The following is a 922,746-nucleotide window of genomic DNA, read 5'->3' on the forward strand; positions in this document are numbered from 1 at the left end:
GGGCAAGGAAAGCATTGGCAAGGGAACTGTTGAGCCTGTATAGCGCTCAAAACTGAGTTGTCGATGTCCTTGTCCCGACAGGCGCTGAGCCGCTTGTGCGAAGCTGATTGCAGTCATGATAAGAACCCAGTGGCTTACCATGCGCAGATGCAGAGCAAAATGGTAAACACGGATGAACCCATTAATGAAGTCCCCATGCAAATAACAAACGCCCCTGTACCGCCTGATCCCAGCACGCCGAAATCTGATGACTGGTACCTGGTGCAATGCAAGCCCAAACAAGACGAACGTGCAGAGGAAAATCTCCAGCGCCAAGGCTACGAATGCTCACGCCCGGTTTGCCGGCGTGAAAAGTTGCTACGTGGTCAACTGAGCTGCGTTAAAGAGTCTTTGTTCCCGGGCTATCTGTTTATCAACATGCCGGAAGGCGCCAACTGGGCACCACTACGCTCAACCCGTGGAGTCGCACGGGTTGTTGCATTTGGCGGGCGCCCCTTGGCCGTCAGTCACGAGTTGATCCTTCAACTACAATCACGTGCAGACACGCACGTCATCTCAAAATTTAATGCTGGCGACAAAGTCACCATTCTTGACCAAGGCTTCGCAAGTATTGAGTCCATATTCATGTCTATGGACGGCGAGGAGAGGGTCATTCTGCTCATCAACCTAATGAACCGTCAGCAGCAGATCAGTTTGCCTGTCACGAGTATTTCTACTCTGTAGGTAAATCAGGGCTGAGCCCACTATATCGTTAATGAAAACCGTTCTCAGGAAATCAACGATTAATCCTGGGGCGGTAGCGTGTTTATTCAGATTAGTCCAACCCATAACATGTAGATGTAGGGGGAGGGGGCGAACAAAAAGTTAAGGAAGTGCTCGCGACATGACCACTATTAAACGTAAAGGCATCATCCTCGCTGGCGGTTCAGGCACCCGATTGCATCCGCTCACCTTGGGCGTGTCTAAGCAAATGTTGCCTATCTACGACAAGCCAATGATTTTCTACCCTCTGTCGGTGTTGATGCTGGCAGGAATGCGCGAGATTTTGATCATCTCCACGCCAGAGGATTTGCCATGCTTCAAGAAGTTGTTAGGCGATGGTAGTCAGTACGGTATCGAGCTGAGTTATGCAGAGCAGCCTAGCCCCGATGGATTGGCTCAAGCATTCATCATAGGCGATGAGTTCATCGGGAATGATTCAGTTTGTTTGATCCTTGGCGACAATATTTTTTACGGTCAACATTTCTCGGACAACCTGCGTTCAGCCATGTCTCAGACATCGGGTGCAACTGTATTTGGCTATCATGTTTCAGATCCAGAACGCTTTGGTGTGGTGGAGTTCGACAGCAATGGTCGAGCGCTGAGTATTGAAGAAAAGCCCGCCAAACCCAAATCGAACTATGCAGTCACAGGGCTGTATTTTTATGACAACGACGTCGTGAAAATCGCAAAAGGCATTAAGCCGTCTTCACGAGGCGAGCTAGAGATTACCGATGTCAACCGTACCTACCTTGAGCAAGGCGGCTTGAAAGTAGAAATGTTGGGGCGCGGTTTTGCATGGCTGGATACTGGAACGCATGAGTCATTGCTTGAGGCCAGTCACTTTGTGCACACCATCGAGCACCGTCAGGGCTTGAAAGTTGCCTGCCTGGAAGAAATTGCGTTTAACAGCGGCTGGATAACGCCTGAAAAATTGGGTGAGCAGGCTGAGAAATTGAAAAAAACCGGGTATGGGCAGTATCTGCAAAAGTTGTTATCCGAGACTGATAAATAATGAAAATTCTCCGTACAGATATTCCTGATGTGTTGATTATTGAACCTGCAGTGTACAGTGATGACCGTGGTTGGTTTATGGAGAGTTTTAACGAAGAGGTGTTTGCCAATAATTTAGAAGCTCTAGGGTTACCGGCGGCCGGGCCTTTTGTACAAGATAATCACTCGAGTTCAAAGCGAGGTGTTCTACGAGGTTTACATTATCAAGAAGCACCGTATGCTCAAGGTAAGCTTGTTAGAGTTGTGGAGGGTGCTGCGTTCGATGTGGTAGTTGATATTCGCCCCGAGTCACCATATTTTTTGAAATGGGTAGGCGTTGAACTTAGTAACTTCAATAAAAAGATGTTGTGGGTCCCTGAGGGCTTTGCGCACGGGTTTTTATCTCTTGAGGATAATACACAATTCCTTTACAAGACGACTAATTATTATAATAAATCCTCTGAGCGCTCTTTGCTCTGGAGCGACAGCCGTATAGGTATTGAGTGGCCGGCGATGGAGAATGTTATTGTGAGTGAAAAAGATAGAGTGGCAGAAGTATCGTTGGATAGTCTATTTAAATAAAAATTATGACATAAAAAGCAGGTTGGTGATGAATAAAAAAAGAGTTAGTGATGAATATTAATATTGTATCTGTGTTCGAGTTGTTAGTCATTGTGACGTTGGTGGGTGCGCAAGTTTTTGATGTATATGCCGTAATGGTTAGAGCCAGAGTAAACGTGGATGGCACTACGCAGGTACTAGCAATTGCAAATTGGGTTCAATACCTTGCTCGAATCATGAACATGGTGTCTGTTTTTGGTATATCTTTATTGTTAGAGAAAAAAGTTACCACTATTGGTGTTCCTGCCATGTTTGGCTATTCGATGTGCGTAGGGCTGTTGTTAATAATATTTGTGTGTAAATCTCAATATGCATCCAAACCACTGAAGTACATACAAATTCTTGGTTTTACAGGGGTGTTTGGGGCTTTGGGGAAAAAAGAATACTGGTGGCGTATAGACTTTGACTATCTTTCAAAAGTTACTTTTTTTTCAGTGTTGGTTAGTCTTCTAATTAATTTGGCAATTGTTATGCCGTTTGTTTTGAGTATGAAGTATCCTGAGATAAGAATGACTCTTGCCTATACAGGACAGCTTTTGAATTTTTGTGCTTCAATCATAATGTTTACCTATGTTGATAGAGTATTTTTTAAAGCGCTTGATGCTGGTAATGAAATAAAGTGTGCGGCAAGCATTGTAACGGGGAAGTTGATTGGTCAGTTAGTATTGGTGCTTGGTGTGGTGGTTGTTTTTTTATAGTTTCCAAGCGTAAGTATATGTTGAAATAATTGTGCGTTTTGGTGGGGAGGGGGCGGTGCAGTACATAGTGAATACGAATAGATCTATGTTTTTATTGGTGATCTTTTTTGTTTTGGGTGTTTATTATTATATTGGTGGGTCTGGTTTTCCGGATTATAGTAATTATGTGACGTTAGTGAAAAATGGCGGATATCTTAGGTCGCCTGATGAATATGCCGCAGAGTGGGTTTCACGTTATATTTTAAAGAATCCTTTTGGTTTTTTTGACAGTGCAGAGCACGTTGTCGATTGTCTGGCATTAATAGTCCAACTTTTTTATTTTGCTTTTGTTTACGTCTTAATGCGAGATGCAAATGAACAGCAGCAACGTGGTTGGTTGTTTTTTACATTGGCACTTTCACCGCTATTGCTGACAACAGCTTTAAGAGCGGCTCCCGCGTATATTGTTATAGCCTATCTTGCCTCGCATGGTAAGTTATTAACACCACGGGTATTTATTTTGTCATTGGTTTCCATAGCTTTTCATGACTCAGCTGTTGTGATGATAATGTTGTACGCTATGGTCTGCATGTTCTGTGGATTGTTTCCAACAGTACAAGCAGGGCTTCTTCGTTGGGTGATGATAGGTGCGTTGGTCCTTATTGTGTTTTCTCAGCAGATATCATATTTGTTGATCAGCTTTATGTCTCACTATGATTTTGGTATAAGGTCTGTGTATTTTCAAGGAGGAGAGAATGCGTCTATTCTTAAGAAAATATTTATATTGCTTATTTGGTTTGTTTCTTGGACGGCTTTGTTCAATGAGCAATCAGATATAAGAACTAAAGTTTTTCTTACCGCTGCTGTGCTTCTAATGGCATTTGCTTTTTCCGTAAGTGAGGTCGCTGGTATCAGGTTTTCTGCTTATGTTCTAGGCGCGGCCGTAGTTTCTAAAGGCGCGTTTATGTTTAGTGGTAATCCTGATAGTAAATATAGTCAAGTGGACCTGTTGTTAGGTTTGGTTTTTTTTGGTCTGATGTTTTATGATATTTTCAGAAATGTTAAGCCTTGATGTTATTAGTGAATAAAATGTATTTTTATTTTTGGTGTTAATACTATGGATTGTAAAGTTGCTATTTTGCTTGCTACCTACAACGGTTCGCTATATATCGAGGAGCAGTTGGAATCTTTTATTGCTCAAACGCATAAAGATTGGCATTTGTTCGCGCGTGATGACGGTTCAACGGATGATACAGTAGATATACTGAATTTATTTGCGTCTAAGTATAAAAATGTAACTGTTGTGGATAATTTTGGTGATTTTACGGGTTCGGCTGCCGGCAATTTTTTTAAGCTTATTAGTTTTTCAGACTATCAGGGTTTTACCCACGTTAGCCTTGCAGATCAAGATGATGTTTGGGCCCCTGGAAAGTTAAAGGCTGCTTTAAAGACTATGCAGTTGGAGGAGGCGGGTGGATATTCGTCAAATCTTGTTTCATATGATAATGCCATGAAAAAAGCTGGTTATATTGATAAGAGTCAATCTCAGAAAGAGTTTGATTATCTCTTTCAAGGGGCCTCTGCTGGGTGTACTTATGTTTTAACTCGCGATGTTTGCTTGTTAGTTCAGGAAAAAATAGCAGCGATAGAATCATACAGGGGGCGCTCTCATGATTGGTTGATATATGCGCTGTGCAGAACCAATAATATTCATTGGGTCTTCGACAAAGAGGCTCATATTTTTTATCGGCAACATGCTAATAATGTTTACGGTGCAATGGGTGCATTCTCGGGAGTTCAGGCTAGACTTAAACTTTTACGGAGTGGTTGGTATCGCGAAAATATCCTTTGGATCGCTGAGAAATCAGGCGCGGATATAAAGTGCGCTACTATTGTTGATCGCATAAAAAGAAACTCATTTTTTGATAAGATATATCTTTCCAAGTTGGCTTCCAAGTTTCGTAGAAATAAAAAAGAAAGCCGGGCTCTCGTATTTATCCTGTTTTTTTTATTTTAGTATGCTTTTCTAGGTGGTATTTATGAAAAGGCTGTTCGATGTTGTTTTCTCGCTACTTGGTTTATTAATACTATTTCCCGTAATTCTTATAGTTGCTTGGCGGGTGCGCAAAAAACTTGGGTCTCCTGTGTTATTTAAACAGGAAAGGCCAGGTTTGCACGGGAAATCATTTCACATGATCAAATTTCGAACTATGCGTGATGCGGTCGATAGTAACGGTCGGCCTCTCCCAGACAGTGAGCGGATGACACCTTTTGGACGTTTTTTACGCTCGAGCAGTCTGGATGAGCTGCCAGAGCTCTGGAACGTTTTGAAGGGGGATATGAGTTTAGTTGGACCTAGGCCCTTGCTGATGCAATATCTACCGCTTTACTCGGATGAACAGAGAAGACGGCATGAGGTTAAGCCCGGCGTAACAGGTTGGGCTCAGATCAATGGACGTAATAGTTTAAGTTGGGATGAGAAATTCAAGCTTGATGTCTGGTATGTCGACAACCACACGCTATGGCTCGATATAAAAATTCTTTTTCTAACCATAAAAAAAGTGCTTATAAAAGAAGGCATTTCGCAGGAAAATAACGCGACTATGGAAGCCTTCACCGGGTCCATTGAGCAAAAACGTACTACTGATAAATCGTAGGGAAAATGCTATGCAAGAAAAAATTCTGAGCCTTATCGAAGAAGCAATGGAAGCAGATGAAGGGACGGTGAGCCTTGACGATACACTCGCAGATCTGGCGTGGGACTCGATTGCTGTCGTTACCTTTATGGCGTTGGCGGATGAACGTTTGGATAAAACACTTTCAGCAGAAAAGTTGAATGAGTGCGTGAAAGTTTCAGATATTGTGGCGCTTATTACCATATAGTTGTAACTTTAAAAAAGAGGTAAGCGCTAAGTTATCAAGCCCGGAAATAATTTTCCGGGTATTTGATTTTTGCGTGCAGCATGAGTGTTGGTTTATAAGATGTGTTGCGCGGATATATATTCTGAATTTTTTATATTGGCTATGTGAGCGTAAACGATGGCAGTGTTGGATTCTGTTAAAATTGCTGATGATTTAGTACGGTCTTATTGGCATCCAATTGCCCACATGTCTGAGTTGGCGAATGATAGAGATTTTGTACTTTTTGAGATACAAGATTTCGAAGTGGTTGTTATTAACGACAAAGGAAATTTTGTAGCGTTCGATAATCTATGCCCTCATCGTGGAGCTCGTTTTTTTACGGAATACTATGGTAATCAAATGGTAAAGTGTCTTTACCATGGCTGGAGTTACACTCGCGGTAAAGTCAATGTGGCAGGTATTAAGACTTTTCAAGGCTGTGATATTGCCAGTGCCCGGCTCAATGAGTTTAAACTGGAAGTTATCGGTGAGCTTGTGTTTTTTGCTATAAAGCCGCATACAACCCTAAAAGAGCAGCTTGGGCCTGTTATCAGTGATTTGCTTGTTAGGATTGGAGGTGATATTGATAGTCGTGCAGACTTTAACAGATACCCTTTTGAGTGTGATTGGACCATTGCTCTAGAAAATGCTCTAGAGCCTTATCATATACCATTAATACATACCAATACGCTTGCAACATTAAATTTAGGTGTTGGTCAAAATGAGTTTTATGGCGAGAATTCAATATGGTATTCACCAGTTGAAGATGAAAAGGTTGCCAAGCGTCTTAGAAGCTTGAATCGATTTTATTCGGTAACAGAGCCTTATCAAGGGTATATGAGTATTTTTATTTTTCCATTTTCAATGATTTCTTCTACGTATGGTTACTCGTATTCGATGCAAAGTTTTTTTCCCTCTTCAGATTCGCGGTCTTCTTTTTTTACCAGTCGGCTTTATCCAGTGAAAAACAGTGAGTCAAAATATAAAGAAATTACATCTTCTTTTGTTACCTCTAGTGCTCAAATTAATCGTCAAGTATTTGATGAGGATCATCAAATTTGCAAACGTATTCCTGCCAAGTCATGGTCTACCTCTGCGCCAAAATTCACGAGTACGTTAGAACAAAAACTCCTGCACTTTAGACGCTCTTGTGCAGAGTGGAATAAATCTTCTTGAAGAGCCTTTTGAATATACAAGCCCGCAAAACTCGAACAGCAGGAGTTTAAGATGGTTGGCAATAATCACATCCGTTCGGTCAAAAATGTTCGTGTCAAAGGAATAGCTTGTGCTGTGCCGGCTCACGTTGCCGAGGTCACCAGCCTTACTGATGCATTTGGTGCTGAAAATCTCAACAAGATCATGTCTAGCACGGGAGTAGAACGTCGTCATGTGGTGTCTAGTGAATGCTCCTCAGATCTATGTGTCGCAGCAGCTGAACGCCTGATAAGTGATCTGAATATTGACAGATCAACTATTGATACTTTGATTTTTGTATCACAGACCCATGATTTCACTTTGCCAGCCACTGCATGCATCTTACAAGAACGCTTAAATCTACCCATGCACGCTGCAGCATTTGACATCGCATTGGGTTGTTCAGGATATACATACGGGCTCTGGGTAGCAGGATCACTTTTGTCTGGTGGTGGAAGTCAACGTGCTTTGTTATTGGTCGGCGATACCATCAGTAAAATTGTCTCTCCTGCAGATCGTTCGGTCGCAGCATTATTTGGTGACGCTGGGTCAGCAACGATATTGGAACATGACCCGTCTGCTCCTGATATGCCCTTTGTCATGGGGACAGATGGGAGAGGAGCCAAGAACCTGATCGTGCCGTCTGGAGGTTTCCGAGACCGCCATGGTCAGTCGACTGAAACCTCAGAACCAGGAGTTCGAGGGCCTTACGACCTGTACATGAATGGTGCCGAGATTTTTGCATTTACTCTGGCTCGTGTACCGGCACTCGTAAAGGCTCTTCATGAAGCAAATACAGCAAGTGGAAAAGAGATCGATCATTATGTTTTCCATCAGGCTAATCGCTTCATGCTGGAGCATCTGGTTAAACGGATGAAACTACCACATGAAAAGGTAGTGTTGGATGTGAAAGATGTTGGCAATACAAGTTGCGCTTCAATTCCTCTTGCACTTAGTCTTCATCAGAATAAAGCAGGCAGTCATTTATCTGGCCGCTTCATGTTAGCTGGGTTTGGCGTCGGGTATTCTTGGGCAGGATGTATAGCTGATTTTGATAATGTCTGGGTTAGCTCGCTTACCGTTACTTCCAACTCTGAAACCGAAGGTGAAATGTGACAGAGGTGAATCCTTTTTCGATGGCTGGCAAGCATATACTGGTAACAGGTGCTTCTTCAGGGATCGGGCGTGCAGTTGCTATTTGGCTTAGTAAACAGGGCGCAAGTCTAACATTAGTTGCTCGTGACATGACGCGCCTGGAGTCTACCCTTAGCCAGTTACAAGGTGCAGGTCATTCAATTGAGTTATTTGATTTCTTGTCTGGTGCTGATGTTTCTCAATGGTTGAAGGAAGTTGTTAAAAGGACATCTTCTCTGGATGGATTGGTTCATGCTGCTGGTGTACAAATGCCAATGCCAATTCGAGCTATGAGTGCCGGGCATTGGGATAAGATCATGGCAACCAATGTAACTTCAGGTTTTTTACTGATTAAGGCTTTTCGTCAGAAGGGGGTATGTGCTTCTGGTGGCAGTATTGTTCTGATTTCTTCTGTAATGGCCCAAGCTGGCGAACCCGCGCTCCTCGGTTACTGCGCAAGCAAGGGAGCTGTTGAGGCTATGGTGCGTGCGGCAGCCGTAGAGTTGGCACGTGAAGGTATTCGTGTTAACGCAATTGCTCCTGGGGTCGTACAAACTGAGCTAGTCGATACATTAGAATCTTTAGTGGGTGCTGACTCAATGCTTGCGATCGAACAGCGGCATCCTCTCGGTTTTGGCAAGGCAGACGATGTTGCCTATGCAGTTAACTATCTTCTTTCACCAGCAGCTCGTTGGGTTACTGGCACTGCTATGGTTGTTGATGGGGGCTACCTTGCATGATCAAGACAAATAAACTTGTGATCTTGGGGGCAGGTGGTTTTGGGCGTGAAGTTTATGCATGGCTTTTGGATCTTATTAGCCAGGGAACTCTTCGTTCGACGAACACCGCTGAATGGATAATTTCCGGTTTTATTGATGATTCCGGAGATGCCCTAAATGGTTTTTCTGATCTTCCGCCTATATTGTCAACTGTCGAAAATTTTGTCCCTGCAGACGACATATATGTCGTCTGTGCAATTGCCAATCCTCGCGTCAAAAAAATATTAACAGATAAATTAAAAGTTAAAGGCGCAAATTTTTACACTCTGCTTCACCCTACTGTGATTGTCGGTCCGCGCGTAAAAATTGGCGAGGGATCTGTCATTTGCCCGTTCACAGTCCTTTCGACGGATTTAGTTGTCGGTGACTTTGTCACCATTAATTCTAGTTGCACCATTGGCCATGACACCTTAGTGTCAGACTTTTGCACACTGAGTGGTCATTGTGATGTAACGGGGGGGGTTAAATTGTTAGAGGGTGCATTTCTAGGCTCTCACGCGGTTGTTGTGCCCAAGGTTGTAGTGGGTGAGTACGCAGTTGTCGGTGCCGGGAGCGTAGCCATCAGAAAAGTTGCGCCAGGTGTTACGGTATTCGGTGTTCCAGCCAAACGTATTTCCGGATGATCAAATGAATGTATTTGCCCGAGTTACAGCTATTGAATATGTCCTTCCAGATAACTCACTGACTAATGATGAACTGGCGCGTGAGTTTCCCGAGTGGAACGTAGATAAAATATTTAATAAAACAGGAATTAGCGATCGTCGAATTATTGCGCAGGATGAATGTGCGTCTGATTTAGCCTTTCTCGCGTGTGAAAAGTTATTAGCAACAGGTACTATCGATCGATCCGAGATAGATTTTATTATTCTGTGTACTCAAAGCCCAGATTACTTTTTGCCTGCCACTGCTTGCATTTTGCAGGATCGTCTTGGACTCTCAACACTGTGCGGAGCTTTTGATTACAATCAGGGCTGTTCAGGTTTTATTTATGGTCTGGGATTAGCCAAAGGATTGATTGAAACAGGGCAAGCAAAAAATATCCTGTTAGTGACGGCGGAAAGCTATAGCAAATTTATTCATCCCGCAGATAAAAGTGTTAGGACTTTGTTTGGGGACGCCGCTGCAGCAACGTTGATTCAGGCGTCTGCAAGTGGCCCGTTTCTTGATCGATTTCGTTATGGCACCGATGGTGCGGGTGCTAAAAATCTAATTGTACCTATTGGAGGCGCTCGCCATCCCGCGGCACTCAATTTAGAGCCTGAACTTTATACGGATGACAGTGGAAATTCTCGTACTGATGCCAATTTGTACATGAATGGCTCTGCTATTTTTGAATTTTCCATGCGCCGTGTACCTGAACTATTTGCATCGTTGTTTGATGATGGATTTACGATTGATCACGTGGACTTATTTGCGTTTCATCAAGCTAATAAGTTTATGCTCGATTCTTTGCGGCGCAGAATTAAACTGCCCTCTGAAAAGTTTATTGCAGAGTTTGCACACTGTGGTAATACTGTTTCAAGCAGTATTCCTATCGCGCTTAAAGAGTCGTTAAATAAAGGCGTTTTAGTTGAGGGCAAAACAGTTGCAGGTGTTGGTTTTGGTGTAGGGTATTCTTGGGCTGGCTGCATTATTAAATGGTAAGCTTCATGAAACTTATAATTGATGGTCAGCGTCTACGCAGAGGTTAATTTTGCTAAATACTAATTTTTCTCCATGGCCTTCTTTTTCTGATGAAGAAGCTGATGCAGTCCGTGCCGTGATTTTGTCGAATAAAGTTAATTATTGGACTGGTCAGGAAACTCGTTTTTTTGAAAAAGAATTTGCTACGTGGTCTGGGACTGAATATGCCGTGGCTTTGGCAAATGGGACTGTCGCCCTGGATTTGGCATTAAAAGCCCTTCGTATTGGCACTGGTGATGAGGTGATAGTAACCTCTCGCACTTTCCTGGCTTCAGTTTCAAGTATTGTAAATGCCGGAGCGATACCAGTTTTTGCCGATGTGGATTTGAATTCGCAGAATATTACTGCAGAAACCATCCGCCAGGTTTTGACTCCTCGCACTAAAGCGGTGATTTGTGTCCATTTGGCAGGCTGGTCATGTGATATGGATCCAATCATGGCATTGGCAGATGAGTTTGGCCTCAAGATTATTGAGGATTGTGCTCAAGCTCACGGAGCTCATTACAAAGGCCGTCCGGTTGGTTCTATTGGCCATGTCGGTGCCTGGTCCTTTTGCCAGGACAAGATCATGACAACAGGTGGTGAGGGGGGCATGGTTACGACTAATGATCGCCAACTCTGGTTGGATATGTGGGCATACAAAGATCACGGCAAGAGTTGGGAAGCTGTCTATGAGCGTGAGCATGCCCCCGGATTTCGTTGGCTGCACGAGAGCTTTGGTACGAACTGGCGGATGCTGGAGGTGCAAGCTGTCATAGGTCGTATTCAGTTGCGACGTATGCATGACTGGCAAGCTACTCGTTTGAATAATGCCCTTCAGATTTGGAACGCTGCGAAGCAGTCACCTGCTCTTCGAGTACCTGACCTGCCAGCAAGTGACGTTCATGCCGCCTATAAGTGCTACGTGTTTGTGCGCCCTGAGTGCCTTAAAGCAGATTGGTCCCGTGATCGCATTCTTAATGAAATTGTTGCCCAAGGGGTACCTGCCTTTTCAGGCTCGTGCTCAGAGGTTTATCTTGAAAAGGCCTTTGACAATACTGGATGGAGGCCTGCTCAACGTCTTGAACACGCCAAAGAACTAGGTGAAACAAGCATGATGTTTTTGGTTCACCCTACGCTGACAGACCAAGAGATAGCTCTGACCTGTGAGATATTGAGTAGTGTTGTAAAGGAAGCATCTTTGTAAGCAGGTGCTACTTTATAAGTACTAGGTTTGCACACAGCAGCAGGCTGCGTATTGGTTTTGGAACTGCACAGGTGTTCAAAGAGGTTATGGCTATAATTAGATCTTTTTTACTAAATTTGTCTCGACGGCAAAAGCGCGCTATTCAGGTAGCCTCAGACATCATGCTCGTTTGGCTAGCCTTGTGGTTGGCGTTCGTTGTTCGGCTGGGTATAGACGATATGACTAACCCAGTCAAAACGCATGTCTGGCTATTTGTCACCGCGCCTTTAGTAGCCATTCCCCTGTTTATCCGTTTTGGCATGTACCGCGCAGTCATGCGCTATTTCGGCAATGATGCCCTCATCGCTATCATTAAAGCAGTCAGCTTGTCTGCGCTGATCCTGGCGGTAGTGGTGTACTGGTATAGCAATCACGACAACGTCGTTCCACGCTCAATCATTTTCAACTATTGGTGGCTGAGCTTGATCATGTTGGGCGGTTTACGCTTGGCCATGCGTCAGTTCTTCTTGGGGGATTGGTTTTCCGCTGCCCAGCACGTGCCTTTTACCAGTCGCGATGATGGCCTGCCGCGAGTCGCTATTTACGGGGCGGGTGCTGCGGGTAACCAGTTGGTTGCTGCATTGCGCATGGGCCGGCTTATGCGCCCTGTGGCTTTCGTTGATGATGATGAAAGCATTGCTGATCGGGTTATTTCAGGCTTGCAGGTTTTCAAGCCTGAAAATATGCAGCAGATGATCGATCGAACTGGCGCTCAAGAACTACTTTTGGCCATCCCTTCGTCATCACGTGCACGTCGTCGCGAGATATTGGGATTGCTAGAGGGCTTTGCGCTGCATGTACGCAGTGTTCCCGGCTTCATGGACTTGGCAAGTGGCCGGGTCAAGGTTGACGATATCCAGGAAGTGGATATCGCTGATTTACTGGGTCGTGATGCAGTGCCCGCGCAGGCGGATTTGTTAGAGCATTGCATTAAAGGTCAATGTGTTTTAGTCACAGGCGCGGGAGGCTCAATTGGCTCTGAGCTATGTCGTCAGATTCTGTCCCTGAACCCAACAACGTTATTACTGTTCGAACACAGTGAGTTCAATCTTTACAGCATCCTTTCTGAGCTTGAGCAACAGGTGAGTCGCGAATCGCTCTCGGTGAAAGTGCTACCGATTTTGGGGTCGGTTCGAAATTCTCAGAAGCTGCTCGATCTGATGAAAACCTGGAAGGTTGATACGGTTTATCACGCTGCGGCTTATAAGCATGTGCCCATGGTTGAGCACAATATCGCGGAAGGGGTCCTTAATAACGTTATCGGCACACTCAACACTGCTCAGGCAGCCCTTCAGGCAGGGGTGGAGAACTTTGTTTTGATCTCCACAGACAAGGCCGTACGCCCGACCAATGTGATGGGGAGTACCAAGCGATTAGCTGAGATGACGCTTCAGGCTCTCAGCCATGAGGTGGCCCCTGTCTTGCTGGGCGATAAGTCAAACGTAGTCAGGGTCAATAAAACTCGTTTCACTATGGTTCGTTTCGGCAATGTGTTGGGCTCATCGGGTTCAGTGATTCCTCTATTCCATAAGCAGATCAAAGCCGGTGGCCCACTGACAGTCACTCATCCTAAGATTACCCGATACTTCATGACCATTCCTGAGGCGGCCCAATTGGTTATCCAGGCCGGCTCCATGGGGCTGGGTGGTGATGTCTTTGTTCTTGATATGGGTGAGCCGGTACGCATTGTCGAATTGGCTGAGAAGATGATCCATCTTTCAGGTCTAAGCGTGCGCTCCGATAAGAACTTGCATGGCGACATTGAAATCGAATTCACTGGGCTTCGTCCTGGAGAAAAGCTTTACGAAGAATTGCTGATTGGCGACAACGTAATTGCTACACAGCATCCAATGATCATGTGTGCCAATGAGGACATGCTGTCTTGGAGTGAACTCAAGCAAAAACTTGATCAATTGCTTGAAGCAGTAGACAAGGACGACTATCCACGAGTTCGGCAATTGTTACGTGAAACAGTCAGTGGATATTCACCTGAGGGTGAAATTGTGGACTGGATTCACCTGCAGCATCGGATTGAGCCCTAGTCAATACACACCCTGCAACTGACACATTTTTGACACCCTCCAACCATCGCCTAAGTTTGGAGTACAGCTCAGGAAAGCTGTTTCCACTTAACGATGTATTGGAGTGTCACTTATGCGTATTGCCTTGCTCTCTTCGATGTTTTTGGCTTTGATGGTCGGTGTTTCCAGCGTGACTCATGCTGCTCCTGTGGCCGAAGCAGGTGCACCGGTCGTGGCTGCGGCGGCTTCACCTGATGTTCAAGTGATGACAATCAACCTCAATACGGCAGATGAGGCGACACTTCAGCGCGAACTGTCCGGTGTGGGTGCCGCCAAGGCTAAAGCAATCGTTGCTTACCGTGAGGCAAATGGCGCTTTTGCTTCGGCCGATGAGTTGTTGGAAGTCAAAGGCATAGGCAAAGCCATTTTCGACAAGAACCGGGATCGGGTTGCCGTTAACTAAGTAAAGCGCGGGAATGCAGAAGGCCAGTCAATGACTGGCCTTTTTTGTTTGCAGCCGCTTTTACTCGACTGATTGCTTCAGTGTTTTACGTGTTACATCCAGGATTTTTTCTCTTAATGCGTCACTTTCAGCGCTTCGGGCAAGCACCAATGCGCCCACCAAGCTGGCGAATATCATGATGCTCTGATCTTGCGCCTCTGTGCCCGGCAGCGTGCTTTCGATTTGTTTGAGCCTTGCGTTGATAACGCTGTCGGTCGTCGGGCTGGCATGTCCTTGCTGTGCCATTTCTGCAGACATGGTTGGCAATGGGCAGCCTTCATGGGGCGAGGTCACGTGCCATTGCGACAGGTAGGTATCAATAAACACATGCAGCGGCTGCGGCTGGCTGAATATATCGGCACACAGGCCATCGACTTCATATGCTGCCTGTTGCAGGGCTTTTTCAACCAGTTCGTTTTTTGAGGCGAAGTGAGCGTAAAAGCCACCGTGGGTCAGGCCCAGAGATTTCATCAGGGGCTGCAGGCCGGTTGCTCCAATCCCGTCACGTCGAAACAGGCAGGCGGCTTCTTTAATAATGCGTTGATGCGTCAGGGCTTTGTGGTCGGGTGAGTAACGCATGGCTGCAGCCTCTTTATGCAATGACGCATCATAGCCCTGAGTTTCGAGCCATTGCACAGACACTTCGTGCATTTGTGTATAGGTATTTGTCCTCAGGGCTCATCCTTGAACGAGCGCTGAGGACTGCCCACGTTTTACCGGTCCTTTGATTCTTTTGCGTCCATTTCGGCATTGCGTTCAGCAACGCGTTTGCGCTGCTCATCGGTCAGTTCCACTTTGTCGGCGGTGTCACGCAGGGTCATCAGGCCGCCAACTATAGCGCCGATGACTACGATGAGAATTATCCAACCATACCAGGGCATTGTGTTCTCCTTGAGGGGCACGTGGCTGAGCAAAAAATTTGCGAAGCGTTGTGCTGTCTATCCCGTTAAGTGTGTGAGTAATCAGTGATTTCATTGTAGGCCGGTTATTTTTTCGTGCGCGTGTGATCACCTCAAGATGATTAAAGTCATGAAAATACGATCATCGGGTGCCGGTAGGCGGCGGCTTCCGCTACAATGCGCGCCGATTTCGACCAGCCTGAGAACCCGCTAATGTCCGACTGCCAGACTCCTATCATCGTCGCCCTGGATTACCCAACGCGTGACGCCGCACTGAAATTGGCTGATCAGTTGGACCCGAAACTGTGCCGCGTAAAAGTGGGCAAAGAGTTGTTCACCAGTTGCGCTGCTGAGATTGTCGGTACGTTGCGTGACAAAGGCTTTGAGGTCTTCCTGGACCTAAAATTCCATGACATTCCCAACACCACCGCGATGGCCGTAAAGGCTGCTGCCGAGATGGGCGTGTGGATGGTTAACGTTCACTGTTCGGGCGGCTTGCGCATGATGGCTGCCTGCCGTGAAGAGCTGGACAAGCGTACCGGCCCGCAACCGTTGTTGATTGGTGTCACGGTATTGACCAGCATGGAGCGTGAGGACCTCGCTGCCATCGGCCTGGACATCGAGCCACAAGAGCAAGTGTTGCGTTTGGCTGCTCTGGCACAAAAGGCCGGTATGGATGGGCTGGTGTGTTCGGCTCTGGAAGCGCAAGCGCTGAAGGCCGCACACCCGTCGCTGCAATTGGTAACGCCAGGGATTCGCCCTGCTGGCAGTGCTCAGGATGACCAGCGCCGCATTTTGACTCCGCGTCAGGCGTTAGATGCGGGTTCTGATTACCTGGTGATTGGTCGCCCGATCAGCCAAGCGGCTGATCCGGCCAAAGCATTGGCTGCCGTGGTTGCCGAAATAGCATAAGCGTGCCAGTGATGTCGCCGCAGCCCGCGCTGCGGCGACATGGGGTTTAAACCTTCAGTACCAACTTGCCGAAGTTCTCTCCGCTGAACAGCTTGAGCAGGGTTTCGGGGAATGTCTCCAGCCCTTCAACAATGTGCTCCTTGCTTTTCAATTGCCCTTTGCTCAGCCAAACAGCCATTTCATGAGCGGCCGCAGCGTAACGGTCGGCATAGTCCATCACTACAAACCCTTCCATACGCGCACGATTGACCAGCAATGACAGATAGTTGGCTGGCCCTTTGACGGCTTCCTTGTTGTTGTACTGACTGATCGCGCCGCAGATGATTACGCGCGCCTTGAAGCGCAAGCGACTGAGCACAGCGTCCAGGATATCGCCGCCCACGTTGTCGAAATAAACGTCGACCCCTTTAGGGCATTCACGTTTCAGGCCGGCGAGAACGTCTTCGTTCTTGTAGTCAATCACGCCGTCAAAACCCAGTTCGTCAATCAGGTAGGCGCATTTGTCTTTCCCGCCCGCGATACCGACCACATGACAGCCCTTGAGCTTTGCAATTTGCCCGGCAATGCTGCCAACGGCGCCCGCAGCACCAGAAATCACCACAGTGTCTCCGGTTTTCGGTGCTCCAATGTCGAGCAATGCGAAGTAGGCGGTCATGCCGGTCATGCCCAGCGCTGACAAGTACACCGGCAAAGGCACCAGTTTGGGATCAACTTTGTAGAAACCGCGCGGTTCCCCAACGAAGTAATCCTGCACACCCAGCGCGCCGTTCACGTAATCACCGACGCTAAAGTCCGGATGCTTCGAGGCAACGACTTTGCCGACGCCCAAAGCGCGCATCACGTCCCCAAGAGCCACAGGGGGGATGTAGGACTTGCCTTCATTCATCCACCCGCGCATTGCGGGGTCGAGGGACAGGTATTCATTTTTAACCACGATTTGCCCATCGCCGGGCTCAGCCACAGGCACCTGTTGGTAGGTGAAAATGTCGCGGGTTACTGCGCCGACGGGGCGTTTGGCGAGAAGGAATTGGCGGTTAGTCTCGGCGGTCATCGTAGGCACTCATCATTAAGGCAAAGGAGGTTGATAGACGTTCTGGGCCGTGTCGGCAAGCGAACATGATCTTACGAATGCTTTTTCATCAATTGGGGTGATGTTGGTAGGCGGAGTTATATCACTTCGATAAATAAGTTGTTTGGGTGTGCCTACACTGAAAACAGATTTTCCCCTTTGAGGATAAGAATAATGAGCATGACCTTTTCCGGGCGAGTGGCTGTGGTGACCGGGGCCGGTGCAGGTATCGGGCGGGCCGCGGCACTGGCCTTCGCGGCCGAGGGCTTGAATGTCGTTGTGGTCGATCTGGATGCCGCGAGCGGGGAGGGCACTGTCGAGCTGATCAAGGCTGCCGGTGGCAGCGCAGCATTTGTACGTTGCAATGTCGCCCTCGAGGCAGACGTCAGGCATTTGATGGAGCAGACCCTCAGCACTTATGGCCGTCTGGATTACGCCTTCAACAATGCTGGCATCGAAATCGAGCACGGCCGCTTGGCGGACGGCACCGAGGATGAATTCGACGCAATCATGGGCGTGAACGTCAAAGGTGTGTGGTTGTGCATGAAATATCAGTTGCCTCTGATGCTCAGCCAGGGCGGTGGAGCGATCGTCAATACTGCGTCTGTGGCTGGCCTTGGCGCTGCGCCGAAGATGAGTATTTACTCGGCGTCAAAGCACGCGGTGATTGGTCTGACAAAGTCGGCGGCCATTGAATACGCGAAGAAAAAGATCCGCGTCAATGCGGTGTGCCCTGGCGTGATTGACACCGACATGTTCCGCCGCGCGTACGAGGCAGATCCGAGGAAGGCGGAGTTTGCTGCGGCGATGCACCCGGTCGGGCGAGTGGGCACAGTAGAAGAGGTCGCGAGTGCTGTGCTGTACCTGTGTTCGGACGGTGCAGCATTTACCACGGGCCATGCCTTGGCGATTGATGGCGGGGCTTTAGCGATTTAATGAAACCGCTGAAGGCTGCGATCTTTTGATGTTGAAACAGACCGCAGCCCACGTTGAGCCATGACTCAGCGGGTTTTCCAGTTCAGAATCATCAGCGTCAACACGCCTGCCACGATGCCCCAGAACGCTGAGCCGACCGAGAACAGGCTCATGCCTGATGCGGTGACCATAAACGTTACCAGCGCGGCTTCGCGTTCTTTCGACTCCGTCATGGCAATAGTCAGGCCGTTGATGATCGAACCAAACAGTGCCAAGGCCGCAATCGACAGCACCAGTTCTTTAGGGAAGGCGGCAAACAAGGCGGCCAATGTGGCGCCAAAAATCCCTGCAATGCCATAGAAAATCCCGCACCACATGGCCGCGGTGTAACGCTTTTTGGGATCTTCATGGGCATGTGGCCCGGTGCAGATGGCCGCGCTGATGGCCGCCAGGTTGATCCCGTGTGAACCAAAAGGCGCGAGCAGCAGCGAGGCCACCCCCGTGGTGGTAATCAGCGGCGAAGCGGGCACGGTGTAACCGTCGGCGCGCAGCACGGCGATGCCCGGCATGTTCTGCGAGGTCATGGCGACCACAAACAACGGGATGCCGATGCTGATGGTGGCTGCCAGCGAAAAGGAAGGCGTGGTCCACACCGGCACGGCCACTTCCAGGGCGAAACCATTGAAATCAAGCAGCCCGAGCAACCCCGAAATCACGATGCCAATCACCAGCGCTGCCAATACCGCGTAGCGCGGCGACAGGCGTTTGACGATCAGGTAGGTGAAAAACATGCCGATCACCAGGCCGGTCTGATGCTGCGCAGCGACAAATATCTCGCTACCGATCTTGAACAAGATACCGGCCAGCAATGCCGCAGCCAGGGACGCCGGAATGCGTTTGACCAGGCGCTCAAAACTCCCGGTCACCCCACAGATAATCACCAGCACGGCACACGTGATGTACGCACCGATGGCCTCGTGGTAACTGACGCCCCCCAAACTGGTAATCAGCAGCGCGGCGCCGGGCGTTGACCAAGCGATGGTAATGGGGGTGCGATAACGCAGGGATAAGCCTATGCTGCAAATGGCCATACCAATGGACAGCGCCCAAATCCATGAAGAGATTTGTCCGCTGGTCAAACCTGCTGCCTGGCCTGCTTGAAACATCAGCACCAATGAGCTGGTATAGCCGGTCATCATTGCAATGAAACCCGCGACCACCGCAGAAGGTGAGGTGTCGGCCAACGGGTGCAAGCGTGGCTGAGTGGCGTCGGTCATAAAACGCAATTCCTTGTACTGGGCAGAGTGCTCTGCAAAAGCTGTTCTTGATAAGACAGTGAACAGAGCGCAAGCCTAAACGCAAAAGTAACATTTCATTGCAATACAGCCGGGATATCAAACGGCCATACAGTCGTGCATACACTCGGGCTTGTGTACAATGCGGCCTGTTTTCTTGCATTAATTCATTGTCAGCGAGGCCCGTTTACGTATAAACGTAACGCTCAATTTGCCGCCGCTTTTCCCATTCGAGTGCCCATGAACGAACAGTTGCAGCCTCTCAAGAAACCCACCCGCGCCGGCAAGGCCGGTCGCAGCGGAACCCAGGACGATATTGTCTACGCGCATATCTTCGAGGCCATTCTCGAACAGCGTCTGGCACCGGGCACAAAATTGAGCGAAGAGGCGCTGGGCGAAATCTTTGGCGTGAGTCGGACCATTATCCGTCGAGCACTCTCGCGCCTGGCCCATGAAGGGGTTGTGTTGCTGCGCCCCAATCGTGGCGCAGTGGTAGCCAGCCCGAGTGTTGAAGAAGCGCGCCAGGTTTTTCTTGCCCGCCGTCTGGTGGAAAAAGCCATTACGGAATTGGCCGTGGTTCATGCCACGGCGGACGATCTGGCTGAGTTGCGCAAAATGGTCGAGGACGAGCGCGACAGTTTCTCGCGGGGCGATCGTGGTGCAGGTATTCGGTTGTCGGGCGAGTTTCACTTGAAGCTGGCTGAAGCCGCTAAAAATGCGCCGCTGATCAGCTTCCAGCGCAGCCTGGTGTCGCAAACATCGTTGATTATTGCCCAGTACGAAAGCGGCAACCGCTCACACTGTTCCTACGACGAGCACATGCAACTGATCGATGCCATCGAAGCCCGTGACGGTGCGCTGGCAGTGGACCTGATGATGCATCACATGGACCACATCGACAGCAAGCTCAACCTCGACGAAGAAGGCGCCTCGGACGATCTGCATGCAGTGTTCTCGCACCTCCTGCAAACCAAAGGCAAAAGCCATCGCTAACCTGTAGTCGCTGACGAGGCACGAGGCTGCGATGGGTTGCGAAGCGGCCCCATAAGGCGGTCCTGCGGCCCGTATCGCAGCCTCGTCCCTCGTCAGCGACTACAAGTGTCTTTGCCAGTCCCTTAACGCTGATGCACCAGGTTCCCTGCTGCATACGTCTGCTCAACCGTGCGGTCATCCCCCAAGGTCATCAACACAAACAACGTGTCGGCGATGTCTTTGGATTGTTGCAGGCGATAGCTCATCAGCGGCGTAGCGTTGTAGTCCAGTACCACAAAGTCTGCGTCGGTACCCGGTTTCAGGGTGCCGATCTTGTCTTCCAGGCGCAGCGCCCGCGCCCCACCCAAGGTAGCCAAATACAACGACTTGAACGGGTTGAGGCGTGCGCCTTGCAATTGCATGACCTTGTAGGCTTCGTTCAAGGTGTTGAGCAGCGAGAAGCTTGTCCCGGCGCCTACGTCGGTACCCAGGCCAACATTGAGCTTGTGCTTTTCGGCCATCGGCAAATTGAACAGGCCGCTGCCCAGAAACAGGTTGGACGTCGGGCAGAAGGCCACGGCGGAGCCGGTTTCAGCCAGGCGTGCGCATTCTTCGTCACACAGGTGCACGCCGTGGGCAAAGACCGAGCGTTCGCCCAAGAGTTGGTAATGGTCGTACACGTCCAGATAGCCTTTGCGCTCCGGGAACAGCGATTTTACCCACTCGATTTCCTGAAGGTTTTCGCTGATATGGGTGTGCAAATACACGTCCGGGTATTCGCTCAACAACGTGCCCGCCAGGCTTAGTTGCTCTGGCGTGCTGGTCGGCGCGAAACGCGGGGTAACGGCGTAGTGCAAGCGACCTTGACCATGCCAGCGCTCAATCAGCGCCTTGCTATCGTTGTAGCCTGATTCGGCAGTATCTGTCAGATACTCTGGCGCATTGCGGTCCATCATGACTTTGCCTGCGATCAGGCGCAGGTCCAGACGTTGTGCGGCTTCGAACAGGGCATCCACCGATTGCGGGTGCACACTGCCGAAGACCAGGGCTGTGGTTGTGCCGTTGCGTAGCAGCTCTTTCAGGAAAATATCCGCGACCTTCTCGGCATGTGCCTTGTCGGCGAACTGGTTTTCGCACGGGAACGTGTAGGTGTTCAACCAGTCGAGCAACTGTTCGCCGTAGGCGCCAATCATCCCGGTCTGTGGGAAATGGATATGGGTGTCGATAAAGCCCGGGGTAATCAGCGCATCGCTGTAGAAGGTAATGTCAGTGTCGGCAGGCAATGATGCGAGCAGGTCTGCGGCATTGCCCAGCGCGGTAATTTTGCCGTCCTCGACCACCAGCAGGCCATCTTCAAAATACTCGTAGGAGGCCTCGATCCCGACTTCGGCGGGGTCGGCGATGCTGTGCAGAATGGCGGCGCGATAGGCTTTACAGGTCATAACAACTCTCAGTGCGTGGCATGGCTGCGTCGCGAAGACGCCAGCAATTGTGTAAGGGGTTCAGCGCCAATCGGTTCGGCGCAGGCAGTGCGCTGGCCGAAGTGGGCGTTATAAGTGGCGATAATTTCGCCGGCGATGGAGATCGCGATTTCAATCGGTAGCTTGCCCTTCACCTCATTTAAGCCCATCGGGCAGCGCATACGCTGCAAAGGGGCGGCGCTGATGCCGCGCTCACGCAGGCGATGTTCAAACTTCATGCGCTTGGTTTTTGAGCCAATCAAGCCGAAGTAGGCAAAGTCGTTGCGTTTGAGCAGGGCGGCGCTGAGTTCCAGGTCCAGGGCGTGATTATGCGTCATGACGATGCAGTAGCAACCCGCAGGCAGCGTATTGATTTCATCAATCGAGTCTTCGCAGACTATTTTGCGTACTCCGGCCGGTATCAATGCCGGGAATTCTTGCTCCCGCGAATCAATCCAGCGCACGCGGCAGGGCAGGCTGGCCAGCAGGGGCACCAGTGCGCGGGCGACATGCCCGGCGCCGAACACCGCTATGTGTGCTTGCACCTGACCCATGGGTTCAAACAGCAGTACCGCCACACCGCCACAGCATTGGCCAAGACTGGCGCCGAGGCTGAAGCGTTGCACATGCGGCCCTTGTGAGTGGGCAGCGAGCATCTCGCGGGCGATGTGCATGGCTTTGAATTCCAGATGGCCGCCACCGATGGTGTCGTAGATCTGGCTGGCGCTGACCAGCATCTTTGCCCCCGCATTCCGGGGCGTTGAGCCTTGTTCTTCGATAAGCGTGACTAGTACGCTCGGTTCGCCCTGTTGCTGCAAATCGGCCAGTGCGCGGATCCAGTCATTCATGGTTTGGCCCTCGCTCATTTGTAGTCGCTGCCGCAGGCTGCGATAAGGGCCGCAGGACCTTCGGTTTTTCAGGGCTGCTACGCAACCCATCGCAGCCTTCGGCAGCGACTACAGCCTTACGCATCTGCTCGCACCCCCACAACACCCGTTCCGGCGTGGCAGGCGTATCAATATCAGGCTGCACGCGATAATCGGCGAGGCTCGCGACCGCATCTTTTATCGCGCACCACGCGGCAATGCCGAGCATAAACGGCGGCTCGCCCACGGCTTTGGAATGGAACACCGTGTCTTCCGGGTTTTTACGGTTTTCGACCAATTTCACTCGCAGATCCATCGGCATGTCGGCCACCGCCGGGATCTTGTAGCTGGCCGGGCCGCTGGTCAGCAGCTTGCCCTTGGCGTTCCACACCAGTTCTTCGCTGGTCAGCCAGCCCACGCCCTGCACATAGCCGCCTTCAACCTGGCCCACATCAATGGCCGGGTTCAGCGAGGCGCCCACGTCATGCAGGATGTCGGTACGCAACATTTTGTATTCGCCGGTCAGGGTGTCGACGATCACTTCTGCGCAGGCAACCCCAAAAGCGTAGTAGTAAAATGGCCGACCACGGGCCTGGCTGCGGTCGTAAAAGATCTTCGGGGTTTTGTAATAGCCGGTACTGGAGAGCGAGACTTGGCCGAAGTGGGCCTGCTGGATCAGTGCTGCAAAACTCAGAATCTGTTCACCGATGCGCACCAGTCCGTTATGGAACACCACGTCCTGAGTGCTGACCTGGTACTTTTCTGCGGCAAACTCAATTAAGCGTTGCTTGATGGTTTGCGCCGCATTTTGCGCTGCCTTGCCATTCAGGTCTGCCCCGCTGGAGGCCGCTGTGGGTGAGGTGTTGGGCACTTTCTCGGTATGAGTGGCGGTGATGTGCACGCGGTCGACTTCCACCTGAAACACCTCAGCCACCACTTGCGCGACCTTGATATTCAGGCCCTGGCCCATTTCTGTGCCGCCGTGGTTCAAGTGAATGCTGCCATCGGTGTAAATGTGGATCAGCGCCCCGGCCTGGTTGAGAAAGCTGGCAGTGAACGAAATGCCGAATTTGACCGGGGTGAGGGCCAGGCCTTTTTTCAGGATCGGGCTGCTGGCATTGAAGGCCTTGATCGCTGCACGGCGCTGCGCGTATTGGCTGCTGGCTTCGAGATCGGCGGTCATTTCATGGAGCAAGTTGTGCTCCACGGTTTGGTAATAGTGAGTCACGTTGCGCTCGGTTTTGCCGTAGTAATTGACCTTGCGCACCGCCAGCGGGTCCAGGTGCAAATGCCGGGCAATCCGGTCCATGACCTCCTCAATGGCGACCATGCCTTGCGGGCCGCCGAAGCCGCGGTACGCCGTGTTCGAGGCGGTGTTGGTCTTGCAGCGGTGCCCATGGATTGTGGCATCGCCTAGGTAATACGCGTTGTCGGCGTGAAACATGGCGCGGTCAACAATGGACCCCGACAAGTCGGGCGAGTAGCCGCAGTTGGCGGCCAGATCCAGTTGGATGCCCTGCAACTGCCCGTTGTCATCGAAACCGACGTCGTACTCGATATAAAACGGATGGCGCTTGCCGGTCATCTGCATGTCTTCGGTGCGCGGCAGGCGCATCTTGGTCGGTTGCCCGGTCAGGTGTGCAATCACCGCACACAAGCATGCGGGGCTGGCGGCCTGGGTCTCTTTGCCACCAAAGCCGCCGCCCATGCGGCGCATGTCGACTGCGACTTTATTCATCGGCACGCCTAGCACCTCGGACACCAGCTTCTGGATCTCGGTCGGATGCTGGGTTGAGCAGTACACGATCATGCCGCCGTCTTCAGTGGGCATGACTGAAGAGATCTGTGTTTCAAGGTAAAAGTGCTCTTGCCCACCGATGTGCAGTTGACCTTGCAGCCGATGGGTGGCCTGGCTCAGCGCGGTGCTGGCGTCGCCGCGCCGGTGAGTGTGGCTGTCGAGCACAAAGTGTTTTTTGCGTAGCGCCTCGACTACATCGAGCACCGGCTCCAGGTCTTCGTACTCGATCACGGCCGCCATTGCGGCCTTGCGGGCGGTGTCCAGGTCGCTGGCTGCCACCGCCAGTACCGGCTGCCCGACAAACTCCACGGTATCGATGGCCAATAACGGATCGCCCGGCAGCAGCGGGCCGATGTCCTTAAGGCCGGGGATATCCTCGTGGGTAATCACCCGTCGCACACCGGCAAAGGTGTAGCAGGGCGCAGTATCGATGCGGATGATGCGTGCGTGGGCCCGGTCAGACAAACGCGCGTACACGTGCAACTGGTTGGGGAATTCCAGCCGGTCATCAATGTACTGTGCCTCGCCCGACACATGTTTATCTGCGCTGTCGTGTTTGACGCTGCGGCCCACACCGGTTTTCAAATCCTGGGCAAACAGGGTGCTCAGTTCAGCCTGAGACAGTTCGATCGCGTGAGGGTTAGACATAGGCCGTTACCCGCGTTTGGAGGTCCGGGGATTGCTGTTCGATAAAGTATTTGCGGAACAGGTTTTGCGCGCAAAGCAAGCGATATTCTTTGCTGGCGCGAAAGTCCGAGAGCGGGCTGAAATCCAGCGACAAGGCGTTGCAGGCTCGTTCCACCGTTGCGCTGTTCCAGGGCGCGTTGTGCAAGACGGCCTCGCAGGCGCTGGCGCGTTTGGGCGTGGCCGCCATGCCGCCGAAGGCCACACGGGCTTCCATCACCACGCCGTTTGCGATGTGCAGATTGAAGGCGGCGCACACGGCGCTGATGTCGTCATCCAGACGCTTGGAGATTTTATAGGCGCGAAACAGATGGCTGGCCTTGGCGCGCGGGATGACGATTTTCTCGATGAATTCGCCTTCAGTTTGGGCGGTCACCCGGTAGTCCAGAAAGTAATCTTCCAGCGCCAGCGTGCGACGTGTAGCCCCTTTGCGTAAGACCAGTTGTGAGCCGAGGGCGATCAGCAGGGGGGGCGAATCACCAATGGGCGAAGCGTTGCCAATGTTGCCGCCCAAAGTGCCTTGGTTACGAATTTGCAGCGAGGCAAAACGCTGTAACAGTTCGCCGAAGTCCGGGTATTCAGTGTTGAGCGTGCGGTAAACATCCGCGAGCGTCACTGCGGCGCCGACTTCGAGGCGATCTGCAAAGCGCTCGATGCGCTTTAGCTCGGCAATCTGCCCCAGAGCAATCATTACCGGCAGGCTGCGGTGAAGTTGCGTGACCTCCAGCGCCAAGTCGGTCCCGCCCGCCAGCAGACGCGCCTGCGGATGCGCTGCATAGGCCAGGGCCAGCTCGTCAAGGGTAAGGGGCAGCAGGCAACGGTTCTCACCGTTATTCAGTTCGCTGGCGCCGACAGGGCGGATGGCCTTGAGTTTGGCCAGGGTAGCGCCGTGTTGCGCATCAAATTGGTCCGCAGGCGCTGAGTGGCAGGCTTGCGCCGCGGCGGCCAGAATCGGTCGATAGCCGGTGCAGCGGCAGAGGTTGCCGGCCAGTGCTTCGTGGGCCTGCTGGTGGTTGGCGTCAGGGCTGTTTTTTTGCAGGGCAAACAACGACATGACAAAGCCGGGTGTGCAAAAGCCACATTGCGAGCCGTGGCAGTCGACCATCGCCTGCTGCACGCTGTGGAGCTGGCCCTGATGCTTGAGGTCTTCAACGCTGATCAACTGTTTGCCATGCAAGGCCGAAACGAATGTCAGGCAGGCATTGAGGCTGCGATAGCGCAGGCCTTCAGTGCCTTGCTCGTCAGTGTGCAGTTCGCCGACAACCACTGTGCAGGCGCCGCAATCACCGCTGGCACAGCCTTCCTTGGTGCCGGGTTTGTGCAGGTGCTGACGCAGGTAATTGAGTACCGTGAGGTTGGGGTCCAGTGCGTGTTCAGTGCGTAGCGTCTGATTAACTAAAAACTGGATCACGGGCGGCCTCGCACTGCACTATTTTTATCGGGAGGGATGAATTGAATCTAGTCATTGCTGACTTCAGGGTCAAGAAATGCCAGTGAGTCATCCCGGTGATTGATCACGACACGCTTTATTTGCTTATTTCGTGCCACATTCGGCGCCCGAGACACTCTGCTTGCACCGCGCAAGTGCGTTACACTCCGCCGCCTGCACTGATCGAAGATTTTGAAGGTACAACATGACGTTCAAGGCGCCGGATAGCCTCGCCGAGCAAATAGCTCACCACCTCGCTGAGCGGATTATTCGTGGCGAGCTCAAGCCTGGAGAACGCATTCAAGAACAGAAGGTAACGCTGGCGCTCAATGTCAGCCGCGGCTCTGTGCGCGAAGCGTTGTTGATCCTGGAGCGTCGACACTTGATCGCGATCCTTCCACGGCGTGGCGCACATGTCACCGAGCTTACTGCGCACAAGGTCCAAAGCCTGTGTACGTTGATGAGCGAGATGTACATCCTGCTCGGCAATGCCGTTGCGCAGCGCTGGACAGCGCCGTCTGACCTGGGGCCTTTCCTGCAAATTCAGCAGCGTCTGGTCGACAGCTACGAGCGCCAGGATATCAGCGCTTTTGTTGAAGACAGCTTCAACGTTATGCGCGCTGCCTACCCGTTTGCCGACAACCCGTATCTGCAAGAAACCGTCGAGAACCTGCACCCGGCCATGAGCCGTGCCTATTACCTGGCACTGGAACAGCGCAAGGCCGAGATGAGCGAGTTTCTGGCGCTATTCGCAGAGCTGCTTGAGGCGGTTCTGGCGCGGGATTTTTCGCAAATTCGTGTCGTACTGAGCCGATATGCTCAGCGCAGCTGTGACCTGGTGTTGTCCGCCTTGACGGTTGCCTGAACGTGCGTCTCAAGTGCATCAAACTGGCGGGCTTCAAATCCTTCGTTGACCCGACAACGGTTAACTTTCCGAGCAATATGGCGGCGGTGGTCGGCCCCAACGGTTGCGGCAAGTCGAACATTATCGACGCCGTGCGTTGGGTAATGGGCGAAAGCTCGGCTAAAAACCTGCGCGGCGAGTCGATGACCGACGTCATCTTCAACGGCTCCACCAGCCGTAAACCCGTGAGTCAGGCCAGTATTGAACTGGTGTTTGATAACTCCGACGGCACGCTGCTGGGCGAATATGCGGCCTACGCCGAGATCTCCATCCGCCGCAAGGTGACCCGCGACAGCCAGACCACTTACTACCTGAACGGCACCAAGTGCCGTCGTCGTGACATCACCGATATTTTCCTCGGCACCGGCCTGGGGCCGCGCAGCTACTCGATCATCGAGCAGGGCATGATCTCCAAGCTGATCGAGTCCAAGCCCGAAGACCTGCGCAACTTTATCGAAGAAGCGGCCGGCATTTCCAAGTACAAGGAGCGGCGTCGCGAGACCGAAAACCGCATTCGTCGCACTCACGAAAACCTCGCGCGCCTGACCGACTTGCGTGAAGAGTTGGGTCGCCAGCTTGAGCGTCTGCACCGTCAGGCCCAGGCCGCCGAGAAGTACCAGGAATACAAAGCCGAAGAGCGTCAGCTCAAGGCGCAGTTGTCCGCCTTGCGCTGGCAAGCCCTGAACGAGCAGGTGGGGCAGCGCGAAACGATCATTGGCGATCAAGAAGTCAGCTTTGAAGCGTTGGTCGCTGAGCAGCGCAATGCCGATGCCAGCATCGAACGCCTGCGTGACGGGCATCACGACCTGTCAGAACGCTTTAATTTGGTGCAAGGGCGCTTCTACTCGGTGGGCGGCGACATCGCCCGCGTCGAACAAAGCATCCAGCACGGCCAGCAACGTTTGCGCCAGTTACAAGACGACTTGCGCGAAGCCGAGCGCTCGCGTCTTGAAACCGAGTCGCACCTGGGGCATGACCGCACGATGCTGGCAACGCTGGGTGAAGAGCTTGACATGTTGGTGCCCGAGCAGGAACTGACCAGCGCCGCCGCTGAAGAGTCGGCGGCCGCGCTCGAAGAATCCGAAGTCACCATGCATGCCTGGCAAGAGCAGTGGGATGCCTTCAACCTGCGCTCGGCCGAGCCGCAACGGCAATCCGAAGTCCTGCAAGCGCGTATCCAGCAACTGGAAACCAGCATGGAGCGCGTGGCTGAACGCCAGCGTCGCTTGGGCGAAGAGCGCGCCTTGCTCGCAGCAGACCCGGAAGATGCTGCGATCCTTGAACTGAGCGAGTTGCTGGCGACCAGCGAACTGACCCAAGAAGAGCTGCAAGCCAGCGAAGAACAGGTGATCGAGCGTCTTGAGCAAGTGCGTCACGACTTGCAGCAAGCCACGCAAAACCAGCAGCAGGCTCAGGGCGAGTTGCAGCGGCTTAACGGTCGTCTGGCTTCCCTTGAAGCGCTGCAACAAGCCGCGTTGGACCCTGGCGCCGGTGCAGGCGAATGGCTGCGTGAGCAGCAACTGGCTGAGCGTCCACGTCTGGCCGAAGGCCTGCGGGTTGAAGCCGGTTGGGAGCTTGCGGTCGAAACGGTGCTGGGTGCCGACCTCCAGGCCGTGTTGGTGGATGATTTTTCACAGGTGGATCTGGCGGGCTTTGCGCAGGGCGATTTGCGCTTGTTCAGCGCCGACGCCACTGCAAGCCGCATCGCTGGGAGTTTGCTGGACAAAGTCGAAGCCGATTTTGATTTGGCGCCCTGGCTGGGCCAGGTCAAACCGGTCGAAACCCTTGAGCAGGCACTGGCTGCGCGCGGGCAACTGGCCGACGGTCAAAGCCTGATCAGCCGTGAAGGTTATTGGGTCGGGCGCAACTTCTTGCGTGTGCGCCGCGCCAGTGAAGCCGAAAGCGGCGTGCTGGCCCGCGGCCAGGAAATCCAGCGTCTGGGGGTTGAGCGCGAAGAGCGTGAAGCCACGCTGGCGTCCTTTGAGGAGCAGTTGCAACGCTTGCGCGAGCAGCAAGTCGCTCAAGAAGACGCGCGTGAGCAAGTTCGTCGCCGCTTGCAGGACGAAGCCCGCCAACAAGGCGAGATCAAAGCCAAGCTATCTGCCAGCAAAGCCAAGGTCGAGCAGTTGACCTTGCGCCGTCGGCGGCTAGACGAAGAGCTGGCCGAGCTCGGCGAGCAACGTGCGCTGGAGCATGAACACGTTGGTGAGGCACGCCTGAACTTGCAGCAAGCGCTGGATGCGATGGCCACTGACACCGAGCAGCGCGAACTGCTGCTGGCCCAGCGCGACAGCTTGCGCGAACGCCTTGACCGGGTGCGTCAAGAAGCCCGTCAGCACAAGGATCACGCCCACCAATTGGCGGTGCGTTTGGGCTCACTCAGGGCACAGCACGACTCGACCCGTCAGGCGCTGGAGCGGCTGGAGTTGCAATCTGAGCGGCTCGCTGAAAAGCGTGAGCAGCTCACCCTCAATCTGGAGGAGGGCGAAGCTCCCCTTGAAGAGCTGCGCCTTAAACTTGAAGAGTTGCTGGATAAACGCCTGAGCGTTGACGAGGAACTTAAAGTTGCGCAATTGGCTCTTGAAGATGCGGACCGTGAACTGCGCGACGCTGAAAAGCGCCGCAACCAGGCTGAGCAACAGTCTCAACTGATTCGTGGCCAGCTTGAGCAGCAGCGTATGGAGTGGCAGGCGCTGACAGTCCGGCGTACCGCGTTACAAGATCAGTTGCTGGCGGACGGCTATGACTTGCACGGGGTGCTGGCAACATTGAGTAACGAACTCAATGAGCAGCAGGCCGAAGAGGAACTTGAGCGGATTGCTGCGCGCATTCAGCGTTTGGGCGCGATTAACCTCGCGGCCATTGATGAATACCAGCAGCAGTCCGAGCGTAAGCGTTATCTGGATGCCCAGGATGCCGATTTGGTCGAAGCGCTGGACACCCTGGAAAACGTTATTCGCAAGATTGATAAAGAAACCCGCAGCCGCTTCAAAGACACCTTTGATCAGATAAATGGTGGATTACAGGCGCTTTTCCCAAAAGTTTTCGGTGGCGGCAGCGCTTATTTGGAACTGACGGGCGAAGATTTACTCGATACAGGGGTAACGATCATGGCGAGGCCGCCGGGCAAAAAGAACAGCACGATTCATTTGCTGTCCGGTGGGGAGAAAGCATTGACGGCTCTGGCACTGGTTTTTGCCATTTTTAAACTCAATCCGGCGCCCTTTTGCATGCTCGACGAAGTTGATGCACCGCTTGATGACGCGAACGTGGGGCGCTATGCACGGTTGGTTAAAGAGATGTCTCAGACCGTGCAATTCATCTACATCACCCACAACAAAATCGCCATGGAAATGGCCGATCAGTTGATGGGGGTGACGATGCACGAGCCAGGTTGTTCACGTCTTGTTGCGGTTGATGTTGAGGAAGCAATGGCAATGGTCGATGCATGAGCTATAAGCAAGTAGGGTTAAAATTTTCTTCATGTAAGAAAATCCCTACGGATTTGACCGATGAGACGCGTAGGTCAGCGGCTACATGGGCCTAACTCAAGGTGACAGACGGTGTAAAGTTATCTTTGGTCGTGTTAATTTAGCGTCTAATTTTTTTGTACGTGGAAAAACGTCATTCAGAACATAGAGTTGGCGCCACGTTTTAAAGGGCTTTAGGCTCTTCTTCATAGAATCATTTTTTTAGGGGCACGGGATTACATGGAAATCGGTCTGCGCGAGTGGCTGATAGTCATCGGCATAGTGGTCATCGCCGGTATTCTTTTTGACGGCTGGCGTCGTATGCGTGGCGGTAAAGGGAAGCTCAAGTTTCGTCTTGACCGCAGTTTTTCCAATGTGCCCGACGAGGAAAACAGCGCCGAGCTGTTAGGCCCGTCACGGGTTCTGGATACGCCGGATCACAAAGAGCCGCAGCTCGATGAGCATGACCTGCCATCGGTGAGCATGCCGCCCCGTGAGAGGTCCTCCAAGCGCGGTAAACGCGCCAGTGAGCCGAGCCAGGGTGATTTGAACCTCAACCTCGATCTTGATGATGACGGTCCAAGCTTCAGTGCGCGTGACGATGATGCCCCTGTTGAAACCAAGCCTCGCGGGCGTCAGACGCCAGCAGTGGCTGCGGCAGAAAGCAAAGAGCCCGCACCGGCAACCGAAGAAGTGCTGGTCATCAGTGTTATCAGCCGTGACCCGGCAGGTTTCAAAGGCCCGGCGCTGCTGCAAAACATTCTTGAGAGCGGCTTGCGTTTCGGTGAGATGGATATTTTCCACCGTCACGAAAGCATGGCCGGCAACGGCGAAGTCCTGTTCTCCATGGCCAATGCCGTGAAGCCGGGCGTGTTCGATCTGGACGACATCGATCTGTTCAGCACGCCAGCGGTGAGCTTCTTCCTCGGCTTGCCAGGCCCACGTCATCCCAAGCAGGCGTTTGATGTGATGGTGGCAGCAGCGCGCAAGTTGTCCCAGGAACTCAACGGCGAACTCAAAGACGACCAGCGCAGCGTGTTGACGGCTCAAACTATTGAGCATTACCGCCAGCGCATCGTCGAATTTGAGCGTCGTGCCCTGACTCAAAAACGCTAAAGCCGTGGGGGCCGTGTGATCGCTCCCGCTGAGTGCACTATGAATTAACACATGAGCAGCCTCGGCTGCTCATTTGCTTTGTGAGAGAAAAGTCCCATGACCGCCGCCAACACCCGCATTCTAGAGCTGCGCGCTGAACTGGATCAGCATAACTACCGTTACCACGTACTCGACGAGCCGAGCATCCCGGACGCTGAGTACGACCGGCTGTTTCGTGAGCTTAAAGCCCTGGAAGCGGAGCACCCGGAACTGGTGACGGCAGATTCGCCGACCCAGCGCGTGGGCAGTGCGGCGTTGTCGGCCTTTACTCAAGTGCGTCACGAAGTGCCCATGCTGAGCCTGGGCAACGCGTTTGATGAAACCGATATGCGCGAATTTGATCGGCGTGTCAGCGAGGGGCTCGATTTACCGGCTGGCGACCTGTTTGGCGGCGGTGCAGAAGTTGAATACAGCTGCGAGCCAAAGCTCGACGGTCTGGCGGTCAGCTTGCTGTATCAGGATGGAGTTCTGGTGCGCGGTGCCACCCGCGGTGATGGCACCACCGGTGAAGACATCAGCGTCAACGTGCGCACTGTGCGAAATATCCCGCTCAAGTTGCAGGGCAGCGGCTGGCCTGCGGTGTTGGAAGTACGCGGCGAGGTGTTTATGTCCAAGGCGGGTTTTGACCGCCTCAATGAAGCCCAACTTGCTGCGGGTGGCAAGACCTTTGCCAACCCGCGTAACGCAGCGGCTGGCAGCCTGCGCCAGCTGGATTCGAAAATCACCGCCAGCCGTCCGCTGGAGTTTTGCTGCTATGGGTTGGGGCAAGTTTCTGAAGAGTTTGCCGATACGCACATTGGCAATCTCAAGCAGTTGCAGCAGTGGGGCATGCCCATCAGTCACGAGTTGAAACTGGCCAAAGGCATTGCCGAGTGCCTGGACTACTACCGTGACATTGGTGAGCGTCGTGCCTCGTTGGCGTATGAAATCGACGGCGTGGTGTTCAAGGTCAACAGCCTGGCCTCGCAACGCGAACTGGGTTTTCGTGCCCGTGAACCGCGCTGGGCAATCGCCCATAAATTCCCGGCAATGGAAGAACTGACTGAACTGCTGGATGTTGAATTCCAGGTCGGGCGTACGGGGGCGGTCACTCCGGTTGCGCGCCTTAAGCCGGTCAAAGTGGCAGGCGTGACCGTGTCCAATGCCACGTTGCACAACATGGACGAAGTGGCACGCTTGGGTCTGATGATTCACGACACCGTGATCATTCGCCGTGCCGGAGATGTGATCCCGCAGGTGGTGCAAGTGATACTCGACCGGCGGCCTGACAATGCGCGCCCGGTGCACATCCCGCAAAACTGCCCGGTGTGCGGCTCCCACGTTGAGCGTACGCAATTGATCAAGCGCAGCAAGGGCCGCGAAACCGTCAGCGAAGGTGCGGTGTACCGCTGCGTCGGGCGGCTGGCCTGTGGTGCGCAATTGAAGCAGGCGATCATCCATTTTGTCTCGCGGCGAGCGATGGACATTGAAGGCCTGGGTGAAAAGAGCGTTGAGCAGTTGGTCGATGAAGGTCTGGTGAGTTCGCCTGCCGATCTGTACACCCTGTCGTTTGAGCAAATCGTCGACCTGGAAGGCTTTGCCGAACTGTCGAGTAACAACTTGTTGGCGGCCATTGCCGATAGCAAGCGTCCGACACTGGCGCGATTTATCTACGCATTGGGTATTCCTGATGTAGGCGAGGAGACAGCCAAGGTTTTGGCGCGCTCATTGGGCTCTCTGGAGCGCGTTCAGCGTGCGTTGCCGCAAGTGCTCACGTACTTGCCGGACGTGGGCCTGGAAGTGGCTCACGAGATCCACAGCTTCTTCAGCGATGACCACAACCGCCAAGTGATTGGTCAATTGCTGGAGCGCGGTCTGGAATTGCAGGATCAAGGTGAGTTGGGCGCTGAATTTGCCGCCAACGCCACCTTGGGCGGGTTGATCGACAAACTGCACATTCCGTCTGTTGGGCCGGGCGGGGCGCAGAAGCTGGCCGACAAGTTTGACACCCTTGAGCGCGTGATCAACGCCGATTGGCTGGACATGCGTCAGGCCTTGCCTGAAAAGCAAGCCAAGGCCGTGCGCGACTTCTTCGACAACCCGGACAATGCGCGACTGGCGCTGGACGTCGAAGCGCAACTGCGCGACTTCGGCATGCACTGGCAGAGCGAGAAAAAAACCGTAGAAGGCTTGCCGCTGGCCGGGCAGACCTGGGTGCTGACCGGCTCGCTGGAATTGATGAGCCGCGACGTCGCCAAAGAAAAGTTGGAAAGCCTCGGCGCCAAAGTCTCGGGCTCGGTGTCAGGCAAAACCCACTGCGTCGTAGCCGGGCCGGGAGCGGGGTCCAAATTGACCAAGGCCAACGAGCTGGGTCTCAAGGTGCTGGATGAAGAAGCGTTCGTGGCGTTCCTTAAAGAGCAGGGTATTGGCCTGTAACGGCTGCAAAACCTGTAGTCGCTGCCGGAGGCTGCGAAGGGTTGCGAAGCAATCCGTTGCTTCGTAGCCTGCGCGAGCTTCATCGCAGCCTTCGGCAGCGACTACTGAGCCAAATACATGCCCGAATCCAAGTACTTGAACCCATTCATTTTTTTATTCTTGAAGCAGCGGTTGTAAGTTTTCGTCAGATAGGTACAATGGCGCCGTTCGCTGCTAGGCGGATGTTGTTATGGTGACCCTATCGGTCCCTCCGCAACGATTACCCGTGAACCTGGTCAGAGCCGGAAGGCAGCAGCCACAGCGGGAACATTGTGTGCCGGGGTGTGGCTGGTGGGGTTGCCTCCATTCTCTAAGTCCTTGATTCTACAAGGATTTTCGCGTCAAAAATCTCGAAGTGTGACAGTGTTTAGGTACACCTGAGTGGTGCACTGTGCTTGCGATCTTACATCGATCATTCACCTCTCGCCATTAAAGCCGTTCAGGTTGAATCGCCATTGGCTCGCTATGGCTGAGTGATGGGTGCGAAAGCCTATGGTGGTCTTGGCGCTCGGCAGTCTTCAAATCCCTATCTCTCCGCTATGGCCAGAAATACACCTTAATTCGATGAGTTACGGGTTTTTATTTTTGGGTTGTACTACTCAGTTGTACTACTGTTCTGATCAGGTTTTGCGAAATCCACCTCCCCCTAAGTACAAGCGATTTAACTGTACGCCGCACTCCTGTAGCGAATGCTGAAGCTCCACGGCTCCCTCCAGTGCCTCTCGAACCCAGCACGCCGGGTAGTCTTTTCCTTTGTGCGTGAAGCCCTCGACCTTGCCGCCCCTGTTGTCATCTATCCAAGAAATCGACGGTCTGTGAACGATCAGTCGATGATGCTTCACCTCGTTCATAAAAGCGTTCATGTACCCGAACCAGTCTGAGGAGAGGGCGTCGCTCAGCCGATTTTTGAGGTCTCCAGCTCGAAGTTTGTCTCTGACGTTGTAGACGTAGAAAATGCCCGTGAGGGGCTCGGGCAGTAATAGTCCATTTAGCAGCTGTCCAAAACTGTCAAACGAGTTCCGCGTCGTTGCGATACAGGCAATCAGGTTGGCTTGGCTGACTAGGTCGGCCTTCTGCAAGACCCCTTCATCGTCATGGCATAGATATATGTGATCCTCAAACTTTGCCCCGTGTGGATCGTTTTCAGTGTTGAATGCGGCGAAAGCATCGCGGGCCAGACACTTGTGATAGTGAAATATCTCGCTCGAGCGACCAAGAGAATTGATGATCTGGACAAGCCTTTCGCTAGACTGTGGTTGGCGAATTTTGACCTCTGCCCTCAATGCCTCCAAGTGCCATGCCGAACTCATATTCACTTCCTTTTACGTGGTAGTAATCCAGTTTAGCCTGAGTCGCTGCCCGGCAGGCGTATGCGACAACCTGCGGAAGTTTTTGCAGGATGTACAGCACGAACTGATCGGGCAAACCTCCGCCAGCAGGCTTGATAGCTCGAAGAAGCAATTCGCCGTTACCTTGACGAATGGATTTGGATACGAGTTTACCGATGGTGACTTGAAGCGTATCCAGCAGCTAATAAATGAGTTGCGTGAGATGGTTAGTGCAAACACCGAGTTGGATGAAGGCCACAAGCAACGCATGCTCAAGCGCCTTGAGAAGATGCAATCGGAGTTACACAAGAAAATGTCCGACATCAGTCGCTTCTACGAATTGATGGGGGATGCTGGTGTGGCTCTAGGCAAGCTGGGCGAGGGCGCCAAGCCATTTGTGGATCGGATCAAAGAGATAGTTGATATTGGGTGGAAGTCGCAGGCTCGTGCAGAGCAGTTGCAATCAGATGCCGAGAATCCAATGATCGGACATGAGTCAGAGCCAAAGCTTTTAGACTGATCCAAACCGCTACTTCTGTCTCAATGCCACCGATAACAGCGGGCCACTACACACACACACCAAGGAATTCATCGTGAAGGCATGGGTTGGGGCGGTTGCAGTGGCCGGGATGCTGGTGAGTGGGTTGCGACTGCTGAAACCGAACTGCATCAAACACTGACCTCCGGGGAGTACAGCATTTCACTGATAGAAGAGCGTACGGTCTTTGGCGGGTGATCGAGTCGTGTTGAGGGTATAGGGCGTGTTGAAAATATCCCTGCTCCCCGCCAAAATTTTGGGTGCACTTCGATAGCTGTTTGGTTTTCGAGCTTGGAAAATAATTCTGGTGGTTTTGCCCGAGGTGCTAAGCCAAGTGCGAGGTGGCCAAATGAGCGCCGCCAAGATTTGAAAATAAGTCCCAGTTTGCCCTGCATCTGTTGATCTTGCCAACAGACACGGGGCGAGCATCCATCACGCCGCTGTTGATTCTTTCTTGATCCTGTACACCGTGGCGACACCACACTCAGCCAGCTTGGCAATTTCATCAGCAGACATGGTTGGATGCTTCCGCATCAGCGACTGTACCTCAGCCCATTTGGCAGCGTTCCTTCCCTTACCAGATGGCTTCCATTCAGGGTCAGCAGCCTTTTTGTTCTCCAAGCCCTGTTTGATGCGTTCCACGCGCTTCTCTTGATCCAGTCGTGCCATGGTGGCCATCAAATCAATCAACATGTTGTTGATCACATCCATGATTTGCCCAGTGATTCCCTTTGCTTCAACCAGCATATGACTGGTAGGCAGATCAGCTACAACCAGACGCAATCCCTTTGCCTTGATAGTGGCCTTAAGAGTGTCCCAGTCGGCCTGTGAGAGGCGGCTCAGGCGATCTACGGACTCAACCAATAGCACGTCTCCACTCTCGGCCTTGCCAAGCAAGGCGAGCAGCTCAGGGCGGTTAAGCTTGGTCCCACTGATGTTCTCGGCATACACGCCAACGATGCTCAAATCCTTCTCGGTAGCGAACGATTCCAGAGCAACTCTTGCACGATTTGCGTCTTGATCTTTGGTCGATGCACGGAGGTATAAGTGGGCATTCATGGCTGGCTATCCTTTATCATTGGATTTGATAGTCAAATGATAATCGAATCATATAGCATTCAGCAATAGTCTACTGATAGCTTCTTGCTGACCTCCACCGCACTACCAGATACGTCTACTGCTTTGATAGTGGTTATTGCCGGAGCTTGAGAATTCCAATGGTGATAGCAGACGCGTTCGCATCGAGAGTCTGCAATGCAGTGACGGCGTTCTCGTGGGTTTCGCTTGAGCCACTGGCTTTAGCCCATAGGGCCTCCTCTTCGATTGCAGAAGCCAGAGCGTGCTGGTTGTGCAGCGGGAGTGTTAGAACGTCTGCTATAGCTATATGGACATCTGTGTTTTCTGCCATGGGTGGTCATCCTTGAGGGGTGGCAAGGATAGTAGTTCAACTTGAGGCTGGCTGAGGCTGTAGTGCGGATATGCCAACAGGAGCCTAAGCACTGGGAGGTTGGTGGCATTGCCGAATGGCCAGTACACTCAGGCATGACCAATTCGAAGCAAGGTGAGTGATGGGAAACGTTTTTGAGAAGCCTTTTGATACTGCACGTCAGTTGCTTGACTACGTTTCACCTCTTAATGAAGTTTGGAAAAACGGCAAATACGTCTTCAGGGGCCAGCCAAGCGACGAATACAAGCTAACCCCTTCTGTATGCCGTAATGGCGAGGGGTCATTTGGGTACGGCTCCCCTCGAAGAATGTTCGACAAATCAAGTTCAGGCCAAGTCCGCTTTGAACTAGACATTCTGAAGAAATTCTTAGATGGCTGTGACCGGTCTGGATTGATTGTGCCCGGATATACAGAACAGATTAGAGACAGGTTGCTAACTGCTCAACACTCGTTCATGAGTGGACACAGACCATGGCCTCAGCAAGAAATGCACCAAATCATGGCGATAGCTCAGCACTATGAAGTGCCAACCCGCCTTCTAGACTGGACTGATCGAAGCTTTGTTGCATGTTACTTCGCCGCAGCATCAGCGAGCTTTGAGATTGACTTTATGGGGATGCCAAAGATTGCTGTGTGGGCGCTGGAAACAACTTCTGCTCCTTTCTGGAAAACGGTGAAGATCATTCGACCACCGGGAGGCACAAGCCAGAATCAAGCGGCTCAGTCTGGTTTGTTCACTGCTCACCACGCGAAGGATTACAGTGTAGACGATACATACACGACTGATGCACTTGAGGACGTTCAAGAGATATACGACATAACGAGTGGCTATGCTCCGCTTATCAAAATGACGCTACCATTAAGTGAAGCACCGGACTTGTTGGAGTTGTGTTCAAAGATGGGAATTGATGGCTCAACCCTCTTCCCCGGATTCCACGGTGTCGCAAAGATGGTTAAAGACTGGGGTAATGTCGAGATTGGAGTCAGGCATACACAGTCAGCAATAGACGAATACAACGCTGATAGCTTCGACCATGATCCAGACTTCCATTGATAGCAAAAAAAACACGATAATGGCTGATAGCCATTGAAAAGCCAGTATCCTGCCCCCATACCTTGATCACACCGCACTTCGCGGTTAGTCAGGCTACAATGAGAAAGGATGCATCATATGATCAAGGTAATGCTGTCGCTGGACCTCACAAATGCAAAGGATAACCGACCTGAGTTCTATAGCGCCTTGGAAGACGCTGGTTGGAGAAAGGCACAAAATGTTGATACCGTCTGGTTGCAAGATTTCAGTAAGTATACAAGTCTCGATGAGCAGACTCTAACCAATATTAGGAATGATATTGCTAGGCCGCTCCTAGATGCTTATAAAAACCTAAAGCTGGATAAAATTTACTACGTCGCCCAAATAGGTAACGGCGCAGTCATTAGCCGCGTAGTTGAAAAACGTAATGGCGAGCTGAAGGCTTACGTTGAAAACCTGTTTTGATTAGCTAATCCTGTAAGAATCCGGTGACTAAACACCACCGGATTTTAAGCAGTAGGTAAACCAGATACACCACTTCCCGGAGTAACACCAGTGTGTTTGTGGGTATCAAATGGAATCCCGTTGAATGCCCATGTTTCGCTGATTTTGGTGTTGCCCGTTAGTAACCTAGCCATCATAGGAAATCCCCGCCTATCTCCCCAACTCCTTCTCCACCAAGAGAATCAGCGTGTATGGGCTGCACTTCAACGCACCGGCTAACTTGAATAGGATTGCAATCGTAGGCTGATTGACGCCCCTTTCGATCAGACTGACGTAGTTGCGTTGCACATCTGCTTCCAGTGCTAACTGTTCTTGGGTCAGGCTCGCTTCCTGTCTTTTCTGTCGCAGTACACGCCCAAAGGCTACCCCGATCTCCAATGCAATCCCTCCACGCTAGTGAGCGGGCACTGTCATGGTTGAGCATCGGCGGGTCTTCACAATATACTGTGAATATCACATCCAAATAAATGAAGCCCACCGTTGGTGTGGGGAATCACCATGCGGAGCAATGACGCTCACAACAATAAAATCGACAAACAGATCAATCAGATCATGCTCTATAAGACGCAAGGCTTGAGTGATGCCGGCACTTACCAACAAATCAAGAATGACCAATTGAACTCTGATGTGCTTCAAGGGCGAGTGATCTTTGTGATTCTGGTAGTGGTGTTTCTGTACTTCTACTTGCGCTAACTGCTGCACACGTAAAGCGGAGCTTTGAGCATGAGACCCTGCCAGCTTCGCTGAAGTGTGTTTGAGCCAAAGTGTTCGCATCGAAAGCGTGAGCTTCAACTGTACTCAGCTACGGCGTGACCGCCGACTTTTCTTCGGATGTACTCTAATAATTAAATGAGATTTACACAAAATCAGCTCTTCATCAGCTCTTCGCTTTTGATCTTGCTCTTCTTTGTTGGTGCAAAAATGAATGCGGAAGTATTCAGTGCTCCTTCGTTAGCGGATGCTGACAGTTATACACATCACCTTCGGTGGAAGCAGATCAAGAGCTTGGATGTTGATACTATATTAATTTACTGGAGTGCTGATCCAGAATCGGGACGATACGACTGATTTTATTAAAACTGCACACCTTTCCTAGTAAGGCTCTTAGGATCAATGTGCATTTTTTACCTTGCAAACTAAAGCTAGGGTTGCGATGTGCAACTGGTTTTAACTTAAGCTGCTTGGCCTGCTCGCCAGTCCTCTCTCCAGCTTGATAGTGTGTTTCGATGCACACCAGTCAGGCGAGAAATTTCAGCATTCTTCTTGCCTTGTACAAACAACTCGCAGACTTGAACTCTACGTACGTCCACAGTCTTTCTACGATCCTCCCCCAATGGACATATTACAGACAAGCTCCAATCGATCACAGCATGTGGCATATAGGTGGCGGTAAGATAATCAGCCACTCGCCCATCCTGCACAAACAGCTGTATCGGCTTTGTATTACTTCTGTCTCGTACGGCTGTCCGAGTTGCTGCCTGCAAGCTAGGTTCCAGCAATCTAGTGATGATAAATCCTTGGAGAAATACACGACCATATTTAGTTGCCAGAAACTCCAGTCCAAGCTGATCGGATGGCGATGGATTTCCACCAAACAGAAGAATTGCATCAGTTTCGGCCTGATACTCGTTCAAGCCTCGACTGTCAATTGAACAGCGATGCACGTCATCCCTTGGCAGCCATCTGAAGACTGCCCAGTTGTTACTGAACAGCAAGGGAGTTCCATTGGCTCGCGGGAGAACGATCTTCAGAACTTCGTCAATCACCAGAGCTTGTCCCTGCTTGTGCTGGTCCATAGTGCTGCCGTCATGAGCAACCATGGTCATAGTAGTTTTGCTGAATTTTCGCCCCTCTGGCATGACAGGATAAATCGTGACAGCGGATGTATAGCCGTCAAATGCTGGCGTGAATTCTGACCTTGCGTATGTGAATTCATGCACTTGAGCAAAGTCGTCGAACTGGCTACCAATTACACTGGCCGCAAGTACGTGCACCTCTTCTGCAGCGGCGAAAGTATCCCAGCAACTGGACTCAACAACTGATCGAACATACCTGTCCCCATTGGGAATCGCCGAATCAATAAAAACCGGATGCCCATCCAGCAAACATTCATAGATGCGAGCCCCTTCTTTGCTCAGCATCGACGTGCGTTCAGCTCCAGCAGATACCGCCTTGAAAGTCGCCAATGATGTTGCAATTGCATCGGCACAGCCTTCCCGAATGTGAAGGCGTCCATCCTGCTCCACTGCATTCACGAGCAGTTGGGCGAGCTCTGACGGCTCGAATAGGAAGGCTGGAAAATCAACCACGGGCGGTAACTCGTCAATGACTAGCATCCACCCCTCAAGCATATCGGCCCCTACCGCGAAGATGCTCTGATGTGTCGTGATTATCAGGTGGCTTGTTTTTCTCTTCAGAGCTGTTACCAGTTCCGAGCCAACGTGATCACAGGTGTTGGAGTTGATGGCGCAGTAAGACATGCCAGCAGGCAAGCGGTCGACAAAGCTATCAGTGAGATTGAGGGTAGGTAGTGCGATAACGATGGAGTGTCCCGCAGAAAGCAGGGACGAAATCTGGCTAATGAGTGCCTGAGTCTTGCCCGCTCCTGGAGCGGAAACTGCGGTGTGGATTACTTTATTCTGGACGATACTGGTCATCTTAATTTCTCCTATTCAAGTTCATGTCATTGGCGTTACCTCGGGTATTGCCGGTTGAGTTGGTTAAATACCGTCCACAAAAAAGCCCCATCTAAAACGCTGTAGTAACAGTGTTCGCGTGAGGCTCTTCGAGGTGTCGGTCTGTCTGTCTGGACAGAAAAAGATAATGCACTTTTGTACTGCTCTTGTCAATGTCTTCTGTTCGCGTAGTGGCGAAGTTTTGATCTGTGAAATTTGTCTTGTGTCTTTCTAACGCATTCTTCTGTTCGTCAATTTCAGTACGAGTCTGCAGAAACTGATTTCCGGTACGGAATGCACTCTTTGCTTGGTTCGTAGGCTCCTTAGGCCCCATAAACACTGGCTGTGCGGAAATGGTTGATTGGGATATGAAGATAAAAGGGGGTGTTTTACAGGGGTTTTTTATGGGTTTTCGATAGGTTTTAATTCATCAGAAACTATCGCGGAAACTCCGATCGAGTCACTTGACATGGGGGTTGAGCGTGTTCTTGATGGGGTGCTGAAACTTCTTCAGTCACCCGCTCACATTGCGTTGTGGGCTGATCAGGTTATGTGTTGTAAAGCCTCCATCATTGCTCTTAAAGGCGTCCTGCTACCGTAGACCCCGAATGTCACAGCACTATCCTCATGGCCAACGATTCGTTTGATCAGCGAGTCTTGTACGCCAGCATCCCGAAGTTCATCGATCAGGGTATGTCGAAATGAGTGGAAGGTCTTCTTCGGGTCAGTGATTCCCCGTTTCGTCTTATAGCGTCCGAACCATTTAGACACGGCATGCCCTAGCTTCCCCCTTACAGGCTCAAGTTCTGGGAATAGCCGATCTGATCCACTCGCCTTGATCAACTCCACATGCAGCAGTAGGCCATGTTCTACCAGGGCACGGTGGAGAGGCAAAAGGCGACGGCTACTGGAGTTTTTCAGGTTCTGGCCTTCAGTGCTGTCATCGATTCGTATGCATTGAAGTTCCTGCTGCTGGATGAAGTCATCAATTCGTAGCTGACATAACTCCTCCAGCCTTGCACCTGTGTAGCGACCCAGCAGTGGTATCCAGTACCGCCACGGATGTTTAAGGGACAGTGTTTTAAGTTCGTCGAAATCTAGAAGTGCTGTCAGATCATGTTTATCAAGTGACAGCCGTGCTTCCTTCGCAGAGCCAGTCATCATCTTGAGTCCGGTCAAGGGATTATCTTGAATGTACCCGTTGGCTTTGCACCAGTTGAGAAAGGCTGAAAGTTTACGCAGACGGTTGTTAACCGTTACTGCTGTGACAGCTTTGTAGGTGCTACCAGACTCGACCACCTGTAGTAGCGTCTTGCCTTTGAACTCAGGTCGTAGTCCGAAGTATTGCGGGCAACGGCTCAGTCGATCTTTCAGCAGGCGTGCTTGATGTACATCGAATGCAGCAATTGGCATGTCGCCCATCAACTCAAACAAGTCTCGCAGTGAGCGTTCCACCTCGTGCGTGCTGACCTCACGCCATGTGCCACCACGTTTGCCTTCCTCTATATATTTCTTGGATAAGGTGCCAAGGGTAGGGCTGGTGCTGGCGCTTACTTGCTTGGGTGAAATGGCTGAGGGGCTCCGTACGACAGATTGGATTGCTGGTGCGGGCGTAGCGTCTAGCCACCTAGTACACAGCGTACGGAGCGCCTGAAGGTCTGCTAGAGGGTGTTCAAGTAAATGCTCGTGCACCTTCTGAGCAATGTGGCTTGCAGTGAATAACGCGGACTGACGCTCACGCAGGTTGAGGCTGAAGCGTAGGGTGTGCCGATTAGGGAATAGGTGCTTGGGCAGCCGCAGATTCATGTAGTAAACGGAGTTGCGGCGGACGATGTAGGCCATAAGTGGAACACCAAAGTGGAACAGTCGAGTGGAACAATGCTGACTGCACCCCAGATTTATGACTCCCCGTACGGTGTGTCGGTACGGGTGCTTGGAAGCAACCTCAAAAGCCTTAAACCCTTACCCCTTGTGGGCTGCAACGATTACCCGAGCATGCTTGCATGCCGCCTGGTCAGAGCCGGAAGGCAGCAGCCACAGCGGGAACATTGTGTGCCGGGGTGTGGCTGGTGGGGTTGCCTCCATTTTAAGAATCCTCAATTCGCAGGGTTTTTAGTCCAAAACAAAATCTTCTCCTCTATAAATCTCGACGGCTGAATGCTTGGTCGACGTATTTTCATGTCTGCATTGAAATGCCCGGCCATGAGCGCCTGAGCAGTTAAAAGCGCGCACCGGATGCAATTTTGCCCCTGCTCCGCTAGCATTAGCCCCTTCCGCTTTTCAGACGCGACGGTTATCAATGAGTTATCAGGTTCTTGCACGTAAATGGCGTCCGCGCTCGTTCCGCGAAATGGTCGGCCAGACCCATGTGCTCAAGGCTCTGATCAACGCTCTGGACAGTCAGCGCCTGCACCACGCCTATCTGTTTACCGGTACGCGCGGCGTCGGCAAGACCACCATTGCGCGGATCATCGCCAAATGCCTGAACTGTGAAACAGGTATCACCTCGACGCCGTGTGGGACGTGTTCGGTGTGCCGCGAGATCGATGAGGGGCGTTTTGTCGACCTGATCGAGATCGACGCCGCGAGCCGGACCAAGGTCGAGGACACGCGAGAGCTGCTCGACAACGTGCAGTACGCTCCAAGCCGTGGGCGCTTCAAGGTCTATCTGATCGACGAAGTGCACATGCTTTCCAGCCATTCCTTCAATGCGCTGTTGAAAACCCTCGAAGAGCCGCCGCCCTACGTCAAATTCATTTTGGCGACCACCGATCCGCAAAAGCTGCCGGCGACGATTCTGTCTCGCTGCCTGCAGTTCTCGCTTAAAAACATGACCCCCGAGCGCGTTGTCGAGCATTTGACCCATGTGTTGAGTGTCGAGAACGTGCCGTTCGAAGACGATGCACTGTGGCTGCTGGGCCGTGCCGCAGATGGTTCGATGCGTGACGCCATGAGCCTGACCGACCAGGCGATTGCCTTCGGTGAGGGCAAAGTGTTGGCGACGGATGTGCGGGCGATGCTCGGCACGCTGGATCACGGCCAGGTATTTGATCTGTTGCACGCTTTGATCAAGGGCGATGCACGGGCACTGCTGGAGGCTGTGCGGCACTTGGCCGAGCAGGGCCCGGACTGGAATGGTGTGCTCTCAGAGATCCTTAACGTTTTCCACCGCGTGGCGATTGCCCAGGCGTTGCCGGAAGGCGTCGACAACGGTCACGGCGACCGCGACCGGGTGCTGGCGTTGGCGCAAGCGATGCCTGCCGAAGACGTACAGTTTTATTACCAGATGGGCCTGATCGGCCGGCGCGATCTGCCGTTGGCGCCAGACCCGCGTGGCGGCTTTGAAATGGTCTTGCTGCGAATGCTGGCCTTCCGCCCGGCGGACACCGGCGATGCGCCGAGTCAGCCGCTAAAGCCAGTGGGGATCAGCCAGGCCACAGTTGATTCCGCCAACACCGTGGCGGGCTTGACGGCTGTTGCGCCGGCCGTTACACCGCGCGCAGAACCCGCTCCGTTGGCAGTGGCTGCGCCGGTGCCTGAAGTTGTGGCTCCTGAGCCTGAGCGGGTGGTCCCTGTGGTGGCTCCTGAAGCACCGCCAGCAGCCGAAATCGACTTGCCCTGGAATGAGCGCCCGGCGCCGGTCATCGAGGACGAGATCACGCCAGAGCCTGTACTCGAGACTGTCAGTGAGCAGCCGGATTTGCCGCCCATGCCGCTACCGACCCCGGACAGCGTGGTGCCGGACGCGCCGGAGTGGGTTGCCGCACCTGTTCACGAGCCAACGCCCGAGCAGGTCGACACCGCGCTCTCAGGGATGGACCGCGACGACGAGCCGCCGCTGGACGAAGACTACATTGAGCCGGACATGGATTCTGCGGCCTATAGTTACCTGGACGAGTTGGCCAGCGAACATGCCGTCGAGCCGCAACCTGAGCCCGAGCCGTTACCGGCAGCCATGCCTGCCACGGGCCTGGCCCTTGAATGGCTGAACATGTTCCCCCAATTACCGGTATCAGGAATGACAGCCAGTATTGGCGCCAACTGCACCTTGATTGCGGTTGATGGCGATGACTGGCTGTTGCACCTGGACCCGGCCCATAGCGCCCTGTTTAACTCGACCCAGCAGCGCCGCTTGAATGATGCGTTGAACCAGTTCCATCAGCGCACACTCAAAGTGACCATTGAGCTGGTCAAGCCTGAGCAGGAAACCCCGGCCCAGGCCGCTTCGCGCTTGCGTGCAGAGCGTCAGCGCCTGGCCGAAGAGTCCATCTACGCAGACCCGTTGGTCCAGCAAATGATTGAACAGTTCGGCGCAGCCGTGCGTGACGATACGATTCAACCTGTCGATGTTGTTGAGGCGCAGGCCTCGTAACACCGGCTAGATACTGACAGCCCGCAGTCGTTGTGACTGCGGGTGCATTGTGCAAATAACGTTTGAGGTGATTCCCATGATGAAAGGTGGCATGGCCGGCCTGATGAAGCAGGCGCAGCAGATGCAGGAAAAAATGGCCAAGATGCAGGAAGAACTGGCCAACGCTGAAGTCACCGGTAAGGCCGGTGGCGACATGGTGACGGTGGTCATGACCGGCCGTCACGACCTCAAGCGTGTGAACATTGACCCAAGCCTGCTTGAAGGCGTGAGCGAAGATGACCGCGAAGTGCTGGAAGACTTGTTCGCCGCTGCAGTCAACGACGCCGTGCGCAAGATCGAAGCCAACAGCCAGGACAAAATGTCCGGCGTAACCGCTGGCATGCAACTGCCACCGGGCATGAAGCTGCCGTTCTAAGGCGCTTGATAATGCCGGGCCCAGCGCCCGGCATTTTTTTGCCTGCCGGTTGGCATTTGACGCTGGCCCGGACCACGGGTATAAACCGCCTCTCGTTGTTTTGTCGGACCTTTCTCTATGAGCTTCAGCCCCCTTATTCGCCAACTGATCGATGCCTTGCGCACGTTGCCGGGTGTCGGCCAAAAGACCGCACAGCGCATGGCCCTGCAACTGCTCGAGCGTGATCGCAGTGGCGGTTCGCGTTTGGCGCTGGCCTTGAGTCAGGCGATGGACGGTGTGGGTCATTGCCGCCAGTGCAGAACCCTGACCGAAGATGATTTGTGCCCGCAGTGCGCCGACGTGCGCCGCGATGACGCCTTGCTTTGCGTGGTGGAAGGGCCGATGGACGTCTACGCCATTGAACAGACTGGCTATCGCGGACGTTATTTTGTGCTCAAGGGGCATTTGTCGCCCCTGGATGGCCTTGGGCCTGAGGCCATCGGGATTCCGCAACTGATGACGCGCATTGCCGAACAGGGCACTTTTAAGGAAGTGATCCTGGCGACCAATCCGACTGTGGAAGGTGAAGCCACTGCGCACTACATTGCCCAGTTGCTGAGCAGCAAAGGCCTGATCGCGTCACGCATCGCCCACGGCGTCCCGCTGGGTGGTGAGCTGGAACTGGTCGACGGCGGCACCCTGGCGCATTCGTTTGCCGGGCGTAAACCGATCGCTTTGTGACGTTTTAAACGCCGCCCTCACCCCAACCCTCTCCCGGAGGGAGAGGGGGCTTTACCGAGGTGTTCTCAGGTTCAGCGCAAGGCATTTAGATAGCAGAAAATCTAAAGTATCCCCCGATCAGTTCCTTCTCCCTCCGGGAGAGGGCTAGGGTGAGGGTTCTTGATTTATTCAGTCAACGAAAACTCAGTCAGGCAAAACGTCGGCACACCCACTTCCTGCAAGCGCCTTGAGCCGCCCAATTCGGGCAAGTCAATAATCGATGCCGCTTCAAACACCTGCGCGCCCATGCGGCGTACCAGGTTCACCGCCGCCACCAGCGTCCCGCCCGTGGCGATCAAGTCGTCGACCAGCAGCAGCGAATCGCCTTCGCACAAACTGTCTGCATGCACCTCCAGAAGCGCTTCGCCGTATTCCGTCTGGTAGCCTTCAGCCAATACGTCAGCGGGCAACTTGCCTTGCTTGCGAAACAGAATCAGCGGTTTGTTAAGTTGATGCGCAAGCACTGAGCCGATCAGAAAGCCACGGGCATCCATGGCGCCGATATGGCTGAAATCCACTTCGACGTAACGCTCGATAAAGGCGTCGGCGATCACGCGCATGGCGCGGGGCGACTGGTAGAGCGGGGTGATGTCACGAAAGATCACGCCGGGCTTGGGGAAATCAAGCACCGGACGGATCAGGGATTTGAGGCAGAAGTCGTTGACCATGGGGGTGGGTGTCCTGGCGGGCTTCGGAGCCGCCAGTATACCCCTCATACGCTCTACTTAGGCTTCTAGCGAACCACCGGCCAGAGCGCACAGCTTGATCGGGTCAAGAATGTGTACTTCTTTGCCTTCTGCGGTGATCAACTGATTTTCTTGCAGGCGGGTAAACACCCGGGAGACGGTTTCAACGGCCAGGCCCAGGTAGTTGCCGATCTCGTTGCGCGACATGCTCAGGCGGAACTGGTTGGCCGAGAAGCCACGGGCACGGAAGCGCGCAGACAGATTGACGAGGAAGGTGGCGATACGCTCATCGGCGGTCTTTTTCGACAGCAGCAACATCATTTGCTGATCGTCGCGAATTTCGCGGCTCATGATGCGCATTAACTGCCGGCGCAATTGCGGCAGTTGTACAGATAGTTCGTCCAGACGCTCGAAAGGGATTTCGCAAACAGGGGTGGTTTCCAGTGCCTGAGCCGAAACAGGATATGTTTCAGTGTCCATGCCTGACAGGCCGACCAATTCGCTCGGCAAGTGAAAGCCGGTAATTTGTTCTTCGCCGCTGTCACTCAGGCTGAATGTTTTGAGTGCTCCAGAACGTACGGCGTAGACCGAACCAAAGGTGTCACCCTGGCGAAACAGAAACTCGCCTTTCTTCAGTGGCCGACCGCGCTTGACGATTTCCTCTAACGCATCCATGTCTTCCAAATTCAACGAAAGTGGTAAACAGAGAGGGGCAAGACTGCAATCCTTGCAGTGAGCCTGGTTATGAGCGCGCAGTTTTACTGGCTCGGACATTTCTTCAATCCTTGTGGGAAAACACACATAAGATGCAAGGGTAACTCAGCACGATGGGTGAGGCTAGGGCGCACCGGGTCGCGAGTCGGCCTCAAGTTGCAAAACGCACGGTCGATAGCGTGGTAATTGATATCCATTGTGAGCGAATTCATGTCGTCGATAGGTGCAATGACGTTTGGTCAAACTGGCATACCACCCAGTATTGAACCTGCCAAAAACACCCAAGAGGGGGCCACAGCCAACAAGGGGGCCAAGGCCGATAAAGAAGAGGCGCCGCCACCGGCTGAAGGGGTCAAGGTGACGATCTCCGGGGCAGCCCTGAAGGCGGCCAGCGCTAGCAAGAATGAAAACAGCGATATTGAAGACAGTGGTTTGCCGGAGAACATTCAGAGCATTCTGAAGATGATCCGCGCTATCAAAAAGAAGATCGCTGAACAAATGGCCAAGCTGCAAGCGATCATGACCAACCGCAGCCTGAGCCCGGAACAAGCCCGGACTCAGTCGATGGCGTTGCAGGCCGAAGTGGCCGGTTTGAACGCATCGTTGACCTCGGCCAACAACAGCTTGAACAAGGCGTTGCAAGAGTCCGGGGCGAGCAGTGAGAGCATCGTCAAAGCCGCGTCCCTGGCCATGAAGTGATGACGCGGGTTTAGATCACCCGCGAAAATCGTTGCCGGGGCTGCTGTGCCAGATACGCGTCGAACGCCATGCACACCGAGCGCACCAGCAACCGCCCTGCGGGCAGGACCGTCAGTTGCTCGTTGTTCAGTGCAATCAGGCCATCGGCCGCCATCGCCTCCAGCTCAGGCCATTGCGCAGAAAAATAGCCCCTGAAATCGATGTTGAAGGCCTGTTCGATGCGCGCGAACGGCAGGTGCAAATTGCAGATGATCTGCTGGATGACTTCGCGGCGAATCCGGTCGTCCTGATTGCACAGCAAGCCACGGCTGGTCGCCAGTTGCTCGCTGGCCAGCGTGTGCTGGTAAAGGGCAATGTCGCTGTTGTTCTGGCAGTACAGCTCGCCGATCTGGCTGATGGCTGACACGCCCAGGCCGATCAGATCGCAATGGCCGTGGGTGGTGTAACCCTGAAAGTTGCGCTGCAAGGTGGACTCTTCCTGGGCAATCGCCAGCTCATCGTCGGGCAAGGCGAAGTGGTCCATGCCGATATAGCGATAGCCCGCGCCAGTCAGTTGCTCGATGGTGTGTTCGAGCATCTGCAGTTTGTCGGCAGGCGAAGGCAAATCACTGGTATTAATCCGTCGTTGCGGTTTGAAGCGCTCCGGCAAGTGCGCGTAGTTAAACACCGACAAACGATCCGGCTGCAGGCTGATCACTTCCTCAACGGTGCGCGCGAAAGCCATCGGGGTTTGCTTGGGCAAGCCGTAGATCAGGTCGATGTTGATCGAACGAAATTGCAAGGTACGCGCCGCATCAATCACCGCGCGGGTCTCTTCCAGGCTTTGCAGGCGGTTGACCGCTCGTTGCACGGCGGGGTCGAGGTCTTGCAGGCCGATACTCACGCGGTTAAAGCCCAGTTCGCGCAACAAGCCCATGGTCGACCAGTCGGCTTCACGTGGGTCGATTTCGATGCCGTAATCGCCGGAGTCATCGTCCAGCAAATTGAAGTGCTCGCGCAGGTGGCCCATTAGCTGGCGCAGTTCGTCGTGGCTTAAAAACGTCGGTGTACCGCCGCCAAAATGCAACTGCTCAACTTTTTGCCTGGGGTCGAGGTGGCAGGCGACCAGACTGATTTCCTGTTCCAGGCGTTTCAAGTACGGCTGGGCGCGGCCACGGTCTTTGGTGATGACTTTGTTGCAGGCGCAGTAGTAGCAAATATTGGCGCAAAACGGCACGTGCACATACAGCGACAGCGGGCGCATGGCTTTGCGGCTGTCGCGCAGGGCGTGCAGAAAGTCGAATGGACTGATCTGATCATGAAACTGCATCGCCGTGGGGTACGAGGTGTAGCGCGGTCCGGCGAGGTCGTAACGACGAATTAAATCGGAGTCCCAACGAATGGCGTCGAGCATGCGGGCATTCCCCTGGGATGGCTGACAATGCTCAGGAGTCTAGGGGCTGCGAATTTGTCGCACCTTGATTTGCATCAACGCCAGCTCTGGCTCAGATCATGCGTTAGCTTCGCCAGGCTCTAACGGTTCAATGCCCCATCAACCAATGCTGATGCGGGCCGGGCAGGGTCCAGAGGCCGAACAGCATCACCAGCAACCCGCCGGCCATGCGTACGCTGCGCTTGCGCAGCACGGCAGTCATGCGTTCAGCCGCAAGGCCCGTGGCCAGTAACACGGGCCATGTTCCCAGGCCGAAAGCCAGCATCAGCAAAGCGCTGGTCAGGGCGCTGCCCTGGCTGGCTGACCAGATCAAAGTGCTGTAAACCAATCCGCACGGCAACCAGCCCCACAGGGCGCCCAAGAGCATGGCGCGGGGCAGGCTCGATACCGGCAACAGGCGGCTTGCCAGCGGCTGGATATGCCGCCACAGCCCGCGCCCCAGGCTTTCGATGCGGGTCAGGCCGCTCCACCAGCCTGCCAGGTACGCGCCCATCATGATCAGCAACACCCCGGCCAGTATCCGCATCAGCATGGCGGCCGGGCTGTTGGCGACCGCCCAGCCTGCCAATCCCAGCAGCAAACCCGCCGTGGCATAGCTGAGAATTCGCCCTAAGTTGTAGGCCAGTAACAGCTTGAAGCGTCGGCTGCGTTGCTCTTTGGGAATGGCGAATGTCAGCGCGCCCATCAGGCCGCCGCACATGCCCAGGCAATGCCCGCCGCCCAGTACGCCCAATATGAACGCCGAGACCAGTAGCGGGGCTAACTCAAGCATGGGGTGGCACGTGCTGATCGGATTTATTCACAGCGTGCCCGTGAGAGCCTTTGGCCTCTTCCACGGCAGCGGTATGTTGCGGGTCTTGGTCGTCGAACAGAATGCTGTGCGCAGGGCTGTCCAGATCGTCGTACTGGCCGCTGTCCACGGCCCAGAAGAAGATAAAAATGGCGATGCCAACAATCAGCAACGCCGCGGGGATCATGATGTAAAGCGCTGGCATAAAAGCTCCAGGCGACCGGCTCAGGCCGGTAGCGGGCGAAGGTCTGACGTGGGCGGGGCAGGCGTCTGACGCGGCATGCGGGTCAGACGCAGGGCGTTAAGCACCACAGTCAGCGAACTGATCGACATGCCGATCGCGGCCCAGATCGGTGTGATCCAGCCCAACGCCGCAAAAGGCAGCATAAGGCCATTGTACAAACCGGCCCACAGCAGGTTTTCGATGATCACCCGGCGGGTTCGCCGGGCCAGACTAAACGCTTGTACCAAAGCGTCCAGACGATTGGACAGAAGCACCGCATCGGCACTGGTCTTGGCCAGATCGGTGGCCGAGCCCATCGCCACGCTGATGTCGGCCGCCGCCAGCACCGGCACGTCATTGACCCCGTCACCCAGCATCAACACTTTGCGCCCTTGAGCGTGCAGGTCTTGCAGCACCCGCAGTTTGTCGTCCGGGCGCATGCCGGCCCTGGCCTCGTCAATGTTCAACTCTGCAGCCACACTGGCAACCATTGGCGAGCTGTCACCAGACAACAGCAGCGTATGCCAGCCGCGCGCCTTGCACGCGGCGACCAGTGCCGCAGCGTCAGTGCGCAGGCGGTCGTCGAGTACCAGCCAGGCCAGCGCGCCTTTGGTGTCCCCCAGCAGCAACCATTGGCCGGGTTCATCCGGCATGTCCGCAGTTGCGCAGTGGCTGAGCGCGCAGACAAAGCCTGGCTGACCGATGCGCAAGCGTTGCTCGCCCACCACGCCCTCAAGGCCCAGCCCCGGCGTACTCTGCACATCTTCGGCGGCGTGCGGGGCGCGGCCAAAGGCGCGGGCAATCGGGTGCTCAGAGCGGTTTTCGAGCGCGGCAGCCAGGGCCAGGCACTGGTCAGGGTCCAAATCGCGCAGCGGGCGAATGGCACGTAATGCGAGGCGGCCTTCGGTCAGGGTGCCGGTTTTGTCGAAAATCACCGTGTCGATTTGATTCAGCCCTTCGAGCACATGGCCGCGGGTAAGCAGCAAGCCCAGTTTGTGCAGGGTGCCGGTGGCGGCGGTCAAGGCGGTCGGGGTGGCCAGCGACAGCGCGCAAGGGCAGGTCGCCACCAGCATCGCCAGCACGATCCAGAACGCGCGCGACGGGTCGAGCTGCCACCACAGCAGGCCAATCGCTACTGCCGCAATCAAAGAGAACAGCAGGAACCATTGCGCAGCCTTGTCGGCAATTTCGGCCAGCCGCGGCTTTTCGCTTTGGGCGCGCTCCAATAAACGCACGATGGCCGACAGGCGCGTGTCCTGGCCCAGAGCCAGCACCTGCACCGTCAGTGCGCCCTCGACGTTCAAGGTCCCAGCGGTCACCGCATCGCCCACGGTGCGCGGCTGCGGCAGGTACTCGCCGGTCAGCAAGGACTCATCAATGCTCGATTGGCCGTCAAGAATCTTGCCGTCGGCCGGGAGCACCGCGCCGGGGTGGACCAGTACCTTGTCAGCGACCTTCAGCTCGTTCAGCAGAATGCGTTCGCTTTGACCGTCTTCGCCCAGGCGCAAGCACGAAGCGGGTAACACGTTGACCAGTTGCGCGGTGGCCGCCGCCGTGCGTTCGCGGGCGCGGCGCTCCAGGTAGCGCCCGGCCAGCAAGAACAGGGCAAACATGCCGACTGCATCGAAATACAGCTCGCCATCGCCGGTGATCGCGGTCCAGATACCGGCCACATAGGCACCGCCAATGGCCAGCGATACCGAGACATCCATGGTCAGGTGGCGAGTGCGCAGGTCACGCATTGCGCCTTTGAAAAACGGCGCGCAGCTGTAAAACACGATGGGAGTGGTCAGAAACAGCGCGACCCAGCGCAGGATGGTGTGCATCTCGGGGCTGAGGTCGATATTGAATTCGGGCCAGGTGGCCATGGTTGCCATCATCGCCTGAAACCACAGCAGGCCGGCCACTCCCAACTGGCGCAAGGCCAGGCGGTTTTCGCTGGCCAATTGTTCTGCCGCTTTATCGGCTTGATACGGGTGGGCGGCGTAGCCGATATGGCGCAACTCGCTCAACACGTCACTCAAGGGCAACTGGCTGTCTGCCCAGCGGATGTGCAAGCGGTGGTTGGACAAGTTCAGCCGCGCCTCACTGATGGCGGGCAGGTGCAGCAGGTGTTTCTCGATCAGCCAGCCACAGGCGGCGCAACTGATGCCCTCGATCAGCAGTGTGGTTTCAGCCTGCTCACCCTCATGGCGAACAAACGGTTTTTGCACATCGGGGCGGTCATACAGGGCCAGCTCTTCGGCCAGCTGCACCGGTAACGCCTGGGGGTTGGCCGAGGCCTCGCTGCGGTGCTGATAGTAGTGATCCAGCCCGCCGGCCACGATGGCCTGCGCCACCGCCTGACAGCCCGGGCAGCAGAATTCACGGCTCTGGCCCAGAACATCGGCGGTAAAGCGGCTGCCGGGCGGAACGGGCAGGGCGCAGTGGTAGCAAGGCGTGGGAGTGGTCATGGGGTATACCTTTTACTGCTTGTGGCCTTCCGCGCCTGGAATCGGCTCGTCGCCCAGCATCAGGTCTTTGTCATGGTCGACCAGTTCTTCTTCAAACAGGCGCCAGGTCTTGCCATCTTCCACTCCCAACAACTCCACAAAACGCCGACCTTCCACCTTGTCATCCAGTTGGCCGGTGTAGCGTCCAGGCGCTGACGGGCTTTGGATCAGGATAAGGCCGCGGTCCTTTTCAGGCTGGGTCGGCGAAATCAGGTTCAGCTCCAGGGTTTTCGGCTGGCTGTTACCTTCGAGCAGCAGCACCACTTCGCCGGTCAACTCGTCCAGTCGCAGCTTGGCCTTCAGTTGCAAGGCTTGCCCCAGCAGTTCGCGGTCCAGCGAGCGGTTTATGCCCTTGCCCGCCTCGTAGTAATTGTCGTTAACCAGGTTGTCCGGGTTCTTCACCGCAATGGTCACCATCGACAAGGTAAGCGTCACCGAGCAGGTGAGAATGGCAATGATGATCCATGGCCAAATGTGTTTGTACCAAGGGCTGTAGGCGTTTGCTGCGGGCATGGACAGTTTCTCTTAACGAATATGAGGGCCGATGAATCGGCTCTTGGCTTTAACAGTGATGTCGTTGTTGTCGGCATCTTGAAGAATGAAATACACCTCGTTGGTGCTGGACGGCAGTTGTTCCGGGTCAACCGACAACTCGACCGGCAGGCTGACAATATCGCCTGCCGTGACGCTGATTTCGCGTTTGCCTTGCAGCTGCAAGTCCGGCAAACCGCTGGCTTGCAGCACGTAGGTATGGTCGCGCTGGTCCTTGTTCATGATCTTCAGGCTGTACACGTTTTCGATCCGGCCCTCGGCATTTTCGCGATACAGCACGCGGTCTTTGCTGACGTCAAAGCCCACCAGCGAGCGCGTGAAGAAAGCAGCCGCCAGCAGGCCCATCATGGTCAGTAGCACTAGGGCATAGCCAATCAGGCGCGGGCGCAGGGTGTGGGTTTTCTGGCCTGACAGGTTGTGCTCAGTGGTGTAGCTGATCAAGCCGCGCGGGTAGTGCATCTTGTCCATGATGTCGTCGCAGGCATCGATACAGGCTGCGCAGCCAATGCATTCAATCTGCAAGCCGTCACGAATGTCGATGCCGGTGGGGCAGACCTGAACGCACATCGTGCAGTCGATACAGTCACCGAGGCCCTGTGCCTTGTAGTCGCTGTCTTTTTTGCGCGGGCCGCGCACTTCGCCACGACGTGGATCGTACGAAACAATCAGCGTGTCCTTGTCGAACATCACGCTCTGGAAACGCGCGTACGGGCACATGTAAATGCACACTTGCTCACGCAGCCAACCCGCGTTGCCGTACGTGGCGAGGGTGAAAAAGCCTACCCAGAAGTAAGCCCAGCCATCGGCCTGGCCGGTGAAGAAATCCACCACCAGTTCGCGGATCGGGGCGAAGTAGCCAACAAAGGTCAGGCCGGTGACAAATCCAATTAGCAGCCACAGCGTGTGCTTGCTGAATTTGCGCACAAACTTGTTGGCGCTCATCGGTGCCTTGTCGAGCTTGATGCGCTGGTTGCGATCACCTTCGGTGATTTTTTCGCACCACATGAACACCCAGGTCCAGACGCTTTGCGGGCAGGTGTAACCGCACCATACGCGGCCTGCGTACACGGTAATAAAAAACAGGCCGAAGGCCGCAACGATCAGCAGGCCCGAGAGCAGGATGAAATCCTGTGGCCAGAAGGTGGCGCCAAAAATAAAGAATTTGCGTTCAGGCAGGTTCCACCACACGGCTTGATGTCCGCCCCAATTGAGCCAGACGGTGCCGAAATACAGCAAGAACAGCAGGGCGCCACCGACCATGCGCACATTGCGGAAAAACCCGTGGAAAGCGCGGGTGTAGATTTTTTCTCGCGCCGCGTAAAGGTCGATGCTTTCAGTGTTTTTAGAGGCAGGCGGCGTGACGTTTTGGACTGGGATCTTATCGCTCATAAGGGCTTACCACGGCAGTGAAGTGCCACGGCCAGTACGTGCCAACCGCGGTCAGAAGGTGTTGCAATGGCGCAATGATACCCCTGAGACTCTAGCGCAAGGGTGCGACCTTTGGTCGCGTTCCGAAAATCTGAAACTTGGTATAGGAGTTGCGCTGAGTCATGACGTGGATCAATTGACTTAAGGCGCTGACTACGGTGTCAAAACTGTGAATCATGGTTCCCACGGGTTGAGTAAAGGGGCTCCGCTCAACGCAAAATCCTGGGTATTGCGGGTCACGATGGTCATGCCATGGACCAGAGCTGTCGCGGCGATCAGGGCATCGCACTCATTGCTGCGGTCAGGTACATGCAGGCGCGCGCAGCGCCTGGCTACGGTGCCGTCAATGGACAGGATGCGCCCGGCAAATGCCGGTACTACGTACGCCTCAAGCCAGTTGCGCAACGGCGCGGCCTGCCTGGGGTCCTGGCGTTCCAGTCGCAGAATGCCGGTTTCAATTTCAAGCAGGGTAATGGCCGAAATATACAGTTTGTAAGCCGGTATGCTGCCGGCCCAGGCCACCACGGCAGGGTGTGCCTGGGGTTTGCGAAGTTCTGAAACCACGTTGGTATCGAGCAGGAACATTAGAGGTCCACTGGGCGCGGCGCGATGATTGCGCGTTCGGGTTCGAATTCAACCGGTGGTGTGTCGGGCATGACGAGCAGGTCGACGATGCTGGTGTTTTGGCCGGTCAGTCTTTGGTACTCCTCCATGCATAGCAGTACATGGGCGGGGCGGCCACGGTCGGTGATGTAAACAGGCCCTTGTTGCGACGCTTTTTTGGCACCGCTTGTGTCTTGATTGAATTCGCGGCTTGAAATGGTGGTGATGGTCATGGAGTGGTTCCTCCCCAAAAAACGAATGTAGTAACGTTACTACTTAAAGCCCAAGCTAACCATCTCAAAAATACGATGAAACAAAACCCCCGCCGCCAACCTGCGCTGGCGGGGGCCATTTTGTGTCGTGCCGAGGCGGCGGGTTTACTCCGCAGCCTTGGCCTCATCAGGGTGCGACAGGCTGTACACGTAGGCGGCCAGCAGGTGGACCTTGTCGTTACCTTGCAGCTCGGCCTGGGCAGGCATCTGGCCCTGACGGCCATAGCGGATGGTCTGCTGCAACTGGGCAAAGCTTGAGCCGTAGATAAACGCGCCGGGGTGGGTCAGGTTGGGGGCGCCCATCAACGGGTTGCCTTTGCCTTCCGGGCCGTGGCAGACCGCGCAGTTGGTGGCGTAGATGGCCTGGCCCTTGAGTGGGTCGGCCTTTGCCGTGTCCGGCAATTTGCGCCCGTCAAGGCTGGTCAGCACGTACGCTGCCACGTCACTGACACCTTGCTCGCCGATGATTTCGCCCCAACCCGGCATCACCGCATGTCTTCCCGCCATGATGCTGTTTTTGATGTCGGTTGGCGTGCCGCCCCAGCGCCAGTCGGCATCGGTCAGGTTCGGAAAGCCATAAGCGCCCTTGGCATCAGAGCCGTGGCACACCGAGCAGTTGGAGGCAAACAGGCGGCCGCCCATTTTCAGTGCTTGCGGGTCTTTGGCCACTTCTTCGATGGGCATGGCGGCGAACTTGGCGAAAATAGGCCCAAAGCGGGCATCCGATTTGGCCATTTCCTTTTCCCACTCATGCACGCCCGTCCAGCCGGTCTGGCCATTGGCAAAAGGGGTTTTGTCTTTGGTGTCCAGATACTCATAGCCCGGCAGCAGGCCACGCCAGTTACCCAAACCTGGGTACAGCACCAAATAGCCCAAGGCAAAAATGATGGTGCCGACAAACAGCATGAACCACCAGCGGGGCAGGGGGTTGTCGTACTCTTCGATGCCGTCGTAAGCGTGGCCGACTTTTTCGTCTGTCTGCTCGCTGCGTTGGCCCTTGCGTGTGGCAAACAGCAGCCAGGTCAGGGCGAAGATGGTTCCCAGGGTGAGGACGGTGACGTACAGACTCCAGAATTCGGTCATTTATTTTTACTCCTGGACGCTTGTTCTTGCTCAACGTGCTTGATGGCTTCGGGGTCGTCCTTGAACGGCAACATCGTTGCGTCGTCAAACTCGGACTTGCGCTTGGGGCTGAACACCCACAAGGCCAAACCGATAAAAGCCACCATCACCAGCAAGGTGCCCAGGCCACGAATCATCCCGATATCCATTCAGATCACCGTTTGCTCTTGATGAGTGTGCCCAAGCCCTGGAGGTAAGCCACCAGTGCGTCCATTTCTGTCTTGCCCTTTACGGCATCCTTGGCACCGGCAATGTCTGCATCGGTGTAAGGCACGCCCAGGGTGCGCAAGACTTCCATCTTTTTAGCTGTTTCCTTGCCGTCCAGCTTGCGCTCAACCAGGAAGGGGTAAGCCGGCATGATCGACTCCGGCACCACGTTGCGCGGGTTGTACAAGTGCGCGCGGTGCCAGTCATCAGAGTAACGCCCGCCCACGCGGGCAAGGTCTGGGCCGGTGCGTTTGGAGCCCCACAGGAAGGGGTGGTCCCACACGCTTTCACCGGCCACCGAATAGTGGCCATAACGCTCGGTTTCGGCGCGGAACGGGCGGATCATCTGCGAGTGGCAGCCCACGCAGCCGTTGGCGATGTAGACGTCGCGGCCTTCAAGCTCCAGCGCGTTGCGCGGCTTCATGCCCTCGACCGGGTTGTTGGTCACGTCCTGGAAAAACAGCGGAACGATTTGTGTCAGGCCACCGATGCTCACGGCGATGACCATGAAGAAGGCCATCAGGCCGATGTTCTTTTCAATACTGTCGTGCTTGATCATCAGTGAGCCCCCGCGACTGCAATCGTGCTTGCGGCTTCAGCTTCTGCCGGGTTCGAGGCGCGAATGGTGCGCCACACGTTGTAGGCCATAAACAGCATGCCGCTGGCGAAAATGGCCCCGCCGATAGCGCGGACAATAAAGCCCGGGTGGCTGGCTTGCAGCGATTCAACGAACGAATAAGTCAGCGTGCCGTCGTCATTGATGGCGCGCCACATCAGGCCCTGGGTGATGCCGTTGACCCACATCGAGGCGATGTACAGCACGGTGCCGATGGTTGCCAGCCAGAAGTGGACGTTGATCAGGCCTACGCTGTACATCTGCTTTTGGCCATAGAGGCGCGGGATCATGTGGTACATCGAGCCGATGGAAATCATCGCGACCCAGCCCAGTGCCCCGGCGTGTACGTGGCCGATGGTCCAGTCGGTGTAGTGGGAGAGGGCGTTGACGGTCTTGATGGCCATCATCGGGCCTTCAAAGGTCGACATGCCGTAGAACGCCAAAGACACCACCAAAAAGCGCAGGATCGGGTCGGTGCGCAATTTATGCCAGGCGCCCGAGAGGGTCATCATGCCGTTGATCATGCCGCCCCAGCTCGGTGCCAGCAGGATGATCGACATGGCCATGCCCAGCGACTGTGCCCAGTCCGGCAATGCGGTGTAGTGCAAGTGGTGCGGGCCGGCCCAGATGTACAGGGTGATCAGCGCCCAGAAGTGCACGATGGACAGGCGATAGGAGTAAATCGGGCGTTCGGCTTGCTTGGGCACGAAGTAATACATCATCCCCAAAAAGCCCGTGGTCAGGAAAAACCCGACCGCGTTATGGCCGTACCACCACTGGATCATGGCGTCGGTCGCACCCGCATACGCCGAGTAAGACTTGAAAAAGCTCACCGGCAGAGACGCGTGGTTGACGATGTGCAGCATCGCCGTAACCACGATAAACGCGCCATAGAACCAGTTGCCCACATAGATGTGTTTGGTTTTACGCCGGGTAATGGTGCCGAAAAAGACAATGCCGTAGACCACCCAGACGATGGCCAGCAGGATAGCCAACGGCCATTCCAGTTCGGCGTATTCCTTAGTGGTGGTGTAGCCCAGCGGCAGGGTGATGATTGCGCCGAGGATGACGGCTTGCCAGCCCCAGAACGTAAACGAGGCCAGGCTGTCGGAAATCAGCCGTGTCTGGCAGGTACGTTGCACCACGTAGTAAGACGTACCAAACAAGGCGCAGCCACCGAAGGCAAAAATCACAAGGTTGGTGTGCAGGGGGCGCAGACGACCGAAGGTTGTCCATTCAAGACCCAGGTTAAGTTCGGGCCACACAAGTTGTGACGCGATAAAAACCCCGAGTCCCATGCCAAGGATCCCCCAGACCACCGTCATGATGGCGAACTGGCGGACGACCTTATAGTTATAAGCAGTCGGATTGATTGCTGTGCTCATCGCAAGGTTCCACGGTTTTATAGTTATTAGAGGCAAAAACGGTCGCAAGTATGGATAAAGCATAGGGCTATTGCAACGAAGCCAGCCCTCGGTCAATGCCCTTCAGCGCTTGTTTTCCGGCTTTTCCACAGGCTAAGCAAGGTCAAAATGGCCGTTAAAAAACGCCCTGTGGAAGGCTGTCGCAAAGGGCTTTGGCGAGTCGACTCTGGGGGAGAAAGTAAAAGAGGCGGCGAGGAATGTCCAGATATTGTTCACAGAATTGTATACATCTTTACAGGAGCGACTCGCCGTCGCTCCTGTAAAGAAGAGGGGTTACTCGGCGGTTTTCTCCTCTGCCGTGCCATGGGACAAGCTGTAGACGTAGGCTGCGACCAATTGCACTTTGTCGTTGCCCAGCAATTCGTTTTGCGCGGGCATATGGCCTTGGCGACCATGGCGAATGGTTTGCTGCAATTGGGCCAGGCTGGTGCCGTAAATAAAGGCTGTCGGTGCCGTCAGGTCCGGTGCGCCCAGTAGCGGGTTGCCTTTACCTTCAGGCCCGTGGCACGCCACGCAAGTGGTGGCATACGCCTGTTTGCCGGCCTCCAGATTGAACGCGGCGCCTTTGGGTAGCGGCAACCCCGCCAAGTCGTGACGAACATAAGCCGAGACGTTTTTCACGCCTTCCTCGCCCAGCACCTCACCCCAGGCCGGCATCATGCCGATGCGTCCGCCCATGATCGTCGCCTTGATGGTGTCGGCATCGCCTCCCCAGCGCCAGGACGCGTCCGTCAGGTTGGGGAAGCCAAACGCGCCCTTGGCGTCCGAGCCGTGGCACACCGAGCAGTTGGAGGCAAACAGGCGGCCACCCATTTTCAGGGCTGCCGGGTCTTGCGCCACTTGCTGCACCGGCATGGCTGCGTACTTGGCGAAAATGGGACCGAATTTGGCATCGGCCTTGTTCATCTCCTTTTCCCACTCGTGAACGCCGGTCCAGCCATCCTCGTAACCTGGCAGCAGGCCTTTCCAGTTGCCCAGGCCAGGGTAAAGGATCAAATAGCCGACCCCGAACACCAGCGTGCCGATGAACAGCATGAACCACCAGCGTGGCAGCGGGTTGTCGTACTCTTCGATGCCATCGAAACTGTGGCCCATGGTTTCGGTGGTTTCGCTTTTTTTCTCGCCCTTGCGCGTACCGAACAACAGCCAGGTCAGACCGATCAGCGTGCCAATAGTCAGTACGCTGACGTAAATACTCCAGAACTCAGACATTCTTTTTACTCCTGGACGCTTGCTCTTGCTCGACGTGTTTGATGGCCTCGGGGTCGTCCTTGAACGGCAGCAAGGTCGCATCGTCGAACTCTGCCTTGCGCCGCGGGCTGAAAACCCACAGCGCCAGACCGATAAAAGCCACTGCAACCACCACAGTGCCCAGCCCGCGAATCATTCCACTACTCATGTCAAACACCATGGCTCACCTCTTGCTCTTGATGGCAGTGCCGAGCACTTGCAGGTAGGCGACCAGCGCGTCCATTTCGGTTTTACCCTTGACCGACTGCTTGGCATTGGCGATGTCTTCGTCGGTGTAAGGCACACCCAGCGTGCGCATCACTTCGAGTTTTTTCTCGGTATGGCTGCTGTCTACGGGCGTTGATACCAACCATGGATAAGCGGGCATTTTCGATTCAGGCACGACGTTGCGCGGGTTGTACAAGTGCGCGCGGTGCCAGTCATCCGAGTAACGCCCGCCCACTCGGGCCAGGTCCGGCCCGGTACGTTTGGAGCCCCACAGGAACGGGTGATCCCAGACGCTTTCACCGGCTACCGAATAGTGGCCATAACGCTCGGTCTCGGCGCGGAACGGGCGGATCATCTGCGAGTGGCAGCCCACGCAGCCTTCGCGGATGTACACGTCGCGGCCTTCCAGTTGCAACGCGGTGTAGGGCTTCATGCCTTCTACCGGGGTGTTGGTCACGTCTTCGAAAAACAGCGGGACGATCTGCGTCAGACCGCCAACGCTCACGCACAGAATCATCAGCAAGAGCATCAGGCCGATATTTTTTTCAATGATTTCGTGTTTCATGGCGGACTCCTCAGGCCATCTGCGCAGCGGCGACAACTTCAGCGGGCTCGGCATTACGCACCGTGCGCCACGTGTTGTAAGCCATCAGCAACATGCCACTCAGGAAAATCGCCCCGCCTATCAACCGCACGACGTAGCCCGGATGGCTGGCCACCAGGGTTTCGACGAAGGAGTACGTCAGCGTGCCGTCGGCATTGACCGCGCGCCACATCAGGCCCTGGGCGATGCCGTTGACCCACATCGAAGCGATGTACAGCACGGTGCCGATGGTCGCCAGCCAGAAGTGCGCGTTGATCAGGCCGATGCTGTACATCTGCGGGCGGCCGAAGACTTTAGGGATCATGTGGTACATCGCACCTATGGAGATCATCGCGACCCAGCCCAGTGCCCCGGCGTGTACGTGGCCGATGGTCCAGTCGGTGTAGTGGGAGAGGGCGTTGACGGTCTTGATGGCCATCATCGGGCCTTCAAAGGTCGACATGCCGTAGAACGCCAGCGACACCACCAAAAAGCGCAGGATCGGGTCGCTGCGCAACTTATGCCAGGCGCCCGAGAGCGTCATCATGCCGTTGATCATCCCGCCCCAGCTTGGTGCCAGCAGAATCAGCGACATCACCATGCCCAGCGACTGCGCCCAGTCCGGCAATGCGGTGTAGTGCAAGTGGTGCGGACCGGCCCAGATGTAAAGGGTGATCAGCGCCCAGAAGTGCACGATGGACAGGCGATAGGAATAGATCGGGCGTTCGGCCTGCTTGGGCACGAAGTAATACATCATCCCCAAAAAGCCCGCCGTCAGGAAAAAGCCCACAGCGTTGTGGCCGTACCACCACTGCACCATGGCGTCAGTGGCGCCACCGTACAGCGAGTAGGACTTGGTGAAACTGACCGGGATTTCCAGGTTGTTAACGATGTGCAAAATCGCCACGGTCACGATAAACGCGCCGAAGAACCAGTTGCCCACATAAATGTGCTTGGTCTTGCGCTTCATGATCGTGCCAAAGAACACGATGGCGTAAGCGACCCAGACAATGGTGATCAAAATGTCGATCGGCCATTCCAGTTCAGCGTATTCCTTGGAACTGGTGTAACCCAATGGCAAGCTGATGGCCGCCAGCAGAATCACCAGTTGCCAGCCCCAAAAGGTAAAAGCAGCGATTTTGGGCGCGAACAGCGTGGTTTGGCAGGTGCGTTGCACCGAGTAGAACGAGGACGCAAATAAGGCGCAACCGCCAAAGGCGAAAATCACCGCGTTGGTGTGCAGCGGGCGCAACCGCCCAAAGCTGGTCCAGGGCAAATCGAAGTTAAGTTCGGGCCAGACCAATTGCGCGGCGAGCAAGACGCCGAGCCCCATACCGACGATGCCCCAAACCACCGTCATAATGGAAAATTGGCGGACCACCTTATAGTTGTAGGCGGTACTGATAGAAGTGTTCATGGTTCCCCATCCACGGATCAGGCGAGTTCAACGCACGCCTGGAGTTATAGGCAGACTAAAAGCGAGGCAAGCATGGGCGTAGGCAGCAAAGTGGGTATTGACGAGGATCAATGGGCGAAGTGCCTGCAGACGCGGGGTTGGCTATGGAACGCTGCAAAAACACCCTTATCGCCAACCTTGATCCTGGCTCACGGCGCAGGTGCGCCAATGGACAGTGACTGGATGACCGGCATGGCTGAACGCCTTGCTGCACGCGGGATCAACGTGCTGCGCTTCGAGTTCCCGTATATGGCGCAACGGCGCCTGGATGGCGGCAAAAGGCCGCCCAATCCACAGGCTAAATTGCTGGAAAGCTGGCGTGAGGTTTACCGCGAGGTGCGACGGCATGTCACTGGGCCATTAGCCATCGGTGGCAAGTCCATGGGCGGGCGCATGGCCAGCCTGGTGGCTGTTGAACTGAACGTTGATCGGCTGGTGTGTCTGGGTTACCCGTTCTATGCCGTGGGCAAGCCGGAAAAACCTCGGGTCGCGCATCTGGCCCAATTGCACACTCCGACCCTGATCGTGCAAGGCGAGCGCGACGCGCTGGGTAATCGGCTGACCGTTGAAACTTACCCATTGGCGCCGACGCTCGAACTGGTGTGGCTGGCCGCCGCCGACCATGACCTCAAGCCGCTCAAGGTTTCAGGGTTCACTCATGAGCAACACTTGGAACGGGCCGCGGATAGCCTTGCAGGATGGCTTAAAAGAAGATGATGGTTTGATGCCGGCGAGTGGATTTTGCGACAGGGTGCTTGAGCTTCTCTACATGCTTGATGCGTGTAGTCCTACAGCAATCAAGGAAATTCCCGATGTTTTCTTCTGACGATTATTTTCATTCTTGGCGCCCTCGTACGTAGGTGCGCTCGGCAATGTCGTTGAGCTCCGTACGAGAACTCAACACAAGAGAAAACAATCCTCATGTCCCAGTTCCTTTTCCCACGTCAGTCCATTCTTGCCATAGCGATCAGTCAGACATTGTTGTTCTCAAGCGTTCAGGCATTCGCTGCGGATGAGGACCAGGTGTCAGCCCGGGACGGAGAAGAAGTCAGCGTCAGTGATCGCAAGATCGAAACAGTCAGCGCTGGCGTGTATGGAATGCATGCCTCCAGTGGCGGAAAAATCAAGTCCGCCGACATGGCTGTCGCAACGTCTGGTAAAGACGCTTACGGTGTGCTGGTTCACGGTCAGGGCAGCACATTCCAATCCACCGGGGAGCTTCAGATCGAGACTTCAGGTGAAGGCGCCACTGGCCTGCGCGTAGGCGTTGGTGCCGTAGCCGATGTGGAGAAAATCACCGTCGTTACGAGTGGCAATTCCGCTGCAGGTATTTATGCGTTCAGTGACGGGGCTATCCAACTGGGCGGCGGCAGCGTCACCACCACAGGAGACCACAGCGCAGGGATTTTGGGGTGGGAACTCAGTTCCGTGGAAGCGGCCAACCTGCAGATCCAGACTGAAGGCTACCGCTCGTTGGGTGTTGAAGGGCACAGTGGTGCAGTTATTGATTTGCAAGGCAGTTCGATTGTCACTGAAGGGGATGAGTCCTCCGGTGCAGGTGCGGACAGCGGTGCTTCGATCGAATTGAGCCAAGGCTCGTCGATTGTTACCCGTGGCCGAGAGTCCCACGGTGTGGTTTCTATCGGCAACAGCAGCTTGGTGACACTGAACGACAGTTCCATCGAAACCTTTGGCGAAGGTTCAGCAGGCGTTGTGACCCAATCCGGCGGTCGGGTAGAACTCAACAATTCCCACGTTAAAGCCAATGGCGCCGGTGCGGTCGGTGCGCAACTGAACGGTGGCACTCTGGCCGTCAACGGTGGCTCGATTCAATCGCAAACCGCGGCAGCGATTAACATCAGTGGCCAAGGCAACACGGTGGCAATCGATAACGCTTATATCGGCAGTGTTGAGGGGCCGGCCATCAAAGTTGAAGGCGGCGCACAGGCAACTATTACGGTCAGTAATGGTTCCACGTTGTCTGCTGGCAATGGTCGGGGCGAATTGCTCGACGTGCAGTCTGACAGCGTGCTGGACCTTGTCGTCGATGGCAGCTATTTGCACGGCAACCTGACCATCCCTGAGGGCGGCCTGGTGAATGTGCGTTTGCAGAATGGAACACGTTTTACCGGGCAGATGAGCGATGTCAAAAACCTGCAACTTGATGCAGGCGTCGGCTGGGACATTATGGGTGACAGCAATGTCGAGTCTTTGGTGCTCAATGGCGGGAGCATCGACTTTGCCAAAGCTGAGGGGTTTCATCAGCTGTCCATGGGTGAGTTGTCGGGCAATGGCTCCTTTGGGCTGAAGTTGAACATGGACAACCAGCAAGTCGACTTTCTCAACATTGAAGGCCTGGCGACGGGCAATCATGTGTTGAGCATTCAGAACAGCGGTGCCGAGCCTGAATCCGGCTTTGATCCTTTGCAGGTGGTTCACACCGGTGGCGGCGATGCGCAGTTCAGCGTGCTGGGCGAGCGTGTCGACCTCGGGGCTTATTCGTATGGGCTGGAGCGTCAGGGCGACGATTGGTTTTTGACCGGCGAAGACCGTGAGGTAAGCCCGGCCACCCGCAGTGTTCAGGCGCTGTTTAACAGTGCACCGACCGTCTGGTATGGCGAGATGAGTACCTTGCGCAGCCGTATGGGCGAGGTCAGAAGCAGCGGGCAGGGCGGTGCCTGGATGCGCAGCTACGGTAACCAGTACCGGGTTGCAGGTCGCGATGGCCTGGGCTTTGAGCAACAGCAGAGTGGTTTTTCGCTGGGCGTGGACGCGCCGCTGGCCGTCACCGACGGTGTGCTGCTGGTGGGTTTGCTCGGCGGTTACAGCAAATCTGACCTGTCTCAGTCACGCGGTTCCTCAGGCACTGTCGACAGCTTTTATGTCGGGACTTACGGGACCTGGATGAACAACAACGGTTATTACGTGGATGGCGTGCTTAAGCTCAACCAGTTCCAGAATCGCGCGGACGTCTTGATGAGCGATTTCAGCAAGGCCAAAGGCAGCTACCGCAACTATGGGCTGGGTGCTTCGCTGGAAGCCGGTCGGCAGATCCAGCTCACCGAACACCTGTTCATCGAGCCTTTCGCTCAAGTGTCTGCGGTGGCAGTGCAAGGAAAGTCGTTCAGTCTGGACTCAGAGCTGAAGGCCGATAACGCGGCCACCCACTCTTTGCTCGGTAAAGTGGGCATGACCCTTGAACATCGCAATCAATGGCTAAGCCCTTACATCAAAGTTGCACTGGCTCAGGAGTTTGCCCGAGACAATGACGTTGAGGTCAACGGGCATCGCTTCAACAATGATCTGTACGGCACCCGTGCTGAATTGGGGGCCGGTCTGGCGCTGTCGTTGTCCAGTAACCTGCAATTGCACGCAGACTTCGACTACATGAACGGCCAAGGTATCGAACAACCTTGGGGGGCCAATGTCGGGGTGCGATACGCATTTGACTGAAGCATGATTAAAAAAAAGCCAGAGCGAATGCTCTGGCTTTTTAGTTTCAGCGGTTAAACCGCTCCACCAGCGAATATTGAATATTCACGGTTTGCGCCAGTTCTTCACTGAGCAGGGCCGAATGCTGCGCCTGTTCCGAAGTTTGGTCGGCAAGGTCGGCAATGGTGCTGATGTTACGGCTGACTTCTTCGGCCACGGCACTTTGCTCTTCGGTGGCGGCGGCAATTTGGGTGGTCATGTCGGTGATATTGGCCACCGCTTCGCTAATCCCGATCAGTGCCGCGTCGGCTTCCAGTACTCGTGCCACGCCTTCTTGTGCCTGGCGGTGGCCGGCGTCCATGGTTTGTACGGCTGTGGCGGCGGTTTGTTGCAGCTTGGCAATCAAGCCGTGAATCTGGCCGGTCGAGGTGCTGGTGCGTTGCGCCAGTTGGCGTACTTCATCGGCCACAACAGCAAAACCCCGGCCCATTTCACCGGCACGCGCCGCTTCAATGGCTGCGTTCAAGGCCAACAGGTTGGTCTGGTCGGCAATGCCCTTGATCACGTCGACGACACCGCCAATCTCGTCACTGTCTTTCGCCAGTTGGGTCACCGTCGCGCCGGTTTCACCGACGACCACCGACAGGCGCTCGATGGCCTCGCGGGTTTCACCGGCAATGTCGCGGCCGCGGCTGGTCAGGCGATTGGCTTCTTGCGTGGCATCGGCAGTGCGCTGCACATGGCTGGCGACCTCTTGGGTCGTCGCGGCCATCTGGTTAACGGCGGTGGCAACCTGCTCGGTTTCAACCCGCTGGCGTTCCAGCCCGGTGGAGCTCTTGTGCGCCAGCGCATCCGATTGACGGGCTTGCTCGCTGAGGTGCTCGGCGGTGTCTTGCAGACGGGTCAGGCAGGTTTTGAGGCGCGCTTCCTGGCTCAGGATGGACATTTCCAGACGCGCTTGCGGGCCACGGCTGTCGGTGTACATCTGGGCAATCAGAGGGTCAGATGTGGTCTGTTCGGCCAGGCGCAGCAAGCGCTTAATCCCGCGTTGCTGCCAGGTCAGGCCCAGCAGCCCCAACGGAATCGACAACAGGGCGGCCAAGGCAAAACCCCAACTGGAGTTGAACAGCGCACCGATCACAAAGCTCAGTTGGCTGACCAGAATGAAGGGCAGCCAGTCTTGCAGCACCGGCAACCACTTGTCGCGGCGAGGTACGGCGGGTTTGCCGCGATTAAGGCGCTGGTACAGCGCTTCGGCGCGGCGGATCTGTTCAGCCGTCGGCTTGACCCGCACCGACTCGTAGCCCACTACGCGTTCGTTTTCAAATACCGGCGTCACATACGCATTCACCCAGTAATGATCGCCGGACTTGCAGCGGTTTTTGACGATGCCCATCCATGGCATGCCCTTTTTCAAGGTGCTCCACATATGTTCGAACACCGCCGAAGGCACATCCGGATGGCGCACAAGGTTATGCGGTGCGCGCACCAGCTCATCACGCGAAAACCCGCTGATGTCGACGAAGTCGTCGTTGCAGTAGGTGATCACGCCTTTGGTATCGGTAGTGGAAATCAACCGTTGCTGCGCGGGGAATGTGCGTTCGCGCTGGGTGATGGGCTGGTTGTTACGCATGTCGTTTCAATCCGCAAGACTTTGATAGGCTTTCGGCACGTGCAACGAATTGTTTAATTAATATTTCTGCTGCAACAGCGTGCATCAACGCTGTTGCAGTCTTGGGGCGAGCTTAAGGCGCCAGCATGGGGTATGTGAAGAACGCCAAGTGCAGCACGTTAAGACCAAAGTGCGTGGCAATCGCCGCACTTAGCCCGCCAAAGCGGTAGGCCAGGCCGTAGCAAAGCCCGGCGATGCCGGCCAACAGTACCCACTGCCAACCGGCACCGATATGCGCCAGACCAAACAACAGCGAGGCAATGACCAAGGCCAGGGTTTGCCCATACGGCAGTTGTTTGAACCTGCGGCTCAGACCGCCCTGCAAATAGCCGCGAAACAGCGCTTCTTCGACCAGCGTCACCAGCAGCAAGTTATTCAATAGCCAAATCCAGCCCTGGCTGGGCCACTTCGGCGCCCAGGCCACAATGCCCAGCAACAGCGCGCCACCCAGCGCGGCCAAGGCGGCCAGCACCAGCCCCATCAATGCGGCGCCCACGGACGCACGCCAGTTAAAGCGCGGTGCTATCCACGGGCACACCAGTAGCAGCCAAAAGCCGATCAGGGGTTTGTCCAGATTCAGGTACATCGAAAAGGGCACGGCATCCGGGGTCAGCCGCTCGGGGCTGATGGCACGTCCGTTGTGAAAACCGGGCAGCCAATGCAGGGCCAAAGCCAGGGCCAGCAACACAAACACAGCGTGTCCGGCATAGCGCAGCCATGAGCGTTGGCTTTGGTGGGCAGCAAGCCCGCTCACCACCAGGGCGGACAGGGCAATAACAGCTTGAACGCCTAATTGGCCATAGCTCAGGGCAATGCCGTAGCCGAGGGTCAAGAGGGCGAGATAAGGCCAGGGCAGGGCGATCATGCGAATCCTAGGGGGAGAGAAGGGCGCACGAGTATTACAGACACAAACCCGTAGGAGCGAGCTTGCCTCGCGATCTTTCAAAGGTCAAAAGATCGCGAGGCAAGCTCGCTCCTACGGTTATTCAGTGTTTACGAAGCAATCAACTGGCGCAGCACGTAGTGCAAGATCCCGCCCGCCTTGAAGTATTCCACTTCATTGAGGGTGTCGATCCGGCACAGGACCTCGACCTTTTCCTGCTGGCCGTCTTCACGGGTGATCACCAGGGTCAGGTTCATCCGCGGTTGAATGTCGGCCCCGGTCAGCCCGAGGATGTCCAGGGTCTCTTTGCCGGTGAGTTTCAGGCTCTTGCGGTTCTGGTCCAGCTTGAACTGCAAGGGCAACACGCCCATGCCCACCAGGTTGGAGCGGTGGATACGCTCAAAACTCTCGGCAATCACCGCTTTGACGCCCAGCAGATTGGTGCCTTTGGCCGCCCAGTCGCGGCTCGAACCGGTGCCGTATTCCTGACCGGCAATCACCACCAGCGGCGTGCCCGTAGCCTGATAACGCATGGCCGCGTCGTAGATCGCCAGTTTTTCGCCGGTCGGGATGTACAGGGTGTTGCCCCCTTCTTCACCGCCGAGCATTTCGTTGCGAATACGGATGTTGGCGAACGTGCCACGCATCATCACTTCATGGTTGCCGCGTCGCGAACCGTAGGAGTTGAAGTCCTTGGGCTCGACGCCTTTCTCGCGCAGGTAACGCCCGGCCGGGCTGTCGGCCTTGATATTGCCGGCAGGGGAGATGTGGTCGGTGGTCACCGAATCCCCCAGCAGCGCCAGAATGTTCGCGCCCTTGACGTCTTCGATGACCGGCAATGGCCCGTCAATGTCGTCGAAGAACGGCGGGTGCTGGATGTACGTCGAGCTGTCTTGCCAGACATACGTCGCCGCCTGCGGCACTTCGATGGCTTGCCATTGCTCGTCACCGGCAAACACTTCGGCGTATTCCTTGTGGAACATGCTGGTGCTGACTTGCGCCACGGCGTCGGCAATTTCTTTCTGGCTCGGCCAGATATCGCGCAGGTACACCGGCTGACCGTCTTTGCCCACCCCCAGCGGTTCGCTGCTGATGTCGATACGCACTGTTCCGGCCAACGCATAGGCCACCACCAGCGGCGGCGAGGCTAGCCAGTTGGTTTTGACCAGCGGGTGCACCCGGCCTTCAAAGTTACGGTTGCCTGACAGCACAGACGCTACGGTCAGGTCCGCTTGGGTAATGGCTTTTTCAATGGGATCGGGCAGCGGCCCGGAGTTGCCAATACAGGTGGTACAGCCATACCCCACCAGGTCGAAGCCCAATTGATCGAGGTACGGGGTGAGGCCAGCGGCCTTGTAGTAATCGGTAACCACCTTGGAGCCGGGGGCCAATGAGGTTTTCACCCAAGGCTGGCTTTTCAGGCCTTTTTCCACGGCTTTTTTCGCCACCAGTCCGGCAGCCATCATCACGCTGGGGTTGGAGGTGTTGGTGCACGAGGTAATGGCGGCAATCACCACGGCACCGTTTTTCAGGCGCCAGGTTTTGCCATCGAGGCTGTAATCCGCCTCGCCAACCGACTCAGCGCTGCCCACGGCCACGCCGCCACCGCCTTCACTTTCGAGGCGGCCTTCTTCTTTGCTGGCCGGTTTGAACTGCAGGCTCAAGAAGTCGCTGAAGGCTTGCGCAACGTTGGGCAGGGCGACCCGGTCTTGCGGACGTTTTGGCCCGGCGAGGCTGGCCTCGACGGTGCCCATGTCGAGCGCCAGTGTGTCGGTAAAAATCGGCTCTTGGCCCGCTTTGCGCCACAGACCCTGGGCTTTGCAGTAAGCCTCGACCAGCTTGACCGTGGCGTCCGGACGACCGGATAAACGCAGGTAATCGAGGGTGATCTCATCCACCGGGAAAAACCCGCACGTAGCGCCGTATTCCGGGGCCATGTTGGCAATGGTGGCACGGTCTGCCAGGGGCAAATCGGCCAGGCCATCTCCATAAAACTCGACGAACTTGCCGACCACGCCCTTGCTGCGCAGCATTTGCGTAACCGTCAGCACCAGGTCAGTGGCGGTGATGCCTTCTTTAAGCTTGCCACTAAGTTTGAAACCCACCACTTCAGGGATCAGCATCGACACGGGCTGGCCGAGCATGGCGGCTTCGGCTTCAATCCCGCCCACGCCCCAGCCCAATACGCCAAGGCCGTTGATCATGGTGGTGTGCGAGTCGGTGCCTACCAGGGTGTCGGGGAAGGCATAGGTGCGGCCGTCTTCGTCTTTGGTCCAGACCGTGCGGCCCAGGTATTCAAGGTTCACCTGGTGACAAATCCCGGTGCCGGGCGGTACCACGCTGAAATTATCGAAAGCATCCTGGCCCCAGCGCAAAAACGCATAGCGTTCGCCGTTGCGTTCCATTTCGATGTCGACGTTTTGCTCAAAGGCGCTGGTGCTGCCGAACTTGTCGACCATCACCGAGTGGTCAATCACCAGGTCAACCGGTGACAACGGGTTGATGCGCTGCGGGTCGCCTCCGGCCTTGGCCATGGCAGCGCGCATGGCGGCCAGGTCGACCACCGCCGGTACGCCAGTAAAATCCTGCATTAATACCCGCGCCGGGCGGTACTGGATTTCACGGTCGCTACGACGCTCCTTGAGCCAGGCGGCAAGGGCCTTGAGGTCGGGTTCGGTGACGGTCTTGCCGTCTTCCCAGCGCAGCAGGTTTTCCAGCAGCACTTTAAGAGACATCGGTAGCTTGCCCAAATCGCCCAAGGTCTTGGCGGCGAGCGGCAGGCTGAAGTAGTGATAAGTCTTATCGTCGACTTTTAAGGTAGAAAGGGTTTTCAGGCTATCGAGGGAGGACATGAAATGACTCCTTTTGATCCGCACGGCACGGATCGTGTGATACGAACAGAACAGTGAGCAGAGCTTCAAACCTAGCCCTGATTCAGTGATCTGGCTAATTACTGGACTGTCTATAGGGCTTCAAGGTTCCGAACTCAGTTATCATGCCCGCCTTTTCGTGACAGACCTTGTTCCAGGACAAGGTAGCGCAGCGGTCTAATGTCTTGCCGCTGCCCAGGAGTAAATCAATGAACACCGTTTTTATGCATTGCCGGCCCGGTTTTGAAGGCGAAGTCTGCTCGGAAATCGCCGAGCACGCCGCCCGTCTTAATGTCTCTGGCTACGCCAAGGCCAAGCCGAGCGCGGCCTGTGCCGAGTTTGTCTGCACCGAAGCAGGCGGTGCTGAGCGCCTGATGCAGCGCCTGCGCTTTGCCGAGCTGATTTTCCCGCGCCAATGGGCTCGCGGCAGCTTTGTCGAGCTACCGGAAACCGACCGGATCAGCGTCATCCTTGAACACATGGCCGATTTTCCGGTGTGTGGCAGCCTGTGGCTGGAAGTGGTCGATACCAACGACGGCAAAGAGCTGTCCAACTTCTGCAAGAAGTTCGAAGGGCATTTGCGCAAGGCGCTGCTCAAGGCGGGCAAGCTGGTCGAAAACGCCGACGACAAACCGCGTCTGCTGCTGACCTTCAAAAGTGGCCGTGAAGTGTTCCTCGGCCTGGCCGAGTCCAACAACTCGGCCATGTGGCCGATGGGTATTCCGCGTCTCAAGTTCCCGCGTGAAGCCCCGAGCCGCTCAACCCTCAAGCTGGAAGAGGCCTGGCACCATTTCATCCCGCGTGATCAGTGGGATGACCGTTTGCACAGTGACATGACCGGTGTTGACCTCGGCGCAGCCCCCGGCGGCTGGACCTGGCAACTGGTCAATCGCGGCATGCTGGTGATCGCCATCGACAACGGCCCCATGGCTGAAAGCCTGATGGACACCGGGTTGGTGCAACACTTGATGGCTGATGGCTTTACCTTCAAGCCCAAACAACCAGTGGACTGGATGGTCTGCGACATCGTCGAGAAGCCTGCGCGCAATGCGGCGATGCTCGAAGAATGGATTGGCGAAGGGCATTGCCGTGAGGCGGTGGTCAACCTCAAGTTGCCGATGAAACAACGCTACGCCGAAGTGCGTCGCCTGCTGGACCGCATTGCCGACGGCTTCAAGGCGCGCGGTATCCAGGTTGAAATCGGCTGCAAGCAGCTGTACCACGACCGTGAAGAAGTGACCTGCCATTTGCGTCGACTGGACGTGAAAAAGCCTAAATCCCGCTGATTCAGGAGTAACCAATGAGTTTTGCTGACCTGCCGCTTGACGGCACTCTGGACGCCAGCGGTCTGAACTGCCCAGAGCCGGTGATGATGCTGCACCAACACATTCGCGATCTGGCGCCGGGTGGCTTGCTGAAGGTGATCGCGACCGACCCGTCGACCCGTCGCGACATTCCCAAGTTCTGCGTATTTTTGGATCACGAACTGGTCGGCCAGGCCGAAGAAGCGGGCACGTACCTGTACTGGATCCGCAAAAAGCAGGATTGATCGGCCCAAACGTGCCGACAACGCCTACACTGCCAGTCCTTGAAAGGAGCCTGCCATGCTGATTGTTGCTGATGAAAATATTCCGTTGGTCGATGCGTTCTTTGCTGAATTCGGTGAAATACGCCGTTTGCCGGGGCGCCAGATCACCCGGGCCGATGTGCACGATGCGGATGTCTTGCTGGTGCGTTCGGTGACCAAGGTCGACCGCGATCTGCTTGAAGGCAGCGCCGTGCGTTTTGTCGGTACGTGCACCATCGGCACCGATCACCTGGCGCTCGATTACTTTCATCAAGAGGGCATTCAATGGTCCAGCGCGCCCGGCTGCAATGCCCGCGGTGTGGTGGACTACGTGCTCGGCAGCTTGCTGACACTGGCCGAAATCGAAGGCGCTAACCTCAATCAGCGCACCTACGGTGTGGTCGGTGCCGGTGAAGTGGGCGGGCGTCTGATCAATGTGCTCAAGGGACTGGGCTTCAACGTGCTGGTGTGCGACCCGCCGCGTCAGGCGGCAGAGGGCGGTGACTACGTCAGCCTTGAGCAGATCATCGAACGTTGTGACGTCATCAGCCTGCACACGCCTCTGGATAAATCCGCAGAGAACGCGACCTGGCACTTACTCGACCAGCAGCGTTTGAACCAGCTCAAACACGGCACCTGGCTGATCAACGCCAGCCGTGGTCCGGTGATCGACAACAACGCCCTGCGTGAAGTGCTGACCCGCCGCGAAGACCTGCAAGCGGTGCTGGACGTATGGGAAGCCGAGCCGCAAGTTGATGTCGAACTGGCCGACCTGTGTGTACTGGCAACGCCGCACATTGCCGGTTACAGCCTGGACGGCAAGCAGCGGGGCACGGCGCAGATTTACCAGGCGTTCTGCGATTTCTTGGGGCAGGAAGCGGTCATCAAACTGGCCGACTTACTGCCTGCGCCCTGGCTGGCCAAGGTTGAACTGAGCGCTGACAGCGACCCGGCCTGGGCGCTGGCGACGGTATGCCGTGGGGTTTACGACCCGCGCCGTGACGATGCTGACTTTCGTCGCAGCCTGGTGGGCACGGTTCAGGAGCAAAAGCTGGCGTTTGACGCCTTGCGCAAACACTACCCCGTACGCCGCGAAATCGAAGGCCTACAGGTACGTATAGAGGGTGAGTCGCAGGGTTTGACGCAGATGGTTAAAGCGCTGGGCGCAGTACCCGTGTAGGAGCGAGCTTGCCTCGCGATCTTTTGATCTGGCTCTTTTACGGCCGCTGCGCGCCCGAACGTAGCCTCGCAAGGCTCGTCAACTGCTACGGGCGTACCCGATACCACTGTAGGAGCGAGCTTGCCTCGCGATCTTTTGATCTTTTAAAAGATCGCGGGCAAGTAAGGTGTTGTCAGGTTCAGTCTTTGTTTACAGGCTTGACCAAACGCTGTTCCAGTTCTTGGCAGGCGTTCTGAATCATCTCTTCAGTGATGAGAACTTCATTACCTTCAGCGTCGATAAAAGCACACCCCAACGACGGTTGCTGGTGGGTGCGAATTACCGGAAGTGCTTGAGTGTTGATTGATTCCATGACCTGTCTCCTCATCAGGGTGTAGCGCTACTTTAGATCCGTTAAATGACCAAGCTGTTACACACTTGGCCGCGGAACCCAGTTCAACAGAAATACTTCGAAACTTCTACCCTCACTTTAGAACTTTAACGCCTAGGGCTTGTGGCACCCGGTCATATTCAAAACGACTGAGAAAGGTTTACCAAGTGTTACCCCGGTTCGTTGTAGGCTGTGTGCGGCTTTCAACACTCGACCCCCTTTGCGGAACACCCCCATGCTCTCTTCCCGTCAGCGCCGTGCCATTCGTCTGGTCATTCATTTTGTAGCCCCTTACCGCTGGCATGCGGTCGGCGCCTTGCTGGCCCTGATCGTAACGGCGGGGATCACGCTGTCGATGGGGCAGGGCATTCGTTTGCTCGTCGACAAAGGCTTTATGACCCAGTCACCGCACATGCTCAACCAGTCCATTGGCTTGTTTTTGCTGCTGGTGCTGGGCTTGGCGGTGGGCACATTTGTGCGTTTCTACCTGGTATCGTGGATTGGCGAGCGGGTGGTAGCTGACATTCGTCGGCAAGTTTTCAATCACCTGATTGGTTTGCACCCCGGTTTCTACGAGAACAACCGCAGTTCAGAAATCCAGTCGCGGCTGACCACCGACACAACATTGCTGCAATCGGTCATCGGTTCTTCGCTGTCGTTGTTTTTGCGCAACAGCCTGATGGTGATTGGCGGCGTGGTGCTGCTGTTTATCACCAACCCCAAGCTCACCAGCATCGTCGTGGTCGCCTTGCCCTTGGTGTTGTCACCGATCTTGATCTTTGGTCGTCGCGTGCGCAGCTTGTCGCGTCAAAGCCAGGACCGCATCGCCGATGTGGGCAGCTACGTGGCCGAGGCCCTGACCCAGATCAAAACCGTCCAGGCCTACAACCATCAGCAACAAGACCAGCAGCGTTTTGCGCAAACCGTCGAAGGCGCCTTTGCCACGGCGCGCAAACGTATCTTGCAGCGGGCCTGGCTGATCACCCTGGTGATCTCGCTGGTGCTGGGCGCTGTCGGCGTCATGCTCTGGGTGGGCGGCATGGATGTTATCGCCGGGCGCATTACGGGCGGTGAACTGGCCGCGTTTGTGTTCTACAGCCTGGTGGTCGGCAGTGCCGTCGGCACCCTGAGTGAAGTCATTGGCGAACTGCAACAGGCGGCAGGGGCGGCAGAGCGGATCAGCGAACTGTTGCAGTCCAAGAGCCAGATCGTCGTACCGGACAGCGGGTTGCAAGTGTTGCCAGAGCGGGTTGAAGGCAACGTGCGCCTTGAAGATGTGTATTTTTCTTACCCGTCGCGTCCCGAAAGCTATGCGATTGCGCGCCTGAGCCTGACCATCAATGCAGGCGAAACTCTGGCCTTGGTCGGGCCATCCGGGGCTGGAAAATCGACCTTGTTTGACTTGCTGTTGCGTTTCTATGACCCCCAGCAAGGGCAAATCCTGCTGGAAGGGCGACCTGTCCAGCAACTTGATCCGCACGACTTGCGCCGCTGCTTTGCCCTGGTCTCGCAGACCCCGGCGCTGTTCTTTGGCTCGGTCGAAGATAACATCCGTTACGGCAACCCGCAGGCCACAGACGCTCAGGTCGAGGCGGCGGCGCGTATTGCCCATGCCCACGACTTCATCCTGCAAATGCCCCAGGGCTATAAAACCCACTTGGGCGATGGCGGTCAGGGGTTGTCGGGCGGGCAGCGGCAACGCCTGGCGATTGCCCGTGCACTGCTGGTGGATGCGCCGATTTTACTGTTGGACGAAGCCACCAGCGCGCTGGATGCGCAAAGTGAACACTTGATCCAGGAAGCGTTGCCCAGCCTGATGAAAGGCCGTACCACGCTGGTGATCGCCCATCGACTGGCGACGGTGCAGAATGCCGATCGCATTGCCGTGATGGATCAGGGCAAGCTGGTGGCGGTGGGCACGCATGCCCAATTGATAGCCAGTAACCCGCTGTATGCGCGGTTGGCAGCGTTGCAGTTCAACACGGCGGATAGCTAAACCGTAGGAGCGAGCTTGCCTCGCGATCTTTTAAACATCAAAAGATCGCGAGACAAGCTCGCTCCTACGCGGGGCTAACTCAGCGGTACTCGCACAGGTAAGCGGTATCTACGGCGACCTCAAGCTGAAACTTGCTGTTGGCCGGTACGTTGAACTGGCTGCCTGTCTTGAACGTTTCAAACTCGCTGCTGCCCGGCAGCTTGACCTTCAGCTCGCCCGAGACGACGTGCATGATTTCACGCTCGGCGGTGCCGAACTCGTATTTACCCGGGGCCATGACGCCAATAGTGGCTTTGCCTTCAGCTTGTGTGAACGCAATCGACTTGACGGTGCCGTCGAAGTATTCGTTGACTTTAAACATGGCGATTCCTCGGAATGGGTTAAAAAGGCTGGCCAGTATGCAGAAGCCGTTTTATCCCGTCACGCCCTTTTGTAGAGGCTCGGCGCTGCACTAAACCCGCAACACCAGAGGCAATAAACGCGCGGTATTGCGCGCATCTTCCAGGGCGCGGTGCTGCTGCCCGCTGAACTGCATACCGGCCAGTTGCAGCGCACTGTTGAGGCCCAGCGGCTGTTTTAGCTGGCGGACCTGGGCAAATTGTTGCTTGAGGTTCATATGCGGCAAACGCGCCAAGGCGCTGTCCAGCTGCTTTTGTTGCCATTCCTGTTCCAGTTGCCTGCGGTCGTACTCACCCCAGCTGGCCCAGCCTTCCAATTTGGGCAGATGCTGGCCCAGCCAGCGCTCGAACTGCTCCCAAACCTGTCCGGTAGGGCTGGCGTTATCAATATTGGCTTGAGTGATATGGGTTAATTGACGGCAAAAAGCAGTCAGCAGCGGGCGCCGTTGCGGCCGCACAAAACGCTGAAAGTGGTCTATTTCGCGCCCGGCACGGGTGACCACGCTGGCACCGATTTCGATGACTTCCATTTCTTCCAGAGGCCAGCCGCCGTCATCGGTGGTGGCTTCCAGGTCAATTACCAGCCAGTGAGGCATGTGCAGCTTTCCTTAAACAACATCGGCATTGAGGATGCAGCGTAGCTAATGCGCAGCCACGGGGCACTTAATTTGTAGTGGGCCACACCACGTTTGCTTGCTAGTCTAAGCGCGCTTAAATTACGGTCGTACTCGATCTCAGGTCCTGTACCCATTAATAAGTTCCAGTCGCGGGCGTCCCCGATGTGCACAGCGTTTAAGTGTTTGCCAATGTGGATGGTCCGCAGTGTGTTGCTGGCGCTGAGTGTCACCTTGATGTCGCCGGTGTGGGCCGCGCAGGAAATTCGCGTCGGTGCGGCGCATTTTCCGCCGTATATCGTGCGCCCGGAACGTGGTTCCGACACGGGCTTGCTGCAAAAATTGCTGAGTGCGATGAATGAGTTACAAACTGATTATAAATTCACCGCCGTCCCCACCTCGCTGGCGCGAAGGGTGCGTGATTTTGATCAGGGCCGCGTAGACCTGATCCTTTTTGAAAGCTCCAACTGGGGCTGGCAGGGTGTCGATTACAATGCTGTCGACCTTGGCCTTGTTGACTCGGAAGTGTTTATTGCCAAGCAACAGCCGGGGCGTGACCAATCTTACTTTGATGATTTAAAGGGGAAACGGCTGGCGCTTTTTTCCGGCTATCACTACGCCTTTGCAGACTTCAATCCTGCCCCCAGCTACTTGCTCAACCACTTTGACGCGACCTTGACCTACTCCCACGAGAGCAACCTGCAGATGGTCTTGCGCGGGCGGGTAGACATGACCTTGATGACGCGATCCAATCTCAATGACATGCTCAGACACAATCCGCAGTACAAATCTCGCGTGCTGATATCTGACCGTGCCGACCAGCGCTACCATCACTATGCTTTCATTCGGCCCCATGGCCCGATCAAAGCCGAAGAAGTGACCAAGTTGATCAAAACGCTCAAGGACAATGGCCAGTTAAAAGCGATTTTTGCCCCTTACGATATTGAAGTCCTCGAGACCGATTCCTAAATTTTGCCCCGCGGCCAACGTCACACAGCCTAACTGTTGACGAAAATCGTGAGTCCAAAATGACTGCAACCGCTTCGCACCCGCAGCGCCCGGCCAAACCCCAGGGCGAAGTCTATCGGCGCTTCGACCCCCAGCTTGGCGCCTGGATCTCCTTGCGTACGCTGGACATCGAGCTTGACCTCGAACGCTTCAACCGCTGGCAGAACACCCCGCGAGTACTGGCCTTCTGGGATGAAGGGGGCAGCCTTGACGACCATCGCCAGTACCTCGAAAAACTGGCTGATGACCCGCACACCCTGACCTTGATCGGTTGCTTTGACGACCAACCGTTTGCCTATTTCGAAGCCTATTGGGCCAAAGAAGATCGCATCGCGCCCTTTTACGACGCAGGCGACTACGACCGTGGCATTCACATGCTGGTGGGGGAGCAGGCCCATCGTGGGCCGCACAAGGTTGCCAGCTGGTTATCCGCCTTGACCGATTACCTGTTGCAGGACGACCCGCGCACCCGGCGCATCGTGGCTGAGCCCCGTGCTGACAACGACAAAATGATCGGTTACATGCAGGCGCAGGGCTATGCGCGGATCAAGGAATTCGACTTCCCGCACAAACGGGCGGCCTTGATGGTGCTGGAAAGGACAATCGAAAACCAACGCTAAAGCGACGTTCATTTTGTAGGAGCGAGCTCGCCTCGCGATCTTTAGATCTTCTTTTGATTTTCAAAGATCGCGAGCCCTCTCACAAAGAAGCTGATTTCAACGACGGCTAAAGGTATCTGGCTGGCTGCCCGAAACCTTGCGGCAGTGAATCAGCGCGTCGCGAATCATGAAGTTAACCAGTGTCGGCGACACCCCCAACTCCTTGGCAATGTCCTTTTGCTGCACACCGTGCAAGCGGTACATCTCAAACGCATAACGGGTGCGGCTTGGCAGCTCGGTCAGCGCGTCGGCGATGTTTTCCAGGGTCGAAAAATTGATATGCGAGGTTTCTGGCGAGGCGCCATTGATCACCACATTCAAGCCTTCCTCTTCTGTGCCCGAGTATTTCTGCTCCAGTGCCTGCTTGCGGTAGTGATCAATCGCCAGGTTGCGCACGATCTGGAACAGGTAGCTCAGCTGCGCCTTGAATGACGAGGTGATCTGCGGCGCGGACTGCAAACGGAAGAAAGCGTCCTGCACCACATCTTCGGCCCGGGATCGGCAGCCGGTGATCCGCGCTGCAATTTTGACCAGGATTAATCGGTTGTCGACAAAGGCTTGAAGTAAGGGTGAGTCACACCTGCTTGTGGACATTTGTTCCGTCATGGAGATCACCTGTGGCTAGTGAAAACGTGCGGGCCATTGCTCGGTTGGCGCCGTCACAGTGCGAAACAAACTAGGCTTAATGATAATGATTGTCAATTGAGAAAGGTAATTAGTACCGATCCTTTCAAGAGTTTGAGAAAAGCCTCACATCCCGTGCAGTTCGCTACAAATGGCCACTATCGCGAGGGCTAATTATTTGCCCGGGTCAACCGTTCACAAGGGGCGAAGGTCTGTGTTGCAGACCCGCGATGAACGGTTAACACAGGAGGGTGATATGGCGTTTGCATGTGCACGGGCGGCGTTTTACGGCGGTGGTGCTGACCATGACTGAAGTCATCCAGTTGCGCTTGTTTTGCCTGCCTTACTCCGGCGCCAGCGCCATGGCATACAGCCGTTGGCGCCGCTTGCTGCCCGCCTGGCTGCAGGTGCGGCCGCTGGAGTTACCGGGGCGCGGGATGCGAATGGACGAGCCCTTGCAGAGCGATATTCGCGCATTGGCCGGCCAGTTGGCCGATGAAATCAGCCCGGAACTGGACCGCCCTTACGCGTTGTTCGGCCACAGCCTGGGCGGTCTGTTGGCCTTTGAGCTGGCCCACGCCTTGCGTGAGCGCGGAGTGCCCGAGCCGCTGGCCTTGTTTGCATCTGCCACGGCCGGACCGGCCCGCCGAGATGTCAGCGAGTACGCGGTGGTCAAGACCAACGCGCAACTGATCGAGCGCTTGCGCGAACTCAACGGCACCCCCGAAGAGGTGCTGGCCAATGCCGAACTGATGCACCTGATGCTGCCGATACTGCGCGCCGACTTCCTGTTGTGCGGCAGTTTCAGGCACGACCGACGGGCGCCGTTGCCGCTACCCATTCACGTTTTTGGCGGCAAACAAGACAGCGTGCGCGCCGAGCAACTGCTCGATTGGCAGGCCGACACCAGCCGCGCGTTTTCCCTGGATATGTTTGAAGGCCATCACTTTTTTCTGCACCAGCAAGAAACCGCCTTGTTGCGTTGCCTGCGTCGTTACGCCGAAGAACACCTGCTGCGCTGGCGTCAGCAACAGGTTCGGCGAGTGCCCGGCTAAAGCGGCGCCATGCTTTCTCGTCTCTCAAACACACCGAATTTATGCAAAGCCGACTTCAGGCAGGAAATCCCATGATGGACGCGTTCGAACTCCCTGGCACCTTGGCCCAAGCCCTGCAACAACGTGCAGCCCAGACCCCGGATCGACTGGCATTACGCTTTTTGGGCGATGACCAGAGTGCCAGCCAGGTGCTGACCTATGCTGACCTGGATTTACGTGCGCGGACCTTTGCCGCAGCCTTGCAGGCCAATGCAGCGGTTGGCGATCGCGCGGTCTTGCTGTTGCCCAGCGGCCCGGACTACGTCGCGGCGTTTTTTGCCTGCCTGTACGCCGGAGTGATCGCCGTTCCGGCGTATCCGCCGGAGTCGTCGCGCCGCCACCATCAGGAGCGTTTGCTGTCAATCCTGAGCGACGCCGAACCGCGCGTGCTGCTGACCAGCAGCCATTTGCGCGAGTCCTTGCTGGCCCTGCCCGAACTCACCTGCGCTGATGCGCCCGCGTTGCTGTGTGTCGACAGCCTTGAACCGAGCTTGGCGCAAGGCTGGCAGGCGGTGGTGTTGCAGGCCGATGACATCGCCTTTTTGCAATACACCTCAGGCTCCACCGCCATGCCCAAGGGCGTGCAAGTCACCCACGGCAATTTGGTGGCTAACGAGTTGCTGATTCGCCGTGGATTTGGCATCGACCTCAACCCCGACGACGTGATTGTCAGCTGGTTGCCGCTGTACCACGACATGGGCTTGATCGGTGGCCTGCTGCAACCAATTTTCAGCGGTGTGCCGTGCATCCTGATGTCGCCCGCGTACTTTTTGACCCGCCCGCTGCGTTGGCTCGAAGCCATCAGCGAATACGGCGGGACCATCAGCGGCGGGCCGGACTTTGCCTATCGGCTGTGCAGCGAGCGGGTCAGTGAAAACGCGCAGGCCGGGCTGGACTTAAGCCGCTGGCGCGTGGCCTATTCAGGCTCTGAGCCGATCCGCCAGGACACCCTGGTGCGTTTTGCCGAAAAATTTGCCCCGTGCGGTTTTAACTCCGCTAGCTATTTCGCCTCTTACGGGCTGGCCGAGGCTACGTTGTTTGTCGCAGGCGGGCAGCGCGGGCAGGGCATCCCGGCCCTGAACCTGAATGAACTGGAGCTGGCCAACAACCGCATCGTGCCGGGCGACGGCTGCGCGGTGATGAGCTGCGGTACTCAGCAGCCGCAACATGCGGTGCAAATCGTCGACCCACACTCGTTCGAGCCCTTGGCGGATAACCGCGTCGGTGAAGTCTGGGCCTGCGGGCCAAGCATCGCCCACGGCTACTGGCGCAACCCGCACGCCAGCGCCCAGACATTTGTTGCACATCAGGGCGCCACATGGCTGCGCACCGGCGACCTGGGTTTTATCCATGAAGGCCAGCTGTACATCACCGGGCGCTTGAAAGACCTGCTGATCGTGCGCGGCCATAACCTCTACCCGCAAGACATCGAAGCCACCATCGAGCGTGAAGTCGAGGTGGTGCGTAAAGGTCGTGTGGCGGCGTTCGCGGTCAATGTCAAAGGCGAGGAGGGGATTGGCATTGCCGCCGAAATCAGCCGCAGCGTGCAAAAAATCATGCCCGCCAACGCCCTGATCACGGCCATTCGCCAGGCTGTGGCCGAAGCCTGCCAGCAAGCACCAAGCGTGGTCGTATTGCTCAATCCGGGGGCGTTGCCAAAAACCTCCAGCGGCAAACTCCAGCGCTCGGCCTGCCGCAGCCGTCTGGCTGATGGCAGCCTGGACAGCTACGCGCAGTTCCCGTGTGACGACGCTCAGCCGGCCAACAATGATCCGGCGCAGCCAGCCCATCAGTTGGAGGCGCTGATTGCGTGGATCTGGTGCGAGCATTTGCAGGTCGAGCAAGTGGCCGCTGACGATCATTTCTTCCTGCTGGGCGGCAACTCGATTCTGGCCACGCAAACCATCGCCCGCCTGCGTGAAGAACTGAAACTGGAACTCAACCTGCGCCTGTTGTTCGAGGCGCCGACCTTGAGCGCCTTCACCGCCCGGGTCGCGGCGTTGCAGCAGGATGGCGGCCTGGCCCAGGGCAGCATCGTCGGCTTGAGCCGCGATGAGCCGCTGCCGCAATCGCTGGCGCAAAACCGGTTGTGGTTTATGTGGCAGCTCGACCCGCAGAGCAGCGCCTACACCATTCCCGGCGCCTTGCGCTTGCGCGGCGAGCTGAACGAAACCGCGCTGTGCAGCAGCTTCGCGCACTTGGTCGAACGCCACGAAGCCCTGCGCACGCGCTTTTATGAGCGCGATGGCCAAGCCTGGCAGCGGGTTGAGGCCGCCGCAGATTTTGATTTGCAAGTCATCGACATCAGCGATTTACCCGCCGCCGAACGAGAAGCGCGGGCGCAACAGATCCGCGACGACGAAGCCCGCACCCAGTTCGACCTGAGCAACGGCCCGCTGTTCTGGGTCACTTTGGTCAAGCTCGATGACGAAGAGCACCAACTGCTGCTGACCTTGCACCACATCATTGCGGACGGCTGGTCGCTCAACTTGCTCATCGACGAGTTCTCGCGGCTGTATGCGGCGGCCTGCCTGGAGCAACCGTTAGCGCTGGCGCCGCTGACTTTGCACTACGCCGACTACGGCAGTTGGCAGCGCCAATGGCTGGCTCAGGGCGAAGCCGAGCGCCAGCTCGGTTACTGGAAACAACAGCTGGGCGACGAGCAGCCGACCTTGCAACTGGCCACCGATTACCCGCGTTCGGCCGCGCAGCAACACAGCGCGTCGCGCTACAGCGTGCGCCTGGAGGCACCGCTTGCCGAGGCGTTACGTGAGACAGCAAAGGCCCATGACAGCACGCCATTTATGCTGCTGTTGGCGACGTTCCAGACCTTGTTGTATCGCTATACCGGCCAGCGCGATATCCGCATTGGCGTGCCGAGCGCCAACCGCCCGCGTCAGGAAACCCATGGCCTGATCGGCTTTTTCATCAATACCCTGGTGCTGCGCGCGCAACTGGACGGGCGCCTGCCATTTGCCCAATTGCTCGAGCAAACCCGCCTTGCCACGCTGGATGCCCAAGCGCATCAGGACCTGCCCTTTGAGCAACTGCTGGAAGCCTTCCCGCAGGCCCGTGAACACGGCCTGTTCCAGGTCCTGTTCAATCATCAGCAACGCGACCTGAGTGCTTTGCGGCGTTTGCCGGGCTTGCTCGCCGAAGAGCTGGAATGGCACAGCCGCGAAGCCAAATTCGACTTGCAGTTGCACAGCGAAGAAGACTGTCAGGGCCGCCTGAAACTATCATTCGACTACGCCGATGAACGATTTGAGGCCAGCACCATTGCGCAACTGGCCGAGCATTTTGTCAGCCTCTTGCGCCAAGTTTGCGCTGATAGCCGCCAGGCTCTGGCTGACCTGCACCTGCTCAGCCCGCAGCAATTGCTTGAACAGGCGCGCTGGAGCGAAGCGCCGTGTGCTCCCGCGCAGCAATGGCTGCCACAGCAGCTTGAACAGCAAGCGCAGCTCACCCCGGAGCACATCGCGCTGTTGTGGGACGGCGGCAGCCTCGATTACGCCCATCTGCATGGGCACGCCAACCGCCTGGCCAACTACTTGCGTGACAAGGGCGTGGGCCCGGATGTGCCGGTGGCGATTGCCGTTGAACGCTCGCCGCAACTGCTGATCGGCCTGCTGGCGATTCTCAAGGCGGGCGGCGCCTATGTGCCTCTGGACCCGGACTACCCGCCCGAGCGTCTGGCCTACATGCTGCAGGATTGCGGTGCAGCACTGTTGCTGACCCAAAGCCATCTGCTGCCGCGTTTGCCGAGTGTCGAGGCCCTTAGTGTGATCGCCATGGACGGCCTCAATCTCGACAGCTGGTCCCCCCATGCGCCGGGGCTGCACCTGCACGGCGACAACCTGGCCTACGTGATTTACACCTCGGGCTCGACCGGCCAGCCCAAAGGCGTCGGCAACACCCATGCAGCCCTGAGTGAGCGTTTGCAGTGGATGCAAGCCACCTACGGCCTGGGCGCCGACGATGTGCTGATGCAAAAGGCCCCGATCAGTTTTGACGTGTCAGTGTGGGAGTGCTTCTGGCCGTTGATCACCGGTTGCCGTCTGGTGCTGGCCGGGCCGGGAGAGCACCGCGACCCGCAGCGCATCGCGCAGTTGGTGCAGCAGTTCGGGGTGACCACGTTGCACTTTGTGCCGCCGTTGTTGCGTCTGTTTGTCGATGCACCGCAGGCCTTGCAGTGCCGCACGTTGCGTCGGCTTTTCAGTGGCGGCGAAGCCTTGCCCGCCGAGCTGCGCAATCGTGTGCTGCAACAATTACCCGCCGTACAGTTGCATAACCGCTACGGCCCGACGGAGACCGCGATCAACGTCACCCACTGGCAGTGTGCACATGATGACGGCGAGCGTTCGCCCATTGGCAGACCCTTGGGCAACGTGGTGTGCCGGGTGCTCGACAGCGAATTGAACCCGCTGCCGGTGGGTGTGCCGGGGGAATTGTGCATCGGCGGCATTGGCCTGGCGCGTGGCTATCTGGAGCGTCCGGGGCTGACGGCTGAGCGCTTTATTGCTGACCCGCTGGGCGAGCCGGGGGCGCGGCTGTACCGCACCGGTGATCAGGTGCGCTGGAACCGCGATGGCGCCCTCGACTACCTCGGGCGTCTGGATCAGCAGGTCAAACTGCGCGGTTTTCGCGTCGAGCCGCAAGAGATCGAAGCGCGCTTGCTGGCCCAGCCTGAGGTGGCGCAGGCGGCGGTATTGATTCGCGACACCCAGGCCGGGCCGCAACTGATCGGCTACTACACGGCGCTCGACGGGGCGCTGCCCGAGGCCGAACACAGCGTGCAACTTAAAGCCGCACTGGCCGCCGAACTGCCGGATTATATGGTCCCCGCGCAGTTGTTGCGCCTTGAACGCATGCCCCTGAGCCCGAGTGGCAAGCTTGATCGCCGGGCCTTGCCGGAGCCGGTGTGGCACGTGCGCGAGCACGTCGAGCCTCAGACTGAACTGCAACAACGCATCGCTGCAATCTGGCGCGAAGTGCTGGGGCAGGCCCGAATTGGCCTCAATGACGACTTCTTCGCCCTGGGCGGGCACTCGCTGCTGGCTACACAAATCGTTGCCCGCGTGCGTCAGGCCTGTGACGTTGAACTGGCTTTACGCAGCTTGTTTGAAAGCAGCGAGCTGGGCGCATTTGTCGAGCAGGTTGCGCAAATCCAGGCCTGCGGCCAGCGCAACACGCAACGGCCGATTCAGTTGGCGGATCGCAGCCAGCCGGTGGCGCTGTCGTACTCCCAGCAGCGCATGTGGTTCCTCTGGCACATGGAGCCCGACAGCCCGGCCTACAACGTCGGCGGCATGGCGCGTTTGAAGGGCTTGCTGGACGTCGAGCGTTTCGAGGCGGCATTGCAGGCATTGCTAATGCGCCACGAAACCCTGCGCACCACGTTCCCCAGCGTCAATGGCGTGCCTTGCCAACAGGTGCACCGCGACACGCGCCTTAGCCTGGGCTGGCTGGACCTGAGCGCCCTGGACGGCACTGCCCGTGAGCAGCGTTTGCAAGCCATGGCCGACAGCGAGGCGCATCAGCCGTTTGATCTGGAGCGCGGGCCGTTACTGCGCGCCCATATGGTCAAGGCCGCCGCCCGCGAGCACTACTTTGTCCTGACCTTGCATCACATCGTCACTGAAGGCTGGGCGATGGATATTTTTGCCCGCGAACTGGGCGAGTTGTACGAAGCGTTTGTGGATGATCGCGCCTCGCCGTTGCTGCCGCTGGCCGTGCAATACCTCGACTACAGCGTGTGGCAACGCCAGTGGCTGGAGTCGGGCGAGCGTCAGCGCCAGCTCGATTACTGGACCGCCAAACTTGGCACCGAGCATCCGCTGCTCGAACTGCCCGGCGACCGGCCTCGGCCTGCGGTGCAGAGCCATCAGGGCGGGTTGTACCGCTTTGACCTCAGCGACGAGTTGGCCGCAAAACTGCGAGGGTTCAATGCCGAACACGGCCTGACCCTGTTCATGACCATGACCGCCACCCTGGCGCTGCTGCTCTACCGCTACAGCGGCCAGACCGACCTGCGCATCGGCGCGCCGGTGGCCAACCGCATCCGTCCGGAAAGCGAAGGGCTGATCGGGGCTTTTCTTAACACCCAGGTACTGCGCTGCGAACTGGATGGCCACATGCGCGTGGCTGAACTGCTGGAGCAGGTGCGCCAGACCGTCATCGAAGGCCAGTCGCATCAGGACTTGCCGTTTGATCATCTGGTCGAAGCCCTGCAACCCCCGCGTAGCGCTGCTTACAACCCGCTGTTTCAAGTGATGTGCAACGTGCAGCGCTGGGAGTTCCAGCAAAGCCGGACACTGGCAGGCATGACAGTGGAGTTTTTGCCCAACGATGCGCGGGCGACCAAGTTCGACCTCAACCTGGAAGTCACTGACCTCGACCACCGCTTGGGCTGCTGCCTGACCTACAGCACTGATTTGTTTGATGAGCCGCGCATCGCCAGCATGGCCGAGCACTGGCGCAATCTGCTGCACGCGCTGCTGGCCGACCCGCAACAACGGCTGAGCGAGTTGCCGCTGTTGGATGGCGCTGAACAACAGCGCTTGCTGGACGGGCTGGCACCTGTAGCGGGTGAGCAGCGTCTCGATCACTGCGTGCATGTTCTGTTTGCGGAGCAAGCCCGAATGCGTCCTGCGGCCATCGCCTTGACCTTCGGCGGGCAGCACTTGAGCTACGCCGAACTTGAAGGCCGCGCCAATCAACTGGCCTGGAAGCTGCGCGAGCTGGGCGTAGGCCCGCAGGTGCGGGTGGGGCTGGCACTGGAACGCTCGCTGGACATGGTCGTCGGCCTGCTGGCGATCCTCAAGGCGGGCGGCGCCTACGTGCCGCTCGACCCGGAATACCCGCTGGAACGCTTGCAGTACATGATCGAAGACAGCGGCATCAGCGTGTTGTTGAGCCATCGCAGCCTGTTTGCCGCGCTGGGTGAATTGCCCTCAAGCGTCGTGCGCTGGAGTCTCGAAGACGACGGCCCGCAACTGGCCGCGTACCCGTCCAGCGCACTGCCGTTTATCAATTTGCCACAGCATCAGGCGTATTTGATCTACACCTCGGGCTCCACCGGCCAGCCCAAGGGCGTGGTGGTTTCCCACGGCGAGATCGCCATGCATTGTCAGGCGGTGATTGAGCGGTTTGGCATGCGTGCGGATGACTGTGAACTGCACTTTTATTCGATCAACTTCGACGCTGCCACCGAGCGTTTGCTGGTGCCGCTGCTCAGTGGTGCGCGGCTGGTGCTGAGGGCGCAAGGGCAGTGGGACGCCGAAGCAATCTGCCAACTGATCCGTGAGCAACAGGTCAGTATTCTGGGCTTCACCCCCAGCTACGGCAGTCAATTGGCCCAGTGGCTGGCCAGCCGTGGGCAAACTTTGCCGGTGCGCATGTGCATCACCGGCGGCGAAGCATTGACCGGCGAGCACTTGCAGCGCATCCGTTCGGCCTTCCAGCCGAGCGTGTTTTTCAATGCCTACGGCCCGACCGAAACCGTGGTCATGCCGCTGGCCAGTCTGGCACCGGAACAGCTGGCCGATGGCGCTGCCAGTGTCCCAATCGGTGAGGTCATCGGTGCACGGGTGGCCTATATTCTCGACAGCCATCTGGCGCTGGTGCCCCAAGGCGCCACCGGCGAACTGTACATCGGCGGCGCCGGGCTGGCGCAGGGTTATCATCAGCGTCCGGGGCTGACGGCCGAACGCTTTGTGGCAGACCCGTTTGCGCGCAATGGCGGGCGCTTGTACCGCACCGGCGACTTGGTGCACCAGCGCGCTGACGGTCTGGTGGAATACCTGGGGCGTGTTGATCATCAGGTCAAAATCCGGGGTTTTCGCATCGAACTGGGCGAGATCGAAAGCCACTTGCTCGGGCATCCGGCGGTACGTGAAGCCGTGGTGCTGGCGTTGGACATGCCGGGTGGCAAGCAACTGGCGGCCTGGCTGGTGTGTGATGAACAGGCTGAGGCGGGTGCGTTGCGCGAAGCGCTCAAGGCCCGGCTCAAGGCGCAACTGCCGGATTACATGGTGCCCGCGCACTTGATGCTGCTGGACAGCATGCCGCTGACCGCCAACGGCAAGCTCGACCGCCGCGCCTTGCCAGCGCCCGATGTTGAGCTCAATCGCCAACTCTACGTGGCCCCGCGCAATGCACTGCAAGCCAGTTTGGCCAAGGTGTGGGGCGAGGTGCTGAACCTTGAGCATGTCGGTCTTAATGACAACTTTTTCGAGCTGGGCGGCGACTCGATCCTGTCGATTCAAGTGGTCAGCCGCGCCCGGCAATTGGGGATTCACTTCAGCCCCCGTGACCTGTTCCAGCATCAAACCGTGCAGGCGCTGGCGAGCGTTGCGACCCAGACCGAGCAACTGACCGCCGAACAGGGCGTACTCACTGGCGAATCGGCGCTGACGCCGATTCAACAGTGGTTCTTTGATACCGACATGCCGCAACGCGGGCACTGGAACCAGTGCGTGCTGCTGCAACCTGCCGAACCTCTTGAGCCGGCCTTGCTGGAGCGGGCGCTACTGGCCCTGGTGATGCATCACGACGCCTTGCGCCTGAGCTTTGAGCAACACGGCGGTCAATGGCAAGCGCAGTACCTGGGCGCTGCGCAGCAACCGTTGCTGTGGCAAACCAGCGTGGCGGACCTGCGAGACTGCGCAGAGCTGTTTAACGACGCGCAACGCAGTCTCGATCTGCACGCAGGGCCGCTGCTGCGCGCGGTACTGGTCGATGTCCCGCACGGGGAGCAACGCCTGTTGCTGGCGGCCCACCATTTGGCGGTCGACGGGGTGTCCTGGCGGGTCTTGCTGGAAGACTTACAGGCGCTGTATCGCCAGCAGCCATTGCCCGCGAAAACCAGCGCATTCAGGGCGTGGGCCAATCGTTTGCACGCTTATGCCAGCAGTGATTCGCTGCGTGAAGAGCTGGGCCTGTGGCAAGCGCACCTCAAGGGGCCAGCGGTGGAGCTACCGGGCGTTAACCGTCATGGCGGACGGCAACATCTGCACGGGCAAACGCTCAGTGTGCGGCTGGACGAGGCACGCACCCGGCAACTGCTGCAACAGGTGCCCAGCGTCTATCGCACACAGATCAACGATGTGCTGCTGACTGCGCTGGCGCGGGTGATCTGCCGCTGGACCGGCCAACCGTCGACAATGGTGCAACTTGAAGGTCACGGCCGCGAAACCCTGTTCGATGACATCGACTTGAGCCGCACCGTGGGCTGGTTCACCAGCGCTTATCCGCTGCGCCTGACGCCGAGCAGCCACCTGGGGCAGAGCGCTTCGATCAAGGCCATCAAGGAGCAATTGCGACACGTACCACACAAAGGCCTGGGTTACGGCGTGTTGCGCTACCTGAGCGACCCGGTCACGGGGCAAGCCCTGGCCGCGTTGCCCGAGGCACCGATCACCTTTAACTACCTTGGCCAGTTTGACCAGAGCTTTGCCAGCGATGCGCTGTTCCGCCCGCTGGACGAGCCGACCGGCATCGCCCACGACTCGCAGGCTCCATTGCCCAACGAGTTGAGCATCGACAGCCAGGTGTATGGTGGCGAGTTGGTTTTGCGTTGGACCTTCAGCGCCGAGCGCTATCAGCTCCAAGCCATTGAAGCGCTGGCCCAAGACTATCTCGCTGAGCTTGAAAGCCTGATTGCCCACTGCCTGAGCAGCGATGCGGGCGGGTTGACGCCATCGGACTTCCCGCTGGCCAAACTCAGTCAGGCGCAACTCGACAGCTTGCCGGTGGCGGCAGGCCTGATTGAAGACGTGTACCCCATGACCCCGATGCAAGAAGGCATGTTGCTGCACACCTTGCTCGAACCGGGCACCGGGCTGTACTACATGCAGGACCGCTACCGGATTGACAGCGCCCTCGACCCGCAACGTTTCGCCCAGGCCTGGCAGTCAGTGGTGGCGCGGCATGAGGCCTTGCGTGCGTCGTTCTGCTGGAACGCGGGCGAAGGCATGCTGCAAATCATCCATCGTCCCGGCAACACCGAAGTCGACTACCTCGACTGGAGCCGCGAGCCGCAAGACAGCCACGAAGAACGTCTGCAGGCGCTGCTCAAGCGCGAGCGCGAAGCCGGTTTTGATCTGCTCAATCAGGCGCCATTCCACCTGCGCCTGATCCGTGTGGGCGAGGCGCGTTACTGGTTCATGATGAGCAATCACCACATCCTCATCGATGCCTGGTGCCGTTCGTTGCTGATGAGCGACTTTTTTGAAATCTACAGTGCGCTGGGCGAAGGTCGCGCCCCACAACTGGCCACGCCGCCGCGTTATCGCGAGTACATCAACTGGCTGCAACAGCAAGACCTGCAGCAGGCCAACGCCTGGTGGCAGCGCAACCTGCAAGGCTTTGAACAGACCACTTACATCCCCACCGACCGGCCTTTGCTGCGCGAGCATGCGGGCGCTAGCGGCGGCATGCTGGTGGGCGACTGCTACACCCGGCTTGAGGTCAAAGATGGCGTGCGTTTGCGTGAACTGGCGCAGCAGCACCAATTGACCATCAACACCTTTGCCCAGGCGGCATGGGCGTTGGTGCTGCGACGCTTAAGCGGTGAGCGCGACGTGGTGTTTGGCGTTACCGTGGCCGGGCGCCCGGTGCAACTGCCGCAGATGCAGCAGACGGTCGGGCTGTTTATCAACAGCGTGGCCCTGCGTGTGCAGATGCCCGAAGACGGTCAGGTGCTGAGCGTTCGGCAATGGTTGAGCGCCTTGCTCGAACACAATATGGAGCTGCGCGAGTATGAATACTTGCCGCTGGTGACGATTCAGGAGCGCAGCGAGCTGCCCAAAGGCCAGCCGTTGTTCGACAGCCTGTTTGTGTTCGAGAACGCGCCGGTCGATATGTCGGTGCTGGACCGGGCCCAGAGCCTGAACGCCACCTCGGACTCAGGCCGCACCCATACCAACTTCCCGCTCACCGCTGTGTGCTACCCCGGCGATGACCTGGGCTTGCACCTGTCTTACGACCAGCGCTTTTTTGAGCGCAGCAGCGTTGAGCGCCTGCTCAGTGAGTTCAAGCGCTTGTTGCTGGCCTTGATGGACGGCGTCAATGGCGATATGGCCGACTTGCCTTTGCTGGGCGAGGCCGAGCAACAGTTCCTTATAGAAGGCTGCAACCAAAGCCAGCGCGAGTACCCGTTGCAGCACAGCTATGCCGAACTGTTCGAAGCCCAAGTAGCAGCGCATCCGCAGCGCATCGCGGCCGGTTGTCTGGAGCAGCAGTGGAGTTACCACGAACTGAACCAGCGCAGTAACCGCCTGGGCCATGCCTTGATCGCAGGCGGTGTGCGTATGGACCAGCCGGTGGCGCTACTGGCGGAGCGCGGGCTGGATATGCTGGGCATGATCATTGGCAGCTTCAAGGCCGGGGCGGGCTATTTGCCGCTGGATCCGGCGCTGCCGGGGCCGCGTCTGAGCCGCATTTTGGAATTGAGCCGCACGCCTGTGCTGGTCTGCACCCAGGCCTGTCGCGAGCAGGTGCAAGCCTTGCTCGATGAGTCAGGTTGCGCCGTGCGTCCACGGCTACTGGTATGGGAAGACGTGCAAACCGGGGAGTGGGCGGATCACAACCCGCAGGTCTACAGCGGCCCGGATAACCTCGCCTACGTCATCTACACCTCGGGTTCCACCGGGTTGCCCAAAGGCGTGATGGTCGAGCAACGCGGCATGCTCAACAACCAGTTGAACAAAGTGCCGTACCTGCAACTGAGCGAGGATGATGTGATTGCGCAGACTGCCTCGCAAAGCTTCGATATTTCGGTATGGCAGTTCCTCGCAGCCCCCTTGTTCGGTGCGCGGGTCGAGATCGTGCCTAACGCCATCGCCCACGATCCGCAAGCCTTGCTGGCGCAGGTCAATGCCCAAGGTATCAGCGTGCTGGAAAGTGTGCCGTCGCTGATTCAAGGCATGCTGGCCGAGGCCCCTGTTGAACTGAACGGCTTGCGCTGGATGCTGCCCACCGGCGAGGCCATGCCGCCTGAACTGGCGCAGCAATGGCTGTTGCGTTACCCCGAGATTGGCCTGGTCAATGCTTATGGCCCGGCCGAATGTTCGGATGACGTGGCGTTCTTCCGCGTTGATCATGGGGCGACTCAAGGCAGCTACTTGCCGATTGGTACGCCGACCGACAACAACCGTCTGTACCTGCTCGATGACGCGCTGCAACTGGTCGCACTCGGCGCGGTGGGTGAGTTGTGCGTGGCAGGCACCGGCGTGGGCCGGGGTTATGTCAGTGACCCGCTGCGCACCGCGCTGGCCTTTGTGCCGAACCCGTTCGGTGCACCGGGTGAGCGTTTGTACCGCACCGGCGACCTGGCGCGGCGGCGCAGCGACGGGGTGCTGGAGTACGTAGGGCGTATCGACCATCAAGTGAAAATTCGCGGTTATCGGATCGAACTGGGGGAAATCGAAGCGCGCCTGCATGAACAACCAGAACTGCGTGACGCGGCGGTCAGTGCGCAGGAAGGGCCCAATGGCAAATACCTGGTCGGCTATCTGGTGGCCGCGCAAACGGCCCTCGGCCTGAGCGAGCGGCTGGACCGGGTCAAACAGCGCCTGCGCGCTGAACTGCCGGACTACATGGTGCCGCTGCATTGGCTGTGGCTGGAGCGACTGCCCCTCAACGCCAATGGCAAACTCGACCGCAAGGCACTGCCTGCTGTAGACATCGGCCAGTTGCAGCGTGAGGACTACCTGGCGCCACGCACTGAGCTGGAACACACCTTGGCGGGCATCTGGAGTGAAGTCCTGAGCGTCGAGCGGGTAGGGGTCAACGACAACTTCTTCGAGCTGGGCGGCCATTCCTTGCTGGCGACACAAATCGCCTCGCGGGTACAGAAAGTACTGCAACGCAACGTGCCGTTACGGGCGATGTTTGAATGCAGTTGCGTCGCCGAGTTGGCGGTGTACATCGAAGGGCTACAAAGCAGCGAAATCAACGAGGAAAAAGTCGATCGCCTGAGCGACCTGATGGCCGAACTCGAAGGGCTGTAACAACCCCCCCTGTAGGAGCCGAGCTTGCCTCGCGATCTGTTGATTTTGATCTGGCTTGTGATCTTGGTCTAAGAGGCCCCGTTAAACCACGCTGGCCGAACGCAGGTTTTGCGCAGTAGTGCACCCGGCAGGACGCCGGGTTAGCCGCGACACGGCCAGGGATGGCCGATCGTGGCGGGCCCACGGCGTAAGGCCGGAACCCTAAGTGGCCGTTGCCGCAGCAATGGATATGTACCCAAGAATACCGAGGTGAATGGTTTCACGGCTGCACGCAGCCGATCGCAGCCTTCGTACCTCGTCAGCGACTACAGTCGCCTGTTTGCTGCGCGACAGCGCGGAGTCGAAGACGAGGCGGCCCGACCTACAGGGTGAACTGTACATTGCAAGTTGTTCGCTTCTCGCTACGCTTGGCATCTCGACAGCAAGCCAACGGAATTGTGCATGGAACACACTCATTACAGTGGCGGATGCATTTGTGGCTCGATCCGTTATGAAGCCTTGGGCCCTGCAGAAAACGCTCATACCTGCTCATGCAAAACCTGCCAGCGGCATACAGGCTCACCGACCGTTGTGTGGGTGGAGTTTGCGCAAGAACGGGTCAAGTGGGTAGGGGCCGGGGGTGCTCCTTCGGTCTTCAGAACCTCGGATTACTCCAGCAGGGCCTTTTGCCCAACCTGCGGAAGTTCGATTGGCGCAATCGATGATGAGCCAACGATTGCATTGCTGATTGGCGGCTTTGATGACAACAACGGCGCCGCGCTGGCGCCGTTGTACCACTCGTTCGAGGACATCCGACCACGCTGGTGGTGTTTGACGCCATTAACCCCGTAGTCGCTGCCGAGGTACGAGGCTGCGATAGTTACTTGGGCCCCAAAATCTGCACCAGCTTATCTGGCGACGGCGCACCTTGCTGTTGTTGCAGGTTGCCTTGGTCGTCCAGGTAGAAAATTGCCGGGGTTGCCGACAGTTCCAGGTCGTTCATGAGCTGGGCGTTGGCATCGAGCTTGGCCTGTACGTCAGCCGGGATTTTGCTCAAAGCCTTGAGGGTGCTGGCCTTGCCGGCTTTTTCGTGTGCCTGCAGGGCTTGCTGCGGGTCTTTGGCGGACAGCAGGGCGGCAGACTTGCCCGGGCTGTCTTCGCGGATAATGCCCACCATGATGTGGCGCAATTGCACTTTGCCTGAATCGACCCACGGGCGGGCCTGTTCCCAGAACATGTTGCAGTACGGGCAGTTCGGGTCGCTGAACAGGTAAACGGTGCGCGGCGCATCCTTTTTACCGTCCTGGATCCAGTTGCTCTTCTCCATGTTGGCCCAGACCTCTTTGGCCATCGGCGCATACACCAGCTTTTGCAACGGCGCCAGGCTCAGGTCTTTGCCGTCGGCGTCATACAGGTTACCGACCAGCACATTGCCGTCGGCGGTCAGGTACAAGGCCATGCCACGGTTCTGGTACTGCGCGGCATAGCCTTTCAAACCGCTGGGGGCATCAAAGCTGCCGACGATTTTCGCGCCCTTGGCTTCGATTTTCTTGATGGCTGGAGGCAGTTCTTCAGCTTGCAGCACAGGCGACTGCAGCAGGGCAGCGCCAAACAGAGAGGTCAGGCTAAGGGTTAACAGTTTGCGGTTAAGCATGTTTGCGTATTCCTTGCAGGGTCGACCTGTTGGGCCGACTTTGAATGTTCTTTGGTAAAGCCTTGCATGGCCTGCGCCAGGCTGGCATCGGACAATTCGCCCAAGTGGCTGCGCAGCAAACGCCCGTCAGCGCTGTAGAAGAGCGTAGTCGGCAGCGCCATGGAGCCGACTTTCTGGGCCAGTTGCCCGCTGCTGTCGAACAAGATGTTGCTCAGGCTCAGACCCTGGGTTTCGAGGAACGTACTGACGCTCTGCATGCTTTCGCCCTGATTGACGAATAAAAACGTCACATCTTGATGCTGTTTTTGCGCGTTCTGCAGCACCGGCATTTCCCGGCGGCACGGCGGGCACCACGTGGCCCACAAGTTGATGACCAGCGGGCCGCCCTGGTAACTGCTCAGTTGCACCGATTCGCCATTGGCTGTGCGCAAGGTGAGTTCAGGCAGGCGCGAACCCTGCTCATAGAGGCTGGAAGACAGGCTGGCCAAAATCCAGAAGGTCAGGCCAGTACTCAACCCCCAAGCTAATGGGCGGCGCAAGCCCGCACGGCGCCAACCCCAGAGCACCGCACCCGCCACCACGGCCACGAGGCCGGGCCAGACCATAAACCCGCCGTCACGCAAATCGAGCATTTTCAACGGGCTGTTCTGGAAGTGCGGCCAGAAAGCGAGCACAAAACCGATACGCGCCACGAGCAAGCCCAGCAAAAACAGGGCAAACAACACTGACTCAGGGTTCTCGCCACCACGTTTGGCCACCCGCCAACCGACCAGCGTCGCCAAGGCGAGGGCCAGGATCAGCAGCAGGTGGTTAATTGCCAAGGCAAACGAACCGATGGTCAGGGTGAGCATTTATGGGGTTTCCCGAGTGGCATTCCAGTTTTTCAAAAAAGTCTCGGCGTTGACTTCGCCGGTGATCCGCTGCCCACGACGCTCAACCCCATTGGGACCTATCCAGACAAAACTGGGCGGGCCGGGTACCTGGTAACGGCTGAGCAATTCGCGGCTGGCGACATTATCGGCGGTCACATCAAGACGCAACAGTCGCACGCCCTGCAAAGCCGATTGCACCTCAGGTTTGGCGAATACCTGTTTTTCCATGACTTTGCACGACACGCACCAGTCGGCGTAGTAGTCGAGCAACACCCATTGCCCCTCGGCCTTGGCGCTGGCCAGTTCACGGTCGAGGCTGGCCGGGTCGTTGAGGGTAATGAAGTCGCCATGGTCATTGCTGACCGTGGTGCCGATCACGGTTTTAGCGGTGTACACCTGCAACGGTTGCCCCAGGTCGGTGCCGCCACCGGCGGCCCCTATCAGCATCAAGCCACCCCAAATCCCGGCCAGCAGGCTCAAGGGATTAAACAGCGGCTTGGCGCGGGCGAAGTGCTGCGCTTGTTGCCACAGGCTGCTGGCAAAAATAATCAGCAACACGCCCCACAACCCCAGCCACAGGGTTTCACTGACCACCGGGCGCAGCAACAACAGGGCCGTAGCGAGGAACAGGAAGCCAAACAGCCCTTTGGTCAGATCCATCCAGGCGCCTGGCTTGGGCAAAAAGCGACTGCCCACCGTCACCAGCAACAGCAGCGGCATGCCAATCCCGACACCCATTACAAACAGCACCAAGCCACCTTCAACCGCATTGCCGCTCTGCGCGATGTACAGCAGGGCGCCTGCCAGCGGGGCGGTCATGCACGGGCCCACCAGCAAACCCGACAAGGCGCCGAGGATGCCTGCACCCAGCAGGCTGCCGCCTTTACGGCCGCGGCCGGCGTTTTCGAGGCGATCGCGCAAGGCGGCGGGTAACTGCAATTCAAAAAAGCCAAACATCGGCAGCGCCAGCACCACAAACAGGGCGGCAAAGCTTGCGAGCAACCAGGGTTGTTGCAGCAGGGCCTGCAAGTTGGCGCCCAGCAGGGCGGCCAAGACGCCCAGGCCTGCGTACACCAGCGCCATGCTCACTACGTAACTGCTGGCGACGGCGAAACCGCGCCCGGCGCTGGCACCGCTGCCCACCACCAGCCCGGCCAGAATCGGCAGCATGGGCAATGAGCACGGGGTAAAGGCCAGCAACAGGCCCAGGCCGAAGAACAGCAACAAGCTCCAGCCCAACGAACGCTGCTGCAAGCTAGCCGCCAGTGACTGGTCCTGGGCCTGGCCTTGAGCGGCGACGGGTTGTGCGCCGCCCAGATCCACCACCTGGCTTTGCGGCGGGTAGCACAGACCGGCATCGGCGCAGCCTTGCCAGCTCACTTTGACCTGGCCGCTGGCACCCGCCGGGATCAGCACGTCGACCTGATTGCGATAGACCTGGCTGGCACCAAAAAACTCGTCATTGTGCTCCCCGCCCTGGGGCAGCACGGGGGTGTGCGCAGCGTCCAGACCGTCGAACTTGAAGCGTTTTTGATACAAATAGTAGTTGTTGGCAATCTGCCAGCTCAGCCGGGTTTCGTCCGATGGCAACACTTCGCTGCTGAAGGCGAATGCCTTGGCCACCGGCAAGAAGTCGACTTTCTGGGCAAAAGGATCATTACTGGCTTGCGCCTGGCTGAAGCCCGTCAGCAGTAGAAACAGAAAAATAAACAAACGGTGCATACGCCCAGCCTTGATCTTTATGAATAGGCAACACCTTGGCGACACATGATTAACCGAGTGTTAATAGGGTCGCGAAACTGACAAGCGCTTTAAACAAAACAGGTGCACTACATTTATAGGGTGGATAATCCGCCCTTAATCCCATGATTTTTTAATCAGCCTATTTACGCGGGTATGAGCATGCACGTATTGGTTTGCGAAGACGATGAACTGATTGCCAGCGGCATTGTGGCCGGGCTGACGGCGCAGGGGCTGACGGTTGAGCATGTCGGCACCGCCAGCAAAGCCAAAGCCATGCTCAAGGCCGCCGAGTTTGACGTGATGGTGCTCGACCTGGGGTTGCCCGACGAAGACGGCCTCAAGCTGTTGCAGCAACTGCGTCAGCAAGGCTTTGAACTGCCCGTGCTGGTGCTGACCGCCCGTGATTCGGTCACCGACCGGGTGGATGGCCTGCAAGCCGGTGCCGATGACTACTTGCTCAAGCCCTTTGACCTGCGTGAACTGGCCGCCCGCCTGCACACCTTGTTGCGCCGGGTAGCCGGGCGCAGCGTCAATTTGATCGAACACGGGCAATTGAGCTACGACCCCAGCAGCCGTATTACCTTGCTGGCCGGTCAGCCGGTCGACCTGTCGCGACGTGAGCAGGCACTGCTGCAAGCCTTGCTGCATAACCGCGGGCGAGTGTTGTCGGCCGAGCAGCTCAAAGACAGCATTTACGGCTTTGGCGACGAACTGGAGAGCAATGCCCTGAACGTTCATATCCATCACCTGCGCTCCAAACTGGGCAAAGGCATCGTCGAAACCGTGCGCGGTCTGGGTTATCGTCTGGGCACTGCCGACGGTGCCGAGCAGCCATGATGAGCATGCGTCTGCGTTTGAGCCTGACCATTGGCTCGGCGTTTGTATTGATCTGGGCGCTGGCGGCGGCCTGGATGCTCAGTGACTTGCGTCAGCAAATGATGTTCTCCCTTGACCAGCGTCTGGTGGCGTCCGCGCGCATGGTGGCGGGGCTGCTTGAGCAATTGCCGCAGTTGCCGGTGAAGGGCGAGGGCACCCATTTCAGTGCGGAACAACTGACCATCCCTGGTGGTATGGCGTGCCAGGTCAGTTCGTTGCGCGGTGAAGTGCTGGCCCGCAGCCACAACCACCCGGACCAGCCGATGCGCTCCGAATCGGCAGGTTTTCATGACCAGATCATTGATGGCGCCGCCTGGCGCACGTTCACCCTCGACCGTGGCGATGTGCGCATTACCACCGCCGACCGCCAGGTCGAGCGCGAAGCCCTGAACCTTTCCGTGCTGCTCGCCGCCTCGGTGCCGGTGGGCATGGCCTTGATCGTGTGCTTGCTGCTGTTGTGGCTGGGCCTCGGCCAGGGGTTGGCGCCGCTCAACCGCATGCGTGATGCCCTGATGCGCCGCGATGCCGATTCGCTGCAACCGTTGCAGATCAGCCCGTTGCCCAGCGAATTAAAGCCATTGCTGGACTCCCAGAACCAGTTGCTGGCGCGAATATCCAAAGCCATTGAACGTGAGCGGCGCCTGACCGGCGATGCCGCCCATGAACTGCGCAGCCCGCTGACCGCGATCAAAACCCACCTGCAAGTGGCGCGTATGACCGACGGCGCGGCGCGCGAACAGTCCCTGGCCCACGCCGAAGCCGGGGCAGACCGTTTGCACCGGACCCTTGAGCAGTTACTGCTGCTGGCGCGGGTTGAAGGCAGCTTGTCGTTTGATGACGGCGTAGAGTGCTCAGCCGAACAAGTAGCGCGTCTGGCCATCAACGACGCGGCCAGCGGCGCGGCTGACCGTGTGCATTTGCAACTGGCCGATGACCTCCCGGACACCCGTCTGCATGTGCCTTCGGTGCTGGCAATCGCCGCCTTGCGCAATCTGCTCGACAACGCCTTGCGCCATACCCCGGCGGACACCCAAGTGCAATTGAAGGTACATGCCGAGGGCAACCACGTCGTGTTCGTGGTGCGTGACCACGGCCCCGGCCTCGCGCCTGAGACCTTGCAACACATGACCCAACGTTTCTGGCGCAACGGCAACAGCAACGGTTGCGGCTTGGGCCTGGCGATTGTGCAGGCCATTGTTGAACGGTGTGCGGGCGAACTGAATTTCGACAGCCAGGCCGATGGCTTGCGGGTTGAACTGCGCATGCCGCTGCAGACGGCTTGAACCTCTCAATCCTTGTAGTCGCTGCCGAAGGCTGCGATGGGGCGCGAAGCGGCCCTGTTCTATGGGTGAAGGTCCTTCGGCCCTTATCGCAGCCTGCGGCAGCGGCTACAGAAACCGGGAAACTTCGGGGCTTGGCTAAATCCTCACCACGCTGATGCGTTTTCAAAACAGGAATGTTTTGGTCAATTTCATCGGCGTATTGAGGGTCCCAGGAATGTCAGTCGCTACCAGCCTTGCTGAAAATCATCCGGTTGAAACGCTGTACGAGTTTGAAGAGTCTCCGTTGCTGGCCCGCCAGAGCCGTCAGGAGTCCAATGCGCGCAGTTACCCGCGGCGCCTGCCGCTGGCCCTCAAGCGTGCCAAGGGTTTATACGTTGAAGACGTCGAGGGCCGCCGCTTTATCGATTGCCTGGCCGGTGCCGGGACTCTGGCGCTGGGGCACAACCACCCGGTCGTGATCGCCGCCATCCAACAAGTGCTGAGCGATGAACTGCCCCTGCATACCCTCGACCTCACCACGCCAGTCAAAGACCAGTTTGTTCAAGACCTGTTCGGCCTGCTGCCCGAGGCTTTGGCCAGCGAAGCGAAGATCCAGTTCTGCGGCCCGACCGGCACCGATGCCGTCGAAGCCGCGCTGAAACTGGTGCGCACCGCCACCGGGCGCAACACCGTGGTGTCGTTTACCGGCGGGTATCACGGCATGAGCCAGGGGGCCTTGAGCCTGATGGGCAGCCTTGGGCCGAAAAAGCCGTTGGCCGCCTTGCTCAGCAATGGCGTGCAATTCATGCCGTACCCCTACGATTACCGCTGCCCGTTCGGGCTGGGCGGCAAGCAGGGCGTGCAGGCCAATTTGCACTACCTGCAAAACCTCTTCAGCGACCCGGAAGCCGGTGTGCAGTTACCGGCCGCCGTGATTGTCGAAGTGGTGCAGGGCGAGGGCGGCGTCATTGCGGCAGACCTCGACTGGCTGCGCGGGTTGCGCCGGATTACCGAGCAAGCGGGCGTGGCGCTGATCGTCGATGAAATCCAGAGTGGTTTTGCCCGCACCGGAAAAATGTTCGCCTTTGAGCACGCCGGCATCATCCCGGATGTGGTGGTGCTGTCCAAAGCCATTGGCGGCAGCTTGCCGTTGGCAGTGGTGGTGTATCGCGAGTGGCTCGACACATGGCTGCCGGGCGCCCATGCCGGAACGTTCCGTGGCAATCAGATGGCCATGGCCGCAGGTTCGGCAGTGATGCGCTATCTCAAGCAGCACAACGTTGCTGCGCACGCCACCGCCATGGGCGAGCGCCTCAGTGAACACCTGCACATCCTTCAGCGCGACTTCCCGCAGTTGGGCGATATTCGCGGTCGCGGCCTGATGCTGGGGGTTGAACTGGTTGACCCCAACGGCAGCCCCGATGCCTTGGGCCACCCGCCAGCCTTTGCCCGATTGGCGCCGCTGGTGCAGCGTGAATGCTTGAAGCGTGGCTTGATTCTGGAGTTGGGCGGGCGCCAGGGCAGCGTGGTGCGCTTCTTGCCGCCGCTGATCATCACCGCCAGTGAAATCGACCAAGTCGCAGCCATCTTTGGCAATGCCATGGCCGCAGCGATCACCCGGCTCTAATTTCTGCCCGCCATCACTCGTTAGATTCATATCTTTTACAGCGACGGAGACCCGCACATGAGTTCAGTATTTGACCGCGACGACATCCTCTTCCAAGTGGTGGTGAACCATGAAGAGCAGTATTCGATCTGGCCGGATTACAAAGCCATCCCCAACGGCTGGCGCGCCGTGGGCAAAAGCGGCCTAAAGCCTGAGTGCCTGGCGTATATCGAAGAAGTCTGGACCGACATGCGGCCCTTGAGCCTGCGCCAGAAGATGGATGCAGTGGCCACGCACTGATTCCCCTCACCCCAACCCTCTCCCTGTATGGACCGGGGACATAGCGAACACAATGTTCGGAGACATCGCGAACACTTTTAATAGGACACATTGACCCCTTAGGAGGTGTGATGTGTCCTGGAAAGAGGTGTCCGCAGTGGATCTTCGTCTCGAATTCGTCGCCTTGGCTTTGGCTGAGGGCGCTAACATCAAAGCATTGTGCGAGCACTTCAATATCGGCCGCACCACTGCTTATAAATGGCTCAAGCGTTTCCAATGTGAGGGTAAAGACGGGCTGATAAATCGGTCCCGTCGACCCCACAGTTCGCCTAATCGAACTGCTCACGAGTCTGAGAAGCAGATACTGGCGCTTAATATCGAGCACACCGGCTGGGGGGCGCGCAAGATCAAGGGATGCCTTGAGCGGCGCGGCAACAACATGCCTGCAGCCAGTACGGTTCATGCCATTCTCAAGCGTAATGAGCGCATCGACCCTCATGCAGGTCTAGTCAAACCATTCATCAGATTTGAACACGAGCAGCCCAATGATCTGTGGCAAATGGACTTTAAAGGCCATGTGCCCATGCGTACGGGTCGCTGCCATCCATTGACACTTCTGGATGACCACTCGCGTTTCTTTTTAACTATCGCCGCCTGTGGCAACGAGCAGCGCAGTACCGTACAGGCCCATTTGATCAATGCGTTTCGCCATTACGGGCTACCTGAGCGCATGACGATGGACAACGGGGCGCCGTGGGGCGACGAGCCTGATGCGTATACAGGGCTGGAAATCTGGATCATGCGTCAGGGCGTAAGGGTGAGCCACTCACGCCCCTACCACCCTCAAACGCAGGGCAAGCTGGAAAGACAGCATCGCAGCATGATCAGGGAGGTTTTTAAGGGCTTGTGTCTGATTGACCTGCCCAGCGCGCAGTTCACGCTGGATGAATGGCGCAAGATCTACAACTACGAGCGCCCGCACGGTGGCATAGGCATGCAGGTACCAGCGTCTCGCTATACGCCCAGCGCACGGGAGTATCAGGAGGTGCTACCTGCCATCGAGTACGGTGCTGAGCTTCATGTGCGAAAGGTGCAGGCTAAAGGTGAGATCTACTGGCAGGGTCAGCCCTGGAGGCTCGGTAAAGGCTTTAAAGGCGAGCGTGTAGGTGTACAAGAGGGTATTGAAGATGGGCAATACGATGTCTTCTGGGGAAGCCATCGTATTGCGCAAATTGACAGAGTGACCGGGGTTGTAATATCAGGGAAAAAGCTTCGTTAACTGTTCGCTATGTCTCCGAACAAAGTGTTCGCTATGTCCCCGGTCCATACACTCCCGGAGGGAGAGGGAGCTGATTTGGGAATATTGGAGATCGGTCTTGCTCAGAAAGTGCTGTTTTGAATCCATAATCGACACGGTATTTCAGGTCGATGAATATCTACAGACAACCGGATCGGTTCCCTCTCCCTCCGGGAGAGGGCTAGGGTGAGGGCATCTGCGCCACAATCGCATCAATGTTGCTCTGCAACTGCGCCACCGGATCTGCGCCGTCAGCGCCGATCACCACCAGGTGGCTGCCGCCCTCGGTAATCGCTGCCTTCAACTCGGGTGAAGGTTCGCGATGGTCCAGCACCAGCGCCACCTCGTTGTCCTTGAGGGTTTGCGTCAGCGCCTTGAGGGCTTGCGGTGTCCACGGGTCTTCACTGTTATGGGCCACGTCAACGCGCTCCAGATTCAGCCCGCTGATCAAGTAATCCAGCCGGTCTGAGACACTCACGACGCTTAAATTATCGGCCTTGGCCAGGCGTGACTCGCTCTCGGCGCTGAGTTTGAGCAGGCGCTGTTTCAGCTCGGCCAGGTTGGCTTCGATTTTGGCCTTGGCGGCGGGGGCCAAACGTACCAGGTCAGCCGCAATCACGTCGGCCATACGCCCCATGTTGTTGCTGGACAGCCACGGCTGGCTGTCGAGGCCATCGCTGTGCACGTCAGGTTGCACGGCAATGCCCGGCAAACTGCCGTCCACCGGGCGTGCAGCGTCCACTTCGACGATGCGGATGTTGCTGCGCCGGGCCATCGGGTACAACGGGTCGTCGCTCCACAACGAGCGCAGGCCGACCACCGCATCGGCGTTTTCTGCGAGCTTTTGCAGGGCCGGGGCGCCGCGACCGCTGAAGTAGGCACTTTGCCGACTGCCGGGCAGGTTGGCCGCAGCTGCGCGTTCAAGGGTCACGCCGCTGTCCTTGAGCAGCAACTCGCTCAAGCCATAGGTAATCGGCAAGCTGGCGAGAATGCGCACTGGTTGCGGTGACGGGGTGGCGGCCAGCAGTGGGGTGCTGAGCAGGCCGGTGATGGCAATTGCCAGAGTGAGTTTGCGCAGCGTGAACATTTATCCAATATTCCCTTTGAGGCTTGGCACCACGCCACGAGCAATGGCGGCCAGGGCGAAGGCGATACCGGCCACCAGAATGATCGCGGCGCCGGACGGAATCGGTAGGTCGAGGACGATAGGCAGCAAAATCCCGCACAAGGTGCTGACCGTGGCGATCAGCACCGAAATCCAGAAAAAGCCCTTCAACGACTGGCTGAGCAAGCGCGCCGCAGCGGCCGGAATCACCAGCAGTGCGCCCACCAGAATCGCTCCGATCACCTTGACCGCTGCCACGGTGATCAGCGTTACCAGTATCACAAACAGGTAATCCAGGGATTTCACTGCCACCCCGCGCACAGCGGCCAGTTGCGGGTTGAAACTGGCCAGCATGATGCGGTTGTACAGCGGCAGGCTCAGGCCCAGCACCAGCGCGCCGACCACCGCCAGCACCAACAGGTCGTTGCCGTTGACGGTCAGCACCGAGCCAAACAGGACGTTCTCAAGAATGTGGATGTTGATCTTGCCCGCGAGAATCAGCAGCAGGCTGGCGCCCAACGCCAATGACACCGAGAGGAAGACCCCGATCAGCGTGTCAGGGGCCAGGCCTGTGCGGTTGCGCAGGTAATTGAGCGAAATGCCGAACAGCAGGCAATAGCCGAACAGGCTGCCGTAAGGCCCGGTGTAGGGTTCACCGAGCAGGATGCCGATGGCCACCCCGGTCAGCGCCGCGTGGCCCACGGCTTCGGAAAAGAACGCGAAGCGCTTGACCACCACCAGGGTGCCGAGCCCGCCCAGCACGGGGCCGATCAGTAAACCGGCGAGCAGCGCATTGACCACAAAACCGTAGGCCAGCACCTCAGGCAAATACCCGGCGGTGGCCCAGCCTTGAATCATCAAACGCAAGGCTTCATAGCTCATGGCTGGGCGCTCCCGAAGGCTTTAGGGTGGGTTGAAAACAGGCTCAACAGGCGCTCAGGGCTAAGGGTTTGCGCAGGCGGGCCGTCGAACAGCACCTGGCGATTAAGCCCGGTGACGCGATCTGCCAGACGTTTGACCGCCGCCAGATCGTGCTCGATCCACACCACCGTGACGCCTGATTGCTGCCAGTCGTTGAGCAAGCGTTCAAAGACCTGCGCGCCGGCTTCGTCCAGCGCCGACATCGGCTCATCCAGCACCAGCAATTGCGGGGCCGGGATCAGCCCCTGGGCCAGCAGCACTCGTTGCCGTTCACCGCCCGACAAGGCGCCCATGCGGCGCTTGCGTTTGTGTTGCATGCCCACCCGTTCCAGCGCATCGCCAATGGCCGGGGCAACCTTGCGCGACAAGCCCATAAATGCCGGGCGCCGCTGGCACATGGCTGCCATGAAGTCGTCGACGGTCATGGGCAAACCACGGTCAAATTCCAGCGCCTGGGGCACATAGCCGATCAACCCCGACTCGCCGTTCCAGTTCAGGCGCAACTCGCCCTGATGCGGCATTTGCCCGAGCAGGGTTTTGATCAGCGAGCTTTTGCCGCCGCCATTGGGCCCCACCAGCGCATGCACGCTGCCCGCCTGAATATTGAAACTGACGCGGTCCAGAATGGGCGTGCTGCCCAAGGTCAGCGACACCTGATCAAACTCCACACCCGGCCCGCGGGCTTGCACCACAAGAGGTTCAGCCGCCGTCATGCCCCGGACTCCTGAATCGCCTTGACCACGGTATTGAGGTTGTTGTTCATCTCTTTTTCGTACTTGTCGGCGGTGTACTCGCCATAGGAAATATGCGACAGCGGATACAGCTTGACCCCGGATTCGCGCTGGATGGTCTCAACGTACGTCGACGGGAAGTCCATCTCGGAGAAGATCACTTTCACATCCAGGTCGCGCAGTTGGTCGATGGTCTTTTTCAACTGGCTGGGGCTCGGCTCAATACCGTGGGCTGGCTCAACCACGGCGGTCACTTCCAGGCCAAATTCGCGCAACAAGTAGTCATAGGCGGCGTGCACGGTGGCGACCCGCAAATCCGCGTTGGGGGCTTCGGTGAGTTTGGCCAGGGCGTCAGCGCGCATCTGGCGCAGGCGCTTGCCGTAGGCGCGAGCATTGGCGGTATAGGTTTTGGCGTTGGCCGGGTCGAGCTTGCCCAGTTCACGGGCGATGTTGTTGACCTGGGCAATCGAGGCGCTGATCGACAAGAAGGTGTGCGGGTTGACCACCTTGCCAGCGCCCCGCGCGGCGGTGCCGGTGGCGGCCAGCAGCGGTACGTTCTGGTTGGCCTCGATGACCGGGATGTCCGGTTTTTCACTGGCTTCGATCATCTTGTCGGCGAAATCATCATGGCCCACACCATTGAGCACGATCACGTCCAGCGTGCCGATGCGCTTGATGTCGTCAGCGCGGGGTTCATAGGCGTGCGGGTTGAAACCGGCCGGAATCAGCGGCACCACTTCAGCCTTGTCGCCAACAATGTTTTTCACGTAGCTGTAATACGGGTGCAGGGTGATGCCAATGCGCAACGGTTTGGCCAGCGGCGCCGGGGCGGCGGTGTCAGCGTGCGTCAGAGGTGAAAGGCAGAGGGCCAGGAGGCCGGCCAGCAACAAGGTGCGGCGTCGAAATACAGATGAAATGGACATGGCGAGCAGTCTTCTCTCAAGTAAAGCGGTGGGTTCAGTGCCGATGCTGGCGAGTCACCCCGGCATCGAATTGGGCGATCACTTGCTTCCAGCCGTTCTGGAGCAAGGCGCCATCGTTGAAGTCGGTGGGGGCGCTGACGTTGCTGTTGCGGTTAAGCCATACATCGGGCTGCTCGTTGATACGCATCAAAAACGAACCGGCCACCTCAGGGTTGGGGCTCGTGCCCAGGTAAGCCTGGTCGCCCAGCAATTGCCAGGCATGGTTGCCACGGCTCACCGAGCTGGCATCGCTGGCAAAGGGCGCGAAGCCTTCTTCGGCCAACTGCCCGGGTTGGGGCAGGGCGCCGGTTTCTTCGTGCAGCAGATTGATCTCGTCCAGGGTGACCCGCAGATCAGCGTAGATACCTTGCTCGGCGGCATTTAGATCGAGCCGGGCATCCAGTTGGTGGGCCGCCACTGAGGTTGCTTCATGGGACTCGTGACGCCAGGCCACAACCGACCCCGCGACGCATAGAATCAACAGGCACAACAGCAGTACATAAAGGGTTTCATGCCCGGCACCGGCCGGGCGCACGACGTGAGTATTCATTCGATATCGGCTTGGTCGATTTCAACAATGTGGCCGGGGCCTGCGTCAAACAGCACGTAGAACTCGCCTTCCGGGCGTTTGAAGGTCAGGGTCGAATCGCTGCCCAACTTGCCGGGCACCAAGATGGTTTCGTCATAACCGATCACATCCAGCGTCACCCCCGGTGCGCCACTGCCATCAGAAAACCCGCCGGTGCAGCGGATCTGGTCGTCGCCCAGGCTTTTGCACTCACACATCGGGTTGTGCGCCAGTGCCTGGCTGCTGAACCCCAGCAAGACCAGAAAACCCGCGGCCATGACACGGCGCGCGGGGAGTTTGTACAGGTGCGAACTCATCGTTTACCTCCTTGTTGAGCCAGCCAGGCCAGGGTTGCCGGTGAGGCCTCGCTCAGGGGGATGGATGCCTGATGCATTGAGCCGTCCCAGCCCTCAAGGGTGATCCACAGCTCAGCATCGTCTTTGGTACGTTCCGGAATCGGCAAGGTGGCGCCCATGCGGTACGGCGTGCCGAAAAAAATCACCCCGGCAGCGCGCAAGCTGCGCGGTTTGCCGATGCGTAAATAAGCCGCCTTGACCTGATCGATGCAGGTGTCGCACAGCGCTGCGTTAAAGCTCTTCATATAACCCGCCGGGCCGTCGGGGCGCGGCGCTTCGTTGCGCAGTTCTGCCAGTTGCAGGCTCCATGGACCCACTTGCACGGTGCCGATCTCGCGCTCTCCCAAGCCGCTGTCCCCGCGAAACAGTGACGCCTCATGAAAATACTTGGGCATAAACCCCAGCGGGATCAGCAGCAACAGAATGTTGATGTGAAACCGCCATTTGAGCCACCAGCGTCCCAGTGCAGAAGAGGGCGCTACCGCTGCTGCCTTACTCATACATTGGCCTCCTCGGGCTGTGCGCTGCGCGCTGTGACGGTTTGCCTGCCGGTCGGTACACGGGCGGGTTTATTGCTGCGTTTAAGCGCGTTGGCGGTGGCCAGTGCCGTGCGCTTGGTCCAGATCAGCAGGCCGCTCAACACCATCATGCTCAGTACCAGACCGAAGAAGAACCAGATCAGCTTGACCCATAGACCGCCGAAATCACCGGTGTGCAGCGGGCGCATGGACTCAGTCACCAGTTCCAGCCCGGAACGGTCGGCGATCATCCGCGAACCTTCGATGGCGCCGTTGTACGGATTGATGTCGGCGGTCTGAAACAGCAGCGGATACCAGCCCGGGCCGCCCACTTCGATATGGCCATAGGCGTTGCTTGGCAAGCTGACAAAGCTGGCTTCAAGGCCGGGAATGCTCTCGGCGGCAATCTTCACGGCCTGATCGAGATTGATCATCGGCGCCGGTTGGCCGTCCGGCATGATCGGCACATCCTGACGCGCCACCACCGGCGGGTTGCCCGCAGTCGAGATTGAAATCTGGTTATCGAACATAAAGGCCTGAATTAAAAACCACACGCCAGTGATGGAAATCACCGCGATAAACCAGATCGACCAGATCCCGCACAGCCGATGGAAGTCGCCCCAAAAGATTCGCGCGCCGTGTTTTAACCGCAGCGTGGGTTTGAGGAAGCCTTTCCAGAATTTTTTGTACACCACCAGCCCGGTAATCAACGACGCCAGCAGCGGCAGGCCGAGGAAAGACACCAAGTACCAGCCCCAGCTATAACCGTTGGTGAACGGCACCAGCCACCAGCCGTGCAGGGCGCGGGTGAACTGGCGGAAGTCAAAGCTCGAACTCTCGCCCTGAATGGCCCCGGTATACGGGTTGATGTACAGCGCCGGCGAGCGCCCGTCCGGGTACACCACCCTGGCGACCAGTGCAAAGTGCGACTCATCCGGGCGGCTGATCGACTGCACCGCCAGTGCCGGTTCGGCTTTATGAATGGTGTTCAGCACCTGCTCATACGTGAGCAACGGAGCATCGCTTGAAGGCTGTGTGGCACGGGCTTCAGGGGTCGCCAGCCAGACAATCTCCTGGCTGACCACCGCCAACGTGCCGGTGACACACACAATCAATACAAAGAACCAGATCGGCAGCGTTAACCAGCTGTGGACCAGGAACCAGACCTTGGAGCGGGATTTTTTGGACATGGGGGACGGCAGACTCACGGCTGAGCATGTTTAATCGCAACTGAGAATGCGATTGCTATCCATGTAGGACGTATGAGATGTCGAAAACCCGAAGGTAGAGTTGTAAAAAAGTGTTTCGGTATTCGACCGGGCAGGCCAGGAGCGCTCACAGGCAGGAATCAGGAGAGGTGAGCGCAATGCCCGCTGCTGCTTCTGATAGACGTTGAGAATAGTTTAAAATTTACCCGGGACCGGTCGCAGCGGGGCTGTTTGTAGAAAAACCACTGGCTAAACCTGCGAGAAATATGTTTAAGCGGTTTAGCCAGAGTGCGCGTTATTGAAACTGACCTGCCTTGATGCAGTAGGTCAACAAAGCCTGATCGCTTTCTACCGCTAACTTGCGCATGGCTGAAATCTTTTGCGCGCTGACGGTCTTGACGCTGCGTTTAAGCAAGCGCGCCACGTCGCTGACGCTGTAGCCGGCAACAAAAATGCGTAACACCTCCACTTCACGCGGGGAAAGGCTGGCAAAGCGCTCATCGATCTCCTGTTTGTTCATGAGCACAGAGGTCGGAGCCGGAGCCGGGCTTTGATAGTTGCGGTTGGCGGCAACGGCCGCCAGGGCATTGAGGATTTCCTCGTGCAGGTGATTTTTCTGGATAACGCCCGCCACGCCCAACTCATGTAAACGCGACAAAATCAGGTTATTGGAGATCATGGTCAATACCACGACCTGAATATGCGCGAACTTGCGAATGATGTACTCGATCAGCTTGAGCCCGTCACCATAGGTCGCATCGCCCGGCATATTGAAATCGGTAATCACAACGTCCGGCTGGTACTCCTCAAGCTGAGCAATTAACTGGCTTGAATTTGTAGCCTCGGCAACGAGTTTGAACCGGGGGTCCCGCATGATGATTTCGCGCACACCAAACAGCACGATGGGATGGTCATCAGCGATCACGACTTTGATTTCTAGCATGAGCTTCCTGTCATTCAATGAAACTCTTAAGTGATAAGGTCTTCGCTCAGGATGAGCAGAGCAGCGCGAAGTCGCGACATAAAAGCCACTAACTCGCGCCGGGTATCGTCAGTAAGAGGGTGGCTGTGCAAGGTAAATTCCAAATGATTGCAGGCGGCGCTAAGGGCTTGTGCGCGAACCGAGGCCAGCGATCCATTCATTCTGTGCAAGTAGCGCACCAGACCCTGTACATCATTGGCATGCAACGCCCGCTCAGTGTTGAGCAAGTCTTCGTTCATGGTGTCGATGAACAACTGGCGCATCTGTTCTGACAACGCAATCCAGTTGTCCATGTCGCCGGGTTGCAGTGCTGACGGGGCTTGCGCGGCCGCAGCATCAGTCGGGCACCAGGTCGTCAGGGTTTCGCGCAGTTGCTTGAGTGTGAGCGGCTTGACCACCCAGGCATTCATGCCTGCGGCCATGCAAAGCTTACCTTCTTCACGGAAGGCATTGGCCGTGACGCCGAGAATAGGGATGTCCGCGCCTTGCTGACGCAGCGCTTGGGCCAACTCATAACCATTCATGAACGGCATGTTTACATCGGTAATCACCAGATCAAAATCCTGCGCGTTCCACAGTTTAAAGGCTTGTTCGCCATTGTCAGCGGTGCTGACTTCGGCTCCCAGCGCCTCCAGCTGTTCGCGAAGAATGGCCTGGTTGATCGGGTTGTCCTCTGCCACCAGAATGCGCAAGCCGATACGTACCGGGGCCAATGTGTGTTCAAGCCGCTGTGTGGGTCTGGCACCTTGATAAATCGAGGTCAGGCCGCGACCGATGGCCCGAATGTCATAGCTGTTGATTTCCAGGCTCTGGGCCTTGTTGCTGTCTTTATCAGATGAAGCCCCGCGGATGATCACCCGCTCACTGTGCGCAACGGCGCCCGTTGCCTGGGTTGTGACCTCCAGAAGGGTGAGGGTAGGGTCGTCCACGGCTTCCTGTGTGGCAGGCAAGGCGTAGGCTCCCCAGCGATTGAGCCAGTCGATCAGGCTTTGCTCCAGCTCCTTGAGCGGCGCCAGAACGCGCACCGGCATGCCCTGGATGTCGATATCGCGGCAGTCAGGCAGCTCTCCCGGGATGATCGGTAAACGTATGTTCAGGGAAAAGCTGCTGCCAAGCCCCGGTTCGCTGACCACACGCAGGCTCGCACCCATCAATTCGCTCAGGCGCGAGCAGATCGACAGCCCCAGCCCTGCCCCCCCTGCAATGTTGTTTGCGGACAGTTGATTGAACGGCGTGAACAGGTTTGCCAGTGCTTTCTCGCTGATGCCGACACCGGTGTCGGACACTTGCCACTGCAGCGAGGCGTGTGCGTCGTCTTGCTCGACGACCTTGACCCGCAGCACGATTTGCCCTGATTCAGTGAACTTGATCGCATTGCTCAGCAAGTTGTTGATGATCTGCCGGATTCGTCCAGGGTCACCCAGCATCAAGGCGGGCAACGTGCCGTCAGCGCAGGCGTAAATCTTCAAGCCTTTATTGGTCGCCGCCGCCGAGTATGCGCGTATGCAATCTTCGAACAGATCCAGCGGGCAGAAGGTGACTGACTCGACAGACATCTGGCCGGACTCGATCCTGGAGACGTCCAGCACATCGCTGATCAACTGAAACAGCACCGAGGACGATCGTTCAATCGTGCTCAGGTAGTCACGCTGGCGCTTGTTGAGGTCGGTCAAACCCAGCAGCTCAAGGTTGCCCAGCAAACCGTACAAGGGGGTGCGTATCTCGTGGCTCATGGTAGCCAGAAACAGGGTCTTTGCCTGGCTGGCCTCGTCAGCTGAGCGGCGCGCCTTGTTTAACAGGTTGGTCTGGTCAACGTGACGGGTGATGTCGTTGAAACCACAGAGCACCACGTCCTCGCCTTTGTAGCGGGTTGAAACAAAGCACACTTGCAGGTAACGGCCTGCGACTTCCATGTGCATTTCGCCCTGAATATCGGCTCGACGATCGAGTTTGAGCACGTTGATCATTTCGGCCGTGCACTGCCATTCTATGGCACGCTGATTTTCGATCAGTACCTGATTGTTGTTGCGTTGCACCACGCACAGCGCGACAGGGGCGTTTTCCAGAATGACCCGGTTAAATGCTTCGCTTTCGATCAAGGATTGGTTGGCGCGTTCTGCCGGCTCAACGATGCGGGTACGAAACCAGCGGGTAATACGCCAGCCCACCATCAACAACAGGCTGAATAACCCGATTACCCCCAAAAGCGGCCAGAGCGCGTAACGGAAGAAGCTCTCATAGCTGATGCTGTACAGGCCCACCCAAGGGTTCTCACCGGCGGACTTGAGCTTGAAGCACAGGCCATAACGATCGAGGCTGAAGCCATCGCTCAGGTTGTTTACTCGGCTTGGCTCACCCAGCAACACATCGCCCTCGGGTGAAATCAGGGTGAAACGGTTGTTGATCGGGCGGACCAATAAACGTTCAAGTTCATTGATTTCACTAGCATCGAGCAAGGCGGTCAGGATAGATAAGCCATGATCTTTTCCGGAGGGCATCACCTCATTGGTCAGGTCGATGCCAATGTAGCCAACAATCGTTTTGGTGTCCTGGAACAGACCATGTGGTGCTCGCATCCAGCCCACATGGGTTTCGCTGAGTTTATTGCGCTCAGCCGAAAGCTTTGCGTAAAGGCTTTGCGTCACCTCGAAAAAATTACTTTTCTCCAGCAGGAGTTGGCGGCGTGAACTGCCCACGCCGGGAATGGCGACATTGAATTGTGGCGAAGGCGAGAACATGAACAACTGCGGCGATGAGTAAAATGAGCTCGCCCAGAATGAACTGTAGAAGTCAGTGAGTTGCACCCCCCACGAGAGCGCCCCGCTCATGGCGTCATCTGAGTATTCGTTACGCTTGGCCAGCGTAAAGGGAATGGACATGGCCAGCCCCTTCACTTGATAGACCTCTTCATCGTCCCCCAGCATGATCAGCTTGCTGGAAAAGGGTTGTACATACGTGACCACATTCTGGTGGGCACGGCTATAACCCTGTGCTGCCTGCTTCAAGAAAGACTCATGCTCATGAATGCTTTCGATGAGCCGCGCAAAATGAAAGTCGACCTTGTCGCTTTCTTCTTCAAATACCCGGCCTACGGCCCAATAGCTCATGCTCACCAGCAACAGGGCGAGACTGGTCAGCAGCAGCAACATTTTGTTGAGCCGCTGTGAGCTGGTGGCCAATGCTCGAAGGCGCGAGCTTTCATACTTCATGGTTCAACACCGTAGAGGCTTAAGTAAAAGGTGCTTTAGGGAAGGCGCTAACAGCCGATTAAACCCGACAGGATAGCGCTTGAGAGCTGTATCAGAATGAATAGACAGCAGGGGTTCAGGTAAGTGCTGGCTTTGGGCTATCTTCGAGCAATAATTCAATAAAGTCCCCGGCGCGTATGGCGGCACAGATGATGAAGCCCTGAGCGAGGTCACACTCGATACGGCGCAGGAACTCCAGCTCTTCCTGGGTTTCAACGCCTTCTGCCGTGACAATCAGGCCGAGCTTGTGGCTCAGGTCGACAATACTTTCCAGTGCCAGCGCAAGGCTTTCTCGCTCCAGACAGCCGTGAACCAGTGAACGGTCGATTTTCAGTTCACTGAACGGCGTGGACACCAGGTTGAAATACGAGCTGTAGCCCTTGCCAAAGTCATCCTGAGCCAAGCCAAAACCCATCATACGCAGGCGACAGGCCCCCGCATAAAAATTGCTGATCTTCTCGGTGGTCGAGCTTTCCATTAGCTCAAAGCAGATCGACTGCGGTTCGGCCCCTGCGTCCAGTACTTTTTGGTATAGGCGATCAGCCAGATCATTGCTGTCGAGCAAATGGGTGGGAATGTTGACTGAAACGGGCACATCAAACCCTTCGCTGCGCCAGAGAGCCTGGGCCTTCAGGCTGTGCTCCAACATCAAGCCGACAAGGGCGTCTTCCAGGTTGAACTGAGCGATAGCGCCTAAAAAATCACTGGGCGGCAGTACGCCCAGAGTGGGGTGGCACCATCTGACCAAGGCTTCGGCGCTGCAGATCTTGCCGGTGCGCAAGGACTTTTTAGGTTGAAACCACGCTTGTATCTGCCCATTGCTCATGGCTTGAAGCAGGGTATTGCGCTCCAGGCTCAGAGAAATTGTTGCGTACTCTTGAGCCTGACTGGCCAGTGCGTCGAGGCGCGAGCGCAGCTGGATCACCGCGTTGGGTACGACCGGCTTGGAGATCAGCCCGACGACTTTCAACCCCAGGTTTTTCGCCGAAAGCCCGGCACTGACCAACAGGCGCCGCGAAGCAACGCTCATCAGGGCAATGGCTGGGCGCTTTTTCAGTGAGGTGATTTTCTGGAACAGTTGCACGCCATCCATCTCCGGCATGAACAGGTCGCTGACCATCAGATCGTATTCATAGCGTTGCAGCAGGTTCAAAGCGCTAGAGCCGCTCCAGGCAGAGTCCACTTCAAACCCGCCGTCGTTACGGAACAGTTTGAGCAAATACTCATGTTGAAACGGGTGGTCCTCAACAATGAGTACCTTATAGGGCTTCATCAGCGTTCCTCTTGTAGGCCAGCAGGCAGGTGTAAAGCGCGCGCATTGAAAAAGGTTTGATCAGGCAGTGGTTCATGCCGGCTGCCCGACAGCGATCAGCCTCTTCGAGCATGGCGTTGGCCGTGGCGCCAATGATTGGAATTGAGCTGTTCAGTTCACGCAGCCGGGCAGCCAGTTCATAGCCATTCATGCGTGGCATGTTGACGTCTGTAAGGACCAGGTCAAAGGGCGTTGTACGCCATAGCGCCAAAGCCTCCTGGCCGTCACCTGCCAGTTCGACCGTGCAACCGAGGTCTTCGAGCTGATCGCGCAGAATCAACTGGTTGATGACGTTGTCTTCGGCCACCAGAACATGAATGCCCAAGTGCCCATCCAGGCGATTTTCAGTGAGTGCGTTGATCTGAACCATGGATTGCCCCTGGGCCTCGCTGACGGCGTGATGCACGTCGGACAAGTTGTTGAGATTGACGTGGCGATGGTTGCTGGACGACTCCGTGCAGACATAGTCCTCCGTTCCGGCGATGACTTTTTGGCCTTGCCAGCCCGGGACCAGGGCATATTTGAACGCCCCGACATGCAACTCCAGCAACACTGCGCCGGGGGTGTAGGCGAGCAGGCCAGGGCGTCGCACTTCGGCGCGCGCGCCCCAACGGTTCAACCAGCCGCTGAAGTTTTCTGCCAATTCGCGCACGGTGGCTACCACGTAGACCGTTTCGGCCAGCAGAGGCTGGCAGCCAGGGTCTGTGGGCTGCGCATTCAACTGCTCAAGCGGTAGTTGCAAGGTGAAGCTGCTACCCAGCCCTGGCTCGCTGACGACGCGCATCGAACCATTCATCAAATGCATCAGGCGCTTGCAAATGGACAACCCCAGGCCGGTGCCCGCGACCACATTGGTGGAGCCACTGGCCTGATAGAAGGGCTCGAACAGAAACCGTTGGTTTTCCAGGCTGATGCCTTTGCCGGTATCGCTGACTTGCCAGTTCAGGGTGACGCGTTCGTCGTCACGGCTATCGAGCTTGAGGCGCAAGATGATCCGCCCATGATCGGTGAACTTCAGGGCGTTATTGAGCAAGTTGTTGAGAATCTGGCGAATGCGCGAGGCATCACCGTTCAGCCAGTCCGGCACTTTGGGGTCAATACAGGCAAACAGTTGCACGCCCTTGGCATGCGCCGCGCCGGCATAGCTCTGGACCACGCCCTGAATCAGTTCCACGGGCGAAAAACGGTTGAGGGTCAGCGACAATTGCCCAGCTTCGATTTTTGAAACGTCCAGCACATCGCAAATCAATTGCAATAAATTGGCCGACGATCCTTCGATAGCCTGCAAGTAGTTCTGTTGCTGGCGATTCAACTCAGTGCGGCCCAGCAGTTCCAGGGTGCCCAGCACCCCATACAGCGGCGTGCGTATTTCATGGCTCATGGTGGCTAGAAACAGGCTCTTGGCTTCGTTGGCGCTGTCTGCCGATTGCCGCGCCTGTTCAAGCGCCAGCTCGACCTGTTTATGGGCGCTGATGTCGCTGAACGCGCAAATCAGCACATCCTCACGCTTGTAACGGGTGGGGGCAAAGCACAGGTACAAATGTCGGCCGTCGGCCATTTCGAATTCATCGGTGGTGTTTTGCTCGACATCTTCAAAGGCTCGCTTGATCCAGTCCATGCTTAACTGATTGCGTTCGTGACCGGCTCCCAGCCATTGCTGCGCGAGTGAGTTTTCCAGGACTACGCTGCCATCCACGCGACGCAGCACACACAGGGCCACGGGGGCGATATGAATAACCGTACGACTGAAAGCCTCACTTTCGATCAGCCCTTCGATGCGGTCATTGGCCGGAGTAATCAGGCGCCGGTCTATGCGCCGAACTAGGCACAGCATGAGCCAGGCGAACAGCGCGCACAGCAGAGTGGAGATCAACAGCGGACCTGCAAGCACCGGTAACAACGATTTGATATCGAGGGCATAGACAATTTGCCAGTCGGAGTAATCCATGCGTTTGCGTATTGCCAGTTTTTCAGGGAACAGCCCGGTCCCTATAAAACCAAATGAACGAATCGCTTGCAGTTGATGACGTAGATTGCCCACGGGTTCGTCTGAACTGCTGAACAGGACATTGCCGCGCCCGTCCAGCAACATGAAGTCACCGGCACCTTCGTGATGCAAAGCCGCCACCATGTCCGGGACCTGAACTTCCAGGCCGAGCCAGCCTGAGCCCAGCACGCGGTCGTCCAGCCGCGAAAAGGCATACAAGGGCGAATCGGTGAGCGAGGCATCTCTCAACCACACATCGTCGCGCAAGGAGAAATCACCCTGGGTCTGGGCCATAAGCTGACGCAGTACAACGTCGGGAACCTTGTCTGGTGATGAGGTGACATTGAATAACCGGGTAACTGTCGGCTGGCCTTTGTCCGAGACGTACAACAGATTGACCTGATGCTGGCGCAGGTAGTCACGCATTCGGTTGGTCAGCCACAGGCTCCAGTTATGGCGGCTGTCACCCAAAACGATGTGCACCTCTTCGGTGCGTACTTCATTGTTGTTCGGGGTCGGTTGGGTGACGTTGCTGACCGCCGACAACACCAGGCTTTTCAGGAGCATTTCACGGCTGACAAAAAACAGCTGCGCTTCGGCAACGCCTTGGTTCATGTCACTGCGGCGTGCGGAAATTTCATCATTCAGCGTGGTACGCACATAACTGAACGCAATGGCAACGACACCGCCCGTGAGGGCGATGGCAAACAGGTGAAGGAGTTTTCTGGCCGCTTTGGGAGTCGAGAATGAGGCGTCGAAAGGGCGGATAAATTGTTTTAGTTTCATTCGGGGGAAAGTAATCAATCCCCCTGTTTTGGGTAATAAGACGATTCCTAAACGTCACCGTCTTTTACCTTGTGTTCAGCGTATGGGCGCCTGACTGACGCCGTCTTGATAATGGCCACCGTCATCGATCAGCGTGTAATTCACCCCGATCGAGGTCATTGCACCTGCGTTGAATCCGTCCAGAGCGTAGACCTTGTCGCTGAGCGGCGGCGCCATCATGTCCAGGGTCTTGGATACCGGCAATTCGCGGCCTTTGACACTCAAGCGCAGCGATGAGAATGACGCGTGAAAGGGTGTCGGGTTGTGGCACAACAGTATCCAGCCATCCCCGCGACGCTCGATGCTGAAAGTCAGCGCCGCCGCCATTTTTTCCGGGGAACCGGGCAAGTTGGCCGGGCGATAGAACACTTTCATCTGGGTGTTCATGGCCACGGCCACCTGAGTGGTGGCAAGTGGCACCTCGGTCTTGGTCGGGGGGATTTCGTAAATATTCAGCCAACTCACCGACTCGCGGTCCTTGGGTTGCGGGCTGGCGTCGTAAACAATCCGCAAGCCCTGCACGGCGCCCGGCTGCATGCGGAATACCGAGGGCAGGGCGAGCATGGCGTTGCTGGCGTTCTCCGGGGTCTGAGTCCCTTCACCGTTGTCGATCCAGGTTTGCACCACCACCGGGTAAGAGTTGGTATTGGCCAGCATCAATGAGCGCTGTGAATCGCCTTCATGAATGATCAGGCGGGTCTGCTCGGGCATGATCCCGGCCTGGACACAATGCGTCGTGCCCAGCCCCAGGGCGGCAACGATGAGCATAATGACGAACATGAACCGGCTCATTGCACTTTCACCAGCACGTACGCGGTGGCATCGACTTTGCCGGGTGTGGCGCGCTTGCCCGGTAAGGTGCCGAGGGTCGCGGTGATGGTCTGCGAGTAGCTGGTGTACCCCGAAAGGTTGCTACCCGTGGTGCTGGCTCCTGCCAGTACCGGGTACCAGCCACCGGCCGCGCCGGTCCCGGTGTTGGACCAGCCAAGAAAGTTCATCGCCGTACCGTTGCTGGCATTGTTCAAGCTGATCCCCACCCCGGTGGCCACTGACGGGTCGGTCCCGTAACCATTGGACACCAGGTAGCTGACGCCGCCACCGCTGGTCAGCAACCCCAAGGATTGCGCTTGAGCATAGGCGTTGTAGGCCACCTGAATGCCCAGCGCCGTCTGATTGGTCGCCGTGCCGGAGCGTGCATCGTTGCTGCACTCAAGGTTGATGGTGAAGTTGCTGCTGCGGGTGATGCCTTGATTCAGCTCTGAAGCAGTAATGGGCATGAAACTCACGACGGGCGTGACGTTTCGCGCTACACAGGTTGCGGTGTAACTGATGGATGAAGCAGCACGCATGCCAAAGGCTATACCGTTCATTTGCCCCCAAAAGGCAATCGCTGTATTGGAGTCTGAACCAATAGGGTCGGAATAAATGCCGCCCCCACGAAACACCACATAACCATTAGGCTGAATGCAGTTGTAGGTGTAAACGCCGCTGCCTGAGGTGGCAGCATTGTCTCCGCAGTAGTTGCTGCCAGATCCCGTATTGGGCGGGCGGCTAGACACGCGGGCCAGGTCGGCCTGAACCATGCTCAGGTGTTTGGCCTTGATCTGGATTTTGTTGCCTACGGTGTCGTACTGGGTGATTTTTGATTGCTGCCAGAAACGGGTGAATACACGACCCGAGTTCAAGTGAGTCAGCTTGACCCCGACATAGGGAAACCAGGTGGCGTAGTAGCCGGGCAAGCCATCGTTGACCGTAGTACCGGCACCGTTGCCGATTTCCCAGAAGCCGCCCACGCGGTCATCGCCATTGGTGGCAAACACTTCATAGATATCATTGGCATCGCTGAGGTCGCATTCCCATAGCACGGTTTCGCTGTTGAGCCCCGGTGCCGAGGCGGGGGAGACCACCACCGACCCCAGGGGTGTACCCACGGGTTGAAGGTAGGTGGAGGTCAGGTTGACCCGGCCGAAGGGCAACTGCGCCGAGTTGCCATCCAAAACCTGGACGCCGCTGTAGATGCGGGTGCAAGTGGCTTGAGCCACCGGCACCACTGCCGCGCTCAATGTCAGCAATAGCAGAGACAGCAAGGGGCGAGATAGAGTCATGATTCGCTCGTCTGGTGAAGAAGTCTTGAGAAAAGTGCGCGGCATCATGGGATGCGGCACGCACTGTTGACCTTGATCAGGGCCTGGCTGACATCTTGTTGGGCCAGGTCAAAGTTCATGGTGCAGCGCTCGTCAGGGCCATCGCCCCAGCGCACGGTCAGTGCACCTTTGAGCTTCTCGGTGCGCAGGTACGCCTGGCTGCCTTGGCCAACCATGCCAATGACACTGTTGCTGTCATCCAGAACGTCGGCGCCCATCGGCACGGCCTGGCCGTCGCTGCGTTGCGCCTTGACCAGAATCGCATTACCGACCCGGGTCTTGAACGCCACCTTGACCGCCGCCCCGGCGAACGGTGCGACCCGGCGTTGGCCGTCATCAAGCTCGGCTTTTTCATTCATGCCTTCCGGGTTGATGGCCACGGTGTTGTAACGGTAGGGCGTCAGTGCCGGTACCAGGGCATAGCCGTTGCTGTCAATTTTGGAGCCCAGGCCGTTCATCACGGTTGCGCCGCTGGCGCCTTTGGCTTCGATCAAGGCAAAGGTATCGCCCAAATACGGGCCGAACGTCACGCCGCCACTGTGAATGGCCAGGGCGCCCCGGGCGCTGCCGGAGGCTTGCCAGTAATCCTGGCCTTTGGATGCGCTGGCGCTGAGGGAAGTGTTGGGGAGGTATTTTTGAATGTTACCGCTCCACACGTTCTGTTTTTGTTGCGCGTCATGGGACACGTCCATGCTGTAACTCAGCGATTGGTCATCCCCCTGTGTCCCGGACAGGGAGGTTTGGTACTGATTGCCCGAGTTGGTGCTGTGTGTCACTGACGTGCTCAGGGTCGGCACGTTGGCTTTGGCCGGGCTGCCGAGCGGGAACGACACCGACAGCATGGTGACGGTCTCGTTGCTGCCAGGGCTGCGCGTTGTGCCCACGCCGTTGTTGGGTACCGAGTTGCCCAGTTGGTCGTTGAAGCCGCCACTCTGGCGGTTCAGGTAACTGCCGGTCTGCTGTCTGGAGACCGACAGGTTGAGGTTGACGTTGTTCTTCAGGGTGTTGGCCCAGCCCATTTGTAACTGAGTGTCGCGCTCACGGCCGCTGCGGTAGTCCTGGGTCGAGCCCGAGACAAACAGGCTGCCATATTGGTTGAGGCTTTGATTGATCGACACCTCGAAGCGCGAGCGTTGCATGTAGCTCGTCGATTCCCAGGTCTCGTTATTGCGCAACGCTTCGCGAACCCCGAGCACGTCCCCGAGGTCTCGGTAACCTTCGGTGGAGTAACGGTAGCCGGCAATCGAAAGCGTGGTATTGGTCGGCTGGAAGGTACGGCTATAGGACAGGCGCGCCATCCAGCCATCCAGCTTGCCTTCTCTAGGCAGGTCAGCTTTTGAATAGGTTGTGTCCAGGCCGAATGCGCCAATGCTGCTGGCATAGACACCGCCGACCACGAACGCCTGATAGCCCTCGGCAACTCGCAGGCCGCTGTTGGCGGTGATGCTGTTGGTCAGACCGTACTGATAGGTCATTTCACCGAACGGATCGTGGTCGCCCAAATCCCGGGTGCGGCCCACCGCCACGCTATAGCGGGAGAGGCCGGGACGTAGTGATTCTGGAATGGCCGAAAACGGCACGGTGAACGTGCTGACGGTGCCGTCAGCTTCGATGACCGACACTTGCAAGTCGCCGTTGTAGCTGGTCGAGTACAGGTCGCTGATCTCGAAGGGACCTGGCGCCACAGTGGTTTGATAAATGTCGTTGCCGTTCTGGCGCACGATCACCTGGGCGTTGGTCTTGGCAATGCCGCGCACCGTGGGCGCATACCCGCGCATGGACTCGGGCAGCATGCGATCGTCGGAGGCAACCTCAACGCCGGTATAGCTCAGGCCCGAAAAGAACCGGCCCGAGGTAAAGCCCTGGCCAGCGGTCATGTCGCCTTTAATATCCGGTAGCGCCCGCTGCACATACGTGCGCGTGGTGTTCCAGTGTTTACCGGCGTCGGTGTCGTAACGCAGGTTGCCTTGCTGGCGAAAACGCCACATACCGACGTTCAGGCCGCTGTTGAGCGCCAGGTAAGAAGAGTCTGAGTGGCCGCCATAGCTGCCGGTACGTGTCACGTGGTATTGGCTGGCGCTGTAATTGACGAAGCCAAGGGTGCTGCCCGCATCAAGGTTTTGCGGGGCGACGTAGCCACGCGGAGTATTGAGCATCAAGCTCTGCGGAACGCTAAGGTCGAGGCGCATTTGGCCAAAGTCGAACGCCGTGGTGCCGCCTTTCACGACCTTGGATAACACCAGGCATTGGCTGTTGTCGGCATTATCAATCGAGCTGGCGAGAACGCCTGAACTCTCCAGCAATGAAGCGGGCAGGCAAGGTTCAACGTCGCCCTGGCCCTGATCGGCAAATTTAAGCTCGACACGGTCGACAAAATGGCCGTTGAGAAAAAGGTCAACCTTGTATTGCCCAGGCTCCATGGCATTGACCTTGTTGAACCGCGACAGTGAACCACCCCCAAACAGCATGTTGTCGTCAAACACATAAGGGTCATTCGAAGCCAGGCTGTCTGTCTGAGCCTGCGCCAGCTCGCTAAACAGCAGGCTGGCAGTTGCGAGCGTCACTATCTCAGCGAAACCGCGAACATGGCGGAGTTTCGTAACCCTGAGGTCCTTCTTGAGTTTTGAAACGTGATACGCAGTCATGACGTTCGTCCTGGGGTATCAATGCAGAGGCAGAACAGTGGTTACATCGGCACCAAAGTCATTCACCAAGGTCAGTTGCAGCGAGTCGCCCGCGTGAGCGCTCGTGCCAGCGGGCAGCGTCCATTGCGCCTGGCTAAGCGGGGCCACGATTTCAGCGGTTTTCAGCGGCTGTTTTTTGCCTTGGCTGACCACCTGTGCGTTGCGCACGATGGCGAAGTAGCCACTGTTGTTGGTGGTGATGATTGATTGGCCCTGTACTTTGAAATCCAGGGATTTGCTCAAATTCTCGGGGTCACCGGCCAAGCCTTGAGGCCGATAAAACAGCTTCATTCGGCTGCTGACACTCAGTAGCAACTTGTTGGCTTGCAGTTCGCTGGCCTTCATCGCAGGTACCTGCAAGAAACTCAGGTAATACAAGGACTCCCGGTCCTTTGGCAGGTTGCTGCCGGTAAACACCACGCGCACGACCTGGCCGGCATTGGGGTTCATGCGAAAGACTTGCGGGCTGACGATAAAGGGAGCCTCGGCCGTTTGTGCAGTGGCCTCGGGGTTACCGCTGTCGACCCACATTTGCACCAGGTTGGGGTAGGAATCCTGGCTGGTCAGTTGCACCACCTTTTCTTGGGCTTGAGCCGGATAGATCACACGGGTGCCGGTCATTACGACACTGGCATTGGCAAAATGGGGCGCAGCGGCCCCCAGTACCAAAGCCAGGCTTAAGGCAATTTTATTGAGGCGAGTCATGGGTTCTTCGTCCATCAGGCGCAAAACTTGCGACGTGAAAGGGCGGGGCTGGAACTGCCGGGCGCAGAGGCCCGGCAATGTATTTCGCTTACAGGTAATCCAGTGCGTATTGCGCGGTAGCAGAAACGGTACCGGCGCCAGCAGTGCCGGCTTCACTGACGTATTGCACGGCGAAATCGTGGCTGGCACTGGTATCTGTGCCGTTCAGGACCAGGCCAGCGACTGAAGTGATGCCATTGAGCGTTACGGCAGCACCGCCCGCACCGTCGAGCAATTGAACCTGCACATTGGCTGCGGTGCCTGCGTTGACGAGGTTGCCGGCGCTGGTCACGTTGCTGCCCAGAAATGCAGTTTTAATGGCCAAGGTGTTACCTGCACCCGGTGCCTGGCAACCGCTGACACCGATGGTGAAAGGTGTTTCCCCGGCTTTGCTGTTTACAGCGGCCAGCGCAGCAGTGCTGACGGTAGGCATCAGAATCACTGGGTTGGCAGCGTTACCGTTGACAGTGACGGAACAGGTTTGAGCGGAAACCTGACCTTTGAAGGTGATGGTGTTCTGGGAGGCTGCGAAAGCCATGACTGGGAAGGTAGTAGCTAGGATCAAAGCAATGCGCTTCACGATGAAACTCCTGATGAAATGAGGTAGTGGTGCTGATGTGCTGACGCTGTCCCGCACTCGCCTTGCTTGGCATAAGCGGGCCTTGACCAGGCCTGACAACAGTAAGAAAAATCACCACCAGGAGTAATCAGACGATTCTTAAAAACCACGGGCGCCGCTTTGCGCAATGCCCTTGAGTGCTTGCTGATTGACCATGGGAAGGCACCACGAAGCGGCGCCCGGCAGGTGTGCCAGGCGCAGTTTTGTGGTTTTGGGAGAGGAGGTTTTAGCGCGGTTGCAGCAAAGCGTTACTCAAGCGAGCGCCCCAGTTTCCAGTACCCCATCAACGTCAGCCCTTTACGATCAAGCCCGCATTCATTGATGAAAAACCGACGAATATCCATGACCGCTGCGGATTCTCCGGCCACCCAGGCATAGAACTCGCTGCGCTTGGCGCTGGCCAGTTCCCACAGGCGCTGGCTGTTCAGGTCCAGCTCTTGCAATGCTGAACTGTCTTTGAGGTTGGCCCGGGTGGGCGGCAAGCTCGCCAGTTCGCGGGCCGCGAGGATCATGCCTTCGCCATGCTGCTTGTGCAGTGTGAGGCGGGGCAGCCAGTGCACTTTGGTGTGTACGCCGCAGAGCAGCGGCATGCAATCGGCCTCTTCGGGCACTTCGATAAACGCCTGGACTTGGGGCGCGTCGGGATGGCTGGCCAGTTGTTCGAGGATCCCGGAGATGGCGGGCAGGGCGGTTTCGTCGCCGATCAGCAGGATTTTGCGCACGCCCTGCGGCGGCATCCATTCATAGCCGCCGGGGTCGGCGTGGAAGGCAGCGTTGGGCGCGACTATTTGTAACGGTTCGCCTGGCCTTGCGTGCACCGCCCAGCGCGAAGCGGGGCCGGTTTCGCCATGCAGCACAAAGTCGATGTCCAGTTCGTTCATGTCGGGGCGTAAAGCGCGAATGGTGTAAGTGCGCATCGGCGGCGCCTGCTCGGGCTTCAGGGAGCGGCGGGCGGCTTGCCAGTCGCCAACCTTGGGCAAGTCGGGCGCGCTGCCAGTGGCGCTGGGGAAGAACAGCTTGACCCGCTGATCGGGGGCCAGCGTGTGCATCAGCGCCACATCCTCGCCCGTAAACACAAAGCGCGTGAGCGAAGGGCTCAAGGCAATGCGCTGCTTGAGGTGAATGTCGAACAGCTGATAGCCGGTCGGTTTGCTGAGCCGTTTGCGCAGGGTTTGCACCAAAGCTGCGGGAGACATGGAGAGCACCCATCAATAAGCTGGAGACCTGTATAGAACGAGCTGTCCGGGAATAAATTTAAGCCCGGGTGGCTTATGGTGTGGGAGCGGGCTTGCCCGCGATGATATCGGCGCGGTGTAACAGATGAGTGAGCGTCGCCTGCATCGCGGGCAAGCCCGGCTCCCACAGGGCATGCGTCAAGCTCGCGGGCCTTTTAATTTTCCCCCCGCTTCATCCGTTCCGTAGGGATAGCCGAGCCAAAGCTCGATTGCCAACGTGTACGGAAGAAGTCAGATGAATGCTGAGAAGTCCCTCAAACTTGCCCGCCGGTTCATCGAATTGCCGCTTGAAAAACGCCGGTTATTCCTCGACGGTTTGCGTGCGGAAGGGATCGACTTTTCGCAGTTTCCGATTCCTGCCGATGTGCCTCAGGCGGATCGCCAGGCATTGTCCTACGCACAGCGGCGCATGTGGTTCTTGTGGCAAATGGACCCGCACAGCGGCGCCTACAACTTGCCCGGTGCCGTGCGCCTGACCGGCGCGCTGAACCTCAGTGCGCTGGAGCAGGCGTTCGCTGGCGTCGTGCAGCGTCATCAGACCTTGCGCACGGTGTTCCGACAGAACCCTGACGACAGTCTGGAGCAAGTCGAGCGCCTGGCGCCGATCACTGTCGAACATGTGGATTTCACCCTGTTGCCGGCCATTGAGCGCGAACAGGCGGTGGCCGCTGAGGCGCAGCAGCAGTCGCTGCAACCTTTCGATCTGGCCAATGGCCCGCTGCTACGGATCAAGCTGCTCAAGCTTGGCGCTGACGAGCATGTGTTGCTGCTGACCTTGCACCACATCGTCTCCGATGGCTGGTCGATGAACGTGCTGATCGACGAATTTATCCGCAGATACGACGCCTTTGAGCGCAACGAGGCGCCGTCGTTGCCTGAGCTGGCCATCCAGTACAGCGACTACGCCCTGTGGCAACGCCGCTGGCTGGAGGCCGGTGAGCAAGCGCGGCAACTGGCGTACTGGCAGGCCAAACTGGGTGATGAGCACCCGATCATCACCTTGCCCAACGACTACCCGCGCCCGGCCGTGCCCAGCTATCGCGGCACGCGCCATGAATTCGCGGTGGCTTCGGAACTGGTTGAGCAGTTGAGGGCCTTGGCCCAGCAGCACACAGTCACGCTGTTTATGCTGCTGTTGGGCGCGTTCAACATCCTGTTGCAGCGCTACAGCGGGCAAAACGATCTGCGCGTGGGCGTGCCGATTGCCAACCGCAACCGCCGTGAAGTCGAAGGGTTGATCGGCTTCTTTGTGAACACCCAGGTACTGCGCACCCAACTGACGGCAGACACCACCGTGGCCGAGTTGCTGGCCGCGGTCAAAGAGACCGCTCTCGGTGCTCAAGCCCATCAGGAACTGCCGTTCGAGCAGTTGGTAGAAGCCCTCAAGCTTGAGCGCAACCTGAGCCACAACCCGCTGTTTCAAGTGATGTACAACCACCAGCCGCAGGTGGCCGACATTGAAGCGATCAAAACGTCTTCGGGGCTGACGCTGGGCCTGATTGAGTGGGAAGGGCGCACCACGCAGTTTGACTTGAGCCTGGACACCTACGAGAAATCCGGCCGCCTGCACGCAGCGCTCACCTATGCCAATGACCTGTTTGACGGCGCCACCATCAGCCGGATGGCGCGGCACTGGTGCAACCTGCTGCGAGCGCTGGTGGACCACCCCGAACGGCGCATCGGTGATCTGCCGATGCTCGACGCCAGTGAAATACAGACCCGAGTGCACGACTGGAACCGCACCCACGCTGAATACCCGACCCACACTGGCCTGCATGTGTTGATTGAAGCCCAGGTTGAGCGCACCCCCGGTGCCACGGCGTTGGTGTTTGGCGCGCAGTCCCTGAGCTATGCGCAGCTCAATGCCCGCACCAACCAATTGGCCCATGAGTTGCGTGCACGGGGTGTCGGCCCGGATGTGCTGGTGGGGATTGCCGTTGAGCGTTCAGTAGAAATGGTGATCGGCCTGCTGGCGATTCTCAAGGCGGGCGGCGCCTATGTGCCGCTCGACCCGGAGTACCCGGCCGAACGTTTGAGCTACATGATCGACGACAGCGGGATTCAGTTACTGCTCACGCAAAAGCACTTGCAGGCGGCATTGGCGCAACACATCCCGGTCATGTGCCTTGATTGTTTAAATGATCAACAGATCGCGAGGCAAGCTCGCGCCTTCAGTGCAGAGAATCCGGTTGATCTGACCCAGCCGCAAAACCTCGCCTATGTGATCTACACCTCGGGCTCTACTGGCAAGCCCAAGGGCGCGGGTAACACCCATGCCGCGTTGGTCAACCGCCTGAGCTGGATGCAGCAGGCGTATCGCCTGACGGCCGACGATGCCGTACTGCAAAAAACCCCGTTCAGTTTTGACGTGTCGGTGTGGGAGTTTTTCTGGCCGCTGCTCACTGGCGCACGTCTGGTGGTGGCGCAACCGGGGGAGCACCGCGAGCCGCTGCGCCTGATCGAAACCATTCGCCAGCAGCAGATCAGCACGCTGCATTTTGTGCCGTCGATGTTGCAGGCGTTTATTCATGAAGTGGGCGTCGAACAGTGCACCAGCCTGCGGCGGATTGTCTGCAGCGGGGAAGCGTTGCCGGTTGATGCCCAGCAGCAGGTGTTCAGCAAGCTGCCCGATGCCGAGCTGTACAACCTGTATGGCCCGACCGAAGCGGCCATCGACGTCACGCACTGGACCTGCATCGATGAGGGCGCGGCCAGCGTGCCGATTGGCTTGCCCATCGCCAACCTGCGCACGCTGGTGCTGGATGCCAACCTCTCGCCCGTAGCCTTGGGCGTGGCCGGAGAGTTGTATCTGGGCGGGGCCGGGCTGGCGCGCAGTTACCACCGTCGTCCGGCGCTGACGGCAGAGCGTTTTGTGCCGTGCCCGTTTAATCAGGGCGAGCGCCTGTACCGCACCGGCGATTGGGTGCGCCAGCGGGTTGACGGGGTCATTGAATACCTGGGGCGCCTTGATCATCAGGTCAAACTGCGCGGGTTGCGCATTGAGCTGGGGGAAATCGAAGCGCGTCTGGCCGAGCAGCCGTCCGTGCGCGAAGTTGTGGTGCAGGTGCTCGACGGCAAGCAACTGGTGGCCTACTTGGTGCTGCACGCGCAGGCGCCTGCCGACGCTTGGCAAACGGAATTGGCCAACCAACTGCAACTCGGTTTGCCGGACTACATGGTGCCCAACCACTGGATCAGCCTTGAGCGTTTGCCGTTGTCGCCCAACGGCAAGCTCGATCGTAAAGCCTTGCCGCGCCCGGACATCAGCACCGTGCAGCAAGGCTACGTCGCACCGGCCTCTGAGCTGGAACAGCGCCTGGCCGAGATCTGGCAACAGGTACTGGGCGTGGCGCAGATCGGTGTCGACGACAACTTTTTTGCCCTGGGCGGCGACTCGATCATCTCGATTCAAGTGGTCAGCCGTGCCCGTCAGGCCGGGATCACCTTCAGCCCTCGCGACCTGTTCCAGCACCAAACCATCCGCAGCCTGGCCCGAATTGCCGCGCTGAGCACTCAGACTGTTGTCGATCAGGGGCTGGCCACGGGCGCGGTGGCGCTGGCGCCGGTGCAGCAGTGGTTTTTCAGCCTGGAAATGCCCCAGCGCCAGCACTGGAATCAGTCATTGCTGTTGCACCCGCGTCAGCCGGTGGATGCCGGGTTACTGGAACAGGCGCTGAACACGCTGGTGAGCCATCACGATGCACTGCGTTTGCGCTTTGTTCAGCACCCCGGCCAATGGCAGCAAGCCTATGCCGAGCTGCCGAACGAGCCGCTGCTGTGGCAGCGCCAGGCCGCGTCAACTGACGAGCTCAAAACCCTGTGCGAACAGACCCAATGCAGTCTGGACTTGCACAACGGCCCGTTGCTGCGGGCGTTGCTGGTGGACATGGCCGATCACAGTCAGCGCCTGTTACTGGTAATTCACCACCTGGTGGTGGACGGCGTGTCGTGGCGGGTGCTGCTCGAAGACTTGCAGCAGTTCTACACACAACCGGTGCAGGCGGCGCAGGCCAAAACCAGCGCCTATCAGGCCTGGACCGCCCGCTTGGCCGATGAGGCACAGGCGCGGGTCGGAGAACTGGCGCTGTGGCAGCGCCAACTGGCCGGTGCGTCCAGCGAGTTGCCGTGGGACCGGCCTGATGCCGGCTTGCAAAACCGTCATGCCCGCACCTTGAGCCTGACCCTCGACGCCGAGCTGACCCGCCAGTTGTTGCAAGTCGCCCCCGCGACCTATCGCACACAGGTCAACGACCTGCTGCTGAGCGCGTTGGCGCGGGTTATTTGCCGCTGGAGCGGCCAGTCCAGCAGCTTGATCCAACTGGAAGGTCATGGCCGCGAAGACCTGTTTGCCGACCTCGACCTGTCGCGCACCGTGGGCTGGTTTACCAGCCTGTTCCCGGTGCAATTGACCCCGAGTGCTGATCTGGGTGACTCGATCAAGTCGATCAAGGAGCAACTGCGCAGCGTGCCGGACAAAGGCGTGGGCTATGGCCTGCTGCGCTATCTGGCAGGCGAGGACGTGGCTGAACAACTGGCCAATCTGGCGACGCCACGCATTACCTTCAACTATCTGGGCCAGTTTGATCGCCAGTTCGATGACACCGCGATGTTTGCCCCGGCCACCGAAAGCGCCGGGCTGGCGCAGGACGAAAACGCACCGCTGGCCAACTGGCTGAGCATCGAAGGGCAGGTGTATGGCGGCGAACTCAACCTGCAATGGACCTACAGCCACGAGATGTTTGATGACGCCACCGTGCAGGCATTGGTGGACGATTATCGGGGCGAATTGACGGCGCTGATTGCCCACTGCGTAAACAGCGAGCAAGGCGGCATGACCCCGTCGGACTTCCCGCTGGCGCAACTGACCCAGGCGCAACTGGACGCCCTTAAGGTTGCGGCCAGTGCCATCGAAGATATCTACCCGCTGTCGCCGATGCAGCAGGGCTTGCTGGTACACACCTTGCTCGAACCCGGCTCGGGCATTTACTACATGCAAGACCGTTACATCATCGACAGCGAAATCGACCTGCCACGCTTTACCGCAGCCTGGCACGCGGTGGTGCAGCGTCATGACGCGTTGCGCGCATCGTTCAGCCTCGACGATGACGGCCAGATGCTGCAAATCATCCACCGCGATGCTGCGCCCAACGTGCAGGTGCACGACTGGACGGATCGCCCCGAGGGCGAACACGAAGCGGCGTTGCAAACCTTGCTGGCCGAAGACCGGGCCCAAGGTTTTGACCTGCTCAACTCGCCGCCTTTCAGCCTGCGCCTGATCCGTCGCAGCGTCGGGCATTACTGGTTCATCCTCAGCAACCACCACATCCTGATTGATGCCTGGTGCCGCTCGCTGTTGCTGCAAGACTTCTTTGCCCTGTACAGCGGCCAGCGCAGCCTGCCGCCCGCGGCGCGGTATCGCGACTTTATTGAATGGCTGCAAGCCCAGGGCGAGCGCGAGGCGCTGCAGGCCTGGAGCGCTGAGCTGGCCGGGTTTGAACAGCCGACGCCATTGCCCTTTGACCGTGCCGTGCGCCGTCAGGGCGGGTTCTCGCAGATCGGTGATTGCTATGCCGACCTGGAGGTCAGCCAGGGCCGCGCCTTGCGCGAACTGGCCCAGCGTTACCATGTGACCGTCAACACCCTGACCCAAGCCGCGTGGGCGCTGGTGTTGCAGCGCTACAGCGGGCTCGACGAAGTGCTGTTTGGCGTCACCGTGGCCGGGCGCCCGGTCAATCGCCCGGAAATGCAAGACACCGTCGGCCTGTTCATCAACAGCATCCCGCTGCGCATGCGTTTGCCGCAGGCAGGGCAGCGGGTCAGCGTGCGCGAGTGGCTGCAAGGGGTGTTTGCGCACAACCTGGCGCTGCGTGAACACGAACATTTGCCGCTGCTGAGCATTCAGGCGTGCAGCGCGCTGGACAAAGGCCAACCGATTTTTGACAGCCTGTTTGTCTATGAAAACGCCCCGGTGGAAAGCGCGGTGGTCAGCGGTGCCGAGCAGATCAGCGCCAAGTCCGACAGCGCGCGGACCCACACCAACTACCCGATGACCGTGGTGGTGTACCCCGGCGATGCGCTGGGCTTGCACCTGTCCTACGACAAACGCTTTTTTGATGAGGCCACGGTCGAGCGCTTGCTGGCGGACTTCAAGCGCTTGTTGTTGGCGATTGGCGAACACGCCGAAGGCAACGTTGCCGACCTGCCGTTGGTGGAGGCTGGCGAGCGTGCGCAGTTGTTGCAAGCGGGCAACCAGACCGCTCGCGATTACCCGTTGGCGCAGGGTTATGTACGGCTGTTTGAAGCGCAGCTGGCGGCGCATCCGGAACAGGTGGTTGCCACGTGCCTGGACCAGCGCTGGACCTACCAGGCGCTGGATCAGCGGGCCAATCGGCTCGGCCATGCGCTGCTGGCGGCGGGCGTCACTGTTGACCAGCCTGTGGCCTTGCTGGCCGAGCGCAGCCTGGAGCTGTTGGGCATGATGCTGGGTACCTTCAAGGCCGGGGCGGGCTACTTGCCCCTCGACCCGCAATTGCCGACCCAGCGCCTATTGGCGTTGCTGCAACTGGGGAGCGTGCCGTTGCTGGTGGCCAGTGCGGCGTGCCGTGAACAGGCCGAGCGCGTGCTGGCATTGCTCAGCCCGGCACAGCGCCCGCCCTTGCTGGTGTGGGAGGACGTGCAAGGCGCCGGGTATTGCAGCACGTCACCGGGCATCTACACCGCGCCCAACAACCTGGCTTATGTGATATTCACCTCGGGCTCCACCGGCACGCCCAAAGGGGTGATGGTCGAGCAGGCCGGTATGCTGAATAACCAACTGAGCAAGCAACCGTATCTGCATCTGAGCGCGGCGGACGTGATCGCCCAGACCGCATCGCAGAGTTTTGATATTTCGGTGTGGCAGTTCCTCGCAGCGCCGTTGTTTGGCGCGCAAGTCGACATCGTGCCTAACGCTATCGCCCATGATCCGGCTGCGTTGCTGACGCATGTGGCCGCACGCGGGATCACTGTGCTCGAAAGCGTGCCGTCGCTGATCCAGAGCCTGCTCGACGAGCCCGAGGGTTCGCTGGCCGCGCTGCGCTGGATGCTGCCCACCGGCGAAGCCATGCCCCCGGAGCTGGCGCGCCGCTGGTTGCAGCGTTATCCGCAGATTGGTCTGGTCAACGCCTATGGCCCGGCGGAATGCTCGGACGACGTGGCGCTGTTCCGTGTTGACGCGGCATCGGCCCAGGGCGCGTATTTGCCTATTGGCCTGGCCACCGACAACAACCGTTTGTATGTGCTGGATGGCGACTTGCAGCCGGTGCCGACCGGTGTGGTCGGTGAGTTGTACGTAGCCGGTACGGGCGTGGGCCGGGGGTATTTCGCCGACCCGCTGCGCAGCGCGGCGGTGTTTTTGCCTGACCCTTACGCCGCGAGGCCGGGCGAGCGCCTGTACCGCACCGGCGACCTGGCCCGGCGGCGCCCGGACGGCCAACTGGAATACGTGGGCCGTATCGACCAGCAGGTCAAAGTGCGCGGCTTCCGTATCGAACTGGGTGAAATCGAGTCGCGTCTGCGTGACCTGGCTGGCGTGCGTGAAGCCGCCGTGGTCGTGCAGGACAGCCCGACCGGCAAGGCGCTGGTGGCCTTTGTGGTGGCCGACGATGAAGCGAATGCCTGGAGCCAATGGCGCGAGACCTTGAAAGCAGCGCTCAAGGCGCAACTGCCGGACTACATGGTGCCGCTGCACTGGGTTCAATTGCAGGGCTTGCCACTCAATGCCAACGGCAAGGTTGATCGCAAGGCACTGCCCCAGGCCCAAGCGGCTGACTGGCAGCGCGAGGTGATTGCGCCCCACGTCGGGATCGAAAGCCGCATTGCCGCGATCTGGCAAGAGGTGCTCAAGCTTGAAGCGATCAGCCGCGACGACAACTTCTTTGAACTGGGCGGCCATTCGCTGCTGGTGGCGCAAGTGGTGTCGCGGGTGCGCCAGCAGTTGGGTATCGAACTGGCGCTGAGCAGCCTGTTTGAAAGCAGCGTGCTCTGCGATTTCGCTGCCCGTTGCGCCTCACAGCCGCAAACCCTCAGTCAGCCGCCATTGCGCCCGCGTGCGCCCGGCCAGCCCGGCGTGTTGTCGTATGCGCAGCAGCGCCAGTGGTTGCTCTGGCAGCTCGACCCGCACAGCGCCGCGTACAACATTCCGGCGGCGCTGCGGCTTAAAGGCTCACTCGATCGCGAGGCCTTGCTGCGCAGCTTCAACGCTCTGCAACAACGCCACGAAACCTTGCGTACCACCTTTGTTCAGGACGGTGACCAGGCCCGTGGCGTGCTGCACGCAAGTTTGCCGCTGGCACTGCGTGAGTTAACCCTCGATCAGCCATCAGCCGCGCAGATTGACGCGCAGGTGGCCGAAGAAATACGTCAGCCCTTCGACCTGCGCACGGGGCCGTTGCTGCGCGTGTTGCTGCTCAAGGTCGCGGCCGATGAGCACGTGCTGGTGCTGACCGTGCATCACATTGCCGCTGACGGTTGGTCGATGCAGGTGATGGTCGATGAATTCAGTCAGCTGTACCTGGGCCATGAGCTGCCGCCCTTGGCCGTGAGCTACGCCGATTACGCCGTCTGGCAGCGCGACGGGTTGCAAGCTGGCGAGGGCGAGCGCCAGTTGAACGCCTGGCGTGAGCAACTCGGCAGCCAGCATGCGCCACTTGAGCTGCCCAGCGAGCTGGTTCGCCCGGCGATCCGCAGTGAGCGGGGGGCGCGTTTGGACGTGGCCATTGAACCGGCATTGGCGGGTGCGCTACGGGAGTTGGCGCAACAGCACAATGTGACGCTGTTTATGCTGCTGCTGGCCAGTTATCAAACCTTGTTGCATCGCTACAGCGGTCAGTCGGCGATCAATGTCGGGGTGCCGAATGCCGGGCGTGGGCAACTCGAAACGGAAGGCTTGATCGGCTTCTTTATCAACACCCAGGTGCTGCGTAGCGAGATCGACGGCCAGCAAACGTTTGCCAGCCTGTTGCAACAGGTCAAGCGCAACGCCCTGTGGGCGCAAGCGCATCAAGACCTGCCGTTCGAGCAACTGGTGGACGCGTTGCAGCCGCAGCGCAGCCTGAGCCACAGCCCGCTGTTTCAAGTGCTGTTCAATCATCAGCGGCAGATCGGCGAGAGCGTCGAGCGGCAACTGCCGGGCCTGAGCATTGAGCGCATGGACTGGCAGCAGCACACGGCGCAGTTCGATCTGGCGCTGGACACCGAAGAACAGGGCGAGCGCTTGCACGCCAGCCTGACCTACGCCTGCGATGTGTATGACGCCGCGACCATTGAGCGCTTGGCCGGGCACTGGCTGAACCTGCTGCGCGCGGTGGTGCAGGCGCCGCAGCAGCGTATCGCTGAATTGGCCATGCTGAGTCCGGGCGAGCAACAAGCGTTGCTGACGCAGTGGAACCCGCAGGTTGAGGTGCAGCCTGCCGGGCCAACCCTGCATCAACTGTTCGAGGCGCAGGCCGCCTTGCACCCACATGCCCTGGCGCTGCGCTGTGGGGAGGATTCGCTGACCTATGCAGCGCTCAACGCTCAGGCCAATCGGCTGGCCCGCAAACTGCGCGAGCGCGGTGTCGGCCCGGAAGTGCGGGTCGGCATTGCCACGGAGCGGGCCGTGGCGCTGGTGATCGGGGTGCTGGCGATTCTCAAGGCCGGGGGCGCGTATGTGCCACTGGACCCGCAATACCCCGCCGAGCGCCTGAGCTACATGATCGAAGATAGCGGCATTCAGTTATTGCTGACCCAGGAGCACCTGCTGGAAAACCTGCCGCCGCGGGTCGGCGTGCAGGCCCTATGTTTGGAGCATGTGCAGTGGGAGGCGTTCAGCGCCGACAATCTGCTCAACCTGACCCAGCCCGACAACCTGGCGTATGTGATCTACACCTCGGGTTCCACCGGGCGCCCGAAAGGGGCATTGCTGAGCCACGCCAACGTCAGCCGTTTGCTCAGCGCCACCGCCGATGAATTTGCCTTTGGCCCGAGTGATGTGTGGACGCTGTTCCATTCCTATGCGTTCGATTTCTCGGTGTGGGAGATGTTCGGCGCGCTGTGCACCGGCGGGCGTCTGGTGATCGTGCCGTACTTCATCAGCCGCGAGCCGCAGGCGTTCCATCAGTTGCTGTGCGATGAGCAGGTCACGGTGCTCAACCAGACCCCGGCGGCGTTCCGGCAACTGCTGCCCATTGCCTGCAACAGCCCGCAAACCCTGGCCTTGCGCTGGGTGATCTTTGGTGGCGAAGCCCTTGATGTGGGGAGCTTGCGCCCGTGGTACGCGCGCTTTGGTGATGCGCCCACCACGCTGGTCAACATGTACGGCATCACCGAAACCACGGTGCACGTGACCTGGCGCGCCCTGAGCGCGCAGGACCTCGATGCCAAGGTACAAAGCCCGCTCGGCCGGCCCATCAGCGACCTCAGCTGGTATTTGCTCGACAGCCAGTTGCAACCCGTGGCGCCAGGCTGTGCCGGTGAGTTGTACATCGCCGGGGCCGGTCTGGCCCGTGGCTACCACGGCCGCGCCGGGCTCACCGCCGAGCGTTTTGTGCCCAGCCCGTTTGCGCCGGGCGTGCGCCTGTACCGCAGCGGTGACCTGGCCCGCCAGCGCGCTGACGGCAACATCGACTACCTGGGGCGAATCGATCAGCAAGTGAAGATTCGCGGGTTCCGCATCGAGCTGGGCGAAATCGAAACCTGCCTCAAGCAGCAAGTGGGCGTGAGCGATGCGGTGCTGAGCGTGCATCAGGGCCAGCTCTGCGCCTATGTGGTGGCCCAGCAGACGCCAATCGATCCGTTGGCGTGGCGCGAGCAATTGCGCACCGCGCTCAAGGTCGACTTACCGGATTACATGGTGCCGAGCCATTGGCTGCTGCTGGAGGCCCTGCCGCTGACCGGTAACGGCAAGCTCGATCGCAAGGCGTTGCCATTGCCTGACGCCGAGCACTGGCAGCGCCCTTACAGCGCCCCGGTGGGCGAACTGGAAACCAGGCTGGCAACGATCTGGGCCCAGGTGCTGGAAGTGGAGCGGGTAGGGCGCCACGACAACTTCTTTGAATTGGGCGGGCACTCGCTGCTCGCAGCCCAGGCCAACGCCCGGGTCGAACTGGAACTGGGCCTTGAAGTGGCGCTGCGCGCGCTGTTCGAAACCCCCGACCTGCACGCCTATGCCGCCCTGGTACAGGCCCAAACGCCTGCGGATAACGATGTGCGTCTGAGCACACTTGAGTCGCTGCTCGACGAGATGGAGATCAACTGATGGAACACTCTACCGCCTGGCGTATTGCCAACCGCTTCGCCAGCCTTGCACCGCAGCAGCGCCGAGAGTTCTTGCACAAGATGCAAGAGCAGGGCGTGAGTTTCGGCCAGTTGCCGATCCCGCAGACCGCATCGCCAGACGCACCCTGCGCGCTGTCCTATGCCCAGCAACGGCAATGGTTTTTGTGGCAGCTTGACCCGCAAAGCACGGCATACCACATCCCGGCCGCCTTGCGTTTGCGCGGCGAGCTGAACGTGGCGGCGTTGCAGCACAGTTTTGATGCCCTGCTGGAGCGCCATCACAGCTTGCGTAGCGTGTTTGCTGAAGATGAAACTCAAAGCAGGGTCGCTGCGCAACCCATCGCAGCCTGCGGCAGCGACTACAGCGTGTTAATTGCCCGCCACGACTTGCGCGATCAGCCGCCATCCGAACGCCTGGACCTGGCGCTGCGCCTGGTCGAGCAAGACATCGCGCAACCGTTCGATCTGCAACACGGGCCGTTGCTGCGGGTGAGCCTGTTGCAACTGGACGCGCAGGATCATGTGCTGGTGCTGACCTTGCACCACATCGTGGCTGATGGTTGGTCGATGGGCGTGCTGGTCGACGAGTTTTCACAGTTGTATGCCGCCCATGCCCAAGGCAAAACCCTGGCGTTGCCCGCGCTGGCGATTCAGTACGCCGACTACGCCCTGTGGCAACGGCGCTGGATGGAGGCCGGGGAGCTGGAGCGGCAACTGGACTGGTGGCGCGGGCAACTGGGCAGCGAGCAACCGGTGCTGGAGTTGCCCAGCGACCGCTCACGCCCTGTGCAGCCAAGCCAGCACGGTGCGAGACTGGATTTCGCGCTGCCAGCCGAGTTGGCCAAAGGCCTGCTGAGCCTGGCCAGGCAGCGCGGGGTGACGCCGTTTATGCTCTTGCTGGCCAGTTTTCAGGCGCTGTTGCACCGCTACAGCGGCCAGCAGGATGTGCGTATCGGTGTGCCGGTGGCCAACCGCACGCGCGCGGAAACCCGTGGCCTGATCGGCTTTTTCGTCAATACCCAGGTGCTGCGTGCCGAGCTGGACGGGCGCATGCCGTTCAGCCAATTGCTGAGCCAAACCCGCGACCGCGCACTGGATGCCCAGGGTTATCAGGACGTGCCCTTCGAGCGGCTGGTCAATGCCCTGCAGGGCGAGCGCAGCCTGAGCCACAGTCCCTTGTTTCAAGTGATGTTCAACCACCAGCAAAGCCGCCCCGGCGCACTGCGCGGGATGCTCGCCGGCTTGCAGGTCGAGAGCCTGGAATGGCAGGGCCGCACTGCTCAGTTTGATCTGCAACTCGATACCCATGAAGAAGGCGAGCACCTGCTGGCCAGCCTGACTTATGCCACCGACCTGTTTGATGCCCCGCGCATCGAAGCCATGGCCGCGCATTGGCGCACCCTGCTGGCTGGCGTGGTGGCGAATCCTGAGTGCGCGATCAGCGAGCTGCCGATGCTCGATGCTCATGAAATAGAGGCCACGCTGTATGGCCTGAATGCCACGCAGCAGCACTATCCCGGCCCCGCCTGCGTGCACCAGCACATCGAAGCGCAAGCGGCGGCCACACCGGAGGCTTGTGCGCTGGTGTTTGCCGGGCAGTCGTTGAGTTATAGCGAACTCAATCAGCGCGCCAACCGTCTGGCGCATCAGTTGCGCGAGAGCGGAGTGGGCCCGGAAGTGCGCGTGGGCGTGGCCTGCGAGCGTTCGCTGGAGCTGGTGATTGGCTTGCTGGCGATTCTCAAGGCCGGGGGCGCTTACGTGCCGCTCGACCCCGAATACCCGGCTGAACGCCTTGCCTACATGTTTGAAGACAGCGGCATCAGTTTGCTGCTGACCCAGGCGCACGTGCAGATGGCGTTGCCGCCACACATCCCCGTCATGATCCTGGCCCCCACTGTAGGAGCGAGCTTGCCTCGCGATCTCTCAAACGATCATGAGCGCGCTGAAAACCTGACTAACCTGGCGCATCCCGAGAATCTGGCCTATGTGATCTACACCTCGGGCTCCACCGGCCGCCCCAAAGGCGCAGGCAACAGCCATGGTGCGTTGTACAACCGGCTGGCGTGGATGCAACAAGCTTATGGCCTGAACGCTGCCGACCGGGTCTTGCAGAAAACCCCGTTCAGTTTTGACGTGTCGGTGTGGGAGTTTTTCTGGCCGCTGATGCACGGCGCGACCCTGGTGGTCGCCGCGCCCGGTGCGCACCGCGACCCGCAGCAACTGGCGCAGTTGATCGTCGAACAGGGGGTTACCACCCTGCATTTTGTGCCGTCGATGCTGCAAGCCTTCATCAACAGCGACGAGGCCGCGCAGTGCCGCTCGCTGCGACGGATTGTGTGCAGCGGCGAGGCGCTGCCGATTGCCTTGCAACGCCAGACAATGAGTAACCTGCCCCAAGCGGCGCTGTACAACTTGTACGGGCCTACCGAAGCGGCCATCGACGTGACCCACTGGACGTGCCTTGAAGAACAGCGCGACAGCGTGCCGATCGGGCGGCCGATTGCCAATCTGCGTACCTATGTCCTCAGCCCGGAACTGTTGCCCTTGCCGACCGGCGCCATTGGCGAGTTGTACCTGGCTGGCGCGGGTTTGGCCCGGGGCTACCATGCGCGCCCGGCATTGACGGCCGAGCGCTTTGTGGTCGACCCGTTTGGCAGTGGCGAACGGCTGTACCGCACTGGCGACCTGGCGCGTTATCGCGCTGACGGTGCTATCGAGTACTGCGGCCGGATCGACCATCAGGTGAAAATTCGCGGCCTGCGCATCGAGCTGGGCGAGATCGAAGCGCGCCTGCAAGAACACCCGCAGGTTCAGGAAGCGGTGGTGCTGGCGCTGGATAACCAGTTGGTGGCGTATCTGGTGCCCAGCGACGTGGCGCTGCTGGAACAGCCCGAGGCGCAAGACGCCTGGCGTGACACCCTGAAAGCCCATGTACTGCTGAGCCTGCCCGATTACATGGTGCCGACGCAGTTGCTGTTGATCGAGCGCATGCCGCTGAGCCCCAACGGCAAGCTGGAGCGCAAGTTGTTGCCGGCGCCGCAGGCCAGCGTCAGCCAGCGGGTTTTCGAGGCACCACGCAGCGACAACGAACGTCAGTTGGCAGCGATTTGGCAAGCCGTACTGGGGCTTGAACAGGTCGGCCGTCAGGACAACTTCTTTGAGCTGGGCGGCGACTCGATCATCTCGATTCAGGTGGTCAGCCGGGCCCGGCGTGCCGGGTTGCGCTTGCAGCCGCGTGACCTGTTTCAACAGCCGACCTTGCAGGCGCTGGCCGCTGTGGCAAGCCCGCTACAGGTCGCACACATCCCTCAAGGGCCGGTGGAGGGCACGCAAACACTGACCCCGGTGCAGCAGTGGTTCTTTGCCAATCAAACCGAGCAGCCCCAGCACTGGAACCAGTCGGTGCTGCTGGACGCGCGCGCGCCGCTGGACTTGCTGCGCCTGCAAACCGCCTTGCAGCAGGTATTGGCCCAACACGACGCGTTGCGTTTGCAGTTCCGCGGGCAGGCCGGGCAATGGACGGCGCGCTATGTGCCGCTGGACAGCAGCGCGGCCACCGATTTGCTGTGGACCGCCCAAGTGCAAAGCTGCGAGGCGTTACAAGCCTTGTGCGACGAGGCGCAGCGCAGTTTGTCGCTGCACGACGGGCCGCTGCTGCGCGCGGTGTTGATCGACCACGAGCAAGGGGCCCAGCGTTTGTTGCTGGTGATTCATCACCTGGTGGTGGACGGCGTGTCGTGGCGGGTCTTGCTTGAAGACTTGCAGGCGGCCTACGCCGGGCAAGCACTGGCAGAAAAAACCAGCGCCTTGCAAGACTGGGCCCGGCAGTTGTCGGCCTATGCGCAAAGCCCGGCATTGATGGCAGAACGCGACAGCTGGGTGCAGCAGTTGCAAGGCGCCAGCGCCCGGTTGCCCCATGCCCGCACGGAGGCCAGCCAGGCGTTGCGTCATCGCCAAGTGGTGAGCCTGGGCCTGGACCGGGCGCAGACCCGGCACTTGCTGCAACAGGCGCCTGCGGCGTATCGCACGCAGATTAATGACCTGCTGCTGACCGCGCTGGCTCGTGCCCTGTGCGACTGGACCGGCGATTCGACGGCCTTGATCCAGCTGGAAGGCCACGGCCGTGAAGACCTGTTTGCGGGCATCGACCTGACCCGCACGGTGGGGTGGTTCACCAGCCTGTTCCCGGTCAAGTTGACCCCAGCCGCGGGCATGGCCGAGTCGATCAAAGCGATCAAGCAGCAGTTGCGTGAGGTGCCGGGCAAGGGCCTGGGCTTTGGGCTGTTGCGCTACCAGGGCGATGCCCAGACCCAAGCCAGCCTCGCGGCCTTGCCGCAGGCACGGGTGACGTTCAACTATCTGGGCCAGTTTGACCAGAGCTTCAACGACGACGGATTATTCGTCCCGGCTCAAGCGGCCAGCGGCGCCGCGCAGAGCCTGGATTCGCCGTTGGCCAACTGGTTGTCGGTCGACGGCCAGGTGTATGGCAGTGAATTGAAGCTGGACCTGAGCTTTAGCCAGGAATGTTTCGACATGGCAGATATCGAGGCCCTGGCCTCAAGCCTTAAGGCCCAGTTGCAGGCGCTGATTGAGCATTGCCTGAACCCGCAGCACAGCGGCGTGACCCCGGCGGATTTTGCGCTGGCCAACCTGACCCAGGCACAACTTGACCTGCTGCCCGTGCCGCCACGGCAGATAGAAGACCTGTACCCGCTGTCACCGATGCAGCGCGGTTTGCTGTTCCACAGCCTGTACGAGCCCCAGGCCGGGGCCTACGTCAACCAGCTCAGCGTCGCGGCGAGCGGGCTGGACGCCACCCGCTTGGCGCAGGCCTGGCAGGCGACGCTGGATGCACACCCGATTTTGCGCGGTGGTTTCCATTGGCCTCAGGGCGCCACAGAGCCGGTGCAGGTGGTGCAGCGGGTGCTGGAACTGCCGCTGACCGTGCTCGACTGGCGCGGCCGCGCCGATCAAACCGCCGAGCTGGAGTTGCTGGCGCGCAGCGAGCGTTTGCAGTTTGATCCGGCGCAACCGCCGTTGCTGCGCCTGGCCTTGGTGCGTCTCGATGAGCAGCGTCAGCAACTGATCTACACCCATCACCATTTGCTGCTGGATGGCTGGAGCAATGCCTTGCTGCTGGGCGAGGTGTTGCAGCGTTATGCCGGGGTTGAGGTGGCCACTCATCAGGGCCGCTTTGGCGACTACATCGGCTGGCTGCAAGGGCAGGATGCTCAGGCCGATGAAGCCTTTTGGCGTGCGCAACTGGCGACCCTGGACAACCCGACGCTGTTGGCACAAAGCCTGTCGCACGGAGGCTCAGACAGCAGCGAATACGCAGATCATCGGCAGGTGTTCGATGGGCCGAGCAGCGAGGCTTTCAATGCCTTTGCCCGCCAGCACAGCATCACCCTCAACACCTTGGTGCAGGGCGCTTGGGCGGTGTTGTTGCAGCGTTACAGCGGTCAGCAGACCGTAGCGTTTGGCGCCACTGTGTCCGGGCGTCCGGTGGATCTGCCGGGTGCAGAAAACCAGCTCGGGCTGTTTATCAACACCTTGGCGGTGATCACTCAACCCCAGGCGGCTGAAAGTGTGGCGCAGTGGTTGAGCCGCTTGCAGGCGCATAACCTGGAGCTGCGCGAGCATGAATTTACCGCGCTGAGCGATGTGCAGCGTTGGGCCGGGCGTGCCGGTGAGCCGCTGTTCGACAGTTTGCTGGTGTTTGAAAACTTCCCCATCGGCGCGGCCTTGCAGCAGGGCGCGCCAGAGGGCTTGAGCTTTGCCGTACCGGTCAACCATGAGCGCACCAATTACCCGCTGACGCTGGCGGCGGTCAGTGAGGGCCAGTTGAGCCTGACCTGGAGCTTCTTGTGCAGCCATTTTGCCCCGGCGACGATTGCCCGCATGAGCGAACATCTGGCGTGCCTGCTGCACGCCATGGTGGCGACGCCGTTGTGTGCGCTGGGTGAATTGCCGTTGCTAAGTGCTACTGAGCACACCCGGCAATTGCGCGAGTGGAACCCGCCACCCAAAGCCGCGACCGAGCAGAGTGTGCATCAGTTAATCGCCGCGCAGGCGGCGCTACGCCCTGACGCCACGGCGCTGATCTTTGACAGCAGCACCTTCACCTACGCCGAACTTAACCAACGCGCCAACCGTTTGGCCCATCGCCTGCGTGAACTGGGGATCGGCCCCGAAGTGCGGGTGGGGCTGGCGGTAGAACGTTCGCCGCAGATGATTATTGGCTTGCTGGCGATTCTCAAGGCCGGGGGCGCGTATGTACCGCTGGACCCGGCGTACCCGCCAGAGCGCTTGAGTTACTTGATGCAGGACAGCGGCATTGCCTTGCTGCTGAGCCAGTCGTGGTTGCGCAAGCAGTTGCCGCAGATCGACGGCCTGCCGGTGCTGGAACTCGACCGTGAAGACGTCAGCTACTTGCCGACCAGCAACCCGGTCAACCTGGTCACTGCACAGAACCTCGCGTACCTGATTTACACCTCGGGTTCGACCGGGCGGCCCAAAGGCGTGAGCGTGGCCCACGGCCCGTTGGCCATGCATTGCCTGGCCATTGGCGCGTTGTACGGCATGACCCCGGACGACCGCGAGTTGCAATTTGCTTCGATCAGTTTTGACGGTGCCCACGAGCGCTGGCTGACCCCGCTGGTGTTCGGCTCGGCGTTGATGCCCCGTGACGATGAGGTCTGGAGCGCGCAGCGTACCTGCGAAGAAATCGAGCGCCACGGCATCACCATCGCCTGTTTTACCCCGAGCTATTTGCTGCAAATGGCCGATTACATTGGCGAAGCCGGGCGCAGGCTGCCAATACGCTCCTACACCGTGGGCGGTGAGGGCATGCCCAAGCACGCCTTTGATGAAGTGCAGCGCGTGTTGCAGCCGCCACGCATCATCAACGGCTACGGCCCGACCGAAACGGTGATCACGCCGTTGATCTGGTGCGCTTACCCGGACACCCATTTTGACTCGGCCTTCTTGCCGATCGGGCGCCCGGTGGGTGAGCGCAGCGCCTATGTGCTGGATGCCAGCATGCAGCCGCTGCCAGTGGGTGTGGCGGGTGAGCTGTATTTGGGCGGCGAAGGCATTGCCCGCGGCTATCACCAGCGCCCGGACCTGACCGCCGAACGCTTTGTGCCCGACCCGTTTGTACCAGGCGCGCGGCTGTATCGCAGTGGCGACCTGGCGCGGCTGCGCGAAGACGGTGTGGTCGAGTACCTGGGGCGGATTGACCAGCAAGTGAAGATTCGCGGGTTCCGCATCGAGCTGGGCGAAATTGAAGCCTGCTTGCTGGAGCACGATGGCGTGCGCGAAGCCTGGGTGGTGGACCGCGAAGGTCCGCTCGGCCGTCAGTTGGTGGGCTATGTGGTGGCCCGTGACCCGCTGGCTGACGAGGCGACGTTGCGCCAAACGCTGGTCGATCATCTGCGCAGCCGTTTACCCGCGCACATGCTGCCCGCCCATGTGCTGTGCCTGGCGGCGTTGCCGCTGACCCCCAACGGCAAGCTGGACCGGCAGGCGCTGCCGTCACCGCAGGCCTGTCGGGAGGAGACTGAACGTGTCGCGCCAGGCACTCCGGCCGAGGTGTTGCTGGTTGAGATCTGGCAGGAGTTGCTGGGGCTGGAGGCGATTGGCGTCACCGAGAACTTCTTCGAGCTGGGCGGTGATTCGATCATCTCGTTGCAAGCGGTGAGCCGTGCCGGGGCCCGTGGGCTGGCCTTTACCCCCAAACAGCTGTTTACCGCACAAACCATCCGTGCGTTGGCGGCATTGGCCCAGACTGCCGAGCCCCAACTGTTTGAAGCCCTCAACACTCCGGCGTTTGCCCTTGCACCCGGCACGCTGCCGATTGATCGCAATGAGCTGGACGATGTTTACCCGTTGTCGCCGATGCAGCAGGGCATGCTGTTCCATTGCATCGAGTCGCCCGAGCTTAATCTGTACGTCAACCAGTTGAGCGTGGCGGTTGAAGGGTTGCAAGTAGAGCGTTTTCGCGCCGCCTGGCAAACCTTGCTCGAACGCCATGAGGTGCTGCGCGCTGCGTTCCGCTGGCGTGACGGCGTGGCCGAGCCGATGCAAGCGGTGTATCGGCATGCCGAACTGCCGATTGTCGAGCTGGACTGGCGTGATCATGCAGCGCCCGAAGCCGCCTTGCAGACGTTGGCCGCGGATGAACAGGCCCGTGGTTTTGACCTCAACTGCCCGCCGTTGATGCGCTTCACCCTGGTGCATGTGGGTGAGTCCCGGGTGCAAATGATCTGGACGTACCATCACTTGCTGCTCGACGGCTGGAGCGCCTCGCGCCTGCTCGGTGAAATGCTTCGCGTGTATGCCGGGCAGGCTTTGCCAGCGCTGACCGGGCGTTATGCCGACTACATCAGCTGGTTGCAGCGCCAGGACGCCTCGCAGGCCGAACACTTCTGGCGCGAGCGCCTGCAAGCGCTGGACGCGCCGAGCATTTTGGCCAAGGCCGCGAATACTCAAGGCAGCGGGCATGGTGTGCTGTACAGCTATCTGGACAGCGCGGCGACCCAGCGTCTGCATCGCTTTGCCAATGCCCAGCGCGTCACCCTGAACACGCTGATTCAGGGGGCCTGGCTACTACTTTTGCAGCGTCACACCGGGCAGCGCAGCGTGGCTTTTGGTGCCACCGTGGCCGGGCGACCGACGCAATTGGCCGGGGCGCAGGACATGCTCGGGCTGTTCATCAACACCTTGCCGGTAATCCAGACCCTCGACCCGCAGCAGGCGCTGGGCGACTGGTTGCGTCAGGTGCAGGACTACAACCTGGCGATCCGCGACTTTGAACACACGCCGCTGGCAGATATTCAGCGCTGGGCCGGGCAGGGCGGGCAGGGGTTGTTCGACAGCATCATCGTGTTTGAGAACCACCCGGTAGACCGCGCCTTGCGCGGCGAGCAGGACGGCGAGTTGCGCTTTGCCGAGGTCGGCAGCGGCGGGGTGACCAACTTCCCGATGGACTTGATGGTCAGCGCCAGCGAGCAAGGCCTGGAGGTGGAATACCTTTACCTGCGCGAGCGCTTCAGTGCGCCTGAGGTCGAGCGCATTCGTGCGCAACTGGAAGGGTTGCTGGCACAGTTGCCGCAAGACGCCGAGCGTTTGATCGGTGCCATCGGCTTGCCCAACGCCTGTATCGAACCGGCGCAACCCGCTTTGCCGGTGATTGATCTGGTGCAGGGCTTTAGCCAGCAGGTGTTGCGCCAGCCGCAGGCCAGAGCGCTGAGCTGTGACGGCCGCGAATTGAGCTATGCCGAGCTTGAGCGTCAAGCCAATGGGCTGGCGTGTAAGTTGCAGGCCCGAGGCATCGGCCCGGAGCAGGTGGTGGCCGTGGCGCTGCCGCGCTCGGAGCACACTGTCGTGGCGTTTTTGGCGGTGCTCAAGGCGGGCGCGGCGTACCTGCCGCTGGACCTGGATTACCCCGCCGAGCGTCTGGCCTTTATGTTGGCGGACTCGGGCGCGAGCTTGTTGCTGTGCCGCAGCGACGTCGATCAGCGGGTGGCGTTTGATCCGGCCTTGGCGCGGCTGGAGCTGGACACACTGGCGGACGTTCAAGGTACGCCGCACCCCGTGCAGCCATTGGCCGGGCACTTGGCGTATTTGATCTACACCTCCGGCTCCACCGGCCAACCTAAAGGCGTGGCGGTGGCCCGCGAGCCGATTGCGCGGCATTGCCAGGGAATTATCGAGCTGTATGAGCTGAGCCCGGCGAGCCGTGAATTGCACTTTATGTCGTTCGCGTTCGACGGTGCCCAAGAGCGCTGGCTCAGTGTGTTGTTGGCCGGTGGCAGCCTGGTGATTCGTGGCGACCACCTGTGGACTCCCGAGCAGACCTTGCAGGTGTTGCATGAGCAGCAGGTGAATGTGGCGTGCTTCCCGCCGGCTTATCTGCAACAACTGGCCGAAGTGGCGTTGACCCAAGGGCCGCCGCCAGCGGTGCACACCTACTGCTTTGGCGGCGATGCGGTGCCGGATGCCAGCTTTGAACTGGTTAAACGCGCCTTGCAACCGCAGCGTCTGGTCAATGGCTACGGCCCGACAGAAACAGTGGTCACGCCGCTGCTGTGGCGCGCCGAGGTGACGCAGCAGTGTGACGCCGCCTACGCGCCGATTGGTCGCAGCGTGGCCGGGCGCGGTGTGTACGTGCTGGATGCGGACATGAACCCGTTGCCGGTGGGCGTCAGCGGCGAGTTGTTCTTGGGCGGTGAGTGCCTGGCGCGCGGTTACCATCACCAGCCCGGTTTGAGTGCCGAGCGCTTTGTGCCGGACCCGTTCGATGCCAAGGGCGGGCGCATGTACCGCACCGGTGATCTGGTGCGCCAGCGCGAAGACGGCATAGTCGACTACCTGGGTCGTCTGGACCAACAAGTGAAGATCCGCGGTTTCCGCATAGAACTGGGCGAAATCGAAGCGCGCCTGCGTCAATGCGAGGGCGTGCAGGACGCCGCAGTCAACGTCTTTGAGGGTGTGACCGGCAAGCAGTTGGTGGGCTATGTGGTTGCCGCGCCCGGTCAGGGCCTTGAGCGCCAGGTGAAAGAGCAGCTCCAGGCGCAACTGCCGGACTACATGGTGCCGGCGCAGATCGTGCAACTGGCACGGTTGCCGTTGTCGGCAAACGGCAAACTGGATCGCCGCGCCTTGCCGCAGCCCCAGCGCGCCCAAGACCATTACCGTGCACCGCGTAATGCGCTGGAACAGGCCTTGGTGCAGATCTGGCAAGACGTGCTGGGCCTGGAGCAAGTCGGCATCGACGATAACTTTTTTGAGCTGGGCGGCGACTCGTTGCAGGTGTTGAAAGTCATCTCGCAGGTCCGTCATCAGGCGCATTTGGGCTTCAGCCTGAAACTGCGCGACTTGATGCAAAAGCCCTGCATCGCGCAACTGAGCGGTTATGAACCGCACATTGCGGCCTTTGCGCCGAACCCTTTGTTGGCACTCAACAGCCGGGTCCATGAGGTGCCGCCGTTGTTCTGCCTGCACGCGGGGTTCGGCACGGTGTTCGACTATGAACCGCTGGCCCGTAAATTGGACGGGCGCCGCAGCGTCTATGGAGTGCAGTGCCGAATGTTGCTGGACCCGGCATGGCAGGAGGACTCCTTACAGGCCATGTCCCTGGCCTACGCCGGGCACATCCGCCAGCAGCAGGCCCACGGCCCGTATCACCTGCTGGGCTGGTCGCTGGGCGGTGCGTTGACCTTGCTGGTGGCGCAAGAGCTGGAGGCTCAAGGCCAGGAAGTGGCGTTTGCCGGATTGGTCGACAGCTACGTGGCGGGTACGGCGCAAGCCAGTGACGGGCGTGAAGATCTGCAGGACTTTTTGCGCTTCGTGCTGGGCGTGACGCAGGCCGAGGCGCAGATGCTGATGGCGAATGAACAGCACAGCGCCGAGCAGGTGATTGAAGCGGCGCAGACTACCCATGAACATGGCGTGTTAGGGGCGGCAGAACTGAGCCAGATCTTCGCCGTGGGTGCACGGCTCAAGCACTTGGCGTTGGCCCAGCGCTGCTTGCCGCACACTCGGGTGCAGGCCCACCACTGGTGGGTGGCAGGCCGTGAAGACGAGCGCCGGGTGCACGCGGCACAAATCGGCGCGGGCGCCAGTCATGAGGTGTTGAGTGGCGGCCATTACGAGCTGTTGCGCCATGCGCGATTGCTGGCGCAACTGGATGACCTGTTGGCTGTGCAGCTTGATCTGGCTTGAACGCGAGCACGCTCGCGCCTACGGTTTTTTGAGGAAAGTAGAAATGTCGGTGTTGCCCGAACTGGAAGCATTTTTAGAATTGGCTGAATTCAGCCGCATGACCGGCAAGACCCAGCCCATGCATGCGCTGACCCCGGCCCAGGCCCGCAGCGAGTTCGAGCAAAGCGCCAGCGTGTTTGATGTGCCGGTGACGGCAGTGGACAGCTACGACGTGCGGATTCCGGCGCGTGATGGCTTCAGCCTGTCGGCGCGGCTTTATCGTCGGCCTGGCCTTGAGGTCGGGCCGTTGCCGGTGGTGGTTTATTTTCACGGCGGTGGCTATGTCATTGGCAGCCTCGACAGCCATGATTCGCTGTGCCGCCGGTTGGCGGCGGCCGGGGATTTTGCCTTGCTGGCGGTCAATTACCGGCTGGCCCCGGAGTGGGTGTTTCCCACGGCCGTGCATGACGCCTGCGATGCAGTGAACTGGCTGCTGCGTGAGGGCCGTCAACATGGGCTGGACGCCTCGCGGGTGGCCTTTGCCGGAGACAGTGCGGGCGGAACCTTGAGCACGGTGTTATCGATTCTGGCGGTGCAGGAACCGCGAGAAGTCGCCATCGTGCCCCGTGCCCAAGTGCTGCTGTATCCCGTAACCGATGGCAGCTGCAAGCGTGACTCCCATCAGCGTTACGCCGAAGGCTACCTGCTCGAAACCGCGACCATGGACTGGTTTTACGGGCATTACGCCAAGGATGAACAGGTGCTGCAGGACTGGCGGATTTCGCCGTTACTGGCAACGGATGTCACCGGCCTGGCCCCGGCATTGGTGTACCTGGCCGGCTACGACCCGTTGTATGACGAAGGCCTGGCGTACGCCCGCAAGCTTGAACAAGCCGGTAACGATGTGCTGTTGCTGGAAGAACCCGGCATGACCCACGACTTTATGCGCATGAGCGGCTTGCTGGAGCAAGTGCCGGAGATCCATGGGAGGGTGGCGGGTTGGCTGGATAAAATGCTGGCAAATTAACCCGTTGGAGCTGCCGCAGGCTGCGATCTTTTGATTTTAAAGATCAAGAGATCGCAGCCTGCGGCGGCTCCTACACGGTTTAGTCGAATCCAATCTGCGCAATCAACCACATATTCGCCCCGCTGATCACGGCAAACAGGAACCACGCCAGCAGCTTTGTCGGCAGCCGATTTGCGAAAGGCCCCATGAGCGTAGGGTCGCTGGTCATGCGGATCAGCGGGTAGAGCGCAAAGGGCAGTTGCAGGCTCAGCACGACCTGGCTAAGGATCAGCAGTTTGCCCACGGCGTCATCGCCCATCAGCCACACCCCGAGGAACGCCGGGATCAACGCCAGGCCACGGGTAATCAGGCGGCGCTGCCAGCAGGGGATGCGCAGGTTCAAGTAGCCTTCCATGATCACTTGCCCGGCGATGGTGCCGGTGAAGGTCGAGCTTTGCCCCGAGGCCAGTAATGCCACGCCAAACAGCACGCTGGCCATGGCGCCGCCGACCAGCGGGTCGAGCATGCGGTAGGCGTCCTGGATTTCGACGATGTCGGAATGGCCAGTCTGGTGAAAGGCGGCAGCGGCGAGGATCAGGATGGCGGCGTTGACCAGCAGGGCCAGGGTCAACGAACCGATGGTGTCGATGCGCGACAGGCGCACGGCGTCGAGTTTGCTGGCGTAGTCGCGGCCGGTCAGGCGGGTTTGCACGATGGAGGTGTGCAGGTAGAGGTTGTGCGGCATGACCGTGGCGCCAATGATGCCGATGGCGATGTACAACGGCGCGGCGTCGCTGATGGCGGAAAGGGAAGGTTTGAAGCCTTCGAAAACGTCCGGCCAGTAGGGTTTGATCAGCACCAGTTCAACGAAAAAACACGCGGCAATGGTCATCACCAAGGCCAGCATGATGGCTTCGAGGCGGCGGAAGCCTTTGCCTTGCAGCGCCAGAATCAACAGGGTGTCGAAGGTGGTCAGGGCGATGCCGAAGGTCAGCGAGCAGCCTAGTAGCAAGTGGAAGGCCAGCGCGCAGCCGAGTACTTCGGCGAGGTCGGTGGCGATGATCGAGATTTCTGCCAACACCCATTGAAACCGTGCCGAGCGCTGGCTGTAGCGTTCGCGGCAAAGTTGCGCCAGGTCGCGCCCGGTGGCGATGCCCAGGCGTGAGCACAAACACTGCACGGCCATGCCGGCCAGGCTGGCGAGCAATACCACAAACAGCAAGCTGTAGCCGTAGCGCGAACCGGCTTCGATGGCGGTGGCCCAGTTGCCCGGATCCATGTAGCCGATGCTGATCAACAAGCCGGGCCCGGCGAAGCGCAGCGCGCGTTTCCAGAACGGCGCCCTGGCGTCCACGGGGACGCTGCCGCTGACTTCAGGCGGGCAGAAGGGCGCGGTGGCGATTTTTGGCAGGCTGAATTTCAAACGCGGGCTCCGGGACTTTATAAATCAGTGTTAGCGAGGTGCAGGCAGTTGCAGCGGTGTCAGTAACGGCTGGCCACTAAAAAACGCCTGCAGGTTGTCGACCACCAATTGCACGGTGTCTTTGGCCGCTTCGGGCGATTGGCCGGCCACGTGCGGGGTCATGACCACGTTGCTGAGGGTTTTCAGGCCATCGGGGACCAAGGGTTCGCCCTCGAACACATCAAGCCCGGCACCGGCGATGGTGCCTGCGGCCAGGGCGGTGATCAGGGCTTGAGTGTCGACCACGCTGCCCCGGCCAATGTTGATCAGGTAGCCGTCGGGGCCCAGCGCTTGGAGTACGCTGGCGTCGACCAAGTGTCGCGTGCCCGCACCGCCGGGGGGCGCCAGCACCAGAAAGTCCACCGCGCTGGCCAGGTCGTGTACGTTGGCGCGGTAGGTGTACGGGCTGTCCGGGCGGGGTTGGCGGGTGTGGTAGCTGACGCTCATATCAAAACCCAGCGCGGCCCGTTTGGCGATGGCTTGACCCACTGCGCCAAGGCCGACAATGCCCAGGCGTTTTCCGGACAGGCTCGGCTGGCGTACTTTGATCCATTCGTTGCGGCGCACACTGGCGTCCGCCTGGGGTATGCCGCGCACCGTAGACAACAGCAGCGCCAGGGTATGGTCAGCCACGCACGAGGCGTTGGCCCCGGCGCCATTGGTTACTTTGATCCCGCGATTGCTGGCGGCCTGCAAATCGACTTCTTCATAGCCGGCGCCAATCACGCAGATGATGCCGAGCAAGGGCAGGGCGGCCATTTCATCATCGCGCAAACCCAGCGGGCCGCGGGTCAGCACGACGTTGATACGTGCGCCGTGAGTGGCGATGGCCTCGGCGCGGCTGGCGGCGCTGGGCGCAAGAATCAGTTCATAACCCTGGTCTTCCAGCAGATACAGACAGTCGTTAACCGTTTCAACCAGCACCAGCACTACGTGGCCCATGGGGAGACTCCAGACAGGGATGACCGAGAATGAGGCGAGATTAGCACCTCTGTCCCGGGGTTTTCCCTGTATCAACTTGATACAAACGCTCTATTTGGAGGTTTTTTCATCTGCGCGTCGGATGTTAGGCCTTTGCCTGCGTGCTGCGCTGGAGCCGAGCCGGGTCGGCCTGTTAAGATTCGCCCTTTGTTTTATCTTCACTTCGAGATCGCTCATGACCACCGTTCGCACGCGCATCGCGCCATCACCGACTGGCGACCCCCACGTAGGTACCGCTTACATCGCTTTGTTCAACTACTGCTTTGCCAAGCAGCATGGCGGCGAGTTCATCCTGCGCATCGAAGACACTGACCAATTGCGTTCGACCCGCGAGTCGGAACAGCAGATCTTCGACGCCCTGCGCTGGTTGGGGATCACCTGGAGCGAAGGCCCGGACGTAGGCGGGCCGCACGGTCCGTACCGTCAAAGCGAGCGCAGTGACATCTACAAGCAATACACCCAGGAACTGGTCGACAAGGGCTATGCGTTCCCCTGCTTCTGCACCGCAGAAGAGCTGGACCAAATGCGCGCCGAGCAAATGGCCAAGGGCGAAACCCCGCGTTACGACGGCCGTGCCTTGCTGCTGTCGCAAGAAGAAATCGACCGCCGCCTGGCCGCAGGCGAGCCGCACGTGATCCGCATGAAAGTGCCGACCGAAGGCGTGTGCGTGGTGCCGGACATGCTGCGTGGCGACGTCGAGATCCCGTGGGATCGCATGGACATGCAAGTACTGATGAAAGCCGACGGCCTGCCAACGTACTTTTTGGCCAACGTGGTCGATGACCACTTGATGGGCATCACCCACGTGCTGCGTGGCGAAGAATGGCTGCCATCGGCGCCAAAACTGATCCTGCTTTACGAATACTTTGGCTGGGAACAACCGCAGTTGTGCTACATGCCGCTGCTGCGTAACCCGGACAAGAGCAAGCTGTCCAAGCGCAAGAACCCGACGTCGGTGACGTTCTACGAGCGCATGGGCTTTATGCCTGAGGCCATGCTCAACTACCTGGGCCGCATGGGCTGGTCGATGCCGGACGAGCGCGAGAAGTTCTCGCTGCAAGAAATGGTCGATAACTTTGATCTGTCCCGTGTCTCCCTGGGCGGGCCGATTTTCGATATCGAGAAGCTTTCCTGGCTCAATGGCCAATGGCTGCGTGACTTGCCGCTGGAAGAGTTCGCCAGCCGCGTGCAGCACTGGGCGTTGAACCCCGACTACATGATGAAGATCGCGCCGCTGGTGCAGGGCCGGGTTGAAACCTTCAGCCAGATCGCGCCTTTGGCCGGGTTCTTCTTCGCAGGCGGCGTGCAGCCGGATGCCAAGCTGTTTGAGCACAAAAAGCTCTCCGGCGATCAAGTGCGCCAGTTGATGCAGTTGATTCTGTGGAAGCTCGAAAGCCTGCGTCAGTGGGAGAAAGACGCGATCACAGCGTGCATTCAGACAGTGGTGGAAGCCCTTGAACTGAAGCTGCGTGATGCCATGCCGCTGATGTTCGCTTCCATCACTGGCCAAGCCAGCTCGGTGTCGGTACTGGACGCCATGGAGATCCTGGGCCCGGACCTGACGCGCTTCCGTCTGCGTCAGGCGCTGGACCTGCTGGGTGGCGTGTCGAAGAAAGAAAACAAAGAGTGGGAAAAGCTGTTCAGCGCAATCGGCTGATACGTGTTTATTTGTAGTCGCTGCCGAAGGCTGCGAGAGGGGCCTGAGGTGTTTTGGAACAGCAGGGCTGCTATGCAGCCCATCGCAGCCTGCGGCAGCGACTACAAATTTTATCAGCGCGCCCCCCGTGTTTTCGGGGTTTTAAGGGTAAGTGGTTGTTCTCACGGCAAATTTTTTTAGAAATTTTTAAAAATAAGTTTGACAGCCTACCGATCCAGTCTTAATATGCGCCCCGTCCACACAGCAACACGCAACACTGACTGTTTGGGGCTATAGCTCAGCTGGGAGAGCGCTTGCATGGCATGCAAGAGGTCAACGGTTCGATCCCGTTTAGCTCCACCAAATTTTAGGTTCACTGCCTGGCCACACCGGCATTGAATCGATCAGCACTCAGCGCTGATCAAATAGAAGGTTTGTGTCCCCTTCGTCTAGTGGCCTAGGACACCGCCCTTTCACGGCGGTAACAGGGGTTCGAGTCCCCTAGGGGACGCCAGTTTCACAGAAGCAGCATTTCGGTGTTGCTCCGCCGCCAGGCGATAAATCGGGGCTATAGCTCAGCTGGGAGAGCGCTTGCATGGCATGCAAGAGGTCAACGGTTCGATCCCGTTTAGCTCCACCAATTTACAGTTCAATGCCGGGCCACACTGGCATTGAATCGATCAGTACTCAGCACTGATCACTGTTAGAAGGGTTTGTGTCCCCTTCGTCTAGTGGCCTAGGACACCGCCCTTTCACGGCGGTAACAGGGGTTCGAGTCCCCTAGGGGACGCCACGATTACCCGCTCTGCGGGATTTTTAAGGGTCATTCATTAATTGAATGGCCCTTTTGTTTTTCTGGCGTTCGGCCATTTCCATTCCTTTTGCCTTTGCCATCAGTCCGGGCCTGCCTCAGCGCAGACCGGGTGCGTTACACTGCGCGCTTTATTTGTAGGCAGGGAGACTGGCATGAATTGGGATCTGGCGACGCCGTTCATCATTGATCTGCAGGTGCAGAGCGAAGACATCGACGGTTTTGGCCATGCCAATAACGCCGCCTATGTGGTTTGGCTGGAGCGCTGCGCCTGGCGCCACTCCCAGCGCCTTGGGCTGGATTTGACTGAATACCGCAGGCTCGACCGGGCCATGGCGGTGGCGCGCCACGAAATCGATTATCTGGCCAGCGCCTATGAAGGGGATGAGCTGCAGCTCGCGACCTGGATTGTCGATTTTGACAAGCGCCTGCGTCTGACCCGGCACTTTCAATTGATCCGGCCAAGTGATGGCGCGACCTTGCTGCGCGCGCAAACCACGTTTGTCTGCATCGAACTGTCGACGGGCAAGCCCAAGCGCCTGCCGCCGGAGTTTCTGGAAGGCTACGGTTCGGCGGTCGTAGCGCCCTGATCGAGATACCGATTGGTTACATAACCCCGTAAACTGCCGCACGTTTTTTATGAGAGTCACCCATGCAAATTGCTTTGGCGCCGATGGAGGGGTTGGTCGACAACATCCTGCGTGATGTCCTGACCCGCACCGGCGGTATTGATTGGTGTGTGACCGAATTTATTCGGGTCACTGAACGGCTGTTGCCCGAAGCCTATATCCACAAGTTCGCCCCTGAGCTGCAACACGGTGCCAAAACCCGTGCTGGCGTGCCCCTGCGCGTGCAACTGCTGGGTTCTGACCCGGCGTGCCTGGCGGACAACGCGGCGCTGGCCTGCCAATTGGGCAGCGAGGTCATCGACCTCAACTTTGGCTGCCCGGCCAAGACCGTGAACAAGTCCCGTGGCGGTGCGGTGCTGCTCAAAGAGCCTGAGCTGCTGCATGCGATTTTGCTGCAGGTGCGCCGTACGGTGCCTGCGCATATCCCGGTGACGGCCAAAATGCGCCTGGGCTTCGATACGCCCGACAGCGCCAATGAATGCGCGATTGCTCTGGCTGAAGGGGGCGCCAGCCAGATCGTGGTGCATGCGCGGACCAAAATGGACGGCTACAAGCCGCCTGCGCATTGGGAGTACATCGCCCAGGTGCAAGAGGTGGTCAAGGTGCCGGTGTTTGCCAATGGCGATATCTGGTCGGTTGAAGACTGGCGCCGTTGCCGCGAAATAAGCGGGGCTGAAGACATCATGCTCGGTCGCGGTCTGGTGTCGCGCCCGGACCTTGCCCGGCAAATCGCCGCTGCGCGGGCGGGCGAAGAGGTGGTTGAAATGACCTGGGCCGATTTACAACCGATGATCCGCGATTTCTGGGCGCAAGCTGAGGCGCAACTGACGCCGCGTTCGGCGCCGGGGCGGCTCAAGCAGTGGTTGGCCATGTTGACGCGCAACTACCCTGAAGCCGTGGTGCTGTTCAATGCCATGCGCCGCGAAACCGACTGTGAAAAGGTTCGGCATCTGGTCAACAACCCGCCTGTGGAAGGCGCGTAAAAAATTTCAAAAAAGCCTCTTGAAATGATTTTGCTGATCCCTACTTAGGGGTTAAGCGATGCCGAAACCGGGTCGCGAAGACAAAATCTCGCTGAAATCAGGAGGCTAAATTATGAACACCGCATTTTCTCTGGCGCCACTGTTCCGTAATTCTGTCGGTTTTGACCGTTTTAGTGATCTGTTTGAAACCGCGCTGCGCAATGACTCCAGCGCTGGCTATCCACCCTACAACGTCGAGAAGCACGGTGATGACAGCTATCGCATCGTGATCGCGGCGGCAGGGTTCACCCAGAACGATCTGGACCTGCAAGTTGAAAAAGGTGTGTTGAGCGTCAGCGGCAGCAAACGTGAAACCTTCGGTGACAACACCGAAAGCAGCGCTGAAAAACCAGCATCAGGCGTGACCTACTTGCATCAGGGCATCGCGCAACGGGCATTCAAACTGTCCTTCCGTCTCGATGACCACATCGAGATCAAAAACGCGAACTTGAGCAATGGCTTGCTGAGCATCGACCTGCAGCGGGTGGTGCCCGAAGAAGCAAAAGCCAAACGCATCCCGATCAACAGTGGGGATCAACAGCCTGCTCTGCAAAACTGATGTGAGTCTGTGCTGGAACCCCGTCTAATAGGCGGGGTTCTTTTTTGCAGGAGGAGGGGGAGATTGCAACGGATCTGCAAGTGCGTGTTTCTATCGCCCGAAAGGGCCCAAAGCTTCAGCTAGTCTGCCAAGACAGGCCTCAACCTCAGGGCTTTGACTGGAGCTTTAGATGAAAAACAAACGCGCACGTGATTCAGAAACGGGTCTGTTTATTCCGTTGGAGGAGGCCAAGCGCCGCCCGAAAGAAACCACCGTCGAAACCATCAAGAAAACGCCCAAGCCTTCACCCAAGCGTTAACGGGCAACACACAGGCACTTGCTCCGACTCTCTCCCCGGGGCAGGTGCCTGTTTTTTATCGAGTGCCGTGTTACTCGGCGACATGGGCCGTTTTAGGTTGATGCTGTTGCAGGTTTTTGTCGGCTTTATAGCGCAGCGCTACGTCAGGCACGCTGCTGGCTTTGCCGGTTTCAACCCAGTTACGAATACGCCCGGCATCGGCAAAGTGAGTGTATTTACCGAATGCATCCAGAATCACCAATGACACAGGGCGATTGCCCATCTCAGTCACCAGCACCAGGCAGTGGCCTGCCTGATTGGTGAAGCCGGTTTTGGTGATCTTGATGTTCCATTTGTCTTTGTTGATTAAATGGTCGGTGTTGTGAAAGCCCAGGGTGTAGTTGGGTTTACGGAACGTCACCGATTTTTCTTTGGTAGTACTCAGCTGGCTGAGCATCGGGTAGTGGCGCGCGGCGGCGAGCAATTTGCTCAGGTCGCGGGCCGTCGAGACGTTGCGCGGCGACAGGCCGGTAGGCTCAACGTAATGGGTGTGCATCATGCCCAGGCTCTTGGCCTTGGCGTTCATGGCAGCAATGAACTTCACGTAGCCGCCCGGGTAGTGGTGCGCCAGGCTGGCCGCAGCGCGGTTTTCCGAGGACATCAGGGTGATCAGCATCATTTCGTGACGTGACAACTCGCTGCCCAGCTTGACCCGCGAGAACACGCCTTTCATTTCCGGGGTGTCGCTGATGTTGACCGAGATGTACTCGTCCATCGATTGCTTGGCGTCCAGCACTACCATCGCGGTCATCAGTTTGGAAACCGATGCGATGGGCACGACCACGTCCGGGTTGCTGGCGTAAATGACTTTATTGGTTTGCAGGTCGATCAGCAGCGCGCTGCCAGAAGCAATGTGCAGTTTCGACATGTCTCGGGGTGACATGGTGCCTTCCGTCGCTGCGGCGATTGAAGGAGCGGCTGTGCCTGTGAGAACTAAAAATAGGCTCAAAATCGAAAGATGAATTTTCACGCAGATTGACTCAATGATGGTTAGGGAATTCTGAACGGCAACCGTTGGTATACATATAACGTTACATTTTCTGAGTATGGATTAATAACGTTAGAAATGCCTGTATTTGCAGGGGGTTAGCAGAGAAATTTCACGCGGTAGGTGAGCCTGGGTATTGCGCGCCGTGCCGGTGAGGATTTTGCTGCTTCACAAGCCCGTGAAGCGTGCATCGCACGAGCCTAGCAGCGCAATGCTGTTGGCTGGCTGAACAGACGTTGCAGCGGGGAATCAAGGGGCCTTAAAACGCAAAACGCCCATGAGGTGTAGGCTCATGGGCGTTTTGCAGTTTAGGTGCCAGGGAGGGGCGGGTTACGGCTCCGGTTGAAAATGCAGCAAGTCCCCGGGTTGGCAATCCAGAGCGACACAGATGGCTTCGAGGGTGGCCAGCCTTATACCTTTGACTTTTCCTTGTTTGAGTAGTGAAAGGTTCTGCTCGGTTATCCCGATCATTTGCGCGAGGTCTTTGGACTTCATCTTGCGTGTGGCCAGCATGACGTCCAGTTTTATGGCTATCGGCATCGTGCCCTCTTAAACAAACTGCTCATTCTCTCTTGCCAACGAACACGCGTTGGACAAGCTGCGAGCGATGATCATAAGAGAGGCTGAGAGAAATAACGCAACAATATGTGACGGCTCAAAGTTAATACTGAGCAACCGTTCGCCTGCAGGTCGGGTGAAGGTAATCCATACACTCATCACCGGTGTCAGCACCAGGCTGGCCAGTACCCAGAGCAACACGCTCTTGCCCACTTTGCCCAGCAGGTCTGCCGACTCTGACGAAAAGTATTCGCCTTTGCTGTAGGCCAGAAACAGGCTGCGCAGCGCCAGTAAACCTTTTGCCAGTATCAGCAGCGGGATACTGGACAGGACGATCCCGCCAGCCGCTTGCCACCAGGGCATGAGCGAGATGTTGGCGTCCAGTTGGCCGATCATCGCGGTCAAGTTGAACCCGCCCGTGACAGTGTGCAGAGCATCCGGGAAAACCCAGTAAGCGATATTGGCCAGCAGCATGCTGACCACCAGTACCAATGTGGCGGTCGCCAAGATCCGGCTGCGATTGGCCAAGAGATCTGTTGTCATCGAACAATCCTTTTATGCGTAGTCATCGATTTAAGTGTCCGGAGGCTGCGCAGTCCTTCCGGGTAGGCCTGTGCAGTGGCTGTATCGTAATTCGATAATAAATGATTGTAAAACGATAATTTCATGGTGGCAGAATGCAGCTTGAGGTCTACGTGAATCCCGGGCAGGGGCGTGTTGCTTAAGTGCTACTGCGCAATTGTGTAAAATGCCGGCCTTTGAAATTGACCGGCCAGCCTGATGACCCCTGAAGCGTTAACCACCTTGCACCTGCATTTAATGACCACCCTGGAGGCTGCGCCTGCTGAGACACGGCGTATTTTCCATGGGCGCGGCCGCTGCTGGCCGAGCCTGGAGCAGTTGACGGTGGACTGGCTGCAAGGTGTGGTGTTGGTCTCGCTGTTCAAAGAGCCGGAGCCCGCCCAGCTTGAAGCCCTGAGGCAGATGCTGCTGACGATTGTGCAGTCGCCGGTGTGGCAAGCCTGTGGCGCCCACACGCTGGTGATGCAGCATCGCTACACGTTGCAAAGTGATACTGAATGGCTGGCGGGTGAGCCGGTGGACGAGTGGACGCTCACTGAAGGCGGGTTGCGCTATCAGGTGGACCTGGGCCGCAAGCAGAACAATGGGCTGTTTCTGGATATGCGTTATGGCCGTAACTGGGTGCGGGAGAACACTGAGGGTAAGCGGGTGTTGAATCTGTTTGCTTACACCTGCGGGTTTTCTGTCGCGGCCATTGAAGGCGGCGCTGAGCATGTGGTGAACCTCGACATGTCACGTGCGGCCCTGAGCCGTGGCCGGGACAACCACCGGCTAAACGGGCATGACACCGGCAAGGTGAGCTTCCTTGGGCATGAGTTGTTCAAGTCCTGGGGGAAGGTCAAAAGCCTGGGGCCTTACGATGTCGTCATCATCGACCCGCCTTCGTTCCAGAAGGGCAGTTTTTTGCTGACCAAGGATTACCAACGCGTGCTGCGGCGCTTGCCGGAATTGCTCACTGAAAACGGCACGGTACTGGCGTGCATGAACGATCCTTCGCTGGGCTCCGAATTTTTGATCAATGGCGTGACCGCTGAGGCGCCGAGCCTGCGCTTTGAGCAACGGCTGGAAAACCCGCCGGAGTTTCCGGATGCCGATCCTGAGTGCGGGCTGAAAGCGCTGGTGTTCAAGCAGGGCGTGTGACAGGCAAAAAAAAAGCCCGCGGGAGAGTGCGGGCCAAGGTTCATTGAATGAGCGGGGTCACTATACAAGTCGCCTGTTGTGACCACCGTGAAACAAAATTCATGAGCCGGGTGAATCTGCAGGCCCTGTAGGAGCGAACTTGCCTCGCGATCTTTTGATCTGATTTTCCCTCGCCCTAAGGAGAGGGAATATCGGCGAGGACGGTAGCCTCCCGCGGCTCACACGTTAGCGAGTGCGCGACGACTCAAACAGGAACCAGACGCGGCGTTCGGCTTCGTCGATCCAGTTTTCGAGCAGGCTGGTGGTGGCCACGTCACCCGACTCAGAGCACAGCTCGTGGGTGGCGCGCATGTAGGCGGCCAGCTGGATGTTGTCTTCGCGCAGTTCGGCAAGCATGTCTTCCGGGGTCACGAAATCAGCATCGTTGTCCAGCAGGCGCTGGAGCTTTTTGATATGCCCGATCGAGCGGATTGTGGTGCGCCCCAGCTTGCGCACGCGCTCGGCAATGGCATCGGTGGTGGCAAAAATCTGATCAGATTGCTCATCCAGCAGCAGGTGGAAGTCACGGAAGTGCGGGCCGGACATGTGCCAGTGGAAGTTCTTGGTTTTCATGTAAATGGCGAACGTGTCGGCCAGCAATGCATTCACTTCTGCAGCAATGTTGATGCGTGCTTCTTCGCTCAGCGCCGAAGGTGTCCGCAGATCGGCCTTTCTGCTTTCCTTGGCGGATTTCAGGTCTTTCATGGTCGTTCCTCGTGTTGGCTGTGAATAGGCTTAAACGAATGAATAGTGGGGCTGACTAAAGACCACGAACAGTGGTTCGTCAAACCCGCCGGGCGGCTCAATGAGGGTGGCTAAACGTTACGACCTGACGAAGAGCAAGATCGTTCAAGACTTTCACTGACCAAGTTGCGACCCTTTGTCGCTGCTTACTGCCGGGATGTTTTTTGATGCCTACTTCGCTTCCTCGCGTCGCTTTTACACGCGGCGCGATTGCTTGTTTGCCCTTAACCCTGGCCTGCGCGCCCTGGGGACTTTTAGCCGGTTCGACGGCGATTGATGCGCAATTGACACCGATGCAAGCCCAAGGGCTGTCACTTTTTGTGTTTGCCGGGGCGGCTCAATTGGTGGCCATTGGCATGATCAAAGGGGGCGCCAGTGCGCTGTCCATTTTGATCACCACGCTGCTGCTGACTTCGCAACACATCCTCTATGCGATGCATTTGCGCCCCATCGTCGCGCCCATGGAGGCAAAGTGGCGCGCCAGCCTTGGCTTTTTGCTGACCGATGAGTTTTTTGCCTTGGTCAGCCCGTATGACCAAAAAACCTTCAACCGCTGGTACGCCCTGGGCGTTGGCCTGTGCATGTATGTGGGCTGGAACCTGTTTACCTGCCTGGGGGTGATTGTCGGTAAAAGCATTCCGGGGCTGGATCAATTGGGGCTGGAGTTCTCGATTGCCGCGACGTTCATTGCCCTGATCACGCCGATTGTGCGCAATGTGCCAACGCTGATTTGCGTCGCCGTCTCGTTATTGAGCGTGGTGCTGTTCAGTTATTGGCAATGGGAGTCGGCGATTGTGCTGGCGGGGTTGGCGGGTATGACCGTCGGGTATCTGTGCAAACGGCTGGGAGCGTACTTCGCATGACGGTATGGCTGATTATTGGCGGGATGACGCTGATTCTGTTTTTTAACCGCTATCTGTTTCTCGAGCCGCGCTTGCCGATTCGCTTGAACCGCGGGGTTCGGGAATTTCTGGGGTTTGCGGTGCCGGGCATGTTGACGGCGATTTGCGGGCCGATCATTTTTATCAAGGATCACACCCTTGATCTGAGCCCCACCAACCCGTACCTGCTGGCGGCTGTGTGTGCGATAGGGCTGATGCTCTGGACCCGCAACGTGTTGCTCAGTGTCGTGTTAAGTGTGGCGTTGTTTTATCTGTTTCGCTGGTGGCTATAACTTGCGCTGCGGCGCGTGATTTGAACGGGCCGCTGACGGGAACACCGTCAATGACCACATACCAGCACGCCAGCAGACCGTCCGCGCGAAGCGGTTCGGGGACTGCGCTGCCGACAACCGACATGATACGGACCTTTGGCATAGGAACCTCCTGCTATCAAACAATGGCGCCACTTTAAGGCTTGGGCCCATGCGCAAAAAATCATTACGCGTGATAGTCGCCATTGATGCGGGTGAGGTTGTTTCCAGGCAGTTTAGTCGACGACTTGATCCAGCATTTGCATCACTTCATGGTCACTCAGCAAGCCCTGGCTAACCAGGTGTTGAGCCAGCAATGAAACCAGCTTGGCGGCGCGGTGGCCTTCAAGCTGTTTGAGTTCGGTCAGCGTGTTGTAGACCTTGGTGGAAGTGCACAGGCCTACAGTGCGGTGCGGGTTTTGTGTCGGCATACAGGTCGTCCTTGTTTTTATGGTGTGCGAAGTGTCACGGCCAGAGCGTCGAAAGTGTGTGCACGCTGATGCCGTAGTTTCAGCCAATACTGTGTCCAGTGCGTGACAATCGCAACCTCAATTCAAACCTGGCGGCAACTGAACAAGCCTGCCGCTGGGGTGTTGACTGCGATTACCAGCGTGGTGGGCCGTAATAACCGCGGGGTGGGCCGTAGTACACCGGATGTGGTCGGCCGTAATAGGCCGGTGCATAAACCGGTTGTGGTTGTACGTAAACTGGCTGCGCCTGGTAGTAGACCGGAGGCGCCTGCACATAAACCGGTTGTGGTTGCACATAGACCGGGTGTTCTACGTAAACCGGGCGTTGTTGGCTGGCGACTATCGAGCCAACAACCGTAGCACCGACCACTGCGCCAACCAGCGCCGGGCCAGCACCCCAACCGCCATGGGCGGATGCCTGGCCAGCGACAGCCAGGGCGCCGATCAGCAAAGCAACTTTGGGGAAGGTACGCATCATGACGATTCCTCTGCTTTCAACCCCGCGTCTTGGCCTGCACCAGGCCATATGAAATAGCGGGGATAACATTGAGACAATCTTTTTAGAAAAAATTGCAAAATGTTTCGGTAAAGTTTGTGTAAGGTCTTGGGCTCGCTGACACGTTTCAGCGAGCGCTATGATCCGGCAAATTTATCGCGGCAGCTTGAGCCGTTTATCCGAAAGCACGAGGAGATGAACATGCAAATGAATCCGAACAAAGACACCCGGCTATGCATCTCGATGTCAGGCAGACCCGGGAATTTCGGACTGCGTTTTCATAATCATCTGTATGAACAGTTGGGCCTGAACTTTTACTACAAAGCTTTCAGCCCCAAAGACCTCGCCGGGGCCATTACCGGCATCCGGGCTTTTGGTATTCGCGGTTGCGGGGTGTCGATGCCCTTCAAGGAGGCGAGCATTGCGTTGGTTGACGAACTGGACGCCTCGGCGCAGGCCATTCAGTCGATCAACACCATCGTCAACACAGACGGGCACTTGAAGGCCTATAACACTGATTACATCGCCATTGCGCAATTGCTGCGTGACCACCAGGTTGCCAAGGACACCACGTTCGCCTTGCGCGGCAGCGGCGGCATGGCCAAGGCCGTGGCTTCAGCCTTGCGCGATGGCGGCTATCACAATGGCGTGATCGTGGCCCGTAACGAGGCCACGGGTTCTGCGCTGGCGAAAAACCTCGGCTACTCATGGCAGGCAGAACTGGGCCAGCAACGGCCGCAAATGCTCATCAACGTTACACCGGTTGGCATGGCGGGCGGGGCTGAGGCCGATGATCTGGCGTTTGCTGCTGAGGCGATCGATCAGGCCGAGATCCTGTTTGATGTGGTAGCGATCCCCGTTGAAACGCCCATGATCATTCGTGGCCGAGAGCAAGGCAAACGGGTCATTACGGGTCTGGAAGTGATTGCCATCCAGGCGGTTGAGCAATTTGCCCTGTACACCGGCGTGCGCCCAACCCCGGAGCAGTTCCAGGCGGCGGTGGCCTTTGCCCGCAGTTGATGGTTGAGCCATAAAGGCCGAGATTCGGCCTTTATGGCGCTTAGCGCTTAAAGGTGCGCCAGTCGCACACCATTTTCGTCAACACGCAGGCTCACGGTGCCGCCGATGATCAATGGGCGCATGTCCGGGATATGGCCATTGGGAAACCCGAAAACTTTCGGGAAGGAATACTGGGCCACGCGTTCGGCAATGATTGATTGAGCAATGGGGCTGTGCGGCGACGTGTCATCCGCGATGTTTTTCATGCCGCCAATAATCAGGCCTTTAATCTTTTCAAAAGCCCCTGTCTGCTCGAGGCTTTTAAGGTAACGGTCAATCTTGTAGTAAGCGCTCTCACCGATTTCTTCGAGAAACAGAATGGCGTTGTCGTAATTGAAGTTAAAGCGGGTGCCAGAGAGTGCGGTCACGACGGTCATGTTTCCGCCAATCAGGGTGGCGCACGCCGAGCCCGGTTCATTGAGCAGGTTATTGTCCAGTTGGTACGTGGGTTTGATGCCTTTAAAGAGGTTGAAAATATTCTGATAAGAATCGGCTGACGGGGTTGGCGTGCTGATGATGTTTTGGCCGTGTACCGACTCAATTCCGTGCCTTGCCAGCAGGCTCTGCAAGAAGGTGATGTCGGAGTAGCCGATTAACCATTTGGGGTTATGTACGAAACGGCTCAGGTCGATGTGCTCGAGCAGTTGAACGCTGCCATAGCCGCCACGGGTTGCCCAGATGGCATCAATCGAGTCGTCGTCCAGCGCCCACTGCAAGTCCCTGAGTCGTTGTTCGGGCGTGCCCGCATAGGTGTAATGATGCGCATGTCTGGCGAGCGCAAACTCACCGTAAACAGGTGTATAGCCCTGCTCAATGATCATGTTGTGAGTGTGCGTCAGCAGGTCTGGATTAGACACAGCCCCGGCCGGGGAGACGATGGCGATCCGGCTGCCGGGTTTAAGGTTTTTAGGTGTTATTGAACACAAGGTCATTACTGAAACACTCCATGACGCCGTCGTTTAACGATATGAAGTGTTTAGCCTAGTCCTCGATCATCGGATGTATTTAAAGACGAGTCGCTTTAACGCGCGGGAAGGTTCCTGATAATGAGTGGCTTTTTTATAAGAGCCCCCGATGCCTGATTGAGCGGCGTGGCATCTGATGGGGGCTATGCAGGGTGCTATTCCAGTTCGCTCAAACGCGCTTCCAATGCCGCAATGCGTGCTTCGAGTGCTTCAAAGCGCTCAAGGGACACACCTGAAGGGCTGCGCTCGGCGGGTTGCTGGCGGGCGGCGATGATTGCTTCGATGTCTGCCGGGTCGCCCAGTGCGTGGGTATAGCGATCTTCGCGCTGGCCCGACTGGCGCGGAATGAGCAGTGCCAAATCACGGGCAATCAGCCGTTCGAGCTGATGCTGGACTTGTTCTGTGTCTTCAAAGTCATGCATGCGGTTGCTGCGGGTGAGCAATTCGTTGAGGGTTTGCGGGCCGCGTAGAAACAGCAGGCCCAGCAGAACGACTTGGGCAGGGACCAGCTCCAATGCCTTGTCGACTTTGTGCTCCCAACGATCGGCGCGACTGCCCATGACCAAACGGGTAAAGCCCTGGCCTTCAAGCGCACGCAAACTCTGGCCCACCTGGCCTTGGGTCAGGTTCATCACCGGCTCGCGGCTGGTTTTCTGGTTGCAGGCCAGTACCAGCGCATTGAGGGTCAGGGGGTAGGTTTCCGGGTTGGTGGCCTGCTTCTCGATCAAGGAACCGAGGATGCGGATTTCAGTGCTGTTAAGCCGAGCTCCGGTGTCGCTGTCGTGTTCAGTGCTCATCACGCTTTCCTTGTGCGTTTAAAAGGAGATCAGTGTGTTGCGATCACACCCAATTGTCATCCGCCCCTTATAGGTTCAACACTGACTAAAAGACAAGCCGCTTCTTACGCGGCGTATGCCTATAATCGCCGCACATTCACTTTCCGCCCACAGACTGTCGAGACTTTCATGACTATCTCTCTGTACGCTGCTTCTGTTCCTGTATTCAAACAAATGCTCAACGCCCTGAGCGGTGTGCTGAGCAAAGCTGAAGCTCACGCCGCAGCAAAGAACATTGACCCGAGTGTGTTCCTGCAAGCACGCTTGGCTCCGGACATGTTCCCGCTGGTGCGTCAGGTGCAAATCGCGGTTGATTTCACCAAGGGTGTTTCGGGCCGTCTTGCTGAGATCGAGCTGCCTAAATACGATGACAGCGAAGTGACCTTTGCTGACCTGCAAGCCCTGATCAGCAAGGTGCTGGCGTTTGTTGACGGCATTACGCCTGCGCAAATCGATGGCAAGGAAGGGATCGAAATCATTACCCGTCAGGGCACGCCGAAAGAAAAACGCTTCACCGGCCAGGCTTACCTGCTGACCTACGGCCTGCCGCAGTTCTTCTTCCACGTGACCACCGCTTACGCGATTCTGCGCCACAACGGCGTTGAAATCGGCAAGCGTGACTACATGGGCGCGTTCTAAGCATTGCGCCAAGCCACGCGTGACAGACTCAGGAGCACCCGCGCGGGTGCTCCTGTTTTGTAAGGCCTAGGCCTGTTCTTCTTCGGCCAGGCACACAGCAGCGGTAAACAGCACGTCGGTTGACGAGTTGAGTGCGGTTTCAGCGGAGTCCTGCAGGATGCCGATGATGAAACCGACCGCCACCACCTGCATGGCAATTTCGCTCGGTATGCCAAACAGGCTGCACGCCAACGGAATCAACAGCAGCGAGCCCCCCGCAACACCCGAAGCGCCACAGGCGCACACGGCCGCCATCACGCTGAGCAGAATCGCGGTCGGCACATCCACCTCAATCCCCAACGTGTGCACGGCTGCCAGCGTCAAGACGGTAATGGTGATTGCCGCCCCCGCCATGTTGATGGTCGCGCCCAGTGGGATCGACACCGAGTAGGTGTCTTCATGCAAGCCCAGACGCTCACTCAGCGCCATGTTGACCGGAATGTTGGCCGCCGAGCTGCGGGTGAAGAACGCGGTGATTCCGCTTTCACGCAAGCACATGAACACCAGCGGGTACGGGTTGCGGCGCAGCTTCCAGAACGCGATCAGCGGGTTGACCGCCAGGGCCACAAACAGCATGCAGCCGATCAGCACAGTGAGCAGGTGCAGGTAGCCCAGCAGAGCGCCAAAACCGGAGGTGGCGAGGGTCGCGCTGACCAGGCCGAAAATACCCAATGGCGCGAAGCGAATCACCACGCGCACGATCAAGGTCACGCCGTTGGACAAGTCATTGAGTACGGTGCGGGTGGTTTCGCCCGCATGGCGAACAGCAATGCCCAAGCCAATCGCCCAGGCCAGAACGCCGATGAAGTTGGCGTTCATCAGGGCGCTGACCGGGTTGTCCACCGCGCTCAACAGCAGGCTTTGCAAGACCTCGCTGATGCCCCCGGGAGCGGACACGGTGATGTCTTCGGTGAGCAGAATCAGGCTGGACGGGAACAGCGTGCTGGCGATCACGGCGACAACTGCTGCGGCAAACGTACCGATCAAATACAGCACCAGGATTGGGCGGATGTGGGTGACTTGCCCTTGTTTGTGGTTGGCAATCGAGGCCATGACCAGCACAAACACCAAAATCGGCGCCACGGCTTTCAGGGCGCTGACGAACACCTTGCCGACAAAGGCCACCGAGAGTGCCGCAGCAGGTGCCAGCCAGGCCAGCAAAATACCGGCAATCAGACCGATGACAATTTGGGTCACCAGGCTGGTGCGTTTGAGCGTTTGCAGCAGAGTAGGTGGAGCATCAGTCATAGGAGTGTCTCTAGTTGTTGTGGGTGGCGCATTCAAAGACTCTGGCGTTGACTCAATCTTTAGCCGGCAGGTAATAACAACCAGCAGCCGCGCTTAAACGTGTTGAGTTAAGCAGAGTAGGGGGCGGATTCAGTCATGCGTGCTGAGCACGCTTGTCTGACTAAGGTCAGAACGGGGGGCGGACTTTACCATACAGAAGTAGGAGCTTTCCTACGTAAGGGCGATCTGCCGCACCTTAGCGCGTAGGTCTATAGCGCCAACTCCCCATGCTGGCGAAGCATTCTGTTACCATTGCGCATCCCCCACTTTCTTTAAATCAGCGGGCCTTTCGGGCTTTCGCTGGCGTTGTCGTCTTTGGAGTTATTCATGCTGTTGCCCATCCTGCTGCTGTCTGCGGCCGGTTTCACCGTGCTCACCACCGAGTTCATTATTGTCGGGCTGCTGCCCGCGATCGCCCGTGACCTTGAGGTCAGCGTGTCGCAGGCCGGTTTGCTGGTCACGTTGTTCGCCTTCACCGTGGCAGCGCTGGGGCCGTTTTTGACGGCCTACTTCGCCCGCTTTGAGCGCAAACGCCTGTTTATCGGCATTTTGCTGATGTTTGCCTTCGCCAATACTGTGGCCGCGCTGGCGCCGAATATTTGGGTCATGGCGTTTGCGCGGTTGTTGCCTGCGCTGGGCTTGCCGGTGTTTTGGGCGCTGGCCAGCGAAACCGCCGTCAACATTGTCGGCCCTGAGTACGCGGGCCGGGCGATTGCGAAGATCGGCTTCGGGATTGTCTGTGCGACGGTGTTCGGTATCCCGGTCGGGACGTTGATCTCGGATGCCTGGGGCTGGCGCAGTGCGTTCGCAATTCTGGCCGTGATCGCGCTGGCCAAGGCCTTGCTGCTGTGGGTGTATTTGCCGGCAGTCAAAGGCGTCAAAGAGGGTGTCACCTTGCGTTCACAGTTTGGCCTGCTGCGCAGCCCGCTGATGATCGGGCATATCGTGCTGTCAGTGCTGGTGTTCAGCGGCATGTTCACGGCCTACACCTATCTGGCCGATATCCTGGAGCGCCTGGCCGGGTTTGACGGCACGCTGGTGGGGTGGTGTCTGATGGGCTTTGGCGCTGTTGGCCTGATTGGCAATTCGTTGGGCGGGCGCATGGTAGACCGCCACCCGCTGATTGCGTCGATGGTGTTTTGCGCGTTCATGATTGGCGGCATGGTGGCGCTGGTGCCGAGCATTCACTCTACGCTGGGGCTGGCGGCCGCGATGGGCGTTTGGGGGGTAACCCAGGCGGCGCTGTTTCTGGTCAGCCATGTGCGGCTGATGAAAGCCGCGCCGCAGGCACCAGCCTTTGCCGCATCGTTGAACATTGCCGGGGCCAACCTGGGGATCGGCCTTGGCGCGCTGTTTGGCGGGCATGTGATTGATACCTACGGGCTGGGCAGCCTGGGCTTCGCCGGAGCCGGTTTTATTCTGGTATCGATCATCCTTGCATCGCTGCTGATGACGATGAAGCCGCGGGCGGCCTGCGCCTGATCAACGGCTTTCGGTAAACAGCTCCCGTCGCGCCCCCTCGGTAATCGCCACGATGCCGGGGTGGAGGATCTTGCGCTCGACGGTAATGGCATAAAACGATTCGGTGACGGCCTCGGTCTGGCCGATCAGCTCAACGTCAAATTGGCGCATGACCTCGTCGGCGATCACGCTGGGGGCGATAAACACGCCGGTACCTGATTGGCCAAACGCCTGCATCAGCGCGCTGTCATCGAATTCACCGACAATCCTAGGCTGGATTTTCAGCTCGGCCAGCCAGCGCAACAGGCGCGTGCGGATCACTGTTTCCGGGCCCGGGATCAGCAGGGGCGCGTCTTGCAGGCTCTGCGGGAAGTGTTCGGCATACGCTTGGGCGAGGCTTGCGGTGGCAAAAAAACTGATTCCACATTCGCCAAGCTTTTGGCTTAGGCCTTTAATGTCTAGATGGGAAGGCATCGGGCTGTCGGAAATGACCAAATCAAGCCGTTGAATCGCCAGATCCGCCAGCAGCCGGTCGAGCTTGTCTTCGCGGCAGGTAATGCGAACGGGTTTGTCCAGCTCCATGGTCGGGGCGATCAGCCGATACACAATCGACTTGGGCACTACATCGGCAACCCCGACCCGCAAGATCAATTGTTGCTCTTTGGGCGCCATGCGCAGCATGCTTTCCAGCTCGGCGCCCACCTGGAAGATCTGTTCGGCGTAGGGCAGCACCTGGCGCCCGGTTTCGGTCAGCTCCAGTTGGCGCCCGACCCGGCGAAACAAGGGCAGGCCGTAGGTGTCTTCCAGCAGGCTGATTTGCCCGCTGATGGTTTGTGCTGTCAGGTTCAATTGCTCGCAGGCGCGCACGATGCTGCCGGTTTTGGCAACGACCCAAAAGTAATGGAGTTGGCGGTAATTGAGCATATGATTGGCAACACTTCGTAAAAACCGAAGTATAGCGCTTAAAAATACGAATTTTCCTGAAGTGTCTGGCTCTCTAAAATCGCGCGTTATTCGCAGGCCACGTTGCTGGCCGCAGGTTTAAAGAGGACACGTCACGATGAAGATTCAAAAAGCAGGTTATGCCGCGCTGTTGGCGTCCACCTTATTGCTGGTGGGCGGTTGTGATCAGGCAGAAAAAGCCGCGCAGCAGATGCTCAGCAAAACCGCTGAGGCTGCCAAGCAGGCCATTGATGACACCCACAAGGCGGCTGAGCAGGCGCTCAACGACGCAACCGGCGGGCGCTTGATTGAACAGCAGCCACCGGCTGAAGAAAATAAAGAAACATCGCACACTATTTAAGTTGTCTTACAGAAGGGTCAGAACACACCTATGGAATACCTTTTAGAACTGGCGGTCAGCCCTACGGCCTGGATTGCACTGGCCACGCTGATCGTGATGGAAGTGGTGCTCGGGATCGACAACCTGATCTTTATCTCGATTTTGACCAACAAGCTGCCTGAGCAATTTCGTACCAAGGCCCGCCGTATCGGTATCGGCCTGGCGCTGATTCTGCGCTTGGGCTTGCTCAGCACCATCGCTTACATCGTGCAGTTGACCACGCCGGTATTCGAAGTCTTGGGGCAGGCGTTCTCCTGGAAAGACATGATTCTGATCGCGGGCGGCCTGTTCCTGGTCTGGAAAGCCACCAGTGAAATTCACCACAACATGACCCCTGATGCCGAGGACAAGGCCGAGAGCGTGTCGTCCAAAGTTGCTGTAGGTTTTGCCGCTGCGATCGGTCAGATCCTGATGCTGGACCTGGTGTTCTCCATCGACAGTATCGTTACGGCGGTCGGTATGACCGAGCACTTGCCGATCATGGTGATTGCGGTCGTGGTGGCGGTGATGGTGATGTTGCTGGCTTCGGAGCCTCTGGCCAAGTTCATCAACGAAAACCCGACCGTGGTGATGCTGGCACTGGCGTTCCTGATCATGATCGGCATGACCCTGATCGCAGAAGGTTTTGGCGCTCATGTACCAAAAGGCTACGTGTATGCGGCGATGGCGTTCTCCGCCACCGTAGAAACCTTGAACATTCTCGCGCGTCGCGCTCGGGAAAAACGTCAGGCTGTCGTGACCAAGTAAGCGCAGGCTGCCACTTAAAAACCGTCCATCCTTGTCAGGGTGGACGGTTTTTTTGCATTTAGTGCGCGTTGGCGGTGGTAGCGGCCGGTTGGGCGGGTTTTTGCTTGGGTTCTGGCTGGGGTTGCGGATGATGATGACGGCTGATGCGCATCAGGCCCCAGAGCATGGCGGCGGCAACGGCCAGCCACCCGGTGATCAGCAAGATAATGGTCAATGTCGGGCTCATAAGTGCCTCCTTTGCCCACGACGGGCATAAACACACTTCAGATGACAGTCTAGCTTGAGCAGTGTTTCAGTCTATTGACCAAAGGTCGTGCTGCACCAACTGATTGGCTCTATGTAGGAACTTTCACTGTGCTTTAAGGCTATACCAGACCCTGTTGGCGCCCTATGATCGTCGACCATGGCAGACCTTGCGGTCTGGCGTTCATTCAAAGCGAGGGCGTATGCAGGGACTGAGTGGATTGAAAGGGCTGCGTCTGTGGCTGCTGGCCGCATTGGCCGTGACTGTTGTGGGGTGTGCCAGTGTTGACCAGGCGCAAATGCGTCACCTGCCAGAGCGGGTTGAGCTTAACGGCGTGCCCTTTTTTCGCGGTAACGCCCATCAAAGCGGCCCGCAGGTGCTGGCCAGCATGCTGGGTGAGCAGCGCATCAGAATCACCCCGGGCCTTTTGACCAAGCCACTCAAACTGCCAGAGGCCGAAGCTTCGTTGCAAGGCAACATGGAGCAACTGGCCGGGCAATACGGGCTCATGGTGTACCGGCTGGATCCTGCGCTCACAGCGCTGTTGACCCAGGTTGCCGCAGGCCACCCGGTGATGGTGCGCTTTATGGAGGGGCGAGTCTGGAGCGAACCGCGTTATGCAGTGCTGGCGGGCTATGACCGCAACAAACAAACCGTATTGTTGCGTGCGGGCATGGATCGGCGCCGGGTCATGGACTTCAGCAAGTTTGAGTCCAGCTGGAAGGATGCTGGCAGTTGGGCTGTACTGATTTTGGCCCCGGACCAACTGCCGGTGAATGTCGACAAAGAACGCTGGTTAAAGGCGGCTAACGACCTGTCCCGCTTGGGCCAGGAACAAGCAGCGAGCAAAGCCATCAAAGCCCTGCAATAACAATCCACTGTAGGAGCGAGCTTGTCTCGCGATCTTTTGATCTTTTAAAAGATCGCGAGACAAGCTCGCTCCTACAGGGTGTGGCGCACACAGCCCCTGTAGCAGTTGACGAGCTTTGCGAGGCTACGTCCGGGCGCGCAGCGGCCGCCAACCCTCCCACTCGGTACAACGACCAAAATCAAAAGATCGCGAGCCCTTTCTTTAGCCCTTTAAAACCCGAACTTGTCACGCAGGCTGTAATACCAGGCGCCCAACGCCGTCAGCGGTGTACGCAACAATTGCCCGCCGGGGAAAGGGTAGTGCGGCAAGTCAGCAAACGCATCAAAGCGCTCAGCCTGCCCGCGCAGCGCTTCGGCCAGCACCTTGCCCGCCAGGTGCGTATACGTCACCCCGTGCCCGCTGCAACCTTGGGAGTAATAGATGTTGTCGCCAATGCGCCCAACCTGCGGCAAACGGGACAGCGTCAGCAGGAAGTTGCCTGTCCATGCGTAATCAATTTTCACGTCCTTGAGCTGCGGGAACGCCTTGAGCATCTTCGGCCGAATAATCGCTTCAATGTTGGCCGGATCGCGCGCGCCATACACCACACCACCACCAAAGATCAGGCGCTTGTCGCCGGACAGGCGATAGTAGTCGAGCAAATAGTTACAGTCCTCGACACAGTAATCCTGAGGCAGCAGCGTTTTGGCCAACTCCTCGCTCAGCGGTTCAGTGGTAATGACTTGGGTGCCACACGGCATGGACTTGGACGCCAGCTCAGGCACCAGATTGCCCAGATACGCGTTGCCCGCCACGATAATGAACTTGGCACGAACCTTACCTTGTGGCGTATGCACCACCGGGTTGGCACCTCGTTCGATGCGCACAGCGGGCGACTGCTCGTAAATCGTGCCCCCAAGGGACTCGACCGCAGCCGCTTCGCCCAACGCCAGATTCAGCGGGTGGATATGTCCGCCGCTCATGTCCAGCAGGCCGCCCTGGTAGAGGTCACAAGCAACCACTTCGCCAATACGGCGTTTGTCCAGCAGCTCCAGTTGTGTATTGCCGTAGCGCTCCCACAGCTTCTTCTGTGCTTCGAGGTGGCCCATTTGCTTGCTGGTGATCGCGGCAAACACACCACCGTCTTTTAAATCGCACTGGATCTGATACTTGGCAACACGGTCACGAATAATCTTGCCGCCTTCAAAGGCCATCTGGCCTAACAGCTGGGCTTGCTTGGCGCCGACCGTGCGTTCAATCACATCAATGTCGCGGCTATAACTGTTAACGATCTGGCCGCCGTTACGCCCTGACGCGCCAAAACCTACTTTGGCCGCCTCAAGCACCGTGACCTTAAAACCGTGCTCCAGCAGAAACAGAGCACTCGACAGTCCGGTATAACCGGCGCCGATCACACAGACATCCGTTTCAACCTCATCCTGCAGGGCAGGGCGCTCCGGCGCCGGATTAGCCGAAGCCGCATAGTAGGACTGGGGATAAGGTGTGTTCGCCATTCTGCAACCTCTGTTTTATATTTTTTACGAGTGCGCCCGATGCTACCTCAGTTGAAATTCGCCCGCCAGCCAGCGCCAACTGAGTATTTTCGGGGTGAAAATAAAAATTTCGACTATTCATGGGGTTAGCTGCAAAAAAGGTGTTGACACCCCTCCGCAAATCTATAGAATGCGACCCCACAGCAGGCACGTAGCTCAGTTGGTTAGAGCACCACCTTGACATGGTGGGGGTCGTTGGTTCGAGTCCAATCGCGCCTACCAAACAAAATCCGCTCTGCTGGGCGGTCTAGAAGGGCTCACCGAAAGGTGGGCCCTTTTTTGTTGTTTGCGATTTAACATCCTTCTCTCAATACATCAGATTTGTCCTCGCCTCAAAGTCGCTACGCGACTGCGAGACGACGCGAACTCTGTTTGCGCGCGTTGACATTATTTGTTGCATTCTGTCTCTATCATGGTGTAGCGGTTGCTGTGCTCTGAGCATCCGTTATAACCTGCGCCTGAGATTGGGCGAAAAAGCTCGTTCTTTACGAGTTCCCCCATCGGTTATGAGTGGCTGGCTATGAATACCTCGGCAGAAAAGAAAAGCCTCGTGGCGAACAAGTTAGCGCTTGTATGCGCTCTAACGGTGTCTGCGTGGGCTTTTGCCGATAGCGGATCCTCTGTCGAGAAATCATCCTACCCAAAGGCCGAGAGCCTGATTGGCGCTCCAATTGGCTCTGATATTCTTGAGAAAATTTCCCTGCTGATCTCGTCGCTGGAACAGAACGGTCCGGTACTTGACCGCGTCTATGCTGATATCCATGCGGGTCGGCTCGGCGAGGACTTATTAAAGGGGCATCCTTTCGCCATGATGAGCGAGATGTTTAGTCGCGCTCTTTCGGAGATCAAAGGCTTTAAAGGTACGGGTGAGCTAGGAATCAATGGTGACAAGCTTATTTTGTTGCTGGCCGAGATGCGTTACAAATCGGATCGCAATGCCAACCTGATCCGGCAGATATGTAATGATCCGAAACCTTACGTCAGCAGCATTGATCGTGAAGGGCTTGTAGCCCTAGCCAAACTTGGTCGTGAGAACTCTGCCTCATTCAATTCTTAGCCAAGTGATTTGGTTGGGGATTTCGGAGCTATCAACAAACGATACGTGGCGAACGCTTTGGTACTCGGGCCTTGATGTCAAACATGGCGGCCCGCAGAGATTGCCGGGCCCCTTAAGCATAACCATTACTGCACTGAGCTCTCAGTCAAATCCAATTACCAAAACGCGCCTGTCGCCAAGCAGGCGCGTACTGCTTTAGTGCGTGCTCACGCTGTCCAGTGACTTGTCGACGTACGCCTGGGCGAGTTCTGCCAGGTGCACGAGCGACAACACTAAGTGGCGCTGATGCCCGCTCAAACCATTCCCCGCCTCAATCGCCGAGGCGCCCAGGCAGCGCAATAAGTCTGACGCTTGGGCCAAAGCCGCTTCTGAATTAACGCTGTCAGGGATTGCATACGCGGACGGGTCCGCGTGGCGAGAGGGCTTTTGGTCGAGCAGGTAAAAATCCAGAGCGCGATTAGCGGCGACACGGTCGAGCGACAGCTCATGGCTCGCAGCAGCCTCAAGGGATAACTCAGGCGGGTCGGGAACTATCTTTTTCATAGCGGTGACTCCAAACACTGTTTAAGGAGGCTGTCACTTATCGCTACTAAACGAATGAGGTGGCAGCCGTGCACAGGTTAGTAGACCGGCGTGTTTGGAAACCGGCGTGCTCGAAAGCACCCTGCGCACGGCCACCATAAAGCAGAGGCCAAAAAAAGCGCCTCGCGAAGGTGGCGCTATGCGCCAAACTCTAAAAACCGAGCTACTAAACCCGACTGCTGTTTTTTTCAGCAGTGGGCCGAGACTAGTGCCCGATGTTGGCCGACGCAAGCGCGCGAGATTTTCTAGGATGTTTCGTCGGATTGAAAGGGAAACGTCGTACGAAATGCCTGATTTTACGCAGGCGGCCCCTCCAAAATCATGAGGTGGGACTAGTCTTTTTATTGGAGACGGCAGGGCACCTTTTATTTTTCTGCGGTGGTTCGCTCCGTCAATTCAGTGCCGTTATTTGTAACAGTAGTGAGATAGGTTTGAGTTTCGGCATTTCGCTGTTTTTTGGTTGGAAGGCCCGCCGTTAGCGGGTTGCAGGGCGGCAGGCGCAGCCGCGGTGCAATTGAAGGGCTATCGCGTCAATTTCAAAATTTCCGAAATGTCAAAATAATGACGAATAGGATCTTTTTTTTTAATTGGATCCCAGATTTAAGGTCTGACATATTCAAAATATTGACGATGCCATACTGATGGCCTACCTTGAAGCTATCGATGTGGCGTGCAGATGTCCTTTAATAAAAAGCCAGCGTCACGGGAATTCTCTATGAACCGTACAGATGACATATCGAGTCTTTTCAGCAGATTCGGAGCAAGTGCTGGTAGTTATCACGAGTTCGAAAGCCAGATCGATTACAAAGAGAACCCCCCTGTACCTGAGCCGGAAAAAGCCCCGGCCAGCCCTGAAGTTGCGGTGACTATTGAAGTAGTCGCAGACAGTGCTGAAGCGCCGCTCAGCGAACCCCTTGTTTCAATCGAGCCTGTCGCTTCAATGCCGGAGCAACCCGTCAGCGAGCCTGCAGCCGAGCCCGTACCGCTTGCCGAGGTAGAGCAAAATCTGGCACACCCTGTAGACGCTCAACTCGTTCCACCCACCTCGCAACCCCTTATTACACAGCCATCTCTGGCGGTCTTGCCTGCTGCACCCAACCGTTTGCGCAATCTGCTCGCCGAGGTGGTTCAGGCCCGTGAGGTTGAGGCGCAGGCGCTGGCAGAAGAGGCCGTGCGCCAAGAGGCTGCGCGGGGCCGTCCGGCCAAGTGCAAGGCGCATGTTGTGGTGGTGGTGTCGCTCAAGGGCGGTGTTGGTAAAACCACCTTGGCGGCCGGGCTGGCCAGCCGTTTGCGTCTGGAGGGCGGCCGCACCCTGGCCATCGATCTGGACCCGCAAAACGCGTTGCACTATTACCTTGGCGTCGAGCAGGGCGAGTCCGGCATCGGCAGCCTGAACGGGGCAGGGCACCCCTGGCATGACAGGCTGCAACCCGGCTTTGATGGCGCCTTGTTGCTGGCCTACGGCGTGTTGGGCGACGAAGAAAATCACGCATTGATGCATGCCATGCACGAAGACCGCCACTGGCTGGCGCGCCAGTTGGACAGCATGGACTTGGGTGCAAGTGATGTAGTGCTTATAGACACCCCGACTGGTTCTACAGCGTCACTGGCACAAGCCCTGGATGTGGCCGACGAAGTAATTGTGGTCACCACGGCCGATGCGGCCAGCTTCAACACACTGGACCCGATCGATCGCCTGCTGAATGCGCCCCATGCCCGCGCCGCGTCTTCACATTGCACCTATGTGGTGAACCAGTTCGACGTCAGCCGTGAGTTTTCACGGGACATGCTTGAGGTGTTCAAGCGCCGCCTTGGGCAGCAGTTGATCGCGGTGGTGCCTCTGGACAATACCCTGGGTGAAGCGCTGGCCTACGGACGCAACCCCATGTCGGCGGCCGAGACTTCGCCAGCGAGTGAGGGCGTGTTGCTGCTTGCCGAACAACTCAAGGCCCGGTTCAAAGCCTCGCGTGCTCAAGGGGTTGAAGCCCAGTGATAACGACCACTCCAGAAGCCGATGCGGCCGCCCCGCCAACCCGCACTCAGCGTTGGGCCCAGGCGATATCTGATCGCATTGAACAGTGGCCGGCCGGGCTGCGTCACGCGCTGGGCCTGGGCGTGATGCTGATCTGCGTGGTGCTGGGCACTTTTATCATCATTACGCCGTTTGAGTTTTATGCGCAGTGCATGTTCGCCGTGGGCTGTTTTGCGGTGGCGCTGGTATTGCGCAAAATACCGGGCCGCCTGACGGTGTTGATTCTGATCGGCCTGTCACTCACCGCTTCGCTGCGTTACATGTACTGGCGCGTTACGGCGACCCTGGACTTTGAAAACTGGCTCGACAGTGCGTTTGGCTACGGCCTGGTACTGGCCGAACTGTATGCCCTGGCGGTGCTGGTGTTCGGCTACCTGCAAACAGCCTGGCCGCTGCGTCGCCAGCCGGTGCTGCTCAAGGGGCCGCCCAGTGAGTGGCCGGTTGTCGACGTGTTTATTCCGACCTACAACGAAGCGCTGGATATTGTAAAGCTGACGATTTTTGCCGCTCAGGCCATGGACTGGCCCAAGGACAAACTGCGCGTTCATGTGCTCGACGACGGCAATCGCAAAGACTTCCGTGATTTCTGCGAACAGATCAACGTTGGCTACATCACCCGCGACAATAACCGTCATGCCAAAGCCGGCAACCTCAATGAAGCATTGAAGGTGACCAGCGGCGAGTACGTGGCCTTTTTCGATGCAGACCACGTGCCAACCCGCTCGTTCCTGCAAATCAGTATTGGCTGGTTTTTGAAAGACCCCAAGCTTGCGATGTTGCAGACCCCGCACTTCTTCTTTTCACCGGACCCGTTTGAAAAAAACCTTAACACCTTCCGCTCGGTGCCTAACGAAGGGGAGTTGTTTTACGGCCTGGTGCAAGACGGTAACGACCTGTGGAACGCGACCTTTTTCTGTGGTTCTTGCGCGGTATTGCGCCGTGACCCGCTGCTTGAAGTGGGCGGCGTGGCAGTAGAAACCGTGACCGAAGACGCCCACACCGCGCTAAAACTCAACCGCGCGGGCTACAACACGGCGTATCTGGCGATTCCGCAGGCAGCTGGCTTGGCCACCGAAAGTTTGTCCCGTCATATCAGCCAGCGGGTGCGCTGGGCGCGGGGCATGGCGCAGATCTTTCGCACCGACAACCCGTTGTTCGGCAAGGGCTTAAAGCTGGGCCAACGGCTGTGCTACCTCAACGCCATGCTGCACTTTTTCTACGGTTTGCCGCGCTTGGTGTTCTTGACCGCACCGCTGGCGTATCTGTTTTTTGGTGCGCAAATTTTCCATGCCACCGGCTTGATGATCATGGCCTATGCGTTACCGCATATTTTCCATGCGGCGTTGACTAACTCGGCGATTCAGGGGCGCTTTCGCCACTCGTTCTGGAACGAGGTGTACGAGACGGTTTTGGCCTGGTACATCATGGGGCCGGTGCTGATGGCGCTGGTCAAACCCAAGTTCGGCGGTTTCAACGTGACCAGCAAGGGCGGGATCATCGATCAGACCTTCTTTGACTGGAAGCTGGCCCGGCCTTATATCGTGCTGCTGGCCATCAACCTGGCCGGGATGATTTTCGGCTTTGTGCAACTGGCAGTGGGCAGCGAAGGGGCGGTCGTTACCTTGCTGATCAACCTGGTGTGGACGGTCTACAACCTGATCATCACCAGTGCGGCCGTGGCGGTTGCCAGTGAAACCCGCCAGGTACGTTCTGAACCTCGGGTGGCTGCTGTCATGCCTGCGCTCATGACCTTGCCCGATGGCAGCGTAATCGAAGGCGTGACTCAAGACTTCTCGCAAAAAGGCATGGGCTTGCGTCTGCCCGAGGGCGTTAGCGTGCCCCAAGGTGCGCGTGTGCAGATCTCGCTGTTTCGCAACGATCAGGCCAGCGTGTTCCCGGCCATCATTGTGTTCAGTCGTGGCGGCTTGCTGGGCTTGCAGTTTGACCACTTGAGTTTGCGTCAGCAAAGCGAACTGGTTCGTCTGACGTTTTCACGTGCCGATACCTGGGCTTCAACCTGGGGCCATGGCGAGATCGATACGCCTTTGGTGGCTTTGCGTGCCGTTACCCGCATCGGTTGGCGCGGTTTTACCGCGCTGTTTAAAGCCACGCTTATGGAACTGCGAAACGCTGTTGCGCGTCGTCGTATCGCCCCATCCACTCTAGAAAACGTATTGGACAAATGATGAATTCAAAGTCTTTCGCTTTCAGTAATCTGCGCGACCCGCGTCGTGCACTGGCAGGCCTGACCTGTGCCTGGCTGGCGTTGAGTGGCGGCACGGCGTACGCCGAGACGGCCGCTGCGCCGGCGGCTCCTGCGGCCACCCCCAATAGCTACACCGTGACGCTCAAGCAGTTGGGGCGTAATTACCCCATGACCTTGCGCGGTGTGGACTCAACCGACAGCGTCAGCTTCAACGTGCGCGCCGACTCGATTGTCACGGGCGCCAAGTTGAACCTGCAGTACGCCTATTCGCCTTCGTTGCTGGCCGACCTGTCGCAAATCAACGTGCTGATCAATGACGAAGTGGCGGCGAGCCTGCCGCTGCCTAAAGACAAGGCCGGGCAACCGCAGCAGCAAACAATCGATATCCCGCCGCACCTGATCACTGAGTTCAACCGTTTGAGCTTGCAGTTCATCGGGCACTACACCATGAGTTGCGAGGACCCGCAGCACTCCAGCTTGTGGGCCAAAATCAACAATGGCACCAACCTGACCCTCGATGTGTCACCGTTGCCGTTGCCCAATGATTTGTCGATTTTACCGTTGCCCTTTTTTGATCGTCGTGACGCGCGGCCATTGGAGCTGCCATTTGTTTTTGCCGCCTCACCGGACAACACCACGCTGGAAGCGGCCGGTGCGTTGTCTTCCTGGTTTGGGGCACTGTCCAGCTATCGCGGTGCGCGGTTCTCTTCCAGTTTCAACCAGATCCCTACAAGCGGTAACGCCGTGGTATTGCTCAGCGGCCAGGGTGACTTGCAACTGGACGGCGTGACACTGCCAGCGGCCAAGGGTCCAAGCGTGAGCATCATCACCAACCCCAACGACCCCAACGGCAAGTTGTTGCTCATTACCGGGCGTGACAGCGCTGAACTCAAGCGGGCCGCCACGGCGTTGGTGCTGGGCAGCCAGGCGTTGTCGGGCAACGGCGTGGTGATCGATAACCTCACGGTGGTGCAGCCACGCAAGCCTTACGACGCGCCAAACTGGTTGCCGACAGACCGCAAGGTCAAGCTCGGCGAGCTGCTGCCAGAACAACAGTTCAATGTCTCCGGTTACAACCCGGGCGACATCGTGGTGCCGCTGAACTTCCCGCCAGACCTGTTTACCTGGCGCGATAGCGGAGCCCCGCTGGACCTCAAATACCGTTACACCCCGCAAGAAAAATCCAACAACTCGTCGTTTATCGTCAGCTTTAACGATGCGCTGATTCAGTCGCAAAGCTTGCCCTCCGAGGAAAAGCTCGACAGCAGCGTGCTGAGCACTCTTAAAAGCAACAACGGCAACCTTGATCGCGAGCTGAGCGTGCGCCTGCCGCTTAACTCGGTGGCCCTGCAATCACGCCTGCAACTGCGCTACATGTTTGATTACATCAAGCAGGGCGAATGCCGCGACATCATCATCGACAACATGCGCGGCTCCATCGACCCTGAGTCGACCCTGGACCTGACCGGCTACGACCATTTCATTGCGATGCCTAACCTGGGCGTGTTCAAAGACGCCGGCTTCCCGTTCACCCGCATGGCTGACCTGTCAGAAACCGCGGTGGTGCTGCCCGACCACCCTGGCATTCCTGAACTGAATGCATTCCTGACCGTGCTCGGCCGTTTTGGCCAGTCCACCGGCTACCCGGCGGTGGGTGTGCAAGTGATCGAAGCCGACAAAGTGGCGGGCGCCGCCGACAAAGACCTGCTGGTGTTTGCCTCGGGCAACAACCAGCCGTTGCTGTCGCTGTGGGCCGATCGCTTGCCGGCTTACGATGCCGACGGCCAGCAGAAATTCCATCTGTCTGACCTGCCGATGCGCGTGCGTGACTGGTTCAGCCCGGACCCGGAAGCGAACTTGCGTAAAACCAAACTGGCGATGGCGTTCTCCGGTGGTGCGCGTAGCACTTACCTGACGGGTTTTGAGTCGCCACTTAAAAGTGGTCGCAGCGTGGTGGTGATCGCGGGGGGCGGCCCTGACGGCCTGGCGGATGCGACCAACGCCCTGATTGGCGGGGAGGATTACACCCAGTCGGTGCAGGGCAGCCTGGTGGTGGTGCGTGACAAAGCCGTCGAGGCGCTGGTGGCTGACGAGGATTACTACGTCGGCAACCTGGGCACGATCAAATACCTGCAATGGTTGATGTCGCGCCACGTACTGTGGGTGCTGGTACTGACCGGCCTGGGCGTTGTGGTGCTCAGCGGGCTGGCTTATCTGGCATTGCGTGCGCGTGCCAACAAGCGTCTTAAAGAGTAGGCCCCAGTGCTTTTCGTGACGGGTGTGAGTGTTGTGCGAGCCCGCTTTCGGGGTGGCCTGCTGTGTGCGTTGCTGTTGACCTGGCTGTTGCCGGTCACCGCCCGTGCAGAGGCTTGCAGTGTGCCGCCCTGGCCGCTTTGGCAAACATTCGTTGAGCACTTTGTGCAGCCCGACGGCCGCGTGATGGACGCCAGCACGCCGCAGCGTCACAGCTCTTCAGAGGGGCAGTCGTACGCCATGTTTTTTGCGCTGGTGGCGGATGATCGCGAAACCTTTGAAAAGCTCTGGCGCTGGAGCGTGAATAACCTCGCCCAGGGCGACATCAAAACCCATTTGCCGGGTTGGTTCTGGGGCCTGGACGAACACGGTGAATGGGTGTTGCTGGACAGCAACTCGGCGTCTGACGGCGACCTGTGGTTTGCCTACGCCTTGCTGGAAGCCGGGCGGCTTTGGCACCGCATGGATTACACCGAAGACGGTCGGCATCTGCTGCACAACATCGCCGCCCAAGAGGTTGCCACCTTGCCGGGCCTGGGCAAGATGCTGCTGCCGGGCAAGTTCGGCTTTATCAAACCTGATCCGGCCAGCCCGGATCAGTGGCAGCTAAACCCCAGCTACATGCCGATTCCGATACTGCGGCGCTTTGCCGAGGTTGACCCCAAAGGTCCATGGGCGGACATCGCCAAGAACACCGTCACCCTGATCAAAGCCGTTTCTCACAACGGCTTTGTCGCGGATTGGGTCACTTACCGCGCTACCGGCACCAAAACCGGTGAGTTCGTGACCGACCCTACCAAGGGTGATCTGGGCAGCTATGACGCCATTCGCACCTATATGTGGGCCGGGCTGATGCCTGCCCGTGACCGATTGCGCAAACCCTTGCTCGCTAGCCTGGATGGCATGTTGCAGGCCACCGGCGAGGACGGCGTGCCCCCGGAAAAAGTTCAGGTCACCAGCGGCGCGCATAGCGGGGCCGGGCCGTTTGGTTTCTCGGCGGCGTTGCTGCCGTACCTCAAGGCGCTGGGCAAGACTACGCTGCAACAAGAGCAGGCCGTGCGCGTTGAGCAACTCATGGCGCAAAGCCTGACGCCTGAAGCGGTCAAGCTGGCACAGCCGCCGTACTACTTCTTTGTATTGAGCCTGTTTTCCTTGAGCTATATGGACAACCGCTACCACTTCCTGGATGACGGGAAGTTGCAACCGATGTGGGAGACAACATGTCCGCGCGCCACCACGCCGTAGCCTTCGGGATACTTGCAGCACTGATTAACAGCAGCAGTTTTGCCGCGCTCAATGACGCGGGCAAGGCACTGCTTGAGCAGGGTAAATACTGGCAGACCCAAGACGACCCGGCCCGGGCCACGGAGGTCTGGAAAAAGCTGCTGTTGATCGACCCGCAGCAAGTGGATGCGCTGTATGGCCTGGGCCTGCTCGAACTCAAGGCCAAGCGCGTGAGCGGCGCGAGCAATTACCTGGCGCAGTTAAAACAGTCCCATCCCGGTGATCCACTGACCTTGCAACTGGAGCAAGCCATTGCCCTGCAAGCCGGTAAAAACCCGGACCTGCTGGATCAGGCGCGCACTCAGGCCCGTAGCGGCGAGCTGGAAAAATCGGTGGCGTTGTACCGGCAGGCGTTTGCCGGCAAGCCGCCGCAAGGTGAGCTGGCGCTGGAGTTCTACAACTACCTGAGCTACACCGCTGGCGGCGCCAATGAAGCCCGTCAGGGGCTGGAGCGCTTGCTGCAACAGAACCCGAACAACGCCAAGGCCAAGCTGGTACTGGCCAAATTGCTGATTCGCAACGAAGGCACCCGCCCTGAAGGTTTGCAGCGCCTTGCGCAGTTGTCGACGTTGCCTGAGCTGGGCGGTGAAGCCACCGAAAGCTGGCGCCAGGGGCTGGTCTGGCTGGGCACCCCACGCCCTTCGGACATCCCTTTGTTTGAGGCCTACCTTAAGGCCAACCCGAACGACAGCGAGATCCGCACGCAAATGCTCAGCCGCCCCAAAGCGGGCAGCACGGCCAACATGAACCCCAACCTGGCGCGCGGCTATAAGGCGCTGCAAAACAACCAGCTCAACATCGCTGAACAAGCGTTTCTGGCTCGCCTCAAAGAACAACCGCAAGATTCCGACGCCTTGGGCGGCCTCGGTCTGGTGCGTCAGCGTCAGGGCCGTTTGAGTGACGCCAATGAGTTGTTGAGTCGGGCCGCTGCCCGTGGTTCCGACAAGCGCTGGCAGTCGGCGCTGGACGGTAACCGCTACTGGAGCCTCCTGGGTCAGGCCGACAAGTCGCGGGCCAGCCAGGACTTGCCACGGGCGCGCAGCCTGTTGCAGCAAGCCATCGCCAGCAAGCCGCGTCAGGCTGAAGGCTACATTGCGCTGGGCGGGGTACAGGCTGAGCAGAACCAGTTGACCAATGCCGAGGCCAGCTATCGTCAGGCCCTTAGCCTGGACAACGACAACCCGGACGCGTTGCTCGGGTTGATCACCGTGATGGCGCAAAACGGTCAGGCCAGCCAGGCCATGCAGATGGTCGAGCGCATGACCCCGGCCCAGCAACAGCGTTTGGGCGACCTGCGTCCGTTGAAAGCCGCGGTTGCGGTGGGCAAGGCCAAAAATGCGGCGCGCAGTGGTGACCTTAAGGGCGCGATCGCGGCGCAGCAAGAAGCCATCCGCAATGATCCGGGCAATGCCTGGGCGCACTACGATCTGGCGCTGTATTACCTGCAAGCCAAAACCCCGGACAAGGCTCGGCAAACCATGGCCGATGCGCTCAAGGCCAACCCGCAAGATCCCGAGGTCTTGTATGCGAGTGCCTTGCTGTCCAGCCAGTTGGGCGAATGGTCGGCCGCGCAAAGCACGCTGGAGCGCATCCCCATGAGCCAGCGCACGGCACCGATGCAGCAACTGGCCAGCGAAGCGCAACTGCAGGCGCTGGTCACCCAGGCGGCGACGCTGGCCAAGCAGGGCGACCGTGAGCAAGCGCTGACCTTGTTGCGCCGCGCTGAACTGGCCGCCAACGGCAAGCCGCAATCCATTGGTATGTTGGCCTCGGCGTATGTCGATGCGGGTTACCCGGATCACGCCTTGTCGATGCTGCGCAACGCCATTGCGCAGAGCAGTAATCCGCCCGCGTCGTTGCGCCTGGCGTATGCCGGTGTGCTGCTCAAAACCGGTGATGACGCCAAGGTTAATCAGTTGCTACACCAATTGCAGAGCCAGCCTTTGACCGCGGCGGATCAGCGTACCTACGACGAGCTGCTGTTTTTGTACACCGTGCGTCAGGCGGACGTACTGCGGGAGAAGGGCGATTTGGTCGCGGCTTACGACACCCTGGCCCCGGCGCTGGCCCAACGGCCGAACGATCCATTGGCCAACGGCGCACTGGCGCGCATGTACCTGGCCAATGGCGACAGCGCCAAAGCCATCGCGCTGTACAAGCCATTGTTGCGGGCCGCGCCTGATGACCCGCAATTGCAGATCGGCATGGCCCAGGCCTTGAACAAGTCGGGTGACAAGAGCGGGGCCGCCGCTGCGGCGGACAAAGCCCTTGAACTGGCGCCCAACGATGCACAGATCCTCGCCAGTGCGGCGGGCATTTTCCGTGCCCAAGGCAAAAACGCCAAGGCTCAGGAACTGTATACCCGCGCCTTGGCATTGCAGGCGCCGCCCAAGCAAGACGCCAATCCCTTCGCGAAATCGGCTGTGGCCGCCAACCCGTTTGTGGGGGCAGAGGGGCAGCGTCGCCAGTCGCGTTTGGCCCAAGGCAGCGTGCCGCTGATTCCCGAGCCTGCACAGGAGCAACTGGCCGCGCCCGACGAAGACATCGCTGCGCCCGTGCCGGTGTATGCAGGTAACTCACGCAACCCAGCACGTATCGCACCGAGTGCCAGCGGCGGGGGGTATGCCGTCCCTGAGTTCGACGATGATTACGTTGCGCCACGCCGGGTTGCTTCAGCCCCGGTCAGCGACCCGCAAGAAGAAGCGCGCCAGGCGATGCAAACCGCTTTAACCGAGATCAAGCAGGAGCGCAGCCCGCGTATCACCCAAGGGGTGGCCATTCGCAGCAACGACAGCGAGTCGGGCCTGAGCAAAATGACCGACGTGGAAGCGCCGCTGGAGATCAGTTTGCCGGTGGGCGATGACCGTGTTGCCTTGCGTGTGACCCCGGTGTCGTTGAACGCAGGCAGCGTAGGTGATTCGGCCAAAAACCGCTTTGGTGGCCCTAATGCGGCTCAGATCGCAGCGGTGCAAACCGTGTTGGCAGCCCCCGACCCAACCCCGGCAGCGCTGGCCGCGGCCAGTGGTGTCAATGGCTCGGCCGGTCGGCAAAAAGACTCGGGCGTGGGTGTGGCGGTGGGCTATGAAATGCCCTCGCAAGGGCTCAAGGCTGACATCGGCGTCAGCCCGTTGGGCTTTCTGTACAGCACGCCCGTGGGTGGCGTGAGCATTGATCGCGCGCTCAGCGAAGACAGTAACGTGCGTTACGGGGCGAGCTTGTCGCGCCGCTCGGTGAACGACAGCCTGGTGTCTTTTGCCGGTGCCAAAGATGCGCGCAGCGGCCTCAAGTGGGGCGGTGTGACCGCCAACGGCGGGCGCGTGCAACTGGGTTACGACAACGGTGACTACGGCGCGTACGGTTACGCGGGCCTGTACAAACTGTTAGGCAATAACGTCAAGGACAACACCCGTGCCGAAGGCGGCGCCGGTATTTACTGGTACCTGCTCAGGGATGAAGAACGCCAGTTGACGGCAGGCCTTGGCGCCACTGCCCTTAAGTACGACAACAACCAGGACAACTTCACCTACGGCAGTGGCGGCTACTTCAGCCCGCAAAACTACTTCTCCATCGGCGTGCCGGTGAGCTGGTCGCAACGCGCGGATCGCTGGAGCTACACGCTGCGCGGTTCGGTGGGCCTGCAACACATCGAGCAGGACTCGGCCAAGTACTTCGCCAACGACGGCGCCATGCAAGCATCGCTGGAGCAGGCGTCGGCGGCCTATGCCGCTGCCGGCTCATCGTTGCAGACCAAATCTTCAGGCCAGAACAAAAACGGGATCGGCTACAACCTCGGCGCGGCAGCCGAGTACCGTTTGGGCAGCAACATGATTTTGGGGGGCAGCTTTGGCATGGACAACGCCCAGGACTACAAGCAGTGGACGGGTGGCTTGTACCTTCGTTACACGCTCGAAGACTTCACCGGGCGCATGCCGATGCCGATCAATCCTTACCTTTCTCCGTATTCGAACTAATGTGCAGGAGCTAGACCGTGGCAGCATCTCTTTTGGCGGGCATGACAATTCTAATGATCGGCGACAGCCATTTGGCGACGCCGGGGTATTTGATTACGTCGTTGCATGAAGACCTCGTGGCCCAGGGGGCCAAAGTACACACCCTGGGGATTTGCGGCTCCAATGCCGGTGATTGGCTCAAAGCCTCCCCGGCGGGGCAGTGCGGAGCTGCCGAGCGTAAGGATGGCGGCAAGGTGGTGGTGTTGAGTGACAAGACCGCGACCACCCCCATCAGTGAGTTGATCGCTGCCGATAAGCCGGACCTGGTGCTGGTTGTACTGGGCGACACCATGGCGGGTTACGACAAGCCGCAATTCCCTAAAACCTGGGCCTGGCAACAGACCACCGACCTGGCCAAAGCGATTGCTGCGACGGGCAAGCGTTGCGTCTGGGTGGGGCCGAACTGGGGCTCTGTGGGTGCTCAATACAAAAAGACTCCGGAGCGGGTCAAGCAGGTGTCGGGTTTCCTGGCGGCTAACGTCGCGCCCTGCGATTACATCGACTCCTTGAAGTTTTCGGTTCCGGGGCAAAAAGAGTGGGCAACGGTCGACGGCCAGCACATGACCGCGCCCGGCTACAAACTTTGGGGTGACGCCATCGACAAGGCGTTGCTGGACACGCCTGCGGTCAAGGGGCTGAAAAAATGAGCAAGCACTTTTCGGCGCTAATGGCCCTGCCGGTGTTGGCATGCAGCGCCGTGGCAAACGCTGCCCCTGCGCTCTACGCCACCGGACCGGCTGAAGACTCGGCATTTATTCGCTTCGTCAACGCCAGCCCTGCGCCGCTGGAGGTGGTTGCTCAGCCTGGGCAGGCGCCGCTGCGTCTGGAGACGACGCAGCCGGTGTCGCTGTTGTTTCCCGTGGACTCCAGCAAACCGGTCAAGGGCACGCTGGTCAGTGGCGGACAGACGTTGCCCATCGATTTGAAGATCGAGCCCAGTGAGTTTGTGACGGTGTTTGCAGTGCCTGGTGGTGCGGGAATTCAACAGGCGGTGGTGCGTGAACCTGAGAATGACTTCAACGCTTTAAAGGCGTCGCTGGCATTTTTTAACGTTGATGCGTCGTGTGCCGATGCCGCGCTGGTTGCTGCAGGCCGTAACGCTGAGTTGTTCAAGTCTGTACCGGTCAACACCGCCCAGCGCCGCCTGATCAATCCGGTGCAATTGTCGGTGCAACTGGTGTGCGCGAATGCCAATGTCGGCGCTGCGCTGGATCTGGGCCAACTCAAGGCGGGCGAGCGTTACAGCGTGATGTTGGTGCCGTCTGCCAACGGGCCGCGGTTGTTGCACGCAACGGACACTCTATCCCACTGATCGGATTCTGCCGCCGCCATGGTCTTCGCCTCTCTCGAGTTTCTGACGTTATTTCTGCCAGCGTTCCTGCTCATCTATGCGCTGGGCAAGCCGCAGTGGCGTAACGTCATTTTATTGATCGGCAGTTGGTTATTTTACGGCTGGCTGAACCCGATGTTTCTCGCGTTGCACATGGCGTTGACCGTGGTCGCGTGGGTCGGCGGGCTGCTGATTGACCGTTCGCGGGAAGACTCGAAGGGCCGTGTGCGGTTGTTGGTCGCGCTGATCGTGTTCAACACCGCCGTGCTCTGCTGGTACAAGTACGCGAACATTCTGGCGGCCACCTGGATGGAGTGGATCACCTACCCGGGTGCCATGCCGCTGGAATGGCAGCGCGTGGCGTTGCCTGCCGGACTGTCGTTTATCGTGCTGCAGGCGATCTCTTATCTGGTGGATGTGCACCGCAAAACCGTGCCGGTCGAGCGCAGCTTTGTGAACTACGCCACCTACATTTCGATGTTCGGCCACTCCATTGCAGGGCCGATTATTCGTTACGACTGGGTGCGCCGCGAGCTGGTCAAACGCTACTTCGACTGGCAGAACTTCTCGCTGGGTGCCCGTCGTTTCATGATCGGCATGTGCATGAAGGTGCTGGTGGCCGACACCCTCTCGCCGCTAGTGGACGTGGCGTTTCATCTGGACAATCCGTCTTTTGTCGATGCCTGGATCGGTTGCCTGGCGTATTCGCTGCAACTGTTTTTCGACTTTGCCGGCTACAGCGCCATGGCTATCGGCCTGGGCTTGATGCTGGGCTTTCACTTCCCGGAAAACTTCAATCAGCCGTACCTGGCCCGAAGCATTCAGGATTTCTGGCGGCGCTGGCACATGTCGCTGTCCAGCTGGTTGCGCGACTACCTGTACATCGCCTTGGGTGGCAACCGCAATGGCGCCTGGAAAACCTATCGCAACCTGTTCCTGACCATGGCCATCGCCGGTCTGTGGCATGGCGGCGACAGCTGGAACTACCTGCTGTGGGGCGCTGCGCACGGTATTGCATTGTGCGTAGACCGCCTGTGGTCCCGCTCGACCCTGCCGAGCATCCCGCCGGTGCTGGCGCACACCTTGACCCTGTTGTTTGTGTTTATGGCCTGGACATTGTTCCGCGCGCCGGACTTCCATTCGGCGTTGAACATGTACGCGGGGCAGATTGGTTTGCACGACTTTGCACTGGGCGACGCGCTGGCCGTGACCCTGCGTTCGGCCCATGGCCTGGCGGCTTTGCTGGGGATCGCCTGCATCCTCGCGCCGGCCTTTAAAAGCCGGTATGAGCAACGTTTCGGCGGCTCAGCGCTGTATGCACCGATAGCGGCCGTGTGGCCGGTGGCGGGTTTTCTGCTCTCGTTCGCGTTGATCGCGAGCCGTGAAGCGGTGCCTTTCCTGTACTTCCAGTTCTGATGGCCGAGCCCATGCCTGACTCATCCCCAAAAGCGGTTATGCCGAGTGAATTCACGGCCCGTATCAGCAAGCTGTCCGGCTGGGTATTCGCCGCGTTTTTGCTGGCAAGCTTTGCTTCGGCTATGTGGTTGTTGGTCAGCGGCAAGGTTCAACTGTTGCCGCCCAACCTCACCCAGGACCAAGTGCTGCATGGCGAAGTCACCCATAAAATCGCCAAGCAATTGTCGATGGCGGCGGTGCCGGAACGCGCAGCCGATCTGGAGCGCGCGGCCAGTTGGCTGACCTTCCATGACACCGGCGCGCGGGTGCGTCCGGGCTGTGACGGCTGGTTATTCCTGACCGACGAAATGCGCATCAACCGTCACGCCCAGGACAACGCCGACACCAAGGCGGCAGCGGTGGTCGACATTCAACAGCGTCTGGCCAAGCGCGGCATTCAACTGCTGGTGGCGGTGGTGCCAGACAAGAGCCGGATTGGCGCTTCACAACTGTGCGATTTGCGTCGCCCGGCGCAATTGCAGGATCGCGCTGTGGCGTGGGTTGCCGCGTTGAACAAGGCAGGCGTCAAGGCCATCGACCTGGCGCCCACCCTGCAACCGTTGGGTGCCGAGGCGTTTCTGCGCACTGACACTCACTGGAGCGAAGTGGGCTCATCGGCGGCGGCCAAAGCGATTGCCCAGCATGTCCAGGCCATGGGCATCAACGCTACCCCGCACACAGACTACGAGCGCACCGTGCAAAGCCCGGCCCGCCGTCCGGGTGACCTGGTGCACCTGGCGGGCCTTGACTGGTTGCCAGTAAGTGCTCAGCCCGCCCCGGAAACAGTGGCGGCTAGCGAGTTCAGCGAGAAAAAGACCGAAGGCAGCAGCGGGGCGGCCAGCGAAGATGACCTGTTTGGTGACGACAACCTGCCCAACATCGCCCTGATCGGCACCTCCTTTTCGCGTAACTCCAACTTCCTCGGCTTCCTGCAACAGGCGCTGGCCGCGCCGGTGGGCAACTTCTCCAAGGATGGCGGCGAGTTTTCCGGTGGTGCGAACACCTACTTTAACAACCCGGCCTTCAAAGACACCCCGCCCAAACTGGTGATCTGGGAAATCCCCGAGCGCGACATCCAGACGCCTTACAGCGAGCAGATTGAGTGGGTCAAGTAGGCAGCAACCCCCGTAGCAGTTGGCGAGCTCAGCGAGGCTACGTCCGGCTGCGAAGCAGTCGTAAAGATCTTTTACTGGTAACGGCAGCGTTAGGCCCTTGGGTCTACAACGAATGACCCGACGCGTAGTCGCTGACGAGGCACGAAGGCTGCGAGAAGAGGTAAATAAAACGGTTTTCGCAGCCTCATGCTTCGGCAGCGACTACAGGTATTGCGAATTTATTGGGTTATTCGTTGGGTGCCTGGCGGCTGAATAACACTGGAAAATGGCAGGGGCGGCTGGATTTGAACCAACGCATGGCAGGATCAAAACCTGCTGCCTTACCGCTTGGCGACGCCCCTGTATCTGTTGCGAAGAGTGCCTTGCACTCTGTGTGACGCTGCTTACTGCGAGGTCTTTAAGATCTGCTGTAAGAGTGGGCGAGAATATATCGACATTTTCTCGACCTGTGAACCCCCTGAGTGAAAAAAAGCACGTAAAAACAGCCGCTTAGTGTTTTTTTAGGGCAATCCGAGAGGTTTTTTGCCCCGGCCAACGGTTGTCTGGTCAAAAAATAGCCTTGCGCTCGTGAAATTTACCGGGTAGTTTTTCATGAAATTAAGCTAAATAAATTTCATGGCGGTAAAAATGTGCCTTCAAGGCTGTGCGGAATCAGGACGTGAATAAACAAGAAGAAATCGCTGCGCTGGCGATCCTCATTCACGATCTGCGCAAGCACAAAAAAGTCACCCTCACGGAACTGGCCGACAAAATTGGCCGCTCGGTGGGTTTTATGTCTCAGGTTGAGCGCGGTCTGTCGCGGCCGACGGTGGCAGATCTCACCGCCATCAGCGAAACGCTGGACGTACCGACCACCTATTTCTACAACATGCCCAAGCCCAAAGCCTTGTCCTGGGTCACTCGGCCGGACGAGCGCCGCACCCTGTACCTGGCCAATGGCATCACCGACATTCTGGTTTCGCCGAAAATCCGCGCATCGTTTTCCATGCTCGAAAGTCTGCTGGAGGCGGGTGCCACCAGCGGCGAGCGGCACATGCTCGACAGCTCCGAGCAGGGCGGCTATGTGCTGGAGGGCGAGCTGACCTTATGGCTGGGCGACGACGAAGACCCGGTGACCTTGCGCGCCGGCGACAGTTTTCAGTTCGACAGCAACACCTTGTGCCGTTACGCCAACCTGACCGAGCAGCTCACACGCGTGCTGTGGGTCTACACCTGATTTAAGGATGAATACGATGGATGCTGCGTGCTCTGACCTGCTGGCCGAAGTGCGGACCTTTCGCCAGCGCTACCCGGATGTGCGGTATGTCGACCTGATTTCTCTGGACATACCGGGGCATTTTTACGGCAAACGTTATCCGATCGACATGCTGGGAAAAGTCGCGGGGGGCAGCGCGCTCAAGTTGCCGCAAAACTGCGTGTTGCTGGGGGCGCAGGGCGGGTTGTTCAAGATCGGTGATTATTGCTTTAACGATGGTGACCCGGATGCCGTGCGCCGTCTGGTGCCCGGCACACTCAAGCCGGTGACCTGGGAAGGCCAGCCGTTGGGGCAAATGCTGATTACCTCTGACGGTACGGCAAAACCCATCGAATTCGAGCCGCGTGAAGTCCTCGCGCAAGTGCTTGACCGGCTGGCCAGCAAAGGCATTCATCCGGTGGTGGCGTTTGAGCTGGAGTTTTATCTCTTCGACAAGCACCTGCGTGATGGCCTGCCGCAATTTGCCCGTGACCCGTTCACCGACGACACCGATGACCAGCCCAACATGCACATCGAGCGGCTGTCGCGTTTTGCCCCGGTGCTCAATGAAATGGTTGAGGCGGCGCAAATCCAGGGTATCGATGCCACGGTCATCACCGCCGAGCTGGGTCCTGGGCAGTTTGAAATCAACTTCGGCCACCTTGACGATGGTTTGCGTGCCGCCGACTGGTCAGCACTGTTCTGCCGCAGCACCCGGGGGGTCGCAATGAAGCACGGTTACCGGGCCAGCTTTATGTCCAAGCCCTACCTGCATCAGCCGGGCAGCGGCATGCATGTGCACGTCAGCCTGTATGACGCGGCGGGCAACAACCTGCTGGCGGCCAATCAACAGCAACCGATGCGCCACGCCATTGCGGGTTGTCTGGAACTCTTACCCGCGTGCATGCCGATTTTTGCCCCCAACCACAACGCTTTCCGCCGTCTGGGCGGCACCACCAACATCGCCACCCGCGCCAGTTGGGGCTTTGAGGATCGTGACGCGTGCTTGCGGATTCCCGAGTCAGACAGTAAAAACCTGCGGGTGGAATACCGTCTGGCGGGCGCCGATGCCAATCCGTATCTGGTGCTGGCGGCTATTCTGGTGGGGCTTGAGCACGGGCTTGAATCGGCCAAAGAGCCGATTGCGCCGCTCAACGAAGACCGCAACAGCGGCGTCGACTTCCCGCTGGACATGCTCGAAGCCGTGCGCGCCATGCAGCCCCAACCGCAGTTGCGCGCGGGTTTGGGGGCCGAGTTCGTCGACGTTTATTGCGAAAACAAACGCCAGGACCATCTGGCGTTTATGCAAGACATCAGCGCGCGGGAATACCGCTGGTTTATGTGAGGCGGTCTTTGTCCAACCCGCAGGTTGTTCGAAATGTATCTGAATTAAGATACATTTCGCAAAGACCCGCCCCGTGATCAGGTAAACACTATGTCCAGCGATGTATCGAGCGCCACCCCACGATTCTGGCGTGACCCGCAGATGCCCTTTATCGAGGCGCGCTCAATCGCCGATGGCCGCAAGGTGTGTTATGCCCGGCATTCTCACGAAGTGTTTTCCATTGGCGCGATCACTGGCGGGTGCTCTACTTACCTGCACGAGAAAATCCGTCATACCGTCAGTACTGGCACTGTAGTGTTAATGAATCCGGGTGAAGTGCATGCCTGCAACCCCATTGAAGACCAGCCATGGTCTTACCTGATGTTTTATGTCGACCCGCAGTGGTTGGCAGGCATTCAGCACGCCAGCGGGCGCGGCGCCAGGCAAGCGTTTCAGCCCATTGCTGCGACGCACACGCAATTGCCCGAACTGTTCAACGGGTTGCTTGGGTTGTATGCGCAACTGAGCGATCCCCTTAGCGAGACGCTGGCCAAGCATGAAGCTGCCGTTGGCTTTTTCTCGCTGTTGCAGCAGTCATTGGGCGGCTCGAAATTGCTCCCCAGGGTTGCCAACCGTCGCATAGAGCGTGTCGCCGCGTACATCGATGCGCAATTCATGCACTCGATCCGGCTGGAAGACATGTGTGAAGCAGCTAATCTGTCGCAGGCTTATCTGATTCGTGCGTTTGAGCAGCGCTATCACATGACGCCCCATGCCTACCTGACCAATCGCCGGGTGCAGCATGCCCAGTCCCAACTGCGCGACGGCACCTCCATTGCCGCCATTGCCCAGTTAAGCGGTTTTGCCGACCAGGCCCATTTGCAACGGGTGTTCAAAAAGCACCTTGCGGCCACGCCGGGTCAATACAAGGCTTAAATCCACAATAACGACACCGCGCAGGATGCCAGCAGCAATGCCATGCAGCGATTGAACATCCGTATGCGTGACGCGTTGTGCAGGTAGCGGTTCAGAAAAGCACCGGCGTAGACCCAGCACGCCACTGACACATAGCAAATCACAAAGTAAATCAGTGCGAAGGTCCAGATCAGCGTGGCTTCGCCGCTGGCGACAAATGCTCCCATCCCTGCGATGGCGGCCAGCCAGGCTTTGGGGTTCAGCCACTGCATCATCGCGCCGTTCATGAACGACGGTTGCAGTATCGTGCCTTGGGCATCGAGGCGCCCGTTATCGGCTGCCAGCTTCCAAGCCAGGTACAGCAAAAAGGCCATACCGGCCCAGCGGATCAGGTCGGTGAGCAGCGGCCATTTTCTCAGCACCTCGTGCAGCCCAAACCCTGTGAACAACAGCAGCACCACAAAGCCCACCGTTGCGCCTAGAACATGGCGCAGGCTGGGCCCCAGCCCGAATTGCCTGCCGCAACTCAGCGCCACGACATTAACCGGGCCCGGTGAAATGGAGGCCGCGAGGGCGAATACAGCCATGGAAACCAGCACGCTCATTCTTCAACTCCTGCTTGTCAATTAGGGGGCAAGTATGAGGGGTTGAATGACCCGGGTATTGAACAAAACTGCCCAACCTAAGCAAAGAGAGGGCGTATTCGTTGACGAGTTACGCGCTCGCGCTGCTGGGCGGGTTAGAACGTTTGCCCCAGCGAGAACTGGAATATTTGCGTCTCGGCATCGGTCGGTTTGCGCACCGGGAAGGCCAGGTTGACGCTCAGCGGGCCCATCGGGCTGTACCACGTCACGCCCACGCCCAGCGAGCTGGCCATCTGGCTCAGGTCTACGCCGTCGCAGCCGGTGGTGGTGCTCAAGTAGCACTTGTCTGAATACACGCTACCGACGTCCCAGAACAACGAGGTCCGCAGCGATTTGTTGTCCTTGATGAAGGGAATCGGGAACAGGTATTCGACGCCGCCGGTGATCATGATGTTGCCGCCCAGCGCATCGGTTTTGCGATCGGTGTAGTACTCCTGGCCCATGCTGGCGTATTTGCCGGTGGCCGGGGTGTTGCGCGGGCCCAGGGTGCCGCTTTCAAAGCCGCGCACCGAACCTTCGCCGCCTGCGGTGTAGTTTTCATAGAACGGCAGGCCGTCGGTCGAGCCGTAACCATTGCCGTAGCCCAGGTTGGTATGAAAACGCAGCGAGGTGGATTGAGTCAGTGGCAGGAAGGTCTGGCCGCTGTAATCGATTTTGTAGAAACTCAGGTCGCTGCCGGGCACTGTGACCATCAGGTTGAGGTTTTGCGAGTAACCCCGTGTCGCCAGAATCCCTTTGTTCAGGGTCGATTCCGACCAGCCCAGGTTGGCCTTGAAGTTGGTGAAGGATTTGCCGTCGCGCTGGATAAAGTCATAGATCTCATCGGCGCTGTAGGTGCCGGGCTTGAGTTCATCGTGCTGCGCCGTCAGGCCAAAACTGACCCGTGAGGTTTCGTTGATCGGGTAACCCAGGGTGATCCCGGCACCGTAGCTGTTGATCGAGTAGTACGACACGCCATCGTCGTAATAATCGTTGTAGTCGGTTTTGTTGTAGAACGCGTTGTAGCCAAGGCTCACGCCGTCCGGGGTGAAGTAGGGGTTGGTGAAGCCGATGTTGTATTTGCTTTGGTATTCGGAGCGGGTCAGGCCAAGGCTGGCGGAGTTACCCGTGCCCAAAAAGTTGTTTTGGGTGATCGAGCCGCCGAGGATCAAACCGGCGTTCTGGGCAAAGCCCACGCTGGCAGTGATCGAGCCCGAGGCCTGTTCTTCAACGGTGTAGTTCACGTCCACCTGATCGTCGACACCCGCCACGGCCGGTGTTTCAACGTTGACCTCCTTGAAGTAGCCCAGACGCTCAAGGCGCACCTTGGATTGGTCAATCAGGTAGGTCGAGGCCCAGCCACCTTCCATCTGGCGCATTTCACGGCGCAGCACCTGGTCTTCGGTCTTGGTGTTGCCGCGGAAGTTGATGCGGTTGGCGTACGCCCGCTTGGCCGGGTCGACTACAAACACGATATCAACCGTGTGGTCGTCTTTATTCGGCGTTGGCACGGCGTTGACGTTGGCAAAGGTATAGCCTTCGTTGCCGAGGCGCCGGGTGATCAAGTCAGAAGTGGTGGTCATCAGTTTGCGCGAGAACACCTGGCCCTTCTGCACCAGCAGCAAGGCTTTGATCTGGTCCTCGGGGATTTTCAGGTCGCCGCGCAAAGACACGTCGCGCACGGTGTACTTTTCACCTTCATTGATATTGACGGTGATGAATACCTGCTTTTTGTCAGGCGAAATCGAGACCTGAGTCGAGATGATTTCCATGTTGATGTAGCCGCGGTCCAGGTAATAAGAACGCAGGCGCTCCAAGTCACCGGTGAGCTTTTCGCGGGCGTACTTGTCATCGTTCTTGAAGAACGACAGCCAGTTGGTGGTCTTGAGGGTGAACTGGTCGTCGAGTTCTGCCTGATCAAATACGCTATTGCCGACCACGTTGATGTGCTTGATCGCCGCCACCTGGCCTTCGTCGATCTTGATCTTCAACTGCACGCGGTTACGCGGTTGGGAGACGACTTCGGTGTCTACCGAAGCCGAGTAACGGCCTTGGGCGACGTATTGGCGCAGCAACTCGTTGCGCACGCCTTCAAGGGTGGCCTTCTGGAAAATCTCGCCTTCGGCCAGCCCCGATTGCTTGAGGCCCTTCATCAGGTCGTCGGTGGAGATGGCCTTGTTGCCTTCTATATCAATGCTGGAAATAGACGGGCGTTCAACCACGGTGATGACCAGAACGTCGCCATCGCGGCCCAACTGAATGTCCTGGAAAAACCCGGTTTTAAACAGTGCGCGGGTGGATTCGACCAAGCGCTGATCATCCGCTTCTTCGCCGACATTCAAGGGCAGGGCGCCGAACACGCTACCGGCGGAAACCCGCTGCAAGCCGTTGATTCGAATATCAGAAATTTTGAAACCCTGGGCATGTGCAAGGGTGGCATTGAGCAGCAGTGCAACCGAGCAGAGCAGGCGCGGAAAATTCATCAAGATCTTTATTTCCAGAACACATCGACAAGCAGCGCTGGCGGGCGTGCGGATGACTCGAGCAGACGCCATGCTCCGCGAGCCACGCAAGCGGGTGGAGCGCCAGCATAAAAGCTCGGGGCGTTTGGTGCGGTTAACCCAGTGTCAAGTTAGGTAAAGGTTGGCGTTACGCGATGACGCTGCACGGTTCAGCTACGATAATGCCTGGCCCCCCTTTGCAAGAGTTCGCCATGATCCGTGTATTGCTCGTCGACGATGACCAGGAACTGACTGCACTGCTCAGTGAATATCTGGAGCGCGAAGGTTTTGCTGCGACCGCCGTGCACAGCGGCGAAGAGGGCGAAGTCCAGGCGTTGTCCGGTCGCTACAGCATTGTTGTACTGGACGTGATGTTGCCCCGGTTGTCGGGGATCGAAGTGCTGCGGCGCATTCGTGCGCGCAGCCAGGTGCCGGTGGTGTTGCTGACCGCCCGTGGCGACAACATTGACCGCATTACCGGCCTTGAGCTGGGCGCGGATGACTACGTGCCCAAACCCAGCTCGCCGGGTGAACTGGTGGCGCGTTTGCGGGCGATCATGCGTCGGGTCAATCCCGCCCCTGATCAGACCGCCACCGAAGCGATCAAAACCGGCCAACTGGTGCTCTGGCCCGGCAAACGCCAGGCGTTGTGGCAAGGCAATGAGCTGGGCCTGACCAGTACGGAGTTCAGCCTGCTCGAAGAACTGGCCCGCTGCGCCGGGCAAGTGGTTAGCAAGCAAGATTTGTCGCTCAATGCCCTGGGCTGCCCGTTGACCCGCTACGACCGGCGCATCGACGTGCACATCAGCAGCATTCGGCAAAAGCTCGGCCCGCGCCCTGATGCCAAAGCCTGGATCCAGAGCGTGCGCGGCCTGGGCTACTTGTTGATCGCTGAATAATGAAAGCGAGTCGACTGTTCTGGAAGCTGTTTCTGGCGTTCTGGCTGGCCACCACGCTGACGTTTTTTGTCGGCATGGGCTTTGTGATCCTGAGCAAATCAAAACCGGGGGACCCGCACCTCGACACCATCCTGACCAGCGAAATCCACCTGCTTGAAACCTTTGGTGTCGAGTCGGGCATGCAGTTGCTCACGGTCTGGCGCCATCCCGATGACCAGGCCATTGGCGTGTATGACAGCAGCGGGCAATTACTGGCCGGGTCACCCGTATTGCACCCGGTGTTTGAGCGCGCGGTGCTGAGCAAGGAAGGCATCGAACTGTTTATCCGCTCGACCCGCGCGCCGGGTGAACACGGCGAGCCCGGGCCGGAGTTTGGCGAAGGGCCGGGCCTGATGCCGTTGATTATCGGCACGGTGATGAGCGCGTTGTTCAGCGGTTACATGGCCTTTTACCTGACCTGGCCGTTGACCTTTTTGCGCCGCGCCATGAGTGACGTAGCCCAGGGCCGATTCGGTACGCGGGTCAAACCGATGATGGGCGGGCGCCGTGATGAAATCGTCGACCTGGCCGAAGACTGTGACCGCATGGCCAACCAGTTGAGGCTGCTGGTCGAGGCGCAACAGAGCTTGTTGCATGACATTTCCCACGAATTGCGCTCACCGCTGACCCGCATGCAAGTGGCGATCGGGCTGTTGCATCAAGACCCTGGGCGTAAAGAAATGGTCGAGCGCATCGAGCGCGAGTCGGTGCGCATGGACACCCTGATTGAAGCGCTGCTGACCCTGGCCCGCGTTCAGGGGCGGCCCGACAGCATCGAGCGGGAGCTGGTCGACATCATCGAATTGCTCAGATTGATCGTTGAAGATGCGCAGTTTGAGGCAGGGGTCAAAGACTGCGAAGTCACCTTGCAGGCTGGGCCACCTTTTGTCAGTCGGGTGAGCGGTGAACTGCTGTATCGCTGTTTTGAAAACGTGATTCGTAACGCCGTTCGCCATACCCGCCCCGGCACGCGTGTGCGGGTAACCACCCAGACCAGCCTGGCGGGCAACAGCTTGCAAGTGCAAATTACCGACCATGGGCCGGGGGTTGAAGAACAGCGCCTGAAGAGCATTTTCCAGCCCTTCGAACGCGGCGCCGGCGAACCCGGTGGCGGTTTTGGGTTAGGGCTGGCAATTGCTTCACGCTCGGTGCAAATGCACGGCGGCACCATCGTCGCCTACAACCAGCCCTCGGGCGGCCTCACCGTAGAAATCAGCCTGCCCAAAGACCCAGTGTAGGAGCGTACACCCTGTAGTCGCTGACAAGGCACGAAGGCTGCGAGCAAACACCCCCGTAGCAGTCGACGAGCCTTGCGAGGCTACGTCCGGGCGCGCAGCGGCCGTAAAAAGAGCCAGATCAAAAAGATCGCGAGGCAAGCTCGCTCCTACAGTTTGTATCGCGTACACCCTGTAGTCGCTGACAAGGCACGAAGGCTGCGAACAAACACCCACCGTAGCAGTTGACGAGCCGTGCGAGGCTACGTCCGGGTGCGCAGCGGCCGTAAAAAGAGCCAAGATCAAAAGATCGCGAGCAAGCTCGCTCCTACAGTTTGAATCGCTTACATCCTGTAGTCGCTGACAAGGCACGAAGGCTGCGAGCAAACACCCCCCGTAGCAGTTGACGAGCCTTGCGAGGCTACGTCCGGGCGCGCAGCGGCCGTAAAAAGAGCCAGATCAAAAGATCGCGAGGCAAGCTCGCTCTTATCAAACATAAAATAAGTGATTGATTTTAAAGGCTTTGTAGGAGCGAGCTTGCTCGCGATCTTTTGATCTAGATCTTGCTTTTGATCTTGATCTAAAAGGCCCCATTAAACCACGCTGGCCGAACGCAGGTTTTGCGCAGTGGGTAACCCGGCAGGACGCCGGGTTAGCCGCGACACGGCCATGGATGGCCGATCGCGGCGGGCCTACGGAGCAAGGCCTGTGGTGAGGGCATGCCGAGCCAAAGCGAGGCACCGAGGGGTAGGGGCAAAAGCGTTTTGGTTACTTTGCCGCTTTTGCAAAGTGACGCGGCGTAAGGCCGGAACCCTAAGTGGCCGTTGCCGCAGCAACGGATATGTACTCAAGTCAAGAGCCCCCTCACCACGCCTCTCCCGAAGGAGAGGGAACCGATTGGGGGATGCTGAAGATACTCGCTGTCCTGTTTGATGCGCGACAGCCCTGCGTCGAAGACGGGGCAGCTCCTACAGGTTTTGTGATCTTTACACGATATTACATAGCCTTGACGGCTCTGTACGCCTTGCCCCCGTAGACTTCTCGCTCAGCACTGTCTGAGGTTGTGGTGATGCCATTGAGTGGAGGTGAACATGTTTTTGGTGCATAAAAAAGGCTTTGTCGCGGGCAAGAAAATGGTCGATGGGCTGGTGCCCTACGATTTTTTTTGCGAAGACAATCCGGCCATTAATCTGTTTGTGTTTACCGGCTCAAACGCCCAGGGCAAGGCGTCGGCAGAGCAAACCTTGTGGGGGTTTACCCGCCTTGAACGCTTTGAGGCATTGACCGATACGTTGGTGTCGCACAAGAAGAATCAAGACTGGTTTCAGACCGTCAACGTGCTCACCGGCCCCGCCCAGAACGGCACCCAGAATGTGAAATTCCAGCGCGTGCTGAAAATAATCAAGCACGTCAGTATGGCGAATCGCGTACCCGGCAAGGTGCAGTACGAGATTCTCACGGATGAGGGTGACACCTACTTCACCCTCAAGTCCGTGGCCCCGGACAGCGCGCAAACGGTTATTTACGCGGCTGACCAGTAAGCGTCAGTTCAGCGCCTCACGGCTTGGCTGACCATTGAGCAGGCGCTGGATCCCCAGCGGGTTGGCGTTCTTGAGCGCATCGGGCAGCAGGCTGTCCGGGTAGTTCTGGAAACACACCGGGCGCAAGAAACGGTCGATGGCCAGGCTGCCGACCGATGTGCCACGGGCATCCGATGTCGCCGGATAAGGCCCGCCATGGACCATGGCATCACACACCTCAACCCCGGTCGGGTAGCCGTTGATCAGCAAGCGGCCAGCTTTGTGCTCAAGCACCGGCACCACTTCGGCAAAGGCTTGCAAGTCCGCGGGCTCACTGATCAGCGTGGCCGTGAGTTGACCGTGCAGGCTGTGCAGCGATTGCAGCAACTGCGCTTTGTCGGCCACTTCGATGACGATGGTGGTCGGGCCAAAGACTTCTTCTTGCAGCACCTCGGCACCGCCGATCAGCAGGCTGGCATCGGCCTGGAACAACTGCGGGTGCGCCTGATTGCCCTGTTGTTGCGAACCTGCGAGATGGCGAATGCCTTCGACCGAAGCTAAATGGCTGAGACCTTTGACATAGCTTTTCAGGCCACCGGCATTGAGCAGCGTGTGCGCTGGTTGGGCGCTGAAAAACGAGCCCAGCGCATCGACAAAGGCGCTGAACGCTGGCGAGGCAATCCCCAGCACCAGGCCAGGGCTGGTGCAGAACTGACCGGCGCCGAGCATCACCGAGCCACCCAACTCTTTGGCGATCTGTTCGCCGCGCTGTTGCAAGGCTTCTGGCAGCAACACCACCGGGTTGATGCTCGACATCTCGGCAAATACCGGGATTGGTTGCGGGCGTGCCGCCGCCATGTCACACAGGGCGCGACCACCCGACAGCGAGCCGGTAAAGCCGACTGCTTGAATCGCCGGATGCTTGACCAGCGTTGCGCCAACCCCGGCGCCGTAGATCATGTTGAACACGCCCGCAGGCATACCGGTACGCTCAGCAGCCCGAATAATCGCCTGCGCCACCCATTCGGCGGTTGCCATGTGGCCGCTGTGGGCCTTGAACACCACCGGGCAACCGGCGGCCAGTGCGGCTGCGGTGTCGCCGCCTGCGGTGGAGAACGCCAGCGGAAAGTTACTGGCGCCGAAGACAGCGACCGGGCCGACGCCGATGCGGTATTGGCGCAGGTCAGCGCGGGGCAGCGGTTGGCGGTCGGGCAGGGCTTGATCGATCCGCGCGCCATAAAAATCGCCACGCCGCAGCACCTGGGCAAACAAACGCATCTGCCCGCTGGTGCGGCCGCGCTCACCCTGAATACGCCCGGCGGGCAGGGCGGTTTCACGGCAAACGATGGCCACAAACTCGTCGCCCAGCGCGTCGATTTCTTCGGCAATGGCTTCTAAAAATTCCGCACGGCGACTGGCGGGCAAACTGCGAAAAGCCGCGAAGGCGGCGCTGGCCGCGTTGGCGGCGGCGTCTACTTCGGCGTCGGTGGCCTGCACAAACTGATACGGCAAGGCTTCACCGGTCGTTGCATCCAGGCTTTGCAAATGAACAGCGCCAGCGCCGCTGCGCTGGCCGCCAATAAAGTTCTGGTCGGTAATTTGGGTCATGTCCATCTCCTTGAAAAAACAATGAAACCTGTGGGAGCGGGCAAGCCCGGTTCCCACAGGTGTGGTGTGTCATCACGGGCTTAGGTAATTGCACCGATCTGCCATGGCACAAATTCGTTTTGGCCGTAACCGTGCTGCTCGCTTTTACTGCGCTCACCGGAGGCGATGCGCAACATCAGGCGGTAGATGTACTCGCCGCGCTCTTCGATGGTCATGCTGGCGTCGGCAATGCCGCCGCAGTTCACGTCCATGTCTTCTTCCTGGGTCTCCCACAGGCGGGTGTTAGTGGCCAGCTTGATCGACGGCGAGGGCGCGCAGCCATAGGCCGAACCGCGCCCTGTGGTGAACGCAATCAGGTTGGCGCCGCCCGCCACCTGGCCGGTGGCCGAAATCGGGTCGTAGCCCGGCGTGTCCATAAACACCAGGCCGTGGGCGCGCACCGTCTCGGCGTATTCGTAGACATCGACCAGGTCACTGGAACCGGCTTTGGCCACGGCGCCCAGGGATTTTTCGAGGATGGTGGTCAAGCCTCCGGCCTTGTTGCCCGCCGACGGGTTGTTGTTCAGCTCGGCGTTCATGCGCTTGCAGTAGTCTTCCCACCAGTGAATCCGCTTGATCAGCTTTTCACCGACTTCACGGCTGACCGCACGGCGTGTAAGCAAGTGCTCGGCGCCATAGATTTCCGGGGTCTCGGAGAGGATTGCAGTCCCGCCCGCTGCGACCAGGCGATCTACCGCATTGCCCAGCGCCGGGTTGGCGGTGATGCCCGAGTAGCCATCGGAACCGCCGCATTGCAAGCCGATGATCAAGTGTTTGGCACTGACCGGCTCACGCTCGACGCGGTTGGCCTCGGCCAGCAGGGATTTAACCTGCTCGATGCCGCTGGCAATGGTTTTCGACGTGCCGCCCGTGCCTTGAATGGTAAAGGCGCGCAGGAATTCACCTTTTTCCAGGCCCTGGGCCTCCAGCAAATCCGCGATCTGGTTGGTTTCACAACCCAGACCGATCATCAGTACCGAGGCAAAGTTGGGGTGAATCGCATAGCCGCCCAAGGTCCGGCGCAGCATGGCCAGGGCTTCGCCGCCGGGATCGACTGCGCACCCAAAACTGTGGGTCAGGGCGACCACGCCATCCACGTTGGGGTAGTCGATCAGGGCCTGCGGGTTGATGTCGCGGCGAAAGTGATCGGCGATGGCCTTGGCCACCGTCGCCGAGCAGTTCACCGACGTCAGGATGCCCACGTAGTTACGGGTAGCGACGCGGCCATCCGCCCGCACGATGCCCATAAAGGTGTCCTGGTTGGGCGTATGAATCCCCCGCGCATCCACACCAAAGGCGTAATCGCGCGAAAAATCCCCCATGGCCAGGTTGTGCACATGCACGTGTTCACCGGCTTTGATCGGCTGGCTGGCGAAGCCAATGATCTGTCCATAACGGCGCAGCGCCTGACCGGCCGGGAGATCACGGGTTGCGATCTTGTGGCCCGAAGGGATAGCGTCCAGCGCTGTCAGCCCTTCGGCCTCAAGAATCAGGCCTTTGGGAATGGGCTGGCGGGCAATCAGCACATCGTCCAGCGGGTTGAGTCGAATCACGGCGTTGGCAGCATTTTCACTGCCTGTTTTAGTTATAAGTTGCATCAACAGTTACCTCAGTGAAAGGCTCAGGCCAGACCGCGCTCGCGGTAGTCGATGAGGGATGAGAACAGCATCAGACCGAAAGCCATCACCACGAAGAAGATCAGCGCGAGGAAGTACGAACCGGTGAACTGCACGATCAGGCCGATCAGGATCGGTACGATGACACCGACCATATTGCCGCAGAAATTCATGCTGCCGCCCAGTACGCCCGCCTTGGATTTACCGCCCAAAATGGCTGGCAAGCACCAGTACATGCCGCACCAGCGAATGAAAAACAGGGCCACGCAGAGCAGCGAAATCACGGTGAAAGCGTCCGGTGTGTAGGCCACCAGCAGGATGCACAGCGCAGCAATCGCCGCCGAGCCGCCAAACATGGTGCGCATCACCTTGTTCGGAGCGCCGCCTGCGTCTTTCCATTTGTCCGCCAGCCAACCGCCGAAGATCTCGCCGATAAACCCGCACATAAAGATCAGGAACGTTGCACCGCCCATGGCCTTGATATCGAGGTTGTGCGCCTTGTGCAGGTAGCTCGGCATCCAGGTCAGCAAACCGTAGAACACGCTGTTGTAGCAGGCGTACCCGGCGAACATGGCCAATACTGAGCGGCTTTTCAGCAAGTCTTTGAGGATGGCTTTGCGTTCGCCGTTGGTTTTCGCCGCCTCGGCATTGGCGTTGGTGATATAGGCCAGTTCAGCCGCGTTGACTTTAGGGTGTTCGGCCGGGTTATTACGGATGTACCACCAGGCCCAGACACCGACGATCATGGTGCCGACACCGGCGATCACGAACGCAATGCGCCACGAGTCGAACCAGGTAATCAGACCCGCGATGATGATGGCGCCAAAGGCTGTGCCCAAGGGGGCGCCGCCATCCACCAGGGTTGCCCCGCGGCCCCGCTCATTGGGCGTCAGCCAGGCACCGTTCAGCTTGGCCCCGGCGGGCATGATCGGTGATTCGGCAACGCCCAGACCGATCCGGGTGGCGAGCAAGGTCATCCAGCTGTGGGCGCCCCCTGCGATGGCCTGGAAGAAGCCCCAGCCCACGGTCGCCACACCGACGATATTGCGCACCTGAAAACGGTCCAGGAGCATGCCGCCAGGAATTTGCATCAGCGCATAGGACCAAAAGAACGCGCTGAGCATCAGGCCTTCCAGGGCCGGGGTCATTTCAAATTCGCTGGAAATCAGTGGCAAGGCCACCGACAGTGACGCGCGGTCGATGTAGTTGATCGCCGACAACAGCAGCAGGATCAAAAATATGCGCCAGCGCACCGTGGTAGGTCGTGAGGCGTCTGCAAGCCCGGCGGCCTGGCTGGGGGCGGCCGGTGCAATTTTGCTGTTCATGTTGGTCTCGCTTTTTTATGTTTTTTATCAAGCGGGGAGTGGGCTTGCAGGCAAGCCCACAAAGCCTTGCTACAACGTTACGACATGCCCGGCTGGCAGTTCAGCGGTGCCTGCCTGTATGCCGTTGATCAGCGGTGCGCCGAACTCCGGCATGCTGATTTCGAAGCGGTCACCTTCCTGGGTGTGAATGTTGTCGGCCACCGACAGAGTGGCGGTACCAAAGAAATGCACATGCACATCGCCAGGGCGCAGGAACTGCGGGTACTTGAAGTGGTGGTATTCAAGGTTTTCCAGGCTGTGGCACATGTTGTCTTCACCGCTGAGAAACTCTTTTTCCCAGACTACCTCGTTCCCGCGCAGGATGCGGCTCATGCCGGTCAGGTGACGCGGCAGCTCGCCGACACGCAGCTCGGGGCCGTAACTGCAATTGCGCAATTTAGAGTGTGCGAGGTACAGGTAGTTACGGCGCTCCATGACGTGGTCAGAAAACTCATTGCCCAGCGCAAAGCCTACGCGGTAGGGCTTGCCGTCGTCGCCCACTACATACAGACCGGTCAGCTCGGGTTCTTCGCCGGCATCTTCAGCGAAGGTCGGTTTGCTGAACGCACTGCCGGGGCGAACCACGATCGAGCCGTCACCCTTGTAGAACCACTCCGGTTGCACGCCCACCGTGCCGGATGCCGGGCGGCCACCTTCAATGCCCCACTGAAAAATACGTGCGGTGTCGGTCATGGCGCTGTGATCGGCTGCGTTTTGCTGGTGCATCTTGTCGCGTGTCGAGGCGCTGCCCAAGTGGGTCAGGCCGGTGCCGCTGATCAGGCAGTGGGCCGGGTCTGCATGGTCCAGCGGCGGGAGTACGCGGCCTTGCTCCAGTGTCTGGCTATAACTGACAGGACTTGCCTCGGTGCCACGGGCCAGCACTTCAGCGACCAGGCCGTGGCCTTTACGAATGGCCTCCAGAGCCAGTTCGCGGGTGGTTTCGGTGCCCAGCACCACGTGGATCTCATCGCCCTCGATCACCCCGACGTGGCGCTGGCCTTGAGCTGTTTCAAACTGGATCAAGCGCATACAGTGAACTCTCGCAGATTATTTTTATGGCGGGTCGTTAACCCCTTCTGGCGCTCACTTTAATTTTTGTCAGGGATGCTGCCTAATGACAGATGCTGATTGAGCGATAACCAATAGTCATCCCCATGCTGCCATCCCTGACCACCATCATTTCCCGGCTGCGCCTCAAACAACTGCGGTTGTTGATTGCGCTGGACGAATTCGGCTCGCTGCACAAGGCCGCCGAGTCTGTGGCAATTACCCAGCCCGGCGCGACCAAGGCGCTGCACGAAATTGAATCGACGCTGGGCGCAACCCTGTTCGAGCGCACGCCCAAAGGCCTGACGCCCAATGATCTGGGGCGTTGCGTGATTCGTTACGCGCGTTTGATACACACCGATGTGGCGCACCTGCGCGAAGAAATGCTCGGCATTTTGCAAGGCCATGGCGGGCGTCTGTCAGTGGGGGTGATCATGGGCGCAGTGCCGGTGCTGGTGGAATGCCTGGCGCAATTGCGCGCCAAACAGCCGCAGTTATCGGTAGAAATCGTCGAAGACACCAGCGCTCGCCTGTTGGGATTACTCGACGAAGGGCGCCTGGACCTGGCCATATGTCGCACCAGCGTCAGCAAACATCCGGCGGCTTATGACAGCCGCTTGCGCGAGCAGGAGCCGCTGATCGTGGTCGCTAACACCGCGCACCGGTTTGCCCGCCGTACGTCGCTGGCGTTGAGTGAACTGGCAGATTCGTCGTGGGTGGTATTCCCGGTCAACATGCCCATGCGCCTGACCCTTGAGCGGGAGTTCAGGGAAGCGGGGCTTAACTTTCCGGCGTATCCGATTGAAACCTCATCGACCTTCACCACGCTGTCATTGCTCTTGCAGGACCCGCAACTGGTCGCCGTCATGCCGGTGGACGTTGCGCAAATGGCCGTGACCCACGGCATGCTGATGCGCTTGCCGCTGGACTTGAAATCACGCAGCGAGCCATACGAAATTGTCACCCGCAAAGGCGTGGCATTAACCGCCCCGACGCAACTGCTAATTGATGAACTGACCCGCCAAAAACAGGCATGAGCGCAAGCCGTTACGCGGCCACGCGCATCACGTCCCATGCGCTCATTACCTGGGTGACAGCGGCGTCCAGTACTGCGTGCTCCAGGCCGTCCCGGGCAAGCGTAGTCAGGCCCAGCAAAAAGCTTTCAAACACTGTGGCCAACGCAACAACGTTGGTCTGCGCGGACAGTTCGCCCGAGGCGACGCCGCGCTCGATGCAGGCAATAAATCCGGCCCGGTTACGCGCGCGGGCCTGGGCCAGTGGCGCGCATATCTCCAGAGTTTCAGCCGAGCAGGCACTCATCAGCCCCAGTGTTACCAGGCAGCCACGCGGGTGCCCCGGTTCGCATTGCATGCGGGCTGAGCGGCGCAACGCCAGCTCGATGGCTTCACGCGGGGCAATGCCGGGGTCTTGCAGGCTCTCGGTCACGCGGCCATGGGAGTTCAGATAACGTTCCATGACCTCTTTGAACAAGGCCTCCTTGGAGCCAAAGGCGGCATAAAAACTCGGTGCCGAAATGCCTGGGCCGATGCTCGCCTTGAGCTGGCTCAGCGAGGTGGAGTCGTAACCATGCTGCCAAAACAGGTGCATGGCTTGAGTGATTGCCGCGTCACGGTCAAACGTACGTGGGCGTCCCATCTGGGCCATTGTCAGCCTCCTTCTTCACAAGACATAAATACTAGTCGATACAAAAGTCGTTGACCAATCGCTTTTGCATCGCCAACATCTGTACCTATCGATACATAACTAAGACAGGTTGGAACAGGCGATGGTTGAAGAGCGCGACACTACTGAGCGATTACCCATGGGCGCGCTGCTGGCGCTGGCCATGACCGGGTTTATCTGCATTGTCACCGAAACGTTGCCGGCGGGTTTGCTGACCCAAATCAGCAGCGGCCTTGAGATCTCCTCGGCAATGGCCGGGCAGATGGTCACGGTCTACGCGCTGGGCTCGTTGCTGGCGGCGATTCCCTTGACCATCGCCACACAGGGCTGGCGGCGGCGCAATGTCTTGCTGCTGACCATTGTGGGTTTTCTGCTGTTCAACTCGATCACCGCGTGGTCGTCACACTATGGCGTGACCCTGGTGGCGCGCTTTTGCGCGGGTGCCTCGGCCGGTCTGGCCTGGAGCCTGTTGGCGGGGTACGCACGACGTATGGTTGCGCCGCACTTGCAGGGCCGCGCCATGGCGGTGGCGATGGTCGGTACGCCAATCGCACTGTCACTGGGTGTGCCACTGGGCACCTGGCTGGGGGCGCTGATGGGCTGGCGCAGCGCCTTCGGCCTGATGTCGATACTGACTGTGGTGCTGATTGTCTGGGTGCTGGCCAAAGTGCCGGATTATCCGGGGCAGGCTAGCGCCCGGCGCATCGGCTTGCGCCAGGTACTGCTGACTCCCGGGGTGCGCTCCGTGCTTGCGGTGGTGATGACCTGGATGCTCGCGCACAACATGCTCTACACCTACATCGCCCCGTTTGTGACGCCAGCGGGTCTGGCCGATGAGGTGGATCTTGTGTTGCTGGTATTTGGCCTGGCGGCGCTGTTGAGCATCTGGCTGACCAGTCGTCTGGTCGACAGCCATTTACGCAGGGTGGTGCTGGTCAGCCTTGCGGCATTTACCGCGATTGCCCTGTTGTTTGGTGTGTTCTTCCAGTCTGCGCCGGTGGTGTACGTCGGTATTTTCATCTGGGGCCTGTCCTTTGGCGGCGCGGCAACCTTGCTGCAGACGGCGCTGGCAGACGCCGCAGGTGAGGGCGCCGATGTGGCGTTGTCGATGAACGTGGTGGTCTGGAACAGTGCCATCGCTGCTGGAGCACTCACGGGTGGCGTGTTGCTCGATCAAGTCGGTGTGAGTGCGTTGCCCTGGGCGTTGCTGGTGTTGTTGCTGATCGGGTTGTTGATCGTGTTCAACGCTCGCCAGCATGGTTTTCCCACGGGGCAGCGCCAGGCCGGGGCTGCTGTCGTCGGTCATTGATGTTCACAAGCTCGCCTGCGTAGCGCCAACCCTGCAGGAACTGCCGAGGCACGAAGGCTGTGATCCTGGATTTGCGTAAGCAGTGTTGGCCTGGCAACAGTTGTTCTACAGACTGTTGCCAGGCCAACTATTAACGCTTCGAATAAACCTTAACCTACTGAATTTAAACAAAAAATTATCTGGCATGGATTCTGCTCTGTTGTGAATAACGATCGCATCTGTTGGCGATTAAACACGAGTAAAGAGTGAGAACCTCATGTCGAACACCCCAGCCGACGCCCATTACCCACTGTCTGTTCCCGATGCCCATGTCATCCGCACAGACGCAGAAGCCATTGAAGTCGCCCACAAGGTCGCCGCGTTTTTACTCGAAGGTGATGCCGAGCGCGACCGTCAGCGCGAAGTGCCTGCTGAGGTGGTGGATGTGTTCTCCAACAGCGGCCTGTGGGGCATTACCGTGCCCAAAGAATACGGCGGTGCTGAGGTGTCGTTCGCCACGCTGGCCGAAGTGATTGCCATTATTTCAGCGGCCGACGCTTCCCTCGGGCAGATCCCGCAGAACCATTACTGCCTGCTCGAAGACATTCGTCTGCAAGGCACAGAAGAACAGAAGGCCTGGTTTCTGGGGCTGGCGCTCAAGGGTAATCGCTTTGCCAATGCCATTTCTGAAACCGGCGGCAAGACCGTGCAAGACATCCAGACGCGCTTTATCAGCGAAGGCGATGAGGTGGTGATCAATGGCCGTAAAGGCTACTGCACCGGCTCGTTGTACGCCCATTGGCTGGGGGTGCTGGCGCTGAATGCCGACGACAAAGCGCACTTGGCGTTTGTGCCGCGGCGCACGCCGGGCCTGACCGTGGTGGATGACTGGTCGAGCATTGGCCAGCGCAACACCGCCAGCGGCACGGTGCTCGCAGAAAACCTGCGGGTGCCGGCCTTTAACGTGTTCAAGACGTACCAGTCTTATGAAAACCCGACCTTGGCCGGGCCGATTGCGCAAATCACCACCGCCGCGATTGATGCCGGCATTGCCCGCGCTGCCTTGCGCGACACCCTGAGCTTTGTACGTGATCACGCTCGCCCATGGATCGACTCGGGGCTGGATAAGGCCAGCGAAGACCCGCTGACCATCATCCAGATCGGCAAGTTGAGCATCCAGCTGGATGCCTCCGAAGCCTTGCTTGAGCGGGCGGGACGAGTCCTCGACCGCGAGCGCGAAAACCCCGGTGAAGACGGCGTGGCGCGCGCTTCGGTAGCAGTGGCCAAAGCCAAGGTGCTGACCACTGAAATCGCCCTGGAAGCCAGCAACCGTCTGTTCGAATTGGGCGGCACGCGTTCCTCGCTGGCACGTCACAACCATGACCGCCACTGGCGTAACGCCCGCGTGCACACCCTGCATGACCCGGTGCGCTGGAAGTACCACGTGGTCGGCAACTGGCTGTTGAACGGGGTCAATCCGCCGCGTCATGACTGGTCATAACGATGGACGCGCTGCTGAGCAACATCAACTGGCCGGAAATCGGCCAGGCCTGCCTCGACACCCTGAGCATGCTCGGCATGGCCCTGGGTTTTACCGTGTTGCTGGGGCTGCCGCTGGGGGTGTTGCTGTACCTCACCGGCAAGCAGCAGTTGCACGCCAAACCCGGCATCTACCGGGTGCTGTCGATGGTGGTGAATATCCTGCGGTCGTTGCCCTTCATCATCTTGCTGATTGTGCTGATCCCGGTGACCACCTTGATCACCGGCACCTCGCTGGGGGTGGCGGGTGCCATTCCGCCATTGGTGGTGGGCTGCACGCCGTTCTTTGCACGGTTGGTGGAAACCGCGCTGCGTGAAGTTGATCGCGGGCTGGTGGAGGCCACCCAGTCCATGGGCGCCACGACCTGGCAAATCATCTGGCACACCTTGTTGCCGGAGTCCCGGCCGGGGCTGATTGCAGCCGTCACGGTGACCGCAATCGTACTGGTGGATTACACCGCGATGGCCGGAGTGATCGGTGGCGGGGGCTTGGGCGACCTGGCAATCCGCTTTGGTTATCAGCGTTTTCAGACTGACGTCATGGTGGTCACCGTGGCCTTGCTGGTCCTGTTGGTACAAGGGCTGCAAATGACCGGTGACCGTCTGGTGTCCCATTACAGCCGTCGCTGAGACGGCTCATTTTTGATTGTTCGGAGTTTGTGCAATGAAAAAGCTTCTTGCTCTGGTGGCCGTGATGGCCGCCTTTAGCGCTCAGGCCAATGAAAAGTTGGTGGTCGGTGCCACGCCGGTGCCCCATGCCGAAATTCTTGAGTTTGTTAAGCCTGAGCTGGCCAAGGAAGGCGTTGATCTGCAGATCAAAGTGTTCAACGACTTTATCCAGCCCAACCAACAACTCGCGCTTAAAAACATCGACGCCAACTACTACCAATACCGGCCGTTTCTGGATGAGTACAACAAGGAACGCCACACGGATCTGGTCCCGGTAGTGGGCGTGCATATCGAGCCGTTTGGCGCGTACTCGACCAAAATTAAAAACATCGCCGAGCTTAAGGACGGCGCTTCAGTGGCCATTCCCAATGACCCGGTCAACGCCGGTCGTGCTCTGGTGCTGCTGGAAGAGGCCAAGCTGATCACGCTTAAAAACCCTGGCGACCCGCAGTCGACCACCCGCGACATCGTGACCAACCCCAAGCACCTGAAAATCCGTGAGCTGGAAGGCGCCATGCTGGCCCGTTCTGTGAGCCAGGTGGACCTGGCCTTTGTGTTTGCCAACTACGCGCTGGAAGCGGGTATCGACACCAATAGCGCGTTGATTGTCGAGAAGGGCAAGGACTTGTACGTCGAGTATCTGGTGGCACGCCCGGACAACATCAATGACCCGCGTATTCAGAAGCTGGCCAAGGCTTTGCACTCTGATGCCGTGCGTCAATTTATCCTGACCCGTTACAAAGGCCAGATCGTGCCAGGCTTTTAAATCGGTATTAAACGTCTGTGTTCTCTTATGTCAGCTAGGCTATTGAAGATGAATAACCAGCTGACCCAGGAGAGCGTATGACATTGCGATGGATGCTGTTGAGCCTTGTTGTTCTATGTGCGGGCTGCCAATACTTCAGTTATCAGCAAGGCTGCACCGACAATCCCAATCAGCGCGGCTGCCAGGGCGGCACGGTAGAGTCGCCATAAATACTGGGCTGGCGCATCCCCAAATCGGCGCCCTCTCCTTCGGGAGAGGGCTGGGGTGAGGGGGCTCTTATCAACATGTTGGTTGCCCAACACTTCATGAGCACATTGCACACGGTCCAACAACACGTTGCCTGACTCGCAGGGCTAATCCGCTGTTATGCCTGAGGTTGGGGTCGTGGCATGTTAGGTGCATAGGTTCCTGGCAGTCATAAACACTCAAGGTGTTTGTATTGATTGCCAGCTAAAAGGACCTCTCATGCACTACCGTCAACTGGGTAACAGCGGCATTAACGTCAGCGTTCTGGGCCTGGGCACCATGACCTGGGGCCACCAAAACACCGAAAGCGATGCTCATCAGCAAATCGAACTGGCGCTGGCTGAAGGCGTCAACCTGATCGACACCGCCGAGATGTACCCCACGCCCACCCGCGGCGACACCTGGCGTACCACTGAACGCTATATCGGCAACTGGCTGGGCGCCAACAGCGCGCGCCGTGCCGACATCGTGCTGGCGAGCAAAATTGCCGGCCCGGCCCGCGAGCCCGGTGGCCAATTGCATATTCGCGATGGCCTGACCCGGCATGACCGGCGCAACATCGTCGAAGCCCTGGACGGTAGCCTCAAGCGCCTGCAAACCGATTACCTCGATCTCTATCAACTGCACTGGCCTGATCGCCCGACCAACTTTTTCGGCCTGCGTGAATACCCGTATGCCGAAGACACGCAAAGTGTGGCCATCGAAGAAACCCTCTCGGTGCTGGCTGATCAGGTCAAGGCGGGCAAGATCCGTCACATCGGCGTGTCCAACGAAACGGCGTGGGGTGTGGCCGAGTTCCTCAAGCAGAGCGAGCGCCTGGGCCTGCCGAACATTGTCAGCATCCAAAACCCCTACAGCTTGCTGAACCGCCTGTACGAGGGCGGCCTGGCAGAGTTCACCCACCGCGAAGGCGTAGGCCTGCTGGCGTATTCGCCGCTGGCATTTGGCACCTTGACCGGCAAGTACCTCGGTGGCGCCCGCCCTGAAGGTTCGCGTCTGACCTCGGTGTACCGCACGTTCAATCGCTACGACAGCCCGCTGGCCCAAGAAGCCATCGCTGGTTATGTGGACATCGCCCGCGAGCATGACCTGACCCCGGCGCAATTGGCCCTGGCTTATGTCATCAACAAACCGTTTGTGGCCAGCGCGCTGACCGGGCAAACCAGCCTCGTGCAATTGCGCGACAACCTCAGCGCGATCAACGTGAGCCTCAGTCCGGAGATTCTGGCGCGCATCGAGGCCGTCCATCAGCGTGTCCCCAACCCTGCGCCATAGGAGTACGGGCGATGCCCAAGCAACTGCACGTCAACCTGTTTGAAATGAACTGCGTGAGCCATATCGTTCACGGCCTGTGGGTGCATCCCGAGAACAACCGTCACCGCTTCAATGACCTGGATTACTGGACCGAGCTGGCGCAACTGCTGGAATACGGCACCTTTGACGGGGTGTTTCTGGCAGACGTGATCGGCACCTATGACCGTTTTCGCAATGGCCCGGAAACCGCCCTGCGCGAGGCCATGCAAATTCCCAGCAATGACCCGTTGATGGTGATTCCGGCCATGGCCGCCGTGACCAAAAACCTCGGCTTTGGCGCGACGTTTTCGACCACGTACGAGCCGCCGTTTGCTTTTGCCCGGCGCATGAGCACCCTGGATCACCTGACCAAGGGCCGGGTGGGCTGGAACATCGTGACCTCGTACCTGCCCAATGCCGCGCGTAACTTCGGGCATGACACCGAGGTCGTGCACGACCACCGCTATGAAATCGCCGATGAATACCTGGATGTGCTCTACAAACTGTGGGAGGGCTCGTGGGACGATGACGCGGTGATTATTGACCGTGAACAACGGGTGTACACCGACCCGCAAAAGGTCCGTTACATCAACCACGTGGGTGAGCACTTCAGCGTGGCCGGGCCGCACCTGTGCCAGCCTTCGCGCCAGCGCACGCCGGTGTTGTTTCAGGCAACCGGCTCGCCAGCCGGTATCGAGTTTGCCGGGCGGCATGCCGAAGTGGTGTTTACTGGCGGCCTCGACACTCCGGCCGTGCGTGCGAATATCCAGGCCATGCGCAACAAGGCCATCGCCCATGAGCGTGACCCGGCGGGGCTGAAATTTATCGTCATGGCCGGGGTGATCGTGGGCCGTACTGACGAAGAAGTCAGCTGCAAGCTCGACAGCTATCGCAAGCTGATGAGCGTCGAGGCGTCGCTGGCCCATCACCAGTCAGCCATTGACCTGACCGCTTACCCCAGCGATGCGCTGATCAGTGATTTGATCGAGCTGAAAGTCGACGGCTGGGAGAGCCTGCAGCGCTACAAGCCCGAATGGACCATCGGCACCGTGTTGTCGCAGTTCTCGGGGTTTAACCGTGAGCGTTTCTTTGTGGCAGGTACGCCGACCGTGGTGGCGGATGAAATCGAGAAGTGGCTGGATGTCGACGGCATTGACGGGATCAATTTGCGCCAGTACCTGTCGTTTGAAACGGCCCGGGATTTTATTGAGCTGGTGATCCCGGAGCTGCGCCGTCGTGGTCGTTTCCGTGAGCGTTACAACGAAGGCGAAACCCTGCGCGAACGCCTGTTTGGTGCGGGGCAGGCGCGTTTGCCGAATGACCATTTCGGCGCCCGCTATCGCGACCCGGCGCTGTTGCAACAACCGGCCACGCCATTACGTTTCTGAACACATCACTTTTGGGCGGGGCGCGCCGTATACGACGCCGCGCTGTCGCGCAGCAAACAGGACAGCGAGTATCTTGAGCATCCCCCAATCGGTTCCCTCTCCTTCGGGAGAGGGCTAGGGTGAGGGGCTCTTAGATCAAAAACCAGATCAAGATCAACAGATCGCGAGCAAGCTCGCTCCTACAGTGGGTTTTCAGCCAACTGTTGGCTCACCAACAGTCGCTGCACAGACTGTTGCTTTTGACTCCCTCCTGACGCCAATTTGCGCCTGTTTGCTGGGCGATAAACCCGGCATGGCTTGTGCAATAGCCTAAGTCCCGGACTTAAGGCAGCAGGCCCCATGCGCAATATTTCCCCCTTTATTCGAAACTTTCCTTTGCTCGGCATCGCAACCCTGTGCTCGGTACTGGTCGGCTGCGGGCAGGAAACCTCAACCGTTGCGCGCAGTGACAAACCGGTCAGCGGCGGGACGTTGATTTATGCCACCGACCGCGAACCCACGTGCCTCGATCCGCATGTGGCGGGTGACATGCCGCAGGTGTTTATCGGCCAGCAGTACCTCGACTCGCTGGTGTCGATGGATGACCAAGGCCAGATCGGGCCGTGGCTGGCGAAAAGTTGGGAGGTCTCGGCCGATGGCCTGACGTACACCTTCCATTTACGCGATGACGTGCACTTCACCGACGGTACGCCGTTCAACGCGGCGGCGGTCAAGGCCAACCTCGATCACATGGCCAACCCGAAAACCCAATCGAGTACGGCGGGCGGTTATATCCGCCAATACCGCAGCACCGATGTGCTCGATGACCATACGGCGGTGGTGCACCTGGCTACCCCGTACGCGGCGTTTCTGGAGGTCCTGGCCCAGGGTTTTCTGGGCATAGAGTCGCCCACCGCGCTGCTTCGTTCCCGCGATGAAAACTGCGAAAGCCCGGTGGGCAGCGGGCCGTTCAAGATCGTCCGCTGGGACCGGCAAAGCCAGGTCGAACTGGTGCGCAACCCGGATTACAACTGGGCGCCACCTACCGCCAGGCATCAAGGCCCGGCGTGGCTGGAGCGCATCGTCTGGAAGTTCATTCAGGAGCCGTCCGTGCGCTTTGCCTCGCTGCAAGCCGGGGAGGTTGATGTGATCGAGACGCTGCCGCCCGAATCCCATGAGGCCGCCCGACGTAACCCGGACCTTACGGTATTGGTGGCCTTGCGGCCGGGCAACCCCACCAACGGCACGCTGAACATCACCCGTGCGCCGTTTAATGACCTCAAGGTGCGCGAAGCTTTTGTGCGCAGTTCGGATGTCGAGGGCGCGCTCAAAAGTGTGTATTTCAGCGAATTCCCCCGTGCCGGTGGCCCGCTGAGTTCGGCGACCCGTTTTTACAGCTCGGACTTCGAACACGCCCAGGACTACAACCCGGCCCGCGCAGCGCAATTGCTGGATGAAGCCGGCTGGACCGGACGTGACAGCGAAGGCTACCGCACCCGTGACGGCAAGCGCTTGCAGGTGCATGTGGTGATGGGCAACCGCACGCCGCCCTCGGAATACACCCTGTGGGAGCAGGTACAAGCGACCACTCGGGCGGTCGGGTTTCAACTGATCATCGACCAGATGAGTGATGTGCAGGCCACTCAGCGCCAGGCGGACTGGGACTACGACATTCGTATTGGTTACTGGAACACCAACACCCCCGACGTGCTGCGGATCATTTTTGGCTCGGAGTTTATTCGCCCGGCGGGTGTCGGCGGTTATCACCAGAACACCGCCGGTTTCAGCGATACGGCGTTTGACGGGCTGATCCAGCAAGCCTTGACCACGCAAGACCCTGAGCAGCGCAAGGCGCTGTATTACAAAGCGCAGCAGATTGCTTCCAGCCAATACCTGCAACTGACCACGTACCCGCAAAGCTCACGCCTGGGCATCTACAAGACCACCCAGGGCGTGCGCCTGGAGCCGTCTTTGGCGGTGACGTATTTGTATGACGCCTGGGTCAATAAATGAAAAGGGTGAACCAATGAGCCGAATCGAGATTGTAAATCCGCAGCGCGAGCGCTGGCTGCAGGTGGGGCGACGCGCCGTCTGGCGTTTGGCGGGCGGACTGCTGGTGCTGTGGGCGGTGGCGACCCTGACCTTCTTTGCCCTGCGGCTGATGCCGGGCGACCCGGTGCTGGCCATCCTCGGCGGCCCGAGTGGCAACCCGTCGCCCGAGACCATTGCCGAAGCCACCCGCGAGTACGGGCTGGACAAGCCCTTGGCGGTGCAATACGCGCTGTACCTGGGGCGTCTGGTTCAGGGCGATCTGGGGGTGTCCTACTCGCAGCACTTGCCGGTAACCCGCGTGCTGGCCGAGCAATCGTGGGCGACCCTGCAACTGACGTTTACTTCATTGGTCCTGGCCTGGCTGCTGGTGCTGTTACTCACCGTGTTGACCGCCGGGCGCCAGCGTTGGGTGGCCAAGGTGGCTTCGTTTGCTGAAACCGTTTCGGCCGCCGTCCCGCATTTTTGGCTGGGGCTGGTGCTGCTGGCGGTGTTTGCCTTCGGGCTGCGCTGGTTCCCGCCTGCCGGCAGTGATGGCTGGCGAACCCTGGTGTTGCCGTCTGTGGCGCTGGCGGTTCCGCTGGCCGGGTTTATTGCGCAGGTCACCCGAGAGTCGCTTGAACTGACCCTGGAGCAACCTTTTGTGCTGACCGCGCGGACCCGTGGTTTGAGCGAAACCGCCGTGCGCTTCAAGCATGCGCTGCGCCATGCGGTGTTGCCCGGCATTTCGTTGTCGGGCTGGGCCATCGGCGCCTTGATCAGCGGCGCGGTGGTGGTTGAAGTGATCTTTTCGCGCAAGGGCCTGGGCCGCCAGTTGTATCAGGCGGTGCAGGCGCAGGACCTGCCGCTGACCATCGGTATCAGCCTGACCGTTGCGGCGGTGTATGTGCTGGCCAACATTCTGGTCGACCTGTTGCACCTGTGGGTCGACCCTCGTCAACAGGGGAAAACAGCATGAGCACACTGACTCTCGAAACGCAGTTGCCGGGTGTGCGGGTGCAACGCAGGTCACGCCAGGTGCCGCTGGGGCCTTTGCTGGCGCTGATTTTTCTGGCGTTTTTGATCGTTGCCGCGCTGCTGCCGCAACTCTTTACCCATGCCGACCCGCTGGCGATTGTGCCGCACGATGCGTTTCATCCGCCGGGATGGGCGCATTGGTTCGGCACGGATCAGTCCGGCCGGGATATTTTTTCGCGGGTGATTTACGGCACCCGCCAGTCGCTGTTGATTGGTCTGGCGGCCACCGTGCTGGCCATGAGCATTGCGATTGCCCTGGGGTTGCTCGGCGGGCTTGGCGGTGCGCGACTTGACCGTGGGGTTGGCTGGCTGCTGGAAATACTGTTCGCGTTCCCGAGCCTGGTGTTGGCGCTGCTGTTTGTGGCGGTGTTCGGCAGCGGCATCGGGCCTTTGATTGTTGCCACCGGGCTGGGCGCAGCGCCGGGCTACGCCCGGATGGTGCGCGGTCAGGTGCTGGCGGTGCGCAATGCCGGTTACATCGAAGCGGCGGTTGCTTTGGGTCACCCGACGCGGCGGATCATCCTGCGCCAGCTATTACCCAATGCCATGCGCCCGCTGATCGTGACTCTGACCATGGGTATTGGTCAGGCGATTGTCTGGGCCTCGGCCCTGAGCTTTCTGGGGCTGGGCGCCAAGCCGCCTGCGCCGGAGTGGGGGACCATGCTGTCCATGGGCCGCGACTTTGTCGCCAATGCCTGGTGGCTGACCTTCTTCCCGGGGGTGTTCATCGTGCTCACCACGCTGTCGACCACGGTCGCGGGCCGTTATCTGCAACAACGTCTGGAGGGACGCCTGTCATGAGCGATAAACACTTGATCGTTGAGGGGCTGTCCATTGAATTTGGTGGCCAGACTGTGGTGCGCGATGTGTCGTTTACCCTGGCGCCGGGCAAGACCCTGGCGCTGGTGGGTGAGTCCGGCTCTGGCAAAAGTGTGACGGCGCGCAGCCTGATTGGTCTGGCCGGTGCCGGGGCGCGGGTGACGGCGCGCACTTTGAGTTATGGCGGGCAGGATTTGCTCGGGTTGTCCGAGCGTGGCTGGCGCGGGTTGCGCGGCAAAGGCATTGGCTTTGTGTTGCAAGATGCGCTGGTCTCGCTCGACCCGCTGCGCCCGGTGGGCAAAGAGATTCTGGAAGTGCTCACGACCCACCAATGGGGCGACCGGCGCAGCCGCGCTGAGCGGGTTATCGAGCTGCTGGACAAAGTAGGCGTGCCCGAGCCCGAATTGCGTGCCCGCCAGCGGCCCGACCAATTATCCGGTGGCCTGCGCCAGCGTGCGTTGATCGCCAGTGCGTTGGCACTGAGCCCGGGGCTGGTCATCGCCGACGAACCGACCACCGCCCTGGACGCCACGGTGCAGGCGCAGATTCTGCAAGTGCTGCAAGAGATCAAGGCTCGCGGTGATTCGTTGCTGATCATCAGTCATGACTTGGCGGTGGTGGCGCAATTGGCCGATGAGGTGCTGGTGCTGCGCCACGGCGTGGTGGTCGAACAGGGCCCGATGCAGCAGGTGTTACGGACCCCGAGCCACCCTTACACCCAGGCGTTGCTGGACGCGGTGCCAGCCGAACATGCGCGGGGCACACGGCTGTCGTCGCACAACAGCGGGCAGGTTGTGCAACCTCGACCGGGCGCTGACTCGCCGGTGCTGCTCAAGGCCAGCGGCTTGGGTAAACGCTACATTGGCCCCGATCAGCAATCTCGCCAAGTGGTCGATGACGTCAGCTTTGAACTGCGCGCCGGGCGCACGCTGGGCATCGTCGGCGAGTCCGGTTCTGGCAAGACCACCGTGGCGCGCATTGTGTTGGGGTTGCTGGAGCCGGATGCGGGCCATGTGCAGTTTCTGGGGCACGCCTGGGCGGGGGCGGGTGCAGATCGGGTGGCGGAAAAAGACCGGCGTGTGCATCGACGTGACATCAGTGTGATTTATCAAGACCCGCTGAGTTCGTTCGATCCGCGCTGGAGCATCGGCCAGATCCTCGCCGACGCGCTGGATGTGGCCGGTGTGGCGGCTTCGCAGCAACCCGCGCGGATCCGCGAATTGCTCGAGCAAGTGCGCCTGCCGGCCGAGCTGGCGAGCCGCCGCCCCTTGCAACTGTCGGGCGGCCAGCGGCAACGGGTGGCAATCGCCCGGGCCATTGCCAGCAACCCTAAAGTGATCATTTGTGACGAACCGGTCTCGGCCCTCGATGTCTCGGTGCAGGCGCAAGTACTGGACCTGCTGGCTGACCTGCAAGCCTCGTTGGGGCTGGCCTACCTGTTTATTTCCCATGACCTGGGCGTGATCCGCCATGTCAGTGACGAAGTGCTGGTGATGCGTCGCGGCCAAGTGGTTGAAAGCGCCCCGGTCGAAGACCTTTTTGAACATCCCAAACACGCTTACACCCAACGCCTCTTGGGCGCAGTGCCGCGTTTGCCGGGCGCCGACAGTGAGCTGGTGGTGCCACCGCTGGAAGCGGAAAGCACGGCGTTGCGATTTGACGAATCGCAACTGTGGAAGATCGCTATTTAAGCTTGAACACCTTAAGGAATTGTCATGACTACGTTGTCTCTTGTTACTGAGCAGGCCATTGCCACGATCGACACACTGAATCTCCGGGCCGATGAAATATTGCCCACCATTGCAGCGGGGGCCGCACAACGCGAGCGTGATCGCCTGCTGCCGTTTGATGCGGTGGCGCAGATTGCCAAGGCCGGTTTTTTCACCACGCGCATCCCGGTGCGTTATGGCGGCAGCGGCGGTTCGGTCAAGGATGTGATCCGTTTATTGATCCGCATTGCCGCCGCAGATTCCAACGTCGCCCAGGCATTGCGCCCGGGGTTCGGCTTTGTCGAAGGCTTGCTGGCGTCATCCAGCGAACAGGCCGAAACCGAGCGCGAGCGCTGGTTTGCCCGCTACCTGGACGGCATCGTGGTAGGCAATGCCGGCTGGGAAGTGGGCGGCGCCAACGGCTCGATCAGCGCGCGAATTGTGCGCGACGGCGACCACTACCGGGCCACCGGCAGCAAGTATTACAGCACCGGCTCGCTGTACGCCGACTGGGTCAGCGCAGTGGCGTTGGATGAAGAGGATCAACCGGTTTCGTTTATCCTGCCGCGCAACCGCAAGGGGCTAGAGTTGCTCGACGATTTTGACGCAATGGGCCAGCGCCTGACCGCCAGTGGCACCACGCGCCTGAATAACGTGCAAGTACTGGCTGACGAAATCCGCACACGGACGGTAGAAGAGGGCAAGCGCACAATTGTCACGCCGTTTTTGCAATTGTTCCTGGCGGCGGTTCAGGCGGGCATTGCACGCAACGCCTTGAACGACGCCGTAGCGTTTGCCAACGAGCATGCCCGGCCCATCAAACACAGCAGCGCCAGCCGCTCGGTGGACGACCCTTATGTTGAATTGAGCGTCGGTGACATCTCGGCCCGTGCCTTCACCGCCGAAGCGGTGGTGTTGCACGCGGCAGAATCCATCGACCGGGCATGGGCGGGCGACCTCGATCCGCACCTGGTCGACCAGGCCGCTGTCGATGTGGCGCAGGCGCAATACATTGCTGCCGAGTCGGCGCTCAAGGCTGCCGAGTTGGTGTTTGACGTGGGCGGCGCCTCGACCACCGGGCGCGGGCACAACCTGGACCGCCACTGGCGCAACGCACGCACCGTGGCCAACCACAACCCTCGGCACTGGAAAGCTTCTGCCGTTGGCTCATGGCAACTGAAAGGCACACCGCCACCGACCTCCGGATTGTTTTAATACGCGCTGTAGCCGTTGCCTCGCGGGTCGACAAGATCGCGAGGCAAGCTGACTCTTACACCTAGCATTCAGCTTTCCTACTCGATATTCGCCTAATGCTCAGGCCGTCATAGACCCAGCCTACATCCAGCCCCAATGCCGTGATTGCACACTTGCGCACCGATAAACCCTGACGTTTTGTTACATCAGGGCGACCGCAGCGCAAGGAGTCGCGGATGTCACGCTCGCAGCCTCAGTTTCGTTTCAGCCTGACCATTGACGGCTTCGCTGATGACCTTCAAGTCTTGTCATTCAAAGGTGATGAGGCCATCAGCACGCCTTATTCCTTCGAGCTGGTACTGGTCAGCCCGCGGGCCGATCTGGATCTGGTGGCACTGCTGCATGCCCCGGCTTTTTTGGCATATGCCGACGGCGGAGGCGGCGTTCACGGGCTCATCTATGCCATTGCCCAAGGCCAGACCCGCCAGCGCCTGACGGTGTATACCCTGACCCTCGTGCCGCAACTGGCCTACCTCGAGCATCGCACCAACCAGCGCATGTTCCAGCAACTGACAGTCGGGCAGATCATTGCCCGGCTCCTCGAGGAGCACGGCATTCTCAGCAATGCCTACGCCTTCAACCTGCACGGGACCTACCCGGTTCGCGACTACTGCGTGCAATACCACGAAACGGATCTGCACTTCATTCAGCGCCTGTGCGAAGAAGAGGGCATTCACTACCACTTCCGTCACTCAGCCCAAGGCCATCAATTGGTCTTCGGTGATGGCCAGAGCGCCTTCGCCAAACTCGATCATCCCGTGCCTTATCAGGGCGAAAGCGGCCTGGTTGCCGAGGCGCCGGTAGTCAGCTATTTCGAAGTGGGCATCAACACCCGTTCCACCCGCAGTACCTTGCGCGATTACACCTTCGAAACCGCCAGTCGCGAGATCGAGGCGAGCTACGGCCCCGACACCCAGCGCGTCGAGCGAGATCTTGAAGATTACCGCTACCCGGGCCACTTCAGCCTCGAACAGCGCGGCCAGTTGCTCAGCCAGCGGGCCCTAGAGCGCCAACGCGCTGACCGCTGTCTGGCCAATGGCGAAAGTGACGACTGCGGTTTTATCAGTGGCCATTTCATGACCCTGAGCGAGCACCCCCACGGCGACTGGAACGCGATGTGGCTGCTGACTGAAATCCATCATCAGGGCCGACAGCCGCAGGTGCTCGAAGAGACCGGGACTGATCTGGACGACAAGCCAACTGACGGGTTTACCCAAGGCTATCGCAACGACTTCGCAGCCACCCCATGGGACGTGTTCTACCGCCCGCCACTCAAACATCTCAAGCCTCAGGTGCTGGGCCTGCTGACTGCCCGGGTCACCGGCCCCGTCAACGACGAGGTGCATTGCGATCAGTACGGTCGGGTAAAGGTGCAGTTTCATTGGGACCGTGAAGGCCGAAACAACGACGCCAGCAGTTGCTGGCTGAGGGTGGCCTCAACCTGGGCCGGTGACAGCCATGGCGCAGTGAGCGTGCCACGGGTCGGCATGGAAGTGCTGGTGTCGTTTCTGGAGGGGGATCCGGACCAGCCGGTGATTTCGGGTTGCCTGGTCAACAGCCTCAACCCGCCTCCCTATCCGTTGCCCGCCTACAAAACCCGCAGCGTGTTGCGCAGCCGCAGCACCCCGAACGGCACAGGCTACAACGAACTGCACATTGAAGATCGACTGGGCCAGGAACTGATCTATCTGCATGCCCAGCGCGACCTTGAACAACACATCAAAAACGACTCACTGGTGCAAATCGATGGTCAGCGTGCTGAGACCGTCACCGGCAACAGCGTCTCGGTGCTCAAAGGTGATGATCAGCGCACCGTCAGCGGTGATCGCAAAGCCCAACTCAATGCCAACGACTTTCGCCAGGTAGCCGCCAATAGCCACACCCAGGTGGGGGGCGCGCTGACGGTCGACGCGGGGATGGAGGTCACGATCAAGGCCGGTGCCCATGTGGTGTTATCGGCAGGGGCGTGTATCTCGCTGACGGCGGGCGGCCAGCATCTGATCGTCAGCGCTGCCGGGATCTACGTCAGTTCACCGATCCTGCCCGGTGGCGTGCCGGTGCCGGGCACACCGGCGTTGCCCGCCGTCACCTCTACCGTTGCAGCACTGACTGCAGCCGTCTTGACCCCGACCCAAATCAGCAGCCTCAAGCGCAACGCACCTTTCTGCGAAGAGTGCGAAAAATGCAAAGGAGGCGTTTGTGAACTCTGAGCCTCTAACCTCGCAGCAGTGGCTGGCAGACAACCCCCTGCGCGCCGGCGAAATCTTGTACGCGGTGATCAGTTCCACCAGCGATGCCGACCCGCTCGCGGCCTACCACCAACAGGGTGGAGTCGAACCACCAGACAGGCTGTGGGCTGATACCGCCTATGCCGACTGGTTCCCGGTCATGCCTTATCTACTGAGGCTGACGCCTGACAGTGAGTTCATCCAGTGGGCGGAGCAAACCGATGCTGACGATTGGGGCTGGTTGGCCATCTCCACGGTCGGCCCGCAACGTATCACCGAGCATTTGCGCAGTCTCACCCAGGTCCTGATGCCCGCTGGTGAAGCCGTGTTCTTGAGGTTCTGGGACGGTCGCCACTGGCTGCCCATCCTCCAGCATTTGGGCACAGCGACCCGTGATGTCTTGCCGGTCTTCGACCGCTACTGGATCAACGGCCAGCCGGTCACGGTGGGGCAGGGTGAGGTGCTTGCCGTTCAAGCATTCCCGTGGTGGCAAGTGCCCGGTGACCTGCTCGACAGCCTCGCTGAGCAGGACCTCAATACCGTAATCGACAACCTCATGCAGTGGCTCAAAGACACTCACGCGCCGTTGTATGCATCGATTGGCGAAGCCCATTTGCGGCTGAAAGTCGAGCATTTCGTACAACGCTCATCCCCTACACAACGTAAAGACAGCGGGCTCTTGTTGGCTCATGTGCAGCAAGAGGTTTGTGCGTAACCATGATCACGATTATCGGCAAAATGCTTCTGACTATTGGCGACACCCAGCCTGACGTAAAGCAGGTTTTGCAAGAGCTAGAACACTGTATCGAAGACTATCGGGATCGGGCGGACTCCTGGTACGGCGGCATGATCGATGTCGAGCAAGTGTTTCGTGTCGGCGATGAAGTAGTGATCCATGACAAGGACGATCAGGCGCCGGCGGCCATGTTTGCCCAATGCCAGCGCGATTCTACCGTGACGTTGGTCCACGCCTTTGAAGCAGCGCGTTTTATACCCATAGGCAATACCCAAGTGCGCTTGGTGCCAGTGGGGGGGGGTGTCGAGATCAAAGCGTTGACTGATGCCACCGGTATCACGCGTGTCGAGGGCTGCCTGCCTAATCAGCAATACCACGTCACCTTTTACCCGCAGATCACTTCTGAGCAGCTAGATGCGTTTTTTAACTCTTATCAGGAGGTGCTCAGTGATCTGAGCCAATGGCTCGGTACCCAGTGGGACACTGAATATCTGTCGCTCTGGCAAGCTCATCAGGAAGCCGATGCACTGGGACGTTCCTGGATCGAGATCAAGAGCCAGTGGAGTGGCCTTATCAAGTCATTGTTGGCCGTGTGGGATGACATCGTTGGTTTCTTGAAGTTGATCAGCCGCCCCCAGCAGAGCTACGAAAAGTTCAAGAAATTCCTCAGCGAAGAGCAACTGAAGTTGCTCTTGAATGCCTCCAAAGAAACACTGGAAACCGCGCTGCTAATTGCCAGCGATGAGCCACTGATGTGGTCTTATTTCTCAGCCTTGATCGCCTGGCTCAAACTATTACCGCCCCAAGTTCGTAGCGAGATACAAGCGCGCCTAACCACTGACGTTCTGATCAATATCGTCCTCGGCATCATATTCAGTGGGGGGATTGGCCTGGCTGTACGGCTCTCTATCAAGGGGGCCAACACTGTGGTTGAAAGCGCAAAAGCGACTCGATTGCTGGAAGGTTTTGTCGACCTGCTGATGCGCACCAGCAAAGCGCGATCCACTCACCACGCCACAGTAGGCAAGCCGATTTTGCTGCAAAGCGAGGGCCGCCTGGATCCAGGATTGAAGGCTGATCTGGATATCAAACCGCAGAGTGGCCTAACCCCCGCCCAAAGCATCCCTGATGCCACCGTTATAGCCCGAAGCAAACCCAAGGCGAGAACCACGCTTGAGGTAGTCGAGCACGTCGACGATGCCCCGACGCAATCCACGACCCCCAACGGCAAACCTGCCGAACCCGCCAAAGACACCCAAACCCACGGTTGCCCGGTTTCAATGGTCACCGGTGAAGAACTCCTGACCCTGACCGACGGCGTGCTCGACGGCGCGCTGCCCCTTGAGTGGACGCGGCTGTATCGCACCAGCGCGGTCGAAGTAAACGGCGATTTGGGCTTTGGCTGGAGCCACACACTGTCGCACCGCCTGCAACGCGAAGGCGACGAACTGGTGTGGACTGACCAAGAGAATCGTCAGACCCGCTTTCCGCAGCCCAGCGCACAACGCCCGGCCATCATCAACAGCTTGGCCAAGGCGGCGATTTACCTGGGCGACCATGATGGCGAGTTGATCCTCGCCCACGCCGGTAAAAGCAGCCGCTTCTATCACTTCAACGACTTGCGACTGACCGCCATCAGCGACGCCTACGGCAACCGGCTGAAAATTACCTACCAGCAAGGGCGACTGCACCGCATAGACAACGGTGCCGGCCGCGCCTTGCTGCTGCGCTACACCGACGCACGCCTCAGCGCTGTTGACTACCAGCAATACGATGACAGCCGTGAATTTGCCGAGCGCTCAAATGACCACTACGCCAAGTGCGGAATTCACCTTGAGCGTTGGGCAACCCTCTACACGCAGGTCGCTTATCGCTACAACGCAGCGGGGCAACTGATTAGCGCCAGCAATGCGCTGGAAGAAACCGAGCACTACCGCTATGACGCCCAACACGTCATCCAGGAACGGCAACTGGCGGGTGGCGCGGCGTTTTATTGGCAGTGGCAACACACGGGCAAGCAGGCGCGTTGCATCCGTCATTGGGCCAACTTCGGGCAGATGGACGCCACTTACGAATGGGACGACCAAGGCTCGGTCACGGTGAAAAACCGTGACGGCAGCCAGCAAGTCTATGTGCATGACGACAATGCGCGGCTAGTCAGCCAGATCGACCCGGACGGCGCTGAACACCAAAAGGCCTACGATGACAAAGGCCGTCTGATCGCTGAAAAAGACCCGCTCGGCGCTGTTACCGAATACCAGTACAACGAGGCCGGGCAGCTTACGGCAGTGATCCCGCCCACTGACGAGCCGACGTTCTACAGCTACTTCAATGGCCATGTGCGCAAAGTACAGCGCGGTCTTGCCAGTTGGGAATATGAACGCAACAACCAGGGCGACATTACCTGCCAGACGGACCCGGACGGCAATCTAACCCACTACAAATACACTGCCAAAGGCCAACTCAGCGGCCTGTACTACTCGGACGGCAGCCAGCACACACTGACCTGGAACCCGCTTGGGCAACTGCTCGACGAAACACTGCCAGACGGCACGCAACGGTGTTATCGCTACGATGCACAGGGTCGCACCATCACCCGGCAAGACGAGCGGGGCGTCATCACCCAGTACCAGTGGGACGCTGCCAACCGTCTCAACCAAATCACCTTGCCTGGTGGCAAAACCCGCGCCTGGAGCTACAACGCCTACGGCAAAGTCACGGCTGAGCGCGATGAGCGCGGCCATATCACCCGCTACGAATACGCCGACAACCTGCACCTGATCAGCCGCCGCATCAACTCTGATGGCAGCCAGCTCAACTACCGCTACGACAACGCCCGCTTATTGTTGACCGGTATCGAAAACGAGCGGCACGAGCACTACCAGCTTGAGTACTACCCCAACGGTTTGATCCAGCAAGAAATCGGCTTTGACGGCCGTAAAACTGCTTATGCCTACGACCTTAAAGGGCAGTTGCTGGAAAAGACCGAATACCCGGACGCAGAACATCCTGACAGTGCTCCGCTGGTCACTGCCTACGCGCGCGACCCTGCAGGGCGGCTGACAAGTAAAACCCTGCCTGATGGCAGCGAAATCACCTACACCTACGACACTTTGGGGCGCTTGACTGCCGTCGACGACGGTGCCTGGCCGCTGGCCTACGAATACGACCTGCAAGATCGCCTTGTCAGTGAGCATCAAGGCTGGGCGACCCTGCGTTATCAGTACGACGCACTCGGCCAACTCAGCGACTGCCGCCTGCCCGATGGCAACCGCCTGCACTACCACTATCAAAAAGGCGGTGCCCTCAAAGGCATCGACCTCAACGGCAAAACCCTCACCGGGCATCGCTACGAAGCGGGGCTGGAAACCGTCCGCCAACAAGGCTACGTGGTCAGCCACTACCAATACGACGAACAAGGCCGGCTGCAAGACCACGCCGTCAGCCAACTGAATGCCCGTGGCGATATCGATGGTCAGCCGCTGTACCGCCGTCACTACCGCTACGACGCCAATGGCAACCTCAGTCTGCTCAGTGACAGCCGTAAAGGGCAAAAAAGCTTTGCCTACGACCCGCTCGACCGCCTGACCGAAGTACGCGGCCAACTGACCGAACACTTCGTCCACGACCCGGCGGGCAACCTGCTCGACCAAAGCATCGACGGCCAACGGCACAGCCGCTACGCCAACATCAAAGGCAACCGCCTGCTGATGCAAGGCGACAGCCATTTTGAGTACGACGCCTACGGCAACCTTCGCCAAGAGCGACGCGGCACCGGCCAACGCCTGACCCGCGACTACCGCTACGACAGTCAGCAGCGCCTGATCGGCATCACCTTGCCAGACGGCAGCCAGGTGACGTACCGCTACGACGCTTTCGGCCGGCGTATCAGCAAAGACCATGGCGGCACCACCACGCAATATCTCTGGCAGGGCGAACGCCTGATTGCTGAAAGCGCCCAACAAAAAGGCCTGCGTGGCATCAGCCACTACTGCAGCTATTTATACGAACCGGGCACCTTCAAACCGCTGGCCTTGCTCCAGGGTGAGGGCGACACCGCACAGGCTTACCACTACCAACTCGACCACCTGGGCACGCCACAAGAACTCACCGACCACCGTGGCCAAATCGCCTGGTCTGCTCATTACCGGGCCTACGGCAACGTCCTCAAACTCGACAAGGCCGAAATCACCAACCCGCTGCGCTTTCAGGGCCAGTATTACGACGAAGAGAGCGGACTACACTACAACCGCCATCGCTACTACAATCCAAACACCGGCCGCTACCTCACCCCCGACCCGATCAAACTCGCGGGCGGGCTGAACAGCTACCAGTACGTGCCCAACCCGACAGGGTGGGTGGATCCGTTGGGGTTGAGTTCGTGTCCGGGCGATGAAGTGTGTAATGTTGGTGAAGGTGCTTTAGATCCGACAGATGCAGCAAATGTTAATCATGGAGAACCAAAGGTACCTGTTTCTCCAAATCGGGCGAATAATTTTGCGTCCAAAGCTAGGCTGGTAGAGCATTATGAAAAACATGGTGCCGAATTTAACTCCGCGAGCAGTGATGACTATCTCGCTACTGCAAGACATGTTGTAGAAAATGGAATTAAAGTTGAATATCTCTACAAAGGAAAGTCGACTGCAGGCTATGTAGTTCTCATGGGAACGAATAGAAGGGGACAGGCGAAATTTGCATTTGCTGGAACCAACAGCAAGCAGGAGATAACAACGCTGCACACAAAAAGCGGAAAAGATTTTTGGAAAACGATAAATAACGATGTCACGGATAAAACTATCAGGCCTGTAAATGAATAATATTAAAGAAGTGAAGCTCTTGAAGTTGAGCGAAACCATAGCGGAGGAGGTGACTCTGTTGATTGGAGATGAGGTCGTCGAGTGCTTTGCAAGTTACTGCCCCTATGAGCTAGAAGTTGGAAGGATTTACAGTGCTGAGATTTCTCTAAATTTATCTCAATCCTATGAGGTGCAAGAGGTCGAGCCTACAGATGTTCGTGCAGTAAAAAAAGGGCGTGGCTTTTCATATTATCTTTACGGATATTTAAATGATAAGGAGTTTATGACCTTTACAGCACTATTCGATGAGGATGTGCATTATGAGTATCCGGATTTAAATAATAAATTCATTTGTCTGGAGGTTGAGAGAATTGATGCGAGTTTCTGTTGATGCTTATCTAGGTTGTGCGCGAGGGCAGGCATGTGGCTGCGGGTTTAGCTTGATTTTATGATGCTCTGAAAGGATGCTTACGCGTCAAGTGTTCGCCGTACTGTCAAGATATTCCTATTGGAAAGGTTTACAACAATAACACTTCAATCTGGTTCGCTGAGGTGTACGCTATGCTTGCAATCAACTAGCTAGATTGGCAATGCATTCTTCAATTATTTGTTTGATTAGGGAAAAAAACTAACTGCAACCTCAGTCTGATCGGTTACAGCTGCAAAGGGAAAAAGCTACGCTTACGACCGCTAGACCAATTAGCCCACCTGACAATACCCTTAGGCTTATCAGCAAAGTACGAGTGAAGTGACGTTTCAGTCTCAGTAGTTGCTGCTAATCCAGTTGTTAAGGCAGTGCAGCAGAACTCGGGTAGGGGGTATAAACCAAATAAAAGAGATGCTTCAAATCCTAAGCTTAATGAGAGTGTGAGTGGTGCTGAAGTAAAGTTTTATTCTGGAACTTCTGGAAGACCATTTACGGCTTATCCTGTGGATTAATAATGCTTACTCACCCTTTTTTAGATATTTCGTACAATCCCTCTGTCGGTTATTTTTTGGGAGGTATTGACGTCTACGACCAAGAGGAATCTTTAGGTGAGTCTCTGTGGGGGCTAGATCCTAATAGTGATGATCGAGAAAAAATAATTCGAGAGTATATTATTCCTCATCAGTCTTATTTGTCTTATAGGCATAAATTTGTACTGCTTAATAAGTTGGGTAGTGCTTTAAAGGATAAGGATTTCGATTTTTCTATATTCTTTGGTGTAGATGTTGATAGCCACACCGCTACAGCGTGGGATGCCAGTGAAGTTGAAACGCCTCGTAGTTTTTTTGAGGATATATACCAGGTTGCCAGTGAGGTTTGGATGCCTGAGCTATCCAAGGCAGCAGAAGAAGATATGTCTGCATGGTAGCAGGAGGTGTGCGAAAGTTTGTTGAGGTTATGAAGGTGGGAAGTTTTTAATTGCCCGTAAGTTTGCTGATGTCACACTAAAGTGGATGTGACCCCTGTAGGAGCGAGCTTGTCTCGCGATCTTTTGACTATTTAAAAGATCGCGAGGCAAGCTCGCTCCTACAGGGTTTTGTTTTCACCGCAATGCAGTTTTCAAATCGACAAATGCAACACGCGTTCATCTTGCTTGGGTTCTGTTGCGCTGCGTTTGTTGACTTTCAATTCGCCCAGGTTGATCAACAGGGTGCGGGTGACGTTGCGGCTCAGTCCCAGCAGTTTGGCGGTGTGGACCTGGTTGTGGTGGCAAAAACGATAGGCCGCGCGCAGCAGGCTGCGCTCGACGTTTTCGTGGAGGTTGTCTGACTGGCTTTCGAACAGCCGCTGGAATGCATGTTCCAGCAGTTCTTCGGCGCTCTGGTCGCTGTTGACGGTGCTGGTTTCTGGTCGGCTGATGCGCAGGTTGGACATGCGCAAGTCGTCACTCTGGATGACACCGTCGCGGCAGATCAGCAGGGTGTGGTGGATGACGTTTTCAAGTTCGCGGATGTTGCCCGGCCAGTTGGAGTGCGCGAGTTTTTGCTCTGCCTCCGGGCTCAGTACGACGTCGCCATAACCCAGTCGACGGCTGTAGGTGTCGATGAAGTAGCGGGTCAGCGGGAGGATGTCGCCGGGGCGTTCGCGCAGTGGGGTGAGTTCCAGGTTGACCACGTTCAGGCGGTAGAACAGGTCTTCGCGAAAGTGCCCGGCGTTGATGGCTTTTTCAAGCTGTACGTTGGTGGCGGCCAGTACGCGGACGTTGATGGGAATGCTTTTGCGCGAGCCCAGGCGGACCACTTCGCGCTCTTGTAGAACACGCAGCAGCTTGACCTGAATCGGCATTGGCAAATCACCAATTTCATCGAGAAACAGGGTGCCGCCGTTGGCTTCTTCAAACCAGCCTGCCTTGGCGCCCAGCGCGCCGGTGAAGGCGCCTTTCTCATGGCCGAAGAGTTCAGATTCCACCAGCGATTCTGAGAACGCACCGCAGTTTACGGCCAGAAAAGGCTGGTGCTTGCGTGCGCTGAGGTTGTGAATGTGGCGCGCAATCAGTTCTTTGCCGGTGCCGGTTTCACCAATGATCAGCACGCTCGCATCACTGGGCGCGATTTGTTGCAGGTGCTGGAGCAAGGCTTTGGACTTGGGGTCTTCAAAGACTTGCGCGGTTGCCCGGATCGAGGTGGCCAAGGCCGGGGAAGGGGGGAGGGTTAGCAGTTGCATGTCGGTCCCTATGAATAAAATGTCGGGATGGGGGACGTGCCGTTAAGTGCCCAGTCGCCCAGTTCCTGAAGCTTGTAGTCCAGAGGGTCGTGCAGGCTCTGCGTGCGCAGGTTGCGCCAGTGCCTGTCGAGCGCCACGGAGGTTTGCGTCGCACGCGCTCCGGTGACCTCGAAGACCTTGCTACACAACTCCAGGCCATTGCGGCTGGCGGCTACTTTGGCGGTAGCAATGGCGATGGCGACTTCACCGCGCTCTTCACTGGTGAGCGCCGGGCCTTTGGCCCAGGCCTCGTCCAGTACGGCTCCGGCGCGTTCGACCAGCAAGCGGGTGCTTTCCAGGGCGACCCAAAAGTCGCCGTAATGGCCAAGAATGTAAGGGTCCTGAGTGTTTTGGGTAGCGCTGGATTTAAACCAGGGCCGGGTTTCTTCCAGGGTGTAGCGGCGCGCTTCTTCAAAGGCGCCTTCGGCGATGCCGAGAAAAATATTGGCGAAATGCAGTTGGGCTATCAGCGGCCGCAGGCAGGCAAAGGGCGTGCTCAGCGGGCCGGGATCGAGCAGCAAGTCCGAGTCTTCAACCCGCACACGCTGGAACGTCACGCTGCCACTGTCGGTCTGACGCTGGCCCATGTTGTGCCAGTCGTTGTGCAACGTAATGCCCGAGCGGGCGCTGGGGATGGCGGCTATTAGCAGCTTGCCGCCTGCGCTTTCGTCAATCGCAGAGGCAATCAGCATTTCAGAGTCGTTGGCGCCGGAGCAGAAGCTTTTTTTGCCGGAGAACTCACGCCAGCCTTCACGCTCCTTGACCACGGTGCGGGTGTCCAGCGGGTTGAGGGTATTGCCCCAGAACCAATTTTTGTTCGCCGTCAGCTTGAACCAGGTTTGCCATTGCGAGGGTTTGGCGAACAATCGCACAGTGGCCAGCATCAGGTGATGGAAGCCGAAGACATGGGCGATTGAACTGTCCACCCGGGCAAATTCGCGCACCACTGCAAACGTTTCGGACCAGGTGGCGTTGAGGCCATCGAACTGGCCCGGAATGCTCATGGCCAGCAGGCCGCTGTCGCGCAAAAGATTACGTTCGTGCTTGGGCGTGCCGCCTTGGGCATCACGCTCCACTGCGGTCAGGGCGAACTCGACTGCCAGCTCTCGAGCGATGTCCAACGGTGCCTTCCTGGCATTTAGCTGTGTGACAGTCACGTGTGTTCACCTCGTTTGAATGTCGCCCCCCGACGTCGTGTCAGGGGGTTACCAGAAGGCTGCGGGTTATTTCACTTGGCCGTAATCACCGACAGCTTGGTGATCCCGGCGCGCTCAATCGAGGCCATGGCGCGTGCCACTTCGCCGTAGTTCACACCGTTATCGGCTTGCAATTGCACGCGAACTTCCGGGTCTTTGGCCTTGGCCGCCTGCAGGTTGAACTCCAGCAGGCCCGCTTCAACTTCATCCTTGTTGATGAACACTTTGCCCTGATCGTCGATGCTAACCACCAATGGGTCTTTTTGCTCCACGGGGGCGACCGAGTCGGTCTTGGGCAGGTTGATCGGAATCGCGTTGGTCAGCAGTGGCGCGGTGACGATAAACACCACCAGCAGCACCAACATCACGTCGACCAGCGGCGTGACGTTGATTTCACTGAGCACTTCGTCGTTATCTTGGGTTGAAAAGGCCATCTCAGGACGCCTCCTTCACTTTTTGCGCGGGCGCGGCAGACTTGTTCAGCACCGGGTGCAGGTGCACACGGAAGGCGCTCTTCTGGGCCAGGCTGTAGAAGTCGTGGGCGAAGTCGTCAAGGTCCGCAGCGGTCAGCTTCAGGCGACGCAGGAAGTAGTTGTAAACCAGCACCGCAGGGACTGCGACCGCGATCCCGACGCCGGTGGCAACCAGCGCTGCACCAATCGGGCCGGCGACGGTTTCAAGGCTGGCAGAGCCGGCGGCGCTGATGCCTTTCAAGGCCGACATGATGCCCCACACGGTGCCGAACAGACCGATAAAAGGCGAGGTGCTGCCGATACTGGCGAGGATCGCCAGGCCGGTTTCCAGCGAGCGGCGCTCACGCACGATTTGCTGGCGCAGCGAACGCTCCAGGCGGTCCTGATGGTTGATGTTGTGCGCCAGGTCATTGGCCTGTGGCGCATCGGTCACTTGAATGGCGGCATAACCGGCTTGTGCTACACGGGCAGCAGCGCCCGGCGCAGTGCTGGCCAGCTCGGCGGCCGAGTCGAGGCTGGTGGCGGCCCAGAATTGCTTGAGGAAACGACGGTCCTGGTTTTTCAGGCGGCTGAACTGCACGCCTTTAAGCAAGAACAGGCCCCAAGTGGCGACCGAGAAAATAATCAGCAGCCAGATGACCGCATGTTCAATGGATTCAAAGGGGGAAGCGATAAGGTTCATGGTTCAGGCTCTCTAAATTACGTCATCAAAACGGTCAAGGCGTCGCGTCTTTTCAGCACGCTCGCGGTGTAAAAAATGAGGTCCGGGCTTATTTGATTTTGAAATCAATCGGCACGCTTACCCAGCCGTCAATCGGGTCATTGCCTTGTTTGGCCGGGACAAAACTCCAGCGCTTCACCGCATCCTTGGCTGCGTTGTCGAGTTGGTCGCGACCGCTGCTCTTCTGGATCTGGATTTCGCCAGGCTTACCGCTGGCCAACACGTGGACCCGCAGCAGCACAGTGCCTTCCCAGCCACGGCGCATGGCCAGTGACGGGTATTCCGGCGCCGGGTTGTGCAAATAGCCGGCATTGGCAGAAGCCGGGGTTATTGGCGCAGGGGCAGGCGGCGCGGGTGGAGCAGGGGGTGCAACCGGTTGCGGCGGCGCTGGCGGTTGTTCAACAGGCTTGGCCACGGGTTTAGGCACAGGCTTGACCACCGGCTTGGGTTTTGGGATCGGCTTGGGCGGTGGCGGTTTTACGGCCAGTTCGTCTTCTACAGGCGGAGGAGGCTCGACCACGGGCTGAACAACCGGCTCGGGCGGAGGCGGTTCCACCACAGGCGGTGCCGGTTGAGAAAACTCGATGGTCATCGGCGGCACTTCCGGTGGCACGATCGGCAATACCGGCGTCGGGTTCTGACTGATCCAGTAAATCACCGCACCGTGCAGTGCCAGTGCGAAAACCCCCAGCAGCACTGCTTCACGGCGGCTCAGGATGCGCTTGGGCGTGCTTTGCAGGCGCGACAATGACAGTGGGCCGCGAAACGTGCGCCCAAGATCAAGCAGTTCGCCGCCGGGGCCCTGGCGCCAGAGCACATCCAGCGCGCTGGCAGTTTGGACATTGGCCATTAATAACTCCTGGCTTTAAGCAAAACGAAGTCGTATTCGCGATCAATACACTCCACTGAATGCACTTAGTTGCCGAAGCAAACAGGCATGCCAAAAGTAATAGCAAGAGCCATACCAACTAGGAAAAGTGCCGTAAATCGGGCGTATTTTGTTAATTGTCAGACACAACAGTGTGGTTAATTCAGCGCATTGTTCATGCACTGTTGCTGGAGCAACACGTGTTGAACAGCAGGCAGGCAAAACCCCTCTACAATGGGCGTTACGGCAACGACAGCAAGTGATGCAAATGCATATGCACTGATCAAATTGTTATAAGAAAACTTTAAAACAGGTCGACTGTTGAAATGCAAACAGCCCCTTTACAAACTGTTTGGTTGACACCTGAAAGTTGCTCTTTAATTGCCGGAAATCGCTGTTTTTGGGCTGGCACGAACTCTGCAAAAGTCCGTGTGAGAGCGAGACTATACGAATAGATGCTCCACTCACTAACAGGCAGGAGCATTAATAATGAACAGTGCGTCAGAAAGGCGAGTATTACGACGTAGTGCACTGGCGACAGCTTCCAGCATGGGAATTCTCCTGATGCTGGTTCAGGCCACAGCGGTGGCTGCCGAGGACAAAGATCCTACGTTAGCCACGGTGGTGGTGACCGGCGCCGAGGCCAGCGAGGCGCAGAAAGCGCAAAAAGAACTGAAGAAAGTGGCCGGCAACACCGCCGTGGTCGACAACCGGGACATCGAGCGCGGGCGCGCAGCCAATGCCGAAGATGTTCTGGCCTTGCAACCCGGTGTGTTCGCCCAGGCAACCAGTGGCTCTAGCGCCAACAAGATTTCCATTCGTGGCTCGGGGCTCAATACCTTCTATCAAGGCTATGTGCTGGGCATCAAGTTTCTCTTTGACGGCCTGCCGCTGACCGGGCCGGGCGGTACTCAGGAAGACATGCTGGACATGCAGGCGGTGGACCACACTGAAGTGCTGTACGGCGCTAACGCTTATCTCTATTCCGCCTTGTCGCTGGGCGGTGCCATCAACTTTGTAAGTAAAACCGGGCGCACTGATCCAGGCAATTACGCGCGCTTTGAGGCGGGCAGTTACGGCTATCAAAAAGAGCAATTGAGCACCGGCGGCGTCGTGGGTGATGCTGATTACTACGTCAGTGTCCTGCACAACCAGCGCGATGGTTATCAGGACGACACGTCCAACAAAGGCCAAGGCCTGGTCGCCAACTTTGGCTACGTGTTCAACCCAAAGCTGGAAACGCGATTCTTTGTGCGTTATCGCGAAGAGACCCTGACCCAGGGCAACACGCTGACCAAGTACCAGCTCAAGCATGACCCGACCAGCAACACCGTGCCGATTGGTCGCAAGAAAGACGGCTCGACCCTGTTGGGCAGCAAGACAACCTACACCTTTGACGATAACGCCAAGCTGGAAGTGGGCCTGGGCTACAACGACTATCCGCTGTTGAACGGCTGGCGCTACAGCCCGTCCCCCCAAGATTGGCGCTCCAAAGACATCAACCTGACCCTGCGTTATCTGCGCACTGGCGACACGTTCCTGGGCTTGCCCAGCGACAGCAGCGTGACGTTCAGCAATACCCAGTCTTACCTGGCGGACGTGAAGTCCCACAGTCGGGTTACCGGCGCAACGCTCCAGAAAACCGATTACACCGGCTCACGCGATACGGTGTTCTCGTTGGGGAACGAGTTGCAGTTGGGCGATAAAACCTGGCTGTCCAGCGGGCTCTCGCTGATCAATATCAAACGCAAGGCCGACATTAAATACACCACCGGCGTTAATACCAGCGCCTTCCCCAACGGCGTTGAATACACCGAAACCGATCTGGCCCCGCGTCTGGGCTTGCGCTATCAACTGACACCGGAATTCGAGTTGTTCGGCAACGTCAGCCGTTCGGTCGATCCACCCGTTACCTGGCAACTGGGTAGCACCGGGACCCCCTACATTCGCGATGTCCGCCCGCAAAAGGCCAACACCGTGGAGTTCGGGATTCGCGGCGGTCATGGCATCTTTGACGGCAGCCTGACCGTGTACCGTTCGTGGGTGCAAAAGGAATTGCTTTCGGTGGTCGTGCGTCAGGCCACGGCGACCCAGGACCAACTGGTAGCCACCTCCAACGGCAGCCCGACCATTCACCAGGGGATAGAGGCGGGGCTCAACGCATTGCTCTGGGAAGGCAAGAATGGCGACACGGTGTCGTTGCGTCAGGCTTACACCCTGAACGACTTCTACTACCGCCACGACTCAACATTTGGCGACAACCAGTTGCCGGGGCTGCCGCGTCAGGTGTACCAGGCCGAGCTGCAATATCGGCAAGCGGGTGGTTTCTACGCACAACTCAATGCACGTGCGGCTTCCAGTTATTACGTCGATTTTGCCAACACCCTGAGTGCGCCGTCCTACACCTTGTGGGGAGCTAAAGTCGGTTACGAAGCCCCGAGCAAAAAATGGGAAGTATTTGTGGATGCCCGCAACCTGACTAACCAGCGCTACGCTACGGCGACCAACACTGCGTATGACGCCAAGGGCCAGGACTCGGCCAACTTTTATCCGGGCGACCCGTTCAACGTCACTACCGGCGTTTCGTTCCACTTCTGATCATTGTTGTCTTAGGAGGGGCCGCCCCGTCTTCGACACCGCGCTGTCGCGCAGCAAACAGGCCACCGAATATCTTCAGCATCCCCCAATCGGTTCCCTCTCCTTCGGGAGAGGGCCAGGGTGAGGGGGCTCTTGATTAGAGAGGCTTTTAGGTACATATCCATTGCTGCGGCAACGGCCACTTAGGGTTGCGGCCTTACGCCGTGCCACAACAATCCGGTTTGACAAGCGGACTACATCAGCGTGTAGAGCAGTACGATGTTGACCAGCAGCATCATCACGGCGGTGGGTATTTGTGCTTTGATCACGGCGTATTTGTCCGGCAACTCCAAGAGCGCCACCGGGACGATGTTGTAGTTGGCTGCCATTGGTGTCATCAGCGTGCCGCAGTAACCCGAGAACATCCCGATAGCTGCCATCAACGCCGGGTTGGCGCCGTACATGCCCACAAGCACTGGCACTCCCACACCGCCGGTCATCACGGGAAAGGCGGCAAAGCCATTGCCCATAATCACGGTAAACAACGCCATACCCAGCACGTAGACCACGACCGCGACCAAGCGAAAATCCATATTGATATAGGCCGTAGTGACGTGAGCCACGGCCGTGCCAACCCCCGCGTCATTAAACAGCAGGCCGAGCATGGCCAGCATTTGCGGCAGCACCATGGTCCAGCCAAGTGCTTCGGTCAGTCGTCGTGATTCGCGTAGCGCTTGCAAGGGCGTGTCGCGAGTCAACATGCACGCCAATATCAGGGCCACGATGCAGCCCATGCCGAGAGAGACAAAGGTGGTATTTTTTGGGTCCAGCAAAGGCACGCCGCCGATCTCGGTGTGCTTAAGCAGCACGGAACCAATAACGGTCACCAATGGAATCGACAACGCCGGAATAAACAATCGGTGGCCGAGGCGACCGGCGCTGGCCCGCGCTGCTTTTACATGCAGTTCGGCATGCGCGCCACGGCCTACGCCACCGATGCCTGCGATCACGGCCATCACCAATACGCCAATGCCGATGACAAATGGTGAGAGCCGATCGCCGATCAGAAATACCAGCGCGAACAGCATCCAGAACAGGCCGCTGGTCCAGCGTTTTGGGTGAGTTCGATCACACAGGATCATGCCTGCCGTGATCAGTAGCAGAACACCGGCCAACCAGTAGAAATACTCGATCGAAATAATCATCGGGCCACCTGCAAGGCTGCGTCAGGTCGGGTGGCTTTCGTCAGTGTGCGTGACAGCATCAGGTCGAAGCGATACAGCCTTAAGCCATGCACGATAAAGGCACAGATGGCCGTCGGAATTCCCCAGAAGGCAATGTGCAGCGGTTCGACATCAAGCCCGGCACTGAGCAGAAAAGTATGCATCAGGGCGATGGCACCAAAAGCCACAAACACGTCCTCGCCAAAAAATAGCCCCACATTGTCCGTGGCAGCGCACATGGCCAACACTTTGTGCCGTACTGCCGCTGGTAGCTTGCCGTACTTGTTTTCGGCAGCCCCTTCAGCCATTGGCGCGAGTAGCGGGCGAACCATTTGCGGGTGGCCGCCAAGACTGGTCAGGCCCACGGCTGCCGTGGTTTCGCGCACAAACAAGTACATGATCAGCAGCCGCCCGACGGTGGCGCGTTGAAAACCGGCGATCCAGTTCTGTGCGTGAAGACGCAAGCCGTGGCGCTCCAGCAGGCCGATGACGGCCAGGGGTAACAGCAGAATGAGTTGCAGCGCCCGGGTTTGCAGAAAACCCGAGCCCATTTCGCTGATTATTTTTTCCAGCGGAAAATGCGCGGCAAGGCCGGTGATAACACCCGCCACGCTGACCACCAGCAGTGGGTTGAAGCGCAGCACAAAGCCAATGACGATGACGAAAACGCCCATCAGGGGCCACAGGTTTACGACGGTTTGCATGAAGGGGGGTATCCCTTGGCTGGTTGCCGCAGCGCCAGGGCAGGCTGGCGTGAGCAAGGCAAAAGCGGTCTGGCGCACTTTTGCATAATCGGTTCGCTGCCGGACTCAGCGTTTTTTTATGATTGGTGGCACCTATGTTTGGCGGCTTTGAGGCGTGCGTCCAGTCAATAAAAGTTGTCACGCCTGAACAAAAAAAGTTTTACCTGTCACTGACTTAAGCCGTCTGGCCTGAGGTGGCGACAAAGGTTTAGAGTGGTGCCCAGGTTTGGATCGGGCGAGCACGGCGTTATGAATATTCGATTTCTGCAGACCTTCGTTTGGGTCGCACGGCTTGGCAGTTTTCGCCTGACCGCAGAGAAGCTTTCAACCACCCAGGCGGCGGTTTCCAGTCGCATTTCAGTGCTTGAAAACGAGCTTGGGGTGCAGTTATTTCAGCGTGATTCAAGGGGGGTGAGCCTCACGCGCGAAGGTCAGAAGGTGTTGGGCTATGCCGAACAGATGCTCGCGACCCAGCAGCGTTTGTTGCAGTCGCTTGGCCAGACAGACAGCTTCGCCGGGCGCTTGCGCATCGGGGTCATGGACACGGTAATCCACAGTTGGCTCAGCGATCTGATCAGCGCCATAAGCCGCGATTACCCTCAGGTTGAAGTCGAGTTGACGGCGGATACGGCGTTAAATCTCAACGAGCAATTGCTCAAGGGGCATCTGGACCTTATTTTTCAAACTGATCTGGTGCGTGCCGACGGGGTGCGCAATGTGCAACTGGCCAGCTACCCGCTGAGCTGGGTCGTGGCCAAGGGCAGCCCGCTAGATCGCCGCTATGCAAGCCTTTCAGACCTCTGTCAGGAACGCTTGCTGACCTTTTCGCGGTTATCGCGGCCGCATCAGGACATGCTTAATTTTCTGCATCAGCAAGGTGTTGCGACGCCCAAGGTGAGTTGCATCAACTCAGTGGCGGCGATCATCAAACTGGTGGCTGACGGCTTTGGCATAGGGGCGTTGCCACCGGTACTGGTCAGCCGGGAATTGCATAGCCAAGCCTTGGTTGCGTTGCCCATGGAGGCGCCACCAGGGTTTGCGGTGTTTGCCAGTTGGCGCGTCGGTGCGGGGCTGGAACTGAACGAAGCGGTGGTCAATCTGTGTCAGAGCGTAGTCGCGGATTATCAGCGCAGCGTTTCGCACGACCATTTTGTATTGCCTGGCAACTGATCCGTATTTTTTCGCCATATCTGCGTCTGTTATGAGTGCAGATCAAAGCGCACAATTCCCATCAACCTCTCGAGACAGGCAAGAGCGTGAGAGCCAAGCGGTACTCGCCTCTTGCCGCCCGATGTGCTGCACCTGTTTTATTACGTAGGTTTGACGGGGAAATGTGATGGGTAAGATGGCGTGGTTTTTAGGCGGTTTTTTAATACTGACCATCGGTATCGGTATTTTGGCGACCATTCCGCCGGGTTGATCAGATGTTTCCACTCAGATGCGGGCATACCTGTGTTGCCCGCTCTGCCAATCACACTTCGACGACGCCCGCAGGTTGAATGCGTTTATTCGATCGTAAAATCGACTGCGTAGTTATAGGGGTAGACGTCCGAGTGCAGTCTTAACCGGGAATTGCAATCTCCTGGGCCGATGACGCTGTGAGTCCAGAAGTAATTAACTCTCGGCGACTGATGAAGATACGACTTTTCATAGGCGTATAAGAAGCTGGTTTCAAACTGCAGTATTTCATTGCCAATGCTGTAGGCGAACCGGGTTTCAAAGAAGGGTTTTTTGACACCGTATTCAATCAATATGTCGCCCTTGAAGTGGGGGGCTGCATGGAATTGGAAAACATTTCTGCTGTGGGCGGAAAACTCAGGAGGGAAGCTTCCCTCTCTGCCGCTGTGGGTGCCTTCTATTCTATTTAGTTCATGCGCTGTGTTGTTGATAACGCGCAAGTTAACTATCAGTGTGTCGCTGAATTTGCTATTCATTTTTGAGATCCTTCTCATTGGGTGAATAGCTGAAGATTAGAGCCTTAACTGAGGTGTTGTTGGTGTCATCGTCTTTTCGTGGATACCGATAGTTCGTTTTTTAAGGTAAGAATCATCTTGGTTGTTTCTCAGACAGATGCAGCTTTTTCTAGTACGAGCTTTTAGGCAGCAAGAGTTCTGCGCACAGTCCGCCCCCTTCGCGGTTGCTCAGGCCAAGCGAGCCCCCCAAGGCAATTGCCAGTTGCTGGGCTATCGCCAGCCCGAGCCCGGTGCCGCCCGTGTCGCGATTGCGTGAGCTCTCAACCCGGTAGAACGGCTTCAACACTTCGCGCAGTTCATCGGCTGAAATACCCGGCCCGCGATCAAGCACTTTTATTGATACGTTGCCGTTGGCTTCAGCGCTGACGACCAACTCGGCCGCTCCAGAAAATTTCAAGGCATTGTCCAGCAAGTTGATCAGTACCCGGCGCAGGGCGTGGGGGCGGGTTTCGATGGGGGAGCCATAGCTGCCACTGCTGTTGACCGCTTTACCCACGTCTTGATAGTCGAACACGATGCTGTCGACAAAGGCATCCAGGTCAAGTTTGCAGTTGGCCTCGGTTGAGCCGTGCACGCTGCGGGCGTAGGCCACACCCTCGCGGACCAGATGTTCCATTTCCCCCAGATCACTCAGCAGTTTGTCGCGCTCGATCGAGTCGTCCATAAACTCGGCGCGCAGTTTCATGCGAGTAATGGGGGTCTGCAAATCGTGGGAAATGGCCGCGAGAATCTGCATGCGCTCTTTGAGGTAGTCTGCGATGCGCTGCTGCATGGCATTAAAGGCCACGGCGGCATGGGCGACCTCGGTCGGGCCGCTTTCGTCCAGATGCTGGATGCGGGCATTCGGGTCCAGGCTTTCTACTGCGCGCGACAGCCGGCTGAGCGGGCGTATCGCCAGCCTCACCGCCATCCAGGTGCAGCCCAGCAGCAGCGCCAGTTGCAGCACCAAAACCACCGGTAGCCACAGGGCCACGGGAATGTCGGCCGGGCGCACGTCAATGGTCACGGGGTTGCCGTCAGCCAGTTGCAAAAACACCTGATAGTGCGGGCGCACGCCGGGGATATCGGCAAAGGTCAGGGCGTAATGTTGGCCCAGCGTGTCTTTGATCGAGGAGGCTGACATGGGCGGGTCTGCAGTGTCCATGGGTACACCGCTGTCACCTTTGGTCAACAGGTACTGGTAATGCTCCCGATTCAGGCGCGAGAGCCAGGCCTGACGCTCTTCGGCGGGCAGGCGGTCCAGGATGGCAACGGACGTTGAAATGTCGTTTTCCATGTTGTTGAGCATGGTCGAACGGGCGCTCAAATAGCGCTCATAGAACTGCACGCTGAACGACAGACCATTCGCCAGCAGCAGACTCACCAGAAAGATCAGCGACAATTGCGACGCCAAGGTCTTGGGCCAGCGCAGCCATTTCATAGTGATGCACCGAGCATTTTTACGGGCAGTGAGAACACATAGCCTTCACTGCGCACGGTTTTGATACAGGCCGGTTCGCGGGCATCATCGAGCAAGCGTTGACGCAAACGACTGACCAGCAGGTCGATGGAACGATCAAACAAGTCGGCATCACGGCCCTGTGTCAGGTTGAGCAATTGATCGCGGCTGAGGACCCGCTGAGGATGGTCAAGAAACACCCGCAGCAGGCGGTATTCGGCGCCACTGAGGGCGACCATGGTGTCGTCCTCATCCAGTAAGTGGCGGGCGCTAGTGTCCAGCCGCCAACGGCCGAAAGCCAACAAGCTGCCACTGTCGGTGACCTGCAAATTGGGTGGCAACATGCGCGTACGCCTCAAAACGGCGTTGATCCGAGCAAGCAGTTCACGGGCCGCGAAGGGTTTGACCAGGTAGTCGTCGGCGCCCATTTCGAGGCCGATAATGCGGTCGGTTTCGTCACTGCGTGCTGTCAGCATTAATACCGGCGTGGCCTTGTGCTTGCCGGCACGCAGTTCGCGGCACAGCAACAGACCGTCATCACCGGGCATCATGATGTCCAGCACAATCAAGTCGACAGGTGTGCTTTCCAGAAAGCTGCGCATTTGCCTGCCGTCGGCAACCACGGTGGTGCGCAGACCGTTCTTTTTCAGGTAATTGCCCACCAGTTCGCGAATCTCACGATCATCGTCAACGATCAGGATGTGATCGACATGCTCCATGGCTTTAATCTCTCGCGGGTGGTTGGTGAGGCGCATCATAGCCAGAGACCGCGCTCTTGCCTGCAGGCCTTTGTATTTCAGTGTATCTGAGGTTTTACAGATACAAACTGAGGCAAAAATCTTCAGGCCACTCAAATGCAGCTTTGGCCTGGAATGTATCGCTGTGTATCTGCAGGCCCTCCAGATACGCAAAGAGTCATCGAGGCCGATTCTCGACACATTCGCGATACCTCACGGGCTTTGAATAGGACCCATCGAGATACCAAGCCTCGATGACTCTTAACCAAGACTGTGAGGAACTGATCATGAACATTAAAGCTACCTGTGCTGGCGGTGTGTTTGCCGCGTTAAGCCTGTTTGCCCTGGGTGCCCAGGCTCAAGAAATGCCCGTTGCGCAAAACTACACCTACGGCACGCATCTGGATGTGAAGAAGGTGCTGGCTATCACTGAAGACCCAGGTTACGACTGCCAGGTGGTCAAATCGCACATGACCTACCTTGACTCCAAGGGGCAAACCCAGCAACTCAACTACTTGAAAGTTTCGCAAAACTGCAACGAGGGCGGCTAGTCCATGGCTGGCAAGTTTGCAGGTGTTGGCCGGGCTGCGCGCTGGCTGGCGTTGCTGGGTGCGATGGCCGCGAGTGGAGGTGCGTTCGCGGCCCAAGAAGGCGGTGTGCCGATGCCGGCGTTGTCCGGCGCCGTTGAATGGCTTAACTCACCGCCGCTGACACGCGAGTCGTTGCGCGGCAAAGTGGTGCTGGTGGATTTCTGGACCTATGGCTGTATTAACTGTCAGCGCAGTCTGCCTTATGTCAACGCATGGGCAAAGAAGTACGCCAAAGAAGGGCTGGTGGTGATTGGCGTGCATACGCCTGAATATGAAGAAGAGCGAGTGGTCGAAAACGTACGCCAGCAGGTGAAGAAGTTGGGCATTGAATACCCGGTTGCAATCGACAATAACAGCGTAATCTGGCGCGCCTTTGATAACCAGTATTGGCCTGCCCACTATTTTGTTGATGCCAAAGGTCAAGTGCGGGCCACGCATTTTGGCGAAGGTATGTATCAACAGCAGGAACAATTTATTCAGCGTTTACTTGCCGAGAGTCATGAGCAGTGATGGGGCATGTGAGTGCTGGGTATGAACGGCATATGTCAGTTTATTCTGTGATGTAGGTGGGTAAGTTCGACTTGAGTGATAAATGGCGGTTTTATTGCGCGCAAAGTGCTTCACTTTTTATTTATCAATAATTAAGAGTGAAGTGTCATGTTGAACCGAGAAATAATGTTGAAGTTATTCCCCAAGAGTGCACGGTACGTTGATAGCTATTTACCGCTGATGCATGGCGTAATTGAACGATGCCAGATTAATACCCCGCAGCGGATAGCCGCTTTTCTATCCCAAGTGGGGCACGAAAGTGCCGGTTTCACGGTGCTTGTCGAGAACCTCAATTACAGCGCAGATGGTTTGGCCATGACCTGGGGCACGCGCTTTGCCTTGAAGGACTCTGCGGGTAAATACGTGATGGTCAAGGACGGTAGCCGCTTGCGGCGTATGCCCAATAGCGATGCGCAGTTGTTGCATCGCAAGCCTGAGGCTATTGCCAATCGGGTTTACAGTGATCGCTTGGGCAATGGCTCCGAGACGTCGGGGGAGGGCTGGCTTTATCGTGGCCGGGGTTTGATTCAAGTCACCGGCAAGAGCAACTATCGCGCCTGTAGCCTTGCGCTGTTTGCAGATGAGCGCTTGCTCGCGACGCCCCACTTGCTGGAAGACTGGCAATGGGCGGTGGCGAGTGCGGGTTGGTATTGGCAGGCACGCGGTATTAATAAGTGGGCTGATGGCGATGATTTTGCATCGGTCACCAAGGTGGTCAATGGTGGTCTGAATGGGCATGCCGAGCGCTTGGCGGTTTACCGCGAGGCGCTGCATTTATTGGCGATGCACCCGTGATGCAGCACTTACTGCTCGACGGATTCAAGGGGCTGTTGAGCTTTCACAGCTGACGCCATGAAACCTCAACAGGCCAAGGGTGGCGCCTTAACTGACGACGCGATAGCAGGGCACGTAAGCGGCGCCGCCTGGCAGCTTCATGCGGTGTTGTTTAACGAAGGCATGCAGCAGTTTGTCCAGCGGCTTCATGATCGCGGCGTCACCGTGAATCTCATACGGGCCGTGTTGTTCGATCAGGTGAATGCCTTTTTCTTTGACGTTGCCGGCCACGATCCCGGAGAAAGCCTGGCGCAGGTTGATGGCCAGTTCATGGGGTGGCAGGCCGCTGCGCAATTGCAGGTTGGCCATGTTGGCATGGGTCGGGTCGAATGGGCGCTGGAACCCTTCATCGATTTTCAGCAACCAGTTGAAGTGGAACGCGTCATTGCGCTCGCGGCGGAACTGCTTCACCTCTTTAAGCCCCGCGGTCATTTGGCGGGCCACTTCAGGCGGGTTGTCGATGATGATCTGATAGTGCTGTTGTGCCGCCTCGCCCAGGGTAGCGCCGACAAACTCGTGCAACTGTTGCAGGTAAGGTTCGGCCTCTTTGGGGCCCGTCAGAATGACGGGGAAGGGCACGTCCTTGTTGTCCGGGTGCATCAGAATCCCGAGCAGGTACAAAAACTCTTCAGCCGTGCCCGCACCGCCCGGGAAGATGATGATGCCGTGCCCTACACGCACAAACGCTTCGAGGCGTTTTTCGATGTCGGGCAGAATCACCAGTTCGTTAACGATTGGGTTAGGGGCTTCGGCGGCGATGATGCCGGGCTCTGTCAGGCCCAGATAACGCCCCCCCACCAGGCGTTGCTTGGCGTGTGAAATGGTGGCGCCCTTCATCGGGCCTTTCATCACGCCGGGGCCACAGCCGGTGCAGATGTCCAGGCTGCGCAAGCCCAATTCATGACCGACTTTTTTGGTGTATTTGTACTCTTCGGTGTTGATCGAGTGGCCACCCCAGCACACCACTATCTTGGGGTCTACACCTGGGCGCAGGGTGCGGGCGTTGCGCAGAAAATGGAAGACGTAGTCGGTGATGCCGGCTGAAGAGCTCAGGTCAATGCGTGTACTTTCAAGACCGCTTTCGGTGTAGACAATATCGCGCAGGGCGCTGAACAGCATCTCTCGGGTACTGGCGATCATTTCGCCGTCGACAAAGGCATCGGCCGGTGCATTCAGCAGTTCAAGGCGAACACCACGGTCTTGCTGGTGAATCCGGACTTCGAAATCCTTATAGGCTTCAAGAATGGTTTTGGCGTTGTCGACATGAGCACCGGTGTTGAGGATAGCCAGTACGCATTGGCGGAACAGTGTGTAACTGCTGCCTGAGCCGACTTCGCTCAGTTGTTGCACTTCACGTTGCGAGAGCGTCTCCAGGCTGCCTTTCGGGCTGACCGAAGCATTGATGACTTGTCTTTGAACCATTGTGGGCTTCCTGTGAGCGGGATCAAAAATGGCGTGGCGCAGCTTTATGAATTCATATCAGCACTTCGCATTGGCCGAGCGAGAGGTCCCAACTCTTACGTCTTTGGATTCATTCGATTAAAGCATAGTGCCTCTGTGCAGGCATGTCGCAGAGCGATCCACCTTACGCGGGTCGCGTTGGCTACAGTAACACCGCGCACGCAGAAGACCAGCTATCGATTGGCTAACTTTAGCCGAGGTCTCTGAGCAATTACGGTGTCTGCAAGGGGCGGTCAACGGTAGGGCCAGGGCACGGTTGTAAGCGGGGATTTACAGGCATGGATGCGCAGATCCAGGGTTTCGACTGCCCGGCAAGAGCAGTCGAAACGTCGACACGGCGGTGTCGTTTTTAAAGGTCAGGCAGCCGGTTGGGCCTGCACATGATGGGACAGTGCTTCCTGAAGTTTTTTCTCTTGCTCAGGGGACAACGAGGTGCGCAGAACCTTACCCTCGAAGCCTGCTTTTTGCAGTTCTTCCAGCACTCTCTCCGGTTGGTATTTGCGCAACAGCACAAACAGCGCCGAAGAGTTGTTCGGAATGGTTTCGCCCAGATTCTTGATGAACTTGTCGTCGATCCCGTAATCGCTCAACGAGCCAGACAGTGCACCGGCGCCAGCGCCCAGGGCGCCACCAATGGCAAAACCGGCCAGCGGGTTGAGAAACAGCAGGCCAACCAGTGCGCCCCAAAGCCCACCAGTGACCAGGCCCGAGGTGGCGCCAATGGCGGTCAGGTTGACGCTTTGTTTGACGTGGAGCTTGCCTTCACCGTTACGCGTAACAATGACCGAGTCTTCGAGCTCAACCAGATATTCTTTGCTCAACGACACCAGCTCGGTGAGCGCGCGGTCGGCGGTTTGGGTGTCTGAAAATCCCACTACGATTAGATCGGACATGTCTTTCATTCCTTGACAATACAGGTCCAGCCCAGAGGGGCTGATATTAAAAGGAGTCGCTCAGTCGCCATGATGCAGGGGCATCGTGGCCGCAGTGATTCAGAGAATTTGAGTCTTCTGCGAGGATAGAGCGTGGTCGCAAACCTGGATATGTCAAGTCAGCAGCGCATCACTGCCAGCAATCACGGGGCATGATTGCAGAAAAAAAACGGGGATGGTTTCAATCGTGGAGGGCTGGCTAGGCAGCCCTGACACTCACTCCAAGGGCTGATACCTCGAGAATTAAGACTGGTTGCCTTTGTCCGATGCATTCAGACCTGCCTGGATGCGTTGATAGATTTCTTCGCGATGTACTGCGACGTCTTTCGGCGCGTTGATGCCGATTCTGACCTGCTGCCCGCTGACTCCTAAAATAGTGATCGTAATATCGTCACCGATGTTTATGCTTTCACCAACTTTACGGGTGAGTATCAGCATTTTTTTCTCCTTGATGGCTTTGTAAGGCACGTCTCTGAGACGGTGCGGCTTCGGTCATGGCTACAGAATACTGCTAAGTGCATATAAATGCGCCGCTCATTACAGACGTCATAGCCAGAGGTAAAATTCCCCGGACGAGGGAAGCTCATGCCTATGAAGCTTAAATAGGGGCGGATTTGATTTGTTCAAGGAGAGCAAAGGCCACTGCCCCAGTGATAAAATCGACCCACTCATACAGATAGGGGAAACGCAGTGCGTAAAGTCATCGTGATGACAGCAATATTGGCCTTGACGGCTTGCGGTCAGGAGTCTAACGATAAAATCGAGCAGGCTAAAGCGGCTTCTCACTCTACGGTGGTCCAGGTGCCTGTTGCTCACTGGGCGCTGGAGCTCACTGAAGGGCAGAGAGCGACGATTACGGATACCACTGGCAGGCTGCTGGATAATGGCTTTGTTCCCTACATTCTCGAAAAAGACGGTGTGCAACATTTCTTGATCGGCCCTTATGCGACCGAGGCTCAAGCCCGGGAAGTGCAAGAACAGATCAAGCTCAAACCCAAGCTCGAAGGCATTGAAACCGACGTGATAGAGCTGCCGCCTTCGCCTTGATCGACTACCTGTCAGCCATGGTTCAAGCGTAGTGCCCAACGGGCACTACGCGAATGTCGTCACCTGTTTTTTTTAAGCGTGCCCGGTGCTACCGGTCCAGGCGAGAGCAGGATTACAGCAATACGATGCCCTGATTACACGCACATTAAGCGTGTATCGCCGGCAATGTGGACATGCAAGTTGTTCAGCGTTTAGAAAGGTGTGACAAGCCCCAGGGCCGTTGCTTTGATCAACGCAGCGCTACGGGTCGAAACGCCGAACTTAAGACGAATATTGCCGAAATGAAAGTTGACCCCCGACTCCGTGCATTTGAGGATCAGCGCAATCTCCCAGGAGGTTTTGCCCTGAGCCCCCCACGCGAGCACTTCCTTTTCTTTGGGGGTGAGTTTGATAGCGCTCAGAGCGTTTTCTTTGGTCTGGGCGTCAGGCTGGAGGTATGTTGATTGTCCACTGGTCGCTGATTGAGGCTGATGCATGGCAAGACGCTCCCATAGATCAAAAAACGTAAGTGGGTTGTAGGGAGTTCCTCTCTAATCGAGAGGAAAATACCGTAGGACTTTTCCTTGTTGTGGGCTTATTTATAAACCGTTCTGCGGTGTTTGGAACCTGTCAAAAATAACAGTCTGAACACATTTCAGAGGGTGGACCGACAGGCGAGCTTGCGCGTTGCTGTGTGCTCTGACTGACCCCTTAATCCAGGCTCAGCCCTTGCGTGCAGCGGGCAGATGGCGCAAGTTTTATCTGGACACATATCGACGAATCGTGACGACAAGGGCCGTACGCTATGAGCAATCACAAGATCGAAATTCGTCGCAGCAATGTCGAAAAAATCCTTCTCGGAGCCGAAAAGGTCTTTGCCGAAAAAGGCTTTGCGGGCACCGCCATGGCGGATATTGCCGCTGAAGTTGAGCTGCCTCGTTCCAACTTGCACTACTACTTCAGCACCAAAACCGAGCTGTATAACGCGGTTTTGCTGGGTTTGCTGGAAGTGTGGAAGCAAGATGCGCTGTGTTTTGAAACCTATGATGACCCGCGCCTGGTCCTCAGCAGTTACATTCGCGCCAAGATGACCCACTCACGTACGCGCCCCTACGGCTCGAAAGTCTGGGCAGACGAAATCATCCATGGCGCGCCCACGCTGGGGCTCACGCTGGATGCGAGTCTCTATGATTGGGCAAAAATGAAAGAAGCCAAAATCCGCCAGTGGGTGGCAGACAAACGGATATTGCCGGTGGAGCCGTCCAGCGTGTTGTTCATGATCTGGGCTTCAACCCAGCACTACGCAGACTTCGATCACCAGGTGAATATCATCAACGAGCATCAGCCGTTGAGTGACATCCAGTTCGAGCGCGCCATACACAGTGTCACCAGCATCATCCTGCGCGGTATCGGGCTGGAGCCGTAAAGGATCTTCCCCCGGCCGTAGTCGCTGAGGAGCGGAGCGAGGCTGCGATCAAGAGCAAACAATCGCGAGCAAGCCCGCTCCCACAAGGGTGTTCAAGAAGCCACGTGGTAAGGATTACGCGGGTCGTGGTTCCAGTCCAAGAACGGTTTGCCGGTGTTTTGCGGCACCATCTCGATACAGTCGTCTACCGGGCAGGTGATCTGGCACAGGTTGCACCCCACGCACTCATCATCAATCACTTCATAGCGATGCGTCCCGTCAGCCAGTTTCTGGCTGGAAATTGCCTGGTGCGAGGTGTCTTCGCAGGCGATGTGGCAACGACCACAGCCGATGCATGCATCTTGGTCGATCTTGGCGATGACTTGGTAATTTATATCCAGATATTTCCAGTCAGTGGTATTGCCCACGGCCCGCCCCGAAAAGTCCTCCAGGCTCGAATAGCCTTGGCTGTCCATCCAGCGCGACAAACCGTCTTTCATTTCGTCAACAATCCGAAACCCGTGGAGCATGGCAGCGGTGCACACTTGCACAGCGCCACAGCCCAGGGCGATAAATTCCGCTGCATCGCGCCAACTGCCAATGCCGCCAATCCCGCAGATCGGCAAACCTTGGGTCTGTGGGTCGCGAGCAATTTCGGCCACCATGTTCAGCGCGATCGGCTTGACGGCCGAACCGCAATACCCCCCGTGAGTGCTCTGGCTGCCCACCACAGGCAGGGCGACCATGCGATCAAGGTCGACACTGGTGATCGAATTGATCGTGTTGATCAACGACACCGCATCGGCACCGCCGCGATGGGCCGCCCGGGCGCTGAGGCGGATATCGGTGATGTTGGGCGTCAGTTTGACGATCACCGGCAGCGAGCAGTATGTCTTGCACCAGCGCGTGACCATTTCCACGTACTCCGGCACCTGGCCAACGGCCGCGCCCATGCCGCGTTCCGGCATGCCGTGGGGGCATCCAAAGTTCAGCTCGATGCCATCAGCGCCCGTGGCTTCGACCAGCGGCAGGATGTACTTCCAGGCTTGCTCCTCACACGGCACCATCAGCGACACAATCAGTGCGCGGTCCGGCCAGTCTTTTTTGACCTGAGTGATTTCACGCAGGTTGATTTCCAGCGAGCGGTCGGTAATCAGCTCGATATTGTTGATGCCCATGACTTCACGGTTAGGCCCGAAATGCGCCGAGTAGCGTGAGGATACGTTGACCGCTGCCGGGTCTTCGCCCAGGGTTTTCCAGACCACGCCGCCCCAGCCCGCTTCATAGGCGCGGACCACGTTATAGGCTTTGTCGGTCGGCGGCGCAGAGGCCAGCCAGAAGGGATTGGGGGCTTTGATACCGGCGAAGTTAATCGAGAGATCGGCCATTTACGCAGCCTCCTGAGTGAGCATGAGTTGGGCATGAATGGCTTGCGCGGCCAGCTTGCCGTGTTGCACCGCTTGCACGGTCAGGTCCTGGCCCAGCGAGGTGCAATCGCCACCGGCATACACGCCGGGGATGCTGGTGCGCAGGTGCTCATCCACGGTAATCCGGTCGCCTGTGCGCTGGAGTGAATGGGCCAGCGGGTCGCTCAAGGTAGCTTCGTCAAAGGTTTGGCCGATGGCCTTGAATACCGCATCGGCGGCCAGCTCAAAGGTTTCGCCGGTTTTCACCAGGCGCCCGTCTGCAAGGCGGGTGCGGGCAAAGCGCATGCCGCGAACCTGGCCTTGATCGTCGAGCAACACCTCATCGGGTTGGGCCCAGGTCATCAGGCGTACCTGATTGGCTTTGGCGATGTCCTGCTCATGGCCGGTCGCGCCCATGTCTTCCTGACCACGGCGATACACCAGATTCACCTCGCGGGCGCCCAGACGGGCCATTTGCACGGCCATATCGATGGCGGTATTGCCCGCGCCCAACACGATGCAGCGTTCGGCCAGTGGCAGTTGGGTCAGGTCGTCGCTTTGGCGCAGCTCGCGAATGTAGTCAGTGGCAGCCAATACACCGGGCGCCTCTTCATGGGTTAGACCGAGCTGCCGACTGGCGGCCAGGCCGATGGCCAGAAATACCGAATCAAATTGCTGGTGCAAGTCGCTCAGGCTCAGGTTGTCGCCCAAGCGCTGGCCGTGGCGAACTTCGATGCCACCGATCTGCAAGACAAAATCCACTTCACGCTGAGCGAAATCGTCCACCAGTTTGTATTTGGCAATGCCGTATTCATTGAGCCCACCGGATTTTTCCCGGGCTTCGAAAATCACCACCTCGTGCCCGTGCAGCGCCAGCCGATGGGCGCAGGCCAGTCCGGCCGGACCCGCGCCAACCACGGCAATGCGCTTGCCGGTTGAGGCGGCGCGGGTGAACGGGTACTCGCTGAATTGCGCATTATCAATCGCATAGCGCTGCAACAAGCCGATCAATACCGGCGCACATTCCTGCGCGTTATTACGCACACATGCTTGCTGGCACAGCACTTCGGTGGGGCACACGCGGGCGCAACTGCCGCCGAGAATGTTGGCCGAGAGGATTTTCTGCGCAGCGCCTTGAACGTTTTCCTGCTGGATATTGCGAATAAACGACGGAATGTCGATGTCGCTGGGGCACGCATTCACACACGGTGCGTCGTAGCAATACAGGCAACGCGAGCTTTCCAGTTCAGCCTGACGGGCGCTGAGCGGTGGCGCCAGATCAGTGAAGTGACTGGCCAGCACCAGCGCATTTTCGTGGGGGTGCGGTAGATGATTCAGGGACTTGATCACAGGAATTGCCTCACGGTTGTGGGAAGCGTCTGCCTCTGACGGGCAGTGGTGGTGTGCTCAGCGCTTAACAGCAACGGGCTGGTGATACTCGGCGCGCTTTTTCAACAGGTCGAACACGGCGGGGTAGGCCGGGCGTTCGATATAACGCCCGGCGCCGCGTTCGGCCCGCAAATCGCCATCGGCCCAGACCACCCGGCCTTGGCTGATGGTGTGACTGGGCACCCCGCGCACGGTCTTGCCTTCGAATATGTTGAAGTCGACCTGCTGGTGGTGGGTTTTAGCGGAAATGGTGCGTGTGCCCTGCGGGTCCCACAGCACCAGATCAGCATCGGCGCCGACGCGGATTGCACCTTTGCGCGGGTACAGGTTGAAAATTTTCGCGGTGTTGGTCGAGGTCAGCGCCACGAACTCCTGCATCGACAAGCGCCCGGTGTTCACGCCTTCATCCCAGAGCACGGCCATGCGGTCTTCGATACCCGCCGTGCCGTTAGGGATTTTGCTGAAGTCGTCACGCCCGGCGGCCTTTTGCTCAGCGCAGAAACAGCAATGGTCAGTGGCGGTGGTGTGCAAATTGCCGGATTGCAGGCCGTGCCACAGCGCTTGCTGGTGGCCCTGTGGACGGAAGGGCGGGCTCATCACATAGCCGGCGGCGGTTTGCCAGTCGGGGTTTTGATACACGCTGTCATCGAGCAGCAAATGCCCGGCCAGCACTTCGCCGTACACCGGCTGGCCCTGGCTGCGGGCATAGGTGATTTCGTCCAGCGCTTCACGGGTCGAGACGTGCACCAGGTACAACGGCGTGCCAATGGTTTGCGCGATGCGAATGGCCCGGCTGGCGGCTTCGCCCTCAACTTGCGAAGGCCGCGACAGCGGGTGGGCTTCCGGGCCGGTGATGCCCTGTGCCAGCAGCTTGCGTTGCAAGTGGTACACCAGCTCGCCGTTTTCTGCGTGCACGGTGGGCACCGCGCCCAGTTCCAGGCAGCGTTCAAAGCTTGCGACCAAGGTGTCATCGGCGGCCATGATCGCGTTTTTGTAGGCCATGAAATGTTTGAAACTGTTGATGCCGTGGTGGCTCACCAGCTCGGCCATTTCTTCGCGGACCTGTTCGCTCCACCACGTGATGGCGACATGGAAACCGTAGTCCGACGCGGACTTCTCAGCCCAGCCGCGCCACTGATAAAAGGCCTCCAGCAACGACTGCTGAGGGTTGGGAATGACAAAGTCAATAATCGACGTTGTCCCGCCTGCCAGACCTGCTGCCGTACCACTGAAAAAGTCTTCACTGGCAACAGTGCCCATAAACGGTAATTGCATATGAGTGTGGGGATCGATACCGCCGGGCAGTAAATATTGGCCACTGCCATCCAGCACTTCACAACTGGGCGGAACTTCAAGATCAGTGCCAATTGCGCGGATTAGACCGTCTGCGCAATAAACATCAGCACGGTAACTTTCATCATGGGTCACAAGCGTAGCGCCACGGATTAACAGCGACATACCAAGTTCCTCGCAGGCAGACCGGCTGGGGCCGGTTCTAATGTTGTTATTACGACCGTAGTACAGGATTTTATTCCTGTCACTGGTGACAGGAATAAAATCTAGTGGGTTGTTAAGGAATGAGCAAATATTATTTTCAAGTAGGTATGTGTTACTTAACTTAATGATTTATAAAGGTTTAATCTTGAAATCACCAAATTGGTGCGTGCTTTCACCATTTCGGCGCACTTGACAGGAATTAAATATGGGTGAAGTTTCTTATGCTAAATCAGGCGCTTGAAGTCTTCGGAGAACAGCCAGAGCCAAACAAAAATAAATAAGCGTGCACCGATATGTTTCGTTTAGTTCTATCCGGCAATGCAAACTATTCTTGATAAGGGTTTATCGGCGTGTTGTGTGCGGTTTAAAAGTGCTTATAAACCAGCGAGTTGTAAGGTGTGAACACAACTGTCCGTGAACACAATAATTAACACGGCACAGTTTTTGATTGTCGCTGCCATTACCTCACCGTCAAGGTTCGCAGGTGATTGCACAGAGAATCGCTCTGCGTCCGTGCGCAGGGTTAATCACCATAAAAAGAGAGTGAATGAGCATGCAACCGAGCAGATCCCAAGTCACCGAACGCAATGGTTTGTACGAATTGGAAGCCGGGCCTGAAGTTCTCGATAGCCCCCGATACAACCACGACATAGCTCCCACCCGCGTGCATGAACGCACCTGGAACAAATGGCACATCACCGCGCTGTGGGTGGGCATGTCGATTTGTGTGCCGACTTACACCCTGGGCGGCGTATTGACCGCTTACTTCGGGCTGTCCGTCGGTGAGGCGCTGCTGGCGATTTTGCTGGCCAATATCGTGGTGCTGATCCCGCTAACGCTCAACGCTTTTGCAGGCACCAAATACGGGATTCCCTTTCCGGTACTGTTGCGTTCCTCGTTCGGCATCCTCGGCTCCAACGTCCCGTGCCTGATCAGGGCACTGGTGGCCTGTGGCTGGTTCGGGATCCAGACCCTGTTCGGAGGCCTGGCTATTCACCTGTTTCTGGGATCGGTGTTTGAGGGCTGGAAAAGCCTGGGGGGCATCGGTGAAGTCATCGGTTTCATGCTGTTCTGGGCGCTCAATCTGTGGGTAGTACTGCGCGGCGCCGAATCGATCAAATGGCTCGAAACCCTCTCTGCGCCGCTGTTGGTGCTGGTAGGGCTGGGCTTGCTGGTGTGGGCCTTGCCGAATGTGTCGATGACCGAACTGTTGGCCCAACCGCCGAAACGTCCTGAAGGGGCCAGCGTGTATGGCTACTTCTTTGCCGGGTTGACGGCGATGGTGGGTTTTTGGGCCACTTTGTCGCTGAATATTCCCGACTTCAGCCGCTACGCCAAAAGTCAGAAAGACCAGATTCTGGGGCAGATATTTGGCCTGCCACTGACCATGTTCCTGTTCGCCGCCCTGGGCGTGATCATGACCGCCGCCTCGCAAAAATTGGTGGGCGTGACCGTCTCCGACCCCGTCAGCCTGATCGGCCATATTCAAAGCCCCGGCTGGGTCGCGCTGGCCATGGCGTTGATCATCATCGCCACGTTGTCGACCAATACCGCCGCCAACATCGTTTCCCCAACCAATGACTTCCAGAACATTGCGCCCAAGCTCATCAACCGCACCACGGCAGTTATCTTGACCGGGCTGGTGGGGTTGCTGCTGATGGCCCATGAGTTGCTGAAAAAACTCGGTTTGCTGGTCTCGGATGTCAGCCTCGAAACCGTGTATTCCAACTGGTTACTGGGCTACTCCAGCCTGCTGGGGCCGATTGCCGGGATCATGGTGGTCGACTATTTCATCATCCGTCAGCAAAAACTCGACCTCGCCGGGCTCTACCGCGACGGCGTGTACCCGGCCTGGAACTGGAACGGTTTTATCGCCTTCGGCGTGCCGGTGGTCTTGACCCTTATGTCGTTGGGCAGCAGCGCTTTCAGCTGGTTTTATGACTACGGCTGGTTCACCGGGTCGCTGCTCGGTGCCGCAATTTACTACGGCTTGTGCCGCCTGAGCAGCCCGCAAACCGCGGTTGCCAAAAGCACGCTCTGACCCAATAAAAACGGCCTGAGGAATAACAATATGAACGCAGCACATCCCCTTCAGCAGCAAGCCAACCAGTCGATCAACGGCGAACGCCTGTGGGCGTCACTGATGGAATTGGCCAAGCTGGGCGCCACGGTCAAAGGCGGCGTGTGCCGCCTGGCCCTGACCGACCTCGACCGTCAGGCCAGGGACATCTTTGTACGCTGGTGCGAAGACGCCGGTTGCACCATCAGCGTCGACGCCGTGGGCAATATCTTTGCCCGTCGACCGGGGCTTAATCCTGACCTGCCGCCAGTGATGACCGGCAGCCACATCGACACTCAACCTACGGGCGGCAAGTTTGATGGCTGTTTCGGCGTGCTGGCCGGGGTCGAAGTGCTGCGTACCCTCAATGACCTCAACATCCAGACCCAAGCGCCGATTGAAGTGGTGGTGTGGACCAACGAAGAAGGCTCGCGCTTTGCCCCGTGCATGATGGGCTCGGGGGTATTTGCCGAAAAATTCACCCTGGAAGAAACCCTCGCCAAAACCGATGCCCAAGGCGTTACTGTTGGCGAAGCGCTGAACGCCATTGGATATGCAGGCAGTCGCAAGGTCAGCGGGCATCCGGTGGGTGCTTATTTTGAAGCGCACATCGAGCAGGGGCCGATTCTGGAAGACGAACGCAAAACCATCGGTGTGGTGCTCGGGGCGCTGGGTCAAAAATGGTTCGACCTCAACCTGCGCGGCGTCGAAGCCCATGCCGGGCCAACCCCCATGCACCTGCGCAAAGACGCGCTGGTCGGCGCGGCGGCCGTGGTCGCCGCGGTCAACAAAGCCGCCCTGGGCCATCAGCCCCATGCCTGCGGCACCGTGGGCTGCCTGCAAGCGTACCCTGGCTCACGCAACGTCATCCCCGGTGAAGTGCGCATGACCCTGGACTTTCGTCACCTGCAGCCGGAACGTCTGGACTCCATGATCAGCGAAGTGCGCGAAGTGATTGAGGCAACCTGTGCCAAACATGGTTTGAGTTTTGAACTTACCCCGACGGCTGATTTCCCGCCGCTGTACTTCAACCCTGACTGCGTCAACGCAGTGCGCAATGCGGCGAGTGAGCTTGGCTTAAGCCACATGGACATCGTCAGCGGGGCAGGGCACGACGCGATCTTCCTCGCCGAACTGGGCCCGGCGGGCATGATCTTCGTGCCGTGTGAAGGCGGCATCAGCCACAACGAAATCGAAAACGCCGACCCCAAAGACCTGGCAGCGGGTTGTGCGGTGCTGCTCAAAGCCATGCTGGCAGCCTCCGAAACCGTAGCTGCCCAGCACTAATTGCCCTGTAGGAGCGAGCTTGTCTCGCGATCTTTTAAAGATCAAAAGATCGCGAGACAAGCTCGCTCCTACAGAGATTTTTGATCTACAGCTGCCCCTCCCAACCACCCCCCAACGCGGTCAATAGCCCGACACTGGCTTGCAACTGCCGGGTGCGCAGGGCTTGTACCTGGCGTTCGGCCTGCAAGGCAGCGGTTTGCGCGGTCACTACATCCAGATAGCTCACGGCGCCTGCTTCATAGCTGTTGGTGGCCAGGGTCTGGGTGTGTTGCGCCGCATTGGCTGCGGCTTGTTCGTCGAGGTTTTCCTGTTGCAGGTCACGCAATTGCGCCAGGTTGTCTTCGACTTCGCGTACAGCGCGCAGCACTTGGCTGCGGTAGTGCGCAGAGGCTTCTTCGAACTCGGCTTTAGCCTGGCGCTCCTGGGCGTCTAGCCTGCCGCCGTCAAAGATAGGCAAGCTGACCAGCGGGCCCAACGCCCAGAAGTGGTTGCCCGCCGCCAGCAGATTGCCAGCGCCCTGATTCTGCCCGCCAAACAGGCCGGTCAGGCTGAAGTCGGGGTACCAGGCGGCCTTGGCCACGCCGATTTGCGCGTTGGCGGCAAATACCCGACGCTCAGCCGCCGCGATATCGGGGCGCCGTTGCAGCAGGGTGCTGGGCAGGGCTTGCGGTGGCTGCGGCAGGTTTAAGGTGTCGCTGCGCGCGGCCAGCTGGAATTGACTGGCGGGTACGCCCACCAGTTCGCCAATGGCGTGCTCGGTGAGGTTGCGTTGACCGCGCACATCGTCCAGTTGCGCTTCGGCCTGGGCCAATTGGTTCTGTGCGCGGGTCAGGTCCATTTCCGAGGCAATTTGCCCTTGATAACGTGCCTTGGTCAGGTCCAGGGCCTGGCGGTAATCGTCCAGCGACTTGGACAGGATGCGGCTTTGCGCATCCAGGCCATCGAGTTGAACGTAAAGGCCGGTCAGTTGCTTCTGCAAGCTCAAGCGTGCCACCGCCAGGTCATCGGCCGAGGCCTGAACCTGTGCGTCACCGGCGGCGACCTGATTGCGGATTTTGCCCCACAGGTCCAGATCGAAGCTCAGCGCAAAGCCTGCGGTGTTGCTGTTGTACACCGAAGGTTGGGTGCTGCCGCGCAACGGTCGGTTGTCCGATTGGCGCTGGCGCAAGGTTTGCTCGCTGGCGGTGATTTGCGGGAACAGCCCGGCATGCAACTGGCTGGCATACGCCTGCGCCGAATCGAAGTGCGCGAGGGCCGCCGCGAGGTCCGGGTTGGCGTTGAGCAAGCGCTGTTGCAGGTCGTTCAAGCGCTCATCCTGATAGGCGCGCCACCACTGTGGCGACACGCTGTCGCCCGGCTGCGCACTGTGCCACGGGCCATCGCTGGTCTGTTCGCGGTAGTGCTGCGGCAGGTCCAGCACCGGCGATTTGTACGTCGGAGCCAATGAGCAGCCTTGCAGCGCGAGTGCCAGCAGCAAGGCGCTGCGTTTAAGTTTTGGCGACATGAGGGGCTCCCGCATCGGCAAGTTTGACCGAGTCGCCGTCACGCAAAGAATCAGGCGGGTTATCGATAACGGTGTCAGTGGGTTTCAGGCCCTGGTCGATCACCAGTTTGTCGCCCAGGTCCATGCCGATATGAATGTCCTGCAAGTGCACGTGCTGCGCGGTGTCCAGCACGGCCACCTGGGTGCCCTGGGCGCGGAAGATCAACGCACTGGCCGGAATGCTGACGCCATGAGTGTCTGCCGGAATCGACAGGACCGCTTCGGCGTAGTCGCCGGGCAGCAGGGCGTCGTTGGGGTTTTGCACCACAAACTGTGCGGTCAGGGTGCCGGAGCGCCGGTCAATCGAGGTCGAGTTGCCGACCAGCGTGGCGCTGAAGGTTTGCCCCGGATGCTCAGGCACATTGAGTTGCACCTGCATGTTGGGGCGAATCACGCTGGCATAGTTTTGTGGCACCGGCACGTACAGGCGCAGTTGATGGGTGTCGGCAATGTCGAACAGTTCCGGGTCGCTGTCGGTGTCGGCCTTCACCAGTTGGCCAATGTCGGTGTTGCGCGCGGTGATAGTCCCGGCAAAGGGCGCGCGGATGGTCTTGTAGTCTTCCAGCGAAGACAGCCGTGCATAGTCCGCTTCGGCGGCCTGCGCGTTGGCTTTCGCCGCAGCGGCGTTGGACAGCTTCTCGTCAGCTTCCTGACGCGACACCGAATGGCTGTCCACCAGGTTTTGCCAGCGCGTCGCGGTGGTCGCCGCGAGCTTGGCATTGGACTGCTCTTGCAGCATATGTGCGTGAGCCTGTGCCAGTTGCTGGTCAAGATCGGGGCTGTCAATCACCGCCAATACCTGACCGGCCTTGACCTTGCTGCCGATGTCGCTGGTCCAGCTTTTCAGGTAACCGTTCACCCGTGCGTGAATCGGCGCCTTGCTCCAGGCTTCCAGGTGCGCGGGCAGGCGCAGGGTGTCGCCGTGGGCGTTTTGCAAAGGCTGGAACACGTTGACCACGGGCAGGGCGGCGGCTTCGGTCCAACCGACCACCGCCTGCTCATGCCGGCTGCGCGCGGCGAGGCCATTGGCGACCAGCAGCGCGGCCAGTGTCAGGCCGCCGATGCCCAGCAGCATCAGGCGCTTGCGCGAAGGTTTTTGATCAGACGACATGGGTAGTTTCTCCAGCAGCAGCGCGATTTTTTTCACGGCCGTGCACCAGGCTGAATACCACGGGCACGAACAGCAGGGTGGCGACGGTTGCCAGCATCAGACCACCGATCACGGCGCGTCCGAGCGGGGCGTTCTGTTCTTCCGAGATGGCCAGCGGCAGCATCCCGATCATCATCGCCAGGGCGGTCATGCACACCGGGCGGAAACGGGTGTAGCCCGCTTCAAGTGCAGCCTTGAGGGCATCGCCGTGAACGGCCAGGCGCTCTCGACAGAAGCTCACCACCAGGATCGAGTTGGCGGTGGCCACGCCCATGCACAAGATCGCACCGGTCAAGGCCGGGACCGACAGCGAGGTGCCGCTGAGGAACAGCATCCACACGATCCCGGCCAAGGCGGCGGGCAGGGCGGTGATGATCACAAACGGGTCAAGCCAGGACTGGAAGTTGACCACGATCAGCAGGTAGATCAGCACCACCGCACCCAGCAGACCAAAACTCAGGCCGCTGAACGCCTCATGCAGCGCGTCGATCTGGCCGTGCAGGGAGATGATCGCGCCTTTGGGGCGCAGGTCAGACGCACCGTCGATGACCTTTTGCACATCCGCTGCCACCGAGCCCAGATCGCGGCCCTGAATGTTGGCGTACAGGTCCAGGGTGGGCTGGATGTTGTAATGCGTGACCACCGCCGGGCTGTCCACTCGGTTGATGGTTGCCAGCCCGCCGAGGATCGCTGACTGGCCATTGCTGCCGGTCACCGGCAAGGCTTCCAGGGTTGGCAAACTGTCGAGGCGATACTGCGGCGTGGCGGCTACCACACCATAAGACACGCCGTTCTGCGGGTTGAGCCAGAACGTCGGGGCCACCTGCGAGCTGCCGGCCAGCGAGGCCACCATGCTGTTGGTCACGTCGCGTTCGGTGATGCCCAGGCCATTGGCCCGCAGACGGTCGACCTTGACTTGCAGTGACGGGTAACCCACGGACTGCTGGATGCGCAGGTCGGCAATGCCCGGTACATGTTGCAGGCGCCGTTGCAGTTCCAGGGCGTAGGCCCGGTTGGCCGCGTCGTCACGCCCGGAAATCTTCACGTCCAGCGGCGCCGGAGCACCGAAGTTGAGGATCTGGCTGCTGATGTCGGCGGGCATGAAGGCGAACTGGCTGCCGGGGAAACTCTCGGGCAAGGCTTCGCGCAAGCGTTTGACATACTCGGCGGTCGGGCCGTGATTGGCTTTGAGGGTGACCTGGATATCGCCATCCTGCGGGCCAATGGTGCCGCTGCTGCTGTACGCCATGTCGATACCGCTCAACGGGATGCCGATGTTATCGATGATGGTGTCCAGTTGATCAGCCGGGATGATCTCGCGAATGCGCGATTCGATATGGTCAAACGCCGCGGCGCTTTCTTCGATCCGCGTCCCCAATGGCAAGCGCACGTGCAAGGCCAGCGCGCCGGCATCGGTTGCCGGGAAGAAGTCCTGGCCCAGGGTCGGGAGCAAGACAAAGGACGCCAGCACACAGGCCATGAAACCGAGCAAAAAGCGTTTGCGATTGGCCAGCGCCAGTTCCAGCACGCCGTAGTACGCATCGCGCACAGCCGAGAAGCGCCGTTCAAAACCTTGCTGGAAGTTCAGCAACGCACGCACTGGCGCCGAATGTTTTGGGGTCGGCTGATCACCCTCGTGATGGTTGATGTAGCCGTCTTCCGGGTGATGCCCGGGGCCTTGCTCAGGGTTGTGTGGCTTGAGCAAAAACATCGCCAGGGTCGGCACCAGGGTCCGCGACAGGATGAACGAGCTGCCCATCGCAAAAATCACCGAGAGTGCCATGGGGCGGAACAGGTAGCCGGCAATGCCCTGCAACATGAACATCGGCACAAACACGATGCAGATACACAGCAGTGAGACAAACGCCGGGCCAACGATCTGTTTGGCGCCATCGAGAATCGCCTTGCGCACCGTCTTGCCTTGCTCAAGGTGCCAGTTGATGTTCTCGATGGTCACCGTCGCATCGTCGACCAATATCCCCACCGCCAGTGCCAGCCCTCCGAGCGTCATCACGTTCAGGGTTTGCCCGGTGGCCGCCAGCAGGGCAATCGCCGAGAGCACGGCCAAGGGGATCGACACGGCAATGATCAGGGTCGAACGCCAGCTGCCAAGGAACAGCAGAATCATGGCGCTGGTGAGCAGGGCGGCAATGATCCCTTCCTGCGCCACGCTGCCCACTGACTGTTTCACGAACACCGAAGCGTCACCCAGCAATGAAGTTTTCAGCGAGGGTGGCAAGGTTTCATTGATGCGCGGCAGCATCCCGCGAATCCCGTCGACAATCGACAGGGTCGAGATATTGCCGTTCTTCAGCGCGGGCATGAGCACGGCGCGATGGCCGTCGACCCGCACGATGTTGGTTTGCGGCGGCGAACCATCCCGCACGTGGGCCACTTGGCCAATGGTGATCAGCGCACCGTCAACGGTCTTGATGGGCAAGTCGTTGAGCTCATCAATCGCTGTGGGGCTGTTGTTCAGCATCACGGTGTATTCGTAAGTGCCGAGCTTGGCCGTGCCCACCGGAATGATCTGGTTCTGCGCGGCCAGCGCGTTGCCCACGTCTTGCGCCGACAGGCCTTTGGCGGCAAGGGCCTGCGGGTCGAGGTCAAGGGTGATTTGGCGCTGCTTGCCGCCCATGGGCGTTGGCATGGCCAGGCCGGGCAGGGCGCTCAGGGGCAAGCGAATGTTGTTCTGCACCAGGTCGCGAATTTTCGCTTCCGAGAGCGTCGGGCTGGAAAACGCCAGTTGCAGGATCGGCACCGTCGACGCGCTGTAGTTAAGAATCAGCGGCGGGGTAATGCCAGGCGGCATCTGCTTGAGTACGGTTTGTGACACGGCGGTCACTTGCGCGTTGGCCGTGCGGATATCGACGCCCGGCTGGAAGAAGATCTTCACAATGCCCATGCCGGGTAAAGATTGAGACTCGATGTGTTCGATATCGTTAACGGTGGTACTCAATGACCGTTCGTAGGTGTAAATAACTCGACCTGCCATGTCGGCAGGCGCCAGCCCTGTGTATTGCCACACCACGGCAACTACGGGGATACCGATGTCAGGGAACACATCCGTCGGGGTGCGTAAGGCCGCGAGAGGCCCGATGATGCAGATAAAAATCGCCAACACGATAAACGTGTAGGGCTTGTGCAGTGCGGTCTTTACCAGCCCGAGCATGCCTGAACCTCCGAAGGAGTGAAAATTGCAAACACGGGCAGTCTTACCGTCACACCTTAACTTTCAGCTTTCACCAACATGAAGGTTGCGTTAGTAAAGTCCTTAAACTCCCTTCACCTAGATTCATTGGGCTAGAGCGGTTTACGGGGCCAAGCTTGGAACCACTCGACGGGTTGACTCTCGGCCAGTCGCACTCTTTGGTTCCCTGTGTGAGGCATACCGTAATGAACCTTAAACCACTGCTGCTTATCCCGACCCTTAGCTTGGCCCTGCTGCTGACAGCGTGTGCCGGCCCCATGCCAAAGCAAGACCCGGGTGAAGCCTGGATTGGTTTGCAGGAAGAAGGTAACAGCGACCTGATGGCCGAGCGCGTAGACGGCAAGAACATCAATGATGGCCGCTACTTTGAAGTCACCCCGGGCGCCCACAAGCTGGACGTGACCTTATATGAAGGCGCCACCGGTGATGAAAACGAGGTGGATTGCCAGGGCAATGTCAACTACCAGAACTTCAAGGCGGGCGAGCGCTACAAGCTGGTTGAGTCGAGCCTTGGCACTCACGTAAGCGCCACTTTGGTGGATGCAAGCGGCAAAGAAGTGGCCCACACCGCCGACTTCAACTGCATGCCGGGCTAACCCCCGCTGTCTGTAGTCGCTGACGAGGCACGAAGGCTGCGATCGAGTGCGCAGCAGTCGTAAAACCTGAACCCTCGGTGGGTCAGGCACACCGGGTAAAAAGGGGTTGCGACGGCTGCGCCGCCGATCGCAGCCTTCGTGCCTCGTCAGCGACTACAGGGTAGTTAAAAAGAACGAACGATCTTGCCCAGGGTTTCCATGGCCTTTTCAGTGGTTTCATCCCACGGGCTGCCGTAGTTCAAGCGGATGCAATTTCTAAAGCGCTGGGTCGCCGAGAAAATCGGCCCCGGCGCAATGCTGATGCCTTGGGCCAAAGCCATCTGGAACAGTTTGAGCGAGTCCATCTGTTCAGGCAGTTCAAGCCACAAAAAGTACCCGCCCGCCGGTTTGCTGACCCGGGTCTGCGCCGGGAAATACCGCGCAATCGCCGCCAGCATCGCGCTTTGCTGGTCTTCCAAGGCATCGCGCAGGCGCCGTAGGTGGCGGTCGTAGCCGCCGTGCTGCAAGTAATCGGCAATCGCCGCCTGGGCGGGCATCGACGGGCACAGCGAGGTCATCAATTTAAGCCGTTCGACCTTCTGCGCAAAACGCCCGGCGGCGACCCAGCCAACCCGATAACCCGGCGCCAGGCTTTTCGCGAACGAGCCGCAATGCATCACCAGCCCTTCGGTATCAAAGGCTTTGGCCGGTTTTGGCGCGTGCTGGCCGAAGTACAGCTCGGCGTACACGTCGTCTTCAATCAGCGGCACCTGATGCTCACGCAACAGCTCGACCAGCGCCTGCTTTTTGGCTTCGGGCATGGTCGCGCCAATCGGGTTTTGAAAACTGGTCATGCTCCACACGGCTTTGATGGAGTGCCGTTCGAGGGTATGGGCCAGTGCGTCGAGGTCCATGCCGTCACGCGGGTGCACAGGGATTTCCACGGCCTTGAGCTTGAGCCGCTCCAGCACTTGCAGGCAGGCGTAAAAGGCCGGGGCTTCAATGGCCACCAGGTCGCCGGGTTCGGTCACTGCTTGCAGGCACAGGTTCAAGGCTTCCAGCGCGCCGTTGGTGATCAGCAATTCCTCCATGGGCAGCATCAGGCCGCCGACCATATAACGCAGGGCAATCTGGCGACGTAATTGCGGGTTGCCCGGCGACATGTCGGTGACCACCATGCGCGGGTCCATTTCGCGGCTGGCGGTGGCCATGGAGCGGGCCAGACGTTGCAGCGGAAACAACATCGGGCTGGGGAAGGCCGAGCCGAACGGTACGGTGTGCGGGTCTTTGATGGAGTCCAGCACCGAGAACACCAAATCACTCACATCGACCTGGGTGGACTCGGTGGGGTGGCTGCTGACTTCCGGCTCGGAAAACGGACTGGGCGCGTGAGTGTTGACGAAATACCCCGAGCGCGGCTTGGCGCGAATCAGTCCACGGCGTTCGAGCAGGTAGTAGGCCTGGAATACCGTAGACGGGCTCACGCCGTAGGTCTGGCTGGCATAGCGCACCGAGGGCACGCGCTGGCCGGGGCCGAGCACGCCTGCGCGGATCAGTTCAGCAATATCGTCAGCAAATTTTTCGTAGCGTTTCATGGGCAAGACTCGGTGCGACGTGATTCAAAACGGAATTCTGCGGGTACTGCACTGTAGGAGCTGGCGCAGCCTGCGATCTTTTGATTTTTTAAAGATCGCAGGCTGCGCCAGCTCCTACGGGATCATTTGCCAGCCATGGCAGGCTGGCAGTCTACTGATTTAACGATTTATCGGTGCAACAAACCGGCTTTGGGCCACGCTGCGCACGCCGGGGTCTGCGGTGTCGGTGACCACAAACTCAAGGGTCTGCGAGCTGCTTTTCGGTCGTTCGGCCAGTAAAGCGACAGACACGGGCACTTCAGCAATTTCGCCAGGGGCCAGGGTCAGCTCGGTCTTGCCGTTTAACTGGAAGTCTTCGCCCTGTTGCAGCGCCACCCGGTAGTGCTGTGGCTGCTGGGTTTTGTTAATGATCTTGAGGCTGTAAATGTTCTCGATCTGGCCCAGGCTGTTCTCGCGAAACAGGCCCCGGTCCTTGATGACATCCAGTGACACCATCGAACGTTGGTTCAAGGCAATGACCAAGGCGCCGATCATGACTACCAGAACCGCAGCGTAGCCAATCAGCCGGGGCCGCAGCAGGTGGGTTTTGCCGCCCTGCAATTCATGTTCAGAGGTGTAACGCACCAGGCCGCGTGCATAGCCCATTTTGTCCATCACCGAATCGCAGGCATCGACACAGGCGGCGCAGCCAATGCACTCCATCTGCAAGCCGTCCCGGATGTCGATCCCGGTCGGGCACACTTGCACGCACATCGTGCAATCAATGCAATCGCCGAGCCCGGCCTGCGCCGGTTCAACTCCACGTTTGCGCGGGCCACGGCTCTCGCCACGGCTGGCGTCATAGGCAATCGCCAGGGTGTCTTTGTCAAACATCACGCTCTGAAATCGTGCATACGGGCACATGTGCATGCACACCGCTTCACGCAGCCAGCCGGCGCTGAGGTAGGTTGCACCGCTAAAAAACACCACCCAGAACAAACTGATGCCGGCTATCTCCAGGGTCAGCAACTCGGCGGCCAGCGGCCGGATAGGGGTGAAATAGCCGACGAAGGTCAGCGCGGTCATCACACTGATCGCCAGCCACAGCGCGTGCTTGGCCGTACGCCGGGCAATTTTGTTGATGCGCCAGGGCGCGGCCTGCAGTTTGATGCGTTGGTTTCGGTCACCTTCAGTGACTTTTTCACACCACATAAACAGCCATGTCCAGATGCTTTGCGGGCAGGTGTAGCCGCACCACACCCGACCTGCAAACACCGTGATCGCAAACAGGCCAAAGGCCGCGATGATCAACAGCGCCGACAGCAAGATGAAATCCTGCGGCCAGAACGTCGCGCCGAAAATATGGAACTTGCTCTCGGACAAGTCCCAAAGCACCGCCTGACGGCCATCCCAATGCAACCAGACCGTGCCGAAAAACAGTAAAAACAAAAAGCCGCTGCCCGCGATCCGAATCGAACGGAACAGCCCGGTAAAACTGCGGGTGTGGATCTGTGCGTCGGCAGGCTTGTTTTTTCTCGGTGCAGCGCGGTCAGGCGACGCTGCAACAGGGTCAAGTCTGTGCACGGGAATGTGTCTGCTCATGGTCTTTCGCTCATCAGCCTCCATCAGGCCAAAGCACTATCCCCCGCAAACTGTTTGCATAACAGGCTCAGCTGGCTGATTAAAAAGCAGATCAGAGAGGTTTTTTGGCAGGCTGCGACACTCTACCGCAGCTGGGTCAGGTCGCGATTTGCTTGACGTGTACGGGCATGGCGCTTGTCAGATGAACTGATCTTGATCACGTGCACTGAAGCCACCGATCAACGGCATGGGCTTCAGGCTCCGCCCAGTGGTTTGAACTTTAACCCTGGCGTTGCGCTCGTAACCCTGCACGCAGTATGGGTATAAGAGTTGCAGGTGTTTTGCCATGACACCGCTGGCGCGAGGTGTTATCCAACGCAGGTCGAGCGCCGGGCGATACAGATACGCCAACCACGACTAGGCTAGGAACTGACTGCGAGTTGTAGGTACAGCTCAGGGAATGGTTCAGCGGCATGCAGCGTCATGCGTAACCTTTAGCGTACGGAGAGCAGCATGAGTTCGAGTGGGCAGGCAGGTGGGGGTAAGGACGCGCTGTTACCCGAGATTGCGGACATTCAAGCACTGGTCCGGGCCGAGCATCCGGACCCGTTTTCAGTCTTGGGCCCGCATGCGGATGGCAAAGGCGGTCAGTTAATTCGGGCGTTTCTGCCTGGAGCGGTGAGTGTTCAGGTGCTGGCGCGCGAGGGGCAAGCGCTGTTGGGCAGTCTTGAGCAGGCTCAAACCCCAGGCTTGTTTGTGGGGCATTTTGTGCAGGCGCAGGCGTATCTGTTGCAGGTCGATTGGGGCGATGCTCAGCAAATTAGCGAAGATCCCTACAGTTTTGGCCCGCTGCTGGGTGAGATGGATCTGTATTTGTTCGCAGAAGGCAATCATCGTGATTTGAGCCATTGCCTGGGAGCACAACAGACACACGTTGACGGGGTGCCAGGCGTGCGTTTCGCGGTGTGGGCGCCGAATGCGCGGCGGGTGTCGGTGGTGGGTGATTTCAACGGCTGGGACGGACGCCGTCACCCGATGCGCTTGCGCCATCCGAGCGGGGTGTGGGAGCTGTTTGTGCCACGTTTGCTGGCCGGTGAAGCGTACAAGTACGAAATACTGGGGGCACAAGGGATTCTGCCGTTAAAGGCCGACCCCATGGCGCTGCAGACTCAGTTGCCGCCGCTCACCGCGTCCATCGTGGCGGCGCCCTTGAACATTGACTGGCAGGACGCTGACTGGATGCACGCCCGTGCGCAGCATCAGCGTACTGATGCAGCGTTGTCTATTTATGAGCTGCACGTGGGCTCGTGGCAGTGTGAAGTCGATGACGTGGGGGATGTGTCGCGTCAGTACGGATGGCGCGAGTTGGCCGAGCGCTTGATCCCTTACGTGCAGCAGCTGGGTTTTACCCATATTGAACTGATGCCGATCATGGAGCATCCGTTTGGCGGGTCGTGGGGTTATCAGCCGCTGTCGCAGTTCGCCCCCAGCGCCCGGTACGGCTCGCCAGAAGACTTCGGTGCTTTTGTGAATGCCTGCCACGTGGCCGGGATCGGGGTGATTCTGGATTGGGTGCCCGCGCACTTCCCCAATGACACCCACGGCCTGGCACAGTTTGACGGCACCGCGCTGTATGAATATGCCGACCCGCGAGAAGGCTTCCATCAAGACTGGAACACCTTGATCTACAACCTGGGCCGCACTGAAGTGCACGGTTTTATGCTGGCTTCGGCCTTGCACTGGCTCAAGCATTATCACGTTGACGGTTTGCGGGTCGATGCGGTGGCCTCGATGCTGTACCGCGACTATTCGCGCAAGGCCGGCGAGTGGGTGCCGAACATTCACGGCGGCCGGGAAAACCTCGAAGCGATCGACTTTTTGCGGCACCTCAACGACGTGGTCGCGCTGGAAGTCCCCGGCGCGCTGGTCATTGCTGAAGAGTCAACGGCCTGGCCCGGCGTTACCCAAGGGACCGAGCAGGGCGGCCTGGGCTTCTCGTACAAATGGAACATGGGCTGGATGCATGACTCGCTGCATTACATTCAGCAAGACCCGGTGTACCGCGCCCACCACCACAACGAGTTGAGCTTTGGCCTGGTGTACGCCTGGCACGAGCACTTCATCCTGCCGATTTCCCACGACGAAGTGGTACACGGCAAGCACTCATTGATCGACAAAATGCCCGGCGACCGCTGGCAAAAGTTCGCCAACCTGCGGGCTTACTTGAGCTTTATGTGGGCGCATCCGGGCAAAAAGCTGCTGTTTATGGGCTGCGAGTTCGGCCAGTGGCGCGAGTGGAACCATGATGAGCAACTGGACTGGTACTTGCTGCAATACCCTGAACACCGGGGTGTGCAGAAACTGGTCAGTGACCTCAACCAGTTGTACCGCGAAGAGCCGGCGCTGCATGAGCAGGACGACGTGCCGCAAGGGTTTCAATGGTTGATTGGTGACGATGCGACCAACAGCGTCTTCGCCTGGTTGCGCTGGAGCAAAGCCGGCAAGCCGGTGCTGGTCGTCGCCAACTTCACCCCCGTACCCCGTGAAGCCTACCGCGTGGGCGTACCCGAGGCCGGGACCTGGCACGAGATCATCAACAGCGACGCCGGGGTCTATTCGGGGTCCAACTACGGCAATGGCGGCGGCGTGAGCACTGACCCGCAACCGAGCCACGGCCAGGAAGTGTCACTGGCCCTGAACCTGCCGCCGTTGGGGGTGTTGATACTGCGGGCTGAATGAGTTGGATCGGTCTGCTGTTGTAGGAGCTGCCGCAGGCTGCGATCTATTGACGGTTAAAAGATCGCAGCTTGCGGCAGCTCGTATCAAACATAAAATAAGTGATTGATTCTAAAGGCCCTGTAGGAGCGAGCTTGCTCGCGATCTGTTGATCTTGATCTAAGAGCCCCCTCACCCTAGCCCTCTCCCGAAGGAGAGGGAACCGATTGGGGGTGCTGAAGATTCTCGCTGTCCTGTTTGCTGCGCGACAGCGCGGCGTCGAAGACGGGGCGGCAGCTCCTACGGGTGCGGGTGTTTACAAATGCACTTCAACCGCCAGCGGCAAATGGTCCGACAGGTGCGTCCAGGGCTTGTTGCCCAGAATGATGGGCTCATGCCCGGTGGCATTGCGCAGGTAGATCCGGTCAAGCCTTAACAAAGGCCAGCGCGCCGGGTAGGTCTTGGCCAATTGCCCGTGATGGCGCTCAAACACTTCATGCAAATCATCCCGCTGCGCGAGAGCGGCGTTGCCTTGCAGCTTCCAGTCATTGAAATCACCGGCAATGATCACCGGCTCATGGGGCGGCAGGGACTTGAGCAGTTGGTGAAGCAGTACGATTTGTAGCTGGCGATGGCTTTCGAGCAAGCTCAAATGCACACAGATCGCATGTACGTTGTCATGCCCCGGTACGTCCAGCACGCAATGCAGCAAGCCGCGCCGTTCAGGGCCGGTGATTGAAACGTCGAGGTTGCGCGACGATTTGATCGGGTATTTGGACAGCAGTGCATTGCCGTGATGCCCGTTCGGGTACACCGCATTGCGGCCGTAGGCAAAGTCGGTCCACATGCTGTCGGCGAGAAATTCGTACTGCGAGGTTTTCGGCCACTCTTCATAGCGCGAGGCATGTTTCTCATGCTCACCGAGCACTTCTTGCAAAAACACCAGGTCCGCTGATGTGCTGCGCACCGCTTCGCGCAGCTCAGGCAGGATGAAGCGGCGGTTGAACGCGGTGAAGCCCTTGTGGGTGTTGACGGTCAGTACTTTGATTCGGTGCACGGCAGGCTCGGGTACCGAGGCTATGGGCGCCCGAGTGTTGCCGACTACATCAATGGTCATGGTCGCTCCTGTCCTTTTAGGCGGCATGCCGCATGTCAATCACAGGGTTATAGCTTAAGGAATGGGGACGTGACTGATGTTTATCAAGCTTTGCGTAATTAGCCACGCACGTGTCTGGCACGGGCGTGGCTGACGGTTTTTAAGACGCCTTGGCGTGTTGCAGTTCAAGCAGCACCAATGAGCGGCCGGTCACGCTGTAGGGCGTGTTGAATGCCAGGGCGGGCGAGCTTTTGAGTTCTGGATCGGTGGTGTCGAGCTTGCACACCCAACTGCCCCCATGGTCGACTTCGGGCAAGTTGAAGTCCAGGGTGTCGTGGCCCGCATTGACGATGATCAGCAAGGTGGCATCGGCCCCGGATTTCTGTACGCCGGAGATTTGTGTGCGGCCATCGAGCAGCATGCCCAGGCAACGGTTTTGCGCGTCCTCCCAGTCTTGGGTGGTCATCTCATTACCCGCCGGGGTGAGCCAGGTGACGTCCTTGACCCCGGGCTGTTCGCTGCTATGCCCCACCAGAAACACCCCGCGGCGCAAGATCGGGTAGTGCAGGCGCAGCTTGATCAGGCGTTTGACAAAGGCCAGCAGCGTTTTGGCGGGCTCGTCCAGTTCCCAGTTGACCCAGCCGATTTCGCTGTCCTGGCAATACGCATTGTTGTTGCCGTGCTGGGTGCGGGCGAACTCGTCACCGGCCACCAGCATGGGCGTGCCCTGGGCCAGCAACAAGGTGGCCATGAAGTTGCGCATCTGGCGCTGGCGCAGCGCGTTGATCTCGGGGTCGTCGGTGGGGCCTTCGACACCGTGGTTCCATGACAAGTTGTTGTTGCTGCCGTCCTGGTTGTTTTCGTCGTTGGCTTCGTTGTGCTTGTCGTTGTACGACACCAGATCGTTAAGGGTGAAGCCGTCGTGGGCGGTAATAAAGTTGACGGACGTATAAGGGCGGCGCCCGCGTCGGTTGAACAGATCGGCGGAGGCGGTCATGCGCCCGGCAAACTCGGCCATTTGCCCTTCATCGCCTTTCCAGAACGCCCGCACATTGTCGCGAAAACGGTCATTCCACTCAGCCCAGCCGGGCGGGAAGCCGCCGACCTGATAGCCGCCGGGGCCGCAGTCCCAAGGCTCGGCAATCAGCTTGACCTGACGCAGCAGCGGGTCCTGGCGGCAGGCCACCAGAAAGCTGTGGCGCTCATCAAAACCATCGTGATAGCGGCCCAAAATGGTCGCCAGATCGAACCGGAAGCCATCGACGTGCATCTCGCCGGCCCAGTAGCGCAGCGAGTCGGTGACCATCTGCAAGACGCACGGGTGGCTCAGGTCGAGGGTGTTGCCGGTGCCCGAATCGTTGATGTAGAAGCGCTTTTCATCGGGCATCAGCCGGTAATAGGAGGCGTTGTCGATACCACGCATGGACAGGGTCGGGCCTTGTTCATTGCCCTCAGCGGTGTGGTTGTAAACCACGTCCAGAATCACTTCCAGCCCGGCCTCATGCAGGTGCGCGACCATTTCCTTGAACTCGGCAATTTTGCCGCTGGCCAAGTAGCGCGGGTCGGGCGCGAAAAAGCTCAGGGTGTTGTAGCCCCAGTAGTTGGTCATGCCTTTTTGCAGCAGGTGCTGATCATTGACGAAGCCGTGGATCGGCAGCAGCTCGACACTGGTCACGCCCAGGTTGCGAATGTGCTTGATCACCTCATCGACCATCAGCCCGGCAAAGGTCCCGCGCACCGCCTCGGGCACCGCCGGGTGGCGCATGCTGATCCCGCGCACATGGGTTTCGTAAAAGATCGTGCGCTCCCACGGCACGCTGATGCGGTGGTCATGGCCCCAGGTGTGGGCCGGGTCGATGACTTTGCACTTGGGCACAAAAGGGGCGCTGTCGCGCTCGTCAAAACTCAGGTCGGCATCCGGGTGGCCAATGGTGTAGCCAAACAGCGCCTCGGACCATTTGAGTTCGCCCACCAATTGCTTGGCATAGGGGTCGATGAGCAATTTATGGTGGTTGAAACGGTGGCCGTTTTCGGGATCGTACGGGCCGTACACGCGATAGCCGTAGACCTGCCCCGGGTGCGCATCGGGCAGGTAGCCATGGAAGGTTTCGTCGGTGTATTCGGGTAGTTCGATGCGTTCCAGTTCGACTTCACCCGCAGCGTCGAACAGACACAGTTCAACCTTGGTGGCGTTGGCGGAAAACAGCGCGAAATTGACCCCCAGTCCATCCCAGGTTGCCCCCAGCGGGAAGGGCAGACCTTCTCGAATGCGTGAGGGCTGCGGTGCTGCTGACGTGCTCGTGCTCATGGTCGCTCCTTGATAAGTGCCGGTGCTCAGGCGTTTCTCAACGCCGTGCATAATCCATCGCGTTCACTGCCGATGGCTTCAAGACCCCGCAGGTTTACGTGGTGCCCGCGGCTTTTTCTCGGCAGGGGGTTTGGGCTTGGCTGGCGCTTTGGGTTTGGCCGCTTTCGGCGCCGGTTTAGTCGGTGCCAATGCTTCGGCCTGGGCCAGCTTGCGGGCCATTTCCCAGTGCCGATCATGCTGGCCATCAGGCCTGCCTTCGGACTCCCAGATCTGGTAGGCAAACTCACGGATACGCTTATCGTCGTGACTCATGGCAATGGCTCCTCGGGTTATCGGTCTCGTTCATGGGCCTGCAAACGTGCGCAGGCGAGTAACTCGAAGCGCCGCGTTGCATCCAGGGTGTCCAGCAGGGTGTTGCAATCTGCCGGCAAGCGGCGGCACCAGTTGGGGTGGCCGCTGACAGTGCCGGGCAGGTTGGCCTGTTCCTCCAGGCCTAATGCATCTTCGATGGGCAGCAGCACCAGTGGTGCGCGGGTGTGGCCGAGAAAACGGATACTCGCGTCCAGCGTGGGGGCGTTGCCCAGGGTTTCTTCCTGAAAATTCTGCGGGTCCTGGCGCAATGCACGGTCCAGCCCTTCGCATTCACGCTGGCGGTTGCGCCGCCAGTCATTGGCGGTGACCGGGTCGATCAGGTTAAGGCGCTCGTTCCAGTCAATGTCGCGGCCTTGCAGCCAGCCGTTGAGCGTTGGCAGGTCATGGGTGCTGGTGGTGGCGAGGGCGTCATCCGGCCAGGCCAGGATGGGCTTGAAGTGCGCGCCGTAGTCCTGCTCGAACAACAACACGCGCATGCCGAGAATGGCCCGTTCGCTGAGCTTTTCACGCAGGCCTTCAGGGACCGTACCCAAGTCCTCACCCAAGACGATGGCTTGATGGCGCACCGATTCCAGGGCGACCAGACGCAGCAGGTCATCCACCGGGTAATACAAATAAGCACCCTGGTCGGGCGAGGCGCCCAGCGGGATGACCCACAAGCGTTGCAGCCCCAGTACATGGTCAATGCGCAAGCCACCGGCATGAGCAAAGTTGGCGCGCAGCATTTCGATAAAGGCGCGGAAGCCGCTGCGTTTCAGGCCCTCGGGCGAGAAGGCCGAGATACCCCAGCCTTGCCCTGCGCGGTTGAGCAAGTCGGGCGGGGCGCCCACCGTCAATTGCGCCAGCAGTTCATCCTGACGGCACCAGGCCTGGCTTCCCGCACCGTCGGCACCCACCGCCAGGTCGGCGATCAAACCGATGGCCATGCCGCTGGCCCGCGCCGTGGCTTGTGCGCGGTCGAGGGTTTGCGCGATCAGCCACTGGCAGAACGCGTAGTAGGTGATGAGGTGCTGGTGCTCTTCGGCAAAGCGCAGCAGGGCCGGACTGTCCGGGTTGCGTAACTGCTCGGGCCAGTCGCGCCAGTCGAGGCTGCGTTGCTCGGCGGCGCTGACCGCTTGCAAGGCCTCGAAGCGGCAGTGGTTCTCCAGTGCTTCGCCGCCGATGTCGCGAAAGCGCTGAAAATCACTGAGCAGTGGCGAGTCTTCAGTGATGAAGTCTTCGTAGAGCTGGCGCAGCAACGTCTGTTTGGCGTGGGTCGCCGCAGGCCAGTCGATCAGCGGCAACTGCTCAAGGCGATCGAGTTCGTCTTTTAGCCCTGTGGCTTCAATCGCCCGGTCGACGGCATCGCCGCCCAGAATGCTCGCGGGTGTTGCGTACAGGCAGTTGAGAAACAGACGGCTGGAGGGCGAGTACGGGCTGTAGTGTTTCGGCGCGCTGCTGAACATCGCATGCAGCGGGCTGATGGCCAGTGCGTCGGCACCCCGTTCGCCGGCGGCCTGTAGCAGCACTTCAAGCGCCCGGGTATCGCCAAAGCCGCCATCACCGGTGCGGCGCAATGAATACAGCTGCACGCTCAAGCCCCACGTTCTGGGCGTTGACTGTTGCAGGGCATCGGCAATGCTGAAGCATTTGGCCGGTGCCACGGCCAGGGTAAAAAGCTGCTCCTCGACCTGCACCCGGTGATACCCGACAGGAATCATGCCCGGCAGCATGGCGTCGGCATCCAGCTGGATGGGCAATGAGCCGCCGTTTTCCAGGTACACCGTGCAATGGCTGTGGGCGTGGAAATACCGCGACAGGTCCAGTGCCTTGCCCACGTCAGCGGTGAGCAAGGGCGGCAAGCGTTTGTTTTGTTGCTCCAGCTGCAAGTTGAGCAAGCTGGTTTCAATGGCCTCAGGGCTGTCGGCTGGCAGCCCCAAACCGGCCAGAATGGCTTCCAGCACCGGTCGCGTAACCCTTTGCGGTTGGCCGTTGGCATCAATCCAGTCAACGGCCAGTCCGGCTCGGCCGGCGAGTATTTCCAATTGCGCTTCGCTCATTGGCGGGCTCCCTTGAAGGCTGGCGAGTGGCTATCGAACGTCGGGCAAATCAGGCTGCTGCGGTGTTAAAACTTGCTGGTACGCACCATGGACTGCGCCACCAGGCGCTCATAAAGCTCGGCGTAGGGCTCCACGGCTTTGCACCAATTGAACGGTGCCGCCATTGCACGGCAGCGCATGGCGTTCATAAGCTCGGGGTAGGCGAAGACCTTGAAGGCGCGGGTCAGGGCCTCGGTGTAGCTTTCGACGGTGGACTCATCGAATAAAAAGCCGGTGACGCCATTTTCAATGGTGTCGGCCAAACCGCCGGTATTGCGCGCCACCGGCAGCGAACCAAAGCGTTGCGCGTACATCTGGCTCAGGCCGCAGGGCTCATAGCGCGAGGGCATCAATAAAAAGTCACTGCCGGCAAACATGCGCCGGGCATCGGCCTCGTTGAAGCCAATGCGCACGCCGATTTGCCCTGGAAAGCGCAGCCCCAGTTCACGCATGGCCTGTTCTTCTTCGGGCTCGCCGCGACCAATGATGCAGATCTGCCCGCCCGAGGCGACGATGAAATCGGCCACTGCTTCAGTCAGGTCCAGGCCCTTTTGATAGACCAGCCGCGACACCACGGCGAACAAAGGCCCGGCAGACGGTTGCAGGCCAAACAAGTCGCGCACGTAAGCGGTATTGACCGCCCGGCCTTCCCAGTCACCGATGCTGAACGGCGCGACCAGGTGCGGATCGGTCGAGGCTTCCCACGTGTCATCGATGCCGTTAGGGATGCCGCTGAGCAAACCTTGCTGGGTTTTGCTGGCCAAAAAGCCATCCAGCCCGCAGCCAAAGGCCGGGGTGGTGATTTCCTGGGCATAGGTCGCGCTGACGGTGGTGATGTGGCTGGCATACGCCATGCCCGCCTTGAGATACGACAGCTTGCCGTAAAACTCCATGCCGTCCTGTTGTAAGGCATGGGGTGGAATGCCCAATTCCGGGCAGCATGCGCGGCTGAATACACCCTGGTAGGCCAGATTATGAATGGTAAACAGCGTGGGCGTGCGTTGGCCGCGCCAGTGCATATAAGCCGGGGCCAGGCCGGCTGGCCAGTCGTGGGCGTGCACCAAATCGGGCTGCCAGTGGATCTGCGCCAGGTTGGCGGCGATATCAGCGGCGGCCAGGCCCAAGCGGGCAAAACGGATGTGGTTGTCGGGCCAGTCACGGCCATTATTGGCGCCGTAGGGCGTGCCTTCGCGCTCGTACAGTTCCGGGCAAATCAGCACATAGATGACCAAGCCGTCTGCGAGGTCCATACGCCCGATTTTGCACGGTGGCAGCGCGGCATGGCCGCCGAGTTCTCCAATAATGTGGATCGGGTTATCGCTGTGCAGCACTTGCCGATAGCCAGGGATCAACACCCGCACATCGTGCAAATGGCGCATGGCCCGGGGCAGGGCGGCTGAGACATCGCCAAGGCCACCGGTTTTGACCAGGTCTGCCAGTTCGGAGGTCACGAACAGGACTTTCTTTTTATTGGGGTTGGTATTCACCACTGGCGGTACAGCCTTACCCGCAGGTGCCAACCCGGAGAGCGTGATCGAAGACGCCGCTGGCGGATTTAGCCGTTCGTCTTGATGTGGAGCAGCAGCACTGATCATGACTCTCTCCCGTTGTACTTATTTGAGCTGCTATCGGCCTTGGGGCCAGTCAGCCTCCGCTTTCAGATTGATAAAGTTCACCTTGGCCACAGGCATAAAAGGTGAAAAAAGTGCTGCAAGGAATGCACCAAGCAGGCAGCCCTGTATCAGGTTGACCTGTCAGAGGGGTAGAAGGTTCGCTTTGTTTAAAACGACGTCGCGAGTTGTATACACGACAGCGATGAGTGTAGGAGAGATGCCGCAAGGGGCTAGGCGAGATTGCAAGAATATTGGGTGATGAGGACTTTTCTGACAAACAGCAGGAGCGAGCTTTAGAGCTCAAAAGACCGCGCTCGCTCCTGCTGGCTTATGCGGGGGTTACGGGTATTCAGCAACCACTTCATCACGGCCGTCGTTTCGCAAGCCAATCACCTGGAAAGCGTCTTTGCGGTCGCCCATTTCCATGCCCGGCGAGCCCATCGGCATGCCCGGAACCGCAATACCTTTCAAATCATGCCGCTTGCTCAGGGCAATCACCTGCTCGGCCGGCACGTGACCTTCAACGAATTTACCGTTGATCACCCCGGTGTGGCACGAAGCCAGCCGTGGTTGTACACCGAGCTCTTGTTTGACGCGGCTCATGTCGTCTTCAACGTGGTCATTGACCTTGATGCCATTGGCTTGCAGGTGCGAGATCCAGGCCTTGCAGCAACCGCAGTTGGCATCGCGGTGTACGTCTATGGTCAATTGTTCAGCAGCGTTGGCGAATGACGTAATAAAGAGCGTGGAGAGTGCAAAAATACGTAACGGGTTCTTCATTGATGACCTCTTGATGAAATAACTCAGCCTGGACTGCGCGGCCTGTCAGGCAACTGATGTTCAGATGACAGTTTTGTCAGGTGCCGACACTTTAGGCGCAAACACGCTGATGTAACATGCCCGCTTAATTTTCTGACGTGAACTGCTTATGGCTCTTGCTGCCCCGCCTGATTTGTCTGACCCCGCCGTGCCGGTACAGCCGCTAGCGCGCACCTACCCGCGTGGTTTGTACATTGAGCCGCATCAACATGAATGGGGCCAGTTGTTGTATGCCATGAGCGGCGTGATGTGGGTGGATACCCCGGATGAAGCCTTGGCCGTGCCGCCGCAGCGGGCGGTATGGCTGCCACCGGGCGTGCCCCACGGGATTCGCGTGGTGTCGGATTTACAGATGCGCAATCTGTATTTGCCCCAAGTCACGGCGCGCACGCTCGACAGTCATGTGCAAGTGCTGGAAGTCGGGCGGCTGTTGCGCGAGTTGATCATCAATCTGGTGGATCAGCCCGACGCGCCACCGGCCTACACCGACGCGTTGCTTAATCTGACCTTGCTTGAGTTGCAGCGCGCCCGGCGCACGTTGCTCAAGGTGCCGATGCCTGATGCTGCGGATCGGCGGCTGCTCAATCTGTGCCAATCGGTAATGGCCAACCCGACGCTGGACATCGCCTTTGAACAGCATGCCGACCATGCCGGGGCCAGCGTGCGTACGTTGGCGCGGTTGTTTCAGACGGAGCTGGGCATGGGCTTTGCGCAATGGCGGCGCCAGGTGCAGTTGGCCACGGCGGCGGCGGAGCTGATCCAGGGGGTGTCGGTGAGCCAGATCGCCCGTTCGCTGGGGTATTCGCCGAGCAGCTTCAGTGACATGTTCCGCCGCGAGCTGGGAGTTACACCGTCTTTATATGGGCAAGGCCACCTGTCAGACGCTTGAATCTGGCCGCCAGGCAGAAGGGTTTGACCGATGCGCGGCGTTTGCCGGTCATAGACTCATGGCCATCTCACTGACCTGGAGGCTAGAACATGAAGGCGCTGCAATTTTCCAATACCGGTGATCTGGCCGCCTTGCAGGTGGTCGACGTGCCCACCCCGACGCCAACTGCTGACCAGGTGCTGGTGCAGGTCAAGGCCGCCGGTTTGAACCCCAGCGATGTCAAGAACGTGCTGGGGCGTTTCCCTTACACCACCTTGCCGCGGATTCCGGGGCGCGATTTTGCCGGTGTCGTCGTTGAGGGGCCTAAAGAACTGCTGGGGCAAGCGGTCTGGGGCACCGGCAAGGACCTGGGATTTAACCGTGACGGTTCCCACGCTGAGTATTTGACCCTGCCCGCCAGTGGCGTCGCGCACCAACCTGAGGCATTGAGCTTTGTACAGGCCGCCAGCATGGGCGTGCCTTACACCACGGCCTGGGATGCCTTGCAGCGCAGTGGCGTAGTGGCCGGTACGCGTTTGCTGGTGATCGGCGCCAATGGCGCGGTGGGCTCGGCCACCTTGGGCCTGGCAAACGTGCTGGGCGCGCAGGTGTTGGCTGCCGTGCGTCGCCCTGAGCAGGCGCGCGTGCTGCGTGAGCAGGGTTATGAGGTGATCCTGCTCACGCAGCCCGAAGCATTGGCGAGCGAGGTCAATGCGGTGTTTGCCGGGGGCGCCGACGTGATTTTTGACACCACCGGTCACTGGCTGCCGGCCGCGGTGCCAGCGCTGGCGGTGTTTGGTCGGCTGGCCATTATTGCCGCGCCACTGGACGGGCACGTGCAACTCCCGGCGCTGGCGCTGTACCGCAAAGGCGGCTCACTGATTGGCGTCAACAGCCTTCTCTATAGCAGCACCGAGTGCGCACGCATGCTCAATCAATTTGGCCAGTACTTCGATGAAGGCTTACTGCCCGCACCCCGCGACCTTGAACAAGCCCCACTGGTGCAAGGGCTGGTCAGCTACGCTGAAGTCAACGCCGGGGCGAGCACCAAAGTGGTGCTGATTCCATAACTGATCAACCTGTAGGAGCGAGCTTGTCTCGCGATCTTTTGATCTTTTAAAAGATCGCGAGGCAAGCTCGCTCCTACAAGGTTTACGGCTGCGTCTGGCCCAATCGCAAGCTGGCGCGGATCCCCTGGACTTCAGGCTCGTTGGCTTTGTATCCGTCAGCCGGGCCCGCGTAGGAGAGGGCGTAAGCGCTTTGGCCCTGAGTCGCTGCGACAAGGGTCTGGGTGATCACGTGGTTGCCGTTTTGGGTGATTTTGCAGGTGGTCTCCAGCGCTTTCAGGCCGCCCAAGGTGCTGGGGTGGATTTTGTTACAGGCACTCTGATAACCCCCTTGCGCGAAGTTCTTCTGCAAGGTCTTGCGCATTTCCAGCAACACCGCGTCCATGTTCACCTGGTGCTCAGGCGCGAGGGTCGACTGGGTCAGTTCCATGACCATCTGCGGGTCACCATTGGCGTCGTTTTTCACCGCTCGCTGGCGTTGAACGGTAGTGTCGGCCTCGGCCGGCACGGCCTGGACGTCCCAGCCACCTGGCCAGGTGATCATCAAACTGTCGGCGTTGGCCGCAGGCAGCGACAGGGCCAGCAGCAGTCCGGCAAATGCGGTGTAACGGTGACAAACAGTCATGGGCAACAGGCCTTGAGCGCAGGTTTCGAAAGGCTATAGTGTATCAATTGGTGTCAAAGTCTTGCTTTAGTGTGATCAATCATTTTCACCATTCCTCAGCTAAACCTTTGCTTCTTATGTCTAATCCCGGACAATCGCGGCCCTCTTATGGCTGGGGCGTGGTCAGTAAGGTGTGTTTTGTCCGCCCCGGCTGCGTGGTAACGACCGGCTAGCGGAGATTTGACCGGATGAATGACCAGGCTAACAGCGTCGATGAACGCTTTGACGACGCGACACCTGCGACCCTCAGTCGCTGGAACCGCCACGATACTACCTGGATGCTGGGCCTGTTTGGCACGGCCATTGGCGCGGGTACTTTGTTTTTGCCCATCAACGCAGGCATTGGTGGCTTTTGGCCGCTGCTGATCCTGGCGCTGCTGGCATTCCCCATGACGTTTTATGCGCATCGCGGCCTGACCCGTTTTGTACTGTCCGGTCGTGAAGGCTCAGACATCACTGACGTGGTGGAAGAACACTTCGGCCTGACAGCCGGAGCGTTGATCACGCTGCTGTATTTTCTGGCGATTTTCCCGATTCTACTGATCTACAGCGTGGCGCTGACCAACACGGTCGGCAGCTTCATGCTCAATCAGTTGCACATCACGCCGCCGCCCCGGGTCATTTTGTCGTTGGTGCTGATCCTCGGCTTGCTGACGGTGGTGCGCTGCGGCGAACAAGTGATCGTCAAGGCCATGAGTATGATGGTTTACCCGTTCATTGCCGCGCTGCTGTTTCTGGCAGTGTTTTTGATCCCGCACTGGAACGGCGGCATTCTGGCCACGGCCAGCACCCTGCCGGAGCCATCGGCCTTGCTGCACACCCTGTGGCTGGCGATCCCGGTGATGGTGTTCTCGTTTAACCATTCACCGATCATTTCGGCTTTTGCCGTTGATCAAAAGCGCCGTTACGGCGCCAGTGCCGATGAGCGCAGCTCGCAGATCCTCTCGCGCGCGCACCTGCTGATGGTGGTGATGGTGCTGTTCTTCGTGTTCAGCTGCGTGCTCACGCTGTCCCCTGAACAACTGGCCGAAGCCAAGGCGCAGAACCTGTCGATCCTGTCTTACCTGGCCAACCACTTCAGCAACCCGACCATCGCCTTTGCCGCGCCGCTGATTGCGTTTGTGGCGATTGCCAAGTCCTTCCTGGGGCACTACATCGGTGCCAATGAAGGCCTCAAAGGGCTGATCCTCAAAACCGGCAAACGTCCGGCAGGCAAAACCCTGGAACGCCTGACGGCGGCCTTCATGCTGTTGGTGTGCTGGGCGGTTGCGACCCTCAACCCCAGCATTTTGCGCATGATTGAAAGCTTCGGCGGCCCGGTAATTGCGGCCATCCTGTTCCTGATGCCGATGTACGCGATTCGTCGTGTGCCGAGCATGCGTCAGCACGCGGGCAAAATCTCCAACGTGTTTGTCACCGTGGTCGGCCTGGTGGCGATTTCGTCGCTGGTCTACTCGCTGATCCCTTGATCCAGGGCCTGTCGCTGCCGTTCTGCGCGGCGACAGGCTACTGATTAATCGTCTCTTGTTGTGCAACGCTTGAGTCTGGGCTGCACTCTGAATACTATTGCGACAAATTCCTATTCGCATTTTATTTACAGTGTGCATCGAGGGCTCTTGTGTCGTCATCACCGTCCAACTCATCGCTGCTACACACCGACGTTCGCAATCTGTATAGCGACCATCACCACTGGCTGGTGAATTGGCTGCGACGGCGGCTGCGCAATGCCGAGAATGCGGACGACATGGCGCAGGACACTTTCCTTTATGTACTCGGCAAACCGGAGCAGGTAGCGCAGTTGCGTGAACCGCGCGCCTGGCTGAGCAGCATTGCCAAAGGCTTGATGATTGACCGTTATCGTCGTCAGCAGGTGGAACAGGCGTATTTGCAGGCGCTTGCGCACGTGCCTGAACAGGACATGCCGTCACCTGAAGAACGCTTGATCCTGCTGGAAACCCTGACCCGTATCGATGCCTTGCTCGATGGCCTGAAACCCAACGTACGCACTGCCTTTTTGCTGTCGCGGCTCAAAGGCTTGGGCTATCAGGCGATTGCCGAGCGGTTGGGGGTGAGCGTGAGTTCGGTCGAGAAGTATATGGCGACGGCGATTCGTCATTGCTTCCTGGCGCGTGCGGCCCTGTGAGCGGGGGCAACGGCGCCATGTCGGGTTCTGTCGAGTTTTCATCCGAGGTGCTGGATGCGGCGATTAACTGGCTGGTGAAAACCCAGTCCGGGGCTGCGGATCCGCAGGTGCATGCAGCCTGCCAGCAATGGCGCGCCGCGCATGTTAGCCATGAGGCGGCCTGGCAAGCCCTGCAAGTGACCGAGTCGACTTTTCGCCAGGCGTCAGCCTTATCGGGGCGGGTGGCGCTGGACACCTTGAGTGGCAGCGGTCGGCTGCGCTCACGGCGTCAAGCGCTCAAGGTCCTTGGGCTAGGTGTGCTGGGCGCCGGGGCGGGAGGGCTTGTTTGGCAACAACAACCGTGGCGCACCTTTGGCGCTGACTATGCGACCGCCGTGGGCGAGCGCCGGGTGTTTAATCTGACCGATGGCACACGCCTGCAACTCAACACCGACAGCGCTGCGGACGTTGTCTTCAACGAGCAACAGCGTTTGATTGTGTTGCGTGACGGCGAAATTTTTATCCGTACCGGTAAAGACGCTGACGCCTCGGCCGGGCGCCGACCGTTTTGGGTGCACACCCGTGAGGCGCGGTTACAGGCCATTGGCACCGCCTTTGACGTGCGCCAGGAATCTGGCCGTACCCGGCTGATGGTTGAAGAGGGCGTGGTGGCTATCCATCTGCCAGCGGCGCAGCCGGTGTTGGTGCCGGCGGGCAAGGAATATGTGATCGATGGGCAATCGGCCCGTTTGCAAACCTCCTCGGCCTTGCACGTCAGCAGTTGGACGAGCGGGGCGCTGGTGGCGAAAAACATGCGCCTGGAAGACTTGGCGGCCGAACTGTCGCGTTATCGCCAGGGCTGGTTGTTGTGCGATCCCGCGGTCAGTGATTTGCGCGTGTCCGGGGTGTTTCAACTCGAGCACATCGACCAGGCATTGCAGGGCTTGAGCCAGACGCTGGCGGTGCGCATCGAGCGCAGAACGCGGTTCTGGACGCGGATTGTGGCGGTTTAGCCAAGATCAAAAGATCGCGCGGCCAGCTCGCGCCTGTGTCAATACGAATAATTATCAAATTTCTTTGCGGGTTTTTTCGCGTCCTTCGACAACTAGGCATAAGACCTTTTAATTGCAGGAGCAAAACCCATGTCCGCTGCCGTTCAACCTCTTTTCTTGCCCGCGCGTAGCCGCTTGGCCATTGCCCTGCAGGCGGTCTTGCTGGGCAGTGCTGCGCTGGCGGCCGCGCAACCGTTTTCGATGACGGTGGCCGCATCGGTCAGTGCGCAACGCAGTTTCGATGTGCCGGCCAGTACGCTGGAAGACGCGCTTAACCGCTTTGCCCAGCAGGCCAATATTTCGCTGCCTTACGACCCTGCACTGGTACAGAACAAACAGGTGCCAGCGCTCAAGGGCCGTTTTGAGGTGCCGCAAGCGTTGCAGCAATTGCTCAAAGGCAGCGGCCTGACCGCCACCGAAGGGGCCAACGGGGTGTGGACACTGTACCCGCTGACCTCTGGCAGCGCAGACGGCAAGTTACAACTGCAGGCCACCAGTGTGACCGGCGTGGCATTGGGCGGGACCACCGAAGGCAGCAATTCCTACACCACGGGCGAAACCAGTACGGCAACCAAATTGCCGCTTTCGCTGCGTGAAACACCGCAGTCAGTCACCGTCATTACCCGTCAGCAAATGACCGATCAAGGGTTGGGTAGCATTGCTCAAGTGATGGAGCAAACGCCGGGCATTACCGTGATGCACGATGACAGCGAGCGTTATAACTTCTACTCCCGCGGCTTTACCCTGGATAACTTCCAGTACGACGGCGTGCCGACCTCGGACTTCACCACCAATACCAACGGTCTGGGCATGCGCGATATGGCCATTTACGACCGGGTAGAGGTGGTGCGCGGTTCCACCGGTTTGATGAGCGGCGTGGGCAGCCCGTCGGGGGCGGTGAATCTGGTGCGCAAACGCCCGACCAAAGACTTCCAGGGCTATGTGTCGGGCAGCGGTGGCTCATGGGACCGCTATCGCAGTGAACTGGACTTGTCGGGCCCCTTGACTGAAAACGGCGCGGTGCGCGGGCGCGTGGTGGCCGCCCATGAAGACGGGCGCTCCTTTATCGACCGGTATTCGTCCATCAAAGATGTGTTCTATGGCATCGCTGAGGCTGATCTGACCGACGATACGACGCTGTATGCCGGTATCGACTATCAAAAAATCAACTCCAATGGCTCAAGTTTTGGCCAGTTGCCGCTGTATTACAGCGATGGCAGCCGAACCCACTTCAAGCGCTCCATGAACCCGGCCGCCAAGTGGGCGTATGCCGACAGTAAAAGCACTAAGTATTTCGCCGGGGTCGAACAGCGTTTCGATAACGATTGGTTGTTGAAAGTCGAAGCCAGCCACTGGAAAGGCAGCACCGACCAGTTGCAGGGCAATATCGTGGGCTGGGGACCGTTCCCGGACAAAACCACGGGTGAAGCGCAGTTCATGAGCGGCACCAAAACCTTCGAGATCAACACCGATACGATGGACGCCTATGCCACCGGGCCCTTTGAGTTCTTGGGGCGCAGCCATGAATTGGTGCTGGGTGCCAATGTCAGTAATCGTCGCAACGATTACCTGGCCGAGAATGCTGACGACCTGACCATCAATTACCAAAACTGGAACAACAACGATGCGCCGCGTCCGGGCCCTGCTCAATTGAGTCAAGGCTTGAAACAGCGCTATAAGACGAAGGAATCGGCGCTCTATGGCGCTTTGCGCCTCAAGCCGACGGATGATTTATCGGTCATTCTCGGTGCTCGCGTGGTCGACTACGACCGCAAGGGGACAATGACCTACAACGCTGCGCAAACGGTCCCTACGCTGGATGATTCGAAAAAGACCGGCAAGCCGATTCCCTATGCGGGGATCGTCTACGACCTGAGCGCCAATCACTCGGTTTATGCCAGCTACACCGAGATTTTTACCCCGCAAAGCTATTTCGATCGCAACGATAAAGTGCTCGCACCGATGACCGGTAAAAGCTACGAGGCGGGCTTGAAGTCGGAGTATTTCGACGGTGCACTGAACACCAGTTTTGCCGTGTTCCTGATCAAACAGGATAACTACGCCGAATACGATGGTGTGCGCGATAACGGCGAAGATGCCTACAAGGCCATCGACGGCACTAAAACCAAGGGCTTTGAGGCCGAGATTTCCGGTGAAGTGGCACGCGGCTGGCAATTGCTGGCGGGCTACACCTACGCTCAACCCCGGGACAAGGACGGCAAACGCATCAACAGCAATCACCCCGAGCAATTGTTCAAGTTGGCCACCAGTTACCAACTGGACGGTGACCTCAAGGACCTGACCGTGGGCGGCAATCTGTCCTGGCAAGGTTCGACTTACAGTGAGCTGGATTCATCGATCAAAGCCGACGCCAAAGAAGGCAGTTTCGCGGTGGTGGGATTGATGGCGCGTTATGACATCAGCCAAAACCTGAGCGCCACGGTCAACCTCAACAACGTCTTTGACCGCGAATACCTCAGCGGTTATGGCTTGTACTCGACCTACTACTATGGTGATCCGCGCAACCTGATGCTGGGGATGAAGTACAGCTTCTGAGAAGGGGTTCATATCGCCGCGGGGACGATTGGGCTATGGTTGAGCAACCATTCCAAGCGGAGCCAGACGATGAGCGACTCAACCCTTCATCATGCTGCGGCTGAGGGCTATGCCCAGGGCGCTGACACTTATGTTCGCGGGCGCCCAGATTACCCGCCCCAGGTCAGCGCCTGGCTGACTGACACCCTGGGCCTGCAGCCTGGCCAGACGGTACTCGAAGTGGGTGCCGGAACTGGCAAATTCACCCCGCGCCTGTTGCAGACCGGCGCACGGGTGATCGTGCTTGAGCCGGTCCAGGCCATGCTCGCCAAGTTGTCAAAGGCCCATCCTGAGGTCGAAGCCCATCAAGGCACCGTACAAGCCATTCCGTTGGCCGATGCCAGTGTCGACGTGGTGGTGTGCGCACAAGCGTTTCACTGGTTTGCCAACCATGAAGCCTTGGCCGAGATCCATCGCGTGCTTAAACCGGGCGGGCGCCTAGGGCTGATCTGGAATCTGCGAGATGCCAGCTTCAAGTGGGTGGCGAAACTCGATGCGCTGGTCAATCAATGGGAAGGCGATGCGCCACGCTTCTACACCGGCGTCTGGCGTCAGGCATTTCCGTTTGACGGCCTTGGGCCGCTCCAAGAGCAACAGTTCATTCAGCCTCATAACGGGCCGGTCGAGGACGTGATTTTCAATCGCGTGCGTTCCACCAGCTTTATCTCGGCACTGGCGCCTGATGAGCGGGAAAAGGTGGAGCAACAACTGCGTGATTTTGTCGCGTCATACGAAGAGTTGAAACCTGGCGGGGAAGTCAGTGTGCCGTACATCACTTATGCGTTTGTGACGCAGAAACTGGCGTGATCCCCTCTCAATTTTCGGAAAGCTACGCGTACTACAAACCAAACGGATCCTTCTGACAGGGTAGTTCCGCACCCCCTCGGCATACTGGCTGGGCGCCGCTAACTGGCAATTTGACAGTTAGCGGGCACTCAACCTTCCTCCACCAGGATGCCGACATGACCCTATTACACAACAACGCTCACGCCTTGCCCGGTGCCTGCGTATGAAGCGCATGAACATCACCGTCGGGGCCAGGACCACGCTGGGCGGCGTGGTGGTGACGGGCTGGGACCTGATGACAATCAACGACCAGATACTGGCCCGCGAAGGTGACAGCATCGAGTGCCCGGTGTGCGGCAGCACAGGCGTTATCGTGCTGTGCGGTCCGCGCCATGATGAATCACTGGGAGGGCGGCAAGCCGCGCTGGAAGGCGACTTGTGCCAGTGCCTGTGCCGCCCTGCGCCGCGACTGATCCCTGATCAATACATCAGAGGCCAAGTGCTGGGAGATGCCAGAGGGCCTCAGCAGAGTTACATGGAGTATTTGGCTCAGTGGCCCGAATCGCCGGCACCTAAAAAAACAGCCCCCGCCAGTGCTGAACCCGAGCTGGAAGAAGAGGACGAAGAAGAGGAACTGGAGTCCGGCATCACCTTGCATGTTGGCTTATTCTTCGATGGCACGGGGAATAACCAGGGCAACAGTGAAGCGGCGAAAGGATGCCTGGCTATTAGCTTGGGTATGGGTGAACAGGAAGGCGCGGATATACGTCAGCATTGCGCGAGCTTTGGTTTTGACGGTAAAGGAAATTCGCCGGATAACAGCTATAGCAACGATGTCACCAATGTGGCGCGGCTTTATGGGCTATATCCGGATCAGGCATATACGCAGTTGCCGCAAGGGGCTGAAGAGGCGTTTCTCAGTGTCTACCTTGAAGGTGTCGGTACAGTTACCGGGCAAGCTGACTCGGTCTATGGCCAGGCCAGCGGTCAAGGCAGCACTGGTATTGTGGCGCGAGTTGAGCAAGCACCTGCCCTGATTTTGGAGCAGATTCGAAGGCTGCAAAAAATTAATCCCGGCATAAAAATTTGGCGAATCGTCTTCGACCTGTTTGGTTTCAGCCGTGGCGCTGCTGCCGCACGGCATTGTGCCAATGACTTGTTGAAGGGGCCGAAAAGCCTTATCGCCCAATCGATCCCTCCGGGAACGAAGGGCATGTCAGATGGCTTTAGATGGCGCCACCGAACAGATTTCAACCTCAACTTTATCGGCCTGTTTGATACGGTGCCTGGGGTGGTTGCACCTTTAAGCGGCGACTTTAGCCCGCACAACGCCAGTAACCCGGGCCTTGACCTGTACCTTGCGCCCGGCATTGCACGCCATGTGGTGCAATTTGTGGCGCGCCACGAATATCGTCATAACTTCTCACTGGTTCGTACCGACAATGACATCGAGCTGCCCGGCGTCCACTCCGATCTTGGAGGCGGTTATTTGCCTCTGGCCACCGAAAAAGTGCTGCTGAGCAGACCCCAGAGCAGTCAGGTGCCTGTCGACATGCCAGAAACCTCCACGGTCGCTTATGACCGAGCCAGGCAGTTGCTGGGAATTATGCTGCCGGATCTGGAGCCCTATCTGCAGCGCTGGAGTGTCGACACATGGGCGGTGGTTCTGCCTTACAACAAACGCCGTGACATGTTTGCCGAGAAACGCGTGTATGCCGCCCTACGCAGTGAGCGACAGGTGCATGGTCAGTTGTCACTGATTTACTTGCGGGCCATGCGCGAGCTGGGCATACGAAACGGGATTCCTTTCGTATCCATTGATGATCGTAACCCTGCATTGGCGCTTCCTGCTGATCTGCACGACATCGCCATCAAACTGCAAGCCTATGCCGTCGGCGACAGCTTTCCCGGACTGACCCATGAAGAGGTGGCTTTACTACAGCGCAAATACATCCACTTGTCAGGCAATTGGAATGCTGCCAGCGGCAAGAACAACAGCGACATTGAGGTGCTCTTTATCAATCGGCCGGCTACGGGCGGTAAACGGGCGGTGCATCCCAATGAGTAAATTCAAGCTGCTATGGGTATGGGGTGTGTTTGGGTTGATGGTGGGCTGTGCCAAAGGCAGCAATGGGTTGCCCTATGATGCATGGCGCTTAGGGCTGGGAGCCCCCGATTACATGGAAGTATGGATCGAAACCGCAGATGCGGTTGATGTGCGGGACCGTGAATTCAGGCTAGCCATGAGCGGAATAGCCGCTATCAATACACCTAAAAACCTCAATGGTAATCCTCGAGGCTGGCCTAGCTATCCGGGCTGGGGCAAAGGTAAATATGTTTACGGAGCTGCGGTACCGCGCTTGATCTATGTGCGCTGGCAATCACTGGTGGAGCCGCAAACCTACGAGGCTTATATCGTGATTCCCGAAGCCATTCAGCAGGCCATGGTCAAGCCTGAAAAAGCCTTTTGCGAGTTCGATGACAAATGGATCACTGATTACCGTAAAGGCGTGACGGTAGGGTTGGCTCCCGGCGGTATTGCCAAAGTGTGGATTTCAGGCCCTTGCATCAGCCCAATCGAAGTGGCCAGGGTTCAGGGAGAAGTAGTGAAAGAAGGACCTTATGGCGGGAAGTCCGAAGGCCATCATTTCCCGCTTGGCGAAACGTCAAAAGCCTACATCGAAAAATACGGGGTGCCTTATGGCTCTTGGTAAAGGGCCGTCACACACGTGCGGAGCATCCCAATGACTACATTCAAGCTGCTATGGGTGTGCGGTGTACTTGGGTTGATGGTGGGCTGTGCCAAGGGCAGCAATGGGTTGCCCTATGATGGCTGGCGGCTTGGACTGTTCGCTCCCAACTATATGGAAGTGTGGATCGAAACCGCAGATGCGGTAGATGCGCGGGATCGTGTATTCAAGCGAGCCATGAGCGGAGGTGCTTCTATCCAGACCCCTAAAAACCTCAAGGGCAACCCACTCGGGTGGCCCAGCTACCCCGGTTGGGGCGCCGGCAAGTATGTTTACGGGGCTGCGGTACCGCGCTTGATCTATGTGCGCTGGCAATCATTGGTGGAGCCGCAAACCTACGAGGCTTATATCGTAATCCCCGAAAGCATTCAGGAGGCCATGGTCAAGCCTGAGAAAGCCTTTTGCGAGTTCGATGACAAATGGATCACTGATTACCGCAAAGGCGTGACGGTAGGGTTGGCCCCTGGCGGTATTGCCAAAGTGTGGATTTCAGGCCCTTGCGTCAGCCCAATAGAAGTGGCCAGGGTTCAGGGAGAAGTCGTTAAGGAAGGGCCTTCTGGCGGCCAGACTAATGGTAAATATGCCTTGCCGTTAGAGCCAGAAACAAAAGCCTACATCGAAAAATACGGGGTGCCTTATGGCTCTTGGTAAAGGGCCAGCGCGCCTCGCGATCTGTGTTATGGCCAATAGATCGCGAGACGCGTCAACAGAAGGTGGGGGGCAGCTGTTATTTACCTGACAGCAGGGCTTCAAGTTTTTCCTGGTCGCGGGCGAATTGGCGGATGCCTTCGGCCAGTTTTTCAGTGGCCATGGCGTCTTCGTTAGAGGCCCAGCGAAATTGCGCTTCGTTGAGGGTCAAACGCGGCTCGCCGGTCGCGCCGGGGCTGAGTTTGCGCGCCAGTGCGCCGTCGTCCTGCGCCAGTTTTTCCAGCAGGTCCGGGCTGATGGTCAGGCGATCGCAGCCTGCCAGTTGCTCGATCTGGTTGGTGTTGCGAAAGCTCGCGCCCATGACCACGGTTTTGTAGTCATTGGCCTTGTAGTAGTTGTAGATGCGGGTTACCGACTGCACGCCCGGATCATCTGAGCCGGTGTAATCAATACCGGTGGACTTCTTGTACCAGTCGTAGATACGGCCCACGAACGGCGAGATCAAAAACACCCCGGCATCGGCACAGGCTGCGGCCTGGGCAAACGAGAACAGCAGGGTCAGGTTGGTCTGGATACCGGCTTTTTCCAGCTTCTCGGCAGCACGGATGCCTTCCCAGGTCGACGCCAGTTTGATCAGTACGCGGTCGCGGCTTACGCCGGCCTTGTCATACAGCTCGATTAATTGATTGGCTTTTTGCAGCAGGGCTGGCTCGTCAAACGACAGGCGCGCATCGACTTCGGTGGAGATACGGCCCGGAATAACCTTCAAGATACCGCTACCCACCGACACCGCGAAAAGATCGCAGGCCAGGCCAACATCACCTTTGGCGTGGGTAATAGCGTTTTTCAGCAGGTCGGCATAACCCGGCAGGGCTGCGGCCTTGAGCAGCAGGGAAGGGTTGGTGGTGGCATCAACGGGTTTGAGGCGGGTAATCGCGTCGAGGTCGCCGGTGTCTGCGACCACGGTGGTGAACTGCTTGAGTTGTTCCAGCTTGGAAGTCATGAGCGTCTCTGTCTCAAAGGTATTAATGGCTGTACAGATGGAGTACGTCGTCGAGCAAAAGTTCTTTAAACGATAAGTGGCAGAATGCCGCCGAACAAGGTCGTTGTGCAACCGATCAGGAGATTTAATCGCGAGAAAAGCAATCTGTGGGGGATTGGCTATACCTACTACTCCATGTTCAAACGGTTGCGTCTCATACAGGAGTTTCACCATGAAACCTGGGTTGATGATCGGTACGTTATGCCTGGCTACGCTGGTACTGGCCGGATGCGCCAGCAAGGTTCAGCAACCGGATGAATACTCCGGCTTTTTAAAAGATTACAGCCGACTTAAAGAAGCCCGGTCGCCTTCGGGGGCTGAGGTCATGCGCTGGGTTGATCCCACGATCAAGGTCGACCAATACACCAGCGTGTACATAGAACCGAGCCAGCTCTATCCGGCGCCAAAACCTACCGAGAAAATTCCGCAAAGCACGTTGAACGCGATTACGGCCTACTACGATCAGGCGCTCAAACGAGAGATCAGTAAAGTGCTGCCGTTGGCCAGCGCGCCAGGCCCGGGGGTGATCGTGGTACGCCCGGCGATTACAGCCGTCAGCAGTCAAACTGAAAGCCTGGCACCTTATGAGTACATCCCGGTCGCTCTGGTGGCGGCAGCGGTGACGACGGCCTCGGGGATCCGTGATCAGGAAACCCGGTTGTCTACCGAGGCCGTTTTTATCGACGGGAACGATCAGCATGTGATTGCTCAAGTGGTGCGCAAAGGCACGGGCAAACCGCTGAGCAACGCCAGCCAAGTAATGAAGGCAGATGACGTGAAAGCAGTGATCGATGGCTGGGCGTCGGACATGCGCCAGTCATTTCAGAAGGTCAAGGATTAGAAGAGCCCCTGCACGCGGCCTGATTCCTTTGGCAATGCCGGGATCCTCTTTTTGTCACACCCGGCATGACAATTTATGCTCCGGGCATAGGTCGCGTGCGCGTTTCGTGTTTAACTTCCGGCTCTTCAAAAACAGTTAAAAAGGACATCGTTCATGGCTCAAGTGACGCTTAAAGGCAACCCTGTTCAAGTCGACGGCGTGCTGCCTGCAGTAGGTTCCAAAGCGCCAGCGTTTTCGCTGGTTGCCGGTAATTTGTCCGATGTAACGCTGGCCGATTTTGCCGGTAAGCGTAAAGTGCTGAACATCTTCCCAAGCGTTGACACCCCGACCTGCGCAACGTCGGTACGCAAGTTCAACGCACAAGCCAACGAACTGGCCAACACCGTGGTGCTGTGCATTTCGGCTGACCTGCCATTCGCTCAAGCGCGTTTCTGCGGTGCCGAAGGTCTGGAAAACGTACAAAACCTGTCGACGCTGCGCGGTGCCGAGTTCATCAAGAACTACGGTGTGGCAATCGCTGATGGCCCGCTCAAAGGCCTGACTGCTCGCGCAGTGGTTGTACTGGACGAAAACGACACCGTGCTGCACAGCGAACTGGTTAAAGAAATCGCTGAAGAGCCTAACTACGAAGCAGCTCTGGCTGTTTTGAAGTAAGTCGAACAGCAACACCGAAAACGGCCTGGCATTGAATGCCAGGCCGTTTTTTATTGCCCGTAAAGATCAAATAATCAAACCGGCCTACGTAATGTCACACAGGTTCTAGACACTCTGCGCGGCACAATTGAGGCAAGGGCTGCCTCAAGTCTGGATTATTTGAGGTTGAGTGTTGGTGTTGGAAACTAAACAGATCAAAGTCCGGGCAGGCCCTTGTCGTGAATGTAAAGCAGGTCTTTGACGCGCTATAACGTAAATAGCCGGTAAAGAGCCTTTTCATAACTGTCTGCACTGCTTATCTTTCAGGCTCCTGAAATTAAGCGCTCGCGCCCAACTGGTTGATCACTCAATGCAATCCTCTGTTTCTCGCACTTCTCGTCGCTGGCTGGTTGGCCTGCTGATTTTGCTGATCGTTGCTGGCGTGAGCTGGTGGCTTTGGCCCGCATCGGCGAAAAAAGGCCAGAACGCGCAACCCGCCGGGCACACCAGCCGCACAGGGGCGATGCGCCCGGGCTTTGGTGGCTCAACGTTACCGGTGCCGGTTCTGGTAGCAGAGGTGACTCGGGGGGATTTCCCGATCTACTACAAAGCGTTGGGTACGGTCACTGCGCTGAACACGATCAATGTGCGCAGCCGCGTGGCAGGCGAGTTGGTCAAGGTCTACTTCAAAGAAGGGCAGATGGTTAAAGCCGGTGAATTGCTCGCCGAAATCGACCCGCGTAGCTATCAGAATGCGCTGCTGCAAGCCGAAGGCACGCTGTTGCAGAACCAGGCCCAGCTTAAAAACGCCCAGGTAGATGTGCAGCGCTATCGCGGTCTCTACGCAGAGGACAGCATCGCCAAGCAAACGCTGGACACGGCCGAAGCCCTGGTCAGCCAATATCAGGGCACGGTCAAGACCAATCAGGCGGCCGTCAATGATGCCAAGCTCAACCTCGAGTTCACCAAGATTCGTGCGCCGATCAGCGGCCGCGTGGGCTTGCGCCAGCTGGACGTCGGTAACCTGGTCGCGGCCAACGACACCACCGCGTTGGTGGTGATTACTCAGACCGAGCCGATTGTGGTCAGCTTCACCTTGCCGGAAAACAACCTGGCACTGGTGCTGGAGCGTTATCGCAGCGGTGCAAAACTGCCGGTACAAGCCTGGGATCGCGGTGATCAGAAAGAGTTGGCCAGCGGCGTGTTGAGCAGTATCGATAACCAGATTGATGTCACCACCGGCACCTTGAAGTTCAAGGCGCTGTTCGAGAACCGCGATCAGGCGCTGTTCCCCAACCAGTTCGTCAACGTGCGCCTGCTGGCTGACACCCTTAAAGGTGTGATTCTGGCCCCGACAGCAGCGCTTCAATACGGCACCAATGGCTCGTTTGTCTATGCAATGGACGGCGATAAAAAGGTCAAGATCCGCACCCTCAAACTGGGTGCGACCGATGGCGACCTGACCGTTGTCAAAGAGGGCCTGGAGCCGGGTGATCGTGTGGTGCTCGAAGGTACCGATCGCTTGCGCGAAGGCAGCCTGGTCGAAGTGGTCAGCAACAGCAGCGAAGTACCGACATCGGCCGCAGGGCAACTGCAAGGTGGGCCGGATGCGGACGCCGACCCAAGTGTTGCCAAAGCCCAGGGTACGGGCAAGGGCAAGGCTGGCGAATGAATCTGTCGCGGCTGTTTATCCTGCGCCCGGTTGCAACCACGCTGTGCATGATTGCCATCGTCTTGTCCGGGATCATCGCGTATCGCCTGCTGCCGGTGTCGGCCTTGCCTCAGGTCGACTACCCGACCATCCGCGTGATGACGCTTTACCCGGGCGCCAGCCCGGATGTCATGACCAGTGCGGTGACGGCGCCCCTTGAGCGCCAGTTCGGGCAAATGCCCGGCCTTACGCAGATGGCTTCGACCAGCTCCGGTGGCGCCTCGGTGTTGACCCTGCGCTTTAACCTGGACATGAACATGGATGTCGCCGAGCAGCAGGTGCAGGCTGCGATCAATGCCGCGACCAACCTGCTGCCCAAGGACTTGCCGGCACCGCCGGTGTACAACAAGGTCAACCCGGCCGACACCCCGGTGCTTACTTTGGCGATTACCTCTAAAACCATGCTGTTGCCCAAGCTCAACAACTTGGTCGATACCCGCATGGCGCAAAAAATTGCCCAGATCAATGGTGTGGGCATGGTCAGCATTGCCGGCGGTCAGCGCCAGGCCGTGCGGATCAAGGTCAACCCCGAGGCGCTGGCCGCCAATGGTTTGAACCTGGCGGATGTGCGCACCCTGATCGGCGCCTCCAACGTCAACCAGCCCAAGGGTAACTTTGACGGCCCGACGCGGGTGTCGATGCTGGACGCCAACGACCAGTTGAAAACCCCGCAGGAATACGCCGAACTGATTTTGGCCTACAACAATGGCGCGCCGCTGCGACTCAAAGACGTGGCAGAAATCGTCGACGGGGCCGAGAACGAACGCCTGGCCGCCTGGGCCAATGAAAATCAGGCGGTATTGCTCAATATCCAGCGTCAACCCGGTGCCAACGTGATTGAAGTGGTGGACCGGATCAAGGCGCTGTTGCCAAGCATCACCAACAACCTGCCTGCCGGTATCGATGTCACCGTGCTGACCGATCGTACGCAAACCATCCGCGCCTCGGTACGTGATGTGCAGCATGAATTGTTGATCGCCATCGCGCTGGTGGTGATGGTGACCTTCCTGTTTCTGCGCCGCGCCAGCGCCACGATCATTCCGTCGATTGCGGTGCCGTTGTCGCTGATCGGGACCTTTGGCGTGATGTACCTGGCCGGGTTTTCGGTCAATAACCTGACACTGATGGCCCTGACCATTGCCACCGGGTTTGTGGTCGATGACGCCATCGTCATGCTGGAAAATATTTCACGCTACATCGAGGAAGGCGAAACCCCGATGCAGGCCGCCCTCAAGGGCGCCAAACAAATTGGTTTTACCCTGATCTCGCTGACCCTGTCGCTGATTGCCGTGCTGATCCCGCTGTTGTTCATGGCGGATGTGGTCGGGCGGTTGTTCCGTGAATTTGCCATCACCCTGGCGGTGGCGATTCTGATCTCACTGGTGGTGTCGCTCACCCTGACACCGATGATGTGCGCACGCTTGCTCAAAGCTGAGCCCAAGCCCGAAGAGCAGGGCCGTTTCTACCGGGCCAGCGGTGCCTTTATTGACTGGATGATCGCCGAGTACGGGCGCATGTTGCAGTGGGTGCTCAAGCACCAGCCACTGACATTGCTAGTGGCTATCGGCACCCTCGCGCTCACGGTGTTTCTGTACATGGTGGTGCCCAAGGGGTTCTTCCCGGTGCAGGACACGGGCGTAATTCAAGGGATTTCCGAGGCGCCGCAGTCGATTTCGTTCAGCGCCATGAGCCAGCGTCAGCAAGAGCTGGGCAAGATCATCCTGCAAGACCCGGATGTTGAGAGCCTGTCGTCTTACATCGGTGTGGACGGCGATAACGCCACCCTCAACAGCGGGCGCATGCTGATCAATCTCAAGCCCCACAGCGAGCGCAGCGACAGTGCTTCAGCAGTGATTGCGCGTCTGCAACCGCAGGTGGACAAGCTGATCGGGATTCGCCTGTATATGCAGCCGGTGCAGGACTTGACCATCGAAGACCGCGTCAGCCGCACTCAGTACCAATTCAGCTTGTCATCGCCGGATGCGGAGTTGCTCAGTACCTGGAGCCAAAAACTGGTGTCGGCCTTGAGCAACCAGCCAGAACTGACCGATGTCGCCAGCGACCTGCAAGACAAAGGCTTGCAGGTGTTTTTGGTCATCGACCGCGATGCCGCGTCGCGCCTCGGGGTGTCGGTTGCGAACATCACGGACGCACTGTACGACGCCTTCGGCCAGCGGCAGATTTCGACCATTTACACCCAGGCCAGCCAGTACCGCGTGGTATTGCAGGCCAAAGATGGCGAGAAAATCGGCCCGCAGTCGCTGGAGCAGATCCACGTCAAAACCACGGATGGCGGTCAGGTTCGGCTGTCCAGCCTGGCCAGGGTTGAAGAGCGTCAGTCGCAACTGTCCATCTCGCACATCGGGCAGTTCCCGTCGGTGATGGTCTCGTTCAACCTGGCGCCCGGCGTAGCGCTGGGGCAGGCGGTCGAACTGATTGATCAGGTGCAAAAAGACATCGGCATGCCGGTCGGCGTGCAAACCGAGTTCCAGGGCGCTGCACAAGCGTTCCAGGCGTCGTTGTCGAGCACCTTGCTGCTGATCCTGGCGGCGGTGGTGACCATGTACATCGTGCTGGGCGTGCTCTATGAGAGCTACATCCACCCGATCACCATCCTCTCGACCTTGCCGTCTGCGGCCGTCGGCGCCTTGTTGGCGCTGATTCTCAGCGGCAATGACCTGGGCATGATCGCGATCATCGGCATTATCTTGCTGATCGGCATCGTCAAGAAGAACGCGATCATGATGATCGACTTCGCCCTTGATGCTGAGCGCAACCAGGGCATGGCGCCCCATGATGCTATTTACCAGGCGGCGTTGCTGCGTTTCAGGCCGATCCTGATGACCACTCTGGCCGCCTTGTTTGGTGCCGTGCCGCTGATGCTGGCGACCGGTTCCGGCGCGGAGTTGCGTCAACCGCTGGGTCTGGTGATGGTCGGCGGTCTGCTGGTGAGCCAGGTGTTGACGTTGTTTACCACCCCGGTGATCTATCTGTACTTTGATCGACTGGGCCGCCGCTGGCGCGGTAACACGGTAACCGCTGAGCAGGCGTCGCTATGAACCTGTCCGGCCCGTTCATTAAGCGCCCGGTAGCGACCATGCTGCTGAGTCTGGCAATCATGTTGCTGGGCGGTGTGAGCTTTGGTTTGCTGCCGGTGTCGCCGCTGCCGCAAATGGATTTTCCGGTGATCGTGGTGTCTGCCAGTTTGCCGGGCGCCAGCCCCGAGGTGATGGCGTCTACCGTGGCCACGCCGCTGGAGCGATCCTTTGGCGCGATTGCCGGGGTCAACACCATGAGCAGCCGCTCGAGCCAGGGCTCGACGCGGGTGATTTTGCAGTTCGATCAGGACCGCGACATCAATGGCGCGGCCCGTGAGGTGCAGGCGGCGATCAACGCCTCGCGTAACCTGTTGCCCAGCGGTATGCGCAGCATGCCGACCTACAAAAAAGTTAACCCGTCGCAAGCACCGATCATGGTGCTGTCGCTGACGTCCGATGTGTTGGCCAAGGGCGAACTTTACGATCTGGCCTCGACCATTCTGTCGCAAAGTCTGTCGCAAGTACCGGGGGTGGGCGAGGTGCAAATCGGCGGCAGTTCCTTGCCTGCCGTGCGTATCGAGTTGGAGCCGCAACTGCTGAACCAGTACGGCGTGGCGCTGGATGACGTGCGCAACACCATTGCCAACGCCAACGTTCGCCGGCCCAAAGGCGCAGTGTCGAATGATGAGCATAACTGGCAAATACAGGCCAATGACCAACTGGAAAAAGCCAAGGATTATGAGCCGCTGATCATCCGTTACCAGGACGGTGCGGCTTTGCGTCTGAGCCATGTGGCCAAGGTCCAGGACGGCGTAGAAGACCGCTACAACAGTGGTTTCTTCAACAATGATGCTGCGGTGTTGCTGGTGATCAACCGTCAGGCCGGGGCCAACATCATTGAAACCGTCAACGCGATCAAAGCCCAGCTCCCTGCCTTGCAGGCGGTCCTGCCGGCCAGCGTCAAACTGAACCTGGCCATGGACCGCTCCCCGGTCATCAAGGCCACGCTGCATGAAGCCGAGATGACTTTGCTGATTGCCGTGGCGCTGGTGATTCTGGTGGTGTTCCTGTTTCTCGGTAATTTCCGTGCTTCGCTGATCCCGACCCTGGCGGTGCCGGTGTCGCTGGTGGGCACTTTTGCCATCATGTACCTGTTCGGCTTTTCGCTGAACAACCTGTCGCTGATGGCCCTGATCCTGGCCACCGGGCTGGTGGTGGACGACGCCATCGTCGTGCTTGAGAACATCTCACGGCATATTGATGCCGGGATCTCGCCCATGAAGGCGGCGTACCTGGGGGCCAAGGAAGTCGGCTTTACCTTGCTCTCCATGAACGTTTCGCTGGTGGCGGTGTTTTTGTCGATCCTGTTTATGGGCGGGATCATTGAAAGTCTGTTCAGGGAGTTTTCGATCACCCTGGCGGCGGCGATTGTGGTGTCGCTGGTGGTATCGCTGACCTTGACCCCGATGCTCTGCGCGCGCTGGCTCAAACCCCATGTGCCGGGCACTGAAAACGCCATGCAGCGCTGGAGCATCCGGCTTAACGACCGCATGGTGCTGGGCTATGCCCGCAGCCTGGATTGGGTCTTGCGGCACAAGCGCCTGACCCTGCTCAGCCTGTTGCTGACCATCGGCGTAAACGTGGCGCTGTACGTGGTGGTACCCAAGACCTTTATGCCGCAGCAAGACACCGGGCAACTGATTGGCTTTGTGCGCGGCGATGATGGCCTGTCGTTCAGCGTAATGCAGCCCAAGATGGATATCTTCCGCCAGGCAGTGTTGGCAGATCCGGCAGTAGACAGTGTGGCGGGCTTTATTGGCGGTAACAGCGGGACCAATAACGCATTGATGATCGTGCGTCTAAAACCGATTTCTGAACGCAAGATTTCGGCGCAAAAAGTCATTGAGCGTTTACGTGAGAACATGCCCAAGGTGCCGGGCGGACGCCTGATGCTGATGGCCGACCAGGACCTGCAATTTGGCGGTGGCCGCGAGCAAACCAGCTCACAGTATTCCTACATCCTGCAAAGCGGCGACTTGGGTGAGTTACGCACCTGGTACCCCAAAGTGGTGGCTGCACTCAAGTCCCTGCCTGAGCTTACTGCCATTGATGCCCGTGAAGGGCGGGGTGCGCAGCAAGTCACATTGGTGGTAGATCGCGATCAGGCCAAACGCCTCGGGGTCGATATGGACATGGTCACTGCGGTGCTGAACAACGCCTACAGCCAGCGGCAGATTTCGACCATCTACGACAGCCTGAACCAGTATCAAGTGGTGATGGAGGTCAACCCCAAATACGCCCAGGATCCGCAAACCCTGGACCAGGTGCAGGTCATTACGGCCGATGGTGCACGGATTCCGTTGTCGGCCATTGCTCACTACGAGAACAGTTTGCAAGACGACCGGGTTGAACATGAAGGCCAGTTTGCCTCTGAAACCATCTCCTTTGACATGGCCCCCGGCGTTTCACTGGAGCAGGGCACCGCAGCGATTGAACGCGAGATCGCAAAATTGGGCTTGCCCGAAGAGGTGATCGTGAAAATGGCCGGTACCGGCGATGCCTTTGCCGCCACGCAAAAGAGCCAGCCGTTCATGATTTTGGGCGCGCTGGTGGCGGTGTACCTGGTGCTGGGCATTCTTTACGAGAGCTACATTCACCCGCTGACCATCCTCTCGACCTTGCCGTCGGCGGGAGTCGGGGCGCTGTTGAGCATTTACCTCACGGGCGGGGAATTCAGCCTGATTTCGTTACTCGGGATCTTCCTGCTGATCGGCGTGGTGAAGAAAAACGCCATCCTGATGATCGACCTGGCCCTGCAGCTGGAACGGCATTCGGGGATGGGCCCGCAAGAGTCCATTCGCAGCGCCTGCCTGCAACGGTTGCGGCCGATCCTGATGACCACGTTGGCGGCCATCCTTGGCGCCTTGCCGTTGATGCTCAGCCATGCCGAAGGCGCCGAGATGCGCCAGCCATTGGGCCTGACCATCATCGGCGGGCTGGTCTTCAGCCAGATCCTGACCCTTTACACCACCCCGGTGGTTTACCTCTATCTCGACCGTGCGCGCCATCGTTTCAACCAATGGCGTGGTGTGCGTACTGATGCTGCTCTGGAAACTCCGCTATGACCTCTCGTTTGCTTAACCTTGCTCCGGCATTGTCGCCACAACGTTGGGCGCTCGCCCGTGGCTCGCGTCTGTTGGGCCTGGTGCTGACCGGTGTGCTGCTCAGCGCCTGTGCGGTGGGGCCGGATTACCAGCGCCCTGAACTGGCCGTGCCGCAGCAGTTCAACGCGGTTGATGGCTGGACCCAGGCCAACCCGAGCGATGCCCTGGAGCGGGGCGCCTGGTGGGAGTTGTACGCTGACCCGCAGCTCAATGCGCTGGTGGCCAAGCTCAACAGCAACAACCAGAGTGTTGCCCAGGCCGAGGCGCAATTTCGCCAGGCCCAGGCGCTGGTGCGCAATGCCCGTGGAGCCTTCTTGCCGAGTGCTGATTTAAGTGTGGGTAAAACCCGCTCCAGCCAGGGTACCGGCAGTTCCAACTCCAGCCTGACCAGTTCCAGCAGCGGTATTCGCGACACCTTGAACGCACAGGTCGGCGTCAGTTGGGAGGCCGATGTCTGGGGCAAATTGCGGCGCGGCCTTGAGGCCAATGAAGCCAGCGCCGAAGCCAGCTACGCCGACCTGGCGGCCATGCGTTTGAGCCAACAATCGGAGCTGGTGCAGAACTACCTGCAACTGCGGGTTATTGATCAGCAGAAGCGATTGTTAGAAGCGACCGTCGAGGCGTATGAGCGGTCGCTGAAAATGAGCGAAAACCAGTACCGCGCCGGGATCTCCGGCAAAGATGCGGTGGCGCAAGCGCAGACCCAATTGCGCAATACCCAGGCCAGCCTGATCGACCTGATCTGGCAACGTGCCCAGTTTGAAAACGCCATTGCGGTGCTCACCGGTCAACCGCCGACGGGCTTCAAACTGGCAGAAATCAACGACATCCCCAAGCTGCCGGCGATCCCGGTCAGCGTGCCTTCGCAACTATTGGAGCGGCGTCCGGACATTGCCTCGGCAGAGCGCTCGATTATTGCCGCCAACGCCAACATAGGCGTGGCCAAGGCGGCGTACTACCCGGACTTCAGTCTGAGCCTGTCCGGCGGCTACAGCAGCAGCCAGTATCAGGACTGGATCAGCGCGCCAAACCGGTTCTGGTCGGTGGGGCCAAAAATTTCATTGCCATTGTTTGACGGCGGCCAGCGTTCGGCCGAAGTGGACCGTAACGAAGCCGTGTATGACCAGACCGTGGCCAAATACCGCCAGACCGTGCTCGATGGTTTCCGTGAAGTGGAAAACTACAGGATCCAGTTGAAAGTGCTGGGTGATGAAACCGTGGTGCAAGAGCAGGCGCTGGAATCGGCCCGTGAATCACTGCGCCTGACCACCAACCAGTACAAAGCGGGTTTGATTGCGTATCTGGATGTCGTCAACGTTCAAACCACCGCCTTGAGCACCGAGCGCAGCGTCTTGAACCTGCTGCAAAGCCGCTTGATCGCCAGCGTGCAATTGATCGCCGCACTGGGCGGTGGCTGGGACGGAAAAATGGAAGTGAGCGAGCGCTAGGGCCTGCTCAGGCTACGTCCGGCGTAGTCGCTGACGAGGCACGAAGGCTGCGAAAAATTAAAGGATCGCGAGATTTAGTGCGTTCTGTAGCCTCAATCAGCATGAAACGTAAACCGGTCCTTCCCACTATTTTTGGACGCGTACAGCGCTTTGTCCGCTTTGGCCAGGGCCTGGTTGAGGGTGTCGTGGTCGTCAACCCGGGTCAGGCCGATGCTGATGGTCACCGGGTATTGATGCGGGTCTTCGCGCACCTGACGGCACAATGCATCCATCAGCACTTCAACGTCATCCCGACGCACACCTGAAACGTACACGGCAAACTCTTCCCCGCCCAGGCGCGCATATTCATAGCCCTGCACCACGGCTTTGATATTCGCCGCCGTGCGTTTGAGCACTTCGTCGCCAATATCATGGCCGTACAGGTCGTTCACTTTCTTGAAGTTGTCGATGTCGATCATCGCCAGGTAGTGATCGTGCTCACGGGGCCGGATGCCCAATTCGCTGCCAGCCCGCGCCATAAAGGAGCGGCGGTTGGGGATCTCGGTCAGGGTGTCAATGTAGGCCTGCTCAATCAGCAGTTTGGACAGGGTGTAGTTGAGCAGTTTCACGCGGCGTAATTTGAAAAAACTGTAAGTCGTCAGGCAGGCCAGAAAAGAGTAATAGCAGAGGAGCATGCTGCCCCGCAGGTCCATTAACGATATTTCAGTCAGCACAAACGGGTTAAGTACTACCACGGTTATAGCCAGGGTGCTGATGAATGCCCAGCGGCTCAAGGGCAGGATCGAGGCGCAATACAGCATGCTTGAGGTCGCCAGGGTCAGCCACACGGCTTGCTCGGTCTCTGGCAGGCCCTCAACCAGCAAGCGTATGCCGATGCTGATCACCAGCACAAAGACCACGTTCAACAGGTTGAATTGTTGAGCCGTGCGCAGAAAGCCGATAAGAAGGGTGAGGCCGACCATGCTGGCGATGAACAGCATGGAAAGCCCGGTAAACCCCTGACCGCCCTTGGTGCTGACAATCAGGTCAAACATCAGCCAGATAATCGTGCTGGCGATATAGGTCAGGCTGCAAAACGTGCGCAGTTTCTCAAAGTCATGCTGGGCAAATTCAGCTTGCAGGGCGGGTGGCGCAGCCTGCCGGGATACTTCGTTCTCGATGGTTCTGAGCATTGCGAGCCTTGATCACGTGGAGTGTGGGGTCCGAGTGATCAACTGTGTGTGAACACGACCCGCCCGGACGACGCTTCAGTAACCCTAGCAGGAGTCTGCAGGTTTTCGACAGGCGCCGTATCAGGCATGAGGCTCGCTTATGCGCTAGGCGCTTTCGGCAAACACCTCGCGCACACTGCGTCGACGCGCATAGTGTTCGCTGGCGCGGACCAGGGCTTCGAGGTCTTCGGGTGTTACGTCGATAAAGGCGTCCATTTGCTCCATGGCTTTTTGCAAGTCTTCAGCCGTAATGCCGGCCTCTCCGGGGATATGCGGAGCCACAATGGCCGGAGCCGGTTCAGCATTTTTTTTCGGGTAACGCACGCGTGTGAGGTTGTTGTAGACCAATGCAGCCAGCAGCATGCACACAGCGCTGAGCATCACGGGGGCGAGCATTCCCCAGCCCAGGCGGGCGCTGTCCGGGTCTGCGAGGACGACCAGCAAGGCCAGCGCCCCAGCCGGCGGATGCAGGCAACGTAGCAAGCACATGATGAGCATCGCCAGGCCTACGGCCAGGCAGGCGCTGTCCAGGTTGCGGCCGAAAAAATGCACCACGCCCAATGACACTACCGTTGCACACAGGTAGCCGCCGACAATCGACCAGGGTTGAGCCAGCGCCCCGGATGACACGGCAAACAGCAAAATGGCCGAGGCTCCTAAAGGGCCAATCAGGTGCATGGCCACGGGCAGGCCAAAGAACAGGCTACAAATCCATACGCTCAGCAGTGTGCCCAGTGAGACGCCTATCGCTGCGCGGCTCCACTCGGTGGGACGGGTATTCGTGGCCGCAGGTAACAGGCGGCTGATCCAGCTGTTTTGCATGGTGGGGGAATCCGGAATCTGGTAACCAAGGGATAAAAAAAGGGCCGTGCGGGTTTCCCGGCAAGCCCTTGAAAGTGTTCCTTTATTGGGGGAGGAACGTGGGCAGTGTGCTTGCACCCTTTGCAATCCGCAAATTCATAATAATGATGATTAACTGCATTTTTATTGAGTTAAGACGCGGCAGTGCAGGCTACGGCAGTGTCGGTGCGCTGGCGGGTGAGTCCGAGGTGGATGATTTGCCCAGCACGCGGTCATGCACGTCATTGCTCAGCAACTGCCTCTCAATCAGGCCACGCAATCCGCAACTGTTGGCCAGCGGCACTTTTAGCAGCAGCAGGGCATCGCGCAGTGTGCTCAAACGCTCCAGTTCGGGCAGGCTCACTGCGTGCTCTGGCAGAGGGATAATTGGCGCACTTGGCGCCCGTGCGGGTTGATCGTCGGCAAACAAGGAATAACTCATCACGTCGTACCCCTGAACAAAGGCTATTTATTATCTGGCAGTCGGTTCGGTTAAAGCGTTATGCGCTGGCGATACAAGCAGTGACATATCGATCATTTACTTGGCGTGGGATATGGGATTTGGTCGAGTGATTGTAAAGCGCGATTCCCGCGCAGTATTGTCAGGCAGTGCGTAACTACCAATAAGATTTACGGAGAAGTTTGTGGGATTTTTCAACCTAAGAAGAGGGAGACGTAGCGCGGCAAAGTCGCACGTAGAGATGGCTGCAAACGCTCGCGTGTTGAGCCAGGGTCTTACTGATTTTTACTCTGATGTAACAATCCGAACTATTTTCGGTTTAGGTTAAAAGGTCAGGACTCGGCTGCCTGAGCGAGGCCTTTATTCATAGGGTGATGATTTTCAGCAGCACGATTGAATTTCTTGCTATAAACGCACTCCATTAGCCCCTCTGAACGGTTTTTTCGTCTCTTTCCACGTTTAGCTGGACAAATAGCTGTCATTTCAGTTGCTGACTCGATAAGTCGGCCTTAGACTGCCGCCCCTCGTAAATTGAGTGCCGGGTGGCGCTTGAGATAGATGGCACCTAACGGGTTTGGATAAAGAACGATCCGATCGCTCCCCATTTCGCCTTAATGCACGTATTTTTTATAGAGAAATCAATGACAAAGGAACAGTTGCTGGCCATGCCGGCGGATGACTACATGAATGCCGAGCAGCACTCTTTTTTCACTGAGTTGTTGCAAGGCATGAAGGTTGAAACCCACGAACGCATCGAGCAAAACCGCATTGCGATCGAGAGCCTGGACACCCCGGCCGATCCTGCGGATGCCGCCTCGGTTGAAGAAGAACGTACGTGGCTGGTGAACGCTATCGATCGTGACCAGCGCATGCTGCCTCAGCTGGAACAAGCGCTGGAGCGCATCAAAGAAGACAGCTTTGGCTGGTGCGACGACAGCGGCGAGGCCATTGGCCTGAAGCGCCTGCTGATCAGCCCGACCACCAAGTACTGCATCGAAGCTCAAGAGCGTCACGAGCAAATCGACAAGCACCAGCGTCAAGCCTGAGTGCCTGACCTTGCCGGGGCCGCACGGCCCCGGTAGCTTTTGGGTTCTGCGAGCATTCGCTTTGCTGCCCGTCCCGCCTTGTAAAACCTTGTACAACAATCTCCGCGCGTTGAGTGGGTCCCTCCGGTGAAGCACCTTATAGTTGCGCGGCATTTTTACGCGTGGCCGATTTGATCGAGGGTGAAATTCATGGGTGATTCAAGCAACACAAAACGCGTGTTGCGGGTGGGTGTGTTTTTTGATGGCACCGCCAATAACCAATTCAACAGTGCAACGGGTCAGGCCCGAATGGCGCAAGGGTTGAGGGTCGAGAGCGACAGCAGCTACGCCAACGCAACGACCAATATTGCCGCGTTGTACCAGCATTACCCGGCGCAACAAACCTTCGATGCCGACAGCAACGCCGTGACGTCTCTCTATATTGGCGGTATAGGGACTACCACAGGCGCGGCGGATACGCGTTTTCCGGCCCAGACCTATGGCCGTGGCAGCAGCGGCGTAGTGGGCAAGGCAGAGCAGGCTTACGCGCAACTGCACGAGTGCCTGACGCATTTCATCCAGGCTGCGCCCGCGGCATCTTTGAGCCGGTTACAGCTGGATATTTTCGGATTCAGTCGTGGCGCGGCCGCCGCCCGGCACTTTGCCAACCTCGTCATCAGCGGATCCTTCAAGTCGCAGTTCAGCCTGGCCGCAGATTTTGAGTGCGAGATCGCCTTTATCGGCTTGTTCGATACTGTCGCCGCCATGGGTGGGCTGGCAGACGGCGGCGATATCAGTGACGACATCAACCCCGGTCTTAACCTGTACCTGAGCCCTGGCTGCGCGAAGTATGTTGTGCAATTGGCTGCGCGTGATGAGCAGCGGCGCAATTTTGCGCTGAACAGCATCGCTGGGCAGTGGCCCATGGAAATCGCTGTCCCCGGCGCGCATGCCGATGTGGGGGGCGGATATCCAGCGTTGATGTCCGAGCAGGTGTTTTTGACGCGCTGGCAAACCAATCTGGTCAGCCCGTCCACACCGATCAACCTGACCCACGCTTGGCAGCGCGCGAGTGCAGAACTGAAACAGTGGCAGGCCCGGGACTTGTTGGACCCCACTGATCCGGACCGCCTGCTGCAAGTGCGCAGTGATTCACGCCGCCAGGGCAGCCGCGAAGACCCCATGCAACAAGTACTGGCCGCAGTGTTTATGCAACGCCGGGTATTCGGTGATTTAGCGCGGGTGTACCTGCGCATCATGCACAGCCTGGCGTGCGAGCAGGGCGTGCCGCTCATGCTATTGACCGAGGCTGCTTGCGCACTGCCTGACGAACTGCTGCCCATTGAAGCAAGCCTTCAGGCGCAAGTGCGTCTCGGCGCTATCGATCTGAGCGATGAGCAGGAGCGGGTTTTACGTCAGCGCTACGTCCACCAGTCGGCTAATTGGAATGCCTCGGTGGGGTCGGGTGAAGGGATTATCGATCAGGCTTTTTTCAATCGACCGCAGGAAGGCGGGCGCTTGATTTATGAGCAAAAGGCCCCTGTATTCGGGTAAGCGTACAGCGGGATTGTTACAGGTCATGCAATGCATCTATTCGGTACATAGCTTTTTCCGCTGTCACGGAAGCACTAACATAGCCGGCATCGTTAGGAGACTAACTAATTAGCGGAGTGACCCTCATGACCAACCAGGTCGATGTAGCCGTGATGATTGGTAGCGGTGTTCCCAAAAGCTTGCGCGCTTTGGGCCAAAAGGCTTGCTGGGTAGTACTGGTGAATGGTGAACAGCGGGGGACGGCCTTCTCAAGCCGGGTCGAAGCAGAAGAATGTCGCACGGCGTGGTTGGCGCAACTGGGCGCCAACCTTGGCACACGGCTAGAGCACGCTCAGCGTGCTTGATGCAGGCGTTCGTTGAGTTCGTCGATAACAATGGCCCAGTGATCGTCAGCGGCGATTTTTTCTTTTAGAAACTGCGATTGAGCCGCGGTCCAGAAAGGCGCATCGGCCAGTTTGACGTCTTCAGCCAGTGTCGGGGTCTTGAGAAAAAACGCGTCGATCGACGCTTGATCAGCGTCCAGACCCAGTTGTTCAAACAACGCTTGCAGGGTGACAGGGGTATCGTCCATGTTCATTTCCTTGAGTGGGTGCTCAGCTTTGAGGCCTGCGAGAGCAAAGAGTTCGAGGCCAAGCCTAGAATAGAAACATGAAGCGTGTTGTTTAAAGTGCGTTTAAACGTTGAGAGCGCCAGCGTCGACGGCTTCTTTTAGTTGCCGGGCCGATTCCATGCCGGCTATTTTTGCCAGCTCGGCGGTCTTGAACCAACGGTCCTTTTCAACCTGGTAGTAACTGACTTTGGTCAAAGGTGGTTTTGGGCGCATCACGATCACTGCCTGAAACTCTCCGTCGACATCTTTGACGTCACCACGGATGAAATACTCGCCAATATCAAATTCCGTCACGTGTCATGATTCCTTGCAAGTAATGGAGTACAGACAACCTGGCGGCATGGGCCAGGCCAATTTTTCGCGCCAGTATGGCAGCAGTTGGCGGGTTGTGGCGCAGTTAACGCATCGGTGCGACGAAAGCCCTGTTGAATATGGGGCCAATCAGGCAGAAAATAAGCCGTTGGCAAAATTGGGAACAGGATGTGTATACCCATTCCTGTGCATGAGTCGGTAGAATAGCCGCCCAACTGAGTACAAACCGCTGTGCGCGAGCACATGCCCTGGTTAATTTCCTTCAAGTTCTGACGCCTTTTTGTCAGGGCAACCCAGGCGGGAATCCATTACTTTTACATCACAGGCCATCCCTGACCCCCAGCCGTCAGTTGAATTTCCCGTACTCGGTTTTTAAGTGGGCGGGTGAGGCCTTTTTTACTGCCTGCCTTTTAGCAGGCAGATTCTTTTTTTTGTTATTGAGGGCTTTTCGTTGGCAGTCAGCAATTTGGAGATGCATGCTTTATTTGTGTTGGGTGACTTGCGGGCCCGGTTGGTCAAGTTGTTCCAGTCGCGCTTTGTATACGTCACCGAACAAACGGCAGAAGGTATTTACATCGCTGAAATCGATACCGAAACAGCGTTGGTGGTAGACGACAAACCCGGCCTGAAACTCAAGGTTGGCGATCATTTCAGTGCCGCCGTCATGCCGAGCCGTGAAGGCGGCAAGCTGGAAATCAAGTTTCGTGAAATCAAAATGACGGTGTGTGGCATTGGTGAATATGCCTACGTCAAGTCGCCCTTAGGTGAAGGTATTGTTTTCAAGGACGGCCAAACCGTGATGCTGGTGTTTGCGGCAGCCGAGCAACTCGAAGCTGGCTTGAGCAAAACCTTAAAGGCGGTCACCGCCAAGGCGGCCAAATGGCGCAAGGGTGAGTTGACCTTCAAGGCCAGCGAAGAGTGACGCTGACTCGCAGCCAGTTTCATCAGCAGCACCTTGAGCAGGCCCAAGCCAAGGCTGCCGAGTTATTTGCCCGGCGCACGGACCTCAAAGGCGCCTGGCTGGGCTGGGTGGCGGGGCAACTGTACAGTTTGAGCCCCGCCGAATACGCCAGCATGGTTCGCCGCGAACTGCAGCGCTTGCAGGAAGGTGCGCCAGCATCACCGTGAGCGGGGCGAAGCCTTTTCAGGTGGCAACGATAAACCGTGGTATCGGTTTACGCATCAGCGTGCCCACCAGCAGTGCGCCCAACAGCGCGAGCAACCCGGCCACCCACAGCAGGGTACTGAAGCCCGCGACAAACGCCTGGGTCGCCAGTGGTTGAATCTGCGCTTGTGCCGTCAGCGGCAACTGGCTGAGCGCCCCTGACATGTCGCCCGCGACTACCCGTGAAGCAATAAAGTGGCTTTGCTCCAGCCAGGGGCTGGCCACCTGTGCGAGGCTGGCTTGCAGGTTTTGCTCGGTGTGCCCGCCCAGCAAGGCGCCGTACACGCCGATTGCCAACACGATGGCGCTAAAGCGCATGGTGGTGCTCATGCCAGACGCCATGCCCACCCGGTCTCGCGGGACGCAGGCCATGATGTTTTTTTGCGTGTCGCCGTTCAGCAGACCGGCACCCGCGCCAGTCACGGCGGTGGCCAGGGCGAAACTCAGGTAGCCGCCATAACCCACGGCCCAGGCGCTGAGCAAGTTGCCACAGCCCACCAGGGTCAGCCCCAAGGCCATCATGCTCGCCGGGGTGTAGCGTGACGCCATGCGCGCGCCAATTCGTGGGCAGATCAACATGGTCAGGGCAAACGGCAGCATGCCCAACCCCGAGAGAATGGCCGTGAGGCCCAGACCGTTTTGCAGGTAGAAGGGCAGCAAGGTCATCATCACCTGAGCACACCCGGCATAGGCAAACATGCCCAGCAATGCGCCGATAAACCGCGGGTGACGGAACAGTTGCAGGTCGATCATTGGCCGTTGTTGCACCGACTCGACCCACACAAACAGCGCCAGCAGCAAGGCGCCGCCGCACAGGCGGGCATACGTCAGCGGGTTATCCCAGCCAATCCGGTTGGCTTCGATCAGGCCCCAGATCAGGCACAGCAAGCTGGCGCTGAAGGCCAGGCTGCCCCAAGGGTCGAGGCGTGCGGACTGCGGGTCACGTGATTCACTGATAGCGTGGCGCACCAGCGCCATCAGCACCAGGCCGACCGGCAAGTTGAGGTAGAAAATCCAGCGCCAGCCCAGGTACTCGGTGATCAGCCCGCCCAAGGTTGGCGCTGCGGTCATGGCCACCCCCATGCACGCGCCCCAAAACGCCCAGGCCTTGGCCCGTTCAACTTCATCATGGAAGGCATGCCCGATGGAGGCCAGCGCCGAGGTCAGCAGCAACGCCGCTCCAACGCCTTTTACTGCGCGGGCGATTTCCAGCAGCAGGCTATTGGGCGCTGCCCCGCAAGCCAGTGACGCGAGGATGAAAATACACAGGCCCCAGATCAGGGTGGTTTTGCGGCCAATGCGGTCGGCAATGCTCCCGGCCGGCAGCAGCAAGGCGGCAAACGCCAGCATATACGCGCTGACCACCCATTCGATGTCGACAAAGTTGGCGCCCAGATCACGGGCGATGGTGGGCAGGGTGACCGCGACGATATTGGTGTCGAGCACGATCAATGAACACACCCCGCTGGCAGTCAGCAGGGTCAGACGTGGGCTCACTGTTTTCATGGGCGTTGCCCTGTGCCAACCAAGGGCGTTACTTTGTGAGTAATCAAGTTGACGGACATGTGCGAGTCTCTCTCGTATGGCGGTGTCAACAGGGTATCGCTGCGCTGGCTGAGTTGCGTTAGCTGGCTGCTCGAACTCCATTACCTTTGAGCTAATGCTGCTATGGAAATACGCCACTTTCGCTACTTTCTGGCCGTTGCACAGCACTGCAATTTCACCCGCGCTGCCGAAGTGTTGGGCATTGCACCGCCGACCCTGAGCCGACAAATCCAGGACCTTGAAAATGCCCTGGGGGTTCGCTTGTTCGTGCGCGAACAGCGTCAGGTCAGCTTGACCGAGGCGGGGCAGGCGTTGCTGCCCGAAGCCGACGCCACCGTACGGCAGTTCGAACTGGCGCAGCGCCATGCGCAACGTGCCGGGCGCGGTGAAACCGGGCATATCGAATTGGGTTATGTGGCTTCTGCGGTGTATTCCGGCGTGTTGCAGCGCCAGGTGCAGGCTTACGCCCATGAGTCTGCTGAAGTCAGCTTGAGCGTGCGCGAAGCGCCGATGGCCAGTTTGCCGACGATGGTGGCCGAAGGGCGTTTTGACCTGGGCTATGTGCGCTCACCGATGGCGCTGCCCCCAGAATTGGAAGCCATTCGTCTGAACAGCGAAGGGTTTGTCTTGGCGATAGCCGCCGACGCGTGGCTCACTCGCCTCAAGCACATCAGCGCCGAGCATTTGCAGCACGAGACCTTCATCTTGCCCGAGCAGATCAGCGGCACATTGCACGTGGCGGCCCAAGGTGGCTATGCCCCTAAACTGGGTGCGCAGCCCGGCGGGCTGGTGGCTGTCATCGCTTTGGTGTCCTTGAACCGGGGCGTGGCGGTGGTGCCGGCCTCGGTGGTGGGGCATATCAGCTTGCCGAATGTGCTGTACCGGACTATTGAAGGGTGTGACGCGACCTCCTGGTTGTCGTTGATCTATCGCCGATTTGAAAAGTCCGCGGCAGTCGTGCGTTATATCGACAAGGTCAAGCGTGAAGCGGGTTAGCATTTGCGTGCGTTCGTTTCAGGAAACAGTACAATCGCGCATTTTTCACTGGGCATGGATGCTGGTCCGGATCGTTCAAGAGAAAGCTCATGGTTGCTGCAACGTACTCTCCCGCCCTGGTGTTTATTTCCTTATGCGTGGCCATTCTGGCCTCGTATACCGCACTTGACCTGACAGGGCGAATCGCTACCGCGCGTGGGCGAACGGCCTATTTGTGGATGGGGGGCGGGGCGCTGGCCATGGGTTTCGGGGTCTGGTCGATGCACTTCATCGGCATGCTCGCCCTGGAATTGCCGCTGGAGCTGGGTTACGACCTTGGCCTCACCCTGTGGTCATTGCTGGTGGCGATTTTGTCTTGCGGGTTTGCCTTGTGGCTGGTCAGCCAGCCCAGCCTGCCGGCACTGCAATTACTGTTGGGCGCCCTGATCATGGGCGCCGGGATCAGCGCCATGCACTACAGCGGCATGGCGGCCTTGAAGATGCAGCCAGGCATTGACTACGACCCGACGCTGTTTGGCCTGTCGCTGGTGATCGCGGTCGGCGCCTCGGCGGCTGCGCTGTCCATCGCGTTTCGCCTGCGCAAGCAAACCCCTTATGTGCGTTTGATTCGCGGCGGTGCGTCGGTGGTCATGGGCCTGGCGATTGTCGGCATGCACTACACCGGCATGGCGGCGGCGAATTTCCCGGTGGGCAGTTTTTGCGGCGCGCTGGTTGATGGTCTGAGCGGCAAAGGTCTGGACAACCTGGTGCTGGTGTCCAGCCTCGCGGTGCTGGTGATAGCGCTGCTGACCTCGATCTTCGATGCCCGCCTGGACGCCCGCACAGCGGCGCTGGCGGATTCACTGACCCTGGCCAACGAAGAGCTCACCCAGCTGGCCTTGCATGACACCCTGACCGGGCTGCCTAACCGCATCCTGCTGGCTGACCGGATCAGCCAGGCCATGGCCAAGGTCGCGGAGCAGGGCGGCTGCTTTTCGCTGATGTTTATCGACCTGGACGGCTTCAAGCCGGTCAACGATGCTTTTGGCCATCACGTGGGTGACCGCTTGCTGCGTGAAGTGGCCTTGCGTTTGCGCGAGCAGTTGCGCAGCCAGGACACCCTGGCGCGCATTGGCGGCGATGAATTTGTGTTGCTGGTGCGTTTGACCGGGCCCGACGACGCACCGCAAGTGGCCACCCGCCAAGTCAGCCTGTTGGCCAAGAGTTTTCGGGTGGATGAGCATGACTTGCAGATCTCTGCGAGCATCGGTATTGCGCTGTACCCCGGCAATGGTCAGAGCGCCGAAGAACTGCTGATGAACGCTGACGCCGCGATGTACCACGCCAAAGGTGGCGGTAAAAACGGCTACAGCTTCTTTGACGTGTCGATGAACACCAACGCGCGCAAACAACTGCAACTGTTGCAGGATTTGCGTCAGGCGCTGGAACATAATCAGTTCCGCCTGCACTACCAGCCCAAATTTGATGCCAGCAACGGTAAGCCGGTCGGGGCCGAAGCCTTGCTGCGCTGGGAGCACCCGCAACAGGGTTTGCTGCAACCGGACGACTTTATCGAGCTGGCCGAAAAAACCGGCCTGATCATCCCTATTGGCGAGTGGGTGCTCAACGAGGCATGCCGGCAAATGCGCATCTGGTTTGACCAGGGCTACAGCCACTGGCGCATCGCGGTCAATTTGTCGGCCTTGCAGTTTTGCTACTCCGGGCTGGTCGACAGCGTAGTCTCGGCGCTGGAACGCAACCAATTGCCAGCCAACAGCCTGACCCTGGAAATCACCGAAACCACCGCCATGAGTGACGCTGATGCGAGCATGACTGTGCTGCAAAAGCTTTCGCACATGGGCGTCGACCTGTCCATTGATGACTTTGGTACGGGCTATTCCAGCTTGATGTACCTCAAGCGCCTGCCTGCCAACGAGCTGAAAATCGACCGTGGTTTCGTGCGCGACCTGGAACATGACAGCGATGATGCGGCGATTGTCTCGGCCATTGTGGCGTTGGGCCAGGCGCTGGGTTTGCGGATCGTTGCTGAAGGCGTCGAGACCGACACCCAGCAAAGCTTCCTGACCACCTTGGGCTGTGATTCCCTGCAAGGTTTTTTGCTCGGTCAGCCCCTGCCAGCCGAGCAATTTATGGTGGATATTCACCGCGCTGAACAGCCCGTCGCTGGCAACCCGGCTTCGGCCTGACAAAACCGGTGCATCGCGGTTACTCTTGTGCTCATGTCCACTGGTTGAATGGGGAGCGCGTATTTATGGATAGAGTCATCGTGATCACCGGTGGTAGTCGCGGCATTGGCGCAGCCACTGCTGTGCTGGCGGCGAAACAGGGTTACCGGATTTGCATCAACTACCAGTCTGACGACACGGCGGCGCATCAAGTGCTGGACGAGGTGCGTGCGCTGGGGGCACAAGCCATTGCGGTTCGGGCAGACGTCAGCGACGAAGACGAAGTTATCAGCCTGTTCTCGCGGGTTGACCTGGAGTTGGGCCCGGTCACGGCGCTGGTCAACAATGCGGGGACCGTGGGGCAAAAGTCTCGGGTCGACGAAATGTCGCAAGTGCGCATCATGCATACCCTTAAAACCAACGTGCTGGGCCCGATTTTGTGCGCCAAACACGCGGTGCTGCGCATGTCACCGCGCTACGGCGGCCAGGGCGGCAATATCGTCAACGTGTCATCGGTGGCCGCGCGACTGGGCTCGCCCAGCGAATACGTCGACTACGCCGCCTCCAAGGGCGCCCTCGACACCTTTACCCTGGGCTTGTCCAAAGAACTGGCTGGCGAGGGGATCCGGGTCAACGCCGTGCGGCCGGGTTACATCTTCACCGACTTTCACGCCCTCAGCGGCGACCCGGGTCGGGTCAGCAAACTTGAACCCCTCATCCCCATGGGCCGAGGCGGGCGCCCGGAAGAAGTCGCCGAAGCCATCATCTGGCTGCTCTCGGACAAAGCCTCCTACACCACCGGCACCTTCCTGGACCTGGGCGGCGGGCGTTAAACAACTGTAGAAGCGAGCCTGCCCCGCGATCTTTTAAACGATCAAAAGATCGCGGGGCGCTCGACACGTTCTGAACAAGCGCATTGCAATTACGCTCAATCTGCTGATAATGCGACTTATTGCTATTTGAGTCTGGTGATCTGTCGTGTCTGCACCTCTTCCAGGCCGTGCCTTTGTTCATTGCTTGTCACATACGGCGCAATGCCCATGAGCAAAAACAAGCTCGACCCCATTACCCGTGATGCCATTGACTGGGTTCTGCACCTTGAGTCTGGCCGCGCCTGTTCTTCCGAGCGCCAAGTGTTCAAAGCCTGGCTGGCTGAAAACCCTGAGCACAAGGCCGCCTGGCAACGGGTCGCCGGGCTGGTGAAAAATTCCATGGCTGACTTGCAATCAGTTGATCGGCGTAGCCCGGGTGAAATGCAGGCGGCACTCAAGGCCTTGCTCGATACGCCTTCGCCAGCTCGCAAAAAAGCCCTGCAAGGCGCTGTGCTGCTGTTATTGCTCGGTCTGGGCACCGCCGTGTTGGTAGATCGCGTAGTGCCGTTTGCAGGCTTGATGGCCGATCAATACACCGGCACTGGTGAACGCAAAACCATCGAGCTGCACGATGAGCCGCTGTCATCCTTGATCGATGCCTTGCGCCCTTACCAGACCGGCGTGTTGCGCATTAGCCCAGAAGCCGCTCGGTTGCGGGTTTTTGGGGTATTCGCGCTGGACAACACCGCGCATACCTTGAGTGCACTGGCGCAAACCCTGCCGCTCAAAGTCACGCGCTATGGGCCGTGGTTGACGGTGATTGACGTGGTTCGTTAATTTTTAAATGGCTTTAGGAGAACGTCCTGCTCGTAGCAGTTGCCGAGCCTTGCGAGGCTACGTCCGGCTGCGAAGCAGTCGTCACAGCAAGCGCCCCAGTCTGCCAGTTCGACCTTGCACTTAGCGTTTACGATCGCTGCGCAATCGGACGTAGCCTCGCAGGCTCGACAACTGCTACGGACGGGTTTTTTATCGACGTAGCTTGAGGGCGCTGGCCAGGCTGATCGCCAGTGGCAAGCGCGGCAACAACGTGGCCTGGTAAGCGTGGTACAAATCGCCCTTGCCGGGCCAGATGGTGGCCGATGGCAGGTTGTCCGGGCCCAGTTCATGGTGCCAACTGCCGTTCTCACGGTCGATCAGGTGCAGGTCGATGTAGTCCCAAAAACGCTGATACCACACGTCGTACTCAGGCTCGCCGGTGCGTTGAATCAGGGCCGTGGCCGCCGCTGCGGCTTCGGCGAGGGTCCAGTGCAGGCGCTCACGCACCTGCGGTTGATGGTTCCAGTCCAGCGTGTAAACAATCCCCGGTTCACCGTCCACCTGCCAGCCATAGCGGCAAGCGCTGGCGAAGAGATGGCGGGCATCGTCCAGCAACCATTCAGGGTTTTCCAGGCCACGCTGCTTGCGTGCGGCTTCAAGATGCAGCAACAGGCGCGCCCATTCAAACGCATGGCCCGGTGTCTTGCCAAAAGGCCGGAAAGGGTCGGCCGGGTTATCAATGTTGTAGTCGGGCAGCGCTTGCCACTGCGCATCGAAATGCTCAATGGGCAAGTAGCCGGACTGCGCGGCGTGCTGATGTATCACCCGATCGGCGATGCTCAAGGCGCGGTCGAGCCAGAGATCTTCGTCGAGTACATCGGCCAGTGCCAGAAAGGTTTCGGTGCCATGCATGTTGCTGTTGGCCCCACGGTAAGGCTCGCAGTCACTCCAGTCTTCGGCAAAGCTTTCCTGCAAGGCGCCTTGCTCTTCGCACCAGAAATGACGCTCCAGCACACCCACGGCTTCTGCGAGCAATTCAGCAGCGCCCAGGCGTCCGGCCACCACCGCAGAGCTGGCGGCCAGGGCGACAAACGCATGCAGGTAGGCGTACTTGCGGCGGTTGCCATCCTCGGCATTGGGGGTCGCGTACCAGCCGCCGTGATTGGCATCTTGCAGCGCGCCGGCCAAGGCCGAGAGGCCATGATCAATCAACGGCCCGCAGCCCGGCAGGCCCTGAATGTGCGCCAGGGAAAAGCTGTGAATCATCCGCGCGGTGGTCACGGTATCCACCTGCGCATCGGTCTGGCGCTGGCCCAAGCGGTCGAGGCTGGCAAACCCCAGCGGCACGCGCGCAGCCTTGGCGAAATCCACCAGCGCTTGCCCCTGGTTGTGCAGCCACTGTTGATGGGAGGCAGAAGTCAGCCAGCTTTCGTTGGTACGCGTGAGATTGGTCATGTGCCACCTGTGGGGTTCTTGTTATTCAGCGCTCGCAGATTAAGAGATTGGCTCAAAAGCTGAAAGCTTTCATCTTCACAAGACGCCCGGTTGTCGCACAGCTGTTGGTTAAATCTCCGGGCCCCAACGCTGCGACCAGTCGCCGTCCTCCTTGACCAGCTCGCGCAGCAGTTCGATGGCGTGTTGCAACGCCGGGCTGTCGCGTTCGCGTGAGTACACCAAATAGGTCGGGTAGCTGAATTCCGGGGCTTTGGGCACGCGCTCAAGGGCGCCGCTGTCCAGGTAACTTTTGACCACCCGGGTGCGAAAGTAGCCGCTGCCGCCGTTTTCCAGAATGAAATGCAAGGCCACCGGCCCCAGATTAAAACTGATCGGCGCCCGGGCTTTGTCAGGCAGGGCGGCGTCATGCTGACGGCGGAAGTCTTCACCCCAGTCCACGTATACATAAGGCTCGGGCAGGGCAGGGCGGCGAATCTGAATCAGTTTCTCTTCAAGCAACTGCTCAACTTGCATCCCCGGCCAATACTCAGGCTGATACACCAGCGCGGCATCCAGCAGGCCCATTTCGATCTGGCGCAACAGAAACTCACCGTCGCGAATCTGAATCCGCAAGGCGTGCTGGGTGAGGTGTTCTCGCAAGGTTTTCGCCCAGCTCAGAATCAGCGGGTTGCACAGGCTGACTTCACCGCCGATGTGCAGCATTTTGTGCAAGCCTTCGGGGCGCGGCACATCACGGCGGGCGGCCTCCCAGGTTTGCATCAGTTGATTGGCATAGACCACAAAGGCTTCGCCGTCCGGGGTCAGCTTGGCACCGGCGCGGTTACGCACAAATAACCCGGTGCCGAGCAGGCTTTCAAGCTTTTGCACGCGGGCGGTCACAGCGGTCTGGGTGATGTGAAGTTTTTCGGCTGCTGCCGCGAGGCTGCCGCAGCGGACGATTTCGAGGAAGGTACGGGCCAGGTCGAGGTCCATGATCGTGCCTGTGAGCAAGGGGTGCTCAGTGTAAGGGCAATGTACGAAAAACACATGGACACTGTAGGAGTGAGCTCGCCTCGCGATCTTTTGATCTAGATCTTGCTTTTGATCTTGATCTAAAAGGCCCCATTAAACCACGCTGGCCGAACGCAGGTTTTGCGCAGTGGGTAACCCGGCAGGACGCCGGGTTAGCCGCGACACGGCCATGGATGGCCGATCGCGGCGGGCCTACGGAGCAAGGCCTGTGGTGAGGGCATGCCGAGCCAAAGCGAGGCACCGAGGGGTAGGGGCAAAAGCGTTTTGGTTACTTTGCCGCTTTTGCAAAGTGACGCGGCGTAAGGCCGGAACCCTAAGTGGCCGTTGCCGCAGCAACGGATATGTACTCAAGTCAAGAGCCCCCTCACCACGCCTCTCCCGAAGGAGAGGGAACCGATTGGGGGATGCTGAAGATACTCGGCGGCCTGTTTGCTGCGCGACAGCGCGGCGTCGAAGACGGGGCGGCCCCTCCTACAGATTTTGCGGGGTTAGAAGGTGTATTTAGTCGTCAGCGACAGGCTGCGTGGCTCGCCGTAGTAAACAGTGCTGAAGTTACCCAGGCCCGACAGGTACTTTTTGTCGAACACGTTGTTAGCGTTGAGGTTGAACGACAGGTGCTCGTTGTAATCGTAGCGGGTCATCAGGTTAACCAGCGCGTAGCTGTTCTGCTCGATGATGTCGTAGTCGCCTTTCGGGTCGTTCCAGATCCGCCCGTAGAACGGGCTCTGCCAGTTCACACCACCGCCCACGGTGACTTTGTTCAACGCGCCTGGCAGGCGATAGGTGGTGAACACCCGTGCCACGTTTTCAGGCTTGGTGGTTTCCAGCGGGTAGCCATACAGGCGCTTGCCGTCATCGGTTTTGGTCTGGGCGTAGGTGTAGCCCGCCATGATGTTCCAGTCCGGCATCAACTCACCGGCCAGTTCAAACTCGATGCCTTTGGTTTTCGCTCCGTCAACCGACTCGTAGTAGTCGCGACCGGTATCCGCGTCTGTGCCGGCGTAGATCGGCAGTTTTTTCTGCTCGGTGCGGAACACCGCCACGGTCGCGTTCAGGCGGCCGCCAAAGTATTCACCCTTCAAGCCGATTTCGTAGCTGTTGCCTTCGGTAGGTGGCAGGTTGGTGTAGGACTGGCTGCGCTCGGTCACCGGTTTGTAGATCGAGGTGTAGCTGGCATAGGTTGAGTAGGTGTCGTTCAGGTCATACACCACACCCGCGTAAGGCGTGACTTTGCCGTGCTGCTTGGAGGTGGTTTTGTTGTCGCTGAACGTCGACGACTGCACGTAATACTTGTAGGTGTCGTTGTACTGGAAGTCGCTCAGGCGGCTGCCCAAAATGACCGATAAATCGTCTGCTGGCTTGAAGCGGGCAGCGATATAGGCGCTGTTCTGGTTGGTGTTTTTCTCGTACTTGCCGTTTTTCGGGAAGTCCGGTTTCGGGTAATGGCCCTTCCAGTCAAAGATACTGCCCGGAACCTCACCGAACGCGCTGCCATCGAAGGTCGCGCCGGTTTGGCGTGACGACTGCGATGTGGCGCCGACGACCAGTTCATGTTCGCGGCCGAACAGGGTGAAAGGGCCTGTCGCATTGATGTCGGCGGTGGTTTGTACGCGATGGCCTTCCCACTTGCCCCAGTAAAAGAACATGCCCTCACCAGTCACCGGGTCCGGATTGCCGCCACTGGCCGAGCCCAGTTGGGTGTCGTGGTCGTTGGTTTGCTGGTTCAGCGTGCCTTTGACCTTCCAGTCGTTGGCAAAGGTGTGCTCAAGAGAGGCGAAGGTGGTTTGCGCGACGACATCACGACGGCTCCAGTCCGTGGCCGGGTTGAACGAGCGGCTGAAGTCGGTCTTGCTGTAGTCCGAGAAGTAGTACGGGTTACCGGTCCAGGACGAGCCGCGTGGCTTGATTTTTTGATAGTCCATGCCGAAGGTGAACAGCGTGTCGGGGGTTAGATCGGCTTCGATGATGCCGTAGAACACGTCATTCTTTTTGGAGTAATGGTCGCGGTACGAGTCCGCATCCTGGTACACCGCCACCACCCGGCCGCGCACGCTGCCGTCTTCATTCAACGGGCCGGAAATATCGCCTTCGGTGCGGTAATCATCCCATGAGCCGACGCTGCCGCTGACCGATGCCTTGAATTCGCGGGTCGGTTTTTTGCGGATCAGGTTGACCGTGGCCGAAGGCTCGCCCGAGCCGGACAGCAGGCCCGTTGCCCCCTTGATGATATCGACGCGGTCGTACAGGGCCATGTCGACCTTGGTCGCGCCTTCATCGAACACGCCGTCGTACTGGCTGTTGACGCCGTCGTACTGGAAGTTGGTGATGGCGTAGCCACGCGCCGAGTATTCCATGCGGTCACTGTCGTAGGCCTGGGTCGAAATGCCCGGCGCATTGCGCAGCACATCGCCGATGCTTTGCGCGGCCTGGTCGTTCATCAACTGGCGGGTGATCACGGTCACGGTCTGCGGGGTTTCGCGGATCGACAACGGCAACTTGGTCGAACTGGCTGTAGCGCCTGTGGTGTAAGAGCCGGAGTCTTCAGTGATCAGCGTGTTGCCCAGGCCCTTGCCGGTAATGGTCGTGGCGCCCAACTCCAGGCCTTTGCCCTGGTGGGTGTTGATAATCACTGTGTTGCCATTGAGCTGATAGGAAATCCCGCTGCCTTGCAGCAGGGTTTCCAGTGCCTGGATGGGCTCAAGCGAACCCGACACCGAATGCGATTTGATCCCTTGCACCTGATCCGGGCTGTACAGCACTTGCAGGTTGGCCTGCTTGCCAAACTCGTTCAGTGCGCTGGCCAGCGATTGTGCCGGAATGTTCACCGCGACCGGGGCGGCCTGTACCAGTGAAGAGCCTAGTAAAACCGATGCCACAAAGGCGCTGGACAACAGGGTGCGGCGTACAGTCTGGCGCTGGGTAGCGATCGCGAGAGGTGTTCGGCTCAAGGTTGGTCGTTGCATGTCGTGCCTAGGCTCCGTAGAAAAATTCTTTCTTGTTAATGGGAATAGTTATTAGACGCAGCACGATTGAAAAACCGGATAAAAGTTCCTGAAAATAAATAAGTCGATCCCTCAAAACGGTTCGAACGGGGAATTACGCCACGTCCAGCGCCGTGCTGACCTTGCCGCTGTCCATGCGCACCAATTGATCGGCAACGTCGAAATAACGGTCGTCGTGGGAGATCACAATGATGGTTTTACCCAGGCGCTTAAGGTCCGGCAGCAGTTCGGTGTAGAAAATCCGCCTGAAGGTCGGGTCCTGGTCGGCCGCCCATTCGTCAAACACCAGCACCGGGCGCTCTTCCAGCCAGGCGTTGACCAGAGCCAGGCGCTTGCGTTGCCCGGTCGAGAGGTCGGTGGTGCTGAACTGGCCGTCGGTGATGCTGACCTTGTGCGCAATTTCCAGGCGCTTGAGGTACTGCTCGGCGTCCTGGGGGATGTGCATGTCGCCTTGCACCACGTCATCGAACAGGTAGTAGTCGGCAAAAATAGTGGTGAACAACTGCCGATAGTCATCGCGGGTTTCAGCTGACACGGGCTGGCCATTAAGGCGGATCTCACCCTGTTGCGGTGCATACAGGCCCAGCAGCAACTTGATCAGGGTGGTTTTGCCGCAGCCGTTTTCGCCGACGATAAACACAATGTCGCCTTGTTTGATCGTCAGGTTTACCGGGCCGAGGCGGAACGGGGCGCTGCCGTCCACGGGCGGGAAGCTGTAGCTCACGTCCAGCAGTTGCAGGCTGTTGAGGGTCTTGTCAGGGGCGTCCTGTGCGTTGAGCAGCAGGTGCGGCTCGGGCGAGTTGAACTGTTCGGACAAGTCGGCAATGCGCCGGAAGGCGATTTGCGCACGACTGATGATCGGCAGGGTGCTGATCAAATGTTCCAGCGGGCCTTTCATGTACAGCAACACCAGGACAAAACCGCTGATGACCTCGGGGTTGCCGCTGGGCCAAAACGACTGCATGGCCAGCGCCAGGCCGATGACCACGAAAAACAGCATCGAGCCGAGGCTTTTGGCGATGACAAAGGTGTTGATCGAGCGCACCTGAATGTCGCAGATTTTTTGCGCCGTGCGCTGAATGCCGGAGACAAACATCCGTTGCCGACGCGGGCGGTGGATACGCAGTTCCTTGGCACCTTCGGCAATTGCGTTGTAATGCTTTTGCAGCTCGTCTTCGGCCTCACGGGCTTCAGCAAATCCATTGAGGCCGTAGCCACGGGCGATGTACTGGATCACCGTACCGATGGCAATGGCCACCAGCATCATCACAAACATCGGCCACGACAGCATGGCCAGATAGCCCATGCAGCCCAGGGTCACGGTCAGCGAAATCGCCAGTGGGGCAAAAGCGAAGGCGAAGTCGCTGATGGTGTCGACGTCATGGGTCAGCACCGGAATCAGCCGGTGGCTGCGGTAACGTTCAATGTGCGAGATGGGCGCCGAAAGCACCTTTTCGCCGAGTTCTCGGCGCAGGGTGGCAATGATGTGCTGGCCGACATAATTGCTGCCGATGTCGGAACAAATACTGCTGATCAGCGCCAGCACGCACAGCCCGGCAAACAGCGCGACCACCTGTTGGGTGAGACCGCTTTCGGCGTGCAGGGCACTGTTGATGGTCGCCAGCAGCACCGTCACGCTTAACCCGCCGATCATGCCCAGCACGATCGACAGGCTGACGATCAAACGAAAAGGCTTGAGCAGAATAAACAGTTCTCGAAGAACCCCGGGCGATGTCCGGGGCGTGGCAGGCTGGCTCATAAACAAGAGTTCCTTGGCTCAAGGGAAGGGCAGTCTCTTGTGAACGAGTGATTGAGGTGGGGATTTAGCGTTGATTCCCTTGTAGGAGTTGCCCCGTCTTGGACGCCGCGCTGTCGCGCAGCAAACAGGCCACCGAATATCTTCAGCATCCCCCAATCGGTTCCCTCTCCTTCGGGAGAGGGCTAGGGTGAGGGGGCTCTTAGATCAAGATCAAAAGATCGCGAGCAAGCTCGCTCCTACAAGGCCTTTAGAATCAATCACTTATTTTATGTTTGATAAGAGCGAGCTCGTCTCGCGATCTGTTGATCTTAAAAGATCGCAGCCTTCGTGCCTCGCCAGTTCCTACAGGGGGAGGAGTGGGCTTTAAAGATCGCGCTCAACCCTGAAGCCGATCCAGTCACCACGGGTTTGCGGGTAGATGTCGTTACGATTGCCCGAGCGTGAGAACACCGGGGCTTCGCCCCAGTCATTGCCGCGGATCTGCATCAGTTCGCCTGCGCACTCAGTCACCCAGGCACTGCCATCGGTGGGCGCGCCCACGTAGTCGTTGTGTTTGCAGTCTGCGAGCCATTCGTACACGTTGCCGTGCATGTCATATACGCCAAAGGCGTTGGCCGGGTAGCTGCCGACCGGCGAGCTGTAGCTGTAGCCATCTGCAGGGCCGTAGGTATTGGCGTGCTTGGCGATGCTGTAGGGCTTGCCTTCATCCATCGGGAACGGGAAAGGCCCGGTCGATCCGGCCCTGGCGGCGTATTCGCGGGTGGCCTCGCTGACCATGCGGTACGGCTTGCCGGTCTTTTTCGCCAGCCAGCTGACGTAATGCTTCACGTCTTCAAAGTCCATGCACACCGCAGGCTGACGCGGCCCTTGCGGGTAGCTGGGTTTGCTCGCCGTACATTTGCGCCCGGGGCGGTCGTCGCCGTCGGCAATCTTGACCCCGGCTTCCTTGATATACGCATCAAATTCACCTGCCGTGACCTGAAAGCGACTGATCGCCACCGGCTTACTGAAGGTCACGGTGTGCATCGGGCTTTCATCAGGTTCGCGGCCGACTTCATCGTCAGGGGTGCCCATGACGAAACTGCCCGCCGGCAGCACCACCATTTGCGGGCAGTCTTTACAGTCTTGAAAGACCGTGCCCGGTTCGGCTGCCGGGGCGGCGTGGGCCAGGGCGGGCAGGGCACTGGCGAACAACAGGCAATACAGCGGTTTTAGCGTGGGCATGGTTAAACACTTCACTGGGAGATAGGGTTGGCGGCTTTTTGCACGGTGTCCCAGACCCGCAGGAAATTACCGCTCCAAAGCTTGGCGATGTCGGCTTCTGAATAGCCGCGCTGGAGCAACTCGGCGGTCACGTTGCGGGTCTCGCTCACGTCTTTCCAGCCTTCCAGGCCGCCGCCATCGTTGAAGTCAGAGCTGATACCGACATGGTCGATGCCGATTTTTTTCACCGCGTAGTCAATGGCATCGCCGTAGTCTTTCAAGGTGGCTTTGGGCTCATGCTCGACGATGTCGTACAGCCCGCTGGCGTATTGGCCGAAACGTTGTTCTGGCCACACGGTAATGATCGCGTCACCGGGCATCAGGGCCATTTCGAGGTTGTGCAAGGGCGGCAAATCAAACTGGCTGCGCAGTGTATTGAGCTTGTCCTGGCTGGCCTGGCTCAGCGGGCGCAAGTAAGTGCCGAAACCGACAATTTGCACCACGCCGCCGGTGTCTTTGATCCGTTGCATGTCCTTGTCGCTGAGGTTGCGCGGGATGTCGACCAGCGCCCGTGGGGCAGAGTGCGACGCCACCAGCGGGGTGCGGCTGAGCTGGCTGACTTGCTCCAGCGCTTTGTTCGACATTTGCGAAACGTCGATGATCACGCCCAGATCGTTCAAGCGCTTGACGGCCTGCTTGCCGGTGTCTGACAGGCCGTTGAGGGCGTCGGGGGTGTCATTGAAAAAGGGCAGCGGGCGTGAAGAGTCGGCCCAGTCGTTGTTGCCGACATAGCTGAAGCCGAACATGCGCATGCCGCGCGCAGCCCATTTGTCCAACTGATTCAAGTCATTTCCCAATGGGTAGGCGTTGAGCATGCTGATAAAAATCGCAAACTTGCCTTCGCCGTGCAGGCGCCGGAAATCATCCGGGGTGTAGGCAATCGCCACTTGCTCGGGAAAGTCGCGCACCATGGCACTGATGATGGTGTAGCGCACCTCTTGATCATTACGCGCGGCATCGACAAAGCCAGCGGTTGGACGGTGCGGTGCGTTCGGGCCGTTCCAGATTTCTGGCCAGCCGAAGATCGTCAGCGCGGCGCCCGACAACCGGCCTTTGGCTGCCTTGACCAGGTCGAACTGGCCAGGGCCGTCTTTGTCGACTTCATTGCCTGCGCTGCCGAACTCCAGCGGCACGGTGATATGGCTGTCGAATGACAGCAGACGGTTTTGCAGTTCATCGGCCTGTTTGACGATGCTCAGCGGGTAGCCGGCATTGCCTTTGTAAAACGCGTCCCAGGCCAAAAATCCGCCGCCGATGGCTACGGCCAGCGCCAGAGGAATACCGATAAACAGGGCTTTTTTGCTGCGTGATTTAGTCATCGCCATCTCAGTAGAAATCCGCCGCTATACGGCCTTTGCTATCAGGAGGGGACGAGGGGATGACGCAGAAATTTAGACGGGGGTTTGGGGCGTTGGAGTGATCGTTCTATCTGTGGAACGATCTAATTCAAAATTGCCATCTAGTGATATGGGTGATGCGAATCTATAGTGGTTGCCATGCATGACAGGAGGTGCAACATGAAAAACATTATGGGTCTCTACACCGCGCCACGAGGTCATTGGGTCGGCGATGGCTTCCCGGTGCGCACGTTGTTTTCCTACGACTCTATGGGCAAGCACATCAGCCCGTTCCTTTTGCTGGATTACGCGGGCCCAGCCGAGTTCACGCCGACCACTGAGCGTCGTGGCGTCGGGCAACACCCGCATCGCGGCTTCGAGACAGTGACCATCGTCTATAAAGGCGAAGTTGAACACCGTGACTCCACCGGCAACGGCGGGATCATCGGGCCTGGCGATGTGCAGTGGATGACGGCAGCGTCCGGCATCCTTCACGAAGAGTTCCACTCCGAGGCGTTTGCCCGCAGTGGCGGTGCACTGGAAATGGTCCAGCTGTGGGTGAATCTGCCCGCCAAGGACAAAATGGCCAAGCCGGGTTACCAAGGCATTCTGGACCGCGAAATTCCACAGTTGGCGCTCAAGGACAATGCCGGCACCTTGCGTTTGATTGCCGGTGAGTTCGATGGCAGACGTGGCCCGGCGCGTACGTTCACTGACATCGATGTGTGGGACATACGCCTGAACGCGGGCAAGTCGGCAACCTTTGACCTGCCTGCGGGCCGCAACTCGGCGCTGGTTGTGTTGCACGGCACGGTTGAGGTTAATGGCGCGCAAGCAGTGGGCGAAGGCCAACTGGCGCTGTTCGAACGTGAAGGCACGCAGATAAAACTGCACGCCAGCCACGATGTCGTGTTGTTGATTCTCAGCGGTGAGCCGATCGACGAGCCCATCGTTGGTCACGGTCCGTTTGTGATGAACAGCGAAGCTGAGATCCATCAGGCGTTCAGCGACTTCCGGTCGGGCAAGTTTGGCCGGATGTAACCCAGGATCTTGTAGTCGCTGACGAGGTACGAAGGCTGCGATGGGTTGCGCAGCGACCCCAATCGGCGGTCCTGCGGCCCGCATCGCAGCCTTCGTGCCTCGTCAGCGACTACGGGGTTTTTTGTAACAGCTCGCGAAATTGCGCCAAGGGCACTGGCCTGCTGTGCAGATAGCCTTGATACAAATGGCAGTCCAGTGTTTGCAAATACGTCAATTGCGCCAGTTGCTCAACACCCTCAGCCACCACGGTCAGGCCAAGGCTGTGAGCCATGGCGGCGATGGCGCGGATGATTTCGGCATCGTTGGGGTCCTGAATCGCGTCACGCACAAACGATTGGTCAATCTTCAGGGTGTCCACGGGCAAGCGCTTGAGATGGGTCAGGGAGGAATAACCGGTGCCGAAGTCGTCCATCGCAAAGCTGGCGCCCAGGGCGATCAACTGGTGCATTTTTTCGATGGTGTCTTCAAGGTTTTGAATCACGATGCCTTCGGTGACTTCCAGTTTGAGCATCGAGTAGGGCAGGTGGTGATTCAACAGGCTGCGTTGGACCCGCTCAACAAAGTCGCTCTGCAAAAATTGCCGTGGACTGATGTTGACGCACAGGCTGAAACCCTCCGGGTCGAGCAGGCCTTCTTTGAGCAGTTCGCTGAAAGCACGGCACGCTTCATCGAGCACCCAGGTGCCCGCTTCCAGAATCAGACCGCTGTCTTCGAGGATTTTAATAAACTCGCTGGGTGACTGCGGCCCCAGCTCCGGGTGCGTCCAGCGCAGCAAGGCTTCAGCACCCACGATGCGGTTGCTGCGAGCATCGACTTGCGGTTGAAAGTGCAGGCTGAATTCGCTGCGGGCCAGCGCCTGACGCAAATCGCTTTCCATGCGCATGCGCTGGCTGGCGGCGGTCTGCATTTCAAAGTGAAACAGTTGCGTGGTGTTGCGCCCGGCATCCTTGGCCCGGTAGAGCGCAATGTCGGCGCGTTTGAGTAGGTCGGCCGGGTTGGCGCCGTGGTCGGGAATCAGCGCGATACCAATGCTGGGCGTCACCTGCAGGCGCTGGCCGTCGAGGAACATCGGCTCGGCGAGCAATTGGCGAATGGTGTCGGCGATATGGCACACCGCGTCAGTGACCTCTTGCTGCGAGCCTTTAAGCCCGGTCAGCAGTACCACGAATTCATCACCACCGAGGCGGGCCACGGTGTCTTCACTGCGCACGCTGGCTTCCAGGCGCGCGGTGATGATGCGCAACACCGAATCGCCCACCGGGTGCCCCAATGAGTCGTTGATGTGCTTGAAGTGATCAAGGTCCAGAAACAACAGCGCACCGCGTAAATCATGGCGCTTGAGCAGTGAGGTCTGCTGGCTCAGGCGGTCCATCAGCAGGGCGCGGTTCGGCAAGTTGGTCAAAGGGTCGTGGTACGCCAGGTGCCGGACTTGCGCCTGGGCGCTTTTCAATTGGCTGATGTCGCGGGCGGTCAGCAGCAGGCAGCGCGCTTCTTTGAGGGTAATCATTTCAATCGAAATTTCGACGGTGAGGGGGCTGCCGTTTTTGGCCCGGCCAAGCACCTCGCGGTTGCTGATGCGGCCCTTTTCACGCAGTTCATCAAGCAGCGCCTGACGCTTCGAGCTGTCGCCCCAAATCCCCAGCTCATACGGGCTGCGGCCAATCACTTCGTCGCTGCTGTAGCCGGTCAGCCGGGTGAAGCCGTCATTGACTTCAAGGTAGCGGCCGCTCACCAGTTCGCTGATGGTGATGGCGTCGGGGCTGGAGTGAAAAGCCTTGGCGAATTTTTCTTCGCTGGCCTTGAGCGCGGCTTCGGCCCGCTGTTGCTGGGTAATGTCGCGCAGGGTGGTGACGATGCACGGCTGGCCATTGACCTCGATGTGGCGGCTGGACAACACGCAGGTCAGCGGTTCGCCATTTTTGTGGTGCAAGGTTAACGCCGGGTTGGTCTGTGCCGGGGCGCGGATAATGCGCTGTAACTGGCGCAGGTGCTGGGCGCTGGCGTCGGTCAGGGCGCTGCTGGTGTCTGCGCCTTCTTGCAGGTCGGCCACGGTCCAGCCAAAAGTCTGGGTGAAGCTGGTGTTGATTTCGATAAAGTGCGCGCTGTCTGCGAGCATCACGCAAATAGGGTCGGGGCTGGTCTGGAAGACACTGGCAAACTTTTCTTCTGAGGCGCTCAGGCGCTGTTCGCGCTCTACCTGGTCGGTGATGTCGAGCAGGGTGCCGGCCATGCGCAGCGGTTTGTCCGCTGCATCGCGGTACAGCCGGGCACGGCTTTCCAGGTAGCGCGAGGCGCCGTGAGCCAGCGGCACCCGGTAGGTCAGTTGGTAATTACCGGCCGGGCCTTCGCGCAGCGAGCGGTAGGCATTGCGCATGTTGAAGCGTTCTTCTTCGGGCACGCCTTCGAAAAACGCGTCAAATGATTCGTTGAACGGCTCTGCGGGCAGGCCATGCAGTTGAGCGGCGCGGGCCGAACCATACAGGCGGCCGGTGGGGATGTGCCAGTCCCAGGTACCCAGTTGCGCCGAGTCGAGTGCAAGGTCCAGGCGTTCCTGGCTTTCAATCAGCGCTTGCTCGGCTTCTTTGCGTAGACGGTTGTCGACGAAGGTGCTGATCAGGTACGCCTCGCCCTCCAGTTCGACTTTTTGCGCGCTCAGCATGCCTTCATGAAACTGACCGTGACGGTCGGCCAATTGCACTTCCAGAGTGATCGGTGCGTTCTGCTGACTGACGGCTTTGGTGAATTGCAGGCGCTGCGCCGGGTCTGGCCAGATGCCCAGCTCAACCGTGGTGCGGCCAATGGCTTCGGCGGCGGTCCAGCCCAACTGGCTTTCAAAGCTATGGTTGGCCTCGCTGATCAGCCCGTCTTCGATGCGTACCAGCAAAACCATGTGCGGTGACAACTGAAACAGCGTCGAAAAGCGTTGCTCTGAACTGTTCAGCGCTTGCTGGCGCTGACGTTGCAGGGTGACGTCGCGAATCACCCCCATGATCCGCGGGTTCGGGTCATCGCCGGGGACCTGGCTGCCATGGATCTCCAGCCAGTGCAGGCTGCCATCAGGCCAGCGCACCCGGTAATGAATGGGTTTTAGTAATTGCTTGCCGTTGATAATCGCGGCGAAGGCCTGTTGGGCCTTGGGCCAGTCGTCAAAGGGCAGGGAGGCCAATTGCAGAAGGTTACCGGGCAGCGCAAGGGCTGAATCAAAGCCAAAAAAAACGTGGGCTCCATTCGACCAATGCAAGTCGCCACTGTTGAGTTCCCAGCACCAGGCGCCCAGTTGGGCTGCGTTCATGGCGGTGAGCAGTTGCGTGGCACTCAGCGCGTGATTGTCCAGGGCTGACAGGTCGATATCAGACGCATCAGGGGCAGGGTGCAGCGCATCCGTGGGGTTTGACATTGACTGCAGTCCTTGGGCTGAAAATCTTGAAAACGATCCATGCCTGAACCGGTGTTTTCAGGGTTGCTCAGTGTGCAGCGTGTCGACTTGGGCATCCAGCAGTGTCATGAAAGCGTGTGCGGCGTTCGACAAAGTTCTTTCGGTGTGCACGATATAGCCTAGTTGACGTGTCAGCTGTATGCCCGGCAAGGCGATTGAGGCCACTTGTTCATCGAGCATGGTGCGCGGCAACACGCTCCATGCCAGACCGATGGACACCATCATCTTGATGGTTTCCAGGTAGTTGGTGCTCATGGCGATATTGGGTGTGAGGCCCTGGCCTTCAAACAGGCGCTGCACGATATGGTGAGTAAAGGTGTTGCCCCCCGGAAACACCGCCGGGTGGTGAGCAATGTCCGACATGCTCACGCTGGTTTGCTGAGTGAGGCTGTGCTCGGGCGCCACCACGAAATCCAGCGGGTCGTCCCACACCGGCACCGCGCGAATCAGCGAGTGAGGTTCCGGCGCCAGGGTGATAACGGCCAATTCGGCGCGGCCATGGAGAATTTCTTCGTAGGCAACTTCTGAATCCAGGAACTGAATATCCAGCGCAACCTTGGGATAAGTGCGTGTGAACTCACGCAGCAACGGCGGCAAACGGTGCAGGCCGATATGGTGACTGGTGGCCAGGGTCAGGCGTCCGCTGACCTCACCATTAAGATTGTTGAGCGCCCGTCGAGTGTCATCCAGCACGTTGAGAATCTGGTAGGCGCGTGGCAGTAAGGCCCGGCCCGCCTCGGTCAAACTGACCTCGCGACCCAGCCGGTCAAACAGCCGCAGCTTGAGTTGCTGCTCAATGCTGGCGATACGTTTGCTGATTGCAGGCTGGGTTAAAAACAACCGTTCGGCGGCGCCAGAGAAGCTTCCGGTTTCTGCAATGGCGATGAAAGCGTTGAGATTCGCGAGATCCATCTAAGTGAATTCCTGTTGGTTATCCAAAGCATAAAAAATATGAATTTGAGTTATTCACTGTAACCCCATAGCATCGACCTCACAAGCCAAGTGGTTATTGGCATAGAAAGTAGCTGATGAGGAAACCGTCTGATGGCCGGCAAAACGCTCTACGACAAGCTCTGGGATTCGCATTTGGTCAAACAGCGCGACGATGGTTCTGCGCTGATCTACATCGACCGTCATATCATTCACGAAGTGACGTCGCCGCAAGCCTTTGAAGGCCTGCGTCTGGCCGGGCGCAAGCCTTGGCGCATCGATGCCAACATCGCGACCCCGGACCACAACGTACCGACCACGCCAGAGCGCAAGGGCGGGATCGAAGCGATCGCTGACCAGGTTTCCCGTTTGCAGGTGCAAACCCTCGACGACAACTGCGACGAGTACGGCATCACTGAATTCAAGATGAACGACGTCCGCCAGGGCATCGTGCACGTGATTGGCCCGGAGCAGGGCGCCACCTTGCCAGGCATGACCGTCGTTTGCGGCGACTCGCACACCTCGACCCACGGCGCGTTTGGCGCATTGGCTCACGGTATCGGCACCTCCGAGGTTGAGCATGTGCTCGCCACGCAGTGCCTGGTCGCGAAAAAAATGAAGAACATGCTGGTTTTGGTCGAAGGGCAATTGCCGTTCGGCGTGACCGCCAAAGACATCGTGCTGGCCGTGATTGGCAAAATCGGCACCGCTGGCGGTAATGGCCACGCCATTGAATTTGCCGGTAGCGCGATTCGCGACCTGTCGGTAGAAGGCCGCATGACCATCTGCAACATGTCGATTGAAGCCGGTGCCCGTGTGGGCCTGGTGGCTGCCGACGAAAAAACCGTGGCGTACGTCAAAGGTCGTCCGTTCGCACCCAAAGGCGCTGAGTGGGACTTGGCCGTAGAAGCCTGGAAAGACCTGGTGTCGGATGCCGACGCCACGTTCGACACCGTGGTTGAACTCGATGCTGCCCAGATCAAGCCGCAGGTGAGCTGGGGGACTTCGCCAGAAATGGTCTTGGCCGTGGATCAGAACGTGCCGGATCCGGCGCAGGAAGCTGACTTGGTCAAGCGTGGCTCGATTGAGCGTGCTTTGAAATACATGGGCTTGAACGCCAATCAGGCGATCACCGACATCCAGCTGGACCGCGTGTTCATTGGTTCGTGCACCAACTCGCGGATCGAAGACTTGCGCGCTGCAGCAGTGATTGCCAAAGGTCGCAAAGTAGCCTCGACCATCAAGCAAGCGATTGTGGTGCCGGGTTCGGGCCTGGTTAAAGAGCAGGCCGAGGCTGAAGGCCTGGACAAAATCTTCCTCGAAGCCGGTTTTGAATGGCGTGAGCCAGGTTGCTCGATGTGTCTGGCGATGAACCCGGACCGCCTGGAGTCGGGCGAGCACTGCGCTTCGACCTCCAACCGCAACTTCGAAGGCCGTCAGGGTGCCGGTGGTCGTACTCACCTGGTGAGCCCGGCCATGGCCGCTGCCGCGGCGGTAAACGGTCGCTTTATCGACGTCCGTGAATTGATTTAAGGAGCGCAGCATGAAAGCTTTTACCCAGCACACCGGGCTTGTCGCACCTTTGGATCGCGCCAACGTCGACACCGACCAGATCATCCCCAAGCAGTTTTTGAAGTCGATCAAACGCACCGGCTTCGGCCCGAACCTGTTTGACGAGTGGCGCTACCTGGACGTTGGCCAGCCTTACCAGGACAACTCCAAGCGCCCCTTGAACAAGGACTTCGTGCTCAACGCCGAGCGCTATCAGGGCGCCAGCGTGTTGTTGGCCCGTGAAAACTTCGGCTGCGGCTCCAGCCGTGAACACGCCCCTTGGGCCCTGGAAGAGTACGGCTTTCGCAGCATCATCGCGCCGAGCTACGCCGACATCTTCTTCAACAACAGCTTCAAAAACGGCCTGTTGCCGATTATTTTGAGCGACGCTGAAGTGGACGATCTGTTCGCCCAGGTTGAAGCGACGCCGGGTTATCAGCTCAACATCGACCTGCAAGCCCAGACCGTGACCCGTCCTGACGGTAAAGTGTTGAACTTTGAGATCGATGCGTTCCGCAAGCATTGCCTGCTCAACGGCCTGGATGACATCGGCTTGACCTTGCAGGACAGCGATTCGATTGCAGCGTTTGAAAGCAAGCACCGCGCAAGCCAGCCGTGGTTGTTCCGTGACGCTTAAGCACTAAACCTTGTAGGAGCTGGCGCAGCCTGCGATCTTTTCTAAAGATCAAAAGATCGCAGGCTGCGCCAGCTCCTACGGGGCATTGATGGTTAAATTTTCAGGATGCGCCTGCGGGGGCATCAACCGACAAGACAGAGGAACACATGAGCAAGCAGATTCTGATTCTCCCAGGCGACGGTATTGGCCCAGAAATCATGGCTCAGGCAGTCAAAGTGCTTGAACTGGCCAATGACAAGTTTCAGCTCGGCTTTGAGCTGACTCACGACGTGATCGGCGGCGCAGCCATCGACAAGCACGGCGTGCCGCTGGCTGACGAGACCCTGGAACGTGCTCGTGCTGCTGACGCTGTATTGCTGGGCGCCGTGGGTGGCCCGAAGTGGGACACCATCGAGCGTGACATTCGCCCTGAGCGCGGCCTGTTGAAAATCCGTTCGCAACTGGGCCTGTTCGGTAACCTGCGCCCGGCTATTTTGTATCCGCAACTGGCGGATGCATCGAGCCTCAAGCCTGAAATCGTTGCAGGTCTGGACATCCTGATCGTTCGTGAGCTGACGGGCGGTATCTACTTCGGCGCGCCGCGCGGTACTCGCGAGCTGGAAAACGGCGAGCGTCAGTCGTATGACACGCTGCCGTACAGCGAAAGCGAAATCCGCCGCATTGCCCGCGTCGGTTTCGACATGGCCCGCGTGCGTGGTAAAAAACTGTGTTCGGTCGACAAAGCCAACGTATTGGCCTCAAGCCAACTGTGGCGAGAAGTGGTCGAGCAAGTGGCCAAGGACTACCCGGACGTAGAGCTGAGCCATATGTATGTCGACAACGCGGCGATGCAACTGGTGCGTGCACCCAAGCAGTTCGACGTGATCGTCACCGACAACATGTTCGGCGACATTCTGTCTGACGAAGCCTCGATGCTCACCGGCTCTATCGGCATGCTGCCGTCGGCCTCGCTGGATGCCAACAACAAAGGCATGTACGAGCCGTGCCACGGTTCGGCGCCGGACATCGCTGGCAAAGGCATTGCCAACCCGCTGGCGACCATTTTGTCGGTGTCGATGATGCTGCGTTACAGCTTCAATCAGCAGGCTGCCGCTGACGCCATCGAGCAGGCCGTGAGCCTGGTTTTGGACCAGGGACTGCGTACCGGTGACATCTGGTCGACCGGTTGCACCAAGGTCGGTACACAGGAAATGGGCGATGCAGTAGTCGCGGCGCTACAGAATCTGTAATCTCTCGGGCCCGTTACTTCCTGTTGGTGGAAGTAACGACCCCACTTTTTGTTAAAGGTGTAGTTGCGATGAAACGTGTAGGTCTTGTCGGTTGGCGCGGTATGGTTGGTTCCGTGCTCATGCAGCGGATGCTGGAAGAGCAGGATTTCGATCTTATTGAGCCGGTGTTTTTCACTACCTCCAATGTCGGTGGGCAGGGTCCTTCCGTGGGCAAGGACATTGCCCCGCTGAAGGATGCTTACAGCATTGAAGAGTTAAAAACCCTCGATGTGATTCTGACCTGCCAGGGCGGCGACTACACCAATGAGGTGTTCCCAAAGCTGCGTGAGGCGGGTTGGCAAGGTTACTGGATCGATGCGGCGTCGAGCCTGCGCATGCAGGATGACGCGGTCATTATTCTGGATCCGGTCAACCGCAAGGTCATCGACCAGCAACTGGATGCAGGCACCAAGAACTACATCGGTGGCAACTGCACCGTCAGCTTGATGCTGATGGGCCTGGGCGGTCTGTTCGAAGCCGGTCTGGTCGAGTGGATGAGCGCCATGACTTATCAGGCGGCTTCCGGTGCCGGTGCGCAGAACATGCGTGAGCTGATCAAGCAGATGGGCGCAACCCACGCTGCGGTCGCCGATCAACTGGCTGACCCGGCCAGCGCCATTCTCGATATCGACCGCCGTGTGGCTGAAGCCATGCGCAGCGATGCCTACCCGACCGAAAACTTCGGCGTGCCATTGGCTGGCAGCTTGATCCCTTGGATCGACAAAGAACTGCCAAACGGCCAGAGCCGCGAAGAGTGGAAAGCGCAAGCTGAAACCAACAAGATCCTGGGTCGCTTCAAAAACCCGGTTCCGGTTGACGGCATCTGCGTACGTATCGGTGCGATGCGTTGCCACAGCCAGGCCTTGACCATCAAGCTGAACAAAGATGTGCCGATTGCGGACATCGAAGGCTTGATCAGCCAGCACAACCCTTGGGTCAAACTGGTGCCGAACCAGCGTGAAATCAGCATGCAAGAGCTGAGCCCGACCAAGGTTACAGGCACCCTGAACGTGCCGGTTGGCCGTCTGCGCAAACTGAACATGGGTTCGCAGTTCCTCGGTGCATTCACCGTGGGCGACCAGTTGCTGTGGGGTGCGGCTGAGCCGTTGCGCCGCATGCTGCGGATTCTGCTGGAGCGTTAATCGCCCCGGTTGCAATCAAAACCCGCGTCTCGCAAGGGCCGCGGGTTTTTTTATCCATGCGCTATTGTCATCCATGGCGCTACAAAGCGCTGTCCGTTGCCTCCATCGGTGGCTCCCGGTACAGTGCCGCTCCCCACGTTTCGCCTGAGGTAGACACATGAACCAGTCCTTTGATATCGCCGTCGTCGGCGCCACCGGCACTGTCGGCGAAACACTTGTGCAAATCCTTGAAGAGCGAGACTTCCCGGTTGCCAACTTGCATCTGCTGGCCAGCAGCGAGTCGGCCGGCAGTTCGGTGCCTTTTCGGGGTAAAAACGTCAGAGTGCGTGAAGTCGACGAATTCGACTTCAGCAAAGCCAAGCTTGTATTTTTTGCCGCAGGCCCTGCCGTGACCTTGAGCTTTGCCGCCAAGGCCCGTGCGGCCGGTTGCAGCGTGATCGACTTGTCGGGCGCATTGCCAGCCGACCAGGCCCCGCAAATCGTGCCTGAGTCCAATGGGCATATCCTGGCCGGGCTTGTGCAACCGTTCCAGATCAGCAGCCCAAGCCCTTCGGCCACCGCGCTGGCGGTAGTGCTGGCGCCACTGCGTCAATTGCTGGATTTGCAGCGCGTCACGGTCACCGCCTGCCTGGCGGTGTCGGCCCAAGGTCGCGAAGCGGTATCTGAATTGGCCCGCCAAACCACGTCACTGCTGAATATGCACCCGCTGGAAACTCGTTTTTTCGACCGTCAGATGGCGTTTAACTTGCTGGCGCAGGTAGGCAAGCCGGATGAACAGGGGCATGTGCCGCTGGAAAAACGCCTGGTTACCGAGCTGCGTGAAGTGCTCGGCATGCCGGGCCTGAAAGTTTCCGTGACGTGCATTCAAGCTCCGGTATTTTTTGGCGATAGCTATAGTGTGTCGTTACAACTGGCTGCGCCGGTTGACCTGCAGGCCGTCAATGCTGCGCTTGAAGCCGGTGAGGGGATTGAGTGGGTAGAGGCTGATGACTACCCGACAGCCGTAGGTGATGCGGTGGGGCAAGACGTGGTGTATGTCGGCCGCGTTCGCCACGGTGTCGACGACAGCAGTGAACTAAATCTGTGGCTGGCGTCAGATAACGTACGCAAAGGCGCGGCATTGAACGCCGTACAACTGGCTGAGTTGTTGATAAAAGACCCACTGTAAAAGATACTTGGCGTCGCTATTTGGCAGGTTTGCCGAGGCGGCGTCGCAGTCAAGCTGCTGTCAGGGCTTACAGATTCAATGAGGCAATGCGCGGGTCGATGACAGCCCTCGCATGTCGTCAGGCAGCAGCTTTACAGGTCTCGTGGGACGAGGCCTGTACCAATAAGGAAGAGGCTATGGTTCAGGTTCGCAAATTAGTGTTAGCAATAGCCGCCGCTTCGGCGCTGTCATCCGGTATGGCGCAGGCGCTTGGGCTCGGCGAGCTGACCCTGAAGTCGACGCAGAACCAGCCACTGCTGGCAGAGATTGAGCTGCTGGACGTCAAGGACCTGAGCGCTGCCGAAGTAGTGCCCAGCCTGGCCCCGGCAGACGAATTTACCAAAGCCGGGGTGCCGCATCCGGCGTATCTGAACGACCTGCGTTTTACCCCGGTGATCAATCCCAACGGCAAGAGCGTGCTGCGGGTTACCTCCAGCCAGCCGTTGTCGGAACCTTTCGTAAAATTTCTGGTGCAAGTCATGTGGCCCAATGGCCGCTTGATGCGTGACTACAGCGTCCTGCTGGACCCCGCTAAATATTCGCCACAAACTGCAGCCGCTGCGGCGACAGCTTCGGCTACCGCAGCCAGTACGGCTGGCGGGGAAGCAGGGCAATACACCACGTCTGCCCGTGACACTCTGTGGGAAATTGCCGCCAAGGCGCGCAATGGGGGTTCAGTGCAGCAAACCATGCTGGCGATTCAGGCGCTCAACCCCGATGCCTTTATCGGCGGCAACATCAACCGTTTGAAAACCGGCCAGGTGCTGCGTTTGCCGACGGCGGCGCAAAGTGTCGAGCTGGCCCAGTCCAGGGCAATTGCTGAAGTCGCAACGCAGAACGCTGACTGGCGCAGTGGTCGGCGTACCGCGCCACGCGCTCAGCAACTGGATGCCACCGCGCGCAAACCGGCAGCCACGGCGCAGCCCAAAGCTGAAGTCAAAGATGGCTTGAGCCTGGTTGCAGGGCAGGCGGGCAAGGGCGCGGGCAGTGACGCCAAGAATGTCAGCGACAAACTGGCGATGACCCAGGAAAGCCTAGACAGCAGTCGTCGGCAAAGTGCCGAGTTGCAAAGCCGGGTACAAGACCTGCAAAGCCAGGTCGACAAGTTGCAACGCTTGATCGAATTGAAAAACAACCAGTTGGCCAAGTTGCAGGGTGAAGCTCCCGCGCCGCTCGACGCCAGCGCTGCGTTGCCAGCCAGCTTGGTGGGTGAGGCGGCAGACACACCTGAAGACGATATCGCTCCGGCCACTGAAGGGGCCCCGGCAACCGCTGTAGCACCGGCTCCGGGCGATACGCTCAGTGATGAACGCAAGATCCAGGACCTGCTCGCCAGCCCGATGCTGACGGCCGCCGTGGGTGGCGCAGCGGTCTTGTTGCTGTTGCTCTTGTTGCTGCTGCTGGTACGTCGGCGCAAGGCCCAGCAAGCGGCCGAGCGCCATGCGCGTATGGCGCGGGCGCTGGAAGAAGAGCCTGAGTTCGCGGCAGACTTCGACCTGCCAGAAAGCAGCTTTGAAGGCATTGAAGTGGCATCGCCGAGCGTTCATCTGGACGCCGCTCCAGCGCCTGCAGCTGCGCCGACCCCGACCCCGGCTCCGGCCGCAGTGGTCGCGCCTGTCGCGCCGGTGGCTGCACCCGCCAAGTCAGGCGCTGAAGTGCTGGTTGAAGCGGAGCAATTGATTCAGCAGCACCAGTTCCATGAAGCGGCCGGGTTGCTCGAAAGTGCCATCAGCCATGCACCGCAGCGCAGCGACCTGCGTTTGAAATTGATGCAGGTCTATGGCGAGTTGGGCGAGCGTGAGGCCTTTATCGCGCAAGAGCGCCAACTGGTTGCCAATGGCAAAAACTACGCCGAAGTGGCGCAGCTCAAGGTGCGTTACCCGGCCATGGCTGCGGTGGCGGCAGGGATTGTCGCGGCAGCGGTGGCTTCGCAGTTCCAGGCTGATTTCGTCAAAGAAATGATGCGCGACGACCGGGTTGTCGAGCCTGAGCCCGAACTCAAGCCGGCACCCGTGGTCACGCCCCCAGTTGAAGAGTTTGACCACGACTTCGACTTGAGTCTCGATGATCTGGAAGCGGTATCGCCGACCCAGGTCTCGCCTGAGCAGGGGCTTGATGACCTGGTTGATGCGAACGAGCAGAGCTTCGATGCGGTGCTTGAGCAGCAGGCTGAAACCCAAGCTGCGCTGGACAAGGCTGCGGATTTTGACCTCGACCTGCCGGATGACTTTGATTTGTCCCTGGCAGAAGAAGCGCCAGCGGTGCCTGAAGTGCCGGACAGCTTCTCGATGGAACTGGACAAGGTAAACGCTGAATTGCAGCGCTTGTCCCAGAGCCTGGAAGAGCCAGCGATGGCCGAGCCGTTTGCCGGAGCTGTAGCGGGCACTGACGAAGAGCCGGAGTTCGACTTCCTGTCGGGCGCCGATGAGGCCGCGACCAAGCTTGACCTGGCCCAGGCTTACATCGACATGGGCGACGACGAAGGCGCGCGTGACATCCTGACCGAAGTCATGGGTGAGGGCAGCCCGGAGCAACAGGCCGAGGCCATCGAACTGCTCTCCCGCCTGGCCTGACCCCACCCTGTAGGAGGGGCCGCCCCGTCTTCGACGCCGCGCTGTCGCGCAGCAAACAGGACAGCGAGTATCTTCAGCATCCCCCAATCGGTTCCCTCTCCTTCGGGAGAGGCGTGGTGAGGGGGCTCTTGACTTGAGTACATATCCGTTGCTGCGGCAACGGCCACTTAGGGTTCCGGCCTTACGCCGCGTCACTTTGCAAAAGCGGCAAAGTAACCAAAACGCTTTTGCCCCTACCCCTCGGTGCCTCGCTTTGGCTCGGCATGCCCTCACCACAGGCCTTGCTCCGTAGGCCCGCCGCGATCGGCCATCCATGGCCGTGTCGCGGCTAACCCGGCGTCCTGCCGGGTTACCCACTGCGCAAAACCTGCGTTCGGCCAGCGTGGTTTAATGGGGCCTTTTAGATCAAGATCAAAAGCAAGATCTAGATCAAAAGATCGCGAGCAAGCTCGCTCCGATAAAGACTTTAAAATCAATCACTTATTTTGTGTTTGATAGGAGCTGTCGAGGAACGAAGGCTGCGCTCTTTTGATTTTCAAAGCAGAAAGCTCGCCGTGTTTACCGGCGTCAACATCAAAAGATCGCAGCCTGCGGCAGCTCCTGCAGAGTAAGGAGTGCGCAGCGCATTTTGATTTGATTCATGGCGTCTTCGCGGGTGGGCCTTATAATGGCCGCCTTTGCGTTTATGAGCAGGCTGTAACTCCTTGGCAAATATAGATAACCCGGCAGCCGAAATGGCCGCCGAAGGCTTTTTCCGCATCGCCCTGGGCGTTGAATATAAAGGTTCGCGCTACAGCGGCTGGCAACGTCAGGCCAATGGCGTGCTGACGGTTCAAGAAACCCTTGAAAACGCGCTATCAAAAGTCGCCGACTCGCCGGTGTCGTTGATGTGTGCCGGGCGTACTGACGCCGGGGTACATGCCTGCGGGCAGGTGGTGCACTTTGATACCCAGGCCGAACGCTCATTGAAGGCGTGGGTCATGGGCGCCAATATCAATTTGCCCCACGACATCAGTGTCAGTTGGGCAAAGGTGATGCCGGCGAACTTCCATGCGCGTTTCAAGGCGATCGCCCGGCGTTATCGCTACGTGATCTACAACGATCCGATTCGCCCCGCGCACCTCAACCAGGAAATCACCTGGAACCACCGCCCGCTGGACGTCGAGCGCATGGCGCAAGCCGCGCAATACCTGCTCGGCGTACATGACTTCAGTGCCTTCCGTGCCGGCCAATGCCAGGCCAAATCGCCGATCAAGGAACTGCATCACCTGCGTGTGACGCGCCACGGGCAGATGATCGTGCTGGATATCCGCGCCAGCGCCTTTTTGCATCACATGGTGCGCAACATTGCCGGGGTGCTGATGACCATCGGTTCTGGCGAGCGTCCGGTGGAATGGATCAAAGAAGTGCTGGAGAGCCGTGAGCGTCGCTCAGGCGGCGTGACAGCGCATCCTTACGGGCTGTATCTGGTGCAGGTGGAATACCGCGACGAGTTCCCGTTGCCCGAGCGTTACATTGGCCCACATTTCTTGACCGGTTTTAGCGAACTCGACGGCTGACGCACGGGTAAGCATTTGTTAACATCCGGCACTTTCACGCTCGTGCTCAGGGGTATCGCTTACATGTCAGCCGTTCGCAGCAAGATCTGCGGGATTACCCGCATAGATGACGCACTGGCCGCCGTGGCCGCCGGGGCTGATGCGATTGGCTTTGTGTTTTACGCCAAAAGCCCGCGTGCGGTGACTGCCGCGCAGGCGCGGGCCATCATTGCCGCGCTGCCGCCGTTTGTGACCACCGTGGGCCTGTTTGTGAATGCCAGCGCCTGTGAACTGAACGAAACGCTGGATGCTGTGCCGCTGGACTTGCTGCAATTTCACGGCGATGAAACCCCGGAGCAGTGCGAGGGCTATCACCGGCCCTACATCAAGGCGCTGCGGGTCAAAGCCGGGGACGACATTGCTGCGGCGTGTGCAGCTTACGCCTCGGCCAGCGGGATTTTGCTCGACACCTACGTTGAGGGCGTGCCGGGTGGAACCGGGCAGGCCTTTGACTGGTCTCTGATACCTCAAGGGTTAAGCAAGCCGATTATTTTGGCTGGCGGCCTGTCCGTGCAGAACGTGGCGCAAGCCATTGCTCAGGTGCAGCCTTACGCTGTTGACGTCAGCGGTGGCGTAGAAAAGAGCAAAGGCATCAAGGATCACGATACGATTCGGGCCTTTATGCAGGCTGTACGCGCAACAAACTGATACTCGATGTGACGGTTGGCAGCCTGCCACCGTCCATCATTACCGCTCAGTGATACGGGTGGGCCCGGTGACATGACGGGCAGAAATTAAAGCGCCAACCGCTTCAGGGCGTGTTGTCGGGAAGGCTGAGGGTTGAAAGGGATGCGCTGGTTTGCCATGGCTGACCGCTGTTCCCGGACAATCATCGCCACACACTTATTGAATTAAGCTCAAGGGCATACACGGGGCCTGAACCGCAGTGTTCAGGTCGCCGGTACTGGAGAAAAAAAGCATGAGCAACTGGTTGGTAGACAAGCTGATTCCTTCGATCATGCGTTCCGAGGTCAAAAAGAGCTCGGTACCTGAAGGCCTGTGGCACAAATGCCCGTCTTGTGACGCTGTGCTTTACCGTCCAGAGCTGGAAAAGACCCTGGACGTTTGCCCCAAGTGCAATCACCACATGCGCATCGACGCACGTGCACGCATCAACATCTTCCTGGACGCTGACGGTCGCAACGAATTGGGCGCTGATCTGGAGCCTGTAGACCGCCTCAAGTTCCGCGACAGCAAAAAGTACAAGGACCGCATCGTCGGCGCGCAAAAGCAGACCGGCGAAAAAGACGCTCTGGTGTCCATGAGCGGTACCCTGCTGGGCATGCCGATTGTGGTATCGGCGTTTGAGTTCTCCTTCATGGGTGGCTCGATGGGTGCCATCGTCGGTGAGCGCTTCGTTCGCGCCGCCAACTATGCCCTCGAAAACCGCTGCCCGATGGTCTGCTTCTCCGCTTCCGGCGGTGCGCGCATGCAAGAAGCGCTGATCTCCCTGATGCAAATGGCCAAGACCTCTGCGGTACTGGCGCGTCTGCGTGAAGAAGGCATTCCGTTTATCTCGGTATTGACTGACCCGGTGTACGGCGGTGTTTCGGCCAGCCTGGCGATGTTGGGTGACGTGATCGTGGCTGAGCCAAAAGCGCTGATCGGTTTCGCCGGTCCGCGAGTGATTGAGCAAACCGTTCGCGAAAAACTGCCAGAAGGCTTCCAGCGCAGCGAATTCCTGCTGGAGCATGGCGCCATTGACCTGATTATTTCGCGTCAGGAACTGCGTCCGCGCCTGGGTAACCTGCTGGCACAAATGATGGGCCTGCCAACACCTGAGTTTGTGGCTGTGCCTGTTGAAACCGTCGTTGTCCCACCGGCACCTGCAAACCTATGACCCAGCGCACCCTTGGCGAGTGGCTCGCCTATCTTGAACAGTTGCATCCGGCTGCCATCGACATGGGGCTGGACCGCGCACGAGAGGTAACGAACCGCATGGGCTTGCAAAAGCCCGCGCCATGGGTGGTGACAGTCACTGGCACCAACGGTAAAGGTTCGACCTGTGCATTCGTTGCCTCGTTGCTGCGTGCGCAAGGGCTCAAGGTCGGGGTTTACAACTCGCCGCATCTGCTGCGCTATAACGAGCGTGTGCAGATCGAGGGGGTTGAAGTCTCGGACTCGCAGTTGTGCGAAGCCTTTGAGGCGTTGAACGCCGGTCGCGGGGAAACATCCCTGACCTACTTTGAGATGGGCACGCTGGCTGCGTTCTGGCTGTTCGAGCGCGCACAACTGGACGTTGTGGTGCTTGAAGTCGGGCTGGGCGGGCGACTGGATGCGGTCAACCTGGTTGACGCTGACATGGCGCTGGTCACCAGCATTGGCGTGGATCACGTGGAGTACCTCGGTAATACCCGTGAATCTGTTGCCTATGAAAAGGCCGGGATTTTCCGCCAGGGCAAGCCGGCCTTGTGCGGTGATCTTGACCCGCCTCAACCTCTGCTCGACAAAGCCAAAGAGCTGGATTGCCCGTTGTTGCTGCGCGGGCGTGATTTTAATCTGACCATTGCCGACACTGTCTGGCATTGGCAGGGGCGTGATGCACAAGGGCAAACGCTCGAGCTGCGCGATTTGCCGCTGCTGGATCTGCCCATGGAAAACGCAGCGCTGGCGCTTCAGGCCTATGCCCTGACGCAGTGGCCTTGGGATCCGCAGACGGTGACCAAGGCGCTGTTGGCGACCAAGGTCACCGGGCGTCTTGATCGTCGCCAGGTCAACTGGAATGGCAAGCCGCTGAGCCTGTTGCTGGATGTCGGCCATAACGGCCATGCTGCCGAGTATTTACGCAAGCGTTTGCAACAACGACCGTTGGCGGGCAAGCGTTTGGCGGTGTTTGGTCTGCTGGCAGGCAAGGATCTGGATGCCGTTGTGTCGCAACTCACTGATGTCGTCGAACATTGGGCAGTCGCGCCACTGAACACCGGGCGTTCGCGCCCTACGGCTGAGTTGCAGGCTGCGCTGCAAGTTTTGGGCGCATCGGTTACCCCGTACGACAGTGTTGATGCAGCACTTGAGGCACAGTGCGAACGGGCTGCGCCGCAAGACGAAATTTTGCTGTTCGGGTCATTTTATTGTGTCGCTCAGGCGCTTGAATGGCTGGAGCGGCGCGCCAAGGAGGAGGCTGCAAATGGCTTTGCTGGATAAGGTATTCAAGCAGCGGATGGTCGGCGCGCTGGTGCTGATCGCTCTGGCGGTGATTTTTCTGCCTATGCTGTTTTCGCGTCAGGATGAGCAGCGCCAGGTTCAGGTCGATGCACCGACGGCGCCACAAGCGCCCGTCATGCCGCAGGTTCAGGTAGAGCCTGTGCCGGTGCCAGAGCCGCAAGTTATTGAGCAAGAGCCGGAACTGCCGGTCGAGCAAGCCGTGGTTGCAGCGCCAAAACCTGCGCCTGCACCTGCTCCGGCGCCGGTTGCACCAGTGGTCAGCAAACCGGTAGCGCCCGCCAAGCCGCCTGCAGTCACGCCAGCGCAAACGGTGGCGCAGCCGCCAGCCAAGCTCGACACCACGCAAAAGCGTGTAGACCCTAACGGTTTGCCCATCAGTTGGTCGATCCAGTTGGTGAGTCTGTCCAATCGTGCCAGCGCCGATAACTTGCAAAAAACCCTTCGTAATCAAGGTTATAACGCTTACGTTCGATCGTCTGGCGGGATGAACCGGGTTTTTGTAGGGCCGTTGCTGGAACGTGCAGAGGCCGATCGGATGCGTGACATTCTCGACAAGCAGCAAAATCTCAAGGGTTTTGTGGTGCGCTTCCAGCCTGAGCGTGGCTAAGCGCATAAAAAGGTTGGGTCTGATAGCCAATGCACTGATAAATCGCCTGACTTGAGAGGCGGCGCTCTGCTAAAATGCGCCGCCTTATCTGTCTGTAGACTGAACTGTGCCATTTACCTGGGTTGACTGGGCGATCGTTGCAATCATCGCCATTTCTGCATTGATCAGCTTGAAGCGCGGCTTCGTAAAAGAAGCGCTGTCGCTGTGCACCTGGATCATTGCCGGGGTTGTCGCCTGGATGTTCGGCGGTTCGTTGTCACAGTACCTCGCCGGGTACATCGAAACACCTTCCGCCCGCATCATCGCCGGGTGCACCATCATGTTTGTCGCCACCTTGCTGGTAGGCGCAATGATCAACTTTCTTATCGGCGAACTGATTCGCGTCACCGGGTTGTCCGGGACCGATCGTTTTCTCGGCATGGCCTTTGGCGCTGCGCGTGGCGCGTTGCTGGTGGTCGTGGGGGTCGGGCTCTTGAGCCTGGGGCCGGTGCAGCAAGACTCGTGGTGGCAGGAGTCCAGGCTCATGCCACAATTTCTATTGGTTGCCGATTGGTCGAAAAACCTCATTTTGGGGTGGAGTAGCCAATGGTTGGCCAGCGGTATCAGCGCACCTGCTGATCTACCGTTCAAGGAGCACCTCTTGCCGGCTATCCAGCCCAAGTGAGCGGTGTTCAGTTCAGATCCATTAAGTAGGGGTTGCGTCGCATGTGTGGCATCGTCGGTATCGTCGGTAAGTCGAACGTCAATCAGGCGCTGTATGACGCGCTAACCGTCCTCCAGCACCGCGGCCAGGATGCTGCCGGTATTGTAACCAGCCATAACGGCCGGTTATTCCTGCGCAAGGACAACGGGTTGGTGCGGGATGTGTTTCATCAGCGCCACATGCAGCGCCTGGTTGGTAACGTGGGCATCGGCCATGTGCGTTATCCAACAGCAGGTAGCTCGACTTCAGCAGAGGCACAGCCGTTTTACGTCAACTCGCCGTATGGCATCACCTTGGCGCACAACGGCAACCTGACCAACGTTGAACAGCTGGCCAAGGAGATTTACGAATCTGACTTGCGTCACGTCAACACCAACTCGGACTCGGAAGTACTGCTCAACGTTTTCGCCCATGAATTGGCGCAGCGTGGCAAGTTGCAGCCGACCGAAGAAGACGTATTCGCCGCTGTGACTGACGTGCACAACCGTTGCCGCGGTGGTTATGCCGTGGTGGCGATGATCACCGGTTACGGTATCGTCGGTTTCCGCGATCCTAACGGCATCCGCCCGATCGTGTTCGGCCAGCGTCACACCGACGAAGGCGTCGAGTACATGATCGCTTCCGAAAGCGTGTCGCTCGACGTGCTGGGCTTTACCCTGATTCGCGACCTGGCGCCGGGCGAAGCGGTTTACATCACTGAAGACGGCAAGCTGCACACCCGTCAGTGCGCAGTAAATCCGCAACTGACCCCGTGCATCTTCGAACACGTGTACCTGGCGCGTCCGGACTCGATCATCGACGGCGTTTCGGTGTACAAGGCGCGTCTGCGCATGGGCGAAAAGCTGGCCGAGAAGATCCTGCGCGAGCGTCCAGACCACGACATCGACGTGGTCATCCCGATCCCGGACACCAGCCGTACTGCTGCGCTGGAGCTGGCGAACCACCTGGGCGTCAAGTTCCGCGAAGGCTTCGTTAAAAACCGTTACATCGGCCGTACCTTCATCATGCCGGGCCAGGCTGCACGTAAAAAATCCGTGCGCCAGAAGCTCAACGCCATCGAACTGGAGTTCCGTGGCAAGAACGTGATGCTGGTCGATGACTCGATCGTACGTGGCACCACCTGCAAGCAGATCATTCAGATGGCCCGTGAAGCGGGTGCGAAGAATGTTTACTTCTGCTCGGCAGCCCCGGCTGTTCGCTACCCGAACGTGTACGGCATCGACATGCCAAGCGCCCACGAACTGATCGCTCACAACCGTACCACCCAGGACGTGGCTGACCTGATCGGCGCTGACTGGCTGATCTATCAAGACCTGCCAGACCTGATCGAAGCGGTCGGTGGCGGCAAGATCAAGATCGAGAAATTTGACTGCGCGGTGTTTGACGGCAAGTACGTGACCGGCGACATTGACGAGAACTACCTGGATCGCATCGAGCGTGCGCGCAATGATGCCTCCAAGGTGATTGCTCAAGGCGTCGGTGCAACGATAGGCTTGTACAACAACTAAGCTTCAACACACCGGCCCTGATGGGCCGGTTTGCATTGTTCTTACTTAAAAGCATTTATATACAAGGCAAGGAGTGGGCAGCATGAGTCAGGATTGGGATGCCGGTCGGCTGGACAGCGACCTCGAGGGCGTAGCGTTCGACACCTTGGCTGTGCGTGCTGGCCAGCACCGTTCGCCAGAAGGCGAGCACGGTGATGCAATGTACCTGACCTCCAGCTACGTGTTCCGCACGGCTGCCGATGCGGCGGCGCGGTTTTCGGGTGAGGTCCCGGGCAATGTTTATTCGCGTTACACCAACCCTACGGTGCGTGCGTTCGAAGAGCGTATCGCGGCACTGGAAGGGGCGGAGCAGGCCGTTGCCACGGCAACCGGCATGGCCGCCATTTTGTCGGTGGTGATGAGCTTGTGCAGCGCTGGAGACCACGTGCTGGTTTCGCGCAGCGTCTTTGGTTCGACCATTAGCCTGTTCGAAAAATACTTCAAGCGCTTTGGCATTGAGGTGGACTACGTGCCGCTGGCCGAACTGCAAGGATGGGATGCGGCGATCAAGCCGAACACCAAATTGCTGTTTGTGGAGTCGCCGTCCAACCCCTTGGCGGAACTGGTAGACATCACTGCGCTGGCAGAAATTGCCCATGCCAAGGGTGCGCTGCTGGTGGTCGACAACTGCTTCTGCACGCCAGCCTTGCAGCAGCCGGTCAAGCTGGGCGCTGACATCGTTGTGCATTCGGCAACCAAGTTCATCGACGGCCAGGGCCGTTGCATGGGCGGTGTTGTGGCGGGGCGCAGCGAACTGATGAAAGAAGTCGTCGGCTTTTTGCGCACTGCCGGGCCGACCCTGAGCCCGTTCAACGCCTGGATCTTCCTCAAAGGTCTGGAAACCCTCAACCTGCGTATGCGCGCGCACTGCGCCAGCGCCCTGGCCCTGGCCGAGTGGCTGGAGCAGCAGGACGGCGTCGAGAAAGTTCACTACGCGGGCCTCAAGAGCCACCCGCAGCATGCATTGGCCCAGCGCCAGCAGCGCGGCTTCGGTGCAGTGGTCAGCTTTGAAGTCAAAGGCGGCAAAGAGGGCGCCTGGCGCTTTATCGACGCCACCCGCCTGATTTCCATCACCGCCAACCTGGGTGATAGCAAAACCACCATCACCCACCCGGCGACCACCTCCCACGGTCGTCTGGCGCCACAAGAGCGCGAAGCGGCCGGCATCCGTGACAGCCTGATCCGCATTGCGGTCGGCCTGGAAGACGTAGCTGACCTGCAAGCTGACCTGTCGCGAGGCTTGGCCGTACTGTGACCGAATGGGCGCTTGAATCAGCGATTGAGGGCAATGGCCGTGTAGCACTGGTGACCGGTGCTGCACGCGGCATTGGCCTGGGGATTGCGGCGTGGTTGATCAGTGAAGGCTGGCAAGTGGTGCTGACCGACATTGATCGTGCGCGTGGCTCAAAAGTGGTCAAGGCGCTGGGTGACAGCGCCTGGTTCGTGGCCATGGATGTGTCGGTCGAGGCCGACGTGATTCAGTGTGTGGCCCAAGTGTTGGGGCAGTTTGGGCGTCTGGATGCGTTGGTTTCCAACGCCGCCATTGCCGATCCGCACAACATGACCCTTGAAAGCCTCGATCTGGATCACTGGAACCGCGTACTGGCCGTCAACCTGACCGGGCCGATGCTGTTGGCCAAGCACTGTGCGCCTTATTTGCGCGCGCATTGCGGTTCGATCGTCAACCTGGCGTCCACCCGCGCCCGCCAGTCAGAGCCAGACACCGAGGCTTACGTGGCGAGCAAGGGCGGGTTGCTGGCGTTGACCCATGCGCTGGCCATCAGCCTTGGGCCGGAGATCCGCGTCAATGCTGTCAGCCCTGGCTGGATCGACGCACGCGACCCTTCTGTGCGCCGCGCAGAGCCGTTAACCGACGCCGATCACGCGCAGCACCCGACTGGCCGGGTAGGGACCGTTGAAGACGTGGCGGCGATGGTCGCCTGGTTGCTGTCGCGCAATGCCGGTTTTGTCACCGGGCAGGAGTTTGTCGTGGACGGTGGCATGAGCAAGAAAATGGTTTATGACGAGTAACTGAGTTTTTTTGCTTTTTTTGAAAAAAACTCAACCTTGTCCTTGACTTAGCTTCAATACCTGCGTAAATTTCGCGGCCTCAACGAAGCAAAGGGTGATTAGCTCAGCTGGGAGAGCATCTGCCTTACAAGCAGAGGGTCGGCGGTTCGATCCCGTCATCACCCACCACTTCTTGAGTTTCTCGAAAGAGAAGGTCGCTTTTAACGAAGCAACCAACCGACGCGCAGCGGTAGTTCAGTCGGTTAGAATACCGGCCTGTCACGCCGGGGGTCGCGGGTTCGAGTCCCGTCCGCTGCGCCATATTTGTACAAGTCAGGTTAGCCTGGCTTGCGATTGAAAAGCACCGAAGCTTCTCGATCAAAGGTTTTAAAAGATTCAAACGGACGCAAGTCCGAGCGATACGCAGCGGTAGTTCAGTCGGTTAGAATACCGGCCTGTCACGCCGGGGGTCGCGGGTTCGAGTCCCGTCCGCTGCGCCATATTTGCTTCAGAGCCCTTGAACTCTCTGAAGCTACAAAGAAAGCGACCTTAGGGTCGCTTTTTTTGTGCCCGCGATTCCTTGGCCTCTGTGGTCGCTGACGAAGCATGAGGCTGCGATGGATTGCGAAGCGATCCTCAAGGGCTGCCCTGCGGTTCTCATCGCAGCCTCGTACCTCGTCAGCGACTACATACAATCAAACCGCGCGCGAAAAACGCGATCTGATGCACAATACGCCCCGTACCGTTTTCTTCAGGATCGTTAATGCCCATGTCCTTCTCCTTGCGTACCGCGGTAGTTGCCTTGTGTCTGGCCGGCCTCGCAGGTTGTTCATCGAATAAGCCGACGATTTACGATCACGAAAGCTTCGATGATTCAGGCACGTTCTCGCGCAATTACCCGGTGAGTGACAAGGTCTCTTGCGAGGCCGCGCGCCGGGCATTGCTGAGCCAGGGCTACATCATCACCAGCAACGATCCGAAAATGATCAGCGGCCACAAGAGCTTCCAGCAAAGTGGCGAAAGCCATCTGGAAATCAGCTTTAACGTGGTGTGTGCCGACGATGGTGGCTCGGCGCACCACGCGACCATGTTCGCCAACGCCTTGCTCGACCGCTATGCCCTGAAAAAGGTGAATAACTCGGCCAGCCTAGGGGTGGGTGTGCTGGGGTCTGTGTCGATGCCGATCGGTTCGTCCGACGACTCAATGGTCAAGGTGGCCAGTGAAACCGTGTCGTCCCCGGACTTCTATGACCGCTATTTCTCGTTGGTTGAAGCGTTCTTGCCCAAGGATGCGAAAAAAGTGACGCCAACCGATGACAAACCCAAGGCTGAGCTGGGTGTGCCTGAAGCCGCTGTAAAGCCGCAGGCCGTGCCAGTGGCACCTGTGGCGCCGGTAGTGGCTCCGACAGCTCCTGCCACGCCTGCGGCCCCTGAGCTTGCGCCAACGCCCGTTGCCGAGCCTGCGGTAGAAGCCACAAGCTCCAAGCCCGTGGCGCCGCCAGCAGACTTGCAGCCGATCGTGCCGATTGAAACGCCAGTCACTCCGGCGCCTGTGGCTCCAATAACGCCTGCGGCCCCGGCAGCGGTAACTCCGCCAGCCGCTGAGAAATCTGTTGAAACACCTTCAGAGAAAACCACAGAACCGGCTGCCCCGGCGCCAACGTCCCCCGTCACGCCGCCAGCCGAGTCGCCAAAGCCTGCTGTACCCGCCGTGCTAGAGCCTGCGTCGGCACAATAAAGGCTTGTGCTAAATTTCAGAGGTCTGCTACGTTTAAAGTCAGTGCTGGACAGGGCCGCGAAGGTGTCATTTAACCTTCATGCGTACGCCTTAAGCTCAACCAGCGCCACTCTGGCATGACTTGAACCAATAGGCTTTTAAGAGGATGCACCCATGGACGACTATCAAGAAGAACTGCTCGAGTATCAGGCTTCGGAGCAGGACTACCTAGAGCCTGCTGACGACGCGACAGAGCTTTGAATCAGGCCAATTGACGCTGGCGACGACGGAACTCTCCTGGAGTCTCCGCGTTCCAGCGCTTAAAGGCCCTCTGAAACGCCTCGGCTGAGGCAAACCCCAACAAATAGGCAATCTCGCCAAAGGCCAGTTCCGTGTCACGGATATAGGTCATGGCAAGATCTCGCCGCGTGTCATTCAAAATCGCGCGAAATTGCGTGCCTTCTTCTGCCAGCTTGCGACGTAAGGTCCAGGTCGGTAGCTTCAAACGTGCTGCCACTTCTTCCAGGTCGGGTTCCCGGCCCCCATTGAGCAAAGGCCCCAACAATTGTGTGATGCGTTCGCGCAGGCTGCGGGTGCGGGTCAGTTGTTCCAGTTCGCGCTCACACACCTGCAGCAGGCTTGCCCAGGTGCTCGCGCAGTGCTCGGGGTTGCGCAGATCCAGGGTCGCGTGGCTCAGGCGGATCTGATTGGTCTCGGCACGAAAGTTCACTGTTGCCTCGCTCAATGAGCGGTAGTGCTCGGCGTATTCCGGCTCGCTGAACTCAATATCAACCTGCTCGCAGCGCAACGGTTGATTGGCCACCGACGACAACTGTTGCAGCCAGCCCGCGATGATCGAGTCCACCACAAAGCGGTTATAGGCGTTATACGGGCTGATGGAGTAAAACCGCAGCCAGGCGCCCTGAGCATCTTCGTGCAGGCTCGACTGGCCGCGATAGTTGGAGCCGTACAACGGCTCAAAACGGGTGAGGGTACGGGCTGCTTCACGCACCGTCGGGGCCTGGGCCGCAGTGATCCCGGCCAGCCCGGCCTGAGGTAAGCGGCTCAATTGGCCCATGCGCAAGCCCAGTGCCGGGTCGCCGGTGAGTGCGATCGCGGCATGCCCCAGACGCATGTAACGCGGGATCGACAAGCGCGCCGAAGGCTGCGCCAGTCGGGCCGGGTCAAGCCCGTATTGATCCAGCAGCGGCTGCGGGTCATGCCCATGGCTGCGAATGGCCTCGGCCAAAGAATCGACAAATCCGACAGAAAGGTCACCCAAACGCATCGGCAGCGGTTTCATGGTCTTACAGCCACACGTTCAACAAGCGGGCACCATCGCCGGTGTTATTGGCGCTGGTCTGACCCTCGCGGCTGATAAAGCCGTGCCCGGAGCTGCGTTTGTCCCAGAACTTGCCGCGCAGAAACACCGTAACGCCCGCTTCGGCCGTGCTGCTGGGTACGCTGCTGATTAGCGTCAGGCGATGCCAGGCTTCACCTTCGGACACTTCGCCGGGCTTGAGGCTGATCTCGCTAGGGGTCAACACACTTTTGTAGCCGCCCCAGGGTTGTTCCCACGTGTTTTTACCCATGATGAACGCCGGCACGGCGATCATTTGCGCGCCGTGCTCGTTCAGGGTTCGGTAGTGCTCGGGGTACCAGCTGTCACTGCCGATCAAAATGCCCAGGCGCCCGGCGGGAGTGTCGACCACATTCAACTGATGATCGGGGCTTGGCTGGATATAGCTCTGCTCTTCGTAGGTCGGCAGCAACTGACGCTGCGGTGTGCCTAGCGGCGCGCCATCACGGCCAAACACCACGCTGCTGTTGTACAGCGGGCCATTGCCCGGTACCAGCTTGCCGTCCTCAATGCGCGGGTCGGGCAGGGCGATGCTGCCAGCCACCAGCGTCACGCCAAATTCTTTGGCCAGGCCGCCAAACAGGCTCTGGTAATCGCGCGCCATCGAACGGGCCTTCATGCGCAGATGCGCATCGTTGGTCCGGCTGTCGCCATCTGCGCGCAGCCAGGCATTGGCAAAGGCCAACGGGTGGCTGAGCACCAGCATGTGCATGGCTTCATTCAAATTGGCAGCCTGGTACAGCTCGTTCTTCTCACCCTCAAACACCAGCCAACTGCCGATGTGCTCAGGCAGCACCACCACGGTTTTATCGTTGAGCAGGCCGTCATTGCGCGCGCTGTTCAAGTACGCGGCGAGCTTCAAGCGCACCAGGTCCAGGCTTTGAAAGTCGCGCGGTGACAGGTCGGGCTCGATGCCCAGCAAATTGCCACGGCCCTGATCAACGCCCTCGTTGATGGCCAGCTCCACCCGCAGATCAGACAAGTAATGACTGGCCGGGCGCTGTCCGGTCCAGTATCCGTAGCCTGCGCCAGCGGCGACCAGGGCGGTCAATAAGGTACAAGTAAATAATTTACGCATGAGAACGAAAGCGGTAACCGTGTGCAGAATTCGTCGACTAGGGTAGGTCGCTCAGCCCGGCTTGCCAAGGGGGGCTGCGCATTAAGGTTAGGAGTTTGTCATTTTGGGTCATTGAGCGAGCCCGGGTGTGCCTTTACTGTGCCAGACACAACCGACGAGGGCCAAAGAGCACCTCGCTTTCCGTGATTTAGCCTGTAACGGAGCATCCCTGATGACCGCCTCCCACTACCCCCATTTGCTCGCCCCGCTGGATCTGGGCTTTACCACTCTGCGTAACCGCACGTTGATGGGGTCGATGCACACCGGCCTTGAAGAGCAGCCGGGCGGGTTTGAGCGCATGGCCGCCTATTTTGCCGAGCGGGCCAAAGGGGGCGTCGGCCTGATGGTCACCGGCGGCATTGCGCCCAACGATGAGGGCGGGGTGTACAGCGGGGCGGCCAAGCTGAGCACGGCTGAAGAAGCTGAGAAACATGTGGTCGTGACCCAGGCTGTGCACGCCGAAGGCGGCAAGATCTGCCTGCAGATCCTTCACGCCGGGCGCTACGCCTACAGCCCGCGACAAGTCGCGCCGAGCGCCATTCAGGCGCCGATCAACCCGTTTACTCCCAAAGAGCTGGATGAAGCGGGCATCGAGAAGCAAATCAGCGATTTCGTGACCTGCGCCCAACTGGCGCAAAGTGCCGGTTATGACGGCGTTGAGATCATGGGCTCCGAAGGTTATTTGATTAACCAGTTCCTGGCGGCCCAGACCAACCATCGCACCGACCGCTGGGGCGGCAGCTACGAAAACCGTATGCGCCTGCCCCTTGAAATCGTGCGCCGCACCCGTGAAGCCGTAGGCCCGAACTTCATCATCATTTATCGCCTGTCGATGCTTGATCTAGTGGCCGGTGGCAGCGTCTGGGAAGAAATCGTGCAACTGGCCAAGGCTGTGGAGCAGGCTGGCGTGACCCTGATCAACACCGGGATCGGCTGGCACGAAGCGCGCATTCCGACCATCGCCACCAAAGTGCCGCGCGGCGCGTTCAGCAAAGTCACCGCCAAGCTGCGAGGTTCGGTCAGCGTGCCGCTGATCACCACCAACCGTATCAACACGCCGGAAATCGCCGAGCAGATCCTTGCCGAAGGAGATGCTGACATGGTCTCCATGGCGCGCCCGTTTCTGGCCGACCCGGAGTTCGTCAACAAAGCCGCCGCGGGTCGCGGCGACGAAATCAACACCTGCATTGGCTGCAATCAGGCGTGCCTGGACCACACCTTTGGCGGCAAGCTGACCAGTTGCCTGGTCAACCCGCGGGCCTGCCACGAAACTGAACTCAACTACCTGCCGACCATTGCCGTGAAGAAAATCGCCGTGATCGGTGCCGGGCCTGCGGGGCTCTCGGCGGCCACCGTAGCCGCTGAGCGCGGGCATCAGGTCACGCTGTTTGACTCGGCCAGTGAAATCGGCGGCCAGTTCAATGTGGCCAAGCGCGTGCCGGGCAAAGAAGAGTTCTACGAAACCCTGCGCTACTTCTCGCACAAACTGCGCACCACCGGCGTTGAGTTGCGGCTCAATACCCGCGTGGATGTACAGCAATTGGTGGCGGGCGAATTTGACGAAATCATCCTGGCCACCGGCATTGCCCCGCGTACCCCGGCGATTCCCGGGATCGACCACCCTAAAGTGCTCAGCTACCTGGACGTAATTTTGCAGCGCAAGCGGGTGGGTGCCAGCGTCGCGGTGATCGGTGCGGGCGGCATTGGTTTTGACGTGTCCGAGTTCCTGGTGCAAGAGGGCGAGGCCACCAGCCAGAACCGCGAAGCGTTTTGGCGCGAGTGGGGCATTGATAGCCGTCTTGAGGCGCGCGGCGGCGTGGCCGGGATCAAGCCCGAGGTGCATGCACCGGCGCGCCAAGTGTTTCTGTTGCAGCGCAAAGCCAGCAAAGTGGGCGACGGCCTGGGCAAAACCACCGGCTGGATCCACCGGGCCGGGTTGAAGAACAAACACGTACAAATGCTTAACAGCGTGGAGTACCTGAGCATCGACAACGACGGCCTGCACATCCGCATTGGCGAAGGCGAGCCGCAGGTGCTTCCCGTCGACAACATCGTGATATGCGCCGGGCAAGACCCTTTGCGCGAGCTGCAGGATGGCCTGCTGGCTGCCGGCCAGAGCGTGCACTTGATCGGTGGCGCTGACGTGGCCGCCGAGCTGGATGCCAAGCGCGCGATCAACCAGGGCTCGCGACTGGCGGCACAGTTGTAAATCCCTCTAAGCCTCGCGATTTTTTGATGCTCAAGATCAAAAGATCGCGAGGCAAGCTCGCTCCTACGGGTGGTTGGGGCGTGCGTTCAGGGTCATGTGTTCGGCCAGAAAATCGACGAAAACGCGCAACTTCGGCAGCAAATGGCGGCTGCTGGGCCACAGCACCGAAAACCGCCCGTGGGCACCGATGTGATCGGCCAGCACGGCGACCAATTGCTGGCTCTGCAGTGCCTGGCGTACGGCAAAGTCGGGCACGTAAGCCAGGCCAAAACCGCCCGCAGCGGCGCTGATCAATGCTTCCAGATTGTTGAACACCAGCGGGGTTGAGCGCTTCCACAGGCTGTCGTCCTCGTTGCCGGTGAAGGCCCATTCCTGTAACTGGCCGTTGCTGGGGAACCGGTAGCGCAGGCACACGTGCTGCTTCAAGTCGTGGGGCGTCTGCGGTACGCCCTGGCGGGCAAAATAGTCCGGTGCGCCGACCAGCACAAAGTGGAAGGTGCCCAGCGGCTTGCTTTTGAGGCGCGAGTCGGCAAAGTCGCCGCTGCGGATCACCGCGTCCATGCCTTCGCCAATCACATCGACCATGCGGTCGCTGAAGTCCATGTCCAGTTCGATCTCGGGGTAGCGCCGGGTGAATTCGCCGAGTATTGGCAGCAACATGCGGTAGCCAATCGCGGGCAGGCTCACGCGCAAGCGACCGCGCGGCGCATCCCGCGATGAGTGCAGTTCGGCCTCGGCTTCTTCCAGTTCATCGAGGATCTTGCTGCAACGCTCAAAGAACAATGTGCCGCCTTCAGTCAGGCTCAAGCGCCGGGTGCTGCGATTGAACAGGCGCACGCCGAGCCCGTCTTCCAGGCGCGCCACGCTCTTGCCAACGGCTGAGGCCGAAATCCCCAGCCGCTCAGCGGCGGCCACGTAACTGCCCAGTCTGGCGGCAATCACGAACGCGTTCAGACCACTCAAGCTTTCCATGTGCTGCCTTTATTAAGGAGTTTTGGTTGGGTTAGAGCGGATTTATAGCCTGTTTTTCTCCGATTGGATCGCTTTTATCCTCGCTGAACCTTCTTTTGCTGGGCCGCCTGGCCGGAGCGTTACTCATGAGTCTTGATCGCACATCGAGCGTGTCCGCTGGCTGGACCTTGCTCGCCGTCTGCACGGCGGCACTGATCCTGCCGCTGAGTTTTTCCGGTGGAGCGCTGGCCACACCGGCCATTGGCCTTGATCTGGGCGCCGGGCCGCTGGCGCTGACCTGGATCACCAACGCCTTTATGTTGAGTTTTGGCAGTTTGTTGATGGCCGCCGGCACCTTGGCGGACCGCTATGGGCGTAAACGCATGTTTGTCTCGGGCGTTGGCGTGTTTGTATTGGCGTCGCTGGCTTTGGGCTTGGCGCCGAACATTGTCTGGCTGGACGGGTTGCGCGCGTTACAAGGTGTAGGCGCCGCCGCGGCCTTGGCGGGCGGGAGCGCGGCCTTGGCCAATACGTTCGAAGGGCGCAGTCAGACCAAGGCATTCAGCCTGTTGGGCACCAGCTTTGGCGTCGGCCTGGCGCTAGGGCCGATTCTGGCGGGGGTACTGATCGAGCATATCGGCTGGCGCGCGGTGTTTGTCTCAGGCGCGTTAATCGGCGGGCTGGCGTTGCTGATGGCGATCCCGATGATGCACGAGTCCAAAGACCCGCACGCCAGCAAGCTGGACGCTAAAGGCACCGTGAGTTTCACCGCCGCATTGGTGCTGTTTACCTGGGGCATATTGCTGGTGCCGAGCACGGGCTGGAACAGCGCGCCGGTGATCGGCATGTTGCTCGGGGCGCTGGTTTGCGTGCTGGCGTTTGTGCGGATTGAACGGCGGGTGACGCGGCCCATGCTCGACCTGTCACTGTTCCGTTATCCGCGTTTTATCGGCGTGCAATTGCTGCCGGTGGCCACCTGTTTTTGTTTTGTGGTGCTGCTGGTGTTACTGCCGGTCCGTTTGATTGGCATTGAAGGGCGCAGTGCAACCGACACCGGGTTGCTGATGATTGCCTTGTCGGCGCCGATGCTGATCGTGCCTTATCTGGCAGGCGTGCTGACCCACTGGGCCTCGGCGCGGGTGTTGTCGGCAGCGGGTTTGTTGATCGCGGCGGCCGGGTTGTTGTTGCTGAGCCGGGTGGGGATCAATCAGCCGACGCTCGAATGGATCGTCCCGCTGCTGGTGATCGGCACCGGTACGGGGTTGCCGTGGGGCTTGATGGACGGGTTGTCGGTGAGCGTCGTGCCCAAGGAGCGTGCGGGCATGGCGACGGGTATCTTCGGCACCACCCGTGTTGCGGGCGAGGGGATCTCGCTGGCGATTGTCAGTGCGCTGCTGGCGGTATTGATTCAACGCCATTTGCCCAGCCAAAGCGCGGGGGCGGCGCAGTACCTGGCAACGGGCGACCTGAGCCAGGCCGCGGGAGTGGCCCAAGGGCTGGAGCAGGCCGTGCTGGGCGCGGCCTACCTGCAAGCGTTCCAGGTACTGCTTTACGGGCTGGCCGCCCTGACCGTGGCCGTTGCCGTGCTGATCCTGTGGTTTTTGCGCCAGGCTACTCCCGTAGCAGTTGCCGAGCTCAGCGAGGCTACGTCCGATTGCGAAGCGATCGTAAATGCTAAGTGCAAGGCCTGACTGAGGCGCCGCATTAATTATTTACGACTGCTATTTCGGTGTGGCCCCACGAAGCGGACGTAGCCTCGCAAAGCTCGTCAACTGCTACGGCGATCAACCGTTCAATGCACGATCTGCGCAAGGAACGCTTTGGCCCTTGGGCTTTTCGGGGCGTTGAAGAAGTCTTCGGGCGGGGAGTCTTCGATGATCATGCCGCCATCGAGAAACAACACCCGCTCGGCCACTTGCCGGGCAAAGCCCATTTCATGGGTCACGCACAGCATGGTCATGCCGCTGCCTGCCAGTTTGACCATCACGTCCAGCACTTCGCTGACCATTTCCGGGTCCAGGGCCGAGGTCGGTTCATCAAACAACATGATCTTGGGTTCCATGCACAGCGCTCGGGCAATCGCCACGCGCTGTTGCTGGCCACCGGAGAGCTGGCTCGGGTATTTGTCGGCCTGGCTGGCAATGCCGACTTTCTCCAGAAAGTGCTGGGCCAGTTCCACGGCTTTTTTACGCGGCAACCCACGCACCGACATTGGCGCCAGAATGCAGTTGTCGAGCACGCTCATGTGCGGGAACAGGTTGAAGTGCTGGAACACCATGCCGATTTCGCTGCGCACTTTGGCCGCTTCACGGCTGGGCTGTGACAGGTCGGTGCTGTTGACCAGGATCTGGCCTTTTTCAGCGATTTCGAGGCGATTGATGCAGCGGATCAAGGTCGATTTGCCTGAACCGGACGGGCCGCACAGGACGATACGCTCGCCTTCATGCACTTTCAGGTCGATGCCTTTAAGTACATGGAACGCGCTGTAGTACTTGTTCAGGCCCGAGATATCCACCACCACCTTGCGGGTGTCAGTCGATGGCGACACGGGGTTATGAACGTAAGCAGAATGAGCTTGCATAGTGTGTCTCCAACGATCAGTTAAAGCGCTCGGCGCTGTAGGGAGTCGGGTCGGTAAAAGGTGTTTCGCCGGTCATCATTTCTGCCAGCAGGCGCCCGCTGACCGGGCCCAGGGTGAGGCCGTGGTGGGCATGCCCAAAGTTGAACCACAAGCCTTTGTGCCGACTGGCCGGGCCGATCACCGGGCACATATCCGGCAGGCACGGGCGGCGTCCCAGCCACGGCTCGGCATCGACACGCGGGCCGAGCGGGTACAGACGCTGGGCGCGCTCTTCACAGCGGCGCAGCTGGATTTCATTGATCGGGTCATCGCTGTCGGCAAATTCGATGCCGGTGGTCAGGCGAATACCGCCGACCATGGGCGCCAACACGTAACCGCCGATTGAATCGAGGATCGGGTGCTGCATGGTGTGGCCGTCTTTGGCGGCGTAGTGCATGTGATAACCACGCTTGATCGCCAAGGGGATGCGATAGCCCAGCGGTTCGAAAATCCCCCGGGCCTGCGGACCCAGCGCAACCACCACTTCATTGGCCACAATCAAGCCTTTTTGGCTCTCGACCTGCCATTGCCCGGCGGTCGCTCGCAAGCTGTTGGCGTCGCCGATCATAAAGCGGCCGCCGCGCTGGACAAACAGTTCGGCGTAGCCGCGGGTCAAGCCGCCGGGGTCGCTGACGGTCTTGGGATCGAGCCAGTGAATGCCGCCCAGCACGTCGCTGTGCAGGCCCGGTTCAAGGGCGTGCACCTGTTGCTTGTCGAGCACGCGGTAATTGAGGTTGAACCGGCCCAAAGACGCCGCATCACGCTGGGCTTTGTCGAAGTCTGCCGGGGTGCGGTACACCTCGACCCAGCCGCTGTCCTGAATCAGCCCGGTCATGCCCGCAGGTTCTGCCAGCAGGTCGTGTTCACTCACGCACTTTTCAATCAGCGGCAGCATTGCTTCGGTGGCTTTGGCCAGGCCTTTGCTGCCGGACTGCTGCCAGTACTGCATCAGCCACGGCCCGGCTTTGGGCAGGTGCTTGAGGCTATAACGCACATCGGGCTGCTGATTGAGCCCGTAACGCAGCAAGCGGGAGAGCTCTCGCGGGAACGAATACGGGATCACGCTGGCGCGTTCGATCAGCCCGGCATTGCCATGGCTGGTGCCGCTGCCCGGTTGGTCGCGGTCGAGCAAGACAACGTTGCGTCCGCGGGCCTGGAGTTGCAACGCGGTACTGACGCCGACAATGCCGGCCCCCAGAACGAGAGTGTCGCAATGCATAAACAAATCCTTAAAACAGGGGCCGATTGTGCAGCCCGAACAATGGGCTTACTGCAGATGGCGGCTGAGGCGGCCTTCGATAAATTTGAGGGTGCGACGCACGATCTCGACGATCAGCAGGTACAGCACGGCGGCCCACAGGTACACCTGGAAATCGAACGTGCGGGCAAAGACCATTTTGGTCACGCCCATCAGGTCATAAATGGTCACCAGAGAGGCGATGGCGCTGGCTTTGATCATCAGGATCAGTTCGTTGCCCAGCGGGCCAATAGCTACCAGCAGCGACTGCGGCATGATGACCTTGCGAAAGGTGGTCCAGCGCGACAGGTTCAGTGCCTTGCACGCTTCGCGCTGGCCCTGGGCAACCGACATGATGCTGCCGCGCAGAATCTCGGCCTGATACGCCGCCGTGTTCAAGGTAAAAGCCAACAGGGTGCACAGCCAGGCATCGCGGAAGAACCACCACAGGCCGATGTCTTGCCAAAAGCTCTTGAACGAGCCCAGGCCGTAATACAGCAAGAACAACTGCGCCAGCAGCGGCGAACCACGGAAGAAGTACACATAGGCGCCGGTGAAGTTACGCAGCAGGCGATTGCTGGACAAACGCCCCAGCGCAATCAACAAGCCCAGCAATGCGCCGAGGGTGAATGAAATCGCCACCAGCTTGGCGGTCACCAGCAGCCCGTCAATAAAGCGCGGGGCGAAGCGTTCGAGCAATTCGGGGTCGAGAATCATGTTTTGCAGATCCGCGAGGCTCATGACTGCACGCTCCGTATGTGGCGGTTGAAGTAGCGTTCCATAAAGGCGAACAGACGCCCGGAAATCGCCGAGAAAAACAGGTAAATAAAGCACGCAACGGTGTAGAACAGCATCGGGTCTTTGGTCACGCTGACCGCCAGGTTGGTTTGGCGCATCAGGTCGACCAGGGCGATGGTTGAGACCAGCGAGGTGTCCTTGAGCAGCGACAGCCAGTTGTTCGACAGGCCGGGCAGGGCGATGCGCGCCAGTTGCGGCAGCGCTACTTTGCGAAAGGTGGTGAACTTCGACAGGCCCAGCGCCGAGGCGGCTTCGTATTGCCCTTTAGGGATGGTCTTGAACGCACCCAGCCAGATCTCGCTGGAGAACGCGGCAAACACCAGGCTGAAGGCAATCATGGCGGCAACAAAGGTATTGATCGTGAACTGCACGTCATACCCCATGGCCTCAAGGATCTTTTGCGCAGCGATCTGGCAGCCGTAGTAAATGATCAGCAGCGTCAGCAGTTCCGGCAAACCCCGGAACACCGTGGAAAAGGTCGTGGCCCAGGCACGTACCCAGCGGTTTTTCGAGCGTGCTGCGACGGCCACCAGCAGCCCCAGCGGCAAACCAATGGGCAGGCAGCTCAAGGCCAGGGAAATGGTCACCAGCGAGCCGGCCAGCAGCGCTGAACCCCAGCCGCCACTGGCAAATGAGAGAAGTGAAAGTTGTTCGAGCATGCTCGAGTCCCCGGTCAAAAAAAGGCGAAGGTCAGCCACTGCACACCATGGGCGCGCAGGGCAGGGTCATCGGCAGGGAGGCCCTCAATCGAGGGCGAAAGACTTAGTAAATGTCGAAGTCGAAGTACTTGCTGGAGATCTTTTTATAGGTGCCGTCGGCGACGATTTCGTCCAGCGCTTTGTTAAAGCGTTCACGCAGGGCGTCATCGTTTTGGCGCACGGCAATGGCGGCGTCATCCAGGGTGCCGTCAACGTCACCAATGATTTTGCAGCAGTCCTTGCCGGTTTTATTGACCCACTCCAACAGCGGGAATTTGTCGGCAATCACCACGTCGACACGACCGTTATCCAAGTCGGCGTTGGCTTCGTCCAGGGTCGGGTAAAACTTGAGCGTAGCTTTTTTGTAGTGGGATTCGGCGTACAGGCTTTGTGTGGCGGCGTTTTGTGCGCCCACAGTCTTGCCGGCGAAGTCAGACTGGGCATCGGTGATGTCCGAATCTTTGGCCACGGCGATGGACAGCGGGGTGCGGTAGTAGTGGTTGGTGAACGCGATTTTCTTTTTGCGCTCTTCGTTGACGATCATCGAGGCGACAATGGCGTCGTACTTTTTGGCCATCAAACCGGCAATGATCCCGTCCCAGTCCTGGGCCACGATGGTGCACTGGGCGTCCATGCGCTTGCACAGCTCTTCGGTGATATCGACGTCGAAGCCGTGCAGTTTGTTGTCCGAATCAACGTAGTTGAACGGTGGGTAAGCGCCTTCTGTGGCGATGGTCAGTTTGTCTGCCTGGGCGTTGGCCGCGACCGCGAACACCATTGCACAAGCACTGGCAAAGCGAAGGACGTTGTTCATCTAGCACCTCGTTTTATTGTTTTGATCCGGGTGAGGATGTGTAACCCACGAACTCATTGTGTAAGGCCGCGGTTGCCTCAAGACGCTTCTCAACGTCAGGCCCCAGTTGTTTGCACACTTCATTGATGAGCAGGTGCACCAGCGACAGCATGGCTGCGGTGGATTCCCAGAACAGATTGAATTCGGTCGGTACGCGAAACACTTCATCGGCGCAGGCATCGGCCCAGTCGCAAAAGGTATCGGTCACCAGCGTGACCGGGATGCCCGCTTCACGCGCTTTACGGCACAGTTGTTGGGCGTGGCGCGAATACCGGCGGGCTTCAAACACCACCAGCGCGCAATCGTCGGCCGGGCACAGCAACACGTCGGCGTAATGCCCGGCAGCACCATCGACCAATTGCACGCCATCACGCAGGTATTGCAGCAAATGCACCATGGAGGCGGCGATGCCGCGCTCGGTCTGGAACCCTGCGACAAACACTTTGCGCCGGGTCGCCAGGCGCTGGCTGACGGTCTGCCAGGCGGGGGTCAGGCTGTATTCGTAAACCTTGACCAGCGCTGCGACTTCCAGTTCAAAGCTGCGCGGCAATGCCTGCGGGCTTTGGCTTGATTGCTGGCGGAATTCTTGCAGGCGATCTCCGACCAGCCACGGGCCATCGCCGAGGTCGTCCTTGAGATCGTTTTTCAGTTCTTTGAAATGGCTGTAACCCAGCGCACGGCAGAAACGCCCAACGCTGGACTCGCTGACACCCAGCTTGGCGGCAATGTCGGCGGCGGTCTGAAACGGTAGCTCGTAGAGGTTCGCCAGCATATAACTGGCAATCGCCCGGCCCGAAGGCGCGGCGGTAGACAGACTGCTTTCAAGGCGTTGTTTGATCGACTGACTCACGGCTGCTTCCTGTTCTTGTTTCAGCGCGGTGGAGAAAGTGAATGTTTTCTGTCATTAAGTCAAGAATTGACAGAGAACTGTCATCGCAGGATAGTGCTTTACCGTCATAACTCGACAATAACAACGAGATCGGAGCCCCCTAATGTCCCAGCCCGTCACCGCCACATCGGCCACCGAGTCGCTTTCCCTGAGCGAACTGACCGCTTTGCTGCAACAGATTTTTGAGCGTCATGGCACCTCCCGCGCTGTGGCGCAGGTATTGGCCGACAACTGTGCCCGGGCTCAGCGCGACGGTTCTTACAGCCACGGGGTGTTCCGCATTCCGGGGTATCTGGCGTCGCTGGCGAGCAACTGGGTCGATGGCCAGGCCGTCCCCAAGGTTGAAGACGTGGCCTCCGGTTTTATCCGCGTGGACGCCGCCAATGGCTTTGCGCAACCAGCCTTGGCGGCTGCCCGCGAGCTGCTGGTTGAAAAGGCCCGCAGCGCCGGGATTGCCGTGCTGGCGATTCGCAACTCGCACCATTTCGCGGCGTTGTGGCCCGATGTTGAGCCGTTTGCCGAAGAAGGCCTGGTGGCCTTGAGCGTGGTCAACAGCATGACCTGCGTAGTGCCGCATGGCGCGCAAAAACCCTTGTTTGGCACCAACCCGATCGCCTTCGCGGCACCCCGTGAAGGCGCCAGCCCTATCGTTTTCGACCTGGCCACCAGCGCCATTGCCCATGGCGACGTACAAATCGCTGCGCGCAAAGGTCACCTGTTGCCAGCGGGCATGGGTGTCGACAAACAGGGCGAGCCGACCGAAGACCCGAAAGCCATTCTCGACGGTGGCGCCTTGCTGCCGTTTGGTGGCCACAAAGGCTCGGCGCTGTCGATGATGGTCGAGCTGCTGGCGGCGGCGTTGACGGGTGGCAACTTCTCGTTTGAATTCGACTGGAAAAAACACCCTGGCGCGCAAACACCATGGACCGGCCAGTTGCTGATCGTGATTGACCCGAGCAAATCCGGTGGTAACAGCTTCGCCCAGCGCAGCGCCGAGCTGGTACGGCAGATGCACGCCGTGGGCCTTGAGCGCATGCCGGGCGACCGACGCTTTATCGAACGCGCCAAATCCCTGGAAGCCGGCATTCCGTTGGGCGTAGAAGAACTGGCCAAACTGCGCGCATTGGCTGAATAACCCCACCCCGCGTGTAGGAGCGAGCTTGTCTCGCGATCTTTTGATCTTTAAAAGATCGCGAGGCAAGCTCGCTCCTACAAGGTCATGAATTTTCGGATCAAATTCGGCGTGCACCCGGTCCAGCGTTTCAACGCCCGGCGGAAGTTGGCCGGGTCGTTGAAGTTCAAGTATTCGGCCACCGCCTCGTTGCTGAACCCCTTGATCTGATACAGGTACAGCGCCACGTGTTTGCGCGCCTGGTCTTGTTGGGCCTGAAAGTGCGTACCGTGTTTGTTCAGTTTGCGCTTGAGGGTGGCCTGGCTCATCGCAAAATGCTGGGCCACTTCTTCAAGGCCAGGGGCGCGTTGCGCCTGATCGCGCAGGTGCACGTACAACCGGTCAAGCAAGCTTGCGCTGAAGCAAAGCTCGTGCAATTGGCTTTGTGCTTGCTGGTGCGCGACTTGCCGGGCAATCGCCGAGGCGTTTGGCCAAGGCCGGGTCAGATACTCGCGAGGCAGGCGCATCAGGTCGAGCTGGCCCCCGAACTGGGTGTTTTCGCCCAAGTGCACCCAGTACTGCTCCACGTAGCGCGGCTCGGGGTAGCTGAAGCTGCATTCCCACGGCAAGCGCTCGCCGCTGAGCCATTGGCTCATGGATTTGAAGGCGGTCATGCTGGCTTCCTGGACAAAGCGCAATTGCTCTTGGGCGCCGCAACTGTCGAGCCAATACACATACGCGTAGCGCTCATCCAGCAACAGCCGTGGCGTCAACAAGGGGCTGAGCAGCGCCCGATGGTGGATGACGGTTTCCAGCGCCTGATGCAGGTTTTGCGCCTGTTGCAGGGCATGGCTGGCCGGGCCGTAGTGGCCAGGCAGCAAGCGTTGACCGAACAGAAAACTGCTGTCATCGGCCCCCAACAAGCGCTGGGCATTAGCGATCAGGCCGAAGAACTGTTGTGGGCTCAGGCGCGTGTTGCCGCCGACGATGTCGTCATAGAACAAGCCGGTGCCGCGCAGCAGCCGATGGCTGTCGATGTCGCGGGACAACGCCAGGTCAATCAGGGTCGCGGGTTGGTAGTGCCCGGGTATGAAGCGCGTGTCGGCTTCATACCAGCGGCTGTCGAGGCTCATGCCCGTTTGCTCCGTACCGGTTTGGCCCGCGCCAGAGCAAGGTTCAAGCGTTTGAGCAATTCATCGGGGGCTTCGTTGAAGGCCATGACCACCGCCGTGCTGGCCGACAGATAGACCCGCTCGCCATGCTGACGGGTTTTGTGCGCAAGGCTCTGCACGGCCTGTTGCAGCTCCAGAGCCAGTAAGCGGGCCTGGCTTTCGCCGGTGTTTGGCAGCAGCACCACAAAGCGGTCCCCGGCCAGGCGGCAGAGCAGATCGTGGCGGCGCAGATTGAGCAGCAACAGCTGACTCAAAGCTTGCAGCACCGCGTCGCCTTCCGCGTGGCCATAGTGCTGATTGAGCGAGGCGAAATCGTCGATATCCAGTGCTAGCAACGACAGCGGTTGTTGCTGCTCAAGGCTCTGCGCCATGCAGTCGCTGACCTGACGCTTGAGGTAATCGGCACCGCCCAGCGGGGTGAGTTTGTCGAACAGGCGATGCTCGCGGAATATGCGCTCGCGCTTTTCCATCTGCTGGTTGATGGCTTGCTGTTCGCGGTGCCAGTGGTACAGGCCGATGGTCAGCAGAACCATCCCGACCGGCATCGGCCCGGATTCGAGCCAGTGGTTCCAGCCCAGGTGTTTGGGCAGGCGGATAAATTCGTCGAGAACGTCCATCCACCAGGAAAAGAAGATGCAGCACAGGCCAATCGACAGGTAATTGGTGACCCGTCCTGTGGGGCGGCTTTTAAGTACCAGCACCAGCCACAGCAGCACAAACAGCGCGGTGCCGCCTTCGCCGATGATGTCCAGCCACTGCCATTCGTGAAAGGCCTTGGGCGTACCGAACGCCAGGTTCAGCAGCACGCCGATATTGGCGGCCAGAACCAGCAACCCGAGTTTCCAGCGATGATGCTTAAGGATGTTGAGCCAAGTCATGACGGGTCTACCCAAACGTAATGCAGGCCAGCAGAACAGAGCTCTGTGACAGCGATGTTACGAGGTGTGAGGGTCGAATCAGCTCAAGGGTCCTGCCGAAAATCGTTGATATGAAGTGTGTAGGAGCGAGCTTGTCTCGCGATCTTTTGATGGTTTAAAAGCTCGCGAGGCAAGCTCGCTCCTACAGGGTCTTGGGCTGAAAAAGGTCAAATCAGCTCATCCGGCGCGGATTACCCCCCTAAAAGCCTCTATTTCCGGGGTGTGTGCCGGGCACTGTCACGGCACTGTCATTGAGCACCCCTAGCGTTCGCTCCCAAGTTGTCGGGCCATTTGCCTGGCCTTAAGCGCGAATTGGGGGAGAGCAAACATGTACAAGGGTCGCAGCAAGACGCAGTGGGTGGGCTTTACGTTCAGTGCATTGGCCATGGCCATTGCCAGCGAACGCTTGAGCGCCGCTGAAGCTTCGGTCGCCGGTGCCACTGAACACGTTGAGGTGGTCGGCCAGGCCGTGAGCCTGGACAAGGCGCTCAAGCAGCAACGCAATTCGGACACCATCCAAAGCGTGGTGCACGCCGATGGCGTCGCGCAGTTGCCGGACGCCAACGTTGCCGAAGCCGTACAGCGCCTGCCGGGCATCAGCATCGAGCGCGATCAGGGCGAAGGTCGCTTTGTCAGCGTGCGTGGCCTGGGACCGGACCTGAACAGCGTGACCATCAACGGCACGCTGGTGCCGTCCCCTGAAAGCAAACGCCGCGCCGTTGCTCTGGACGTGCTGCCCTCTGAGCTGGTGCAGTCGCTGTCGGTGATCAAAACCCTGACCCCGGACATGGACGCCAACTCGCTGGGCGGCACGGTCGACGTCGAAAGCCTGTCGGCCTTTGACCACGACGGCCTGTTCTACACCGCCACCACCCAGGCCGGTTACAACAAGAACACCCACCAGACCAGCCCCAAAGTGTCGGGCGCCATCAGTGATCGCTTCAGCCTCGGCGACGGCATCGACAACTTCGGTGTGGCAGCAGCCCTGAGCTGGAACAAGCGCGATTTTGGCTCGGACAACGTCGAAACGGCCGGTGCCTGGGACTTTACCGACGGTGCCAAGCTCAACAGCTTCGAACAACGGGTATACGACATCAGTCGCGAGCGCTCCGGAGGCGGTCTGAACTTCGACTACAAGCCCGACGACGACACCAAACTCTACCTGCGCACGCTGTACAGCCGCTTCAAAGACAGCGAGATCCGCAACTCGGACTCGATTGAATACGCCAACCCGCAAGCCGAAGGCGAATTGGGCAAGGCCAAAGCCAAGCGCAAACTCAAGCAGCGCGACGAGACTCAGGAAATCCAGTCTTACGTGTTCGGCGGCGAGCGCAGCATGGGCCTGTGGACCCTGAGCGGGCAGGCCGGTTACAGCGAGTCCAGCGAAGACAGCCCGGCGGGCATTGCCGGGGCGACTTTCAAAAGCATTTCAAGCTTCCCTGACAGCGGCTGGTACGACTCGGAAAAGCCCCGGCCGATCATCGGCGCGGGTTTTTATGACCCGGCCAACTTCATCCTCGACAAAGTCGACGTGAAGAAAGAAATCACCAAAGACAAAGAAAAGAACATCCGCCTCGACCTGGCGCGCGATTACGACGTGGACGGCTACGCCTCGCAGTTCAAGTTCGGCGGCAAAGTCAGCCGTCGCAGCAAAGACAACGACACCGAAGCCTGGACCTACAAAAACTTCTCGAAACTGGGTTTCAGCGATGACCAGTTGAACCTCGATCGCTTCAGCAAGGGCGAGCTGGATTACTCCCTCGGCCGTTATGGGCCTGGCATCAGCGCAGGGGCGATCAAAGACCTGATCGGCGGTCTGAACCGCGACAAGTTCTATAACGAACAGGGGTCGCGGGTGAATGACTTCACCATGCACGAAGACATCAACTCGGCGTACCTGATGAACACCGTAGACATCGACGACTGGCGCTTTATCGCCGGCCTGCGCTACGAAGGCACCGAGTTCGACGCCAAGGGCACGGGCTTCCGCAACGGGGTGTATGAAGCCCAGAACACCAAGCGCGACTACCACCACTGGTTGCCGGGCCTGCATGCGCGTTACCAGTTGGCGAAAAACACCCAGGTGCGTGCCGCCTGGACCAACGCGGTGGTGCGCCCGACCTTCGGCCAACTGGCGCCGGGCTTTGTGATCGAAGATGACAAGGCTGAATTCGGCAACCCGAACCTCAAACCGCTGGAGTCGAGCAACTTCGACCTGGGCATTGAGCACTTCATGGGGCAGGCCGGTACGGTGTCGGCGTTCCTGTTTTACAAAGACATCAAAAATTTCGTCTACAACAATGACCTGGCCGGTACGGGCGCGTGGCGCGACTTTACCGAGGCGCATTCCTATGCCAACGGCGACAACGCCAAGCTGTACGGCCTGGAACTGGCCTACTCGCAGAAATTCGACTGGTTGCCTGCGCCCTGGAACGGCGTGATTGTCGGCGCGAACACCACCTTCAGCCGCTCCAATGCCAGCATTAAAGGCTACGACGCCGCGTCCGGGCAAACCCTCAAGCGCGACATCGACTTGCCGAGCCAGTCCAACACCGTCGGCAACCTGATGCTCGGCTGGGAAGACGACAAGCTCAGCGTGCGCCTGTCTGCCAACTACAAATCGGCCTACCTCTATGAGCTGGCCGGGGTCAACGACAAAGCCCACGACACCCATGTGGCCGCGCAGACCTTTGTGGACTTTAGCGCGCGTTACTCGTTGACCAAAAACCTGCAAGTGAGCTTTGACGCGCAGAACCTGACCGACCAGCCGTACTTCGTGTACAGCGGCAACAGCCGCTACAACAACCAGTACGAAGAGTACGGCCCCACCTACTCTGTAGGCCTGACCTTCACCCATTTCTAAAGCATTGGCGTTTTGTGTAGTCGCTGCCGAAGGCTGCGATAAGGGCCGCAGGACCTTCGCTTTCGAGCAAGAGCGGGGTCGCTGCGCAACCCATCGCAGCCTGCGGCAGCGGCTACAGATACGGCTTCAACGGACGGTATATCCATGTTTCTTTTGTTCAAACACAAACCGCGGCTTTTACCTTTGCTGGTGTGCCTGGCCGCAGGCGGCGTACAGTCGGCGCCAATCAGCGCACCCACCCTGCAACCCTGGGGCACGGGCAAAGCCCAGGCACTGAGTTATTTGCCGACCGGCAATGATCGCCTGGCCGTGAGCAAGCGCGACGGTCTGCGGCTGCTCGATGCGCAAGGCAAAACCCTGAGCCAGATCGCCGGTTCTTTCGCCGGGCTGGACAGCCGCCCCCTGGGCGACAACGTACTGGTGGCCAGCCAGGACAAGGCCAAGCAGCAAGTCGCGTTGTTCAGCCTGGACCCGAAAACCCGCGAGTGGCAGGCACCGACCTACCTGCCCAAACGCGATTACGCGGTAAATGGCGTGTGCCTGTACCGCGATCAGGCGAGCAATGTGTACCTGTTTACCGTGGGTGAAGAGGGCAAGGGTGAGCAATGGCTGGTGGCGGCGGACAGCAAACAACTGGCCGCACCGTTGTTGGTGCGCAGCCTGCCAATGCCGCCGCAAGCCAAGTTCTGCCAGGTCGAGGATGCGGCGCAGCAACTGTTCGTCAACGAAGAAAACGTCGGCTGGTGGGCATATCCGGCCCATGCCGAGTCTGACGTTGAGCGTTCGCCGGTGGCCATCGTCGAGCCCTTCGGCAACGTTAAAAAGGCCGCCGGGGCCATGGCGGTGGTGCCCGGTGGTGTGCTCGGGCTGGACCCTGAAGCCGCGCAATTGAACCTCTATCAACAGCAAGGCAAGCGCTGGTCGCCAGTGGCCAGCCTGGCGCTTGACGGTGTGACCGAGCCTGAGCATCTGGCCCTGCGTGAAACCGCCAAAGGGCTGGATGTGCTGGTGCAGGACGGCGCGACCAATCGTCTGTTCGAAGGCGCCCTCAACTGGAAAGCCACGCCGGTGGCTCTGCCGCCGGTGTTGCCCGTGGTCAAACCGCTGGTGCAGACCGACGTGGTGATGAGCCAGGGCGATGCTGCGGACGATCCGGCGATTTGGGTCAACTCCAAAAATCCGGCGCAGAGCCGCGTGCTGGGCACCAACAAACAACAAGGGCTTGAGGTGTACGACTTGCAAGGCAAGCGCGTGCAGCACTTGCCGGTAGGGCGCCTGAACAACGTCGATGTGCGTCAGGGATTCACCTTGGGGGCGCGCACCGTTGACCTGGCGATCGCCACCAACCGCGATCACAACAGCCTGAGCGTGTTCAGCATTGATCGCGCCTCGGGCGAGTTGAAAGCCGTGGGCGAGATCGCCACGCCGGTCAAAGACATCTACGGGCTGTGTCTGTTCAAGGCGCCGTCGGGCGAGATCTACAGCTTCGCCAACGACAAGGACGGGACCTTTGTGCAGCACCGTCTGTTTGCCAAGGGTGACCAGGTGCAAGGTGAACTGGTACGCCAGTTCAAGGTGGCGACCCAGCCTGAAGGTTGCGTCGCCGACGACCAGCGCCAACGCCTGTTTTTGGGTGAAGAAGATGTGGCGGTGTGGGCTGTGGATGCGCGCCCGGATCAGCCCGCCACGTTGACCAGCGTGATCAAGGTCGGTGAGCAGGTGCATGACGACATCGAAGGGCTGGCGCTGTACCAGACCGAAAAAGACAACTACCTGGTGATCTCAAGCCAGGGCAATGACAGCTACGTGGTGGTCGATGCCGAGCCGCCGTTTGCCCTGCGCGGTGCTTTCCGGGTAGGCGTGAACGCCGAAGCCGGGATTGACGGCACCTCCGAAACCGATGGCCTGGACGTGACCTCAGCCAACCTGGGCGGGCCCTGGAGCAAAGGCATGCTGGTGGTGCAGGACGGCCGCAAGCGTATGCCCGAGCAGGCCCAGAACTTCAAGTACGTCCCGTGGAGCGAAGTGGCCAAAGCCTTGCGCCTGCCATAACCCGGTCACACGGGAGGTGTATTTAAATCCACAGTCATCAGGAGTTACAACATGCAAGCAACCATGGAACACATGACCATTTGGGGTCTGATCAACGATGCCAGCCTGCTGGTGAAAGGCGTGATGTTGATACTGCTCGCTGCCTCGGTATTGAGCTGGTTCTTGATTGTGCGTCGTAGCGCCATCCTGCGCCGCAGCGAGCGCGATATTGAAAGCTTCACCCAACGCTTGCGGGCGCCGGGTGACCTGGGCGCGCTGTACCGTGAAAGCCGCGACGCCAGCAACCCGGACGCCGGTGCCGAGCAGGTGTTTGTCGCGGCCTACAGCGAATACGCGCAGCTTCGCCAGCAGCCGGGCATTGATGCTGACGGGCTGATGCAAGGCATTGAACGTTCGCTGTACGTGGCCATTACCGAGCAGGAAATCCGCCTCGAAAAAGGCCTGCAATTTCTGGCCACCGTTGGCTCGGTCAGCCCGTATATCGGCCTGTTTGGCACCGTGTGGGGGATCATGAACTCCTTTATCGGTTTGTCCCAGGTGCAACAGGCCACGTTATCGACCGTGGCACCGGGCATTGCCGAAGCCTTGATCGCCACCGCGATTGGCTTGTTTGCCGCGATCCCGGCGGTCATCGCTTACAACCGTTTCTCGTCCCGTGGGCAAACCCTGCTGACCCGCTATTACAGCCTCGGCAATGAGCTGCAAATGCGCTTGTACCGTGGCTTTCACGCAGGTTCACGGAACATGGCCGCCGCCGCTTAACAGGGAGTTTTAAGATGCTTGCTCGACCACAGCGCAAACACGGGCCCAAGGCCGAAATGAACGTAGTGCCCTACATCGACGTGATGCTGGTGCTGCTAGTGATTTTTATGGTGACTGCGCCGATGTTGACCCAGGGCGTCAAAATCGACCTGCCCAAAGTCGCCAGTGAAGCGTTGGCCAATGATACCCAGCAGAAAATCCTCACTTTGTCGGTCAAGGCCGATGGCGGCTACTACTGGAACCTGGGCAGCGAACTGGACACCAAAAACCAGACCGACAGCGCCGTCAGCCTTGAAGAGCTGCAAGCCAAAATCGGCCATGTGGTGGCGCAAGACGGCGACACCCAGGTGTATATTCGTGCCGACAACGACGCCGGTTACGGCAGCGTGGTCAAGGCCATGGCGGCCTTGCAACAAGGCGGCGTGACCAACCTGGGGCTGGTCACAGAGGCTCCGCAATGAGTGCCGCGTTGATGAGTGCCGGGCACGTTGAGGCCCGGCCGCTGCCCTGGACCCGGCTCTGGCACAACAGCCAGGCGGTGGCGGTCACGGTTGCGCTGCACAGTGCGGTGATTGCGTTTTTAGTGCTGGGCTGGAGCATGGAGCACGACATGGCCGCGCCCGCGCCGAGCACCTTGAAAACCCGCTTGGTGATGATGCCCGCGGAACCTGTACTGGCGCCGCCTGAACCCGCACCACAGCCGGTGGTAGTGCCGCCGCCGGTGGTCGAAACCAAACCCGAAGTGGTCAAGCCGGACCCGCAGATACAAGCACGCAAACTGGAGCAGGCGGCGTTGGCGCGTAAACGGGTAGAGGAGCAAAAGCAGCTCAAAGAAGCGCAGCAAAAAATGGCCCAACAACGCGCCGAGCAGGCCGAGATGCAACGTCAGCAAGTGGCGGCTGAAGCCGCTGCACAGCAAGCCCGTGTGGCAGCGGATAACGCCAGGCGTGCACAACAGGCGGCTGCGGCGGCGGATGTGCGGCAATACTTGCCGATTAGCAAGCAGGCCCCGGATTACCCGCAACGCGCGCTGGACAAAGGCATTGAGGGCGATTGCACGGTTGAGTATTCGGTGACGCCGCAGGGTAAGGTTGAAAGCCCCAAAGTGGTCGGTGACTGCCACCCGGCGTTTATTCGCCCGTCATTGGTGGCGGCGGCAACGTTTCGCTATCAGCCGCGCTTCATCGATGGTCAGGCAGTGACAGTGCCGGGGGTGCGCAATACGTTTCACTATAAAATCCGCTAGATCAAATGCCCCTCACCCCAGCCCTCTCCCGGAGGGAGAGGGAGCATTACCGAGGTGCTCTCAGGTTCAGCGCGAAGCTTTTAGTCCCCTCTCCCTCCGGGAGAGGGCTAGGGTGAGGGCGCTTTTAACCTGAAAACACCTGACAAGCATCAACGCGAAACCCGCGTCCTTGACCTATGCTGCATGCGTTTTCAAGCACAAGGAGATGGCCGTGAACGCGCCCGCTACGACCCCGCCGCCGGCAACGGCGAAAGTTAAGCTACCCATAGGTCTGGTCATCGCCATTGTGGCGATGGTGGGCGTTTTACTGATGCCGTTGCCCGCCGACTTGCCGGTCGCCGGGCATCGGATGTTGGCGATTCTGGTGTTTGCCGTGGTGGTGTGGATCACCGAAGCGGTGTCATACGAAGCCAGCGCCATCATGATCACGTCGCTGATGGCGTTTTTGATTGGCATGGCTCCCACCCTGGCCGACCCGTCAAAAATCTACGGCACCAACGCCGGGATCACCATGGCCCTCACCGGGTTTTCCAATGCCGCGCTGGCGCTGGTGGCCGGGGCGCTGTTTATTGCAGCGGCCATGACCCACACCGGGCTGGATCGGCGCATTGCGCTGGTGACCCTGTCACGCATCGGCACCAGCACCCGGCGCATTTTGATCGGGGCGATTGCAGTGACCATTCTGCTCAGCCTGGTGGTGCCCAGCGCCACCGCGCGCAGTGCATGTGTGGTGCCGATCATGATGGGGGTGATTCTGGCGTTTGGCGTCGACAAGCGTTCCAACATCGCCGCCGGGATCATGATTGTGGTGGCGCAGGGCACCAGTATCTGGAACGTCGGCATTCAAACTGCCGCCGCGCAAAACCTGCTGACGGTCGGCTTTATGGACAAGATGCTCGGCGAGCGGGTTAATTGGCTCGACTGGCTGATCGCCGGTGCGCCGTGGGCCATCATCATGTCGGCGGTGTTGTTGTTTGTGGTGCTGAAAATGCTCCCGCCGGAAAGCGACAGCATCCCGGGCGGTAAAGAAGCCGTGGAAAAATCACTGGCCGAACTGGGCCCCATGACCGGACCACAGAAGCGCCTGATGGCGGTTTCCATCGCGTTGTTGCTGGGCTGGGCCACGGAAGGCAAGTTGCACAGCTTCGACACCACCTCCATTACCTACGCCGGGCTGGTGATTCTGTTGCTGCCGCGTTACGGGGTAATGACCTGGAAAGATGTGCAGTCGCGTATCCCGTGGGGCACGGTGATTGTGTTCGGCGTGGGGATCAGCCTGGGGACGGCGTTGCTGACCACCCAGGCGGGGCAATGGCTGGGCGGGCAGGTGGTGCATAACACCGGGCTGGATCAGGTAGGGCCACTGGGGATTTTTGCGATTCTGGGGGCGTTTTTGATTTTGATTCACTTGGGCTTTGCCAGCGCGACGGCACTGACATCGGCCTTGCTGCCCATTCTGATTGCGGTCTTGCAGACCTTGCCGGGTGAATTCAGCCGCTTGGGCATGACCATGTTGCTGGGCTTTGTGGTGAGCTACGGCTTTATCCTGCCCATCAACGCCCCGCAAAACATGGTGTGCCTGGGCACACAAACCTTCACCGCCAAGCAATTTGCCAAGGTCGGCTTGATAGTCACCGTGGTGGGTTACCTGCTGATGTTGCTGTTTGGCGCGACGTACTGGAGCTGGCTGGGCTGGATGTAACCCCACCTGTAGGAGCGAGCTTGTCTCGCGATCTTTTGATCGTTAAAAGATCGCGAGGCAAGCTCGCTCCTACAGGGTGGATTTAGCTACCACCTTCGCTGCGCCCGCCGCTGCTGACTTCGGCGGGTACATCTTCACCGGCCATGCGCTTGCGGAACAATGAGGTGCGGGCCAGCAGCAAGGTGGTCACCGGCACGGTAATCGCCAGCAGAATCGGGATCAGCCAGGCGTGCAGGACCGGTGTGGATTTAAGTGCCGAGAAGTAGACAATCGAGGCCAGTGCCACGCACCAGGCACCAAGGGTTGAAGCCAGTGCAGGCGGGTGCATGCGCTGGAAAAAGTCCTTGAGGCGCAGCATCCCGATGGCACCAAACAGCGCAAACAGGCTGCTGACCACCAGCAGTACGGCCACCGGTATCTCGATCCATAGCGATAGCTCGCTGACAGAATTCATTCAATTACCTCCCCACGCAGCAGGAACTTGGCCAGCGCAAACGAGCCGACAAACCCGAACAGGGCGATCAGCAAGGCGGCCTCGAAGTAGGTGTCACTGGCATAACGTATGCCCAACACCAGCATCATCAGCATGGCCACGATGTACAGGTAATCCAGCGCCAGAACCCGGTCCTGGGCCGAAGGGCCTTTAAACAGGCGGACCACGGTCAGCACCATCGCCAGGCTAAAGAAAAACAGGCTGATCAGGATGGCATTGGAGAGCAGGGCACTCATTCAAAGATCTCCATCAAGGGGCGCTCGTAAGCCGTTTTGAAGTGCTCGATAAATTGCGCTTCGTCATCCAGGTCAAAAACGTGCAACAACAGCACGCTGCGGTCCAGCGCCAGTTCGGACCAGACCGTACCCGGCACTACTGTGGTGATCATTGACAAGGCCGCGAGGCCGTTGGCGTCACGCAGGTCGAGGGGGATTTTGATGAACCGCGAGCGTGGCGGGCGCTTGCCAGCATTGAGCACGCCCCAAGCCACGGCGATGTTGGACATGATCACGTCACGCCCCACCAAAAAGAACAACTTGAGGATCACACCCGGACGGTGGATGTGAATCGGCAGGGGCCGCAGAGGCGCGAACATGATCGGCGCCAAAAAGCCCAACGCTGCACCGAGCAACAGATTGCCAGCGCTCAATGACAAATTGAGCAGCAGCCACAGTAGCCACAACGCCAGGGACAACCACGGTGCCGGGAATAAACGCTTCATGGCTGCACCTCCTGCAACGCCGCCTTGGCAGTGGGGCCAGGCACAGGGCGAGACTCCAGCACCGCCTGCACATAACGCTCTGGGTTGCTCAAGGTCTCGGCGGCGGCTTGGGTAAAGCGCAACAGCGGCTCAGCCTTGACCGTCAGGACCACGCACAGCGCCAGCAGCACTACGATGGGCACGCATTCAAGGCGACGCAAAATCGGTGATGGCCGCTCCAGCGGCGTCCAAAAGCGCTGGATGCCCATGCGCGAGAAGGCGATCAAAGAGGCTAGCCCGGACAGAATCAAGAGAGCCAGCAAGCACCAGGCGGCAGTAGACACCGGGGCGTTTATATCGTTGCCCAGCCCGGCCGGGTTGAGCAGCGCGTTGAGCAAGCTGAGCTTACCGATAAACCCGGACAGCGGCGGCATGCCAATAATCAGCAGGGCACAGGCGATAAAGCTCAAGCCCAGAAACGCCATCGCCCACGGAATGATCTGCCCGACCACGACGTTTTGCTCGTCGTCCAGGTTGGTCCCTCGCGGGGGCGGCTCAACGATGGCTGGCAACGCTTCAGCATCTTCTTCGTCCAGCGCTTCAATGGATGAGCGCGAGCGCTCAATCAGCTCGGCCAGCAAGAACAGCGCACTCAGTGCCAGGGTGGAGCTGACCAGATAAAACAAGGCCGCCGCAATCAGGTTGGGTTGGGCAAAGCCCACTGCCGACAACAGAATGCCGGCCGACACCAGAATGCTCAGGCTGGCCATGCGCTCCAGGCGCTGGGCTGCGAGGATGGCAATGGCGGCGCAGACAATGGTTGCCATGCCGCCGTAGATCAACCAGTCGCTGCCAAAGTAGGCCGACGCCCCGGCCTGGCCCGAGAACAGCAGCGTCCACAGGCGCAATACGGTGTAGATCCCGACCTTGGTCATAATCGCGAACAGCGCCGCTACCGGCGCGCTGGCCGAGGAGTAGGCGGGCACCAGCCAGAAGTTCAACGGCCACATGCCGGCCTTTGCCAGGAAGGCGATGGCCAGAATGGCCGCACCGGCGTGCAACAGGCCACGATCGGCTTCGGGTACCAAGGGGATTTTGAACGCCAGATCGGCCATGTTCAGCGTGCCGGTGACGCCATAGATCAACGCCGCACCAATCAGGAACAGTGACGAAGCCAGCAGGTTGATCGCGATGTAATGCAGGCCTGACGACACCCGCGCCTTACCCGAACCGTGCAGCATCAGGCCGTAAGAGGCCGCCAGCAACACTTCGAAGAACACGAACAGGTTGAACAGGTCAGCAGTCAGGAAAGCGCCATACAACCCCATCAACTGGATCTGGAACAGCGCATGGAAGCTGGAACCGGCGCGGTCCCAGCGGGCCATGGCGAACATCAGCGCGCAACTGGCGATCACCCCGGTGAGCACCAGCATCAACGCTGACAAGCGATCCACCACCAGCACAATGCCGAACGGCACTTGCCAGTTGCTCGGCAGGTACACGCCAATCGAGGCCGGGCTGCCGTTTTGTTGCGTCCAGAGCAGCAAGGTGATCGAAATGCACAACCCGAGCAGGGTCGAGCCGAGGTTGATACGGGCTTTGAGCGGGCGATGTTTTTCGCCCAGCAACAGCATGCACGCAGCGGTAAACAGCGGTAGCAGGATGGGCGCGACTATCAAATGCGGCATCAAATTCATTCTTTAGGCTCCCGGCCATCCACATGGTCGGTACCGGTCAGGCCGCGAGAGGCCAGCAAGACCACCAGAAACAGCGCGGTCATGGCAAAACTGATGACGATGGCGGTCAACACCAGTGCCTGCGGCAAAGGGTCGGTGTAGTTGAGCAAGTCTTGCGGTACGCCTTCTTTGATCACCGGCTCCTTGCCGATAAACAGGCTGCCCATGCTGAAAATAAACAGGTTGACCCCGTACGACAGCAAGCACAGGCCCATCACCACCTGAAAGGTTCGAGGGCGCAGGATCAGCCAGGTACCAGAGGCGGCAAGCACCCCGATAGCAATAGCGATAACTTCTTCCATCAGGCAGCTCCCGTCTTGGATTGGAGGGCGGGACGATGGGCTCGTACCGATTGGTGAGCCAGCGCTGTGAGAATCAGCAGCGTGGCGCCGACCACAACGGCAAACACACCAATGTCAAAAAACAGCGCACTGGCCACGTGAATCTCACCCAGCACCGGCAAGCTGAAGTGTGCGGTATGGGTAGTCAGGAACGGGTAGCCCCACAGCAGCGAGCCCAGCCCGGTCAACGTTGCACAAAGCAACCCGGTACCCATCCAGCGCAACGGCCGCAGGCTCATTTGCGCCTCGACCCACTGCGTGCCGGCCACCATGTATTGCAGGATGAACGCCACCGACATCACCAGGCCTGCGACGAAACCACCGCCCGGCTGGTTGTGACCGCGCATAAACAGGTACATCGAGACCATAAACGCAATCGGCAACAGCAAGCGCACCAGCACCGCTGGCACCATCATGAAGCCCAAGGCGGTATCGCTGGCGCTGCGCGGGTTAACCAGGTCGGTGACCACGTCTTTGGCCAGCAAGCGCTGCTGGGCAGGTAATTGCATGCTTTCTTTGGGCGGGCGGAACCGGCGCAGCAGGGCGAACACGGTCAGGGCCACGGCGGCCAGTACGGTGATTTCACCCAGGGTGTCGAAACCGCGGAAGTCCACCAGCATCACGTTCACCACGTTGGTACCGCCGCCTTCGGGCAACGCACGGCTGAGGAAGAACGAAGAGATGTGGTTCGGGGTTTGCCGGGTCAACATGGCATACGACAGCACCGCCATGCCGCCGCCGACAGCGATCGACAACAGCAAGTCGCGCAGACGACGAATACGGGCTTTGTTCAGGGTGCCAGGCAACGGCGAGACTTCTTCTATCCGCCGTGGCAGCCAGCGCAGGCCCAACAGAATCAGTACCGTGGTCACCACCTCAACCACCAGTTGGGTCAAGGCCAGGTCCGGAGCCGAGAACCAGACGAAGGTCACGCAGGTCATCAAGCCGCACACACTGACCATGGTCAAAGCGGCCAGACGGTGATACTTGGCTTGCCAGGCGGCACCGATGGCACAGGCAATTGCCAGCAGCCACAAGGTCACAAACACAATGGAGCCGGGGATGTTCGGCCGGTCGCCCCAGCTCAAGCCGCTGTAGAGCATCGGGATCAGTCCGGCAACCACCGCCGCCAGCACCAGCAGGAACAACTGGGTTTGCAGGCGCAAGGTGCTCACGCGCCGCTCGACACGCCGCGCCCGGCGCATGAGCACCACCATGCTGCGTTCGAAGAAACGCTTGCCGTTGAAGTACTTGATCAGCGGCGGCAGCGGGAAGCGCTCAAGCTTGAGCTGCTTGCGCAACAACACGTACAGCACGATACCGCCGGACATGGCGATCAGGCTCATGATCATCGGGGCATTCAGGCCGTGCCAGATGGCCAGGCTGTATTCGGGCAGCTCGCCCCCCACCACTGGTTGCGCGGCCGCAGCGAGCAGCGGGCCGACCGTGTGGGCCGGGAAGATACCGACCATCAGACAGGTAAACACCAACAATTCTACCGGCGCCCGCATCCAGCGCGGCGGCTCGTGCGGGGTGTGCGGCAGGTCGGTGGCAGGCGGGCCGAAGAACACATCCACGGTAAAGCGCAGCGCGTAGGCCACGCTAAACGTACCGCCAATGGTGGCGATGACAGGCAGGGCAATTTCGACCCAGGCCGTGGAGTTGATGAACACCGTTTCGGCGAAGAACATTTCTTTCGACAGGAAACCGTTGAGCAACGGCACACCGGCCATCGACGCACTGGCCACCATCGCCAGCGTGGCGGTGTACGGCATCAGCTTGAACAGGCCACTGAGCTTGCGAATATCCCGCGTGCCGGTTTCGTGGTCGATGATGCCTGCCGCCATGAACAGCGAGGCCTTGAAGGTGGCGTGGTTGAGAATATGGAACACCGCCGCCACGGCCGCCAGCGGGCTGTTAAGGCCCAGCAGCAGGGTAATCAGGCCCAGGTGGCTGATGGTCGAATAGGCCAGCAGGCCCTTGAGATCATTTTGAAACATTGCGCAGTAGGCGCCGAGCACCAGGGTGCAGGCCCCGGCGCCGCTGACAATCCAGAACCATTCTTCGGTGCCGGACAGGGGCGACCACAGCCGCGCCAACAGGAACACCCCGGCCTTGACCATGGTTGCCGAGTGCAGATAAGCCGAAACCGGAGTCGGCGCCGCCATGGCATGGGGCAACCAGAAATGAAACGGGAATTGTGCACTTTTGCTAAGGGCGCCGATGAGAATCAGCGGCAACAGAATGGGGTACAGACTGTGAGCCTTGATCTGGTCGCCTGCGGCCAGCACGACGTCCAGATCATAGCTGCCGACAACATGGCCGAGCAGCATGACCCCCGCCAGCAGGCACAAGCCCCCCGCGCCAGTGACCATCAGCGCCATATAGGCGCCGCGTCGGGCGTCGGAGCGGTGATGCCAATAGCCGATCAGCAGGAACGAGAAGAGGCTGGTCAGCTCCCAGAAAAATACGATCTGGATCAAGTTGCCCGAAATCACCAGGCCGAGCATCGCGCCCATAAACGCCAGGAAAAACGAGAAGAAGCGCGGCACCGGGTCTTCGGGTGACATGTAGTAACGGGCGTACAGAGACACCAGCGCGCCAATGCCCAGGACCAGAATCGAGAACAGCCAGGCAAACCCGTCCATGCGCAGGACAAAATTGAGGCCGATACTCGGCAGCCACATGAACTCTTCACGAATCACCCCACCATGGGCGATTTGTGGATAGAGCAGGGCAACTTGAACTAAGCCGATCAGAGCAATCAAACCGGCCAGCAGTGATTCACTGTTACGTGCGTTGTGCGGCAAAACAGCCGCCAGACAGCTGCCAATAAATGGCAGAAGCAGTAGAACTATCAGGGACATAGGCTTCTAATCTGCAGGAGTTTGCGAACGATCATACGTGGCGACTTGACGATCACCAACAACGTATCTGTAGATGAATCCTACAAAATGTGTGCAAAACTTTAACAACGAGCCGGGTCTCTTCCTTAATGACCCGCTTGCGTGATGCGAGCATCGCCCCCATACGTGGGGGCGAGTCATGCCAGATAATGAGGTTTAACCGGGTGAATGGGGTGCAAAAGCATCACTCGCAGGCTTGGTTGCCTTGCTTTTCATCCGACTCGCTGGGCGTTTTACCTTTTGTTTTTAACTCACTAACGATCACCGCTGCAACAATCAATAGCGCACCGAGCAATGCGATGCCGGGTAAACGCTCTCCGGCAATACGCCCGACGATCCCGGCCCATACCGGTTCACCGGCGTAAATGAGCGTGGCGCGAGTCGGTGAAACACTTTTTTGTGCCCAGTTCATCGCCACTTGAATAATCGCGCTCGCAGCCCCCAGGCCCACCGCACTGATCAGCAGCAGCCAAGAGAAGTCAGGGATAGCCTCGCCGCTCGGCACCACCATCAAGAAGGACAGAATAGACGCGGTGGCGAGCTGTACTACGGTCACCCGTCGCACATCGACTTTGCCGGCATAAGCGCTGATCAGGATTATTTCGGCGGCGATGGCGATGGCACTGATCAGGGTCACGATTTCGCCCTGGCTGAAGTTCAGCGCTGCACCATTGGGCCCGGACAGCAGCATCAAGCCGGTAAACGCCATCACGATACCGATACTCGGCATCAGGCCGGGTCTGCGACCCAGTACCAGCCACTGCAGCAGCGGCACGAAAGGCACGTAAAGAGCGGTGATAAAGGCGGACTGGCTGCTGGGAATAGTTTGCAGGCCTACGGTTTGCAAGCCGTAACCGAACATGATTGCCGTACCAATGAAAAATCCGGCTTTAAGCTCAAGTCGTGTGAAACCGCGCAAGCTTCGCCAGGAAAACAGCGCCACGATCGTCGCCGCGGCAGCAAAGCGCAGGCCGACAAAAAACATCGGGCCGCTGGACGTCAATGCATGCTGTACCAACAAAAAGGTACCGCCCCAGACCATGGTGATCAAGATCAGTACACATTCTGCTTTACTGAAACGAGCCGTTATCGACCCGAGCCTGGAAGTTTTCAACGTTGACATAACCTTGCACGCCACAAGATGAGAGACGCACAATGCGTCAAAGCTGAGCAGTATACTGCGCACCCCCATAGAGTGAGCAATATAGTGCCCAACGAAATTCCCCATTCTGATCCGTCACAGAGAGGTTTCATGCAACGTACTTCGGTATTGCAGCACGTCAGTCAGAACGTTCGGCGCTTGAGGCTGCTCGCTCACCTTAGCCAAAGTGCCCTGTCTGATTTGTCGGGTGTCAGCCGCCGGATGCTGGTTGCGATAGAGGCAGGCGAGAAAAACGTCAGCCTCAGCACCCTTGATCGGGTAGCAGAGGCGTTGAACGTGGCGTTCAGTGATTTGATTCAGGCGCCGGGTTCTGTTGACCCAAGTCGCATCAACGAACTGGCGTGGGCCGGCAACAGCACCGCAAGCAAGGCGGTATTATTGGCCAAGGCAGTGGCCTGTAAAGAGGTTGAGCTATGGGAATGGACCCTTGTGCCGGGCGACGAATACCACTCGCAGGCCGATGCCGATGGCTGGAGCGAGCAGTTATATGTATTTGAAGGGCGCTTGACGCTGGTCATTGACGAGCAGTCGTTCACGTTCGGCGCAGGGGAGTTCTACATGTACGCCAGCAATAAACCGCACTCCTACCGCAATGACGGCGATGAAGTGGTTCGCTTTATCCGCAACGTGGTTATTTGAGAAAGGTGGCGGGACAAATGTCCCGCCGAGCCAGGCTGCCGCACACCGTTCGCTCGCGGTCCAGGCCAATCATTAGGTCAATTGGCTTGAACAGGGTATTTGCTGACTGGGGAATCAGCCCGAGCGACGTAGGCTGCACCGCAGGCCTGACGCAACACACCGCTTAGCGGATGTTTTTGATGGTGCCTTTGTTACCGGTAACCGTCACGTTCACCTTCTTGAAGATGAAGTAGTCTTCAACCGACACGGCGTAACGAGGTGCGACGATCAAATCTGAACCCGAGCTCTTGACCGCTTTGTAAGCAGCAGCTGCTTTAGTGGCAGACACTGGGTCTGGCAGGCTGAAAGCAGGAGCAGGGCCGCCATAGGTCACGCCGTCTGCGAATTCACTGTCGCCGCTGATTTTCAGCACGCCGAACAGAATGTCCGAAGACGATTGACCGGTGATCTCGCCGCCCACTTCAATGTTAGCTTTCAGGTCAGCAGTGACAGTACCCGCGATTGGAGCATTTGGTTGGCTCACGTTGTGGCTCATGCAACCGCTGGTAGTCAGAACTGCTGTCACTAATGCGACAGGCATCCATATTTTTTTCATCGTAAAGCTCCAAGAGATTTGTCAGTCCGTTCGTTAACGGCGGCGAGACTGTACGTGAGCACCCCTAGGATTAAAGTCAGCTAAGTCCCTCTCTCGCGCAGGCACAAAACCTATTAGCGGTAGGAATTTGGATTACCTCATACTTTTACCGGCGTTCGCTGTAGGTACGGTGCAGGGCGGGGTGTAATACGCGGGAGGTACGGAAAGATCAAAAGATCGCGAGCAAGTTTTGTGGCGAATCAAAGACCCGTAGGAGTTGCCGCCCCGTCTTCGACGCCGCGCTGTCGCGCAGCAAACAGGCCACCGAATATCTTCAGCATCCCCCAATCAGTCCCCTCTCCCTCCGGGAGAGGGCTAGGGTGAGGGGGCTCTTAGATCAAGGTCAACAGATCGCGAGGCAAGCTCGCTCCTACAGGGCCTTTAGAATCAATCACTTATTTTGTGTTTGAAAAGAGCTCCCGCAGGCTACGATCTTTTGATCTTAAAAGATCGCAGCCTGCGGCAGCTCCTACAGGGTGCAGAGTTTTGTCAGGCTAAACAAAGCCTGAACCCGCTCTAGCGCTGTTCGGTCACGCATGCCTCGAGTGCGGCGTGCCAGTCTGGCTGGCTGACCTGCCATTCACGTGCCAGGCGGCTGCAGTCCAGACGCGAGTTTTGCGGGCGGGCCGCGGGGGTCGGGTAGGCGCTGGCCGGAATCGGCTCAAGGGTGGCGCACGTTTTGCCTTGGGCCGTCAGGTGCTCGGCAATGGCTTGGGTAAAACCAAACCAGGAAGTTTCACCGGCTGCTGTCAGGTGGTACACACCCCATGCGCCGGCTTGGCCCGCTTGCCAGCGCTCGATCAACGCGCGCGTGCTCCTGGCAATGGTGCCGGCCCAGGTCGGTGCGCCAATCTGGTCAGCCACCACGCGCAGCTCGGATTTTTGCGGGAGTAAACGCTGCATGGTCAGCAGGAAGTTCTTGCCGTGGGTGGAGTACACCCAACTGGTGCGCAGGATCAAATGCTGCCCGCCCACTGCAGTGATCGCTTGCTCGCCCGCCAATTTGCTTTTGCCGTAGACGCCCAGCGGGCCGGTTGGATCGTCTTCGGTATAAGGCCCGGGCTTGCTGCCATCGAACACGTAGTCAGTGGAGTAGTGGATCAGTGGGATACCCAGCGCCTTGGCTTCTTCCGCAAAAACGCCCGGCGCGGTGCCATTGATGGCAAACGCCAGGTCCGGCTCGCTTTCTGCCAGATCCACCGCCGTGTGTGCGCCGGCGTTAATGATCACATCCGGGCGATGGGCGCGAACCTGTGCGCGGATCTGCTCGGGCTGGCTCAAATCCAGCTCATCACGGCCCAGCACAATCAACTCGGCCACATCGGCAAGCTGCTTTTGCAGCTCAATGGCCACCTGGCCGGTCTTTCCGCTGATAAGGATTTTTAACGGCGTGGCGGTGCGGCTCATGCGATCAGGTCCTTGGCGTCAGTGAAGCCCAGACGCTGGCCCTGGTAGCTGCCGTCCTGAACGCGTTTGCACCACTCCAGGTTGTCCAGGTACCACTGCACGGTTTTGCGCAGGCCGGTTTCAAAGGTTTCTGCGGGCACCCAGCCCAGCTCGCATTCGATTTTGCTGGCGTCGATGGCATAACGCTGGTCATGGCCGGGGCGGTCCTGAACAAAGGTGATCAAGTCAGCGAACTGCGCGACACCGGCCGGGCGCTCAGGTGCCAACTCTTCGAGCAAGGCACAGATGCCGCGCACCACGTCGATATTCTTTTGCTCGTTATGGCCGCCGATGTTGTACGTCTCGCCGACCACACCGTCCGTCACCACCTTGAGCAGGGCGCGGGCGTGGTCCTCTACAAACAGCCAGTCACGCACTTGCAGGCCATTGCCGTATACAGGCAGCGGTTTACCGGCCAACGCATTGAGAATAACCAGCGGGATCAGTTTTTCCGGGAAATGGAACGGCCCATAGTTGTTCGAGCAGTTAGTCACCAGCACCGGCAAACCGTAAGTGCGGTTCCAGGCGCGCACCAAGTGGTCAGACGCCGCTTTGCTGGCCGAATACGGCGAGCTTGGCGCGTACGGCGTGGTTTCGGTGAACAGATCATCAACGCCATGCAAGTCGCCATACACTTCGTCGGTCGAAATATGGTGGAAACGGAAGGCGCTTTTTGCAGGTTCCGCAAGTGTCGACCAATAAGCACGAGTGGCCTCAAGCAGGCTGTAAGTGCCGACAATGTTGGTCTGGATAAAGTCCGATGGGCCATCGATGGAGCGATCAACGTGCGACTCGGCCGCCAAGTGCATGATCGCCTGCGGCTGGAAGCGCTCAATAACGGCGCTCATCGCCGCCTGATCAACAATGTCAGCCTGAGCGAACTCGTAACGGGTGTCCGTAGCGATGCTTTGCAGCGATTCCAGATTGCCAGCGTAGGTCAACTTGTCGACGTTGAGCACTTCGTGGGAGGTGTCTTTAATCAAGTGACGGATCAGAGCCGAACCAATAAAGCCGGCACCGCCGGTGACTAAAATGCGCATGTGAATATCCCTTATTCCCTGACGGTCTGAAATCATGTGGCGCATAGCTTGGGTGGATGCGCGTGATGGGGCAAGAGGAAACTCCCAATAATTTCCTGCAAGCCGTAGTCGTTGACGAGCCTGCGAGGCTACGTCCGATTGCACAGCGATCGTAAACCCTGACAGCACGATCAACTGAAGAATTGCGAAGCACTGACCCACACAGACTTCGCGCGAATACCGCATTCTACAGACGTAGCCTCGCAGGCTCGTCAACGACTACAGGGTGAGAGCCGACACTAAAAATTATTAGAATTCAGGGGGTTGCCAGCTTCGATCTTCTAGTACATAATGCGCGCCATCAGCTCAGGGCAACTACCTGAATAGCTGAAGAATCAAAGAGTTGGAAAAGAGTTGTAGCGATCAAGTCGCAAATTTCCTTGCTTTTGATGCTTCAAAACAGAAGCTTCAAGCGCAATGGCCGAATAGCAAAATGGTTATGCAGCGGATTGCAAATCCGCCCACGCCGGTTCGATTCCGGCTTCGGCCTCCACATTCAAAGCCCCGTAGATTAACGTCTACGGGGCTTTTTTGTTGTGTGCTAATCATCGGACTCGAACAGCAAGGCCGTCTCAAAATCTTGCCCGCCGTAATAAATGCCAATGATAAAAACCTGCTTGCCATCAACGGCAAAAGCAATCACGGCCCGCTTGCGATAGTTCGTTATACGCAGATGCTCCAAAGATTCAGGTGAATACTCAATGGAATACGCCATCAAGATTCGGTCGTTGCGTTCTGATGCTCTGCTGCTAACCGGGCACGCACTTCATCGATGCTTACTGCTCGAGAAGGGTCTGCTTTCAGGGCATCGTAAGCGGGAGCTACCTGGCCGACCAGCCAGCTTTCCAGCGCGCGGTCACGGGCCATCAACGCTCGTAGGCCATCACGAATGACTTCGCTTTCAGTGGCGTACTCACCAGCAGCCACTTTAGCTTTCACCGCTTCTGCCATCTGAATGGGCAGAGTGATACTGAATTGTTGAGTGCTGCGCATGATAAGCCTCCCGGGCTGAGTAGGTTTTAATCCTACTCCATCCTTAGAGCCAAACCTAGCGACTCCTTGGCAGTGTATGACGTGCGGTCATGTTCTATACATACTGCCCGCAATGCAGCCATTTTGCCCTTTACGGCCTGCCTTGTGCGGGGCTTTTGTCGTCTGGAGCACTTATGACCCCCACCTTCCGCATCGTCGCAGACGGCGCATACATCACGTCGTTGATCAATGACCGCCTGCTATTGCTGCGCACCACTGACAAACCCGGCATGGATTCCGACGACTTCGAACTGTGTATTAATGACCGCGATAGCGCCTCTCAAACACAAAATAACTGATTATTTTTAACCCCCTGTCGGAGTGGCCGCCCCGTCTTCGACGCCGCGCTGTCGCGCAGCAAACAGGCCGCCGAGTATCTTCAGCATCCCCCAATCGGTTCCCTCTCCTTCGGGAGAGGCGTGGTGAGGGGGCTCTTGACTTGAGTACATATCCGTTGCTGCGGCAACGGCCACTTAGGGTTCCGGCCTTACGCCGCGTCACTTTGCAAAAGCGTGTAGAGACCGGACACATGGTTGACGGGTGTACGGGGACATGGTGGACACTTTTCGGTGAGCTAATTTCGCCGGAGAACCATCATGCCTTGGAATACGAGAGACGCCATGAGCCTGAAAGAAGAGTTCGTTGCTTTAGCACGGCAACCCGGCAGCAATAAACGCGAGCTGTGCCGACGATTCGGTATCAGCCCGCAAACAGCTTATAAGTGGCTAGAACGCTACAAAGCCCAAGGTAAACCGGGCTTAGAGGAGAAGTCCCGCAGGCCTAATATGAGTCCGAAACTGACTCAGGCCGGTTTGGAGTCTGAGGTCTTGGCGATTAGACAAGACAACCCTGCATGGGGCGGACGCACAATCAGCAGCCTGTTGAAAAATCGTATCGCCCCCAGCACCGTCACTAACATTCTGCATCGGCACGGCCTGATTCAGCCTTCTGACAAGGGGCCACCGGCCAAGCTGAGGTTTGAACATGCTGCGCCTAACGACCTTTGGCAGATGGATTTCAAAGGACACTTTGCGATGCAACAAGGCCGATGCCATCCCCTAACGCTGCTGGACGACCATTCCCGATTCAACTTGGCTATACAAGCTTGTGATAACGAGCGTGGGGACACGGTGCAGAAGAAGATGATCGAGGTTTTCCGAACTTACGGCTTGCCAGCCCGCATCAACGTCGATAATGGCCCGCCTTGGGGCTCACCGCGTAATCCCGGCGAGATCACGGAGTTGAGTATCTGGCTAATCCGCCTAGGCATCCGGATAAGTTTCAGCCGCCCTTATCACCCGCAAACCAATGGGAAAATTGAGCGTTTCCATCGTTCACTGAAAGCCGAAGTGCTCAATGGTCGGCATTTTTCTACGTTGACTGACGCTCAAACGGCTTTCGACCGGTGGCGTGAAATTTACAACCTACAGCGCCCCCATCAAGGGTTGGACTACCAGGTGCCAATGGACCGGTACCGGTCTAGTCCCTGGGCATATCCGCAGCAGCTATCGGAGTTTGAATACGGATCGGATGACGTATTGGCCAAGGTTTACCACAGTCGGTTTCGCTTCCAGAAACGTTATTTCAGCATCGCCAAGGGTTTGGTTGGGCAGCATATTGCTATACGCCCAAACCCAGAAAGCGATCAACTGTTTGACGTCTACTTCTGCCATCACTTTTTGCGAACTATCGACGTGAACAAACCGGACTACGGTTCATAATGTGTCCACTATGTCCCCGCACATGTGTCAACCATGTGTCCGGTCTCTACAAAAAGCGGCAAAGTAACCAAAACGCTTTTGCCCCTACCCCTCGGTGCCTCGCTTTGGCTCGGCATGCCCTCACCACAGGCCTTGCTCCGTAGGCCCGCCGCGATCGGCCATCCATGGCCGTGTCGCGGCTAACCCGGCGTCCTGCCGGGTGCACTACTGCGCAAAACCTGCGTTCGGCCAGCGTGGTTTAATGGGGCCTTTTAGATCAAGATCAAAAGCAAGATCTAGATCAAAAGGCCCCATTAAACCACGCAGCCGATCGCAGCCTTCGTTCCTCGTCAGCGACTACAGTCGCCTGAAAATAACGATGCACGAAGGAGAGGAGACCGATTGGGGGATGCCATGCCAAATCGCGGGGCCAACTTGGTCACTTACAAGTGTGAGAGGCTTATCGGCAGTTATAGACAGTAATCAGCGTGCTGTTTTTATGTAGTTAACGTATATATCCCAATAAAAAAGATTTTGCCCTTTTACGGCATGGATTAAGCAGCACGCTAAGAAATCCAAAAGGGCAAGATCATCAGGTTAATGCTTTTTGGTGAAATCAATGACCATGCGGCCGGTAAATTTCCCCTGCTCCATTTCTTCAAAAATCGTATTGATATCTTCGAGTGGACGCATCTGCACTTTTGGTACGACTTTACCTTCGGCGCCGAAACGGAAGGCCTCTTTCAGGTCTTCACGAGTCCCCACCAGCGAGCCAACGACCTCAATCCCGTCCAGGACCAGGCGCGGAATGCTCAGGTCCATCGTTTCAACTGGCAGGCCCACCGCCACAACACGCCCTGCGGCGCGGACACTGGCGACGGCAGAGTTAAAGGCTGATTTGGCGACGGCTGTCACGACCGCCGCATGGGCGCCGCCCAGCTCTTTCTGAATGATCTCATCGACATTGTCTGTCTTCGGATTAAGGGTTAAATCTGCCCCCATCTCTTTCGCCAATGCCAGTTGCTTGTCATTGACATCAATGGCGATCACTTTGGCATTGAAGACATTCTTGGCATATTGCAGGGCCAAGTTTCCCAACCCGCCCAGGCCGTAAATCGCCAGCCATTGGCCTGGTTTTATGCCTGAAACTTTAATGGCCTTATAAGTAGTCACGCCAGCGCAGGTAATACTACTGGCTTCAGCCGAATCAAGACCGTCCGGAACTTTGACCGCGTAATCAGCACTGACAATGCATTCTTCAGCCATGCCGCCGTCGACGGTATAACCCGCATTCTTGGCTGTGCGGCAGAAAGTTTCTTTGCCGCTGTTACAGTATTCGCAGTTGCCACAGCCGCGGAAAAACCACGCGACACTGGCGCGATCGCCAACTTTAAGTGATGTAACACCATCCGCTACTTCAGTCACAACACCGATGCCTTCATGCCCAAGCGTTATGCCGGATACATCACCGAAATCTGCATTTTTTACATGCAAGTCGGTGTGGCATACACCGCAGCATTCCATTTTTAATAAGGCTTCTCCATATTCTAAAGGGCGTAATTTTTTGTCTTCAATGACGACGGTCTTATTCTTTGCGACAACAGCTGCTTTCATAGTCAACCCCCACGTATGGAATATCTGAAGGCTCATGTTGACTGCATAACTAAAAATGAGCGGCTGTAGTCTAGCTGCGATTTTCAAAGCCGTTGTCTTTTAGGATCCATTGCGATTTCTGCCCATTCCGACTGTGAGTGATCGCTGCGGTGGGGCCCCGTTTGAGGGCAGTTTTGCCCCGAATTAAAACCTTAGCCAGGCCAAAACGGGCTGTTCAGACCTTGGGCTAAGCTGTCATGGCCAAGTCGCAGACAGTACGCAGCCCAAGATCAGAATTGGATTTTCTAATGGAGATAGATACTATCCTAACGATTAGCCTGCTACCTATCCCGCAGCCATGAAGCCACCCTCCATACCGTTATCAGATTTTTGGCAGGCCATCCTTGCACCTTCGCGCAGCGACTTACTGTTCGCCCTGCGCAATATCATCGCCGGCGCGGTGGCGCTGTATCTGGCGTTGATCTTCGATCTGGAACAACCGCAATGGGCGCTGACGACGGTGTTCATCGTTGGGCAGTTCACCAGCGGGATGGTGTTGGGCAAGGGCGCATACCGCTTGGTCGGCACGCTGGTAGGGGGCGTGGCTTCGGTTGCGCTGATTGCCGCGTTTGGCCAGTCGCCCTTGCTGTTTCTGTTGGCCATGGCAACGTGGTTGGCACTGTGCACCACTGGCGCCTCACTGTTACGCAGCCATGCCGCCTATGGCTTTGTATTGGCAGGCTACACCACCGCGATCATTGCACTGCCAGCGGTCTCGGACCCGCTGGCGGTGTTCGACCATGCGACTGCGCGGTGCATTGAGATCAGCCTAGGGATTATTTGCGCGTCCGTGGCGAGTACCGTTTTGTGGCCCCGTCACGCCGAGCAGGCGCTGTCGGCTCAAGGGCGAGCGGCCTGGTTGGCCGGGCTTGAAGCCGCGGCGGCAGAACTGCTGGGCACGGATCAACGTAAAGGCATGCTGGTTGCCTTGGGGCGACTGGTAGCGGTCGATAATCAACATGCCAGCGCCCGCTTTGAAGGCCCGGCAGGGCGGCGCCGCTCTCAAGCACTGCGTGTGCTCAGTCGAGACCTGCTCAGTGTGTTGCGTGCAGCCAGGGCGGTGGCACGCCAACGGTTGATGCTCGATGAGGCTGCGCGTGTCATGCCGTTGATCGAGCAAGTGGCGGCGGCATTGCAGCAAGCGCACCTACAGGACCTGCCCGCGCTGGCCCAACACATCAGGCTGGCGCTCGAGGATCAATCCTTGGGCCAGGAGGCACATTTTTGCCTGATGGCGCTGGCGCAGTTGTTGCGCTTGATTGAGCAGAGCGCGCTGACACTTCAGGCCCTGGAGCAGGGGAGAGTGCCGCCAGGTGCGCCGGGCGCCATGTCGTGGCACAAAGACATTGAACAGGGCGTGCTCGCCGGGTTGCGCTGCGCTGTGGCGTTTTTGGCTGTGGCGGCGTTCTGGATGTACACGGCCTGGCCGTCGGGCCTGGGCGCGATATCAATCTGCGGCGTGGTATTGAGCCTGTTTGCCGCCAGAGAAAACCCTTCTGAATCCAGCCTTAACTTTTTAAAAGGCATTGCCCTATCAATTCCGGTGGCCGGGGTGGTGCATTTTGGCCTGCTGCCCGCATTTGACAGCTTCGCCATGCTTGGCCTGTGCCTGGGCATACCGTTGTTTCTGGCCTCGTTATGCATGAGCCGGCCAGCATTGGCGGCCACCGCTTCGGCGTTCTGCATCTTCTTTGTCAACAACATCGGGCCCAGCAACCTGATGACCTACGACTTCGCCGCCTTCCTCAATAGCGCCGTTGCCACCCTGATGGGCAGCGGCGTCGCCGTGCTGGTGTTCCGCCTGATACAACTCAACCCCGGCGAGCGCCATTATCGGCGCATGTACAAAGCCCTGCTGTTCGACCTGGCTCAACTTACCGTACGCCCGCTGGAACAAGCCGAAAGCTGGTTTGGCGGGCGCATGGCAGACCGCTTGATCCGGCTGTCACGCTACACCGCAGCGTTTGCTACCGGCACCAGCCACTGGTCGCGTGGCCTGCAAGGTTTGGACCTTGGCGATGAGTTGCTCGAACTGCGCGCCTGCCTCGCAAACAGCCAGGGAGCCCTGGCGCTTGCGCGTGATCGCTATTTGCGTTGCCTGGCGGGTGCTTTTAAACAAGGCGGGCCAAGCGAGCAAAGCCTCACGTTTATGGATGCACCCAGCCAGGCATTGCTCGAGGCACTGGAGCAACCCTCGAGGTTGGCGGAACAAGAGATGGCCAAAGCGGCGATCTTGCAACTGCAGTACACATGGCGCAAAGCCTGTCAGCCAAGTACCGAATAAGTCTGCGCGACCAACGTATAAAAAACATTCATTCAATAGGTAGTGGCGCAATAGTATCATCGGCCGGGATTGCGCTGGCCTGATAATGCTAGGGCGTTGCAAGCACCTGTAGTCGTTGCCGGAGCATGAGGCGGCGATGGGAGTCGAGTGACCACTAGAGCGGCCGTACTGCATTGCAGCCAGGCATCTTGTTGGCAGCCACATTGTGCCGAGTTACGCCGCAGCCCATAGCGCTGAAAATAACAAAAGTTTGCTGCTTTCAAACGACAAGCTGCCACACATCAAGCGGCTGAGAAGACACGCGTCATGATTGACTCTAAACAGTTGGCTTTAATTCTCGAAGCGCTGCCAGACCCGGCGTTTATCTTCACGCGCAGCGGCAAATACGTGGCAGTGTTTGGCGGGCGCGATACGCGCTATTACCACGACGGCACCGGCTTGATCGGGTTGTACATCCAGGACCTGATCAAACCCGAAAAAGCCAACTGGTTTCTGGAGCAGATTGCCAAGGCGCTGGACACGCAAAAGCTCATGGTTGTGGAATACGAGCTAAGCAACCGGGATGTAAAAGGGCTGCTCGATGAAGGCCCCGCAGACCCCATATGGTTTGAAGGCCGCATCCAGGCCCTGAGCTTTCAAGTAGACGAAGACGATGTCGTGCTCTGGGTCGCCAGCAACATCTCTGAGCGCCACCACCTCGAAGTCAAACTCAGGGAACTGAGCGACACCGACCAACTGACCGGCCTCTACAACCGGAGAAGGCTTGAGCATGACCTCACGCTGCACCACCAGGCATTAAGCCGATATGCCGTACCAACGTCAGTCTGCATGTTCGACCTCGACAACCTCAAAATAATCAACGACACCCAAGGCCACCACGTCGGCGACCAGATGATCCAGGCTGCCGCCAACATTTGCCGCACGGCATTGCGCAAAAATGACACGGCCTGCCGCTTTGGCGGGGATGAGTTTGTGATTGCCCTGCCCAATACCGCGCGAGAGCAGGCCATGCAGTTTGCAGAGCGCTTACATGGCTACTTCAAACAAGAGCTGGATCATTTTTCAGTGGGCAATATTGTCGTCACCGCGAGCATTGGCATCACCAGCATGGTGCCGGAAGACACCACCCATGAAGACACACTCAAACGCGCAGATCGGGCGTTGTATGAGGCCAAAAAGATGGGTAAGAACAGGATTGTGTGGGGGTGAGGCAATCGCGCTTTGGGGGTTCAACCTGCGTTGTGGCGCAAGAAGCCCGTAGTTTTTTTGCATTGGCTTGACCTGCACGCTTATCAAGCCGTTTAGGCCCAGCATTCAAGCTTTACGATCGCCCATGCAGCCCTGATCACAGATGCAGCCATTCACTGAAAGCCCCGTAGAACAACGTCTACGGGGCTTTTTACTGCGCTAGAAGCAAGGTAAACGCTCCATAAACTCCACCGATTTCTAGATGGGGGGCGCTTAGCTAGGCGATGCCGGCGAGCAGTTCCACGGAAACAGGTTTTCGTGATCTTCTACAAAGGTGACAATTGACAGGCGCTCCAGTACGTGGCGTAGCCACGCATAGGGCGGCTTTGGCTGTCTCGACCAAGCGATAAAGATGTGAGCTGACCTTGGCGCCTCTGGGCGTGTCGCTGAAAAGCCAGTTCTGGCTTTCGATCACGAAGGGGGGATGGCCCGATCAGCGGCATTGTTGTCAATTGGCAAATAACATTCCTCGACATACCGTTCAAGCTTTTCCTAGTTGTATGCTAGGTAGGTAACTGCTTTGCCAAGTGCATTCTGTGTAGTCACATAGGGCAATGTTTTGTGCAACCACTCTTTGAGTTGCCCCATTGCGCGGCAACTTAAGTCCGGAAGAACTTTTTTGTGTAACTCGTCGTTCTTCTCTTTGTGAGCGATTTCGATACTGTACTACTTTCTGATAAGTTTTAAGGCTATGTATGCGCGCCCCATCTTATCTATGGCTGCGTTTTAAGTTGCTCTAAAGTGATAGCTGCACAGATTCGTCTACTCTTTCCTGATTGGAAGTTTTTAAAAGAGCTCAGCGAGTAAGCTGTAGAGGCTCGCTGAGTCAAAGTCAAAGTCAAAGTCAAAGTCAAAGTCAAAGTTTTATTTTATTTTATTTTATTTTAGTTCAATATTTTGCTTTGGATTGTGGATTATAGACGCTAGCACCTTAGTGCCTTCAACTGTTGGATGAATCTCGTCACGGTAGAGGTCTGAACTCCATAGAGAGTCACGGGATACACTAAAAACGCGAATGCTTTCGTTGTTTTTCTGCATCAAATATGGCGCATAAATCTCAAGGTCAGATGCAGAAAGAGATGCGTCGATTGCTTCAGTTTTCTTGGGGTAAAGAAAAAAAGTTACTGGTTTTCCTTGCACATACTTATTCGAAATAAAATCTTTTAATTCTTGCTTCCAGTCTCCTCTTTCAACCTCCAATTCTGGTTTAATCCCGTTGCAAGGGGTGAGGTTGTGAACGTATTTTGTGAACACATAAAATGCAGATGATATCGGATGTGAACGTGGATGTGTAACCTCGCAACTCCAAGATGAGGCTTGTTGGAAATCGTCGGAATTTAATATAAAAATGAAGTTGTCTATTTTGCGTAAAACTTCTGGATGGGTTTTAAGGTAAATCAGTTCATTTCTAAGTGACCAGCTTCCCGCTGAGATTGGCCATATGGTGTTCTTGCTTTCTCGTTGCAGCACTGGGCCTAGTCGATCTTCTTGACGATATGGATTTCCCCCTAGAACTATACTATCTCCGACTAATAATGTGTTGATTCCGTCCGTCGGAATGAATGGTCCAGCCCCCATGCTAAGAGAGTTAAATTCCCACGAGTTTTTATTTAAGAAAGAGCCAGATTGAGAAGGCTTTGGTATGTAACCAATTTGATTGTTTGCATCGTATAGCGGGAAATCAGTAAGGCCAGAGGCCCTAACAGCTAACTCTATAGAGGCCAATGCCGCAATAAAGGATATAGCAGCGGCTTTTTTGGTGATTTTCATTTGTGTAGTGCTTCCATTGCGCTGACATGTATTAAGAGGGCAGTTTTCGGTTAGGGCAAGATTAATGCTGCAAATGATATGCGGGTTCTAACCTCGATCATAAATATTTTTTCATGTTGGTGAGCGCATGCCACTACATGGCGCAGCCGCTGCATTCTGCGTAAGCGCTCCATGATCCCACATTTTAAAGATAGGGATATATGCCTATCATGGAACTTGTGGCGTGCAGTTCCACGGTAGCAGTAGACTCGAAGTCCTTTAAGCACGAGGGTTGCGGTAAACGTTCAAGTGCGTTGCGCAGCCACGCATAGGGCTCTTGGCCGTTGGCTTTGGCGGTCTCGACCAGGCTGTAAAGTTGAGTACTCGCCGGCGCGCCATATATCGCTGAACAACCAGTTCTTCCTTCCGATAATGAAGGGCTGGATCGCACGCTCGGCGGTGTTGTTGATGGGCAGCTAGCCTGCTCAGCTTACCGTTCCAATGTGCTCCAGTCATTTGCCAGGTAGTTGACAGCCTTCCCAAGTGCATTCTATGTGGTCATTTATCCAGACCTTCAGCTTATTCATCACCTTGAGACTTTAATCCTGACGTCCTTTTTTCCGACTTTCATCGCTACTCGCTTGGAAGGCGATCTCGATGCCGTATAACTTGCTGAACAGTTTCAACGCGATATCTGCACGACCTGTCTTTGCTTTAGGTTGCACTTTTTGGGCCTCAACAAACTTACGGCGTGCATGGGGCCAGCAACCTAAGCGCTTGACTCCGGCCTGCGCGCCGGGCGAGTTCTAACTGCCTAGTCATCGGTCATAAAATACCCGCATTAGCCATCGAGGAGGCGGGTAGGTACCTCCTGCACCGTCTGGTGGAGTAATCAAAAAGGATTGCCGGTTTGTGTGGCGGGCCGCCGGTTTACCCCCGCATCCTGATAGCTTGGCTCCCGGTCAGGCTTTTTTAACACTTACACCGGTGTCTCATCGGAGTGAATGACACGGCCGCTCAAGAGGCTGTCGCGCATTAAATTCAGTAGCGGCCTTAAGTACTCATCGCACTGTATAACCTATCGAGCCAAGGTCAGACGTGGAATATCGATGCCATGGAGGCTTAGTACTTTTCAAAGTGGTGAAGTGGTAAACCGTCCACGTACTTGGTGGTAATCAGCATCGCCAAACACGTGGGCTGGCCATGCGTTTTTCAATCAGTTGAGCCCGCTTGTCCGCGGTGAACGGTGCTATCTCGCAGTCGCGGCAACCGTAGACTTTACGAACGTGTTTGATCACACGGATCTGCATCGGCACGATTTCGAGCTGCCCGCTGACTTCTTCGCCAATGGCGTGCTTGCGGCAGCCGCAGACGCAAGTAAGTTCATGCTCAGGAAGTTCATGGATGATTTCGATACGTGGCAGGTCGGTAGGCACGGCTTGCGTTTGCCACGACTATTGGTCGGAGCGACAACCTCTTCTGAGCGTCTTCCTCGACAGGTTCGATGATACTTTCCGCCTTGTTGAAAAGGGCCAACTGAGGGGGTTGTCAGATCAGCTGTCTGCTCGAACTTACACCCGGACAGGCGCTGGCGCAGTAGCGCGTTGACTTCTTCAAGATGAACGATACGGCTCTTTTTAAATTCGCGTTCAATCAGTACTGCTCTAGCAATTACTGAGCAGTGCGGGGGCGTCAGGAAGGTCTTAGGGCATCTATACCGAATCCGGCGACGAATCGTGGTGTTAGAACCTGATGAGGACGGTTACGCCAAAGGTCAAAACTATCGAGCGTCCAGTTGAATCATTGAACTGTCAGGACACTTGGCTTGTCGGTGACATCGGGCGATGTTTTGAATCAATCGAACTCCAGCCGTTTGAGCCATAGACAGAAGCCTTTGTGCTCCAATACAAAATCTTAACTCGGTTGCGGGCCTTATTGACTTATTCAGGACGACGGAGAGCGCGGGATCAAAAAAGCAACTTTAATATCCAGTTCGACCAGTGCAGACAGGCCGTCGATGGTTTTCGGAAGTTGACAGGCTTTGAAAACAGATAGACTTTTTTGACTTTTGCATTGTGTCGTATCATGGCGGACGCACTCCCGAAAGAAATCGGGAGCACAGCATCCGAGATTACTTGGCAGCTTTGAATGTGTAGTTCATGGGGGGGCGATGATGTTAGTAGCTACAAAAAAATCGCCCTCATGATGAGGGCGATGTAAGCGCTGGAATATTAAGAGTGATTTACCTACGTGTGTTTACTTTAATAAATATCTTTGGATATTAAGGTGAACGGCGTTTTGATGATGATTTTGACATCAAGCCACAACGACCAGTTATTAATGTAATCAAGATCAATTTCCACACGTTTTTGCATCTTATCTATAGTGTCTGTTTCGCCACGGCAACCGCTAATCTGTGCAAGGCCAGTAATGCCAGGTTTGATGCGGTGACGAGCCATGTAGGCGTGAATCTTGTCGGTGTAGTAGTCGTTATGAGCAACCGCGTGAGGTCGTGGACCAACCAGCGACATATCCCCGTGCAGCACGTTGAACAGTTGAGGCAATTCGTCAAGCGATGTACGCCGGATGAAGCGGCCAACAGCTGTTACACGGGAGTCATTCTTGCTGGCCTGTTGTACATGCTTGTCATCATGCACCTTCATTGATCGGAATTTCAAAACTTGTATGACTTTGCCGTTCCAACCATGGCGCTGCTGTTTGAAGAGAATCGGGCCGGGAGAGGAGAGTTTAACTGCAAGTGCAACAACAAGTAGTACGGGGCTAAATCCGATAATGGCCAGCAATGCAAGGGAACGGTCCATCAGAGCCTTGCTAAAAGCAGCTGTTGGATAACTGGTAAGCGGGCTCTCGTTTAAATGAATGGCTGGGCGCCCCCCCACTTCACTGACGGAGTGATTTAATAACAGCATGCTGTCCAGGTCAGGGATCCAGACAACATCGACATTTAAATCCAATAAATCAATGTACAGAGCTTCAATGCGCTGCGCATCTTGCAGAGATAAGGCGAGATACAGGCGACGTATATTGTGCTCAGTAATAAGTGCTCGCAGCTGTGTCAACTCTCCGACAACAAGGGGGGAGTTTTCAGAGTCTTCGAACGGGGAGGCGCTAACAACGCCCACCAATGGAAATTGATTTTGCTGTATAAAACTATCAGCTAGTTTTAGTGCAACTCCGTCAGAACCAATAATAAGACTGTTGTAATGATGGCTGTTGCGTTCATGATAGCGGCGCGACAGGTAATGGAGCAGTAAGTAGGGTGGCACTTGGATGGCATAGCTAACTAATGCCCAAGTAATAATAACCTCGCGTGAAAACAACTCGCTGGATTTGGTAATAAATGCGACAGTGCTTAAGCACGTTAGTGTGAATGTCCAAGCAATAAATAGACGCAATAATCCATTCAAATACCCATGCCTTTTGTAATAGGTATTGGTCGCAGAGTAGGCGGGTACTGAAATAAGTAATGTTAAAATGCCAGCAATGCGGTAGTGGAAGTCGATGCTGCCGTTTTTGGTGTACACCAATATCAGTAATGTCGAAATGACAAGGCTCATAGAGATGAACCACTGTCCCCAAAACGTGAGCCCTCTGGCGACGGATTTTCGATCTATGCGAGTATGTATCAAGGTATCAGCCTTGTAAAAGTCTCTGATTATATAGAAATGGCTAATGATGGAAAGGTTAAATTAGGCACACTTCATATCTGTTTGACGCACAACGGTAATGCTGTCGATATTGAACTGGTTGTCGATAATAAGGAAAAATGTTCGTTAGCGCTCGACGATTTATAACGGTCCTGAGCATGCTGTATGATGATTTTTTAATCAACTAGGTTCTATCAGGCGTGATAGCACAGCAGACCTCTTTGAAGTCGCGTAACTGGGTGTCAGTGCGTGATCTTTACGTCTTGCACCAAGCAATAGCCCCGATTGCGCACTGAGCGAAACAAGCGTTCGTCAAAGGCAGCTCGAAATTTTTGTTGCAGACGGCTCAAGCACATTTCAAGCCCACTGTAAGCCAAGGGGTCTTTATTGATGCCGGCAATCAGCTCTTGTTTGCTACAAATCCGCTCAGTACTGAGTACTAGCGTATTAATAAGCAGCGATTCAATAGCCGTGAGTTGAATGCGGGCTGTAGTGTTACACAGCTCTCTAGCAGCCAAATCAAAGAACCAGGTCTGCGAAAGTGGCGAGTAGGCTGGGTCTGGAGTTGTAGAGGTTGGCACGTAGGTAGTCGACACCCTATTTATAGTTTGAGGATGAGTTATATTAGTTCGTAATACGCAGCCTTTGGGTGAGGCATATAAATTAAGACTGGTGTTTGTTTTTGCTAAGTTCGTGCTTTTCGAAGTGATACTGTTAAAGATGCTGGGCGCTGCCTTCATGATGAGGTTCCTCCATGGACTTCCTGTAATTTTTTGCGCAGCTACAGATATGCTTAAATAAAATTCTTAGAGTATATGAATACTGAGCGATCTGCTTATCTCGAGATAGTCCCTCGGCGCAAGCGATACCCGTAGGCGCGAACGCTAATGATAAGCTCGATTTTATAGGTTTTTCTTATTTTGGTTCTTAAGCGGCTAATTGTCTTCTCTAACGCTCTAGGATCATAAAAAATAATATTCGGGTCCAGTGTTTTGGCAATGCTATCTTGGCTCATAACGTGTTCAGGTGCTTTTATAAGCGCATCTATAATTGTCATTTCGGTGTATGAAATGTCAAGCTTGTGAGTGGTGCTGCATAGAAGCAGTCGTGTACGGTCCAGGTATAGCTGTGCTGTTGATTTCCAATGTGACTCTTTTATTGCTTTAGATAGCAGTTGTTTTCTTTCTTGCGGGTCGTTGGGCAGTTTTAAACAATGGTCTGCGCCCGAAATATAAAAATGCGTACCGGAAAATGATTTGCTGTGTGTCACTAGTATGAAAACACAGGCAGCCTGATTGGTTTGGCGGATTTTTTTTAAAACTTCGAGGCTATCATTTGTTATATCAGGGCTGTTAATTTCAAAAAAAACTGCTTCAAGTTGAGAGAAGTCTAGGTTGTGGCTCAATGCTGAACTGAAGGAGTCAAGATGAAATACCTCAGATGAGGCGACAGTATTTATGTCTTCAATTAACACCGGTGTGTGCGCAAAATTTAACACTGAAAAACTCAGCTCGTCTGCTTTGTATCCTGCGAAAAGCATATCACCTAACCCAAGTACGTAGAGGCGGCTCGATTTTGCCATAGCCGTCCGCATGAAAGCCGACTTTTTATAACTGTACGGCCGTGTTGGTTTTTAAATTGGAATTATTACAGCATTGGAATGTTAGAAAAACGATCGCTTGTGCTGGGTACCATTGGCGCTTAAGTGCGCTGCGGGTCGCTCATCTTCTGAAAAAAGGTTTCCGGCATGGGCTGCAACTGCAGCCCTGCACGCAACCATTTACAAACTCAAAAATTCAGTGCCTGACTGCAATGCTTTTCACTTAAGCGATTGCTGCCTCTGTGGGAGCGGGCTTGCCCGCAATGACGCATATTGGCCTTTAAATGAGACGCTCTGAATGCCATCGCGAGCAAGCCCGCTCCCACCATTGAGTCGTGTTGCTTTAAGTGAGGATTTGCTCAAATCAGCGCTGAACCAGTTGACTCACTCCGTAATCTTGCCAAAGTTTTCATAAAACGCATCCTGGTTGCGGCCATCTGTCATGGTATGCAGAGAGTACTGTCGATGCAGCATGGCGCCACCGTCACGTGTTAGCGGGGCCCAAGCAATGCTGGCGCGGCTCATGGTCGAGACGCTCATCATTTCGTCAAATGGAATCGAGATATAAATCCCTTTGTCAAAACTGCCTTCACCAAATTCTTCAGATGAGACGTTGGTACGAGTGACCCAGCCGCCAAATTTTACGCCATTGGAAAACTCTCTGGAGATATCAATAGTGGTGCCCCAATCGCGCGCCAAATAGCGGCCAACGCTTACCGCGGCATCCAGATCAAACGGCAGTTTTGTATAAGCGGTGATATGGCCGGTGATTGTCCGGTAATCACGCAGACCAAAATCTTGCTCGAAGTCACGTTGGCGCACATAGTTCAAGTCTGCACCAATCGACCAGCGTTCGCCCATTGGGCGGTACAGCAGTTCACCGCCAACCCCTGCGTACATAGGCTCCAGGTAACCGCCATAGACCATGCCGTAAAGGTCCTGATCCAACTGGCGAGCTTGGTTAAGTTGCAGAGCAGGCATCGTTACATCTGAAGTCGTGACGTATTTACGCACATCGGTACGCACACGTGGCAAGCCGCTAGGTGCATCGTATTTAAACTTATCGTAATTGTTCAGCAAGTTTGCACTGATGCCGCCACTTGCCCAAGTTCCAGGGGTGAAGCGATATTGCCCTTCGGCATAAGCGCTGACTTGGTAAAGCAAGAACCCATCAGGGCCGCCGATATTCTGTTGGTAACCCAGCCCAAAACCATAAGTAAAAGGATCGGGCTTCTGTTGAAACAGGGTTTTTTCTATGCGCGGTGTCGCGCGATTGACCTCAGTCGTACGGTGAAGATTAACAAGATCTTGTTCATTGTTGACAACATCGCGAAAGGTCGATCGCGGAACACTGGTCTCTTCGATAGGCATGTTGTATCGCTTGTTAACCAGATTGAACCACTGGATATCGCTATTCGCATTGTTGTCCAGGATCCGGCTGGCTCGGCCGACGGCTTTGGCTGAGTAAAAATATTTAGACTGCTCGCCGTATACCGTTAGCTCCGAGTCACGCTGTGAAATACGTTCAACTTTGTAGCCAGCATTTTTATCCAACTGCTTGGAAACCTCAGCCCAATCGACCTCAGTTAACGGGGTGACGGGCTCTTGAGTCGGTAGCGGTTGAGCAGGCGGATCGAAAGTTTTGGTCGGGGCTTTGCGACTTACAAAATTGGTGTGCAGCGTAATACCGAATAGTGCGGTATTACCACGCTCCCAACCAACGCTTAGATCAACAGAGTCACTCAGTTTATAGACAGCACCGATATTAATTGGCGAGTCCTGAATCTGATTATTATTCTGTGGCTCATGCTTGTAGTCGTTGCCTTCGTATTCAAGCTTCAGGCTTAGAGGAGCCCAAGGAGTTTGATACGAGATACCGCCAAATAAAGAAGGAGAACCTTTAAAGTACGTGTTGGTGTTGACATCGCCAGGGCTGTTTACATCCCTTCGGTCGTTATAGTCGCCACCCAAAATATTCATTGGATTGCTAAAATCGCCGCGATTCCCGAGATAACCCCAAGCAATACCCAGGCTAAAATCCAGGTCCTTGTAACGCTTGTTTGCGACAAAGTATTCGCTGGAAAAAAGACCTGTACCGCCGACGTCAAGAAAGCCGAAAGCGACTTCAGGCAGCCAATGGCTTTCTTGCCACAGTCTTACTTTGACGTCGACGGCTTTATCTTTGTAGCTTTGGCTGCCACTTAGCGCTTCAGAACCATATTTTCTGTTAGAAATAGCGGTATACCGAAAAGTACCTTCCAGCCAATCTAGCGGCTGTAGTGACAAGCTGTAGCGTGAGTAGGGATCAGTACGGTTGGCGTTCAGGCTTATCTCGCCAGCAGGTGCCATACGCGCAGTCGGCGTTTGCAGCAAACCAACACCGCCAAAATCGCTCTGAGTGTAACGTGGCTCTGCATGTGCCAGGCTATAGGGCAAAAAGGCGACAATAATAAAACGTAACTTCAAGGTGCAACCTCAGCCAACAGTTGAGTGGCGAGGAACTGCGCCAACTGCTCATTTAAATCAGGCGTGGGTAAATCCGGATTGTCATTGCGTACGGGTACGAGGATCGTACTGCCAGCTACCGCATAAACACCGTCTTTACGGTTCCATGCAGCAATAGGTACCTGCTTATAGGTGCTGTCTGGGTGTATCAACCATAAAAAGTCGGCATCTGCCTCTTTCAGTGGTGGGCAGTTGTCGAGGTAGTCGCGCGCCTCTTGCATGGCCTGATAGGGCAGGTTGCAAGGTTCAGCCACCGCCCCGACAACCCTTACTCGGTTGATTCGAGGCGGATAGATCACCTGATCACCATCGCTGACCAAATAGTTATGGCTAAAGTTTACTTCCAATGCCACAGGGTCCAAGTTGGCAACTTTACGTCCGGTAACAGGCAAGCCGCTCACATATTCATGCAGGCGTTCAGCTAGAGAGGCTAGGGCGACATTTTTATTAAGCAAAGACCCGCGTTGCAGCATTTTCAAATCGAACAGTACACCGACTTTCAAGCGCGTTTGCTGTTCAATCAGAGGTTGATGCAGCCACCCAGCCGCTAGCCAATAATCATTATGGTTGGGTTGGGCTTGGCTGATGACATCCAGCAGGCGCATGCCCGGTGTGTAGGCAACACTCACCGGGTTACGTACCTCTCCGCTAACAGTCACGGCTGCTTGGCTATGCTGAATGAAGCCAAATATAGATGCGCCTAACAACAGTCCAGCGGTCAGTTTTTTTAACTCACTCACCTTGCAGGCTCCCAATCTGGGCGCAGGTGCACGATCTGCAATAAAATCTCTGGCGTTGCATATTGTTCGCTCTGCAAAATCACGCCGTCATCCGGCCTCACCCAGTAACGGTTGGTTCCACTGAACCCCAATGCCGGCATAACGATCTCTTCGTCAATTCGTTGCAGTGCATAGGGTTTATCAAGGATCTTGACCGTTTCCAGGCCTTTACGGCGAAAACGGCTGTGCACTGTTACACCGACACGCTGACCGTCATAGATATCAATCTGTCGAGTACTGGTAGCGCCATCAGTGATGTGCTGTAAGCCTTGTTTGAACGGAGAGGGACCGTCAAAACGGGTGCTCTCAAGGTTGGGTGGCAGGCCGACAGTGCGTTCAACAAGGCCGTCACGGGTAATCAACACTTGCTTGCCGGAGGCAACCCAGTACTGCAGGTCGCTCTCTTGGCGCAGCCTGGCCATAATCCCTTCACTGGAGCGGGTAGTGACCTTGATTTGCGCATAAGGGACTGCTGCAACGTCTGCCTCTGTTATTTGCAGAGGTTGAACGCCTTGAACAGCAGCCTTGAAGGTATCGATAGAGCCTTTCATCAGTGGGCTGCAGCCACACAGCAGCAAGCCCACCAATAGCCAAGAGCGGTTACGAAGAATTTTCAAAACGGCTCAAACCTTATCGGCTGTTAGCTTCACTGAGGTTATTGGTTGCAGAGGCACCAGTGCCCAAAATAGTCGCTGAAGGCAGCAATTGGCTGATCAAGCGGTTCCAACGAGTAACCTGCGCCGGGCCCACGTAAACAATATCTTGGGGCTTCAGTTCAAAGTGCGTAGCAACGGCAAACGCTACCGGAGATTGGGCGTCCAGTTGGTAGACCTTGGCCGGCTCTGTTTCCAAGTTCTCTGCACCGCGAATCACATACAACGCATTGCCGTTGGAGGTAGTTTGGTTTAGGCCGCCTACCGAGCCGACTACGTCAGCTAGATTCATGCTTTTGGTCTTAAACGTGATTGCTTGTGGTACAAGCACTTCCCCCATCACGTATATCTTTTTACGGTCATTGTAAGGCAGGTATAACTGATCACCGTCTTTCAAGTAGACGTTATGCAGTTGAGAGCCATTCTTTGTATTGAGCGCATCCATGTTGAGCACATATTCATGACCATCACGGGTTAGTGTTAGCCCAGATAGATCAGCATGTAGTTGATCGACTTCTGCAGCACCTAATGCCTCGACAACATTGACTGGTGTTGTAGTGATAGGCAGTGGCCCAGCTTTAAGTACTGCACCGGAGAGAATTGCTTTTTTGCTGGCAAAACGCAAAACGCTCAAATCCACCTGCGGGCTGTCAACATATTGCGCCAAACGTTGGGCAATGATTGCGCGCAGTTCTTCAATACTTTTACCCGCAGCATCAACTTTGCCAATGTAAGGATAAAAGATGCTTCCATCTGGCCGTACTAGCCGACCGTTAGCGTCAATCTGTTGTTGTGGGCCAGACGGAGCAGTTAATTCGGGGTGGTCCCATACTGTGATGTAGAGCACATCGTTGGGGCCGATCTTGTAGGCCTGAGGCTTGAATGCCAGCAATTCTGCTGGCACCGAGCTAGAAACGTAGGTCGCTGCGTTTTGAGCAATCAGCTTGGGGGTGATGGGAATCAACTCAACCCGACTGCTTTCTGGTGAGCCTTCAGTGCCGATCTCACTGGTATCCAGGTATTGACCGGGCGAAAACATACAACCTTGCAGGGCGAGCCCTGCAAGTACCGCGAGCGACAAACTACGAATCATCATTGGGGACACTTGTAAAAGAAACACTTCAAAATCAAAAACCTGGCGTGAGCCAGGTGGTTTAGTTCGATCAGCCTGGCGGGTACTTAACGAGTAGTACCGGTGGTGCCAGTGGTTCCTGTAGTGCCTGTGGTACCGGTAGTGCCGCCGTTGCTGCCGCCACCGCCGCCGCCGCCAGAAGAAATGGCTGCTGCGCCTGCTGCAACCGCAACACCGACACCTACGGCGGTAGCGGTACTTACGCCGCCCAGAACGCCAGTGCTAGTAGCCAAGGATGTGCCAGAGGTAGAACCAGCAGCCCCTGCTTCTGCGGAAGAAGAGGTTGCATCGCCTGGTGTAGAAGTGGATGCAGGAGCTTCAGCAGCCAGTGCCGAAGTGCTCAAAGCCAGTGCAAGTGCAGAAACGAGAAATTTGTTCATTGGAAAATCCTTTTGATAAAGCGTCTGTATTGATACGAGTGCTGCTTGGGCGATAAAGCCCTGGGAAGCTGCGTGCCTTGCTAATGCATCATGGCGCGGCACCAAGCTCAAGTGGTTCTTTACAGGCATTTTATTGTGCAAAACGCTTGTAGAGTACCCGTGCTAGGGCGTCGTGGTTGTTGACTTTTTATAACGATTTGCTCTGGGACACAACAGATCGTGACCAGCGGTGCCGGCATATTACCTCAAGTCTGTTTATTGGCCACAGAGCAAGATCAAATTAAGGTGCTGTCATGCAAAAGGTGATTAAGAGCCTGAGGAAGATCACGCTCGCCCGTATTTGTCTTCGAAGCGGACAATATCGTCTTCACCTAGATAGGAGCCCGACTGCACCTCAATCAGTTCCAGCGGTATCACCCCGGGATTCTCGAGAGCATGAATCTGACCAATGGGTATATAGGTCGATTCGTTCTCGCACACCAGATAGGTGCGCTCGCCATTAGTTACTTTGGCTGTTCCGCTGACCACGATCCAGTGCTCAGCCCGGTGGTGGTGCATCTGTACCGAAAGCTTGGCCCCCGGTTTAACGGTAATGCGCTTGACCTGATAGCGATGACCATTGTCGACTGAGTCGTATACTCCCCACGGGCGGTACACTTCACGATGATTGATGTGTTCGCTGCGAGCGCCGTTTTTTAACTGCTCAACGATCTTTTTCACATCCTGTACGTGATCTTTGTGAGCGACCAATACAGCATCCTTGGTTTCGACAATCACCAGATCATCCAGGCCGACCGTTGCCACCAAGCGGTTATCAGCATGCACAAAGGTGTTACGCGACTGCTGATTAAGCACATCACCTTTAAACACATTGCCTTGATCGTCTTTGTCACTCACATCCCACAAGGCTGTCCACGAGCCGATATCACTCCAGCCTGCATCAAGCGGCACCATGACTGCATCTGCAGTTTTTTCCATTACCGCATAGTCAACCGAGTCATCGGGGCAGGCCGCAAAAGCCGCTTCATCCACACGGGTGAAGTGCATGTCTTGCGTGCCGCCAGCCAGTGCTTTACGGCAGGCGGCGAGAATGTCCGGGCGGAAGTTTTCGAGCTCTTGCAGATAGCGGCTTGCACGGAACATAAACATGCCGCTGTTCCAGAAGTAACTGCCACAGGCCAGATACTCCTGTGCTGTCACCAGATCCGGTTTTTCTACAAAACGGCTTACTTTGTAGCCGCCAAGCCCAACGTCGGCACCTTGTTCGATATAGCCATAACCCGTTTCTGCATGGGTTGGCACGATACCAAAGGTCACCAGCTTGCCGTCTTGTGCTAGGGGCAGGGCGGTTTGAATGCTGGCCTGGAAAGCATCCACATCCTGAATCAAATGGTCCGCTGCCAGAACTAACAAGACAGGGTCTTGTGCCTTATCGCTGGTTTCTAATGCCGACAAGGCAGCCAAGGCGATGGCCGGCGCGGTGTTGCGGCCCATCGGCTCCAGCAAAATATTGGCGTTCTCAAGCCCGAGCATACGCAGTTGTTCTGCAGCGAGAAAACGGTGTTGCTCGTTGCAGATCAGTCTCGGCAACGCTGCACCCAGGCCGTCAAGACGCTGCAAAGTGGCTTGCAGCATTGAAACATTGGCATCAGCCAACGGTAAAAACTGCTTAGGGTTGAGCTGTCGTGATAGCGGCCACAAACGAGAGCCGGAGCCTCCGGCCATAATGATCGGAAAGAGCATGTTCAACATCCTGTGTGTATGCGTCGAAAAGTTAGCGCAGCGCGGCGAGATAGGCCCGTGTATTGGCATGCACGAGTTCATGAGTCTGCATCTCGCTCAGGGGCCACCAGCGATAAGCCCCATGTTGAGCGTGAGGCAATGGTAATGCTTCACCTTCAGGCAGAATCAACTGATAACCCAGCACAACGTAGTGGGTATTTGGCGCTTGCTCGGTATCACCAAAGACGCTGTCGGCATAAAAGTGTTCATAGACCCCTAACAGCCGGGCATCGTCGCGCTGATACGCACGCCCCAATTCTTCCAAGGTCAGGCGATTAAAGGCGGTGTCCAATGTTTCGTTTTTTAAAATACGCCCGCCAGGCACAAACCAATTGCCTTTGGCGGGTCGATTAAGTCTTTGTCCCAATAGGCATTCGCCTTGAGCGTTACGAACAACCAGATCGATCGAGACCAATGGGGTTGAAGCGACAACACTGCGAAAAAGATCATTGCTGAGCCACATGTTTCATATCTCGGCCAGAAAACGCGTCAATATTTGGTCTTTGTCCAGAAACTCACAGGCGTAGCCAGTGGCAATTGCATTGGGCATTGGCATGGTCAATACGTTTTCAATGCCATTGATCAATGCATCAACCGATTCTGGCTCCACCAGTGCAGCTATCCCGGGATATTCCGTGCACAGCACGCCCAGACTGGTCTCGGGGTCAGCGGTAATCAAAGCATTGCCACCGACCGCGAGAATATTGGTGAGCTTGGAGGGCAGCACTGCATCGGCGGCACCACGCTTCTGAATAACCAAATGGCAATCTGCCGATGCCAGTAAGGCTGGAAGATCCTCATAAGGTTGCAGCGGCGCGAACACCACGTTACTCAGATTGCGTTGCTGGGCCAGCTCTTGCAAACGGGCTTTGCCTGCGCCTTCACCGACAACCAAAAACACCAAATCCGTGCGACTGGCCAAGCGCTCAGCGGCTTCAATGACGCACTCCAGCCCCTGCTTTTCCCCAATGTTGCCGGAGTAAAGTAAAACCCGCTTCTCGGGGGCTACCCCCAGTTTTCGTAACAATTCGGGATGACGCGGCACATGCTGAAACCGTGCGGTTTCTGACCAGTTTGGGAAAAACCGCAACTGCTCTTTAGCAACACCTTTTTCTTCGGCTCGCCGCAGCATGCCGCTGGAGATCGTGGAAACCCTGTCAAAGCTACGTAACAACGCACGCTCGACTGCAAACGCCCAACGCTTGAGCCTTTCGCCCTTGGCAATGGAGAGCCCGAATAACGCATCGACTTCATAATCCTGGACATGCAGCACCGACGTTGCCCCCGTCAGCTTGGCCAACGCCAGAGCTTGCGGTGCGCAAAACAGGGTGGGCACGACCAGGATCACCCGGTCGGGTTTCCAGCGCAGTTGAGCCATAACAGCAACAGCCGATGACAGTGAAAAACTGGCCAAATGCAGTAGGCGTTTGACGGCTGTTGGTCTAGGCGGAACATATAGAGGGCAACGAATAACGGTGACGCCAGCCTCCTGGCGTTTGTTATAACGCCAGGTGCTGAAGCCTTTCCAGACCTTCCACTCCGGGTAATAAGGCGGGGCCGTTATAACCCGCACCTCATGCCCCTGAGCGGCCAGCCAGGACGCCATTTCCCCACTATATTTGCCTATCCCTGTCAGCTCCGGGCTGTAGTTAATGCCGTAGAGCAGGATTTTCATCAGTGGGTCCGCGCCTGTTGCACGTTGGTGACATACCAGTCATAGGCGTCCTTCAAACCATCCTCCAAGCCGATACTCGCTTGCCAACCCAAGGATTTGAGGCGTGAAACGTCCATCAGCTTGCGTGGCGCGCCGTCAGGTTTACTGGTGTCGAAGGTCAACTTGCCAGAAAACCCTGTCACGCTCGCAATGGTCTTTGCCAACTCACCGATCGTGCAGTCAACACCTGTGCCTACGTTGATATGAGACAGCATTGGCTGGGTATTGGCCTGATAAGTAGCGTCATCCAGTTCCATCACATGCACGCTGGCAGCGGCCATGTCATCGACATGCAGGAACTCGCGCATCGGCGTGCCGGTTCCCCAGATAACCATTTCATCGTCGCCGCGCTGTACGGCCTCATGAAAGCGGCGCAGCAGGGCAGGTATCACATGGCTGTTCTCTGGGTGATAGTTGTCATGCGGCCCATACAAGTTGGTCGGCATGACACTGCGGTAGTCACGACCATGTTGGCGATTATAGCTTTCGCACAATTTAATCCCCGCAATCTTGGCAATTGCGTAAGGCTCGTTGGTTGGCTCTAGCACACCCGTTAGCAATGCCTCTTCACGCATTGGCTGTTGAGCATGTTTCGGGTAGATGCAAGACGAACCCAAGAACAGCAACTTCTGAACATTGTGTTGATGCGCGGCCTGAATAATGTTGGCCTGAATCATCAAGTTGTCGTAGATAAAGTCTGCCGGGTAAGTATTGTTAGCCTGAATACCGCCCACTTTTGCCGCTGCCAGATAGACCTGATCGATCTGGTGCTCTTTGAAAAAAGCGTGTACTGCGTGCTGGTCAAGCAGGTTCAACGTATCCCGGCCAGCCGTGATAATCCGGCTGTACCCCAGCGCTTGCAATCGACGAACAATCGCGGACCCGACCATGCCACGATGGCCAGCAACGAAGATGTTTTGATTCAGATCACGCGTCATGCTCAGTTCTCCACAGCAACCGGCAAATCGTGACCGTGTTCTTTGAGCAAGGCGTGGCGCTGCGCGACTTTAAGGTCTTCGCGAACCATCTCTGCACACATTTCCTGAACGGTGATCTCAGGGACCCAACCCAGTTTCTGCTTGGCTTTAGTTGGGTCGCCCAGCAGGGTTTCCACTTCGGCAGGGCGGAAGTAGCGAGAGTCAACCTTAACAATGACATCACCGACTTTAAGAGCAGGGGCGTTGTCGCCTTCGATTTTCACCACAATGGCTTGCTCATCAACGCCTTCACCTTCGAATTGCAGGGTGATACCCAGCTCGGCGGCAGACCAGCGTACGAACTCGCGCACCGAATATTGCACGCCAGTGGCAATCACAAAGTCTTCAGCCACATCTTGCTGCAGCATCATCCATTGCATGCGCACGTAGTCTTTGGCATGGCCCCAGTCACGCAGCGCATCCATATTCCCCAGGAATAGGCATTGCTCCAGACCTTGGCTGATATTTGCCAGTGCGCGAGTGATTTTACGGGTGACAAACGTTTCACCACGGCGCGGTGATTCGTGGTTGAACAGAATACCGTTGCAGGCATACATGCCATACGCCTCACGGTAGTTAACCGTGATCCAGTAGGCATACATTTTGGCGACGGCATACGGCGAGCGCGGGTAGAAGGGGGTAGTTTCCTTCTGCGGGATTTCCTGAACCAAACCGTATAGCTCGGAAGTAGACGCTTGATAGAAGCGAGTCTTCTTTTCCAGACCCAACAGGCGAATAGCCTCGAGGATGCGCAGAGTACCCATGGCATCTACATCGGCCGTGTACTCAGGGGACTCGAAACTGACCGCGACATGAGACTGAGCGCCCAGGTTGTACACCTCATCCGGTTGTACTTCCTGGATGATACGGGTGAGGTTAGAAGAGTCGCTCAGGTCGCCGTAATGCAGTACGAAATTACGGTTATCAACATGCGGGTCTTGGTAGATATGATCGACGCGCTGAGTGTTGAACGAAGACGCGCGGCGTTTAATACCATGTACCTCGTAGCCCTTTTCCAGCAGCAGTTCTGCAAGATAAGAACCATCTTGGCCAGTGATACCGGTGATAAGAGCCTTTTTCATAGTGCATTCCTTTTGATGAAAATTAGTTTTTGTTGCGTGGTTTTATTGGCTTAGCAGGGCTGCCGATATACACGTAGTCTGCAGCGAGATCATTGAAAACAGAGCTTCGTGCTCCTACGACTGCATTCTGATGAATAGTGACCCCTGGAGATACGAAAACATCAGTGGCTAACCAAACAGAGTCATGAATATTTATAGCTTTGGCATAGATTGGGAAGTCGATTTCTGTAAAGTCATGGCTTCCTGTGCAAATATATGAACGTTGCGAGATTACAGTGTTATTACCTATATTGATCTCACCTAGCGTATATAACTCTACGTTGTCGCCGATCCAAGAGTTATCCCCGATAGTTAGTTTCCAGGGATACGTGACTCTAACGGATGGACGAATAATAACGTTTTTTCCTATTTTAGCTCCGAATAGGCGAAGTAAAAAAACTCGCCATCCGTACAAAAATTGAGGTGAGATCGAAAAAAGTAATGACTGCACAAGCCACCACGCTTGACAAACAAAAGAGCTTCGGCCGCGAAAGTTAGCCGGGAGAACAAATTTATCGAGTTCTTGCATGGGCAATTCCGTAGCTTATTTGCGACTTATATTTTTATTGTTTTTAGTTAAAGTGATAGTCTTTATTAATTCGATTGCTGCGTTGCCAATATTAAATTTTTCTTGTGAGATTTTAAGTGCGGATGTTTTCATCAGATCTAGTTTGTCTCTACTTGTATTGTAGAGTCGATTGAGACTGTTGATCGTTCCTTCGATAGTGTCGGTGTCGATGAAGCCGGAGTTACTTGCTTCAATTTCGCGCCAAATATTTACTTTATTTGATATGAGTACCGGGGTGCCACATGATAGAGCTTCGGCCACTGCGATACCAAAGTTTTCTTGGTGTGAGGGGAGACAATAGGCTTCTGATGCATAAAAAGCCCCCCATTTCATATCTCCTTGTAACATTCCTGGCCAAGTGATTTTAGAGCTAATACCTAGAGCTTTAGCGCGATCTTTTAATTGCTCTACCCAGCCGGTTTGATCAGGGCCAGCGATTACGAGATGGTAGTCATCTTTTTCAGAAAAGACTTTCGCAAAGGCCTCTATCAATATATCGCATCCTTTTTTTTCATGAATTCTACTCAGAAAAAGAATGATCTTTTTGTTTGATAGTTCCGGAAAATTAGAAAGGAAAAGGGATTTTAATTTTTCTGAGTCGGTGGGGGGGGGGAGTGTTCCATACGGGGTGATAATTTCATTGCAGCTGTAAAGCCAAAATGATTTTCGGGATTGACGTTGTTCTTCCTCGCTTGTGAAAAAAACAGCCGCAGCATCTCGTAGAACGCGATATTCCGCCCATGGCCAGTAGAGCCATTTCTTTAAGTGCTTAAGCGGGTAGGCTTTTTTGAACCAAGGGTCTAGCATGCCATGAGTGTAGACAAAGTATGGTGTATTAGATTTAGCCAAAGCTCTCCAAACAGCAAAGCTATGAAATTGCCAGAGTCCATTGACAATTACTGCGTCAAATCGACCTGAGTTTTCTTTAAGCCAATTAATAAGTTTGCTGTTGTACCGGTAATGACCGCTTGAACCTGGAATTAGGTTTACTTTTGCTGGATAGCTTAACGCGATTTTTTCTGCGGCAGGCTCATCGAGACATACAACTTCAACGGTATGACCATTCTTGATCAGCTCGCTATCAATGTTGCGAGCTCCTGCAATTGGTCCGCCTTCTTTAGGATCAATTGAAGGTATAACTCTTAAGATTTTCACTTTCGAAATACCTTGTGATGAAACTGAGTTTTTAAAATAGTGTGTCTTGTTAGATGTCAGAATCTATAGGCTTTAAAACCATACCTTCGGGCATAGCAACCAAGGAAGCCGGTCAAGTAAAACCAAAACATAGGTGTGTTAATCGAACCGTATCGAAGGCCGTATAGTAAAAATGAAATCAGGAAAACTTCTTGGATAAAATTATTTGAGCTATATTTTTTTCTGAAAAAATAAAGTGCGGATGCTGAGTAAAATAAGATAAAGCCAATCATCCCAAGCTCTGAAAGCGTTCTGAGGATCATAGATGCGGCATCATCTTTGTTTAGTCCCACGCCATTGAGGTTGGCTGAGTAAAAGCCATACACAAGGCTTTCGTATTTTTCTGCGTGAGAGGCGATCCCTGTGCCGAAAAAGAAATCACTATCTAGACTTGCTTCTGTGACCTTTAAGTTAGAGTTAAACGCGATGACAGATATGTTTTCTGAAGAGTCTATGCTTTGAGAGTCTGAGAGTTCTGTCAGTCGTGAGTTTATTGATTCAATATTTTGCGCAACCCCGTATAGTGCCGCAATAAATAACGAAAGTGCAATTGAAAGGAAAAACTTTCTTTGCTTAATCATTACCGTAAGAACGATTGCGAGTAAATATACATAGACGATCAATGATAGCGTGCATGCAGCGGCAGCGAGAATAACCAGTGCGTGACGCCTGCTTATAAATTGTGATGACTCCTTAACGCCAAACAATTTAGATACTGAGAGTACCAAGGCAGGTAAAAGATATATGCCTAGGACTGCTGGTTCTGATGCGATGGATGTTGCCCTTACTAAAAGGCCAGACACAGAGGTGTTTTTGTTTTCGGATAGGAGTCGTATTGCATCATTGAATAAGCTGAATCCTACGATATAGCTTGCGACTTGTAATAACCCAATGATAGCCAAGTAGAAACATATTTTTGTGTAGATGCGTAGTATTTTCTCGGGTCCATGCTTTTGAATGGTTGAGATGATGGCTAGTGAATAGATTATGTAATAAGCGATAAACTGGACTTTGTCGATCAAGTGACTATATTTTGTATTTACAATTGCCCCAATTATAATGAATGAAAGTAAAAGCAATAGGTAATTGTTGTAATAGAATGTGCGGTTGTGAATAATTCGAGGTATATGATACAAAAAGCAAATAAAAATAAATACGTTGCTCAATGTGACAGGCAGAATATCGTTCAGCTTGCCAAAACCATATGCGCATATTGATAATATAAGTAAAACAACGTCTAACACAGTCCAGTCCTCTGAGAATACTTGTCGTAGTATGTTTGTTAATTGTTTATTGAGGTTGGTTGGTTAGCATATGATAAATTTTTATTTCATTTTTGATTGTGTTGGATATGTCGTAATCAGTTCTATATCGAGAATAATTTATGATTTCATTCTTGTTCAAAATAGAAACGGATTTTGATACGAAGTCGTCTAGCGATAAAAGTTTGACAAGTAAATTTTCGTTGCCTTGAAATACATTATCAAAGCCAGGTATTTTAAATCCAACACAAGGTGTTTTAGCGAGAAATGCCTCTAAAGCTACAATGCCAAAGCCTTCATGCCTGCTGGGTATAACAACCAAATCTGACGAGTATATTAGTTGTAGTGAGTTATCTCTGCTAACGTGCCCAAGCATGTTTGCCGCAATTTTTTTGTGGATTAGTTCATTTTTGATTGTGTCGTATAACGGGCCATTTCCAGCGATCGTGAAGTTTAGCTTTTCTGGTGCAAAGGTTTCTTTTAGCTTTGAAAATATTTCAGGTAGTAAATCAGCACCTTTTGTAGTATTTAAGTTTCCAATATAAAGTATTTCTCTGGTTTTATTATCAGTTTTTCCTTTTGGTATGTTAGTGATCGAGTCGATTTTTCGAGTATCAATGGCGTTAGGTATAGTGTAAGAGGCTGAAAGGGATTTGCATATTTTGTGCGCTTGCTCTTGAAGAGCTGAGCTCACAAATATATTTGACGATACATTGCTTAGTGTCCATGTCGTCTTGGAATAGATATAGCGACTCTTCAATGGGTTGCTATGTATATCAGAACCATGGCTGGTTAAAACGCATGGGATATCAAGGGCTTTACATGCCTTAACGGTACAGTAACCAATTGGATAACACCAGTGCACGTGTACAACATCAGGTTTGACTTTTTTCAATGCTCGGATAATACGGTTATAGAGGTATAAGTTTTCTAAATATTTGATAGGGCCTTTTTGGAATAAAAACCAGGGTTTATGGATGTTTATGCTGAATGGGCTTGATGTTTTGTGCTGTGAATAATTTAATGCTTCTAAAGTTATATCGTTATCTTTTCGGAGCTCCGAAAGTCTATCGGTTACGGCATTGTAATAACCCGACTTTACTAGTGGGTTTACAGATGATATATAGAGCAGTTTCACCGTATTGCTCTTTTAATAGAGTTGGAGATTTTTGCTGCAAAAGTTCGAAGCTTATATTCATGCGTTGACAGTAGGCCGTACTTATTTTTTATGTGCAGTGATTCTAGTTGCCCACGGTTAGATGAACTTGATATGCCCGACGTATCAAAATTATTAATGATGTTTTCAAAAAATGAAAATTTAAATCCTGCTTGTTGAGCGCGTAACATGAAATCGTAGTCCGATGCGCTTTTGTAGTGCAAGTCGAATCCGGAAAGCTGCTCAAATACTCTCTTTTTTACAAAAGATGCAGGATGTTCAATCATGCAAGTCTTTAGCATCTCGGACGTCCGTCCTTGAATATAAAGAAGTTTTTGGTTTTTAAGGAATTTTAGCATTCCATGATATATATCTGATTGTTCTTGGTTTGATTGTGCGTAAATGGAAAAAGCTTTTATTGCGTCACTCTCAAGAAAATCTGAGCTATTACAAAATAGGATGTAGTTTCCTTTCTTGCACAATTTCCATCCTTTGTTCATAGCATCATAAATACCGGCGTCAGGCTCACTTATGAAATAATTTATATCGTCTTTATATTCTTCAATTATTTCTTTTGTTCCATCCTTTGAACCACCGTCAATTACTACGTATTCATCGACCGCTAAGGTTTGGTTTAGTACGGACTCAATTGTTTTTCTAATTCCGGTCGCATCGTTGTAGACGATGGTTACAATCGAAACTTTGCTGTTGTTCATCATGAGTTGTTAAGTCTTGTAGGGCGGAATGTGAAGTTTGATTTCGATAAGGGCTAGAGGGTGTTTTTCTTTAAGTACCTGGCAGGCACGCCGCCCCATATTTCATTTTCAGGGACATTTGTTACTACCACCGAGCCTGCTGCAATAACAGCATTCGAGCCTATTTTGACACCCTTTAAAATAATTGCCTCAGTTCCTATAAAACAATTTTTAGAAATTATTATTTCCTTAGATTGGATGTTGTTATCATTCTGTAGAAAGCGTTCACTGTGAGATAAGGAATGGAAGTCGGTGTCAAGGATTTTTACACCAGCCCCGATGTAAGAGTTTTCACCTATCTCAATTTTTTCTGCAGAATATAACGTAACACCGGACAATCCCACATTATCTGATATTAATATAGATCCTGATGATGTTGTTGCGAAAGAACATCGATTGCTACTTATTGGATTGGCAAGAAGACTACTGTTTATTGTTACGTTATTGCCTATTTTTATAGTGCCTTGGTTTGATATGTATATTAAACCTGTTACTTTTAAATTGTTACCGTGAGTTACCTTGTTGGACTGTATTCGCAGGGTTGATAATGTGTTTTCACATATTAGCGAAATTCGATTAATTAATGCACTAATTATTTTGGCTGGATGCAAGGTAAGATGCTCTTCTGAAAAAATATGCAACGCAGCACATTGTTACACCGCCTAGCAACACTATGAGGCTTGGTGTCAATACGCTATTGAGTGTGTAAAAGATTATTAGGATAATAGAGAATTTTGAAATTGATGCAAGAATTTGTGCTTTTAACTGGGTTTTTAATAGGCCTGATCCGTTTAGGAACGCTGAATAAGATGAAATTGTGAAGTATCCAACGATATATAGGCCGTATCCTATTAAGTAGGTCAGATCAAATTTTATGTCGGGACTAATCCAAAGTGAAACTATGTAGTTGGTAAAGGCACACAGTGGTATCGTTAACAACGCTACAAGTATTGTTGCTCTGTCAATATTAAGAAAAGTTTTGGTCGTTTCGTTTGTTTTTTTATTGTTCCACTGGGTCGTGAAATGAGACCAGAGTACCGTATTTATTACAGAGAAAAGCATTAGTAGAATATTTGATAATCTATATGTTAAGTCATATTTTCCTGCTTCTACTGCTCCGAATAGTTGGAGTATAAGGACGCGGTCAGAAGCCACTAGTATTAGAGATGCTATTTGTAGTAAAAAGAATCCTATTCCTTTTGTGAATATGTCGTACTTGTTAAGTGTTTTTATCGTATCAGATGTTTTTTTAAGGGATACGTCTTTGGTTTTTAGGAATATTGATGCTAGTGTTAATGAGAGTGTCAGGCCAGCGAGATAAGCTATAAAGTATTGGTGGAGAGTAAAGTGGGTGTCGGGGTAGAGTGTAAAACCCAGTAATACATAGTTGGGTATCGCGGTTATAAAAAAAACAAAGTGTGCGCTATTAAATGAGTAGATTATAGATTTGCAGCAGTTGGTTATTACTACAACAAGAATGCTTAGATAAAATAGTAATAGTCCTTCGCTCCCGACCTCTAAAATTCCTCCAAATGGGAGTGTGATTATTGTGGCGCACCCAGCTGAAACCACCAGGCAACCAAGTAGGAGTGTATTTAATTCTGTTCCTGTCTTGTTTTCATCAATTAATTTTCTTGAAGCATTTCTTAATTGGTTTGATGCTCCAAAATCGAGCATCAATACCCAAGTCAGAATACTAATGTATAGCGACCACAAACCGTATCCTTTCATACCGACGCCCTCGATGATCCGGGGCGTCGCTATCAGAAGTGCTGCGGCAGATGTTAGTCTAAAAAAGAAGCCTAGCCCTACTTGCGTTAATATTTTACTTTTAAATACTTTCATTTTTGGAGTTGCAACGTCCTATGGAGTAATAAGTAAAACCTTTTTTTGCTAATTTTTGCGGTGATGAAAGATTTCGTCCGTCAAATATAACAGGGCTTGCTAGTTGTGATTTTATTAGGTCTAAGTCTGGAGCTTTAAAAGCTTGCCATTCTGTGACAATCATTAGTGCATCAGCACCTTTCAGCGCAGCTTCTTTAGTGCCACACAAACTTAGCGTGTCTTTGTTTCCGTAGATGCGCTGAGTTTCCTCCATTGCTTCTGGATCATAAGCTTGGACCTTTGCACCAGCTTTCCAAAGTGCCTCCATTAGTACTCTGCTGGGTGCTTCACGCATGTCGTCAGTATTTGGTTTAAAGCTTAATCCCCAGAGGGCAAATGTTTTTCCATTAACATCGCCGTCATAGTGTTTGTAAATTTTATTGAATAGTACTGACTTTTGCTCATTATTACGTCGTTCAACGGCTTTTAGAACTTTCGCATCGAAGTCTATGCTATCGGCTGTACGGATTAGTGCTTGTACATCTTTGGGGAAACATGAGCCGCCATAGCCTACGCCCGCATACAAGAACTGGTAGCCGATACGTGGATCAGAACCAATACCCTGGCGCACCATCTCAATGTCTGCACCCAACATTTCCGCCAGGTTGGCCATTTCGTTCATAAAGCTGATTTTTGTAGCGAGCATACAGTTAGCGGCGTACTTGGTCAGCTCGGCGCTACGTACATCCATGACAATAATTTTTTCGTGATTGCGATTGAATGGCGCGTATAGCTCGCGCATGACTTCTTCTGTTTCAGTGCAACTGGTGCCAATGACGATACGGTCAGGGCGCATGCAGTCTGTTACGGCTGAGCCTTCTTTCAAGAATTCAGGGTTGGATACAACGTCAAAGGTCAAGTCATCGCGTTGACGCTGTGCGAGAACTTTGCTGATGCGCGCGCGGACTTTGTCGGCAGTACCCACTGGGACCGTAGATTTGTCTATGACAATTTGTGGACGCTCCATGTTCTGTGCAATGGTTTCTGCGACAGCCAGCACATATTTAAGATCGGCTGAACCGTCTTCGTCTGGAGGGGTGCCCACGGCGATGAACTGTACTTCGCCATGCTTGACACCGGCAGCGGCATCAGTGGTGAAGTTCAACCGGCCGGCACTGTAGTTCTCTTTAACCAGTGCTTCTAGGCCAGGTTCGTAGATCGGGATATGGCCTTGCTTAAGGCGTTCGACCTTGTTGGCATCGATATCAATACATACAACGTCGTGGCCTACTTCGGCGAGTACTGCGCCTTGAACCAGACCGACGTATCCAATGCCAAAAACTGTGACTTTCATGTCGATTCCCTTTAAACGTAAAGCCAGTGGTAGATATGAAGATATTTAGGGCTGTATACCGGCTTGTATCAACCGTAGGTTAGGCGAGTTTTATATAGATTAGACACGCTACCGCCCCAGGATTAATCGCCATTCCCTGAAAGCGGTTTAATTAGTTTTTTTAAGCAATTAAGAAACTTGTAGCTTGTAGCTTGTAGCTTGTAGCTTGCTGTGCGCTAACGTAGCGCCTTTGAATTATCAAAGGCGCTAATTTATGGTCAGGAGTTGACGGTGTTAAGTGTTGTCAGATTTGTACTCATAGTTGTAGTAACCGTAAGCACCATAACCGTATTTAGCTGAGGCACGCTTTTCAACCCCGTTGAAAATTGCGCCTTTCAGGTCAATACCACTTTGTGCAAAGCGACGCATGGTTAATTCAACTTCTCGCGCCGGGTTAAGTTCAAAACGGGTAACAATCAGGTTTGTGCCCGACTGGCGGCCAACAATTGCAGCATCGGCCACGGCCAAGAAGGGTGGTGTGTCGAGAATGACCAAATCGTATGTGGCGCTGACGAGATCAAGGAACTCGGTGAAGTTTTTGTTCATCAACAACTCAGATGGATTTGGCGGAATCTGGCCACGAGTAATGACATGCAGGTTTTCAACGTCAGTGTGGTGAGTCGCGGTTGCCAAGTCGCAGCGTTTTGCCAACAAATCAGATAAACCGTTTTCGACTTCAAAACCGAACATCTTATGGATATAGCCTTTACGCATATCCACATCTACCAGCAGCACACGCTGACCCGATTGTGCAATCACTGCCGCCAGGTTAGACGACACAAAGGATTTACCTACCTTTGGGCTTGGCCCGGAAATCATCAGACGATTATTTTCCGCTTCCAGCATTGCAAAGTGCAGGCTCGTACGCAGGCTGCGCAAGCCTTCTATTGCCAGATCGGTAGGATGGCTGCTTGCCAACAGAGGGGTGACGCGGGTACCACGCCCTTTGGTGCTTTTGTCATCCTCGACCTTTTGCAGCGAACTGAAAGGAATCGAGGCATAAACCGGCAAGCCCAGTTTCTCGATGTCATCAGGATTTTCTACGCCACGGTTAAGTGCTTTACGAAACAGTACATAGCCTATAGCTAAGCAAGCACCTAGCATGGTAGCAATCAGTACAATCAAAGTTTTCCGAGGTTTAACCGGGCTTTGCATGTCTACATCGGCAGTATCGATAAGCCGTACGTTGCCAACAGCGCCAGCGCGCATAACATCCAGTTCTTGTGATTTGTTAAGCAACTGGGTGTAAATTTCAGTACTGACTTTCAGATCACGGGTAAGACTGAGAACTTCTTGCTGAGTAGTTGGTAGGCCTTCAACTTGCTTTGCTAAACGATTTTGTTTAGCGGTTAACTCAGCTAGTTGCCCCATTAATGCACGATAAGCTGGGTGCTGAGGGGTGAATTTGCGGTCCATCTCTGCCTTTTGTAGCTTTAAGGTAGAGATGCTGGTATCCAGCGCTACAATCTGGTCAAGAATAGCTTTTGCTTCAAGGCTGATATCAATAGATTTACTACGTATCTGGAAAGCATTTAGAGCGTTTTCAGCTTTTTCCAAGTCTTTACGCACTTGCGGCAGTTGATCTCTTAGAAAGCCAAGGCTTTGTGCTGCTTCAGCAGAAGTACGCTCAACGTTCTGTTGCACATACAGACGTGCTATTTCATTCAGCGTCTGTATGGCAACTGCTGGATCTTTATCCTCAAGAGCCAGGCCTATCATGCCTGAGTCTTTTCCACGTTCAGCAACGTCCAGTGCCTTTTGGTAGTTCATGACTGTATTGAGGCGAGGTGTGCGAACTACAGTAAATTTAGTTCCAGGGTTTGCGCTTAGAGCTTCGACTTGTAGCTTGACGCCATGTTCATTGATATCTTCGCCAACTTTACCTTCAACAAGAGGATTGTCGTCATTGTCGAGAAGAGTAAAGGTTTCTGAATCGCCAGTGACGAGAGTGAGGGGTTTACCTAGCAAATCCCGTGGCACTTCCAGTTGCGCAAGCTTGAGCTCTTCTCCGCCCCAAGCATAGCTGTTCATGCCCAGCAGCGGGCTTGCTACTTCACCCTCAACTTCTGGTTTAAAGCGACGTGCAACAAACTCACCAATCAGCGGGAAGCGGTTGGGTTCAACAGTGATATCCAGCTTCAGGTTATCTACTGCAGTCCCGATATTTTTACGGGACTTGATCAGCTCAATTTCAGTAGCCGATGGCGACTCTTTACCCAACAAGCTGCTGACATCAGAAAACCCCAACGGGTCATTCTTCTTCGGCTCAACCTGAATCAACGCATTCGCCTGGTACACCGGTGTGGCCAGGAGCGCATACGCCACGCCCGCGGCCATAAATACGCCGGTCACGCCTGCGATCAGCCATTTGTGGTCGATCAGCGTGCCCAGCAACCCCATAAGGTCGATTTCGTCGTTATCGTCTTCGCGGTCATGGGACTTTGTCACGGGAGCTTGCTGCATAATTCGATTCTTTTTCTTCACAGTATTCGAGAATTTGCTCAGCGCTTGAGGCGCTTTGCCCATGCGTTTACAGCTTCTTCAATCAGCGCGTACGCATGGTCGAAGGCGGCTTTCCCCTGGCGATAGGGGTCGTCGATTTCACGGTTGTTTTGCCATTTACCCAACAACAAGACTTTGCCGCGTGCTTCCGGTGCGATTTTCAGTACACCGTCTATATGTTTCTTCTCCATGACAAGGATGAGATCCGAGTCATTTATCAGAGAAGAGTTCAATTGGGTACCGCTGTGGTCGCTCAGGACATGACCTTTGCTCTCAAGGACAGCACGAGCGTTTTTTTCGATGGCGTGGTTTTTCAGGGCGCCCAAGCCCGCAGAGCTCACGGCGATGCCGGAGGGGGCGAGGGCAACCCGCAGCATATGTTCTGCGGTAGGACTGCGGCAGATGTTGCCGACGCAGACAATCAAGATTCGTTTAAACAAGGCAGCTTCCTTTGTGCCAAATATGCTCAGCCGGCGAGAGCATTCAACTAATCGTCACGACCACCATGCCCGCGTTTGGGCAATGGTTGTACCTGTCTATAAAAGCCTATGTGCAGCAATTGCTATGTGGACATGGCCTTCACAAGGCAACAGTCCCCTCTGTTTTAATTACAGATAAGGCCGGTGTGAAGTTGGAGGTGCGGAAAATTTTAACGGCGAAGGGTCTCTCAGAGCAACCTTTATGTACAAGATGTAACGAGAGGGGCTACATATAGCCTTTTTCAACGATTTTAGTTTGACAAAAAATAACATTTTCAGACCTTTTTTTTATCTAAAATCAACACGTTAGGTTCCGCCTCGGAGTCTTGGCTGGGAGGTCGCAAATCCCTTTTCCTGGTGCAGATGAGCATTTGTGCGGCTTCTAGGCACGTTGTGCGGGTCGGGGTTTGCTGGCGGATGCTCATCCTTTCAGATGCCGATCTCTGCCCGGTTTTGGTGCTGGTTGACGCCCGCTCATCGCCCTGGCTGCACGGGCGCCGGTGGCAGGGTGCACGGGCAGTTTTGCGGTAGAACTGTTTAGTTATATCTGGCGCTAACTGGCGCTTGGCTCTTCAGAAGTTGCATGACTATTCACCTAAACTTAGTGGTAGTGGCACGGTGATATTGATGTTGATATCAAAACATCAAATTAAGCGATAAGCGGTAAATAGCCGTGTATTACGCGCTTTTGTCATTGAGTTTGACAGTACTTATGCGCCCTAAATGTGTAGGGCGAATCTGATATTCGCTTCAAGTTAGTGCAATTGCTCCAGATATCGCACAGCGATAAAGCAGAGTATTTAGGTCGGGTATGCGTTTTTGGCAATTTCGGATGCGGCTGGCTCCACCTGTCGAAATTTCTGACATAAAAATTGACCGGGCTCTTACGTCACAGTCTACTGTATGCATGTACAGTTTATGGAAAGGCGCGTGTCATGGGTTTCTCTCTCTTGGGTCCTCTTGCTGAAGGCAGCGTTCGCTTGCCGCTGTGTACGTTCAAGATCCCGGCGGGTTTTCCGTCGCCTGCGACGGACCATATGGAGCAGCCCATCTCGCTGGATGAGGTGCTAAGCCTGCGTGCCCCGCATGTGTATCTGGTGACGATTGATGGCGACAGCATGCAGGGGGTGGGGATTTTTTCGGGTGACCTGGCGGTGGTTGATCGTTCTATTGAGGCGGCAGACGGGGATGTGGTGGTGGCTCTGCTTAATAACGAGCCGATCTGTAAGCGGCTGTGTATTCGTGGCAAGCGCGTGGTGCTTTGCTCCGAGAACCCCAAGTACCCCGACCACCATGTGCTGGAGGGCGATGACTTGTCTATTTGGGGCGTGATTACGTATAGCGTGCGCAGCCATGGCCATTAAGTTGCCAGCGGTGTTTGCGCTGATTGACTGCAATAGTTTTTATGCCAGTTGTGAGCGGGTGTTTCGCCCGGACTTGGCCAAGGTGCCGATTGTGGTGCTGAGCAACAACGATGGCTGCGTGATTGCTCGCAGTTATGACGCCAAGCCGCACATAAAAATGGGTGAGCCGTATTTTCAGATCAAGGATCGGCTGGAGGCATTGGGGATTGTTGCGTTCTCGTCCAACTATGCGCTGTACGGCGATATGAGTGAGCGGGTGATGAGCCTGATCGAGTCTCAGTTGCCTGCCGTCGAGGTGTACAGCATTGATGAGTGTTTTGCTGACTTGACCGGTATTACCGACCCCAGCGAGGTGGGGCGCCAGTTACGCAGCAAAATTGTGCAGTGCACAGGGATCCCGGTAGGGGTGGGTATTGCCCCGACCAAAACCCTGGCTAAGTTGGCCAACTACACGGCCAAACGGTTGCAGGCGCGTACAGGCGGGGTGGTTAATTTGTGTGGCGAGCGTGAGCGCAGTTGGGTGCTGCGTCATACGCCGGTGGCTGAAGTGTGGGGCGTGGGCCGGCGCATGACGCTGCATTTACAAGGCATGGGCATTATGACGGCCATGGATCTGGCCAGTGCTGACCCATGGATGCTGCGTAAAAAGTTTAGCGTGGTGATGGAGAAAACCGCTCGCGAGCTGGCGGGTACGTCGTGCCTGGAGCTGGATGAGCCAGATCCGCCCAAACAAGAGATCTGCTGTAGCCGCATGTTCGGCAAACGCCTGACCGCCATGGCACCTATTAAAGAAGCAGTCGCGACTTATATGATGCGCGCGTCCGAGAAGCTTCGGGCCCAGCGTTCTTATTGCCGCAAGGTGCGGGTGAGTATTCGCACGGGGATGTTCAACCCCGATGAGGCCAAGTACGCCAATGGTGTGGTGGTGACGTTGCCGTACCCGACCGACGACGTGCGCTTGCTCACCAAGGCGGCGGTTGATGCGGTGGAGTTGGTGTTTCGGCCGGGTTTTAAATACAGCAAGGCAGAGGTGCTGTTGCTGGATCTGCGCCAGCCGGGTGAGTTTACTGATGATCTGTTTGCGATTAACCAGCCTGCAGAGGCCACGCGGGTGATGGCGGTGCTGGACGAGATCAACGGGCGCTGGGGGCGTGGCACGTTACGCACGGCCAGTGTGCCGAGCCATCCGGAGTGGGCCATGCGCCGTGACTTGATGAGCCAGAGCTATACAACGCGGCTGGACCAACTGTGGCGGGTGGGGTGAGGTGTTTGCATGAATACACGGTTGGGCTGACGCGCCTGTCGCCAAGCAGGCGCGTGCTGCTTTAGTGCGTGGTTAAGCCATCCAGCGACTTATCGACGTACGCCCTGGCCAGCTCCACCAGGTGCACGGTTGATAACACCAAACTGCGCGCGTGCCCGCTCATGCCATTTCCTGCCTCACTCGCGGAGGCACCCGCGCAGCGCAACAAGTCTGACGCTTGGGCCAAAGCCGCTTCTAAATTGACGCTGTCCGGGATGACATACGTGGCCAGATCCACGTGTCGTGGAGGTTTGGGTTCGAGCAGGTAAAAATCCAGCGCGCGCTCGGCGGCTGCACGGTCTAACAGCACATCGTTGCACTGGGCAGCATCAAGCAAGGGAAGGGTGGGTGGATCGGGGACAATCTTTTTCATGGGTACAACTCCTAATCACTTAAAGGAGCTGTCACCTGTCGCGACTAAACGAGTGGGTGGCAGCCGTACGCAGGTTAGTCGACCGGTGATCAGGAAACCCGGCGCGCCCGAAGGCGCCCTGCGCACGGCCACCATAAAACGCGGCCGAAAAAAAACGCCTCGCACAGGTGGCGCCTTGCGCCTGATCACTTGCCGGGCGACTAAACCCAACCGCTGATGGACAGCGATGGGCCGAGACTATGCCTCGAACTGGACAGGCGCAAGCGAACGGGATTTTCTCGGAAGTTTCGCGCAATTGAAAGCGAAGTGTCGTACGAAATGGCTGATTTTTAAGCGCTGCCGATGCCTTGTTCCGCAGTTTTTGGCTGTTTGCCATCGCTTAAATCGGTAACGATTTCGTTTGAATGTGCCTTTATTTGAAACAGACCTTGGCCCGGTGGTGGCTGGCATAGATTTTGTAAAGCGCCCGCGTGGAGAAACCCTGAGAACGGTGCTTTACTCCAACTCACTTAAAGCGAGAGCCCCGGTGATAAGGGGTTTAACACGGTGGATAAACCGACCGAAGACCGATCAAGGCTGGTAACCCAGGCCGACTGAATTAAGGACTCTTCATGCCTACAACGCCGGCCACACTTTTAATTGTTGATGATGACGAAGGCATCCGTAAGCTGCTGGCGATCATGCTGGAGGATCAGGGCTATCAAACGCTCAGCGCCCCATCGGGTGAAATGGCCCTGGCCATGGTGGCCAGGCAACCGCCTGACTTGATCTTGCTCGATGCCATGATGCCGGGGATGGACGGCTACCAGGTGGCCCGCCACATCAAGGCGAACGTGGCGACCGCGAATATCCCGATCATCATGTTGTCGGGCCTCAGTGAGCAAAGCGCACGGCTTTCAGGGCTGGAGGCGGGCGCCGAAGAGGTGCTCAGCAAACCGGTGGTCAATGATGAACTGTGGCTCAAGGTGCGCAACCTGCTAAGGCTCAAGGCCTTTGGCGATCATCAGGTGGTGCACACCTTGATGCTCGAGCAGCAATTGCAAAAGCGCACCATCGACGTTGAGCGGTTTCGTTCCGCCATGGGCAGCGACGAGCGCCTGTTGAAAATGGCCAACTACGACCCGCTGACCGGCTTGCCCAACCGCAACCTGTTCTACACCACCTTGCAAATGGGCCTGACCCAGGCCGAGCTTAGAGGCTGGCAACTGGCGGTGTGCACGGTTGATCTGAATGACTTTAAAAGCTTCAACGACGTGTGGGGGCATTTGATTGGTGATCAGGTGCTGGCCGAGTTTTGTCGTCGGCTGTCCAACTGCCTTAACGTTACCGACACGTTGGGCCGTATGGACGGTCACGAATTGGCCTTGATCTTGATGATCCGCAAAGGCCAGACGGGGCCCAAACAGATCGTGGACCGTATTCGAGAGGTGCTGCGCGAGCCATTCAGGGTTCAGGAGCAAGACGTGACCATGACCGCCAGCATGGGGCTTGCCCTGTACCCCGATGATGGTGCAGACGCCGAGGGGCTGATCAAACAGGCCAGCACCGCGATGAATCGCGCCAAACAGGCGGGCAGGGACACCTACCGGTTTTACACCGCGCAAATGAACGTCGAAGTGCAGGCACGCCAAGAGCTCGAAACGGCGTTGCGTGATGCGGTACGCAAGCAGGCGTTTGAGCTGTATTACCAGCCGAAGATAAGCCTGCGCGACGGCACCATGTGCGGGGTTGAAGCGCTGTTGCGCTGGCATCGCCCGGGGCTGGCGAGCGTGCCGCCGTCGGTATTTGTGCCGATTCTGGAAGAAATGGGGCTTATCTCCATGGTGGGGCAGTGGGTGATTGCCAGGGTTTGTAAGCAAATTGCCTATTGGCAGCGCTCCGGTTTGGGCGTGTCGCAAGTGGCGGTCAACGTCTCGGCGCAGCAGATAGCCAAGGGGGATTTTGTGCAAGACATCCAGCGCTCGCTGGACGAACATCAAATCGAGGCTAAATGGCTTGAGCTGGAGTTGACCGAAAGCTCCTTGATGTTCAACACCCCGGAGACCATCGCCAGTTTGTTGGCGTTGCGAGACATCGGCTTGAAGATCTCCATAGACGACTTTGGCACGGGGTATTCGAGCCTTGCTTACCTGAGTCGATTCCCGATTGATAAATTGAAAATCGACATCGCTTTTATCCGCGAAGTCCCGCACAACGTCCAGGACGCGGCCATTACCCGCACCATCATCGAACTGGCCCACAGCCTCAACTTGCAAGTGATTGCAGAAGGCGTTGAAAACTGTGAGCAACTGGCGTTTTTGACAGAGAACGGTTGTGATCAAGTCCAGGGCTACCTGTTGAGCCGGCCATTGCCGACAAAAGAGCTGGAGACGTTATTGCGCGAACAGAGATGTTTTACGTGAGACGCACAGTTGTATCGCGCCCGCTTGTAGTCGTTGACGAGGTACGAAGGCTGCGAAAGATCAAAAGATCGCGAGGCAAGCGCATACACCTGTAGCAGTTGACGAGCTTTGCGAGGCTACGTAATAGCCAAAATCAAAAGATCGCAGCCTTCGGCAGCTCCTACGCTTTTACCGCGTACACCTGTAGTCGCTGACGAGGCACGAAGGCTGCGAAAGATCAAAAGATCGCGAGCAAGCTCGCTCCTACAGTTGAATTGCGCACCCCCTTGTAGCAGTTGACGAGCCTTGCGAGGCTACGCAATAGCCAAAATCAAAAGATCGCAGCCTGCGGCGGCTCCTACACTTTTACCGCGCCCACCTGTAGTCGCTGACGAGGCACGAAGGCTGCGAAAGATCAAAAGATCGCGAGACAAGCTCGCTCCTACAGGTGTATCGCGCACCCCCTCGTAGCAGTTGACGAGCTTTGCGAGGCTACGTCCGGGCGCGCAGCGGTCGTAGATCGCAGCCTGCGGCGGCTCCTACACTTTTACCGCGCCCACCTGTAGTCGCTGACGAGGCACGAAGGCTGCGAAAGATCAAAAGATCGCGATCAAGCTCGCTCCTACAGTTGAATTGCGCACCCCCCTGTAGCAGTTGACGAGCCTTGCGAGGCTACGTAATAGCCAAAATCAAAAGATCGCAGCCTGCGGCGGCTCCTACGCTTTTACCGCGCCCACCTGTAGTCGCTGACGAGGCACGAAGGCTGCGAAAGATCAAAAGATCGCGAGGCAAGCTCGCTCCTACAGTTGAATTGCGCGCCCCCCCCCCCGTAGCAGTTGACTCGCCTTGCGAGGCTACGTCCGGGCGCGCAGCGGTCGTAGATCGCAGCCTGCGCCAGCTCCTACGCTTTTATCGCGTACACCTGTAGTCGCTGACGAGGCACGAAGGCTGCGAAAGATCAAAAGATCGCGAGCAAGCTCGCTCCTACAGGTGTATTGCGCACCCCCCCGTAGCAGTTGACGAGCCTTGCGAGGCTACGTCCGGGCGCGCAGCGGCCGTAAAAAAGGCCGAGATCAAAAGATCTACCCGCGTTTAAACACTAATGCCATCAGACGTGTTTGTACGTACGTCTGTCCTGGCGCTGTCGGTGCGCTGGTCATTACCGCTAATGCCAATGTTTGATCCTGCATCTGTAAGGTTCCACATAACGACTGTACGTGGGATGAGTGTGCAGTGCTCAGTGCCAGTGATTGCAGCACTAGCCCGCTGGCCATGGCTTTGATGTCGGTAAACCCCACCACATGTGTCTGGCCCTCTGCATTGATCAAAAAGCCCTGCACACGGCCCACTCGACCTTCTTTGGTGGCTTCAATCCACAGGTTTAAACCCGTGCCGTCCGGCGCGATCCATGTGCCTGTCAGCGGGTTGTCGACGCTCGACGCTATGGCTGCAACACCCGTCGGCACCCCGCGTTGCATACGGCCAGGCCTGCGATACACCAGTTTGTCGACGTAGGTTCCCTGGGTGGCAAGCCCCGCAAAGTCACTGCTGGCGACCAGTAAATGCGAGAGGGTCAACACCTCTTCCTGCCCCTGCAAACTGATTTGCCCGCAGAGTGAGGATGACCAGTTCCAGCTGGGGTCCGCCGTGCCCTTGCCAACGGAATGCCAGTCGATGGCCAGCGCCACAGGTTGGCCCAGTGTCGCCGTGGCGGCTGTGCCCAGTTGGTAACCGCTGACTTCGTACTGGCCCGTGGAGCCCGTTGAAGACTGGTAAACCCCCGACACTTTATTACCCTCAACGACCAGGCTCATCAGCGAGCCGTATTCATTGGTCCAAAGGCCTGCAACCGGGCTCATTGCAACGCCTTCCCTTGCGTCTCCGGAATAAACACCACCAGCAGCACGGTGACTAACATGAAGCCGTTGATGAGGGTGGTGGTCAGGTTGAAGGATGACCCGTAGGCCACCAGCACGCCGATGATGGACGGTGCCAGGATGTTGGCCACGCGCTGGGCAAAGACTGCCCAGCCATAGCCGATGGTGCGCAGTGGGGTGGGGTAGAGTTCGGCAATCCAGGTGCCCCACACGCCCCAGGCGCCGAGGCTGAAGAAGGCCAGGGCAAAGTTGCTGAGGTAGAGCATTTCCAGGCTCTGGACGTTGGCAAAGGCGTACCCGGCCACCACGGAGGCGCTGATGAAGGCGATGATGACTTTTTTACGGCCCAAACGGTGGGTCAGCCAGGAGGCGGCCATGTAGCCCGGGATCATGCACAGGGCTGACAGGGCAATAAAGCCGTAGCTTTGCGGCAAGTTGAGGCCGCGCTGCTGGAGCAAGGTCGGGAGCCAGGTTTGCAGGCCCCAATAGCCCCACGAGAAGGTGAAGTTGACGGCAATTTGCAACACGCTGAATTTGCACAGCGCGGCTTTGAACAGTTCACGCTGATGGCCCCGGCTGGTTTGGTCGATGTGCAGTCGGCAATGCTCCGGGACTTGCACCGCGCCTCGGCTGAGCCGGGCAATCACGGCGCGGGCCTGGGTTTGTTTACCGGCACCTGCCAGCCAATAAGGCGATTCCGGCACCCAATACGCAACCACCAGCGCCCATAAACTGCCCATTGAACTCAGCAAGATAATCGCCCGCCAGCCCCATGGCAGCAGCCACACGGTCGCGCCCAGCGCCAATAACATGCCGACCGGCCAGCCTGCTGCGAGGTACACCGACAACGCGCCGCGATAGCGCAGGGGCAGCAGCTCCTGAAAGTGGGCAAAGGTGACGACCATCATCCCCACCGCCGCCACGCCCGACAGTAGCCTCAGGCAGTACAGGGTGACGTAATCGGGGGCAAAGGCGCTGGCCAGCGAGATTACGCCATAGGTCGCCAGGCTCAATATGATGGCGCGTTTGCGGCCGATGCGTTCGGCCACTTTGCCCCAGGCCAGCGACCCCAGCAGCATGCCGATAAACATGGCGCCAATCAGGTTGCCGACGGCGATGGTGTCGAGGCCGAAGTCGCTGGCGATCAGCGGCGAGGTGTAGACGATGATCATCATTTCCCACGCTTCGATCGCGAAGACAAAAAACAGCGCCAGGCAGCTTTTTAAATGTTCGCGGGTCAAGGGCACGGTGCGAAATACATCACCGACCTGCCGGGTTGTTGTGGTGTCAGGCGTCATGCTCATAAGGGCTGCATCCAGGATTAGGCGTTGATGCGGTTGCCAATTGGCACCGGTTCTTGAAACAGCCCGAAGGCCTTGATCTCTGCTTCGGATGGCGGCTCACAACTGCCCACCCGGCTGGGGCTCCAGCCAAAGCGGCGTTTCATGCCCGCTGCGGCCTCGGCCACTTTGAACGCGGCGACCACCGGGTCAATGACCGGTACGCCGATTTGCGCCTGTACCTCTTCGAAGAAGCCGAACTCGATGGTGCAACCGAGGATGATGGCTTCTGCGCCGTCCTCTTCGACAGCCCGCCGGGCCTGTTCAATGATGGTTCGGCGGGTGAGGGCGTGATCGCGCTGGAACTCGTCAACGCCCATGCCCAGCGAGCGCATGGAGGCCAGCCGGTCTTGCGCGCCGTAAGCCCGGATGCGCCCGTGCATCTGCTCTATCCATTTGTTGCGCCCCACAATGATCGAGAACCGGTTGGCCAGGTTGGCAGCCACTTGCAGGCTGGCCTGGCAAGGGCCGATGACCACGGTCTGGCCAGAGATTTCTCGGGCATCTTCAAGGGCCGGGTCGTAGAAGCAGCCCAGCACCAATGCGTCGATGTTGTGTTGGGCGCTGTCGCGGGCTATGTGCACGATGGGCGCGTAGGTCAGCGCTTCATACGCGCGGTATTCGAGATGCGTGGAGCTGGCCGCCATGGCCAGCGACAGCACTTCAACGCGGGTCGAAGGCAGTTTGATGGCGTGCAGCAGCTCACTGATCGGCGCATCGAAGGTGGGGCGGCCAATCGGGTTTAACCAGCGCACGGTGACCGGCACGTCGTGTGCCGGGGTGGGGAATGTCGGGGTGTCCATGGGCGTGTCCTCGCAAGGTTAAAAGAACTTCACCAGCGCCATGGTCAGGGCGTTGGAATGCTTGAGGTTGGCGCTGTGGTAGTAGTCAACATTGAGGTTGGCGGAGATGAAGAGGCCGTCCTCGGCAAACCCGGTGTAGGTCATGGACGGGCCGATCTTGCCGGCCCGCGACACGTTGAAGTCCGAGGCGGTGGTGTTGTTGATGTGGTAGACGTGGTGCACGCCCAGCCACAGGTCTTCGGTTACCAGATACCCGGCGGCAATGTCGCCCAGCCACAGGCTGACCCCGCCGCGCAGTTGGGCAGGGTCGCCCGCGCCCAAGTCGGTTGCGTGGCGGTTGCGGGCGGCGTAATGGATGCCTGCGGGGGTGAAGGTGACGGCGAAACGGCCCATGCGCAGGTAATTGGCGACGCTGAAACTCACGGCATAACGATTGGCAAAGGCGCCGTGGCCGGTCAGGTCGTCATTCCCGTTGGGGAATTCGACCATCAGCGTAGGGTTGGTCCAGAATGTGATGTGGTCATCTGAACCCATGTCGCTGGTGGGCTCGACCACGTTGTAGTAGTACGAAAACCCGACATTGGGCGAGGCAATGCCCCACGCGCTGCTGTCACGGGCGCCGTTGCTGCTGGCGTAACCGGGGATGGCGCCTACCCAAAATTGCAGTTGGTCGCGGGTGGTACCGGTGAAGCCGGTCTCGGAAAAGTACGCCAGCACCGTATTGGCGGCCACGCTGAGGTCGCCGTCGGTGGTGCGGTTGAGCACCGGAAATGACTCTACCGCCCAACTGCCCGGGATTCCGGGTTGGGCGAATCCGATAAATTGCTCGCCCAGGGCCAGCGGGCTGGAACCCAGGGTGCAAGCGAGTGCAAGACCGACGCTGAGGCGCCGTGCAAAGTGTGTGTGCATGGTTGAGCTCTCTTTATTGTTGTTTTTGTTTGAAGCCGTGTTTCAACCCTGGTCAGCCATGAACGCCATACACCGCGCTGGCGGTGGCGGCGTCGACATAGCCGTTTTTCAGGTCATCGCGCACCGCGTCCTTGCAGCGTTTGCCGGGTGGGCCAAAGCCGCCGCCTGCGCCGGTGCGCACGCGCACCAGGTCACCCGCATTCAGGGGCACGCTGCTGGCCATGGCGTAGCGTTCGTGCACATCGCTGTGCTGGCGGATCACTTCTACGTAGTTGAGCGAGCCGGACTCACCCTGTTGCAGGCCCCACGGCGGCACGACCGAGCGGGTGTAGCCGCAGGTCAAAAAGCTGGCGTCGGAGCGCACCCGATAGTCGATGCAGATACCCCGGCCACCTCGAAACTGACCGTGGCCGCCGGGTTCGTCGTTCAGTGCCATGCGCTCGACATACAGGCCGTAGCGGGCTTCGCAGATCTCGACCGGGCAGTTGTAGGTTTCGCCATGCAGGCCTGAGTACATGGCGTTGTTGCCGTCGCGGCCCGGTTCTGCGCCCCAGCCGCCGATTTCGGGTTCGACCAGGGTGAACAGGCGCCCGGTGTCCGGGTGCACACCGCCAATGATGGTGGCGCACACCGAGGCGAAATTGCCGGCCGGCAGGCGCTCGGGGAACGCCGTGGCCAAACAGCGCAAGAGCAGGTCGTAGACCCGGATCATGTTTTCGAAATAAAAGCCCTCGGCGGCGGGTGCCTGCGCATCAAACAAGGAACCGGGGCGCGTCAGTACCTTGAGCGGGCGAAAGGTGCCGCCATTGGTCACGCCCTGCGGGGCCGTCAGCGCCTTGAATGCCATTTGCGCTGCCACCACGGCACCGTCGCGGCTGAGGTTGACGGGGCCAGCGCACTGGTCGGGGTTGTCGCGCAGATCAATCAACAGCTGTGTGTGGCTGATGGTAATACCGACCTTGAACACGCTGGCGTCGTCTTGCGGTTCACTCAGGCTGAGGGTTGTGCCGGGCAAGGTTGCCAGGGCCTTGAGCGAGATTTTTTCGCCCAGGTCCATAAAGTCGCGCATGGCCTGCAAAAACAGATCGGTACCGTATTTGCTGTTCAGTTGTTGCAAGCGCAGAGCGCCACCGCGCACGGCGGCGATACCGGCCCACAAATCCCCCTCCATAAAGTCCGGCATGCGTGAATTGGCGCGCAATATTTGCAGCACCGAACGAATCGGCTGCCCGCGGCTGATCAACTTGACCGACGCCAGGCGCAAACCCTCCTGAAAAATATCAACGGCTTCAGTCGATAACGAGCCAGGCACCATGCCGCCCACGTCATTCCAGTGGGCGATGTTGGCCGTCCAGGCCACCAGTTGCCCGTCAGCAAACACCGGCATGGCCAGCACCACGTCATTGAGGTGGGTAACTGCGCCGCCGTCGTGTGGGTCGTTGCTGATAAACACGTCGCCGTCTTCGATTTCATCGGCCTGGTGGTGTTTGAGAATTTGCTTCACGGCCTTGTCGAGCACACTGACAAAGGCCGGAATGCCGGCGCCCGAGCTGGCGATATCGCCCTGTGCGTCGGTAATGCCGGTGCCCATGTCGAGCACTTCATAAATAATCGGGCTCATCGCGGCCTTGCGCATGGCGGCAAACATTTCGTCAGCGATGGCCTGCAAAGCGTTCTGGATGATGTCGCGGGTAAAAATATCGAGGCTGTGCATGTTTACGCTCCGTTGCCATCGAGGGTGATATGCAAGTTGCCGAGGTGATCGACCCGGACGTGATTGCCGGGGTGGATCACCACCGTGGTGCCTGAGTCTTCAACGATGGCCGGGCCGCAGAAGGCCATGTTCGGCTCAAGCAGGGCATAGTCGTAGAGCGCGGCCTGGTGCACGCCCTGAAGGGCAAAGTCGACGTTGCGCTGGCCTTTGCTGGCGGCTTGCAAGGTGCGGCCGGTGACGGGCAGGGCCTGGGGGATTAACTTGCCGATCTCGGCCACGGCAATCAGGTGAAAACCGACAATTTCAACCGGTGCATGCAGGCGGTAGGTGTAGTGCTGCTCGTATAACGTGTGAAAACGCTGCTCGATCGCGGACCAGTGTTCGGCGATGGCTTCATGGCTGTTCAGCGCAACCTCGACCGAGTGCTCCTGGTTTTGATAACGCAGCTTGGCGAACACCTGCAGTTGCACCTGAGCTGGCGCCATGTTCTCGGCCACGAATTGCTCGCGGGCCGCGTGCATCAGCGTTTCAAGTGCGCATTGGGTGTCAGCCAGGGCGGCGGGTTGGGTGGTGTCCACGAAGCGGTTGATAAACAGGTCGCGGCGCAGGTCAGACAGGGTCATGCCCCACGCCGAAAACACCGCTGCGCTGCGCGGGACGATGACCTTTTTAACCCCCAGCTCTTGCGCGAGGGCTACGGCATGCAGGGCACCGCCACCACCAAACGCCATCAAGGTGAGTTCGCGCGGGTCATGGCCACGACTTAGCGAGACCAGCTTTAGCGCGTTGACCATGTTGTCATTGGCCAGCCGCACGATGCCGCGTGCGATCTCGATGGGCGGCAGCTGTAAACGCTCGCTGAGCAGGTCCAGCCCGCGGGCGACTGCGCCTTGGTCGGCGGTCAGCTCACCGCCGCAAAAGTAGTCCGGGTTGATCCGGCCCAAGGCCAGGTTGGCGTCGGTGGTGGTGATGTGTTCACCGCCATTACCATAGGCGGCCGGGCCGGGCAAAGCCCCTGCGGACTGTGGCCCTACGTGCAGTTTGTCAAAATCATCGACCCAGGCAATCGAGCCGCCACCGTTGCCGATCTCTACCAGATCCACCACCGGCACCATGATCGGATAGCCCGCGTGGGTGCTGTCACGCTCAATCCAGTAGTCAGTCTTGATGCTGACCTGACCGTTCTGGATCAAGGCGCATTTGGCGGTGGTGCCGCCAATGTCCAGCCCCAGCAGATTGGGTTCATCGATCAAACGCCCGAGTTCGGCTGCCGCCCAAAAACCGCTGGCGGGCCCGGATTCGACCATGGTGATGGGGGTTTCACGGGCGTGCGCCAGGCTGTCGACACCGCAGTTGGACTGCATGATGTACAGCGGCGCCTGATACCCCGCGTTGCGTAAACCGGCCTGTAATTCATCGAGATAGCGCGCCGCAATGGGCTGTACGTATGCCGACAGTACGGTAGTGCTGGAGCGCTCGTATTCGCGCCACTCGCGGGTGATCTGGTGTGAAGCAACCGCTGATACGTCGGGCCAGAGCCTGCGGACTTCGGCCAGCAGGGCTTGTTCATGAACGGGGTTGGCGTAGGCGTGAAGCAGGCAGATGGCTACTGCTTCGACGCCTTCACGGCGCAGGGTGTCGAGTAGCTCGGGCAGTGTTGACAGGTCCAGTGGCCCGCGCTCGCGGCCATCGGTGTGCAAGCGGCCATTAACTTCCAGGCGCAGGTAGCGCGGCACGAAAGGGGCGGGTTTGACCCATTTGAGGTTGAAGTAGTCCGGGCGATTGGCCCGAGCGATCTCCAGAATGTCGCGAAAACCGCTGGTGGTGATCAGCGCCGTTTTGACACCCCGGCGCTCGGTCAGGGCATTGATCACCACCGTGGTGCCGTGAGCGAGAAAATCAACCTTTTCCAGCGCCACGTCGGCCTTTTGAATGACGTTGAGCACGCCTTCGGCGAAGTTTGGTGCGGTGGTGTCGACCTTGGCCGTGCGAATGTGTTGCTGGCCAGTGGCGGTGTCGGTTTCGAAATACACCAGATCCGTGAACGTGCCGCCGACATCCGTGGCAACCCGTACGATTTTGCCGTCCATACCCACAGGGCATCTCCTGTTGTGATTGTTTTTGCTGGAGGCAGCGCAGGGCCTGCCCGGCGTTGTACCGGGGTCGATGCTAGGGGGCGTGTGGGCGGGGGGCTACGGAGCCGAAGGGTAGGGCGGCCGCATGTTCTGCCATGAGCTACCCCAACGGGTAGGTTTGGCGTTTGAATACCGATTACAACGGTGGGGCAATCAGGCCTTGGCGCAGGGCCACGTTGATGGCGCTGGTGCGGTTGTCCACCGACAGCTTGGCGTAGATGTTTTTCAGGTGGAATTTCACGGTGTTTTCAGACACGTCCAGCGCCTGGGCAATGGCTTTGTTGGGCTGGCCGCAGGCGAGCAGTGTCAGGACTTGGGTTTCTTTAGGGCTGAACGGGATCTTTACCCGCAACGGCTGCGCCCGCCAACTGCGCAGCCGGCTAATCACGGGTTGCAGCACCGGCAGCGCCTCTGTGTAGTCTTCCAGCACAGGCAGCAGGCATGGCCCGACTTCCAGCAGCAAGCCGGGTACCGCGTTTTCACACAGCGGCAGCAGGGTGGCCAGTACGTCGTCTGCCTGCTGGGGGATTTGCGCTTTGTGCAAGGCCACCAGGGCCAGCAATTTCAAGCGCCAACTCGGCAGCAGCAACCCTTTGTCACGTAAGTGCGCAGCGTCACGTTGCAGGCGACTGAACGCAACCTGTGAGGCGCCGGTGGCGATGTGCAAGCGGCTCAGCGCCAGGCTGGCCGCTTCGAGGTTGCGCCAGTCTTGCTGGGGGCTTTGGGTATGCAGGTCCGCTTGCTGCGCTTCTTTACGGGCTTGCGTCAGCATCCCGCCCTGTACCAGTGCGTCGACCCGCCAGGCGTTGATCAATTGCTGCAATCGCGGCCAATTGCGGATGCTGGCCAGTTGCGAAACGCGATCCAGCTCATGCAGCGCAGGGTGCAAGCCCTTGGCCTGCAAGGTGGTGCGCCACGTGACTTCGGCGGTGCCTGCCACGACTTCCAGCCAGCCGTCGGCATATTCCAGCGCCGCCCAGCCGTCGTTGAGCCACGGCGTTGTTTGCTCCCAGTGGCCTTGCCAATAATCCTCACGGGCCTTTAAACAGCCGATGAGTGCTTTTAACGAACTTTCGCCACCAAAGTGGCTATGAACAAAGGCCAGCGTGCTGTTGATCAAGGCGCTGGATGCCTGCATTTGCCCGCTCAGGGCCAGCAGTTGCGCCTCGTGCAGGCAGCAGTAACTTTCGCCGCGCGGGCTGGCCACCAACTGCATTTGTACCTGCGCTGTGCGGATGCTGCGCAGGGCATTTGGCATGTCGCCACGGGTCAGCAAATGCAGGGTGTTTACACATTCAAGCGTGGCCTGGGCGAGCAGTTCTTCGGGATGCTCGCCCAGGCCGGGGGGCGGCTCGTCATGCGTAAAGCGGTCCAGATATGCATTGGATAAGGTGCGGATCACATAAAAGTCGCGCAGCAGGCGTGGCTCACCTTGCAGCGACTTTTGCGCGAGTTCCAGCCGTTGCGTACACAGGGCATGCTCACCCAGCTTGGCGTGCAGATAGGCTTGCAGCAGCAACAGGTCGGGCGCATTGCGCCGGGTCTGTTCATCAAACTGTTGCACCAGGCTTTGTGCATAGCGAATGCCCTGGCGCAGTACCAGCGCCCAGCCGCCCGCCTGCACCACCAGGTTGATTGCCAGCGCGGTGTCCTTGGCCTTCAGGGCGTGGGCCACGGCTTGTACCCAATCGCTGGCTTGCGCCAACCAATGGGCGGCGGCGCGGTGGATGCGCCGGGCTTGGCTCTGGCCCACCCGCGGGCCCAAAAAGTCACGCAGCAGGCCGTGATAACGAAACCATTGGCGCTCGGCGTCCAATGGCATCAGCAGCGCATCGAGGTGGCTGAGCTGGCTGAGTAATTGCGCGCTGTCCGTGCGTTCACGTACTGCATCGGCCAGCTCGGCATTGAAGCGTTCGAGTAATGACGTTTCGAGTAAAAAAAGCTGGCATTGCGGCGAGAGGCTGCCCAGCACTTGCTCGGCCAGGTAGTCAGCCACATCCGTGACACAACCGCAAAACGCCCCCAATCCGTACACATTGCCTTCATGGCTTTCTCGCCAAAGGCGCGCCAACTGCACGGCGACGGCCCAGCCTTCGGTGGTGCGATGGATGTGCTGAACATCGCTGGTCTGGGCACGTGCTCCGAGAATGCTGCGGGTCTCGTCTTCTGACAGGCTCAGTTGGTGGGCAGACACTTCCTGCACCCAGCCTTTGGTTTTCCAGCGGGCCAGGGGCCAGGCCGGGCGGGTGCGGCTGGCGATTACCAGATTCAGCCTGGGTGTTGCCTGTTCAAGCAGTGTGCAGACGATGTGATCGACTTCTTTGCAGGTCACGTAGTGATAGTCGTCCAGCAGCAGCGTGATCGGGTGGTCAGCGTGAGACAACGCGTGCAGCAACGCAGACAGGGTTCGCAGCGGCTGGGCGTCCAGCGATTGAGTGGTGGCCAGGTGAGACAGCGGCCCCAGCTCCAACCCGGCGCGTTCGAGGGCCAGAATAAGGTAGGCCAAAAAGCGATTGGGCTCGGCGTCGGCTTCATCCAGCGAAAGCCAGGCGAGGTGGGCAGGGGCAGGGCGAGCCAGCAGTTCCTGGTGCCATTGCATCAGCAAAATGGTTTTGCCGTAGCCGGCGGGCGCGACGACCAGCAGCAAAGGCGGTGAAGGTTGCTGGCGCAATGACGCGAGCAGTGTTTCGCGCACCTTAGACGTCAGCAGGGTATGTGGCGGGGTCAATTTACCGATCCAGCACCAGGTGCTGGATGAAGTGGGCTGAATGCTCATGGTGAGAAGGCCGATCTCAAGGGCTGAGCATCCAGAGCTTGTCCCCCTCGGCCAACACCGCCAAGTCAGACAGTGCCGAGTTCCGCGTAAGAAGTTGCCCTACAGCCCGTAGTCGCTGACGAGGCACGAAGGCTGCGAAAGATCAAAAGATCGCGAGGCAAGCTCGCTCCTACAGGTGTATGCGTACGCCCACACGCTTAATCGCTATACGCAGCACTCAATTCAACCGCCGCGTGTTCGAACGCGGTTTTGATTTCTTCGATCACGTGGTCGCTGTGGTCGAAGGAGATATACAATCGGCCGTACGGCGACGGCATGATCAATACGCCCGCTTCGCGCAATGCCAGGTGCAGGGCTTTGGTAAATGACGGGTTGGCGATTTGCGCGGCCTGTTCGTAGGTGCTCGGGACCACTGCGCCCAACCAGATGCCAAATACGTTGCCGTAGCCGCTGGTGCTCACGGTGATGCTGTGGCTTTTAAAGATGCTTTCAATGGCGCCACGCAAGGCGTCACCACGGGCGATGAGTTGCGGGTAGTCGACGTTGTCCAGTTGCGCCAGGGTGGTGGTCACGGCCGCGCAGGCCATGGGGTTGCCGCTGAATGTGCCGCCGCGTATAACCCGGCCTTCTTCAAAGCCCGCGAGGATGTGTGGTTTAGCGACGACCGCCGACACCGGTACGCCGTTGCCGATGGCTTTGCCAACGCTGGCGATGTCCGGGTCCAGGCCTTCTTGCAAGGCCGCGAGGCCCGGGTACAGGCGAAAGCCCATCAGCACTTCGTCGCTGATCACCAATGCGCCGTGGCGGTGGGCCACGTCTTGGACGTGTTTGAGGTAGCCCGGCAAGGCCATGATGCAGCCCGCATTGGCCAGCATCGGCTCCAGAATCACCGCGGCAATGTTGTTGTCTTCGGCAAACAGGCGTTCAACATCGTCAAAGTCGTTAAAACGCAGCAGGGTGGTGCGCTCTGTAGACGGGCGCTTGCCGTCGCTAAAGCTCGCTTCTTTGGAGGTGACGTTGCCGTAGCTGATGTCATCGAACCAGCCATCAAAACCCGCCGCCATTTTGGCGATTCTGCCGCGACCGGTGTAGGCTCGCGCTGCGCGGCAGGCCAGGTGCACCGCTTCGCTGCCCGAGTTGGTGAAGATGACTTTGCTCAGCTCGCCGGTGTGCCTGGCCAGTGCCGTCGCGGCGCCATGCTCACGCACGTGGGCCCATGACGGCGCCGCGCTGTCGCTCAGTGCCTGCACGACCGCCGCATTGACGGCGTCATTGGAGTGGCCCAGCAACACGGCGCCAAAGCCCAGCGCAGTGTCGATGTATTGGCGGCCCTGGTCATCCCACAGGTAGGCGCCTTTGCCATTGCGGATAAACAGTTTTTCACCCTTGAGATCAGGCAGGATGCGGGCTGCGCTGGAAACATCACCCACTAGATTCGGCATAAAAACCTCTGAATTTGGACAAGAGTTACCCGCCCCGGGCTGTTGGGCCCGGGAAGGTGTACGGCATGGGTTATTGTTGTTTGACTTTCAGTTTTTCGTTGCGTCGTCGCAGCACTTCGAGGGTCAGCAGCATCAATACCGACAGGATGACCATGATGGTGGCGACCGCGGCAATGTTGGGGCTGATGTTTTCTCGAATGCCCGAGAACATCTGCAAGGGCAAGGTGCGTTGTGACGGGCTGGACAAAAACAGCGTGACCACGACTTCATCAAACGAGGTGGCAAACGCGAACAGCCCGCCCGAGATCACGCCGGGGGCAATCAGCGGCAGGATCACTTTGAAAAACACCGTCAACGGCGGCGCACCGAGGCTGGCGGCAGCCCGGCTGAGGTTGTTGTCAAAACCCTGTAACGTCGCGTTGACGGTGATGACCACAAACGGCACGCCGAGCATGGCATGGGCCAGCACCAGACCGGTGTAGCTGTTGAGCAATTGCAGCTTGGCAAAGAAGAAGTACAGGCCGACTGCAACGATCACCAGCGGCACGATCATGGGCGAAATCAGAAACGCCATGATTACGCCCTTAAAGCGGAAGTTGCCCCGGCACAGCCCCACAGACGCCAGGGTGCCGAAGATCATGGCCAGGGCCGTGGCGGCGGGGGCGATGATAAAGCTATTTTTAAAAGCCTGACGCCACTCCTGGGACGACATCAGCTCTTCGTACCAGCGCAACGAAAACCCGTCCATGGGGTAGGCCAGGAACGATGACGAGTTGAACGACAGCGGAATGATCACCAGCACCGGGATAATCAAAAACAGCAGCACCAACAGACAGACCGTCACCAGACCGAAGCGGGCCAGTTTTTCGGCTTTGGACGCATAAGGCGCCATGGTCATGACCTCGCCTGGTTAGGGTGGGTGAGTTTGCCGTACACCCCATACAACAACAGGGTGGCAAGCAGCAGCAGGCTGCCGAGTGCAGACGCCATACCCCAGTTAACGGTTTTGTTGGTGTAGAACGCGACGAAGTAGCTGACCATCTGGTCCGCAGCACCGCCCACCAGGGCCGGGGTCACGTAGTAACCAATGGCAAGGATAAAGGTCAGCAAGGCACCGGCCGCCAAGCCCGCGAAGGTCTGCGGCACGTACACCCGCCAGAACGCCACAAACGGGTGCGCGCCCAGCGAAATCGCCGCCCGCACATAGTTGCCGGGGATGTTTTTCATCACGCTGTACAGCGGCAAAATCATGAACGGCAGCAGCACATGGGTCATCGCGATGATCACCCCGGTGCGGTTGAACACCAGTTGCACCGGCGCGTCGATCAGGCCCAGAAACATCAACGAACGGTTGATCAAGCCATCGGACTGCAACAGCACCACCCAGGCGGCGGTGCGCACGATCAGCGAGGTCCAGAACGGCAGCAGCACGCAGATCATCAGCAGGTTGCTTTTGCCCTCTGGCAAGGTGGCCAGCCAGTACGCCACCGGGAACCCCAGCACCAGGCAAAGCAGGGTGACCACGGCGCCGATGGCGAAGGTGCGGGCAAAAATGTCCACGTAGATCGACTGGTTAGGGTCGGCCTTGACGATGTTGCCGGTGGCAGAGTCGACACGGTGATCGAGCGCGGCCAGCAAGAAGTAAGGCGTCAGCGGTGCCGATGCCTGCTTCAGGGCCTTCCAGTAATTAAGCTCACCCCACGAACTGTCGATGGCAATCAGCGCGTCACGTTTGGACGCCACGTCGCTGGCCGGCAGGTTGCGCAGGGTTTTGCTGATGAGGGTCCGGTAAGCCGGGATTTCATAGCTCAAGCGCTTGGCCAATGCGCCGATCTGGCCGTTCTCTTTGGCGTTTGCCAAGTCGATGACCAGCGCTTCGAAGGTGTGTTCGTTGGGCAACGATTTGCCTTTCCATAAAGCCAGCGCTTCAACGGTGGCCGGCAGCGCGGTGTTCACATCGGGGTTGTCGACGCTGCGCGAGAGCAGGGTGCCGATGGGGAAAGCAAAGCACACCAGCACAAACAGAAACAGCGGTGCGATCAGCAGCAGGGATTTGAACTTGTAAGAGCGTTCGGACTTTCTGAGCTTGGCCCTGAGAGTGGGCGTCTGCTCCTGGGTCTGGCCGGATTGATTGGCGGCGGACTGACTCATGATCGACATCTCAGTGCTTGGTCACGTCCAGAGCGCGGATGTGCTCTGGTGACCAGGAAAGTGAAATCGAACTGCCTACCGTCCAGCTGTTGTTCATGTGCGAGGCCGGCAGCTTGACCATGAAGTTCGGCTGCCCGGCAATTTCGGTGATCATGCGCACGTGGTCGCCCAGGTAGATGTATTCCTGAATGCGCGCGGTCAGCGGTGTGCTGCCCGCCGGTCCGACCACCACCCGCTCGGGGCGGATGCACAGGGCCACCTGGTCGCCCGGCTGGCATTCGGCCATCGGCACGGCGCGGATCAGGCTGCCGTCATCCAGGCGCGCCACGGCATACTGCTCGTCGCAATACATAAAGGTGCCAAGCAGGGTGTTGTTCTCGCCGATAAATTGCGCCACGAAGCTTTTGTTCGGGGCCTCGTAAATGGCGGTCGGGGTGTCGATCTGCTGGATCACGCCGTCGTTGAACACCGCCACGCGGTCGGACATGGTCAGGGCTTCGCTCTGGTCGTGGGTCACGTACACCACGGTCAGGCCCAGTTGCTGGTGCAAGTGCTTGATTTCCAGTTGCATGTGTTCGCGCAATTGCTTGTCGAGCGCGCCCAGCGGTTCGTCCATCAGTACCAGTTTGGGGTCAAACACGAGCGCACGGGCCAGGGCGACACGTTGCTGCTGGCCACCCGACAGTTGCGCGGGGTAGCGTTTTGCGAAATCGGTGAGTTTCACCATGTCCAGAGCACGGCTGACTTTGTGCTTTTTGTCGACGCTGTTCATTTTGCGGACAGAAAGCGGAAAGGCCAGGTTTTGCTCAATGGTCATGTGCGGGAAGAGCGCGTAGTTCTGGAACACCATGCCGATGTTGCGCTTGTGTGGCGCAAGGTTATGCAGCGGCTTGTCGTTCAGGTAAATCTCGCCATGGGTCGGCGTTTCGAAGCCGGCCAGCATCATCAAGCTGGTGGTTTTGCCCGACCCGGACGGGCCCAGCAGGGTGACAAATTCGCCTTCTTTGATATCGAGGTTCAAATCCTTGACCACGGGGCGTATGCCGTCGTAAGTCTTCTGAATATTTTTAAAACTGACCAAGTGTTTCACGTAACCATCCTCACTTGAGAGCAGGCGCACAGCATCTTCGCCAGGGCATGCTCGCTCATCATTATGAGAGGCACCGGCGTGCAGATAACGTCGTGGACCTGCCACCGGGGAACCGGTGGCAGGGTGACCAAGAGGCGGGGGTTTACTTCTGGGCGACCCAGGCGTTGAAGCGCTCGGTCAGCGGTTCGATGTTCTCAACCCAGAACTCGACATCGATAGGGATCGACTGCGCGAGGTTTTCCGGGGTGGTTGGCAGGGTGTGCTTCAAGTCTGCCGGTACGAACTCGTTGGCGTTCTTGTTGGTCAGGCCGTAGGCGATGTACTTGGGCAGCTTGGCCTGTGCTTCTGGCTTGCTCGCGAAGGCGATGAAGTCCATGGCTTGGTTTTTGTTCTCGCTGCCTTTGAGCACGGCCCAGGAGTCGATGGCCGATACGCTGCCGTTCCACAAGAACTTGAAGTTTTTGCCTTCGTTGGTGTTAAAACCGGTGATGCGGCCGTTGTACGACGAGCTCATCACGATGTCACCGGCAGACAGCATTTGCAGCGGTTGTGCAGCGGCTTCCCACCACACGATGTCCGACTTGATGGTGCCCAGTTTGTTGAAGGCACGATCGACGCCTTCCGGGGTGCGCAACACTTTGTACACGTCGGCAGGTTTGACCCCGTCAGCAATCAGCGCGAACTCAAGTGCGTATTTAGGGCCTTTGCGCAGGCCGCGTTTACCCGGGATTTTTTCCAGGTCAAAGAAGTCGGCCCACGAGGTTGGCTCGGTCTTGAGCTTATCACCGTCCCACGACAGGCCGGTGTTCCAGACGATGTTGCCGACACCGCATTCGCTCACGGCTTCCGGAATAAAATCAGCTTTGTTGCCGATTTTGGCCCAGTCAATTTTTTCATAGAGCCCTGAGTCGCAGCCCAGCACAAGGTCTTCACCTTCTACTTCAACCACGTCCCAGTTAGGGTTGCCGGCTTTAACTTTGGCGTCGAGCACGCCCACTCCGCCATCCCAGCTTTGGTCGAGTACTCTTTTGCCGGTTTGTTTGGCGAAAGGTGCAAAAAACAGCTCGCGCTGTGCGTCCTGAAAGTTGCCTCCCCAGGAGACAATCGTTAGATCACGGGCAGTGGCAACTTGGGAAGCTGCTAAGCCAATGAGGGCAAGTCCATATGCTGCAACAGCGTGGCGTGATTTATGCATTATTAGCCTCTACGCAGATGTTGTGATTCAGTGGTAAAAATTTTTACCACTGGAGGTGTCTCCAGGCAAGCTTTATTTTCGCTGACGGTTTAAACCCTGAATCGCCCGATAAACGGTAAGCGATTGTTTTCTCACGTCTAAAATTTAAAAAAGACTGACAAACCAACTGGCGGTCTTTTTTTTAGCTAGAGTAATAAACGTTTTCTTCAGGGGTGAGCCTGTTTGAAACCGTGCTACTTTGCTGCGCCTGGAGTGTGCAACAGGATACGGGATTACCCGACCTGGTGCGTTTAAGTTGCCTTTACCGTGTAAGAAAATTCGGCAGTTCAAGGTCCACATTAAACTTTGGCCCGCTCGGGTGCCGTTTAGCTAAGGAATTCACCGTGACAGAAACATCGGCGACAGGCCGAAGCCCGCATATCCGGGAAGAGCTCCCTGAAAGCCCGCCAGAGGTTTTGGAGACCGCCACCGTAGGCGCAAGGCTCAAGGCATTACGACAAAGTCGAGGTCTCTCGATCAGGGGGCTGGCAGAGCTGGCCGGTGTGCCGCATGCCACGCTTTCGATTATCGAGCGGGATAAATCCAGCCCGTCTGTGAGCATCCTCAAGCGTTTGCTGCGGCCTTTGAACGTCACCCTCAGCGTGTTTTTTTCCGACTCGGCGGTGGTTGACCGCGCCGTGTTTTACAAAGCCAATGAGCTGGTCGAACTCGCTGATGGCAAGAAGCTATCATACAGGCAAGTGGGAGCGAATCTCGAAAATAGTTCGATGATGATTCTCCATGAACGTTACGAACCGGGTGCAGACACCGGTGAAGAAGGCGAAGAGCTGTATTCTCACGACGCTGAAGAGGGCGGCATTGTCATTGAAGGGCGTTTGGAAATGACCGTGGGTGATGAGATCCGCGTGCTGTCGCCGGGGGATGCCTACTACTTTGACAGCCGTTTGCCGCACCGCATGCGCAATCCGTTTGATGAAGTGTGCATTGTTGTCAGCGCCGTCTCACCGCCGACCTTTTGAATCTGTTTCGCGATTCTTTAAAAGATCAAAAGATCGCGAGACAAGCTCGCTCCTACAGCGCAGGTATCAGGTCGCACGCAAAACTGTAGGAGCGAGCTTGCCTCGCGATCTTTTAAATTAATCCCAAGGCGATGCCTTAAGTTTCTGTTCCAGAAAATCCCTGAACACGCGTATGCGCGGGCTCAGGTGTTTGCGATGGGTGTAGATCAGGTAAATGGGCTCTTTGGACGGGATGTCGTAGGCCTGCAGCAAGGGCACCAGCCTGCCTGCCTTGAGATCTGCGCCGATATGGAACTGCGCAAGCTTGACGATCCCGCCGCCGTTCAAGGCGATGTCACGCTGTAAATCCCCTTGGGCAAAGACCGCTTTGGGTTTGATGGCTACTGTGACGGTCTCCCCGTCGACCCTGAACTGCCAGTTGTTCCAGGCGCTGTTAAAGGCAAAGTTGAAGCAATCGTGGTTGAGCAGGTCTTCCGGGTGGTTGGGCGTGCCTTTACGGGCGAGGTACTCCGGGGAGGCGCAAACGATCCACGCGCTTTCACCGATTTTGCGCGCAACGCGAGATGAGTCCGGCAACACGCCGCTGTGAATGGCGATGTCCAGGCCCTGGTCAAAGTGGTCGACATATTGTGGGCCGACCTGCAAATCAACCGTCAGGCCTGGGTAGGTCGCCATAAACTCCGGCAGCCAGGGCATGATCTGGTGTTTGGCGAAGGTGGTCATGGTGTGGATGCGCAGTGCGCCGCTGACCTGAGTCGGGAAGGCCTCGGCCAAAGAGTCTGCTTCGGCCATGGCGTTCATGACTTTGCGTGCGCTCACCAGGTAGGCCGAGCCTTCTTCGGTGAGCGTGAGGCTGCGGTTGCCGCGCTGGAAGAGGCGCACTTGCAGGCGGTTTTCGAGGCGGCTGATCAGCTTGCTGACGGTGGACGGGGTGATTCCGTTCGCCCTGGCGGCCACCGAGAAATTGCCGTGTTCGTGCGCCCACAGGAAGGCTTGCATCTGGGAAAAATTATCCATTTTTATTCTCATCGCAACGAATGCGAGCAGCCTGCCATCAATCACCCACCCAAACAACTCGCCTCACTGGCGAAGGTGGCCCAGCAGTGCCTGCAATGGATGCTGCAACGCTTTGCCTTCATGGCGCTTGACCTGGCTGCGGCAGGAGTAGCCATCGGCAATCAGGTTGCCGCTCGGCATGTGCCGTTCGACCAGTGGCTGCCAGGACTGCGAATAAATAACCGCTGAGGTCTTGGCGTTGCGGGCTTCATGGCCGTAAGTCCCGGACATGCCGCAGCAGCCGCTGGGTAGTACCTGCAACGTGAGGCCAAAGCCTTCAAAAACCTTCTTCCACAGATCAACGCTGCCCGGCTCGTTGGTGCGCTCGGTACAGTGCGGCAGGAACTGGTACACCTGCGGGGCGCCGTGCTTGAGCGTATCGGGCAATGCCGTCACCAGCCACTCTTGCGGCAGAGCCACTTGCGGTGCGCTGCCTTGTTCGAGGGTTTTAGTGTATTCCTGGCGGTACACCAGGGTCATGGCCGGGTCCAGGCCCACCAGCGGTATGCCACTTTGCTCCAGTGCCATCAAGCCTTTGGCGGTGTTGGCCGCAGTCTTTTTAAAGGCCCCGAGAAAGCCCTGCACTTGCAACGGTTTGCCGTTGGGCGAGAAGGGCGCGAGGTAAACCTGATAGCCCAGCCGGGCAATCAACTCGATCCATTGCGCCGCCAGTGGCGTCTCGAAATAGCGGGTGAAGGCGTCCTGTACCAGGATCACGCTGCGTTTGCGCCGCTCGTCACTCAACCGTGAAAGGGTTTTCGGCGTGGCGATTTGCACGTTCCATTGCGCGCACACGGCATGGAAATCCATCAGGCTCAGCAGCGGGCTGTCGACCATGCCGACCACGCGTTCCAGCAGGTATTTAACCGGTGCGGCGCTCATCAAGGCGTTGTACAGCCTCGGGAAGCGCGCAATGTGCGGGATGCTGAATTCCAGCGAGCCCACGGCATAGTCTTTGAGCGGGCGCAGGTAGCGGCTGTGGTAGAGCTCCAGAAAACGCGCGCGAAAATCCGGCACGTTGACCTTGACCGGGCATTGCCCTGCGCAGGATTTGCACGCCAGGCAACCGGCCATGGCGTCATACACTTCGTGGGAGAAGTCTTTCTCGCCCAGCAATCTGGCCAGCGAGTTGCGGGTTCTGCGCAGCACGCCGGTGGAGTAGTTGCCCAGCAGGTCCACGCCTTGCGCCCCTTGCTGGCGTAGCCATTCACGCATCAGCGAAGCGCGGCCTTTAGGCGAATGAATACGGTCACGGGTGGCTTTCCAGGACGGGCACATCGCGTCATCCGGGTCGAAGTTGTAGCAGGCGCCGTTGCCGTTGCAGTGCACGGCGCTTTGGTAGCTTTGCCACACGCGCTCGTCGATTTGCCGGTCCAGATCACCACGCAGCGGCACTTCGTCGACGCGGGTCAAGCGGGCCGTGCTGACCTGCGCCGGGGTGGCAATTTTGCCGGGGTTGAGCTGGTTGAACGGGTCGAACGCGGCTTTGATCGCCTGCAACGCCGGGTACAGCGCGCCAAAGTATTTAGGCCCGTATTCGGAGCGCAGACCTTTGCCGTGCTCGCCCCATAGCAAGCCGCCGTATTTGTGCGTCAGGGCCGCCACGCCATCGGATATCGGGCGGATAAGCGCCGCCTGGCGCGGGTCTTTCATGTCGAGGATCGGGCGCACGTGCAGCACCCCGGCATCGACGTGGCCGAACATGCCGTACTCCAGTGCGTAACTGTCCAGCAGGGCGCGGAATTCAGCGATGTAGTCCGCGAGGTTTTCCGGTGGCACGGCGGTGTCTTCTACAAACGGTTGCGGCCGGGCCTCGCCCTGCACGTTGCCGAGCAAGCCCACAGAACGCTTGCGCATGGTGTAGACGCGTTTCACCGCTTCACTGCCCACCGCCAGTGTATGGCCCAGGCGGCGCACGCCGTTGTCGGTGTTCAAGTGTTCGATAAAGTCATGAACGCGCTGCTCCAGGCGCTCGTTGTCGTCGTCGCTGAACTCGATCAGGTTGATGCCCAGGGTGGGTGTGGCCGGGTCCTGGGGGAAGTATTCGGCGACGCCATGCCAGACGATGTCTTTCATCGCCAGCATCAGGACTTTTGAGTCCACCGTTTCGATCGACAGCGGCTTGAGGGCCATCAGCGCCTTGGCATCGCGCAGCGCGTCCATGAAGCTGGCGTAGCGCACGTTGACCAGAATCGAATGCTGCGGGATGGGCAGCACGTTGAGCTTGGCTTCGATGATAAAACCCAGCGAGCCCTCAGAGCCGCACAACAGGCTGTTGAGGTTGAAGCGCCCATCGGCTTCGCGCAGGTGGGCGAGGTCATAGCCGGTGAGGCAGCGGTTGAGCGGCGGGAAGATTTCTTTGATCAGTTGTTGCTGGTTATCGGCAATGTCTTGGGCGCAGCGATAGACCTCGCCGATCACGTCGTTGCGCTCGGCCTGGCGGTGCGCCAGTTCGTTTGCCAGCGCCTGGCTGTCGAGGCGTTTGCCGCCCAGCAGCACGGTCGAGAGTTCGAGCACGTGGTCGCGGGTTTTGCCGTAGGTGCAACTGCCCTGGCCGCTGGCGTCGGTGTTGATCATGCCGCCGATGGTGGCACGGTTCGAGGTGGACAGCTCGGGGGCAAAAAACAGGCCGTGGGCTTTCAGTGCTGCGTTGAGCTGGTCTTTGACCACGCCGCTTTGCACGCGCACCCAGCGCTCTTCGACGTTGATTTCGAGGATGTTATTGAGGTGGCGGGACAGATCGACCACCAGCCCGTCGGTCAGCGACTGGCCGTTGGTACCCGTGCCGCCGCCACGCGCGGTCAGCACGATGGAGCGGTACTCCGGCCGTGCGGCGAGCGTGCTCAGGCATTCGACATCGGCGTAATCCTTGGGGAACACCGCAGCCTGCGGCAAACGCTGATAAATGGAGTTGTCGGTGGCCAGCACGGTTCTGAGGCCGAAATCACTGGCGATTTCACCCTTGAAGCCTTCCGTTGTCAGTGCGCTTAGAAAACGTTGATAAGCGTCATCAAGACGATGGAGGGGGGCGAGGCGGGCGATCATCGGTGGTATTTCCTGCAGGCAAATTCAGTTCTACATTCACTCGGCGCATGGAGCTGGCTAACGCGCTCGCGCGGTGAAATTGATTTGGCAGGATTTTCAGGGTCTTGGCGCGACAAGGCAAACGTATAACGTGCAGCCTTTGCATGAGGTTTATGCATGAATGGGTGCGCAATCCCACTGTAGGAGCGAGCTTGCCTCGCGATCTTTTGATCGTTTAAAAGATCGCGAGGCAAGCTCGCTCCTACACAAGTGCTGTGGGGATTACTCGGTGGGGAGTTTTTCCAGGGCGGCGCGCAGGGCGTCTGCGCTGGCGAAGGTTTGCTGCGACACCAGGGTGCCGTTGTCCAGTTGCAACCACAGCACCTGGTCGTCTGCGCCGGGGTATTGGGCGGCAATGTTGCCGTCGCGATCCAGCACGACGCGGTAGCTGTAGTCACGCATTTTCGGGATGGCGATGAACTTGCCGATCAATGACGGCATGGCATGCACGTCAGCCAAAAAGGCGACATGGCGGGCCTCAAAGTAGCCTTTTGGCTGGTTTTCCAGCGCTGCTTTTACCAGCTTGGAACCGTCCATGTTGCGGGCCACCAACAGCACGTGGGTGTTGGCATCCAGGGTGTAAGGCTGGTCGTGCTGGTCTTGCAACGTCCAGGGGGTAAGGTGTTCACCCACCGTGGCGGCGAAGCTTTGCATCGACAGGGCGCTTAACAGCAGTAAAAGTGCAATTCTCACTGTGTAGTCTCTCTATTTTCGGGTGGTTTTCTGGGCTAGACGTTTGACCCAGTCGCCGCCACAGGCGCGCTGGCATTCGTCTTCGGAGTCATAAAAAACGTGGTTGGCCACCTGGCGCACGTTGATATTGGCGTCTAGCAGGGCGCGGGTGGTGAGTTCGACCATGAAGCGCGCCTCGCCATCGGCCAGGGCGAAGTCTTTGTTGACCTGGTTGTCGAATACCCAGACCACCTTCAGGCTGGCCGGGAAGGCTTCGAAGTCGACTGAATGGGTGAGCCAGACAAAGCCCGGAATTTGCCCTTTGGCGCTTTCACAGGCTGCGGTCAGGTGTTTAACCAGGCGACGTTCGATCTGAGCCTGGTTACGTTTGTTCAAAGACATGGGTGAATCCTGTGGGCAGCGGTGGCAAAAGCGCAATTGTACGTGAACTGTCCCTTAGCCATTGATCTACTTCACATCGCTAAAAAGATGCGTTTACGTCAAAAGTGCCACCTGAGGTAGAATGTCGCGGTTTGAAGGCTGACACCGCCGGTTTTTCGCAGCCGGGCAGGCTCTCTGGAAAGAGTTGCAAGAGGTGTCAGTACCAATGGAGTCGCATGAAGGTGTCGGGAGTGAAGGAGCTGGACAGGGCAGACCTGTTATCGGCCGCGCCCGGCACTTACCCGAAATGTCACCCAAGTAGCTGAAGCCAAAAGCAATAAAAGATCAGCGCCCAAGGTACATAAAAGTGAGGTCTATAGTGTGCATAGGCCTTATATATCTACCCGATCCAAGGCCTGATGAAGGGCTCGGTTGCAGGCAAGCCTGTCCTGTAACTCTGTCCAGTTCTGTTCAGCGCGCCGTGCCGGGTAGATGGCGTTTTATCTTAGGTACGACAACATGTTAAAGAAGATGAACAAAGGGCTTTTGGGCCTGGCGCTGACCATGGGCATCACGTCCGTGCACGCTGCCGAGCCAAAGCACGTTGATGTCCTGCTGATTGGCGGCGGCATCATGAGCGCTACCTTGGGTGTCTGGCTCAACGAGCTGGAACCCGGCCTGTCCATGGAGATGATTGAACGTCTCGATGGCGTCGCTCAAGAAAGCTCCAACGGCTGGAACAACGCGGGTACCGGTCACTCGGCTTTGGCTGAACTGAACTACACCCCTGAAGACAAGAACGGCAACGTTGAGATCCCAAAGGCCATTGAAATCAATGAAGCCTTCCAGATCTCGCGTCAGTTCTGGGCCTGGCAGGTCAAGAACGGTGTTCTGAAAAACCCTCGTTCGTTCATCAACTCCACTCCGCACATGAGCTTTGTGTGGGGCGATGACAACATCAAGTTCTTGAAAAAACGCTACGAGGCGCTGCAGGCCAGCCCTCTGTTCGCGGGTATGCAGTACTCCGAAGACGCGGACCAGATCAAGAAGTGGGTACCGCTGATGATGGAAGGGCGTGACCCGAACCAGAAAGTCGCGGCCACCTGGACGCCAATCGGTACTGACGTGAACTTCGGCGAAATCACGCGCCAGTTCGTGTCTTACCTGCAAACCAAGCCTGGTTTCACGCTGAACCTGTCCAGCGAAGTTAAAGACATCAAGCGCAACGAAGATGGTTCGTGGCGTGTGGTGTACAAAAACCTCAAGGACGGTACCACTAGCGAAACTGACGCCAAATTTGTCTTCATCGGCGCGGGCGGCGGTGCTCTGCACCTGCTGCAGAAGTCCGGTATCCCTGAAGCCAAGGAATACGCTGGCTTCCCGGTAGGCGGTTCGTTCCTGGTAACCGATAACCCGACGGTTGCCGAGCAGCACCTGGCCAAGGCTTACGGTAAGGCTTCGGTTGGCGCTCCGCCGATGTCGGTTCCGCACCTGGACACCCGCGTTCTGGATGGCAAGCGCGTGATCCTGTTTGGCCCGTTCGCGACTTTCTCGACCAAGTTCCTGAAAGAAGGCTCGTACTTCGACCTGCTGACCAGCACCACGACGCACAACATCTGGCCAATGACCAAAGTCGGTATCGAACAATACCCGCTGGTTGAGTACCTGGCCGGCCAGCTGATGCTTTCGGACGAAGACCGCTTCAACGCGCTGAAAGAGTACTACCCGAACGCCAAGCAAGAAGACTGGCGTCTGTGGCAAGCCGGTCAGCGTGTGCAGATCATCAAGCGTGACGAAGAGAAGGGCGGCGTGCTGAAACTGGGCACCGAGATCGTTGCTGCCAAAGACGGCAGCATTGCCGGTCTGCTGGGCGCCTCGCCAGGTGCTTCGACCGCTGCGCCGATCATGCTCAACGTGCTTGAAACCGTGTTCAAGGACAAGGTTGCAACCCCTGAGTGGCAAGCCAAGCTGCACCAGATCGTGCCTAGCTACGGCACCAAGCTGAACGGTTCGCCTGAGCGCGTTGCACAAGAATGGGCGTACACCGCCGATGTGCTGCAACTGACTCCGCCGCCGGCCATTCCGGCAGCCAACGGTACACCTGCTGCACCTGCTGAGCCGGCCAAGCCTGCTCCAAGCAACCCGGCGGCCGACATGGCGCTGTAAAAATCAGCCCCGCCCAACAATCGTTGGGCGGGGCTCTTTTTTAGCCTTGCAGCCTTCCCCGCAACATCCCTCGCTGCACTTCTCGCAAAATCCCTTCCTGCTTAAGTGTTACTGCGTGCCGAACAACGCGGTCCAGTAGATGCCTGCATCACTTTTAGGGTCGGTCGCATAGGCGGCGCCCAACTCGCGAAATTGCGGGTTCATGATATTGGCGCAGTGCCCCGGGCTTGCCAGCCAGCCATCGACGACTTTGCGTGGCGTGTCCAGACCGGCAGCGATGTTCTCGCCGATTTGCTGGGCAATGTAGCCTGCCAGTTCTGCGCGATCACCTGGCGTGCCGCCGGTGCGGTCTTTGTGGTCAAAGTAATTGTTGTTGGCCATGTCGCGGGTGTGCGTCTGGGCGGCGGTCTCCAGGGTGGCGTTCCAGGCCAAAGGGCCGGTAGGCGCGAAAACCTGGGTGCCGCATTGGCGCGGTTGGGTGCGGGCGCTGTTGATCAGCTCAAGGACCTTTTGGCCCTCTGCCTGAGCATCGCCCAGGCGTGCAGTTAACAGGGGGCGTGCCAGCACGATGCGCCAATCCTGCCCGGTGTGGCTGACGCCGATGTCGACAAACTGCGGGTCGAGCACCACTTTGCAGAAGCTTTCGCGCACGGCTTTCATTGCCGCTTCGGAGTTACGCGGGCCCGAGAGGTTGATGGCTTGCACGTTGACCATCGGGTAGGCGGCTTGCGCGAGCGACTGCTGCAAATCGCCAAAACCGTTGGCGGGCAGTACCAGACGAATATCAGAGGTTAGCGGGGGCAGTTCTTGCGACGCTTGGGCGCCGCATGGTTGCGCCTGGCTGCGATACAGGTTGATGGAGTCAACCAGTTGCGATTCTTCGCTGGCCAATGCGCTGGCGCTGAAGATCAGGCCCAGGCTGAACCCGGCAAGGCGGGTAAGGGTGAAGTGACGGCGCATAACGTTGCCTCGGATCGGAATGCGCCCATCATGCGTTATTTCAAGCTGGCCACGAAAGCCTTGGCTTTGGCGGTGAGCTGGTCGATCTGGCGGTCGCGTTTCTTTTCGGCGTCGATCATGGCTTTTTTGCCGTTGCGATTGAGCAGGTAGGTGTGGATCTGCCGCACCTCGGTAGACTGATACACCGCTGCCACGTCCAGCACGCCCATGAGCCCGTCCGAGCTGTAATCGCGGGTGTTCATCAGTACTTGCGGGCCGCGGGTGCCGATGACCTTGAAACCCATGCCTTGCAGGGCGGCGACTTTGCTCACGCTGCAACTCAGTTCGGTGTGCGGGTAGCGGCGGGTGACTTCCTCCAGCATGGCCTGCATCACGCCCAGATGGCGATGGCTGGCCAGTTCGGCCATGTAGGCCACGCCGCAGGCCTGCGGGTCGTCTTTGTACGGCAAGTACAGGACGAAACCGGTGACCTTCTCCGGGTCTTGTTCATCGGTGGCGACAATCAGTTCTACCGCAATGCCTTTTGAGCCGTCGAGGGCTTGCAGGTACAGGTGCACTTCAAAGCCGATGGCGTACTGATAGATGCTGTAGAGCAAGTTGCTCGGCGCGATTTCCATGGCGCTGATGTCGCTGAGATGGTCAACGACCAGTTGCATGATCTGCGCGTTGATCGGCTCGCTGATCGGTGTGTCGAAGTGGGTGAGGGTGGTCATAAGCGTGGCCTGCGAGGCGAAAAAACTGCTGTTGCAGGAGTGAGCTTGCCTCGCGATCTTTTAATTGTTTAAAAAGATCGCGAGGCAAGCTCGCTCCTGCAGGGGATGGTTTAGCGCTGGCTTAGCCAGTAGTCATGCAAGGCGCGGGCGGCCGGGGCTACGAGGGCCACTTTTTGCTGGTAGGCGGGTACGTCGAAGTCTTCTGGCAGTTCAAAGGTTTCTTGCTCAGCCAGTTCAAAAATCGTTTCCAGCAGGCCGGCCTGGATCTGGGGCATGTCGGGCCATTGCGCCAGGGTCACGCCGCGGCTGTAGCCGAAGCACCATTCTTCAGCCAGGGTCACCGTTTGGCCCTGGTGTTCGGATTCTTCAAAGCGCGGCGCAAAGGTTTTGCTGTCTTCTGCCAGTTGGCGGGCCAGGGTGTTGAAGTGGCGTACGCTCAGCTCGATGAAGTGTTTGGCTTCTTCGGGGTCTTCCCAGTTCGGGTTTTGGCCGCCCCAGATCGCGGGGAACCAGTCGGCGATGTCTACCTGCGTGGGGCTTGAAACCAGTGCAGTAAAGAAGCCATCCAGCTCGCTGGTGTTGAGGACGGAGTGATCGTCGCCGTATTTGAGCAGAGTGTCTTCGAGTACGTCGAAGTCGGCGGCATTCAGAGGCTGGCTGTGCATGGCAGGTTCCTTGGCATGTAGTCCTGGATCAACGTTACGTCAGGCGTGTCAGCGTCAGTCAACCCGAACAATCGAATCAACCACAAAGTATTTAAAGCCGGCTTTGGCCAGGGCTTTTTTAGCTTCTTGTTCGGCGTCGAACTGGCTCAGCAGTTTGGAGTCGTGAATGAACACGGTTTCTTCGCCGTCATAGACTTTGCTGACGTGCAGGGTAACCCGCAACATCGGCCCTCGACGCTTGACCGGTGCACGCGGTGCGGGCTTGGGGGTGAGGGTTGCAGCGGGTTTGGGTGTGGCGGGAATTACAGGTGGCGCGGGTGGCGTAACTGGCTTTGTCGCTACGGGCAGATCAAGGCCGAGCGCTATACGCATTTCGTCCTCGGTGAATCCGGTGCTCATGGTGTGGCTCTATCGTTATTCAAAAACGCGCTTATAAGTGATTGAGTAGGCATAAGCAAGAAAAATAAGCCGCTTGGCTCGATAATTGCCGGATATGTCGCAAAGTTTACTTTTACCAGGAGGTTCAGGTGTCGCGCAGCAAGTCGTGACTGTCGAGCAGCTTGTAGGCAATCTCCGGGCGTTTTTCCAACGCTCGACGAATGGCCGCCGGGATCGACTGGCGCGTTTTGCGACACAAACCAGGCTGGTCGGCGACACGGATTTCGATCCCGCGCATGGTCCGTACCTCATTGAAGCCGGGTTCAACCTGCACCCTTATGCCTAATTGTTCATACATGCGTCGTTGCATGCGCTGCAGATCTTCCAGGCTCTGGATGTTTTCCAGGTGCTCAAGCATGACTTTTTCGGCCTGGCGGGTGAGACCCAGAATACGCAGGTCGGGTGCGGGTTGCGCCAACAGGTGGTCGCGCTCGCAATTACAAGCGCCGGGAGGGCAGGGTTGGCGGACCACAGTGGATGAGCTCATGGGCATGAGCATAGCCATATCGGCGCGCAGTTGTCGCGTGTCAGGGCGCCTTGAGACGCCGGACCACCAGGTCGATCAGTTCGTTGATCATCGGCGCGAAGGCTTTGGCCGTGCAGGTTTGCCCCAGCATCACGGTGCGCGTGGTGAGGTGTGAAAACAGCGCGTCGAACAGAATGGGCGGCAGTTCGGAGAACGAACTGTTGGCCGCGATGAGGCCGCGATGGCGTTGTTCTTCGAGCAGGTTGAAGATCAACTGGTGCCAGACTTTGGGGCCGCGCTCGTACCAGGTTTGCCCTACTTGCGGCACGTGCGCCGAGCCGTTGACCACCAGCCGGTAGAAGTCGACATGGCGCGGGCTGGTGACCACCGCCACGAGTTCTTCAAGAATCAGCTCAAGGCCGCGGGTCAGTTCGACACCCGAAGTATCAAGTTGCTTAAGGTTGATGATGAAGTCTTCGCAGAGGTATTCGACCACTGCCACCAGCAAGTCGGCCTTGCTGCCGAAGTACCGGTAAATCGTGGCTTTGGAGCCGCCTGCTGCGGCTACGATGGCGTCCATACTGAGGCCATCGTAGCCCTGCTGTAAAAACAGTTCACTGGCTGTGATCAGCAAGTTGCGCCGCTTCTCCTCGCTCCGGGTTGCGGTTGAAGGGCTGGAGCGGTGCAACTGTGGCATGGGAACTACTCTTTTTCAGGGAGCGCGTACGCTATCACGTAATCCCCGCGATCTGGAGACTGACGTGCGCCGCCAGCGACGATGACCACATACTGGCGCCCGGTTTTAGGCGACAGGTAGGTCATGGGGGTGGCTTGCCCGCCGACCGGCAGGCGGCCTTTCCAGACTTCCTTGCCGGTGGCCATGTCCATGGCCCGCAGGTAGTAGTCTTGCGTGCCCGCGTAGAACACCAGGCCGGAAGCCGTGGTCGCACCGCCGCCCAGGGTCGGCATGCCCAGCGGGATTGGCAGGTTGGCACGTACACCGTTGATCACGGCGTCTTCAACCGTACCGGCAGGGCGCTCCCAGACTTTCTTGCGGGTGTTCAGGTCCACGGCGGCAAACACGCCCCAAGGCGGGCTCTGGCACGGAATGCCCAGTGGCGAGTTGAAGCCCTTGTGGTCGATCACGAACGGCGTGCCTTCCATCGGGTAGGTGCTGCCGACGCCGTGGCCGGATTTGAGGTGCGACAGGTCGACGTTTTCACGCGGTACCAGCTTGACCACCTGCGGGATGCGGATGTCGTTGACGAACAGGTAACCGGTTTTTTCGTCGATCGCGCCGCCACCCCAGTTGAAGCCACCGTAGTAGCCCGGATAAATCAGGGTGTCCTGGGTGCTTGGGGCGGTGAACTCACCGTTGTAGTTGAGCTTTTTGAAGTTGATGCGGCACATCAGCTGATCAAAGAACGTGGCGCCCCACATGTCTTTTTCCGTCAGCGGATCGGCACCGAACGTTGGCATGCCCACTGAGTACGGTTGGGTTTTCGCCACCCAGTCACCGGCAGCGACGTCCTGAGGCACCGGCTTCTCGACCACGTCGGCAATCGGCTGGCCGGTACGACGGTCGAGCATGAAGATCTGCCCGCGCTTGGTCAGCTGGATCAGCGCCGGGATGGTCCCGCCTTTGCCATCCGGCACGTCATACAGCGACGGTTGCGCGGCAATGTCGTAGTCCCACAGGTCGTGATGCACGGTCTGGAAGGTCCAGCGCTCGCGGCCTGTCGCCATGTCCAGGGCAACCACGGCGGAGGAGTACTTCTCGGTCAGCTCCGGGCGGGTACCGCCCCAGAAGTCCGGCTGCTGGTTGCCCAGTGGCAGGTACACCAGGCCCAACTCATCGTCGAACGCAGGTGTGGACCACATGTTCGGCGTACTGCGGGTGTAGGTTTGGCCTTCGGGTGGCAACTTGGTGATGTCCGGGTTGCCCAGGTCCCAGGCCCAGACCAGCTCGCCGGTGTCGGCGCTGAACGCGCGGATTACGCCAGAGGGTTCGTCCAGCGAGCGGCCATCAAAGACCCAGCCGCCAAGGATGATCAGGTTGCGCGAAATGGTCGGTGCCGAGGTGTAGGCGTAGTACGGCACGTTTTCCATGACGCGGCCCAGGCCCGCGGTCAGGTCGACCGAACCGTGGTCGCCGAAGTCTTCGCAGGGCTTGCCGGTTTCTGCGTCGATGGAAATCAGGCGCGCATCCATGGTCACTTGCACGATGCGCTTGGCGCAGCTGTTGCCCTGGGCCGGTTTGGCGGGTTTCAGATCAGCGAACACCAGTGGGTGTTCGACCTTGGCCGGCTCGTAGTAGCTCACGCCACGGCAGCGGTTCCAGGTTTTGGTGTTTTGCGCTTTTGGATCGAAGGTCCAGCGTTGCTCGCCGGTGTCGGCGTCCAGGGCAATCACTTTGCTGGTCGGGGTGCAGGTGTACAGGGTGTCACCGACCTGGATCGGGGTGTTCTGGTACTCCGACGCGCCCTCGGCGATTTCGCCGGTGCGGTAGGTCCAGGCCACTTGCAGTTTGTCGACGTTGTCTTTGTTGATTTGCGTCTGCGCCGAGAAGCGCGTGCCGGCCGGGTTGCTGCCGTAATGGCTCCAGTCGGTGGCTTTATCGGTGCCTTTTGCTTGCGGCTGGACGGCCAGAGACGGCTCGCCTTCAATCACTCCGTGGGGGATGAACAGGGCGTAGAAGCCCACGGCCAGCACCCCGGCAAACACGGCTGCGCCGCTGTAGCTGGCTGCGCGGTGACGGCCCTGGCTGAGCCATGGGTGCAGCAACGCGGCCAGCAGGCCGATGACCAGAAACGGGGCCAGACGCGGCACCATCGGCCAGAACGTGAAACCCACTTCCCACAGTGCCCAAATCACGGTCGCGACAAAGACAACGCCAATCACCAGCGTGGCGGCGGGCTTTCTACGTACATACAGAACGCCGCTTATCAGCAGCCCGAAACCTGCCAGCAGGTAGTACCAGGAGCCGCCCAGTGTGACCAGTTGAGCGCCCATGATTGCCAGAAACAGGCCGCTTAGCCCAAGCAAAATCCCGAAGACACCCAGTATCAGGTGTCTCCCTTTAGAGGCAGGTGCCTCTTGTTTAGCATTTTTCATTACGGTATCCCTGAAGCCGGCAGCCAAGGCCTTTACATGCACTGCGAGCGTAGGTTTTAGAATGGTACTGTACGGTACAGTTTTTATTTTGAGCCTGTTTTTGTCACAAATAAAGACAATTTGTCGCAGAGGTGAAATTTTATTTAAGGACGCGGGTGCGTCCTTGGGCCGGGGGGAGATAGGGCAACCGTAGTCGCTGCCGAGGAACGAAGGCTGCGATCAAGATCAAGATCAAAAGATCGCAGCCTTCGGCAGCGCCTACACGAGGTCTTCATCGAGGAGTGCGGCGTACAACTGACGGTCGATATTGGCCCCGCTCAAAATTACGGCCACGCGGCGGCCTTGCTGTTGCGGCTGTTCTTTGATCAGCCCGGCCAATGCGGCAGCACCCGCGCCTTCAGCGGTGTTGTGCGTGGCTTCGTGGTACACGCGGATGGCGTGGGCAATGTCGCGGTCTGATACGCGGATCACCCGTGCTGCGCCCTTGTCGATGATCGCCAGCGCGTCTGGTTGTGGCTGGCGGCAGGCCAGGCCGTCGGCGAAGGTGTGGGCGGTGTCGGTGCACACCACTTGGCCTTGTTCAAAACTCTGCGCATACGCATCGGCATGCTCGGATACCACGCCGACGATCTCGGTCTGTAGCCCCAACAGATCACGGGCCTGGATCAACCCGCAGATGCCCGAACCCATGCCGATGGGCACGTACACGGTGTGCAGGTCGGGCACGGCCTCCAGCAACTCCAGCGCATAGGTGGCAACCCCGCGAATCAGGTCCGGGTGAAAGGCCGGTACCAGGTGCAGGTGATGCTCGGCGGCCAGGGCAGCGGCATGGCTGCGTGCTTCGTCGAAGTCTTTCCCGTGCTCGATCACCGTGGCGCCCAGTGCGCGCATGGCGGCGTTCTTTTCTCGGGAATTGCCCTCGGGCACCACAATGCGAATCTTCAGCCCATGGGCGCGCGCGGCCAATGCCAGGCTCTGGCCATGATTGCCACGGGTGGCGGTGACCAGGCCGCGGGTGTCGGGCTCTCGGGTCAGCAAGCCCTGCACGTACAACATGCCGCCGCGCACTTTAAAGGCGCCGGTCGGCGTATGGTTTTCATGCTTGACCCAGACCGTGCAGTCCAGTTGCTCAGCCAGTAGGGGCCAGGCCAGTTGCGGGGTAGGGGGCATGCTTTGGTACACCGTGGTCGCGGCGAGTCGAAGGGCTGTCAGGTCAAACATGGCACACCGTCATCAGGGGATTTGACTCGATTCTAGGGGCGTCGCATTGTATGGGCCGAGACTTATATTGCATGGCCGACAATAAATGTGGATTCCCCTCATAACCGATTCAGCGCAACCGCGTTATCTGGCGCTGGTAGACGCAATTGCCCACGCCATCAGCTGCGGTGAGCTCAAGCCCGGTGAGCGTTTGCCGCCACAGCGGCGGCTGGCCTGGGCGCTGGGCTGGAACCCCAGTACCACCATGCAGGCCTATCGCGAGGCGGCGCGGCGGCATCTGGTGTCGGGCGAAGTCGGGCGCGGCACCTACGTGCTCTCGGGCAGCCAGGAGGCGACGTTGTTTCGCTTGCAGCAGGTCGATGAGCACACCGGGCAGATTGACCTGCGCACCAATATCCCGGCGATAGACCACGCCAGCCAAAGCGATCCGCAGGCCTTGCAATGGTTGCTGGAAACCCATCAGTCGATTCGTTTGCAGCATTACCTGAGCGCGGCCGACCTGCTCCAGGCCCGGGTTCTCGGAGCCAACTGGCTCAAGGCGCGCGGCCTGCCTGTGCCCTTGGACAACATCATGCTGTGTACCGGCGCCCAGCAAGGCTTGTTCACCGTGTTGCTGTCGTTGTGCCAAGCGGGTGAGCCAGTGCTGGTTGAAGCGCTGACCGCGCCGGGGATTAAAGCTGCGTGCGCGCAACTGCGTTTGCCGATGCATGGCATCGCCATGGACGGGCAAGGCATCGTGCCCGATGACTTTGACCGCATCATCCGCGCCACCGGAGCGCGCATGGCGGTGCTGACTCCGACCCTGCACAACCCGACATCGGCGGTGATGGGCGATGAACGCAAGCAGGCGATTGCCCGGATTGCCCGACGCCATGGCGTGTGGATTATTGAAGACGACGTGTATGGCGCGCTCACCGACAGCCCGCCGTTGTGCAACTACCTGGGGGACTTGGGGATACTCGTCAGCAGCTTGTCAAAGACCGTGGCTGCCGGTGTGCGCCTGGGCTGGATTGCCGCCAGCCCGGCGTTGCTGGCGCGCATCGACCCGCATGCGCAATCGGCGCACTGGGGCATTTCGCCCCTGTGCGTGGCGATTGCCAATCAATGGCTCAGCGATGGCACGGCAGCCCAGCGCTTGGCCTGGCAAACCGAAGAAGTGACCCGGCGCTGGCGCCTGGCGAAAAAATTGCTGGGCGCGGTGATGTCCCAGACAGACACGCCATCGCCGCATATCTGGCTGACCCTGGCACCCGCTGAAGTCAGCTTTGCCCACACCTGCCAAAAGGTCGGTGTGGAGGTGGTGTCGGCAGAGGTGTTTGCGGTTAAATCCTGCACCCTGAACGCGGTACGCATCAGCCTGACGGCGGCTTCGAGTGCGCAACGCTTGAAAGTCGCGCTGGAGCGTATTGCCCGGCTTATTGACCAAGGAACCCCATGCGCAGAGAAATAGGCTACTGGTACCGCGAAGGCCGCGAACTGTTTTACTACCTGGAATTCAAGCCTGGAACGGCCGAGTTTTACCTCACCTGCGAACACACCCCGAGCGAAGGTGAAGGCAGCGTACGTTCAGTATTGCTCAGCGAAGCGCGGGGCGAGCGCTACTACGAAGACGCGTTGCTGATCATCAAGGAAGAACTGTTCAAGCAGTACACCGTGTAGTTGTAGGAGCGAGCTTGTTCGCGATCTTTTGATCGTTTAAAAGATCGCGAGGCAAGCTCGCTCCTACAGCGTTAAAGGTTAATCAGCGCAACCGCTCAAGCATCTGGTAGTACCACATGCCCGCCGCCAGCATCGGGTTGCCGAGGAGGTCGCCCATGGGCACGCGGATGTGCTGGCAGCCGGCAAAGGTGTTGAACTGCTCCAGTTGGCCGGTGATCGCCCGGCCCATGATTTCGCCCATGATGTGGCTGGTGGCGATGCCGTGCCCCGAGTAGCCCTGGCAGTACCAGACGTTGTCCGAGAGTTTGCCCAGTTGCGGGATGCGGTTGATCACGATGCCCATCGCGCAGCTCCACTGGTACTCGATGTTCACCCCTTTGAGTGCCGGGAAGGTCTGCTCGATGCACGGGCGTAATTCCCCCGCGATGTCGCGCGAGTCTTTGCCGCTGTAGTTGGCGCCGCCACCAAACAGCAGGCGGCCATCGGCGGTCATGCGGTAGTAGTCGAGCACGAAGCGGCAGTCATACACCGCAAGATCTTGGGGGTTCAACTGGCGGGCCAGGTCGCCCAGGGGTTCGGTGGTGACGATCCCGCCCATGGCCGGGAAGATTTTGCCCTTGAGCTTGCCCGGCTCCAGCTTGTGGTACACGTCACCGGCCAGCAGCACCTGATTGGCGTCAATGCGCCCGTGGGCCGTACGCACGCCGGGGGTGTCGCCGTGGATGATTTCCAGCACTTCACTGTTTTCGAATATCAGCGCGCCAAGGCTTTCGGCTGCGCGGGCCTCGCCAATGCAGAGGTTGAGCGGGTGCAGGTGCATGTTGCGCATATTCTTGATTGCGCCGTCATACAGGTCACTTTGCAGAATGTCGCGCACCTGGCTGCGGTCGAGCAACGACACTTCACTGCCCATGCCACGGCGCACCGCTTCGTCGTAGTCCTTGCGCAAGCCTTCCATATGGCTGGGTTTGTAGGCTGCATGCAGGTGCCCGTGCTTGAGGTCGCAGCGGATGCCGTATTTTTCGACCCGCTGCTGGATGATCTCGTGCCCGCGCCAACGCAGGTGCCAGATAAAGTCATCGACCTGGCTGCCGAGGCGACGGCGCATCTGCTTGCGCATCGCTTCATCGCCCGAGAGGCTGCCGGTCACTTGTCCGCCATTACGCCCGCTGGCGCCCCAGCCGATTTTGTTGCTCTCGACAATGGCCACTTTGAGGCCTTTTTCGGCCAGCTCGACGGCGGTCGCCACGCCGGTAAAACCGCCGCCAATAATCACCACATCAACCCGGTGCTGGCCTTGCAGCGTCGGGTAATCGGTTTCATGGGTGAGGGTAGCGGTGTAATAAGAGTTGCAACGTTCAGACATGGTGGCTCCGTTTTTTATTGGATTAAGGCAGAAAGGGGGGCTAATAAGGCGCCCGCGCCGGTCCTGCTTTTCCACTTCAGCCATGCACTGACGATAGGCGAGTTTTGAGGGTGAAATAAACCCCCTGTTACCAAGTTTTGCAGCGACGTGATCAGAACGTGACTTCGCTCACTTGCAGCACCCAGGTGATGGTCTGAGTTTTGTCATCCCACACATAGCGAAAATGCGGGCCTTGTCGTGGAATCGAAAGCGCAGGCGGGCGAAAGACTGCAACGCATTCGTGGCCGGAAAGCCGCACGCTGTTGTACAGCAGCCCCCAGGCCGAGGCTTCGCGCTGTTGTTTGGCAAAGGCTTGCGAAGTGCCGTAACTGGACAGGGAAGGGTGGTGCAAGCCGGGTTCGGCGCGTACATCGATCATTGGCTCAAGCACGCTGTTGATGTAGGTGCGCAGGGTGATTTCGATGCTCGCTTGCTGAGTGGCGCGCCAGAATTGTTCCTGATGAAAGCGGGTCTCGGCGATGGCGGCGTCAAGGCTGTTGGCGCAGTAATAAACCCCGTAACTGCCATCGGTGAATCGGCTGGCGCGGCCAATGTGGGTAAAAGCCGCCATGATCGGGGTCGAGCCTTCTCCACACAGTCGGTCGTGTGGATGCACGCGGTTAAGAGCTCCGGCCTGGTCGCGCAGGCGGTCATTGGTCAGGCTTTCGAGGGCAAAGGCAATGTCCAGATCGGCCGGGTCAAGGGTGTCCTCAAACACCGAAATGGGCGGGAATGCACTGTTGATGATGCGATAAGCGTTGTTCCACTCGGGCAGCACGGATAACAACGGGGTGTCTGGCATCAGCCCCGTACCCCATCCAGATAGCGGCGCACATCTGCCAGGTCGACGACCTGGCCGCCGAGCATGTAGCTCAACGCACTTTGGCCGTTGAATGGCGCGGTGTTGTTGGCTTTGTGGACCCACTCGTAAGCGCGCTCGGGCTGATTGCTGAACAGGATGCGCAGCGCTTTGTGCACGCCCATCAGGTACGAAATACGCTCAAGGGTGTCGTGGGGCAGGCGAACATTCGGCAGTTTTTTGTACTTGAAGTACGTGGTGTTGCCGATAGCGCCGAGCAGGGTGCATTGCTGATCTTTGCTGCAACCCCAGTGCTCCATCAAATTGAAGAAGAACGTCAGGGCGACGCGGCCCGCATCACCGCTGGTGATATCGGGCCGGGTGTTGTGGGCGACTAAATGCATGGTGGCCTCCAAGGCGTTGATACCCTGGAGGCTACACCGTATCTGGATAATTACAATGAATGTATCCGCATGTGAACTGGGTAATCCATTGCTTTATGTGTTGGGCAGCGACTTGGCCTTGTTCATACACCGCTGTCGGCGTTCATCAACACGCTGGGCAAACCAGGCGGTGGTGAGGTTGCGGGTGATTTTAGGGCTTTGCAGGGTGATGCCCGGCAACACGGCGCGGGGCAGCGGTTTGGCCTGTTGGCGGTCGGCAAGGGCAAAGACTTTGCGATAGACCTCGGTCTGCTCAAATTCAAGGCGGTCACCTTTGAGCAACTGCTGGCGGATCTGGTTATCGTTCAAGCCCAGTTGCTTGCCCAGCACGCGAACAGCGCGTTCGGTGGAGCCCACGGCGTAAGAGCCGGGGATGGTCACGTCGCCATCCAGTGCCAGTTGTATGCCTGACACCTGGCTCACGGCATTCTGAAAGGCGGCATTGCGACTGGCATACCAGCCCGCATTGAAGTCAGCAAAGCGATACAGCGATTGCGTGTAGTCGGCCGGGTAGCCGAGCAAATGGGCGGTACCAAAGTACATGCCGCCACGACGGGTAAAGACCTCCTGACGAATCGTGCCCGGTAACGGGTAGGGGTAATCCTGGGCGTGTTTCTCGGCAAAGGCGATGCTGACCTGCATGGGCCCGCCGGTATGCACCGGGTTGAGGCTGCCAAACAGGTTTTTGCCCAACGGCACCATGCCGATAAAGTCATCGAAGATGGCGCTCAACTGGCCTTCGGTCCGAGCCGCATCAAGACGCTGGTTATAGGTTTTGCCCGTTGGCGAGGTGATGTTCAATGCGCTGCGCACCACGAATTCCGGGATGTGCAGTTTGCCCGCGCGCCGATTGATTTCGCTGCGGGCAATTTTTGCCAGGTTGGGCACCGGCGGGTCTGCCTGAAAAGTCGACTCTTGCTCAGTCACGGCCAGCACCGAGCACAGGTTTTCGTCGTTGGGCTCAAGCTTTTGCGCGGCGAAGGCGGTGTAAATGTCGTTGGCCCAGCCCTGGCGATCCGCAACGTTGGCGGGCAGCAGTTGAAGCAACCGCGCACGCGCCTGTTCGGGCGTGCGACCGGGTAGCGTCTGGGTGCTTTGGCTGCTGCACCCGGCGATCACAATGGGCAAAGAAAGCGTTAATACCTGCATGAAAAATCGATTCACTAACGCTTAACTCCCCAAAAAATAGAACGATGTGCTGACGTATCAATCGTCTCGTGTCAGCACTTCCAGCAGTTCGATCTCAAACGTGAGGTCCGAGTTCGGTGTGATGTGTTTGCCCATGCTTCTTTCACCATAGGCCAAGTGCGCGGGAACTTGCAGTTTGCGCTTGCCGCCCACTTTCATCCCCATCAGGCCCTGGTCCCAGCCCTTAATGACGCGGCCAGTGCCTATGACGCACTGGAACGGCTTGCCGCGCTCATGGGAGGAGTCGAAGACCGTGCCATCTGCGAGCCAGCCGGTGTAGTGCGTGGTGATCAGGGCGCCTTTGACGGCAGCTTTGCCTTCGCCCTGTGCGAGGTCGGTGATCTGTAGTTCATTGTTCATGGTGCGAGACTCAAAAAATTAAAACGTGCAGGAGCGAGCTGATATGGCGCGGTTTTTCTCAGGGTGCGGCCAGTTTGGCAATCATTTTTAAATTTTTTTTTCGTAGGACAAGGCTCTAAAACCAAGGGTTTGCGGAACTTATCAATGAGGGTAATTGTCATTCGCGCTTTACTCTCAATTGAGAATGGTTACTATTGTCGCCCTGGCAGCGCCGGGGTGAGCTAAGCAAGACGAGATCCTTTGAGGGAATCGTGCCCAGCCATTCCAGCTTTTGGCCTGCTGAGCACACTCCATTGTTAAGGGATCAACTGGACATGTCGTCTCGATTCAAACGCAGTCAATTTTCACTGGCTATTGTGGCCGCACTGGCTTCACCGACCTTGCTCGCCGATGCGCTGGAGCGTGAACGCGATGAAGTGCCCGTGGAGGCCAGCGACCTGCCGGTAGATGGCAGCAAGCAGGCGCTGCAACTGGAGGAAACCCGTGTATTGGGCACCGCCGCTGAAGAGCTGAAGCAGGCGCCGGGTGTGTCGATCATTACCGCTGAAGACATTAAAAAACGGCCGCCGGCCAATGATCTTTCCGACATCATCCGTCGTGAGCCCGGGGTTAACCTCACCGGCAACAGTTCCAGTGGCGCACGCGGTAACAACCGCCAGATTGACTTGCGTGGCATGGGTCCGGAAAACACGTTGATCCTGATCGACGGCAAGCCGTCTTCTTCACGCAACGCCCAACGTTATGGCTGGAGTGGCGACCGTGATACCCGTGGCGAAACCAACTGGGTACCGGCCGAAGAAGTGGAGCGTATCGAAATCCTCCGCGGCCCGGCAGCTGCCCGTTACGGCTCAGGCGCGATGGGCGGGGTGGTCAACATCATCACCAAGCGCCCGACCGACAAGCTCGGCGGCTCTTTGACGGCCTACTACCTGTCACCGGATGACAGCGCAGAAGGCATCAGCAAGCGCACCAACTTCAACCTCAGCGGCCCGCTCACCGACGACCTGGTGTTTCGCGTGTATGGCGGCTTGAGCAAAACCGACGCGGATGACGCGCGCATCAACACCAGCGAGCAGGCCTACGCAGACAGCGTGGTAGCAGGCCGAGAAGGCGTGCGCAACAAAGACGTCAACGGCTTGTTGAGCTGGCAGTTCACCCCGGAGCAATCCCTGGACCTTGAGGCCAGCTACAGCCGCCAGGGCAATATCTACGCGGGCGATACCATGCTCAACAGCGGGGGGGATTTCGTTAACAGCCTGTACGGCAAAGAAACCTCGGTACTGCAACGCAGCATGTTTTCGGCCACCCACAATGGCTCGTTTGACTGGGGCACCACCATGGCCATGCTCAGCCATGACCTGACCCGCAACTCGCGTTTGAACGAAGGCTTGGCGGGCTACGGTGAAGGTGCACCGTCTGAGTCGGCCGGCAGCTTCCAGTCACGCCTGCGCAACACCCGGGCCAAGGCTGAAGCCAACTTGCCGCTGGACTTTTACACCCATCAGGTGCTGACCCTGGGCGGCGAATACCTGTACGAATCGCTGAATGATCCGGGCTCGTTGCGTCCGCAAAGCTGGGACCCGGGCGCCGACGGTACTGCGGGTATTCCGGGCACTGACCGCACCCAGACCAAGTCCACCGCCAATAGCTACGCGTTCTACGTAGAAGACAACCTCGAAGCCGGGTCCAAAACTATCGTTACGCCGGGCCTGCGCTACGACCACCACGACAAGTTTGGTGGCAACTGGAGCCCGAGCCTCAACGCTTCGCACCAGATCACTGATGAGCTGAGCCTTAAAGGCGGTATTGCCCGGGCCTACAAAACCCCGAATCTGTACCAGTCCAACCCCAACTATCTGTTGTACAGCCGTGGTAACGGTTGCAGCTCGGTAGAAGTCAACCTGGGAGGTTGCTACCTGGTGGGTAACCCGGACCTCAAACCGGAAATCAGCATCAACAAAGAGATCGGTCTGGCGTTTGACAAAGGCAGCTGGCGCACCAGCGCGACGTACTTCCGTAACGACTACCAGAACAAGATCAATGCCAGCAACGAATCCGCGTTCCGCCTGCCCAACGGCCGTCGTGTATTGCAGTGGGAAAACAGCGGCAAGGCCATCGTGCAAGGGGTTGAGGGCAACCTGTTCGTCAACCTGCGCAAGGACCTGGACTGGAACACCAACCTGACCTACATGATCGACAGCAAAGACAAGAAAACCGGCGAACCACTGAGCATCATTCCCAAGTACACGCTCAACACCACTTTGGACTGGTACGCCACCGAACAGCTTTCGTTCCAGGTCAGCGGCACGTACTACGGCGAGCAGAAGGCGCCCAAATACAACATGCGCGCCAACGAGTCACTGGACAAATCGGTGCAGCAGTCGGTTGACCCGTATGGTCTGGTGGGGCTGAGCAGCGGCTATGAGTTCAACAAAAATCTAAGCGTGCGGGTGGGCATCAACAACCTGCTCGACAAGCAGCTGTACCGCAAGGGTAACGCTGACGAAGCAGGCGCCCAGACCTACAACGAAGCGGGCCGTGCCTACTTTGCGTCGGTGACCACCTCGTTCTGATCACACCATTGGCCTGACCGCTGTTTGGGTGCAGGCAATAACAGGCGCGACATCCTTGAAAGGTGTCGCGCCGTTGTCACATTAGGCTCTGGCAAAACCGTGGCTGGGGCTGATGAAGGATTGAACAGATGAAACTTGCATCGTCGGCATGGCTGCCGATTCTGTCTCGCGCACTGGCCGCCATGGTGGGCGGCTATGTGTTTACCTATGCCTTTACGGCGGCGCTGGCGCGGCTGTTGCCAATGGACAACGTGGACTCAATGCTGGTCGCCAGCCTGTTGTCGTTCGCCATCTATACCTGCGCCATTTTGTGGGCCTTTATGGCGCGTCATCAGTGGTCGGCCTGGATGGGGGCCGTGCTGGCGCTGCCATTGGCCGCGATCGGTTTTTGGCCGCAACTGCTGGAGCGACTCGGATGAAACAGACCATCACCCAATCTCTGGCCTGGTTGCACACTTGGGGTGGACTGATCGTAGGCTGGTTGTTGTTTGCGATTTTTCTGACCGGCAGCCTGGCGGTGTTCGATCAAGAGATCGACAACTGGATGCACCCGGAGCTGCCCGCCCACCACTTGACGGACGAACAGGCCGTTGAGCATGGCTTAAGCTACTTGCGTCAGCATAGCCCTGACGCCAAGCAATGGGGCGTGAGCCTGCCCGATGACCGCTCGCCCGAGCTGCGCGCTTCGACCGGCGGGCGTCGCGACGGCGTGTCGGTGACCCTGGACCCCAACACCGGTGAAGTCTTACCAGTACGCGAGTCATCGGGCGGGCGCTTCTTTTTCCTGTTCCACTTCACCCTGTTCATGCCCGGCATGCTCGGGATTTATGTGGTCGGTGCGTTGGCCATGGGCATGCTGGCGGCGTTGATCAGCGGCATCGTGATCCACAAAAAATTCTTCAAGGAGTTCTTCACCTTTCGCCCGGCCAAAGGCCAGCGCTCGTGGCTTGACGCGCACAACGCCAGCGCCGTTCTGTTGCTGCCGTTTCACCTGATGATTACCTACAGCGGGCTGGCTATTTTCCTGGTGATCTACATGCCAGCGGCCATGGACGCGCTGTTTGATGGCAGTCGCGACGCGTTTTTCAAGGCCCAGGACCCTGCGCCTGCGGTGGTCGAGGCCAAACGCCCGGCGCGGGCCGAACCGGCACCGCTGGTGGCCATCGGGCCATTGCTGGCAAAAGCCCGCGACGTTATGGGGCCGCTGAGCGGTGTGAGCATTACCAACCCTGGCATGAGCAACGCCGAGATTCAGATCCGGCCGATTCTGGGCAACCGCATTGCCCTGATTAAAGGTGGCGGCATGCGGTTTGACGGGGTCACGGGTGAGCAACTGTCCGGGCCGACTGAGATGCGCGCTTCGGTGCTCACGCACCGGGTAATTTCCGGTATGCACTTTGCGCAGTTCGGCGGTTACCCGATGCGCTGGGTGTACTTCATTTGCGGGTTAATCAGCAGCGCCATGATCGCCACCGGGCTGGTGCTGTTCACCGTTAAACGGCGCCGTAAATACGCCAGCGAAGGCCGGGTAGCCCAAGTGCTTTACCGGGTGATCGAGGCCGTCAACGTCACGGTGATGGCGGGCTTGAGCCTGGCCTGTATCGCTTACCTGTGGGGCAATCACCTGTTGCCGGTGGGCATGGCTGAGCGCCCGGATGCGGAGCTGACGGTGTTCTTTGGGGTGTGGGCCTTGACCCTGGTGCATGCATTGCTGCGCCCGCGCATGCACGCCTGGCGTGAGCAACTGGGACTGGCGGGGGTGATGTGCCTGAGCTTGCCGCTGGTGAGTCTGCTGACCGTTGATCATTCGTGGGCGTTGCACAGCCGCATGGGCGTTGAACTCACCACCATGGCTCTGGGTGGCGTGTTGTTGTGGGCGTGCTGGAAAGTCTCGCAACCGCAAGTTGAGCGGGTGCCGCGTAAAAAGGCAACGGTGCTGGCGGAGGTGAACTGAGATGCTGGCAAATTACATTGCGGCCTGGGCCTTTGCCTATATCGGCATGCTTGCCCTGTGCCAAGGGCTTGAGCGCCATTACAAGCACGTCTGGAACAAACCGCCGTCAGCCGGGTTGCGTCGCACCTTGCGCGGGGCAGGGTGGTTGAGTCTGGCTGTGAGCTTCTATTTTTGCGGCATGGCCTGGGGCTGGGCAATGGGTCCCATTGGCTGGTTTGGTCTGATCTCGCTCAGTGGCTTTGCGTTGCTGATGTTGTTGCCGTACCGCGCACGGCTGGCGGTGTGGTTACCGCTAGGGTTCGTCCCGCTGTGGGCGGTGATCGAAATGTTAAGCCTTTACCGTTGGTCTGTTTAGGTATTTTTGACAGGTAGGCAGCCCCGCTAAATGACCGAATCTCTTGAGTCAAACAGACTCAGTTTTTGGTCATTTAGCGGAGTGCTTAAGCATGCCCCTGATTGATGACGTTCAAGGCTTGTGGTGAGGGCATGCCTAGCCACAAGGTGGATGGTTTTACGGCTGCAAGCAGCCGATCGTAACCGATCGAAGCCGATCGCAGCCTTCGTACCTCGTCAGCGACTACAGTGACCTGTTTGCTGCGCGACAGCGCGGCGTCGAAGACGGGGCGGCAACCCCTACAGGGGGGTGTGCAGCGCTACGCGTCTAGATCAGGCAAACCATTTGTTCCGGGCTTCTGCCAGCAGTTCGTGCATGAGCGCTTCAACATCAGGGACGCTCAGTTCGCTGAATATGTGCTCTTCTTCGAATGTCCAGTGCTTGCTGAAAATACCCACCAGACCTTCGGCATGGGCTTGCACGGTCTCCCACTCCAGGGTGTCATTGCCCAGTGCAAGCAAGTCTTGACTGAACGTCACTTTGGGTTCGATCACACTGTGAACCGTGGTGATGTAGAGTTGCTCGCAGTCGGTCCCGTGCTGCTTGAGTCGTTCATTAAGAAAATCGCGCACCTGAGCGTTGTAGGCGCCAGCGCCTGCTTTGCCAGCCACCACGGGAGCGTCATTGTTGTCGATCATGTTCAAGGTAAAACTCCTTTTATTACAGCCGGCCTATCCAGCTTCATGCTGTGAGAAATTCGGCCGGCTAAAACCTTTCGATGACCTATTGGAACGCTTATTGGTCGTGTGTTTGCGGTACATAGTTATGGCACGTTGTAACAGCAGTTATCGAGGCTGGGCCTTGGGCTTGATCAGCCGGTTGGCAATCAGGTCCAGGCTGCTGCAAAAGACGAAGTACACCAGCGCGACAAACAGGTAGATCTCGGTCGGGTGCACCATTACCCGGTTGCTGACCTGGGTCGCCACAAACGACAGCTCCCCCACGCCAATCACGTACGCCAGCGACGTGTCCTTGATCAGTGAAATCCATTGGTTGAGGAATGAAGGCAGCATCATCGGCAATGCCTGCGGCAGGATGATCAAGCGCAACACTTGCCATGTGCCCAGCCCCAACGCTTTACCCGCCGCCCATTGCCCCGCCGGTAAACTGCTAATGCCCGCGTATACCGAATGCGCAAGGTAGGCGCCGCCAATCAACGACAGGGCGCAGACCACGGTGGCCAATGCCGGTACATCGACATTGAACACAATCGGCAGCAAAAAGTAGCTCCAGAAAATCAGCATCAGCACCGGAATGGCTCGCAAAAACCCCAGTACGCCGAGCAATACCCAGCGAACTCTGGAGCGAATCATCACCAGGGCAATGCCCAGCACCAGGCCCAAAATGGCCGAAATCACTCCCGAAAACAGGCTTAACACTAGCGTCAATGCAGCCCCGCCGAGCGGGCCGTTGGGGTAAGCGCCGATCAAGAAGTACGACAAGTTGTCGCTAATTACCGAAAAGTCCATGGCTTAGAGCACTCCCTGCCGATACCACTTGCTGCGCGCAATCAACTGCCCGATGACTTCAAGCAGGGCGATGCTCAACACATACAGCAACGTGGCGAAACCAAAGGCCTGGAAGGTCTTGAAGGTTTCGGTCTCGACCTGACGCGACGCATAAGACAGCTCCGCCAAGCCGATGGCCATGGTCAGCGACGAGTTTTTCAGGGCATTCATGTATTGCCCCAGCAGGGGCCCCAGTGCGGTGCGCAGGGCTTGCGGGAAGACGATGTAACGCCACACTTGTGCCGGTTTGAAGCCCAGCGCCAACCCGGCGGCACGTTGCTCAAGGCGCACCGAACTGACGCCTGCGCGGAACTCCTCGCAAATAAATGCCGCGGTGTAGAGCATCAGGCCCCAGAAACCGGCAAGAAACTCAAAGGACGGCCATTCAAGCTCGAACAGACCCAGGTCCAGACTGCGCGGCTGGTTAAGCCACACCACCAAGCCTTCGGGCAGCATCGCCGTAACCCCGAAGTACCAGAAAAACAGCTGCACCAGCAGCGGCGTATTACGAAACAGCGCCAGATATGCCCGTGCGGGCCATGACCAGAGGCGCGAGGGCGAGATCCTCGCCAGGCACAGCACAAACCCCAGCCCGGTGGCTACCAGGCAGGTCAACAGCGAAAGGATCAGGGTGAGAACAAAACCATCGAACAGCCAGTGCAGGTATTGCGGGGCAAGCAGTTCACCGAACATAAACAACGTCCATCCAGAAACAAACAAACCCGTCCGGTTGTCCGTGACGGGTTATTCAGTGTTGCTAGCGCGACTTAGCTCTTGTCGCCGATTTTGTACAGGCGGGTCAGCGGGGTTTTGGTGTTCGGGCCGAACCAGGTGTCATAAATTTTTTGCGCCTGGCCTTTGGCTTCAAGCTCGGTGAGGGTTTGGTTGACCACGTCGGTCAGACCTTGCTCGCCTTTTGGAATGCCCACGCCGATCAAGTCATTGGAAATGGTGAACGGCGGCACTTCGTACTTGTCTTTGTCCGGCACATTGGCCAGCAAACCGATCAGTTTTGGGCCGTCCTGGGTAATCGCCTGGACGTTGCCATTGCGCAGGGCGGTGAAAGCGAACGGGGTGTCATCGTAGGCAATCACTTTGGCGCCCGGGAATTTCTCGCGCAGCACGCCTTCGTTGACCGTGCCTTTGTCGACGCCGACGCGCCATTTGTTCAGGTCATCCTCGGATTTAAGGGTGCCTTTTTTGACGATAAATTGCTGGCCCGAGGCGAAGTACGGAATGCTGAAGTTCACCTGCTCGGCGCGTTCAGGGGTGATGGTGAAGTTGGCCAGTACCAGGTCGACCTTGTTGGAGAGCAACAGCGGAACGCGGTTGGCCGGGTTGGTCGGTTGCAGTTGCAGTTTCACGCCCAGTTTGTCGGCGATGGCCTTGGCGTAGTCCACGTCCAGACCTTCGATTTGCTTGCTTTTAGCGTCCACAAAACCGAATGGCGGGTTGCTGTCAAACGAAGCCACGCGCAGTACGCCGGACTTTTTGATGTCATCCAGACGATCAGCGTGGGCCAGGCCCGACAAAACAGCCAATGTCAGCGCGGTGAGGGCAGTGAGTTTTTTCATTTCGTTCTCATCATGAGTTAGAAGATTTATGACGAGAGTCTTGCAGGAAAATGTGCTTTTAAAAAAGAATATAAAACGATTTAAATATTCCGTTTACTTATATGCCTGTAGGAGCGAGCTTGCCTCGCGATCTTTTAAAAGATCAAAAGATCGCGAGGCAAGCTCGCTCCTACAGGGTGGGTCAGGCGGTCACACTGCTGGCTTGTAGCAGCTCGCGGGTGTACGGGTGTTGCGGGTTGTCGAACAGGGTTTGCGCGTCACCTTGTTCCACCACTTTGCCGTCCTTGATCACGATCATGTCGTGGGCCAGTGCATGCACCACCGCCAGGTCGTGGCTGATAAACAGGTAGGTCAGGCCATGCCGGGCCTGCAAGTCACGGAGTAAATCCACCACTTGTTTTTGCACGGTGCGGTCCAGTGCCGAGGTCGGTTCGTCGAGCAGGATCAGGGCCGGTTCCATGATCAGCGCCCGGGCGATGGAGATGCGCTGGCGCTGGCCGCCCGAGAATTCGTGCGGGTAGCGGTGGCGACTCTCAGGGTCGAGCCCCACCTCTTGCAGCACGCGAATCACCGCGGCTTCACGCTCTTGTTCGGTGCCGATGTCGTGAGCCAGCAAACCCTCGCTGATGATCTGCTGCACCGACATGCGCGGGCTCAAGCTGCCGAAGGGGTCCTGGAACACCACCTGCATTTGCCGACGCAACGGACGCAGCAGGTCCTGATTAAGCAGGTTGAGCTGTTTGTTGCCAAAACGGATGTCGCCCTCAGACTCCACCAACCGCAAGATCGCCTGGCCCAAGGTCGATTTGCCCGAGCCGGACTCGCCAACAATGCCCAGGGTCTTGCCTTTTTTCAGCTCAAAACTGACCCCGTCCACGGCCTTGACGTAATGCCGCTCGCGGCTGAACAGGGGCTTGGGCAGGGGAAACCAGACTTTCAAATCGTCGACTTCCAGCAGGTTGTGCCGGTAATCGCAGGGCACCGGGCTGCCGCTGGGTTCGGCCTCGATCAGCATGCGGCTATAGGGGTGTTGCGGGGCACGGAACAACGCTTCGCAGGTGGCCTGTTCGACAATTTCACCGCCGCGCATCACGCACACGCGCTGGGCGATTTTGCGCACCAGGTTGAGGTCGTGGCTGATCAGCAATAACGACATGCCCAGGCGCTGTTGCAGGTCGATCAGCAGTTCAAGAATCTTCTGCTGCACGGTGACGTCCAGCGCGGTGGTCGGCTCGTCGGCGATCAACAGTTCAGGTTCGTTGGCCAGCGCCATGGCGATCATCACCCGCTGGCGCTGGCCGCCAGACAGCTGATGCGGATACGCATTAAGGCGTTTGTGCGGATCGCGAATGCCCACCAGGGTCAGCAGTTCCAGGGTGCGTTCGCGGGCGGCGCGTTTTTTCAGGCCTTTGTGGGTGATCAGCACTTCACTGATTTGCTTTTCAACCGTGTGCAGGGGGTTGAGCGAGGTCATCGGCTCCTGGAAAATCATCGCGATGCGATTGCCGCGCAGGCTGCGCAACTGGCTGTCGCTGGCGTTCACCAGGTCGGTGCCGTTGTAGCGAATGCAGCCCTGGGTTTCCACACTCTTGCCCGGTAACAGGCGCAGGATCGAGTGCGCCGTCACCGACTTGCCCGAGCCCGATTCGCCCACCAGCGCCAGACACTCACCCCGGTTAATATCCAGGTTGATGCCGTGCACCACTTCACGCCCGGCAAAGCCGACGCGCAGGTCACGTATTTCAATCAATGTGTCGTTCATCTCAACTCCGGGGATCAAATGCGTCACGGCAGGCTTCACCGATAAACACCAGTAACGACAAAATCAGCGCCAGCACGCAGAACGCAGTCAGGCCCAGCCACGGGGCTTGCAGGTTGCGCTTGGCCTGACCGATCAATTCACCCAGCGAGGCGGTACCGGGCGGCATGCCGAAACCGAGAAAATCCAGGGCGGTGAGGGTGGCAATCGCGCCGGTCAAAATGAACGGGATATAGGTCAGGGTCGAGGTCATGGCGTTGGGCAGAATGTGCCGACGCATCAGCGCGCCATTGGTCAGCCCCAGCGCCCGTGCGGCTTTGACGTATTCCAGATTGCGCCCGCGCAAAAACTCGGCGCGCACCACGTCTACCAACGCCAGCCAACTGAACAGCGCCATGATGCCCAGCAGCCACCAAAAGCTCGGTGCCACAAAGCCCGACAAAATGATCAGCAAGTACAGCACCGGCAGCCCGGCCCAGACTTCTTGCAGACGCTGGCCGATGAGGTCCACCAGGCCGCCATAAAAACCCTGCAAGGCACCGGCGGTAATGCCGATCAAGGCGCTGACTGCGGTGAGGATCAAGGCAAACAGAATCGAAATTCGCGCGCCAAAAATCACCCGGGCCAGCACGTCACGGGCCTGTTCGTCAGTGCCCAGCCAGTTGGTTGCGCTCGGTGGGCTGGGCGCCGGTTCTTTGAGGTCGTAGTTGACCGTGTCGTAGCTGAACGGAATGGGCGCAAAAAGCATCCAGCCGCCCTGGACGGTGATCAACTTGCGCACGTAATCGCTGCTGTAGTCCGGCTCAAAGGGCAGCTCGCCGCCAAAGTCGGTTTCGCTGTAGTGCGACACAATCGGAAAGTACCAATGGTCTTTGTAGTGCACGGCCAGCGGTTTGTCGTTGGCGATCAATTCGCCGCCCAGGCACAGCACAAACAGGCCGACAAATAACCACAGCGACCACCAGCCACGGCGGTTGGCCTTGAAGTGGGCGAGGCGTCGACGGCCCAGAGGAGAGAGGGTAAACATCAGGCATTCCTCGCCGAGAAGTCGATACGGGGGTCGAGCAGGGTGTAGCAAATATCGCCGATCAGTTTGATCAGTAGCCCGAACAGGGTGAACAGAAACAGCGTGCCGAACACCACGGGATAGTCGCGTGACACCGCGGCTTCGTAGCTCATGCGGCCAATGCCGTCGAGGTTGAAGATGGTTTCAATCAGCAAGGATCCGGCGAAAAACACTTCGATCAATGCCTGGGGAATCCCGGCTACCACGAGCAACATGGCGTTGCGCAGCACGTGGCCGTAGAGCACGCGTTTTTCGGTCAGGCCTTTGGCCCGTGCAGTGACCACGTACTGGCGGCTGATTTCATTTAAAAAGCTGTTTTTGGTAAGGATGGTCAGGGTCGCAAAGCCGCCGATCACCAGCGCGCTCACCGGCAGCACCATGTGCCACAGGTAGTCGGCGATCTTGCCGAAAAAGCTCAGGCTGTCGAAGTTATCCGAGACCAGCCCTTGAATCGGAAACCAGCTCAGGTAACTGCCCCCGGCGAAGACCACGATCAGCAAAATGGCGAACAGGAACGCGGGCATGGCGTAGCCGACGATGATCGCGGTGCTGGTCCACATATCAAAGGCACTGCCGTTGTGAATGGCCTTGCGAATGCCCAGCGGGATCGACACCAGGTAGGTGATGAACGTGGCCCAGAACCCCAGCGAAATCGTCACCGGGAGCTTTTGCAAGATCAGGTCGGTGACCGTGGAGCCGCGAAAAAAACTGCTGCCGAAATCCAGTTGCGCGTAGTTCTTGAGCATCAGCCACAAGCGCTCGTGCATGGGTTTGTCGAAGCCGTAATGCTTGGTGATTTCTTCGATAAGTGCCGGGTCAAGGCCGCGGCTGCTACGGCTGGCGCCCGCGCTGTGGGCGGCCATTTCGCCGCCACCGCCGCCGACGGAGGCACCACTGAACCCCTGCAAACGGGCAATGGCCTGATCCACCGGGCCACCGGGAGCGGCCTGCACGATCAAAAAGTTGACCACCAGAATGCACAGCAGGGTGGGGATGATGAGCAATAAGCGACGACTGATGTAATGCCACATCTTAATGATTCTCTGCCGGAGTGTTGGAAGCAGGCGCGTTGACCTTGTTGAACTGCGCGTTGCTTTGCGCGGTTTTGCTGACCTCCCACCAGGTGTTCAAGCCCTCGTCGTACTTGGGCTCCAGTGCCGGGCGACCGAAGCGGTTCTGGTACACGGTCGGGGTGCCGATGGAGTAGTAGTTGGGGATCATGTAGTAACCCCACTGCAAGACCCGATCGAGGGCGCGGGCGTAATGCACCATTTCCTCGCGGCTGTTGGCTTGCACCAGCCCGTCGAGCAGGGTGTCGACGGCCGGGTCACGCAGCACAAAAGCGTTGGACGCGCCGGGCTGGGTGGCGCTGCTGGAGCCGTACATGTCGTACATTTCGCGGCCCGGCGAAACAATGGGCTGGCCGCTGCGCGGAAAGCCCACCACGATCATGTCGTAGTCACGGGCGTTGAGCCGGTTGATGTACTGCGCAGAGTCGATCTTGCGGATGTCCATGTTGATGCCGATCTGCGCCAGGGTGCGCTTGTACGGCATGATCATGCGGTCGAAGCCGCCCTGGCCGTCGAGAAAGGTGAAGCTCAGTTGCTCTCCCTTGGCGTTGACCAGTTTGTTGTCTTTGGGTGTCCAGCCGGCTTGTTTGAGCAATGCCAGGGCTTGCAGTTGTTTGTCGCGGATGTAGCCGCTGCCATCGGTTTTCGGCGCTTGATAGACCTGGGTAAACACCTCGTCGGGGATCTTGCCGCGCAGCGGTTCGAGAATTTCCAGCTCTCGGGCATCGGGCAGTTCGGTGGCGGCCATTTCACTCTTCGGGAAGTAGCTCTGCTGGCGCACATAGAAGTTGCGCATCATCTGCTTGTTGGTCCACTCAAAGTCCCACAGCAGGCTCAATGCCTGACGAACACGGCGGTCCTGAAAAAACGGGTTTTGCAGGTTGAAGGCAAAGCCTTGTGCAGCGCCCGGTTTGTCTTTGGCAAACACCCCGCGTTGCAGGCGCCCGTCGGTCAGCGCCGGGCTGTCGTAGCCAATGCTGAAACCGGTGGCGGAGAACTCGCGGTTATAGTCAAACGCTCCAGCCTTGAGCAGTTGCCGGGCGATGTCGGTGTCGCTGTAAAAGTTCACTGTCAGGCGGTCGAAGTTGTACATGCCCTTGCTCACCGGCAAATCTTTGGCCCACCAGTTTTTGTTGCGTTCAAAGATAATGCTGCGGCCGGGGTCGACGTGCGACACCGAATACGGGCCGCTGCCCAGCGGTGGTTCGAAGCCGCCGCCAGTGGCGAAGTCGCGGGTCTTCCACCAGTGTTCGGGCATGATCCGCAGGCTGGCTAGGTCGAGGGCCAGGGTGCGGTTCTGGTTGTTCTTGAAGTCGAAGCGGATTTGCAACGGGCCTTCGACGACCACGTCTTTGACCTCGCCATAGACCATGCGGTAGCCCAGGCTGCCCTTGGTCATCAGGGTGTTGTAGGTGAAGGCGACGTCTTGCGCGGTGATGGGGCTGTCATCGGCAAAGCGGGCCTTGGGGTTCAGGTAAAAGCGCACCCAGAGGCCGTCCGGGTCGCGTTCCATCTTTTGCGCGATCAGGCCATAGACGGTGTAAGGCTCGTCCAGAGAACGGAACGCCAGGGGCGCGTACAACCAGTCATCCACCTGTGCAACGCCGGTGCCTTGGTCGATGTAAGGGACGATGTAATTGAACTGGCCGATTTCCATCGAGGCCCGGCTCAGCGAGCCGCCTTTGGGCGCGTCGGGATTGACGTAATCGAAGTGCTGGAAGTTGTCCGGGTATTTGGCTGCTTCGCCGTACACCGTCAGTGCCTGGCTGGGCGCGGCGCTCACACTCAGGCACAGGCACGACAGCGCAGGCACCAGCAGTGAACGAAGCAGGGGCAGGAAGAGTGAAGACATGATGGGGTTTCCTTGTACCGCGTGTGGAGCCCTGCAGGAGCGAGTCTCGCGATCTTTATTGAAGGTCAAAAGATCGCGAGGCAAGCCTGCTCCAACAGGGTGTTATCACTTAGAAGTGGTAAGTCGCACGGGCGAAGAAGGTACGGCCCATTGGGTCACCGTAACGAGGGTCGTAACCGCTCTGGAAGTTGTAAGCCTGGTTGGAGAACGGCGGGTTGCGGTCAAACATGTTTTTGACGCCTACATCCAGATCCACGGTTTTGTTGAAGGTGTAGCCACCCGAGATGTCCCACAGGGCGTAAGACGCTACGCGTGAGTGAGTGTCGGTGTCGTAGTCGTTGTAACCGCTGGTGAAGCGGTTAACCAGCGAGGCGCGGTATGGGCCCAGGTTCCAGGTACCGCTCAACACGTGTTTCCAGCGGGCGATCACGCCAGTGCCTTCAAACGCACCGACGTTGTCGGTGTAGTTGCCGCCAATGGTGGTCTGGTAGTCATAGCGCGACACGTAGGTGCCTTGCAGACCCAGGCCGAACTGGCCATACGGGGTGTTCGGGAACTTGTAGTCGAGGCTGACATCGACACCGCTGGTTTTCACTGCGCCCAGGTTGGCAAGGCCGGTCTGAACGTAGTTGAGCGAACCGTCGGCGTTGCGGATGTAGCGATCGGCGTAGGTGTTCGGATCGTCAAAGACGGTAGATTCCGGGAACTCGGCGATCTGGTTGGCGATGTGGATCCACCAGAAGTCCAGGCCCATCGACAGGTTGCGCACTGGCTGGTAGACAAAGCCCAGGGTCAGGTTGCGCGCCTTCTCGGGGGACAGGTCGGTGTTGCCGCCGGTGCGGTTATGGAACTGCTGGCCGCAGTCACGTGCCGCGTTGCCGCCAGGTTGCACCACGCCGCCGGTACACAGTTTAGGGTCGTTGTAGTAGCCCTGGGTGTAAGTGGTGTATTGCGGGTTGTACAACTCATACAGCGACGGCGCCCGGAAACCTTCGCTGTACGCGCCACGCACCACCAGTTCTTTGATCGGCTGGTAGCGGAACGAGTATTTCGGGTTGGTGGTGCTGCCAAAGTCGCTGTATTTGTCGTGACGCACGGCAGCCGACAGTTCGAGGCTGTCCAGTACCGGCACGTTCAACTCGGTGTACACCGCTTTGACGTTGCGATCGCCCTTGACGCTGCCGTCCGGGTCGACGCCCAGGCTGGAGATATCCGCCGCGTATTGCTCGTAGCTCTGATGGAAGTTCTCCTGACGGAACTCGCCACCGATGGCCAGACCCGAAGGGCCGGCACCGAACCAGTCGCCGATTTCACGGCTCATGCGTCCGTCCAGCCCGGTCACCCGGCCGACCGACGAGGAGTACTGGCCGTGGTACTGGTTGGCGTCAATCAACGCCTGGCCAGCCGCGGTTTGCGGGCCGAACGGGTTGATGATGCCGTCGGCGATGCCATTGATCATGGCCGCGTCGCTGACATAACCGCCGGTCACGCTGGAGATCACTTTGTTTTCGTTGTACGAGGCGCCGGCGTTGTAGTCCCAGCCCTGCACGGTGCCGTCAAAGCTCAGGACCAGACGCTGGCTGGTGTTCTGGTCGCGGGACTGGCGAGCACCGGCGGCGGTTTCACGCCAGTTAAAGTCGATCGGTTGGGTCGGATCGAAGTTGGGGTTGGTGGAGGCCGGGGTAATGCCTTTGCCAGGGTAGAACGGTGACGACGGGTCCATCGTCATGCCGGTCAGTGGTGCAGGGCCGACTTGGGTGGAGTTGTTGTTGCGGGCAAAGAAGTATTCGAGGTTGACGTTGTCATCATCGGTGAGCTTGCCGGTGGCCTTGCCGAAGAACGAGGTTTTTTCGGTGGCGGGCAGCAGGTCGATGTAGTTGCGGGTGTCGAAGCGGCACACGCCCTGGCGCGAGACCAGGTCAGGGCCATTACAGTTGCCCGAGGACAGCGGGTTGGAGCTGACGCCGTTCTGGCTGTAGTTGGCCGGATAGGACGTGCCGGAGGTCTGGTCCAGGCCACGGCCCGGCGCATAGGTGGTGGCAAAGGTACGATCTTTGGCGCGCAGATCGTCCTGTTTGTTGTAGCCGAACACGCCCATGACGTTGAAGCGGTCTTTGTCGAGGTCGCCATAGCCCCAGCTGGCGCTGAGGTCTTTGGAGCCGCCGCCGCCACCGCTGGCGTCAGCGCCTTCCCCGCCCAGCGAGAGGGTGCCGTCGGTCAACGATTTTTTGGTGATGAAGTTTATGACCCCGCCGATGGCGTCAGTGCCGTACAAGGCGGATGCGCCGTCGCGCAGCACCTCGACACGGTCAATGGCGGCAAACGGAATGGTGTTCAGGTCGACGGCTGAGCCATCGATGGCGTTGTTGCCCAAGCGGCGGCCGTTGAGCAGCACCAGGGTTTTGTTGGCACCGATACCGCGCATGTCGGCAAAGCTCGAACCGCCTGTAGCGGCGCCCACCGAACTGGCCGGGTTACGAATCGACTGGTTGCCCGAGACGCGCTGAAGGATCTGCTCTGTGGTGGTCACGCCTTCGTTGCGCAGTTGATCGGCGCGCAGAATGGTGATGGGCACGGCGGTTTCTGCGTCAACCCGGCGGATCGCCGAGCCGGTCACTTCAACACGATCCAGCTGCGTGGTAGGAGCGGGGGCCGCCGTTGCATCGGCGCTCACGGCGGCGCTGCTGACGGCACTGCCTGCGTCGTCGGACACGGTGGCTTCTGCTGCCTGCAACTGGCCTGCGCTCATCCCCAGAGCAACCAGATACAGCGGCACAAAACGATGCCGCTGCAAGCTTGCAACGAGCGGTTTGAGGGTGAAACCTGAACTCTTCATCTGCATGGTTATTTCCGACTTTTTCAGACGATTATTGGAATGGCCTTGTGAGCCCTCATGACTCCAGTTGGGTTGTGTCGACCCGTGGCAAAACACTTTTTTCAAGCAAGCCGCTCCCCAGCGCGGACTGACAGCGTTCGCGCGCGGCATGGTTACAGCGGGGTTAGTGCGTAGTTTTTACGTTAATCAACATCAAAAGCCCCTCACCCTGGCCCTCTCCCGGAGGCGGCTTCAAGACCACCACCCATCAGCTCCCTCTCCCTTTGGGAGAGGGTTGGGGCGAGGGTTAAGGGCGCGCCCAATCCTGAGATCACCGAGCCGTCATCACCGAAATCTTGGTGATGCCCGAGCGCTCAATCGAGGCCATGGCCTTGGCCACTTGCCCGTAATTGACGCCTTCGTCAGCCTGGAGCTGAACCCGTACTTCCGGGTCTTGGGCCTTGACGTCCTGCAGGCTTTTTTCCAGCAGCTCGGGGGCCACTTCGTTCTTGGCCAGGAAGAACTTGCCGTCCTGATCCACGCTGACCACCACCGGGTCTTTCTTTTTCTCGGTGGCCACGGCGTCGGTCTTGGGCAGGTTGATCTTGATGGCGTTGGTCATCATCGGCGTGGTCACAATGAACACCACCAGCAGTACCAGCATCACGTCCACCAGCGGGGTGACGTTCATTTCACTGAGCACTTCATCGCTGTCTTGAGTTGAGAAAGACATCAGCTTGCCTCCCGCACGGCGGTGCGCTTGGTGGAAATGGCCTGGCGGTCGATGGCGAAAGCGCTGCGCTGGGCGAGGGCGTCGAAGTCGTGGGCAAAGTCATCCATGGTGGCCGAGGCCATTTTCAGGCGACGCAGGAAGAAGTTGTAAATCAGCACCGCAGGCACGGCCACGGCAATCCCCACGCCGGTGGCAATCAGGGCGTGGCCGATGGGGCCAGCAACGGTTTCCAGGCTGGCGGAACCGCTGGCGCCGATGCTTTGCAAGGCTTCCATGATCCCCCAGACGGTCCCGAACAGGCCGATGAAGGGCGCGGTGCTGCCGATACTGGCGAGAATCGCCTGGCCGCTTTCCAGGGCGCGGCGTTCTTTCTGGATTTGCTGGCGCAGGTTGCGCTCCAGGCGATCGGCGCGGTTGATGGTATTGGCCAGTTGCTGGGTGGTGCGTGGCGTGTCGTCGACAATCATGGCTTCAAAGCCGCTGTTGGCGATGCGGGCCAGGGCGCCGGGGTACTGGCTGGCATGTTCGGCGGCGGTGAGCAGATCAGGGGCGGCCCAGAAAGCTTTGGTGAACTGGTTGTTCTGGGCTTTCTGACGCAGGTATTGCGATGACTTGATGAGCAGCAAGGCCCAACTCACCACCGAAAAAAGCACCAAGGCCCAAAGTACCCCAGGGACAATCATGGAAGACAGAGACTCGTTCATGGCTATACCTCGCACTGCGGTTAAATAACGCGCTAATTAATAAGTGTCGGAACCCGGCGGGGTTATTCCGGCAATTTGAAAGCAATGGTCTGGGTGGCGAACCCTTCTATGGGCGTGTCCCCGCGTTTGGCCGGGACAAACTTCCAGTTACGTACAGCGGCGACGGCGGCGTCATCCAGCGCTTGTTTGCCGCTGGACTTGATGACCTCCACCGAGCCTGCGCGGCCGTTAGGCAGCACCTTGATCCGCAGCCCTACCGAGCCTTCCCAGTTACGCCGCAAGGCGATGGAGGGGTATTCCGGTGGCGGGTTGCCGAGGCTGGCCAGCCCCGAAATGGCCGCTGTCTCCTTGGCCGGGCCTGGCGCTGCGGCCGGGGCGGCGGGTGCAGCAGGCGCCGCGGGTGCTGGTGGCGCTACCGGAGCCGGTGGCGCAGGCTTGACCGGTTGCGGCTTTTGCACCGGCTTGGGTTTGACCACCGGCTTGGGTTTTTCGATGGGCTTGGGCTTCTCCACGGGTTTGGGCGGTGGCTTGAGCGCATCTTCATCTTCTGGCGGCGCCACGGGCTCCGGCGGTGGCGGTGGTGGAGGCGGCTCTTCGACCGGCGGGGCCGGTGGCGCAGGGCTGCTCAGTTCCACGGTCATTTCCGGGATTTCAGGTGGCGTAATCACCGGCTCGGCCTTGGCGCGCTGGAAAAACCACCAGGCGCTGCCATGCAGCAACACAACCACACCCACCAACAATAAAATGCGCGGCTTGCTCAGCCCGCCCGGCTGTGAGGTGTTGGGCACATGGGGGATATGTGTCCACTGTTGAACATGCTCAGCTGCCAATAGCGGGGCTGGCCGTTCTTTATGTTTTACCTCGTCACTCATTAAGAGTCCCTCGACAAAATGAAGGGCAATAAGGCTCCGTTCGCCCTTGCGTGCAGGGACGAGAACTAGTCGTTCAACGGTTGTTTCAATGGCGCACTGACAGGTGAATGTTTGCCTGTCAAAAGGCCTTAATCACTGCGCGAATAAAGGGTCATGTTGAGCTCCTGTTGGTTAAGTCAACGGATCCGGATTTTTTGTAAGAATTCGTTAAATTATGTATTGCAACGGCTATGCCAACAGTCAAAAAAAAGCCGCTTTGTCGGGTGGATATTTAAGCGCCAAGAGGCAGTTTTGTGCCTTAAGCCACGTTAATAAGTGCTGAACTTAATTAACGCGGCTTAATAGCGGTTTTGAACTTGAGTTATAAACGTTGATAATCAATTTCTTTGTCTGACAATCTGACGAAAGTTAGGGGTTGTCAAAAAAAGTGCACCAAAGTAAGAGTGCGTGCCTATAAACAGTGCGGCCTTATAAGGTCAGGGTTAAACGTTCTACCAGCGCGCCCGGCAGTACATGACTGTTCAGGCTGCGCCGCTCATAAGTCCCCGAATCGATGCACAGCGTTTGCTCGCGGGTCAGGGCCAGCAAGTTGCTGCCGAGCAGGTTGTACAGGCTGTCATCGAACCGCATGGTTTCGATGGGTGCGACGATGCGCCCGTTCTCCACCCAAAAGGTAGCAAAGCGGGTCATGCCGGTCAGGCTGGCAGAGCCCACATCCGAATAGTTCAGGTACCACAAGTTACTGATGTACAAGCCGGTTCCCAGTTCGCGCAGCACGTCGCTACTGGCCAGTTCGCCGGGCGCCATGACCAGCGAGTGGGGCATTTCCCTGCGGTCGGCACCATTGGCTTGCATGCCGTATTCAGCGGCCGAGCGTGAGCTGACCAGTTGCCCGACCAGCTTTCCGGCCTGGATCAGGTCGATGTCCTGACGTGCTGTGCCGTCCGGGCCGAAGCCGGGCTCAAAGCCGGTGGACGGTTGTTCGCGCAGGCTGACCAAGGGTGATAACTGCTGTTTACCGAGTTGCAACTGCTGCAATGCGCTCTGGCGGTTGGCAAAGGCCTTGGCTGAAAATGCGTCATAACTGAGCAAACCCAGCACTTCCTCCAGTGCCGCAGGGGCCAGATAAGCGCGGTACTGCCCCGGTTTGAGGCTGATGCGCGGTGTGCTCAGGTGCTTGAGTTGCTCACGGGCCTGAACAAACACGTCACTTAACGCTTGAGCATCCCACGTGGCTGAACCGTATGTGCTTTTAACTGCTTCACCACTGGCATCAAACAGGCTCCAGTCGAACAGCGCGTTGGCACATTGATGCCAACCGTAAGCCCCCCAGCTATTGGCGAAGCCGCGATACAGCGTGCCACCGGCATAAATGCCGACCATGTCCAGGCCCTGGCTCAAGTCGCAGATCGTGTCGATAACCTGTTGCAGCTCGGGAACCTGCCCCGGCACTTGTCGTTCTGTGCTCCATTCTTGCGTGTCGAGTAATAAATACGGGTCGGCAGGCAACACATCGAGCAGTTCGCGAAGCTCGGTCAGGGTGTGCCCGAGAGTGACGGCATCCTGTGCAAAATCGCCGCTCAAGTTAAGTTGCGCGCTGCTGTGGCGTTCGCCGCGGATCAGCCGCAAGGTCAATTCAAGTTGTAGCACCGGGTAAGCCTGGCGCACTTTGCCGTGGTTGAAACGCACGAACTGGCTGTCTTCAGCTTCAAACCACAGGGTGAACTGTTCATCGGTGTGCAACTGGCCCTTGAGCCAGTGTTCCAGCGTCTTGAACGCGCTGGCGAATTGGCAATTGCTCATCAGGCCTGGCCTCCGAATACATCTATTTGACTAAACACACAGGCCGGAGAAGCGTGGCCCACGGTGACAACCTGATTGGGTTCGCCTTTGCCGCAATTGGGTGTGCCCATGATCTGGTGGGTCGAGGCGTCGCCCACGGCGCTCAAGTTGCGCCAGAACTGCGATGAAATGCCCCGATAATTCGGGTTTTTAACCACGGCCCCCAGCTCGCCGTTTTCGATCAACTGGCCCCATTCGCAGCCGAACTGGAACTTGTTGCGCGCATCATCGATCGACCACGAGCGATTGCTGGCCATCAGGATGCCGTGCTCAATGCCGCCAATCAGTTGCTCCATCGACTGGTCGCCGGGTTCGATATTGAGGTTAGCCATGCGGTCAATCGGTGCCCGGTTCCAGCTGCAGGCGCGGCTGTTGGCGACGCCCGGCAAGTCGCTGCGGGCCTGGGACAGTGCGCCGCCCATGGGCCGCTGCAAAATCCCCTGGCTGATCAGCAAGTGTTTTTCGGCCTGCAAGCCTTCGTCGTCGTGGCTGTAGCTCACCAGTTCGCCGGGCACGCCGGGGTCGAAGCTGACATTCAGCAGGTCAGAGCCGTAACGGTAATGGCCAAACATGTCGGGCGTGACGAAGCTGGTGCCGGCGTAGTTGCGCTCATCACCGAGGATGCGGTCCAGTTCCAGCGGGTGGCCGATGGATTCATGGATCTGCAGGATCATTTGATCCGGCATCAGCAGCACGTCCCGCGGGCCTTGCGGTGTGTTCGGGGCCAGTAGCAGTTGCAGGGCCTCGTCAGCGACGCGACGGGCCTGCTCGCTCAGTGCCGATTGAGTGACCACATTAGCGCCGCCTTGCTGGGCAAGGCTGTAGGTGCGGCGCTGGCTTTGCTGGCCGTCAAAAGCATTGACGCCCACCTCGGGGTACAGCTGCTGCTGGTTGCGCAGAATGTCATTGCCCTGGTTATCCAGATACAGCTGTTGTTCTTGCACCACACGCAAACGAGCGGACCAGTGCACCAGTCGCGGGTCGCCGGGGACGCTCTGCGAGGTTTCCATTAACAAGGCCAGCCAGTCGGCGGTGTCCGGCAGCGGCAGGTCCAGATCGGGTGAGCGGTAATGCGCCTGTACATCCCGTGTTTGTGGGGCAGGGTAGTGCAGCAAGCTGCGCCCCAGCAGTGATTTGGCCGTGTTTTGGGCGCGCTCAAGTGCCTGTTGCAACCCCGGCGCGCTGATATCGCTGGTGGCTGCAAAGGCCTGTTGGCCGTCAATGTGTACGCAGACCATAACCCCGCAACTATGACGCCGTGCGGGCGGTTCAATAACATTGCGCGACACGCCCAATGTGTGCGCTTGTTGTTCAACCAGGCGCAATGAAATAAAGCCGGGCATATCGGCACATGTTTGCATGAATCGTCTGAGTGACGATTGTGCGTGACTCATGATGAGTGTCCTTTCAAGTGCAAAGCACTGCGTGTTAATGGCGAGGGCTTTGGGTTAATAAGTTAATAAAAGGCGGCCTTAAAAGTGCCTTGGAAGTTATGTAACTAATATTTCATCTTCACGGGCATCTTTTTCACTTAACAAACCGTCGGATTGGTGTTGCCACAGCCGGTAATAGAGGCCTTTAAGTTCCAGTAAGTGTGAGTGACTGCCGTCTTCAACAATCAGGCCTTTATCCAGCACCACGATCCGATCCAGATGCGCAATGGTCGACAGCCGGTGCGCAACAACCAGTACGGTTTTGTCCGCCATGATGTCGTCCAGGCTGCTTTGAATCAGGCTTTCGGTTTCGGAGTCGAGGCTGGCGGTGGCTTCGTCGAGTACCAGGATCGGCGCGTTCTTGAGCAAGGCGCGGGCAATGGCGATGCGCTGGCGCTGACCGCCCGACAACTTGACCCCGCGCTCACCGATCAAGGCGTCATAGCCGTCTTGCATGTGCAGGATGAAGTCATGGGCGTGGGCACGTTTGGCCGCCAGCACAATGGCCGATTCGTCTGCATCAACGTCGCCATAACCGATGTTTTCCCGCAGGGAGCGGTGAAACAGGCCCGGCTCTTGCGGGATCAAGCCGATGTGGCTGTGCAGCGATTGCTGGGTCATGCCCTGAATATCAACGCCGTCGACTTCGACCTGACCTTTTTGCGGGTCGTAGGCGCGCAGCAACAGGTTGAGCAACGTCGATTTGCCCGAACCCGAAAGGCCGACAATCCCGACGCGCTGGCCAGCTGCAATGTTCAGGTTGAAGTGTTTGAAGATCGGCTTGTCCGGGCTGTAGCCGAAATTCACGTTACGAAACCGGATAGCGCCTTTTTCGATGCGTGCGGGCAGGGCATCGGTGCGGTCCGGCATTTCGTGGGGCTTGAGCAGGATGTCGATGCTGTTCTGGATGTTGCCGATAAACTCGAAAAAGTGCATGAACTGCATGCTTAGAAAGCTGCACTGGGCCACGATCATCAAACCCAGCGTGGCCACCATCACCAATTGGCCGACGTCGATCTTGCCCAGGTGCCACAGATACAGAGCAACGGCCACCAGGCCAACGCGCAACACAATCGACAAGCTGTCTTGCAGCAGGCGGATTTTCTCCTGGTAGAAAAACGAGCGCTGCGCCGCTTCTTTTTCTTGGGTCTGGTAGCGGTTCAGGTAGTCGAGTTCAAAGTCCTGGCGGGCAAACAGGCGGATGCTGGCCAGATTGCTGACCGCGTCGACAATTTTGCCGGTGGTCACGCTGCGTGCCTTGGCATGATCTGCGGCCAGTACTTGCGCCTTGCGTGACAGTACAAACGCCAGCAACGTATAGGCCAGCACCCACACCAGCAGGCCTAGCCCCAGCCAGGGTGAGGCCAATGTCAGCAACACCAGGCTGGTGACCAGTACCACCAGAATGGGGAGCATTTCGACGACCAGTGCCCAAGTGATCTCCAGCAGGCCAATGCTGCCTTCGCCGATGCGGTGGGCCAGGCTGCCGGCAAAATGCTCACCGAAATAGCGGGCCGAATGGCGCTGCAAATAGGCGAACAGGTCACGCACGATGCGTATTTTTTGCTGCGGCCGGACCATGATCATGCACAGCGTGGCGCCTCGGGCGCAGAGCATTTGCGCCACGGCCAGGCCAAACAGCAGGCCCAGCGCGGGCAAGCTGGCCTGCCACAGGTCGGCGTGGTCCCACAGGCCGTCACTTACAGCGCCGGTGATGCGGCCGATGGCATAGGGCATGAGGGTGGCGGTCATTGCTGCGCCGATTTGCAGCGCCGCGATTGCCCAATACCAGCGCGGGTACAGGCGCACGTAATGCCACACATAGGCCCAAGGCCGTTTGGGAGGAACGGTAATAGCGTCAAATTCAGACATGTCTGACCTTTTTTCAAAGCAAAGCGGTCCGCGTTGGCTGCTCGCGAAGAGACGGCCAATGAGGGGGCGTGCAGGTGAAAAGCGTCTATCAGGTGATAGCGCAGCTCAGGCTATGTATCGATGCCGGGCGGGGTACACGAAGCGAACGCGCAGGCGTAAAGGCGGGGGAGTATTTGCAGCGAGTGCACATCAGACATCGTTGTTATTCCTTATGTACAGCTGATCAATGGCATGACTTTTGGTCTGCCGTTGCACTGAATGTGGACAGTTTTTACGTCCGCGGTCGCAATTGGTGCGGGTTACGCACCCCGGAAGCTGTGTTTTCAACCGGTGAATTGCCAACGCCCAATGACAAGGAAAATCTGTGCCAGTTTTGGTAAAACTTTGTAAAAAATTAACGCTTCCTTGTAGGAGGGGCCGCCCCGTCCTCGACGCCGCGCTGTCGCGCAGCAAACAGGCCGCCGAGTATCTTCAGCATCCCCCAATCGGTTCCCTCTCCTTCGGGAGAGGGCTAGGGTGAGGGGGCTCTTGACTTGAGTACATATACGTTGCTGCGGCAACGGCCACTTAGGGTTCCGGCCTTACGCCGCGTCACTTTGCAAAAGCGGCAAAGTAACCAAAACGCTTTTGCCCCTACCCCTCGGTGCCTCGCTTTGGCTCGGCATGCCCTCACCACAGGCCTTGCTCCGTAGGCCCGCCGCGATCGGCCATCCATGGCCGTGTCGCGGCTAACCCGGCGTCCTGCCGGGTTACCCACTGCGCAAAACCTGCGTTCGGCCAGCGTGGTTTAATGGGGCCTTTTAGATCAAGATCAAAAGCAAGATCTAGATCAAAAGATCGCGAGGCAAGCTCGCTCCTACAGGGTGGTGGGTCAGGGGGTTACGCTGCTCGCCTGTAACAGCTCGCGGGTGTACGGGTGTTGCGGGTTGCCGAACAGGCTTTGCGCGTTGCCTTGCTCCACCACTTTGCCGTCCTTGATCACGATCATGTCGTGGGCCAGTGCATGCACCACCGCCAGGTCGTGGCTGATAAACAGGTAGGTCAGGCCGTGTTTGGCCTGTAAGTCACGCAGCAAGTCCACCACTTGTTTTTGCACGGTGCGGTCCAGCGCCGAGGTCGGTTCGTCGAGCAGGATCAACTCCGGTTCCATGATCAACGCCCGGGCGATGGAGATGCGCTGGCGTTGACCGCCCGAAAATTCATGCGGGTAGCGGTGGCGGCTTTCCGGGTCGAGCCCGACCTCTTGCAGTACGCGGATCACCGCGGCTTCACGTTCCTGCACGGTGCCGATGTTGTGGGCCAGCAAACCCTCGCTGATGATCTGCTGCACCGACATGCGCGGGCTCAAGCTTCCAAACGGGTCTTGAAATACCACCTGCATATGGCGCCTTAACGGCCGCAGTTGGTCTTGGTTGAGGGCACCGAGTTGCTGGCCGTCGAGTCGGATAGACCCTTGCGATTCCACCAGCCGCAGCACCGCCTGGCCGAGGGTGGATTTGCCTGAGCCCGACTCACCAACAATGCCCAGGGTGCGGCCTTTTTTCAGCTCAAAACTGACCCCGTCCACGGCCTTGACGTAATGCCGCTCGCGGCTGAATAACGACTTGGGTAAAGGGAACCAGACCTTGAGGTTGTCGACCTGGAGCAGGTTGCCTGGATCGTCAGCAGGCACCGGGCTGCCGCTGGGCTCGGCCTCGATCAGCATGCGGCTGTAGGGGTGTTGCGGGGCTTTGAACAAATCCTCGCAGGTGGCCTGCTCGACAATTTCACCGCCGCGCATCACGCACACCCGCTGGGCGATTTTGCGCACCAGATTGAGGTCGTGACTGATCAGCAGCAACGACATGCCCAGACGCTGTTGCAGGTCGATCAACAGCTCGAGGATTTTTTGCTGCACGGTGACGTCCAGCGCGGTGGTCGGTTCATCAGCGATCAGCAACTCTGGCTCATTGGCCAGCGCCATGGCGATCATCACCCGCTGGCGTTGGCCGCCAGACAACTGATGGGGGTAGGCATTGAGGCGATGTTTCGGGTCGCGAATCCCCACCAGTTCCAGCAGTTCAAGGGTTCTGGCCCGTGCTTCGCGTTTTTTCAGGCCCTTGTGGGTGATCAATACTTCGCTGACTTGTTTTTCGACGGTGTGCAGCGGGTTGAGCGAGGTCATCGGCTCCTGGAAAATCATCGCGATGCGGTTGCCGCGCAGGCTGCGCAGTTGCGCAGGGCTGGCGCTTACCAGGTCGATGCCGTTGTAGCGGATGCTGCCTTGGGTTTCGACGTTTTTACCCGGCAACAGGCGCAGGATCGAGTGCGCCGTCACCGACTTGCCCGAGCCCGACTCGCCCACCAGTGCCAGGCACTCGCCACGGCGGATATCCAGGTTGACCCCGTGCACCACTTCACGCCCGGCAAAGCCAACGCGCAGGTCACGTATTTCGATCAGTGTGTCGCTCATCTCAACTCCTTGGATCAAACGCGTCACGGCAGGCTTCGCCGATAAACACCAGTAGCGACAAAATCAGTGCCAGCACACAAAACGCGGTCAGGCCCAGCCATGGGGCTTGCAGATTGCGCTTGGCCTGGCCGATCAGTTCACCCAGCGAGGCGGTGCCGGGCGGCATGCCAAAGCCGAGAAAGTCCAGAGCGGTGAGGGTGGCAATTGCGCCGGTCAAAATAAACGGGATGTAGGTCAGGGTCGAAGTCATGGCGTTAGGCAGAATGTGCCGGCGCATCAGCGCACCATTGGTCAAGCCCAAGGCCCGGGCGGCTTTGACGTATTCGAGGTTGCGCCCGCGCAGGAACTCGGCGCGCACTACGTCAACCAACGCCAGCCAGCTGAACAGCGCCATGATGCCCAGCAACCACCAAAAGCTCGGGGCGATAAAACCCGAGAGGATGATCAGCAGATACAGCACTGGCAGCCCGGCCCAGACCTCTTGCAGGCGCTGGCCGATCAAGTCCACCAGGCCGCCGTAAAAGCCCTGCAGGGCGCCCGCCGTGATGCCCACCAGCGCACTGATGGCGGTGAGGATCAAGGCAAACAGGATCGAAATCCGCGCGCCAAAGATCACCCGCGCCAGCACGTCGCGGGCCTGCTCATCGGTGCCCAGCCAGTTGCTGCTGCTGGGCGGGCTTGGGGAGGGCACCTTGAGGTCGTAGTTGACCGTGTCGGAACTGAACGGGATGGGCGCAAAGAGCATCCAGCCGCCTTGCCCGGTGATGAGTGTCTGCACGTATTCGCTGCGGTAGTCCGGTTCGAAAGGCAGTTCGCCGCCGAAGTCGGTTTCAAGGTGGCTGGAGACAATCGGGAAATACCACTGGTCTTTGAAGTGAATGGCCAAGGGTTTGTCGTTGGCGATCAATTCGCCGCACAGGCAGACCACAAACAGGCCGATAAACAGCCACAGCGACCACCAGCCCCGGCGATTGGCCTTGAAGTGGGCGAAGCGCCGACGGCTCAGGGGAGAGAGGGTAAACATCAGGCATTCCTCGCCGAGAAGTCGATACGGGGGTCGAGCAGGGTGTAGCAAATGTCACCGATCAACTTGATCAACAGCCCGAACAGGGTGAACAGAAACAGCGTGCCAAACACCACCGGGTAATCGCGGGATATCGCCGCCTCGTAGCTCATGCGGCCGATGCCATCGAGGTTGAAGATGGTTTCGATCAGCAAGGAACCGGCAAAGAACACTTCGATCAGCGCCTGCGGCACGCCGGCCACCACCAGCAACATGGCGTTGCGTAACACATGGCCGTAGAGCACGCGTTTTTCGGTCAGGCCTTTGGCCCGCGCAGTGACCACGTACTGGCGACTGATTTCATTCAAGAAGCTGTTTTTGGTGAGGATGGTCAGGGTGGCAAAACCGCCGATCACCAGCGCGCTTACCGGCAAGACCATGTGCCACAGGTAGTCGGCGATCTTGCCGAAAAAGCTCAGGCTGTCGAAGTCGTCCGAGACCATGCCCTGGATCGGAAACCAGCTCACATAACTGCCGCCCGCGAACACCACGATCAGCAAAATGGCAAACAGAAACGCGGGCATGGCGTAGCCAATGATGATCGCGGTGCTGGTCCACACATCAAACGTGCTGCCGTTGTGAATGGCCTTGCGAATCCCCAGCGGGATCGAGATCAGGTAGGTGATGAGGGTGGCCCATAAGCCTAGCGAGATCGACACCGGGAGCTTTTGCAAGATCAGGTCAGTGACCTTGGCCCCCCGGAAAAAGCTGTTGCCGAAATCCAGTTGCGCGTAGTTCTTGAGCATCAGCCACAAGCGCTCGTGCATGGGTTTGTCGAAGCCGTAATGTTTGGTGATTTCCTCGATCAGGGCCGGATCCAGGCCCCGGCTGCTGCGGCTGGCACCCGAACCCCCGGCGGCTATTTCACCACCGCCACCGCCTACTCCGGCGCCGCTGAAGCCTTGCAAACGGGCAATGGCTTGTTCAACCGGACCGCCGGGTGCGGCCTGCACAATCAGAAAATTCACCACCAGAATGCACAGCAAGGTGGGGATGATGAGCAACAAACGTCGACTGATGTAATGCAGCATCTCAATGCTCCTTCAACTGCGCGTTGGTTTGCGCGGTTTTGCTGACTTCCCACCAGGTGTCCAGGCCTTCATCGAACTTGGGTTCGATGGCCGGACGGCCGAAGCGGTTCTGGTACACGGTCGGGGTGCCGATGGAGTAGTAGTTGGGAATCATGTAGTAGCCCCATTGCAGCACGCGATCGAGGGCGCGGGCGTAATGCACCATCTCCTCGCGACTGTTGGCTTGCACCAGCCCGTCGAGCAGGGTGTCGACCGCCGGGTCGCGCAGCACAAATGAGTTGGACGAGCCAACCTGGGTGGCGCTGCCTGAGCCGAACATGTCGTACATCTCGCGGCCCGGCGAGACGATGGGTTGGCCGCTGCGCGGGAACGCCACCACGATCATGTCGTAGTCGCGCGCATTGAGGCGGTTGATGTACTGCGCGGAATCGACCTTGCGAATCTCCATGTTGATACCGATCTGCGCCAGGGTGCGTTTGTACGGCATGACCATGCGGTCAAAACCGCCCTGACCATCGAGGAAGGTGAACGTGAACGGTTGCCCTTGAGCATTCACCAGTTGGTTGTTCTTGGGCGTCCAGCCTGCCTCCTTGAGCAGCGCCAATGCTTGCAGCTGTTTGTCGCGGATGTAGCCGCTGCCGTCGGTTTTCGGCGCCTGATAGACCTGCGTGAAGACTTCATCGGGGATCTTGCCGCGCAGCGGTTCAAGAATTTCCAGCTCGCGGGCGTCGGGCAGGGCGGTGGCGGCCATGTCGCTTTTCGGGAAGTAGCTCTGCAGGCGCACATAGAAGTTGCGCATCATTTGTTTGTTGGTCCACTCAAAGTCCCACAACAGGCTCAACGCCTGGCGCACCCGGCGATCCTGGAACGCCGGGTTTTGCAGATTGAAGGCAAAGCCTTGGGGCGCGCCCGGTTTATCCTTGGCAAACACGCCTCGTTGCAAGCGTCCGTCGCTCAGCGCCGGGCTGTCGTAGCCGATGCTGAAGCCGGTGGCCGAGAATTCGCGGTTGTAATCAAACGCACCGGCTTTGAGCAGTTGCCGAGCGATGTCGGTGTCACTGTAGAAATTCACCGTCAGGCGGTCGAAGTTGTACAAGCCCTTGCTCATGGGCAAATCCTTGGCCCACCAGTCGGGGTTGCGTTGAAAACTGATGCTGCGGCCCGGGTCGACGTTGGACACGGTGTACGGGCCGCTGCCCAGGGGCGGTTCGAAGCCGCCGCCATTGGCGAAGTCGCGGGTTTTCCACCAGTGCTCGGGGAGAACATGCAGGCTGGCCAGGTCCAGAGCCAGAGTGCGGTTCTGGTTGCTTTTAAAGTCGAAGCGAATTTGCCTCGGGCCTTCGATGACCACGTCTTTGACCTCGCCGTAGAGCATGCGATAGCTCAGGCTGCCTTGGGTCATGAGGGTGTTGTAGGTAAAGGCGACGTCTTGCGCGGTGATGGGTGTGCCGTCGCTAAAACGAGCTTTAGGGTTGAGGTAAAAACGCACCCAAAGGCCGTCAGGGTCGCGCTCCATCTGTTGCGCTATCAAGCCGTAGACCGTGTAGGGCTCGTCCAGTGAGCGAAAGGCCAGGGGCTCATAGACCCACTGATCAACCTGCACGACGCCGGTGCCCTGGTCGACGTAGGGCACGATGTGGTTGAACTGGCCGATTTCCATTGCGGCCCGGCTCAGTGAGCCGCCTTTGGGCGCGTTGGGGTTAACAAATTCAAAATGCTTGAAGTCGGCGGGGTATTTGGCCGCCTCGCCATAGACCGTCATGGCCGGGCCGGGCGCAGCACTGACAGCCAGGCACACGCACGACAACGCGGGCACCAGCAGCGAGCGGAGCAGGGGCATGAAAAATGAAGGCATGATGGGGTTTCCTTGTGCCGCGTGTGGAGCCTGCTGGAACGAGCCTCGCGATCGTTTTTAACGATCAAAAGATCGCGAGGCAAGTTCGCTCTAACAGGGGGCTATCACTTAGAAGTGGTAAGTCGCACGGGCGAAGAAGGTACGGCCCAGTGGGTCGGTGTAGCGTGGATCGTAACCGCTCTGGAAGTTATAGGCTTGGTTGGTGAACGGCGGGTCGCGGTCAAACAGGTTTTTCACGCCCACGTCCAGATCGACGGTTTTGTCGAAGGTGTACCCAGCCGAAATATCCCATAAGGTGTACGACGCCACACGGCTGTGGGTGCTTGGGTCGAAGTCGTTGTAGGCGCTGGTGAAGCGGTTGACCAGCGAGCCACGGTAAGGCCCCAGGTTCCAGGTGCCGCTCAACACGTGTTTCCAGCGCGCGACTACGCCGACACCCTGGAAGTCACCCACGTTGTCGGTGTAGTTGCCGCCAATGGTGGTCTGGTAGTCGTAGCGAGTGACGTAGGTCCCTTGCAGGCCCAGGCCAAATTGACCGTAAGGCGTGTTGGGGAATTTGTAGTCGGCGCTGACATCGACACCGCTGGTTTTAACCGCACCCAAGTTGGCGTTGCCGGTTTGCACGTAGTTGATCGAGCCATCGGGGTTACGGATGTAACGGTCGGCATAGGCGTTTGGATCGTCAAATACTGTCGATTCCGGGAACTCGGCAATCTGGTTGGCGATGTGAATCCACCAGAAATCCAGGCCCACCGACAGGTCACGAACCGGTTGATAGACGAAGCCCAGGGTCAGGTTGCGCGCGGTTTCTGGCGACAGGTTGGTGTTGCCGCCAGTGCGACGGTGAAACTGTTGACCGCAATCGCGGCCCGCATCGCCGCCCGGTTGCACGGTGCCGTTGGTGCACAGTTTAGGGTCGTTATAGAAGCCCTGGGTGTAGGTCAGGTATTCGGGGTTGTACAGCTCATACAGCGAGGGCGCGCGGAAGCCTTCGCTGTACGCGCCGCGTACCACCAGCTCTTTGATCGGCTGGTAGCGGAACGAGTATTTCGGGTTGGTGGTGCTGCCAAAGTCGCTGTATTTGTCGTGACGCACGGCGGCCGACAGTTCCAGGGTGTCCAGCACCGGTACGTTCAGTTCGGTGTACACCGCCTTCACGTTACGGTCTGCCGAGACGCGGGCGTTAGGGTCGACGCCGAGGCTGGCCAGATCGTCTGCAAACGCTGCGTAGCTCTGCTGGTAAGCCTCGTGACGGTACTCGCCACCGATGGCCAGCCCGGCCGGGCCTGCGCCGAACCAGTCGCCGACTTCGCGGCTGGCACGGCCATCGATACCCGACACGCGCCCTACCGAAGAGATGTACTGACCACGGTACTGGCTGGCGTCGATCAGGCGCTGGCCGGCTGCGCTTTGCGGGCCGAACGGGTTGATGATGCCATTGGCGATCCCGTCGAGCATGGCTGAGTCGCTGACAAACCCGCCCGTGAGGCTTTCGGTGACCTGGTTCTGGTTGTACGACGCGCCGAGGTTGTAGTCCCAGCCCTTGGCCACGCCGTCAAAGCTCAGCACCACGCGCTGGCTGGTGTTCTGGTCTTTGGTTGAGCGCCCGCCCGCAGCGGTTTCGCGCCAGTTAAGGCCCACCGGTTGGCTGGGGTCAAAAGACGCGCTGGTGGAGCCGGGCGTGATGCCATTGCCCGGGAAGTACGGCGACGTCGGGTCCAGGGTGACGCCGACCAGGTTCGCCGGGGCAATGTTCACCGAGTTGTTGTTGCGCGCCCAGAAGTACTCCAGGTTGACGTTGTCGTCATCGGTGATCTTGCCGGTGGCGCGGCCGAAGAAGGAGGTCTTCTCGGTTTCAGGCAACAGGTCCAGGTAAGTGCGCGTGTTGTAGCGGCACACACCCTGGCGCGCGACCAGGTTAGGGCCGTCGCAGTTGCTGGCGGACAGCGGGTTGGTGGTCACGCCATTCTGGCTGTAGTTGGCCGGGTAGGAGACGCCGGAGGTCTGGTCCAGGCCGCGGCCGGGGACGTAACTTTTCGAGAACGAACGATCTGTGGCTTTCAAGCTGTCCTGCTTGTTGTAGCCGATCACGCCAAACACGTTGAAGCGGTCTTGCTCCAGGTCGCCGTAACCCCAGCTGGCGTTCAGGTCGTGACTGTTGCCGCCACCGCTGTGGCCGGGGGCTTCGCCGCCGAGGGTGAGGGTGCCGTCAGTCAGGGACTTTTTGGTGATGAAGTTGATCACCCCGCCGATGGCGTCGGTGCCGTACAACGCCGATGCGCCGTCGCGCAGAATCTCTACGCGGTCAATGGCCGCGAAGGGAATGGTGTTGATGTCGACGGCCGAGCCATCGATGGCGTTGTTGCCCAGGCGGCGGCCGTTGAGCAGCACCAGGGTTTTATTGGAGCCGATGCCGCGCATGTCGGCAAAGCTGGCGCCGCCCGATGAGGAACCCACGGAACTGGCCGCGTTGATCGTCGACTGGTTGCCGGTGACCCGCTGCAGGATTTGCGCCGTAGTGGTGACCCCTTCATTGCGCAGTTGTTCGATGTTGAGAATGGTAATGGGCACTGCCGTTTCGGCGTCTACCCGGCGAATGGCCGACCCTGTGACCTCGACGCGTTGCAGTTGTGTGGTGGGTGCAGCTGAATCATCTGTCGCAGGTGTTTCTGCCGCCTGAAGCTGGCCAGCGCTCATCCCCAGAGCGACCAGGTACAACGGCACCCAACGATGCCGTTGCAGGCTTGCAACCAATGGCTTTACGTTAAAACCAGAACGCTTACTCTGCATGGTTCCATCCGACTTTTTTAGATGTTTATTGGAATGGCCTTGTGGGCCCTCATGACTCCGGTTGGGTTGTGTCGACCCTGGCAAATCACTTTTTTCAAGCAAGCCGCTCCCCCAGTGCGGACAAACAGCGTCCGCACGCGGCCTTGGTAGTGCATGGTTACAACGGGATCTATTAACTAAGGCATGACAGCTCAATGTTAAGTTTTGTTAACTTTGATAAAGCAACCGGTGTGCCAATACGTTTAATTGATGTGAGTCATGTGAACTTTTTTATATTTTTTATATAAATAAGCAGCGCGGGGTATGCAGAAGGTTTTGAGCGGGGTTTTAAACAGGAACGGGTAGCGTGTGCATTGTCTGACAATCAGGCGGGCCGTGGCTTTGCTGTTAAAAATGGGACACCTTTGAAACACCTGTTTGACAGCAATGAGTACAGTAAAGTTATTGGGTTATAGCGTTAGTGTTAAAGGTTCTATGGGGGGAGGAGCGAGTTTGCCTCGCGATCTTTTGAATGTTTAAAAGATCGCGAGGCAAGCTCGCTCCTACAGAGGGGGTTAAAGTTCGGTAATGGTTTCGGGCTGGTCGATATCGCTTAATAAACCATCCGACTGGTGTTGCCATAAACGGTAATACAGACCTTGTTGTTCCAGCAGTTGTGCGTGGTTGCCATCTTCAACAATCGAGCCGTTATCCAGTACGACAATACGGTCCAGATGGGCGAGGGTGGACAGGCGATGGGCAACGACCAATACGGTCTTGTCGGCCATGATGTCGTCAAGGCTGTTCTGGATCAGGCTTTCGGTCTCGGAATCGAGGCTGGCGGTGGCTTCGTCCAGCACCAGGATCGGCGCGTTCTTGAGCAACGCCCGGGCAATGGCGATGCGCTGGCGTTGACCTCCTGACAGTTTGACCCCGCGTTCGCCAATCAAGGCGTCGTAGCCTTCGGGCATTTGCAGAATAAACTCGTGGGCATGCGCCCGTTGCGCGGCCTGGGCGATTTGTTCGTCGCTGGCCTGCACGTCGCCATAACCAATGTTCTCTCGCAGTGAACGGTGGAACAGCCCCGGCTCTTGCGGGATCAGGGCGATGTGCGTGTGCAGCGATTGCTGGGTCATCCCCAGCACATTCAGGCCATCGACTTCAATGGTGCCGCCCTGGGGATCATAGGAGCGTAACAACAGGTTGAGCAGGGTGGATTTGCCCGAGCCCGACAGGCCGACAATCCCGACCCGTTGCCCGGCCGGGATGTCCAGATTGAAGTGGCGGAAAATCGGTTTGCCGGGGTTGTAGCTGAAATCCACATTGCGAAAGTGGATCGAGCCTTTATCGATCAGCGCCGGTTGGGCGTCTTGGCGATCCGGCATTTCGTGGGGTTGCAGCAGGGTGTTGATGCTGTTTTCGATGTTGCCGACAAACTCGAAAAAGTGCATGAACTGCATGCTCAAGAAGCTGCACTGCGCCACGATCATCAGGCCCAGCGTGGCCACCATCACCAGTTGCCCGACATCAATCTTGCCAAGGTGCCACAGGTACAGCGCCAGTGCTACAAGGCCCACGCGCAGCACGATGGACAGGCTGTCTTGCAGCAGGCGGATTTTTTCCTGGTAGAAGAACGAGCGTTGCGCAGCCTTTTTTTCGGTGGACTGGTAGCGGCTCAAATAGCCGAGTTCGAAGTCCTGGCGGGCGAACAGGCGGATGCTGCTGAGGTTGCTCACCGCATCGACGATTTTGCCGGTGGTGACGCTGCGGGTCTTGGCGTGGTCATTGGCCAGCACTTGAGCTTTGCGTGACAGCACGTATGCGAGCAATGAATAACTCACAACCCACACCAACAGGCCCAGACCGAGCCAGGGCGAGGCGAGGGTAAGCAGCACCAGACTGGTGGTCAGCACCACCAGAATCGGCAACATCTCGACGATCAATACCCACGTGGCATCCAGCAGGCCAATGCTGCCTTCGCTGATGCGCTGCGCCAGGCTGCCGGCAAAGTGTTCGCCGAAATAACGCGGTGAGTGCTGTTGCAGGTAGGCGAACAGGTCGCGGGTGATCTGCACCTTCTGTTGCGGGCGCACCATGATCATGCAGAAGGTCGCGCCGCGGGCAAACACCATCTGCGCCACGGCCAGGCCGAACAGCAGGCCGAGTGCCGGAAGGCTGGCCTGGAACAAATCGATGTGGTCCCACAGCCCTTCACTGACGGCGCCGGTGATGCGCCCGATGGCATACGGCATGAGGGTGGCGGTCATTGCCGCGCCGACCTGAAGCAAGGCAATGGCCCATTACCAACCGGGATTTTGGCGGATGTAATGCCAGACGAAAGCCGCCGGCCGTTTAGGTGGAACAGTGATAGCACCAAACTCAGACATGACTTCCCTTTACGTAGTCGCAGAAATGCAAGCGCGCAAACGCAAGAAAGAAATGTGCCAAGTTGTTACGTTGCTAACAAAAACCACCTGTAGTCGCTGCCGAAGGCTGCTAAGGGTTGCGAAGCAACCCGTTCCCCCCGTCAAACCATTCTTTTCGCAGCCTGCGGCAGCGACTACATGGCCAGGCGGCTTAACCGACGTTGATCAGGCTTTGCCGGCAGTGCAGGGTCAGTCTGGCGCCACCGCCTTTACGGCTGCCGACTTCAAGGTTAAAGCCGTGCAAATTGACAATGGCCGCCACGATGGACAAGCCCAGGCCAAAGCCACTGTGTTTGTCGTCACAGCGGTAGAAGCGCTGGAACACTGCCTCACGTTCGGCCTCGGGAATACCGGGGCCGGTGTCGAGCACCTCAATCAACGGGCTGCCTTCTTCGTTGGCGGCACGCAAGATCACTTCGCCGCCCGGCGGGGTGAATTTGATCGAGTTGCTCAACAGATTGGCCAGTGCCTCAAACAGCAAGGCGCGGTCACCGGTCATGCCGGGAAGCGCGGGCGGGGTGTCCAGAGTCAACGTGACCTGGCCTTCTTCCGCCAGTGGCAGGTAAAAATCGTACAGCTCCTGCAGCAAGGCCAGCGGGTCCAGCGGCAGGAAACCAGAGCGCCGTTGGTGGTCTTCCAGTTCAGAAATCCGCAACAGCCCACGAAAGCGCGCCATCAGGGTGTCGGTTTCACCAATCACTTCGTCCAGTTGCAGCGCCTCGGGCGAGCCTTCTGCCGCTTGCTGCTGAATCCGGTACAACTGCGCGCGCAGGCGGGTGAGCGGGGTGCGCAGGTCGTGGGCGATGTTGTCGCACACGCCTTTGACTTCGTGCATCAGCCGCTCTATGCGGTCGAGCATGGCGTTGACGATGGCGGCCAGCATGTCCAGTTCGTCACGCCGGTTGGACAGCGGCAAACGGTAGGTCAGGTCGCCCGAGACAATCGCCTCGGCACTGGCCTGGATCGCCCGAATGCGTTGCAACGGTCGCCGACGCAGCAGGTGCCAGCCCGCAATGCCGGGGATGATGGTCAGCGACAGGCCCCAGAACAGCGCGTGCAAGATGATCCGCGTCACCGCGAACAACGAGCCGTTATCGCGCACCAGAACCAGCAGGCGGCCATCTTGGGTTTGGGTGGCTACCGCGTCGCAACTGTCGCGCGGCAGGTCAGGGTCGTCAGAGTTGATGCAGTTGGCCAGTTCGTGGATCTGGCCATCGAGTGGCAGGTCCGGCGGAATGGCCAGGATCGGCCCGCTGATGGGCCGGTGTTGCGCATCGAACAGCCCATAAGCATCTACTGTTCGAAGATCGAACGTCATGCTGGTGGCGAGCGCGTCATCCAGTTGCTCGCCTGTAAAGCGGGCAAACAGGTGTTGGCGCTGCATCAGCGAATGCTTGGCCAGGTTGCCCAGGTAGTCCGAGACCTCGTAATACAGCACCCCCATGAGGATGCAGCTCCAGGCCACGAACAAAAAACTGTACAGCGCCAGCAGTCGGCTGCTGGAGGAGCGCCAGCCCTTAGAGGGGTTCGGCAATGACATAACCCGAGCCTCGAACGGTACGAATCAGGGGCACCAGGCCCGGCGGATCGATTTTTTTGCGCAAGCGACCAATGTGCACGTCGATGAGGTTGGTGCCAGGGTCAAAGTGATAGCCCCAGACTTCTTCGAAAATCATCATGCGCGAGAGGATTTGCCCGGTGTTGCGCATCAAAAATTCCAGCAGCTTGTACTCGGTGGGCAGCAGGCTCAGTTGCTGCTCGGCGCGGCTGGCCTCTCGGGTGATCAGGTTGAGCTCTAGGTCAGCGACCCGCAACGACGTTTCGTGCTTGTCGACCGGGCTTTTACGGCGCAGCAAGACTTCAACCCGGGCGGCCATTTCGTCGCTGGCGAAGGGTTTGGTCAGGTAGTCATCGCCGCCGGCGCGTAAACCACGTACCCGCTCGTCCACATCGGAGAGGGCGCTGATCATCAGAATCGGCGTGCTGACCCCAATAGTGCGCAGCGTGGTTACAATCGCCAGGCCGTCCAGCTCGGGGAGCATGCGGTCCAGGGTAATCAGGTCATAATCGCCACTCACGGCGCGAACCAGGCCCTCACGGCCATTGGCGACCCAGTCAACTTCCAGCCCGTGGCTACTCAATTCAGCCACGATCTCTTTCGCCGTTACGGCATCATCTTCGATGGTCAAAATGCGGGTCATACCGTCACCTGATTGGCCTTTGTCAGCAGTGAGCACATTTTGCCCACAAAAAGCTGAAACGTTTCTTAATAATTCTTCATGTTCAGCCCTGCGTCAGGATAGGGTAGCCGAGTGGTTGTTTGATGCCCGTACACTGTCGCGTTGAGGTATAAACCGTCAGCGCTTTTGATTTAGGACCCTGTGTTATGCAAACCCCCACGCAACGGCCGCTGTGGCAGATCTATCTGATCTTTCTGGCGCCGATGGTGCTGTCCAATTTTCTGCAAAGTTTTTCCGGCACCCTCAACGGGATTTATGTGGGTCAATTGCTCGGTACCCAGGCGCTGGCAGCGGTCTCGGGTATGTTTCCGATTGTGTTTTTCTTTATTGCGCTGGTTATCGGCCTGGGCGCCGGTGCCTCGGTGTTGATCGGTCAGGCCTGGGGTGCGCGTGAGACCTCGATGGTCAAACAGATCACCGGTGCCACGCTGACCTTGGGCGCGTTGGTCGGGTTGCTGGCGGCGGTGCTCGGCAGCCTCTTTGCGCGCCCGGCGATGCAGGCGCTGGGTACGCCGGTTGACGTGCTCGACGAGGCCGTTGGCTATGCGCGGGTGATGATGCTGATCATGCCGTTGCTGTTGGTGTTTATCCTCTTCACCCAGTTGCTGCGCGGGGTCAGTGACACTGTGTCACCGTTGTTGGCGTTGATGGTTTCAACGGCCGTGGGCTTGCTCCTGACCCCGGCGCTGATCCTCGGCTGGGCCGGTTTGCCGCAGATGGGCATCCAGAGCGCGGCGGTGGCGGGGCTGTTCGGTAACGTGCTGGCGATGGTGTTTTTGGTGTTGCGCTTACGCCATAAAAACCACGTGATGGCGCCGGATCGCGAATTGTGGCTGGCGTTGCGCCTGAACCGCGAAATCCTCGCCAAAGTGCTGCGCATCGGTTTGCCGACGGGCCTGCAAATGGTGGTGCTGTCGCTGTCGGAGCTGGTGATCCTGGCGCTGGTCAACAGCCATGGTTCGCAAGCCACAGCGGCGTATGGGGCGGTGACGCAAATCGTCAACTACGTGCAGTTTCCGGCCCTGTCGATTGCCATTACCGCGTCCATTCTTGGCGCACAAGCGATCGGTGCCGGGCGCATCGAGCGTATCGGGCCGATCTTGCGCACCGGCTTGTTGATCAACCTGTGCCTGACCGGCACCTTGATCCTGCTGGGGTATGTGTTGTCCGACTGGTTGCTGGGGTTGTTCATCACCGACGCGCAAGCGCACATGCGTGCCGGGCACCTGCTGCACATTATGCTCTGGAGCATTCTGGTGTTCGGCTTTCAGTCGGCCATTGGCGGCATCATGCGTGCCAGCGGCGTGGTGCTGGTGCCGATGAGCATCACCGTGTTTTGCGTGCTGTGCATCGAGCTGCCGGTGGCGTATGCGCTCAACGCGCACTTTGGGCTGGAAGGCGTGTGGATGGCCTTTCCGGTGACGTACATCGCGATGCTGATCATGCAGACCGCCTATTACCGACTGGTTTGGCGGCATAAACCGATTCAGCGGTTGGTCTAGGGCTGGCTTTTTGACTGGCGCTGCTTAAGATGGCCGACACTTGACTGTCATCGGCATGGGATCGGCGCCAATGTTGAACAAAGACACCATCTCTATCCAGTTGGTGCGCGAAGCGCTGTTGCAAAGCTGTGCAACCACCGGCGCCATGCACGAAGTGCTGCAAAAGGTCGGCATTGACCCGGCGCTGCTCGACGCGCCGCACGCGCGCGTGCCCGCCATTGCCTATGCACGCATGTGGCGGCTGTTGGCGCGGCGCCTTGATGACGAGTTTTTCGGCATGGACCCGCGCAAGCTGCGCGCGGGCAGCCTGGAGTTTATGTGCCGCTCGGCCATGGCCCAGCCCACCCTCGCGCAGGGCGTGGAGCTGGTGCTGGGTTTTTTGTCGCTGATGCTTGAGCGTTTGCCGGCGCGGCTGGTACGCCAGCAGAGCGTGGCCGAAATCGTCTTGCATGAGCCCGAAGGGCAGTCCAGCCGTGCCTTCACCTACTTTGCCTACTGGATGATCGTGCACGGCGTGACTTGCTGGCTGGCGGGGCGGCGGATTCCGATTCTGGCCATTGAGTTGCGCTGTGCCCAGCCTGATTACTGTGGCGACTATGAGGTGATGTTTTCCGAAAACCTGCGTTTTGATCGGCCGCGCACGCGGATGATCTTTGCGGCCGATTACCTGGATGCGCCGATCAAGCGCAGTAACGAAGAGTTGCAACGGTTTTTGGCCCAGGCCCCCGCCAATATCCTGGTCAAATACCGCGATCCACAAAGCCTGGCGAGCCAGATCAAACAAGACCTTCGACAGCTACCCGCCGAGCAGTGGCCTGAAACCCAAGGCATGGCGCAAAGCCTGTACCTGTCGGCTTCAACCTTGCGGCGACGTCTGGCCGAGGAGGGGCAAACCTTCCAGGGGCTCAAGGACGGCGTGCGTAAAGAGTTGGCGATTGGTTGGCTGGCTGAACCGGACCTCAGTTTTGCGGACATCGCCCTGCGTTTGGGCTTTGCCGATACCAGCTCGTTTTACAAAGCCTTTCGCAAATGGTCCGGTACCAACCCGGGGCACTACCGCAGTCTGATTTTGAGCGGTAGCTGAGGGATTACTTGTTCGCTTTGATGGTGGCTACATCTGCGGCTTTGACCTTGATGTGCTTGCCGGCGATATCCTCGAACTCATAAAAGCCGCTGGTACTTTTGGTGTTGGGCATGTCTTTGGTCAGGTACTGCGTGCCGTTTTGCAAGGTCACCACAGTGGGGGTTGCGCAACCAGCCAGTGCCAAAACCGCCACCATGACCACTGGCAAACCGATAATGCTGATCTTCATACGACGTGTACCTTGAACTGTCTGCGAATTAAGTGTTGAGCCCGCTGAACGCTACGTCTGGATCAGCGATGGAAAAAGGGCCGATTTTTTCAGCGCGCTTTATACCAACCCTACGTTGGGTATTGAAGCGCAATGATATACAAGGCCAAGCGTGTGGCTTGCCTGATTACCTGTCGGTTCCCTGTCAGTACAGCTCGTGCCTCTGCTCCTTGAGAGTGGTGATTATTAGACGCCTTTTTCAGACTTGGTTCGCTTAGACCTACGATTAAAACGGAATTTTCGTGTGGGTAGCTTCCGTAAAGCGCTTTACTGCATATATTTAACCCGCACCTATTTCTAAAAGGACTGTAGTGGATGTCTCGTGGGCCATTGGAAACGTCGAAAACCTCCCCGTTTGTGCGCGTGCGGGCCTTGCGTAACCGTGTGGGTTTGACGTTTGTCGCCTGTTTGTCGGTGCTGGCGGGGATGACCGATGCCATCGGTTTTCTGGCGGTCGGTGATTTCATTTCGTTTATGAGCGGTAACACCACGCGGCTGGCCGTGGGCATTGCCCAGGGCGATACACAGGTGATCTTGCGCCTCGGCTTTGCGGTACTGGCGTTTGTTGCCGGGAATGCGCTGGGAGTGGTTTTTGCACGCTGGGGCGGCCGCCGGGCTTTGCCCTTGATGCTGCTGATTTCGGCATTGTTGTGCACAGCGGCTTTGTTGCCATTGCAGTCGCAAGTGACGGTATTGCTGACGGCAGTGCTGGCCATGGGCATGGTCAATGCGGCGGTCGAGCAGGTGAATGGTTTGCAGGTGGGGCTGACTTATGTGACGGGTGCGTTGTCGCGGTTTGGTCGCAGCCTGGGGCGCTGGATACTGGGTGAGCGGCGGCCCAACTGGCATTTGCAGGTAGTGCCGTGGACGGGCATGTTGGCCGGTGCCGTCGCGGGGGCGGCGCTGGAGTCGCAATTCGGCATCCGGGCCCTGTTGTTCAGCGCGGGGTTGGCGGCGTTCCTGGGGTTGGTATCGCTAAAAATCCCGCGTAGCTGGCAGCGTGATTACATGCCGCGGTAGCGCGTTCTTGTAGTCGCTGACGAGGAACGAAGGCTGCGATGCTACACCTTGGATAATCCGGACTTAACTAAATAAAAGTACATCCCGTATATCTCGAAAAATTTTGGAACAATCTGCTGTCAGATCCTGGCTGTGGCTTTGTCAGTTAGCGTGTAGTTTGCCCGACGTTGTTGTTAATGCATTGGCTTAAAACAAAATTAAAGGCCAATTGCTATTATTTTGTTCAAGGGGCTAAACATGCTGAGTATTACGCCAGGAAAAACGTTTATCGCTGCATGCTTTGTTTACGTTGTTTCAACCAGCAGTGTGGCCAGTACGGCACCTGCGGACCCACTGCATATTGCCGGTCACTATAAGTGCACGGGATTTGACAGCCACGACGGCCCTTTAAAGGGGGATCTTGTATTGACGCTTGATGAAGAGGCCAGTCAGTTTGAGAGAAGTTTTGGCACTTATCGATTAACGCTCAATGTTGGAACTGAGCAAGTACCTATTACTTACTCGGGGTATGCCGCTGCGCAAGGGCAGTTATTGTCGATCTACTTTGCCAATGACAGCGCTGAGGCGCCGACAGACCGTGGTGTGGGGCTTGGCGTCATCACCCACGATCAGGACAGTCAAGGCCATTACACGACGACCCTGCATAAATCCTATTATCTGCCCGACTATATGCGCGGTAGCCAAGAGGGTTATGGGCCTGGTGGTCGAGGCACTGAAACGTGTATTAAAACGCCGTCTATTTAATACTCATAAAAAACCCCGGAGGTTATCCGGGGTTTTTATAGGGCGGACGTTATCAGCTGTAGCTGTTAACTTTAACCAAGGCTTGCACGGTTTGAGCTTTTTCCCAGGTCAGTGTCAATGTTTGCAGTACGCGCGCAATAAACTCTTTATCGGCAGCGGCTTTTTTGCCCACGTAGCCTTGGCCACGACGGTACATCTTGAGATGAGCTCGCATGTGTGGGCGCTCTTTCTCGAATTGGGTTTCTTCCTTGCACGCAACAACCGGTTCAATACGTACAGTGCCTTCATTGCACACCCACAGAATGTGGTCGTTCAGCGTGTCTTTCTGAGCAGCGAAGAGTCGAGCCAGCTCGTTAACAGTCGGTTGATTATTCAGGTTCATAGCTAACTCCTTGACCACTCGTTGATCTGTCTAATTGATTCGCGCAACTGCACATGCAGCGCTACGTAATATCCATCTAAAGCAGATCTGGCCTTGAGTCCGGCAGATGTAGTAGTGAAATAAAACACTACAACATGCTGCTTACAGCGAGGGAGAGCAACGTTAACCAGGATGCTTGAGCGACATGTCGCATCACCACAAGCCTCTTGAGGACGTTTCGCTAGCCTCTCACGCCTTAAACTCGGACGATCAAGCCAGGTCAGCTTCATCAATTCTGCCTTGTGGGCAGTACCTATCCCGGAACAGCCCGACAGCTCGTCGAGCATGCTTGCAACAACCCTTTCCAGCGCTTCCGGTGGGGAAGACGACTGCATAATGCGATGGGAAATTCGTGTCGTCAACAAATATGTAGTGTTTATTTTCAGGCACTACATATGTGACTGACGGGTCGTTTTTCAGCAAGCCGGTCATCCCCGGCAAGCGCTTGCGCCCGCTGTTGCAGGCTAAAGCGGGCACGAGTGTTTGATTGGCCAAAACAGTCAGCCAGCTTGAGCGGTTTGACTATTGTTGTAGAGCCCTGTCGAGGCGACTATCAGTGGGACTTTTCACGGTTCCCACTCCAACAATAAAGACCGAGGGATTCTGCTGATGCGCGACTATCTGACCGCGATGAATGACTTTGACTACCAACGGACGGTGGCTGGTGCACTGAACGGCCATTTGTCTGCACTCAATGCCTGCGTTGAGTGCTGCGACCGGCACGCTTTGCCAGGGCGTATTGCACTGTTCTGGGAAGGGCGCGACGCCAGTAGCGCCACGTATACCTTCACCGATTTGCAGGACAAGGCCGCGCGCTTTGCCAACTTCTTGCTGGCCCAGGGCGTGAAGCAGGGCGACAAGGTCGCGGGCTTGTTACCGCGCAATGTCGAGTTGCTGGTGGTGGTCTTTGCCACCTGGCGCATCGGCGCGATCTATCAACCGCTGTTCACTGCTTTCGGCCCCAAAGCCATTGAGCACCGTCTTAACAGTTCAGGTGCTGCGCTGGTGGTCACCGACGCGGTCAACCGGCCCAAACTCGATGAAGTCAACGACTGCCCGGCCATCGTCACGGTGGCGGGCGCCAAAGGCCAGGGACTGGTGCGCGGCGATTTCAGTTTCTGGGCTGAGCTGGACAATTATCCGGCCGTCTGTGAACCGGTGCTGCTGAGTGGGGAAGACCCGTTTCTGTTGATGTTTACGTCGGGCACTACCGGCCCGGCCAAGCCGCTGCTGGTGCCGCTCAAGGCCATCGTCGCATTCCAGAGTTACACCCGCGATGCGGTGGATCTGCGCCCTGAGGACTCGTTCTGGAACCTCGCTGACCCAGGCTGGGCCTACGGGATTTACTTCGGGATCACCGGGCCGTTGTCGATGGGCCACCCGATCACGCTTTACGACGGGCCGTTTACCGTCGAAAGCACCTGCCGGGTCATCAAGAAATACGGCATTACCAACCTCACGGGCTCCCCGACCGCCTACCGCATGCTGATTGCTGCCGGCGAGGCGTTTTCAAGCAAGATCAAAGGCCAGTTGCGGGCTGTCAGCAGCGCCGGTGAACCGCTTAACCCGGAGGTCATTCGCTGGTTCGGCGAAGAGCTCAACGTCACCATCCACGATCACTACGGTCAAACCGAGGTCGGCATGGTGCTGTGCAATCACCATGGGCTGGAGCACCCGGTGCATATGGGCGCAGCCGGCTTTGCTTCGCCTGGCCACCGGATTGTGGTGCTGGATGACAACCATCAGGAACTGCCGGTGGGGCAGCCGGGGATTCTGGCCGTTGATCGCAGCCAGTCGCCGATGTGCTGGTTTGGTGGCTATGAAGGTTTCACCACCAAAGCGTTTGTCGGCAATTACTACTTGAGCGGCGACACCGTGGAGTTGAACCCGGACGGCAGTATCAGCTTTGTCGGGCGCAGCGATGACGTGATCACCACCTCGGGCTATCGCGTCGGCCCGTTCGACGTAGAAAGCGCCTTGATCGAGCACCCGGCAGTGGTCGAAGCCGCGGTCGTCGGCAAACCCTGCCCGGAGCGTACCGAAGTGGTCAAAGCGTTTGTGGTGTTGAGCCCTCAATACCTGGGCGACGCGCAACTGGCCGAAACCTTGCGCTTGCACGTGCGCCAGCGGCTGGCGGCGCATGCCTACCCCCGTGAAGTTGAATTTGTCAGCGAATTGCCGAAGACCCCGAGCGGCAAGTTGCAGCGCTTTATTTTGCGCAATCAAGAAATCGCCAAGGCTGAACAGGCGCTAAGCGCCAAGGTTACAGCCTGAAATCCAGTCGTCAGGAACCCTTATGCAAATTGAAAACAAGGTATTTATCGTCACCGGTGGTGCGTCCGGATTAGGCGCCGCAACGGCAGAAATGCTGATTAAAGCGGGCGCCAAAGTGATGCTGGTTGATCTGAATGCCGATGCCGTGGCCGCCCGGGCGCGCACGCTGGGCGCGCAGAGTACGGTCGCCGATATCAGCCAGGCGGATGCCGCGCAGGCGGCGGTGCAAGCCACCGTTGCCGCGTTTGGCGGAGTCAATGGCCTGGTCAACTGTGCCGGTATTGTGCGCGGTGAAAAAATCCTCGGTAAAAACGGCCCGCATGGGCTGGAGAGCTTCAGCCAGGTGATTAACGTCAACCTGATCGGTAGTTTCAACATGCTGCGTCTGGCGGCAGCAGCCATTGCCGAAACCGCTGCCGATGCTGACGGCGAACGCGGAGTCATCATCAATACCGCGTCGGTGGCGGCGTTTGACGGGCAGATTGGTCAGGCCGCTTATGCCGCTTCCAAGGGCGCCATCGCCAGCCTGACCTTGCCTGCCGCTCGCGAACTGGCCCGTTTCGGGATCCGCGTGATGACCATCGCCCCCGGTATTTTTGAAACGCCGATGATGGCCGGCATGACCCCTGAAGTCCGTGATTCGCTGGCCGCCGGTGTGCCGTTTCCGCCGCGCTTGGGCAAGCCAGCCGAGTACGCGTCGCTGGTACGCCACATCATTGAAAACAGCATGCTCAATGGTGAGGTTATCCGTCTCGACGGTGCCTTACGCATGGCCGCCAAATAAGAGGTGAAAAATGACTTTAGCCAATGATCCGATTGTCATTGTCAGCGCGGTACGAACGCCCATGGGCGGGTTTCAGGGCGACTTCAAAGGCTTGACTTCGCCACAGCTTGGCGCCGCAGCCATCAGTGCCGCGGTTGAGCGTGCGGGCATCGCGCCGAGCAGCGTTGATGAAGTGCTGTTTGGCTGCGTACTGTCTGCCGGTCTGGGCCAGGCACCTGCACGCCAGGCCGCTTTGGGCGCCGGGCTGGACAAGGGCACGCGCTGCACCACGCTGAACAAAATGTGTGGGTCGGGCATGCAGGCAGCCATTCTGGCCCATGATCAACTGCTGGCCGGCAGTGCCGAGGTTATCGTCGCGGGCGGCATGGAGAGCATGTCCAACGCGCCGTATTTGCTGGATCGGGCACGCAGCGGGTATCGCATGGGCCACGATCGGGTGCTCGATCACATGTTCCTCGATGGCCTCGAAGACGCTTACGACCGAGGCCGCTTGATGGGCACTTTTGCTGAAGATTGCGCACAGGCCCATGGCTTTAGCCGCGAAGCTCAGGATGATTTTGCGGTGGCGTCGCTGACCCGTGCCCAGCAAGCGATCAAGGACGGCAGCTTCAGCGCCGAGATCGTGCCGGTGCAGGTCACGGTGGGTAAAGAGCAGCGCCTGATCAGCGATGACGAACAACCTCCCAAGGCCAATCTGGCGAAAATCCCGACGTTGAAACCGGCGTTCCGTGAGGGCGGTACGGTGACAGCGGCCAACTCCAGTTCGATCTCTGATGGTGCGGCGGCGTTGGTGCTGATGCGCCGCTCCGAAGCGCAGAAACATGGCCTCAAGCCGCTGGCGGTGATCCATGGGCATGCAGCGTTTGCCGACGAGCCGGGGCTGTTCCCGACTGCGCCGATCGGCGCGATCAAGCGGTTGTTGAGCAAGACCGGCTGGGACCTGTCCGAGGTCGACCTGTTTGAAATCAATGAAGCGTTTGCGGTGGTGACTCTAGTGACCATGAGCGAGCTGGACATCCCCCATGACAAGGTCAACGTCTACGGCGGGGCTTGCGCGCTGGGGCATCCGATCGGCGCTTCGGGCGCACGGATTCTTGTGACATTGCTCTCGGCCTTGCGCCAGAAACAGTTGAAACACGGTATTGCAGCTGTCTGCATTGGCGGCGGCGAAGCCACGGCGATTGCCGTGGAATGCCTGTATTAAGGAGTTTTATGCTGCCTACATCTGAACACTTACAAATTCGCGAAGCGGCCCGGCAGTTTGCCCAAGAGCGCTTGAAACCCTTTGCGGCAGAGTGGGACAAGCAACATCGCTTCCCCCGTGAAGCGGTGAACGAAATGGCCGAGCTGGGCTTTTTCGGCATGTTGGTGCCCGAAGAGTGGGGCGGTTGCGACACCGGCTATCAAGCCTACGCGATGGCCCTGGAAGAAATCGCCGCCGGTGATGGCGCCTGCTCGACGATCATGAGCGTGCACAACTCGGTGGGCTGCGTGCCGATTCTCAAATACGGCACCGAGCAGCAAAAGCGCGAGTTCCTCGTGCCCTTGGCCAGTGGCGCCATGCTCGGTGCGTTCGCCTTGACTGAGCCGCAAGCCGGTTCTGATGCCAGCGACCTGAAAACCCGCGCGCGCCTTGAGGGCGATCATTACGTGCTTAATGGCTGCAAACAGTTCATCACCTCGGGGCAAAACGCCGGGGTGGTGATTGTGTTTGCGGTGACGGATCCGTCGGCGGGCAAGCGCGGCATCAGCGCGTTTATCGTGCCCACCGACTCACCCGGCTACAGCGTGGCGCGGGTAGAAGACAAGCTGGGGCAACATGCTTCGGACACCTGCCAGATCCTTTTTACCGACCTTAAAGTGCCCGTGGCTAATCGCTTGGGCGAAGAAGGGCAGGGCTACAAAATCGCCTTGAGCAACCTTGAAGGCGGGCGCATTGGCATTGCTTCGCAGGCGGTTGGCATGGCCCGCGCAGCCTTTGAAGCGGCGCGTGATTATGCCCGTGAGCGAGTGACCTTCGGCCAGCCGCTGGTTGAGCATCAGGCGGTAGCGTTTCGTCTGGCAGACATGTCGACAGAAATCGCCGTCGCCCGGCAAATGGTCCAGTACGCGGCGGCTCTGCGCGACAGCGGCCAGTCGGCGCTGGTCGAAGCGTCGCAGGCCAAGCTGTTCGCCTCGGAGATGGCCGAGCGAGTGTGTTCCAAGGCGTTGCAAACCTTGGGAGGTTATGGCTATTTGAACGACTTTCCGCTGGAGCGGATCTATCGCGATGTGCGGGTGTGCCAGATTTACGAAGGTACCAGCGATATTCAGCGCATGGTCATTTCGCGCAATCTTTGAATTGAGGACGTTATCGATGAGCTACGAAACCATTTTGTTGGACATTCACGGGCAAGTGGGCCTGATCACGCTGAACCGGCCGCAGGCGTTGAATGCGCTCAACGCACAGTTGGTAAGCGAAGTGAATCACGCCCTGGACGGCCTGGAAGCGGATAACAACATTGGCTGCATCGTGATCACCGGCTCGAAAAAAGCTTTTGCTGCCGGGGCCGATATCAAGGAAATGGCGGAGCTGACCTACCCGCAGATCTACCTTGAAGACTTGTTCTCGGACAGCGATCGGGTATCGACCCGACGCAAGCCGATCATTGCAGCGGTGGCCGGTTTTGCCTTGGGCGGCGGCTGTGAGTTGGCGATGATGTGCGATTTTATTCTGGCCGGTGACAATACCAAATTTGGTCAGCCGGAAATCAACCTCGGCGTATTGCCGGGCATGGGCGGCACCCAGCGCCTGACCCGCGCCGTGGGCAAGGCCAAGGCCATGGAAATGTGCCTGAGCGGGCGTTTGATGGATGCAAATGAAGCTGAGCGTTCGGGCCTGGTGGCGCGGGTAATTCCGGTGGATGAGTTGCTGGAAGAGGCCCTGAAAGTGGCCGCTACCATTGCCAAAAAATCCCTGCCGGTGTTGATGCTGACCAAGGAAAGCGTCAACCGTGCGTTTGAAGTCAACCTGACCGAAGGCGTACGTTTTGAGCGCCGGGTTTTCCACTCGCTGTTCGCCACCCATGACCAGAAAGAAGGCATGGCGGCGTTCGTCGGCAAGCGCGAAGCGCAGTTCAAGAATAGCTAAGCCCTAAAAGCCCCTCACCCCAACCCTCTCCCGGAGGGAGAAGGAGCTTTACCGAGGGGTTTTCAGATTCAGCGCAGTACCGCCAGCCGGGAGTGGAGGGAGAGGGAGCTTTACCGGGGCGTTTTCAGATTCAGCGCAGTACTGCCAGAGTGCAGAAAACCTTCAATATCCCCCAATCAGTCCCCTCTCCCTCTGGGAGAGGGCTAGGGTGAGGGTGGTGGGCAACACGCATCAGATCAGGTAGTTCTTCAGCTCGCGGGCAATCACCATGCGTTGAATCTCGCTCGAGCCTTCGTAGATCTGGGTGATCCGCGCGTCTCGGTAGTAACGCTCCACCGGGTAGTCTTCCAGGTAGCCATAACCACCATGAATCTGGATGGCTTTGGAGCAGACAAACTCGGCTATTTCCGAAGCGAACAGTTTGGCCTGCGAGGCTTCTGACAAGCACGGTTTGCCAGCGCTGCGCAGGCGCGCGGCGTGCAGGATCAACAGGCGGGCGGCGTTCAGGCGGGTTTGCATATCGGCCAGCATGTTGGCCACGCTCTGGTGCTCGATAATCGCCTTGTCGAACTGCACGCGATCACGGGCGTAGCCCAGTGCTGCTTCAAAAGCGGCCCGGGCAATGCCCAGCGCCTGGGCGGCAATACCGATGCGTCCGCCTTCCAGGTTGGACAGGGCGATGGCTAGCCCTTTGCCGCGCTCGCCCAGCAGATTGGCTTCGGGCACGCTGCAGTTGTTGAGGGTGACGGCGCAGGTGTCTGATGCGCGAATGCCCATTTTGTGTTCGGTGCGGTCAACGATAAACCCCGGTGTTTCAGTAGGGACAAGAAAGGCCGAAATGCCTTTTTTGCCCAGCTCCGGATCAGTCACGGCAAACACAATGGCCAGTTTGGCGCGCTTGCCGTTGCTGACAAATTGCTTGGCCCCGTTGATGACCCATTGGCCGTCGCGCAGTTCGGCGCGGGTACGCAAGTTGTGCGCCTCGGAGCCCGCTTGCGGTTCTGTCAGGCAGAAACAGCCGATGGCCTGGCCGCTCGCCAAGTCAGCTAGCCAGGTTTGTTTTTGCGCTTCGCTGCCGTATTTGAGAATCGGCCCGCAGCCTACCGAGTTGTGGATGCTCATCAGCGCACCCGTCGCACCATCACCGGCCGAAATCTCTTCGACGGCTAGCGCGTAGGCGACGTAATCGACATAGGTGCCGCCCCATTCCTCGGGAACGACCATGCCGAGCAGGCCCAACTCGCCCATTTTTGATACCAGCGCGTCGTCGATCCAGCCTGCTTTTTCCCAGGCTTGTGCGTGAGGGGCAATTTCGCCACGGGCAAAATCACGCGCCATGTCACGGATCATCACTTGTTCTTCAGTCAGTTCGAGGTCTTGCATGGCTTACACCTCGCTCTTTTTGAAGTCGGTGAAGAAGCTGGCGACGTGCTTGGGGTCCAGTTCGCTCAAGATCGGCGGGTTCCAGTGCGGGGTTTTGTCCTTGTCGATAATCAGTGCGCGCACGCCTTCGATCAGGTCGCCGCGATCAAACCACTGGCGGTCCAAGTGCAATTCCAGCTCGAAGCATTGCTCAAGGGTCAGTTGACGGCCGTGGCGGAGCATTTCGAGGGTGACGGCCATGCCCAGCGGTGAGCGGGTTTCTAGCAGGTTGGCGGTCTCGGTGGCCCATTCGCGGTGTTGCGGTGCTGTCACGGCGCGCAGGTGAGCAACGATCTCGGGCACGCTGTTGTGGGCAAACACTTCATCAATCACGGGCCGCAAGTTGGCCAGCGGCGCGTCGGGCAAGGTTTGCACGGCAAAGGTGGCCAGCAGCGCCTTGAGGTCTTCAAGGGGCGATTGGCGCCACTGGAGGTGATCGAGGCTTTGATCCAGTTCAGGCAGTTTGCTGCTGTCGGTGTACCAGTCGGCCAGCCCGCAATACAACGCATCGCTGGCGCGGATTTGCACGCCGCTGACGCCCAGGTAGGTGCCGATCTGGCCGGGGGTGCGGGTCAGGAAGTAGCTGCCGCCGACGTCAGGGAAGTAACCAATGGACACTTCCGGCATGGCCAGACGGCTGCGTTCGGTGATCAGGCGCAGATCGCAGCCTTGTGCCAGGCCCATGCCGCCACCCAAAACGTAGCCATCGAGCAACGCGAGTAGCGGTTTTGGGTAGTGGTGCAGCGTGCGGTCAAGGGCGTATTCCTCTTCGAAGAACACGCTGTGCAGGGTGTCTTTGCTTTTGTAGCTGTCGTACAGCGAGCGAATGTCACCGCCCGCACAAAAGGCTTTTTCGCCAGCGCCGCGCAAGACCACGGCCTTGATGTTGGCATCGTCGGCCCAGGCATCGAGCTGCTGTTGCAGACTGCGAACCATGGGCAGGTCGAGGGCGTTGAGGCCGCTGGGGCGGTTGAGGGTCAGGTGGCCAATATGGTTGCGGACCTCGGCCAGTACCGTGCTTTGGGTCGGCTCGACATCCTGTGTCGGCGAGGATGAAACCTGAGCAGTCATCACTAACTCCCTGCTGTGCTTTATTTTTAGAATGTGTTCGCGGGCGAACGATGGTCGATGCTAACAGTGCAAATTTGCTGATGACAACCCGGATGCGTGCAGGCTTGGCATGCATTTTTGCATGGCTAACAAGCAGGATTACCCGCCCGCTATTGAGCCAACCAGCCGCCGTCAACATTCCAGGCTGCGCCGCGCACCTGGCTGCCGGCTTCACTGCACAAAAACAGCACCAACTCGCCGAGTTGCGGTGGGGTGACGAACTCCAGAGACGGTTGTTTCTCGGCCAGCAGGTCGTGCTGGGCCTGGTACGGGTCGATGCCCTGGCTGATGCGCTGGTCGATTTGCTTTTGCACCAGCGGCGTGAGTACCCATCCGGGGCAGATGGCGTTGCAGGTGATATTGCTGGTGGCGGTTTCAAGGCCGACCACTTTGGTCAGGCCGATGACCCCGTGCTTGGCAGCCACATAGGCGGCTTTGCCGACCGAGCCGACCAGGCCATGAACCGAGGCGATATTGACGATGCGGCCCCAGCCGCGCTTGCGCATGCCGGGCAGGGTGAGGCGGGTACTGTGGAACACCGAGGACAGGTTGATCGCGATGATGGAATCCCACCGCTCGACCGGGAACTCTTCGACGCTGGACACGTGCTGAATGCCCGCGTTGTTGACCAGAATGTCGATGCCGCCGAATTCGCGTTCGGCGTAGTGGATCATGTCGGCGATTTGCGCCGGGTCGCTGACATCGGCCGGGTGATGCCCCACCTTGCCGCCAAACTGTTGCAGTTCGGCAATGACTTTGCTGGCGTCGCCAAAACCGTTGAGTATCAGGTCGGCGCCAGCCTTGGCCAGGCTTTGCGCGATACCCAGACCAATACCGCTGGTGGAACCGGTAACCAAGGCGGTTTTACCTTTCAGGCTCATGATCAATTCCTCAGGTGAGACACGGTGATTTCATCGATGAGGAAACTTAGCACGCGTTTCGCGACTGCGGATACGAAACGGCCCACCAAAAGGTGGGCCGTTTTCACGCAGAGCCTGGGGGATTAGTCCTGGCGGCTGGTGACTTCCAGCAGGTGGTAACCGAACTGGGTTTTAACCGGGCCTTGCACCACGTTGATTGGCGCGCTGAAGACCACGGTGTCGAATTCTTTAACCATCTGGCCTGGACCGAACGAACCCAGGTCGCCGCCCTGACGGCTGGACGGGCAAGAGGAGTTGGCCTTTGCAACTTCGGCGAAATCAGCGCCGCCTTCGATTTGTGCTTTCAGTTCGTTGCACTTGGCTTCGCTGGAAACCAGGATGTGACGGGCAGTGGCTTTGGCCATGGGGAGTTACTCCTTTCAAGAAAGTGGTGAGCCTACCGGATTCAGTGGCTTTTTTCTCGGCAAAGTTCCCATGGATTAAAGATCCCGACTTCAGCCTCATAGGCCTTGGTTCTTCAAGCGTTGCGCATGTTCGATATACAGCGCCACGGGGTTGGCCTTGCGGCGAGTCATGCCGGCCATTTGATTGATGGTGTCCAGGTGGTCCATCTCATAATCCGATTGAATGACTGTGCCCAGGTGCGAGCTGAAGCGGCCTACCAGGCCGTCATTGGCTTTGCTTTCACGGGTAAAGAAGCTGGAAAACACGCGGCAGGCGTTGTGCATGGGATCAAACAGGTTCATTGATTCGGAGAGCAACGAGCCTTTGATAATGCCGCTCCAGGAGTAATAGAACACGTCGTTGACCTGCGCCGCCCCCATACCGCCCCACGTTGCTGGCAGGCCTTGCGGGTATTTTTTGTTGAAGTCGGCAACACCCTTTGAGGTCAGGGCATTGAGGGCTTCAAGTGAATGCTGGGGCAGTTTGGGTTTGCCGCTGAGTATCGACATGAAGGTGCTGAAGGCGGTGATCAGGGCTGCCGCCGCAGTCTCTGGCAATTGGCCGGGGGTGAAGGCCAGGCGCAGGCGGTCGGCAAGCTCGGAGCCGTGATTGGGGCCGCTGACGGAGGTCACCGAGGCCACCGATTCAGGGTCGACAGCAGCGGCATAGCGTGCGGTCAGGGCGCCCTGGCTGTGCCCGATCAAATTGACCCGCTTGGCGCCCGTTTGCTGGCGTAGGTCATGGATGTGCGCGAGCAATTGTTCGCCACGGGTTTCGTTGTTGTGGGCGGCGGACACGGAGGCCGTGAATACTTGGGCGCCTGAATCGTGCAGCGCTTCCTTGATACCATTGAAGTAATGCAATGGCCCGATCCGTTCAAAGCCGAACAGTCCATGGACCAATAAAAGGGGGTAGCGAGTGCTGGGAGTGCGGTGCATGTTGTATCTCCAGAGAGTGTTTTGAGGTCATAAAAACACCTTAGTCGACAACATGAAGCGGGCAGATTGGGTTGCAGGGTATTACCGTCGGCCGCGCCAGGCTGTGGGCCTACAGGCAGAGCGGGCGCTGGATGATTCCAGGTGCGCGAGGGCGGTAATCGTTTAAAGTCGGGAGTGTTTCAGACGGCATCTGTCGGCTTGCCTGTCAGACGGGATCGACTTCGCGCAACCGTGGGCAGGGCCCAGCGGTGCGCATTCAGTCAGGCAGGACGATTGTTTAGCTGGCGGCCAGCAGCGCACGGCGTTGCTGTTGCAGTTGGCTTGCCGCATCGCGCAGTAACTGCTCGGTGGCTTCCCATCCCAGGCAGCCGTCAGTGACGGAGACGCCGTAGCGCAGGTCGTTGCCCAGCGCTTGGCAACCCTCGAAAAGATGGCTTTCGAGCATCACGCCAATCAGCGAGTGATCACCTTCCAGGCGTTGCGCCAATACGTCTTTGAACACGTGCGGCTGGCGCAGAGGGTCTTTGCCGCTGTTGGCGTGGCTGCAGTCAACCATCAGGCGCGCAGGGATGGCGTTTTTTTCTAGACCGGCGCGGGCCTTGGCCACGCTGCTGCGGTCGTAGTTCGGGCCGCTGTGGCCGCCGCGCAAGACCAGATGGGTGTCCGGGTTGCCGGAGGTCATGATGATGGCCGGATGCCCTTGGCTGTCGACACCGAAGTGGCGGTGGCCGTGGGCGGATGAACGCATGGCGTCGCATGCAATGCCTACGCCGCCGTCAGTACCGTTTTTGAAGCCGACCGGCAGGTCCAGGCCGCTGGCCATCTCGCGGTGGATTTGGGATTCGGTGGTGCGCGCACCAATCGCTGCCCAGCCCAACATGTCGTCGAAGTAACCGGCTGCCATGGGTTGCAGCAGTTCGGTAGACACGGGCAAGCCCATGCGCAGCATTTCAATCATCAGCTCGCGCGACAGCGTCAGGCCGTGGGCCATGTCGTCGCTGCCGTCCAGATGCGGGTCGTAGGCCAGGCCTTTCCAGCCGATGGTGGTGCGGGGTTTTTCGACGTAGGCACGCATCACCAGCAACAGGTCTTCGCTCAGGTCGCGAGACAGGGCGGCCAGTTGACTGGCGTATTCCAGTGCCGAGACCGGATCGTGAAGGGAGCAAGGGCCAACGACTACTAACAGGCGGGAGTCTTCGCCATTGAGGATGGCGCGGATGGCTTGGCGCTGCTGACTCACCAACTGGCTGAGTTCTGCGCCCAGTGGCAACTGCTGTTTGAGCTGTGAGGCGCTGGGCAGGCGCTGGGTCAGGGTAGCTTTGGTGTCGGTGTGAGCGGTGTTTGGCAGAGCAGATACAGATGCGTTCATGGTGTGTGCTTCCTGGGCAGGCGGCGGGCTTTCCCGCGCGCTCAGCCCTACTGGGGTGTTCGACAATTGGCCAGACTGGCTGTGAGTTGATGTGTGCCACCGATGTGGGTCCGTTCGGAGGCGGCAGGCTGTCCCGAACGGCGGCTGATAAATCGCCAGGCAGTGCAAAGGTCGAAGCGGTAATAAGTGGTGTAGTTCATGTGTGCATTCCTCAAATAAGTCATTTTTGCAGGGGCTAAAAAAACAAAACCCCCGGTCGGGTAGCCGACCGGGGGTGAGAATTCTCTGGTAGGCGACCCCTTGAAAGTGGCCGCCGGATGGGTATCAGGCGCGCCAGTGGCTAAACCAATACCCAAAATAAAATCGTGCAGTTGAGTGTGCATTGTGCGTGCGCACAGCAGCAGCCTGGCGCTGGGTAGCGACCTGCTTGCTAATAGCTGTATGTACGTTATGCAACATGTGTGTTCTCCACTGAATGGTCAGGAGCTTACTCGAGAGCGGTAGCGCGATTCAATTAAAAATTGCTATCACCTTCATGTGGAAAATGTAGCTGCCATGAGCGGTGGTCAGGATGCAATGCTTAGCTTATAGCCGTTTTGTCGGTTTATGTGCTTGCATCGCCAGAGGCAGCTAATCTCTTTATGTCGCTCAATCAAATTGGGCGCAGACTCACATCAGGCCGTCGCTTTTGTCTTCAGTTGAGTCGCCAGGAGAAGGGAGAATTATGCCGTCTTTCATTCCCAGCAATACCGCAACTTTATGGGCTTCTCCGCGTTTTCCTTTTTTACGCCCTGCAAGCACTTGATAGGTTGTCGCCGGGTCAACGCCATGTTCACGCGCGAACTGTTGAACAGACTTCCCTTGATGTTCAAGCCAAGCCTTGGCTTGTGCCGCAGTACGAATTCCGGCCATAGTTCAAAACCGTTCAATATTGTTCAATTATTGCAGACTATACCATCCTAATGGATGTTAAAAGTGGAGTCGTATATTCAGATGAATGGAATTGGTTCGCGTTTACGGCAAGAAAGAGAGCGTCTGGGCTTTTCGCAAAAAATATTTGGCGAAATCGGCGGGGTAGAAGCGAACGCCCAAGGCAAATATGAAAATGGCGACCGTGCGCCAAAAGCTGATTACTTGTCGCGTGTTGCAGCACGTGGCGTTGATGTTCTGTATGTGTTGACGGGCGCCCGTACGCCGACACTGGTCGATAACCTTACCCAAGTTGAAGAGCGGGTGTTGGTCACGTATCGCGGACTGCATAAAGACGATCAGGATGCCATTCGCCAACTAACCTCAAGCCTGGCGAAAATGTCGGTGGCGCAGCCGTTGCGCAAGCGTCAAGAGTCCAGCGATTGATCAGTGGCCCTGTGCGCTGGCGTATTGATTCATGAATGCATGGATAGGTAGGTCGGCTGACTGTTTTTTGTTAAGGTAGGCGGCACCAACTTAGACGCAATTTGCGAGGTGTCGACTTGATTCGGGTTCTGGTGGTCGATGATCACGATCTTGTGCGTACGGGCATTACACGAATGCTGTCGGATATCGATGGTCTGCAGGTCGTCGGTCAAGCCGAGTCTGGCGAAGAGGCACTCGCCAAGGCGCGTGAGTTGAAACCGGATGTCGTCCTGATGGATGTCAAGATGCCCGGCATTGGTGGCCTGGAAGCGACGCGCAAAATGATGCGCAGCCATCCGGACATCAAAGTCGTCGCGGTAACAGTGTGTGAAGAGGACCCGTTCCCGACGCGTTTGTTGCAGGCAGGCGCTGCGGGCTATATGACCAAAGGTGCTGGTTTGGCCGAAATGGTTCAGGCCATTCGCCTGGTGTTTGCCGGGCAGCGCTATATCAGCCCGCAAGTGGCTCAGCAGTTGGCGCTCAAGTCTTTCCAGCCTGCCAGCGATTCTCCTTTTGATGCCTTGTCTGAACGCGAGATCCAGATTGCGTTGATGATTGTCGGCTGCCAAAAGGTCCAGGTCATTTCCGATAAGCTTTGCCTGTCGCCTAAAACAGTCAATACCTACCGCTATCGCATTTATGAAAAGCTCTCGGTCAAAAGTGATGTTGAACTGGCGTTGCTGGCCGTTCGTCATGGCATGGTTGATGCTGGCTGACGATGACTGACGTGTTTGATTCCAGTGCATTTCTGTCGACGTGTAGCGGCAGGCCCGGCGTGTATCGCATGTTCGACAGTGAGGCGCGCCTGCTTTATGTGGGCAAAGCCAAGAACCTGAAAAAACGCCTGGCCAGCTATTTCCGTAAAACCGGCCTGGCGCCTAAAACAGCGGCGCTGGTTAGCCGTATCGCGCAAATCGAAACCACGATCACCGCCAACGAAACCGAGGCGTTGCTGCTTGAGCAGACGCTGATCAAGGAGTGGCGCCCGCCGTACAACATCCTGCTGCGCGACGATAAGTCTTATCCGTATGTGTTTCTGTCGGATGGTCAATACCCGCGCCTGAGCATTCATCGCGGTGCCAAGAAGCAGAAGGGCAAATATTTCGGGCCTTACCCCAGCGCGGGGGCGATCCGTGAAAGTTTGAGCCTGTTGCAAAAAACCTTCATGGTCCGTCAGTGTGAAGACAGCTATTTCAAGAACCGCACCCGGCCGTGCTTGCAGTACCAGATAAAGCGTTGCAAGGGACCGTGTGTCGGTCTGGTTGAGCCAGAGGTCTATGCCCAGGATGTGCGCCACTCGGTGATGTTCCTTGAGGGGCGCAGCAGTGCGTTGACGGAAGAACTCGGTAACGAGATGGAGCAGGCCGCCAGTACCCTCGATTTTGAGCGGGCAGCCGAAATACGCGATCAGATCTCGTTATTGCGTCGGGTTCAGGACCAGCAAAGCATGGAAGGTGGCACCGGCGATGTGGATATCGTCGCGGCTTTCGTCAACCCGGGCGGTGCCTGCGTGCATTTGATCAATGTGCGCGGTGGTCGCGTGCTGGGCAGCAAAAACTTCTTCCCGCAGGTGGGGATCGAGGAGGAGGTGGCCGAAGTCATGGCCGCGTTCCTCGGGCAGTACTACATCAGCAGCCCCGAGCGCGATTTGCCGAGCGAGTTGATCGTCAACGTCGAACACGAGAGCTTTGCTGCTATCAGCGAAGCGATTGAAGCCCTGCGCGGGCGCGAGATGGCCATCAGTTATCGCGTGCGCGGTACCCGTGCGCGCTGGCAGCAATTGGCCGTGACCAACGCTGAGCAGGCGTTGAGCGCGCGTCTGGCCAACCGTTTGCATGTTGCGGCGCGCTTTGAAGCGCTGGCGCAAGTCTTGAAGCTCGATGAAATCCCCCAGCGGCTGGAATGCTACGACATCAGCCACTCCAGCGGTGAAGCCACCGTTGCCTCTTGCGTGGTATTTGGCCCGGAAGGCCCGATCAAATCCGACTACCGGCGTTTTAACATCGAAGGTGTGACACCGGGCGATGACTATGCCGCCATGCACCAGGCCTTGATGCGCCGTTTCAGTCGGCTCAAGGAAGGCGAGGGCAAGCTGCCCGATATCCTCCTGGTCGACGGGGGCAAGGGGCAGCTTTCGATGGCTCGTGACATGCTCAATGAGCTGGCCGTACCGGACCTGATTTTGCTCGGCGTGGCCAAAGGCACGACGCGCAAGGCGGGTTTTGAAACCCTGTACCTGAACGATGCAGCCCATGAATTCACCTTGAAAGGTGATTCGCCGGCGCTACATTTGATCCAGCAGATCCGCGACGAGGCCCACCGTTTTGCCATTACCGGGCACCGTGCGCGACGTGGTAAAACCCGTAACACCTCTACCCTGGAAGGGATTGCGGGGGTGGGGCCAACCCGTCGCCGTGACCTGCTGAAACATTTTGGTGGATTACAAGAGCTGTCTCGTGCCAGCATCGAAGAAATTGCCAAAGCACCCGGTATCAGTAAAAAGCTCGCTGAGTTGATTTATGCAAACCTGCACAGCGAGTAGAATGCTCCCTCACCTCGTAGCCAGTTGTGCCGATGAATATCCCTAATTTGATCACCGTTCTACGCGTTCTTCTGATTCCGTTCTTTATTCTGTTGTTTTACCTCCCGTATAGCTGGAGTTATGCCGCGGCAAGCTCTGTGTTCGCTTTTGCCGCAGCAACGGACTGGCTGGATGGTTATCTGGCCCGCCGACTGGAACAAAGCACACCGTTCGGCGCCTTTCTGGACCCGGTTGCCGACAAATTGATGGTGGCGGTCGCGCTGGTGTTGCTGGTGCAAGAACATCACAACTTCTGGCTGACCTTGCCGGCAGCGGTGATCATAGGTCGTGAAATCGTCATCTCGGCCTTGCGCGAGTGGATGGCAGAGCTGGGCGCGCGCGCCCAGGTTGCCGTGTCGAACATGGGCAAATGGAAAACAGCGGCGCAAATGCTGGCGTTGGTCATCTTGCTGGCCAACCCGTCAGATTTCAGCTTCTGGGTCCTGATTGGCTATGGGTTACTGATGGTCGCGGCGGGGTTGACGCTGTGGTCGATGGTTCAATACTTGCGGGCTGCCTGGCCGCATTTGAAGACCACCTCGACAAAATAAATAAAACTTTTTGAATCAAGGGGTTGACGCATTCTTGGAAACCTATAGAATGCGCAACACCAAAACGCGGGAATAGCTCAGTTGGTAGAGCACGACCTTGCCAAGGTCGGGGTCGCGAGTTCGAGTCTCGTTTCCCGCTCCAAATAAAGATTTACAGAGTTCAGCTGAAGTCTGCAAATCGTTGAAAAAAGGACCTTCGGGTCCTTTTTTCGTTTCTTCGCACCTACTAAAACCATCGTTGTCGGGTGCGCTTACATCTCTCTTGGCCGTTGCGCCAGCACTCTATTCCATCCTTAAATTCCATAATGTTTGGAATTAATCCCGCATTATCTTTCCACTAATCCTGACTACAGTGACAGTTCTACTGATTGGGCGTTGGCATCCAATCCCCAGGCATGCATCTTTAAGAGGTCACTGGCATGGACATCAAACTCAAGGCACTGCTGGATCGCGAAGAGATTCGCGCACTCCGCACGCTTTACGCACACCATCTGGACAGCAACAATATCGCGGCACTGGACCAGGTTTTTTCGGCAGACGCCGTGGTGCAAGTCACGGTCGGTAAGATGCAGGGCATCGACGCCATACGTGCTGGCCTGGCTGAGGCTTTCACGCTGTTCGATCGGGACAAGCAAGGGAGTTATCCCTTTATGCATGCCATTGTGAACCACTGGATCCAGTTGACCGGGCCTGATACGGCGCAAGGTCGCTGCTACTTGATCGATTTTGAAACGGCTTCGAAACCCGATCCAAACCCGTTGCTGTTGCTTGGTCTATATGCCGATCAGTACCAGCGAATCGACGGGGAGTGGCGCATCACCCATACCCGCCTTGAGGTGGTCTGGCCTGAGCGTAATGCCCGTGAATAAGCCACGATCAAGCTGGTAGGGGTGCGATCCCATTCTGAAAGCAACCCCAGGCCCTGGAGCCTCTAATGTCTGAAAACCCTTTTGACGGTATTCGCGAGTTTGTGTCTGCCGCTCAGTCACTAAGCTTCACGGCTGCCGCGCTTGAGTTGGGTGTGACCAGTTCGGCGGTGGGCAAAAGTGTCACGCGCCTTGAGGCGCGTTTAGGGGTGAAGCTGCTGCATCGCACCACCCGGCGCCTGGTGCTGACCGCTGAAGGCGAGGCGTATCTGGCCAGTTGCCTGCGGGTGATGGATGAGCTGGCCGAAACGCAGGGCTTTTTGACCACTGGCCAGCAAGCGCCTGTTGGCCGGCTGCGCATCGATCTTCCTGCAGCCTTTGGCCGTCGGCATATTTTGCCGACGCTGATCGACATGGCGGTGCGTTATCAGCAGCTCGATCTGTCCGTCAGCTTCAGTGAGCGGCTGGTAGATATCGTCAACGAGGGTGTCGACCTGGTGGTCAGAATCGGTGTGTTGAAAGATGACGCCGATATAGTTGCCCGCAAGTTGGGCAGCCAAAGCCTGCTGATTTGTGCGACCCCGGCCTATCTACAAACGCATGGCACACCCCAGGCACCCGATGATTTGCTGCATCACGATTGCATTGTCGGCTGGCGTAATGGCACCCGCAAAACCTGGATGTTGAAGGACGAAAAGGGGCAAACCCATGAGCATGAGGTGCGGGTCAAGCATGAGGTCGGTGATGGGGAGATGTTATTAAACCTGACCCTTGCCGGAGCCGGCCTGGCGCAATTGCCCACTTGGCTGGTGCAAACGCCTGTTGAACAGGGCCTGTTGGTCCCGGTGCTTGAGGCTTATGCCGGGGCTGAAATGCCGATAAACGTGATCTGGCCACGGACGCGTTATCTACAGCCCAAGGTCCGCATGGTTGTGGATGAACTGCTGGCGCTGGCACAACGTGATGCAGTGATTTTTCGACCGGACCTAAGCCTTGGGACCGTTTAAAGCAGTGACCTGAAGCGCCCCGGGCGGGCGCTTCAAGTGAGTACGGTTACTGGGCTGGCGTATAAAACGGGTAGTCGACGTAGCCTTTTTCGCCGCTGTTACCGTAGAACGTTGAGCGATCAGGCAGTGCAATCGGCCAGTCGTTTTTCATCCGCTCCACCAGGTCCGGGTTTGCAATAAAGGGTCGGCCAAATGCGACCAGATCCAGCTCACCTGACGCCAGCGCCGCCTCGGCCGATTCGCGATCAAAGCCACCGGCAGCAATCAAGGTGCCTTGGTACGAATCACGAAAGGTCTGGGCAAAACCTTCGGGCATGCGTTCGGCGCCAATGGTCAATTGATCGCTCAGGTGTACATAGGCAATGCGCCGATTTTGCAGTTCGCGCGCGACGGCGACCCAGGTCTCGGCCTCATCATCAAAGGGCGCCATATCAAACAGCCGGCCAAAGGGCGAAACCCGCACCCCCACCTTGCTGCGACCGATTGCATCGGCGACCGCATCCAGGGTTTCCAGTAGCAGGCGAATGCGATTTTCAATGGAGCCGCCATAACGGTCTGTGCGGTTGTTGACCGTTGGATTGATAAATTGCTCAAACAGATAGCCATTGGCGCCATGGATCTCCACCCCGTCAAAACCCGCTTCAACCGCTCTGCGGGCAGCCAGGACAAAGTCGTGCTTGAGCGCTTCGACTTCTTCGGTCGACAACGCACGGGGAGGGCTGGCTTGAATCGGTCCGGGCTGACCGTCTTGGTCGTAGGCATAGGCCAGCGAATTGGCCGCCAACTTATTGCTGGAGGACACCGGGGCGCCGCCATCGGGTTGCAAGGTGGTGTGCGATACCCGGCCCACGTGCCAAAGTTGGGCGAAGATCTGGCCGCCGTCTTCATGCACGGCACGGGTGACGTTTTTCCAGCCTTCAACCTGCTCTTGGGTGTAAAGGCCGGGGTTGAACAGATAGCCGCGGCCCTGAACGGAAACCGGAACCCCTTCGCTGATGATCAGCCCTGCACTTGCCCGCTGGCGGTAATAGAGCACCGTCAGCGCGTCAGGCACGGTGGTCAAGGCGCGTGCGCGAGTCATGGGCGCCATCACGACACGGTTCTTCAGTTCTATGCCCGACAGCGTGTAGGGAGAAAACAGAATGCTCATTAGGGGACCTCTGAAGTGGAGCGCTCCATGGCGCTGATCAGGGCCAATATACGGCGCCAAACCCTTCAGATAATCATCTGCACATTCCAAACATTCAGGCGCCCGGTTCCACAATCAACTGTGGCTGCGCGATTGTCACAAACCGAAATAATTAAGAAGCTTAAGCTAATAATTAAATAGTATTTATTTTAGCTTTTTAAGATCGTTTAGCTTTATGCCTCTCTACAGCGTCGGGCATTAAGTCCGGCGCTTTTTGCATCAGGCTAACTGTTCTCAGGACATGCGCTGACGCTCAACTTTTGCAGCCTGTGGGCGAACCAGATGCCCGTTTTCAAGCGGCGTTTGTCAGGAGCACCTGTGACAGTCATTCAACTTCCTTTGGCGGCGGAGCGAACTCCATCGCCACAAAGGCCTCCTCAAGTGCCCACAGAATTCGCCAGCCAGGGCGATGTGGTGCTTGAGTTTCGGGGCGTCACCAAAACCTATTCAGGGAAAAAAACCGCCCCTGAGCTATTGGCCGTCAGCGATGTCAGCTTGCAGGTGCGGCGCGGTGAAGTGCTGTGCCTGATGGGCACTTCAGGCAGCGGCAAGTCAACGTTGTTGCGCCATATCAACCGCCTGATCGAGCCCACCAGCGGTGACGTGTTGATTGAGGGTCAAGCCATCAGCGGGCTGAACGACAAAGGCTTGCGGGATTTGCGCTCGCGCGGTATCGGCATGGTCTTTCAGCACTTTGGCCTGTTACCCCATCGTACGGTGCTGGATAACGTCGCGCTGCCGCTGGAGCTGCGCGGCGAACCCGAGCCGGTTCGTCATGCCGCTGCCACCTTGCAGTTACAGGCGGTAGGGTTGCAGGGGTGGGGTGAGCATTATCCCCACGAGCTTTCCGGGGGCATGCAGCAACGGGTCGGTCTGGCCCGGGCCTTGGTGACAGAGCCTGACATCCTGCTGATGGACGAGCCTTTCAGTGCGCTGGACCCGACTATCCGCCGCGACCTGCAAAATCACTTTCTGGCACTGGCGCACGAGCGTGGCATCACCACCTTGCTTGTCACCCATGACCCGGCGGAAGCCCTGCGCCTCGCGGATCGCATCGCCGTGCTGCGCCATGGTCGTTTAGTGCAGGTGGGGACCCCTGAGGAGTTGCTCGAACACCCCGCCGATGCCGAAGTTGCCGACTTTTTCCGTGATTCCCTGCCCGCGCCTTCGGTCGCGCAAAAGGTTGCCAGTGTCAGCCTTCAGGCGCCCGGCAATGAGCCGCAGTCGTCACCGGGTGCGCCAGGTTTGCGCGGCTGGCAAGCCCTGTTGTTGGGGCCAGCAGCGCTGGCTGACCGGGGCAAGGGCGGCTTGTTCTGGCTGACGTTTGCCGGTGAACTGGCCGCCTTGGCGACTTTAGGCCAAGGCATTCTCAGCGCATCGTGGCTTGCGGTACTGGCGGCGGTTGTAGTGTTCGCTGCCAGCCGATTCACAGCGTTGTCGGTCAGCCGCCAACCCGTGCGGCGCAATGCGTCGGGGTGGGGGTTGCCGCTGGCCGTGCTGCTGGTCAGTCAGGCGTTGGTGATCTGGCGCGTCTTTACCCCGGACACGGCCAACGCGTTGTTTGAGTTCCCGGCGAACCGGCAGCTGTTATTGCTGGCAGCCGACAGCATCGACCAATTTATTGGCTGGTCCCAGGTGGCGTTCGAAGGTGCGTTTGTCGGCGTGATCGTTGCTGTGCGCACCGTTATCGAGGGCATAGAGAACGTCTTGGGTTGGTTGCCATGGTCCGTCTCGGCACTGGCGTTGGTGTTGCTGGCCTGGCGTTCGGCGGGGTTGGGGCTGGCCCTGACCAGCAGCGTTGCGCTGCTCTACATCGGCCTGTTCGGCTTTTGGGAGCGCACCATCTCCACGCTGGCGCTGGTGGGTTCATCGGTCTTGATTGCCTTGGTCATCGGCGTGCCCACCGGCATTGTGCTGGCGAAACGGGCGCGGATACGCCGTGTGGTCACACCGTTGCTGGATGCCATGCAGACGCTGCCCACGTTTGTGTATCTGATTCCTGCCGTGGCGTTCTTCTCTGTGGGGAAGACGCCTGCGGTCATTGCCACGGTCATTTTTGCCCTGGCACCGATGATCCGCCTGACGTCGCTGGGTATCCAGGAAGTGCCCAAGGATGCCGTCGAGGCTGCTGTCGCCCACGGTGCCAGCCCTTGGCAAACCTTGGTCAAAGTGCAATTGCCGCTGGCACGCCGTTCGCTGCTGCTGGGGATTAACCAGACCATTGTCATGAGCTTGTCGATGGTGGTGGTCGCTGCGCTGATTGGCGCGGGCGGGCTGGGCTACGACGTGATGACGGCGCTGCGCAACATCAAGGGCGGCGAGGGCATCCTCGCGGGGGTGGCGATTGTTCTGTGTGCATTAATTCCGGATCGAATCATTCAATCGAGCTTGCGCAAGCAAGATCGCGCGCACCATTAACTGTGAGACTTATCGTGAAGACACCTCTGTTGCGTTCATTGGGGGCAGCCGCGCTGCTGGCCTCCCTGATTCTTCCGGCCAGCGCATTCGCCAAAGAAAAAATTGTCATTGGTGAGCAGAACTGGACCGGTGCCATTGCTATTCAGAACATCCTTGGCGAGGTGATCAAAAGCCGCCTCGATGGCGATGTCTCGTACCTGGCCGGGGACGTTCCGGTGCTGTTCAGTGCTGCCGCCAAAGGCGATGGCTCGGTGGACGTGCTGACAGATATCTGGCTGCCGAACCAGTCGGCGGCCTGGGCCAAATATGTCACGGGTGGCACCCGCTCACTGGTGCCGAACCTCAAGCCCTATGCGGGTGAGCAAGGCTTTTATATTCCGGGATATTTGCAGGACAAATACGGCGTTAAATCCGTCTACGACCTGAAAAAGCCTGAAATCGCCAAGCTCTTCGAACCGCTGGGTGGCGGCAAGGCTCAATTGTTGGTCGGGCCGGCGGGTTGGGAGTCGACCTACATTGGTGAAATCAAGGCCAAAGATTACGGTTTTGCAGACAAGTTCGAGTCTGTGTCCACCGAAGCTTCCGTCACTTACGCCAAGCTGGCTGCGGCTTACAAGGCGGGGCGCGGCGTGGTCTTTTACGCCTACACCCCGGACTGGATCTTCTCGGCTTTTGACCTGCGCCGCCTGCAAGAGCCTGCGTTCGATGGCTATGCCCAGGACAACAAAAAGGGTGACCCGCTGTACAAAGCTGACGGCTGCTGGAAGTTCATCAGCCCGACAGTTGACCCTGACTGGCTGAACAAGAGCCAGATCACCTGCGCTTATCCGGACGCCAAAGTGCATATCCTGGCATCAACCGCCTTACAGAAACGCGCGCCAAAAATTGCCGAGTTCCTGCGCAACGTAGCCATTGACCCGGCGCAGTTGAATGACCTGATCTTGAAGATCGAAAAGCAAAAAGTACCCGCTGACGTCGCGGCCAAAGAATGGATCAAGGCCAACCCTGCGACGGTTGATCAGTGGCTGGCAGCCCCGGCGCCTACCGTGAGTGCCAACCCATGAGCCATGCCTCCTTGCGTTTGCTGGATGGTGGCATGGGCCGCGAATTGCAGCGGAATGGGGCACCGTTTCGCCAACCTGAATGGTCTGCGCTCGCGCTGATCGAAGCGCCTGAGTATGTGTTGGAGGCTCATCGCGCGTTTATTGCGGCCGGTGCCCGGATCATCACGACCAACAGTTACGCGGTGGTGCCATTTCATATCGGCGCCGAACGCTTCGCCGAGCAGGGGCTAACACTGGCGGGGCGTGCTGGGGCGCTCGCCCGCCAGGCCGCATCCGCCAGCAAGGAGCCGGTCACGGTGGCCGGCTCGTTGCCGCCAGCCTTGGGCTCTTATCGACCGGATTTGTTTGACCATCAGCGTTCGGTGGCGATTCATCGGCAGTTGATCGAGGGTCTTGAGGCTCATGTCGATGTCTGGTTGGCGGAAACCCAAAGCTCCATCGCTGAAGTCCGTGCGCTGGTTGAGGCCCTGGACAAAAATCCGAAACCGCTTTGGCTGTCGTTTACCTTGCTGGACGAGGTCGGTGAGCCACCACGCTTACGCTCGACTGAAGCGGTCGCCGACGCCATACGGGCGGCGGTTGAGTTGGGCGCAAAGGCGGTGCTGTTCAACTGCAGCCAGCCGGAAGTCATGGGCGCTGCGCTGGCGCAAGCGCGGGAGGTACTTGAACAACTGGGTCAAACCCTGGAGCTGGGGGTTTACGCCAATGCCTTTCCACCTGTGAGCAGCGAAGCCAAAGCCAATAGCACGTTGCTTGAGATTAGACATGATCTTGGCCCTGAGGCTTACCTGAGTTGGTCCCGTACCTGGGTGGCGGCCGGTGCCAGCATCGTGGGTGGATGCTGCGGCATAGGGCCTGAGCACATCGCGCAGTTGCATTCGAGTTTATTGCCAGAAAAAGAGAAGGGTGGCGAATGACTGATTTTAATAAAGAGGCACTGGTTGAACAGGCAACCTTTGGCGCCGGTTGTTTTTGGGGGGCTGAGGCGTCGTTCCGGGCATTGCCCGGAGTTATCGACAGCCGGGTGGGCTTTGCCCGCTTTGCCGAGGATGAGTCTGCGTTGATCGAGGTGGTACAGGTCGACTTCGATGCCCAAGTGATTACCTACGATCAACTGATCGCTCACTTCTGGACAGTGCACGATCCCGCTTCTGTGGACCGCCAAGGTGCGGATGTCGGCATCAAATACCGCTCAGCGCTGTTTTTCGGGTCTGAAGAGCAGGCGAAGGTCGCATCCGTAGCCAGGCAGGCGCTGGAGGCGTCGGGAACGTTGAGCCGGCCTGTCGCGACGGTGATTGTGCCGTTAGTTGAGTTTGTGCTGGCCGATGAGGAGCATCAGCGATACTTCGAAAAACATGGCGGCAGCTGTTCCATTTAATCCACTTCAGCAAAGCATCGGGTGCAATTACGTCCGTGTGCCTTCGCTTCATAGACCGCTGTATCGGCCTGCGCCAGCAGACGTTCAAGCAGTATCCCGGCTTCTTGACCGTTCAGCGCCATGCTTGAAACACCGATGCTGACGGTGATGCTATGCCCGTCGACCTTGATCTTGGAAATATGCTGGTGTACCCGCTTGGCCGCGCGTGTTGCGCCTTCAAGGTTCGAGTTGGGCAGCCACAGGGCAAACTCTTCGCCGCCATGGCGAATGACGCTGTCTTGCGCGCGTGCACTTTCTAACAGTCGTTGGGCGACGTTGCGTAACACATTGTCGCCCTCGGCATGGCCATACCGGTCATTGATCTGCTTGAAAAAGTCGATGTCTATCATTAACAAACTACTGACCGATTGACTGTTTGCGGTGAGCATCCACTGTTTGACATTGCGCGTCAGTGCGCGTCTGTTGCCCAAGCTGGTCAGTGGGTCCGTCAGGCTAAGATGGGCGAACTTGTCTGCTTTGGTTCTGGCTTCTTGCGCATACTCGCTCAGTTGCGCATTGGCATACTGCAGTTCAGTGTTGACTTCAGTCAGTTGCAAGGCTGTCTCTTGGGCATGTTGGCGTGCCTTGAGCAACTCGGCTTCAAAACGTTGTCGCTCTTTGGCCACGAAAAACAGCCAGATCACTACCCGTTCGCTTTCGTTCTGACTGATCCGTGCGTTCGTCATCACTGGTAGCAGTTGCCCATTGGGGGTCAGCAATTGCAGGTACAGCTCGCTGAATTCACCGTTTTTTAGCAGCATCGGCCAAGCATAGCTGTGCAGAAATATACGCGAGGCGGGTGGGAAGTAACTGTCCAGGTAATCGCAGTTTTCAGGCGCCACCAATTGCCTGAAGTCCCGATTGGTATGCAGTACGTGACCATTACAGTTTGTGACTACTACCGGGCAGGGCAACCGCTCAAGGTAAAACACAACTGTCGCTCCCTGACAGATAGTGACGTATAGCCGAAGCCACCTGGTGTGGGTGACTCATGTGGGCGCAATGCCCGGTGACGTCCAGAACTTGCAGGACGCTGTGTTTCAGATGTGTGTTCAGGTACTCCCCGACGGGCAGGGGCACCAGCGTATCGCGGCGATGTTGCAGAATGAGGCTGGGTGTTGTGCAACGGCCCAGCTCTTGGCGAATGTCGGAGAAGAAAGTGGCCTGGGCGAATTGCCGCGCCATGACCGGGTCTGTTGAGCAGAAACTGCCTGCCAACTGAGCCGTGATGGGCGAATCTGCCTGTGAGCCTGTCACGACGGGGGCAAAGTACTCTGCCCAACCGATGTAGTTTTGATCCATGAGGGCCAGCAACCCTTCGAGGTCTGCTCGCTCGAAGCCGCCACTATACGCGGGTGGGTCGTTCAAGAAACAGGGAGAAGGCGCCACCAGGACCATTTGTGAGAAAAGGTCAGGACGTTGGATCGACGCCAGGATGCCGATGCTGCAACTCACGGAGTGCCCGACGAAGATCACGTCTTTGGACAGGCCCAAAGCGTCGCACACCTCGATCAGGTCTTGCGCATAGCCGGCCAGCGAGCTGTACCTGAGCGCATCAAATGCCCGCGCATCCGAGCGGCCGCTGCCCACATAGTCGAATAATATTTGCCGGTGGGTGGCGGCAAACTCCGGCGTGAGGAGGTGCCACATGTCCTGATTACAACCAAATCCATGGGCGTAAATGATGACCGGTGCATCGGGGTTCGCGTGGGGCAATTGCTTAACGTTGTTGCGCTGGATGATACCCACTTCTGCAACACCTCTGTTAAGGGGGCGGTGATCAGAGGCCACAACACAGTCCAAGGTTTGTGTCGACAATATGGCGGCAGTAGCGCGTCAGTATAACGAGGGTGATGGCAAAACGGCATCCTTGGCTGGGATGCCCACGAAATCAACAGATCGCAGCCTGCAACTTTACTTGCAGGCTGCGTGAAGGTTCGCTCTATAAAGCGGCTGTGCGCAAGGCGTGTTTATTCTCCGGGCCCGGCACGTCGTGCAGGGATATGCGCGATGTTTCTGGCAGTGCCAAGCCGCCTGCCAGGGCGAGTACCGCAACGGCCATCAGGTAAAACGCTGGCGACAGGTTACTGCCGGTGGTGCTGATGAGCCAGGTGGCTACCAGCGGTGCGGTACCGCCAAACAAGGTGTAGGCCATGTTGTAGGTGATGGCCGAGGCGGTGTAGCGGGTGCGGGTCGGGAAGGTTTCCGAGAGCAGGGCGGCGGTCACCACGCCACACAGCACCGCGCCAATCGCCAGCAGCATGACGCCGATGACAGACGCCGCGAACCCGCCGGAACTGGCCATCAGGAACGACGGGTATACGGCGACGATCAACAGCGCGCAGGCGGTCATGACCGTGGCCCGACGCCCCACACGGTCGGAATACAGCCCGGCCAGCGGGCAGATGGCGGCGGCGAAGATCAGGGCAATCAACGACACCAGCAAGGCCATGGCACGGCTCAAGCCGCCAGCCACTTGCAGGTAGGTGGCGAAGTAGGTGGTGAACATATAGAACGACAGCGCCGTCAGCGACACAAAAGCGCCCAGACAGCAAATGGCAGCGCCATGGTTGCGTAAGGTTTCTTTGAGTGGCGAATGGGCGACGTCGTGTTCTTCGGTGACCGCCTGGAACGCCGGGGTTTCATCCAGTTTGTTGCGCATGTACAGGCCGACCAGGCCCAGTGGCGCGGCAATCAGAAACGGCACGCGCCAGCCCCAACTGCTCATGGCTTCTGCCGACAATGAAGCCTCAAGGGCATAAGCCGCAACGGCCGCTGCGGCGAAGGCGGAGAACGTCGACACCGGCACAAAGCTGCCGTACCAGGCCCGCTTATGGTCCGGCGCGTGCTCCATCAAATAAGCGCACGCGCCTGCGTATTCGCCGCCCGCTGAAAAGCCCTGGGCGCAACGGATCAGCGTCAACAGAATCGGCGCCATTACCCCGATAGCCGCATAGGTGGGCAGCACGCCGATCAGGGTGGTCGCCGCGGCCATCAGTAAAATGGTCATGGCCAGGGTTCGCTTGCGGCCGATGCGGTCGCCGAGCATGCCGAAAATTACTCCGCCCAGGGGGCGAAAGGCAAAGGCAACCGCGAACACGGCAAAGGTTTTGAGCAGCGCCGCGCTGGCGTCTTCACTGGGGAAGAACTGCTGGGCGATGGTGGTTGCGAGAAAGCCATACACCGCGAAATCAAACCACTCGACAAAGTTGCCGATCGAGGCCGCGACAATCACTTTTCTCAGCGTTTTAGGGCTGATGTGCCCGGTTGTGGTGCTGGTCATATGAGCCTCGATAATGGATCCGTGATCGATCGATTATCGGGGCAGCTCTGAGGTGGGAGCGCTTCAAAAGTGCCCTCGACGTATTCATGAACGACGCTGGGTCTTGTCAGTTTGTGTCAAAAAAATAGTGATCAAGGCGCGGATCACGGCGGGCAACGCTTCCAGGTCGCGGACCAGAATGCTGCGCTCACGAACGCGCCAGGGTTCATCGAGTTCGACGATGTGCAAGCCCATGGTCTGTTGATGACGCCGGGCCGAGGATTCCGGCAGGATCGCCAGGCCGACTCCGGCTTCAACCATGCGGCACATGGCCTCGAAGCTGTAGACCTTGATGCGCATATTCAACGTCTGGCCGCTCAGGGCGACTTGTTCATTCAAAAAGCGCAGCAGCGTGGTGCCTTCATGCAAGCCGATGTGGGGATAGGCCAGGGTCTCGGTCAATTTGACCTTTTTGCGTGCTGCCAGTGGATGGTCGAGCGGGGTGACCAGAATCAACTGGTCGGTGCTGAAATGGATGACCTGCAAGCCATCTGCCTTGATCGGCCCGGCGATGATGCCCAGGTCGGTGGAGCCGTCCATCACGCCGCGCACGATGTCACGACTGAGTCGCTCCTGAAGGTCGACGGTAACGCCCGGTCGTTCAGCGAGAAACCCGGCAAGGATTTCCGGCAAGAATTCGGTCGCGGCCGTGGTGTTGGCGAAGATCTTGATATGCCCGCTGGCTTCGGCTCCGTACTCGGTGAACTCGTTTTTCATGTAGTCCACCTGGCGCATGATCACCCGCGCATGGTGCAAAAACAGCTTGCCTGCGGGTGTCAGTTCTACTCCCCGGCTGTCACGGTACAACAGGCGGCTGGCCAGGCTTTCTTCCAGGCTTTTGATGCGCGCACTGGCCGCAGCAGGGGACATGAACGCCTTGCGCGCGCCTTGGGTCATGCTGGGGGATTCGGCGATTTGAATGAACAGGCGCAGGTCGACTAAATCGAAGTGCATGGCAGATTTCCGCTGGGTGTGAGTGCTGGCCTACAACATTGGCGTTAAGCAAATCCGAACGCCCCCTTACGAAAACGCAGATTCACAGATCGCCGGGCTTTTAGCAATCTTGGCTAAAACAACAAGCCACGGGACATTACCGATGAGCGATAACGCACTGTCCACCTGGATCGGTCGCACTGAAGAGATCCACGATCACCTCAGCCTCAACCTGGTCACCCGCATCGCTGCGACGTTGGGCGAGCGCGTGCCACTCGCTGGCGAGCCATTACCTGCGCTGTGGCAATGGTGCTTCTTCCAGCCGGCCGTTGAGGCGAGCGGCCTGGGCGGCGACGGGCATCCGGCCCGGGGTGGTTTTCTGCCCCCGGCGCACAACCGCAATCGCATGTGGGCGGGTGGGCGTTTTGAGTTTTACGCACCACTGAAAGTGGGTGCTGACGCAACGCGGGTTTCCACCATCACCAACGTTCAGGAAAAACACGGCAAGACCGGTTCGCTGCTGTTTGTCACGGTCCAGCATGACTACCTGCAAGACGGCCAACTGGCGATCCGTGAAGAGCAGGACATCGTCTACCGTGAACCGACGCCGCCTAAATTGACCAGCGGCGAGCCGTTGCCTGCTGGCACTTGGCAGGAGTCTGTCGACCCTGATCCAACCCTGCTGTTCCGCTATTCCGCCGTCACCTTCAATGGTCACCGCATTCACTACGACTGGCCTTACGCGACGCAAACCGAGGGCTATCCGGGGTTGGTGGTGCATGGGCCGTTGATCGCCACGCTGGCCTTGCGGGCATTTTGCCGCGCCAATCCCGATGCGCGTTTACGCGGTTTTACATATCGCGGCCTGCGCCCATTGATTGCCCCGCAGCCCTTTGTCGTGGGCGGGCGTGTCAGCGCTCAGGGCAAGGCGCAGGTGTGGGCAGGCAATGCACAGGGCATCGCCCAGCAAGGCGAAGTGACCTTCGACTGACCGTGGCATTCAGCACAATAAATACAACAAGGACCTGAGATGAATCCGTATTTGAACGACGATTACAACGCCATTCGCGAGGGTGTGCGCGCCTTGTGCGCCGAGTTCCCGGCCGAGTACTGGCGCAAGATCGACGAAGAAAAGGGCTTTCCTGAAGCGTTTGTGGCCGCCATGACCGAGGCGGGCTGGTTGTCGGCAATGATCCCCGAAGCCTACGGCGGCTCGGGTTTGGGCCTGGCCGAAGCGTCGATCATTCTCGAAGAAGTGAACCACTGTGGCGGCAACTCCGGCACCGTGCATGGCCAGATGTACAACATGTTTACCTTGCTGCGCCATGGCAGCGAAGAGCAAAAAAGTCATTACCTGCCCAAGCTGGCCAGCGGCGAGTTGCGCTTGCAGTCCATGGGCGTGACTGAGCCCACCACCGGCACCGACACCACCAAGATCAAGACCACCGCCGTGCGCCGTGGCGATAAATATGTGATCAACGGGCAGAAGGTCTGGATCTCGCGGATTCAGCACTCGGACCTGATGATCTTGCTGGCGCGCACCACGCCGCTGGCCGAGGTCGAGAGAAAGGCCGATGGCATGTCGATTTTCCTAGTCGACTTGCGCGAAGCCATCGGCAACGGCCTGACCGTGCAGCCGATTGCCAACATGGTCAATCACGAAACCAACGAGCTGTTTTTCGACAACCTGGAAATCCCGGCCAGCAGCCTGATTGGCGAAGAGGGCAAGGGCTTTCGCTACATTCTCGACGGCCTTAATGCCGAACGTACGCTGATCGCCGCCGAGTGCATCGGTGATGGCCGCTGGTTCAACGAAAAGTCTGCGCAGTACGCCCGTGATCGCGTGGTGTTTGGCCGTCCGATTGGCCAGAACCAGGGTGTGCAGTTCCCGATTGCCGAAGCCCATATCGAGCTGGAAGCCGCGGACCTGATGCGCTGGCGTGCCTGTGACGAGTACGACAACGGGCGCAATGCCGGGGCGGCAGCGAACATGGCCAAGTACCTCGCGGCCAAGGCCAGTTGGGAGGCGGCCAACGCGTGCCTGCAAACCCATGGCGGCTTCGGTTTTGCCAATGAATACGACGTTGAGCGCAAGTTCCGCGAGACCCGCCTGTACCAGGTGGCGCCTATTTCGACCAACTTGATCTTGTCTTACGTGGCTGAGCATTTGCTCGAACTGCCGCGTTCTTTCTGACTACGGTCTTTCGTCTTTCATGGGGAACGCTGCATGAGTCAGCACACGCAAGCGCTTACAGAATTTTTGGCCAATTTGCATCACGCGCAGTTGCCTGAAGCGGTCATTGATCGCACTGAAGAATTGTTTCTCGACTGGCTGGGCTCAGCGCTGGCCAGCCAGGGCATGCACCCGATTCCGCTGTTCGAGCGCTATGCCGCGATGATGGGCCCGACCAGCGGCCCGTCCGGTATTTTGGTCAACGGCAAAACCAGTTCTGCGTATTTCGCTGCATTGGTCAATGGCGCCAGCTCGCACCTGGTTGAGCAGGATGACCTGCACAACAGCTCGGTGCTGCACCCGGCGACCGTGGTCTTCCCGGCAGTGCTGGCGGCGGCTCAGGCACTGGGTAAAACCGGCCGCGAATTGATCGTTGCGGCAGTGGCCGGGTATGAAGCGGGCATTCGTATCGGTGAGTTCCTGGGGCGCTCGCACTACCGCATCTTCCACACCACCGCCACGGTGGGCACGCTGGCGGCGGCGGTGGGTGTCGGCAAGCTGATGGACTTTAACCAGGAACAATTCACCCACCTACTCGGCACGGCCGGTACTCAGGCGGCAGGCTTGTGGGAGTTCTTGCGTGACGCCGCAGACTCCAAGCAATTGCACACCGCCAAAGCCGCTGCCGATGGCCTGCTGGCTGCCTACCTGACGGCTGAAGGGCTGAGCGGCGCACAGAACATTCTGGAAGGCGAGCAGGGCATGGCGGCCGGTATGTCCAGCGATGCGCAGCCAGGCAAGTTGTCAGACGGTTTGGGCACACGCTGGGCGCTGGTAGAAACCTCGTTCAAGTTTCACGCCTCGTGCCGACACACGCACCCGGCCGCCGATGCACTGCTGGCGCTGATGCAGCGCGAGCAACTAGGCGCTGAGGACATCGCAGGGGTCATCACGCGCGTGCATCAGGGCGCCATCGATGTACTGGGCCGCGTGCAGGTGCCGCAGACCGTGCATCAGGCCAAGTTTTCCATGGGCACAGTGCTGGGTTTGATCGCTGTGTATGGCAAGGCCGGATTGCCGGAGTTTCATCAATACGCGCTGACCGATTCGCGGGTGAGCGATGTGCGCGACAAGGTGCGCATGGTGCTGGACGAGGAAGTCGACGGGGCGTATCCGCAACGCTGGCTGGGCCGGATCGAGGTCACCACGCTGGCCGGTCAGACCTTGTACGGGCGCATCGACGAGCCCAAGGGCGATCCGGGCAATACCCTGAGCCGCGCTGAACTGGAAGACAAATTTCGCCGCCTGCTGGCGTTCTCCGGGGCACGCACTGACGAGCAGGCGACGGGCCTGATCGGGCTGGTCTGGAACCTGCGCGAACTCGATGACTTGAGCGCGTTGACGCGAACCACAACCTTTGCCGGGAGCGCAGCATGAACGACAACACCACCAAACCCCGCCCGCTGGACGGCATTACCGTGGTTAGCCTGGAGCATGCCATCGCCGCGCCGTTCTGTACCCGGCAGTTGGCCGATCTGGGCGCACGGGTGATCAAGGTTGAACGCCCTGGCTCCGGTGACTTTGCCCGCGACTATGACGAGCGCGTCAATGGCCTGGCTTCACACTTTGTCTGGACCAATCGCTCCAAAGAGAGCCTGACCCTCAACGTCAAGCAAGACGAGGCCGGGCAGGTGCTCGACAAGCTGCTGAGCACGGCTGATGTGCTGGTGCAGAACCTTGCACCGGGCGCCGCGCAACGCATGGGGCTGTCGTTTGCTGACCTGCATGAGCGCTTCCCGAGGTTGATCGTCTGCGATATTTCCGGCTACGGCGAAGGCGGGCCTTACGAGCAGAAAAAAGCCTACGACCTGCTGATCCAGAGTGAGGGCGGATTTTTGTCGGTGACCGGCGGGCCGGGTGAAAACGAGATGGCCAAGGCCGGCTGTTCGATTGCCGATATTGCCGCAGGCATGTATGCCTACACCGGCGTGCTCTCGGCATTGTTGCTGCGCGACAAGACCGGCGAGGGCAGCCGTGTCGATGTGTCGATGCTGGAAAGCCTGGTGGAGTGGATGGGTTACCCGCTGTATTACGCCTACGAAGGCGCGCCGCCACCGCCCAGAGCGAGCGCCGCCCACGCGACGATTTACCCCTACGGACCGTTCCCCACAGGGGATGGCGGTACGGTGATGCTCGGCTTGCAGAACGAGCGTGAATGGCAGCAGTTTTGCGACAAGGTGTTGCTGAGACCTGACCTTGCGCGCGACTCGCGCTTTAATGCCAATGCGCGACGTTCAGAGAACCGTGCCGAGTTGCGGGCCCTCATCGTTGAGACGTTTGCCCACATGACGGCTGAACAGGTGATTACACGGCTGGACTCGGCGTTGATTGCCAACGCCCATGTCAACGACATGGCCGGGGTCTGGGCGCATCCACAACTGCAGGCGCGTGATCGCTGGCGTGAAGTGGACAGCCCGTCCGGCAAGTTGGCGGCGCTGCTGCCGCCGGGTCGTAACACGGCATTTGAGCCGCGTATGGATCCGGTGCCGGGTTTGGGCGAACACACCGACAGCGTGCTGGCGGAGTTGGGTTACAAGGCGCATGACATTCAGCGCCTACACGAACAAGGAGCGGTGTGAGGCTGGCGCCTCACACCTCCTGCATGGAGCAGTTCATGGACAGAAGTACTATTCGCTCGGCACTGTTTGTGCCGGCCACCCGGCCAGAGCGCATCGACAAAGCGCTGGGCAGTGGCGCCGATGCGGTCATCGTTGACCTTGAGGACGCCGTGGCGGAACACCTCAAGGTTGAAGCGCGCAGCAATCTGCAGGCTTATCTGGAGGCCAATCCACAGGCGCGTATTCTGGTGCGTATTAACGCGCCAGCGCATGAGCAGCAGGCCGCTGATCTGGCCTTGTGTGCTCGCTACCCCGGCGTGGTCGCCGTGCTGCTGCCCAAGGCCGAAAGCGCTGAGCAAGTGGAGCGGGTGGCAGCTTGCGCCAAACCGGTGTGGCCCATCATCGAGAGCGCCAAAGGCCTGCTTGAGTTACCGGCCATTGCCCGTGCCCACGGGGTGGCGCGCTTGAGTTTTGGGGCGCTGGATCTGGGCCTCGACCTGGGCTTGATGAGTGGCACTGCTGGCGCCCAGCGCATGCTTGATCAGGCGCGCTACGCCATCGTCTTGCACAGCACCCTGGCGCATTTGTCGCCGCCGCTGGACAGCGTTTTCCCCGACATCAAAAACACTGAAGGCATGACTTGCATGGCTGCCGATGCCCGGGACATGGGCTTTGGCGGTTTGCTGTGCATCCACCCCAGCCAGGTGGCACTGATTCACGCGGCCTTTATGCCCGGCCCTGAAGAGCTGGACTGGGCGCGCCGGGTGCTGGATGCGGTGGCGGCTGGCGGCGGGGTCTATGTGGTCGATGGGCAGATGGTTGACGCGCCCGTCATCGGGCATGCCCGCCAAGTATTACATCGGGCCGGCGTGACGCCTGCCTGAGTCAAAAGCATCACCACGAAAAACTAAGCACGACCAAACAATAACAACAAGAGGTACATGCCCCATGTTTAAACACACCCTCAAGGCTTTGGCCTGCGCCCTGCCACTGTATGCCGGTCTGGCAAGTGCGGCAGATCCCATCAGTATCAAATTCGCCCACGTAGTTGCCGAACACACGCCCAAGGGGCAGGGCGCCCTGATGTTTAAAAAGCTGGCCGAAGAGCGCCTGCCTGGCCAGGTCAAGGTCGAGGTGTACCCGAACTCGTCCCTGTTTGGTGACGGCAAAGAGATGGAAGCGCTGTTGCTCGGCGACGTGCAGTTGCTGGCGCCATCGCTGGCCAAGTTTGAGCATTACTCCAAGCCGATCCAGATCTTCGACTTGCCATTTCTGTTCAACGACATCAATGCACTCGACCGCTTCCAGCAGAGCCCTGAAGGCCAGGGGCTGCTCAAGTCCATGGAAAGCAAGGGCATTACCGGCCTCGGTTACTGGCATAACGGCATGAAGCAATTGTCGGCCAACAAGGCGCTGTACGAGCCCAAGGATGCACGCGGCCTGAAGTTCCGGGTGCAGGCATCGGCGGTGCTGGATGAGCAGTTCAAGGCGTTGCGCGCGGCACCACGCAAGATGAGTTTTGCTGAGGTGTACCAAGGGCTGCAAACCGGGGTGGTCAACGGCACCGAGAACACCTGGTCGAACTATGAAAGCCAGAAGGTCAACGAGGTGCAGAAGTACTTCACTGAATCTGACCATGGCGCCATCGACTACATGGTGATCACCAACACCAAGTTCTGGAACAGCCTGCCTGAAGATGTGCGCACGTCACTGGACCAGATCATGACTGAGGTCACGGTCGAGGTGAACAAGCAGGCCGAGGAACTGAACCAGGCTTCCAGAAAAACCATCGTCGATTCGGGTACCAGCGAAGTCATCACCCTCACACCTGAACAGCGCGAAGAGTGGCGTGAAGCCATGCGCCCGGTCTGGAAAAAATTTGAAAAAGATATCGGTGTCGACCTGATCAAGGCAGCGGAGCAATCCAACCAAAGCAGTTAAGACCTGAAGTGCCGCCGGTAATCGCGTGAGCGCTTGCCGGCGGCAGCGTCAATGGCGAAAGCGACAGCCTGCAAGGTCTGTCGCGCCTTGGCTTCATTGGTTTTAGTCGTAGCTTTGCGACCGCTCTTTCAAGGGGAGATTACCCATGCAGGCATTTTTTCGTGTCTGGAATCGTGTGGAAGAAGTACTGGTGGCATTCCTGCTTGCAGGCATGACCCTGGTGACGTTCTCCTACGTGGTCTTCAACAACCTTTACGGTGTTTTTTATTCTTTGGGCGACTCTTTGCCCTTCGCCAACGACGCCATGCTCAGCATTGGTGACGGCATTCTGTATATCGCCCAGGAGATGACTTGGAGCGTGGCGCTGACCAAGGCCATGTTCGGTTGGCTGATTTTTGTCGGGCTGGCCTGGGGCGTGCGCATTGGCGCGCACATTGGTATCGACTTGCTGGTGCGCCAGTTCAGCCCTGAGAACCAGCGGCGCGTGGCGTTGCTCGCCTTGGTGATCTGCCTTGGCTATTGCGCACTCATGGCTTACTCCAGTGAACAGTGGGTTGCCACGCTGTACGCTGTTGGCACAGGCGCTGAAGACCTCGACCGTTTCGGGATTCGCCAATGGCAGATCGTAATGATCGTGCCAATCGGCTTTGCTTTGATGTTCCTGCGCTTTCTGCAGGTGTTCATTCGCGTCGTGCAGGGCAAGCAGCAAGGGCTGGGCTTGCACAGTGAAGTGGATGAGGCCGTGAAACTGGCTGAAAACGACACCTCGGAGAACGCCAAATGACTATCAGCTTTCTATTTGTCGCTCTGTTCGTGCTGATGTTTATCGGCATTCCGGTGGCGATTTCCCTGGGCTTGTCCGGGGCCATGACCATCCTGTTCTTCAGTAACGACTCGGTTCGTTCCCTGGCGATCAAGCTGTTCGAAACCAGTGAGCACTACACGCTGCTAGCCATTCCGTTCTTCCTGCTGTCTGGCGCCTTCATGACCAGCGGCGGTGTGGCCCGCCGCTTGATCGACTTCGCCAACGCTTGCGTGGGGCATATCAAGGGTGGCCTGGCGATTGCGGCGATCATGGCCTGCATGTTGTTTGCGGCGCTCAGCGGGTCTTCACCGGCAACCGTGGCCGCTGTGGGTTCTATCGTGATTGCCGGGATGGTGCGCTCCGGTTACAAACAGGAGTTTGCCGCCGGTATCGTGTGTAACGCCGGTACGTTGGGCATTCTGATTCCGCCGTCGATTGTCATGGTGGTCTACGCCACCGCGACCGAGACCTCGGTGGGCAAGCTGTTTATGGCTGGTGTGATTCCGGGGCTGTTGCTGGGTGTGGTGTTGATGATCACCATCTACATCCTTGCACGGGTTAAAAACATGCCCGCGCTGCCGCGAGCGTCGTTCAAGGAAATCGTCACCGCAGGCCGCAAAGCGGGCTGGGGCTTGATGCTGATCGTGATCATTCTGGGCGGTATTTATTCCGGCATGTTCACCCCGACCGAAGCCGCGGCTGTAGCAGCGGTGTATGCAGCGTTTGTGGCGATCTTCATCTACAAGGACATGACCTTTCGCGAATGCCCGAAGGTGATTGTCGAGGCGGGCAAACTCAGCGTGGTGCTGATGTTTATCATCGCCAACGCCATGCTGTTTGCGCACGTGCTGACAACCGAGCAGATTCCTCAGTCAATCACCGCCTGGGTGGTTGAACAGGGCTTCACGCCGATTGAGTTTTTGTTGGTGGTCAACGTCGTGTTGCTGGTGGCGGGCACCTTTATGGAGCCGTCCGCGATCATCCTGATCCTGGCGCCGATCCTGTTCCCGATTGCCATGCAATTGGGCATCGACCCGATCCACCTGGGCATCATCATGGTGGTGAACATGGAGATCGGACTGATCACACCGCCAACCGGGCTCAACCTGTTTGTGACCTCGGCGGTTACGGGCATGCCACTGACCCGAGTGGTGCGAGCGGTGTCGCCGTGGCTGCTGGTGATGCTGGCGTTCTTGATACTGGTGACGTACGTGCCCTTTGTGTCGCTGGCACTGCCGAACTGGCTCGGCATGTAAACGCTGCTGTAAAGCTAAAGGGCCTGCACGCGATAAGCGTACAGGCCCTTTTTTGTGGCTGCAGACGGGGTGTATCGACTACCAGAGTGGAACCACGTAGCTGACATATAGACGGTTTTCGTCTTGCACGGTTGCGCCAGTAATATCCGGGCTGGCGTGGGCATTTCGCCAGGTCACACCCAGACCTTTGAAGGTGCCGGTCGGGATCTGGTAAGCGAGGGTGACGTTGCGTTCCCACTCGCTGGTGGTGCCTTGCGCGGTACGGATGTCATCACCGTGGGCATACGACGTGGCGAAGGTCAGGCCGTTTACGCCCAGCTTGCTGAAGTCATATTTGTACTGCGCCAGCCAGGTGCGTTCGCCCGCATGCTGGAACTTGTTCAGTTGCATGTTGGTGAGGGCCGGAGTGTCGGCGCCCGAGCCAGGTCCTTGACGGTTGTCGCCACTGTTCAGGCCGGAGTCCAGGTACGGGAAGTCGCTGTCGCCGCTGTTTTTCTGGATGCCCAGGCCCACGGTGTGGCCGTCCAGGGTGTAGCTTTCGAGCAGGCTGACGGTGGACTGGTTGATACGGCCCTTGGAGGCGCCATTGTCATACAGGCCGGCAGCGGCATAGTCTTTTTCGCCATCGGCGTTGCCGCCCACACCCAGGCTGCGGTACAGACGGATGTCGGTGTCAAAGGCACCGACAGCCACCGCGTCATGGCGCTTGGCGCCGAGGAAGAACTGCTGGTAGTAATCCTCAAGGTTGGAATACCACAGGCTGACGGTGGTGCCCGGCAAGCCGGTGTAGTCGGCGCCACCGAACAGGAAGCGATCGCTTTCTTTGGTACCGCCAGCGGTGATCATGCCCTGATCGCCAGTTTCGTTACGGATCTTGGTCTTGAGAATGTCACCCGCAGTGAAGGTGAAATCCGTCAGGTCCTTGGACACCAGTTGCACACCGGTGTTGGTCTGCTGGTACAGGCGCCCGTCAGTGTTGGCCAGGACCGGGTTGTTGCCGTACAGCGTACCCACGCGCAACTCGTCTTTAGCGAAGCGCATTTTGAAGGTAGGGCTCAGAACGCCGAACTGATCGGCAGATTTTCCATCATCCAGCGGGAACATACTGCCCGGATAACGACCCTGATGAGACTTGTCGTTGAGGTCACCACCGGAGTCCAGCTTCAGACCATAAAACCCCTGCAAGTCCAGACCAAAACCAACCGGACCTTCGGTGTAGCCAGACTTGAAGTTGAATTCAAAGCCCTGGCCCCAATCACGAATGCTGTGGGCCTTCGCGTTGCTGTTAACTACATCGCGACCCTGTTGATTGAGGTAACGGTTAAGCAGGGTTAGATCGGCGTGACTGTCATCGATAAAGTCTGCATGTGCTGACAGCATAAAGCTCGCCATGGCGACCCCCACCATAGGGCTTACTAACTTCTTCATTGATCCCGGTCTCCGTCATTATTCTGAAATTAAAGCGTCAAACGCTTCACATAATTAGGCGATTCCTATGTGACAGTTCGGAGTCAAAAGCGGGGTTTGGCAGATGAAATTAAATTTAAGAAAGCCCGTGGATACGGGGGTTTTGCAGGTATTTTTGAGGTTTTTGGCGAGTGCTGTGACTGCCCTCTGGAGGTCACGCGCGAGGCTGGAATTCGCCATAAACTGCGCGCCCGACACGCCCCTGAAATTCACAAAAAAGGAGTCATTGCATGACAGCAGACAAAGCGTGCCCGGTGGTCTTACGACGGGGTCAAACGCTGGAAATCCTTGCGTTTGAGCACCCTTTGGCAGGCTTGCAACTGGTCAAAGGCAGCGTTGAGCCTGGAGAGCTGACCGACGTGGCAGCCGTACGAGAACTATTCGAAGAAGCGGGGATTACCGCCACGGCAAAACACGCTTTAGGCGAGTGGCGATCGACGCTAACGGGGCACACCTGGGCGTTTCATGAATGTCATGTTGACCAGGCACTTCCCGAGACGTGGGCACATTTTGCTGACGATGACGGAGGGCATGAATTCCGGTTTTTTTGGCACCCGTTGAAGAGTGAGCCGTCAGACAGCTGGGATCAGATCTTCAAAGATGCTTTGAGTTTTCTTAGGCAGACCCTCGCCGACACGTAAATGTACGCTCAACTATCGGCGTGCCATCGAGTCCAAGTAACGTCGTCTGGTGACAGTTTTACAGCCAACGTTGAAACGGAGGGAGAGAATGAAACAAATCATAGGCCTGGCAGCGCTGACCATCCTGGTCGGATGCTCGGCGAATCAGCCAAAACAGCCCGAACTTAACGACACCCAAGCGTGCATGACCTACCGATCAATGATGACCGCCCCCATGGCCCCGGATGCGATGCAGCGTCTGAGAGAGGCGTGTGAACAGTCGAGGTCTTGAAGGGGGAGTGCTCGGAGCCTGACGCTAACAGGCGAAGGGCAGTGCGGTATGCATCATTCAGGAACGAGGCGAATCTCTACACGCTGACCCAGTGCTCGCGCGGCACTGGCCAGGGTCGCCAGTGTCATGCCCGGGTCATTCTGGTCAAGTGCCCGGTCCACGGCGGTGCGGCTGGTCTGCATGCGATCCGCTAGTGCTTTCTTGGTAACGTGCTGTGCCTTCATCGCCTCAGCAATCTGCCAGGCGATCACACGCTTAAGCGCTGCTGCCGACACTTCTTCTGCGAGGCCTTGCTCGGAGAGAAAATCATCAAAATCAGAGCCTATATGCTTGTTCATGTTGAGTGCCTCATAGTCTTGCTTTGCGCTGTTTAGCGGTTGCCATGTCAGACGCGGGTGTTTTTTGGCTTTTTTTGATGAAGCCGTGGAGCAGAATCATGTCGCAACCTGCGACCGTAAATAAAACACGGGCAATGGTATCGCCCAAATCAATTCTGACCTCCCAAAGTCCAGCATCCAGCTTGCGCACCACTGGCATGCCTATAGGCCAGCCCAGTTGAACGGTCTTGATGTCGACACCTACAGTACGCCGATGCTCCCTTGGCAGGTCAGTCAGCCATTCGCGCACAGGCTCATTACCAGCATCTGTGCGGAAAAAGCGAACATTGAGAACGTCAGGTAATTCAGTCATAACGGGAGTGTACCTAAAAAGGTACATTGTGCAACTGTCTGCTAAACATCCGGACTGATGGTGAAAGCTTGAACGCTTCGGTGTTATGGATCGCAGTAGTCGCTGACAAGGTACGTAGGCTGCGATCTTTTGACGTTCAAGATCAACAGATCGCAGCGTTCGGCAGCTCCTGCATCGCATTGCGTTTCGTCAGCAGTGGTTTGACTCACCCCTCAGCACGGCGCTCGAGCGCAAATATCCAGCGTCGAAATGGGCCCCAATACGCCAAATCAATCACATCAAAAGTAACCCATACCCGAGTCCTCACTGAAAACGCCTGAACAACTGGCATGGGTGAAATAGCAAGCGGATTACTGATCGATACGAGCGATTGATGCGCACTCCCGATGTAGGGCGAATTCCTGGTGTCGAGAAGACCGACCTGTAATGTTCCATTAACGTCTGGAAGGCTCAAGGACAAGGTCTCGCCAGTTGCCAACCGACCTATACACGCGCTCTCAAAAAAGACGGCAAGTGGCGCGCTCCGGCCAAAAGCATTGTTTAGAAACCCCTTCTTTCGATGAATGGTGATGTCCATGTGCCGCCCTTCATTGACCGAGTGCACAGAGTATTGGTCAGTCTGACGATAATGGCGAATCACTCTCTAACCACAGGGGTGGATTAGTACAGGTGTGCTAATTGAAGAAGAGTGTTTTGATGTTATCGTTTTTCTTGTATTGGTAATGTTCGAAATATTACGTGCTTTGATTAAAAGCAAAAATATTTAACGTCTGCTCATTATTCTGGAAGGTTCGGTAAGTGTATGTCAGGGATATTCAGGTTGGGTGGTGTGCTGATAGTGTTGTCGTCGTTATTGACGGGGTTTAATTCGGCACTGGCCGACAGTAAAGATCCCGTTGGCGACTGGTGGCTTGTTTACAGTGTCGGCACGGGGAAAAACAACATTGTGTTTGTCGCCGACCTCACTTCCATGACACCACCCGTTAAAAAGGGCGGTACACAGTTTGTCGAGGTTAGCCAGATCTTCACTGATCCATCAAAACCGCTGGTGGACGTCTATACAGTTGAAGTTCAATGCGCCAAACACAGGGCTCGTTTCGTTAAAGGCACATCTACTGATCGAGCCAGCAACGTACGTCGGGATCTGGAAGTGTCCAATGAGTGGCTCACGCTGGACGATAATGCACTGTTATACACGTTTGGATTTGTGTGTAATCCGCGGGATCGAGTCTTCAACGGCATGTTGTCGTTGGGGAAGTTCACTCATAAAAAGCTGCTGGAAACTATCGCGGAGTTACAAGCACCGCCGAAAACGCCGATGCAAGAGTTGGAGCAGATGTTGGGTAATGATAAGCCGCACGGTCCTGGTGAGATGAAATGAAAGTTTATAAATGGCTTAAAACGTTTTTTTTGATAATGCTAGTGCCCGGTTTTATGGTGGCCAGCGGCTGTTCGTTGATTGCTCAGAATCGCTGGGAAGGTCGCGATGCCCAAGAGGCACTGAATTTATTCGGCAGGCCCGATACCATGAAAGCAACGCAAGATGCTGCTGGAGGGAAACTCGTTGTGATGACGTGGTACAAAACCTCTCAGTGGACGACTACCGAAGCGGCCGGTACATCAATGACCCATGGAGCTAATGGCATGACTCATACGGAATATTATGAGCAAGTGGGTCATGGCTCGGACTGCAAACTGGAAGCGACGGTCAATCAGGCCAAGAAAATAGTCCTGTTTAAAATTCAGGACGGGAAAATACTGCATGGCAAGTGCCAGAATATTCCTTACGTTCCCGGTTATATTCCGCCTGGTTTTTAGGGTGAACGACCATAACTAACGCCCTGAACAGTGCATGAACGAGGCTAACGAAGCCATCGCTGCGTGAAATTTCGCTAGGGGCAGTCGGGGCGGTCAGACAGCCTCTGCAACACGGGCCGTTGCGCTGGCAAGACACCGGAGGGGCGCCAATCAAGAATTCGGAACATCCCATCTTTTTGCGGAACAAAAAACAAAGGGCCTGCACGCCGAAAGCGTGCAAGCCCTTGATTTGTTTGGTGCCCGAAGCCGGAATCGAACCGGCACGTCCTTTCGAACGGGGGATTTTAAGTCCCATGCGTCTACCAATTTCGCCATTCGGGCGGTAGCGCTGTAAAGCGGGTCATGCATGAGGTGCCTTGACGTGCAAAGTACTCAGTAGCCTGCGTGACAGGTGGACGAATATATAGACCCTGCGACGTTGAGGCAAGTTGGTTAGTGCTTTTTAAGGAGTTTTTTTGAAATCCCCTCGATTAAAATCGTCGAAAAATCAGAGAGCTAGGGAACTAGCGGAAAGGTTTGGTCGGATTTATCGCGATTGTGTGTAGGACCGAGTGGCTGCTCGGGCTGGCGATTGCTGCGGGTTTGTTTAAAAGCGCATTGGCAGTCGAGGTGTATGGGCCAGGCACAGCCAGCATCCCCTCACAAAAAATATGGCCTGACGGCGAATACCAGCGGCATTGAGGGCTAACCTTGAAGCGGATGGTTCTCCTGGTTCGGTGAAGGGTAGAGCGTGAGCACTAGGGCATCTTGCTTTTAAAAAGTGCTGGTCTACCCTGATTTTCTTGGCGTTCTTCAGTTTTGCCATTTAAAGCGAGTCGCCTCTTCGGTAAGCGCTAATGCAGTGCAAGGTTAATCAAAGGGAGTTGATGCCGCCATGATGTTTGTCGTTTTTGCCGTGCTTGCATTGGCGCTGGTTGTGGGGTGGTTTGGTCGCAGGAAGTGGGCGCTGATACTGCTGTTTGTGTTTTTTGTTTTGGCCATCAAGGTATTTCTCTGGGAAATATATAGCCCGGAATACGGTTACAGAATGCCCTGGATTCAGGTGAATAACGCGGGTAATGAGTTCCCGGCGAGTACACGTGCGTGATCAAGTTTTCTCGAAAACCAGCGATGGAGCGCCGGATGCCATGAGTCGTTTTTCTAATAAAGTAGCGGCAGGGTGGGGTGAGTACGCGTCGCCGCTGCTCTATGTCTATTTGCTGGGGATGATGGCGGTGCTTGCGGGGATATTGACCACTGCCATGACCCTGCAATATGTCGACGGTGAGTTGCCTTGCCCGCTGTGCCTGTTGCAGCGCGCGGCCATGCTGGGTGTTTGTTTCGGGATCATGCAGCAATTGCGGCATGGGTACTCCTGGTTCAATACCGGCATTTGCCTGGCGTTTTCGGTGTTGCTGCTGATTATCTCGGTTCGGCAAACCTTGCTGGATATCTACCCGCGCCCAGGGCATGCCTATGTGGGCAGTGCGGTGTTTGGCCTGCATATGCCGGTCTGGTCAGTGATTATTGCGCTCTGTCTGATTACCGCGATCGCTTTGCAACTGATCATCTGGGGAGCCAATAAGCAGGTCGCCGATAAAAACATTGGGCTTTATCCGGGCCTGAAGACTATTGCGTGGGCGCTCAGTTTTTATGTGATTGCAATCGGGGTGGTCAATTTTGTCTCGGTTGGGGTTCAGTGCAAGTTCAATCAATGTCACACCTTTAGTTATCAATTACTGGATTGAACAGTGTTGAGTGTGTCGAAAAGGAGTAAATCAGTGAAAACAGCTATTACGTTGGCTTTTGTGGGAGCCTCTTTACTGTCAGGTGTTGCCAATGCACAGACGCCACAATACTTGTTTGATGTGACGGGCAGGAGCCCGTACAAGCAGGCCTACCAGGACATGCTGGCGTTCCCTGAATGGGTCCGCACCGGCCAAGGCACTTCAACGCCGCTGCAAGAAGTGGTCATCGATGGGCAGAAATACACCCTGGGCCAAATGTGCAAGCCCCATGACTGTGCGGATAATCAGCTGATTGTTATTTTCAGCCCCGACAAGAAACACGCCTGGGGCTTGTTGGCCACGCGATTGGCTGATGGTCAGTCGTTCAATACACAGCTCCTGGGTGCGCCTGAGACGGCCATCAAGGAGTATCTGAATAAAACCCTGGCCGAGAATAATCCAGAAGACTAAGCGGTTTGCCACGCAAAGCCGGGCCTGGTTCTGTTTCATTGCGCGCTCAATGAAGCAGGAACAGGCCCGGTTTTTTAGTAGGTTGTAGTGTTGTCCAGTAAAAGGGTGAGCAGTTTCTCGCCTGTCATAGGAGGGTGGAAGAAATTACCCTGTGCTGCATCAACGCCTAAATGTTGAAGCTGCGCAAACTGTTTCTCTGTCTCAACTTCGTTGGCGATGACTTTTAAATGGAGTGATTTCGCCATGGAGATTATCGAACTGATGATTTGATTTTTTTTGATGGAGCTGTTTGTTAAAGCGAAGTTGGTATTGAGCTTTATTTGTGTGAAGGGCATGTCGGCGAGGATGTCGAAAGGTGAGTCACTGGTGCCGAAATTTCCCAGTGATAATCCAACTTGGCAGTTCATGAGTGTTGTGATGTTATCGATGTATTCGAGACTCATGGGCGTGTCAACTTTGCCTGAGATTTCGAGCGCGATGGTGTGCAGTGGAATGTCGAATATTTTCAATGCTTCCAATACGTTGCTGGCGAAATGCTTAGATTTCAACAAGGAAGCATCAATGATGTACGTATAAAGAATTGTGGGGTCAATATTCAGGGTGTGGCGGTGCAGTTGAATGGCATTGGACAGCGCGCAGGAGAACAATGCCCAGTGAACGATGTGTTCAGGAGTATCGTGCTTGAAATGAGTGGTACTTAGCCTGTCGTAAGCCGGGTGGCTCCAGTGCGCGATAACTTCGATGCCGGTAATCGTTTTCGTCAATGCGCAGTATTGAGGCTGGAAGTAGGCGGCTACACGGTCGGCCTGTACGTCCTGAAAAGGGTCTTTAAAGTCCATGTCCTTATGGAGTATCTGTTTCAGTGTTTCTTGCTCGACACCTGATTTGAATACGTTATTTTTAGCAATGTCTTTTAACGTAAGCGCTTTTTTCAGCAGGCTGTGTATTTTGACTTTGCTGATGTCGTCTTCGTAGCGCCCCAAATGATGTTTCTTATAGTGTGTCACCAGGTTGCTTGCGCCCCATTTCATCGGTTTTTCAAGTTTTTCTGATTCGATGACTGAAAAAAATGAAAAATATTCGCACAGATCCCTCAAGTAGCTGAGTTCTTTAAGCGAATTAAATGAATCGCAGATAACGACGTCCAGTTCGACAAACGGAGGTGTGAATGTGGTCGATTCCCTATCAACGTCGGGTGAGTATACGTTTACGATGCCGATCGTCTTCAATAAGCCGGTCAGCGCCTTGGTTTTTACTGGGTTTGCACAAAAAACTACAACGTTTAACGTATTCATCACCGAGCTCTCCTTGTCTACATTTAATGTAAATAGGCGCCGTTCAGCCGTCATTCAGACAATTCCTGTTTTTGAAAAGCTCGAACCCGGCCCTCTCGTCTCGCAGTGAAATGGCCGCAGACCTGAGATTTTTACCGAGCCTTTTGATATTTAAAAATTCTATGGTTCTGGTTGGATTGCCCCGAGTGATCTGCGGTTTCAACTTTGGCCTGATCGGGTTGCTGACTGAGGGGACATTCGCTTACATGGCGTCTGGCCTGGTGAGCATCATCAGCTTGAACATAATGGGCAGAACCTGCGGGCATCACGTACAGTCATATGCTTCACCGGCACACGCACTGAACAGAGCGCCTCTTGCAGGAAGCAGTAACACTTTTTATTGGAATGGAGCGCCAGAGCGCACATGTTTGAACACATCGATCTGAACCACTTGCTGGCCACTTATGGCTATCTGGCCATCTTTATTGGTTGCCTGCTTGAAGGTGAGACCATTCTGATTTTAGGAGGGATGGCAGCGCACCAACATGTGCTCAAACTGTTGCCGGTAATCGGTTATGCCAGCGTTGCCGGGATGCTCGGCGATCAGTTGTTGTTCTGGGTCGGGCGCTATTTTGGCGAGCGATTGCTGCCCCGGTTGCACAAGCAGAAAGCCGCCATCGATCGGGTATCGCAGCTAATCAACCAGTACCCGACGGTGTCGATTTTTTCCGTGCGTTTTCTCTACGGCATGCGCCTGGTCGGGCCGATGGTAATCGGTGCGAGCAAGGTGTCGCCGTTGAAATTCACCTTTATCAACCTGTTGGGCGCAGTGGTGTGGGCAACGCTGTTCGTCAATGCGGGGTATTGGGCCGGGGAGTTTCTGCAAGGCGTTTTTGGCGACCTTAAGCCATACCGTTTGCCGATTGCGCTGTGTGTCATCGGAGTGATGGTGGGTATTGGCCTGATTCGCCATTACCGGGCCAAGCGTCGCTCTGCTGCTAAAACCAACTGATGACTCAGGTATTTCAAGATATTTAGGCGTGGTTGCAATAACTAAACGTGAAAGGCAAAGTCCAAAAGCCCGGTTGCGCCTATGCTTCCTACAACAGGCTCAGCGCCGAGGGTTTCAGGCCCTTGGCGGTACATTCGCGGACCCGGTCCGATAAGAAAAGGAGATCTGGATGTTTATCCGTTTATTGATCCTCGCCAGTGTGCTGGCCACCAGCACGGCCCAGGCCATTGAGGTTCCCAGCCCACTTGAACAGGATCGCGGCAAGTCCCGCCCGTTAGTCATTGTTGCCCTCAAACCGAATGACCCGACACTGGCCGAACTCAAGAAGGAACTGGAGGACCCGGCGATTCAGCAGGGCTTCAAGGACCGCAGTCTGGTGCTTTATGAGGTTGTCGGTATTGCCGGCAAGCGCGATGGCAAAGACCTAGAAACGCAGTCCACGATGTCCCTGATACGCAGTCTCAAGCCAGGGATGATTATTAAGGATGCCAAGGTGTTCCTGATCGGCAAGGACGGAGAGAGAAAATTTGAAGGCGAGGGCGATGCCGACCTGCCTAAATTGTTCGCCACCATCGATGCTTTGCCGGCCAGCGAGAAAGAAACCCAGGCGCCGCCAGAGGCTGTCCCCCCAGAAAAACCAGGTAAAGGCACCAAGCCTGCAAAGCCCGTAAAACCTGCCAAACCCGTTAAGGCGCTGGAAGATTAAAAGCGTTTTCCGCGCGCAAAAAAAAGCCCGCTGGGGGGAGCGGGCTGAACGGGATTCACTAAAGGAGTGGGTTCAAATTAGCCCTGACGATGTGAAAGTGGTGTGAAAACCATGTCGTCAAAACGCTAACCTTCATGATCTCTCTTTTTGCGCCTCAAAATCCTGCTCCTCCACGTCCTGTTCGTTGAGCCATTCAAGGTTCAAGGTCGGCGTATCGCCCAGATACTCCAGCAGCCAGCTCATCGCGGGAGACTGATGAGTCTGGTTCCAGGCGATGCACGAAGGGCTGGAGGGGAAGGGCCGTTGCAACGGCAGGGCGACCAGATGACCTTGCGCAATCAAGGGCTTCGCCAGATGCGCAGGCACCATGCCAACGCACAATCCGTCACACAGGCACGCCAGGCCCGTGGCCCAGTCGGGCACCATCATTCGCCGCTGGTTATCCAGTGTCCAGGTGTCGCGCTTGGGCAGGCTGCGCGAGGTGTCGTCCATGCACAATGACGGGTAGGGGCGCAGTTGCTCGTCATTCAACGGACCCTGAAGTGACGTCAAAGGATGTGCCGGGCTGGCCACACACAGCCAGTGCAGCGAACCCATATCGCGAAAGGCAAAGCTGGCCGTGACGGGGATTGCCCGGGTCGCGCCGATGACGATGTCCGTACGCCCGTCGACCAGGGCATCCCACACACCGTTGTACACCTCGTAATTCACGAGTAATTCCACGTCGGGAAAGTGTCGGTAGAAATCCAGCAGCATTTGCTGGCAGCGGGGTTGTTTGACGATGGCGTCCACGCCGACCCGCAACTGGCCGCTCCAGCCATTGGCCACCTGCTGGCACAGACGCCGCGTGCCGAGCATTTTTTTCATCACATCGCGGGCTTCTTTGACGAACACGCGCCCGGCGGGTGTCAGCTCGACATCCCGGTGCCGACGCACAAACAACGGCACAGCGAGCCATTGCTCCAGCTGGCGCACGGTGTAACTGACGGCGGAGGGGACCCGATGCAGCTCTTGGGCGGCGCCACTGAAGCTCCCGTGGCGGGCGACTGCGTCAATGACATCCAGTGAGTATTCAGACCACATAGCTTGCCTTCGAAATATTTGATGCCATCAGGCAATAATTCTCGCTTCACAAGGCAATCCTCAGCCGGATAATGCGCGTCAGTCAACAAATTGTTTGATGGCAAGTTTTGGGTGCACATGAAGAATTCTTTTGGTTTTACCTGTTATCTCGCCGGGCTGAGCATGCTCGGCTATCTGGCGATGGATATGTACCTGCCCGCTTTCGGCACATTGCGCAGCGAATTGGGCCTCTCGGCCGGGGCCGTGGGCGCGAGCTTGAGTATCTTTTTGGCCGGTTTCGCCTTTGGGCAATTGCTCTGGGGGCCGCTGTCGGACCGCCTGGGGCGCAAGCCGGTGCTTTTGGCGGGCCTGTCCATGTTTGCCCTGGGCTGTGTGGGGATGCTGTTTGTCGACAATGCCGCGCTGTTGCTGAGCCTGCGGTTTATTCAGGCCATCGGCATTTGCGCGGCAGCAGTCACCTGGCAAGCGCTGGTGATCGATCGCTATCCGTCTGAGAAAGCCAACCGGGTGTTTGCCGGGATCATGCCGCTGATGGGCTTGTCACCTGCATTGGCCCCGCTGTTGGGTGCCGTGGTGCTCAACCATTTAGGCTGGCAGGCGATTTTTGCGGTGTTGCTGGGGTTGGCGTTGCTGCTGATCGTGCCGACGCTGCTGCTCAAAGAAAAAGCCCGCAGCGTGGTCAGTACCCCGCAAGCAACTCAGGTCAGCTACTGGAAGTTGCTGTGCTCGGCGAGTTTTAGCGGCAACGTGATGATGTTTGCGGCGTGCTCGGCGAGTTTCTTCGCATGGCTGACCGCGTCGCCGTTCATTCTGGGGGATATGGGTTACAGCCCGAGTGATATCGGCTTGAGCTACGCCTTGCCGACGCTGGCATTTATGGCCGGTGGTTATGGCTGCCGCAGTGCCTTGCAGCGCATCAAGGGCCGCACGCTGTTGCCGTGGCTACTGGTGGCGTACTGCGCGAGCATGGTGGGGTTGTATTGGGTGGCGACGCAAACCGAACCGACGTTGGCGACCTTGCTGATACCGTTTTGCCTGATGGCGCTGGTTAACGGCGCGAGCTACCCGATTGTGGTGGCCAATGCACTGATGCCCTTTGCCGGAAACTCGGGCAAAGCGGCCGGGCTGCAAAACACCTTACAGCTTGGCTTGTGTTTTCTGAGCAGCTTGCTGGTCTCGACCTACATCAGTCAGCCGCTGCAAATCACCGTCGAAGTGATGCTGGCGACGGCGCCGCTGGCGGTGTTGGGTTATGTCATCCAGCGGCGCAAGGCTAATGCCGAGGCGCTTGCAACGTCCTGACCCCCTCCATCGCCCTGTAGGAGCGAGCTTGCCTCGCGATCTTTTGATCTTCGAAAAGATCGCGAGACAAATGTGAGTCGGTGATTTCAGGCGACATCCACCAGCACGATTTCACTGTCTTCTATCGCCGTCACCCTCAACACGCTTTCGTCGACGATGGCCACGCCATCGCGAGCTTGGGCGCGCAGGCCATTGACTTCAATCACGCCGGTCGCCGGCACCAAATAAGCACGGCGGCCGCTGTCCAGGCGGTATTCTGCGCTTTCCCCGGCCTTGAGGTTGGCCGCGACCACACGGGCGTCTGCGCGGATGCTCAGGCTTTCGTGGTCGCCCTGTTTGCCGCTGGCCAAGGTCACAAAGCCTTCTTGCTGACCCTTCGGGAACGGTTTGGCGCCCCATGACGGTGCCTGGCCTGCTTGATCAGGAATGATCCAGATCTGGAAGATCTTGGTCGGTGTCGACTCCAGGTTGTACTCGCTGTGGGCAATCCCGGTGCCAGCGCTCATAACCTGCACGTCACCGGCCTCGGTGCGGCCTTTGTTGCCCAGGTTGTCTTCATGGCTGATCGCACCTTCACGCACGTAGGTGATGATCTCCATGTCGCGGTGAGGGTGCTGCGGGAAGCCGGTGCCGGGGGCGATGATGTCGTCGTTCCAGACGCGCAGGTTGCCCCAGTTCATCCGTTTTGGGTCGTGATAACTGGCGAACGAAAAATGGTGATGGGCATCCAGCCAACCGTGGTGTGCGCCGCCCAGGGTGTTGTAGGGTCTGAGTTCAAGCATGATTCTTCTCCTGTTCAGGTCGCCGGAAGGGTGTAAACGGTTACCCGATTGATGATGGAACTGATTCTCCTGCATGAACATATCGATAAAAAGCGCAAAAAATGCTTAAAAGCTATCAGGTAATTTGATGTTTCAGGTTGTCTGCCTAGTGGGGTTTACCTGCACAACAAACCCTAAGCAGCTGATGCTCAAGCAATTAGCTAGAAATCTGCGCGTAATGCGGCGACCATAGCCTTTGTGCCCAGACAGCCTCACCCCATGGAGTCAGCGTGACGCAACAGACCCCCGACGTGCCCGAGCAACTTGTCCCCCAAGCCCAACTGCCCTGGCTTAAGCGCCTGGCTGCACGCCTGTTTGGCAACGGATTAAGCCGTTTGCGCGCCCAGCATGCGGCGTCGTGGTTACAAGGGCAGGCTGACGGATTTCGCAGCGGGCACACTTCAGGCTTCGATTACGGCTTCAAGGAAGGGCATACCGAAGGGCTGGAAGAAGGGCGGCAAGTGCTGTTTATCAGCGACACGCGCCCGCAGGTACTGCGTGCGCCGGGGATTGATGACAATCTGTTCGACGATTGGCGCCTGCCCTTGAACCCTGAGTTGAAAAAGCAGATCAAGGCCGATGTTGCGGCGTTGTTGCCCGCGCACGCACAGCCCAGCGCGGCGCAGTGGAAGATGATCTTCAGTGACACCCCGTCGACCTCCGTGGTTGCTGGCGCCGGCGCGGGCAAGTCGACGTCGCTGGTGCTGCGCATCCTGTTATTGACCCACTACCTGGGCTTTGAACTTGACTCCATAACCGTGGTGACCTTCACCCGCGAGTCGCGCAAAGACTTCATCAGCAAGCTGCAAGAGATTTTCACCTTGTGGGGCCGCACCCTGAGCCTTAAAGAGGCCCGCGATGTGGTACGGACCTTCCACTCGCGGATCTTGCCGATGGTGCGCAGCTTGCCCGGCTATGGTCAGTTGCAGGCCTTCGAAACCCTGAACTCGCGCAGCCTGCTGAGTGAAGACGACGCCGACAGCAACCCGTTTGACCTGCGCATCAACGACGCTCAGCGCCAGCAGCTCAATGCCTGTTACCACGGGCTGTACACCCGCGATGCGCGTTTTCGCGAAACACTGGCGCCGTTGTGTCGGCATGCCTTGCAGCTCAAGGAGCTGGAGCGTGATCACCCGGATGTGCAAAAACGCATGGCGGTCACCGAGCTGGCGGCCAAGCGCGATGAAGAGCTGTGCGACACCCTTGAAGACTTGTGGTTTGCCGCCGGGGCCTGGCCGATCAAAGGGATCGAGCCGAACCGGGAAACCCTGGAGATCAACGGCTCGCCGTTCCATTGCCACGGGTATATCCCGCAGTTGGATGCCTGGGTTGTGTTGGGCTTTGATCCGCGTGAAAACCCGCAAATCTCCCGGCCCGGGGCCAAACTGACGGTACGTGCCGAGTGGGCTGTAAAGCGCACACTGTTTCGAGCTTTTTGCAGTAAGCCGCTGATTTGGTTAGAAAGTTATGCAGATGCCAAGCGAGTCATTGCTTCGCTGGCAGGAGATGCCAGTGCCGGACCGGGCTTTGATTACAAGCTCAAGGGCGAGCTGACTTCAGCGCCGTTGCTCGATTGTTTTGTTACGGCCGCCAGCTTTATCGAGAACCTGGGGCTCGACGTGGCAGCGGCGGTGGGCGAGATGCGCTTTGCCAAGGATGACCCGGACCGTTTTTTCTTTGAGGCCTTGAGCCTTTACTGGCGGGCGCTGGAAGACCATCTGTTGGCGCAAACGCCGCCGGTGATGACCTACAACCGCATGTTCTCGTTGTTTGGTGAGAACACACCGCAGAACTTCAAGCTGCTGAGTCACGAGCAACTGCGGCCGTTGTCGCATTTGATGATCGATGAGTTCCAGGACGTATCACCGCAGATCGTCTCGTGGCTGCGCGCCAGCTTGCGTGAAATCCGCAGCCGTGGCCCTGCAATGCACATCGGGCGGGGCGCCCAGCGCTCCTCGCTGCTATGTGTGGGCGATGACTGGCAGTCGATCTATGGCTGGCGCGGCAGTTCGCCCAAGTACTTTATGGAGTTCAACAAAGAATTCCCGTCGCCCGCCACTACGCGCGTGATGCTCAGCGATAACTTCCGCAGCCATCAGCACATCATCGACGCGGCTGAACACATCGTGCGGGCGGCGCCATCGATTGCCGGGAAACGCGCCAAGGCCAGTGGTGAGCCCAAGCAGCCCGTGCCGGTGAATGTCCTCAATCGGGATGACCAGGATTTGGCCGCCCGATTGATCGAGCATTACAACGCGGGCGATCGGATCTTAATGCTGTATCGAAAAAGCAGCGATAAGTTGCTGATTGAAAAGGATATACAGTCTGTAGTTAATGTGGATTCGAGGTTGGCTCCAGAAGATCGCAGGCTTAAACAACTGACCTATCACAGCTCCAAGGGCCTGCAGGCTGACGCTGTTTTCCTGCTGGGCGATTGCCAGCATCTGACCTCGTCACCGTACAAAAATCAGGTCTACCGCATGGCGGGCCTGGGCAAGGACGGCGAGCCGGACCCTTACGATGCGGCGCAGAAGGACGAAATCCTGCGACTGGCTTATGTCGGTATCACCCGGGCCGTGACGCATTGCTATTGGTATCTGGAAAGCCAGGACGCCCAAGGGCCGAACATGCCCAAGGCCTCGGACCGGATACCCAAGGGCAAGGCGTTTTTTGAGGACCTACGCGCTTCAAAGGTCCCTGTGTAGGAGCGAGCTTGTCTCGCGATCTTTTGATCTTTAAAAGATCGCGAGGCTAGCTCGCTCCTACAAGGGGCGTTTTTACGCCTGCCACGCCAAAGGGGGGATGAAGCTTTCGAGCTCGTCCTCCACGGCCTGGATGATGCGTGCTACTTCCCCGGTGCTCATGCTGGTGGCGCAGGGGATGCCGGCGATGGCAATCATGGTTTCTCCGGTAGCGCGGTCAAACAACCGGGCAACCATGCTCTTGGGCGCGTCCATGGTCGCCTCGAAGCCAATGGGGTGAAAGTGCCAGCGCATGAGTTGGCAGGCGTTGGGGAAGCTGAACTTATCAATGGAACTGACGGGTTTCATGAAGAGCGATTCCTTTTGCTCTGACGTAATGGCGAGGCGCGAACCTCTCCTTGAGTGTTTGCGAGTCTTTCGTGTTTAACCTAGCACTCATCAGTGATGGCGATAAGCCTTTTTTTGCATTTCGTCGGTTTTATGGCGCCAGTTTTGATGTGTGTCATGCGCTGCGGCAAATTTGGCTCCGTCCAGCTGTTATTGAAGCGTGTGGGTAAACTCGGCATTCTGTGTTTTTTGCCAGTTGAGCGTTCTATGTCACTCCCCGACGACGGCCCTGAACAGACCCAGGCGACTGGCGAAACGGTCATGCGCTACCACCTGTGCTGGAAGTACCGCGACTTGGACGGCGTGATGGCGCTTTATCATCCTGACGTGCGCTATCACGACTTCTTCCAGAACCGCGTCATGGTCCTCGCTGAATTGCGCGAGTACGTGCAAAAGTCCATGCCCAGGGCTGCGGATGAGGCGCTGGAACACAGCGACCGGATTCGTCTGGACGGCAATACCGCCTTCATTCAATACCGAATGACCTTGCGCGGCAGCCAGGGGCTGGTGTCGTTTCGCGCCAGTGAAGCCATTACCGTGCGCGACGGCCTGATCTGGCGCGTCAATGAATACGCCTCGCTGGTGCATGAGGCTGCCCATGACACCGCACAACAACCGCCGTTGCGCCCGGCGGTCAGTCGCCTCGGACTCTCGGCCCGGCAATTGAGTTTTATGGCGCAAGACCTGCAAACCTACTTCGAGCGCCAGCAGCCCTATCTCGACCCCGAACTGGACCTGCAACAGGTGGCCAAGGCCTGCGGCTACACGCGCAACCAGATGTCGTATTTGCTTAACAAGGTGCTGGGCCAAAGCTTTTATCGCTATGTGAATCAGGCGCGGTTGCGGCATGTGTTGGCGGCGATGGATGCGGCGGTTGCACCGATCAAGGTGGATGAGGTGGCGTTTTCGGCCGGGTTCAACTCTATTTCGGCCTTTTACACCTGTTTTCGTCAACACACCGGTCAGTCGCCCAAGGCCTACGCCAAGCAAATTTCTTTGCGGGCACGCACGCAAGACGCTGGCTGAGCACTGACGCTAGGATCGACCCATTCTTGAACCCAAGGTGGAGTCGGTAATGCCAGCATGGCGCGCGATCAGTTTATGGATGGACCAGCTTGAGGAAACCCTGACGCCTCGGCCCTCGCTTGAGCACGACCTGGAGGTCGACGTGCTGATCATTGGCGCTGGCTACACCGGGTTGTGGACCGCGTACTACCTCAAACGCCATGCGCCCGAGTTGAGTGTCGCCATTGTCGAGGCGCAGATCGCAGGTTTTGGTGCGTCGGGCCGCAATGGCGGCTGGCTGATGGGCAACCTGCTGGGCGAAGATCGCTTGCTTGCCGGGCTCTCGACCGAACAACGACGCACCTCATTCGACCTGCTGCACGGTATCCCTGACGAAGTCAAAAGCGTGATTGATCGCGAGGGCATTGACTGCGACTACCGCAAAGGCGGCGCCTTGTACTGTGCAGCGCGTTACCCGGAGCAAGAAGCCAGCATGCGCCGATACTTGGGCAAGCTGCATGCCCAAGGCTTGAATGACGCCGACTACCGCTGGCTAAGCCCTAATGAGCTGGCGCAGCAGATCCGTGTCGCCAAACCCTACGGCGGTATCTTCACCCCGCACGTCGCAACGATTCACCCGGCCAAGCTGGTGCGCGGGCTGGCCCTCGCTGTCGAGCGCATGGGCGTGCAAATTTTTGAGCAAAGCCCGGTGACTGATTGGCAGCCCGGCAAGGCACGCACTGCCAAGGCGCAGGTTCGCAGCCGCTGGGTGGTGCCGGCGGTGGAAGGCTATGCCAACACTCTGGCGCCTCTGGGGCGTTATCAGTTGCCGGTGCAAAGCTTGATTGTCGCCACCGAGCCGTTGTCCGAGGGGCTATGGGACAGCATCGGCCTGTCGCAGGGGCAAGCTTTTAGCGAGAGCAGTCGCCAGGTGACCTACGGCCAGCGCACGGCGGATAACCGCCTGGTGTTCGGCGCGCGCGGGGGCTACCAGTTTGGCGGGCGCCTGCGCGAAAACTTCGACCTGACTGCCAGCGAAATCGAGCTTCGCCGCTATCTGTTCGGTGAACTGTTCCCGCAATTGAAAAACGTCGAGATCAGCCATGCCTGGGGCGGAAATCTGGGCATGTCACGGCGCTTCCAGCCGCACATGTTCTGTGACCGCCAGCAGGGCATTGCGCTGGCCGGGGGCTACGGCGGTGAAGGCGTGGGTGCCAGTCATTTGGGCGGCCGAACCTTGGCCGACCTGATTCTGCAACGGGACACGGCAGAGGTTAAACAGCCTTGGGTGTTAACCGAAGGCGGCTTGAAAGCGCTCAAGGCCTGGGAACCTGAACCGTGCCGCTGGTTGGGTTACAACGCGATCATTCGCAGCTTTGTGTACGAAGACAAAACCCTGGCGAATCTCAATAGCCCGCCGTGGCGTAGGCAATTTGCCAGCCGTATGGCGGATTTTATGGAAGGTTTCATGCAGTAACCCTTGTTGTCTTGATCAGGAAGTTTTTCATGAGCATCACGCACTTTAAAAACACCGCCCATGCTGTGCTGCAAGAGTCCTTCCCGGTGGCTGTGCCGCTGGGAACGCCAGTGTCGGTCACCTCGGTCACCTGTGTTGAACGCACCGATGGCGTCGAAACCGGAATCTGGGAGTGCACGCCCGGGCGCTGGCGTCGGCAAATCGTCCAGCAGGAGTTTTGTCACTTTATTCAAGGCCGCTGCACTTTCACCCCCGATGGCGGTGAACCTCTGACCATAGAAGCGGGCGATGCACTGATGTTGCCTGCCAACAGCACCGGTATCTGGGACATCCAGGAAACCGTGCGCAAGACGTATGTATTGATCTTTTGATCGCTTAACACTGCCGATACCTGCCTATAAAAAAGCTGCCCAAAACATGCTAGGAATCGAATCATGAAGCGTATGACTACCCTGTTGCCCTTAATGCTGGTTGGTACCTTGTGTCAGGCCGCCGAGACGGTGAAGGTCTACAACTGGTCGGATTACATTGCGCCCGACACGATGAAGAATTTTCAACGCGACACCGGCATCGGTTTTACCTATGACCTGTTCGACAGCAACGAGACGCTGGACGGCAAGTTGATGACCGGTAACTCCGGGTATGACGTGGTGTTCCCGTCCAACCACTTCATGGCTCGGCAGATTGAAGGCGGGGCGCTGAAGAAGCTCGACAAGAGCCAATTGCCCAACTGGAAAAACCTCAACCCGGTGCTGCTCAAGGCGCTGGAGGTCAACGACCCGGGCAATGAGCATGGCTTCCCTTACTTGTGGGGCAGCACCGGGATTGGCTACAACGTGGCCAAGGTCAAAGCGGTTTTGGGTGATAACGCACCGGTCGATTCCTGGGACTTGATCTTCAAGCCCGAGAACATGGCCAAGCTCAGCAAGTGCGGTGTTGCGATTCTCGACAACGGCCCGGAAATCCTCCCGGCTGCCCTCAATTATCTGGGCTTGCCGCCCCACAGCAAAAACCCGGATGACTACAAAAAAGCCGAAGATTTGCTGATGAAAGTCCGGCCTTACATCAGTTACTTCCATTCCTCGAAATACACCAGCGACCTGGCCAACGGCAATATCTGCGTCGCGGTAGGCTTCTCGGGGGACATTTTGCAGGCGGAGACCCGGGCAAAAGAAGCGAAAAACGGCATCGAGATTGGTTACTCGATTCCCAAGGAAGGGGCGGCGATCTGGTTTGACATGGTTGCCATGCCCGCCGATGCGCCAGACGAAAAAGCCGCGTACAGCTTTATGAACTACTTACTGCGCCCGGATGTGATGGCGGGCATTAGCAACTACGTGCATTACGCCAACGGCAACCAGCAGGCGGACGCGTTGGTCAGCCCTGAGATCAAGGCCGACACCAAGGTTTACCCGACGCCAGAAATGATGGGCAAGTTGTTCGCACTCGAAGCCATGCCGCTAAAAATTGACCGGGTCCGCACCCGCGTGTGGACCAAAATCAAGGCGGGCGAGTAACTCTGTAGGAGCGAGCTTGTCTCGCGATCTTTTCAAAAAATCAAAAGATCGCGAGGCAAGCTCGCTCCTACAGTTTCAGCTCAGTTCACCCGATTGGCCGGGCGCTCACCCGCCAGGGCGGCCAGCAGGTTATCGACGGCACAGCGTGCCATCGCTTCACGGGTTTCAACGGTAGCCGAGCCGATATGCGGTGTGGCTACCACGTTATCCAGTTGCAGCAACGGCGAGTCCACTTCCAGCGGCTCGCGTACAAACACATCCAGCCCGGCGGCGCGGATCTGGCCCTGTTGCAGGGCCTTAATCAGCGCCGCTTCATCCACTACTTTGCCCCGCGAGATATTGATAAAGATGCTCTCTGGGCGCATCAGGGCGAACTGTTCAGCACCGATCAAACCCTCGGTTTGCGCCGTCAGCGGCAAGGTCAGGCACACAAAGTCGGCTTCTTGCAGCAGCTCGTTGAGGCTGCGGTAGCGCGCATTGAAGCGCGCCTCAACCGCAGGCTTTGGCGAATTGCTGTGGTAGATCACCGGCATGCCGAAACCAAAGTGACCGCGCTGGGCCAGGGCTTCACCGATGCGGCCCATGCCGATAATGCCCAGGGTTTTGCCATGCACGTCGGTGCCAAAAGATTCGGGCCCGATGTTTTTCTGCCACTGGCCATTGCGCACCTTAATTGCCAGTTCCACCACGCGCCGGGCGCTGGCCAATATCAACGCAAAACCAGTGTCTGCCGTCGTCTCGGTGAGGACATCCGGGGTATTGGTGAGGATGATGTTGCGCCGGGTCAGGTAGTCAATATCGTAGTTATCAACGCCCACAGACACGCTGGCCACGGCTTCAAGCTTGGGGGCCAGGTCGAGCAATGGCGCATCGAGCTTAAGGCTGGCGCCGAGCAAGCCGTGGGCGCGGGGCAGGGCTGCGCGCAGTTGCTCCAGCCCTTGGGCGTCGAGGCGCTTGATCAGCGTGACGTCTGTTTCGGCTTGCAGTCGCTGCATCAGCGGTTCAGACAGTTCTTTGTACAGCACGACGTATTTTTTCAAGGGGTTCACCGACATTCAAATCAAGAGTGGGCCAGGCGCTGCGGGGCGCGGCGTTTAGGGGCGACCGGATCTTTGTGCGTTGGGGTGAGCATCAAGGTCAACAGCACCGAAATCAGCAGGGCGCCGCTCATGAGCAGGTACGACGCGCCCGGCGAACCGGTCTCGCTGTTCAGGTAACCCACCAGATATGAGCCGCCAAATGAGCCCAGGGCACCCATGCTGTTGATCAATGCCATGGCGCCGCCTGCCACGTTAGCCGGGAGGATTTCCGGGATGATGGCGAAAAAGGGGCCATACGGCGCATACATGCAGGCCCCGGCAATGACCAGCAATGTGTAGGACCACCAGAAGTGCTCGGCGCCCAATGCGTAGGAACCGTAGAAGGCGATAGAGGCAATCAGCAACGGTGGCCAGACAAAGCGTTTGCGCTTTTGCAGTTTGTCCGAGCCCCAGGACACCGCGAGCATGCCGATCACGGCCGCCAGATAGGGCAGGGCCGAGAGCCAGCCGGCTTCGATCATGTCCATGTGTGCGCCCTGTTTAAGGATCGACGGCAGCCACAGCACAAAGCCGTACACGCCGATGCTCCAGCAAAAGAACTGCAAGGCCAGCAGGATGACTTTTGGCGAGCGGAAGGCCGCCGCGTAGTTTTTCACCGGGGTCATGCCCACTTGCTCGGCATCCAGCGCGCTTTGCAAGTCTTGCTTCTCTTGCTGGCTGAGCCATTTGGCATCGCTTGGGCGGTCATCCGCCAGGCGCCACCAGATAAACGCCCAGAACACGGCAGGCAAGCCTTCAACAATAAACATCCAGCGCCAGCTGTAATGCTCCACCAGATAGCCCGACACCACCGACATCCAGAGCATGGTCACCGGGTTGCCAAGGATCAGGAAGGTATTGGCGCGCGAGCGTTCGGCACGTGTAAACCAGTGACACAAATACACCAGCATGGCGGGCATTACCGCGGCTTCAACCACGCCGAGCATGAAGCGGATGGCGATCAGGCTGTAGGCGTTGGACACCACGCCGGTCAAGGTGGCGAGCCCTCCCCAGAGAATCAGGCTGACAAAAATCAGCTTTTTAACGCTGTTGCGTTGCGCGTAGACCGCTCCGGGAACCTGGAAAAAGAAGTACCCCAGAAAGAACAGCGCTCCCAGCAACGACGACAGGCCGGGGGTGATGTTGAGGTCGGCGGCCATGCCCGAGGCGGCGGCAAAGCCATAGTTGGCGCGGTCCAGGTAGGCCAGGCTGTAGGTGATGAAGACGATCGGCATGATGTACCACCACCGGCGGGTGGCGAGTTTCAGTGAGTGCATGGTGATGCTCCTGAGCTTGTTGTTTTTGTCGCAGCAGGTAACGGGTCGAGCAATAAATCAGGCGGCGGTTGAGAACTGGTTGAGTTCAGCGCGGGTCGGCAGGCCCTCCATGTCGCCACGGCTTTGCACGGCGCGACTGCCGATCCAGTTGCCGCGTTGCACCGCTTGGGCAAGGCTGAGGTTTTCCAGCAGGGCGCTGATCACCCCCACGGCAAAGCCATCGCCCGCGCCCACGGTGTCGATCACGTTGGCGACAGGCACGGCGGGCACAAAGTGCTCGGTGGTGGCAGTGCGCAAGAACGCGCCTTTAGCGCCGAGTTTGATGATCACCGCCTCGGCGCCTTGGTCCAGATAAAACGCGGCAATGTCCGCTGGGGCGTCGTAGCCGGTGAGCAGGCGGCCCTCTGCAAGTCCTGGCAGCACCCAGTGCGCGTGGGCAGCGAGGGCGTTGATGTCGCGAATCATCTGCTGTTCGCTGGCCCATAACGACGGGCGCAGGTTCGGGTCGAATGACACGCTTTTGCCTGCGGCGCGCATCGCCCGCATCAGTTCAAAAGACAACTCATTGCAACTGGCGGAAAGCGCAGGCGGGATGCCGGTGGCATGCAAGTGTCGTGCGCTGAGCAACGCGTCGCTGATCACCGAGCGGTTCAGGTGGCTGGCGGCGGAGCCCCGGCGAAAGTACTCCACGTGCGGGTCGCTGCCGTCATCGACGCGCGATTTAAGCTGAAAACCGGTGGGGTGCTGCGGGTCAATCGCCACATGCTGGCAGTCCAGCCCTTCGCCTTGCAGGGTGTTGAGCACAAAGCGCCCGAGGGAGTCAGCCCCTACGCGGCTTAACCAGTTCACATTGAACCCCAAGCGGGCCAGGCCAATGGCCACGTTGCTGTCCGCCCCGGCAATACGCTTGTGAAACGTCTCGACCTGGGCCAGGTCGCCGGTTTGCTCGGCCACCCACATGGCCATGGTTTCGCCAAATGACAACACATCGACGTTAGACATAGCTTGGCTCCTGTTGCGTGTGACTGAGTCTGGAGAGTACCTGCACGTGTTGGCGGGTCAGCCAGGTCAGGTCGTTGCCTTGCAGCGGGTATTCGACGGCGCGGGGCAGCCCGTGGGGCATGTGGCCCATGAGCTGTTGCCAGGATTGCAGGTCGGTGGCCGTCGGCGGGGTGGCAATCAACTTGCCATCCGGGCGTCTTGCCACGCCTTTGCAATGCACATAGGTCACGTGGCGGCCCAGCAGGCGCGCGGCGGTGCTGGCCGACTGGTCTTGCCACTGCCAGTTACCAATGTCGAAGGTCATGCTGACAGGCGCTTGCAGTTGCTCGACGCTGTCGAAAAAGCGCTGCATGGGCTCGATGCGCCCGCCTTGGGAGGTTTGGTCGTTTTCCACCAGCAAGCGTACGGACTGCTGCTCAAGGCAGGCGGCCAACTGGCGCATGTCGCAATGCTCGGTGAAGTACCCCAGCGAGACTTTCAGCCACTTGGCGCCGAAGGCCTGGGCCCGTTGCAGGGTTGGCAGCAGTTGCGGATTGGGGCGTGACTGACCGGCGTCCCACAGTTCCATCGGCGATGAGTACAGGCATTCCAGATCGTGCTGTTGAACCGCCTGGCTAAAGCTGGCCGGGTCTTCGCCGGTGAGCAACTCTTCGCGCAGCTCGATACGTGTGGCGCCGGCTTTGGCCAGCAGTTCGATGAAGCTGGCTTGGCCGCGTTCGCGAACAAGGTCGGCGCCGTAGCTCGACAGGCTGATGGAAACGGGAAATGTGTTCATTGTTATTGCTCTCTGAAACCGGTTTCATTTTTGTACAGCGTTAAGGGCTGACGACCGGATAACGGTTGTCAGCCCCTCAAGCGTCAGGGGGTAGCGTGTTGAGTTGAGCCGCGAACGATCAGGCGGGCGGCGAAGTCCAGGTTGTGTGCGGGACCGGTGTCACCCTTGAGGCGCCTGAGCAGGCAGTCGAACGCGCTGGCGCCGATCTGTTGTGTCGGTTGGGCGAGGGCGGTGATGCCGCTGCCCACCAGCGCAAACCAGTCCAGGTCATCCAGGGCGATCAGGCCAACGTCTTCGAACAAGCGGCAATTCAACTCGCGCAAAACCTGGGTGCACGCCAGGGCGGCCACGCCGTTGGAACAAAAGATGGCCTTGGGGCCGGGACCAGCCGCTTGCAGAAATGCCTGGATATCGGTGTTGAGTTGCGGGCCGGTTTGCACCGCTGCGCCGCTGAGCGACGGGTGTTGGGCCAAGTGCTGATTGAAGCTCTCGATACGCTCTCTGCGTGAGCTGGTGCCGTCAATCGGCTCGCTGACCAGCAGCAGATCGCGATAACCCTGCTCTTGCAGGTGCTCAAGGGCCATGCGCACGGCACCGGCGTTGTCGAGGCCGACCATGTCGCTGTGCAGTTGCTCGACTTTTCGATCAATCAGGACGATGGGCATCTCTTGGTGCAGCGCTTGCAGCGCGTCAGGATGATGGCCAAGGGTGTTCAGAATCAGGCCTTCGATGTTGTAAGAACGTAACGCCGCGAGGTGCTGATGCTCTTGCTCATCGTTGCGGTCGGTGTTGCACACCACCAGGTTGTAGCCGTGCTGGCGGCAGGCGGTTTCAACGCCATGCATCACCGCAATCGAATAGGGGTTGCGAATATCGGCCACCAGCATGCCGATCAGCCGGGTACGGCCGCGCTTAAGGCCTCGGGCCATTTGATTGGGGCGATAGCCCAGCTCGTTAATGGCCTGTTCGATACGTTCAGCGATGGCCGCGGACAACAGAGCCCGGTCTTCACCGATAAAGCGCGACACACTGGCCTTGGAGACGCCAGCGCGCCGGGCAACATCAAGCATGGTCACGCGGGTGCGCTGGGCTGCAGAAAAACTGTTCACGGCCTGAAACCTTTTATTGGTGTTATCGCAGGCGGTTTCGATCAGAGGGTGATGAAACCGGTTTCAGGAAAACTCAAATCACCCGGTGTCGTCAAGTTTTGCGTGCACTCGATTTCAATAAACCGCTGAATGACCTTGTAGTCGCTGACGAGGCACGAGGCTGCGATGCGAGCCGCAGGATCGCCATTTAGGGTCGCTTCGCAACCCATCGCAGCCTCATGCTTCGTCAGCGACTACAGGTTTTGCAGGGGTTACACCTTGAACTGGCCCAATAGTCCGTTGAGCTGCACGCTCAGTTCCTTGAGGTGAGCGCTGTCGGCACTCGATTGTTCGGCAGCCTTGGCGGTGTTTTGCGAGAGGCCGGCGGCCTGAGTGACGTTTTGGTTGATGTCTTCCACAACGTGCGCCTGTTGCAACGTGGCGCTGGCGATTGATGCGTTGAGCTCGTTCAGGTTGCTGAGCGCCTGGCCGATGGTGGTCAGGCTGTTGCCGGCCTGGGTGGCCTGTTCGATGGTCGCTGTCGACGCCTGGCTGCTGCTGGCAATGACATTCACGGCTGCGTCGGAGTGTTGCTGCAACGCTTCAATCATGGTCTGGATTTCAGCCGTGGATTTTTGCGTGCGCTGGGCCAGCAAGCGCACCTCATCGGCGACCACGGCAAAGCCGCGACCCTGTTCACCGGCACGCGCCGCTTCAATGGCCGCGTTCAGGGCCAGCAAGTTGGTCTGTTCGGCAATCGAGCGAATCACTTCAAGCACGCTGCCGATGCCGCTGCTTTGCGTGGCCAGTGTGCGGATCACCTCGACCGCCTGATCAATGGTGATCGACAGTTGGTCGATCTGCTTCAGGCTGCTGTCGATGTTCTGCTGGCCCAGCTCGGCCTGGGTCTGCGCACCGCGCATTTCGCCTGCGGCGTGTTCGGCGTTTTTGGCCACCTCTTGCACGGCGTAGGTAACTTCGTTGATCGCCGTGGCCACTTGATCCATCTGCGAGGCTTGCTGCTGGCAACGTTGCTGGGCTTGCGTCGCGTCGTTGCCTATCTGCGTCGAAGACTGTTCAAGCGCCGTGGCGGTGGACTGCAAGTGGCGAATGACCGTGCGCAGCTTGGTGGTGAAGGTGTTGAAGTGCCGGGCAAGTTCGGTGACTTCATCACGCCCGTGGGTGTCGAGACTGCGGGTCAGGTCACTTTCGCCGCTGGCGATATTGCTCATGGCCTGCACCGCCTCTTTCAACGGGCGGGCAATGCTGCGGGCGATCAGCCTGACCAGCACGACCAGGATCAGCGCAATCGTTAGGCCAGCGACACTGGCTTTCCAGGCTTGTGCCTGAAACTCGACCTGTATGTCGTCGATGTACACCCCGGAGCCAATCACCCATCCCCATGGCTCGAACACTTGCACATAAGAGGTTTTTGCCACCGGCTCGTCAGCACCGGGTTTTGGCCAGCGATAAGCCAGGTTGCCTGAGCCCTGAGTCTTGGCCAGTGCGACCATTTCATTGAAGATCGCAACACCGTCCGGATCCTTGATGGCAGACAGGTCTTTGCCGTCGAGTTTGGGATTAGTCGGGTGCATGACCATAAAAGGGCGCAGGTCATTGATCCAGAAGTAATCGCCCTGGTCATAGCGCATCTTGCTGATGACCTGCAGCGCTTGTTGTTGCGCGGCATCCCGACTTAACGTTCCGGCAATTTCGAGGCCATGGTAGTAATCCAGAACGCCACTGGCGGCTTGCACCACGTGCCGGGTTTTCTGCGCTTTGTCTTCATTCAAATCGTCATGTATCTGCTTTAGCATCAGCAAACCCAACGCCAGCAGCATGGCCATTGCCACGATCAAGATCAGCCACAGACGCTGGCTGATGGACAACGTGCGCAGGTTATTCATACAGCGGTCACTCCTTTGTTGTTCTTGTTGTCAACGCTCGCACTCACAGCAGCGAAAGTGGAACGTGTCTGATAGGATCTCGGCCGAAATTCAGAAAGCTGAATCTTTATTGTTTTCTGACAGTTATTTCACATCTCGTCAGTGAACATGCAACACCCGCAACCACGGGTCGGCACCGGTTGCACACACTTATTTTTTGGCTAATCAGCGCGGCATGACGCCGCGCTTTAATGGGGGAATGATGGATCTTTGGACTGCCGCACAGGCGTTGATACTCGGTGTCGTTGAGGGCCTTACGGAATTCTTGCCGGTCTCAAGTACTGGCCACCAGATTATTGTGGCGGACTTGCTGAACTTCGGCGGCGAACGCGCCATGGCGTTCAACATCATTATCCAGCTCGGCGCCATTTTGGCGGTTGTCTGGGAGTTTCGCCGCAAGATCCTCGACGTTGTCGTGGGTTTGCCGACGCAACCCAGCGCGCGCCGCTTTACCGTCAACTTGATCATCGCGGTCCTGCCGGCGGTGGTGTTGGGGGTGATCTTCGCTGACATGATTCACGAATACCTGTTCAACCCGATTACCGTGGCCTCTGCCCTGGTTATTGGCGGTGTGATCATGCTCTGGGCTGAGCGCCGTACCCACGTCATTCGCGCTGAAACCGTTGACGACATGACCTGGAAAGACGCGGTCAAGATCGGTTTTGCACAATGCCTGGCAATGATTCCGGGGACTTCGCGTTCGGGCTCGACCATCATCGGCGGCCTGTTGTTTGGCCTGTCGCGTAAAGCGGCCACCGAGTTTTCGTTCTTCCTGGCGATGCCAACCATGGTCGGTGCGGCGGTGTACTCGGGTTACAAATACCGTGAGCTTTTCCAGCCCGACGACTTGCCAGTCTTCGCCATCGGTTTTGTGACGGCGTTCATCTTCGCCATGATCGCGGTCCGTGCGTTGCTCAAGTTCATTTCCAACCACAGCTATGCCGCGTTTGCCTGGTACCGCATTGCCTTCGGCCTGCTGATTCTGGCGACCTGGAAGTTCGGCTGGATTGACTGGGCTGCGGCAGGTTGAAGACCTCGGCCAAAGACCGTCGCGGTTCGCCTGGGGTGCCTGAGCAGCCAACTGGGCCGATGCGTGGCGTGAAGCTCAAGCTGCTGGCGTTACTGTTGCTGTGCGCGATGCCGCTGGGAGGCTCGCTGAGCCTGTTGCTCACCGGCATTACGCGGGTGCCTCTGCTTGTTTATGGCGTGGCCAGTGTCGTGGCGTTCATCCTTTATGGCTATGACAAGCAGCAAGCCCGGCATGGCCGCTGGCGCACCCCGGAAAAGCTCCTGCACGGAGTTGAATTGCTGGGCGGCTGGCCGGGCGCGCTGGTGGCCCAGCAAGTGTTTCGCCATAAGACCCGCAAGGTGTCTTTTCAGGTCTGGTTCTGGTTGATCGTGGCCGTGCATCAAGCTATCTGGATTGATGTGCTGTTTTTGAAAATCACCTTTCTGAACCTGTAAGCGGCTGCCATGAGCGTCAGATCAATAAGCCGATCTGACGCTTTTTCGGCAGTTTACCGACCACCAACTGGTGGGAACGGCGCAGCAAGTCTTGCAGTTCTTCAGCGCCCATCGGGTAGGGCGCCTGCATATTGATCCAGTGGGCCCGCGCCAGATACGGCGAAGGGCGTATCCCCGGGCGATCGATATAGCCCAGAAACAGTTCTTTCTCGACCTTGAACGACAACCCGTTGCTGTTGAGGTTGAACAGGGCAAACATTTTGCTCTGATCGATATAGAACACTTCGACCCCGCCCCATTTCACATCCTCCTTGACCCCCGGCAGGCTGCGGCAGAACTCGGCTACCTGTTCCTTGGACATGATTTTTTGGGTGTTGGACGTGCGCGTCATAGGGTTTTTTCTCCGCAGCGTTCGAAGGTATCAGCCAAATGTTCGATCCAGGCCCGCACCGCTGGCATGACGCCGCGTCGGTGCGGGTACACGGCTTGCAGCCAACCGCCAGGCAGTGACCATTGAGGCAGGAGCTGCACCAGTTCACCGGTTTCAAGTTCCTGCTCGCAATACATCAAGGGCAGCACGGTGAAGCCCAGACCTTGCAGGGTGCAGGCTTTACGCACGTTAAAGTCATCAATGCCCAACCGTGCTTCCAACACCATGTCTGAGGCTTTGCCGTGCTCATCGAGCATGCGCAAATGCACCATGCGATCGGCCTCAAGCGCCCCCAGCACCGGGGCGTTTTTGAGATCGTCCGGGGTCTTGATTGCCCACTGCTCAGCGAAGGCCGGGCTGGCAACCATGACGGTCACCGCCTTGCGCAAACGTCGCGTCACCAGCAGCGGGTCTTCATCGCCCAGTTCGCGGACGCGCATGGCCACGTCAATGCCTTCGGTGATCAAGTCTACGCGGCGGTTGAGCAGGCTGACTTCCAGTTGCACATGGGGGTAGGCGCGCAGAAAAGAGCTGACGACCTCGGGCATAAACTGGTGAGCCAGGCCCACCGGGCACGAGACCCGCAGGCGCCCTCGGGGCTCGCTGGACATGCTTGCCACGGCCTCGTCGGCCATTTCGGCTTGCAACAGCATGGCCTGGCAATGACTCAAGTAGCGCTCGCCAACGGCGGTGAGCTTTAGCTGGCGCGTGGTGCGCTGCAACAGACGTGCGCCCAGGCGCTCTTCAAGTTCGGCCACACGCCTTGATAGACGTGACTTGGGGATGCCCAACAGACGGCCCGCCGCCGCAAAACCACCGGCTTCGACCACTTTGGCGAAGTAGTAGAGATCATTAAGATCCTGCATTGCTTTTCTCACTGTCCTACAGGTGGGACGAACTATCGCATGCTCGCTGACTTATCGTCGATTGCTTTCATCGGTAGCATCACCTCCACTTGAACGCCTGACGGCGATCTTAATTTGGAGATCCGCATGAAACTTTTGCATATCGATTCGAGCATCTTGGGCGACAACTCGGCTTCGCGTCAGCTGAGCGGTGAAGTAGTCAAGGCTTGGCAAGCGGCTGAGCCGAGTGTTGAAGTGAGCTACCGCGACCTCGCCAGCGAAGGCATTGAGCACTTCTCGGCGGCCACCCTGGTGGCGGCTGGCACCCCGGCTGAACTGCGTGATGCGGCGCAAAAGTACGAAGCGCAATTGAGCGCAGACACCCTGGCGCAGTTCCTGGCCGCGGATGCAGTGGTCATCGGCGCGCCGATGTACAACTTCACCATTCCAACCCAGCTCAAGGCCTGGATCGACCGCATTGCGGTGGCCGGTCAGACCTTCCGTTACACCGAAACCGGCCCGGTTGGCCTGTGCGGCGGCAAGAAAGTGATCGTGGTTTCGACCTCTGGCGGCATTCATTCGGGCCAGGCGACAGGCGTGGCGCACGAAGAGTATTTGAAAGTGCTGCTGGGTTTTCTCGGCATCACTGATGTTGAGTTTGTTCGTGCACAGGGCCTGGGTTATGGCGATGAAGTGCGCAGCAAAGCCCTGAGCGATGCTCATCAGCACATTAGTCAGGGTCTGTTCAGCGCCGCGTAAGCTGCCCTGTAGTGCCCGCATAATAAAACTCTGTATTCTGGATACCGTCATTGGCCAGAGTACGGAGTTTTTTGCATCTGGCTTTAATGGCTTGGGTTATGCAAAGAAGAGGGTAACCGTCTTTTTTCATTGCCTGCTGCAAGCTGAGCGCTATTAAAGGTAAGCCGCCATGATGCGTCTATGCGCTGTCGTGTTTCTCATAATGGCTAGTTGCCCTGTGCTGGTGCACGCCGAGCCACTGAACCAATGGAGCGTGGGCTTTCATCGCCTCAGCTTTCTGGACCCGGTGGACGGCCAGCCGATGAACGCCATTGCGTTCTATCCCTCTACCGATGACGAAGTGCACAGCCGCATCGGCGTCTACGACATCGATGCCAGCGAAGATGCCAAAATTGCCATCGGCCATTACCCGTTGCTGGTGCTGTCCCATGGAAACGTCGGCACGCCGCTGGCGCTGCACGACCTGATCACCGCACTGGCACGCAAAGGCTTTGTTGTCGTCGCGGTGCTGCATCCGGGTGACAACTTCAAAGACCACAGCCGTACCGGCACCCTGAGCAATCTATACGGGCGGCCGATGCAAATATCGGCGGCGATTAGCGCCGTGCTGGATGAAAACAGCCTGTCTGCTTACGTCGATGCGGATCAGGTCGGAGTGATCGGCTATTCGGCAGGTGGTGAAACGGCGCTGATTCTGGCTGGGGCCGAGCCTGACTTGAACCGACTGCGGCGTTATTGCCAAGAGCGGCCCGATGACCACGATGCCTGCACGACCCAAGGTGAACTGATCGCTGATCGGGATGATTTGTTGCCCGTCGCGGACCCGCGTGTGCGTGCGTTGCTGTTAATGGCACCGCTGAGCCTGATGTTTGGCCGCGACACCTTGGCCCAAGTGCATGTGCCGGTTTTGTTGTACAGCGGCGAGGGTGATCAAACCGTGTTCCCGGACAAAAATGCCGAAGCTCTGGCGCGTAAATTACCGATCCCCCCTGAGTTCAATCTGATCCCCGGCGCCGGACATTTTGTGTTTCTGGCGCCTTGCTCGGATGAACAGCGCGCAACCATGGCCTGGGCCTGCACCGATGCTGACGGGGTTGATCGTGAGGATATCCATCGCGATTTGATTTACGAATCAGGGCGCTTTTTCAGTAAGGCGCTGAATAACAACGCCCACACACTGTTACGTACCGCAGACCACTAGCTGGCCCGGCGCGAGAGCCCTAGGGTAAGCAGCAGGCCCGCAATGCACATCAGTGCTGCGCTGAAGAAAATCCAGGGATACCCCAGGTTCAAGGCGATGGCGCCCATCAGCGGCCCGGCCATGGCCAGCGCCAGGTCAAAAAACACCGCATAAGCGCCCAAGCCTGCACCCCGGCTCGAACTGGGGACTTGCTTGACCGCCTCAACGCCCAGCGCCGGGTACACCAGTGACAGGCCAAACCCTGCCAACCCGGCACCGATCAAGGCATAGCCGGTAGACGGCGCGAGCCACAACAGCACCAGCCCCAGGGTTTCCATGGCCATACAGGTCATTGCGACGCTGTAGCCACCCAAGCGGTTAATGCTGTTGGTGAATATCAGCCGGGCCAGGATAAAACACACGCCAAACACCGACAGGCAGTAGGCCGCGCCCGTCCAGCCCTGGTCGATATAGAACAGCGTGATAAAGGTCGTCAGGGTGCCATAACCAATAGATGCCAGCATCAGGCTGAGGCCATAGGGCGCGATCAGCCCCAATACCGACCAAAAGGACAGGCGTACTCCGGCGATCACCGGCATCGAGGTTTTGTTGCGGATGGTCAGCAGTGCCAGCAAGGCCAACCCCAGCAGCGCAATACCCAGGCTGGAAAACCCCAGGGTGTCGATCATCAGAACACCCAGCGGGGCACCCAGGGCAATCGCCCCATAAGAGGCGATACCGTTCCAGCCGATGGTGCGTGCGGTGTGTTCCGAACCGACTTGCGCGATGCCCCAACTGATCGTGCCGACACCGATAAGCCCTTGGGCAATGCCCAGAAAAATGCGCCCGACGATCAATACCCCAAGGCTCAGCCCCGGGGAGCTTTGCAGCATGATGGCGACGTACGTGAGTACACCGCTGATGGCGATGCCGATCAGGCCGTACACCACCGCAGGCTTGGTCCCGCGTTTGTCGACGATGCGCCCGGCCGAAGGACGCGTCAGCAGGGTGGCGAGGTATTGCGAAGCGATGGTCAGGCCGGCAACCACGGCGCTGAAGCCCAATTGATCATGCACAAAGCCGGGCAAGACCGCGATGGGCAAGCCAATGCAGATAAAGGCGATAAAGGTGTAAAAAACAATCGACAGGATTTGCAGCGTAACCGACAGAGAACTCGGATGAGGAGGATGTTGCGCAGACATGAGCAGCGGTTCCGGCTGGCGTTTGGGCGCCGCTATGATGGCGTGCCTGCCGGGTAAATGAAAGCAGGCTAACGATAGTTCGAGTGAGGCACCCTTTTTACGTCTTGAGCCATAACGCCGATCGCTTTGCGACCTGCCATTTTCCTGTTGAAGGCAACCCCTAATCTGTAGCCACTATGAGTTGCACCAGAAAGGGGTTGTACAGAGTTACGCCGCGTTGTATCTGGCCCAGGGGCCGGTTTACTCGGCGCTTCTATCGTTATGGCTTGAGACGAATTGGCGAAAACGCTCGGTGGGCAATCCTTCGAACAGTTCAGTCGGCGTGCCCTGAGCGTCGATCAAGCCGCCGTGCATAAACACCACGCGATTCGACACGTGCCGGGCAAAGCCCATTTCGTGGGTGACCACCAGCATGGTGCGGCCTTCTTCGGCCAGTGAGCGCATCACCCGTAATACTTCGCCAACCAGTTCCGGGTCGAGTGCCGAGGTGGGCTCGTCAAACAGCATTACTTGCGGGTTCATCGCCAGTGCGCGGGCGATTGCGACCCGTTGTTGCTGCCCGCCGGACAGGTGCGCCGGGTAGTAGTCCTTACGCTCATACAGGCCGACCTTGTGCAACAGGGCTTCGGCCTCTTCTATGCATTCGGCGCGAGGGCGTTTGAGCACGCGCATCGGGCCTTCAATCACGTTCTGCAGCACCGTCATGTGCGACCACAGGTTGAAGCTCTGAAACACCATGCCCAGGCTACTGCGCATGCGCTCGACCTGGCGGTTGTTGCTCGGCGTTTGACGGCCGTCGACATGCTGTTTCATCTCGATCACTTCACCGTTGACGCGGATGATGCCTTGATCGGGGGTTTCCAGCAGGTTGATACAGCGCAGGAACGTACTTTTACCGGACCCGCTGGCGCCGAGGATCGAGATCACGTCGCCTTTGTGTGCGTCCAGATCAATACCCTTGAGGACATGGGCGCTGCCGAAGGACTTCTGGATGTTAGTGACCGACAAGGCTGAAGCGGACTGAATGCTCATGGCAGGCTCCGTATCAAATCAGGAATGGGTAGGCAGTGTGGGGCTGGTTTTTTTCACGACGTCTGCTGGGCGTTCGCGCAAGTGTGGCGAGAGGCGATACTCAAGCCAGGCGACCGCACGCACCACCAGGTAGTTGAGCACCAGATAAATCAGGGCCGCGCAAATGAACACCTCCATGGTGCGGTAGGTGCGCTGGATGATCTGCTGGGCGACGCCCGTGACATCCCAGACCGTTACCAGGCTGGCGAGGGCGGTGGACTTGACCAGCAAAATGGCTTCGGTGGAGTAGGCCGGCAGGGCCTGGCGCAGGGTCACCGGGGCGATGATCCGGTACAGCAACTCCCAGGGCGACATGCCAATGGCCTTGCCAGCTTCGATCTGACCTTGGGGCACGCTGAGCAGGCCACCGCGGATGATTTCTGCGGTGTAGCCAGCGGTGCACAAGGCCAGCGACACCACAGCGCAGCCATAAGGTGAGCGCAGCACGACCCAGGCAAAGCTGTCGCGGATGGCCGGGAACTGGCCCAGCCCGTAGTAAATCAAGAACATTTGAATCAGCAGCGGTGTGCCGCGAAACAGCATGATGTAGAACCGCGCCGGGTAGCTGAAAAACCACCAGCGGCTGACCCGCAGGCTGACGATGCCGACCGACAGGGCAAGGCCGAGCACCAACGAGCAAAAAAAGATCGACAAAGTCGTGGGCAGGGCGGCCAGCAACTTGAGCATGGTGTCTGCGAGGAACGGAAAATCAATCATAGGTGTCGCTCCCGACGCGAACTAGACTGGGCTGCGCTGCCGCGTACGGCGCACGTGAGCTTCAGCCATGTGGAACAGCCGACCGGAAAGGCCGGTGAGAATGAGGTACAGCGCGCCGCCGATGATGTAGAAGGTGAAATATTGTCGGGTGGACCCGGCTGCGACCTGACTGGCGCGCATCAATTCCACCAGGCCGATGACTGAAATCAGCGCGGAATCTTTCAGGCTCATTTGCCAGACATTGCCCAGACCCGGCAGCGCGTAGCGCAAAATCTGCGGCACCAGAATCCGTTTGAAGCGCATGGCACGGTTCATGCCGATGGCCAGCCCGGCTTCCAGTTCGCCCCGCGATACGGCGAGAAAGGCGCCCCGGTAGACTTCCGCCTGATAAGAGCCAGAGATCAGCCCCACCGCCAACGCCCCGACCAGAAAAGGCGGCACGTCGATATAACCTTCGCCGCCGAACCAATGGCCAACCGCTGTGACTACACTGGCCCCACCAAAGTAGAACAGGTAGATCACCAGCAACTCGGGAATCCCCCTGAACAGTATCGAGTACAGATTTCCCAGCCCGCGCAAACTGCGGCGGCGGGAGAGTTTGGCCGCCGCTACCAGGCTGCCAAATACCGCCCCCACCAGCAGTGCTGCGAGGGTCAATATCACGGTCATGCCGGTGGCCTTGAGCAGCGCCATCCCCCAACCTGAGTCACCAAAACTGAGTAGCTGCAAGAGGTTCATAGAGGATCCCACGTCTAAAAAGGGTTAAGCAGCCCGGCACCCTTCACGCTGCCGGGCCATTCAGATCATTGCTTGGGGGTCAGGTCCTGCTTGAACCACTTCTCGCTCAGGGTTTTGATCGTGCCATCAGCCATGGCCTCCTTGAGGGCGGCGTCGAACTTGGCTTTGAGCTCCACGTCGTTCTGGCGAAAGCCCAGTGCTTCGCCTTCACCCCAGATCGGGCCTTTGATCACCGGGCCGGTGTACACCAATGACTTGTTCTCCGGCTTGTCCATCAGCGAGTTGAAGAAGGTCACGTCATCAAAGGCAACATCGATCCGCCCGGATTGCAGGTCGAGAATGGCCTCGGACGAGCTGCCGTATTCACGGATCGTCGCTACATCTTTGAAGTTTTGATCAATGAATGAGGTGTAAATGGTGCCGGAGGCGATGCCGATGGTTTTGCCTTTGAGCGCCTTGCGCAGGTCTTCAACGCCAGCACGGATTTCCTTGGGGTCGGTGCCCAGGGTGATGGCCGCGTCAGTACCGGTTTTGCCTGGCAGCAAGTCGGCTTGGAGGGCGACGAAACTGGCCGGGGTCTGGGCGTAAGGCGTAGAGAAGGCCATAACCTTCTGGCGTTCGTCGTTGATGACAATGGCGTCCATCAGCACGTCGAATTTGCCTGCATTGAGGCTGGCGATCATGCCGTCCCAGTTCTGCACGACGATGTTGCACTTGAGCTTCATGCGCTGACAGATCACGTCCATCAGTTCCGGCTCGAAGCCGCTGATTTTCCCACCCGGCAGTGTCAGGTTCCAGGGTTCATAGGCGCCCTCTGTGGCGATATTGACCGATGTCCACTCTTTGGCCTGGAGTGCCGGAGCACAGGCCAACACCATTGCACTGAGCGCTACAGAACCCAACCAGCTTGATTTGTTCGACATCTTGGTACTTCCTGTCTAATCAATTGAGTGTTGCGAACTGATCCGGCTCAGGCCGAATCGCCAAGGTCGGTACACACCGTTTTTTCTGGGATTGCAAACGGATGCAAACCGGTACTAAGCCTGTGAAGGCGAATGCATTTTCCACGCCGACGTCCTGGGCCAACTGACGGGTGTTGTTGCCGTGGCTGAGCGTTGGAACGTCCATTTTTCTGTCACTCGACTCGATCAAACCAAACCCGCTGGGTAGAGGTACGTGCGAACATGTATTTGCTTGTACATACAAGCATATGCAATCAATCGGCCAACTTGATTTCTCATCGATAAATCCGTTTGAAATTCAGTGAGAAGGCTTTAGAAACAGCGGGTTATGGGTGTTTATTGGTTGCGGGGTTTTTATCCAGCAGTGGCAAGACGGGTGCTTGGGTCTGAAAGTGCACCACGGTGGTACGAACGGTGACAGTGTGGATTAAAGTGGTGCGCGGCGAGGGGTAACGGGTACGACTGTCTGTGTGGGGAGGGCCACGCTTTATCGGGCAGCCCTCTCTTGGAACGCGGCCTGTTTACTTGAGGTTTTGCTGCACGGTGGCGAGTACTTCGCCGCTGCGCACTTGCTCGGTCACGCTGGCAATGTCGGTATAGAAAGCGCGGTCATGTTCAGCCACCGGTACACGGCTGCGCACCAGGTCATACACCGCTTTGGTCACGCTGGAGGCTTTGCCCACGTCATGAAAATCCAGGGCCTGGCAGCCCACCAGCAGCTCGATGGCCAGGACTGATTCCAGTTTTTCGGACACTTTGTAGGCCTTGATCACAGCGTTATAGGCCAGGCTGACCAGGTCTTCCTGGTTGGCGCAGGTCGAGAAGCTGTCGACCGAGGAGGGGAACGACAGCGACTTCATTTCTGCATACAGGCCTGCCGCAGTGTATTGCAGGATCATGTAGCCGCTGTTCAGGCCCGGATTGCGCACCAAAAAGGCGGGCATTTCACTGAAGTGCGAGTTAACCATGCGATCAATACGGCGCTCGGCAATCTTCGCCAGGTTGGCCAGTGCCACGCACAAGGAGTCGGCTGACATGCCGATGTAGGTGCCATCAAAGTTGGCTCCCGAGATGGCAATCCCGTCGCCGTCATCAAGCGGGTAGATCACCGGGTTGTCGCCTGAGGAATGAATTTCGTTTTCGATATTTTCCCGCGCGTGCTCGATAAAACGTTTCGACGCGCCGTGTACCTGGGGGATGGAGCGCAGGCTGTAGGCGTCCTGCAGCCGGTAGTCGATGTTTTCAGCGATCAGTTGGCTGTCATGCAGCATCGCCTTTATATTCCAAGCAGTTTGCGCCTGCTCTTTGTGTGCCTTGATCGAGTGATAGCGTGGGTCGAAAGCCCGAATCGTGCCTTTTAACGCTTCCATGGACAGTGCCGCGGCGACGTCTGCCAACGAAGCGGTCTGCATGGCGTTGTACAGGGCCAGAATGGCGATGGCGGTCACCGAGGTGGTGCCATTGAGCATGGCCAGGCCTTCTTTGCACTGCAGATCGGTCGGTTGCAGGCCAACCTGTTTCAGTGCGGTGGCGCCATCGACCCATTCGCCGCCATTGACCCGCGCTTTGCCTTCGCCCAGCAGGACCAGAGCCAGGTGCCCCTCGACCGCCAGATAGCCCACAGATCCTTCGCCGGGTGCAAACGGTACGACGTCGTTATTGAGCAGGGAAGCAATCAGTTCCAGTAACTCAAGGCGCACCCCCGAATACCCTTTGCCAAGGCTGATCAGCACCATCAACTGGATCGCACGCACCTGCTCACGCTTAAGCGGCTCGCCCACGGCCACCGCGTGGGAGCGCACGATATTGACCTGAAGCTCCTTGGCATTGCTCGCAGAAATCACATGGCGAACGTTGTCGCCGAACCCGGTGGTCACGCCATAGACCAAGCGATTCTCATCAAGAAAACGCTCCACCAGACCACGGGATTTTTTCACGCGCTGCTGGTAGGCCTCAGAAAATGAGACCTTGGCTGCATAACGGGCGACCGCGACAAACTCTTCGATGGAAGGCTCTCTATCGCCAAGAACAACCTGAGTGATCTGTTGAGGATGAGCTTTCATTGCGAACTCCCGAGAAACCAAATGAATAAGGGGCTGGACCGGCCAAGCCGTCGCTCGATTGAGCGTGGGAGAAGGCTAAAGCGATTTTTGAGTGAAGAAAATATGGCGATTTCTGTCAGTTTTATTAGTATTTCTAAACTTTAAATGCCTGTGAGGCTGCACCTTGCCATGAGTCGCTTACCGCCTTTGCGCGCCCTGCAAATATTCGAAACCGTCGGCCACTGTGGTGGTATCTCCCAGGCGGCAAAACGCTTGAACCTCTCGGTGGGGGCGGTGAGCCAGCAGATGAAACTGCTGGATGAGGCGCTGGGCATGAGCCTGACGGTCAAGGACGGCCAGCGTTTGCGCTTGAACGCCATTGGCCAGCGTTTCCATGCCAGATGTTCGACAGCCTTTGAAGAGTTGAGAGCCGCTGTGGCTGAAGTCGAACGCTCGAAAAACCCCAACAACTTGTATGTCAGTGGTCTGCCTTCACTGATGAACAAGTGGCTGGGGCCGCTGATCTACGAATGGCAGCACGAGCATGACGATCTCGACATCTATCTGGATGGCACGCTTGCGGATACATCGGAGGAGGAAAACGCCGATTTCCGGATTGGCTATGGCGAGCCGGTCCAATACGCCGAGCGCAGCGTTGTACTGTTTCACGATTGTGTGGTGCCAGCGTGTTCACCGGCGCTTTTAGGCCATTCGGGCACGGTGGGGCAGGCCAGTGACTTGCTTCAGCACCCACTGATACGCGTTGACTCACGGCCGAAGTTTGATTCGCCGCCGTCGTGGGTTGAATGGTTTGGTCTGGAAGGCGGGGTGGTGGAGCAGACGATTGCCGTGCGTCGAAGCTTTTCTTCAGCCAGCATGGCCATTCAGGCCGCCATTGATCACCAGGGCATCGTACTGGCGCAGTACTCGATGATTGCCCGTGACATTGCTGAGGGGCGCTTGATCATCCCGTGGCCGCGCGCCATGGCGCTGCCATCGCCGTATTACCTGAGCTGGCACCCTAACACGCTACAGAAAGCACAATGCCGGGGGTTTCAGCGCTGGTTGATAGGTCGGGGAAAAGCGCAGGAAGACATGACCAAGCGCTTGATCACAGCTCTGCCTGCACAAGCAACTGTAGGAGCGAGCTTGCCTCGCGATCTTTTGATCTTGATCCAAGAGCCCCCTCACCCTAGCCCTCTCCCGAAGGAGAGGGAACCTATTGGGGGATGCTGAAGATATTCGGTGGCCTGTTTGCTGCGCGACAGCGAGGCGTCGAAGACGGGGCGGCCCCTCTTATCAAACACAAAATAAGTGATTGATTCCTAAGGCCCTGTAGGAGCGAGCTTGCTCGCGATCTTTTGATCTTGATCTGGCTTTTGATCTGAGAGGCCCCGTTAAACCACGCTGGCCGAACGCAGGTGTTGCGCAGTGGGCAACCCGGCAGGACGCCGGGTTAGCCGCGACACGGCCAAGGATGGCCGATCGCGGCGTGCCCTCGGAGCAAGGCCTGTGGTGAGGGCATGCCGAGCCACAGCGAGGCACCGAGGGGTTGGGGCAAAAAGCGTTTGGTTACTTTGCGCTTTCAACGTGACGCGCCGTAAGGGCGGAACCCTAAGTGGCCGTTGCCGCAGCAATGGATATGCACTCAAATCAAGAGCAACCCTCACCCTAGCCCTCTCCCGAAGGAGAGGGAACCGATTAGGGGATGCTGAAGATATTCGGTGGCCTGTTTGCTGCGTGACAGGCCGGGTCGTAGCAAGGGCTTTACCGGTGTCTGGAATCAGAACACCACGCCTTGGCTGCGCAGGTAGTCGTCGTAGGTGCCGCTGAAGTCGATCACACCACTTGGGCTCAGCTCGATAATACGAGTGGCCAGCGACGATACGAATTCACGGTCATGGCTGACGAAAATCAGCGTGCCAGGGTAGTTTTCCAGCGCCAGGTTCAACGCTTCGATGGATTCCATGTCCAAGTGGTTGGTCGGTTCGTCCATCACCAGCACGTTCGGCTTTTGCAGGATCAGCTTGCCGAACAGCATGCGGCCTTGCTCACCACCGGAGATCACCTTGACCGATTTGAGGATCTCGTCGTTCGAGAACAGCATGCGGCCCAGGGTGCCGCGAATCATTTGCTCGCCTTGAGTCCATTGGCCCATCCAGTCGAACAGGCTCACATCGTCTTCAAAATCGTGCGCGTGGTCTTGCGCGTAGTAGCCCAGCTCAGCGGACTCAGTCCACTTGATCGAACCGGCATCCGGAGTCAGCTCATTGACCATGGTGCGCAGCAGTGTCGTTTTACCGATACCGTTCGGGCCAATGATCGCCACGCGCTCACCGGCTTCAACGGTAAAGCTGAAGTCTTTGAACAGCGTCTTGCCATCAAAGCCTTTAGCCATGTTTTCAACAATGACGGCCTGGCGGTGCAGCTTTTTGGTCTGCTCGAAACGAATGAACGGGCTGACACGGCTGGAAGGCTTGACCTCGGCCAGGGTGATCTTGTCGATCGCTTTGGCGCGCGAGCTTGCCTGTTTGGATTTCGAGGCGTTGGCCGAGAAGCGGCTGACGAACGCTTGCAGCTCGTTGATCTGAGCTTTCTTCTTGGCGTTTTCAGACAGCAGTTGCTCACGCGATTGGGTCGCGACAGTCATGTACTCGTCATAGTTGCCCGGGAACAGGCGCAGCTCGCCGTAGTCCAGGTCAGCCATGTGGGTGCAGACGCTGTTCAGGAAGTGTCTATCGTGAGAGATGATGATCATCAGGCTGTTGCGCTGAGTCAGAACGTTTTCCAGCCAGCGGATCGTGTTGATATCCAGGTGGTTGGTGGGTTCGTCGAGCAGCAGCACTTCAGGATCAGAGAACAGCGCCTGAGCCAGCAATACACGCAGCTTCCAGCCCGGCGACACTTCGCTCATCGGGCCGTTGTGCTGTTCAATGCCGATACCCAGACCCAGCAGCAGTTCGCCGGCGCGGGACTCAGCGGTGTAACCGTCCATTTCTGCGAACTCGGTTTCGAGTTCGGCAACGGCCATGCCGTCTTCTTCGGTCATTTCTGGCAGCGAGTAGATGCGATCGCGCTCAGCCTTGACCTTCCACAGTTCTTCGTGGCCCATGATCACGGTATCGATCACGGTGAATTCTTCGTAAGCGAACTGATCCTGGCGCAGCTTACCCAGACGCACGTTCGGTTCCAGCATGACCTGGCCGCCCGACGGGTCGAGATCGCTGCCGAGGATTTTCATGAAGGTGGATTTGCCGCAACCGTTGGCACCGATCAAACCGTAGCGGTTACCTGCGCCGAATTTTACTGAAACGTTCTCGAATAGCGGCTTTGCGCCGAACTGCATCGTGATGTTAGCTGTGGAGATCAATTACTTTACCTATCAATAACTTAGAGAGCGCGTATTTGAGCTGGTAGCCGTTTGGTACCAACCTGGAGCTTTTCAAGCCCACTCCGATCTGAGCTTGAGTTGACCCAACGCGCATAAGTCGACAGCAACAATTGGACGCTAAGGCCAAGCTGCTGAGGAATAAAAGCGGGGTTCATGCCAGACATGGCGCGCATTGTCGCATAGGTGTGACGACAGTTGTATGGCAGGCGACCATTGAAACCGAATGAGCGCAGAGTGAACGCTGCGCGATAGCCCTGTTTCGACGGGCCATTGATGCGATACAGGTCTTCATGGCTGCGCGGGGGTGGACGGCAGTCGAGACGTGAGAATGAACCCCTTTAACCAAACGCCTTCTAAGATGATTCAGTCTATCGGAGGCACATTGTGGCCAAAATCATCACTGAAGATACCCGCCTTCAACAGGCGTGCACGGCTGACGTCTTGTTATTTGGTACACCGAAAGATCGTCTGGACTTCTATCGCAGAGAAATTCAGTACGAAACCAGCCTGCTCTCAAATAGGACGAACGCCTATTTAACGGCGCAGTCGTTCCTGGTCATTGCGTTTGCATCGTCAATGGCCAATCTCAATCCTGAGTGGGGAGAGCTGTTCACACTGGTGGTGCCAAGCTTGATGGCCGTTCTGGGCATCTTTAGCTCATTGCATGCCTGGCCAGGGTTTCGGGCTTCGTATGTGATTATTGATCACTGGCATTTCAAACAAAGCCATTTGCTGCGAAGTGACCCGGTGATGGGTAAAGCCTACGATGACTCGCCCTTGTTTAACGAAAAGGAATCCAGCCAGAAGGGCTATCGAAAGTCGCTCATGTTCTCAATGAGAACACCTTGGCTATTTGTGATTTTCTGGCTGCTTCTCGCCAGTTTTTGCATCTATGTGCAGCTCGCTAACGCCAGTCAGTGAGCTTGATGGGCGCGGTGCAAGCCCCGACCACGCCGGGGCCTGACCGGGCAGATCAGAAGACCATGCCGACCTTCACGCCGAACTCGTCACGCTTGAGTTTGGTGTTGTCAGCAACCGGTGAGTCCTCGTCGATCTTGTACTCGGTACGGGTGTAGTACACGCCCGCCTGGATCGGCAGATCGCCTTGCTGATTCATCAGCAGCGACACTTCAGCGTAAGGGTTGGTGCGGTCTTTCATGTCGACGGTGTCGCTGCCGAAGTTTTTAACTTTGACCTTGGCTCGGCCATCGAGGGTCTGGCGGGCACCCACTTCAACGCGCAGGGTCGAGGTGTCGAACTGGTGGTTGTAACCCAGAGCGGCCTTGGCGAACGGCGATTTGTAGGTCAGTTTGGTGTCGATATCGTTGATCTCTGGCTCGAAACGGGTCCAGGTGTAACCGCCACCCACGATTACGTCGACAAAGTTGCGCGCATCCAGCGCGGCACGCCAGCCAAGGTCGAGGTCAGCCTGGGCTTCCTTGAGCTTGTTGCCATCCTTCTTGCTGTATTTGGCTTCGCCACCCAACTGGTAGATGAAACCCGATTCAGCGGTCATTTTGTTGCCATAGTTGGCAAAAACGCCGCCTTGGCCCATGTGTTCCTTGTCGGATCTGCTGCCGCCTTCGAATTTGAAGTCTGTGTAGGAACCCAGCAAGCCCACGTTGAACAGCGGGTCGGTGCTTGGAGCGGCCATCACTGCCAGCGGAGCGCTGAAAAGCGCCAGGGCGCAGGAGTGACGTAGCAGTTTTTTTGTAAACATTCGCAAGAGTCTCCATGACTTGAAAAATATCGAACGAGCGTTTCGATAAAGCGTCATTGAGAAAGTTCAAACATAGTGCGGGGTGTTATAAATTGTCTGAATCAGGCCGGTGAACTTCGTTGTCAATCAATCGGAGTCATGCGCGCTGGGTATTAGAGCGTTAGCGATAAATACGAATTTTCTGCCAGCTCACCTTGCTGTAAAAAGTCCCGGTGTCGCCCAGCAGGGCATACCGGGTTGCCCGATAGGCCGATGTAAACTTTGAACAGTGCAAGCCCCGGATCTTTTTATAAGCCCATGACCAGCCGCGTTTGCTTTTATTCTCCATAGCCTTAGCCTCACACAAGGAGCATCTATTGTTGTTAGATGCTAGCGACGAAAGATGACACTTGCGGGTGCGCAGATAAGCCAAATAGGCTTATTAAAAGTCGTAAGTTACGTGCTTTGTTATTTATCGTCGGGCTGTGTCGAGTACTAATCAGCGTTTACGCTTTGGTTGTTTTACTTACACTCGGATGGCGAGTCAATACGCGAACTCTGGCAACTTGGGCCGTTTAATTGGCGGGCAGAGGGATTTGCGGCTATAGAGGTCTACCCTCCGGCACCATCAGACCGCCAAGATGTCACTGCTGATCGCGACAGTCTGCGGCTTTGCGGGCGATTCGCTTGGCCGGGCCTGGTGTCTATGGTTGCGGCAGGCAAGCGTTAAACGTTAAATTTTGTCAGTTATTAGCGCCCTGTATCGGAGATTAAACATCGGTAAATATGTTCTCTTTTGGCCAGCGTATTTCCAGGTATTCGCTCAGGTAACTGATAAAAGCTTTAACTTTTGGCGTCATGGCAGCCCGGTCTTGAACGCAGGCATAAATGTCCAGAGGCTTGGTGTATGACTCAGTCGGTGAATGGCTGTGTTGAAGCAGCGGAATAAGCTGACCCGATTCGATATAAGGTGCGGCGATGTACTCTGCCAGTCGCGCAATACCGGCGCCATGGGCAGCCATTTGTGCAAGTGCGTCAATGTCGTCACTGGTGGCCGTAACATTAAGCGCTGCATAACTGTGCTGGCCATTGTTGATAAACCCCCAGCGCAGAAAGCGACCATCCAGAGGGTAGCGAAAACTCAGGCAGGCGTGATGTTGCAGGTCGTCGGGGGAAGCCGGCCAGCCCGCACGTTCTAGGTAAGCCGGTGAGGCGCAGACAATAAAAGGCACCGAGACGATTTTGCGGGCAATGATCCCGTCTTCCAGTTGCGGCTTGATTCTCAGGCTCAGGTCAATGCCGCTGTGGATGTGGCTGATTTTGTTGTCAGTGATGTTCAGTTCCAGGGTCAGACGCGGGTAGCGCGTGGCAAAGCCCGCGACCAACGGGGCGACGACATGCCGCCCGAAAGCGGAAGTCGATGCGATGCTCAACCGTCCTTGCAGTTCGCTGTCGCTGTGGCTGATGGCCCGGTGTGCCAGCTCCACATCCGTGACGATGCGCTGCACTTTGTTGTAGTAAAGGGCTCCGTCCTCGGTCAGCGCCATGCTTCGGGTGGTGCGTTGCAGCAAACGCGTGCCCAAGTGTGCTTCCAGACGGTTGATGGTCTGGCTGACGGCGGCGGCACTGAGGCCGAGATTTTTCGCCGCGCCTGCAATCGATCCGGCTTCAACTACTTTGATAAAACTGTTAATCGCAGCAAACAGATCCATGTTTTGATCCTCGACGGGCCGTATTCGTAAGATCTGCTTTATAAACAAACTAGAAATGGCCGTCTAGTTGCGTGTTTTTGATCTTGTTAAGGTGCGCCATCCACTGCTTTCAGGATTAAAGGGCCACACATGAACGCTAAAAGCACTTCAAACACCTTGATTTCAAGCCGCCTAAAGTTCTCGGTGCGTGCAACGCCCTATGTATTCGCGTTGTACATGTCCACGATCATGGCCTTTTTAATGTCGCTGGTGATTACTGCTGCGAATACGGGTATCGATGCGGATTACCTGAACAACACATTGCAGGCTTATAAGTTGGCCATGCCTGCCGCCTTCCTGTGCATCCTTGTGGTGCGCCCCATCGTGATCAAACTGGTGGCCATGACGGTTCATCCGCATCGCTAAGCGGGGCGGCTTTTACAGCCAGTATTTGGGATAGCTGCCTTTGCTGCGTGCGTTGTTAAGGCACAAGGCAGTGATCACCACCACCAGCGAGCCTGCCAATACGGGCGTCAGCAAAAAGCTCCACGGGGCACCGGCGGTGATGACCACCAACGGGTTGGCGCCTGCGGGGGCATGCACCGTGCGTGTCTGCTGCATGGCGACCAGCGCCAGCCCGACTGCCAATGCGCAAGCCCACCATTCATTACCCAGGGTGTGCAGCACCACGAGCCCGACCAGTGTCGACACCATGTGCCCGCCAATGATGCTGCGCGGCTGGGCCAGGGGGGAGTCAGGCACGCCAAAGGCCAGCACACAACTAGCGCCAAACGAGGCCATCAGCCAGGGCGTTCCGCTGATCAGGCTAAGCCAGCCGGTGGCGCCGATGGCGATAACCACGCCGACAAACGACATCAGGCTGAAACGCAGATCGGGGGCGGGTGGAGCGCTTGATTTAGGCAGGCGAATAATAGGCATGGGGTTAACTCGGTGAGTAGACAGTGATGAAAAGGATGCCGATCGGTTTACCTGAAAGTCAACCGATCGGTATACACTGGCCGCATTCACTCCAAAGGAATTCGTGATGAGTACTGCAGATGTGATCACCCGGGCGGCCCTCGATTTGTTCTACCGCCAGGGCTTTCATGCCTCGGGGGTCGAGCAACTCAGCCAGATGGCTGGTGTGACCAAGAAAACCCTGTACCGGCATTTTCCGAGCAAGGAGCACGTGGTCGAGGCTGCGCTGCAACTGCGGCACGCCGAGTTCATGGATCAAATGGCGACGGCGGTAGAGGGCGCTGACCAAGTGAACAGGCCCCAGGCCTATATCGACTTCATTATCGGCTGGGTGCAGTCGGCTGATTTCCATGGCTGCGCGTTTATCAATGCTTCGGCTGAATACAGCGCTCAGAGCGCTCCGCCTCATGTCCTGGCCAGTCAACACAAGCAGCAGGTCCTGAATTACCTGCAAGGTATTTGCACGCAGGCAGGCCTGACGCAGCCGTCGGCGGTTGCGATGCAACTCTTTGTGATTGGCGAAGGTCTTATTGTCACTTCCCAGGTCAGTGGACTCGCGCCGGCGATGCTCCCGGCAATACGCGAAATGGTGGCTGTGCTCTGCGCCTCGTCACCCCGTGAATAGCCACGATAAGGGAGCTCAACACGGCATGACGCCGTCTCAAGGAATGATTATGTTGACCAAGACAAAGCAACACAGCGCCCTTATTAGCCTCGCTTTGGCCGGGGCGGTATTGGCTGGCTGCGCCAGCAGCCCTCAGTTCTCGGGGCAATCGGTCACTGATCCGCTGCTGCGCAAGGATGTATATGCAACAGTCGAGCGTTTGTTTTCAGCGGTAACCCAGTGCCGTTCAATCAGCGCCGTTGATAGCCGTATTACCAACATAGATCAGTCACCGAGCGGCGCAGTCCAGAAAGCCGAGGAGACCTGGCGGGTTTCCGGTTGCGGGACGACCGAGGCTTATAAGGTGGTGATGCGGGCAGATGACAAAGGCGAGACTGACTTCTCGGTTTCGCAGCAACGTTAAGTAGCCCCGTCGAGTTCAGGCAAGTCTGCAAAAAGAGAGCGTGAAAAACCTTCTGCTTTTATCGTCTGCGCCTTCTTCAAGGGCTCCCATGTGAAAGGGCAGCAATCTTTAGTGTTGACTGTTAGGCATCATTCTCATGCCATACGCTTTCAGGTCAATGATCAGGCTATCCAGTTGGTGGTAGCGTTTTTGGTGAATGTGCTCCCAGTTGGGACGTTCGATATAGAGCTTGCCTTCTGCATCGGTTTGTAAGGGCGTACGCAGTATTTCCCGGCTGCTTGAACGATGAATCAATTCGGGCCAGTGCTGGTGATCTTTATCGAACAGGAACTGGCCGGTTTCGGGAAGTGTTTGCTCAAGTTGAGATTCGGTTAAGGGAGGCGTTTTAGGGTGTTTGCCAGGTATTTCTACTTCAAGCAAAAAGTCGTTTTTCATAAAAGCGACGTTCGAGCCAATGAAGTCGGTTTTTCCAACATCCCCGCGGTCTACTGATATGCCTCGTTGTGATCCTGGCTCCACGTCTGCCACACGCAGTGAAATTGCGCCCTCCAGTTCTGCGAGTCCGGGCACGCCTTGATGGGCGTTGGCGTGGGTGTTACCGACCAGGGCGATCCACTTATGGCTACCCGTTTGTGCCTGGTGGTTACGGATGATTTGGCTGGCACCGTAGCTAAATAATGTCGGGCGCGCGATATCGGCGGGACCTGCGATACCTTTGGTGTAGTAGCTGGCAACGCAGTCGATGGCGATTATCCTCAGGCCATGCTTTTGAGCGTTGTAGACCAGGTTGCTGAATGAGTAAGGGCTGCTCGCGTCAATGCTATAGCCGTTGTCCAGATCGCGAAGGAAGGTGTTAAGTCTGGGTGAAACCTGGCCTGTTTTCGAGAAAGCATCCAAATGCAGTTGGTGGAGATCCGCCTGTAAATGCTCCAGATACAACGTTTTTACGTCGTTTTTTTTAAACAGATCAAAATGATCAATGATCACCTTTTTACTTGAAACGGCTGAGTGTGCTTCTCCGATAATGACCCCGTTGTATTTCTTATGAAGGGTTGTGAGTATCTCGGGCACACCGGTATCCGGTGCGAAGCCGGGCGAGGGTAAACGTTGTTTTGCAGGCAAGTCTTTGAAGAACGCTTTTGCATCCTTGTACATTTTTAATTGCAACTGATACGCATGAGATCGCGCACTCTCCAGAGAGTCAACCCTGTAGCAGTAGTGTGTAAAGTCAATATCGTTATGGCTTGTCAGCCTGTCCAATGTGTCAGTGAATTCGGGGCTTGCAGCGTATTCGCTGTACCGCACCACCGGTGCATCCGGCAATACCTCTGGCGTGTGCAGTTTTAAGGGTTCCCACAGCTTGGTTTGATCTGCTTGACGGGTTTTGACTTCCCATACATTACTGCTTGCATGGCGTCGTACTTTGTACGTGGAGCGGTGATCACCTGAGTTCAAATGCAAATACCAATGTCTTCCCAACCACCCTTTTTTGACTTCAAAGAGTCGGTCGTCCTGGAGAATAAAATGGTGGGTAGTGTGCGGATAAACACCTTTACTGTCGGGTGTGCCTACGGCTCTAGTGACGGTGTAGATACCTTCGTGAGTAGGGCGGGTCCCATAAACATCAAGCGCTATGACCTCATACTTGTTCAATAATTGATGGATTGTCAGCGGTTGCTTGGCTGAGCCGGTTGTGGGGGCAGAGTCCCAGCGGCCATAAGCAATCTCAAGTGCGCGAGTGCGGTACAGCGCATCAGGCTGGCGTTTATCCAGCGCGTACCAGCTTTGGTTAAGGTTGTCGTATTGGCCATGATGCAGCTTGCCTGCGTTGTCCTTTAAGTAGTGACTGACCTGTTTGGTCGAGGGATCGATGTGTTCATAGACACCTGAGCCAAAGTGGCCGCCTGTGCGTAATGTCATGTCATTGGGGGTCAGTGAGCTGGCCGCTTCAGGGTTAAGACCTGAGCTGCGGGGTGTGGCCCGGTTGCGCAGTGATCGGCCAAAAACCATCGATCCGGCAAAGTCTGAAGCGCCATCGGTGAGGTGAGCCAGCGAGTCTAAAAAATGCAGCATTGCTTCAAGCTTTTCATCACGTTCTAGCGCATCCATCCCGTCTGCCACACTGTAGATAAACCTCATCAACACCAGCGGTAGCATGATTTTGGTCGGCAGGACAAAGCTGATGATGTCAATCACAGTGAGTGCAACGTCTTTGGCGGTTTGCACATTGGTTTCATAGGTAGAGGTTGACTGCTCATCGGCATTGCGTACTGCAAATTGCGCTTCTATGGCGTAAGCCGTTTTTTGAAAATGTTTACTGATGGACTGAAGGTTAATCTTCGCCGCCAGCAAATCATCTATCAGCAACGGTTTGATATAGGGCTGCTTGGCGGGTGTCACGCGGTTTAATACATAACTGCGCAGCGCATCAGAAGACAGCACGCGGCCCAGCTCGTTAAAGGAGTCGACTCTTCGAAACCAGACTTTATCCGGGGCGTTGGGCGTGTAGCACAGCAGGCGCCTGGAAGGGGTTGCCGTTATGACCCAGACGCCCGGCAACGGGTAGCCTTTGAGCATGAGCTCATTCACCTTGATGCGATGGCCAGCCACCAGGGGTCGGTCTTTTTCAATGGGGTAGTTGCGCAGCGCTTCAACCCACGACACTTCCTCTGGCGACAACGTGTTTTCGGTGTTGTCGGTGAGTTGAGCTTCAAGGAGGTCCAGGTTCAATTGCGCGTCGTTGAGCGCGACATAACGTTCTTGACGCCATTGGGCCTGGGCTGACTTGAAGTTAAGCGCGGGCTCGTAAAGCAGTGCATCCTCGATGGTTTTTTTATACGTGGCGCCTATATCCAGTGTTCTTACCAGAGCTTTGAGGTAGGCACTGGTCAGAAAGGGGTGACGCTTACGTTTGTCATCTTCAATTTGAGCCGTCAGGGCAAAAGTGACATCGAGTTTTCCGACATTGTCCAGGGCCAGGTCGCTCAGGGTGCGTCGTGTTGTTTTGTAGGTGAACGTTGGGCCGGTGCGGTGAACGGAGTTCCCGGCTGCATAGCCCGAGGTGCTAAAAGGATAAAACCCCGGGCTTGTGTTAAAGGCCTCGGTGGTCGCGATGATCACGTTGTCGGGGTCAATGTCTGCGTTGTGATCCTTTTGTATCTGTTGCCTGAGACGTGCTCTGGCGTAAGCCAGCAGGCTGTTTTTGCTGCCGCTGGCAAAAAATCCCTGGGTGTCCCGAGTTTGAGCGGCGAGTTGCGCTTGATAAAGCTGTTGGACGGCCATGCGCCACGCCTGTTTACGCGCCTCGGGCGCCTGTTTGAGCCACTCTGGTAACTGGTTTTCAAACAGTCGGGTGTAGCGCGCTTTGAGAATGCCGGCCGGATCAAGGTAGAAACTGGCAGTGAGGGCTTTTTCAAGGTGTTCGCTCAGCGCATCGAGGTCGTACTCAACCTGCTCGGCACGAATGGTTTTCCACACCTCACGGAGGTTGAGCGCTTGTTGCTGGATTAAACCATCGACGAAATGGCTAAACACGTCGCCCTTGATTTCATGGTAACTGAGCGCTGTCAGGTCCAATGCGGCTGCGCGGTCTTTGACAGCGACATAACTTAGCAGCGCGGTACGTTGGTAAGGATCACCGAGCCTGGCCAGCAGTTCTTGACTCAAGGTGTGCAGAGACTCGAATTCCTCGAGGCCGCTGCCGGGTACGTAGAGCACGACCTTGGGCGACGTATCCCCCGAATCGACTGTGCTGTTGTCGACGATGGCCAGCAAGCCTTGCAAAGCGATATTCGGCAAGGGTGGCCTTTTAAAAGCGATCTCATACACGACTCGCGGCGAGGGCTCTTGGCTGTCCAGGCGCTGCCTGGCGCTCGGAAACGCTTGCAGTTGAGCGATTGCGGCATGGCCCTGTGCACTCAAGGTGTTATCAGCCAACCGAAGTTTGCTTTCTGTGACGAGCACATTACGCAAGAACGTGTAGAACCAGTCCTTGGGACTTTGGTCTTGCAGATAACTCAATGGCGACTGCCAAAAGTGCTCAAGTGCGGTCTCTACGTGCTGTTGAAGACGGAAGCAAATGTCATGAACAAATTCTTCGACGTGAACGATATCGATCACCGGGACCACGTCTTCATCGGCCAGGGTATAGGGATGGTTGTAAACCCGGGTTGAGCCCTGTGTATACGTGGGGAATTGCCGGCTGGAAAAACTGAACTCAATGAGCTTGGTGATCGAATGGCTGAGGAGTGCAGGCGTTTGTCCAAGTGTGGCTGGAGCCTCAAGGTTTACATAGAGGTCATCGGTGCAACTGCCTTCAGGCAGACGCGAATGCTTGCTCATCAAGCGGTGATCCAACACCTCACGAAAACCCGGTTGTGCGTCAATCAGTACGCTTAGTTGCTGTGCAGCCTGTTTAAGTTTGGCTATATGGTCCGTCATGTTGAATCTTCCTGTTGATCCGCAAATGGGCAGTGTTGCGCGCGGATGCATCAGGTAATCGCAAGTTCAAAGCGGCGTGGGCCTATATAAATATTTTTGTTGTAAATACATACAGGCAACATGCCCCGGTGGCTTTGCGCTATCAGTCCATGCCATTTTCTGCAGGCCATTCAATAACGCTCTGCTCCTCGTCGGGAACAGGGCGTTTTTTACTGGGGACGAAGGCATATCTGCCAAAGACTGTTTAACTGCATCGAGTAATTTTCGGTCTGCTGATCACGGAGTACCGATTGGCAGGGCTGCTGATTCTTGAACTGCTAAAGGAAGGCTGTCATGAAAGCGCTTACCTACCAGGGGCCAATGGTCGGAAATCTCCACGCCTGTCGTCGATAAACCCACCGATGCCATCATCCGGATTTTGCACACCACCATTTGTGGCACCACCTGGAAAAACTGTGGATCCAGAACGTTAATATTTCAACCGGCCTGGTGAATACCAACACCACCCCGATGCTGTTGAAAACACTGCAGTCGGGCAAGATCGATACCGCGCAACTGATCACCCACCGCTTTGTGTTGGACGACATTCTCAAAGCCTATGAAGTGTTCGGTAATGCTGGCCAGGAAAAAGCCATGAAGGTCATCTTGAGTCAGTTGCTTATATACCTCGGGTGCTGACCTGTAACTTTATATAACTAACGTTCAGTCGATGTTTGATATTCGTCTGTTATTTATAGTTTTTTTATCACTTGTCTAGCGTGCAAAGTTGTCTTTTTAGCGATCACAAAAAGCCGGGGGTGTGGTTTGACAGAACCCATATCCACAACTATGGTCTTTGGCGGCAGAACCAACGTAACTGTCTCATTGATAATAGGGAAATATTCATATGAAGAAGCACATTCTGATGATTGGCGCAGCAAGCCTGCTGGCGATGTCGACACTGGCTCAGGCAGACGCCAAGAAGCCATTGGCGCAGTGGACTTGCGAAGATTTTCTGGCCGTCAATGAAAGCTTCCAGCCTGTCGCTGTCGGCCTGGGTGAAGCCGTTAACAAAAGTGGCAAGGTAGAAGACGCTGTGCTCGATGTTGATGGTGTGGCAAAAGTGACTCCTGAAGTCATCACTGCTTGCCAGCAAGACAAAAAAGCCACCTTCGTGCACAAAATCAAAGATGCCTGGAGCAAGGTCAAAAAAGACGTTTAACGTCTTTTCAGCCTGTACTTTCCCCAAGTACAGGCTGCACCCGCCTGTTAGCTTGAGCCCTTCACCTGCAAAAACTCCCACATCCCACCTGAATTTCCTGAGCGACACGCCCTCTATATAAAGACCTGCTGCCTGGTGCGCAGGGGGGACGTAGTAGACTGCCTGCGTGTTATCTCTTTTTGTTGGGGAATCTTATGTTAATCAGGTCATTAGCCGAGCTTGACCGCATTCGTGACGAGTGCAAGTCCATGGTTACCAAGCGCTCCGCTGTGTCTGCGGGGGCTGCCGCCATTCCCGTTCCGGGGCTGGACCTTGGCACCGACGTGGCGCTGCTGGTGGAGATGCTCCCGGCGATCAACAGTAAATTCGGGCTCACCCCGCAGCAAATCGAGCAGATGGACTCGCGCTCCAAGCGCCTGGTGATCGTGGCGGTCAGCAGCATTGGCAGCGAAGCCATCGGCAAATTCATCAGCCGTACCCTGGTCATGTCGATGCTCAAGAAGATGGGCACCAAGGTGGCGACCAAGTCTGTGGTGCGCTTCGTCCCGTTTGTCGGGCAGGCGGTGGCGGCGGGCATCAGTTTTGGGGTCATGAAGATGGTCGGTAACGGGCATATCGACGATTGCTATGAAGTCTGTCGTCAAGCGTTGCTGGAGGAAGCCCGGCAATCGACGGTCATTGTTATCGGCCCCGAAACGGACGACCAATGACGCGGATTCAGCGCGCTGGCAACAAGATGTGACATTTGAGCGGGCGCGCATGAAGCGTTCACTGGATTAATCGCGAACCGGATCGGCAAACTGCACTCCAACGCTCAGGCTTCCCTGAATTGGAGCAAACCATGATCAGTACGCGACACAGTGCTTTTGGGCTCTTGCTGCTGGCCGCAATCGCCGCCCACGCGTCAGCCCAGTCTCAACCCGACATAGCCAACGGTGGTCATGCCCAACGACCGGCCACCGTGTTGCTGGCGCAGAACACACTTACCCCCGGCGTGGCGCCTTCCAACAACAACGCCATCCGGCGCATCAACCCAAACAGTCGACAAGGCACAGGTCCCGCTCCCGGTCTGATTCGCCCCGGTCAACCTGTGCCTCAAGGGCAAAGGCCGTCGATTGAAAATGGCCAGATCGGCAATGGTTACCCGCGAAACCCACCCGTACCTCAAACCTTGCAGCCAACGGCACCCTCGGTACAGCCCAGGGATGCGCGTTAATCGAAAAAGGACTATCGGATGTTGAAAAAAACCGCATTGGCGACCTTTGTCGTCACCTCGATGTTTGCGCTGACGGCGAATGCCCAGATCGGGCAGGCGCAGACGTTCAAGTCAGAGTTGGGCCCCGTTACAGCCACACCTGTGGTGCAGGGGCTAGACCATCCTTGGGCGCTGGCGTTTTTGCCCGATAAAAAAGGCATGCTGGTCACTGAGCGCCCCGGCCACCTGCGTTGGGTGAACCCTGAGGGCAAGCTGTCGGCACCGTTGGCGGGCGTGCCCAAGGTCTGGGCCAAAGGGCAGGGCGGTTTGCTGGATGTGGTCTTGTCCCCGGACTTTGCCAACGATCGACTGGTTTACCTGTCATTCGCCGAAGAGGGCCAGGACGGCAACGCAGGCACGGCGGTCGGGCGCGGGCGTTTGTCCGATGACATGAGTTCGCTGAGCGACTTCAAGGTGATTTTCCGTCAGGAGCCCAAGCTCTCAACCGGCAATCATTTTGGCTCACGGCTGGTCTTTGATCGCGACGGTTACCTGTTTATCGCGCTGGGCGAAAACAACCAGCGTTCCACTTCTCAACACCTCGACAAGTTGCAGGGCAAAGTGGTGCGCATCTACCCGGACGGGCGCATCCCCGAGGACAACCCGTTTGTCGGGCAAAAAGGCGCCAGGCCCGAGATTTGGTCTTATGGCCACCGTAACCAGCAGGGCGCAGCCCTGAACCCCTGGACGGGCACACTCTGGACCCATGAGCACGGGCCAAAGGGCGGCGACGAAATCAACCTGATCGAGCGCGGTCAAAACTACGGCTGGCCACTGGCGACTCACGGCATTGATTACTCATCTAAGCCGATTCCGGAGGCCAAGGGCAAAGTGGTCGAAGGCACGGTTGCGCCTTATCACGTGTGGGAGAAGTCGCCCGGGATCAGCGGGATGACATTTTATGACGGTGAGCGTTTCAAGCCTTGGCAGCACAACCTGTTTATCGGTGCCCTGGCGGACAAAGATGTGATCCGTCTACAGCTGGACGGGGACAAAGTAGTGCACGAGGAACGTCTGCTGGGTGGCTTGAAGGCGAGAATTCGTGATGTTCGCCAAGGGCCGGACGGTTACGTGTACGTACTGACCGATGAGGACAAAGGCGCGGTGTATCGCGTCGGCCTGGAGTAACCGAAGGGTCGGGCGAGCAGACGCATGCCTGCTCGCCTGAAGGCTTGCGTAGGGATTACTCAGCGGTCGCTTGCTTGATCTGTTTGGACGCGGACCAGATCCGGTAGCGCACTTCAACGCCTTTAGGGACGTAGAGCACTATCGGCAATTTGCTGTTGTAACGCAGCATGAAGCCATCACCCACCACCGGCACAAAGTCGGGGTGCGGCTTGCCGTCAGGGCAGGCCATCATGGTGCTCAACGGGCCGCTGACCTTATCGAGGCGGTACATCGGATAGCCCCAGCCCTTGAGGGTTTTTTCTTGCAGCTTGCCGGTCAGCCGCTGCTGGTTGCAATCAACCTGGAGCGTCTTGCCGGCAATGATCTGGACCTTGTAATCCTCTTCGTTCTTTTGCGACGGCAGGCGAATGACCTGACGAGTGAAGCCCGCATCGGCTTTAGGGTAAGGTGCCACATCTTCCAGTTTGGCGGCGTTGGCCACGCTGCACAGCGTACTCAACGAGAGGGTCAGGGCCGCGCTGATAACGAGTGGTTTCATGCTGCTTCCTTTTTCGAACTTAAACATACGCATCCGTAAACACATTGCAGACGCACCGGGATGAGGCAATTTTTGCCATGAGCGGGAACAGGATGCAAATTGTGCCGTCATATAAAGCAGAATTTGCTGACAAGACATAATTGATACGTTGTGTCAGGACAATTGCTTCGCGCCAATGTCGAAGTGCCAGTAAACTGCGGTTTTTCCTCCGAATCATTTCTTTTTGAGGTTTTGCATGACACTCAGTCCTCTTGCGGGCAAACCGGCTCCAGCTCAATTGCTGGTCGATATTCCGCGACTGGTGACCGCTTACTACACCGGTCAACCCGATGCAGCGATTGCCACCCAGCGAGTCGCTTTTGGAACATCCGGGCACCGCGGCAGCTCGTTTGAGCTGAGCTTCAATGAGTGGCATGTTCTGGCAATCAGTCAGGCCATTTGCCTGTACCGCCAGTTCAAAGGGATCAATGGTCCGCTGTTTGTCGGTATCGACACCCACGCCTTGTCCACCCCAGCGGGTGCCAGCGCGCTGGAAGTTTTCGCGGCCAATGGTGTCGACACCATGATCGCTGCGAACGACGAATACACCCCGACGCCTGCCATTTCCCACGCCATTATTTGCTACAACCGTGGCCGCACTACCGGGCTGGCTGATGGCGTGGTGATTACGCCTTCGCACAACCCGCCGGAAAGCGGCGGTTTCAAGTACAACCCGCCTAACGGTGGCCCGGCCGACACCGATGTCACCAAGTGGATCGAAGCCAAGGCCAACGAACTGCTGGCCGCCAAACTCGCCGGTGTCAAACGCATCAGCTATGAGCAGGCGCTCAAAGCCAGCAACACGCACCGCCACGACTACCTGAACAGCTATGTCGCAGACCTTAAAAACGTCATCGACATGGACACCCTGCGCGGGGCCAACCTGCGCCTGGGCGTAGACCCGCTGGGCGGTGCCGGTGTGCGTTACTGGTCGGCAATCGGCGAGCACTACGGGTTGAACCTCGAAGTGGTCAACACCGAGGTCGATCCAACCTTCCGCTTTATGTGCGTGGACTGGGATGGCCGCATCCGCATGGACCCGTCCTCCAGCCACGCAATGCAAGGGCTGATCGGCCTTAAAGAACGTTTTGACGTGGCTTTCGCCTGTGACCCGGACCACGATCGCCACGGCATCGTGACCCCGTCTGGCGGTCTGTTGGCGCCTAACAACTACCTGGCCGTGGCCATTGACTACCTGTTCCAGAACCGTCCGCACTGGCGTGCCGATGCGGCTGTAGGCAAAACCGTGGTCAGCAGCGGTTTGATTGACCGTGTGGCAGCGCGTTTGGGTCGTCGCCTGTACGAAGTGCCGGTCGGTTTCAAATGGTTTGCCGATGGCCTGTTTGACGGCTCGCTGGGCTTTGGTGGTGAAGAAAGCGCCGGGGCTTCGTTCTTGCGCCTGGACGGCACGGTGTGGTCGACGGACAAGGACGGCTTGATCCCTGCGCTGCTGGCCGGCGAGATGACCGCTCGTACGGGTCGTGACCCTTCGCAGCTGTATCAGAAAATGACTGAAGACCTCGGTTTGCCGTTCTCAACCCGTGTCGACGCCAAGGCCACCCCGCAACAGAAAGCCCTACTGGGCAAGCTGTCGCCGGAGCAAGTCAAGTCGACGACTTTGGCGGGCGAAGCGATTACCCAGATCCTCAGCCATGCACCGGGCAATAACCAGCCAATCGGTGGGCTCAAGGTGATGACCGAGAATGGCTGGTTTGCTGCACGCCCGTCGGGTACCGAAGACATCTACAAGATCTACGCTGAAAGCTTTGTCAGCGACGAGCACCTCGGCCGTCTGGTCGCAGAAGCTCAAGTGCTGGTTGATAACGCCATCGCGTAAAAATCAGTACCTGTAAAAAAGGCTGGCCCCGCAAGGGGCCAGCCTTTTTTACGGCTCTTAGAAAAGACTCGTGCTACACCGCGCACGGTGCCTCAAGTTCCTGACACACGTCCACCCAATGGGCATTCACCAGTTGTGCCATACGGGTCGGGCTGATGCGCACGGCCGAGTTCGTGGTGCCAGCGGCGGGCATGACTTCGCTGAACGCCTGCAGAGAAATATCGCAATACACCGGCAGATCAGTGGCCAGGCCGAACGGGCAGACGCCGCCCACCGGGTGGCTGGTCAGTGCAACCACTGTCTCGGCATCAAGCATCTTGGCCTTGCTGCCCAGCGCGTTCTTGATCTTCTTGTTATCAATACGCGCATCGCCACGGGCCACCAACAATACATTCTGCTCACCCACGCGAAAGGCCAGGGTCTTGGCAATTTGCCCCGGTTCAACGCCATGGGCTTCAGCCGCCAAGGCAACGGTCGCGGTGCTGGTGGCCAATTCGATGATGTGCAAGTCAGGGGCGTTGGCGCTGAAGAAAGCGCGTACGGATTCAAGGCTCATAAGGTTCTGCTCGCTGGGCAAAACCTCGAATCTAGTAAAGCCGGAGGCGCACTGTCAATGCGCCATCCGGTAGAGGCGGGTCAGATGTCCAGGACGATCTTGCCGAAATGCTGATTGGTTTCCTGGTATTTGAACGCGTCAACTATCTCGCTCAGCGGGAAGTGGCGATCAATAATCGGACGCATGCCAGCGGCATTGATGGCACGGACCATGTCTTGTTGCTGAGTGCGGCTGCCGACCAGTACGCCTTGCAGGCGTACTTGCTTGATCAGTGCAGGCACGAAGTTCATGGCGCCCGAGACGCCGCTCAAAATACCGATCACCGAGATATGACCGGCCACGCGCACGGCAATCATCGACTGCTCAAGCGTTGATGGGCCGCCAACTTCAATCACGTGGTCGACACCACGGCCGCCGGTCAATGCGCGCGCCGTTTCGCCCCAGTTTGTGTCTTTGCGGTAGTTGATCACGTGGTCCGCGCCCAGCGCTTTAAGGCGCTCAAGCTTTGCGTCGCTGGAGGAGGTGGCGATCACGGTGGCGCCGGCCATTTTGGCGAATTGCAGGGCGAAAATAGAAACGCCACCCGTGCCTTGTACCAATACCGTATCGCCAGGTTTGAGCGAATCATCGGCCATCAGTGCGCGCCAGGCGGTCAGCCCGGCCGTGGTCAGTGTCGCGGCCTCTGCGTGGCTGTAGCCGACAGGGGCGAGGGTGAAAGCGGTGGCCTTGGCGGTTACTTTCTCACGGGCATAACCGTCAATACCGTCACCCGGCACAGTGACGAAACCTTCCACCAGCGGCGTGCCGTCAATCCATTCAGGGAAGAAGGTGCTGACCACGGAGTCGCCAACCTTGAACTCGCTGACACCAGCGCCAACAGCAACCACTTCGCCCGCGCCGTCGGCCATCGGAATGCGTTGTTCAGTTGGACCCCACATGCCGCTCACGACCGCGAAGTCATGGTAGTTCAGTGAGTTGGCGTGCAGGCGCACGGTGATTTCGTCATTCGCCGGCGCGCGCACGTCGCTGCTGCCGATCACTACATTTTGATAGCCGCCGCCAGGTTGGACGAAAATGGTTTTGTTGCTCATGGGGCTTCCTCATGTTTTTACATTCCGCGAAATAACGAAATGATTGGTTAAAAATTACAACTCGATTTTCAGCCTAGCTGCAAAGTCAGCAATCGCCTGTTCATTGCGTCGATAGTAGGTCCACTTGCCGATGCGCGTGGTCAGCACAAAGCCTGCACGTTGCAAAATCGCCAAATGGGCAGACGCTGTAGAAGGGGACAACCTGGCCTTGTGCTGCAAATGCGTCACGCACACACCAATCGCAGGATCACCATGGTCCTGGGGCGGGAAATGCGTGAGAGGGGCTTTGAGCCACTGCATCATTTGCATGCGGGTGTCATTGCCCAAGGCTTTAAGCTGTTCGAGAATCATGGGCCGCGATATTACGCTTTTTAACGAAATGATCAACCGGTCTTGGCCCGCGACAACGGGACGCAGGCAGGCCGCAAGTTTTGCAATTGCAGGTTCATTCCTGTATTTGTTTCGCCATCGAGCCTGGGTCAAGGCTCTACTGTTTTGCCGTTCGTTTTATGAACCTGCCCTTCAGGAACCATGATGCCTAACCAGTTCCCCTCTGTTCGTCCCCGTCGTCTGCGCCGTAACCAAACCTTGCGCGACATGTTCCAGGAAACCGAATTCAGCTTGAACGACCTGGTGCTGCCGATTTTCGTCGAAGAAGAAATCGACGACTTTGTGCCCATCACCAGCATGCCGGGCGTGATGCGTATTCCTGAGTCGAAACTGGCAGGCGAGATTGAGCGGTATGCTCGCGCGGGTATCAAGTCGGTGATGGCGTTCGGTGTGTCGCACCACCTGGACGCGACGGGCAGCGATTCCTGGCGTGAGGATGGCCTGGTTTCGCGTATGGCGCGGATCTGCAAGGACGCCGCCCCGGAAATGATCGTGATGAGCGATACCTGTTTTTGCGAGTACACCTCTCACGGCCACTGCGGTGTGATGCACGACCACGGCGTGGACAACGATGCGACCCTGATCAACCTGGGCAAGCAAGCCGTTGCTGCCGCTGCTGCTGGCGCCGACTTCATTTCGCCTTCGGCCGCCATGGACGGTCAGGTGCAAGCGATCCGCTCAGCGCTGGACGCTGCCGGCTTTATCGACACCTCGATCATGGCCTACTCCACCAAGTTTGCGTCGGCACTCTACGGCCCGTTCCGTGAAGCGGGCGGCAGTGCCTTGAAAGGTGATCGCAAGTCTTACCAGATGAACCCGATGAACCGCCGCGAGGCCATCCGCGAGTCGTTGCTCGACGAACAGGAAGGCGCTGATGTGCTGATGGTGAAACCTGCTGGCGCGTACCTGGACATCATTCGTGATGTTCGCGAAGCCTCGCGTCTGCCGTTGGCGGCTTATCAGGTCAGCGGTGAGTACGCGATGATCAAGTTCGGCGCCCAGGCCGGTGCCATTGATGAAGCCCGCGTGGTACGTGAAACCCTCGGCTCGATCAAACGTGCCGGCGCCGACATGATCCTCACCTACTTTGCGATGGACCTTGCCCTGCAAGGTATTTGATTGAGCTGAGAGAAGACGGCCTGCGATCTTTTGAACATCAAAAGATCGCAGGCCGTTATTACCTCAACGCAACCGGAACACACGCCTCGGGTGTCTCGGGGCTCTTGCCTATCAAGCTGATCAAGCCGCACGCCAGTGAACCCCGCCATTGCAGGTAATCGTGCCCGCTGGCGTATTCAACGTGTTCAACCGGGTAGCCCTTGGCCTGCAAGACATTGCGCAGTTGGCGGTTGCTGTCGAGTATCCCGGCACCCGGCGAACCTGATTTGTCCTCAAACAAACCCGCCTGCAAATAAAAGCGCAACGGTAGCCGCGGGCTGGCCGCGTATTGGCGGGCGAGCCATTGGTCTTCAGTGTTCGGCGGGCTCCACCAGTACGAGCCGGACAAACTCAGCACATTGCCAAACAGTTCCAGGTGTTGCAGCCCAAGCCATGCCGAGGCCAGCCCGCCATAGCTGGAACCCGCGACCACTGTGTGTCTGGCGTCAGTGGCCAAACCTTGTTGCTTGGCCCACGGCATCAGCTCTTGCGCCATAAACCGGGCGAAATCCGCGTTGGGCGGCAGCTCCAAAGGGCGGGTTTCATCGCTCGGGTTGGCAATGATCAACGCTGCGGTTGGCGGGATCAGGCCGTCGGCAATCAAGTTGTCGAGAATTGTCGGCGTGGGCACTTGGCGCGTGTACGCGTGAGCATCGAACAGCACCAGCAAGCCCGGCTGCTGGTCGATATTTTTCCAGCCCGCCGGGCGATAGACGTAAACATCGCGGGTGTTGCCCAAAATCTCGCTTTTCAGGGATTCGCGCTCAACGCTGCCGGGCGCCACGTGCGCGCGTTTGTTCAGCCAGGGCTGGGGCGGGGCATCAGGCAGTTCCATGACCGAGCGGGTCAGGCTCGGCTCATATTTCTGGTTGCCGAAGCTGTGCGGGTTAAGCGGGTCGCGCTGAGCCGTGGCCAAGAGGGTCCGCCGATCGCCGGCCTCTGGCACGTCAGGGGCCAATTGATAACTCAATCGGGCGCTGGACGGCACCCGGTACGTGGCGTACCAGACGTCGCTGTCGCCCAGGCGCTCTAAGGCATCGTGGCCGCCGGAAGGCGAGCCGAACAGCCGCACATTTTGCCGGGCCCCGCGCCACAAAAACGTGACCAGACGCTCGTTGGGGCTGTCAGCCAGCGCTTCAACCAGTGGCGTGCCTTGTTGCTCGCGGTCTTTCCAGAACGCTTGGGTGGTGGCGCCCTGTTTCAGTTGCTCTGCCAAATGGCGCAAGGTCGGGCTGAGCAGGGCGGCCGGGGCGCGCTGTTGTTCGCTCAGCGCCAGCACCTGGCTCAAGGTGAGGGTGAACTCGGCCTGTGGGCGCGTCGCCAATTGTTCAGCGCGCAGCAGGTACTGGCCATCTTCGCGGGCGACGAACATAAAGTCCCGCGACAGGTCCGCGCCATCCACCAGCAGGCGCAGCGGATTACCCCGCGCGTCAAGTAGGCGCAGGCTGACATCGCCTGCCACCTTGCCCTGGACCAGATCACCGGCCTTGAGATCCAGGCTCCAACTGGGCTGCAGGGTTTTGGCAACACTTGCGCGCACGCTTTGGCCCTGGCTGAGCGGTTCGACCGCCAGGGCTGACGCGCAGGCCATGGCACTAAACAGGCAACCAAGGCTCCAGCGATTGAATGGACTCATGCTCACCTCAGAAGTCGATGCTGGTAGAGAGCTTCAGCGTGCGCGGTTCACTGACCGTAGCGAAGCCATCGTTAAAAACGCCTGCCCAGTAGGAACGGTTTTCAACGTTCTCCAGGCTGGCGCGCAACACCACGTCTTTGCTCAGGATGCGCGTGCTGTAACGCGCACCCAGGTCATAACGGGTCCATTGCGGGATTTTCAGGGTGTTGGCGTCATTCAGGTATTGCGAGCTGCTGTGAATGACCAGCGTGTTCAGGGTCAGGCCTTCGACCCACGGCGTGTCCCACTCGGCACCCAGGTTGGCCGACCACTTCGGCACGCCACGTGCGGTGTTGCCGTCCAGCGCGCCGTTAGCCGTGCGGGTCAGCTCGGCGTGGGTGTAAGTGACGCCGCCCAGCAGTCGCACCGATGGAATGATCGAACCGAACATGTTCCATTCCACACCACGGTTACGTTGCTTGCCGTCGTCGCTGTAGAGGTTGCTGGCCTTGTTGAGGATCAGGCTGGGTTTCTCGATCTGGAACGCACTCAACGTATGGGTAAATGTGCCCAGGTCCCATTTCACACCGGCTTCCACTTGCTTGGCTTTATACGGTTCGAACTGATCGCCGTAGTTGGCCGCCGTCACGTCACCGACGGTGTTGCCTTGGGTCAGGCCTTCGATGTAGTTGGCGTACAACGACACGGGCACATCCCAGGGTTTGATCACCAGGCCCACCGCCGGGGTGATGGCTTGCTCGTCGTAGGTTTTTGGCTTGCTCATCTGCTGGCGCACCCGTTGTGAACGAGCTCCCAACGTTAGCAGCACTTTGTCATCAGCGAAGGCCAGGGTGTCGGCAACGGCAAAACTGGAGAGGGTGTTGTCACCGGTTTTCGAGTTGGAGCCCGTGCGCCCGGCAATAATCGGCTTGCCGGGGTGGTAGATGTTGCTCGGGTAGCGTGCGCCGGTCACGGTGGGCGCCCGGCCAATGTTCTGGTGCAACAGGCTGGCGGTGAAGACCAGCTTGTGGTCGATGGGGCCTGTGGTCACATGCCCGCGAATACCAGCCTCGTAAGCGGTACTGGCGGTATAACCGGCCTGGTTGTAGGTTTCGCCAGTGGCGTCGCCCTTGTCATTATTGACCCGCAGGCGGGTGCCGTTAAGAAAGCCCTGGTAGCGGCTTTTCGAGCTACCGGCGCTGGCGAAGGTTGTCCAGTCGTCGTTGAGTTCATATTCGCCGCGCACAATCACGGCCTTGCTGATCTGCTTGGCGCTGATGCCTTTGAGGATGTTGGTGTCAGCTTTCGGCGCTTTCAGCACATGACCAATGTCGCTGAAGCCGACCATCATCGGGCTGCCGTTGATGGCGCGCTCGTGGGACTCATAAGCGTCCAGTGCAAGCTTCCAGCCGTCGCCACGATAATCCATGGCCAGCGAGGTGAGCGTGCGCTCCTTGGACTGTTTGTCGACGCCGGTGTCGCCGTCGCCGTACACGCCGTTAAAGCGAATGCCAAAGCGCTGTTCGTCGCCCAGGCGACGGCTGAAATCCAGGTGCTCGGCAAAATAGCCGTCAGACACATAACTGGTGGTCAGGCGGGTCAGCGGTTTTTCCCCGGCGCGTTTGGGCACCAGGTTAATCACGCCGCCCACGCCACCGCTGGGTGCCATGCCGGACAGCAGGGCGCCCGGACCTTTGAGTACTTCGACGCGGTCCAGAAATTCGGTCGGCACGTGGCCGTCCGGGGCCATGCCGTACAAGCCATTGAGTGCCAGTTCTGCCGAGTCGAGGGAAAAACCGCGGATCATGAAGTTCTCATACGCGTGACCTTCGCCGGTGCTGAAGCGGATCGACGGGTCGTTGCGCAGGACTGCTCCCACGGTGCCGCTTTGCTGGTTTTCGATGGTTTGCGCGGTGTAGGAGGTGATGTTGAACGGCGTGTCCATGATCTGGGTATCGCCCAGCAGCCCCAAGCGAGCACCGGTGGCCACCTGGCCGCCGCTGTAGGCTTCAGGCAAATCACTGGCGCCCAGGCCGGCACCGTTGACCCGGGTTTCACCCAGGTTCAGGGCGCCGTCAATCTGCGCCTGGCGCAGTACGATCACACCGTTTTCTTCGCTGGCGACCAGCCCGGTATTGGCCAACAAGTGCTGCAAGGCTTGATGCAGGGTGTACTGACCATTCAGTGGTTGCGCACTGCGCCCGGCGAGCAATTGGCTGTCGGCGGCAATGGCGACGCCCGCTTCACGGGCCAGGGTATGAACCGCAGCCTCCAGCGGCTGTGCGGGCAGGTTCAAGTTGAGCGGCGTGTTGCTGCCCGCCAGAGCGGTCCCGGCGCCGAACAGCAGAGAGCACGCCAGTGCCAGGCGGCTCAGTGGGGCGCGGTAAGGGGAGGCGTAATGCGACATGGTCAGTCCTGACTCGAGTGTAGTTATGGGTGAAGACGGACCTCGGCGCGTTTACCCCTCAAAAATAATTCAACGCAATTGCACATAAAGCTCACCGGCCTTGTTGACCAGTTGCACCGGCAGGATTCGCGGCAGCGTTTGCAGCAGCATCTGCGGTTTATCGCTGGGGAAACTGCCGGTCAGGCGCAAATGTGCGGCGTCGGCGCTGACCCGCACAGGACGGGTTGCGTAAGCGTTGTACTCAGCGAGCACTTCGGACAGCGGCGCATCGGTGTATGACCACCAGCCCTTGCGCCAGTTTTCAATATCCGGCCCGGCCTGGCGGTGCGGATTGAGCGCGATCACCTCGCCTTGGGCATTGAGGCTGACGTGCTGCCCGGCGGTGAGGATTTTTGCTTCCCCCTTGAGCCCTTGCACATGCACCCGGCCACGGGCCACCGCCACCTGAATACAGCCGCCACGGTCGCTGACACTGAACGCCGTGCCCAGCACCTTGATTTGGCCCAGTCGGGTATTGATGACGAAACTGCGCAAGGTTTCGTGGGCCACGTCGAAATACACGTTGCCGTGCAGCAGCATCACTTGGCGTTGAGCGTGACTGAACTCAACGCGCACGTTAGATTCAGCGGCCAGCAGCAGCTCGCTGCCATCGGGCAAGGTGACTGGACGCGACGGCTCGGCGTGTTCAGTCAGCAGCGACTGGGTGAAAGGTCTGGTTTCGCGCCACAGCCAGCTCAACCAGCCCGATGCGCCGATTACCGCCAGCAGCCCGGTGCCCTGGCGCAGCAGGCGGCGACGGCTCAGGTTGACCGGCTGCGACTGCACCGTGCCGCGCAACTGTGGCGTCAACCGATGGATCATTTGCCAGCGCCGTTCGGCCTCAAGCCAGGCATGTTCGTGTTCACTGCTTTGGCTGCGCCAGCGCGCCAGTTGCTTGTGGGCCTGCTCCACCCGCAAAGGGTCATCGCTATTGAGCTTGGCCAGATACGTCAGTGCCTGTTGCACCTTGCGCGCAGAGAGTGGCTCAGACATGACGGCAAGCCAGGCTCAGCTCAGACAGATCAAACACGGCCCGGGCGATGTGCAACTCAACTGACTTGGCCGACAGCCCAAGCTCCTCGCACACCTGGCGATGGCTATAGCCCTCCAGCCGTACCCGCACAAACACCTCACGGCGCAGGCGCGGCATGCGCTCGATGCGCTCGATCAAATGCTGCAACTGCTCGCGGGCAATGACGATTTCTTCAACGGTGGGGCTCAGCACATCGAGCCGGCTCATCCAGTCATCCAGCGCTGCCACCTCACTGCTGTGGCGGCGATATTGATCGATGCACAGATTGCGCGCCGCCTTGAACAACAGCGCCCGAGGATTGGCCACCGGGCTGTTCAACGCATGGGCATAGGCCTGGGCGAAACTGGACTGGGCAATATCCGCCGCATCGTCAGGGTTGCGCAAACGCCCGCACAAATAGCGGCGCAGCTCGGTGTAGCTGGCCAACAGATCGTCGACCACTGCGTTCAAAGAGGATGTGCAAGACGGGGTAAGGAATGACATGCAAAGCCGCTGGAGAGAGATGCTAATAGGAATTCGTATCATTCTCACATATGTGTAACTCTTTGTGCCAGCGTGTAATCGTGCCCCCAAGCCCGGTGGGAGCGGGCTTGCTCGCGATACGTACAACCCGGTGCGCCTGTTGACGCCGTGTCGAACCCATCGCGGGCAAGCCCGGCTCCCACAAAAGCTCTATTTCGAGAACACCACCGGCACTGTAAACCGCAGCTTGCTGCCTTCTGGCGGTCGCGGTACCGGTGAGGCGCGGTTGATCATGTCGAGGGTGGCGTTGTCCAGCTCGCTGAAGCCTGCTGAACGCACCACCGTGGCGCTTAGAACCTTGCCATTGTTGTCGATCTCAAACCGCAAGTAGGCCACGCCCCGGTCACCCCGATCGCGGGCGTTTTGCGGATAACGCTTGAAGCGCTCCAGGTGCGCCAGCAACTGCGCTTCCCATTGCACTTTCAACGCCGGATCAGCAGCGCCGCGCGATGACTCTGCTGCCGCAGTAGTTGCCGCCTTTTGCGCGTCGAGTTTAGGCGGGGCAGTGGTGGTCGACGACGCCGGCTGTTCTTCCTGTTTCTTTGGCGGCGCCTGAATCTCCGAGCCCTGTTGCGATGCGCTTTGATACGTCCCGTGGGCGGTGTCCTTGAAGGGCGATTTGGCCTGTTTGGCCGGTGACGGTTGCGGGGTGGGCGTGACTTTTTTTACCACCTCTTTGGGCGGTTTGGCCGATGGCGTGCTGATCTGTTTTTGCACCCGCTTGTCAGGCGCCACTTGCAGGTCTTGTTCGACCACTTGTGCCACGGGTACGGCGGCCAGTTCGATCATCATCGCCGCCGGTGCTGCCTCGGCCGAGGGGATCGGTGAAGTGTGCAACAGCCAGACGGTGATGCCCGTGTACACGCTCAGGGTCATCAGCGTGGCCACGCTCCAGAGCGTCTTGCGGGATTGGTTCAGGTAGGTCATGAGCTCATCAATAGTAATCAACGTAAAACGGGACGCCCGTGGGCATCCCGTGTTTTAACCACAGTCAGGTCAGAACTTGACCGTCAGGCCTGTGCGCAGCGTGCGCCCCGGTGCAGGCATAAAGCTTTGTGCCAGCGGGTCGAGGTAATACACGTTGGTCAGGTTTTGCACACCGAAGTCGATCTGCGTGCCCTTGTAGATTTCGTAGCTGGCAAACAGGTCGAAAATCGCCGATTGGCGGTAGTAGATCTGGTTGGTGGTAATGCCATCGTTCCACGGTTTGTTCAGCTTGGCGGTCGGTGCGCTGTTGTAGACCATGCGCCCACCGAGGACCAGATGGTTGTCAAACCAGCGGGTTCCGACGGTGGTGTTGACCGAGTACTTGGGCGGGTTCTGGGTGTTGGTGTACGACCCCGGGAAACCGCCGTCCACGCAGTTAGGCGTCGGCGTGCCGTCGTCGCGCAGTTTTTGCGCCAGGTCCGGCGCACAGGTTTTGGCGTTCAGGTAGTAGGTAGCGGACACGTCAGTGAACACGCGGCCCATGTCGTAGCTGGTCTGCAACTCGACGCCCTTGACCCTGAAGCTGTCAACGTTCTGCAGGTTGCCGGCGTAGATGTCCTGATAGTCGCGGGTGATGTAGTTTTCGATCTTGTTGTCGAAGTAAGCCAGTTTGGCTGCGGCGCTGTCGCCGTCCAGAAACACGTCGTTCTTCAGCGTGCTGGCGCCCACTTCCCAGTTCTTGCTGCGCTCAGGTTTCAGGTTGGCACCGGGCACGGCCGCAGTGAACAAGCCCAGGGTGGACTCGAACAGGCTTGGCATGCGCACGCCTTCGCTGTAGTTGAGGTACACGAAGCTGCTGTCGTTGATGTCGTACTTCACGCCGAATGAAGGCGTAAAGGCATGGTCGCGACGTTCGATCGGCTTGGCATAGCTGTAGCTGGTGGCGAACTTCTTCATCTCGGTGTCATTGGCTTCAAAGTTATCGTAGCCGGTGTCACCCACCGTGCCTTTTTCGTAAGGCGTGGCGTTGAGCGAGTCCTTGGTGAAGTTGCCTTGCTGGTCCGGGCGCCAGTACACATAACCGAAGCGGTCATTGCCTTTGTACAACCATGTCCAGCGAACCGGGCGGTTGGCAAAGGTTGCGGGGCTGGCCAACTGGTTGTGGTCTTTGCTGTGGAACTCGCTATAGCGTCCGCCCACGGTAAAGGTCAACGGCTTGATCGGTGCCCATTGCAGCGAGCTGACCAGGCTGCCTTCCTGGCGGTCGCCGCTGCGGATAAAGCGGTTTTGTTCGAGGTCAGATTGCAGCACCGGCGAGTTGTCGTCCGGGCGCAGTTTTTCGTTCTGGTAAGAGGCGCCATAGTTCCAGGCGAATTTGCCGACCTGTGTGTCGAAACGCGAGGTGTTGCTCACGTCGGTGCCCCAGCGCAGGTCTTTACTGCGGTTGAGCAAAGCGTCCTGATAACCGTCCGGGCTCAATTGATCCGGCTCATCAGCCCCGCCAAACAAGGGTGTCACGGTGCTCAAGCCGTTATAAGCCTTGCTCTGGGCCTTGGTCACCCAGGCGTTGGCGCTCAAGTCGATCAGCGGGTTGTCTTCAGGCTTGAAGGTGTAGCGTGCGGTGTAGGCGTTGATCCGCATGGTGCCGGGCTGCCACTGCGGCACGGTGCCGGTGGTGTTGCGGATGATGCGCGAGGGCATCACTTCGCCGTATTCGCCATCGGTCCAGCGATAGGCCAGCTCAAGGGCCTGATCCGGTGAAGGCTTGATGATGGTCTTGAGTAATACCGCTTTGGAGTCGGTGGAGGTGTTGAGCACTTCGTTGCCAGCCTTGAACACTTTGGCCGGGCCGTTGGCCTCTTCGGTTCTGTAGACGTACTGCTTGGTCGCCGGGTCCCAGCGCCGCACTTGCTTGAACACCTGGTAATCCTTGAAGCCCTTTTTACCGGCGTAGTAGTTGCCGCTTTCGCGCTGGGTGTAGGCCGCGACAAAATCGATGGTGTCACTGGTGCTGGCAAACGCCGCGCTGCCCGAATGCGCCTGCGGGTCGAAAATGCTGTTGCTGCCTTTGCGCGGGGTGGCGTTGTACTCGTGGGGGCGGTCGACGCTGTTGCTGGAGATATCGCCCTTGAGACGGAAACCGGTGGTTTCGCCGTCCTTGAGAATGTCTTTAGGTTGCAGGGTTTTCATCTTCACCATCCCACCGATGGCGCCCGCTGCGTCCGCGCCCAGGCTAGGGCCTTTGTCGACGGTGATATCGCTGATCAGGTCGGGGTCGATGTAGCTGCGTTGCTGCATGCCGCCGTAACCGCGATAGGCGTCAATCGCTTGCTGGCTGCCGTCGATGGTCACCGGTACGCGGCTCTGGCCCTGAATGCCACGGATGTTCACGTCCAGCGCGCCGCCGTTGCGGGTGTCACCGGTTTGCACGCCAGGCACACCCTTGAGAATGTCGGCCGGGGAGGAGCCGCGAAAGCGGTTGATGGTCTCGCCGGAGATGTACACGCTGGAGCCTGCCTGGGTGTAAACCTGTGCGGCCGGGCCGGTCAAGCGGCTGCTTTGGCCACCTTTGATGGTCACGGCGCCGAGCAGTTCAGATTCGTCCAGATCACCGTCCAGGCCGGTGCTGGCCTCGCTGCGCGGGCTGAGGATCAGGCTGCGTTGGCCGTCGATTTTCCAGTTGACCGGCGCATCGCCGAGCAACTGGCGCAAGGCCTGTTCGTTGCTGAAATTGCCGCGCACGGCAGGGGCTTGCAGACCATCTACCAGCCCGGCCGCCAGACCCAGTTGCAGATTGGCCTGACGCGCAAAAGCGCTGAGGGCGTTGGTCAGCGGCTGGGCCGGGATATCGAAGAAACGGGTAGCCTGATCACTCGGCTGCGCGCTGGGTTCTGCCGCCACCGCCGACGGCGGCTGGAAAATCGCGCTGTTGATTGCCACACACAGTACGGCCAGCGCCACCGGTACTTTGGAGTGCGCAACGTGTGATCGGTTACCCATGCTTCATCGCCTTTCGTTTTGGTATTACGAGTCATTCGCAATACAAGGAGCTACAAAGACGAACACCTTCAGGATTTTTTTCAGTGATAACGAAAATATTTTTCATTTAGCTTTTTTGGCAGTGCCAATGACCGTCAGCAGAGGCGAGTACTGACGCACTTCACCGCCAATCGGCGCGACCAGGGCTTGCAGTGCGCGCCGGGTATCGCGCATGTCGTAAAGGCCGGTCACGCGTTTGTTGGCCAGGGCCGGATCATTAATCACGATCCAGCCGCGCTGGTAGCGGTCGAGTTGTTCCACCACCTGGGCAACGCTGGCGTTTTCAAAAAACTGCGCGCCTTTGATCCAGCCCGCGACTTCATCAGGCATGACCAGAGATTGCGTGGCGTTGCCGGTGTTGCGGTCGATCCACAAACGCTGGCCTGCGCCTAGCCGATACTGTTTGTTGACGCCGACAGTGCCGTCGCGCACCTCGACACTCAGGCCAGCTTGGCGCTGTGCCACGTCGAAGGCGGTGCCCAAGACCCTGATCACGGCTTCTTCGCTGCGCACTTCAAACGGTTTGCTGGCGTCATGCACCACGTCGAAAAACACTTCGCCTTGCACCAGCGTGACCTGGCGCTGGTGATCGTCGAAGCTCACGTTAATCGCGCTTTGCGGCGCCAGGGTCAGGCGGCTGCCGTCACTCAGGGTGACCTCGCGGGTCTGCGCGGTCCCGGTGCTGTAATCCGCCCGCCAGTTCGGGCTCAGCACCAGCGCTGCGCACACCGCCAAGGCGCTGATGCAGGCTGCGGCCAGCAGCGGCAGGCGTGGGCGCGGTTTAAGCGTTGTGACGTTCGAAGGCGCCTGTGGCCATTGTTGCCCGGTGCTTGGGGAGTGCGAGCCGAGGGCTTCCCACGCACGATTGACCTGCGACCAGGCTTCAAAGTGCTCCTCGTGGCTGTGCAACCAGTGATCGAACTCTTCGAAACGCTCGGGTTGCTGTTGCAGGTCCAGCAGCCACTGGCCGGCGTCTTCCAGGCTTTGCGCCGAGACAGTCCGGGGCAGGGGGGCGTTATGCATACGGGCGTTCCTTACTGTGCGCGCTGTGGCCAGAGTCGTGGGTGGCGACGCTTGAGGCCAGGTGAACGATGGCATCCTTGACCAGGCGATGAGCGCTGGAAAGCGAGATTTTGAGATGATCGGCGGTTTGCTGCAATGTGAAACCACCCAGGCGATGCATCTCCACAGCGATGCGCATTTGCTCGGGCAGGCTGGCCAGCGTAGCAGCAATACGGCTGGCGTCATCACTGTGCACCACCCGTTGCTCGGGCGACAACTCGTGACCGGGGCGCATCCATTGTGGCGGCGACTGCTGCTGACGTTTCTCTGCGGCCTGGCGGCGAACGGCGTCCAGGGCCAGATTACGGACGATGCGATACAGATACGCCACGGGTTGCTCGACGACCTCTTCAGTACTGGCGCAAAAGCGCAAAAAGGCATCCTGCACCACATCTTCAGCGCGCGCGTGATCACCCACTACCACCTTGGCGTAGTTGATCAAAGCGATGCGATGTTCGAGATAGAGTTGCAGCCTGGCGTTGGAGTCGTTCACGGGAGAACTCAAAAATGATGAGCCTGAAAGCGCGGCGACGTTAATTTAGTTGAGAGTAATTATCAATACCGTTGTTTGTGTGGGAGTACCCGGCCTGCCACCAAACGGCTGCCCCGTCTTCGAATCCCCGCTATCGCGCAGCAAACAGGCCACCAAATATCTTCAGCATCTCCCAATCGGTTCCCTCTCCTTCGGGAGAGGGCTAGGGTGAGGGGGGGCTCTTGATGTGAGTACATATCCAGTACTGCGACGACGGACTTTTAGATCAAAAGATCGCGAGACAAGCTCGCTCCTACCGGTTTGTGGAGTATTTCAACGTCTTGAGCAAACCTGACCCGGTCACTGTAGGAGCGAGCTTGTCTCGCGATCTTGTGATCTGGTTTTTGATCTTGATCTACCCGCCCCTTCGGGAGGCCGAGTGGAGGTTTCGCGCAGTGGGTCTCCCGGCATGGATGCCGGGAGAGCCGCGATGGGCCATGGATGGCCCGTGGCGGCGTGCCCACGGAGCGGGACCGGAGCGAGGGAACCTGAGCGCAGCGAAGGCCGTACGCCGGGGCAAGGCCTTTTTGGGTACTTTTGTGGCTGTTTGACAAAAGTGCCTCGCTGTAAGAGCGAAACCCGTAAAAAGCCGTTATGCATCGAATGGATATGTACACAAGAAAGCATTACGGCTTCGTCGCAGTTGACTCACCACCTGAATCGCAGCCTTCGGCAGCGACTACAGGCTTAGAAGATCAAAAGATCGCGAGCAAGCTCGCTCCTACAGTGGCCGGGTCAGGTTGGTTGTAAGCGCCAGCCCAAAACGTTGAGCAGGTCGCAGCCGTCGCGCAGCAAGATCATGGCGGTGGTGGCGAGTTGTTTGAGGTCAAGGGCGTCGGCGTCCTGGACGTCGCGGCTGGAGAAGGTTTCCATCAATTGGGTTACCGCCAGTACGCGGGCGGCGGCGTTAGCGTGCAAGACGTCGAGCGGGGCGTTGCGGTCGATGAGCAAGGCGGGGATGGTGCAGTCGATGGCAGTAAGCGGGATGTACGCTGAATTAGTCATGGATGAATCTCTTAAATTTCACGGATTAAGCCATCTGTTTTCGTCGCCAAACGAAAACAGGTGGCCGCTGTACGCGGGTTGGCGAACCGGTAAATTTAAGCAAAACCCGGCAGACCCGAAGATCTCCCACGCACAGCTGCCATAAAGCACAGCGAGCAAAATACACGCTTAGCCAAATACAACAACCGTACTGCAAAAATTATTACGCCAAGTCGCCAAACCCGGTCGCCCATTTGGGCGAGCGCTGACTATAGGCGCCGTACTGCAGCCTCAGCAATTGGCAAAGCTGTGCGAAACATCCCGCAATTTTGTGGGCGTACACGACCTCTGTAGACGGGGCGGCCTCTACTGCACCGTGAATGAAATACGGGTCTGCACTGGCATTCAGGCAAGCCCGCCAGTTAAGGTGCTGCAATCCTTTCGCCTTCTACCAAGGATCTGTTGTGATGAATACACCGCGTACTGTTGTCGGCCCGATCAAGGCCGTGATTTTTGATATGGACGGGTTGTTGCTGGATACCGAAGGCATTTACTCCGAAGTCACGCAGATCGTCGTCGAACGTTATGGCCGCACGTATGACTGGAGCATCAAGCAGCACATCATCGGGCGCGGTGCCCAGGATCTGGCTGAGTACATTGTCAAAGCGCTGGATCTGCCGATTACCTGGCAAGAGTTCCTCAAGGCGCGCGAGCCGCTGATGGCCGGGTACTTTTCCAAGGCCCTCGCCATGCCGGGGGCTGAAGCGCTGGTGCGGCATTTGAAGGCGCACAACATCCCGATTGCCGTGGGCACCAGTTCAACCAGCAGCGGCTTTGGCCACAAAACCACGTTGCATCGCGACTGGTTTGCGCTGTTCGACACTATCGTGACGGCCGATGACCCAGAGGTGGGCGCCGCCAAACCCGCGCCCGACATCTTCTTGACCGCTGCCCGCCGCCTCGGCGTTGCACCGCAAGATTGCCTGGTATTTGAAGACTCGCCGTTTGGCGTAACGGCTGCCAAGGCCGCCAGCATGACTGCCATTGCTGTACCCGATGCCGCCATGCCCGACAGCAAGTACCACCACGCAGACCTGATTATTCGCCAGTTGCCAGAGTTTGATCTGGGCGCCTACGGTCTGCCGCCGCTGCGCTGATAGGCGAGCTGAATCGACACGGCGGTTACATCAACGCCAGGATACGTTGGCCCAGCGCTTGAGCGCTGGCCAGCGAGTCGATATTGGCGAAACCCAGCAGCAACCCTGAAGGCTTGTCCGTGCCTTGGTGCCATTCGCTCAAGGCTTCGGCAAATAGCCCGGCTTCGCGCATGCGCTGCACCATCAGGCTGTCTGCGCAGGACGCGTTGAGCCGCAGGATGAGGTGCATCCCGCCGGGGTTGGCATCAATGTGAATCCGCTCGCCAAGCACGCTTTTAAGCCCGTTCACCGCCATCGCCCGACGCTCGCTGTAGAGCTTGCGCATGCGCTGGATATGGCGCCCGAAATGCCCTTCAGCCATGAACGTCGCGACGATGGCCTGGTTTAATTCCGGGCAGCCGCCCTGGAAGGTCTTGCAGCTTTCCTCAAAACGCTCAACCAGCGCCGCAGGCACGACCACGTAGGCCAGGCGCATGCCCGGAAACAACACCTTGCTGAAGGTGCCGCTATAGAGCACGCGACCTTCACGGTCCAGGCTCTTGAGGGCGGGGAGCGGGCGGCTGACGTAGCGGTATTCGCCGTCGTAATCGTCCTCGACGATCCAGGCGTTTTGCTGGCTCGCCCACTCCAGCAACGCCAACCGCCGTGGCAATGAAAGCGACACGCACAAAGGGCTTTGATGCGCAGGGGTAACCACGGCGGCGCGGGCGTTATGGCCGATTTCAAGGGCCGTTGAAACTTGCAGGCCGTCTTGATCAACGGGCACCGCAACCGGCGTGATATGCAGGCTTTGCAGCAGGCGCCGGGTCGGCGGATAACCAGGGTCTTCGACCAACACGCGGTCGGCGGGTTTGAGCAGGGTGTGGGTGATCAGCGACAGCGTCTCCCGATAACCTGCGGTGACAAAAACTTGAGCCGGGGAGCAGGCGATGCCGCGCGCCACCTGCAAGTACGTGGCAATTGCTGCGCGCAGCGCCTGCAAGCCATAGACCGAAGGGTTGGCCATGTCTTGGGGCTGTGTGCCGCGCACGCAGCGGGCGCCGATTTGCGCCCATATTTTTCTGGGGAAGGCATCCAGCGCCGGCACGCCCATTTGAAACGGCAGCACTGCCGACTGTTGGCGGATTGTCTGATGGGGCGCTGCCTGCGCGATGGCGGAGGCGGGCGGTGATGAGCTTGTGCCGCTAATGCCGTCAGCCACTCGCGTGCCGGCCTGACCACAGGCCACCAGGTAGCCTTCAGAGGTGAGCAGGGAATAGGCGTTGTCGATGGTGCCACGGGCCAGCCCCAATTCTTTGGCCAGTGCGCGGGCTGCGGGCACGCGATCACCCGGCTTGAGCAGGCCGGCGTTGATGGCTTCGCGAAAGCGCCAATAGAGCTGACGGTAAATCGGCTCGCTGGAGGCGGGGTCAAGCGCCGATAAACTGGGGACAGAGGTTTGCATGGTGAGGCCTGCACGGGTGAGCACAATCATGGTCCAGCCATGGAGCTGAATCATGGCCCTTTGTGACAGGGCCAAGAAACCGCACTATGGCGCCACTCCACTTATCAATGCAAGGGCAGAACATGAGCACGCGTATCGACTACTCCAAAGCATCCCCTGAAGCCTTCAAAGCGTTCGGCGGTGTGCACGTTGCACTGCAAAACGGCGATCTCTCCAAAATGCTTATCGATCTGGTGTTCCTCCGGGTGTCGCAAATCAATGGCTGCGCTTACTGCATCGACTTGCACTCGCGGGACTTGCTCAAACTGGGCATGACTGTCGACAAGCTGTTGTTGGTGCCGGTGTGGCACGAAGCCCAGTCACTGTTTACCGCCCGTGAGCAAGCTGCACTGGCATGGGCCGAAAGCGTCACCCGGGTTGAGCAGACTGGCGTGCCTCAGGCTGACTATGACGCGGTAACTGCCGAATTCAACGATAAAGAGCTGGCTGAACTGACCTATGCCATCAGCCTGATGAATGCTTACAACCGACTGGGCGTGGCGTTCCGTATGGTGCCGACGGCAGCCAAAGGTTGAGATGAAATTGGCGAGTACGCCCTTGGCGTACTCGCTATTGTTGCAGTTTACGTTTACGAAATTCAGCCACTTTATGGCGGTTGCCACACAGCGCCATACTGCACCAACGGCGTTTGTGGGCCTTGGTGCGGTCATAAAACCACAGCACGCAGTCCGGGTGTTCGCAGGTGCGAATCAACTCGGCATCGGCATTCACCAGCAAGTCAGCGGCGGCTTCAGCGATCGGCGCCAAAAACTGTTCCGCCGTTTGCTGTTTGTGCAGGCGTTGCAGGCTGAGTTCGCCCGTTTCATTCCAGGCCAGTTGCGGGTAACTCACCGCCTTGCGCAAAAAGTTGTTCAGCGCAGCGGGATCCCCTTGCTGCCCCGCCTTACGTTGCTCCAGCAGATCACGAATCACTTCTCGCAGATGCCTTGCGGCTGTCAGCAGGGCGCCTTCCTCAAAATCGGGTATTTCCCCCGGCGCAAACCATTCAAGTCGCACGAGCCAGCGCTTGACGTCGGCATCGCTTTGCCAAAAGTCGACCGGTACAGCCTCGACATTGGCTCGGGTGTTGAGCATGTCCAGCACGGGATGGTCAGCCAGCACATACGGCTCAAGCGGTGGAGTGGCGGGGGTGGCGCTCATGGTCGGTCCTCGAAAAAGCTGGGCTATCGTAACCGTTAATGAGTGATCTGGGTAGTTACTTAATTAGATCGTGTAACCATAATAATTAATTTGACAGGTTACTGATTTGGGCGCAGCTTTTTAAAAGCTAACCCGAATATTTTATTTTAATGGTTACTTGAGGAGCGTCTGTATGCCCAATTCAAACCCCGTGGTGCGTTATAAACACATTGAGGCCGATGGTGTTCGTGTGTTCTATCGCGAGGCTGGTGATCCGTCGGCACCGGTGATGTTGTTGCTGCATGGTTTTCCCAGCTCATCACATATGTTCCGCGACCTGATCCCGTTGCTGGCGGCTCACTACCGGGTTATTGCGCCGGATTTGCCGGGCTTCGGTTTTACTGAAGTGCCTGAGGCGCGGGGCTACAGCTACAGCTTCGATAACCTGGCAATTACCATGGGGCATTTCGTCGATGCGTTGAAACTCACGCGGTATGCGCTGTATGTGTTTGATTACGGCGCGCCGGTGGGTTTTCGTCTGGCCGTGGCACAGCCGCAGCGAGTCAGTGCGCTGGTCTCGCAAAACGGCAATGTGTACCTCGAAGGGCTGGGCGATGCCTGGGCGCCGATTCGTGCGTATTGGGCCGAGCCGACGGCGGCTAATCGTGAGGTTATCCGCAACGCGGTACTGAGCCTGGAAGGCACGCGTTATCAGTATCTGCACGGCGTTGAAAGGCCAGAACTGGTGGCCCCGGAGTCATGGATGCTGGACCTGCTGTTGATGCAGCGGCCGGGCAATGACGACATCCAGCTGGACCTGTTTCTCGACTACCGCAACAACTTGACCCTGTACCCGCAGTTTCAGGCGTTTTTCAAGGCTGCCCAGGTGCCGACGCTGGTGATTTGGGGCAAGCACGATCCGTTTTTCATCCCGCCGGGGGCTCACGCCTATAAAACCGATAACCCCAACGCGGTGGTGGAATTGCTGGACACCGGCCACTTTGCTCTCGAGACCCACGCCGAGCACATCGCCCAGCGGATTTTGGCGGTGCTGCCACGGGGTTGAACCTTGAAGCCCGGCAGGCTTGCCAGCAAGGGCAAGCCTGCCGGGTGCTTTTAGAACTTCCAGCTCACGGAGGCCGTGACATTGCGCGGGTCGCCAAAGTTGCTTTGGGCGTAACGCACGCTGTCCAGGTACTTCTGGTTGGTCAGGTTGTCGAGGTTCAGCTGGGTGCTCCAGTGCGGGTCGATCTGGTAACTGGCCATCAGGCCCACCAGCGCGTAGGCATCCTGGCTGGCGGCCGGGGTGGTGTCGTTCTCGACCTTGCTTTGCCATTTCAGGCTGCCACCGACCTTGACCTTGGGCGCCATCGGCAACTGGTAGGTCATGGAGGAGGTCAGCGCATTGCGCGGGATAAATTTGTTGCCGCGCTGATCATCAGCGTTGGTGATGTACACATAGGTGTAGCCGCCACTGACTTGCAGGCCGGGGGCCAGTTCGCCCGACGCCTCCAGTTCAATCCCGCTGCTCTTGTACGACTCGCCATCGTACAAGTAACCGCCCAGTGCGGGGTTGTAGCCAGCATACGTCGGCACGTTGTCTTGTTGGGTGTGGAAGACCGCTGCCGTGACATTCAGTTTATTGTCGAGCAAACGACCTTTGATGCCGGCCTCATAACTCTTGCCTTCCAGCGGGTCGATAACCTTGCCCTGGGTGTTCAGGCTGTACTGCGGGTTAAAGATTTTGGTGTAGCTGGCATACACCGAGTATTGCTCTGTCAGGTCGTAGATCACCCCCGCGTAAGGCGTGACCTTGCCATGAATGCTCACATCGCGGGCGGTGTCGTAGTTTTCGCCATCGCTGTCAGCGCTGAGCATGCGTGCGCCGGTGACCAGGTGCAGGTCATCGGTAAGGTTAAACCGCGCCCCGGCATAGAGGCTCTTTTGCCGATCGGTGTAGTTGGAGGTCGCGGCGTCTGTGGCAATGTTGTACGTCGGCTTGGGGATATCGCCGTTCAGGGCGTCTTGCAGCGACACCGAGGTGTAGTACGACGAGGTGCCGTACAACGAGGTTTCCTGGGTGTGCGAGCGCGCGATGTTGGCGCCGAAGGTCAACTGATGCTCACGCCCGCCAAGGCTGAAAGGGCCGCTGAAAGACAGATCGCCATCCAGCTCGCGGGTATCGTCCTTGTACTTGGAAGCCAGGCCGGTATAGCCGGTGGCAGACGCGCTGTTGCTGTAGACGTAGAACATGTTGGTGTCTTCACGGTGTTCCATCGCCGTCAAAGTCAGCGTCGATTTCCAGTCATTCTCGAAGCGGTGTTCCCACTCGGCAAAGGCGCGGGTGGTGTGCACGTCCCAATACACCCACGGCTGGGAAATATTCGAACGGGTGCTGTGATAGTGGATCGGGTTGCCGTTGGCATCGGCCAGCGGCAGTGCACCCCAACTGGCGCCATTGGAGTTGGACTTCTGGTCTTCGATGCCGACAGTCAGTGTGTCGCTGTCGGTCAGGTCAAAAGCCAGCAGGCCACTGAGAATGTTCTTTTCCCGGGAGTAGCGGTCGAGGTAGGAGTTGCCGGTGTCATTGGCATAAATAAAACGGCCGCGCACATTGCCTGAGTCAGTCAACGGCCCGGAAACGTCCAGGTCAACCCGGCGCTTGTCCCACGAACCGGCACTGACGCTGACGGTGGCCTGGGTGTCAGCCGTCGGCCGTTTGCGCACAAAGTTGACCGTGGCCGACGGGTTGCCGGTGCCGCTCATCAACCCGTTGGCGCCGTGCAGAATGTCCACTTGCTCGTAGGGCGCCATGTCGATATCGCCCACCAGCAATCCTCCGTTCAGCGGCATGCCCATGCCGTCGTACTGGAAGTTGGTGATGTCAAAACCGCGCGCGGTGAAGTAGGTACGGTCGGTTTCGACCTTTTGCACATTCACCCCCGGCGTGCTGTCCAGTACATCGCGAATGCTGTTGAGCTTGAAGTCATCCAGTTGCTCACGCTTGATGCTGGTAACGCCTTGCGGGGTTTCTTGCGCGGTCAGGTTCAGGCGGGTCGTGGTGGCGCTGGGTTTGCCCTGATAGCCCTGTGGCGAGTCCTCTTCGGTGTCAGCAGCATTGACCGTGGTGGCGGGCAGGTCGACAGCGCCTTGAGCGGCGAAAGCGTGGTTGAACATACCTAAAGCAACCAACGTCAGTGCTGACGTTGGCAGGGTGAACAGTTTGTGCATGATCTGCGAATACTCCGGATGTGGAACTGCGTAGCCAAAATCGGTTACAAAGTTTTACATCTATACGGATGCAAATCATTTCTATTTACAAATCTTTACCATTTGTATTTAGCTGGCGCGGACTTTGGACGGCATGGCCGGCAATACCGCCTCTTGCAGGGTGCGTGCCGCCGGGTGTTCGAAGCGCATGCCGGGCATGACCTCGCGGTCTTCGACCAGCTTGCCATCAGCCAGCACCACCACCCGCTGGCAAAACCGCCGGACCAGACTCAGGTCATGGGTAATCAGTAAAAACCCGGTGCCAGATTCACGCCGCACGTCAGCCAGCAGGTCGAGTATTTGCACCTGCAATACCCGGTCAAGGTTGGACAGGGCTTCGTCGAGAATGATCATCTGCGGGTCAATCGCCAGCGCCCGGGCGATACCGGCGCGTTGCACCTGGCCGCCGCTGAGTTGCGCTGGCAACTTGTCGCTGTCACTGGCCGACAGTTTGACTTGCAGTAACAGGCGCTCCACGCGGGCCTGGATGGCTTCGGCGTCCATGTCCGAAAGATGGCGCAATGGCTCGGCAATGCTCCAGCCAATGCTGCGCTGGGGGTTGAAGGCGCTGATGGCGTCTTGAAAGACCATTTGCACCCGCCGCAGAAAGTGCTGCGGGTCCAGCCCCTGTAACGTCTGGCCCTCGAACAGGACAGTGCCTTGAACGGGTGTTTCCAGGCCCATCAGCAAGCGGGCGAGGGTACTTTTACCGCTGCCGCTTGCGCCCAGCAGGCCAAGGCTCTGGCCCGCGTGCAGGTCGAGGTTCAGCCCTTTGAGCACCTGCACGCGGTGACGTTTGCTGAACATTCCGCCAGCGGTGTAACCGTGGTTCAGATCGCATACCTGAATAAACGTCATGGCGTGCAGGTCTCCAGAGTCAATGCATGGTGCGCGGCCAGCAGCGTGCGCGCTTCTTCGCTTTGCGGGGTGTTGAACAGGGTGTGGACATCGGCCTGTTCGACGATGCGCCCATGGGCCATGACCGACACCTGATCGGCACAACGCGCAACCACGCCCATGTCGTGGGTAATCAGCAGCACTCCGAGGTTTCGCTCTGCGACCAGGCGCTCCAGCAAGTCGAGAAAGCGTGCCTGGGCGACAACATCCAGATCGCTGGTGGGTTCGTCGGCCAACAAAAAGTGGCTGTCTGCGAGCAGCGCCAGGGCAATCATGAAGCGTTGCAACATGCCGCCGCTGAGCTGAAAAGCAAAAGAATCGAGCACCCTCGGCCCATCGTTGAGGCCGACTTCGTTAAGGGTGTCGAGAATTAATTGATCGGCGTGCACCCCGCGCAATCCTCGGCTGAGCAGGGTCTCCTGGGCATGCTGACGCAATGAGCGCACCGGGTTGAAAGCGCTGCGCGGGTTTTGCAGCACCAGCGCGGCTTCGCGCCCGCGCAACTGCGCCGGTTGCACCACGTGGCCGTCCAGACGCAGCGTGCCGCCCTGGCTGTGCACGCCGGGAGGCAACAGATCGAGAATGCCCAGGCAGCTCAGGGACTTGCCCGAGCCGCTGGCGCCCACCAGCGCGTGTACCTCGCCAGCCTTGAGCGTGAGGTCGAGTTGGTCCACCAATGTGCGTTGCTGATGTTTGAGGCACAGGCCTTGAATGCTCAGGGTCCGGGTCATTCCTTGATCTCCGCCAGTACGCTGGGGTCGAGCCGGTCGCGCAAGGCGTCACCGAGCAGGTTGAAGGCCATCACCGAGATAAAAATCATCAGCCCCGGCCACAGCAGCAGTTGCGGGTGGGTCCAGATAAACTCCTTGGAGTCGTTGATCATCACACCCCACTCGGGCGTCGGCGGGCTGACCCCGAGGCCGAGGAAGGACAGCCCAGAGACGTGCAGCATCATGTGGCCAATGTCCATCGACGCCAGCACCAGCAACTGCCCGACCACGTTGGGCATCACATGCTGACGCAGGCGGGTCAGGCGTGAAGCCCCGGACAGCCGGGAAGCCAGCACGTAGTCACGGTTGCGCTGGGCCAGCACCATTCCGCGCACCATGCGCGCATACCAGGCCCAGTGCGACAGGGCGATGGCGATAATCACGTTGGTCAGCCCGGTGCCCAGCAGGGCCATCAGGAAGAACGCCAGCACCAGGGTCGGAAAGGTCAGGAACATGTCGCACAGGCGCATCAGAAACATGTCGACCTTGCCGCCAACAATCCCGGCGATGCCGCCAATGGTTACGCCTAAGATCAGCACCAGCCCCAACACCAGCACAACGCTGCCCAGCGACCATTGCGTGCCGACGATCAACCGTGAAAGCACATCGCGGCCCAGATGGTCGGTGCCCAGCCAATGGCTGGTACTGGCGGGCAGCAAACGGTCGTCGAGGTTGACCAGGGTGGCGTCGTAGGGCGCGATCCAGGCCCCGAACAAAGCGAACATCAGCAGCAGCGCAACCAGTACATAGCCGACACGCAGGCCGCCTTTTTTACCTGCCAACACAGTGTTCACGCTACTCATGCCATCACCCCCGACAGGCGCGTGCGCGGGTCGAGCCAGGCATAGCAGATGTCGACCACCAGGTTGCACAGCACCAGCAGCGTGGTGAGCAGCAAGGTGAAGCATTGCATCACCGGGAAGTCGCGATTAAGCACCGCGCTCACCGCAAAACGGCCGATACCGGGCCAGGCGAATATGGTTTCGATCACCAATGCGCCGCCCAACAACTCGCCAACGTGCATGCCGGTGGCGGTGACCAATGGCATCCAGGCGTTGCGCAGAATATGGTCGCGCCAAACCCGGCGCTCGTTCAGGCCGCGGGCCCGGGCGTAAAACACATGCCGCTGCTGGCGCACATCGAGCAGGCTGGCGCGCAGCAGGCGGGCATTGATCGACATCGACATCAGGGCAATCGCCAGCACCGGCATGACCAAGTGTTGCGGGCCGCCACGGCCCATGGGCGGCAGCCAGCCGAGCCACAGCGAGAGCAGGGCGATGAGCAAAAAAGCCAGCCAGAAGTTCGGCATCGACACCCCGATAAAGGTGATAAAACGCACCACTTGATCCGGCCAGCGGCCTTTCCAGCGGGCCGCCGCCAGGCCCAGCGGAATACTCATCAGCAAGGTCACGAGCAGCGCCAGGCCGCCCAGTTGCAAGGTGGCGGGCAGGTAATACAGCACGTCATCCAGCACCGGGCGCCCGGTGATATACGACGTGCCGAAATCCAGGTGCACAGCATTCCATAGCCAACTGACGTACTGCTCAACCAAAGGCCGGTCGAGGCCCAGGGCATGCCGCGCCTCGGCTAGCGCCGCGTCGGTGGGCGGGATCTGTGACAGGCGCAGGTAATCCAGCGCCGGGTCGCCATTGCCCAGGTGCAGCAGGACAAAGACGATCAACGACACCCCCAGCAACACCGGAACCAGTAGCAAAAGCCGCAAAAAGATATAACGCAGCATGGCTCAGGGCTTCCCCGTGGTAGGGCGCATGGCTTCAAAGGGCACGTCAAACAGCGTGCTGCCGAACTGCACGTTATTGACCCCTTTGGCGCTGACACTGATGGCCGTGAGGTACGACACCGGCAGGTACACCGCCTGGTCATGCAGTGTGGTGAGGATATCGCGGTAACCTTCGGCACGTTTGCCTTCGTCGGTTTGCCCCAGAACCTCGGCTATTTCGTGGTCAATCGCATCTTTCATCGGCAGCCCGCGCTGGGCCATGTAATCGGCATGTCCGGGGTAGCGCATGGAGCTTACAAACGAGTGCGGATCGTACGGCGCGCCCCAGGTATCAGCGAAGATCATGCCGAAGCGGCCCTCGCGTTGGCGCTGCACCAATGAGCCTTCTTCTTCGGCGCGTAACTTGACCTTGATGCCGACCTTGGCCAACTCACCCTGAATGATTTCTGCCAGGCTTTTTTGCAGCGCGCTAGTGCCCAGAAACACCAGTTCGGTGCTCAACGGCTGGCCGTCTTTTTCGCGGACGGTTTTTCCGGCAGGAATTTTCCAGCCCGCAGAGTCGAGGGTTTGCCGGGCATGATCGGGGTCATAAGGCAAGGCTTTAAGACCGATGTTGGCGTAGGGCATGTTGCTGGAAAACAGCGCGTCGGCACGCGGTTCAAGGCCGTGCAGCACCTTGGCGATGATGGTGTCTTTGTCTACCGCCTGATTGATGGCCTGACGCACCACCAACTCGTTGGTCGGCGCCTGCCCGGTGTTCATCGCCACCGTGCGGGTGGCCAGTGGCGCGGATATGGCGGTGTTGAAACCGGCGTCACGCAGCCGCACAAAGGTCCCGGGGGAGATTTCGCCTTCAGCACCCTGGATCAGGTCCAGTTCGCCAGTTTGCAAGGCAATGGCGCGACTGTCCGGGTCTGAAATTACTTTGACCAACACCTCGCCATAGGCTGGTTTAGCTCCCCAGTAATGCTCGTTGCGCTCGAAACGGTCGTACTCTCCGCGCCGGGTTTGCGCCAACACCCACGGCCCGGTACCGACCGGTGTGCCGGGTTTGGCGTCGGGCGCGGCAAACCGCAGCGGGCGTACTTGCGCCAGTTCCATCAGGGTCGGGTAGTACGGGTGCTTGAGGTGCAACACCAGGGTGTGTTCGTCGGGGGCTTCAACGCGGTCCAGGGTCGAGACCAGCTCCATCCATTGGTGGCGTTTGGCATTGGCCAAAACCGCATCCAGGTTGGCCTTGGCTGCGGCCGCATTAAACGGGCTGCCATCGCTGAACTGCACATGGTCACGCAGGGTGAAGGTGTAGGTTTTGCCGTCAGGCGAGACGCTCCAGTGTGTGGCGAGCCAAGGTTCGAGCGTGCCCTCGGCGGTGTAACGCACCAAGGGCTCATACACCATGGCCTGGGCGTACATCTGGTTAGGCGAGTAGCCCCTGGGGTCCAGAGGCCCGGCATTGGTGGGCCATGAATAGGTCAGGGTCGGGGCGGCAGTGGCGCTGTAGGCCGATATTGTGCCGATGCACAGGCAGGCGCCCATGATCCAGAGGGCAAGCTGTTTTTTCACACTTGACTGCTTCACACTGCGTCTCCCAATGATTGATGGCCAGTAGCCTATTCACGCGTTGGGTGTGAAGTTTATGTAAAAAGCTCATAACTGCGAGGCAAATTTTAATGCAAAGGGTCACAATTTCGCTGGACGATGCCTTGCTGACCGTCATTGACGAGCGGGTTGCGGCGCACGGCTATCAAGGTCGCTCCGAAGCCATCCGGGATTTGTTGCGTGCAGGCTTGCTGGAACAGGCGGCAGACGACCCCGAGGCACCCTGTGTGGCGACCTTGAGTTATGTCTACGATCACGCCACGCGGGAGCTGTCCAAGCGCCTGAATAACGCGTTTCATGAACACCACGACCTGACCCTGTCGACCCTGCATGTGCACCTCGACGAGGGCAAATGCATGGAGGTCTCGGTGCTCAAGGGCGCGGTGGGGGAGGTTTCAGCACTGGCGCGTCAGGTCATGGCCGAGCGTGGCGTGCGCCATGGCAGCGCGCAGATCATTCCGCTTGAGGCGCTCGTCGCTGAACAGTGACCCGTGATCAGGCATTGGCGCACGTGGCGGTCCGTGTGCGCCACAACAGACGGCCGGCAGTGATTGACCAGTTGCACAGCGCGATCAGCAGAATGATCGACAGCAGGGTCGGGATGCCGTAACTGACGATGATGTGCCCGGCCAGCCATGGAAAACCAAACACCCCGATAAAATACGCCAGGCTGAACAGCACCAGTGATTGCGAGGTGTGCCCGGCGGGTGCTTCGTTGGCGGCCAGCCCGTTGATCACTGAATAGGTCAGCCCGTAACCCACCCCAAGCGTCACCGCAGCCAGCACATAGGTTGCGCTGGAAGTGACGCTGAACATAAACATCAGCACCGAGAGCACGATCATGGCGGTCAATGCACAGGCCATCCAGTACGGGTCACGTTTGACGATAAAGCCCGCGATGAACAGCCGACAGGAAATCGCGGCGCTCATGAAGCCCAGAAAGAACAGCGAATAATCCAACTGATTGAGCGTCGCGTAAGAGGTTTGAAAACTCGACAGCCCGCCAAAAATCGCACCGCCCAAACCGACCATGACAATCGCGAACAGCGCTTTTGAGCGCAGCACCGTTACGGCGGCACGTGGTGTGATTTTGCACACGCTGACCGGGCCGACAATTGCGCTTTGCTCCTTGATTTTCGGGCCGATCAGGACAAACGCCAGGCCGCCCAGCAAGCTGGCGACGGTGGCCGCGATAAACGCGGTTTCGACCGGGTAGCCCAGCGCTTCACTGGCCCGACCGAGCAAAGGGCCGGTGCCGATGCCAGTCATCATGCTGCCCGACAGCAGGGCAAAATATTTAACCCGGCGCGCGGGTTCGATCATCATTGCCACGATGATCGGGCCCAAGGTGTAAAACACCCCCCAACCCAGGCCCAACAGCAACCCGAACAGCAGAGCCGCGACGCCGAATGTCTGCACATTGGCGAAGCCCAGGCACGCGGCGGCCAGCAGCACAGCACCTGCCGCAATGGATTTGGGCGCGCCGAACAGATCGGTCAGGTGCCCGGAGAAAATCACCGCAGCAAACGTGCTGACCATGGCCGCCGAAATAATCGTGCCTGCATCGGACTCACTGCCACCGTGAGCGCTGAGCATCATGGCCAACAAAAACGTCGTGCCGTACGACACGGACAACAAGTAACTGCCCAGACAAAACAGGCCGAACACGCCGTTGGACGTGCGGGCGGCAGGTGCAGAAGATGGCATGGGGGAGGGAGTCCTTGGGCGGCAATTGTTGTTGTGAAGTGCTTAATACCAGACTTGCCCGGCCACACAGGATCCAAACCTTCGGATCCTGAGGTCGGGATGTTCTAAACAATGGGCACAATTGCCGCTTGTAGGAGCGAGCTTGCCTCGCGATCTTTTGATCTTTTAAAAGATCGCGAGGCAAGCTCGCTCCTACAGTGAACGGATGGTGATCGATAATCGCACAGTAATATCGGTCATGTTGTGAGTGTCTAACTAACTGATAAATAAGCATATATTACAAATTTGAAAAGTTAAATAGAGACGTTTTGCCCTGTCCCACCCCGGCCCTCATCTTGTCTATGGATCCATTAACGGGTTGACTATCGGCCAGGTGATGTCCGGGGTCTCGCCCCTGACCGTTACCCATAAAAACTACAAAAAGGGTCTCGTCATGAAAGCCTTCTCAAGGGCAAAGAACCGCCTGGGTTCTGCATGCTTTATGTCTGTGAGTCACGCCGTGTTGTGCGGCTCTTTTGCTTCGGTGATGTCCGGGCAGGAGGCACGCGCATGGCTATCGATCTGAAAACCACTGTCGACACTGGCCCGATGAGTTCTTTCCAATGGCTCGCCATCGGAATCTGCATTGTGCTCAACATGATCGACGGCTTCGATGTGCTGGTGATGGCCTTCACCGCCGCCTCGGTATCAGCCGAGTGGGCGTTGAGCGGGGCGCAAATCGGCATGCTGCTCAGCGCCGGTTTGTTCGGCATGGCCGCTGGTTCTCTGTTTATCGCCCCCTGGGCGGACCGCATCGGTCGCCGTCCATTGATCTTGCTGTGCCTGGTGGTTTCTGGCGTTGGCATGCTGCTCTCGTCGATGAGCCAGTCGCCCACTCAATTGGCGCTGCTGCGCGGCCTGACCGGGCTGGGTATCGGCGGCATTCTGGCCAGCAGCAACGTGATTGCCAGTGAGTACGCGAGCAAGCGCTGGCGCGGCCTGGCGGTGAGTTTGCAGTCCACCGGCTATGCCTTGGGCGCCACGCTCGGCGGCTTGATCGCCGTGTGGTTGTTGTCGCATTGGGGATGGCGTTCGGTGTTTCTGTTTGGTGGCATCGTGACCTTTGCGGTTATCCCGCTGGTGCTGCTGTGGTTGCCGGAGTCGCTGGACTTTCTGCTGGCCCGTCGTCCGGCAACCGCCTTGCAACGTATCAACCGTCTGGCCCGGCGCATGGGGCTACCGACCTTGAGCCAAATGCCGCCCGTGGTGGCGAGCGTGGCAGGCGAGGGCAAGGGCTTTACCAAGCTGCTGACGCCAGCACTGCGCCGCACCACGTTGTTGATCTGGACGTTGTTCTTCCTGGTGATGTTCGGCTTCTACTTCGTGATGAGCTGGACGCCCAAGTTGCTGGTGTCTGCCGGGCTTTCTGCGCAGCAGGGCATCACCGGCGGCGTGTTGTTGAGCGTGGGCGGGATCTTTGGCGCCGCGCTGGTCGGTGGTTTGGCCTCGCGCTGGCCGCTGACACGGGTGTTGTCGCTGTTCATGCTGGTGACGGCGGGCTTGTTGGTGCTGTTTGTCGGCTCGGCTTCTTCGGTCATGGCGGCGCTGGGTCTGGGCCTGTTGATCGGGATGTTCTCCAACGGTTGCGTGGCCGGGCTGTATGCGCTGTCGCCGATCGTCTATGACGCCTCGGTGCGCACCACAGGCGTGGGCTGGGGCATCGGGATTGGCCGGATCGGCGCGATCCTGTCGCCCATCGTGGCCGGTTTTCTGCTCGATGGCGGCTGGCAACCGCTGCACTTGTACGGGGTGTTCGCCATCGTATTCGTGATCGCAGCAGGCTGTTTGTTGCTGCTCAAACCGGGCGCTCCTACCGCGCAGCCGGTGCTTTCGGCAGCCTGATCTCGGGCACTGATTAATGCCCGGCCCTGGCCGGGCACATTCCACACGTACACCTCAACCAGAGCTGGGCGGGCTTTTTCAGCTGCGGGGAGCGGCTGCGTCCAAAAAACGGAGAACAATAATAATGAAGAACACCATTGGCTTGCTGTCGTTGACCTTGTGCGCCCCTGTCATGGCGCAGGATCAAGGCTTTTTTGAAGATTCCAGCACGGATCTGCTGCTGCGCAACTACTACTTCAACCGCGACTTTCGCGACCCTGGGGCGACCAAAAGCAAGGTCGATGAGTGGGCGCAAGGCTTTATCCTCAAGTTCAGTTCGGGCTTTACCCCAGGCGTTGTCGGATTCGGGGTGGATGGCATTGCCATGCTCGGCGTCAAGCTCGACAGCAGCCGCGAGGCCAGTGGTTCGGAGCTGCTGCCGGTGCGCAGCAATGGGCGCGCCGCAGACAATTTCAGCCGTGCCGGGGTGGCGGCAAAAATGCGCTTCTCGGCCACTGAAATCAAAGTCGGTGAACTGATGCCGGACGTGCCGGTACTGCGCTATGACGACGGTCGTCTGCTCCCGCAAACCTTTCGCGGGGCGATGCTGGTGTCCAAAGAGATCGAAGGGCTGGCGGTACAGGCTGGCCAATACCGCAAGGTCAGCCTGCGTAACTCCTCGGACATGCAAGAGCTGTCGACGTGGGCCGCACCGGGCGTGACATCTGACCGTTTTAACTATGCGGGGGCAGATTATCGCTTCAACGAGCAGCGTACCCAGGTGGGTGTCTGGCATTCGCAACTCAAAGACATCTACCAGCAGAGCTACTTCAACCTGCTGCATAAGCAGCCGGTGGGCGACTGGGTATTGGGCGCCAACCTGGGCTACTTCATCGACAAGGATGACGGCAGCGCGCGCATCGGCAACGTCAGCAGCCGCACGGCGTACGGCCTGTTTTCCGCCGCGACGGGCGGGCACACGCTGTACCTCGGTGTGCAGAAAGTGAGCGGCGACACCAGCTGGATGTCGGTGTACGGCAGCAGCGGGCGAACCCTGGGCAACGACATGTTCAACGGCAACTTCAGCAACGCGGACGAACGTTCGTGGCAAGTGCGTTACGACTACAACTTTGCCGCCATGGGCGTACCGGGCTTATTGGCAATGGTGCGATATGGTCACGGCGACAATGCCACCACCAAGCAAGGCACCAACGGCAAGGAATGGGAGCGCGATACCGAGATCGGTTACACCGTTCAGAGTGGCAGCTTCAAAAACCTCAGCCTGCGGGTCAACAACTCCACCAACCGGCGCACCTTCAATAGCGACTTTGACCAAACCCGCGTAATCATCAGCTACCCGTTGTCGATGTAATACCCCGGTACTCAACCCGCCCTGTAGGAGCGAGCTTGTCTCGCGATCTGTTGATGTTGAAAAGATCGCGAGGCAAGCTCGCTCCTACAGGGTTTTGAGGTCGATCTGGGCTACTATGTCGGCCCCCTGTTTTCTGGAAGCCGCCTGGATGAGCAAGCCCGGCCAACTGGTGCTGATTGCACTGCGCAAAATGATTGCCTCGGGCGAGCTGGCCGCAGGCGAACGTCTGATGGAAATCCCTACCGCTGAACTGTTCGGTGTCTCACGTATGCCGGTGCGCATGGCGTTTCGCACGCTGGAGCAGGAAGGCTTGCTGGTGCGTTTTGGCGGTCGCGGGTTTCAGGTGCGTTCGGTCAGTGCCAATGACATCGCCGGTGCTGTCGAGGTGCGCGGGGTTCTTGAAGGGTTGGCGGCGCGTCTGACCGCTGAGCGCGGGCTTTCGCCAGAAGGCCGGGCAGCCCTTGAGCTGTGCCTGCTGCAAGGCGACGAGCTGTTCGATAAAGGCTTTGTGACCGAAGATGACCTTGAGGCCTATCACGACCTCAACATGCGCTTTCATCAGGTGATTATTGAGGGCAGTCACAACCCGGCGATTGCCGATGCGCTGGCGCGCAATGATCATTTACCGTTTGCCTCGGTCACGGCGCTGGCGGTTGATCGCAAAGACATGGCCCGCGAGTATCGACGCTTCAATTACGCGCACATGCAGCACCATTCGGTGTTCGATGCGCTGGTCAATGGCCAGGGTGCTCGCGCTGAAGCCATGATGCGCGAGCACGCCAATGCCACGTTGCGCTATGCCGAGATTTTCAGCTCGGCAGTGGCCAGTGAGCGGATGCGGGTGATTCTGCGCGCCGACTAGATATCCAGCACCAGCAGCGGCGATTTCGAGCGTGAGCAGCACGGCGTGAACTGGTTGTTGCACGCCTGTTCCTCTTCGGTCAGGAACATGTCGCGGTGGTCGGGTATGCCCTCCAGCACATTGGTCAGGCAGGTGCCGCACACGCCTTGTTCGCACGACATGGGGATGTCGATGCCATGGCTTTCCAGCACCGCCACCACGGTTTTGTCGGCCGGGATTTCGATGATCTGGCCGCTGCTCGCGACTTTGACGCTAAAGCTGCCATCGTGGCTGCTGTCGATGGCTGCGGCGGCGAAGTATTCGCGGTGCAAGCGGTCTTCTGCCCACCCTTGGACGCGTGCACTGTCCAGTACGTGTTGCATAAAACCAGCGGGTCCACACACGTAGAGATGCACATCAGGTTGCGGATTGGCCAGCACTTGGGCGGCGTTCATGAGCGTCTCGGGTTGTTCATCAAAATGCACGAACACGCGGTCCGCGAACGCTGAGTGGCGAATGCGCTCCACAAAAGCTGCGCGGTCGCTGGAGCGGGCGCAGTAGTGCAGCTCGAAGTCAGCATTGCTGTGGGCCAGGCGCTCGGCCATGCACAGAATCGGGGTGATGCCGATGCCGCCCGCAAACAGCAGGCTGCGCCGGGCTTCGTGGACGAGCGGGAACAAGTTGCGCGGCTCGCTGATCTGCAAGCGGTCGCCAGTATTGATTTGCTCGTGCAGGTGTTGAGAGCCGCCGCGTGAAGCCGGGTCCTTGAGCACGCCAATCAGGTAGCGATGGCGTTCATCCGGGTGGTTGCACAGTGAGTACTGACGAATCAACCCGTCGGGCAAGTGCACGTCAATGTGCGACCCGGCGCTGAAAGCGGGCAGGGGGCTTTCATCGAGACGTGCCAGTTCATAACTGCAAATCCCATGGGCTTCGGTTTTGCGCGAAACAACCTGCACTTCAATCATGGCTGGATCCTCACCACGCTTTCGGCGGCCTCGCGTTCGCTGGCGATGATGCGTTCCAGGACGCGACGCGACTGCACGCCGCCCGAGTCGATATTGAGCTTGAGCAGGGCGCGATGCGGGTGATCCAGCAGGTTTTGTTGCTGGCGTTCGAGCATTTCCAGGTCTTCGCTGAAAATCTTGCCCTGGCCCTCACGGATCGTCGCTGTGAGCGCTTGATCCTGCGGGTTGAAGTTGCGCGCCATGCCCCAGAAATACCAGATCGAGGTGTCGGTTTCGGGGGTAATAAAGTCCACCACGATGCTTGATGCCTTGGCCTGCGCCGGGGCGTGATAACCACCTTTGCCCGCATGGGCCACGCCGACTTCGATCAGCACATGGCTGGGGGGTGTGAAACGGCAGATCTGCCAGCGGTCCACCGGTACATCATCGGCCAGGTTGTTGCCGCGCAACGCCATGCGCCAGAACGGCGGGGCCATGATGTTTTCCATGTGCCGGGCGGTGACCACTTCGTTGCCTTCGACGGTGGTTACCGGCGGGGCTTCGTCAATTTCCTTCTGGCCGATGCTGGACGCGTGCACGTAGGTTTCATGCGTCAGGTCCATCAGGTTGTCGATCATCAGGCGGTAATCGCAACCGATATGAAACAACCCGCCGCCGTAGGCCCATTCATCGCTGACGGCCCACTCCAGGTGGTGGATCAGATCGGGGTCGGCTTTGTCCTGTTCGCCCGGCCATACCCAGATAAACCCGTAGCGCTCGACCACAGCAAAGGTCTTGTTGCAGGGGAAGCCGCGAACGCGCTGGCCGGGCATCTCGACGGTCTTGCCGTCGCAACCCATCACCAGGCCGTGGTAGCCGCACACCAGGTTGCCGTTGTCGACATACCCCAGCGAGAGCGGGGCACCGCGATGGGGGCAAAAGTCTTCGACGGCCGCGACTTTGTTTTCCAGGCCGCGATAAAAAACCATCTTTTCACCGCAAATCTGCCGACCCAGCGGCTTGTCGTCGATTTCGTCGGGGGTGCAGGCGACGTACCACGTATTTTTTGGATACATACCAATCTCCAGATCAGGTGTTATTGCTTTTATGGATCCATTAGGCGGGATTGGTCTTGGGTGAGTCAATTTGTAATCAGTGAATAACAGTCGATTTAGGCGATTAACGAACACAAAATTGGGTGCGGCGTGTATTTAGTGGATCCATTGCAAGGGCGCTGCGTGCTGTGGCGACACCGTGCGGCTAAATGTCTCGCAGGCGTCACTCGATGTTCACCGTCATACCGTCAAGAACGCTATAGAATGCCGCCCCGTGTGGTTCTGGCTATGCTTCTGGCACCGGGGCGTGTTGTGTGTGCAGCGCGTGACCGCCAGTGCAGCAAAAAGAACCTGTCAGCTTCCCGAATGCGAGTAGAACACCCCATAAATGAGCAGCCATGGCGCAACACCTCAGGCAAATTGGCAACCTGTCATCGCATTGGCGCTGGCCGCCTTTGTGTTCAATACCACTGAATTTGTCCCCGTCGGCTTGCTGAGTGCCATTGGCGCCAGCTTCGACATGACCACCGCCAGCGTCGGGTTGATGCTGACGATTTACGCGTGGGTGGTCTCCCTGACCTCGCTGCCGATCATGCTGCTGACGCGTAACGTCGAGCGCCGAAAGCTGCTGCTGTCGTTGTTCGTCATCTTTATCGTCAGCCACTTGCTGTCCAGCGTCGCCACCCATTTCGGCATTTTGCTGCTCAGCCGGATTGGCGTGGCCTTGTCCCACGCGCTGTTTTGGTCGATCACTGCATCCCTGGCCGTGCGCATGGCGCCGGAAGGCAAGCAGGTGCAGGCATTGGGTTTGCTCGCCACCGGTACTTCGCTGGCCATGGTCCTGGGCGTGCCCCTGGGTCGCTTGCTGGGTGAGGCAATGGGCTGGCGTACCACGTTCTTGGTGATCGCCGGGTTGGCGTCCTTGCTGGTGCTGTGGCTGTTCAAGACCTTGCCGCTGCTGCCGAGCCAGAACTCGGGGTCGCTGAGAAGCTTGCCGGTATTGTTCAGGCGGCCTGCGCTGGTGGCGGTTTACGTGCTGACTGCGGTGGTGATCACCGCGCAATTCACCGCTTACAGCTACATCGAGCCGTTCGTGCAGAGCGTAGCGGGCATGAGCGGCACCATCGTGACCACCACCCTGTTGCTGTTCGGCGGCGCCGGGATCATTGGCTCGCTGTGCTTCAGCCTGTTCCACAAATACAACCCGCACCTGTTTCTGCTGATCGCCATCGGCTTGTTGGCGCTGTGCCTGCTCCTGCTGTTGCCGGCCAGTGGTTGGGTCGAATCGTTGAGTGTCCTGAGCATTATCTGGGGCATGTCGATCATGGGCTTTGGTCTGGCCCTGCAATCGAAAGTGCTGACCCTGGCGCCGGATGCCACTGACGTCGCCATGGCGATGTTCTCGGGCATCTACAACATCGGTATCGGCGGCGGTGCGCTGCTGGGCAGTTGGGTCGGCAGCCACTTGGGTTTCTCGTACATCGGTTTGATCGGCGGCACGCTGGCCGGTTTGGCCCTGGCCGCCTACACATGGACGATGTACCGGGTTGCCCGTTCAGAAGCCGCGAATGCCCCTTAATGCCCTTGAACTGAGTGGCGGGGCCGCAGGGCCAGCATCACCGCAGCACAACCTGCCATCAACACGCAGGTGATGATGAACACGGCGGGCATGCCGAAATGCCCGCCGACAAAGCCGCCAGTCAATGGCCCGAGCACCTGGCCGATGTACTGGCAGGACGTTGAGTAGCCGAGCATGTGCCCGGCGACTTTGTCGGGCACAGAGTGGCGAATGATCGCGGCGATCCCCGGCAGTAACCCGCCCAGCGCCAACCCCATCAGAAAACGCAGCCCCACCAGCTGCCATTCATTGGTCACGAACGCCTGAGGAATCAGCAGCAGGGCGGCCACGCTCATGCACCCCGTGACGACTTTCCAGTGGCCAATGCGATCGGCCAATTTACCCACCCGCGATGCCGACAAAACGCTGGCCAGCGCGGTGGCGGACATGACCACGCCCGCCATCAGGGTGACATCTTGGGTGTGCAACTGGATCAAGTACACGGTGATGATGGGTTCAATGGACATGATCGCGAACATCATCAGGCCCGCCACGACAAACATGGTCATGACCGGGCGTTTGTCCGCGATTGCGCTCCACGCGCTGGCCGCTGTGGCTTTAGGCGTACCGGCGGCAGGCTTGCGGCGGGGCACTTCTTTCATCAGGAACAACGTGGCGAGGAAGGTGATAAAGATCAGCCCGCCGGCCAGAAAGAAGGTGTTGCGGATGCCCACCAACGGCGGGAGCAGCCCGCCAATCAGCGGCCCGGTGAGGTTGCCGGCCATGATCCCCGACGCCAGCATGCCCAGCGCCCAACCCGAGCGCGATTTTGGCGTTTGTGTGGCCACCAGGATGGTTGCACCCGACGCGTAGCCTCCGAGCAAACCGGCCAACAGCCGCAAGCCGACCAGTTGGTAAATGTTTTCGGCCAGACCAATCAATGACATGGCGATGGCCATGCCCAGGCTTGCGCGAATCAGCATCAACTTGCGCCCGTAACGATCCCCCAGGCGGCCCCACAACGGTGCCGTCAGGGCTGCCGTCAAAAACGTTGCGCCAAAGGCCATGCCAGACCACTGCACGATAGCCGCCGGGTCGCTGACCCCCAGTTGCTCGACGTACAACGGCAGAAAGGGCAGCAACAAGGTCATGGCAATAATAGTGGTGAATGCGCCGAACACACTGACAGCCAGGTTGCGCTGCCAGTTGACCTCGACAGGAGGTTCATCCAGCGGGTTCGAGTGTGCTTGGCTGGTCATGGCGGTGCCCGGTAATGGAGGTCAGGTGAAGATAAAGAAAGGCATTCCATAAATAAAATTCATGTTTTTTATAGACTGGATTCCGCGTAGGAATGGGCTTGCGCATATGTCTTTGTGTAGGAGCGAGCTTGCCTCGCGATCTTTTGATCTTTTAAAAGATCGCGAGGCAAGCTCGCTCCTACGGTTTGGGGAATGGTCAGGGGGCTTGCAGCACGTAACGCAACGAGGCGGGCAGGGTTTCGCCGTGACTCATGCCATCGAAAGTGTGGTAGTCAACGGTGAGCCCTGGCAGGCCGCTCAATTGGCTTTTGAGCGCTTGCATGCGCTGATCCGGTTGCCCGATGTTCGGCCCGCGCGGGTTGCCGGGTTCGGCAGTGCCGCGCATCAACAGCAGGTGCGGTTGATGGCCTTTGAGGCGTTGCTTGAAGTCCGCATCCACGTTGATGTCGGTCCACCACAGTGACGGACTGGCCGCGGCGTAGTGGGCAAACTCGCCCGGCCGGTTGAGCAGGGCGTGCAGCACCAACAGGCCGCCATACGAGTGGCCCCACAAGGTTTGCTGGTGCAGATTGATCGGCGCCTGGGCGGCAACCGCCGGGCGCATGCGCTCGCGCAGCAGGTCGAGGAAGACGTCAGCGCCGCCGCTGGGTTGCTCGGTCAGCGGGTCGGTTTGCCGGGCGGCGCCCGGTCTGTTCGGGGTGTAGTCATAGGTTCGGGCGTTGCGCTCAATGCGCAGCGGCGTCTGGTAACCAATGGCCACCAGCAGCGGCGCTTTACCGTCCGCCAACGTATTGAGCAACTGAGGGTCCAGCGCACCCATTGCGGCATTGCCATCGAGCATCCAGACCACCGGATAGCCGTCTTTGGGCGGTGCGCTGGCGGGGCGGCCAATCCACAGTTGGTAGTGGCGCTGGCCGTCAGCAGAGTCCAGCAGTAGCGAGCTGAAACTGTATTTGAGGTCTTTGCGCTGCAGCAGGCTGGTGTCCATGGGCTGGTCAGGCGCAGGTCGGGCCTGAGCGGCCTGCACGGGCAGGGCCAGTGCAAGCAGCAGCGCCAGAGGGAGGATCATCGTTCTCATCAGGCGATCTCGTTATGGCTCAGAACGACGCGGTCAGGCTGGTGAACAGCGTACGGCCGGGCTCGTTGTAAGTCGCGGCACCGGCACCTTCGATGTTGGCCACACCTTGGGCGTTGCCTTCGCGGTACAAACGCTTGTCAAACAGGTTCTCGACGCCTGCGGTGATGCTCAGGTGACGGGTGATGGCGTAGGTGCCGCTGATACCGGCGATGGCGTAAGGTGCCAACTGGTTGTTGGCGGTGCCTGTGACGCGTTCGCCGTGGTAGTCGAATTTTTTCGGCGTTTGTTTGCCGTACCAGGCCACGCTAGCTTGCAGCGACAGGTCCTGGGTGGCCTGCCAGTCCAGCATCGAGTTCAGGGTGTAGCGCGGGGTCACCGACAGGTAATCACCGGTTTGCTTGTTTTTCGATTGCAGCATGTAGGTGAAGTTGTTGGTCCAGGTCACTTGCGCTGACAGCGGTAAAGTCAGGGTACCTTCAAGGCCTTCAACCAGAGCCTTGGGCACGTTTTCCCACTGATAGATCCCGGCATTGGCATAAGAGCCCGTGCCGCCCACGGCCTGGCCGATTGGCGACAGGCCGGATTCGATCTTGTTTTTGTAGTCGTTGCGGAAGTAAGTCAGACCCGCGACAACGCCTTCGTTGTTGTACTCAATGCCCAGCTCTTTGTTGACGCTGGTTTCAGCCTTGAGGTCGGCGTTGCCTTGCAGGTAGCAACTGGTCGTTTGCCCATAGCAACCCTGACCGCGGCTATACAGCAGATAGTCCGGGTTCAACTGGTACAGGTTGGGTGCCTTGTAGGCGCGGGCGATACCGGCTTTAAGGGTTACGGTGTTGGTCAATTCGTGTGACAGGTTGAGCGATGGGCTCCAGTTGTTGCCCACGATGCTGTGGTGATCCAGGCGCAAGCCCGGGGTCAGCATGGTGCCGGGCAGCAGCTCGATATTGTCGGCCGCAAACAGCGAGAAAATCTGCGCCGAAGAGCTGGTGCTACGGTTGGTGCTGGTCAAGCCCGGAACCGCGCCTCCTTCGGTGGTCAGTTGGGTGTTGGCGCTGGGGTCATCGAGTTTTTGCTGTGTCCACTCGGTGCCCAGGGTCAAGGTCTGATCCAGCCCCGCGTGCAATGGCAAGTTAAGCTCGCCATGGGCGGTCAGGTCCTTGAGTACGGCGGTGTAGAAGCCTCTGTTGCTGAAGATGCCTTCGGTACCCCCGGCCAAGCCTTCGTTGATCCGCGTGTTGCGGGTTTTTTCGTATTGCAGGTAGGCCATGCTGCTGCCGAAATCCCATTCACCGCGATGGGTCAGCGCATAGGTCTCGCGGTACGTACGGTTGGTTTCATGGCCCAGCAGGCTTTTTACGTAAGCGTTGCTGTTGGTGTTTTGCGTGTCGCCGGTATAGATGTTGCCCTGGCGGCTGAAGCCCGCTTCGAACTCCAGAGTCTGCTGCGGGGTCAGGTGCCAGCTCAGCAAGCCGTTCACGTCTTTGTTGCGCACACCTTCACGGCCAGCGGGCAGGGTGCCGACCTGGTTACCGGTGCGCAGTGATTCGTGGCCCTGGTTGATGTCCCAGTCATCCGGGTCGGTCTTGGCGATGTTACCGTACACCCGGTAGCTCAGGTTCTCGGTCAGCGGGCCGTTCAGACCGAAACTCATGCGCTCGGTGGCGCCTTCATCCTTGTGGGTCGGGAAATTGCTGTAGACCGTGGCTTCGCCGTGGGTTTCAGCCCCGGCCTGCTTGGTGATGATATTGACCACCCCGCCAGCTGCGCCGTTGCCGTACAACGCAGCGGCCGGGCCACGCAATACCTCTATGCGTTCGACCTGATCGGCCGGCACCCAGTTGGTGTCGCCGCGACTGTCCCGCTCACCGCGCCAGCCGTAACGCACGGAGTTACGGCTGTTGACCGGCTTGCCGTCCACCAGAATCAGGGTGTTTTCCGGGCCCATGCCCCGGATGTCGATCTGGCGGTTGTTGCCGCGCTGGCCGCTGGTGGAGTTACCCGTCAGGTTGACCCCCGGCATGGTGCGAATGATCTGTGACAGGTCATTGGCCGGAGGGCGCTTTTTGATGTCTTCTGCGGTGATGATCGACACGCCGGGCATCTGCTTGGTTTCTTCCAGAGCAGTGGCGACGACGTTGGTGTTTTCGAGTTCCAGCGCCGCAGGCGTGGTGTCCTGAGTCGCAGCCTGAACGGAGCTGGTCAGCAGCCAGCAACTGGACAACACAAAAGGGGCGAAAGGGCGCAGCGCATGTAACGACATCGGGTGATCTCCGAGACAACCAGATACAAGAAGATCACGAATGATAATGACTGCTAATTGAGAGTAAAGCGCATTAACTTTCTAAACACTTCTGGGCAGGCAGCAACAGGTGCATGCACAAACCGGTCTCGCCGTTAGTCGCCCACAGGCGCCCTTGTTGCAGCTCGATGGCGCGCTGGGCAATGGCCAGGCCCAGGCCATATCCTTCGCCGATCGAACCTTTGAGGCGCTGATACGGCACAAACAGGTTGGGCAGGTCTTCTTCTTCCACGCCGGGCCCCTGATCTTGCAGGCACAAATGCCAGGCATCGCCTTCGCGCCAGCCGCTGAGGGTGACGTTGCCATCTGGCGGCGAATAGCGAATGGCGTTGCGCAACAGGTTTTCCAGGGCCTGTGCCAGGCTGTCGAGGTGCACTTGCACATAACACTCGGTGCCCAACAGGCAAGGCAAACGCTCGGCTGACCAGCCACTTTCAAAGCAGGCGTCTTCGCACAAGGCTTCCCACACCGACAGCACCAGCACTGGCTCGCTGGGCAGTTGCGTGCGCTCGGTGTCCATCCAGGCCAGGTTAAGGGTGTCTTCGAGCAAGCGCTGCATGTCGTCGATTTCGCGGTCCAGTCGCTGGCGCAACTGCTGCGCCGGTAACTGGCTGTCATGGGCGATGCGCAGACGTGCCAGCGGTGTGCGCAATTCGTGACTCAGGGTACGCAACAACAAACGCTGCTGATTCAGGCTTTGGCGCAAGCGGCTGGCCATGTGTTCGAAGGCTTGAGCCAGCTCGCCCAACTCATCGCGGCGCTTGATCAACGGCAAAGGCACTTCGCTGTCCAGGTCATCTGCGCGCAAGGCATCGGCGCGATCACGCAAGCGATTGAGCGGCACCACCAGGTTTCGGTACAGCAGCAGGCCGAGCAGTGCGGCGAGCAAGGTTGGCATCACGCCGTGACTGAGCACATGGGTCCACGGCGTAAGGCCGCTGGGCAACAGGCGCTCGGGCAACTGGATAACCAACTGTCCTTGCTCGGGATGCGTGGGGAACGGAATGCTGACATAGGGCAGTTCGTCCTGCAGGCGTCGGCTCATGGGCCAATGCAGTTGGCGCATAAAAGTCAGCTGGCGATAAATCTCGGGCGTCAGCGGGGTGTTGCTCAAGCTTTCCAGGTGCGGCCCCAGCACCGTGACCCAGGTGTTCTCTTTGGCGGCAACTTGCCGGGTAAAGCGCTGCAGTGCGTCACGGTCCTGTTGCTGCCAAATGTCTTCGGCCTGCTGGGCATACTCGGCCAGGTAATCGCGCTCTTCAGGCGTCAGAAAGTAGGTCTGGCGTTCAGTCGACAGGCCCCAGATCCAGATGATCCAGGTCAGCAGCAAACAAAAACTGACTTGTATCAGCGCCAGCTTCCACAGCAAGGGGTGACGGCGCATCAGTGTTTTTCCGTGTCGACCAGAATATAGCCTTGGCCTCGTATCGACTGGATCTGAATATGCTGCGCGCCGATCGCCGCCAGCTTGCGCCGGACATTGCACACGTGCACGTCGAGGCCACGGTCCAGTCGCGTGTAGATACGGTGCAACACCTGCTGATATAGAAACGCCTTGCTCAAGGGTTCGCCGCCGTGTTCATGCAAGGTGAGCAGCAGCCTGAACTCCGAGCCGGTAAGCCCGGCCAGTTCGCCGTTGTGCAGCACATCCTGGGCGCTCTCATCAAAGATCATTGAGCCGTACTCACGCTCAACCGCAACTGGCTTGAACATGGCCATGCGCCGCAGCAGCGCATCGGTGCGCGCGTCCAGTTCGGCCAGGCTAAAGGGTTTGGGCAGGTAATCATCGGCACCACGGGTAAAGCCGGTGATGCGGTCCTGTTCATTGCCCAGGGCCGACATCAGCATCACCGGCACATTTTGCTGGCTGCGCAGGGCTTCGAGCAGCGACAAGCCGTCAATGCCGGGCAACATGATATCCAGCAGCACCAGATCAAAAGAGCGTTGTTGCAGGGCGTTGAGGCCCTGAATGCCATCCGGGCAACTGGTGACGGCAAAGCCGCGCTGCAACAGATGACGTTCGAGGTCGTGGCGAAGCAGGAAATCGTCTTCGACCAGCAGCAGGTGGGTGGGGCTAGGCATAGGAGAAGGGTATCAATGAGAATATTTCACATTCGCGAATATCCCATTAATACCGATGCTGCGCAATTGCTATGACGGACAGGATGAGAGTTGTCATCTGTCTAGCCCGGTGGATGCACAGCGGATCTGATCAACTACAGGTCGGATTCGCACAAAAAGGCCGGTCTTGCTTCTGTTCGAATGATCCTCAACGGCCGGCCCCGCAGGCGGCTTTCAAGTGCGATCACCGACAAGGGTACCTGACATGCAAATGCCTAAAACCATCCAGATCAAGAACGGCGAAAAAGTCACCCCAACGTTCTCGGCCCAGGAGTACGCCCATCGCCAGGCCAAGCTGCGTGCCTACATGGCGCAGAACAATATCGATGCAGCGGTGTTTACCTCGTACCACAACCTCAACTATTACAGTGACTTCCTGTACTGCTCGTTTGGCCGTAACTACGCACTGGTGGTCACGCAGGACCGCGTGGTAACCATCAGCGCCAACATCGATGGCGGCCAGCCCTGGCGCCGGACCGTGGGCACCGACAACATCGTTTACACCGACTGGCAGCGCGACAACTACTTTGTCGCCATCCAGCAAGCGTTGCCCAAGGCCGGGCGCATCGGGATCGAGTTCGATCACATGAATTTGCTCAATCGTGACAAGCTCGCCAGCCGTTACCCGCAAGCAGAGTTTGTCGACATCGCCGCCCCCTGCATGCGCCTGCGCATGATCAAATCGGCCGAAGAACACGCGATTATTCGTCATGGCGCGCGTATCGCCGATATCGGCGGCGCGGCGGTTGTCGAGGCCTTGGCCGATCAGGTGCCGGAATACGAAGTAGCGCTGCATGCGACCCAGGCCATGGTCCGGGAAATTGCCCGCACCTTCCCGGACTCTGAATTGATGGACAGCTGGACCTGGTTCCAGTCCGGCATCAACACCGATGGCGCACACAACCCGGTGACCACCCGTAAGGTCAACAAAGGCGACATTCTGAGCCTGAACTGCTTCCCGATGATTGCCGGTTACTACACCGCGCTGGAGCGTACGTTGTTCCTGGATCATTGCTCTGACGCACACCTGCGCCTGTGGGAAGTGAACGTCAAGGTGCATGAGGCCGGGCTCAAGCTGATCAAGCCGGGCATGCGCTGCTCGGACATTGCCCGGCAGTTGAATGAGATCTTTCTGGAACACGATTTGCTGCAATATCGCACCTTTGGTTACGGCCATTCGTTTGGCACCTTGAGCCACTACTACGGGCGTGAAGCCGGGCTGGAGCTGCGTGAAGACATCGACACGGTGCTGGAGCCAGGCATGGTGGTGTCGATTGAGCCGATGATCATGATTCCCGAAGGCCGCCCCGGTGCCGGCGGGTATCGCGAACACGACATTTTGATCGTGAACGAACAGGGCGGTGAAAACATCACCCATTTCCCGTATGGCCCGCAGCACAACATCATCAAGAAATAAAACACCTGTAGCCGCTGCCGCAGGCTGCGCAACCCATCGCAGCCTGCGGCAGCGACTACAAAGCCCTGCTCAACGCATGCGCGCCTCAGACGTGCAGCGTTTCTGACCCATTACCCCTGCCAACAAGAACACAATGAGGGTATTTGTCATGTCCACCGTCTCGTCCACGCTTTCCTTGACCGCCGAACAACAGCTCGAACTCAGCAGTGAACGCAAGGCCTTGCGCCGCGCCGCCACCGCCAGTTTTCTGGGCAATTTTGTCGAGTGGTTTGATTACGCTGCGTATGGCTACCTGGCGACCATCATCGCCTTGACGTTCTTCCCGCAGACCGATGCGGCAACCGGTCTGCTGGCAACCTTCGCGGTGTTTGCGCTGTCGTTTATCGTGCGTCCCATCGGCGGGCTGGTATGGGGCCATTTTGGCGACAAATACGGGCGTCGCAGCGCCTTGGCCTGGTCGATTTTGATCATGACTGTCTCGACCTTTTGCATTGGCTTGTTGCCGGGTTACAACCACATCGGCCTGTGGGCTCCGGCGCTGCTGTTGTTGATCCGGCTGGTGCAGGGCTTTTCGGCCTCCGGTGAGTACGCGGGGGCTTCGGCGTTTTTGGCCGAGTACGCCCCTCAGGGCAAACGCGGCTTTTACACCAGCATTGTCCCGGCGAGCACCGCCGCCGGGCTGTTGTTCGGTGCGATATTTGTCGCGGGTCTGCATGCGCTCATGACCGTTGAAAACCTCCACGACTGGGGCTGGCGCTTGCCGTTCTTGCTGGCCGCGCCGTTTGGTCTGGTCGGGCGTTATATCCGCGTCAGCTTGCAGGATTCTCCCAAGTTCCTGGAAATGGAAAAACGCCTTGAGGCCAAGGAATGCGCGACCCACGCGCCGATTCGCGAATTGCTCACGGTGCATCGCCGTGCAGTGGTCATCGGGATCGGCGTGACCTGCTTGAATGCCGTGGCGTTTTACCTGTTGCTCAGTTACATGCCGACCTACCTGTCGACAGAAATGGGCATGAGTGAAAGCGATTCATTTATCGCTTCTACCGTGTCTTTGGCGACCTATATCGGCTTGATCTTTCTGATGGGCAAACTGTCCGACCGCTACGGCCGCAAGACCATGCTGGTGGCGGCATCGGTACTGTTTTTGCTGCTGACCTTTCCGCTGTTCGGGATGCTCGGTAACCCGTCGCTGGTGGTGATTTTGATGATTCAGATTGCTTTCGGGGCGATTCTGGCGATGAACGACGGTACCTTGCCGTGTTTCCTGGCCGAGATTTTCCCGACACGGGTGCGCTTCAGCGGTTTTGCCTTCAGCTTTAACATCGCCAATGCCGTGTTTGGCGGCACCGCGCCGTTTATCGCGACCTGGCTGATCCAGCTGACGGGTAACAAAATGGCCCCGGCCTGGTACTTGTTGGCGGCAGCCGCTGTGGCCTTGATCGCGATGCTCGCCAGCCGCGAGACCGCGTACAAGGCATTGCAGGATTAACAAAAAAACGCGCGGGTTTCTGTTGGAGCGAGCTTGCCTCGCGATCTTTTAAACATTCAAAAGATCGCGAGACAAACTCGCTTCTACGTCTGCGGGATCAGTGCAACGCTACTTGCTTACGCTCGCCAACCGGCGAGACGCCGAACAGGCGGCTGTAGCATTTGGAGAAATGCGCCGCCGAGACAAAGCCGCAGGCGAGGGCGATGTCACGCACTTGCGACTCGCTGCGCAGCAACAAGGTACGGGCGCGGGCCAGACGCAGTTCCAGGTAGTACTGGCTTGGCGTGCGTTGCAGGTGTTTGTTGAACAGGCGCTCCAACTGGCGCACCGACACGTCATTGAACCGGGCCAGGTCTTCAAGGCTGACCGGTTCTTCCAGGTTGGCTTCCATAATCGCCACTACCTGGCTGAGCTTGGGCTGCGAAGTCCCCAGCTTTTGCCGCAAAGGCACGCGCTGTTGCTCTTGCGCGCCTCGGGCCCGATCGCACAACAGCAGTTCGGCAGCGTGGGCGGCGATCTCCCGGCCACCCGGTTCACGGGCGATCAATTGCAAGGTCATGTCCATGGACGCGACGCCGCCGGAGCAGGTGAAGCGGTCGCGGTCCATTTCGAACAACTGGTTTGAAATGATGATCCCGGGGAAGTGGTCTTTGAGGGTTTCAATGTCTTCCCAGTGGATGGTGCAGCGATAGCCCTTGAGCAAGCCCGCACGGGCCAGCCAGTAACTGCCGGTACAAATGCCCCCCAGGGTGACTTTTTCGTGGGCCAGCTTGCGCAACCAGTTAAGCAAAGGCCGACTGCTGAGATGAGACACGATCGGGTTTGAGCCCACCACCAGCAATATGTCCAGTTTTGGTGCGTCGCCAATGGCGTAGTCGGGCAGGATGCGCATGCCGTTGCTTGCGGTCACCGGGTCCAGGTTGTGGGCGATGATTACCGAGCGGAACAACTCGCGCCGCGCCGCCATATTGGCCATGCGCAGGGTCTCAATCGCCGAGGCAAAACCGATAGTGGTGAAGTTCGGTATCACTAAAAAACCCACGGTTTTCGCCGTGGGCACATTAATCGACGAGCCTGTAACAGGTGCTGGCATTCCAAGGTTCCTTCTTACGCTCCAGGACGCGTCTAGCGTCGGGGTTTTCGCAGTTCGTTGCAGTCCCGATTAAACAACCTGCAATGTGCTGGAGCGTAGCCAAGCATTTGTTATGCCAGCAGATGAACGTGCGTTGCGGCGTGTGGTGTGATCCGGGTCAAGTGATGTCATTTTGTTATCAGGTACAACCACCCATGAGGAGTTCATAAAAATAATGGTCCGCACCGAGGGGTCCACCCCAGGTCGGCGCCTTAAAGGAATAACGCCATGGTTTTAACCTTCCCGCGTCTGGCCATAGCCGGTCTGACGCTGATGAGTACCTTTGCAGCCTGCGCCAATGAGCCGACTCCGGCAGTTGGCAGCGCCCCCCAACCCACGCAGACCGAGCGCGGCCAGTATGTTGCCCAACTGGGTGACTGCATCGCTTGCCACACCGCTAAAGGCGCTGCGCCCATGTCTGGTGGTCTGGCGCTGAAAACCCCGATGGGGACCATTTACTCGACCAACATCACCCCTGACCGCGACACAGGTATCGGCAACTACAGCTTTGAGCAGTTTGATGAGGTGATGCGCAAAGGCGTGACCCCGAGTGGGCAACACCTGTACCCGGCCATGCCGTACCCGTCTTACGCGAAGATGAGCGAAGGCGATATGCAGGACTTGTATGCCTACCTGATGCAGGGCGTAACCCCGGTCAAAAACGCCAACCTGGAATCTGAAATGAGCTTCCCGTTCAATCAGCGCTGGGGCCTGGCGTTGTGGAACATGATGTTCCTCGACACCCGGCCGTTTGTGCCCGATCCGGCCAGGACTGACGTGATCAACCGTGGCGCCTATCTGGTGCAAGGGCTTGGGCACTGCGGCTCATGCCATACGCCACGCGGGCTGGCTTTCCAGGAAAAAGCCATGAGTGATGCCGGCAGCAGTGGCAAGCACTACCTGGCTGGCGAGACGGTCGAGGAGTGGCAAGCGTTGAGCCTGCGTAACCTGTGGACGGTGCAAGACACTGTGCAATTGCTCAAGACCGGGCAAAACCGCTTCGCCACGGTCGCGGGCAACATGGTCGATGTGATTCACCACAGCACCCAGCATTTCACCGATGCTGACCTGACGGCCATTGCCAGCTATTTGAAATCGCTGCCAGCTGGCAAGGACGAGTTGCCGATGCCCGCAGTGGCCAACGCCCCGGCGCTTGCCCCTGATACCTTGTTCAGCAGCCGTGGCGGGCTGGGTTATACGCAGTTTTGCGCCGACTGCCACCGACCGGACGGCGGTGGGGTCAAAGGTATCTTCCCGCCTTTGAATGGCAACCCGAGCATCCTTTCGGCTAACCCGACCTCGTTGATGCATATCACCCTGACCGGCTGGCAAACCGCGCAAACGGTGGCTCATCCACGGGTCTACACCATGCCTGGCTTTGCAAGGCTGAGCGATGCCGAAATCGCTGAAATCCTGAGCTTTGTGCGCAGCAGTTGGGGCAATGACGCTGCGGCCATCAAGCCGGCGCAAGTGGCCAAAATGCGCAAGCAGCTCGACCCGCAGACCACTGATTCCAGCGCCTTTGAAACCCCGCGCCTGGCGAATCTGTTAAGCGCATCCAACGCCGATCAAGTGATACGCGGCATGCGTCTGCACCTGCAAACCAAGGCTTTGCTCCCGGATAACGTCGGCAATGCGCTCAATTGCACCAGTTGCCACTTGAATGCGGGCACTGTGGCGGATGGCTCGCCGTTTGTGGGTGTGTCCGCGTTCTTTCCGGGTTATGCGCCACGTGCGGGCAAGGAAATCACCCTGGAGGAGCGGATCAACGGCTGTTTCCGCCGTTCGATGGACGGCAAGCCGCTGCCCGTCGCGTCCCCTGACATGCAGGCTATGGTGGCGTATTTCGACTGGATGAAAATGAACACCGCCCCCGGCGATAAAGTGGCGGGCCGTGGGGTCGGCAAGATCGACCCGGGCATCAAGCCCAATGTCGACAACGGCAAAGTGGTGTATGTGCAGCAATGCGCGGTGTGCCACGGTGATGACGGCCAAGGCCTGAAACATGCGGATGGCAGCTATGTTTACCCGCCGTTGTGGGGCGATGAGTCGTTCAATATCGGCGCGGGTATGGCGCGTACCTACACGGCGGCGGCCTTTGTTAAGCGCAACATGCCGATCGGTTTTCACGAGAAATTCCCGTTGGGGCAGGGCGGCTTGTCAGATCAGGACGCGGTGGACGTGGCCGAGTACTTCTCGCACAAACCCCGGCCAGACTTCGTCGACAAGGCCAAGGACTGGCCCAAGGGCGGTAAACCGGTGGATGCGCGCTACTGAGTAAACCCGTGAAGGAGCGAGCTTGTCTCGCGATCTTTTAAAAGATCAAAAGATCGCGAGGCAAGCTCGCTCCTACAGGGCATTCGCCAGTGCGTGATATCAAACGTGCGGGGTGGTGTGGGGTTTTTCCTGTGGGCTGGCGTATTGCGGCTTGAGTACGCCGTGGTTGTCCAGCAACCAGGCGTCCATCACTTTACGCACCACCGGGCCGGCAACACGGCCACCGGCTTCACCGTTTTCAATCATTACCGAAATCACGATTTGCGGGTCTTCTGCCGGAGCAAAGCCGACGAACAAGGCGTTGTCACGGTTGCGCTCGGCGGTTTTCAAGCGGTCGTAACGCTCACCTTGCTTGATCGCCACCACTTGCGCCGTACCACTTTTACCGGCGATCCGGTATTGCACGCCCTGTGCCGCGGCCCGAGCGATGCCGCGCGGGTCATGCATCACCAATTGCATCGCGTGGTTAACCTGTTCCCACTCCTTGGGGTCGTGCAGCACGATGTTAGGCATCGGGTTTTCATCGACCGGCGGGGTGCTGTCGATGGTCTTGGCCAAGTGGGGACGGTTCCACACGCCTTTGTTGGCAATCAATGCCGTGGCTTGCGCCAGTTGCAGCGGCGTAACCTGCATGTAGCCCTGGCCGATGCCCAGAATCACTGTTTCACCGGGGAACCAGGCCTGGCGGCGGGTGCTGCGCTTCCATTCGCGGGACGGCATCAAGCCCGACGACTCTTCAAACATGTCCATCGAGACTTTCTGGCCCAGGCCGAACATCGACATGTAGTCGTGCATGCGGTCAATGCCCAGCTTGGACGCCAGATCATAGAAGTAGGTGTCGTTGGAGCGCATGATCGCCGCATTCAAGTCGACCCAGCCGTCGCCGCTGTGGTTCCAGTTGCGGTATTTGTGGTCAACATTGGGCAACTGGAAGTAGCCGGGGTCGAAGACCCGCGTCGAGGCTGAAATCACGCCGCTGTCCAGGCCGGCAATCGCCACTTCAGGCTTGATCGTCGAGCCCGGTGCATAGAGGCCACGCAAGGCCCGGTTGAACAGGGGTTTGTCGACCGAGTCACGCAGGGCCGAGTAATCCTTGGAACTGATGCCGGTCACAAACAGATTGGGGTCGAAGCTGGGCTTGCTGACCATCGCCAGCACTTCACCAGTTTTCGGGTCGATGGCGATGATGGAGCCGCGACGATCGCCCAAGGCTTCTTCGGCGGCTTCTTGCAGGTGGATATCCAGGCTCAGGACAATGTTTTTGCCCGCCACTGCGTCGTGGTGGCGCAGCACGCGCATCACCCGGCCCTGGGCATTGGTCTCGACTTCTTCAAAACCCACCTGGCCGTGCAGTTCGTGCTCGTAAAAGCGCTCGATGCCGGTTTTGCCAATCGACTGAGTGCCGCGGTACTCGGTGGGGTCCAGTTGCTTGGCTTCTTTCTCGTTGATGCGCCCGACATAGCCCACCGAATGGGCAAAGTGATCGCCCTGCGGGTAATGGCGAACGAACTGGGCTTCGACATCAATGCCCGGCAAACGGTACTGGTTGACCGCCAGCAGGGCGATTTGCTCTTCGGTCAGCTCGTACAGCAGGGTCGAGGGGTCAAACGGATGGCGGGCCTGCTTCATGGCCTTGGTGAATACCGCGCGGTCTTCTTCCGGCAAGTGCAGGATGCTCATCACGTTGTCCAGCACCTTGGCGGTGTCGCCAGCGCGTTCACGGGTGATGGTCATGTTGAAGCTGGGCTGGTTATCCGCCAGCAGCACGCCATTGCGGTCATAGATCAGGCCGCGTTCCGGCGGGATGGGCAGCACGTGAACCCGGTTGTTTTCAGACACGGTGGAGTTGTAATCGAACTCGGTGACTTGCAGAAAATACAGGCGGCCGATCAGCGTGCAACTGATCGCCAGGACCAGCAGGGCGCACGCAATCAGTCTTTTATTGACCAGCCGTTTCTCGGTGTCGTGATCTTTAAGAGGGATCGGCTCGGGCATGTTCCGGGTGTCTCATGTCAGTAAACAAAAGTGCAGCAGCCCGCAGGACGATAACGGGCAACAAAAGTCGGCGCACACCTTACCAAGAAGCTGGGATTCAAGTCGGTTTATTGGTCGGTTGTTCAGCCAAAGCCTACAGTCTGCTGTGGCTGCGGGCTGCTGTAAACTCGCTTCCTTTTATGGGAACGATGGCGATGTTGCCTTTGATTGACTGGCGCCCGCGCGCGCTGTTGCAGAGCTTACACCTGGATTGGCTGCAACAGGCCGGTGTCGAGGTGGCGGTCTTGCGCCTGGACCAGATCGACCCACTGATCAGTGGCAACAAGTGGTTCAAACTCACCGAGCACCTGACAGCCGCGCACGCCGTGGGCGCACAGGGTTTGATCAGCCTGGGCGGGGCTCATTCGAACCATTTGCATGCGTTGGCCGCGGCGGGCAAGCGCTTTGATTTTGCGACGGTCGGTCTGTTACGCGGCCATCCGCAACAGACCCCGACCACGCTGGACCTTGAACGCTATGGCATGCACCTGCATTGGCTGGGCTTTGCCGGTTATCGTGCGCGGCATGCACCGGGCTTTTGGGCGCCCTGGCAGGCGCAATACCCTGGATTGCAGCCGGTACCGGAAGGCGGCGGAGGGCTGCCGGGTGCGCGGGGCTGCATGACCCTGGTGCATCAAGTGCGTGAGCAACTGGCGGCGCCAGATTGGGACGATTACGACGCCTGGTGGCTGGCGGCCGGTACGGGCACCACTCTGGCCGGCCTGGTGTTGGGTGAGACGGGGCAGCACAAGAAGGTGTACGGCGCGTTGGCGGTGCCGGACGATCATGGTGTTGCCCCGCAAATCGAAGCAATTTTGCAGGCAGCGGGGCATATCGGGCGCGATTTTGAATTGATCGACGCCAGTCGCGGCGGTTTTGCCAAGGTAGATGAAGATTTGCTGGCGTTTATCCAGGCCAGCGAAGCGGCCAGTGGTTTGCCGCTAGAGCCTCTTTACACCGGCAAAGCCTTGATGGCGCTCAAAGCGGCGGTTGAGCAGGGGCGCATTGGCCGGGGGCAACGTGTGGTGTTCGTGCACACCGGCGGCTTGCAAGGCCGCCGGGGATTTGCCTTCGCTTCGTAAACACCGCCCCCGTAGGAGCGAGCTTGCCTCGCGATCTTTTGATCTTTAAGACAGCTCACCCCTAAGGCGTGAAATTAGCGTCCCGGCAGCATGCGCAGCAGAGTATTGTCCTTAATCAGGTAGTGATGGCCGAGCCCGGCGAGGGCGTGCAGGCCGATCAGCCAGTAGCCGATGATTGCACCCAGTTCGTGCCAGCCTTTGATTTGCTTGGCAAGGTCTACGTTTTTCGCGGTCAGGGGCGGGATGTCGAGGCCATAGAAGAACACCGGCTTGTCGTTGTGGCTGAGGATCAAATAACCCAACACCGGCATGGCGATCATGAACAGGTACAGCGCCCAGTGCATCAACGTGGCCAGCGCGCTTTGCCAGGCCGGGGGCGTGGGGATGATTTTCGGCGCGACGCCCAGGGTTCGTGCCAACAGCCGCAGCCAGACCAGCGCAAAAACCGTCAGGCCGAGCATAAAGTGGGCGTCTTTCATCAGGTTGCGACCGTCGCTGTCTTTCGGGAAGATGCCGCGAAATTCGATCGATGCGTAAATCAGTACAAACAGCAGCACCATCAGCCAGTGCAGGGCTATGGAGACACGACTGTAGCGCTCAGGGGTGCTTTTCCAGGACATGGGGTTTCCTCACGGTTCAGGTTTAGCCTCCGTTCTTGGTCGACGGAGTGCCTTCACTGTAATACGCCTGTCAGGGAAAAAGCTGAGGTGGGTCAGTTTTCAGGGTTGCCGGGCACGTTGGGCCACAGGTCAGATACCAAAAACAGACGCTCGGCTTCTTCCCAGTCGCCGCTGCCGTTCTCAACCAGGCGCACCATAAGCTGTGCCGGCGCCTGCGGGTGCAGTTCGGCCAGCCACACGTCGAGCTGTTGTTTGCTCCACAACCCTTCAGGTGTTGCGTGCGCCGGGGCCAGCCAGGCGTGGCGGGGCAGGGGTTGCCAGCAACCTTCAGCGCTCTGGTGGATAAAGGCGGACCAATCACGTTGATGCAGCCAGCGCCCCCGTAAATGCTGCGGGTGTGCGCCTGCGGGCGACAGCGCATGCCCCGGCCACGGGTACAGCAGGTAGCCCCCCAGCCACAGGCTGGCAGTGAACGTCTGAATATCCAGCCCGGCCAGGATCTCCCGGCTTTCAGGGCGGTTGGACATTGGCAGTTGGTGCTGGCTGAAGTGTTTGAGTTTGCGGTCCAGGCGGTCATTGCTGCCGGGGCCCAGCCAGTTGCCGGGGTCGCGGCCATCAGCCTGCTGCGGGCCAAGGTACAGCTTGATCGCCAGTTCCAGGTGGTGAACCCCGTCACCATCGCGCAGCAACAGGTCGAGTTCACCCAAGGTGTGGCCGCCCAAGCGGATCGGCAAGTTGGCCGCTATCAGCTCAACCCCTGGCGCATGCTCGACGGCAAACTGCCAGAGCCGCTCGTAATAACGCCCCAGTCGGCGCGTGGTGGCCAACGCCAGCCATTGCTGCAACGGCTCGCTGTGCTGGTCCAGCGCTCGCAACCAGTGCTCCAGTTGGTCCGGTGCCTGCACCCAGTCGCTGCCAGCCAACGGGTGGCGTTGCGGCCACGGGGTTTGGCTGAGCATCGGCGGGGCGAGGATCACCCACGCCAAATCACGCACCTCTGGGTGACGTAATTGGCGGGGCAGGTTGAGCAAGTCGGGAAAGAGGATCATTGTGCGAGCATAGCTCCCGTAGCCTGAAAGGGTTTTGCCTATTGTCGTGTTTCGACCATAATCGCTGTTTTCGCACGCCTACAACCTTGCAGGAGCCTCATGGAGCAATTTCGTAATATCGGCATTATTGGTCGTTTGGGCAGTTCTCAGGTGCTCGATACGGTTCGCCGACTGAAAAAATTCCTGCTTGAGCGGCACATGCACGTGATCCTCGAAGACACCATTGCCGAGGTATTGCCTGGGCACGGCTTGCAGACCTCCTCGCGCAAAATGCTCGGCGAAGTCTGTGACATGGTGATTGTGGTGGGCGGTGATGGCAGTTTGCTCGGCGCCGCTCGCGCACTGGCTCGCCACAATGTCCCGGTGCTGGGCATTAACCGCGGCAGCCTGGGCTTTTTGACCGATATCCGCCCGGATGAGCTGGAAGTCAAAGTCGCCGAAGTGCTTGATGGCCACTTTAAAGTTGAAAACCGCTTTCTGTTGCAAGCCGAAGTCCGCCGTCACGGTGAAGCCATTGGTCAGGGCGATGCCTTGAATGACGTGGTGCTGCACCCCGGCAAGTCGACGCGGATGATCGAATTCGAAATGCACATCGACGGCCAGTTCGTCTGCAGCCAGAAGGCTGACGGCCTGATCGTCGCCACGCCCACCGGCTCTACCGCTTATGCCATGTCGGCAGGCGGCCCGATCATGCATCCCAAGCTGGATGCCATCGTGATTGTGCCGATGTACCCGCACACCCTGAGCAGCCGGCCGATTGTGGTCGATGGCAACAGCGAGCTGAAAATCGTCGTGGCCAAGGACATGCAGATCTACCCGCAAGTCTCGTGCGATGGTCAGAACCATTTCACCTGCGCGCCGGGCGATACCATTACCGTCAGCAAAAAGGCACAAAAGCTGCGTCTGATCCACCCGTTGGACCACAACTACTATGAAGTGTGTCGGACCAAGCTTGGCTGGGGCAGCCGACTGGGCGGCAGGAGCGACTGATGCTCGATCCTGCGCGCAGTTACGATTTGATCGGTGACGTGCATGGCTGTGCTCATACCCTTGAGCACCTGCTGGACCGTCTGGGCTATCGCAGATGCGGCGGTATTTGGAGACACCCGCAACGGATGGCAGTGTTTCTCGGTGACATCATTGACCGCGGCCCGCGAATTCGCGAGTCGCTGCATATCGTTTACGACATGGTTCGGACCGGTCAGGCGCTGTGCCTGATGGGCAACCATGAATTCAACGCGCTGGGCTGGTGCACACCGGCCCCGCCGGGCAGTGGCAAAGAGTATGTGCGCGAACACAATGCGCGGCACACCCGGCTGATCCACGAAACCCTTGAGCAGTTCGCCCAGTACCCCGGCGAGTGGCACGACTTTGTGCAGTGGTTTTATGACATGCCGTTGTTTGTCGACGCCGGGCGTTTCCGGGTGGTGCACGCCTGTTGGGACGCTGACGTGATAACCCCGCTGCGCGCCCAATACCCTGACGGCTGTATCGATCAGCCTTTTGTGCAGGCGGCCGCGTACGCTGACAGTTTTGCTCATCTGGCTTTCAACCGGCTGCTGCGCGGCACCGATATGCGCTTGCCGGATGGCCTGACCTTGACCGGCGGTGACGGTCTGACACGGGCGTTCTTCCGCACCAAGTTCTGGGAAGACGACCCCAAGACCTACGGCGATATTGTCTTTCAACCCGACGCATTGCCTGATCGCGTGGCGCAAAAGCCGTTGTCCTCGACAGAAAAAGGCACCTTGCTGCGCTATCCCGTCGATGAGCCGATGCTGTTTGTCGGCCACTATTGGCGCAGCGGTGAACCCGCGCCGATACGGCCAAACCTGGCCTGTCTGGACTACAGCGCGGTGCTTTACGGAAAATTAGTGGCCTACAGGCTTGATCAAGAAACCCGGCTCGATCCCGCCAAGTTTGTATGGGTGGATGTAGAGCGCCCGGAGGCTGTGCAATGAGTGTGGTGGAGGTTTTACGTTTACCGATTTCGGTCGACCTTGCAGGCTTTGTGGCGTTGCTCAAGCGCATGCAAGTGCCCCATCGGGTCAGCGAAGAGGCGGGCGAGCAAGTGTTGTGGGCGCCCTCCGAGATTGCTGGCGATGTGCGCAGGCTGTATGAGCAATTCCCGCTGGGCGACCCTGATAACCAGATCCCGATTGCCGAACGCCCGGTGGCGATGGGCCGTCCCGGCTTTGCCCAGCAATTGAAGGCCAGCCCGGCCACTGCTGTCATCCTGCTGATCTGCATCATCGTGGCGGTGGTCACGCAGTTGGGTGACAACCTGTCCACCTTGAGTGCATTGACCTTTGTCGGCTTTAACATTCATGGCCAGTACGTAGAATTCACCCCCTTGTCGCAAAGCCTTGCCTCCGGGCAATGGTGGCGCTTGATCACCCCGATGTTCATTCACTTTGGCGTCCTGCACATTGCCATGAACGGCATGTGGTTCTGGGAACTCGGGCGCCGGGTTGAAATACGTCAGGGCAGCATTAATCTGGTGGGCTTGAGCTTGTTGTTCAGCCTGGTGTCCAACTTTGCCCAATACCTGTTTGGCGGGCCCAGCCTGTTCGGCGGGCTGTCGGGTGTGCTCTACGGCCTGTTGGGGCATGTGTGGATTTACCAGGTGATGGCGCCCAACCCGGTCTATCACCTGCCCAAAGGCGTGCTGGTGATGATGCTGGTGTGGTTGGCGTTGTGCCTGTCCGGGCTGGTGTCGATGATCGGCTTTGGCGAAATCGCCAACGCAGCCCACGTCGGCGGGTTGCTGATTGGTTGCCTCACCGGTTTGCTGGGCGGGCTGTGGGCCAGCCGCAAACAGGTTTAATTTCATCCGTATTTCGAGAGTAGAAAAGCATGTCCTCTTTCAATGAAATGATTAAAAACATCACCCCTGATATCTATCAGAGCCTGAAACTGGCAGTCGAAATCGGCAAGTGGGCCGATGGCAACAAGCTGACCGCCGAACAGCGCGAGCTGTCGTTGCAGGCGATGATCGCCTGGGAAGTGCAGAATCTGCCTGAAGAAGAGCGTACCGGCTATATGGGCCCGCAAGAATGCAGCTCCAAGTCGGCGCCCGTGCCAAACATCCTGTTCAAGTCGGATGCTATCCATTGATTGAGATTGGTCGCGGTGCAATCAGCAAAATGTCGGCAAGCCTGCAAGAGCCGACCGTTCAATATGCGTTTCGTTTGGGCGATACCGAGGTGCCGGTCAATCCGTTGATCGGGACTAAACTGCGTCTGGAGTTCCTGGGGGAGATCAACTGCACCCACTGTGGACGCAAAACCAAAAAAAGCTTCAGCCAGGGCTATTGCTACCCGTGCATGACTAAACTGGCGCAGTGCGATGTCTGCATCATGAGCCCGGAGCGCTGCCATTACGACGCAGGCACGTGCCGTGAGCCATCGTGGGGCGAGAAGTTCTGCATGACTGACCATGTGGTGTACCTGGCCAATTCGTCAGGCGTGAAAGTCGGCATTACCCGTGCCACGCAACTGCCGACCCGCTGGCTTGATCAGGGCGCGAGCCAGGCGTTGCCGATCGTGCGTGTGGCAACGCGCCAGCAGTCGGGGTTCGTCGAGGACCTGCTGCGCACCCAAGTGGCCGACCGTACCAACTGGCGCGCACTGCTAAAGGGCGATGCACAGCCGGTGGATCTGGCAGCGGTGCGTGATGAGCTGTTTGGCAGTTGTGCAGAAGGCCTGCAGATCTTGCAGGAACGTTTCGGGCTGCAGGCGGTACAACCTTTGCATAGCGTCGAGCCCATCGAGATTCGCTACCCGGTCGAGCAGTACCCGAGCAAGATCGTGAGCTTTAATCTGGACAAAGACCCTGTCGTTGAAGGCACGTTGATGGGGATCAAGGGTCAATACCTGATCTTCGACACCGGCGTTATCAATATTCGCAAATACACGGCCTACCAGTTGGCCGTGCATCAGTAAAAAGGATTGCAGCATGCGCACCGAACAACCGCAAATGATCTACCTGAAGGACTACCAGGCGCCCGAGTACCTGATTGACGAGACGCACCTGACCTTCGAGTTGTTCGAGGACCATACGCTGGTCCATGCGCAACTGGTGATGCGCCGCAATCCGGCCCGTGGCGAGAGCTTCCCGGCCCTGGCGCTGGACGGCCAGCAACTGGAGCTGCTGTCGGTCAAGCTTGACGATGTCGAGCTGACCGCAGCGGACTACGAGCTGACAGACAGCCACCTGACCCTGTACCCGACAACCGAGCAGTTTGTGGTCGACACCAGCGTCAAGATCCACCCCGAATCCAATACCGCGCTGGAAGGTTTGTACAAGTCCGGCACGATGTTCTGCACCCAGTGCGAGGCCGAAGGCTTTCGCAAGATCACCTATTACCTTGACCGCCCGGACGTGATGAGCACGTTTACCACCACCGTGGTGGCCGAGCAGCATCGCTACCCGATCCTGCTGTCCAACGGCAACCCGCTGGCCAGCGGCCCCGATGAAGACGGACGCCACTGGGCGACCTGGGAAGACCCGTTCAAAAAGCCGGCCTACCTGTTTGCATTGGTCGCGGGCGACCTGTGGTGCGTCGAAGACACCTTCACCACCATGACCAACCGCACCGTGGCGCTGCGCATTTACGTCGAACCCGAGAACATCGACAAGTGCCAGCACGCCATGAACAGCCTGAAAAAGTCCATGCGCTGGGACGAAGAAGCCTATGGTCGTGAATACGATCTGGACATCTTCATGATCGTGGCGGTGAACGACTTCAACATGGGCGCCATGGAGAACAAAGGCCTCAATATCTTCAACTCCAGCGCCGTGCTGGCCCGTGCAGAGACGGCGACCGACGCTGCTCACCAGCGGGTTGAAGCGATTGTTGCCCACGAATACTTCCACAACTGGTCGGGCAACCGCGTGACCTGCCGTGACTGGTTCCAGTTGTCGCTCAAGGAAGGCTTCACGGTGTTCCGTGATTCCGAGTTCTCGGCCGACATGAACTCGCGGGTGGTCAAGCGCATTCAGGACGTTGCCTTCCTGCGCACGCACCAGTTTGCCGAAGATGCAGGCCCGATGGCTCACGCCGTGCGCCCTGAGAGCTTTATCGAAATCTCCAACTTCTACACCCTGACTGTTTATGAGAAGGGCTCGGAAGTGGTGCGCATGCTGCAAACCTTGCTCGGCGCCGAGGGCTTTCGCAAGGGCAGCGACCTGTACTTTGAGCGCCACGACGGCCAGGCCGTGACCTGTGACGACTTCATCAAGGCCATGGAAGACGCCAATGGCGCGGACCTGAGCCAATTCAAGCGCTGGTACAGCCAGGCGGGCACCCCGCGTCTGGCCGTCAGCGAGCACTACGACGCTGAGCAAAAAACCTACAGCCTGACCTTCGCCCAAAGCTGCCCGCAGACCCCGGACAAAGTTGAAAAACTGCCGTTCGTGATCCCGGTCGAGCTGGGCCTGTTGAATGCCCAGGGTGCCGAGTTGCCGCTGCAACTGGCCGGCGAATCGGCGGCGGTCGGAACCAGCCGAGTTCTGTCAGTGACCGAAGCAGAGCAGACGTTCACCTTTGTCGGTATCAATGAAAAACCGCTGCCGTCCTTGCTGCGCGGTTTCTCGGCGCCGGTGAAATTGCAGTTTGCCTACAGCAGTGACCAACTGGTGTTCCTGATGCAACACGACACCGACGGTTTCAACCGTTGGGACGCGGGCCAGCAACTGTCGGTGCAAGTCTTGCAGACGCTGATTGGCCAGTATCAACGTGGCGAAACCCTGGTCATGGACCCGCGCTTGGTTGAAGCCCTGCGCAGCGTGCTGACCAACCCGCAACTGGATCAGGCGATGGTGGCAGAGATGCTGTCGTTGCCGGGTGAAGCCTACCTGACCGAAATCAGCGAAGTGGCCGATGTTGATGCCATTCACGCGGCCCGAGAGTTTGCGCGCAAGCAATTGGCCGACAGCCTGTTCAACGAGTTGTGGGCGCGTTACCAGGCCAACCGTGAGGTGTCTAAAGTCACGCCCTATGTGGCCGAAGATGAGCATTTCGCCCGCCGCAGCCTGCAAAATATTGCGCTGTCGTACCTGAGCCTCAGTGGCAAACCTGAAGTTGTGAAAGCCACACTGGAACAGTTCGAAAACAGCGACAACATGACCGAGCGCCTGAACGCGCTGGCGATACTGGTCAACTCGCCGTTTGAAGCTGAAAAAGCCCTGGCTCTGGCCAGTTTTGCCGAGCACTTCAAGGACAACCCGCTGGTCATGGACCAGTGGTTCAGCGTGCAGGCGGCCAGCCCGCTGCCGGGTGGTTTGCAGCGCGTTCAGCAACTGATGGAGCACCCTGCGTTCACCATCAAAAACCCGAACAAGGTCCGGGCCTTGATCGGTGCTTTTGCCGGGCAGAACCTGATCAACTTCCACGCCGCCGATGGCTCGGGCTACCGCTTCCTGGCGGATCTGGTTATCCAGCTCAATGCCCTAAACCCACAAATCGCCTCGCGGCAGTTGGCCCCGCTGACCCGCTGGCGCAAATACGACAGCGCCCGTCAGGCGCTGATGAAGGCAGAGCTTGAGCGCATTCGTAGCTCAGGCGAGCTGTCCAGCGACGTGTTTGAAGTGGTCAGCAAAAGCCTGGCGTAAACTCGGCGGCTGAAAAGGCGCTGACCGGTTACTCGGTCAGCGCCTTTTTTGTGTGCATTGAACACCGGTAGTCGCTGAGCAATGGAGCCGAGTTGAGAGACCGCCAGCAACGTTTTACTGCGTCAAGCGTCACTGCTGCGCCCCATTGCTGTAAGCCACGTCAGGGCTGTCGGTAACGGAATACCGCAGTTGTGATTGCTATTTATTTTTAGATACCTGCGCAAGGTTGACGCAATGGCGCCGACCCACTCCTTCTATGTGCAGGTACACCGCCATGACTGTTCCGGTCGCCCCCCCGTTATCCCTCGGCCGCACTGAACTGCTTAAACAGAGCCTTATCCATCAATTCGATGGCCGCCCAACCCTGCGCGCAGTCATTGCCAATGCGTTGGAAAAGGCTCTTAAGCAGTACTTTGCAGGCTGGTTTGCAAAAATCCACGTACTGCAGCTGCAGATCGTCTGGGCCGTCGACGCCAATGAGCAGCCTTTGCCTGCGCTGCGCTGCGTACCGTTGCTGGACGCCATGCTTGAGCACATTGCGGTCGGCACGCCTCTGAATTACAGCTACTACGAGTCAAAACAATGCTATCTGGTGCAACTGGCCGAAGGCGAAGTGCTCAGTGCCGATACCCCTTCATTCCTTGATATACCCACTGTTGAACGGGCTATGCGCTATGTGCTGCGGCACTGGATCTGGTCATTTCAGCAGGCGATGCTGGATTTCTGGAACGAGCCTGTGCCCGGCTATCAGAGCCGCACCTTATGGCTGGGGCAATGGTTGAGTGACACCTTGTTGGCGGCCGCCAATAACTCGGCCGGTTTGAGTGATGAGCAGATTGAGGTGGTAAGGGGCATCGTCAGAACCCCTTTGTTAAGTGATCGCCTTCAGCAACTGCGGTATCAGGAGCAGCCCAAGGTCTACTTCGCCCAGATGGTGCTGGGCGGGGACGGTCCGACGGTCAATCTGCTGCTGCCTGATCTGTTGATTGTGCATGGCGTTAACGGGCAGGAGCAGCTTTTGCAGTGTCGACCAGGCGGGCACATCGAGTCCTTTGCTACGCTGGGAGCGTATGAGCGCGTGCTGGGTCGGACACTCCCGCACCGTTACCCGGCCAAGACCCTGACCTGCAAACGTTACGAACCCGCAGGTCACTGCTTGCAGGTGCAAGCGATGATCGTGCTCAACAACCAGCTCGAACGCATCGCCTCGCTGGTGGACCGGGCAACCTCTGGCGTGCGTACGCTGGTTCAACTTGAACAGCACTTAAGGGACATCACCGACCCCGCAGCCATCGTCGAAGACGATGAGCTGCCGGCATCCGAGCCGCTGGCTCGTGTGTACAACGCCTTACCGGCGTGGTTACGCACCGCGTCTGTGCAAGATCGATTCGCCTATCGTTCGCACCTCACTGATCTTGCAGACATCACCCGCAAGGCCCGAGGCCGTGTTTTCAACGAAGGCATTGCTGACCTTCACACCTGGGCCAGGCAACAGTTGCAGCACAAGATGCGTCAGGACCAGCCGCTGGCACCGGGGTATGACCCGGATGACCTTATGCTCGATTTTGCGGTGCCTTTCGGGCCGTTTGGCACCGCCGGGCAGGTACACACCGTCACATTTACGCTGACCGAACTGGCCCTGCAAAACCTGGTGGCCTGGCCGGGTGGCCACATGACACTGCGGCATAAACACAACCAACTGATTCAAGACTGGTGGCTCACCGCTGCCTACATCAGGCAGCTCATTACGCGAGTGAATATCGGTGAGGCCTATCCAGGCTTGATCCGTCGCCTGCTGCTGGACGATGCGCCCGAAGCCCTGCGTCGCGAAGGCTTGTATGTTGAGCAGTTGCGGGTGTCTTTGCCTTTGCTGGCGCTGGAAATGAAGCTGCAGGGGCAGGGGGGATTGACCGACTGGGGCTACCGGTGTGTAGCAGCCTTGATGCGGCCCCATGCCGAGACCCGCATGTTGGAAGGGCTGACGGTGAACATCTGCCCGTTGGGCATGGTGAAACACCCTCGCGCGGTACCTGATTTTGTGAGCAACTTCTATGTGATCGGTACCGGCAACCCGCTGAACGGGCGGTGTGTGCTGTACCGGCCACTGTTTAAGGAGGCGCTGATTGAGTATGCCTCGGTGCAGGAAATGCTGGACGCGTTCACGTACGCAGGTTCTTTGCGCGACAGCGTGCTGGACTGGTTGCCGGATGCGGCACGCTCCAGCTATGCCGACAGTGCCTTGCGCCTTGCCCGTCGACCCGCACAGGCACAGTTCTTTACCCAGCCGCTGAACAGTCACTTCAAGCATGACCTGTTTCTGGGTACCGCCCGGGCGCTGGCGATGCTGGCTGAACGGCAAACCGTCTCGAATGCTGAAAGCCGTTGGGCAAGTCTTAAAACGGGAGGCTGGTTGTTGCTGAACAGTGTGCTGGGGTCGCCATGGGTCAAAGGTCCGCTGGCGTTGCTGGGGTGGGTGTATTTGACCTACACAGCAGTTCGCCAGGATGTAGATGTGCTGCAAAGCGATGATGAACGTGCCCGGGCACCTGCGATTATCGACCTGTTGTTCAATATTGCCTTGGTGCTGCTGCATGGGGTGCCACGCTCGCCGATAGCCAGTCTGGCGAATGAAGGGCCTGAGCCGTGGCGGGCTTCCGCCCTAGAAGCCCCAACGATCGATAAGCCCCAGGCATCTGTCGAGGTCAAGACTGGGCCGGTGTATTTTTTGGATGTGCCGGTGGGTAATAACCTTAGCGCCCTGGATTTTACGTGGTTCAACAATCCGAGAATTGACTTCACACCCGCACAACTGGCTTGGCTGGACCGCAATCGCGGGCCGGACATCGGTACGGTCAAGCCTGTTGCGCACGGTGAACGCAAGGGCTTGTATGTGGTGGACAACACTTGGTGTGCGGTGGTGCGGGGCTTCAGTTACCAGGTGTCCCTGGAGGATGAGGGCGTTGTCACCGTTAACCCGGGCAACCCACTGGATACAGGTCCATGGTTGCGCAGTGACGGGGCAGGCAAGTGGGATTTTGACAGCGGCATGCGCTTGCGCGGTGGCGGACCCGGCCGTCGCAAGACGTCGAATGATCGACTGGCGCAACGCAATCGTCAGGTGAATGAACTGACGCGAAGGCTTGAAGCATTTGTGGTTGGGGAAAAAACCACCAATGAAAAAATCCTTGAAGAGCTGGGCAGAGCCCTGGAAGCCACTGAGGGCGAGAGAAGCCAGCAGTTTACTCAGATGGAAAAGAACCTGCGGATCAAGTATTTGCGCACCGTGTTGGACCACGCCAAGGCCGATCTTGTGATAGGGCTAGAGAATATACAGGCCCGTCACGCTTTAAAGCCGGACCCACAGGACCACCACATCCTCGGTGGTTTTTACCGATCACTGTGCATGGTGTCGACCAATATGTTGTTTGCCCAAATGTTCAGGGCGGGCTTTTGAGGCAGTTGCATCCGATATTCAATACCCATGAGGCGCTCACGCTGGACGCCGCCGGTACAGCGCAATTTATCGGGTTCAAACGTGACTTGCTGAAAGTCCAGATCCAGCAGGTCGAAGAGTTTCAGACCCTCAAACGCTATCATCAAGCGCTCAAGGATGTGCCCCGAGTGGGGGAGAAAATGGCCCGTGAGCAGGTGATCGGACAGTTCTTCACGGACGCCACCGGCATGGACCGCGAGGGCACGGAAATGGACTTTCAAAACCAAATGTTAAGAACGTTGTGTGACCTGATGCCCAAAGACCTGTTTGGTGATGTCTGGGAACGCTTGAACGCCATTACCGGGCCCTTGGGCTATACGGTTGCGGCGCATTCTCAACTGGCCGACAGAACCCTGTTCACGTATGGCGAGCGCATCGAAATTCTGGAGAGCGTGCGTGAGCAGTATGCCAAGGCTCATGACGCCCTGGCGCTTTTGCAACTGGAGGTGGGCGAGCAGTTGAATATGGCTGATTACCACCGGCTGAACGAAGTGCTCGAAAGGCTCAATGTGACGGTGGAGCAGGAACTGGCCCAGGAAATCAAGGAACAGGATGAATGGCTGCCTGAGCAACCCGTGGCCACCAGCGCCCAGCGCTCTTCACGGCGAATGATACGCACGCGTAATCAAGGCATTCTGATCGGCGTCGCCCGTGCTCGGGCATCTGAGCAGGAGCCGGAAGTCGTCGATGTCATGACTTTCACGTCTACTGTAGACCGCCGTACGCAAAGTCCTGAACCCGATAATCCCAAGCTTGTGTTCACCCGATCACCCGAGAACACATGGGACGAGATCCAAAGGCCGTTGCCTCGACAGGATGGTCGCCTGTTGGGAGCTATTCGCAGTCAGTGCAATACGTTGTTGGGCAAACTCGATGAAAAAATCAGGCTGGTGAAACTGTACTCGGGCCGCTCCAGATACCCCTTGGAGATGGAAGAAACCCTGGAGAGAGAGGCGCAAAAGCTGGACGTGCTGATCGCTGAAATTGAACGCACCTTTCCCGATGATCCGGTCGTGGACAAACCCAAACCGGGTACTCCGCGTTCATTGCTCAAGCGCTTGCGCGAGGGGGCAACCAAGTTGCGCGAGCAAGGCATCTGGGTGCTTAAGTCGGTGCCGCCGACCACACCGGTGGTGGAGTTTCTGTTGAGCAAAGGCGAGGTCAGCCTGGTGCGCATTGGTCAGCGTGTGGTTTTGAAGGGAGAGCGTCGGGATGTGGTTCAAGAGTACGAGGTGCGTACTAAAAACAACCAGGTGCTGTGGTACGCGCATCTGCATTACCCCGACCTCACCACACCTGCTAAATCGCCGTCGGCGGCGCATTTCAAGCTCAAGAGCCAGCGCTATGACAGCCAGGCCAGTCTGGCTGCCAAAGGGCAAACGTCTACGGTGCATTACGGCAAAATCAGCGAAAAAATGCTCAATGAACGTTTTTGGCCCCTGGAAGGTTAAACGCTTCTGGCAAGCATAGGGTTGTAGGCCTTAATGGCCTATCATTACGCCTTTCCCACAGGTGAATGATTAATGAGTGATGCAAACCAGACCTTGCGCGCAGCCCTTGAAACCAGCGATATGCTGGAAATTGACGGGCTGCATGCTTTTGAGTTTTCCCTTGATGACCAAGGGCTGCTCATTGAAGCCATGGATGGTCGGGCCAACAAGCGCTGGAGCTTGACCCCGGAGCAGGTTGAAGCGGCGGTGTTTGACGATAAGTTGCAAAGCTGGACGCTGAGCGGCGACGCCAGTGAACACCGCCTGGTTTGCTTTAGCGCCGTGTGCGCCAGCAACGACGATGATGATGAAGATGAGGCGCATGATGAAGCTTAAATGGTTGCCCTTGTTGATGGCCTCCAGTGTGGGGGCGATGTCGGCTCACGCCGCCTGCACCGCGGATGCAGAGTTGCTTGTTGGCTCTTATACCCAAGGCAAAAGCCAGGGTATTTACCGTTTGCAGTTTGACAGTGAGAGTGGGCGCATCACCCCTGAGCCGTTGCAAGTCTTCAAGGCTGCCAACCCGTCGTGGTTGACCCTGTCCAAAGATCAGAGCCGCCTGTTTGTGGTGAATGAGAATGGGCAAGGTCAGGCTGATGTCGTCGGGCGTGTCAGCAGTATTGCGATTGATCCCAAAACCCACGCGTTGAGCCTGGTCAATCAGGTCAAAACCTTGGGCGAAGAGCCGACGCACTCCGGTTTGAGTGCCGATGAAAAATACCTGTTTATCGCCAACTACGGGGTGCATGAAGACCCGGGTGGTAGCCTGGCCGTGGTGCCGGTGAATGCCGACGGCCAATTGCAGCCTGTTACGCAAATGAGCAGCCATCAGCCAAGCCGGGTTAACCCTGAACGGCAGATGTCGGCCCATGTGCATTCGGTGGTGTCATCACCTGACGGCAAATTTGTCTACGCCAGTGATTTGGGCGCAGACAAAGTGTTTGTTTACCGCTACGACCCTGTGGCCAACCCGGAACACCCACTGGTTGCAGCCACGCCTGCGGCCATTGAGTTGCCTGCTGGCAGCGGGCCGCGTCATTTGTTGTTCTCCAGGGACGGCAAACATGCGTACCTGACCACTGAAATGAGCGCGCAAGTGTTTGTCTTTGACTATGACAACGGTCAGCTCAAACAGCGTCAGGCACTGGACCTGGCCCATGGCATGCCCGCGCAGAACCGCGCAGCAGGCGCAGTGCACGCCTCGGCCGATGGCAAGTTCCTGTACGTGAGCAACCGCGGCAAGGCCAACGAGCTTTTGGTGTTCGCCATCAACCCGGCGAATGGTGAGTTGAGCGAGATCCAGCGTCGTTCGGTTGACGGTGATCATCCGCGTGAATTTACCTTGAGCCCCAATGGTAAATTTGTGCTGATTGCGAACCAGATGAGCAATGAAATCGTAGTGGTTGAACGTGATCCCGTGACCGGCAAGCTGGGTAAAACCTTGCAAAAGCTGGCGATGGATGCGCCCTCCGATGTGAAATTCATTCACTGCCCTTAAGGCTTGAGTAGAAGGCTGCGCCTTCTATCAATCGCGCTGATACTGGTTAGTGGCGCAATGAATTTCAGTGTGAAGACCCTTGGCGTTAAGTTGGCTCCACGGCCTGAACAGGCAAGCAAGCTAACTGAATCGTCGAGGGTTACCGCAATGAACTTCAATCTTTTCTCCGTCATCGCTGCTTCCGCCATCTCTGCCACCGTGGCCCTGCCAGCCAGCGCCAACACCGTGGCCAGCGACAAAAAGTCCACGGCCTATACCCAGAAATACCTGCAGCAAAGCGCCAACTTCTATGCGGCACTGGACCCTAAATCTCAGTCCTGAAAGCCCGTTAGGGGAGCATCTGCCTCGCGATCCTTTGACCTTTAATAGATCGCGAGACATTCAGGCCTGCTCCGGCCGCGCCTGCAGCACCTAACGTTGATAGGTCTTTCGGTAAGCGGTTGGACTAACACCCACCATCGAAGAAAAATGTTGACGTAATGAGAGGCTTGACCCAAGGCCGCAGGACTCAGCGATTTTCTCAATGCTTAGATGAGTCGTTTCGAGCTGTACTTGCGCGGCTTTGATTCGCTCGTTAATGAGCCATTGACCAAACGTCGAGCCAGTCAGTAGCTTGAAGTGGCGAGTGAAACTGCGTCTGCTCATGGCCAGCTTTGTCGCGACTTGATCAATAGAGAAGGGCTGGTTGAGGTTTTCTCGAAGCCCGTCCATTAGTTGACCGAGACGCAGGTCGGCGGCGTCTTGAGGAACAGGCTGGCTGATGAATTGGGCCTGGCCACCGTCCCGATGTGGTGAGACGAGCAACTGACGTGCCAACGAATTGGCAACCTCCCGTCCATAAGCGCGCCAGACGATATGGATGCAGCAGTCAAGCCCCGCAGCCACCCCCGCAGAGGTCAGAAACTGCTGCGCTTCGACGTAGAGTACTTTCGCGTCCACCTGGATGTCAGGGAAGTCGCGAGCCAGATGCGCAGCCCAAGCCCAGTGCGTAGTCGCCCGCTTGCTCTGCAGTAAACCTGCATGAGCAAGCACGAAAGCGCCCAGACACAGACCCACAACCAGCGCTCCATTTGCATGAGCAGCTTTAAGTGTCTCGATGAGCGCCTGCGGCGGCGCTTCAGTGACGTCGCGCCAGCTAGGCACAATTACAATATCTGCCCTCACGGCCTCATTAAGATCATGCTCGCAATGGACAGCGAAACCGGCATTGGTGCGCAGTTCTCCTGCCTCGCCCGCACACACCACCAGTTCGAACCAAGGCGAGTCTCCCACCTTGCGGTCTTTGCCGAACACAAGGCAGGGGACCGAAAGGTGAAACGGGCTGATGTCATTAAAGGCGATGACTGCAACTGTTAAAGGTTTGCCCATGGAGGTGGCCTTAAAAAAATTGGCCCGATTCTATCGAAGAATGTATTTCGGGCCAATGGTGCGGTTTTTCAGATGCGTCCACTCTGATCGCAGGTGTTTTGCACCTGAAAAAGGTACATCAGAGATCAAGCCAATGAACATACCGACCCTTTGCATGCTCGGAGCACTTATGACGACTCTTCCGCTCACCCAATCAGCACAAGCGGCCGACCCCGTGCCTTCCGTTCCGTATACCAATGAGTCCACCAGCTATCATTGGTCCAGCGTGGACGGAGTGAAGATTTTTTATCGTGAAGCGGGGCCCAAGGACGCCCCAACCTTGGTTCTGCTACATGGATACCCTTCGTCTTCGAGGATGTGGGATTCGCTGATACCGCTGCTCGCGGATCGGTATCACATCATCGCGCCCGATTACCCGGGATTTGGCAGAAGCGACGCGCCCTCGGCCACTACTTACGCCTACACGTTTGATCACCTTGCGCACAGCATGAGCCAATTGCTGACGCAGTTAGGCATCAATCAATACACGCTGTTCATGCAGGATTATGGCGGTCCGGTGGGCTTCAGAATGATCCTCGACGCGCCACAAAAACTGCACGGCATCATCATCCAGAATGCCAATGCTTATAACGAGGGCCTGGGGGCCAAGTGGGCGAATATAGCCAAGTATTGGAAAGCACCTGACGAACACCCCGAACAAGTCGATGCATTCATTGGCTTCGAGGGCACGAAGCAACGTCACCTGGGTACCAGTCCTCATCCCGAGCGCTACAACCCGGATGCATGGGAGGACGAATTTGCCGCCATATCCCGTCCCGGTCAGCGGACGATACAGTCGGCATTGTTGCTCGACTATCAGAGCAACGTCGCCTCATACCCTGAATGGCAACAGTGGTTGAAGGCCAACCAGCCACCCATGCTGGTTATGTGGGGAAAATACGACCCGTCGTTTATCGTGCCGGGGGCCATGCGTTACAAGGACGATGTGCCCGGCGCCGAGGTGCATATTCTTGAGGCGGGGCACTTCGCACTTGATGAGCAAACCGAACAGATTGCCAGCCTGACACGCCTGTTCATGGCACGTATTGCCGTCAGCCAATAGTCGGTACCCGATAAGGGTTGGGTTCATACGCTGCCAAGTAACCCAATCTGGCACGTCAAAAACTCAGTGTATTCAGCAACTTTGCAGTCGGCCCTTCTGCGGGGCCGACCATGGCGTAGTTGTAGCCGGGGCCTGACCAGTAGTCGGCCTGCAAGTCACCATCGCGTCGGCTGCCCCGGGGCAGCAAACTGTTTTGTGGGCCTGGCGGGCGGATGTAAAAGCTGATTTGCTGGCCCTGAGGGTTTTCATACAGCACCATTGCCGCGCCGCCTTGATCGGTGGTGAGCAAGCGGCAACTGACCGGTTTGAAGCCTGCGCGGCTCAAGTCCGGCAAGCGTTCGGCGTGGCTGAAATAACGGTCCATCCAGGCTTGCATGTCGCTGCTTTGCTCAACCTTATAGTCGGCAGGCAGAAACCCCTGTTCGGCAAACATGCGATGTGCTGCCAGTGCGTCGGTCATCGGCAGGATGGCCGGGCTCTGGGTCATTTGCCGGGCCTGCCAACCGCCGAGTCCACCCATGCTGACTGCAATCAACAAGACGGCCGCCGTAGCCCAATGACGCGTGGCCTGGCGGCGTTGTCGCTGACGAATGGCCGCGGGGTCGAGTGCCGGGTTATCCGGTTGAAGCAGGGTTTGCTGCAACGCCGTGCGCAGGTTTTGCGCATCGCGTTGCCAGGCATGAACCTTCGCCGCGACCTCAGGATTGGCGTCTAGATAGCGTTCTACGTGCTGTCGGTCAGACTCACTGAGCGCGTGATCGACATAAGCATGCAGGTCGTGCTCACTGGGCGGGGTGGTGATCATTTAAGTCTCCGCAAAGCAGGGCGGGTAATTTCGCCTTCACTGAGTGCGCGCAGGGCCTGGCGTGCGCGTGACAGACGCGACATCACTGTGCCGATCGGCACTTCAAGGATGTCGGCCACTTGCTGGTAACTCAATCCCTCGACAGAAATCCATAACAGCAGCGCCCGTTGCTCGGTGCTTAACTGGTCGAATGCTTGCAGCGTGGTTTGGGCTATTACGGTGCGCTCGGTAGAGGGTTGCGCGTCGTCGCGGCCAGTAAAAAATTCCAGCATCCGCGCATAACGCCGGGTACGCCGATGGTTGTCGACAAACTGGCGATACAGAATGGTAAACAGCCAGGCCCGTAAATCGCCGTCCGGGCGTTTACTGGCGACACTGCCGAGGGCGCGCTCAAGGCAATTTTGCACCAGGTCATCGGCATTGCTGGCGTGGCGCGTCAACGACAGGGCAAAGCGCCTGAGGCTCGGCATGAGTTCGCGCAATTGCTCGTCAAATGGGTGCATGGTGACTGGCGCCGGGTGGGTCTGTTAATCGGATCAGCGTCATGAAGACGACCAGGCTTAGCCTTTATTCCCTGGGCTTGAAAATAAATAACCTGAAAATAATTGCCTGGCGCCGGGAATAAGCCTGATCGGCCTGCGTCTCATAGGCCATCCACCTGATGGCCCGTGGCCAAGGAACACTTTATGGTAGATCAATTACCGCCCGTACGGCCCGTGAAAGCTGCATTGAGCCCCGCCAGTGTGTTGCTGCGTCTGGCGGGTATTGGCGCAGTGGTAGCGGTCATCGCCACAATCTTCTTTTACGTCAACGGCACACTGGATGCCGAACGCTTGCGGCCTAAAACCCTGGTCAATGCCCTGGAGCGCAACAATGGCGTGCATCCGGGGTATCGGCGTAACCATGCCAAAGGCATGTGCGTGATCGGGTATTTCGAGAGCAACGGCAATGCTCAACCGTTGTCCCGCGCACAAGTCTTTGAAGCCGGTCGTACTCCGGTCGTGGGCCGCTTTGCCTTGCCGAGCGGCAACCCCTATGCGCCGGACAGCAGTGTGCCGATCCGCAGCCTGGCATTGCGCTTTACCCAGTCCAATGGTCAGCAATGGCGAACTGGAATGAACAGCATGCCGGTCTTCCCGGTGGGCACGCCTGAAGCGTTCTATGCGATGTTGCAAGCGGGAACGCCGGACCCGGCTACCGGCAAGCCGAAGCCCGACGCCATGCCGGCGTTTTTTGCCGCACACCCGGAAACCGCAGCCTTTTTGCAATGGGTGAAAACCGCCAAACCCTCGGCCAGCTTTGCGACTGAAAGCTACAACGGGATTAACGCGTTCTATCTGGTGAATGCCGCCGGGCAGCGTCAGGCCGTGCGCTGGGGCGTGGTGCCGGAAGGTCAGGATGCCGCCGGGGCAACGGCCCCCAATGATGCGGACTACCTGGAAAAAGACCTGGTGCAGCGATTGTCGGCCGGGCCTTTGAGATGGCAGTTCAACCTGACCTTGGCCGACGCTGGCGACCCGATCAACGATGCGAGTAAAACCTGGCCAGCCAGCCGCAAGGTGATCAATGCGGGAACCTTGGTGCTGCAAAGTGCGCAGCCACAAAACGATGGCGAGTGCCGTGACATCAACTACGACCCGTTGATTTTGCCCAATGGCATCGAAGGCTCGGGTGACCCCTTGCTGGCTGCACGTTCGGCCGCCTATGCCAGTTCTTATCTGCGGCGTACCAGTGAAGTTGATCAGTTGTCCCAGGAGAAACGTCCATGAGCACCTCTAACAAGCATTTCGCACCTCTGGCGCGCCTGCTGCATTGGCTGATGGCGTTGATGATCATTGCCATGCTGTTTATTGGGGCGGGGCTGGCGGCCTCTGTCTCCGAGCGGCATGAATGGTTGCTCAACCTGCACAAACCCCTGGGGATAGCCATTTTGCTGCTGGTGATTGTGCGGCTGTTTGTGCGCTTTACCACCCATCAACCGGCGTTGCCTGCTGATTTGCCGGCGGTCCAGGTTTTGGCTGCAAAACTGTCGCATGTGTTGCTGTACGCGCTGATGTTCAGCCTGCCGCTCATAGGTTGGGCGATGATCTCGGCGGCGGGTGATCCGGTGATGTTGAGCAGTTCTTTGCAACTGCCATCCATCCTGGCAGCTAACCCAAGCACCTTTGCGTTCTTGCGCAAAGCCCACACGTACCTGGCGTATTTGTTGTTCTTTACCGTGTTGGCGCATTTGGCGGCAGCGTTGCTGCACGGCTGGGTGCGCCGTGACGGGGTGTTGGAAAGCATGGTGCGGGGGAAGGATTGAAGACCCTGTAGTCGCTGCCGAAGGATGAGGCTGCGAACCGCCACAAGGCGGCGGTCCTGCGGCCCGCATCGCAGCCTCGTGCCTCGTCAGCGACTACAAGGTTGGCGAAAATCCTATCTGCGATGGGGTGTGCAGCGACCCCAAGACGGATGCGGCGGGTTGTTTGTTCAACTTGGGGTGATAGTGTGATCTGCCGAGCATAAGGACCCGGCAATGCGGCAGATTCTTCTTATTGTGGATGTTCAATCCACGTTTTCCCCTCCCGAATGGCTTGTCAGTGGAGTTTCGGCTCTAGCCCGACATGTACCAGCAGTTGCAACCATCGAATTGCATGATGAAGAACACACCCCATTCCAGGACCAACTGGGATGGTGCCCGGCCGTACAGGACAAAAGCCTGGTAGAGGTTGAGCGGGTTTTTATCAAGTACGGGTATGCGCCTTCAGCAGAAACACTGGCTTACCTCAAGTCGCTGAATCCTGACCGTGTGCTGGTGTGCGGGATTCAGACCGAGACGTGTGTGTTGGCGGCGGGTTTTGCCCTTTTTGATCTGGGGTTGCATCCGACCTTGGTGACAGATCTGACCGTCGGTTCATCGCTAGACAGGTCCGGCCAGTTGGGAATTAACTTGTGGCAGCATCATTTCCGGCAAGTCACCACAACGGCCGAAATAATCGGCGAGTTGGAGCTGGCGAAAATCCTGTCAGGCAGTTTTGGCCATGACGGCGGTAAACAGCTCGGACGCTAAAAACCGTTCCAGCCAGGCATTCAGGCGCGGGTAGGGCGCTTGTTCGAACCAGTCGCGGTCGACGTGGGCGAACTGGCGCACAAACGGCGCCAGGGCAATGTCCGCCAGGCTCAAGGTGTCGCCAGCCAGGTACAGCGTCTGTTCGAGCAGCACTTCCAGGCGCTGCAAAAACGCCGCCCCTTGGGCGCGATAGTGCTCCATCGGTTGTTCCGGGTAGCGGATGGCGTATTTGTAGCGGTCAAGGTTGACCTTGAAGACCTGGTCGTTTTCTTCAATCAGCGCCGCACTGTCCGGGCCAAGCCAGTTGTCCGGGTCATGCCGGGCCAAGGCCCAGTGCATGATCTCCAGGCTTTGTTCAATCACCCGGCCATCGGCACAGACCAATACCGGTACGGTGCCCTTGGGCGACAGCGCGAGCATTTCAGCCGGCTTGGCCTTGAGGCTGACTTCTACAATCGATAACGGCACGCCGCTGTAACGCAGGGCCATGCGCGCCCGCATGGCATACGGGCAGCGACGGAAGGAATACAGCACGTTGCCGGTCATTTGACCTCCACGGTGCTCAGGCCATTGCCTTGGCGCCGCACCTGAATTTGCACCGGAATGCGTTCATGCATTTCCTGTACGTGGGATATCACCCCAACTTTGCGCCCCTGGGCTTGCAGGCCGTCGAGGGCATCCGTTGCCAATTGCAATGACTCAGGGTCCAGGCTGCCAAACCCTTCGTCGATAAACAGCGACTCGATTTTCAGCGTGCTGGACGCCATAGACGCCAACCCCAACGCCAGCGCCAACGACACCAGGAAGGTTTCACCGCCGGACAGCGAGTGCACCGAGCGCAGTTCGTCGCCCATTTCGGTGTCCATCACCAGCAAGCCGAGCATGCTGCCGCCGCGCTTGAGGCGGTAACGTTTAACCAGTTGGCGCAGTTGAGCGTTGGCGTGGTGCACCAGCAAATCGAGGTTGTAGGCCTGGGCGATCTTGCGGAATTTGTCGCCGGTGCCCGAACCGATCAGTTCACTCAGGCGCGCCCAGCGCTGCCATTCTTCATAGGCTTGAGCGATACGTTGCGCCAGCGCTTGGTTGGCCTCTTGGCGACGTTGGTCTTCTGCCTGTTGCGCCCGCAGTTCTGCCACGTGTTGTTCGCTGGCAGCGATTAGCGCGTTCAGTTCAGTGAGGGCAACCTCAAGCGCCTGGGCATCAAGGTTGCCATTGGCCTGCGCCTGATGCTGGTTGAGGCGTTGCTCACGTTCCTGGAGCAGGACGCGGGCTTGTTCGACGGCTTTCTCGCTGGTTTGCAGTTGCTGGCGCAGGTCGCGAATGTGCGTGTCGTCGAAGCTCAGCAATTGCTGCAAACGGGCCGTATCGAGCGCTGAGTGCTGCCCGCGCCATTGCTCGACCTGCTCGCTCACGCTGCTATGTTCAGTTTGCAGTGCGTGCAGGTGCTCTTGTTGGGCCTTGAGCTGGGCCGCCAGTTGCACCAATTGGTGGGCGATGGTTTGCAGCGCTTCGCTGGCCTGGGTCTGGGCGTTGCGCGCCTGCTCAAGCGCCTGTTCAAGGTGGTGCTGCCATTGTTCGGCGCTCGGGTGATCGCCCAGCAATTGCTTGAGGCTTTGCTGACCTGCCTGCTGTTGTTCGTGCAACTCAGTTACGTTGCGTTGCAGGGCATCCAGCTCTTTAGTGTGGGTGGCTTGCTGATACTGTTCACGCTCGATGCGGCTGCCGCGTTCAGTCTGCTCGGCGTGTTCATCGCGCTGTTGATCCAGTTGTTCAAGGCGATGGGTGACCTGCTGATCAAGCTGCATAAAGCAGGCTGAGGCGTTTTCACGCAATGCCGCCAGTGTGGTCTCCGGCAGCAGATTGGCAAACTCGGCAAGTCCTTCCTCAAAGCGCAACGTGTCTGCCTTGAGGTGTTGCTGCTGCTCGCTGAGTTGCTGTGTGGCTTGCTGGCTGGCTTCGGTACTGCGTTGCAGCTGTTGTTGCAATGCGGCGGCTTCTTTTTGCAGGGCAAGCAATGCGTTTTGACGTTGTTCGTCCTGGCTGATGCTGTGTTGCAGTTGGCTCAAGCGTTGAGTCAGCCAGGCTTCGCGCTTGGCCGGATCTTGCCCTTGCCATTGTGCATACAGCGGGTGGGCTTCCAGGCCTGGCGCCAGCGTCTGAAGTTCTTCGCCAAGTTGCTGGTGCTGCTGTATCAGCTCGCGCTGCTGCGCGTTAACCCCGGCGAGTTGCTCACGCAACTGGTTGAGGGTTTCTTTGAGGGTATCGACCGTTTTGCGCGCGTTGGTCTCTTCTTCCTCGTCAAAACGCGACAGGCCCTGCAACAGCGCTTCAGGCTGGTGATACGGGTGGTCATGGCTGCCGCAGACCGGGCAGGGCTGGTCGTCCTGTAGCTGCGCGCGCAGCTCTTCGACGCTGGCGCTGCGGGCCAGGCGCTGGCGTTCAAGCAACTGCTGAGTCACGCGCAAGGCTTGTTCGGCAGCTTCAAATTCTTTTTTGGTCTGGGTGCCTTGGCCGATGAGATTTCCGCGTTCGGTTTGCAGGTTTTGCAGTTTGATCTGCACCGCCTGTAAACGCGCCTCAAGGGCCAACTGGCTGCTGCACAGGCGCTGTAAGTCTTCAAAAGCGCGCTGTTGCTGACGGTTGTCAGCCAGCAGGCTGCCCAGGGTCTGGATCTGCTCATTAACGGCGTGCGGTTCGGCACCGGCTTCCTGGAACAAGATTTCCAGGCTGCTGCGCAGCTCAGTGAGCTGTTGCGCTGCCTGGCTGGCGCGCTGTTCTAAAGCCGGTAATTCTTCTCGGCCTTTATTCAGCGTAGTACTCAGGCGCACCAATTGCTGCAGGCCGCGACGGTAACCGTCCCAGGCATTGGCCAAGGGGGCCAGTTCGTTGCTGTGTTCCAACTGCGCAGCGATCTGCGCCAAGCGTTCTGTACCTTGCTGCTGGCGCTCGAGCAAGCCGTGCAAGGCCTTTTGCCCTTCGGCGCAAGCGTCTTCAGCCTGCTTTTTAAGCGCCTGTTGAGCCTCTAAGGCTTGGGTCAGACGAGTGAGATTGGCGTGTTCCAGATGGGCTTTTTGCAGATGCGGTGCGGCATCCCGTAGCTCGGTCTGGGCTTGATTGGCCGCTTGTTGGGCAGTCTGGAGTACTTGTTGTAGTTGAGTCTGGCGTTGCCCCAGCTCGGTCTGCTGTTGCAAGTGCCCGGCGATCTGCTCGGCCAGCGGGGTGAGTTGCGCGTCCAGTTCGGCCAAACGGGCGAACTGATGGCGTTGGGGCGCCAGTTGCTCCAGCAACTCCAGGGTTTGTCGCTGCTCTGCCTGGCCGTCCCACTGGGCTTGGGCCTGCTGGAGCTGTTCGGCGGCACTTTGCTGCTGTTCTTGCAGCTCGCGCAGGGTTTTGAGCCATGTGTGCTGCTGTTCAAGTTGCTTAAGCTGGCTTTGCCGGGTTTTCAGCAGTTGTTGCGCCTCGCTATGACGCTGGTCCAGCTCCGCACGGGCTTCGGGCTCCAGCGGGGTTACGCCAACGGCCTGATCTTGCAATTGCTTGTGCGCATCGCGGGCTTCTTTGGCTTTGTCGAAGGCACGCTTGCCGAGACGGGTGTACAGCGCCGTGTCGGTGAGTTTTTCCAGCAGTTCACTGCGCTCGTTGTCATCGGCCTTAAGAAACGCACTGAACTCGCTTTGCGCCAGCATTACGGCACGGGTGAACTGTTCGAAGTTCAGGCCCAGACGTGATTCCAGCTGCACTTTGTAATCGCTTTTCTGGCTGGCCAGCAGTTGATCGCTGTCCAGATCGCGCAGGCTCTGGCGGCTGGCTTGCAGCTTGCCATTGGCCTTTTCGCGGGCGCGGTTGGCTTCCCAGCGGGCGCGATAGCGGCGGCCATCGATGCCGACGAAATCGACTTCGGCATAGCCTTCGCCGGTGCCGCGACGCAGCAGGGTGCGCGGGTCACCGGTGGCGATCTCGCCGTCGGCATCCGGGACTTTGGCATCCCGGCCGGTGTTGTTCAGCCGTGGCACCGCGCCGAACAAAGCCAGGCACAGGGCGTCGAGCAAGGTGCTTTTACCGGCGCCAGTGGGACCGGTGATTGCAAACAGCCCGGCACTGGCCAGTGGCTCGGCGGTGAAGTCCAGCTCAAAAGGACCTGCCAGTGAAGCCAGATTTTTCAGGCGAATCGCGAGGATTTTCATGGCTGTTCACCTTCCATCTGGACTTCTTGCAGCAGCACGGCAAAGTCTTTGAGGGTTTGCTCGTCGGCTTCGCTGCCGTAGTTGTCCTGCCAGGCGCGACTGAACAGTTCTTGCGGGGTCAATTGGTCCAGCTCGATCAATTGCGCGGCGTCGTTGTCCCCGGCGCGGCTGCCATTGCCAGCGTATTCAGCAGAGATGCGTACCAGACGCACGGCTTTACCCAGCAGGGCGGTTTCGATTTGCTGACGCAAGTCGGGCTGCGGTTCGTCCAGTTTGACCCGTACTTCAAGCCACGGTTGGCGCTGGGTGTCGGCCAGCAGGTCAATGTCCGGTAACTCCGCCAGTTGGCCGAGAATTTCAAGCAGTGGCGCCGGGCCGACCCGTTGCAGATTAACGGCGCGCGGGATCAAGCGGGTTTCGACGCTGACCAGGGTTTCGCCATCGAGTTTGACGTCGAGAATCTGGTGCTGGTAGCCGATCTCGGAAAACGACAGCGGGATCGGCGAACCGCAATAGCGGATACGCTCTTCGCTGTTCACCCGTTGCGGTTTGTGCAGATGGCCCAGCGCAACATAGCTGATACTGGGTCCGAACAGGCTGGCGGGCAGGGCTTCGGCATTGCCGATGATCAGGCTGCGTTCGGAGTCTTCGGACACCGAACCGCCGGCCATGTGCGCGTGGCTGATGGCAATCAGCGCTTGCCCGGGCTTGCGTTTGGCGTTGGCGGCTTCAATCAGCCATTCGTGGACCTGGCCAATACCGCGCAGGTAATCATCCCCCAAGTGTGCGCCGGTCACTTCGGCCGGGCGCAAGAACGGCAAGGCCAGGCACCATGCGGCGATTTCGCCAGAGGCGTCAGGCAGCGCAATCAACAGGCGTTCGGCATCCAGTTGGCCGTCATCGAGCCACAGCACACGGCCCAGTGCATGGGTACGCAAACGGCGCATCAAAGGCGCTGGCAATTCGATGCGCGAGCCGGAGTCGTGGTTACCGGCGATCATCACGATGGTCAGCTTGGGTTGTTGCTCGTGGGCGCTGACGATGAAGTCGTACAGGCGTTCCTGAGCTTTGACCGGCGGGTTGACGGTGTCAAAAATGTCCCCGGCAATCAGCAACACATCGGGTTGTTCAGTGGCCAGTTGGGTGAGTAGCCAGCTCAGAAAGCAAGCGTGTTCGAAGTCGCGTTCCTGGCCATGGAGGTTTTGCCCCAGGTGCCAGTCGGAAGTGTGAAACAGGCGCATAACAAAATCCGTTTAAAAAGGGTAAAGCGTACCCGCGATTATTTGGGGTAAAGCGGCGGCAGGCTGCTGGATTCGCTGGCGGTGTCCTGCTCGCGTTCGGCGGCCGGGATGCTGCGAATCGCTTTCCACAGCTCTTCACCTTGCCAGTATTGGCCGGTTTCGCTGTAGAGCGCGCCGTTGAGGCCGTCCAGTGCATCGGACAGCAGTACAAAACGTGCGGCCATTTCGGCCAGGGTTTCTGGTTGTTGCCGCGCCCAGGCGTCTAACGCCTGACGCGTGGCCTGCGGGTCGTTGGCCAGGCAGGCGCGTTTGATGTCGTCGAGTAGCGTGCGTGGGCTCGGACCGGTTTGTGCCGCCCGCAGAATGGCTGGTTGCCAGCGTGCGCGCCACCACAGGCCGAAGCCAATCAATGTGGTACAGGCCAGCAGCAAGGTGCTCAGTTGCCAGAGCCACAGCGTTGAGTCATCGCTGTCGACGACCGGGCCAGTACCGGCCAGCGAGTCGGCGGCCAGGCTGGTGTTGGCCGCCACTTGCAAGGTGCGGGCGGGCAGGTAGCTGCGTTCAAGACGGTCTTCGTGGGTGTTCCACCACACCAGTTCAACGGCGGGCAGTTCCACCTGGCCCACTCGCGTCGGCACCAAGGCTTCACGCTCTTCGCGGCTGCCGATCAGACCATTGTCAGTGACCTGATTGCTCAGTTGCGGCAAGTCCGGGTAACGCCGCAAGCCATTCACGTCGGTGGCGGGCAGCGGCGGCAATTGGGCGCTGGACAGCCCTTCGGCCTTGAGGGTCAGGGTGCGGGTCAGCGAGTCGCCTACTTTGGAATGATCCGGCTCGGGGTTCCAGGTTTCGCTCAGGCTCAGGCTGCGGGCCGGTAACCAGGCGGCAGTGGCCGGGTAGTCTTCAGGCTTGGGCTTGACCTGCAAGGGGATCTCGGTGGAGGTCACGTGGACCATTTTCCCGGGTTTGGGCGCGCTGGGCGTCGAGGTGTTGCCGGGCTGGTTGTCCACCTGGGTCGCGCTGAAGGTCAACGCGGGGATTTGCAGCTCGCCGCTGTGTTGCGGATAGATGCCGTAGCGCACCTCGATCACGCCGTGGCGCACACCATTGATCAGCTTCTCGTAAGTGCGTGACTCGCCCAACTGCTCAACGATGGCGTCTTGCAGGTGCAGCGGGGTCAAGTTGCTGTCGTCGTAGAGCGCCACCGAGTGATAAACGCGCAAGGTCAAAATCGCCTGGGCTTGTACGTACACACTAGGCTGATCGAGGCTGGCCTCAATGAATACAGGGGCCAGCTCGGAGTCACTGGCGCTGCTCTGGGTCACCGTAAGGTTGATCGGCAAGCTGTGGTAATCGCCCACTTGCAGGGACGGAATGGTCACGGTGCCGGTTTGTTTGGGTTGCAGGGTGATGATCCAGCGGGTGGTGGCTTTGTTGTCATCGTTGAGCGTGGTCAGTTGGTTGACCTGACGCGTGCCGCGCACTTCAAACAGGGTGTCCAGCGGCGCCAGATCGGGTTTGCCGAACAACGTGGCGTCATTGGTCTCCAGGGTCAGCTCGACGGTTTCACCGGAGTTGAGCTGATCGCGGTCAACACTGGCGACCAGCCCCAGCGCATGGGCGGGTACTGTCCAGCAACAGAGCAAAAAGAGTAAAACGCAGAAGCGATTCATTGCGGCGAGTCCTGATGTTGCTGCTGTTCGTACCAAAATTTTCGTCGTAGCAATTCACTGGGGTTGTCGGGAATTTGTCTGAGCCATTGCTCCAGCGCATGGTGGTGTTCGTCATCCAGCACATCCATGGTCGGGGCGGTTGGACGGGTGGTGGTCTGTTCTTCCGGTTCGTTGCCGGGCTCGTTGGCGGCCGGTGGCGGTTCGACGGCGTCGTCCGGGTTGGCATGGGCGGCCGGGTCGGTGGCCGCGCTGCTTTGATCATGTTGGCCGTTCTCGCCGGTGGTCGTGGCATTACTGCTGCTGACGGACGGATCGGTTTCGTCGGGTTCGGCGGGTTTTTCCGGCACTTTGTCCGGCGGCGGTGTGTCTTGTTCGCGTTTTTGCTCAAGCACTTGCTCGACCAGCGCCTTGTTCTGCGCGGCGACTTGCAGGTCGGGTTGCAGCTCCAGTGCTTGCTCATAGGCGTCAATTGCCGCCTCAAGCTCACCACTCATGGCCAATGCGTTACCGCGATTGTAGTGTGCGCTGGCACTGTTGACCTCGCCAAAGCGCTGAGCTGCCGCGCTGTAGTCGCCCGCCTGATACAGCGCCAGACCTTGCCACAAAGGATCTTTGAAGTGTTCGACGGCTTGTAACGGTTTTTTCTGCTCCAGCAGGCGCTGGCCTTGTTGGTCGGGGCGCAACCACAGATCGGTCAGGCTGAAGGCATAGCTGGGTTGAGGCAGCATGAAGAGCAGCGGCAGGCAGAACAGCCAGCCACGACGCCCTGCGCACGCGGCCAGCAGTAGCAGTGGCAGCAATAGCCAGTAGCCTTGGTCAGACCAGGTGTCCAGGCGCAGCGTCTGACCGTCGTCGCGTAAATGTTGCGGGCCATCGAGCAAACCCAGGCCGCGCAGGTCGTTGTCATCCAGCTTTGCTTGTCGGTAACTCCCCCCTACGTCTTCGGCAAAGGCACGCAGGCTCGGGCTGTCGAGGCGTGGCAGGAGGATGGCGCCCTGGGCGTCTTTCAGAAACTCGCCGTTTTCTTCGACCACCGGCGAGCCTTCGCGGGTGCCGACACCAAGTACCAACAGCGGCGGCGTGTGGCCGTCCAGTTCCTTGCGGATGCCAGCGCGCTCTTGTTCGCTGAGCGATGAAGTCACCAGCAAAAGTCGGCCTTCGCCCAGCGCACCTTGATCCAGCAGCTTGAGGGCTTTGTTGACGGCGAGGTCGGCGCGATTGCCCGGTTGCGGCATGATCGATGGCTTGACCGCTTCGAGCAGGTTGCGGCTGGTGGCCATGTCATCGGACAGCGGCACCAGCGTATGGGCGCTACCGGCGTAGACGATAATTGCCGTTTGCGCATCGCTGCGACTTTGCAGCAGGTCGTAGAGTTTGCGCCGTGCCTGTTCGAGGCGGTTGGGCTGGCTGTCGGTCGCGAGCATTTGCGGGGTCAGCTCAAGCATCACCACCAGCGGGTCGGCCGGTTTTTGCGCGGACTGTTCAACGCGTTCCCAGCTTGGTCCAAGCAAGGCAAACAGCGCCAGCAACCAGGCCAGGCCGAGGGCAATCCACGGCAGTTTGCTGTCGCGGCCATTACCGCCGCTGAGCAAGACGCGATGAAAGGCTTCGGGCAGGATCATCTGCCAGCGCCCGGCGCGTTTTTGCCGATGCCAGAGTTTCCATAGCAGCCAGCACAGCAGCGGCAGTGCCAGCAGCCATTCGGGGCGAAACCAATGCGGCCAGAGCGCGCTCATCGGCGCCTCCGCAAGCGCAGGCGTTTGAGCCGCGAGCGCCAGTCAGGATTTTGAGGCAGAAAGTGTTCCTTGCTCAGTAAACGTTGCAGCGGATGGTTGGGCCATAGCTCGCGGATCACCAGCAGCACGCTGAGCAGCAGTGCGCCAGCCAAAGGCCAGCTGTAAAGCGCCTGCGCCGGGCGTGCCTGAGTGGGCTGCTGGGCGACAGGTTCAAGTTGGTCGAGGGTGTCTTTGATGGCGGACAGCTCGTTGCCGTCGCGGGCACGGAAGTAGCGGCCGCCGGTAATGCGGGCGATTTCTTCCATGGCCGGCTCGTCCAGGTCCACGCCCGGGTTAATGCTGAACAGACCCTTGGCGGTGTTTTCTTGCGGATCGGAGCCAACCCCGATCGGGTAGATTCTGACGCCTTCTTCAGCCGCCAGGCGGGCCGCGGTCAAGGGATCGATCTGGCCGCCGTTGTTGGCGCCGTCGGTCACCAGGATCAGCACCCGGCTCTGCGCCGGACGTTGGCGCAGGCGCTTGACGGCCAGACCAATAGCGTCGCCGATGGCCGTGTTTTTACCGGCAATGCCGATGCGCGCTTCGTCGAGCCAGGTGCGAACGGTGTGCCGATCAAAGGTCAATGGCGCTTGCAGATACGCCTGGCTGCCAAACAGGATGAGGCCGACGCGGTCGCCTTCACGGTGTTCAAGAAAGTCACCCAGCAGCTTTTTCACCGAATCGAGGCGGGTGATGTCCTCGCTGTGCCAGTGCATGTCCGGGTAGTCCATGGAGCCCGAGACGTCCACGGCCACCAACAAATCGCGCCCGCTGGCAGCAATCGGCAGCGGTTCGCCGAGCCATTGCGGGCGGGCAGCAGCAGTCAGCAACAACAACCACAGCAACACATACGGCATTTGCTGACGCAGCGAAGGCAGGGTGGGCCGCGCCTTGCGCCGGGCCAGTTCTTCAAGGTCGCCCAAAAAACTGACTTTAAGTGCGGGTTCACCGCTGTCGGCAGCCGGCAGCACCAGGCGCATCACCCAGGGCAGTGGCAGTAAGGCGAATAGCCAGGGCCAGGCGAACTCAAACATGTTTGCGAATCCAGATTTCAACCGCTTGATTCAGCCCGGCGATGGCCTTGTCATCGAGCTTGCACTCGGGCTTGTAGGCGCCTTCTACCAGCACCATCCAGCGGGTCAAGCCGGCGGCCGGGCAGCGGTTGTCGAGAAACGCCAGCCACTTGCGACCATTGAGGGTATGGCTCTGGCTGTAGGGATAGTGGCTGCGGCACAGGCGTTTGAGCAGGCCGTTGAGTTGCTGCAGCCAGGCACCGGCAGGCGCGCCATCGTAAGGTTTGTTGAACCGCGCCAGCTCTTCCAGGGCCGCCAAACGTACCGGGTCAAGGGGCTGTTCGGTGGTGGCCAATTGACGCTTGGCGGGCAGATAACGGCGCAACCACCACAAACCCCAGGCCAGAGCCGGAATCAGGAGCAGCAGCAACCACCAGCCCGGCGCCGGTGGCCACAGGCCAATCGCCGGCGGGGTGATGAGCGGTTGCAGGTGTTCGAGCTCGTTCATGACGATTTGCCAGGGCGTTTGGCGTTCAGGTATTCACGAAGTTGTTCGATCATTTCGCTTTGCGTGCTGAGGGGCATCAGCAGTACCCGCAGCTTTTGTGCGAGCAACTCCCAACGTGCGATACGGGCTTCGGCCTGAGCACGGTAAGCCTGACGCAAATCATAGTTGAGCGTGTCCAGCTCCAGCTGTGCACCGCGCTCGGCAAAGCGCAGCAGCCCGGCGGCGGGCAGGGCGTGGTCCAGAGGGTCAGACAACGGCAGCAGAATCAGGTCGCAATGGCGTGATAACAGGCTCAGTTGCTGTTCGGCGGCGTCGGTCAGTGCCCGCTCATCACAAATCACCACCACCAGACTGCCGGGGCGCAGCACCTCGCGGGCGCGGATCAAGGCCATGCCCAGTGCGTCACGGTCTGACTGGACTTCGGTGTGCAGCGACTGATTGACCCGCACCAGCCGGTTGAGCAATTGCAGCAGGCTTTGCTTGCTGCGCCGTGGCTTGATTTCGTAATGCTCGTGGTCGCCAAACACCAGACCGCCCACCCGGTCGTTATGGCCCAGTGCGGCCCAGCCAATCAGACTCGCGGCTTGAGCAGCAAGCACCGACTTGAACATCAGCCCTGAACCGAAGAACAGCCGACGGCTTTGCTCGGCGAGGATGAAGATTGGCCGTTCGCGCTCCTCATGGAACATCTTGGTGTGCGGTTCCTGGGTGCGTGCGGTAACGCGCCAGTCAATGGTGCGAACATCGTCCCCGGCCTGATAAATCCGTACCTGATCGAAGTCGACCCCGCGCCCGCGCAGCTTGGAGTGGTGCAAGCCCACCAGCGGGCTGCGGTGGCCGGGGGTGGAGAACAGCTGCACCTCGCGCACGCGATGGCGCATCTCGATCAGTTCGGTGAGGGTCACACGAATGCCGGGTTCGGCGGGCAGGAGGGCGGTCATCGTCAGGCAACGGCAACAACGTCAAGGATGCGTTGCACCACGCGGTCCTGGTCAATGCCAGCCGCCTCGGCTTCGAAAGACAAAATAATACGGTGGCGCAGCACGTCGAACAGCACGGCCTGGATGTCTTCCGGGCTGACGAAGTCGCGACCGGCGAGCCAGGCGTGTGCACGGGCACAGCGATCAAGGGCAATCGAGCCACGGGGGCTGGCGCCGTAGGCAATCCACTCGGCCATTTCCGGGTCGAATTTGCCGGGCGTACGGGTCGCCATGACCAATTGCACCAGGTATTCCTCTACCGCATCGGCCATGTACAGGCCGAGGATTTCCTTGCGGGCGGCAAAAATGGCCTGTTGGCTGACCCTGCGTTCAGGCTTGGTTTCACCGTTGAGGGCTTCGCCACGGGCCTGTTGCAGGATACGGCGCTCTACGGCTGCGTCGGGGAAGCCAATTTTCACGTGCATCAGAAAACGGTCGAGCTGGGCTTCTGGCAGCGGGTAGGTGCCTTCTTGCTCGATGGGGTTTTGCGTGGCCATGACCAGAAACAGCGGTGACAGCTCGTAAGTGCTGCGCCCGACGCTGACCTGGCGCTCGGCCATCGCCTCAAGCAGAGCCGACTGCACTTTTGCCGGTGCCCGGTTGATTTCGTCGGCCAGCACCAGATTGTGGAAGATCGGGCCTTGCTGGAAGACAAAGCTGCCGGTTTCGGGGCGATAGATTTCAGTGCCGGTGATGTCGGCAGGCAACAGGTCGGGGGTGAACTGAATGCGATGGAACTGCGCTTCGATACCTTCCGCCAGCTCTTTGATGGCTTTGGTCTTGGCGAGGCCGGGCGCGCCTTCGACCAGCATATGGCCGTCAGCCAGCAGCGCGATCAACAAGCGGTCAATGAGTTTTTCTTGACCGAGAATCTGCGTTGAAAGAAAGGTTCGCAGCGCCAGTAGCGCTTCACGATGTTCCATCGATGACTGTTCCTGAAAAGGACTGCAACGCCGTATAAATTACGCCGTTGCCGGGGGCGTTACTTTAATCCATTGCGAGGGTTTCGGACTAATAGCAGGCGGGCTTTTTGTGCAAAAAAACCAAATCAGACAGGTTGTTGAGAATAGTGTTCATTTGGGTGGCGTCTACCGGGTGTCAGTAGTCGCAATTTGGCTGTTGTAGTCGCTGACGAGCCTGCGAGGCTGCGTCCGGCTTAAGTTAGCGAGCACGGTGTGTCAGATAGGCGCAGTGCTCTGTGTTTACGATCGCTATGCTATCGGACGTAGCCTCGCAGGCTCGGCAACTGCTACGGGAAAGTGCTCTGCCAGCAGTGCGGCAAAGGCGTCGCGTGCGGCATGCGAGCCGGTTTCGCTGTGCCAGAAAAACAGGTTGGGCATGGGCGCCAGTTCAGGGAAGCGGTAAGTGATCAGGTGTGCGCAGGCGCCAAACTGCTGAAGCATGCCCTCGGGTATCAGCGCCAAGCCTGCGCCAGCACTGACACAACCAATGATGCTACCCCAATTGGCGTAGTCGATTTTGCTGACTTCCAGACCGTGTTCCGCCACCCAGTTTTCCAGCGCCGCACGGTAAGGGCAGCCGGGCGGCCACATAAACACGGTATGCCGGTGCACGTCAGCCAGTTGCGCAAGCGGCGCCAGTTTCGGGCTCGCAATCAACACTAATTGTTCGTTGTAAAGCATTGTTTTAGATAGTTTTGTTTGAGTAATTGAGCCGGCGACCATGGCCCCGTCGAGACGGTGATGTTTAACGTCATCGAGCAGTTGTTTTGATTTGCCGGTGACCAACTCCAGCGTGACCTGCGGGTAGCGCTGATGGTACTCGGCGAGCAAGGGCGGCAGTCTGCCGGTTGCACAGGACTCAATTGCGCCAATGCGCAGCTTGCCGGCGGGCACGGCCTGGGGCGCAACCGCGCGTTTGGCCTGATCGACCAGCGCCAGAATCTGCTCGCTATAGCCCAAAAACACCTGCCCGGCTGCGCTGATGCGCAAGCCGCGACCGGCGCGGGTGAACAGTGCGGTGCCCAGTTCGCTTTCCAGTTGCTTGATGCGAGTGGTGATGTTCGACGGTACGCAATGCAACTGTTCGGCGGCCAGCGCAATGCTGCCGCACTCTGCCACGGCCTTGACCATGCGCAACTGGCTGAGCTCCATTGTTCACTCCTGATGAATTCTGGGCTCTTTATATCTCACTTGTGGCCCCACGTGAGCGCGATAAACACTGAACACCACTTCAATGGGTTCAGGATCACTAACGTGTCGTTACCTTTCAAACTGGCCGTGGCCATGGCGGCTGTCGTGTTGTGTTGGGCCTATTCACCGATCGGCATCCATATCGGGCTGGAAAGCTACTCGCCGGGGCACCTGGCTTTGCTGAGATTTTTAATTGCATCGCTGTTTATGGCGTTGATCGCGTTGTTTATCGGCATTGGCGTGCCTCGGCTGCGGGATGTGCCCTGGTTGATGCTGTTGGGGTTGTTCGCCGTGGCGTTGCACCACATGGCGTTGAACATGGGCCAGCGTTGGGTCAGCCCCGGCGCATCCAGTGTGCTGGCGCAAACCGCGCCATTGTTCAGCACATTTATCGCCGCGGTGTGCCTCAAGGAGCGCGTCAGCGGCTGGCGCTGGTTGTGGGTCGCGGTTGGCTTGCTCGGGGTCGTGGTGGTGATCTGGGGCGATAAAGGCGTGGGTGAGTTCCACCCGCAGGGCCTGGTGCTGTTACTGGCGGCGTTGTCCTGGAGCATTTATTTTGTGCTGCAAAAGCACATTTCTACTCGCTACAGCCCTTTAACCATAGTCTGTTACATGGTCTGGGGCGGCACGCTGTTGCTCTGCGTGTACTGGCCCGGGCTGACGGACGAGGTGCTCAAGGCGCCGGTCCGGGTGAATGTGGCGGTGTTGATCCTTGGCTTGTTTCCCAGTGCGTTGGCGTACCTGTTATGGGGCTTTGTACTGAATCACACCCAAGTCAGCCGTTCGGTCAGCGTGATGTACCTGATCCCGCCCGTCGCCATGGCGCTGGCGGCGGGTGTGTTGGGCAGTGAAGTTTCAGCCGGAGTGATTGCGGGGGCGGCTATTGTGCTGGGGAGCGTGATTGCGATGAGCCGCGAACCTCAGTCCAGGCGATAAAAATTCCGGGCATTTTGCCACAGTGCCTTTTGCGCCCCGGCTTCACCCAAGGCATTAACTACAACATCTATGTCATTGTTTTCAAAGGTTCTTGGTGCGCGGGTTGACGGTAAATCAGTGCCGAATATCAAGGCGCTCGGGTTGGCCGCGTGAATGTCTTTAAGTACCTGCGGTACGTCGAAGTCAACCCGGCCAAAACCGCAGGCCTTGATGCGCACCCCGTGCTCGGCAAGGCGCAGCAAAGCCGGCAAACCTTCGTGGCTCAGCCCCAGATGGTCGATGCTCAGCGCTGGCAATCGCAGCAAACGTTCGTACAACGGCGCCAGTTCCCGAGAGTCGATGTACAGCTCTGAATGCCAGCCCACGCAGTCGTAGACGCGCTTGGCCAGTGATTCGAGTTGGTCGAGCTGCTCTGAGCCGCCGCGCTTGAGGTTGAAGCGCAGGGCACGAACGCCGTGCTGGTTCAACGCTTCAAGCTCGGCGTCAGTGACGCTGGCCGGCAGTTGGGTGACGCCGACAAAGCCTGCGCCCAAGCGTTTGAGTGCGGCGATCAGGTAGGTTTGATCAAAGCCCTGAAACGAGCCTGAAACCACCGCGCCCCCGACGACGCCCAGCTCGCGGGTACGCGCGAGGTAATCATCAACGCTGAAAAAGTCTGGCACGTAGCCGTTATTGGGAATCAGCGGATAAGCCTTGTCGATGATGTGGCAGTGGGCATCGAAGAGTTGGCGCATGGCGGTCATACCTGTCGGTGTGCGGGTTCGGGCTGTAGTGGGTCAGTTCAATTCGCTGATGTAGGTGCCGGTGCCGTCGAGAATGTTTTTCAGGGTTTGCTCGATCTCGGCCAGTTCATCGGCATCAGCGCTATGGAGGATCTCCAGATGGTCGCTGCCGTTCAGCACGTCGGCATCGCCGGGCGCCACTTCGATCAGCAGGCGCGTCGGGCTGAGTGTGACCTTTACGCCGTCGAGGCTGGAAGGCTCATCATCCAGGGTGATTTCCAGTTCGTCCTCGTCCGGGTAGCGCGACATCAGAAACATTTCGCCCTTGTCGCTGTGGCAGCACAGCATGGCCATGTTGTCTTCTTCGTCGTCACACGGGTTGGCCATGAGCAGGGCGGTGGTCATTTGCATGGTGGGGAATTCCTGGCGCTGAGCGCATCTAATCACTGAACAAGCGGCGATTTTGCCAGCCCGCGCGTTTTTATGCTGGCTCAATCTTGGTAGGTGGCTGATGGCCTGTTATTTCGTGTCAGATATTTCTGATACTGCCGACAGAAATTAAGGCGTTTTTATGAAGTTTTATGAGTGTCCACTGCTAGGGTTGTTCCTGTCCGGGTCACAAGATTGCCGCCCCATGACCGAATATGTCGCCGCACCGCAAGCAGGCCGGGCGATGCAGTCGTTAAGCTGCGTTGTTGATGGTTATCGCTAAACATGCAGCCTGTGGACCTGGCAGTCGTCTTTACCGATAAGCATCCCGGAATAATGTTGTGACCTCAGGGTTACAGCCAGCTTCACCTCCCTGTCACGCTGTGTTCTTGAAGGTTGAGCACAGTAGTGACAGGTCCCCCAAGCGGGAATAGCACGCGACGCTTCTCTCAATAACAAGCCCAAGCGGAGTACCACAGATGGCGTTCTTCACCGCAGCCAGCAAAGCCGACTTCCAGCATCAACTGCAATCTGCACTGGCCCAGCACGTTAGCGAACAGGCTCTGCCACAAGTAGCCCTGTTTGCTGAGCAATTCTTCGGCATCATTTCACTGGACGAACTCACCCAACGGCGCATGTCCGATCTCGCCGGCTGCACCCTGTCGGCCTGGAGGTTGCTGGAGCGCTTTGACCCGGACCAGCCGCAAGTGCGTGTGTTCAACCCCGACTACGAGCGCCATGGCTGGCAATCAACCCACACTGCGGTTGAAGTGCTGCACCACGATTTGCCGTTTCTGGTGGACTCGGTGCGTACCGAGCTGAACCGCCGTGGTTACAGCATCCACACCCTGCAAACCACCGTATTGAGCGTGCGTCGCGGCAGCAAGGGTGAGCTGCTGGAAATCCTGCCCAAAGGCACTACTGGTGAAGGCATCGCGCAAGAGTCGTTGATGTACCTGGAGATTGACCGCTGCTCGAACGCCGCTGAATTGAATGTACTGAGCAAGGAGCTGGAGCAGGTTCTGGGTGAAGTGCGCATTGCCGTGGCTGACTTTGAGCCGATGAAGGCCAAGGTCAGAGAGCTGCTGGCCAGTGTCGACAACTGCCCGTATGCCGTGGATGCTGGTGAAAAAGCCGAGATCAAGAGCTTTTTGGAGTGGTTGCTGGGTAACCACTTCACCTTCCTCGGCTATGAAGAGTTTGTGGTACGTGACGAGGCAGACGGCGGCCATATCGAATATGACCCGCAGTCGTTCCTCGGCCTGACCAAGCTGCTGCGCGTCGGCTTGACCGCTGAAGACCTGCGTATCGAAGATTATGCGGTGAGCTACCTGCGGGAACCGACCCTGTTGTCGTTCACCAAGGCTGCCCACCCGAGCCGCGTGCACCGCCCGGCGTACCCGGATTACGTGTCGATCCGCCAGATCGACGCAGATGGCAAAGTGATCAAGGAATGCCGCTTTATGGGCTTGTACACCTCGTCGGTGTATGGCGAAAGCGTGCGAGTGATTCCTTATATCCGCCGCAAAGTGGACGAGATCGAGCGCCGTTCTGGCTTCCAGGCCAAAGCTCACTTGGGCAAAGAGTTGGCGCAGGTGCTGGAAGTCCTGCCCCGTGATGACTTGTTCCAGACCCCGGTGGATGAGCTGTTCAGCACCGTGATGTCGATTGTGCAAATCCAGGAACGCAACAAGATCCGCGTGTTCCTGCGCAAAGACCCGTATGGGCGTTTCTGCTATTGCCTGGCCTACGTACCGCGTGACGTGTATTCCACCGAGGTGCGACAGAAGATTCAGCAAGTGCTGATGGACCGTCTGCAAGCGTCGGATTGCGAGTTCTGGACCTTCTTCTCGGAGTCCGTGCTGGCGCGGGTTCAGCTGATTCTGCGGGTTGATCCGAAAAACCGCATCGACATCGATCCGTTGTTGCTGGAAAAAGAAGTGGTTCAGGCGTGCCGCAGCTGGAACGACGACTACGCCAGCCTGGTGGTTGAAAGCTTCGGTGAAGCCAATGGCACCAAGGTGCTGGCGGACTTTCCGAAAGGCTTCCCGGCAGGTTACCGCGAGCGCTTTGCCGCGCACTCGGCGGTGGTGGACATGCAGCATTTGTCCAATTTGAGCGAAAAGAAACCGCTGGTGATGAGTTTCTACCAGCCGCTGGGCCAAAGCGCCGGGCAGGAACTGCATTGCAAGCTGTACCACGCTGATACGCCGCTGGCGCTGTCTGACGTATTGCCGATTCTGGAAAACCTTGGCTTGCGCGTATTGGGCGAGTTCCCGTACCGCCTGCGTCACGCCAATGGCCGTGAGTTCTGGATCCATGACTTTGCCTTTACCGCCGGCGAAGGCTTGAACCTGGATATCCAGCAGCTCAACGACACACTGCAAGATGCCTTCGTGCATATCGTCCAGGGCGATGCCGAGAACGATGCGTTCAACCGCCTGGTGCTGACGGCCGGTTTGCCGTGGCGTGATGTGGCGTTGCTGCGGGCTTATGCGCGTTACTTGAAGCAGATCCGCCTGGGCTTCGATCTGGGCTACATCGCCAGCACCCTGAACAACCACACCGACATCGCCCGCGAATTGACCCGGTTGTTCAAGACCCGCTTCTATCTGGCGCGCAAGCTGACCGCCGAAGACCTGGAAGACAAGCAACAGCGTCTGGAACAGGCGATTCTGACTGCACTGGACGACGTTCAGGTGCTCAACGAAGACCGCATCTTGCGACGTTATCTGGACCTGATCAAAGCCACCCTGCGAACCAACTTCTACCAGCCGGATGCCAACGGCCAGAACCGTTCGTATTTCAGCTTCAAGTTCAACCCGCACCTGATTCCAGAGCTGCCCAAGCCGGTGCCGAAGTTTGAAATCTTTGTCTATTCGCCTCGGGTTGAAGGTGTTCACTTGCGTTTCGGCAACGTGGCCCGTGGTGGCTTGCGCTGGTCCGACCGTGAAGAAGACTTCCGTACTGAAGTGCTGGGCCTGGTAAAAGCCCAACAAGTGAAGAACTCGGTGATCGTGCCGGTAGGGGCCAAGGGCGGTTTTGTTCCGCGTCGCCTGCCACTGGGCGGTAGCCGTGATGAAGTACAGGCCGAAGCCATTGCTTGCTACCGCATCTTCATCTCCGGCCTGCTGGACATCACTGACAACCTCAAGGATGGCGCGCTGGTGCCGCCATTGAACGTAGTGCGCCATGACGACGATGACCCGTACTTGGTGGTCGCGGCGGATAAAGGCACAGCGACTTTCTCGGACATTGCCAATGGCATTGCCATTGACTATGGCTTCTGGCTGGGTGACGCCTTCGCATCGGGCGGTTCGGCTGGTTATGACCACAAGAAAATGGGCATTACCGCCCGTGGTGCCTGGGTGGGCGTGCAGCGTCACTTCAGAGAGCGCGGGATCAACGTCCAGCAAGACAGCATCAGCGTAGTGGGCGTCGGCGACATGGCCGGTGACGTGTTCGGTAATGGCTTGTTGATGTCTGACAAATTGCAGCTGGTTGCGGCCTTTAACCACCTGCACATCTTTATCGACCCTAATCCTGAGCCAGCCAACAGCTTTGCCGAGCGTCAGCGCTTGTTCGACTTGCCGCGTTCAGCCTGGTCGGACTACGACACCAGCATCATGTCAGCGGGCGGCGGGATCTTCTCCCGCAGTGCGAAAAGCATCGCCATCTCACCGCAGATGAAAGAGCGCTTTGCGATCACTGCCGACAAACTGACCCCGACCGAGCTGCTCAATGCCTTGCTCAAGGCCCCGGTAGACCTGTTGTGGAACGGCGGTATCGGTACTTACGTCAAGGCCAGCACGGAAAGCCATGCCGATGTGGGTGACAAGGCCAACGATGCGCTGCGCGTGAATGGCAACGAGTTGCGCTGCAAGGTGGTGGGCGAGGGCGGTAACCTCGGCATGACCCAACTGGGCCGTGTGGAGTTTGGCCTGAACGGCGGCGGCTCGAACACAGACTTTATCGACAATGCCGGCGGCGTGGACTGCTCTGACCACGAAGTGAATATCAAGATCCTGCTCAATGAAGTGGTGCAGGCAGGCGATATGACCGAGAAACAGCGCAACCAACTGCTCGGCAGCATGACTGACGAAGTGAGCGCGCTGGTATTGGGCAACAACTATAAGCAGACGCAGGCCATTTCTCTGGCAGCGCGTCGTGCCTATGAGCGAATTGCTGAATACAAACGCCTGATGAACGACCTGGAATCCCGTGGCAAGCTGGACCGCGCCATTGAGTTCCTGCCGTCTGAAGAGCAGCTCAACGAGCGCGTGGCCGCAGGTCATGGGCTGACACGCCCTGAACTGTCGGTCTTGATCTCGTACAGCAAGATCGACCTCAAGGAGGCGTTGCTCAACTCCCAGGTGCCGGATGACGACTACCTGACCCGCGACATGGAAACGGCCTTCCCGCCAATGCTGGTCAACAAGTTTGCCGCAGCCATGCGCCGTCACCGCTTGAAGCGCGAGATTGTCAGCACGCAGATCGCCAACGACCTGGTCAACCACATGGGCATCACCTTTGTGGAGCGCCTGAAAGAGTCGACCGGCATGAGCGCGGCCAATGTGGCCGGGGCTTATGTCATCGTGCGTGACATTTTTCACCTCCCGCACTGGTTCCGTCAGATCGAAGCGCTGGACTATCAAGTGCCGGCCGAAATTCAGCTGGCATTGATGGACGAACTGATGCGCCTGGGCCGTCGTGCCACCCGCTGGTTCTTGCGCAGCCGCCGTAACGAGCTGGACGCAGCGCGCGATGTTGCGCACTTCGGTCCGCATCTGGCCGCGTTGGGCCTCAAGCTCAACGAACTGCTGGAAGGCCCGACCCGCGAAGGCTGGGAGACCCGTTATCAGGCGTACGTTGATGCGGGCGTGCCGGAATTGCTGTCGCGCATGGTGGCAGGCACCACGCACCTGTACACCTTGCTGCCGATCATCGAGGCGTCTGATGTTACCGGCCAGAACGCCGCAGATGTGGCCAAGGCGTACTTTGCCGTGGGCAGCGCGCTGGACCTGACCTGGTACTTGCAACAGATCAGCAACTTGCCGGTGGAAAACAACTGGCAGGCGCTGGCCCGGGAGGCCTTCCGTGACGACATCGACTGGCAGCAGCGCGCAATCACCGTGTCGGTGTTGCAGATGGCTGATGCCCCGGTCGAAATCGAAGCACGGGTAGCCCTGTGGCTTGAGCAGAACCAGTCGATGGTTGAGCGCTGGCGTTCGATGCTGGTCGACCTGCGTGCGGCTACCGGCAACGACTACGCGATGTATGCCGTGGCCAACCGTGAGCTGCTGGATCTGGCGTTGAGCGGTCAAACAGGGCTCTGACAGCCTGAGCAGTAAAAAAAGCCCCGGCTCAGTTGAACTGAGCCGGGGCTTTTTTGTTTCTGGTAGCTGCGCGAGCGTTAGATGCCCATGCTGCCCAAGGTCTGCACGATATTGCGCAGAGTGACCGCCAGCGATGGATGTTCAACTTCAAAACGCTCAACGGCGAGATTGACGTTGTCAGCCAGGCTGCTGTCGTTAGTGGCTTTTTCCAGAGCAATCTCGGCTTCAATCTGCTTGGCCAGATCGTTTAGATGCTCGCGTTGTTCTTCATTGAGCGGCGGATTCTGGTCCAGTTGCTCGCGCAAGGTATTGAGTTGTTCTTGCAGTTCGCGGGCAGGCATAGCATTCATCCTTTATTGATAGGCACTGTTGTAGACCTTCGAGAAGCGCAAAAGATCTATAAGCGGGCGTCTAGATTAATCCAGTCTCGCGAAGAGTGCATGATCTCTATCAAATCGGCCGGCATCACTCCAACTCTGCTTAGGGGGCTGTCAAAAATGCAATTGCCGTTATACTCATCGCCTGACCCCAGGGCGTAGCGCCCAAGTGATACGTATTCTCAAGGAGTTTTGCTATGCGCTGGACCAAGCGTCTTGCTCAAATTGGCCTGTGTGCCACTGTGTCAATGGCACCGTTTGCTGCCAATGCGGCCACCGAGGCTGACCCGTGGGAAGGTTTCAACCGTGCCATATTCACGTTTAACGACACGCTTGATACCTATGCCTTGAAGCCAATTGCTCAGGGTTACCAGTTCATCACGCCGCAGTTTCTGCAAGACGGCATTCACAACATGTACCGAAACATCGGCGATGTGCGCAACCTGGCCAACGACGTGTTGCAAGGCAAGCCTCACGCCGCAGCTGTCGACACCTCACGTATGTTGATGAACACCATCTTCGGTATCGGCGGCTTCTTTGATGTGGGCACCAAAATGGGCCTGCAACGTAATGACGAAGATTTCGGCCAGACGCTGGGTCGTTGGGGCCTGCCAAGCGGTCCTTATCTGGTTTTGCCGCTGCTGGGCCCAAGCACCGTGCGTGACGCAGCCGGTATCTACCCGGACTCCTTCACCAAGCCATACCGCTACATGAACGATATTCCGGCGCGCAACATGGCGATCGGCATGGATGTGATCGATGCGCGTGCCAGCCTGTTGTCGGCAGAAAAACTGATCACCGGCGACAAGTACGTCTTTATTCGTAACGCGTACCTGCAAAACCGTGAGTTCAGAATCAAAGACGGCGAGGTTGAAGACGACTTTTAAGTCATTCATTTGCCCACAAAAAAACGGCCTTTACGGCCGTTTTTTGCATGTAAGTTCATGAAAAAAATGCATCTTTAAGGGCGTTTAAACCAAGGTTTTAGTTGCTGTTTACGATGTTCTTATAACCCGAGGGAATTTAACCGGGTGAACACGTCAAGCCGCTATCGGCCTGAGCTTGAAACCCCCCGCAGATGGGAGTACCGTCTGCGCCTTACACGAGCACCTTTGCAGGAATGATTAAAACAATCGTTCTGATGAGGGATGTTCAAAAGCCTATTCAGTCGTTGGGCCCGATGTGTTCGAGCCCTGACGCAAACCTAATTCTGGCGCCGTTTGCCCACATGCAAAAAACCAGTGCCACGCTGCTGATCATTGATGACGACGAAGTAGTGCGTGCCAGTTTGGCAGCCTATTTGGAAGACAGCGGCTTCAGCGTCCTGCAGGCCAGTAATGGCGTGCAAGGTCTCAAGGTGTTCGAGCAAGAGCAACCGGACTTAGTGATCTGCGATCTGCGCATGCCGCAAATGAGCGGCCTGGAGTTGATTCGCCAGGTCGCCCAGCGCTCGGCACAGACCCCGGTGATCGTGATTTCGGGCGCCGGTGTGATGAGCGATGTGGTCGAGGCGCTGCGTCTGGGCGCCGCCGACTACCTGATCAAGCCGCTTGAAGACCTGGCGGTGCTTGAGCATTCCGTGCATCGAGCGCTGGACCGCGCCCGGTTATTGCACGAGAACCAGCGCTACCGCGAGAAGCTGGAGTCTGCCAACCGCGAGCTTGAAGCCAGCCTGCACTTGCTGCAGGAAGACCAGAACGCCGGGCGGCAGGTGCAGATGAACATGCTGCCTACCAGCCCCTGGTCGCTCGACGGATTCGACTTTGCGCACCAGATTATTCCGTCGTTGTATTTGTCGGGTGATTTCGTCGACTACTTCAAGGTCGATGAGCGTCGGGTAGCGTTTTACCTTGCGGATGTTTCTGGCCATGGCGCGTCTTCAGCGTTCGTGACTGTGTTGCTCAAGTTCATGACCACGCGTCTGCTGTTTGAATCCAAGCGCAATGGCACTTTGCCTGAGTTCAAGCCATCTGAAGTGCTCGCGCACATCAACCGCGGCTTGATCAACTGCAAGCTGGGCAAGCATGTGACCATGGTCGGCGGTGTGATTGACCAAGAGACCGGCCTGCTCACTTACAGCATCGGTGGGCACCTGCCATTACCGGTGCTGTTCACCCCGGACAGCGTGACTTATCTTGAAGGGCGAGGGTTGCCGGTCGGCCTGTTCAACGAGGCCACTTACGAAGATCAAGTGCTTAAATTGCCCGAGACATTCAGCCTGACGTTGATGTCTGACGGAATTTTGGACCTTTTGGCCGAGCCTACACTCAAAGAGAAAGAAGCTGCTCTACCTCAGTTGGTAAAAGCAGCGGGTGGCAGCCTGGATGGTCTGCGCCAGGTTTTTGGATTAGCTACGCTAGGGGAGATGCCGGATGATATCGCCCTGATGGTGTTAAGCAGGAATCTTACATGAGTACCGGTAGAATTCAGTTCGCCGAACAGGACGGCACCTTCGTCCTGAAGTTTGTCGGTGAAGTGCGTCTGACACTGTGTTCAGCACTGGATGCGACAATCGAAAGGATCTTCACGGCGCGCAACTTTACAGCCATCGTGATTGACCTGACAGAGACTCGCAGTATCGACAGCACCACATTGGGCTTGCTGGCGAAACTGTCGATTTTGTCGCGCCAAAAAATAGGCCTGTTGCCGACGGTCGTGACCACCCACGAAGACATCACCCGATTGTTGCAGTCGATGGGCTTCGATCAGGTCTTCAACATCATCAACAGACCAATACCTTGCCCTGAGTGCCTCACAGACTTGCCGTCGCAAGACGAGACTGAAGACGTGGTGCGGGTCAAGGTGCTCGAAGCGCACAAAATCCTGATGGGCCTCAATGATTCCAACCGTGAAGCCTTTCATGACCTGGTGAACGCGCTCGAGCGCCATTGATCCATAGCGCACAAAAAAGGGGCCGTCCTGAACAGGAACGGCCCCTTTTGCTTGCCCGGTTTTTAGCGGCCTTCCAACAGCTCGGCGGCTTGATCCAGCAGCGCCAGAGGATCCTTGGCTTTATGGATATCCGCCGACAGCAACTGACGAAAGCGTCGCGCGCCAGGGAAGCCCTGACCCAAGCCCAGAATATGCCGCGTGATGTGATGCATCGAACCGCCCGAGGCGATATGCGCAGCAATATACGGCCTTAGCTGCTCCAGCACTTGCGCACGGGTGATAATCGGCTCTGCGCTGCCAAACAGTTGCTGATCGACCTCCGCCAGCAGATACGAGTTGTGATACGCCTCACGGCCCAGCATCACACCATCAAATACCTGCAAATGTGCGTGGCATTCCTCCAGCGTCTTGATACCGCCGTTAAGGACAATCTCCAGCTCCGGGAAATCAGCCTTCAACTGAGCTACAACGTCATAGCGCAGCGGCGGGATATCACGGTTTTCTTTCGGTGAAAGCCCTTCCAGAATCGCGATACGCGCATGCACCGTAAAGCTTTCGCAACCGGCATCACGCACCGTGCCGACAAAATCGCACAACTGCGCGTAGCTATCACGGCCATTGATCCCGATACGGTGCTTGACCGTCACCGGAATCGACACCGCATCGCGCATCGCCTTCACACACTCGGCGACCAGCGCCGGATGAGCCATCAAACACGCGCCAATCATATTGTTCTGCACCCGATCACTCGGGCAGCCGACATTCAGATTCACCTCGTCATAACCCGCCGCCTGCGCCAAACGCGCGCACGCCGCCAAATCCGCAGGCGTACTGCCGCCCAACTGCAACGCCAACGGGTGCTCAGTATCGTCATGCCGCAAAAACCGCTCGGCATCACCGTGCAGCAAAGCACCCGTGGTGACCATCTCGGTGTACAACAGCGCATGTTTGGACATCAGCCGCAGGAAGAATCGGCAATGGCGGTCAGTCCAATCCATCATGGGCGCAACAGAAAACCTCCTAACTACCGGATCTACTGGGCGGGCTAGGTTTTCTGTGGGTTCTGAGTGCATTCGGGTAACTCTCATTCACTACTGTTTACCACCGTTTTTGCTTATTTTTGATATGGTGTTGCTGAAATTCAGCAAACTCATTCAGGCGTTCAGCAAAAAATGGGCTCTATAACCGTTCGCAAGCGCAAGGACGGGTCTGTCGCTTACAACGCGCAGGTCCGGATCATGCAAAAGGGCGTCACAGTTTATCAGGAAAGCCAGACCTTCGACCGTAAGGCGTCCGCGCTCGCCTGGATCAAACGTGTCGAAACAGAAATGGCTGCTCCTGGAGCAATAATCAAAGCCAATCGTTCAGGGGTAACGGTCAAGGAAATGATTGACCGCTATCTTCTTGAATACGAGAAGCTCAGGCCCTTGGGTAAAACGAAGCGAGCCACGCTGAAGGCGATTGGTGAAACCTGGCTTGGCAAGCTGGAAGACAAAGAGATAACCAGCCAAAAGCTGGTTGAGTACGCGAACGGTCGAATGAAGGATGATGGAATCCAGGCTCAGACTGTTGGTAATGACTTGGCTCACTTTGGTGCGGTCCTTTCGGTAGCCCGGCCGGCCTGGGGATATGACATTGACCCGATGGCCATGCCCGACGCACGCAAAGTCTTGAGAAAGATGGGTGCGGTCACCCGCAGCAAGGAAAGGAATCGTCGGCCAACCCTAGAGGAGTTGGACAAGCTGTTTGAGTATTTCAGCCAAATGCGCGACAGGCGCAGACAAGAAATAGATATGGTGCGTGTCGTCGCGTTTGCCCTTTTCTCTACGCGACGTCAGGAAGAGATAACCCGCATCAAATGGGCCGACATTGACGAGGATCGAAAGATGGTCCTCATTACGGACATGAAAAACCCGGGCCAGAAATACGGAAATGACATTTGGTGCCTTGTGCCTGATGAGGCGTGGCGCATCATGAAGTCGATGCCTAAAGTCGCAGATGATGTTTTCCCGTACAACTCGCGCTCAGTATCTGCCGCATTCACGCGTGCCTGCCGCTTTCTTGAAATTGAAGACTTACACTTTCATGACCTGCGTCACGACGGGGTGAGTCGGCTTTTTGAGGTGGGCTGGGATATCCCGAAAGTAGCCTCTGTGTCCGGGCACCGGGATTGGAACTCAATGCGTCGATACACGCATTTAAAAGGGGATGGCGACCCGTATAAAGATTGGCCTTGGCTGGAGAGGATAATTGCGGGCCCCATTATCGAGGCCCAGAAGCGAATTAAGAAACGCGACGAAAGCTAGAGCCACGCATCAGTTTGTCGTGCTCTGTGCGGGCGCGTGAATGCTGCGCATCTATATAAGCCGCAAGGTCTTTGAGGTGAACTCCTCTTGCAGACTTTTGGCTGCGCTCCATCGGGACGAGCGGCAGGTCGATTTGGCCGGCCGCGACTTTCATCTTCATTTTTTCAGGCGTCAAATGGCTAAAGTAATCGGCGCATACCCGCGCAAGCGGGATGATGGCTTGGCCGCCGTACTGTGCCAGGAGCAGAAATTCAGTATTCATTGACATGTCTCCGTGCGGCCGCGCTGGGCGGCAGAGGGTGGGTTAGATGGAGGCCTTCTTGATCGCTGCCCGGGCGTCAAACATGGCGTAGTACAGACGGTGGAATATCGCGCAGGACGGATCTTCATGGTCGTCGCCGCCATGCTCGAAGATTCCGTCGATGGTTCCGCTGTAATTGCTGGCGATCTGCTCACATTCGCCAGCTATCTGAGTGAGCGACTCCAGCGCTTTCAACAGAGCCTCGCTGTTCGCGCGCTCTTCCCGGCCTATATCCCAGAAACGCTGCCCCCAATGTCCGGCCGGTGGCGGGTTGGTGTTTTGAGCGCCGAGTGCCAGGGCTCCGACTACCGCGTCGAGCAGGTCACGTTTATAGGCGTTGTCGCCATCAATGCTCAGGCCGTTTCGGCGCAGTGCGTCCAAGGCAGTGTTGAGGTTCGATTCAGGCGAAGGCAGCGCCAGGTCAAATTCTTTCTTGCCGGGGCGGTAGGCCACCACCAGCAGTTCGCAATCGTGCGGCAGATGCTGCGCCATATCCGAGATCGCTTCGATAGCGGCATCGCGGAATGCATTCTTTTCTTGGGACATGGGAATACCTCGCCCGCCGGGGGCCGGCAGGCTAATCAATGTTGTTGGTTAAGAGGGGGGTAGCGGAAAGGCTAATCAGGTGCGGCGTTCCTTCTCGCGCTCGATATCGATCTGCGCATACAGCGCGTCGACCTTTTCACTTTTCTTTTGGAGGGCTTGCGATCGTTTGATGTGGGCCAACATTGCCGCGTCGTACGGCTGAATCAGCCCCAGAAGTCGCAACTGCTCTTTGGCGTCGGTCTGCTCGCTGAGCTTGACCGCCAAGCAGTCGCGCTCTTTAAAGTCGTATCCGTCGAGCGCTCGATTTTCCTTTTCCATTGCTTCGAGAACGTCCGCTGACTGCCTTTCCCAGCGCAGATACAGCAGCTCGCTTCGCTTTGGCATTGAGAAGAGGTGCCGCTGCCTGATCCAGGCCGCCAACTCTTCCTTGGTCATTTCATCGAGGATGTCTTTTTTCACGATTTGTTTACTCATGCGCGCGCACCTGGCCCGCCAGTCACTGGCAGGCATATAAATGAGGATCACGGTTTGGTAGGAAACCATTCAGTGTCGTATTCGAACTGGGTCACCAGCGCGGGGCTGACGCTCGGCACATTTCGCTCGAAATTGATAGAGCCGAAAGGCTTCTTTATCCAGTCGGCCGCTTCTGAAGCAAATCGCTCTTTGTAGATTCGAACCAGGTGGTCAGCCGCTGCTGAGTAGTCCTCTTCGCGGTAGTTAGCCTCGACAACTGCGCCGCGACACACCTGCCACACAGTTCGTTTTGGCGAGTCCTCGGCAGCTTTGATCTTTTTATCCATGGCCTCGCGGGCATAGCGCAACTGGTCCAGGCTGAGGGCCGCTACCCAGGAGTCGGTGCTTATGCTTAGGGTGTGGCCGTGTTCACACTTAATTTCAGGCATAGGAAAACCCCGCCCACCGATCACCGGCAGGCTGATTGAGTTGTAAAGTTTGGGTTTACAGCTGACCAAATGAGATCCGCAGGAATGCTTACGACATTGCCGAGTTGCACGGCGATGATGGCGCGCAGCACTGCGTCCTCCCGCGTTTCACCGGGCATTCGCTCGCACGGGTCACGATCCTCTCGCGCATTGGCCAGCCACTTGTAGCTCCACCCAGGCTCAACCCAGACGTTGTACTTGTCTATCAGCCTGTCGACCGTGGCTTGCTCAATCTGGAGGTCAAAGGGGAGTTGCATCTGGCCGGGTAAAGGCGGGGGAGTGCCTTCGATTGAGTCAATGGCCCATAGCAGGGCGGATCCGGTCAGTTCTTCGGTTTTCACCTTGCTCATTGTTTTCATGGGCAAGGCTCCGTCAGGCTATCCGCTTGAAGCTAACGCACCAAACCCAGGGGTTTGCATCCCAGTCGCCGCCGACAGAACTCCACAGGCATGCAAAAGACTCAACCGGGCTATCCGAGAAGTGCTTGCCGTCTTCGACGTGATAGCCGCCGTCCGAATGCTTTTTGATGCCCTCGGCCAGAGCCTGCTCTTCGGTGATGTCCTGCAATCGCTCGACCCGCACGTCGGTGACCTCCAGCAGGATGCGACTGGCCCAGCGGGGCATGTGGATACTGGGTCGCCAACGGATCAGCTCTTCTTCACCCTCAAAGTCAGGTATGCCGTCGGCTCGGTAATGAATTTCGCAATCTGCGCGCTCCTGCTCCGGCACACTGGCTTCGCGGTAGTCGTTGATGAAGCAGGTCTCGCGAACCCATAGCCGGTCGCCGAGCTTTCCGTATGGGCAAGCGATTGGATATTCCATGCCTTCATGATCTGAGGCAAAGTCACCAAAAGCGTTGTATGGTCGCCAGCCTTTGCCGTGGTCAAGCATCATGAAGCCATCGGCGTGAGCCTTGGTCGCCTTGACTGGGCGTCGCGTTACCGTCTTTCGGCCTTCCAGGATGGCGCGAACCATTGGCGCCAAAAACAGGATTGGGCGTTCTTTGATAGCTTCACTCATGGGGCGAGCTCCAGTTGAGCACCTATCTTCGCTGCAAGTTCTGCGGCTGCGACTTCATATGCCTCAGGGTGCTGTTTGTCGAATGATGGCGTTCGGTCTGTTGCGAGCCACTGGCCTGGGGAGGCGCCCTTGTCGAGCCAAGCCTTGGTGCTGGAGGATTGAGTCCAGGCAGTCGGGCTCATGCCAAGCTCTTTGATCTGTTTGGAGGTGATGAAGCCTTGGCTGCGTAGCAATGCCAGTGCCCGCAGCGCTTTCTCCTTCCAGGGAGTCAAGCGAATAGGTGCTGGCACGCCGGCTGCAACTTGCGGAACCACCATCGGAACTTGGCAGCGCTCTTCGGGATTCCAGTCGAACAGTTCGCCATCGTTGAAATGCCCCGATCCGTGGAGAAGGTCGCGCAACTTGTAAGCGCAGAACTCCATTCGCCTCTCGAGACCATCCCTTGAGGAATAACCCTCTCGAGGGGTCAACACCGGTACCCCCCTGAAGCCAAGAAGTTTGGCAATGCCTGTGCTGGCGTCGGTGATCTTGGAGACGATAACCAGGCGATGGTCCGGGCCTTTCAGGCCATACCTGAACTGCCATGGCTCAGGCATGATCTGGTCAGCAACCTTGGCGTTCAACTGAAGCTTTGCTTCTACGCCGATCTGGCGACCGTCCTGATGCACCACGAGAATGTCGAAGCCGCCAGTTTCTGGGTAGCAGGTCCATCCTGGCTGAGCGTTCATGTCGCGGATGAATATCTCGCACAGCTCAGCCTCCGTTTTGATCGGTGTGATTTCAGGCATAGCGATTCCTTGGCCGCTATAGCGGCTGGCTTTGAATTGGGAGGGGGAGTCTTAAGCTTAAGTGGACGTGCTTACAAAGATGGATTACAAGCTAAGGTCTACTGATCTTTGATCAGACTGAGGTTATTGGGTATGTCGCTCCTAAAAAAGATCTCGCTGATCCATCTGTACCGAGGTCACGTAGTCCACATGGTTTTTTATTGGGCTAAGACCAGCGATACAGCGCCTTCATATGTGCATATTGTTGAGGACGGAAAAATCAAAAGTTCCGATGACTATGCGGTGCGGCTAACTGGCCCTTGGGCTGACTTTCTAAGCGCGCTGGTCGAAACGGTAACAACTGCCGATAGGTATATTGACAGCCAATTAGATTGCCGCTGAAGCTGGCATGAGCCGTTCTACCTCCATCCGATAAAATTGGGCGTATTGTTTATGCGGCTTCTGCTTGGCTTTCGACCGTACGCCATGGATCGTTGGCTCTGGCCAGTGCCGCCATCGGCGGTGGGCTGATGCTGTTGCAGCTGGTAGGTGATATCAATATGCTCCCACCTTCAAACAAGGAGGTGAGCAGTGAGTAAATACGCGCCCTTAGCAGACTATCTGAAAGCCCAGGCGCAGGACTCTGTCCAACTTGCATTCGGTCAGATCGATGCGCTAGTCAATGGCCTGCCGCCCAGTGCAAGGAATCATGACGCTTGGTGGGCGAACTCGCGTACGGAGGATAGCCACACGTGGGCTCACTTATGGATCGCTGCTGGCTGGGAATGTGAGTCCGTTAACAGGGCAAATGAAACCGCAGTTTTTCAGCGAACCTCCAATCGCTCGGCAAAGCCTATGCTGCGCTACTGGTGGGTTAATCATAAGCAAACTCATCTAGATGAGTACGCTGGCGGATATATTTGGTCTCCAAAAGAAAAGCGTAATGGTGCGGCCAACCAGACGTATCTGAACCTCACTCTCGTGAGTCCCGGTGATGTAGTAATTTCGTATGCGGATGGGCTAATAAAGGCAGTAGGCGTTGCTTCGGATGCACACCGCGAAGAGCCTATCCCCGACAGTCATTGGCAAGCTGCTGAATACTGGCAAGCTCTTGGCTGGATGGTGCCTATAAAGTGGGCCAGGCTGGATCATCCAATTTCTCCAAAATTACACTTAGATGCTTTGGCGGACCTTCTGCCAGAGAAGCATTCCCCATTACAGAAAAATGGCGATGGAAATCAGGGATGTTACCTCGCAAGTATTTCTCCAGCGTTAGGTGGAGTGATTCTGGGTCTGGTAGCTGATCGCGATTTGAAAGCGCTGACAACAATTCGGATTACACCTCCTTCACAAGTGGATGTGCCAGGGCAGGAGCACCGCCGTTTACCAGCAGAGCAATTACGCAGTGTAACCCCTGAGTATATTTGGGAGGCGGTGCAAAGTTTGCTGCAGGGCGCGATCTCGGATGAGTTTGGGCCGTCGATTGATTATGACTTGTTGGTTGATGAAGGGAAACGACTCGCACCGAAGCAGGTGTTTGGACTTGCTGCAACAGCCGCTCTAGGGTTCACTCTCAAGCCTCGCCACTTCACCGCGGGCAAGGGAACTGTTTGCTTCGAGCTGCTGGAAGCAGCGGGTTACAAAATCGTCCCGAAAGGCGAGCAAGCCGAGGTGCTCGAAATACCCAACGACACTGAGGATAGGGAGTGGGCCGAGGGCCAAGTCAAGCTGGTGTATCACCTGAAACGTGAACGCTCACCGGGTCTATCTAGTGCCAAGAAGGCTTCATTTATCAAGAAACATGGCCGGCTTTTTTGCGAGGAGTGCGGAACAGATCCTGTCGAAGCGTATGGCGAATTTGGTGTTGCTTGTATTGAAGTTCATCATGAGGCGATCCAGGTCGCAGATATGGGCGAGCAACATAAGACAACCCTCGACCAATTGCGATGCCTGTGCGCCAACTGTCATCGTGTTCTCCATCGCAAATTGAAGGCTCAGATTGTTCACCCCAACGCTCTGTCCGACATTATGTCCGCAGCGCTCGGTTGATAGTCGGCTTCTGCTATCTCGCAAAAAAAAGAGCAAGCTGGTAGCGCCTCATTTCGGCGGGGCTTACCGGGCGGAAGGGCACGCAGAGAGAATCGGATATTGGTCTTGCGGTCGCGATGCAGGTACGAGCCTGGGCCAAGTTCATCCTGAACACGGCAAAGCTCTTCAAATTGCTCCGGGAAGTCTTCGCGGATCGCCCGAAAATAGCCTTCGCCACCTTTCACGCAACCGATGCAGTTAGCGTTGTCGTAACCCAGGCGATACATCAGTGGCAGCTCGATACCGGCGCGCTCTATCATCGCCTTGCAGTCGTCTTTACCAAGGCCGGCGTCTATCAGAGGTGCGATGACGGGGCGATCGGGGTTGCGCTCGCGGAAGTCTTCTAGGCGGTCGACTTCTTCGGCGGTATAGCCGAACACCATTATGTCGCCCGGTTGCTTCCAAGCATCGAGCAGACGACGCTTTAATATCTTGGTGCACGGCGCGCCGTTTCGGCCCTTCATGAATCGCTCACGCCGGAAAACCTGAATGATGTCGGCGCCGTACTTCTCGTCACGCAGTTCCACGACTTTTTGTCCGAACCATTCTTGGCAGTCCAGAAGGAAGCGTCGGTTGTCTTCATGCTCGTTTGCCAGAAACGCATTGATGATCTGCACGTCGTGTGTAGTGCTGTACCGTGCCAATGCCAGCTTGGTTGACACCGCCGATGCAGCGCCGCAGCTGAACTGGCAAACGATTCGGGGTTGTTGTGCGGACATAGGGGAACCTCGCCGGTATATTCAGCCGAATAAATTACTGAGGGTTTAAAATGGATCAGGGATTGATTAACGACATCATTTCAACCTCCGTTGGAGGTGCGGCAGGCGGCGCGGTTGCAGCACTTGTAGTGCTGGGAGTTCAGGCTCTAACTGCTGCACTTAAAACTCGACAAGACGCGAAGCGCATATATGGTTGGCTTCTAGCCAATAGCGACAAAGACCAGGAGCCATTTCGGTCGACACGGGCTATCGCAAGTCACAACAACCTCACAGAAGACCGGGTTCGGTTTGTTTGTAGCCATGACCCTAGAATCAAGCTGTCAACTGGTAATGATGAGGGAATGTGGAGTGTTCATATTCGAAAGCGATCGAGATCTCTAAAGGGGGTGTCCGACCAGATTGATTGAGTAATCCTTGCCGCTTGGCGTGATCCGTTAGTAGAGAGAGGTATGAGATGGCTGTGCAGTTTCTGCGAGAGGCAGCAACACCTGGGCTTGATCGATGGCTCCGGCAGGGCGAACGGTGTTGAACCCTGTTTCAACCGCTGCCAGAGCATCAACCCAGTGGCTTTCCCGCTGGGTGATGTAGGCCGCTCGATTGGTGCAGCCCTCCGGGTAGGCGATCACCTCAAGCACTGAGAATTCCCAGTCGGTGATTTCTGAGCCGCCCAGCGCAGAGTGGAACTTGCAGCTTGTGGGGTTGCTCAGGTGCTGCCACCAGCGCAGCGTGAAGGGCTGGGTGGTTTGGCCGACGTACACCCGGCCAGAGGACTTTTGCCGCACCTGGTAGATTACGGCGGGTGACCGGCCTTCGTTCACCAATCTGAACTCCTGCACGTCGCGGAACCGAGCGGCCTGCTTACAAGCCTCTGTGCAGTAGTCGTGACTGGTCGTTTCGGTGTTCGGATCGTTGTACTTGTCGATCAGCTTGAACACCACGCCGCACTCTTTGCAGGCGGTATCCTCGAACCGGCGCAGCAGGTAAGTATCGTGCTCGTGCAGTTCTTGGATGTGGATGAGGTAGGCGTGCTGTTCGATATCTTTGCGCAGCACGCGTGACGGGAACTTACGGCCGTATTCTTCTTCAACCTGGACCTTGGCTGACTTGCGGTCCTCCGCCTCGACCATCCCGCTGAACACAGGTGGCCACGCCCATTCAGCTTGGCGGTGCGGTCCGGCTGGACGGAGGCCTTTGATCTGGTAGTAAAACTTTGCCATGGTGTTCTCCATGCATGCGCCGCGCCCGTATCAAGCAGCGGCGCTTTCGTTGGCGTCAGGCGGAAGCACGCTTGAGCTGGTCTGTAAGCTGCGTTGGCAGCCCGCGCACCATCAGCGTTCCGGCTTCCTGGTCGAACTCAATTTTTGAGCCCAGCAAGTGCGCCTCAAAGCTGATGGAAAGCCCCTCAGCGCGCCCAGTGAAGCGTCGGAACTGGTTCAACGTGCGTTTATCTGCTGGAATCTCCGGCGACAGGCCATAGTCCTTGTTGCGGATGAAGTCATAGAAGGCTTTCGGGCGGTCTTCGTCGATCAGCTCAGACAGTTCGTCGAGGGTGATTGGTTCGCCGAGTTTGGCCTGGGCCATTGAGTAGCTGACCAGCACCTGGGTCTTCTCGCGGGCCGACTCTTCCGGCACGTCTTCGCTCTCAACAAAGTCGCTGAACGCCTTGAGCAGGGTTCGGGTTTCGCCCGGGCCATCTACGCCTTCTTGGCAGCCAATGAAGTCGCGGAAGTACTCCGAGGACTTTTTGCCGGTTTTGCCTTTGATGAAGGATACGTACTGCCGCGAGTTTGGGTTGTTGCGCCATTCCGACAGGTTGATCCGGGCAGCCAGGGTGATGCTGCCGAAGTCCACGTGCTTGGAGGTAGTGACGGTCAGGTCAGCGTTTACCGTGATGCTCTCGCTGTGCTGGAGCAGGCCGACAACCAGGTAATCGGTCATGCCTTGCTGGTAGTGCGCGATCAGTACGTGGCCACCAACGGAAAGGTTCGATTCTTCCATCAACTTTGTCAGGTGCTCGACAGCTGTTTGACTGAATTCGATGAAGTCGTCGCCGTCGTAAAAGCCCTTCAACCAGCCGCTGAAAGGGTAGGCGCCTGATTCGGGGTGGAAGAACCCCCAGCCCTTACCAGTCTTGGCGTTGTAAGCCTCGTTGAAGTCGTTCAGCAGGTTTTCAGTGGCCTGGGATTCGACCAGTTCCGCGCTGCTGATGTGCAGCACAGCAGGGGAGCCGTCTGGCTTCTTGTCGATCTGGTGGATGATGCTGTGGCGAATAGGCATGTGGTTACCTCGGGATGGCGCCGCCCTCCATGACCGGGCGGGGCGTTGTGGCTTTTTGGTTTTGGTTGAGGTATTACGGGTGACCGGCATGGAGCCGGATTAAAGAGGCATATCTGTGATACTCAACTCAAACTGGATCGGTAATGCGGGCGCCTCTGTTGAAGCTTTGAACGCTCTGCGTGCCGCAGCGCCTCGAGATCTCCCCTTCGAGTACTACCAATTGCTCAGATACAGCAATGGGGGTGAGGGACCGCTTCCAGACCCTCTTTACAATTTTTGCCTTGACCCAGCTGAAACAGCCTCCGACGCCTCACAGATAGCCCTGTTTGAAGAAATAACATCTGGCTTATTTGTTTTCGGCGGAGATGGCGGTGGGCAGCTGTTTGCGTTCGATCTGCGAGGGGCTGCCCCATGGCCGATTGTTACCTTCGACGGGGTGGATCCGAGAGGGAGCATGTTTACGGCGGCCGCCAGTTTTGCTGAGTTCGCAAAGTTAATCGGTTGGTCTAGCCCCTCGTGACCTGTGGTAGTAATTTGGTTTTAGCTGGCGTATTACGGGTGACCGGCATGGAGCCGGATCAAGGCGTGTTGCTTGCCCCGCAGTTCCGGCAGTCTTCGCGATAGCGTTGAGCGTCACTGATGAACCGGCCGCAGCCATCACAATTGAACATCATCATTTTTGGCTTCTTCGGCTTGGCCAGCTTGATGCCGGTGCCGCGCAGGGCTTCCTTGATGTTCACGTCATCGCGTTCGACCAACCGGCGGCTATGCGCGTCGATGTAGGGCCTGGGCCAGACCACTGCACCTGATTGACCGAGCTTTCCGATCCAGGTGACGGTGTGGGCCCTCGGCACCACGACAGCCTTCGACAGATCACTGGTGAATACTCCGTCCTCACAAAGCCAAATCAGGTTGTTGCCGTTCCAGCACTGCGGTTTCTGGATGTAAAACTCGGCTGCGTCGGGGTGCTGGTCCAGGGCTTCGCTCAAGGTGACATTCTGGCAATCGACGCCGACTCGTGCCCTGGCGTCGACATAGGCCTTGGGCCAGGGGATGTCAGTGTCGCGGTGATCGCAAGCGCCGTCCCGGGTGAACAACTGGGCCTTGGCCAGATCGGTGACATACCCAGACCCGCCAAAGCCCCAGAACGATAACCCGTCGCCGACGTAAGCGTGACTGCGGCTGTCTTGCAGGTAGAACTGATCGTCCATGGATTATCTCCAGTCAGGCGCCGCCCTCCGTGATATCGGATGGAGGCGGAATGATTGATAGCGTTACTGGGCGGGGAAATTTACAATTTCTGTTTAATCATGGAGAAGAAGAGATGTTCCCCAAGTACGTGCGCCCGGTTGGCTATGGTTTGGTGGTAGTAGGAACGATCTCACTACTATTTTCGGCTTTCGAGTTGTTTGCTGGAAGAGATTCTCTGTTTGCCGTGGCTAAATCAGCAGTATTTGTTCTGGTTGGTGTTTGGATTATCAAAAGCGCAGTAAAGGTCTAGCTACATCCCAACGTGCCAGCTTCTTACAGTTGTCGCCCCCCATTACCGGTTACAGCGAGTAGGGGGGGGTAAATGGGTTCTATGATCTCGTCGCCCGGGTCGTGCTGAATTGCGAGAAGGCTTTTATTGCGAAATTCCCGCGCCACCTTTTCAGAAGGCTCGAAAACGTGGCGCGGAGGATTTAGCATAGGCTGGCAGTGGGCATAGCCAAGCGCATGCAGGTGATGAATCATCAAGGTCATCGCCTCGCCTTGCTCAGTTATGCCTGACCACTCCATCAATTCGGCCAGTGCTTGGCGAGTGCCCGGTCGAACTCGCAACCTTAGCTCTTCCTCGCCCACCGCTGTGCGCTTCTTGGCAGACTTGGCCGAGCGCTCTTTCTGTGTTGCTGCCATGGCCTACCTCTTCAATTCCACTGGCCGGCAAGTCCAGCCAGGTCTGTCGTTTGCGTTGTTGGATGCGGGTTATGCGGCGCATGAATCGACCTTCTGCTGACTCCAGGTGCCGACCGCCTCAAAGATCCGCGCCGCGTGCGCCTCATCCAGCGATATCACTTCCGGTATGGCGATCCATCCAGAAGCCACCATCTGGCTTTTGTTGGCCGATTCACGCAGTTGCTTGTAGCAATGCTCGATTACTTCCTCCAGGTGGTCAGAGAGGTAGTTGCCGTTTGGTGCTACCTCAATCGACTTGCTGTAGCGAACGCCGCGGGCGTCAAGGCAAAGCACGCTGAGGTAGATCGTCCAGCGGTGCGGGATGCCGCAAACGGCTTGGCCGATTTTTCCGGGCGCGATGTTCTTGAGCGACTTGTAATTGATCATGCCCTGGCGACCGCTGGGGTCGATGTTCACCACCGCGACGTGATTCGTGGAGAGCAGGGCGCGGCACGATCGCTCGATTCGCGCCTTGAAGTTGTGAGGCTTACGTTTGCTCATAGCGAGTCCGCCATTCTGCGAAGCGTCCGGCGCTCAGCCAGTGACAGCCCTTTGGGCTTTCGCTTGAGCACCGTTTCAGGGTCGATTCTGTTTGAGCGGGGAGGCGGGAGAGGGTTGCGCGGCGGGCTTTTGAGTTGGGCGATCTGCCCGCCCGCCGCAATAAACTGGGCTACCTGGTCTGATAACGCCTCGGCTCGCTGCCGCTGCTGTTCAACCAGATTGAGGTGGTTGCTGATCATGACTCACCACTAGCGTGTTAGCGCTTTGCGCACAAATGGATCAAGGTCTGCCTGATTGAGCAGCCAGCGCTTGTAATCTGCAGGAAGATCAGCAAAAGCCATGCCTTTGTGCTTGCCGAATCCGATGTGGGTCGGGATTCGAGCGTCTTCGGAAAGCAACCAAAGCTCTTCCCATCCAGCAACTGGACGGCCCAGTCTTTCCGATAGAGCCTCAACAATCCTCATCAGCAGGCGATGGCAGTTTTTAACATCATCGAGTGCGGCATGTGCGTTGCGGAGCAGGGTGGATGCCTCACTTCGGTAGTGCAGGTAAATCATGGCTGATTGGCTATGCGAGTCCGCAGAAGGCCAGAGCTTGCGGCTCAGAGCCTGGGTGCAGATGCGCTTGATGTCGGGCCGCCCAATAACGTTCCAGTCGTAGTCGACGTTATGCCCGATCAGAAAAGCAGTATCTGTAGGAAGAGCGAAGGTGTCGTGAGACGGGCAATCAGCAAGCTCTTCGTCCAGAATGTGGCTTGTAGCCAAGGCTCCCAATTCAATTTGTTTGGACGGTTTGTAGCGAGCCAGGAACTGGTCGATGATGGACAGCCCAGCCATTGAATCAAGTTTCAGCCACGCAGCCTCAACCAACTGGGGGTCATTCAAGCCTGTAGTTTCGCTGTCGAAGATGTAGGCGGTCATGCAGATTGCTCCTGTGGGGAAAGCTCGTGCTTTCGCTTGTCTTTGGCTGTAACGACCTGATCAAGTAGGTCATCAAACCCGTACGCAACAACTTTAGCGGCGTTGAACGCGGAGTGCAGCGAAGGCATATCCTTGGCGTTGACAATATCGGCCAGCGCATCTATCAGAAGCTCTTTCGCGCGATCTTCAGGACTAACTCCAGAGTTCAGCCAGGCAAGTAGGCGTTCGCCTGTTTCTATGCTGATAAGCTCGGGCTGATCGAACAGTTTTGTTCGATCCTTGCTAGCCATGGCTGTATGCCCGTCATGGGTCAGGTCGAGTACCACGGTGAACTCGTAGTCGGTGCCGTCCCGCTGCTCGGACTTCATACCCAGCTTGAGGATCTTCTTACCCTCGCCTTGTACTGTTTCCGTCTTGCTGCGCATGGTGCAGATGATGTGAAGCGAGCTGGTCAGGATCTTGTCCGTGAGCTTCCTGTGTCGCGGAGTTGTCTCGTTCCAGGCCGCCCAAGTGTTCCCTCTGAACTTCTGATGAGCCAATTGTTCGTTGGCTTCAAGGCATCCGCCTGAACCGGTCCATTCGTGCGAGTAGCTATCAATTATTAGTACGTCGTATCCGGCCTGTTCTGCCGAAGTAATCGCGTCAACGTAGCGCTCCGGGGCGTATGGTGCATGCAACTCCAATACGTCGAAGTCGGCTATGTCAGCGTAAAGCGATGCACTGCCGTGCTCCGTGTCGATCACCGCGATGCGACCGCCCAGGCCCATTGCCAAGAGCAGTGCGGAGTAGGTTTTGCCCGATCCAGATGGCCCAGCAAGTGCCAGCCGTAGCTTGGCCTGCTTGCGTTCGGCTTTCTTGAACATTGTGAAATACCTCAGTTCGGTTGGTTGTCCCACTGTTGCTGAATGCGGCGGGCTTCGTCTTCGTATTCTTTGCGCGCCTCACCGGCGAAACGATCTGGTGAGAACTCGCCGACCGTTGCCCAGTCGATCTGGGCGGTCATTGCCGGGCTCATACAGCCCTCCTAACGCTCAACCCCATTAGTTGAGCTGCCTCGGCCATTGTTTGCGGCTGCGTTACTCCAAGATTGCTGGCTACCCGCTTAAGCACGACCAGATCCTCAAGTGTGATTGATCGCTCTATGTAACCAGCCAGCGTGGTCAGCTTCGACTTGCTGTCAGTTAGGGTCACGCCAAGCTGTACGAGGCCGAGAGGGCGAACGTCGCGACCCACAGCCCCGCTCACCGCGTCGAGCAATTGTTCAAGCTTCTTTTTTGCGAAACTGGCTTCAATTTGTGCGCGCTTACGGCTGTCAATCTCGGCCGCAAGCCTTGCTTCCAGCTCCAGCACCAACTCCGCAGAGCCAGCCATACTGGCAATTCGCTCGAGCTCTTCTTGCTCCTTGACAGCGATAAGTTCTCGACGCTCAATCTCTGCTGTAGGAGCGGCATAGGCAGCGAGCCGCATGTCTGCTGCCGAGATAAGACGAGTGTTTTCTTGAGACATAGAGCCTCCATAACCAGCTTGGAAGCTGGCTTTATTCATGAAGAAACCAAAGGAGGAAATTCGATCAGCGATAGCGCTGAGCAGCATTAAGGCGGTGAATATGGCGAGGGCAGGGAATGAGCCGAGCAACAAGAGATAGCGGCGCTGGCGCTGGCGGTTGGTCAAAGCTTCACCTCATAAGTGACCGTCCACTCGCCGCACAAACAAGCGCGCTGGCTCCAAGCGTGAACGTTCTCTATAAAGCCCTGCTCGGCGGCGCGCAAAGCGTCTTGCCAGTCGCGCCCCTTGAAGACCATCAGAACGCGGTCGCTTGCCGGGTTGGTGCTGGGTGACAGTTCTTCAAGCTGCTCATCAATGAGCGATTTAACCGGGGCTGTGCTCACGCTGCCTCCTTGCGCGTAACCTTGTTCAGTCGTGCGCAGTAGTGGTCGAATTCAAGAAGGGTGATTGACCGATCGACAAGAAAGTCGGCGATCATTCGTTGAACGGCCAGCGCTTGTTCGGGCGTGCTGGCGGCATGCTCCAGCCCCTCAAGCGCTTCGTCGATTTTGATGTGGGCGCTCATGATTCGCCGTCCTCGGCCTGGGCGATCGGTGCGTCGCTGACCAAGGGCCGGAGCAGGCGCTCAGCGATTTCGCCAAGCTTTCCCTGAGGATGGTCGCTGGGGCCAAGCAACTCGGCCGTGGCGGCTTTGTCGACCCGGCCACCGCTGTTTTCGATCAGAAGGCGCCCAAGGGAAGGCGCCACAACCTCGCCGGCGGCCAAGCGGCCTTTTGCATGCTCATCTACAGCCGCTTCCAGCTCAGCCACCGTGATGCCCTGAGCCTTACGCATACGGCGCTGAAACTTCACATCGCAGCCCAGCAGCAGTTGCTCGACGGCGTTGTGCAGCCATTCTTCACGCGCCACCTCTTGAGCTGTCTCGCTCACCGGAGGCGGCAGTTGTTCGTCATGCTCAAACTGAGCCTTGCGTAGTGCTGACATGATCGCCTCCAGGGTGGCGGGTTTTAATCTTCAGGTTCACATTCGTAGGATTGTGAATTCGGATGGCTGTGGTTTTCTTCACTACACACTCGACATTCCAGGTAGCTGTAGTGAACCGTTCCACTGACGGCGCCAGGATCGCCGCGCCATTGGCTTACACGACGCCAGCTATGATCGGCTTCGCATTTCTTGTCGCCCATGGCGACCTCCAGTGTTTGGGATTAGGCGTCAGCGGCGATATCGGTGAGGATTTGAGCGTTGCGCTTCTCGAAGCGAGCACTCCACGTTGGCTTGCCGTCGACTCGCCATATGGTTGCGCCGCGTTTGCGCAGCTTTCGGGCCCGCGCAGGAGAGACTCGATTTCCCCATTTTTCTGTCCGATAAATCGATTCCCAGTATTCGACTGTTTCCCGCTTGTCGTACTTGTAGTAGCGAGAGCTTGGCTTGTTACTGGCCAGCCAGGTGTCTACCAGCGCTTTCTCGACAGTGGCGCTACAAAACACGTAGCAACTTTCAAGTGATTCGCGAGTGCCAACTCCAACCTGCAAGGTCGGTACGCCGGGGTCGCCGCCGCAATCCCAGACTTGGCCTTTGCATTCCAGAGTTGAGCCGTCAGTGAGCTGAATCGTGAATGATCGGCCTGCAAAAGCATCCCGGGAGCCGGGCACGATCTTCATGAAGTCGAAGAAACCTTCATGACTGGAAACCAGCATGTTCCCGGCGCGCTCGTACACGCGGCGCGGCATTTCATCCAGCAGCAGGAATACTTGCCCCTGCTGGGTTTTGATCACGTCGAGGATCTTTGGCATTTCGAAGACTCCATTCGTTTGTTCACCTGCATTACGGCAACACTCATTCCTCCCGCTGGTTGCCGGTGGGCGCAGGGTTGAGTGTTGGCGTAATAGAAGTGGGGAGGTAGTAGGCGTCCGGCGCTTCCCGGAATGCGTCGAGTCTGGCCAGCAATGCCCTAGGACTCGCCTGCAGTACATCGTCTTTGCTTTGGTTGGGTCTACAAGCACCTGGCTGATGTGCGGTCACATCGTCGACCCTGCTTTCCGCTCCTGCCAGGGTGATGAGCGCAGCCTTCTGGCTTGCTACAAGGTGGGTATTGGTAGCTTGTGGCTCACTAGACTTGGGGATCTATTGCGATGGCCTTGGCTTGGGGGCGCCCGCAGGTATCTATAAGCAATTCAGCCCAGAGAGCTCCGGACCGAATTCTTATTTTATTTATAAATTTCAATAGTTTATAAGGAATGTAATTGTGCGTTACTTCTGTAACTGAGCGTTGAAAAATTGATTCTATTTGGCAGGAGTGAACATTTCGGACAGATGTGGCACATGGTTTTTGGTCATGGTTGCGGACCTAAATCTGCTGAACAATTCGTACCGATGAACAATGACTGATTTTGGTGCATCAATAGCTAGACTAACATTCTCCCCAGAAATGCCCTTAACTTTAATACTGATATCATCACCGATTTTGATTGATTCACCTATGTAGCGTGTCAGCGTCAACATGATTTTCCCCTAAGAGCTTATGCATTATATGAGAGTCATAATCTTTGGCAGAGGGGCCAATTTTTCATGAGAAACGCCATAAATCAATTAATAAAATTTACATTTTCCTACTAAGGACTTTTCTAGGAGCTTTTGAAGGAAGTGTTCGGTTATCGAACACTCATGCTAATTTTTTTTGCGAGTGAAACGTTTATTTTTTCGGCCCCAAGTTCTTATTTGCGTTTAACTTCAAATTTCCTGCTCACTGGCTAGGTGGGATGCCCCTCCAAAGCCCGCTCAGTGAACGGGCCCCAGTGATGCTTTCCAATCAAGCAGCGTTATCAGTCACACGCTCTGCCTGAATACGCTGGTAAATCTCTTCCCGGTGCACCGCAACAGTTTCCGGGGCAACAACGCCAAGCTTCACTTGCTGGCCGCTTACGCTCAGCACCTGCACGCTGATGTCGTCGTTGATGCGGATGATTTCGCCTACGCGGCGGGTGAGTATCAACATGGTCCTTCTCCTTGTTGGGTGGTTTCCCGTCAGGCCCTCCCAAGAAGGCCTGCTAGTGAAACGTCATTCAGGAACCCTGATTGGTTGTTGGTCGATGATCGTTATCGAACCTCGGTCTGTGACTGCTATCCGAGCAGTCAGGCCCGGGTTGAAATCTGCGAGGCGAGGGTGCGCTTTGAGATCGACGACTTTCCCCGATCGATCGCCAAGCCCGAGATAAATCACGTCGCCTATCTCTATCTCACTTCCGCGCTTTGTTGGCATTTGCACTTCTCCCGGCTGTTTTCCCAATGCACCCGGGTAACCAGGTGCATCAGTGAAAATTTCCGTCTCACCCGTCCGCGCCTTGCCAGTGAAAACCCTCATCTTGGATCTGGTAGGTGGCGACCTTGGTGCGCCTCTTGGCTTTGCTTGCGTGGCTGAACCTGTATTCCTGCTCAGCTGACGTTCGCTCGGCTTCGAGTCGGCGGGTTCTCCCGCGATATCCAGTTCCAGAGCTGGCATGGAGATCGAAATTTATGTTTCGCGCTGTTCGCTGTTTCCAGCGATGCCGCAAGGGCTTCTCGTTTCCGAGGATCGATCCGCGAAGATTCCAGACTGTTAAAGAGCGGTGGGCTCTCGCCCCGTCGCGGCGTGTTGCTGCTGCGATGGAGTAAATTTAGCTCTGCGCTAAAATTACGTCAATAGCGCAAAGCTAAATATTTTAGCTTTTGAGTAAATTTATTTTCTTCAGTACGGAGGCGGTTCCGTCGCGCAAGTAGTCTTCTAAGGGGCTTTACGCAGGACTTAGCACTGAGCTATCATTTTTGAATGCTGTATGGATAAACAGTTATTTATGGAGTGGGGCATGGGTGTTCAGCGGCTGAAAAATAGGGATGTGGGGGAGGTCATGACCGGGATGGAGAGGTTGAGCCTGCGGGTTTCAGAGATGATCAATCACCCGATCGCGCAGCTTCGACGCTCAGTGACGATTCACAAGCTGGACACGGACGGGGACCGGGAGTGGGAGGAAGTGATGGGCGTGCTTTCGGAAACCGATGAGCTGGATATGACCATCAACGACGACGGGACGATTACCTTGAAATGGGAAATGGTTGCTGATGGATATCGTCAGGTCGACGCTGACGAATTTGAGCCAGAGGAAGAGCCGGCACCTTTTTAAAAGACACAAAAAAGCCCGCGTTGAGCGGGCTGCATTTGAGTTCTGAGCTTTGGCCTGATCAGTCTTTGTAGGATAGTCCGCCGAAAATGGAGTGATTAACCCTGATCTGCTTTAGCGTCTCGACGGCCTCAGCCTTTTCTTCATAGGGTCCGATCACCACAGCCGAGCCGTCGGGGTTAGCGCATGGCAATCTTTCGTCGCTGACAACTCTCTTTAAGCAGAAAGCTCCACACCTGGCTAGCAAGGGCTGCTGATAGTCCAGCAAGTGTGGGCTTCCCGAGCCTTAGGCCATCTGCGTTTATGAGCAGGTATGAAACGCATGCATGCTTGAGGGCGTACTCACTCGGCTACAAGCGCAGATTACGAGTGATTGATCAGTTGCTGCCGCATGAGCGTGGGTCAACTCAGTTGCGTATGGTTTTTATGTCGTGATCAATCTCGTTGGAACGGGAGGGGGCAGATCGAGTGTTTAGAATACCAGCGCATAAAAACGCGTATCGACCAGCATCAATGGAAAACTAGCTGGTAGATTGTGACGCTCTATCTGCTTGAATCCATGCTTTTCATAGAAGCGATGAGCCGCTAAAAATTTTTCAGTAGTACCTAAATAAATCTGTCTTACTCCGCTTTCTTTCGAAATTTGAATGATCAGTTCAAGCATCTGTTTTGCTACGCCAAATTCCCTGCCTCGCCAAGACGCTGCAACGAACATTTTCCGTAAAGCGACAGCACCGTTGCCAATGTCCTTTAGACCGATCGTTCCTATCACCTCACCTTGTCTGCGGGCTAACCAAAAGCCACCCGAACCTGTCTGATAAAAAGACTGAATTTGCATTAAATCTGGCTGATCCTCTGCTGAAATTTCAATTCCGAACTCTTCGCGCTGGATAGGTATTATCAACGCCAGGACATCTTTCTCATCGCCTGGAGCGTATCGATTAATGCTGATGTCATTCATGATTATTACACCTTTGGATTCGTTCAAAATTCTTACAGTGTCTTTTTTGATGCACTCTGGCGATGGGCGCATTGAGCGGCAAGAGCTGCTTAGGCTTGCCCATTGGTTGAGGATCATGGTTTGTTATGTGTCATCTAAATTCCAGTACAGCTTTCCTGCATACAGCGACAGTTCATCGGTACGGTAGATTACTCTGATAACGCAGGGCAGACGATCAGAGCAACTAGCTCCGGAACCAGCGCTCGTGCATCTTGTTCGTACCCTTCACTCCACCGGTGCGACCAATTCCGTGGAGAGCCTTCTTCCTCCCACTCGGCCAATGCAAGCGCATTGATGATCTCCATCTCAAACCAAACGACCTGCCATTCTTCACAGTCTGTTACCAAGGTGGAGTGTTGCCACATGAATTCAGTCTGGGCCACGAAGCTTGACCAGCACTTCAGATCTTGAGGTGCCTCCCGCGCCAGTACAATGAGCTCCGAGGCTGTCAGCATAAATTTCCTCCACAAACCTCAATTTGAGTAATCGTCAGTTTGCCATAGTGTGGAGATCATCCCTATATAGCCCGGAGGGCCGAAGCAATACCTGAACCGACCTCGCATAACGGAGTCTGAAGCGTCACAGTCAAATTGGATGGAGCAATAATTTGTTTAGATTAGCCTCTTTGTCATTGTCGATATTGCTAGCTGCCTGCACGCAATACAGCTACATCAAGCCGCAGACATCAGAAGGTCTTGACTGCTTGAAGAAGCTGGATGCAAGGGTCAGCGCGTGCGAAACCGACGTGAAAAATCAGCAGGATAATTTTGACTCGCTTCATGAAACGCAAGCACGCACCACGCAGCAATGCGAACATTTTAATACGTCGAACACGCCCAATGCGTGCCCACCAGCGCCTAGCCCCACCAAGGTGGCCAATTATTGCCGCTCTGGTTATCGCGAGAAATTTGTTGCGTGCGGCGGAAAGGTTGAAAAGGTGGAATAGAGACGCCAGCTCGCCCTAGACACAGGAAACTCACAATGTGAGTGCCATTTGTGGGCCAGGTTAGCGCCAATGCTAAAGCCCTGCGAGGTTCAGCCAAGACATAAAAAAGACCCACAATTAGCGAGTCAAGCCGGGTCGGAGGGGGGATAGTCACCCGGCATTTAAAAGTGTAGGTGGCGCCTTTAGGAGTGCAAGCTGGCAATCAGCCCAAGCGCAGACACAAAAAAGCCCGCTTGCTGGGAAGAGCATGCGGGCTTCTACCAAGCGAGTGGAGGTTCAATCTTGGTGTTTTCAGCTTAGGCGAGATGAGACGGATTGCAATGTGGATACAAAAAAGGATCGACTCGTTAGCCAACCATCTCTCTCCGAGAAGCATAGACTTATTGTCAAACAGATAGCTCATTGTCCGGTCAGGCTGATACTCGTGCTGATTCACAGCACCTATATCGTCAGATTGAGCCCATTCTGCGTAGAGGTGCGACTTCTAACGGGTAGCTTTTTAAGGTTAACTCTCTCCTCTAAACCACGCCAAGGCCATCTTCCTATGTCAATCGCTGACAACCTTATTACTTTCACCTTCGCAGCAACGCTGTTAACCCTGACGCCCGGCCTCGACACTGCGTTGATATTGAGAACGGCCACGGTGGAAGGAAAGCAGCAAGCTTTTCGCGCCGCACTAGGTATCAATACAGGTTGTTTGTTGTGGGGCGCCGCTGTGGCGTTTGGACTAGGCGCATTAATTGCCGTATCTGAATTGGCGTTCAACGTATTGAAATATTGCGGTGCCGCCTACCTAGCTTGGCTCGGACTAAATATGCTTCTGCGTCCGCGTAAGTCATTATCGGCTGTCGAAGCAGCTGCAAACCAAGACCATAACTGGTTCCTGAAAGGAATGATGGGAAATATCCTGAATCCCAAGATTGGTATTTTCTACGTCTCTTTCTTGCCTCAATTCATCCCCCAAGGCCAACCGTTGGTTGCTTGGACATTCGGCTTGGTAAGCATTCACGTGGTAATTGGATTGCTATGGTCGATTATTCTAATCGCCGTAACCCAACCGCTGGCCGGCATATTGCGGCGTGAGAAGGTGGTTGCCTGGATGGATCGTGTAACAGGAGTGATCTTCGTTCTTTTTGCGGCGCGTCTCGCCTTCAGTAAACGTTAAGCCCTTCTGTTAGGTGTCGGAGTGTAAGCGTCAGTTGAAGTCACCTAGCAAGACTCGAGCGGATACCACTGATGCGGCAGCAACTGGTCAATCTCACTTGCCCGTTGCGTCGGCAGTCGTATCAGTACTCCCCTAAAATGAGCATACGTATCATGCCCTTTCATGCGCGCCGGCCGAATTAGTCTAAAAGGCCAAATTAAAGGGGCAGGTATCGATTGGTCTATCGCACCGAGAATGAACGGATTGTCATCCTGGTGCTGGCCATTGGAAAGCGTGAGCGTAGTTCGGTATATGAACAGGCAGGCAAGCGGTAGGGCAGATACAAGAAGCCCGCCGCTGGGCTGGATCACAATCCATCGACTGGATGCGGAGGGGGATAGGGAGCGGGAAGAGGTGCTGGGAGTTATCGCCGAGACGGTCGAGCTTGAGCAGGAAGAAGAAGTCGCGCCTTTCTGGCATTCGAAACCGAGCCCGCCGAGGCGACGAGCTCTCCGCTAAGACTTATTGTGCTGTCTCTTTTTGAAGGCTTTCGAGAAGCTCTTCTTTCGATGAGGATGACAGTGAGGCGCGCTGAGTTTTCAGCCGGTCTAACAAATAGTCATTACTGATTTCAAACTCATCAAAAATGGTCGGCCACGTTTTAATATAGGTTTTTATTTTGTCATCGCTTGTAACAAGGCCAGGCTCGCCGTACAGCTGTGAAGTTTTCAGTCGGCTGTGGATAGAATAGGCGTCTTTAGAAATGTTGCGCCCTACTAGAATTAATTCAAATCTCGTAAGGTCGCTGTTAAATTCAGGGTAGTGACTTAGAATCGATGCATATTCATCAAGTTGCTGCAGATGTTTATTGTTTAGGGATACCCCAGGCCGCTTTATCTCAACTATCACGCATCTGAAAAATTTTCTACCTCTTGCATCGAGTTGTAATTTTTTACGAATTAAAAGCAAATCAACTTGTCGATTCGCACCGTCGATCTCTACATCGCTGGCCAAATCCTCGATAGTAACCTCGCTGATATTTTTAATTTTGGAACGTAGGTTTTTTGCTGTATTTGTGAATGTGTCCTCTTCCGCTCCGAGTATTTCGTAAGCAGGTCCAAACAACCAAGTGTTGTTTTCAATAACTTTTTGTAAGTCGGGGGTCTCTAAGACATCCTTATAATGGATGTTCATGACTTCCTTAAGCTGGCTAACTGCCGACTCGCGATGCTGTAATAATTCAATGGTTTGGATAATATTGTCGAGCTTTGTTTTCTTTAGCTGACTTGCAAGTTGAGTCATGGCTGCGGCATCCAAATTAAGTACGCTTTCGAGTACATCAAATATGCCACTATTTTCGTTTGAAACCGACAGTCTGTCTAATAATCTTATAATTAGTCTGCGCTGGGTTTTATTACCGCCAATGAATAATTTTGGCTCTCTAATTAATACGGCCTTAACGATCTCTTTAACATGAGATAAGCGCCATGTGGACTCGCTATGGTCGAGCCCCTCATAACTTGGAAAATCACCAGCTTTTTCAAAAGCATCAATCTGCTCTTGTGCTTTACCAACTAGAAATTCGGCATAGCAATGCCTTAAGAATGCATTTAAGTCTCTAGTGAGAAGCCGAAAATCTTCGGAAATCAAGAAAGAACTAAAAGGCTCGCACAAGCTATCATCTTCTTTAGCATAGCGTTCAAGAAAAGAAGACTTGATGAAAACGGAGGTATAATAATCTCTTTTCTTGTTTAGGCTACTGTACTGCTTGTAAATTGTTTTCAGCTTGCTGGATATGAAGTAAAGATATGATTTTTCTGTTCCGGGCCTTTCATCCCACTGCACCAGGTCTACATCAAATACTGCAGAGTTTGTTTTGATTGCAAGTGAGGTTTTTGTGTGAGATTGCGGTAGGATTTTAATGCCATTTATTGTAATTTTTTTTCCGGCATTAATACAAGGTGTGGCCCAAATTCTTTGCTGAACTCTTTTATTAAGAAGCTGTCGGCTGGGAGATTTTTTTCAAAGTTTGTCAGGGTGACGCATGTGCCAGACTTGAAGTTGGAAAGCAGGGTGTGTTGCTCATCTTGTTTGATGGTTCTGCCATCAACTGCGCTTAGATTGCTACTCAGTACAACAATTCGAGCATCACTTCCTTCAAAGCGAGTAAACCATGTCGCGCTATGACATATTTTGTGAAAGGCGAGTCGCCCCCGCCCCTGAGATCCATGAGAGTCAAATGAGTCTTTTTTTAATGAGTCGTTGAATCTGCGGAAATTTTCGTCTGGCTTATCAATGTTGATTCCAATGCCATTATCTAAAATAGCAACTGAAACAGTACCACCTATTTCCGTACTTTCAATTTCAATCTGGACGTTTGTTGCTCCGGCGTCTAGACCGTTCCAAACAAGCTCAGCTAGAGCCTGCCAAGGCTCAACATTCTTGAAATGCTTAGTGATGCCACTGTGCGTGATGGTGTTAGATCCAGAAAAGTCTCGGGCGACAAAATCCATGGTCAATTGGTCATCCTCAGTTTTAGCGCCCGTTAGAGCAGGTATTTCAGCATTTAAGTTTAATGAGCATTCCATGCCCGTGCTTGGATGTAGATCTCGCTACGCATGGCGCAAATCTTTCCAACCTTCACCTCATCCGCATAACCCGCCTGGCTCACTCCCGCTTCCAAACCGAATGGTTCCGCGCAAGCACCTTCACCAGCATCCGATCATACTTATCGGCTAAGAACAGAAGCTTTTCAGCTTCCTCCAGGTTGCCCGCCTGAATCTGTACCCATGCTTTAACCCGCATTTGTTGGCTGTGGTCATGCAGGTTTTCGTATGACTTGGCTATGCCGTCAGTTCCAGGTGCGTTTTGCATGGGGTAGGGCTCCTGTTCTCGTCAGTAAAGAAGCGCAGCCCTGTATCGGGTCACACCAGATTGGCATTCCACACCAGGAGTACCCGCGCGTGAATGTATGTGTCATCTTTCCGAATCTGGCGGGGGCGATGCATCTCATTGTCGGAGATCATTTCGAAGTGATCCTCATCGACTATTTGCAGTCGCTTGATGTACAGGTGCCCCTGCCAAGAAAACAGGTAAATCCCGTCCCCTGAGAACTCGCGAATCGTTACATCTACCAGCAGGGGGTCGCGATGCTTGATCGTTGGCGCCATGGACTGGCCCCAGCCCGTAACAACCTTCAGATGAAAGTGCTCTTTGAACTCAACACCCATTTCGCGCAGGTGTTGAGGGCTCACCCTGACGTCCTGGAGCATTTCTGGGTAGTCGTGAGGAACTTCCCCTCCACCCATTGCGCCGCGCACGTCGTAATGGGCAATCCAAACCTCGTCACCGACTTGGCCTGGCTTGAAGTAATCGACAGCCAACCCATCGCTTGCCCCGTCAGCAACGGCAATGATTTTTTCTCGAATCTCGCCCGAAAGACCTTTGACTTTGGCAAGCATCTGCTTCACCTGGTCAGCAGCGCTCAATGGCGATGACGTTTCTTTTACTGATGCATTGCTTTCGGATTCTGGCGAAGCGGCATGGTCGCGCTCGTCGGTTGGTTGCAGAGAGTCAAACCACCCCCTTGGAAGCCCCTCAACGGCCTCAATCCGGCGTGCTACGTCATCACCCAGGTTCTTGACGGTCTTGTCGGACAGGATCTGGCTCAGATGCGCAGGCGCCATCCCCCAGCGTTCAGCACAAACGCCTTTCTTCTGGTTGCCGATCAGGCTGATTAATTGCTGCTTGCGAATCGCATAAATATCCATGCGCTCAAGAATGCCAGCGTTTAGCTCAATGCTAAATGTACTCAAAGCTAAATATTCCTTGCTGCGATATTAGCCATGAGCTAAATTTCGCTTATGTGTAAGGAGAATCCAATGAATGTGCATCTGCGTGACTGGCTAGCCAGCGCTCCAAATGATCGGCGCAAGGCTGTCGCGGACGCCGCAAAGACCACGGTAGGCCATCTCTGGCAACTGGCGGGCGGTCACCGCAAGGCTTCCGCCGAGCTTGCTGAGCGCCTGCAAGACGCCTCTGGTGGCGAGATCACCATTGCAGGCCTGCGACCGGATCTTCTCGATCTGGCGCACAAGGTTCTGCGCGGCGCCGCCTGACCCTCATCCACTTTTCCATTGAAGCCAGACTAAAAGAGAGCGGACCTCATGCAAACGTCCAGTTCCAGACACACAGCGCAAACCCGTGATCAGGTCCTGGTTGCGCATGCAGCAAACCAGATTGCTCGAACCAGCCTGAGCCAGGACGACTTTGCCCAGGCGCTGAGTCGGGAAATTTATCTGACTGTTCCTGCTGAAAAAATTAAGGACGCCAAAGTCCCCGACTTCGAAGAACTGGCCCGCATGAACGATGTGAGCGAGTTCATCAAGGCGACCGGCCGCTGGCTCAAGCGCGTTCAGCGCTGGCTGTCAGGGGATCAGGAAATGCCGTCTTGGCTGGAGGAATCGTGGGTCAACGCCCTTGAGCCGGAATACCGCGATCACTGCGTGAACGAGCTGGCCAGCCGCTATGGCCTGACCGGCGCCCGCCATATGACCGACGACCAGTGCGCCAACAAGAGTTTTGGCGCGCTCATTCGCGCCTTTGGTGACGTGATCAACACCGGCAGCGAGGTATTCGACGACCAGGTTATGTGCGAGCAAGACCTACCGCTCTTGCCGTCATTCGCCAAGCAGTGCCGTCAAGTTGAAGCGAAGGCAGGTGAGTTGGGGCGCCGCGCTGAGCAGTTGCTCGCGGTGGCCCAGCGAAATTTGAAATCTGTTTCCTGATTTTCCGCGCATGCGCGGAAATCGGTGCCCATCGGGTTTGCACTGTGAATTAAGCGGATCTGAAAACCAGGCACAAAAAAGCCGACGGTCGAGGTCGGCTAGTTCATTAACGCTATGTGAGATCGATTATATGCAAACGCAGCCACATATCAATAGCTCCAACAATCTCGCGCCTCGATTTTCCTTACATAAAAACGAGGCGCGGGAAACAACTGCGCGCGCCGCACAGCCTCACCGGCTGAGAGACCGCATCTACGATTGGGCCGACCTAATCGGCAAGGGGCGGTCTTGATGCATTACTTCAAGCGCAACATAGGCGATTATCACAAGAAGGCCGGGCGGCTCTCCATGCTTGAGCACGGTGCGTACACGCTTCTGCTGGATGCGTGCTACGACCGTGAACGCTTCCCCACCATGGATGAGGCTATTGACTGGTGCTGGGCTCGATCAGCAGAAGAAATCGCTGCCGTGACCTTCGTGCTTAGCAAGTTCTTTGAACTGGTTGACGGGCGTTATGTGCAGGCTCGCATTCAAGATGAGGTCAGTGCTTATCACGCTATGGCCTTGAAGAACAAAAAAATTGCCGAGAAGCGAGAAGCAGCTAAACGCACGAAGCGTGCACCAGCCGTGAACGAATCGCCACCTAACCAAGAACCATTAACCACTAACCAAGAACCAAAGGATCAAAACCACTCTCTCTCTGCGGGCGAAGAAAACTCGCAGCCCGAGCCTGAGCCAGAAAAAGAGCCAGAGCTTGTCGACCCAAAGTCGCCAGTCGAAATGACCCTGGACTGGATGCCTGACTCCAACCTCCTGAAAACCTACTGCGTGCACTTCGGCGTATCGGTCGACCTGTTCACCAAGGAGGCCGTGGCTCCGTTCACTGCTCATCATGAAACCACCGGCCTGCTGCAGGTTCAGTCCAAGTGGGTATCACTGCTGGTGAAGTGGGTCAAGGACGACAAGAACCGCGCCAGTAACGTCCGTCCATTCCCGAAACGCGAACCCCAGTCCCACCACACCGGCTTTGCCGACCGCGACTACACCGATGGCCTGATTCGTCGGGAGGACGGCACCTATGCGCTCTGAAAAAATCGTTCCAACCACGGACACCGTTACGAGCACCAACGTCCGCACCCAGCCAGCCGACTGCGAGAAGCACGGGCCTTTCGAGCAGAAGGTAACCGTGATCCTGAATCGCGAGCTGAAGGGCGGTTGTCCTGAGTGCCTGCGCGCCGAAGCCGCCGAGCGTGAAGCCAATGCTCAGGCCGCTGCCGCGTACGAACAACGCCTGTCTCTGACCCGCAAGCTTGGGGATGCGCTTATCCCGCTGCGCTTCCAAGGCAGCACCCTGGACAACTTCCGCGTCGAGCATGGCGAACAGAGCCACGCACTGAAGTTCTGCCGCCACTACGTCGCTGAGTTTGACCGGATGTACGAAACAGGGCGCTGCATGGTGCTGATCGGTAAGCCTGGTACTGGCAAAACCCACTTGGGCGCAGCCATCGCGAACGCGCTGCTTCACACAACCCCACGCACAGCTGTGTACCGCACTGTCGGCGCCGTCCTGCAGGCCATCAAGGCGACATTCGACCGCAAAAGCGAGCGATCCGAGTCGGACATTCTGTCCAGTCTGGTCAATCCCGATCTGCTGGTTCTGGATGAGATCGGCGTGAGCAAGGAAAACCCGAGCGATTTCGAGCTAACCACTCTGTTCGCGATCATCAACGGCCGGTACGAGCAGCGGCGCCCAACTGTGGTGATTACCAACATGTCTGCCGGGCAGTTGCCGGCCGCAATGGGCGAGCGCTGCGTTGATCGCTTGCGCGAGGGTGGCTTGATCGTTGTTCCGTTCAACTGGGAGTCGCAGCGCGGCAAGGAGGGATTTTGATGAGGCGAGCAACCCCAGTACAGCTACGCAAAGCCCTCGATGCCGCCAAGGCCCTGGCCGAGCACGGAATCAATTTCGTGTGCATTCCGGTTGTCGATGAAGCGGACGGTGCGAATTTAGTGAACCAGGCAGCCGATCGCCTTGAGCGCATGGCCTTGATTGCAGAAGCAGCGGAGAAGCGGGCATGACCGACAAGATGCGCAACGATTTTGAGAGTAGCCCGCAATTCAGGGGTATGGACTTCACCCGCTCATCCACTCACCTGGACCACTACGAGAGCCCTTACGCGAACGGTGCTTGGGATGGCTGGCGGGCCTCCCGCGAATCCCTGGTGATTGAGCTACCACCAGTTCCCCCAGTGCCATACGAACCGGAAGAAGCCATAGATGACAGCCACATGGATGGCTACAACGCAGCCGTTCGGATGCGCAGCGCGTGCGAGAAGAGCATCAAGGCCACGGGCCTGAAGGTGAAGTCGTGACTAAGCCTACTAAGCTCCGCCCAATGCCTGTGTACTTGATGCTGCGCCGCTTGGTCGATCCTGTCACCGGTCGAGAGGTTGCTGCATTCGTGCCTTCCTCTGACGCCGACCGGTCGATCCTCCGCGAGCGTGATTTCCGGATCAACACCAAGATCCGCGCCGAACTCAAGCAGCCGCGCAACCCGCGGTTCAATGGCTTGGTTCACGGCTTGGGTCGGGTGCTGAGCCAGAACATCGACCGCTTTTCTGGCAAGCAGTCCCACGACGCTATCAAGGCTCTGCAACTGGAGTCGGGCGTTTATTGCGATGAAGAACAGTTCGACATTCCCGGCCTTGGCCAGCTTACCCGCAAGACACCGCGAAGCCTGTCCTATGACTCGATGGGGGAGGAGACATTCCAGGACTTCTGGCGGCAGTGCTGCGCGTACTTGGTTCTGCATGACTGGCCGACGCTCACGGAAGAGCGCCTGACCGAAATGGCTGAGTTCGAAGCATTTAAGGAGGCCGCATGATCATTGAGCGCAAGCAGCCCAAGCCGAAGAAGTGCCGCGTTGCTACTTGCGGATCTATGTTCGTACCTGCACGCCTCGGCCAGTCGGTATGCAGCCCGGCCTGCGCAATCATCGATGCGCCGCGCCACCAGGAGAAGGCCCGCAAATCACTGGCTCAGGTTGAGCGCAATGAAATCAAGGTTCGCAAGGAAAAGCTGAAGTCTCGCGGCGAACACATGCGCGAAGCGCAGCAGGCGTTCAACGAGTTTATCCGCGCCCGGGATCAGGCAGCAGGCCACCTCTGCATATCCAGCGGCAAGCCGTTGGACTGGAGCGGCAACGCGGTAGATGCAGGTCATTACCGCAGCGTTGGTTCTGCGCCACACCTGAGATTCGACGAGCGCAATTGCCACGCTCAAAGCAAACAGGACAACCGGTTTCTGTCGGGCAATGCCGTGGATTACCGGATCGGCCTGATCGCGCGTATCGGCCAGGATGCAGTTGATGCGCTGGAGGCTGACAAGAGCGTACGCAAGTACACCATCGAAGAGATCAAGGCCATCAAGGCTGAGTACCGGGCAAAAACAAGAGAACTGAAGAGGGCCGCGGCATGACCTATCGAAACGTTGTTTCAGCAGTAGTTCGGGCGCTTGCCGCCGAAACAATCAACTCGGCCGGCGGCTGCGACTTTGAGCCCAAGGTGCAGTGCGCCAAGCAGAAAGGGGAGATTGTCGGAAAGGAGGCGGCGTTTCTCCAGGACTGCTGGGTATTCGGTCGCTTGCATAAGTCGTTGTCCTCGGCGCACTGGCGCGCCCTAGTAGCGAAGTACTCTACCCACGTGGAACGCAAGCACGGCGCGATACTGGAGCTGCTTAATTCGGTGAGGTCGCCTGCGCCGAAGCGGTTTCGCGAGTGCGCTGTGCTGACCTGGGCCATTCCGCAGGTTGTTGGTGCCGAGGGCAAGCGCTCCGCTGCAGTGCTGCCGGCAGCTTGGTACGACATCACCAACTGGGACAATGACGGCAAGCCGGAATCCACCCGTTACCGGTGGCGTTCGTCGATTCGCAAGGCACTAGATGACCAGGTAAACAACGCACTGACGGCTGCCGAGGAGCTGCTCGAGGCTGAGGGTCTAATCGAAAGTTGCGCGGCGTAGCAAATAGCCATTGCAACGAGTGAGAAAGTGAGAGAGTATTTGCCCATCCTGTCGATCTTGCGCGTAACGGATTGACGAGTCATTTTCTCGGAGGCGCCGGTTCAACCCCGGAAGTATTGGCAACAAGCACCCTGGCGTTGTTAAGTTTGGCCGCGATCAAATCAGAAGCCATTAATAATGTAATGCCGACCAAGGCGGTTTTGTCCTTGAAGGGGGTTAGCTCTATGGTTAAATCGTTCGGAATAGCAGTAGTTGATACCGTTCACGCCGTAGGGTGCAGTTGCTTGGCAAGCGGTCTTGCCGCCGATTTCATTTGAGTCTCAGGCTCGCTAAAAACCCGACCATCGAGTCGGGTTTTTTATTGCCCCAAAATGCGACAGATTACTGCCTGTTGCAGGAGATCATTTGACCATCAGCCGTGAGCACCATTTGCCCCTCTCCCAAGCGTACGACTGTGTAGCTACTACCGAGGCTCGAGAGCTGATCGCTTGTGTTATGCGCATTTATGCGGAGGAAATTTTCCTCGATTGAGTAGCTACCCACGTAGTTGCCGCCATTACCCTGATGAGACTCAAAGCTACCGTCATTACCTATCATCATTGTGTACGTCTGTTCTGGGCTCATGCATTCCCAGCTACCAGATATTTCTGACTGAGAGAATGCTAAAGCCTGAAATGAAATTAATGATGCTGTAAAAATACAAAGCTTTTTCATTGGTCTGTCTCTTACAAGTTTGTCTATTTGAACATCAGTAAGGCAGCTATCCAGCTTTTTGCCACTGCTGGTGATATCACCACTGAGCAATGACTATAACGCGGTGCTGCGTCCTCCCAGCTGCAAGCGTTTTTATTCTTTCGACGTTCAGGTCGAGACCTCAAACAATACGGAGCAACGATGGATCCTACCGATCTCGGCCCAGGCACAGCCACCTGGCTGGGCGGTAGTGCCACGGTCATTCTCGGCGGCCTGCTTTGGCTGCGCCGATTCCTTTCCAAGGATGCAGCAGACCGCGCAATGGATAGCGCCGATATCGGCACGCTGAAGCGCCTGAACGAACTGCTGAACCAGGAGCGCGCTGCCCGTAAAGAGGCTGAAGCCCGCGCTGACCAGTTCGCGAAAGAGCGCAACGACCTTGCCGCAGCCGTTGGCCGCATGGAAGGCAAGATCGAAGCACTGACCGGCCAAGTCGCCCAGCTCACCGAACGCGTGACACTTCAGAGCGACGAAATCCACCGCCTGCGCACCAAGTTGGGGGGTGGCGCCTAATGGACAGATGCTCGCTGGAATTTATCGCCCGCCGTTGGTGGCGCCGGACTGAGGTCTGGGCCATTGCCGTCATGCTGGTGTGTGGCGGTGCGGTGCTGGGCTATCAGGCCGCTGACTGGCGCCTCGCCGAAAAGCAGAACAGCCAGGTACAGGAAATCCGCAGGGCCTACGACGCGGCAATGATCGAGCGTGACAAGCGCCTGGAAGAGCTGACCCGCCAGACCGGCACCGCTGCTGACAAAGCATCGAAGGCAGCAACCACTGCCGCCCAAGCTGCCGACAAAGCGGACGAAGCCCTCAACCGGGTATCGCAGTAATCCGCGCCACGTTTTCGAATGCGCCAAATCGTGGCGCGCATCTGGAGGTTTCTGCAATGAGCACTATCTGCATAGGTCGCCTGTACTTCGCCAGGTGCGGCCAGGCTGCTGGCGCGCCATTGGTTGATCGCGGCTTCACCAATGAAAAAGGTACAGGGCGCCGTGGCCGGTGCTTTGTTATCCGCCCGCCCTTTGCGCGCAACAGGCCGTGCAATGCAATTGCTATCGGCTGGTGGGGAAAGCCCAGCGCTGTTCGATCTCATGGAGAGTCATGGCAGAACAGCGAATCTCAGAATTGAGCGTGGAAGGGTAGGTGTGCCGCAGGCGAGTGCGGCACGGGCGAATCACTTAACTTTTAATGCATCTTGGATCAGGTCTGCGTAGCTGGAAAGCTGGTCAAGCTCGTAGCTGAGACTGGCTCCTGGGCTTCCGCTCGCCACATATTCGGCAATAACCTCAAGAGCAGCGGCTACGGCATATCGTCGGCGATGCTCTTCTTCTGTCTTGTTAGTGCCAGCGGCTACGATGTTTTTACCAATCTCTGACATGGGTGCGGCCTCATTAATATTGATCCCTACCAATACCGGCAATGAGCCACTATTTCAATCCCGCCTTTAGGCGTACCTGAGACAATTTATGACAACTAAGCAACCCGACTGGGAGGCGATCGAACGTGCCTACCGGGCTGGTTCGCTTTCCATCCGAACTATCGCTGACCGCCAAGGCGTTAGCGACACAGCAATCAGGAAGAAGGCCAAGACCCTTGGGTGGGTGAGAGACCTTTCTGACCAGGTGCGCAAGGAGGTTCGCAGTAAGCTGGTTCGCGGAGAGGTTCGCAATGACCAAGGCGCGAACCGCGAACTTGATGCTGAGATCATCGAAGAGGCCGCAGAGGAAGGCGCTCAGGTGGTTCGCAGTCACCGGCGAGACATTCGAAAGGCGACGGTCCTTGCGAACTTGCTGATGGATGATCTGATGACCACCATCCAGCGCCGCGAAGAGATTGAAGACGCGATCGAGGAAGAAACCTCTGAAGATAGTTATGGAGTGCGCCGGGCCTCGATGCTCGCCGCCGTCGCGCTTCCTAGCAACTCCAAAACACTGTTCCAGCTCTCATCTGCAATGAAGAACCTCCAGATTCTGGAGCGTCAGGCGTTTGGCCTAGACGAGAAGGAGAAGACGGACGACGCCGACGAGCTATCGAAAATGATGGACGATCTATCGAAGGAAGCCTGACATGAAGCCCGAGCACTTGAAGCTGCTCCGGGACAAGTACTGGCGTCTGAACAACCTCTACTTCATCACTGACAAGGCGGGCAAGAAGGTCCGCTTCCGGATGACAGACGAGCAGATCGAATACTTCGAAGGGATGCACACCCGCAACATCATTCTGAAGGCCCGGCAGCTTGGCTTCACTACCGAGTGCTGCATCATCCAGTTGGACGCCGCGCTGTTTGAGTCAGCCAAGTGCGCTCTGATCGCTCACACCCTGAATGACGCCAAGCGCCTGTTCCGGGAGAAGGTCAAATATGCCTACGACAACCTGCCTGCCGAGATACGCGCTGCCAACCCTGCTTCTAACGATGCTGCTGGTGAGCTTGTGTTCAGCAAAGGCGGCTCGATATACGTGTCCACTTCCTTCCGGGGCGGCACTTTACGGTTCCTGCACGTTTCCGAGTTTGGGAAGATTTGCGCCAAGTTTCCGCACAAAGCCCGAGAGATCGTCACCGGCGCCTTCGAGGCTGTCGCCACAGACTGCTTCGTCACGATTGAATCGACTGCGGAGGGGCGGGCGGGCTACTTCTTCGATTACTCGCAGAGCGCAGAACGGCAGCAGCTTGCCGGTGTTCCGCTGGGCCTGCTGGACTGGAAGTTTTTCTTCTTCTCCTGGTGTAAGAACAAGGAGTACTGGCTTGACCCGTCCGAAGCGGTTATTCCGCAGCGCCTGACCGATTACTTCAACGAACTGCACGCTAAGCACGGGATCGTCAGCAATGACGGCCAGCGCGCCTGGTATGCGGCCAAGGAGAAGACGCTCGGCGACGACATGAAACGGGAATACCCGTCAATTCCTGCCGAAGCCTTCCAGCAGTCGATTGAGGGCGCGTACTACGCCAAGCAGTTCACCAAGCTGTATGCGGCTAAGCGCATTGGCGTGCTGCCTGACAACAGCCACCTGCCTGTTCACACGATTTGGGATATCGGTGTCGGCGACTCTACAGCCATCTGGTTTGTTCGGATCGTAGGCGACGAATACCACGTCATTGATTACTGCGAGAACAGCGGTGAGGGTCTTCGGCATTACATGAAGGTGCTCAAGGATCGCAACTACACGTACGGCGATCATTGGGGACCGCACGACATTGATAACCGCGAGTTTGGAAGCGACGGAAAGACTCGCCGTGAATTGGCGCGAGAGGGCTACGAGATCGATGGGCAGAAATACAGCCTCAAGTTCAGCGTGGTTCCGAAACTTGGTGTCGACGAGGGTATTGAGCAGGTGCGGGAAATACTCCCGTCTTGCGCTTTCGACGAATCCAAGTGTGAAAAAGGCATTTCTTGCCTCGAAAATTATCGCAAAGAGTGGGATGACAAGCGCGGCTGCTGGAAGGACAAGCCGCTGCACGACTGGTCATCGCACGGGTCGGATGCCTTTCGATACTTTGCCGTGGCGATGGGCAGACGCAAACGCACAGGCGGAATTCGCCGAATAGGAGGCTTGGGCTAATGCCAGTGCAATCAACTAATCCTGACTACGACGATCATATCGGCGAGTGGGAAATGATGGACGACGCGCTCGAGGGTGAGTGCGCGATTAAGCGTAAAGAGCGCAATCTGCCCAAGCCAAGCGGCATGGTGGAAGCCGAAAAGAAGGATGGGGCTGGCAACAAGTATCTCTACGAGAACTACACGGCTCGCGCCCAGTACGAGCACTGGGTGCGGGACTCTTTGCGCTCCATGATGGGCTTGGTGTCCCGTCTGATACCGGAGATCGAGCTGCCCTCTGGCATGCAGGGCCTGCTCGATAATGCAACCGCTGACGGCTTTGGCCTGAAGCAGTTGTTCTTCCGGATGGTGCGCCAGGCTATTTCTCATGGCCGGGTACCGCTGGTGGTGAATATCGACGAAAACGGCGATCCGTATTTCTCGACCTATGCCGCGCGAAACGCCATCAACTGGGATACAGCTGATCAGGGCGGCCGGCAAGACCTGGTACTTGCTGTGTTCCGCGAGTTCCGCAAGAAGGGCAGCGACCGCTACAGCCATGACTGCGACACGGTATTTCGTGAATTCTTCATGAGCGACGACGTTTGCTACACATCCGTCCGGAATGAGGGCGGCGAGTTGGTCGACGAGGAAAAGCCCCTTGGCAGTACTGGGGCTGACAATCGACTGGTCAGAGGGCTGTCGTACATTCCAGTGATCTACTGCGGCTCAACCGATAACTCGCCTGATGTGGATGAGGTGCCGCTGCTGAGCATGGCGCGTGCCGCGCTGAAGTCCTACCAGATCAGCGCTGACTATTTCACGTCCCTGCACCAAACCAGTCACCCGCAGCCGTGGGTTTCCGGCCTGGATGAGGGTATTGAGCTGAGCGTTACAGGGCCGTCAGCCGCATGGGATCTTGGTCCGAACGGTAAGTGTGACTACCTGGAGTTTCAGGGCTCAGGCATTGAAGCTAACCGTCAAGCCATGAGTGATCAGAAGAACGCCGCGCTTGAGGCTGGCGCCAAGGTCATGGACGTGGGCGGCACTGAGTCGGGTGAGGCGCGTAAAACCCGCCAGAACGATCAGCACGCCACCCTCCACAGTATCGTCGTCACTGCTGCTGAGGCAGTCGAGCAAGGCCTGCGTTACGCCGCTGAATGGAAGGGGTACGACCCCAAACAGGTGAAGTTCAAGGTCACGCCGGAGTTCGTTGTTGCCGGGGTTGATCCTCAGCTTGCCGCTCAGCTTCTGCAGGCGGCGCTCGCAGGGAAGATCAGTCAGGAGTCATACTGGTCGTATATCTCGACTGGGAAGCTGCCTGAGCGCGACTGGAACGAAGAATCACTGCACATTGAAAACCCAGGCGGCGTAGATAATGGCGACCAATGAAGAGTTGGCGGCGGCACAGCGGGCTATCGTTGCCGCGCTTGCTCAGCATGCATCGCACAATTACCGAGCCTCATCGGCTGTAGTCAACCGCATCAACGCTGAAATTGATCGCCTTGCACGCGAGCTCGCGCTCGAACTGGGGGAGAGGCTGGAGGAACTCAGTGCGGCCGAGGTGCAGGCGTTTCTCTCGGGGAAGTACACGACCAGCAGCCTGAAAGCGCTTAAAGCAGCGTTGGACGGCTGGGCTGTCGCCCTTAATCAGTCCATCCAGGCTGAATGGTTCGTCTCGGCAACTGCGCTCGCCGGGTACGAAGCTGCTTACGCATCAAACCTGATGGCCAAGGCCTTCGTAGGGATCGCTGAGTCGGGAGTAACGGCTGCGCAGGCCTACAACGCCGCAATGGCGCAGCCAGTTCTCGGGCAGTTGGTCAAAAGCATGCTGTCGAGCATCGCTGAAAGCACCAAGGTTCGGGTGTATGCAAGCATCCGGCAGGGCATCAGCTTAGGGCAGACGAATGCCGAGGTCATCCGTGCGTTACGCGGAACCCAGGCTCTCAAGCATCAAGACGGCCTGCTGCAGATCACCAAAAACGACGCGTCCAAGGTTGTCAGAACGGCGCGCAACCACGTAGCAAACGTCGCCTATCAGCAGACCTATCAGGCCTTGGGCGTTCAGTTCGTAATCTGGTGCTCAACCCTGGACGGACGAACCTCGTTTGTCTGCGCCAGTCGAGACGGCATGCGCTACAGGATTGATGAGCCGCACCCCGTGCCGCCGGCGCACCCGAACTGTCGAAGCGTGTTGGCGCCAAGCTTCTTGGATGAGCTGATCGGCAATCGGCCATTTGTGCGGGCCCTGAAGGTTCGCGGCGGGTATCGGATCAACGAAGAAGGTAATCGCGAGGCACGACCGGCATCGTTTCGCAGCATTGGTGACATGACCAAGAAGCAGCGCGAGAAAGCTGGACTTGAGGTCGGGCAGGTCTCGGCAAACACAAGCTACGCCAAATGGTTCGGCGATCAGGACGCAGCGTTTCAGCGCGAATGGTTGGGGCCTGCTCGGTATGACCTCTACAAGAAGGGAGGTTACACCCTGGAGCGATTTGTAGACCCGCAAGGCAAGCAATACAATCTTGATCAGCTCCGCGCGCGTGACGAGGAGACTTTCATGCAGGTCTTTGGTGAATAGATTCGAACCCGCTGATCACTGGTTTCTTGCCTATTGGGGGCTTCACATCGTGGAGCAGTACTCGGTGATAGAGCAGCCACAAGCCTGGCTGTTCTTCCAAATGTCGCTGGCAGGGCAGCACAAGCTGTTTCCGTTTGATGACTCGCCGTACCCGGCTGAGTCCATTTAGATAACTCACTCGGAGGCGCGCTGTGCCTCGGCGGAATGAGGTTTACTTATTTCTAAATATTACGTGTTTGTATTAAGCAGCAAGATTATTTGGAATTGGATGGGCTAGAATTTGCCTGATATAAATCCCTCTCACCTGGAGGGTTTATGAAGTGGATTCTGTGTTCTATTGTTCTGTTCTTATGTTTGATTTCTGGGCTTCTTGGCCTTACCGCTGGCATCAATCTTAACCCGCAATCGACCATTAAATTCATTCCAGAATGGGGCAGTCTGGGAGATTGGGTCTCGGGCACCGGTGCTTTGCTAGCGGTACTGGTCACGCTTTGGCTAGCGGACAAGCAGCGCAGAGATGATGCTGAACTTCTTACCGTGGTTTCAAACGCAAGTATCCCGTTTGGCCCTGGCTACATTGGGCGTCCGTTTATCTCTCTTGAGTTGACATCAGAGGGCAAGCGACCAGTAACGGTAGTCGGTGTGAGCGTGATTTCTACGCACAGCACTCAAGCCCTTGCTATTACTGGATTCTCTATAACTTCCCCCGTCCAATCCTTGCCTGTCCGGCTCGAGTACGGTCAGCGAGCAAGCATTCATTTGCAGCCAGGCGCCGAAGTTGAGCTTGTACGTTATGTAAACAACAGCTGTAAGGGGCGGACTGACGGGTTGTCATTTCAAATCCGTACGACTACAGGGAGCTGGAAGGGGGATATCTCCGCAAACTTAATGGCCATTCGAGAAATGTCTGAACAAATGCATCCGGATAGCTGAAAGCTTCTGTAAAAACTTTAACCTCGGCTATGCCGGGGTTTTTTTATGCCTGCAAAGCGGGCCGACCAAACCCAAGGGGTGTACCAAGTGGCAGACGAAAACCAGATTGATCTCGAAGACCCGGCAGTTAAATCCGCGATCGCCGAAGCGGTGGAAGCGGCCACGCTGGGCCTCAAGAACAAAAACACCGAGCTGCTTGGCTCGCTCAAGACCACCAAAACCGAGCTGGACGGCCTCAAAGGCCAGTTTGAAGGCCTTGATATCAACGCAGTGAAGGCGTTGCTGACCAAGGTCGGCCAGGACGAGGAAACCCGCCTGCTGGCCGAAGGCAAGCTTGATGAGGTGATCACTCGCCGCACTGAGCGCCTGCGCACCGACTACGACGCCAAGTTGGCCGCCGAGAAAGCCCGTGCCGACAAGGCCGAGGCCTTCGCTGCCAAATACAGCGACAAGGTGCTGGCTGACTCCATTCGCGCCGCAGCAATCAAGGCTGGCGCTCTGCCTGAAGCTGCTGAGGACATCATCCTTCGCGCTCGGGGTACTTTCAAGCTCGGAGAAGACGGCGAGGCGATCGCTACCGACCGTGATGGCGAGGTCATTTACGGCAAGGACGGGAAAACCCCGCTGTCACCGCTCGAATGGGCGGAATCTCTGCGCGAAACAGCAACACACCTGTGGCCAAGGGCTCAGGGCGCCGGACAAATCGGCGACAACGGTGGCAAGGCCACGAAAAAGTGGGGCGATTACACGGAAACCGAGCGCGCAGCGATCGCCCGTGACAACCCCGAGCAATTCAAAAAACTTCTGGCCACCAAAGGAACTTAATCCATGGCAACTACACGCTTGACCGATATTTTCATCGGCGATTACTACCAGACCCTGGCGCCCGTTAACTCCCCTGAACTTACTGCGATGTATGAGTCGGGCATCATCACACGCAACCCTGCGCTGGATGCGATTGCATCGAACGGTCAAGGCGTCGGTACTGTCAGCTACTGGCAAGACCTGGACCCGAACGAAGAGCCGAACATCTCGACTGACAACCCGGATGATATCGGCAAGGTCGGTAAGGTCACCCAGGGCAGCATGAAGGCCCGCACGCTCTACCTCAACAAAGGTTATGGTGTGGCCGACCTGACAGCAGAGTTGGCGAACAGCGAGCCGATGCAGCAGGTGCGCAATCGTTTTGGCACCTACTGGACTCGCCGCTGGCAGCGTTACCTTATTGGCGGCTCTCGCGGCATTATCGCCTCCAATCTGGCGAACGATGGCGGCGACATGGTGGTCGATGCTGGCGCTCGCATCAGTGCCAAGGCGTTCATCGATGCGGCATTTACCGCCGGCGATGCCGCAGATCAGTTCTCTGCAATCGGGGTTCATTCCGCGGTGATGAAACAGATGTCGGAGCTTGACTTGATTGAGTACCTGCGCGATTCCCAGGGCCAAATCATCTTGCGCACCTATCTGGGCAAGCCAATCTTTATGGATGATAGCCTGACCATGGCTGACGGCAAGCACCTGTCAGTGTTTTACGGCTCTGGTGCGTTCGGCTACGGCCTGGGCGAGCCTCATACCCCTGTGGAGCTGGATCGTAATGCCTCCGGTGGTAACGGTGGCGGCGCCGAGGTTCTCTGGGAGCGTAAAACCTACCTACTGCAACCAGCTGGCTTCAGTTGGCAAGGCGATGAAGACCAGAACAAGTCGCCTACAGCTGTTGAATTCGCCAAGGCGAGCAACTGGAAGCGTGTCTTCGACCGCAAACAGGTTCCTTTCGCCGCCGTGATCAGCGGCTAAAACTGGCTATGAGGGGCGGTCATGCCGCCTCTCTATGATGAGGTGATTTATGTCATACGTTGTTTACAGCGATAGCCCCGCCATCGAAAAGGTGGAAGGGATCGCTTATCGAACTCTCACGGAGTTTTTTGGCGTCGTCTCTGGTGCTATCGGTGTGTTTGTCGACGGCGATGCTGACGATATTGTTGGGGCGTACCAGGCTGCGGGCGTTCCTGTTTTGGAGGCGCTACCAACCACCGCTAAACCTCCGGCGCCTGGCATTGAGGTTAATTGGTCAGATATCAAGGGTAAGCCTGAACTGTTGGCCCTTGGCGCCACTGACTCGACTGCTGCAGCTGGTAATCACAACCACAGTATTTCCGCTCATGCCGCGTCTGGCTTGGCTGCTGCCACAACCTTGCAGGCCGGTTTCCAAGCGGTATCTGCCCGCGTAAAGGCTCTTGAAGACAAGGGGTAATTAATGACCGACTTCATCACCGTTGCCGATGTTGACGCCTCGCTGGGCCCTGGCTGGGCTGGCACCGGTGATCCGGTCCTTGCCGTGGCCATGGCCAACGCCTGGCTCACGACCAAGATTAAGCGGGCTGTTCCCGATCCAGTTCCAGACGAGATCAAAACAGCCGGCGCCCAGGTCGCCAAGGAGGCGGCAGCGGGCAAGCTGTACAAGTCAACGCAAAAGGAAGTGCAGAGCAAGACGGTATCTGCCCAGCCTGGAACCTCGGTATCCAAAACCTACGTGGCGGGCTCAACGGACTTGTCAGCAGGCGAGAACTTCGCCTTGGCATTGATTGATCCATGGGCCAGGCGCTCGGGCGTCATGATGCTCAAAAGGACCTGATCATGGGAATGCGAGAAGAGATTCAGGCTGAGCTGGCGGAAGCCTTCGATGACGAGGACGGGCTTGCTGATGCGGTGCAGCCTTTCAGTGGAGGTATCACGCTGCCCGGCACCTGGGACCCAGTGACTGAAATAGGCGGCGAGCCGACCGTCATCGCCTATAGCGGGCGCGGTGTATTCGGCTCTTTCGACTCGCGGCTGGTGGACGGCGCCCAAATACTTGCGACAGATGTGCGGCTTCTGGCCATACAGAGCGAAACCACCGGAATCCCGTCAGTAGGGCACAAACTGAACGGGTATGACGTCAAAAACGTGCAGCAAGACCCGGCGCGCGCAACGTGGGTCATTCAGCTCAGGAAGGTGTGACATGGCGAAAGGCTGGAACATCGATCCGAGTGATTTTATGGAAGTCGTTGAGAAGGATCTCACCGAACTGCAAAGGGAAATCGCCACTACGGCTTTGCAGGCAATCATCAGCGGTTCACCGGTGGATGAGGGCACCTATAAGGGCAATCATCGGGTGACAGTGGACGAGCAAACGCTGCTTTTCGACTCTGAACGAGACGACCCAATCGGAACGGAAACGCTTCTGGAGGGAGCAACGACCATCGCCACAGTCACTGGCCCCTATCACAACATCGTCATTCAGAATAACGCTCCATACGGCGAGCGCCTGGAGAATGGGCACTCGCAACAGGCACCTATTGGCGTGTACGGAGTGGCGTTTGGTGACGTAGTAGAGAAGTACGGACGATGACCTACGAGCAGATTCGCGCACTACTTGCCGGTCACATGAAAGCGTTTTCCGGTATTGAGCAGGACTCCATTTTCTACCCGAACGCGCCGTACCCGGCCAAAAACACCGATCAGTCGGGCATTTTCAAGCCACCCGCAACCGGTTTGTGGTGCCGGTTCAACTTGCAGCACGGTACTGCCTTCATGGCAGGCATGGCCGACAAGCCCTACACCCGCAAGCCGGGCCGGGTCAGCATCCAGTGCTTCACCCGGGCAAGAACCGGCACCAAGGCCCTGACCGAGCTGGCCGATCAGCTTGAAGCGCACTTCGGCTACTGGTCGTCCGGGGATCTTGAGTGCCTAGAGGCCTCTCAGGTCGATGCGGGCGAGTTTGAAGGCTTCTATCAGATCAACGTGAACATCCGGTTCCGCGCCGGCTGACCCCAGATGTACCCATCCCACCCGCCCTGTGCGGGTTTTTTATTACCTACACAAAGGTGGAAAGAATGAGCTCCGGCGCAAAGATCGTCAGTCACATCATTCCCGAAGTGACCCCAGGCATCACCCCGACAACCGGCAAGTGGAGCACGCTGCGCCTGACAGGCAATGCGCTGACTCCGACCGTGAACACGGCGGCGAGTGACGAGATCACTGACTCTCGCCTCAGCCAGGGTTCGGTGGCCACCAGTACCGACATTAACGGCGACCTGACGGCCGAGCTGTCGTTTGGTTCGTTCGACCAGCTGCTGGAAGCGGCCTTTTACGGCAACTGGACCAACAACGTGCTGGCTATTGGCGATGTTCGCCACACCTTCAGCATCGCCAAAGGCTACATGGACGTGGGCGTTTACAGCCTGTTCAAGGGTGCCCACGTCTCCACCTTTGCCCTCGACATTCCATCTGACGGCAAGATCACCACCACCTTCGGCATGGCCTGCCTGGACTACGACGATAGCGACACCCCAATCGTTACCGCACCGGATGGGCCGACCACCACACCGTTCCTGAGCAACAAGAACGTCGGCACCATTCTGGTGGACGGCAAGTCGCTGGAAGGCGTGGCCTGCGTTTCGGCCATGACGCTCAGTCTGGACAACAGCTTGCAGGCCCAACGCTGCATCGGCTCCAGCCGCTTGGGTCCAGGCGCGCAGATCGCAACCGAGGCCGCAATCACCGGCACGATCGTGCTGGCCTGGTCCAAGCGTGCATGGGAAATCTGGAAGAGCACGTTTACGCGTCTCCCGATCGGTATTCAGTTCCCAATCACTGACAGCCTGGGCAACAAGTACATCTTTGACTTCCCGGCTGTAGAGGTCGACGGCGAGCTGCCAAGCGGCGGCAAGCGCGATCTGGTTGAGGTAACGCTCAACTACACCGTGGCCAAGGTCAGCCCGACCATCACACGTGTTCCGTTTGTGCCGGTTGCCAGTGTGTCCGTGGCGCCTGCGACTGCCTCTATCGCGTCCGGGGCTACCCGGCAACTGACCGCTTCGGCCTTGCCGGCAACGGCGGGCCAAAACGTCACCTGGTCCAGCGCAACGCCCGGTGTCGCAACTGTGAGCGCTGGCGGGCTGGTTACGGGCGTCTCTGCCGGTACCGCCGTCATCACCGCGAAAAGCGTATCCGATCCAACCAAGACTGCGACGGCAACCATCACTGTCACGGCTTAAACAGTTCAACCCTTTGACCTCTCCGGTGATAACGCCCGCCGGAGGGGGCTTTTTTATTGGCGTGGCGTTGAGGATTTCACATGGCTCTCCAGTTGACGAAAAAGGCTCTAACACCCGGTCTGCGCTGGGTGGAATTCGACAAAGACACCAAACTCCAGATTGGTGGGATCGACAACCCGGATTACCGTATTGCCCTTGAGCGTGTGCAGCGGCGCATTCAGCGCAATGATGCCGCCTTTGCCCAAGGCGAAGTCGGTGTTCTGCCGGGCGAAAAGACCGAGCACGAAAGTCATTGCGCCTTGCTGGCTCAGTTCGTTGTCAAAGACTGGGAAGGTGTTCAGGATGAGCAAGGAAATCCGTTGAAGTTTGATGTCGAGGCTTGCTCCAAGCTTCTTGAAGTCAACTTTGACTTCTTCCTGTTCGTTCTCCGGGAGGGCAGCAAATCCACTGAAGAGATCAGCAAAGAGCTGGTAGAAACAGTGGAAAAGCAGTAGCCCGGTTTGAATGGGAACAGCAGTGGGGTGGGCAGTCCGATAAGCGCAAAGCTATCTACGAGCGGCTGGGCATGGCGCTGCCCGAGGAGCCCCCGCTAGACCCCATAACCAAGCACTTACTGAGTACGTTTTATGGCGTCTGCCGGGGGCGTCGTTTTATAACGTCGATGACTGGTGTTTTTCCATTGCCGCTTTCGGCTCGCGAGATTTCAGACTGGCTTGATGCTCACCCATCGCCGCTGAGTCGTCGTGAGATTGACGAGGTGATGTTTGTGTTGGATGGCATCTGCTTGGATTCGGAAGACGATGAATGACGAAAGTGTAGGTTTTGGCGCATCGTTTGGATGGTGATAAATTGCCCGACTCCCTGAACTTCAAGGAAAACCCAAGGATGAGGCCTCTATCAATCGCTATTTTTTCGTGTCTTTTTTTGCTTTCCCAGGCAGCGCAATCGGCTGGGGATTCCTGCAAAAAAGTTTCAGAACTTGCGCATGACGCAATGAAGGCTCGTCAAGCTGGAGACCTGCTTCAGGACTCTATTGAGAGTGTTGGGGATGGCAGCGATTTCGCTCACAAAGTCATCATGATGGCGTATGAGAAGCCGATTTCTCAGGACGCCAAAGGCAAGGAAGAGGCCGTCAAAGAGTTTCAAAACGAGGCATACAGAGTTTGTTTCAACGCAACAAAAAACTAACTGAAATTGAAATGAGAACCCGCTCCGGCGGGTTTTTTATGCCCGGAGAAAAGCATGGCTGAGCAAAAATCCCGCCTGGTGCTTGAAATCGATAGTCGCGATGCCGAGCAGAAGGCTGTCGACGTTCAAAAAGCGCTGGACGCTCTTGAGTCTGCCGGGCTGCGGATTAAGCCAGCCATGGACAAGGCGTCTACCGGCCTGGATGGCCTGAACAAATCAGGATCTGGTGCGGGAAAGTCGGCTGACGAAGCGGGTAAGGCTTGGTCTTCGGCTTCTGACGGTATAGGCAAGGGGATTCAGCAAGTAGTCAAAGAGCTTCAGTCGCTGAACGCCAAGCAGGACGCTGCCGCCAAACTGATTGAGTCGCTTGGACTATCCCTGTCGAAGGCTTCTACGTCATTTCTTGATGTGGCCAGCTCGGCGGGGAAGTTAAAGCCGAGTAATGATGCGGCTGCGGCCTCAATCGAAAAGATTGGCGAGACGGCTGCACAGGCAGAGGCGCGCTTACTGGCAATGGCCAAAAGGTCGCTTGAGGCGAGCGAGTACGTTAATGCGCTCTCTACCGGTACCGGAAAGGCAGCCAGCTCATTTGATTATGCTGCCGACAAGGCTGAAAGGCTTTCTGAGCTTGCGCGTCGCATGCGGGCCGAATCCGACGCCAACGTTAAAACCAACAACACCCTTGCAGACGGAACAAGGAAGGCAGCTGTGGCCACCGAAGAGCAGGCGCAGGAGCTCGAAAAGCTGCTTGGCAAGATTGATCCGGTTTATCGAAAGCTTGCTGAAATAGATCAGCTTGAGAGGGAGCTGGCCAAGAACAAGAAGTTTCTCGATGCCGATACATTTTCCGACTATCAAGACAAGATCGCCGCTACGCGCAAAGCCATTGGTGGTATTGATGACGACCTAAAGGGTTTCGGGCTGACCACGAAAGGGGCTCAGCGTGACGCCGCACAACTTCTCAATGCCTTGAAGTCAGGTGACTGGCAAGGCGCGGCTCGCAACTTCCAGCAGATTAGCGTTTCCTCCGGCGGAACCTCCGAGGCGCTTAAATCCCTTGGTGGTGCCGCGCTTGGGCTTGTAAATCCGTTCACAGTGGCGGCCGCTGCTGTCGGCGTGCTTGGCCTGGCGTACTACCAGGGCTCGAAAGAGCAGGACGCATTCCGGCTGTCGATTATAGGCACCGGGAATGCGGCGGGCACCACTACAGGCGCTCTTGCGCAAATGGCAAAACGCATCAGTGCCACCACTGGAACCACGGCAGATGCCTCTACTGCGCTGGCTCAACTGGCCGGAGCAGGGACTATCGCGAGCTCCAGCTTTGAGGAAATAGCTACAGCTGCGATCGCCTGGGAGAAGGCCACGGGAAAGGCAGTCTCTGAGACCATCGCTGAGTTTAAAAAACTGAGCGAAGATCCTGTTAAGGCTGTGGCAGAGCTTAACAACCATTACAACTTCCTCACCGCGTCGGTTTACACCCAAATCCGCGCGGCGCAGGAACAGGGTGACAAGCAGGCTGCTGCGGCAATCGCAGAAGAGGCTTACGCTCGCGCGCTTACCGAGCGAGCAGTAAACATCAAGCAAGACCTTGGTACGCTCGAGCGCGCCTGGAACGATCTTTCTGGAGCTGCCAAGGCAGGCTGGGATGCGATTCTAGGAATTGGCCGAGAGTCTGCTGCGGCGCCGGATTTGACGGCCATACAGCAGAAAATCAACTACCTAAAGTCGACGCTGGGCACTGCTTATGAGGATGGCGACGCCAAACAACGCATAGCTTCTTTGCAGGCGGAGATTGATGGCTACACCAAAAAGGCCAAGGCCGAGCAAGAATCAGCGGAGGCGGCAGCTGAGGCAGCCAGAATTCAAAGAGAGGGCCAGGAGGCCTACGAGGCGTTTCAGAAAAGCATTGAGCAAAACTTCACCAAGCGCCAAAAGATGAGCAAGGCGCTCGAGGATGAGGAAAAGCGTATCAGCCGCGCGCGAGCGGCCGGCTACATAATTTCAGAGCAGCAGGAAGCGGCAGCCCTGAAAGCGATCCGCGAGAATTCAATCTACAAAGAGACGGCTCCAAAGAAAACCAAAGCCTACCGCGAGGACGCGGGCCTGAAAATGCTGGACGCTGCCCGCCAGACCCAGGCCGTGCTAATCCAGCAGAACGCATCAATCAACGCCCAAGGCATCGCCACGGAGCGGGTAGGCGTCCAGGCCCAGGCTTTGATCAAGTGGGAGCAGCAACTTGCAGACATCAAAGGCAAGAAGACGCTCACCGCTGACCAAAAATCGCTGCTGGCCAGCCAAGACCTGATCACCGCCCAGTTGAAGAAAAACGCCGCTCTTGAGAAAGAGGCGCAACTCAACAAGGACACGCTTCAGGCTCAGAAAGATCAGGTCCAACTGCTGACCCTCACCGGGCAACTCCAAAAGGCAAACCAGCTCAAATCATCACTGGATGATGCGGCCCAGCTTGCCGAGTACGAGCGCCAAGGCAACGTTGAGGCTGCAAAGCGGCTTGAAACCCTGATCAAGATTCGCGACGTAAACCTCAAGGCCGCTCAGAAGCCCGGAACCATTGAAGGCGTGACAAAGGCCCCGGCGGTAACCGGGCTTGATGCATCTGTTGGAGGGGCTTACAGCGAGATTCAGCGTCTGACTGATGAGTCGACAAAACTCGATGCTTGGCGAGAAATGGAACTCGAAAAGCAAAAAGCCTACCTGGACCTCAAGGCTATCAACGAGGAAACCTACGCCGCCCGAATCGCGAACATCAATCAGCAGGCCCAAGACAATCAAACAAAGATTGAGCAGGCCAAAAACAACGCGGTGCTCTCCTACAGCCAGGACTTCTTCGGAAACATGGCTGCGCTGAGCGCTTCCGGTAATAGCAAGCTTGCTGCGATCGGCAAGGCGGCAGCAATTGCCCTGGCGACGATTCAGGGCTACGTGGCTGTGCAAAACGCCCTTGCAGTTCAGCCTTATCCGTTGGGCGTGGCCTTGGCCATATCGGCAGGCATTGCGGCGGCGGCAAACGTTGCGGCTATCTCGGGTGTTGGATTCTCTGGTGGCGGCTACACCGGGGCTGGCGGGGTTAACGAATATGCGGGCGATGTGCACAAAGGCGAAGTCGTCTGGAGCCAGGCCGATATCCGCCGTCACGGCGGCGTGGCCACGGTCGAGGCGCTGCGCAAGGGCAACGTTTCTCCGATTCGCCCTGGTGCAACAGGTTCGGGCTCAGGCTCAGGATCTGGCGGTCAAGACTCGGGGGCAGGAAAGCCGGGCGGAAACGTCAACATCCACAACTACGGCGGCAACCAGGTGGAAGCCCAGCGGGACGGCGACGACTGGAACATCTTCATCAAACGAGCCAAGCGCGAGATCGCTGGTGATCTTGCCAGCGGCAATGGCGATATCACGCGAGCGCTGACAAACGGCTACGGGCTGCGGAGGGTGCCTCGATGAGCATTTTAAAAAGGCTGTACGCAAGCTCCGGGCCTGAAATCATTCACCCGGTGCTAAAGGTCACGGACGGCATCACCACGTATTACCTCACCAACGGCTGGGATGAGCTGGTGGTGGGGCTGGGTAATGGCTCGGTTGTGACGTGCACACCGTGCGGCATGGAACTGGCCATCCCGGCGCGCAACGACGACGGGACTCAGGACTTGAACTTTTCCCTGAGCAACGTCGACGGGCAGGCGTCGGGCTTTATCCGTGCCGCGATCAAGGACGGTCGCGAAATGCACCTGGAGTTGTTCACCTTCACCTCAAACGATTTGGGAGCGCCGGCCACTGCGCCGAGTCGCTTCAAGATCAAGGGCGGGCAGTGCACAGCGACTCAGGTGTCTGTCACCGCTGGCTACTTCAACCTGCTGGACACCAACTTCCTGCGCAACACCTACAACCTCGTTAAATTCCCGGGCATTCGCTACCTATGAACCTCGAAAAATACACCCTCGGCCAATACGTCGAGGGCGGCCGACTGTGGCCGCACGTTGACTGTTACGGCCTGGTGTTGGAGGTGCGTCGGGACTTGGGCCTGCCGGATTGGCCTGAGTGGTCGGAGATGCGCAAGGCGGATGGCGGCCTGGTGCGAGCCTGCAAGGAAATGATCCAGACCCAGTTGACGCTCTGCGAGCCAGACCACGGCGTTGCTGCCGTGGCCTATCGCGGCAGCGTGCAGGATCACATCGGGGTCGTGGTCAGGATCAATGGCTTGCTTGAGGTGCTGGAGATCAACCAGGGCCGCAACGTCAGCTTCACCCCTCTGCGCCGCTTTGAGCGCCGGTTTTTCAGCGTGGAGTACTACCGATGATTCGCATCTACCCAAGCCGCCTGGAGGGCGCGCCGCTGGAGAGTCACGCCATTGCTGAGCCGATCCTGCTGGCGGACTGGCTGAAAGGCCAGGCGCCGGACTTTGAACTGGATCGCGAGCACCCGATTTTCATTGAAGTTGATGGTGTGGTGTTGCCGGTAGAGCGCTGGGCAACGTTTGTTGTGCAGCCGGACACGGACCTGCGGATCTACCCGCAAGTGCGCGGCGCCGTGGCGATTGTTGCATGGGTGGCGGTGGCGCTTGCGGCCGTATCGCTGGTCATGATGATGAGCATGACCACGCCAGGCATGACGCAGCCGGGGCAGGGCAAATCACTCGACACCAACCCGGCGAAGGTTAACCGGGCAAAGGTGAATGAGCCGGTCCCTGAAATTCTTGGTCGCAGCAAAATTTACCCGGACTGCGTGGTGCAGCCGGTGTCACGGTTCGTCAATAAGCGCGAAATGCACACCAGCCTGTGCTTGTGCCTTGGTGCCGGGGAGCTGTCGACACTGGCCAGCAGTATCAAGATCGGCGACACGCCGGTTGCGGCCTTCGGCTCTGATGTGTCGTACATGTTTTACAAGCCCGGCGCGAGCCTGGCGGGTGATCGCCGGGCCGAAAACTGGTACATCGTGGGTGAGGTAGGCGGTACCAGCGCCGGTACGGCTGGCCTGGACACGGCGTCCACAGCTTCGGGCGGTTCGTCCGTGGTGGCCGACGCGCTGGTTCTGGCCGGGCTTAGTGTCAGCCTGGCCGGTGCCAACCCTGAGTTTCCAGATAACTGGGCCGTGGGCACTACCGTCACGCTGAAAGCACCCAACACCTTCAAGGTCAGCAACGCGGGGTCGTACACCCAAATCGCGGGCCCGCTGGGTGATCTGGCCCCTTTTGTGGGGATGAGGGTCACGCTGTCGGTTGATACGGACTATGACCTAGTGGTGGCCAGCTACTCGCCGTACGTTCCGCCTGTTCCTGGTACCGGCGGCAACCCGTCATCGGTACAGGCTTCCTCTTCACCGACCACTTACGATTTCAGTGATACCCCGGCGGTCTGGACGATCACCTACCGGGGCGACAGTCGAACCATATCGCTGGCTTCAGACTTCGTAAACATGAGCGGCGTGGTGTCGGCAATTAATGCCCAGCTTTCAGGTATTGGCCTGATCGCGCAGGACAATTCGGGGCGACTCCTGATTGCTGAGCCGTACAGCCCCTACAAAGGCGGGTCTATATCGCAGTCCAACGCACCGGTTGCGTTGTTTGGCGTGGGGCCGGTTTATACCGTCGGTACCGCCTCGGCGGGCGGTGTTGCGGAGCGCGAGGCCTTCATTACGTTGCGTTACGACAGCGGCGCCCCCTTTGCCGGGCTGAATGACGGGGCGCAGCGCATGTCGATCGGATATCGCGGTCAGCGGTACCGGATTGCCAGCCTGGATGCATTGACCATGACGGTGCAGCGCCTAAACGATGCGGGCAATGTCGACTCGGGGTGGCCGGGATTTGCCGCTCGCACGCTATTGGACTTTGCGCTGGGTTCTGACTTTGTAGGCTCGCTCAACTGGCTTGGCTCGTTTATGGGCACTCCAGAGCAAGAGCTGACAGACACGCTTGAATATGACTTTTACCTACCTGCCGGGCTGGCCTGGTACAAAAGCAACGGTCACCGCCGAGCAGGTACGGTCATAGTCCATGTCAACTGGCGGGATGCTGCGGTGGGTGGTGCCTGGAACAACGTAGTGCACACCATCACCGAAAGCACCGAGGATGCCTTGGGGTTCACGTTCACGCTGAAGCTTCCTTATCGGATGCGCCCTCAGATCCGCGTGCGCCGGGATGCGCCGCAAGAGGGTGGGAACACGCGGGACACGGTTTACTGGTTTGGTCTTCGCTCAAAGCTGGATGCACCCACCTCATACGAGGGCGTGACCATCTTCACAGCGGATATCAGGACGGGCGACCGTCTTGGGGCTCAGTCAGATCGCCGTGTCAGCATGGTCTCTGAGCGGCTTTACGAGGGCAAGGCAGGGCGCACAATCAGCGGCGCCGCGCTTCATGTTCTTGATAGTCGCGGCATTGATCGCAGTGAAATCGACGTGGCCACGCTCAATGAGCTGGAGGCTCAGTTCTGGACGCCGAGAGGCGAGACGTTCGACTTTGCCTTTACCGAGCAGGTGACTGTGCGCGAGGCGCTGCAAACCATCTTCGCCGCGGGCATGAGTCATTTGCGGTTGGCTGACGGGCTGATCGGTTGTACCCGCGAGGGCGTGCAACCTTCGCGCGGCCCAATTACCAACCACGAAATGACGACTGAACTGGTTTCCACGTTCAAGGCGATCAGCTCGGACGACTTTGACGGCGTGGACGTTAAGTACATGAGCCCGCAAACTTGGGCTATCGAGACGGTTCCGTGCCGTTTTGAGGGAAGCCAAGGTTTGAAGGTGGATGTACTCGAGCTTGATGGCGTGCAGAGCCGAGATCGAGCATGGCGGATCGGCATGCGTCAGTTGCGCAAGCACCTGTATCAGCGCTGGAGTTACTCAGGCAACACCGATCTGGAGGCGCTGTGCTTTGAGCGCCTTGATCACGTCACTCTTGCGGATGACATACCAGGCACTAGTCAGTCGGCATTGATTGTTGATGCTGAATTGGTGGGCGATCGCGTGGTGCTTGAGCTGACCGAGCCGTTGGACTGGGACATAGAAAATCCCCGCATTGTGATTCGACGACACGACGGCTCAGGCACGCCAATGATCGCGCCGACTCGGCTGTCTGATTTCACGATGAGCATCCCGGCCAAGGCCCTGGACTTTAACCTGATCACTGACCTTTCGATTGAGCCTGCGCGCTTGCTGTTCGCAGCCTCAACGCAGGTCGGGTACAGCGCCATGCTTAACGAGATCGCACCCGACCCCGATGGCTCTTGCAGCTTCTCAGGGGTCGAGTATCGCGACGACTACTACGCCGACGACGACAATTACGCACCTACATAAGGACTGCTCATGCATACCTATCCGGAGGGTCTGCCCCTGCCGCAGCGGGAGGGTTATGGCTTTGCACCTGTCAGTCCGATAAAGCGCTCAAACAAAGTAAGTGGGCGCGCCACGCAGCGACGGCTTTATTCAAGCGTTCCTACCCTCGTTTCAGTTTCGTGGCTCTTTGACTCCGAAGAGGCGAGCTTGTTCGAAGGGTTTTGCAAGTGGGAAATTAATTGGGGGGACTGGTTTCTTTGCCCTGTTAAATCGCCGCGAGGCTTGCAGTTAGCACGCGTTAGGTTCACAGATGAGTTTTACCAAGGCCCAGATCTTGTAGGGATCGATATGTGGCGTTACACGGCCGTGCTTGAGCTGTTTGAAATGCCGGTAGTCAACGAGGCTGAGTACGCCAGCCTGCTGGCAGGCATGGACATTGGTGTCATGAATGCCCAGCTCCGAGGACTGATGCAGCGCTGGTACACCAAGTCCTGGCCCGGCGCCAGATAACCCCACTCTGAACTGATTTTTTAATTCCCATGCCCGCCGCCGCGCGGGCTTTTTTTCGCCTGGAGGATTTATGAGCGGAGCCGATGATCTCGCACGCCTGACGGTTACGATTGATAAGGCCAACGAGCTGTTCCTGTCGGAAGAGTCAAAGATGGTCGATGTGGGGGGCGGGGTAATGCGTCCAACTAACGCCAAGGTGCTGGCCGATCTGGCAACTCAAATGAATGGTGCGCAGATATACACGTCTGTGGCTTTGGGGCTTTCAAGTACGGCTTCGGGTAGTTTCTTTAGCGTGCCCAGTCCTGAGTCGGCTGAGTATTTGGTTCTTTATCAAAACAGTTCAGGAGTAGCGCAAGAAATTGATCGGTACCCTAACTCAAGAGCAATTGCCGAATTAGGCGTTGAAGACATGGATTCCGATCTAACAGGTTTGTTATATGCCGTGGTCGGCAAGAATGGGGAGCGGACTTCGATCGAAATCGGCCTAGACGGCAAGCCCACAGACCGTTCCGCAGCTGCCATGGGGGAAAAACTAACCAAAGATAATGCTCCTGCTTTGGTGGCAGGCGCAGCGGAGGAAGCTGTAAAGGCCGTAGGGTTCGAAGAGGTCGATGAAGCTCTTAATGACATCTCATTCGCCGTGGTTGATAAGCAGGGCAGCTTGACGTTCTTGTCCGCCAAACTAAACGGTGACCCAACCGCAGATTCAGCCGCGCGCATCCTTAGGGCATTGCCCTTCCGCTCAGGCCCCGACATTTTCTGTTGCGGGGACAGCATGACCTTCGGGAACCAGGATGGGACGGGCGTGACATACCCTGGCGAGCTGCAAGTGTTGCTTGACAGCTACGTGCACCGAGGGACGGTGTCGAACTTTGGAGTGGGTGGTGAGACATCTGTAACGATAACAGCTCGATGTGGTGCTAACCCCTTTATCGTGATGCCAGTGGGGGGGCTTATCCCTGGTAGCAACACTGCAGTTGAGTTAACCCTACATCCGATTAACGGTGAACCGGTCGCCCCGCTAAAACAAGGTCCTACCTCGTACATTGTGACTTTGGCCGGGGTCAGAGGCATTTTCTCGCGCACAGTTTCTGGGGGAGTATTCACGTACTTCTTTACCCGCTTATCTCCGGGCCAATCTATCCCTGTCGAGCGACCAGAGCCCATGTACCTAGAAGTTGCTCAAGCCTACCGAGGCGACATCGCCGTGATCTGGATGGGGCAGAACGGCCCAAGTACAGATCGCGCTATTTCGGACGCTGAGGCGATAATCAGTCATCTGACTGCACTGGAAAAACGGTTCATAGTTATCTCTATGCCTGGCGGCACGTCAGCTCAGGACGCGGATGACGCTAAGTGGTTCGCCAAGTTTGGCCGTCGCTTCATTCCAATTCGCCAATACATGGTGAAGTACGGGCTCGCCGATGCGGGAATCACTCCAACTGCCCAGGACATTGCAGATATGGCCAATGGGACAGTTCCAAGCTCTTTGAGAACCGACTTAGTTCACTGGAAGGCTGCTGGTTACAAGATCCTTGCCAAACAAGTATTTATTCGCATGAAAGAACTGGAGTTTATCTGATGGGAAAAATTTTGAGACTTGACACTGAGACAACTGATCCTTACGCGCCACAGATAATCCTAAGAGATAAGATCGAATCTAAAGGCTCGCTATTTCTATTTGACGGCAACCACAAATTGGGTAATACCACAGACCCAATTTCCCGGGTGGGGGACGCACTGCCAAATATCTTAGATGATCGCGCTGCAGATCTTTTGGGGGCAGGGGATTATCGATTCACTGTATTAGCCCGAAGCCCTGACTCCAACCTATTCAAGGCTGAGCGGACAGCGAAGGGGGGGCTATACGGGATCGTAACCCAATCAGGAGCCCAGACGTCTTCTCAGTCAGTTGTTATCCAGGCTGCACCTGCAATCAAAAACTATGTACTTGCCAACCTCTCTCATAAGTTCTACGTGTCATTGTGGACTCGCGTGGTTCGCCAGAGCTTGCTTGCAGGGACAGGACAATCTCCGTTTCACTTTGTGAATGGCTCCGGGTCATCCACGGCCAATTATCTCTGGAACTATGAGAACGGTGAGGCCCGCCCACTGAGTGGTGCCACATTACTTGGTCGTAAATCCGAGCCAGCTAATGGAGATGTATCCTCGCAGTTGCTACCTGTTCCATATAACCGTTTTGGCGTTGTAGGGGTGTCTGGCGTAGTTGGTTCAGGCCCAGCCGCCGCCGACGGAATCCATATGGTTCTCGGGACGCAAGGGCCGTGGAATGGGCCAAATTACAATAAAGCTGCAAGTCGGATTATCTACCGTGCCTACGTTGAGGATCTAACCGTTTCTGGCCGCTCCTACGCCGAAGTTGAGGCGATCGACTACGCTCTGTATCAGGAAGCATTTGCGCCTGGCGGCAAATTTCATGGTGACATCTACCTTGACCCTGCGTCGCTGCCTTGACGCATTCATGGCCTAGCCAAAGGCAAAGTGCTATGATGGCGCTTTGGGTGCGGGCAACCTGCCTGCATCAGTAATATCTGATACTCTCAAGGTAATCCAGTGAACTTTAAGTCGCTTGCTGCAATTGTAGTGGTTTCAGGCCTATCTATGGCTTATGGTGCTTCTGCTGTGAAGTTTGGGTTGTTCCCGTACCCTCAAATTGTAAGCATTAAACATAACTCTACCGAAGAGGTTAGAAGTCCTTATTATTATGGAAAGAAATCCTTTTTTGAGGTTAATGGAAAGGAATATCCCATTGTTATGGTGGGGGACAGTATCACCGATCAGCCAGATTGGAATGAGTTGTTAGTTCACACGGATATAGCGAATCGCGGGATAGGTGGCGATACTACTGAGGGTATTCTCCTTAGGATGGATAGTATTTATTCTACAGGCGCAAAAAAAACATTTGTGATGGCAGGTATAAATGACATAACGCATAGCAAAGATATTGATATTGTTTTCGATAATTATAAAAATATTTTGAGGCTTTTAAATGATAGAGGCATGAATCCTCATATACAGTCAACACTTCTTACTGGGAAGTCAATGGCTAAATATAATGGTGAGGTTTTAAAGCTTAATCAGAAGCTTTTTGAGTACGCTAAAGAAAATAACATTCCTTACATTGATCTGAACGCCGTGCTATCGGTTAATGGTTTCTTGGCAGATGAATTTACGACTGATGGTGTTCATTTGACAGGCAAAGCTTATGAGCTTTGGGGAAGGGAAATCAGTCAATACATGCAGTCAGACATTTAGTTCCGTAAAGATTTACCGCTCGTAACAGGTCTTCGCTATCGCGAAAGATCATTCAAATATCACATAAGTCCCACTTTAGCAGTTCCTATCAGCGCCGGCCCAGTTGCCGGCGCTTGTACGTCTGGAGCTTAATTATGCCCATCACATCGCAGCAATTGCTGCAGATCCTCCCGAACGCCGGCCCAGTTGCCGGCGTTTTTACGTCCGGAGTTTGAACATGCCAAGAATTACAGAACAGCAGGGTATTGGCCGCAGCTTGCGCGCATTCCTCGATATGATCGCCTGGTCCGAACTGGGCAGCAACTACCTGAAGCGATCCGATGATGGCTACAACGTCATCGTGACGGGGATTGATGGCAAGCTTGAGCTATTCAATGATTACTCAACCCATCCCTTTTCAGGTGGCCGCAAGTCCAAGCAGATCAATAGCCGCGGGCTTACGTCAAACGCCTCAGGCCGCTACCAGCAAATGCTCAGAGACTGGCCGCATTACCGTGACCTGTTGAAGCTCCCGGACTTTGGCCCGGTCAGCCAGGACAAGCTGGCGATACAGCACATCAGGGAGTGCAGGGCACTTCCAGACGTAATCGCCGGGCGCATTGAGCCCGCAATCGATAAGTGCCGGAATATTTGGGCGAGTCTGCCGGGTGCCGGCTACGGTCAGCGCGAGCATCGGTTGCAAGACCTCATTGCGCAGTATGAGCAAGCTCTGAAGGTGCCGGCATGACTCCCGCGTTGTGGAAGCTTGCCGGTACAGGTCTTGTCCTGGCTCTGCTGTTGAGCCTGGGTGCCGCTGGCGGGGCCTGGCTAGCTGCCAACCACTACAGGCCATTGCTCGACACCTCTTACGCCGACCTGGCCAAGACCAAGCTCGCACGGGACAACCTTGAAGAGCTGGCGGGCGAGCAGGGCCGCAAGCTGGGCGAGTTGGTTACTGCTGGTGAACTGCGAGAGCGGAACGCGGCCCAGGCGATCGCCAAGGCTAAGGAAGAGGCCGGGGCTGACTACGCCGCAGCCAACAGATTGATGCAGGAGCGAACCGGCGGCGATCCGGCCGAGGCTGCTGCTTCAATCATTGATCAGGAGTTGGGGTTATGAGGTGGTTGCTGATAGGGCTTGTTGCGGTACTAGCCGGGTGTGGTACCCGCGAGCCCGAGGTGCGCACTGTGCGTGTCGAGGTTCCGGTACTGGTCCCGTGCAAGACGAAAGGGGTCGCGGTGCCGCCTTGGGCGGCAGCTGGGCTGCAGAAAGCCGATTCACTCGAGGTAAAGGTGAGGGCGCTCCTTGCAGAGCGCCGTCAGCGAATAGGATATGAGAAGGAGTTAGTTGCGGCAATTGATGCGTGCCAGTAGCTGCTTTAATAGACACAATATCGAAGTGCACTAATTGTTATTTAATTCTTGTAATTAAAGAATCAAAACCATGGTTCTGGCTTGTGCTGCTGATTCAATAATCTGTCTAACTTTAAATATTTGCTCTGGCTTTAGAATGCGGGCAGATTCTAATCCATCAATAAATCCCTCTGCTCTTTCTGTGGCTAAGTTAATTCCTGATGTGCTGTTAGAGGCTTTAATTTCTCGAATTTTCTGATTTAAGTCGTTGCGAATTCTGTATGTCAAACTAAATTCTTGTAAAGGGTCAGCGTGGCCTTCAGTTTTCATTATTTTAATTTCCTGTGAGGTGCTGTTTGTTCTTCGATGTTTCTATGTTTATCTAAATTTCAGCTTGTTAATTATTATAAGGATGTTTTAATTGTTTATGGCTGCTTGATAAGCTTAAAGTAGCTAAAACACATGCATGCTGAATCTAGCACATGGTTAGGCATGACTCTGAAAATTCATGTGGAGCTCATCAGTATCGCGAGCGTCATGGTTATAAAGTCCTCATTTTTATCGAGGGTATCTAAGGCGCCTCGAACGTTTTTCCCGGCTTCCGATGCCCCATGCTTCTCAGCCCAAGAGGTTAGTTCAAGAATGGCTGCTTCGAGGGCAAGCTGATTCTCGTTGATTTTATAGAGGAGGCTTGGGAGCAAATCTGAATTGGGCATGCCGGAACTCCATTGGAAGGCGATTTTTAGTAAATGCCAATTTCCATCTGAATGATAGTGTTTTGTGTCCTTGTTTTTTGTCTTCAGGAGGTCGGAAAGTAGAGGGTAAGCCGTTCGTGACTTTTACGTGACTCTCTCACGCACCTATAGGCATCCCTACCGGCACTATGGCTATTCGACTGCAGCGAGCGCCAGAGACAACAGCCATAATCCAAGGGTTTGCCATGCTCCTGCGGGCATGGGGTGCTAGGCGGTAGTTTGCGGTCGGCAGTAAATCACGGAGGGGAAAACCAGCTGCCCGTTCTGCCTGTGATTGGACGGACTGAGCGAGAGTCTCTTTGCTGAATTTGCTTAGAATGCTGATTGTTGCTGAAATTTTGCTTAAGCAATGCGTGTTGCATTTATAACTATATGAAATATATAGAATTTTAATTCTGATCAGCACGATCCATCATAGGTGCCACAGAAAATCTTCTGGAGGGTTCTGAGCGCTCTAGATGAGAGGCTTTAGAGTGTTTTTCGGTCATGATCTATCGTTCAAATATGTGCTTTTCAGCCGTTTCGCCTGCTTGGAGAAGCACAGTGCAGCAAAGCCTTTTAGCTTCTGCTGAGGCGTAATGGCCGGGAGTTTATCAGGAATCGGAATGGCAATTGACTTAAGTAAACATTGAGCCTGTAGGAGCGAGCTTGTCTCGCGATCTTTTGATTTTCAAAAGCAAAAGATCGCGAGACAAGCTCGCTCCTACAATTTTGTTATGGTGACGGCTGAAATGAGTTTCAAAGCCTGTCGAGTCGAGTACCGATGATCATCAAACTGCCTCGCACTATTGAACAATTCATAGGTGGCGCCACGCTGAGAGCCGACGCGATCGGTGAATCCCCCTGCGATGTTTATAGCTTCAAACGTGGTAACGATCGTTACTTTCTCAAGATTTGCCCGGCTATCTTGGCACCTACCACGTATAGCGTGTTACGAGAGGAGCGGGTATTGTCTTGGATCGCAGGTCACCTGAATGTTCCTGAAGTGGTGGCTGTCGCGGAAAGCGTTGGAGGTGAGTTCATGATTACGCGTTGTGTCGAAGGGCAACCCCTTCAGGCGCGTATTAATGACCCGTCTTCGATCATCATGTTTTTTTGCGAGGCGGTGCGGCAGTTACAGGCTGTGCCAATCCACGATTGCCCGTTTGATTCAAGTGTTGAAGCGCGTCTGCATGAGTTGGACTATCTGCTGGCACATAACTTGGGCGAGGATTGTTACAACCTGCAGCAGTGGCCTTACTTGCAGACTCCGCTGGATCTTGTCGCTCACCTTCATAAAACGAAGCCGACAGAGGACCGGGTGTTCAGTCACGGCGATCTGTGTGGGGCCAATGTGTTTGTCGATGCCCATGACACGCTGCACTTCATTGATTTGGGTCGTGGCGGGAGTGCCGATCGATGGTTAGACATTGCCTTTGTTTATCGTTTTTTGCGTAAAGACGTCTCTTTGGGCGCTGCCGGTGAGTTTCTAACTGAGTTGGGCGAGGGAGATGAACCGGCCAAGCGCGAGTTTTTCGAGCAGTTGGACGAATTTTTCTAGAGTTCCTCGCCATGGGCTCTGCCTGTAACACACCATAGAGCGATTTAGAAAATGCCAGACATTCAACGGTACAATTGTCTTGGCTTCCAAGCCTACCGAGTAGATGGGGCATAGACCCTTCAGTCGATTCTAGGGAATTTTCACGGTTGTACTTGCGTCGTGATAGTGGCCCTCATCATCAATCAGCGTGTAATTCACAGTCAGCTTGCTCTGAACATCAAGGCTAAAGGAGGCCAATGAATAGGGTTTGTCGCTTAAAGGAGGGGTCATCATGTCCAGCGTTTTGGCATTGGCGCGCTCTCGACCTTCATCCATTACACTCAGAGAGGAAAATGAGGCGTGATAAGGGGTGGGGTTGTGACATACCAAGATCCAGCCACCAGCGTGTTGCTTAAGGCTGAAGGTGAGCAATGTGGCCATTTTTTCCGGGGGAACAGGTAAGTTGGCAGGGCGGTAGAACACCTTCATTTGGGTGTTCATTGCCACAGCAACTTGAGTCGCAAGCATCGGGCCAATCGTTTTGGTGGGCGGGATCTCGTAAATGTTCAGCCAACTCACCGACTCGCGGTCTCTTGGAAGTGAGCTAGCATCTTGAACGATTCGCAAGCCTTGAATGGCGCCTGCTTGCAGCTTGAATACCGAGGGCAGTGCGACCATGGTTGACACAGCATTTTCCGGGGCTTGATTACCCTCGCCGTTGTCGAGCCAGGTTTGTACAACGACCGGATAGGTATTGGTGTTGGCAAGCATCAGCGAGCGCTGTGTTTGCCCCTCGTGGAAGATCAGCCGGGTCCTTTCCGGCATGACGCCGGCATGAGCGCTTTGCAAAGCGCTCAGCACTAACCCTCCCCAAAGCAGCAATTGCGCACATTTTTTTTTATTCATTGTACTTTCACCAAGACATAAGCAGTTGCGTTGACTTTTCCCGGTTTGGCCGTCAAACCGGGCAGTGCACTGAGGGTGGCAGTGATGGTCTGCGAATAATTGGTGAAGTTCTGCGTGTTGCTCCCATTGCTGCTCGCCCCATCCAAGACCGGGTACCAGCCACCGGAGGCACCGGTGCCGGTGTTGGACCAACCTAAAAAATTCATGGCAGTGCCGTCCTTTGCGTTGCGCAGGCTGATCCCGACACCCGTCGCAACCGACGGATCGCTGCCATAGCCGTTGGACAATAAGTGAGTGACTGCGCCGCCACTGGTCACAAGACCCATGGATTGGGCTTGGGTATAGGCGCTTTGAGCGACTTGAATACCGAGTGCTGTTTGATTGGTTGATGTTCCGGAATTCACCGCGTTATCGCATTCAAGATCAATGGTGAAGTCGCTGCTGCGCGTGGCTCCCTGGTTAAGCTCAGCGGCGGTGACGGGCAGGAAGGTGACGACAGGTGTGACGTTTCTGGCTACACAAGTGGCAGCGTAGCTGATTGACGCCGCCGAGCGCATGCCGTACCCAACGCCGTTTCGAGCGCCCCAAAATCTGTAGTATCTGCTGGAGTCTTCCCCGACCGAGTCGGACTTGATACCGCCACCCTGGAACTGGATATAACCGTTGGGTTGTGTACAGGTGTAAGGATAAACACCACTACCACTGCTGGCGGCTGTTCCAGTGCAATAATTTGAAACTGAGCCTGTCGTTGGAGGGAGACTTGACACACGAACGAGCTCGGCCTGGATCAAGCTCAAGTGTTTTGCCTTAATCTGGATCTTGTTGCCTACCGTGTCGTATTCGGTGATCCGGGCTTGCTGCCAGTAACGGGTGTAAACCTGGCCGGAATTGACATGAGTCAGCCTGATTGCAACATAAGGAAACCAGGTCGCAAAGTAATTAGGCAGACCATCGGCAGCCCCAATGTCCCAGAACCCACCCACCCGGTCATCACCATTAGTTGCAAAAAGTTCATAGAGGTCATCAGCATCAGTGATATCACATTCCCACATAACAGTTTCACTGGTCAGTCCGGGGGCCGAAGCCGGTGAAATAACGATTGAACCAAGCAGAGTGCCCACGGGCTGTAAGTGCGTTGATGTCAGATTGATCCGGCCGAAGGTCAGTTGAGCGGTATTGTTGTCGCGCGTCTGGATGCCGGAGTAAATTCTTTTGCAGGTTGCCTGAGCGTCAGAAATGACTGCCCCCAACATCATTACAAGCGTGAGCGTTAAGCGATAACGAGAAGGCATCATTGAGGTGTTCTTTTTGTAAAAAGGGATCATTGGATACGACACTCGCTATTGATCTTGATCAGTGCCTGACTGACATCCTGTCGAGCCAGGTCGAAGTTCATGCTGCATCGGTCTTGCGGAGCGTCGCCCCAGCGTGCGACTAGCGTGCCTTTGAGTTTGTCGGTCCGAAGGTAGGCCTGGCTGCCTTGGCCGACCATGCCAATTACGCTGTCGTTGTCATCCAGTACATCGGCTCCCATGGGCACCGCTTTGCCATCACTGCGTAGGGCTTTTACCAGAATTGCGTTGCCAATCACCGTATTGAATTTGACCTTGACTGCCGCCCCCGCATATGGAGCAACGCGCTGTTGGCCATTGCCGATTTCCGTCTTTTCGCTGATACCTTCCGGGTTGATGACAACGGAGTTGTAGCGGTATGGCGTTAGTGACGGCACCAGCGCGTACCCTCGGCTATCGATCGTGGCTCCGCTTGCGCTCATGACTTTGGCACCACTGGCGCCCTTGGCTTCGATCAGCGCAAAGGTATCGCTCAAGTACGGGCCAAAAGTGATACCCCCCTCGTGCACTGCCAGAGCACCGCGGGCACTCCCTGAGGCCTGCCAGTAATCCTGACTTTTGGAGGCTGTGGCACTCAGAGAAGCGTTGGGCAGATATTTTTGAAGGCTGGCACTAAAAACGTTGAGCTTTTGTTGGGCATCGCGAGAGGCGTCAATGCCATAGCTCAGCGACTGATCGTCGCTCTGAGTGCCTGATAACGAGGTTTGATACACATTGCCAGAGTCCGAACTATGGGTGACCGAGGTACTTAGATAGGGCGTGTTAGGGCGACCGGGGCTGCCGAGCGGGAAAGACACGGACAGCAGTGTGACGGTTTCGCTTCTGCCGTCTGTACGAGCAATGCCAAGACCACCATTGGCGAATGTGTTGTCGAGCGGATCGTCATAGTGCCCGCTGCGGCGGTTCAGGTAACTGCCGGTAGTCTGCCGTGATGTTGTCAGGTTCAGGCTGATATTGTTACGCAGTGTGTTGGACCAGCCAAACTGTAACTGAGTGTCGCGGTCTCGACCATTGCGATAGTCCTGGGTCGAGCCCGACAGAAATACGCTGCCCATGTCATCAAGGCTTTGGTTAATCGACACTTCGAAGCGCGAGCGCTGCATGTAGCTTGTCGACTCCCAGGTTTCGTGTTTTCGAGTCGATCTGCGTACCCCTAAGACATCGCCCAAATCGCGATAGCCTTCAGTGGAATAGCGATACCCGGCTATTGATAAGGTAGTGTTGGTGGGCTGAAACGTTCGACTGTATGACAGACGTCCCATCCAGCCATCCAACTGACCGTCTCCGGGCAAGTCAGCCCGTGAGTACGTAGTATCCAGGCCGAATGCACCCAGGCTGCTGGAGTACACGCCTCCTACTACGAACGCCTGATAACGATCCGCGATTCTCAGGCCGCTGTTGGCGGTAATGCTATTGCTCAGGCCGATTTGGTAGGTCACCTCACCAAACGGATCGTGATCTCCGTTGTCTCGGGTTCGTCCCAGCGCCAAGCTGTAGCGAGACACGCCAGGGCGTAATGATTCCGGAACCGCCGAGAAGGGCACCGTAAACGTGCTGACGTTACCATCAGCTTCAATCACAGAGACTTCGAGGTCGCCGTTGTAGTTGGTTGAATAAAGGTCATTGATCTCAAATGGACCCGGCGTGACGGTAGTTTGATAAATATCATTGCCGTTCTGACGCACGATCACTTGTGCGTTGCTGGTGGCGACTCCTCGTATCGTGGGCGCATATCCGCGCTGTGACTCGGGCAGCATGCGGTCGTCAGAGGCGATCTCAATACCGGTATAACTTAGCCCTGAAAAAAAACGCCCCGACGTAAACCCCTGGCCTGCAGTCAGGTCGCCCTTAATGCCCGGTAATGCTCGTTGGGCGTATGTACGGGTCGTATTCCAGTGCGATCCGTAATCGTTGTCATAACGCCAGTTTCCCTGTTGGCGCAAGCGCCACAGACCCACGTTCAAACCACTGTTCAGGGACAGATAACTCGAATCTGTAGTGCTGTTGTTTTTACCGGAGCGAGTCACATGATATTGGTTGGCGCTGTAATTGACGAAGCCCATAAGGCTGCCAGCATCAAGACTCTGTGTTGGCACGTAACCTCTTGGCGTGTTGATCATCAGGCTCTGCGGGATGCTTAAATCCAGTCTCAGTATCGAAAAATCGAAAGCCGTGGAGGCGCCGTGGATGGCCTGTGAGAGGATCAGGCATTGATTGTCGTCGGTGGTATGAATGGCGCTTTTAAGCACACCTGAAGACTCCAGCAGTTTCTCTGACAGACAGGGCTGGACATCGCCATTTCCCTGGCTGGCAAAGCGCAAGTCAACCCGATCTACAAAACGCCGGTTGATAAATAGATCGACTTTGTACTGCCCTGGTTCTACTGCGTTAATACGGTTGAAACGCGATAACGAGCCATTACCGAACATCATGTTGTCGTCGAAAACGTAAGGGTCGTTAGCGCTCACTGTGGCAGGTTCTGCCAGAACCGGATCAGGGCACAACAAACTGACAGTGGTTAACGCCGATGCTCCTACCAGATCGCGTAATCCATATAAGCGTGAAACCTTAAAATCCTTTTTAAATACATAAACGCGACGCACAAGCATAAACACTCATCCCGGGCCATCAGTTAATAAGGAGGTCATTGATGACATCTGCACCGTAATCGTTGACTAACGTCAGGCGTAGCATGTCGCCTTTGCTGGCTGACGTATGAGTGGGAAGCATCCAGTTGACTTCACTCAGTGGCGGAATCATCACAGCCTGATTTACGGTAAGTGTTTGACCGCCATGGATCACCTTCGCGTCGCGCACGGTGGCGTAGTAACCACTGCGATTGCTGGCGACGATGGACCTGCCTTGCACTTTGAAGCTAAGTGATTTACTCAGCTCATCCGGGTTGCCCGCCAGTTGCTGAGGGCGGTAGAACAGTTTCATCCGGCTGTTCACTCCAACCAGCAACTTGTTGGCCTGTAATTCGCTGGCCTTGATGGCCGGCATTTGCAGGAAACTAAGATAAAAGAGTGTTTCTCTATCTTTGGCTAACCTGTTACCAGTAAAGACCAAGCGAACAGTCTGTCCGGCATTCGGGTTAATACGAAAAATTTGCGGGTTGGCAATAAAAGGTGAAGTGGTATTTTGCGGTTCGTTATTGTCGGGATCGTTATCAATCCACATTTGCACGATATAGGGCAGTGTATTCTGATTGGTCAACTGCACGGTTTTTTCTTGCGCCTGAGCAGGGTATATCACTCGGGTGCCGGTCATGATGACACTGGCACTAACAGGATTCACTGAAAATGCCAGGAGAGTTAGAGCGAAGGTCTGAGTTAGTTTTATTAGGCGTGACATGGCAATCCGCACACAACGTGTAAAGAGTAGGGAAGTTAGGGGGAGACAACTCTACCGGGCGTATTGCCCGGTAGAGTGGACTACTGTCTTACAGATAATCCAAAGCGTATTGCACGCTGGCTGTAACTGTACCCGCAGTGGCACCACCTGTTTCGCTGACATACTGCGCAGCGAAATCATGGCTGGTTTCAGTTTGCGCGCTGGGTAGAACCAGACCGGCCACCGAGGTGACCCCTTCAAGTACGATGGCCGTACCTGCAGGTGCGCTAAGCAATTGAATTTGTACGTTTGTGGCTGTACCTGAGCTGCCAAGGTTGCCAGCACTGGTCACGTTGTTGCCCAAGAATGCAGTTTTGATCGCCAGGGCTGTTGATGATGGGGCAGTGCAACCGCTGATGCTTACAGTGAAAGGGGTCTCTCCGGCTTTGCTGTTCGCGGCACTCAACGATGTGGCACTCACAGTGGGTAGCAGGATCATCGGGCTGGCCGCATTACCATTGACTGCAACCGTACATGTTTGATCGGTGACTTGTCCGTTAAACGTGATGGTGTTTTGAGAAGCTGCGAAAGCCATGACAGGGAATGTAGCGGCGAGGATTAAAGCGATCCGTTTCATGGTGTAACTCCTGTGTGAGGTTTAGATGTACTCCTAAAGCCGGAAAGAGTTAAGAAGGCGTTTTGTCAAAATGCAAATATAAAATAAAATTTGTGTTGTCGTTGATAGTGTCTAGGCTGTGTGATTTGGCGAGATGTTACAGAGAGTCTGCTGTGCTGTTTTAATCATTGTTTAAAGTGGGGGTGTTGCCGTGTGGTCAGTTGGTTTTTTATCTAATTGCACAAGGTATGGAACTTTTTATCTGCTCAGTAATACACGCATCGCTCTATGGGGCGATGCAAAACGTAGGCGATTTTTGAATATGGGAGAGTTGGTTTTAAGCTAGAAGAGTAATACTTCGTCATCTCTTTCATGGGGGCCTGTTGCGGGGCTGTATGCGGTGTGACACACAGCCCCAACCCTTTTTACTCAGGCAAGCTCATGTGCAATAACGGGAAGGGTCGTCCTTCGCCGTCCAGTGGCGAACGCCCCGTTTGTACGAAGCCGTAGTGCAAATAGAACCCTACGGCCTGTGGGTTTTGCTCGTTGACATCCACGCTGAGCGTCGCGCGCGACGTGCGGACATGGTCCAGCAAGGCTCGGCCAATGCCTTGGCCATGCTGTTTTGGGTCTACGAAGAGCATTTCCACATGGTTGTCACTCAGTCCAATGAACCCTAGCGGACAGTCTTCAGTATTTGCCGCGACCCACAACTCTACGGCGGGCAAGTAGATGTCACGCAACTGCGGGATCAGTGCATCGATGTCCGATGGCTGCAAAAAGTCGTGAGTGGCCTGCACTGCGCGCAGCCAGATGTTCAGCAACTGCGGATGGTCCGCAGCGTTACCCTTGCGAATGATCATGAAATCATCCTTCTTCTCTTCAGGTCTGATGATAGGTGCGCCGGGCAGTGGCGACCGATTAAGAGTCGGCTTCAGGTATGACCGCTTCGCGATTTAACGCCTGGGCGGTGCACTTAAGAGGGGCCGAAAAAGAATGGGCGGCCAATTTGCCGGGGCACTTTAAAGATGTCAATAAGGTGGGTGGGGGCCGACCGCTACCCAAGCATGATCAGCTCGGCACCCTCTAGCAGCAGCGGACGCACGAGGATCTTGTAGCAATCGGCATCAAATGCCTGGCCGGTGCTTTTCGGTGCCTGCCTGGCTTCAGCTTCCGTGGCGTAGGTGCCGATGTAATGCCAGCTGTCCACGACGTGGTATTCCTCATGTTCACCGTGGCGCTCGTGCAGTGCGATTGCGCAGGGGAACGGCCAGCGGTGTACGGCCCAGCGGGCAAGCGCGGTTAACAAGCGTTCGGTGTGGACTGCGTGGCTTTCATCGCCTCTACAGGCGCCCGCGCATTTGCCGATTTGTGCTCTGAAGCAACTGCGCCCCGTAGCTTTTTCGATGCCAAGCAGGCTGTGGCACAGGCGCTGCTCGTCAGCGATCAGCATCAACGCTTCAGTGGCCATGCGCCTATTGCGGAACAGCCCGTACAACGGGCTTGCGCCGGGCAAATCTGTGGTGTCGATGATGTCTACAGCACCATCGATGACGCGTATTGAACACAACCGGCGTTGCTTGCGTAATCGCTTGTTTTTGAGGGGTTGCAGTTCTTTGATCAGGCGCGATTCCAGCAGCAGCGCGCCGATTTCTCCGGCGGTTTGCACATACTCGATTCTTTGTGCTTGGCGCAGCATGCGGGCTTCTTCGGGTGTTCGCAGGTGTGCCAGCAGTCGGCTGCGGATATCGACACTTTTACCGATGTACAGCGGCATCAAGTCGTCTTGCGCATAAAAGAAGTAAACCCCTGGCGCTCGTGGTGCTGCAGCGACTTGAGCGCGCAGGTGCTCAGGGTATTCATAAACAGGGGCGAGTGATGCAGGACGTATAGGCATGGTGGTTATAGTGCGGCATAGGTAACGGCATATGACAGCCGCCGGTCAGAATCGCTCCGGTGTGTGCCGCTAGAACCGGTCATGGAACCCGGATAGAGTTGTGCCCAACTGGAAAGCTGAAGCTAAAGGACTGCCGATGAATTTGACGCCTGAACACTTTGTCAGCCTGGCAATGGGTAACCCGGTCAACGCTGAGCTCATGGAGCGCTTGCCCAAGCTGGGCGTTGAACAGTGCTTGTTGACGGCGGGCAGCCTGTTTCAGGCGGTCTGGAACCATCGCTCAAACCTTCCGCCGGCGTTTGGAGTTAAGGATTACGACGTTTTTTACTTTGATCAAGACGTGTCCTGGGAGGCGGAAAACGAAGTCATTATCAAGGCACAGCAGCTGTTCGAGGATCTGGGTGTGAACGTCGATATCAAGAACCAGGCCCGGGTGCACCTCTGGTATCCCGAACGTTTCGGCAGGCCTTATCCGCAGTTGTTTACCGCCCGGGACGGTATTGATCGTTATCTGGTGGCCGGGACCTGCGTGGGGATTTGCGCTGACAGCGGCGAGGTGTATGCGCCTTATGGTTTGGATGACATCGGGCAGGGGCTGTTACGCAATAATCCGTTAACCCCGCAGCCTGATTTGTTTATGCACAAGGCCAGAAGCTACCAAGCGCGTTGGCCATGGCTGACGACTATTGATCTGTAGGAGCGAGCTTGTCTCGCGATCTTTTGATCTTTTAAAAGATCGCGAGACAAGCTCGCTCCTACAGGGGGAACCGTTTTTATACGGGCGTTATTGGCGCATGCGGGTGGCTTTGCGCGAAGTGTTTTTCATAGGCCCGGCAAACCCGCAGTACCTGGTCATCGGCGAAGCGTGCGCCGACCACATGCAGGCCTACTGGCAGGCCATTGTCGGCCAGCCCGCAGGGCACTGAGGCCGCCGGTTGTTGGGTCAGGTTGAACGGGTAGGTGAACGGGGTCCATTGCATCCAGTCGGTCAATGAGGACTCGGGCGGCACGTTGTGCCCGGCCGCAAATGCGGTAATGGGCAGCATGGGCGAGACCAGAATGTCGTAGCGCTGATGGAAGTCATTCATGTGCGCGACCAATGCTGCCCGTGCTTCCAGTGCGGTGCTGTATTGCTCAAGGCTGATGCGCTCGCCCAGCCCGGCGATCCGCTGCAGCCCAGGGTCCATCAACTCGCGTTGGGCACTGCTGAGTTGGCCGGCCAAGCGCGCTGCACCGGCAAACCACAGGGTGTTAAAAGTCTCCAGCGGATCGCTGAAACCGGGGTCAACCTGCTCGACATGGGCGCCGAGTTCGGCCAGACGCTCCACCGCTTGGGCCACGACGCGGGCGACCTGCGGATCAACGTCGACATAGCCGAAGTTGGGGCTGTAGGCAATGCGCAACCCCTTGAGATGATCGCTCTGTGCCAGCCAAGGCGTGGTGCGCGGGGCGCCGATCAAGCCATCGCGGGCATCGGGCCTGGCCACGGTTTGTAGCATCAGGACCGAGTCTTCAACGGTGCGGGTCATCGGCCCCAGATGCGAAAGGATGGTCATGGAACTGGCCGGCCATTGCGGCACGTAGCCGAAGGTCGGCTTGATGCCAAATGTGCCTGTAAACGCGCAAGGGATGCGGATCGAGCCGCCGGCATCGCTGCCCTGATGCAGCACGCCCAGGTTTAGCGAGGCAGCAGCAGCAGCCCCGCCGGATGAGCCGCCTGCGGTCAGCCGGGTGTCCCAGGGGTTACGGGTGATGCCGTACAGCGGGTTATCGGTGACGCCTTTCCAGCCGAATTCGGGGGTCGTGGTCTTGCCCAGCAAGACCGCGCCTGCCTTGCGCATAAAAGCACTAAAAGGCGCGTCAATCTCCCATGGACCTTGCGCCGTGGTGGTACGTGAGCCTTTGCGCGTAGGCATGCCTTGAGTCAGGGTCAGGTCTTTGATCGAGGCCGGTACGCCATCCAGCGCACCGCAAGGCGTGCCCTTCAACCAGCGCTGTTCAGATGCCCTGGCCGCTTGCAGCGCGCCTTGCGGGTCAACATGGCAGTAGGCGTTGACTGCCGGGTTGTAGCGCTCAATGCGCAGCAAGGCATCCTCGGCCACTTCGACTGGAGAGAGGCTTTTATCGCGGTAACGGGCCAGCAGTTCGACGGCGTTCATCTGGCCGATGTCAGGTGTTGTACTCATGGCTATTTACCTCCTTGCGCGGCATTGACCATGGCCCGCAGCAGTACTGCGCAGCCGTCAGCCAAGTCCTGTGGCGCCGCGTTTTCGATTTCGTTGTGGCTGATGCCGCCTTCACATGGCACAAAAATCATCCCGGCCGGGCCCAGCTCGGCGACAAAAATAGCGTCGTGCCCGGCGCCGCTGACGATGTCCATATGGCTCAAGCCCAACTGTTGCGCGCCCTGGCGCACGGCATCGACACACGCAGGATTGAAGTCCAGCGGCGGGAAATCAGCGGTCGGGGTCAGCTCAAAACTCAAGCCGTGCTCGACACTGGCCACTTCAATGGCTTCGCGCACTTCATCCACCATGGCTTGTAGGTGATCGGCATGCAGGTGCCGCAGGTCGATGGTCATGTGCACTTGCCCGGGGATCACGTTACGTGAGCCTGGGTGCAGGGTCAGGCAGCCGACGGTGCCGCACGCATGGGGTTGATGCTGGAGGGCGATCCGGTTGACGGCGCTGACCACGTGCGCGGCACCGACCAGCGCATCTTTGCGCAAGTGCATGGGGGTAGGGCCGGCATGGGCTTCAACGCCGGTCAGGGTCAGGTCAAACCACTTCTGGCCGAGGCAACCCATGACCACGCCAATGGTGGTATTGCGGTCTTCCAGTACCGGGCCTTGCTCAATGTGCGCTTCAAAATACGCGCCCACCGGGTGCCCGAGCACCGGCCGGGTGCCAGCGTAGCCAATGCGTTGCAACTCGGCGCCCACTGACAAGCCTTGTTCATCGACTTTGCTCAGGGTTTCGTCCAGGTCGAATTTGCCGGCAAACACCCCGGAGCCCATCATGCACGGCGGGAAGCGCGAGCCTTCTTCGTTGGTCCAGACCACTACTTCAATGGGCGCTTCGGTGGTCAGTTGCAGATCGTTCAGGGTGCGGATGACTTCCAGCCCGGCCATGACCCCGTAGCAGCCATCGAATTTGCCGCCGGTGGGTTGGGTGTCGATGTGGCTGCCGGTCATTACGGGTGGCAGGTCGGGCTGGCGGCCCGCGCGGCGGGCAAAGATATTGCCAATACCGTCAACGGTTACCGTACAGCCGGCTTCTTCACACCAGCGCACAAACAGGTCGCGGGCCTGGCGGTCGAGGTCGGTCAGGGCCAGGCGGCAGACACCGCCCTTGGCCGTGGCGCCGAGTTGTGCCAGGTCCATCAGCGATTGCCACAGGCGGTCGCGGTTGATCAGCGGCGCGTTGCTGTTGAAAAGGTCGGATATCACGATAGGGCTGTTCATGGACACGAGTCTCCCTTCAGGCGCTAAGGGCCAGGTAACGGTTCTTGATCGTTGGGTTGGCACGGAAATCGGCGGCGCTGCCTTCGTACACCACACGGCCTTGTTCAAGCACGTAATGGCGATCGGCAAGCTTGTCGCAGACCATCAGGTTTTGTTCCACCAGCAGCACGGGCAAGCCGTCGTCCTTGATCTTGCGCAGGATCTTCACCAGTTCATCGACGATCACCGGCGCCAGGCCTTCGGTGGGCTCATCGAGAATCAGTAGCTTGGGATCGTTGACTAGGGCTCGAGCGATGGCGAGCATTTGCTGTTCCCCGCCGGACAACGCATGGCCAGCGTTTTTACGCCGCTCCTTGAGGCGTGGAAACATCGTGTAGACGTCTTCCAACTGCCAGCGGCTGGTTTTGCGCTGGGCAATACGCAAGTTTTCTTCAACGCTCAGCAGGCGGAAAATCCCGCGATGTTCCGGCACCAGGGCCAGGCCTTCGCGGGCGATTTCGAAAATCTTGCGCCCGACCATGTCCTGGCCGTTAAAGCGGATCTGCCCTTTGCGCGGGCAGACAACCCCCAGAATGCTGCGCAATGTGGTGGTCTTGCCCGCACCGTTACGGCCCAGCAAGGTCACCAGTTCACCGGGATTGACCTGCAGCGAGACGCCCTCAAGCACGTGGCTTTTGTCGTAGTAGGAATGGATATTGTCGACGATTAGCATCAGGCGGCTTCTCCCAGGTAGGCGGTGCGCACACGCTCATCGGCGCGGACAAATTCAGGGGTGCCCTCGACCAGAATCTGGCCGTGGCTCATCACCGTGATGCGTTGGCTGATGGACATCACAATGCTCATGTTGTGTTCGATCAACAGCACGGTGTGATCGCGGCCCAGGTCACTGATCAGTTGGGTCATGATCGGAATATCGTCAATGCCCATCCCGGAGGTGGGCTCGTCGAGCATCAGCAGTTTGGGTTTGGAGCAAATCGACATGCCCACCTCCAGCACCCGTTGCTGGCCGTGGGACAGTTCGCCCGCCAGGGTGTTGGCGCGTTGGGTCAATTGCAGGCGTTCGAGCACCTGGTCTGCCATGTCCAGGTGCTCGCGTTTGCTGTCTACCCGGCGCCAGAAGTTCAGCGCGGACAGCCCGTCACGGCCCTGTGCAGCAAGGCGCAGGTTTTCCCGCACGCTGAGGTTCTGGAACAGGCTGGTGAGCTGAAAGGAACGTGCCATGCCCAGCGCAACCCGGCCATGGGAGGGCTTTTTGATGATGTTTTTACCGCCAAACACAATCGCCCCGTCGGTGGCCCGGCGCTCGCCGGTCAAGCAGTGGAACAGGCTGGTTTTACCCGCGCCATTGGGGCCGATCACGGTATGAATGGTGCCTTGCTCGACCTTCAGGTTGACCCCGTTTACGGCATTGAAAGCGCCATAGGACAGCTTCAGGTTCTCGGTTTCCAGCAGGTAAGGTGTTTTAGCACTCATTGCTGTTCCTCCTGAATCGGCAGGCGGCTTTTGCGCGAGCCTTTGATGCGTTCGAAAGCGCTGGTAAATCCACCCCACAAACCGCCGCGCATAAACACCACGACGACGATCAAAATGATCCCTAGCAGCATCAGCCAGCGCGGCCACAGGTCTGACAGGAAATCACCCAGCAGCACAATGGAACCGGCACCCAGCAGGGAGCCAAACAGCGATCCGGTGCCCCCGACAATGGTCATGATCAGAATGTTTTCGGACATCATCAGGTCGATGTTGGACAGCGGCACAAAGTGCAGCAGCATGGCGTACAGCGCCCCGGCAACCCCGGTGACTGCGCCCGACAGCATGAACACCAGGATCTTGAAGTGGCGGGTGTCGTAGCCGATGGCCGCGGCACGGGTTTCGTTCTCGCGGATCGCCATCAACGTGCTGCCAAAGGGCGAGGCAATCACCCGGCGTGCGCCAATGAAAATCAGCAGAAACAGCACCGCGACAAAGCCGTAGAAGTAGCGTGCATCACTCAGCGACATCAGCAGCGTGTCGCCGATGCGAATTTCAGGCCGTGGTACATCGAGCAGGCCGTTGTCGCCGCCGGTCCAGCCGCTCAGGGTGTAGGTCAGGAAGTACGCCATCTGGCTGAACGCCAGGGTCAGCATCACAAAGTAAATACCGGTACGGCGAATCGCCAGGGCGCCTACCAGAAACGCCAGCAAGGCACCGGCGATGGCCGCACCCAGCAGTGCGCTGAATAGCCCCCATTGCATATGAATCATCAGCAAGGCGGCGCAGTAAGAACCGGCGCCAAAGAAGATGCCCTGGCCGAAGGACAGCAGCCCGGTGTAACCCAGCAACAGGTTGCAGGCCAGCGCGGCCATGGCGAAGATCAGGATTTCAGTGGCCAGGGTGGCCGATGGCAATACCAGTGGCAGGCCGATCAGCACCGCAATCACCCACAGCAGCATCGAGCGCGACTGTGTTTTGGCGAACGGCAGGGGGTTTTTCTCGCTCATGTCAGGCTCTCCCAAACAGGCCGTAAGGACGCAGCAAAATCACCACGGCCATCGCGCCGTAGATCATCAGGCTCGCACCCTGGGGCCAGATAGTTGTCATCAGGCTTTGCACCACACCCACCAGCAGACCGCCCACCAGTGCGCCACTGAATGAACCCATGCCGCCGATCACCACCACCACGAAGGCCACGCCGAGAATCTCCGGGCCGACAAAAGGCTGGGCGCCGCGCAACGGTGCGAACAGCACCCCGGCGATCCCGGCAAGCCCGGCGCCAAGGGCGAAGGTCATGGAAAACAGGCGGAAGATATTGGTGCCGAGCAGCGACACGGTTTCGGTGCTTTCACTGCCGGCGCGAACCAGCGCGCCGAAGCGTGTGCGCTCCAGCAGTAACCACAGAGCAAAGCCCACCAGCCCCGAGAAGGCAATCAGGAACAAGCGGTAGTAGGGGTATACAAAGTCGCCAATTTCCACGACGCCGCGCAGTAACGGCGGTACCGCGACACTTTTACCGACCGGGCCCCAGATCATCACGCTGGCTTCTTGAATAATCAGCGCAATACCCAGCGTTACCAGGATCTGGAACATGTGCGGCAGGTTATAAATGCGTTGAATCAGCACCCGCTCGATCACCCACGCGAGGGCAGCAACCAGCAGCGGTGCAATCAGCAGCGACAGCCAGAAGTTGCCAGTCAGGCTGACGGCGGTGTAGCAGAGGTAGGCGCCCAGCAGAAAGAACGCACCGTGAGCGAAGTTGACGAAGTTCAACAGGCCAAAAATGATGGTCAGTCCGACCGCAATCAGAAAATAGATCATCCCCAGGCCCAGGCCATTGAGAATTTGAAACATATAAAGTTCGAGCATGCAGATACCCTCTGCAGGCGGTCGTGGCTGACCGGCTGCGTGTAGCAAGTGCTAAATAGTCGGTGGTTTAGCTGAGTACGCAGCCGGTGTCGGCGACGGGGGCAAACGACTGACCGGAACTGACCACCAGCGCCAGATCGTCCTTGTCGGTCATTTCGCGCTCCGGTTTGCCCAGCATCAGGTAGTAATCCTTGATCACTTGATGGTCACCGGCGCGGATGGTTTCTTTGCCGGTCGGGCCTTCGTAGCTCAAGCCCTGCATGGCGTTGGCCGCGGTGGGACCATCAAAGCTGCCCGTGGCGGCGATGGTGTCGAGCATGACCTTGGTGCTGATGTAGTCAGCCGCCAGCGGGTAGTTGGGGTTGATGCCGTATTTGTCCCGGGTCGCCTTGACCAGCTCGCGGTTGAGCGGGGTGTCGACCTGATGCCAGTACTGGGCGCCGAGGTACACGCCTTCAAGCACATCACTGCCCAGCTCCTGGAATTGATCCAGCCCGGCGGACCACACCAGCAAAATTTTCATGCGCTCTTTCATGCCGAAATTCACGGCCTGACGCAGGGTGTTGTTGGACTGGCTGCCGAAATTGAGCAGCACCAGCACGTCCGGTTTGGCTGAAATGGCGTTGGTCAAGTAGCCGGAGAATTCCTGCTCCTGCAAAGAGTGGTAACTGTTGCCGACAAGCTCCAGGCCGTGTTCCTTGAGCACTTCCCGGGTGCCATCGAGCAGAGCTTCACCGAACACGTATTGCGGGGTGATGGTGTACCAGCGCTTGGCTTCCGGCAGGCGTTTGATCAGCGGTATCAGGGTTTCACGCACCGCGCCATAGGTGGGCACGGACCAGCGAAACGTCGAACTGTTGCAGTCCTTGCCGGTGACTTCATCGGCGCCGACCGGGGTCATGAACACTCCGCCAGTCTTGTTCACTTCCTTGGCCACGGCCAGGGCAGACGATGACAGGGTGCAGCCCTGGAAAAAACGTGCGCCGTCCTGGCCAATGGCTTCCTGAACCTTGCGTACTGCTTTGCCGGCATTGCCTTCGGTATCAATCACCTTGTAGACCAATGGCCTGCCCAGCAACTGCGGGTATTGCTCGACGGCCAGACGCGAGCCCATGTCGGCAAACTTGCCATAACTGGCAAAGGCTCCAGACATGGACTTCAACCCATAGAAGGTAAAGGGCTCGGCGGCGAAGGCCTGGCGTATGCCAAGCGGAAGGCTTAAAGCGCTGGCAGCAGCCAGGCCAGCTTTCAACAAAGTACGACGTTGCATGGGGTAACTCCCTGGTTTAATTATTGGCAGGAGTAGCAATGGCAAACGGCGGATCAGGTCCTGTGGGCAGGCCTTTTATTGGATGGGGTGGAGCGCTTGCTAACACACGGTTAGGGCAAAACGGTTCAGTGGTGGTGATCGAACTCCAGCAGGAAATGCGGATTGACCTGGCCTTCAAGGGCGGTCATGTGATGCTCGGCGTCGCACATGTGCTCGTGCATCAAGGTGCGCACTTGCGCCTCATCCTCGGCACGCAGGGCAACCAGCAACTGCTTGTGATAATCGAGGTTGGCGGCATCAAACTGCTTGCGTTTGGGTTTGTAGGCCTTTTTCAGGACCACCAGATCGCGCAGCAAATCGTTAAGAAACTGCGCCATAAAACTTAACAGCGGGTTAGGGCAGGCCCGGGCCAGCAGGGTATGAAACTCAAGCTCGGCCAAACGCTGCTCCCGCTGGCCGGCCTCGCTGTCTTCAGGGGCGCTGCAGAAATCTACGTTGGCTTGCAGCGCTTGATAATCTTCGGCGCTCAAACGCCCGATAACAGAAACCGCCAACTCGACCTCAATGACCTTGCGCAACTGATAGACCTGCTCGCCATCCAGATGCTGAAAGTGCAGGTAGTTTCGCAAGGCGCGGCTGGCGGGCTCAGTTCCGGCCTGATTCAGGTATGCACCGCCGCTGGGGCCGGTACGGGTACTCACCAGACCTTCGACCTCCAGCGCCTTCAAAGCTTCGCGGGCTGAGCCTTTCGAGCATTGAAAGCTTTCCATCAGCTCACGCTCAGTGGGCAGACGATCACCGGGCTTGAGTGCATCAGTCACGATCGAACGCTTCACCGATTCGACAATTACATCGGACAGCTTCTGGCGTTTGCGGCGAATCGGGCGATTAAGCATGTTGTCTATTTATCGTATTAATGCGGATAAATAGTAATAAATAGATCTGCGCAGGCGCAGTCAACCATCGACCGGGCGAGGTGTCGTTTTCAGAGAAAAGGGGTCGGGAATGGATATGCTCGGTGTAGCCGCTGACGAGGTACGAGGCTGCGATGCGGGCCGCAGGACCGCCGTTAAGGGTCGCTTCGCAACCCCTCGCAGCCTCGTGCCTCGTCAGCGACTACAGGAAAAGCCAGTGATTTATTTAGTCGAAACGATGCTCGCCACCAGCTGTGGCTTGCAGTTCAAGTAAGCCGACGATTTGAGCCAGCGCTGGTCGGGGTACCAAGCAAACATGAACTGTCCGTTCTTGAGGTTGTCCACTACTTGGCGTGCCACTTGCGGGCGTACGGCAGGGCAGCCCTGGCTGCGGCCGATACGGCCTTGGCGTTGGCTCCACAGCGGATTCACATAGCTGGCGCCATGGATCACGATGTCGCGGTCACGGGCCCGGTCATTGATGCCCGGCTCAAGGCCATCCATGCGCAAGGAGTAGCCGTTGGCACCCTGGTAGCTTTCGCGGGTACGAAACAGCCCGAGGCTGGACTGGAAGCTGCCTTCGCTGTTGGAAAACCGGGTGGCAAAATTTTCACCGGAGTTTTGCCCATGAGCGACCAGCTCACGCAGGACCAGCTTTTTAGAGGTCAGGTCGAAGATCCATAAGCGTCGGGCGGTTGAAGGCATGGAGTAGTCGATGACCGCCAGGTGCCGAGCTTGACTGGCACCGTTGTTAACGGCGCATTGCATGGCGCTGAGGGCGCTTTGCAGGACTTGCGGATTGAGTTCCGGAGCGGCCTTGGACAGGCTGTTGTAGAGCACCGGGGCGGAAGTATTGGCGGCGAACGCCGGGCTGCAGACTGAGCCCAGGGTCGCGGCGACCAGAAAAAGTCGTCGCAAAAAAATCAGCATATAAAGAAAGCTTCCACATTAAATAAACGAATGACATTGCGCTGATCCAAGGGCCACCGCGATTTAGCTGCTAGCCTGACTGTATAGCGCGACAAGCAACACGGTGACCCTCACATAAAGGCCACGGACTGGAGTTAAGCAGTTGATCAAAAAACACGCATGTTACTTGACCCTGACCTTGCTCGCTGCGCCACTGGTCGCACTGGCTGATGAGCCGCCAGTAGAGCCGTCGAACCCGGTGCAAGTGGCGTTGACGCAACTGCCGCAAGCATGCCCGACCCTGGCAGGCAGTATTAATGAGCCCACACAGGCACTGCTTGAGGCTTTTTACCAGAGCCAGAATTACCAGCCAATCTGGGCCGACAAAGTGCGTTTGGCGACCTTGCAAGCCGCGTTGCCAACCCTGGCGGATGATGGCCTCGACCCACAGAACTACCTGTTGCCCAAGGGGCAGGACCTGTGCGCCGATATCGACATCAGCCGCCAATACCTGCAAGCCCTGCAAGACCTGCATTACGGGCGCCTGCCGCAAGCGCGTTTTGAGCCGGTCTGGCATGCCAATGAAGTAGTACCTGACAGGCGCGAAATTCTGCCGATTGCCGAAGCCGGTTTGAATAACATCAGTGACGCCTTCGCCAAGGCGCGCCCTGCGTTTGAGCAGTACAAAAACTTGCGTCAGGTCTACGCCCGGCAACGTCTTCAACCGCTACCCAAATGGCCAACCATCGGCGACGGCCCTGTACTGCGCCCCGGCATGCAAGACTCTCGCGTCCCGGCCTTGGTGCAGCGGCTGATGAGTGAGGGTTATCTGGATCATAAAATCGCGACAGCGGATAACGTCTACAGCAATGAGCTGGTGTCTGCGGTCAAAAGCTTTCAGCTCAACCATTCCTTGCAGGCCGATGGCATCATCGGGGCGGGCACGGTAAAAGAGCTTAACGTCAGCCCGGCGACCCGCCGTGAACAGTTGCGGATCAACCTGGAGCGCTTTCGCTGGATGGCCCAGGACGTTGAGCCGTCCATGCTGCTGGTCAATGTGCCTGCGGCGCAGTTAACGGTGTATGAAAACGGCCAACCGATTTGGCAAACCCGAACGCAAGTGGGGCGCGCAGACCGACAAACGCCGCTGCTCAAGTCGCGGGTCACGCGGCTGACCCTGAACCCGACCTGGACCATCCCGCCGACCATTTTCAAGGAAGACAAACTGCCGCAAATCCGCCGTGATTCGTCCTTCCTGAGCCGGCACGACTTGCAGGTTATTGACAGCAACGGCCAGCCAGTCTCGCCGCAGAGTATTGATTGGGACCGCCCCGGCAATATCCTCCTGCGTCAGGGCGCCGGGCCAAGAAATCCGTTGGGCAAGATAGTCTTGCGCTTCCCCAACCCGTTTTCGGTGTACCTGCACGACACGCCAAGCCAGGCGCTATTCAGCAAAGGCCCGCGGGCATTCAGCTCGGGGTGTGTGCGCGTTGAATCGGTATTCCAGCTGCGCGACGTACTGGTCACCCCGGCGGAAAAAAGCCGTACCGAAGACCTGCTTAGTACCGGCAAAACCCATGAGTTTCGCTTGTCCAACCCCAAACCGATCCTGATGACCTACTGGACGGCCCAAGCCGATAAAACCGGCAAAGTGATCTACACCCCGGACATCTACAACCGTGATCCGGCCCTGATAACGGCGCTGAGCAGTAAGCGCTGATCTCAACCCCCTGTAGGAGCTAGCTTGCCTCGCGATCTTTTGCTGCTTTAAAAGATCGCGAGGCAAGCTCGCTCCTACACGTTACTATCCAGCTTCCGATATTGACCGTAGAGAGAACCCCCATGGCTCAATGGCCTGACTCGCGCTTTATCAATCTGGTTGGCATTAGCGTTCCGATCATTCAGGCGCCCATGCTCGGTGCTGGCGCCGATGTAATGATCGGTGTGGCAAAGGCGGGTGGTCTGGGCTCACTGGCCTGCGCCACGTTGAGTCATGATGCGATCCGAGAGGAAGTCGCCGCCTTTCGTGCGGCCACTGACCAGCCGTTCAATTTGAACTTCTTTTGTCACCAGGCTCCGGCATACGACGACGCGCACATTCAGCGCTGGAAGGCGTTGTTTAAAGACTATTACGCCGAACTCGGCGCCGACTTTGACGCACCCACTCCGGTCTCCGTCCGTGCGCCTTTTGATGAGGCCACGTGTGCGCTGGTCGAGGAGCTGCGGCCTGCGGTGGTGAGCTTCCACTTTGCGCTGCCGGCCCCAGAGTTGATGGCGCGAGTCAAAGCCACGGGCGCGAAGATTCTCAGCTCGGCAACCACTGTCGAAGAAGCACAGTGGCTCGAACGCCATGGTTGCGATGCCATTGTTGCCATGGGCAATGAAGCGGGTGGCCATCGGGCGATGTTTTTAACCACTGAGTGGACCAGTCAGATCGGCACCTTTGCGCTGGTCCCACAAATCGCTGATGCGGTCTCGGTGCCGGTGATTGCCGCTGGCGGGATTGCCGATGCACGAGGTATCGCAGCAGCCTTTGCCTTGGGCGCAAGCGCCGTGCAAATCGGTACCGCGTACCTGTTTTGCCCGCAGGCGAAAATATCCAGACCTCATCACCGTGCGCTGCGCGAAGCCAGCTCCAGTGATACCGCATTGACCAACTTGTTCACCGGGCGACCGGCGCGGGGCATTCTTAATCGAGTGATGCGAGAGATTGGGCCGATTAATCCGCAAGCCCCGGCGTTTCCGCTGGCTGGCGGCGTGTTGCTGCCCCTGAAAGCCAAATCCGAGCCTGCCGGCTCAGGCGATTTCATCAACTTGTGGGCTGGCCAGGCGTTCCCGTTGAGCCCAGGACGCACGGCTGAGCTGTCATCGCTTGAGCTGACCCGCAAGCTGATCGACGACTATCAGGCGCGTTCAGCGGGTCAATAAGTACTCGATGTTCGAGGCTGCGGCGTACATGCCGCAGCCTCTGTGCTTACCCAAGGCTCAGGGTAAATGCAGCAACACGAAGTCGTTCTTGTCGAACTGCCCGGTCAATGCCGGAACGATATTGCCCAACTCGGTGCCTTGCAGTGCTTGATAGTCCTTGCGGTCCATCACGATCCATGCCGGCGCTTGCAAGGCCGTCAATTCAACTGCCGACTGAGTGAATACCGGCAGCAAGTCGCGATCCACGTTAACCATGAACTTGATGGCCTTGGCGTCTTTGCCCATGCCGTGCAACACCAGGGGCGCGGGTGCCTGGTCGATCAGGTGCAGGGCGTTAAGGGTGAAATCGCGGGTGTTGTAGGCGTTCTGCTCAGCCGGTTCGAGCACCAGAATGTAGCTGCTCCACATCGCCAATACCGCACACGCACCCAAGCCCACAGCGCGAAACTGCGCTTTGAACAGCAGGCCCAGTGCGATGACCTGCAACATGCCCAAAATGATATAGATCACGTTCAGAGGCGGCAGTTGGTCGGCGAAACGCTTGCTTGCGACCATCAGCCCGGCAATCAGCAAGGCTGGCAACACCAGCAAAATGGCCTGGATAAATACGCGCAATGCGGCGAATGCCCGACCTCGAACGCCTTGAAACGGGTACGCGGCAATAATTGCGGCCATCGGCAGCATCGGCAATAAATAACGGGCTTTTTTCGCTTGCGGAACCGACAGGCCGATCATCACTATCAAGCCCGCAGCGGCGCAATATTTGACCAGATGCAAGGCCGGGCTCGACGGCTTGCGCCCGGCGATCAAGACAACAACCAGCACCAGTACGGCCAATGGATAGGCCAGGGCGTAGTTACCCATGGAACTGGTGAAGTAGTAAAAGGGGCCGCTGGCACCTTCAGAGCCGTCGATACGGCCAGTGACCTGCATGCGGATCACGTCTTGTACAAACGCTTGCCCGCCACTGACCCAGGCCAGAAACAACAGCAGGCCAATGCACAGCAGCAAAATCACCAGTGCCTGCAAGCCTACGCTGATCATGCGTCGCCATTGGCCGCTGAGCAGGAAGTAACTGCACAACATACCGGTTGGAATCACCAGACCAATCGGGCCGCGAATGGCAAAACCGAGGATCAGCAACAGCAGCAGCCAGAAATGTCGGCGCGGTGCTTCAAAGTGATCGTGGGCATACGCCAGATAGAACGCGCCAAGGCTGACGGCTGCGAGCATTTGGTCCAGCGACACGGCGCGGGTTTCGGTGATGAAGGTCATGCTGAGTAACAGCAGTGCGACGCTGAGCAAGGCCCACGTCGTGGATTGCGGGGCTACCAGGCGATAGATCAGGGTCACAATGACCGAGCTGGCAATGGCGGTGGGCAGCCAGGCGGTAAGGCTGTTGACCTCGCCAAATGGCAACGACAGCAGCCAGGTAAACACGGTGGTGGTGGCGTTGTAATCGGCGTAGGGCTCGCCATAGGTGGTGGGGAAAAAGCTTGGGCCGTGACGCAGCATTTCCTTGGCAAACATCACAAAGCGCGAGTCAAAGCCAATCGCAGCCTGGTGAATATCACCCACAATAAACAGCAGTAAGGTCAACGCACCCAGTAGCAGTGACTGTCGGTGCAAGGCACGTAAAACGCTGGGGGAAGAGAAAGCCGGCATGTCGAGTTTCCTTGACTCAATAGGGGGCGCGCAGGGGCAAACAGTCGAATTTCATCCATAAAAAACGCCGCCATTGTTACCAATGGCGGCGCTGTTGTAGCGTTAAACGGCTGTAGAGCCTTGTGAAACCGGCAAGTTGATAGACTCACCGCGTCCCATCGGGAAGTACTGCAAGCCCGCGCGGGTCAGGCGCTCGCTGTCGTACAGGTTACGACCGTCGAAAATCACCGGGGTTTTCAGGCGTTGTTTGATCAGGTCAAAATCTGGCGCCTTGAATTGCTGCCATTCAGTGCACACGATCAAAGCATCGGCGCCTTGCAACACGGACTCAGGGGTGCCCATCAGGCTCAGGCGAGGTTCATCACCGTACAGGCGCTGGGTTTCTTGCATGGCTTCAGGGTCGAAGGCGCGAACGTCTGCGCCCGCTGCCCACAAAGCTTCCATCAGCACGCGGCTAGGCGCGTCGCGCATGTCGTCGGTGTTGGGTTTGAACGCCAGGCCCCACAAGGCAAAGGTTTTGCCCTTGAGGTCGCCTTTGAAGTAGGCATTGATGCGATCAAACAGCTTGTGCTTTTGACGCTCGTTGATGGCTTCTACAGCTTGCAGCAGGTCGCTGGAGCAATTGACTTGCTGAGCGCTATGGATCAGCGCGCGCATGTCTTTAGGGAAGCACGAACCGCCATAGCCGCAGCCAGGGTAGATAAAGTGGTAGCCAATACGGGTGTCGGCACCGATGCCCAGACGCACCGACTCAATGTCCGCACCCAGGTGTTCGGCCAGTTCGGCGATCTGGTTGATGAAGCTGATTTTGGTCGCCAGCATGCAGTTGGCGGCGTACTTGGTCAGCTCGGCGCTACGCAGGTCCATGTTAATGATGCGGTCATGGTTGCGGTTGAAGGGGGCGTACAGGTCGCGCATCACGTCGCGCACTTCGTCTCGCTCGCAACCAATGATGATGCGGTCAGGGCGGCGGCAGTCACTGACGGCCGAGCCTTCTTTGAGGAATTCGGGGTTGGACACCACGTCAAATTGCAACGAGCGGCCGGCTTGTTCCAGCGCTTTATTGATGTGCGCGGTCAGTGCGTCACCGGTGCCCACGGGCACGGTGGATTTCTCGACCAGAATCACCGGTTCTATGCGGTGACGGGCTACTGCGTCGCCCACCGAGAATACCGCTTTAAGGTCTGCCGAACCGTCTTCGCTGGGCGGAGTGCCAACGGCGATAAATAGTACCTGGCCGTGCTCAACAGCGGTTTTTTCGTCGCTGGTGAAGCGCAGGCGTTTGCTTTCAAGGTTTTCACGCACCAGGCTCGAAAGCCCAGGCTCAAAAATGCTGACGTGACCTTGCTGTAACAGCTCGACCTTTTTCTGATCAATGTCCATGCAAATCACGTCGTGGCCGACTTCCGCCAATACCGTTGCCTGCACCAGGCCTACATAACCACTACCAAATACACTGATTTTCATGCGCTGTTCCTGGAACTTGGGGTACGTCGAGAGTTGATCGTCAGCACCCCCAGAATGACCAAGGCCACCCCAAGGGTTTTTGAAAGGGTGAAGCTTTCATGGAATACCGGCAGGCTGGCCGCCAGCAGGTAGACCAGGGCGTAGCTGAAGCTGAGCAGCGAATAGGCCCGCCCCAAGGGCAGATCACGCAAGGCCAGCAACCAGCAGAGCATCGACAGCGCGTAGGCCATGATCGCGGCAAACACGACTGTTAATGCGCTGATTGAAACGTTTCCTTGGCTGATTGCCTCCAGCCACTGTGTCGGTTCCGGCAAGCGCGTCATGCTCCAGCGCATGCCCAACTGGGCGCCGCTGACCAGCAATACACTGGAGCAGGCAAAGGTAAAACCACGGCGCAGGCTCATGCGTGTTGCCCCAGCAGAACCACACCGGCAATCACCAGGCCCACGCCACACCAGTGGCGCAGGTCGATGGTTTCTTTAAACAGGTAGCGGGCTACCAGAGTGATCAGGACAAAGTTGAGGCTGAGCATCGGGTAAGCGATGCCCACTTCAAGGCGTTGCAACACCAGCAACCACACCAGCAAACCCAGACCCAGGCATAGCAGGGCCAACCATAGCCAGGGGGAGCGCAGCTTTTGCGCGATCCCCGACTCAGGCCCACGCCAGCTTTCAACGGCGTACTTCTGGGCCACTTGGCCTGCACACGTCAACAGACATGCCATGAGCAACAGGGTGAGAGTCATGGAGTGGTCTGCGGGTAGATCAAAATCACCATGTTGCCTTCGTCAAAACGTTGGGCGTCTTTGGGCAGCATGTCCATTTCATGGGTTTCATCGCTGTCCTTGACCCGCATCACAACACCTACCGGGCCTTTAAGACGTGCATCGGCAAGCCATTGCTGAACGTCTTCCAGACCAATGCTTTTGCCTTTGGCATCGTCATAAGTCAGGCCGTATTTGACCTCGCCCTGCGTGTTGTACAGCGTCACGTCTGGACGACGCAGGCGCCATGACAGTGCCGATGCGGCGCCCAAGTCGTTACTCAGCAGGGCAGTCGCAGGCTTCAGTGCGTCCAGATGATGCAGCACAAACTGGTCAGGCATTTTGTTGTGCACCACGCTGCTTGGCATGCTGGCTGGCAACACCAGGACCAGAACGCCCATGGCGACTGCAGGCGCCGCCCACATTTTTAGCGGACGGGTCATGGCCAGCAGGCCGGTGACGATCCAGGTCAGCAAGACCATGACCAGCAAAGCCATGTGCAGCGGCTCGTTGTCGTAAAACGGTTTTTTGATCTGGAAGAAGATCAGGGCCAGCAAGGCCACGGCGCCAATCAGCAGGTTGACCAGGCCGTTGAGGCGCAGCGACAGGGTTTTCGCCTGATCAACGCGATCCATCAGGGCATGGCCCAGCAACAGGGCCAGCGGCAGCATGCACGGCATGATGTAGGTCGGCAGTTTGCCCTTGCTCAGGCTGAACAAGGCCAGTGGCAGCAACATCCACATCAGCACAAAGATCACCCCGGTCTGACGCTTCTGGCTCCAGGCATCTTTGAGCGTGGCAGGCAGCAGGGCTGCCCACGGCAAGCTGGAGACCACCATCAGCGGCAGGTAGAACCACCATGGGCGACCGTGCTGGGCATCTTCACCGGCAAAGCGGCGGATGTGCTCGTGCCAGAAGAAGAAACGCCAGTAGTCCGGCTCTTGTGCGTGTACCGCCAGTACCCACGGCAACGACACCACAGCCGCGACCAGCATGGCAACCAGGCCGTACTTGACCAGCTCCAGAAAACGCTTTTGCCAGATCATGTAGGGCAGGGCGATCAGAACCGGCAGTAACAGGGCCAGAAAGCCCTTGGTCATAAAGCCCATGCCGCAGGCAAAACCCAGCAGCGCCCAACTGAACAGGCGCTGGCGTGAGTCTTGGGTATCGACTGCAAACCACAGGGCAACCAGGCTCAGGTTGACCCACAGGGTGAACTGCGGATCGAGGTTGGAGTAGCCAGCCTGGCCAGCAATGAGGCCGAAGGTCATGTACACCAGCGCGCAGGCGAAGCTCTTGCGCGGGTCGTTCCACAGGCGGCGGGCGACCAAGTAGGCCAGCAACACGCTCAGGCCCGTAGCAATCGCCGAGGCAATCCGCACGCCAAACAGGTTTTCACCAAAAATGGCCTGGCCGATCGCGATCATCCAGTAACCGGCAATCGGTTTCTCGAAGTAGCGTATGTCCATGAAGTGCGGGGTGCCCCAGTTACCATCGACCAGGATTTGCTGGCCAATCTGGGCATAACGCGTTTCGTCCGGGATCCACAGGCCGTGGGTACCCAGGGGCAACAGGTAGAAAGCAACAAATGCCAATACCAGCAGTGGAATCATCCAGCGTTGAGTCATGGCTTCTGCACTCCCAGCCAGCCTTCACGACCGTCCAGCACGCCACGGCTCAATTGGCCGGCGGGCAGGCTGTCGATATCGGCGGGTAACAAGTCCTTAAGCGGCTGAAAGTGAATGTCGCGGGCACGGGCCTGCGTCAGCAATTGACGAAAGTCATTGGCCATTAGAATCCCTTCTACTTCTGCATGGATGGTGTACGCGTTCAGCTTTTGCGGGCTGAAGCGATCAAGAATATATGAATTGAAGTCGGCAGCACTCAGCTCGGGCCCGACTACTTCATCGAATGTAGGCAAATCAACAGGGATTTGCGGCGCGCCCAGTCTGCCGTCGGCCAACCTTGGCCGAAACAGACTGTGCCCGCGGCAATCGCTGTTGTAACGAAAGCCAAAAGTTTCTTTGGCCTGGACTACGCGTTCATCTGCGCGCCAACCTGCGGCGGCCGAACACTCGACCGCTTGCCCGGTGATGTCGCTCAGGGTGTCAACACCCCGGCGAATCTGCTCGATCAGTTGTGCCTCGCTCCAGCGCCCGGTGTTGGCCTGCCAGCCGTGGTGATCCCACGCGTGCAAGCCTACCTCGTGGCCCGCAGCCAGGGTCTGGCGCATCAAATGCCCCAGATCCTTGCCGATCGGTTTGCCAGGCCAGGCGGTGCCGGCCAGCAAAATATCCCAGCCATACAGACTGGCAGCTTTGGAGCGCATCATTTTCCAGAAGAACTGGGGCTTGATCAGGCGCCATAAATGGCGGCCCATGTTGTCCGGCCCCACGCTAAAGAAAAACGTGGCTTTTACATCGGCTTCGTCGAGCAGTTCGAGTAACCGCGGCACCCCTTCACGGGTGCCTCGGTAGGTGTCGACATCAATACGTAGTCCAGCTTGCATTAACGTTTTTCCGCGATTTCAACCATGGCTTCACGCAGGAAGAAATCCAGAGTCTTGCCGATGGTTTCGCTCAGCTCGGTGGTCGGTGTCCAGTCGATCAGGCGACGTGCGTTCTCAACGCTTGGCTTGCGGTGGCTCACGTCCTGATAGCCGGTGCCGTAGAACGACTGGCTTTCAACATCGCGGAAACCGGCGAACGGCGGGAAGTTGTCACGCAGCGGGTGCGCTTCGAACTGACGCAGCAACTCATGGCCCAGTTCACGAATGCTGGCTTCGTTTTCCGGGTTGCCGATGTTGATGATCTGGCCGTCGCACTTGCCGTCTTTGTTTTCAATGATGCGAGCCAGGGCTTCGATGCCGTCAGCCACGTCAGTGAAGCAGCGCTTCTGAGCACCACCGTCAACCAGACGGATCGGGGTACCTTCCACGAGGTGCAGGATCAACTGAGTGATGGCGCGCGAGCTACCCACACGAGCCGAGTCCAGACGGTCCAGACGCGGGCCCATCCAGTTGAACGGACGGAACAGGGTGAACTTCAGGCCTTTGGTGCCGTAAGCCCAGATCACGCGGTCCAGCAGTTGTTTGGAAACGGAGTAGATCCAGCGCTGTTTGTTGATCGGGCCAACAATCAGGTTAGAGGTGTCTTCGTCGAAGTTCTGGTCCTGGCACATGCCATACACTTCGGACGTGGACGGGAAGATCACGCGCTTGTTGTACTTGACGCAGTAGCGAACCAGCTTGAGGTTCTCTTCGAAGTCCAGTTCGAATACGCGCAGCGGGTTGCGGGTGTATTCGATCGGCGTGGCGATGGCGACCAGTGGCAGGATCACGTCGCACTTCTTGATGTGGTACTCGATCCACTCGGTGTGGATGCTGATGTCGCCTTCCACGAAGTGGAAGTTCGGGTGGCTGCGCAGACGGTCGATAGCGTCGGAGCCGATGTCCAGGCCGTACACTTCGTAACGGTCGTCTTGCAGCAGACGCTCGGACAAGTGGTTACCGATAAAGCCGTTAACGCCCAGGATCAGAACGCGGGTGCGACGGGCCGCACGGCCGGATTCGCTACCACGCAGACGCGAGCCGTCAACCAGACCCAGTTCGCGGGCCAGTTGCGGGCCGCTCAGGTACAGGCCGTTGTCGTTGCGCTGACCGGCGGTGATCACCAGCGAGTCTTTGCCGCAAGCGATACGCAGCGGGTCGCAGCTGATCACGTTGCCCGGTGCCTGGCCTTCGTTGCCGGCAACCACTTCGCTGGCCCAGACAATCAGTTTGTGCTCGCCAACGGCGCAGAACGCGCCTGGGTACGGCTGGGTAACTGCACGGACCAGGTTGAACAGTTCTTCTGCCGGGCGATTCCACTGCAGCAAACCGTCAGCTGCCGTACGACGACCAAAGTAAGTGGCCTTGGATTCGTCTTGCGGGGTTTCTTTGAGCTTGCCTTCAGGCAGCACAGGCAGGGTTTCTGCCAGCAGTTTTGCAGCGGTTTCACGCAGCTTGGCGTGCAGGCTCAGCGCGGTGTCGCTGCGCTCAATGCTGATGCGTTCCTGGGCAACAATGTCACCGGCATCGGCACGTTTGACCATGCGGTGCAGGGTAACGCCGGTTTCGGTTTCGCCGTTGACCAGTACCCAGTTCGCTGGAGCGCGGCCACGGTAGCGGGGCAGCAGGGAACCGTGCAGGTTGAACGCGCCTTTGCTGGAGCTGGCCAGCAGTTCTTCGCCCAGCAGGTTGCGGTAGTAGAACGAGAAAATGTAGTCGGCATTCAGTTTGCGAATGCGCTCGATCCACAGTGGGTGGTTAGCATCTTCCGGAGCGTGTACCGGAATGCCTTTTCGGGCGCACAGTTGGGCCACAGAACCGTAGAAGTTATTTTCCGAGGGGTCATCAGCATGGGTGAACACGGCAGCAATGTCGTAGCCTGCATTGAGCAGGGCTTCGATGCCTGTGCAGCCAATATCGTGATAGGCGAAAACAACGGCTTTCAAACTCATGGTTAGACCTGTGTCGAAGTAGAAGAAGACGAGTTGCAAGGTGTAGCAGTTTCAGTAGCCGGTTCAGCGCGGACGATTTTCTCGATGAAGAACCGAGGGCGTGCGCGCACATCGCTGTACATACGTCCCAGGTACTCACCCAGCAGGCCCATGCCAATGAATTGGCCGCCGGTGAACACAAACAGCACGGCAAACAGTACGAAGGTGCCGTCGCCTGCCCAGGTAGCGCCAAAGATCAGGCGCAGTACGATTAGCAGAATGGCGAAAACGCCGCCCAGCAAGGCCATGCTGAAACCGATGATGCTCAGCAGGCGCAAGGGAGTAGTGGTCATGCAGGTGATCAAGTCAAACATCAGGTTGATCAGTTGCATCGGGCTGTATTTCGAATCGCCGTGTTCACGCTCGGCGTGCTGCACCAGCACCTCGGTGGTGTGGCGGGCAAAGCTGTTCGCGAGAATCGGGATAAAGGTGCTGCGCTCGCGACATGCCAGCATCGCGTCGACAATCGAGCGGCGATAGGCGCGCAGCATGCAGCCGTAGTCGCTCATGGCAACGCCGGTGGAACGCTGTACGGCCAGGTTGATGAGGCGCGAAGGCCAGCGGCGCCAGGCCGAGTCCTGACGGTTGTTGCGCACAGTGCCGACCACGTCATAGCCCAAGGCTGCCTGGGCAACCAGACGCGGGATTTCTTCTGGAGGGTTTTGCAAGTCAGCGTCCAGGGTGATAACTACATCGCCCTTGGAGTTTTCAAAGCCAGCCATGATGGCGGCATGTTGTCCATAGTTACGGTTGAGGATCACCGCCACTACCGGGCTGCCTTCACGCTCAGCGGCGTCTTGCAGGATTTGCGCCGATTTGTCCCGACTGCCATCGTCAACCAGTACGATTTCGTAAGCTTGGGTAAGCTGGGCACAGGCTGCTTCGGTACGGCGCAGCAGCTCAGGCAGGCTCTCTTCTTCGTTGTAGACCGGAATGACGATCGACACGCACTGGATAGGGTAGGGTTTCAAGTTATTCGTTCCAGTCAGTTTCAATGGTACAAGATGACTCGTCTGAGAAGTCGGCCTGTTCAGGCGCGCTAGACAGATTACGCCTGCAGGCATTAAAGCCTAAAACTGACGAAGGTAAAGTCATCAAACTACGTTATCTACATGATTTTTCTTACAAACTATTTTTGTTATTCCTAAAAGCTGCCGCCTACGTTAAACGCAGAGGTGTGAAAAACCTATGAAAGTTGAATCAAAAGGCCATGTTTTTAGGGGGCAGACAGGTGCTATTCAGGAAACCCCGTGTAGCGCTTGGCCCGCGGCTTTATGGGTAAAAGTGAGGGGGAAATGTATCGGGCAACAAGGATGGGGTATTGGCGATTTTAAACAATGATCCAAGTCATTCATTACACAGAAAAATGACTTTTTTTAACGGACGCAAAAAACAGCGCCAACCTGCGGATTTGTGATGTGCATCACACAGATTGGCGCTACTCAAGCGGGTTTAGTTCAAGCCCAGCTTGCCGCGCAATGTAGACAGGTCTTCGGCCAGCGTGTTAACCGGGCCAACCAGTGCCTTACGATCGTTATCCTTGACCTTGTCGTAGGTTTCAAAACCGCCATCTTTGGTTTTGTACTTGGCCAGGATCTTGTCAACCGTTGCAAAGTTTTTGTCGACCTTGTCTGCAAAAGCTTTGTCATTGGCTGCAATTTGCGGACGGAACAAGTCGAAAATCTTCTTCGCGCCGTCTACGTTGCCCTGGAAGTCATACAGGTCGGTATGGCTGTAACGGTCTTCCTCGCCAGAAATCTTGGTCGCAGCCACTTCTTCCATCAGCGCGGCCGCACCGCCCACGACTTTATCTGGCGGGAAGGTTAGACCGGCAACGCGGGTTTGCAAGTCTTTGACGTCGGCATTGAGTTTGTCAGCCAGCACATCGAGACCCTTGGTGGTGTTCTCGGAGAACAGGGTGTATTCGATGCGGTGGAAGCCGGTGAAGTCTTCGGCGGTCACGCCTTTCTCATGGTCATCAACCCGGGAGTCGATAGACGCGTCGAGGTCACTGAACAGTTCGGCAATCGGCTCAATCGACTCGTAATGCACGCGGGTCGGTGCGTAGAGCTTTTTGGCGGTGGCCAGGTCGCCCTTTTTGATGGCGTCGGTGAACTTCTGGGTTTCTTGCGCCAGTGTGTCGATTTCATCGGTGACGTAAATCTTGTAGTCCGATACAGGTTGCACCAGGTCCAGTGGTGCATTCGCCGCGAATACCGAGAGCGGGGTGTGGAGCAGACCTAGAGCGATAAACAGTGCGAGCGGCGTCTTCTTCATGGGACTTTTCCGGTTTGTTTTAGGTTCAGGTTGGGGGTGAAATCAAGCTCGAGTCAGGGGCGCTGCGGCATTCAGCAGCGAGCGCCCAATAAAGTCCTTGTCGTCGCGTACGCCCGGCAAGGTAAAGAAGTAACCACCGCCAATTGGCTTGAGGTATTCCTCCAGTGGCTCACCATTGAGTCGGGTCTGTACGGCGATAAAGCCGTTTTCCAGGTTGCTCTGGTAGCAGATAAACAGCAGGCCCATGTCCAGCTGGCCGTTCTTGTTGACGCCGTTCGAGTAGTTGAACGGGCGGCGCAAGATCAAGTTTTTGCTGGTTTGGGCGGTGCGCGGGTTGGCCAGACGGATGTGCGCATCCAGCTTGGTGACTTTGCCTTCGGGGTCTTTGCTGTAATCCGGCACGTCGGTTTCGTGATGGCCATCCATCGGTGCGCCGCTGGCCTTGTTGCGGCCGAAGATGCTTTGCTGCTCTTGCAGCGGCGTGCGGTCCCAGCGTTCGACAAAGTTGCGAATGATGCGCACCGCCTGGTAGCTGCCATCGACCGCCCACTTGGGTTCGTCGCTGCCTGGCTGGACCCAGACGATGCTGTTCATCAGGGTGTTGTCGTTGGAGTCCGGGTTGGCTGAGCCATCACGGAAACCCAGGAAGTTGCGCGCGCTCTGCGGGGGAACGCCCGGTTTGGTGGGCGCTTGCGGCGGTACTGTGCCTTCTTGCTTCCAGCGCACCAGCAACAGGTCGGGCAGGTTTTTAACGATGTCGCGCAGGGCGTGGATGTTGGTGTCGGCGGTGTTGGCGCAAAATTGCAAGCTCAAATCGCCATGGCAAAAGGCAGGCTCCAGCGCGTCGTTGGGAAAGCCCTGCATGCGGCTCAGGTGCTTGGGCTTAACGCTGCTCAGGCCGTAACGCTCATCAAACAGCGACTCGCCGACCGACACCGTCACGGTCAGGTTGTCAGGCGTAACCACCGGGCCGAGGATGCCTGAGTCGGTGGGTGGCAGTTTGGGGTCGACTTGTGTCACCGCGCCGCCCTTGGTCAGAAACGCGATGCGTTCGTTCAGGGTGCGGAACAGGCGTTCGAGGTCTGCGCGATCAGTGGCCAGTACATCGAAGGACACCAGCATGCCGGCAGCCGGGCGAGGCGTGACGATGCCGTTTTGGTGTTGGCCATGGAATTCGTGGTGATCCTGAGTCTTGTCACTGCTGGGTGCCTGAGTCACTTGCGCATTGGCTGCACCGCTGGCGGCCATGGCCGGGCAACTGAGAGCGCTGCCTGCCAATGCTGCCCCGGCGACGCCCATGCCGAGCAGTACGCGACGACGTTGCAGGTTGATCTCATTCTGGGTGTTGTCTGAATCGCTCATGTACGTCTCGTCTGCATTACAGGCCGGAAAGGCCGAGGGCTGGATCGATTCCATCGAGTGCATCGGCCAGAGCCTTGGCCTTGTTACTGATTGCTTGGCGCTGGGCGGCGCTTACCGTGTCGTACGTGGCGTAACCCTGTGCGGTTTTAAAGGTGTCGAGTTCGGTGTCGAGTGCAGTGCTGGCGTTATCAATGTTGAGCAAGATGTCGGCATTGTTTTTGGCCAGCAGTGGGCGCAACAGGTCAACCACTTTGCGGGTGGTTTGCAGGTTGGCGGCAAAACCGTTGAGGTCGATATGGCTGTAGCGCTCTTCTTCGCCGCTGGTGGCGCGGGTGTCGGCCATGTTGTGCAGCGTGCGCGAAACGATGCTGACTAACTGCTCGGGCGGCAGTGATTGCGCCATCAGTTGCTGCTTGAGTAGCGCCGCATTGGCTTGCAGTTGTTCGGCCACAGGTGCCAGGCCCTGGGTACTGCGTTGATCAAACAGGCCATATTCGAGGCGATGGAAGCCGCTGAAGCCTGGATCTAGCTCGCGTTTTTCAAAATAGTCGGCGCGGGCATTGAGGGTGTTGTCCAGTTCGCCCAAACGTTGCGCGGCGGGTGCCAAGCGCTGATAAGCCTCGCGGGCCGGTACATAGAGTGCTTGCGCCTGGGCAAGGTCGCCACTGTTGATGGCTTGCGACAGAGCGTCTACCGCCTTGATCAGTGCGTTGCTCTGGCTGCTCAAGTACACCCGGAACTCAGACAGTGGGCCGATAAACGCCACCATCGACGGGCGCGCCTTGGCTTTGGCTTCAGATTCGGCGGTCGGTGTGACATGGAGCTTTCCGCGCGGGTTGCTGAGCAGGCCGCAAGTAATGGCGTAATCGCCGGGATTGAGCGTGGCATTGATCACTTGGCTCAAACCGGGGGCAATGTTTTCGCGCTCTTCAATCACCAGTACGCCGTCGAGGATTTCCCATTCCACCGCGCGTTCCGAGGCGTTGACGATGCGGAAGCTGTTAAAGCCTGCCGGAACTGTCAGCTCATTCGGTTCGCAGCTGTGCGGGTGGATCGTTACGGTGATTTCATTGCTGTGAACCTTGCGTTTGGCGGCGGCCAGTTGCGAGGCGTAATAGAACAAACCGCCGGCCGCGATCATAACGATCACCGAGCCGGCCACCGCCCAGCGCAGTGCGCGAGGGGGTGTACCGCTTGCAGGGGTAGACATGCAGGACCTTATGAGTTCGTCACTGAAGAGGGTTGAGCAACCTTTGGTGCGGGCGGGGAGCGGAAGAACATCACCAGGGCCACGACCAGATAAATGACATAGGCGCCGAGCACGCTGACGGTGGGCGCATCTTGATAGCCGAACATGCCGGCGAGTACCGAGCCGAGCGGTCCGTCCATCGGCAGCGTGCTGCTGATGTCAAACACCACGCCTTGCAGGGCATTCCACAAACCGGCTTCGTGCAAGGCCTGGACTGAGTTGGCCAGAATGCCCGCCGCTACCACCAGAATGAACAGCCCGGTCCAACGGAAAAACAGGCCGAGGTTCAGGCGCATGCTGCCGGTGTAGATCGCAAAACCCACAAAGATCGCCAGGATCAAACCGAGCAGGGCGCCCAAAGGCGCTGCAGGGCCCTCGCTTTGCTGGAAAACCGCGAGCAAGAAGAACACGGTTTCCAGGCCTTCACGGGCCACGGCAAAAAACACCATGGCGATCAGCGCAGTGACCTGGTGTTTGGAGCCGGCAAGAGCGTGATCAAGGGAGGTGTGCAGCGAGCTTTTAATGGAGCGCGCGACTTTGCGCATCCAGAACACCATCGAGCTGAGTATGCCGACAGCAATCAGGCCGACGATGCCTTCAAAGAGTTCTTGTTGCTTTTGCGGGAATTCAGCGCTCATCAGCTCCAGGCCGCCACCGACCAGCAGGGACAAGGCTGCGGCAAGGAAAACCCCGATCCATACCGCTGGCATCCACTGCCCACGCCCGGTTTGCTTAAGGTAGCTGGCAATAATGCCGACGATAAGCGCGGCTTCAATGCCCTCGCGCAGCATGATCAGAAAAGGAACAAGCATGAAGAGAGCACCGCGTCACGAATTAGTAGTGGCTAATTTGTAACATACTGATACGTATTGCTAAACAAGAATCGATTTCATTGGCTGAACGGTTGCTGAACGCATGTTATGGGGGCGGGCTTGCACGTTGAGTTGGTGGCACTGACGGGCAAGCCTGCTCAAGGGTTAAAGCTCGGGATCTTCTTTGGGGGTGCTGCTTGGGCTGGCAGTGAGGGTGTCCAGCGCCGCCTCGGCCTTGAGGGCTCTTAATGTCAAAGCTGCGCTGGCTTCAAGGGCCTGGTTTTGCGCTTCTTTTAATGCCTGGCTTTCTTGGGTGGCGACCCGCAAGCGTTCTTGCAGCAATGTGCGTTCGCTTTCTTGCTGGCTCAGTAGGGCGGTCAGTCGTTCATTCAGGTTGCTCAGCTTGTGCTGCTGATCGCTGGCCTGGTTCAACTCTTTGCTCAATGCGCGGCTTTCACTGAGTACGCGTTCGTTATCGCGGTGCAGTTGGGTGATTTCGTCCTGACGCACCAGCGCGCTTTGCTGCGCTTGGCGCAATTCCATTTGTAGTTGTTGCAGTTGCCCTTCATGACGGCGCTGTTCCTGCTCGCGCTGCTCTTTGACTGCGCTGCGGTAATGCTCCAGCGCATCGCGGGCGTGCAGGTGTTTTTCCTCCAGTGAGCGGATCTGCTCGTCGCGGTCGTTGAGGCGTAGCTCGAAATCGCTGCACGCCTGATTGAGGGCGGCGTTGCGCGTTTGCTCGGTTTGCAGCATGGAGCGGGTGGCTTCCAGGTTCGCCGTTTCTTGCTGCAAGGCCGTGTTCTGGATCTCCAGCTCTTTCTGCAATTGCAGATGGTCTTGCTGCGCTTGCGCCAGTTGGTCGCGTAACTCTGCTTTGAGCTGCTCGTAGTGCGCCTCGGCGCGGTCTATCGGCTCTTGCGCTTGCTCTTTCAGGCGCTGAGCGAGGCGGGCGACCAGTTCGCTCAGCTCATCACCTAACTGTTCGTGCTGCACGCCACGCCGGGAGTCGGTCTCGTCGAGTTCCTTGAGGTAGCGGTGGATCGTGGTTTTCGATCCGGTGTTGCCCATTTCAATCCGTACTGCATCGATGCTGGGGTGTTCACCGCGAGCCAGTATCGCCGTGCGCGCTATTTGCACCACCGCCTTGTTTACGCCGCCACGAGCCATGGCCTTCTCCTACGATTATGTACTGTGGTACGTACCCTGTAATTACGTACTATATTAGCACTTTATTTTTGTTTTTAATTGCTGATTTTGAGGCGGGATATACTGGTATTATCCCGTGTCATAGCGCCTGAGCCATTTTTTAGGCGCTATTTCAGTACGTCAACCAGAGAACAGGGCATGAGCGAGCTGGATCGCTACTTAAACGCCGCGACCCGCGATAACACCCGTCGCAGTTATCGGGCAGCCATCGAGCATTTCGAAGTGACCTGGGGCGGCTTTTTGCCCGCCACCAGCGACAGCGTGGCGCGCTATCTGGTGGCGCACGCCGGTCAGCTGTCGATCAACACGCTCAAGCTGCGTTTATCGGCGATTGCGCAGTGGCATAACAGCCAGGGCTTTGCCGACCCGACCAAGTCGCCGGTGGTGCGCAAAGTGTTCAAGGGCATTCGCGCACTGCATCCGGCCCAAGAGAAGCAAGCTGCGCCGCTACAGTTGCAGCATCTGGAGCAAGTCATTGACTGGCTTGAAAGTGAGGCGAATACCGCGCAGGCCAATGCGGATCAACCGGGGCTGCTGCGTGCGCGGCGCGATGCGGCGTTGATCCTGCTGGGGTTTTGGCGCGGGTTTCGTAGCGATGAGTTGTGTCGCTTGCAGGTCGAGCACGTGCAGGCGGTGGCAGGCTCGGGCATTACCTTGTATTTGCCGCGCAGCAAAAGTGATCGCAACAATCTGGGCAAGACCTTTCAAACCCCGGCGCTGCTGAGGCTATGCCCGGTGCGGGCTTACATCGAATGGCTGAATACAGCAGCCTTGGTACGTGGCCCGGTGTTCAGGGGGATTGATCGCTGGGGCAATCTGAGTGAGGAGGGCTTGCACGCCAATAGCGTGATCCCGTTGTTGCGTCAGGCGCTGGAGCGCGCCGGTATTTCTGCCGAACATTACACCAGTCACTCGCTGCGTCGCGGTTTTGCAACATGGGCGCATCAAAGTGGATGGGACTTGAAGTCGCTGATGAATTACGTCGGCTGGAAAGACATCAAGTCAGCCATGCGCTATGTTGAGTCCACCCCGTTTGCCGGGATGAGCATGACCGCTGAAAAACGCATTGGTAGCTGATCGACGTCAACTTGAAAGCCGGTCATTCGGTCCATATTTAGTTTTTGACTATTTATAGGGTCGGCTGATAGTCAAAACCAATCGTGAGCATCAGCTTTACCAATGAGCCAGATACGAAATGAGTTGTTAGGATTCACCCCATCAACTTTTCAACCCTGACGGAGAGTCAACGATGCCTATCATCAACAGCCAAGTAAAACCGTTCAAAGCTACTGCATACAAAAACGGCAGCTTCGTGGAAGTGTCGGACGCTGACCTGAAAGGCAAGTGGTCTGTAGTGTTCTTCTACCCAGCCGACTTCACCTTCGTTTGCCCAACCGAGCTGGAAGACCTGGCTGACAACTACGAAGAGTTCAAAAAACTCGGCGTGGAAATCTACAGCGTGTCGACTGACACCCACTTTGCTCACGCTGCCTGGCACAACACTTCGCCAGCCATCGGCAAAATCCAGTACACCATGATCGGCGACCCTACGCTGACTATCTCCCGCAACTTCGACGTTCTGATCGAAGAAGCAGGTCTGGCTGACCGCGGTACTTTCGTGATCAACCCGGAAGGTCAGATCAAAATCGTTGAACTGAACGACGGCGGTGTTGGCCGTGACGCTTCTGAGCTGCTGCGCAAAATCAAGGCTGCTCAGTACGTTGCTGCTCACCCAGGCGAAGTATGCCCAGCTAAATGGAAAGAAGGTGAATCCACCCTCGCTCCTTCGCTGGACCTGGTTGGCAAGATCTAAGTCTGTGAAGACTAGGGCGGTGATCCGCACCTGAGTTGTCAGCAGCATCGCCCTCAAAACGCCCGGGCGACATTCGCTCGGGCGTTTTTTTTGACACAGAATTAAACAGTTAGGAGATCGCCCGTATGTTGGACGCCAATCTAAAAGCACAGTTGAAGTCATACCTGGAGCGGGTCACACAGCCGATCGAGATCGTTGCGTCTCTCGACGACGGTGCGAAATCCCGTGAAATGCATGACCTGTTAAAAGAAATTACCAGCCTCTCCAGCCAAATTACCTTGCTGGAAAACGGCAACGATGCGCGCAAACCGTCGTTCTCGTTGAACCGTCCAGGCGGCGATATCAGCTTGCGTTTTGCTGGTATCCCGATGGGCCACGAATTTACTTCGCTGGTGCTGGCCCTGCTGCAAGTCGGCGGCCACCCATCGAAAGCCAGTGCCGAAGTGATTGAACAAATCCGCTCCCTCAAAGGTGAGTTCAACTTCGAGACGTATTTCTCGCTGTCATGCCAGAACTGCCCGGATGTGGTGCAGGCGCTGAACCTGATGGCAGTGTTGAACCCGAACATTCGCCACGTGGCGATTGACGGTGCGCTGTTCCAGGACGAAGTCACTGAGCGTCAAGTGATGGCGGTGCCGAGCGTTTACCTCAACGGGGTTAACTTTGGTCAGGGCCGCATGGGTCTGGAAGAGATCCTTGGCAAGCTGGACACCAGCGCCATTGAGCGTCAGGCCGAAAAAATCAGCGCCAAAGAAGCCTTTGATGTGCTGGTTATCGGTGGCGGCCCAGCCGGTGCAGCAGCGGCCATCTACGCGGCGCGTAAAGGCATTCGTACCGGTGTGGCGGCAGAGCGGTTCGGCGGCCAGGTGCTCGACACCATGGCGATCGAGAACTTTATCTCGGTGCAAGAAACCGAAGGGCCGAAACTGGCCACCGCGCTGGAAGAGCACGTCAAGCAATACGACGTCGACATTATGAACCTGCAACGTGCCGACAAGCTGTTGCCGGGCAAAGCGGGTGAGCTGCACGAAGTTAAATTCGCCAGCGGTGCTTCGCTCAAAGCCAAGACCGTGATTCTGGCGACCGGTGCCCGCTGGCGCGAAATGAATGTGCCGGGCGAGCAGGAATACCGCAGCCGTGGCGTGGCTTACTGCCCGCACTGTGACGGCCCGCTGTTTAAAGGCAAGCGCGTTGCGGTAATCGGTGGTGGTAACTCGGGTGTTGAGGCGGCCATCGACCTGGCCGGTATCGTGTCACACGTGACATTGCTCGAGTTTGACACCAAGTTGCGCGCTGATGCCGTGTTGCAGCGCAAGCTCAACAGCTTGCCAAACGTAACGGTGATCACTAACGCCCAGACCACTGAAGTGACCGGTGACGGGCAGAAGGTCAACGGTCTGCGCTACAAGGACCGTGCAACAGAAACCGTGCACACCGTCGAGCTGGAAGGCATTTTTGTGCAGATCGGTCTGCTGCCTAACACCGATTGGCTCAAAGGTACCATCGAGCTGACGCCGCGTGGCGAGATCGTGGTTGATGCACGCGGTGAGACATCGATCCCCGGGATATTTGCTGCCGGTGACGTGACCACTGTGCCTTATAAGCAGATCGTGATTGCGGTCGGCGAGGGCGCTAAAGCTTCTCTGAGCGCTTTCGATCACTTGATCCGCACTTCGGCGCCGGATTGATTGCTCGGCAATAGAGTCGCGTTGCGTTAGCAAAGCCTCTCAGTAAACAAAAGCGCAGCCCACGGGCTGCGCTTTTTTTGTGTGCACCATGGATTACGCCTTGGGGCTTGAATCTTTCAGCAAACCATTGGCCAGCGCGACGAATGCATTTTTTGCTTTCTCCAGTGCGGCCAGTGGTTGTGGATCAGCGGCGATCCACAAGGCGGCGCTCAATGTGGCGCCATTCAACAGCCTGGCTGTTGCTTCAACCTCGATGTCCTGGATGACGTGCTCGCTTTTCAGCTTTTCCAGGCACTCCATGGTGCCCTGAATGCAGGCGTTCTGGTTTGACCACAGGGCAGGGTTGCCCAGTACTGCGGGGCCATCGAGCAGCACAATACGCTGGATTTCCGGCTCTATCGCCATCTCCATGTAGGCGATGCTTTCATTGATAAAGCCATTCCAGGTGGAGCTCGCCTGAGCGGTAATGGCGTGCAGGCGTACAGACGTCTCGGCGTCTATTTGCTGAATGACGGCCTCAAGCAAGCCTTTCTTGTCGCCAAAGTGGTGATAAAGCGCTCCACGGGTCAGGCCGACATTGGCAGTGAAGTCATCCATTGAGGACTCGGCATAACCTTTGCTCGCGAATGCTTGCCTGCCTGCTGCCAAAAGCCTGTGCCGCGTGTCTTCGATCATCTCTTTGCGTGTTCGTACCATAGAGGCGCAGATCTCCTGAATCCAATTCAATCCATACAACATACGTGGCGTATCTAATGCTACGGGCTTGATCGCTTCTGAACAACGCTCATGTTTCAGGCGTAAAAAAACCCATGAGTGATCATGGGTTTTTTTACGTGCGAACGTTACAGCGGGGTCGGCTGAATGATCTCGACCCAGTAGGCGTCCGGGTCCTTGATAAAGGCCAGAGATTTCATGCGGCCGTCAGTCAGGCGCTTCTGGAAGTCCACGCCCAAGGCTTCAAAGCGCTCGCAGGCGGCGACGATATCAGGTACCGCGATGCAGATATGGCCGAAACCACGCGGGTCAGTGTTGCCGTTGTGGTAAGCAAAATCGGCATCGTTTTCGGTGCCGTGGTTGTGAGTCAACTCCAGGATGCCTGGGATCGACTTCATCCACACGGTACGGGCAGCGTCGTCAGCCGGGATCAGGGCTTTATCAACCAGCGCCAGAAAGTACAGGCTGAATTCGGCCTCCGGGAAGTCGCGCTTTTCCAGCAGCGAGAAACCCAGGACGCGGGTATAGAAATCGAGGGATTTCTGGATGTCTTTGACGCGCAGCATAGTGTGGTTGAAAACGAATTGTTGGGTAGCGCTATCCGGTTGTGCGGTTACGCCAGGGACGTTGTTCAGCTCTTGCAGGCTCATGAACCCTCCGAAAGTGATGCATGGGTAAACAGTCGATGCACGAATGATACGGAATGTGACGGCCTGCGCGAACCCCGCGGGCAACAAAAGATCGTTGTTTGGGATGTTCAGCGGGAGTGCGGGGAGGGGAATTGGCAAAATTCAGGCAAAAAGAAGCCCGCCGAAGCGGGCATGGGGCGCTAGTCCTTTAGCAGCCTCTATCCTGTGATGAATCGTGTGAAAAAACTGTGAAAGGGCATCGGTTAATTTGGCCTTTCATCCGGGGAGACTCCGTTCTCGGGAAATGGACTTATTGTGCCTTCTGCGAGGGTCATCATTGTGACAATTGATCGTGAGTGATTATTAACATTTTGCTTAACGGCGCGTGTTGCACGGGCCTCACACTGTCTGTAAGTCACGTTAGTTATGTCTGGGTTTAGTGATATTAAAAAACCCTGCCGGGCAGGGTTTTTATACTACTAAAGCATTAAGTGCGTACCCAGGACTCAACAGTGGCTGCGCCGTATTGTTCTTTCCATGCCTTCAAACCACGGTGATTACCACCTTTGGTTTCAATCAATTCGCCGGTGTGCGGGTTTTTATAGACTTTTAAAACACGAGCCTTGCGCTGTTTTGGTGCTGCTGTTTGGCGCGCAGTTGCAGGGTTTGGATCCAGAATGGCAATAATCTCTCGCAGGCCTTTGCCGTAAGAGCTCATCAGCGCCTTAAGTTTCTGTTCAAACTCGATTTCTTTCTTAAGTCCGGCATCATTCTTCAAGGCTTCCAACTGAGCCATTTGTTCTTGAAGGGCCTTTTCGGCAGCACGGTATTCAGCAAGTCTAGACAAGGTCATTACTCCGGTCATGGCTTCGGCATTGACAGGGCCGAAGTGAATTAATGAGGCGAGGCAGCAAGGGGTAGACAGAGACCCGAGTCAACAGTTCAGCCGAAACACGAGGGCTTTGTTATTGACTGTCAATAAACTTCAACCTGATCGAAATTGTAGTTGTCATTTTTCCGTGCGCCAGCCGATATTCACTTTTGCTGAAGAATCATCTTGAGCGTTTAAACCGACACTCGATGTTGCGCCATTAAAGACTTAATGAAATCGTCGGCGGTTAACGGACGGGCATATAGATACCCCTGCAAGAACTCTACGCCTTTAAGTGCCAGGTACTCACTTTGCTCTTGTGTTTCGACGCCCTCAGCCACCAGCCCGAGGTTCAGCTTGGCGCTCAGGTCAATGATGCTGTCCAGGATCGGGCTGGATAATGCATCTGCCCCAATCATGGCGACAAAGCTTTGATCGATCTTCAAGTAATCGACATTGAATTCGTGCAAGTAGCTCAAGCTTGAGTGCCCGGTACCAAAATCATCCAGCGCAATCATGATCCCCATCGCGCGCAGCTCGGCAAACAACTGGTGGGTGATCACGCTGGGTATCACCAGTTCGCGCTCAGTCAACTCCAGTACCAACGTAATGCGTCCCGGCGGGAATGCCTGAAGCAGCGCACGGCAGTCGTCTATCAGTTCAAGGCTGTGGCAGTGATGAGCGCTAATGTTGAAGCCCAAGTGAAAGCCCGGCGCCATGCTGTTGGCGTGAGGCGCCAGTACCTGTGCAGTTTGACGAAACAGTGAACGGGTCATCGGCACAATGAGACCCGAGTGTTCCGCCAGTGGAATAAACAAATCAGGCCGCACCAACCCTTCAGTTGGGTGCTGCCAGCGCATCAGGACTTCGGCACCGGCCCATTGTTGTGTGTCACTGCGCACCACTGGCTGAAAGTAAGGAATGAACTCTTCGGCTTCCAGCCCGCGTTGCAGTTCGTGGGTGGGGGAGGATAAAGACATACGCTTTTGTAGCCAGAGAACAGTCGCGCCAGAAACACAGCCCAAAAATACAAACAGGGCCAATAAGCCCAAGTACCGGGCTTTAATAAAGCGCCACAGCGTGCCTTCGCTAAACCCTGCCATGACGCGATAAGGATATTGCGCAGACGATACGGTTACAGACGCGACAGGATAAGGCGCAGAGGGGGTGTTGCGGACCACTGCGTTACGGTCAATGGAGGTGTTGCCTACTTGAAGCATCATCTGCGTATGTGGGTTGATCAAGCTCAAGACATTGATCAGGTGCAGTCCATAGAGACTGGCAATAGCACCGCCATGGTCTTTTTCTCGGCGATAAGCCAGTAGTGGCTGGTCTGGGGTAACCGCGTTGCCGGGCATTAGCCTCAATATGCCGTTGTTGTAGTCAGTAGCATTGATGGTCTGTTCAAAGTTGCCATAAAGGGACGTGCAATACATCTGGTTATTCCAGACCAAATTCACCGAGCGTACAAATGGGCGGCGCGTGACCTCTTCACGCAAGCGCAGTTCTACCTGTTCGCAGTTCTGGCCTGCGAGCGGGGATACAACATCTGTGGCCAGCTTGGCATTGTCCAGCATGAGATCGAATTGGCGAACGGCCTCTTTAGCGGTATCACTGGCTTCTGATTCCAGTGACCTGCTGGCCTCCCAGACAATAATAAAAACACCCAGGACAATGGGCAGTAGTGCACTTAGTACGACCAGCGCGTAGCGATCGGTCCATTTTCGGGTCCGTTTAAGCGTTAATGGCATTCAAGATCCCGAGGACTGATGGCGGCTGCGACAAGGTGAGATGAATAGACAAAGCCTAGCATTGGTTCAGGGTCATTTCACATGATGTAAGACAAACATGATTACGCCATGTAGAATCCGCTTACGCATACAAGAATAATGACCCCTGTCATCAGGCGTCACCACCGCGTAAGAGATGGCTAAATGAAGATATTCGGGTTTCAACTGATCTACGGAGATTTCCTGGCGCGCAGTGTACGCGGGATCTCCTGTGCGCCGCCTGTGTCCCTCAGCATTCTTGGCAAATAACCTATTGTTAATTGTAAAAATGACTCTGATGAGGCGCCAAAATGGCCGATCTATACGAAAACCCAATGGGCCTGATGGGCTTTGAATTCATCGAATTCGCAGCGCCAGTAGCCAATACCCTCGAACCTATCTTTGAAATCATGGGCTTCACCAAGGTGGCCACCCATCGCTCCAAAGACGTGCACCTGTATCGCCAGGGCCATATCAACCTGATTCTCAATAACGAGCCGCACAGCGTCGCCTCCTACTTCGCCGCCGAGCACGGGCCTTCCGTGTGTGGCATGGCGTTCCGCGTAGCCAACGCGCAAAAAGCCTACAACCGTGCGTTGGAACTGGGCGCTCAACCTATTGAAATCCCGACCGGCCCTATGGAGTTGAACCTGCCTGCGATCAAGGGCATTGGCGGCGCGCCGCTGTACCTGATTGACCGTTACGGCGAAGGCAGTTCGATTTATGACATCGACTTCGTGTTTATTGAAGGTGTTGAGCGTCATCCAGTGGGAGCAGGGCTGAAGATCATCGATCACCTGACGCACAACGTGTATCGCGGTCGCATGGCTTATTGGGCCAACTTTTACGAGAAGCTGTTCAACTTCCGCGAAATTCGCTACTTCGATATCAAGGGCGAATACACCGGCTTGACCTCCAAGGCCATGACCGCACCGGATGGCATGATCCGTATCCCGTTGAACGAAGAGTCGTCCAAAGGCTCTGGCCAGATCGAAGAGTTCTTGATGCAGTTCAACGGTGAAGGCATCCAGCACGTGGCCTTCTTGACCGATGATTTGATCAAGACCTGGGATGCATTGAAAAAAATCGGCATGCGTTTCATGACCGCGCCGCCAGACACCTACTACGAAATGCTCGAAGGTCGTCTGCCTGACCATGGTGAATCGGTCGAAGCCCTGCAGTCGCGCGGCATTCTGCTGGATGGCTCGTCGGTTGAAGGTGACAAGCGCCTGTTGCTGCAAATCTTCTCGGAAAACCTGATGGGCCCGGTGTTCTTCGAGTTTATCCAGCGCAAGGGCGATGATGGCTTTGGCGAGGGCAACTTCAAGGCACTGTTCGAATCCATCGAGCGCGACCAGATTCGTCGTGGCGTGCTTGAAGCCAACTAAGTAACAGCCAACGGCTGGAGGAGCGAGCTTGCCTCGCGATCTTTTAAACACGCTAAAGATCGCGAGACACGCTCGCTTCTGCACGTTTGGCGGTTAGTGTTAAAACAGCCCCGCTGCAATGTTGATCGAAAACCCCAGCACTGCCGTATTGAACAAAAACCCCAGCAGCGAATGGCCCAGCACGGCTTTGCGCATTTCGCGAGTGGCGACTTCAACGTCTGACGTTTGTACCGCAACGCTCAGGGTGAAAGAGAAATACATGAAGTCCCAGTAATCCGGGTTCAATTCACCTTCGGGGAAGCGCAAGGCTGGCTCCGTCCCTTCGTTGTTATAAAACAGCCGCGCATAGTGCAGGCCGAAAATAACCCCGATCATCAGCCATGAGCCCACTACAGTCAGCCCGGTAAAGGCGTAGTGCAGCAATTGCTCAGAGTGGCGCAGTTGGCTGTTGCCGGTGAGTTCGAGGGTAATCGCCGCCAAGCTGACAACCGCCGCAAAGCTCACGGTGAACAGCACCATACTGGCATTTTCGTCTTCTATTTCTGCGGTGCGTTTGACGTCGCCCACTTTGGAGCGAAGCATCAGCCACAGGGTCAGGAGCAAGTACAGCCAGACACCGGCGTTCCAGCCCAACAGAAACTTGGTGGTCAACGAGGTGGCGGGATTAAAGATGCCGACCGCCAGCCCCAACAAGGTGCCAGCGGTCAGGCGAGGATGAGTGCGTGCAAGGTGCGGCATCGTCAATACAATCCATGTTACTGGGCGTTGCCGAACCTTAACACGTGAAGCTGACGTTAACGTTGACGCGGTTTGCTGCGGGTCAGTTTCATCACCACCACAAAGAATACCGGCACAAATACCACGGCCAATGTGGCGACGATCATGCCGCCGATAACGCCTGTACCAATGGCTTGCTGGCTGCCCGAGCTGGCGCCTGTGGCAATCGCCAGAGGCACAACGCCGAGGATAAAGGCCAGCGAAGTCATGACAATCGGCCGCAGACGCAGGCGGGCGGCTTTCACCGTGGCCTCAACCAGGTCATGGCCTTCGTCGTACAGGGTCTTGGCGAATTCGATGATCAAAATGGCATTCTTGGCCGACAAGCCAATAATCGTAATCAAGCCCACTTTGAAGAACACGTCATTCGGCATGCCGCGCAACGTCACCGCCAACACCGCACCGAGCACGCCCAAAGGCACTACCAACAGCACTGCGGTGGGGATCGACCAGCTTTCATACAGCGCCGCCAGGCACAGGAACACCACCAGTAACGACAGGCCCAACAACAACGGCGCCTGAGAGCCGGAGAGCTTTTCCTGCAGCGACAACCCAGTCCATTCAAGGCCGATGCCTGCCGGCAACTGATCAACCAGGCGTTGCATTTCCAGCATGGCTTCACCCGTTGTGTGGCCCGGGCCTGCTTCGCCAGAAATACTCACCGCCTGATAACCGTTGTAGCGGGACATCTGTGACGGGCCTTGAATCCAGCGCGCTTCGACAAATGACGACAATGGCACCATTTTCCCCAGGTTATTTCGCACATTGATCTTCAGCAGGTCTTCAACCTGGCTGCGTTGATCGCCTTCAGCCTGCACGACAACCCGTTGCATGCGCCCCTGATTGGGGAAGTCGTTGACGTAGGCAGAGCCCACGGCGGTCGACAGCACATTACCGATGTCGGCAAACGATATGCCCAGCGCATTGGCCCGTTTGCGGTCGACTTCGAGTTGTACTTGCGGGCTTTCTGCCAGGGAGTCTTCGCGCACGTTGGCCAGCACCGGGCTTTTCTCGGCCAGGGCCATCAACTCGGTTCGCGCTTGCATCAGCACGTCATAACCGACGCCGCCACGGTCTTGCAGGCGCAATTCAAAACCGCTGGAGGTGCCCAAACCACTGACCGCAGGCGGCAGGATGGAGAACGCCACCGCGTCTTTGAGTTCGCCAAACGCGGCGTTTGCGCGATCTGCGATGGCCGAAGCGGAATCCTTGATGCCACGGGTCGACCAGTCCTTGAAGGTGGTAAACGCCAGCGCGGCGTTCTGTCCGCTACCCGAGAAGCTGAAGCCCAGAATCATGGTCACGTTGCTGACCCCGGGCTCTTCGGCGTAGTGAGCTTCGATCTGCTTGGCCACCGCGATCGTCCGGCCCTGGCTGGCCCCCGGCGGCAACTGAATGTCAGTAATGATGAAGCCCTGATCCTCAACGGGCAGAAAAGAGGAGGGCAGGCGCGCAAAACACACCACCAGCACCACCAGCAAGGCACCGTAAAGCAACAGATAACGGCCGCTGCGTTTGATCAGGTGCACCACCCAATGCTCGTAGCCTTCAGACAGACGCTCGAATTTGCGGTTGAACCAGCCAAAAAAACCGCCCTTGGCATGGTGCTCACCCTTGGCAATGGGCTTGAGCAGTGTCGCGCACAGGGCCGGGGTCAGCGACAGGGCCAAGAACGCCGAGAACAAAATCGAGGTTGCCATCGCCACCGAGAACTGCTGATAGATCACGCCCACCGAGCCCGGCATAAACGCCATGGGAATGAACACGGCCACCAGTACCAGAGTAATGCCGATGATCGCCCCGCTAATTTGCGTCATGGCCTTGTGCGTGGCCTCGCGGGGCGGCAAGCCTTCGCTGAGCATGATCCGCTCAACGTTCTCAACCACCACAATTGCGTCGTCCACCAGAATCCCGATGGCCAACACCATGCCGAACATGGTCAGTACGTTGATCGAGAAACCCAGGACCAGCATCGTGGCGAATGTGCCCATCAGCGCCACAGGCACCACCAGGGTCGGGATCAGCGTGTAACGGATGTTCTGCAAGAACAGGAACATCACCGCGAACACCAGTACCATGGCTTCGATCAGGGTGTACACCACCTTGGTGATCGAGACTTTGACGAACGGCGTGGTGTCATAAGGGATCTTGTACTCAACGCCCTCAGGGAAGTAGCGGCTCAGCTCATCCATCTTGGCGCGGATCATATTGCCGGTGCTCAAGGCGTTCGCTTCTGGCGCCAATTTGACGCTGAAAGCGCTGGACGACTTACCGTTCAGGCGGGTGCCGTACTGGTACTCCTGGCTGCCGATCTCAACCCGTGCCACATCGCTGACCCGAACCGTGGAACCGTCCGGGTTGGCGCGCAGGACAATATCGCCGAACTCTTGCGGGCTCGACAGTTGGCCCTTAACCAGCACCGTGGCGGTAATTTCCTGAGTCGAGCGCCCCGGCAAATCACCGATGCTGCCGGCAGACACTTGCGCGTTCTGGCTAGCAATCGCTTGGTTGACGTCGGCCGGTGTCAGGTTGAAACCAATGAGTTTTTGCGTGTCAATCCAGATCCGCATGGCCCGTTCAGAGCCATACTGCTGAGCCTTGCCGACCCCTTCAACACGCTTGATCTCGTTCATCACGTTGCGCGCGAGGTAGTCGCTGAGGGCAACCTCATCCAGCCCGCTGCTCGGGTCTGCAGTCAGCGTTACCAGCATCAAGAAGCCCGAGGAGATTTTCTCCACCTGCAAGCCTTGCTGGATAACTGCTTGTGGCAAGCGCGACTCCACCGCTTTAAGGCGGTTTTGCACGTTGACCTGAGCCATTTCCGGGTCGGTACCCGGCTTGAACGTGGCCGTAATGCTGGCACTACCCAAACTGCTCTGGGACTCGAAATACAGCAGGCCGTCGGTGCCATTGAGCTCTTGCTCAATCAGGCTGACCACGCTTTCGTCCAGGGTATGCGCCGACGCGCCGGGGTACACCGCATACACTTCAACTTGCGGCGGTGCGACCACCGGGTATTTGGCCACGGGCAGCTTCGGCAGCGCCAAGGCCCCGGCCAGCACAATAAATAACGCTACGACCCAGGCAAAGATCGGGCGGTCGATAAAAAACTGCGGCATGCTCACCGATCCGTGGAGTGTGCGAGGGGAGGTGTCGGGTCATCAATTTGCACCTGTTCACCGGGACGTGCGTGTTGCAGGCCTTCGATCACAATGCGGTCGCCCGCCTTCAGGCCTTCGTTAACGATCCAGCGATCATTGATCACGCCGCCCAGTTGCACGGGCTGTTGTTTGACCTTGCTTTCAGCATCTACCAGCAGCACCTGCGCCACCCCCGCGCTGTCACGCAGAATGGCCCGTTGCGGCACGCTGATGCCTTGCTTGTTGACCGCCTGTTCCAGGCGCACGCGGACAAAGCTGCCCGGTAACAAGTCGCGGTCCGGGTTGGCAAACTCACTGCGCAGGATGATCTGCCCGGTGCTCGGGTCAACGCTGACATCGGTAAACAACAGTTTGCCCGGTACCGGGTAGAGGCTGCCGTTGTCGCGGATCAAGGTGACGCGTGCCTGATTCTTGCCGACCTGCTGCAAGTCCCCGGCGCGGAATGAATCGCGCAGGTTGTCGAGGTCACGGGTTGATTGCATCAGGTCGACCTGAATCGGGTCCAACTGCTGGATGCGCGCCAGCGGTGTCACTTCACCCTGGCCTACCAGTGCACCTTCGGTGACCAGCGCACGACCTATACGCCCGGAAATCGGCGCTGTCACGGTGGCATAGCCCAGATTCAGTTTTGCCCGTTGCACAGCGGCCTTGTTGGCGGCGACTTCGGCCTGGGCCTGCAGCGATTGCGCGCGGGCATTGTCGTAGTCCTGACGGCTCACGGCATTGCTGTCGACCAAGGCGCTGTAACGCTGGTCTTGCAGTTTTGCCTGGAGGGCAAGTGCCTCGGATTTGCGCAGTGCTGCTTGCGCGCTGTCCAGATCGGCCTGCAACGGCGCAGGATCAATAATAAACAGCACGTCCCCTTGTTTGACTTCGCTGCCTTCTTCGAAAGCGCGCTTGAGGACAACACCCGCCACTCGCGCGCTGACCTGCGCGACACGCGGCGCAACCACGCGGCCACTCAGTTCGTTATTGATCGACAGCGCTTGCGGGACGATGACTTCAGTGCTGACCTTGACCACAGGCGTCTTTTCTTCTGTGGCCGGAGTTTTACCGCAGGCACTCAAGGCTAAAGCCAGTGCCGAAAGACATAGCGGGACGAAGAGCTTTTTCAACGTTCGTGCCTTCTTATATATGCAGGGTAAGTCTGTAAAAGACCTTGGCATGCTAAGCGCAGCACGCAAAAGGCGTTGTGAAGCTGTGTAGGCGGTGTGTGAAAAAGTGTGAAGGTTCTGCTCCTATCCCTGAGAGGTTGTATATCCTTTGGGTTTTCCCCCGGTTGTAAGCATTTATTATGCCCACTATCTTGCTGGTCGAAGACGACGCCGCACTCTCCGAACTGATCGCCAGCTATCTGGAACGCAATGGTTACCAGGTCAATGTCATTGCGCGCGGTGACCAAGTGCGTGATCGAGCGCGAAACAACCCCCCGGATCTGGTGATTCTCGACCTGATGTTGCCGGGGCTGGATGGCTTGCAGGTCTGCCGGTTACTGCGCGCCGACTCCGAAAGCTTGCCGATCCTGATGTTGACTGCGCGCGACGATAGTCATGATCAGGTTCTGGGGCTAGAGATGGGGGCCGACGATTATGTGACAAAACCTTGCGACCCTCGCGTCCTGTTGGCGCGTGTGCGCACTTTATTGCGGCGCAGCAGCCTGGCAGAGCCGCACGTCGCCAGTGACCGGATCCTGATGGGCAACCTGTGCATCGACTTGTCGGAACGCACAGTGACATGGCGCGGCGACATCATCGAACTGTCCAGCGGCGAATACAACCTCTTAGTGGTATTGGCCCGGCATGCCGGCGAAGTGCTCAGCCGCGACCAGATCCTGCAGCGTCTGCGCGGCATCGAATTCAACGGCACCGATCGTTCGGTTGATGTGGCCATCTCCAAATTGCGCCGCAAGTTCGACGATGACGCCGGTGAAGCCCGCAAAATCAAAACCGTGTGGGGCAAAGGTTACTTGTTTAGCCGCTCGGAATGGGAATGTTGATTCGTGTTCAAAATTCTCATCCGCCTGTATCTGGTGACTATCGTGACGTTCGCCGGGGCCATTTATCTGGTGCCGGAAATGATCGTGGCGGTGTTTCACGACCGTTTCATGAACTACAACGTTGATATGTCACGCGGCATGCAAGCCTTGCTGGTCAAGCAGTTTGACCAGGTGCCTGCGCAACAGTGGCCCGCGTTGGCACACGACCTTGATACTCAATTTGCACCGCTGCGGATCAATCTGCTGCCCATTACTGACCCGCAGTTCAGCACCGCCGAACAGCACCAGTTACATCAGGGGCAGGGCGTGTTGCGCATCGGTGAGTGGGGCTGGCGCACGCGAGTGGTTTCGCCGTTGAACGGCGAGCAGGCCATCGAACTGGTGATGCCGCCTGATCCGTTTGACCTGAACGTGCTGTATTGGAGCATCAACGTGTTGATTGGTGCGGCATTGCTTGCTGGCTTATTGCTGTGGCTGCGCCCGCACTGGCGCGATCTTGAACGCCTTAAGCGCACGGCAGCACGTATTGGTCAGGGGCAGCTCAGCGAGCGTACGCAGATATCCCCGCGCTCCAACATTTACAGCCTGGCCAGCGCCTTTGACACGATGGCCCAGGACATCGAGAACCTGCTCAACCAGCAGCGGGATTTGCTCAACGCGGTCTCACATGAGTTGCGTACCCCATTGACCCGCCTCGATTTTGGCCTGGCGCTGGCACTCTGTGACGACCTGCCGCCCGCCAGCCGTGAGCGCTTGCAAGTGCTGGTCGGGCATATTCGCGAACTGGATGAATTGGTGCTGGAATTGCTGTCGTTCAGCCGTCTGCAAAACCCGGCGCTGGTCCCGGAGCGCATCGAGGTGTCACTGGCGGAGTTTATCGACAGCATCCTCGGCAGTTTTGACGAGGAGCTTGAAGCCCCGGAAATCGTCCTCGACGTGATGCTGCACGGCACCGAAGAGCGTTTTGTCCTCGACCCGAGGCTGACGGCCCGTGCCTTGCAAAACCTGTTGCGCAATGCCATGCGTTACTGCGATCGACGGATTCAGGTGGGGGTTAGCCTCAATGCCAAAGGCTGCTCGTTGTGGGTGGATGACGACGGCATCGGCATTCCCGAGCAAGAGCGGGAACGCATCTTCGAGCCGTTTTATCGCCTGGACCGCAGCCGCGATCGGGCAACCGGTGGTTTTGGCCTGGGTTTGGCCATCAGCAGGCGAGCCCTGGAAGCCCAGGGCGGCACCTTGAATGTTGAGCAATCGCCGTTGGGCGGGGCGCGTTTCAAGCTGTGGTTGCCAGTCTGACGCAACGTAGCGCGGGCGAACCCGCGCTTTGCTTTAGATCGAGCGGCGTTGTCGGCTGACGTGTTTCAAGCCTTCAAGCACCAGGACCGCCACGGCCAGCCAGATCGGCCCATAGGTCAGCCATTGGCCTTCTTCCAGGCTATCGCCCAGCAACAGGGCGACGGCCACCAGCAGCACCGGCTCAACGTAGCTGAGCAGTCCAAACAGGCTGAAGGGCAGCAAGCGGCTGGCGAGAATATAAGAAAAGCCGGCGGCCGCACTGATGATCCCCATCAAAGGCACCAGCCAATACAGTGCCTGGCGCTGCGCATCGAGGTCTACATGCTGGCCCGCCAGCACAAACCACAGCGCAACCGGCACCATCAACAGCATGTCCAGCCACAGACCGCCCAGGTTATCGATGCCGATTTTCTTGCGCAGCACGAAGTACATCGGGTAGCCGATGGCCACAACCAGTGTTGTCCAGGAGAACCCGCCGGTGCGGTACAACTCGTTCGCCACGCCAATCACGGCCAGGGCGGTGGCTATTTTCTGCAAATGCGAGAGATGCTCGCCGTAGACAATGCGCCCGGTGAGAATCATGGTCAGCGGCAGCAGAAAGTAACCCAATGACACATCCAGGCCGTGCCCGTTGAGTGGCCCCCACATAAACATCCATAGCTGCACGCCGACCAGAAAGCTGGTAATCAGCACGCAAGGAATTAGTAGAAGTTTGTCTCGTAAGCGATTGAAAATTATGGGAACCCATTTCCAATCACCAGAGAAGCAGATAAACAGAGTCATGAAGGGCAGCGAGATCAGTATTCGCCAGCCGAAGATTTCCTGGCCATCAAGCGGCCAAAGCAGGGAAGTGAAGTAGTACAGGACGCCAAACAAGCACGAAGCCAAAATCGATAAAACAATACCTTTAGACACAACAACCTCAATGGATCTACAGCGTTACTCATGAGAGTGGGCACATAGATTGAGGTTGTTGGAGGTCGTTGGCAAATCCCTTTTAAACCAGTGACTTGGCTCAAAGACTTACAGAAAACGATCAAACTCTAAAAGTCCAAGCAAATACTGGGCCAAAGTCGTTTTAAACGAGTGTTCGTGTTTTTCGAAAAAGTGATTAACGGTAGTGTGTGCCACACCCGGACAGGCTCAAACGTTACACAGAGCGACGTTGGCGCACCAAGTGTTTAAACCCTTCGAAGATCAGCACCATCACCGCCAGCCAGATCGGGATGTACGTCAGCCATTGGCCTGAGTTGATGCTTTCGCCCAGCAGAAGGGCCACAAGGACCAACAACACCGGTTCAACATAGCTGAGCAAGCCAAACAGGCTGAACGGCAGCATCCGGCTGGCAATGATGTAGCTGATCAGGGCCAGGGCACTGATGCCGCCCAGAATCGGGATTAGCACATAGAGTGCTGCTCGCTCGCTGGCCACGTCGAAACCGTGTTCGCCGCTTTGCACGAACCACCAGGCAATCGGGATCAGCAACAGCATGTCAAACCACAAACCGCCGAGGTTGTCGGTCGCCATGCGTTTGCGCAGCACGAAATACACCGGGTAACCAATGGCCACCAGCAGCGTGGTCCATGAGAACCCGCCCACGCGATAGACCTCGTTGGCCACACCGATGGTGGCCAGGGCAGCAGCGATTTTTTGCAAGTGCGACAAGTGCTCGCCAAACACGATGCGCGCGGTCAGCAGCATGGTCAGCGGCAGCAAAAAGTACCCCAGCGACACATCCAGGCTATGCCCGTTAAGCGGCGCCCACAGGAACAGCCAGAGTTGCACCCCAACCAGCGCGCTGGAAGCCGCCAGCACGCCCCACAACCGAGGCTGCTTGCGCAGGCGGGAGAAGATCACCGGGACGTGTCGCCAGTCACCCGAGAAAAACATGAACAGCGTCATGCATGGCAGCGTCAGAAGCATCCGCCAACCGAATATCTCAGCCCCGCTCAGGGGCCACAGCATGGACGTGTAGTAATACATGACACCGAACAGGCTCGATGCCAGAACCGATAAAACAATACCTTTGGACACAACAGCCTCGTTGAAACGCACTTTATGATTTTTAGGAAGTGCATAGCTTGAGGCTATGGAAGGTGCAGGGCAATAACATAAAGGAGGTAGGGGTTTGTTCCCGCAGGGTTAACCGATTCAGTCGCGGTAAAACACTTGCACCAGGTGATAGCCAAATTTGCTCTTCACCGGGCCGTGCACCACGCGCAGCGGCTTTTTGAAGATGATCTGATCAATCACCCCGACCATCTGCCCCGGACGCACTTCGCCCAAGTCACCCCCGCGCTTGCCTGACGGGCAGGTCGAGAACTTTTTTGCCAGCACATCGAAGGCTTCGCCTTTGGCAATGCGCTGCTTGAGCGACTCGGCTTCTTCGGCCTTCTTGACCAAAATGTGACGGGCTTGAGCTTTCATGGGGCAGATACCTTGCAACTGTGGGGCTTTTTACGAGGGCGCGGATTATGCCTGAGTTTTCTCCAGGTAGCGCGGCAAGTGCAAGCGCACGCGGGTGCCGGAGCCGCTTTCGCTGATGATACTGACGTGCCCGCCGGACTGCTGGGCAAAGCCGTAGATCATCGACAGGCCCAGACCGGTGCCTTGGCCCACCGGCTTGGTGGTAAAGAACGGGTCAAAGGCCTTGGCAAGAATTTGCGGAGTCATGCCTGCACCGTTGTCGCTGACTTCAAACATCACATACTCGCCGGCCTTGATCGGCTCAAGCGTGCTGGACTGGCTGTCCGTGAGGTAGGTGTTGGCGGTACGCACGACCAGCTCGCCGCCGTCTGGCATGGCGTCACGGGCATTGATAATCAGGTTGAGCAGGGCGCTTTCGAGCTGGCCGCTGTCAGTGTTCACGGCCCAGACGTCTTCGCCCAGTTCGACGTGCAAATCAATGTTGGCCCCTTTGGTACTGCTGAACAGCGCTTGCAGTGAGCTGACCAGTTGGTTGGGATCCAGCGGCCTGCGGTCCAGTGATTGGCGCCTGGAAAACGACAGCAATCGGTGCGTCAGGGCCGCTGCACGCTGTGCCGAAGACACCGCTGCGTCGGTAAAACGACCCACTTCAGTGATCCGCCCGGCCGCGATGTAACGCTTCATCAAGTCCAGGCTGCCGAGAATCCCGGTGAGCATATTGTTGAAATCGTGGGCGATACCGCCGGTTAACTGGCCCACAGCTTCCATTTTTTGGGCATGCCGCAAGGCCTCTTCGGCCCGTTCACGCTCGTGCATCTCACGTTGCAGTTGCGCGTTGGCTTCGGCCAATGCCTGGGTGCGCTGCGCAACGCGCTCCTCAAGGGTTTCATTGAGGTTGAGCAGCGCTTGTTCGGTTTTTTTACGCTCGGTGATGTCCAGCGCCGCGCCCATAAAGCGTTGAGCACTGCCATGGCCGCCGGAAAAACAACGGCCCCGGGCAAAAATCCAGCGCACCTTGCCGTCCAGGTTCTGCAGGCGATATTCCTGGGCATACTCGCCGTTGCGGGTCACGCAGTCCTTGATCGTACGGGTCAGCAGTGCGCGGTCATCAGGGTGCACGCCTTGCAGGTAGGCGGTGATCTGCAATTGCCCGGAAAGCTGCGGCTCAATGCCGTGCATTTGCGCGAAGCGGCTGTCGGTCACAAACAGGTCCTGGTCAATGTTCCAGTCCCAAGTGCCGACGCCGTTGGTGGCGGTCAGTGCCAGTTGCAGACGCTCTTCAGTGTCATGCTGGGCTTTGCGGCTGGCCAGCGAGCGTTGGCGCAACTTGATGGCGGTGCGCCTGCGGCGCGAGGTCTTGACTGCCGTCATCAGGATGCCCGCCACGTTGCCTTGCTCGTCGTGAACCGGGCTGAAGGTCAGGTCCAGCCACAGTTCGGTGGCGTGCTTCTGGTCCGGATAAAGGAAGTACTGGTCCAGGTACGAGCGGCTTTGCCCGGCCCATACCGAAGCAATCACCGGTCGACTGAACTCTGCGTATTCCGGCCAGCTGAAATGCAGCGGCTGAGCAAAGCCTGCCGGGTGCTTGTTGCCCGCCAGTGCGGCAAAACTGTCGTTGTAGATTTGCGTCAGTTCTTCGCCCCACAGCAACAACATTGGCATGGGTGAGTGCATGACCATTTGTGCACTGGTGCGCAGGCTTTGCGGCCAGTCAGTGATCTGGCCCAAAGGGCTGCGTGCCAACGCCGTGAGTTGGCGGGTGGTAAAAACGGCGCTCATGGATAAGTCCCGAGTGTGAAGCTAAAAGAAGTGTATTTAATGCCGGATAGCGGCTAAAGGCTATTAATGATCTTTAAAAGCCCATGCTTGAGCGTGCGACTAAGGTCCAATGAGTGTCGAGCTTAGCCTTTCGTACAATTGCGCCCCGTTTTTGCAGGCAAGGGATTCGCTTCGGTATTTCACCGCAGGTGCGACGTCCCTTGTTTTTGTTGCGCGAAAGATTCGCTGCTGGAGCATGGTCATGGTTCATCCTTTTTCATCGTTGAAGCAAAGCCGCATGGCGCGTATGAGTGCACTGGCCGTGTGTGCCGGTTTCGCTGCCCAGACGCAGGCCGGCGGTTTTTTTGAAGACAGCAGCGGCTCGCTGGAGTCGCGCACGGTGTACTTCAACCGCGACTTTCGCGATGGCAGCAGTTCAAGCCCTCAAGGCGCTTCCAAGCGCGATGAGACGGCGCAAGGCTTTATCCTCAACCTGCAATCGGGCTACACCGAAGGCACCGTCGGCTTTGGCCTCGATGCGCTGGGCATGCTGGGGATCAAGTTGGACTCCAGCCCGGCCAACAGTAACAGCGGCCTGCTGCCTTCGACCGGCAGCGATCCGCGTCGTTCCAAAGATCAATACGCCAAAGGTGGCCTGACCGCCAAAATGCGTGTTTCCAAGACCGTGCTCAAGTACGGCACCTTGCTGCCTGACCTGCCGTTGCTCAAGTACAACGACGGCCGTTTGCTGCCCAATATCTTCAACGGCGCGATGCTGGAATCCCAGGAAATCAAAGACCTGAAGTTCATGGCTTCGCGGCTGGACCGCTACACCGCACGGGACTCTACCGACTCCCAGGATCTGCGACTGAACTGCAAAAACAAGCGTTATGCCTGCAACATCACGGCTGACCATTTCACGATGTACGGCCTCGATTACAAGGTTAACGAGCAACTGACGGCGCAGTACCACTACGCTGAGCTGCAAGACATTTACCGTCAGCAGTTCATTGGCCTGTTGGCCAAGCAGCCGATGGGGCCGGGTGTACTGGCCGCCGATGTGCGCTTGCTAAAAAGCGATGACAGCGGCTCGTCCAGAGCCGGGACCATCGATAACCGCGCCTTTGGCACTTTGCTGTCTTACTCCTTGGGCGGTCATAAGTTCGCTGCCGGTTGGCAGACCCTGAACGGCAAGACCTCAATGCCGTACCTGGATGGGACCAATCCGTACCTGGTCAACTATGTTCAGGTCAACGATTTCGCCAACGCGCAAGAGCGTTCGTGGCAACTGCGTTACGACTATGACTTCAAGGCCATGGGCATCGACGGTTTGTCCTTCATGACCCGTTACGTGAACGGCGACAACATCAAAGTGGTTGGCCGCAACGAAGAAGGCAAAGAGTGGGAACGCGACAGCGAGCTCAAATATGTGGTGCAGAGCGGCCTCTTCAAAGACGTCAGCGTGCGCTTCAGAAATGCGACCTACCGCACCAACTATTCGAAATTCGCCCGCGACGTCGACGAAACACGACTGATCGTCGGCTATAACCTGTCGATCTGGTAACCATCCCTCCCTGTAGGAGCGAGCTTGCCTCGCGAGCTTTTAAAGATCAAAAGATCGCGAGGCAAGCTCGCTCCTACAAGAGATGTATTAATCCAATTGGTGCCTGTACGGCAAATCCGGCCCGGTTTTGCTGCAGGTCAGTGCCGCCGCACGGCACGCAAAATCGAGCAGGGCGGCGATGTCCGCTTTGCTCAACTGCTGCAAACCTTCGATTGAATCCCGTTGCTGCTCGGTCAGCCAGGCAATGACCGCTGCCTGAAAAGTGTCACCGGCACCCACGGTATCGGCCACGGTCACTGACTGCGCTGGCAGCGAATACTGCCCGTGTTCGCGACTGAACACGCTTGCGCCCTGGGCACCCCGGGTCAAAAACACTAACTGACAACGCTGACTCAACCAGGATTGCGCGATCTGCTGCGGATCTTGTCCCGGATACAGCAACTCAAGGTCTTCATCGCTGACCTTAATCAGGTCGGCATAGGGGATCAGTTGCTTGATCCGCTGGCGCCACACCTCGATATCAGGCTCAGGGTTGAGCCGCACGTTCGGGTCAAGGCTGATCAGGCGCTTGCCGCTTTCGCGTTGCACCAAGGCCAGTAACGTATCGGCAATCGGTTGCACCACCAGCGAGAACGAACCGACGTGTACTCCACGTATCTGCGGCCCCAACGTTGGCAGGTGCTGCACGTGCAGTTGCCGGTCGGCACAGCCTTCTCCGCGAAAGCTGTAGTTGGGCACGCCATTGGCATCCAGCGCGACCATGGCCAGGGTGGTGGGTGCATCGATCTCCCACCAATACTGATCCGTCACGCCTTCGTTGAGCAGGACCTGTTTCAGGCGTTTGCCAAGATAGTCCGTGGAAAGCCCGGCAAACAACCCGGCTTCTACGCTCAGTCGACGCAAGCCCACGGCCACGTTGAAGGGCGAACCACCGGCAATCGCATTAAAGCCGACTTTATTCGGCAAGCCGGCCGTGTCCGCCTGGGCAAAAAAATCAAATAACGCTTCACCGCATACCAGGTACATAAGTCTCACTCGGTTAAGGCGCTTACCTGCTCTCGGTAGCGCTGATAAGCCTGTTCATAGGCGAGGACATGGGTCGGGTCGGGGTGTGTCTGGCTGTTTGACTCTAGCCGCACGCAACGTTGGCAGAGGTCTTCAAGGGTCTCGGCACCTGCGCTGACACACCATGCCGCCTGAATGGCCGCCCCCAGTGCCGCCGCTTCGCTTTGCTCGGTACAGACCACCGGGGTGCTCATGATGTCGGCCACCATCTGGCGCCACAGTGCGCTTTTGGAGCCGCCGCCAACCAGGCGGATGGCCTGGCTTTGCAGGCCGTTACGGCGCAATAAATCCAGACCGTAACGCAAACCAAAGGTGGTGCCTTCGATGACGGCGCGGCACAGATTGGCCTGGGTCATATTGGTCAGGGTCAAGCCCTGAACACTGCCGGTGGCATGGGGCAGGGCGGGCACCCGTTCACCGTTCAAAAACGGCAGCATGCTGACCCCGTCGGCGCCAATCGGGGCTTGGCTGGCCAGCGTATTAAAGGCCTCGACGGACAACCCGAACAAGTCACGAACAGCGCTGGTGGCGTTGGTCAGGTTGAGGGTGCAAATCAGCGGCAGCCAGCCGCCGCTGGAGGAACAAAAGCTCGCCACCGAGGCATCCGGGCTGATCTGCGCTTGCGCATTAAATGCGTACACGGTGCCCGACGAGCCGAGGCTCATGGTGATGATCCCGGGGCTGATATTACCCGTACCGATGGCGCCCAGCATGTTGTCGCCGCCACCGCTGGACACTACGGCATTCGGGTTAAGGCCCAGCAAGTGGGCGACGTGCGGGCGCAGTGTGCCGACCGCTTGATGGGGTTCCAGCAACTGCGGCAGCGCCTGTTCCAGACCCCCGCTGGGGTCGATGTGGCGCAAGATGCCGAGGTCCCACTGGCGGGTTCGCACATTGAAATAACCGGTGCCGGAAGCGTCGCCATATTCACTGCAATAGCGCCCCGTCAGCCAGAAATTCAGGTAATCGTGGGGCAGCAAAATATGTGCGGTCTGTTCAAGTACCTGCGGATGGTGACGGCGTGTCCAGAGCAGTTTGGACACGGTATAACCCGGTGCAATCACCAGCCCCAAGCGTTCCAGCGAACCGGTATCACCGCCCAGCCAGTCCAGCAATTGTTGGTTTTCGGCGCTGGACTCGGTGTCACACCAGAGTTTGGCCGGGCGCAGGACATTACCGTCTGCGTCGAGCAATACCAGCCCGTGCTGTTGGCCGCTAACGCCGATGCCTTGAATCTGCAGGCCGCTGACCCCGGCGTTGTTCAGGGCCTGGCGGGTGGCGATCTGCAAGGCCTCAAGCCATTGCCCGGTGTCTTGCTCGCGACGCCCGTTTTCGCCCTGGATTAATGTATGCGCGCCAGTCCCCAGCCCCAGCACCTGGCCGGACTGGCTGTCGAGGACCAGGGCTTTTGTGCCCTGGGTGCCGCAATCGATGCCCAGGTATAAATGCTTCATAGAAACCTAACCTTGCAGTACGTGTGGTCGCGGATGAGGGCGGGGAATAGGCGCTTTTACAGCCGCGCCACAATCTCCAGCGTCCCGCTTACGCCCACTTCACGCAAACTGTTGAGGCACCACTCAAACGCCGCCACAAACTCGGCCGACTGCGCGATTGCCGTGCCAAAAATCTCCTCAACCCCCAGCAGGCGCTGCACGATCAGTTCGTCGTCAGCCACCAGCGCCTGGCAGAACTCAGCACGCGGGTCCGGAATGGCATAGGTTTGCCCGTTTTCATCAACCCCCTTGAGGTACAACGCCCACGCCGCGACCACCAAGGCGGCACGCTTCAATTCAGCGCCGTCGGCAATCAGGCGATTGATCGTCGGCACGGTGAATTTAGGGAATTTCGACGAGCCGTCAGAACACACGCGCTCCAACTGGTCGGCAATCGCCTGATTGGAGAAGCGCTGCACCAACGTGTTTTTGTAGGCCGTAAGGTCAATGCCCGGCACAGGAGCCAGTTGCGGGGTAACGTCTTTGTCCATATAGGCACGCATGTACGCCACAAACAGCGGGTCGTTCATGGTGTCGTGGACGAAGCGATAGCCCTTCAAAAAGCCCAGGTACGTCAGCGCCAGATGGCTGCCGTTGAGCAGTTTGATCTTCATTTCTTCATAGGGCGTGACGTCATCGGTGAGCTGTACGCCCACCGTTTCCCAGGCGGGGCGGCCGTTGCTGAACTTGTCCTCCAGTACCCATTGAATAAACGGTTCGCACACCACCGGCCAGGCATCGTCGATGCCCAATTGGTCATGCAGTTGCAAACGGTGGGCGTTGCTGGTCATGGGCGTGATGCGATCGACCATTGCATTGGGGAAGCTGACGTTGGCGGCGATCCAGTCGTGCAAGTCCGGGTTGCTCAATGCGGCGAAGGCCAGCAGGGCTTTGCGGGCCACATTGCCGTTATGCGGCAGGTTATCGCACGACATCACGGTAAAGGCCGGGGTGTGGTTGGCGCGGCGTTGGGCGAGGGCGGCACACAACACGCCAAACACCGTGCGCGGTGCGTGCGGCTGGGCCAGGTCCTGCTGAATCTGCGGCAACTGAGCCATAAACTCGCCGGTGCTGTCGTCGATGCAGTAGCCACCTTCGGTGATGGTCAGCGAGACGATGCGGATGCGCGGGCTGGCCAGTTTGTCGATCACCGCCTGGATGCTGTCTTCGGCCAGCAGCATGTTGCTGATCGAGCCGATGATGCGGCTTTGCGTGTCGTCGCTGTCGCCCAGTTCGAACAAGGTATAGAGGTAGTCCTGGCCTGCCAGGTCGTCACGCACTTTGCGGTCTTCGGGGCGCAGGCCGATGCCGCAGATGCTCCAGTCCAGATCGCGCCCTTGATCCATTAGCGCATCGGTATAAAACGCCTGATGCGCGCGGTGAAAGCCGCCGACCCCGAAGTGCGCGATGCCGTGCTGCGTGTAGCTGTCGAGGTAGGTTGGCTTGGCCACTTTTGGGGTCAGGTTGTCGAGGTTACGACGGTTCAATTTCATGGGTGCGATCTCAAAAAAAGCGCGTCAGAGTCAGGCAGCAGCACGCAAGGAGCGGCTTATGGCCAGCCCTTGGGCATCAAATAAATGGCAATGTTCACTGTCCAGATGCAGGTGCAATTGCTCGCCGTACTGGCTCGCCATGTCACCGCGAATACGCATGGTCAGGGGTTCGCCACAGGCAGTGATCACATGGCAATAGGTGTCGCTGCCCAGGCGCTCACCGACGTCAGCGGTGACCGTCAGGGTGCAGTCCCCGGGCTTGGCCAGGTTCAGGTGCTCGGGGCGAATGCCCAGTGTCACCTCACTGCCCAGGCTCAGCGAAGGGCCGATTAAAGGCAGTTGAATGCGCGTGCCCGCATCCAGCGCGACTTCGCAGCCTTGGCTATCGAGGCGGCTGATTTTGCCTTTCAAAAAGCCCATTTTCGGCGTGCCGAGAAAGCCTGCGACAAACAGGTTGACCGGGTGGTGATACAGCTCCAGCGGCGAGCCGACCTGTTCGATTTTACCGGCGTTGAGCACCACTACCTTGTCGGCCAGGGTCATGGCTTCAACCTGATCGTGGGTCACGTAAATCATCGTGGCTTGCAGTTCCTGATGCAGGCGCGCCAGTTCCAGGCGCATTTGCACCCGCAGTGCTGCATCCAGGTTGGACAGCGGCTCGTCAAACAGGAAAATCTTCGGGTTGCGCACAATCGCCCGGCCAATGGCCACGCGCTGGCGTTGCCCGCCGGACAACTGCTTGGGCTTGCGCTCAAGCAAGGGCGCAAGTTCAAGGATGCGCGCCGCTTCGTTGACCTTTTTCTCGACGTCGGCCTTGGGCACTCCCGCCAGATCCAGCGCAAACGACATGTTCTTGCGCACGGTCATGTGCGGGTACAGCGCGTAGGTCTGGAACACCATCGCCAGGTCACGCTTGGCCGGGCTGACTTCGGTGATGTCACGCCCGTCCAGGGAGATAGTCCCGCCGGTGACTTCTTCAAGCCCGGCAATCAGGCGCAGCAGGGTCGATTTACCGCAGCCCGACGGGCCGACAAACACCACGAATTCACGGTCATTCACTTCAAGGTCAATGCCCTTGATGATCGACAGCCCTTCGAAACCTTTTTGCAAATTCTTGATTTTCAGGTTGGCCATGTTGAGCCTCCAGTCGTTATTTTTATTTAACAGCGCCGAAAGACAAGCCGCGCACCAGTTGCTTCTGGCAGATCCAGCCGAAAATCAGGATCGGCGCGCAGGCCAAGGTCGAGACGGCCGACAATTTGGCCCAGAACAACCCTTCAGGGCTTGAATAAGAGGCGATCAGGGCGGTCAGCGGTGCAGCGCTGGAGGACGTCAGGTTCAGCGACCAGAAGGCTTCGTTCCAGCACAGAATCAGCGACAGCAACAAGGTCGACGCCAGGCCACCCTTGCTGATGGGCAGCAGCACGCGAATCACCTCTTGCCACAGAGTGGCGCCGTCCAGCCGGGCGGCTTCGAGGATGTCTTTGGGGATGTCCTTGAAGTAGGTGTAAATCATCCAGACCACAATCGGCAGGTTGATCAAGGTGTAGATGATGATCAGCGCGACGCGGGTGTCGAGCAGGCCAAAAGTCTTGGCCAGCAGGTAAATCGGCATCAGCACGCCCACCGGCGGCAACATCTTGGTGGAGAGCATCCACAGCAGCGTGCCTTTGGTCCGCTTGGTTTCGTAGAACGCCATGGAGTAGGCGGCCGGGATCGCGATCAACATGCAGAGCAGGGTCGCGGTGAACGAGATCACCACCGAGTTCCAGGCAAAGTGAAAGTAGCCACTGCGCTGCTCAATGTGCAGGTAGTTTTCCAGCGTCGGGGTGAAGATAAACTGCGGCGGTGAGGCAAACGCGTCGAGTTCGGTCTTGAAGCTGGTCAGCACCATCCAGAAGATCGGGAAGAAAATCAGGATCGCGATGGCCCAGGCCAGGGTGCCGAGCAGCACGCTTTGCAGACGGCGGGATTGTTGGAGTGTCATCACGTGATCCTCACGACTTGTCTGTCAGGTTTTTGCCCAACATGCGCACCAGAATAATGGCGGCGATGTTGGCAATAACCACGGCGATCAACCCACCGGCCGACGCCATGCCGACGTCGAACTGCACCAGTGCCTGGTTGTAGATCAGGTAGGCGAGGTTGGTCGAGGCGTAGCCGGGGCCGCCGTTGGTGGTGGTGAAGATTTCGGCGAACACCGACAGCAGGAAGATGGTTTCAATCATCACCACCACGGCAATCGGGCGGGCCAGATGCGGCAGGGTCAGGTGCCAGAAAATCGCAATCGGCCCCGCGCCATCGAGGCGGGCGGCTTCTTTTTGCTCTTGGTCCAGCGACTGCATGGCGGTCATCAGGATCAGGATGGCGAACGGCAACCACTGCCACGAAACAATGATGATGATCGACAGCAGCGGGTAATGCGCCAGCCAGTCAATCGGCTGGGCGCCGAAGAACTTCCAGACGGCCGCGAGAATCCCTGACACCGGGTGAAAAATCAGGTTCTTCCAGATCAGCGCGCCCACCGTGGGCATGATGAAAAAGGGTGAAATGAGCAATATCCGGACAATGCCGCGGCCCATGAACTCAGTGGCTTCCAGCAGGGCACTGATCAACACGCCGAAGACCACGCTGATCAACAACACGCTGCCGACCAGCAGCAAGGTGTTGGTGGCGCCCGGCAAAAAGCCCGAGTCGGTCAGGAAGTAGGTGAAGTTTTCCAGCCCGACAAACTGGTTTTCGCCGGGGTAGAGCAAGTTGTAGCGAATCAGCGAAAAGTACAGGGTCATGCCCAGCGGCACGATCATCCACAGCAGCAACAGCGCCACGGAGGGTGAGACCAGAAACCAGCCGGGGTTGAGTAGCCGTGATTTACGCACCTGCGGCGGGGCGTCAATCGCTGTCGTAACAGTCGAAGTTGTCATGGTAAGTACCTGAAAAATAACGCAAAGCGTTTGTGGGAGCGGGCTTGCTCGCGATCGCATCACCTCAGTGAATCAGGTGTGCCGAGTTGCCTGTATCGCGAGCAAGCCCGCTCCCACAAGGTTTTGGCGTTGGGTCGACTACTTGGGATAGCCCGCACGTTTCATTTCGCGCTCAGTGGATTGCTGGGCGGCCGCCAGGGCTTGGTCCACCGTGGTCTGGCTAATCAGCGCTGCCGAGAACAATTTGCCGACCTGGGTGCCGATGGCCTGGAACTCAGGAATCGTCACCAACTGAATGCCCACATAGGGCACAGGTTTGAGGGTCGGGTCTTTGGGGTTGGCGGCTTTGAGCGACTCCAGCGTGACCTTGGCAAATGGCGCGGCCTGCAGGTAGGCGTCGGTGTAGGTCGAGTTGCGCGTGCCCGGCGGCACATTGGCGATGCCGTCTTTTTCAGCCACTAAAGCGCCGTACTCCTTGGAAGTTGCCCAGGTGCTGAAAGTTTTTGCGGCGTCTTTGGCTTTGGAGCTGGTGGGAATGGCCAGTGCCCAGGAGTAAAGCCAGGCGCTACCTTTGTCGGTGACTTGATGCGGGGCAAAGGTGAAGCCGACATGGTCAGCAACTTTGCTCTGGGTTTTGTCAGTGACAAATGACCCGGCGACGCTGGCGTCAACCCAGATCGCGCATTTACCGCTGTTGAACAGTGCCAGGTTTTCGTTAAAACCATTACTGGTCGCACCCGGAGGGCCGGACTCCTTCATTGTGTTGACGTAGAAGTTCAGGGCGTTCTTCCATTCAGGGCCGGTAAATTCTGGCTGCCACTTCTCATCGAACCAGCGCGCGCCGTAGGCGTTGGCCACGGTGCCGATCAGGGCCATGTTCTCGCCCCAGCCAGCTTTGCCGCGCAGACAAATGCCGTATTGCTCCTTATCGGGTTTGTTCAGTTGTTTGGCAAAGCCTGCGATCTGTTCCCAGGTCGGGTGCTCAGGCATGGTCAGACCTGCCTCTTTGAACAGATCGGTACGGTAATAGGTCATGGAGCTTTCGGCGTAAAACGGCAGGGCGTAGAGCGTGCCGTTGACTGACAAACCGTCACGTACTGACGGGAACACGTCTTCGATGGCATACGTGGCGGGCAGGTCGGTCATGGGTTCAAGCCAGCCTTTGGCGCCCCACAGTGCGGCTTCGTACATGCCAATGGTCAGTACGTCGAACTGGCCGCCCTGGGTCGCAATATCGGTGGTCAGGCGCTGACGCAGGACGTTCTCTTCGAGGACGACCCAGTTGAGCTTGATATCGGGGTGTTCGCTCTCGAAGGTTTTCGCGAGCTTTTGCATACGGATCATGTCGCTGTTGTTGACCGTGGCGATGGTCAGGGTTTGCGCGCCCAAGGCGATGCCGCTGAGGGTCATGCAAGTCGCCACACATAACGCTTTGACAGGAATATTCATTGAGCACTCCTCTTCATCGGCCAGGCGGCTTTTGAAGGACGGTTATTGTTTTTATAGCTGCCGGTCCAGAGACCTGCACGTAGGCTGATTACAGCCCTCAATCACCGTCGTGACAAAGCTTTGGAAACACTTGAACCGATACTATTTTGCACTGCGCTGGCGTTCACCCGGCAGCGGCTGGTTTTGCTCGGTCAAACGCTGGACCGCAAGGCGCCGATAGTGTGATGGAGTCATGCCTTTGAGCTGCTGAAAACGCCGGTTGAAGTTGGAAATATTGTTGAATCCGGACTCAAAACAGACGTCGGTGACGGCTTTTTCGCCATCGGCCAGCAACTCGCAGGATTTGCTGATGCGCAAACGGTTCACAAACTCGATAAAACAACGCCCGGTGGCCTGTTTGAACACCCGCGAGAAATAGGTCGGTTTCATGCCCATGTACGCGGCTACTTCTTCCAGGGTCAGCTCGCGGGCGTAGTGAGTAAAAATATAATCCACGGCGCGGTTGGTACGGTCGATGGTCTGCTCGTCAGCCAAGTGCCCGGCCTTCACACCTGACAACAACTGATAATCGTCGCAGTCGGCCAGCAACTGCAGCAGGATCAAAAAATGCCCCAGACGGGTGGTGCCGGTGGCGTCAGCAATGGCCTGCATCAGGTCGACCGCCCGGCGAATGGTTTTAGCGCAACGAAACTCGATGCCGTACTGCGCCCGCTCAAGCATCGGGGTCAGGGCTTTTAGCTCGGTGAACACAGTGCTCGCGTTTTCGAGCATTTCATCGGTGAAGTTGACCAGCATGTCGCGCAGGGGCACCACTTCATCCTCGCCCACCTGGCTGATCCAGTTGTGGGGCAGATTGGGCCCGGTCAGAAACAGTGTTTCAGGGTAAAAATTGCCGATATAGTCGCCGACAAACACTTTGCCGCTGCTGGCCACAATCAGGTGCAGCTCGTATTCCTTGTGGAAGTGCCAGCGGACCAAGGGGCAGGGGAAGCCATGCTGGCGATAAATGATCGACAAGCCGTTATGGTCGTCCATCAGTTCGTAGGAAGGGTCGGTAGCTCTGACGAGTCGCGTCATGATTTCGCGCTTATTCGGATTGTTATGGGGCGATCATGCCGCCTTATCTAAATTCCTACCAGCTACGGTTATTACTCCGTCGCAATCGAGGCGACGTTCTGTACGCATAGGGCCTGGTTCAATGAAAACACTGTTACTGATCGGCATCGGCGCGGGTGACCCGGAGCACATCACCGTCCAGGCGATTAACGCCCTTAACCGCGCATCGGTGTTTTTTGTGCTGGACAAGGGCCAGACCACTGAAGATCTGGTGCGCCTGCGTCTGGAAATCTGCGAACGCTATATCCGCGAACCCGCGTACCGCGTGGTACAGGTCAGTGATCCGCAGCGTGATAGCTCAACGCCTTCCTACACCCAGGGCGTGGAAGACTGGCATGAGCAGCGCGCCGAAGTGTTCCAGCGCCTGATTGAAGATGAACTGGCCGAGGGCGAGTCGGGGGCGTTTCTGTTATGGGGCGAGCCGGGGTTGTATGACAGTACGCTGCGTATTCTTGAGCGGGTGCGGGCGAATGGCTGCACCGGCTTCGACTACGAAGTGATCCCCGGCATCAGCAGTGTGCAGGCATTGGCGGCGCGCCATCGCGTGCCCTTGAACGGTATTGGCCAGCCGATACGTATCACCACCGGGCGACGACTGACCGCCGCAGACCTGGACAACGTGGTGGTGATGCTCGATGCCCACTGCGCGTTTCAGGCGTTTACCCAGGAAAACCTCGATATCTATTGGGGCGCTTACCTGGGCACCGCCGATGAAATCCTGATTGCCGGCAAGCTCGCTGACGTTTGCGAGCAGATCAAACACACCCGTGAAGCGGCGAGGCAGCGCAAAGGCTGGATCATGGACACTTACTTGCTGCGCCGGTGCCTTGCACCCGAATTATGAGGTGAGTGGCCTGGCGCTGTTTTTCGCCTCGATCCACTGCGACATGTATTGCGTACTTTTATGCTGATGATGACGCAGCATGGCGCCGGTGAAGTTGTTGCGCCGATGCAGCTCAAGCCCGGCGCGGCACGCGTTGATTCGTTGCACCAGCGCCGGGCCATGGTCGCTTTGCAGGTAGCGCGCCTGGAGCAGTGCCTGGCCGTTTTGCTGGGCGTTCTGCCAGGCCTGCGGGTTTTGATACAGCTCAAGCGCGGCGGCAGCAATGGCACTGGCGCTCTGTTCAATGGCCCCGGCCCACGGCATGTCACCGTGCATGCCTTCGGCGCCGATCGGGGTCGTCACGTTGGGCGTACCGCACAGCATGGCGTCGGCAATTTTGCCTTTGATCCCGGCGCCAAAGCGCAGCGGCGCGAGGCAGATGCGGGCGCTGCTCATTACGGCCAGCGCGTCTTCGGCCCAGTTCAACACGTGAAAACCTTGCTTGGGGTTATGCAAGGCCGTGGCTTTGGGCGGTGTGTAGGCACCGTAGATATGCAACTGGGCATCGGGCAACTGCTGGCGGATCAGCGGCCAGACCTGAGTTTTCATCCATAGCACCGCGTCCCAGTTGGGCGCATGGCGAAAGTTGCCAATGCTCAAGAAGTGCTGGCGTTGCTCAAACGGCACGAACTCGGTCGGCACCTTGTCAACCATCAGCGGGCACCAGTGCAACAAGGCGGCGGGCACGTGGAATTGCTCGACCAGCAGATCAATCTCGTATTCAGAAATCATCAGGTTCAGGTCGCTGCGATAGATGGCGGCAATTTCTCGCTGCGCCAAATCGGCATCGGCCATGTGTTCGAAGGTCTGCACGGGCGAGGGCGCAAACAGGCGACTGAAGTCATCCTGCTCGGGATGATCCTTTAAGTGAGCCTTGAGTTGCAGATGGCGAGCATCACGCAGGCTTTGCAGGTCTGAGGTCTCCAGCACCCGCAGGGCATTCGGACAGTGTTTTTCGACACGCCAGCCGAACTGTTCCTCCATCATGAAGCGGTCAAACAGCACGATATCCGGGGCCAGTTCACTGATAAAGGCATCAAAGCTGCTGTTATTCAGCTCGATAGCAACCTCAGCAATGCCCAGGGCCGCCAGATCAGCCTTGTGTTCGCCAATCCCGGCGGGGCTGCTGAAGGTGATGTGCCAGCCTTCCTGCAAGAAGCTCTCGATGATTTGCATCATATGCCCGCCCGCCGCCGAGGAGCGTGGCTCGGGCCACACGTAGCCAATGATCAGAACGTGGGTAGGGCGGGGCAACGACATGAGCAGATCCTTGGAACCGGGGGCGGCTGAAAAAAGGCGGCAATTGTCGCGCAGTCAGGTACGTATGACCAACTCGATTGTGGGCGTGGATAGTCGCTCAACATTGACCTGTTACAAAGCACTGCGTAGCCTTGCACCTTCGAGGTTCTTCGCCACGCGAAGCTAAGACGGGAACGCGGTATGCCGCGGCTGCCCCCGCAACTGTAAACGGTCAATAACCCTGCCAGGCCACTGCTGATTCAGCGGGAAGGCGCAGGGCAGAGGTCAGCCGCTGGCGGACTTCCAGCCGTGAGCCAGGAGACCTGCCTCGTACCAGATTCTTACTTCAACCGGGCGGGGTGATCCGGTGGCGAAGAGTAACCGCACACACCGGGCGGTTCTCGTCCCGTATGCCCGCCGCTTTGCCAAAGGGCATCCGATGAAAACACTGGCCAAAACCCCCGTCACTATCGTTACCGGCTTTCTCGGCTCGGGCAAAACCACCTTGCTGCGCCATATGCTGGACAACGCTCAAGGTCGTCGCATTGCCGTGATCGTCAACGAGTTCGGCGAGCTGGGCATCGACGGTGAAATCCTCAAGCAATGCTCCATCGGCTGCACCGAAGAAGAAGCCAACGGCCGCGTGTACGAGCTGGCCAACGGCTGCCTGTGCTGCACCGTGCAGGAAGAGTTCTTCCCGGTCATGCGCGAACTGGTTGCCCGTCGCGGCGACATCGACCACATCCTCATCGAAACCTCGGGCCTGGCCTTGCCAAAACCGTTGGTTCAAGCCTTCCAGTGGCCAGAAATCCGCAGCGCCTGCACCGTTGACGCGGTCATCACCGTGGTTGACAGCCCGGCCGTTGCCCGTGGCACCTTCGCCGCCTTCCCGGACCAGGTCGACGCACAGCGCAAACTCGACCCCAACCTGGACCACGAATCGCCATTGCACGAACTGTTTGCTGATCAACTGGCCAGTGCAGACTTGGTGATCCTCAACAAAACCGACCTGATTAACCCCGAAGACCTGGCCAAAGTTCGTGCAGAAGTCGCTGAAGAACTGCCACCGGCGGTAAAAATCATCGAAGCCAGCAGCGGTCGCCTGCCGCTAGACGTGCTGCTGGGCCTGGGCGCCGGTTCTGAAGACCATATCGACAGCCGCCACAGCCATCACGACCATCACCACGATGGCGATGATGACCACGACGATCACGACCACGACGCCTTTGACTCGATCTCCATCGAGCTGCCACAAGCAGAAGAGCGCCTGCTGCTTGACGCACTCACGGATCTGGTCGTCAAGCACGGCATTCTGCGGGTTAAGGGCTTTGCTGCCATTCCTGGCAAACCGATGCGTTTGCTGATCCAGGGCGTGGGCACGCGTTTTGACAAGCACTTCGACCGCGCCTGGCGCAGCGACGAAGCACGCACCACCAAACTGGTGCTGATCGGTCAGGACCTGGACGCAGCCTTGCTTGAGTCCACACTGCGTACAGCGTTGGGCGCTTAAACCATGCATTTGCTCAGGACCCAGCCCGGTGGCTTTGTATCGGACGACAACATTGCCGACCTAGGCCAGACCCCCGCCGAGCTGGTGATCCTGTGCAGCGGTGATTCAAGCCTTGCACTGCTCGCGGACGCCGCGCAGCAGTTGCCTGAAGATTATCCAAGCCTGCGTCTGGCTAACCCGATGCAGGTGCAAAACCACGGCTCGGTCGATCTGTATGTCGATCAGGTGCTGCAACACGCCAAAGTGATTCTGCTGTCATTGCACGGCGGCATTGGTTACTGGCGCTATGGCATCGAGCGGTTGATGCAGTTGGCCGAACGCGGCGTGACGTTGATTCTGGTGCCGGGCGATGACCGGCCCGATCCGGAGCTCAGCGCGTTGAGCACCGTACCCCCCGAACACGCCGAGCGCCTGTGGCACTTTTTACGCCAGGGCGGGCGGACAAACGCGTTGCAACTCTATCGTTGCCTGGCCAGTCTGTGGCTGGAGCGCGATTATCCGTGGGGCGAGCCACAAACCTTGCCGCGTACGGCCATCTACCACCCGCAGCACGGCAGCGCCGAACTTGCTCACTGGCAAGCCGATTGGCAAGCCGGGCAGCCGGTAGCGGCATTGCTGTTCTATCGCTCGCACTTGCAGGCGGCCAATACCGCATTTGTCGATGTGTTTTGCCAGCGCTTACAGGCGGCCGGGCTAAACCCTTTGCCGATGGCGGTGGCCAGCCTTAAAGAGCCGGGCTGTCTGGCGGTGGTACAAGATCTGCTCGATGAGGTTGATGCCGGGGTCATTTTGAATACCACCGGTTTTGCTCAATCCAGCCCGGAAGCGCCGCATCTGCGGCCGTTCCGGCGCAATATTCCGGTGATCCAGGCGATTTGCGCTCAAGACAATGAACCCGGCTGGCGCGACAGTGAACAAGGCCTGGGCCCGCGTGATTTGGCGATGCACATTGCCTTGCCCGAGCTGGATGGGCGAATCATCAGCCGCCCTATCAGCTTCAAAGACCTGGCCTGGCGCAGTGAGCGCAGCCAGTCAGACGTGGTGTGCTACCGCGCACAACCCGAGCGTATGGACTTTGTTGCCGAGCTGGCACGGCGCTGGGTTGAACTGGCCCGTGTTCCCAACGCGCAAAAACGCATTGCCCTGATTCTGGCCAATTACCCGACTCGTGATGGGCGCATTGGTAATGGCGTGGGACTTGATACCCCGGCGGCGGCGTTGAATATATTGCGCGCGTTACAGGCTCAGGGTTATCCGCTGCAAGACGACTTGCCAGCATCGGGCACCGCGTTGATTCAAGCGCTATTGGGCGGGGTCAGCAACGATCTGGACAGCCTTGACCTGCGGCCCTGCCATCAAAGTCTGGGCCTGGATGAATACTGGGCAATGTTCAATCAGTTGCCCGAAGCCAATCGCCAGGCCGTGAACGAGCGCTGGGGCACGCCGCACAACGATCCGATGTTCCGCAGTGGCCGCATGATGATTGCCGGGCTGCGTTTTGGTTTGACCTTTGTCGGCATTCAGCCTGCCCGGGGTTATCAGGTGGACGCCAGCGCGGTGTATCACGATCCGGATCTGGTGCCGCCGCACGGGTATCTGGCGTTTTACTTCTGGTTGCGCCACACCTATGGCGCCCATGCCGTGGTGCACGTGGGCAAACACGGCAATCTGGAATGGTTGCCGGGCAAAGGCGTCGGCCTGTCTGAACACTGCTGGCCGGATGCGATACTCGGCCCACTGCCCAATGTTTACCCGTTTATCGTCAACGACCCGGGCGAGGGCGCACAGGCCAAGCGGCGCACCCAGGCGGTGATCATCGACCACCTGATGCCCCCGCTGACCCGCGCCGAAACCTACGGCCCGCTGCGTGATCTGGAACTGCTGGCCGATGAATATTACGAGGCGCAGTTGCTTGACCCGCGCCGCGCCCGCGAATTGCAGGGCGATATTCTCAAGCTGGTACGCGACACCCACATTGATCGCGAGCTGCAACTGGACGACAACCTCGACAGCGATGCCGATGCGGCTATTTGGTTGCCGCGTCTGGACACCTATTTGTGCGACCTCAAAGAGTCGCAAATCCGCGACGGGCTGCATGTTTTCGGCGAATCCCCGGCCGGGCGACTGCGTATCGACACCTTGCTGGCGTTGCTGCGCATCCCCCGTGGTGATGGCCGGGGCGCCCAATCAAGTCTGTTGCGGGCATTGGCTAAAGCCTTTGAACTGAGTTTCGACCCGCTGGACTGCGCGCTGGCCGAACCCTGGACCCAGCGTCAGCCGCCGCAGCTGCAAGCCGTCAGCGAGGCGCTGTGGCGCACTGCCGGAGACACCCGTGAGCGTCTTGAGTTGTACGCTGCACAGTTAATCGAGCAAGCATTAGACGGCGGCTTGCAGTTGCCGGACAGCGACCAATGGGCTGAAGTGCGCTCGATTTTTGATGCTTTGCAGGACGTCGTCGCGCCGCGTCTGGACGCGTGCGGCCCGGCGGAGATGCAAGGTTTGCTAGATGCCCTGAACGGGCGTTTCGTACCTGCCGGGCCCAGTGGCGCCCCGAGTCGCGGGCGTCTGGATGTACTGCCCACCGGGCGTAACTTCTTTTCGGTCGATGTACGCAACCTGCCCACGACCACTGCGTGGCGGATTGGTTTTCAGTCCGCCAACCTGATTCTTGAACGCCACCTGCAAGACCATGGCGATCACTTGCGCCAACTGGGGTTGTCGGTATGGGGCACGGCGACCATGCGTACCGGCGGCGATGACATCGCCCAGGCCATGGCGCTGATGGGCGTGCGCCCGGTCTGGGCCACGGGCAGCCAGCGCGTCGATGACTTCGAGATTTTGCCGGTCAGCTTGCTCGACCGGCCTCGGGTAGACGTGACCCTGCGGGTCTCGGGGTTCTTCAGGGACGCTTTTGCCAACCTGATCCGCCTGTTTGACGCGGCGGTTCAGGCGGTGGCTGCGCTGGATGAACCGGATGACCTTAACCCGCTGGCCGCCAAAGTGCGCAGCGAACGCGAACAACTTGAACGGGACGGCCTGGCCCCGGAACTTGCAGCGCGGCAGGCGGGCTGGCGTATTTTCGGCGCCAAGCCGGGTGCCTATGGTGCAGGTGTGCAAAACGCGATTGACGGGCGCCTGTGGCAAAGCCGCGAAGATCTGGCAGAGATTTACCTCAATTGGGGCGGCTACGCCTACGGTGGCGCCGATGAAGGCACCGCTGCCCGCGGGCAGTTCGCCCAGCGCTTGAGCCAGGTGCAGGCGGTGGTCCAGAACCAGGACAACCGTGAGCATGACTTGCTCGATTCCAACGACTATTACCAGTTCCAGGGCGGTATGCTGGCGGCCGTCGAGAGCCTGAGCGGTACAACTGCGGCCAGTTACCATGGCGATCACAGCCAGCCGGACTTGCCGAAAGTACGCACGCTCAAGGAAGAGTTGAATCGGGTGATCCGTTCCCGTGCCGCTAATCCAAAGTGGATCGAAGGGGTAAAGCGTCACGGCTACAAAGGTGCGTTCGAGATGGCAGCGACGCTCGACAACCTGTTTGCGTTTGATGCGACCACCCAATTGATCGACGATCATCAGTACGCGTTGCTCGCAGATGCCTATTTGCTCGACCCGAACACCCGTGATTTCGTCCAGCAACACAACCCGCATGCCTTGCGCGACATGACCGAACGCCTGCTGGAAGCCCAGCAGCGCGGGCTCTGGAGCGAACCGGGCGACTACCGCGAGGCGCTGGAAAATCTGTTGCTGGACATTGAAGAAGACTGACTTTTGAAAGGGCTCAACCCATGACGGACACCCCGCATTTCCCGCTGTCGGCGGTGGTTGGCGCGGATTCATTGAAACTGGCGCTGTGCCTGACGGCGATTGACCCGAAAATCGGCGGTGTGTTGATCGAAGGCCCGCGGGGCATGGCCAAATCAACCTTGGCCCGTGGCCTGGCTGATGTGCTGGCCAGCGGGCCATTTGTCACCTTACCGCTGGGTGCCACAGAAGAACGGCTGGTGGGCACCCTGGATCTGGACGCTGCGCTGGGCCAGGGCAAGGCGCAGTTTTCCCCTGGCGTGCTGGCCAAGGCTGATGGCGGCGTGCTGTATGTCGATGAAGTCAACCTGCTGGCCGATCATCTGGTAGACGTGCTGCTGGACGTCGCGGCCAGCGGCATCAATGTGGTTGAGCGTGATGGTATTTCCCATCGTCACCCGGCGCGCTTTGTGCTGATCGGCACCATGAACCCCGAAGAAGGTGAACTGCGCCCGCAATTGCTCGACCGTTTTGGCCTGAACGTGGCCATGAACGGCCAGCCGCAGCCGGCAGAACGCAGTGAAATCATCCGTCGCCGGCTGGCCTTTGATAGCGACCCGCAAGGTTTTTGCGCGCACTGGGAGCAGGCACAAGACACGTTGCGCCAGCGCTGCCAGCAGGCCCGCAACAGTTTGCAGGGCATTGCGCTGGACGATGACTCGCTGGCCATCATTACTGAACGTTGCTTCGCGGCCGGCGTGGATGGCATGCGCGCCGACCTGGTCTGGCTGCGTGCCGCGAGGGCTCACGCCGCATGGCGGGGGGCGAATGCAATCAGCCTCGAAGACATTGATGCCGTGGCCGAGTTCGCCTTGCGTCATCGTCGCCGCGAACAGCCGCCTCAAGCGCCAACCCCCGAACAGCCTCAACCCCAGGATCAGTCGGCGGGAAGCTCCAGCCGTTCAGGCCAGGGCCAATGGGGTGAGTTGCCTGCGCAACCGCAAGCCATGGGCGCTCGACGTGAAGTGCCGAGCTGGCCAAAAAAGCCTTAGGCATTCGCCCTCGTACAACGGCGGGGGTGGATGCCAAACCTCAGTCGGGCACCCTTGAGCAGGGGCGGCAGGGCGCCAGTCGCCGTGCTGACAGCGGCGCCATTGATTGGCTGCAAACACTGCAGCGAGGTCGTCCGCAGAGTCGCGACGACCTGGCTTTTAAAAGCCGCCAAAATGCTGCGCAGGAACTGTGGCTGGTGGTGATTGATGCATCGGCCTCAACCCGTCGGCATCAGGCACTGGGCGATGCCAAAGGTTTGTTGGCGCAACTGTTTGAAGATGCCTACCGCCAACGTGCCCGAGTTGCCGTGATGACGGCCAGTGGTAACGCGCCGCACTGGCACGTCAGCGGTGCCAAGGCTTCAAAAGCACTGGATAACTGGTTGCAGAGTCTGGGAGCGGGTGGTGGCACGCCGTTGCTGGAAGCGTTGCAAGAGGTTTCGCGCTGGTTAGACGTGCGTCGCAAGCAGTTGCCCCAAGAGCAGCAGCGTTTTTTGCTGATCACCGACGGACGTTTAAAAGAAGGGCAGGCGTTGCCGAAACTGGATTGTCCGGGCCTGTTGATTGATATCGAGCGAGGTCCGATTCGTCTGGGGCGTGCTGAGCAAATGGCAGCGCAGTTGCAAATCGATTACCGGCATATTGACGCGTAACTGACTGCCTCGCGATCGTTTAAATAATCAAAAGATCGCGAGGCAAGCTCGCTCCTACACCTCGGGCGGCTGTTAAGCCGGCATTACCCAAGGTTGTAGCGCGTAGCCTTCATCGCTCAGTTCGTTACGGGCCTGGGCTAGCAGGTTTTTCAGCTGGGTGGCGTCAGACAACGCGCTCAACGAGATTTGTTTGCGCCCGATACGGGTGTTGGTGCGGTCAATCACTGTGAGGCTCAATTCGCCTTGGCCATCAGGCGCTGCCCAGGCAACGCACTGGAAAGGTTCAAAGGCGTGGCCGGCAATCAAAAGTGCTTCGTTGAAACGGAGCGGGGCGTTCATAGGGTCTTCTCTCATGTGTGCCCATCAAATGATTAACCGTCGGCTGGGCGTACCGTTCGGTTGGTTACTTGTACTGATGTCCTGAGACCTGCTTCGGGTCACACACACGTGTCACTTTTTTTAATTTTTTTTACCTCATTGATTTAGATCAACTCTGAACGGCTGTCTGTATCCGCTTAAAGGGTTGTTGCAATGGCGCGATATCACTTTGGATTGGCAAAGTTTAATTGGCTATTACCGTTATAAAGAAACGGTACAAGTCACCGCCAATCCAGTTGCTAACGTTACGCTCACCCATATCAACACTTTGTTTCTACAACTCTTTTTACTCAATGGCGCGAGGGATTAGCCATGCTTGAAATGTCATCACCTCGGCGTCTGTTAGTAGTAGATCCTTTCGAAGATTGTCACCAGTTATTACCTGGGCTTCAAAGTATCGGCTGGTCGGTAGACAGTTGCAGCCTGGAGTCCGTGATCGACCGATCGTGTGACGTCGGCTTGTTTCGTTTGCTGCCTGAGCACCTGGAGCGGCCCGACCCGCTCAAAAAAATGATCAACCGCAGTGGCACTCAATGGATCGCTGTCGTCAGCCCCGAGGTGTTGAAACTCAAAAATGTCGGGGACTTTGTCTGTGAGTGGTTCTTTGATTTCCACACTTTGCCTTTTGATGTGCCACGGGTTGAGGTGACGCTCGGTCGCGCATTCGGCATGGCCCGGTTGCGTGATCATGTGGTCAACCTTGTCGAGGCCGAGGGGCATGAACTGCTGGGTGATAGCCGCAGCTTGCGCGAATTGCGCAAACTGCTCGGCAAATTCGCTCCCACCGAATCGCCGATCCTGATCCGTGGCGAAAGCGGTACTGGCAAAGAGCTGGTTGCGCGAACGTTGCATCATCAGTCCCTGCGTCACGACAAGCCGTTTGTGGCGATCAATTGCGGGGCAATCCCCGAGAATCTGATTCAATCCGAGCTGTTTGGTCACGAAAAGGGCGCATTTACCGGCGCCCACCAACGCAAGATCGGGCGTATCGAGGCGGCCAACGGTGGCACGCTGTTCCTCGATGAAATCGGTGACCTGCCGCTGGAGTTGCAAGCCAGCCTCTTGCGGTTTCTGCAGGAAAAACACATTGAACGGGTCGGTGGCGGTGAACCGATCGCCGTGGATGTCCGAGTTTTGGCGGCCACCCATATCGATCTTGAAGCCGCGATTCAGTCAGGCCGTTTTCGCGAAGACCTGTACTACCGCCTCAACGTGTTACAGGTTTCTACCGTCCCGTTACGTGAATTACATGGTGATTTGAGCCTGTTGGCCAACCACTTTGCGCGCTTTTACAGCCAGGAGACTGGCCGGCGCCCACGCTCGTTCAGTGAGGGCGCCCTGATCGCGATGGGCAACCATGCCTGGCCGGGCAATGTTCGCGAACTGGCCAACAGGGTTCGTCGTGGCCTGGTACTGGCTGAAGGCCGACAAATCGAAGCGGCTGACCTGGGCCTGGAGTCTCACACCACGACTCAGCAAGCCATGGAGACCCTTGAAGACTACAAACACCGCGCTGAACGGCAGGCATTGTGCGATGTGTTGCATCGTCACTCTAATAACCTGAGCGTTGCGGCCAAAGTGCTCGGTGTGTCCCGGCCTACTTTTTATCGGTTGTTGCGCAAGCATCACATTCGGTAGGGCGCGGCGGTTGTGCGGCGGCCATCAATGCGGCGAGGGCATAAACCAAAGGCTTGAGAGCATCGGCAGATTTCATTGCAGACTCCGAACTTTATTCAACAGACCAACGTGCTGTGTGTACGTATTGATTTAAACGTTAAGCAGTACGGAGCAATACCTGTGCCGTTAGTAAGCAATGCTTTTAAAACAGCAAGTTACAACATCCCTTTCAGAGGCAACCTAGCGCAGTGTTTCAGATATGAGTCGGATTAAGGATTAACGCCCGGATTCGCAGGGCGTAGATGTCTCAGTCTCGTTACAGTTTTGTTTAAAAGCTTTAAACCCAAGTTTTATAAGGCGTTAAGGCCCTGCGAGTGTTTCAGCGGGTTTACGCAAGTAAACCCTGGACGGCAGCGAAGGCCTGTTGCTGCCGAGTTTTCCAATCACCGGTCAGAATTTGCAGTGGTTGTTGGTGCTGCTCGAGCCATTGCCGGCTGGCGTTGAAAAAAGCTTGGCGTTCGGCCAGCAGCGGTTGGCAGCGCTGACCGTCTTGCGTCCATTCGACGTCGTCGGGTGACAGCAGCAAATGCAGGTCGTAGTGACGGCTGAGCAACTGCGGCTCCAGCCAGTGCGGGCAGTCGCCAAACAACGTTTGGCTCCAGAGTATGTTGCTCAACAAGTGAGTATCCAGAATCAACAATTCAGGTTGCCTGGCTCGGGCCTGATCCTCCCAGCCAAGTTGCCCGCGGGCGATGGTCGGAATGTCGGCCAGGCAGGTATCACGCGGGTTCTGCTCAATGAAGTAGCGCACATATTCGCCCACCAACACGCCACCAAAATGAGCCTGCAACTGCGCCGCGAGCCAACTTTTGCCGCTGGATTCCGGGCCAGCCAAGACCACGACCTTCATATGCGCAGCACCATCACCAGCCCGGACATTGGCAACCCTTGGTTCAGAGAGAAAGCCGGGGATTGTACCCGCAGTCCTTGCATCTTTGGGAATCCCTGCACATCACAGTTCTGCGCACAGTCAGACGCAGCCAGCAGTGAACCGTTGAAGGCGCTTTAAAGGGTGTAAGCGTTCTTATATGGATACAAAACACGCCCTGATTAGTCAGGAGGCATGGAACCTGATCGCTACACTTTTTAATTATTGTGCCGTTCAGGACCACACCTTATGCCTGCGTCTTTACATCAACACACCCCATCGCTGATAGCGCTCGACCCACGCGGGTTGAGTATTCGCCAAGTGGCTTATTACCGTCAAAACGCTCATGACGCCGTGCAGGCGCGCATCAACCGAAACGCGTTCAATCCTCTCGGGGTGCTCAAGGATCAATGGGACCCGCGCTTATCAGTCCTGCACGAAAACGACACGAGTGTCAGGCCCAACCAACGCATGAGTTACTCACTGTCGGGCCGACTGCTGTTGAGTGACAGCGTCGACCAAGGGCAGGGGATCAGTTGGCTGGGCAGTTCTGGCCAGGTGATCCGGCGCTGGGACTCACGCGGCGCTTGCCAAACGTTCGAATACGATCATTTGTTACGCCTGACCGGGGTAGCTGAGCAAGCCAGTGACGAAAGCGTCCCCGTGTTTGTCGAGCAGTTGACCTACGGGTCGTCAACTCGCGGCGAGGCCATGCGCAACCGTTGTGGCCGACTGATCAACCATGTCGACCCGGCAGGTGATGTGCGCTTTGAGTCTTACGATGTACTTGGCCAACTGTCGAAGCAAATACGCCGCTTCAGTGACGAGCAGCAGGACAGCGCAGGGCATGCCAGTACCTGGCGTTATCAGGCCTCAGGTGAACTTGCCGAGCAGGTTGATTCCAAGGGCAATCTTCAGCGTACGGGCTATACCGTGGATGGCTTGCTGACCGGTGTGAGCGTTACGCTTGCCCGCGGCAGCGCCCAAACCCTGGTTGAACAAAGGGTATACAGCGCATCCGGGCAAGTGCTGAGTGAGCGCGCGGGTAATGGCGTCGTCAGCGTGCTTGAGTACAACGCACTTAATCAGCGCCTGCAGCGTTTGCGCTGCTATCGGTCAGGCAAGGCCGAAGAGCCATTGCAAGACTTGAGCTACACCTATGACCGTGTTGGCAATGTGTTGAGCGTGAGTGACGCGGCGCAGCCGGTGCAGTGGTTTGACAACACACGGACCGAGGCGCAGAACACCTACCGCTATGACAGCCTCTACCGACTGATCGAGGCTACGGGCCGTGAGAGTACCCGCGCTGCCAGCGGGTCGGGCCTGTTGGAGGCGGTGCCTTTTGGCTCGACCCAGGCCAATCTGTGCCGTCACTACCGGCAAAACTACCGCTACGATGCCAGCGGCAATCTGAGCGCACTTCGACACCTTCCTGCCCAGGCCACGGGCTACACCCGGCAGATGAGCATCGCCACCCACAGCAACCACGGCGTAGAACAAGGCCCCGCCGGTTTGGCACCGGGGTTGGGCAGCGGGTTTGATAAAAATGGTAACCAGTTGGCACTGCAGCCGGGGCAGACGCTCAGCTGGAATGTGCGCAATCAGTTGCAGCGTGTCATCCAGGTCGTGCGCCCTGACGGTGAGGACGATGACGAAACCTATCGCTATGACAGCAGCGGACAGCGGGTGTTGAAAATCCGCCGTAGCGTTGCCAAAAATCAGAGCCACCGCAGCGAAGTACGCTACCTGCCCGGCCTTGAAATCCACCATAACAGCGCTACCGGCGAGTGGTTGAATACCGTAGTTGTCTCAGGCGCATTGCACAGCATCCGGATCTTGCAGTGGGAACTAGGCCGCCCTGAGGGCATTGAAAATGAACAAATACGCTTTGCTCTTTCGGACAACCTGGGCAGCAGCACGCTGGAGCTGGATGGCAGCGCGCGAGTACTGAGCCAAGAGACCTATTATCCCTATGGCGGTACCGCCTGGTGGGCGGCAAAAAACGCCGTTGACGCGTCGTATAAAACCATTCGTTACTCAGGCAAAGAGCGCGATGCCAGCGGGCTGTATTACTACGGGTATCGCTACTATGCGCCGTGGCTGGGGCGCTGGATCAACGCCGACCCAGGCGGGGATATTGATGGTTTAAACCTGTATGCGATGGCACGCGGCAACCCCGTCAGTTATGTCGACAGTCAAGGAATGGCGTCGAAGAAAGTGGCCTTGGAGGCACCAGTCAATCGCTTCTCGCAGCTTCGCGGTGCAGCCGCACGCTTCTGCGAGCGAATTCGCCCGGCTTTGCAGGCGGCAAGCTCGGCTGCTATTCGTGACTCATTGGCGACCTACGCAAGCAACGCGCTTGGGGCGGGGGTCGATCTGCTGTTGTTTGCAGGCCGGCAACCGACGCGCGTCCTGAATAACGTGCTGAGGCAAGTCGTGGCGGTGCTGGATGGGCTGGCTCTAGGGCACATGGCAGCGGGATTATTAGGCAATTGGACGCGCTTGAGTCCGATAGCAGGTGTCGCAGTAGTCGCTGCTGCTGACAGAGCGTTTGTCAGCATGAACGATGGCGGCGCAGTTGACCTTGAACAGGAGTGGGATCCCGTGGCCCGGGAACGTTTAATCGGGCACGTACGGGCGTTTTCCAGGGAGGTGGGGCAGCAAATTGTACGGGGGCTGGGTACGACTGTGTCATGGGGACAAACGCCGCTGGCTGCTCGCGCCCCCAGAACACTAATGGCAGCTGCGGCTTATGGATTGGCCACCATACCCAACACGATTTATAACAGTTCAATTCCTGGGGCTTTAATGCCCAATGTCGGGCCGCTTATGGAGGGTTACGATGCCGGCGCCGCCAGCTTAATTCGTGCTGGTCACGCAACCGCCGTTTACGATGCCCATGTAGACGCGATTCAACTTCCTGAACTTGAAGCCACTGGCCACGGCGGGTTAAGCCGAATGTTCAATCAAGCGTGGGGGTATTGGTCGGGGGCGGGGATTGAAGCCATTGCCGCTTTTGTCACTGGCCAGCCCGCTTCCGGGCAAAGCTCGCGAACCCGATTCTGGGTCGGTGCGGCACGCGGAGTGGCGACGGCGCTCACAGAGTTCAGAGGGCTTTTGGTGCTAGCCGCAAGACAAGGTTACACCCGCATATTAAGCGCGTTGCGCACGACCCTACGCTGAATCACGATCTTTCGACTATCGAAGGTCACACAAAGGTCGATCGCCATCCTGCCGATCGACCTCTGGGCAAGCGTGATCAGGACAAGAATCCGCCATCCACATTCAATGACACACCCGTGGTGTAGCTGGACGCATCGCTGGCCAAATACAGCACTGCACCGGCCATTTCGCTCGGGTTGGCCACGCGCTTGAGCGGAATCTGTTGCAGTGCGCCTTTGAGAATGGCGTCGTTCTTGACCAGTGCCGAGGCGAACTTGGTATCGGTCAGGCCCGGCAGCAGCGCATTGCAGCGGATGCTGAAACCCGCACACTCCTTGGCAAACACCTTGGTCATGTTGATGACCGCAGCTTTTGTCATTGAGTAAATGCCCTGAAATGGCCCCGGCGAGACACCGTTGATCGAGGCCACGTTGATGATGCTGCCGCCGCCGTGTTCGCGCATCAGCTTGCCGGCTTCAACCGACATAAAGAAGTAGCCACGAATATTCACGTCGACTGTTTTCTGGAACGCGCCCAGGTCTGTATCCAGGACGTTGCCAAACTGCGGGTTGGTCGCCGCGTTGTTTACCAGAATATCGAGGCGGCCAAACTCTTCGCGAATACGCGCAAAGGTCCGGGTGATTTGCTCCATTTCACCAATGTGGCAGGCCATGGCTGTCGCGGTGCCGCCATTGGCAATGATCGCCTCAGCCACCTGCTGGCAACCTTCGAGCTTGCGGCTCGAGACAATCACATGGGCGCCTTGCTGGGCCAGGAGCTTTGCGATGGCCTCACCAATGCCGCGACTGGCGCCGGAAACAAAGGCGATTTTGCCGTCAAGGTCGAACAATTGAGTCTTGGACATGCTGATTCCCTGTTTATCGCGGGCTTAAAGGCTGGACTGGCGGATGACCTTGAGGCTCATCTGCTCAAGCAGTGCGTTCATATGTACGAACGGTGCAAAGCGTTTGTCCCGGGTCTGACCGTGGTAGTAGCGGTAGTAAATTTGCTGAACGATACCGGCCAGACGAAACAGCCCGTAGGTGTAGTAGAAGTCGTAATTATCGACCTGAATCCCTGACCGTTCGGCGTAGTAGTCGACGAACTCGCGGCGGGTCAACATACCGGCGGCATTGCTGGGCTGGCGGCGCATCAGTTGGACCGGTGCCGGGTCGTCAGCTTCGATCCAGTAGGCGAGGGTATTGCCCAAATCCATCAGCGGGTCACCAATGGTCGTCAGTTCCCAGTCCAGCACGCCGATGATCTGCATCGGGTTGTTTGGATCAAGGATCACGTTATCGAAGCGAAAGTCGTTATGAACAATCGCAGGGGTTGAATGGTCGGCGGGCATCTTTGCCTTTAGCCACGCCTTGACCTCCTCCCAAAGCGGAGCATCGGGAGTCAGGGCTTTTTCATAGCGATCGCTCCAGCCCGAGATCTGGCGCTGGACATAACCTTCTGGCTTACCCAGTTCGCCCAGACCACAGGCGGCGTAATCAACCCGATGCAACTCGACCAGTTTGTCGATAAAGCTCTGGCACAGTCCTTGGGTGTCGTCGGCGCTGAACGCCAGTTCGCGCGGCAGGTCTGAGCGCAAAATGATGCCCTTGACCCGTTCCATCACATAGAACTCGGAACCGATCAGGCTGGTATCGGTGCAATGGGCATAGGCTTTGGGGCAGTACGGGAACGCGTCCTTCAGTTGGTTGAGAATGCGGAATTCTCGGCCCATATCGTGAGCCGACTTGGCTTTATGGCCGAACGGTGGGCGGCGAAGGACCAACTCGACGCCCGGGTACTCAATCAAGTAGGTCAGGTTTGAGGCTCCACCCGGAAACTGGCTAATTGTCGGCTGCCCCGAAAGCCCGGGAATATGAGCTTTGAGATAAGGATCAATCTGGCTGGCGTCGAGCTCTTCGCCAGAACGGATACGGGTAGATGAGTCGGTAAGCGTCATGTTTATCTCTTCTGCTTATTTTTGTGACCTGACAACATTCGCTAATCTAATGCGCTGTAACGCCAAGCACAGCCTTAATAGGTACGCGTGTTAGTGAATAATCAGTGCCCTTGATTGGCATTGAGTGAAGCACAGCCAAAAAAAAACCGAAGCACGGGGCTTCGGTTTCAGGATGTTGCGTGTGGCTTACGACGGGAACAGTTCGCTCAGCTTCATGGCCAGCATCATGTCGCCTTCAGCGCGCAGCTTGCCGCCCATGAATGCTTGCATGCCGTCGGTTTCGCCGCTGACGATGCCTTCCAGAGTTTCGCCGTCCATCACCAGAGTCACTTGTGCGTCCGGGTTTTCGCCTTCCAGCAATTCGCACGTGCTGTCTTTGACTACCAGCGAGAAGTTCTTGGTTTCATCAATGCGAAAACCGAATACCAGGTCCAGGCCGGCAGCAGCGGCTGGGTTGAATTTGGCTTTCATTGCTTGAACGGCATCAGCTACAGAAGTCATGGTACGATCCTTTTAGGGTGGGTTACGGCGACCCGCAGGTCGCGGTTGCCAACGCTCATCGGTAGGTGATCAGCGATGGCGTCTTCAACAACTGCAAATGCACATGGTTGTTGAAGGAAGCCAGGGTTACCTCACGGCCACGGTACTTGAGTTGGCTGAGCGAGGTATTGACGATTTGCCAGGTCAGCTTGAAGGCTTCGCTGGCAGGAATTTGGGTCAACAGGTGGAGCAGGGCAGTGATGCTGCCGCCGGAAGTGAACACGGCAATGTTTTGTTTATGGCCGGCGTGATCAAGCACGCGATTGAGGCCACCTTGTACGCGCTCGACAAAGGCCAGCCAGCTTTCGATCTGCGGGGTGTCATAGGTGCCGCTGAGCCAGCGCGCAATAATCAGATCAAAGATGCGCTGGAACTCTTCGGGCTGTTCAGCCGCATTTTTCAGCGTGTGCAGGGCGTTCGGCTCTTGCGGCAGAATGCCTGGCAATAGCGCATCGAGAATCCCGAACGCATCAAACTCGTTAAACGCCGGGTCTATTTCCAGTGCGGGCGTGGGTAATCCGGCAGCAGTGAACTGGGCGAGGGCATGTTCGGCGGTGTGTTGCTGGCGCAGTAAATCACCCGACAGGCAGCGATCAAAGCGTATCCCCAAGTCAACCAGATGCTGACCTGTGATTTGCGCCTGGCGTATACCCAGAGGCGACAGCACGTCGTAGTCGTCTGCACCGAATGAGGCCTGCCCATGTCGAATCAAATAGATGATGCCCACGTCCGCTTCCCGGCACGTTGAAAGTCTGGCGAGGTTAGGAGGATGCCGGGAGCCTGTCAATAAAAAAACATACGCTTGTTTGAATTGTCTGCAAGCACCGTCGACAAGGTGTTTCACGGCTGGCAGGCCCGGTATCACGTCGGTATGCTGGGCAGCATTACGCGGCCCTGTCCCGAGGGCTGCAAGCGTTTGTAAGGAGAGGCTGTGGAATTTCTTGCCGAATACGCCAGTTTTTTGGCTAAAACCGTCACTTTGGTGGTTGCCATTCTGGTAGTCCTGGTGACCCTGGCAGCATTGCGTGGCAGAGGTCGCAAGACTGCCGGGCAATTGCAGGTCAGCAAGATGAACGAGTTCTATAAAGGCCTGCGCGACAAGCTCGAGCAATCACTGTTGTCCAAAGATCAACTTAAGGCGTTGCGCAAGCAGCAGGCCAAGGTCGATAAAAAGCTGAAGAAACAACCGGAAGAAAAGCCACGGGTCTTCGTACTGGACTTTGAAGGCGATATCAAAGCCTCGGCAACCGAGAGCCTGCGTCATGAAATTACGGCATTGCTGACGCTGGCCACACCGGCTGACGAAGTGGTTTTGCGCCTGGAAAGCGGCGGTGGCATGGTCCATAGCTACGGTTTGGCCTCATCGCAGCTGGCGCGTATTCGTCAGGCCGGCATCCCGCTGACGATCTGCATCGACAAAGTGGCCGCCAGCGGCGGTTACATGATGGCGTGTATCGGGCAAAAAATTATCAGCTCGCCGTTCGCGATTTTAGGTTCTATCGGGGTGGTGGCGCAGTTGCCAAACGTCAACCGCTTGCTTAAAAAGCACGACATTGATTACGAAGTACTCACCGCTGGCGAGTACAAGCGCACGTTAACGGTATTCGGTGAGAACACCGAAAAAGGCCGTGAAAAGTTCCAGCAGGACCTGGATATCACTCATCAATTGTTCAAGAACTTCGTGGCCCAGTACCGCCCGCAGTTGGAGATTGATCAGATTGCCACCGGGGAAGTCTGGCTGGGTGTGGCCGCGGTGGACAAGTTGCTGGTTGATGAGTTGAAAACCAGCGATGAATACTTGTCTGAGCGTGCCAAACAAGCACAGCTGTTTCACTTGCATTATGTTCAGCGCAAAAGCTTGCAAGAGCGAGTAGGGCTCGCTGCCAGCCACTCAGCTGAGCGCGTGGCAGATTCGTTGTGGAGCCGTTTGACCCAACAGCGTTTCTGGTAATTAGCTTCTCGGTTGCGGTTTTATTACCGCAACCGGGGGTTTGTTAAATGTGCGTTATTTATGTAGTGGTTTCCCTCGAATTGCAGTTGCATTTATGTAGTTAGTCATCAGTTATTCCATTAAATTTATACGTGCGCTGTCTATAAGCTGAAGTCCCTACTTCTGATGAAGGCTAATGCCATGACAGATGCACGTGACTTATCCGAAACTTCTACCGTTCAAGAGAAACCGCTGACAGCCAGCCAATGGGGCAACCTCGAAGTACAGCATCTCCATGAGGATTTAATCGCGAAACAAATACCTGCGTGGTTTAAAGACACGTCGGTGTTGATGCGTGACACTTTGCGCAAGACCATGCTGGAATGGCATGCGACCCAATCCGAGATTGCCAAAGTATTTGCTGACATCAAGCCTATAGAGCAGTTTGCTGAGCCATTGTTAAAGGCCGCCCTGGTCACCAATGGCTGGACAACTGTCAACCCTAAGACCCATGGTTTTAAACAGGTCCGGCTGTTAAGCAATGCGGTATTGTTTATTTCGAATCAGCAAACCAAGCTGGTTGATAGTCTGGCCAAGTTTCTGCTGCCGGAGTCATTGATACCCAGCTCGCTGGAGGTCAATCTGGTTTCCAGTACCAGCCATCATGATTTGCTACAGGCTGCTTTGCAGAATTTTGAGGCGGCTGAAACAGTCAAAGGCGGATTTGACCCGGGCACTGCTATTTATGGGGTGCAAAAAAATGTGTTGGTTGATCTGTCTGAATACGAGCCCGAAAAATTTGCACGTATTTGCCGTGAGCTCAATGTGGGTAAAAAGTATCAAGACCATTTGAGCAGTGTGTTCACGCCCGTTGATAACGAGTTTGAAATAACGGATCAACGCTCTAAAGGGTCCAAACTGAAGTCGATGTTTGTCTCAAATAAGCGACTTGAGTTTGTGGCGGAACTGCAAGTGGCATATATGAAAAGCCATGTGACGGTCGAGCACTATGATTTCATACAGGCGACACTGCTGAACCACAATGTCGCTGCGCAAACCATCCCCAACCTTCACAGCACATTAAAGCTCATGGGATTTGAAGTCGCCGGTGTGATTGTCTTATGGCCAGAAAAACTCCCTGCGGGTCAAAGGCAACGCTGTATCGTGTACATGCCACAAGCGCCGCAACGGGCCTTTTATGCGTTTGATGACATCGACAAATTCAAGGTTGAACTGCGCGAATGGCTCACCCAACGTGAGTTTGCCGATTACTTTATGAAGTTGGTACCTTTGCGCTATCGCGCCGAATTCATCAGGAGAACAGATCTTAAAAAGGTTGCCTGGGACTCTCTGTTATTACTGCGTCCCCCTATTATTTACGAACCTGCAATCTTCAATGAATGTGAGGTGATTGCGCAGTTGAGCAACCCCTTTGAAAAGTCCTGGGAGTTACAACTGGCGCAGATTAAAGATGACGCTCGCCTGTTAGTCATACCGACGGCAGACGAAGACAGCAAATCACGTCTTGAACGGCAGACCGCCTTGTGGAACGCAGGGTTGAGCGCCCTGACGCTGGCATTGGGGTTTGTGCCTGTGGTGGGCGAATTCATGTTGCTGTTTGGCGTCGTGCAGCTAGGGGTCGATATCTTCGAAGGCATTGAGGCCTGGGAGCGTAACGACAAAGTGGCTGCGCTTGAACACCTGTTTGATGTTGCGCAGAACCTTTCAATGGTCGCCGTGCCAGGTGTTGCCAAGTCGTTAAGTTCATCAACTATGGTCAATCGTCTGACGCAAATTACCCGCAGTAATGGTCAGAAACGTTTGTGGAAAGCGGATCTGAAGCCCTATGAGCGTCGGCCAGAAATCTTGACCGGGCTCAAGCCTGATGCTCAAGGCCTCTACCACTTAGAGGGCGTGCACTACCTCCAACTTGAGCAAAAGGTCTATCAAGTGCAAGGGGACGTCAGTAAGGGGCGTATGTCGATTGATCCGGTGCGAAACCCGGAAGGCTATAGCCCCCTGTTGAGACATAACGGCAGCGGGGCCTGGACTCATGAGTTTGATGCACCGATGCAATGGTCACGTTTGCAGCTATTCAAGCGTCTGGGCCCTGATACAGAGCTATTTTCCGACGCGACCGCCGAGTTGATCCTGTTACTGACCGGCACAACCGAGGGGGAGTTGCGCACGATGTACATCGACACGCTGCCAAGGCCGCCTTTGTTGGCAGATTGCATCAAACGTATGCGGTTGAGTCAGCAAATTGAGTATTTTTCGTCGCAGATGCTCAAGGGTGTGTATGCCACTTCAGATTTCGCGCCGATGCAACTTGAACTGCTGCCACAGTTGCCCGGCTGGCCAACAGGCCTGGGGCTGAGGGTGGTTGACTTACCGCGAGGAACCTTCAAGGACTTCGGTGTGAGCCCTGAAAGAGCCTATTCAAGGACGCAAATCAGTCAGGCGCGCATTAATAAGGGCGAGTTGCTTGACGCAACGCTTGAGGCGCTCTCTGCGACGCAGATCGAAACATTGCTGGGGGAGTCGGTAACAGGGAGGGAGGCGCAAACGTTGGTGCTGGCGCGCAAATTGGGCAGTCTGGCGCACACAAGCCAACGCACACTGGTTTCAAGCCTTTATACGGTGGAAAAAGCTCTTGAGCCCGCGCTTAAAAATATCAGCAAGCAATTTCCAGGCTTGCCGCTAAATGTGCTTGAAGAGCTGGTCAGTCATCTGACGCAGGATGAGTTAACCGCGCTCACCTATCGTGCTCACATGCCCCTGCGTGCTGCCGAAGAGGCGCGCATCTATGCACAAAGGCTGCGTTTAAATAGAGCTATTGAGGGGATTGCTTGCGAAGCCTTGAGCAGCGCTGACAGCCAAACGTTGGCCTGGAAAACCATCGCGCAACTGCCTGGCTGGCCAAAGAAAGTGACTATTTCAGTGCGCAGCAGCCTGAACAATGAGCAAATAAGTGTCATTGAAGGCGAGACCGGTTCGTCAAGGCGAGAGATTTTTAAAAAAGGCGAACTTTATGAGTTTTCCGGGACAAGCGTGGGGCAACCGTTTACCAGCCCGGATTTGACGGCGTGCGTGTTTAAATCGCTGACTGACAACGAACGTAATGGGCTTAACTCAGGCACAACACTGTCTTATTCAGACTTCATGTCACGCGTTGCCATCCTGGCAGCCAAGCAACCTGATAGCTCAGCTAGCGCATTGGGCATACAACCTATAAAACCCTGGTTTAAATCCCCCATGCGCCTGGCCGATGGGCGAGTGGGTTACACGTTAGGCGGCCGGTCCGGACATCAGCTCGACGCTAGCAAACCGTTGGCATTAAAAGAATTGGTTCAAGATCTGTACCCAAACATGTCGGAAACCCAGATAGGACATTATTTATACCGCTTGCAGCAAACGCCGATTCAGGCTGCCAGTGAATTGGTGAGACTTAAAGCCGAGCTGGATCTGCTGCGCAAGACGTTACAGGACTGGGAAGAGGTCAATGCCTGGAGCTATCCGTCCAGAGGGCAGCGCACGTTGGTGCCTGTTCAAACCAAACGAGCCATGAGCCGGTCGCTGATTCGGGCCTGGCGCAGATTGAGCACGCCGGTCAGCCTGGAAGGGGCCGCAGGCTACGAACTGGATCTCAACGGTTGGCCGGTGGATGCTTTGCCGCCTCTTGAGGCGGATTTTCGGCATATCCTCTCGTTGCATCTGTCCAACACTACGAGCACCGTACCCGCGAGTTTTTTAGAGAAATTTACTGAACTGCGCCATCTTTCCCTCAACACCACACAGTTGACTGAGCTTCCGGCTTCTATAGTTACCATGCCAGAGTTGACACATTTGAATCTGCGCAACAATCAAATTGTATTGACCCCTGAAAGTGCCAACATCCTGTCGGCGAAAACAAAACTAAAAACACTGGTGCTGACCGGTAATCCATTGGGTCGCAATTTTTCAGTGCAGCAGATGCCACAACTGCAGCATTTGATGCTGCGTTACACCGGGTTGAGTGAATGGCCAACAGGCATAGGCATACTGAATGACCTGCAGACGCTGGACCTGCGTAATAACTCGATCAGTTTTATTCCAAGTGCCATTTTGACCGAGTCAATGGTCTCGATTAATCGCGTGACTTCATTGCATGACAACCCATTGACCCCTGACTCAACCAGACGTTTAGGTCTTTACCGCGACAGCCAGCAAATTACGCTGGGCATGGTGGATGTACGTCAACATGTGTCTCGAACTCAAGGTATCAAGCATTGGGTTGTTGAGCCCACTGCTGAGCAAAGCCGTGTGTGGAACGCTTTGCTGCGTGAGCCTGGCGCCGGTGATTTTTTCGCGGTCATTGAAGATCTGAGTACGTCATCGCAATTTGCCAACGCACGGGTGGATTTGACTCTGCGTGTCTGGACGCTGTTAAAAGCCGCTAACGACAGCACCCAATTGCGCAGTCGTCTATTTACTCTGGCTGGGCACTTAAGTACCTGTGGTGACGGCATTGCAATGGTGTTTGCAGAGCTGGAGCTTGAGCATCTGGTTTTTCTGGCGGAGCACTCGGAGCAAGGTGAGAGCGCAATGCTCAAGCTGGCGCGCGGGTTGTTCCGTATCGAAATGCTCAACAAGCATGTGTTGAGCATTATCAAAGCGCGGATAGATGCCATCCATGCCACGCAGAGCGAGTACGTGCAGCAACTGCAAGAATTGGTTGATGCGATAAATCCGGATCTGGCTTCCGGGCCATTGGCCGACATGCCGGCGGTAGAGCAGCAGGGGGTTGCTTATCGTCTGGAGAGTGCGGAAGGCACGAGGTTGGCAGAGCTACTTAGCCCAGGCAGTGTAGAGCAGCAGATACGACGTCTTGACCCGTTGGAGATCCAGATGTTTTATCACGTCAATCTGGCCAGCCCGCTGGAGTTGCCCGCACGCCCAACCAGCATGCGCTTTGGCAATATTGCAAACGTATCGGCAGCGCATCTCGACACCGCAAAGCGTTATGTACTCGATCAAGAGCAAGTACCGGCGCTGGTGCATTCAATTTCCGGGCAAGAATTCTGGAGCGATTATTTGCAGAAAAAAAAGCCAGAGTCGTTCACAGCCGTAATGAGCAAGTATCAAGAGATGCTGGATGAGGTGTACTCAAAGCGAGCAACGCTCAGCAGTGATGAATACCGTCAAGAGGCTGAAAGGGTGGGCAAAGAGCGCAAACAGGCCATTGCAGACGTTATAGAGCAACTGACCCAAATGGAATTGGAGACTAACGTTGTGTCAGCGTCGGCTGTTCCGGGCGAAACACCATCGCCAGATATTTAAGCGCTGCGTAAACAGCCCTGAGGCTCGCTCAGGGCTGTCACGCTGTGCTTAACGACGACGGAACAGAGGCATCGGCTCGTCGGTTGAAGACTGGTAGGTCACCGAAAAATCTTTCAGGCCTTCCAGTGCTTCATACGGGTCTTTGTCAGCGCGAATGGCAAACGCGTCAAAGCCGCAACGGTGCAGATAGAACAACTGGTCACGCAGTACATCGCCAATGGCGCGCAACTCACCTTTGAAACCATAGCGGTCGCGCAACAGGCGGGCGTTGGAGTAGCTGCGGCCATCGGTGAAGGCCGGGAAGTTCAGGGCAATTACCTGGAAGTGCTCAACATCCTGGCCAATCTCTTCGGCTTCTTCATCACTGTCCAGCCACACACCCAGACCGCCATCACGGGCTTTTAGGGCGTGAGCATGTTCGCGCCATAATGCCAGCGGCACGATCAGGTCGTCACAGTTGGAAATACCGTCGAAGGTTGCGTCCTTTGGCAGCAAGTGCCAGGTTTCGTCGATAACCTCGTTGTTCTTAATTATTCGCTGCATAGACGCGCTCCTTGAAAGGGTCGATGCCGATACGTTGGTAAGTGTCGATAAAACGCTCATCTTCATTGCGTTTTTCAACATAGACGTCGATCAGCTTTTCAATCACATCCGGCATGTCATCTTGTGCGAACGATGGGCCAAGGATCTTGCCCAAGCTGGCATCACGGCTGGCGTTGCCACCCAGTGACACCTGGTAGAACTCAGCGCCTTTCTTGTCCACGCCCAAAATACCGATATGACCGACGTGGTGGTGACCACAGGCGTTCATGCAACCGGAAATATTGAGGTCCAGCTCACCGATGTCGAACAGGTAGTCCAGGTCTTCAAAACGGCGCTGGATCGATTCGGCAATCGGGATCGACTTGGCGTTGGCCAGCGAGCAGAAGTCACCGCCCGGGCAGCAGATCATGTCGGTCAGCAAACCAATGTTCGGCGTCGCGAAACCTTGTTCGCGCAACTCGCCCCACATGGTGAACAACTGGCCTTCTTCAACATCGGCCAGGATGATGTTCTGCTCGTGGGAGGTGCGCAACTGGCCGAAGCTGTAGCGGTCGGCCATATCGGCAATCGCGTCCCACTGTTTGTCGGTCACGTCGCCCGGCGCAACACCGGTGGGTTTCAACGACAGGGTAACGGCAACATAACCCGGCTTTTTGTGGGCCAGGGTGTTGCGGCTGCGCCAGCGAGCAAAGCCTGGATGCTGCTTGTCCAGCTCGGCCAGTTCTGCGCCGAAGTCAGGCAGGGCTTTGTAAGCCGGGTCAACGAAGTGCTTGGCGATCCGTTGAACTTCCGCTTCGGTCAGCGTGGTCGAGCCGCCACGCAGGTGAACCATTTCGGCCTCAACGCGTTCAGCAAAGACCTCAGGCGTCAGGGCTTTTACCAGGATCTTGATCCGGGCCTTGTACTTGTTGTCACGACGGCCATAGCGGTTGTAAACACGCAGGATGGCTTCGAGGTAGCTCAGCAAGTCTTTCCACGGCAGGAATTCATTAATGAATGCGCCGACCACCGGCGTACGGCCCAGGCCGCCACCCACGAGTACACGGAAGCCCAGTTCACCCGCTTCGTTGAACACAGGCTCCAGGCCGATGTCGTGAACTTCGATGGCTGCACGGTCAGACGCCGAGCCATTGATCGCAATTTTGAACTTGCGTGGCAGGTAGGCGAATTCCGGGTGGAAGGTGGTCCACTGACGAACGATTTCGCACCATGGGCGCGAGTCAATCAGTTCATCCGCCGCCACACCGGCGAACTGGTCGGTGGTGACGTTACGCAGGCAGTTACCGCTGGTCTGGATGGCATGCATTTGCACGGTCGCCAGTTCTTCCAGAATATCGGGCACGTCTTCGAGAGCCGGCCAGTTGAACTGTACGTTCTGGCGGGTACTGATGTGGGCGTAGCCTTTGTCGTAGTCGCGGGCAATCTTTGCCATCATTCGTGCTTGACGCGAAGTCAGCTGGCCATACGGCACGGCAACCCGCAGCATTGGGGCAAAACGCTGGACATAAAGGCCATTTTGCAGGCGCAGAGGGCGGAACTCTTCTTCGCTCAGCTCCCCTGCCAGGTAGCGTCGGGTTTGATCTCGGAACTGCTTTACGCGGTCCTCGATGATCCGCTGATCGTACTCGTCATATACGTACATATAGGTCCTGTTCTCAGGCTGCTTACAGCTTATCTGCGCGCACGGCCGCGCACTCCCCACGGAGCGGTCGCAAGATACCAGTTTGTAGTTATGCGCAAAAGTGATGTTTAAGCATATGCAAAGAACCAAAGCGACTATAAGAGGCTGATTCTCAATCACTTACTTGTACAAAGGGTATTACAGGTCTTTACTTAGAGACATTCTTCTAAGCATTCACCCATAAAACCGAAAAAAGGCGATGCGATGAGAACTCAAATGAAAGTGCGTAAAACCAGCAGCAAAGTCGATGCGTGGGCCATTCTTTTCCTGGTCATCCTGGTAGCGGCCGCCGCGCTATTCTGGAGCAGCCATTCATAAACGGCGTACCTCTTGCTGGATTCGATATCAGGTGACGCGCAACTAACAGGCCACCGAGTATCTTCAGCATCCCCCAATCGGTTCCCTCTCCTTCGGGAGAGGGCTAGGGTGAGGGGCGCTCTTAGATCAAGATCAACAGATCGCGAGCAAGCTCGCTCCTACAGAGCCTTTAGAATCAATCACTTATTTTTTGTTTGATAGGAGCTGCCTTCGGCCGCTCCTACAAAAAGGTGATGCCTACTATCTAAAGTCGGCGTACGGGATCAACGGTTCTACCGGCAACGGCAAGTTGCCTTGCCAGGCGTCGAAGGTGTAGCGCAGGTACAGCATGGCCCGGCTTGGGGCGTAGCCTTCGCTGTGCTGATAGAGCAAACCACCGCCCAGTACCAGGTTGTCCGTCAGTCTGCGTTCGGCCAGCCCTTGCAGGCGTATGCCGATACCATTGCTGCTCCCGCCCGAGGTTTGGCCAAGTGGCTCTGCAAGTTCAAAACCTTCCTGGTCGACGACGCTGAGCAGTTTGTCGTTCAACCCGCTCAACGGATAAAGGTCGTTGGATTTGGTTTTGGCATATGACCAGCCCACCGAGCTCTCCAGCGACACCGACCAATTGGGCGTGCGCCACGCATAGTTCAACGGCACCCCGATCGAGAAGTATTGCTGCGGGCTGTAATACCCGCCCTGGCCGAGGGTGTATTCGCTCAGGTCTTTGTCGTAACCCCAGTACATCACCGTCAAACCGGTGCGCATGCGTTCATCAGCACGCTCCACAAGCCGGTAGTAATACCCGGCCATGGCGGTGTTTTTATGGTTGTTTTCGACGTTTTTGCCTCGCAGCCAGTGCTGGCCCAAACTCGCCCAAACCCCGTCAACGCCGCCTTCGTCATGGCTCAGGCTCAAGGTCAGACCGTTTGAGGTCACGCCGCCCCACGTCACGCCGGTGTTGAGGTCTTTTGCCCCGCTGTAAGACAAGATCGAGTTACTCAACGGTCGACGCGAGCCTGTCAGGGTCCAGCCCAAGGAACCGATTTTGTTGCTGTAGGCCACGCCCCCCAACCAGTTGGGCACTTTAAAGGTGTCGGGCGTACGGCCAACGTCGATGTTCCAGGTTTCGTTTTTCCAGCCAGCCGCCAGTGTGGTACCTCGGGCTGACTGTGAACGGTCCTCACAGCCTGAAAAAACCGGCTCGTCGGTGCCTTTGCGTTTGATGCCTATCGCGCAGGTGCCGTAGCTCTCGCGGACAAAACCGTCTTCATCTGCATCGAACTTGCCCGCATCCATGTCGATTTGTTCAGCCCGGATAAAGCCGCTGCCGTCGGCGATCGGCAAGTCCAGTTGCAGGATGGTGGTCTGGGTGTCGGTGTCCGAGGTACCCGCCGAAGCATCGTCCGCGCGCCATCCGTAGTCGGTATACAGATGCAGCGTCGGATTTTGCCGCTGGTACAACTCGTCGACGTCACTGCGCAGGCTTCTTTCAAGCCATTCATCGTCGTCTTTTTCACGGCTGGCGAGGGTCATTGCCCGGTTGTCGCGCGGGTTGGCCTGTTCGGGTGTAATCAGCCCGGCGCCAGCCATGCCTTTGGCGTAGTAGTCCAGCGCCTGTTGCGGCTGCTTGGCAGACATCAACCGCGCAGCATCGCGATAGATCGTAGGATCGTCCTGCGGCGTTTTCAGCAGTTCGGCAAATAGCGCCTGGGCTTTGTCGGGTTCACCCACTTCGGCCCAGGCATTGGCCACCAGCCGTTGCTGTGTCGGGGTCAATGCCTCGCCGGGCGCAGGCTGGAACTGTTCCAACTGGCGGCGTGCGGCGTCCAATTGACGGGTATTGATCAGGGTTTCGATTTGCCCGAGCCGCGCGTCGGTGTTGCCGGGGTCCTGGCGCAGAACGTGCGCATAGAGTTTCTGCGCTTGTGCGTAGTCTTCACGTTCCTGCGCCCAGCGCGCCAGGGTCAGCAGGTCGTCGTTGTCCGGGTTCTGCATCAGCAGGGCAATCGCCTGAGGCTCATTGCCGGCTTTGCGCAAGCTGTCAGCGCGGGCCAGCAGTTCGCTGCGCTGCAGGCGCGCATGAAGCTCACGCATGGAGTCGTTCCACTGCACTTTGGGCAACTGCTCCAGCACGCTCAAGGCGCTGGCATTGCGCTCGGTACTGGACAGGTACAGTGCATAGGCATACCGCGCCTCAGGGTTTTGGCCCTGGTGCTGCATCAACTGTTTAAAGCTGTCATCAGCCGCGCCGGGCTGGTTTATTTCGCGCTGGGCATTGGCCAGGCGATACGTCAGCCAAGGTTCGTCCGGTGTCAGGTTGCGCACTTTGCTGAGCAAGGTCACCACTTGCGGCCAGTCCTTGCGCTCGCTGGCCGCATCGGCCAGGCGGTTCAGTTCGTCCACTTCCAGGCTTTGGCGCGAGGAGGCAAATTCTTTTTGCAGAGAGGGCGGTAAGCCATCAAGAAAATATTTGGCTTTGTCTGGCGATTGTGCCGCATACAAGCGCAGCAATCCCCGTACAGCACTGCTATTGGTGGGTTCGAGCCGTCTGGCTTGCAACAACAAGGTTTCGGCCTGTGTCGTGTCATGCCGTGCTAAAGCAACGTCAGCTAACCCTATCAGCGGTTCAGCTTCACGCGTTTGGGTGCTACGAGCTTTTTGGTAGGCGTTGAATGCTGCGTTGACGTCGTTGCGCTGCAGAGCTTTCTCGCCCTGAGAAAGTAGCGCACGATAGCGACTGGCATCCATCAAATCCTGCCATTTACTGATTTTGAACGTGTCTTGCTCTTTGCTGCGCGCAGTATTGAATGCTGCGTAGGCCGCGTCATACCGAGCTTGACGGAAAAGGGCGACGCCAAGTGCACCGGACAATGTCGTGTCATCGGGGTAATGCTTGAGTGCGCGCCGTAACAGGGCTTCAGCCGTCACTGGGTTACGTGACTGATCAATCATCTGTTTGCCGCGCGTACCGGCGACCCAAGCCGGGTCTGCGAGCAATTGCTGCTGAATTTTAAGCTTTTGGGTGGCTTCACTCAGGACCGGAGAACGCGGATAACGCTGCAAATACGCTTGCCATGCCAACGTGGTGGAGCGGTCAATCGGCAAGGTACTGAGGTACTCGTATTCGCGCTCTGCTGCTGCGTTAATGGCATTGGGGTCTGTCGACAGTTCATGGAGCACCGCCAGCGCCTCGGCATCTCGTTTTTCACGGAATAGCAAGTCGGCCAAGGTTTGGCGCAGGCCGATGTTGCCAGGGTATTGCGCATCCAGCGTTTTTAATTGCTCGATGACGCGCGGGCGTTGCCCGGTGATATTGGTGCGAATGCGCAGGTATTCCAATGCGGTGGCAAAGTCCGGCGGAGCATCGCCAAACAACTGCTCAAAGATGACGGCAGCCTCTTCAGGGCGTCCCCCAGCCGCATACAGACGCGCCTGTTGCAATTGCACCTGGACTTGCGGATCCTGCAATTTCATCAGGTTTTGCGCCTGACGCAGTGCCAACGAGTCAGATGCCAATTGTTGCAGATGGGCCAGACGCTGCTTGGCCAGGTCCGGATTTTTGTCCAGCAAGGCCTGACGCACTGAAGCCGCCAGGGCTTGCGGGTTGTTCGGCGCGATCAGCCACAGCCGTGCCAATGAGTCGCGCACCAGATCGTCCCGATACAAGGCTTCGCCAATGCGCACCTGCTCCAGCAACCACTGTTGCTGGTCCTGGATGCTCACCGGCTGCGCCAGTGCTGACGTCGAGATACCGCTGAACAAAACTGCCCATGCCATTAGTTTTTGCATGTGTTAACCCACGCCGGTAAAAGCTGACCATCCTTGTCAAAGCGATAGCGTTGTTCATTCCAGCCCTGGCCAAACAACAGCAAGGACTGGTTGTAATAAGCATCCGCTGCGGGTGGCTCGTGCTGTACCCGTGTTTGTTGCACGACATACGCCGGTGAGCCGGTACTGGCGAGCAGTGGCAACAGAGCGGCAGAGAAACCCACGGGGCCGGTGCCGGTGTACTGGCCGGTGAGGGCGTCTACCGACTCGGGCGGATAACCCAGGGTTTGGGTGAGGGCAGCCATGGGTGCAAACTGCGCCTGCAAGGCCTGGCGACCCGCCGCGTCCTTGGCCAGCATGCCGACCCACAGGTACACGCGAATTGCATCATAGCTGCCGGTACTGCCGCTCTTGGGGTCAGGCGCCCAGCCGGCCCCGACTTGCCACAACAGCCAGTTGGGGGCAAAGCCCTTGGGTGAACCTTCGACCAGCATGCGTTGTTGACTGGCCGCCAGTTCCGCCCAAATGGGCGCTACTTTGGCAAAGCGGGCAAGCAATTGCGGCGGCAGGTAGCTGGGGTTCAGCCGCCAGCCTTCAGGGCTGTCAAACCCTGTATCACCCGGCAGTAACATCAGGCCCAACCCTGGCAGCGGACGCAGACTTTGTGCGGCGGTGCGCCAGAGCATGTTTTGCCCCAGTTCCAGGTACTCAGGCGACTCCCACAAGCGCCCGGCTTCGAGCAGGGTGTAGGCGATCCACAGATCGGCATCCGTGGCATTGTTGCTGTCGAGCACCTGCCATTTGCCGGACTCGGAGCGGCCCCATTCCCAGGCAGGTAGGTGCGCATCCAGGCTGCCGTCCGCCAGATTGTTGTGGGTCCACTCCAGGATCCGCTCAAAGCTTTTGCGGTCATTGGCGAGCAAGGCGAAAAACAAGCCATAACTCTGACCTTCCGAGGTAGTGATCAACTGCTTGGACGAGCGATCAATGATGCGCCCGTCGCTGCTCATCATGGTCTGCTTGTAGCTGTCCCAGGCAGCCCAGTCACAGCTCGCGGCACTCGCTGCCTGAGGTAACAAGCCAAGGGTCAAGCTCAGAGCGAGCACTGCAAGACGTGGCATTGATCAGTCATCCTTGTGCAAGCGGCGGTGAGCTGCCCAGCTCAGGGCGCGCCACAACAGGAAAGCACTCAGCAACACGCTGATCACCGCCAGGATCGCCAGCAGAACCGGGTGCTCGGAGAGCTGGTACCACATCAGCAGGTACCACGGCAGGTTACCCACGTAGTACTGATCACCTACCAGTTGACTGTAGATCCCGCTGCTGCGAATCAGCGCCACGGAACCGGCCACGGCATCCATTTTGCTGCTGTCGACCAGGGTTTCACGCAGCAGGTTGAAATCGGCATCGTCATTGCCCAGCAAACCTACAACGCTGCGCTGGTTATGCGAAGGCGACTGCATGCCGATGATGGCGGCGATAGGTGCTTGGGCGGTGACTTCAACCCGGTTGGCTGGCTGGTTACGATCGTCAGTGGACGGGCCCCGGCGGTTGGTGGCATCCATGGCAGTGTTGCCGTAAGGCTGCACCAGCATGTCGTGCTGGCGTTGCAACAACAGGCTGAGGTCCGGGTTGTCGCGCATTTCAGGCGCCATTTGGCCCAGCAGCAGCAAGTCTGCGTCCTCCTTGGAGGCCGATTTCCAGTCATCACTCAGGCGTACGCCAAAGGCCGGGTAGCCAGTGCGGGCAGAAATACTGGCCACGGCTTCCAGCAGGGTGCTGATTTGCGTCGGGGTGCCTTTGCTCGGCACCACAACGATGGATTCCGACATGTCGGCCATGCGGCTGAACGGGAAGCCACTGCGAGCAAAAACCTTGAGGTCGGGCATGCTGATGTAGTGGTGATAGCCGGACAAGTCGATGGTTGAGTCTTCATCGATAATCGCTTGGGTGTTAGCCGGCAAAATGGTCTGGCAGTGATCGCGCTGGGCGCTGCCCATGGTGCTGGCGAAGCTGAAGTCGAAACGCAGGCGGTTGCGGTCTCCGATTTTCAGCGACGGTACGATCAGCTTGTCATTGACGTTGGCCGAGTCATTGGACAGTACCGACAAGCGCAGCTCTTCAAAGCGGCTGTTGTCTTTGCGGGTCAGCGGCAGGCTGGTGATGAACTGATCGTTGAGGCTGATGTTCAGGCGTGAATCATCATTGGCCGACGGCGCGGTGTAGCGGTATTGCGTGCGCAGCGGGATCCCCTGGTTACGCCAGACAAACAGGTCAGGCGGCAGGTTGATGTCCAGGGTAATCGGCCGTGGTTGCAGGCCGCTGACTTGTAGTTGCTGCGGGTAGTCGATCAGTTCGGCAAAGCGCACAGGGCGATCGGTGCGCATCCAGGCCGGAGCGTCGTAAGGCTTGCGCGGTTGCAGCTCTTCAACTTTGTTGATGGTTGCCCGCGAGCCGCGTAACAGTTTGCCGCCCAGCGCCAGCGCCTTGGCCGCCGTGGTGAGGTCTTCTTCGTTACGGCCCATCACCAGCAACACTTTGCTGTAAGGCGCATCAGGGTGATCAATCAGCTCAACCACGGGTGCATCAACGGCCGGGAATTTCTCCAGGTCGCTCATAAACGCAGGGCGGTGGTCGTTGGTGGCAAACACCACGGTTGGCTGTGTCGCTTCCTTGCTTTGCACGCCAGGCAAGGTGTCAAACAGGACCGGGAACTTGGAGCCACGCCAGTTGGCCTGGCTGCCGAAGTACGAGGCCAGAATCGCGGCGGCGCGTTGTTCGCCCAGAGTCGGGTTGGCGGCAAACACAAACGGCAGTTCCAGCGTGCCGCTGTTGCGCGGGTCAAAGAACGGCAGCGGGAAATACGCCAGGTCGTTGGTCAGGCTCAGCGCCTGCTCTTGCAGGGTCAAGCTGCTGCTGCGGCTGATATTGACCCACAGGGTGTTGTTAGCCGGGTCTTCGCAGATGTCGGTGTAGTGGCCGATAAACTCAAGACGAATGCGGTTGAAGTCCGCAATCATCCGGGGATCAAGGGCCATTTTCTGCTGAGTCTGGCGCCCCAGTTGATCTTTCTCGATAGGCAACACGCCCATCAGCACGTCATTGAGGTACACGCGGATATGCGAAAGCGTCGGAATCAGCGAAGGCGAGGGCGTGTAGTTCAGTTGCAGGCTGGCATCGCTGGCGATGCGGTCGCGGCGCAAGGTGAACTCAACCTGCTCGGAACTGTGGATGCCCAGCAGCAAGGTGTCGGCCGGGCGGCCCAATTGTTCGAACGTACGCGTGACGGTCCAGCTTGGCAGCGGGTCGGTACTCTGGGTGATCGCAGGTTTATCCTGCGCCGCCGCGCTGCCGGTTGGCAGGGGCAGAGGGGCAGCCATCAGGTCACAGGCGAGGGTCATCAGCGCGAGGCTGGCGAAAAGATTTTTTTTGGCGAATCGACTCATGATTTGCTCACTGGCCGGGAAATAAGAGGGGTGGACGCTTTGGGCATGCGCGGCAAAAAGCTGCCCAGCCATTGCAGTACTCGCACAAAAGGCCGTGCCAGATGGCGCAGCCATGCAGGCAGATACTGATAAAGGCGGTAGTAGCCTTTAGCGCCCAGGGCGAGGATTTCTTTGAGGCTCTGAACCGGTTTGTCAGCTTCAAAGCCACTGTTGTAATCGAGCCAGGCATCGGCCCGGCCAAAGGTGCACTGCACAAATTCGATTTTTTGCTCGGGCGGCAAATCGGCAAAGTTCAGGCCCATAAACAAGTCTTTGGAGCGCGTGAGGGTGCCGGTGAAGACAAACTCGCGGTTGCCGCGCTGCAGGATCAACGACACCAGCGAGCCGGTGGCCAGCGGCAACGGTTGATTGAGCAGCAGTCCAACACCACCGTCGGAGTAGTCCACCAGCTCACACGGGTAGCGATGGCCGTCAGCCAGCTTTATGGCGCCGGGCAGGCGGGTTTGCACCCGATGGGTTTGTCGGACCTGGCGCACTTCAGCCGCCACGGCTACTGCTGCACCAATAATCAGCAGGTTGTAGATCACCCACAACACACTGACGATCACCGTGATGATCTCGTCGGCAGGCCCGGTAAAAATCCGCCACACAGCAAAACCAAGGCCCAGTACGTTGAGCACCGAAAGCACCAGATACGGTTTGGCGGTCTGCCAGTCGAACTGGTTTTCTTCCATCAACCCGCCTTTGGCGGTCACGTTGAACTTGCCCCGCGAAGGACTGAACAGGGCCACGGTGGTTGGCCGGGCGATGTACCAGGCCAGCACCGTCTCGTAAACCTCCCCCCAGAATGTCTGGCGATAGGCGCCTTGCATCCGCGAGTTGGTCAGGCTGGCGTGGATCATGTGCGGCAGCACGTACAGCAGAATCATCAAGGCCGGGGCATAGATGATGTAGGCGTGCAGCAGCAGGAAGGCCAGCGGCGCGGTCAGGAACACCAGCCGTGGCAGGCCTACCAGAAAGTGCAACATGGCGTTGGCGTAACAGACCCGCTGGAAGATCGTCAGGCCTTTGCCCATCAGCGGGTTGTCGGTGCGGAAAATCTGCACCATGCCCCGTGCCCAGCGAATACGCTGGCCAATGTGTGCCGACAGGCTCTCAGTGGCCAGGCCCGCCGCCTGCGGAATGCGCAAATAGGCGGAGTTCCAGCCCTGACGGTGCAGGCGCAAGGCGGTGTGGGCGTCTTCAGTGACTGTTTCGACAGCAAACCCGCCTATGGACTCAATTGCTGTGCGCCGCACGATTGCACATGAGCCGCAGAAAAACGCCGCGTTCCACATGTCGTTACCGTCTTGAACCAGGCCATAAAACAGCTCGCCTTCGTTGGGACGGTTGCGGAAGGTGCCCAGGTTTCGCTCGAACGGGTCGGGCGAGAGAAAGTGGTGCGGGGTTTGTACCAGCGCCAGTTTCGGGTCACGCAAAAACCAGCCCACGGTCAATTGCAGGAATGAGCGGGCAGGCATGTGGTCGCAGTCAAAAATCGCCACCAGTTCACCGTCAATCTGCGTCAGGGCATGGTTGAGGTTACCGGCCTTGGCATGGCGGTTATCGGTACGCGCGATGTAGTTGATGCCCACTTCATCGGCAAACGTCTTGAAGCTTGGGCGGTTGCCGTCATCCAGCAAATGGATGCGCAGTTTATCTTTCGGCCAGTCAATGCCCAGCGCGGCGTACACCGTGCCACGGGTAACCGAGAGTTCTTCGTTATAGGTCGGAATGAGCAAGTCGACGGTTGGCCACTGGCTCGGGTCTGCTGGCAATTGCGCGGGTTTGCGGTTCAGCGGCCATGAGGTCTGCACGTAGCCGAGAATCAGCACCATCCAGGAATAGGTCTCGGCCAGCAGCAGGATCAGCCCGCAGACCAGGTCGAGGCTGTCACTCCAGTTCAGCGTCGAGGTGTAGCGCCACCACAAATAGCGGCATGAAATGATCACTGACAAGGCAATCAGCAGCAGCGTCGGAAAACGCCCCGGCAAGCGCCGCACCAGCATCGCAATGGCCCACAACAGCACCACAAACACCAACTGGGCCAGGTAACCGAAGGGTTCGGTCACGCAGATAAACACCAGCACCACCACCAAGGCGCCGATGGCGATATAGAGTATTTTGCGCAGCGGCCAGTGCATCGAGCTCCACCAGCGCGAACCTTTGCGCACTTGCGGGCTGATGGCTGATGGCAACTGTTCAAAACTGTTGGCCAGCAGATTCCAGGGCTTTTGCACAATGCCGATCAAGGCCTTGAACGCACTGGCGAAACGGCGGCGGGTACGCTGACGCTGAGGCAAGCTTTGCTCACCCGGGCGCACCAGCAATAGCCAGGCGATCTGGATGATGTAACGCAGCGGGTCGCCAATAGTGGGGCGTTTGTCTGCCAAGTGCGGGAACAGGCTGCGGTGTTGCGCGCGCAGGGCTTTCCACGACGGGGCTTCCAGACGCAGGAATATCCAGCCAAAAGCCTGTATCAGTGCCAGCACCAAGGCGGTGAAGCGGGTGCAGTTCTGTTCACGGCGCAAATAGGTGTAGGGGAACCAGCGGTCGATCATTCAAGCCTCCCGCCACGCAGCAGGCACCAACTGGCCAGGCTAATCAGGTCTTGGGCTATCAGGCTGCCCGGTGCATACCGGCCGGTGGGTTCAAGCTTGGCCAAGGCTTCAGCCATGGCTTCATCGGCATGCAAATGGATGGGCAACAAATGCTTGCCGAAATGGTTCTGCCAAAGCAGCAACATATCGCGCTGCAACTGGCTGGCCGGCTCAAAGCGATTGATCAACAAGCGCGCCGCACTGCTGCGCATCGGTTGCAGCAGTACATGGCTCGCCGCGTCGAGGTTCAACACCGTGAGGGCAATGTCGCACCGCGGGTTGCTCGCATGCCCCGGCAAACGCTGTGGCAGGTCAAACAGCACCCAGTCATAGCTGTCAGCCAGGCTGGTTTGGCGTTGCGCCCACAGCTGCGGGTGATCGCGCAGCAAGGTGTCGAGTTGCAGGTGCTGCTCAACGGCGAGCGTGCCGTAGGGCAATACGTCCAGGCCCGGTTCGATGTTCCAGGCGTCTTGATACCAAGGGCTGTTATTGAGCGTGGCAGGGGCCCAGCCACCCGGCAGTGCGTAATCGAGATTGAAATGCAGGCCGAGGGTGTTTTCCGGGCACATATCAACCACCAGAACTCTCTGTCCGAGGGTCGACAGTGCATAGCTGAGTGCCGCGAGGGTTGAGCTGGTGCCCACTCCGCCACGAATACCTTGCAGGCTCAGGGCGATCATGGAGTGGCGTCCAAAGTGGCAGTCTTGTGCCGCGTTTCGAGGTGGGCCAGTAACGGCCAGCGCTCAAGGGCTTGCAGCAACTCCACCTGCGCAGAGATATCGACATAGCGCAGGTCTGGCAGGTCCACCATGAATTTAAGGCGTTCAATATCATCGGCGCGCTCATTACGCGACAGGATATCCGCGCTTATTTGAGCTGCTGTGGGTAAGGTAGCCATCCACCGTTCTCCTTGATTCGAACATAAGGTTTGCCGTTGTAATCGAGCACAACGGTCCCTGAGTTTTCCGATACTTTTGCGGTTTGCGGCAGGTCCTGGAGCAGGGCTGACCAATCCACGGTCTGGCCGTTGCTGAGCTGCGGGCTGGCATACAGGCGTGCAATGATTTCAGCGATCGCCAGGTAGCTGCTTGGCTGAGTGATATGCACCGGCTCGGTCTGGCCGTCGTCGCCCATGTTGATCAGCTTGAGGCCCACCGGCACATGGGTGATGGACTCGCTAGGGATTTCACGCATGCCGGAGATCTGCATACGGTCACCGTGCAAGGCGGCGCCATGCTCAGGCACGATGGCCACCACCACGCGACGTCCGCTTTTTTGCAGCTCTTTGATGAAGGCGTTGAGGTCGTCGAGCAAGACCTGGGCACGGCTGCTGTAGTCCGCCGCCTGGGTGCCGCCATCGGCTCTCACCTGACGGTTGCCGTCATGCAGGCTGGTGGTGTTGTAGAACAGGGCCATGTTCGGCTGGTTGCTGTTCAAACGGTGTTGCCACCATTTGCTCAGTACGTCACGGTCGCGCCAGATCGGCGAACCGTCAAAGCCGACATAGGTACGCTGCAAACCGGCCGGGATGACGCCCAAGGCAGGTGGAGGCAATTGGCCCTGATCGCGGACTTCTTGCAAGAAGCCATCGAACTCGCCGGTGTGGTTGAGCATCAACTCATCGGTAAAGCCCAGCTTGCGCAAGTCGTCGAACAGCAGGCACTGATCGGGCGGCTGTTTATACAACTGCGCGTGCGAGGTCTGACCGCAACTGGCGCGCAGCAGCCGAATGGCAGCAGGGCCGCTGTAGGCTGTCGCCGAGTTGAAGTTGTCGAAGATCACGTCCATCTGGCTGAACAACGAGTTGTTGCGCAGCCCCACGGCATCAAGGTCATCCCAGGCCAACGAGCAGATATTGATGACCAGCAGGTCAAAGGGCGGCGGTTTGACCGCAGGTTCTTTGAACTCAACTTTACGCTGGGCTTCGTTCTTGTAGAACGTGTCGAGGTAGGCGTTAAGCGTCGCATCGTCCGGCTCACCGCCGCCGCTGCTGACCGGTGTCGCAGCACCGCTGGTGTTGCTGGCAATTGGCAAGGTCACTGGTGCTGGCAGCAATGCTTGCAAGCTACCCAGGCTCAACCAGACAAAGCCCAGCAGGGTCAGTGTGGTGAGGCGTAACCAAGGGCTGATAAACAGGTAGCCAATGATCAGCACCAACAGCAGGGCGCACACTTGCCAGTCAATAAAGCGCCCCAGCAACTCAATGATGTAATCCGCTGAGAAGTTCAGGACACCGGGCTGCGCCAGCAAACGGCTGAAGGGCGGGAACCAGGTGTCCTGGTACAGCAGTGCGACGGCCACAGGAATCGCCAGCAACGTGCGGGCACGGCGCAGCATTGGGTGGGCGATCGGTATAAGCAGCGCAAGGGCAAAAATCAGGTTGGGCACGATCTGAAAGTTCAGGTGCCCGGTCCAGGTCAACAGGAACTTGCCGAGGAAGTACAGGTTCCAGGCACCCAGTCCGCGCCATACCGTGGTGAGTTTTTGCGGTGCAACCGCAGGTTTAGACAGATTCATCCGGCGCTCTCATCGAAGGGCTGGCGGGTGCACGACGTCTGACACCGCAGGATTTCAGGTAACGCGGCGGCAAGTACTGCTCAAAATGCGCTTTGAGGTACTGGCGAATACGCTGTGAGAACAGAGTCAGGAGTATGGTTATCCCGCAGGTCAGGGCAATGACCTGCACAAGTTCCATAAAGGTCATGGCTGTGGCTCGCTGACAGTCAAGGTGATGCGCTGCGGTTTAATCGCAGCGCGGCTTCCGGGAGCCGGTTGGGCCATGATCAACGGCTCAACGGGAATATTCAGATGAGGGGGCACAGAGTCATCTTCCATAAAGGCATCTTGATCCAGATCCGTCGGGCTGCTCAGCGACTGACGGGTCAAAAACAGGTCGCGCCAGGGCAGGCGGCAGATGTTGGCCAGCGCTGGCTCCAACGCGTCTGCGCGGCAGGCAAACAGAAACAGGTACAGGTCGCCGTTGAACAAACAGGCGAAATCCCCCAGTCGGCGCAAACACATCTGGTTCAGGAACAGCTCTTGTTTAAGCCCGGCAACCGGTTGGAACTTGAGCAGTTGATGGGGCACTTCACCGGAGCTGTTTTGATACAGGTGTTGCACTTGGGTGATGAACTCACGGGGGCTCACCAAGCCGCGAATGGCCGGTGGCCGCTGGCGCTCAAGCAATGTGGCAAAGTCGGTGCCCTGGGTGTGCTGCCAGCGTTGCCCCTGAATACTTTCGATCAGGCTCAAAAAGCGCGACAGCAGGGTGCCGTCAGGAATGATCAGGTTGACCCCGCACGCCAGCAGCAAACGCTCGTCGCGATAGCGCACGGCAGGTTCCAGTTCACGCACCACAATCTTTAAAGCCGGGCCGCACTGTTCGCGCAGGTCGTGCAGTTGCTGCGCCAGCTCCAGCAGTTGATGGCTGCTATCGATGCCGACAATTACCGTGGCTGCGGTAGCAGAAGCGGCTTGCTGAAGCAATGTCTGGCGGTCATTGAATAGGTACCAGTGATTGGACAGCGGCGGGCTGCCTTCAAGCACGGTACGTTCAGCGAGGTAGACATGCTGGTCGTCAGCGACGCGTGGCGCGATATCGGCCACGGGTTCCGGAATCAAGGCCAGGGTTTTGTTGCGGGTCGAGAGTTTGAACTCCAGCCCGGCGCTCACCCCAATGTCGTTGTACCAAAAGTGCACGTGGTAGCGCGTTTCACCGTTATGTCGATACAGCCGACTCAACCCGGAGAGTTGCTCGTTGAGCGCCAGCAACCGGGCATGCAGCGGCGACGCTTCACCGTGGGCGATTACCAGCAAGGTGGCGTTTCTGTCCCGTAGCCACGGGCGCAAGTGTTCGCACCAATGCTGCAGGCGTTTTGCCGCCGAGGCCTCGGTCCAGCTATTGGCCGGTACCAGCAACACAATCTGGCTATGGGGGGCGATCCGCGCGCGACCCAGGTCGCGGGTCAATGTGGCCAGCCCCGGCTCGATCACCTTTTGCGCGATTTCAAACAGTTTGAGTTTGTCCGGACCGCGATCAGGAGCGATCTCGTCAATGACTGTCTGGACGGGGTCTGCACACACAATCAGTGCGGCAGGGGTGCTGGAGGGGAGGCTTTCCAGAAACTGACAGGCCAGCAGTCTTGCATCATCAGGCTGGTTGGCCGTAATCCAGTACAAGCCGCCAGCGCGCAAAGCAATGTGTTGGTCCAGTAATCCGTGGATGCCGAGATTGATATAAGGCAAACGCTACGTTCTCTTCCAGGAGGTTCACGAGCGAATGGCGGGTTTGTTATGTATTGCGCCATTCATTCGGTGCTTGCAGGTCGGTCATCCGCCTTCAAGCCTGAGTATTGTTCAATGGCGTCAATCATGAAGTGATTGGTGGTTCGCCGACTTGATCCATGTCGCGATGTAGAGGCCCGGTGAGCCAAAATCTTAACCTTCCTTGTCAACGCACTTGGCACTCAAATAGTGGTCGATTATTTCGTTGCTGTAGGAATTTTCTTACATTTTTGTGAGGTTAGTCCATGTTTAAAACGGAAAATGTCAAAAAAATAGCTGCGGAAAAAATACCGCCATTTAATTGGCGATCAGAACTCGTCAATCCGGGCGTTGATCTCAAGCAATGCTAGCTGACAGAAAGACAAGCGCGGCTTTCTCACTGCCCGGATGCGTGGTATTGCTGTAGTGGGTTCATCACGGATGGAACCTTTTGCGCAGGCTCATCCTCAGAGTCTGAAACCGTCACCGAAACGTTCAATGAGGTGCATCTATGCCAGTCAAACATGATTTGCCATTGGATTTGGGCTTCTCCAAAGAGGCTCTCGACACGCTTAAAGGTCAAGACCCGCACTTGGCTGCGTTAATTGAGAAATACACAGTGGCTGACAAGCAGGTGGTAGAGGCCGAGGCGCCCAGTGCGCTGGGTGTGACTGATGAAGTGTTACTGGCGCTCAAGGAGAAGCGGCTGAAAATCAAGGATGACATCGTAAGCCGTCTGGCCAGCCAGGCGGCCCGCTAATCCTTTGAAGGTGTTCTTGGCGGCCAATTTTTTTGCACGCTGCAGATGTTTCTGTCTCTGTGCCGTAGTAGGGTTGGCGTGTTCAAGAACACCACTCCCAGGAAGCCGAAATGTCCAACATCATCAAAATCGTTGCTGTATTGCGCGCCAAGGCCGGTCAAGAAGAGACCGTCAAACAAGCGCTGCTGGCGTGTGTGGAAGGCTCACGCAAAGAAGAGGGCTGCACGTTCTACGATCTGCATATTGACCGTACCGATCCGCAGCGCTTTGTGTTTATCGAAGGCTGGAAAGACCTGGCGGCCATCGAGCACCACAAAACAACGCCACACTATTTAGCGATGGCCAAGGCCGTTGCGGACTTGCTGGAGCACCGTGAGGTGCTGGTGCTGGATGAATTGAGTCTCTAACCCGTAAACGGCGGCCTTGAAAGGGCCGCCGTTTTTAGTGGGCCCCTTAAAAGCTCGCAGCGTCCAGTTCAAACAGTGATTCGCTGCCCGCGCGTATCGACTGTTCCAGACTGTCGATGCGTGGCAAAAGCCGCTTGAAATAGAACCTCGCCGTGGCCAGTTTCGCCGTATAGAACGCCGGATCCGCCTCAAGGGAGCCCTGGGCAACATCTGCCATGCGTGCCCACAACCAGGCGTATGCCACATAGCCAAAGACCTGGAGGTACTCAACCGATGCTGCACCGATTTCATCGGGGTTGAGCTTGGCCTGCGCTTGTAGCCAGTCGCTCAAGTCTTCGAGCCGTTGCACCGCTTGTAACAGTTCGTGCTGGTAAGGCTTGCCCGGTTGAGCGGCAAACTCGCGGATCTGCGCTGTAAACAAACGCAGCGCTACGCCGTCATTGGCAATGATCTTGCGCCCCAGCAAGTCCAGCGCCTGAATACCATTAGTGCCTTCGTAAATTTGCGCGATGCGAACATCGCGCACCAATTGCTCTTGCCCCCATTCACGAATGTAACCGTGGCCCCCGAACACTTGCTGGCCCAGTACGCAACTGTCGAGCCCGGTGTCAGTGAAAAAGGCCTTGGCCACCGGCGTCAGTAAAGCCACCAGCGCTGCGGCGTTCTGCTGCTCTTGTGCATCGGCTGAGTACTTGCTCAGGTCCAGTTGCTGGCCGACATAGCTGGCAAACGCGCGACCGCCTTCGGTCATGGCCTTCATGCTCAGCAGCATGCGTCGAACATCAGGGTGAACGATGATCGGGTCGGCCATTTTGTCGGGCGCTACTGCACCGGTCGGCGCCCGGCTTTGCAGGCGTTCGCGGGCGTAGGTACGGGCGTTTTGGTATGAGGTCTCGGCACAGCCGATGCCCTGAATACCGATGGACAGGCGCTCGTAGTTCATCATCGTGAACATGGCCGCCAGGCCCTTGTTGGCTTCGCCGATCAACCAGCCTTGGGCGCCGTCAAAGTTGATCACGCAGGTCGCAGACGCTTTGATGCCCATTTTGTGTTCGATAGAGCCGCAGCTCACGGCATTGGCTTGAGCCAGCGTGCCGTCGGCATTGACCAGCACCTTGGGCACCAGGAACAGCGAAATGCCACGCGGCCCGGCCGGTGCGTCCGGCAGTTTGGCGAGGACCAGATGGACAATGTTCTCGGTCAGGTCCTGATCGCCACCGGTGATGAAAATCTTGCTGCCACTGAGGCTGAAACTGCCGTCAGCCCTGGGTTCAGCACGGGTGCGAATAAGCCCCAGATCGGTGCCGGAATGGGCTTCGGTGAGGCACATCGAACCTGCCCAGCGACCTTCATACATCGGTGGCAGATACGTTTCTTTAAGCGTCGCGCTGGCGTGAGCATCAATGGCCAGGCAGGCGCCGGATGTCAGCGCCGAATACAGGGCAAAACTGGAGTTGGCGGCGTAGAGCATTTCTTCAAATTGCACGGCGAGCATCTTGGGCATGCCCAGCCCGCCAAAGTCCGGGTTGCCTGACAGGCCGACCCAGCCACCCTCAATATAGGTGTCATAGGCCGCCTTGAACCCTTGCGGCGTGCTGACCTTGCCCGCGTGCCATTGCGCACCTTCTTCGTCGCCACTGCGGTTAAGAGGGGCGATCAATTGGCTGGTGACTTTGGCCGCTTCTTGCAAGATCGCATCAGCGGTGTCGGCATCAACGTGCTCGGCCAGAGCGGGCAGGCGCGCCCAAAGTGCTGGCGCTTGAAATACTTCGTGCAGCACAAAGCGCATGTCACGCAGCGGGGCATTGAATTCAGGCATCACAAAACCTCGTCAAACATTTACACAAAAGGAGGGTTACAAGGCTTTGGCCATGTCGCGCAGGACGTATTTCTGGACTTTGCCGGTGGAGGTCTTGGGCAGAAGGGTGAAGACCACGGTACGCGGAACTTTGAACCCGGCCAGATGCTCGCGGCAAAAGGTGATGATGTCAGCTTCACGCACCTGCTGGTGGTCGGCCTTCAGGGTGATGAACGCGCAAGGGGTTTCGCCCCATTTTTCATCGGGGCGCGCCACCACGGCGGCTTCCATGACGCCTGGATGGCGATACAAGACCCCTTCAACTTCAATGGTGGAGATGTTCTCGCCACCGGAGATGATGATGTCTTTAAGGCGGTCGCGGATTTCCACATAACCGTCCGGGTGGCACACGGCCAGGTCGCCGGTGTGGAACCAACCGCCTTCGAAGGCTTCTGCGCTGGCGCTGGGGTTTTTCAGGTAACCCTTCATCACCGTGTTACCGCGCATGAAAATCTCACCCATGGTTTCGCCGTCACGCGGGGTCGGCTTCAGGGTTTTCGGGTCGGCCACCATCACGCCTTCCAGCGTGGGGTAGCGCACGCCCTGGCGAGATTTGATCTGGGCGCGTTCGGCCAGGGTGTGTTCGTCCCATTTGTCATGCCAGGCACAGATGGTCACCGGGCCATAGACCTCGGTCAGGCCATACACGTGGGTGACTTTGATGCCCATTTCTTCCACGGCCCCAATCACTTTGGCCGGGGGCGCCGCGCCTGCGACCATGGCGTTCACCGGGTGATCAATAGCGGCCTTGGCTGATTCCGGCATGTTCACCAGTGCATTGAGCACAATCGGTGCGCCGCACAGGTGAGTGACCTGGTGTTCACGAATCAAGGTAAGGATTTTTTGCGGGTCGACCCGGCGCAAGAACACATGCACCCCGGCCAGCGCGGTGATGATCCAGGGGTAACACCAACCGTTGCAGTGGAACATCGGCAGGGTCCACAGGTACACCGGGTGATTGCCGATGGCCCAGACCATCTGGTTGCCCAGGGAGTTGAGGTAAGCGCCCCGGTGGTGATAGACCACACCTTTGGGGTTGCCGGTGGTGCCTGAGGTGTAGTTGAGCGCAATGGCTTGCCATTCATCTGCGGGCCATTGCCAGTCGTAGTCCGGGTCGCCCTCTGCGAGTACCGCTTCGTAATCCAGCTCGCTGACCGGCTGGCCCTCACCGTACTCGGGGTCATCCACGTCGATGATCAGCGGCGGATGATCAAGCATGGCCACTGCCGCATGAATCACTTCATGGAATTCGCGGTCGGCAATCAGTACCTTGGCCTCGCCATGAGCCAGCATGAAGGCGATGGCTTCGGCATCGAGGCGCACATTCAGGGCATTGAGTACGGCACCGACCATGGGCACGGCAAAATGCACTTCGAGCATGGCCGGAATATTGGGCAACATGACGGCGACGGTATCGTTCTTGCCGATCCCGCGCCCGGCCAGCGCGCAGGCCAAACGACGGCAACGGCTGTAGGTTTGCGCCCAGGTGCGGCGAATGGAACCGTGGATCACAGCAGGGTAGTCGGGGTAGACGCTGGCGGTGCGCTCGATAAAACTCAGAGGCGACAGGGCAATATGGTTGACGGCAGTCGGCTCAAGGCCCTGCTCAAAAATCGACATGATGGTCATTCCGGTGGCTGATTGTTAGCTCTAATGGCTGCCCGCTCTTATGCTGTCGAGAGGGTCAGTTTTATGTCCGGTCTGAGTTATAGCTCAGTTTGTGTTTGATATGGAAGCAATACCTAAGCAATATAGTATTTGTTCTATATTGAAGCGCGACTTAATCCACGGATGCCCCATGCCTGTTTCGCTGCTCACCCATGACCCGCAACCTTCAGTAGTCCTTGACGCCGCTGGCGCGCCGTTGGCGGTCAATCCGGCACTGTCACGGCTGCTGGCAGGCAAACCGCTGGCAGCCGTGCGCCCGTTGCTGCCGGGCAATATCGAAGAGCTGGTTCGTGCCTGCTTGCAACAAGAGCGGGCGATCGAGCAGGTCCAGGCGCAGTCTTCGGAACACCTGTGGCTGTGGACGCTGATACCGATACCTGAAAGCCAGTGTGTCGTGGCCCGTGGCCGGGAGGCGAGTGCCGAACTGCTGGCCGGACGTGAAGCCGCCAAAGCCCGGCGCCTGTATCGGCTGATTACCGAGAACACCACCGACCTGATCTCGCGGCATACCCCGGACGGGCGTTTTCTCGATGCCTCGCCAGCGTCCTGGACGTTGCTTGGCTATTGGCCCGAGCAACTGCGCGGCAGCCGGGCGCAGCGTTTGTTTCACCCGCATGATCTGGCCCAGGTGTTGCGCCAGGCCCGTGATGCGCTTGAGCTCGATGGCTACTACACCATGACCTACCGGATTCGCCATCAGGCCGGGCATTACCTGTGGTTTGAAACCGCCAGCCGGGCGATTCGCGAAACCTATACCGGCGCTGTGGTTGAAGTGGTCAGCGTGTCGAGGGACATCACCGCGCGCATTCAAGCAGAAGAAAACAAGCGGCGCCTGGCTGAAGTGGTCGAGGTCAATCCTGACCCGGTGCTGTTTATTGATCCGGCGGGCGGGGTGTCTTACCTCAACCCGGCGGCCCGGCGAATTATCGGTTTATCGCGTGGGAAAAGCGTGATTTCGCTGGCGGATTTTTTAAGTGCTGGCGATTTGGCGCAGTTGCAGTCAGTGGGCTGGTCCAGCGCTGAAGAACACGGCTTGTGGAGCAGTGAAGCGCGTTTGCAGCCGTTGAATGGCGAACCCTCTGTGCCGGTGTCTTTATTGCTGCTAGCCCATCGCGCCACCTCGGGTGAGCGGTTTTTTTCACTGGTGGCCCGTGACATGCGCGAGCGCGAACTGCGTGAAGCCCAACAGCGTCATCATCAGGATGAGCTGGCCCATACCGCCCGGCTGGTGACCTTGGGGGAGCTGGCGTCCGGCATCGCCCACGAAATCAATCAGCCGCTGGCCGCGGTAATGAATTATGCGAGTGCCAGCCAGCGTTATCTGCAAAACCTGGCCACCACCCCCGACGCTGCAACCCGTGTCGCTCAAGGGTTGGAACGAATTACCCTGCATGCCGGCCATGCCTCGCAAGTGATCAAGCGTTTGCGCGGTTTTTTACGCAAGGGCCGGCGTACGTTACAAGCGCTGGACGTCAGTGAAGTGGTGCGCCAAGCGGTCAATCTGTGCGCGTGGGAAGCCCGTGAGCGACAGGTGACGATTGAGCAGGAGTTGCCGGCCATTCTGCCGTTGGTGTATGCCGACCGGGTGTTGCTGGAACAGGTGTTGCTCAACCTGTTGCGTAATGCCATTGACGCCAATTGCGAGCAGCAGCCGGGGCAGCCTTCGCGCATTCGTATAAGCGTGCAGACCGCGCGTGCTGGCGAGTTAAGCATCAGCGTCGAGGATCAAGGCCCCGGCGTCACGGCCGAACAATTTGAGCAACTGTTCACCCCGTTTTACACCAGCAAGGCCGAAGGGCTTGGGCTGGGTTTGTCGATGAGTCGCAGTATCATTGAGGGCCTGGGCGGCGAGCTTGACGCCGAGCCGCAACCCCACGGGCTGCGCATGTGCTGCCGCCTGCCACTGATGGCCGTCACCCCACAACAAGAAGAGAGCAATTAAGCCATGACAACCCCGCAGCGCCATGTGGTCTACGTCGTCGATGACGATCAGGGCATGCTCGATTCAACCGTCTGGTTATTGGAGTCGATCGGCCTGAATGCAGTGCCATTCACCAGTGGTCAGGCTTTTTTGCACGCCGTGGATCCGGCCCTTAACGCCTGTGTAGTACTGGATATCCGCATGCCCGCCATGGGTGGCCTGAATGTGCAGCAAGCGTTACAGGAACGCGGGTTAACCCTGCCGGTGATTTTTGTCAGTGGCCACGCCGATGTGCCTATTGTGGTTCGTGCGTTCAAGGCGGGCGCCCATGACTTCATCGAGAAACCCTACAACCAGCAGTTGCTGCTCGACAGTGTGCAACAGGCCTTGAGCGGCGGTAATGCGCGGCAAAGTGCCAGCCAGGAACTGACGGAGTTAGAAGCCCGCCTGCACAGCCTGACACCCCGCGAGCGCGATGTGTTGCTGCCGCTGGTCAAGGGCTACACCACCCGTGAAATTGCTGAGCAATTGGCGGTGAGTGTAAAAACCATCGACCTGTATCGCGCCCGCGTGATGAAGCGTATGCAGGCCGAACACTTGCCGGACCTGGTGGGCATGGCGATAGCGGCGGGGCTGGTGGATCCGCTTAAGTTGCGAGCAATGCTGTAAAGCTTGCCTTGCGATCTTTTGATCTTGATCTAAGAGCCCCCCCCTCACCCTAGCCCTCTCCCTGTATGGACCGGGGACATAGCGAACACTTTGTTCGGAGACATAGCGAACAGTTAACGAAGCTTTTTCCCTGATATTACAACCCCGGTCACTCTGTCAATTTGCGCAATACGATGGCTTCCCCAGAAGACATCGTATTGCCCATCTTCAATACCCTCTTGTACACCTACACGCTCGCCTTTAAAGCCTTTACCGAGCCTCCAGGGCTGACCCTGCCAGTAGATCTCACCTTTAGCCTGCACCTTTCGCACATGAAGCTCAGCACCGTACTCGATGGCAGGTAGCACCTCCTGATACTCCCGTGCGCTGGGCGTATAGCGAGACGCTGGTACCTGCATGCCTATGCCACCGTGCGGGCGCTCGTAGTTGTAGATCTTGCGCCATTCATCCAGCGTGAACTGCGCGCTGGGCAGGTCAATCAGACACAAGCCCTTAAAAACCTCCCTGATCATGCTGCGATGCTGTCTTTCCAGCTTGCCCTGCGTTTGAGGGTGGTAGGGGCGTGAGTGGCTCACCCTTACGCCCTGACGCATGATCCAGATTTCCAGCCCTGTATACGCATCAGGCTCGTCGCCCCACGGCGCCCCGTTGTCCATCGTCATGCGCTCAGGTAGCCCGTAATGGCGAAACGCATTGATCAAATGGGCCTGTACGGTACTGCGCTGCTCGTTGCCACAGGCGGCGATAGTTAAAAAGAAACGCGAGTGGTCATCCAGAAGTGTCAATGGATGGCAGCGACCCGTACGCATGGGCACATGGCCTTTAAAGTCCATTTGCCACAGATCATTGGGCTGCTCGTGTTCAAATCTGATGAAAGGTTTGACTAGGCCTGCATGAGGGTCGATGCGCTCATTGCGCTTGAGAATGGCATGAACCGTACTGGCTGCAGGCATGTTGCTGCCACGCCGCTCAAGGCATCCCTTGATCTTGCGCGCCCCCCAGCCGGTGTGCTCGATATTAAGCGCCAGTATCTGCTTCTCGGACTCGTGAGCAGTTCGATTAGGTGAACTGTGGGGTCGACGGGACCGATCTCTCAGCCCGTCTTTACCCTCACATTGGAAACGCTTGAGCCATTTATAGGCAGTGGTGCGGCCGATATTGAAGTGCTCGCACAATGCTTTGATGTTAGCGCCCTCAGCCAAAGCCAAGGCGACGAATTCGAGACGAAGATCCACTGCGGACACCTCTTTCCAGGGCACATCACACCTCCTAAGGGGTCAATGTGTCCTATTAAAAGTGTTCGCGATGTCTCCGAACATTGTGTTCGCCATGTCCCCGGTCCATACACTCCCGAAGGAGAGGGAACCAATTGGGGGATGCTGACGATACTCGCTGTCCTGTTTGCTGCGCGACAGCGCGGCGTCGAAGACGGGACGGCCACTCCTACAGGTTAAGGGTGTCCGGGGTATTGCGTTCGAGCACTGGATAGCCCAGCGCGGCGATGTGGTGGTGCACGCGGCGGTAGTCGCGCAGTACACGTTGGAAGATATCGCCTGACTCGGCCCAGGCGGTCTTGTCATTTTGCAGTTTGCGAAAGTGCTCGCGGCTGGCACGGGCTTCGAGCTGGCGGACAATTTCTTTGTGGCTCACCAGCCTGTTTGCAGCGGCGATATCTTCGCGCAAGAAAGCTGTGATCGCCAGGTTTAGGCTGTCCAGCAAGGCCAGGTGCAGGCCCTGGATATGCTGCATCTCAAAGGTCGAGAAATGTTCGCCACGGCGGGCCCGGCGAATCGCCAGTTGCGCCAGATTGCTGAGGATGTCGCCCGCATGCTCCAGGTTGATCACGAACATGAGGATTTCCTGGGCGCGATCAGCGTCATCGTCGCTCAAGCCTTCCTGGCCTATGTCTGCCAGATAGGCGCGAATCGCCGCGCTTAACATATCCACGGAGTGGTCCAGCTGGCGCACCTTGTCGAAAGCCGCTTGATCGGGCTTTTCGAACAGTTGCAGCACCTGATTGAGCATTAGCGACGCCATGTCCGCCAGCCGCAACGCTTCACGCACGGCATTGGAAAGGCCGATATTGGCCACTTCCAACCCGGCTTCGTCCAGGTATTGCGGCATGCCTGGGTCTGCTGGCCGCTCTTGTTGCGGGAACAGGCGGCTCAGGCCGTTGGCCATTGGCTCAATCAGACCAATACACAGCACCGCCAACGCCAGGTTGAACGCCGTATGCAAGTACACCACCAGGTGCGCTGGGCCGAGGTTGGTCTGGGCCAGTTGGTCGGCCAGCAATGGCAGCCACGGCAACAACAGCACGGTGCCGAGCAGGCGAATCAGCAAGTTCCCCACGGGCAGACGACGCGCCACGCTTGAGCCGGCACTGAGTACCGAGGGCAACGCGCCGCCGACGTTGGCACCCAGCACCAAGGCCATGGCGGTGACCGGGGCCATCATTCCAGCACCGGCCAGGGAAGCAATCAACAGCACCACGGCCACGCTTGAATGGCACAGCCAGGTCAGCAACACCGCGGCCACGACGGCAATGATCAAGTCGCCATCCAGGCTTTGCATGACCGCACGAAACACCGAGGTGGCCTCCATGTGGCTAAGGGTTGCACTGAGCAGCCCCAAGGCCAGTAGCATCAGCCCCAACCCGATCAGTGCGCAGCCGATGCTTTCGTAGCGTGAGTCGTCGCGCAGGCGATACACGATAAAACCGGCCAGCAGCATGATCGGTGTAGCCAGCGACGTGTCGAAGCTCAGCAGTTGCACCACCAGGGTTGAGCCGATGTTGGCGCCGAGCATCACGGCCAACGCTGGCGCCAGACTCAAGGTGCCGGCGGCGGTAAAAGAGGTGGCCATCATGCTCACGGCGGTGCTGCTTTGCAGCACGCCGGTGATGCCAATGCCGGACAGCAGTGCCATCCAGCGGTTATTCAGATTGCGCCCCATCCAGTTGCGCAGTTGGGTGCCGAAACCGCGCAGCAGCGCGGTAGAAATCATATGAGTGCCCCACAGCAACAGTGCAATCGCACCGGCCAGGTTGAGCAAGAGAGTGGTTCCTGACATGAGGAATCTCCACAAAACAAACATTCATGTTTACGCCATCTACACACACGGCCGGGCTGACGCGAAACCGCGTCAGCCCGGCTTTTTACGTCAGTACCACTGTTTGAAACGGCGGATGTAAATAGTCTTCATCAGTTGTGCGACGCAGCAGTAGCTGACCAGCGTCGCGACCAGCCATGGGAAGTACGCCAATGGCAGCGGTTCCAGGCCCACCAGAGTGCCCAGCGGAGAGAACGGCACGTAGATGCCCAGGGCGATGACAATGAGGGTCATCATCATGACCGGCCATGCGGCGTTGCTCTGGAAGAACGGGATCTTGCGGGTGCGCAACATATGTACCACCAGGGTTTGCGAGAGCAGCCCTTCGATGAACCAGCCGGACTGGAACAGGGTTTGCACGTCGACATTGTTGGCCTTGAACACGTACCACATCAGGGCAAAGGTGGTGATGTCGAAGATCGACGAGGTTGGCCCGATCCAGATCATGAAGCGGCCAATGTTCTTGGCGTCCCATTTACGCGGCTTTTGCAGGTATTCCTTGTCCATCCGGTCCCATGGCAGCGCCAGTTGGGAGATGTCGTACATCAGGTTTTGCAGCAGCAGGTGAATCGACAGCATGGGCAGGAACGGGATAAAGGCGCTGGCCACCAGCACCGAGAACACGTTGCCGAAGTTGGAGCTGGCGGTCATGTTCAGGTACTTCATGATGTTGCCGAAGGTTTCGCGACCTTTTAGCACGCCTTCTTCGAGCACCATCAGGCTCTTTTCCAGGAGGATGATGTCAGCCGATTCCTTGGCAATATCAGTACCGCTGTCCACGGAAATACCCACATCCGCATCACGCAATGCCGGGGCGTCGTTGATGCCGTCACCGAGGAAGCCTACGGTGTGACCATTGGCCTGTAGCGCCTTGAGCACCCGGGATTTCTGCAACGGTGTGAGCTTGGCAAAGACCGTGCGCTGCTCGACTTCGTGCTTGAGGGTTGCGTCGCTCATGGCTTCGATTTCCGGCCCCAATAGCGGGGTTCCGGGTTCAAGGCCAACCTGACGGCAGATTTTGCTGGTGACCACCGCGTTATCGCCGGTCAGTACCTTCACCGCCACGCCAATGTCTTGCAGGGCACGGATGGCCGGGCCTGCGGTTTCTTTTGGCGGATCGAGGAAGGTCAGGAAGCCGCGAATCACCAGGTCGCGCTCATCTTGGGTGGTGTACTGCTTCTGCGCGTTAGCCTTGGGGATGTCGCGGGTGGCGACCACCAGTACCCGGAAACCGTCCTCGTTGTACTCAGTGGCCCGTGTCAGCAGTTCAGCGCGGCGCACGGGATCGAGTGCTACGCGCACACCGTCTTCCATCACGTGGGACGAGATGCCGAGCATTTCTTCAACGGCGCCTTTGCACACCAGCAAGTGATCGCCACGGTTGTCCTTGACCACAATCGACAGGCGACGACGTTCGAAGTCAAACGGCAGCTCATCGACCTTGCTGTAGGCGAAAGGCAGCTTGAACTTTGGATCGCGCTCGGAAAACTGCACCACCGCTTGATCCATCAGGTTGCGGATACCGCTTTGGTGATGGCTGTTGAGCCAGGCCAGTGCCAGTACCGATTCATCGCGTTGGCCATCAGGGCCGACATGGTGCTCGAGGATGATGTGGTCTTGGGTCAGGGTGCCGGTTTTGTCAGTGCACAACACGTCCATCGAACCGAGGTTCTGGATGGCATTGAGGCGTTTGACCACGACTTTGCGCTTGGCCATGGCGGTTGCGCCCTTGGCCAGGTTGGCACTGACGATCATCGGCAGCATTTCCGGGGTCAGGCCGACCGCCACCGCCAGGGCAAACAGGAAGGCGTCGCCCCAATCGCCTTTGGAGAAGCCATTGAGGAAAAACACCACCGGCACCATCACCAGCATGAAGCGGATCAACAACCAGCTGACGCTGTTAACGCCGCGATCGAATGCGGTTTGCGAGCGCGAGCCGACAATCGCCTTGGCCAGTGAGCCAAAGTAAGTCCGTGGGCCGGTCGCGACCACCACGGCACGCGCCGTACCGCTGACCACGTTGGTGCCCATAAAGCAGATGTTGGGCAGGTCCAGCAGGTTGCTTTGATCAGCCGCAGCGTTGGAGGCCGACTTTTGCGCGACATTGCCCAGGGTGTCGTATTTCTCTACGGGCAAGGCTTCACCGGTGAGCACCGCCTGGCTGATAAACAGGTCACGGGATTCGATCAGGCGTATGTCGGCGGGGATCATGTCCCCGGCGGACAGTTGCACGATGTCGCCGGCCACCAGTTCACGAATGGGGATTTCAAGCACTTTGGCGGGGGCGCCAACGCGCTCACGACGCAGTACTGTCGCCGTGGTGCGCACCATGGCTTTAAGAGCTTCGGCGGATTTGGCCGAGCGGTGCTCCTGCCAGAAGCGCAGAAAACTGCTCAGGCCCACCATCAAGGCAATGATGATGACTTTGGTCAGGTCGGTTTCTTCACCGTCACGCAAAGGCAGCCAGTAATCGGTGAAGAAGCTGATAACCCCCAAGGTCAGCAGTACATAAATGAAAGGGTTGTGCAGCGCCATCATGAACTGCACGACCGCGTGAGGCGGCTTGTCGTGAGCTACTTCGTTATAGCCTTCATGTTCCAGGCGATCAGCTGCATCCAGCAGGGTCAGGCCATCCGTGGTGGCCCGGACATTGGCCAGGGTGGCGGCCAGGCCGTTTTGCGCTTCCCGTGCAGCGCGCATCGACAATTTGCTGTTTTCGCCCGCGTTGTTCTTGTCTCGAACGTTGCTGTTTTTTACCGCGCTCATGGTCATACTCCTGTCGCCAACGCTCGACAAAACATACCTTGGCTTGCCGTATTCAAGACGAGCCAAAGTATGCCGAGTCGCAGATATCGCGATCGGTTTTAATAAGTGTTTAAGTGCGCTTTAAATGCCCGCTACAACAATTAACTTAATAGTTGCGCAGCGGGTGGCTACTGGCTTCTTCCATAGGGAACTCCAGTTATTCAACAGTGGTTTAAGGCCTGTCAGTGGTCAGCGCCAGGCGCGACTCTGAGGCTCCTGAAGGTCGGCCATGCTCCAGCGCTGCTCCAGTTGACCTGTGGCAGGGCTGACGCGCCAATGCACCTGATGGTGCCCAGGTTTTGCGCCGAAAACGGGGGATGAGAAGGGCGTGCGGGCGGAGCGCGCAGTGCCGGGCTCACGGGCCAATTTAACCCGCATGCTTGAGGTAAAGGCGCGAACGCCAGGTAGAACAAAGGCTTTAAAGGTCATAACACACCTCGTAACCGGACGGCTGCCGGGGAGGTCGTTACGTTGGAGCGTCAAGCTCTAGCGCAGTTGACCTCGCCCAGCAGGCGAGTCCCGTCAATGTCTGAATTGGGCGCCCGGTCAGGCGTTTTCACGCAGGCCGGGCAGCGACTAGATACTGTGTCCATTAGCTTCTTTTGTGAGTGAGTAAAGTGCCGACTGAGTCGGCCCATGCAATCTACTGATGCGGGTATATCAAGTCAACGTTAAACACCAGCAAGTGCGGGCGGTACAGGGAGCGTTCAGCAACTTGAAAGAGTGCATTGAGCACTAAGTTCAAATAAGGCAGTTATATGACAGTTACAAATTAATAACACATCACCTATACCGTGTAGGAGCGAGCTCGCCTCGCGATCTTTAGAACTTGATGATTAAAGATCGCAGACCATCGCCTTCAGCGAGTCAATTTGCGGCTATAAGTGCGCGTCGGATCTATAGGTTTGGGTTATATTACGGCGTGTTTCAACCCGTACCGAGAGTGGTTGTGTCGATTAAAGACCCCGCAGCATTACAGCTTCTTCAAGCGCCTGTAGCGCTTTACCTGCAACAGTTGGCAGCGTCCAGCCGCCAGACCATGCGCTATGTGCTGCAGGATGCGGCTGATCGTTTGGGCGTCGATGATGTCGCGATTGAGGAATTCCCCTGGCATCAACTGCAGCCGGGGCATATCACGGCCCTGGTGGCGGCGCTGCGTACCGATGGTTATGCGCCCAATACGTCGTCTTTGTATGTGAATGCGATTCGCGGCGTGATGAATCAGGCCTGGCAGCAGAGCCTGATTACTCAGGATCAGCTCCTTAAAATTCGCGCAGTGAAGGCGGGCGGTGGTTCGCGCCTGACCAAGGGCCGCAATCTGCGTCGCACGTTGATCCGCGAGCTGATGGATGTCTGCGCTGCGGACCCACGCCCACAGGGGCTGAGGGATGCAGCAATCATTGCGATTTTGTATGGCTCGGGCATGCGTAAATCCGAGTCTGTGAACATGGATTTGCGTCAGGTCAACATGGCCGAGCGCAGCTTGCAGGTCTTGGGCAAAGGCAACAAAGAACTGATCAAGTTCGCCCCGGCCTGGGCCTTCGAAAAGCTCCAGGTCTGGCTCGATTTTCGCCGCGAACAATTGCCGGAAGGCGTCAGCGACGACACGTTTTTGTTCAACCGGATTCGCCGTGGCAGCCACATCACCCGTGAACGCATCACCAAACATGCGATTTACTACATTGCCAAGCAGCGCGGTAAACAGGTGGGCGTGGACATCATGCCGCATGACTTTCGGCGCTCGTTCATTACGCGGGTGATTGAGGAATATGATGTGTCGATCGCTCAGAAACTCGCCCACCACGCCAACATTGCCACCACCGTCAGCTATGACATGCGCGATGACAACGAGCGGCGTAATGCCACTGATCGTTTTTCACTGTAAAGCGCACTGGCCCTCGACGCATTTTGAAAAATTAATGAACCCTCGCGCCTACAGCCCGCCTAAAGTTTTACAACTAGCGAGGTGATGTATGGAAATTCCTACGTTTTGGGCTGTGATAGCCGTCATTCTGCTGCTACTGGAGCTATGGACCATTCGCGGGGTGCTGAGAAGCAATGCACCGGTGAACAGCCGGTGCATGTGGGTGGCCGTGGTGATCTTTGTGCCGCTGTTCGGCATGTTGGCATGGTTGCTGGTGGGCGCCAAACAACACGCCCACCCTAAGTCTTCGAGCTAGCGCCGTGCCTGGCGATGATGAGCGTTGCGATTGTCCAGCCCGGATAATCGCTAACGCCCATCGCATGGCTCGCTTGCTGTGGCATACGAAGGTGGAGCAGCAGGCGATGTAAAATCTTGTAATAACAATATGCGCTGACTGGTGCGGGAGTCGCTGTAGGATTGCCTCCCGAATTTCATCAAGGCCTATATGAACACCCTCCTGGAGCCTCCCAGTTTTTTCTTGCACCCCGCATCCGTTTTGCGCTTAGCCGCCACTCTTGAATCTCCTGCGTGTTTCCCAAATTTATTGGGCACGGGCAATACGCCCGTCGCTTCGCATGCTTGTGCGCGTCATTCGTTGACCCCGATGTTTCGAGAGGCTGAATAACCGATATGGAATGGATTGCAGATCCCACGGCCTGGCTTGGCCTGTTGACATTGATCGTGCTGGAGTTGGTGCTCGGCATCGATAACCTGGTGTTTATTGCCATTCTGGCGGACAAGCTGCCACCTGAGCAGCGCGACCGTGCGCGGGTTATCGGCCTGACGCTGGCCCTGTTGATGCGTTTGGGCCTGCTGGCCAGCATCTCGTGGATGGTCACGCTGACCGAGCCGCTGTTTGAAGTGTTTGAAAAGTCCTTCTCTGGCCGCGATTTGATCATGCTCTTTGGTGGCCTGTTTCTGTTGTTCAAGGCGACTATGGAGTTGCATGAGCGACTGGAAGGACACGTTGCCGAGCGCAAGTCGAATGCGGTGTACGCCATGTTCTGGCCGATCGTTGCGCAAATCGTCGTGCTGGACGCAGTGTTCTCCCTCGACGCCGTGATTACGGCAGTGGGCATGGTTGAGCACTTGTCGGTCATGATGATTGCCGTGGTGATTTCCATCGGCCTGATGATCATTGCCAGCAAGCCGTTGACCAAGTTCGTCAACAGCCATCCAACCGTGATCATGCTCTGCCTGGGCTTTTTGATGATGATCGGTTTCAGCCTGACGGCGGAAGGCTTGGGCTTCCACATTCCTAAAGGCTATCTGTATGCGGCCATCGGTTTCTCGATCCTGATCGAGCTGTTTAACCAGATCGCTCGCTCGCGCCGCAAACGCAGCTTGCAGGGCCTGCGGCCGATGCGTGAGCGCACGGCCCATGCGGTGATGCGCCTGCTTGGCGGTCGCAAGCTGAACGAGGATGAAGTGGGTGAGGAAATTGCCGACATGCTCGAAGGCGGGGAGGCTGAAGAGGTCTTCCATCGACGTGAACGGATCATGATCAGCGGTGTGCTGCAATTGGCAGAACGTCCGATTCGCACGGTGATGACCCCGCGTGCCAAGATTGACCATATTGATCTGACCGACTCTGAGGAGCAGATCCGCACCACGCTGATGCATTCTTCGTACTCGCGTTTACCATTGATCAGGGAAGGGCGCATCGATGAGCCGTTGGGCTTTGTGCACAAAAAAGAGCTATTAAAGGAACTGTTGGCCGGTCACAAACCCGACCTTGAAGCGATGGCGCGCAAGGCCATCAACTTGCTCGACAGCTTTACCATCCTCAACGCCCTGGAGCAGATGCGCAAAGAGTCGACCCACATTGCGTTTGTGATCAACGAGTTTGGTGACTTTATCGGCATCCTGACCATGACCGACATTCTTGAGTCGATTGCCGGTGAGCTGCCGGACGCCAGCGAAATTGCAGGCCCGAATATCGTGGCGCAAGGGGACGGGTATTTGGTCAGTGGGGCCTTGAACCTGAGCCAGATCAGTCGGCATACCGGCTTTACTGCAAGGCCTACGGATGACTATCAAACACTGGCCGGCATGGTCATGAGTTTGCTGGACCGTTTGCCGGTGGTTGGCGACAAACTGACGTGGGAAGGCTGGAGCCTGACCGTGGTTGAAGTCGAAGAACGCCGCGTGACGCGAGTGTTGTTGACGAAAGAAGGGTAGTTTCTGTAACCGCTAAACAAAAAACCCGCCTGTTCAGGCGGGTTTTTATTTACAGCACTTTACTGGTTGTCGGGCAACGCGTAAGCAATCACGTAATCACCACGATCAGGCGACTGGCGTGCACCACCGGCGGTGATCACCACGTATTGCTTGCCGGTTTTCGGCGAAACAAAGGTCATCGGGCCACCTTGGCTGCCGACGGGCAAGCGGGCCTTCCAGGCTTCTTCACCGTTGGCCGAGTTGAAGGCGCGCAGGTAGTAGTCCTGGGTGCCGGCAATAAACACCAGGCCGCCTTGAGTGGAGAGGGTTCCACCCAGGGTTGGCATGCCAATTGGCAATGGCAGCTTCATTTTGATGCCCATTGGGCCCGTGTCTTCAACAGTGCCCACGGGTACTTGCCAGGCAATTTTCCGGGTTTTCATGTCAATGGCGGTCAGCGTGCCGAAAGGCGGCGCCTGGCATGGAATGCCGGCCACGGACAGGAAGCGGTTTTTGTTCACGGCATACGGCGTACCTTTAAGCGGTACAGCGCCCATGCCTGTGTTCAGTGCTTCGCCACCGGAAGACGCCTTGGCGTCTTTTTTCTGCGGCACCATCTGGCTCCACAAGCCCAGACGCATGTCGTTGACGAAGATGAAACCGTGCACCGGGTCAGTCGACAGGCTGCCCCAGTTCATGCCACCCAACGATCCCGGAAAGCTCAACGAAACGTCAGTACCCGGCGCGGTGTACAGGCCGTCGTAGCGCATTTTCTTGAAGGCGATACGGCACAGCATCTGGTCGAACGGCGTGGCGCCCCACATGTCCGACTCAGTCAGCGTTTGCGCGCCGATCTGCGGCATGCCCACCGATTTTGGCTGGGTTGGCGAGTACGGCTCGTTTGGAATGTTCGAGGCCTTGACCGGAACTTCTTTGACTTCAGTCAGCGGCTGACCGGTGTGGCGATCCAGCACATAGATCTGACCGGCCTTGGTGCCGATTACCACCGCAGGCACTTGAGAACCGTCGGCCTTGGTGAAGTCGATGAGGCTTGGCTGCATCGGCAGGTCAAAGTCCCACAAGTCATTGTGGACGGTTTGATACACCCACTTTTCATCACCGGTGGTTGCGTTCAGTGCCAGTATCGAGGCGCCGTAGGTGTGATCCAGCGAGGTACGTTCGACACCATAAATGTCGGTGGACGAACTGCCCATCGGCAAGAAGACGGTGTTCATCAACGGGTCATAAGACATCGGCGCCCAGCTGTTCGGCGTGCTGCGAACATAGGTTTTGCCGTCAGCCGGAGCTTGTTTGTCTTGCGGGTTGCCCGGGTCAAAAGCCCAGCGCATGGCGCCGGTGACCACGTCGAAACCACGAATCACGCCGCCAGGCATGTCGGTCTGTACGTTGTCGGCAACACGACCGCCCACCACCACGGTCGTACCGGCCATCAACGGCGCGGACGAGAGCTGGTAATAAGAGTCAGGCACATCGCCCAAGCCGGCTTTCAGGTCAACCTGGCCGTGGGTACCGAAGTCTTCGCAGAACTTGCCAGTATCGGCATCAACAGCAATCAGGCGGGCGTCGATGGTGTTGGTCAACAGACGACGCTGGCAAGCTGCACCCGGCGCCACACTGACGGTAGCTGCAGGGGTGCTGCCATCGGTTGGGGCAGCGATGGCAGCGGTGGCATCAAAGTAAGCCAGGCCACGGCAACGCTGCCAGACCGCCGACTTGGCGTTGATTTCGTTCTTCCACAGCTCTTTGCCGGTGTCGGCATCCAGCGCGATGATGTTGTTGTGCGGGGTGCAGATGAACACCTTGTCGCCCACTTGCAGGGGGGTCATTTGGTCTTCTGCGCCATTGCCATCGCTGAACGCGATGTCGCCGGTGTGGTAAGTCCAGGCTGGCACCAGCTTGGATACGTTGCTGCGGTTGATCTGATCCAGTGCGGCAAAGCGGCTGCCACCTTCATCATTACCGTAGTGTTCCCAGTTTTTCTGCGCTTTGGCTGGATCAACTTTGGTCAGGCCGGGGCCGTCACCTGTAGGTGCAACCGAGGCGTGGGGCTGAAACATTCCCCAGAAACCCACAACAATGGCTACTGCGAGGGCAGCGCTCAGCGCATAGCCACCGTTACCCTGCAGGCCATTGGCCTTGCGTAGCGTCGGGTAAGCCAACGCCACTACCAGGCTCAATACGGCCAGGGCAAACAGCCGTGAAACCAGTGGCCAGAAGACTAGCCCGGCATCTGCGACCGACCAGATAACCGATGCCACCATCACCGCTGCAAACAGCCAGGCACCGACCACACGGCGTTTAAACATCAGCACCGAAGCAACGAGCATCCCGATACCGGCAAGGACGAAGTACAGGCTGCCGCCGAGCGTGGCGAGGTAACCGCCGCCCGCTATAAACAGCAAGCCGAAGACCAGCACGCCCAAGGCGGCGATCCAGATTGGCCAACGGCTGACAGTGGCCGCAGGTTGAGACTTATTCATGGCGCATGACCCTATTAGATGCATGAAAGTGATAAGGAATTCAGGGTAACCAGCCATAACGTTAGCGCTGATTTCCACAAAGGAAGCTCAGGCGGATGCCGCATCGTCTGGAACAGACAGATGCACATGGGTTATGAACTAAATGGTTAATTACCGACACAATATCAAAAAAAATGCGCCTGCGACAAATTGTCAGTCGCCATGAACGAGAAACACTGTTGTGGAGCGCGTAACAATCGAGGGGAGAAGGTGGGCGATACAGAAGGAGAGTGGCGGGTTTGTTTGCTGCTTGCGGGCCCCACGAACGGGCACGATGCCGCCTTCGTGGGGCTGGTTTAGATCAGGCTTTAGCCAGTTCACCTTCACTCAGGCGCCAGATACCCGCCGGATTGTTGTGCTTCAAGGCTTCAGGCAGCAAGTCGTCCGGAAAGCCCTGGTAGCAGACCGGCCGCACGAAGCGCTCGATTGCCGTCATGCCCACCGAGGTAAAACGGCTGTCTGACGTTGCAGGAAAAGGCCCGCCGTGAATCGACGCGTAGGACACTTCTTGGGGATGCGCGAACGCGTTGATCACAATGCGGCCCGTGCGACGTTCCAGAATAGGTAACAAGCGGGAGGCGAAGGCGTGATCGGCCTGGTCAATCTGCATCGTCGCACTCAATTGGCCCTGGAGCTGTTTGGCCAATGTGATCAGCTGCTCTGTATCGCTGACGCGCACCAGTAGCGCAGCAGGCCCGAATACTTCCTGCCCCAGTGTTGAATCAGCCAGCATCTGCGCACCGTCAACTTCGAAAAGCACCGACTGGCCATCCCATGGAAGTTGCGCTTCACCGCCAGCCGCGATGAGTTGCGCCCCCGCGTTGATCTGCCGCTCGACATTCTTGCGATACGCGCTGTTGATGCCTGGTGTGAGCATGGTGCGCGCTTGCATGGCCTGGACGCGGGCAATCATTGCGTTCTTCAGTTCTAAATAACCGGGGCCGTCGACTGCCAGTAAAATGGCAGGTTTCAGGCAGGCTTGGCCAACAGTGACCAGCATCCGCTCTGCAAACCCGTCACCGATCTCAGCACCGCGGGCTGCGAGGGCTGCGGGCAGTATGAAGGTCGGGTTGACGCTGGTCATTTCAGTGAAGACCGGAATCGGATCCGGACGCAGTTGTGCCCGGCGGTAGAGTGCCATGCCGCCCACTTCCGAACCGGTGAAGGTGACGCCTTTGATCAGCGGATGCTCAACCAGCGCCTCGCCGATCTCATTACCACCGCCGCGAACCAATGAAAACACGCCCTCGTGCAGGCCAGCGTCTTTAACTGCTTGCTGAATGACCCGGCCCATCAGTTCCGATCCGCCGGGGTGAGCGTTGTGCGCTTTCAGGATCACAGGGCAGCCTGCCGCCAGCGCCGAAGCGGTATCGCCGCCGGCCACTGAATAGGAGATCGGAAAGTTACTCGCACCGAAGATCGCCACCGGCCCCAAGGCAATTTTTTGCAAACGATGATCCATCCGCGCACGCGGTTGACGCTCGGGCTGCGCCGGATCAATGGCCGCCTGGCGGAATCGCCCTTGACGGACAACCGCGGCAAATTGACGAAACTGAGTCGTCGCTTTGGCGGTTTCACCTTCAAGTTGTGCGACTGGTAAACCACTTTCCAGCGAAATGCGTTGCGCAAGTTCGGCGGTGATCGCCTCAAGTCCGTCGGCGATACGCTCTAAAAACGCAGCTCGGTCGGCCAGACTGGAGTTGTTAAAACTGTCGAACGCGTCGTCGGCCAACTGCGCGGCACGATCGACTTCGGCTGGGCCACCCAATGCGAACGAAGGCTCTATCTCGGTGTTCGTCGCGGGGTTCAGCGCTTTCATGGTGCCGGCGGTTGCGGATACTTCCTGAGCGCCGATAAGCAAATGACCTGTGAGTTTCATGGTGAGTTCCTACGGCGTCAGGCGCGGGTGGCAGCGTTCAGGGAAGTGATCACATCGGCTGTCGTCAAAATTTCGTGAGCGAAAGTCGGGCCGTTCAGTTCATGGGCGGCATGCATCATTTCTTTTTTGAAGGCTGCCGTGGCGTCGCGTACGAGGGTGACGTGATAACCCAGCTCCATCGCAAAGCGGCTTGTGGATTCGATGCAGGTATTGGCAAGCAGGCCGATGACGATCACATGGGTGATGCCTTGCTGCTTCAACTGAAAATCCAGATCGGTATTGGCGAACCCGCTTTGGCCCCAGTGTTCCTGAATGATGATGTCGCCGTCTTGCGGCATGAAGTCCGGATGCCATTCACCGCCCCATGTGCCCTTGGCAAATGTATGGCGTTGCTGCATCAGGCGTTGGGTCGGGTTGGGGTGGTCCCAGTTATCGTAATCACCCGGCTGCCAGCGACGGTGCGGCACGTAAAACACCTGGACATCAGCAGCGCGGGCGGCGGCGACCGTGGCGCGAAGATTGTCCAGCAGATGAACCTCATCAGCGACTTCCTTGAGCAACGGGAACAACTTGCCACCGTGCGAGAGAAAGTCGTTATACGGATCAACCAGCAGCAAACCAGTGCGCTCCGCGCGGTAGACGGGATGAGTCATGGCGTTCTCCACTCATAAGATAATTGCGGTTTCACAGTCGACCCAAGACCCCGTGGTCTAATGCCTTGTGATCGCTCACAGAGCGAATGCAGCCAGCAAAATCTAGCACTATGAAAATCATAGCGTCAACAACCGTTGGGCTGCCAGAGACATTCACACCTGCGTCATGCCATCCCACACACTGACGCTAGATGAGAGGAGGGCAGTGCACGTGCGCGGCCAAAACTGCCCGTGCTACTATGAATTTAATAGTCAGATCGGGAGATACAGCGTGAAACGTGATGCAGAGATAGCCGACACGGCATGCCCGGTAGCGCGGTCGTTAGACATTGTCGGTGACCGATGGACCCTGCTGATCCTGCGTGAATTGTTTATGGGCGCCACTCGCTTCGAAGAAATACAAATCCAGACCAAAGCGACACCGCAAATGCTCGCGACGCGCCTTAAAGCCATGGAGGCGGGCGGGCTGATCGAACGTCACCCATACAGCCAAAAACCGTTGCGCCATGAATATCGACTCACCGAAAAAGGCCGGGCGTTTTATCCCGTCATCTACGCACTGCGTGCCTGGGGAGAAACTTGGTCCAAGGGCGAGGAAGAAGAGATTGCCGTACGCTTTACCCATCGCGAGTGCGGGCACGACATTGGTTTGGGGACTGTGTGCCCAAACTGTGGCGTACACGTTGAGCGTAAAGATCTGGAAGCAAGAATGAGCGAACAATTTGCCGCAGAACGCGAACAAAGGCGGGTGGCGTATAAAGGAAAGTGAAAAGCTAAAAGTTGCGGTTATTTAACTCTACTAAATGACTGTTTAGTTGAGTTATATCCAAATAGTGCTTAGAAGATGCACTGGCTAAACATATGTGTGCGACTGAACAGGCCGCTTTTATTCATTTTCTGCTGGATTTTTGAGACAACCCTACAGCCATCAAGACACAGCCCGGTATCCAAAAACCAGCGTTTCCAGTGCCTAAACCCACGGCTAACATCGATATTCCTATTGCAAGCACAATGCTTTCTCCATGTACGACGGCCTGTAGCAACAGGTCAAATCTAGCATAAAGATCAGACTGGGTAGCACATTAGAAATTCGGCGAGGCCTGTTTTCTCATCAATTTGCTCTTTGACCCGTTTGAAACCTTGCGACGTGTAGAAGCCGACACTGGGCGTGTTTTCCTTGTAAACCGCAAGGCTCAACTCGTTGCGAAGACACTTGGCATGATCGAGTAACTGCTTACCAAAGCCATTCCCTTGATGCGCGGGATCAACAAACAAAGCAGCCAATTGGTTATCCAGCAAAGAATAAAACCCCAAGACACCTGACGAGTCCTCAATAACAAAAGTCTCCGAGGCCGGAATATAAACGTCTCGCATCGACTCAATATTGGCTTGCCAAAAAGACGCGTCGATAAAATCATGTGCCTTGATAGATGCACTAAGCCAAATCTCCAGCAGTCGATCCATGTCACGTGGTTCAAATGTTCTGATCATTTTTAGTTCCAAAGGATTGGGATATGCGACGGTGGTGATTATGTATGCAAGGCGAGTGTTGAGAGGTTCGCATGTGGTGGGTGTGGATTGGTAGAGATGGATTGAGGGGGAAATTCCAGGAACGCGATTTCCTGGCTTGAAATCTGACCTACGCCGTGGCTGTGGGCGTAATGTCAATATTCGCATAATGTATATTATGTTAAATTATGTTTCACGCACTGGGCTCTGACTTTTGCTCTATTTGCTCTAAACGTCGGATCTCACTACGGACTGCGATTCTTAATGAAATAGCTGCATCGAATACTTGTCCTGCTTATGCTCAGCCTTAATCGATTGTTATTTGGCGGCATAGGTTAAAGCCTATGCCGCCAAATAACAGACGTTTAGCATGCGATGCTCATCAAAAAACATAGCAGCGCTCGAATTAACGCCTGAGTTCTACCTTGTAGAATTGCGTCTCTATCATCAAACGACGTCGATCTGACAGCACCGCGCCTTGAATCTGGCTCGCCAATCGTACGTAAAACTTGCACTCTCGTTGGTTGGCCAAATCGGAAATTGGGCGAGTAGCCTGAAGAAAATCTTCATATGTTCGAGAGGGGTTAGACATCAATGCGGAAAAATTGGGTAGCGATTCAGCATCCGCCTGTCGAGTCGACGGCCACGCTGGCTCAAAGCTAACTGAGTTGTCCTTCAAATAGACCGTAAGAAACATCTCGGCTTTACCTGCTTCATTCGCCCAGCAAGGTGGAAGGTCACCACCCTTCCCTCTGTTTAGCTTGTTTTGTAGAAACTGAACCTGGCCCTTCAAATCGCTATTGGTTTTCTGCAATGTTGTAGGATTTAACCCAAGTTTCTCTGCTTGAGCATAAGATTCGGCATTTTTGACTATCTTCGAAATCTGCTCGGAAGTCGGGCTGCCATCCTGTTCTAATACAGTTTTTAACAATTGCTCGGTTGCATTTAGAGCGCTTATTCGTTTAATGACATCCGTTGGTTGAGTCTCGTTTTCATCGTCAGGATCTATAACCAGTTTTTTGAGCTGCTCATAGGACATCATCGTTTCCAGAATCAGACGTTTGGCATCCTCTCCTTTATCTTTACTACCAACCTCTTGCAAAGCTTTGTCGATCGCTGCAAGCGTTGTAAGAAGCTCATCTTTGTGCGTTAGCAAAACCTTGAGACGGCTGGCCTCTTCTTTTGCTTTGGAGGCGTCAACGAGCTTCGAGATAATTTCTTCAGGATTTTTCACCTTAAGCGAGACCAACTGTGCCTTAAGTTCATCACTTGCAAGCTTGATAGCCTGTTCACGCTCATCAAAATTCTGATAGGAGGATACTTTTTCTACCAACGCCATATTCTTATGAGCAAGCTCCCAAACTTTATATCCCATCAACAAAAGCAGAATAAAACATAGAATGATCCAGATTTCTGTGAGTGAAAGCTGAAACACCTGATCGCTTTTAGAACTCATCAGGCGGTTCTCATCTCTTCTGGACTGGATTTTTCCAGCGTCAACGTCGCTTCGGTAATGGACTCGAGCGAAGGCCCATCGACTGTTTCATCGGTGTTTGGTATGTGCTTCTCAGACTTGTTGATGAGATCAATCTTACCCATCAGCTCATCCATTAAATGTGAATGAGCCGCCTCAAGGCTGCGGTTACTTGTCTCGATGTTGGCGGCCATAACTTTGTGCTCATCGGTACTGGCTATTACTGCTTCAACCAAGGGCATAAGTGTTGTGCGCAAACCTTCAGCCATTGTTTCGTTGCTTTTGATGCCTGCAACACTGATGGCGCGCAGCGCGCCTGATACTTCCTGAGTGATACGCTCTAATGCACTATCGTCTCGAACAGTGGTTTGCAACTCTTCAAGTTTGTCGACCACTTTAGCGAAAACGTGCTGGTTAGCTTTCATGTCTGCCATGAAGTCTTCACGCTGATCATCCAGAGAGTCCAGGTAGTCCTTTTGAAGACCCTCCACTTGCTTCATAACATCCTGACTTTGAGCTTTCATAGACTCCACAAGACGCTCTTGATTTTCTACGATTGAGCCCACTGCAGTAATCGCCTGACCTATCGATTCCGTCTTAGTATTCAAACTGCGAATAGAAGTACCCACCATCCGTACAGCTGTCTTGACGTCTAGCGCCAATGTCGAGACACCTTCGTTCAGATTTTCTGTAGTTCCTGACAGCGTATCAATAGCCGGGTTTAATTTTTGCGAGAACAGATCATCCGGGAATAAGGTGTGGTCAAGCCTGTCTTGCGCTTTCTTGCCAAAATCGAGGGCGTGGCACTCCATACGATCAAGGGTTTGCTCACTTTTCTCACGCAAGCTATTGATGGTGATCAGTAAGTTCGTACTCGCTTCATTAGCTTGAGTGAGGATGCGCTCAAATGCATCATTACTTTGACGCGTGGCATTAGTAAAAAAGGATTCCATCGTGTTGGTACTATGCTGCGAAATGGCTGTGATCTGCTCATGGACGCTTTGTACTGCCTCCTTGGACGCTGCCATAACTTGATCTCTGAAAACCTCAAGCTGCTGGCTGGCAGCATCAAAAGACATTGCCAGATTTTCGGCAGACTGAATGGCCCTTTCCTCGACGCCCTTCACCGCATCATTGGTGTCAACCCTAAACCCTGTGTGAAAGACTCGTGCGGCCATACCAATCGCGGTACTCACCATGGCTGCACCGAAACGCGCTGCCATCCCATTGAGATTGTCACCAATAGATTTAATGTCGATCAGACAAACAATAATACTGAATACAGTGAACAAAAAACCCAGGTAGTACACCGAGTCGGCAAACTTTGCGAGCGTGAGTTGGGTGTTCCATTTTTTCCTAACCTGGTAGCCAACTGCCCAGTAGCCAACCATCACCAGCAACGGAAGAACAAAACCCAGCCACTGAGGATCGTTCAACTGCAGGCTTGCATAGGCGAAAGCTGCTTTAAGGACTAATGCAACAATAAAGTAGCTTTTCACTCGATGGACTAGATTGTCAGGTTCCATTTACAACCCCTCCATTGCGTCAATTGATTCAACTGAAGACCCATTGGCCTCGAAATAGTGAGCCCAAAAATCACCAAGACGGTTGGTTTGAGGGGTTTTCTGTTCATTTGCCAGCAAATTAATCGTTACGCTGACACCGCTCAGTCCTAGTGCCTGAGCATTACGGCCATAGGGGGATTTCGCAAAGTCTGAGTAATGGGCAGGTACTCCTTTGTACATTGAAAACCCGGGCATGTTAGCAATCATGTCCGAATAGATGATGAGTTTGCGATCACCCTTCACATTGGCATGCTCGAAACCGTTGATGCCTACTAACTGAAGCATCTCAAAAATGGGCGACAATTTGCTGTGCTCATCCAACGAGATCTGTCGCACAACGGCGTCTAGTGGTTTGGAAAACTTATCATTGAAGTCTTTATCAACAAACTTCTTAGTTGCCGTGAATTGGTTACGATCACTCCATTGGCCAGGGTTGCAGCGTTCGAAAACGGGCTTTTCGTACTGCTCAAATTTCTCTCCTAGCAGGAATACAGAAAGCATGTAGCCTTCAGGGATATCGTTCAACACCATACTCTTTAATCGCTGGGTCAAAGCCGACTTCTGAGTAAATGGGAACGGCGAAGTATTATCAATCAATACGACGTATTGACCTTTTGCCCCCCCACTGGGGCAGAGTGTTCCTTTATCCAATGTCTCGTGGCTCAATTTGTAGTAGCCAATGCCACAGAGGGCCATGACCAGTGCAACACCAATCACGCTTCCCCAAACCCAACTTCCAACACTACTTTTACGCTTGGCATAAACCGACATTAATTATCCCCTTATACCAAGTCTTGCAGCGGCTGAAGCTGGTCGTACTGTTTATTAAAGGAGGACTGAATTCTCGACCTGATAGGTTCAACCTGAGCGACCATATCCTTAAGTAAATACTCTTGAGCGTGCAAGCGCGCCTCATCTGTTTGAGTACAGAAATCTGGCATTTCCAAAATCCCAAAGGTTACAGGGTGGTCAAAATAGTCTGGCGGTGGGGCATCCTTTGGTCGAGCCATGGAATTTGCATTTTGATAATAGCGGGTCAGACTTTGTAGCGTTTCATCAGCCATGACTAGTGTTTCGCTCACCTGCTTTTTCACGATCGATTTTTGGCTCATGTTGAATTTAAATCTTTCGATCTCTTTTTTAGCAACTTGCACGCCATTATCAATCTTTTTCAAAACTTCAGATTTCTCGTTTTCGAGTTTATCTCGCAACCATTCGATTAGTTTAATGTAGTTGCGGTGAGCCTCAGCATATTGCCCCCAAATAGTGGCATAACCTGGATAGCGATCTGTAAAGCTATAGCCATCCCATAGAGCAATGAATCCAAATAATATGGTTCCAAAAAACAAGATCAAAGACTCAAAGTCCTGTACAGGGAATACACCCGCCAAAAAGCTTTGCCATACAAGTGGAAAGGCGTTTTGACTTCCATCATCGTAGGCGGTCAATACATAGCGGAAATATGAGATCAATACCCCTAACATCAACATGACGGTAATTGCTAAACAGAAAGAAAACCAACCCCATAGTCGGCGGGTGCTTCTAATGTGATTTTTATATCGAAAACCGTATCCAGCGATAAAGCAAATGATCACGTTAAAAGAAGACAGCATGAAAGCCATCATGAATCCGCTTAACAAACCACCTTCTAGACCAGATCCGAAAAACGTCGCGTTTAGAGCACCCTCCAAGACGCAACAGACTAGCACCAACATGATTTTGAGAAATTTGCTGCCGCTAGTGGGGCATTTCGCAGGAGTATTTGGCAGACCATTTTTATTACGGAAATCACTCAGGATCTGGAATTTTATTTTTGTATCTGCGCCAACATCCTTAATGCGAGCATCCTCGCGAGTAAGGTGGTGGTCGGATGTACGAATAAACTCGTTTCCCAACTCGATAGCGCGGTTTATTTCAGACGTGATGTCGATCGAATCCAGACGATTCTGAATCTGCTTATTGCGCTGCTCCCCGTATTTCACTGTCTGCTCTCGCATACGACCAAGCTCCGCGCGGACCGCGTGTTCTGAAGCCGTGAGCTGTGTATCACTGCTACGCGGGATTCCCTTTGCGCCCTGCTCTTTAGCAATTCGTTGAAGATCAAGTTTTTTCTTAAGTTTCTCAGGATCGATTTTCGGGATTAGCGGTTCGCTATGCTCTGTTTCTTGTCCCGAAAAAAGGGATGCAAAAAAAGCTAAGAGTCGTTTTAGAAAACGCATCTGTATATTTACACTCGTTGTTTTTCAATGATTTCTGACTTTCTTTGCGCGCACGAATGCCTAGACATATGTTGCCTAGGTGTCCGGTTCGGAGGGCGGGATCAGCAGTACTCGTCGTCCATAACGTATTTTCGCATCAGATAGCCACTATGATGGCTAAATGATGACGCCCTCACTGTCTTGTGGCAAGCATGAAAAGCAAGATCGGGCGCATGATCAGGAAGCTGATAGATGAAAATTGGCTCTCCCGTTTGAATGCTTAACAGGAAATCAATGCTTTGGCCTAAAGTTCAGTGAGCCTGTCGCTCCTTGGCATGCAGTAGCCATAGGGTATGTAAACCCGTAAAGGATAGGTCTCTATTTGTCGCGCGCCCCACTACATTCGACCCAATCCCCCTCACACCCAAACCACTCGTCGCCCTCACCCCCACTACCCCCCTCTTCGCCTACCCTCCGTTCTGATCACCGCGCAGTACCAGCGCTGGCTTGTGGTGAACACACGCGAGATAACTACTCTGCCCATCAGCTATTTCGCAATGTCTTCAATATGAATTGATCGGAGTTTCCATGACAGGCAAAACCGTCCGCGATGTGACGTATCAGTTGCTACGAGAGCTGGGGCTTACCACGATGTTTGGCAATCCTGGCTCGACTGAGGAGACCTTTCTCAAGGATTTCCCGGCCGATTTTCGCTATATCCAGACCTTGCACGAGTCTTCTGCGGTTGGCGCTGCCGATGGTTTTGCGCAGGCCAATCGGCGACCGGCGATCGTTAACGTGCATACCAGTGCCGGGCTGAGCAACGCCATGAGCAACATTTTGACCGCGTTTCAGAACAGAACGCCGTTGATCATCACCGCGGGCAACCAAACCCGGGACATGTTGCTGATGGAGCCGTGGTTGACCAACGTTGAGCCAGCTCTTTTGCCCAAGCCTTGGGTGAAGTGGAGTTATGAGCCGGTTTGCGCCGAAGATGTCCCGGCCGCGTTTATGCGCGCTTACGCCATCGCCGTGCAGCCGCCGGCCGGGCCGGTGTTTTTGTCGATTCCGCTGGATGATTGGGACAAGCCTGCCAAAGGCCCTGCCCTTGTGCGTTCGGTGGCCACGCGAATAGCTCCAGACCCTGAGGTGCTCAGCGCGTTTGCTCAGGCGTTGTCCCAGGCCAGTAATCCGGCGCTGATTTATGGTGCGGCCATCGCCCGTGGTCAAGGCTGGCCGCAAGCCATTGCTCTTGCTGAGCAGTTGCAGGCCACGGTGTACGCCGCGCCTGCTTCTGAGCGCCCTCCTTTCCCGGAAAGCCATCCGCTGTACGCCGGCGGCTTGCCTTTTGCCATTGCGCCTTTATCGCAGAAGCTTGCCGGTCATGATTTGGCCATCGTCATTGGCGCCCCGGTGTTTCGCTATTATCCCTACGTAGCTGGCGACTACTTGCCTGCGGGCTTACGCCTTTTGCACATCACTGACGACCCCAGTGAGGCGGCGCGTGCACCGGTCGGCGACAGTATGCTGGGGGATGCGGTCCTGTCACTGGATGCCTTGATTGCTCAGGTCAAGCCGCGCCCTGTTGGCAGTGCTGCGGTCAAGCGCCAGGCACATGGCTTGGCTCCGCACCCGGCAGCCAAGCACGCAGAAAGCGCTGATGGACTGTTGTCATCACTCAGTGTGTTCCAGGCCCTGCGCGCTGCAACGCCCGCCAATACGGTTCTGATTGAAGAGTCGCCTTCTAACCTCGCAGAACTACACAGTGCATGGCCTGTGGATCAGCCCGACTCGTTTTATACCTTTGCCAGTGGCAGCCTGGGCTGGAACCTTCCGGCCAGTATCGGTATTGCGTTGGCTGAGCGTGACAGTGGGCGCAATCGCCCCGTGCTGGCGATCATCGGCGATGGCTCGTTCCAATACTCCATTCAAGGCTTATGGACGGCGGTGCAGCACGAGTTACCGATTCTCTTTGTCGTGCCTCGCAACGGGCAATACGGGATTTTGAAGTCCTTTGCTGTGCTGGAACAAACGCCGAACGTGCCGGGGCTGGATTTGCCAGGCCTGGATTTTGTCGCTCTGGCAACCGGCTATGGCGCCCACGGGGTGCGCGCCAATACCCTCGATGAGGTACGCAAGGCCTGCAGCGAGGCCTTCACGCGGAACGTGCCAACGGTACTGGAAGTGCCGGTGCAAGCGACCATACCGCCGCTGCTTTGACCTGCTCCGGATATTAAGTCAGAGCACTCAGTCCTGGGTGCTTGACATTTATTACCTCAAGCCGCGTCTGCTGCCGGCCTCGGCCCATCGTAATCGCCAGCCGGCTGCCATTGGGTTGGCATGTCCTGCGGAAAGCTCTTGAAGTAGTAGCGGCCCTTCGTCGCCAGGCTGAAAATGACGTGCAATACCGGTCCCACCAACATGGCGATGAACGAGGCGTAGTACATCGGGTAAGCACCCAGAATCCCGGCGGCGCCAATTGCTACGGCGATCAACAAACTGAATACGCCGCACGGATTCCACGAGCGCAGGTGCTCACGTCGGAACTCGACGAAATCAGTAGGTGCCAGGTTGAATATCTTCCGGCAAACCAGGTAATCGGCAAGGATGATGAACACCCACGTGTTAGTCAAAATTCCGGTGATCGCGAGGAAGGTGCCGGTGTATTGAAGCACATTGCACACGTAAAACAGCACGCCCAGTAACCAGACCAGCAGCATCCACCACTGTCTGCCCGGACGATAATTGAACGTCATGTCCATGGTGTTGGACAAGGCGATCGAGCCCGAATACAGATTCAGCACGTTGATACGGATTTGCGTGACCACGGTGAAGATCACACCCGTGAGTGCGATCACAGTCGGGAAGATAAAACCTGGGTCCATAGCCTGAGTCAGCTTGTCACCCTGAGTAATGTGCGGGATCAAGGTGTAAGCCAATAGCGCTCCGCACAACATGACAGCGACCATAGGCACCATCATTCCCAGCATGATAGTGGCGGTACCTTTGTGGGTGATGTTCGGTTTGGCAAATCGTCCGTAGTCTGTAGCCAGCAATCCCTGGAAGACAATCTGCCCGTTAGCCATATTCATCACGGTCCACAGCGCAGTAGAACTGTTTTGACTTTGGGGCAGCCAACCGGAAGGACCGACCACTTCATAATTTTGAGTCAACTGATAGAGGCAAAAACCGAACAGCACCACAAAAATGGGTACACCCCATGTTTGCAAAAACTGCATCGACGACATGCCTTTCCATACGAACCAAATAGTCACGATGCCGATGCCAGCGAAGATTGCGACGCCCCCCCACGAACTGACTTCCACTCCTGCATAATGTGCGATCGCATGGGACACGATTGTGCCTTCGAACAGGAAATAGAAAATGAAATTGATTGCGTAAATCAACGAGGTAAACGCCGACCCCATATAGCCAAAGCCCAGTCCTCGTGTCAGCAAACTCAGTGACAGTCCCTCTTTAGCTGCCAACTTCATAACGCAGGCACCAATAATTGTTGCCAGCACCACCAAATAGGTAATTGGCAGCAGCATCGTCGGCCATCCCACTTGGTAGCTCATATCGGCGCCTAAGCTGAACCAGAACATGGCCGTCGAATTACCCAGAAGAACCAGAATAATCGCCGGGATTGGCCAGCGATAATGGCCGGGTACACGCCCTACCGCATAGTCTTCCACAGCCTCCGCTTCGGTAATGTCCTGGGGGCCTTGAAACCATTCTTTGAACTTGCTCATGGCGTTCACCTCGTTTTTATTTATTAAGATCCCCTCGCATAGAACATGCGATAGAAACGGGTAAGTGACTAATACGGTTTAAAGCAGGTGATGATGCTTTTAAGTGGGAACTGATTTAATTACTGTGCAATTTGGTAGGCGTGGGCAGCCCGCAATACGGTAGCGTCGTCAAAATAACGTCCGGTAAACATGAGTCCGACGGGAAGACCGACGACATCTTTACAAGGTACCGAGATCGATGGATGGCCGGTCAAGTTGAACGCTGCGGTATTACACAGCATGTTCAGGGCTTGGGAGATATGAGCGGCTCTGTCCACTTCTGGCATCGGCGGAACTTCATGTGCTGTTTGCGGTGTGGTCGGCATCACCACCAAATCGAAGTGCTTGAACACCTCGTCGTAGACAGTTGTCAACTGGCGCGCCAAATTACGGGCTCGGCCGTAAAACACTCCGTGGTACTGCTCCTTCATATAGTGAGCGACCATCACGCTTACTTTGGCAGTGGGTGAAAAGTCACTGGCGTTGGATTTAATCGCTTTAGACATCGCCGACATCTGACGGGTGTTGTACCAGGCTTTAGTGCCATAAGCGTTAAGGCCGTGGAAGAACGTGTCGATACCGCCTTCGGTCGCGATGCTGTTCCAGATGGGGACTACGTGATTGTGCTCTGGTACCGAAATACTCTGCACTGTAGCGCCTAAATGCTCGAGCAGTTTGATTGCTTCTCGCACCGCTTCGTTGACCTGAGGCATTGACCATGGCGTATTGAAACCTTCTTCAACCACAGCGATACGCAGTCCTCGCAGAGAACCGCTCAACGCCGCGGTGTAGTCAACTTTCTCTATGGAGTCGGGCTGCCGAGGATCGCTCCACGCTTCGTCTTTGCCGGCTATGGCGGATAGCATCAAAGCAACACTTTCCACGTTTTTGGCCATCGGTCCGATATGGTCGAGCGTAAGGTCGTATCCGGCAATTCCGCTGTAAGGCACCAAACCATGCGTTGGTTTGTGCCCTACGATGCCTGACCAGGACGCAGGTATTCGAATGGAGCCTCCCTGATCGCCACCGATTGCAATGTCTACCTGGCCGGTTGCAACGGCGATCGCGGAACCGCAAGAAGATCCGCCTGCCACATGTTTTGCATTGCGTGGATTTAGCCCCGGCCCATAGGTACTGGTATGACCCGCACCCGAAAAAGCAAAGTCGTCCGTATTAAGCATCGCGGTTATATGTCCGCCCGCGTTGATGGTCCGGCTTACGATCGGTGCGTCTACATCGGGCACATAGTCGTAAAGCAATTTCGAACCGCAGGTGGTAGGGATACCGGCAACACAGATGGTGTCTTTAACACCGATTTTCATACCGCTGAGTGAACCTTCAATCGGTGTAGCCGACCTGACGTCGCACGTACGCACAATTGCGTTGAAAGGATCGTGCTCCCGAGTCGGCCGACTACCAGGGATACGAATGGCTGCAACGTTTGTCTGGATGACTTCGGGTATTTGATCAAGTACATCATAGTGCACCAGATTATCGGCGATCATTTGCTCGACCACACTTAACTCGTGCTCGGTCAGATGAACATGGGTTGACTCGCTGATGTTAAGAATATCGCTGCGAGAAGGTCTGCGTAACGTCATGAACTATTCCTCGGTTATTGTAATTACGGACAATCGCCCACGGGGATTCACTTTGCCAAACATAAAGGCAGAGCAAAAATAAACGTGTAAACGTGTAAACGTGTAAACGTGTAAACGTGTAAACGTGAATCTATGAATTATTTAATAATAATCGCCCACTGCAGACGATTTAGTGGTCATCAAGTTTGTTTGGTGATTTGTTTTTAGCTGCATCAGCATCTTTATAACTTTCAACAGGCTCGCCACATACTATCGATACAGCAAGTGCTTCAATAGATACCTGTTGATGCATGCTGACACTACGCAACTTTTCAAACGCCTGATCTTCATTCAATTTAAATGCATGCATTATCTGCAGCAGTGCCTTGAACACGATGCGTCGAGACTTCACCCGCTCACGCAGTTCATTTATTTGCGTATTGATCCTCTTCAATTCCGCGAAGCGGTGTTCGACCTGCATTAGCGCAAGATAGGTGCCGCTCGAGCGCACAGGTTTGACCAAGAAACTTGAGACGCCATTGGCCAGGCACCATTTGATCCGTTCCGGTGTTTCAGAACCCATCATTGCAATCAGTGGGATTTTTGGTTCGTTGCAAGCCCAGGGAAAAGTGAAACGTTTCTCTGAGTCCGCATCGAAGAAACACACATCAATTAAGTCCAAGTCATGACGCTGCGCAGTGTCTCGAGATTCAACCAGCATTCCCAGACGATTGAGTTGTGACTCCAGTGTTTGGCGATCGCGATCGTTCTTGTGCAAAAGCAGAACGCGGCGTCCGCGGAAAACTGGAATAGCCGCACTTTTCACTTCACCACCTGCACAGGCGTAGCAGCCTCTGATGCGTTACTTGAGTCTTTAAATACTGACCACGCGTCTACATCATGCTTGGCGTCGAACCACGCCAGATACGGATCGGGAGACAATGGTGAGTGTCCCCCCATAATCACTTCGAATTGACCATTTTCCTCCGACCGCCCCAGCCGGGGGGTAAGTACGCAGTGGAAGTTTCCAGGGTCGACACGCACACACCCCTGAGGCGCGTCAAAGGTGCACTCGGTAATCGCTTCACGAATGCTTGCCACATCGTGTTTCCCGGCTTTTTGTATTGCTCGGGCCAGTAAGTGAACCGCGTTGTACGAAGCCTCGGCGTCTACCGACGTGACGTTTGCCGCGCCAAACCGCGCCTTGTATTGGCCGACAAATAGGCTGTTCGCTGGACTGATGATGCTTTGGAAATACACAGAAGATGAAAAATGACCTGCTCGTGCTTGCGGATCAACATGTTGCAATTCGGTTTCAGAGAGGTTGCAACTTGCAATCGAAGGTGCAGGGCAATCACCCAGTTCTCCTTGGCGAACGGCCTCGGTGTAGCGATTGAGAAACGCGTGCGTCGAGGCACCGATCAAGGTCGAGAAAATGAAATCCGGTTTGAGCGCACGAATTTCGTCAACAATCCATTCGACATCGGTGTCGTCCAATGACAAGTAGCGTTCAGCTAACAGCTCACCGCCATGTGTCTCGACGATGTCGCGCATGACCCGATTGCTTTCCCAAGCCCAGACATAGTTGGAGCCGATGGTGTAGATACGATTACCGTAAACAGAAAGCATGTAACCAGCTAACGGCACGATGTGCTGGTTAGGCGATGAGCCGACGTAGATTACGTTGTCGCTGCACTCGAAACCTTCATAGTGCGATGGGTACCAAAGCAAGGCATTGGCCCGTTCGAATACGGGGACTACTTCCTTTCGGCTGGACGAGGTGTAACAACCGACAACGTGGGTCACGCTGCGGTCTTCCAGTATGGTTTGCGCCAACTCGGTATAACGCGACAGGTCGCCCCCCGGGTCAGCAATAACCGGTTCGAAGGCGAAATCGAATTGCTTGTCAGCAGCAATTTCTTCGATAGCCAGCAATGAGCCGGACAACATGGCTTGGCCCACGGAACCGTAAGTCCCAGTGGTCGAAAACAGCAGTCCTAACGGTACCGTCTGTTTTGTCGTCGAAAGCGTCATCGTGCACCGCCATTCTTGTTGTTATCAAACGTCATAAACGAAAAAAGCCCAACAGCCAATTAAGGCATGCCGGGCTTCTTCGCCGTACCCAACCGCAAGAGCAATCAGGTAAATGTATGTTCCGATATTGACCATTAAGGTCGGCAGACTAACCAGACAAGCCGAGTTAACTGCGAAACTGATCCGAAATTACGCTCCTCACCAATAGCAAGTCAACGCCTTTGTGAAAAAATATTTCAATCAGTCACGAGGACGGTAGGCGCTACTCCATCGGCGCCGCGCAGCACTGTTTGCGCTCACCATAGCTACTCCTTCCTCAGCGCAAGCTCGGCCAACCACTAAAACTGGGCATCATGGCCACGCAGCTCGAATACTGCTTACACAACTGGGTCTTTCGTGACTCTTTGGGGGTGCCACTCGCGACGGTGGCAATCACGATAAAAATGAACAAAGGAACATAGTAGGCGACATGATTTTTTATTTTCATTGTGAGTGCTCTTATGAACATTGAAATAAAGCTTTCTCTTTGTTCTAGAACCCTCTCCAGGCACTCGGCAGTATTTCCCGGGCCGCCTGAAGAGGTTGACTGCAATTAGCGTTCGTCGACGGTGATGATTTCCCGGCGTTCGGCCATGCTGGCCGGTATCAGGTCTTCATCGGTGAAGAACTGTTCGTACCATTCACGCAACTGGTAAACCGGGCCGTCGGTTTCGGCCAGTACCGGCTTGTCGATGCGGACTTTGTGCTTCCAGATCACCACGTCCTGGTAGAACGAGTCGCGGTTGCCCTTCACATACGCCTTGGCCACTTCCAGGTTCTGTTCTTCGGTCCAGCCCGGTACGCGTTTGACCATGCAGCCAAAGCGCAAGTCAAAGCTGTTGGCCGTCACGGGCACGTGGCTGTTGAGCAGAATGGCGTGTATACGTACGTCACCAAACATCGAACTGATCTGGGTGAAGTGGGTCGCCGGGCCGTAATACGCTGATGGCGCGATAAGGTCACCGCCCAGGCGCTCGGAGTCGCCATGGAAAATTTGGTGGCCGATGTGGCCTTCGAAGATGTTGGCGAAGTATTTGGTCGGCGTGCCGTGTACTGGCCCGAAGTGCTGGGCATCCACCAGGTTATCGACCAGTTCACGAGGGTTGGTCTCGATGTGCATGGTGTCGATGTTCCAGTCGTGGATCCATTCAGGGTCATCCATTTCTGGCAGGTGCGGAATGATCACACCCTCTTTCGGTGGACGGCCTTCAGGGTTGTTCCAGACGAACAGCAGGTTGTTTTCTTCGCAGGTCAGCCAGCTACGGGTCTTGGCCTTGGGGGGGATGCGCTTGCAGTAAGGGATCTCGACGCACTTGCCGCCGGTGTCGTACTTCCAGTGGTGGAAGGGGCACACCAGACGGTCGTTTTCGATGGTGCCCTGGGACAAGTCTGCGCCCATGTGCGGACAGTAGGCATCAAGAATGCTGATGGCGCCCTGGCTGTCAGCAAACGCGACCAGGCGGGTACCAAAAATATTCAGGGTATGTGGCTTGCCATCGCGGTAATCATTGGCGTTGCCGAGGCAGTGCCAGCCGCGGGCGTAACGGTGGGTACGCTGGGCATTCTCGATGTTGATTTCAGCGAGTTTAGTCATTGTTATTGTTCCTCGGTTGCAGACTTCGGGGCCTGTAATGCCCCCAAGAAATACAGGGTGAACCCTTGGCAGCCATCATTTAACAGCTGCACAAGGAGAACATCCTTCAATTGGACTAGATGAAATGCGATTGACTCGCAGTGGGCGCCGCGCAGCATTGGCGCCCTGCTCCTCAACTACTGACCGAAACGCCGCGCGGCTTCGGGGCCGAAATCCCGTGGGCTGAAACCCGGCCGGTTGAGCAAGTAGCCGTTACGCTGTTCGTTGATCAGGTTGAACGCCAGGTAGCTCCCGGCATTGAGGTCGTAATACAGGCCCACACCGGCTTGTGGCCGCTGGCTCTCGTAGGCATAAAAGTAATTGACCATTGAGGTGCGCCATAACTCGCCACGGTTGTCGTAGTTGTCAGCGAGGATGGGGAACCAGGTGTCTTCATCGATGTACAACTTGCGTTTGCCGTAGAGGTGGCGATAACCCGGTTTGAGGGTGCCTTCCAGCTCCCAGACCCTGTGCCGCTCGTAACGCATGGCATCCGGGTTGATGTGGCCGGGGGGCAACAGGTCCGCGTACTTGAGGTTGGCGGCGTGCAAGCGATAGGTATTGTAGGGAATGAACATTTCGCGTTTGCCGACGATCTTCCAGTCATAACGCTGCCCCGAGCCGTTGAACAGGCGTACTTCGTCTACCGTGAGCGAGCCACCGCTGCCTGGGAATGACATGTCGAAACCATACCCTGGCGACTGCCGTACACGACGCGTGCCCGGGTCATAACGCCACGCCTGACGGGGTTCGGTCTTGTCGTTCCAGAACTCGGTGCCGGTATTGATCTCGCCCTTGTCCCGCTGTGGCAGCAGCGTTTCGTTGAGGTAGAACGACGAGTTGCCGGTGGTGTCACCGATTTTGCCCGGTTGCAGCGCCGGGGCCAGGTTGCGCGAATGCACGCGGCCCCAGTTGATGTTGCCGTTCTTGAGCACATAGGCGTTGTCGGAGGTGTACTCCTCGGTCCACGCGCGCAAGGTGAAAGTCGAGGCATTTTTCAGCAGTTCCAGACCACTGCGCGGCACCGGGAATGGCGTGCCGCCGGTTTTGCCGACAACGCCTTCACCGTCATCGACCAAGCGCGCCACGCTGGCGTTTTCGCGGGTGGCCTGGCACACCGAGTCGTCAAAACGGAAATCCCGGTGCGAGGGGTACACCGGCATTTTGTAAGTGCTCGGGTACAGCTTGAACAAGGCTTTTTGCCCGTCGGACAACGCGTCGCCATACTGCTCCATGTTCTGTGCGGTGATCACAAACAGCGGCTTTTCGTCGGGGTACGGGTCTACCGGATGGTTACCGGTGCCCTTGAAATCCACGTGGGGCGGTACCCCCAGCCATTGACCGCTGAAGGCAGGAATGCTGCCATCGGCATTACCGGCCTTTTGCGCGCCCATGCACGTCAAGTCAGTGCCTAGCCGCGCAACGTCCTGCGGCGCGGCATTGGCCAGGCCAACAGCACAGCATCCTAAAAACATCGCCAAGGCCCGGCCACGGGACTGATGAGTGCCGATCATTTTTATTCTCCTTTTCTGGGTTCGACATCGGTTGCCCAGTATCGACAGGCCACGAGCGGCGCAGCATCGTCCGCACGGACTAATGCAAGTTGGCGCCGGGCAGCGTCACAGTAAGGACGCAGCCGCCTGGGGCGCGCCCAGGGCTACCACGCTGTTGAGCATGATCCGCACCAGTTCGGTTTGGCGACGCACGCCTGTCTTGGAAAAGATCGAGCGCAGGTGGGCACGGGCAGTATTACGGCGGATGTTCAGCAGCTCCGAGGCTTCTTCCAGCGACAGGCCGTTGGCCAACTCCAGCGCCAGGGCGGTTTCTGCCGGGGTCAAGTTGTACAGCTGCGAGGTCAGCACCGTACTCACCAGTGACTTGCTCACTGCATCGCGGACATACACCACCACCGTGGGTTTACCGTTGCTTTCGAGCAGTTCGCGGGTGGCAATCAACTCCACCACCACCCCCAGGCTGACCTGCCCCGAGGGGCGGGAAATCGACATGGCCTCGGCTTGCTGGACACCCTGGCCGGTGCCTTGCCTGACGCGCTGAAAGGTGCTTCGCACCAGACGTGACAATTCTCTATTGTCACTGGGGTACGTTGCCTCCAGTCGGCCACCCACGATCTTGAGGCCGTCCTGGCTGTCGAGAATCTCCCGCGCCACGGGGTTGAGTTGCAACACCGTGCCGTTTTCATCCAGCACGATGGTCGCCACCGCCAGGCGGCTGATGGTCTGTGAATACAAGCTGCCCAGTGACTCACTGCGATCCAGTTGGGCGTGCAGATGCAAAGCCCGGCGCAAATGTGGCAAGAGCATCGCGCACATGGCCCGATCGGTGTCGTCAAAGCGCGGATGATCAAATGGGCGATTGATCCTGAAACGCACAATGCCGCCATCCGGCATGCGGATATCGGCACCGAGCATGTGGTAACAATTGTGGGGCTCGCAAAACAGCAGGTAAAACGCCGAGCGGCGCCATTCGGCATCGCTGATCAATTGGTCGATGGTGAACACCGTGTCGGTGGGCAACCCGTCGAACAAGGTGGATTTGGCGTAATAGGCGTAATGGTTGATCCCGCCCTCCCCCAATTCGATATCACCCGCAACCACCATCGGCGACAGCAGCGGTTCATCCTGGACGCGTAAGATCAAGGTCACAAAGTTGGCCTTGAACAGCGTGCGTACCGCTCTCAACGAATCACTTAAACAGCGCGTATTCAAGGCCGACTCATAGATGTCGCCAATCATCTGTTCGTAATCGGCCAGCTCCAGGCCCATGTGCGCCAGGATTTGTGCATTGGGCAGACAAGGTTGCATAACCATTCCCCAGCAGCGGGCCCGACCGTCAGGCCCGCATGGTTTGAGTTGAAACAGCAGGGACTAGGGCAGCTCGAACAGGCCCGCAGCCCCCATGCCCCCCCCAATGCACATGGCGATCACCACATAACGCACACCGCGCCTGCGCCCTTCGAGCAGGGCGTGGCCGATCATGCGGGCGCCGGACATACCAAACGGGTGGCCGATGGAAATCGCCCCGCCATTCACGTTCAAGCGTTCGGCCGGGATGTGCAGGGCATCGCGGCAGTGCAGTACCTGGCAGGCAAAAGCCTCGTTGATCTCCCACAAACCGATATCCGCGACACTCAAGCCAAAGCGTTTGAGCAGCTTGGGGATGGCAATCACCGGGCCGATGCCCATTTCTTCCGGGGCGCAGCCACCGACTGCAATGCCCCGGTAAATGCCCAGCGGCGTTAACCCCCGGCGCCGGGCTTCAGCACGGCTCATCAGCAGGCTGGCCGAGGCGCCATCCGAGAACTGTGAGGCGTTGCCGGCAGTCACATACTCACCCTGCCCGATCCATTTGCCGTCCTTCCACACTGGCTTCAACGCAGCCAGGTCTTCAAGACGCGTAGAGGGCCGGTTGCATTCGTCCCGCGAGACCTGCACACGCTCATGACCATTGGCCTGGCCATCGCCGGCAAACAACAGTTTGTCCACGCTCAGGCTGACAATTTCGTCGTCAAACAGGCCGTCCCGTTGCGCGGCGGCGGTGCGCAACTGGCTTTGCAGCGCGTATTCATCCTGGGCGGCGCGGCTGATGCCATAGCGCCGGGAAACAATTTCGGCGGTTTCAATCATCGGGATATAAGCGCTGGGCATTGCCTGCAGCACGGCCTCTGACTGCGCACGATAACTGTTTTTGTGTTTGGTCTGGGTCAGCGACAACGACTCCACACCGCCGCCGATGGCGATGCTCATCTCACCGCTGAGAATATTTTTGGCCGCCACGCCGATGCTCATCAGCCCCGAGGCACACATACGGTCCAGCGCCATACCCGGCACGCTCTCAGGCAAGCCGCCGGTATACGCGCACAGCCGACCGATGTTGTACGCCTGGGTGCCCTGCTGCACCGCGGCGCCCATGATCACATCCTCGACATCGGCTGGGTCGATGCCCGCGCGCTCTACTACAGCACGCACCACATGCCCGCCCAGCACCGGGGCTTCGGTGTCGTTGAACGATCCGCGAAACGACTTGGCCAAGGCGGTGCGGGCAGTTGAAACGATGACAACTTCATTCAGGTCCATGACACGCTCACTGGCAAATTGGGTTGAAGGTATAACGGCTGATGGTGTCGATCACGCAACCGGGGCGCGCCTGGCCCTCGACGTCCATGGTCATGCGCACCACCAGTTGTACGGTGTCGCCCAGCAGCTCGGCGCGGATAATCTGGCCACTGCCGCGCACCCGCGAACCGACCTTGACCGGCGCCGGAAAGCGCACCCGGTCGCTGCCGTAATTAATGCCCATCGCCATATTGTCGATGCGCATCAACTGCGGCATGAACAGATTGGCCAGCGACTGGGTCAGGTAACCGTGAGCAATGCAAGCACCAAAAGGGCCAGT

Annotated in this window: 783 protein-coding genes, 12 tRNA genes, 1 other RNA gene, 7 pseudogenes and 1 riboswitch (2 of these 804 running past the window's edge); of the genes and pseudogenes, 353 read left to right on the forward strand and 450 right to left on the reverse strand. The window is 57.5% G+C overall.

The annotated features are described in order from the left end of the window. From ACJJU9_RS08310 to ACJJU9_RS08390, 17 genes are all read left to right on the forward strand, one after another. On the forward strand, window positions 1–56 hold the final stretch of the coding sequence (locus ACJJU9_RS08310; RefSeq protein WP_407730431.1) for an MBL fold metallo-hydrolase. 1,372 nt of this gene lie to the left of the window's left edge; the window shows 56 of its 1,428 coding nt (coding positions 1,373–1,428); its start codon lies beyond the left edge, outside the window; it ends in the stop codon at window positions 54–56. 139 nt (window positions 57–195) lie between these two features. Then, complete coding sequence (rfaH, locus tag ACJJU9_RS08315; protein WP_407730970.1) at window positions 196–723, forward strand: transcription/translation regulatory transformer protein RfaH; 528 nt, start codon at window positions 196–198, stop codon at window positions 721–723. Between the two features lie 160 nt (window positions 724–883). Then, complete coding sequence (gene rfbA / locus ACJJU9_RS08320) at window positions 884–1,774, forward strand: glucose-1-phosphate thymidylyltransferase RfbA (RefSeq protein WP_407730432.1); 891 nt, start codon at window positions 884–886, stop codon at window positions 1,772–1,774. Further along, window positions 1,774–2,334, forward strand: coding sequence for a dTDP-4-dehydrorhamnose 3,5-epimerase (rfbC, locus tag ACJJU9_RS08325; RefSeq protein WP_407730433.1), 561 nt, complete (start codon window positions 1,774–1,776; stop codon window positions 2,332–2,334). The genes rfbA and rfbC overlap by 1 nt, the downstream gene beginning before the upstream one ends. 50 nt (window positions 2,335–2,384) lie before the next feature. Further along, entirely contained in the window at window positions 2,385–3,071 is a 687-nt protein-coding gene (locus ACJJU9_RS08330; RefSeq protein ID WP_407730434.1) for a hypothetical protein, read from the forward strand. Between the two features lie 85 nt (window positions 3,072–3,156). Further along, on the forward strand, window positions 3,157–4,122 hold the full coding sequence (locus ACJJU9_RS08335) for a hypothetical protein (RefSeq protein ID WP_407730435.1): 966 nt from the start codon (window positions 3,157–3,159) through the stop codon (window positions 4,120–4,122). 45 nt (window positions 4,123–4,167) lie between these two features. Further along, window positions 4,168–5,067, forward strand: coding sequence for a glycosyltransferase (locus ACJJU9_RS08340; protein ID WP_407730436.1), 900 nt, complete (start codon window positions 4,168–4,170; stop codon window positions 5,065–5,067). A gap of 22 nt (window positions 5,068–5,089) precedes the next feature. Next, entirely contained in the window at window positions 5,090–5,707 is a 618-nt protein-coding gene (locus ACJJU9_RS08345; RefSeq protein ID WP_407730437.1) for a sugar transferase, read from the forward strand. 10 nt (window positions 5,708–5,717) lie between these two features. Then, a complete protein-coding gene (locus tag ACJJU9_RS08350; RefSeq protein WP_153390177.1) occupies window positions 5,718–5,933 on the forward strand; it encodes an acyl carrier protein in 216 nt (71 codons plus the stop codon). Between the two features lie 156 nt (window positions 5,934–6,089). Then, the gene (locus ACJJU9_RS08355) at window positions 6,090–7,127 is read left to right on the forward strand and encodes an aromatic ring-hydroxylating oxygenase subunit alpha (RefSeq protein WP_407730439.1); all 1,038 of its coding nucleotides are present in this window, start codon (window positions 6,090–6,092) and stop codon (window positions 7,125–7,127) included. Window positions 7,128–7,178: 51 nt separating this feature from the next. After that, entirely contained in the window at window positions 7,179–8,261 is a 1,083-nt protein-coding gene (locus tag ACJJU9_RS08360) for a ketoacyl-ACP synthase III (protein ID WP_407730440.1), read from the forward strand. Between the two features lie 20 nt (window positions 8,262–8,281). Continuing rightward, window positions 8,282–9,019: an SDR family NAD(P)-dependent oxidoreductase gene (locus ACJJU9_RS08365; protein ID WP_407730971.1), complete on the forward strand. Its 738-nt coding sequence runs from the start codon at window positions 8,282–8,284 to the stop codon at window positions 9,017–9,019. Continuing rightward, window positions 9,019–9,681, forward strand: a complete 663-nt coding sequence (locus ACJJU9_RS08370) for an acetyltransferase (protein WP_162207682.1) — start codon at window positions 9,019–9,021, stop codon at window positions 9,679–9,681. Before ACJJU9_RS08365 ends, ACJJU9_RS08370 begins: the two co-directional genes overlap by 1 nt. Before the next feature lie 4 nt (window positions 9,682–9,685). Beyond that, a complete protein-coding gene (locus ACJJU9_RS08375; RefSeq protein WP_407730441.1) occupies window positions 9,686–10,702 on the forward strand; it encodes a ketoacyl-ACP synthase III in 1,017 nt (338 codons plus the stop codon). A gap of 49 nt (window positions 10,703–10,751) precedes the next feature. After that, the gene (locus ACJJU9_RS08380; RefSeq protein ID WP_407730442.1) at window positions 10,752–11,927 is read left to right on the forward strand and encodes a DegT/DnrJ/EryC1/StrS family aminotransferase; all 1,176 of its coding nucleotides are present in this window, start codon (window positions 10,752–10,754) and stop codon (window positions 11,925–11,927) included. Between the two features lie 86 nt (window positions 11,928–12,013). Beyond that, on the forward strand, window positions 12,014–14,008 hold the full coding sequence (locus ACJJU9_RS08385; protein ID WP_407730972.1) for a polysaccharide biosynthesis protein: 1,995 nt from the start codon (window positions 12,014–12,016) through the stop codon (window positions 14,006–14,008). A 112-nt stretch (window positions 14,009–14,120) separates the two neighbouring features. Continuing rightward, window positions 14,121–14,450 (forward strand): helix-hairpin-helix domain-containing protein, encoded by a 330-nt coding sequence (locus ACJJU9_RS08390; RefSeq protein ID WP_153330567.1) that lies wholly within the window; start codon window positions 14,121–14,123, stop codon window positions 14,448–14,450. Window positions 14,451–14,510: 60 nt separating this feature from the next. Here the strand turns inward: ACJJU9_RS08390 and ACJJU9_RS08395 are convergent, their stop codons facing one another. Beyond that, the gene (locus ACJJU9_RS08395; RefSeq protein ID WP_407730973.1) at window positions 14,511–15,068 is read right to left on the reverse strand and encodes a TetR/AcrR family transcriptional regulator; all 558 of its coding nucleotides are present in this window, start codon (window positions 15,066–15,068) and stop codon (window positions 14,511–14,513) included. A 134-nt stretch (window positions 15,069–15,202) separates the two neighbouring features. Next, window positions 15,203–15,370 carry a DUF2897 family protein gene (locus ACJJU9_RS08400; RefSeq protein WP_082148642.1) on the reverse strand — a complete coding sequence of 56 codons (168 nt, stop codon included), beginning with the start codon at window positions 15,368–15,370 and terminating at the stop codon, window positions 15,203–15,205. A 231-nt stretch (window positions 15,371–15,601) separates the two neighbouring features. On the opposite strand from ACJJU9_RS08400, the gene pyrF reads away from it, so the two are divergent. Next, complete coding sequence (gene pyrF / locus ACJJU9_RS08405; RefSeq protein ID WP_162208464.1) at window positions 15,602–16,300, forward strand: orotidine-5'-phosphate decarboxylase; 699 nt, start codon at window positions 15,602–15,604, stop codon at window positions 16,298–16,300. A 46-nt stretch (window positions 16,301–16,346) separates the two neighbouring features. Here pyrF and ACJJU9_RS08410 read toward each other — a convergent pair whose 3' ends face one another. Next, complete coding sequence (locus tag ACJJU9_RS08410) at window positions 16,347–17,351, reverse strand: NADP-dependent oxidoreductase (protein ID WP_407730443.1); 1,005 nt, start codon at window positions 17,349–17,351, stop codon at window positions 16,347–16,349. A 192-nt stretch (window positions 17,352–17,543) separates the two neighbouring features. Between ACJJU9_RS08410 and ACJJU9_RS08415 the strand changes: the two genes are divergently transcribed. Then, a complete protein-coding gene (locus tag ACJJU9_RS08415) occupies window positions 17,544–18,305 on the forward strand; it encodes an SDR family oxidoreductase (protein WP_407730444.1) in 762 nt (253 codons plus the stop codon). A gap of 65 nt (window positions 18,306–18,370) precedes the next feature. On the opposite strand, the gene ACJJU9_RS08420 is transcribed toward ACJJU9_RS08415, so the two are convergent. Next, window positions 18,371–19,561 carry a benzoate/H(+) symporter BenE family transporter gene (locus tag ACJJU9_RS08420; protein ID WP_048368489.1) on the reverse strand — a complete coding sequence of 397 codons (1,191 nt, stop codon included), beginning with the start codon at window positions 19,559–19,561 and terminating at the stop codon, window positions 18,371–18,373. Window positions 19,562–19,819: 258 nt separating this feature from the next. Here ACJJU9_RS08420 and ACJJU9_RS08425 point away from each other — a divergent pair, with 258 nt between their 5' ends. Next, the gene (locus ACJJU9_RS08425) at window positions 19,820–20,572 is read left to right on the forward strand and encodes a GntR family transcriptional regulator (RefSeq protein WP_048368488.1); all 753 of its coding nucleotides are present in this window, start codon (window positions 19,820–19,822) and stop codon (window positions 20,570–20,572) included. A gap of 122 nt (window positions 20,573–20,694) precedes the next feature. Here ACJJU9_RS08425 and guaD read toward each other — a convergent pair whose 3' ends face one another. The 4 genes from guaD to xdhA are packed head-to-tail and all read right to left on the reverse strand — an operon-like array spanning window position 20,695 to window position 26,770. After that, window positions 20,695–21,993 (reverse strand): guanine deaminase, encoded by a 1,299-nt coding sequence (gene guaD, locus ACJJU9_RS08430; RefSeq protein WP_407730445.1) that lies wholly within the window; start codon window positions 21,991–21,993, stop codon window positions 20,695–20,697. Window positions 21,994–22,001: 8 nt separating this feature from the next. Next, complete coding sequence (xdhC, locus tag ACJJU9_RS08435; RefSeq protein ID WP_407730446.1) at window positions 22,002–22,859, reverse strand: xanthine dehydrogenase accessory protein XdhC; 858 nt, start codon at window positions 22,857–22,859, stop codon at window positions 22,002–22,004. Next, window positions 22,852–25,323 (reverse strand): xanthine dehydrogenase molybdopterin binding subunit, encoded by a 2,472-nt coding sequence (xdhB, locus tag ACJJU9_RS08440; RefSeq protein WP_407730447.1) that lies wholly within the window; start codon window positions 25,321–25,323, stop codon window positions 22,852–22,854. The genes xdhC and xdhB overlap by 8 nt, the downstream gene beginning before the upstream one ends. Beyond that, window positions 25,316–26,770, reverse strand: coding sequence for a xanthine dehydrogenase small subunit (xdhA, locus tag ACJJU9_RS08445; protein ID WP_407730448.1), 1,455 nt, complete (start codon window positions 26,768–26,770; stop codon window positions 25,316–25,318). Before xdhA ends, xdhB begins: the two co-directional genes overlap by 8 nt. A gap of 223 nt (window positions 26,771–26,993) precedes the next feature. Between xdhA and ACJJU9_RS08450 the strand changes: the two genes are divergently transcribed. The 5 genes from ACJJU9_RS08450 to ffs all read left to right on the forward strand — a co-directional run bounded on the left by ACJJU9_RS08450 (window position 26,994) and on the right by ffs (window position 35,068). Continuing rightward, a complete protein-coding gene (locus ACJJU9_RS08450) occupies window positions 26,994–27,653 on the forward strand; it encodes a GntR family transcriptional regulator (RefSeq protein ID WP_048368483.1) in 660 nt (219 codons plus the stop codon). Window positions 27,654–27,655: 2 nt separating this feature from the next. Then, on the forward strand, window positions 27,656–31,144 hold the full coding sequence (gene smc / locus ACJJU9_RS08455) for a chromosome segregation protein SMC (RefSeq protein ID WP_407730449.1): 3,489 nt from the start codon (window positions 27,656–27,658) through the stop codon (window positions 31,142–31,144). Between the two features lie 258 nt (window positions 31,145–31,402). Beyond that, window positions 31,403–32,278, forward strand: coding sequence for a cell division protein ZipA (zipA, locus tag ACJJU9_RS08460; RefSeq protein ID WP_407730450.1), 876 nt, complete (start codon window positions 31,403–31,405; stop codon window positions 32,276–32,278). 96 nt (window positions 32,279–32,374) lie between these two features. Then, a complete protein-coding gene (gene ligA / locus ACJJU9_RS08465; protein ID WP_407730451.1) occupies window positions 32,375–34,732 on the forward strand; it encodes an NAD-dependent DNA ligase LigA in 2,358 nt (785 codons plus the stop codon). Window positions 34,733–34,971: 239 nt separating this feature from the next. Beyond that, window positions 34,972–35,068: signal recognition particle sRNA small type (gene ffs, locus ACJJU9_RS08470), an RNA gene on the forward strand. Between the two features lie 323 nt (window positions 35,069–35,391). On the opposite strand, the gene ACJJU9_RS08475 is transcribed toward ffs, so the two are convergent. After that, a complete protein-coding gene (locus ACJJU9_RS08475) occupies window positions 35,392–36,081 on the reverse strand; it encodes a hypothetical protein (RefSeq protein WP_407730452.1) in 690 nt (229 codons plus the stop codon). Window positions 36,082–36,163: 82 nt separating this feature from the next. On the opposite strand from ACJJU9_RS08475, the gene ACJJU9_RS08480 reads away from it, so the two are divergent. Then, on the forward strand, window positions 36,164–36,619 hold the full coding sequence (locus tag ACJJU9_RS08480; protein ID WP_407730453.1) for a hypothetical protein: 456 nt from the start codon (window positions 36,164–36,166) through the stop codon (window positions 36,617–36,619). 450 nt (window positions 36,620–37,069) lie between these two features. Here the strand turns inward: ACJJU9_RS08480 and ACJJU9_RS08485 are convergent, their stop codons facing one another. Both ACJJU9_RS08485 and ACJJU9_RS08490 read right to left on the reverse strand, forming a co-directional pair. After that, entirely contained in the window at window positions 37,070–37,696 is a 627-nt protein-coding gene (locus ACJJU9_RS08485; RefSeq protein ID WP_407730454.1) for a recombinase family protein, read from the reverse strand. A gap of 133 nt (window positions 37,697–37,829) precedes the next feature. Continuing rightward, window positions 37,830–38,045, reverse strand: coding sequence for a hypothetical protein (locus tag ACJJU9_RS08490; RefSeq protein WP_407730455.1), 216 nt, complete (start codon window positions 38,043–38,045; stop codon window positions 37,830–37,832). A 160-nt stretch (window positions 38,046–38,205) separates the two neighbouring features. Between ACJJU9_RS08490 and ACJJU9_RS08495 the strand changes: the two genes are divergently transcribed. Together ACJJU9_RS08495 and ACJJU9_RS08500 are read left to right on the forward strand one after the other, a co-directional pair. Next, window positions 38,206–39,138 (forward strand): FRG domain-containing protein, encoded by a 933-nt coding sequence (locus ACJJU9_RS08495; protein WP_253499817.1) that lies wholly within the window; start codon window positions 38,206–38,208, stop codon window positions 39,136–39,138. A gap of 117 nt (window positions 39,139–39,255) precedes the next feature. Next, complete coding sequence (locus ACJJU9_RS08500) at window positions 39,256–39,582, forward strand: hypothetical protein (RefSeq protein WP_407730456.1); 327 nt, start codon at window positions 39,256–39,258, stop codon at window positions 39,580–39,582. Window positions 39,583–39,771: 189 nt separating this feature from the next. Here the strand turns inward: ACJJU9_RS08500 and ACJJU9_RS08505 are convergent, their stop codons facing one another. Then, window positions 39,772–39,999, reverse strand: a complete 228-nt coding sequence (locus tag ACJJU9_RS08505; RefSeq protein WP_407730457.1) for a helix-turn-helix domain-containing protein — start codon at window positions 39,997–39,999, stop codon at window positions 39,772–39,774. A gap of 120 nt (window positions 40,000–40,119) precedes the next feature. Here ACJJU9_RS08505 and ACJJU9_RS08510 point away from each other — a divergent pair, with 120 nt between their 5' ends. After that, complete coding sequence (locus ACJJU9_RS08510; RefSeq protein ID WP_407730458.1) at window positions 40,120–40,314, forward strand: hypothetical protein; 195 nt, start codon at window positions 40,120–40,122, stop codon at window positions 40,312–40,314. 479 nt (window positions 40,315–40,793) lie between these two features. Here the strand turns inward: ACJJU9_RS08510 and ACJJU9_RS08515 are convergent, their stop codons facing one another. Both ACJJU9_RS08515 and ACJJU9_RS08520 read right to left on the reverse strand, forming a co-directional pair. After that, window positions 40,794–42,278: a hypothetical protein gene (locus ACJJU9_RS08515; protein WP_407730459.1), complete on the reverse strand. Its 1,485-nt coding sequence runs from the start codon at window positions 42,276–42,278 to the stop codon at window positions 40,794–40,796. 561 nt (window positions 42,279–42,839) lie between these two features. Further along, on the reverse strand, window positions 42,840–44,138 hold the full coding sequence (locus ACJJU9_RS08520) for a site-specific integrase (RefSeq protein ID WP_407730460.1): 1,299 nt from the start codon (window positions 44,136–44,138) through the stop codon (window positions 42,840–42,842). 457 nt (window positions 44,139–44,595) lie between these two features. Here ACJJU9_RS08520 and dnaX point away from each other — a divergent pair, with 457 nt between their 5' ends. From dnaX to recR, 3 genes are all read left to right on the forward strand, one after another. Beyond that, window positions 44,596–46,668, forward strand: a complete 2,073-nt coding sequence (gene dnaX / locus ACJJU9_RS08525; RefSeq protein ID WP_407730461.1) for a DNA polymerase III subunit gamma/tau — start codon at window positions 44,596–44,598, stop codon at window positions 46,666–46,668. A 76-nt stretch (window positions 46,669–46,744) separates the two neighbouring features. Then, window positions 46,745–47,083, forward strand: a complete 339-nt coding sequence (locus ACJJU9_RS08530; protein ID WP_048368816.1) for a YbaB/EbfC family nucleoid-associated protein — start codon at window positions 46,745–46,747, stop codon at window positions 47,081–47,083. A 117-nt stretch (window positions 47,084–47,200) separates the two neighbouring features. Next, entirely contained in the window at window positions 47,201–47,803 is a 603-nt protein-coding gene (gene recR / locus ACJJU9_RS08535; RefSeq protein ID WP_407730462.1) for a recombination mediator RecR, read from the forward strand. 164 nt (window positions 47,804–47,967) lie between these two features. Here recR and ACJJU9_RS08540 read toward each other — a convergent pair whose 3' ends face one another. Both ACJJU9_RS08540 and fnr read right to left on the reverse strand, forming a co-directional pair. Continuing rightward, window positions 47,968–48,510, reverse strand: coding sequence for an adenine phosphoribosyltransferase (locus ACJJU9_RS08540; RefSeq protein ID WP_048389980.1), 543 nt, complete (start codon window positions 48,508–48,510; stop codon window positions 47,968–47,970). Between the two features lie 57 nt (window positions 48,511–48,567). Beyond that, a complete protein-coding gene (gene fnr / locus ACJJU9_RS08545) occupies window positions 48,568–49,302 on the reverse strand; it encodes a fumarate/nitrate reduction transcriptional regulator Fnr (protein WP_048368819.1) in 735 nt (244 codons plus the stop codon). Window positions 49,303–49,470: 168 nt separating this feature from the next. On the opposite strand from fnr, the gene ACJJU9_RS08550 reads away from it, so the two are divergent. Beyond that, window positions 49,471–49,941 carry a hypothetical protein gene (locus tag ACJJU9_RS08550; protein ID WP_407730463.1) on the forward strand — a complete coding sequence of 157 codons (471 nt, stop codon included), beginning with the start codon at window positions 49,471–49,473 and terminating at the stop codon, window positions 49,939–49,941. 10 nt (window positions 49,942–49,951) lie between these two features. On the opposite strand, the gene hemN is transcribed toward ACJJU9_RS08550, so the two are convergent. The 16 genes from hemN to ccoN (ACJJU9_RS08630) all read right to left on the reverse strand — a co-directional run bounded on the left by hemN (window position 49,952) and on the right by ccoN (ACJJU9_RS08630) (window position 64,560). Beyond that, window positions 49,952–51,334: an oxygen-independent coproporphyrinogen III oxidase gene (gene hemN, locus ACJJU9_RS08555; RefSeq protein ID WP_048389984.1), complete on the reverse strand. Its 1,383-nt coding sequence runs from the start codon at window positions 51,332–51,334 to the stop codon at window positions 49,952–49,954. Window positions 51,335–51,461: 127 nt separating this feature from the next. Continuing rightward, the gene (locus ACJJU9_RS08560) at window positions 51,462–52,145 is read right to left on the reverse strand and encodes a sulfite exporter TauE/SafE family protein (RefSeq protein WP_153326634.1); all 684 of its coding nucleotides are present in this window, start codon (window positions 52,143–52,145) and stop codon (window positions 51,462–51,464) included. After that, window positions 52,138–52,368: a cbb3-type cytochrome oxidase assembly protein CcoS gene (gene ccoS / locus ACJJU9_RS08565; RefSeq protein ID WP_407730464.1), complete on the reverse strand. Its 231-nt coding sequence runs from the start codon at window positions 52,366–52,368 to the stop codon at window positions 52,138–52,140. Before ccoS ends, ACJJU9_RS08560 begins: the two co-directional genes overlap by 8 nt. 20 nt (window positions 52,369–52,388) lie before the next feature. Beyond that, a complete protein-coding gene (locus ACJJU9_RS08570) occupies window positions 52,389–54,839 on the reverse strand; it encodes a heavy metal translocating P-type ATPase (RefSeq protein WP_407730465.1) in 2,451 nt (816 codons plus the stop codon). 12 nt (window positions 54,840–54,851) lie between these two features. Continuing rightward, a complete protein-coding gene (locus tag ACJJU9_RS08575) occupies window positions 54,852–55,391 on the reverse strand; it encodes a FixH family protein (protein ID WP_153338069.1) in 540 nt (179 codons plus the stop codon). A gap of 12 nt (window positions 55,392–55,403) precedes the next feature. After that, window positions 55,404–56,819, reverse strand: a complete 1,416-nt coding sequence (gene ccoG / locus ACJJU9_RS08580) for a cytochrome c oxidase accessory protein CcoG (protein ID WP_407730466.1) — start codon at window positions 56,817–56,819, stop codon at window positions 55,404–55,406. 213 nt (window positions 56,820–57,032) lie between these two features. Further along, window positions 57,033–57,443: a type II toxin-antitoxin system VapC family toxin gene (locus ACJJU9_RS08585; RefSeq protein ID WP_407730467.1), complete on the reverse strand. Its 411-nt coding sequence runs from the start codon at window positions 57,441–57,443 to the stop codon at window positions 57,033–57,035. After that, window positions 57,443–57,694 carry a type II toxin-antitoxin system prevent-host-death family antitoxin gene (locus ACJJU9_RS08590; protein WP_048368827.1) on the reverse strand — a complete coding sequence of 84 codons (252 nt, stop codon included), beginning with the start codon at window positions 57,692–57,694 and terminating at the stop codon, window positions 57,443–57,445. Before ACJJU9_RS08590 ends, ACJJU9_RS08585 begins: the two co-directional genes overlap by 1 nt. A 144-nt stretch (window positions 57,695–57,838) precedes the next feature. Beyond that, the gene (ccoP, locus tag ACJJU9_RS08595; RefSeq protein WP_048389998.1) at window positions 57,839–58,816 is read right to left on the reverse strand and encodes a cytochrome-c oxidase, cbb3-type subunit III; all 978 of its coding nucleotides are present in this window, start codon (window positions 58,814–58,816) and stop codon (window positions 57,839–57,841) included. Then, the gene (locus tag ACJJU9_RS08600) at window positions 58,813–59,004 is read right to left on the reverse strand and encodes a cbb3-type cytochrome c oxidase subunit 3 (protein WP_123750469.1); all 192 of its coding nucleotides are present in this window, start codon (window positions 59,002–59,004) and stop codon (window positions 58,813–58,815) included. Before ACJJU9_RS08600 ends, ccoP (ACJJU9_RS08595) begins: the two co-directional genes overlap by 4 nt. A 5-nt stretch (window positions 59,005–59,009) precedes the next feature. Further along, window positions 59,010–59,618 carry a cytochrome-c oxidase, cbb3-type subunit II gene (ccoO, locus tag ACJJU9_RS08605; protein WP_048369080.1) on the reverse strand — a complete coding sequence of 203 codons (609 nt, stop codon included), beginning with the start codon at window positions 59,616–59,618 and terminating at the stop codon, window positions 59,010–59,012. A gap of 2 nt (window positions 59,619–59,620) precedes the next feature. Beyond that, on the reverse strand, window positions 59,621–61,063 hold the full coding sequence (gene ccoN, locus ACJJU9_RS08610; protein WP_048368830.1) for a cytochrome-c oxidase, cbb3-type subunit I: 1,443 nt from the start codon (window positions 61,061–61,063) through the stop codon (window positions 59,621–59,623). 312 nt (window positions 61,064–61,375) lie between these two features. Further along, window positions 61,376–62,314, reverse strand: a complete 939-nt coding sequence (gene ccoP / locus ACJJU9_RS08615) for a cytochrome-c oxidase, cbb3-type subunit III (protein WP_153326643.1) — start codon at window positions 62,312–62,314, stop codon at window positions 61,376–61,378. After that, on the reverse strand, window positions 62,307–62,501 hold the full coding sequence (locus tag ACJJU9_RS08620; RefSeq protein WP_048369081.1) for a CcoQ/FixQ family Cbb3-type cytochrome c oxidase assembly chaperone: 195 nt from the start codon (window positions 62,499–62,501) through the stop codon (window positions 62,307–62,309). Before ACJJU9_RS08620 ends, ccoP (ACJJU9_RS08615) begins: the two co-directional genes overlap by 8 nt. Window positions 62,502–62,516: 15 nt before the next feature. After that, window positions 62,517–63,125 carry a cytochrome-c oxidase, cbb3-type subunit II gene (gene ccoO / locus ACJJU9_RS08625; RefSeq protein WP_048368832.1) on the reverse strand — a complete coding sequence of 203 codons (609 nt, stop codon included), beginning with the start codon at window positions 63,123–63,125 and terminating at the stop codon, window positions 62,517–62,519. Between the two features lie 10 nt (window positions 63,126–63,135). Next, complete coding sequence (ccoN, locus tag ACJJU9_RS08630; protein ID WP_048368833.1) at window positions 63,136–64,560, reverse strand: cytochrome-c oxidase, cbb3-type subunit I; 1,425 nt, start codon at window positions 64,558–64,560, stop codon at window positions 63,136–63,138. 72 nt (window positions 64,561–64,632) lie between these two features. On the opposite strand from ccoN (ACJJU9_RS08630), the gene ACJJU9_RS08635 reads away from it, so the two are divergent. Then, complete coding sequence (locus ACJJU9_RS08635) at window positions 64,633–65,316, forward strand: alpha/beta family hydrolase (RefSeq protein ID WP_407730468.1); 684 nt, start codon at window positions 64,633–64,635, stop codon at window positions 65,314–65,316. A gap of 204 nt (window positions 65,317–65,520) precedes the next feature. After that, a complete protein-coding gene (locus ACJJU9_RS08640; RefSeq protein ID WP_407730469.1) occupies window positions 65,521–68,052 on the forward strand; it encodes an autotransporter outer membrane beta-barrel domain-containing protein in 2,532 nt (843 codons plus the stop codon). Between the two features lie 46 nt (window positions 68,053–68,098). Here ACJJU9_RS08640 and ACJJU9_RS08645 read toward each other — a convergent pair whose 3' ends face one another. The 3 genes from ACJJU9_RS08645 to acnA all read right to left on the reverse strand — a co-directional run bounded on the left by ACJJU9_RS08645 (window position 68,099) and on the right by acnA (window position 73,438). Further along, window positions 68,099–69,664 carry a PAS domain-containing methyl-accepting chemotaxis protein gene (locus ACJJU9_RS08645; RefSeq protein WP_123750475.1) on the reverse strand — a complete coding sequence of 522 codons (1,566 nt, stop codon included), beginning with the start codon at window positions 69,662–69,664 and terminating at the stop codon, window positions 68,099–68,101. A 112-nt stretch (window positions 69,665–69,776) separates the two neighbouring features. Further along, complete coding sequence (locus ACJJU9_RS08650) at window positions 69,777–70,568, reverse strand: lysostaphin resistance A-like protein (RefSeq protein ID WP_407730470.1); 792 nt, start codon at window positions 70,566–70,568, stop codon at window positions 69,777–69,779. 128 nt (window positions 70,569–70,696) lie between these two features. Beyond that, complete coding sequence (acnA, locus tag ACJJU9_RS08655) at window positions 70,697–73,438, reverse strand: aconitate hydratase AcnA (protein ID WP_407730471.1); 2,742 nt, start codon at window positions 73,436–73,438, stop codon at window positions 70,697–70,699. A 227-nt stretch (window positions 73,439–73,665) separates the two neighbouring features. Between acnA and rlmM the strand changes: the two genes are divergently transcribed. Genes rlmM through pdxB form a run of 3 tightly spaced genes read left to right on the forward strand, consistent with a single transcriptional unit; the run spans window position 73,666 to window position 76,203 of the window. Next, a complete protein-coding gene (gene rlmM / locus ACJJU9_RS08660) occupies window positions 73,666–74,742 on the forward strand; it encodes a 23S rRNA (cytidine(2498)-2'-O)-methyltransferase RlmM (protein ID WP_153326648.1) in 1,077 nt (358 codons plus the stop codon). Between the two features lie 14 nt (window positions 74,743–74,756). Further along, the gene (gene tusA / locus ACJJU9_RS08665; protein ID WP_153331290.1) at window positions 74,757–75,005 is read left to right on the forward strand and encodes a sulfurtransferase TusA; all 249 of its coding nucleotides are present in this window, start codon (window positions 74,757–74,759) and stop codon (window positions 75,003–75,005) included. Window positions 75,006–75,060: 55 nt separating this feature from the next. Then, the gene (pdxB, locus tag ACJJU9_RS08670; protein ID WP_407730472.1) at window positions 75,061–76,203 is read left to right on the forward strand and encodes a 4-phosphoerythronate dehydrogenase PdxB; all 1,143 of its coding nucleotides are present in this window, start codon (window positions 75,061–75,063) and stop codon (window positions 76,201–76,203) included. A gap of 178 nt (window positions 76,204–76,381) precedes the next feature. Here pdxB and ACJJU9_RS08675 read toward each other — a convergent pair whose 3' ends face one another. After that, window positions 76,382–76,555 carry a PA1571 family protein gene (locus ACJJU9_RS08675; RefSeq protein WP_048368841.1) on the reverse strand — a complete coding sequence of 58 codons (174 nt, stop codon included), beginning with the start codon at window positions 76,553–76,555 and terminating at the stop codon, window positions 76,382–76,384. Window positions 76,556–76,808: 253 nt separating this feature from the next. Here ACJJU9_RS08675 and ACJJU9_RS08680 point away from each other — a divergent pair, with 253 nt between their 5' ends. Next, window positions 76,809–78,569, forward strand: a complete 1,761-nt coding sequence (locus ACJJU9_RS08680) for an ABC transporter transmembrane domain-containing protein (protein WP_407730473.1) — start codon at window positions 76,809–76,811, stop codon at window positions 78,567–78,569. Window positions 78,570–78,648: 79 nt separating this feature from the next. Here the strand turns inward: ACJJU9_RS08680 and ACJJU9_RS08685 are convergent, their stop codons facing one another. After that, on the reverse strand, window positions 78,649–78,930 hold the full coding sequence (locus ACJJU9_RS08685) for a pyrimidine/purine nucleoside phosphorylase (RefSeq protein ID WP_048368843.1): 282 nt from the start codon (window positions 78,928–78,930) through the stop codon (window positions 78,649–78,651). A gap of 90 nt (window positions 78,931–79,020) precedes the next feature. Continuing rightward, a complete protein-coding gene (locus ACJJU9_RS08690; RefSeq protein ID WP_153326657.1) occupies window positions 79,021–79,563 on the reverse strand; it encodes an exonuclease domain-containing protein in 543 nt (180 codons plus the stop codon). A 210-nt stretch (window positions 79,564–79,773) separates the two neighbouring features. Between ACJJU9_RS08690 and ACJJU9_RS08695 the strand changes: the two genes are divergently transcribed. Together ACJJU9_RS08695 and ACJJU9_RS08700 are read left to right on the forward strand one after the other, a co-directional pair. Further along, window positions 79,774–80,550, forward strand: coding sequence for a substrate-binding periplasmic protein (locus tag ACJJU9_RS08695; protein WP_407730474.1), 777 nt, complete (start codon window positions 79,774–79,776; stop codon window positions 80,548–80,550). A gap of 77 nt (window positions 80,551–80,627) precedes the next feature. Continuing rightward, a pseudogene (locus ACJJU9_RS08700) lies at window positions 80,628–81,209 on the forward strand (GNAT family N-acetyltransferase); the annotation flags it as partial. A gap of 96 nt (window positions 81,210–81,305) precedes the next feature. Here ACJJU9_RS08700 and ACJJU9_RS08705 read toward each other — a convergent pair. Next, window positions 81,306–81,854 carry an RNA polymerase factor sigma-70 gene (locus tag ACJJU9_RS08705; RefSeq protein ID WP_048368846.1) on the reverse strand — a complete coding sequence of 183 codons (549 nt, stop codon included), beginning with the start codon at window positions 81,852–81,854 and terminating at the stop codon, window positions 81,306–81,308. 323 nt (window positions 81,855–82,177) lie between these two features. On the opposite strand from ACJJU9_RS08705, the gene ACJJU9_RS08710 reads away from it, so the two are divergent. The 3 genes from ACJJU9_RS08710 to ACJJU9_RS08720 all read left to right on the forward strand — a co-directional run bounded on the left by ACJJU9_RS08710 (window position 82,178) and on the right by ACJJU9_RS08720 (window position 96,810). Beyond that, window positions 82,178–82,927, forward strand: coding sequence for a thioesterase II family protein (locus ACJJU9_RS08710; RefSeq protein ID WP_407730475.1), 750 nt, complete (start codon window positions 82,178–82,180; stop codon window positions 82,925–82,927). Between the two features lie 71 nt (window positions 82,928–82,998). Continuing rightward, the gene (locus ACJJU9_RS08715) at window positions 82,999–95,979 is read left to right on the forward strand and encodes a non-ribosomal peptide synthetase (protein ID WP_407730476.1); all 12,981 of its coding nucleotides are present in this window, start codon (window positions 82,999–83,001) and stop codon (window positions 95,977–95,979) included. A gap of 441 nt (window positions 95,980–96,420) precedes the next feature. Further along, entirely contained in the window at window positions 96,421–96,810 is a 390-nt protein-coding gene (locus tag ACJJU9_RS08720; RefSeq protein WP_407730477.1) for a GFA family protein, read from the forward strand. A gap of 28 nt (window positions 96,811–96,838) precedes the next feature. On the opposite strand, the gene dsbG is transcribed toward ACJJU9_RS08720, so the two are convergent. From dsbG to dsbD, 3 genes are read right to left on the reverse strand one after another with little or no spacing between them, the layout of a single operon-like run. Further along, a complete protein-coding gene (gene dsbG, locus ACJJU9_RS08725; RefSeq protein WP_153435110.1) occupies window positions 96,839–97,612 on the reverse strand; it encodes a thiol:disulfide interchange protein DsbG in 774 nt (257 codons plus the stop codon). Beyond that, the gene (locus tag ACJJU9_RS08730) at window positions 97,591–98,463 is read right to left on the reverse strand and encodes a TlpA disulfide reductase family protein (RefSeq protein ID WP_048368849.1); all 873 of its coding nucleotides are present in this window, start codon (window positions 98,461–98,463) and stop codon (window positions 97,591–97,593) included. Before ACJJU9_RS08730 ends, dsbG begins: the two co-directional genes overlap by 22 nt. Beyond that, window positions 98,464–100,206: a protein-disulfide reductase DsbD gene (gene dsbD, locus ACJJU9_RS08735; protein WP_407730478.1), complete on the reverse strand. Its 1,743-nt coding sequence runs from the start codon at window positions 100,204–100,206 to the stop codon at window positions 98,464–98,466. A gap of 180 nt (window positions 100,207–100,386) precedes the next feature. Here dsbD and ACJJU9_RS08740 point away from each other — a divergent pair, with 180 nt between their 5' ends. The 5 genes from ACJJU9_RS08740 (at window position 100,387) to ACJJU9_RS08760 (ending at window position 105,529) form a co-directional block, all read left to right on the forward strand. After that, on the forward strand, window positions 100,387–101,064 hold the full coding sequence (locus tag ACJJU9_RS08740; RefSeq protein WP_407730479.1) for a response regulator: 678 nt from the start codon (window positions 100,387–100,389) through the stop codon (window positions 101,062–101,064). After that, on the forward strand, window positions 101,061–102,386 hold the full coding sequence (locus tag ACJJU9_RS08745; RefSeq protein WP_407730480.1) for an ATP-binding protein: 1,326 nt from the start codon (window positions 101,061–101,063) through the stop codon (window positions 102,384–102,386). Before ACJJU9_RS08740 ends, ACJJU9_RS08745 begins: the two co-directional genes overlap by 4 nt. A gap of 214 nt (window positions 102,387–102,600) precedes the next feature. Continuing rightward, window positions 102,601–103,992 (forward strand): aspartate aminotransferase family protein, encoded by a 1,392-nt coding sequence (locus ACJJU9_RS08750; protein ID WP_407730481.1) that lies wholly within the window; start codon window positions 102,601–102,603, stop codon window positions 103,990–103,992. Window positions 103,993–104,049: 57 nt separating this feature from the next. Next, a complete protein-coding gene (locus tag ACJJU9_RS08755; RefSeq protein WP_048389352.1) occupies window positions 104,050–104,271 on the forward strand; it encodes an MbtH family protein in 222 nt (73 codons plus the stop codon). 112 nt (window positions 104,272–104,383) lie between these two features. Beyond that, window positions 104,384–105,529 (forward strand): IS481 family transposase, encoded by a 1,146-nt coding sequence (locus tag ACJJU9_RS08760; protein ID WP_407728679.1) that lies wholly within the window; start codon window positions 104,384–104,386, stop codon window positions 105,527–105,529. Window positions 105,530–105,728: 199 nt separating this feature from the next. Here the strand turns inward: ACJJU9_RS08760 and ACJJU9_RS08765 are convergent, their stop codons facing one another. The 18 genes from ACJJU9_RS08765 to ACJJU9_RS08850 all read right to left on the reverse strand — a co-directional run bounded on the left by ACJJU9_RS08765 (window position 105,729) and on the right by ACJJU9_RS08850 (window position 127,657). Beyond that, entirely contained in the window at window positions 105,729–106,634 is a 906-nt protein-coding gene (locus ACJJU9_RS08765; RefSeq protein ID WP_407730482.1) for a metal ABC transporter substrate-binding protein, read from the reverse strand. Beyond that, on the reverse strand, window positions 106,635–107,534 hold the full coding sequence (locus ACJJU9_RS08770) for a metal ABC transporter permease (protein ID WP_407730483.1): 900 nt from the start codon (window positions 107,532–107,534) through the stop codon (window positions 106,635–106,637). Then, the gene (locus tag ACJJU9_RS08775) at window positions 107,531–108,286 is read right to left on the reverse strand and encodes a metal ABC transporter ATP-binding protein (protein WP_407730484.1); all 756 of its coding nucleotides are present in this window, start codon (window positions 108,284–108,286) and stop codon (window positions 107,531–107,533) included. The genes ACJJU9_RS08770 and ACJJU9_RS08775 overlap by 4 nt, the downstream gene beginning before the upstream one ends. Continuing rightward, window positions 108,283–109,227, reverse strand: coding sequence for a metal ABC transporter substrate-binding protein (locus ACJJU9_RS08780; protein ID WP_153326677.1), 945 nt, complete (start codon window positions 109,225–109,227; stop codon window positions 108,283–108,285). The genes ACJJU9_RS08775 and ACJJU9_RS08780 overlap by 4 nt, the downstream gene beginning before the upstream one ends. Window positions 109,228–109,261: 34 nt before the next feature. Further along, window positions 109,262–109,816, reverse strand: coding sequence for a DUF6162 family protein (locus ACJJU9_RS08785; RefSeq protein ID WP_407730485.1), 555 nt, complete (start codon window positions 109,814–109,816; stop codon window positions 109,262–109,264). Beyond that, window positions 109,813–110,151: a hypothetical protein gene (locus tag ACJJU9_RS08790; protein WP_407730486.1), complete on the reverse strand. Its 339-nt coding sequence runs from the start codon at window positions 110,149–110,151 to the stop codon at window positions 109,813–109,815. Before ACJJU9_RS08790 ends, ACJJU9_RS08785 begins: the two co-directional genes overlap by 4 nt. Beyond that, entirely contained in the window at window positions 110,148–110,690 is a 543-nt protein-coding gene (locus ACJJU9_RS08795; RefSeq protein ID WP_407730487.1) for a thiamine pyrophosphate-binding protein, read from the reverse strand. The genes ACJJU9_RS08790 and ACJJU9_RS08795 overlap by 4 nt, the downstream gene beginning before the upstream one ends. Further along, window positions 110,687–111,898: a PepSY domain-containing protein gene (locus ACJJU9_RS08800; protein WP_048368860.1), complete on the reverse strand. Its 1,212-nt coding sequence runs from the start codon at window positions 111,896–111,898 to the stop codon at window positions 110,687–110,689. The genes ACJJU9_RS08795 and ACJJU9_RS08800 overlap by 4 nt, the downstream gene beginning before the upstream one ends. A gap of 313 nt (window positions 111,899–112,211) precedes the next feature. Continuing rightward, entirely contained in the window at window positions 112,212–112,859 is a 648-nt protein-coding gene (locus ACJJU9_RS08805; protein ID WP_153331883.1) for a response regulator, read from the reverse strand. 26 nt (window positions 112,860–112,885) lie between these two features. Beyond that, entirely contained in the window at window positions 112,886–116,107 is a 3,222-nt protein-coding gene (locus ACJJU9_RS08810; RefSeq protein ID WP_407730488.1) for a response regulator, read from the reverse strand. Window positions 116,108–116,222: 115 nt separating this feature from the next. Continuing rightward, on the reverse strand, window positions 116,223–117,419 hold the full coding sequence (locus ACJJU9_RS08815; protein WP_314914686.1) for an EAL domain-containing response regulator: 1,197 nt from the start codon (window positions 117,417–117,419) through the stop codon (window positions 116,223–116,225). After that, entirely contained in the window at window positions 117,406–120,231 is a 2,826-nt protein-coding gene (locus ACJJU9_RS08820) for an ATP-binding protein (RefSeq protein WP_407730489.1), read from the reverse strand. The genes ACJJU9_RS08815 and ACJJU9_RS08820 overlap by 14 nt, the downstream gene beginning before the upstream one ends. Window positions 120,232–120,306: 75 nt before the next feature. After that, window positions 120,307–121,050, reverse strand: coding sequence for a molecular chaperone (locus ACJJU9_RS08825; RefSeq protein ID WP_407730490.1), 744 nt, complete (start codon window positions 121,048–121,050; stop codon window positions 120,307–120,309). 8 nt (window positions 121,051–121,058) lie between these two features. After that, complete coding sequence (locus tag ACJJU9_RS08830) at window positions 121,059–122,375, reverse strand: fimbrial protein (protein ID WP_407730491.1); 1,317 nt, start codon at window positions 122,373–122,375, stop codon at window positions 121,059–121,061. Window positions 122,376–122,419: 44 nt separating this feature from the next. Continuing rightward, window positions 122,420–124,978 carry a fimbria/pilus outer membrane usher protein gene (locus tag ACJJU9_RS08835; protein WP_407730492.1) on the reverse strand — a complete coding sequence of 853 codons (2,559 nt, stop codon included), beginning with the start codon at window positions 124,976–124,978 and terminating at the stop codon, window positions 122,420–122,422. A 99-nt stretch (window positions 124,979–125,077) separates the two neighbouring features. After that, entirely contained in the window at window positions 125,078–125,803 is a 726-nt protein-coding gene (locus ACJJU9_RS08840; RefSeq protein WP_407730493.1) for a molecular chaperone, read from the reverse strand. Between the two features lie 88 nt (window positions 125,804–125,891). After that, a complete protein-coding gene (locus tag ACJJU9_RS08845; RefSeq protein ID WP_206540855.1) occupies window positions 125,892–126,422 on the reverse strand; it encodes a fimbrial protein in 531 nt (176 codons plus the stop codon). A 287-nt stretch (window positions 126,423–126,709) separates the two neighbouring features. After that, window positions 126,710–127,657: a siderophore-interacting protein gene (locus tag ACJJU9_RS08850; protein ID WP_407730494.1), complete on the reverse strand. Its 948-nt coding sequence runs from the start codon at window positions 127,655–127,657 to the stop codon at window positions 126,710–126,712. A 274-nt stretch (window positions 127,658–127,931) separates the two neighbouring features. On the opposite strand from ACJJU9_RS08850, the gene ACJJU9_RS08855 reads away from it, so the two are divergent. Genes ACJJU9_RS08855 through ACJJU9_RS08865 form a run of 3 tightly spaced genes read left to right on the forward strand, consistent with a single transcriptional unit; the run spans window position 127,932 to window position 151,724 of the window. Beyond that, window positions 127,932–138,971, forward strand: coding sequence for a non-ribosomal peptide synthase/polyketide synthase (locus tag ACJJU9_RS08855; RefSeq protein WP_407730495.1), 11,040 nt, complete (start codon window positions 127,932–127,934; stop codon window positions 138,969–138,971). Next, window positions 138,971–150,718 carry an amino acid adenylation domain-containing protein gene (locus tag ACJJU9_RS08860; protein ID WP_407730496.1) on the forward strand — a complete coding sequence of 3,916 codons (11,748 nt, stop codon included), beginning with the start codon at window positions 138,971–138,973 and terminating at the stop codon, window positions 150,716–150,718. Before ACJJU9_RS08855 ends, ACJJU9_RS08860 begins: the two co-directional genes overlap by 1 nt. 43 nt (window positions 150,719–150,761) lie before the next feature. Next, the gene (locus ACJJU9_RS08865; protein ID WP_407730497.1) at window positions 150,762–151,724 is read left to right on the forward strand and encodes an alpha/beta hydrolase fold domain-containing protein; all 963 of its coding nucleotides are present in this window, start codon (window positions 150,762–150,764) and stop codon (window positions 151,722–151,724) included. A gap of 79 nt (window positions 151,725–151,803) precedes the next feature. Here ACJJU9_RS08865 and ACJJU9_RS08870 read toward each other — a convergent pair whose 3' ends face one another. Both ACJJU9_RS08870 and ACJJU9_RS08875 read right to left on the reverse strand, forming a co-directional pair. After that, window positions 151,804–153,126, reverse strand: coding sequence for an Nramp family divalent metal transporter (locus tag ACJJU9_RS08870; protein WP_407730498.1), 1,323 nt, complete (start codon window positions 153,124–153,126; stop codon window positions 151,804–151,806). 30 nt (window positions 153,127–153,156) lie between these two features. Then, window positions 153,157–154,107: a 2-hydroxyacid dehydrogenase gene (locus ACJJU9_RS08875; protein ID WP_407730499.1), complete on the reverse strand. Its 951-nt coding sequence runs from the start codon at window positions 154,105–154,107 to the stop codon at window positions 153,157–153,159. Window positions 154,108–154,321: 214 nt separating this feature from the next. On the opposite strand from ACJJU9_RS08875, the gene gltX reads away from it, so the two are divergent. The 9 genes from gltX to ACJJU9_RS08920 all read left to right on the forward strand — a co-directional run bounded on the left by gltX (window position 154,322) and on the right by ACJJU9_RS08920 (window position 159,101). Then, window positions 154,322–155,803, forward strand: a complete 1,482-nt coding sequence (gene gltX, locus ACJJU9_RS08880) for a glutamate--tRNA ligase (RefSeq protein WP_048388603.1) — start codon at window positions 154,322–154,324, stop codon at window positions 155,801–155,803. 266 nt (window positions 155,804–156,069) lie between these two features. Further along, window positions 156,070–156,145 (forward strand) — tRNA-Ala (locus ACJJU9_RS08885). A gap of 75 nt (window positions 156,146–156,220) precedes the next feature. Continuing rightward, a tRNA-Glu gene (locus ACJJU9_RS08890) sits at window positions 156,221–156,296 on the forward strand. 50 nt (window positions 156,297–156,346) lie between these two features. Beyond that, a tRNA-Ala gene (locus ACJJU9_RS08895) sits at window positions 156,347–156,422 on the forward strand. A 77-nt stretch (window positions 156,423–156,499) separates the two neighbouring features. Next, window positions 156,500–156,575: transfer RNA gene (locus ACJJU9_RS08900), tRNA-Glu, on the forward strand. 173 nt (window positions 156,576–156,748) lie between these two features. Beyond that, a complete protein-coding gene (locus tag ACJJU9_RS08905; RefSeq protein ID WP_048388601.1) occupies window positions 156,749–157,183 on the forward strand; it encodes a thioesterase family protein in 435 nt (144 codons plus the stop codon). Between the two features lie 62 nt (window positions 157,184–157,245). After that, entirely contained in the window at window positions 157,246–158,205 is a 960-nt protein-coding gene (locus tag ACJJU9_RS08910; RefSeq protein WP_153336195.1) for a tRNA-dihydrouridine synthase, read from the forward strand. A gap of 112 nt (window positions 158,206–158,317) precedes the next feature. Continuing rightward, window positions 158,318–158,803: an Hsp20 family protein gene (locus ACJJU9_RS08915; RefSeq protein WP_048368873.1), complete on the forward strand. Its 486-nt coding sequence runs from the start codon at window positions 158,318–158,320 to the stop codon at window positions 158,801–158,803. A gap of 169 nt (window positions 158,804–158,972) precedes the next feature. After that, the gene (locus tag ACJJU9_RS08920) at window positions 158,973–159,101 is read left to right on the forward strand and encodes a hypothetical protein (RefSeq protein ID WP_256665494.1); all 129 of its coding nucleotides are present in this window, start codon (window positions 158,973–158,975) and stop codon (window positions 159,099–159,101) included. A 70-nt stretch (window positions 159,102–159,171) separates the two neighbouring features. On the opposite strand, the gene pbpG is transcribed toward ACJJU9_RS08920, so the two are convergent. From pbpG to ACJJU9_RS08935, 3 genes are all read right to left on the reverse strand, one after another. Next, a complete protein-coding gene (gene pbpG / locus ACJJU9_RS08925) occupies window positions 159,172–160,110 on the reverse strand; it encodes a D-alanyl-D-alanine endopeptidase (protein ID WP_048368874.1) in 939 nt (312 codons plus the stop codon). A gap of 348 nt (window positions 160,111–160,458) precedes the next feature. Further along, window positions 160,459–160,668: a helix-turn-helix transcriptional regulator gene (locus ACJJU9_RS08930; RefSeq protein WP_048368875.1), complete on the reverse strand. Its 210-nt coding sequence runs from the start codon at window positions 160,666–160,668 to the stop codon at window positions 160,459–160,461. 9 nt (window positions 160,669–160,677) lie between these two features. Then, entirely contained in the window at window positions 160,678–161,229 is a 552-nt protein-coding gene (locus ACJJU9_RS08935; protein ID WP_153356491.1) for a DUF2975 domain-containing protein, read from the reverse strand. A 237-nt stretch (window positions 161,230–161,466) separates the two neighbouring features. Here ACJJU9_RS08935 and ACJJU9_RS08940 point away from each other — a divergent pair, with 237 nt between their 5' ends. Further along, window positions 161,467–162,408, forward strand: coding sequence for a class I SAM-dependent methyltransferase (locus tag ACJJU9_RS08940; protein ID WP_407730500.1), 942 nt, complete (start codon window positions 161,467–161,469; stop codon window positions 162,406–162,408). A gap of 225 nt (window positions 162,409–162,633) precedes the next feature. On the opposite strand, the gene ACJJU9_RS08945 is transcribed toward ACJJU9_RS08940, so the two are convergent. Beyond that, window positions 162,634–163,152, reverse strand: a complete 519-nt coding sequence (locus ACJJU9_RS08945; RefSeq protein WP_123750503.1) for a Dps family protein — start codon at window positions 163,150–163,152, stop codon at window positions 162,634–162,636. A gap of 206 nt (window positions 163,153–163,358) precedes the next feature. Here ACJJU9_RS08945 and ACJJU9_RS08950 point away from each other — a divergent pair, with 206 nt between their 5' ends. Together ACJJU9_RS08950 and ACJJU9_RS08955 are read left to right on the forward strand one after the other, a co-directional pair. Next, window positions 163,359–164,054, forward strand: a complete 696-nt coding sequence (locus ACJJU9_RS08950) for an AzlC family ABC transporter permease (RefSeq protein WP_048368879.1) — start codon at window positions 163,359–163,361, stop codon at window positions 164,052–164,054. Further along, window positions 164,051–164,365 carry an AzlD domain-containing protein gene (locus ACJJU9_RS08955; protein WP_048368880.1) on the forward strand — a complete coding sequence of 105 codons (315 nt, stop codon included), beginning with the start codon at window positions 164,051–164,053 and terminating at the stop codon, window positions 164,363–164,365. The genes ACJJU9_RS08950 and ACJJU9_RS08955 overlap by 4 nt, the downstream gene beginning before the upstream one ends. Here the strand turns inward: ACJJU9_RS08955 and ACJJU9_RS08960 are convergent. The 3 genes from ACJJU9_RS08960 to ACJJU9_RS08970 form a co-directional block, all read right to left on the reverse strand. Beyond that, window positions 164,313–164,507, reverse strand: coding sequence for a hypothetical protein (locus tag ACJJU9_RS08960; RefSeq protein WP_407730501.1), 195 nt, complete (start codon window positions 164,505–164,507; stop codon window positions 164,313–164,315). The two genes, ACJJU9_RS08955 and ACJJU9_RS08960, sit on opposite strands and share 53 nt — an antisense overlap. 112 nt (window positions 164,508–164,619) lie before the next feature. Continuing rightward, a complete protein-coding gene (locus tag ACJJU9_RS08965; protein WP_048368881.1) occupies window positions 164,620–164,814 on the reverse strand; it encodes a hypothetical protein in 195 nt (64 codons plus the stop codon). Window positions 164,815–164,986: 172 nt separating this feature from the next. Beyond that, complete coding sequence (locus ACJJU9_RS08970; RefSeq protein WP_048388590.1) at window positions 164,987–165,331, reverse strand: hypothetical protein; 345 nt, start codon at window positions 165,329–165,331, stop codon at window positions 164,987–164,989. A gap of 219 nt (window positions 165,332–165,550) precedes the next feature. Here ACJJU9_RS08970 and ACJJU9_RS08975 point away from each other — a divergent pair, with 219 nt between their 5' ends. Continuing rightward, window positions 165,551–166,369 (forward strand): shikimate 5-dehydrogenase, encoded by an 819-nt coding sequence (locus ACJJU9_RS08975; protein ID WP_153375220.1) that lies wholly within the window; start codon window positions 165,551–165,553, stop codon window positions 166,367–166,369. 47 nt (window positions 166,370–166,416) lie between these two features. Here the strand turns inward: ACJJU9_RS08975 and ACJJU9_RS08980 are convergent, their stop codons facing one another. After that, window positions 166,417–167,340, reverse strand: a complete 924-nt coding sequence (locus ACJJU9_RS08980) for an LD-carboxypeptidase (protein ID WP_407730502.1) — start codon at window positions 167,338–167,340, stop codon at window positions 166,417–166,419. Window positions 167,341–167,528: 188 nt separating this feature from the next. Further along, entirely contained in the window at window positions 167,529–168,170 is a 642-nt protein-coding gene (locus ACJJU9_RS08985; protein ID WP_048388584.1) for a YceH family protein, read from the reverse strand. Between the two features lie 168 nt (window positions 168,171–168,338). Between ACJJU9_RS08985 and ACJJU9_RS08990 the strand changes: the two genes are divergently transcribed. Beyond that, the gene (locus ACJJU9_RS08990) at window positions 168,339–168,848 is read left to right on the forward strand and encodes a DUF1993 family protein (RefSeq protein WP_123750508.1); all 510 of its coding nucleotides are present in this window, start codon (window positions 168,339–168,341) and stop codon (window positions 168,846–168,848) included. Window positions 168,849–168,914: 66 nt separating this feature from the next. On the opposite strand, the gene sstT is transcribed toward ACJJU9_RS08990, so the two are convergent. Further along, window positions 168,915–170,135 carry a serine/threonine transporter SstT gene (sstT, locus tag ACJJU9_RS08995; protein WP_407730503.1) on the reverse strand — a complete coding sequence of 407 codons (1,221 nt, stop codon included), beginning with the start codon at window positions 170,133–170,135 and terminating at the stop codon, window positions 168,915–168,917. Between the two features lie 366 nt (window positions 170,136–170,501). Between sstT and ACJJU9_RS09000 the strand changes: the two genes are divergently transcribed. Then, entirely contained in the window at window positions 170,502–171,656 is a 1,155-nt protein-coding gene (locus ACJJU9_RS09000) for an MFS transporter (protein ID WP_273223157.1), read from the forward strand. Here the strand turns inward: ACJJU9_RS09000 and nhaR are convergent, their stop codons facing one another. Next, on the reverse strand, window positions 171,657–172,559 hold the full coding sequence (gene nhaR / locus ACJJU9_RS09005; RefSeq protein WP_353231627.1) for a transcriptional activator NhaR: 903 nt from the start codon (window positions 172,557–172,559) through the stop codon (window positions 171,657–171,659). Window positions 172,560–172,695: 136 nt separating this feature from the next. Here nhaR and ACJJU9_RS09010 point away from each other — a divergent pair, with 136 nt between their 5' ends. Then, window positions 172,696–172,938: a hypothetical protein gene (locus ACJJU9_RS09010; RefSeq protein WP_407730504.1), complete on the forward strand. Its 243-nt coding sequence runs from the start codon at window positions 172,696–172,698 to the stop codon at window positions 172,936–172,938. Between the two features lie 30 nt (window positions 172,939–172,968). After that, window positions 172,969–173,724, forward strand: a complete 756-nt coding sequence (locus tag ACJJU9_RS09015; RefSeq protein WP_048388577.1) for a TerC family protein — start codon at window positions 172,969–172,971, stop codon at window positions 173,722–173,724. Between the two features lie 58 nt (window positions 173,725–173,782). Here the strand turns inward: ACJJU9_RS09015 and ACJJU9_RS09020 are convergent, their stop codons facing one another. Continuing rightward, window positions 173,783–173,950, reverse strand: coding sequence for a hypothetical protein (locus ACJJU9_RS09020; RefSeq protein WP_164488140.1), 168 nt, complete (start codon window positions 173,948–173,950; stop codon window positions 173,783–173,785). A gap of 220 nt (window positions 173,951–174,170) precedes the next feature. Between ACJJU9_RS09020 and ACJJU9_RS09025 the strand changes: the two genes are divergently transcribed. Beyond that, complete coding sequence (locus ACJJU9_RS09025) at window positions 174,171–174,839, forward strand: PA2778 family cysteine peptidase (protein WP_407730505.1); 669 nt, start codon at window positions 174,171–174,173, stop codon at window positions 174,837–174,839. Window positions 174,840–175,048: 209 nt separating this feature from the next. On the opposite strand, the gene ACJJU9_RS09030 is transcribed toward ACJJU9_RS09025, so the two are convergent. Then, entirely contained in the window at window positions 175,049–176,332 is a 1,284-nt protein-coding gene (locus ACJJU9_RS09030; RefSeq protein WP_123750512.1) for an FAD-binding oxidoreductase, read from the reverse strand. A gap of 184 nt (window positions 176,333–176,516) precedes the next feature. Between ACJJU9_RS09030 and ACJJU9_RS09035 the strand changes: the two genes are divergently transcribed. Together ACJJU9_RS09035 and ACJJU9_RS09040 are read left to right on the forward strand one after the other, a co-directional pair. Further along, window positions 176,517–176,593: transfer RNA gene (locus ACJJU9_RS09035), tRNA-Val, on the forward strand. A gap of 298 nt (window positions 176,594–176,891) precedes the next feature. Next, window positions 176,892–177,428, forward strand: a complete 537-nt coding sequence (locus tag ACJJU9_RS09040; RefSeq protein WP_407730506.1) for a hypothetical protein — start codon at window positions 176,892–176,894, stop codon at window positions 177,426–177,428. 195 nt (window positions 177,429–177,623) lie between these two features. Here ACJJU9_RS09040 and ACJJU9_RS09045 read toward each other — a convergent pair whose 3' ends face one another. Continuing rightward, window positions 177,624–177,971 carry a DUF6124 family protein gene (locus tag ACJJU9_RS09045; protein ID WP_273223141.1) on the reverse strand — a complete coding sequence of 116 codons (348 nt, stop codon included), beginning with the start codon at window positions 177,969–177,971 and terminating at the stop codon, window positions 177,624–177,626. Between the two features lie 754 nt (window positions 177,972–178,725). Here ACJJU9_RS09045 and bcsQ (ACJJU9_RS09050) point away from each other — a divergent pair. Genes bcsQ (ACJJU9_RS09050) through ACJJU9_RS09090 form a run of 9 tightly spaced genes read left to right on the forward strand, consistent with a single transcriptional unit; the run spans window position 178,726 to window position 193,695 of the window. Beyond that, the gene (gene bcsQ, locus ACJJU9_RS09050; RefSeq protein ID WP_407730507.1) at window positions 178,726–180,003 is read left to right on the forward strand and encodes a cellulose biosynthesis protein BcsQ; all 1,278 of its coding nucleotides are present in this window, start codon (window positions 178,726–178,728) and stop codon (window positions 180,001–180,003) included. After that, window positions 180,000–182,228: a UDP-forming cellulose synthase catalytic subunit gene (bcsA, locus tag ACJJU9_RS09055; RefSeq protein WP_407730508.1), complete on the forward strand. Its 2,229-nt coding sequence runs from the start codon at window positions 180,000–180,002 to the stop codon at window positions 182,226–182,228. Before bcsQ (ACJJU9_RS09050) ends, bcsA (ACJJU9_RS09055) begins: the two co-directional genes overlap by 4 nt. Continuing rightward, complete coding sequence (gene bcsB, locus ACJJU9_RS09060) at window positions 182,228–184,504, forward strand: cellulose biosynthesis cyclic di-GMP-binding regulatory protein BcsB (protein ID WP_407730509.1); 2,277 nt, start codon at window positions 182,228–182,230, stop codon at window positions 184,502–184,504. Before bcsA (ACJJU9_RS09055) ends, bcsB (ACJJU9_RS09060) begins: the two co-directional genes overlap by 1 nt. A 24-nt stretch (window positions 184,505–184,528) precedes the next feature. Further along, window positions 184,529–185,746 (forward strand): cellulose synthase complex periplasmic endoglucanase BcsZ, encoded by a 1,218-nt coding sequence (gene bcsZ / locus ACJJU9_RS09065; protein WP_407730510.1) that lies wholly within the window; start codon window positions 184,529–184,531, stop codon window positions 185,744–185,746. Then, window positions 185,722–189,756, forward strand: coding sequence for a cellulose synthase subunit BcsC-related outer membrane protein (locus ACJJU9_RS09070; RefSeq protein ID WP_407730511.1), 4,035 nt, complete (start codon window positions 185,722–185,724; stop codon window positions 189,754–189,756). Before bcsZ (ACJJU9_RS09065) ends, ACJJU9_RS09070 begins: the two co-directional genes overlap by 25 nt. A gap of 53 nt (window positions 189,757–189,809) precedes the next feature. After that, window positions 189,810–190,442 (forward strand): SGNH/GDSL hydrolase family protein, encoded by a 633-nt coding sequence (locus ACJJU9_RS09075; protein WP_048388555.1) that lies wholly within the window; start codon window positions 189,810–189,812, stop codon window positions 190,440–190,442. Continuing rightward, window positions 190,439–191,107 carry a cell division protein FtsQ gene (locus ACJJU9_RS09080; protein ID WP_407730512.1) on the forward strand — a complete coding sequence of 223 codons (669 nt, stop codon included), beginning with the start codon at window positions 190,439–190,441 and terminating at the stop codon, window positions 191,105–191,107. Before ACJJU9_RS09075 ends, ACJJU9_RS09080 begins: the two co-directional genes overlap by 4 nt. A gap of 18 nt (window positions 191,108–191,125) precedes the next feature. Next, on the forward strand, window positions 191,126–192,541 hold the full coding sequence (locus ACJJU9_RS09085) for an MBOAT family protein (RefSeq protein WP_048368900.1): 1,416 nt from the start codon (window positions 191,126–191,128) through the stop codon (window positions 192,539–192,541). Window positions 192,542–192,552: 11 nt separating this feature from the next. After that, a complete protein-coding gene (locus ACJJU9_RS09090; RefSeq protein WP_407730513.1) occupies window positions 192,553–193,695 on the forward strand; it encodes an alginate O-acetyltransferase AlgX-related protein in 1,143 nt (380 codons plus the stop codon). Between the two features lie 266 nt (window positions 193,696–193,961). Here the strand turns inward: ACJJU9_RS09090 and ACJJU9_RS09095 are convergent. Beyond that, a tRNA-Gln gene (locus ACJJU9_RS09095) sits at window positions 193,962–194,036 on the reverse strand. Window positions 194,037–194,353: 317 nt separating this feature from the next. Between ACJJU9_RS09095 and ACJJU9_RS09100 the strand changes: the two genes are divergently transcribed. The 3 genes from ACJJU9_RS09100 (at window position 194,354) to ACJJU9_RS09110 (ending at window position 197,189) form a co-directional block, all read left to right on the forward strand. Next, window positions 194,354–194,911, forward strand: coding sequence for a helix-turn-helix domain-containing protein (locus tag ACJJU9_RS09100; RefSeq protein ID WP_048368902.1), 558 nt, complete (start codon window positions 194,354–194,356; stop codon window positions 194,909–194,911). Between the two features lie 16 nt (window positions 194,912–194,927). Then, complete coding sequence (locus ACJJU9_RS09105; RefSeq protein ID WP_407730514.1) at window positions 194,928–196,274, forward strand: glutamine synthetase family protein; 1,347 nt, start codon at window positions 194,928–194,930, stop codon at window positions 196,272–196,274. A 90-nt stretch (window positions 196,275–196,364) separates the two neighbouring features. Then, window positions 196,365–197,189 carry an AraC family transcriptional regulator gene (locus ACJJU9_RS09110; protein WP_407730515.1) on the forward strand — a complete coding sequence of 275 codons (825 nt, stop codon included), beginning with the start codon at window positions 196,365–196,367 and terminating at the stop codon, window positions 197,187–197,189. Here the strand turns inward: ACJJU9_RS09110 and ACJJU9_RS09115 are convergent. Both ACJJU9_RS09115 and bamA read right to left on the reverse strand, forming a co-directional pair. Further along, entirely contained in the window at window positions 197,186–197,773 is a 588-nt protein-coding gene (locus tag ACJJU9_RS09115) for a LysE family translocator (RefSeq protein WP_048368905.1), read from the reverse strand. The genes ACJJU9_RS09110 and ACJJU9_RS09115 overlap by 4 nt on opposite strands. A gap of 134 nt (window positions 197,774–197,907) precedes the next feature. Beyond that, window positions 197,908–200,274: an outer membrane protein assembly factor BamA gene (gene bamA / locus ACJJU9_RS09120; protein WP_048368906.1), complete on the reverse strand. Its 2,367-nt coding sequence runs from the start codon at window positions 200,272–200,274 to the stop codon at window positions 197,908–197,910. Between the two features lie 230 nt (window positions 200,275–200,504). Here bamA and ACJJU9_RS09125 point away from each other — a divergent pair, with 230 nt between their 5' ends. From ACJJU9_RS09125 to ACJJU9_RS09135, 3 genes are all read left to right on the forward strand, one after another. Then, the gene (locus tag ACJJU9_RS09125; RefSeq protein WP_048368907.1) at window positions 200,505–201,191 is read left to right on the forward strand and encodes a response regulator transcription factor; all 687 of its coding nucleotides are present in this window, start codon (window positions 200,505–200,507) and stop codon (window positions 201,189–201,191) included. After that, window positions 201,188–202,468, forward strand: coding sequence for a sensor histidine kinase KdpD (locus tag ACJJU9_RS09130; protein WP_278940730.1), 1,281 nt, complete (start codon window positions 201,188–201,190; stop codon window positions 202,466–202,468). The genes ACJJU9_RS09125 and ACJJU9_RS09130 overlap by 4 nt, the downstream gene beginning before the upstream one ends. A gap of 1,067 nt (window positions 202,469–203,535) precedes the next feature. After that, window positions 203,536–203,985, forward strand: a complete 450-nt coding sequence (locus ACJJU9_RS09135) for a hypothetical protein (RefSeq protein WP_153330413.1) — start codon at window positions 203,536–203,538, stop codon at window positions 203,983–203,985. Window positions 203,986–203,988: 3 nt separating this feature from the next. Here the strand turns inward: ACJJU9_RS09135 and ACJJU9_RS09140 are convergent, their stop codons facing one another. The 4 genes from ACJJU9_RS09140 to araD1 all read right to left on the reverse strand — a co-directional run bounded on the left by ACJJU9_RS09140 (window position 203,989) and on the right by araD1 (window position 209,620). After that, complete coding sequence (locus ACJJU9_RS09140; RefSeq protein WP_407730516.1) at window positions 203,989–205,572, reverse strand: aldehyde dehydrogenase (NADP(+)); 1,584 nt, start codon at window positions 205,570–205,572, stop codon at window positions 203,989–203,991. Between the two features lie 80 nt (window positions 205,573–205,652). Beyond that, window positions 205,653–207,209: a UxaA family hydrolase gene (locus ACJJU9_RS09145; RefSeq protein WP_407730517.1), complete on the reverse strand. Its 1,557-nt coding sequence runs from the start codon at window positions 207,207–207,209 to the stop codon at window positions 205,653–205,655. Between the two features lie 23 nt (window positions 207,210–207,232). Continuing rightward, window positions 207,233–208,552 carry an MFS transporter gene (locus ACJJU9_RS09150; protein WP_048368912.1) on the reverse strand — a complete coding sequence of 440 codons (1,320 nt, stop codon included), beginning with the start codon at window positions 208,550–208,552 and terminating at the stop codon, window positions 207,233–207,235. A gap of 69 nt (window positions 208,553–208,621) precedes the next feature. Then, complete coding sequence (gene araD1 / locus ACJJU9_RS09155; protein ID WP_048368913.1) at window positions 208,622–209,620, reverse strand: AraD1 family protein; 999 nt, start codon at window positions 209,618–209,620, stop codon at window positions 208,622–208,624. 125 nt (window positions 209,621–209,745) lie between these two features. On the opposite strand from araD1, the gene ACJJU9_RS09160 reads away from it, so the two are divergent. Next, on the forward strand, window positions 209,746–210,675 hold the full coding sequence (locus tag ACJJU9_RS09160) for a LysR family transcriptional regulator (RefSeq protein ID WP_407730518.1): 930 nt from the start codon (window positions 209,746–209,748) through the stop codon (window positions 210,673–210,675). A 10-nt stretch (window positions 210,676–210,685) separates the two neighbouring features. On the opposite strand, the gene ACJJU9_RS09165 is transcribed toward ACJJU9_RS09160, so the two are convergent. Beyond that, window positions 210,686–211,303: a TetR/AcrR family transcriptional regulator gene (locus ACJJU9_RS09165; RefSeq protein WP_048388522.1), complete on the reverse strand. Its 618-nt coding sequence runs from the start codon at window positions 211,301–211,303 to the stop codon at window positions 210,686–210,688. Between the two features lie 121 nt (window positions 211,304–211,424). On the opposite strand from ACJJU9_RS09165, the gene ACJJU9_RS09170 reads away from it, so the two are divergent. From ACJJU9_RS09170 to ACJJU9_RS09250, 17 genes are all read left to right on the forward strand, one after another. After that, window positions 211,425–212,630, forward strand: a complete 1,206-nt coding sequence (locus ACJJU9_RS09170) for an MFS transporter (RefSeq protein WP_407730519.1) — start codon at window positions 211,425–211,427, stop codon at window positions 212,628–212,630. A gap of 256 nt (window positions 212,631–212,886) precedes the next feature. After that, window positions 212,887–214,110: an SfnB family sulfur acquisition oxidoreductase gene (locus tag ACJJU9_RS09175; protein ID WP_407730520.1), complete on the forward strand. Its 1,224-nt coding sequence runs from the start codon at window positions 212,887–212,889 to the stop codon at window positions 214,108–214,110. 2 nt (window positions 214,111–214,112) lie between these two features. Then, window positions 214,113–214,778, forward strand: coding sequence for a methionine ABC transporter permease (locus ACJJU9_RS09180; RefSeq protein WP_048388516.1), 666 nt, complete (start codon window positions 214,113–214,115; stop codon window positions 214,776–214,778). 34 nt (window positions 214,779–214,812) lie between these two features. Further along, complete coding sequence (locus ACJJU9_RS09185; RefSeq protein WP_153332688.1) at window positions 214,813–215,583, forward strand: MetQ/NlpA family ABC transporter substrate-binding protein; 771 nt, start codon at window positions 214,813–214,815, stop codon at window positions 215,581–215,583. Window positions 215,584–215,660: 77 nt separating this feature from the next. After that, window positions 215,661–215,792 (forward strand): hypothetical protein, encoded by a 132-nt coding sequence (locus tag ACJJU9_RS09190; RefSeq protein ID WP_256678844.1) that lies wholly within the window; start codon window positions 215,661–215,663, stop codon window positions 215,790–215,792. A 256-nt stretch (window positions 215,793–216,048) separates the two neighbouring features. Then, entirely contained in the window at window positions 216,049–217,104 is a 1,056-nt protein-coding gene (locus ACJJU9_RS09195) for an NADP(H)-dependent aldo-keto reductase (RefSeq protein WP_048388512.1), read from the forward strand. An 11-nt stretch (window positions 217,105–217,115) separates the two neighbouring features. Next, window positions 217,116–218,510, forward strand: coding sequence for an LLM class flavin-dependent oxidoreductase (locus ACJJU9_RS09200; RefSeq protein ID WP_407730521.1), 1,395 nt, complete (start codon window positions 217,116–217,118; stop codon window positions 218,508–218,510). A gap of 339 nt (window positions 218,511–218,849) precedes the next feature. After that, window positions 218,850–220,502 (forward strand): ABC transporter substrate-binding protein, encoded by a 1,653-nt coding sequence (locus ACJJU9_RS09205; RefSeq protein ID WP_407730522.1) that lies wholly within the window; start codon window positions 218,850–218,852, stop codon window positions 220,500–220,502. 13 nt (window positions 220,503–220,515) lie between these two features. Continuing rightward, complete coding sequence (locus tag ACJJU9_RS09210; protein WP_407730523.1) at window positions 220,516–221,496, forward strand: ABC transporter permease; 981 nt, start codon at window positions 220,516–220,518, stop codon at window positions 221,494–221,496. Then, on the forward strand, window positions 221,493–222,356 hold the full coding sequence (locus ACJJU9_RS09215; RefSeq protein WP_048388506.1) for an ABC transporter permease: 864 nt from the start codon (window positions 221,493–221,495) through the stop codon (window positions 222,354–222,356). The genes ACJJU9_RS09210 and ACJJU9_RS09215 overlap by 4 nt, the downstream gene beginning before the upstream one ends. Continuing rightward, complete coding sequence (locus ACJJU9_RS09220; RefSeq protein ID WP_407730524.1) at window positions 222,353–224,065, forward strand: dipeptide ABC transporter ATP-binding protein; 1,713 nt, start codon at window positions 222,353–222,355, stop codon at window positions 224,063–224,065. Before ACJJU9_RS09215 ends, ACJJU9_RS09220 begins: the two co-directional genes overlap by 4 nt. A gap of 24 nt (window positions 224,066–224,089) precedes the next feature. After that, on the forward strand, window positions 224,090–225,298 hold the full coding sequence (locus ACJJU9_RS09225) for an acyl-CoA dehydrogenase family protein (RefSeq protein WP_048388503.1): 1,209 nt from the start codon (window positions 224,090–224,092) through the stop codon (window positions 225,296–225,298). 215 nt (window positions 225,299–225,513) lie between these two features. Beyond that, window positions 225,514–227,547 carry a type VI secretion system tip protein TssI/VgrG gene (gene tssI, locus ACJJU9_RS09230; RefSeq protein WP_407730525.1) on the forward strand — a complete coding sequence of 678 codons (2,034 nt, stop codon included), beginning with the start codon at window positions 225,514–225,516 and terminating at the stop codon, window positions 227,545–227,547. Then, window positions 227,537–228,280: a DUF4123 domain-containing protein gene (locus tag ACJJU9_RS09235; RefSeq protein ID WP_407730526.1), complete on the forward strand. Its 744-nt coding sequence runs from the start codon at window positions 227,537–227,539 to the stop codon at window positions 228,278–228,280. Before tssI ends, ACJJU9_RS09235 begins: the two co-directional genes overlap by 11 nt. Window positions 228,281–228,282: 2 nt before the next feature. Beyond that, the gene (locus ACJJU9_RS09240; RefSeq protein ID WP_407730527.1) at window positions 228,283–233,118 is read left to right on the forward strand and encodes an RHS repeat-associated core domain-containing protein; all 4,836 of its coding nucleotides are present in this window, start codon (window positions 228,283–228,285) and stop codon (window positions 233,116–233,118) included. Beyond that, window positions 233,111–233,488 (forward strand): hypothetical protein, encoded by a 378-nt coding sequence (locus ACJJU9_RS09245; protein ID WP_407730528.1) that lies wholly within the window; start codon window positions 233,111–233,113, stop codon window positions 233,486–233,488. The genes ACJJU9_RS09240 and ACJJU9_RS09245 overlap by 8 nt, the downstream gene beginning before the upstream one ends. Before the next feature lie 550 nt (window positions 233,489–234,038). Beyond that, complete coding sequence (locus ACJJU9_RS09250; RefSeq protein WP_407730529.1) at window positions 234,039–234,452, forward strand: hypothetical protein; 414 nt, start codon at window positions 234,039–234,041, stop codon at window positions 234,450–234,452. Window positions 234,453–234,643: 191 nt separating this feature from the next. Here the strand turns inward: ACJJU9_RS09250 and ACJJU9_RS09255 are convergent, their stop codons facing one another. From ACJJU9_RS09255 to ACJJU9_RS09275, 5 genes are all read right to left on the reverse strand, one after another. Continuing rightward, window positions 234,644–235,747, reverse strand: a complete 1,104-nt coding sequence (locus ACJJU9_RS09255; protein ID WP_407730530.1) for a sigma-54 interaction domain-containing protein — start codon at window positions 235,745–235,747, stop codon at window positions 234,644–234,646. Between the two features lie 8 nt (window positions 235,748–235,755). Beyond that, window positions 235,756–236,943: an acyl-CoA dehydrogenase family protein gene (locus ACJJU9_RS09260; RefSeq protein WP_282364488.1), complete on the reverse strand. Its 1,188-nt coding sequence runs from the start codon at window positions 236,941–236,943 to the stop codon at window positions 235,756–235,758. 71 nt (window positions 236,944–237,014) lie between these two features. Next, complete coding sequence (locus tag ACJJU9_RS09265) at window positions 237,015–237,416, reverse strand: biopolymer transporter ExbD (protein WP_048368932.1); 402 nt, start codon at window positions 237,414–237,416, stop codon at window positions 237,015–237,017. Window position 237,417: 1 nt separating this feature from the next. Continuing rightward, window positions 237,418–238,137, reverse strand: coding sequence for a MotA/TolQ/ExbB proton channel family protein (locus tag ACJJU9_RS09270; RefSeq protein WP_048368933.1), 720 nt, complete (start codon window positions 238,135–238,137; stop codon window positions 237,418–237,420). 88 nt (window positions 238,138–238,225) lie between these two features. Further along, complete coding sequence (locus ACJJU9_RS09275; protein WP_048388490.1) at window positions 238,226–239,026, reverse strand: energy transducer TonB; 801 nt, start codon at window positions 239,024–239,026, stop codon at window positions 238,226–238,228. Window positions 239,027–239,593: 567 nt separating this feature from the next. On the opposite strand from ACJJU9_RS09275, the gene ACJJU9_RS09280 reads away from it, so the two are divergent. Continuing rightward, entirely contained in the window at window positions 239,594–241,642 is a 2,049-nt protein-coding gene (locus ACJJU9_RS09280; RefSeq protein ID WP_407730531.1) for a TonB-dependent receptor family protein, read from the forward strand. Window positions 241,643–241,875: 233 nt separating this feature from the next. Here the strand turns inward: ACJJU9_RS09280 and ACJJU9_RS09285 are convergent, their stop codons facing one another. Further along, window positions 241,876–242,826 carry a DUF979 domain-containing protein gene (locus tag ACJJU9_RS09285; RefSeq protein ID WP_048388486.1) on the reverse strand — a complete coding sequence of 317 codons (951 nt, stop codon included), beginning with the start codon at window positions 242,824–242,826 and terminating at the stop codon, window positions 241,876–241,878. After that, on the reverse strand, window positions 242,823–243,548 hold the full coding sequence (locus ACJJU9_RS09290; RefSeq protein WP_153351675.1) for a DUF969 domain-containing protein: 726 nt from the start codon (window positions 243,546–243,548) through the stop codon (window positions 242,823–242,825). Before ACJJU9_RS09290 ends, ACJJU9_RS09285 begins: the two co-directional genes overlap by 4 nt. A gap of 288 nt (window positions 243,549–243,836) precedes the next feature. Between ACJJU9_RS09290 and ACJJU9_RS09295 the strand changes: the two genes are divergently transcribed. Further along, window positions 243,837–244,757, forward strand: coding sequence for a LysR family transcriptional regulator (locus ACJJU9_RS09295; protein WP_314914570.1), 921 nt, complete (start codon window positions 243,837–243,839; stop codon window positions 244,755–244,757). Window positions 244,758–245,092: 335 nt separating this feature from the next. Here ACJJU9_RS09295 and ACJJU9_RS09300 read toward each other — a convergent pair whose 3' ends face one another. The 3 genes from ACJJU9_RS09300 to ACJJU9_RS09310 form a co-directional block, all read right to left on the reverse strand. After that, window positions 245,093–245,521, reverse strand: a complete 429-nt coding sequence (locus ACJJU9_RS09300) for a hypothetical protein (RefSeq protein ID WP_407730532.1) — start codon at window positions 245,519–245,521, stop codon at window positions 245,093–245,095. Window positions 245,522–245,669: 148 nt separating this feature from the next. Continuing rightward, complete coding sequence (locus tag ACJJU9_RS09305; protein WP_153334481.1) at window positions 245,670–246,980, reverse strand: HAMP domain-containing sensor histidine kinase; 1,311 nt, start codon at window positions 246,978–246,980, stop codon at window positions 245,670–245,672. Continuing rightward, window positions 246,977–247,717, reverse strand: coding sequence for a response regulator (locus ACJJU9_RS09310; protein WP_153330603.1), 741 nt, complete (start codon window positions 247,715–247,717; stop codon window positions 246,977–246,979). Before ACJJU9_RS09310 ends, ACJJU9_RS09305 begins: the two co-directional genes overlap by 4 nt. 305 nt (window positions 247,718–248,022) lie before the next feature. Between ACJJU9_RS09310 and ACJJU9_RS09315 the strand changes: the two genes are divergently transcribed. From ACJJU9_RS09315 to ACJJU9_RS09325, 3 genes are all read left to right on the forward strand, one after another. After that, window positions 248,023–248,286 carry a DUF2790 domain-containing protein gene (locus ACJJU9_RS09315; protein WP_407730533.1) on the forward strand — a complete coding sequence of 88 codons (264 nt, stop codon included), beginning with the start codon at window positions 248,023–248,025 and terminating at the stop codon, window positions 248,284–248,286. Between the two features lie 3 nt (window positions 248,287–248,289). Continuing rightward, window positions 248,290–248,835: a thioredoxin family protein gene (locus ACJJU9_RS09320; protein ID WP_407730534.1), complete on the forward strand. Its 546-nt coding sequence runs from the start codon at window positions 248,290–248,292 to the stop codon at window positions 248,833–248,835. A 165-nt stretch (window positions 248,836–249,000) separates the two neighbouring features. Continuing rightward, the gene (locus tag ACJJU9_RS09325) at window positions 249,001–249,669 is read left to right on the forward strand and encodes a glycoside hydrolase family 19 protein (protein WP_407730535.1); all 669 of its coding nucleotides are present in this window, start codon (window positions 249,001–249,003) and stop codon (window positions 249,667–249,669) included. Between the two features lie 87 nt (window positions 249,670–249,756). On the opposite strand, the gene ppnN is transcribed toward ACJJU9_RS09325, so the two are convergent. The 3 genes from ppnN to csrA (ACJJU9_RS09340) all read right to left on the reverse strand — a co-directional run bounded on the left by ppnN (window position 249,757) and on the right by csrA (ACJJU9_RS09340) (window position 252,539). After that, window positions 249,757–251,130: a nucleotide 5'-monophosphate nucleosidase PpnN gene (gene ppnN, locus ACJJU9_RS09330; RefSeq protein ID WP_048391494.1), complete on the reverse strand. Its 1,374-nt coding sequence runs from the start codon at window positions 251,128–251,130 to the stop codon at window positions 249,757–249,759. A gap of 395 nt (window positions 251,131–251,525) precedes the next feature. Next, window positions 251,526–252,062: a DUF1269 domain-containing protein gene (locus tag ACJJU9_RS09335; protein ID WP_048368942.1), complete on the reverse strand. Its 537-nt coding sequence runs from the start codon at window positions 252,060–252,062 to the stop codon at window positions 251,526–251,528. 282 nt (window positions 252,063–252,344) lie between these two features. Continuing rightward, window positions 252,345–252,539 carry a carbon storage regulator CsrA gene (gene csrA, locus ACJJU9_RS09340; RefSeq protein ID WP_048368943.1) on the reverse strand — a complete coding sequence of 65 codons (195 nt, stop codon included), beginning with the start codon at window positions 252,537–252,539 and terminating at the stop codon, window positions 252,345–252,347. Window positions 252,540–252,791: 252 nt separating this feature from the next. Here csrA (ACJJU9_RS09340) and ACJJU9_RS09345 point away from each other — a divergent pair, with 252 nt between their 5' ends. Then, window positions 252,792–253,148 (forward strand): hypothetical protein, encoded by a 357-nt coding sequence (locus tag ACJJU9_RS09345; RefSeq protein ID WP_048368944.1) that lies wholly within the window; start codon window positions 252,792–252,794, stop codon window positions 253,146–253,148. A 191-nt stretch (window positions 253,149–253,339) separates the two neighbouring features. Here the strand turns inward: ACJJU9_RS09345 and ACJJU9_RS09350 are convergent, their stop codons facing one another. Next, window positions 253,340–253,624: a helix-turn-helix transcriptional regulator gene (locus ACJJU9_RS09350; RefSeq protein ID WP_273224816.1), complete on the reverse strand. Its 285-nt coding sequence runs from the start codon at window positions 253,622–253,624 to the stop codon at window positions 253,340–253,342. Window positions 253,625–253,932: 308 nt separating this feature from the next. Here ACJJU9_RS09350 and ACJJU9_RS09355 point away from each other — a divergent pair, with 308 nt between their 5' ends. Beyond that, window positions 253,933–254,553: a TetR/AcrR family transcriptional regulator gene (locus ACJJU9_RS09355; protein ID WP_048368946.1), complete on the forward strand. Its 621-nt coding sequence runs from the start codon at window positions 253,933–253,935 to the stop codon at window positions 254,551–254,553. A gap of 92 nt (window positions 254,554–254,645) precedes the next feature. On the opposite strand, the gene preA is transcribed toward ACJJU9_RS09355, so the two are convergent. Genes preA through hydA form a run of 3 tightly spaced genes read right to left on the reverse strand, consistent with a single transcriptional unit; the run spans window position 254,646 to window position 258,785 of the window. Continuing rightward, window positions 254,646–255,920 carry an NAD-dependent dihydropyrimidine dehydrogenase subunit PreA gene (gene preA / locus ACJJU9_RS09360; RefSeq protein WP_407730536.1) on the reverse strand — a complete coding sequence of 425 codons (1,275 nt, stop codon included), beginning with the start codon at window positions 255,918–255,920 and terminating at the stop codon, window positions 254,646–254,648. Then, on the reverse strand, window positions 255,921–257,288 hold the full coding sequence (locus tag ACJJU9_RS09365; protein WP_407730537.1) for an NAD(P)-dependent oxidoreductase: 1,368 nt from the start codon (window positions 257,286–257,288) through the stop codon (window positions 255,921–255,923). Between the two features lie 57 nt (window positions 257,289–257,345). Beyond that, window positions 257,346–258,785 carry a dihydropyrimidinase gene (hydA, locus tag ACJJU9_RS09370; protein WP_407730538.1) on the reverse strand — a complete coding sequence of 480 codons (1,440 nt, stop codon included), beginning with the start codon at window positions 258,783–258,785 and terminating at the stop codon, window positions 257,346–257,348. A gap of 592 nt (window positions 258,786–259,377) precedes the next feature. Here hydA and ACJJU9_RS09375 point away from each other — a divergent pair. Further along, window positions 259,378–260,865: an NCS1 family nucleobase:cation symporter-1 gene (locus ACJJU9_RS09375; RefSeq protein ID WP_048391496.1), complete on the forward strand. Its 1,488-nt coding sequence runs from the start codon at window positions 259,378–259,380 to the stop codon at window positions 260,863–260,865. A 30-nt stretch (window positions 260,866–260,895) separates the two neighbouring features. Then, window positions 260,896–262,170, forward strand: a complete 1,275-nt coding sequence (locus tag ACJJU9_RS09380; RefSeq protein WP_273224824.1) for a Zn-dependent hydrolase — start codon at window positions 260,896–260,898, stop codon at window positions 262,168–262,170. An 85-nt stretch (window positions 262,171–262,255) separates the two neighbouring features. Here the strand turns inward: ACJJU9_RS09380 and ACJJU9_RS09385 are convergent, their stop codons facing one another. From ACJJU9_RS09385 to ACJJU9_RS09395, 3 genes are read right to left on the reverse strand one after another with little or no spacing between them, the layout of a single operon-like run. Next, the gene (locus ACJJU9_RS09385) at window positions 262,256–263,674 is read right to left on the reverse strand and encodes an efflux transporter outer membrane subunit (RefSeq protein ID WP_407730539.1); all 1,419 of its coding nucleotides are present in this window, start codon (window positions 263,672–263,674) and stop codon (window positions 262,256–262,258) included. After that, a complete protein-coding gene (locus tag ACJJU9_RS09390; protein WP_153327450.1) occupies window positions 263,658–264,824 on the reverse strand; it encodes an efflux RND transporter periplasmic adaptor subunit in 1,167 nt (388 codons plus the stop codon). The genes ACJJU9_RS09385 and ACJJU9_RS09390 overlap by 17 nt, the downstream gene beginning before the upstream one ends. Next, complete coding sequence (locus tag ACJJU9_RS09395; protein ID WP_407730540.1) at window positions 264,814–268,035, reverse strand: efflux RND transporter permease subunit; 3,222 nt, start codon at window positions 268,033–268,035, stop codon at window positions 264,814–264,816. Before ACJJU9_RS09395 ends, ACJJU9_RS09390 begins: the two co-directional genes overlap by 11 nt. A 224-nt stretch (window positions 268,036–268,259) precedes the next feature. Here ACJJU9_RS09395 and ACJJU9_RS09400 point away from each other — a divergent pair, with 224 nt between their 5' ends. After that, entirely contained in the window at window positions 268,260–268,670 is a 411-nt protein-coding gene (locus ACJJU9_RS09400; RefSeq protein WP_048368958.1) for a hypothetical protein, read from the forward strand. A 164-nt stretch (window positions 268,671–268,834) separates the two neighbouring features. Here ACJJU9_RS09400 and mapR read toward each other — a convergent pair whose 3' ends face one another. Further along, window positions 268,835–270,244 carry a GntR family transcriptional regulator MpaR gene (mapR, locus tag ACJJU9_RS09405; RefSeq protein WP_048388367.1) on the reverse strand — a complete coding sequence of 470 codons (1,410 nt, stop codon included), beginning with the start codon at window positions 270,242–270,244 and terminating at the stop codon, window positions 268,835–268,837. A gap of 159 nt (window positions 270,245–270,403) precedes the next feature. Next, on the reverse strand, window positions 270,404–271,825 hold the full coding sequence (gene ccoG, locus ACJJU9_RS09410) for a cytochrome c oxidase accessory protein CcoG (RefSeq protein ID WP_407730541.1): 1,422 nt from the start codon (window positions 271,823–271,825) through the stop codon (window positions 270,404–270,406). A 492-nt stretch (window positions 271,826–272,317) separates the two neighbouring features. On the opposite strand from ccoG (ACJJU9_RS09410), the gene glgB reads away from it, so the two are divergent. Further along, a complete protein-coding gene (gene glgB / locus ACJJU9_RS09415; RefSeq protein WP_407730542.1) occupies window positions 272,318–274,543 on the forward strand; it encodes a 1,4-alpha-glucan branching protein GlgB in 2,226 nt (741 codons plus the stop codon). A 292-nt stretch (window positions 274,544–274,835) separates the two neighbouring features. Here the strand turns inward: glgB and ACJJU9_RS09420 are convergent, their stop codons facing one another. The 6 genes from ACJJU9_RS09420 to ACJJU9_RS09445 form a co-directional block, all read right to left on the reverse strand. Continuing rightward, entirely contained in the window at window positions 274,836–275,636 is an 801-nt protein-coding gene (locus ACJJU9_RS09420) for an endonuclease/exonuclease/phosphatase family protein (protein WP_123752165.1), read from the reverse strand. 139 nt (window positions 275,637–275,775) lie between these two features. After that, a complete protein-coding gene (glgX, locus tag ACJJU9_RS09425; protein ID WP_407730543.1) occupies window positions 275,776–277,923 on the reverse strand; it encodes a glycogen debranching protein GlgX in 2,148 nt (715 codons plus the stop codon). Between the two features lie 78 nt (window positions 277,924–278,001). After that, entirely contained in the window at window positions 278,002–278,235 is a 234-nt protein-coding gene (locus ACJJU9_RS09430; RefSeq protein ID WP_048368964.1) for a DUF2934 domain-containing protein, read from the reverse strand. Between the two features lie 17 nt (window positions 278,236–278,252). Then, on the reverse strand, window positions 278,253–280,334 hold the full coding sequence (malQ, locus tag ACJJU9_RS09435; protein WP_407730544.1) for a 4-alpha-glucanotransferase: 2,082 nt from the start codon (window positions 280,332–280,334) through the stop codon (window positions 278,253–278,255). A gap of 65 nt (window positions 280,335–280,399) precedes the next feature. Next, window positions 280,400–281,968, reverse strand: a complete 1,569-nt coding sequence (glgA, locus tag ACJJU9_RS09440; RefSeq protein WP_048368966.1) for a glycogen synthase GlgA — start codon at window positions 281,966–281,968, stop codon at window positions 280,400–280,402. Window positions 281,969–282,325: 357 nt separating this feature from the next. Beyond that, entirely contained in the window at window positions 282,326–282,766 is a 441-nt protein-coding gene (locus tag ACJJU9_RS09445) for a DUF411 domain-containing protein (protein ID WP_407730545.1), read from the reverse strand. 148 nt (window positions 282,767–282,914) lie between these two features. Here ACJJU9_RS09445 and ACJJU9_RS09450 point away from each other — a divergent pair, with 148 nt between their 5' ends. Together ACJJU9_RS09450 and ACJJU9_RS09455 are read left to right on the forward strand one after the other, a co-directional pair. After that, complete coding sequence (locus ACJJU9_RS09450; RefSeq protein ID WP_407730546.1) at window positions 282,915–283,694, forward strand: AraC family transcriptional regulator; 780 nt, start codon at window positions 282,915–282,917, stop codon at window positions 283,692–283,694. Window positions 283,695–283,783: 89 nt separating this feature from the next. Next, window positions 283,784–284,743, forward strand: coding sequence for a zinc-binding alcohol dehydrogenase family protein (locus tag ACJJU9_RS09455; RefSeq protein ID WP_407730547.1), 960 nt, complete (start codon window positions 283,784–283,786; stop codon window positions 284,741–284,743). A gap of 82 nt (window positions 284,744–284,825) precedes the next feature. Here the strand turns inward: ACJJU9_RS09455 and ACJJU9_RS09460 are convergent, their stop codons facing one another. Continuing rightward, window positions 284,826–285,365, reverse strand: a complete 540-nt coding sequence (locus ACJJU9_RS09460; RefSeq protein ID WP_407730548.1) for a DUF4946 domain-containing protein — start codon at window positions 285,363–285,365, stop codon at window positions 284,826–284,828. Window positions 285,366–285,592: 227 nt separating this feature from the next. Between ACJJU9_RS09460 and ACJJU9_RS09465 the strand changes: the two genes are divergently transcribed. From ACJJU9_RS09465 to ACJJU9_RS09500, 8 genes are all read left to right on the forward strand, one after another. Next, a complete protein-coding gene (locus tag ACJJU9_RS09465; RefSeq protein WP_048368971.1) occupies window positions 285,593–286,873 on the forward strand; it encodes a serine/threonine transporter in 1,281 nt (426 codons plus the stop codon). 149 nt (window positions 286,874–287,022) lie between these two features. Beyond that, window positions 287,023–287,547: a sigma-70 family RNA polymerase sigma factor gene (locus ACJJU9_RS09470; protein ID WP_407730549.1), complete on the forward strand. Its 525-nt coding sequence runs from the start codon at window positions 287,023–287,025 to the stop codon at window positions 287,545–287,547. 17 nt (window positions 287,548–287,564) lie between these two features. Beyond that, window positions 287,565–288,539: a FecR domain-containing protein gene (locus tag ACJJU9_RS09475; protein WP_407730550.1), complete on the forward strand. Its 975-nt coding sequence runs from the start codon at window positions 287,565–287,567 to the stop codon at window positions 288,537–288,539. Between the two features lie 129 nt (window positions 288,540–288,668). Then, window positions 288,669–291,134 (forward strand): TonB-dependent siderophore receptor, encoded by a 2,466-nt coding sequence (locus ACJJU9_RS09480; RefSeq protein ID WP_407730551.1) that lies wholly within the window; start codon window positions 288,669–288,671, stop codon window positions 291,132–291,134. Window positions 291,135–291,203: 69 nt separating this feature from the next. Continuing rightward, on the forward strand, window positions 291,204–291,980 hold the full coding sequence (locus ACJJU9_RS09485; protein WP_407730552.1) for a class I SAM-dependent methyltransferase: 777 nt from the start codon (window positions 291,204–291,206) through the stop codon (window positions 291,978–291,980). Between the two features lie 202 nt (window positions 291,981–292,182). Next, a complete protein-coding gene (locus ACJJU9_RS09490) occupies window positions 292,183–294,027 on the forward strand; it encodes a PAAR domain-containing protein (RefSeq protein ID WP_407730553.1) in 1,845 nt (614 codons plus the stop codon). Beyond that, the gene (locus ACJJU9_RS09495; protein ID WP_407730554.1) at window positions 294,020–294,673 is read left to right on the forward strand and encodes a DUF2931 family protein; all 654 of its coding nucleotides are present in this window, start codon (window positions 294,020–294,022) and stop codon (window positions 294,671–294,673) included. Before ACJJU9_RS09490 ends, ACJJU9_RS09495 begins: the two co-directional genes overlap by 8 nt. Window positions 294,674–294,703: 30 nt before the next feature. Further along, on the forward strand, window positions 294,704–295,360 hold the full coding sequence (locus tag ACJJU9_RS09500) for a DUF2931 family protein (RefSeq protein ID WP_407730555.1): 657 nt from the start codon (window positions 294,704–294,706) through the stop codon (window positions 295,358–295,360). Between the two features lie 76 nt (window positions 295,361–295,436). Here the strand turns inward: ACJJU9_RS09500 and tal are convergent, their stop codons facing one another. Further along, complete coding sequence (gene tal / locus ACJJU9_RS09505) at window positions 295,437–296,360, reverse strand: transaldolase (RefSeq protein WP_153334774.1); 924 nt, start codon at window positions 296,358–296,360, stop codon at window positions 295,437–295,439. Between the two features lie 211 nt (window positions 296,361–296,571). Here tal and ACJJU9_RS09510 point away from each other — a divergent pair, with 211 nt between their 5' ends. The 6 genes from ACJJU9_RS09510 (at window position 296,572) to ACJJU9_RS09535 (ending at window position 307,234) form a co-directional block, all read left to right on the forward strand. Then, on the forward strand, window positions 296,572–297,240 hold the full coding sequence (locus tag ACJJU9_RS09510; protein WP_123748677.1) for a DUF3313 domain-containing protein: 669 nt from the start codon (window positions 296,572–296,574) through the stop codon (window positions 297,238–297,240). Window positions 297,241–297,393: 153 nt separating this feature from the next. Continuing rightward, on the forward strand, window positions 297,394–297,894 hold the full coding sequence (tpx, locus tag ACJJU9_RS09515) for a thiol peroxidase (protein ID WP_048368980.1): 501 nt from the start codon (window positions 297,394–297,396) through the stop codon (window positions 297,892–297,894). 349 nt (window positions 297,895–298,243) lie between these two features. Further along, window positions 298,244–299,545, forward strand: coding sequence for an MdtA/MuxA family multidrug efflux RND transporter periplasmic adaptor subunit (locus tag ACJJU9_RS09520; protein WP_407730556.1), 1,302 nt, complete (start codon window positions 298,244–298,246; stop codon window positions 299,543–299,545). Then, window positions 299,542–302,643: an MdtB/MuxB family multidrug efflux RND transporter permease subunit gene (locus ACJJU9_RS09525; RefSeq protein ID WP_048388400.1), complete on the forward strand. Its 3,102-nt coding sequence runs from the start codon at window positions 299,542–299,544 to the stop codon at window positions 302,641–302,643. The genes ACJJU9_RS09520 and ACJJU9_RS09525 overlap by 4 nt, the downstream gene beginning before the upstream one ends. After that, window positions 302,640–305,747 carry an efflux RND transporter permease subunit gene (locus ACJJU9_RS09530; RefSeq protein WP_407730557.1) on the forward strand — a complete coding sequence of 1,036 codons (3,108 nt, stop codon included), beginning with the start codon at window positions 302,640–302,642 and terminating at the stop codon, window positions 305,745–305,747. Before ACJJU9_RS09525 ends, ACJJU9_RS09530 begins: the two co-directional genes overlap by 4 nt. After that, the gene (locus ACJJU9_RS09535) at window positions 305,744–307,234 is read left to right on the forward strand and encodes an efflux transporter outer membrane subunit (RefSeq protein ID WP_048368984.1); all 1,491 of its coding nucleotides are present in this window, start codon (window positions 305,744–305,746) and stop codon (window positions 307,232–307,234) included. The genes ACJJU9_RS09530 and ACJJU9_RS09535 overlap by 4 nt, the downstream gene beginning before the upstream one ends. 92 nt (window positions 307,235–307,326) lie before the next feature. Here ACJJU9_RS09535 and ACJJU9_RS09540 read toward each other — a convergent pair whose 3' ends face one another. The 3 genes from ACJJU9_RS09540 to ACJJU9_RS09550 form a co-directional block, all read right to left on the reverse strand. After that, the gene (locus tag ACJJU9_RS09540; RefSeq protein ID WP_407730558.1) at window positions 307,327–308,406 is read right to left on the reverse strand and encodes a GGDEF domain-containing protein; all 1,080 of its coding nucleotides are present in this window, start codon (window positions 308,404–308,406) and stop codon (window positions 307,327–307,329) included. Between the two features lie 144 nt (window positions 308,407–308,550). Continuing rightward, entirely contained in the window at window positions 308,551–309,267 is a 717-nt protein-coding gene (locus ACJJU9_RS09545; RefSeq protein WP_123748683.1) for an HPP family protein, read from the reverse strand. A gap of 190 nt (window positions 309,268–309,457) precedes the next feature. Then, window positions 309,458–309,727, reverse strand: a complete 270-nt coding sequence (locus ACJJU9_RS09550) for a hypothetical protein (protein WP_153374561.1) — start codon at window positions 309,725–309,727, stop codon at window positions 309,458–309,460. Window positions 309,728–310,386: 659 nt separating this feature from the next. Between ACJJU9_RS09550 and ACJJU9_RS09555 the strand changes: the two genes are divergently transcribed. From ACJJU9_RS09555 to ACJJU9_RS09565, 3 genes are all read left to right on the forward strand, one after another. Next, the gene (locus ACJJU9_RS09555; RefSeq protein ID WP_048368987.1) at window positions 310,387–310,791 is read left to right on the forward strand and encodes a TraR/DksA family transcriptional regulator; all 405 of its coding nucleotides are present in this window, start codon (window positions 310,387–310,389) and stop codon (window positions 310,789–310,791) included. A gap of 189 nt (window positions 310,792–310,980) precedes the next feature. Further along, entirely contained in the window at window positions 310,981–312,324 is a 1,344-nt protein-coding gene (locus ACJJU9_RS09560) for a phospholipase effector Tle1 domain-containing protein (RefSeq protein WP_407730559.1), read from the forward strand. Window positions 312,325–312,449: 125 nt separating this feature from the next. Continuing rightward, a complete protein-coding gene (locus ACJJU9_RS09565) occupies window positions 312,450–312,668 on the forward strand; it encodes a hypothetical protein (RefSeq protein ID WP_153327403.1) in 219 nt (72 codons plus the stop codon). Here ACJJU9_RS09565 and ACJJU9_RS09570 read toward each other — a convergent pair. Then, complete coding sequence (locus tag ACJJU9_RS09570; protein WP_048368990.1) at window positions 312,656–312,895, reverse strand: DUF2789 family protein; 240 nt, start codon at window positions 312,893–312,895, stop codon at window positions 312,656–312,658. The two genes, ACJJU9_RS09565 and ACJJU9_RS09570, sit on opposite strands and share 13 nt — an antisense overlap. 102 nt (window positions 312,896–312,997) lie before the next feature. Continuing rightward, entirely contained in the window at window positions 312,998–313,228 is a 231-nt protein-coding gene (locus ACJJU9_RS09575; RefSeq protein ID WP_123748688.1) for a hypothetical protein, read from the reverse strand. A 469-nt stretch (window positions 313,229–313,697) separates the two neighbouring features. On the opposite strand from ACJJU9_RS09575, the gene ACJJU9_RS09580 reads away from it, so the two are divergent. Both ACJJU9_RS09580 and ACJJU9_RS09585 read left to right on the forward strand, forming a co-directional pair. Next, window positions 313,698–314,168, forward strand: a complete 471-nt coding sequence (locus ACJJU9_RS09580) for a hypothetical protein (RefSeq protein WP_407730560.1) — start codon at window positions 313,698–313,700, stop codon at window positions 314,166–314,168. Continuing rightward, window positions 314,165–314,374, forward strand: a complete 210-nt coding sequence (locus tag ACJJU9_RS09585; RefSeq protein ID WP_407730561.1) for a hypothetical protein — start codon at window positions 314,165–314,167, stop codon at window positions 314,372–314,374. The genes ACJJU9_RS09580 and ACJJU9_RS09585 overlap by 4 nt, the downstream gene beginning before the upstream one ends. 16 nt (window positions 314,375–314,390) lie before the next feature. Here the strand turns inward: ACJJU9_RS09585 and ACJJU9_RS09590 are convergent, their stop codons facing one another. Beyond that, window positions 314,391–315,917 carry an MFS transporter gene (locus tag ACJJU9_RS09590; RefSeq protein ID WP_407730562.1) on the reverse strand — a complete coding sequence of 509 codons (1,527 nt, stop codon included), beginning with the start codon at window positions 315,915–315,917 and terminating at the stop codon, window positions 314,391–314,393. A gap of 162 nt (window positions 315,918–316,079) precedes the next feature. On the opposite strand from ACJJU9_RS09590, the gene ACJJU9_RS09595 reads away from it, so the two are divergent. The 4 genes from ACJJU9_RS09595 to ACJJU9_RS09610 all read left to right on the forward strand — a co-directional run bounded on the left by ACJJU9_RS09595 (window position 316,080) and on the right by ACJJU9_RS09610 (window position 320,766). Next, the gene (locus tag ACJJU9_RS09595) at window positions 316,080–316,952 is read left to right on the forward strand and encodes a LysR family transcriptional regulator (RefSeq protein WP_153374569.1); all 873 of its coding nucleotides are present in this window, start codon (window positions 316,080–316,082) and stop codon (window positions 316,950–316,952) included. Window positions 316,953–317,041: 89 nt separating this feature from the next. Further along, a complete protein-coding gene (locus tag ACJJU9_RS09600; RefSeq protein ID WP_123748691.1) occupies window positions 317,042–319,138 on the forward strand; it encodes a bifunctional diguanylate cyclase/phosphodiesterase in 2,097 nt (698 codons plus the stop codon). Window positions 319,139–319,203: 65 nt separating this feature from the next. Beyond that, window positions 319,204–319,950, forward strand: a complete 747-nt coding sequence (locus ACJJU9_RS09605; protein ID WP_048368997.1) for an SDR family oxidoreductase — start codon at window positions 319,204–319,206, stop codon at window positions 319,948–319,950. Between the two features lie 207 nt (window positions 319,951–320,157). Next, window positions 320,158–320,766: a DUF4880 domain-containing protein gene (locus tag ACJJU9_RS09610; RefSeq protein WP_153374571.1), complete on the forward strand. Its 609-nt coding sequence runs from the start codon at window positions 320,158–320,160 to the stop codon at window positions 320,764–320,766. A 189-nt stretch (window positions 320,767–320,955) separates the two neighbouring features. Here ACJJU9_RS09610 and ACJJU9_RS09615 read toward each other — a convergent pair whose 3' ends face one another. The 6 genes from ACJJU9_RS09615 to pvdM all read right to left on the reverse strand — a co-directional run bounded on the left by ACJJU9_RS09615 (window position 320,956) and on the right by pvdM (window position 330,554). Continuing rightward, window positions 320,956–322,200 carry an AGE family epimerase/isomerase gene (locus tag ACJJU9_RS09615; protein WP_407730563.1) on the reverse strand — a complete coding sequence of 415 codons (1,245 nt, stop codon included), beginning with the start codon at window positions 322,198–322,200 and terminating at the stop codon, window positions 320,956–320,958. A 108-nt stretch (window positions 322,201–322,308) separates the two neighbouring features. Further along, a complete protein-coding gene (locus ACJJU9_RS09620; RefSeq protein ID WP_048388430.1) occupies window positions 322,309–323,172 on the reverse strand; it encodes a LysR family transcriptional regulator in 864 nt (287 codons plus the stop codon). Between the two features lie 527 nt (window positions 323,173–323,699). Continuing rightward, window positions 323,700–326,174 carry a TonB-dependent siderophore receptor gene (locus tag ACJJU9_RS09625; RefSeq protein WP_407730564.1) on the reverse strand — a complete coding sequence of 825 codons (2,475 nt, stop codon included), beginning with the start codon at window positions 326,172–326,174 and terminating at the stop codon, window positions 323,700–323,702. A gap of 133 nt (window positions 326,175–326,307) precedes the next feature. After that, entirely contained in the window at window positions 326,308–327,972 is a 1,665-nt protein-coding gene (locus tag ACJJU9_RS09630) for a cyclic peptide export ABC transporter (protein ID WP_314914465.1), read from the reverse strand. A 363-nt stretch (window positions 327,973–328,335) separates the two neighbouring features. Continuing rightward, on the reverse strand, window positions 328,336–329,196 hold the full coding sequence (locus tag ACJJU9_RS09635; protein WP_407730565.1) for a formylglycine-generating enzyme family protein: 861 nt from the start codon (window positions 329,194–329,196) through the stop codon (window positions 328,336–328,338). Between the two features lie 11 nt (window positions 329,197–329,207). Beyond that, the gene (gene pvdM, locus ACJJU9_RS09640; protein WP_407730566.1) at window positions 329,208–330,554 is read right to left on the reverse strand and encodes a pyoverdine-tailoring dipeptidase-like protein PvdM; all 1,347 of its coding nucleotides are present in this window, start codon (window positions 330,552–330,554) and stop codon (window positions 329,208–329,210) included. A gap of 198 nt (window positions 330,555–330,752) precedes the next feature. Here pvdM and ACJJU9_RS09645 point away from each other — a divergent pair, with 198 nt between their 5' ends. Beyond that, window positions 330,753–331,613, forward strand: coding sequence for a pirin family protein (locus ACJJU9_RS09645; protein ID WP_407730567.1), 861 nt, complete (start codon window positions 330,753–330,755; stop codon window positions 331,611–331,613). Window positions 331,614–331,722: 109 nt separating this feature from the next. Here the strand turns inward: ACJJU9_RS09645 and ACJJU9_RS09650 are convergent, their stop codons facing one another. Both ACJJU9_RS09650 and ACJJU9_RS09655 read right to left on the reverse strand, forming a co-directional pair. Next, window positions 331,723–335,010: an EAL domain-containing protein gene (locus tag ACJJU9_RS09650; RefSeq protein ID WP_407730568.1), complete on the reverse strand. Its 3,288-nt coding sequence runs from the start codon at window positions 335,008–335,010 to the stop codon at window positions 331,723–331,725. Between the two features lie 57 nt (window positions 335,011–335,067). Then, a complete protein-coding gene (locus tag ACJJU9_RS09655; protein ID WP_048388443.1) occupies window positions 335,068–335,961 on the reverse strand; it encodes a LysR family transcriptional regulator in 894 nt (297 codons plus the stop codon). A 132-nt stretch (window positions 335,962–336,093) separates the two neighbouring features. Here ACJJU9_RS09655 and leuC point away from each other — a divergent pair, with 132 nt between their 5' ends. The 19 genes from leuC to ACJJU9_RS09750 all read left to right on the forward strand — a co-directional run bounded on the left by leuC (window position 336,094) and on the right by ACJJU9_RS09750 (window position 355,725). Continuing rightward, window positions 336,094–337,512, forward strand: coding sequence for a 3-isopropylmalate dehydratase large subunit (gene leuC / locus ACJJU9_RS09660; RefSeq protein WP_123748704.1), 1,419 nt, complete (start codon window positions 336,094–336,096; stop codon window positions 337,510–337,512). A 10-nt stretch (window positions 337,513–337,522) separates the two neighbouring features. Beyond that, on the forward strand, window positions 337,523–338,167 hold the full coding sequence (leuD, locus tag ACJJU9_RS09665) for a 3-isopropylmalate dehydratase small subunit (protein ID WP_407730569.1): 645 nt from the start codon (window positions 337,523–337,525) through the stop codon (window positions 338,165–338,167). Between the two features lie 146 nt (window positions 338,168–338,313). Beyond that, window positions 338,314–339,396: a 3-isopropylmalate dehydrogenase gene (leuB, locus tag ACJJU9_RS09670; RefSeq protein WP_048369009.1), complete on the forward strand. Its 1,083-nt coding sequence runs from the start codon at window positions 338,314–338,316 to the stop codon at window positions 339,394–339,396. Between the two features lie 68 nt (window positions 339,397–339,464). Continuing rightward, complete coding sequence (gene asd / locus ACJJU9_RS09675; RefSeq protein WP_048369010.1) at window positions 339,465–340,577, forward strand: aspartate-semialdehyde dehydrogenase; 1,113 nt, start codon at window positions 339,465–339,467, stop codon at window positions 340,575–340,577. A gap of 157 nt (window positions 340,578–340,734) precedes the next feature. Further along, window positions 340,735–341,745 carry an aspartate-semialdehyde dehydrogenase gene (locus tag ACJJU9_RS09680; protein WP_407730570.1) on the forward strand — a complete coding sequence of 337 codons (1,011 nt, stop codon included), beginning with the start codon at window positions 340,735–340,737 and terminating at the stop codon, window positions 341,743–341,745. A gap of 176 nt (window positions 341,746–341,921) precedes the next feature. Next, on the forward strand, window positions 341,922–344,357 hold the full coding sequence (locus ACJJU9_RS09685; protein ID WP_407730571.1) for a FimV/HubP family polar landmark protein: 2,436 nt from the start codon (window positions 341,922–341,924) through the stop codon (window positions 344,355–344,357). Window positions 344,358–345,091: 734 nt separating this feature from the next. Next, entirely contained in the window at window positions 345,092–345,916 is an 825-nt protein-coding gene (truA, locus tag ACJJU9_RS09690; protein ID WP_153334809.1) for a tRNA pseudouridine(38-40) synthase TruA, read from the forward strand. Between the two features lie 63 nt (window positions 345,917–345,979). After that, window positions 345,980–346,603 carry a phosphoribosylanthranilate isomerase gene (locus ACJJU9_RS09695; RefSeq protein WP_407730572.1) on the forward strand — a complete coding sequence of 208 codons (624 nt, stop codon included), beginning with the start codon at window positions 345,980–345,982 and terminating at the stop codon, window positions 346,601–346,603. Between the two features lie 271 nt (window positions 346,604–346,874). Then, the gene (gene accD / locus ACJJU9_RS09700) at window positions 346,875–347,795 is read left to right on the forward strand and encodes an acetyl-CoA carboxylase, carboxyltransferase subunit beta (protein ID WP_048369015.1); all 921 of its coding nucleotides are present in this window, start codon (window positions 346,875–346,877) and stop codon (window positions 347,793–347,795) included. After that, complete coding sequence (gene folC, locus ACJJU9_RS09705; RefSeq protein ID WP_407730573.1) at window positions 347,792–349,099, forward strand: bifunctional tetrahydrofolate synthase/dihydrofolate synthase; 1,308 nt, start codon at window positions 347,792–347,794, stop codon at window positions 349,097–349,099. The genes accD and folC overlap by 4 nt, the downstream gene beginning before the upstream one ends. Next, the gene (locus ACJJU9_RS09710) at window positions 349,083–349,727 is read left to right on the forward strand and encodes an SPOR domain-containing protein (RefSeq protein WP_048369017.1); all 645 of its coding nucleotides are present in this window, start codon (window positions 349,083–349,085) and stop codon (window positions 349,725–349,727) included. Before folC ends, ACJJU9_RS09710 begins: the two co-directional genes overlap by 17 nt. Before the next feature lie 106 nt (window positions 349,728–349,833). Next, window positions 349,834–350,391 (forward strand): CvpA family protein, encoded by a 558-nt coding sequence (locus ACJJU9_RS09715; protein ID WP_282364663.1) that lies wholly within the window; start codon window positions 349,834–349,836, stop codon window positions 350,389–350,391. Between the two features lie 41 nt (window positions 350,392–350,432). Next, window positions 350,433–351,938, forward strand: coding sequence for an amidophosphoribosyltransferase (purF, locus tag ACJJU9_RS09720; RefSeq protein WP_048369019.1), 1,506 nt, complete (start codon window positions 350,433–350,435; stop codon window positions 351,936–351,938). Between the two features lie 82 nt (window positions 351,939–352,020). Continuing rightward, window positions 352,021–353,232, forward strand: coding sequence for an O-succinylhomoserine sulfhydrylase (locus ACJJU9_RS09725; protein ID WP_048369020.1), 1,212 nt, complete (start codon window positions 352,021–352,023; stop codon window positions 353,230–353,232). Continuing rightward, window positions 353,229–354,008, forward strand: a complete 780-nt coding sequence (locus tag ACJJU9_RS09730; RefSeq protein WP_178110219.1) for an SDR family oxidoreductase — start codon at window positions 353,229–353,231, stop codon at window positions 354,006–354,008. Before ACJJU9_RS09725 ends, ACJJU9_RS09730 begins: the two co-directional genes overlap by 4 nt. 92 nt (window positions 354,009–354,100) lie before the next feature. Next, window positions 354,101–354,176, forward strand: a tRNA-Val gene (locus tag ACJJU9_RS09735). A 55-nt stretch (window positions 354,177–354,231) separates the two neighbouring features. Next, window positions 354,232–354,308, forward strand: a tRNA-Asp gene (locus tag ACJJU9_RS09740). Between the two features lie 102 nt (window positions 354,309–354,410). Then, window positions 354,411–354,487 (forward strand) — tRNA-Asp (locus tag ACJJU9_RS09745). A 263-nt stretch (window positions 354,488–354,750) separates the two neighbouring features. After that, window positions 354,751–355,725 carry a DUF2242 domain-containing protein gene (locus tag ACJJU9_RS09750; RefSeq protein WP_407730574.1) on the forward strand — a complete coding sequence of 325 codons (975 nt, stop codon included), beginning with the start codon at window positions 354,751–354,753 and terminating at the stop codon, window positions 355,723–355,725. A gap of 241 nt (window positions 355,726–355,966) precedes the next feature. Here ACJJU9_RS09750 and ACJJU9_RS09755 read toward each other — a convergent pair whose 3' ends face one another. Next, window positions 355,967–357,007 (reverse strand): AraC family transcriptional regulator, encoded by a 1,041-nt coding sequence (locus ACJJU9_RS09755; protein WP_407730575.1) that lies wholly within the window; start codon window positions 357,005–357,007, stop codon window positions 355,967–355,969. A 4-nt stretch (window positions 357,008–357,011) separates the two neighbouring features. After that, window positions 357,012–358,142: a carbon-nitrogen hydrolase family protein gene (locus ACJJU9_RS09760; protein WP_153375140.1), complete on the reverse strand. Its 1,131-nt coding sequence runs from the start codon at window positions 358,140–358,142 to the stop codon at window positions 357,012–357,014. A 211-nt stretch (window positions 358,143–358,353) separates the two neighbouring features. Here ACJJU9_RS09760 and ACJJU9_RS09765 point away from each other — a divergent pair, with 211 nt between their 5' ends. Further along, a complete protein-coding gene (locus tag ACJJU9_RS09765; protein ID WP_407730576.1) occupies window positions 358,354–360,390 on the forward strand; it encodes an FAD-dependent oxidoreductase in 2,037 nt (678 codons plus the stop codon). Between the two features lie 63 nt (window positions 360,391–360,453). Here ACJJU9_RS09765 and ACJJU9_RS09770 read toward each other — a convergent pair whose 3' ends face one another. After that, window positions 360,454–361,362, reverse strand: a complete 909-nt coding sequence (locus ACJJU9_RS09770; RefSeq protein ID WP_407730577.1) for a LysR family transcriptional regulator — start codon at window positions 361,360–361,362, stop codon at window positions 360,454–360,456. A gap of 125 nt (window positions 361,363–361,487) precedes the next feature. On the opposite strand from ACJJU9_RS09770, the gene ACJJU9_RS09775 reads away from it, so the two are divergent. Continuing rightward, window positions 361,488–363,032, forward strand: a complete 1,545-nt coding sequence (locus ACJJU9_RS09775; protein ID WP_407730578.1) for an MFS transporter — start codon at window positions 361,488–361,490, stop codon at window positions 363,030–363,032. Window positions 363,033–363,133: 101 nt separating this feature from the next. Here ACJJU9_RS09775 and ACJJU9_RS09780 read toward each other — a convergent pair whose 3' ends face one another. From ACJJU9_RS09780 to ACJJU9_RS09805, 6 genes are all read right to left on the reverse strand, one after another. After that, on the reverse strand, window positions 363,134–363,859 hold the full coding sequence (locus ACJJU9_RS09780) for an amino acid ABC transporter ATP-binding protein (protein ID WP_082148686.1): 726 nt from the start codon (window positions 363,857–363,859) through the stop codon (window positions 363,134–363,136). 79 nt (window positions 363,860–363,938) lie between these two features. Then, window positions 363,939–365,180 carry an NAD(P)/FAD-dependent oxidoreductase gene (locus tag ACJJU9_RS09785; protein ID WP_407730579.1) on the reverse strand — a complete coding sequence of 414 codons (1,242 nt, stop codon included), beginning with the start codon at window positions 365,178–365,180 and terminating at the stop codon, window positions 363,939–363,941. A gap of 48 nt (window positions 365,181–365,228) precedes the next feature. Further along, window positions 365,229–365,939, reverse strand: a complete 711-nt coding sequence (locus ACJJU9_RS09790) for an ABC transporter permease (protein WP_407730580.1) — start codon at window positions 365,937–365,939, stop codon at window positions 365,229–365,231. Then, window positions 365,936–366,655 carry an ABC transporter permease gene (locus ACJJU9_RS09795; protein ID WP_407730581.1) on the reverse strand — a complete coding sequence of 240 codons (720 nt, stop codon included), beginning with the start codon at window positions 366,653–366,655 and terminating at the stop codon, window positions 365,936–365,938. Before ACJJU9_RS09795 ends, ACJJU9_RS09790 begins: the two co-directional genes overlap by 4 nt. 103 nt (window positions 366,656–366,758) lie before the next feature. Further along, a complete protein-coding gene (locus tag ACJJU9_RS09800) occupies window positions 366,759–367,508 on the reverse strand; it encodes a transporter substrate-binding domain-containing protein (protein ID WP_407730582.1) in 750 nt (249 codons plus the stop codon). A 13-nt stretch (window positions 367,509–367,521) separates the two neighbouring features. Continuing rightward, window positions 367,522–368,397: a MurR/RpiR family transcriptional regulator gene (locus ACJJU9_RS09805; protein WP_048369036.1), complete on the reverse strand. Its 876-nt coding sequence runs from the start codon at window positions 368,395–368,397 to the stop codon at window positions 367,522–367,524. Window positions 368,398–368,539: 142 nt separating this feature from the next. Between ACJJU9_RS09805 and ACJJU9_RS09810 the strand changes: the two genes are divergently transcribed. Further along, the gene (locus tag ACJJU9_RS09810) at window positions 368,540–369,571 is read left to right on the forward strand and encodes an Ldh family oxidoreductase (RefSeq protein ID WP_048369037.1); all 1,032 of its coding nucleotides are present in this window, start codon (window positions 368,540–368,542) and stop codon (window positions 369,569–369,571) included. Between the two features lie 74 nt (window positions 369,572–369,645). On the opposite strand, the gene ACJJU9_RS09815 is transcribed toward ACJJU9_RS09810, so the two are convergent. Then, window positions 369,646–370,680, reverse strand: a complete 1,035-nt coding sequence (locus ACJJU9_RS09815) for an AraC family transcriptional regulator ligand-binding domain-containing protein (RefSeq protein ID WP_407730583.1) — start codon at window positions 370,678–370,680, stop codon at window positions 369,646–369,648. Continuing rightward, complete coding sequence (locus tag ACJJU9_RS09820) at window positions 370,677–371,597, reverse strand: GGDEF domain-containing protein (RefSeq protein WP_048388632.1); 921 nt, start codon at window positions 371,595–371,597, stop codon at window positions 370,677–370,679. Before ACJJU9_RS09820 ends, ACJJU9_RS09815 begins: the two co-directional genes overlap by 4 nt. A 367-nt stretch (window positions 371,598–371,964) precedes the next feature. On the opposite strand from ACJJU9_RS09820, the gene ACJJU9_RS09825 reads away from it, so the two are divergent. The 6 genes from ACJJU9_RS09825 (at window position 371,965) to ACJJU9_RS09850 (ending at window position 380,261) form a co-directional block, all read left to right on the forward strand. Beyond that, entirely contained in the window at window positions 371,965–374,499 is a 2,535-nt protein-coding gene (locus ACJJU9_RS09825; protein WP_273218535.1) for a TonB-dependent receptor, read from the forward strand. A gap of 144 nt (window positions 374,500–374,643) precedes the next feature. Beyond that, on the forward strand, window positions 374,644–376,551 hold the full coding sequence (locus tag ACJJU9_RS09830) for a phytase (protein WP_407730584.1): 1,908 nt from the start codon (window positions 374,644–374,646) through the stop codon (window positions 376,549–376,551). Between the two features lie 51 nt (window positions 376,552–376,602). Next, on the forward strand, window positions 376,603–377,313 hold the full coding sequence (gene tolQ, locus ACJJU9_RS09835; RefSeq protein WP_048369042.1) for a protein TolQ: 711 nt from the start codon (window positions 376,603–376,605) through the stop codon (window positions 377,311–377,313). A 14-nt stretch (window positions 377,314–377,327) separates the two neighbouring features. Continuing rightward, complete coding sequence (gene tolR / locus ACJJU9_RS09840) at window positions 377,328–377,774, forward strand: protein TolR (RefSeq protein WP_407730585.1); 447 nt, start codon at window positions 377,328–377,330, stop codon at window positions 377,772–377,774. Next, entirely contained in the window at window positions 377,771–378,559 is a 789-nt protein-coding gene (locus tag ACJJU9_RS09845) for an energy transducer TonB (protein WP_407730586.1), read from the forward strand. Before tolR ends, ACJJU9_RS09845 begins: the two co-directional genes overlap by 4 nt. Before the next feature lie 211 nt (window positions 378,560–378,770). Next, window positions 378,771–380,261, forward strand: coding sequence for a DASS family sodium-coupled anion symporter (locus ACJJU9_RS09850; protein WP_048388713.1), 1,491 nt, complete (start codon window positions 378,771–378,773; stop codon window positions 380,259–380,261). Window positions 380,262–380,343: 82 nt separating this feature from the next. On the opposite strand, the gene ACJJU9_RS09855 is transcribed toward ACJJU9_RS09850, so the two are convergent. From ACJJU9_RS09855 to ACJJU9_RS09885, 7 genes are all read right to left on the reverse strand, one after another. Next, complete coding sequence (locus ACJJU9_RS09855; RefSeq protein WP_048369045.1) at window positions 380,344–380,715, reverse strand: Na+/H+ antiporter subunit G; 372 nt, start codon at window positions 380,713–380,715, stop codon at window positions 380,344–380,346. After that, entirely contained in the window at window positions 380,712–380,990 is a 279-nt protein-coding gene (locus ACJJU9_RS09860) for a K+/H+ antiporter subunit F (RefSeq protein WP_048369046.1), read from the reverse strand. Before ACJJU9_RS09860 ends, ACJJU9_RS09855 begins: the two co-directional genes overlap by 4 nt. After that, the gene (locus tag ACJJU9_RS09865; RefSeq protein ID WP_048388624.1) at window positions 380,987–381,475 is read right to left on the reverse strand and encodes a Na+/H+ antiporter subunit E; all 489 of its coding nucleotides are present in this window, start codon (window positions 381,473–381,475) and stop codon (window positions 380,987–380,989) included. Before ACJJU9_RS09865 ends, ACJJU9_RS09860 begins: the two co-directional genes overlap by 4 nt. Beyond that, window positions 381,472–383,151, reverse strand: a complete 1,680-nt coding sequence (locus ACJJU9_RS09870; RefSeq protein ID WP_048388621.1) for a monovalent cation/H+ antiporter subunit D — start codon at window positions 383,149–383,151, stop codon at window positions 381,472–381,474. The genes ACJJU9_RS09865 and ACJJU9_RS09870 overlap by 4 nt, the downstream gene beginning before the upstream one ends. After that, window positions 383,148–383,492, reverse strand: a complete 345-nt coding sequence (locus tag ACJJU9_RS09875) for a Na+/H+ antiporter subunit C (protein WP_048369049.1) — start codon at window positions 383,490–383,492, stop codon at window positions 383,148–383,150. Before ACJJU9_RS09875 ends, ACJJU9_RS09870 begins: the two co-directional genes overlap by 4 nt. Continuing rightward, window positions 383,492–386,398: a monovalent cation/H+ antiporter subunit A gene (locus ACJJU9_RS09880; protein ID WP_153375111.1), complete on the reverse strand. Its 2,907-nt coding sequence runs from the start codon at window positions 386,396–386,398 to the stop codon at window positions 383,492–383,494. The genes ACJJU9_RS09875 and ACJJU9_RS09880 overlap by 1 nt, the downstream gene beginning before the upstream one ends. A 223-nt stretch (window positions 386,399–386,621) precedes the next feature. After that, window positions 386,622–387,665, reverse strand: a complete 1,044-nt coding sequence (locus ACJJU9_RS09885) for a DMT family transporter (RefSeq protein WP_407730587.1) — start codon at window positions 387,663–387,665, stop codon at window positions 386,622–386,624. A gap of 24 nt (window positions 387,666–387,689) precedes the next feature. Here ACJJU9_RS09885 and ACJJU9_RS09890 point away from each other — a divergent pair, with 24 nt between their 5' ends. Next, window positions 387,690–388,238 (forward strand): helix-turn-helix domain-containing protein, encoded by a 549-nt coding sequence (locus ACJJU9_RS09890; RefSeq protein ID WP_048369052.1) that lies wholly within the window; start codon window positions 387,690–387,692, stop codon window positions 388,236–388,238. A 163-nt stretch (window positions 388,239–388,401) separates the two neighbouring features. Here the strand turns inward: ACJJU9_RS09890 and ACJJU9_RS09895 are convergent, their stop codons facing one another. The 3 genes from ACJJU9_RS09895 to rfbB all read right to left on the reverse strand — a co-directional run bounded on the left by ACJJU9_RS09895 (window position 388,402) and on the right by rfbB (window position 391,358). Next, window positions 388,402–388,833, reverse strand: coding sequence for a hypothetical protein (locus ACJJU9_RS09895; protein WP_407730588.1), 432 nt, complete (start codon window positions 388,831–388,833; stop codon window positions 388,402–388,404). Window positions 388,834–389,388: 555 nt separating this feature from the next. Continuing rightward, window positions 389,389–390,279, reverse strand: coding sequence for a dTDP-4-dehydrorhamnose reductase (gene rfbD / locus ACJJU9_RS09900; protein WP_407730589.1), 891 nt, complete (start codon window positions 390,277–390,279; stop codon window positions 389,389–389,391). Then, entirely contained in the window at window positions 390,276–391,358 is a 1,083-nt protein-coding gene (gene rfbB, locus ACJJU9_RS09905; protein ID WP_407730590.1) for a dTDP-glucose 4,6-dehydratase, read from the reverse strand. Before rfbB ends, rfbD begins: the two co-directional genes overlap by 4 nt. Before the next feature lie 458 nt (window positions 391,359–391,816). On the opposite strand from rfbB, the gene ACJJU9_RS09910 reads away from it, so the two are divergent. Beyond that, window positions 391,817–391,890: transfer RNA gene (locus ACJJU9_RS09910), tRNA-Cys, on the forward strand. Window positions 391,891–391,938: 48 nt separating this feature from the next. Here ACJJU9_RS09910 and ACJJU9_RS09915 read toward each other — a convergent pair. Both ACJJU9_RS09915 and ACJJU9_RS09920 read right to left on the reverse strand, forming a co-directional pair. Beyond that, window positions 391,939–392,112 (reverse strand): hypothetical protein, encoded by a 174-nt coding sequence (locus ACJJU9_RS09915; protein ID WP_407730591.1) that lies wholly within the window; start codon window positions 392,110–392,112, stop codon window positions 391,939–391,941. Then, window positions 392,112–392,390: a type II toxin-antitoxin system ParD family antitoxin gene (locus tag ACJJU9_RS09920; protein ID WP_153435123.1), complete on the reverse strand. Its 279-nt coding sequence runs from the start codon at window positions 392,388–392,390 to the stop codon at window positions 392,112–392,114. The genes ACJJU9_RS09915 and ACJJU9_RS09920 overlap by 1 nt, the downstream gene beginning before the upstream one ends. A gap of 173 nt (window positions 392,391–392,563) precedes the next feature. Between ACJJU9_RS09920 and ACJJU9_RS09925 the strand changes: the two are divergent. After that, window positions 392,564–392,707 (forward strand): annotated as a pseudogene (locus ACJJU9_RS09925) (late control protein); the annotation flags it as partial. Window positions 392,708–393,025: 318 nt separating this feature from the next. After that, a complete protein-coding gene (locus tag ACJJU9_RS09930; protein ID WP_407729199.1) occupies window positions 393,026–394,150 on the forward strand; it encodes an IS481 family transposase in 1,125 nt (374 codons plus the stop codon). Between the two features lie 576 nt (window positions 394,151–394,726). Here ACJJU9_RS09930 and adhP read toward each other — a convergent pair. After that, window positions 394,727–395,743 carry an alcohol dehydrogenase AdhP gene (gene adhP / locus ACJJU9_RS09935; RefSeq protein ID WP_048391436.1) on the reverse strand — a complete coding sequence of 339 codons (1,017 nt, stop codon included), beginning with the start codon at window positions 395,741–395,743 and terminating at the stop codon, window positions 394,727–394,729. Window positions 395,744–396,080: 337 nt separating this feature from the next. Here adhP and ACJJU9_RS09940 point away from each other — a divergent pair, with 337 nt between their 5' ends. Next, a complete protein-coding gene (locus ACJJU9_RS09940; RefSeq protein ID WP_407730592.1) occupies window positions 396,081–398,066 on the forward strand; it encodes an FUSC family protein in 1,986 nt (661 codons plus the stop codon). A 306-nt stretch (window positions 398,067–398,372) separates the two neighbouring features. Continuing rightward, the gene (locus ACJJU9_RS09945) at window positions 398,373–399,275 is read left to right on the forward strand and encodes a GGDEF domain-containing protein (protein WP_407730593.1); all 903 of its coding nucleotides are present in this window, start codon (window positions 398,373–398,375) and stop codon (window positions 399,273–399,275) included. Between the two features lie 252 nt (window positions 399,276–399,527). Here ACJJU9_RS09945 and ACJJU9_RS09950 read toward each other — a convergent pair. The 26 genes and pseudogenes from ACJJU9_RS09950 to ACJJU9_RS10075 form a co-directional block, all read right to left on the reverse strand. Next, window positions 399,528–400,025: pseudogene (locus tag ACJJU9_RS09950) on the reverse strand (transposase); the annotation flags it as partial. Window positions 400,026–400,193: 168 nt separating this feature from the next. After that, complete coding sequence (locus ACJJU9_RS09955; RefSeq protein ID WP_407730594.1) at window positions 400,194–401,084, reverse strand: hypothetical protein; 891 nt, start codon at window positions 401,082–401,084, stop codon at window positions 400,194–400,196. 207 nt (window positions 401,085–401,291) lie between these two features. After that, window positions 401,292–402,745: pseudogene (gene tnpC, locus ACJJU9_RS09960) on the reverse strand (IS66 family transposase). A 579-nt stretch (window positions 402,746–403,324) separates the two neighbouring features. Next, window positions 403,325–404,641, reverse strand: coding sequence for an undecaprenyl-phosphate glucose phosphotransferase (locus tag ACJJU9_RS09965; RefSeq protein ID WP_407730595.1), 1,317 nt, complete (start codon window positions 404,639–404,641; stop codon window positions 403,325–403,327). Between the two features lie 332 nt (window positions 404,642–404,973). Beyond that, entirely contained in the window at window positions 404,974–405,471 is a 498-nt protein-coding gene (locus tag ACJJU9_RS09970) for a transcriptional regulator (RefSeq protein WP_407730596.1), read from the reverse strand. 95 nt (window positions 405,472–405,566) lie between these two features. Next, window positions 405,567–406,313 (reverse strand): winged helix-turn-helix domain-containing protein, encoded by a 747-nt coding sequence (locus ACJJU9_RS09975; protein ID WP_407730597.1) that lies wholly within the window; start codon window positions 406,311–406,313, stop codon window positions 405,567–405,569. A gap of 402 nt (window positions 406,314–406,715) precedes the next feature. Then, a complete protein-coding gene (locus ACJJU9_RS09980) occupies window positions 406,716–408,797 on the reverse strand; it encodes a YjbH domain-containing protein (protein ID WP_407730598.1) in 2,082 nt (693 codons plus the stop codon). After that, a complete protein-coding gene (locus ACJJU9_RS09985) occupies window positions 408,794–409,576 on the reverse strand; it encodes a capsule biosynthesis GfcC family protein (RefSeq protein WP_407730599.1) in 783 nt (260 codons plus the stop codon). The genes ACJJU9_RS09980 and ACJJU9_RS09985 overlap by 4 nt, the downstream gene beginning before the upstream one ends. Beyond that, the gene (locus ACJJU9_RS09990; RefSeq protein WP_048369063.1) at window positions 409,573–410,232 is read right to left on the reverse strand and encodes a YjbF family lipoprotein; all 660 of its coding nucleotides are present in this window, start codon (window positions 410,230–410,232) and stop codon (window positions 409,573–409,575) included. Before ACJJU9_RS09990 ends, ACJJU9_RS09985 begins: the two co-directional genes overlap by 4 nt. Before the next feature lie 13 nt (window positions 410,233–410,245). Further along, window positions 410,246–411,361, reverse strand: a complete 1,116-nt coding sequence (locus tag ACJJU9_RS09995) for a polysaccharide biosynthesis/export family protein (protein WP_407730974.1) — start codon at window positions 411,359–411,361, stop codon at window positions 410,246–410,248. 86 nt (window positions 411,362–411,447) lie between these two features. Next, window positions 411,448–411,633 carry a hypothetical protein gene (locus ACJJU9_RS10000; protein ID WP_228393029.1) on the reverse strand — a complete coding sequence of 62 codons (186 nt, stop codon included), beginning with the start codon at window positions 411,631–411,633 and terminating at the stop codon, window positions 411,448–411,450. Window positions 411,634–412,104: 471 nt separating this feature from the next. After that, window positions 412,105–413,523: a mannose-1-phosphate guanylyltransferase/mannose-6-phosphate isomerase gene (locus ACJJU9_RS10005; RefSeq protein ID WP_407730600.1), complete on the reverse strand. Its 1,419-nt coding sequence runs from the start codon at window positions 413,521–413,523 to the stop codon at window positions 412,105–412,107. A gap of 31 nt (window positions 413,524–413,554) precedes the next feature. Beyond that, window positions 413,555–414,025, reverse strand: coding sequence for a GDP-mannose mannosyl hydrolase (locus ACJJU9_RS10010; protein ID WP_153350960.1), 471 nt, complete (start codon window positions 414,023–414,025; stop codon window positions 413,555–413,557). A 3-nt stretch (window positions 414,026–414,028) separates the two neighbouring features. Then, a complete protein-coding gene (locus ACJJU9_RS10015) occupies window positions 414,029–415,237 on the reverse strand; it encodes a glycosyltransferase WbuB (protein ID WP_407730601.1) in 1,209 nt (402 codons plus the stop codon). Then, window positions 415,237–416,214, reverse strand: a complete 978-nt coding sequence (locus ACJJU9_RS10020) for a GDP-L-fucose synthase (protein WP_153350962.1) — start codon at window positions 416,212–416,214, stop codon at window positions 415,237–415,239. Before ACJJU9_RS10020 ends, ACJJU9_RS10015 begins: the two co-directional genes overlap by 1 nt. A 2-nt stretch (window positions 416,215–416,216) precedes the next feature. After that, window positions 416,217–417,335 (reverse strand): GDP-mannose 4,6-dehydratase, encoded by a 1,119-nt coding sequence (gene gmd, locus ACJJU9_RS10025; RefSeq protein WP_407730602.1) that lies wholly within the window; start codon window positions 417,333–417,335, stop codon window positions 416,217–416,219. Window positions 417,336–417,357: 22 nt separating this feature from the next. After that, a complete protein-coding gene (locus tag ACJJU9_RS10030) occupies window positions 417,358–417,903 on the reverse strand; it encodes a putative colanic acid biosynthesis acetyltransferase (RefSeq protein ID WP_407730603.1) in 546 nt (181 codons plus the stop codon). Window positions 417,904–417,918: 15 nt separating this feature from the next. Beyond that, on the reverse strand, window positions 417,919–419,097 hold the full coding sequence (locus ACJJU9_RS10035; RefSeq protein ID WP_407730604.1) for a glycosyltransferase: 1,179 nt from the start codon (window positions 419,095–419,097) through the stop codon (window positions 417,919–417,921). Window positions 419,098–419,153: 56 nt separating this feature from the next. Beyond that, window positions 419,154–420,380, reverse strand: coding sequence for a hypothetical protein (locus ACJJU9_RS10040; RefSeq protein ID WP_407730605.1), 1,227 nt, complete (start codon window positions 420,378–420,380; stop codon window positions 419,154–419,156). Window positions 420,381–420,426: 46 nt separating this feature from the next. After that, window positions 420,427–421,536, reverse strand: coding sequence for a glycosyltransferase family 4 protein (locus tag ACJJU9_RS10045; protein WP_407730606.1), 1,110 nt, complete (start codon window positions 421,534–421,536; stop codon window positions 420,427–420,429). Further along, window positions 421,533–422,273 carry a glycosyltransferase family 2 protein gene (locus ACJJU9_RS10050; protein ID WP_407730607.1) on the reverse strand — a complete coding sequence of 247 codons (741 nt, stop codon included), beginning with the start codon at window positions 422,271–422,273 and terminating at the stop codon, window positions 421,533–421,535. The genes ACJJU9_RS10045 and ACJJU9_RS10050 overlap by 4 nt, the downstream gene beginning before the upstream one ends. Before the next feature lie 50 nt (window positions 422,274–422,323). After that, window positions 422,324–422,920, reverse strand: a complete 597-nt coding sequence (locus tag ACJJU9_RS10055; protein ID WP_194289615.1) for a DapH/DapD/GlmU-related protein — start codon at window positions 422,918–422,920, stop codon at window positions 422,324–422,326. Next, a complete protein-coding gene (locus ACJJU9_RS10060; RefSeq protein WP_407730608.1) occupies window positions 422,898–424,040 on the reverse strand; it encodes a lipopolysaccharide biosynthesis protein in 1,143 nt (380 codons plus the stop codon). Before ACJJU9_RS10060 ends, ACJJU9_RS10055 begins: the two co-directional genes overlap by 23 nt. Window positions 424,041–424,140: 100 nt before the next feature. After that, complete coding sequence (locus tag ACJJU9_RS10065; RefSeq protein WP_407730609.1) at window positions 424,141–425,487, reverse strand: UDP-glucose dehydrogenase family protein; 1,347 nt, start codon at window positions 425,485–425,487, stop codon at window positions 424,141–424,143. Window positions 425,488–425,760: 273 nt separating this feature from the next. After that, window positions 425,761–427,989: a polysaccharide biosynthesis tyrosine autokinase gene (locus ACJJU9_RS10070; protein WP_407730975.1), complete on the reverse strand. Its 2,229-nt coding sequence runs from the start codon at window positions 427,987–427,989 to the stop codon at window positions 425,761–425,763. Between the two features lie 38 nt (window positions 427,990–428,027). After that, entirely contained in the window at window positions 428,028–428,468 is a 441-nt protein-coding gene (locus ACJJU9_RS10075) for a low molecular weight protein-tyrosine-phosphatase (protein WP_273223894.1), read from the reverse strand. 974 nt (window positions 428,469–429,442) lie between these two features. Here ACJJU9_RS10075 and ACJJU9_RS10080 point away from each other — a divergent pair. Both ACJJU9_RS10080 and umuC read left to right on the forward strand, forming a co-directional pair. After that, the gene (locus ACJJU9_RS10080; protein WP_048369071.1) at window positions 429,443–429,871 is read left to right on the forward strand and encodes a LexA family transcriptional regulator; all 429 of its coding nucleotides are present in this window, start codon (window positions 429,443–429,445) and stop codon (window positions 429,869–429,871) included. After that, the gene (gene umuC / locus ACJJU9_RS10085) at window positions 429,861–431,135 is read left to right on the forward strand and encodes a translesion error-prone DNA polymerase V subunit UmuC (RefSeq protein WP_407730610.1); all 1,275 of its coding nucleotides are present in this window, start codon (window positions 429,861–429,863) and stop codon (window positions 431,133–431,135) included. Before ACJJU9_RS10080 ends, umuC begins: the two co-directional genes overlap by 11 nt. Window positions 431,136–431,196: 61 nt before the next feature. On the opposite strand, the gene ACJJU9_RS10090 is transcribed toward umuC, so the two are convergent. Further along, on the reverse strand, window positions 431,197–431,547 hold the full coding sequence (locus tag ACJJU9_RS10090; RefSeq protein ID WP_048369073.1) for a DUF6124 family protein: 351 nt from the start codon (window positions 431,545–431,547) through the stop codon (window positions 431,197–431,199). A 611-nt stretch (window positions 431,548–432,158) separates the two neighbouring features. Between ACJJU9_RS10090 and ACJJU9_RS10095 the strand changes: the two genes are divergently transcribed. Then, window positions 432,159–433,949, forward strand: coding sequence for a putative bifunctional diguanylate cyclase/phosphodiesterase (locus ACJJU9_RS10095; RefSeq protein ID WP_407730611.1), 1,791 nt, complete (start codon window positions 432,159–432,161; stop codon window positions 433,947–433,949). A 1,061-nt stretch (window positions 433,950–435,010) separates the two neighbouring features. Here ACJJU9_RS10095 and ACJJU9_RS10100 read toward each other — a convergent pair. The 12 genes from ACJJU9_RS10100 to ACJJU9_RS10155 form a co-directional block, all read right to left on the reverse strand. Continuing rightward, complete coding sequence (locus tag ACJJU9_RS10100; protein WP_407730612.1) at window positions 435,011–435,787, reverse strand: avidin/streptavidin family protein; 777 nt, start codon at window positions 435,785–435,787, stop codon at window positions 435,011–435,013. After that, window positions 435,784–437,109, reverse strand: coding sequence for an MFS transporter (locus ACJJU9_RS10105; protein WP_407730613.1), 1,326 nt, complete (start codon window positions 437,107–437,109; stop codon window positions 435,784–435,786). Before ACJJU9_RS10105 ends, ACJJU9_RS10100 begins: the two co-directional genes overlap by 4 nt. A gap of 17 nt (window positions 437,110–437,126) precedes the next feature. Continuing rightward, window positions 437,127–437,948: an aspartate/glutamate racemase family protein gene (locus ACJJU9_RS10110; protein WP_407730614.1), complete on the reverse strand. Its 822-nt coding sequence runs from the start codon at window positions 437,946–437,948 to the stop codon at window positions 437,127–437,129. A gap of 18 nt (window positions 437,949–437,966) precedes the next feature. Further along, the gene (locus ACJJU9_RS10115; RefSeq protein WP_407730615.1) at window positions 437,967–438,857 is read right to left on the reverse strand and encodes a hypothetical protein; all 891 of its coding nucleotides are present in this window, start codon (window positions 438,855–438,857) and stop codon (window positions 437,967–437,969) included. A 52-nt stretch (window positions 438,858–438,909) separates the two neighbouring features. Continuing rightward, window positions 438,910–440,571, reverse strand: a complete 1,662-nt coding sequence (locus ACJJU9_RS10120) for a hydantoinase B/oxoprolinase family protein (protein ID WP_407730616.1) — start codon at window positions 440,569–440,571, stop codon at window positions 438,910–438,912. 2 nt (window positions 440,572–440,573) lie between these two features. Next, window positions 440,574–442,661, reverse strand: coding sequence for a hydantoinase/oxoprolinase family protein (locus tag ACJJU9_RS10125; protein ID WP_407730617.1), 2,088 nt, complete (start codon window positions 442,659–442,661; stop codon window positions 440,574–440,576). 181 nt (window positions 442,662–442,842) lie between these two features. Continuing rightward, on the reverse strand, window positions 442,843–445,482 hold the full coding sequence (locus ACJJU9_RS10130; RefSeq protein ID WP_407730618.1) for a LuxR C-terminal-related transcriptional regulator: 2,640 nt from the start codon (window positions 445,480–445,482) through the stop codon (window positions 442,843–442,845). Window positions 445,483–445,679: 197 nt separating this feature from the next. After that, window positions 445,680–446,924: an aspartate aminotransferase family protein gene (locus ACJJU9_RS10135; RefSeq protein ID WP_407730619.1), complete on the reverse strand. Its 1,245-nt coding sequence runs from the start codon at window positions 446,922–446,924 to the stop codon at window positions 445,680–445,682. Window positions 446,925–446,994: 70 nt separating this feature from the next. Continuing rightward, window positions 446,995–447,822 (reverse strand): ABC transporter permease, encoded by an 828-nt coding sequence (locus ACJJU9_RS10140; protein ID WP_407730620.1) that lies wholly within the window; start codon window positions 447,820–447,822, stop codon window positions 446,995–446,997. Beyond that, window positions 447,819–449,075, reverse strand: a complete 1,257-nt coding sequence (locus ACJJU9_RS10145; RefSeq protein ID WP_407730621.1) for an ABC transporter permease — start codon at window positions 449,073–449,075, stop codon at window positions 447,819–447,821. The genes ACJJU9_RS10140 and ACJJU9_RS10145 overlap by 4 nt, the downstream gene beginning before the upstream one ends. A 10-nt stretch (window positions 449,076–449,085) precedes the next feature. Beyond that, on the reverse strand, window positions 449,086–450,189 hold the full coding sequence (locus ACJJU9_RS10150) for an ABC transporter ATP-binding protein (protein ID WP_407730976.1): 1,104 nt from the start codon (window positions 450,187–450,189) through the stop codon (window positions 449,086–449,088). Window positions 450,190–450,307: 118 nt separating this feature from the next. Then, entirely contained in the window at window positions 450,308–451,360 is a 1,053-nt protein-coding gene (locus tag ACJJU9_RS10155; RefSeq protein WP_407730622.1) for an ABC transporter substrate-binding protein, read from the reverse strand. A gap of 212 nt (window positions 451,361–451,572) precedes the next feature. Here ACJJU9_RS10155 and ACJJU9_RS10160 point away from each other — a divergent pair, with 212 nt between their 5' ends. Beyond that, on the forward strand, window positions 451,573–452,379 hold the full coding sequence (locus tag ACJJU9_RS10160) for a cupin domain-containing protein (RefSeq protein ID WP_241486636.1): 807 nt from the start codon (window positions 451,573–451,575) through the stop codon (window positions 452,377–452,379). 117 nt (window positions 452,380–452,496) lie between these two features. On the opposite strand, the gene ACJJU9_RS10165 is transcribed toward ACJJU9_RS10160, so the two are convergent. The 4 genes from ACJJU9_RS10165 to ACJJU9_RS10180 form a co-directional block, all read right to left on the reverse strand. Then, a complete protein-coding gene (locus tag ACJJU9_RS10165) occupies window positions 452,497–453,396 on the reverse strand; it encodes a LysR family transcriptional regulator (protein WP_407730623.1) in 900 nt (299 codons plus the stop codon). Window positions 453,397–453,459: 63 nt separating this feature from the next. Then, window positions 453,460–456,480, reverse strand: coding sequence for an FAD-binding and (Fe-S)-binding domain-containing protein (locus tag ACJJU9_RS10170; protein WP_407730624.1), 3,021 nt, complete (start codon window positions 456,478–456,480; stop codon window positions 453,460–453,462). A 261-nt stretch (window positions 456,481–456,741) separates the two neighbouring features. After that, the gene (locus ACJJU9_RS10175) at window positions 456,742–457,212 is read right to left on the reverse strand and encodes an FAD/FMN-containing dehydrogenase (protein ID WP_407730625.1); all 471 of its coding nucleotides are present in this window, start codon (window positions 457,210–457,212) and stop codon (window positions 456,742–456,744) included. A 12-nt stretch (window positions 457,213–457,224) separates the two neighbouring features. Further along, window positions 457,225–457,593 carry a hypothetical protein gene (locus tag ACJJU9_RS10180; protein ID WP_153433994.1) on the reverse strand — a complete coding sequence of 123 codons (369 nt, stop codon included), beginning with the start codon at window positions 457,591–457,593 and terminating at the stop codon, window positions 457,225–457,227. A 498-nt stretch (window positions 457,594–458,091) separates the two neighbouring features. Between ACJJU9_RS10180 and mqo the strand changes: the two genes are divergently transcribed. Next, window positions 458,092–459,738: a malate dehydrogenase (quinone) gene (gene mqo, locus ACJJU9_RS10185; protein ID WP_407730626.1), complete on the forward strand. Its 1,647-nt coding sequence runs from the start codon at window positions 458,092–458,094 to the stop codon at window positions 459,736–459,738. Window positions 459,739–459,846: 108 nt separating this feature from the next. Here the strand turns inward: mqo and ACJJU9_RS10190 are convergent, their stop codons facing one another. The 8 genes from ACJJU9_RS10190 to ACJJU9_RS10225 all read right to left on the reverse strand — a co-directional run bounded on the left by ACJJU9_RS10190 (window position 459,847) and on the right by ACJJU9_RS10225 (window position 467,315). Next, window positions 459,847–460,698 carry a CAP domain-containing protein gene (locus tag ACJJU9_RS10190; RefSeq protein ID WP_407730627.1) on the reverse strand — a complete coding sequence of 284 codons (852 nt, stop codon included), beginning with the start codon at window positions 460,696–460,698 and terminating at the stop codon, window positions 459,847–459,849. A 35-nt stretch (window positions 460,699–460,733) separates the two neighbouring features. Further along, the gene (locus tag ACJJU9_RS10195) at window positions 460,734–461,411 is read right to left on the reverse strand and encodes a GNAT family N-acetyltransferase (RefSeq protein ID WP_153438108.1); all 678 of its coding nucleotides are present in this window, start codon (window positions 461,409–461,411) and stop codon (window positions 460,734–460,736) included. A 110-nt stretch (window positions 461,412–461,521) separates the two neighbouring features. Continuing rightward, window positions 461,522–462,076: a UPF0149 family protein gene (locus ACJJU9_RS10200; RefSeq protein WP_153374390.1), complete on the reverse strand. Its 555-nt coding sequence runs from the start codon at window positions 462,074–462,076 to the stop codon at window positions 461,522–461,524. Window positions 462,077–462,130: 54 nt separating this feature from the next. Continuing rightward, window positions 462,131–462,475 carry a hypothetical protein gene (locus tag ACJJU9_RS10205; protein ID WP_407730628.1) on the reverse strand — a complete coding sequence of 115 codons (345 nt, stop codon included), beginning with the start codon at window positions 462,473–462,475 and terminating at the stop codon, window positions 462,131–462,133. A 124-nt stretch (window positions 462,476–462,599) separates the two neighbouring features. Continuing rightward, complete coding sequence (locus tag ACJJU9_RS10210) at window positions 462,600–463,001, reverse strand: hypothetical protein (RefSeq protein ID WP_407730629.1); 402 nt, start codon at window positions 462,999–463,001, stop codon at window positions 462,600–462,602. A 40-nt stretch (window positions 463,002–463,041) separates the two neighbouring features. Continuing rightward, window positions 463,042–463,677 (reverse strand): TetR/AcrR family transcriptional regulator, encoded by a 636-nt coding sequence (locus tag ACJJU9_RS10215; RefSeq protein WP_153374387.1) that lies wholly within the window; start codon window positions 463,675–463,677, stop codon window positions 463,042–463,044. A 5-nt stretch (window positions 463,678–463,682) separates the two neighbouring features. After that, window positions 463,683–466,094, reverse strand: coding sequence for a membrane-bound PQQ-dependent dehydrogenase, glucose/quinate/shikimate family (locus tag ACJJU9_RS10220; RefSeq protein WP_407730630.1), 2,412 nt, complete (start codon window positions 466,092–466,094; stop codon window positions 463,683–463,685). A gap of 258 nt (window positions 466,095–466,352) precedes the next feature. After that, window positions 466,353–467,315, reverse strand: coding sequence for a threonine dehydratase (locus ACJJU9_RS10225; protein ID WP_407730631.1), 963 nt, complete (start codon window positions 467,313–467,315; stop codon window positions 466,353–466,355). A gap of 85 nt (window positions 467,316–467,400) precedes the next feature. On the opposite strand from ACJJU9_RS10225, the gene ACJJU9_RS10230 reads away from it, so the two are divergent. After that, window positions 467,401–468,765, forward strand: a complete 1,365-nt coding sequence (locus tag ACJJU9_RS10230) for a PLP-dependent aminotransferase family protein (RefSeq protein WP_407730632.1) — start codon at window positions 467,401–467,403, stop codon at window positions 468,763–468,765. Next, window positions 468,750–468,974: a hypothetical protein gene (locus tag ACJJU9_RS10235; protein WP_407730633.1), complete on the forward strand. Its 225-nt coding sequence runs from the start codon at window positions 468,750–468,752 to the stop codon at window positions 468,972–468,974. Before ACJJU9_RS10230 ends, ACJJU9_RS10235 begins: the two co-directional genes overlap by 16 nt. An 82-nt stretch (window positions 468,975–469,056) precedes the next feature. On the opposite strand, the gene ACJJU9_RS10240 is transcribed toward ACJJU9_RS10235, so the two are convergent. From ACJJU9_RS10240 to ACJJU9_RS10260, 5 genes are all read right to left on the reverse strand, one after another. Beyond that, a complete protein-coding gene (locus ACJJU9_RS10240) occupies window positions 469,057–470,340 on the reverse strand; it encodes an NAD(P)/FAD-dependent oxidoreductase (protein ID WP_407730634.1) in 1,284 nt (427 codons plus the stop codon). Between the two features lie 151 nt (window positions 470,341–470,491). Beyond that, window positions 470,492–471,181 (reverse strand): RES family NAD+ phosphorylase, encoded by a 690-nt coding sequence (locus ACJJU9_RS10245; protein WP_194287806.1) that lies wholly within the window; start codon window positions 471,179–471,181, stop codon window positions 470,492–470,494. Continuing rightward, entirely contained in the window at window positions 471,181–471,582 is a 402-nt protein-coding gene (locus ACJJU9_RS10250) for an MbcA/ParS/Xre antitoxin family protein (protein WP_048369946.1), read from the reverse strand. The genes ACJJU9_RS10245 and ACJJU9_RS10250 overlap by 1 nt, the downstream gene beginning before the upstream one ends. Before the next feature lie 93 nt (window positions 471,583–471,675). Beyond that, window positions 471,676–472,770: a DUF1615 domain-containing protein gene (locus tag ACJJU9_RS10255; protein ID WP_407730977.1), complete on the reverse strand. Its 1,095-nt coding sequence runs from the start codon at window positions 472,768–472,770 to the stop codon at window positions 471,676–471,678. Window positions 472,771–472,827: 57 nt separating this feature from the next. Next, complete coding sequence (locus tag ACJJU9_RS10260) at window positions 472,828–473,169, reverse strand: FKBP-type peptidyl-prolyl cis-trans isomerase (protein WP_407730635.1); 342 nt, start codon at window positions 473,167–473,169, stop codon at window positions 472,828–472,830. A gap of 314 nt (window positions 473,170–473,483) precedes the next feature. Here ACJJU9_RS10260 and ACJJU9_RS10265 point away from each other — a divergent pair, with 314 nt between their 5' ends. The 4 genes from ACJJU9_RS10265 (at window position 473,484) to ACJJU9_RS10280 (ending at window position 478,051) form a co-directional block, all read left to right on the forward strand. Further along, window positions 473,484–475,742 (forward strand): TonB-dependent siderophore receptor, encoded by a 2,259-nt coding sequence (locus ACJJU9_RS10265; protein ID WP_153392347.1) that lies wholly within the window; start codon window positions 473,484–473,486, stop codon window positions 475,740–475,742. A 128-nt stretch (window positions 475,743–475,870) separates the two neighbouring features. Continuing rightward, window positions 475,871–476,161, forward strand: a complete 291-nt coding sequence (locus ACJJU9_RS10270) for a hypothetical protein (RefSeq protein ID WP_048369950.1) — start codon at window positions 475,871–475,873, stop codon at window positions 476,159–476,161. Beyond that, a complete protein-coding gene (locus tag ACJJU9_RS10275) occupies window positions 476,158–477,696 on the forward strand; it encodes a PepSY-associated TM helix domain-containing protein (RefSeq protein ID WP_407730636.1) in 1,539 nt (512 codons plus the stop codon). The genes ACJJU9_RS10270 and ACJJU9_RS10275 overlap by 4 nt, the downstream gene beginning before the upstream one ends. 1 nt (window position 477,697) lies before the next feature. Further along, the gene (locus ACJJU9_RS10280) at window positions 477,698–478,051 is read left to right on the forward strand and encodes a DUF3325 domain-containing protein (RefSeq protein WP_407730637.1); all 354 of its coding nucleotides are present in this window, start codon (window positions 477,698–477,700) and stop codon (window positions 478,049–478,051) included. A gap of 311 nt (window positions 478,052–478,362) precedes the next feature. Here the strand turns inward: ACJJU9_RS10280 and ACJJU9_RS10285 are convergent, their stop codons facing one another. From ACJJU9_RS10285 to ACJJU9_RS10395, 23 genes are all read right to left on the reverse strand, one after another. Then, entirely contained in the window at window positions 478,363–478,734 is a 372-nt protein-coding gene (locus ACJJU9_RS10285; RefSeq protein ID WP_407730638.1) for a hypothetical protein, read from the reverse strand. Between the two features lie 141 nt (window positions 478,735–478,875). Next, window positions 478,876–479,559, reverse strand: a complete 684-nt coding sequence (locus ACJJU9_RS10290; RefSeq protein ID WP_153335774.1) for an amino acid ABC transporter permease — start codon at window positions 479,557–479,559, stop codon at window positions 478,876–478,878. 3 nt (window positions 479,560–479,562) lie between these two features. Continuing rightward, window positions 479,563–480,291: an amino acid ABC transporter permease gene (locus ACJJU9_RS10295; RefSeq protein WP_153374376.1), complete on the reverse strand. Its 729-nt coding sequence runs from the start codon at window positions 480,289–480,291 to the stop codon at window positions 479,563–479,565. Between the two features lie 74 nt (window positions 480,292–480,365). Next, entirely contained in the window at window positions 480,366–481,172 is an 807-nt protein-coding gene (locus tag ACJJU9_RS10300) for an ABC transporter substrate-binding protein (protein WP_123748840.1), read from the reverse strand. Window positions 481,173–481,353: 181 nt separating this feature from the next. Further along, the gene (locus ACJJU9_RS10305) at window positions 481,354–482,934 is read right to left on the reverse strand and encodes an ABC transporter ATP-binding protein (RefSeq protein WP_407730639.1); all 1,581 of its coding nucleotides are present in this window, start codon (window positions 482,932–482,934) and stop codon (window positions 481,354–481,356) included. A gap of 1 nt (window position 482,935) precedes the next feature. After that, window positions 482,936–483,958, reverse strand: a complete 1,023-nt coding sequence (locus tag ACJJU9_RS10310; RefSeq protein ID WP_407730640.1) for an ABC transporter permease — start codon at window positions 483,956–483,958, stop codon at window positions 482,936–482,938. Continuing rightward, complete coding sequence (locus ACJJU9_RS10315; protein ID WP_048369962.1) at window positions 483,958–485,028, reverse strand: microcin C ABC transporter permease YejB; 1,071 nt, start codon at window positions 485,026–485,028, stop codon at window positions 483,958–483,960. The genes ACJJU9_RS10310 and ACJJU9_RS10315 overlap by 1 nt, the downstream gene beginning before the upstream one ends. Before the next feature lies 1 nt (window position 485,029). Continuing rightward, on the reverse strand, window positions 485,030–486,919 hold the full coding sequence (locus tag ACJJU9_RS10320) for an extracellular solute-binding protein (protein ID WP_407730641.1): 1,890 nt from the start codon (window positions 486,917–486,919) through the stop codon (window positions 485,030–485,032). Window positions 486,920–487,028: 109 nt separating this feature from the next. Further along, window positions 487,029–489,761 (reverse strand): TonB-dependent receptor, encoded by a 2,733-nt coding sequence (locus tag ACJJU9_RS10325; protein ID WP_407730642.1) that lies wholly within the window; start codon window positions 489,759–489,761, stop codon window positions 487,029–487,031. Window positions 489,762–490,065: 304 nt separating this feature from the next. Then, window positions 490,066–490,467, reverse strand: coding sequence for a biopolymer transporter ExbD (locus ACJJU9_RS10330; protein WP_048369966.1), 402 nt, complete (start codon window positions 490,465–490,467; stop codon window positions 490,066–490,068). Beyond that, window positions 490,467–491,171, reverse strand: a complete 705-nt coding sequence (locus ACJJU9_RS10335) for a MotA/TolQ/ExbB proton channel family protein (RefSeq protein ID WP_153374372.1) — start codon at window positions 491,169–491,171, stop codon at window positions 490,467–490,469. The genes ACJJU9_RS10330 and ACJJU9_RS10335 overlap by 1 nt, the downstream gene beginning before the upstream one ends. A 62-nt stretch (window positions 491,172–491,233) precedes the next feature. Next, window positions 491,234–492,043: an energy transducer TonB gene (locus ACJJU9_RS10340; RefSeq protein WP_407730643.1), complete on the reverse strand. Its 810-nt coding sequence runs from the start codon at window positions 492,041–492,043 to the stop codon at window positions 491,234–491,236. 468 nt (window positions 492,044–492,511) lie between these two features. Beyond that, a complete protein-coding gene (locus ACJJU9_RS10345) occupies window positions 492,512–493,846 on the reverse strand; it encodes a TldD/PmbA family protein (RefSeq protein ID WP_407730644.1) in 1,335 nt (444 codons plus the stop codon). Continuing rightward, the gene (locus ACJJU9_RS10350; protein WP_407730645.1) at window positions 493,846–495,279 is read right to left on the reverse strand and encodes a TldD/PmbA family protein; all 1,434 of its coding nucleotides are present in this window, start codon (window positions 495,277–495,279) and stop codon (window positions 493,846–493,848) included. Before ACJJU9_RS10350 ends, ACJJU9_RS10345 begins: the two co-directional genes overlap by 1 nt. A 96-nt stretch (window positions 495,280–495,375) precedes the next feature. Continuing rightward, window positions 495,376–497,190 carry an ABC transporter ATP-binding protein gene (locus ACJJU9_RS10355; protein ID WP_407730646.1) on the reverse strand — a complete coding sequence of 605 codons (1,815 nt, stop codon included), beginning with the start codon at window positions 497,188–497,190 and terminating at the stop codon, window positions 495,376–495,378. Window positions 497,191–498,061: 871 nt separating this feature from the next. After that, complete coding sequence (locus ACJJU9_RS10360) at window positions 498,062–499,642, reverse strand: ABC transporter ATP-binding protein (protein WP_407730647.1); 1,581 nt, start codon at window positions 499,640–499,642, stop codon at window positions 498,062–498,064. Between the two features lies 1 nt (window position 499,643). Next, on the reverse strand, window positions 499,644–500,666 hold the full coding sequence (locus ACJJU9_RS10365; protein ID WP_048369974.1) for an ABC transporter permease: 1,023 nt from the start codon (window positions 500,664–500,666) through the stop codon (window positions 499,644–499,646). After that, complete coding sequence (locus tag ACJJU9_RS10370; protein ID WP_407730648.1) at window positions 500,666–501,736, reverse strand: microcin C ABC transporter permease YejB; 1,071 nt, start codon at window positions 501,734–501,736, stop codon at window positions 500,666–500,668. The genes ACJJU9_RS10365 and ACJJU9_RS10370 overlap by 1 nt, the downstream gene beginning before the upstream one ends. 1 nt (window position 501,737) lies before the next feature. Continuing rightward, window positions 501,738–503,591: an extracellular solute-binding protein gene (locus ACJJU9_RS10375; RefSeq protein ID WP_407730649.1), complete on the reverse strand. Its 1,854-nt coding sequence runs from the start codon at window positions 503,589–503,591 to the stop codon at window positions 501,738–501,740. 108 nt (window positions 503,592–503,699) lie between these two features. Continuing rightward, on the reverse strand, window positions 503,700–506,381 hold the full coding sequence (locus tag ACJJU9_RS10380; RefSeq protein WP_153391643.1) for a TonB-dependent receptor: 2,682 nt from the start codon (window positions 506,379–506,381) through the stop codon (window positions 503,700–503,702). A 554-nt stretch (window positions 506,382–506,935) separates the two neighbouring features. Further along, complete coding sequence (locus ACJJU9_RS10385) at window positions 506,936–508,648, reverse strand: ABC transporter ATP-binding protein (RefSeq protein WP_407730650.1); 1,713 nt, start codon at window positions 508,646–508,648, stop codon at window positions 506,936–506,938. Between the two features lie 289 nt (window positions 508,649–508,937). Beyond that, the gene (locus ACJJU9_RS10390) at window positions 508,938–510,326 is read right to left on the reverse strand and encodes a sensor histidine kinase (protein ID WP_407730651.1); all 1,389 of its coding nucleotides are present in this window, start codon (window positions 510,324–510,326) and stop codon (window positions 508,938–508,940) included. After that, window positions 510,304–510,987: a response regulator transcription factor gene (locus tag ACJJU9_RS10395; protein ID WP_048369980.1), complete on the reverse strand. Its 684-nt coding sequence runs from the start codon at window positions 510,985–510,987 to the stop codon at window positions 510,304–510,306. The genes ACJJU9_RS10390 and ACJJU9_RS10395 overlap by 23 nt, the downstream gene beginning before the upstream one ends. Before the next feature lie 185 nt (window positions 510,988–511,172). Between ACJJU9_RS10395 and ACJJU9_RS10400 the strand changes: the two genes are divergently transcribed. After that, window positions 511,173–512,528 (forward strand): MATE family efflux transporter, encoded by a 1,356-nt coding sequence (locus ACJJU9_RS10400; RefSeq protein WP_407730652.1) that lies wholly within the window; start codon window positions 511,173–511,175, stop codon window positions 512,526–512,528. Between the two features lie 70 nt (window positions 512,529–512,598). Further along, a complete protein-coding gene (locus ACJJU9_RS10405) occupies window positions 512,599–513,612 on the forward strand; it encodes an AraC family transcriptional regulator (protein WP_407730653.1) in 1,014 nt (337 codons plus the stop codon). Between the two features lie 4 nt (window positions 513,613–513,616). Here ACJJU9_RS10405 and ACJJU9_RS10410 read toward each other — a convergent pair whose 3' ends face one another. Then, complete coding sequence (locus ACJJU9_RS10410) at window positions 513,617–513,841, reverse strand: YgdI/YgdR family lipoprotein (RefSeq protein WP_048391386.1); 225 nt, start codon at window positions 513,839–513,841, stop codon at window positions 513,617–513,619. A 354-nt stretch (window positions 513,842–514,195) separates the two neighbouring features. On the opposite strand from ACJJU9_RS10410, the gene ACJJU9_RS10415 reads away from it, so the two are divergent. Further along, window positions 514,196–514,900, forward strand: a complete 705-nt coding sequence (locus ACJJU9_RS10415) for a YoaK family protein (protein ID WP_048391387.1) — start codon at window positions 514,196–514,198, stop codon at window positions 514,898–514,900. A 237-nt stretch (window positions 514,901–515,137) separates the two neighbouring features. After that, a complete protein-coding gene (locus ACJJU9_RS10420; protein WP_407730654.1) occupies window positions 515,138–515,644 on the forward strand; it encodes a hypothetical protein in 507 nt (168 codons plus the stop codon). A 52-nt stretch (window positions 515,645–515,696) separates the two neighbouring features. Here the strand turns inward: ACJJU9_RS10420 and ACJJU9_RS10425 are convergent, their stop codons facing one another. Continuing rightward, window positions 515,697–516,026 carry a hypothetical protein gene (locus ACJJU9_RS10425; protein ID WP_407730655.1) on the reverse strand — a complete coding sequence of 110 codons (330 nt, stop codon included), beginning with the start codon at window positions 516,024–516,026 and terminating at the stop codon, window positions 515,697–515,699. Window positions 516,027–516,674: 648 nt separating this feature from the next. Here ACJJU9_RS10425 and ACJJU9_RS10430 point away from each other — a divergent pair. The 5 genes from ACJJU9_RS10430 to ACJJU9_RS10450 are packed head-to-tail and all read left to right on the forward strand — an operon-like array spanning window position 516,675 to window position 522,253. Next, on the forward strand, window positions 516,675–518,339 hold the full coding sequence (locus tag ACJJU9_RS10430; protein WP_153374622.1) for an AMP-binding protein: 1,665 nt from the start codon (window positions 516,675–516,677) through the stop codon (window positions 518,337–518,339). 22 nt (window positions 518,340–518,361) lie between these two features. Beyond that, on the forward strand, window positions 518,362–519,123 hold the full coding sequence (locus ACJJU9_RS10435) for an SDR family NAD(P)-dependent oxidoreductase (protein WP_407730656.1): 762 nt from the start codon (window positions 518,362–518,364) through the stop codon (window positions 519,121–519,123). Between the two features lie 10 nt (window positions 519,124–519,133). Then, window positions 519,134–520,327: an acetyl-CoA C-acyltransferase gene (locus ACJJU9_RS10440; protein WP_407730657.1), complete on the forward strand. Its 1,194-nt coding sequence runs from the start codon at window positions 519,134–519,136 to the stop codon at window positions 520,325–520,327. Window positions 520,328–520,335: 8 nt separating this feature from the next. Then, complete coding sequence (locus tag ACJJU9_RS10445; RefSeq protein ID WP_407730658.1) at window positions 520,336–521,463, forward strand: acyl-CoA dehydrogenase; 1,128 nt, start codon at window positions 520,336–520,338, stop codon at window positions 521,461–521,463. Between the two features lie 16 nt (window positions 521,464–521,479). After that, complete coding sequence (locus ACJJU9_RS10450) at window positions 521,480–522,253, forward strand: enoyl-CoA hydratase (protein ID WP_407730659.1); 774 nt, start codon at window positions 521,480–521,482, stop codon at window positions 522,251–522,253. Between the two features lie 231 nt (window positions 522,254–522,484). Here ACJJU9_RS10450 and ACJJU9_RS10455 read toward each other — a convergent pair whose 3' ends face one another. The 7 genes from ACJJU9_RS10455 to ACJJU9_RS10485 form a co-directional block, all read right to left on the reverse strand. Continuing rightward, window positions 522,485–523,636, reverse strand: coding sequence for an acyl-CoA dehydrogenase family protein (locus tag ACJJU9_RS10455; RefSeq protein WP_048370002.1), 1,152 nt, complete (start codon window positions 523,634–523,636; stop codon window positions 522,485–522,487). A 3-nt stretch (window positions 523,637–523,639) separates the two neighbouring features. Further along, window positions 523,640–524,746, reverse strand: coding sequence for an enoyl-CoA hydratase/isomerase family protein (locus ACJJU9_RS10460; protein WP_407730660.1), 1,107 nt, complete (start codon window positions 524,744–524,746; stop codon window positions 523,640–523,642). 149 nt (window positions 524,747–524,895) lie between these two features. Further along, window positions 524,896–525,666 carry a 3-hydroxybutyrate dehydrogenase gene (locus tag ACJJU9_RS10465; protein WP_082148725.1) on the reverse strand — a complete coding sequence of 257 codons (771 nt, stop codon included), beginning with the start codon at window positions 525,664–525,666 and terminating at the stop codon, window positions 524,896–524,898. Window positions 525,667–525,788: 122 nt separating this feature from the next. Then, complete coding sequence (locus ACJJU9_RS10470; protein ID WP_048370005.1) at window positions 525,789–526,070, reverse strand: peptidylprolyl isomerase; 282 nt, start codon at window positions 526,068–526,070, stop codon at window positions 525,789–525,791. A 96-nt stretch (window positions 526,071–526,166) separates the two neighbouring features. After that, window positions 526,167–527,048, reverse strand: a complete 882-nt coding sequence (locus ACJJU9_RS10475) for an esterase/lipase family protein (RefSeq protein WP_407730661.1) — start codon at window positions 527,046–527,048, stop codon at window positions 526,167–526,169. 277 nt (window positions 527,049–527,325) lie between these two features. After that, complete coding sequence (locus tag ACJJU9_RS10480) at window positions 527,326–528,417, reverse strand: 3-deoxy-7-phosphoheptulonate synthase (RefSeq protein WP_407730662.1); 1,092 nt, start codon at window positions 528,415–528,417, stop codon at window positions 527,326–527,328. Window positions 528,418–529,086: 669 nt separating this feature from the next. Continuing rightward, a complete protein-coding gene (locus ACJJU9_RS10485; protein ID WP_153391655.1) occupies window positions 529,087–529,329 on the reverse strand; it encodes a DNA-binding protein in 243 nt (80 codons plus the stop codon). A gap of 81 nt (window positions 529,330–529,410) precedes the next feature. Here ACJJU9_RS10485 and ACJJU9_RS10490 point away from each other — a divergent pair, with 81 nt between their 5' ends. The 7 genes from ACJJU9_RS10490 (at window position 529,411) to ACJJU9_RS10520 (ending at window position 534,817) form a co-directional block, all read left to right on the forward strand. Further along, window positions 529,411–529,773: a helix-turn-helix domain-containing protein gene (locus ACJJU9_RS10490; protein WP_153374633.1), complete on the forward strand. Its 363-nt coding sequence runs from the start codon at window positions 529,411–529,413 to the stop codon at window positions 529,771–529,773. Window positions 529,774–529,889: 116 nt separating this feature from the next. Beyond that, a complete protein-coding gene (gene uvrY, locus ACJJU9_RS10495) occupies window positions 529,890–530,528 on the forward strand; it encodes a UvrY/SirA/GacA family response regulator transcription factor (protein ID WP_082148726.1) in 639 nt (212 codons plus the stop codon). A gap of 2 nt (window positions 530,529–530,530) precedes the next feature. After that, complete coding sequence (gene uvrC, locus ACJJU9_RS10500) at window positions 530,531–532,354, forward strand: excinuclease ABC subunit UvrC (RefSeq protein ID WP_407730663.1); 1,824 nt, start codon at window positions 530,531–530,533, stop codon at window positions 532,352–532,354. A gap of 32 nt (window positions 532,355–532,386) precedes the next feature. After that, complete coding sequence (gene pgsA / locus ACJJU9_RS10505; RefSeq protein WP_048370021.1) at window positions 532,387–532,944, forward strand: CDP-diacylglycerol--glycerol-3-phosphate 3-phosphatidyltransferase; 558 nt, start codon at window positions 532,387–532,389, stop codon at window positions 532,942–532,944. 66 nt (window positions 532,945–533,010) lie between these two features. After that, window positions 533,011–533,086: transfer RNA gene (locus ACJJU9_RS10510), tRNA-Gly, on the forward strand. 277 nt (window positions 533,087–533,363) lie between these two features. Further along, on the forward strand, window positions 533,364–533,813 hold the full coding sequence (locus ACJJU9_RS10515) for a nuclear transport factor 2 family protein (protein ID WP_407730664.1): 450 nt from the start codon (window positions 533,364–533,366) through the stop codon (window positions 533,811–533,813). A 65-nt stretch (window positions 533,814–533,878) separates the two neighbouring features. Beyond that, window positions 533,879–534,817 (forward strand): LysR family transcriptional regulator, encoded by a 939-nt coding sequence (locus ACJJU9_RS10520; protein WP_407730665.1) that lies wholly within the window; start codon window positions 533,879–533,881, stop codon window positions 534,815–534,817. Window positions 534,818–534,863: 46 nt separating this feature from the next. Here ACJJU9_RS10520 and ACJJU9_RS10525 read toward each other — a convergent pair whose 3' ends face one another. Further along, window positions 534,864–535,967, reverse strand: a complete 1,104-nt coding sequence (locus tag ACJJU9_RS10525; protein ID WP_407730666.1) for an alkene reductase — start codon at window positions 535,965–535,967, stop codon at window positions 534,864–534,866. A 321-nt stretch (window positions 535,968–536,288) separates the two neighbouring features. Here ACJJU9_RS10525 and ACJJU9_RS10530 point away from each other — a divergent pair, with 321 nt between their 5' ends. From ACJJU9_RS10530 to msrA, 4 genes are read left to right on the forward strand one after another with little or no spacing between them, the layout of a single operon-like run. After that, entirely contained in the window at window positions 536,289–538,424 is a 2,136-nt protein-coding gene (locus tag ACJJU9_RS10530) for an ATP-binding cassette domain-containing protein (RefSeq protein WP_407730667.1), read from the forward strand. A 14-nt stretch (window positions 538,425–538,438) separates the two neighbouring features. Beyond that, a complete protein-coding gene (locus ACJJU9_RS10535; RefSeq protein ID WP_262123093.1) occupies window positions 538,439–539,488 on the forward strand; it encodes a glycine betaine ABC transporter substrate-binding protein in 1,050 nt (349 codons plus the stop codon). After that, window positions 539,485–540,405 carry a homocysteine S-methyltransferase family protein gene (locus ACJJU9_RS10540; protein ID WP_407730668.1) on the forward strand — a complete coding sequence of 307 codons (921 nt, stop codon included), beginning with the start codon at window positions 539,485–539,487 and terminating at the stop codon, window positions 540,403–540,405. Before ACJJU9_RS10535 ends, ACJJU9_RS10540 begins: the two co-directional genes overlap by 4 nt. Beyond that, window positions 540,402–540,866, forward strand: a complete 465-nt coding sequence (msrA, locus tag ACJJU9_RS10545) for a peptide-methionine (S)-S-oxide reductase MsrA (protein ID WP_407730669.1) — start codon at window positions 540,402–540,404, stop codon at window positions 540,864–540,866. Before ACJJU9_RS10540 ends, msrA begins: the two co-directional genes overlap by 4 nt. On the opposite strand, the gene ACJJU9_RS10550 is transcribed toward msrA, so the two are convergent. The 4 genes from ACJJU9_RS10550 to ACJJU9_RS10565 form a co-directional block, all read right to left on the reverse strand. Continuing rightward, window positions 540,863–541,666, reverse strand: a complete 804-nt coding sequence (locus tag ACJJU9_RS10550; protein WP_407730670.1) for a GGDEF domain-containing protein — start codon at window positions 541,664–541,666, stop codon at window positions 540,863–540,865. The genes msrA and ACJJU9_RS10550 overlap by 4 nt on opposite strands. Window positions 541,667–541,823: 157 nt before the next feature. Next, window positions 541,824–542,654, reverse strand: a complete 831-nt coding sequence (locus tag ACJJU9_RS10555; protein ID WP_407730671.1) for an alpha/beta fold hydrolase — start codon at window positions 542,652–542,654, stop codon at window positions 541,824–541,826. Window positions 542,655–542,847: 193 nt separating this feature from the next. Beyond that, window positions 542,848–544,188: an MFS transporter gene (locus ACJJU9_RS10560; protein ID WP_407730672.1), complete on the reverse strand. Its 1,341-nt coding sequence runs from the start codon at window positions 544,186–544,188 to the stop codon at window positions 542,848–542,850. Window positions 544,189–544,272: 84 nt separating this feature from the next. Then, the gene (locus ACJJU9_RS10565; protein ID WP_153330050.1) at window positions 544,273–545,181 is read right to left on the reverse strand and encodes a LysR family transcriptional regulator; all 909 of its coding nucleotides are present in this window, start codon (window positions 545,179–545,181) and stop codon (window positions 544,273–544,275) included. Window positions 545,182–545,323: 142 nt separating this feature from the next. On the opposite strand from ACJJU9_RS10565, the gene ACJJU9_RS10570 reads away from it, so the two are divergent. The 8 genes from ACJJU9_RS10570 (at window position 545,324) to dctM (ending at window position 553,953) form a co-directional block, all read left to right on the forward strand. Then, window positions 545,324–546,151, forward strand: coding sequence for a MaoC family dehydratase N-terminal domain-containing protein (locus ACJJU9_RS10570; RefSeq protein ID WP_407730673.1), 828 nt, complete (start codon window positions 545,324–545,326; stop codon window positions 546,149–546,151). Between the two features lie 39 nt (window positions 546,152–546,190). Continuing rightward, window positions 546,191–547,354: an acyl-CoA dehydrogenase family protein gene (locus tag ACJJU9_RS10575; RefSeq protein ID WP_278937712.1), complete on the forward strand. Its 1,164-nt coding sequence runs from the start codon at window positions 546,191–546,193 to the stop codon at window positions 547,352–547,354. A 33-nt stretch (window positions 547,355–547,387) separates the two neighbouring features. Then, complete coding sequence (locus ACJJU9_RS10580) at window positions 547,388–548,770, forward strand: MmgE/PrpD family protein (protein WP_407730674.1); 1,383 nt, start codon at window positions 547,388–547,390, stop codon at window positions 548,768–548,770. After that, window positions 548,767–549,972, forward strand: coding sequence for a CaiB/BaiF CoA transferase family protein (locus ACJJU9_RS10585; RefSeq protein WP_407730675.1), 1,206 nt, complete (start codon window positions 548,767–548,769; stop codon window positions 549,970–549,972). Before ACJJU9_RS10580 ends, ACJJU9_RS10585 begins: the two co-directional genes overlap by 4 nt. Window positions 549,973–550,007: 35 nt before the next feature. After that, the gene (locus tag ACJJU9_RS10590; RefSeq protein ID WP_407730676.1) at window positions 550,008–550,835 is read left to right on the forward strand and encodes an HpcH/HpaI aldolase/citrate lyase family protein; all 828 of its coding nucleotides are present in this window, start codon (window positions 550,008–550,010) and stop codon (window positions 550,833–550,835) included. 64 nt (window positions 550,836–550,899) lie between these two features. Then, entirely contained in the window at window positions 550,900–551,892 is a 993-nt protein-coding gene (locus ACJJU9_RS10595; protein ID WP_153372607.1) for a TRAP transporter substrate-binding protein, read from the forward strand. A 145-nt stretch (window positions 551,893–552,037) separates the two neighbouring features. Beyond that, window positions 552,038–552,676: a TRAP transporter small permease gene (locus ACJJU9_RS10600; RefSeq protein WP_153372609.1), complete on the forward strand. Its 639-nt coding sequence runs from the start codon at window positions 552,038–552,040 to the stop codon at window positions 552,674–552,676. Continuing rightward, entirely contained in the window at window positions 552,673–553,953 is a 1,281-nt protein-coding gene (gene dctM / locus ACJJU9_RS10605) for a C4-dicarboxylate TRAP transporter large permease protein DctM (RefSeq protein WP_048370056.1), read from the forward strand. Before ACJJU9_RS10600 ends, dctM begins: the two co-directional genes overlap by 4 nt. A 78-nt stretch (window positions 553,954–554,031) precedes the next feature. Here dctM and ACJJU9_RS10610 read toward each other — a convergent pair whose 3' ends face one another. Next, window positions 554,032–555,360, reverse strand: coding sequence for an OprD family outer membrane porin (locus tag ACJJU9_RS10610; protein WP_273221515.1), 1,329 nt, complete (start codon window positions 555,358–555,360; stop codon window positions 554,032–554,034). A gap of 290 nt (window positions 555,361–555,650) precedes the next feature. Between ACJJU9_RS10610 and ACJJU9_RS10615 the strand changes: the two genes are divergently transcribed. Together ACJJU9_RS10615 and ACJJU9_RS10620 are read left to right on the forward strand one after the other, a co-directional pair. Beyond that, window positions 555,651–556,061 carry an NUDIX hydrolase gene (locus ACJJU9_RS10615; protein ID WP_407730677.1) on the forward strand — a complete coding sequence of 137 codons (411 nt, stop codon included), beginning with the start codon at window positions 555,651–555,653 and terminating at the stop codon, window positions 556,059–556,061. Window positions 556,062–556,149: 88 nt separating this feature from the next. Further along, entirely contained in the window at window positions 556,150–556,332 is a 183-nt protein-coding gene (locus tag ACJJU9_RS10620) for a hypothetical protein (RefSeq protein WP_407730678.1), read from the forward strand. A 53-nt stretch (window positions 556,333–556,385) separates the two neighbouring features. Here the strand turns inward: ACJJU9_RS10620 and ACJJU9_RS10625 are convergent, their stop codons facing one another. The 3 genes from ACJJU9_RS10625 to ACJJU9_RS10635 form a co-directional block, all read right to left on the reverse strand. Next, complete coding sequence (locus ACJJU9_RS10625; RefSeq protein ID WP_048370064.1) at window positions 556,386–556,670, reverse strand: XRE family transcriptional regulator; 285 nt, start codon at window positions 556,668–556,670, stop codon at window positions 556,386–556,388. Window positions 556,671–556,680: 10 nt separating this feature from the next. After that, on the reverse strand, window positions 556,681–557,022 hold the full coding sequence (locus tag ACJJU9_RS10630; RefSeq protein WP_174479330.1) for a type II toxin-antitoxin system RelE/ParE family toxin: 342 nt from the start codon (window positions 557,020–557,022) through the stop codon (window positions 556,681–556,683). Window positions 557,023–557,227: 205 nt separating this feature from the next. Continuing rightward, complete coding sequence (locus ACJJU9_RS10635; protein ID WP_353231249.1) at window positions 557,228–557,599, reverse strand: hypothetical protein; 372 nt, start codon at window positions 557,597–557,599, stop codon at window positions 557,228–557,230. A gap of 225 nt (window positions 557,600–557,824) precedes the next feature. Between ACJJU9_RS10635 and ACJJU9_RS10640 the strand changes: the two genes are divergently transcribed. Further along, window positions 557,825–558,403, forward strand: coding sequence for a hypothetical protein (locus ACJJU9_RS10640; RefSeq protein ID WP_407730679.1), 579 nt, complete (start codon window positions 557,825–557,827; stop codon window positions 558,401–558,403). Next, entirely contained in the window at window positions 558,400–558,840 is a 441-nt protein-coding gene (locus ACJJU9_RS10645) for a hypothetical protein (RefSeq protein WP_407730680.1), read from the forward strand. The genes ACJJU9_RS10640 and ACJJU9_RS10645 overlap by 4 nt, the downstream gene beginning before the upstream one ends. Before the next feature lie 234 nt (window positions 558,841–559,074). On the opposite strand, the gene ACJJU9_RS10650 is transcribed toward ACJJU9_RS10645, so the two are convergent. Beyond that, window positions 559,075–559,161, reverse strand: a tRNA-Leu gene (locus ACJJU9_RS10650). Between the two features lie 553 nt (window positions 559,162–559,714). On the opposite strand from ACJJU9_RS10650, the gene ACJJU9_RS10655 reads away from it, so the two are divergent. From ACJJU9_RS10655 to ACJJU9_RS10665, 3 genes are read left to right on the forward strand one after another with little or no spacing between them, the layout of a single operon-like run. Further along, window positions 559,715–559,927, forward strand: a complete 213-nt coding sequence (locus tag ACJJU9_RS10655) for a hypothetical protein (RefSeq protein ID WP_123748890.1) — start codon at window positions 559,715–559,717, stop codon at window positions 559,925–559,927. A gap of 40 nt (window positions 559,928–559,967) precedes the next feature. Next, complete coding sequence (locus ACJJU9_RS10660; protein WP_353231244.1) at window positions 559,968–560,567, forward strand: disulfide bond formation protein B; 600 nt, start codon at window positions 559,968–559,970, stop codon at window positions 560,565–560,567. 33 nt (window positions 560,568–560,600) lie between these two features. Further along, window positions 560,601–561,017 (forward strand): Ivy family c-type lysozyme inhibitor, encoded by a 417-nt coding sequence (locus tag ACJJU9_RS10665; RefSeq protein WP_407730681.1) that lies wholly within the window; start codon window positions 560,601–560,603, stop codon window positions 561,015–561,017. A gap of 74 nt (window positions 561,018–561,091) precedes the next feature. Here ACJJU9_RS10665 and ACJJU9_RS10670 read toward each other — a convergent pair whose 3' ends face one another. After that, on the reverse strand, window positions 561,092–562,366 hold the full coding sequence (locus ACJJU9_RS10670) for an EAL domain-containing protein (RefSeq protein ID WP_407730682.1): 1,275 nt from the start codon (window positions 562,364–562,366) through the stop codon (window positions 561,092–561,094). 349 nt (window positions 562,367–562,715) lie between these two features. Here ACJJU9_RS10670 and ACJJU9_RS10675 point away from each other — a divergent pair, with 349 nt between their 5' ends. Together ACJJU9_RS10675 and ACJJU9_RS10680 are read left to right on the forward strand one after the other, a co-directional pair. Continuing rightward, a complete protein-coding gene (locus tag ACJJU9_RS10675) occupies window positions 562,716–563,303 on the forward strand; it encodes a DedA family protein (RefSeq protein ID WP_048370076.1) in 588 nt (195 codons plus the stop codon). Between the two features lie 169 nt (window positions 563,304–563,472). Beyond that, window positions 563,473–564,009 carry a DUF4174 domain-containing protein gene (locus ACJJU9_RS10680; protein WP_407730683.1) on the forward strand — a complete coding sequence of 179 codons (537 nt, stop codon included), beginning with the start codon at window positions 563,473–563,475 and terminating at the stop codon, window positions 564,007–564,009. A gap of 132 nt (window positions 564,010–564,141) precedes the next feature. On the opposite strand, the gene punR is transcribed toward ACJJU9_RS10680, so the two are convergent. Next, a complete protein-coding gene (gene punR, locus ACJJU9_RS10685; protein ID WP_407730684.1) occupies window positions 564,142–565,092 on the reverse strand; it encodes a DNA-binding transcriptional activator PunR in 951 nt (316 codons plus the stop codon). Between the two features lie 117 nt (window positions 565,093–565,209). On the opposite strand from punR, the gene punC reads away from it, so the two are divergent. Further along, on the forward strand, window positions 565,210–566,394 hold the full coding sequence (gene punC, locus ACJJU9_RS10690) for a purine nucleoside transporter PunC (protein ID WP_273221430.1): 1,185 nt from the start codon (window positions 565,210–565,212) through the stop codon (window positions 566,392–566,394). 86 nt (window positions 566,395–566,480) lie between these two features. Here punC and ACJJU9_RS10695 read toward each other — a convergent pair whose 3' ends face one another. Further along, window positions 566,481–567,176, reverse strand: coding sequence for a pirin family protein (locus ACJJU9_RS10695; protein ID WP_407730685.1), 696 nt, complete (start codon window positions 567,174–567,176; stop codon window positions 566,481–566,483). Between the two features lie 269 nt (window positions 567,177–567,445). Here ACJJU9_RS10695 and ACJJU9_RS10700 point away from each other — a divergent pair, with 269 nt between their 5' ends. Then, entirely contained in the window at window positions 567,446–569,920 is a 2,475-nt protein-coding gene (locus ACJJU9_RS10700) for a UvrD-helicase domain-containing protein (protein ID WP_407730686.1), read from the forward strand. Between the two features lie 72 nt (window positions 569,921–569,992). Here ACJJU9_RS10700 and ACJJU9_RS10705 read toward each other — a convergent pair whose 3' ends face one another. Beyond that, window positions 569,993–570,265 carry a DUF1652 domain-containing protein gene (locus ACJJU9_RS10705; RefSeq protein ID WP_048370086.1) on the reverse strand — a complete coding sequence of 91 codons (273 nt, stop codon included), beginning with the start codon at window positions 570,263–570,265 and terminating at the stop codon, window positions 569,993–569,995. Window positions 570,266–570,511: 246 nt separating this feature from the next. Between ACJJU9_RS10705 and ACJJU9_RS10710 the strand changes: the two genes are divergently transcribed. The 4 genes from ACJJU9_RS10710 to ACJJU9_RS10725 all read left to right on the forward strand — a co-directional run bounded on the left by ACJJU9_RS10710 (window position 570,512) and on the right by ACJJU9_RS10725 (window position 574,303). Further along, complete coding sequence (locus ACJJU9_RS10710; protein WP_048390867.1) at window positions 570,512–571,330, forward strand: AraC family transcriptional regulator; 819 nt, start codon at window positions 570,512–570,514, stop codon at window positions 571,328–571,330. A gap of 49 nt (window positions 571,331–571,379) precedes the next feature. Next, entirely contained in the window at window positions 571,380–572,786 is a 1,407-nt protein-coding gene (locus ACJJU9_RS10715) for an NAD(P)/FAD-dependent oxidoreductase (RefSeq protein ID WP_407730687.1), read from the forward strand. 29 nt (window positions 572,787–572,815) lie between these two features. Further along, window positions 572,816–573,157: a cupin domain-containing protein gene (locus tag ACJJU9_RS10720; protein ID WP_048370089.1), complete on the forward strand. Its 342-nt coding sequence runs from the start codon at window positions 572,816–572,818 to the stop codon at window positions 573,155–573,157. A 63-nt stretch (window positions 573,158–573,220) separates the two neighbouring features. Then, the gene (locus ACJJU9_RS10725) at window positions 573,221–574,303 is read left to right on the forward strand and encodes a polyamine ABC transporter substrate-binding protein (protein ID WP_048370091.1); all 1,083 of its coding nucleotides are present in this window, start codon (window positions 573,221–573,223) and stop codon (window positions 574,301–574,303) included. 80 nt (window positions 574,304–574,383) lie between these two features. Here ACJJU9_RS10725 and ACJJU9_RS10730 read toward each other — a convergent pair whose 3' ends face one another. The 7 genes from ACJJU9_RS10730 to ACJJU9_RS10760 form a co-directional block, all read right to left on the reverse strand. Next, on the reverse strand, window positions 574,384–575,358 hold the full coding sequence (locus tag ACJJU9_RS10730; RefSeq protein ID WP_407730688.1) for a 2-hydroxyacid dehydrogenase: 975 nt from the start codon (window positions 575,356–575,358) through the stop codon (window positions 574,384–574,386). A 5-nt stretch (window positions 575,359–575,363) separates the two neighbouring features. Further along, window positions 575,364–576,659: an MFS transporter gene (locus tag ACJJU9_RS10735; protein ID WP_262125713.1), complete on the reverse strand. Its 1,296-nt coding sequence runs from the start codon at window positions 576,657–576,659 to the stop codon at window positions 575,364–575,366. A 57-nt stretch (window positions 576,660–576,716) separates the two neighbouring features. Next, complete coding sequence (locus ACJJU9_RS10740) at window positions 576,717–577,661, reverse strand: sugar kinase (RefSeq protein ID WP_048390841.1); 945 nt, start codon at window positions 577,659–577,661, stop codon at window positions 576,717–576,719. Further along, window positions 577,654–578,436 (reverse strand): TIM barrel protein, encoded by a 783-nt coding sequence (locus ACJJU9_RS10745; protein ID WP_331367464.1) that lies wholly within the window; start codon window positions 578,434–578,436, stop codon window positions 577,654–577,656. The genes ACJJU9_RS10740 and ACJJU9_RS10745 overlap by 8 nt, the downstream gene beginning before the upstream one ends. An 83-nt stretch (window positions 578,437–578,519) precedes the next feature. After that, window positions 578,520–579,545, reverse strand: a complete 1,026-nt coding sequence (locus ACJJU9_RS10750) for a LacI family DNA-binding transcriptional regulator (RefSeq protein WP_407730689.1) — start codon at window positions 579,543–579,545, stop codon at window positions 578,520–578,522. A gap of 41 nt (window positions 579,546–579,586) precedes the next feature. Then, a complete protein-coding gene (locus ACJJU9_RS10755; protein WP_407730690.1) occupies window positions 579,587–579,754 on the reverse strand; it encodes a hypothetical protein in 168 nt (55 codons plus the stop codon). 42 nt (window positions 579,755–579,796) lie between these two features. Beyond that, window positions 579,797–581,431: a methyl-accepting chemotaxis protein gene (locus ACJJU9_RS10760; RefSeq protein ID WP_407730691.1), complete on the reverse strand. Its 1,635-nt coding sequence runs from the start codon at window positions 581,429–581,431 to the stop codon at window positions 579,797–579,799. A 241-nt stretch (window positions 581,432–581,672) separates the two neighbouring features. On the opposite strand from ACJJU9_RS10760, the gene ACJJU9_RS10765 reads away from it, so the two are divergent. Together ACJJU9_RS10765 and ACJJU9_RS10770 are read left to right on the forward strand one after the other, a co-directional pair. Continuing rightward, window positions 581,673–582,500 (forward strand): undecaprenyl-diphosphate phosphatase, encoded by an 828-nt coding sequence (locus ACJJU9_RS10765; protein WP_048390833.1) that lies wholly within the window; start codon window positions 581,673–581,675, stop codon window positions 582,498–582,500. Window positions 582,501–582,559: 59 nt separating this feature from the next. After that, window positions 582,560–582,934, forward strand: a complete 375-nt coding sequence (locus tag ACJJU9_RS10770) for a DUF1294 domain-containing protein (protein ID WP_153329912.1) — start codon at window positions 582,560–582,562, stop codon at window positions 582,932–582,934. 16 nt (window positions 582,935–582,950) lie between these two features. Here ACJJU9_RS10770 and ACJJU9_RS10775 read toward each other — a convergent pair whose 3' ends face one another. Continuing rightward, window positions 582,951–583,295, reverse strand: coding sequence for an MmcQ/YjbR family DNA-binding protein (locus ACJJU9_RS10775; protein ID WP_048390862.1), 345 nt, complete (start codon window positions 583,293–583,295; stop codon window positions 582,951–582,953). Between the two features lie 26 nt (window positions 583,296–583,321). Continuing rightward, window positions 583,322–584,230, reverse strand: a complete 909-nt coding sequence (locus ACJJU9_RS10780; RefSeq protein WP_407730692.1) for a LysR substrate-binding domain-containing protein — start codon at window positions 584,228–584,230, stop codon at window positions 583,322–583,324. 126 nt (window positions 584,231–584,356) lie between these two features. On the opposite strand from ACJJU9_RS10780, the gene ACJJU9_RS10785 reads away from it, so the two are divergent. Both ACJJU9_RS10785 and ACJJU9_RS10790 read left to right on the forward strand, forming a co-directional pair. Then, window positions 584,357–584,968 (forward strand): FMN-dependent NADH-azoreductase, encoded by a 612-nt coding sequence (locus ACJJU9_RS10785; RefSeq protein ID WP_048390829.1) that lies wholly within the window; start codon window positions 584,357–584,359, stop codon window positions 584,966–584,968. Between the two features lie 169 nt (window positions 584,969–585,137). Further along, window positions 585,138–586,169: a dienelactone hydrolase gene (locus ACJJU9_RS10790; protein WP_153332713.1), complete on the forward strand. Its 1,032-nt coding sequence runs from the start codon at window positions 585,138–585,140 to the stop codon at window positions 586,167–586,169. Here the strand turns inward: ACJJU9_RS10790 and ACJJU9_RS10795 are convergent. The 7 genes from ACJJU9_RS10795 to hutH all read right to left on the reverse strand — a co-directional run bounded on the left by ACJJU9_RS10795 (window position 586,166) and on the right by hutH (window position 592,901). Beyond that, window positions 586,166–587,350 carry an MFS transporter gene (locus ACJJU9_RS10795; RefSeq protein WP_407730693.1) on the reverse strand — a complete coding sequence of 395 codons (1,185 nt, stop codon included), beginning with the start codon at window positions 587,348–587,350 and terminating at the stop codon, window positions 586,166–586,168. The two genes, ACJJU9_RS10790 and ACJJU9_RS10795, sit on opposite strands and share 4 nt — an antisense overlap. Before the next feature lie 240 nt (window positions 587,351–587,590). Then, a complete protein-coding gene (locus ACJJU9_RS10800; RefSeq protein WP_123748913.1) occupies window positions 587,591–588,382 on the reverse strand; it encodes an ABC transporter ATP-binding protein in 792 nt (263 codons plus the stop codon). An 18-nt stretch (window positions 588,383–588,400) separates the two neighbouring features. After that, a complete protein-coding gene (locus ACJJU9_RS10805; protein ID WP_407730694.1) occupies window positions 588,401–589,138 on the reverse strand; it encodes an ABC transporter permease in 738 nt (245 codons plus the stop codon). 21 nt (window positions 589,139–589,159) lie between these two features. Further along, entirely contained in the window at window positions 589,160–589,876 is a 717-nt protein-coding gene (locus tag ACJJU9_RS10810) for an ABC transporter permease (protein ID WP_407730695.1), read from the reverse strand. A 65-nt stretch (window positions 589,877–589,941) separates the two neighbouring features. After that, window positions 589,942–590,799 carry a transporter substrate-binding domain-containing protein gene (locus ACJJU9_RS10815; RefSeq protein ID WP_123748916.1) on the reverse strand — a complete coding sequence of 286 codons (858 nt, stop codon included), beginning with the start codon at window positions 590,797–590,799 and terminating at the stop codon, window positions 589,942–589,944. Between the two features lie 19 nt (window positions 590,800–590,818). Continuing rightward, entirely contained in the window at window positions 590,819–591,004 is a 186-nt protein-coding gene (locus ACJJU9_RS10820; protein WP_273223563.1) for a hypothetical protein, read from the reverse strand. A gap of 355 nt (window positions 591,005–591,359) precedes the next feature. Then, the gene (gene hutH, locus ACJJU9_RS10825; RefSeq protein WP_407730696.1) at window positions 591,360–592,901 is read right to left on the reverse strand and encodes a histidine ammonia-lyase; all 1,542 of its coding nucleotides are present in this window, start codon (window positions 592,899–592,901) and stop codon (window positions 591,360–591,362) included. Window positions 592,902–593,069: 168 nt separating this feature from the next. On the opposite strand from hutH, the gene ACJJU9_RS10830 reads away from it, so the two are divergent. After that, window positions 593,070–594,116 carry a LysR substrate-binding domain-containing protein gene (locus tag ACJJU9_RS10830; RefSeq protein WP_407730697.1) on the forward strand — a complete coding sequence of 349 codons (1,047 nt, stop codon included), beginning with the start codon at window positions 593,070–593,072 and terminating at the stop codon, window positions 594,114–594,116. A 547-nt stretch (window positions 594,117–594,663) separates the two neighbouring features. On the opposite strand, the gene ACJJU9_RS10835 is transcribed toward ACJJU9_RS10830, so the two are convergent. Next, entirely contained in the window at window positions 594,664–596,250 is a 1,587-nt protein-coding gene (locus tag ACJJU9_RS10835) for an ABC-F family ATPase (RefSeq protein WP_082158156.1), read from the reverse strand. 20 nt (window positions 596,251–596,270) lie between these two features. Next, window positions 596,271–596,480: pseudogene (locus ACJJU9_RS10840) on the reverse strand (site-specific integrase); the annotation flags it as partial. Window positions 596,481–596,655: 175 nt separating this feature from the next. On the opposite strand from ACJJU9_RS10840, the gene ACJJU9_RS10845 reads away from it, so the two are divergent. Further along, window positions 596,656–597,192, forward strand: coding sequence for a hypothetical protein (locus tag ACJJU9_RS10845; protein WP_273223486.1), 537 nt, complete (start codon window positions 596,656–596,658; stop codon window positions 597,190–597,192). Window positions 597,193–597,244: 52 nt separating this feature from the next. Here ACJJU9_RS10845 and ACJJU9_RS10850 read toward each other — a convergent pair whose 3' ends face one another. Continuing rightward, complete coding sequence (locus ACJJU9_RS10850; RefSeq protein ID WP_048370123.1) at window positions 597,245–597,991, reverse strand: outer membrane beta-barrel protein; 747 nt, start codon at window positions 597,989–597,991, stop codon at window positions 597,245–597,247. 749 nt (window positions 597,992–598,740) lie between these two features. Further along, the gene (locus tag ACJJU9_RS10855; protein WP_407730698.1) at window positions 598,741–599,682 is read right to left on the reverse strand and encodes a LysR family transcriptional regulator; all 942 of its coding nucleotides are present in this window, start codon (window positions 599,680–599,682) and stop codon (window positions 598,741–598,743) included. 129 nt (window positions 599,683–599,811) lie between these two features. On the opposite strand from ACJJU9_RS10855, the gene ACJJU9_RS10860 reads away from it, so the two are divergent. After that, window positions 599,812–600,087, forward strand: coding sequence for a DUF2798 domain-containing protein (locus ACJJU9_RS10860; RefSeq protein WP_153372658.1), 276 nt, complete (start codon window positions 599,812–599,814; stop codon window positions 600,085–600,087). Between the two features lie 12 nt (window positions 600,088–600,099). Here ACJJU9_RS10860 and ACJJU9_RS10865 read toward each other — a convergent pair whose 3' ends face one another. Then, window positions 600,100–600,600, reverse strand: coding sequence for an HPP family protein (locus ACJJU9_RS10865; protein WP_048387845.1), 501 nt, complete (start codon window positions 600,598–600,600; stop codon window positions 600,100–600,102). Between the two features lie 106 nt (window positions 600,601–600,706). Between ACJJU9_RS10865 and ACJJU9_RS10870 the strand changes: the two genes are divergently transcribed. Further along, on the forward strand, window positions 600,707–601,264 hold the full coding sequence (locus ACJJU9_RS10870) for a TetR/AcrR family transcriptional regulator (RefSeq protein WP_407730699.1): 558 nt from the start codon (window positions 600,707–600,709) through the stop codon (window positions 601,262–601,264). Between the two features lie 25 nt (window positions 601,265–601,289). Then, a complete protein-coding gene (locus ACJJU9_RS10875; protein WP_314918467.1) occupies window positions 601,290–601,667 on the forward strand; it encodes a hypothetical protein in 378 nt (125 codons plus the stop codon). A 108-nt stretch (window positions 601,668–601,775) separates the two neighbouring features. Here the strand turns inward: ACJJU9_RS10875 and ACJJU9_RS10880 are convergent, their stop codons facing one another. Then, complete coding sequence (locus tag ACJJU9_RS10880) at window positions 601,776–606,107, reverse strand: dermonecrotic toxin domain-containing protein (RefSeq protein WP_407730700.1); 4,332 nt, start codon at window positions 606,105–606,107, stop codon at window positions 601,776–601,778. Window positions 606,108–606,539: 432 nt separating this feature from the next. Between ACJJU9_RS10880 and ACJJU9_RS10885 the strand changes: the two genes are divergently transcribed. The 5 genes from ACJJU9_RS10885 to ACJJU9_RS10905 all read left to right on the forward strand — a co-directional run bounded on the left by ACJJU9_RS10885 (window position 606,540) and on the right by ACJJU9_RS10905 (window position 609,691). Further along, window positions 606,540–606,785 carry a hypothetical protein gene (locus ACJJU9_RS10885; protein WP_407730701.1) on the forward strand — a complete coding sequence of 82 codons (246 nt, stop codon included), beginning with the start codon at window positions 606,540–606,542 and terminating at the stop codon, window positions 606,783–606,785. 208 nt (window positions 606,786–606,993) lie between these two features. After that, on the forward strand, window positions 606,994–607,308 hold the full coding sequence (gene hdeA / locus ACJJU9_RS10890; protein ID WP_048370138.1) for an acid-activated periplasmic chaperone HdeA: 315 nt from the start codon (window positions 606,994–606,996) through the stop codon (window positions 607,306–607,308). A gap of 248 nt (window positions 607,309–607,556) precedes the next feature. Beyond that, complete coding sequence (locus tag ACJJU9_RS10895) at window positions 607,557–608,018, forward strand: hypothetical protein (protein WP_228385841.1); 462 nt, start codon at window positions 607,557–607,559, stop codon at window positions 608,016–608,018. Window positions 608,019–608,149: 131 nt separating this feature from the next. Beyond that, window positions 608,150–608,524 (forward strand): hypothetical protein, encoded by a 375-nt coding sequence (locus tag ACJJU9_RS10900; RefSeq protein ID WP_407730702.1) that lies wholly within the window; start codon window positions 608,150–608,152, stop codon window positions 608,522–608,524. A gap of 18 nt (window positions 608,525–608,542) precedes the next feature. After that, complete coding sequence (locus ACJJU9_RS10905) at window positions 608,543–609,691, forward strand: PQQ-dependent sugar dehydrogenase (RefSeq protein WP_407730703.1); 1,149 nt, start codon at window positions 608,543–608,545, stop codon at window positions 609,689–609,691. 55 nt (window positions 609,692–609,746) lie between these two features. On the opposite strand, the gene eco is transcribed toward ACJJU9_RS10905, so the two are convergent. Next, window positions 609,747–610,229 carry a serine protease inhibitor ecotin gene (gene eco / locus ACJJU9_RS10910; protein ID WP_048370392.1) on the reverse strand — a complete coding sequence of 161 codons (483 nt, stop codon included), beginning with the start codon at window positions 610,227–610,229 and terminating at the stop codon, window positions 609,747–609,749. 235 nt (window positions 610,230–610,464) lie between these two features. Between eco and pgm the strand changes: the two genes are divergently transcribed. Further along, window positions 610,465–612,105, forward strand: coding sequence for a phosphoglucomutase (alpha-D-glucose-1,6-bisphosphate-dependent) (gene pgm / locus ACJJU9_RS10915; protein WP_407730704.1), 1,641 nt, complete (start codon window positions 610,465–610,467; stop codon window positions 612,103–612,105). Between the two features lie 73 nt (window positions 612,106–612,178). On the opposite strand, the gene ACJJU9_RS10920 is transcribed toward pgm, so the two are convergent. From ACJJU9_RS10920 to ACJJU9_RS10930, 3 genes are all read right to left on the reverse strand, one after another. Then, window positions 612,179–612,661 carry a YbaK/EbsC family protein gene (locus ACJJU9_RS10920; RefSeq protein ID WP_407730705.1) on the reverse strand — a complete coding sequence of 161 codons (483 nt, stop codon included), beginning with the start codon at window positions 612,659–612,661 and terminating at the stop codon, window positions 612,179–612,181. Window positions 612,662–612,741: 80 nt separating this feature from the next. After that, window positions 612,742–613,752 (reverse strand): zinc-dependent alcohol dehydrogenase family protein, encoded by a 1,011-nt coding sequence (locus tag ACJJU9_RS10925; RefSeq protein WP_407730706.1) that lies wholly within the window; start codon window positions 613,750–613,752, stop codon window positions 612,742–612,744. 54 nt (window positions 613,753–613,806) lie between these two features. Then, window positions 613,807–614,103 carry a helix-turn-helix transcriptional regulator gene (locus tag ACJJU9_RS10930; protein ID WP_048387864.1) on the reverse strand — a complete coding sequence of 99 codons (297 nt, stop codon included), beginning with the start codon at window positions 614,101–614,103 and terminating at the stop codon, window positions 613,807–613,809. Between the two features lie 183 nt (window positions 614,104–614,286). Here ACJJU9_RS10930 and hemB point away from each other — a divergent pair, with 183 nt between their 5' ends. Further along, on the forward strand, window positions 614,287–615,261 hold the full coding sequence (gene hemB / locus ACJJU9_RS10935) for a porphobilinogen synthase (RefSeq protein ID WP_048370157.1): 975 nt from the start codon (window positions 614,287–614,289) through the stop codon (window positions 615,259–615,261). Between the two features lie 58 nt (window positions 615,262–615,319). Here hemB and ACJJU9_RS10940 read toward each other — a convergent pair whose 3' ends face one another. The 9 genes from ACJJU9_RS10940 to ACJJU9_RS10980 all read right to left on the reverse strand — a co-directional run bounded on the left by ACJJU9_RS10940 (window position 615,320) and on the right by ACJJU9_RS10980 (window position 627,481). After that, on the reverse strand, window positions 615,320–616,936 hold the full coding sequence (locus tag ACJJU9_RS10940) for an alpha/beta hydrolase (protein WP_407730707.1): 1,617 nt from the start codon (window positions 616,934–616,936) through the stop codon (window positions 615,320–615,322). 7 nt (window positions 616,937–616,943) lie between these two features. Beyond that, a complete protein-coding gene (locus tag ACJJU9_RS10945; protein WP_407730708.1) occupies window positions 616,944–619,322 on the reverse strand; it encodes a TonB-dependent siderophore receptor in 2,379 nt (792 codons plus the stop codon). A 69-nt stretch (window positions 619,323–619,391) separates the two neighbouring features. After that, the gene (locus ACJJU9_RS10950) at window positions 619,392–620,354 is read right to left on the reverse strand and encodes a FecR family protein (protein ID WP_407730709.1); all 963 of its coding nucleotides are present in this window, start codon (window positions 620,352–620,354) and stop codon (window positions 619,392–619,394) included. After that, a complete protein-coding gene (locus ACJJU9_RS10955; protein ID WP_153333030.1) occupies window positions 620,347–620,877 on the reverse strand; it encodes an RNA polymerase sigma factor in 531 nt (176 codons plus the stop codon). Before ACJJU9_RS10955 ends, ACJJU9_RS10950 begins: the two co-directional genes overlap by 8 nt. Window positions 620,878–621,066: 189 nt before the next feature. Continuing rightward, window positions 621,067–621,843, reverse strand: coding sequence for a TonB family protein (locus ACJJU9_RS10960; RefSeq protein ID WP_407730710.1), 777 nt, complete (start codon window positions 621,841–621,843; stop codon window positions 621,067–621,069). Window positions 621,844–621,912: 69 nt separating this feature from the next. Then, a complete protein-coding gene (locus tag ACJJU9_RS10965; RefSeq protein WP_407730711.1) occupies window positions 621,913–624,843 on the reverse strand; it encodes a TonB-dependent receptor domain-containing protein in 2,931 nt (976 codons plus the stop codon). 102 nt (window positions 624,844–624,945) lie between these two features. Beyond that, complete coding sequence (locus tag ACJJU9_RS10970) at window positions 624,946–625,905, reverse strand: FecR family protein (RefSeq protein ID WP_407730712.1); 960 nt, start codon at window positions 625,903–625,905, stop codon at window positions 624,946–624,948. Further along, complete coding sequence (locus ACJJU9_RS10975) at window positions 625,898–626,437, reverse strand: sigma-70 family RNA polymerase sigma factor (protein ID WP_314918491.1); 540 nt, start codon at window positions 626,435–626,437, stop codon at window positions 625,898–625,900. The genes ACJJU9_RS10970 and ACJJU9_RS10975 overlap by 8 nt, the downstream gene beginning before the upstream one ends. Before the next feature lie 774 nt (window positions 626,438–627,211). Next, entirely contained in the window at window positions 627,212–627,481 is a 270-nt protein-coding gene (locus ACJJU9_RS10980) for a short-chain dehydrogenase (protein ID WP_153433090.1), read from the reverse strand. A gap of 446 nt (window positions 627,482–627,927) precedes the next feature. Between ACJJU9_RS10980 and ACJJU9_RS10985 the strand changes: the two genes are divergently transcribed. Further along, entirely contained in the window at window positions 627,928–628,617 is a 690-nt protein-coding gene (locus tag ACJJU9_RS10985; RefSeq protein WP_407730713.1) for an HAD-IA family hydrolase, read from the forward strand. 25 nt (window positions 628,618–628,642) lie between these two features. Here ACJJU9_RS10985 and ACJJU9_RS10990 read toward each other — a convergent pair whose 3' ends face one another. Next, window positions 628,643–630,061 carry a PLP-dependent aminotransferase family protein gene (locus tag ACJJU9_RS10990; protein WP_407730978.1) on the reverse strand — a complete coding sequence of 473 codons (1,419 nt, stop codon included), beginning with the start codon at window positions 630,059–630,061 and terminating at the stop codon, window positions 628,643–628,645. Window positions 630,062–630,183: 122 nt separating this feature from the next. Here ACJJU9_RS10990 and ACJJU9_RS10995 point away from each other — a divergent pair, with 122 nt between their 5' ends. Next, on the forward strand, window positions 630,184–630,636 hold the full coding sequence (locus ACJJU9_RS10995; RefSeq protein WP_123749521.1) for a carboxymuconolactone decarboxylase family protein: 453 nt from the start codon (window positions 630,184–630,186) through the stop codon (window positions 630,634–630,636). Between the two features lie 34 nt (window positions 630,637–630,670). On the opposite strand, the gene ACJJU9_RS11000 is transcribed toward ACJJU9_RS10995, so the two are convergent. Beyond that, the gene (locus ACJJU9_RS11000) at window positions 630,671–631,261 is read right to left on the reverse strand and encodes a CGNR zinc finger domain-containing protein (RefSeq protein WP_407730714.1); all 591 of its coding nucleotides are present in this window, start codon (window positions 631,259–631,261) and stop codon (window positions 630,671–630,673) included. A 172-nt stretch (window positions 631,262–631,433) separates the two neighbouring features. Here ACJJU9_RS11000 and ACJJU9_RS11005 point away from each other — a divergent pair, with 172 nt between their 5' ends. Continuing rightward, window positions 631,434–632,306, forward strand: coding sequence for an alpha/beta fold hydrolase (locus ACJJU9_RS11005; RefSeq protein ID WP_407730715.1), 873 nt, complete (start codon window positions 631,434–631,436; stop codon window positions 632,304–632,306). 50 nt (window positions 632,307–632,356) lie between these two features. On the opposite strand, the gene ACJJU9_RS11010 is transcribed toward ACJJU9_RS11005, so the two are convergent. From ACJJU9_RS11010 to nikA, 6 genes are all read right to left on the reverse strand, one after another. Then, window positions 632,357–634,471 (reverse strand): TonB-dependent siderophore receptor, encoded by a 2,115-nt coding sequence (locus tag ACJJU9_RS11010; protein WP_407730716.1) that lies wholly within the window; start codon window positions 634,469–634,471, stop codon window positions 632,357–632,359. A gap of 108 nt (window positions 634,472–634,579) precedes the next feature. Further along, complete coding sequence (nikE, locus tag ACJJU9_RS11015; RefSeq protein ID WP_407730717.1) at window positions 634,580–635,368, reverse strand: nickel import ATP-binding protein NikE; 789 nt, start codon at window positions 635,366–635,368, stop codon at window positions 634,580–634,582. Beyond that, a complete protein-coding gene (locus ACJJU9_RS11020) occupies window positions 635,365–636,138 on the reverse strand; it encodes an ATP-binding cassette domain-containing protein (RefSeq protein ID WP_407730718.1) in 774 nt (257 codons plus the stop codon). The genes nikE and ACJJU9_RS11020 overlap by 4 nt, the downstream gene beginning before the upstream one ends. After that, window positions 636,135–636,980, reverse strand: coding sequence for a nickel ABC transporter permease subunit NikC (gene nikC / locus ACJJU9_RS11025; RefSeq protein WP_407730719.1), 846 nt, complete (start codon window positions 636,978–636,980; stop codon window positions 636,135–636,137). Before nikC ends, ACJJU9_RS11020 begins: the two co-directional genes overlap by 4 nt. Then, window positions 636,977–637,918, reverse strand: coding sequence for a nickel ABC transporter permease subunit NikB (nikB, locus tag ACJJU9_RS11030; RefSeq protein ID WP_407730720.1), 942 nt, complete (start codon window positions 637,916–637,918; stop codon window positions 636,977–636,979). The genes nikC and nikB overlap by 4 nt, the downstream gene beginning before the upstream one ends. A 3-nt stretch (window positions 637,919–637,921) precedes the next feature. Then, window positions 637,922–639,496, reverse strand: coding sequence for a nickel ABC transporter substrate-binding protein (nikA, locus tag ACJJU9_RS11035; RefSeq protein WP_407730721.1), 1,575 nt, complete (start codon window positions 639,494–639,496; stop codon window positions 637,922–637,924). Window positions 639,497–639,588: 92 nt separating this feature from the next. On the opposite strand from nikA, the gene nikR reads away from it, so the two are divergent. Continuing rightward, entirely contained in the window at window positions 639,589–640,005 is a 417-nt protein-coding gene (gene nikR, locus ACJJU9_RS11040; RefSeq protein ID WP_048370204.1) for a nickel-responsive transcriptional regulator NikR, read from the forward strand. 7 nt (window positions 640,006–640,012) lie between these two features. Here nikR and ACJJU9_RS11045 read toward each other — a convergent pair whose 3' ends face one another. Next, entirely contained in the window at window positions 640,013–641,224 is a 1,212-nt protein-coding gene (locus tag ACJJU9_RS11045; RefSeq protein ID WP_407730722.1) for an MFS transporter, read from the reverse strand. A 549-nt stretch (window positions 641,225–641,773) separates the two neighbouring features. On the opposite strand from ACJJU9_RS11045, the gene ACJJU9_RS11050 reads away from it, so the two are divergent. The 3 genes from ACJJU9_RS11050 to ACJJU9_RS11060 all read left to right on the forward strand — a co-directional run bounded on the left by ACJJU9_RS11050 (window position 641,774) and on the right by ACJJU9_RS11060 (window position 645,318). Then, window positions 641,774–643,105 (forward strand): MFS transporter, encoded by a 1,332-nt coding sequence (locus ACJJU9_RS11050; RefSeq protein WP_153389758.1) that lies wholly within the window; start codon window positions 641,774–641,776, stop codon window positions 643,103–643,105. Between the two features lie 124 nt (window positions 643,106–643,229). Beyond that, a complete protein-coding gene (locus tag ACJJU9_RS11055) occupies window positions 643,230–644,456 on the forward strand; it encodes an OprD family porin (RefSeq protein ID WP_407730723.1) in 1,227 nt (408 codons plus the stop codon). A gap of 148 nt (window positions 644,457–644,604) precedes the next feature. Continuing rightward, window positions 644,605–645,318 (forward strand): GntR family transcriptional regulator, encoded by a 714-nt coding sequence (locus ACJJU9_RS11060; RefSeq protein ID WP_048370210.1) that lies wholly within the window; start codon window positions 644,605–644,607, stop codon window positions 645,316–645,318. On the opposite strand, the gene ACJJU9_RS11065 is transcribed toward ACJJU9_RS11060, so the two are convergent. Together ACJJU9_RS11065 and ACJJU9_RS11070 are read right to left on the reverse strand one after the other, a co-directional pair. Then, window positions 645,315–646,265, reverse strand: coding sequence for a PDR/VanB family oxidoreductase (locus tag ACJJU9_RS11065; protein WP_407730724.1), 951 nt, complete (start codon window positions 646,263–646,265; stop codon window positions 645,315–645,317). The two genes, ACJJU9_RS11060 and ACJJU9_RS11065, sit on opposite strands and share 4 nt — an antisense overlap. Then, window positions 646,262–647,320, reverse strand: a complete 1,059-nt coding sequence (locus tag ACJJU9_RS11070) for a Rieske 2Fe-2S domain-containing protein (protein WP_407730725.1) — start codon at window positions 647,318–647,320, stop codon at window positions 646,262–646,264. Before ACJJU9_RS11070 ends, ACJJU9_RS11065 begins: the two co-directional genes overlap by 4 nt. Before the next feature lie 367 nt (window positions 647,321–647,687). Here ACJJU9_RS11070 and ACJJU9_RS11075 point away from each other — a divergent pair, with 367 nt between their 5' ends. Then, a complete protein-coding gene (locus ACJJU9_RS11075) occupies window positions 647,688–648,878 on the forward strand; it encodes a sugar transporter (protein ID WP_407730726.1) in 1,191 nt (396 codons plus the stop codon). Here the strand turns inward: ACJJU9_RS11075 and ACJJU9_RS11080 are convergent. From ACJJU9_RS11080 to ACJJU9_RS11100, 5 genes are all read right to left on the reverse strand, one after another. Then, the gene (locus ACJJU9_RS11080; protein WP_407730727.1) at window positions 648,875–650,116 is read right to left on the reverse strand and encodes an MFS transporter; all 1,242 of its coding nucleotides are present in this window, start codon (window positions 650,114–650,116) and stop codon (window positions 648,875–648,877) included. The genes ACJJU9_RS11075 and ACJJU9_RS11080 overlap by 4 nt on opposite strands. A 196-nt stretch (window positions 650,117–650,312) precedes the next feature. Then, the gene (locus ACJJU9_RS11085; protein ID WP_407730728.1) at window positions 650,313–651,194 is read right to left on the reverse strand and encodes an alpha/beta hydrolase; all 882 of its coding nucleotides are present in this window, start codon (window positions 651,192–651,194) and stop codon (window positions 650,313–650,315) included. A 19-nt stretch (window positions 651,195–651,213) separates the two neighbouring features. Then, entirely contained in the window at window positions 651,214–653,454 is a 2,241-nt protein-coding gene (locus ACJJU9_RS11090; protein WP_407730729.1) for a TonB-dependent siderophore receptor, read from the reverse strand. A 73-nt stretch (window positions 653,455–653,527) separates the two neighbouring features. Next, window positions 653,528–654,877, reverse strand: coding sequence for a histidine kinase sensor domain-containing protein (locus tag ACJJU9_RS11095; RefSeq protein ID WP_407730730.1), 1,350 nt, complete (start codon window positions 654,875–654,877; stop codon window positions 653,528–653,530). Beyond that, window positions 654,877–655,575 (reverse strand): response regulator transcription factor, encoded by a 699-nt coding sequence (locus ACJJU9_RS11100; protein WP_407730731.1) that lies wholly within the window; start codon window positions 655,573–655,575, stop codon window positions 654,877–654,879. Before ACJJU9_RS11100 ends, ACJJU9_RS11095 begins: the two co-directional genes overlap by 1 nt. A 244-nt stretch (window positions 655,576–655,819) precedes the next feature. Between ACJJU9_RS11100 and ACJJU9_RS11105 the strand changes: the two genes are divergently transcribed. Together ACJJU9_RS11105 and ACJJU9_RS11110 are read left to right on the forward strand one after the other, a co-directional pair. Beyond that, a complete protein-coding gene (locus tag ACJJU9_RS11105) occupies window positions 655,820–657,031 on the forward strand; it encodes a M24 family metallopeptidase (RefSeq protein WP_153327998.1) in 1,212 nt (403 codons plus the stop codon). A gap of 148 nt (window positions 657,032–657,179) precedes the next feature. Further along, window positions 657,180–658,520, forward strand: coding sequence for an MFS transporter (locus tag ACJJU9_RS11110; protein WP_353231200.1), 1,341 nt, complete (start codon window positions 657,180–657,182; stop codon window positions 658,518–658,520). A 97-nt stretch (window positions 658,521–658,617) separates the two neighbouring features. Here the strand turns inward: ACJJU9_RS11110 and ACJJU9_RS11115 are convergent, their stop codons facing one another. Then, a complete protein-coding gene (locus tag ACJJU9_RS11115) occupies window positions 658,618–659,613 on the reverse strand; it encodes a GlxA family transcriptional regulator (protein WP_407730732.1) in 996 nt (331 codons plus the stop codon). Window positions 659,614–659,880: 267 nt separating this feature from the next. Here ACJJU9_RS11115 and ACJJU9_RS11120 point away from each other — a divergent pair, with 267 nt between their 5' ends. Further along, a complete protein-coding gene (locus ACJJU9_RS11120; RefSeq protein WP_407730733.1) occupies window positions 659,881–661,929 on the forward strand; it encodes a c-type cytochrome in 2,049 nt (682 codons plus the stop codon). 99 nt (window positions 661,930–662,028) lie between these two features. Here the strand turns inward: ACJJU9_RS11120 and mrdA are convergent, their stop codons facing one another. After that, the gene (mrdA, locus tag ACJJU9_RS11125; RefSeq protein ID WP_048370234.1) at window positions 662,029–663,924 is read right to left on the reverse strand and encodes a penicillin-binding protein 2; all 1,896 of its coding nucleotides are present in this window, start codon (window positions 663,922–663,924) and stop codon (window positions 662,029–662,031) included. A gap of 194 nt (window positions 663,925–664,118) precedes the next feature. On the opposite strand from mrdA, the gene ACJJU9_RS11130 reads away from it, so the two are divergent. Then, window positions 664,119–665,045: a 1-aminocyclopropane-1-carboxylate deaminase/D-cysteine desulfhydrase gene (locus tag ACJJU9_RS11130; RefSeq protein WP_407730734.1), complete on the forward strand. Its 927-nt coding sequence runs from the start codon at window positions 664,119–664,121 to the stop codon at window positions 665,043–665,045. Window positions 665,046–665,119: 74 nt separating this feature from the next. Here ACJJU9_RS11130 and ACJJU9_RS11135 read toward each other — a convergent pair whose 3' ends face one another. Further along, the gene (locus ACJJU9_RS11135; protein ID WP_407730735.1) at window positions 665,120–665,665 is read right to left on the reverse strand and encodes a cytochrome b; all 546 of its coding nucleotides are present in this window, start codon (window positions 665,663–665,665) and stop codon (window positions 665,120–665,122) included. Between the two features lie 92 nt (window positions 665,666–665,757). After that, window positions 665,758–666,714, reverse strand: a complete 957-nt coding sequence (locus ACJJU9_RS11140; protein ID WP_407730736.1) for a DUF1853 family protein — start codon at window positions 666,712–666,714, stop codon at window positions 665,758–665,760. Between the two features lie 99 nt (window positions 666,715–666,813). Between ACJJU9_RS11140 and ACJJU9_RS11145 the strand changes: the two genes are divergently transcribed. The 11 genes from ACJJU9_RS11145 (at window position 666,814) to ACJJU9_RS11195 (ending at window position 680,131) form a co-directional block, all read left to right on the forward strand. Next, on the forward strand, window positions 666,814–667,704 hold the full coding sequence (locus tag ACJJU9_RS11145) for an NAD(+) kinase (protein ID WP_048370239.1): 891 nt from the start codon (window positions 666,814–666,816) through the stop codon (window positions 667,702–667,704). Further along, the gene (locus ACJJU9_RS11150; protein ID WP_407730737.1) at window positions 667,704–668,675 is read left to right on the forward strand and encodes a metallophosphoesterase; all 972 of its coding nucleotides are present in this window, start codon (window positions 667,704–667,706) and stop codon (window positions 668,673–668,675) included. Before ACJJU9_RS11145 ends, ACJJU9_RS11150 begins: the two co-directional genes overlap by 1 nt. After that, window positions 668,672–669,541: a rhomboid family intramembrane serine protease gene (locus ACJJU9_RS11155; RefSeq protein WP_407730738.1), complete on the forward strand. Its 870-nt coding sequence runs from the start codon at window positions 668,672–668,674 to the stop codon at window positions 669,539–669,541. Before ACJJU9_RS11150 ends, ACJJU9_RS11155 begins: the two co-directional genes overlap by 4 nt. Before the next feature lie 29 nt (window positions 669,542–669,570). Next, on the forward strand, window positions 669,571–669,831 hold the full coding sequence (locus tag ACJJU9_RS11160; RefSeq protein ID WP_048370246.1) for a YeaC family protein: 261 nt from the start codon (window positions 669,571–669,573) through the stop codon (window positions 669,829–669,831). Then, window positions 669,828–670,658 carry a DUF2797 domain-containing protein gene (locus ACJJU9_RS11165; protein WP_048370248.1) on the forward strand — a complete coding sequence of 277 codons (831 nt, stop codon included), beginning with the start codon at window positions 669,828–669,830 and terminating at the stop codon, window positions 670,656–670,658. The genes ACJJU9_RS11160 and ACJJU9_RS11165 overlap by 4 nt, the downstream gene beginning before the upstream one ends. A gap of 13 nt (window positions 670,659–670,671) precedes the next feature. Continuing rightward, window positions 670,672–673,329, forward strand: a complete 2,658-nt coding sequence (gene pepN / locus ACJJU9_RS11170) for an aminopeptidase N (RefSeq protein WP_407730739.1) — start codon at window positions 670,672–670,674, stop codon at window positions 673,327–673,329. Window positions 673,330–673,603: 274 nt separating this feature from the next. After that, entirely contained in the window at window positions 673,604–676,783 is a 3,180-nt protein-coding gene (locus tag ACJJU9_RS11175; protein WP_407730740.1) for a dermonecrotic toxin domain-containing protein, read from the forward strand. Continuing rightward, a complete protein-coding gene (locus ACJJU9_RS11180; protein WP_407730741.1) occupies window positions 676,780–678,273 on the forward strand; it encodes a hypothetical protein in 1,494 nt (497 codons plus the stop codon). Before ACJJU9_RS11175 ends, ACJJU9_RS11180 begins: the two co-directional genes overlap by 4 nt. Window positions 678,274–678,345: 72 nt before the next feature. Then, window positions 678,346–678,648, forward strand: a complete 303-nt coding sequence (locus ACJJU9_RS11185; protein WP_407730742.1) for a DUF5629 family protein — start codon at window positions 678,346–678,348, stop codon at window positions 678,646–678,648. Beyond that, entirely contained in the window at window positions 678,638–679,810 is a 1,173-nt protein-coding gene (locus ACJJU9_RS11190) for a lactonase family protein (protein ID WP_407730979.1), read from the forward strand. The genes ACJJU9_RS11185 and ACJJU9_RS11190 overlap by 11 nt, the downstream gene beginning before the upstream one ends. A gap of 147 nt (window positions 679,811–679,957) precedes the next feature. Beyond that, window positions 679,958–680,131 (forward strand): hypothetical protein, encoded by a 174-nt coding sequence (locus ACJJU9_RS11195; protein ID WP_194289344.1) that lies wholly within the window; start codon window positions 679,958–679,960, stop codon window positions 680,129–680,131. 90 nt (window positions 680,132–680,221) lie between these two features. Here ACJJU9_RS11195 and ACJJU9_RS11200 read toward each other — a convergent pair whose 3' ends face one another. Then, complete coding sequence (locus tag ACJJU9_RS11200; protein ID WP_407730743.1) at window positions 680,222–681,178, reverse strand: GlxA family transcriptional regulator; 957 nt, start codon at window positions 681,176–681,178, stop codon at window positions 680,222–680,224. A 169-nt stretch (window positions 681,179–681,347) separates the two neighbouring features. Between ACJJU9_RS11200 and ACJJU9_RS11205 the strand changes: the two genes are divergently transcribed. Further along, the gene (locus ACJJU9_RS11205) at window positions 681,348–682,280 is read left to right on the forward strand and encodes an alpha/beta fold hydrolase (protein WP_407730744.1); all 933 of its coding nucleotides are present in this window, start codon (window positions 681,348–681,350) and stop codon (window positions 682,278–682,280) included. A 55-nt stretch (window positions 682,281–682,335) separates the two neighbouring features. On the opposite strand, the gene ACJJU9_RS11210 is transcribed toward ACJJU9_RS11205, so the two are convergent. Together ACJJU9_RS11210 and ACJJU9_RS11215 are read right to left on the reverse strand one after the other, a co-directional pair. Continuing rightward, window positions 682,336–683,085 carry an anti-sigma factor family protein gene (locus ACJJU9_RS11210; protein WP_407730745.1) on the reverse strand — a complete coding sequence of 250 codons (750 nt, stop codon included), beginning with the start codon at window positions 683,083–683,085 and terminating at the stop codon, window positions 682,336–682,338. Further along, window positions 683,082–683,588 (reverse strand): sigma-70 family RNA polymerase sigma factor, encoded by a 507-nt coding sequence (locus ACJJU9_RS11215; protein ID WP_123748971.1) that lies wholly within the window; start codon window positions 683,586–683,588, stop codon window positions 683,082–683,084. Before ACJJU9_RS11215 ends, ACJJU9_RS11210 begins: the two co-directional genes overlap by 4 nt. A 183-nt stretch (window positions 683,589–683,771) precedes the next feature. Between ACJJU9_RS11215 and ACJJU9_RS11220 the strand changes: the two genes are divergently transcribed. The 3 genes from ACJJU9_RS11220 (at window position 683,772) to ACJJU9_RS11230 (ending at window position 686,137) form a co-directional block, all read left to right on the forward strand. Further along, window positions 683,772–684,854: a catalase family peroxidase gene (locus tag ACJJU9_RS11220; RefSeq protein ID WP_407730746.1), complete on the forward strand. Its 1,083-nt coding sequence runs from the start codon at window positions 683,772–683,774 to the stop codon at window positions 684,852–684,854. Further along, complete coding sequence (locus ACJJU9_RS11225; RefSeq protein WP_407730747.1) at window positions 684,851–685,390, forward strand: cytochrome b; 540 nt, start codon at window positions 684,851–684,853, stop codon at window positions 685,388–685,390. The genes ACJJU9_RS11220 and ACJJU9_RS11225 overlap by 4 nt, the downstream gene beginning before the upstream one ends. A gap of 213 nt (window positions 685,391–685,603) precedes the next feature. Continuing rightward, window positions 685,604–686,137, forward strand: coding sequence for an isochorismatase family protein (locus tag ACJJU9_RS11230; protein WP_407730748.1), 534 nt, complete (start codon window positions 685,604–685,606; stop codon window positions 686,135–686,137). On the opposite strand, the gene ACJJU9_RS11235 is transcribed toward ACJJU9_RS11230, so the two are convergent. The 10 genes from ACJJU9_RS11235 to ACJJU9_RS11280 form a co-directional block, all read right to left on the reverse strand. Further along, window positions 686,093–686,683 (reverse strand): glutathione S-transferase, encoded by a 591-nt coding sequence (locus ACJJU9_RS11235; RefSeq protein WP_407730749.1) that lies wholly within the window; start codon window positions 686,681–686,683, stop codon window positions 686,093–686,095. The two genes, ACJJU9_RS11230 and ACJJU9_RS11235, sit on opposite strands and share 45 nt — an antisense overlap. Then, complete coding sequence (locus tag ACJJU9_RS11240) at window positions 686,680–690,321, reverse strand: AAA family ATPase (protein ID WP_407730750.1); 3,642 nt, start codon at window positions 690,319–690,321, stop codon at window positions 686,680–686,682. The genes ACJJU9_RS11235 and ACJJU9_RS11240 overlap by 4 nt, the downstream gene beginning before the upstream one ends. Next, a complete protein-coding gene (locus ACJJU9_RS11245; protein WP_407730751.1) occupies window positions 690,318–691,562 on the reverse strand; it encodes an exonuclease SbcCD subunit D C-terminal domain-containing protein in 1,245 nt (414 codons plus the stop codon). The genes ACJJU9_RS11240 and ACJJU9_RS11245 overlap by 4 nt, the downstream gene beginning before the upstream one ends. Before the next feature lie 38 nt (window positions 691,563–691,600). Then, on the reverse strand, window positions 691,601–693,235 hold the full coding sequence (locus tag ACJJU9_RS11250; protein ID WP_407730752.1) for a BatD family protein: 1,635 nt from the start codon (window positions 693,233–693,235) through the stop codon (window positions 691,601–691,603). Continuing rightward, window positions 693,232–694,971 carry a tetratricopeptide repeat protein gene (locus tag ACJJU9_RS11255; protein WP_407730753.1) on the reverse strand — a complete coding sequence of 580 codons (1,740 nt, stop codon included), beginning with the start codon at window positions 694,969–694,971 and terminating at the stop codon, window positions 693,232–693,234. The genes ACJJU9_RS11250 and ACJJU9_RS11255 overlap by 4 nt, the downstream gene beginning before the upstream one ends. Next, window positions 694,968–696,044 (reverse strand): vWA domain-containing protein, encoded by a 1,077-nt coding sequence (locus ACJJU9_RS11260; RefSeq protein WP_407730754.1) that lies wholly within the window; start codon window positions 696,042–696,044, stop codon window positions 694,968–694,970. Before ACJJU9_RS11260 ends, ACJJU9_RS11255 begins: the two co-directional genes overlap by 4 nt. Next, window positions 696,037–696,531, reverse strand: a complete 495-nt coding sequence (locus tag ACJJU9_RS11265; protein WP_048387975.1) for a DUF4381 domain-containing protein — start codon at window positions 696,529–696,531, stop codon at window positions 696,037–696,039. The genes ACJJU9_RS11260 and ACJJU9_RS11265 overlap by 8 nt, the downstream gene beginning before the upstream one ends. Beyond that, entirely contained in the window at window positions 696,528–697,472 is a 945-nt protein-coding gene (locus tag ACJJU9_RS11270) for a DUF58 domain-containing protein (protein ID WP_048387977.1), read from the reverse strand. Before ACJJU9_RS11270 ends, ACJJU9_RS11265 begins: the two co-directional genes overlap by 4 nt. A 2-nt stretch (window positions 697,473–697,474) precedes the next feature. Next, window positions 697,475–698,434 (reverse strand): MoxR family ATPase, encoded by a 960-nt coding sequence (locus tag ACJJU9_RS11275; RefSeq protein WP_016780594.1) that lies wholly within the window; start codon window positions 698,432–698,434, stop codon window positions 697,475–697,477. A 288-nt stretch (window positions 698,435–698,722) separates the two neighbouring features. After that, entirely contained in the window at window positions 698,723–699,625 is a 903-nt protein-coding gene (locus tag ACJJU9_RS11280; protein WP_407730755.1) for a LysR family transcriptional regulator, read from the reverse strand. 132 nt (window positions 699,626–699,757) lie between these two features. On the opposite strand from ACJJU9_RS11280, the gene ACJJU9_RS11285 reads away from it, so the two are divergent. After that, complete coding sequence (locus ACJJU9_RS11285; protein ID WP_153328025.1) at window positions 699,758–700,600, forward strand: DMT family transporter; 843 nt, start codon at window positions 699,758–699,760, stop codon at window positions 700,598–700,600. On the opposite strand, the gene ACJJU9_RS11290 is transcribed toward ACJJU9_RS11285, so the two are convergent. Both ACJJU9_RS11290 and ACJJU9_RS11295 read right to left on the reverse strand, forming a co-directional pair. Further along, window positions 700,585–701,334, reverse strand: coding sequence for an amidohydrolase family protein (locus ACJJU9_RS11290; protein ID WP_407730756.1), 750 nt, complete (start codon window positions 701,332–701,334; stop codon window positions 700,585–700,587). The genes ACJJU9_RS11285 and ACJJU9_RS11290 overlap by 16 nt on opposite strands. A gap of 42 nt (window positions 701,335–701,376) precedes the next feature. After that, the gene (locus tag ACJJU9_RS11295) at window positions 701,377–701,733 is read right to left on the reverse strand and encodes a hypothetical protein (RefSeq protein ID WP_048370287.1); all 357 of its coding nucleotides are present in this window, start codon (window positions 701,731–701,733) and stop codon (window positions 701,377–701,379) included. A gap of 497 nt (window positions 701,734–702,230) precedes the next feature. On the opposite strand from ACJJU9_RS11295, the gene ACJJU9_RS11300 reads away from it, so the two are divergent. Beyond that, window positions 702,231–707,087, forward strand: coding sequence for an NAD-glutamate dehydrogenase (locus ACJJU9_RS11300; protein ID WP_153434481.1), 4,857 nt, complete (start codon window positions 702,231–702,233; stop codon window positions 707,085–707,087). A gap of 77 nt (window positions 707,088–707,164) precedes the next feature. On the opposite strand, the gene ACJJU9_RS11305 is transcribed toward ACJJU9_RS11300, so the two are convergent. Then, window positions 707,165–707,428, reverse strand: coding sequence for a DUF4404 family protein (locus tag ACJJU9_RS11305; protein ID WP_048370290.1), 264 nt, complete (start codon window positions 707,426–707,428; stop codon window positions 707,165–707,167). A gap of 233 nt (window positions 707,429–707,661) precedes the next feature. On the opposite strand from ACJJU9_RS11305, the gene ACJJU9_RS11310 reads away from it, so the two are divergent. From ACJJU9_RS11310 to rssC, 3 genes are all read left to right on the forward strand, one after another. Further along, window positions 707,662–708,351 (forward strand): VacJ family lipoprotein, encoded by a 690-nt coding sequence (locus ACJJU9_RS11310; RefSeq protein ID WP_048370292.1) that lies wholly within the window; start codon window positions 707,662–707,664, stop codon window positions 708,349–708,351. Between the two features lie 341 nt (window positions 708,352–708,692). Next, window positions 708,693–709,877, forward strand: coding sequence for a two-component system response regulator RssB (rssB, locus tag ACJJU9_RS11315; protein WP_153372789.1), 1,185 nt, complete (start codon window positions 708,693–708,695; stop codon window positions 709,875–709,877). Further along, complete coding sequence (gene rssC / locus ACJJU9_RS11320) at window positions 709,874–710,356, forward strand: anti-sigma factor antagonist RssC (RefSeq protein ID WP_048370295.1); 483 nt, start codon at window positions 709,874–709,876, stop codon at window positions 710,354–710,356. The genes rssB and rssC overlap by 4 nt, the downstream gene beginning before the upstream one ends. A 62-nt stretch (window positions 710,357–710,418) precedes the next feature. Here rssC and dusA read toward each other — a convergent pair whose 3' ends face one another. Then, the gene (gene dusA, locus ACJJU9_RS11325) at window positions 710,419–711,429 is read right to left on the reverse strand and encodes a tRNA dihydrouridine(20/20a) synthase DusA (protein ID WP_407730757.1); all 1,011 of its coding nucleotides are present in this window, start codon (window positions 711,427–711,429) and stop codon (window positions 710,419–710,421) included. Window positions 711,430–711,528: 99 nt separating this feature from the next. Here dusA and ACJJU9_RS11330 point away from each other — a divergent pair, with 99 nt between their 5' ends. After that, on the forward strand, window positions 711,529–712,662 hold the full coding sequence (locus ACJJU9_RS11330) for a site-specific integrase (RefSeq protein ID WP_407730758.1): 1,134 nt from the start codon (window positions 711,529–711,531) through the stop codon (window positions 712,660–712,662). On the opposite strand, the gene ACJJU9_RS11335 is transcribed toward ACJJU9_RS11330, so the two are convergent. From ACJJU9_RS11335 to ACJJU9_RS11365, 7 genes are all read right to left on the reverse strand, one after another. Next, window positions 712,640–712,924 (reverse strand): pyocin activator PrtN family protein, encoded by a 285-nt coding sequence (locus ACJJU9_RS11335; protein WP_407730759.1) that lies wholly within the window; start codon window positions 712,922–712,924, stop codon window positions 712,640–712,642. The genes ACJJU9_RS11330 and ACJJU9_RS11335 overlap by 23 nt on opposite strands. 42 nt (window positions 712,925–712,966) lie before the next feature. Then, complete coding sequence (locus ACJJU9_RS11340; RefSeq protein WP_407730760.1) at window positions 712,967–713,509, reverse strand: hypothetical protein; 543 nt, start codon at window positions 713,507–713,509, stop codon at window positions 712,967–712,969. A 75-nt stretch (window positions 713,510–713,584) separates the two neighbouring features. Next, complete coding sequence (locus ACJJU9_RS11345; protein WP_407730761.1) at window positions 713,585–713,983, reverse strand: hypothetical protein; 399 nt, start codon at window positions 713,981–713,983, stop codon at window positions 713,585–713,587. Window positions 713,984–714,030: 47 nt separating this feature from the next. Then, window positions 714,031–714,411, reverse strand: a complete 381-nt coding sequence (locus ACJJU9_RS11350; RefSeq protein WP_407730762.1) for a hypothetical protein — start codon at window positions 714,409–714,411, stop codon at window positions 714,031–714,033. A 20-nt stretch (window positions 714,412–714,431) separates the two neighbouring features. Continuing rightward, window positions 714,432–714,809 carry a hypothetical protein gene (locus ACJJU9_RS11355; RefSeq protein WP_407730763.1) on the reverse strand — a complete coding sequence of 126 codons (378 nt, stop codon included), beginning with the start codon at window positions 714,807–714,809 and terminating at the stop codon, window positions 714,432–714,434. A 13-nt stretch (window positions 714,810–714,822) separates the two neighbouring features. Continuing rightward, window positions 714,823–715,470, reverse strand: a complete 648-nt coding sequence (locus ACJJU9_RS11360) for a hypothetical protein (protein ID WP_407730764.1) — start codon at window positions 715,468–715,470, stop codon at window positions 714,823–714,825. Further along, on the reverse strand, window positions 715,467–716,258 hold the full coding sequence (locus ACJJU9_RS11365; RefSeq protein WP_407730765.1) for a hypothetical protein: 792 nt from the start codon (window positions 716,256–716,258) through the stop codon (window positions 715,467–715,469). The genes ACJJU9_RS11360 and ACJJU9_RS11365 overlap by 4 nt, the downstream gene beginning before the upstream one ends. A 570-nt stretch (window positions 716,259–716,828) precedes the next feature. Here ACJJU9_RS11365 and ACJJU9_RS11370 point away from each other — a divergent pair. Beyond that, window positions 716,829–718,286: a hypothetical protein gene (locus ACJJU9_RS11370; protein WP_407730766.1), complete on the forward strand. Its 1,458-nt coding sequence runs from the start codon at window positions 716,829–716,831 to the stop codon at window positions 718,284–718,286. Here the strand turns inward: ACJJU9_RS11370 and ACJJU9_RS11375 are convergent. From ACJJU9_RS11375 to yejK, 3 genes are all read right to left on the reverse strand, one after another. Beyond that, window positions 718,241–719,044, reverse strand: coding sequence for a hypothetical protein (locus ACJJU9_RS11375; RefSeq protein ID WP_407730767.1), 804 nt, complete (start codon window positions 719,042–719,044; stop codon window positions 718,241–718,243). The two genes, ACJJU9_RS11370 and ACJJU9_RS11375, sit on opposite strands and share 46 nt — an antisense overlap. Before the next feature lie 434 nt (window positions 719,045–719,478). Continuing rightward, window positions 719,479–720,261, reverse strand: a complete 783-nt coding sequence (locus ACJJU9_RS11380) for a GIY-YIG nuclease family protein (protein WP_407730768.1) — start codon at window positions 720,259–720,261, stop codon at window positions 719,479–719,481. A 55-nt stretch (window positions 720,262–720,316) separates the two neighbouring features. Continuing rightward, window positions 720,317–721,321: a nucleoid-associated protein YejK gene (yejK, locus tag ACJJU9_RS11385; protein WP_407730769.1), complete on the reverse strand. Its 1,005-nt coding sequence runs from the start codon at window positions 721,319–721,321 to the stop codon at window positions 720,317–720,319. Window positions 721,322–721,436: 115 nt separating this feature from the next. Between yejK and ACJJU9_RS11390 the strand changes: the two genes are divergently transcribed. Further along, complete coding sequence (locus ACJJU9_RS11390) at window positions 721,437–721,841, forward strand: SMI1/KNR4 family protein (protein WP_153334242.1); 405 nt, start codon at window positions 721,437–721,439, stop codon at window positions 721,839–721,841. 58 nt (window positions 721,842–721,899) lie between these two features. On the opposite strand, the gene ACJJU9_RS11395 is transcribed toward ACJJU9_RS11390, so the two are convergent. Continuing rightward, a complete protein-coding gene (locus tag ACJJU9_RS11395) occupies window positions 721,900–722,532 on the reverse strand; it encodes a hypothetical protein (protein ID WP_153334240.1) in 633 nt (210 codons plus the stop codon). A 50-nt stretch (window positions 722,533–722,582) separates the two neighbouring features. Between ACJJU9_RS11395 and ACJJU9_RS11400 the strand changes: the two genes are divergently transcribed. Next, window positions 722,583–722,822 (forward strand): hypothetical protein, encoded by a 240-nt coding sequence (locus tag ACJJU9_RS11400; RefSeq protein WP_278939845.1) that lies wholly within the window; start codon window positions 722,583–722,585, stop codon window positions 722,820–722,822. 23 nt (window positions 722,823–722,845) lie between these two features. Here ACJJU9_RS11400 and ACJJU9_RS11405 read toward each other — a convergent pair whose 3' ends face one another. The 14 genes from ACJJU9_RS11405 to csrA (ACJJU9_RS11470) form a co-directional block, all read right to left on the reverse strand. Further along, window positions 722,846–723,217, reverse strand: coding sequence for a hypothetical protein (locus ACJJU9_RS11405; RefSeq protein WP_407730770.1), 372 nt, complete (start codon window positions 723,215–723,217; stop codon window positions 722,846–722,848). 69 nt (window positions 723,218–723,286) lie between these two features. Continuing rightward, entirely contained in the window at window positions 723,287–723,757 is a 471-nt protein-coding gene (locus tag ACJJU9_RS11410; RefSeq protein ID WP_407730771.1) for a hypothetical protein, read from the reverse strand. Then, on the reverse strand, window positions 723,754–723,996 hold the full coding sequence (locus ACJJU9_RS11415) for a hypothetical protein (protein WP_331368996.1): 243 nt from the start codon (window positions 723,994–723,996) through the stop codon (window positions 723,754–723,756). The genes ACJJU9_RS11410 and ACJJU9_RS11415 overlap by 4 nt, the downstream gene beginning before the upstream one ends. A gap of 9 nt (window positions 723,997–724,005) precedes the next feature. Beyond that, entirely contained in the window at window positions 724,006–724,677 is a 672-nt protein-coding gene (locus ACJJU9_RS11420; protein ID WP_407730772.1) for a 3'-5' exonuclease, read from the reverse strand. Further along, the gene (locus tag ACJJU9_RS11425) at window positions 724,674–725,540 is read right to left on the reverse strand and encodes an ATP-binding protein (RefSeq protein WP_407730773.1); all 867 of its coding nucleotides are present in this window, start codon (window positions 725,538–725,540) and stop codon (window positions 724,674–724,676) included. Before ACJJU9_RS11425 ends, ACJJU9_RS11420 begins: the two co-directional genes overlap by 4 nt. Before the next feature lie 11 nt (window positions 725,541–725,551). Further along, complete coding sequence (locus ACJJU9_RS11430) at window positions 725,552–725,692, reverse strand: hypothetical protein (RefSeq protein ID WP_407730774.1); 141 nt, start codon at window positions 725,690–725,692, stop codon at window positions 725,552–725,554. Beyond that, window positions 725,689–726,348 carry a hypothetical protein gene (locus ACJJU9_RS11435; protein ID WP_407730775.1) on the reverse strand — a complete coding sequence of 220 codons (660 nt, stop codon included), beginning with the start codon at window positions 726,346–726,348 and terminating at the stop codon, window positions 725,689–725,691. The genes ACJJU9_RS11430 and ACJJU9_RS11435 overlap by 4 nt, the downstream gene beginning before the upstream one ends. Then, on the reverse strand, window positions 726,345–726,566 hold the full coding sequence (locus ACJJU9_RS11440; RefSeq protein WP_407730776.1) for a hypothetical protein: 222 nt from the start codon (window positions 726,564–726,566) through the stop codon (window positions 726,345–726,347). Before ACJJU9_RS11440 ends, ACJJU9_RS11435 begins: the two co-directional genes overlap by 4 nt. Next, a complete protein-coding gene (locus tag ACJJU9_RS11445; RefSeq protein WP_407730777.1) occupies window positions 726,563–726,748 on the reverse strand; it encodes a hypothetical protein in 186 nt (61 codons plus the stop codon). Before ACJJU9_RS11445 ends, ACJJU9_RS11440 begins: the two co-directional genes overlap by 4 nt. Next, window positions 726,745–727,167: a hypothetical protein gene (locus tag ACJJU9_RS11450; protein WP_407730778.1), complete on the reverse strand. Its 423-nt coding sequence runs from the start codon at window positions 727,165–727,167 to the stop codon at window positions 726,745–726,747. The genes ACJJU9_RS11445 and ACJJU9_RS11450 overlap by 4 nt, the downstream gene beginning before the upstream one ends. A 23-nt stretch (window positions 727,168–727,190) precedes the next feature. Next, a complete protein-coding gene (locus tag ACJJU9_RS11455) occupies window positions 727,191–727,367 on the reverse strand; it encodes a hypothetical protein (protein ID WP_407730779.1) in 177 nt (58 codons plus the stop codon). A gap of 21 nt (window positions 727,368–727,388) precedes the next feature. After that, window positions 727,389–727,976 (reverse strand): hypothetical protein, encoded by a 588-nt coding sequence (locus ACJJU9_RS11460; protein WP_407730780.1) that lies wholly within the window; start codon window positions 727,974–727,976, stop codon window positions 727,389–727,391. 490 nt (window positions 727,977–728,466) lie between these two features. Next, complete coding sequence (locus ACJJU9_RS11465) at window positions 728,467–728,685, reverse strand: carbon storage regulator (protein ID WP_278939923.1); 219 nt, start codon at window positions 728,683–728,685, stop codon at window positions 728,467–728,469. Between the two features lie 307 nt (window positions 728,686–728,992). Beyond that, entirely contained in the window at window positions 728,993–729,178 is a 186-nt protein-coding gene (gene csrA, locus ACJJU9_RS11470) for a carbon storage regulator CsrA (protein WP_153372870.1), read from the reverse strand. An 847-nt stretch (window positions 729,179–730,025) separates the two neighbouring features. On the opposite strand from csrA (ACJJU9_RS11470), the gene ACJJU9_RS11475 reads away from it, so the two are divergent. After that, window positions 730,026–730,340 carry a DUF1654 domain-containing protein gene (locus tag ACJJU9_RS11475; RefSeq protein ID WP_407730980.1) on the forward strand — a complete coding sequence of 105 codons (315 nt, stop codon included), beginning with the start codon at window positions 730,026–730,028 and terminating at the stop codon, window positions 730,338–730,340. Between the two features lie 469 nt (window positions 730,341–730,809). Here the strand turns inward: ACJJU9_RS11475 and ACJJU9_RS11480 are convergent, their stop codons facing one another. Both ACJJU9_RS11480 and ACJJU9_RS11485 read right to left on the reverse strand, forming a co-directional pair. Beyond that, window positions 730,810–731,304 (reverse strand): GNAT family N-acetyltransferase, encoded by a 495-nt coding sequence (locus ACJJU9_RS11480; protein WP_407730981.1) that lies wholly within the window; start codon window positions 731,302–731,304, stop codon window positions 730,810–730,812. A gap of 182 nt (window positions 731,305–731,486) precedes the next feature. Then, window positions 731,487–731,792: a hypothetical protein gene (locus ACJJU9_RS11485; RefSeq protein ID WP_407730781.1), complete on the reverse strand. Its 306-nt coding sequence runs from the start codon at window positions 731,790–731,792 to the stop codon at window positions 731,487–731,489. Between the two features lie 152 nt (window positions 731,793–731,944). On the opposite strand from ACJJU9_RS11485, the gene ACJJU9_RS11490 reads away from it, so the two are divergent. Next, window positions 731,945–732,283: a hypothetical protein gene (locus tag ACJJU9_RS11490; RefSeq protein ID WP_278939932.1), complete on the forward strand. Its 339-nt coding sequence runs from the start codon at window positions 731,945–731,947 to the stop codon at window positions 732,281–732,283. Between the two features lie 544 nt (window positions 732,284–732,827). Beyond that, window positions 732,828–733,448, forward strand: a complete 621-nt coding sequence (locus ACJJU9_RS11495) for a LysE family translocator (RefSeq protein WP_153375377.1) — start codon at window positions 732,828–732,830, stop codon at window positions 733,446–733,448. 44 nt (window positions 733,449–733,492) lie between these two features. Here the strand turns inward: ACJJU9_RS11495 and ACJJU9_RS11500 are convergent. The 5 genes and pseudogenes from ACJJU9_RS11500 to ACJJU9_RS11520 form a co-directional block, all read right to left on the reverse strand. Beyond that, window positions 733,493–733,630 (reverse strand): annotated as a pseudogene (locus tag ACJJU9_RS11500) (transposase domain-containing protein); the annotation flags it as partial. Window positions 733,631–733,949: 319 nt separating this feature from the next. After that, window positions 733,950–735,272 carry a DNA mismatch repair protein gene (locus ACJJU9_RS11505; protein ID WP_407730782.1) on the reverse strand — a complete coding sequence of 441 codons (1,323 nt, stop codon included), beginning with the start codon at window positions 735,270–735,272 and terminating at the stop codon, window positions 733,950–733,952. Window positions 735,273–735,355: 83 nt separating this feature from the next. Then, a complete protein-coding gene (locus tag ACJJU9_RS11510) occupies window positions 735,356–736,015 on the reverse strand; it encodes an ATP-binding protein (RefSeq protein WP_407730783.1) in 660 nt (219 codons plus the stop codon). Window positions 736,016–736,094: 79 nt separating this feature from the next. Then, complete coding sequence (locus ACJJU9_RS11515; protein WP_407730784.1) at window positions 736,095–736,301, reverse strand: hypothetical protein; 207 nt, start codon at window positions 736,299–736,301, stop codon at window positions 736,095–736,097. A gap of 50 nt (window positions 736,302–736,351) precedes the next feature. Further along, entirely contained in the window at window positions 736,352–737,197 is an 846-nt protein-coding gene (locus tag ACJJU9_RS11520; RefSeq protein WP_407730982.1) for a helix-turn-helix transcriptional regulator, read from the reverse strand. 111 nt (window positions 737,198–737,308) lie between these two features. Between ACJJU9_RS11520 and ACJJU9_RS11525 the strand changes: the two genes are divergently transcribed. The 11 genes from ACJJU9_RS11525 (at window position 737,309) to ACJJU9_RS11575 (ending at window position 743,816) form a co-directional block, all read left to right on the forward strand. After that, a complete protein-coding gene (locus tag ACJJU9_RS11525) occupies window positions 737,309–737,545 on the forward strand; it encodes a hypothetical protein (protein ID WP_331368589.1) in 237 nt (78 codons plus the stop codon). Between the two features lie 48 nt (window positions 737,546–737,593). Next, window positions 737,594–738,214, forward strand: coding sequence for a hypothetical protein (locus ACJJU9_RS11530; protein WP_407730785.1), 621 nt, complete (start codon window positions 737,594–737,596; stop codon window positions 738,212–738,214). 291 nt (window positions 738,215–738,505) lie between these two features. Then, on the forward strand, window positions 738,506–739,303 hold the full coding sequence (locus tag ACJJU9_RS11535; RefSeq protein ID WP_407730786.1) for a YdaU family protein: 798 nt from the start codon (window positions 738,506–738,508) through the stop codon (window positions 739,301–739,303). Further along, window positions 739,293–740,105 (forward strand): ATP-binding protein, encoded by an 813-nt coding sequence (locus tag ACJJU9_RS11540; protein WP_407730787.1) that lies wholly within the window; start codon window positions 739,293–739,295, stop codon window positions 740,103–740,105. The genes ACJJU9_RS11535 and ACJJU9_RS11540 overlap by 11 nt, the downstream gene beginning before the upstream one ends. Beyond that, window positions 740,105–740,293 (forward strand): DUF1382 family protein, encoded by a 189-nt coding sequence (locus ACJJU9_RS11545; protein WP_407730788.1) that lies wholly within the window; start codon window positions 740,105–740,107, stop codon window positions 740,291–740,293. Before ACJJU9_RS11540 ends, ACJJU9_RS11545 begins: the two co-directional genes overlap by 1 nt. Continuing rightward, window positions 740,290–740,586 carry a hypothetical protein gene (locus tag ACJJU9_RS11550; RefSeq protein WP_407730789.1) on the forward strand — a complete coding sequence of 99 codons (297 nt, stop codon included), beginning with the start codon at window positions 740,290–740,292 and terminating at the stop codon, window positions 740,584–740,586. The genes ACJJU9_RS11545 and ACJJU9_RS11550 overlap by 4 nt, the downstream gene beginning before the upstream one ends. Further along, window positions 740,583–741,098 (forward strand): hypothetical protein, encoded by a 516-nt coding sequence (locus tag ACJJU9_RS11555; RefSeq protein ID WP_407730790.1) that lies wholly within the window; start codon window positions 740,583–740,585, stop codon window positions 741,096–741,098. The genes ACJJU9_RS11550 and ACJJU9_RS11555 overlap by 4 nt, the downstream gene beginning before the upstream one ends. Then, window positions 741,095–741,691: a recombination protein NinG gene (locus ACJJU9_RS11560; protein ID WP_407730791.1), complete on the forward strand. Its 597-nt coding sequence runs from the start codon at window positions 741,095–741,097 to the stop codon at window positions 741,689–741,691. Before ACJJU9_RS11555 ends, ACJJU9_RS11560 begins: the two co-directional genes overlap by 4 nt. After that, the gene (locus ACJJU9_RS11565) at window positions 741,688–742,233 is read left to right on the forward strand and encodes a hypothetical protein (protein WP_407730792.1); all 546 of its coding nucleotides are present in this window, start codon (window positions 741,688–741,690) and stop codon (window positions 742,231–742,233) included. Before ACJJU9_RS11560 ends, ACJJU9_RS11565 begins: the two co-directional genes overlap by 4 nt. Before the next feature lie 894 nt (window positions 742,234–743,127). Next, window positions 743,128–743,499 carry a hypothetical protein gene (locus ACJJU9_RS11570; protein ID WP_048371876.1) on the forward strand — a complete coding sequence of 124 codons (372 nt, stop codon included), beginning with the start codon at window positions 743,128–743,130 and terminating at the stop codon, window positions 743,497–743,499. Continuing rightward, a complete protein-coding gene (locus tag ACJJU9_RS11575; protein ID WP_407730793.1) occupies window positions 743,499–743,816 on the forward strand; it encodes a hypothetical protein in 318 nt (105 codons plus the stop codon). The genes ACJJU9_RS11570 and ACJJU9_RS11575 overlap by 1 nt, the downstream gene beginning before the upstream one ends. 344 nt (window positions 743,817–744,160) lie before the next feature. Here ACJJU9_RS11575 and ACJJU9_RS11580 read toward each other — a convergent pair whose 3' ends face one another. Continuing rightward, on the reverse strand, window positions 744,161–744,364 hold the full coding sequence (locus ACJJU9_RS11580; protein WP_407730794.1) for a hypothetical protein: 204 nt from the start codon (window positions 744,362–744,364) through the stop codon (window positions 744,161–744,163). An 88-nt stretch (window positions 744,365–744,452) separates the two neighbouring features. Here ACJJU9_RS11580 and ACJJU9_RS11585 point away from each other — a divergent pair, with 88 nt between their 5' ends. From ACJJU9_RS11585 to ACJJU9_RS11720, 28 genes and pseudogenes are all read left to right on the forward strand, one after another. After that, window positions 744,453–745,052, forward strand: coding sequence for a hypothetical protein (locus tag ACJJU9_RS11585; protein ID WP_407730795.1), 600 nt, complete (start codon window positions 744,453–744,455; stop codon window positions 745,050–745,052). A 1-nt stretch (window position 745,053) separates the two neighbouring features. Continuing rightward, a complete protein-coding gene (locus ACJJU9_RS11590; RefSeq protein ID WP_407730796.1) occupies window positions 745,054–746,544 on the forward strand; it encodes a terminase in 1,491 nt (496 codons plus the stop codon). Beyond that, a complete protein-coding gene (locus tag ACJJU9_RS11595) occupies window positions 746,544–747,914 on the forward strand; it encodes a DUF4055 domain-containing protein (protein WP_407730797.1) in 1,371 nt (456 codons plus the stop codon). Before ACJJU9_RS11590 ends, ACJJU9_RS11595 begins: the two co-directional genes overlap by 1 nt. Next, window positions 747,901–749,103: a minor capsid protein gene (locus tag ACJJU9_RS11600; RefSeq protein WP_407730798.1), complete on the forward strand. Its 1,203-nt coding sequence runs from the start codon at window positions 747,901–747,903 to the stop codon at window positions 749,101–749,103. The genes ACJJU9_RS11595 and ACJJU9_RS11600 overlap by 14 nt, the downstream gene beginning before the upstream one ends. After that, a complete protein-coding gene (locus ACJJU9_RS11605; protein ID WP_407730799.1) occupies window positions 749,096–749,272 on the forward strand; it encodes a hypothetical protein in 177 nt (58 codons plus the stop codon). Before ACJJU9_RS11600 ends, ACJJU9_RS11605 begins: the two co-directional genes overlap by 8 nt. Before the next feature lie 146 nt (window positions 749,273–749,418). After that, on the forward strand, window positions 749,419–750,036 hold the full coding sequence (locus tag ACJJU9_RS11610; protein WP_407730800.1) for a hypothetical protein: 618 nt from the start codon (window positions 749,419–749,421) through the stop codon (window positions 750,034–750,036). An 87-nt stretch (window positions 750,037–750,123) separates the two neighbouring features. Continuing rightward, a complete protein-coding gene (locus ACJJU9_RS11615; RefSeq protein ID WP_407730983.1) occupies window positions 750,124–750,861 on the forward strand; it encodes a hypothetical protein in 738 nt (245 codons plus the stop codon). 3 nt (window positions 750,862–750,864) lie between these two features. After that, window positions 750,865–751,830 (forward strand): phage coat protein, encoded by a 966-nt coding sequence (locus ACJJU9_RS11620; RefSeq protein WP_407730801.1) that lies wholly within the window; start codon window positions 750,865–750,867, stop codon window positions 751,828–751,830. A gap of 49 nt (window positions 751,831–751,879) precedes the next feature. Next, a complete protein-coding gene (locus tag ACJJU9_RS11625) occupies window positions 751,880–752,287 on the forward strand; it encodes a hypothetical protein (protein WP_407730802.1) in 408 nt (135 codons plus the stop codon). A gap of 3 nt (window positions 752,288–752,290) precedes the next feature. Continuing rightward, window positions 752,291–752,668, forward strand: coding sequence for a hypothetical protein (locus tag ACJJU9_RS11630; RefSeq protein ID WP_407730803.1), 378 nt, complete (start codon window positions 752,291–752,293; stop codon window positions 752,666–752,668). A 2-nt stretch (window positions 752,669–752,670) separates the two neighbouring features. After that, entirely contained in the window at window positions 752,671–753,033 is a 363-nt protein-coding gene (locus tag ACJJU9_RS11635; RefSeq protein WP_407730984.1) for a hypothetical protein, read from the forward strand. Window position 753,034: 1 nt separating this feature from the next. After that, the gene (locus tag ACJJU9_RS11640) at window positions 753,035–753,424 is read left to right on the forward strand and encodes an HK97 gp10 family phage protein (RefSeq protein ID WP_407730804.1); all 390 of its coding nucleotides are present in this window, start codon (window positions 753,035–753,037) and stop codon (window positions 753,422–753,424) included. Continuing rightward, a complete protein-coding gene (locus tag ACJJU9_RS11645) occupies window positions 753,421–753,843 on the forward strand; it encodes a hypothetical protein (protein ID WP_407730805.1) in 423 nt (140 codons plus the stop codon). The genes ACJJU9_RS11640 and ACJJU9_RS11645 overlap by 4 nt, the downstream gene beginning before the upstream one ends. Before the next feature lie 65 nt (window positions 753,844–753,908). Next, window positions 753,909–755,072 carry a phage tail tube protein gene (locus ACJJU9_RS11650; RefSeq protein WP_407730806.1) on the forward strand — a complete coding sequence of 388 codons (1,164 nt, stop codon included), beginning with the start codon at window positions 753,909–753,911 and terminating at the stop codon, window positions 755,070–755,072. A gap of 80 nt (window positions 755,073–755,152) precedes the next feature. After that, a complete protein-coding gene (locus ACJJU9_RS11655) occupies window positions 755,153–755,566 on the forward strand; it encodes a hypothetical protein (RefSeq protein WP_407730807.1) in 414 nt (137 codons plus the stop codon). 328 nt (window positions 755,567–755,894) lie between these two features. Further along, a complete protein-coding gene (locus ACJJU9_RS11660) occupies window positions 755,895–756,260 on the forward strand; it encodes a hypothetical protein (RefSeq protein ID WP_407730808.1) in 366 nt (121 codons plus the stop codon). Between the two features lie 54 nt (window positions 756,261–756,314). Continuing rightward, entirely contained in the window at window positions 756,315–759,716 is a 3,402-nt protein-coding gene (locus ACJJU9_RS11665) for a phage tail length tape measure family protein (RefSeq protein ID WP_407730809.1), read from the forward strand. Beyond that, window positions 759,713–760,192, forward strand: a complete 480-nt coding sequence (locus ACJJU9_RS11670; RefSeq protein ID WP_407730810.1) for a DUF1833 family protein — start codon at window positions 759,713–759,715, stop codon at window positions 760,190–760,192. Before ACJJU9_RS11665 ends, ACJJU9_RS11670 begins: the two co-directional genes overlap by 4 nt. Further along, window positions 760,189–760,569: a nitrite transporter gene (locus tag ACJJU9_RS11675; protein ID WP_407730811.1), complete on the forward strand. Its 381-nt coding sequence runs from the start codon at window positions 760,189–760,191 to the stop codon at window positions 760,567–760,569. The genes ACJJU9_RS11670 and ACJJU9_RS11675 overlap by 4 nt, the downstream gene beginning before the upstream one ends. Further along, on the forward strand, window positions 760,566–763,562 hold the full coding sequence (locus ACJJU9_RS11680; RefSeq protein ID WP_407730812.1) for a host specificity factor TipJ family phage tail protein: 2,997 nt from the start codon (window positions 760,566–760,568) through the stop codon (window positions 763,560–763,562). Before ACJJU9_RS11675 ends, ACJJU9_RS11680 begins: the two co-directional genes overlap by 4 nt. 327 nt (window positions 763,563–763,889) lie before the next feature. Beyond that, a complete protein-coding gene (locus ACJJU9_RS11685; RefSeq protein WP_407730813.1) occupies window positions 763,890–764,051 on the forward strand; it encodes a hypothetical protein in 162 nt (53 codons plus the stop codon). A 70-nt stretch (window positions 764,052–764,121) separates the two neighbouring features. Next, window positions 764,122–765,633: a hypothetical protein gene (locus ACJJU9_RS11690; RefSeq protein WP_407730814.1), complete on the forward strand. Its 1,512-nt coding sequence runs from the start codon at window positions 764,122–764,124 to the stop codon at window positions 765,631–765,633. Continuing rightward, on the forward strand, window positions 765,633–766,526 hold the full coding sequence (locus ACJJU9_RS11695) for a hypothetical protein (RefSeq protein ID WP_407730815.1): 894 nt from the start codon (window positions 765,633–765,635) through the stop codon (window positions 766,524–766,526). Before ACJJU9_RS11690 ends, ACJJU9_RS11695 begins: the two co-directional genes overlap by 1 nt. Window positions 766,527–766,625: 99 nt before the next feature. Beyond that, window positions 766,626–767,327, forward strand: a complete 702-nt coding sequence (locus ACJJU9_RS11700; RefSeq protein ID WP_407730816.1) for a GDSL-type esterase/lipase family protein — start codon at window positions 766,626–766,628, stop codon at window positions 767,325–767,327. Window positions 767,328–767,461: 134 nt separating this feature from the next. Further along, a pseudogene (locus tag ACJJU9_RS11705) lies at window positions 767,462–767,527 on the forward strand (glycoside hydrolase family 19 protein); the annotation flags it as partial. Window positions 767,528–767,544: 17 nt separating this feature from the next. Continuing rightward, complete coding sequence (locus tag ACJJU9_RS11710; protein ID WP_407730817.1) at window positions 767,545–768,054, forward strand: glycoside hydrolase family 104 protein; 510 nt, start codon at window positions 767,545–767,547, stop codon at window positions 768,052–768,054. Next, window positions 768,051–768,425 carry a hypothetical protein gene (locus ACJJU9_RS11715; RefSeq protein ID WP_407730818.1) on the forward strand — a complete coding sequence of 125 codons (375 nt, stop codon included), beginning with the start codon at window positions 768,051–768,053 and terminating at the stop codon, window positions 768,423–768,425. The genes ACJJU9_RS11710 and ACJJU9_RS11715 overlap by 4 nt, the downstream gene beginning before the upstream one ends. Then, window positions 768,422–768,679 (forward strand): hypothetical protein, encoded by a 258-nt coding sequence (locus ACJJU9_RS11720; RefSeq protein WP_123749060.1) that lies wholly within the window; start codon window positions 768,422–768,424, stop codon window positions 768,677–768,679. Before ACJJU9_RS11715 ends, ACJJU9_RS11720 begins: the two co-directional genes overlap by 4 nt. Before the next feature lie 54 nt (window positions 768,680–768,733). On the opposite strand, the gene ACJJU9_RS11725 is transcribed toward ACJJU9_RS11720, so the two are convergent. Beyond that, window positions 768,734–768,988 (reverse strand): hypothetical protein, encoded by a 255-nt coding sequence (locus ACJJU9_RS11725; protein ID WP_123749061.1) that lies wholly within the window; start codon window positions 768,986–768,988, stop codon window positions 768,734–768,736. Window positions 768,989–769,164: 176 nt separating this feature from the next. After that, a complete protein-coding gene (locus ACJJU9_RS11730; protein ID WP_407730819.1) occupies window positions 769,165–769,374 on the reverse strand; it encodes a hypothetical protein in 210 nt (69 codons plus the stop codon). A gap of 802 nt (window positions 769,375–770,176) precedes the next feature. Here ACJJU9_RS11730 and ACJJU9_RS11735 point away from each other — a divergent pair. Next, a complete protein-coding gene (locus tag ACJJU9_RS11735; RefSeq protein WP_407730820.1) occupies window positions 770,177–770,953 on the forward strand; it encodes an APH(3') family aminoglycoside O-phosphotransferase in 777 nt (258 codons plus the stop codon). Window positions 770,954–771,082: 129 nt separating this feature from the next. Here the strand turns inward: ACJJU9_RS11735 and ACJJU9_RS11740 are convergent, their stop codons facing one another. From ACJJU9_RS11740 to cho, 7 genes are all read right to left on the reverse strand, one after another. Further along, window positions 771,083–771,838: a molecular chaperone gene (locus tag ACJJU9_RS11740; protein WP_407730821.1), complete on the reverse strand. Its 756-nt coding sequence runs from the start codon at window positions 771,836–771,838 to the stop codon at window positions 771,083–771,085. Continuing rightward, the gene (locus ACJJU9_RS11745) at window positions 771,835–773,133 is read right to left on the reverse strand and encodes a fimbrial protein (RefSeq protein WP_407730822.1); all 1,299 of its coding nucleotides are present in this window, start codon (window positions 773,131–773,133) and stop codon (window positions 771,835–771,837) included. Before ACJJU9_RS11745 ends, ACJJU9_RS11740 begins: the two co-directional genes overlap by 4 nt. Before the next feature lie 26 nt (window positions 773,134–773,159). Further along, window positions 773,160–775,799, reverse strand: a complete 2,640-nt coding sequence (locus ACJJU9_RS11750; protein ID WP_407730823.1) for a fimbria/pilus outer membrane usher protein — start codon at window positions 775,797–775,799, stop codon at window positions 773,160–773,162. Window positions 775,800–775,818: 19 nt separating this feature from the next. Beyond that, window positions 775,819–776,460, reverse strand: a complete 642-nt coding sequence (locus tag ACJJU9_RS11755; RefSeq protein WP_053225439.1) for a molecular chaperone — start codon at window positions 776,458–776,460, stop codon at window positions 775,819–775,821. Window positions 776,461–776,632: 172 nt separating this feature from the next. Further along, window positions 776,633–777,160, reverse strand: coding sequence for a fimbrial protein (locus ACJJU9_RS11760; protein WP_123749068.1), 528 nt, complete (start codon window positions 777,158–777,160; stop codon window positions 776,633–776,635). A gap of 404 nt (window positions 777,161–777,564) precedes the next feature. Next, window positions 777,565–778,002: an acetyltransferase gene (locus tag ACJJU9_RS11765; protein WP_407730824.1), complete on the reverse strand. Its 438-nt coding sequence runs from the start codon at window positions 778,000–778,002 to the stop codon at window positions 777,565–777,567. Window positions 778,003–778,196: 194 nt separating this feature from the next. Further along, window positions 778,197–779,036 carry an excinuclease Cho gene (gene cho / locus ACJJU9_RS11770; protein ID WP_407730825.1) on the reverse strand — a complete coding sequence of 280 codons (840 nt, stop codon included), beginning with the start codon at window positions 779,034–779,036 and terminating at the stop codon, window positions 778,197–778,199. 136 nt (window positions 779,037–779,172) lie between these two features. Here cho and ACJJU9_RS11775 point away from each other — a divergent pair, with 136 nt between their 5' ends. Then, window positions 779,173–779,733: a nucleotidyltransferase family protein gene (locus ACJJU9_RS11775; RefSeq protein WP_407730826.1), complete on the forward strand. Its 561-nt coding sequence runs from the start codon at window positions 779,173–779,175 to the stop codon at window positions 779,731–779,733. A 76-nt stretch (window positions 779,734–779,809) separates the two neighbouring features. On the opposite strand, the gene ACJJU9_RS11780 is transcribed toward ACJJU9_RS11775, so the two are convergent. From ACJJU9_RS11780 to ACJJU9_RS11820, 9 genes are all read right to left on the reverse strand, one after another. Next, window positions 779,810–781,222 carry an amidase gene (locus ACJJU9_RS11780; RefSeq protein WP_407730827.1) on the reverse strand — a complete coding sequence of 471 codons (1,413 nt, stop codon included), beginning with the start codon at window positions 781,220–781,222 and terminating at the stop codon, window positions 779,810–779,812. A gap of 2 nt (window positions 781,223–781,224) precedes the next feature. Then, entirely contained in the window at window positions 781,225–782,499 is a 1,275-nt protein-coding gene (locus ACJJU9_RS11785) for a Zn-dependent hydrolase (RefSeq protein WP_407730828.1), read from the reverse strand. Between the two features lie 16 nt (window positions 782,500–782,515). After that, window positions 782,516–783,211 carry an ABC transporter ATP-binding protein gene (locus ACJJU9_RS11790; RefSeq protein ID WP_153375275.1) on the reverse strand — a complete coding sequence of 232 codons (696 nt, stop codon included), beginning with the start codon at window positions 783,209–783,211 and terminating at the stop codon, window positions 782,516–782,518. Further along, window positions 783,211–783,972, reverse strand: a complete 762-nt coding sequence (locus ACJJU9_RS11795; RefSeq protein ID WP_353231420.1) for an ABC transporter ATP-binding protein — start codon at window positions 783,970–783,972, stop codon at window positions 783,211–783,213. Before ACJJU9_RS11795 ends, ACJJU9_RS11790 begins: the two co-directional genes overlap by 1 nt. After that, window positions 783,969–784,979, reverse strand: a complete 1,011-nt coding sequence (locus ACJJU9_RS11800; protein WP_407730829.1) for a branched-chain amino acid ABC transporter permease — start codon at window positions 784,977–784,979, stop codon at window positions 783,969–783,971. The genes ACJJU9_RS11795 and ACJJU9_RS11800 overlap by 4 nt, the downstream gene beginning before the upstream one ends. A 1-nt stretch (window position 784,980) precedes the next feature. Beyond that, a complete protein-coding gene (locus tag ACJJU9_RS11805) occupies window positions 784,981–785,841 on the reverse strand; it encodes a branched-chain amino acid ABC transporter permease (RefSeq protein WP_407730830.1) in 861 nt (286 codons plus the stop codon). Window positions 785,842–785,908: 67 nt separating this feature from the next. Next, window positions 785,909–787,111 (reverse strand): ABC transporter substrate-binding protein, encoded by a 1,203-nt coding sequence (locus ACJJU9_RS11810; protein WP_407730831.1) that lies wholly within the window; start codon window positions 787,109–787,111, stop codon window positions 785,909–785,911. A 125-nt stretch (window positions 787,112–787,236) separates the two neighbouring features. Beyond that, the gene (locus ACJJU9_RS11815) at window positions 787,237–788,007 is read right to left on the reverse strand and encodes a FadR/GntR family transcriptional regulator (protein ID WP_048371789.1); all 771 of its coding nucleotides are present in this window, start codon (window positions 788,005–788,007) and stop codon (window positions 787,237–787,239) included. Window positions 788,008–788,247: 240 nt separating this feature from the next. After that, window positions 788,248–788,955, reverse strand: coding sequence for a murein L,D-transpeptidase catalytic domain family protein (locus ACJJU9_RS11820; protein WP_123749077.1), 708 nt, complete (start codon window positions 788,953–788,955; stop codon window positions 788,248–788,250). A 142-nt stretch (window positions 788,956–789,097) separates the two neighbouring features. Between ACJJU9_RS11820 and ACJJU9_RS11825 the strand changes: the two genes are divergently transcribed. Together ACJJU9_RS11825 and ACJJU9_RS11830 are read left to right on the forward strand one after the other, a co-directional pair. Beyond that, complete coding sequence (locus ACJJU9_RS11825; protein WP_048371786.1) at window positions 789,098–790,654, forward strand: murein L,D-transpeptidase; 1,557 nt, start codon at window positions 789,098–789,100, stop codon at window positions 790,652–790,654. 122 nt (window positions 790,655–790,776) lie between these two features. Next, window positions 790,777–791,862: an NAD(P)H-dependent flavin oxidoreductase gene (locus ACJJU9_RS11830; protein ID WP_407730832.1), complete on the forward strand. Its 1,086-nt coding sequence runs from the start codon at window positions 790,777–790,779 to the stop codon at window positions 791,860–791,862. Window positions 791,863–791,919: 57 nt separating this feature from the next. Here the strand turns inward: ACJJU9_RS11830 and ACJJU9_RS11835 are convergent, their stop codons facing one another. From ACJJU9_RS11835 to ACJJU9_RS11895, 13 genes are all read right to left on the reverse strand, one after another. After that, window positions 791,920–793,527, reverse strand: coding sequence for a phospholipid carrier-dependent glycosyltransferase (locus ACJJU9_RS11835; protein ID WP_407730833.1), 1,608 nt, complete (start codon window positions 793,525–793,527; stop codon window positions 791,920–791,922). 102 nt (window positions 793,528–793,629) lie between these two features. Then, the gene (locus ACJJU9_RS11840) at window positions 793,630–794,994 is read right to left on the reverse strand and encodes a UDP-glucose dehydrogenase family protein (protein WP_407730834.1); all 1,365 of its coding nucleotides are present in this window, start codon (window positions 794,992–794,994) and stop codon (window positions 793,630–793,632) included. After that, window positions 794,991–795,398 carry a 4-amino-4-deoxy-L-arabinose-phosphoundecaprenol flippase subunit ArnF gene (gene arnF / locus ACJJU9_RS11845; protein WP_123749082.1) on the reverse strand — a complete coding sequence of 136 codons (408 nt, stop codon included), beginning with the start codon at window positions 795,396–795,398 and terminating at the stop codon, window positions 794,991–794,993. Before arnF ends, ACJJU9_RS11840 begins: the two co-directional genes overlap by 4 nt. Further along, the gene (gene arnE / locus ACJJU9_RS11850) at window positions 795,395–795,739 is read right to left on the reverse strand and encodes a 4-amino-4-deoxy-L-arabinose-phosphoundecaprenol flippase subunit ArnE (protein ID WP_048371776.1); all 345 of its coding nucleotides are present in this window, start codon (window positions 795,737–795,739) and stop codon (window positions 795,395–795,397) included. Before arnE ends, arnF begins: the two co-directional genes overlap by 4 nt. Next, entirely contained in the window at window positions 795,736–797,385 is a 1,650-nt protein-coding gene (gene arnT, locus ACJJU9_RS11855) for a lipid IV(A) 4-amino-4-deoxy-L-arabinosyltransferase (protein WP_407730835.1), read from the reverse strand. The genes arnE and arnT overlap by 4 nt, the downstream gene beginning before the upstream one ends. Continuing rightward, window positions 797,382–798,266, reverse strand: coding sequence for a 4-deoxy-4-formamido-L-arabinose-phosphoundecaprenol deformylase (arnD, locus tag ACJJU9_RS11860; protein ID WP_407730836.1), 885 nt, complete (start codon window positions 798,264–798,266; stop codon window positions 797,382–797,384). Before arnD ends, arnT begins: the two co-directional genes overlap by 4 nt. After that, a complete protein-coding gene (gene arnA / locus ACJJU9_RS11865; protein WP_407730837.1) occupies window positions 798,266–800,257 on the reverse strand; it encodes a bifunctional UDP-4-amino-4-deoxy-L-arabinose formyltransferase/UDP-glucuronic acid oxidase ArnA in 1,992 nt (663 codons plus the stop codon). Before arnA ends, arnD begins: the two co-directional genes overlap by 1 nt. A gap of 2 nt (window positions 800,258–800,259) precedes the next feature. Next, complete coding sequence (arnC, locus tag ACJJU9_RS11870) at window positions 800,260–801,267, reverse strand: undecaprenyl-phosphate 4-deoxy-4-formamido-L-arabinose transferase (protein ID WP_407730838.1); 1,008 nt, start codon at window positions 801,265–801,267, stop codon at window positions 800,260–800,262. Window positions 801,268–801,748: 481 nt separating this feature from the next. Beyond that, a complete protein-coding gene (gene efeO / locus ACJJU9_RS11875; protein WP_048371765.1) occupies window positions 801,749–802,573 on the reverse strand; it encodes an iron uptake system protein EfeO in 825 nt (274 codons plus the stop codon). A gap of 42 nt (window positions 802,574–802,615) precedes the next feature. Continuing rightward, window positions 802,616–803,935, reverse strand: a complete 1,320-nt coding sequence (gene efeB / locus ACJJU9_RS11880; protein ID WP_407730839.1) for an iron uptake transporter deferrochelatase/peroxidase subunit — start codon at window positions 803,933–803,935, stop codon at window positions 802,616–802,618. A 16-nt stretch (window positions 803,936–803,951) separates the two neighbouring features. Next, complete coding sequence (gene efeO / locus ACJJU9_RS11885) at window positions 803,952–805,145, reverse strand: iron uptake system protein EfeO (protein WP_407730840.1); 1,194 nt, start codon at window positions 805,143–805,145, stop codon at window positions 803,952–803,954. Between the two features lie 8 nt (window positions 805,146–805,153). After that, window positions 805,154–805,996, reverse strand: coding sequence for an iron uptake transporter permease EfeU (gene efeU, locus ACJJU9_RS11890; RefSeq protein WP_048391618.1), 843 nt, complete (start codon window positions 805,994–805,996; stop codon window positions 805,154–805,156). Between the two features lie 165 nt (window positions 805,997–806,161). Then, window positions 806,162–807,163 (reverse strand): DNA-binding protein, encoded by a 1,002-nt coding sequence (locus ACJJU9_RS11895; protein ID WP_407730841.1) that lies wholly within the window; start codon window positions 807,161–807,163, stop codon window positions 806,162–806,164. 177 nt (window positions 807,164–807,340) lie between these two features. Here ACJJU9_RS11895 and ACJJU9_RS11900 point away from each other — a divergent pair, with 177 nt between their 5' ends. The 3 genes from ACJJU9_RS11900 to ahpF all read left to right on the forward strand — a co-directional run bounded on the left by ACJJU9_RS11900 (window position 807,341) and on the right by ahpF (window position 810,703). Further along, a complete protein-coding gene (locus tag ACJJU9_RS11900) occupies window positions 807,341–808,279 on the forward strand; it encodes a site-specific integrase (RefSeq protein ID WP_407730842.1) in 939 nt (312 codons plus the stop codon). A gap of 172 nt (window positions 808,280–808,451) precedes the next feature. Next, window positions 808,452–809,015 (forward strand): alkyl hydroperoxide reductase subunit C, encoded by a 564-nt coding sequence (gene ahpC, locus ACJJU9_RS11905; protein WP_016780891.1) that lies wholly within the window; start codon window positions 808,452–808,454, stop codon window positions 809,013–809,015. 125 nt (window positions 809,016–809,140) lie between these two features. Beyond that, window positions 809,141–810,703: an alkyl hydroperoxide reductase subunit F gene (gene ahpF / locus ACJJU9_RS11910; protein WP_048391624.1), complete on the forward strand. Its 1,563-nt coding sequence runs from the start codon at window positions 809,141–809,143 to the stop codon at window positions 810,701–810,703. A gap of 93 nt (window positions 810,704–810,796) precedes the next feature. On the opposite strand, the gene ACJJU9_RS11915 is transcribed toward ahpF, so the two are convergent. The 4 genes from ACJJU9_RS11915 to ACJJU9_RS11930 all read right to left on the reverse strand — a co-directional run bounded on the left by ACJJU9_RS11915 (window position 810,797) and on the right by ACJJU9_RS11930 (window position 814,668). Continuing rightward, window positions 810,797–811,441: a TetR/AcrR family transcriptional regulator gene (locus ACJJU9_RS11915; protein WP_407730843.1), complete on the reverse strand. Its 645-nt coding sequence runs from the start codon at window positions 811,439–811,441 to the stop codon at window positions 810,797–810,799. Window positions 811,442–811,545: 104 nt separating this feature from the next. After that, window positions 811,546–812,067: a lactoylglutathione lyase gene (gene gloA, locus ACJJU9_RS11920; RefSeq protein WP_048391627.1), complete on the reverse strand. Its 522-nt coding sequence runs from the start codon at window positions 812,065–812,067 to the stop codon at window positions 811,546–811,548. 466 nt (window positions 812,068–812,533) lie between these two features. Beyond that, the gene (locus ACJJU9_RS11925; RefSeq protein WP_153331597.1) at window positions 812,534–812,893 is read right to left on the reverse strand and encodes a histone-like nucleoid-structuring protein, MvaT/MvaU family; all 360 of its coding nucleotides are present in this window, start codon (window positions 812,891–812,893) and stop codon (window positions 812,534–812,536) included. A 218-nt stretch (window positions 812,894–813,111) separates the two neighbouring features. Continuing rightward, complete coding sequence (locus ACJJU9_RS11930) at window positions 813,112–814,668, reverse strand: EAL domain-containing protein (protein ID WP_407730844.1); 1,557 nt, start codon at window positions 814,666–814,668, stop codon at window positions 813,112–813,114. A 329-nt stretch (window positions 814,669–814,997) separates the two neighbouring features. Here ACJJU9_RS11930 and hppD point away from each other — a divergent pair, with 329 nt between their 5' ends. Further along, complete coding sequence (gene hppD, locus ACJJU9_RS11935) at window positions 814,998–816,074, forward strand: 4-hydroxyphenylpyruvate dioxygenase (protein WP_048371743.1); 1,077 nt, start codon at window positions 814,998–815,000, stop codon at window positions 816,072–816,074. 99 nt (window positions 816,075–816,173) lie between these two features. Here the strand turns inward: hppD and ACJJU9_RS11940 are convergent, their stop codons facing one another. Genes ACJJU9_RS11940 through ACJJU9_RS11950 form a run of 3 tightly spaced genes read right to left on the reverse strand, consistent with a single transcriptional unit; the run spans window position 816,174 to window position 821,127 of the window. After that, entirely contained in the window at window positions 816,174–816,812 is a 639-nt protein-coding gene (locus tag ACJJU9_RS11940; RefSeq protein WP_048371741.1) for a DUF1345 domain-containing protein, read from the reverse strand. Window positions 816,813–816,868: 56 nt separating this feature from the next. Continuing rightward, window positions 816,869–819,970: an efflux RND transporter permease subunit gene (locus tag ACJJU9_RS11945; RefSeq protein ID WP_153331599.1), complete on the reverse strand. Its 3,102-nt coding sequence runs from the start codon at window positions 819,968–819,970 to the stop codon at window positions 816,869–816,871. 2 nt (window positions 819,971–819,972) lie between these two features. Further along, window positions 819,973–821,127, reverse strand: coding sequence for an efflux RND transporter periplasmic adaptor subunit (locus ACJJU9_RS11950; protein WP_048371737.1), 1,155 nt, complete (start codon window positions 821,125–821,127; stop codon window positions 819,973–819,975). A 179-nt stretch (window positions 821,128–821,306) separates the two neighbouring features. On the opposite strand from ACJJU9_RS11950, the gene ACJJU9_RS11955 reads away from it, so the two are divergent. Both ACJJU9_RS11955 and ACJJU9_RS11960 read left to right on the forward strand, forming a co-directional pair. Continuing rightward, on the forward strand, window positions 821,307–822,008 hold the full coding sequence (locus ACJJU9_RS11955; protein ID WP_048371735.1) for a response regulator transcription factor: 702 nt from the start codon (window positions 821,307–821,309) through the stop codon (window positions 822,006–822,008). Window positions 822,009–822,011: 3 nt separating this feature from the next. Continuing rightward, window positions 822,012–823,307: an ATP-binding protein gene (locus ACJJU9_RS11960; RefSeq protein WP_407730845.1), complete on the forward strand. Its 1,296-nt coding sequence runs from the start codon at window positions 822,012–822,014 to the stop codon at window positions 823,305–823,307. Window positions 823,308–823,340: 33 nt separating this feature from the next. On the opposite strand, the gene rarD (ACJJU9_RS11965) is transcribed toward ACJJU9_RS11960, so the two are convergent. From rarD (ACJJU9_RS11965) to ACJJU9_RS11980, 4 genes are all read right to left on the reverse strand, one after another. Beyond that, window positions 823,341–824,222: an EamA family transporter RarD gene (rarD, locus tag ACJJU9_RS11965; protein ID WP_407730846.1), complete on the reverse strand. Its 882-nt coding sequence runs from the start codon at window positions 824,220–824,222 to the stop codon at window positions 823,341–823,343. Between the two features lie 235 nt (window positions 824,223–824,457). After that, window positions 824,458–825,342 carry an EamA family transporter RarD gene (gene rarD, locus ACJJU9_RS11970; RefSeq protein WP_123749097.1) on the reverse strand — a complete coding sequence of 295 codons (885 nt, stop codon included), beginning with the start codon at window positions 825,340–825,342 and terminating at the stop codon, window positions 824,458–824,460. A 117-nt stretch (window positions 825,343–825,459) separates the two neighbouring features. Beyond that, window positions 825,460–825,735, reverse strand: coding sequence for a peptidylprolyl isomerase (locus tag ACJJU9_RS11975; protein ID WP_407730847.1), 276 nt, complete (start codon window positions 825,733–825,735; stop codon window positions 825,460–825,462). A 45-nt stretch (window positions 825,736–825,780) separates the two neighbouring features. Next, entirely contained in the window at window positions 825,781–827,514 is a 1,734-nt protein-coding gene (locus ACJJU9_RS11980; protein ID WP_407730848.1) for an ATP-binding protein, read from the reverse strand. Window positions 827,515–827,755: 241 nt separating this feature from the next. Here ACJJU9_RS11980 and ACJJU9_RS11985 point away from each other — a divergent pair, with 241 nt between their 5' ends. Then, window positions 827,756–829,057, forward strand: coding sequence for an OprD family porin (locus ACJJU9_RS11985; protein ID WP_407730849.1), 1,302 nt, complete (start codon window positions 827,756–827,758; stop codon window positions 829,055–829,057). Between the two features lie 87 nt (window positions 829,058–829,144). Here the strand turns inward: ACJJU9_RS11985 and ACJJU9_RS11990 are convergent, their stop codons facing one another. The 8 genes from ACJJU9_RS11990 to ACJJU9_RS12025 form a co-directional block, all read right to left on the reverse strand. Next, window positions 829,145–830,083 carry a carbohydrate kinase family protein gene (locus tag ACJJU9_RS11990; protein WP_407730850.1) on the reverse strand — a complete coding sequence of 313 codons (939 nt, stop codon included), beginning with the start codon at window positions 830,081–830,083 and terminating at the stop codon, window positions 829,145–829,147. 5 nt (window positions 830,084–830,088) lie between these two features. Next, on the reverse strand, window positions 830,089–831,576 hold the full coding sequence (xylB, locus tag ACJJU9_RS11995; RefSeq protein ID WP_407730851.1) for a xylulokinase: 1,488 nt from the start codon (window positions 831,574–831,576) through the stop codon (window positions 830,089–830,091). A 56-nt stretch (window positions 831,577–831,632) separates the two neighbouring features. Then, the gene (locus ACJJU9_RS12000; RefSeq protein ID WP_407730852.1) at window positions 831,633–833,108 is read right to left on the reverse strand and encodes a mannitol dehydrogenase family protein; all 1,476 of its coding nucleotides are present in this window, start codon (window positions 833,106–833,108) and stop codon (window positions 831,633–831,635) included. 30 nt (window positions 833,109–833,138) lie between these two features. Then, the gene (locus tag ACJJU9_RS12005) at window positions 833,139–834,242 is read right to left on the reverse strand and encodes an ABC transporter ATP-binding protein (RefSeq protein WP_048371717.1); all 1,104 of its coding nucleotides are present in this window, start codon (window positions 834,240–834,242) and stop codon (window positions 833,139–833,141) included. A 22-nt stretch (window positions 834,243–834,264) separates the two neighbouring features. Further along, the gene (locus ACJJU9_RS12010) at window positions 834,265–835,098 is read right to left on the reverse strand and encodes a carbohydrate ABC transporter permease (RefSeq protein WP_048371715.1); all 834 of its coding nucleotides are present in this window, start codon (window positions 835,096–835,098) and stop codon (window positions 834,265–834,267) included. Window positions 835,099–835,105: 7 nt separating this feature from the next. Beyond that, entirely contained in the window at window positions 835,106–836,032 is a 927-nt protein-coding gene (locus ACJJU9_RS12015) for a carbohydrate ABC transporter permease (protein WP_048371714.1), read from the reverse strand. 138 nt (window positions 836,033–836,170) lie between these two features. Beyond that, window positions 836,171–837,481: an ABC transporter substrate-binding protein gene (locus ACJJU9_RS12020; protein ID WP_407730853.1), complete on the reverse strand. Its 1,311-nt coding sequence runs from the start codon at window positions 837,479–837,481 to the stop codon at window positions 836,171–836,173. A 141-nt stretch (window positions 837,482–837,622) separates the two neighbouring features. Next, window positions 837,623–838,558 (reverse strand): AraC family transcriptional regulator, encoded by a 936-nt coding sequence (locus tag ACJJU9_RS12025; RefSeq protein ID WP_407730854.1) that lies wholly within the window; start codon window positions 838,556–838,558, stop codon window positions 837,623–837,625. Between the two features lie 121 nt (window positions 838,559–838,679). Between ACJJU9_RS12025 and cobF the strand changes: the two genes are divergently transcribed. Next, window positions 838,680–839,441: a precorrin-6A synthase (deacetylating) gene (gene cobF / locus ACJJU9_RS12030; protein ID WP_407730855.1), complete on the forward strand. Its 762-nt coding sequence runs from the start codon at window positions 838,680–838,682 to the stop codon at window positions 839,439–839,441. Here the strand turns inward: cobF and ACJJU9_RS12035 are convergent. Continuing rightward, on the reverse strand, window positions 839,436–840,740 hold the full coding sequence (locus ACJJU9_RS12035) for a glycosyltransferase (protein ID WP_407730856.1): 1,305 nt from the start codon (window positions 840,738–840,740) through the stop codon (window positions 839,436–839,438). The two genes, cobF and ACJJU9_RS12035, sit on opposite strands and share 6 nt — an antisense overlap. A gap of 125 nt (window positions 840,741–840,865) precedes the next feature. Next, window positions 840,866–841,065: riboswitch (cobalamin riboswitch) on the forward strand. A 93-nt stretch (window positions 841,066–841,158) separates the two neighbouring features. Between ACJJU9_RS12035 and cobW the strand changes: the two genes are divergently transcribed. From cobW to ACJJU9_RS12055, 4 genes are read left to right on the forward strand one after another with little or no spacing between them, the layout of a single operon-like run. Continuing rightward, window positions 841,159–842,229, forward strand: coding sequence for a cobalamin biosynthesis protein CobW (gene cobW, locus ACJJU9_RS12040; RefSeq protein ID WP_407730857.1), 1,071 nt, complete (start codon window positions 841,159–841,161; stop codon window positions 842,227–842,229). Window positions 842,230–842,232: 3 nt separating this feature from the next. After that, the gene (gene cobN, locus ACJJU9_RS12045; protein ID WP_407730858.1) at window positions 842,233–846,003 is read left to right on the forward strand and encodes a cobaltochelatase subunit CobN; all 3,771 of its coding nucleotides are present in this window, start codon (window positions 842,233–842,235) and stop codon (window positions 846,001–846,003) included. Window positions 846,004–846,023: 20 nt separating this feature from the next. Further along, a complete protein-coding gene (locus tag ACJJU9_RS12050) occupies window positions 846,024–847,031 on the forward strand; it encodes an ATP-binding protein (RefSeq protein WP_153331615.1) in 1,008 nt (335 codons plus the stop codon). A gap of 26 nt (window positions 847,032–847,057) precedes the next feature. After that, on the forward strand, window positions 847,058–847,684 hold the full coding sequence (locus tag ACJJU9_RS12055; protein WP_407730859.1) for a vWA domain-containing protein: 627 nt from the start codon (window positions 847,058–847,060) through the stop codon (window positions 847,682–847,684). Between the two features lie 72 nt (window positions 847,685–847,756). On the opposite strand, the gene ACJJU9_RS12060 is transcribed toward ACJJU9_RS12055, so the two are convergent. Beyond that, entirely contained in the window at window positions 847,757–848,023 is a 267-nt protein-coding gene (locus ACJJU9_RS12060; protein ID WP_048371701.1) for a hypothetical protein, read from the reverse strand. Between the two features lie 351 nt (window positions 848,024–848,374). On the opposite strand from ACJJU9_RS12060, the gene ACJJU9_RS12065 reads away from it, so the two are divergent. Further along, on the forward strand, window positions 848,375–849,700 hold the full coding sequence (locus tag ACJJU9_RS12065; RefSeq protein WP_407730860.1) for a sigma 54-interacting transcriptional regulator: 1,326 nt from the start codon (window positions 848,375–848,377) through the stop codon (window positions 849,698–849,700). A gap of 367 nt (window positions 849,701–850,067) precedes the next feature. Here ACJJU9_RS12065 and ACJJU9_RS12070 read toward each other — a convergent pair whose 3' ends face one another. Next, on the reverse strand, window positions 850,068–850,589 hold the full coding sequence (locus tag ACJJU9_RS12070) for an AAA family ATPase (RefSeq protein ID WP_407730861.1): 522 nt from the start codon (window positions 850,587–850,589) through the stop codon (window positions 850,068–850,070). Window positions 850,590–850,856: 267 nt separating this feature from the next. Between ACJJU9_RS12070 and ACJJU9_RS12075 the strand changes: the two genes are divergently transcribed. After that, a complete protein-coding gene (locus ACJJU9_RS12075) occupies window positions 850,857–853,790 on the forward strand; it encodes an RHS repeat domain-containing protein (RefSeq protein ID WP_407730862.1) in 2,934 nt (977 codons plus the stop codon). Window positions 853,791–853,866: 76 nt separating this feature from the next. Here ACJJU9_RS12075 and ACJJU9_RS12080 read toward each other — a convergent pair whose 3' ends face one another. The 4 genes from ACJJU9_RS12080 to ACJJU9_RS12095 form a co-directional block, all read right to left on the reverse strand. After that, a complete protein-coding gene (locus ACJJU9_RS12080) occupies window positions 853,867–854,634 on the reverse strand; it encodes an SDR family oxidoreductase (protein ID WP_407730863.1) in 768 nt (255 codons plus the stop codon). A gap of 24 nt (window positions 854,635–854,658) precedes the next feature. After that, a complete protein-coding gene (locus ACJJU9_RS12085) occupies window positions 854,659–855,726 on the reverse strand; it encodes a phosphotransferase family protein (protein WP_407730864.1) in 1,068 nt (355 codons plus the stop codon). A 186-nt stretch (window positions 855,727–855,912) separates the two neighbouring features. Further along, window positions 855,913–856,227, reverse strand: a complete 315-nt coding sequence (locus ACJJU9_RS12090; protein ID WP_048371688.1) for an SCP2 sterol-binding domain-containing protein — start codon at window positions 856,225–856,227, stop codon at window positions 855,913–855,915. A 55-nt stretch (window positions 856,228–856,282) separates the two neighbouring features. Next, window positions 856,283–856,993, reverse strand: a complete 711-nt coding sequence (locus ACJJU9_RS12095) for a histidine phosphatase family protein (RefSeq protein WP_407730865.1) — start codon at window positions 856,991–856,993, stop codon at window positions 856,283–856,285. A gap of 204 nt (window positions 856,994–857,197) precedes the next feature. On the opposite strand from ACJJU9_RS12095, the gene sohB reads away from it, so the two are divergent. After that, a complete protein-coding gene (sohB, locus tag ACJJU9_RS12100) occupies window positions 857,198–858,217 on the forward strand; it encodes a protease SohB (RefSeq protein ID WP_407730866.1) in 1,020 nt (339 codons plus the stop codon). Window positions 858,218–858,397: 180 nt separating this feature from the next. Beyond that, window positions 858,398–863,515 carry an NEL-type E3 ubiquitin ligase domain-containing protein gene (locus tag ACJJU9_RS12105; protein ID WP_407730867.1) on the forward strand — a complete coding sequence of 1,706 codons (5,118 nt, stop codon included), beginning with the start codon at window positions 858,398–858,400 and terminating at the stop codon, window positions 863,513–863,515. A gap of 48 nt (window positions 863,516–863,563) precedes the next feature. On the opposite strand, the gene ACJJU9_RS12110 is transcribed toward ACJJU9_RS12105, so the two are convergent. The 11 genes from ACJJU9_RS12110 to bcsE form a co-directional block, all read right to left on the reverse strand. Further along, window positions 863,564–864,058 carry a DUF934 domain-containing protein gene (locus ACJJU9_RS12110; RefSeq protein WP_153328907.1) on the reverse strand — a complete coding sequence of 165 codons (495 nt, stop codon included), beginning with the start codon at window positions 864,056–864,058 and terminating at the stop codon, window positions 863,564–863,566. Then, window positions 864,042–865,700: a nitrite/sulfite reductase gene (locus ACJJU9_RS12115; protein WP_407730868.1), complete on the reverse strand. Its 1,659-nt coding sequence runs from the start codon at window positions 865,698–865,700 to the stop codon at window positions 864,042–864,044. The genes ACJJU9_RS12110 and ACJJU9_RS12115 overlap by 17 nt, the downstream gene beginning before the upstream one ends. 597 nt (window positions 865,701–866,297) lie before the next feature. Then, on the reverse strand, window positions 866,298–869,816 hold the full coding sequence (gene bcsC, locus ACJJU9_RS12120) for a cellulose synthase complex outer membrane protein BcsC (protein ID WP_407730869.1): 3,519 nt from the start codon (window positions 869,814–869,816) through the stop codon (window positions 866,298–866,300). Beyond that, window positions 869,816–870,928: a cellulose synthase complex periplasmic endoglucanase BcsZ gene (bcsZ, locus tag ACJJU9_RS12125; protein ID WP_407730870.1), complete on the reverse strand. Its 1,113-nt coding sequence runs from the start codon at window positions 870,926–870,928 to the stop codon at window positions 869,816–869,818. Before bcsZ (ACJJU9_RS12125) ends, bcsC begins: the two co-directional genes overlap by 1 nt. 3 nt (window positions 870,929–870,931) lie before the next feature. After that, window positions 870,932–873,253, reverse strand: coding sequence for a cellulose biosynthesis cyclic di-GMP-binding regulatory protein BcsB (gene bcsB, locus ACJJU9_RS12130; RefSeq protein WP_407730871.1), 2,322 nt, complete (start codon window positions 873,251–873,253; stop codon window positions 870,932–870,934). Beyond that, window positions 873,250–875,853: a UDP-forming cellulose synthase catalytic subunit gene (bcsA, locus tag ACJJU9_RS12135; RefSeq protein ID WP_407730872.1), complete on the reverse strand. Its 2,604-nt coding sequence runs from the start codon at window positions 875,851–875,853 to the stop codon at window positions 873,250–873,252. The genes bcsB (ACJJU9_RS12130) and bcsA (ACJJU9_RS12135) overlap by 4 nt, the downstream gene beginning before the upstream one ends. Continuing rightward, window positions 875,850–876,572, reverse strand: a complete 723-nt coding sequence (bcsQ, locus tag ACJJU9_RS12140; protein WP_407730873.1) for a cellulose biosynthesis protein BcsQ — start codon at window positions 876,570–876,572, stop codon at window positions 875,850–875,852. The genes bcsA (ACJJU9_RS12135) and bcsQ (ACJJU9_RS12140) overlap by 4 nt, the downstream gene beginning before the upstream one ends. Continuing rightward, window positions 876,569–876,790: a cellulose biosynthesis protein BcsR gene (gene bcsR / locus ACJJU9_RS12145; protein ID WP_273219390.1), complete on the reverse strand. Its 222-nt coding sequence runs from the start codon at window positions 876,788–876,790 to the stop codon at window positions 876,569–876,571. The genes bcsQ (ACJJU9_RS12140) and bcsR overlap by 4 nt, the downstream gene beginning before the upstream one ends. Next, window positions 876,760–878,409: a cellulose biosynthesis protein BcsG gene (gene bcsG / locus ACJJU9_RS12150; RefSeq protein ID WP_153333545.1), complete on the reverse strand. Its 1,650-nt coding sequence runs from the start codon at window positions 878,407–878,409 to the stop codon at window positions 876,760–876,762. Before bcsG ends, bcsR begins: the two co-directional genes overlap by 31 nt. Continuing rightward, a complete protein-coding gene (gene bcsF, locus ACJJU9_RS12155) occupies window positions 878,396–878,596 on the reverse strand; it encodes a cellulose biosynthesis protein BcsF (protein WP_407730874.1) in 201 nt (66 codons plus the stop codon). The genes bcsG and bcsF overlap by 14 nt, the downstream gene beginning before the upstream one ends. Next, window positions 878,593–880,137: a cellulose biosynthesis protein BcsE gene (gene bcsE / locus ACJJU9_RS12160; protein WP_407730875.1), complete on the reverse strand. Its 1,545-nt coding sequence runs from the start codon at window positions 880,135–880,137 to the stop codon at window positions 878,593–878,595. Before bcsE ends, bcsF begins: the two co-directional genes overlap by 4 nt. 529 nt (window positions 880,138–880,666) lie before the next feature. Between bcsE and ACJJU9_RS12165 the strand changes: the two genes are divergently transcribed. Together ACJJU9_RS12165 and ACJJU9_RS12170 are read left to right on the forward strand one after the other, a co-directional pair. Beyond that, window positions 880,667–880,915 (forward strand): DUF465 domain-containing protein, encoded by a 249-nt coding sequence (locus ACJJU9_RS12165; RefSeq protein WP_048371676.1) that lies wholly within the window; start codon window positions 880,667–880,669, stop codon window positions 880,913–880,915. Between the two features lie 110 nt (window positions 880,916–881,025). Next, on the forward strand, window positions 881,026–881,322 hold the full coding sequence (locus ACJJU9_RS12170) for a putative quinol monooxygenase (RefSeq protein ID WP_048371674.1): 297 nt from the start codon (window positions 881,026–881,028) through the stop codon (window positions 881,320–881,322). A gap of 46 nt (window positions 881,323–881,368) precedes the next feature. Here ACJJU9_RS12170 and ACJJU9_RS12175 read toward each other — a convergent pair whose 3' ends face one another. Further along, window positions 881,369–883,141 carry an acyl-CoA dehydrogenase C-terminal domain-containing protein gene (locus ACJJU9_RS12175; RefSeq protein ID WP_407730876.1) on the reverse strand — a complete coding sequence of 591 codons (1,773 nt, stop codon included), beginning with the start codon at window positions 883,139–883,141 and terminating at the stop codon, window positions 881,369–881,371. Between the two features lie 36 nt (window positions 883,142–883,177). Further along, window positions 883,178–884,800 (reverse strand): acyl-CoA synthetase, encoded by a 1,623-nt coding sequence (locus ACJJU9_RS12180; RefSeq protein WP_407730877.1) that lies wholly within the window; start codon window positions 884,798–884,800, stop codon window positions 883,178–883,180. A gap of 178 nt (window positions 884,801–884,978) precedes the next feature. On the opposite strand from ACJJU9_RS12180, the gene ACJJU9_RS12185 reads away from it, so the two are divergent. Next, on the forward strand, window positions 884,979–886,790 hold the full coding sequence (locus ACJJU9_RS12185; protein ID WP_407730878.1) for a PAS domain S-box protein: 1,812 nt from the start codon (window positions 884,979–884,981) through the stop codon (window positions 886,788–886,790). A 3-nt stretch (window positions 886,791–886,793) separates the two neighbouring features. Next, window positions 886,794–887,438 (forward strand): response regulator transcription factor, encoded by a 645-nt coding sequence (locus tag ACJJU9_RS12190; protein ID WP_407730879.1) that lies wholly within the window; start codon window positions 886,794–886,796, stop codon window positions 887,436–887,438. Between the two features lie 113 nt (window positions 887,439–887,551). On the opposite strand, the gene ACJJU9_RS12195 is transcribed toward ACJJU9_RS12190, so the two are convergent. The 4 genes from ACJJU9_RS12195 to ACJJU9_RS12210 all read right to left on the reverse strand — a co-directional run bounded on the left by ACJJU9_RS12195 (window position 887,552) and on the right by ACJJU9_RS12210 (window position 893,783). After that, window positions 887,552–888,697, reverse strand: coding sequence for an IS481 family transposase (locus ACJJU9_RS12195; RefSeq protein WP_407730880.1), 1,146 nt, complete (start codon window positions 888,695–888,697; stop codon window positions 887,552–887,554). 184 nt (window positions 888,698–888,881) lie between these two features. Continuing rightward, window positions 888,882–890,510, reverse strand: a complete 1,629-nt coding sequence (locus tag ACJJU9_RS12200) for a Na/Pi cotransporter family protein (RefSeq protein ID WP_407730881.1) — start codon at window positions 890,508–890,510, stop codon at window positions 888,882–888,884. A gap of 90 nt (window positions 890,511–890,600) precedes the next feature. Further along, window positions 890,601–893,315 carry a magnesium-translocating P-type ATPase gene (mgtA, locus tag ACJJU9_RS12205; protein WP_407730882.1) on the reverse strand — a complete coding sequence of 905 codons (2,715 nt, stop codon included), beginning with the start codon at window positions 893,313–893,315 and terminating at the stop codon, window positions 890,601–890,603. 228 nt (window positions 893,316–893,543) lie between these two features. Then, complete coding sequence (locus tag ACJJU9_RS12210) at window positions 893,544–893,783, reverse strand: hypothetical protein (protein WP_407730883.1); 240 nt, start codon at window positions 893,781–893,783, stop codon at window positions 893,544–893,546. 610 nt (window positions 893,784–894,393) lie between these two features. On the opposite strand from ACJJU9_RS12210, the gene xerC reads away from it, so the two are divergent. From xerC to ACJJU9_RS12225, 3 genes are all read left to right on the forward strand, one after another. After that, complete coding sequence (gene xerC, locus ACJJU9_RS12215) at window positions 894,394–895,239, forward strand: tyrosine recombinase XerC (RefSeq protein WP_048371915.1); 846 nt, start codon at window positions 894,394–894,396, stop codon at window positions 895,237–895,239. An 88-nt stretch (window positions 895,240–895,327) separates the two neighbouring features. Beyond that, on the forward strand, window positions 895,328–895,534 hold the full coding sequence (locus ACJJU9_RS12220) for a PLD nuclease N-terminal domain-containing protein (protein WP_278938483.1): 207 nt from the start codon (window positions 895,328–895,330) through the stop codon (window positions 895,532–895,534). A 374-nt stretch (window positions 895,535–895,908) separates the two neighbouring features. Further along, a complete protein-coding gene (locus tag ACJJU9_RS12225) occupies window positions 895,909–897,459 on the forward strand; it encodes a TerC family protein (RefSeq protein WP_407730884.1) in 1,551 nt (516 codons plus the stop codon). Window positions 897,460–897,518: 59 nt separating this feature from the next. On the opposite strand, the gene ACJJU9_RS12230 is transcribed toward ACJJU9_RS12225, so the two are convergent. The 3 genes from ACJJU9_RS12230 to ACJJU9_RS12240 form a co-directional block, all read right to left on the reverse strand. Further along, window positions 897,519–899,939, reverse strand: a complete 2,421-nt coding sequence (locus ACJJU9_RS12230) for a glucose/quinate/shikimate family membrane-bound PQQ-dependent dehydrogenase (RefSeq protein ID WP_407730885.1) — start codon at window positions 899,937–899,939, stop codon at window positions 897,519–897,521. Between the two features lie 340 nt (window positions 899,940–900,279). Next, a complete protein-coding gene (locus ACJJU9_RS12235) occupies window positions 900,280–901,857 on the reverse strand; it encodes an aldehyde dehydrogenase (NADP(+)) (RefSeq protein ID WP_407730886.1) in 1,578 nt (525 codons plus the stop codon). Between the two features lie 17 nt (window positions 901,858–901,874). Beyond that, on the reverse strand, window positions 901,875–902,510 hold the full coding sequence (locus ACJJU9_RS12240; protein WP_407730887.1) for an isochorismatase family cysteine hydrolase: 636 nt from the start codon (window positions 902,508–902,510) through the stop codon (window positions 901,875–901,877). Window positions 902,511–902,781: 271 nt separating this feature from the next. Here ACJJU9_RS12240 and ACJJU9_RS12245 point away from each other — a divergent pair, with 271 nt between their 5' ends. Further along, the gene (locus ACJJU9_RS12245) at window positions 902,782–903,279 is read left to right on the forward strand and encodes a winged helix-turn-helix transcriptional regulator (protein ID WP_407730888.1); all 498 of its coding nucleotides are present in this window, start codon (window positions 902,782–902,784) and stop codon (window positions 903,277–903,279) included. 296 nt (window positions 903,280–903,575) lie between these two features. On the opposite strand, the gene ACJJU9_RS12250 is transcribed toward ACJJU9_RS12245, so the two are convergent. The 5 genes from ACJJU9_RS12250 to ACJJU9_RS12270 all read right to left on the reverse strand — a co-directional run bounded on the left by ACJJU9_RS12250 (window position 903,576) and on the right by ACJJU9_RS12270 (window position 909,277). Continuing rightward, window positions 903,576–904,001 (reverse strand): N-acetyltransferase, encoded by a 426-nt coding sequence (locus ACJJU9_RS12250; protein WP_153371971.1) that lies wholly within the window; start codon window positions 903,999–904,001, stop codon window positions 903,576–903,578. A 424-nt stretch (window positions 904,002–904,425) separates the two neighbouring features. After that, the gene (locus ACJJU9_RS12255) at window positions 904,426–905,475 is read right to left on the reverse strand and encodes a hypothetical protein (protein ID WP_407730889.1); all 1,050 of its coding nucleotides are present in this window, start codon (window positions 905,473–905,475) and stop codon (window positions 904,426–904,428) included. Continuing rightward, window positions 905,475–907,019: a hypothetical protein gene (locus tag ACJJU9_RS12260; protein WP_407730890.1), complete on the reverse strand. Its 1,545-nt coding sequence runs from the start codon at window positions 907,017–907,019 to the stop codon at window positions 905,475–905,477. The genes ACJJU9_RS12255 and ACJJU9_RS12260 overlap by 1 nt, the downstream gene beginning before the upstream one ends. Further along, window positions 907,020–907,829, reverse strand: coding sequence for a hypothetical protein (locus tag ACJJU9_RS12265; protein ID WP_407730891.1), 810 nt, complete (start codon window positions 907,827–907,829; stop codon window positions 907,020–907,022). Between the two features lie 11 nt (window positions 907,830–907,840). Continuing rightward, the gene (locus tag ACJJU9_RS12270) at window positions 907,841–909,277 is read right to left on the reverse strand and encodes a hypothetical protein (RefSeq protein WP_407730892.1); all 1,437 of its coding nucleotides are present in this window, start codon (window positions 909,275–909,277) and stop codon (window positions 907,841–907,843) included. Between the two features lie 567 nt (window positions 909,278–909,844). On the opposite strand from ACJJU9_RS12270, the gene mdlC reads away from it, so the two are divergent. Next, the gene (mdlC, locus tag ACJJU9_RS12275) at window positions 909,845–911,476 is read left to right on the forward strand and encodes a benzoylformate decarboxylase (protein WP_407730893.1); all 1,632 of its coding nucleotides are present in this window, start codon (window positions 909,845–909,847) and stop codon (window positions 911,474–911,476) included. Window positions 911,477–911,532: 56 nt separating this feature from the next. Here mdlC and ACJJU9_RS12280 read toward each other — a convergent pair whose 3' ends face one another. From ACJJU9_RS12280 to ACJJU9_RS12320, 9 genes are all read right to left on the reverse strand, one after another. Then, complete coding sequence (locus tag ACJJU9_RS12280; RefSeq protein ID WP_273220181.1) at window positions 911,533–913,008, reverse strand: cytosine permease; 1,476 nt, start codon at window positions 913,006–913,008, stop codon at window positions 911,533–911,535. A 119-nt stretch (window positions 913,009–913,127) separates the two neighbouring features. Then, window positions 913,128–914,648 (reverse strand): amidase, encoded by a 1,521-nt coding sequence (locus tag ACJJU9_RS12285; RefSeq protein ID WP_407730894.1) that lies wholly within the window; start codon window positions 914,646–914,648, stop codon window positions 913,128–913,130. A 169-nt stretch (window positions 914,649–914,817) separates the two neighbouring features. After that, entirely contained in the window at window positions 914,818–915,453 is a 636-nt protein-coding gene (locus ACJJU9_RS12290) for an ANTAR domain-containing response regulator (RefSeq protein ID WP_407730895.1), read from the reverse strand. Then, window positions 915,450–916,661: a transporter substrate-binding domain-containing protein gene (locus ACJJU9_RS12295; protein ID WP_407730896.1), complete on the reverse strand. Its 1,212-nt coding sequence runs from the start codon at window positions 916,659–916,661 to the stop codon at window positions 915,450–915,452. Before ACJJU9_RS12295 ends, ACJJU9_RS12290 begins: the two co-directional genes overlap by 4 nt. Window positions 916,662–917,253: 592 nt before the next feature. Further along, window positions 917,254–918,294 (reverse strand): Rieske 2Fe-2S domain-containing protein, encoded by a 1,041-nt coding sequence (locus ACJJU9_RS12300; protein WP_048387576.1) that lies wholly within the window; start codon window positions 918,292–918,294, stop codon window positions 917,254–917,256. Window positions 918,295–918,470: 176 nt separating this feature from the next. Next, window positions 918,471–919,847, reverse strand: a complete 1,377-nt coding sequence (locus ACJJU9_RS12305) for a DUF1329 domain-containing protein (protein WP_273220170.1) — start codon at window positions 919,845–919,847, stop codon at window positions 918,471–918,473. A gap of 105 nt (window positions 919,848–919,952) precedes the next feature. Then, window positions 919,953–921,155: a helix-turn-helix transcriptional regulator gene (locus ACJJU9_RS12310; protein ID WP_048387578.1), complete on the reverse strand. Its 1,203-nt coding sequence runs from the start codon at window positions 921,153–921,155 to the stop codon at window positions 919,953–919,955. 63 nt (window positions 921,156–921,218) lie between these two features. Further along, complete coding sequence (locus ACJJU9_RS12315; protein WP_407730897.1) at window positions 921,219–922,427, reverse strand: acetyl-CoA C-acyltransferase; 1,209 nt, start codon at window positions 922,425–922,427, stop codon at window positions 921,219–921,221. A 7-nt stretch (window positions 922,428–922,434) separates the two neighbouring features. Further along, window positions 922,435–922,746: the 3' portion of a MaoC family dehydratase gene (locus ACJJU9_RS12320; RefSeq protein WP_153371980.1), read on the reverse strand. It continues 159 nt past the right edge of the window; only the last 312 of its 471 coding nucleotides appear in the window; its start codon lies off the right edge, out of view — the gene reads right to left on this strand; it ends in the stop codon at window positions 922,435–922,437.

The sequence above is a fragment of the Pseudomonas helleri genome (assembly GCF_045830615.1).
GTDB lineage: Bacteria > Pseudomonadota > Gammaproteobacteria > Pseudomonadales > Pseudomonadaceae > Aquipseudomonas > Aquipseudomonas helleri.

Excerpts from the sequence above, each read along its gene's own strand:
- rfaH (WP_407730970.1), top strand. The coding sequence starts at position 196 with ATGCAAATAACAAACGCCCCTGTACCGCCTGATCCCAGCACGCCGAAA.
- rfbA (WP_407730432.1), top strand. The coding sequence starts at position 884 with ATGACCACTATTAAACGTAAAGGCATCATCCTCGCTGGCGGTTCAGGC.
- rfbC (WP_407730433.1), top strand. The coding sequence starts at position 1,774 with ATGAAAATTCTCCGTACAGATATTCCTGATGTGTTGATTATTGAACCT.
- ACJJU9_RS08330 (WP_407730434.1), top strand. The coding sequence starts at position 2,385 with ATGAATATTAATATTGTATCTGTGTTCGAGTTGTTAGTCATTGTGACG.
- ACJJU9_RS08335 (WP_407730435.1), top strand. The coding sequence starts at position 3,157 with ATGTTTTTATTGGTGATCTTTTTTGTTTTGGGTGTTTATTATTATATT.
- ACJJU9_RS08340 (WP_407730436.1), top strand. The coding sequence starts at position 4,168 with ATGGATTGTAAAGTTGCTATTTTGCTTGCTACCTACAACGGTTCGCTA.
- ACJJU9_RS08345 (WP_407730437.1), top strand. The coding sequence starts at position 5,090 with ATGAAAAGGCTGTTCGATGTTGTTTTCTCGCTACTTGGTTTATTAATA.
- ACJJU9_RS08350 (WP_153390177.1), top strand. The coding sequence starts at position 5,718 with ATGCAAGAAAAAATTCTGAGCCTTATCGAAGAAGCAATGGAAGCAGAT.
- ACJJU9_RS08355 (WP_407730439.1), top strand. The coding sequence starts at position 6,090 with ATGGCAGTGTTGGATTCTGTTAAAATTGCTGATGATTTAGTACGGTCT.
- ACJJU9_RS08360 (WP_407730440.1), top strand. The coding sequence starts at position 7,179 with ATGGTTGGCAATAATCACATCCGTTCGGTCAAAAATGTTCGTGTCAAA.
- ACJJU9_RS08365 (WP_407730971.1), top strand. The coding sequence starts at position 8,282 with ATGGCTGGCAAGCATATACTGGTAACAGGTGCTTCTTCAGGGATCGGG.
- ACJJU9_RS08375 (WP_407730441.1), top strand. The coding sequence starts at position 9,686 with ATGAATGTATTTGCCCGAGTTACAGCTATTGAATATGTCCTTCCAGAT.
- ACJJU9_RS08385 (WP_407730972.1), top strand. The coding sequence starts at position 12,014 with ATGGCTATAATTAGATCTTTTTTACTAAATTTGTCTCGACGGCAAAAG.
- ACJJU9_RS08390 (WP_153330567.1), top strand. The coding sequence starts at position 14,121 with ATGCGTATTGCCTTGCTCTCTTCGATGTTTTTGGCTTTGATGGTCGGT.
- ACJJU9_RS08395 (WP_407730973.1), bottom strand. The coding sequence starts at position 15,068 with ATGCGTTACTCACCCGACCACAAAGCCCTGACGCATCAACGCATTATT.
- ACJJU9_RS08400 (WP_082148642.1), bottom strand. The coding sequence starts at position 15,370 with ATGCCCTGGTATGGTTGGATAATTCTCATCGTAGTCATCGGCGCTATA.
- pyrF (WP_162208464.1), top strand. The coding sequence starts at position 15,602 with ATGTCCGACTGCCAGACTCCTATCATCGTCGCCCTGGATTACCCAACG.
- ACJJU9_RS08410 (WP_407730443.1), bottom strand. The coding sequence starts at position 17,351 with ATGACCGCCGAGACTAACCGCCAATTCCTTCTCGCCAAACGCCCCGTC.
- ACJJU9_RS08415 (WP_407730444.1), top strand. The coding sequence starts at position 17,544 with ATGAGCATGACCTTTTCCGGGCGAGTGGCTGTGGTGACCGGGGCCGGT.
- ACJJU9_RS08420 (WP_048368489.1), bottom strand. The coding sequence starts at position 19,561 with ATGACCGACGCCACTCAGCCACGCTTGCACCCGTTGGCCGACACCTCA.
- ACJJU9_RS08425 (WP_048368488.1), top strand. The coding sequence starts at position 19,820 with ATGAACGAACAGTTGCAGCCTCTCAAGAAACCCACCCGCGCCGGCAAG.
- guaD (WP_407730445.1), bottom strand. The coding sequence starts at position 21,993 with ATGACCTGTAAAGCCTATCGCGCCGCCATTCTGCACAGCATCGCCGAC.
- xdhC (WP_407730446.1), bottom strand. The coding sequence starts at position 22,859 with ATGAATGACTGGATCCGCGCACTGGCCGATTTGCAGCAACAGGGCGAA.
- xdhB (WP_407730447.1), bottom strand. The coding sequence starts at position 25,323 with ATGTCTAACCCTCACGCGATCGAACTGTCTCAGGCTGAACTGAGCACC.
- ACJJU9_RS08450 (WP_048368483.1), top strand. The coding sequence starts at position 26,994 with ATGACGTTCAAGGCGCCGGATAGCCTCGCCGAGCAAATAGCTCACCAC.
- zipA (WP_407730450.1), top strand. The coding sequence starts at position 31,403 with ATGGAAATCGGTCTGCGCGAGTGGCTGATAGTCATCGGCATAGTGGTC.
- ligA (WP_407730451.1), top strand. The coding sequence starts at position 32,375 with ATGACCGCCGCCAACACCCGCATTCTAGAGCTGCGCGCTGAACTGGAT.
- ACJJU9_RS08475 (WP_407730452.1), bottom strand. The coding sequence starts at position 36,081 with ATGAGTTCGGCATGGCACTTGGAGGCATTGAGGGCAGAGGTCAAAATT.
- ACJJU9_RS08485 (WP_407730454.1), bottom strand. The coding sequence starts at position 37,696 with ATGAATGCCCACTTATACCTCCGTGCATCGACCAAAGATCAAGACGCA.
- ACJJU9_RS08490 (WP_407730455.1), bottom strand. The coding sequence starts at position 38,045 with ATGGCAGAAAACACAGATGTCCATATAGCTATAGCAGACGTTCTAACA.
- ACJJU9_RS08495 (WP_253499817.1), top strand. The coding sequence starts at position 38,206 with ATGGGAAACGTTTTTGAGAAGCCTTTTGATACTGCACGTCAGTTGCTT.
- ACJJU9_RS08500 (WP_407730456.1), top strand. The coding sequence starts at position 39,256 with ATGATCAAGGTAATGCTGTCGCTGGACCTCACAAATGCAAAGGATAAC.
- ACJJU9_RS08510 (WP_407730458.1), top strand. The coding sequence starts at position 40,120 with ATGCGGAGCAATGACGCTCACAACAATAAAATCGACAAACAGATCAAT.
- ACJJU9_RS08515 (WP_407730459.1), bottom strand. The coding sequence starts at position 42,278 with ATGACCAGTATCGTCCAGAATAAAGTAATCCACACCGCAGTTTCCGCT.
- ACJJU9_RS08520 (WP_407730460.1), bottom strand. The coding sequence starts at position 44,138 with ATGGCCTACATCGTCCGCCGCAACTCCGTTTACTACATGAATCTGCGG.
- dnaX (WP_407730461.1), top strand. The coding sequence starts at position 44,596 with ATGAGTTATCAGGTTCTTGCACGTAAATGGCGTCCGCGCTCGTTCCGC.
- ACJJU9_RS08530 (WP_048368816.1), top strand. The coding sequence starts at position 46,745 with ATGATGAAAGGTGGCATGGCCGGCCTGATGAAGCAGGCGCAGCAGATG.
- recR (WP_407730462.1), top strand. The coding sequence starts at position 47,201 with ATGAGCTTCAGCCCCCTTATTCGCCAACTGATCGATGCCTTGCGCACG.
- ACJJU9_RS08540 (WP_048389980.1), bottom strand. The coding sequence starts at position 48,510 with ATGGTCAACGACTTCTGCCTCAAATCCCTGATCCGTCCGGTGCTTGAT.
- fnr (WP_048368819.1), bottom strand. The coding sequence starts at position 49,302 with ATGTCCGAGCCAGTAAAACTGCGCGCTCATAACCAGGCTCACTGCAAG.
- ACJJU9_RS08550 (WP_407730463.1), top strand. The coding sequence starts at position 49,471 with ATGACGTTTGGTCAAACTGGCATACCACCCAGTATTGAACCTGCCAAA.
- hemN (WP_048389984.1), bottom strand. The coding sequence starts at position 51,334 with ATGCTCGACGCCATTCGTTGGGACTCCGATTTAATTCGTCGTTACGAC.
- ACJJU9_RS08560 (WP_153326634.1), bottom strand. The coding sequence starts at position 52,145 with ATGCTTGAGTTAGCCCCGCTACTGGTCTCGGCGTTCATATTGGGCGTA.
- ccoS (WP_407730464.1), bottom strand. The coding sequence starts at position 52,368 with ATGCCAGCGCTTTACATCATGATCCCCGCGGCGTTGCTGATTGTTGGC.
- ACJJU9_RS08570 (WP_407730465.1), bottom strand. The coding sequence starts at position 54,839 with ATGACCACTCCCACGCCTTGCTACCACTGCGCCCTGCCCGTTCCGCCC.
- ACJJU9_RS08575 (WP_153338069.1), bottom strand. The coding sequence starts at position 55,391 with ATGCCCGCAGCAAACGCCTACAGCCCTTGGTACAAACACATTTGGCCA.
- ccoG (WP_407730466.1), bottom strand. The coding sequence starts at position 56,819 with ATGAGCGATAAGATCCCAGTCCAAAACGTCACGCCGCCTGCCTCTAAA.
- ACJJU9_RS08585 (WP_407730467.1), bottom strand. The coding sequence starts at position 57,443 with ATGTTCCTGCTCGATACCAACGTGGTTTCAGAACTTCGCAAACCCCAG.
- ACJJU9_RS08590 (WP_048368827.1), bottom strand. The coding sequence starts at position 57,694 with ATGACCATCACCACCATTTCAAGCCGCGAATTCAATCAAGACACAAGC.
- ccoP (WP_048389998.1), bottom strand. The coding sequence starts at position 58,816 with ATGACCGAATTCTGGAGTCTGTACGTCACCGTCCTCACCCTGGGAACC.
- ACJJU9_RS08600 (WP_123750469.1), bottom strand. The coding sequence starts at position 59,004 with ATGGATATCGGGATGATTCGTGGCCTGGGCACCTTGCTGGTGATGGTG.
- ccoN (WP_048368830.1), bottom strand. The coding sequence starts at position 61,063 with ATGAGCACAGCAATCAATCCGACTGCTTATAACTATAAGGTCGTCCGC.
- ccoP (WP_153326643.1), bottom strand. The coding sequence starts at position 62,314 with ATGTCTGAGTTCTGGAGTATTTACGTCAGCGTACTGACTATTGGCACG.
- ACJJU9_RS08620 (WP_048369081.1), bottom strand. The coding sequence starts at position 62,501 with ATGAGTAGTGGAATGATTCGCGGGCTGGGCACTGTGGTGGTTGCAGTG.
- ccoO (WP_048368832.1), bottom strand. The coding sequence starts at position 63,125 with ATGAAACACGAAATCATTGAAAAAAATATCGGCCTGATGCTCTTGCTG.
- ccoN (WP_048368833.1), bottom strand. The coding sequence starts at position 64,560 with ATGAACACTTCTATCAGTACCGCCTACAACTATAAGGTGGTCCGCCAA.
- ACJJU9_RS08635 (WP_407730468.1), top strand. The coding sequence starts at position 64,633 with ATGGGCGTAGGCAGCAAAGTGGGTATTGACGAGGATCAATGGGCGAAG.
- ACJJU9_RS08640 (WP_407730469.1), top strand. The coding sequence starts at position 65,521 with ATGTCCCAGTTCCTTTTCCCACGTCAGTCCATTCTTGCCATAGCGATC.
- ACJJU9_RS08645 (WP_123750475.1), bottom strand. The coding sequence starts at position 69,664 with ATGCGTAACAACCAGCCCATCACCCAGCGCGAACGCACATTCCCCGCG.
- ACJJU9_RS08650 (WP_407730470.1), bottom strand. The coding sequence starts at position 70,568 with ATGATCGCCCTGCCCTGGCCTTATCTCGCCCTCTTGACCCTCGGCTAC.
- acnA (WP_407730471.1), bottom strand. The coding sequence starts at position 73,438 with ATGTCCTCCCTCGATAGCCTGAAAACCCTTTCTACCTTAAAAGTCGAC.
- rlmM (WP_153326648.1), top strand. The coding sequence starts at position 73,666 with ATGAACACCGTTTTTATGCATTGCCGGCCCGGTTTTGAAGGCGAAGTC.
- tusA (WP_153331290.1), top strand. The coding sequence starts at position 74,757 with ATGAGTTTTGCTGACCTGCCGCTTGACGGCACTCTGGACGCCAGCGGT.
- pdxB (WP_407730472.1), top strand. The coding sequence starts at position 75,061 with ATGCTGATTGTTGCTGATGAAAATATTCCGTTGGTCGATGCGTTCTTT.
- ACJJU9_RS08675 (WP_048368841.1), bottom strand. The coding sequence starts at position 76,555 with ATGGAATCAATCAACACTCAAGCACTTCCGGTAATTCGCACCCACCAG.
- ACJJU9_RS08680 (WP_407730473.1), top strand. The coding sequence starts at position 76,809 with ATGCTCTCTTCCCGTCAGCGCCGTGCCATTCGTCTGGTCATTCATTTT.
- ACJJU9_RS08685 (WP_048368843.1), bottom strand. The coding sequence starts at position 78,930 with ATGTTTAAAGTCAACGAATACTTCGACGGCACCGTCAAGTCGATTGCG.
- ACJJU9_RS08690 (WP_153326657.1), bottom strand. The coding sequence starts at position 79,563 with ATGCCTCACTGGCTGGTAATTGACCTGGAAGCCACCACCGATGACGGC.
- ACJJU9_RS08695 (WP_407730474.1), top strand. The coding sequence starts at position 79,774 with ATGTGGATGGTCCGCAGTGTGTTGCTGGCGCTGAGTGTCACCTTGATG.
- ACJJU9_RS08705 (WP_048368846.1), bottom strand. The coding sequence starts at position 81,854 with ATGACGGAACAAATGTCCACAAGCAGGTGTGACTCACCCTTACTTCAA.
- ACJJU9_RS08710 (WP_407730475.1), top strand. The coding sequence starts at position 82,178 with ATGACTGAAGTCATCCAGTTGCGCTTGTTTTGCCTGCCTTACTCCGGC.
- ACJJU9_RS08715 (WP_407730476.1), top strand. The coding sequence starts at position 82,999 with ATGATGGACGCGTTCGAACTCCCTGGCACCTTGGCCCAAGCCCTGCAA.
- ACJJU9_RS08720 (WP_407730477.1), top strand. The coding sequence starts at position 96,421 with ATGGAACACACTCATTACAGTGGCGGATGCATTTGTGGCTCGATCCGT.
- dsbG (WP_153435110.1), bottom strand. The coding sequence starts at position 97,612 with ATGCTTAACCGCAAACTGTTAACCCTTAGCCTGACCTCTCTGTTTGGC.
- ACJJU9_RS08730 (WP_048368849.1), bottom strand. The coding sequence starts at position 98,463 with ATGCTCACCCTGACCATCGGTTCGTTTGCCTTGGCAATTAACCACCTG.
- dsbD (WP_407730478.1), bottom strand. The coding sequence starts at position 100,206 with ATGCACCGTTTGTTTATTTTTCTGTTTCTACTGCTGACGGGCTTCAGC.
- ACJJU9_RS08740 (WP_407730479.1), top strand. The coding sequence starts at position 100,387 with ATGCACGTATTGGTTTGCGAAGACGATGAACTGATTGCCAGCGGCATT.
- ACJJU9_RS08745 (WP_407730480.1), top strand. The coding sequence starts at position 101,061 with ATGATGAGCATGCGTCTGCGTTTGAGCCTGACCATTGGCTCGGCGTTT.
- ACJJU9_RS08750 (WP_407730481.1), top strand. The coding sequence starts at position 102,601 with ATGTCAGTCGCTACCAGCCTTGCTGAAAATCATCCGGTTGAAACGCTG.
- ACJJU9_RS08755 (WP_048389352.1), top strand. The coding sequence starts at position 104,050 with ATGAGTTCAGTATTTGACCGCGACGACATCCTCTTCCAAGTGGTGGTG.
- ACJJU9_RS08765 (WP_407730482.1), bottom strand. The coding sequence starts at position 106,634 with ATGTTCACGCTGCGCAAACTCACTCTGGCAATTGCCATCACCGGCCTG.
- ACJJU9_RS08770 (WP_407730483.1), bottom strand. The coding sequence starts at position 107,534 with ATGAGCTATGAAGCCTTGCGTTTGATGATTCAAGGCTGGGCCACCGCC.
- ACJJU9_RS08775 (WP_407730484.1), bottom strand. The coding sequence starts at position 108,286 with ATGACGGCGGCTGAACCTCTTGTGGTGCAAGCCCGCGGGCCGGGTGTG.
- ACJJU9_RS08780 (WP_153326677.1), bottom strand. The coding sequence starts at position 109,227 with ATGTCCATTTCATCTGTATTTCGACGCCGCACCTTGTTGCTGGCCGGC.
- ACJJU9_RS08785 (WP_407730485.1), bottom strand. The coding sequence starts at position 109,816 with ATGAATACTCACGTCGTGCGCCCGGCCGGTGCCGGGCATGAAACCCTT.
- ACJJU9_RS08790 (WP_407730486.1), bottom strand. The coding sequence starts at position 110,151 with ATGAGTTCGCACCTGTACAAACTCCCCGCGCGCCGTGTCATGGCCGCG.
- ACJJU9_RS08795 (WP_407730487.1), bottom strand. The coding sequence starts at position 110,690 with ATGAGTAAGGCAGCAGCGGTAGCGCCCTCTTCTGCACTGGGACGCTGG.
- ACJJU9_RS08800 (WP_048368860.1), bottom strand. The coding sequence starts at position 111,898 with ATGTCCAAAAAATCCCGCTCCAAGGTCTGGTTCCTGGTCCACAGCTGG.
- ACJJU9_RS08805 (WP_153331883.1), bottom strand. The coding sequence starts at position 112,859 with ATGCTAGAAATCAAAGTCGTGATCGCTGATGACCATCCCATCGTGCTG.
- ACJJU9_RS08810 (WP_407730488.1), bottom strand. The coding sequence starts at position 116,107 with ATGAAGTATGAAAGCTCGCGCCTTCGAGCATTGGCCACCAGCTCACAG.
- ACJJU9_RS08815 (WP_314914686.1), bottom strand. The coding sequence starts at position 117,419 with ATGAAGCCCTATAAGGTACTCATTGTTGAGGACCACCCGTTTCAACAT.
- ACJJU9_RS08820 (WP_407730489.1), bottom strand. The coding sequence starts at position 120,231 with ATGAAACTAAAACAATTTATCCGCCCTTTCGACGCCTCATTCTCGACT.
- ACJJU9_RS08825 (WP_407730490.1), bottom strand. The coding sequence starts at position 121,050 with ATGTTCGTCATTATGCTCATCGTTGCCGCCCTGGGGCTGGGCACGACG.
- ACJJU9_RS08830 (WP_407730491.1), bottom strand. The coding sequence starts at position 122,375 with ATGACTCTATCTCGCCCCTTGCTGTCTCTGCTATTGCTGACATTGAGC.
- ACJJU9_RS08840 (WP_407730493.1), bottom strand. The coding sequence starts at position 125,803 with ATGACTCGCCTCAATAAAATTGCCTTAAGCCTGGCTTTGGTACTGGGG.
- ACJJU9_RS08850 (WP_407730494.1), bottom strand. The coding sequence starts at position 127,657 with ATGTCTCCCGCAGCTTTGGTGCAAACCCTGCGCAAACGGCTCAGCAAA.
- ACJJU9_RS08855 (WP_407730495.1), top strand. The coding sequence starts at position 127,932 with ATGAATGCTGAGAAGTCCCTCAAACTTGCCCGCCGGTTCATCGAATTG.
- ACJJU9_RS08860 (WP_407730496.1), top strand. The coding sequence starts at position 138,971 with ATGGAACACTCTACCGCCTGGCGTATTGCCAACCGCTTCGCCAGCCTT.
- ACJJU9_RS08865 (WP_407730497.1), top strand. The coding sequence starts at position 150,762 with ATGTCGGTGTTGCCCGAACTGGAAGCATTTTTAGAATTGGCTGAATTC.
- ACJJU9_RS08875 (WP_407730499.1), bottom strand. The coding sequence starts at position 154,107 with ATGGGCCACGTAGTGCTGGTGCTGGTTGAAACGGTTAACGACTGTCTG.
- gltX (WP_048388603.1), top strand. The coding sequence starts at position 154,322 with ATGACCACCGTTCGCACGCGCATCGCGCCATCACCGACTGGCGACCCC.
- ACJJU9_RS08905 (WP_048388601.1), top strand. The coding sequence starts at position 156,749 with ATGAATTGGGATCTGGCGACGCCGTTCATCATTGATCTGCAGGTGCAG.
- ACJJU9_RS08910 (WP_153336195.1), top strand. The coding sequence starts at position 157,246 with ATGCAAATTGCTTTGGCGCCGATGGAGGGGTTGGTCGACAACATCCTG.
- ACJJU9_RS08915 (WP_048368873.1), top strand. The coding sequence starts at position 158,318 with ATGAACACCGCATTTTCTCTGGCGCCACTGTTCCGTAATTCTGTCGGT.
- ACJJU9_RS08920 (WP_256665494.1), top strand. The coding sequence starts at position 158,973 with ATGAAAAACAAACGCGCACGTGATTCAGAAACGGGTCTGTTTATTCCG.
- ACJJU9_RS08930 (WP_048368875.1), bottom strand. The coding sequence starts at position 160,668 with ATGCCGATAGCCATAAAACTGGACGTCATGCTGGCCACACGCAAGATG.
- ACJJU9_RS08935 (WP_153356491.1), bottom strand. The coding sequence starts at position 161,229 with ATGACAACAGATCTCTTGGCCAATCGCAGCCGGATCTTGGCGACCGCC.
- ACJJU9_RS08940 (WP_407730500.1), top strand. The coding sequence starts at position 161,467 with ATGACCCCTGAAGCGTTAACCACCTTGCACCTGCATTTAATGACCACC.
- ACJJU9_RS08945 (WP_123750503.1), bottom strand. The coding sequence starts at position 163,152 with ATGAAAGACCTGAAATCCGCCAAGGAAAGCAGAAAGGCCGATCTGCGG.
- ACJJU9_RS08950 (WP_048368879.1), top strand. The coding sequence starts at position 163,359 with ATGCCTACTTCGCTTCCTCGCGTCGCTTTTACACGCGGCGCGATTGCT.
- ACJJU9_RS08955 (WP_048368880.1), top strand. The coding sequence starts at position 164,051 with ATGACGGTATGGCTGATTATTGGCGGGATGACGCTGATTCTGTTTTTT.
- ACJJU9_RS08960 (WP_407730501.1), bottom strand. The coding sequence starts at position 164,507 with ATGCCAAAGGTCCGTATCATGTCGGTTGTCGGCAGCGCAGTCCCCGAA.
- ACJJU9_RS08965 (WP_048368881.1), bottom strand. The coding sequence starts at position 164,814 with ATGCCGACACAAAACCCGCACCGCACTGTAGGCCTGTGCACTTCCACC.
- ACJJU9_RS08970 (WP_048388590.1), bottom strand. The coding sequence starts at position 165,331 with ATGATGCGTACCTTCCCCAAAGTTGCTTTGCTGATCGGCGCCCTGGCT.
- ACJJU9_RS08975 (WP_153375220.1), top strand. The coding sequence starts at position 165,551 with ATGCAAATGAATCCGAACAAAGACACCCGGCTATGCATCTCGATGTCA.
- ACJJU9_RS08980 (WP_407730502.1), bottom strand. The coding sequence starts at position 167,340 with ATGACCTTGTGTTCAATAACACCTAAAAACCTTAAACCCGGCAGCCGG.
- ACJJU9_RS08985 (WP_048388584.1), bottom strand. The coding sequence starts at position 168,170 with ATGAGCACTGAACACGACAGCGACACCGGAGCTCGGCTTAACAGCACT.
- ACJJU9_RS08990 (WP_123750508.1), top strand. The coding sequence starts at position 168,339 with ATGACTATCTCTCTGTACGCTGCTTCTGTTCCTGTATTCAAACAAATG.
- sstT (WP_407730503.1), bottom strand. The coding sequence starts at position 170,135 with ATGACTGATGCTCCACCTACTCTGCTGCAAACGCTCAAACGCACCAGC.
- ACJJU9_RS09000 (WP_273223157.1), top strand. The coding sequence starts at position 170,502 with ATGCTGTTGCCCATCCTGCTGCTGTCTGCGGCCGGTTTCACCGTGCTC.
- nhaR (WP_353231627.1), bottom strand. The coding sequence starts at position 172,559 with ATGCTCAATTACCGCCAACTCCATTACTTTTGGGTCGTTGCCAAAACC.
- ACJJU9_RS09010 (WP_407730504.1), top strand. The coding sequence starts at position 172,696 with ATGAAGATTCAAAAAGCAGGTTATGCCGCGCTGTTGGCGTCCACCTTA.
- ACJJU9_RS09015 (WP_048388577.1), top strand. The coding sequence starts at position 172,969 with ATGGAATACCTTTTAGAACTGGCGGTCAGCCCTACGGCCTGGATTGCA.
- ACJJU9_RS09020 (WP_164488140.1), bottom strand. The coding sequence starts at position 173,950 with ATGAGCCCGACATTGACCATTATCTTGCTGATCACCGGGTGGCTGGCC.
- ACJJU9_RS09025 (WP_407730505.1), top strand. The coding sequence starts at position 174,171 with ATGCAGGGACTGAGTGGATTGAAAGGGCTGCGTCTGTGGCTGCTGGCC.
- ACJJU9_RS09030 (WP_123750512.1), bottom strand. The coding sequence starts at position 176,332 with ATGGCGAACACACCTTATCCCCAGTCCTACTATGCGGCTTCGGCTAAT.
- ACJJU9_RS09040 (WP_407730506.1), top strand. The coding sequence starts at position 176,892 with ATGAATACCTCGGCAGAAAAGAAAAGCCTCGTGGCGAACAAGTTAGCG.
- ACJJU9_RS09045 (WP_273223141.1), bottom strand. The coding sequence starts at position 177,971 with ATGAAAAAGATAGTTCCCGACCCGCCTGAGTTATCCCTTGAGGCTGCT.
- bcsQ (WP_407730507.1), top strand. The coding sequence starts at position 178,726 with ATGAACCGTACAGATGACATATCGAGTCTTTTCAGCAGATTCGGAGCA.
- bcsB (WP_407730509.1), top strand. The coding sequence starts at position 182,228 with ATGAATTCAAAGTCTTTCGCTTTCAGTAATCTGCGCGACCCGCGTCGT.
- ACJJU9_RS09070 (WP_407730511.1), top strand. The coding sequence starts at position 185,722 with ATGTCCGCGCGCCACCACGCCGTAGCCTTCGGGATACTTGCAGCACTG.
- ACJJU9_RS09075 (WP_048388555.1), top strand. The coding sequence starts at position 189,810 with ATGATCGGCGACAGCCATTTGGCGACGCCGGGGTATTTGATTACGTCG.
- ACJJU9_RS09080 (WP_407730512.1), top strand. The coding sequence starts at position 190,439 with ATGAGCAAGCACTTTTCGGCGCTAATGGCCCTGCCGGTGTTGGCATGC.
- ACJJU9_RS09085 (WP_048368900.1), top strand. The coding sequence starts at position 191,126 with ATGGTCTTCGCCTCTCTCGAGTTTCTGACGTTATTTCTGCCAGCGTTC.
- ACJJU9_RS09090 (WP_407730513.1), top strand. The coding sequence starts at position 192,553 with ATGCCTGACTCATCCCCAAAAGCGGTTATGCCGAGTGAATTCACGGCC.
- ACJJU9_RS09105 (WP_407730514.1), top strand. The coding sequence starts at position 194,928 with ATGGATGCTGCGTGCTCTGACCTGCTGGCCGAAGTGCGGACCTTTCGC.
- ACJJU9_RS09110 (WP_407730515.1), top strand. The coding sequence starts at position 196,365 with ATGTCCAGCGATGTATCGAGCGCCACCCCACGATTCTGGCGTGACCCG.
- ACJJU9_RS09115 (WP_048368905.1), bottom strand. The coding sequence starts at position 197,773 with ATGAGCGTGCTGGTTTCCATGGCTGTATTCGCCCTCGCGGCCTCCATT.
- bamA (WP_048368906.1), bottom strand. The coding sequence starts at position 200,274 with ATGAATTTTCCGCGCCTGCTCTGCTCGGTTGCACTGCTGCTCAATGCC.
- ACJJU9_RS09125 (WP_048368907.1), top strand. The coding sequence starts at position 200,505 with ATGATCCGTGTATTGCTCGTCGACGATGACCAGGAACTGACTGCACTG.
- ACJJU9_RS09135 (WP_153330413.1), top strand. The coding sequence starts at position 203,536 with ATGTTTTTGGTGCATAAAAAAGGCTTTGTCGCGGGCAAGAAAATGGTC.
- ACJJU9_RS09140 (WP_407730516.1), bottom strand. The coding sequence starts at position 205,572 with ATGACCCAAATTACCGACCAGAACTTTATTGGCGGCCAGCGCAGCGGC.
- ACJJU9_RS09145 (WP_407730517.1), bottom strand. The coding sequence starts at position 207,209 with ATGCAACTTATAACTAAAACAGGCAGTGAAAATGCTGCCAACGCCGTG.
- ACJJU9_RS09150 (WP_048368912.1), bottom strand. The coding sequence starts at position 208,552 with ATGAACAGCAAAATTGCACCGGCCGCCCCCAGCCAGGCCGCCGGGCTT.
- araD1 (WP_048368913.1), bottom strand. The coding sequence starts at position 209,620 with ATGCGCTTGATCCAGTTTGAAACAGCTCAAGGCCAGCGCCACGTCGGG.
- ACJJU9_RS09160 (WP_407730518.1), top strand. The coding sequence starts at position 209,746 with ATGCTGCCATCCCTGACCACCATCATTTCCCGGCTGCGCCTCAAACAA.
- ACJJU9_RS09165 (WP_048388522.1), bottom strand. The coding sequence starts at position 211,303 with ATGGCCCAGATGGGACGCCCACGTACGTTTGACCGTGACGCGGCAATC.
- ACJJU9_RS09170 (WP_407730519.1), top strand. The coding sequence starts at position 211,425 with ATGGTTGAAGAGCGCGACACTACTGAGCGATTACCCATGGGCGCGCTG.
- ACJJU9_RS09175 (WP_407730520.1), top strand. The coding sequence starts at position 212,887 with ATGTCGAACACCCCAGCCGACGCCCATTACCCACTGTCTGTTCCCGAT.
- ACJJU9_RS09180 (WP_048388516.1), top strand. The coding sequence starts at position 214,113 with ATGGACGCGCTGCTGAGCAACATCAACTGGCCGGAAATCGGCCAGGCC.
- ACJJU9_RS09185 (WP_153332688.1), top strand. The coding sequence starts at position 214,813 with ATGAAAAAGCTTCTTGCTCTGGTGGCCGTGATGGCCGCCTTTAGCGCT.
- ACJJU9_RS09190 (WP_256678844.1), top strand. The coding sequence starts at position 215,661 with ATGACATTGCGATGGATGCTGTTGAGCCTTGTTGTTCTATGTGCGGGC.
- ACJJU9_RS09195 (WP_048388512.1), top strand. The coding sequence starts at position 216,049 with ATGCACTACCGTCAACTGGGTAACAGCGGCATTAACGTCAGCGTTCTG.
- ACJJU9_RS09200 (WP_407730521.1), top strand. The coding sequence starts at position 217,116 with ATGCCCAAGCAACTGCACGTCAACCTGTTTGAAATGAACTGCGTGAGC.
- ACJJU9_RS09205 (WP_407730522.1), top strand. The coding sequence starts at position 218,850 with ATGCGCAATATTTCCCCCTTTATTCGAAACTTTCCTTTGCTCGGCATC.
- ACJJU9_RS09210 (WP_407730523.1), top strand. The coding sequence starts at position 220,516 with ATGAGCCGAATCGAGATTGTAAATCCGCAGCGCGAGCGCTGGCTGCAG.
- ACJJU9_RS09215 (WP_048388506.1), top strand. The coding sequence starts at position 221,493 with ATGAGCACACTGACTCTCGAAACGCAGTTGCCGGGTGTGCGGGTGCAA.
- ACJJU9_RS09220 (WP_407730524.1), top strand. The coding sequence starts at position 222,353 with ATGAGCGATAAACACTTGATCGTTGAGGGGCTGTCCATTGAATTTGGT.
- ACJJU9_RS09225 (WP_048388503.1), top strand. The coding sequence starts at position 224,090 with ATGACTACGTTGTCTCTTGTTACTGAGCAGGCCATTGCCACGATCGAC.
- tssI (WP_407730525.1), top strand. The coding sequence starts at position 225,514 with ATGTCACGCTCGCAGCCTCAGTTTCGTTTCAGCCTGACCATTGACGGC.
- ACJJU9_RS09240 (WP_407730527.1), top strand. The coding sequence starts at position 228,283 with ATGATCACGATTATCGGCAAAATGCTTCTGACTATTGGCGACACCCAG.
- ACJJU9_RS09245 (WP_407730528.1), top strand. The coding sequence starts at position 233,111 with ATGAATAATATTAAAGAAGTGAAGCTCTTGAAGTTGAGCGAAACCATA.
- ACJJU9_RS09250 (WP_407730529.1), top strand. The coding sequence starts at position 234,039 with ATGCTTACTCACCCTTTTTTAGATATTTCGTACAATCCCTCTGTCGGT.
- ACJJU9_RS09255 (WP_407730530.1), bottom strand. The coding sequence starts at position 235,747 with ATGCAACTGCTAACCCTCCCCCCTTCCCCGGCCTTGGCCACCTCGATC.
- ACJJU9_RS09265 (WP_048368932.1), bottom strand. The coding sequence starts at position 237,416 with ATGGCCTTTTCAACCCAAGATAACGACGAAGTGCTCAGTGAAATCAAC.
- ACJJU9_RS09270 (WP_048368933.1), bottom strand. The coding sequence starts at position 238,137 with ATGAACCTTATCGCTTCCCCCTTTGAATCCATTGAACATGCGGTCATC.
- ACJJU9_RS09275 (WP_048388490.1), bottom strand. The coding sequence starts at position 239,026 with ATGGCCAATGTCCAAACTGCCAGCGCGCTGGATGTGCTCTGGCGCCAG.
- ACJJU9_RS09280 (WP_407730531.1), top strand. The coding sequence starts at position 239,594 with ATGGGAATTCTCCTGATGCTGGTTCAGGCCACAGCGGTGGCTGCCGAG.
- ACJJU9_RS09285 (WP_048388486.1), bottom strand. The coding sequence starts at position 242,826 with ATGATTATTTCGATCGAGTATTTCTACTGGTTGGCCGGTGTTCTGCTA.
- ACJJU9_RS09290 (WP_153351675.1), bottom strand. The coding sequence starts at position 243,548 with ATGCAAACCGTCGTAAACCTGTGGCCCCTGATGGGCGTTTTCGTCATC.
- ACJJU9_RS09295 (WP_314914570.1), top strand. The coding sequence starts at position 243,837 with ATGAATATTCGATTTCTGCAGACCTTCGTTTGGGTCGCACGGCTTGGC.
- ACJJU9_RS09300 (WP_407730532.1), bottom strand. The coding sequence starts at position 245,521 with ATGAATAGCAAATTCAGCGACACACTGATAGTTAACTTGCGCGTTATC.
- ACJJU9_RS09305 (WP_153334481.1), bottom strand. The coding sequence starts at position 246,980 with ATGAAATGGCTGCGCTGGCCCAAGACCTTGGCGTCGCAATTGTCGCTG.
- ACJJU9_RS09310 (WP_153330603.1), bottom strand. The coding sequence starts at position 247,717 with ATGGAGCATGTCGATCACATCCTGATCGTTGACGATGATCGTGAGATT.
- ACJJU9_RS09315 (WP_407730533.1), top strand. The coding sequence starts at position 248,023 with ATGAACATTAAAGCTACCTGTGCTGGCGGTGTGTTTGCCGCGTTAAGC.
- ACJJU9_RS09320 (WP_407730534.1), top strand. The coding sequence starts at position 248,290 with ATGGCTGGCAAGTTTGCAGGTGTTGGCCGGGCTGCGCGCTGGCTGGCG.
- ACJJU9_RS09325 (WP_407730535.1), top strand. The coding sequence starts at position 249,001 with ATGTTGAAGTTATTCCCCAAGAGTGCACGGTACGTTGATAGCTATTTA.
- ppnN (WP_048391494.1), bottom strand. The coding sequence starts at position 251,130 with ATGGTTCAAAGACAAGTCATCAATGCTTCGGTCAGCCCGAAAGGCAGC.
- ACJJU9_RS09335 (WP_048368942.1), bottom strand. The coding sequence starts at position 252,062 with ATGTCCGATCTAATCGTAGTGGGATTTTCAGACACCCAAACCGCCGAC.
- csrA (WP_048368943.1), bottom strand. The coding sequence starts at position 252,539 with ATGCTGATACTCACCCGTAAAGTTGGTGAAAGCATAAACATCGGTGAC.
- ACJJU9_RS09350 (WP_273224816.1), bottom strand. The coding sequence starts at position 253,624 with ATGCATCAGCCTCAATCAGCGACCAGTGGACAATCAACATACCTCCAG.
- ACJJU9_RS09355 (WP_048368946.1), top strand. The coding sequence starts at position 253,933 with ATGAGCAATCACAAGATCGAAATTCGTCGCAGCAATGTCGAAAAAATC.
- preA (WP_407730536.1), bottom strand. The coding sequence starts at position 255,920 with ATGGCCGATCTCTCGATTAACTTCGCCGGTATCAAAGCCCCCAATCCC.
- hydA (WP_407730538.1), bottom strand. The coding sequence starts at position 258,785 with ATGTCGCTGTTAATCCGTGGCGCTACGCTTGTGACCCATGATGAAAGT.
- ACJJU9_RS09375 (WP_048391496.1), top strand. The coding sequence starts at position 259,378 with ATGCAACCGAGCAGATCCCAAGTCACCGAACGCAATGGTTTGTACGAA.
- ACJJU9_RS09380 (WP_273224824.1), top strand. The coding sequence starts at position 260,896 with ATGAACGCAGCACATCCCCTTCAGCAGCAAGCCAACCAGTCGATCAAC.
- ACJJU9_RS09385 (WP_407730539.1), bottom strand. The coding sequence starts at position 263,674 with ATGTCGCCAAAACTTAAACGCAGCGCCTTGCTGCTGGCACTCGCGCTG.
- ACJJU9_RS09390 (WP_153327450.1), bottom strand. The coding sequence starts at position 264,824 with ATGTCGTCTGATCAAAAACCTTCGCGCAAGCGCCTGATGCTGCTGGGC.
- ACJJU9_RS09395 (WP_407730540.1), bottom strand. The coding sequence starts at position 268,035 with ATGCTCGGGCTGGTAAAGACCGCACTGCACAAGCCCTACACGTTTATC.
- ACJJU9_RS09400 (WP_048368958.1), top strand. The coding sequence starts at position 268,260 with ATGAACCTTAAACCACTGCTGCTTATCCCGACCCTTAGCTTGGCCCTG.
- mapR (WP_048388367.1), bottom strand. The coding sequence starts at position 270,244 with ATGAAACGCTACGAAAAATTTGCTGACGATATTGCTGAACTGATCCGC.
- ccoG (WP_407730541.1), bottom strand. The coding sequence starts at position 271,825 with ATGAGCAGACACATTCCCGTGCACAGACTTGACCCTGTTGCAGCGTCG.
- glgB (WP_407730542.1), top strand. The coding sequence starts at position 272,318 with ATGAGTTCGAGTGGGCAGGCAGGTGGGGGTAAGGACGCGCTGTTACCC.
- ACJJU9_RS09420 (WP_123752165.1), bottom strand. The coding sequence starts at position 275,636 with ATGACCATTGATGTAGTCGGCAACACTCGGGCGCCCATAGCCTCGGTA.
- glgX (WP_407730543.1), bottom strand. The coding sequence starts at position 277,923 with ATGAGCACGAGCACGTCAGCAGCACCGCAGCCCTCACGCATTCGAGAA.
- ACJJU9_RS09430 (WP_048368964.1), bottom strand. The coding sequence starts at position 278,235 with ATGAGTCACGACGATAAGCGTATCCGTGAGTTTGCCTACCAGATCTGG.
- malQ (WP_407730544.1), bottom strand. The coding sequence starts at position 280,334 with ATGAGCGAAGCGCAATTGGAAATACTCGCCGGCCGAGCCGGACTGGCC.
- glgA (WP_048368966.1), bottom strand. The coding sequence starts at position 281,968 with ATGATCAGTGCTGCTGCTCCACATCAAGACGAACGGCTAAATCCGCCA.
- ACJJU9_RS09445 (WP_407730545.1), bottom strand. The coding sequence starts at position 282,766 with ATGAAGAACCCGTTACGTATTTTTGCACTCTCCACGCTCTTTATTACG.
- ACJJU9_RS09450 (WP_407730546.1), top strand. The coding sequence starts at position 282,915 with ATGGCTCTTGCTGCCCCGCCTGATTTGTCTGACCCCGCCGTGCCGGTA.
- ACJJU9_RS09455 (WP_407730547.1), top strand. The coding sequence starts at position 283,784 with ATGAAGGCGCTGCAATTTTCCAATACCGGTGATCTGGCCGCCTTGCAG.
- ACJJU9_RS09460 (WP_407730548.1), bottom strand. The coding sequence starts at position 285,365 with ATGACTGTTTGTCACCGTTACACCGCATTTGCCGGACTGCTGCTGGCC.
- ACJJU9_RS09465 (WP_048368971.1), top strand. The coding sequence starts at position 285,593 with ATGAATGACCAGGCTAACAGCGTCGATGAACGCTTTGACGACGCGACA.
- ACJJU9_RS09475 (WP_407730550.1), top strand. The coding sequence starts at position 287,565 with ATGTCGGGTTCTGTCGAGTTTTCATCCGAGGTGCTGGATGCGGCGATT.
- ACJJU9_RS09480 (WP_407730551.1), top strand. The coding sequence starts at position 288,669 with ATGTCCGCTGCCGTTCAACCTCTTTTCTTGCCCGCGCGTAGCCGCTTG.
- ACJJU9_RS09485 (WP_407730552.1), top strand. The coding sequence starts at position 291,204 with ATGAGCGACTCAACCCTTCATCATGCTGCGGCTGAGGGCTATGCCCAG.
- ACJJU9_RS09490 (WP_407730553.1), top strand. The coding sequence starts at position 292,183 with ATGAAGCGCATGAACATCACCGTCGGGGCCAGGACCACGCTGGGCGGC.
- ACJJU9_RS09495 (WP_407730554.1), top strand. The coding sequence starts at position 294,020 with ATGAGTAAATTCAAGCTGCTATGGGTATGGGGTGTGTTTGGGTTGATG.
- ACJJU9_RS09500 (WP_407730555.1), top strand. The coding sequence starts at position 294,704 with ATGACTACATTCAAGCTGCTATGGGTGTGCGGTGTACTTGGGTTGATG.
- tal (WP_153334774.1), bottom strand. The coding sequence starts at position 296,360 with ATGACTTCCAAGCTGGAACAACTCAAGCAGTTCACCACCGTGGTCGCA.
- ACJJU9_RS09510 (WP_123748677.1), top strand. The coding sequence starts at position 296,572 with ATGAAACCTGGGTTGATGATCGGTACGTTATGCCTGGCTACGCTGGTA.
- tpx (WP_048368980.1), top strand. The coding sequence starts at position 297,394 with ATGGCTCAAGTGACGCTTAAAGGCAACCCTGTTCAAGTCGACGGCGTG.
- ACJJU9_RS09520 (WP_407730556.1), top strand. The coding sequence starts at position 298,244 with ATGCAATCCTCTGTTTCTCGCACTTCTCGTCGCTGGCTGGTTGGCCTG.
- ACJJU9_RS09525 (WP_048388400.1), top strand. The coding sequence starts at position 299,542 with ATGAATCTGTCGCGGCTGTTTATCCTGCGCCCGGTTGCAACCACGCTG.
- ACJJU9_RS09530 (WP_407730557.1), top strand. The coding sequence starts at position 302,640 with ATGAACCTGTCCGGCCCGTTCATTAAGCGCCCGGTAGCGACCATGCTG.
- ACJJU9_RS09535 (WP_048368984.1), top strand. The coding sequence starts at position 305,744 with ATGACCTCTCGTTTGCTTAACCTTGCTCCGGCATTGTCGCCACAACGT.
- ACJJU9_RS09540 (WP_407730558.1), bottom strand. The coding sequence starts at position 308,406 with ATGCTCAGAACCATCGAGAACGAAGTATCCCGGCAGGCTGCGCCACCC.
- ACJJU9_RS09545 (WP_123748683.1), bottom strand. The coding sequence starts at position 309,267 with ATGCAAAACAGCTGGATCAGCCGCCTGTTACCTGCGGCCACGAATACC.
- ACJJU9_RS09550 (WP_153374561.1), bottom strand. The coding sequence starts at position 309,727 with ATGAGTTATTCCTTGTTTGCCGACGATCAACCCGCACGGGCGCCAAGT.
- ACJJU9_RS09555 (WP_048368987.1), top strand. The coding sequence starts at position 310,387 with ATGACAAAGGAACAGTTGCTGGCCATGCCGGCGGATGACTACATGAAT.
- ACJJU9_RS09560 (WP_407730559.1), top strand. The coding sequence starts at position 310,981 with ATGGGTGATTCAAGCAACACAAAACGCGTGTTGCGGGTGGGTGTGTTT.
- ACJJU9_RS09565 (WP_153327403.1), top strand. The coding sequence starts at position 312,450 with ATGACCAACCAGGTCGATGTAGCCGTGATGATTGGTAGCGGTGTTCCC.
- ACJJU9_RS09570 (WP_048368990.1), bottom strand. The coding sequence starts at position 312,895 with ATGGACGATACCCCTGTCACCCTGCAAGCGTTGTTTGAACAACTGGGT.
- ACJJU9_RS09590 (WP_407730562.1), bottom strand. The coding sequence starts at position 315,917 with ATGAAAACAGTGAGCCCACGTCTGACCCTGCTGACTGCCAGCGGGGTG.
- ACJJU9_RS09595 (WP_153374569.1), top strand. The coding sequence starts at position 316,080 with ATGGAAATACGCCACTTTCGCTACTTTCTGGCCGTTGCACAGCACTGC.
- ACJJU9_RS09600 (WP_123748691.1), top strand. The coding sequence starts at position 317,042 with ATGGTTGCTGCAACGTACTCTCCCGCCCTGGTGTTTATTTCCTTATGC.
- ACJJU9_RS09605 (WP_048368997.1), top strand. The coding sequence starts at position 319,204 with ATGGATAGAGTCATCGTGATCACCGGTGGTAGTCGCGGCATTGGCGCA.
- ACJJU9_RS09610 (WP_153374571.1), top strand. The coding sequence starts at position 320,158 with ATGAGCAAAAACAAGCTCGACCCCATTACCCGTGATGCCATTGACTGG.
- ACJJU9_RS09615 (WP_407730563.1), bottom strand. The coding sequence starts at position 322,200 with ATGACCAATCTCACGCGTACCAACGAAAGCTGGCTGACTTCTGCCTCC.
- ACJJU9_RS09620 (WP_048388430.1), bottom strand. The coding sequence starts at position 323,172 with ATGGACCTCGACCTGGCCCGTACCTTCCTCGAAATCGTCCGCTGCGGC.
- ACJJU9_RS09625 (WP_407730564.1), bottom strand. The coding sequence starts at position 326,174 with ATGCAACGACCAACCTTGAGCCGAACACCTCTCGCGATCGCTACCCAG.
- ACJJU9_RS09630 (WP_314914465.1), bottom strand. The coding sequence starts at position 327,972 with ATGAGCCAGCCTGCCACGCCCCGGACATCGCCCGGGGTTCTTCGAGAA.
- ACJJU9_RS09635 (WP_407730565.1), bottom strand. The coding sequence starts at position 329,196 with ATGCCCACGCTAAAACCGCTGTATTGCCTGTTGTTCGCCAGTGCCCTG.
- pvdM (WP_407730566.1), bottom strand. The coding sequence starts at position 330,554 with ATGACTAAATCACGCAGCAAAAAAGCCCTGTTTATCGGTATTCCTCTG.
- ACJJU9_RS09645 (WP_407730567.1), top strand. The coding sequence starts at position 330,753 with ATGAAAAACATTATGGGTCTCTACACCGCGCCACGAGGTCATTGGGTC.
- ACJJU9_RS09650 (WP_407730568.1), bottom strand. The coding sequence starts at position 335,010 with ATGTCAAACCCCACGGATGCGCTGCACCCTGCCCCTGATGCGTCTGAT.
- ACJJU9_RS09655 (WP_048388443.1), bottom strand. The coding sequence starts at position 335,961 with ATGGATCTCGCGAATCTCAACGCTTTCATCGCCATTGCAGAAACCGGA.
- leuC (WP_123748704.1), top strand. The coding sequence starts at position 336,094 with ATGGCCGGCAAAACGCTCTACGACAAGCTCTGGGATTCGCATTTGGTC.
- leuD (WP_407730569.1), top strand. The coding sequence starts at position 337,523 with ATGAAAGCTTTTACCCAGCACACCGGGCTTGTCGCACCTTTGGATCGC.
- leuB (WP_048369009.1), top strand. The coding sequence starts at position 338,314 with ATGAGCAAGCAGATTCTGATTCTCCCAGGCGACGGTATTGGCCCAGAA.
- asd (WP_048369010.1), top strand. The coding sequence starts at position 339,465 with ATGAAACGTGTAGGTCTTGTCGGTTGGCGCGGTATGGTTGGTTCCGTG.
- ACJJU9_RS09680 (WP_407730570.1), top strand. The coding sequence starts at position 340,735 with ATGAACCAGTCCTTTGATATCGCCGTCGTCGGCGCCACCGGCACTGTC.
- ACJJU9_RS09685 (WP_407730571.1), top strand. The coding sequence starts at position 341,922 with ATGGTTCAGGTTCGCAAATTAGTGTTAGCAATAGCCGCCGCTTCGGCG.
- truA (WP_153334809.1), top strand. The coding sequence starts at position 345,092 with ATGGCCGCCGAAGGCTTTTTCCGCATCGCCCTGGGCGTTGAATATAAA.
- ACJJU9_RS09695 (WP_407730572.1), top strand. The coding sequence starts at position 345,980 with ATGTCAGCCGTTCGCAGCAAGATCTGCGGGATTACCCGCATAGATGAC.
- accD (WP_048369015.1), top strand. The coding sequence starts at position 346,875 with ATGAGCAACTGGTTGGTAGACAAGCTGATTCCTTCGATCATGCGTTCC.
- folC (WP_407730573.1), top strand. The coding sequence starts at position 347,792 with ATGACCCAGCGCACCCTTGGCGAGTGGCTCGCCTATCTTGAACAGTTG.
- ACJJU9_RS09710 (WP_048369017.1), top strand. The coding sequence starts at position 349,083 with ATGGCTTTGCTGGATAAGGTATTCAAGCAGCGGATGGTCGGCGCGCTG.
- purF (WP_048369019.1), top strand. The coding sequence starts at position 350,433 with ATGTGTGGCATCGTCGGTATCGTCGGTAAGTCGAACGTCAATCAGGCG.
- ACJJU9_RS09725 (WP_048369020.1), top strand. The coding sequence starts at position 352,021 with ATGAGTCAGGATTGGGATGCCGGTCGGCTGGACAGCGACCTCGAGGGC.
- ACJJU9_RS09750 (WP_407730574.1), top strand. The coding sequence starts at position 354,751 with ATGCCCATGTCCTTCTCCTTGCGTACCGCGGTAGTTGCCTTGTGTCTG.
- ACJJU9_RS09755 (WP_407730575.1), bottom strand. The coding sequence starts at position 357,007 with ATGAAACCGCTGCCGATGCGTTTGGGTGACCTTTCTGTCGGATTTGTC.
- ACJJU9_RS09760 (WP_153375140.1), bottom strand. The coding sequence starts at position 358,142 with ATGCGTAAATTATTTACTTGTACCTTATTGACCGCCCTGGTCGCCGCT.
- ACJJU9_RS09765 (WP_407730576.1), top strand. The coding sequence starts at position 358,354 with ATGACCGCCTCCCACTACCCCCATTTGCTCGCCCCGCTGGATCTGGGC.
- ACJJU9_RS09770 (WP_407730577.1), bottom strand. The coding sequence starts at position 361,362 with ATGGAAAGCTTGAGTGGTCTGAACGCGTTCGTGATTGCCGCCAGACTG.
- ACJJU9_RS09775 (WP_407730578.1), top strand. The coding sequence starts at position 361,488 with ATGAGTCTTGATCGCACATCGAGCGTGTCCGCTGGCTGGACCTTGCTC.
- ACJJU9_RS09785 (WP_407730579.1), bottom strand. The coding sequence starts at position 365,180 with ATGCATTGCGACACTCTCGTTCTGGGGGCCGGCATTGTCGGCGTCAGT.
- ACJJU9_RS09790 (WP_407730580.1), bottom strand. The coding sequence starts at position 365,939 with ATGAGCCTCGCGGATCTGCAAAACATGATTCTCGACCCCGAATTGCTC.
- ACJJU9_RS09795 (WP_407730581.1), bottom strand. The coding sequence starts at position 366,655 with ATGCTCGAACAACTTTCACTTCTCTCATTTGCCAGTGGCGGCTGGGGT.
- ACJJU9_RS09800 (WP_407730582.1), bottom strand. The coding sequence starts at position 367,508 with ATGAACAACGTCCTTCGCTTTGCCAGTGCTTGTGCAATGGTGTTCGCG.
- ACJJU9_RS09810 (WP_048369037.1), top strand. The coding sequence starts at position 368,540 with ATGTCCCAGCCCGTCACCGCCACATCGGCCACCGAGTCGCTTTCCCTG.
- ACJJU9_RS09815 (WP_407730583.1), bottom strand. The coding sequence starts at position 370,680 with ATGAGCCTCGACAGCCGCTGGTATGAAGCCGACACGCGCTTCATACCC.
- ACJJU9_RS09820 (WP_048388632.1), bottom strand. The coding sequence starts at position 371,597 with ATGACTTGGCTCAACATCCTTAAGCATCATCGCTGGAAACTCGGGTTG.
- ACJJU9_RS09825 (WP_273218535.1), top strand. The coding sequence starts at position 371,965 with ATGTACAAGGGTCGCAGCAAGACGCAGTGGGTGGGCTTTACGTTCAGT.
- ACJJU9_RS09830 (WP_407730584.1), top strand. The coding sequence starts at position 374,644 with ATGTTTCTTTTGTTCAAACACAAACCGCGGCTTTTACCTTTGCTGGTG.
- tolQ (WP_048369042.1), top strand. The coding sequence starts at position 376,603 with ATGCAAGCAACCATGGAACACATGACCATTTGGGGTCTGATCAACGAT.
- tolR (WP_407730585.1), top strand. The coding sequence starts at position 377,328 with ATGCTTGCTCGACCACAGCGCAAACACGGGCCCAAGGCCGAAATGAAC.
- ACJJU9_RS09845 (WP_407730586.1), top strand. The coding sequence starts at position 377,771 with ATGAGTGCCGCGTTGATGAGTGCCGGGCACGTTGAGGCCCGGCCGCTG.
- ACJJU9_RS09855 (WP_048369045.1), bottom strand. The coding sequence starts at position 380,715 with ATGAATTCTGTCAGCGAGCTATCGCTATGGATCGAGATACCGGTGGCC.
- ACJJU9_RS09860 (WP_048369046.1), bottom strand. The coding sequence starts at position 380,990 with ATGAGTGCCCTGCTCTCCAATGCCATCCTGATCAGCCTGTTTTTCTTT.
- ACJJU9_RS09865 (WP_048388624.1), bottom strand. The coding sequence starts at position 381,475 with ATGAAGCGTTTATTCCCGGCACCGTGGTTGTCCCTGGCGTTGTGGCTA.
- ACJJU9_RS09870 (WP_048388621.1), bottom strand. The coding sequence starts at position 383,151 with ATGAATTTGATGCCGCATTTGATAGTCGCGCCCATCCTGCTACCGCTG.
- ACJJU9_RS09875 (WP_048369049.1), bottom strand. The coding sequence starts at position 383,492 with ATGGAAGAAGTTATCGCTATTGCTATCGGGGTGCTTGCCGCCTCTGGT.
- ACJJU9_RS09880 (WP_153375111.1), bottom strand. The coding sequence starts at position 386,398 with ATGTCCCTGATAGTTCTACTGCTTCTGCCATTTATTGGCAGCTGTCTG.
- ACJJU9_RS09885 (WP_407730587.1), bottom strand. The coding sequence starts at position 387,665 with ATGGGGAATTTCGTTGGGCACTATATTGCTCACTCTATGGGGGTGCGC.
- ACJJU9_RS09890 (WP_048369052.1), top strand. The coding sequence starts at position 387,690 with ATGCAACGTACTTCGGTATTGCAGCACGTCAGTCAGAACGTTCGGCGC.
- ACJJU9_RS09895 (WP_407730588.1), bottom strand. The coding sequence starts at position 388,833 with ATGAAAAAAATATGGATGCCTGTCGCATTAGTGACAGCAGTTCTGACT.
- rfbD (WP_407730589.1), bottom strand. The coding sequence starts at position 390,279 with ATGAGCCGCACCGCCACGCCGTTAAAAATCCTTATCAGCGGAAAGACC.
- rfbB (WP_407730590.1), bottom strand. The coding sequence starts at position 391,358 with ATGCGCATTTTAGTCACCGGCGGTGCCGGCTTTATTGGTTCGGCTCTG.
- ACJJU9_RS09915 (WP_407730591.1), bottom strand. The coding sequence starts at position 392,112 with ATGGCGTATTCCATTGAGTATTCACCTGAATCTTTGGAGCATCTGCGT.
- ACJJU9_RS09920 (WP_153435123.1), bottom strand. The coding sequence starts at position 392,390 with ATGCGCAGCACTCAACAATTCAGTATCACTCTGCCCATTCAGATGGCA.
- ACJJU9_RS09930 (WP_407729199.1), top strand. The coding sequence starts at position 393,026 with ATGCCTTGGAATACGAGAGACGCCATGAGCCTGAAAGAAGAGTTCGTT.
- adhP (WP_048391436.1), bottom strand. The coding sequence starts at position 395,743 with ATGAAAGCAGCTGTTGTCGCAAAGAATAAGACCGTCGTCATTGAAGAC.
- ACJJU9_RS09940 (WP_407730592.1), top strand. The coding sequence starts at position 396,081 with ATGAAGCCACCCTCCATACCGTTATCAGATTTTTGGCAGGCCATCCTT.
- ACJJU9_RS09945 (WP_407730593.1), top strand. The coding sequence starts at position 398,373 with ATGATTGACTCTAAACAGTTGGCTTTAATTCTCGAAGCGCTGCCAGAC.
- ACJJU9_RS09955 (WP_407730594.1), bottom strand. The coding sequence starts at position 401,084 with ATGAAAATCACCAAAAAAGCCGCTGCTATATCCTTTATTGCGGCATTG.
- ACJJU9_RS09965 (WP_407730595.1), bottom strand. The coding sequence starts at position 404,641 with ATGAGCCTTGTCATTTCGACATTACTGATATTGGTGTACACCAAAAAC.
- ACJJU9_RS09970 (WP_407730596.1), bottom strand. The coding sequence starts at position 405,471 with ATGAAGGCAGCGCCCAGCATCTTTAACAGTATCACTTCGAAAAGCACG.
- ACJJU9_RS09975 (WP_407730597.1), bottom strand. The coding sequence starts at position 406,313 with ATGGCAAAATCGAGCCGCCTCTACGTACTTGGGTTAGGTGATATGCTT.
- ACJJU9_RS09995 (WP_407730974.1), bottom strand. The coding sequence starts at position 411,361 with ATGATTCGTAGTTTGTCGCTCGCGGTACTTGCAGGGCTCGCCCTGCAA.
- ACJJU9_RS10005 (WP_407730600.1), bottom strand. The coding sequence starts at position 413,523 with ATGCTCTTTCCGATCATTATGGCCGGAGGCTCCGGCTCTCGTTTGTGG.
- ACJJU9_RS10010 (WP_153350960.1), bottom strand. The coding sequence starts at position 414,025 with ATGTGGCTCAGCAATGATCTTTTTCGCAGTGTTGTCGCTTCAACCCCA.
- ACJJU9_RS10015 (WP_407730601.1), bottom strand. The coding sequence starts at position 415,237 with ATGAAAATCCTGCTCTACGGCATTAACTACAGCCCGGAGCTGACAGGG.
- ACJJU9_RS10020 (WP_153350962.1), bottom strand. The coding sequence starts at position 416,214 with ATGACGCGTGATCTGAATCAAAACATCTTCGTTGCTGGCCATCGTGGC.
- gmd (WP_407730602.1), bottom strand. The coding sequence starts at position 417,335 with ATGAAAAAGGCTCTTATCACCGGTATCACTGGCCAAGATGGTTCTTAT.
- ACJJU9_RS10030 (WP_407730603.1), bottom strand. The coding sequence starts at position 417,903 with ATGCAAGAACTCGATAAATTTGTTCTCCCGGCTAACTTTCGCGGCCGA.
- ACJJU9_RS10050 (WP_407730607.1), bottom strand. The coding sequence starts at position 422,273 with ATGATGAACAACAGCAAAGTTTCGATTGTAACCATCGTCTACAACGAT.
- ACJJU9_RS10060 (WP_407730608.1), bottom strand. The coding sequence starts at position 424,040 with ATGAAAGGATACGGTTTGTGGTCGCTATACATTAGTATTCTGACTTGG.
- ACJJU9_RS10065 (WP_407730609.1), bottom strand. The coding sequence starts at position 425,487 with ATGAAAGTCACAGTTTTTGGCATTGGATACGTCGGTCTGGTTCAAGGC.
- ACJJU9_RS10070 (WP_407730975.1), bottom strand. The coding sequence starts at position 427,989 with ATGCAGCAAGCTCCCGTGACAAAGTCCCATGACCGCGAAGACGATAAC.
- ACJJU9_RS10080 (WP_048369071.1), top strand. The coding sequence starts at position 429,443 with ATGGGTTTCTCTCTCTTGGGTCCTCTTGCTGAAGGCAGCGTTCGCTTG.
- umuC (WP_407730610.1), top strand. The coding sequence starts at position 429,861 with ATGGCCATTAAGTTGCCAGCGGTGTTTGCGCTGATTGACTGCAATAGT.
- ACJJU9_RS10090 (WP_048369073.1), bottom strand. The coding sequence starts at position 431,547 with ATGAAAAAGATTGTCCCCGATCCACCCACCCTTCCCTTGCTTGATGCT.
- ACJJU9_RS10095 (WP_407730611.1), top strand. The coding sequence starts at position 432,159 with ATGCCTACAACGCCGGCCACACTTTTAATTGTTGATGATGACGAAGGC.
- ACJJU9_RS10100 (WP_407730612.1), bottom strand. The coding sequence starts at position 435,787 with ATGAGCCCGGTTGCAGGCCTTTGGACCAATGAATACGGCTCGCTGATG.
- ACJJU9_RS10105 (WP_407730613.1), bottom strand. The coding sequence starts at position 437,109 with ATGAGCATGACGCCTGACACCACAACAACCCGGCAGGTCGGTGATGTA.
- ACJJU9_RS10110 (WP_407730614.1), bottom strand. The coding sequence starts at position 437,948 with ATGGACACCCCGACATTCCCCACCCCGGCACACGACGTGCCGGTCACC.
- ACJJU9_RS10115 (WP_407730615.1), bottom strand. The coding sequence starts at position 438,857 with ATGCACACACACTTTGCACGGCGCCTCAGCGTCGGTCTTGCACTCGCT.
- ACJJU9_RS10120 (WP_407730616.1), bottom strand. The coding sequence starts at position 440,571 with ATGCACAGCCTCGATATTTTTACCCGCGACATCATCCAGAACGCTTTG.
- ACJJU9_RS10125 (WP_407730617.1), bottom strand. The coding sequence starts at position 442,661 with ATGGACGGCAAAATCGTACGGGTTGCCACGGATGTCGGCGGCACGTTC.
- ACJJU9_RS10130 (WP_407730618.1), bottom strand. The coding sequence starts at position 445,482 with ATGAGCATTCAGCCCACTTCATCCAGCACCTGGTGCTGGATCGGTAAA.
- ACJJU9_RS10135 (WP_407730619.1), bottom strand. The coding sequence starts at position 446,924 with ATGCCGAATCTAGTGGGTGATGTTTCCAGCGCAGCCCGCATCCTGCCT.
- ACJJU9_RS10140 (WP_407730620.1), bottom strand. The coding sequence starts at position 447,822 with ATGACCATGGCGCCTTATGCGTCCAAAGCCGAAAAACTGGCCCGCTTC.
- ACJJU9_RS10145 (WP_407730621.1), bottom strand. The coding sequence starts at position 449,075 with ATGAGTCAGTCCGCCGCCAATCAATCCGGCCAGACCCAGGAGCAGACG.
- ACJJU9_RS10155 (WP_407730622.1), bottom strand. The coding sequence starts at position 451,360 with ATGCATAAATCACGCCACGCTGTTGCAGCATATGGACTTGCCCTCATT.
- ACJJU9_RS10165 (WP_407730623.1), bottom strand. The coding sequence starts at position 453,396 with ATGGATAATTTTTCCCAGATGCAAGCCTTCCTGTGGGCGCACGAACAC.
- ACJJU9_RS10170 (WP_407730624.1), bottom strand. The coding sequence starts at position 456,480 with ATGATCGCCCGCCTCGCCCCCCTCCATCGTCTTGATGACGCTTATCAA.
- ACJJU9_RS10180 (WP_153433994.1), bottom strand. The coding sequence starts at position 457,593 with ATGTCTTTGAACAAACGTAACCAGGCTCAGATCGAACGTCGCCTGGTT.
- mqo (WP_407730626.1), top strand. The coding sequence starts at position 458,092 with ATGTTAAAGAAGATGAACAAAGGGCTTTTGGGCCTGGCGCTGACCATG.
- ACJJU9_RS10190 (WP_407730627.1), bottom strand. The coding sequence starts at position 460,698 with ATGCGCCGTCACTTCACCCTTACCCGCCTTGCCGGGTTCAGCCTGGGC.
- ACJJU9_RS10195 (WP_153438108.1), bottom strand. The coding sequence starts at position 461,411 with ATGACCACCCTCACCCACTTCGACACACCGATCAGCGAGCCGATCAAC.
- ACJJU9_RS10200 (WP_153374390.1), bottom strand. The coding sequence starts at position 462,076 with ATGCACAGCCAGCCTCTGAATGCCGCCGACTTCGACGTACTCGAAGAC.
- ACJJU9_RS10205 (WP_407730628.1), bottom strand. The coding sequence starts at position 462,475 with ATGAGCACCGGATTCACCGAGGACGAAATGCGTATAGCGCTCGGCCTT.
- ACJJU9_RS10210 (WP_407730629.1), bottom strand. The coding sequence starts at position 463,001 with ATGAGCTCATCCACTGTGGTCCGCCAACCCTGCCCTCCCGGCGCTTGT.
- ACJJU9_RS10215 (WP_153374387.1), bottom strand. The coding sequence starts at position 463,677 with ATGCCACAGTTGCACCGCTCCAGCCCTTCAACCGCAACCCGGAGCGAG.
- ACJJU9_RS10220 (WP_407730630.1), bottom strand. The coding sequence starts at position 466,094 with ATGAAAAATGCTAAACAAGAGGCACCTGCCTCTAAAGGGAGACACCTG.
- ACJJU9_RS10225 (WP_407730631.1), bottom strand. The coding sequence starts at position 467,315 with ATGTTTGACCTGACAGCCCTTCGACTCGCCGCGACCACGGTGTACCAA.
- ACJJU9_RS10230 (WP_407730632.1), top strand. The coding sequence starts at position 467,401 with ATGTGGATTCCCCTCATAACCGATTCAGCGCAACCGCGTTATCTGGCG.
- ACJJU9_RS10235 (WP_407730633.1), top strand. The coding sequence starts at position 468,750 with ATGCGCAGAGAAATAGGCTACTGGTACCGCGAAGGCCGCGAACTGTTT.
- ACJJU9_RS10240 (WP_407730634.1), bottom strand. The coding sequence starts at position 470,340 with ATGTCTGAACGTTGCAACTCTTATTACACCGCTACCCTCACCCATGAA.
- ACJJU9_RS10245 (WP_194287806.1), bottom strand. The coding sequence starts at position 471,181 with ATGCCAGACACCCCGTTGTTATCCGTGCTGCCCGAGTGGAACAACGCT.
- ACJJU9_RS10250 (WP_048369946.1), bottom strand. The coding sequence starts at position 471,582 with ATGCATTTAGTCGCCCACAACACCCGGCCCGATATCACCAGCGGTGAT.
- ACJJU9_RS10255 (WP_407730977.1), bottom strand. The coding sequence starts at position 472,770 with ATGCAGGTATTAACGCTTTCTTTGCCCATTGTGATCGCCGGGTGCAGC.
- ACJJU9_RS10260 (WP_407730635.1), bottom strand. The coding sequence starts at position 473,169 with ATGAACAATGAACTACAGATCACCGACCTCGCACAGGGCGAAGGCAAA.
- ACJJU9_RS10265 (WP_153392347.1), top strand. The coding sequence starts at position 473,484 with ATGTCGTCTCGATTCAAACGCAGTCAATTTTCACTGGCTATTGTGGCC.
- ACJJU9_RS10270 (WP_048369950.1), top strand. The coding sequence starts at position 475,871 with ATGAAACTTGCATCGTCGGCATGGCTGCCGATTCTGTCTCGCGCACTG.
- ACJJU9_RS10275 (WP_407730636.1), top strand. The coding sequence starts at position 476,158 with ATGAAACAGACCATCACCCAATCTCTGGCCTGGTTGCACACTTGGGGT.
- ACJJU9_RS10280 (WP_407730637.1), top strand. The coding sequence starts at position 477,698 with ATGCTGGCAAATTACATTGCGGCCTGGGCCTTTGCCTATATCGGCATG.
- ACJJU9_RS10290 (WP_153335774.1), bottom strand. The coding sequence starts at position 479,559 with ATGGACTTTTCGGTAATTAGCGACAACTTGTCGTACTTCTTGATCGGC.
- ACJJU9_RS10295 (WP_153374376.1), bottom strand. The coding sequence starts at position 480,291 with ATGTTCGGTGAACTGCTTGCCCCGCAATACCTGCACTGGCTGTTCGAT.
- ACJJU9_RS10300 (WP_123748840.1), bottom strand. The coding sequence starts at position 481,172 with ATGAAAAAACTCACTGCCCTCACCGCGCTGACATTGGCTGTTTTGTCG.
- ACJJU9_RS10305 (WP_407730639.1), bottom strand. The coding sequence starts at position 482,934 with ATGAACGACACATTGATTGAAATACGTGACCTGCGCGTCGGCTTTGCC.
- ACJJU9_RS10310 (WP_407730640.1), bottom strand. The coding sequence starts at position 483,958 with ATGTTTACCCTCTCTCCTCTGGGCCGTCGACGCCTCGCCCACTTCAAG.
- ACJJU9_RS10315 (WP_048369962.1), bottom strand. The coding sequence starts at position 485,028 with ATGTGGCATTACATCAGTCGTCGCTTATTGCTCATCATCCCCACCCTG.
- ACJJU9_RS10320 (WP_407730641.1), bottom strand. The coding sequence starts at position 486,919 with ATGTCTTCACTCTTCCTGCCCCTGCTTCGTTCACTGCTGGTGCCTGCG.
- ACJJU9_RS10325 (WP_407730642.1), bottom strand. The coding sequence starts at position 489,761 with ATGCAGATGAAGAGTTCAGGTTTCACCCTCAAACCGCTCGTTGCAAGC.
- ACJJU9_RS10330 (WP_048369966.1), bottom strand. The coding sequence starts at position 490,467 with ATGTCTTTCTCAACTCAAGACAGCGATGAAGTGCTCAGTGAAATGAAC.
- ACJJU9_RS10335 (WP_153374372.1), bottom strand. The coding sequence starts at position 491,171 with ATGAACGAGTCTCTGTCTTCCATGATTGTCCCTGGGGTACTTTGGGCC.
- ACJJU9_RS10340 (WP_407730643.1), bottom strand. The coding sequence starts at position 492,043 with ATGAGTGACGAGGTAAAACATAAAGAACGGCCAGCCCCGCTATTGGCA.
- ACJJU9_RS10345 (WP_407730644.1), bottom strand. The coding sequence starts at position 493,846 with ATGAGCAATTGCCAATTCGCCAGCGCGTTCAAGACGCTGGAACACTGG.
- ACJJU9_RS10350 (WP_407730645.1), bottom strand. The coding sequence starts at position 495,279 with ATGAGTCACGCACAATCGTCACTCAGACGATTCATGCAAACATGTGCC.
- ACJJU9_RS10355 (WP_407730646.1), bottom strand. The coding sequence starts at position 497,190 with ATGTCTGAATTTGACGCTATTACCGTTCCTCCCAAACGGCCTTGGGCC.
- ACJJU9_RS10360 (WP_407730647.1), bottom strand. The coding sequence starts at position 499,642 with ATGAGCGACACACTGATCGAAATACGTGACCTGCGCGTTGGCTTTGCC.
- ACJJU9_RS10365 (WP_048369974.1), bottom strand. The coding sequence starts at position 500,666 with ATGTTTACCCTCTCTCCCCTGAGCCGTCGGCGCTTCGCCCACTTCAAG.
- ACJJU9_RS10370 (WP_407730648.1), bottom strand. The coding sequence starts at position 501,736 with ATGCTGCATTACATCAGTCGACGTTTGTTGCTCATCATCCCCACCTTG.
- ACJJU9_RS10375 (WP_407730649.1), bottom strand. The coding sequence starts at position 503,591 with ATGCCTTCATTTTTCATGCCCCTGCTCCGCTCGCTGCTGGTGCCCGCG.
- ACJJU9_RS10380 (WP_153391643.1), bottom strand. The coding sequence starts at position 506,381 with ATGCAGAGTAAGCGTTCTGGTTTTAACGTAAAGCCATTGGTTGCAAGC.
- ACJJU9_RS10390 (WP_407730651.1), bottom strand. The coding sequence starts at position 510,326 with ATGTCATTGCCGAACCCCTCTAAGGGCTGGCGCTCCTCCAGCAGCCGA.
- ACJJU9_RS10395 (WP_048369980.1), bottom strand. The coding sequence starts at position 510,987 with ATGACCCGCATTTTGACCATCGAAGATGATGCCGTAACGGCGAAAGAG.
- ACJJU9_RS10400 (WP_407730652.1), top strand. The coding sequence starts at position 511,173 with ATGCAAACCCCCACGCAACGGCCGCTGTGGCAGATCTATCTGATCTTT.
- ACJJU9_RS10405 (WP_407730653.1), top strand. The coding sequence starts at position 512,599 with ATGTTGAACAAAGACACCATCTCTATCCAGTTGGTGCGCGAAGCGCTG.
- ACJJU9_RS10410 (WP_048391386.1), bottom strand. The coding sequence starts at position 513,841 with ATGAAGATCAGCATTATCGGTTTGCCAGTGGTCATGGTGGCGGTTTTG.
- ACJJU9_RS10415 (WP_048391387.1), top strand. The coding sequence starts at position 514,196 with ATGTCTCGTGGGCCATTGGAAACGTCGAAAACCTCCCCGTTTGTGCGC.
- ACJJU9_RS10420 (WP_407730654.1), top strand. The coding sequence starts at position 515,138 with ATGCTGAGTATTACGCCAGGAAAAACGTTTATCGCTGCATGCTTTGTT.
- ACJJU9_RS10425 (WP_407730655.1), bottom strand. The coding sequence starts at position 516,026 with ATGAACCTGAATAATCAACCGACTGTTAACGAGCTGGCTCGACTCTTC.
- ACJJU9_RS10430 (WP_153374622.1), top strand. The coding sequence starts at position 516,675 with ATGCGCGACTATCTGACCGCGATGAATGACTTTGACTACCAACGGACG.
- ACJJU9_RS10435 (WP_407730656.1), top strand. The coding sequence starts at position 518,362 with ATGCAAATTGAAAACAAGGTATTTATCGTCACCGGTGGTGCGTCCGGA.
- ACJJU9_RS10440 (WP_407730657.1), top strand. The coding sequence starts at position 519,134 with ATGACTTTAGCCAATGATCCGATTGTCATTGTCAGCGCGGTACGAACG.
- ACJJU9_RS10445 (WP_407730658.1), top strand. The coding sequence starts at position 520,336 with ATGCTGCCTACATCTGAACACTTACAAATTCGCGAAGCGGCCCGGCAG.
- ACJJU9_RS10450 (WP_407730659.1), top strand. The coding sequence starts at position 521,480 with ATGAGCTACGAAACCATTTTGTTGGACATTCACGGGCAAGTGGGCCTG.
- ACJJU9_RS10455 (WP_048370002.1), bottom strand. The coding sequence starts at position 523,636 with ATGCAAGACCTCGAACTGACTGAAGAACAAGTGATGATCCGTGACATG.
- ACJJU9_RS10460 (WP_407730660.1), bottom strand. The coding sequence starts at position 524,746 with ATGACTGCTCAGGTTTCATCCTCGCCGACACAGGATGTCGAGCCGACC.
- ACJJU9_RS10465 (WP_082148725.1), bottom strand. The coding sequence starts at position 525,666 with ATGAGCCTGAAAGGTAAAACCGCCTTGGTTACCGGTTCCACCAGCGGT.
- ACJJU9_RS10470 (WP_048370005.1), bottom strand. The coding sequence starts at position 526,070 with ATGGCCAAAGCCACTGCCCGTCACATCCTGGTTTCCAGCGAAGCCAAG.
- ACJJU9_RS10475 (WP_407730661.1), bottom strand. The coding sequence starts at position 527,048 with ATGCACCGCACTCCCAGCACTCGCTACCCCCTTTTATTGGTCCATGGA.
- ACJJU9_RS10480 (WP_407730662.1), bottom strand. The coding sequence starts at position 528,417 with ATGAACGCATCTGTATCTGCTCTGCCAAACACCGCTCACACCGACACC.
- ACJJU9_RS10485 (WP_153391655.1), bottom strand. The coding sequence starts at position 529,329 with ATGGCCGGAATTCGTACTGCGGCACAAGCCAAGGCTTGGCTTGAACAT.
- ACJJU9_RS10490 (WP_153374633.1), top strand. The coding sequence starts at position 529,411 with ATGAATGGAATTGGTTCGCGTTTACGGCAAGAAAGAGAGCGTCTGGGC.
- uvrC (WP_407730663.1), top strand. The coding sequence starts at position 530,531 with ATGACTGACGTGTTTGATTCCAGTGCATTTCTGTCGACGTGTAGCGGC.
- pgsA (WP_048370021.1), top strand. The coding sequence starts at position 532,387 with ATGAATATCCCTAATTTGATCACCGTTCTACGCGTTCTTCTGATTCCG.
- ACJJU9_RS10515 (WP_407730664.1), top strand. The coding sequence starts at position 533,364 with ATGGACATCAAACTCAAGGCACTGCTGGATCGCGAAGAGATTCGCGCA.
- ACJJU9_RS10520 (WP_407730665.1), top strand. The coding sequence starts at position 533,879 with ATGTCTGAAAACCCTTTTGACGGTATTCGCGAGTTTGTGTCTGCCGCT.
- ACJJU9_RS10525 (WP_407730666.1), bottom strand. The coding sequence starts at position 535,967 with ATGAGCATTCTGTTTTCTCCCTACACGCTGTCGGGCATAGAACTGAAG.
- ACJJU9_RS10530 (WP_407730667.1), top strand. The coding sequence starts at position 536,289 with ATGCCCGTTTTCAAGCGGCGTTTGTCAGGAGCACCTGTGACAGTCATT.
- ACJJU9_RS10540 (WP_407730668.1), top strand. The coding sequence starts at position 539,485 with ATGAGCCATGCCTCCTTGCGTTTGCTGGATGGTGGCATGGGCCGCGAA.
- msrA (WP_407730669.1), top strand. The coding sequence starts at position 540,402 with ATGACTGATTTTAATAAAGAGGCACTGGTTGAACAGGCAACCTTTGGC.
- ACJJU9_RS10550 (WP_407730670.1), bottom strand. The coding sequence starts at position 541,666 with ATGCTGCTAAAAAACGGTGAATTCAGCGAGCTGTACCTGCAATTGCTG.
- ACJJU9_RS10560 (WP_407730672.1), bottom strand. The coding sequence starts at position 544,188 with ATGACCAGCACCACAACCGGGCACATCAGCCCTAAAACGCTGAGAAAA.
- ACJJU9_RS10565 (WP_153330050.1), bottom strand. The coding sequence starts at position 545,181 with ATGCACTTCGATTTAGTCGACCTGCGCCTGTTCATTCAAATCGCCGAA.
- ACJJU9_RS10570 (WP_407730673.1), top strand. The coding sequence starts at position 545,324 with ATGAGCGATAACGCACTGTCCACCTGGATCGGTCGCACTGAAGAGATC.
- ACJJU9_RS10575 (WP_278937712.1), top strand. The coding sequence starts at position 546,191 with ATGAATCCGTATTTGAACGACGATTACAACGCCATTCGCGAGGGTGTG.
- ACJJU9_RS10580 (WP_407730674.1), top strand. The coding sequence starts at position 547,388 with ATGAGTCAGCACACGCAAGCGCTTACAGAATTTTTGGCCAATTTGCAT.
- ACJJU9_RS10585 (WP_407730675.1), top strand. The coding sequence starts at position 548,767 with ATGAACGACAACACCACCAAACCCCGCCCGCTGGACGGCATTACCGTG.
- ACJJU9_RS10590 (WP_407730676.1), top strand. The coding sequence starts at position 550,008 with ATGGACAGAAGTACTATTCGCTCGGCACTGTTTGTGCCGGCCACCCGG.
- ACJJU9_RS10595 (WP_153372607.1), top strand. The coding sequence starts at position 550,900 with ATGTTTAAACACACCCTCAAGGCTTTGGCCTGCGCCCTGCCACTGTAT.
- ACJJU9_RS10600 (WP_153372609.1), top strand. The coding sequence starts at position 552,038 with ATGCAGGCATTTTTTCGTGTCTGGAATCGTGTGGAAGAAGTACTGGTG.
- dctM (WP_048370056.1), top strand. The coding sequence starts at position 552,673 with ATGACTATCAGCTTTCTATTTGTCGCTCTGTTCGTGCTGATGTTTATC.
- ACJJU9_RS10610 (WP_273221515.1), bottom strand. The coding sequence starts at position 555,360 with ATGGTGGGGGTCGCCATGGCGAGCTTTATGCTGTCAGCACATGCAGAC.
- ACJJU9_RS10615 (WP_407730677.1), top strand. The coding sequence starts at position 555,651 with ATGACAGCAGACAAAGCGTGCCCGGTGGTCTTACGACGGGGTCAAACG.
- ACJJU9_RS10620 (WP_407730678.1), top strand. The coding sequence starts at position 556,150 with ATGAAACAAATCATAGGCCTGGCAGCGCTGACCATCCTGGTCGGATGC.
- ACJJU9_RS10625 (WP_048370064.1), bottom strand. The coding sequence starts at position 556,670 with ATGAACAAGCATATAGGCTCTGATTTTGATGATTTTCTCTCCGAGCAA.
- ACJJU9_RS10630 (WP_174479330.1), bottom strand. The coding sequence starts at position 557,022 with ATGACTGAATTACCTGACGTTCTCAATGTTCGCTTTTTCCGCACAGAT.
- ACJJU9_RS10635 (WP_353231249.1), bottom strand. The coding sequence starts at position 557,599 with ATGGACATCACCATTCATCGAAAGAAGGGGTTTCTAAACAATGCTTTT.
- ACJJU9_RS10640 (WP_407730679.1), top strand. The coding sequence starts at position 557,825 with ATGTCAGGGATATTCAGGTTGGGTGGTGTGCTGATAGTGTTGTCGTCG.
- ACJJU9_RS10645 (WP_407730680.1), top strand. The coding sequence starts at position 558,400 with ATGAAAGTTTATAAATGGCTTAAAACGTTTTTTTTGATAATGCTAGTG.
- ACJJU9_RS10655 (WP_123748890.1), top strand. The coding sequence starts at position 559,715 with ATGATGTTTGTCGTTTTTGCCGTGCTTGCATTGGCGCTGGTTGTGGGG.
- ACJJU9_RS10660 (WP_353231244.1), top strand. The coding sequence starts at position 559,968 with ATGAGTCGTTTTTCTAATAAAGTAGCGGCAGGGTGGGGTGAGTACGCG.
- ACJJU9_RS10670 (WP_407730682.1), bottom strand. The coding sequence starts at position 562,366 with ATGACGGCTGAACGGCGCCTATTTACATTAAATGTAGACAAGGAGAGC.
- ACJJU9_RS10675 (WP_048370076.1), top strand. The coding sequence starts at position 562,716 with ATGTTTGAACACATCGATCTGAACCACTTGCTGGCCACTTATGGCTAT.
- ACJJU9_RS10680 (WP_407730683.1), top strand. The coding sequence starts at position 563,473 with ATGTTTATCCGTTTATTGATCCTCGCCAGTGTGCTGGCCACCAGCACG.
- punR (WP_407730684.1), bottom strand. The coding sequence starts at position 565,092 with ATGTGGTCTGAATACTCACTGGATGTCATTGACGCAGTCGCCCGCCAC.
- punC (WP_273221430.1), top strand. The coding sequence starts at position 565,210 with ATGAAGAATTCTTTTGGTTTTACCTGTTATCTCGCCGGGCTGAGCATG.
- ACJJU9_RS10695 (WP_407730685.1), bottom strand. The coding sequence starts at position 567,176 with ATGCTTGAACTCAGACCCTACAACACCCTGGGCGGCGCACACCACGGT.
- ACJJU9_RS10705 (WP_048370086.1), bottom strand. The coding sequence starts at position 570,265 with ATGAAACCCGTCAGTTCCATTGATAAGTTCAGCTTCCCCAACGCCTGC.
- ACJJU9_RS10710 (WP_048390867.1), top strand. The coding sequence starts at position 570,512 with ATGTCACTCCCCGACGACGGCCCTGAACAGACCCAGGCGACTGGCGAA.
- ACJJU9_RS10715 (WP_407730687.1), top strand. The coding sequence starts at position 571,380 with ATGCCAGCATGGCGCGCGATCAGTTTATGGATGGACCAGCTTGAGGAA.
- ACJJU9_RS10720 (WP_048370089.1), top strand. The coding sequence starts at position 572,816 with ATGAGCATCACGCACTTTAAAAACACCGCCCATGCTGTGCTGCAAGAG.
- ACJJU9_RS10725 (WP_048370091.1), top strand. The coding sequence starts at position 573,221 with ATGAAGCGTATGACTACCCTGTTGCCCTTAATGCTGGTTGGTACCTTG.
- ACJJU9_RS10730 (WP_407730688.1), bottom strand. The coding sequence starts at position 575,358 with ATGTCGGTGAACCCCTTGAAAAAATACGTCGTGCTGTACAAAGAACTG.
- ACJJU9_RS10735 (WP_262125713.1), bottom strand. The coding sequence starts at position 576,659 with ATGCACTCACTGAAACTCGCCACCCGCCGGTGGTGGTACATCATGCCG.
- ACJJU9_RS10740 (WP_048390841.1), bottom strand. The coding sequence starts at position 577,661 with ATGTCTAACGTCGATGTGTTGTCATTTGGCGAAACCATGGCCATGTGG.
- ACJJU9_RS10745 (WP_331367464.1), bottom strand. The coding sequence starts at position 578,436 with ATGAACACATTTCCCGTTTCCATCAGCCTGTCGAGCTACGGCGCCGAC.
- ACJJU9_RS10755 (WP_407730690.1), bottom strand. The coding sequence starts at position 579,754 with ATGGGTTGCGAAGCGACCCTAAATGGCGATCCTGCGGCTCGCATCGCA.
- ACJJU9_RS10760 (WP_407730691.1), bottom strand. The coding sequence starts at position 581,431 with ATGAATAACCTGCGCACGTTGTCCATCAGCCAGCGTCTGTGGCTGATC.
- ACJJU9_RS10765 (WP_048390833.1), top strand. The coding sequence starts at position 581,673 with ATGGATCTTTGGACTGCCGCACAGGCGTTGATACTCGGTGTCGTTGAG.
- ACJJU9_RS10770 (WP_153329912.1), top strand. The coding sequence starts at position 582,560 with ATGCGTGGCGTGAAGCTCAAGCTGCTGGCGTTACTGTTGCTGTGCGCG.
- ACJJU9_RS10775 (WP_048390862.1), bottom strand. The coding sequence starts at position 583,295 with ATGTCCAAGGAACAGGTAGCCGAGTTCTGCCGCAGCCTGCCGGGGGTC.
- ACJJU9_RS10780 (WP_407730692.1), bottom strand. The coding sequence starts at position 584,230 with ATGCAGGATCTTAATGATCTCTACTACTTCGCCAAAGTGGTCGAAGCC.
- ACJJU9_RS10785 (WP_048390829.1), top strand. The coding sequence starts at position 584,357 with ATGAAACTTTTGCATATCGATTCGAGCATCTTGGGCGACAACTCGGCT.
- ACJJU9_RS10790 (WP_153332713.1), top strand. The coding sequence starts at position 585,138 with ATGATGCGTCTATGCGCTGTCGTGTTTCTCATAATGGCTAGTTGCCCT.
- ACJJU9_RS10795 (WP_407730693.1), bottom strand. The coding sequence starts at position 587,350 with ATGTCTGCGCAACATCCTCCTCATCCGAGTTCTCTGTCGGTTACGCTG.
- ACJJU9_RS10800 (WP_123748913.1), bottom strand. The coding sequence starts at position 588,382 with ATGAGCATTCAGTCCGCTTCAGCCTTGTCGGTCACTAACATCCAGAAG.
- ACJJU9_RS10805 (WP_407730694.1), bottom strand. The coding sequence starts at position 589,138 with ATGATTGATTTTCCGTTCCTCGCAGACACCATGCTCAAGTTGCTGGCC.
- ACJJU9_RS10810 (WP_407730695.1), bottom strand. The coding sequence starts at position 589,876 with ATGAACCTCTTGCAGCTACTCAGTTTTGGTGACTCAGGTTGGGGGATG.
- ACJJU9_RS10815 (WP_123748916.1), bottom strand. The coding sequence starts at position 590,799 with ATGTCGAACAAATCAAGCTGGTTGGGTTCTGTAGCGCTCAGTGCAATG.
- ACJJU9_RS10820 (WP_273223563.1), bottom strand. The coding sequence starts at position 591,004 with ATGGACGTTCCAACGCTCAGCCACGGCAACAACACCCGTCAGTTGGCC.
- hutH (WP_407730696.1), bottom strand. The coding sequence starts at position 592,901 with ATGAAAGCTCATCCTCAACAGATCACTCAGGTTGTTCTTGGCGATAGA.
- ACJJU9_RS10830 (WP_407730697.1), top strand. The coding sequence starts at position 593,070 with ATGAGTCGCTTACCGCCTTTGCGCGCCCTGCAAATATTCGAAACCGTC.
- ACJJU9_RS10850 (WP_048370123.1), bottom strand. The coding sequence starts at position 597,991 with ATGTTTACAAAAAAACTGCTACGTCACTCCTGCGCCCTGGCGCTTTTC.
- ACJJU9_RS10855 (WP_407730698.1), bottom strand. The coding sequence starts at position 599,682 with ATGGATCTGTTTGCTGCGATTAACAGTTTTATCAAAGTAGTTGAAGCC.
- ACJJU9_RS10860 (WP_153372658.1), top strand. The coding sequence starts at position 599,812 with ATGAACGCTAAAAGCACTTCAAACACCTTGATTTCAAGCCGCCTAAAG.
- ACJJU9_RS10865 (WP_048387845.1), bottom strand. The coding sequence starts at position 600,600 with ATGCCTATTATTCGCCTGCCTAAATCAAGCGCTCCACCCGCCCCCGAT.
- ACJJU9_RS10870 (WP_407730699.1), top strand. The coding sequence starts at position 600,707 with ATGAGTACTGCAGATGTGATCACCCGGGCGGCCCTCGATTTGTTCTAC.
- ACJJU9_RS10875 (WP_314918467.1), top strand. The coding sequence starts at position 601,290 with ATGACGCCGTCTCAAGGAATGATTATGTTGACCAAGACAAAGCAACAC.
- ACJJU9_RS10880 (WP_407730700.1), bottom strand. The coding sequence starts at position 606,107 with ATGACGGACCATATAGCCAAACTTAAACAGGCTGCACAGCAACTAAGC.
- hdeA (WP_048370138.1), top strand. The coding sequence starts at position 606,994 with ATGAAGAAGCACATTCTGATGATTGGCGCAGCAAGCCTGCTGGCGATG.
- ACJJU9_RS10895 (WP_228385841.1), top strand. The coding sequence starts at position 607,557 with ATGGTTACCAAGCGCTCCGCTGTGTCTGCGGGGGCTGCCGCCATTCCC.
- ACJJU9_RS10900 (WP_407730702.1), top strand. The coding sequence starts at position 608,150 with ATGATCAGTACGCGACACAGTGCTTTTGGGCTCTTGCTGCTGGCCGCA.
- ACJJU9_RS10905 (WP_407730703.1), top strand. The coding sequence starts at position 608,543 with ATGTTGAAAAAAACCGCATTGGCGACCTTTGTCGTCACCTCGATGTTT.
- eco (WP_048370392.1), bottom strand. The coding sequence starts at position 610,229 with ATGAAACCACTCGTTATCAGCGCGGCCCTGACCCTCTCGTTGAGTACG.
- pgm (WP_407730704.1), top strand. The coding sequence starts at position 610,465 with ATGACACTCAGTCCTCTTGCGGGCAAACCGGCTCCAGCTCAATTGCTG.
- ACJJU9_RS10920 (WP_407730705.1), bottom strand. The coding sequence starts at position 612,661 with ATGAGCCTTGAATCCGTACGCGCTTTCTTCAGCGCCAACGCCCCTGAC.
- ACJJU9_RS10925 (WP_407730706.1), bottom strand. The coding sequence starts at position 613,752 with ATGAGCAACAAAACCATTTTCGTCCAACCTGGCGGCGGCTATCAAAAT.
- ACJJU9_RS10930 (WP_048387864.1), bottom strand. The coding sequence starts at position 614,103 with ATGATTCTCGAACAGCTTAAAGCCTTGGGCAATGACACCCGCATGCAA.
- hemB (WP_048370157.1), top strand. The coding sequence starts at position 614,287 with ATGCCTAACCAGTTCCCCTCTGTTCGTCCCCGTCGTCTGCGCCGTAAC.
- ACJJU9_RS10940 (WP_407730707.1), bottom strand. The coding sequence starts at position 616,936 with ATGAGTCCATTCAATCGCTGGAGCCTTGGTTGCCTGTTTAGTGCCATG.
- ACJJU9_RS10945 (WP_407730708.1), bottom strand. The coding sequence starts at position 619,322 with ATGTCGCATTACGCCTCCCCTTACCGCGCCCCACTGAGCCGCCTGGCA.
- ACJJU9_RS10950 (WP_407730709.1), bottom strand. The coding sequence starts at position 620,354 with ATGTCTGAGCCACTCTCTGCGCGCAAGGTGCAACAGGCACTGACGTAT.
- ACJJU9_RS10955 (WP_153333030.1), bottom strand. The coding sequence starts at position 620,877 with ATGTCATTCCTTACCCCGTCTTGCACATCCTCTTTGAACGCAGTGGTC.
- ACJJU9_RS10960 (WP_407730710.1), bottom strand. The coding sequence starts at position 621,843 with ATGACCTACCTGAACCAATCCCGCAAGACGCTCTGGAGCGTGGCCACG.
- ACJJU9_RS10965 (WP_407730711.1), bottom strand. The coding sequence starts at position 624,843 with ATGGGTAACCGATCACACGTTGCGCACTCCAAAGTACCGGTGGCGCTG.
- ACJJU9_RS10970 (WP_407730712.1), bottom strand. The coding sequence starts at position 625,905 with ATGCATAACGCCCCCCTGCCCCGGACTGTCTCGGCGCAAAGCCTGGAA.
- ACJJU9_RS10980 (WP_153433090.1), bottom strand. The coding sequence starts at position 627,481 with ATGACTAATTCAGCGTACATCCCGCTTACTGCCATCGACTGCACCATC.
- ACJJU9_RS10985 (WP_407730713.1), top strand. The coding sequence starts at position 627,928 with ATGAATACACCGCGTACTGTTGTCGGCCCGATCAAGGCCGTGATTTTT.
- ACJJU9_RS10990 (WP_407730978.1), bottom strand. The coding sequence starts at position 630,061 with ATGCAAACCTCTGTCCCCAGTTTATCGGCGCTTGACCCCGCCTCCAGC.
- ACJJU9_RS10995 (WP_123749521.1), top strand. The coding sequence starts at position 630,184 with ATGAGCACGCGTATCGACTACTCCAAAGCATCCCCTGAAGCCTTCAAA.
- ACJJU9_RS11000 (WP_407730714.1), bottom strand. The coding sequence starts at position 631,261 with ATGAGCGCCACCCCCGCCACTCCACCGCTTGAGCCGTATGTGCTGGCT.
- ACJJU9_RS11005 (WP_407730715.1), top strand. The coding sequence starts at position 631,434 with ATGCCCAATTCAAACCCCGTGGTGCGTTATAAACACATTGAGGCCGAT.
- ACJJU9_RS11010 (WP_407730716.1), bottom strand. The coding sequence starts at position 634,471 with ATGCACAAACTGTTCACCCTGCCAACGTCAGCACTGACGTTGGTTGCT.
- nikE (WP_407730717.1), bottom strand. The coding sequence starts at position 635,368 with ATGACGTTTATTCAGGTATGCGATCTGAACCACGGTTACACCGCTGGC.
- ACJJU9_RS11020 (WP_407730718.1), bottom strand. The coding sequence starts at position 636,138 with ATGACCCGGACCCTGAGCATTCAAGGCCTGTGCCTCAAACATCAGCAA.
- nikC (WP_407730719.1), bottom strand. The coding sequence starts at position 636,980 with ATGAGTAGCGTGAACACTGTGTTGGCAGGTAAAAAAGGCGGCCTGCGT.
- nikB (WP_407730720.1), bottom strand. The coding sequence starts at position 637,918 with ATGCTGCGTTATATCTTTTTGCGGCTTTTGCTACTGGTTCCGGTGTTG.
- nikR (WP_048370204.1), top strand. The coding sequence starts at position 639,589 with ATGCAAAGGGTCACAATTTCGCTGGACGATGCCTTGCTGACCGTCATT.
- ACJJU9_RS11045 (WP_407730722.1), bottom strand. The coding sequence starts at position 641,224 with ATGCCATCTTCTGCACCTGCCGCCCGCACGTCCAACGGCGTGTTCGGC.
- ACJJU9_RS11050 (WP_153389758.1), top strand. The coding sequence starts at position 641,774 with ATGGCTATCGATCTGAAAACCACTGTCGACACTGGCCCGATGAGTTCT.
- ACJJU9_RS11055 (WP_407730723.1), top strand. The coding sequence starts at position 643,230 with ATGAAGAACACCATTGGCTTGCTGTCGTTGACCTTGTGCGCCCCTGTC.
- ACJJU9_RS11060 (WP_048370210.1), top strand. The coding sequence starts at position 644,605 with ATGAGCAAGCCCGGCCAACTGGTGCTGATTGCACTGCGCAAAATGATT.
- ACJJU9_RS11065 (WP_407730724.1), bottom strand. The coding sequence starts at position 646,265 with ATGATTGAAGTGCAGGTTGTTTCGCGCAAAACCGAAGCCCATGGGATT.
- ACJJU9_RS11070 (WP_407730725.1), bottom strand. The coding sequence starts at position 647,320 with ATGTATCCAAAAAATACGTGGTACGTCGCCTGCACCCCCGACGAAATC.
- ACJJU9_RS11075 (WP_407730726.1), top strand. The coding sequence starts at position 647,688 with ATGAGCAGCCATGGCGCAACACCTCAGGCAAATTGGCAACCTGTCATC.
- ACJJU9_RS11080 (WP_407730727.1), bottom strand. The coding sequence starts at position 650,116 with ATGACCAGCCAAGCACACTCGAACCCGCTGGATGAACCTCCTGTCGAG.
- ACJJU9_RS11085 (WP_407730728.1), bottom strand. The coding sequence starts at position 651,194 with ATGAGAACGATGATCCTCCCTCTGGCGCTGCTGCTTGCACTGGCCCTG.
- ACJJU9_RS11090 (WP_407730729.1), bottom strand. The coding sequence starts at position 653,454 with ATGTCGTTACATGCGCTGCGCCCTTTCGCCCCTTTTGTGTTGTCCAGT.
- ACJJU9_RS11095 (WP_407730730.1), bottom strand. The coding sequence starts at position 654,877 with ATGCGCCGTCACCCCTTGCTGTGGAAGCTGGCGCTGATACAAGTCAGT.
- ACJJU9_RS11100 (WP_407730731.1), bottom strand. The coding sequence starts at position 655,575 with ATGCCTAGCCCCACCCACCTGCTGCTGGTCGAAGACGATTTCCTGCTT.
- ACJJU9_RS11105 (WP_153327998.1), top strand. The coding sequence starts at position 655,820 with ATGCAAATGCCTAAAACCATCCAGATCAAGAACGGCGAAAAAGTCACC.
- ACJJU9_RS11110 (WP_353231200.1), top strand. The coding sequence starts at position 657,180 with ATGTCCACCGTCTCGTCCACGCTTTCCTTGACCGCCGAACAACAGCTC.
- ACJJU9_RS11115 (WP_407730732.1), bottom strand. The coding sequence starts at position 659,613 with ATGCCAGCACCTGTTACAGGCTCGTCGATTAATGTGCCCACGGCGAAA.
- ACJJU9_RS11120 (WP_407730733.1), top strand. The coding sequence starts at position 659,881 with ATGGTTTTAACCTTCCCGCGTCTGGCCATAGCCGGTCTGACGCTGATG.
- mrdA (WP_048370234.1), bottom strand. The coding sequence starts at position 663,924 with ATGCCCGAGCCGATCCCTCTTAAAGATCACGACACCGAGAAACGGCTG.
- ACJJU9_RS11130 (WP_407730734.1), top strand. The coding sequence starts at position 664,119 with ATGTTGCCTTTGATTGACTGGCGCCCGCGCGCGCTGTTGCAGAGCTTA.
- ACJJU9_RS11135 (WP_407730735.1), bottom strand. The coding sequence starts at position 665,665 with ATGTCCTGGAAAAGCACCCCTGAGCGCTACAGTCGTGTCTCCATAGCC.
- ACJJU9_RS11140 (WP_407730736.1), bottom strand. The coding sequence starts at position 666,714 with ATGATCCTCTTTCCCGACTTGCTCAACCTGCCCCGCCAATTACGTCAC.
- ACJJU9_RS11145 (WP_048370239.1), top strand. The coding sequence starts at position 666,814 with ATGGAGCAATTTCGTAATATCGGCATTATTGGTCGTTTGGGCAGTTCT.
- ACJJU9_RS11150 (WP_407730737.1), top strand. The coding sequence starts at position 667,704 with ATGCTCGATCCTGCGCGCAGTTACGATTTGATCGGTGACGTGCATGGC.
- ACJJU9_RS11155 (WP_407730738.1), top strand. The coding sequence starts at position 668,672 with ATGAGTGTGGTGGAGGTTTTACGTTTACCGATTTCGGTCGACCTTGCA.
- ACJJU9_RS11160 (WP_048370246.1), top strand. The coding sequence starts at position 669,571 with ATGTCCTCTTTCAATGAAATGATTAAAAACATCACCCCTGATATCTAT.
- pepN (WP_407730739.1), top strand. The coding sequence starts at position 670,672 with ATGCGCACCGAACAACCGCAAATGATCTACCTGAAGGACTACCAGGCG.
- ACJJU9_RS11175 (WP_407730740.1), top strand. The coding sequence starts at position 673,604 with ATGACTGTTCCGGTCGCCCCCCCGTTATCCCTCGGCCGCACTGAACTG.
- ACJJU9_RS11185 (WP_407730742.1), top strand. The coding sequence starts at position 678,346 with ATGAGTGATGCAAACCAGACCTTGCGCGCAGCCCTTGAAACCAGCGAT.
- ACJJU9_RS11190 (WP_407730979.1), top strand. The coding sequence starts at position 678,638 with ATGAAGCTTAAATGGTTGCCCTTGTTGATGGCCTCCAGTGTGGGGGCG.
- ACJJU9_RS11195 (WP_194289344.1), top strand. The coding sequence starts at position 679,958 with ATGAACTTCAATCTTTTCTCCGTCATCGCTGCTTCCGCCATCTCTGCC.
- ACJJU9_RS11200 (WP_407730743.1), bottom strand. The coding sequence starts at position 681,178 with ATGGGCAAACCTTTAACAGTTGCAGTCATCGCCTTTAATGACATCAGC.
- ACJJU9_RS11205 (WP_407730744.1), top strand. The coding sequence starts at position 681,348 with ATGACGACTCTTCCGCTCACCCAATCAGCACAAGCGGCCGACCCCGTG.
- ACJJU9_RS11210 (WP_407730745.1), bottom strand. The coding sequence starts at position 683,085 with ATGATCACCACCCCGCCCAGTGAGCACGACCTGCATGCTTATGTCGAT.
- ACJJU9_RS11215 (WP_123748971.1), bottom strand. The coding sequence starts at position 683,588 with ATGCACCCATTTGACGAGCAATTGCGCGAACTCATGCCGAGCCTCAGG.
- ACJJU9_RS11220 (WP_407730746.1), top strand. The coding sequence starts at position 683,772 with ATGGTAGATCAATTACCGCCCGTACGGCCCGTGAAAGCTGCATTGAGC.
- ACJJU9_RS11225 (WP_407730747.1), top strand. The coding sequence starts at position 684,851 with ATGAGCACCTCTAACAAGCATTTCGCACCTCTGGCGCGCCTGCTGCAT.
- ACJJU9_RS11230 (WP_407730748.1), top strand. The coding sequence starts at position 685,604 with ATGCGGCAGATTCTTCTTATTGTGGATGTTCAATCCACGTTTTCCCCT.
- ACJJU9_RS11235 (WP_407730749.1), bottom strand. The coding sequence starts at position 686,683 with ATGACCGGCAACGTGCTGTATTCCTTCCGTCGCTGCCCGTATGCCATG.
- ACJJU9_RS11240 (WP_407730750.1), bottom strand. The coding sequence starts at position 690,321 with ATGAAAATCCTCGCGATTCGCCTGAAAAATCTGGCTTCACTGGCAGGT.
- ACJJU9_RS11245 (WP_407730751.1), bottom strand. The coding sequence starts at position 691,562 with ATGCGCCTGTTTCACACTTCCGACTGGCACCTGGGGCAAAACCTCCAT.
- ACJJU9_RS11250 (WP_407730752.1), bottom strand. The coding sequence starts at position 693,235 with ATGAATCGCTTCTGCGTTTTACTCTTTTTGCTCTGTTGCTGGACAGTA.
- ACJJU9_RS11255 (WP_407730753.1), bottom strand. The coding sequence starts at position 694,971 with ATGAGCGCGCTCTGGCCGCATTGGTTTCGCCCCGAATGGCTGCTGGCA.
- ACJJU9_RS11260 (WP_407730754.1), bottom strand. The coding sequence starts at position 696,044 with ATGTTTGAGTTCGCCTGGCCCTGGCTATTCGCCTTACTGCCACTGCCC.
- ACJJU9_RS11265 (WP_048387975.1), bottom strand. The coding sequence starts at position 696,531 with ATGAACGAGCTCGAACACCTGCAACCGCTCATCACCCCGCCGGCGATT.
- ACJJU9_RS11270 (WP_048387977.1), bottom strand. The coding sequence starts at position 697,472 with ATGACCGCCCTCCTGCCCGCCGAACCCGGCATTCGTGTGACCCTCACC.
- ACJJU9_RS11275 (WP_016780594.1), bottom strand. The coding sequence starts at position 698,434 with ATGGAACATCGTGAAGCGCTACTGGCGCTGCGAACCTTTCTTTCAACG.
- ACJJU9_RS11280 (WP_407730755.1), bottom strand. The coding sequence starts at position 699,625 with ATGGAGCTCAGCCAGTTGCGCATGGTCAAGGCCGTGGCAGAGTGCGGC.
- ACJJU9_RS11285 (WP_153328025.1), top strand. The coding sequence starts at position 699,758 with ATGGCGGCTGTCGTGTTGTGTTGGGCCTATTCACCGATCGGCATCCAT.
- ACJJU9_RS11290 (WP_407730756.1), bottom strand. The coding sequence starts at position 701,334 with ATGCGCCAACTCTTCGATGCCCACTGCCACATCATCGACAAGGCTTAT.
- ACJJU9_RS11295 (WP_048370287.1), bottom strand. The coding sequence starts at position 701,733 with ATGCAAATGACCACCGCCCTGCTCATGGCCAACCCGTGTGACGACGAA.
- ACJJU9_RS11300 (WP_153434481.1), top strand. The coding sequence starts at position 702,231 with ATGGCGTTCTTCACCGCAGCCAGCAAAGCCGACTTCCAGCATCAACTG.
- ACJJU9_RS11305 (WP_048370290.1), bottom strand. The coding sequence starts at position 707,428 with ATGCCTGCCCGCGAACTGCAAGAACAACTCAATACCTTGCGCGAGCAA.
- ACJJU9_RS11310 (WP_048370292.1), top strand. The coding sequence starts at position 707,662 with ATGCGCTGGACCAAGCGTCTTGCTCAAATTGGCCTGTGTGCCACTGTG.
- rssB (WP_153372789.1), top strand. The coding sequence starts at position 708,693 with ATGCAAAAAACCAGTGCCACGCTGCTGATCATTGATGACGACGAAGTA.
- rssC (WP_048370295.1), top strand. The coding sequence starts at position 709,874 with ATGAGTACCGGTAGAATTCAGTTCGCCGAACAGGACGGCACCTTCGTC.
- dusA (WP_407730757.1), bottom strand. The coding sequence starts at position 711,429 with ATGCACTCAGAACCCACAGAAAACCTAGCCCGCCCAGTAGATCCGGTA.
- ACJJU9_RS11330 (WP_407730758.1), top strand. The coding sequence starts at position 711,529 with ATGGGCTCTATAACCGTTCGCAAGCGCAAGGACGGGTCTGTCGCTTAC.
- ACJJU9_RS11335 (WP_407730759.1), bottom strand. The coding sequence starts at position 712,924 with ATGAATACTGAATTTCTGCTCCTGGCACAGTACGGCGGCCAAGCCATC.
- ACJJU9_RS11340 (WP_407730760.1), bottom strand. The coding sequence starts at position 713,509 with ATGTCCCAAGAAAAGAATGCATTCCGCGATGCCGCTATCGAAGCGATC.
- ACJJU9_RS11345 (WP_407730761.1), bottom strand. The coding sequence starts at position 713,983 with ATGAGTAAACAAATCGTGAAAAAAGACATCCTCGATGAAATGACCAAG.
- ACJJU9_RS11350 (WP_407730762.1), bottom strand. The coding sequence starts at position 714,411 with ATGCCTGAAATTAAGTGTGAACACGGCCACACCCTAAGCATAAGCACC.
- ACJJU9_RS11355 (WP_407730763.1), bottom strand. The coding sequence starts at position 714,809 with ATGAAAACAATGAGCAAGGTGAAAACCGAAGAACTGACCGGATCCGCC.
- ACJJU9_RS11360 (WP_407730764.1), bottom strand. The coding sequence starts at position 715,470 with ATGAGTGAAGCTATCAAAGAACGCCCAATCCTGTTTTTGGCGCCAATG.
- ACJJU9_RS11365 (WP_407730765.1), bottom strand. The coding sequence starts at position 716,258 with ATGCCTGAAATCACACCGATCAAAACGGAGGCTGAGCTGTGCGAGATA.
- ACJJU9_RS11375 (WP_407730767.1), bottom strand. The coding sequence starts at position 719,044 with ATGTCCGCACAACAACCCCGAATCGTTTGCCAGTTCAGCTGCGGCGCT.
- ACJJU9_RS11380 (WP_407730768.1), bottom strand. The coding sequence starts at position 720,261 with ATGGCAAAGTTTTACTACCAGATCAAAGGCCTCCGTCCAGCCGGACCG.
- yejK (WP_407730769.1), bottom strand. The coding sequence starts at position 721,321 with ATGCCTATTCGCCACAGCATCATCCACCAGATCGACAAGAAGCCAGAC.
- ACJJU9_RS11395 (WP_153334240.1), bottom strand. The coding sequence starts at position 722,532 with ATGGACGATCAGTTCTACCTGCAAGACAGCCGCAGTCACGCTTACGTC.
- ACJJU9_RS11400 (WP_278939845.1), top strand. The coding sequence starts at position 722,583 with ATGATTGATAGCGTTACTGGGCGGGGAAATTTACAATTTCTGTTTAAT.
- ACJJU9_RS11405 (WP_407730770.1), bottom strand. The coding sequence starts at position 723,217 with ATGGCAGCAACACAGAAAGAGCGCTCGGCCAAGTCTGCCAAGAAGCGC.
- ACJJU9_RS11410 (WP_407730771.1), bottom strand. The coding sequence starts at position 723,757 with ATGAGCAAACGTAAGCCTCACAACTTCAAGGCGCGAATCGAGCGATCG.
- ACJJU9_RS11415 (WP_331368996.1), bottom strand. The coding sequence starts at position 723,996 with ATGATCAGCAACCACCTCAATCTGGTTGAACAGCAGCGGCAGCGAGCC.
- ACJJU9_RS11420 (WP_407730772.1), bottom strand. The coding sequence starts at position 724,677 with ATGACCGCCTACATCTTCGACAGCGAAACTACAGGCTTGAATGACCCC.
- ACJJU9_RS11425 (WP_407730773.1), bottom strand. The coding sequence starts at position 725,540 with ATGTTCAAGAAAGCCGAACGCAAGCAGGCCAAGCTACGGCTGGCACTT.
- ACJJU9_RS11430 (WP_407730774.1), bottom strand. The coding sequence starts at position 725,692 with ATGAGCCCGGCAATGACCGCCCAGATCGACTGGGCAACGGTCGGCGAG.
- ACJJU9_RS11445 (WP_407730777.1), bottom strand. The coding sequence starts at position 726,748 with ATGAGCGCCCACATCAAAATCGACGAAGCGCTTGAGGGGCTGGAGCAT.
- ACJJU9_RS11450 (WP_407730778.1), bottom strand. The coding sequence starts at position 727,167 with ATGTCAGCACTACGCAAGGCTCAGTTTGAGCATGACGAACAACTGCCG.
- ACJJU9_RS11455 (WP_407730779.1), bottom strand. The coding sequence starts at position 727,367 with ATGGGCGACAAGAAATGCGAAGCCGATCATAGCTGGCGTCGTGTAAGC.
- ACJJU9_RS11460 (WP_407730780.1), bottom strand. The coding sequence starts at position 727,976 with ATGCCAAAGATCCTCGACGTGATCAAAACCCAGCAGGGGCAAGTATTC.
- ACJJU9_RS11465 (WP_278939923.1), bottom strand. The coding sequence starts at position 728,685 with ATGTTGACGCTGACACGCTACATAGGTGAATCAATCAAAATCGGTGAT.
- csrA (WP_153372870.1), bottom strand. The coding sequence starts at position 729,178 with ATGTTGATACTCACCCGCCGCGTAGGCGAAATCATCCGCATCAACGAC.
- ACJJU9_RS11475 (WP_407730980.1), top strand. The coding sequence starts at position 730,026 with ATGGGTGTTCAGCGGCTGAAAAATAGGGATGTGGGGGAGGTCATGACC.
- ACJJU9_RS11485 (WP_407730781.1), bottom strand. The coding sequence starts at position 731,792 with ATGCTGACAGCCTCGGAGCTCATTGTACTGGCGCGGGAGGCACCTCAA.
- ACJJU9_RS11495 (WP_153375377.1), top strand. The coding sequence starts at position 732,828 with ATGTCAATCGCTGACAACCTTATTACTTTCACCTTCGCAGCAACGCTG.
- ACJJU9_RS11510 (WP_407730783.1), bottom strand. The coding sequence starts at position 736,015 with ATGGAATGCTCATTAAACTTAAATGCTGAAATACCTGCTCTAACGGGC.
- ACJJU9_RS11515 (WP_407730784.1), bottom strand. The coding sequence starts at position 736,301 with ATGCAAAACGCACCTGGAACTGACGGCATAGCCAAGTCATACGAAAAC.
- ACJJU9_RS11520 (WP_407730982.1), bottom strand. The coding sequence starts at position 737,197 with ATGGATATTTATGCGATTCGCAAGCAGCAATTAATCAGCCTGATCGGC.
- ACJJU9_RS11525 (WP_331368589.1), top strand. The coding sequence starts at position 737,309 with ATGAATGTGCATCTGCGTGACTGGCTAGCCAGCGCTCCAAATGATCGG.
- ACJJU9_RS11530 (WP_407730785.1), top strand. The coding sequence starts at position 737,594 with ATGCAAACGTCCAGTTCCAGACACACAGCGCAAACCCGTGATCAGGTC.
- ACJJU9_RS11535 (WP_407730786.1), top strand. The coding sequence starts at position 738,506 with ATGCATTACTTCAAGCGCAACATAGGCGATTATCACAAGAAGGCCGGG.
- ACJJU9_RS11540 (WP_407730787.1), top strand. The coding sequence starts at position 739,293 with ATGCGCTCTGAAAAAATCGTTCCAACCACGGACACCGTTACGAGCACC.
- ACJJU9_RS11545 (WP_407730788.1), top strand. The coding sequence starts at position 740,105 with ATGAGGCGAGCAACCCCAGTACAGCTACGCAAAGCCCTCGATGCCGCC.
- ACJJU9_RS11550 (WP_407730789.1), top strand. The coding sequence starts at position 740,290 with ATGACCGACAAGATGCGCAACGATTTTGAGAGTAGCCCGCAATTCAGG.
- ACJJU9_RS11560 (WP_407730791.1), top strand. The coding sequence starts at position 741,095 with ATGATCATTGAGCGCAAGCAGCCCAAGCCGAAGAAGTGCCGCGTTGCT.
- ACJJU9_RS11565 (WP_407730792.1), top strand. The coding sequence starts at position 741,688 with ATGACCTATCGAAACGTTGTTTCAGCAGTAGTTCGGGCGCTTGCCGCC.
- ACJJU9_RS11570 (WP_048371876.1), top strand. The coding sequence starts at position 743,128 with ATGGATCCTACCGATCTCGGCCCAGGCACAGCCACCTGGCTGGGCGGT.
- ACJJU9_RS11575 (WP_407730793.1), top strand. The coding sequence starts at position 743,499 with ATGGACAGATGCTCGCTGGAATTTATCGCCCGCCGTTGGTGGCGCCGG.
- ACJJU9_RS11580 (WP_407730794.1), bottom strand. The coding sequence starts at position 744,364 with ATGTCAGAGATTGGTAAAAACATCGTAGCCGCTGGCACTAACAAGACA.
- ACJJU9_RS11585 (WP_407730795.1), top strand. The coding sequence starts at position 744,453 with ATGACAACTAAGCAACCCGACTGGGAGGCGATCGAACGTGCCTACCGG.
- ACJJU9_RS11590 (WP_407730796.1), top strand. The coding sequence starts at position 745,054 with ATGAAGCCCGAGCACTTGAAGCTGCTCCGGGACAAGTACTGGCGTCTG.
- ACJJU9_RS11595 (WP_407730797.1), top strand. The coding sequence starts at position 746,544 with ATGCCAGTGCAATCAACTAATCCTGACTACGACGATCATATCGGCGAG.
- ACJJU9_RS11600 (WP_407730798.1), top strand. The coding sequence starts at position 747,901 with ATGGCGACCAATGAAGAGTTGGCGGCGGCACAGCGGGCTATCGTTGCC.
- ACJJU9_RS11610 (WP_407730800.1), top strand. The coding sequence starts at position 749,419 with ATGAAGTGGATTCTGTGTTCTATTGTTCTGTTCTTATGTTTGATTTCT.
- ACJJU9_RS11620 (WP_407730801.1), top strand. The coding sequence starts at position 750,865 with ATGGCAACTACACGCTTGACCGATATTTTCATCGGCGATTACTACCAG.
- ACJJU9_RS11625 (WP_407730802.1), top strand. The coding sequence starts at position 751,880 with ATGTCATACGTTGTTTACAGCGATAGCCCCGCCATCGAAAAGGTGGAA.
- ACJJU9_RS11630 (WP_407730803.1), top strand. The coding sequence starts at position 752,291 with ATGACCGACTTCATCACCGTTGCCGATGTTGACGCCTCGCTGGGCCCT.
- ACJJU9_RS11635 (WP_407730984.1), top strand. The coding sequence starts at position 752,671 with ATGGGAATGCGAGAAGAGATTCAGGCTGAGCTGGCGGAAGCCTTCGAT.
- ACJJU9_RS11640 (WP_407730804.1), top strand. The coding sequence starts at position 753,035 with ATGGCGAAAGGCTGGAACATCGATCCGAGTGATTTTATGGAAGTCGTT.
- ACJJU9_RS11645 (WP_407730805.1), top strand. The coding sequence starts at position 753,421 with ATGACCTACGAGCAGATTCGCGCACTACTTGCCGGTCACATGAAAGCG.
- ACJJU9_RS11650 (WP_407730806.1), top strand. The coding sequence starts at position 753,909 with ATGAGCTCCGGCGCAAAGATCGTCAGTCACATCATTCCCGAAGTGACC.
- ACJJU9_RS11655 (WP_407730807.1), top strand. The coding sequence starts at position 755,153 with ATGGCTCTCCAGTTGACGAAAAAGGCTCTAACACCCGGTCTGCGCTGG.
- ACJJU9_RS11665 (WP_407730809.1), top strand. The coding sequence starts at position 756,315 with ATGGCTGAGCAAAAATCCCGCCTGGTGCTTGAAATCGATAGTCGCGAT.
- ACJJU9_RS11670 (WP_407730810.1), top strand. The coding sequence starts at position 759,713 with ATGAGCATTTTAAAAAGGCTGTACGCAAGCTCCGGGCCTGAAATCATT.
- ACJJU9_RS11675 (WP_407730811.1), top strand. The coding sequence starts at position 760,189 with ATGAACCTCGAAAAATACACCCTCGGCCAATACGTCGAGGGCGGCCGA.
- ACJJU9_RS11680 (WP_407730812.1), top strand. The coding sequence starts at position 760,566 with ATGATTCGCATCTACCCAAGCCGCCTGGAGGGCGCGCCGCTGGAGAGT.
- ACJJU9_RS11685 (WP_407730813.1), top strand. The coding sequence starts at position 763,890 with ATGTGGCGTTACACGGCCGTGCTTGAGCTGTTTGAAATGCCGGTAGTC.
- ACJJU9_RS11690 (WP_407730814.1), top strand. The coding sequence starts at position 764,122 with ATGAGCGGAGCCGATGATCTCGCACGCCTGACGGTTACGATTGATAAG.
- ACJJU9_RS11695 (WP_407730815.1), top strand. The coding sequence starts at position 765,633 with ATGGGAAAAATTTTGAGACTTGACACTGAGACAACTGATCCTTACGCG.
- ACJJU9_RS11710 (WP_407730817.1), top strand. The coding sequence starts at position 767,545 with ATGCCAAGAATTACAGAACAGCAGGGTATTGGCCGCAGCTTGCGCGCA.
- ACJJU9_RS11715 (WP_407730818.1), top strand. The coding sequence starts at position 768,051 with ATGACTCCCGCGTTGTGGAAGCTTGCCGGTACAGGTCTTGTCCTGGCT.
- ACJJU9_RS11720 (WP_123749060.1), top strand. The coding sequence starts at position 768,422 with ATGAGGTGGTTGCTGATAGGGCTTGTTGCGGTACTAGCCGGGTGTGGT.
- ACJJU9_RS11725 (WP_123749061.1), bottom strand. The coding sequence starts at position 768,988 with ATGAAAACTGAAGGCCACGCTGACCCTTTACAAGAATTTAGTTTGACA.
- ACJJU9_RS11730 (WP_407730819.1), bottom strand. The coding sequence starts at position 769,374 with ATGCCCAATTCAGATTTGCTCCCAAGCCTCCTCTATAAAATCAACGAG.
- ACJJU9_RS11735 (WP_407730820.1), top strand. The coding sequence starts at position 770,177 with ATGATCATCAAACTGCCTCGCACTATTGAACAATTCATAGGTGGCGCC.
- ACJJU9_RS11740 (WP_407730821.1), bottom strand. The coding sequence starts at position 771,838 with ATGAATAAAAAAAAATGTGCGCAATTGCTGCTTTGGGGAGGGTTAGTG.
- ACJJU9_RS11745 (WP_407730822.1), bottom strand. The coding sequence starts at position 773,133 with ATGATGCCTTCTCGTTATCGCTTAACGCTCACGCTTGTAATGATGTTG.
- ACJJU9_RS11750 (WP_407730823.1), bottom strand. The coding sequence starts at position 775,799 with ATGCTTGTGCGTCGCGTTTATGTATTTAAAAAGGATTTTAAGGTTTCA.
- ACJJU9_RS11755 (WP_053225439.1), bottom strand. The coding sequence starts at position 776,460 with ATGACCGGCACCCGAGTGATATACCCTGCTCAGGCGCAAGAAAAAACC.
- ACJJU9_RS11760 (WP_123749068.1), bottom strand. The coding sequence starts at position 777,160 with ATGAAACGGATCGCTTTAATCCTCGCCGCTACATTCCCTGTCATGGCT.
- ACJJU9_RS11765 (WP_407730824.1), bottom strand. The coding sequence starts at position 778,002 with ATGATCATTCGCAAGGGTAACGCTGCGGACCATCCGCAGTTGCTGAAC.
- cho (WP_407730825.1), bottom strand. The coding sequence starts at position 779,036 with ATGCCTATACGTCCTGCATCACTCGCCCCTGTTTATGAATACCCTGAG.
- ACJJU9_RS11775 (WP_407730826.1), top strand. The coding sequence starts at position 779,173 with ATGAATTTGACGCCTGAACACTTTGTCAGCCTGGCAATGGGTAACCCG.
- ACJJU9_RS11780 (WP_407730827.1), bottom strand. The coding sequence starts at position 781,222 with ATGAGTACAACACCTGACATCGGCCAGATGAACGCCGTCGAACTGCTG.
- ACJJU9_RS11785 (WP_407730828.1), bottom strand. The coding sequence starts at position 782,499 with ATGAACAGCCCTATCGTGATATCCGACCTTTTCAACAGCAACGCGCCG.
- ACJJU9_RS11790 (WP_153375275.1), bottom strand. The coding sequence starts at position 783,211 with ATGCTAATCGTCGACAATATCCATTCCTACTACGACAAAAGCCACGTG.
- ACJJU9_RS11795 (WP_353231420.1), bottom strand. The coding sequence starts at position 783,972 with ATGAGTGCTAAAACACCTTACCTGCTGGAAACCGAGAACCTGAAGCTG.
- ACJJU9_RS11800 (WP_407730829.1), bottom strand. The coding sequence starts at position 784,979 with ATGAGCGAGAAAAACCCCCTGCCGTTCGCCAAAACACAGTCGCGCTCG.
- ACJJU9_RS11805 (WP_407730830.1), bottom strand. The coding sequence starts at position 785,841 with ATGCTCGAACTTTATATGTTTCAAATTCTCAATGGCCTGGGCCTGGGG.
- ACJJU9_RS11810 (WP_407730831.1), bottom strand. The coding sequence starts at position 787,111 with ATGCAACGTCGTACTTTGTTGAAAGCTGGCCTGGCTGCTGCCAGCGCT.
- ACJJU9_RS11815 (WP_048371789.1), bottom strand. The coding sequence starts at position 788,007 with ATGCTTAATCGCCCGATTCGCCGCAAACGCCAGAAGCTGTCCGATGTA.
- ACJJU9_RS11820 (WP_123749077.1), bottom strand. The coding sequence starts at position 788,955 with ATGCTGATTTTTTTGCGACGACTTTTTCTGGTCGCCGCGACCCTGGGC.
- ACJJU9_RS11830 (WP_407730832.1), top strand. The coding sequence starts at position 790,777 with ATGGCTCAATGGCCTGACTCGCGCTTTATCAATCTGGTTGGCATTAGC.
- ACJJU9_RS11835 (WP_407730833.1), bottom strand. The coding sequence starts at position 793,527 with ATGCCGGCTTTCTCTTCCCCCAGCGTTTTACGTGCCTTGCACCGACAG.
- ACJJU9_RS11840 (WP_407730834.1), bottom strand. The coding sequence starts at position 794,994 with ATGAAAATCAGTGTATTTGGTAGTGGTTATGTAGGCCTGGTGCAGGCA.
- arnF (WP_123749082.1), bottom strand. The coding sequence starts at position 795,398 with ATGAGCCTGCGCCGTGGTTTTACCTTTGCCTGCTCCAGTGTATTGCTG.
- arnE (WP_048371776.1), bottom strand. The coding sequence starts at position 795,739 with ATGACTCTCACCCTGTTGCTCATGGCATGTCTGTTGACGTGTGCAGGC.
- arnT (WP_407730835.1), bottom strand. The coding sequence starts at position 797,385 with ATGACTCAACGCTGGATGATTCCACTGCTGGTATTGGCATTTGTTGCT.
- arnD (WP_407730836.1), bottom strand. The coding sequence starts at position 798,266 with ATGCAAGCTGGACTACGTATTGATGTCGACACCTACCGAGGCACCCGT.
- arnA (WP_407730837.1), bottom strand. The coding sequence starts at position 800,257 with ATGAGTTTGAAAGCCGTTGTTTTCGCCTATCACGATATTGGCTGCACA.
- efeO (WP_048371765.1), bottom strand. The coding sequence starts at position 802,573 with ATGAAGAAGACGCCGCTCGCACTGTTTATCGCTCTAGGTCTGCTCCAC.
- efeB (WP_407730839.1), bottom strand. The coding sequence starts at position 803,935 with ATGAGCGATTCAGACAACACCCAGAATGAGATCAACCTGCAACGTCGT.
- efeO (WP_407730840.1), bottom strand. The coding sequence starts at position 805,145 with ATGTCTACCCCTGCAAGCGGTACACCCCCTCGCGCACTGCGCTGGGCG.
- efeU (WP_048391618.1), bottom strand. The coding sequence starts at position 805,996 with ATGCTTGTTCCTTTTCTGATCATGCTGCGCGAGGGCATTGAAGCCGCG.
- ACJJU9_RS11895 (WP_407730841.1), bottom strand. The coding sequence starts at position 807,163 with ATGGCTCGTGGCGGCGTAAACAAGGCGGTGGTGCAAATAGCGCGCACG.
- ACJJU9_RS11900 (WP_407730842.1), top strand. The coding sequence starts at position 807,341 with ATGAGCGAGCTGGATCGCTACTTAAACGCCGCGACCCGCGATAACACC.
- ahpC (WP_016780891.1), top strand. The coding sequence starts at position 808,452 with ATGCCTATCATCAACAGCCAAGTAAAACCGTTCAAAGCTACTGCATAC.
- ahpF (WP_048391624.1), top strand. The coding sequence starts at position 809,141 with ATGTTGGACGCCAATCTAAAAGCACAGTTGAAGTCATACCTGGAGCGG.
- ACJJU9_RS11915 (WP_407730843.1), bottom strand. The coding sequence starts at position 811,441 with ATGTTGTATGGATTGAATTGGATTCAGGAGATCTGCGCCTCTATGGTA.
- gloA (WP_048391627.1), bottom strand. The coding sequence starts at position 812,067 with ATGAGCCTGCAAGAGCTGAACAACGTCCCTGGCGTAACCGCACAACCG.
- ACJJU9_RS11930 (WP_407730844.1), bottom strand. The coding sequence starts at position 814,668 with ATGCCATTAACGCTTAAACGGACCCGAAAATGGACCGATCGCTACGCG.
- hppD (WP_048371743.1), top strand. The coding sequence starts at position 814,998 with ATGGCCGATCTATACGAAAACCCAATGGGCCTGATGGGCTTTGAATTC.
- ACJJU9_RS11940 (WP_048371741.1), bottom strand. The coding sequence starts at position 816,812 with ATGCCGCACCTTGCACGCACTCATCCTCGCCTGACCGCTGGCACCTTG.
- ACJJU9_RS11945 (WP_153331599.1), bottom strand. The coding sequence starts at position 819,970 with ATGCCGCAGTTTTTTATCGACCGCCCGATCTTTGCCTGGGTCGTAGCG.
- ACJJU9_RS11955 (WP_048371735.1), top strand. The coding sequence starts at position 821,307 with ATGCCCACTATCTTGCTGGTCGAAGACGACGCCGCACTCTCCGAACTG.
- ACJJU9_RS11975 (WP_407730847.1), bottom strand. The coding sequence starts at position 825,735 with ATGAAAGCTCAAGCCCGTCACATTTTGGTCAAGAAGGCCGAAGAAGCC.
- ACJJU9_RS11980 (WP_407730848.1), bottom strand. The coding sequence starts at position 827,514 with ATGAGCGCCGTTTTTACCACCCGCCAACTCACGGCGTTGGCACGCAGC.
- ACJJU9_RS11985 (WP_407730849.1), top strand. The coding sequence starts at position 827,756 with ATGGTTCATCCTTTTTCATCGTTGAAGCAAAGCCGCATGGCGCGTATG.
- ACJJU9_RS11990 (WP_407730850.1), bottom strand. The coding sequence starts at position 830,083 with ATGTACCTGGTATGCGGTGAAGCGTTATTTGATTTTTTTGCCCAGGCG.
- xylB (WP_407730851.1), bottom strand. The coding sequence starts at position 831,576 with ATGAAGCATTTATACCTGGGCATCGATTGCGGCACCCAGGGCACAAAA.
- ACJJU9_RS12000 (WP_407730852.1), bottom strand. The coding sequence starts at position 833,108 with ATGAAATTGAACCGTCGTAACCTCGACAACCTGACCCCAAAAGTGGCC.
- ACJJU9_RS12005 (WP_048371717.1), bottom strand. The coding sequence starts at position 834,242 with ATGGCCAACCTGAAAATCAAGAATTTGCAAAAAGGTTTCGAAGGGCTG.
- ACJJU9_RS12015 (WP_048371714.1), bottom strand. The coding sequence starts at position 836,032 with ATGACAACTTCGACTGTTACGACAGCGATTGACGCCCCGCCGCAGGTG.
- ACJJU9_RS12020 (WP_407730853.1), bottom strand. The coding sequence starts at position 837,481 with ATGAATATTCCTGTCAAAGCGTTATGTGTGGCGACTTGCATGACCCTC.
- ACJJU9_RS12025 (WP_407730854.1), bottom strand. The coding sequence starts at position 838,558 with ATGACGCGACTCGTCAGAGCTACCGACCCTTCCTACGAACTGATGGAC.
- cobF (WP_407730855.1), top strand. The coding sequence starts at position 838,680 with ATGAAAACACTGTTACTGATCGGCATCGGCGCGGGTGACCCGGAGCAC.
- ACJJU9_RS12035 (WP_407730856.1), bottom strand. The coding sequence starts at position 840,740 with ATGTCGTTGCCCCGCCCTACCCACGTTCTGATCATTGGCTACGTGTGG.
- cobW (WP_407730857.1), top strand. The coding sequence starts at position 841,159 with ATGAAAACACTGGCCAAAACCCCCGTCACTATCGTTACCGGCTTTCTC.
- cobN (WP_407730858.1), top strand. The coding sequence starts at position 842,233 with ATGCATTTGCTCAGGACCCAGCCCGGTGGCTTTGTATCGGACGACAAC.
- ACJJU9_RS12050 (WP_153331615.1), top strand. The coding sequence starts at position 846,024 with ATGACGGACACCCCGCATTTCCCGCTGTCGGCGGTGGTTGGCGCGGAT.
- ACJJU9_RS12060 (WP_048371701.1), bottom strand. The coding sequence starts at position 848,023 with ATGAACGCCCCGCTCCGTTTCAACGAAGCACTTTTGATTGCCGGCCAC.
- ACJJU9_RS12065 (WP_407730860.1), top strand. The coding sequence starts at position 848,375 with ATGCTTGAAATGTCATCACCTCGGCGTCTGTTAGTAGTAGATCCTTTC.
- ACJJU9_RS12070 (WP_407730861.1), bottom strand. The coding sequence starts at position 850,589 with ATGAAGGTCGTGGTCTTGGCTGGCCCGGAATCCAGCGGCAAAAGTTGG.
- ACJJU9_RS12075 (WP_407730862.1), top strand. The coding sequence starts at position 850,857 with ATGCCTGCGTCTTTACATCAACACACCCCATCGCTGATAGCGCTCGAC.
- ACJJU9_RS12080 (WP_407730863.1), bottom strand. The coding sequence starts at position 854,634 with ATGTCCAAGACTCAATTGTTCGACCTTGACGGCAAAATCGCCTTTGTT.
- ACJJU9_RS12085 (WP_407730864.1), bottom strand. The coding sequence starts at position 855,726 with ATGACGCTTACCGACTCATCTACCCGTATCCGTTCTGGCGAAGAGCTC.
- ACJJU9_RS12090 (WP_048371688.1), bottom strand. The coding sequence starts at position 856,227 with ATGACTTCTGTAGCTGATGCCGTTCAAGCAATGAAAGCCAAATTCAAC.
- ACJJU9_RS12105 (WP_407730867.1), top strand. The coding sequence starts at position 858,398 with ATGACAGATGCACGTGACTTATCCGAAACTTCTACCGTTCAAGAGAAA.
- ACJJU9_RS12110 (WP_153328907.1), bottom strand. The coding sequence starts at position 864,058 with ATGCAGCGAATAATTAAGAACAACGAGGTTATCGACGAAACCTGGCAC.
- ACJJU9_RS12115 (WP_407730868.1), bottom strand. The coding sequence starts at position 865,700 with ATGTACGTATATGACGAGTACGATCAGCGGATCATCGAGGACCGCGTA.
- bcsC (WP_407730869.1), bottom strand. The coding sequence starts at position 869,816 with ATGGCATGGGCAGTTTTGTTCAGCGGTATCTCGACGTCAGCACTGGCG.
- bcsZ (WP_407730870.1), bottom strand. The coding sequence starts at position 870,928 with ATGCCACGTCTTGCAGTGCTCGCTCTGAGCTTGACCCTTGGCTTGTTA.
- bcsB (WP_407730871.1), bottom strand. The coding sequence starts at position 873,253 with ATGAGTCGATTCGCCAAAAAAAATCTTTTCGCCAGCCTCGCGCTGATG.
- bcsA (WP_407730872.1), bottom strand. The coding sequence starts at position 875,853 with ATGATCGACCGCTGGTTCCCCTACACCTATTTGCGCCGTGAACAGAAC.
- bcsQ (WP_407730873.1), bottom strand. The coding sequence starts at position 876,572 with ATGATCGCCCTGAGCCTGCAAGGTATTCGTGGCGGAGTGGGCACCAGC.
- bcsR (WP_273219390.1), bottom strand. The coding sequence starts at position 876,790 with ATGGCTACCTTACCCACAGCAGCTCAAATAAGCGCGGATATCCTGTCG.
- bcsG (WP_153333545.1), bottom strand. The coding sequence starts at position 878,409 with ATGAATCTGTCTAAACCTGCGGTTGCACCGCAAAAACTCACCACGGTA.
- bcsF (WP_407730874.1), bottom strand. The coding sequence starts at position 878,596 with ATGACCTTTATGGAACTTGTGCAGGTCATTGCCCTGACCTGCGGGATA.
- ACJJU9_RS12165 (WP_048371676.1), top strand. The coding sequence starts at position 880,667 with ATGCCAGTCAAACATGATTTGCCATTGGATTTGGGCTTCTCCAAAGAG.
- ACJJU9_RS12170 (WP_048371674.1), top strand. The coding sequence starts at position 881,026 with ATGTCCAACATCATCAAAATCGTTGCTGTATTGCGCGCCAAGGCCGGT.
- ACJJU9_RS12175 (WP_407730876.1), bottom strand. The coding sequence starts at position 883,141 with ATGCCTGAATTCAATGCCCCGCTGCGTGACATGCGCTTTGTGCTGCAC.
- ACJJU9_RS12180 (WP_407730877.1), bottom strand. The coding sequence starts at position 884,800 with ATGTCGATTTTTGAGCAGGGCCTTGAGCCGACTGCCGTCAACCATATT.
- ACJJU9_RS12185 (WP_407730878.1), top strand. The coding sequence starts at position 884,979 with ATGCCTGTTTCGCTGCTCACCCATGACCCGCAACCTTCAGTAGTCCTT.
- ACJJU9_RS12190 (WP_407730879.1), top strand. The coding sequence starts at position 886,794 with ATGACAACCCCGCAGCGCCATGTGGTCTACGTCGTCGATGACGATCAG.
- ACJJU9_RS12200 (WP_407730881.1), bottom strand. The coding sequence starts at position 890,510 with ATGTCAGGAACCACTCTCTTGCTCAACCTGGCCGGTGCGATTGCACTG.
- mgtA (WP_407730882.1), bottom strand. The coding sequence starts at position 893,315 with ATGAGCGCGGTAAAAAACAGCAACGTTCGAGACAAGAACAACGCGGGC.
- ACJJU9_RS12210 (WP_407730883.1), bottom strand. The coding sequence starts at position 893,783 with ATGACCTTTAAAGCCTTTGTTCTACCTGGCGTTCGCGCCTTTACCTCA.
- xerC (WP_048371915.1), top strand. The coding sequence starts at position 894,394 with ATGCGCTATGTGCTGCAGGATGCGGCTGATCGTTTGGGCGTCGATGAT.
- ACJJU9_RS12220 (WP_278938483.1), top strand. The coding sequence starts at position 895,328 with ATGGAAATTCCTACGTTTTGGGCTGTGATAGCCGTCATTCTGCTGCTA.
- ACJJU9_RS12225 (WP_407730884.1), top strand. The coding sequence starts at position 895,909 with ATGGAATGGATTGCAGATCCCACGGCCTGGCTTGGCCTGTTGACATTG.
- ACJJU9_RS12230 (WP_407730885.1), bottom strand. The coding sequence starts at position 899,939 with ATGAATAAGTCTCAACCTGCGGCCACTGTCAGCCGTTGGCCAATCTGG.
- ACJJU9_RS12235 (WP_407730886.1), bottom strand. The coding sequence starts at position 901,857 with ATGAAACTCACAGGTCATTTGCTTATCGGCGCTCAGGAAGTATCCGCA.
- ACJJU9_RS12240 (WP_407730887.1), bottom strand. The coding sequence starts at position 902,510 with ATGACTCATCCCGTCTACCGCGCGGAGCGCACTGGTTTGCTGCTGGTT.
- ACJJU9_RS12250 (WP_153371971.1), bottom strand. The coding sequence starts at position 904,001 with ATGATCAGAACATTTGAACCACGTGACATGGATCGACTGCTGGAGATT.
- ACJJU9_RS12255 (WP_407730889.1), bottom strand. The coding sequence starts at position 905,475 with ATGAGTTCTAAAAGCGATCAGGTGTTTCAGCTTTCACTCACAGAAATC.
- ACJJU9_RS12260 (WP_407730890.1), bottom strand. The coding sequence starts at position 907,019 with ATGGAACCTGACAATCTAGTCCATCGAGTGAAAAGCTACTTTATTGTT.
- ACJJU9_RS12265 (WP_407730891.1), bottom strand. The coding sequence starts at position 907,829 with ATGTCGGTTTATGCCAAGCGTAAAAGTAGTGTTGGAAGTTGGGTTTGG.
- ACJJU9_RS12270 (WP_407730892.1), bottom strand. The coding sequence starts at position 909,277 with ATGCGTTTTCTAAAACGACTCTTAGCTTTTTTTGCATCCCTTTTTTCG.
- mdlC (WP_407730893.1), top strand. The coding sequence starts at position 909,845 with ATGACAGGCAAAACCGTCCGCGATGTGACGTATCAGTTGCTACGAGAG.
- ACJJU9_RS12280 (WP_273220181.1), bottom strand. The coding sequence starts at position 913,008 with ATGAGCAAGTTCAAAGAATGGTTTCAAGGCCCCCAGGACATTACCGAA.
- ACJJU9_RS12285 (WP_407730894.1), bottom strand. The coding sequence starts at position 914,648 with ATGACGTTACGCAGACCTTCTCGCAGCGATATTCTTAACATCAGCGAG.
- ACJJU9_RS12295 (WP_407730896.1), bottom strand. The coding sequence starts at position 916,661 with ATGACGCTTTCGACGACAAAACAGACGGTACCGTTAGGACTGCTGTTT.
- ACJJU9_RS12300 (WP_048387576.1), bottom strand. The coding sequence starts at position 918,294 with ATGACTAAACTCGCTGAAATCAACATCGAGAATGCCCAGCGTACCCAC.
- ACJJU9_RS12305 (WP_273220170.1), bottom strand. The coding sequence starts at position 919,847 with ATGATCGGCACTCATCAGTCCCGTGGCCGGGCCTTGGCGATGTTTTTA.
- ACJJU9_RS12310 (WP_048387578.1), bottom strand. The coding sequence starts at position 921,155 with ATGCAACCTTGTCTGCCCAATGCACAAATCCTGGCGCACATGGGCCTG.
- ACJJU9_RS12315 (WP_407730897.1), bottom strand. The coding sequence starts at position 922,427 with ATGGACCTGAATGAAGTTGTCATCGTTTCAACTGCCCGCACCGCCTTG.